Origin of the sequence: Sphaerospermopsis torques-reginae ITEP-024 (assembly GCF_019598945.1) — a bacterium.
Lineage (GTDB): Bacteria > Cyanobacteriota > Cyanobacteriia > Cyanobacteriales > Nostocaceae > Sphaerospermopsis.
The window spans coordinates 2,710,166-3,632,911 of record NZ_CP080598.1 but is presented as its reverse complement, the minus strand read 5'-3'; the positions used below and the strand labels follow the sequence as shown (position 1 = coordinate 3,632,911).

Sequence of the window (922,746 nt, the reverse complement as noted above, 5' to 3'; positions counted from 1 at the left end):
CACAAAATCCCTGAAAAGGTAATAACCAGAATAAATAATTAACCATACTTTCAGTAATTTCATTGTGGTTAGTTAACAGCCCAAATATAGGTTCTGGAAAGACAATATATAAAATAGCGACAGGAACGGAAAGGAATATGCTGCTGATAAAACCAGTTGTCAGCAGAGGTTTTAACTGCTCCGAAGCTCCCTGACCTTTAAAGTTTCCGGTTAAACTTTGGGTAGCATATCCTACGCCTTGAATAATAAACATATTAAGAATTGCTGCCTGAAGTAATACACTATTTCTGGCTAGTATATCTGTTCCCATTGCTGAACCTAATTCAGTAAAAAGAGAGAATGTAGAAATTACAGCCAAATTTTTAATCAACATATTGCCATTGAGTTTAAAAATAGCTTTGATAGCTGGCAAATCTAAAATTTTTTGGCTGACTGTTGATATGAATGACCAGTCAATATGAAAAGACGCGATTATCAAACCTACGAACAATGCTAAATATTGACTCATTGCTGTAGTTAGGCCAGCGCCGGTACTTCCCCAACCCCAGCGAATAATAAAGAAGTAGTCCAGCACTATATTAGTTAGACCTTCTATCACAGACAATAGCACTACAAAACCATTCATTTCCCGGCCAAAAAACCAACCGACTAGGACAAAATTGAGTAGAACCGCAGGTGCGCCCCAAATGCGAGCCTGGAAATAGTCAAGTCCAGCATTTTTGACTTCGGTTGCACCTACTAAGAAGTTAAACCCTAGTAGTTGTATAGGATATTGAAGAATCAAAATGAGTAAACCGACACCTAAAGCGATCAGACCATTTCGTAGTAAAACTAATAGTATGCCTTCTGAATTATTTGCTCCTACAGCTTGTGCTGTCATCCCATTACTAGAGGAGCGTAAGAAATTCAAAACTTTGTATAAATAGCTAAAGATAATTGTCGCTAAGGAAACTCCTGCTAAGTAACGGATGTCCGGTAAATGTCCGAGAAAAGCTAAGTCTATTAAACCTGACAATGGCACAACAATACTAGAAAAAATGTTCGTTAATGCCAGTTTGTAAAAACGAGGTAAGAAGTTATACGGATTTGACAAGCTAGTATTCATGCTAATTATACGATGTTTAATGTATTCTACTGTTATTTTTATACTTTGGGAGAACCTACCATGTTAAATATGAGCCAATGCCCAGACATGATAAGGAAACTCTGGTTCGTTATCAAGAGAGTGTGATAGAGGATCATATACTATCCATTGTGAGAAGTTGGCAATAATGCACTGACGGTTGCCCCAAGAACCTGTTTGAATATTGTCTAGAGGAAAACCACATTCGTGGAGGAAGTATTTGAGTCCAGTTTCTGTCCAGCGTGTGCAGTCTATAGGATAATTATGAACTTTTACCAAAAAGGGAACAGAAATCAGAAAATATCCTCCAGGGTTAAGCATAGAAATAACATTGCGGCCTGCGCGATAGGGGTACAACAGATGCTCAAAAATTTGTTCAGCAATAATTAAATCAAACTTTTCTGGTAACGGTTCAAAGCAAATATCGTATTCTGGATAGTTAATATTTTTGTATTCTCGAAAGCCAAAATCTTGCCAAGCACTTCCAGAAATTTCTAATGCTGTCCATTGTGGAAACGGCAATGGTTTTAACATATTTGCCGTTTCTTGATTCATTATTACTCGACTCCAGGTAATACTCATTTTTTTGTCTCCGACAATTACTTTTGATATAATGTGTAAGTATTCATCCTTCAGCAATCATATCCCACTTTACCCCATTACAAAAGCAGTAACTGGCTTTAAAGTTTCGCTTTTGAAGGTGTATTTTATCGTGATAGTTTAACATTTTTGGTATTCTTTATATTTATTTTATAAATGTAGTCATTCTTAGTTTAAATTCCCGTAATAAATAGTTCTTGTCCTTTTTCTGCTGTTTTTTGTTTGTAGTTATTCATGCCATATTGTAGTTCCCATTGGGCAATTTTCGCCCAGGCAAAGTTTTGATGTACTTGTTCTGAGTTGTCGTAGGTGACTAACCATTGGTGAGGACAGGTTTTTAAGTTATCTGCAAATTTTTGATGATCAAATTTAGTGTGTAAGTCTCCATCTTTTCCATATAATCTGGAGTTTTTATTGCTTAAATACGGTGGATCTAGAAATATAAATACTTCTTTACCTTCTGCTTTTAATAGTTCGCTGTAATCTAAGTTGGTAATTTTGATATCTGGTGTTAAAATATCAGCTAACTTTTCTAGTCTTTCTATTGATGAATGGGTAAAACGTTTATGAAATGCTTCTTGTGAAAATCCGCCTGATTCTATTGTACCGGAAAAGGTAATTCTGTTAAGTACGAAAAAACGGACTGATCTTTCTAAATCTGTTAATTTATTAATATCATCTATAGTGGTTAATTCTGTAAATAGCTTTTTTCCGTCTTTTTGGGTTTCTTTAATATAACGCACTTCAGCAACTAATTTAGATAAATCATTTTGGGCGATATGCCAAAATAAAAATACTTCTTTGTTTAAATCGTTGATCCAAATTTTTAAGTTAGGAAAGGTTTGTTTAAGATAAATAAAAACAGAACCGCCACCAACTAAAGGTTCTCTAAATTCTGTAAATTGTGTGGGTAAATGTTGGGCTATTTGTTTAATTGCTCTTGATTTACCACCGGGATAACGGAGAGGACTTTTAATCATAAAATATATACAATTTGCTAACTGCTAACTTTTGAATTTTGATTTACTTGAAAATTTCTTATCTTCTTCTTTTTTTCTTCCTTTGTGTCCTTTGCGTTCTTTGCGGTTCGTTCATCAAAAAATATTCATCCATCAGATTAGATTGCGATTAGCACTAGAATATTTTAAAATTATACATTATGAAAATTAAAAATTGTTACCATGACTCGTTCAGCACCCTATCAACCTCTTTTGTTACGGATTTTACATAGTATTAATGGAATTTTAGTCATTGCAGCTATTATCACCGGATTCTTAGTTTACAACACTTTTGACAAAAGATTGGGTAGTATTCCTATTCCTAAAATCGACCCAATTCAGGGTATTCACGGAACTGCGGGTTTATTCTTTTTACTGTTATTACCTGCTTTTGCACTCTATAGTTTTCATGCTGGTGAAAGGCGGTTATTACAAGCAGATTCTATAGAGAAACTCTCACAATTTAATAAACCAATTTGGTGGGTGAGTCTGCAACGTTTAGCAAATACTTTGATGCTAATTGCCTCAGTTTGGGCGGTGGTATCTGGCAGAATGATGAAGGAAGAATGGCTACCAATAGGAGAATTTGATCATATTTGGTATTATTTCCATTTAACAGCTTGGGTGATGATAGTTTGTTGTTTAGCCATTCATCTTTTAATGTCTGCTAAGGTGGGTGGTGCGCCTTTGTTATTATCAATGTTGTCATGGAAATTCAGAACACAAGATAGTCCGAAAAATTGGGTTAGTCGGTTGCGTGGTTGGTGGGGTAATCTTCCTCATAATTTGGGTGAGAAATTTAATCAGTTAATGCAAAGTAATTTGATTTTGCGAGTTATTGAGGTGTTTGTTTTGTTGGGAATTATTGCTGCTTTTGTGTTACCGTTGTTTTTATCTGGTGGGGAATAAGTGCAGGAATTGAATCATAAATATTAGAAACTTTCTTAGTTCCAACTTCTTAGATAAGTTGGGCATTTTTTTTGACATAGATGTAAAATTATTTCTTTTCATCTTCCTGAAACCGCAAATTTAGAACTTGTTGAAAATGTGTTTTTCTACCTAAAGAAACATCCGTAAGGCTACCTATAGCAAGATATAGAGAATTGGATAATTTTTCAAAATAGGGTAGCATAAGTTTTCGCAGGAATCACAATATGAGACACTTAGCACCCGTAGCTTTATTAGCATTTTTGGGAACTGCTGCGGTTATTGCAATACCCAAAGATTTTCAAGCGACAAACACACGACAAACTCTATTAGCCCAACAAACCCCTTCTCCTTCCACTCCTAAACCTGATCGCACTCCTACAACTCCTACTCCTACTCCTACTCCCTCACCCACTCCTACACCTGATATGCAGTAAACAGAAGTAATTATATGGTATTGCGGTTTTCATCGTAAGGATCGAAATAGCACCCGCCCCGGATGTTCTTCTTGATTGATTCGTGTGTATAATCGCAAACAAGTTAATACTTCTCCAGGTGTTCCACCATAGTCTAGTTGTACATCATCTTTGGAATACGCGCAAATATCAGCATAAAGTCCTGATAATTGTCTAATTTTCACATCATGACCGGCTTTTATGGCTTTATTGGCTACTTTTTTCAATATACGTCTTGATTCTTGTTGTAACTTTCCCCACCAGGAATAACGTTCTGCTGGGGGAACAAACACTAGGGAATGTATTGATTCATCCATGTCAATCCAAGCACGTAGATTTAAGATGGGGTCAGTATTTTCCTCAGTTTTTTGGGTGCGTTGTAGGCGATCGCTTAATACTTCTAGATACAGTTGTTTTTGTTCATGTTGGGATTTTAAGGAAACAACATCAAAGCTAAACACACTCTTTAAAGCATGATGTAAATCAGGTTCTATTTCCATAAATTTAATATATAAACTTAAAAATCCTGATAATAATTGCAATTCTTCTGAATTATATAACGGGGCAATTTTTGATTTTAAAAATGCTTTTTTTGACAAACATAAACCTCTAGCTTGAACAGTACCATTTAAACCAGGATAAATAATTTCATCCCGCACAAAAGGTAAGTGTTCTAGATTGACATAATCTAAATTTGCACCATTTTTTTCTGCTATTTCTAAAGCACGTTTTTTCCAATTTGTTGCTAAATCTTCAGGAACTCGTAATAATTTACGGTGAATTTCATTCCATAAATCTGTGTCATTTTGACTTTGCAGTGGTGCATCTCCTAAATAAAAATTTAATTCTAAATCTGTATTAAAAATGTCTCTGAGTTCATTAAATAATTCTTCTGGGTGAGATTCATCAATAATTACAGTTTCTACATTTTCTGTATTTTCTGTAATTACTTCAGGTTGTAAAAGATTGTGAATTTCTAGAATGACATTTTCACATAAATCATGACCTGGATCATTTGGGTATTCGATCCTGGCTTGTTTTAATGTTGCTTCTAATCCGTATAAATTCAATTTTAACAATTGAGCTATTTGAGAATTTTGTGTTGCTAATAATTGTTGTAGATGTTGCATCATGGTAAGAAGATATTAGAGGATTCAGGAGGAAATTCAATAATTGACAATCGACAATTATATTTAATTTCAAGGCAGAAAATTGAAAAGTTTTTTCTTTCTTATTCCCATTAAAAGAAGAGTTTTCAACCTTAAATCAAACAATTATCAATTATCAATTGTCAATTATCAATTGATTTAATGTATTCCACAGAAAGGATCGCGTTCTTTATCTATCTCATTAGGTTGTAATTCTAATTCTGCACGATAAACACATCCTTCTTCTTTTAAACATTCTTGATTATTTGATGTCCAATAAGGTACTTCTCCTGCGTGCATTCTTAATATACCTTGATGATCAAGTGTTACATGATATTGACAAGGGTAATCTGTGGTGATGTCTGGTTTACTCAATGAACCAATACGTATCCATTTTTTGGTGTTGGTTTCGCTATCTGTTTGATATATATAAAAGGTGTGTTGACCATTTTGGGGGAAGGGTGGTAAAGGATTACTAATTAACCCTTTTCCTGGTTCATTAACACCATCTTGCAAATAGTGAAATGTTTCCAATTTGGGATTTTGATTGTTATCAACTGCAAATACTAAATGATAAGCATTGGGTTGATCTACGGTAGCTGATTCTAATACGTTTACCGCAATATCACCATCTTTTAAATCTTCATGGGGTTGTTCAATAGCGATATTCCATTTTAATTGTCCATTGGTAAATAAATCTGCTGTTTCTGATTCTTGGTAAATGACAGAATTGATATTTATTCCCTTCTCATCTATTAAATAATGGGGATTACCTTGACAGAGTAAAACGCTAAATTGCAAAGTTTGATCTATTTCAAATTGGACTTTAATTTTTTTGAGAAATTCTGGTTCTTCCATTTCTAATTTCTCCATTAAATTTTTACCGTCAAAGCTACCCCATAAACGCAATTCTCCATCTTCATAGTCTTGACGATAGATAATATTTGTTAATTGGATACCTTGCCAATTTGTCCGCACTTTAGCTACACTTTCCCCTGCTGCAAGTTGATATAATTCTTGTCCAGCGTTGAATATTCCTAAGAGTTCATTACTTTGGGTTTTGCGTTTAAAGTTGCAAGGTAGATAATAAAATAGATTTTTTACATCTATTTCTAGTTGGTTTGCACCTTTAGCTAGTAGGTGTTTTGATTCTTCGGGATCAAATCTTAATCTTCTTAATTTTTCCGCGTAACAAGCACCTGCGGAAGTTGCTAATTTAGTAAATTCTAAAACAAATGTAATCCGTTCTGGATTCCAAACAAAATAAGGAGATTTACTAAATTCTTGGTAAATTTGTCTTTGCACTAAATCCAAATTACAGGTTTTACCAGAAAGAATTAACCAATCTACTTTTTGTTTATTGTCTGCATTTAAACGGCTTTCCATTAAACCTTTTGCAATACCTATTGCTTCTTTAATTGCGGAAATTGCTGCCCGTTCAAATTGTTGACTATCTATGTTTATAGAGATAGCATCAGGGATAATAATTTGAAATTTAACTGCACTTTGGGCGAGGAGTTCACTAATTTGTTGTTCGGAAAGAGTGAAGGTTAATAAAGAACCATCTCCTGGTAATTTTTGCCCTAATTTGAGTTTGGCAGCTTCGGCATAATCCCAAAGAGTGTAAAATGTTTGTAGACGTTGGGGTGCTTGTTGCCATCGGGTTGGTAGAACTTTTTCGGCTGTATCTAAAGCATCTTTAAAAGCAACGTCACCTTCGGGATTTTCTTTGTCTACACACTTTAATAAACTACCGCTTTTAAATTTGCCATCTTCTAAAAAGCGTTCGTTTAATTCTGAGTTGATTAAATCTTCTAGTTTGTCGCTTTCTATGTCTCCGTTAGTTATTGCTGTTAAGAGAAAATCAGCTATGGCAACTTTTAAAAGTCTAAAAATGCGTAAGGTAATTAATTCACCACCTAATTGTAAATGTCCTGAAGAACCTAATAATTTCGGAGTAAGTTTATAATAACGTCCACCTAAACCCCGATCTTCATGATCTGCAAAAAATGGAGTTTTATCTTCTAATGTGAGTTCAATTAATGCTAAGTCTGTTGTACCTCCACCAATATCTAACACTAAAACATTTTGTGACCATTTATTTTTTTCTTGCCGACAACGAGTTTTAAAAGATTCAATACCAATATTTAAGTTACCACCAAATTCTCGCCAAAGAAAAAAGATAGCTACAGAAACCGCTTCATCATAAGCTGTTTGGACATCATCTATTCCTAATTCTTCGACTAATGCTTTAATTTCTTTTCTCACTACTGGAGGTGCAACGGTAGGATAGGTGAAAACTCCTGTTAATAAATCTCCTTCGGAAAATCTTCTTCTGGCACGTTGACGATAATCTTCTGTTAATTCAATTAAATGCGCCCATGCTGCTTGAATTAATTGGTTAACTTGGATGTTATTTTCTGAGTCATTTAAGATAACTGGGAAAGTTCTATTTTGTCCAAAATAACGTTTGGGTGAATGATGAAATCTGCTGATTATATCTTTAACTGAAGTGATTGTACCTTGGGCAATGGCTTTTTTTCTATTGTCTCTTGCTTCTCTCCCCATTTGCAATTTTAAAGGTTCAACTTGGGATACTTCCATTTCGCTGGGAATTTCTGTTTCCCGTCTGTCAATATCCAAAACTACAGGAATCAAATTTTGTGATTCTAACGTAGGAACACGAAAAACTTCATGATATATCTGATAAAGTTTTTTGCTAACAGCACGGCGAAATCTGTCACTATTTCCTAAACATAATTCAATTTGGCGAATAGCTTCTAAAAATTGTTCTTTGTTATCATTTTCAAAAACTTCGCTTAATTCTTCTGGTTCAATTTCTAAGTTTTTACTAATATTCGCAATGAACTTTTCCCACTCGTTCACACCGATATCTGGTAAAGCTAAATTAGCAGGAGAATTTAACCACTCTGCTAATCTTTGACGCAATCTTAATTCTTGTTCTCTGGGTAAAACTTCCGCAATAGGTACTTCAATGGGATCAAAAAGTGTCACTGTAGAATTAGAAGTTCCAAAATCTACCGCAAACCAACCCGGAAATCTTTTTTTGGGTTTTTCATTGAGTTTTTCACTCAATTGTTGACTTAATTTATTGAGATAGGTATCTAATTCAAAAGGATTCATAGTTTTATGGTTAGTTATGGTTTTGTGAGTTATTGATTGAAAATCAGGTGTAAACCAAAGATTACAGGAAACACCCATATTTTTCTTAATAGATAATATCGGTTTTCCGGTAGCATCAGAATCAAAATACTCAACAATCACCTGTAAATCACAGTTGACTGTTTCGTTTAAAGGTTTCTCTAACTGATAAGGATATTGTCCTAATTGACACAAATTAGAGATTTTTTGGGGTGTAGCAGAGTTAAAATGTTTATAAGTTTGTTGAATTTCCGCTGCTAATTCTATGGGTGTTCCTTTGACGCTACAAGTAATGCGAGAGATATGGGGAATATTACTATTGGTGGCGACAATTTGGATAGCAGGTAAATCCAAACTTTGATTTTCTTTAACTCGTAGTTGATGTTTGGGTGGAAGTATAATTTCCACAGGCATAAATGAATTTTAGATTTTGGATTTTGGATTTTGGATTTTGGTAGATGCAGAAAACAGCCTAATACTAATACCTCTTCCCTGTTCCCTATTCCCTATTCCCTGTTCCCTTCTTCAGCTAAATATACTCATAAATATCACTCTCATTAATTGATGCAATATCCGCAAGAATTTCTAACCAAGTGGGAATTGCTAATTCTGGGGTTGAGTCTCCAGCAGCAATATATCTGAGTAGTTCATCTTTTTTAGACAGGTTTTGCAAACTGGGAATTATTTGATCTAAAATTCCTTCTAATTCTGCATTTACTTGTTGATTAACTTCACTCACATATTGCACGAGATGTAAACTAGCACTAGCTGTAATTTCATCCCGCAATCTTAATACAAAAAGTTGATGATTTGCATTGCGAGATGAGGTTTGATTTCTTTCAGGAGACCAATCAAATATTTGTCCAATACTGTGTTTTTCATCCCGTCGCGCTAGGGGAAACATCATATCAGGAGAAATGGATTTATCTTGATTATTAATTTCTCCAACAATTGCTTCTTTCCACTGATTTGGATCACATCCTAACAACAGTTTATAAAATAAATCTGCGGCTTCAACTCCAAAGTTATCTTCTATCAATTCTTCCATCTCTGGATTAAGAATTGTTTGAATTTTCTCCCGTTCTAATACTACTTGATGGGCTAATTTATTCAACAAGTCTACTACAGCTTGACGAATGCGATCGCTGGCAAATTCTTCTAGTTCTTTAACGCTTTTTTCAAACTCTGGATAAAAATCATCACTTTTGCTAGGAATAGAATTATTTACTCTATTTCCCCGTTCAAATAATTTACCCGCCGCACCTTTAGACTCTGCTAAGGTAATTGTGCCATTTTGGCATTTATTAAATAACAATGTCCACTGACTCCAATTGAGAATCCTATAGGTTAATTCATCTTTGATCACATCACTAACCACCACTCCCCGTCTATCTTTGAGTGGTTCTTTACCCAAGTCTTTTTGAAAGCTTCTGTAGGTTTTATCTAAACTTTCAATTGCCAAACGTAACTCCATTAAATCTGGACTATCTGCTGTAGGTATACCTTGTTCATGAATTTCTGCCAGGATATATTTCAGTTGTTCTTGTTGTTGATGAATCACATCTGCCGCCCTGCGAGTATCCTCATATAATTGTTTTAAACCATGAGTAGCTACATGATTTTGAATCAAGTCCCGCAGTTTACTAACACCCCCATCTTGGGCAAAATAACCTAACTGTTTACCTAGAGAATTACGAGGTTCACTTTCTAAAAGTTTATCGCTGAGTTTACCCCATTTTTCTTGTAATTTCTTGGAACGTTCCAAATAATCAGGATAATCTAAATTAGCTAAAAATTCTTCTGAACCAGCTTTGACTTTGGTAGAACGTTTGGCTAATTCTGATAAACCTAACAAGGGCGATAATAAAACAATGCGTTCTTTTTGAGTAGTAAAAGCTTCTGCACCATCAATAATAGTTTGCAGAACTTTTAATTTTTGAAAAACTACCTCTGTTTGTAAAGGTTGGGAATTAGGATGATCTTCAATTAAAAAATCTAAAATTCTTTCTCCACCTTCACTTTCTAAAGGTAATTGATCAAAACGTCCCACACCAACCAGAATTAAATCTTTTAAATCTTGCCCGGGGCGTTGTTGCTGCATCATGGTAAATATTTTATTAGCGCGATCGCTTCCCGGTGATTTACCATTTAATAACACTAAAATTGTCTGCACCTGTGTCAATTCTCGCAATGATAAAAAAGTATCTCTTGCACCAGAATTAGCCGCACCTAAACCGGGAAAATCTAGCAAAACAAATTCTTCCGCCCCGGTTAAATCCCAAATTTCTCTAGATATTTTGACCTCAATATCAACTCTACGAATCAGGTAAAAACTATTTTGTAATAATTGAGTTTGCAGAACTTGGGGTGCATTCGGTAAACGAATATGTGCCGGCGGTAAATCATCAAATCTCAAAGTTTGAATCGCCATCGGCAAATCAATTAATTGTAAACCTTCCTTTGCCGTTGCTGCATCAATATGATAATGCTTACCACACAAAGCCTCACCATAAGCTTGATAAGCCCGCAAAAATAATACTAACTCACGCAATAAATAGCGTAATTCTAAATTATTGGAACTCTTCCAAGCTTCCTCACACCAAAGAGAAATATCTTTACCAGTTTTAATTTTAGCAACTTGTAAAGGTGGTAAACCAGCAGCCACAGCCCGACGGTTTGCTTCTGATAACATGAAGTGTAAACACTCATTTACCCCTTCATGAGATAAATACTCAACGGTGTAATTATCTATTTTTGTTGTAGCAAAACCTTCTTGTGGTTTAATATGAATAGCAGTCACATTTCCCGTCGTCGGGTTTTCACTTACAGGTAAAGCATCCGCAAAACCAATTAAACTTCCTAACAGTAAACTTTTACCACTGCTAAACTCACCCATCACACCAATTTTCACAGGTGAAGTGGCCATTTCCACAGTCTTCTGTGCAGCTTCTCGCAAGCGCACCAGACAGTCATCCAGGCTAGTAGGGACCCAATCTTCTTGTTGGGAGGGGCGTTGGGGTACAGAGTCAATTTTGCGGAGGATAAACTCACCGTACTCTTTAAACCTGGTTAATTTGTCTAGTTCCATATAATCGTTACTGTCTAAATTCATTTTCTGAGTGGGTTATAACACAAAAAATGAAAACCTCCACTACTGATGCAACAAGGTTACAAATGATATGTGATAGGTGACTGGGAGAGTAGTTAGAACTTAATGGAAATAAAACCTCAAATATGTATCTGAGAAAATCGCATTTCTCGTAGGAGTTTATCAGTGCTAAACCTGTACAAAACGAGTGTATTTGTTTTGCTGATTAAAATGGATAACTGATACCAATTTTATGGGTTTTTGCTATTTATTTATGTGTTATAATTAGTGTTATGGTTTTATTGTTTAGACATTATGGAAATTACCAAATTGTCTCCTCAAGGAGAGGTCATTATTCCCCAATCTTTACGAGAAGCGCATCATTGGAATGCAGGTCAGGAATTTATTATTATTGATATGGGTAATGGGATTTTATTACAACCTAAAAAGCCTTTTCCAGTAACTAAGTTGGAGGATGTAGCAGGTTGTTTAAAATATGATGGTGAACCTGCAACCCTGGAAGATATGGAAGATGCTATTCGTCAAGGTGTTGAGGAAATGTGGCATGATTGCGATTGATACAAATATAATTGTCAGATTTTTAACTCAAGATGATGAATTACAGTTTCAAAAAAGTAGAGAGATATTACAAAATCATGATGTTTTTATTGCAGATACAGTCATCTTGGAAACGGAATGGGTGTTAAGGTTTAGATATAAGTTTAAACCTCATGATATATGTAAGGCTTTGAGAAATTTGTTTGGTTTACCTAATATTTACCTAAATAATCCTATTTTAATTGCTCAAGTAATTGAATGGCATGAAAATGGTTTAGATTTTGCTGATGCTTTTCATTTAGCTAATAGTCAAAACTGTTCTCAGTTTTATACATTTGATGAAAAGTTTGTTAAAAGAGCAAAGATGCTAACTCAGTGTGATGTAAAAAATCCTTGTGATTAGTTTGTTATTTCACGCGAAGGAAGATCAGTGGGATGTTTTTATTTTTGTAATAGTCTTTAAAATTAAGGAGTAAAATTTATGAAAGTGTTGAATTTAGGTTCTACTAAATATTCCATTTTCTATTTTTAATAATGGTCTTCATAAATACTTTCACGACTAACAGCATAATCAGATAAAATAGGTGCGTTTGCACCAACACACGCTGCAAAATCATCAGCTAATTCATCTAAAGCACTTTCCAATTCTTGATACTTTATTCCAAAATCTTCTAAATTTCCTTTATTTTTCCGTCTTGCTTCTTGAATGATTAACTGTTGTAAATATTCACTCGCTGAATTATAATTACCTGCGGCAATTTCTTCATCAATAAAACTTTTTAGGGCTTCAGGTACAGTGATATTAATATTAGTCATAGTGTTGAAGTTAGGTTGAACTAGGCTACTCTTAATCTTAGCATTTTTCGATTGTAATACTAGGTAGTTTAGCACTTTTTCCATCCCCTTGCGGGGAAGTTGATTTGGAAAGCATTCTTGGCGTTGAGAAAGCGCCAGAGATGGATAAGAAAATAAATGAGTTTCCATCCCCTTGCGGGGAAGTTGATTTGGAAAGCTTGAATACCCAGATCCCCTCTGGTTACAAATTAAAGTTTCCATCCCCTTGCGGGGAAGTTGATTTGGAAAGAGTTCACTTTTGGAAGCCTTACAGAGCAAGGGTTTCAGATCCCCATTTCGACACCACTTTTTTGATTCTCAATAAGTGCCAAAAAATTCTCAATAAGTAAGGCATTGTAAAACCGGAAACGCTGATCCTGTAAACGATCCACACCAGTCAACGAAGTTATGCGGTTTTCAAGGTTCGGGCTTGTGGTGTCGAAATATTTTTACCATTTCCAGTAATTTAACATATTCAACCTAGATTTTCAACCTTTACTTATCATTTCTTAAAAATTTTCTTCCTCAGTACCAAAAACCCATCAATATCTCTACCTAAACCCTATCTAAGCATTCAAATATTATCAATTTGAAAATTGTGGGGATTTTGTAAAATAAACTGGTCATTTTCCTTAAACAAATCGCCTGTACAACGAATTGGTAAACGTTCTTGATAGGCTTTAATAGCTAAAATATAATCATGATTTTCCAGTATAGTTTTGATTTGCCGCAGTTTATCAAATACCACGCCAAATAATTGAATTTCTCCTTTTAATTCTGTGGTGTTTGGTGTTTGAATCTGACTAACCACAGCTTGAATAGTTAAATTAGGTGCATCAGTAATAATTTCACCTAAAATATCGAATTGTGAGCGGTTTTCGGCTTTTGATAAGGTTTCAATTACATCATATATACGCTGGGAATAATCATCAAAGTTTTGGTCTACAGGTAATTGAATTTTGAGTTTATTCTCTGAATAGTTATCCTGTATCCAAATAGAAACTTTATTAGGAATAACACTTTGTTCATGCCAACCTTTAGATTTTAAATATTTATCTATTTGTTGAGGTTGTAAATGATTGAGAATTTCTACATCATTAATAATTGCTTTCATAAAGTCCCTCCTGTTTGGATTGTTTGCATTAAATTTTTTAAAGCATCAACTGTAAATACATTTTTGCGGGGTATATAAACAGTAAGGGTTTCGGTGTTTTGTGTTTGGGGTTGTTCACGTAATGAAACCCAGTAAGCACAGCGACGTAAACACAGTTCTGTTTCTGAATCATCCTGATAAATCCCAATCACCAATCACCAATCACCAATCACCAATCACCAATCACCAATCACCAATCACCAATCACCAATTCTGACAATTTACCTAAACTTAATCTTATGTTTGCACAACATTAACCTTTTAGGTGTTCACTAAGGTTAAATTCACTTTTTGCTGCAACATTTTAAACTTGTAATTAACCCCCAACCGACCTGGTATTTACAGGAATTGGGGGATTATTTATGATAAATAATAGCCGAATCACAGAGGAATATTACTATACAACCCCAACAGCCAAACAATATCACCTATTCCCGTGTTATCCACCTGAGTCATATAATTGACACAGGTATACCACAATGGCCTGGTGATCCTCCCGTCAAATTTACCACTGTAGCCGAACTACAAGACGATGGCTATTATCTGCGACGGTTTTCTATGGGTGAACATAGTGCTACTCATATCAATGCCCCTAATAGTTTTCACGGTGACGGTATCAGCATTGATGAATATTCCGCTCAGTCTCTTGTAGTACCTGCGGTAGTTATAGATATCTGTCAACAAGCAACAGAAAACCCTGATTATCTTTTAACTGTAGCTGACATTTTGACATGGGAAGCAGAATTTGGCACTATTAAACCCGGTTATATAGTGTTACTTTATACGGGTTGGCAACATAAATGGCTAGATAAAAACGCCTTCTTCAACCAGGATACAGATGGAAATATGCACTTTCCAGGGTTTAGCGGTAAAGCCACCGAGTTTTTAATTACTGAAAGAAAAATTGCCGGGGTGGGAATTGATACCCACGGTGTAGACTCAGGGCAAGATAATAATTTTACCACTAATAGTTTGATACTAGCAAAACCACGGATTGTCCTAGAAAACCTCACCAACTTAGATCAACTGCCACCCCAAGGCGCTACCCTAGTAATTGGTATTCTCAGGTTACGTGGTGGTTCAGGTTCTCCGGCTGCGGTAATCGCATTTTTTTGTCACCAGTCACCAGTCACCAGTCCCCAGTCACCAGTCACCAGTCACCAGTCCCCAGTCCAGTCACCAGTCACCAGTCACCAGTCACCAGTCACCAGTCACCAGTCACCAGTCCCCAGTCACCAGTCCCCAGTCACCAGTCCCCAGTCCCCAGTCACCAGTCACCAGTCACCAGTCACCAGTCACCAGTCACCAGTCAGTCACCAGTCACCAGTCACCAGTCACCAGTCCCCAGTCCCCAGTCACCAGTCACCAGTCACCAGTCACCAGTCACCAGTCACCAGTCACCAGTCACCAGTCACCAGTCCCCAGTCACCAGTCCCCAGTCCCCAGTCACCAGTCACCAGTCACCAGTCACCAGTCACCAGTCCCCAGTCACCAGTCCCCAGTCACCAGTCACCAGTCACCAGTCACCAGTCACCAGTCCCCAGTCACCTCAATTCTTTTGTTGAGAAATAGAGAGAGCATAATTATGTTTACCTGGGGATAAATTACCTACGTACAGTAAATAATTGCCAGCTTGCCAAAAACCAGACAGTTCTGGTTTCTTTGCAGAGTAATTATCTGCCAACACACAAAAGCGCCCCCCTGGTCCATCAATCAACATTGTAGGGTGTCCCTGTCCCTCAACAGTTAAGCGTAAATAAGGTAAAGATTCTTGTACCTGAAGAACTTGACTAGGTTGAGTGGTAATATTCCCGCAATTACTCTGAACTGTTCCCCCAGATATGCCATTGACAACCAAAGGATCTGTCGGGAGTTGCTTGTTAATTTGGATAAATGGAGTTTGTGCTAAAACAGCTTGGTTAAATACCAAACTCATAACCAAAGTTGCGGGAACAAAAGTCAGTAGTTTTAATGTCTTCATTTTTATTCATGCTCCCGACTCTTGATAGATTAATATAGTGCTATATATTCTGGTTTATTAGACTCAAGACAATGGTATATTGTTCCCAATGTTCAAGTATCAATTTTTATTGAGTTGTTATTTAATTTTGATTTGGAAATTGGGTGAATTTGTAACTCAGCATAAAAATATCCTGAATTGACACAGGAGAGGTAGAAAATTCTGGCTATAGACAAGATACATTCATTTCCGTACCTACAGAGGTTTTGTACATGGGATGCTGAATAAATGTAAAACCTAGAGAAAGCAAGAGATTTAGGGAGATAAAAGCGATAATAGTCCAAGGAATAGAAATTTAACCCATCAAAAACCAATCACTTTTCCTTTCTTCCAGACTATTCTTAGCTGCTTCTGATTCTTCCTCCTGACTCCTGACTCCTGACTCCTGACTCCTAAGCCTCACGACAAGACTTCAAGACCATTCCCTACATATAGATATTAGCTAAAATCACTAACACAACCCCCAAATATGGATATACTTGGTCGGTTGTAGAATCTATAGCTGGGGTAAAAAAATTATGAATCCTCAACCAGAAGAAGAATTGCAGCGTCGTTTGGAACAACTAGAGGCGGAAATAAGTTCATTTTCCACCCAACCCAACTCACAAGAGACGCAAAAACAGACGTATTACCCAAATCAAACTATGTTTGCTAAATTAAACCGAAATTTTCAGCGTTTTCAAATTTGGTTTCAAGGTTTATCAGGGATAAAAAAGCTTGCCGTTACTGGTGTAGGAATACTCTTGGGCTTCATGGTACTGCAAACAGTATTTAGATTGGTAGCATCTGTGATCAGTCTGGCACTATTGGCGGGGTTAGTGTATCTTGGATACAAATTTTTGGTGTCTAATAGCTTGCAACGTAAGCAATAGCTTATTTTAACCGCGCCGCCAAAAACTTGTATAGATGTATAGATTGGCGTAAACATAGAATCAAAGGGAAATTATGCAATGACTACCCCAACCGTGAGGAGAAATATTGATCAATCTAATCAGTCCCAAAAACCGGAAAAAGTTAAATCCCTGCCCTTAGCAACAAGGCGTTTAGGCGCTTGGGCAGCAGAAATTACATTAGTGGTAGCCAGCGGGTTAATTCCCTTTGGCATTGGTGTTTATGCCAATTCTCGTAGCGATCTGCAAAGAGTACCTTTAAATCCGGTGTTGGTACTCACAGAAAGAGCGATCGCCCGGCCTTTAGCCCTACCAATTAGTTATGGTATTCGTAATGTTACCAGTCCCACTAATTTTTTATGGACTATCGCCCTCTTAACACCTCTGGTCCTCTCAGGATGGCAGTTGTATTTACTGGGTAAAACCGGCAGCACCATTCCCAAACGTTGGTTTGGGGTGCGGGTTGTTAATGATGAGGGTAAAGCTCCTGGTTTAAGGTCTGTTGTAGTTCGTGAAGGGCTAGGGCGCTGGACTAGTCCAGTTGCCATTGCTTATATCCTCTGGCGCTACAGCTTTGCTTTTCCAGATTTAGGCTTATTCACATTTTTAGCTATTGTTTTGGTGCTAGGTGAAGGCATGGGTTGGACTTCCCAAAAACGTCGTCGCGCCTTCCATGATCAGTTGGCAGGTACATATACCATAGATGTTAAAGACATCAACAAACCAATCAAAACACCTGTAGAAAATACCAGCGAGCCGCCACAGCCAGAAAATGAAGAACCAACAGATACATCTATTAAGGAGTCCATCCCTAAACTAAAAATAGCCCGCAGTCCTAATTTTATCTTGTTTGTGGTTGGTGTAACCAGCATGATTGCTGTGTTGTCAACTTTAGTAGGCACACAAATTTACATCCAAACCCAAGAAAACCTGCGGAAAACCCAGTTGGTTAACACTCAAAAATTTCTCGAACTCGTAAAACCAATTAATCCTGATTCTGGTGTCAGCGACGAAGAACGCCAAAGGGCTATTCTCGCCTTGGGTGGTATTAATGATACACAATCTATCAAATTTCTAGTGGATCTACTGGTGAAGGAAACTGACCCTAACATCCTAGATACTATTCAACAAGCACTGGCAAATATTGGAATTCAAGCTTTACCAGAATTAAAACGCATGAATCTGTTTCTCGCTGGGGAACTCGAATCAGGCGGCAATTTCGGAAATATCAGAGAACAACAATTAAATCTTAACCAACAGGCAATCAACAAGATTTTGTCTGTCTATAGTGGCAAAATTAATGACATTGATTTAAGTAGTATCCAACTGGGTGCAAAAAGCTTTGAAGAAAGTTCTGTATTTAACTTGGTACTAGAAAATGCTGATTTATCGGGAGTTGTGTTTAAATCTGCCAATCTTAACCAAGCTCAATTAAAAGGTAGTCGCTTCCGTAGTGCAGGTGAAGATGGGCGCTGGGATACTTATGATGATGTCATTGCTGATTTGACTAAAACTCAACTCAAACAAGCCAACCTCAACGAAGCCAACCTTAGTCGTGTGTTAATGAAACACAGTGATTTAAGCCGCGCTACCCTGAATAAAGCTAACTTATCTCATGCCCGGTTAGTGGGTGCTAACCTCAGCAGTACCCAACTTATCAGTAGTGATTTGCAAAAGGCAATTTTGGAAGATGCGATTTTCACAGGGGCAGATATCAGCGACGCAAAATTAATGGAAGCAGATATGTATGCTGCTCAGTTAGGTCGTGTTTCTGCCATAGGTACACAATTATCTTATGCCAATTTAACTAACACCAATTGGCAAGGTGCAGATTTATCTGAAGCCTATTTAGATCATGCTAATCTTACCAATGCTAATTTCAGTGCGGCTCGTCTTGCTGGTGCTGTTTTACGCTCTGCCAACCTGAAAAATGCCAACCTGCGAAATGCTGATATCAGCCGCGCAGATTTACGGGGGGCAAATTTAGACGGTGCTGATTTTCAAGGCACTATACTTTTTCCTGGTAAACAAGATCCCGGAGATAGGTTTGTAGAAACTTCCGATCTCGGTTCACAAGCTGCCATAGTCCAAGGTGTCGATTTTAGCAATGCTAAAAATTTAGATGCCCAGCAACTAGCTTTCATTTGTACCAAGGGCGGTATTCATTCCCGTTGTCCATAGTATTGGTGATTGGGGACTGGGGACTCTCACAGGGGTAGGTTTTTAATATTAACTGTGAAGGCAGGACCTGGAAGACAAGGAGGGAAGGTAGACAAGGAAGATTTGATACGCATACCAATATTTTAACGGACTTTTTTGGTTACCAAGAGCATCTGATTTTGTACGGTTTTCCTCCCTTGTCCACTGTCCTTCCAAGTCATCCAAGTCTTGCCCTCACGACAATGTAAAAAACCTACCCTTGTGAGATGGGGACTGGGGACTGGGAAGATAAATAACCCAATGCCCAATGCCCAATGCCCAATGCCCAATGCCCAATGTCCCTAATACTAAGACTGTGATTTTTGGTAATGCTATTATTGCTTTTGATGCTTACCGCAATGGTGGAGGTACAGCTTTATCTTTACAGGGTGGTGTGGGTTTGAGATTTTAAATCAATCAATAAAACCTAATACATTAAAACCTAATACATTCATTCATGAGAGCGATCGCTCTCCCACACCCCAACCCTGAATCCTTTGTTATTCATTGTTAATACAATGAGTTTTTTACTATAAAAACACAGAGCATCCCAATTTTGAAAAAATAAACGCTGCTACACCAAAAACTCTCGGAAAACCTCTTACCTTTGTGTACTTTGCGTCCTTTGCGGTTCAATCAAAAAAAATCAACTTACACATTTGGGATGCTCCCTTACATTGTGAGTTCAGGTAAGGTAAGGATTTAGCATTGCTAAACCCCTACTTTGTCAATCAAAAATTTGTTAACCGGCGCTGGCGTTAACTGTATTAGCTGCTTCCATCGCTTTTTTAGATGCTTCCGTCGCACCCATGCGAATCTCAGAAGTGAAAGAAGCCATACTAAAACCACCAAAACGCTTGAGGACACTTACCCGCATCCGCAGATTAGGACTAGCAAACCATAGTCTTTCCTCAGACCACATGGTTTCATACTCAGTAATTAAAGTTAAAGCACCATCTTCACCCATTTTGTAAGTTCCTGCTACGGGTGCTTTTTCTGCATAACCCATTTCTCGCAGTAACTTACCTTCTCCGGGTTTATCTGCATCAGGTACAGTAACTAAAACCGTAGAACCTTCGTGTTTTTCTTCATCCCATTCCATTGTTCCCTTCCAGGTAACTCTCGCACCACAGGAAGTTGTACTGGGATGAACTTCATACTGTTCACAGAGTTTGATTACTTCTGGATGATCTGCGGCCAGCATTTCAATCACGATGTCTGATTTACCATCTTCTGATTGCTTAAAGGCCAAATGGTGACTTGTACGGTGAGAGAACCATTTCCCAGCACTTAACTCAAAAAACTCTTCAATATTCATGAATCAAATTATCCTGGCGCAAAATACAAAGTAAGTAAGGAGTCAGGAGTCAGGAGTCAGGAGTCAGAATGTTTAAGAAATTTGTTGGTTATCAAATAGGTATTTTGGGTGTAAGCCTCAAAAGCTGACTGCTGACGACTGATAGCTGAATGCTTACCACTTTTATTATTAAACGTTAACAGGAAGCGTTGCCTAAACTTGATTTTCTATTTCTTGGAGTCTCTTGAGAGAAATCGTTGCAGCTTGGGCAACATGAGGATGACTGTCTTTTTCTAAGTATTTCAAAGCTGAAACACTCTTGGGAGTAGGGAGATTACCCAAAGCTTCTGCTAGACGCTGACGCACTAACCAATCTTCGGCTTGAGCAAAGCGCAGGATATAATCTACAGAGTCAATAGATTTAATTTCTCCCAAAGCTGAAATAGCAGCTTGTTGGATCACTACTTCTTGGCTATCCAGTGCTTGAATTAAAATATCATGGGCGCGGGAGTCTTTAATATTACCTAACGCCACAGCGGCACTAAATCTAACTAACCAATCTGTATCTTCATAAAATGCCCGTGATAGTGCCTCAACTGCTCTGTTATCACCCAAATATCCCAAAGCACCGGCAGCGTCAGCACGGATACCATAATCTGGGTCAGTTTCCAAAATCCTCACCAGAATAGGATAACATTCTGGGGTTTGTTTGATACCTAAAGCAAATACTGCCATTGATCGCAGTTGCAAAGATTCATCATTCAATACCTTTTTAATCAAAGGTACAGCATCTTCTGATGGTATATTCCGCAGGTTAGCAAGGGCTACCATGCGATCGCGCAAATTTGGACTTTCTAACTGAGTAGAAATTATCTCTAAGTTGGGAGCAGTCATTTATATGAAATCACTATCTTTACCTATCTTTACTTTAACTTAATCAACCAAATCTACCCCAAGTCTTATGTTTAGCTGCACAAATAGCCGTTAAATGTAACATATAAACTGTATCTTAGGTATGAAGAGAAGACTCAAGGCTAAACGTAGGGTTATAAGGAACGACTGTTGGAAACAGCGTTTAACCTTCAGGAGAAAAACAATGGTTCAACTGAGCGAACGTCCTGGCGTAAAAAAAATCTCTAGCTCACAAGATAAATTCATTTACGAAATTGGTGCGATGTATGATGCTGAACATCGCTTTTTAGAAGCTCAACAGATGATGTGGCAATGTTGTCAAAACAATCAATTGAAGTCTTTAATTGAAACCCACATCCGCGAAACTGAGCAACAAATTAGAAATTTAGAGCAGGTTTTTACCACTCTGGGACAACAACCACAACGAGTTACTTGTGATGCTGCTGCTGGTGTGATCAGTGACGGTCAAAAATTCATGCTTTTGGCTGCTGAAAGTCAAAAAATTCTCGAACAGGGAATAGCAGGTGGACAGTTAGTAGTCGAACATTTGGAAATTGCTTGTTATCGGTGCTTGATCAAAGGTGCTGAACAGATGGGACAAAACCAAGTGGTACAGTTGCTACAACAAAATTTGCAGCAAGAAGAACAAACAGCGCAAAAACTAGAGCAGTTACTACCACAGTTACTTCAACAAGCTCAGTCTGGTGACGGCAAAACTACGGCTAAATCTCGCTAATTTACCAATTGATAATTGATAATTGACAATTGATAATTACCCCATTCTTCAAGTCTCCCTTTTTTCAGCGGAAAAAGATCACAGTTTTCCATTGGACAAGTCAATCTTTTTTCTTTCAATGATAGGTAATTTTCAATTGCACATTATTAATTTTCAGTTTTTGCAAGCGGTTAGCTTTGAAATAAGCTAATTAATTTGTAGGGACGTTGTAGGTAGCGTCTCTACATTTTTTATTAATTGGTAATTGGTAATTGGTAATTGGGGACTGGGGAGAAAAATTTTAGATTTTAGATTTTAGATTTTAGATTGGAGATAACAAAAACAATCCAAAATCCAAAATCCAAAATCCAAAATAAAAAAACTCCTGACTCCTGAATCCTGCTGCATTTGCAAGGGGTTGATTTTACAGACTTGGTGGCAAAATCAAATTATCAATTTGATGAATTACACCGTTACTTGCGGGAATATCTGCTTTTGTTACTTGAGCATCATTCACAAATACTCCCCTAGAAGGATTGACTAGAACCTTAATGGGGTCTCCTTGTAAGCTGGTGACTTCTCCAGATTTTAAATCACTAGAAAGAACTCTACCTGGTATGACGTGATAAGTTAAAATTTTCACCAAAATCTCTTTGTTTTCTGGCTTTAACAAATCCTGCACCGCGTCCTGTGGTAGTTTAGCAAAGGCTTCATCTGTGGGCGCTAAAATTGTAAATGGTCCAGCACCTTGCAAAGTTTCTTTAAGTCCACCCGCTTCTAAAGCTTTGATGAGGGTTTTAAAATTACCCGCTGATTCAGCAACTTCTACAACGTTTTTGGTTTCTGTGGTTTCGGTTGGTTTAGTGCTGGGAGTAGCTGGTGTTGAAGTTCCAGGTCTGTTTCTGACTGGTGGTGGTGTGACTTTTGGAGTTTCGCTAGGTGCAGTACCACGGTTGTAGGGAGGTTCGTTGAAAATACTTGGTCTAGGATTCAGCACTCCATCGCCGCTAGACTGGGCTATCTGTGTTTTACTGTTTATATTGGTATCATGATTTGGAAATACTTCCGCTCTAGATGGTAAAGTAATCAGGAGACCAACTCCTGTTACTCCCAATATTCCAGCGATATTGGTCAATAATTTGCTGTAATTAGCCTTCATAAATTTTTTTTGTCTTCATTTTTAACAAGCTACATAAAAACTTATAACATTTCGTTCAACCAAAATCTAACCGAGAGCGGTTTTCCAGTTTTTGCCAAAAATTAGGTAATGCTGTTAAGATAAGTTTTGACATATTCATTCACCTGAATTGTCATCAGCAGGATTTAGCTATCAACTGATGGCAATTTTAGCATTTTGGGAATGATGGTTTATTTTGCGCTTATATGCCCAAATCACCCAATCTTCGCCAGTTGTCAGTAACTCAACCTTAAAAAACGTAATATCCATATCCCCGACTTCTTAAAGAAGTTGGGTATCTATCCAGTTCCTATTTCAATACTTTTCGGTTAAGCCCAAAAAATAAAATTCTTTAGGTTGGGTTGAGGAACGAAACCCAACATTTATAAGCTTTTATTTGGTTGCGCTATCGCTTAACCCAACCTACAAAAACTTACTTGAGAAAAACCGAATTTGGAAAAGACTTCTAATTTTTTTTAGATGTTCTTCATTAGATGTTCGTTAAACGATAAATAAATCAAATGAATTATAATTTTTGCAAAATTATCAATTAGATTTTTTGTTGATTTGTTTGCCCATAATTCTATAAATAGAAGCATAGTTTTGAGGGCTTGATAATTGACAATACGTTGATTGTTCAATCAAAATACAGCATTTTGCGCGTCTATCTGGTACAGGTTATATCTCATTTTCAATTTGATGTAATGATATGCCCTAAATTCTTGTACCTAATCGTTACGCAAAGTGCTGTATATTCTGAAAAGAATTAAAGAAATTTTTAAGGTTAATCGGAAATTAAGCATTCAGCAGTCAGTAAGAAAAAAGAAAACCATCAATAATAGGCTTTAAATTGCTCTCATTAACACTGGTGTAATTTGATAAAATGAGAGCATCCTGATTATTAAATCAGTCTCTCTCTAGAGAATAGCTGATTACTGATTACTGATAGCTGAATACTTACATCGGACATTAAATCAACAATAAACTGTTCGCTTACTAGAAAAATTACTTAAACTCAAGATAGAATTGTAAAATAGATAAATAAGTTAGTTAGCACGGAATAGAATATGCTGGAATTATATCAGTGGGAACTCTCTCAATATTCAGAAAAAGTCCGTCTATGCCTTGATTATAAAGGCTTAGAGTATCACAAAATTGAAGTCACTCCCGGAATTGGACAAGTAGAATTGTTTCGTTTGACTGGTCAAAAACAAGTACCAGTATTAAAAGATGGTCATAGATATATTGTAGACTCGACGGAAATTGCTAAGTATTTAGACTCGGAATACCCAGATCGTCCACTGATACCAACAGATAAGAAAAAACGCGCTCAGGCTTTATTATTAGAAGATTGGGCAGATGAGACAATTGGGATTAAGGGTAGAAAAGCTTTGTTTGCTGCGATCAGTCAAGATCAAAATTTCCGCAAATCTTTATTACCAGTCTCCACACCAGATATTTTGAAATCTGTGGTTGAAGGTGTACCAGGTGATTTTCTCAATGTTTTGGGTTTTGGGGTGGGTTTTACTCCTGATGTGATCAATTCTGCGATCGCTAGTTTAAAACAAGATTTAGAAATCCTCACAGAACTATTATCAGATAGTCCTTATCTGTTGGGAGATGAACCCACTATAGCTGATTTGGCAGTTGCGGGATTATCAATATTATTGAAGTTTCCAGCAGGTCCTTATTTGGATTTACCAGAATCTCTCAGAGGTAAAGGATTACCAATTTTAGCAGATAATCCTGATTATGAACCATTTTTCACCTGGCGCGATCGCCTCTATGAACAATTCAGAAAACCCTTAACAGGTAAACCCCCCGCTACCGGAAGCGCACCTACTTCGATACAAATTGATTAATTAATTTAGGTGACAGGTGACAGGTGACAGGTGACAGAAAGAAATTTCCCAATCACCAATCACCAATCACCAATCACCAATCAGCAATCACCCATTACCTATTTAAAATGAATTTAGGACAACCATTAGGTTCAGTTATTGAAGGTTCTCTCACTGGAGGTTTAGAAGTGAGACTACACCCGGATATCTCTGTAGAAGATATGCGGGTGGGTAAATTTCTTGTAGTTCAAGGGGTGCGATCGCGTTTTTTTTGTATGCTGACAGATGTATCTTTAGGAACAGCAAATGCGCGAATTATCGCTAACCCCCCCGGTTGGGAAGATACTTTTTTACGGGAGATTTTAGCGGGAAGCGGTACTTATGGGATGATCAACCTCGCACCCATGTTGATGTTTACCCCAGAAACCAATGAATCTTTTTCCTCTGTTAACGGTAAATCTCTCAAGCCATTTGTACCATATACTACAGGTTTAGCTTCTTTCCAACCTCAAACCAGCACTACAATGGAATTGCTACCTGTAAAAACTATACCTAGTCATTTTAGCCAAGTTTATGAAGCTAATGAAGAGGATTTTCGGCGGGTGTTTGGTTGGGAAGATGACCCCCACAGAAACAACTTCTCTATCGGTAAACCCTTAGATATGGATGTACCGATTTGTATTGATTTAAACCGTTTTGTGGAACGAAGTAACGGCGTTTTTGGTAAATCTGGGACTGGTAAATCTTTTCTGACACGCTTACTTTTAGCCGGTGTGATTCGTAAAAATGCCGCTGTTAACTTAATTTTTGATATGCACTCAGAATATGGCTGGGAAGCAGTGGCAGAAGGTAAAGAAGTTAACACGGTTAAAGGTTTAAAACAGTTATTTCCCGGTAAAGTCGAAGTTTATACTCTTGACCCAGAATCAACCAAGCGTAGAGGTGTCAGAGATGCACAAGAACTATATTTAAGTTATGAACAAATAGAAGTCGAAGATATTAAATTATGTGCTAGAGAGTTAGGAATTACCGAAGCAGCTTTAGATAATGCCAATATCTTATGTAATGAGTTAGGTAAATCTTGGATTCCTCAATTGTTCAACATGACAAGTGAGGATATTAAAATGTTTTGTGAAGACAAGCCAGGACATCCAGGCTCAATCACTTCTTTACAGCGGAAATTATTGCGTTTAGATAGTTTAAAATATATGCGGGCAGTTTGTCCCCACAACTATATTAAGAAAATAGTACAATCTTTGGAAGCTGGCAAAAATGTAGTGATAGAATTTGGTTCACAATCGAATATGCTCTCTTATATGTTGGTGACGAATATGATCACCAGACGTATACATGAGCATTATGTCAAAAGAGCAGATAAATTTCTCCAAAGTAAAAATCCCTTGGATCGGCCAACACCATTAATGATTACAATAGAAGAAGCCCATCGTTTTCTTGACCCCGCAGTGGTACAAAGTACCATCTTTGGGACTATAGCCAGGGAACTGAGGAAATATTTTGTAACACTTTTGGTAGTTGATCAGCGTCCGTCTGGGATAGATAATGAAGTTATGTCCCAAATAGGTACTCGCATCACTGCTCTGCTTAATGACGAAAAAGATATTGATGCGATTTTTACAGGTGTATCGGGTGGGGGAGCTTTGCGTTCAGTTTTGGCTAAATTAGACTCTAAACAACAAGCTTTAATTTTAGGTCATGCCGTACCCATGCCAGTAGTAGTGCGTACCAGACCCTATGATACGGTGTTTTATGGGGAAATTGGCGATCAAGTTTGGGAAGAAAAGTCAGATGCAGAAGTTTTCGCGGCCGCAGAACTCGCTAAAGCTGACTTAGGTTTTTAGTAATTTTAGCGTGATTGGTGATTCTATTTTGGATTTTGGATTTTGGATTGTATTTCATGAATCAAATCTAAAATCTAAAATCTAAAATTCTCCTGACTCCTGACTCCTGACTCCTGACTCCTGACTCCTGAATTATTATAAGATCGTGACATCCCTCCATCGGGGTAGCTTGATAAGTTCGGTTATCCAGCCACTTGTAAGCAACAGCAGAGGGGTTTTTAACGTCACTATAGATATATAGCCGTAGACAGAGTAGTGAGGAAATCAATTAATCATGAAACTCTTACTACAAAAGGGTTTTGCTCCTGACTCCTGACACCTGACTCCTGCTATAGTTAGCGTTTTCAGGAAGTTGAAAATAAAATTTAGCAGTCAGTCCATTTTACTTTATAATAGAAAGATTTAGCTGCTGCTCTTTACTATCTGCCAAATTTGCCGTACCATAAGAAAAGTAAAACTCATACTGACTTCGTGTTTGACAAATGCTGTCATCCGCAAAAGAAAGGAAGAATTCTTGAAAACCAACCAGTGTGCTTCTAAGATATTCCAAAATTAAAGGAGGGTTGGGGGAACCCATGCCAGGGTAGCACCGTCGTGACAACGGCTATATAAATAAATATATTGCTTATAGTAGCTTTGATGATGTCTATGGATGTGTATGCCACCCTTATTAATTCACCCTAGTTGAGAAAAGATTGATTTTGTATAGGGAGTAGAGGACAACGCACCAATGCCTACTGTTAACAACGAAACTGAAAACCTGAATGCCAAATTCACGGCTGATATGGTGCGAACCTATCTGCGGGAAATTGGCCGTGTGCCACTACTAACCCGTGAGCAAGAGATTGTTTATGGGAAGCAAGTGCAGCAAATGATGACGCTGCTTGAAGGTAAAGAAGCTTTAGCGAAAAAACTAGACCATGAACCTAGTTTAGCAGAATGGGCTGCCCATGTTAACCAATCAGAAAATGAAGTTAAACATACGGTGGCGTTAGGTAAGCGAGCCAAGCAAAAAATGATTGAAGCGAATTTGCGCTTGGTTGTGGCGATCGCCAAAAAATACCAGAAACGAAACATGGAATTTCTGGATTTGATCCAGGAAGGAACATTAGGTTTAGAACGGGGGGTAGAGAAATTTGATCCCATGCGGGGTTATAAATTCTCGACTTATGCTTACTGGTGGATTCGGCAAGCGATTACACGAGCGATCGCTCAACAAGGTCGCACTATCCGCTTACCTATCCATATTACCGAAAAGCTGAACAAAATTAAAAAGGTGCAACGGGAGTTGGCGCAAAAGTTGGGCAGGTCTCCAACACCAACAGAAATCGCCAAAGAACTGGAATTAGAACCTGCTCAGATTCGTGAATATCTGAATATGGCACGTCAACCAGTTTCTTTAGATGTGCGGGTTGGTGATAACCAAGACACCGAACTGCAAGAAATGTTGGAAGATGAAGGTCCATCTCCAGAGTATTACACCACTCAGGAATTTTTGCGCCAAGACTTAAATAACCTGTTGGCAGAACTCACACCCCAACAACGGGAAGTTTTAGCTTTACGGTTTGGTTTAGAAGATGGTAATGAAATGTCCTTGGCGAAAGTTGGTGAACGGTTGAACCTTAGCCGTGAGCGAGTCCGTCAACTAGAACATCAAGCACTTGCACATTTACGCCGTCGTCGCGCCAATGTTAAAGAATACGTTGCCAGCTAAAAGCGTAGACAAGCACCTGCTTGTTAGAAAATATGACTTTTGGCGGTTCGCCTCCTAATATTTAGGAGGCAATTTTTTTAGGGAATAGGGGTTTGGTTAGTATTTCACTTACCCAGGAATTTTTACTGAATTTTTTTTTGCTCTGATCCGAAATCCCCAGGTTTGCTGTTGTAGTTAATCTTTAGACCCATGATCATCAAGATGTCAGTTAATGGTTTATATCAAACTTTGATATCCAATCAAGTGATCAGGATCAATACTTTACCTGTTTTCACCCATTGAGGAATTGACAATACAAATGTCAAACTTAATATATCTCAATTAAATATTAAATCAAAGTTGGTAAAAAGATTTTTGTCATCTCCCACAAGAATGACTCTCTAATGCGAAGCATTACACTTTTCAACAATGATATTTTGAGATTATCAACTAAAATCTATAAAAACTTCATCTTTTGATGGTTTTTTATTCCAGATAATATAGATAAAACTTTTGCAGGAATCTTTAAGTATTGGTGTTTGGTTATTATTTAGGTAAGTAGATAACAGTAGTTATTTTAGTTACAGGAGATGTCGGGTGCTTAACAAAAATTGTCAGTTCATTCCCCAAGGTAAATTCAAACTTCCCGTTGTTGGCTTACTAATTACATTTGGAATTTTAGGTTTAGGTGTAATTGGTGAACAGGTGAAAATTAACCTGAAATCTACAGCCACAGCAGCGAATTTACCAAGTTATACAAATCAAATTCACAGTAACAATGAAAACTCTCTTTTGTCAAGACTGCGAGATATTAGAGATCAAAGAAGTCAACTTCAGTTAAATACTGTTGAACCACAAAATGTAGAATCTAATGTAGAATCTGAAGCTTTAAATAGAACGTTACACAATATACCCACAAATACAAAACAAGGAGGAGGAAAATCACCTGTTAATTTTCCTGAAAAAGATGGAATTTATCTTTATGGACAGTCCTCAACACCAAACGAGTTAGGACAAGGTTATATTGTGTTTCAAAAACAGCAAGGAAAGGTAATTGGTGCTTTGTATATGCCCAGTTCTGAGTTTAGCTGTTTTCAAGGTACAATTGCTCAATCTGGTGAGTTAGCAATGACTGTAACTAGCTCTCCTGGTGAAACTGGTGTAACTCAAGTTTCAACTACTAGCAGAATACCCACCTTCACCGATGAAGATACTGCTACCTATGCTTATTCTATAGAACTGCAAGACTATCATCAATTAAATTCTGTTAGTGCTAATGATAGAAAAATTTTACAAGCTTGTAGTCAACATTTCAGGTAAGCATTTTGCTATTAGCAGTCAGCGTTCAGCTTGTTAACAGTTACGCCCAAAATCAATATTTGAAATATTCTGACTCCTGTACGGGTTTAGCAGTGCTAAACCCCTACTGACTCCTTGATTTTAATACTCTATTCCCGCTTGCGCTTTAATTCCTTGATCTTTAAAAGGATGCTTAATTAAAGTCATTTCTGTGACTAGATCCGCTTTTTCAATTAAAGCCGGTGGTGCGCCTCTACCTGTAAGAATTATGTGTTTATCTCGTGGTTTTTCGGCTAAACCTGCTAAGATTTGTTCAACTTGTAAATAACCAAGTTTGAGAGCAATATTAATTTCATCCAAGAGTACAAGTTTAAACTCTGGGTTGCGGATAAATTCTAAAGATTTTTCCCAAGCAGCGTTAGCTTTCTCCAAGTCTCTATCACGGTCCTGGGTTTCCCAGGTGAAACCTTCACCCATTGCATGAAATTCTAGTTGATCTGGCCAATGACTAAAAACCCGCTTTTCTGAAGGTTCCCAAGCACCTTTAATAAATTGGATGATCGCTACTTTATATCCATGACCAAGCGATCGCATGACCATACCCAAAGCAGCAGTAGTCTTACCCTTGCCATTACCTGTATTAACAATAATTAAACCTTTTTCTGGTATGGCTTTAGCTATACGTTGATCTTGTATCTCCTTGCGACGCTGCATTTTTTTGCGGTACTGTTCATCATTCAGGGATGCAGTTGAAGATGACATGACCTCATCTATTAAACGGGAAATTTCCTGATCAGAATTTAATTCTTCTGGTTGGTCGTTTTTCATAAACCCTATTGATAAATAACTGTTAAGCCTACGAGAATGAAGTATAATTGTTTTGTCTTGAGTAAAGTTACAGGAGAAATGAGATAAATTCTGTTAGCTGTAATCTTAATAATTCAAAATTGTCACAACATTATAATAAAACCATAATCATTTATTTTGTTGGTGATTTTTAAACATAAGCACTAAGAAATACCAATTCGTTAACCATGTCTTGGGCTGACTTTTCAGCAGCCAGTTTCAATAATCCTCGTAGTTGTTGACCAACCGAATATTGCTGTTGTGAAGCTAAAATGATTCCAGTATGACTTTTATTCTCAGCCATAAAATCACGATGTAATCTACAAAAATCACCGATATTGAAACTATAAATGACTCGCTTTTGCTCTGTTGCCCAAATTAGTTGTTCTTCATCGGTATAACCCAATCTCTTAACATCGGCAACTGTCACAACATCTAAATCAGCATTTTTCAATGCTTGTATCAGTGCAGTTTTGATAGTATCTTCATCTAAATAGAAGCAAATACGATTCATGATAGATGTCTTGCTTTATATTCTAATTCAAGTCGCTGACATTCTTCTTGATATCTAGCAAATTCAATATCTAGTAATTCCTTATTAGCATAATAATAAGCCAACGCAGTATAAATACCTGCAATTGTCAAAAAAGGCTTATCTTCAATGATTTCTTCTGGGGTCATACCAGATTTAATCTCATTGACAATATACTGTACAGTAATACGAGTGTCAGCGATTCGCGGACGACCACCACAAGTACCTGGTGTCCTAACAATCAAAGTGGAAATGTCTGTGAGGGTTGGCATCGGTTTCTGACTTAATCCTTTGGGATAAATTTCAATAAGTCTTATCTAGCAACAACTTTGACTGCGAAGTTTATATAATTACTAATTTTTTAATTTTAATATAAGAAACCCAAAAATTCTGTAATAACTGATCACATAATTTCACATTTCCCAAAAACTTAACCAAAAAATTAACATTTTGATTTTCTCTGTGTTCTCCGTGCCTGGACCGGTTAGTTTAAAAAAATATATCAACCCAACTTGAAACAACCGCCTAAAAAATAGATAACATTAAATGCGGGGTATTTACCATGAGAGAGTAAAAAATGTCAAAAAAACAAGGTAAAAAAATTGCACCCATACCCATGTCAGCCGACATTAGTGTGGTTGATTTAATTAACAATTACTTCACTGCTTATAATTCAGCCCGGTTACGGGAAGCTTGTCAACTGCTGAGTCAGGATATCTTTCAACCAGGTGTCACCGTCGGGGTGAGTCTTTCCGGTGCTTTGACACCAGCAGGTTTTGGAGTTTCCGCCTTAGCGCCTTTAATTCGTCATGGTTGCATTGATTGGATGATCAGCACTGGTGCGAATCTTTACCATGATATGCACTATGGTTTAGGTTTTGAATTGTTTGCGGGTAGTCCATTTTTAGATGATGTCAAATTACGGGAACAAGGAACAATCCGTATTTATGACATTATTTTTGGCTATGATGTGCTGTTAGAAACCGACGCTTTTATCCGTAAAATTCTCCAAGCTGAACCTTTTCAAAAGCGCATGGGAACGGCTGAATTTCATTATTTACTGGGTAAATATGTGCGGGAAGTAGAAAAACAATTAGGTGTACAGCATTCCTGTTTGTTAGCTACAGCTTATGAATATGGCGTACCGATTTATACTTCTTCCCCTGGTGATAGTTCTATAGGGATGAATGTGGCAGCTTTAGCTTTAGAGGGTTCTAAGTTGGTGTTAGATCCAGCTATTGACGTGAATGAAACTGCGGCGATCGCCTATGCTGCACGGGAAACAGACGGTAAAAGCGCGGCTGTAATTCTTGGTGGAGGCAGTCCTAAGAACTTTTTGTTACAAACCCAACCGCAAATTCACGAGGTTTTAGGATTAGAAGAAAGAGGACATGATTTCTTTGTCCAGTTTACCGATGCGCGTCCAGATACAGGCGGTTTATCAGGTGCAACTCCCGCAGAAGCAGTGAGTTGGGGTAAAATTGACCCGGATGAGTTACCCAGCGCGATCGTTTGTTATACCGATAGTACAATTGCGCTGCCATTGGTAACAGCTTATGTGTTAAATCAATGTGAACCTCGTCCTTTAAAGCGGTTGTATGATAGACGGGATGAGTTGTTAGATACTTTGCAAAAAGATTATTTAGCAGCGAAGGATAACCCGGTAGTTAAGGAAGGTGGGGAGGAAGTAGCGACTTATCCCTGCGGTACGCCGGTGAAGCGTTAGGTAAAACCCATGATCCGACTGGGAATGAATTCCCAGTCTCATAGCAAAAGTCATCTAAAGATGACTAAAAATACCCATCAATCTATAGTTTACTTTAGTAAACTTTGACTATTGCCCCTATATTTGTTCATCGAATGTCTATTTATTATTTTGCTTTGCGATCGCTTGTTGCACGACTTCGATATCTAACTCAAGTATAGGAGCGATTTGTTCTACATTTAGCCCCTCATTTAACAGTCTAGGAATGGTTTTTAACTTAGTTTCTAACTCTGTTTCTTCTTTGACTTCTTGATCAAATCGGGTTTTTTGTCATTCTGTTAATCCAAGCATTGCTTCTAACTCCTGACGGGTATAGGATGAGAATTTGTCAACCAGCATTCTTTCTACTAATTCTAAAAGATAATTACTGTTAGATTTTTTTATCAAATTAATAAAACTAATTAATTTCTGTAGCTAATTTTGTTTTAATTTTTTCCAGATTCTGATCAACTTTATTAGCAATAAGATATTTAAAACTGTCACTCAATTTAGTGTCAATATCTTTTTTTGCAATATTTTCAATTCTACTGATTGTTTCGTTAATAACCTGTTCCGTAGCTTCACTTAGATTCTGCCTTACTTCCTCTATCTTTAAATTAGTCAATATTCTAATAATTGTTTCCATGAAGGGTTGAACAAATTCTTCTAATACACTATGTCCATAATAAAAGTCTAAAATTTTTTCTTCCTGGATTGAATATTGTTCTAATAATCGGTTTTTGATTTCAGGAATATCATGTTCAAAAGTGGCATCATACCAACCTTCACCCATTTCATTTCTCAGTTTGTCTAATATATCATTCACCCTTTCTTCAATCTTTTGATATAAAATATTCTCATTTCCAATATTATCAAATTCAGTTCCTTGAAAACGCAAAATTTTTTTAAATGTTTCTTTATTAATAGCAGTCTCATCAAAACTTTGAATCTGATTTTCTCTTAAATAAAACCAAATATAAAATAAAGGCGCGACTTTTCGAGAAATATTTTCTAGCAAAGCTTGGAAATTATCATATCTCTTGGTGGTTAAATCTTTGCAGATTTCATTTAATGATAAATGATGACATTGGAAATTTTCTTTACTATAAACAACTGTGTGATAAATATATTTAGCAATATACCAAACTTGCTCATCATAAAGATATTCACAATCACTATCAACACAAATAATGAGTTTTTCACTGACAAAATCTTTAAACTTTTTTAAGATATCTTTTCCACGAGTTCCTCTAGGAACAGGATTAGGAAAATCAATTTTATCTCTTAATTCTGGTTTGACATTTTCAATGATACATTCCCAAAGTCTTTGATCATAAATATCCTCAACTAATACAGAAATATCACACCCTCTCATCCAGGCATCTTCTACCATTCTTTTAGCCAACATTTCATAATCCTGCTCTTTCATTATTTTACCTTTTGAACTTTAATTTATTTAAGTATCTATAATTTGGTTTGATTTTATAATACTCTCGCATTTCTTCCAATAAATTAATTTCATCTGTGTTTTTGGCTTTACCCAACAAAGTGCTGAAAGTGATTATATCAGGATATAATTGCAGTTTTTCGTGATTGCTTAGATTTTGAATAAGCTCTAAACCTGCTTCCACTGTATTAACTTTTTTTATCAAAGTATTAAGTGTGATTTCATTAGGCTTAACATGAGATAATTTTGTATAAGTTTCTGCTAATATTAAATCAAAAATTTCTTTTGCATCAGCATAATTGTTAAGTTTTGAAATCAGAGTAGTAAAAGTAATGACATCAGGAACGATCTGATTTTCTTGGAGAAAATTTAACAATTCCAGACATTCATCTTTTGTGAATGAAGTATATGCTTTGATGTGACGATTAAATTGATAAAGTTTAGCAAATTCACTACCATAAAAACCTCTAAAATCATTTTTTATTTTTTCTAGCCGACCTTGTAATTGTGTATTATTGTCTATAATTGTTGTAACTTCTGTTGAATTTTCAACAGCAGATTTAATTTCCTCAATTTTTGTTGTTTTCTCAATCCATCCTTGATAAAAAATAGTCGGTGAATGAGTTGTAATAATAATTTGACAATTGGGGTTTATTTGTCTGATGTGTTCTATCAAACTTCTTTGCCAGTCAATGTGTAATGATATTTCTGGCTCATCCATCAATAATATATAAGGCTGTTTGTCTTGCAATAATGTTTTTAATAAAATAATCAGTATTTGTTTTTCCCCTGATGACAAATCTTGGGGTAATATTGGGGTTTGAATCCCTGTTTTAATAAAATGAAATTCCTTTTCATCAAATTTTTTATCTGTATGAGTAAATAGATAATTTATTATTTCAATAAATGTTTTTTTGGGTTCATATATAGCTTCAATTTTAGCTAATTGATTTAGTCTACTTTCTCCATCATCTTGTTTTAAAATTGTTTCAACTTTATTTGATAAATCTCTTTGATAAGTTACAAATTCTAGTTTTAGTTTATCTAATTGATAATCAAGTAATGTGAGATTTGGATCTACACTTTTTTCAACTACATCGAAAGTGTTAATAAATGATGTGTTTAATGTATAGTTGATGTCTTGTTTGTTACCAGTGATACTTCTGTTTTCACTATCAACTCTGATGACAATATCATCTTCTAAGGCAATAATCATTTCATCAATAGGATCAAATAATCTAAAATTAAGTTGATTATCTTCAATTGGCTGAACTGCTTCATTAAGCATTTTGAGTATTGTTGATTTACCTGAACCGTTTTTACCAATCAAAACATTGACATCTTGATTTAGTGTCCAGGAAAAATTATTTCCCCACAGATTTTTAATTTCTATTTTTCTTATATACATAGATTTTACTTAATGGATTGATTTATAATTTCTAATAATTTTCAATAATACATTATACCGCAGCCTATGGCAATACCAGCAAAACTTAATATTATTCTACTATTCAAAAATAAAAAACACCCATCCAGTTATTTTCCTGAATGGGTATTAATCACAAAAAATATACAAAAAAAATCTACAATTCAATTATCAAACATTCCCATAAACCGGAATAGCAGCGCCTCTCACATCCTTAGCAGCTTCCGAAGCTAAAAAACAAATTACCTCAGCAATAGATTCCGGTTTTACCCATTTATCCGCGTTTTCTGCACCCATCGCTTGGCGGTTAGTAGGGGTATCAATAACGCTGGGAAGGACAGTATTTGCAGTGATATTAGTTCCTTTGGTTTCATCAGCTATAGCCTTAGTTAATGCTATCACACCAGCCTTAGCAGCAGAATAAGCCGCTAATTGTCCCGCAGGTTCTACACCAGCGCGAGAACTAACAGTAACAATGCGCCCATAGCCATGTTTTAACATACTTTCCAGGCTATATTTACAAGTCAAAAAAGTAGTATTGAGATTTAATTCAAATTCATTTTTCCAACTATCAAAGCTGTATTCGTGGGTTTTTCCCATCGAAAAACCACCCACCAAATGAATTAAAACATCTACTCGCATCATGCTATTAATGACTTGTTTTACAGATGCTTCATCTTGTAAATTAGCCGGAATAAATTTAATTCTGGCAATATCCGCCGGTGATAAAATTCCCTTGAGTCTTTCCACATCTTTAAGACTACTATAAGGAATAGTAACATCAGCACCTTGGGCTAAAACTGCGGGTGTGACACCTAAACCTAGTCCACCAGTACCACCTGTGAGTAAAACTTGTTTTCCTTTCATGAAAGATGCACTTTTTTAACCTTCATGAATTAAGATAACGCAATTGCTGATTTATACCAATCCAAAATCCAAAATCCAAAATTGAATGACTAGGGATATCTTTTACTTCCCGCACCCACCACACCAATTTTATGGCGATAGGAAAGTTCTGCACCAAACCATCCGGTAATACTGGTTAAAGTTCCCACAATTAATGATAGCAATAAACCCCAAGGTAGTAAATTTGATTCTGCATCACCCCAACGGATAATAAAATTCAAAGTTGTGAAAACCAAGATAGAAATATTCAGAATTAAATGCGCCCAACCAGCGGCACGTTTGCGGACTCTTTCTATTTGTAAAAAGTCACTCATGCCAATAACTGAAGCGATCATACCAGTAACTAAACCTAATCCAATTAACCACACAGAAGCCCTAGCCCAAAAATAATCTCGCGTTAACCAATAACCAAAATCACTACCTAAAGCTGCGGCTAAAAAAGCGATAGGGAAAATTATACTCAAAGGATGTAAAGGATGTCCAGCTATGGATACGGTGCTGGGTACACCACTATCTAAATATTCTCGATCATCGCTTTCAATAATTGGTGGTACATTGGGAAATGGTGTAGAATTTTGTTCTGTAGTTGTCATGATTTCATATCCTTTTATTCAGCAGTAGGAATTTTATTAACATCAGCTTCCGCTTGTAAGGTTAATTTGCCTTTTCTCCCAAGCCTGGATTTTCTGACATAATCACTTAATTTATTCATTAACTATCTTTGAGCAAATCTATAAAATTGACAATGAAAATTTATCTATCTGCGGATATAACAGAAAATAAAAAGTTATATAACTTTTAGTAGAAGTAAACATCATTAACAGATATTTGTGGCGATTATTTCTGTTTCAATAGCAACATTCAAAGGGTTTATAATAGCAATTAGTCTCTGGCTCAAATAAAGTTTTAATCCTGGGAGCATCCCAAAAGTGTAAATTTATTTTTATCTAACGAAATAAAATGCTTCAAGGTTTGATATGATTGAACCGCAAAGGGCGCAAAGGACACAAAGGTAAGAAAGTTTTAGAGAGTTTTTGCTGTGGTTGCGTTGATTTTTGCAAAATTGGGATGCTTCCTGACTCCTGACTCCTGACTCCTGCTATATATCCAGTTTTTCTATCCAGAGTTAATAATGTAATCGCTCAAAAGAAAGATGGAAAATGTCTAGTGATTATGCGAACCTGGGATTGGTAATAAATACGATTACTTGCGATTACTTTAGCTAGGAGAACTCAACATGGTAGCCACTTTAGATGATACCAAACGAAATGCTATTGCAGTAAAATTGGCAGATATGAAGTTACTGCAACAGTTAATTATTGATAATGAAGAAAGATTTTTAAGAGAATGTAGTGATGGTGAAATTGCTAATAATCTCCGCAAAATGCTAGATGATGACCGCAAAAATCAAGGCATTCTTGATACTGTGGTAGTTCAATATGGCATTCAAAAAAATGCAGAATCTACAGTACAAGAAATGGTGGCAAAAGTTCGCAAATTAATGCAGGGTAATGAATTAAGTTTCTTTGAAAAAGTATTTCAACATGAGTTATTGAAGCATCAACAAGTCATGAATGGAATTACAATTCATAAAGCTGCCCAGAAAGTTGGTGCTGATGTGATGGCAGCAATTGGAACTTTAAATACTATCAATTTTGAAAACCGCGCACATCAAGAACAACTGAAAGGAAGTTTAGAAATTTTAGGAGTGCGGGAACTAACAGGACAAGATGCAGATCAAGGAATTTGGGCAAGAGTTCAAGATGCGATCGCCGCTATTAGTGGTGCTGTGGGTAGTGCTGTCACCCAAACTTCTGATAAGCAAGATATGAATATCCAAGATGTTCTGCGTATGGATCACAATAAGGTAAATATCTTGTTTACAGAATTAATGCAAAGCAATGATCCACAAAAAATTCAAGAATATTTTGGACAAATTTATAAAGATTTGAGCGCCCATGCAGGTGCGGAAGAAGAAGTAGTTTATCCGCGAGTTCGTCCTTTTTATGGTGAAGCTAACACCCAAGAATTATATGATGAACAAGCTCGCTGGGGTCCTTGGTTTGAAGAATTAAGAGGTATTAGCCCTGCTACACCACAATTTAAAGACAGACTCAGACAAATTTGGGATCAAATTGGCGATCATATTCGTCAAGAAGAAAGCACAATGTTTGCCGCTATTCGTAATAACATGAGCAGCAGAGAAAGTGAGGAATTAGCTACACAATTCAAAGCTGCTAAAACTAGAATTCAAGAAAGAATGGGCAGAGAAACTAGAACAGAAGCCGCGGTCTAGAGTTGCTTACTGCTTCATATTGTAAGGGTTTAGCATTGCTAAACCCCTACTCCTGAATTCTGTATTTATTCATCTCATTCCTAACATTCGATTCACTTGTGCAGACTGTAAAGGTTTGCGTTCTATATTCTGGAAAAATTCAACTTCCTTCAAAAAAGAATAGGCTGTTTTAAAATTACTTAAATTCAGTAAAACAATATCTTCATATACTGTATCTTCGGGAACTTTTATATCTACAAATAATTCTTGTAGGTTATTTTGCGCTATTGCCAGATTCAAAAATTTTAAAAATGATTGCCGTTTTTTAGAACGAACATTCAACAAGTACCAGTTATTACTAATAGGTTGAGACGATGAAGATTCTAAAGATTCTATTGGTGGCATAGTATAGATGAAGTTGATGTGAAAATTGAAAGCTCTGAGCTATCTTAGAACTTGAGTTAATGAATAGTAGCCAAAACCAGATTTTTTAACTTACTACTACTCCCTTCTTGCTAAAATCTCTAACAGATTACTCCTTTTCTTCCTTTGTGTACTTTGCGTACTTTGCGGTTAATTCATCAAAAAATTTGCGAACTACACCGGAACAAGAGTAATCAAAATAGTATAGCAGGAATTTTCTCTAACTTCACCTGTAGCAATAGATTTATTCATGAGATTTATTCATGACAAATATTCATAAAAAACTACTCCCCGGATGGGGAGATATGCAGTAGATTAACATCTAAAAAATAATCACTATCGCTGTAATTTATTTAGACTTCCAATATTTATAAGCTGCATAAGCTAATGTCACCACTCCAGTAATAATTGCAGATTCATCAACTTCAAATTGAGGATGATGTAAAGGATGATTGATGATTCTATCTTTATAGCCTACACCCAAACGAAACATCGAACCAGGGGCGTAATCTAAATAAACAGAAAAATCTTCCGCACCGAGAGAAGGTTCGGGTAAAACTTGCACGCGATCGCTACTCCAAGCTTCTTCTGCTGATGATTGCAATAATTGTGTCAAAGCATAATCATTTTGTACACTGGGTACACCTTGACGATAATTAACTTGATATTTTGCATCATAGGAATTACAAACATTAGCAACTATATTTTCGATCCAGTTTGGTAACTGAGCGCGAGTTTCAGGATGGAGCGATCGCACTGTACCCAATAACTGTACTTTATCCGCAATCACATTCGCTGCTCTACCACCATTAATCTTACCAATACTCAACACCACAGGACGCAAAGGATTTTGAGTACGGCTAATAGCTTGTTGTAATGCGGTAATTACCTGTGAAGCAATCCAAATCGCATCCACGGCTTCATGCGGACGCGCACCATGTCCAGATTCACCCAAAATAATAATTTCTAAATCGTCTGCTGCTGCTGTCAATGCTCCGTAACGAATACCCACAGAACCAGCGGGAATAGAAGGGAAAACATGAACACCTAAAATAGCAGCAACATTATTCATTGCTCCATCTTCTACCATCCAGTTTGCACCTTGGGCAATTTCTTCTGCTGGTTGAAATAAAAACCTGATTTTACCACCCAACTCATCAGCTATTTGGGATAGTACCATTGCTGTACCTAAACCTACCGTAGTATGTACATCATGTCCACAAGCGTGCATTACTCCTTCTATTCGTGAAGCATATTCTAAGCCACTTCGCTCTTGTATGGGTAAAGCATCCATATCAGTACGAATTGCCAACACCCTATCATCCGGATGAGTGCTGTGTAATTCGCCGATCACACCAGTTTTACCCACCCCTTCTACCACGTGCAAACCACTGGAAGACAAAACACCAGCCACAAACGCAGCAGTTTGATATTCTTGGCCGCTGAGTTCTGGGTGTGAATGAATATGACGACGAATTTCTACTAAGCGGGGTGCAAGGTTGTTTGCTATCTCTTTAATCCGGGTTAGCATTGAATTGAATGTAATTTACAGCGTTGTTCTTATCATAAATAAGTGTCAACTAGGAAAATGCTTTCATCTGACAAGATATTTAAGAAGTTGTACAGAGTTAAGGGTATAAAGTCGAAAATTTTTGTATCAGCATATACAAAATTAGCAACTACTTCTCAAGGCTTAGGTAATTGTAAAAATAATATAAAATTTTGTTAAATCATCGTTCTAGGGGTAGGCAAAATGAAATATATTGGATATATTTAACTTAATTGCCTATACCGAAAGATTTATAGTCTACGCAATATGTGATCCCCCTAGTTCGGACAAAAAAGCCGCTAGGGGGATCTTGTTTTAACTGTTTTCATTTAATATTTGCAGGGTTTAATCACATTTAAATATATAAAACTGTATAGTTACAGCCGTTTTGCGCTATCAGCACTGCACTCCGCGCGATCGCTGTTTCAATAAACAAATTAAATCTGTGCTAACTTATGACTTCCCGTAAATCTCCTGACCTGACCAATTATTTTTCAGGCGCAAAGCAATCCCAACAGTTATCAGAAGCTGAGGCAGAAATTCAACGCCTAAAAGCCGAAATCGAAGAACTCCGCTCTCAAGGGTCAAGTGAGTTAGAAGCACAGTTACAAACACTCAGAGCGCAACTTCAATCACAATCAGGTATCCAATATATTCCGATACAAAAAAGCTAACTAAGGAAGCATCGAAACAATTACAAAAAGCGAAGGTTTGGGAAAATCCTAAAAAGCAAAAAGCTTTGGAAAAACTGCTGGCTCAAATAGAGGCTCTGTTGGTGGAGGAATAGACAGGAGAGGTAAGAAAAAGCAGAAATACCATTTGTGAATAATACCAAAATAGACGGCTTCTGCTCATTGGGGGTAGGAGCTACGCCTTTTGAGTGTAACTGCATTGTCAATTCTCAATTGCATAAATTTTCGCCATGCCAACGTTGTAATGGTGTAGCGAGCAAAAAGGCAGGACAATGGAAAAAGCAATTTTGGGCGGTTTAACGGTTGCAACTACGGCTTTGATGGCAGCATTCCAACAACCCGCATGGACTTTACCCATTCCCATGTTATTTACCTACTCACTAGGTCGTCGTCAATCCCAAGAGAAAATCCACCAAGACCAACTTCAGGTATCTCCTGCGATTATACAACAGTGGGAACAGTCCCACCACAGACAAGTTAAGAACCTAGAACAAGGGTTGATGGAGTTGCAGCAGGGACTAGAAGCCCTCCAGAAACGCAGTAGTGATTGGGAAGTGGCAGTAAAAAATCCAACTCCTAAAGGACGGGGACGGGTAGCTATATTTATTGATGGCTCTAATTTACACTATATGCGTCAGGAGTTAAAAATTGAGATTGATTATAAAAAATTGCTGGAGTTATTAACTGGAGATGGTACTTTGTGGAAGGCTTTTTATTATACAGGCATAGATTCCACTAAGAGTCAAGAAAAGAGTTTTATCAGTTGGTTAGGTCACAACGGCTTTCAGGTAGTGACTAAGGAACTAGTCAAACGGGCAGATGGTACTAGAAAAGCCAACCTAGATGTAGAGATGGCTATGGATATGCGTGATTTGGCATCTCATTATGATACTGCTGTTTTCGTCGGGGGTGATGGAGATTTGGCTTGTGCCTTAGAACAGGTGAGCCGACAGGGAATCAGGGTAGAAGTCTTGGGTTTACGTTCCATGACTAGCGAGGCTTTAATTAAAGTAGCTGACGTTTATACAGATTTAGCGCAGGTAAAACAGCAGTTACGTAGGCAATAGATTAGACATCTCCAAAAATTAAATATCGTACTCTGATGTAGGGACAATTCATGAATTATCCCTACATTCTTTTTTGAAGGTGTCTATTATATAACTAGGGTGTGGTGGTGCAGCACCCCACTCAAAAATTTTTGAGGTTTTGACTTGTGAGGAGAATCATGAGTAAGAGTTTCTTCTGGGCAAATGTGCAGAAGTTCTGGAGATTGATATTCAAGGCTGTTAAGTTCCCCTGGTATTTCTGTAGATACGTCATTCTTTATCAATTTGCTTATATTAGTTTTAATAAAGCAAAATTGGGAATAAAAGCACCAAAGAATCTGCAACTAGCTATTGCTGCCCTTGAGAAAGCTGCTCAAATTAGTCGCAGATGGAATTTGGAACGCGACATTTCCAAAAATATCATGAACCAAAACGATAACCAATGGAGATTGATATTCAAAGCTATTAAGTTGTGCTGGTATTTATTGGTATCTATTACTATCTATAGCCAAGGTATAGTTCGCATTAAAATGGCCAATTTGGGCATAGACCGCTCTGATAATTTCCAGCTAGCAATTGCGGCCTTGGAGGAAGCTGCTCAGATTCAGCGACATTTGCAACTGGCCATTTCCGTCTCTAAAAAAATTTTTGACCAATCTGCTCGGATTGACAAGAGCTTCGGTCTTGCAGAAGAACACCTGTCTGCTACTCTCAATGAACTAGGGAGTGCGTACGTTACCCAAGCCGAGTTAGGCATCGACTCGGCAAATAATCTGCAACTTGCCATTGCAGCCCTTCAGGAGTCCGAAGAGATTACGCGTGGCTTAGGTTTAGAAAGAGACCTGTCTGATACTCTCAATAACCTAGGCAATGGGTACGTTAGGCAAGCCGATTTAGGCATCGACTCGGCAAATAATCTGCAACTTGCCATTGCAGCCTATGGTGAGTCCGCTGAGATTATGCGTGGCTTAGGTTTAGAAAGAGAGCTTTCCGCGACCCTCAATAACCTAAGCTTGGCGTACATTAATCAAGCAAAGTTAGGCATCGACTCGGCAAATAATCTGCAACTTGCCATTGCAGCCCTTCAGGAGTCCGAAGAAATTAGACGCAGGTTAGGTTTAGAAAGAGAGCTTTCCGCGACCCTCAATAACCTAGGCAATGGGTACGTTAGGCAAGCCGAGTTGGGCATCGACTCCACAAATAATCTGCAACTTGCCATTGCAGCCCTTCAGGAGTCCGCTGAGATTACGCGTGGCTTAGGTTTAGAAACAGACCTGTCTGATACTCTCAATAACCTAGGGAGTGCGTACGTTACCCAAGCCGAGTTAGGCATCGACTCGGCAAATAATCTGCAACTTGCCATTGCAACCCTTCAGGAGTCCGAAGAGATTACGCGTGGCTTAGGTTTAGAAAGAGACCTTTCCGCGACCCTCATGAACCTAGGGAGTGCGTACGTTAACCAAGCCGAGTTGGGCATCGACTCCACAAATAATCTGCAACTTGCCATTGCAGCCCTTCAGGAGTCCGAAGAGATTACGCGTGGCTTAGGTTTAGAAAGAGACCTTTCCGACACTCTCAATAACCTAAGCTTGGCGTACATTAATCAAGCAAAGTTAGGCATCGACTCCGCAAATAATCTGCAACTTACCATTGCAGCCCTTCAGGAGTCCGAAGAGATTAGACGCAGGTTAGGTTTAGAAAGAGACCTTTCCGGGACTCTCATGAACCTGGGGAGTGCGTACATTAAGCAAGCCGAGTTAGGCATGGACTCCGCAAATAATCTGCAACTTGCCATTGCAGCCCTTCAGGAGTCTAAAGAGATTAAACGCAGGTTAGGTTTAGAAAGAGACCTTTCCACGACTCTCAATAACCTAGGCTTTGCGTACGTTACCCAAGCCGGTGATCTGCAAGCCATTGCAGCCTATCGAGAAGCTGGTTATACTGCTAAAGAGCTTTATAATGCGATTACAAATAGTCTGCAAGCCATTGCAGCCTATCGAGAAGCCCTCACCTATCAGAACCCCACTATTTTACCAGTAGATGTCCTGAGAACAGCCCGTAATCTAGGTAATTTAGGCTTCAACCAAGGGGATTGGCACGTGGCTCTAGAAGGCTATCAAATCGCCATGACAGCCATTGACTATAGCCGCACCCAACGCACCAACCAGGCGGAACGGGACAAAATAGTCGCTGAATCTATTGGTATCTATGAAAACGCCATCCAAGCCGCTATCAACCTCAACGATATCGCCACCGCCTTGAAAATTGTCGAACGGGTGCGAGCCAAACGCCTAGTAGACCTCATGGCTACAGCTGACCTCTATCAAGACGGCAACATCCCACCCCAAATCAAGCAACGGTTACAACAACTGGATGACCTAGATAATTAAATTGCTAACCTCCAAAAGCAACTGGAAGATAAACCTGATACCGACGGATTGAAAACCCGGCAACTCCGTGCCGCCATCAATGTCCCCACAGAAATTGCTGAACTAGAAAGGCAAAAAGAACACATCCTTGATCAACTGAGTAACGAAGATGAAGTGGTTGCCAAACTACGGCAAGTCCAACCACCCCAACTACAGGATTTTCACCCCCTGCTGCCGGAGAAAACCACTCTCCTCAGTTTCTATACCACTAAAAACGACACCCACATCCTCATCCTGCACTCTGGAGAAACTCAACCCCACTGCTTCACCTGTCAAGGACAAGGTTACGAAATCCTACAACAGTGGATAAGAAAAACTTGGACTGACCTCTATATCGAGGATAAAAAGAAAAATAAGTGGACGGCACAAATGCCCCACACCCTGGCAGAAGTTGCCCAAAGGCTAGAAATTGAACGCCTGATTACAGAACACCTACAGGGTACAGAGGAACTGCTCATAGTTCCCCATCTCTACCTGCATCAAATCCCCTTTGCCGCTTTGCCCATAGCTGAGGGCTATTTGGGAGATAAATTCCTAATTCGTTATGCTCCCAGTCTGCAAGTCTTGGGATTTTGTTACAACCCCAAACGCTTATCGGCAGAGGATGGGTACAACTATGCTACAGCCGAAAACGCTACTGCTGACCTGCCCTTCAGTGGGTTTGAAGGGGCAAAAATAGCAGAAATATTCGCAGTGCCACAGGAACAAAGACTCATCCGAGAACAAGCTACCCGCACAGCCTACCGTCAATTATTACAACAAGCCAGTCACATAGTGAGCAGTCACCACGCCCAAAGTCGGTTTGACAATCCCCTAGAGTCAGGTTTAAAACTTAGCGACGGTAACATCAGTGTCAGCCAACTGTTTTCTCCAGGGTGGCGTTTTCCCCAACTCCAGGAAGTATTTCTCTCCTGTTGCGAAACAGGGCTATTTCTACCTGAGACTATCACTGATGAACCCGTAGCAGTAAGTACAGGCTTTCTCTGCGCGGGAGCATCAGGTGTAATTGCCAGTCAATGGGCAGTTTATGACTGTTCGGCAGCATTGTTATCCATCCTCTATCATCAACAACGACAGCAAGGCTTAAACCGTCCCCGCGCCCTGCAAGCCGCACAACGGCAAATGCGTCAGATGACGGCAGCAGAGTTTAAAAAATACTACCAAAAACAGTTAGAGAGGCATATCAAAGGGGAAAAAGAGCTTGTGAGTCATGAAATCTACAGCAAGGAACAACAAGGCTTGAACACTGAGCAAGAAACAGAACTTTTAAGAAAATATGGTGATGCAGCACAAACCATCAAACATTACGCCAACCATAAAGGTTTACCATTCCAACATCCAGTCCATTGGGCGGCTATGGGTTGTTACGGCTTAGGTTGAGACACTGTATTTGAGGGTGTATCTAAAAGTTGCCAATAGAATCACCTTACTTAAATTCCATCAAATTGCATAAAAAATTAATTCCTTTGCGTAGACATTGTAGATAACCAAAATAACCCTTCTTCAATATGGAAAGCCAAACTTCCCATTCTCAATCTAATCAAGGCGAAAACTGTGATAGCTCTACAACTACTGTCAACACGCCCCTTTGGAGTGTAACTCATAGTACAGTAGATTGCCCTCCAGACAATGAGCCTGAAGAACCCGATGATGAGCCTGATGAACCTGATGATGAGCCTGAAGAACCCGATGATGAGCCTGAAGAACCTGATGATGAACCCGATGAAGACTATGATGATGACTCGGATGAACTCGATGATGACGTAGATGGCTAAAAACCGGACAGTAGGGTGCATCAGACCAATAATATTCAGTCAAATCAAAATATTTTCAATATCTGGCGCATCTCGCAAAAGAGATTTAATCCAACACCAGAATAAATCTCTTTACCTGTGTGCCTAGACGAAGCTAACCACCAAATAATCTCACCTGTCGAGAGACATACAATTATGCAGTTACCCTTCAGCCACATTCACAAAAAAGAAACTCCTTTCTTTGATGAAAAGTTCACTTTTATGTACGGGTTAATAAGTTTTGACATCTTAGAATCTTGTTTTGACTACTTAGTATATATATCAACTAAGTCAATTCCAGGGCTAAAATTTGCACAAATCAACCCCCATCCCGACTTCATCGCAGAAGTCAACATCACCAAGGAACAATGTAAAGGCTCTGGGATCAGATACGAAATCTATCCCCATAATCAGAAGTTAAACAAGTTATCTACAATTGAGTCCTTTATTGTAGTTTTCTTTTTGGGAATTATCATCAGCCTGGGTATTGCCAGTGTAGTTTATCATTCCGTTGCCAATGGTTTTCTGCCTATCATTATTGCTGTTGCCACCTTCAGTCTCGGTTGCCTCATCACATTTATTTTGTCCATGTTTTCAGCTTCTGTCAGCTTTGCTTTCCAAGAATATCTATGCAAAAACAATTGTTACTTGATCACAGCTAACCGTATCTATCATATATTTAGACGCTCGGATATCTTAGATATTCTCGGCAAAAAAATTATTACCCCCGAAACTCGATGTTTCTCAATAAAAGGTGTTTGGCATCCATCATCTCGCGTTCCTGAATCATACAAATACTGCAACATTAAAGCAGGGATAGTTAAATTTTATGTGGATGATCCTGATTATGTGAGAGAAATTCAAAATCAGGAAATAGCAGCAACTAAAGACCGAAATGGCCAGCATCAAAGCCTGATCCAAAAATTTCCGAATAACTTAGGTAGGGAAACTGCACCTTTTTATATGTATCTAGTTGAATCCTACACTGAAGTTAGAGATAATCTGCGTACCTGGTCGGAGAAGCTGAGGTAGAAATAGGTCACACAGTCAGGTTCTAAAGTTGGAATGTAGTATCCACACTCTTGGGGTAAAATAACTAACTATATTTTATATTTACTCCAGGAGTTGCCAGTGTCAGACATCCATGATGAGTTAAAGGAGATTTTTGGACTTTTTGGACAAGCATTACAGGAAACGCCTCCCATCCATGATGAGTTAAAGGAGATTTTTAGACAGGCATTACGGGAAAAATCTCCCATCCATGATGAGTTAAAGGAGATTTTTAGACGAGCATTACAGGAAGAATCTCCTGAAGAACGAAAAGAGTTGCAAAGAAGAGGTATGGCAAGAATGCTTGAAGCACCAAAGAAATGTTTTTGGCCACACCAACGACAACTTCATGATTTATTAAGCAATGATTTATTATACATTGAAGCGGCGAACGTAGCATGGGATTACATTGAGCGGAAAATTTATGGTAATGTTCGCCGTGGGGAAGCCTATGATCCCGATAAGGGTGGTGGTAGTCCCATAACTCTTTGGAATAAACGTTGTAAAGGGGAATATCTAAACAGACGAAAAAAACAGCATGACCTAATTGAGACCACATTCACCACACCCAATTCTGATACTCCTTATGGGATTATAGAGCAGCAGCCTTTAGATGTTCCCCTATTAGAACTCGTCCGCCAAGAAATTGAAAATGACCCCACAGGAGAGTTAAGGAGTGCTTTTATTCGCCAAACCCCACCACCCCCAATTACGGCTCAAGAGGCTTTGTTAGTGATTTATGATCGGACTGCTTGTGGAGAAAAATGGACTAATGCAATTTTGGCTGAACATTTCAACATTGCGGAAGGTACTGTTCTATCTGCCTGGGGTCGTACTCTTAAACCATTGTTAAAGAAAATAGGCGATCGCATCAGGGATAGCATCAAGGAAGATTTATAAATTACACACACAGAAAATTAATCTCAATTAATCTAAATATTTAATTAAGTAGCTAAATTATGAACAGTGAATTATTCGCCCAACTCATACCCATTCCAGAAAATATTCGTCAAGCGGTATCAAAATTTAAGAGTATTAATAAAGCTATTGATAGCAGATCCTTAGCGGTTTGGGTAGTGCATAGGTATCTCAAACGCTTTGATTATGATTCAGATTTACACTCTAGTAGTGCCTGGAATCCCGTCTTACAACTTCTAACAGAGTTAGCAGATTTAGAGATTTTTGAGGGAGAAAAATCTTTAGGTATTGTTGAATGTATCCCTATAGCTACTGATGCTGACACATTAGAAATTCCTGAACAAGCAGTTACAGGAGAATACATAGCTTACATAGCCGTAGAAATTAATCCTGAACATACCTGGGGGAAAGTAGTCGGTTTTACCCCCGCTCTGGAAACAGAATACCCAGAAGTTAGCATTGATCGTGATGATTTACTACCAGCACATAAGCTATTAGATTTATTAGAAAAGGCAGAGAACCTGACTGATGAATCCTTATCAGCTGAGTTACGAGAATATCTTGGAGAATTGTTTTTTAATGAGCAACACCAGGCTATTGTTGCTCAACTAGAAAGAGCTTTGCTATTAGAAACCTCAGAACCCCTACAAATTGAAACCGCCGCCCAGGAAATAGAAGCCCTGATGGCTCAGTCTGTACCTGCTGCCGAGGAAGAATTGGTTTTAACGCGCGAAGATACCGAAAATAGCGACAGGGGAAAACTGCGAGATATCCTCAAGCGACTATTCCAGTCTTTGGGAAAAGAGTAATCGTAAGAGCCAGCAATAAGAAAGGTTTAACCAGCAATCAAAATGATTCAAACTCGAAAAAATGCACCACTGTCTGATTACAAATCAACTTGAATGAAGTCGATTTGAAGATTTAATGACGCTGTTTTTCTAATCATACCCTTTGTAGCAACAAAATTAAACTTGAAATCACATTTTGGGAATCAATTTGTGTAGCTATCAATTTTAAGCTAACGCTTTTCTGGAAGTAAAAAATTTAACTTCCAAAACCATATGCTACAAGCGGTGATTCCCAACTCAAATAAAACCTTCCTCCAAAACGCTGTTGTTGAAAAATACAACTTCTCCAAACTAAACAAAACACGCATCCGGTTCAAAATTCAGTTAAAGAAAACCACCAAAAGCAATGCTCCAAAATGGGCAGATGTTCTCAAATCTTCTCAAAATGAACAAGAATCGGACTTAGTAAAAGTCACAAGTTCAGAAGTTGGTTTAAAGGGTATCAAAGTTTTCAAAGCTTTAGATGAAGCAGCAAACAAGCTTAGACAAGAAATTTCTTCAGTCCAAGAATGGATGAATTATGACAATGGTGATTTTACCAATCACCAATCACCAATCACCAATCACCAATTATCAATTATCAATTATCAATTATCAATTATCTCCATCCTAACCAACGCAAACAAGGAACAATCATGTAATAACTTAACCCTAAACAAAGACTAATTAAAATACCAACAACCCCAAAAAAAGCTATATGCTGTAATAACTCTAACCAATTTGGTGGATCGGAAAAATGGAACAATGAAATTTTTATCCCTAAATGAATTAAACCTGCGACAATATTAGCACTACCAAAGGCAGCTATAAAAGCATAAGCTAGGTAATGGGTACGCAGACCTAAACCCAAAGTTAGCAGAGAAATTGATACTAACATCCAAGCAATTAATCCTTCGGGACTATTCTCTGGTTTAATAAATTGCCAAGTTATCCAACCTGAACTATAGCCTATTAAACCCATCAGAGCTGATACTAAAAAACGTCGTTTTTGTCCAAAACTTCCAGATAAAGTAATTCCCCAAGCAGTACCTAAACCAGCAATACCATAAATGATAATTTCTTTGGGATTTGTAGGTGTAAAATTAGGAATTAATTGGGGTAATTGACGTGATATAAATTCAGCCAAAAAAGCGCCTAACTTAGTGTGATAAGCCAACAAAAAACCACTAATAGTCCCCAAACTAGCACCAATAAAACTTAAAATTATCGCCCAAATTGTCGCTAAACAAGCTTTCAAAAAGTTGAAAATTGCTTGCACTGTAAATAAAGTTGTATTACCTACAGCTTGGGTAATTTCTGTGATAGTTTGGACGATAGTATTTTTAATTTGGGTAAAAAAGCCTAGTTGTGATTTTTGTGGTTTTGGAGATTTTGCAGAATTAATTGCTAATAAACGTTTTTGAATAATAGCTGCATGGGCTGGACGCGATCGCACATCCGCCTGTATCATTTCATCTAATAAATCTGCTAGTTGAATATTAACATTACACCACTTACGCCAGTTTAATTCCCCAGTAATCGGATCTTCCAATTCTTGTGGATATTTACCTGTAAGTAATTCAATCATTGTTCGTCCCAAAGCATAAAAATCAGCCGCAGGACCAACATTACCTCCTGTAATTTGTTCTGGTGGACTGTAACCAGAAGAAAATAAACGAGTAGAAGGAGAAGGCGATCGCAATATTCCCCCACTAAATTGTTTAGCCCCGCCAAAATCAATTAACACCAATTGTTCTGTTTTTAAAGGTGCGTTAGGTGCAGGAGTACGCAACATTAAATTAGAAGGTTTAATATCCCGATGAATAATTTTCCGGTTGTGTAATTCCTGTAAAATTTTTACAGCTTGGGAAAACAAATTTAACACCAAATCCTCTGGACATCCTTGAGGATAATTTTTACGCACTTCCTCCAAAGTATAACCATCAATCTTTTCCATCACCAGACAAGCTAACTGGTGTGGTTTAGGATGAGTCAAACTGATTTGAAAATACCCATCAGCATCAACTTGAGGCACACCAGAATTGCGGAAATTACTTAAAACTTCCGCTTCTAGGATAAATAAATCCAAAGCCTTGGGAGAATTTTCCACCAAGACTTTAAGTACCTTTTCAGTTTGATTTTTGATATCCCAAACCGTATAAATTTGGGCAAAACCGCCCGAACCTAAAGGTTGAAGTGGGTAATAACGGTCTACCAACTGTAACGGACTGCCACAGCTATTACAAAATTTGTTGCCCCAAGGTTGGGGATAAGGACGTTGACAGTGAGGATTTATGCAGTGAACCGCACTCTGATTTATTTGGGACAAAACCACGAAAATACAAAGGCTGGATCAATTTTAATTCTATTTTGCTTTATTGATTATTTAAACATTTACAACACATTCATTCTGGAAGAACGAACCGCAAAGTACGCAAAGGACACAAAGGAAAGAGGTAGAGGAAAGAGGTAGAGGTTGGCAAAAATATTTGGTGTAGGTTTGGCGTGGGTAAGGTGAATGTCAGGCACCTTCAATAATCCAGTTGCCACACTTGGGATAAAACCTACTAAGCTGGTATTATAACAGGTTAAAACTTTACCTTCTGCCTGGAGCGCAAAACCAGCGGTTTAAACTTGGTTTAAACTTTCTCACTGACTCACGTACATTGTAATTACATTATGTTTGATGCACTATCTGACCGTTTAGAAGCCGCCTGGAAAAAACTGCGGGGACAAGATAAAATCTCTCAATCTAACATTCAAGACGCATTGCGCGAAGTGCGTCGCGCTTTGTTGGAAGCAGATGTTAACCTCCAGGTAGTTAAAGATTTTATAGCTGAAGTCGAAGCGAAAGCTCAGGGATCTGAGGTCATAGCTGGTGTACGTCCTGACCAACAGTTTATCAAAATTGTTTATGATGAACTGGTACAGGTGATGGGGGAAGAAAATGTTCCCCTTGCAGAAATTAAGGATAAAACTACCGTTGTCTTGATGGCGGGTTTACAAGGTACTGGTAAAACCACCGCTACTGCTAAATTAGCTTTACATTTACGGAAAATCAACCGCAGTTGTTTATTAGTCGCCACAGACGTATATCGTCCCGCTGCTATTGATCAGTTAATTACACTGGGTAAGCAAATTAACGTACCCGTGTTTGAGATGGGCAGTGATGCTGACCCTGTAGAAATCGCCCGTCAAGGGGTAGAACGTGCCAGGGCAGAAGGTATTAACACAGTAATTGTTGATACTGCTGGACGCTTACAAATTGACCAAGACATGATGGCGGAACTAGCCCGCATCAAGTCAACTATTGAACCAGACGAAACTTTGTTAGTCGTGGATGCGATGACGGGGCAAGAAGCAGCAAATCTGACCCGTACTTTCCATGAACAAATTGGTATAACTGGAGCTATTCTCACCAAAATGGACGGTGATAGCCGGGGTGGTGCGGCTTTGTCAGTGCGGCAAATTTCCGGTGCGCCGATTAAGTTTGTCGGTGTGGGTGAAAAAGTCGAGGCGCTGCAACCTTTTTATCCTGACCGCATGGCCTCCCGGATTTTGGGCATGGGTGATGTTCTTACCTTGGTGGAAAAAGCCCAGGAAGAAATCGACATCGCCGACGCTGAGAAAATGCAGGAGAAAATGCTGTCAGCGAAGTTTGATTTTACAGACTTCTTAAAACAGCTCCGCCTAATGAAAAATATGGGTTCATTAGGTGGCATCATGAAGTTGATTCCCGGTATGGGCAAACTTTCAGATGACCAGTTGAAGCAAGGGGAAACCCAGCTAAAACGCTGTGAAGCCATGATTAATTCCATGACTAAGCAGGAAAGAAAAGATCCAGAACTATTAGCCAGTTCTCCCAGTCGTCGGCGACGCATTGCTTCTGGTTCAGGTTATAAAGAATCAGACGTGAGTAAGTTAGTAGCAGATTTCCAAAAAATGCGATCGCTCATGCAACAAATGGGACAAGGAAATTTCCCCGGAATGCCAGGAATGTTTGGCGGTGGTATGGGCAACCCCCTAGCCGCAGGAAACCGTCCCGCACCCGGTTGGCGTGGTTATCCCGGCGGCGCACCACCAGCGAAAAAGAAAAAGAAAGAGAAAAAGAAAAAAGGTTTTGGCACGCTTTAGGTGACAGGTGACAGGTGACAGGTGACAGAGAAGAAAGCAGGGGTGCAGGCGGCAGGGTGCAGGGGGAGAATATTCACTTTTGCCTTTTGCCTTTTGCCTGTTGCCTTTTGCCTTCTGTTCCCTGTTCCCTGTTACCTGTTCCCTGACTCCTAACCGTGCTACAATTATCATTTCATTCACAAAATCACTACCTACCAACAGGACAACGATTTTTCAACATGATCAAACTGCGCTTGAAGCGATTTGGTAAAAAGCGGGAAGCAAGTTACCGCATTATTGCTATTAACGATCTGTCTCGTCGTGATGGTCGTCCCCTAGAAGAACTAGGATTTTACAACCCCAGAACTGATGAAGTGCGTCTGGATGTTCCCGGTATTGTTAAGCGTCTTCAACAAGGCGCTCAACCTACTGACACCGTTCGCCGCATCCTCGTAAAAGCTAATGTTTTTGAACAAGTCAGTGCAAACGCCGCATCATAAACTTGAGCCGAAGTTACCAGCAGCCAGTCCTAACTATGTGGGACTGGTGAAGTTTCTAGTACAACCATTTTTAGAGTCTCCAGAGTCTTTAAGTGTCGATTGTGAAATGTCTTACACCCTTAAACGGGCTTGGATTCGCATCGCTTTTGACCCTACAGACAAAGGAAAAGTCTTTGGTAGGGGGGGACGCAATATTCAGGCAATTCGCACGGTAATTGCCGCAGCAGCAGAATTGGCTGGCCAGTCAGTATACCTGGACATCTACGGCAGCAATACCCAAAATCGGGATGGTATGTCTTTTGATGAAGAACAGGAAGAAAGAATACCCCCACCAAGATCACGAGAAAGAAGTGGAGACATCCCCAGACCTATTGCTAAACCCCGCTTTCGGTCGGTCTAAACTGGTAATTTTGAGGTGACTCAGCCAGTCAGTAGTTCTGGTAAAGATGAAGATAGGCCGCAAAAAGATTGTTATAGCAGGAGTCAGGAGTCGTAGGAGCAACGCATTCGGGCAATCAATTATCAATTTTTATTGACAGCTATTTTCCTAATGCTTCGCCCGTAAAGGAGTCAGGAGTAAAACCCTATTGGGGTGACAGTTTCATGATTCATTGATGTCCTAACTGCTCTGTCTACAGTCAATACGACTGAAAAAAACGCAATACCTAGATCCTCGACTTCTTCCAGAAGTTGGGGGTCTATCTTCTGAGAAATTCTGAGAATTTTTTGATAAATTTTGATATATTTTGATAAATATGGCAGGTGCAGTTACAATTGGGCTGCCTAATATTCCCAGTGCGATCGCTCTGGCCGGATATGGGGAAGCAAATCTCAAGTTTCTGTCTCAACAAACAGGAGCTAGTTTAGTTTTGCGGGGTCAAGAACTGCTCATTTCTGGTCAAGAAAAGCAGGTTGATCTAGCTGTGAAAATAGTGCGATCGCTGGAAAATCTCTGGAGTAAAGGTAATAATATTGCTACTGCGGATATTTTAACAGCCCGTCAAGCAATAGAGGGCGATCGCCAAGGTGAATTACAAGACCTACAGCGGGATGTCCTCGCTAAAAGTCGTCGTGGTCAAGAAGTCCGCGCTAAAACTTTCCGTCAACGACAATATATTGAAGCTATTCGCAAACGCGACCTCACCTTTGGTATTGGTCCTGCGGGAACTGGTAAAACCTATCTCGCTGTTGTCGTCGCTGTCCAAGAACTTCTAGCTAATCAATTTGAAAAATTAATTTTAACTCGTCCTGCTGTGGAAGCTGGGGAAAAACTGGGATTTTTACCAGGAGATTTACAACAAAAAGTTAACCCCTATCTGCGTCCGCTTTATGATGCTATTAATGAATTTATTGATCCTGAAAAAGTCCCCAATTTAATGGAACGGGGGATAATAGAAGTTGCGCCTTTAGCTTATATGCGCGGGCGGACTTTAAATAATGCTTTTGTAATTGTTGATGAAGCTCAGAACACCACACCAGCACAAATGAAAATGGTGCTGACTCGTTTGGGTTTTGGTTCTCGCATGGTTATTACAGGTGACATCACGCAAACTGATTTACCTCTACATCAACAGTCAGGTTTAACCGTTGCTTTGCAAATTTTGCAGCACGTTGAAGGTATCGCTTTTTGTGAATTTACTCAAAAAGATGTTGTTCGTCATCCTTTAGTACAAAGGATCGTTTCTGCTTATGAACAGTATGAAAAATAGGTGATTGGTGATTGGTGATTGGTGATTGGTGATTGGGGAGAATTAAGATATTAGTTCTTGACTCCTGACTCCTGACTCCTTCTGTATTTTTTGGGTGATGTGTGTTAGGATAGTTTTATTAGAAATCCCGCAGCCGATTTTCTCCAAGTTTTCTCAAAACATTAAATAAAAATTAAAAAAAATTAAAAAATTAAAAAAAAATTCGATTTTTGGGGTCTACCCCAGTTTACTTTTTCCTCTAGGTATGATATTCTGACAATGGGAATATGTGCCTTAAAAAAAAATTGCTCACACTCCATTATATTAGATACCACTATAGTACCACAGCCGCCGCCCCGTGAATCAAGAAAATCACAAATTTTTTTGAGAAAAACTTATTAAAAAAATTTTATTAATAATAAAATATTATATTTTAGAGAAATCAACGAGTTTTTGATAGATTCGATTTGGGATAGGGGAAAGAGCGATCGCTGTAATTTATTAATATATTACAGCAGCTTTCAGCTATCAGCTTGAAAATCCTTTTGGTGTAAGGTTTTGTGATCTAAATTTGTACCTCATTCACATCGAAACTGCTGTAATAATTTATTATTCAAATTCTGTCTCAAGATCAACTGGAAAAGTAGAATCAAAAACCTGCTCAATAGTATAAGGACACTGAGAAGGCAATTCTTTTTTCTTTAATGGTGTTTCGGTCAATACTAAATCTAAACCTGAAATAAAACCTTCTTGCAGTGCCGTATTTAGATATGATTTCAGACTAGGATTATCTTTTAACAGTTTATTGATTTCACGCCTTTGAGTATTAATAGTTATTTGCCAACTGCGTGTGCGCTTTTCTTGCTGATATTGCCATTTGAGTAAATGTCCAATCAACACACCTAAACGATTTTCTAATTCTCGTTTTTCTTGTCTACCCAAAGATTCAATTTCCTCCGCTAAATTCTGTAAATCAAGCCCATCAAAATTACCACAACGCAACTTTTGAGATTGTTCTATTGTCCAAAGATAAAAATCATTCTCATACAAACCCGCTGCCATATTTTTACCTGTTGTTGTTTGACTGTAGTTAGGAATTAGATATTTTATTCTAAGTAGTCGTGCAAAATAAATTTTATATTTGGGAGAGGGAACAGGGAACAGATAAGGAATACAGAGATTTTTGTTTGTTCCAAAAATGTTAAATTAATTTTGTGCAGGGTACTTAGTATAGCTTTCCTATTTCGACATATTGAACTATTGCATTCACTTCTTATAAATGAGAAACACCGAACCAATGGGTCCAAAATTTTCCACATACACCTTACCATTATAAAACAAACCCGGAGACATTCCCCCATCAAATAACATTCCTTCCCTAATTCTCCCTAAACAATTATTTCTCGCAATACCTTCTAAAACATCATCAAACTGACTAGGTAACAACTCTTTATTATTTGTAGAAAATTGAATACTAGAATTAGCTTTCATATCATTAACTAACAGAATTACATAACCCTTACTGGTAATTGCTACCATAGAACGATTAGTAGCACCTTTACAAGCAAGTTCACCCAAAGCTTTGCAAATATCTTTAAATTTACCTTGATTGTAAAATCTACCATTACCACCTACTACATTATAATTTAGTAAATTAGATCCTCTTTTTCCTATCTGAATAGTAGCAACACGCTGACTGGGATTTCCTCCAGATATCGCAAAAGAAGAACGTCTATTTTTAAAAGCACCGGAATATTCAACACCACGAGAAATATTTAAACCTTGGGGTTTATTCACAGTATCTATATAATCTGCATTAATAGCTGCAATAGGTTTTCTACCATTTAATTGGGAATTTTCATCAGCTATCAATTGACTAAAAAATTTAGGAATGTATTCTCTTCTAAAATTGCCTCTAGCATCTTTAGCATAGATTTTATGACCTAACCCCACATTTACTTTAAAATCTAAATGGGGGGATTTGGGATTAAACAGAATTACATGATTAATACCTCTAGAATAACGTTCACCTTGATTATTAGTTTTAAAAAATTCAATCCTAAACTGAGAATTATTACCAGGACAAGTAGTTGATGGTTTTGGTGCAGAATTTGCTACCTGTTCCTGAAAACCTAATAATAAAAAAGCACTACTAATTAAGAGGGATAAGAAAGATAATTTTTTCATAGATATGGTAATGGGTAGGATGTACAGGATGGTTTATTTTATCAGAATCAGGATAACCAGGATTATAGGATGTACAGGATGTAATTTTTAAACTTCTGGTTTATGAAAAGAGGATAAATATAAATTAAATAATCACATAACATCTTTAAATTCAGATGCAAACCATCAATTAAACAATCACAATCCTGTTAATCCTGAAATCCTGGACATCCTGATTCAGACAAATAAAAAACCCGCTACAGAATAACTATAGCGGGTAATGCAGTTATGGCGTAATGTAAAATTCAAACTTTCATAAGCTATCAGCTATCAGCTTTATACTAAATATTAGGTTTAATTCCCCTGTTACTACAGAAAGAATATTTTTGATTTGAGAATAAGCTGAATGCTGACTGCTGACTGCTAATTTTCAAACTCTATTTTAGCCATTCCAAAACAGCTTCTTCCTTAGTATTGGTATTGCGAGAAGGTGTTTCACGCTCAAACTTCATGTGAATAGAACGGGTTTGTTCACCATCAGCAGCAACCGCTAAAATGGGGTAATCTATCAAACCATCTTGGAAGGACATCTGGAAGCGGAAAGTACCATCGGGATTGAGTTTAATGGGACGACCACCAATAGTTACAGTTGCATCTGGTTCGGTTGCACCATATACAATCAATTCTGCATCAGCAATTAACCAGAATTTACGGGGACGTTCTGGAACAGCGGAAGCGGAGAAACCAACCCCAGACATACCCACACCGGACATATTGATCCCGGATGCAGTGGGAACTGCCCACATACCTACACCAGATGGGAAAATGTAAGAACTGATTGCTTGTTCTGGACGGACAGAACCGGCTACGTGCTGCATAGAACCGAACAGAGAACCAGCAACCCGTTGAGCTTCTGCTGATTCTGCCATACCAAAGATTTGGTCGTAAATGGGGTTCTCACCAGCACCAACCGCAGCGATTTTCTTAGCTGGGGGAATTAGTTCATACTTGGTCTTACCACGTAGGTCTTCTTCAAAGTCTACGGTAATAAAGACATCTTCTATCCAGTCGGAAGGATATACAGGGGGAATGTGAACTCTGGCGGAACGAGCTAATACTAACCAGCCACCAATGGGGGTACGATAACCGATATCAATTACATAATCGCGATCGCTCACAGGAATGGGTAAATACCATTCTCTCGCTAATTCATCCGCAGGATATTCTTGAATACTGTGGGGACTTTGATGATCTAAATCAATATCAGTAACATCATAAATCCGCAGTGCTAATTGCTGTCCACCTTGACGACGCAACTCTTCTTTGTGTTCATTGGGAATATCCCAGTATGTGTAAGCCCATTGTGGATCACGTGGTAACAACACAATGCGACTTTCACCATAACCACCTGGTAAATCTCCCAGTCCCTCATCCACATCAGCGAGAGAACCACCTGTGCGATCTTCCTGACCTAATTCAAATTTTGCTGCTTCCACGGTTTCCTGCGCCTCCAGTGAACGAGATGGACTGAGCGAAAGTTTGTTAATTTGTACTTCTTGAATTGATGCTAACAATTGAGATTTACGCATCCGACTGTAACGAGAAATGCCATACTCACTTGCAACTTTACGAAGTTGCCTTAATGTCATTTCCTCTAGCGGTGGGCGTTCTTTTGCCATTTATTTTGGCCTCCAGTAGTTTTTCGGGTAAATGACTTCCCCTGGTTATAGAATGGTTTATAAAATCTCATCTATCCCAGATGAATTTTTTATTCCTGACTTCTGGTTTTGCCCAGTTTATAAGGGTTTTAGTTGGTTTTTAAATGGATTGCCACGCTTTCTGATTCCTCGTTCTGCTATGATTAGCATTTCTTTGGGATCAGGAGCGTGTTTTTTCTTGATGAAATACTAACAGGTAATCATGCCTAGTGATCAAGGGGTATGAAGTCGGTTTTTCAGCTATTTCACGTATTTATTAGCCCTGCGGGGATCAAATTGTTATGGAATCATAACATTCGCCTTGACTTGGGGTTCATTATGTCAAAATTTCATGACATTTGCGATCCAATGCTGTGGGATGGGCTTCTAGCCCGTCCAGCTTTAAGAAATAAATGATCCAATATTATGTGGTTAAACCCGCATTTCTCACAAACAATGCGATCGCAATCTATATAATCCTTATGGAGAACCAGTTTCGGGTATTTTTCATGGTGCTGATTTTTGACACAGTGTGAAAACCGAGAATCCAGATTTTATAAGGGTTTGAGGATTTTGGTGAGAAATCCGGGTTAAAGGGCAGGCAAGACTTGTACTGAGCAAAGTCGAAGTATGCCTACCCCACAAGAATTAATAGAATATTTTTTGATTGGGTTTTTTCAGGTTGATCTACTTGTTAAATTTTCTCAGTTTCTTGTGTACTCTCTGTATAAATAATTTAGCTAACCGCATTTTCGTGAGATCCTGAATATTAGCTGAGTAATATTTTTGGTTATCAAAAAACTCATTGATTTCTGATAAAATTACCGTAAATCGCTTGATAATATTCTCAGTTCTGTATTCTGCTAAAACTTCTCCTGGTAAAGTCAAAGCAACTGGAGATGATAAAGTATTGAGAATACGTTGTACATCATATTCTAGAGAATAACCAGCGATTTTATAACAATTAAATCCCGGATCTAAATAATCAGAAAGTCCACCGTTAACGCTGGAAAAAACTTGACAACCACAAGCTAAAGCTTCCATCGGTTGTAAACCAAAACCTTCACTTACACCCTGTTGCGCCCAATATTCAGCAGAGTCATAAAGGTAAATTTTGGCTCTATTAAATAATCCTGGTAAATCTTCAATATAAGAATCAACAACAAAAACTTTACACTTTTGTTGTAATGTAGGAATTAATTGTTTGATTAAATATTCAGAAGATTTTCGCGCTTGCACTAAAACATCAATATCTCGGTCTAAATGCAAATTTGTAAATTCATCAGCGATTTGATTAGGTAAATAATAAATTAGATTATTCGGTGCTTTTTGTCCCCAATATCCCATTGTATTACGGCTAACTGTAATAATCGGAATACTGGAAGGAAGTTTAAATTTATAACCTGCACTATGAGCATGATAAACTACATTATATTTTTGCAGTTTAGGCGCAAGTTTAGCTATATCAAATCCCCAACTAATCACGAATATTACATTATCTAAATTGTTATCTATTTTTTTTTGTAGCAAGTCATCAAGAAACAACTTATCCTTTTCTCTTTGTCGGTAAGTGACAACTTCTGCACTACAGATATTTTGAGCTAAATTAACTGTTTTTAACTCTGCCCAAAGACCACCACAAGCAAATTTTCCATCTGTTCCTGGAACTAAAAAATAAAGTTTTCTCATATAGGAGTCGGGTTTGATAATTAAAATTATTTTTGTAGGTTGGTAATTGGTAATTGGTAATTGGTAATTGGTAATTGGTAATTGGTAATTGGTAATTGGTAATTGGTAATTGGTAATTGGTAATTGGTAATTGGTAATCGGTAATTGGTAATTGGTAATTGGTAATTGGTAATTGGTAATTGGTAATTGGTAATTGGTAATTGGTAATTGGTAATTGGTAATTGGTAATTGGTAATTGGTAATAGTTGATAGTTGATAGTTGATAGTTGATAGTTAATAGGGAAACATCAAATTTATTACCCAGTCCCCAGTCACCAGTCACCAGTCACCAGTCACCAGTTACCAGTCACTTGCCGCCATTTTACCTTAACAAAATGCGCTTCACGTCCCCAAGTGTCCCGTGTAAAAATGATATTTTCAATTGCGAGGTTAAAGGGGATAGCTGTTGTTAAATAACGTTGAACGAAAGCACCTAAATCTGGAGCAAGTTCAGAAGCCGTAGTTGCAGCTAATCCTAAACCTATTAATTGCTCAACAGGTCTAAATGGTAGCATCACAGACACACCCATAGCAAATCCAGCAGTTAACAACATTGCTACAGATAAATTTGTACCGCAACGGGGATGTACCGCTAAATCCCATTCTCCGTTGGTAAGACGATATTGAGCTAATGTTACTGCACGCCGTAAATAACTGATATTTACATCACCATAAAGGTAAAATCCTTGTTCTGTGGATAAACCACTTAATGATTCGTTATCAAACTGTACATGAGTAGGCTGTTTGGGAAAAGAATCAACACTTTTTGTCTCACTCAGAACCCAAACAGTAGCGTGTTCTAAGGCATGAACCTGACGCAGCATGAGAATTTCTTGTAAGCCAGGTACAAAAGATAGCTGTTCTAGTAAATTAGTATCTTGGTTTGGTGATGGTGCTATCAAGTCAAGATTAAAAAAGTTAAAGGGAAATGAGCTATTTGCATAAGAAGTTGGAGTATTCATTCTCCCCCAAGCTGATAAAGTAATATAGATTTCCGATACAAAAAAGCTAACTAATGCTAACAAAAGTCGGCTTTTTCTTCCTGCTTCATCCTGAAAGTGTCGGCACTACTCAGTCTACAGGCTTTAAGATCGGGTGTATCTCACTCTACTATTAAGTATTTAGGCTTGGCTATCACCTAAATACCTATCAATAATAGCACTGTTTATAGTCTCAAAGTCTCAAAATTGTCTAGCGACAGGTAGGTTTTTCAGTGAATCAGTTGTTAGGTTTCGTTAGTAAAACATTAACTAGCTATTCACCTTCCAATGTAACGCTTGTACAACTAGATTATTGCTAATTTTTGTTGAAAAATAGCATGAGTCATGAGTCAGTGGGGGTTTAGCAATGCTAAACCCTTTGGGCTAAATCAAACGAGAAATTCTGATATGTCAGTTCCGATCGCAAAAATTCGCTAATTCCCAGAGCATCAACTTTTACTACATAAAGTCACGGAACTTGTGGTAGAGGTTCACACTGAAAAATAAAGGTGAGGAGGAGAACAATCTGTAAACCTCAAAATTGATCTTGCCAATTTTGGATTTTAGATTTTAGATTTTGGATTTTGGATTTTGGATTTTGATTGAGGTGTTTTGGTACTTGTACTTCAGAAGCAAGCTCAATACCCCGCTCTTTGTCGGTTGTACCTATCTCAAATACTCGCTGCGCTGCTTACGCTTCGCTAACGCAAATCGAAAATCCAAAATGGTTGAACTTTTCAGCATCCACAGGGATTCATAGTAATAAACTAACTCACATTTGAATCATTGTAGTTAGGTAATGTACAGCAATTGATATCGTTTAAACAGACCTTTCCCCACTGTAAAGCCCAGCGAACCAAAGCAACTCGGTTATCTGTCTTTGTTTTGGTGAGAATATTGCTGATATGATTATCAACTGTACGTTTGCTAATCTCCAGTTTTGCTGCAATCTCTTGGTTAGTTAAGCCTGCGGCCACTAAGTCGATAATTTGCAGTTCTCTGTCTGACAGACTAACAGGGGTCCCAGACTCACTAGCAGCCATGGCTTATTTATTTCTCCCTTGGTATATGTACTCAATCACTCTTTCTAATTCTAAAAGATTCTCTCAGAGCTAGACGTTGTGAATGTTCCTAGTAATACTAAAGTCAATATTTTCTGGGAATTTAATCTGAAGATTAATTTCCTTAAAAGCAAAATTTCTATAAAATATAACCTATTCATCAGTAAATATTCAGTGTTACTTCAGTGGTAAATTTGGGGATTTTATAGCATTATGTACTATATGGGGTGATAAAAACTGCTATTTTATGGTTAACTGGAGACAAAGGAATAAAGATGCTTATACATTTTATACATATTCCTAATCCCAAGTCGTAAATCGAAAATGATATGAGTAATCCCCATGTTTTGTGTCTAGGCGAAGTTTTGTTTGATTGTTTAGCAGATCAAATGGGGCTAAAGCTGGAAGAAGTCAAGTCTTGGACTCCCTACCCAGGGGGTGCGCCAGCTAATGTGGCTTGTGCTTTAGTTAAACTGGGAACGCCCGCAGGTTTTATTGGTGCTGTAGGAGAAGATCAACCAGGTAATGCACTGGTGAAGTTATTACAAGATGTAGGTGTAGATACAACGGGTGTGCAACTTCATCCGACAGCACCAACGCGACAAGTTTATGTAGTCAGGGATTTGACGGGCGATCGCTCTTTTGCTGGTTTTGGTAAATATGATACTAGCGAATTTGCCGATACCCGGTTACAAGCTAAACAAATACCAGAATCACTGTTTAACGATGCTGATTTTTTGGTGTTGGGGACTTTGGAATTAGCTTATCCTGAAAGTGAAGCTGCTATTCACCAGGCATTGAAATTAGCGGAACAATATGATTTGAAAATCATCTTAGATGTGAATTGGCGACCTGTATTTTGGCAAGATGCTAATTTAGCAAAGCAAAAAATTGCAGCATTATTGCCGCGTTTTGATTTCCTCAAACTCACCAAAGAGGAAGCATCATGGTTGTTTGATACTACAGACCCTGGAGCAATTACTTACAGATTGAACTCATTAGAAGGGGTTTTAGTCACCGATGGCGAAAATGGTTGTGCTTATTGTTTAGGTGAGAATGAAGGTAAATTACCAGCTTTTTCTATACCAGTGGTGGATACCACTGGTGCAGGAGATAGTTTTTTAGCTGGGTTTCTCCATCAGTTGAGTAAGTTGGGTATTCATAGTTTGAGAGATGCAGAAACAGCAAAACGAGTTGTTACATACTCTAGTGCGGTAGGGGCGTTGACTACTATTAAACCAGGTGCGATCGCATCCCAACCCACAGCAGAAGAAGTTGATGCTTTTTTAGCTGAACATCAACTTTAACAGTTAACAGTTTTCACTGCTTGAAGTAAAACCACAATTAGGGAAATATCAGATACAATCAGCTGATATTCCCTTCAGATGAGATAATTTGTAGAGTTTGAATAACAACCCAAATATGACAGTCCACAAATTAATGCTGGAAATTCCAGATAATCTATTTCAAAAATTGCATCACCTAGCAGAATTAACAGGTCAATCCATCGAATCTTTAGCAGTGCAAAGTTTAACTAACAATTTACCCGTATTTTCTGAAAAAAAGTACAACTTGGATGATTTGCTATCAAGAGTATCATCAGAAAATTTACACAATGAAATAGATACCGGAGAACCTGTTGGTCGTGAATGCTTCTGAGACAATATACATTCCCCAACAGGGAGATATAATTTGGATTAATTTTACTCCTCAAGTTGGAAGAGAGCAAGCTGGTAGACGGCCTGCCATTGTTATTTCACCCATAAAATATAATCGTCGAGTAGGCTTGGCCTTGGTTTGTCCAATTACTACAAAAGTAAAGGGCTATCCATTTGAGGTAATTTTGCCATCAGGTTTAGCTGTATCAGGAGTCATTTTAGCCGATCAAGTTAAATCCTTAGATTGGCAACAAAGAGAAGCAGATTTTATTTGTAAAGCACCACCTGAAGTTACTGTTGAAGTCATCAGTTTATCAATTGATAATTGACAATTGACAATTGATAATTGTTTCATTCAAGGTTTAAAACCTCCCCTTTGAAGGGGAAAAAACCCAAAAAAATCCGCTTTTTCAATCCTCTTCCTTTCAGGGAGAGGTCATTGTCAATTGTCCATTGTTAATTGTCCATTATTGAATAAGAACCCTAATGCCTTTGTAATGGGGATAATTATCAACCTATTTCCTTGAGTATTAACAGTCTATTTTGATTTTATTGCCATAATTTATAAGCAAGGCTGACTCCTGAATCCTGCCATAATTTATTTACAGTGAAACAATTCATACTCATACCCATATATTCCCGGCAACTTTTGATCATCAGGCAGACATTTTTCCACTTCTTGACTGATGGGAGCATGAAAATTAACCAACCATAAATCAAAAGGTCGTGGTAATTCTTTGATAGTCTTTTCTAGGGCTATAGTAGAAGTATTGGGGTTTTGGGCTTGATGGGCGAGGAGAAATTGAGTATTTTCAATATTAGTTTGCAAACCAGAGAATTTTAACTCCCAAGCTATACCCATCATTTCTCCAGTTTGGACTAAACTTTTATGAGTTGTGGCAATGAGAACCGGGACTGATGAATTTTGTTCAATGACAGGAAGAAATAAATCAGGGCGATAATATTTGCGATAACCCAAATTAAAAGTAACTGAAATTGCACTGATTAAACCCATTACCCAAATCAGCATTACAGCTTGTTTCCCAGTAATACCCCATTTACCAATGTTGGGATTTTGATAACAAACTGCCAGACTTGCACCCACTAAAATTATTACCGCTGGAAAATAAACAAAACTATAGCGAGCGCCCCTGGTAAGATCAATACCCAGGAAATAAGTAAAGAAGAAAAATAGAGCGATCGCTCCTAATACTACTGCAACAAATACTTGAGTAATAGAACCAATTTCCGGTTTTTGTAATTGAAATTTTATTCCCCGAATTAAAATTGGCACTGCCCAAATAAAGAAAATTAACATCACCAACCCAGAGAAAATAACCACTGTTAAATCAGGTGCTTCCACTGGGAGTAAGGAAATCATAGTAATCCATGTACCTAAAGCTTGAAAAATGGGGCTAATCCAACTTAGTCCCACACGCTCACTTTTAATCCACTCCGTTAAAGTGCCAATGTAGCGATTTTGTAACCTTCCTGGCAACCACACTAACCCAGCAACAGCCGTACCAACTACTACATAATAAAGCCGCCACCACACAGGAGAGAGTAACACCCAAATTTTTGTGTGCAGTTGTTGTTTCCAAGCTACAAAAATCAAAGCTACAGCTTCAGCGCCAAGAGTGATCACAAAAAAGAAATGAGTAGCAAAACCCAAGGCGTTCACTCCTACCCAAGCAATAATTAACCACAAAGGTAATAATTTTTGTTTTTCTAGATGACGGATAGCAACTACCAAGCAAGCTAGAGAAAGCATCACCCAAAGCATAGCCAATGTATAATGACGGGCTTCTTGTGCTAAGAATATTGCATAAGGTGAAACTGCCATCATTGCAGCGGCTAATTGTCCTACTAATGAAGAACGAAAAGCTAATTTACCTAAAAAATAAGCACAGGGAATAGAAACAGCACCCAATAAAGCTGGAAATGAACGTGCTGCAAATATGGATACTAAACCTTCTGGGTGAGGAAATAACCGCATCCACAGATGAACCAAGACAAAATATAATGGAGGGTGATTATCCTCTGTGAGAATATTATTAATTACATCTCCTATACCAACTGCGGGATTAATTTGTAATGGTTGTAATAAAATATCAGGGGCGATCGCTTGATCTAAAGGTACTGGTAAAAAACTATTTCCCAAGCTAAATACTAAAGTCGCAAATTCATCAGTCCAAGGCGGTTTGGCTGTTAAGTTAGTCAAACGTAACCCCATACCAATAATGAACCAAATTAGCAGCAGTAAAGGATGAAGCCAGGGAGCAGAAACGGTAGAGCGCCTATTATTCACGTCCATTTTTGTTGTTTTAATTTTGCTTTAAACAGCGTTCTTGTACTTTAACTACAGTTCCTCTTTTCAACAACTCTGATATAGTGACAAATTTATATCCCTGGGGAGTATAGGCTTTCAAAATTTTCTCCACTACCTCTACTGTATTATGGCGACTAGCATATACTCCTTTTTTTGCTACACCATCAGAATCATGTAAAAGAATGATTGAACCATTATGAAAGTTATTTTCAAAAATTTTCATCATCTCTGCGGCAGATTTACCACGCCAGTCCTGTAAATCTACATCCCAAAAAATAATTGGTTTTCTCATCTGCTTTACAACATTCGTTACAGCAACACCAGCCCGACCAAAAGGGGGTCTAAAGTGAACATTATCTGGTGAAATTAATTGATTAATTAAAACATCGGTTTCGGTAATTTCCCTATAAATAGAATCTTTAAATTTACTATTTAAATCGTAATGATGCCATGTATGGTTTGCTATTTCATGTCCCTGTTTTTCCAAAGTTCTGACAATTTGGGGATACTTTGCACTGTGTTTTCCCAAGACAAAAAATGTTCCCTGAGCTTGATAATCTAAAAGGATTTGAGAAATTGCTCTGGTATAGACTGGATCAGGTCCGTCGTCAAATGTTAATGCTAAAACTTTATCAGGAGTGTTGACACAAAATACTGACTCTCCAAATAGGCTGGGCAGCAGGAAACGCTTTGGCCAAGCCAATTCTAAAAAACAGTAAACTGCTATTACTATCAATAACAGAGGCAATAATTTGGAAAATCTGAATTTCGATGGACGATGTTTGCCAAAACCCAGGAAAGAAAAACGCTGAGTGAGGGGTTTAACTAAAGGCATTATTACGGGTTAAGCAAAAATTTGAACATTGAAAGCATATCAGATTATCAGTAAATTTGTCTATAGTTAGGCTTTGATTAAATTTCATAAGTTAGCAGTTAGCAGTCAGGAGTCAGGAGTCAGTGGTTCGACTTACTTCGACTGCGCTCAGTACAAGTCGCTCACCAACCGGAGTCAGGAGTCAGGCAAAATTAATTTAACACCAAATGCTTTTAGTTAGTTTTTTTGGATGGGAATATCAGGTACAATCATCAGATACAATTATTAGATACAATTAAGTGATATTCCCTTCATTTTTTACCTAATTCATGTCTTTGATTATTGCTGGAGAACGCAGCGGAGTGGGCAAAACTACGGTGACACTTACACTTTTAGCTTCTTTGTGTCGTCGTGGTGTCAAAGTACAATCTTTTAAGGTTGGTCCAGATTATATTGATCCTATGTTTCATCAGTATGTTACAGACCGTCCTTGTCGAAATTTAGATGCGGTTTTGACTTCAGAAACTTATATTCAAAAATGTTTTCAGCGTCATTCCCAAGAATGTGAATATACTCTGGTTGAGGGAGTGATGGGTTTATTTGATGGTGTTGGTAATTCTTTCAATACAACTGAAAATGGCAATCATCAAATGGACTTTGCTAGTACAGCCCATGTTGCCAGATTATTAGATATTCCGGTAATATTAGTAATTGATTGTAGTCGTTTGTCTGGGTCAGTAGCTGCGATCGCACATGGTTATTGTAGTTTGGATCAGAGAGTTAAAATTGCAGGGTTAGTATTAAATAGAGTAGGGAGCGATCGCCATTTATCTTTATTAAAAAATTCCTTGAAAACTCTCAACTTACCTATTTTGGGTGTCCTCAAAAGACAGGATAATATTACTATTCCTGATCGTCATCTGGGTTTAGTTCCCACAGGAGAATTACCAGAATTAGATAATGTAATTCATCGTCTCGCAGATTTAGGCGATCATTGTTTTGATTGGGAAAAATTATTACCACTTTTACAAGTAACTGAAATTCTGTCTTCAGATGTTCCCAATTTTCAAATCAACGAACCGCACAGACACAGAGAAAGCGGAGAAATAAAAGAAAATCAAAAATCAAAAATCAAAATTGCTGTTGCACGGGATCAAGCTTTTAATTTTTATTATCAAGACAACTTAGATTTATTAGAGAAACTGGGAGCAGAATTAATATTTTGGAGTCCTTTAAAAGATACTCAATTACCAAAAGATATTCAAGGAATGTATTTTGGTGGTGGGTTTCCTGAAGTATTTGCACAAGAACTAGCAGCAAATATTAAAGTTATTCAAGAAGTAAAAACAGCGATTTTATCAGGAATACCCACCATTGCTGAATGTGGTGGTTTAATGTATTTGTGTGAAAATATTATTGATTTTGAAAATCAATCTTGGACAATGGTAGGAATATTGCCCACATCTGCACAAATGGATAAAAAATTAACTTTAGGATATCGTCGCGCAGTAGTTTTAGAAAATAGCTTTTTGTTAGATGCGGGTACAAATATTTATGGACATGAATTTCATCGTTCTCATGTAATTACAAACCCGCAAAAACCATTGTTTGATACCTATCGTTATGACTGTGAAGAAAATACAGGTTTTGAAGGATGGAATTTACCTAATATTCCTAATGTTCATGCTTCTTATGTTCATCAACATTGGGGAGAAAGTATAGAAATTCCCCAAAGGTTTTTACAGCAATGTTTAAAATTTAGTGAGGTACAAAAACCGCCAGGGAATGAATTACCTGTCTAATAGCAAAAGTCGGTTAAAACCGACTATTTTTTAATATCAATATTCTTCTAATATTCTTATCTTCCTTACCCTTACCCACGTATTTGAAGAACGCTTATTGTTTTATGTCTAATCAAGTTTGGTTGTCAAAATTAAAACAACATCGAGCAATTGCAGTTATTCGCGCCCCGAAAATGGACTGGGGTGAAAAAATGGCTTTAGCGGTAGCATCGGGGGGAATGCAGTTAATAGAAATTACCTGGAATAGCGATCGCCCTGGAAAATTAATTTCTCAACTCCGTAGTCAGTTACCTAATTGTACAATTGGTACTGGTACACTGTTTAATGTACAACAGTTAAAAGAGGCGATCGCTGCTGGGGCGCAATTTCTTTTTACTCCCCATACGGATGCAGAAATGATTAAAGTCGCAGTATCTCAAGATGTTCCTATTATCCCTGGCGCTCTGACACCTACAGAAATTGTTACCGCCTGGACTCTGGGCGCAAGTTGTGTCAAAGTGTTTCCGGTACAAGCAGTAGGAGGAACGAGTTATATAAAAAGTTTACAAGCACCCCTTGGTCATATTCCCTTAATTCCTACTGGTGGTGTAACGTTAGAAAATGCTAAAGATTTTTTACAAGTTGGGGCGGTGGCCGTGGGTTTAAGTGGGGAATTATTCCCGAAAAAATGGGTTTTAGAAGGAAATTGGCACAAAATCACCGACCAAGCCAAAAATCTTACACAAAGGTTAAATTAGTTATTGTAGGGACGCTTGACTGGGGACTGGGGAAGAAAATTTTAGATTTTAGATTTTAGATTGAAATTGACAAAAACAATCCAAAATCCTTGCATCCAAAATCCTTTCATTGAATTACCAATGACCTTTTGGAATTGTTCATTTAGCGACTCATGGAGATTTTAAACCAGGAAATGTTAATTCAGGTAAGATCAACTTAACCCATCCATACTATTGGTCTGCTTTTACAATGGTTGGTAATTGGAATTAATACAGCAGATTTCATCCAAGTGAGGTAAACTTGTTGCAGGCAAGATGCCCGCACCACAAGAGTTTTATTATTCATGTTTGTACCTCATATACCTGCAATATCCTGTATTTGCTTATTTATCGTAGTTTTTACTGTCACCTATTCCCTATTCCCTATTTCCTAGAAAATCAATGTTTTTCAAATGGTGCTTTAGAGTTATTATCGTTTGCCTGGGTTTGTGGATCATCTTGGATCTAGCTTCTCATTTAGGGGCGGAAATTTTTTGGTTTCAGGAAGTTGGCTATTTGCCAACTTTTCTGGTGCGGTTAATAACTCAAGGTGCTTTATGGGTGGGTGTTGTTAGCTTGAGTATGATCTATCTACTGGGAAATTTAACTTTAGCAAAACGTTGGCAATATCCCCAGTCTCTGAAAATTGAGCCAGCAAGAATTGAAAAAACTACACTGAGTAGGGAACTAACAAATTTTCTAAGTCCCAAATATATTCAAATCTATCAAACTCCGCAAATTGAAACGGGAAACACACAAATTAAATTATTCTGGTTGCTACCGCTAACGTTAAGCTTGAGTTTTTTAGTGGGGTTAATTTTCACCCATTATGGACAAGTTGCGTTAAGTTACTGGAATGGAGAAATTAATCAGGTTAATTCACCTTTTACTATCTTATTTAGACCAGAGATAGTTTGGAACTTGAGCATCAGAATTATTTATCAAGTTTGGTATTTTGTTTTAGCTTTAGTGATGGCGATCGCTGTATTAATATATTCCCAGTTTTTGCTGTGGGCGATCGCTATTATTTTTAGTTTCGGTTTTGGGTGGTTAATATCTCAACAATGGAAGACAATATTGTTGTATTTCCACTCCACCCCCTTCAATAGCACTGAACCTTTATTTGGCAAAGATATCAGCTTTTATATTTTTTCCCTTCCTGTCTGGGAACTGTTGGGTTTTTGGCTGATAGGTTTATTTTTATATGGCTTTGTTGCTGTTACTCTCACCTATCTTGTATCAGGAGACAGTATCAGTCAAGGCATTTTCCCTGGGTTTTCGCCAACACAAAAACGTCATTTATTCGGCTTAGGTGGCGGTTTAATGTTGGTGATAGCCTTTGGTTTTTGGTTAAGTCGTTATGAACTGGTTTATTCTCCCCGTGGAGTGAGTTTTGGGGCTAGTTTCACTGATGTTAAAATACAGTTACCAGCAGATACAATGTTATGTGTTTTAGCTGTGGCGATCGCCTTTTATTTATTATGGCAAACTTTATTTTGGAAACCCAAATCTCAACATCATCAATGGGTAATTTATGGTTTTGGTATTTATTTATTATTAGTAATTGCAGGTGATTTTATTGTACCTGCGGTTGTCCAATCTTTCATAGTTCAACCCAATGAATTACAGCGAGAAACACCTTATATTGAACGTACTATCGCCCTCACTCGTCAAGCATTTGATTTAGAAGCCATAGATGCTCAAACCTTTAATCCCCAAGGAAAATTAACCCAAGCAGATATCAAAGCCAATGATTTAACTATTCGCAATATTCGGCTTTGGGATCAAGAACCACTATTAAAAACTAACCGACAATTACAACAAATTCGTCCTTATTATGCGTTTCCTGATGCCGATATTGATCGTTACATTATCACCAGCCAAACCAACCAACAAGAACCCCCAACAAACGAAAAACGTCAGGTACTAATAGCCGCCAGAGAATTAGATTATAATGCTGTCCCACAACAAGCACAAACATGGGTAAACCGCAATTTAATTTACACTCACGGTTATGGTTTTACCATGAGTCCAGTAAATACAGTTGCACCTGGTGGTTTACCAGAATATTTTGTCAAAGATATTAGTGGTAATGGTGCAGCTTTAACTACTGCTAATGCAGCTATTCGGGAAAGTATTCCTATTGGTGAACCGCGAATTTATTATGGAGAAATTTCTAATACTCATGTCATGACTGGAACAAAAGTTAAAGAATTAGATTATCCCAGCGGTAGTGATAACGTTTATAACACCTACGATGGCAGCGGTGGAATTAGAATTGGTTCTTTATGGAGACGGTGGTTATTTGCCACATATTTAAAAGACTGGCGAATGATATTTACACGGGACTTTCTACCAGAAACCAAGGTATTATTTCGGCGAAATATTAACCAAAGAATTAGAGCGATCGCACCTTTTTTACAATTTGATAGTGAACCTTATATAGTTGCCGCTGATGCCAACCCAGATGATAAAAATCAACAATTTCCAGGTGCAAAAAATTATCTTTATTGGATAGTTGATGCTTACACTACCAGCAGTCGCTATCCCTATTCAGATCAAAATAACGAAGGTATTAACTATATTCGTAATTCTGTTAAAATCGTCATTGATGCTTACAATGGCACTGTCAGATTTTATGTTGCTCAACCTCAAGATCCGTTAATTATTGCTTGGTCAAAAATTTTCCCGCAAATGTTCCAACCGCTAACGAATATGCCTGTTAATCTGCTTAGTCATATTCGCTATCCGGTAGACTTTTTCAAAATTCAATCTGAGCGGTTAATGATTTATCATATTACTAACCCTCAAGTATTTTACAATCGGGAAGATCAATGGCAAATTCCCAAAGAAATTTATGGAACTGAACCCCGTCCAGTTGAACCTTACTATTTAATTACCAGTCTTCCTGGTGTTCCCTTTGAAGAATTTATTTTATTACTTCCCTACACACCAAAAGAAAGAACCAATTTAATTGCTTGGTTAGCAGCGCGTTCTGATGGGGAAAATTACGGTAAATTACTACTGTATAACTTTCCTAAAGAACGTTTAATTTATGGACAAGAACAAATAGAAGCCAGAATTAACCAAGATCCGGTAATTTCTCAACAAATTTCATTATGGAATCGTCAAGGATCAAGAGCAATTCAAGGTAATCTTTTAATTGTTCCCATTGAACAATCTTTATTATATGTTGAGCCAATTTATTTAGAAGCAACCCAGAATAGTATACCAACTTTGGTTAGGGTGGTTGTTGCTTATGAAAATCGTATTGTCATGGCGCAGACATTAGAACAAGCTTTACAGGCGATTTTTCAGCCAGAAATAACACCAGCGCCGGCTATTATTCGTCCTGTGGAAGAAGAAGGAATACCGCCGGTTTAAAATAAGTTGTAATTCATAATTCATTCTGTCCTCAAGATGAGTTACTATAGAAAGTATGCAACAAATAGTCTCAAAATCACAGCTATAAATAGTCAGAATCAATAATTATGCTGTTAAGTGAACATCTTAATTCTAGTAATTTGAAGTCATTTTCTCTCAATGGCTTATTCGGCTATAAGTATGTGAAAATACCTTTTGATAAAGAAGCTGTTATTCTGATTGCTGAAAATGGTTCTGGTAAAACCACTATTTTGAATGCTCTTTACTATTCAATATCTTGTAAGTTTAGTAGATTAATTACCATTGATTTTGAGTCAGTAGTGATTGAATTCACATCTGGTGTAAGTGTTGAAATTAAAAAAAGAGATTTGGTTTCTTACTATGAAGGAGATTCAATTAGAAGAGAAATTTTAAGTGATTTAAATCTTCAGCTTATATCTAAACTTAGACCTTATGTACCTTCAATTGAAATAGATAGACTTTTAATGGATATTAAACGAGGTTATCCGTCTAAAAGTATCCGCCGAAGGGTTTTAGAGCTAAGAGATATGTACGATATACAATCTCAATACTTAGATGGATTTCTTGATGAAAGAATTACGGCTGTGAAAGTCGAAGATAAACCTGAAAAAAAAATTGAGAAAATTAGAAATACTATTCAAGAAAACATTAATGAATCAATATTATATTTTCCCACTTATAGAAGGATTGAAGAAGATTTAAAAAACTTAGGTTATGAAGGGTCGCGTCTTGGAGATAGTGATGGTAAACTAATTCAGTTTGGAATGAATGATGTTATAGCAAAATTTGGTGAAATTAAAACAACAATTAAGAATGCTACCTTAGAACTATTTTCAAAAGTAACTGGTGAAATGTTAACACAATTCGTGGAAGGAATAGAACCTACACAAGAGATGAGAGATAGCATCCAGCCAGAAACTTTAAACATAGTTTTAAGTCGAGTAGGAGACAATATATCTCAAACAGATAAAAAAAATATAGAACAGTTAGTCAACTCTGAGGATATAAAATTACAGAAATATGATCAATTAGTGTATTTTCTATCTAAGCTTGTAGGACTTTATGAACAACAAAAAGAAAAGGATAATTCCATTAAGCAGTTTACAGCAGTCTGTAACAAATACTTACACAAAAAGAAAATTATCTATGATGAAACAAGTGTAGAAATTTCGATAGTTCAAGAAAGAAATCATAAACCAATAGATATTAGAAATTTATCCTCTGGTGAAAAACAGATTATATCCTTATTTTCTAAAATTTATTTGGATTCAGATGATGAATACATAATTTTGTTTGATGAACCTGAGCTTTCTCTTTCCCTGGAATGGCAAAGATTATTACTTCCTGATATTTTGAAATCTGGTAAATGTAAACTTCTTTTAGCTGTCACACATTCACCATTCATTTTTGATAATGAATTAGATGTAAATGCAATAGATTTAGATGATTTTGTCACGGAAAAATAGATGTCAGTAGCTAAACTTAGAGATGCTCGGAATAGACCAGTAGTAGCATTTACCGAATTTACCCGACAATACAAACAAAATGAATCTGCTCTATACTGCTTCTTTGAAGGTGAAGATGATAAGAAGTATTATGGAATTAGAATCAGAAATATTGCCAGACCAATAAAATACTCTTACTTTAGTTGTGACGGAAAAGAAGGAGTTTTAGACATTCATCGAATTATTACTAATCGCAAAAGTTACTCTCAAGCTAGAGCAGCATACTTTATAGACAGAGATTTTGATGTATCAATAAAAAATACAGCAATAACCGGAATATATGAAACTCCTTGTTACTCAATTGAAAATTTATATACATCTATTAATAGTTTTTGTGAAATTCTGAGAAGTGAATTTAAGCTTGCTGAATCAGATATTGATTTTAATAACTGTAAAAACCTGTATATAAAACTCCAGAAAGAATTCCATGATGCAGTTGAACTTTTAAATATTTGGATAGCTTGTCAAAGAGAAAAAAGAGCAGATTTAAAGTTATCTGGCTTTGATCTCTCAAAGTTAGTACAGATAGATTTAGATAATATCACTAGCAACTACACAATTAATGAGCTACATACTCAATTTCCCAAAGCAATTACTGTTACTCAAGAAGAACTAGACTTAAAGCAAAATCATCTATGTATACAAGAACGTCAAAAAAGTTTTCGAGGTAAATTTGAAATTTACTTTTTATTCAAATTTATTCAAAAACTAATTGAAGAAGCAAATAAAGGAAATCCCAAGTATTTTACTAAAAAAATAAAAGTTACCTTAAATTTAAGGGAAACTACGCTAATTTCTGATTTGTCCCAATATGCTGACACCCCAGATTGTCTAGTAGGTTATTTGGAATCTTTTAGAACTTCTGTGAATTAAAATTATCATAACACTTTGCGCGAAACCTCCACCTATGGTATTTTATTATCTGTAAATAACAAACCACTCTTAGGAAAATCAACCATGCTATATCACCTAGATTTTCACGTTGAATACCCCGACGACATGACACAACAAGAACTCTTTACCATTTGGAGTGAAGAAGCAGATGCAGCACTGCAAGCAAAGCAAGCAGGAATTGTTGTAGATTTGTGGAAATGTGTGGGAACTCGTCGAGTCATTGTTATTGTTGATGTTCCCACACCGGATACCCTGGATCAAATTCTTTTAGATTTACCCATCATGAAAAAAATGGGTCAAAATGTGCAAGTAGAAGTAACTCCTTTAAGAAGATATGAAGACTTTGCAGCAGATGTAAAATCTCGGTTAGAGAAAAAAGAAAAATAAGAAAATTATGGGTGAGATGATAATAACAACTTTAGTATTTAATACTGGGAAAAATGAGGATATCTATCATCTCACCAACCGCTAAACCTGAGCCAGCAATAACTGTTAAAATCCAAAAAGAATATGTTTTACTAAATCCAGAAAAACGCATTTCTAAATCAGCTAATAGCGTGGTTGCTAATGGAATGAGAAATATACTGAATAAAATTGACCAAATTGCTATTAACGCGATGGATGCACTGAGAACCAAGACGACAACTAAAGTTTGAGAACCAAAAACTAAAAGAGTTTCTAACCAAGAATTACTTTTTCTGACTATAGCTATAGCGATCGCCCCCACAAAAGCCCCCACTAACCAAGCAATTTGATGAGCAGCAAGATACCATCCTAGCAGATTGTAAGCCAGCCAAAGTAATGCCAATGCAGTTACAGGAATCCTCTGGAAAAATAGCAAGTTCATATTTCCCGATCCTATAATTATTTTAACATCAATTTAAATAGACAATTTTTGACATTATTCCTCTATCTCCAGAACTATTTTAACACTATGTCAATACGGCTGCATTAATTTGTAAATTTTATCAATTTCTTACCTTGGATATATATTCAGATATTTACAAGCAAACCTATCGACAGAGATAGCCAAGGTTTTATTTTGTTACACCTATAATTGAAATAAATAATCTAATTTTTCACAAATTGCTGAGAAAGCGTATTATATAGAGCAGGTAAATAATATGTATATTGAAGACATATTACAACATCAGGTAGATAAGGTAGCGTTAAATAAAACCTTTCATGGTTTAACACAAACCGAAAGTCAACCGGAATACTCGCAACAGGAAGGATTAAATATCTCCGATTTAGCAATAGCTTTAAGTCCACTCAGCTTTGTCTTTATTTGGGCGTTTTTTTTGTTTCTTGTCCAAAAGATTCGTTCTCATGCAGATAATAAAATAGCTTTTAGTGTCAATGGTTTACATCAAGTTCCTTGTAAAAACTGTAAATTTTTCTCCAATAACCATTATTTGAAGTGTGCGGTGAGACCTGATATAGTCCTCACGGAAGAAGCTATGAATTGTTCTGAATATTGCCCCAAAAAAGGGAAATTTACACCAAACAAACTATTTAGATAGGGTGAAAAGTCTTTTCGTGGGGGCAGGCAAGAGGCAAGAGTGAAGAGGTTTTTAGTGTGATTTGCATTTTGTTACATATTTTTGTTTAGTGTGGTCTATATAAATCCAGGGTAGTTGTCCCGCGCCATATTTATCCAAAAACAGTGCGACAGTGCTATCCTCAGCCCAGCGCAACCCTACAGATACAATTGTGTAGAAGGCAAACATCATCCAAGTACGTTCAAGCTCCTCTGGTCGGAGATTGACCCACTGAAGCATTCGTACCAGAAAGCCTCTATCGCTTGTTAACCAGTGATTTTTTAATTCCATGCAGTTTTTTCTGGGGTGAGAAACAGATAATCACAGCGCAACAGCTAAGTATTTAGGATAACAGTAACAGCAGTTACTAAATAGTAAAAGTCCTGAACAACTGAGTATTATTTTTCACACTCAGCAGCCAGGACTATCATTTTGAAATAAATTTACAGTTTAGTGATTGGTGATTGGTGATTGGGTTATTAACTTTCCCTGCTTCCCCTACACCCTCTAGCTTTTTACTTTTTGGGTGAAATTAGCATCATCATATTTCGCCCTTCTTTCTTTGGCGCTTGCTGTACTTCACCAAACGGTTCTAAATCTGTAGCCATCCGTTTTAGCAAATCCTCTGCTAAATCACTGTGTTGGATTTCTCGACCCCGGAACATCACAGTAGCTTTGACTTTATCACCATCTTTGAGGAAGCGTTCAGCTTGCTTGACGCGCACATTATAGTCGTGTTCTTCAATCTTATAGCGCATCTTTACTTCCTTCACGTCAGCCGTGTGCTGCTTCTTCCGGGCTTCCCGCGCCTTTTTCTCCTGCTCAAACTTATATTTCCCGTAGTCCATGATTCGACATACCGGCGGGTCGGCTTTGTCACTGAGTAGCACTAGGTCTAGTTCTTTTTCTTCTGCTAACTTTAGTGCTTCATGGGGCGGCATAATTCCTAATTGGCCGCCATCAGTGTCAATGACTCGAATTTTCGGGAAGCGAATGCGTTCGTTAATTTGGGGCAGATCGCGAGTTCTTTTTTTCTCAATCACAGGCATTATGATTTTTGGGAGCTTTTTTAGTTAAGGATTTGGCTTGGCTTTGGTTTACTTAGTTTTGTTTGCTATGCCAATAAAGGCAAAATACGTAAATGACTCATAATGGAAAAATGAGTGCATATCTTTAGGTTAGCTAATTCAAACAACATTTAGTTAATCTGTTGTATTTGTTATTCTACTAACTTTGTTCAGATTTCCTACAATAGTTAATTTAAATTACAGTTTTCCAGGAAAGAGTTTGTGACTACTACGTTATCTTGGCAGCAGCGGCTAGGTAATCAAAGAGATTGGCTGTGGAGAGGTTGGCAAATTCGCTATACCTACATCCGGCCTACTTACAATTACCAAAATACCACACCTTTAATTTTACTACATGGTTTTGGTGCTTCCATTGGTCATTGGCGACATAATTTAGAAGTTTTAGGTACACATCATACAGTTTATGCCTTAGATATGCTGGGTTTTGGTGCTTCTGAAAAAGCTCCGGCTAATTACAGTGTCAAACTTTGGGTAGAACAAGTTTATGACTTTTGGCAGGCATTTATCCGCCAACCAGTTATCTTAATAGGTAATTCTGTGGGTTCTTTAATCAGCTTAGTTGCGGCTGATATCCATCCTGATATGGTTGCGGGTATAGTAATGATGAGTTTACCTGATCCCACTTTGGAATTAGAAGCCCTCCCTACTTTTTTACATCCAGTTGTGGAAGGACTTAAAAGTGTTATTGCTTCGCCTTTACTGCTGAAACCACTGTTTAAGGTAGTCAGAAAACCAGAAGTATTAAAACGCTGGGCTGGTCTTGCCTATACTAATCCCGAAGCCATTACGGATGAACTTATAGATATTTTAGCCGGACCTCCACAGGACAGAGGCTCTACCCGTGCTTTTATTGCTTTGTTTAAATCTTCTATAGATGCAGAATTTAGTCCCAGTGTCAAGAAAATTTTACCAAACTTAACAATTCCCATGTTATTGATTTGGGGGAGTAAAGATAAATTTGTTCCCCCAAAATTAGCCAATGAATTTGCTAAATACAATGAAAAATTAGAAGTTTTGTATTTAGAAGATGTGGGTCACTGTCCCCATGATGAAGCACCGGAAAAGGTGAATGAGGTAATTTTAAATTGGATTAGGGAATGGGGAATAGGTAATAGGTAATTGGTAAAAGTCTTTGTCAGTCACCAGTCACCAGTCCCCAGTCCCCAGTCACCAATCACCCAACTGTAACTTCATCAGTGGTTACGTCAGTAGTACCATTGACAGAACGAGCTACAGAAACCATTTTGTTGAGAATTTTCTGACTGGGAACTTCACCTTTTAATACCACGGTGCTACCTAGTTGAGCTACCCAGAGGCGATCGCAATTTGCAAGTTCTGAATCTTGATCAAAGGCTAATGCGACTCTTTTAGCTAAACCGCTTTGATCATATTCGCCATTTAATCCTATACGTTCTGGAGGGATTTTGTCAGCGGTAGCTGCTGCTTGTGGAGTTGGGTTTACTTTTGCGTTTTCTGGTTTTTCCATTCCAAATAGTCTTTGTAACCAACCCATAAACGATTTTCTCCTAGTAAAGTGGTTCTCACATATCAGTATAAAACTTTAAAAAGGTAGTAATATCTATCTCTGCTACGATTTTCCGTATTCTTCATCTTCCAGTCTCAGACTGGGAATGCTGTTTTTGAGTCTCTAACTCTGATTTATAGGATGTCACAGGCGTATTAAAATAAAAGCTTAGACCCAAAATTTGATTTTGTAGTCAGTCTAAAGCAGCCGTGAGTTATGGCTGATGTTAAATTTATACTCTTTATACTCCCTAGCCTGTGTTGGCGAAGATGAAACATACTCTTTCTGTACTTGTTGAAGATGAAGCGGGGGTTTTGTCCCGTATTTCTAGTTTATTTGCGCGTCGTGGCTTTAATATAGAAAGCCTTGCTGTTGGTCCTGCTGAACAGGGTGGAGTTTCCCGAATTACGATGGTTGTACCTGGTGACGATCGCGTGATTGAACAACTCACCAAGCAATTATATAAGTTAGTTAATGTCCTAAAAGTACAGGATGTTACTGAGACACCTTGTGTAGAAAGGGAATTGATGCTGTTAAAGGTGAATGCTACGAGTAGCAACCGTTCTGAGGTGGTGGAACTGGCTCAGATTTTCCGTGCTAGGGTTGTGGATGTAGCGGAAGATTCTCTGACTTTGGAAGTGGTTGGAGATCCGGGTAAGATGGTGGCGATCGTCCAAGTGTTGCAAAAGTTTGGTTTAAGGGAAATTGCCCGCACGGGTAAGATTTCTTTGACTCGTGAATCTGGTGTTAATACTGAGTTGCTGAAGTCTTTGGAAGCAAAGGTTTAGTATTCAGTTATCAGTTATCAGTTGTCAGCAGTCAGTTATCACGCGCCATCCTAAAAAAAGGCGATCGCCCATCCATATCATAATATTTAACTACAATAGAGGCGATCGAGTCTTTAACCCCTATTCCCAGTTTTATGACTCTTGCGAAACCTGCTGACATAGATATTACCCATCTTCCCGACCACACCGAGTTACCAGAGTCGGATGGAACATTTGTGAAGAATTTTCAAGAACATCCCCAAAGCATCTTACTAACAGACTCCATCAATAGCACCTTGCAAAAAATACATCCTGATGGACAATATGCGATCGGTCAAGACTGCGGTATTTATTGGCGTTTAACCGAACCACTGGAAAAAGGCGCGGAAGCACCAGATTGGTTTTATGTAGCCAATGTACCACCAATGTTAAACGGTAAATTCCGCCGTTCCTACGTATTGTGGCAGGAATATATAGCACCTTTGATAGTTTTAGAATTTGTGTCTGGGGATGGTGCAGAAGAAAGGGATAAAACACCGTTTAACGGTAAGTTCTGGGTATATGAACAAGCAATTAGAGTACCGTTTTATGGTATTTATGAAGTGCAGAAAGCTAGTGTGGAAGTGTATTATTTAGTGAATGGACGTTATGAATTATTACCAGCTAATGAAAGGGGGCATTATCCAATTTTACCATTAGGTGTAGAGTTGGGAATTTGGGAAGGACAGTATAATAATATGCAAGCTCCCTGGTTACGTTGGTGGGATTTACAGGGGAATTTGTTGTTACATAGTGAGGAGAAATGTATACAGTTAACTACGGAAACCCAGCAGTTAACGTCTCAGTTGGAACAGGAACAGCAAAAAGCTGCACGTTTAGCGGAACGGTTGCGGGAGTTGGGGGTTAACCCGGATGAGGTTTGAATATACCTCACGCAATCTCCGTGAGGAGATCCCGCAGGGTAGACGCAAAGACGCAATTTTTTTTAATCCCCGATTTCTTTGAGAAGTTGGGGATATATGTCATATTATTCATCATTTTGCATTTGGCTTTCTGTAATTTTATTGTTATTAGATTTTAGTGGTTTGGGAATATAATTCTAGTTGCTGCATATCTGGTAAATTCAAATTAGGTTCTTCACTGTCAAATAGATGAGGGTCAACTGAAATAAAATCTTTTAAGACATTAACAGGTAATAATTCTGTGAATCCTAAAATATCTACAGAATAACCATCTCTGATCAAAATAGTAATAATTTCTTGCTGTTCTTGATGATTTTTGATTAAAGTTGCTTCTAAATCTAGAATTTGTCCATTTTCTTGAAAGATTTGTAAAAATTCGTGAGCAGGAATTATGGTATTTTGTTGGTTATTAAGAGTGTGGGTTAAAAAATTGCTTAATAATCCTGTTGCATCTATTTCAGTAATCTTCCATTGTGATTGAGGATAGGTTTTAGCCAAATAATCAACTATTAAGAAAATGCGATTTTCTATTTTTTCTTCTGGTTTAATAACTAGAGTAAGTGCAGATTTTTCTGGTTTATTCATAGAGGTTTTGGTTGTTTACTACGAGTGGGAGTACCACCTATTATATTAGCAAGCCAAAGATGTTGATGAGGGGGTGATAAATGATCAGGACGGGGTGTACCATTAGGATATGTAGGACTGGTAAAGTCAATGTCTCGCACTGGTTGACCATTAGTATCAAATTCTCTAGCTTGATAAACTCTTTGATGGTATTGATCCCATCTTAATCTAGAATGCCCTCCTTGAGCTAAAGGATCGGCTATGGGTTCACCAAATCTTGGAGGTCTTTGACTTTGATAAACTGGTGTTCCATCCGCATATCGGGAGTGGATTTTTTCTGACACTAATGAGAGACTCCTGAAGGTAATTGATATTATTAATATTTAATATTTTGACCTAATTTGAATCAATCATACATAAAATATTGGCTACCAGCTATATCCTTAGAAGCTGGGCATTTTGTGGTTTGTTAAGTTTACGTAATTTTTCTTAATTTATCTTTATTGATAGAAATATAAATGTAACAAAATTTAAGTAGATTTTACATATTATTTGCTTCTCATTGTGATTTAATTAAAGTAATGTTGTAAACACACAAGCTGAGTAACTGCACAGTCTCAGCCATTAAAAAGCTGTTTTTAAACTAACTAGATACGTAATAAATTATGATACTCGTCTCACAATCATAGAGGATGATATATGTTTTCAACCAATCAACAACTAAATTATCAATTCCTCCTGATAACACATATATAGCAATCCTAAATCTTTCATGAGAAATTGCGTAGTTCAAGGAAGATATTTTTAATACTCTATAAATTTTTGTTTGGTGGTTTAAGTGCTATATTTAGCGTAATTCATGGACAAGATTATTGGTTATATAAAGCACAGAAACTAATACCGTGTTTTCTCACATTTCAATTAGGATTGCTATAGTTTGTGCAGATCAGCAGATCCACTCAGAAGAAGCTCAAGCTTTGCGTGACTTAGCTCAAGCAGCAAATATTGAACCCACATTCCGCACCCCAAACTGTCACAAGGGGAAATTACGTAGAGAAAAACTCAAAATTAGCATAAAAACAGACATATATAGTGAAAAAAGGCATTTGAGAAACAGTAAATCACCAAAAATGGCATCAAAACCTATTATCAATAAGAAGCAATAAGAATGAACACCACCTGGAGAGGTTAACAGATAAAGAAAAGAAGATATTCAAGATAAAAATCATAAACTAGACTAATATTTACAGGATAAAAACGAAATTATAGACATAGTAAAATGGAGCTATACATCAAATATATTAGCTCATTTTCACTCATAGAAATTAAATTGATATAGATAATAATTAGGTGACTAATTGATAGTAACGTAAGCAATCATCTGGTAAAAGGCGCAAGATAAAATCTCTGTCCTGATTCCAATTAGAAATATGTTCTTCCTGATTAAGATATTCCTTTTATTTTTTTCTTTTGTTTTTGTTACCAAGCTTCACTTTCTCACACCATATCCCTTTTAATGCTATTAATTCTCATTAACTCTCTTAATCTTTGGATTGACTTTAGTTATTATGTACTATTTTAATGGCTTTTTTGATCTGTGACAGTTGAGGGTGCGGAATGTGGGGTATAAGGATTTGGTCGCAAACGCTGTTTTGTTCCAAAATGTTGTTGATTTAACTGTTTACTTAGTTAAAGCCGTAGTAGGCGATCGCTCTGTTGCCACTCATGCGATCGCTGCCATATAAATATCAGCGTCAACTCAAATATAAATAAAAATATGGTTTTGAACCATATCATGGTCGCTTTGAACCATATCTGAGTACGAAAGTTTAAAACTTAGGCTGAAATTGAAGTGTTTGAATAGTCGTTTTTTGAATAATGCTGAAATCAAACATAGGGCCGCGTTATGATGCACAATTTCAACTTGCAGTCATTATTTGATTCACAACATGAGATGTTGATTGTTTGAAAGCCTTGAAATCACGTAAATTTTTGGTCAGGTTATGATTCATTTTTCGGCCAATTTAGGGTTCAAAGCACACCCATCTCCCCCAAAATTTTTCGCTCTCCAATCCAATTATCTACTCCATCTCCCCCAAAATTTTTCGCTCTCCAAAATCACTTTCAAAAGTTCTTGGTACTTGTATACTAAGCATCACCATTCTGATGCACATAAACATAGAATAAGCAAGCCACAACAAATGGTTATTGTGAAACTGCCAAGCGGCTATACTTAAAGGCATAAATCCTAAAATAATGGCAGTTAAGTTAATATTGCGAAGAGTGCGTCCTTCTGCTAAACCTAGAAAGTATCCTTCCAGTGCAAGTGCTACTGAACTAAATGTCAAAAAAAGTGGTAACCACCAAATATATGTATCAATTTGACTAATTATTTCAATATGGTCGGTGAATAACCCAAATACCCATTGAGGAAAAAGCGCAGGTACAAGAGCAAAGGCGAGTCCCAAAACAAGACTAGCTTGTGCAGAAAGCCCTACCAAAGAAGCTAACTTTTCCTTCGCACCTTGACCTGTAAAGTAGCCTACTAAACTCTCTGTAGCTAATCCTAATCCTTCAACAAAATAGAGAGCTAGGAAAATGATTTGTAATATCAAGGTATTTTGAGTAAAGATGATTGTCCCCATTGTATTGCTCTCTAAACTGAATATATCAGTGGTGGAGATCAGGATCAAGGTACTAACAAATATATTGCCATTCAGGACAAAGGCAGATTTCAAAGCTGACCAATCCAAAAGTTTTCCAGTTATAGCTTTTAACATTTGCCACTGGATTTGAAGGCAAAAAAATATTAATCCTACCAATAACATTAAATACTGACTAATAGCCATAGAGAGTCCAGCTCCTGTAGCTCCCCAACCCCAATGGATAATCAGCAAATAGTCTAGTAATATGTTGACAGCATTTCCCATTACTGATATTAGTAACACCTTACCGCTCTCTTCCCTTCCTAGCAAACAACCAATCAGAACGTAATTGATGAAAACCGCAGGCGCACCAATAATCCGAGCATTGAAATAGGCAACCGCCGAAGCTTTAACCTCTGGAGTATCATTTAACATGGAAAATGCTATCTCCCTAAATGGGTACTGCAAAATCAAAAGCAGTATGCCTAAGACTAAAGCAATTAAGATATTTCGCAGTCCTATCAGTAACATCTCCTCCTGGTCTTCTCTTCCTATTGCCTGAGCGGTAACGCCAGTGGTACTCTGTCGTAAAAAGTAAAAACCGTAGTAGATAAAATCAAATAATACTACTGCAAAAGATGATCCGGCCAAATCATGGACTCCTGAGAGATGACCCAAAAAAACTAGACTGATGGAACCAGCTAGAGGGATCATGAGATTGGAGACTATATTGGCAACCGATAACCGAATAAATCGGTTCAGAAAGTCATACTGTTTGAAGAGTGTCAAATACATTAAATTCAGTGATAAAGAATGGATGAAAAAGTCAGATCCAGGGATTAATAATTTCCTCTGAAGAGGTGACAACTTCGACTAAAACCCTTATAAAATAAGGACTGTAAATGGGTCAGCTTGGAAAAGATTCAAACAAATTGGAAACCTGTCCCAATACAAAAATCAGGCTAGTGGGTTTTGGTTATTGAGAATGGCATCAATAAATACACAAAATGATGTTGATTTTCTCAGAATACGAAGGTTCAAAACCCTTGCGGTATAATTGGTTTAAAGATTTTTGTCACCCTCCCAGTAATTTCCCACTTCATCAGTGGTTTGATAACGATATCATGGACAGCCATTCTGAAAAGCTTTCCTTTTGCGTGTACTGACGCACTGTTTGCCAATTTTCGTTAGCAAAACCTTGATAGTCCCGATCAAATTGAGAAATTTTTGCCTGCAAAACACCCCAAACACCTTCAATAAAAATAGCAACTATCTTCCAAAGATTGATTTCTGCTAACTCCACCTGACTAACTTTCCCAAAGTAGCTCTCAATGAGAATTTTATCACCTTCTCTATCCAGGTTCTGATTCATAGAAAAGTTAGCTAGGTCAAACATCGGATTTGCTACACCTGCGTACTCCCAATCGATCAGGAAAATTGAACCATCGGCCTCAATGATATTCGAGCCAGCCAAGTCGTTATGACACAGACATGGTTTTCTGTGGACTTTAGTCAGTACAGCCTTTATAGCTTGTAGGTCAGCGAGTAACTGTTCAAAATCATCAGGAAATATGCCATTTTTGCGTTCAGCGTTCCTCATCAGCCCCTCAATTCGCTCAAATGGTGGCGGTGCAGCGTCAATCCCCTCAATACTATGAACTTGCTTTAGGATCTGGGCAATTCGATGTATGTTTTCCGGTTGCGTGATTTCCTGTAGAGAAAAATGCTTACCCTCTATAAATCGCGTTACCAGATGACCTTCTGGTGGTATGTATGCAATGACCTCTGGTCCTATACCCATTTTAGCAACTGCCTTAAGCACAATCAGTTCTTCTTCTTTGGCAATCCCTATGAGGTTTTGATTTCCTTCACTGATGCGAACCTTGAATACCTGTCCGTTGCTCTCAACTCGGTAATTCTGATTGGTGAAGTTTTGGTCACCGATTGGCACAATTTTCAGAGCACCTTGTGTATCCCATAGCGGTAAGTTGGTAATGATCTTGTCGATGGATTTTTTCAAATTTTGCTACCTTAATCTTACTTTTACTTGTGTTCTACATACTCATCAAGCTGATACAAATTCTATTTCCATTGTTCTTGCGGAATTACCGCGTCCAGAAGCCACTGGGACAACTGCTCCCTTGGTTTATACTTAGGTGGTGGAAGGTTTTCGTACTTCTTGACGGTGTTTTGCAACGCTAATTCAGGGACGATCGCTATGCGCTGCTTGATTTCATTCTTGGAGATATTGAAAACCATCAAATCCTGAGCAATTTCAATAGGTCCGTCGTAAACCTCTTGGCACGAGTCAAGAATGGCAACTTTTATATTTTCATTTAGATATAAATGAGTTAGTACACCCAAGCGTGGTCTAGTTTGGTCGAAAATCGCACCAACAGCATGGGGAGGAGAATCAAATCTGTTTTGCAGTTCTATAACTTGTTCGAGGGGCATATTGTATTCTTTTGCCCAAACCTGTGCTGGAGGAATTGTTTGGTGAATCAAGATATCAACATTTTGTGCGTTCTCAACCATAAATGTATTCGGTTGCGAGTCGCCAGAGAAGACAAAACTGAGACCATTCCAATCCACACGGTAGCTTACCGCACCGTCTTTCAGGTGAACTGCGGGAAAGTGCTTAATCACAACTCCTTTCTCGTTGTATGCAACACCTGGATTTTGAGCATAGTCAAATTCATGTACCTCTGTTTCATAACCATTACCGTTCTGGTGGTAGGAAAGACTCTCCGTGTGCCAGAGACACATAGCCTTCATTGACTCGACGAAAGCATTTGTGCCAAACTTCGACTCCTTGCCACTCGGTCCCCAGATACGTAGGGGTGTTTTGCGATCATACATTGATCCTTGACCATATATGTAGGCAAGATCCGTTATGTGATCGCAATGAAGGTGACTTAGGAAAATTCTATCCATCCGCGAATAGGGTACACCCAACGCTGTATAGTTGGCAGCTACACCAGGTCCGGCATCAAAGATGAAACTGTCCCCGTTTCCCAGTTCGAGAAAGATGCTTGTTCCAGATTGGGTTTTGCGTGCGACGGAAGAAGACCCTACAATAGTGATCCGCATTTCGTCAGATGCTAACAATTCACCTGGAAAAAAAAATGACTGGTTATTGGTAGAGAGCATTGATTTGTTTTCGGCGGTGAAGGCTTTATGGTTCTCAGCTACAGCAACATCTTTCCTGAAAATACTAGATACAGATGTAGAAATTCCTGCAATAAACACAGTAAAAAATCCCCTGCGGCTATGAGCCATGGGATTTAATTCTGTGTGATTGATGTCTTGTTTGTTGTTACTCATGAAGATTACAAATATTGGCTTGTTCTGTTCACATCATTTACAGCACATTCCATCTGCCTGAGGTACAGATTCGGGCTGTCCCTCCCGCACTATAAGGGTTTTTTCATTAATATCTGTACCTCATAATACCAGAAACTGCTGTATCTTTCCCGATTTGGTACTTTTACGTAAGTCCTAATTTTTATACCAGACTAGACTTGTTGTAAAATAGAAATTGCTTGATTAATATCTTTGCGTTCAATACCATAATGGGTAACTGCGCGAATTGTGCGATCGCCAAAATCTGAGACTAACAAGCCAGAGTTTTTCCAAACAGCTAATCTTTCCTGGAGAGATAAGGTATCTTGCTCATGCTGGCGAAAAAATATGATATTAGTCCGCACAGGATGAGTGATTTCATAACCACATTCACGTAAACCTTCAGCTAAAAATTGGGCGTTTTCATGATCAATAGCCAGTCTTTCCCTCATTTGTTCTAGGGCAATTAAACCAGCAGAGGCGATCGCTCCAACTTGACGCATACCACCACCCAATAGTTTACGTAACCGCCGTGCTTCATCAATAAATGACTGTGTTCCGATCACAAGAGAACCAATAGGTGCAGCCAGACCCTTTGATAAACAGACAGATAAAGAATCAAAAGGTGAAGATAAAACACTAGGTTCAACCCCAATTGCCACAGATGCGTTCCACAAACGCGCTCCATCACAGTGCAATCTTAATCCTAACTCATTCGCCAAATCACGCAAGCTGTGTAAATAAGTTAATGATAAAGGCAAACCGCCTCGTTGTGCTTGTGTATTTTCCACACATAATAGCTTTGTTCTCGGACAATGAATATCATCAGGTCTTACAGCAGCGCGGATTTCTGATAAAGGAAGAGTACCATCTGTTGCTGTGCTGACAGTGTAAGGATGAATACCCCCCAATACAGCACTGCCACCACGTTCATACAAAAACAGATGAGCTTGATCACCAATAATCACTTCTTCTCCACGTCCACAATGAGTTAACATACAGATGAGATTACCCATCGTGCCACTAGGTACAAACATAGCAGACTCTTTACCTAAAAGTTCTGCTGCTACTCGTTCCAGTCGGTTAACCGTTGGATCTTCTCCATAAACATCGTCACCTACTATCGCTTCAGCCATAGCTTGACGCATAGATGGTGTCGGTTGGGTAACTGTATCACTGCGTAAATCAATGGGAAAATGCTCACTCATAGTTTTCACACAGCAAGTCTGGCTGTCAACATCAGGAATTTATCGTACTCAGTGTGATTCGGACCGCCTTTAAGTTCCTTTGTTTTGATTGAACCTGACTCGAAATTACAATTCAATAATGTCTGCACAATATCTTGTTCAGTGAGATTAACCACTGTGCCGTAACCCTCTCCAATTCGATAACTATCAGCTTCAATTTGAGTAGCAAATATCAATAAACCCCCTGGTTTAATTGTGGAAGACAAATTAGTTATCAAATTTTTCCATTCAGCTAAATCTTGTGCTACACCTTCTAAACAGAAAGAAGAAACCACCGCTTCATATAATGCCTTTCCTTCTTCTCCCACAGGATTAGTAGCACGAGCATTGCCTTTTCTGATAGAAGTTATTTTTTCCCGTAGCAATCTTGCCCGTTCTTCTATTTCTTCATCTGTAACATCTAAAAAACTATCTAAAGGCTGATTCTGATTTAACGCAGTTTCCATTTGCAAGGCGCGACGCAGATAAGGATACCAATCGAAAGCTTGGGGCTTTCCTTGTTGCCAAAGCTGAACCTGCTCTAAATTTTGTTGTAAATAATCACTCATATGTATTTCACGGCAATTCCGTCCTAAGCTGAGGATAGAATAAATAGTAGGACCACAACCGAAATCTAATAGCAAATAGTTATTGAGATGATATTCATGGGCAACTTCAGCAAAGAATTGTAGGAATTGTTCATTCTCAAATCCTACACCCCCATAATAATCTGAAGGATAATTAAAGTATTCATTCAGATAAGGTATTGGTTCAAAAGATTGAAAATCATTTTCTTGAAACTTGAGTTCCATTTTTATCTCCTTTTTAAAACCTAGATACACTTGTAGCAGATTGCAGGTAAATGAAGTACAGATATGAATAGTAAAACTATTGTATGGTAGGCATCTTGCCTGCCTGCCATGAGTGTACCTCATAACAATGACTCCTACGTCGTCACGCTACGCTAACGAAAACTGCTGTAAATTAGCCATTAAATTACAGATAATGAAGTTTTTTATTTCTGTAAAGCTTTACGCAGGGCAGTTTCAAACCTATTTAGTGTTTCTGCAATATCTTCAGACGTGTGAGACTCACACACATACCAAGTTTGTTGTGGATCAGAATCAGTCATAATACCAGCATTGACCAATTCAATCAGTAGTTGTTCAGATAATTCCAAATTGGTATCAACAACATCACGCCAATCTTTGGGATTAGATTCTGACAAAGTTAAACCAAACAATGAGGGTAAACCATGAATATGATGATTAATTTGATGGCGAGTCAGAATTTCATCTAAACCGTCCATCAGTTGTTGTCCAACGTGGTTGAGATGCCCAAATACATCCTGCTGTTGCATATATTCAAGGGTAGCATCGGCCGCAGCAGTAACTACTACATTTCCTGTATAAGTTCCTGCATGTACCACCTTACCTGGTGCTATGGTCATCATAATGTCACGCTTGCCACCAATAGCAGAAATCGGATAGCCATTACCCATAGCTTTAGCATAGGCACTCAAGTCAGCCTGTACGCCAAAATATTCACCTGCTCCTCCTGGTGCGATGCGAAAACCAGTTTTAACTTCATCGAAAATTAAAACAATACCATAAATATCACATTGATTACGGAGGAATTGCAAAAATCCAGGTTCCGGCATCAAGCCACCTGCATTAGCAAGAATCGGCTCGACAATAATGGCAGCAATACTATCTCCTTTTTCCTTTAACAGTTTTTCTATTCCCTCACGATCATTCCAAACTGCTATTAATAACAATTGAGATACTAAGTCTGGTACACCTTGACTGGTTTTATGTCCAATTGGCTCGCCTCGTTTTCCCACACGGCTTTTAAGACTATCTGGTGTTGTCCAAAGCATATAATCGTAATCACCGTGATAAGCACCTTCAAATTTCAACACTAGATCTCGTCCAGTGTAACCTCTGGCCAGACGAATTGCATGGCGGGTAGCATCAGAACCACTATTATCCAGACGTACCATGTCAACAGAAGGACACATCTTGATGATATGTTCAGCTACCCGGACTTCATATTCTTGAGTTGCAGAAAAACTTACACCATTTTGTATTGCTGCAATGACACGCTGATTAACAAAAGGATGAGCATGACCAAGAATAACTGGACCAAAACCTAGACGGTAATCAATATAGCTTTTTCCGTCAAAGTCATAAACATACGCTCCTTCACCACGCTGAATTACAGGTGTATTTTCGCCCCAGTAGCGGTGGCTGGAATTAACACCAAAGGGGATAACTTTTTGTGCGCGTTCAAAGAAAGCATGGGATTTTGGGGAATCTTTTAACATAATTTATGAAGGATTTATGAAGGTACTTTATCAATAATTCGAGATGTAGGATGAGAACGATATGTTTTAGATTTGCGAAGATCGCGTGTGATATTAATTCGCTTTAACCACCGATCATTACCATCATAATTGGCTTTAAATGGTTTTCTCCCATGCACAGCACGGAAATTATCTACGAAACAAATATCACCGGGTTGTAAAATTACATCCATGATTTCAATGTCAATAGCATCAATCAAGGCTTGCAAAGTCTGTTTAGCTTCTTCATCTGTTGCTTCCATATAAGCTGGATCAACACACAAATAGGGTGCGCTAGGTTCTCCATATAGCAAAGCCATAGCATTATCTTGGGAGATAATTTTATGCTTTATTTGATTGTAAGCATTCTGAAGATGAGTATCTAAATCAGTTTCTGTTTGATAATTATTATCGGCATGATGGGCATTATCTGGGCGAATAATAAAACGTGGTTGAAACAAGATATCTAATTGCTGCTGAGTCAGTTTTTTTAATGAATCCACTGAACCAATAGTGGTTATACTCTGGCAAGGATTACGCAAACACATTAGCCCCAAGTAGTCACCACGAGCAGGATGATAAGCATCTTCAGTATGCCAAAGCAGTAGTGCTTCACTACCAGAACCAATTTGATCCTGTTCATAGCCTTTAATTGGAAAAACATCGTGGATCAGATAGGCATTTTGCTGTGTTAGCCAACCAAATATTTCTCCCAGTAAAGCACTGCACAAAACAAACACAATTTGCTCTCGTTTAGTGCGCTTGGCATCTTCATGACCTGCCCAATGTTCAGGAGTAGCGCCAATAGTATTATCATTAACTGGATAACCCTTGATGAGACAAGCAGGAGCGGTTTCTCGCAATTTGAACTCATGTAAAAATTGACGCAGGCGTAGGGGCAAACTTTGGGCTAATACCGCAGCAGTGTCAATCAATTCCGGTTGTTCTGCATGGCTATAGTTAGCAGTAACTTGATCTAAAAGAATGTCTATTTCTTCAAGTTCAGATTGAGTAAAATTTAACGTTTGAATACTCATCATGAAGTTTCTATCACAATAGCAAGTTTTTCCAATGCGTACTGAAAAAGGCTTGGTTCAACACCCAAAGCTATGCGGAAATGACTGGGGCGATCAAATGCTTCACCAGGTAGCAACAACACTCCATGATCTTCTACCAGACGTTTGGCTACTATTTTGCTGTTGATATTTGGATCGGTAAAAAACGGAAAAGCGATAGTACCCGCTTCAGGTTTAACCCAGTCAATTAATCCCCGTTGTTGTTTGATAAAAGTTTCAAACTGCTGAATATTGTGCTGAATCATCTGACGATAACGGGGTAAAATTTTGCCTTTGTGTAATAAGACTCCAGCAGCGATGTAATCATTAAGGACGCAGACAGTGTGGGTTGTGTAGTCTTTGAAAAAGTGACAAGCTTTAATTATTTCTGGGTTGCCAATCAGCCAACCAATGCGTAACCCAATACAACCAAAGCATTTACCTGTAGAACCTAAACTGATGATTTTGGGTGAAAGTCCATACAACGAAGGCAGAATTTCTGTGTCTTGATCATGGGGTAAAAAACGGTAATGCTCATCAGCTAAAATTTCTGCATTATGCTTTTCTGCAATCTCAATTATGGACTGAATTTCTGTTTCTGAGCAAACAACACCACTAGGATTTTGTGGAGTATTCAAAACTATTACTTCAGTATTATCATCAACTAACTTGGCTAATTCTTGAGGATCAATGCGAAAACCATTTTCTGCTCGTAATTGCAGATAGCGTACCTCGTAACCTAAAAAAGCTGGAGTTTCATAAAGTACATGGAAGGTTGGTACTGGAACAACGACATTAGCACCGGAACGGTAACGTACTTTAAAATAAATTAATATGGCTTCTGTTGTCCCAGCAGTCACTAAAATATCATCTGGGGATACTGATTTATCTAATGAGGCGATCGCTTCACGTAATCTCAGGGAGCCGTGGGTGTCGTTATTCATGAGGCTGAGTTGATCAAGAGCATCACGATCTCCTGTAAGATTTAGTAATTCTCCCAAGGTAAAATTATCAACACTGCTTTCTCCTAAGTTATAAGGTACTCGTTCATATTCAGACAGCCACATTTCTAATAAAGCAGGTTGAATTTTCATTTATTTTCCCCCATTGGAATTGTACACCTATGTTCAGACTTGAGACATAAATAGGACTTACGCAACAAAGCACATTGGTAGGGTGCGTCAGATTCCATAAATCAAGCAAATAAATAGATTATTGATATCTGACGCACCCTACAATAGATATTTATGATGACACTTGTGTAAGTCCTGATAAAATACTAGGTGCATTATTATTTGACCAGACTATTCCTCCACTTTGACTGTGATGTTGGGCATAATTTGGATCTTGCATCAATATTTCGTGTGCTTTAGGCACATTCCAGAAAGGAATATTGGGAAATAGGTGATGTACTAAATGGTAGTTTTCATTATGCATACCTGTTAGAAATTTCTCAATAAAATGGCTGTTGCGGTTACGACTCATATACAAATTGATATCATTATTCATTAAAGGGTAATGCTCGGCTAATTCAATAAACCAGCCAATGATTTGAAAAACCGTCAAATAAGGAATTAACCAGAAGAGAATTAAATATTGCCATAGGTTAAATAAAATGCTGAGGCTAATAATTGTTAGCCACCACAATCCAATAGCAACCAGTTCTAGATAATTTTGATCTTCTAGGAAACGGTGAATTAATAAAGATTTTATATATTTAGGTACTTGAGCAAGTAGCAAAGGAGAAAAAATATAAAGCATCTGAAAGGTTTTATCATCCAAACTCTGTTGATATAATCCTTGAGAAATTGCAAACTTGTAGTCAGGATCTTCGTCCGGATTGCCAAAATATCTATGATGTTTTTCAACATGAGATTTCCGATAAGATGACATTGTTTGCAGAATGAAATATCCTGAGAAAAAAGTACCCATCATAAAGTTTAAGGTGCGATTTTTGGCAATTACTTGATGGGCTGCTTCATGGAGCAATGTGGCTAATGCTCTCTGACGTGAACCGATGAGTAGTATGGTAACAGGATAAAAGTACCAAGACAAATAATAGCTAATGGAAATAGCAAAACAAATAACTATCCAGTCTTCTGCTAAAGCCAACCAACAATGCCACTGATCAAGTTTTAAAAGCGGTTTTATTTGATGATAAATAGAATTGCTGAAGCGATATTTTTTAATATTTTTTTTCATGGCATTAAAACTTCACTGATTCATTATTGATTATGCTTATGTTTCTTCTGGTGTACAACTAAAGGACATTGCCAATCTTTTTCTACTGCACGTCCAGAATATTGTCTGACTTCAGGTTCTTCAGGACGACTATGGTCATATTTTGCTGGCAGATTAGGATTAATACTACCTTGCAGAGCTACGTCACGCTCCCGAATAATTCTGACGAAGTTATGGAATTGGTTAGTTTCAACTAAATGATCAAATTGACGACTGGCATTAAATACTAGAAGTGGGTAGGAAAATTGCCTAGCAATTCGAGAACTTCCAGGGTGCATTCCAATAATGAAAAAGCTTCTTTCAGCAAAACTGTATGAAAATTTATGATTATTGATATCGTTGCTGAATTGGGTGTCCCAATCATGGTAACGGCTATCTTCATCATGTAACATTTGTAGTTGACTCCACACCAGTTTTTCAAAGTGGTGTTCATCTTCTGGTATTGGTTTTTCAAACACAGCAATAAATGCTGTGAAGTGACTATTCATGCTATCTTGTTCATTCACAAAAGTGAATAAATTTCGAGCCAATGCTAAGGTAGTTTCTTTTGTACACATATCACTGTACATACTGAAACGATAGTTATTCTGGTTAAATACGGATGTTGCACCCATACAAGTAAAAGGAGGAGTGCGATGCAATATTTTCTCCCGAAATTCAGCGTGTACTTCAGTTACCTTCTCTGATATTTTTGTACCACTCTCAAGTATTTTAAATTCTGTTCCATCAAACTTGGCATAACAACTGTGTTCCAGTGCTAGATTACTTTCAAAAGGATTTTTTCGCATATCAATCTATAAGATTTTTTTTATCGTTGAGCCGGGGAATGAGCTTAACTTTTCTGTTTATACAGCTCTGTTTATACAGCAAAAAAAGCATAATCAGGGGGTTTTAATAAAATTTAACCAATTATTAGGCAATGTTTAAGAAAAAATTAAGAATTATCTAAAGGACTAGTATAGAATGTTATGCTCCCTTTGATTAGAAACAAAACCAGATTCCTATAGATGCTTCATTACTGCATATAAACTACTTTCAAGGTGTAATAAAATGGTAAAATCAAATATTTTAAGTCGTAATGTTGTAGGTTATAATTCCACTGATTTAAGTTCAGATCACATTCAGGCAGAAGCACGTGATTTTTATGCAAGACAAGCAGGAGTATTTGCTAAGATTCTCAACGAATCTTGGTCAGAATACACGAATATTTCTCATCCTGGCTTCAAAAATGATCTCGACCTCATTCGTCAAGTAAAAGAACTTGTTGCTCCTGGTGCAAAAGGAATTGATGCTGGTTGTGGTCCTCTTGCCCGGGAGGTATTCTGCTTTTATGAAGATGGTTATGATATGTATGGTATGGATGTAGTTCCAGAAAATATCCAAACGGCACTGGAGTATCATCCTTCATTGGCTGATCGGCTTTTTTTGGCTGATTTGACGCAGCCACTTGATGTCCCTGATCATTCCTTTGATTTTATTATTTGCAATACAGTAATTCAACACATTAATCTCAATTCTTTAACTAATGTAACCTTTCCAGAGTGGACACGAATACTTAAGCCTGGTGGAATCATTCAGTTAATGTTTAGGTCTGGTCATGGAACTCAAATTATTCATGATGTAGAATTTAACGATCAACGTAGTTTTTATCTGTATCAACCAGAGGAAATTCTAGAAATACTGGCGAGATATGGATTGTCTTTAATTCCAGAAGAGAATGGCAATTTAGGAGGAATTATTTATGTTACTGATGTCAGACCAATGGAAAATTGTATTTTCTGTGTGCGGAAGACAGATTAAAAGATTTATATTACCAATCAGTCACTCAAAAGTTTATGTAACCCAAGTTGCTAGTTATGAGGAAGAGCGATAGCTACGCTGCACTTCGTGAACGCCAGGGGGGAATTTGTGAAGTCAGTGGGTCAATAAAGTAATAAAATCCCCTCCAGTCAGAAAAAAAGGAGGGGAGTATGTTAAAAGAAATAATTGGCAGGCATTTATTTTTGCCTTCACTCTGCAAGAAGCATTTATCTAATCAGTTACTATTCATACTTGTAATTTCATTATTACTGACCGTAGCTTCTGTATCCCAGGAGTCAATTTTTGATGACTTTCTTTCCAAAGGAATTGTATCAATAAAAAACGTAGCTTAACATCTCAAAGAAAAAACTAAAGCAACTTTTAGATACTTGCACCACACCCTTACACTTCCCTTACTTCCTTTGCGTCTTTGCGTGAAACTTAAAAAAGTGGTGCATCTGTCTAAAAATCCCTCTTCTTCCCTTCTTCCTTCGTTTCTTCGTGTCTTCGTGGTTTCTTAAATCCTGAAAATCCTTAAATCCTGGACATCCTGATTCAGACAAAAAAACATCCCCAACTTCTTTTATAAACCTCACCAAAAAAGAGAGATCATAGTAAGAAGTCGGGGATCTAAATCATCAAAATGGCAAATAATATATTTGTCCTTCTAACTCTCCATCAAAACAACAATCAACTAACAACAAAATATCATCTATTACCTGTCCAATTCTAGCATCTGTAGAAACCTCAATCACCCCTGGCATCATCTCACCTGCTGCTATTCGTTCATAAGCATAGCTTGTAATTGTCGCCACATCATGAGTTAAGAGAAATCTATTTTCTGTAGCTGCCCAAGCGAGAATAGTAACATCATCTTTACCCAACAAACCAACATCTTGAACTCTGATAATATCAACATTAGGATTACGTCTAATTAATCCTCTCACAATAGTATTATCAAAATTCTCATCAGCTAAAAACTTTAACATACCTTCTGATTTGCTTGACGAGAAATTAATCTATTTCGCAAATCTTGAGCATTAAAACGAGCCTCATTAATTTGCCGAACTTCTTGTTTTTGCTGCTGTCTTTGTTGTAAATAACTATCAACTTCCTCTTGATGATGTAAATAAAAAGCAATAGCAGCATAAACATCAGCAAGCATCAAAGATGGATAACGATAAGCTATTTCTTCAGCAGTTACCCCTTGATTAAAAACAGCAACAATCGTATCTAAAGTCACGCGAGAATTACGAATAACAACCACACCATCTTTAGTAGTTTCCAGTGGTGCAGGTTCAGTAACAATTGCCAAAACCATAATTAATAACAAAAAAATTATCATTTATAATAACACATTTTACAGCAGGAGTCAGGAGTCAGAAGTCAGAAGTAAAAAGTGGTGCATATCTTTAAAAATCTCTCTTCCTCTCTTCTTCCTTCGTGTCCTTCGTGCCTTCGTGGTTTATTAAATCCTGAAAATCCTTAAATCCTGGACATCCTGATTCAGACAAATTAAATAATCCTGAAAATCCTCAAATCCTGGACATCCTGATTCAGACAAAAAAAATCCCCGACCTCTTCAAAAATCGGGGATCTAAAAACACAAACTAACCCAACTTAATAGTTTTCGTAATCACCGATAAACTTTCCTCAAACAAAGCCTCACGCCCCCAACGTTGTACCTGCTGACTTAACAAAAACTCCGGTTTTTGTTCAGCAAGAGAACTAACTTGTTGAAATAAACCAGCAGATTGAGCGCCACCTTGAGTTTCCATCCGCATACAACCGCCGGTTTCAGAACAAATTACCGTACCACAATTAGCTTGAGTATTAGTAGAACTCAAACGCAAAGCAATCAAATCACCAACAATTTCCCCAATATCAGCAACAGGAACACCTGCTAACTCTGCATTAATTTGTCTTTGATCTTTCGACACAAAAACAATATTGGTAATATCATAATCACCAAATTCTTTGCTGTAAGAAACAGGTTGCCATTCCAAGCGACTCGCTAACCAACCCAAAAATAATAAAGCTTGGGCAGCATTACCCTTTTCATAATCAATATTTACCCGATCAACTTCCCTCAAACCTGCACGACGTTGGGGCGCATCATAAGCTTCGGCTGTTAATTCTTGCCATGCAGATAAACGTCGCCAATTTAAATCAGCTAAAGGAACTCCTGTATCAGCCAAATCTTGCAAAGTTAATAAATCACTTTCAGGAGCATTAAAATTACAAGAATCAACAATTACATTATTACAAACTGCCGCCAATCTCTTAAACAAAGGATTTTGAGAATCAGGAGTAGCTTTCCACCATAAAAACTTAGGCAAACCACCAATTAACAAAGCGGGAATCATCCCCCCAATACGTTCCAAAGCCGCAGCAGTACCAGTTAAGGTAATGTATTCACAACAAATTAATGTACTAGAAGACTGCTTTTGAATAGGACAATAGGCAGAAACTTGCGCCTTTACACCCTCATCTTCCCCCGCGATCGGACATAAAGCAATGATCCGGCAAGGGTTACGCAAAGCTATATCATCAGCAATAGTGGGACTGGTGGGACTGTAAGTATAGCCCATTGCAGCACCATGACTATCACCATGTTCCCCACTGTGCTGAAGTTTAAAATATTCTTCCCGTAAAACCTTGATGGTTTCCGGTGTGGGAATACCGCTTTCTGGGAGTCGGTGTTTTTTCTGTAGTTCCCGGAGTGAAGTTTGGGTTTGGGGTCCCAAAATCCCATCAATAGGACCGTTATAAACACCAATAGCGGCTAACAAATACTGGGTTTCTTCTGGTTCATAAACCACTAGAGTAAATGTTGCAGCACGGGTAGCCGCAGGTAAACCGCCTTCTTCCCCTTGAATACCGTAACTTTGCCAAATTTGACTGAGTTCGTTTTCAATATCAGTCAAACAAACATCTTTAGGGGCTTGGAGAGAATAAATTGTAGAAGCTTCAGTAGCCATAATTTTGGATTTTAGATTTTGGATTTTGGATTTTGGATTTTAGATAAATCCTGGAAATCCTGGAGAATTTTAGGTTTTGAATTTGGGATTTTAGATTTTAGATGAATCATAGAAATTCTGATTCAAACTATTTCGGATTAATGATTGAATAATGAGTGTTAGTTATTTGGTAATTTTGATTTTTTTAATTACCAATTCCTAATCATCAATCACCAATCCAAAATCTAAAATCTAAAATCTAAAATTCTAGAGTCTGCGCCAACGGCGGCCGTCTTGGTTGATTAATAATTCAGCTTCTGCTGGTTCCCAAGTACCCGCTTCATACTGAGGAACAGTGGCGGGATCTGCGGGTAAGTCCCAAACAGACAGCGCAGGTGTAACTACACGCCAAGCAGCTTCTACTTCGTCAGATCGGGTAAATAATGTTTGGTCGCCCATCATACAATCTAAAAACAGGCGATCATAGGCATCAGATGTGGCCTCAATCCCAAATGAACCATAAGTAAAGTCCATATCCACAGAACGGGTGCGGAAGTCACCACCGGGCATTTTCACATCAAAACGGAGAGAAATACCCTCATTGGGTTGTATCCGCATGGTTAAAATATTGGCGTTTGCTTGTAATGCGGCAGAGGGGAACATTCTGGAAGGTACTTCCCGGAAGTGAATGGAAATTTCACTCACTTTTTTCGGCATCCGTTTCCCTGTCCGCAGATAGAAAGGTACACCTTGCCAGCGCCAGTTATCCACCACAAATTTCATCGCTACATAGGTGGGTGTGGTGGAATTGGGATCAACTCCTGGTTCTTCTCGATATCCAGGAACTTTTTCTCCTTTCATCCAACCGGCGCTATATTGTCCGCGAATGGCAGAACGGGAAAGGTTATTGACATCTGCTAAACGAGTGGCTTGTAATACTTTCACCTTTTCTGTACGAATACTGTCAGCATCCATTGAGTTAGGTGCTTCCATTGCGGTTAAGCAATACAACTGCATGAGGTGGTTTTGCAGCATATCCCGCAACGCCCCGGCACTTTCATAATATCCGGCTCTGTCTTCTACACCGACGGTTTCAGCTACGGTGATTTGTACGTGATCCACAAATTGCCGATTCCATAATGGTTCAAAAATGGCATTGGCAAAACGGAACACTAACAGGTTTTGTACTGTTTCTTTACCCAGATAGTGGTCAATGCGGTAAACTTGGTTTTCTTTACAAACCTTCTGGACTACTTGGTTGAGACTTTGCGCCGATGCTAAATCACGCCCGAAGGGTTTTTCGATAACGAGACGGTGTTTGTACGGATCATCTAACATTCCTGCCCCTCCTAGCTGTTTAATAGCTTCGGGGAAGAAGTTGGGAGCGACAGAAAGGTAAAACATCCGATTTCCCCGTGTTCCCCGTTGGGGGTCGAGTTCAGCGAGAAAGTTTTTCAGTTTTTGATAGCTTTCGGGGTTGTCAATATCACCGGAACAGTAAAATAAACCCTTGGAAAAGTCTTGCCAGAGTTCTCCCAGTTCGACTTTGCTGTGAGCTTCCCGCATTCCTTTTTCCATCTGTTCCCGGAAATAATCATGAGTCCAGTCACGACGGGCAACACCAACAATAGTGGTTTCTGGAGGAATGCGTCTTTCCCGACGGAGTTTAAATAATGCAGGTACGAGTTTACGCCAGGTTAAATCCCCTGACGCGCCAAAGATAACAATAATTTGGGGTTCGGCCATCCCCTGTTGTTGTAAACCAACCCGCAAGGGATTTTCTAACAGACTGACCATAAGGATTTTGGATTTTAGATTTTGGATTTTAGATTAGGGGACAGGTGACAGGTGACAGGTGACAGGTGACAGGTGACAGGTGACAGGTGATTATTGAATTATCAACCTCCCCTGCTTCCCCTGCTTCCCCTGCTTCCCCTGCTCTCTTCCCTGTTCCCTGTTCCCTGTTCCCTGTTCCCTATACTGGTGACAATACCTTGAGTTTCTCTTCTAAAGAGTTCATTAGGGACTGGAAGGGTTTAACAAACTTGTCAATACCCTCTACAAGTAGTTCTGACATCACTCCATCGAGATTGATATTGATGTCAGGATCTTTTAAGCTTTCGATGAGGTTTTGAGCTTCTGCAACTCCTGTTTCTAAACTGTCACTCACATGACAATGATCAGCACAGGCTTTAATAGTGTCTGGTGGTAGGGTGTTTACTGTGTCATGTCCGATTAATTCGTTAACATACATGACATCGCTGTAACTGGGGTCTTTGGTGCTGGTACTTGCCCACAGTAGACGCTGCACTTTTGCCCCTTTGGCTGCTAATGCTTGCCACCTATCACTGGCAATTATATTTTGATATTCTTGATAGGCGATTTTTGCATTGGCGATCGCAATTTTTCCTCTTACAGCCCTAAGTTTTGCCTCAAAGGTAATATCATCAACGCCTTTCTGTAATTTGCTATCAATCTTGCCATCAATGTTGGTATCAATCCGACTCAAGAAAAAGCTGGCTACGGAAGCAATTTTGCTAATGTCTTTACCTTCACTTACCCGTTTTTCTAAACCCCGAATATAAGCCCAAGCTGCATTTACATAACTTTCTACTGCAAACAATAGGGTAATGTTAACGTTAATTCCTGCGGCTATTGTTGCCTCTACAGCAGGTAAACCAGCTTCAGTTCCCGGAATTTTAATCATCACATTTTCCCGTCCAATTTCTTGGAAATAGCGACGGGCTTCATCTATTGTAGCTTGGGTATCATGGGCTATGGTTGGTGGGACTTCAATACTCACATAACCATCAACTCCATTGGTGGCATCATAAACAGGACGCAAAATATCACAAGCATTGCGGATATCTGCAAAAACCAGAGATTCATAAATTTTGTATGTGGGTAAACCAGCACGCATCCCCGCTTCAATATCCGCATCATAAATGGCATTACCAGTAATTGCTTTTTCAAAGATGGCTGGGTTGGAGGTAATACCAGAGATTCCTTGATTTTCTACTAGGTTTTGCAGTTCCCCTGATTGAATAATGTCACGGCTTAAATTATCCATCCAGATACTTTGACCGTGGTTTTTGATCTCTAATAAATGATTGGTTGCCATAACTATTTTTTAACTCCTATAACGGTGTTTTTGAGCGTAGGTGAGGAATGTACTTAGTGAATTGGTAATTAATCCAACTAACCGCTACACTACTCAAACTACTATCGAAACAACGCTAGTCCTGCATTCCAATCCCAGAGTGCCAATGTTTAGCTTTGATTACTGGCCATACTAAATGCTTTTACTAGATTTTGGCTACTGACCTTTTTGAATAAATGACTCGACTTTGGCTACATCCTGTTGACTACCAATAATTAACGGTGTCCGTTCATGTAGTTTGGTTGGTACTACATCCAAAATATCCTCTGTTCCATTACTAGCGCGACCTCCAGCCTGTTCTATCAAATATGCTAAAGGTGCAGTTTCATACAGTAGTCGTAATTTACCTTCTGGTTTTTGTAATGTACCAGGATAGAGAAATACACCACCCTGAACTAAAATTCTGTGAATATCGCTCACCATCGCCCCACTATAACGGGCAGTATAACCTTCTGTACGATGAACATAACGAATATACTCTCTAAAGGATTCTTCCCACTGCCAGAAATTTCCTTCATTAACACTATAAACAGCACCATGTTCAGGAATTTTGACGTTTTCTTCTGTGAGAATAAATTCTCCTAAACTGGGATCAAGGGTAAAGAAATGTACACCTTTACCAATACTGTAAACTAGCATGGTACTTGGTCCATAAAGAATATAACCTGCTGCTAGTTGTTTCCTTCCGTTAGCGAGTAAGTCTTTAGCTTCACCATCTAAGTCTGTTCCTTCCTGTTGACGGATGGAAAAAATCGAACCTAAGCTTAAATTAATATCTGTATTAGATGAACCGTCAATGGGATCGTATAATAGGGTATAACGTCCAATGGGGCAGTTTTCGGGGATGTAATAAGGTTTTTCCATTTCTTCCGAAGCCAAGCGACAAACTAAGCCACTTTGCTTAAATACGGAAATAAACACCTCATTTGCATAGACATCCATCTTTTTTACAGATTCACCTTGGACATTCACTTCTCCAGTGAAACCAAGAACATCTTCCATTAAACCTGCACGGGTAAACCGTCTGGCAATCAGTTTACCAGCTAAGGCGATCCGATTCATTAACGCACTCAAATCCTGGGCATCGGGTCCAAAACTCTGGAGTTGTTGCAGTACATGACGGGATAAGGTTGTACAATCTCGGTCTAAGGCTTTATCGGTGGATAAATCTACAGGTTTTGATACTGAAGTCATTTTAGTTACTGCCTGGGATTTTGCTGTGAGTCCATGTTTATCTATGGCGGTTTTTAGCCACTACTTCTATCTTAGAAAGGTATTCGGATAACTTAAATGTGATTTTAGATAAACTAAAGAATTTCTCGTTCCCAGTCTCCGGCTGGGAATGTTGTCATTGAGTCTCTGACTCACAACCATGTAAAATAATGTTGATAGTTTTTGTCTGAATCAGGATTTCCAGGATTTGAGGATTTACAGGATGTGATTTTAATGATTTTTATCAGATATTCTTCTAATCTCAGAGTGGTAAAGAGACAAGTTTAAAAAACAATTTGGGTATCTAAGTGTGATTTTAGGTTACAATAGAAGTAGTGATTTTAATAAATGAATTTATGGGAATTAAAGAAGTATTACTGCCATTTCGTGAGGAAATATTACAAATTGCTGCTAAATATGGAGCTTATAATCTACGGATTTTTGGTTCAGTTGCTAGAGGTGAAGCAACACCAGATAGTGATGTAGATTTTTTGGTGGAACTAGAACCACATCTCAGTTTATTTGATTATATCGCCTTAACTCAAGATTTGGCAGTATTGTTAGGGCGTAAAGTAGATATTGCTGAACCTGAAAACTTACATGATTTAATAAAAGAGAAAGTATTAAGTGAAGCTGTACCATTATGAAAGATGAACGTTTATATCTAAGTAATATTAAAGAATGTATTGAACCTGTGTATCTATTTCTGCAAAAATTTCTCTTAGTTCAGGTTATTATTTCCAAATTCCAAATAATTGATTTAATCTTTTTAATTTTTCTTCATCTGTCAACATTGATTTTGTGTCTTGTTTTCTATAAACAGATAAGTTTATATCTTCAATCATTTTATCAACTAATTCTGCATCATCCGACCATTTACCAATAAATGAATCATTGATAATTTCTGGTTGCGTTAGTTGCTCAATCATTGCTTTAATGAGATCGGAAAGTTGACAATGATGAGTTTGGGTTAGCTGTTGTATTTTATCATACGTTTCTTGATCGAGTTCTACTTCTATTTTTTTCATAATTCTTTACCATTTAAATATAGATTTATTGTTATTATACCACAAGCATACCTGTCTTTACTATTAAAGTTAACTAAAGTTAAAAATATTCTCTCTATTTAGTCATCTTTAGATGACTTCAGATATAAGACTGGGAATTTATTCCCAGTCGGCACTTACATTCATTCTAGGTTACGCAAAGCATTTATCGCTGCTTGTTTTTTTGCATCTTTTGTATTCTTACCTTTACCTTGACCGTAGACTTTACCATTTATTTTGACTTGGATAGTAAACTCTTTATCGTGATCGGGTCCTGTTTCTTGAACAATCTCATATACAGGTTTATCAAATCCATTTTTTTGTGCGTATTGTTGTAACAATCCTATCGGATTTTCTAAACTCTCTACAGTTATATCTTCAGGAATTTGATGATCAAATATGGCATCAAATAGAGGATATACTAAATCTTGAACAGCTTCAATACCAGAATCCAGATAATACGCACCCATAATAGCTTCAAAAGTAGCACTCAGCAAAGATTCTCTGTTACTACCATCTTGTAGTTTTTCTCCCTTTCCTAATAAAACCCATTGACCTAAATTTAATTTCTTCGCTAGTTTAGCTAATTGGGGATTATCAACTAGCCGTTCCTTTAATTTACTTAATTTCCCTTCAGAAATATCTCCACACTTACTATAAACATAAGCACCTGCTAAGAAACCTAAAACAGAATCTCCTAAAAACTCAAATTGCTCATTATCTTTACTTATTCGCTTTTCGTAGGCATAAGAATCATGGGTTAATGCTCTTTCTAATAACGTCACATCTTCAAAAGGAATATCATTAAGAATAGGTGCTAAACGTTCTTTAAGTCTTATTTCTTGACTAGATAGCTGTTGTGTACGTTTTTGACTACGATTTTGTTCTTGTATTAGGGTTTGAAAAATCTTTTGTTTATATTTTTCAACTTCTTGTGGTTCTTCTGCTTCAATAGCTTGCAATAAACGATAAATACTATCTATTGCACGAAAAGCATCTTCTGTAGAAAATGGTGTATTATGCGCCCATTTATTGCGAATATCAATAATTTCACTAGCAAAGCCTCTTTCAACAGGTGATAAATGAGATTTAAATACTCTGTCCCATCTTTTTGTCATCACGGAAAGTAATGATGATATATCTTGCTTTAACCGTTCTTCTGTAGTTCGTTTTAAATTTGTATCTGGAGATAAGCATTGTCCAGCTTGAGCAAGCCATTGATTAGTATACTCAAGTTTCATTTTCTCTTCAACATAAGGATATAAACCTTGAGAAAGTAATTCGAGGCATTTTCCAATTGCGTCACGGTTATTTAACATATTCCAGATGCAGCTAATCTTAAAAGATTTTTAGATCCATAAAGGCTTAATACAGTTGTATATATAATACAGTTGTTATTATAATGGAGATTACACTGAAAAATGAGGTTAATATTATACAGTAAACCCGGTTGCCATCTCTGTGAAGGTTTACAAGAAAAGCTAGAACAAATTACAAGTATTGCTTTTGATTTGGAAATACGCGATATTACGACTCGTGAAGACTGGTTTAATGCTTATCAGTATGAAATACCGGTTTTGTTTTTATCGAACCGCCCAGACGCAGAGGGCGCAGAGGTGTTACATTCTATACCTCGTCTTTCTCCTCGCGCAAATGTTCGGCAGTTGGAACAATTGCTTTTAAAATATATTCCCAATATGGAAAATAATAATGCAGAATAGGCGCAAGGTTAGCTTGTGGCGAGGTGCGATATATGAATTTACGGGAATTGTTGGCGGTTGTTGATGGTGTAGAATGTCCTCAGTCTGGGGATGTGGAGGTTAAGGGGATAAAAACTAATTCCCATGCTTGCGGTTTGGGAGATTTGTTTATTGGGATGCCAGGTACTAGAGTAGATGGGGGTGAGTTTTGGGAGAGTGCTTTAGCTGCTGGTGCTGTTGCTGCTATTATCTCTCCAGATGCGATCGCCAAATATCCACCTACACAGTCAGAAATGGTGATCAGTGCCAGTAATATGAATAAGGTCTGCGCTGAAATTTCTGCGGCTTTTTATGGTTATCCTGGACGAAAGCTCAAAATGGTGGGTGTTACCGGCACGAACGGTAAAACCACAACTACCCACCTAATTGAATATTTTCTCACAAAAGCCAATTTGGCGACGGCTTTATTAGGAACTCTTTACACTCGTTGGCCTGGTTTTTCCCAAACTGCTGCTTTTACTACTCCTTTTGCTGTAGACTTACAACACAATCTAGCTCAAGCGGTTGATGCTGGGTGTGAGTTTGGGGTGATGGAAGTTAGTTCCCATGCTTTAGCACAGGATCGGGTTTTTGGTTGTGCTTTTGAGGTGGCTGTTTTTAGCAATCTCACCCAAGATCATCTTGACTATCACAAGGATATGGAAGATTATTTTGGGGCTAAGGCTTTGTTATTTAGTCCTGATTATCTCCAAGGTAGAGCAATTATTAATGCTGATGATGAATATGGTAAGCGTTTAATTGCTGGTTTAGGAAAAGAACGGGTTTGGACTTATAGCGTTAATAATAATACTGCTGATTTGTGGATGAGTGGTTTAAATTATCAGCCAACAGGTGTTAGCGGTATTTTACATACTCCTAAAGGTGATGTCGCTTTTAGTTCTCCTTTGGTGGGACAATATAATTTAGAAAATCTTTTAGCTGCTGTGGGTGCGGTTTTACATCTGGGTTTAGATTTACAATTAGTTGCAAAATCTATACCTGATTTTCCAGGAGTGCCGGGAAGAATGGAACGGGTGCAAATTAGCGATAATCAAGATGTTAGCGTGATTGTAGACTATGCCCACACTCCTGATAGTTTAGAAAATTTACTGAAAGCAGCACGTCCGTTTATACCAGGAAGAATGATTTGTGTGTTTGGGTGTGGAGGAGATAGAGACAGAACAAAACGCCCGAAAATGGGTAAAATTGCCGCAGAATTAGCTGATATTGCGGTAGTAACGTCAGATAACCCCCGCACAGAAAACCCTGATAAGATTTTAGAGGATATTTTGGCAGGTATTCCTGATGTTGTGCAACCGGTGGTAATTGGCGATCGCGCTACAGCTATCCGTACTGCTATCCTAGAAGCTCAACCCGGTGATGGTGTATTATTGGCAGGTAAAGGCCACGAAGATTATCAAATTTTAGGTACGGAAAAAATCCATTTTGATGATCGAGAACAAGCACGGGAAGCTTTACAGTTGAGAGGAGTCAGGAGTCAGGAGTCAGGAGTCAGGAGGTAGGGGAAGTGGGGGAAGTAGGGGAAGTAGGGGAGATAACACCCCAGTCACCAGTCACCAGTCACCAGTCACAAGTCACCAATCACCAAAAATCAGCTAGATTAACTTATAGGATAAGAAAGGGGCAAATATGCCAAGAACACAGAAAAACGATAACTTTGTTGACAAGTCTTTTACCGTTATGGCAGATATTATTCTCAAAATACTGCCAACTAACAAAAAAGCGAAGGAAGCATTTGTATATTACCGTGATGGTATGTCAGCACAAGCTGAAGGCGAATATGCTGAAGCTTTAGAATATTATGAAGAAGCTTTATCTTTAGAAGAAGACTCTAACGATAAGAGTTTTATTCTCTATAATATGGGTTTGATTTATGCTAGTAATGGCGATCATGAAAAAGCTTTAGAATTTTATCATCAAGCAATTGAATTAAACCCCCGTCTACCCCAGGCTTTAAATAATATCGCTGTAATTTATCACTACAAAGGTGAAAAAGCTAAAGAAGAGGGTGATAATGACGCTGGTGAAGCGTTGTTTGATCAAGCCGCGGATTATTGGATTAGAGCGATTCGTCTAGCTCCTAATAATTATATTGAAGCACAAAACTGGTTAAAAACTACCGGGCGATCGCAAATTGACGTATTCTTTTAATTTGGTAATGGGTAATTGGTAATTGGTAATGGGTAATTGGTAATTGGTAGTTAGAAACAACTCTTTTCTGTCACCTGTCACCTGTCACCTGTCACCTGTCACCTGTCACCTGTCACCTATTCCCTATTCCCTATTCCCTATTCCCTGACTATGATAGATCGTGAACAAGTCCATAAAGTTGCTAACCTCGCTCGGTTAGAATTAACACCAGAGGAAGAAGCGCAATTTTCCACCCAACTCAGTAGTATTCTAGAGTATGTCGAACAACTGAGCGAACTTGATGTTGCTGATGTACCTCCCACAACTAGAGCTATTGATGTTAGCAATGTCACAAGAGAAGATAAATTACAACCCTATCCTGATCGAGAAGCTATTCTCAGCAGCGCACCTGAACAGGAAGGAGATTTTTTCAAAGTTCCTAAAATTCTCAATGCTGATTAAACAACAATTAACAATTGATAATTGACAATTGATAATTGTTTAATTCAAGGTTTAAACCCTCCCCTTTCAAGGGGATAAAACCCAAAAAAATCCGCTTTTTCAATATTCTTCCTCATTGTCAATTGTTCATTGTTAATTGTCGATTATTGAAAAACTACCAAAATTAAACAAATTTTAGGAAGTTTCAGGGGAATTATCTTTCCCTGGTTTTTTGTTTAGTCTTGATTTTACGACCCCATAAAAAAACCTGCTTTCGCAGGTAAACACACAACCAAACTAAAAAGCCTAAAAAATTAACATGAATAAACATCAATATTGAAAATACTTCATTGGTAATAAGCTTGTTCAGCTTCTAACTGACGAATCAAATTTTCATCACCTTGAGATTTTGCCACCTGTAAACGATGTTCAACGCTTTTTTTCATACTTTGTCTGTGTGCTTCTTCAGCTTTTTGAATTGCTTGTAGTCTATTTCTACTCATTGCCATAATTTTTACCTTGATACTCTTGATTTTGATGTCATGTTTTGATAACATACCACGTTTTTGTAGTTGTTGTTACAGAAAATTGTTAATAATTGTAAATCTATGAATCAAGTAAATATCTTGACTTTGTTAAGTGATTTTGGATATAATGATGTATATGTCGGAGTAATGAAAGGTATAATTTGCCAAGTTAACCCAAATCTAACCTTAATAGATTTAAATCATCAAATTCCACCGCAAAACATCGCCGCAGCTAGATTTTCCTTGATGAATGCTTATCCTTACTTTCCCCAGGGTACGGTACATTTAGCGGTAGTAGATCCGGAAGTAGGTGGTCAAAGGAGAGCGATCGCCCTAAAATTAGAAAAAGGTTATCTTGTTGGACCAGATAACGGCATTTTTAGCGGTATAATTGCTGAAAATCCGGTAATTACAGCAATAGAATTAACAAACTCTGAATATTGGCGAATATCTCAACCTAGCAGCACTTTTCACGGTAGAGATATTTTCGCACCTGTCGCGGCACATTTAGCAAGTGGTGTATCTCTGCAAAAGTTAGGCAGGGAAATAAATCCTGAAACTTTGGTAAAATTAAATATTGCAAAATGTCAAATTATAACTAATGGTGTAGCAAGTTGTATTCAATATATAGATCACTTTGGTAATTTAATCAGTAATATCCCTGGTAGTTTTGTGGAGGGTAAAACCTGGTGTGTAGAAGTTCAGGGTTTGCAAATACCAGGATGTGCAACTTACAGTGATGTGGAAGCTGGGGAAGTTTTAGCTTTGGTTGGTAGTCATGGGTGGGTAGAAGTTGCTGTAAATAGCGGTAATGCACAGATACAATTGCAAATGAAATATTTAGATAATTTACAAGTCTTGTTTTTGGAAGATTGTTAATTTATACTTAAAGGGTAGTTTCGCGCCAAGGCGCTAAGGAGCAAAGGCGCAAAGGAAGAAAGGAAGAAATTGTTTTGATTGATGTATAAAATTACTGTCTACTAAAAACTAATATGAAAGGAAAATTCTCAACAACTCTTATTTTATCGTCTTTACTGGCTTTAGCTACCACTGTCAGTATCAGTAAACCTAGCTATGCAGGTGGTACTAGATTTTATTGTGATAGAGTTGGTGGTGAATATTTCACTTTTGCACGCACAGAAGACGGGAGAAAATATCGGGTGATGAAATGGACATCCACATAATTTCCCGCACCTCATAATCCTCAAAACAGATGTTATGAAGTATCATCAAGATTTTAGGCTACACAGATTCCCACTATAATATTATGATAACCGAAACTAGAAAAATGTCAAGGGGTTTTTGAGGAATATTTTGATAAAATCTCACTGCCAACAGATCCTTAACTTCTTTTATTTCCTCTTGAGAGAAATTACTAAATATGGGAGCATCCCAAATGTGTAAATCTTTTTTGATCTAACGGTAAAAATGATCCAATGAACTGATATGATTGAACCGCAAAGGACGCAAAGGACACAAAGGTAAGAGAGTTTAAGATATTTTTTGGTGTTGCTGCGGTTATTTTTTCAAAATTGGGATGTTCCCCTAAATATGGTAAGAAGTCGGGAATCTAAAATCCTGTAAATCCTCTAATCCTGGACATCCTGATTCAGACAAAATCCCATCCTAATTATTTAATTTCTATTGATTAAATTCTTTAAAGTCCCCCTTTTTAAGGGGGATTTAGGGGGATCTAAAAGTTTTTGATACCCCATGAGTGACTTTTAAAAGATACTCTGAAAAAGGGGGGCTAAGATAAATTATGCAAAGATGGGGTTTTTCATGCTGTAAAAATTCACAATATCATACTAGAATAGCTATAGCAGTCAGTTAAAAATATCCTCTATTATTGAATATGACGACACAATCAATATCAACCCCAGAACCACAACCTACAGCAGAAGTATATCAAGGACAGTTTGGAGAATTTACTATTACTAAGAGCGATCGCATCGGTGTGATCATCTATCGTACCAGTTTAATGATAGCAGCAATTAGTTTTGCAATTGCTAGTAATTTAGCTTTATTTTATGCAGATAAACCTTTAGCAATTCAAGCTATTACCCCTCTTTACACTTGTTTTATTTTAGCATTAGGAGTGAGTTTATTAACTATTCACATATACATGAAATTACTACACCAAATTCTACAACTTTTCTGGATAATTGGTAGTATTTCCGCTTTGATTTTCGCACATTTGGATAATCAACCTTTTGCCATTACCATTTACAACCAACCACTAACTTTATTTGGTGTCGGTTTTACTTTTGCTGCTTTAACAGGTATTTTCTTTAAAGAAGGATTTTGTTTTAATCGGTTAGAAACTAAAATCTTAACTCCCCTTGTTCCCCTTTTATTATTAGGACATTTAGCAGGAATTTTATCAACCCAAGCAGAACAGGTTTTATTAGGAATTTGGGTAATTGCTTTTTTAGTCTTTGCTTTGCGGAAAACAATACAAAATATTCCCGCAGATATTGGTGATAAGTCGGTTTTTGAGTATTTGAGAAATCAAAGATTAGCAAAGGGTTAAAGATCAGAATATCTCACGCAAAGACGCAAAGACGCAGAGGTTGATTTTTTAAAATGTCTACTAGAGAAGAACGCAAATATTGGTTAGCTTGGTCGCAAATTTCGGGTATTGGTCCCATATTATTACAACGATTACACCAGCATTTTGGTCAATTAGAAAATGCTTGGAAAGCTAGTCCTGCGGAATTAAGAAAAATCGAAGGTTTTGGTTTTCAAACTTTAGAAAAAGTTGTTCAACAAAGAAGCAGAATAAACCCAGAACAATTACTGATTTCACATCAACAAATAAACCCCAATTTTTGGACTCCAGGAGATCCAGAATATCCGCAATTATTAAGGGAAATTCCCACACCTCCACCAATTTTATATTATCGTGGTGAAGTTGATTTACAAGAAAATTCAGGAAAAAAACCCTTAGTAGGTATTGTGGGAACTCGTAAACCTACAGAATATGGCATAAAATGGACTCGTCAAATTAGTACCGCTTTAGCTAAAAATGGTTTTACTGTGGTTTCGGGAATGGCCGAAGGAATAGACACGGAAAGTCATACCGCAGCAATGAAAGCGGGAGGTAGAACTATAGCGGTTATGGGAACTGGTGTAGATGTTATTTATCCTTATAAAAATAAAGATTTATATCAACAAATTTTAAAATCTGGCATAGTAATTAGTGAATATCCCGCGAAAACTCCACCTAACAGGACTCATTTTCCTCGCAGAAATCGCATTATCGCTGGTTTAAGTCGTGCAGTATTGGTGATGGAAGCGGGAGCAAAATCAGGTGCTTTAATAACTGCAAATTATGCAAATGAATTTTGTCGTGATGTGTACGCTTTACCGGGAAGAGTTGATGATGAACCATCTCAAGGATGTTTAAAATTAATTAGTCAAGGTGCAGGTTTAATAAATCAACAATTAAATGAATTATTAATTATGTTGGGTGCTATTCCCCAAATAGATGTAGAAACTCCTCTTTTTAATTCTGTTCCTTTATCTCAACCAACTCAAACTAAATTAGAAACTTCTAAATTAGAAACTCCTAAATTACAAACTTCTAAATTAGAAACTCCTAAATTAGAACCAGAACTACAAAAGGTAATAGATATTTTAGCTGTTGAATCTTTACCTTTTGATTTTATTGTGCAGAAAACAGGTATGGATGCGGGTTTAGTTTCTAGTTCTTTGTTACAGTTGGAATTAATGGGTTTAGTCTCCCAACTTCCCGGAATGAGATATCAGAAATTGTAGGTGACAGTTGACAGGTGACAGGTGACAGAAATAAATCTACCAATTATCAATTATCAATTATCAATTATCAATTATCAATTATTTTCCCCATATTCCATTCCGTTTGCATCGGCGTAACGGTGCAAAAAACGCATGATTCTTTCAAAATGATCTTCTCGTTCTACTTCAAATTTACAATCTACCCGTTTTAATTCATCTCCTTCATCTCCACCAAAAATAAACTTTGTTCCCGTAGGAGTAACGCGAATTTCTCCTTCTTCATCTGTTAATAATAGGGAATTTAAAGACTGTTTTGTAAAACTATTAAAACCGGATAAAGCTTTTAATTGTTCAAATTGCATAACTACAATCAGTTTACCAGTGCGGGTTTCCCGTCGTAAACTCACGTTACTCAGTTCTTCAAATAAACCTGCAAAAAATTGAATTGATGGAAGAGTAGATGTCATAATTAATTGGTGATTGGTAATGGGTAATGGGTAATGGGTAATGGGTAATAGATTAATCTAAAATCCAAAATCCAAAATCCAAAATCTAAAATCTAAAATTCCCCTGACTCCTATCTTGGTGGATAATATTGTGGAGTCATTATAGGAGCTTGATAAGTTCCCATTGGTACATTATTAACCATCCCATTAGGTGGTATTGGATTCATTACTTGAGGTTGAATGAAAGGTTGAGTAAAAGGTTGAATTGGTTGAATTGGTTGAACTGGTTGAACTGGTTGAACTGGTTGGACTGGTTGGACTGGTTGAACTGGTGGTTGAAAACTTGTTGATGGTGGATTATTTGTAGGAGTGCGGGGTGTGACATTCGTTTGACTAAAGTTTTCGTAAGCTGCTTTAGAGATAGAACGGATCAGTTTTTCCGCAGCAGGATCATTATGGGGACGTTGTACCATGACAGCAGCAATGTAACGCTTACCGGTGGGAATATCAATTAAACCTGCATCTCCTAACATTGTGCCAATATCACCGGTTTTATGATATGCTCTTGCTCCTTCTCCTAACCCAGAAGGTATGAGAGTGTCTCTTTCTGTGCGACGCATAATATCTAACATTAAATCACGCGATCGCATACTGACTAAATTACCTTGATTCACTTTAGCAATTAAATCTGCTAATTCTCTGGGAGATGTGGTATTTGTACCTTCTAAATCTGGTAAAATATTACGAATAACTGTAGTTGTTAATCCCCAACTGCGAAAACGCCCATTTAATACTTCCTGGCCTCCCAATCTGGTAATGAGCATATTTGTCGCAGTGTTATCACTGATGACCATCATTTTTGTGGCTACATCCAACGCCGTGTGTTTACTACCTACAGGTTTGGTACGCAAATCCCCAGAACCTCCTGCAACCATTTCTTTTTCCATTGTCAGCATTTCATCGAGGCGAATTTTTCCGGCATCGACATCTTGGAAAAAAGCTACTAAAATCGGAATTTTGATGGTGCTGGCAGCGGAAAAACTAGCATTACCATTAATATCTACATAACCACCTGTGTCTAAATCTACCATGAAAACCCCAGGGGTTAGATTTGGGTTGGCTGTAGCTAGATTTTGTACAGTGGTTTTTAAAGGTATAATTTCTTGTGACAAAGATAAGCCAGCAGCAGAGGCTTGATTATTAGAGGATTGGGTGATATTTGTCCCTGATGCGGGGACAGAAGTGGTGGTGATGCGATTAGCAGGGTCTAAAATTGACAAAACAGTGCCAACAATTGCACCTAGCCCAATGCCGATAATCAACAACCGCAAGGTATACAATATGGTTTTAGCCATTGGCTTTAACCGCGTTTTCCGCGATGGTTGTCTTTGTATTTTCAGGCTGCCTTGCTTTTGTATACGCAATGTTTTTGGCTTCGCAACCACTTGTGGCATTTTTTCCTTGGGTTTAGGGATGGGTTTTACTGCTGTCGGTATGACTACTTTGGTTGATGGTCTTTGCCCCCCAGTCCCAACATTGGCAGAACTGATATTATGATTTAGCCGTGTTAATGCCACAGTTTCGCCTTTGTTTCCGCTCTGTTGCTGCTTCTTGACCGCTTTTTGTCTTGCCTTTTGGGGTTGCCTTTGAGCTTGACTTTGAGCTTGTTTTTGATCTTGGTTTTGCACTGGACGCGGACGGCGACGACGCTGGGTAGGTTGTCGCCTTGAGACAGCTATTAGTTTGTCACTTGATTCTGACACTGCTACTCCTTGTTACCCGCTCGACTGTTTTGTTTGTCAACATTCGACCCAAAATTAATTATATTATGCACCTTGATACTCAGATCGCCTTCTGGGACTAAGTAGCATTTTGCTGTTTAGTGTAAGTCATAATTAATCCTTTTGGAAGATGATATCTGAAAATATACTTCCATCATACTCCCTAGTTTTAGATTTGACTGTGATTTTTAATTGCCCATTGCACTTGTTTGATAATACCTCTGAGCATAGCAACTTCCGTGGTTTGCAGGTGGGCGCGGTTATATAAATGGCGGAATTTTTCCATGCGACTGGCTGCTGTGTGAGGATAAAGATAACCTATAGCAAGTAGTAGAGATTCTAATTCTTGATAGTAAGGTTCTACAACATCCAAAGGTGCTATTTCTGTAGTCGGTGTTTTCTGTGTGATAAAATTTTCCGCTAGTTGTGATAATTCGTAACAACAGATTGACACCGCCGTGGCTAAATTTAATGATGGATATTCGGGATTTGTAGGGATAAATACTAACTTTTGGGCATAATTTATTTCTTGATTGGTTAATCCCCGATCTTCTCTACCAAATATTAATGCTGTGGGTTTTTCTGGTTCTGCTAATAACCAGGGGAAAGCGTTACGGGGATTTTCTAAGGGTAGTTCTCCGTTATAATCTCTCCCGATGGTGGCGATCGCACGGGTACATCCTTGTAATGCTTCTGGTAAGGTGTCTACTACAACCGCATTTTCTAAGATTTCTTTGGCGTGAATTGCCATTTTTAAGGCTTCAAAAGATAGGCGATCGCACTGGGGATTTACTAATATTAAATCAGATAAACCAAAGTTTTTCATCACTCTGGCAATTGAACCTACATTTAATTCTCCTGCTGGTTCTACTAAGATAATTTTTATTTTCGATAAAGTTGTTTTTTCTGTTGTCATAAAATATCAAGGAGTCAGGAGTCAGGATTCAAAGGATAATTTAACCCAATTACCAATTACCAATTACCAATTACCAAACAAAGTTTATTTCATTAAATCATCTTGTGCAGGTTCACCGGGTAAAAAGCTATCTTTGAGAATTTCATCTAAACTGTAATTACATTGTTCTGGAAAAGTTGAAAATGGTAAATTAGTTTCTCCTGATGCTAAATCTCTGCCATTTTCATAAGCCTCACTCATCAATATTTCTAGTTGAGATTTTAAACTAGGATTTTCCTGTAATAATTTTATAATATCCCGTCTTTGAATGCGAATTGTTGCTAACCAACTACGGCTGCGTTTACCTGGTTGAAATTCCCATTTTAATAAATGTCCGATTAAAATACTTAGACGGTTTCTTAATTCCTGTTTTTCTTTTTTACCCAAAGATTCAATTTCCTCTATTAAGTTTGATATATCTAAATCCTGCCATTGTTGGTGACGTAGAAGGTTAGCTTGTTTTTGAGTCCATTGATAAAAGTCACTTTCATAGAGATTGTTTTTCAGGTTTGCTGCGGTTGGTTGAATTTTCGGGATTTGCATAATCAAAACCTGGTTAACTGTAATAATTATACTAACTATAATGATAGTCTGGTTTGATATTTGAAAAGAATGTAGAGTGTGTTAGCAATAGCGTAACACACCAAAATAACTAGAAATAATTACTCAGTTTCACCATAAATTTCGTTGTATATCTCATTCAAGTGCATACCGTTATAAGTCCAGTGAGAATTTGGAGCAACGCTATATCCAATCCCAAGAATTTGGCGTGTAGCGGCAGTTAACGACATTTCCTCCTCACCGAATTTAACTTTCTTTGGAGTAACCACAGTGACGAAATCATCGGAATGAACTGACTTTAGTTCAGAACCAATAGGGATTCCCATTTCTTCAAAGTTTAGATTCGGTCTACGATTTTTCATTTGTTGAGCAGCCGCAATTGACTGTTGATCTATATTACTGGGCTGTTGCACAACTTCCTTAGTTGCGTCTTCATGAAGTAGCTGTAAGATAGCAATTGCTTGACTTGGCTCAATTTGAAAGAACTCACGCTTTGGATTAATTCTATAGGGAGAAAATGCAATGTGAAGTGCCTTTTCAACTTCCTCAGCATTTTTGACCTTACAGGCAAATTCCAACTCAAATGGAACTGGAACACCTGTTGTATAGAGTTGGCCAATGCGGGTATTAGCATCATTTTTTCCAGTATAACCGATTTTCACTAACCCTGGCATTGCTGGATTTGTAAGGACATAAACAATTTTTAGGTCTTCCATTTCCATTCTATTTTCCTTTCAATAATTTATGATTCATAATTTACCCATTACCAGAAATCTAAAATGTCACTACACTTCTTATTGATTCCCCTCTGTGCATTAAATCAAAAGCATCATTAATTTTTTCAATGGGCATAACATGAGTAATTAAATCATCAATATTAATCTTTCCATCCATATACCAATCTACAATTTTCGGTACATCAGTCCGCCCTCTTGCACCACCAAAGGCTGAACCTTTCCACACTCTTCCAGTAACTAATTGAAAAGGACGAGTGCTAATTTCTTGACCCGCACCAGCTACCCCAATAATAACACTTACTCCCCAACCTTTATGACAACATTCTAATGCTTGACGCATAACTTTTACATTACCAATACATTCAAAAGAATAGTCCGCACCACCTTTTGTTAAATCTACTAAATACGCAACTAAATCACTTTCAATTTCGTTAGGATTGACAAAATGTGTCATGCCAAATTTTTCAGCTAAGGCGCGTTTTTTGGGATTAATATCTACACCTACAATCATATTTGCACCCACCATTTTTGCACCTTGGATGACGTTTAAACCTATTCCCCCCAAACCGAAAACTACCACATTTGCACCAGGTTCAACTTTAGCTGTATTAATTACCGCACCTATTCCCGTTGTTACACCACATCCGATGTAACAAACTTTATCAAAAGGCGCATCTTCCCGAATTTTGGCAACGGCGATTTCTGGTAACACCGTATAATTAGCAAAGGTGGAAGTACCCATATAATGGTGAATCATGTCACCAACTATACTAAATCTACTCGTACCATCGGGCATTACTCCCCGTCCTTGGGTAGCGCGAATTGCTTGACAGAGGTTAGTTTTAAAGCTTAAACAATAATCACACTGGCGACATTCAGGAGTGTATAAAGGAATTACATTATCTCCGGGTTTCACACTTTTGACACCTTCCCCTACTTCCACAACCACACCAGCACCTTCATGACCTAAAATAGCGGGAAATAAACCTTCTGGATCTGCACCGGAAAGAGTATAAGCATCAGTATGACAAACTCCACTGGCTTTAATTTCTACTAATACTTCCCCCGCTTGTGGTCCTTGGAGTTGCACGGTTTCAATAGTTAGCGGTTTACCTGCACTGTAAGCGATCGCTGCTTTCACTTCCATTATTCACTTCTCCCCTAAATTAACTGATCTAGAGTTTATCTCACCCAGATCCCCGACTTCTTCAAGAAGTCCGGGATCTATCCCCACTTGTCAATTTTTCTTTTGTATAGTACATTAGTACCTATCACAAGAGAAACCCCCCAGTCTCACAAACTGGGGTTTTATTATTTACTTCTGACTCCTGACTTCTGACTCCTGACTCCTATTCCTAACTAGCAACTTGGGTTATTATTTTTGAATGTTTTTTCAATGATTTTCGGGTACGGTGATTCGCAGATTTTGTTAAAATCTAAATCTCAATAACAATTTCCTTATTTTGTAACAAACATGATGAAACCTGCCCTTACTAAAATCGGCGCTCAAATGTCTAACTTAACTGGCGTAAGAGCGATTATGAAAGATATTAATGAAACTCTCCGAGCCAATCAGGGGCAGGTATTGTATAATTTGAGTGCGGGTAATCCCCTGATTTTACCAGAGGTTGAGCAGTTATGGCGTGACTGTACCGCAGATTTGTTAGCTAGTTCTGAATATGGTGAGGTTGTTTGTCGTTACGGTTCTTCCCAGGGTTATGCACCGTTTATTTCGGTGATGGTGAAGGATTTTAACCAGCGTTATGGTTTAAATTTAACAGAACGGAATATTTTAGTTACTGCTGGTAGTCAAACTATTTATTTCTACGCTGCTAATGCTTACGGTGGCTATACTGATGATGGGGATTTAAAACAAATTGTTTTACCTTTAAGTCCAGATTATACTGGTTATGGTGGGGTGAGTTTATGCCCAGAATCGTTAATTGCTTATAAACCGACTTTAGATATTGATAGCGCGAATCATCGCTTTAAGTATCGTCCTGATTTTAGCCAACTTTCTATTAATGAAAATACTGGTTGTGTGATTTTCTCTCGTCCTTGCAACCCTACAGGTAACGTTTTAACTAATGATGAGGTTGAGAAAATCGCCGCTTTAGCTGCACCTTATAATGTGCCGGTTTTAATAGATTCTGCTTATGCGCCACCTTTCCCGGCTTTGAATTTTACAGATATGACACCTGTGTTTGGTGATAATACTATCCATTGTATGAGTTTATCAAAGGCAGGTTTACCAGGGGAAAGACTGGGGGTAGCGATTGGTGATGAAAAACTGCTGCAAGCTTTAGAGTGTTTCCAAACTAATGCAGGTATTCATTCTTCTCGGTATGGTCAGGCGATCGCAGCTAGAGCGATAGAATCAGGTGCATTAGCGGATATTGCAGAAAATGTCATTAGACCTTTCTATCAGCAAAAGTTTGAGGTATTAGAAAGCACGTTAGCAGCAGCTATGCCTAAAAATTTACCTTGGTTCTTACATCGTGGTGAAGGGGCGATTTTTGGCTGGTTATGGCTGCAAGATTTACCGATCACCGACTGGGAATTTTACCAGGAATTAAAGAAAGTCGGTGTGATTGTTGTTCCTGGTAGTGGTTTCTTCCCTGGTTTAAAGGAGGAATGGGAACATAAACATCAATGTCTGCGTATCAGTTTAACTGGTAGTGATGAGGAAATTACTATCGGTATGCAGCGTTTGGCTAAGGTAGCAGAACAGGTTTATCAACGTGCAGCGGTTGGTGTGTAAGAAGGCAGAAGATACGATTTAAGAGGATTTAATGAACCACGAAGACACGAAGGAAGCGAAGAAGAAGAAAGAGAAGAGAAGGAAGGGTAAAGGGGAGGTGAGTATAAAATCTTCCCCAGTCACCAGTCCCCAGTCACCAGTCCCCGATCTTGATGATTGGATAGAAATTGGTAAAATTGTTGCTCCTCAAGGTTTGGGTGGGGAAGTGCGGGTTTATCCTTCTACTGATTTTCCTGAACGGTTTGAGGAGGCGGGTACTCGCTGGATGTTGCGGCCTGGGGAGAGTGAACCGCAAGCGGTGGAGTTGTTACAGGGGCGGTATGTTGAAGGTAAGAATTTATATGTGATTAAGTTGGAGGGGGTGAGCGATCGCACTGCTGCGGAAGGTTTACGAGATTGTCGGTTGTTTGTTCCTATTAGCGATCGCCCTCAATTGGAAGAAGGGGAATTTCATGTTATAGATTTGATAGGATTGTCTGTTTTCATGCAGGAATCTGGGGAGTTAATCGGAACTGTTGTAGATTTATTACCTTCTGGTCATGATTTATTAGAGGTGAAATTTGATCCAGCTTTTGATGAAAAGAAGGCGGAAAAAACTGTTTTAATTCCTTTTGTGATGGAAATTGTTCCTGTTGTTGATTTGGAAAAAAAACGGATTGAAATTACTCCTCCTGTTGGTTTATTATCAATTAATGATTAGCAGTATTTAATCAAAAATTCTTGTGGGGTAGCTAAGATGTCTACCCTACTGATCAATTGATAATTGACAATTGACAATTGATAATTGTTTCATCCAACGACGTGAACCAAAATATTTACAAGCTTCCGCAGCAATATTACTTGCTAATTCTAAGGATTGAGGAAAGTTATTTTGTAGAATATAATGACAAAAAGCACCATGAAAAATATCACCCGCTCCCAATGTATCAACACTTTGAATTTTAGGAACATTGATAAAACCTCTGGTTTGATCAGTTAAATATTCAATTTGTTTTTCCCCATGAGTAATAGCAATGTGCGGAATTTTAAAACTTTGCAAATACTGAAAAACATCTGCTTGATTTTTGCAGTCTGGAGGATAAAAGTTAGCTGAACAAATAGCATAATCTACAAAAGGTAAAATTTCTGCAAAACCTGCTTTCCAACTTCCTCCATCAATGACAACAGGAATATTTTTATTTTTATTTTTCGCTTTTTCGGCAATAATTTTACTTACTGCCATTTGATGTCCATCAATTAAAACAATGTCAATATTATCTAATATATTAGCAGGAATAGAGTTTATATCAGCTTGGGTTTTTACAGCATTTATAGAAATTACAGCCCTTTCTCCTGTACCTTGGGTGACAATAATTGAAGATACTGGTGGGGATGTTTCTTTACTTGGTTCTAAGTCAATTATTTTAACTTGATAATTTTCTAAATCTGTAACAATTAATTGTGTCATTGGATGAGAACCCAGAACACCTAAAAGTTGAGATTTATTACCCAAGTAACTAAATGTAACAGATGCGTTGGTTGCTGGCCCACCTGCTGCTACAGTATAATCATTAGCAACTAATTTTTGATTATTCTGGGGTGGTGATTCGGCAAGGTAAATTAAATCTAAAGTAATTAAACCCACAAATAAAGCTGATTTAGTCATTTGTGATTGGTGATTGGTAATTGGTGATTGGTGATTGGGATATTATACAATACTGATTTTACATCAGATTGCAGATGAATAGGTACATAAGTTAATGTAAAACATAGACAAACAAAAAGTTTTACTCCTGACTCCTGACTCCTTTTATCTATGAATAAAATTACTCACGACAATGATTTTTATGCTTGGACACAAGAACAAGCATATCTACTAAGAACTGGACAATTTCATCAAATTGATGTGGCGAATATTGCGGAAGAAATAGAAGACATGGGACGTTCTGAAAAACGCGAGTTAGAAAGCAGATTAGAAATATTAATTATGCACTTACTAAAATGGCAATTTCAGCCTAACTTACGTTCTCGCAGTTGGCAACTAACTATCAAAGAACAACGTATACGTTTAGAAAAATTATTGAAAGAAAATCCCAGTCTTAATTCCTATTTATCAGATTCATTAGAAAAAATTTATCAACTTGCTATTATTAGTGCTGAAAGAGAAACAGGTTTATCTTCCTTCCCTGAAAACTGCCCTTACAGCTTAACAGAAATTTTTTCATCCGAATTTTTACCCAATGAGATATAATTTACATTATAATATTAACAATCTTTCCTTTTGGGAGAAACAGAAATTATGTTTAAGAACATGGCAATGGATGCACTCGGTTTAAGTGATATCGGTGCTGTGATCAAACCCGAAGATTATAATAAGGTTGATAGTGATGACTATGTAATGCACGAAGAAGGGGAAAAAATCTACTTTTTGATTAAATCAAAAACTGATGAATACTGTTTTACAAATTTAGCTTTAATTCATCTTGATGGTAGTTCTGCTGTGAGCAAGAAACGGTTACTAAATCGTTATAGCTACAGTCAAAATATCATTAGAGATGTCAGGTTAGAAACCGCAGGAACGGTAGATTTAGATATTGAAATTAAGTTTGTTATGGGGGATAAATCCTATTCTATAGATGTGGCAAAAAATTTTATTGCTCCCTTAAAAGATTTATACAAAGCATTGGTGAAAATTTCTTCTATTCAAAAAGAAAATGGAGTTTATTACCAATATGCTCAAACTAGCTTAAATACTGCTTCTAGTACAGTGGGTAGAGCTACTAATGTTTCTACTTCAGAAGAACAGTTTAAGGCAATTAACTGGTATGCTTTTAATTGGTTAAAATATGCCCATGAAACTTATGTGAGGAAAGATTTTGGGGAGATTTTTGAGAAGTTTATTAATAATTAAGTAAGTATTCAGCTATCAGTAATCAGCTTTTAGGTTCTAGGTTTTAGGAGTTGAGAAGTTGAGATATGAATTAACCTTTTGTTGATTTGATGATAAACTTCTCTTACTATAGCTGATAGCCGATTACTGAAAGCTGATTACTGATTACTGATTACTGATAGCTTAAAAATAATAATTATGGCAACTGAACCCAAACCAGGAACATTATACATTGTCGGGACACCAATTGGAAATCTCGAAGATATGACTTTTCGGGCGGTGAGAATATTACAATCTGTGGATATGATAGCGGCGGAAGATACTCGACATACAGGAAAATTATTACAACATTTTCAAATTAAAACCCCCCAAATTAGCTATCATGAACATAATCGTAATAGTCGCATTCCTGAAATTATAGAACAGTTAAAATATGGAAAAGCGATCGCATTAGTTAGTGATGCGGGAATGCCAGGAATTTCTGATCCAGGATATGAGTTAATTAAAGCTTGTGTAGATGCAGAAATTGATGTTGTTCCTATTCCCAGTGCGACTGCTGCCATTACTGCTTTAAGTGCTTCTGGTTTACCCACAAATCGGTTTGTTTTTGATGGTTTTTTACCTGCAAAAAGTCAACAAAGAAGGGAATATTTAGAATCATTATTAATAGAAACCAGGACATTAGTATTTTATGAATCTCCCCATCGGTTGCGGGAGACATTACAAGATTTTGCAGATATATTAGGGAGCAATCGCCAAATAGTTATAGCACGGGAATTAACCAAATTATATGAAGAATTTTGGCGAGGAACAATAGAAGAGGCGATCGCCCATTATCAACAAAAAGAACCCCAAGGAGAATATACCCTGTTAGTGGCAGGAATAGAACCAAGTAAACCACAAATTACAGAAGCAGAACTCAAAGCCGAACTATTAGGAATGATGAAACAAGGTGCTTCTCGTTCCCAAGCAAGTCGTCAACTAGCAAAAGAAATATCAATTTCTCGTAATAAATTATATCAGTTGGCTTTGACAATTGAATTAGATTCGGAATAACGAACCGCAGAGGACACGGAGGACACAGAGATTGATAACTAGCTGGTTGTAATTAAATATAAAATGTGGGATGGGCATCTTGCCCGTCAACAGGCTAGAAGCCTGTTCCACATTTATCTGCTTTCATCTATCTGCTACTGTGGGTGCGGTAGCCACATAGAGAGGTAAGGGATTAGGACTATTTAATCCTAGTTGTTCTTCCCTGCGGTCATCATAGGTATCTGTAGCAGCAAATACACCCAAGATTTTGGTAGGTGGGTTTTGGCTATTTACCACCTGGTTCATTTGCTGTTCGGTGTAAACTACCGTATAACCTAAAGATTGGGCTAGTTCAATTAAGTTAATACTGGGGCGGCGCTCATCCCGTTGTTCAGAAGCGTCAATTTCGGCGGTGAGTGAAAACCGGTTTTACCTTTAGGTAGCATATACAGTTCACCACCACCCATGATGATATCTGTACCAGAACGAATGGTTTGTTCGATGATTTCCGCGTATTTATCCCGTGCGCGAATATCGTTACCTAAACGGTTGGTGGTTTCCGCAGCAAAAGCAGCAGTACCAGGTTCTGCCATTTGTCCAGATTGAATTAAAGCTGTGGCTTTACCTGCGGCGATCGCCTCTTCTAAAATTGTATAACCGACTTTCCCAGAAGCAGGTGTAACAGTGGTGTTATCCTCATTTAAACCAAAGGATTCATTAAATACCTTCACACCATTAGCATGAGTTACCGACCCAGCGTTGGAAGTACCAGTTAACTGGTTTTCCATGTGTCCCAGGTAAACACCGGCATTGGACATCATATCCCAATTCAATCTGCCATCGGGACCCTTATCAACGTTGCGAAGTGCCATGAAGTGAGAAGGACTAGCACCATCTGGGTGAATGAAAATAACGTGATTACCGTGATTACCTGTAGTCATAAAACCTCTGAATAACCAGTTCAGTTTTTGGGATTTACCCTCACTTAACTAGGTAATTGTTAAGAGAAGTTACAACAGGGGTTAATTACAACTTATTTATTTCCTAATTTTTGTTTAATTTAATATTAATCACAAGTTAAGGATGTAAAAATTTTAATTATATTAAAATATTTATGAATCAGCTTAAATGGGTAAGATAGTTAATTCCAAAATAGGATCAAACTCGTTTGACACTATATAGTTTTGCTAAGTTTGCGGCTAATATTACAATGGAGATAATTGACAAATTGAGGAAAGACCGAGAATGACCCAAGTGGTTCTAGGAGAAAACGAAGGAATAGATTCAGCCCTGCGTCGGTTCAAACGCCAGGTTTCCAAAGCTGGTATTTTGGCTGACGTAAAGTATCATCGTCACTTTGAAACCCCCCTGGAAAAGCGCAAACGTAAAGCAGTCGCAGCTAGACGGAAACGCCGTTTTAAATAAACCTATTCGGTTTGGTACTGGTTTTTCTTGAAGATATCTTTATCAATCAAGGACAATCCCTTTACCATGTTCTTAAAATAATTCAGGAAGCTGCGACACACCCCTGATGGGGGTGTAATTTTATTGGTGGAACTTAGTGCGTAAGCCTGTTAAGTTGGTTAGATGGAGTTAGCGGAAATCGCTTCCCATCTACCAAGACATAGGGAATAGGGAATAGGGAATAGGGAATTTTTAAATATTCTTCTCCTGACTCCTGACTCCTATCCCTCAGCACTCCAGCTATTACAACGGTTCATGGCTTTTTCTACACCTTGCTTTAAGGTGAGTTCTGCACACTCAACCACAAAGTCTAAAACCACATTCATCAATTTTGATTCTGTAGCAGAAAACTTTCCCAAAACATGAGAAACTGTGTCAGCATTATCATCATTTGCTGCACCTTTGGGTTTACCAATACCGATGCGTAAGCGGGGGAAGTTTTGACTATTCAAATGGGAAATAATACTCTTCATCCCATTATGTCCACCTGCTGAACCAGATAAACGCAGGCGAGTTTTCCCCAAGGGTAAATCCATATCATCATAAATGACTAACACAGATTCAGGATGTATTTTATACCAACTTGTTAGCGATTGGACTGATTGCCCAGAACGATTCATGTAAGTTAGCGGTTTTAAAAGCCGAATTTTACCGCCTCCTAGTGCTAAACCTTCTGCAAACTGTCCTTGAAACTTACGATTTTCAGTTAAGGAAAATTGCCAAGCACGGGCAAGAGCATCAATAGCCGCAAAACCAATATTATGGCGTGTTTGATCATACTTAGGCTCTGGATTCCCCAACCCGACTATTAACTGGGGAATAACCAAAGCAGGTTGCTTAACAACTTCTGTCATCCGATTTGGGATTTTAGATTTTGGATTTTGGATTTTGGATTTTGGATTTTGGATGAATTTACGGGATAAATCTGGAATTTGGAGAATTTTAGACAGAATTATCCTGTTTAGTAGATTCTATTTGCTTAGGTTCTAATTCAGCAGTAGTTTTTACAGGTTGATCCAGTTTTTCCGCTTCTTTCTTAAATTCATTTTGAAACTCATTAGAAGCTTCCTGGAAACTGCGAATGGTTTTACCTAAACTACGACCGATTTCTGGTAGTTTCTTAGGACCAAAGATTAATAAAGCTACTACCATAATTACAGCCATTTCTGGCAGACCAATACCAAATATATTCATTATTTTTTTCCTTTAGCTGCGATATAAAACCTAGACAAAGCTAGACTTTACTTTCTACTTCAACGGGAGCATGGGAGCGGTTATCCCTCTGTAGACCTTCACGCTGTAGCCCAACGCGATTGTGTTCCAATTAAGTTTCTGAAAAAGACTACCACCATCATTGCTTGGTTTTCGCGTCGGCAATAGTCTCAATTCAATACTTGATATCACCGTATTATATATCAAGTAGTTGATTTTTTCCGGAAAATATATTGATTTTTGTCAATATAAGTATAGTTTTGTCTATGAAATTGTCAACTTAGGACAAGCTCTCTTAACTGTCACCTGTCACCTGTCACCTGTCACCTGTCACCTGTCACCTATTAACTGAAAAACCCGGACTGGCCGGGTCTATATTAACTTGCATCCAAGTTATAATAGCTGTGTAGCAATTAGCCGCCTAAACTGCGCCAATCAACAAGTACGTCTTGAATTAACAGAGACTTGTTGTAAACTTGCAGAATAATGAGCAAGAATACGAAAAACAAACCCATAAAAACACCCATTAAAGGTGTTGTTCCCCAACCGGGGGATACTTTACCATATTCAGCGTTTAAGGGTCTGAGGATATCTCCCAATTTAGTCCGTTGTGCCATAGTTCACCTAAGATCAGTTGCCAAAACTTTTTTTAATTTTTTTATTCCCCGTTGTAGGGTGCTGCAATATTTCAGCAGGATTTTAACCTTACGTTTGGGATGATTCTGACTATGACGATAATACCATTATCAGGGTAGGGTGGTTTACCTGACTTTAATGAATGGAGAATATAGTATTTAAGTTAAGTTTTGTAATATTCTAGAAGATACCGCTCATAATATAACTCTAACTTTATGGACTTAGAACCTGGTTTAGTGCTTGGTGTTTCTTTTTCTGCCATCCTGATTGCGATTACTGGTATGGCAATTTACACATCCTTTGGTCCACCAAGTAGAGAATTAGCTGATCCTTTTGAGGATCACGAAGATTAGAAGTGTGTTTAGTTTGATATGATGGTGGGCTATGCCCACCTTGCAGGAAGTCAACAGTAAGATCCCCGACTGATCTATAAAGTAAACATTTATGAATCAAACTATTTTACAACTTATTGAAAATAAGAATTATAAAAATTTGTCTTTACCGCATCCTGTAGAGTTAGATAATTTGAATATTTTTATCGGTTCTAATGGTTCAGGTAAAAGTAATTTTATCAGTTGTTTGAAATTTTTGAAAGATTGTTTAACTACTATTTCTGATGCAAGTCGGGGTGTGAGTAGTTTTGAAGATGCAGTGAGCAAAATTGGGGCTGATAGAATTTTAGATAATAGCGTAGAAAGTCCTGCTGTTATTAATTTTAGCTATTGTTTCTCTCAAAAATCACCAAATGATCCACAAGTTGATAAATTTAGTACAATGCTAACTTTAAGCCTTTTCGTGGATAGGAAGAGAAATAAAGTAGTTATTTCACAAGAGTTTTTATTAAGTGGACAAAATTTAAGTAAATTGGAATCACCACCTTTTTATTATTATAAGTTTCATGATCAAGAAGTTGGTAAAGGGGTTGTTTCAGTTTATGATGCACCAAAACAAAATTCAAAAACACACTTTGAAAGGTTAGATAACATACCCACTAATTCTTTAGGTTTGACTATACTACCAAGGTTACTTGAAGATAGTGAATATTCACCGGAAAATACACCTGCGTATAAAACCAGAAGAGATTTAGTAGAATTTATTTCTAAATGGCAATTTTATAACGCCAATAATATGGACTTGAATCAAATTAGAAATTCAGAAAACAAAATAGGAGGAAGTGATATTTATTTATCTGCTTCTGGTGATAATTTACCTTTAGTTTTAGATAATTTAATCCAAGAAAATATTGACTTTGAAGATAGCATTAATCAAGCTATGAGGGCGATTTTACCTAAAACTCGTCGTTTACGTTCTATTCGTTCGGGTAGATTATCTTTAACGGTGGGATGGTATTTTGAGGATAGTAAAAATACAGAGCCGTTTTATTTAACTGAAATGTCTGATGGAACTGTGAGAATGTTATGTTGGGCGACTATTTTACATTCTCCTGTACTACCTTCATTATTAGTTATTGATGAACCAGAGTTAGGTTTGCACGTTTCCTGGATGCCAATTTTAGCAGAATGGATTAAACAAGCTGCTAGAAAAACACAAATTATTATCACTACCCATAGTCCTGATTTATTGGATCATTTTACCGATTGTTTAGAAAATGTTTATTGTTTTTATTCTGAAAATCAACCCCATTTTTCCATGAAAAGACTTAATCAAGAAATGCTGAATGATAAATTAGAAGAAGGTTGGGAACTCGGTGATTTATACCGAGTTGGTGATCCGACTGTGGGAGGATGGCCGTGGTAATTTGGGTATTTTCTGGTGGGGGAGAAGCTGAGATTGGATTGAGGAGTAAGGATAAAAAAGATGAAGGAGGATTAATTAAATTTTTACAGAAAAATTTTCCTGGTTGTACATTTGTCCGCAAAACACCAGCACGTATAAAACCGGGACCAAAACCCGGTAAATCAGTTGGTTATGGTAAAACAGGTAAAAGTTTAATTGCTCAAATAAATCAAGAATTACCGATTGCTTTGAAAAATGAACCTAATAAATGTGATTTAATTTTAGTATTTGATGATTTAGATTGTCGAAATCCGATTTTACAAAGAGAGAAGTTTTTAGCAGCAATCTCTGAAATACCTAACACTGATGAAATACCAAAGTTTGTTGGTTTTGCTGCACCGGAAATAGAATCTTGGATTATTGCTGATTGGGATAATACCATAGCTAAAAGTTCAGATTTTCGCGGTAGACATGAAAAAATGCGTTGGTGGTTAAGTACCCAAAAAGATATTCCCTTTGATGCTCCTGAATCTTTTAGTGAATATGATGATGATAATCCTAAAAGAGATTGTTGTAAAGAAAAACTATCAGAAGCATTAGTCAAATCTAGCATTTTGGCAGAGTTTGGTAGTGTAACACGATTTTCTAAAGGTTATCACACTCCCTTGCTGTTATTAGAAATACAACCTGATGAAGTACAAAGAAAATGTCCTTTGTTTCGGGAACTTTATCATTATCTTTTCAATTTTCGTTCCAGCCAGGAAAATAAAAGCAGAACGTAAAGTATATACTGAGATTACACTATAAAATCATGAATTGTTTTTGAATAATGTAAACCATTTAAAAATTATATCCTGTAAATCCTTAAATCCTGGTTATCCTGATTCAGACAAATACAACTTTCAGATTCACAGATAAATGATCTTAGAAGTCGGGTATCTTTGACTAAGTATTGATCATGTAAACAAAGATTCTAAATCTTGACGACCATTGACAATTCTGAGAATTTCTATATTATCATCAACAATTTGATAAAAAATGATGTAACCATTAAGAGGTATTCCTCGCATTCCTTTTCTGATGTGTTCGTAACTGCGTCCCATTTGGGGAAATTGCAGCAAGTTTTTACACTTTTTTGTAAATTCTTGAAAAATTTTTTCTCCTGTTTCAATATTTGTAGTTAAAAAATATTCGGAAATATTATCTAAATCTTTAATTGCTTGAGGTGAAATTAAACATTGATTCATTCTTTCACCTCACGCGCATGGCTGAATTTTGCTTGCATTTGTTCAACAACTGTTTCTAAAGGAACTCCTTCACCTCGTTCTAATTCTGCTGCTGCTTCGTTGACTTTAATTCTGACATCTTCTACCCATTCTTCATATTCTTTTTGTTTTTCTTGTAACAGTTGTAATGCTTGATTAATTACTGCTTGAGCGTCTGGAAATTTACCTTGTTCTAGTTGGGTTTTTATAAACTGTTCTTGTTCTGGGTTGAGGGTAATATTCATGGTTTGTTCTCTATAATTGATAGTTTTTATTATAAACAATATGTAAGTTAAGTTGTAGCTTGTTTCCCGTAGGATACGCAGTGAAACTCAACATTTCCAAAGTTTTAATGTGTTGGGTTTCGTTCCTTAACCCAACCTACATCTGTTCACAATGCTTAATAATTTTATGCAACCCTTAAATGTTACAGTTTACAAGTCTCGACGGGTTTGATTTTGACCACCAAGTACAGCATCGTATTTTCCCGGTTGTTGTGGATGATTTGTCATTGGTAAATATTTGTATTTGATAATGTTAATTATATACTGTTATTTGTCTGAATCAGGATTTACAGGATTTAAGGATTTTCAGGATGTTTTTGGATGATTGTTTTTGGGAACTTGGGGATTTTTTTGTCTGAATCAGGATGTCCAGGATTGAAGGATTTACGGGATGTTTTTGAATGATTATTTGTTGGGAGTTGAAGATTTTACTTGTCTGAATCAGGATGTCCAGGATTTGAGGATTTTCAGGATGTTATTGAATGATTTATGGTGGGGAGTTGGGGATTTTTTGATGATGTTGTTGAATGATTGTTTTTTGGAAGTTGAAGATTTTATTTGTCAGAATCAGGATGTCCAGGATTTGAGGATTTACAGGATGTTGTTGAATGATTTATGGTGGGAAGTTGGGCATTTTTTGAAGATGTTTTTAATGATTGTTTTTTGGGAAGTTGGAGATTTTATTTGTCTGAATCAGGATAACCAGGATTAAAGGATTTACAGGATGTTTTTGAATGATTATTTTTTGGGAAGTTGGAGATTTTATTTGTCTGAATCAGGATAACCAGGATTAAAGGATTTACAGGATGTTTTTGAATGATTATTTGTTGGGAGTTGGGGATTTTTTGATGATGTTATTGAATGATTATTTTTTGGGAAGTTGGGATTTTCTGATGATATTATTTAATGATTGTTTTTGAATGTTTATAAACCATCTAAAAATTACCATCCTGTACATCCTAAAATCCTGGTTATCCTGATTCTGACAAATACAATTTTAAACACCAAACAAACCATCTAAAAATTACCATCCTGTACATCCTAAAATCCTGGAAATCCTGATTCAGACATAATCTCAAAACTCCCAATTTTCCAAGGTGCGATTTTTCCAACTTCTTTATTTACCTTCCTTTCTAATAAATCAACCGCTTCCCCTAACCGGAAATATTCACTTTCTAAACCTAACTCTGCTGTTTCTCCCTGACTTTCATAAAAACGCAGAATGATTTTTTTACTATCATCTTCACTGACTTTAAAAGCTGTAATAATTAAATTATCATCTGCTAATTTTAGAAAACTTTGATTTGGTAAAATACCAGATTCAGATTTTTTAATCTCTGGATTTATTAACACATTTAATGGTATATTTAATTCATACCCTTTTTTGACTGTTTCCGCTTCTTGCCAACTGCCAAGATGAGGATATAAACTATATGTAAATTTGTGGTTTCCTCTATCTGCTTCGGGGTCTGGCCAGTTGGGACTTCTTAATAATGTGAGGCGGATTTGATTGGGTTTAACGTCGTATCCATATTTACAATTATTGAGTAAACTAAATCCGTATTTTCCGCTATCTGTTTCTGTGGTTAAATCTGCCCAATGTAAAGCGGGTACTTCCCATTTTGCTTGTTCTGCGGGGGTTTGGGGGTTGGTGGGGCGGTTTATGACTCCACATGGTATTTCATAGGTGGCGGTTTCGGTGGTAAAGTTTAAAGGAAAGGATGTTTTAACTAATACTTGATTTTCTTGCCAGTTTACAGTATTCTGAATTTTCAGAATTGGGGTATTTTTTTGTAAGATGTAATTTTGGATAAATTCAGATTTGCCGATTTTACGAATTACTTGTAATTTTTGTTGAATTTCTCCATTTTCTAACCATTGAATTGATAGTAATTCGCTTGGGGGTAGGGGTTTGGTGTTATAATTGGGGTCAATATTCCACGCATCCCAATATTGTCCACTGTCTTGAAAAGCTTGGAGTTGGTTTCCTGCACCGTTTAATATTTCCCGTTGTTGGTGTTTATCAAAAATGCTGTCTATATCTCCAGTTTGGGGGTTAATTTTTACTTGGAGATAGTCATTTTCTAAAGTCCAATTTTTGGGAAGTTTGTTTTTTGCGATGTTTGATTTTTCTGATGTGGGAGAAAGCCAATAAATTTGATATCCTATTGATGGGACAGTAGCGATAAATAATAAAGAATTTTCATTTTGTTGGGTGATAACTTCCTTTCCTTGAACATCGTAAACTTTCCAACTCTGATCTTCTAAACTAAAAATATGAGAACTTACAGAAGAACTCTCTAAAACTTTCTTAACTTCGTGTCCTTCGTGTTCTTCGTGGTTCATTATAATATGTATAACTTCCGAACGTTCCCAGTTGAGAGAGTTAAAAATTATGATGGGAATGCTATGGGGTTGGGGTGGTTGTGGTAAAGTAGATGGTAAAATTATATGAGAGGCGATCGCCTTTAAAGCATCATCTAAAATTCTATTTCCTGTCTTTTGCACATCTTCCCATTCTGGGAGTGCATCTTGATAAACTTGGGTAATGGAAGAACCGGGTAAAATGTCGTGAAACTGGTTAAACAGAACTTTTTTCCAAGCGGTTTCTATTTCCATTTTCGGATATTCACAACCATAAAGAGAAGTTGCCAGAGTTGCGAATAACTCAGCCTGATATAATAGATGTTCAGATTTACGATTGAAGCGTTTTTGATCTGCGTGAGTCGTATAACATCCGCGATGAAATTCCAGATATAACTCATCTTCCCATATTGGGAGAGGTGCGGGTAAACTTTCAGATTCTAACTTTATTTGTTGTAGATAATTTTCTGCGGTTGTAAATTCCAACCTTGGTAAAATGGGGGAATGTTCCCAGCGTCGTGCTAATTCCAGCATATCACGAGTAGGACCACCACCATGATCACCGACACCAGGAAGCCAAAGCGCATCATTTAAACCCGTTTGAGTTTGCCACTCACACAGATATTGAGTCATCTTAACCGGATCAATACCTTCCCCGATGAGAGCAGACATATAACTTAATATTTGACTACCATCTGGCGATCGCCACCAAAATAAACCATAATCAAACTTAGTAGAATCATTCCAGCGTAACTTTTGAGTAACAAAAAACTCAACCCCTGCATTTACTAAAAACTGTGGTAAAGTAGCACAAAACCCAAAAGTATCAGGGACCCAAACTATCGGAGATATTTTCCCAAACTTCTCTAAAAAATAACGCTGACCATATAATAATTGTCTAACAATAGACTCACCAGAAATCAAATTTAAATCTGGTTCAACCCAGAAACCCCCCAAAACCTCCCATCTTCCAGATTTTACCTGAATTTGAATCTCCCGAAATAACTGAGGACGATTTTCTTCAACCCAAGCATACAAAGCGGGAGTAGTATGACAGAATATCAACTCAGAAAAATCTTTTTGTAACCTTAAAACCGACTCAAAAGTATTTTGTGCAGCGTTCCAAGTTTCCGAAACAGGCCATAACCATGCTAAATCTAAATGAGCATGACCCAACAAAAAGATTTTATAGTTTTGAACGCAGATGAACGCAGATGAACGCAGATAGACTTCTCGTATTTTTAGAAGATAATCTTTCCAACCTTCTTCCCTTCCTTCTTCTTCTTCTTCTTCCTCTTCCTTCGTGTTCTTCGTGTCTACCCTTCGGGAACTGCTTCGCAGAACGTGGTTCGTTACCTCATCAACCCCCGCAACCAAACCAGCTAAACCCTGCGGTGAAAACCTTTCTAAAAGAATTTGAGCGATCGCCAACTCATCAGCCACAATACCCGCATCTAACTCATTGTAACCCAAACCTTCAAAAATTAAAAGCGATCGCACCAAAGCACCATCACAATGACCAGGACTCACCAACCGCAAACAAACAAAAAACTCATCACCTGGTTTTACCCCTTGACTTAAAAGCACCCGTGGGGAACAATCAAATAAATCCCCAATTAAAACCAGATTACCATTAATATAAACCTCAACCGCATCAGCCCACCAAAGTAGAGACAACCGCAAACATAAACCCGTCAAAGGATAACCTTGCGAACTTTCAGGAACAGTAAACCTTTGTGCTAACCAAAGAACCTGTTTTCCCCCATCCCAAACAACCTGATTTTTCTCATTTAGCTTAACAGATTGCCAATCAGATAGATCAGAATTTACCACCTCGTTAATTTCTAAATTACCTTGCTGATAAACCCAAGAAGAAAGTATATTAATTTGACATAAAGAGCGTAAATTCTCAACAGTCTTTAATATAGATGTAGTATCCACAGGAGGAAGATGAAAAGTCATAAAAAATTAACACTTAAAATTAACAATAAAAGATTATTCTCAGGACTTAAACAGAAATTGAGATTGTCAAAATTAAACTCATCTGAATTTATTTTCAGTTATGATTATATCACTAACTAAATCTCAATCACATTTTACGGGAATCGCCAAAATCAATCCAATTTAGCCTAATTCATTGATATCATGTCCTCTAGTTCTTCTCGTCCTTATCAAAGTAAAGTATTTAACTTCTTCAATCAGCAATCTCGGCGGTTGAGTCAAAAATTAGAAAGTACCATTCGTAACTTACAAGTTGCCACAAAATGGAGTGTAGAGGCGTTACTTTATCCATTGTATCAAGCATTACAACCTGACAAACTGATAGGAAAAAGATTACAAACCCCAGGTCAAACTACCCAAACATACTTACAATCCCATACTCCCCCACCAGCAGACGCGCCTATTCAGAACGTACTAGAATTAGTTAAAAGTTTACCATCTGCCGCTGCTTCTGAATCAGAAACTTTACAAAATGTCAAATCTTCAGGTTTTTTGGGTAGAACTTGGGAAAAAATTACTCATAGTTTTGGTTGGTTACAATCTCCAAAAGCGCCGAAATTACCATCAGAAAATACTTTACAGCATCATATCCCCACTGTACAGGGAATTGCCGTCAAATTAGAAACTAGAAATTTGGTACTTGTCAGCGACAATAACAAAGTTTTTGATGTTTTGACAATTGCTCAACAAAGAAATTTACATGAGACAATTAATCAAGAAATTGCCGAATATTCCCAAGTTTTACAATTAGTAGCAGCCCAAAAAGAGCAGAATTTATTACCAGAAATTGACCGACTTTTAAATAAATTAACTAATAGTTCAGATTCCAGTATAACAGAAAATACGGAAAATCGAAATCCTCTAGAAATCAAATCTTATCCTGGTACAATTTTAGCATTGTTAGATACAGCATTAGCCAAATTAGAAGCTAAAGCAATTGTACCTGTAAAACAACAAAGTCAGGGAATGATTAAAGTTGCTAAAACTCAATTAGATATCTTTATTTATGGTAAAGATCAGGTAGAAGCCAGGGGAGAAATTTCTGTAAATGCTAATACTTTGAACCAGCAAAATTTGAATATTCCAGCTTTAATAGAATCTGCAATTAATTACTTTTTTGGTGGTAGAAAAATTCCCCAACTCAGGGAAGATGAAAAAGACTATAAATTTAATGAAATTCCCAAACAAACCGTTAACAGATTTATTGATAGTCGCCAAATTCAAACATCTGATTTACCCGGAGATTCTTGGTTGACTTGGGGTGATTTATTTGGTAATTTAGAAATCACATCTAACACCACAGAAGACAAAAATCAACAAGTATTAAATACAGTGGGAAGAAAGGTTTTTAAAAACAAACAAGCTGCATCAGCAACACATGAATCTAGTTTTGCAAATGAGAGAGAAGCGGAAAAACAACAACAAAAACAACAACAAAAACAACAACAAAAACAACACAGATTAAAACCGGACTGGATAGAAACAACCGCTACATTTATCGGGTATGAAAAACACCCTTTAGAGCAAATTTTAGAGTGGTTAGATTATATCATGGTGTGGATAGAAGTGATATTTATGAACATGATTTATTTCTTTAAAGGATTGTTGCAGGGTTAATTTGATCAACTTTTAATGTGCAAATGATAGGGCGGGCAAGATGCCCACCCCACAATAATTTGATATATTTTTTGATATATTTTAAGTAGAAGAGTTACCATAACATCCGATTCAAAAAATGTTGTAACAGCTTTATCCCCTCCGGTTCATGATAATCTGTAGGTAACAAATCTCGTATTGCTTTCTCCAAAGTTTCCAAAGCAGCATTTATTTCTTGACGCTTTGGTGTGGAACTTGCAGGAAAATATAAAGGTTTACCCACCCGAATTGTTAATTTTTTTCTCAAAAATAAGTCATGAGTGCCGATTAATGCTACAGGTACAATTGGCACTCCACCCCGCAACGCATAAATTACAGTTCCCCGTTTTAGGGGATGCAAATGACCCTCAGCAGTTCCCAGTCTTCCTTCAGGAAATATCATCAACCCATCCCCACGGGCTAAAATTGCGGCAACAATGCGGTCTATGCGGCGTACTGTTTGGATATTTCCACCAGGGTTAACAGTATTTTTAATAACTTCTGCTAGTTCCTTTAAATCATCCCTTCCCGCTTCAGCAGCAGAAATAACAGCTTGTTCTTCTCCCCAAATTCTTTCTAAAGGAATAACACCACCCGCAAAACCTAAAATCAGGCGTTTCCACCATTTATTATAGAGAGTGCGGGCATCACCGAGAATATAATAATACGGTTGAGTGAGTATTTCTGCGAGTAAAACTAAAGGGTCAAAATGATGGAGATGATTAGCCGCTAAAATGGCTGATGTCTGCGGTATATTTTCGATATTTTCCACACGGACACGGAAAAAGAAATGAATGAGCGATCGCAACACCCAACGTCTGATATTAGAACTAACTCGCGGTTCTGTATTTTCCTGATCAATAGCAGATAGTTGATTAAGAGTAGTATCAATAGTATCTCGAATAGTGCGATCGCTCGCTGCCGCCACACCTTCCCAAACCCGCTGAATAGCGTTATCAGTCAAAAGCGGTAAATTTTCTAACTCGTTATTATTTTCCATCTGCTTATTCTTTCTTAACTGTCACCTGTCACCTGTCACCTAACAGCAAAATTTCTGTAATCCTCCCACAGTTAGAAGATATTTTCCCTACAATGTACGTTGATAGGCTAAAAAGTTGCTGGGAAATTAGGTAAAAAACTAATCATGACTATTTACCACAGCGTAGGCACATTTAAAGGTGTTGGGGGAATTAATCTGTATTATCAAAACTGGAATCCAGGGGGTAAAATCAGGGGAATATTAGCATTAGTACATGGACTCGGAGGACACAGCGGAGTTTACAAAAATATAATTGAACATTTGTTACCTCAGCAATATGCTGTTTATGCCTTAGATTTGCGTGGTCATGGCCAATCACCAGGTCAAAGAGGTTACATTAATAGCTGGGCTGAATTTCGTGATGATGTGCGAACATTCTTAAAAATGATTCAACAGCAACAACCAGAATGTCCAATTTTTCTATTTGGACACAGCATGGGGGGAATGATAGTTTTAGAGTATGCTTTGCGTTATCCAGAAGATATATCTGCATTACAGGGAGTAATTGCAGTTGCACCTAGTATTGGAGAAGTGGGAGTATCACCAGTGCGCGTACTCTTGGGAAAAATGCTTTCGAGGTTGTGGCCGCGTTTTTCCTTAAATACTGGACTCGACATCACCGCAGGTTCAAGAGATCCGAAAATTGTAGCTACCTACACTCAAGATACCTTACGCCATACCCGTGCAACAGCCCGGTTTTCCACAGAGTTCTTTACTACATTAGCTTGGATTAATGCCCACGCCCATGAATGGACAGCACCTTTATTAATTTTACATGGTAGTGCTGACAGAGTAGTTTTTCCAGAGGGGAGTGAAATTTTTTATCAACGAGTGACTTGTGCAGATAAGTTGCGTATTGAATATCCGGGAGCATATCACGATTTACATTGTGATCTTAATTATCGTGAATTTCTAGCTGATTTGAGTAATTGGATGGAGCAGCATTTAATTAGAGAACTGGGAAAATTAGAACCAGTGATGAGTAATGAGTGATCGTTCATTGCGGCTGTAGATTGGTAGAGTGGAAAGATAACAAAACATCAACTCGCCAGATTTCATCGTATAACATGGGCAGTATTTGGGAACTCGATTTTTACTCTCGTCCGATATTGGACGCAAATCAAAAAAAAGTTTGGGAAGTCTTAGTGTGTGAAAGTCCTACTGATGTACGCACTAAAACAGACTCCTTGTTTCGCTATGCTCAATATTGCCCTAGTACCCAAGTAAATTCGGTTTGGTTGCGGACAGCGTTACAGGAAGCGATCGAGAAAGCGGGAAAAGCGCCAATTAAAATCCGCTTTTTCCGTCGGCAAATGAATAATATGATTACAAAAGCCTGTCAAGATATAGGTATTCCCGCATTACCTAGTCGTAAAGCATTGATTCTCAATCAATGGATACAACAGCGAATGGAGGAAGTTTATCCCCAAGAACCAGGATATCAAGGCGGTACAAATTCTTCTGTACGTTTAGAAAGACCTTTACCCCAGCGTTTACCGGATGCGCTGGAAGGCAAACAATGGGCATTTGTGAGTTTAGAAGCAAGTGATTTTGCAGATATGCCAGATTGGGAAATTGGCTTTGGTGAAGCTTTTCCCCTAGATTTAGCCCAGTTACCCCCAGAAACGCGTATTCCAGGAATTTTGATTTTTTCACCTAGAGCTTTACCCATCGCTGGGTGGATGTCAGGTTTAGAGTTAGCTTATTTGCGATTCGATACCAGTCAAGGAGACAGATTGATATTAGAAACTGGTGCAACGGAAAGCTGGGTTGTGGCAAATATCAGAACACCTCAACTGCTCAAAGAAGCACAAGGATTTGAAGCAGCCAAACAACAAGCCAATGGAGTCCATTTTATTGGTGTCCAGTCCGATCCCCAAGCTCAATCTTTTGCTGGTTTTTGGCTGTTACAAGAGGTGAATCTATAGTAGGTGACAGGTGACAGGTGACAGGTGATAGGTAACAGGTGACAGGTGACAGGTGACAGGTGACAGTAAATAGGCAGGGGAGCAGGGGAAGTAGGGGAAGTAGGGGAGATAACCCCCAGTCACCAATCACCAATCACCAGTCACCAATCACCAATCACCAATCACCAGTCCCCAATTACCCAAAAATTACGACTGTTGAGGCACGCTGATGAGATAATAGCTAGGTCTATCTGAGCTTTACCATCCAAAATCCACAATTAATCAAGGGAAATGGGTTCTGCAAAATTGTCACAAGATACACTAGCGGAACAGTTGCTAGAACTGGCTTTAAAATCTGGCGCAGAGGCGGCGGAAGTGTATCAGTCCCGATCGCTTTCTCGTCCTGTGTTTTTTGAGGCCAACCGCTTAAAACAACTAGAAACCAGTCAAGCTGAAGGTACAGCACTACGTTTATGGCGCGATGGTTGTCCGGGACTGACTGTGGCTTATGGTTCTGTAGATCCTCAAGGGATGGTAGAACGAGCTTTAGCCCTCAGTCAGTTAAATCACCCTGAACCTGTAGAACTCAGTAGTAATTCTGAAAAATCTTACCCTGATTTGGGGGAAGCTGTTCCAGTGGAAAAATTGATAGACTGGGGCAAAAGTGCGATCGCTCTTGTTCATGATGTCTATCCTGATGTTCTCTGTAATAGTGATTGGGAATGTGATGTAGAAAATACTCGGTTAATCAACAGCAAAGGTTTAGATTGTCACTATACTGATACTACTCTCAGTTGCTATATGTCCGCAGAATGGGTCAGGGGTGATGATTTTCTCAGTGTTGCGGATGGACAAACCCAACGTGGTGAACTTGATCCCACCAGAGTAGCACATCAAATTTTACAGCGATTAAATTGGGCAAAAGAAAACGTTTCTACCCCTAGCGGTCGGTTTCCAGTTTTATTTACTTCCAAAGCTGCGGATATGATTTGGGGAACAGTACAAGCAGCTTTAAATGGTAAACAAGTCTTGGAAAAAGCTTCTCCTTGGGCAGAAAGATTAGGTCAACCTGTTGTTGCACCCTCTCTCACCCTTTACCAAAACCCTCAAGCAGGTCCTTACAGTTGTCCTTTTGATGATGAAGGCAATCCTACCCAATCTTTGATATTCATCGAAAACGGAATTTTACGCAATTTTTATAGCGATCGCACTACTGGCAGACTATTAGGTATTGGTAGCACTGGTAATGGTTTTCGCCCTGGTTTGGGTAGTTATCCCACCCCTGGTTTATTCAATTTTCTCATCCAACCTGGTAAGGCAACCTTACAAGAATTAATTCAAGATATGGATGAAGGTTTAATTGTTGATCAAATGCTAGGAGGAGGAGGAGGAATTTCTGGTGATTTTTCTATCAATATTGATTTGGGATATTTGGTAAAAAAAGGTCAAATCATTGGTAGAGTTAAAGATACAATGGTTGCTGGTAATATTTACACAGCCCTCAAACAAATAGTTAAATTAGGTGGGGATGCAGACTGGAATGGTTCTTGTTATACTCCATCTTTGATAGTGGAAGGACTTTCTACAACTGGGAAAAATAGTTGATTTCAGGAGACAGGTGACAGGTGACAGGTGACAGGTGACAGTAAGAAGGTAAGAGAGAATAGGTAATAATTTTACCAATTACCAATTACCAATTACCAATTACCAATTACCAATCACCAATGAGCCATTATAGAGAATTATGATTTATGGAGGTTATTTTTCAATTTTGAATATTGAATATTGAATGTTAAATTTTAAATTATGATTTCCCCGGACATACTAACCCAGCGTTTTCGCAACTTGTGGCAGTCCAAAAAAAGTTTAACAATATCTTCAATGGGCTATGCCAATGTTGAAGCTTGTGCGATAGGAATTATTGCAGCTTTATCAGCAGTATTACTCAAACAAGGTTCAGGTTGGTTAGGAACATGGCGAGTTCACAGTACCCAAATTTTACCAGCTTGGCTAACTTTACCTTTAATTGGGATGAGTTTTGGCTTTTTAGCTGGTTGGTTGGTGCAAAGGTTAGCACCAGAAGCAGCTGGTAGTGGTATTCCTCAAGTTAAAGCTAGTCTTGCCAATATTCCTATTAAGTTATCCTGGCGGGTGGCATTGATTAAGTTACTCAGTGCTATCATTGCCTTGGGTTCAGGTATCACATTAGGAAGACAAGGTCCCACGGTGCAAGTGGGTGCAGGTTTAGCGGCCGGAATGAGTCGCATTTTTCCCACTTCTCCAGAACATCGTCGCCAAATGATCGCCGCAGGTGCGGGAGCAGGTTTATCCGCTGCTTTTAATGCCCCTATTGCTGGGGTATTATTTATTATTGAAGAATTACTCCAAGATTTATCAGGACTAACTTTAGGAACTGCCATTATTGCCTGTTTTATCGGTGGTGTAATTTCCCGATTATTAGGTGGTGGAAGTTTGCAACTAAACCTGGAATTAATGAACTATTCTAGCAGATTCTCCCTGCAAGAAATTCCTATATTTTTATTGTTGGGTGTGTTGGCAGGGTTGCTAGGTGCTGTATTTAATCACGGTTTAATATTCAGTATTAAAACTTATCGGAGATTACACATTAGCTTATCTTTAAGAGTGGCTTTAGCTGGCTTGATTTCGGGTTTAATTGTGGCTTTACTCCCAGAATATTATCGTGATAATGCTGGTTTGCGGGAGTATATGATTGCTAGTCAACCGAATCTTTTGTTAGCAATTATCACTTTTATTACTCAATTTATTTTAACATTAATTGCTTTTGGTTCTGGCGCACCAGGAGGATTATTTGCACCCAGTTTAATTTTAGGTTCTTGTTTAGGTCATATAGTTGGAGTTTGTGAGTTTCAACTGTGGGGTTTTGGTTCTCCGACTACCTACGCTTTAGCAGGAATGGGGGGATTTTTTAGCGCCGTTTCTAAAGTTCCAATGACAGCTATTGTCATTATTTTTGAAATGACAACAGATTTCAATCTTGTATTACCTTTGATGATTGTTTCTGTCACCTCTTATTTAGTTGCCGATCAAGTTTTACCTGGTTCACTGTATGAAAAACTTTTACAATTGAATGGGATCAAACTACAAAAAAATGTTCCACTTGAAGGGGTATTAACAGAATTAAAAGCCCAGGATGTAATGCAGCAACGGGTAGAAACTCTAGAGGCAGAAATGTCTATAGAAGAATCAATTCAAGCCTTTTCTCGTTCTCATCATCGGGGTTTTCCAGTGGTAGAAAAAAATCAATTAGTGGGAATTATTACTCAATCAGATATACAAAATATTTACCCCTTCCAGCATACAGTTTTAAGGGAAATAATGACACCAAAACCAATCACAGTTAAGCCGACACAAACCTTGAGTGATGTACTGTATTTACTGGATCGTTATCAAATTAGTCGTTTACCAGTGGTAGAAAAACAAAAACTGATTGGTATTATTACTCGTGCAGATATTATTAGAGCAGAAGCAGATCGTCTGAACTGTAAAAATGGCGTTACTGGACCACAACCAGAACCATCTTATGTTGTTTATCAGACGCGATCGCCTAATATTGGTAGAGGTAGATTATTAGTTACACTTGCTAACCCAGATACAGCAGAAACTATTTTAAAAATGGCTGCTACTATTGCCCGCGATCGCCATTATGAATTAGAGTGTTTACAAATTATTTTAGTATCCCGTAACAGTTCCCCCTCAGAAACAAAAGTTAGAACTACTAAAAGTCGTCGTTTACTTAACAAAGCAGAAGCTTTAGCCAAAAAATGGGATATTCCCATTCATACACAAATAAGAGTCGCCCATGATGTCGCCCAAGCCATTTTAGAAACAATTAAAGAACGTCATATAGATTTAACTTTCATGGGTTGGAAAGGAAATACTTCCACCCCAGGACGCATTTTTGGTACTGTTGTTGATACTATAATTCGTCAAGCTACCTGTGATGTAGTTGTCGTTAAGTTAGGTAATTATTTAAAACATCCCTATTTTAACCGTTGGTTAGTACCAATGGCAGGGGGACCAAATGCACCTATAGCTATTAAATTATTACCAGCTTTAGTCACATTAGGAAATGAGCCAGAAATTCGCCTCACTCAAGTATTTAAACCATCGGAATTAAAACCTAATATGCAATTTTTAGAAGAATATACTCGTCAGTTAATCCGACATCGCAATTTACATAGTAATGTTTTTGCAACACCTATAGAAGCTGATTCTGTTACTGAAGGGGTAATTAATTTAGTCAAGAAAGAAGATTTTGATGTTGTAGTTTTGGGTGCTTCTCGTGAGGGTTTACTACAACAAGCAATTCACGGTAATATTCCTGAAAATATTGCTTCTGGTGTTGATAGTACAGTAATTTTAGTGAGAGGGGAAATTAATTCATAATTGGTAATTGGTAATTGGTAATTGGTAATGGGTAATTGGTAATTGGTAACTAAATAAGTGGGCGTTAAAAATTGTCGTTATGACAAGGGAAAAGAGTAGAGTCGCATTACTACTTTTTTACCACAAGCCCTAAATATTTTGACTCCTGACTCCTGACTCCTGAATTCTGAGCCGTTTAATAAAATTTCTTCAACAACTTGTTAGAAAGAAAAAGTACAAAAACTAACAAACTTAACTGAATTTGCCAAGGTGCAACAATCAGGCTCAAAATCAGCGTTACAGCCGTCAATACACCTGAAATACAAGCAACTTCATCATTATGTTTGTTCCAAAAATAACCAGTAACTAACCCAGTAAGTAATGGAATCAGAAAAAACAAAGGCATTTTACCAAATCCTGAACTAACAGCCTCATAGTTGAAATCCATAGATTCAACCTATGTTGATAATAAGGATTGATTATACACTTACGTATGTTTCCTTTACAAGAATTTTACAATATTTTTCTTGAACAAAGCTTAAACTGAGGATAGGAAACAGTTTAAATTATATAATTGGGTATATTATGCCATTTACAAGCTTGTACTCACATATTGAGCAAGCATATTAAATTTTGAAGTAGCATTTTTAACTAAAAAATCGAATGTTGAACATTCCGCAATTACTAGCAACAGAACTAGAACTCAAACCCCGTCAGGTGCAGAACGCACTGGAACTTTTCGCTGAAGGTGCGACAATTCCCTTTATTGCACGGTATCGCAAAGAACGCACTGGAGAAATGAACGAAGTGCAATTGCGGGAATTATCTGATAGACATACATACGTAACAGAATTAGAAGAAAGAAAGCAAGTAATTTTAAATGCGATTACCGAACAAGGTAAACTCACAGAAGAACTAAAAGAGAAAATCGAATCTTGTCTGCAAAAAACAGAACTTGAGGATTTATACTTACCATACAAACCAAAACGCCGCACTCGTGCAACTATCGCTAGAGAGAAAGGACTAGAACCTTTAGCAGCATTTATTAAATCATTAAATGTGAAAAATGGCGTAGGTGCTGACTTAGAAACAGAAGCAGCAAAATATATTTCTGAAGAAAAAGGCGTAAAAAATGCAGAGGAAGCATTAAAAGGCGCATCAGATATTTTAGCTGAAGAAGTAGCAGAAAAAGCTGAATTACGTGCCTATCTGCGGGATTATTTCTTAGCTGAAGGGGTGTTTGTTTCCCGTATTAAAGAAGAACATCCTGAAGGTACAACCAAATTTGAAATGTACCGCAATTATCAAATCAAAGTCAAAAATATTGCCCCTCATAATATGTTGGCTTTGTGTCGGGGGGAAGCGGAAAAAATCTTAAATTTTGACATTGATTTTGATGAAGATTTTGTACTTTCTTATTTAGAATCCCAAGAAATTAAAACCAAAGTTAGAAATATCAGAGACTTTTATCAAGCAATGTTAAAAGATGCCTTTAACCGCTTGATGAAAACCTCACTTATCAGTGAAGTAATTTCTGAAAAGAAAACTTATTCTGATATAGAATCAATCAAAACCTTTGAAGCTAATTTGCGGGAATTATTATTATCTGCACCTGCGGGAATGAAACCAACTTTAGCTGTAGATCCAGGTTTTAGAACAGGTTGCAAAGTTGCAGTTTTGGATCAAACTGGTAAATTCTTAGAATATCAAGCTGTATTCCCTCATCAAGCAGCAGAACAACGACAAAAAGCAGCACAAACACTAAAGAAATTAATCGAAAAATACAACATTGAATTAATCGCCATTGGTAACGGAACAGCATCCCGTGAAACCGATGAATTTGTAACAGAAGTATTAACAACTTGTGAAAGAAAACCGGTTAAAGTTATAGTCAATGAATCTGGTGCTTCCATATATTCAGCCAGCAAAGTTGCACTTGCAGAATTTCCTGATTTAGATGTTACCGTCAGAGGTGCAATTAGTATCGGGAGAAGATTACAAGATCCCCTAGCAGAATTAGTAAAAATTGACCCCAAATCAATTGGTGTAGGACAATATCAACACGATGTTGATCAAAAATTGCTGAAAAAGAAACTCGATGAAACAGTAGAAAGTTGTGTGAATTATGTGGGAGTAGATTTAAACACCGCATCCAAAGAATTGCTAACCTTTGTTTCAGGAATTACCCCCACAGTTGCTAACAATATTATTGCTTATCGCAACCAAAATGGCGCATTCAAAAATCGCAAACAACTGTTAAAAGTAGCGAAATTAGGACTCAAAGCATTTGAACAAGCAGCAGGTTTTTTAAGAATTAGAGATGGAGAAAACCCCTTAGATAACACCGCAGTTCACCCAGAAAGTTATCCTGTAGTAGAGGCGATCGCTAAAGATTTACAAGTACCATTAAAACAGGTAACACAAATAGCCGAAAACCTGAAAAAAACCAACCTCAAAAAATACGTAACTGACACCATTGGAGAACCCACACTGCGTGACATTCTCAACGAACTAGAAAAACCAGGAAGAGATCCCCGTGCAGAATTTAAGTATGCAACCTTCAAAGAAGGAATAAAAGAAATTAGCGACTTAAAAGAGGGAATGGAACTAGAAGGAATAATCACAAATGTTGCTAACTTTGGTGCATTTGTTGATATCGGAGTACATCAAGATGGTTTAGTTCACATATCCCAACTTGCAGATAGATTTGTAGATGATCCTAAGAAAATAGTTAAAGTTGGACAAGTAGTAAAAGTCAGAGTGTTAGAAGTGAACGAAAAATTAAAACGCATTGGTTTATCCATGAAAGCAGTAAAACAATAGAATTAACCCTCACGCAAAGACGCAATCTCCGTCAGGAGATCCCGCAGGGTAGACGCAAAGAAAGAATCTAATTCTCTCTGCGACTCTGCGCCTCTGCGTGCAAAAAATCCTCCTTTCGACATACCTCAATCCTATCCATCAACAGATGTGAAAACTGCAAAATTCTTTAAAAATAAAAGTAGCAGTTACAGAGGTAAAAATAATGTGGGCGACATTCTTAACCGCACTCGCAACAGCATTAAGCTTGTTAATTGTCGATATCATCTTTCCTGGTGTGAGGATTGCCAATTTTCCCGCAGCTTTAATTGCAGGGTTAGTAATTGGTGTAATTAATGGTTCAATTAAACCAATTATTTCCTCCCTATCTTTACCATTGACTTATGTAACTTTCGGTGGATTTTCTTTAGTAGTTAATGGAATTTGTTTTTGGTTAGCATCAGTTTTAGTTCCTGGGTTTAGAGTACAAGGAATTATTGCTTTTATTCTCGCTCCAGTAGTTCTATCTTTGGCTAATACCTTCATCAATAAATACTTTGCAGAAAAAAATCTGGAGTTACAAGGCAATAATAGTCAAATCACGACTGAATCTTAAATTAAAGAAAGTAAGTAGTTTTGAAAAAGTAGGAATTATCTCATGAAATTAACTCGTTTGCTGCTTGGTTTATTCTTACCTCCTGTGGGAGTATTTCTGACAGAAGGTGTAGGTATAACTTTGATAATTAACATTTTGTTAACCTTGTTAGGTTGGCTTCCTGGTAGTATTCATGCACTGTGGGTAATTACCAAACATGAAGAAAGATTGAATAGAGGGGAAGGTTTTTAGTTGAATTTTGGCAGATAAATTGCAGTTTGTGTGGGAGCATCCCAATGTTGAAAAAAATAAACACAGCCACACCAAAAACTCTCGATCAACCCTCTTACCTTTGTGTCCTTTGCGCCCTTTGCGGTTCAATCATATTCAGCTTTGGTGCATATTATTTCCATAGATAAAAATAAATTTACACATTTGGGATGATCCAGTTTGTGTTCAATAAATTTCTTCCACTAAGAGATTTTCTGCTGCTTCTAACATAGATGCAGCAATATCTTTTAAATCATCCCGATTATTTAAATAAGTTCTTAAAGCTTCCATCGGATCTATACTGCTACTGGCGCTTAATTCAGGAATCCGAGGTTTAGCTAATTGACTAACTAATTCTGGTTGAATTGTATAAGTATGTGCTGTATTTAAAGCTTTATGAATTGCGGAATTTTCTATTAAATCTAATTGTTCAGAACGCAATTTATAGATTAACCTAACTACAGTTTCTTCAAGATTATACTTGGATATTGCCTTCAACAAAACTTCCTGCGGATCATCACTTTTAGATAAATCTACCTCAATAGTACGAAATGTCCGCACAGGTAAAGAACAAAATTCCCACTCTACATTACCTTTTTCCAACTCTACCATCACATAACCTTTATCTTCCTTCTCCTCACTAAAATCAACCCGTTCAATACTCCCAGGATAAATCACCGGTGGATCATTAGATTTATTTAGATTTTGATGATAGTGAACATGACCTAAAGCAACATAATCAAAACATGGTCGTGTTAATAAAGAAATAGGCAAAGTAAAACCCTTGCCCACAGCTAACAAACGTTCTGCACCTAACATCGCATTGTCAGCCATTAAATGGGCTAAAAGCACGGTAGGTACATCAGGATCAAGTTTTCTCACTTCTCCTTCTAAAACTACTTCTAAGCGTTCCGTTAAAAGTTGATTGACTTCAGCCATAGATAAACCCGCTGTTTCTTTACGAGTCATCAACATAGAACGAGTCAACCAAGGAAGGGTAATAACTTGTACTTTACCGTTACGGGTGTGGATATGATGGGTAGTTAAAGTATCACCAACGACGAAACCAGGAACGCCAAGAGTACGGTAAATATTGAGACTTGCACCGCCCACACCTTGGGAATGTAGGTCATGATTACCAACTAATAAAACTGTAGGAATATTGGCATCTACAAGGCGGCGGAACTGACTAGCAAATGCTTCTTGTACGTAGGGTGCGGGTGTGGCATCGGGAAAAGCATCACCTCCAAAAATCACCATATCTACTGGTTCTGATAAAGCGCGATCAATACATAAAGATAGGGTATTGACAAAATCTTCTAATCGTGTATTTAAGCCTGTGGTGGGGTTGATGCGGCCGTGGGAGAAACCGCTTCCTATGTGGATGTCTGAAAGGTGTAGGATTTTGATCATGTTGCTGAGTGGGATTTTTTTTGAAACGAACCGCAAAGAACGCAAAGGACACGAAGGTAAGAGGGTTTAATAGAGATTTTCTATAGGTTTTATGATAGCGAATCATTTCAGACACAGAGGAGACAGAGGTAAAAGGTTTTAATTTTTATCTGTGTTTATCTGTTTGCATTTGTCAGAATCAGGATAACCAGGATTAAAGGATTTACAGGATGGTCTTTTTTAGATAGTTCGTTGGTGATGAAAGTTGTATTTGTCAGAATCAGGATAACCAGGATTAAAGGATTTACAGGATGGTCTTTTTTAGATAGTTCGTTGGTGATGAAAGTTGTATTTGTCAGAATCAGGATAACCAGGATTAAAGGATTTACAGGATAGTAATTTTTAGATAGTTCGTTGGTGATGAAAGTTGCATTTTGTCAGAATCAGGATAACCAGGATTAAAGGATTTACAGGATGGTAATTTATAGATAGTTGATAATCATTGAACAACCATCATCAAAAAACATCCTGAAAATCCTAATATCCCCACAAACCATCATCAAAAAACATCCTGAAAATCCTATAATCCTGGACATCCTGATTCAGACAAATGCAAAATTTTAGATCCCCGACTTCTTTGATCAATCTTCTCATTTATGCTATAAATTATCTCAGAAGTCGGGGATCTTTAACTAAAAACTAAATGTGAATACCACACTCAGTCTTACCAGTTCCTCTCCAACGTCCAGCGCGTTCATCTTCACCTTCACCTACTTTAGTAGTAATAGGTTCATCACCAATGCTAGGATATCCTTGATCATGCAAAGGATTATAAATTACTTTGTGTTCTGCAACATAAGCCCAGCTTTGTTTACGAGTCCAAGCAGCTAAAGGATTAATTTTTAAACGTCCTTGGTTGTCTAATTCAAACACAGGCATATTCGCACGAGTAACAGCTTGGTCACGACGACGACCTGTAATCCATGCAACTGTGTTTAATTCATTTAAACCGCGTGTTAAAGGTTCAATTTTAGTAACGTCGTGGAATTTGATAATATCTGTATCCCATAATGCTTCACCGTACTTAGCCGCAAAAGCTTCACGGGTGTCTACATCAGGTGCTTTGTAGGTTTTTAAATCTAGGTTATATAGGTCTTTTGCTTTAGCAACTAATTCTAAAGTTTCTTTGAAGTGATACAGAGTATCTAGGAAGATAACGGGTACTGGATGCTTGAGTACAGTATATAAAATGTGGGTGAGGATGATGTCATCAACGTTAAACGCGCTGGTTTGTACTAACCCTGTGGGGATGTTTTCCACAGACCAAGCTAAAATCTCTGTAGGGGTAGCGGTTTCAAATTTCTGATTTAAGCTATCTAAATCAAAAGTTGCAGCGACTGTCATGATAATTCTCTAGTAAGGTATTTTTACTTTGTGTTAAGTTTCATCCTACCTTATTAAAGACACCTATTCCTATCGTTATTGTCAATATTTAGGTAATTATTTTGTACGGGTATTACTACACGGTATATTTTGGAGTCTGTTTTTAAACGCAGATACACGCAGATTAACGCAGATATTAGAGATAATTCATACATTTATTGCCATTTTTCACTACCAGGTAATTTAATAATAATTTCTGTCATCGCTTTTGGTAAGTCTTTTACGGAATGTACATAAGTCAATTCTAGAAAATTTAAAGCAGTGGAAATTATGTTATTTTTATCTACTATTTCTGCTAGTTGAAATTCAGTGTAGATACCATTTAAAACTTCTACGCTTGCATCACCTATTGCTAATTCTATTTCTTCTTCTAAATAATTCTCCCATTCGTCTTTATTGATGTAATAGGATTTTTTGTTTTCCTTAAGATTGATTTTTTTGATTTCTACTAAAGCGTTACGAATAGATACAACCCAAGAATTTGTTAACCGTTGTTCTATTTGATTTTTAATCAAGTGTATTAACAACACCCTTAAAAATGATTGAATATTCCTTAAAATTGCCTGTTTACTCATCCCCTCTAACTCATCTACAATTGCCAAAGCATCTTCATATCTTCCCGCTAAAATACTATTTCTCAAGTCTATTAATTCCTGTGTCATTTTTTATCACCTCTTAGCTGTTACCTAATTTCCAATTTTCACCACCGGGGAACTGTATCACAGCATTATTAATAATTCCCGTTAATTCACTACTGGGATAATTATATGTTAATTGTAATAAATTATGAGCTTCATTTATAATTTGTTGTTTATCAACAATTTCCGCTAGTTGAAATGGGGTATACATACCATTTGCAACTTCTATACTTGCATCAGAAATAGCTGCTTCTATTTCTTCCTGTAACCATGTATCCCATTCATCTTTATTGATGTAATAGGATTTTTTGTTTTCTTTAAGATTGATTTTTTTGATTTCTACCAAGGAATTACGAATAGAAGCTACCCAAGAATTTGTTAATCTTTGTTCGATTTGATTTTTAATCAAATGTATTAATAACACCCTTAAAAATGATTGAATATTCCTTAAAATTGCCTGTTTACTCATCCCCTCTAACTCATCTACAATTGCTAACGCATCTTGATAACGTCCTGCTAAAATACTATTTCTCAAGTCTATTAATTCCTGTGTCATATTAATTAACCTCAAAGGTTATTTAATAGTATTATAACAAATAATTCATAACTTTGATCAAAATAAAATCCCCGATGTCTTGAAGAAGTCGGGGATCTGGAGTTATTTAGTTGTTATAGTTTAATAAGGCCATTTCCAGTCTCTAATTTCTGGCATATCTTCACCGTGTTTCTCGATGTATTGCTTATGTTCAATCAATTTATCTTGTAATTTTTGTTTCACATAAGCGGCTTTATAACCCAATTTTGGTACACGATCAATTACATCCATTACTAAATGGAAACGATCTAAATCATTCATTACCACCATATCAAAAGGTGTGGTAGTTGTACCTTCTTCTTTGTATCCACGAACGTGAAGATTTTTGTGGTTTGTATGGCGATATGTGAGACGATGAATTAACCAAGGATAACCATGAAATGCAAAGATAATTGGTTTATCTGTGGTAAAGATACTATCAAAATCTTTGCTGCTTAAACCGTGAGGATGTTCACTTTTTGGTTGTAATGTCATCAAGTCTACAACGTTCACTACCCGCACTTTTAATTCTGGGAAATTTTGTCTTAAAATATCCACAGCAGCTAGGGTTTCTAAGGTGGGAATATCCCCCGCACAGGCCATGACTACATCGGGTTCACCGTCTTGATCATTACTTGCCCATTCCCAAATTCCTAAACCTTTGGTACAGTGTTTTATGGCTGCATCCATGTCTAAATATTGTAGTGCTGGTTGTTTTCCAGCCACAATTACATTTACATAGTTGCGACTTCTTAAACAATGGTCGGTTACTGATAATAAAGTGTTAGCATCGGGTGGAAGATAAACACGAATAACGTCGGCTTTTTTGTTAACTACATGATCTAAAAAACCAGGATCTTGGTGAGAAAAACCGTTATGATCTTGTCGCCAAACGTGGGAAGTGAGAAGATAATTTAAAGACGCTATTGGTCTTCTCCAAGAAATATGACGAGTTGTTTTTAACCATTTAGCGTGTTGGTTAAACATGGAGTCAATGATATGAATAAATGCTTCATAACAGGAGAAGAAACCATGTCTTCCTGTTAGCAAATATCCCTCTAACCATCCTTGACAGTTGGTTTCACTGAGCATTTCCATTACCCGACCGGTGGGTGATAAATGATCATCTTCGGGGAGGGTTTCCGCCATCCAAGTTCTGTCAGTGACTTCTAATACTGGATCAATACGGTTGGATGCGGTTTCATCGGGTCCAAAAACTCGGAAGTTCTTGCTTTCTAGGTTTTCTTTCATCACATCCCGTAAAAATTTGCCAGTAACTTTTGTTGCTTCAGCGTTAACAGTACCGGGTTTGGGGACTGCTACTGCATAGTTGCAAAAGTCTGGCATTTTTAGATCCCGGAGTAAGATACCGCCGTTTGCGTGGGGGTTGTCTCCCATGCGTCGCTGGCCTGTGGGTGCGAGTTCTGCAAGTTCGGGAATGAGTTTTCCGTTTGCGTCAAAGAGTTCTTCTGGTTTGTAACTCTTCATCCAGTCTTCTAACAGTTTCAGATGTTCCGGTTTACCAGCTATATCACTAAAGGGGACTTGGTGCGATCGCCAATAGTCTTCTGTTTTCTTCCCGTCTACTTCCTTTGGTCCTGTCCAACCTTTAGGCGTTTTTAAAATAATCATTGGCCATTGTGGGCGTTTTGTAAACCCATGTACCCGCGCTTCTCTTTGGATACCTTGAATTTCGGTAACTATGGTATCTAAAGTTGCTGCCATTTGTTGATGGACATCCGCCGGATCAGCACCTTCCACAAAGTAAGGTTTATACCCATAACCGATAAACAGGCTTTCTAATTCGTCCTTGGGCAACCGTGCTAATACGGTGGGGTTAGCAATTTTATAACCATTCAAATGTAGGATCGGTAAAACCGCCCCATCAGTAACCGGGTTGAGGAACTTGTTAGAATGCCAACTGGTTGCTAGTGCGCCGGTTTCCGCTTCCCCGTCACCCACAACCGCAGCTACTAACAGGTCTGGGTTATCAAAAGCAGCACCAAAGGCGTGTACTAAAGCATACCCCAATTCTCCCCCTTCATGGATAGAACCTGGTGTTTCTGGAGCTACGTGACTAGGAATACCACCCGGAAAGGAAAATTGCTTAAATAGTTTTTGCATTCCCTCTGCATCTTGGGAAATGTTCGGGTAATATTCGCTGTATGTTCCTTCTAAGTAGGTGTTGGCTACAAGTCCGGGTCCACCATGTCCGGGTCCTGCGATGTAGATGGTGTTGAGGTCGTATTTTTTAATGATGCGGTTGAGGTGGACGTAAATAAAGTTCAGTCCGGGTGTAGTTCCCCAATGTCCTAATAAACGGGGTTTTACGTGGTCTTGTTTGAGGGGTTCTTTCAGTAGGGGGTTGTCGAGGAGGTATATTTGTCCCACTGAGAGATAGTTTGCTGCACGCCAATAAGCGTTAATTTTTTGTAATTCTGTGTCTGTTAAAGGCTTTAGTTTGGGAGTGCTGGCTAATGTCATTTTCAACTCCGGTAGTATTTACACCATTGTTTAGTGTAATGGTTTGCTGAGTTGGTGTCATCTTACCTGTGATGAGTTTTTGCGGGGGGAGGAGTTAAGAGTTTTGTAGCATTTTTAGAATAGACCTCTCCAAATCGGTTTTAGATCCTGGACTTTTTGAAGAATTAGGGTATCTGAAAAATTTACTGATTATTATAAAACCTGAAGAATTACAAATTAACACATTACCAAAAAATCAAAAAATGCAAATTGTAAAACGCAATATCGAATTAAGAGTAGATGATAGTTTAATGCGGGTTTATGTCGCATCTCCTAAAGCAGAAGGTAAATATCCGGGAATTGTTTTTTACAGTGATATTTATCAATTAGGTGATGCTATAATTCGCTTAGTTAATTATTTAGCTGGTTTTGGTTATGTTGTCGCCGCACCGGAAATTTTTCACCGTATTGAACCCATAGGTGCTGTTATTGAACCTGATGATCTAGGGAGAATGCGCGGTAATGATAACGCACGCAAAACATTAATTTCTGAATATGACAATGATACCCGCGCTGTCATTAATTGGCTGAAAAATGAGAAATCAGTTATTAGTGAAAAAATTGGAACTTTGGGTTTTTGTATTGGTGGACATTTAGCATTTAGGGCAGCTTTTGAAAGTGAAATCAAAGCTTGTGTTTCTTGTTATCCTACAGGTATTCCTATCGGTAAATTAGGTAAAGGTGTGGCGGATACTATTCACAGGTTTGCAGAAATTAAAGGCGAAATGTTGTTAATTTTTGGTACTCAAGATCCCCACATTCCTGAACAAGATAGACATACTATTATTAATGGTTTAGAAACTGCGAAAATACCTCATCAATATTTCTGTTATGAAGCGGAACATACTTTTATGAGAGATGACGGTTATCGTTATGATGCGGAAGCAGCGACATCTGCATGGCGAGAAATAATTGCTTTTTTGGAAAGGAAATTTAAAAGCTAATGGTTGATTTTCTCTTCTATTCTGACTCCTGACTCCTGACTCCTTGCTTTTTAAGGCTGGGTAAGTCTTCGGTTTTGACACCTACCAAGCTACCCAAACCAGTTTTATGTTTGGATGCTGTCACCAACATCACAGGGACAGGTCTGGACTCTCTTTTGACACGCCCGACGAATTCCCATCCGCCAGTTCTGGTACAAGAGAGTGCTGCCAGCACCACCGCACACCACCCGAAAACCCACATTGTTGTTACGGTTGTCGGGGGTATTCCTGTTGCGATTGGCAGAACGACAGTTTTGAGGGTTGTTGTTCCACGAACCACCGCGCAGCAGTCGGAATTGCCTGCCCCTTCTCTATCCTCTTGTTTGAGCAAGAGAAATAAATAGCTTTAGGAATCTGATTTACAGATTCAGATTTATATGTTATTATAAATCAAACCAAGGCTGTAAAAGTTTTTGTTACATTAAGTAACTCAGGCTGCTTAAAAATCTAAAGACCCAAAAATCTAAAAACCCAAAAATCTAAAGACCCAAAAATCTAAAGACCCAAAAATCTAAAAAAAATTTGATCGCTCCACTTCGTTCCGCTTGAAGAGAGTAAAGAGAAGAAGGGTAGAGGGCAAAAGGGCAAGAGTGTAAAGGGCTACTAAGTCCTGCCAGCACCACCGCACACCACCCGAAAACCCACATTGCGGTTACGGTTGTCGGGGGTAACCCTGCTGCGATTGGCAGAACGACAGTTAGGAGGGTTGTTGCTCCACGAACCACCGCGCAGCAGAGGATATTGATTATCATTATCATTTTTCCAAGCACTGCCATCACTGGGCGCACCATTATAGCTATGATGCCATGTGTCGGCGCACCATTCCCAGACATTGCCGTGCATATCATATAAACCAAAGGCGTTGGGCTTAAAATTTCCTACTGCTGTTGTTTGTTCTCGATATTTTCCTTTGGAGGCATTACCATAGGTGTAGTTACCATCATAGTTTACCACATCTGTGGTGATTGTGTCACCAAAAGCAAAAGGTTTTGCCGAACCAGCACGACAAGCATATTCCCATTCCGCTTCGCTGGGTAAACGATATTGTCGTCCTGTCTTCTTACTTAGTCTAGCACAAAATTCGACGGCATCGTGCCAAGATACTTGTTCTACAGGTAATTTATCACCTTTAAAATAAGACGGATGGGGGTCTAGCCAGTTCTTAACAGTGGGACAGGAATAAACTACTTTTTCCCATTGTTCCTGGGTAATGGTGTATTTCCCCATGTAAAAAGGTTTCACAGTTACATAGTGTTGGGGACGTTCATCATCACTACTACCTTCTTCACTTTCTGGTGCGCCCATTAAAAATGTCCCGCCAGAAATATAAACCATTTCTAATTTGACATCAAAACCCAAATCTTCGATAAAAGATTGATTTGCAACTGGAGTTGAAGAAGATTGAAGTAAGTTTTGTAATTCCTGCTGACGCTTACTAATTTGTTGTTTTATTTGTGCGATTTGACTATTCCAATTACCACGTTGACCCGGATCATATTCAAAGCGTAATTTATCTTCATACTGCTTGAGTAAATCAAAATCTGTTTCTAATTGCTCTTCCAAATGTTGACGCAAATTCACAATCTATTCTCTCCGTAATTTATTCTTAATGTAATCCCAAGTAGACTGAAGATTAAAACCAGTGCCTAATTCTAATTCACCTTCATAATTTATCAAAAAGGGAACAATAGGCATAGAAACTACTAATTTATGTTTTGCATCCAGTTGAGGAGATTTAATAATTTCTGCAACTGCTGGCTGACTGCTTGGTGGTAAAGAAGGTATACGTTCCTCTAACACTGCCAACATTTGCAGCATTTCTGATTCAGATATTTGATTAGTTTCTATGGCATCTAGCATCTTTTCTATCAGAACTAATTGAGTGTGATTTAGTTGCTCAATAATAACTTTCAATATGGATTGTTCAGCAGCATCATAACGATTTAGTAGTGAATCCTGATTAACAAGGACAATATTTAACTTTGCGTCTATTTGATCTATTTGGCTTTCTATTAATTGCAATTGATTTTTTACCACCTGCATTTGAGGTTCAGAAGTTGCCGCCAACTTTTGTTCTATTTCTTGATATTGTTCTGTATAATTAGCAATAGATTTCTTGATGATTCTGACTTGTTTTTTATACCTCCTAACTCTGAGGATGTCGTCGTCGTCCCTCAATGCGTTCTCAAATTCTTTGAGTAATTCTCGGTCTTGCTCAAGGTGATCTTGTAAATCTTGTAGTCTCTTGCGAAAAATGTCATCAAGCACGAGTATAACTCCTGAATCCGGGAATATTTCAGAGTTTAGCGTATTTTTAGACCAATATATCATAATAGTCACTAAACTGGGAATTAAGGCAGGAAAATTTCTTGAATCTATTTATAAATTTCTCCCCTCCCCAGATTTTACAATCAAATCCACCCCTTCCCCCGTGGGAAAATTTACCCACAATGTATGACTTACCTAGTGAAAACCCAGAGGAAAAAGGCTTGCCATGTAATAAAAGCTAATCATTAAAGCCAGGGAATAAATTCCCTGTCTGATAGCTGAAGTCGTTTAAAACCGACTATTTTTGATTTATTTAGTAATAGTAATCAGGCTGATCAATTCATGAATTGCCCCTACATTCATTTTCGGAGATGTCAGAGGGTGTTTGAAAAGTTTTGGATCGTGATTTTAGGCACTCCCCTGATCCCCCCTAACCCCCTTAAAAAGGGGGGAACTAGAGTCAAAGTCCCCCTTTTCAAGGGGGATTTAGGGGGATCTATAAATATTTGATACACCATCAGCGACTTTTAAAACATCCTCTCAATTGTTCATTGTCAATTGTTCATTGTCAATTGTTCATTGTCAATTGTTCATTGTCAATTGTCCATTATTGAAAAGCTTCTTTCCGTGGCGGGGAAAGGTTTGGAGAGAGGTTTTACAAATTTATACGAACTCATGTTATGTTATGTTTGGTGAATTTATCACCTCAAGCTTTTCATGTTTCAACTAACAAATGACAAACTTACAAGAAATACTTAAAATTACCCGTCAAGTGGGTTGGGGTGCAGCTAAGTTACTGCGCTCCTATTATCAAGGAACTGCTAACAACTCTAACTTAGAAATAGAATATAAGCAAAATGAACCCATAACCATTGCTGATAAGGCTGTGAGTGAGTATATCCTATCTCACCTACAGGCAGCATTTGTTGATGAAAATTTTGGTTATATCAGCGAAGAAACTTATAAATCTCAACAAGGTAAATATCCTGGGGAGTTAGTTTGGATTATTGATCCTTTGGATGGTACAAGAGATTTTATTAATAAAACTGGGGAATATGCAATACATATTGCTTTAGTGCAAAACACAAGGCCAATTTTAGCAGTGGTAGCAATACCGGAAGCGGAAAAGATATATTATGCTACTAAAGGTGGTGGTACTTTTGTGGAAACTGTTAATGGTTCTCGTCCTTTGAAAGTGGCTGCTGCTAAAGCACTTGAAGATTTAATCTTGGTTGTTAGTCGTTCCCATCGCAATGAAAGGTTAGAATATTTACTCAAAAATTTACCTTGTCAAAAACAAAAAGCCATTGGTAGTGTAGGTTGTAAAGTGGCTGCTATCGTGGAACAACAGGCAGATGTTTATATTTCCCTGTCTGGTAAATCTGCTCCTAAAGATTGGGATATGGCTGCACCGGAATTAATTTTAACAGAAGCTAGTGGTAAATTTACTCACTTTGACGGCAGACCATTAGAGTATAACACTGGTGACATCAACCAATGGGGCGGTTTGTTGGCTAGTAGTTCTCAAGATCATGAAATATTGTGTCAGAAAGCAGAGCAGATATTGACTGAGTTTGCGGCCAAATGAAGTCCCGACACAAAAGATAAATTCTTTTCCATGTAGACTTGAGTTATGCTATGATTAGAAACTACGCTAAATGAGAGTGACAATTCCTAAAATCCTTAATGATTTTTTAGCTTTCAGCCTTCCATCAGTAGCTAGTCTGCTATTCAGTTGGAGCTAGTCCATAGGTGGCTGAAGAAATGTTACTCAATGTGAGTTCATATTCAAAGGCTGTGCTATACTCGCGGATATAAGGATTATTTTCGGTTGAGTAAGTCGTTTTAATTTGTTTTAAATGCGTCTCTCCGAATCTAACTCTCTACACTCTCTGGTTTGGGAGACCATCTATGTCGATTTATGTTGGAAATTTGTCCTATCAGGTGACAGCAGAAGATTTGAAACTGGCTTTTGCTGAATACGGGACAGTTAGCTCGGTGCAGCTACCGACTGATAGGGAAACAGGCCGTCCACGAGGTTTTGCCTTTGTGGAAATGTCGTCTGAAGCTGAAGAAACAGCAGCTATTGAAGCACTTGATGGTGCTGAGTGGATGGGGAGAGGTTTAAAAGTGAACAAGGCTAGACCCCGTGAGGAAAGAGGTTCTTCTCGTGGAAGCTGGGGTGGCGGCGGTGGCCGTTCTGGTGGAGGTCGTGGAGGCGATCGCCGTTATTAATCCTGTTCTGAAGAAATTTTAAATCTTTGAAATCTAGAGTCTCCAGCAGATAAAGCCCAGGGTTTGACTCTGCTGAGATATTTTTATACTCTAGTTTGTATGTGTTAAACCAAAAAAGGAGAAATAGGAATGACACAAGTAGTTTTAGGGGAAAATGAAGGTATTGAATCAGCTTTGCGGAGATTTAAACGTGAAGTTTCAAAAGCCGGAATTTTCCAAGATATGCGGAAGAATCGCCATTTTGAAACACCTTTAGAAAAAGAGAAGCGTAAAGCCATAGCTAGACACAAGCAACGTCGTCAACAACGTTCTCGCTTCAAGTAATAGAGTAGGTGACAGGTGACAGGTGACAGGTGACATTAATGATCTCTGCAACTGTAAAAACCAGTTAGCATCCCTTCATTATTCCCCTTAACTTCTGTTTTTTCTGGCGATAGATTCTAGAAGCCACAAGTAATTAGTAGAAACTAATAGAAAACCTGTTTGTAGTAGTGCTGCATTTATTGATTTTCGGCACTACTACAAGTTGTATTTAGGCTCAAAAATTAGTTAAATTTCTGCAAATGCGCGTTCAATCAAACGTCGAGCTAAAGTTTGAGTTCCTGTATGTTCATAGTAATTAGTGGACACATCTAGAAACGCCGCCACATAGTCTAATTTATCATCAGCAAATTCAAGAAACCCGCTCAAGTTACCAAGAACTTTCTGTGCTGTTAAAGCATTAGCAGAAACTAAGCCATTCATCCAACCTTTAACAGAATCAAGACTTTCACCAATAAAGTTTAGTTTACCACCAGGGCTACTACCAGGGATAAAATTGCTCATTGCTTTGAAAGTGGAGTTTTGATCCAACTCGTGGGGATTCATGTTACTGAGAAAACTTAATGATTTCTCAATGAAATCAGGACCCAAAGGCAGGATACCATCAACAGCAACCAAGGCTGCCATGCGGATCATTGACTCACCACTATATTCACCTAAAGCACCAACAAAATCGCCAATACTATCACCAGGAATACCGTTAATTTGACAAAAAGCGACTAATTCAGCGACTACTTTTAATGTCAAATCAATAGTTTGAGCTTTATCTGCTTTGGGAGTTAAGGAGTTTAAAAAACCAAATAGGGGTATGGTTGCACCAACTTTATTAGCCAAAGCTGCTGCACCTAAAGCTTTATCAGTACCATCAACAGTTTGATATAGCCATAAAGCAGTTTGATAACCTTGGGATTTATCATTAAAAAGATAAATTGCCCGTTCACCAATTTGTTGAATTAGATCCTCATCATCTTCACCAGTCACAGTTTTAATAGTATTGACAAAACCCACAGTATTTTGCCATTCACCGGGAGCAATAAAATCCAAAGCGTTCAACATAGAAACAGTTAAACCGCTGGTTGGTAATTCATCAACTAACTCAAAAATTGGTTTACTCACAAAAATCTCCTGATTGATATTTTTTTTATAGCTGTCAGCAGTCAGTAATTAGTAATCAGCTAGGGTGAAATTATCTCCATTACAAATTATCTCCATGACAGTAGTAACTGCTATATGGAAAACTTAGAGGTTATTTCAACTTAGCTAAACCATCAAGATCGAATTTTTCAATCCAATCTTCCCTGTCACTAGCGTTAAATAATGGATCTTTAGAAATTACCTTGACTTGATATTTACCAACCAAAACCGAAGTTTGAGTTTTACCTGTTTCTACAGCAGGATAACCTTCAATTTTCTTGGTACTGTTGGCATATTTTGATGCTACTGTGGGCGTGCTGGTAGTATCAGAAATAGCTAACTGCGCTACAACTTTACCGTCTTTTTTCAAATTCGCTTCTGAAAAGCCTTTTTTCTCTTGGGTATAAACTCGGTCGTAATCATCATCACTTTCAGGAAAGAAAGCATTTAATTTACTACCCTGAGTGGCATTTTTAACAACTGCCTGACCGCTTTTTTGTTTTGTGCTTTCCTGTTGTACCTGATCAAAACGATTGGGTGCTTTTTCCGCACAAGCGGTAGTCAGCAATAAAACACATAGTAATAAACTGGCTAAAATCCTGCGCCCACGAGATAAAATCACGTTTTTGCTCCTTCCATGCTTGAGGGTTGAGGTAATTATCTGCTTAGTCTAGTCTTTCCGGTCAAAAATTTACTATTTGATCATGATTGGTATTGAAGATGACGAATCTTTTGATAGATTTATGATTCCACGCGATAAGCTATCACCGCATAGAAGGGATCTCCTCCTGGTAAACCTAACCATTGTAAAAAATTCGGCGCTGTTGATTTATTGACAACTACTTCAGGAGTAGAAAACCCTGGTACTGAAGCAAAATAACGCTTAACTAGCTCAACTCTAGACGCTTCTGAGGCATCCCGCCAGATTTGAATCGCCTTTTGATAAAACATCCGGTTAGAAAAGCTGATAATAGCCACACCACCAGGTTTGAGAATGCGATGAATCTCGGAAAATACAGCCTCTGGATATTGAATGTACTGGACAGAAACACAATTGACAACAACATCAAAATCTTGATCTGGCAAAGGTAGCTGAGGTTGTGAGTTGAGATTTTGCACGAAATAATGGTTCAGTCGAGGATTGCGTGATAGTTCCTCGGCGTTGAGTCCATGTCCCTCCACATGAGCAAATTCTATTTCTTCTGGTAGATGAGACACCCAACTGCTCATCATATCAAAAATGCGCGTGTTCGGTTGGAGTCGCTGACGATATAAATCTGTTAATTGTTGAATAAAGCCTTCATCAACATGGGTGACAAAGCGTGGGTAGTCATAAAACAATTTATCATCGGTGTCATCTAACTTGAGACGTTGTTCTGGTCGCAACAGCATAAAATTTGTTTGAGAGTTTGTGTGAGAAAAAATTGCCTGATTTGTGTCAATTTGGTGAGTATTTTGATTTTGAATTGTGTATACTAACCGAACTAATTTTAAAACAAAACTGTTACACAATCTACTGATCAACTGATGATTATCATTAATTAAATGTTCTATAAATCACCTTTATTGACAGATGTCTGGCTGCAAATTCGTTTATTGACAAAATCACACTATGCTCTTTTGTTAATTTGGTTACTACCTTTATTGCTATTTACTTCTGGTGAAACTAGCCTGATGGCACATGACGAAGCTCTTTATGCAACAAGAGCGCGTTTGATGTTTGATTCTGGTGACTGGATAGCACCTTGGGAAAATGCCCATCATAAAACCCCTGGTTTTTATTGGTTAATTGCTGTTTTTTATCAGTTATTTGGTGTCAGTGATACCACTGCCAGAATACCTGCTATGATTGCGGGAATTGTCTGTACATTTGTGATATATGAAATAGCTAAAATATTGCTGGGTAAAAAGTTAGCTTACCTATCGACGGCTATCTTGAGTGTAGAATTTCTCTGGCTACAATATTGTCGTTTAGCTGCACCTGATGTACCTACAATTCTATTAGTGTGTTTAGGTATTTTGTGTTTATTAAATTCTGAATTTTATCCAAAATATAGATTGATTGATGGTTTTATTTTTGGTTTCTGTTTTGGTTTAGGATTCTTGCTCAGAAGCTTTATGATTTTTTTGCCGATGGTGGCTTTATTACCTTATTTAATTGGAGAAAATCGCCGTCATAATCATCTTAGCAACCCGATGTTATATGTAGGGTTTTTAGTCGGATTTATTCCTACTTTAGTTTGGTTATGGTTTAGCTGGCAGCGTTATGGTGGTGATAGTTTTGGCCAGTTGTGGGATTTTGTCGTGCGACTGGGTAGTCGTGAACAACATGGAAATAATATATTTTTCTATTTTTGGAATATTCCTTTAAAATCTTTTCCTTGGTTCTTTTTTAGCCTTTTAGGTTTAGCTTTAGTAATTCGTAAACCTATCCCTCGCTATCAATTATTATTAGTGGGTTTTCCTGTTGTTTTATTTTTAGAAATCAGTTTATTTTTGACTCGATTTTCTCATTATAGTCTTTGTCTTTATCCTTTTATTGCTATGTTTGCCGCTGTGGGTTTAGACTGGTTGGGAAAAAATTACCAACAAAGAAAATCGAGTACAGTTAGTAACTTTATTAAAGTTAAAGCATCTCTTAACCGAAATATTAGTTATGTATTTGGTATTTTAGGAATTATCTTTATTTTAGCTGGTGTAGTGGTTTTATTTGCAGGTTTTGTTGATATTCAAAAGTATGCAATTTTGGCGGTAATTTCTGGTTTAGGTTGTTTAATTGTGCTTTTAATTTGGATTGGATGTTATCATTTTCAGCAAAAATTTCTCACTTCTCGTTACTGGGTTGGTGGTTGGTTAATTGCCAGTTGGTTATCTTTAGCTACGGCTGGGAGTTTAGGTTTATTAGGAGATTTTAACCCTGAATTTAGAATGTTTTTTCAGCAAGAATCTATTGCGTCAATTCTCCAAAATCATCCGGTAGCTTTTGTCAAATCCGATGATAAATATTCGGTTTTGATTAATTTTTATACTCCTATTCATGGTCAAAAAGTAGAGTCAATTTCTCAATTACCAGCTTTGAATTATGCTTGGATTTATACACCAAAATATGATAAGTTAAATAATAAAAATTATCGCGTCATTGATAGTATTAAAAATTATCAATTAATTCAAGTTTTACCAGTTGAAAATAAAAGTTCGTAGTAAGGGCTTTAGCCCTTGAGAAAGCGATAAATCGCTTACTACGAACCAACTTTATTTGACATTAGCTTCTGGTTGATGAGAGTCTTTGCTTTAGCCCTTGAGAAAGCGATAAATCGCTTACTACGAACCAACTTTATTTGACATTAGCTTCTGGTTGATGAGAGTCTTTGCTTTAGCCCTTGAGAAAGCGATAAATCGCTTACTACGAACCAACTTTATTTGACATTAGCTTTTTGTTGATGAGAGTCTTTATCTTTGAATAAATCAGCCGCTGCTAATAATAACTCTCTCAAATTTTGTTTTAATTGACGTTCTTTTTTCGCTATTGCTGCACCTGCTTCACTGAGTTTATTTTCCAGTTGTGAATGTTTTTCTTTTACTTGTGTAGTCACATTTTCCGCTTGGGGACGGGTTTGATTATACCAGGTTTTGGCATCGTCTAAATATTCTTTAACTTCTACAGAACGTCCGCCATAACGTGCGGCTAAATTAGCGCGAATAATGGCTAATTGTGCCTGTAATTGAGCGTAGCGTTTATTTAATAATGCGACTTCCTCACTATTTTGGATAGTATTAACTGCTGAGGCGATCGCATTTTTAATACTATCTGATTTTTCTTGACTTGTATTCTGAATTTCTGCTAACATTCCTTCAACTTCTTGTTGCAGTTGTTCTTCTTCGTTATCTAATTTCGCCTGAATTTGTTTGAGTTCTGTTTGGGTTTTCACAATCGCTTCATGTCTTTTGCTATTCACCCCTTCTAAAGCACCTTCAATAGAAGCTGTGACTTCTTCTTTAATTTCGCTACCTTTATCTTGGAGATTTTCAATTACTGTAGAAACAGCATCTTTAACTAAAGTGCGTAAGTCACTAGAACCTTCTTTGACTTCAGCAGAAACTTGAGAAACTGCGGTTCTGACAATTTCTCTAATGTTTTCTGTTCTTAATTGTCCAGTAGCTTTGGCTTCTTGTAAATCTGCTTGGATTTTTTCTTTAATGTTGTTAGTCATTGTTAATCCTGATAATAATCATAATGCTACATAGTCATTATGACTCATGATTTTTTTGTCTACACACATCCTGGAGATAGAAAACAGCGAATCAAAAGTTAGATTTGTGCAAAGTCACCAATTATGAGATGATAAATAATCAGGGTTGAAATTCTGGAAATTAACTATGTGGCGTGTAAATATCACTTGTTCGGGAGATGCTTGGAAAATTCATGGTGCTGAGTTTAAAACAATGGCGCAAAATTATCGAGGTGAAGTGATATCTTCTAAAAAACTGCCCGATGGTACTCGCATCATGGCTTATAAAATTGAAGATGTCAGTGATGCTGAGGAGTTTCAAGAAAAATGCGCTAATTTTCCAGGGTTTACATCTGATTTTGAATCATTATAACCATGAAAAAACTCATACCTTTGTTATTATTCACTTTCTGTTTGTGGATAATCAATTTTACTTTACCCGCTAACGCTTTAAATACCCAAAATGGGGCAGAAGTTTTTAGCGTGCATTGTGTTGGATGTCATATCAATGGTGGTAACATTATTAGAAGAGGTAAGAATTTAAAAAAGAATGCTCTGAAAAAATATGGTATGGATTCTTTAGAGGCGATTACAAACATAGTTACTAATGGTAAAAGTAATATGTCAGCTTATAAAGAAAGGTTGACAACGGAAGAAATTAAAAATGTCGCAGCTTATGTTTTGGAACAAGCAGAAAACAACTGGAAATAATCAGATCAACAATAACACAAACAATAACATCAAAAATATCATGTTACCGCAAACAAGTTATTTACAATTTACCTCTGATTTAAAGATTTGCCGACTTTTAAATGGAATGTGGCAAGTTTCTGGAGGACATGGAAGGATAAACCAGAAAGCTGCTATTGAGTCCATGTTTCAATATGTGGATGCTGGTTTTACGACTTGGGACTTAGCAGATCATTATGGACCTGCAGAAGATTTTATTGGTGAATTTCGTCGTCAGTTAATCGCAACTCGTGGAGAAGAAGCGGTTAATAATATTCAAGCTTTTACAAAATGGGTCCCCCGTCCGGGAAAGATGACGAAACAAATAGTAGAGGAAAATATTAATATTTCTCTGCGTAGAATGGATGTTAAATCATTGGATTTAATGCAGTTCCATTGGTGGGAATATCGTGACCCTAATTATTTAGATGCTCTCAAATATATGGCAGAATTGCAAACCGAGGGCAAAATTAAACATTTAGCTTTGACTAATTTTGATACGGAACATTTGCAAATTATCACCGACGCAGGAATTAAGATTGTTTCTAACCAGGTGCAGTATTCTTTGGTTGACAGAAGACCACAGGTAAACATGGCTAAATTGTGTGAAGAACATGATATTAAATTGTTTACTTATGGTAGTGTGTGCGGTGGTTTGTTATCAGAAAAATATTTAAATCAACCAGAACCACGGGGTTTTGATTTGAATACAACCAGCTTGAAGAAATACAAAAATATGATTGATGCTTGGGGTGGTTGGAGATTATTTCAAGAATTGCTTTCCACCCTGAAACAAATTGCCGATAAACATCAAGTGAGTATTGCTAATGTGGCTGTGAATTACATTTTAAATCAGCCAGCAGTAGGAGGTGTAATTGTCGGTTCTAGGTTAGGAATTGCAGAACATATTGTAGATAATGCGCGGGTATTTGAGTTGAGTTTGGATGCAGAAGATGTGGAAAAGATAAATGCGGTTTCGCAGCAGTCACGGGATTTATATCAGTTAATTGGTGACTGTGGGGATGAGTATCGAAGGTAGTTAAGCAGGGGTTAGGGAATAACTAACCGCTATATAAAACCTACTCAAATCTACTTATCTACTAATAGGCTGACTCTTGAGTGTCGTTTACTTCCTGCTTCACCCTGAAAGTGTCGGCACTACTCAGTCCACAGGCTAACACTGTCTAGCTGACAGCTTTTGAGAGATTCATAGCTGCATTCAAATCCCTGTCACACTCAAATCCGCAGCTATTACACTTAAACACTCTTTCACTCAATGAGAGAGTTTCTTTTTTTACTCCACAATGGGAGCAGGTTTTAGAACTAGGAAACCACCTATCAACTATCACTAATTTTGTCCCGTACAGTTGACATTTATACTCTAATTGTCTCCTCAATTCATAAAAACCCATATCGGAAATTGCCTTTGCTAGTTTATGATTAGCTAACATTCCAGAAACATTCAAATCCTCTATCACTATCACACCGTGGTTTTTGGCTAATAGTGTAGTTAACTTATGTAATGTATCTTTTCTGATATTCGCTATCTTTTGATTTTCTTTGAAAACATCTATCCCAGGATTTTCTTAAATTCCTTAATGCTTCTTGTGGTGCTGATTTGGAACATTCATAATACCATTGATTCGTCGGTTTGACTAAGGCTACTAACCATTTATGTAGGTCTATTGCTGTAGGAAATTTGATTTTCTCTTGAGGATTATTTTGGTTATGGTCTAAGATTTGTTTAGTTAGAGATAATCCCCAATTCCAGGCATGACGGACTACTCCACAGTGTTTTACTATGTTTATCCGTTGAATGTGGTTTAACTTTAACTCGGTTTTAAATCCTAGTAGCAATGATTTTACGTCTTCTGTATTTCGGGGTATTTCACTACTTTCTTACCTATCAAGTCTGAGCGTCAAAACTTATGATACCATAAGTAAAGTGATAGTAAGTTAATGTATACATTAATTAATAATACCCCAAGTCAGCTATGTATTAACCGAGAAATTTTTGTTGCTGTTAGAGATGATTGTTTAAACTTACTCATATCCTCATGATAGCTTCCTATTTAATCAGATATGAGTAGATTTAGGTAGATATTTTGATTCAGTTACTAGCCCCTCATTTATTGTCCCAATACCCGCCATTTTTCCCGACTCAGGAAGAACCCAATACCATTACTATTAGTACAAGTTAGTCCGTTTCTTTGGGAAACACACTTAAACCCGCCATGATTCCAAGTTTGACCATAACCAAGAACAGATTTATTAGGGTCAGCAATGGTATCACTAATACAAAGAATTTCCGGTTTACTGGTTGCAGGTAACATCAAACCACGTCCCCAGTCAAATTCACAATATCCACGGTAAGGTTGAGGTGGTTGGGGTTTCAGGTCACTAGCGATTTCACAGCGCAAACTGTTGGTATTAATATCTTCACCTTCCATTAACTCACAGAAAATATTACCACTGGGGGTCTTAAACCCTTTCGGCGCAGCAATACTTACCTGTGATATTGATAAACTTATGATTGTAACTGTAACAGATAAAATACTGATTTCTTTCAGTTGTTTATACATATTTATCACTTTTATCACTTAGTCATGAAATTAAATCGGCTGGCTATAGGTACGGGTAATTGGTAAAAAACACAGCAGTTAATTACCGATTACCCATTACCTATGACTTAAAAATTAAGCAATATCTTCGCGTTCAATATATAAAAACATAAACGCGAAAGCGACTGCTGGGAAAACCAAACCAGTCAAAGGAACGAAAATGGAAGGCAAAAATGAAGAATAAGCCAGAATTGAAGGCAAAAATGAAGTTGACATAGTAAGAGTCCTTGGAAGTCACACTACAATTCACTTAGGAGCTTACTGCAAAATTCCGCCTCTTTTTGGAAATTCTCAAGATTTTTAACAAAACCGTTTACATTCCCAGTACCTCATCGAGTTCCATTGTCGGTAAGTTGGGAGGTATGACAGTTTTAACTATTGTAACTTTATGGCTTTCCTGTTGGGTACTTGTATCGAGAGCGATCGCCCCTACTAACACTTCTAGACAACCTAAAGGTACAATTAATTGAGCGATCGCTTCCCAATTTCCCCAAGGGGTAGTCCGCAAATCTTGGATCAGATGAGGTCCGTCTAGCAACCCACGAGTTTGGTAATCTTCCACCCATAACTTTAATACAACTGTTGATGATGCTTGGGACAGTTCTAAGCGCACTTTTATAGATGAGCCAGCAAGTAATTCACCATTGGGTAAAAACAGTTGGGGTGTGGGTAAAGATGTTAGTACCGGAGGAGATACATCCAGCAGTTGTTCCTGTGGTTCAGAAGGTTGATTGCGGTCTTCATTGCTCAAGGTCATATATGTATCATCTAGAACTATTTCTTGAGACAACAATTGAGATATGTTGGGAGATGATTCTGGTTCGGGGTTTGGTTCACTTGTGCCTAGAATCATGTGTTCTGGCAAATCTATAACTTCTTCTACTTCTATTTCTGCATCTAAATTTAAATTGAGAAGTAATTCATCTGTAAAAGCGGGTGGAACATCAGGATTTTCATCATTCAGAATTACAGGAGGCTCATCCGTTGATTCACTGATATTATCTGTATTATTAGTCTGCTGAGTATCAACTTCTTCATTAGTATTATCCTCTAGATATACCAACTCTGTTCCTTCATCTAATAAGTATCCTTGACTCTTGATCCATTTTTGAATCAGAGGAGATGTTTCTGGAGTGATTTCTGTTGTGTTGACTGTGGTTTCTACTGGTGTGTTGACTGTGGTTTCTTGTGGTGTGATTTCTGGTGTATTTAATTCCTCGATATCGAGAATAGGAACTTGAGGAATTGTATTTTCTATCAATTCATTTTCTATCAATTCATTTTCTATCAATTCATTTTCTATCAATTCCACCACAGAAGTTTCTTCATGTTCCTTGCTGGGTAGTAATTCTGGTGTATTTTCTGGCTTTGATAATTGAATTTCAATCAATTTGGGCAGATTGTTTTTGGTTTTTGAGTTTGGTTCTGTTGCAGGTTTTAAACGTTTCAAGTATGGGAAAGAAGTTTTAACCTGTTTGATCACCAGTTTGTCCAGATTTATGGGTGGTATCTGACTAGGGTTGTTGACAGTTCCTTCTGATAAGCTGGAGTCTGCATTGGCAGAATTGCCAGCGATCGCATTTTTGTGAATCCGGGGTAATTTTGGCAGTGTGGGTGAACTTCCATCCAAAACAACCAATGGTTTTATTCTTGGGGGTAGAGGTTTGTTAGCTGCTGGTTTTAAAATATGAAACTGCGCTAATTTGGGAGTTTTGACGATATTGAATAGTTCTAAACTTACACGATGAGGTCGTTTTGGTTTGGTTGCGACATCCTCAGTTGGTGGTAAGTTATCATCAGGTAACAAGTCTGGTGGACTAGATTTTTCTCTAGATTTTGCTGAGGTAACGGTCAGTAATTCAGTGACATCTGCTGTAATTATGAAAGGATGGCTGGCTAACAGTATGACTTCGCCACCTTTGGTTAGAGTGCCATATAAACTAATATTGGACAAAATCAACTTAGATTCACAGTCTTTGGGAATTTCAATGATACTACTAAATGTAAAAGGTAAGATTTGATCTGTTAAAGGCTGTGTGAATTGAGCTAAGATATTGGATTCTAAAGGCGATCGCAGTTGACTAATTAGTTGTAGTTGAAAACAATGATTAATATTAGTTGTAGATAATATTTCATTTGCCAAATTGTCAATTTCTGCCAGTTCCACATACCCATTTACTGTCAAAGTTTTTCCCCAACGAGCAATATAGGTATCCCGTTCTAGAGATAAATGGAGTGGTGAGGGTGGGGATACAACTGGTGAAATATCCTCATCTGATTGTTCTTCATCCCAAGATTCAGAACTGGGTAAAGCTAAATCGAGGACGCTTTGTAAAATTTGTTCGGCTGTTTCCCCTTTGAATAATACTGGGCTAACCGGCTGATTGATGATTGTATCTTCTGCGGTTGCTGTAGACAAAGGATTGATGTCCAGGTTGCTGGGTGAAGCAACTGCAAATTCATCTTCCTGAGTGGGTGTCACCTGGGACTCTTCGTTAAATTGATCACCACTACCTAACAATGGTTGCTCATTCAACTCTAGGGGCAAAACTTTAAGGATGAGGCTATATTGCCAGGATTTTCCCAGTATATTCGTCATTAAGTCGGCAGAGCAACGTAATTCCCAAATTCCCGGTTTGAGGTCAGTAAAGGGAATTACTGCCATCAGCCCCTCTGCATTGGTACGACGCAAACGTTTAAAAATGCGGCGTTTGGCTGGAACTTCCTGAATTGAGGAGTGAATTACCCGCACTTCTACATTTGTATTAGCAAGGTGAGAACGAGCCAAAACTCTGTACTTACCTGCGAAAATTCTTAAATTTGGCGATTCCAGGGTTTGCCAATTGCGATCGCCCTGCTTCTGTATCAGAAATTGCCAGTGTTCCATTGGAGTCATGCCCAAGCCCAGGATCAGCCGATTAATTTTTTGTATTAACTTGTTTGTCAGTTTAACTCAGTACGAGGTAAGAAAGTAAGCTTTATTAACTTTTTCTACTTTTTTTTCACTGGTTTTTTCACTGGATAGTTATTTTCGCCATGCTGCACTATATCTATGTCTGAGCCAAAAACATCTCAACAGCATATCATGATAATTATTTACTAATAATCCAATTTGAAGTTCTGAACGCTGTATCAGTATGAATGGTTAAAAATATGACAATTAATGGTTTTGAGTTGATTTATTATTAATATTAATTGTCATTGAGCTTGCACAGAACTACTGGAACAATATTAATTTTTTGAGAAGTACCAGTTTGATTATGACCAATCCCAAAATTTTTTCTACCTCTTTAAATTTTCAAGAAGATTACCCTTGTCCTGTGTGTCGTGTTGGTAAAATTTCCTCTATGCCGTTAATGGAGGCTATGTCTTGTGACTTTTGTCACGAAATTTTTACTGTCAATTTGGAAACACAACAAATTAAAATGCCTTCTAGACAACCGCCCCTGGTTTGGCGGTGGAATGGCTTTAAGTGGACTCAAGCCCAGTTAGAAGGTGTAGAATTAGGTTGGGGCTATGTGTTAGCCGCAATTGCTTTTGTGATCTTACCTACTATTTTAATTGGCATAGGAGCTTATTATTTACCACCAAAACCAGATGTTCCTCTTTCTTGGATACCTTATGTTTGGACATTACTCACATTTTTGTCACATTCAGCAATTATAGTTTGGATTTTTATTGAAGTTTATCAAATTCCCATTAGGGCATATTGGCGTGGGATCACTCAGTGGACAAATGGCATAATTCGTAATTCGTAATTCGTAATTCGTAATTCGTAATTCGTAATTAAGAATAACTCTTCCCAGTCACCAATCACCAATCACCAATCACCAGTCACCTGTACCTAAGAGAACGACATCTCGCATAATGTAATTATTATTTAAGTTTTCACCTGTACATCATGATGAGCGAACTGGAGCGGTATTATAGAGTTTTAGATTTAGAGCCTGGAGCAACACTAGAAGAGATTAACCAGGCTTACAAAGATTTAGTGTTTGTTTGGCATCCTGATCGCCTACCTAAAGATAACCACCGCTTGCAACAAAAAGCTCAAGACAAGATAAAAGCTTTGAATGAGGCTCGTGAAAAATTACGTTCCCTAAAAGATCAACCTCAAACTGCAAATTATTCTAGACCTACTCAACCCAAACAACCATCTTCGAGTTATTATCAACCCACACAAACAAATTATCAACCACCAAATCCAAATCCTGACTTGAGCGGAAAAGATTTTAGTCGCGCTAATTTAAGTAATAAAGACTTATCTGGCAGAAATTTGAGTTATGCCAATTTAAGCGGTTCTAATCTCAGTGATACTTTTATGCACAAAGTTAATCTTAGAGGTGCGGATTTGTCGGAAGCCAATTTATTTAGAGCTAACTTGTTGTTAGCAGATTTGAGAGAAGCAAATTTACGCTCGGCTAATTTGATTGGTGCGGATCTCAGTGGTGCTGACTTGCGGGGTGCTGACTTAACAGGTGCGAGGATTCGTTCAGGCGATCGCTTGCTAGTGAAATTAATAGGTGCTAACTTAACTGGCGCTATTATGCCTGATGGCGCAATTCATCGCTGAAATACCCTGAGTTAATGACAATGAGTTAATGACAAAACATGAAGAACTAAGTTAACCTTACCTGCATATGGGAAACTTGGTAGTATTCCTGATCCCATGAATTTATGAAAAAGAGTATCTTATGTTACAGAAATTTTCAAATGTTCTGATTGAAGCTACTTGAGGGGGTTGATATTTTGTCTCAAAAGGTATTTAGGTTTTGCTGTTTAAATTTTCAGGAAAAAGTTACTGAAAAATTAGCGACAGTTATTACTTAGAAACTCTTTTAATTAACGATTGTGACAAATTGAATTGGACAAGTAATTTAATTTTTCGTATTTAGATAGTCATGAATATAGCAATAATTGGATGTGGTTATGTTGGTTGTGCAGTTTCTCAATATTGGCAGCAAAATAAAAATTTTATTATCACTGCAACTACAACAACTCCTGAGCGAGTCCCTGGACTACAAACAGTAGCTCAAAAAGTAGTAGTCACTAAAGGCAATGATTATGAATCTCTCAATTCTGTCTTAAAAAATCAAGATGTCGTCTTGTTAAGCGTAGGCGCAAAAAGTGGAACTACCTATGAAGAAACTTATTTGGAAACTGCAAAAACTGTAGTTTCTATCCTCAAGCATTCTCCCAATATTCACCACTTGATATATACAAGTAGTTATTCTATTTATGGTGATAGAAATGGTGTTTGGGTAGATGAAGAAACACCACCAGCACCCCCTAATTTTAATGCTCAAATTCTCCGCAAAACTGAAGATGTGTTACTATCAGCAGAAAATGAAAGTCTGCGGGTTTGTATTTTGCGGTTAGGGGGAATTTATGGACAGGGTAGAGAACTGGTGAAAATCTTTGGCAGGGTTGCTGGTACAACTCGTCCCGGTAACGGTGAAGAAATCACAAATTGGGTGCATTTAGATGATATTGTTAGGGCTATAGAATTTGCTCGTCTACACCGCTTACAAGGTATTTATAATTTGGTCGATGATAGCCATCTCACCAGTCGAGAATTAATTGATAATGTCCTGACAAAACATAATTTACCGAATGTGATATGGGATGCAACAAACAAGAGTAACCGTCAATATAATACCTGGGTGTCTAATCAAAAGCTAAAGGATGCAGGATACGAGTTTATTCATCCCCACATCATTTTTTAGCAACTATTGAAGTTGATAATTATGCCGCCAATGTTAGCTAATTCCTCTACCATTTCCGCATCTCCTACCCAATTTTACAATTTGGGAAATTATCGTTGTGCTTATGAAGTACATCAACCGATAAATTCTGAAGTTTCAGGTGTGCCTTTATTATTAATTCATCCTATTGGTGTAGGTTTATCACGGCATTTTTGGCAGCGTTTTTGCTGTGAGTGGTATAATACAAATCATGGCAATATCATTTACAAACCCGATTTATTGGGATGTGGTGAAAGTGATACACCCAGAAAAGCTTATACACCAATTGATTGGGCAAAACAATTACAGCATTTTTTACAAAATATCGTTAAAAAACCTGTAATTTTAATAGTGCAGGGTGCTTTATTTCCAGTAGCAATTGAATTAGTGAAATTAGAACCTAATTTAATTTCTGGACTGGTACTTTCTGGACCAACATCATGGAGTATTATTACTAAAAATGCTCCTCAATGGCGGCAAAAATTGCTGTGGGCTATTTTTGATTCACCCATAGGAAATGCGTTTTTCCGTTATGCACGTACTCGCAAATTTTTAGTTTCTTTTTCCACAGAAAGATTGTTTGCATCAGGTGATGCTGTTGATGAAGAATGGTTAAATACTTTAATAGCAGATGCTCAAAATATGGGTGGACGCTATGCTGTATTTTCCTTTTTAGCGAGGTTTTGGCAACGGGATTATAGTCATGATATTGCAGCTATGCAAAAACCAACATTAGTAGTTTTTGGAGAGCAAGCATCAGCTATTAGTAAAGAAGGAAAAACAGATACAGCAGAAGATAATTTAGCCAGTTATCTTTCTTGTTTACCCCAAGGAAGAGGGATGAAAATTAAGGGGAGAAATGTGTTACCTTATGAATCAACTGTTGATTTTGTGGCTGCAATATCGCCATTTATTCAAGGATTAAGTAGTTGATATTCATGCAACAATAAATAAGATTTTCATGAGTCCACCTGCGTGGACTTTGTTTTTGTCTTATGTCTCAAAAACCTTGCACTTTTGTCGAGTTCGAGAGATGAAAAAGAAATTTTGAAATTTCCTCTTGCCTCCTGCCTCAACGGAAAGACTTTTTCCGCAAACCCTAGTTAGGTCAGGCTTTTAGTCTGGCCTTTATCTATGATGTAGATAGTAGTAAAATAGGTTTAAATTTCTCAAAGTCATCAAAATGGTACACGCAATACAAAAAACTCTCACATTGGAAGAGTTTCTGCAACTACCAGAAACGAAACCAGCTAGTGAGTATATTGAAGGTCAAATTATTCAGAAACCGATGCCACAGGGAAAACATAGTATACTTCAAGGTGAACTTGTACCTGCAATTAATGTTGTCGTCAAACCTCAAAAAATCGCTCGTGCATTTCCTGAGTTACGTTGTACATTTGGTGGACGTTCAATAGTACCGGATATTGCGGTTTTTGTTTGGGATAGAATTCCCCGTGACGAAAATGGAGAAGTTGCTAATACATTTCTCACCTATCCAGATTGGACAATTGAAATTTTATCACCTGATCAAAATCAGACCAAGGTAACTAAAAATATTTTGCATTGTTTAAAATATGGTACTCAAATGGGTTGGTTAATTGATCCAGGTGAAAAAACCGTTTTTATTTATCATGCAAATCAGCAAATTGAGGTTTTTGATGAATTAGATATGTTGATTCCTGTACCTTCTTTTGCTAGTGATTTACAATTGACGGTTGGTGAGTTGTTTGGGTGGTTGTTAGAGTGAAGGTCTAAAATATAATAATTACAGATGTTAATAAGGTAATTTTATGAAACTTACACTGAAATCAAAAGTTGACGCTGATGGTAAATTGTTGTTACAACTTCCTCAACATTTCGCTAATCAAGAATTAGTCATTATTATTAGTGATGTTTCTGAAGATAAACTACCAACACCAGAAGAATTAGGATATCCTGCTGATTTTTTTGATAAAACTGCGGGAAAATGGGAAGGTGAGGTTTTGGAGAGAGAAAATATATAATATAAACTAGATACACCAAATCCCAGGAAAAAAGATAATTTTGATAAATGGCTGGCAAAAGATAAAGATGCAATTTCTGAATTTCTGGGAGTAACGTCTGGAGATAAAAAAATCATTGAACTTTGGATTATTAAAGCTAATTCTATTTCTTCTTGGGAAGATGCTTATTCTCTATGTAATTAGTTAACCTTACCGTAAGGATGGGAAAAATACAGTGCATGAACGGGTATCCGGGAGTAAGCTAATTTATAACTGCTAAACATAAACTTTAGTATGTACATAGAGACTGCACTAAAACTTACAAGTTTGTAAGTGTTTAAAATACACGGTGAACTCATGGCATCAAATTTTCAGCGCACCGTGTATATCCCATAAAATTTCTCAATACTCGTGAATAAAAAGATACTTAATCACTGAGAAAAGTTATTATTTAGTTTTTGGTGCTATTTTGAAAAAAATAGATATTGACGTTTGCTATTTAACTGTTTATAATTAGTAGTTAAGAAATATACGGTGAACTCATGGCATCAAACATAGTAGCCACCGTATATTTTTCAGCTTTTGATCAAAAATTAAATAAGTAAATAGCTTAGGTTGCGACATCAGCATGAATGTAAAAGTGGACGCATGATGAAATGTCCAGAAAAGATATCTTCCATGATTTAGTTAAACAAGCTCTTACCCAAGAGGGTTGGATTATCTCTGATGATCCTCTATATTTAAGTATAGGTAACTTAAATATTCAGATTGATTTAGGCGCTGAATATTTGATTGGTGCAGAGAAAGAAAATCAAAAAATCGCAGTAGAAGTTAAAAGCTTTCTCAGAGCTTCCAAAATTACAGATTTTTATGTACCCGAAATTATTTATCAAAGATTAGTCAATACCGCCCATGCCACTCAACGTCCTTTAGAAGAAATCATACTACGTGCTTTACAAGTAGGTAGTCCACCTGCATGGGATGATGTACCAGAGGAATTTCAAGCGGAAATTGCCGCTTTAGATAAATTAGATGATCATACTCTCTGGCAAATTTTCCATAGTCATAAAACAGCAACAGATATGGAAGAATATAATACCTTACTTGACAAAAATTCTAGCGGTACATTAGCAGAAAACGAAAGATTAAATTTAATATCCCTCAGACATGAAGCGGATTTGTTTATGTTACGTAAAGCCCAAGCTGCTGTTTTACTGCGTTGGCGTGGATATAGTTTACTAAATCCTTAAATTATTGTGTCTACTTATATTCCTGAAAGTTTAAGAAAACAAATCATATTATGATTATAAATAGCTAGACCAGCGAGTAAATTTATGTCAGTTATTGCAGCTAAAACTTACGTAGAGTATCGGAACGATGGATATTGGGTGGAAGGAACACGGATTTCTCTAGATTCGATTGTCTATGCTTTCCGAAAAGGCTTATCACCTGAAAGTATCGTTCAATCTTTTCCTCTGCTAACCTTAGAACAGGTTTATGGAGGAATCACGTTTTATCTAGCTAACCGCGCTGAGATTGATACTTACTTAGCAGATGAGGAAGCGGCTTTTGATACTATGCCTCAACCACTAGAAACCAGTGATCCTATTTTATATGACAAACTCAAGGCAGCGAAAAAAGCAAGACAGCAGGTGAGATTGTGAATATTCGCTATCAAGCCGATGCTGATTTGAATCAATCTATTGTAACGGGAGTTCTGCGACGAGAACCCAGCATTGATTTTCAAACTGCCTTTGTTGCTGGCTTAGAAGGTGTAAAAGATTCAGAAGTATTAGGAATGGCTGCACAGCAGGGGCGTATCCTTGTCAGCCATGATCGTAAAACAATGCCATCAGAGTTTGCACAATTCATTACCAACAAGCAAAGTACAGGCGTTATCATTGTTTCTCGGAAGTTACCACTTGAAGTCATTATTGACGAACTATTGCTGATTTGGGCAGTATCCAGTGCAGAGGAGTGGCTTAATCGGATTGCAAAATTACCCCTTTGAGGTAAGCTAAAAATGCCGATGCAGCGGCTTGTTCAACAATTTTCAAATATATTTAACCAAACCAAGTAATTAAAAAAACAACTATGACACAACAACCCATACAAGTAATAGGCGGTGGACTTGCAGGAACAGAAGCAGCATGGCAAATAGCCCAAGCCGGCGTTCCTGTCATTCTCCATGAAATGCGCCCTAAACGCTTCAGTCCTGCCCATCATACCGAAAATTTAGCCGAGTTGGTATGTAGTAACTCCTTTGGAGCAATGGCCAGCGATCGCGCAGCCGGTTTATTACACGAAGAACTCCGTCAACTCGGTTCTATTATCATCTCTAAAGCTGATGAACACGCTGTTCCTGCTGGTGGTGCTTTAGCAGTTGATAGAGGACAATTTGGGGAAGACTTAACCCAAACTTTAGCAAATCATCCTTTAATTGATTTCCGCAGAGGAGAAGTTAAAGAAATTCCTGAAGGTATTGTAGTGTTAGCTTCTGGACCTTTAACCAGTCCCGATTTATCCGCAGATTTACAGCGGTTTACGGGGATGGAATATCTCAATTTCTTTGATGCAGCCAGCCCCATAATTAGCGGTGATTCTATTAATAAAGATATTGCTTTTATGGCTTCCCGCTATGACAAAGGTGAAGCAGCTTATCTCAATTGTCCCATGAATAAAGAGCAGTATTTACAATTTCGACAGGCACTTTGTGAAGCTGAACAAACAGAATTAAAGGACTTTGAAAGAGAAACTGCGAAATTTTTTGAAGCTTGTTTACCAATAGAAGAAATGGCACAAAGAGGGGAAGATACTATGAGATATGGTCCCCTGAAACCAGTGGGTTTATCTGATAGTAGAACCGGAGATCGTAACTATGCTGTGGTGCAGTTGCGTCAAGAAGATAAAGCCTGTCAACTTTGGAATATGGTGGGTTTTCAAACTAACTTACGTTGGGGTGAACAAAAACGAGTTTTTAGAATGATTCCTGGTTTAGAAAATGCTGAGTTTGTCAGATTGGGAGTTATGCACCGCAATACTTTTTTAAATGCACCCCAATTAATGTTACCAACTTTGCAATTTAAACAATGTCATACTTTATTAGCAGCAGGACAATTAATAGGAACAGAAGGTTATACTGCTGCATCTGCTGGTGGTTGGTTAGCGGGAACAAATGCAGCGAGAATCGCTTTAGGAAAAGAACCTTTAATGTTACCGAATACTACCATGATGGGGGCATTATTTGAGTTTATTAGTTCCGCTGCACCTAAGCATTTTCAACCCATGCCACCTAATTTTGGTATTGTACCAGATTTGGGTGTGAAAATAAAAAGTAAACCAGAAAAATATGGACGTTATCGAGATAGATCCTTAGCAGATTTAGCAAGTTGGAAAACTGCAAACTTAGGATAAATTCAGATCCTCGATTTTTTTTGATATTGTCAATTAATGATATATTAATCATAGAAGTCGGGGATCTCAACTTTATATTTTTCAGAATCAGGATGTCCAGGATTTGAAGATTTACAGGATTTTCATTGAATGTAAACTACCCAGATTTAGATATTTATTCTTTCTCTTTTAATATTACTAAACCATGAATACCTATGGCGGTAATTACACCACCTAATAATCCCCAAGTAGCATCTGCAAAAACATTAATTCGATGGGCTAAAGCTCGATGATAAGCAAATTGTAGACTTCTTTCATTAGCAGTTTTATCTTTTGCTAATTGTTCTACATAGTTTTCAGCTTTGATCAGTGCAGAATAGTCTAAAACAAAAAAATACAGCGATATTAATACTACCGAAAAACCAGGGATAACTAAAGTAAGTAATAAAATTCCTGGGCGTTTCTTCATAATTAGCTTTATTCCTCTCAACACCTCTATTTTAGTAATAATGGTAATAGCAATTATGTCATCATCAACAAAATTTAATTGCTTGACTACATTGATGTTTCCTGCGTGTAGATGCGTTAGTGTATCAGTATCAAGTAAGTACATTAAACTTTATCATCCTCATCAATTTTTGCTCTTCCCCTAGCTGCATAAGTAATAGTTATGGGTGTTAATTTTTGCAAAGGTTTGGGCATAATGCGATTACGAGTTTTACAGCGATCGCAATTTTCCCAAGGTTTGGCTGTTTTGCTACAAAGCCGAAATTTAAGTGATGTTATCAGTCGTCGTCATCAGTTAAAGTTAGTTTATCAGGCAGATCAGCACAAAAAGGACAAGCGATCGCTGCTGTCGGTTCTACCGGGTTATCTACAGGACCACACCTGCATTTTGAAGTCCGTCGCAATGATTCACCTGTTAACCCCGCAGATTATTTATAGCAGGAGTCAGGAGTCAGGAGTCAGGAGTCAGGAGTAAAACTGATGTCCTAACCACCCTGTCCACGGCTATATAAATTAATTCTGGTTTCTGGTCAAACTCAAAAAGTATTAGGTTTAAATAACAACAATATAGTCAGATATAGTCAAATATTAACATCTGTGGTACAAAAATATGATCAATTTTTGTCTGCATCTGTGATGCAAAATGTGAACGTGTGTGATATACTAGTCTTGAGTTCAAGAAGCGTAGATCCTTGAAAAGTGGTGAAAGTCCTGATCTGAGAGTGCGGAGAGTTAGAATTAACCTAACCATAGTTCCTGTATGCCAGGAAATCCTATAAATTAGACGAAATAAAACATTTTCAAGAGTAGCTAATCAAATCAGAACTGAAAAAAGGTAAAAGTAGTTCGGAACTCTATCTGATGATAGGAACCGAACATTGTGGCTTGTAGTTAGCCCTCTAAGGTGTAGAACCTTAGCAAGCTAGAAATATTTGACTATATTTTAGTAACTATGTTATAATTCCAAATGTATATGTAAGGGCGCGTGGCTCAGTGGATAGAGCAACAGATTCCGGTTCTGTGGGTCGGGGGTTCAAATCCCTCCGCGCTCGTTTGTTTTTACAAGACTAACTGCAAAACTTAAGGTTGGTTTTATATCAATTTTCTCTCACTTCACCTGTGTAAAAAGCTCCCACCATAAACTCGATTCACTATAAACTTGATTGTTTCTAGCATGATAGTCATGAAAACCCTTATCTTCAGGGTTTTCTAGCTATTTAATTCAAATGCCAGGAACCAGACTTGAACTGGTGGCACGAGGATTTTCAGTCCTCTGCTCTACCGACTGAGCTATCCCGGCGCGGGCTTTTTTTATGTTCGCCACGATTACTAAATGTAGCAGAGGAAAAAGGATTAGTCAAGGGGTTTATCAAAAAAAATTTTATTTATTTTTGATGGCAACCGCCAAGATGATCAAACCGATATATAAAAAGACTTTCACCCCCATCACTTGTCACCTGTTCCCTATTACCTGCTTCCCGAACTTCACCCCAGCGAAAACAAAGACGAACACCAGGAACTGCACTAGAACGATACTCGGACCAGAGGCCAGGTTAAACACTCCAGAAACCATCATTCCAGCGATGCTACTACAAGAACCAACTATCACCGATAGAATGAGAAAGCGGCTAAAATGGTGACTGATAAGTTTGGCTGTAGCAGCGGGAATGACTAAAAAAGCATTTACCAATAAAACCCCAACAGCTTTAATTGCCACCGCGACGGCTAAAGATAGTAAAATGACAAACCCATAGCGATATAATTGAACAGGAACGCCTTGGACTTGGGCAACATCAGGGTTAAGGGTTAACAAAATTTGCGATCGCAAAGTTGACAATAAAAAAACGCTGCTACCCAACAGCACCAGCACCGTCAAAATTAAATCCGTCCTATCAATGGCCAGAATATCGCCAAATAATACCGCCATCAAATTACCCTGATATCCCTTAATCATGCTGCTGAGGATCACACCAATAGCTAATGACCCGGATAGGACTATACTCAGAACACTATCACTGGCTAAATCTGTTTTGTCAATTAAATAGAGGACAACTACACCAAAAATTAAAGTAAATGGCAACAACATCCAATGAGGATTTGTATTTAGTAACACTCCTAATGCTACCCCTACCAAAGCAGCATGACCAACAGCATGACTAAAAAAAGATAACTGCCGCAAAGTCACAAAGCTGCCCAGTAAACCGCCCAGTATTCCCATTAATACAGCACCGATAATGGCACGTTGCATAAAAGGGAATTGTAATAAGTTTACCAACTCAGCAAAATTATTAACACTAAATAAAAACAAGTTGCTTTGAACATCAATCAATAACTTCATATCTTTGATTTTACCGCATTTTTCATTTATAATATAAATAGATTATCTTTCATTTTCTGACTAAATATCCAAATCTAGAGCAAATTTTGTGAGTATGATTTTTTCGGTTTCTCTATAAATAAATTAATTGATTTTAAAAAAACCATGATTCAAATTCGTCCATCCATTACTTTAGATAGAAATAATCTTGCAGCCATTCCTCATGAATTAATTAGCACAGAAAAAGCCCAACGCATGGCGGAATTTTTTAGTTTTTTAGGAGATGCTAACCGCCTCAGAGTTTTGTCATTATTAGCTAACAAAGAATTTTGTGTGAGTGATTTAGCAGCGTTATTAGAAATGAGTGAATCTGCTGTTTCTCACCAACTGCGAAACTTACGTGCTATGCGTTTGGTGACTTACCGTAAACAAGGACGTAATGTTTTCTATCGCCTCCACGATAGTCATATTTTCCATCTTTATCAAGCAGTCGCTGAACATTTGGATGAAAAAGATTAAGTTGGTGATTGGTGATTGGTGATTGGGGAAAATAAAGTTAAATGTTAAAACTTCTATTCCCTATTCCCTATTCCCTATTATTTAATGATGGTGTTGATAACGACTAAAACCGGGTCCATACGTTGCTAAGAGATTTTGTGGTGAAAGGGCAATTTCTGGATGGCCAGAACACACTAAAGTTTGATTCAGACAAAGCACGCGATCGCAATGACGGTTTACCATATCAATATCATGGGAAACCTGTAACACTGTCCAATTTTCCTCCCGTTTTAACTCATTTAGCAAGGCATAAAAATCAGCCGCACCTTGCATATCTACCCCAGCAAAAGCTTCATCCAATACTAGCAATTTGCGCGGACTTACCAAACAATAAGCTAACAATACTCTTTTTAGTTGACCACCACTCAGAGTACCAATAGCTTGATTTCTTAAATGATAAGCATCTGTACGTTGTAAAGCTGCTTTGACTGCGGCTGATTTTTCTTGTTTGTTTTGCCAAAACTTGGCTAAAAATAGATGTTTATTTTGACCTTTTACCTGTTCCCTGTCACCTATTCCCAGTTCTACTAACTCACTCACAGAAATAGGAAAACTGCGATTAAAAATAAAGTTTTGTGGCATATATCCCAACTGGTTACGCAAATTTCCTAACCGATAAATAGGGCGACCAAAAATTTCTATTGTTCCAGAACTACGAGGAATTAAATCTAAAATAGCTTTAACCAAGGTACTTTTACCAGCGCCATTTGGTCCCACTATTGCTGTATCTGTTCCAGGAAATAATTCAAAGGAAACATCCCGTATAGCTAAATAGCTTCCTTGATAGACCGTTAAACCTTCTACTTTTAATATTGGTAATGTCGTTGCTTGTGGATCGTCAGTCATTCGATTTTAGATTTTGGATTTTGAATTTTTGATTTTGAATTATCAATTATCAATTATCAATTATTTACATCCTGTTGCTAAACTCTGTAAATTATTTCTCATTGCCTGAAAATAATATTGTGGGTTGGTTTCCCCGGTTTCTAAAGAAGTAAGAGGATATAAATTCAAGTTCAAATCTTGAGATAAGCTATTCAATAATTTGTTATCTACTCCTGGTTCACTAAATAAGGTTTTGACTTGGTACTTTTTCACTGCATTGACGGCTTTTTTTACGTCTGCTGGTGAAAGTTGATCTTCGGGAATTTTCACCACTGCAACTTGCTTGAGGTTGTATCTTTGGGCTAGATAAGGAAAGGCATCATGAAAGGTGATAAAAGTACAGTTGGGTGTTTTGCTTAACGTCTGCTGAAATTCATTATTTAATTTGTCTAATTCTTGAATATAAGCGGCAGCATTTTTTTGATAAACTTCTTTATTGGCTGGATCAGCTTTAATTAAACCATCTCTAATATTGATAACTTGCTGTTTGGCAAAAACTGGATCTAACCAAACATGAGGGTTTCCCTCTGCGTGTTCATGTTTGTGATCATGATCGTGGTCTTTTACTTCCTCTACTGGTGATATATCATTTACTACTTTAATACCTTTGCTGGCATCAATTTCTACTAATTTAGAATTTTCCGCATTTTTGATGGTATTGCTAAGAAATTCTTCCATACCTAAGCCATTTTTTACCAAAATTTTGGCTGTGGCGATCGCCTTTACATCATCCGGTGTAGCCTGATATTCATGCACATCTGTACCTGGTGGAATTAAAATCTCTACATCTGCTACATCTCCAACTACAGCTTTCGTAAATAAATACACGGGTAAAAACGTAGTTACTACTTTGGGTTTCTCTGAGTTTTGTACCTTTTGTACAGGTGATGGTGAGGACTGTACACCATTTTCCGCTGTATTATTCTGTGTTTGCTGACAACCAGAGGCAATTAAACAGCAAAATAGAGTAAATATCAGATAAATTCTCTGTTTATAGCTTTTTATCTCTTGTTTTATAATATTCACTGTCATTTGCTTTTCCTTTCTTGAGAATAATTTTTGATTTTAGGTCAACTTTCCATTGAAAATTATACTCATTATACATTAATATAAGAACCATTATCATTTTCACATAATACTGTCAAAAAAATTATTGTCAAAAAAACTATGCACTATTTGCAAGATGCTGTAATTTAAGTAATGTAGATTACATTTTTTTCGGGAAGACTGCTTTAAGATTACGTTTCTTAAGTGCTGAGAGATTTTTAGCTACATAGTTTTAAAAATTACTTTACTCAGCTTTGTCAAAAAACGTAGCAAATAGACTTCTCGGTACAGTTGTGAAATATCAATGGGTGTGTGGAAAAATGGCTAAAAAGTGGAATCATCTTACCAGTCCAGCTATTTGCAGCATTATACTATGTGCAAATACATCTGTTTTCGCAAGTGAACCAGCAGGGAAAACAGAAACAAATTATTCTCAGCAAGAGTTAATATCACAAGTTACTTCAGTATCTCAGTTGTCAGATGTACAACCAGGAGACTGGGCATTTCAAGCATTACAGTCTTTAGTAGAACGTTATGGTTGTATTGCAGGTTATCCTAACGGAACTTATCGGGGAAATCGCGCATTAACCAGGTATGAATTTGCAGCAGGTTTGAATGCTTGTTTGGATCGGGTGAATGAATTAATTGCTACTGCAACTGCTGATGGAGTCACAAAACAAGACTTAGCAACTATCCAAAAACTGCAAGAAGAATTTTCTGCGGAACTAGCAACCTTACGGGGGCGTGTGGATGCTTTGGAAGCAAAGACTTCTGAGTTAGAAGCAAATCAGTTTTCGACCACTACTAAACTGCAAGGTCAAGTTGTAGCCGTTGTTAGTGATGTTTTATCAGGTGATCAAGTTAACGGAACACCTATTACAGATAAAAATACTACTCTTGGGGCGCGAGCAAGAATTGAATTTGTCAGCAGTTTTACGGGTAAAGATACACTGTTTACCAGAATTGAGAGTAATAATATCGACACTCCTAACTTGCTAACAGAGGAAGGAAATTTGGCTTTTGAAGCTAGTAGTACTACCACGTCTGTACTGGGAACACTATCGTATAGATTCCCTCTTGGTGAGAAAACCCAAGCAATAGCGATCGCCGCCGGTGGTGCAATAGACGACATTACCAGTACAGTGAACATTTTTGACGGTGATGGTGCTTTTGGTGCTTTATCTACCTTTGGTACACGCAACCCTATTTATAACCAAATAGGTGGTGCGGGTTTGGGAGTAACTCACCAGTTTAGCGATAAGGTGGGAGTAAGTTTAGGGTATTTAGCAGATTCAGCGAATAACCCTGCCAGTGGAAGTGGTTTGTTTGATGGTCCTTATGGTGCTTTGGCACAGTTGACTGTAAAACCAAGCGATCGCATTACCCTTGGTTTAACTTACATCAATTCCTACAATACACGACTAGCTACAGGTAGCAATAACGCCACATCTAACTTTTTTGGAACCAATTCATTTTCCAGTAATTCCTACGGTGTGCAAGCATCCATAGGCATTAGTGATAAATTTGTGTTAGGTGGTTGGGGTGGATATACCAAGAGTGATGTGTTAACAGGTACAAGAGGAGATGTAGATATTTGGAACTATGCTGTCACCCTTGGTTTCCGAGACTTGGGTAAAAAAGGTAACTTAGCTGGTATTATCGTCGGCATGGAGCCAAAAGTTACCAGTACAAGTACCAACTTGACACAATTCAAAGACCAAAACACCTCATATCACATCGAAGCATTTTATCAATATAAACTCAACGACAATATCACCATTACCCCTGGAGTTATTTGGTTAACCGCACCAGACCATAACAATAATAATAATGATGTGGTAATTGGGGCGTTGAGAACTACCTTTAGTTTCTAGGAACAGGGAATAGGGAATAGGGAATAGGGAATAGGGGCAACCACGGGGGGTTTGCCCCTACGTTGTTAAATAAAAAACCAGCCTTCCCACGGGCTGGTCAAAAAAAATTTAAAAACGTTGTTCGTGTTGTCTTCTCAGTAGAGTCAAAACCAAATTGCACGTTCCCAAAATGCAACGGGCAACTTTTCTTAACAAGATTGTAACAGGCGGTACAGATTTTTCTATAAAATTCTCAAAAAATATATGTCCCAAGTTAAGGAAGTCTTTATATTTACAGGCAGATGAGGAAGATCCGTCAAGGTCTAAAAGTCAGGAAGTTATGACAGGAGTTCAGGAGTTCAGGAGTCAGGAGTCAGGAGTCAGGAGTCAGGAGTCAGGAGGATAAAAAAAGAATTTTCTGTTCCCTATTCCCTATTCCCTATTCCCTATTACTTGTGGTTTTCCCCAAATTATCGTTTCTTGTTTATAAACCACAAGTCCGGGTTTTGCACCTTTGGGTTTATAGACTCGGTTGGGTTGGGTGTAAACAACTGGTACTTGTTCACTTTCACGGCCACGACTAAAGTATGCTGCTAGGTTGGCTGTGTATTCTAAGTCTGCTTCTTCGGCAACTGCGCCGGGTTCTAGTCTCAATAATACGTGACTTCCGGGTATTTCTTGGGCATGAAACCATAAATCATAATCTCCAGCTACCCGAAATGTGAGATAATCATTTTGATTGTTGTTACGACCGATCAAGACTTCAAAACCGCTAGGGGTGCGATAACGATGAAAGTTTGTACTTGCGGTTTCGGTGTTGCTACGACGACGATATTCTAAGTCTTCTAAATATTTTTGTTCTATGAGTTCATCGCGTATTTCTTCTAAAGCTTGTAAGTCTTCTGTATTTTGGTAGTTCTCTATTTGGGAAATGGCGGCTTCTACTTGTTCCAAATAGTCTATTTCTGCTTGTACTTCTAATAATAATGGTTCGACTGCTGCACGGGCGCGTTTGAGTTTTTGATGTTGTTTGTAAAGTTTTTGGGCGTTTTGGACAGCGTTTTTGTCTGGTTGCAGGGCGATCGCCACTGGTTTACCTGTCTCAAAATCATTTAAAATAATTTCAGTCATCCCTGGTTGCCAGTTGTGCAGATGTGCCATTAACAGATCCGCTTGTTGTTTATATTCATCTGCTTGATCTGACTGTTGCAACCTGTCTTTAAAGGTTTGGGCTTTAATATTTAACTTACCCAAAATATTACTTAATTTCTGGGTTAACTGATGACGTAGCTGAGAAAATGTTTGTTGATTTAATTGATCACTATAATATTGATTGAGTAATTCTTGGATATTCTTAGCTGGTGTTATTCCTCCCCAACCTAAAACAGTGTAACCCTTGGCAGTTACCGCAGGTTGAAATTTACCAAGTTCTAAATTTTGTAACCATTCTTGCCATTTGCTAAATAGTCTATCCCAGTCATGGGCGGTTAAAATATCACTATTGGTTTCTGGTGATATATTGGCAGCGAATAACATAGAATCTAACAAAGCTGCACTTAAACCGCTATAACTTTTCAGGAGTTGCTTTTTAATAGCACCTGGTACTAAACTCACCCGTTCTTGCCAGCGTGTTTGAGATTCGTTTAAATTGGGGATAGTTCCCGTGAGTTTGGGTGGTGTTTCGTAAGGTTGACCGGTTTGGATCGGACGAACGCTAGACTGTTGTTGACTAACTTGATGGGCGGCCGTGATAATTTCGTTATTAGCATCGGTGAGAATAGCATTACTATATTTACCCATAACTTCCACATACAGGTGATAAAGTGCTGCTTCTCCTGGACGACGGGCAAATTTAAAGTCTACCACTCGTTCCCAAGGGGCGATAAAATCTATAGCTATTAAAGCTAAACCACCCAACTGATGTATGAGTTGTTGACTGAAAGTGAAAGTATCTGGTGTGCGTGGTGGTGGTTCTGCAATACAAATGCGTGTCGCTTGGGGATGCCATGATATATCTAGCCAGTCACGCTTTTTCATGGTGCGTAAAGCTATGGCTATAGTATGGCGATCGCGCTGATATACTTGTTCTGTGCGTGCGGGTAGCCAGTTAGCGCGGAGTTCGCTGCAAGTTGCGGTGAGGGTGGTAAAGTCTACGGGTTGCAAAATAATTAATTATCAATAATACGGTTTTTAGGTTGAGGTTATATTATAGGATATAGGACTTAGGCAGGAATCACGGAAGAACGAACCGCAAAGAACGCAAAGGACACAAAGGGAAGAAGGTTTAAGAGAGATTTTTAGTTACTACTTGATTTATTATCATTTTTTTGAAGAGGCCGCGCCAAACTGTTTAACAATTTCTTCTTTCTCTGTGTTCTCTGCGCCTCTGCGGTTCGTTTATGAATTTAATAAACAACATATAACAGGAGTCAGGAGGCAGGAGTTACAGGAGGAAAATATTTTTCCCTATTCCCTCTTAACTGTCACCTGTCACCTGTCACCTGTCACCTGTTTATTGCCAAGGTGAAGGAATAGGTGTTGTTGACAGGACTTTATCCGCCATCAGCCTTAAACCTGTTTTACCACAACTGGGACAGGTAATTTCTAGAAATTGGGATGAGGTGACATCTACTTCACTCAAAATACCTTGTTTACAATGCCAGCATTCAAATATAACTCTACTAACTGGTTGATTACAGTCTAATATCTTGACGTGCTGGGCTGGGGTGGGTTGACTGTCTATTTTTCTGGGTTTGGGGAATTTTTTAATTTCTTGAACTTCCATCGTTGTACCTGCTTTACTTTCTATCCACTTTAGCCTTTAGGTGGGGAGATAACAAAGCTATACTCATCCGTTGTTGCACTTGATCGGGAAAAAGGCTGAAAAACCTACCAGATAGCCGACTTCTGTCCAAGTTTGATTATTTTTTGAGATCATGAAAAAAGAAGTTGGGGATATTTAACAAAATACATTTTTTGATTTCACGCAGAGACGCAGAGAACGCAGAATGGAACGAGAAAGAAAAAACCCCAGCTTTGATGAAATAGTATTGCATCTATTACCACTTTTAAAAAACGGCACAACACCAGAAAATCAAACAATTCTCACAGTTTTACAAGATATTGGAGAACGGATAGGAGAAGACAGTTGGAGACTAAAAAGAGAAGGACAACTTTCATTATTTGAGTAAATTAATATCCTCTTTCCTTCCTTTGCGTCTTTGCGTCTTTGCGTGGGAAACAAAAAATTTCCTCGGCTAATTCGACCGCAGTATATTGAAATGGAGAAACCTGATAACGAATCAGAACATCCATAAATTCTATTCTGTTTAAACCTGCTATCTCAGCCGCTTTACCTTGAGATATCGATCCTAATTCATACCATTTAACAGCAGCAGCAATTTTCATGTCTCTAGCTAATTCATCAGGGGATTTTCCTAATGTGTGAAAAATGCTTTCTGGTAATTATATAGATATGGTTGTCATGATTAGGTAGTTGAAATTAATAATATAATTGTAATATAGCAGTCCTGAACCAATACTTTTCGGTTAAGCCCAAAAAATAAAATTCTGTAGGTTGGGTTGAGGAACGAAACCCAACATTTATAGACATTTGTTGGGTTTCACTTTGTTCAACCCAAACTACTAAAATAGAACAGATTTATTGACAGTGGATACATAATTCCTAAAAAATATCCCCTGAAAACCCAGAGGATATCAAAAACCCGTCAAAAAAGATTATTAATTAACTAACCAGCAACCAAAGCTGGCTCTTTTTCTTTAACCGATTGCAGCAGTTCAGTATAAAGCGAATCCAACTGACTCGCCACACCATCCCAACTAAACTTACTCATTACCCGCATATTACCCGCTTTACCCAACTCCGCACGCCATTCAGAATTACCTAAAATCCTGTCAATAGCATTACTAAACGCTGATACATCTTGAGGTGGTACTAACAAACCAGTATTTTCATTCACCACACTAAACTGAAGTCCACCCACATCACTAGCGATCACCGGTGTACCACAGGCCATAGCTTCCACCGCAACCAGTCCAAAAGGTTCATAATGGCTAGGAATCACGCACACATCAGCCGCAGCGTAATAAGTGGGGAGAATTTCCTGTTTCAACAAACCAGGGAAAACTGTACAGTCACCCATCCCCAACTCGTTAACTATTCCTTCAATGCGATCGCGTTCTCTACCATCGCTATTACCTGGTGTACTTCCCCCACCAATAATTAACTTCAGGTTTTTATCACCAAAAAAATGCGACTCCCGCACCGCACGCACCAAAGTTTCTATCCCCTTCCGTGGATCAAAACGTCCCACATATAACACCACCTTAGCATCTTTGTCAATACCTAATTTAGCTCTCGCTGCTTCTCTCTCCACAGAACCAAAACGGCGAATATCTGTACCACAAGGAATAATATCAATATTTCCTTGTTGAGAAACCAAAGTTCTCATGTGTTGTTTTTCCTGTGGACTTGTAGCCACAATTCTTTCTGCTGTTTCTAAAACTTCTTTTTCTACCGCTAGACGTTGACTAGCAACTAAAGGAATATTTTCTATTGTGTTATATTTGACGATGCCTAAAGAATGATATGTATGAACCTGTTTACTTCCTTGGATTTGTTTTAACTGCAAACCTACCCAACTGGATAACCAGTAGTTAGTGTGAACCAACTCATATTTAAAGCCGTTTTCTTTTTGAAATTTTAATAACTGTTCTACAAATTCTGGCAAATATTTAAAGCCGTTATCTCGTGGTACAAATTCCACAGGACCTGCTGTTAACCGAATGGTTCGACAGCGGGAATTATGTTGCACAATATTTTCTTGTTCAACACTTATTTTCCGGCTAAACATATCAACTTGCCATCCTAGTTGGGATAGTGCTTCACCCACTTGACGGACATATACATTTTGTCCTCCAGCCTCTTCTCTCCCTATTTCAATCGCCGGATCACCGTGGACTGAAATTAAAGCAATGCGTTTGTTACTGGTAGAGTTCATAAGTTGTGTGTTGCTGATTATCACAAGGTAGTTTGGGTTTCCAAGTTTACGCTGTTCACGCTTACCTGAATTCTTTAGAAACTTTGATTAATCTTTATTTTAATTTATAAATGATGATTTCAGGGGTAAATTTTCATCAAAACCACATAGTTTTGTATATTAATATTTAATACCTTTGATAGATGACATTCTATTTTTTTGATACTAATAAACAAAATTTTATCAATGATATATCGGACATTAATTAATGCAAAATTAATGCTTAATACGCCGATTAAAAAGCATAAAATACGTGAATTTTAAATAGTTTTATTCACTGATTGACATTATTTGTTTCCCCCATAAAACAATTATTAATTACTATTGAATTGACAATTTCGTTTGGTTTACACATCTTTCATGCTAACAATCTTCTTTGGTGAAATTACTTTTTTTAAACTACAGTTTTTAAAATCCAGTATTGACTTATACTATTATTATGAATTATTTTTTTTTGTTAAATAAGCTACAGTTTTGTAAAAAAGTTATAGCAGGGGGCAGGCGGCAGGAGTTTTTTATTTTGGATTTTGGATTGTTTTTGTCAACTCCAATCTAAACATGACTTACGCAAAATATCTCTCAAACCCTCTTTCCTACCCTTCGGGAACACCTCCGGTGAAAGTGTACTTCGTTCCTTCGTGCTTCATTCTTCCGTGACTTGTGGTGCGTAAGTCCTACTAAAATCTAAAATTTTTCTCCCCAGTCCCCTTAATAAAATTAAGCAGTGCTGAAGCCAGATTTAGCTTTCAACACTGCTTAATGCCTCTGTTATTGTTGGTTGTTTGCACAAAAAACAGTCCACGAGGGCTGGTGATTTCAGAGAAATTTAGTAGCCTTAGCTACAAAAGAACAACCAAAAATTAAAAATCTCCATCATTTGTGATATGGCTGTAGACAAAGTAGTTAGGATATCAGTTAATCATGAAAATCCCACGAGCAGCGAGTTTTACTCCTGACTCCTGACTCCTGACTCCTGCTATATTTGTGATTTTTAATTTTTAGCACTGGACCTGGAGGATCAGGAGCCGGCAGCAGCTAACATTTGTTTGAGTTGTTCTAACTTATCAGCCCAACGGGGATCTGGACGAATCGCATCTGAATCAACTGTACTAGCTGTCTCACGAGATCCACCACCACCACGGCGAGATTTTTTAGATCCTTTTTCACGGCGTTCTTTGTTGGTATTAGGTGCAGGAGTGCTACTACCTTGACTAGCAGCTTTGGGTGCTTGTTCTTCACCTTCATCACCTTTAGTCCGGGGTAATGCCTTTTCTAGTTTAATGGCAGCATCTTTAAACAATTGACCATTATATTTTTCAATAATTTGGTCTGCTTGTTCGTCATTGTTCACCGTTAAAAATCCAAAACCGCGACATTTACCTGTTTTGCGGTCTTTAATCAGTTTAGTAGTGACAGCATCGCCTTCAGCCGCAAATACAGCTTGCAATTCTTGACGATCAATTTCTTCTTTGGGCAAATTACCTATGTATAGGCGAACTGACATGAACTATACCTCCAGTGTAAAAATGAAAATGACAAAACAAAAACATTGACTTGGCTTTGGCTTCTAAATAGATGCTATTAACAAAAATCGCCATAAACCAATTTTTTAATGCCAACTATCAAACTATAGTTTCAAACTACATGAACATACCATAAACATACCATGAACATACCATGAACATACATTTATATCATGTTGTTTGTTCTTAGGGAATCACCCCAACAGGGAGAACTATAACGCCCCTATCCCTTGGCTAAACGCTGTCGGGAATACTTTATATTAAAATATTAAACTACCATTAACATCAACAATTTAGATGTTTGTTTACGAGTCGGTAGTAAAGATTTTAATTTAGCTTTTTGTTGATTGTAATAACGATTAATTGACTTGATAATCTGCCCTTTGATTATAAATTGCACAAATCTAAGTTGGTTAGCAGTTAAAGCTGCTAGGTTATCTCTGCCTACATTAATCGCTGCAATCGCATCTTGTTTTAAGTCATAATCTAACTCCTCTTTTTCATAAACAACTTCTACCACATCATGGTCAATATTGGGTACATTCCTGACTCGATGCAGACAGAAATAAGCTACAACAGTAGGAACGCAAATATGTTTTGGTGATAGATGAATCAAGTCTGCTTTCATTTTGTATTTACTCACGATCTGAGCTATATAAACTAATAACTGTCTGCTCTTTTCTTTGTGTTGATATTTGAGTAATTTGTCTCTGTCTAAAAATTCTGGTTTATTTTCTATGTATGTTTTAATTACTGCCAAAAATTTTAACCAATAGTGATGCAAACCTAATAAGAATTTTTTTGCTCCTTGAGCAGATAACTCTTGATCAGCTTGAGAATACTTTAACTGTTTGGTTAGTAAATCAATATCTAGATATTTATTCTTTAAACTCCAACTTTGGTGGATATATAATTTAACATAATTGTAGAAGTTTTTAGCAAAAACGTACAAATCATCAATCTCCTGTTTATGGGGATAATTTTTTTGAATAATATACCTCTCAATTAATTGCATAATAATCTTAACAATATGCTTATACATACTAACTAATTACCATGACTAAGTTAATACCCACAAGAATATATTTTGTAGCACCATCTGATGTGCTACTAAGTTTATGAATATTAATGCTCATGTTTTTCTATAGATTGGGCGCAATTTTCCAATACCGTTTTTTGTGAGGATGATGCTTATTTAAGACTAAACCGCTAGTATGACCAGCTAATACCATCTTAATTCTTAGGATTCCAAATTTAATAGTCAACCGTCCACTACAGTAAATGAATTCTTTCCAGCTTTAACCCGAAGAACAAAATACCATCTCTTAACATTATCATGGTATTGCCTACGTAGCTAGTTCAGCACTCACATTTTTGCAGATTGCATTATAGCATTATAGCATCGTAGGATACAATACATTTTTGCACAAGGGGATTTTTGGAAACAAAAACCAGCCTTTGGCTGGTCGCTTTGCTGTTGTGTTGGGAAGATTAAAGGGGATGGAATAATAGCAGTAGTAAGATTACTAACTAAGTTGGGTGACTCAGTTAAGTCAGTTGCCATTGATTTTGTGAATAAATGTAACATTATTGAGTTCTAGTTTGCAACGTTTGTTTACATTTCCTGGGTTTTGAAGGCAGCAAGTGCCATTATCCGGCTATAGATTGGGCTGTTAGCATAATATAAGCTCCCCAAGCTTGGGCGATGACGGCTAAAACAGTGGAAAAAATGGGATGGGGACTATTAATAATTGTGCCATTTTGAGTTTCTAGGGTTTGAATGTCGATCCAAAGTGTTGCCCCTCTTCGTAACCAACCTGTAACGATAATTTGCCTACCTATCAATTCTTGGGGTGTGGTTTTGAGTTCTAACCAAGGAATATGATGTAGTTTCACTAAACCTATGTTTGATTGTAAAATCAGGTCTTGGGCTAGACAGTTACTAGTACCTCGACGACCTAACAGTTTACCAGTAATACGGATGCTGACGCTATCAAGTGGCAAAACCGAGGGGTTTGTTAATAGCTGCAAAATTTGCTCATCACTGTCTAAGCTCAAAGATTTGATTTCTGGGAAAAAGGCATTTAGCCGCATGACTGTACCAATGCTAAAGCCTATCATTAAGAATCCTGTCACAAATGACCAATCATCATAAATCCATTTCAGGTTAAATAAATGCAAGGTGTATGCACTTTGCCAAGCTAACCAAAACAGTCCTGCCAATGTCAAACCCAAAGGAATACCCAACCAAGGGGCAATTTGTAATAAGAAAGATTGCGGTTTAACCTGTAATAACTCTGGATAAATGAAATGCAGTTCTGTTTCTAAATGCCAATGACGGGCGATTTTACACAAACGTTGTAGGCGATCGCCCAATAAAGGATGACTATTATTAATAGTAAACCATTGCCGATAAGGATTGCTATTTTCCCATATTAATAATGATTCCCACGGTAGATGACCGGCAAGGCTACCTAAACAAAGGCTGTGTTTAAAGTCTACTGGGGCTAAAATATTCAAACTTTCTAATTGCCAACTGGTATGTTCTTGTTTTTTGATATCATCAGCAATACCAATGGTAATTTTCAGTAAAGCACGAATTAACCCATTGGGATTACCTGTAATTTCGGCGGCTTGGCGATCGCTCGCATAAAGGCGAAATCGAGAATTAAGTAAAGTTGTACCGGTCAATAAACACCAAATACCATAACACAAACTGGACAAACCAGTATTAGTCCAGCGCCAAATTTTCTGCTCACTTTTATTTGCCCAAGTTGAGGCTTGCTGATAAATTTGATAAATCGGTAAAGTCACCAACAACGCCAAAGACATCACCCCAAAATCCCAACGGTTAATTTGTCCTAAACCTAAAGCATAAATAGTAGCTATTTCATCATCAGTGAGTTTTTCCAACAGTCCCTGACTGACAACAATCCTGGCGTTACGAGGTAGATTACCATAGGTGAACATCATCGGTGCTGCTATTGGTAAAATCTGGAATGTGGGAACAGGCCAACGTTTTAGCTGACAAGTACGTTGTGTGATCCTCACTGCTTCCCGACTATAGGTAGACAAAATTTCTTTAGATAAAGGTTGTTGCTGATAAAATTCTGTTAGTAACCAATCTAACAACCAAGGAGACAGCACCAACATAACTAACAATAAGACTAATATTAATGTAGTAAAATCACTATATAAAAATGGCAATGGACTAACATAAGGAAGTTTATCTAAAATCTGATTTGTTAAAGTCATTACCAACTCTAACATGGCGCGTAATACCCACAACAAAGCCATGAAAGTTGCTAAAGCTAATAGTCGGGAAGGAATTAAATTATATTTACGGAGAGGTTGCCATACTTTTGCACGTCTAGCTTGTCGCCAATAAATGCTGGTTGTTTCTGTGGTACTATAGATATTATTGGTATAATTGTTTGATCTGCTGACTTGTGCCTTGGTGATTTGAGTAGAATTGACAATATTCTGTGATTGATGATGTGATTTTGATTTGAGTCTTTTTTGTCGTTTAGTTAAATGTTCAAGTGCAACTTTTGCCCATTCTTGAACTTGGGAATTATCACTTTCAATTAAATTTCTGCACAAGGCGATCGCCTTTGATATTTCCCCTGTATGTGCATAAGACATCACTAAACCAACCAGTGCTTGCAAACGGATATCGCTGTCCTCTGGGTTGTTAGCAATAGGCAACAATTGAGTTATTGCCGCATAGTAATTTCCCTCTTTGAGAGCAGCTAAACCTGCCTCCAAAGAGGATTTTTCAGATGAAAGCATAGAATTTTTTTACTCCAATTTATTCTAGGTAAGACACGCGATCTAATTAGAAATTGAACAAATAGATGCGAGTTCCTGAAAAATTCAGAAGTCAGGAGACTGGGGAGGTGGGGAGATGGGGAAGAAAATAATTAACTGTCACCTGTCACCTGTCACCTGTCACCTATTCCACTGGTTGTTGACTAGAAAATACTGGAGCGATCGCACTTAATTTTAACTCTGGATGGTCTCCCTGTAATTGTTGACAATTCCATTCATTACGGAATAATAAAACTGGTCTTCCCATACTATCTTTAACTGTAGTAGTGTTAAATACACGCCCCACTTTTTCCAAAGCTTCCCAACCACCTTCAACCCAGCGAGCCACACTATATGGTAATAAATCAAGAATAGTTTCTACACCATATTCATTTTGTAAACGGAACTGCACAACTTCAAATTGCAACTGACCAACCGCTGCCAAAATTGGATCACGTTTGGCTTCATCTGTTGAGTACATAATTTGTACAGCACCTTCTTCTCTTAATTCAGAAACACCTTTTTGAAATTGCTTAAATTTTGATGGGTTGGGGTTTCTAAGAGTGGCAAAAAGTTCTGGTGAAAAATAAGGAATTCCCTCATATTCCAGCTTTTGTCCTGTATAAATTGTGTCGCCAATCGCAAAAACTCCGGGATTATTTAAACCTATTACATCCCCAGCATAAGCGACATCAATAGATTCTCTCTCTTGGGCAAAAAGTTTTTGCGGTCGAGACAGACGGACAACTTTACCTGTGCGGGCGTGGTTCACTGTCATATCTTTTTCAAACTTACCTGTGCAGACCCGGACAAAAGCAACTCTATCCCTGTGTTTGGGGTCCATGTTAGCTTGGAGTTTGAAGACAAATCCTGTAAACTCTGGGTAGGTTGGGGGAATTTCGCCAGCGGTACTGTGATGTATACCGGGTTTGAGGGCGTAGTCCAAGAAGTATTTGAGGAATAACTCGACCCCGAAGTTAGTCATGGCGCTCCCAAAAAACACAGGAGTCATTTTTCCTTGATGCACTAAATCTAAATCTAGTTCCCCACCAGCGCCTTCTAATAGTTCTAACTCATCTTTAAGTTGATGGTAAAGGTCTTGTTCTAACAGTTGCTCAATTCTGCTATCACCTAAATCAACTATAGTGTCAAGAGCTTCTTTACTACCGTGGGCGCTGCGTTCAAATAAATGGATTTGCTTTTGGTGGCGGTCAAATACGCCTTTAAAGCGATCGCCCATACCTATCGGCCAGTTTACCGAGTATGTTTGTAATCCCAATTCTTGCTCAATCTCATCCAAAAGTTCTAAAGGTTCTCTTCCCGGACGGTCGAGTTTATTCACAAAGGTGAAAATGGGAATACCCCTCATTTTACACACTTCAAACAGTTTGCGGGTTTGGGGTTCTAACCCTTTAGCCGCATCAATCAGCATCACCGCGTTATCTGCTGCTGCTAAAGTTCTATAAGTGTCTTCACTAAAATCTTGGTGTCCAGGGGTGTCAAGTAAATTAATTTGACAATTGTTATAGACAAATTGTAAAACAGTAGAGGTAATAGAAATACCCCGTTGTTGTTCCATTTCCATCCAGTCAGAAGTGGCTTTTTTTTGCGCTCTTCGGGCTTTTACCGCTCCGGCTTCATGGATAGCACCTCCGTATAATAATAGTTTTTCAGTTAACGTAGTTTTACCAGCATCAGGGTGAGAAATAATCGCAAAATTGCGACGTTGTTCCACCGCTTGACCTAGTTCTTCAATCAGTTCAGTAGCCATAATTTGTAATTTGTTTTTTACCTTACTTAATTAAATGTAATCTTTTTCAGGACGAGAACACAATTTTATCATCCGATTTTAGATGTTAGATTTTGGATTTTGGATTGACCCCAAGGAGCAATCTGGGGTTTGACTCTCAGAAATTATTTGTCAATTATATTCATTTTCACCTGTGAATCAATCAATTTTAATTCAGATAATTCAAATATTTCAAAAATTCATGGGTGAGGTGGTTGACAAATGGGGGAGTTTTCAGTATTATTTGATTATAATGGGAAAATGTGGGCGCATATAGGGTCTTGTTGAAGATTTCCCAAATTATTTTATTTGTCATAATCAGGATTTATGGTTACTGAGCGAAGTCGAAGTACAGGATTTAAGGATTTACAGGATGTGAGTTTGTAATATTCTATAATATCTGTACCATCAGCATCTGGATGGGGAGATTTTGAGTAGAATAGACTGGTAAAGTTGTAAAGGAAATTCTATTATGTCATCTCCAGCAATTACCACTGTCATCAAAATGATGGAATCTTTATCTGAAGATGTACAAGACAGAGTTGCAGAACATTTGAGAGAATATTTAGCAGATTTACAAGATGAATTAAAATGGGATAATTCATTTAAAAAAAGTCAACAAAAATTAATTGCATCTGCTCAACGTGCTAAAAGAGAAATTGCAGAAGGATTAGCTAAACCAATGGATTATGATCAGTTATGAAGTCTGCAACCCTTTCTTCTTTTTGGGATGAATATAAATCTCTTGATCAGCAAGTTAGACAAAGTGCAAGAAAAGCTTATCGGTTATGGAGAGAAAATCCTTTTCATCCGTCTTTGCATTTTAAATGTATTAATAATCAAGAAAATATTTGGTCTGTCAGAATCACTCGTAATTATCGAGCAATTGGGATTTTAGATGGTGATACAATAACATGGTTTTGGATTGGGAGTCATGACGATTATGAGAGTTTTCTTTCATAGTTATTGTTGAGGTTGTAATTGTCAGAATCAGGATATCCAGGATTTGAGGATTTACAGGATGTTCTTAGATGTCAGTGCTTTTGTAAATTGTGGTTTTTTGTTTTATTGAATTATATGCAATCCGTGAACTATACCACCTTCTGCATCAAATCTAGGTTCAATAATTGAATAAAATGTATTATCTCCCTTTTCAAAATACCGGAAGATATAATAAGCAATTATATCAGCAAGTTGAATTAATCTGGATGCTTTGGAGTCTAAAAATAAAGGTACTTCAGCAAAATTTCTGATTACACCCCATTGGTAGCCAATTGTTCTAAAATCAATTGCTAGAGATTGAATGGTTGTCTCATAAGTGGATTTATCGAAAATAATAATTCCTCTTTGTGTATTCTTATGTTTATGAAGTCTAATTATCAGTCAAGGAGAGACCTTGCTCTCACGATCCGAAAAGGTCAGACCTCTTGACTGCAACATTCATTATAACATTTATTTTTAACTGTTTACTTTATCTTTGATAAAATCATATTATAATTATATTCTTGTCTGAATCAGGATGTCCAGGATTATAGGATTTTCAGGATGTGATTGAATGATTATTTGTTGGGAGTTGGGGATTTTTTGAGGATGTTTTTGATGATGGTTTTTTGGAAGTTAGGGATTTTTCAGGATGTTGTTAGATGATCGTTTTTGAATTATTTAAACCATCTATAAACTACCATCCTGTCAATCCTTTAATCCTGGTTATCCTGATTCTGACAAATGCAAATTTCATCACCAACAAACCATATATAAACTACCATCCTGTCAATCCTTAAATCCTGGACATTATCTCGACTTACTTCGACTTCGCTCAGTACAAGTCGCTCGATAACCACCTGATTCAGACTTAATAATTTTCTTGTAACCCTTAAATGTTACAGTTTACAAGTCTGGACGCGAGAGAAGAGCCACCAGCCAAGATCCCCCACCCTGCCAATGACCATAAGGATTACCCCAACAGCCACCATCTGCTCCGCCGCCAGGGAGGTGGCCTTCTGGTGCTTTTATATCAAAAGTAATATCTTTGTAGTGCAACCACTCATCTTCTCCTATTATTCCTAATAACTTCTTTTTTTTCCATCCTACCTGGTCTCCGAATTTCTCCCAGGTTTTATTGAAATGTTGGCTCGTTCCCCCCAAACCTTGATAAATTCGTTTTTGCACAGAAAAACCAAACTTACCACTACTGTATTTTAACCATAATTGGTCAATGGTGCGGAGGTCTGTACAAGGAAAATTAAGAATACTAGCAGGATCTAACCAACCTTCCTTTTCCCGTTTTGCAACCGCAAACATTACCCTTCTTGTTTCCTCATCCGCTTCTTTCCATTTTCCAGCTTTGAGTAAGTCACACAGTTTTGTATAATCTTGGTTTACAGGTTGAGGTGTGGAACTTTGAGGAATGAAAATTTCCTTTATCTTAGATAAGAAAGAAGAAGAATTTTCTCGTTGCGGTAAACGAACAGTTTTTACAGATTGAGGTGTGAGGATATTTTGCTTTTGTCTTGGTTGTGGTTGAGATGTAGGAATAGGTGGAGGTAGTGGTGTCACAGGTTTAATCACCAAACCCAAACTTTCCCGAAACTTTAACGCTGTTGGAGTCCGTTTTTCCGGTTCTATTTCCATACCCTGCAAAATAGCATTATTCACCCTCTGACTAATACGAGAATTATAATGTTTAGGTTCTGGTAAAGGTTCATCATCATATTTCCGGTTGACTGCTGGTACTGGACAAATTTCTCCCTCTTGTTTCAATCCATTAGCAGTTAAGAGATAATATAAAGTTGCAGCTAAAGCATAAACATCTGTATGGGGTCCAAAATTCCCCTTACGACGATATTGTTCAATAGGTGCAAAACCTTCGGTGAGTGCGTTAGTCATACTTTTGGTAGCGAGACTGCGAGTTAAACCAAAGTCTATTAACACCGCTTCTTGTTTATTTTGTCGTAATAGAATATTCTCCGGTTTAATATCTCGGTGTAACTGTCCTTTATTGTGGATATATTCTAACGCTTGACCAATTTGATCTATATATAATAGTGCTTCATTTTCTGATAATTGTCCTTTATTTTGCACATATTTAAATAAAGTCACCCCATCAATATATTCCATCACCACCCCAAAAAGTTGACCTTCTTGGATGACTTCATAAACTTTGAGAATGTATTTATGATCAAATCCTTTAATTGTCAATGCTTCGTTAATAAACTTAACCTGTTGATCTCCAAAGTCTTCTCGCAGTTGCATGGTGGAGTTGAGAGTTTTGATAGCGTATAATTTCCCTGTGCTGGGTTCTAATGCTTTGTAGGTAATACCAAAACCACCAGTACCTAAAATGCTTTGAATGATAAATCTACTGTTGTTTATTTGTTGTCCTGGTTGCCAAATTATCATATTTTCAAGAGTGGGATGATTATGATGGGATGAAATTATTGTATAATTTTATCATAATTGTATGATACAGGTGAGTAGTTGTCATCAGGATTTTTTGTCTGAATCAGGACTTTAAACACCAAACAAACCATCTAAAAATTTCCATCCTGTACATCCTTAAATCCTGGAAATCCTGATTCAGACAAATACAACTTTAAACACCAAACAAACCATCTAAAAATTTCCATCCTGTACATCCTAAAATCCTGGAAATCCTGATTCAGACAAATACAACTTTAAACACCAAACAAACCATCTAAAAATTCCCATCCTGTACATCCTTAAATCCTGAAAATCCTGATTCAGACAAACACAAACATCATTACCAACAAACCACCTAAAAATTCCCATCCTGAAAATCCTCCAATCCTGGTTATCCTGATTTATCAAAATTTCACCAAATATGATATAATAAATAACCGAAATCCATGAGGATAAAAGAATGTACGATATATACGATACCGATAAACGCAAAATATTATCAGCCTTATCTCACGGAGCAATTTTTTTTAGCACCACTATTGTATCTGTAGGTTTACCCATTGCTTTATTAATCATCTCTGATGATCCAGTTGTTAAAGACAACGCCAAAGAATCTATCAACTTCCATTTTAACGTTTGGTTTTATGGCGCAATTTTAGGAGGTTTATTTTTTCTCCTTGGTTGGTTAGTGTTACCATTGATCATATTACTACCACTCGCCGGTTTAGGATATGTGCTACACTGGGGATTAACAATTTTTGCTATCATCAGCATTTTGGGTAATCCTGATACACCCTTTCGTTATCCATTCATCTTCCGAGTTTTTTAATCATCCTTTTCATTAGGTATTTATTTCATGATAAGTAATCAGCTATCAGTAATCAGCTATCAGTAATCAGTCATCAGCTAAGAGCAAGGATTCAGAAATTATAACTTCGAGAATGTTATTTTGGGAGCATCCCAAATGTGTAAGTTTATTTTTTTATTGAGTCCAAGACATGAAATAAACGAACCACGAAGGGACGAAGGACACGAAGGAAAGAAAGTTTTAGAGAGATTTTGCAGAGGACAAGTTTATTTTTTCAAAATTGGAATGCTCTCGTTATTTGTATCTATTTCTTTTTATTCTTTGTATTTCCATCTTTCAGATACATATATTTTATTCTCACTCCTGACTCCTGTACGGGCGAAGCATTCGGAAAATACCCTTTTCATAAAATTGATAGTTTGTCGGCCGAATGCTTCGCCCCTACGACTCCTTTGTTTCAAATTATTTTCCCCAATTCCTTCCCGGAAAGTGTCAACAAAGTTGTAAAATACAAAATTGCCCCACAGCTTCATCAACAGTAGGGCAAAGACAGTTAAGCACTGTTTCTAGTTTGGCTGAAAGTCACAAGTTAAAGCACTGCTTTTGTGACGCTTCTTTTGATGTCCATTCAGTTTTTTTGATATAAAATCTATGTTCCCCACCCATCGTCCTCGTCGTTTACGTACTCATCCCCAACTACGTCGCATGGTACGTGAAACTGTTTTAACAACCAATGATTTAATATATCCTTTGTTTGCTGTTCCCGGTGAAGGTATTGCCAATGAAGTAAAATCTATGCCGGGAGTTTATCAACTTTCCATAGATAAAATTGTTGAAGAAGCAAAAGAAGTTTATGATTTAGGTATTCCTGCTATTATTTTATTTGGCATACCTGAAGATAAAGACGTAGATGCCACCGGCGCATGGCATGATTGTGGTATTGTGCAAAAAGCAACCACCGCAGTTAAAGCAGCAGTTCCTGATTTAATTGTGATCAATGACACTTGTTTGTGTGAATATACAAGTCATGGACATTGTGGTTATTTAACAACTGGTGATTTAACTGGTAGAGTGTTAAATGATCCGACTTTGGAATTATTGAAGAAAACCGCAGTTTCCCAAGCTCAAGCTGGTGCAGATATTATCGCACCTTCAGGAATGATGGATGGTTTTGTGCAAGCTATTCGCGCAGGTTTGGATGAAGCGGGTTTTCAAGATATCCCCATTATGTCCTATGCTGCTAAATATGCTTCCGCTTATTATGGACCATTCCGGGATGCAGCAGACTCCACACCGCAGTTTGGCGATCGCCGCACTTACCAAATGGACCCTGGTAACTCCCGTGAAGCGATCAAAGAAATTGAGTTGGATATTGCCGAAGGTGCTGATATGCTAATGGTAAAACCAGCTTTGGCATATATGGATATTATTTGGCAGGTGAAGCAAGCAAGTAATTTACCTGTGGCGGCTTATAATGTCTCTGGTGAATATTCTATGGTAAAAGCTGCTGCGTTAAATGGTTGGATAGATGAGCAGCGTGTGGTGATGGAAACTTTGACTGGTTTTAAACGTGCTGGTGCTGATTTGATTTTAACTTACCACGCTAAAGATGCGGCTCGGTGGTTGTAATAGGTGACAGGTGACAGGTTACAGGTGACTGTGATAAAAGTCTTTGACTGTCTAAGTTTTGATTTTGGTTTATGTCCTAACCTGCTTGTCTAAGCCTATAGGTTAAATTTATCTCACGCAGAGACGCAAAGACGCAAAGAGTATTTTGAAGGTTTTTGTGTTTGGGCGTGAGATTATCCTCTCACAGAAACAGCTATAAAATTTTCAACTTCTTGAAAAACACTTTTTATTGTCTGTATAGCATCATGGGATAATGCAAATTTAATGGTGTTAACCAGTCTCCACCAAGCTTGTAATGTGCCTTTATTGGTAGATTGACGTAACTGTAAAGTATAAAATTCTTTCCAAAAGTTGGGTGCTTTATAGGTTTTGAGTTTGCGCCAACGTTTACGCCAAGTGAGAATATCCTTGTCTGTGGGCGCTTCTGCTTCTAAAATCGGTGGTAAGTCGGCGTAACTCACAAATCTGACTAAATGTTCGGAAACTACCAGGATAACGTGCGGCCAACAGCGAATCTTTCTGATTTGCTCTACGGGTATTTTCAATAATAGGGCGATCGCTTCTTTGGTGACAAACTTAAATAAAGGATTGACGTAGTTGGATTTTGTGGTTTCTAGTGTTATCATGATTAAAGACTTTTGGTGAGCTTGTCCTAAGTTGACAATTTCATAGACAAAACTATACTTATATTGACAAAAATCAATATATTTTCAGGAAAAAATCAACTACTTGATATATAATACGGTGATATCAAGTATTGAATTGAGACTATTGCCGACGCGAAAACCAAGCAATGATGGTGGTAGTCTTTTTCAGAAACTTAATTGGAACACAATCGCGTTGGGCTACAGCGTGAAAGTCTACAGAGGGATAACCGCTCCCATGCTCCCGTTGAAGTAGAAAGTAAAGTCTAGCTTTGTCTAGGTTTTATATCGCAGATGAACCTGTATTTTGGGTGAACAAAGCCAAAAAGTTGAAATTGATATTTAGATTGCCGATCGCTCTTTCGTTTGGTAGACTAGGGGCGATCGCTTTTTATGTTATAACTATAATAGACTATAATTAGGCTTTTGTCAAGTATGGGTTTGGTGAGGTTGCGGGTTAAAGAATTTGCAGCGGAGAAGGGTTGGACACTAAAGGAAGTTTCTGACCGTTCAGGAATAGCATACACCACGCTGAAAAATTATGCGAAGTCTCCGGGGTTAGCTTCGGTGGATGTGACATCTCTTCACAAGTTGGCACGGATATTTGATGTTATGATTGAAGACTTGTATGAGATAGTCAAGGAATAGGTGACTGGGGACTGGTGACTGGTGACTTGTGACTGGTGACTGGGAGGATGAATAACCCAACTACCCATTCATTAGTAGTTTCTTGAAGAAACCAGGTTTCTGCGTAAGTCCTATTTAGACTGGAAGTAGCTCAGTACAATCCAAAATCCAAAATCCAAAATTGATAGAGTGCGATCGCTGACGTTATTAAGGACGGAGGCACGATAAAATTTGAAAACATTAAATTGTGATAAAGGTCTAAATGGCAGAAACACTATTTTTTAACGCTCTACGGGAAGCTATTGACGAAGAAATGTCCCGCGACTCTAGCGTATTTGTTTTAGGTGAAGATGTAGGACACTACGGCGGTTCTTACAAAGTCACCAAAGACCTATGCAAAAAGTATGGTGATCTGCGAGTATTAGATACCCCTATTGCTGAGAATAGCTTTACTGGGTTGGCTGTAGGTGCTGCAATGACAGGTTTAAGACCGATCATTGAAGGTATGAACATGGGCTTTTTGCTCCTCGCTTTCAACCAAATTTCTAACAACGCGGGGATGTTACGTTATACTTCCGGCGGTAACTTTAAAATTCCAATGGTCATCCGTGGTCCTGGTGGTGTAGGAAGACAGCTAGGTGCAGAACACTCCCAAAGACTAGAAGCATATTTCCAAGCAGTTCCCGGTTTAAAAATTGTCGCTTGTTCCACACCTTACAACGCTAAAGGGTTACTAAAAGCAGCGATCCGCGATGATAACCCAGTGTTATTTTTTGAACACGTTTTACTTTACAACTTAAAAGAAAATCTACCCGAAGAAGAATATGTACTACCCTTGGATAAAGCGGAAGTAGTACGTTCTGGGAAAGATGTTACCATCCTTACTTATTCGCGGATGCGGTATCATGTCCTGCAAGCGGTGAAAACCTTGGAAAAACAAGGATATGATCCAGAAGTTATTGATTTAATATCCCTCAAACCTTTAGATTTTGATACTATTGGCGCTTCAATACGGAAAACTCACCGGGTGATAGTGGTGGAAGAGTGTATGAGAACTGGGGGTATAGGTGCAGAGTTAACCGCATCCATTAATGACAGGTTATTTGATGAATTAGATGCGCCTGTACTGCGGTTGTCTTCCCAAGATATCCCCACACCTTACAACGGTAACTTAGAAAGGTTGACTATTGTGCAACCAGAGCAAATTGTCGAAGCTGTACAGAAAATGATGGCTTTGCGAGTGTAGGAAAATTGATAATTGATAATTGATAATTGATAATTAATAATTGATAATTGTCAATTGTCCATTGTCAATTGTCAATTATTCCCTAATCTTCTACTCAAACCTGACAAAAAGAACGTTATCATAACCTTTGTCAGTTGTGAGTGATGGTATGGAAAAACAGCGATCGCTATTAGCGTTAATTATAGTGTTGGTAATCGCCGCAGTTACGGTGATTGCCACAATTCCTGTACCCTTGGGGTTAGACTTGCGGGGGGGTTCACAGCTTACTATTCAGGTGAAACCCAGTGAGGAAATTAAGGAAATTACCGAAAGAGAATTAGAAGCGGTAAAGAAAGTAGTTGAAGGTCGTATTAACGGTCTAGGCGTTTCCGAACCTGTAATTCAAACCGTGGGTACTGATAAAATTTTAGTGCAGTTGCCTGGAGTCAATGACCCAGAACAGGCAGAAAAGGTACTAGGGGGTACAGCACAGTTAGAATTTCGGACTCAAAAGCCGGATACAGAAACTCAAATACTTGCGTTGCAAGTATCACGCAGAGAACTAAAAGCTAAACAGGAAGAATTAAGAAAGAGCAACGATAAAGAAGCGATCGCTAAAAATCAAGAAGATTTGCAGAAAAATAACCAAGCGATCGCCGAATTATTTGCCAGCACTGATCCACCATTAACTGGTAAATACCTCAAAGATGCCTATGGTGAACCCACCCAAGGTAATAATTGGAATGTTGTCCTGCGCTTCGATCCCAAAGGTGGTGAACTATTTGCAGACTTGACTAAAAGGTTAGCAGGAACAGGTCGCACTATCGGTATTTTTCTTGACAATGAATTAATTAGTTCTCCCACAGTAGGAGTAGAATTTGCTGCCACTGGGATCACAGGCGGTTCTGCTATCATTACAGGACGTTTCCAAGCAGAAGAAGCCAATAATTTAGGTGTACAGTTACGAGGAGGCGCGTTACCCGTACCTGTAGAAATTGCCGAAAGAAGAACAGTAGGTGCAACTTTGGGGCAAGATAGTATTCAAAGCAGTATTTACGCTGGTATCGGTGGTCTAATTTTAGTCTTAATCTTTATGGTGGTTTATTACAGACTACCAGGATTGATTGCCGATGTATCTCTAGTGATTTACTCTCTTTTAACCTGGGCTACCTTTGCGTTATTAGGCGTTACCCTCACCTTACCAGGAATTGCTGGATTTATCCTCAGTATTGGTATGGCGGTAGATGCTAACGTACTGATTTTTGAGCGCACCAGGGAAGAATTAAGAGCCGGTAAATCTTTATATCGTTCTGTGGAATCTGGTTTTTACCGAGCATTTTCCAGTATTTTAGATAGTAATGTTACTACCTGGATTGCTTGCGCTGCTCTATTTTGGTTAGGTTCTGGGTTAGTTAAAGGTTTCGCCCTCACCTTAGCTTTAGGGGTAGCTGTGAGTATGTTTACTGCCATTACCTGTAGTCGTACCTTGATGTTTATAGCAATTTCCATTCCCTCTTGGCGGAAAACAGAACTTTACTGTCCTAACTTGACAGCAGCAAATAAGACAGAGGTGGCTAGATGACATTACGTATTAATAAAGCGCGATCGCTATGGTGGGCTATTTCCGCAGCCGTCATTCTCAGTGGTATCATCTCAATGGTGATATCTTGGCAAAATCCCAGTATTAAATCACCTCTGCGTCCTGGTTTAGATTTTATTGGTGGCACAAGATTACAGTTAGTGAGAGATTGTAGTCAACCAGGTAACTGTGATCAACCCATAGATATTAACGTGGTGCGGGAAGTTGCCAAAGAACAGGGATTGGGAGATAGTAGTATTCAATTAATTTCGGAAAATGGCCAGGAAAATGGCATCACTATCCGTAGTAAAAACCTGGAAACTGACCAAAGAACTAAATTACAAGCAGCTTTAAGTGAAAAAGTTGGTGCTTTTGATCCGCAAAAAAATCAAATTGACTCTGTTGGTCCAACATTAGGGAGAGAACTGTTTAGGACTGGAGTTATTGCTTTAGCAGTTTCTTTTTTGGGTATTGTTGTTTATTTGAGTTTCCGTTTCCAGTGGGATTATGCTTTGTTTGCGATCGTTGCCACATTTCACGATCTCTTGGTAACGGTAGGAATATTCTCAATTTTGGGTTTGGTTTTAGGTGCAGAAGTAGATAGTCTCTTTATTGTCGCCTTACTGACTATTACAGGATTCTCTGTTAATGATACAGTGGTAATTTATGACCGCATCCGAGAAAATATTAAAAATCATCCCCAAACACCAATTGCAGAAATAGTTGATGATGCTGTTAATCAAACATTAAGCAGATCAATCAACACAACTTTAACAACCATGTTGTCACTATTTGCTATTTTCCTGTTTGGTGGGGAAACTTTGAAATATTTTTCTCTAGCTTTAATTATTGGCTTTATAGCGGGGGCTTATTCTAGTATTTTCATTGCTAGTACCTTGTTAACATGGTGGCGAGAACGCAATCAATATACAATAGATAAAATTAATACATCTGTTGATTAAGGAGTCAGGAGTCAGTAGGGGCGAAGCATTTGGACAAAAAGATTGGGGAAAAATCGAGAATTAATCACCCGAATGCTTCGCCCGTACAGGAAGGATAATTGATAATTGATAATTGATAATTGATAATTAAAAATCAAACAGAGTTTTAATTTTTTTTTAATTCATCAACATCAACATCAACATCCTGTACATCCTTTTAAGGAAGTGGGAGAAACAAATATAGCTACTACTATCATAACAGTAGGTGAGCTAACTTATATGTGGGAAAATTGGAGAGACAATCATGAGTAATTGAATATCTTGATTTTGATGTTTGATTTTTTTGTCTGAATCAGGATGTCCAGGATTTAAGGATTTACAGGATTTAATGGATTATCAATTTAACGATCTTTCAAAATTCAATAATTTCCATGATTTCAATAATCAATAATATAAATATATCACAAATATTCATCAATCAATCACATCCTGATGCAGAAAAATCATCAAATTAACACTTGACAAAATCCCCAGATTGTTTTATTCTTATGTTATGGGTGGAGAAGAGTGCGCCCATATATATAGACTTTATATATAGAGTTTTCAACTATCAACATCATAAATTTCCATCCCATCCTGAAAATCCTTAAATCCTGGAAATCCTGATTCAGAAAAATACTTAAATCATCAAATCACCACCAACCATTAAACACTATCATCCTGAAAATCCTTAAATCCTGGATATCCTGATTCAGACAGTAGTATGCTATAATTCTCACTAGATATACCCAGCAACTACCATGAGTCAATGTCTCAATCCTGACTGTCTTTACCAAAATCCCCCAGGTACTAATTTTTGTGAACGTTGCGGTGCTAAAATCATCTTAGATGATCGTTATCTCCCCCTGAAATTTATCGGAGAAGGTGGTTTTGGACGCACTTTTCAAGCTGTAGATATCAAAAGATTAAATACACCCTGTGTCATTAAACAATTTTTACCCCAACAAGCAGGAAGTTCATCTTTACAAAAAGCAACGGAATTATTTCAACAAGAAGCTCAACGACTGCAAGAATTAGGTAAACATCCGCAAATTCCTGATTTACTAGCTTTCTTTCCCCAAGATGGTAGACTGTATTTAATTCAGGAATTTATTGATGGGCAAAATTTACTGCAAGAATTACAAATTCAAGGTAAATTAAACGAACCACAAATTAGAATTATCTTAACAGAGTTATTGCCTGTTTTGCAATTTATCCATGACAACAAAGTCATTCATCGAGATATCAAACCAGAAAACATTATTAGAAGCAAAACCGGTAAATTATTCCTGATTGATTTTGGCGTTTCTAAAGAAACAAGTGGTAGTATTTTAAATAGAGTGGGAACTATTACCGGAACTCCTGGATATGCACCACCGGAACAATTTCGGGGGATGGTTTATCACAGCAGTGATCTCTATAGTTTAGCTGTAACTTGTATACGTTTATTGACGGGACTTTTTCAAAAAATTGATGGTTCTGATTTCTTGTTTGATACTATAAATATGGAATGGCAATGGCAAAAGTATGTTTCTTTAAGTCAGGAATTAACTGATATTTTAGAAACAATGTTGCAAGATATTCCTAAAAAACGTTATCATTCAGCAGCAGAAGTTTTAGCAGCATTAAATAATCCCATTCCTCAAAAAACTGTTGTTATTCCTAACCCCCAACCTCCGCAACCACAACCAACTTCTAATAATCCATTTAAACAAATTTTTCAACAGTTGATTTCTCCCCCCACTAACCCACCTCAACCAACGATCATTAAACCTCAACTCAGGAATACTCATACATCATTTCAGGAAAATTTAGGTAATGGTGTATTATTAGAAATGATTGCTATTCCGGGGGGAAGTTTTTTAATGGGTTCACCGGAAAATGAACCTGAGAGACGTGATTCAGAAAGTCCCCAGCATCGGGTAACTATTCAACCATTTTACATGGGCAAGTTTACTGTAACTCAGGCACAATGGGAACGGGTAGCAGCGTTATCAAAAATTAAACAGGATCTCAATCCTCAACCTTCCCGCTTTCAAGGTAAAAATAAACCAGTGGAAAGAGTTTCATGGCTTGACGCACAGGAATTTTGTGCTAGAATAAGTAAAGCTACAGGTAAAAAATATCGTCTACCCAGCGAAGCTGAATGGGAATACGCCTGTAGAGCCGGAACAACCACACCATTTTATTTTGGGAACACTATTACCACAGATTTGGTAAATTACGATGGTAATTACTCCTATAATTCCGGTGCAAAAGGCAAATGTCGTCAACAAACAACAGATGTAGGTTCTTTTCCCCCTAACGCTTTTGGTTTATACGACATGCACGGGAATGTCTGGGAGTGGTGTGAAGATGACTGGCACGAAAATTATATAAACGCGCCTACAAATGGTAGTGCTTTGATTGGCGGAAGCTCTTATAGGCTGCTGCGCGGTGGTTCTTGGTACAACAACCCCAGCATTTGCCGTTCTGCGTTTCGTAGCCACGACGTCCCAGACTACAGGGACTACAACGACGGGTTTCGGTTGGTAGTTTCCGGCGCAAGGACTCTTTAGTTCTTTACTCTCTTACCCTTTTACCCTCTACACTTTTTCTTTTTCCCTTTCTTGTATCGCCGTCAGGCGATCAAATTTTTTCAAAATTTTGGAGGTATTGCTTTTAGCATATCACATCAATGGGGAAAATGGCACTGAAATATTAATATATGATATATATGGGCGCACTCTTTTCCACCTATAACATTAGCATAATCGAAACTGAGAATTTTGTCAAGGGTTAAAATTGTCAGAATCAGGATATCCAGGATTTAAGGATTTTCAGGATGTTGTTTAATGATTGTTTGTGGGGATTTTGTAGACAAAATAATTCTTGATAAAAAATTAATATTCATGCAGTTGCATATATATATACAGTTGCAGTAATTTCCAGGAAAATATGCCATAACAGAAACGAAGATACTACGACAATTGGGTGTCTATAAATGGAAAATCCTCAAATTCAGTTTAGTGAAGGCCGCGCAAAAATTGATCTTTACCAACTTCAAAACTTATTTAATATAGCCGCTTTTTGGGCAAAAGGGCGGAGTATAGAGGATTTAAGCATAGCCATTGCTAATAGTAAACCTGTAATTTCTGTTTGGGATGGAGAACAACTAATTGGTTTTGCAAGAGCTAATTCTGATGGCATCTATCGCGCTACAATTTGGGATGTTGTCATTCATCCAAAATATCAAGGTAAGGGACTGGGAATCAAATTAGTAGAAACAGTTTTAGCTCACCCAGTTATGCAAGTGGAGAGAGTTTATTTAATGACAACTCATCAACAAAAATTCTATGAAAAGATTGGTTTTCAAACTAATAATACCACGACAATGGTACTATACAATCAATCGGATTTAGGTTCTATTCCGACTGGAGAAGTTCAGCTTCAGGAGTCACTAGGGGGATAGAAATTTGTAGTCTGGTGCAATCTTGTTTTACTTCTGTGGTGATGGGATCTGTGGTGATGGGAGAGGAGATAATTTCTAGTTTTCCTCCCATCGTTTCTAGTAATTTTTGATTAAGTAATAGTTTCATTCCTGATGAGATTTCTATATTGTCTTTGATATTGTCTTTTATATTGTCTTTTATGTTTTCTTGAGTTGTTTTATTTTCAGAGGCAATCAAATTTATTTCTTCACTAGAGATGATAGCATGAGTGGGGACATCTAGATAAATATGCACAACATTATTAATAATATTATTTGTAGCTGTATTTGCAGGTGCAATACTACTGGAAAGATGAATACTACCTTCTTCCATTTGTAAAATGGTAGTATCTATTAAATTCACCAATATTTGACGTAGCCAGCGGTTATCTGCTAAAACGTAAATCTCTGGTTTAGGAAATGATATAGTAAAAGGATAATTGCGATTTGCAGCCAGCATATAAGTTAATTTATGAACTTCTTCTAAAACTTTAGTTAACTGTACAGGCTGAATTTCTAATTTATTTGTTCCGTGTTCTGTTCTAGCAACACTGAGAATTTCATCAATCATTTTTAGCAATCTTAGCGATCGCTCATAAGCTTGTTCAACAAATTCCCTTTCTTCCTCTGGATTTTCGCACAAATCATTTAAAATTAATTGATGTAATCCTATTAAACCATTGAGGGGCGATCGCAATTCATGGGTAGTTCTAGCTAAAAAACCCGCTTGAAACTGGCTCATTTCCCTAGCCATTTGGTAGGCTAATTGGGTTTGGTTTAATTTGTCTAAAGTTTTTGATAAAACTTTGGTTTCTTGCTGTTTTGGGGCATTTTCCACAAGAATGGATGAAGATTTAGATGACTGTAGGAATAACTTACAAAAACCTATTCCTAAACCTATTCCTGATCCTAGATATAACCATTCATTTAAGCTAGTCATATAAAATTTTACTCTTGAGTACCATTATCAATTATCAATTATCAATTATCAATTATCAATTATCAATTGTAATTACTCCTTGGCGCAAAATTTGCCAATCATTCCCTGTCCATTTAGCAACAGTAGAAGGTATTCCCAAACCTTTATATTCAGTCGCTTCTAAAGTGAGAAGATCAGGAAAATTCAGTTCTATTTCTGCTCGATTTTCTAAAGCTGGTTGTCCTGATAAATTAACACTAGTGGTAGCCATTGGTCCAGTTTGTGCTAAAATATTTTGGGCAACTAAATGATTGGGTACTCTAATTCCGATTGTCGTTGGATCAGTAGGATTCATAACTTGAGGAATTTTCTCACTAGCAGGTAACACTAAAGTCAACGCACCAGGCCAATATTGATTAACTACCTCCTGCCAAATTTGATATTCAGTCTTATTTCCTTTTACATAATCCCATAAATCTTCGGCTTTAGCAGCCATTAAAATTAAAGGTTTATCTAAACTGCGTTGTTTAGCAGTATAAATCAATTCTGCCTGTGCGGGTAGAGAAGCTAGTGCAGGTACGGTATCCGTGGGGAAACTAATTAGTTTTCCAGCTTTTGCAGAGTTGATGAGAACTTCTAGAGAAACATTCATAAATAAATATCAGAAAATTACTTATCTATTTTTAGATATAACCGGCAAATATCAGGTGACAGGTAACATAATTGGTTTAATTATAAATTAAACTATATAATAATTATGACATCCTGAACATCCTTAAATCCTGGATATCCTGATTCTGACAAAATCAAATTTTGAAAAATCACCAAATTCCTATTAAATCACATCCTGAACATCCTTAAATCCTGGATATCCTGATTCTGACAATAAAAATCCTGAAAATCCTGATGCAGAAAAAATCAGATCCAGGACATTCTACATATTTACATAAGCTACCGCAAAACGTTCTATTCCTGCTAAATCTGCATGAATAGAAATATCACAATAACTACCATTAGTTTCCAACAATTCTTGCACCGTTTCCGCCTGTCCCGCCATCATTTCAATTAACCAAACCCCACCCAGACGCAAATAAGCAGGAGCAACTGCGATTAAATGACGAATACAATCTAAACCATCAGCACCACCATCTAATGCTAGATGGGGTTCATGTTTCACTACTTCCGGTTGTAATGTTAGTACCGTATCACTGGGAATATAAGGCGGATTTGATACCATTCCGCTAAATTGACCTTTCCAGTTTTCTAAGGGTTTCCACCAATCCCCTTGGTAAAATTTAACTCGTTTATTAAAACCCAAGTTTTCCGCATTGGTTTTCGCAACCTCTAAAGCTTCAGCACTGACATCTACAGCATGAATCGTAGCATTTGTCAATACCTCCGCTAAACCAAGAGCGATCGCCCCACTCCCAGTCCCCAAATCTGCCCAATGACCTGATTGTAACCCCTTACTTTCAGCAGCGTTTACGGCCAAATCAATCAAAATCTCTGTTTCCGGTCTAGGAATTAAAACCGCATTTGACACAGCGAGTTTAAAATAGCGCCAAGGTGTCACCCCAGCAATATACTGTATCGGCAAGCGTTCATGCAAACGTCTTTGCCATAACCTGTCTAACTCTGTCAAAGATAACTGCATTTTAATTTGCTGCCATGATTTGAAAGACTCTAAATGCAGTGTCAAGCGGTCTAACTCAGTTATTTCCTGCAACAGCCAATCAACTTCTACAGGAGAAATGTCCGTAGATAAAGCATCTTTCAGTGCTTGATTACGCCACTGCCAAACTTCCATACCAGTAACTGACTGTTGCTTTGCCATGATTAACGCCGTTTAGAAGGTGCATTATTCTGCTTGGCAGCATTGTTTTTAGGCAAAGTCCTAATATATTCTCTAGACTCTGGGGATGGAACCAAAACCACCTGATTTAACCAAGAATCATTTTTATCTTCCAAAGTTTTAATCACCCCATCCACATCTATTACCTGAATATCAGCTTTAGGAAACTTTGGTTTCACTTGGTTCAATAAACCTAGTGCATCTTGTTTACTCAAGAATAAAGGAATCATTTGCTGATTATTCGCACCTAATTGAATTGGTACATAGCCTTGATCTGGTGCAAACCTTACCGCAAATACAGGCACGCTCTTAAATTGATTCACTTTTTGACCACCTGCATTCAGTAAAGTTAGTGCGCCTTTGACTTCTTTATCTACAGGTTTGAACGCAAATAACAGTCTATTCTGTTGGTTTTTACTTTGTTGCAATTGCTGATAAATTACACCTAGAGGAACAGCGGTAACTTGCAACTGTTTGGCCATTGCTTCTAGTTTTGGGTCTTTATTTTTGGCATTTTGCAATTCTTTGATAAACGCCAAAGCTTCCTGCCGACTCATATATACACCAGTCACTGAAGCCCCTGGTTGTCCATTTTGTGAGGGTATAGTCCGACTCAACGGTAAACCCTGATCATTCGTAATCAAGTAAACTGGTACAGAATCCAATTTTTCTTTGACTTGTTGTTCTGATAATGCCAGTACAGGAAAATCAACAGCTACCACGCTTCCCAGTAAGGTACTGCCTACTAAACCCAGCGTTAAGCCCCAGCGAACCAATGATTTCATAAATACTCCTTATCTCAATATCAATACTTGAATTAACTTAGACGATCAAAAAATGGTAAAAATTTATACCAACAAAACCAAGTTTAATTATCTAACCAGCTATTTTAGCTTTAAATAACTTTATTGTGCTAATTGTTGGGAATTTTGCCTTGCTATTCACGAATAAATGCTGTATTTTTCTATTATATTCTCCAGCAGGGTTTGATTTCCGGGACTCTTGCTCACAACAATTATATTTGATTGTATTGTATTGTTTTTTGTTTTGTATTGTTTTTTGTTTTACAGCAGATTCCAGATAAATGAGGTACAGAATCTCAATTGAAGCCTATACACATTCGCCAGTTTTACTCCTGACTCCTGACTCCTGACTCCTGCTTTATTTTTCTCGTTTCTCCGTGACGCTAGAACTTGATAAATCGTTCCCATTTCCGATTAACAGAGTTTTTTATAGCTGTAGATAAGGCGCTCAGGATATTAACCAAAACTAAAACTTAGACACTCACAGGTTTTTTGTACTGTCAATAGTCACCTGTTATAAATTATTTATTCACGTAAGTTGCTAGTTCTGCAAGAAAGGCTCTCAAATCGAAGTAACAAGGATAAGTAAACAGCAAAAAAGCAGGGAACACCATCATAATTCATTCTTTCTCCTGACTCCTGACTCCTATTCCTAACTAGCAACTTGGGTTATTAGTATGTATTAGGAACTTTTATCAATAACCCAATAAAAAATATATAATCTATACTATTTACTCACCTATTAGTGAACTTATAGCAAATTAACAGTGCTACCAGAATCTTAATATTTATCTAAAATCGGGATGACAGGATTTGAACCTGCGGCATCCTGCTCCCAAAGCAGGCGCGCTACCAAGCTGCGCTACATCCCGGAAAACTTTTTACTGTTGATAGTTTAGCTATACATAACAAAAATTATGTTTAGCTCAAGCATCTTTCTAACTATATCATACTAAAAACAGATTGCCAACCCCTTACTGGGAAATTACTGGGAAAAAAATCAAATCACTTCCTTAATAAGAGTTTTTCTGTTGACTTAGCCTGAAAAAGTTGATACTGATAGATTAACGCTTATCGGTCAACCAAACAATAATAGCACATCTTAGGTATGATAGCGAATTGATGGCGGCAACCTGTTTTGTTTGCTTGAGGATCATTGAGGATACCAAAACATCCCTTTAATACCTTCTGGGTCAGGCATAAAACCCATAGTCCGGTAAAAATCTACAACATGAGGGTCAGCGAAGAGAGTAACATTGCTAATTTCTTCACTTCTGAGTTTTTTGAGGACATATTTCATCAATGCCTTACCCATACCTTGACCTTGGAAGTCTGGATGAACTACCACATCCCAAATAGTGGCATTAAAAGCATGATCTGAGGTAGCACGGGCAAAACCTATTAAACGCCTTTTGTTTCCTCGTACTTGCCACATAGAAGCGACGAGAAAACTATGTTCAATGGCTTTTTTTACTTTTCTCAGAGGACGACGAGACCAACCCACCGCATCACAGAGTTCTTCTAGTTCATACAAGTCGATATCGCGTTCAGTGCTAAAAACGATACTATCGCTTCCGGCACTAGAGTTGCCTCTATCTCCCCGTGCATACTCATCAAATGCGGTCGTTTTATTTGTCGCTACAGATTCAGAACTACTAAACCAAGTTTTCCAAAAACCCATGCCAACGTGGTTCGGGTAACATGACTGAATTGGTTACTCTGCTTGAGAGTGTTGAATCATTAGTAAAAACACTGTCTCTGTTCTATCTCCAGACACCTAACCTAAAAAATTACGTTGGGTGTTTTCGGGATGGGGACTTTTGACAGCCAGTTACTAAAAGTTTCAAACCAATCATTTTTAACTTTAGCATTTTGTTTTTACAATCACCTAGCTAAAGCACAGGGTATTTTTGGCAAATTCCTGGGCTTTCATCTGCTGGATTGTTTTTAGTGGTTGATTTTTTGTGCCACTGAAATCAAGATACTACATGATCAGGTATTTTGATGTATCCATATCTATAATTTTGATGAATTTGCCGCTGATGCAGACCCAAACAGAATCATTTGCCCAAGATTGACAGCAAAAAAGACAATGGAGGCGATCGCCTTAGCCAAATTGTGAACTTAAACCGCCAACAAACAAATAGATGAAAACAATAAATTATGTAGAATTTCCCTTATTAGCTAGTATGATATCAAACTTCTACCTCTATTTTCACCTTTAGGTAAAATATATGCTCCAGCGGCCAAAACGGAAAAATATAATAGCCAAGTAGTAAATAACACAGTTTTATAGCAGGAGTCAGGAGTCAGGAGTCAGGAGTAAAACCCTATTTTAGTAAGACTTTCATGATCAATTGATGTCCTAACTACTCTGTCTACAACTACGGCTATAGCTTTATTTTTATCAAAAAAATCGGGTCTAAAACCGCACTTCGTCCCGCTACGCTAACGCCTTTGAAAGCAAAAAATTTTTGAAGTGGGGTATAAATCCCCCGTACAATAGGCCTCTTGCCTCCTGTCTCCTGCCTTCGTTAACAAAGCAAGCAAGTCTTACCTCCAACAATGACTTCTGGTTTAAAATCCTCAACACTGGAACTCCTAAAACGTTTTAACCGAGCGTTTCCCCAATTTTATGAGCAATTTGTTAGCAGTGAGATACAATTGCAAAATTTGCGACTAGCATACCGTCTATATAAAACCAGACGGGCTGTGATCGAGATCAAGCCGGAAGGTAGCAAAAGTGCGCTGCATTTTGCATATCGTAATCAGTCTTTTCTCCTCAGCGATATTTTTGGTGTGCTGGCAGCTTATGGTTTAACTATTCACGGTTTGAGTCTCTATGGTCAGATTCAACCACCAATGTTAGTTTTTATCAAACTGCTAGTGTCCCGTGGCAGCAAAGCCCTGACCGAAAAAACCGCCGAAAATGTTTGTCGTGCCATTCGTGAGGCTCTAGGAAGTCGGTTTGAGGTAGAAGAGATGTTAGCCGTCGAATTTAACCTCAATGCTAGTTTAGAGCAGGTACAAACCGAGTTTTACGTTGATCCTGTTTTTCATCTCCCAGCTTTGGTAATTGAAGCCGATAATCAACCAGGATTATTTTATAAAGTCATGTATGCCATCTGGCAAGAAGACCTATTAGTAGTCAATGCCAATTTATTGGTTTGGCGGGGACGTACTCGGCTAATACTCTACTTGCTCGGTCCAAACGAAAGCCTGATTCCTGAATATCTCGGTAACAGAATCGCTGAAGGAGTCCGACAAAGGTTACTTGGTCATTAAGTAGGTGATTGGTGATTGGTGACTGGTGACTGGTGATTGGTGATTGGGAAAAATACAAATAACTTCCCCCTGCTCCCTGCTAGAAAGCTCCCCTGCTTCCCACTTCCCCAGTCCCATAAACTATTTTCCTGTCCGTATTTAGTCGCTCCCGCTCTTCGGGTTACGATATGGATATGGCAACAATAGAAATCTTCGGCGTTCACCACGCTTATGAGTTAACGGCTCCCACCTCTTGCCCCCATGCTTTAGTGTTTATCCACGGTTGGCTCAACAGTCGTGGATACTGGCAACCTGTGATTTCTCGCCTATCAGTTGATTTTCAGTGCTTGTCTTATGATTTGCGAGGTTTTGGTGAATCTCAGTCTCAGGCAAAATTTGATTTTAATCACAGCCGAAACGCCCAAAAACTGCACAAACTAAAGCTCAATTCCACCACAGATCCTAAATTAGTTAGCTATACTGCTGATTCTCTGTATTCTCCTTTCGCATACTCTCAAGATTTAATAGCTCTGCTGGAAGTTCTCAATCTCAAGAGTGTTTGGCTGATTGGTCATTCTTTGGGAGGTACTATTGCTCTATGGACAGCGGCTCAATTACCTGACTGTGTTAAAGGAGTTATTTGTATTAATGCTGGTGGTGGAATTTATCTTAAAGAAGCATTTGAGCAGTTTCGCTCAAAGGGTCAAAAATTTCTCCAAGTTCGGCCACGCTGGCTTTACCAAGTGCCTTGGATTGATTTGTTCTTTACCAGAGCCAGTGTATCACGTCCTTTAGACCGTTTTTGGGCGCGTCAACGAATTATTGATTTTGTTGTTGCCGATTCCGAAGCTGCCCTAGGAACGCTTTTAGACTCTACAACAGAGGAAGAAGTGAACCGCTTACCTCAGTTAGTTTCACAAATCAAGCAACCAGTTTATTTTTTAGCTGGTGCGGATGACAAGCTTATGGAACCCAAATATGTACGCCATTTAGCCAGCTTTCATCGGCTTTTTCAATACGTTGGTGATAATTTTATTGAAATTCCTAATTGTGGACATCTGGCAATGTTAGAACAACCAGATGCCGTTGCTGATCATATTCGGTCATTGGTTATTGGGGACTGGTGACTGGTGACTGGTGATTGGGGACTGGGGACCGATAATTGGTGATTGGGTTATTAACCTCCTTTTCCACCCCTGCCACCCCTGCCACCTACCTCTCATACAACTGCATGACTTGGGTTAAAGGCAGTCGAGAATGAACGCCCAAGGTGAGAGAAGATGTGTGTCCACGGGAAAGATGGTCAGTCGCAGCACAGCCGATCATGGCGGCATTGTCAGTACAGAATTTTAAGGGCGGGAATAGGACTTGGAGATTATGCTCGGCGGCAGCCGCTTGTAAATGCTTTCTTAGTCCACTATTAGCCGCTACACCTCCACCTACGGCAATTGTATTTAAACCATAGTCACGAGCGCAGGCGATCGCTCTTTTGGTTAAGGCTTTGGCTATTGTTTCTTGAAAACTGGCCGCAATATCAGCTACGGGCAATTGTCCACCATCTTTTTCTAACTGCTGCACTAACCTTAATACGGCTGTTTTTAAACCGCTAAAACTGCCATCATAGGGATGATAACCCCCACCTGGTAGGGAAATTCTTCCTTCTGGTAATGCAAAAGCTTGGGGATCACCTGTCTGCGCCAATTTATCAATCACAGGTCCGCCGGGATACCCCAACTTTAATAATCTTGACACTTTATCAAAAGCCTCACCCGCAGCATCATCACGGGTTTCTCCTAGAGTTTCGTAATTACCACAATCTTTAACATAAATCAAGCTTGTATGTCCGCCTGAAACGAGTAAGCTAAGAAATGGGGGGTCTAAATTGGGTTGTGCTAGGTAAGTAGCATAGATATGACCTTCCAGGTGATGAACTCCCAAAAATGGTTTTTCATGCACCATAGCCAGGGTTTTGGCAGCCGTTAACCCTACCAACAATGCTCCTACCAGTCCAGGCGCACAAGTGGCGGCAATCCCGTCAATTTGTCCCCAGTTCATTGCGCTTTCATCGAGAGCTTGGGCTATTGCCTGATTAATTATTTCTAAATGTTGCCTTGAAGCTACCTCTGGAACTACCCCACCATACTGCTGATGGATGGGAATTTGCGAGGCTATGATACTGCTGCACACTTGACGATTCTTGACAATTGCCACAGCAGTTTCATCACAACTTGTTTCGATCGCTAAAACGGTTGTCATAGTGATTAGTGATTGGTCATTGGTAATTGGTGATTGGTGATTGGTAATTGGTAATTGGTGATTGCTAAGACTTTATTACCCAGTCCCCAGTCCCCAGTCCACAGTCCCCAGTCCCCAGTCCCCAATCCCAAACCTTACTTTTGGTTGCGAAGCTTTAACTTTTATTTACTTAAACTTTACTCGATTCCCAGCCAAGAGTATGATGACTTGCTAGTTATCCAAATTAAACATTGTACAAGCCGCTTCGTGTTGTACAAAAAACTTCTTGTTTTGTAATAAAAGGAAACAACTCAATGAGACGATTGTTTGCTTTGATTTTAGCGATTGGTCTTTGGTTCAATTTTGCCCCCTCAGCTAATGCTCTGGGCGCTAACCTTGTTCCCTGTAAAGATTCTCCCGCTTTTCAAGAGCTTGCCCTAAATGCCCGTAATACCACCGCTGACCCTGAATCTGGTAAAAAGCGGTTTGAACGCTATTCTCAGGCTTTATGTGGTCCTGAAGGCTATCCTCACTTGATTGTTGATGGTCGCTTGGATCGGGCTGGAGACTTTTTAATCCCCAGCATTCTCTTTCTGTATATCGCTGGTTGGATCGGCTGGGTTGGCCGCGCTTACTTACAAGCGATTAAGAAAGAATCTGATACTGAGCAAAAAGAAATCCAAATCGATCTGGGTTTAGCACTACCCATCATTGCCACTGGGTTTGCTTGGCCTGCTGCTGCAATCAAAGAATTTCTCTCTGGTGAATTAACCGCTAAGGATTCAGAAATCACTATTTCTCCACGCTAATTCATCTGCTCTCATTCACTTGTTTTTTGGAGACTCAATTCATGGCTGACAAAGGCGAACAATCATCCTATTTGATTAAGTTCATTTCTACAGCACCTGTAGCCGCTACTATCTGGCTGACCATTACAGCGGGCATTTTGATCGAATTTAACCGCTTCTTCCCTGACCTACTTTTCCACCCTCTACCATAGGGTAAAACGGGTTGATATCAGTAAACAGTACCCAGTAAATACATTAAATCTGATTGCTGTTTACTGATAACTCAATCAATGCCACCCCTTTTGAATTTTGAAGCTCGAATTTTGAGGCAACATAAAATATGGCACAATCAGTAAACGCATCCAAAAATCTCCCCAGTGATCCCAGAAATCGGGAAACTGTAAGAGCAGCTGGCGGTAATCCTCAAGATGGAAATTTGGAAACCCCAGTCAATTCTTCTCCCCTGGTTAAGTGGTTTATTGGTAACTTACCCGCTTATCGTCCTGGACTAAATCCTTTTAGACGTGGATTAGAAGTAGGCATGGCTCATGGTTACTTGCTCTTTGGACCTTTTGATAAATTAGGTCCCCTGCGGGATGCTGCTAACGCTAACTTAGCTGGTTTGTTGGGTAGTATCGGTTTGGTAGTAATTCTTACCGCTTGTCTATCCTTGTATGCTAACAGCAATCCTGCACCAGCACTTCCCAGTGTGACTGTACCTAATCCTCCAATGGATGCTTTTAACTCCAAAGAAAACTGGAACAACTTTGCCAGTGCTTTCTTAATCGGTGGTATTGGTGGCGCTGTAGTTGCTTTCTTTTTGACTGTCAACTCTGGACTGATCCAAGGTTTAATCGGTTAATTTGATCTGTGGTAATGGGTAATTCGTGATTGGTAATTGTTGATCATTTTCGCCAATTTCGCCAATTACCTATTACCTGTTACCCAAATAAAACAGCTTCAATTTGATTTAAAGCAGTTTCAAAATCATCATTGACAATTTGAAGATCAAATTCTGCTGCTGCTTCTATTTCCTCTTGGGCGCGATTTAGACGACGAGCGATCGCCTCTTGAGAATCTTGTCCTCTTCCCCTTATCCGTTTCTCTAGTTCTGAAAATGAAGGCGGTAGTATAAAAATACTCAGTGCGTTAGGGTAGGAAGCCCTAATTTGTCTTGCCCCTTCCAATTCAATTTCTAGTATCACCAACTTACCAGACTGAATTTGCTCAAGCACCGCTGCACGGGGAGTTCCGTAATAGTTACCAGCAAATTCCGCCCATTCCAAAAATTCCCCTTGAGCAACTAATTTTTCAAACTGGCTGCGGGTGATAAAGTAATAATTTTGGCCATTAATTTCTCCTGGACGGGGAGAACGAGTCGTGGCAGATACTGAATAATAAAGCTCTGGATGAAGTTGGAGGAGCTTTTGCATCAAAGTTCCTTTGCCAACTCCACTAGGACCAGTTAAAACAATCAGTTTGCCCAAAGACGGACTTTCTGGGGTAGTAGCACCACTAGGTATGGGTAAGACTTGCATTATCCCTTCAACTTCTGAGTTCATCAATAAACGTTATTCATTAGTCTGATGCTTTGTTGCGAGACTAAAGAATTAGAATTGTAGCACCAGTGACAGAACACTTGTCTAATTGATATCCTAGCGTCGATATAGCATAAATAGGAGGGGTTGACAGCCGACAAGCACTTTAGGGATTCAAGTCTCAATTTTTTTGTCAACGAGTAGAGATAAATCTTGATTAAATGTGAGCATCTGTTAGCTTTTGTTAGTAAAACACTAACTAGCTGTTAACCCCACCTATAATTAGTTATCGGCAGTCTGATGCTCACGGGAAATGACAAACCGATTTGCTACCGTTTCCGGCTGAATCGCTGATAAAATAACATGACTGGAATCAGTGATAATGACAGCCCTAGTTCGTCTACCATAGGTGGCATCTATCAGTTGCCCTCTATCTCTGGCATCGGTAATAATGCGCTTAATTGGGGCAGATTCTGGACTGACAATGGCAACTACTCGATTAGCGGAAACAATGTTGCCAAAACCGATGTTGATTAATTGAATATCCATAAAAAAAATAGGCGCTCAAGGCGCGAGGAAAAGTTCTTGATAAACATATTCTCATGTTATACATAAAAAATGGGAGTTACAACGATTAAAGTCTTGATATCTTGAGTTTTTAAATCACAACTCCCGGCTTTTAGCTTTTTATCAGCTATAAATGCTAAAAATATTTCTAAGGATATATAGAAAATTATATTCATAAAAGGTAGTCGTCGCGAGATTGCCCACCAATATTGTTCGGTTATTGTTCGGTTAACGAAATTTACGTATTCGAGATCCCCCATTATCCCCTTGAAAAGGGGGAATTTAATTTGTGTAAGCGGGCAAGATGCCTACACCACAAGACTTGACACTGCAAAGACAATCTGCACAAAAATCATTGATTCGTGTAAGCGGGCAAGATGCCCACACCACAAGACGGGATAGACAAGAGTTTGGGTGATCCGATGTCAATAAATGAAGTTTTGTAACAAATTTGAGTATCTGCGTAAAAACTACAAGCTGTGAAAGAAAACCAAACAGGAGCAGACAAGTAGTTGGCATATTGATTGGAGGAAATGGAAGAATGAGCAAACACAGTCTATTGAATAAAGCTGTATATAGGGCTTGCTGAATAAACATGAAAAGATTACAGGTAAAGGGTCTTAGCCTGCTGGAAGTTAAAAAAGTGCAAGCTTTTACGGGGTGGAAACTTAAAAACCTTGCATTTACAGCAGTTTCGAGGTCAATGAGGTACAAGGTTAACAGGCAGGATGCCTGTTCCACAAGGGTTTTATCATTAACATCTGTAACTCAGAATACCGAAAACTGCTGTAATTCCTACTCAAAGGAAAAATCGTTCCTATCCAACTCTTGAAACTGTCACCGTGGCGTAGCACCTGTCACCTGTCACCTGTCATTTATTTACTGATATTCTGCATTAAGAAGCTTGATAGCGTTGGTTTTTCCAGGTTGAAATATTAACTTTATCCGAATTGTGTATCAAAATTGTGTATCAAACGATGATGAACAAAAGATTCTTACAAAGTGCAAGTGTAATATGCACTATATTTACCGTTCTTGGGGTGAATAGCTTTGAAAAGCAGCTATCCTTCAGGGGGCAAAAAGCACTGTACTCTAACCTTGTACTAGCACAAACATCCCAGGAACAGATTGCCCGCCAAGTTTATCAAAAATCAAGTCCGGCTGTGGTGACGGTTCAAACAGGTCAAGGTCATGGCAGTGGTTTTATTATCAGTAAAGATGGATTAATTATCACCAATGCTCATGTCATTAAACCACCACCAAGAAACCAAAAAGAAGTAGAAGAGTATAATCCAAAAGATTTCCCCAGTGTAGTGACTGTTGTTTTTTCTGATGGGAAGAAAGTCGCGGCTGATGTATTGGGTTTTGGTAAAAATGGATTAGATTTGGCAATGCTGAAAATCCATAATCAGAAAAACTTGCGGACACTTGATTTAGCTGCGGCTGGATCTGCAAAAGTAGGCGATCGCATTTTCACTCTTGGTACTCCTCTGGATGCAGATTTCAAAGACACTTTTACCCAAGGAAACATTACTCGTATTGATTCCAGGACTGGAGAAATTCAACATGATGCAGTGATACAAGGAGGTAATTCTGGGGGACCACTTCTTAATAGCAAAGGTCAAGTGATTGGGGTAAATACAGCAGGAATTGTCGGACCTGGAAGATTAAATAGTGGGATGAATTTTGCTATTCCTGTTGCTCAAGTGCAATCTTTTATTACTGCTGCCAGAAAAAAAGATATCTCTTCTGTCTCTACCCTATTTGAGAGATCCACAAAACCTGCTATTGCCAGTATCTCACTTAACGGTCAGATAATTAATGGCAATTTAAATCCAGAGGATGGTATTGCTTCTGAAAATGGTAGCTTTGTGAATTTATATCAATTTCAGGGTCGAGCCGGTCAACAGGTAGTAATTGAGATGACAAGTCAGAAAATTAATTCACTTTTGAGTTTATATCAAGTGAGCGAATCTTCTGAAGGTAAAAGTTTTAACAAAATAGCCGAAAACGATGATAGAGGGGCTGGTGATTTTAATGCTCAAATAGATATGACATTACCAGAAGATGGGGTTTATTTAATAGTTGCCACTTCTCAACAACGAGGAGAAACTGGAAATTACAGTTTACAGGTAACAGCTAAACCTTAAATAGTGGGTATATTTTGCTAAAAAAGGATTTTTCAATGAACAGAAGTCAGTTTTTTAACGGTTACAGAAAAAAGCACTATTTGATAATCTAACAATTTATCAAATATGTGATCCATTACCTTCAACTAATGATTTTTTAATTTATCAATCTCAACAACAATATTATGCGACAACAATCATTTTTCATCACTTTAGGACTAGCTGCTTTCACATCTTTAGCAACTATTAGTCTACCTGCCAATTTTAGCCAATCAACTGCTGCTGAATTGCAATCAAATCAAGTCACTTTCCTTTGTCAGTCAATGTTTGATGCAGCAAGTGGTGAGAGCATTCCGACTACAGTTGCTTGGATTCCTGAAAGAAAAGGTCATGTGTATTTTATTGGCTGGAAATCTGAATACTTTAATAAAGGTGGCTGGACTCCAGCAGAACGCTGTCAAAAAGTCTCGCAAAAATTCCAAGAGTTTTATGAACAAGGTCGTTTGAATTTTCTGTCTACTGGGAAAATTAAAGGATATCCTGTTATCTGTGGTGTTCTTAATCAAGGAGAAACTTGCAATCCTAGTAATCAACTATTTACTTTAAGAACAGGGAGTGATGCTGAGGACGTAATACAAAAGTTAATGGATATTGCTGAAGGTAAAAGTGGAGGGATAATTTTCCAAAATTCAAATGACCAGTTGTATGTAAGTGTGAAAGATTTTTTCAATAAATCTCCCTTAATTCCGGGTAAATAATTACGTTTTTGGGAGAGTGGTTTAAATGATCTTGGAAATTCATCAAATTTACCGCATTAGAGGATGTTTGAAAATTCTCTCATGATGTATCCAAAACTCTCAGATCCCCCCTAACCCCCCTTATTAAGGGGGGAATTAGAGTTAAAGTCCCCCTTTTTAAAGGTGGTTTAAATGATCTTGGAAATTCATCAAATTTACCGCATTAGAGGATGTTTGAAAATTCTCTCATGATGTATCAAAAACTCTCAGATCCCCCCTAACCCACCTTATTAAGGGGGGAATTAGAGTCAAAGTCCCCCTTTTTAAGGGGGATATAGGGGGATCGATAGGTGATGAATACCACACAAAAAAGTTTTCAAACAACCTCTTAAATTACCCACTATTGAACAAGAAAACCAGTAGAACAACAAAAATTAGAAACCCTCAATACGTCCTTTCTTGATAATTAACAAATTTCCCATTATGAACATGAATACCAAAACAGTCAGCATTTTCTCTTTAGCATTTTTATTAGTTTCCACTTTGAGTATTAAAACTTCATCTAATTCTATCTCCCTAGCAGCAATTAATAATACCAGTTGTCAAATCAAAGCCGATAATGGTGAAACTGGAGAATATTCCCAAAAACAACTACAAACCATCGCCAAGAGAATTACAGTCAGAGTAATAGGTGATAATAACAGCGGTTCAGGAACACTCCTATCCAAACGAGGAAATACTTATCTAGTTTTAACTAATTCTCATATAATTAGAGGAACTACCAAAATTTCTTTAACAACAGCAGATGGTAAAACCTATAATGCACAAACAGTTCCTAACCCTAACTTTGATAAATTTGATTTAGCATTATTACAATTCCAAAGCAATGAAAATTACTGTTTACAAGAAGTAACTAATTTTGTTCCTTTTACAGAAATGGAAGTAATGGCGGCGGGATATTCTGCTACCAAAGGACAAATAGTATTTAGCACTGGTACAGTCCAAAAAATATCCCAAAGACCACTAAAAGAAGGCTATCAAATAGGTTATAATAGTGATATTGAACAAGGAATGAGTGGCGGTGCAATCATTAATTCCCGTGGACAAATCATAGGCATAAATGGTAGAAGTGCATACCCAATATTAAATACAGGTTATGTTTATCCAGATGGTTCACGTCCTAGCAATGCAGAAATACAAGCAATGCGAAAACTCAGTTGGGGAATACCAATCTCTACTGTTTTAGCACAAGTAAAACCCGAAATTATTACCGCCTATTCCTTACCTGTACCAAATATTTCCCAACCAGTACCAGAAGCAGCATTAACAGGATGGTTAGGAGAATTAGAACAAAAAGCCAAACAAATAACCGTGAGAATTGATAGTAGTAATAATAGCAATGGTTCAGGAGTAATTATTGCTAAAGAAGGAGATACTTATACTGTTTTAACTGCGGCTCATGTTTTCTGTGAAAGTGAAAATGAAACTAAATCCTGTGGACGTTTTAATTATTCAATTCTTGCCCCAGATGGTAAACAATATCCTGTAGAAAAAAGTAGTATTAAACTAGAATCAGGAGTAGATTTAGCAGTAGTTAAATTTAGAAGTCCAGCAACATATCAAATTGCCACCTTAGCAAATTACAACCCAAAAGATTATGAATATATCTTAACAGCAGGATATCCCAAATTAGGGCAAACATCACCTTGGCGGTTGACAATGGGGCAGATTTATAGCAAAGAACAAGGACTATTAGCAACTACCCAATCAGATTTTAGAAACAATAGTTCTGGGAACTCAGGAAATCTCAGTGCAAGTGTTAGTCAAAGTGCAGTTTCCTTAACCGGAGGATATGAATTAGTTTATAGCAGTATCACCTTTGGGGGTATGAGTGGGGGACCAGTATTAGATACCCAAGGAAGAGTAATTGGTATTCATGGACGTTCCGAGGGAGAAACAGCTATTGATGAAAAAACAGGTGATAGCGGTAGTAGTGGTGGTAAAGTACAAATAGGTAATAGTTTAGGTATTCCTATCAGTACGTTTTTAGCAATAGCAAACAAACTAGATACCCAAGGACAAAAAGTAGAAACCACCCCAGCACCAAAATTAAATGAACAAAAAGTTAACTCTATACAAACGGCAATATTATCAATAGATGTTTCACAAAGGAAATACTACCGCCAGTCAATGGATAGAAAGAGGAAATCAACTGTGGCGTTTACGTCGTTATCAAGAAGCTATAGAGGCTTTTGATAGAGCGATTCAGTTAAAACCAGCCTTTATTCACTTAGCTTATTATGGCAAGGGTTTGGCTTTATGGTGGAATGGAAAATATCAAGAAGCGGTAGCTCTATTGCAACAAGCAGTGAAAAATAAACCTGATTTTGTTGCTGCTTGGAGTCGGCTAAGTGCAGTCTATAGAGAATTAAAGCAAGGAAATGAAGCCTTAGCAGCAATCAATAAAGCCATTGAACTTCAACCAAATAATCCTAATTTGTATAATGAGAAATTCCTTGTATTATCTGATTTAAAAAGGTATGCAGAAGCAGAGGTAGCGATAAATGCAGCGATTAAACTCAGCCCCCGTTCAGCATTTTACAGCAATCGCGGTCGTGTTTACGATGAGCAGAAAAAATGGGAATTAGCACTGGCAGATTATACCCAAGCTATCAAAATTAATCCTGATTTAGCTCTGGCTTACAGCAATCGCGGTCTTGTTTACGATGAGCAGAAAAAATGGGAATTAGCACTGGCAGATTTTAACCAAGCTATCAAAATTAATCCTGATTATAGCTGCTGGCTACTACAAGGGCCGCGGTCGTGTTTACGATGAGCAGAAAAAATGGGAATTAGCACTGGCAGATTATAACCAAGCTCTCAAAATTAATCCTGATTATAGCTGTGGCCTACAAGGGTCGCGGTCTTGTTTACGGAGAGCAGAAAAAATGGGAATTAGCACTGGCAGATTATAACCAAGCTATCAAAATTAATCCTGATTATAGCTGCTGGCCTACAAGGGTCGCGGTCTTGTTTACGGTAGAGCAGAAAAAATGGGAATTAGCACTGGCAGATTTTAACCAAGCTATCAATATTAATCCTGATTATAGCTACTGGCTTACATGGGTCGCGGTCTTGTTTACCGTGCAGCAGCAAAAATGGGAATTAGCACTGGCAGATTATAACCAAGCTCTCAAACTTAATCCTGATGATAGCTCTGGCTTACAAGGGTCGCGGACTTGTTTACGTATGAGCAGCAAAAATGGGAATTAGCACTGGCTGATTATAACCAAGCTCTCAAAATTAATCCTGATTATGCTGATGCTTACATGCGGTCGCAGTCTTGTAATCTATTATCAACTTGGTGAGCAGCAACAAAAGGGAATTGAGCACTGGCTGCTTCTAACCAAGCTAGCACAATTAATCCAGGCTCAAGGAACTGTTGCCTACTACAATATCAACTAGCTATGGATTTATTAAGGCAGTTGTAGGTGTTTTCTTGACAAATATCAACTTGATGAAAGAGAATCTTTGGGGTGAGAAAATAATTGCTGATAGTCAAAAATTGCTATCAACTCCGAAGATGAAAACCTTATGATCACAGTTGCGGTAATCTTAATATACATCTCATCTCCCCGATTTTTTTGAACAAGTCGGGGATTTAATTGTCTGATTTAATTGTCTGAATCAGGATGTCCAGGATTTAAGGATTTACAGGATTTAAATTGTCTGAATCAGGATTTCCAGGATTTAAGGATTTACAGGATTTGAAAAGACAGAAACAGGAAAACCAGGAAAAAAGGAAAAACAGGAAAAGAAAAGACAGAAACAGGAAAACCAGGAAAAAAGGAAAAACAGGAAAAGAAATTGTCTGAATCAGGATATCCAGGATTTAAGGATTTACAGGATTTGAATTGTCTGAATCAGGATTTCCAGGATTTAAGGATTTACAGGATTTGAATTGTCTGAATCAGGATTTCCAGGATTTAAGGATTTACAGGATTTTGTTATCTAAAATTATGTTAAAAAATTTTTGATAATTCTCTTAGTTGAAACATGACTGATATAATACCTGTCTATGTTTGATAACGTCTCAGTCAAACTGAGGATAAAACGCTAATATTACAACAGGTTGCAGAAGCTATTGAGCAAATAAACGATACCCAAATCCAAAGTAATGTTGCTGCGTCAACCGCCATATTAGCTGGGTTAGTATTAAACAAGAAACTGATTAAAAGGTTATTACGGAGTGATGCTATGCGCGAGTCTGTAATTTATCAGGATATCCAACAGGAAAAAGCTTTAGCAATTGTGACACGACTACTCCGTCATCAAGTCGGAACTGTTCCACCTGCACAATTATTGAAACTTGAAGCTATGGAATCAGAACAGTTAGAAGATTTAGCTGAGGCTTTGCTTGATTTTTCAAGTTTAAGTGATTTAGAAGCTTGGTTAGCACAATATCAAGTTTAGCAATATTGGTCAGGGTAAAGCAAGAGCTTCATTGGTGTCAAATTAAACTAAAAATGGCTTATTTGTTGGCTTCCACGCCCGCCTGGAAATGAATTTCCAGGCTCATAGCTAAAGTTTACTAAAGTAAACTAAAATAATTTCCAAAATTGTCTATTTCTTTTAGTCATCTTTAGAGGATGTTTTAAAAGTTTTTAATGTATAAATAAACCCCTCTCCAAACCTCTCCCCGACGCGGGGAGAGGCTTTGAAACCCCCATTCCCTTGTAGGGAAGGGGGGAAGGGGGGTTAGGTTTCTAGAGATTATCGGTTTCATCTAATACTTTTCAAACAACCTCTTAGATGACTTTTGCTATTAGACTGGGAATTCATTCCCAGTCGGGCTATGGATTTTACCTTAAATTGACACCAATGAGCATTGCTAAACCCCTACTAAATCCTCAGTAAAAAATAATCTCAAAAATCCCATCAAAAACACAAACAACTACATCCTGCAAATCCTTAAATCCTGGAAATCCTGATTCAGACAAATTCTTAAAGCTTTCACTAACCTCAAATTCTACTCTAATAGGATAAACTTTTGTAACAATCTCCGCCACTCGCATAAAATATTGCCAAGGGAGTCGAAATCTTCATAGAAGTGTTGTGCAGGGAGAAGAGTGGTAAGATTATGAACAAATTAGTTATCCTCAAGCTGGATGGTAATTTCCATGAAGGCTTTCGTGCTAGTTTAGAAATTGGTGAAGATGGTTCGCTTCCCGATATTGAGCTAAGTGACAACGCATTTAAACTACCTCCCCTTCCCACCCTACCTGATATTTATCAAGATTGGTCTAACACTTATCGCAGTCTGGATGGATATCGCATTAAACCTAAAAAAGACCAAATTACTAATGTCAGGTTTCAATCTCTGAAAATGGAATGTCGCACTCATACAGACATTCTCAAACAGCAATTTATTACTTGGTTACAAGCAGAGTCATTTCGCCAGATAAAAGAATTATGTTTAACACAATTAAATACTACTGATGAAGTGCGAATAATTATTCGTACTCATGAAACTCAACTGCGAAAATTACCTTGGCATTTATGGGATTTATTTAATTATTATCCTCATGCAGAAGTGGCTTTTAGTTCTCTTTCTTCCCAACGGTTTAAAAAAAGTACCCGTTCCCATATCCGCATTTTAATTATTCTGGGTAATAGTGAAGGAATTAATGTTGCTGAAGATGAAAAATTACTGCAACAATATTGTCAATCAGCGGAAATCATTGTTTTAGTTGAACCTTCACCTTCAGAACTGAATAAATATCTTTGGGATGATACCGGTTGGGATCTGATTTTCTTTTCTGGCCATAGTCGTACAGAGTCAACAAAAGGCAGAATATTTCTCAACCGCACTGATAGTTTAACAATGGATGAATTGCGGTATGGACTGCAAACCGCTGTCAGCAAAGGTTTACAGTTAGCTTTTTTTAACTCCTGTGATGGTTTAGGAATTGCTACTGAATTAGAAAGTTTGCATATTCCCCAAATAATTGTGATGCGTGAACCTGTACCAGATAAGGTAGCTCATCAATTTTTAAAAGACTTTATTCAACAGTTTACCAGTAGAAAATCTTTCTATCAATCTGTGAATATTGCCCGCAAAAAATTACAAGGTTTAGAAACAGAATATCCTTGTGCTAGTTGGTTGCCTGTAATTGTCCAAAATTTGTTAGCAACGCCTCCCACTTGGCAGAGTATGGGGGCTGTAGCTAGTTGTCCTTACAGGGGTTTAGCGGCTTTTCAAGAACAAGATGCAGCTTATTTTTATGGGCGAGAAATGGTAACGCAACAGTTACTTACGGCAGTGAAAACAAAGCATTTTGTAGCAGTGGTTGGGGCTTCAGGAAGCGGTAAATCTTCTGTGGTGTTTGCGGGTTTAATTCCCCAATTAAAACGCGATAAAAGTCAACATTGGCAATTTGTGTCTTTTCGTCCGGGGAATAATCCGTTAGAATCATTAGCGATCGCACTTTATCGAGAGTTAGGCACTAAAAAAGATATTGTTCCTCATTCCAGATTGCAAGAATTAGAAATAGAAGTACAGTTAAAACAGAGTAACAGCACTTTATCTAATTTCCTAGAATCGCTGATTAGCATTTCACCCAAATCACATATTATCTTAATTGCTGACCAATTTGAAGAACTTTATACTCTTTGTCAGGATACCGCAGAACGGAAAATATTTTTAGATAATCTCTTGAATGCAGTTAGTAATGTTCCTGGTTTTACCTTGGTGTTAACCCTACGAGCAGACTTTTTTGGTGAAGCTTTATCTTACCGTCCTTTGAGTAATGCTTTGCAGGATGCTCAGGTTAATTTAGGTCCCATGAATGCCTTAGAATTAGAAAGTGCCATTTCACAACCTGCTCTTAGTCTCAATGTACAATTAGAACCAGGATTAACTCAACGTCTCATTGATGTGGTGCTTAATTCTCCTAGCCATTTACCCCTACTGGAATTTACTTTAACTCAGTTGTGGCAACGGCAACAGCAAGGATGGCTAACTCATCAAGCATACACGGAAATTGGCACTATCGAAACTGCACTGGCGAATCATGCTGAATCAATTTATGCTCAATTGAGTGCAGCCGATCAACAAAAAGTACAACAAATATTTATTCAATTAGTACAGCCAGGAGAATATAATACAGATATTCGGCGTTTAGCTACTCGTGGAGAAGTGGGGGCAGAAAACTGGAATTTAGTTACACAGTTAGCAAATGCCAGATTAGTAGTTACAGACATTAATAAACTAACAAAAATTGAAACAGTAGAAATTATTCATGAGGCATTAATTCGCAATTGGCGCAGATTAAAACAATGGATGCAAACAGATGGAGATTTTCGCCGATGGCAAGAACAATTAAGATCAGTAATGCGACAATGGGAAAATCATCAACAAGATACGGGAGCATTATTGCGGGGTAAATCTTTAATTGATGCCCAGGAATGGTTAAGACAACGGGAAAATCAAATTAGTGCCAATGAGCAAAATTTTATCCTTCAAAGTTTAGAACTACAAAAGAAAGAAAGTCAAGCTCAGAATGCGGCTAAAAATCGAATTATTATGGCTTTAAGTGGTGGTTTATTAGGAGTATTACTATTAGCTGGTGTGGCTTTATGGCAACGGCAAAAATCACAAATTAATGAACTCAAAGCCTTGAATTTATCTGCACAAGTATTGTTAAAATCAGGGAATGAAATTGAAGCTTTTATCCCCACACTGAAAGTTATCAAAAATTTACAGCAGTTAAACTTTTTAAACTTCTTAGATTCTCAAACTCAGTTAAGTTTATCTGCGGCCACTTTGGAGAATATCAACCAAATTCGAGAATACAATCGTTTACAAGGGCATAAAGGTGAGATTTCCACGGTTAAATTTAGCCCAGATGGTCAGCTTTTAGCTTCAGGGAGTGAAGATAATACCATCAAAATTTGGCGACGAGATGGAAAGTTACAACAAACTTTATCAGGTCATAAAGATAGAGTTTTCAGTGTTATTTTTAGTCCAGATAATAAACTTTTGATTGCTGCTAGTTTTGATAACACTATTAGTTTTTGGCGTTATGATTCTAACACAAATTTATTGACAAATTTATTTACAAATTTATTTACAAATCAACCTAATTTTAGGTTAATAGAAAAAGATGGATTATTGGCAATATCTCTCAGTCCAGATAGTAAAATTTTAGCAACTGCTAACAGTAAAGGAGAAATAAAACTCTGGGCATTAAATGGACAACTGATGAAAACAATTAACGCTCACCAACAAAAAATATGGAGTGTAAATTTCAGTCCAGATGGAAAAACTATTGCTACTGCAAGTGCTGATAAAACTGTCAAACTTTGGCATCTTGAAGGTAAGGAATTAAAAACATTACCAGGTCATAATGATGAAGTTTTGGCTGTAAAATTTAGTCCAGATGGTAATACTTTAGCCTCTGCGAGTAAAGATAAAACTGTGAAACTGTGGGATATAAATGGACAATTATTACATACTTTTGAAGGTCATAATAATCAAGTTTTAGATGTGAATTTTAGTCCAGATAGCAAAACCATAGTTTCTGCTAGTGCTGATGATACAGTTAAAGTTTGGATGATTCCCAATAATTTAAAATTAAAAAAAGATTTAAAATCTCATCCCCAATTTCCAATTTACACCTTTTTAGGACATGGAGGTAAAGCATCAGAAGCTAGTTTTAGTCCAGATGGCAAAACCATAGTTTCTGCTAGTGCTGACAGCACAATTAAATTGTGGCATTTGCAAGGTATTTTACCTAGTTTTTCTGGTAATAGTGTAAGTTTCAGTCCTGATAAAAATACTATTGCAGTAAGTAATAAACAGGGAATTATCAGCTTACGAAAGCGTGATGGAAGTTTGGTTAAAAGTTTTTATGCCCATGAGGGAGAAATTATCAAAGTATTATTTCATCCCACAGGAAAAAATCTGATCACCATTGGCGTTGATCATCAAATTAAATTGTGGCATCTTGATGGTAAACTAATCAAGAGTTGGCAAGGACATTTGCAAGATAATAATAGTATATTATATAGTATATTTCAGCCAATTCAAGATATTAGTTTTAGTTTTGATGGTAAAAAAATTGCAACCATTAGTAGAGTTGATCAACAAGTGAAAATTTGGGACTTACAAGGGAATTTATTAAAAAGCTGGCAGACGAATGATAAATTACTGACAAATATTAACTTTAGTCGAGATGGTCAGACTTTAGCAACTGCTGGAGATAAAACTGTAAAACTGTGGAATTTAACAGGAAAATTATTGCAAACTCTTTCTGGACATGAGAATAATATTACATCTGTAAGTTTTAGTCATAATGGAAAAATCATAGCTACTGGAAGTGCTGATTCTACAGTCAAACTTTGGGATAGAAAGAGTGGTAAATTATTACATACTTTACAACATCATCAAAGTGTTTACAGTGTAGATTTTAGTCCTGATAGTAAAATTCTAGTTTCAGCTAGTGGGGATAAAATCAGTTTTTGGAATTTGCAGGGAGAATTAATTTATAGTCTGCAAGGAAGTAAAAATGATCTTTTAGAAGTTAATTTTAGTGCTGATGGAAAGATGATAACATCTGTGGATATTAGTAATCATATCACTTTGTGGGATTTGGATATTCATACTTTACAAAAACGTAGTTGTGATTGGTTGCATGAATATTTACAAGAAAATGCTAATTTGGGTGAAAATGAGGATAAATTATGTAAATTGTCTGAATCAGGATTTCCAGGATTTAAGGATTAACAGGATTTGAATTGTCTGAATCAGGAAAACCAGGAAAAAAGGAAAAACAGGAAAAGAAAAGACAGAAACAGGAAAACCAGGAAAAAAGGAAAAACAGGAAAAGAAAAGACAGAAACAAGGATTTCCAGGATTTAAGGATTAACAGGATTTGAATTGTCTGAATCAGGATTTCCAGGATTTGAGGATGAACAGGATTTAAATTGTCTGAATCAGGATTTCCAGGATTTAAGGATGAACAGGATTTGAATTGTCTGAATCAGGATTTCCAGGATTTGAGGATTAACAGGATTTAAATTGTCTGAATCAGGATTTCCAGGATTTGAGGATTAACAGGATTTAAATTGTCTGAATCAGGATTTCCAGGATTTGAGGATTAACAGGATTTGAATTGTCTGAATCAGGATTTCCAGGATTTGAGGATTAACAGGATTTAAACTAGAATTTTATTACCAATCACCAATTACCAATCACCAATTACCAATCACCAATCACCAATTACCAATTACCAATCACCAATCACCAATCACCAATCACCAATCACCAATTACCAATCACCAATCACCAATCACCAATCACCAATCACCAATCACCAATCACCAATCACCAATCACCAATCACCAATCACCTTATGTCTACCTTAAAATTACCCGTCACTTGTCTAAGTTTAACAATCAGTTCCCTGATAATATTTGGAGGGAATTTTTCCCAAGCTGAAGCTTCTCCAACTCAAGCAATACAAATATCAAACAACTGGCTTTTAGAAGGTAAAATCAAGGTAAATCAACAAGATTATCAAGGGGCAATATTAGATTTTACACAAGCTATTAATCGTAATCAGCAAAATGCAGAAGCATATTATCAACGGGGTTTAATTTATGCTAGATATGCCCAAGGAAAGCCTTTAAATCCTGATGGAACTGTACCGGGTTGTAGGAAAAAAGATGATTATATAATTATTTGTCCAGTAGAAGTAAAAGATAAAATTCAAGAATATAAACAGAAAGCTATTGCAGATTTTACTCAAGCAATTACAATTAACCCCCAATATGCAGTAGCTTATCATCAGCGCGGGTTAATACAAGAAGAGAACGAACAGAAAATAGCAGATTTCCAAATAGCAAACACGCTTTATTTACAAAAAAGTTTGGCTTCTTTAAAAGCAAAGAAATTTTCAGAATTAACACAGTTGTTAAAGATTATTGATAAGTTACAGTCTGAAATAAACTCTTTGAATAGAATAGTGGATTTACGAGATCCAGAACTACAATATCCTGTAAATTCTTCAACTGTTTCTCCTGATTCCATTGAAGAATTAAATAATCAAGCCTATGCAGCGTTGAATAAAGGAGATGTGCAGACAGCAATCCAGAAGTTCAAAACATTAGCTATTAAACTGCAAGAAAACAAGGAATATAAAAGATATCAGCAAATACAGCTAATTATTATAGAACTTGAGAAAATTCGTAGTTAGGCACATGAGAAGAATAACAAAGAATCAGATATTTGCAGGGGTAACAACCAAATTCAAGAAGTTGTTGTATAAACAAGTTTCTTGTTATTATACAGCTTTCTAGAATTAACTCCTATACTCAATACTTTTCGGTTAAGATCCCCCCGCCTGCGGCGACCCCCTTAAAAAGGGGGTAAAAGACGGTTAAAGCCCCCCTTAAAAAGGGGGGTTGGGGGGATCTTCGCGGTTTTGAAATATTAACCGAACAGTATTGATATTTGATTGAGATTACCGCAACTGTGATCATAAGGTTTTCATCTTCGGAGTTGATAGCAATTTCTGACTATCAGCAATCATTTTCTCACCCCAAAGATTCCTTTTCATCAAGTTGATATTTGTCAATAAAACACCTACAACTGCTTTAAGAAATCCATAATTTGTTGATAAAAAGCAATATTTCCTTGAACCAGGAATAATTGTGCTGCTTGTTGGAGATTTTCAATTGCCTTTTGTTTGTCACCAAGTTGATAATAAACAAGACCGCGATTGTAGTAGGCAACAGCATAATCAGGATTAATTTTGATAGCTTGGTTATAATCTAGCCAGTGCTAATTCCCATTTTTTCTGCTCATAGTAAAGAAGTCCGCGATTGTTGTAAGCCAGAGCATCATCAGGATTAAGTTTGAGAGCTTGGTTATAATCTGCCAGTGCTAATTCCCATTTTTTCTGGTCACGGTAAACAAGACCGCGACCCATGTAAGCATTAGCATAATCAGGATTAATATTGATAGCTTGGTTAAAATCAGCCAGTGCTAATTCCCATTTTTTCTGCTCTCTGTAAAGAATACCGCGATTGTTGTAGGCAGCAGCATAATCAGGATTAATTTTGATAGCTTGGTTATAATCTGCCAGTGCTAATTCCCATTTTTTCTGGTCTTTGTAAAGAAAACCGCGATTGTTGTAGGCAACAGCATAATCAGGATTAATTTTGAGAGCTTGGTTATAATCTGCCAGTGCTAATTCCCATTTTTTCTGCTCATCGTAAACACGACCGCGAATTGTAGTAGGCAACAGCATAATCAGGATTAATTTTGATAGCTTGGTTATAATCAGCCAGTGCTAATTCCCATTTTTGCTGCTGACGGTAAAGATTACCGCGATTGTAGTAAACATCAGCATAATCAGGATTAATTTTGAGAGCTTGGTTATAATCAGCCAGTGCTAATTCCCATTTTTGCTGCTGAACGTAAACAAGACTGCGACCCATGTAAGCCAGAGCTAAATCAGGATTAATTTTGAGAGCTTGGTTATAATCAGCCAGTGCTAATTCCCATTTTTGCTGCTGAACGTAAACAAGACTGCGACCCATGTAAGCCAGAGCTAAATCAGGATTAATATTGATAGCTTGGTTAAAATCTGCTAGTGCTAATTCCCATTTTTTCTGCTTACCGTAAACAAGACCTCGACCCATGTAAGCCAGAGCTAAATCAGGATTAATTTTGATAGCTTGGTTATAATCTGCCAGTGCTAATTCCCATTTTTTCTGCTCACCGTAAACAAGACCTCGACCCATGTAAGCCAGAGCTAAATCAGGATTAATATTGATAGCTTGGTTAAAATCTGCTAGTGCTAATTCCCATTTTTTCTGCTCATAGTAAACAAGACCTCGACCCATGTAAGCCAGAGCTAAATCAGGATTAATATTGATAGCTTGGTTAAAATCTGCTAGTGCTAATTCCCATTTTTTCTGCTCATAGTAAACAAGACCGCGATTGCTGTAAGCCAGAGCTAAATCAGGATTAATTTTGATAGCTTGGTTATAATCTGCCAGTGCTAATTCCCATTTTTTCTGCTCTTTGTAAACATTACCGCGATTGTTGTAAAATGCCGAACGGGGGCTGAGTTTAATCGCTGCATTTATCGCTACCTCTGCTTCTGCATACCTTTTTAAATTATATAATGCACCCCATTTCTCATTATACAAATTAGGATTATTTGGTTGAAGTTCAATGGCTTTATTGATTGCTGCTAAGGCTTCCTTTGGTTGCTGTAAGTTTATATAGACTGCACTTAGCCGACTCCAAGCAGCAACAAAATCAGGTTGACTTTTCACTGCTTGTTGCAATGCCACTACCGCTTCTTGATATTTTTTCTTACCACCTAAAGCTAAACCCTTACCATAATACGCTAAATGAATAAACTTTGGTTTCAGATTAATTGCTCTATCAAAAGCCTCTATAGCTTCTTGATAACGACGTAAACGCCACAGTTGATTTCCTCTTTCTATCCATTGACTGGCGGTGGTATTTCCTTTGAGAAACATCTATTGATAATATTGCCGTTTGTATAGAGTTAACTTTTTGTTCATTTAATTTTGGTGCTGGGGTGGTTTCTACTTTTTGTCCTTGGGTATCTAGTTTGTTTGCTATTGCTAAAAACGTACTGATAGGAATACCTAAACTATTACCTATTTGTACTTTACCACCACTACTACCGCTATCACCTGTTTTTTCATCAATAGCTGTTTCTCCCTCGGAACGTCCATGAATACCAATTACTCTTCCTTGGGTATCTAATACTGGTCCCCCACTCATACCCCCAAAGGTGATACTGCTATAAACTAATTCATATCCTCCGGTTAAGGAAACTGCACTTTGACTAACACTTGCACTGAGATTTCCTGAGTTCCCAGAACTATTGTTTCTAAAATCTGATTGGGTAGTTGCTAATAGTCCTTGTTCTTTGCTATAAATCTGCCCCATTGTCAACCGCCAAGGTGATGTTTGCCCTAATTTGGGATATCCTGCTGTTAAGATATATTCATAATCTTTTGGGTTGTAATTTGCTAAGGTGGCAATTTGATATGTTGCTGGACTTCTAAATTTAACTACTGCTAAATCTACTCCTGATTCTAGTTTAATACTACTTTTTTCTACAGGATATTGTTTACCATCTGGGGCAAGAATTGAATAATTAAAACGTCCACAGGATTTAGTTTCATTTTCACTTTCACAGAAAACATGAGCCGCAGTTAAAACAGTATAAGTATCTCCTTCTTTAGCAATAATTACTCCTGAACCATTGCTATTATTACTACTATCAATTCTCACGGTTATTTGTTTGGCTTTTTGTTCTAATTCTCCTAACCATCCTGTTAATGCTGCTTCTGGTACTGGTTGGGAAATATTTGGTACAGGTAAGGAATAGGCGGTAATAATTTCGGGTTTTACTTGTGCTAAAACAGTAGAGATTGGTATTCCCCAACTGAGTTTTCGCATTGCTTGTATTTCTGCATTGCTAGGACGTGAACCATCTGGATAAACATAACCTGTATTTAATATTGGGTATGCACTTCTACCATTTATGCCTATGATTTGTCCACGGGAATTAATGATTGCACCGCCACTCATTCCTTGTTCAATATCACTATTATAACCTATTTGATAGCCTTCTTTTAGTGGTCTTTGGGATATTTTTTGGACTGTACCAGTGCGAAATACTATTTGTCCTTTGGTAGCAGAATATCCCGCCGCCATTACTTCCATTTCTGTAAAAGGAACAAAATTAGTTACTTCTTGTAAACAGTAATTTTCATTACTTTGGAATTGTAATAATGCTAAATCAAATTGATCAAAGTTAGTGTTAGGAACTGTTTGTGCATTATAGGTTTTACCATCTGCTGTTGTTAAAGAAATTTTGGTAGCTCCTCTAATTATATGAGAATTAGTTAAAACTAAATAAGTATTTCCTCGTTTAGAGAGTAGTGTTCCTGAACCGCTGTTATTATCACCTATTACTCTGACTGTAATTCTCTTGGCGATGGTTTGTAGTTGTTTTTGGGAATATTCTCCAGTTTCACCATTGTCGGCTTTGATTTGACAACTGGTATTATTAATTGTTTGCAGAGAATTAGCAGTAGTTTTAATAGCAAATAATGGGCTATTCAAAAACATTAATGAGCAAACTAAGACAATGCTTTTCTTCATGATCAAATCTCCCTAAATAAATAAACAGTATAAAAGTAGCAACCCATTGATAATTCAATCAATTTTGTCATTTAGTTGTCAGGAATATGCAAGTTAAATGTCCAACAGTTTCCTGAAACAGTATTTTCTTAAACCTCAAACATTTTAGTTTGCTGCGACTCCCCATAAGCCACCATAATCTGAAACTTTTCCCCCAACTCTGCACTAAACTCCAATTGAATCCAGTTATCTTCATCTCTTGATATAACCTCTAAAACATTTTCTCCCAAATTATCAATAATATTTAATTTTACTCCTTCAGGTAACACATGATTTCCCACTGGATATACTTGAGTTAAAATATCTACTTCTCCTTCAGAACTAGCAGCAATTTTTACTACTAATGCCACAGATAATGCCACAGAAATTTGCTCAAGGTGCATTCCCAAATCAATTTTTTGTCCCCGCGTCATACTCACAGCACTCTTAAAAGCTAATCCTAATTGTTGCGGATTTAATAAATTCTCAATAGTTTGCCAACTTGCATCTACAAAGCCATCTAACCATTGTCCAATTTTCATTAGGCTGGATAAATCTTCATCTTCTGGAGATTTAGCTATTTCTAATTCACTCAGATAAAGTAAAAAATTCTCCAAAGATTGCAACTGATTCAGAGGAACTTCTGCTTCAGCTTGAGGTGTAAAACCTAAAATTTTCGCCTCTTTTAAATCAGAATTGAACTGCACAGCCACATAACCCACTCTATCCTCCCAAACCTCCGGCGGAATTTCACATACTTCTGCTTTTGGTAAAACTGGACGACATTCTAATTTACCTAAATTTTTTACTTTTAAATCAGCCACATTCATCAATTGAATTACTAAAAAGTCATGACTATCACTTCCTTGGCAATCAGTTTCAAATCCCATACACTGGAGATAATTATCTACAGCATACACAGCTAAAGTATTAAGATAAACCTGTTGCCGCTGATCAGGATTAGAAATACCTTGGCTATATTCTTGAGCTATTCCATGAGCTTCTGTAGAGAGAGCTACGCTAAAAGTTAGTTGTTCTGTGATGCTATTCATGAGACAATCTCCAAAATTTTTATAGTCAGTTAATGCAGTTTCTATATATATTTCTTTAAATAAGTAATAATTTTACGCATCCGCCGCTGGTAAAAACTAGAAGCTGTCGAAAGTGGTACTTCTAATTCCTCAGAAATTTCTTGCCATTGCTTACCATTTAAAACCAACAACAGAATAGCTTGCAAATTAGCTTGGGGATGATCTTTAATACAGTCATTTTTTAAAACATTCTCTGGATCATTCTCAATAATTTCCTTTAACTGTTGTTGCTCAGATATTTCATTGTCTACTGGGAAATCTTTGTTGATTTCATCTAAAGACAGCACTTGAGTAACTTTTTGATGCTTAGGAAGTTGAGTAATCCCTCTTTTTTGGTCTTTTTTACCCACATCAGAAATTCGCCGGGAAAAAATTATATTTACCCATGCCATCACTGGATATTGAGGATTATATTGTTCAATTTTTTGACAAATTTCTATGAATGTAAGTTGTAATGCTTCATGATAATAATCTTCATAGTTTGGTGATTCCCACCACTGAATTTGCTTGCTCAATTTCCCAGAACCGCGAATAGCATTAATCAGCTTATTTAAAGCTATGCGTCTTTTGGCTCTATCCGTGGGACTTTTACTGTCAGCCGGATATCGCTTGGCTTCATTAACTAGCTGTTGTAGTTCTTGGTTGAGCGCATCGTCGTCTCTTCCTAGAAAATCATTTGTCATCTCGCACTCCGCACTCTCCCGTGAAGATATCTATTCTCGTATCTTCCCCTGTCTGAAAGTTTTACGCAAAAATTTCCATTCTTTACAAAACTTTATATTCCCTAGTAAGCGAACTGCTTGCAGCAGCGGTTCGTTAAGCTGTGATGCAGCTAAATTGTATAATCATAAATTTCTGAACTCTTGTAGCACAGGCATCTTGCCTGTATCATTTATACAACCCACATTCCGCACCCCCCAGTGTCACAATCGGTAATTTCGGATTTTTGAATACCTTTTATGATAATTCTGATACAAAATGTTCTAAATCTTAGGTGGCGATCGCCAATCTCAAATCCCCAAACGACCATTTTTCGTTGTGTGACAGTTTAGGGTGCGGAAGGTGGGATACAAATTAAATGCACAACAGCTTATCGCTCTCCAACAAGGGTAAAATATGGCTAAAGCCCCCCTTTTTAAGGGGGGTTGGGGGGATCTTCACAGTTTTTCAACCTTAACCGAACAGTATTGACCTATCACCTGTCACCTATCACTTACTAATAGCTTTCATCTTTTGCAACTCTTTCCACCGTTGCTGTAATTCTTGCCAATTAGGACTATTCCCACCATAACGCCAACTCACATAAGCTTGACAAATTTCATCAATTACTTGTGCTGTTTCTCTGGGATGTTGGTTATATGATACCTGAGCATATTCCAAAGGTGTCTGCGCTGGATGTTTACCTAAACCTTTTTCCGCTGTCCATTGCAACATTTGTTGATACAGCCTTTCCATAGGCGGTAACTTCTTCAACCACTTACGATTAAGCCATTTTTTCCACTGTACCCAACCTAACCACCCAAAGAAAGCAGTTATTGTTCCTACAATTAAACCAGTGAAAATCCCTACCCAACCTTGAGAGAATAAAGAGAAAAACCAAGCGATCGCCCTAAACAACCATCTAAATAATGTACCAAATAAACCATTTAATAAACCAGTAACCGGTGAAGGCAACCAACCAGCTATCCAGTTCCAAAATTGACGTAATACGCTAAAAGTTTGATATTCTTCAATGGAAGGCGGAATTAAAGGATGATTGGGAATAGGATCAAACGCAAACCAGCCATATTTAGGAAAATACACCTCTGTCATAGCGTAAGCATCCGTATTTTTGACAATATACATCCCCGTAAACGGATTAAACTCACCCGGAGCAAAACCAGCTACCAACCGTGCAGGAATGCCTATAGAACGCAACATCACAGTTAAAACAGTAGAAAAATGGTCTGGATAACCGCCTTGATGTTTGAATAAAAAAGACTCTACCAAATCATCATTTTTATCTAGATGAGGTAGTCCGAGAGGGTTTTCTGGAAAAGAGTAATTTTGTTTGAGATACTGAGCAAGATAAAGTGTTTTTTCGTAAACTGAATTAAGAGTTCTGACATCTTCAGTACGGGAAACCCGTTGACGATTATAATCAGCGAGAATTGCTTCCGTTTTTTGGCGGACTTTATCAGCAATTTCCGGCGGTATTTGTAGATAATAATCCTTAATTTCCTTGGGGTATTTAGTATCAGCCTTACCCAACAAAGTGCGATCGCGGTATGGGACTTCCGATAGTACAGTATAAGTCATACCTTCCGATAATTGTACAGGCGATCGCAAACCCCCTTCCTGATCGACAGCGATCACAGGACCAGGAAAATAGATTTCCTTGGGATAAGACAAAGCAGGTATCAAATTAGGTAAATCTGATACCACATTATAAGTTTGTACAACTTCTCTAGTAGGAGTTTTGATTAATGGTAGATCCAAGTCTATTTTGTAGGACCAAGATGAACGTCTTAAAGTAGTAACATCATCATTACGAGAAATTTTCCAACCCTTACCAGTGTATTGATCAAAAGCCAAAACCCGCCAAAAACCTTCCGCTTGGGACCTCACCCGCATCACCACCTTGGGTTTCATTTCCCCCCGCAGGTTTTGGTTCATCTCGCTATTAAAACCGTAATAAAAATTACTATCTACCGTTCCTGGTTCACCACTGCTTCCCTGTCCTGTAGCATCAGCATTACCATTACCATCACCACCACCATTGCCTTCTCGAACATAACCAGGATTAATGATACTACGTCCTGTAAACTCGCCTTGTAACTGAATTGGCGTACTCACAGGAAAAGAACGTAATTGATAACCTGGAAAACGAGGTAAAACAGCAAAAATTCCCAGTCCTAAACCTAAAATCACCAAAAAATTGACAATTAAAACTTTAAAATTAGTTTTGGCAATGGTTTCGTCAGTTTCTCCTTGTTGCTTCAAATCCAACAAAGACCGATCTTTATCATCTAATTTGCCTGTGTACAGTTGCCATTGGTGGGATGTTAAACCTAAATTAGTAGGTAAAGACACATCTAACCATTCATGTACCAATTCCCAATGATGCAAGAGAGAAAACCTAATTAAATGATACTTAAAACGTTGCTGCAAGTAGTCACGCTGACGTGGGGTTAAACCCAAAATTGACTCGATCTCTTGTGCTGATAAATCCTTGAGACGGAGAGAGAAATAATCAGCACAGTCTGATTGTTGTCGTTGTTCTAGATAATTCATCAATTCATTAATCACCACGGAGCGCAAAGTATCTTCTTCTGGTTCTGGTTCAGCTTGCATAGCCATAGCAGCACGCAATTGTTGTATGGCTGGTTCTTCCCAAGAACCATCAGCTTCACCACTACTACCTTCAGCAGCTTGTTCTATATCTACGCTGGTTTCTGGAGGCTGCTGTTGTGAGAAGGTTTGCGCTCGCAGAATAATTAACTGTTGTTGTCTGCCTGGTAAGGGAATACGACGTTTAGCATACCTTTCGGTAAATGCCATATATTCAGCTAATTCTAGTAGGGTTTGGGGACGATAGGTGGATGGTTGTTGATTTTCCCTACGGAAAGCATTCAAAGACTCCAAATAAAAACTTTGAAGAAAATCTTCTATGATAGTCAACCGCCCCTGATAGCTCAATTGCTTTTGAGGAGGATTAATATAACGATAAATGATGGCGCTCAAAGTGCTGTGTAATTCTACCCTACCCCGATTAGAACCTAGCTGATAATAACGGAGACATTGTTGTAGCCGATGTCGGGCGAGGGTCATTGCAGAGCTTTCTATGTCTCCAGAAGCTTGAATGCGTTTACTTTCATTACAAATTCGCAGGACTTCGCCCGCAATTCGCAATGCCACATCTCGACAATTCTTTTTTGCCGCCTTTGTTGACTGCTGTAGCTCCTTCAAGAGAAATTGAAAGATAACCTCTACGCCGATAGACTTATCTCCCTGAGTAGTTGCGGTTGCGGGCCAATTCATAGTCGGAATTTTAAAAATAACCTAACATACTTAAACACAACCTGTAAGGCCGTGGCTGTTAGCTTGATAGATGTTATGTATAAGCTACCAGTTATTGGTGACAGGTGACAGGTGACAGATGACAGGTGACAAAGAAGGAGGCAGGGGAGCAGTTAATAACCCAGTCCCCAGTCAAGGGTCCCTCACAGGGGTAGGTTTTTAATATTAACTGTGAAGGCAGGACTAGTACCGCTTCGCGGAAGTCAAAAGTCAAAAGTCAAAAGTCAAAACCAAGACAGCATAGGATTGTCGGAGATTTAGAATGGTTGGTTTATTTACGCTGTGTTGTACTAGGAAGACAAGGAGGTATTGTAGACAAGGAAGATTTGATACGCACACCAGTATTTTAACGTAGTTTTCTGGTTACCAAGAGCATCTGATTTTGTACGGTTTTCCTCCCTTGTCCACTGTCCTTCCAAGTCATCCAAGTCTTGCCCTCACGACAATGTAAAATACCTACCCTTGTGAGGTCCCCAGTCCCCAGTCCCCAGTTCCCCGCTTGAATATTTTGGACATTAATCAGGAGTAATTTACAAGTCATGACAAATTTAGAAGCACAAATTCAATTGTTGATTGATAATGCACCTCAAGATGGTGTGACACCAAAACTTGTGGCTACTATTGCCCCGGTTTTGAGAGCGATCGCTCAAAATTTACAACACTCTCAATACTATATTCTCCAAAATTTGCAGGAACGCTGGGTTTTAACTACATTGAAGCACAAGGATAATCCAGCCCCAAAAGGAACAACAGGGGAAAAGCGCGTAGTTTACGCCTTTCCTCGATTACAGGATGTTGCCCTATCTTCATCTCTTGGGGTTGTTGACCCTCAAACAGTGGCTAAACCTATGCCTGTAATTCATATTTTGTTTCAACTGGTGGCATTAGAACCAGTAGATAGTATAGTTTTTTTTGAGACTCCCGGCACTACCACCAACGCTATTGAAGTGGAGCGCACTGACCTGCAAAAGATGATTGAACAGAAGTTGCAGCAACATATACCTATCAAGCAAGTACCTCCAGATATCGCCTGAATCAATTTTGGATTTTGGATTTTGGATTTTGGATAGAATCTAAAATCTAAAATCTCAAATCCAAAATGCCTAATAAAGCCGACTTAATACATAATCAGTCATATTGATTAATGCTTGCCGTGATTCTGAGGGTTCTAAGGTGGCAATATGTTCAGCAGATACCTTCGCATGGTGAGCAGCTAATTCTCTAGCCCTCTGTATGCCTTGGCTATCTGAAATCAGCTTTAGTGCCTGTTCTAAATCTCCTTCTTGGGCAAACTCTCTTTCGATCAACACTTCTAGATAAGGTTGTTCCTCTAAGGCAAATAACACTGGTGCTGTCAGATTACCGCTTTTGAGATCCGATGCGGCTGGTTTACCTAAAGTATCTGTCGAACCAGTGAAATCTAGAATATCATCTACTATTTGGAAGGCTAAACCCAGATGCTTACCGTAGTTATACAAGTTTTCAGCACTCTCTAGGGAAACGTTGCTGAGTAGTCCAGCGGCTTTAGAACTGTTAGCAATTAATGAGGCTGTTTTGTAATAGCTCTTTTTCAGGTAAGTTTCCGTAGAAAGATTAGTATCAAAACGATTTAACCCTTGTTGAATCTCCCCAGCGGCCAAATCCATGATTACTTCTGAAAGTAGTTTAACTACATCCAAATTATCCAGATTTGCCAAATACCAGGAAGATTGAGCAAAGAGGAAATCTCCTGCTAGTACGGCAATGCGGTTGCCAAACAAACTATGAACCGTAGGCACTCCACGGCGTACATTGGATTCATCCACTACATCATCATGTACCAAGCTGGCTGTGTGGATCATTTCCGTAATCTCTGCTAATCGTCGATGACGGAGCGTAATGTCTTTTTCTAGCATGGTAGCCCGCGATATCAGCAGCACAATAGCCGGTCTAATACGCTTGCCCCCAGCACCGAATAGATGTTCGGCTGCTGCATAGAGAATGGGGTGGCGATTTCCAACTAGCTGTGTGAGGTTATCTGCTAGTATTCGCAGGTCTGCTTCCACAGGGGTGAACAGGGAGGTGGCTGGGGTCATGGATGGGCGGACTCTGACTTTAGTTACGAAAGTTTACATATCCTTTACTCATTTTAAGATAAACCATAGCCAGCGTAAAATCTTCATCAAAAACCTCACGGGACATAAACCTTGAGCAAATGTGAGCAAATATGAGCATCTGTTAGCTTTCGTTACTAACTAGCTTTTAACCCTTTTAGTTTGGAAATCAGTGCAGGAGTCGAAGCGGAGGAGAAAACAGCAGGATTAAGTCATACTCAGTAAATTGCCAATTTAACTGTATTATTCCTGTATAACCTGTGCAAAGTATGTAATCGTCAAGAAAATTCTCCAAAACTTGTCTATCAACATTGAGAAAATTTGAAATTTAGTCTAGAAGTTAGCTGAAAATCCAGGTCTGTTGTGTTACGCTAAAATATAGGAATTTTAAATTTTTCAGATATTCACTGCCAAAAAAAAAGTTAATCATCAATAGGTGATTTTGCTCATTGGATTTGTGAGTCTAAAATAACCAGTGGCCGACAGAATTAAGGAAATGATTCCTAAGGTTTGCTGTGCGGCAATAATCCCTTTTGAGTTAGATGATATGCTTTCTATTAAGAAAGCCACTACACGTCCTCAGCTAAGGTTGAGCATAAGTGTAGCTCTTACTTGATTGGTGTGAAGGTGAATAACGCAGACTAGGTAGACTGCTGAGGAGCGCCGTTTTAAGTTGCTATTTAGCAAATTAACTGCTGTTCGATGTGTGGTCTGTGAAAAGCTTAATCAAATAATAAATTGTTTAACCAGAGAGAAGTAAAACTCTACTGGTGGGCTTTGCATAGCCTACTACAGCAATCAAGGATGTGCTTGATTTGCTGAAGTTCTACTATTTGTGTATGCAATTTTATAGTCCTTTGAAAGTTGAGTTGGTAGAACAATGATTTATGGAAATATGCCTATGATGATCTTTATTTTAGCTGCTGGATATTTATTTACAGTCTACTTATTATTAGCACTAGCAAAGCGAACAGGTAGAAATAGTGTTATTAAAAGTGGGACTGCGGTTATTCAGGAGCAACACCAGCAGGAAAGAGAATTAAGAACAAAAGTGACTGAGGTAGTCAATAGTCAATGAAATTTTAGATTTTGGATTTTGGATTTTGGATTTTGGATTTTGGATTTTGGATAAAAGTTGTTAGGTATTCCTACTTCACCAGCAAGCTGCTTATAAAAAGAATAAATCCAAAACAATTAATCTAAAATAATATATGTGCTGCCTGGGCTTCGCTAACACAAATCTAAAATCTAAAATTATTTGACTAATGACTAATGACTAATGATTAATGACTAATGACTTAGGAGACAGTAGCATCAGTCAAATATACCTGTTCTACCAGAGGGGTATAACCTAACCACTGTAATCCAGACTGAGCAAATTGTTGGGGACAACCGCTGACAGCAAAGCGAGTAGGCATTGGTAGGTGATTATTCCTGATGTTTAATAAGTCTAAGTCTTGAGCGCAAGCTGTAACAACATGAACAGCAGGGTCAACTAACTTGACGTGAGCAGGGAGGAGCGATCGCAGTACGGGTGCTAGAAGTGGATAATGGGTACAGCCATAAATTAAAGTATCAATTTCCTGTTTAAGTAAAGGTTCAAGATAAGCACTAGCAACTTGAGTAGTGTAAGGATCGTGAATTCGATTTTGTTCAATTAGAGGGACAAATTCTGGACAACTAACTTGCCAGACTTGGACATCAGGTTTAATTTCCATCATTGCCTGACGATACGCATTGCTTTTAGCAGTAGCAGGGGTAGCAATAACACCTATTCGCTTACCCATTTGTACTGCGGCCTTTGCTCCTGGTAGGACTACACCCAGGATAGGAAAGTTAAATTCCTGACGGACATTTTCTAGTGCTAGAGCAGAACTGGTGTTACAAGCCATTATGACCATTTTCACCCGTTGCTGCTGCATCCAGTTCAATATTTCCCTCACATATTGTAAAATCTCAGCTTGTGAACGAATACCATAGGGAAGATGAGCAGTATCCCCAAAATAAATAATTGATTCATTGGGAAGTTGCTTATAGAGTTGTCGCAATACCGTCAGCCCACCGACACCACTGTCAAACACCCCAATGGGAGAGCGTTGAGCTTCCTGTTCCGAAAAATCGTCAAGATTACCTTCAAAAATGGAAGATGAAAACACAGGCAAATATTGATTTAGATGTTGCTATTTTAAAATACAGAATTTAGCAGACAATTTGCTTATTGACTACTAATGATAGGTAATTGGTAATTGGTAATTGGTAATTGGTAAAAACTTATTCCCAGTCACCAGTCCCCAGTTACCAGTCACCAATCACCTCATCTTTGTTGCAGATATTTGAGGATACCACGAGCGATCGCATCAGCCATGCGACTTTGGTATGATGGTGATGCTAGACGAGGATTGTCCTCACGACCAGTCATGTAACCTGTTTCAACTAAAATTGCTGGCATAGAATTTTTTCTTAGCACATAGAATCTAGCTTTGCGTGTGCCTCTATCTTTGAGAGTACCAATATCTTGGAGAAGAGTGTTGCGAACAACTTCTGCCAAAGCATAACCACTGTCGTAATAGTATACTTCTAACCCATTGACATCAGGACGATTATCAACTGAATTGGCGTGAATGCTCACAAATAAATTCGCATTAACCCTATTAGCTATATCTACCCTTCCTTGCAATTCTACAAAAAAGTCAGCATCTCGCGTCATTACAGCTTGTACGCCATTTTGCTCCAAAATTTGCGCTACTCTCTTACCAATGGGCAGAATCACATCCTTTTCTAACAAACCGCCCAGACCGGGAGCGCCCGAATCTTTACCACCATGTCCGGGGTCAATCACCACTATAACTTTCCCTTTGGGAACTGATAAGCGTGGCTGAGGTTGTGGTTGAGGATTTTCGATTACAGGGTCTGGTAGCTGTCCTTGACTTCTGGGTAAAGGAGGTAGAGCAATGGGCGGTTGTAACTGACGAGAGCTTTGTAATTGCAAAGCTATTATTTGCTCTCCCACTTGGTTAAGTTCGCCAATTTTTATACCCGATGCAGGTTGAACCAAGACAACTACATTGTTGGGCGCTTGTGGTTGTAGGCGTATCCTCAGCACAGGACTATTGGCGTCAAAAGCAGGTCCTTTTACCTTACCAGCCAACTTAGCATTAGGAATAGTGATGCGAAATAAACCAGAGTTTCTATCCCAAGCACCGGTAGCGGATACAGCTTGATCGGCTCTAATGAGTAATTGTGTACCATTTGCCGCTAATTCTACAGCCTCGATGGTGGCTGGGGAACTGTTGACATTTTGTACAGGGGATTGATTTTCTTTAATTTTGGCAATATCGGCAAGACGATCAGGTAATACTACAAAATCACCATTACTGCCGGTTGTTACCCGCCAGTCGGGGCTGTTACTATCCACCTGTAAGGTCATGCGGACAGTAGGCGGTTTATTTGGCAGTTGGGTCAGTTGGATGCGTTTGACACCATAGCGATTAATTAACAAATCTCGTTGTTCTAGATTTGGTGATAAAGCTGCACCAGCAATGTCAACATTTATAGTGCGGTTATCTTCGCTGCGATTAACTTGAATTTTAAATATTTTTGGTGGGGGATTACCACCACTGGTATCAAGAAAAAAACCATCTCCTGTAATTCGTAAGTTTTCGATCTGAACTATTCCCCCAGTGGTGTTGGCTGCTATGTCTTGGTCAAGTATGGTGACAGCAGGTTTCGTCACCATGTTGTAAGTATTTCTAGGGGCGAGTGTGGGAGTAAATGGAGATGAAGGGGGTAGGAGTGTAGGTGTTTCTGTTGCTGGCTGATCGGCAGAAGCAGAGACAGGGACTACATCAGCTTCTAGATTTGGTAATTGTACTATCCAGCGACTACCAGTAGAGGGTGTAAATTTGACTAGGTTGGGGTCAATAGTATAACCAGGATTCAGTTCTACAACTACCCGTGTTGTTTGTTGATCAAACTGTCCAATGCGGATAGCGCGAATTGCTCCGCCTATTTGTTGGGTTAATTGGGGACGACCAAAGCTAGTCCCTGGTAAATCTATTACTAACCGAGTAGGGTTAAAAATAAGTTGCGCTTGGGGTTGTACAGGACTAGATGTGTTGATTTCTAATCTGTTTTGATTGGTATCAAATCGCCAAGATTCTAATCTTGCGGCCGTTGCTGGCGATGATACTAATAAGATAGTGCCAACAGTGCTGGGTATTAACCACTGTAGTTTCAAAGTCCTTTCTCCTGATTTGCATTCATGGAAGCCGTAAATATCTCAACATCTTGAGTAAATCCTCACACCTTTACCTTCCAAACTTGATCTTGGCACTGGGAGCCAGACACAGTTAATGGGGTAAAATTATAGCTTATGTTTTTGATTGTGTCATATGGTGAGGCTAATCAATTTCAGATGTAAAAAGAGATACTCAACTGATACAGGAGAAAAGAGAATGCGGAAGAAATCAGACTTTGAGTATCGTGCTTGATATTGTTGTTAATATGTCGAATCTGTAAGGTAAAGCGTCATGCTAAACCCCTACTGAATTCTGAAAAATTACTTATCTTTGTCTCAGGTACTGAAGAATACCTTGAGCGATCGCCTCACCCATTTGCCTTTGATAAGTTGGATTTCTCAGTTTAGCAATATCTTCCCTACCAGTGAGATAACCTGTTTCTACTAAAATTGAGGGCATCGAGCTTTTTCTGAGGACATAAAATCTAGCTTTTCGCACTCTCCTGTCTCTAACATTGACACTTTGGAGAATTCTATTATGAACGGCACGAGCCAAGCCCAAGCCATTGTCATAATAATAAGTTTCTAAACCACTAACTTCGGGACGACTGAGACCGACTGAATTGGCGTGAATGCTGACAAATACATCCGCGTTAGCTCTTTCTGCCATTTGTACTCGTCCGGGGAGGCTGACGAAATAATCAGAATCCCTTGTTAATATTACTTGTACTCCGTTTTGCTGTAAAACTTCTGCTACTCTCAGGCTAATAGGTAAAATTATATCTTTCTCTCGTGTTCCACCAATACCAATTGCTCCGGGGTCTTTACCACCATGTCCAGGGTCAATCACCACTAATAATTTGCCTTTGGGAACGGAGGGACGGGGACGTGGCTGGGGATTCTTGATATTTGGATCTGGTAATTGCCCGCTGTTGGGAGATGGTAAGGGGGGTAGGCTAATGGGGGGTCTAACTTGACGATATCTTTCTAATTGTAAAGCTAAAAGTTCGTTACCGACTTGGTTTAGTTCGCCAATTCTGACTCCTGATGCTGGTTGGACAAAAATAACTACTGTGTTGGGGGCTTGGGGTTGCAACCTGACTCTCAGAACAGAGCTATTGGCTTCTAGGGACGGTCCTTGGACTCTGGGAGCTAATTTAGCATTTTCGATGGTGATGCGATATAGTCCAGAGCTTCTATCCCAGCCACTGGTAGCGGATAAAGTTTGATCGGCTCTAATTAGTAATTGTGTACCATTACCAGCTAATTCTACAGACTCGATAGTGGCTGGGGAGTTATTAGCAACAATGGGTTTGTTAGGGGTGGAAACAGGTGTTGATGGTTCAATGCTTTGAGGTAAGCGCACAACACCTTTAGTTGGTAATAGAACCAAGCCGCCAGCACTACTGCTTATTACTTCCCAATCGGGACTATTTTTGTCTAACCGTAATGTCATGCGGACACTGCTGGGAGTGGTTCGCAGTTGGGTAAATTCAATACGGCTGACACCATGCTTATTGATGGCTAAATTTTTTTGTGTCAGTTCTGGTGATAGGGTAGCGTTGGCAATATCCATAAATATGGTGGTGCGATCGAGGCTACGATTGGCCTGAATCTGAGGATTACCGCCACTGGTACGAATAAAAAACCCATCTCCTGTTGTTTGTACTCTCTGAATTTGAGTAGTTCCTGGTGTGATATTGGCTGCTGTGGAAAATTCCGGTTGAGTTGGGGAACTTTGGGAATCTATGGTGGCTAAATTATATGTATTATTACTAGCAGTGGGTGGTAGTTGATCAATTTCTGGCTTGGGTAGTTGTACTGTCCAGCGTCGGGGATTGATGCCGACAAATTTAACTTCTTGGGGGTTGAGGGTATAACCGGGGGTGAGTTCTATAACTAGGCGGGTTGTTTGTGGATCAAACTGTCCAATCCGTACTGATCTAATAGCTCCGCCTATGGCTTGGGTTTGCGATCGCCCAAATGTTGTATTTGGCAAATCAATTACCAAGCGTGTGGGGTTAAAAATTAGTTGTGCTTGGGGTTGTACAGCACCAGAAGTATTAATTTCTAGGCGGTTGAGATTTTTATCAAATCGCCAAGATTCTAATTTGGCAGCTAAGGTGGGGGAAGATAGTAAAAGAACTGTGCCAACAGTACCGGGCAATAAGTAGTGTAGTTTCAAAGGTATTTCTCCTGAGTTAGATTTATAGACTTTATGAATATCTCAATCTCACAATTTTGGCAAATCTGCATACTGTTAATACTGATAATAAGTGGTAATTTTTAGATGGGGGTTTTCAAATTCATATTCTCTACTACAAGACTATGATCAGCAGCTAAAATTTGATATTAAAATTTAACGGATTTGTCAGTTATAGCTGTTCCCATGCTAGTGAGGTAGAAAGTTTTTGTGTTTTAGGGAACAGGGAATAAATTAGTGTGTAATTCATTAGACTGGGAAACGCTATATCAGTTTTTTTTAGTAAAAATCTTTTTCCCATTTCCCAGTCTTCATTTACCAGTCTCCTGTTATCTGTATTTCCTGAAATAATAATCATGTATAAATGTTGAGAATATAATAGGTGATTCAAGGGCAAGAAGAAACAAATATCATGAGGAAGATTTGCGAAAATAAAACATTAAAGAAAATTGACTATCGCTGAAGACGATGATTGAGAAATATAAGTTTCCGTGCAGTATTAATATTCTACATATAGGTTTTGTGTTTGCGGGTTGAAAAACTCTGTATTCTTGAATCTAATTGAACTGGTATATATGGGTAAAGTTCCTAAACAGAAACAGTAATTGCCATTTTGGGCGTGGGAACAATTGGCCAAAATATACTTGCCCATAATCAAATATGGACAAGTATAAACCATAAATCTAATAATGTTACTTATTTACCTTCTCCTGAGAATCTGAGGTGATTTCTCAACTTTTTCCATCACTTGCTGTTACTACTAATTTAATGATGGATCAGTAGCACCATCTACGGTAGCGGCGGTTTTTGGTTCGGGGAAAACGAATCTTAACAGAGGAGGAGCTAAGAAGGTAGTAAGAATTACCATCATAATGATTGCTGCTCCTAGTGGTTTTGAGAGAGCGCCACTAGCTGCACCAACACCGGCAAATACCAAACCTACTTCACCTCTGGGAATCATACCCACACCGATGGCTAGACGGTTGATACCTGGTTGACCAAATACGGCCAAACCTGTGATCACTTTACCAATAATGGCGACTGTGATCAGGAAGATTGCCATAATTAAACCTTCTCTGTTGGTGGGAATTGCTGGGTTTAATACTCCTAAGTCGGTTTTTGCGCCAACGGCAACGAAGAAAACTGGAACTAGCATATCCGCAATAGGTAAAACTTGATTTTGCAGTTCTTTCCGTTTATCGGTTTCTTCCAGAACTAAACCTGCTGCAAATGCTCCCAGAATTGCTTCTAAGTTGATGACATCAGCGATGTAGGCCATGATGAAGGCGAAAATGAATGCTGGGATAACTACTCCACCGCGTGTTTTGAGTGTATCAGCGATCGCTACAAAGGTTTTATTGAAAACGTTACCCAGGATGACTGCACCAATAAGAAAAGCTGTGGCGCTCACGATCAAATAAATGACGTTGCTTACATCTACTGCGCCATCTTTGGCCAAACTAGCAACTACGGCTAAAACGATGATTCCCAATACGTCATCTATTACCGCTGCACCGAGAATTATCTGGCCTTCTTTGGAATTTAATCTTCCTATTTCTGATAGCACTTTGGAGGTAATACCGATACTGGTAGCTGTCAAAGCTGCACCGGCAAAAATTGCGGGTACTGCACTGATACCAAAGATGATCATTAAACCTGCTGTACCTGCGGCAAAGGGTACTACTACGCCCACTACTGCGACTACAAAAGCTTGGATACCGACTTCCATTAAGTCTTTTAAATTAGATTCCAAGCCAATTTCAAACAGCAGGATAATTACACCCAGTTCGGCTAAAACTGAAATTACCTCTGACTGTGCTGCAAAAACCTGGGGAGTTGCTTCTGGAGTTAACCCAGCGGTGATTTGCAGGAATGTCATAATTAAGGAGTTGGAACTGTCTGTACCTCCTTCTGGAAATACCAACAGATGCAAAACCGATGTACCGACTAGCACACCACCAACGAGTTCACCTAAAACGGGTGGTAAACCGATTTTGTTGGATAGTTCGCCTCCCAGTTTGCTGGCGAAATAAATTACTACTAAACTCAGTAGCACGGCTGCTACTACCATTGAACTGTCTACGGGTTCTGTGGCTGTGGCATTAGCCAATAGGGGAACTGTAAAGTTGATTGTGTTCAAAAACTGCATTGGTTCTGTGAATATCCTTCTTTAGTTATTTGTACCTTGTTATGGAAACTATTTCATAGGTCTTCATGTATTGGCAGTCCTAACACAAACGATAAGTTATTTAATATATTTACTCTGCTAATACAACATATAAATTCAGTAGAGGGTAAATTGTGTTGTATAGATTAGATAGGTCTATGTAGGGTGTGGCTGTAAACAATGATGATGTTACTTGCTCAAGGGTGCTAGGAATGAATGAGAAAGAACTGAAACTAGGTAAATACCTGACTTTAGAAGATTTTTGTACCTGTACTCAGACTTATCAAAAATATGCTCAATATATCAACCCTTTCCCTCAGAATATTCTAGAGACTATTCCGGCCTTACAAGATTTGAATAAGTTGATCATTGATCCTGTTATTGATAATTACGGTAGGGACAAGTTTATTTTAACTTATGGTTTTTGTTCTGCTGATTTAAAGAAATATTTGGAGAAAAAAGATCCGGTGACGGGTGCAAAAAATGGTCGGGTTGCGCCTAAGATTGATCAACATATTAGTTATGAAATTAACAAGAATGGTAAATATTATTGTGAAAGGTTGGGTGCTGCTTGTGATTTTATGATTGCAGATTTACCTAGTGAATGTTTGGTAGATTGGATTTTACAGCATAAGTTACCTTTTGATTCTTTGTATTTTTATGGTAGCACTAGACCGATTCATGTTAGTTATGGACCGCAGCATAAACGGGATATTTGGACTTTTGGGAATGTGAGACAACCGACGAAGAAGGGAATTGAACATTGGGTGAAGTTGGCGAAGGAAATATGATGTTTTTGGGAATTAGGGTAATTATTTGGGGCGATCGCACGTTGACAATTATTTTACATTTAGTATAATTTTTATTATACCTTTGTTCCTATTGTAATTATAGCGATTTTCAGGTAAATGAACCACATTTTTTAATCTCACGCAAAGACGCAAAGGAAGAAAGGAAGATAAGAAGAAGTATGTGGTACAAATACATGAAACCTGCTGTAAGTTGTAAAAACATTATATACTATATAATCATTATAAGATTTTTCATCTGTGGAGTTAAATCTCATGACACAAGCTGCAATCACAAATGTAGAATTAATTCAACCTTCAGCTAATAATCAAACTTTGACAGATGAGCAATTTATGTTATTAAAGGAAGACGGAAATCTTTATGAATATGTGGATGGAGAACTAATAATTGTGGCAAATTCAGGTTTAGAACATGGTTATTTAGCTCTAACTCTCGGATATTTTTTAACAGGATTTGTACGCGAACATAAACTTGGGATAACTTGTGATTCTAGCACTGCGTTTAAAATGAAAAATGGTAACAAAAGATCCCCTGATCTGGCTTTTATTGATAAAGCAAGATTACAAGGTTTAAAACGATTACCTAAAGGTTTTTTTGATGGCGCTCCTGATTTAGCTGTAGAAATTATATCTCCTAATAATACTTTTGAGGAAATTCATAATAAATTAGTAGAATATTTTGAAAATGGTACTCGTTTAGCATGGGTAATATTGCCAGATGAAGAATGTGTATTAGTTTATCGCAAACCTAAACCATCACAGCTTTTACAATTAGAAGATAATCTTAATGGAGAAGATGTAATTCCTAATTTTCATCTTCCTTTGACAGAGTTATTTCAAGAATTGTCTTTTTAGATATAGCACTTACCGATGTAATCAGGTACACTTTATTTTCAGACATAAAATAGAAGTAAAAAACACCTGCAACTGTATTTACATCCTAGAATAAAGATAATTGTAATTCAGATTCAGATAGTTTACCCTGTTGTTTACCCGGACGATTAAACGGTATTACTAAAACAGCTTTCGGTTTTATATCATGTCTCTCAATTAATCCAGCAAAATATAACCATGAGAGTATTCTGCTAGTATAGTCTGATAGAGTTTTTTCTGTGATTGATTTTTCAAAATAAATCTCTTTTAACAAGTTTTCAAATTTCTTTCTATAAAATCTATATTCTGGTTTAAATTCTGGATGATTATTTAATTTTTTCACAATCAAATGTTCTTTTAAGTGAGCTTGTAAATAATTTGCAATTTCGTGATCATCCATTTTTAATACATCTTCCAATACAATAAAATTATCATTTTCAACATCGTATTCAATTTGAAATAGATAGCGAAGATCGCGGATAATATTTTCAATTGTTCCTTCATCAGAATCTGTTAATTTCTTGATTAAATCCTCTTTACTACGCACAGTTTTAAGCATACGAAATGCTTTTAAAGAAACAGATATACGACATTTGGGTATGTAAATCATACTAAAATCAGGAAATTGTACTTGGTGATCTAAAATAAATTCACGCAAAATAGGTGTTTTAACATCATAATTAAAGCCTGAACGTTTGACAAATCCCTTCTCTATTAATATTTTTATGTCTTTCTCATCACCTGCTAATGTATCATTATCTGCAAAAGTGGCTATTTTTTGTAAGCATTCAATCTGTGTTAGAGAAAGGGATTTAAAATCATCTATAAACATATCAGTGATCAATTTATTAATATGTTGATACTTTAAATAAGGTACTCTAAATTGAGAATCAGCCTGACAAAACTTAACAAACATTTTCCTTAATAACCAAGGAGAAGCATAGCATTTTTGTAGCAGCCATTCCTCAAATTTTTCTAATTCTTCTAATTCTTTTTTTGTAATTTTTCTTTTTTGATTTTTTAAATTACTTGTAAATAAGTTGATATATTTTTCAGCTTCTTTATGTGAAAATTCATTAATTTGAAATACTTCTCTTTTCTTTTTTAGAGTCGCCCATTTATGTGCTATCTGTTCATTAAGATATGATTCAACCCCTGTATTCCAAGAAAATCCTAATACAATGTTATATTTCTCAGCAGTTATTTTATTGATAAAAATTTCAAATGTTTTGTACACTAATTCATAGGATTTCTCAAATTTAGTTTGTTTTAGCAAATCGCCAAAATTATCAAAAAATATAATAAGAATCTTCTTACTGTCCTTGAGATTTTGTAGAATTTTCTGCATTGGTAATTGTTCAAAGAATAATCCATTTTCTTTAATGTCTATAGCATCAAATATATCTTCAGGCAACTCTATAAAGTTTTCCTCAATAGCTTTTTTTATAGCTGTTTTAATTACAATAGCTGCAAAAAGTTGTGTTTGTGTAACTGTAACATCAACTGCATAGAAAAAAATACTATCACTGTGATTCTTTTTACTTTCATCTTGCAACTTCAAAATTAGGGATGATTTACCTATATCATAATCACCTTCAAAGCCTACAAACCTAACAAAAGTTTTATTAGATTTGACCTTATCTATAAAATCCCAAAATTTTGTTATTATGCCTTCTCTACCAACAAAATCCCTTGGGTTGCATGGAAGTTTATCTATCTCAAAATTTTCTGCATAAATAATTGGTGAGATTATTTCTCCATCAATTTCTGATGAGGTATTATCTATTGAAGTATCAAAAGATTTGCCAGATAATTTAGCATTTATTTCATCCCATCTTTCTATAAGTTCATTTCTTTTGAAATGAAAAATTGGTATATTTGGTCTATCTTTAGACAAAAATAATGCAAACTCTTCACCATTGCATAAAGCATAAAAATCGACATTTATTGTCTTAATAGTTGCATAACGATGTGCTTGATTAATATATTTTTCATTCCAAACAGATTCCTTAGTTCTTTTAGCTTCTAAAATCCATTTCATTTCATTACCCACAGAAAGAACATAGTCTATCTTGATAGATTCTGTTTTATTTTCCAATCGGGCTTTTGATGGAAACTCGTAGTCAATATGGTATTTTGTTCCTGATTCATAGCCTAATTCTTGAAGTAGAGGAGTAATAAAAACTTCTCTAACCTCTTGTTCAGTATCACCAAGGCTTAAATCCTGAAGTTTTTTCAGACGTTCTAGTTGAGCATTATCCATAATTAAACATCTTTTTTAGTTAACGAATAAAATCAATTTGACAAATATTAAGAGGAACAACTGGCTCAAATTCTTTGCGGTCTGAAGTAACCAAAATTCCCTTTTCTTGATCAGCTAAAGTTAAAGCAAAACAATCAGCTAAAGAAATCCGCTTGATTGTAGCTTTATATTTACTCACTTGTCGCCAAAAATTAGCAGTCAAATCAAAGCGAGTTCTAACATGAATATCACTTAATTCTTTGATTAATTTTTCTGTTTCTGATTCTCCTATATCTCGATAAAAGTCATAGTAAACTTCACATAAATTAACAATATGAATCATGCTATTATTATCAGGATGACTGATTTTTTCTCTAACTAAGTCTGCACCCGTTTCATTACGGAAAAAAGCAATGACAGCACAAGCATCTAAAATAATATTCATTGGTTACGATCTTCCCAATCAATTTCAGCTTGTTTTTGTCTGGCAAAATCTTCACTACTGGTAGGTGCGTGAGCATATTTACCTTGTAATGAATTAATTAGTTGTTCTCTTTCTTGTTGAGAATTAATGTTTTTAAGTGGGGTTTCTTCAGAAATTTCTTGCATAATCAATAAAGCAATTCTTTCTTGTTCAGATTCAGGTAAAGTTTTAACCTTATTGATAGCTTCATCTAATAGTTGAACCATAATAAAAATCTCCTCTAATTTATTTAGATTATTTTAGATTATAACATCAAGACTCTATATCTTTGTTTTGAGGTTGCATTTGAGCAGGAATATCATAACTTTCAAGATATAATTCAATAGCTTCTTGAATATTGGCGATCGCCTCTTCAAAATTATCACCTTGAGAATGACAACCTTTCAAAAGAGGACAAAAAGCATGATATCCTCCCTTTTCTTACCTTTCGAGAATAACGGTGTAATTATAAACTTGTTTACTTTTATTACTCATAATTTAACTTCCTCATTCATCACTTTTTCATTATAAACCATCTTTTCAAACACACCCTAAAACCAGAACTAATTCCCATCACCATCTATCCCCACAACATCACCGTTTTCCACTACTTCCATTTCCTTTTCTCGCTCCTTCTTCCGATTATTCATCGCATTTTTAAACAACTTCAACTTATAAGGATCAGCATCCTTGCACCAATGTAATTTATATCCTTTAATCACAGTAAAATGTTCCTTTAAACATTTCTGCCATCCCGAAAGATGACTAATACTTTGCCAATCTTCTAACAGTCCTCTTTCCTCTTCCTGAAGCGTTAATTTTACCAATTTATCATATAATGGATAATCAGGAGTTACTAAAGTTTCTAATTGATGCAATAGCGGCGGATCATCATCAACATCATATTCTTTATATGTAACTTGTAAATCCCGTAAATCAACCTTCATTGATCTATATAATGTCGGGTGAGGTTCATGATCAAAATCAGGATAAAACAAATAGGAAATCTTTGGTGTTTGCAAGTGAAATTTAATCACATTTGCTTCTTCTAACCTACCAATAGTCCTACTAGCGCAACCTTCATATAATCGTAACAAAGGATCAAGTGCTTGTAATGCAGAAATATGAACCCATAAAGAATTAGGTAATTTTTTCCCAATTTTACTTTCCTGACAACGTTTAATAATTAACTCTGTATTTCCCACACTCCTTAACATTTGATCCGCATCTAAACACGCCTGTTTATAACTACTATATAATCCTAAAACATCCTCTTGAACTGATGGCGGTAGTTGTGATAATCTGGGACGATGACTAAATTTTGTTAATGCTAAATAAACCAATAAATCTTGACGACGTTTATCTGCAATTTCTTCCCATTCTTCTGAATCTGTCGCTTTAATAATCACTTGAAAAGCTCGTCTTAAACTACTAAAATGTTGACAAATTTCCTCTTCTTGCGCTAACTCTCCCTTACCAGGTATTCTACCCCGTTCCGTCATAAAATCCATTAACGGTGTTAACAATTCTCGATGTTCTTCAAACTTTTGAATACAAGCTCTAACTTTGGGAGTAGTAGCGCGAGAACGATAACGAGAAGCGCGAAATAACTCTGCTTCTGCTTGATCTCTAAAAACAAAATAAACTCCCAACGCGATGGGAATACTATCAACTCCCAAAACCTGATCAATGTAAACTTTTAATTCTTCTTGTTCATAATATTTCTGAAATGTGTTACGCCTAGTAACTACCCCATCACCATAAGCCATCACACCTTTTTGAGAGTCAGATATTAACACCTGAGCAGATACCAACAGAACTTTTTGTGTCAGTTCCCAAGCTTTTATTAACGCTTCCCTACGCTCACTTTGATCTTCAATCACATTAATCACAAAACCAATATTGACAACATCCGCAGGTATGCGGGGAGCGTCTGGTAAATAATAAGGGTCCCAAGCATTGCTGACATAACCTTGATCTGCGATGCGCTGCATATCTCCACCATGTCCACAACCATAATCAAAAAATGTGGTTTCTGGACAAAACAAACCAGCATCTAAAGCTAAACGCAAAGGTCGAGAAAAATCATGACGAATAATAGCTGCTTTATGTCTTTCTATTTTCGGTATTAAATTATCTGTATTAACATGATCTTGTTTTTTAACTAAAGTATGTCCCTGTATTTCTACTCCGTATCTTTTTAACTTTTCTTCCCAACCTAACCGAGTACCAATACCCCTAGTATTATTGAGTAAACCTAAAGTTTCTTGAGCGCGAGTTAAAGCTGCAAACTCTTCATAACTAGGATAGTCAGGAGTAACAAAAGTCTCCTTTCGATGGAGAATAGGAGGATTATTTGTATCTGTATAATCTCTGAAAGTACCAGTCAAAATTTTTACATCAACTTGAATACTAGAATGTAAAGCCGGATGAGCATCGGTATCAAAATCAGGATAAAATAAGTAAGAAACCTTTGGTTTATTAGTGCTAAATTTAACAATTGTTGCCAGTTCCGCTTGGGGTGCAACACTGCGAGCTAAACTTTCATACTGCTGAAGTTGGATATCCAGGGTATGCAGTGCGGAAAGGTGAATGTAAAAAGCATCTGGGAGAAGTTTGCCATATTTACTGTTATAGCAACAAGCAGCGATGGTGCTAAATTCTATCTGCTTGGATGTTTGGCAAAGTTCTTTAAAGGTGTTCAAGTTGTTCTCAGGCTTAACCATTGCACTCATTAGCAGAAAACTGCCAGTCATTCGATTTTAGATTTTAGATTTTAGATTTTGGATTGATTATCCAGAAGTTTAAGTAGGGTTTGCTGAATAACCGTAAAACCCAGATAGAACAAAGGTTAGAGGCTGATAAAGAGGAAAAAAGTGCAAGGATTTTCAAGGGTATACCTGAAAAAGTGTGCATTTTTTGGGATTTCGAGAGATAGCAAAGAAATTTTCCAACCTTCTCCTGACTCCTGTACGGGCGAAGCATTCGGGCGATAAATTATCAATTTTTATCACAGGTTATTTTCCGAATGCTTCGCCCCTACTTCGCCCCTACGACTCCTGACTCCTATTCCCTCACAAAAGGACTTTATCAGCAACCCCTAAGTAGGCTTTTGACAATCCAGAAATTATGAAAATCATTAACCCAGTTTTGATAGTAATTCTCGCATAATAAATTATGATTTTGTCTTTTTTGTCAATAATAAGATTTATTATTCACCAAGTGAGTCTGAACTGAGATTAATGTCACAATAAATAAATATAGCTAGATTTGTATTGTTGTTTAAGCATTCAGTTGTCAGCTATCAGCAGTCAGAAAAATGCTAAAAACGCGAATTTTATCAGCCATCTGTCCACTTATAGGTAAAAGCTGATTACTGATAGCTGAAGACTTATATTTTTGTCATTTTTAGATTTGACCATTTATGTAAAGTTACTGGTGTTTATGGCTGTATTTCACACTAACTTGATCAAGTTAAGTGGCAATTTACAGTAGTTTCACTATAGTAAATTGGGACTGACTCAGCTTAATATTGACAATATAGTTGATGTCATCAAGAAGGCAGGAGGCAGGAGTTAGTTTTGTTACGGGGATTTATACACCGCTGCACAAACTTTGGGCAAAGTCCGGTTTTAGACCCAGTTGTTTTAATAACTTTTGTTTCAATTGGACAATCAACAACTATAATCTAGAATTTAGATACGGTAATATTTGATGAGTAATAGCTATAAAGCTTATCCAAAGTTAGGTAAACTATTGTAAACTTAATTTTTGATAATTAATATTTTTTAAACTTTATCAAGATATAAATCAGTTTGTTAAGCCTTTAATAATAGTTATCTCAACTTGTACATTTATTCATTCAGCTAATATCGAAATTGTGTAATCTGGAAACAACTAAGCTAATGGTTAAATAGAGGTCTAATGACTCCTACAATTATGCGACAGCTTTGGTCTATAGTTGAAGCTGCTCAAACAGTAACACTTTTGCAGTTGGACGATGCCAGCTTGGTACAGTGGTTAGTCAAACAAACCACAAAACAAGCATTGTTGAATCCCGATGAAACTGATTTTCTTTGTGACTACATCCGCGCTCGGCTAAGTCTTATCCGTGATCTTGCTTATGAACGTCAACAGTCATAGAGAACAGGGAACAGGGAACAGGGACAATTAATCAACTTGTGCCTCTTACCTCTTGCCTCTTGCCTTCCTCTACTGACTTTTTTGTGGTAAATAACCTTCAACTAAACAGTCAGAACCGACGACACGCCAATTAACTCTTTCTAGGGGTATAGCTTCAGTCATAGAAGTAAAACCTAAATCACCTACGGGTGTGGGAGCATGACTACCACCAATGATTTTAGGAGCGATAAAAGCCAGAATTTTTTGGACTGCATTTTGAGCGATCGCACTTGCAGCTAAAGTTCCTCCGCATTCCCATAACACGCTGCAAAAACCGCGCTCATATAGATAAGCCATAACATGATCTGGAGTGAGCAAGGAAAATTCCACCACTTCCACACCTTTGTTAAGCAACATCTTTTGAAAATCTGGGGAACTGCCCACTGCTGTTAACACCAAAGTAGGAGCTTCCGCCACTTCCCACAGACGGGCATTTTCTGGCAAATTCAAACTGCGACTCATCACCACCCGCAAAGGATTATGTCCTTCTTGCTGACGAGTTGTTAAATAAGGATTATCCTGTCTAACGGTATTACCACCAACAATGACAGCATCACAAGCTGCCCTGAGTTGATGTACTTCGCTGCGGGCATCGGGATTTGAGATCCAAGCACTATGACCAGAATCAGTAGCAATTTTGCCATCCAGGGTCATAGCATATTTCAAAATGCCTAAAGGACGTTTGTAGAGAATGCGATGGATAAAACCTTCATTTAGTTTTTGACAAGCTTCTTCTTCGACCCCTACGACTACTTCTATTCCCGCATCACGTAAACGAGCAATACCACCTCCGGCTACCAAAGGGTTAGGATCGACCATACCCACAACTACCTTAGATACACCAGCTTTGATTAAGCCTTTAGAACAAGGGGGAGTGCGGCCGTAGTGGTTACAGGGTTCGAGACTGACATAAATTGTAGCGCCACGAGCTTTTTCTCCTGCGGCTCGGAGGGCAAAAACTTCGGCATGAGGTTCACCTGCACGGGGATGAAAACCTTCCCCGACAATTTCCCCATCTTTGACAACCACAGCCCCCACCAATGGATTTGGTGAAGTGCGTCCCAAAGCACGCCGGGCTAATTGCAAACACCGTTGCATCATCAGGGAATCAAATTCACTACTTACCATATTTGAGGACATTGTGACTGGGGACTAGGAAAAAATTTTAGATTTTAGATTTTAGATTGGAGTTAACAAAAACAATCCAAAATCCAAAATCCAATTCACTACTTACCATATTTGAGGACATTGTGACTGGGGACTGGGGAAGAGGTGATTGGTGACTGGTGACTGGGGACTGGGAAAAAATTTTAGATTTTAGATTTTAGATTTTAGATTGGAGTTAACAAAAACAATCCAAAATCCAAAATCCAAAATCCAAAATAAAAAAACTCCTGCCTCCTGTTCCCTGTTTTATGAATTATGAATTAATTTCATTTTTTGCCACCAACGATTGAGAGGGTAATAAAGCACAGGAGCCCATAGACTACTAAGAATAGCAGAAGCTAAGGCCACACGTTGGTAATATATCCAGATGTCTTCCGCTTTGCGGAAACATTCTGCACCACAGTTACCACCCATGAAAGAAAATTGCAATGCCAAAATAGTATTTAAGACTACCGCCATGCCAAAGACAATTAAAGCAATAGAAATAAAGTCTTCTTGAATAAAACGTTGCTTTTGAATTAGGCTGGTCAGCATTCCTACAATTCCTAAACTGATGGCATGGGAAGGGTTAGGCGCTGTCAAAGCATCTTGTAGTAAACCTAAAATGATACCTGCCAATGCACCTGCAAGCATAGAGCGTTTCACACTCCAAGCTACTACCCAAATTAGTAACCAGTTAGGTCCAATACCCAATAATTCCATGCCTGGGAATCGGGTTGGCAACATCAGTAAACATAACAGCACAGAGCCAGATGTCACTGTCCAATCCATGACTTGACGTAGCCAGGGATGCCAATCTGTTAGTTGGGGAATTAAGGATTTGGATTTGCGGACTGGCTTTCTTGCTTTATTGCTTGTGCTGCCAGGAAATCCAGGAATTTTCATGGTTTTGCTAAATTTTCAAGGTGATTGGTAATTGGTAATTGGTAATTGGTAATTGGTAATTGGTAATTGGTAATTGGTAATTGGTAATTGGGTTATAAATCTTCCCCTGCCTCCCCTGCCCAGTCACCAGTCACCAATCACCTCTTCCTCAGTCACCTCTTAGTTTGGTTTTTCTAAATGTAGGTTTTCTGGACCTGGATATACTGTTACCCAATCTAAATAGCGTATTGGTGGGAATAATTCAACTTTGGCTACTGAGGTGGGGAGTTTCTTTAAATCTAAAGATTTGATTCTGCCTACTGGTACACCAGCGGGAAATTTCTGACTGTAAGTAGAGGTAGAAACTAAATCTCCAACTTTGACATTGGGGACTTTTTCATAAAACTCTAGCACTCCTTCGCCGGAAGAATCACCTCGTAAAACTCCTTTAGCAGATGTACGGCTAATGGTGACTCCTACTTGACTTTTCAGATCGCTAACTAATAATACTCGGCTAGTATTGGGAGTGACACTTTCTACTAAACCGATTAGGCCACCTTCGGCTTGGACAATAAAGCCTTCTTGAATTCCTGCTTTTGTGCCACTATTTAAAGTTACTTGCTGCCACCAATGGTCTGCACTGCGGCCTATTACCCTGGCTACTATTGGGCGGTTTGCAAGTGGTTCTTTCTCTACGTATCCCAATAAACTTTGTAGTTTTTGATTTTGGCTTTCTAGCTCTACTATCCGGGTTTGCAATTCTAATAACTTGGCTTCACGGAGACGATCTTCAGGAGTTATCCTGGGCTGCAACGTCTTTAATGGAGTGGCAATACCTTGATATATCTCCATCACTAGCGACCCTTGAGTATGTCGTAGTGTCCAAGCACTACCAAAGACTAGTGCTAAAAAACCGATTTGTAATCCCTTATTTTCCCACCAACGGCGTGCCGTAAACATTTATGCCTGTTTATATTTGATAAGTGATTGACATAGAGCAGAATTAAGAAGTGAGGAGTCCTAGGGGCGACGTAGGGGCGACGTAGGGGCGAAGCATTCGGAAAATAACCTGTGATAAAAATTGACAATTGATTGCCCGAATGCTGATGCTTCCAGCACGCTTCGCGAACGCCCTTACAGGAGTCAGGAGTCAGGGGTAAAACTGGCGAATGTGCATAGGTTTCAATTGAGATTTTGTACCCTATGACGAACGCCACGCTACGCTATCGGCTGACGCTCACGCCGAAGCCTCATTGTTCTGCAATCTGCTGTATAGCAGATAGGAGTTTTAAAAGCTGACTGCTGAGTGCTGACTGCTGACTGCTATATTAAAATAATGGTGGCTATATTATTTTATAGCTACAGAATCCATTATCTTGTTTTCGCTTTTGGCTACATATTGCGAGATCGTCCGCTGAATACCCGTTCTAGCTGCTTGAAGTTTTCTAGCACACGACCTGTACCCAATACAACACAACTTAAAGGATCTGCTGCAATATGAGTGACTATACCTGTTTCATGACTAATTAAGGTATCTATCCCTTTAAGTAATGCGCCACCACCTGCTAACATAATTCCTCTGTCAATAATATCTGCTGCTAGTTCTGGGGGGGTGCGTTCTAGTGTACGTTTGACAGCTTCTATAATTACTGATAATGGTTCTAACATACTTTCTCGAATTTCTTGACCTTTGATGGTGACTGTTCTTGGCAGTCCAGAAAGCAGGTGTAAACCCCGGACTTCCATGATCGCATCGTGATCATCGTCGGTAGGATAGGCAGAACCAATGCGAATTTTGATGTCTTCTGCTGTTCTTTCACCAATTACCAGGTTATGAACTTTTTTCATATACTGAATAATTGAGTCTGTTAATTCATCTCCAGCAATACGTACTGATTCGCTGATTACTGTTCCTTGTAAACTGAGTACAGCTACTTCTGTTGTTCCTCCTCCAATATCAATGATCATGTTACCTGTGGGTTGCTCTACTGGTAAACCAGCACCAATGGCTGCTGCTACTGGTTCATCAATTAAGTATACTTCTCTAGCTCCGGCTTGAGCAGCTGCATCCATGACTGCTCGTCTTTCTACTCCTGTCACGCCGCTGGGTATACCAATGACTATCCGTGGTAAAATCAGGGACTTACCTTCATTTACTCGCTGGATAAAACTTTTTAGCATCAGTTCGGCCGTCTCAAAATCAGCAATGACACCATCACGCAAAGGGCGGACTGCTATTACATTACCCGGTGTCCGACCGAGCATTTTTTTGGCTTCTTCTCCTACTGCCAGTGCTATTTTTTCATTTTGATCAATGGCAACTACTGACGGTTCTTGTAGTACAATTCCTTTACCAGATACATAAACTAGGGTGTTGGCTGTACCGAGGTCGATACCCATATCCCATGATGAGCGAAAGTTCCGAAAAAGACCCACGCGTATCTATGCCCCCTATATGCGCTAAGAATTTGATGATAAGTGTGAGATTTAATTTTCCTGGATTTTATGATCTTTCGTTGCCTGACTCCAGTAAATCAGACTATTTTTTTCTATAATTTTTGTCAATGTTGATGGCTGTTGCAGTCATCTTGTTTTCTCTCTTCTCAAGTCCCTAAGTATAACCGTATAATTTTGGCGATGATGACAAGTAATTTTTAAAGCATCTGGGAAAATTACAGCAGCTTTCAGCTATCAGCGGTCAGCTATCAGCTTGAAAATCCTTTTGGTGTAAGGTTTTGTGATCTAAATTTGTACCTCATTCACGTCGAAACTGCTGTAATATATTATGGTTAATTACTTAACATATTTTAAAGGTTTTTACAATTGGTTATTATAGGATCAAAAATCAATCAGTACAATCATACTTAAGTTGAACAATAATTTAAGACTAAGGTAAGACCGATGAGCATTAATGTTGTCACTCTGGTTGGACGGGTAGGTGGCGATCCGAATATCAGGTATTTTGAGTCGGGAAAGGTTAAATGTGAGTTAACTTTAGCGGTTAATAGAAAAACTCGCAATAGTGATCAACCGGACTGGTTTAATTTGGAACTGTGGGGCAAAACTGCGGAAATAGCAGGTAATTATGTGCGTAAAGGCAGTTTAATTGGGGTTAAAGGTTCTTTGAAATTTGATAGTTGGAGCGATCGCCAAACAGGTGTTAACCGTTCCAAACCTGTGATTCAAGTAGAACAGTTAGACTTACTCGGTTCTAAGCGTGATGCTGAGGGTGCTATGGGCGATATGTCTCCAGATAATTTTTAGTTGTTTTGGGGACTGGGGACAGAAAAAGGCAAAAGGCAAAAGGCAAAAGGCAAGAGTTTATTCTTACCAATTACCAATTACCCATTACCAATTACCCATTACCAATTACCCATTACCAATTACCCATTACCAATTACCAATTACCAATTACCAATTACCAATTACCCATTACCAATTACCAATTACCCATGACTAATAACTAATTTGCAAAGTAACAGATGCTTGTACTTCTTGTTCTCCGCCGACTATGGGGGTAGAAGCATCGGCGAAGTTTGCTTTAGCAATTTCAGCCCGTTGTAACATTGGTGGTGGGGGCGCACTTGCATTATTAATTTGAATACTAACTATTTCTTTTGGTTGAAAACCCAAGGTGTCAAGAACTGCATTAGCTTGTTCTTGGGCATCCTGGGTGGCTTTTTTTAATGCTTGTTTTTGGGCGTTGCTAATAGCTTCATCTGTGGCGATAAAACTAATACCATTAATTTGGGTTGCTCCGGTTTTTACCGTTTCATCTAATAATGTACCGACTTTATCGGTGGGAAAGCGAAAACTCACGGTGTTGCTGGCAGCATAACCAGTAATTCTTTGGACGTTGTTGGTATAACTATAAACTGGGTTTAGCCGCACTCCTGTGGTTTCTAATTTCTCGACATTGCGGCTTTTAAGTAAGGCAACTACGGCGGATGACCTGCGGGCGGCTTCTTTTTGTACTTCTTGGGCGGTTTTTCCTTGCACTTCTACACCTAAACTAACTTGTGATAAGGTGGTAGCAATTCTTTCTAGTCCACTGCCGCTAACGGTTAAGGTGCGCCATAATTTGGCTTTTTCTTCGGCTGATGCTGGTAGGGTAAATATCATACATATTAATAAGGTGGAATAGAGTATTTTTCCCAGGTTCTTGATTGGCAGGGAAGATGCTGATAAAATCTTTCTAGACATAAAATGTACACTCCTCAAAAAAATCAATCAATTATCTACTGTCAACTTTTAACAGTTAACAGTTACTAAGATATGTGGGAGATTCAACCCCTATTGATAGTTTGGCATTGTCTAAATACAAGTTTGGGTTGGTTACGTTTTTGGTAACAAATTAGTTAGTTAGTTATTGTTATTCAATTCTTTTTTATATTCTCGCCACTTTGGCATAAATTGATCCATTAAAGCTTGAAATTTAGCGTTATGGGTGCGTTCTAACAGGTGGGTAATTTCATGCACTACTACATATTCTAAGCAATGAATAGGTTTTTTTGCGAGTTCTAAATTTAACCAAATGCGTTTAGCTTGTATATTGCAAGTTCCCCATTTTGTTTTCATGGCTTTTATTCCCCATTCGTTAATATTTACACCTATGATTTTTTCCCATTTAGCTATTAATGGGGGAATTTGTATTTTTAATTGTTGACGATACCAAGAATTTAAGACTTTTTGCCGTTGTTCTGTATTACTTCCTGGTTTAATATACAAATCAATATATGTATTATTTCTAATTTCTATTTGTGCATTTCCAGGTTTTTCAATCACGTTTAATATATAGATTTTACCTTGAAAATAATGATTTTCTCCTGATGAATATGCTATTTTTGCTGGTGTGTTTTGGGTTTGATAATTAGATTGATTATTATATTGAAACTTAATTTGATGTTTTTTTATCCATGCTAATTTTTCAATGACAAATAATCGCAGAGATTCATCATTAATATGTAAAGGTGTGGCAATTCTTACCCTTCCATCGGGGGGATAAACGGCCAAATGTAGATTTTTTATGTCTTTTCTGACGACATCTATGGTTAATTCTCCGATGGTTATTTGATAAGTTTGCATAGTTTTTAAAGGAGTCAGGAGTCAGGAGTCAGGAGAATAAATAATTACCAATTACCAATTACCTTAATATTCACTTTGCTGTTTTATTATCTCAAATATACTTTCTAAATCTTCCGGTTTGATATATTTCTTAATGGCGTTTTTAATTAACTTCTCTTTCATTTTATTTTCTCTCCAACTATCTTGTTTACTATTCCTCACTGCTGCATCTATATCTAACGCTAATTGTTCATTTTGCTCTAAATTATCATATAATGATCTTTTAGCAGGTGTGTCTAAACTTTCAGGATATGCTGATGATGTACTCGGTTGGTGAATTTGTTTAGCTAAGGCGACTATTTTCTGTAGGTATTCTTGATATGCTGCGGTTTCGTTTTGACGGGTTGCTATTAATTCATTTAACAAAGTTGACATTTTCTCAAAGTATTTGGGGTTGGTGGGTTCTTGTTCTATAATTAATTTCCGCAGGTTGTTTTCTATGGTTTCTGCAACAGCGGTTTGATTATTTCTAATTCCTGGAGGTAAGCTATTAACTGCACTCACTCCATTATTAACTATTAATTCCACCAATGTCAAATTTTCAAAGTTGGCTAAAATTTGACTTTCTGCTGCACCAATATAACTATCTATCAGGTGACGCATATCATTTTGATAGACTTTAAAATCTATTTTATCACCACTTGCCAATTTAATTTCTTCTGAGACAATTTGATAATGTTTTACTTCTTGTTGAATTTCAAATATTTCTCTGGTTGTGTATCCTGCGGTTTCTAGTTCGTTGGCGATATTGGCGTATTTTCTCACTAAAGCAGCTACACTTTTATATAATACTAATCTTCTGGGTTCGGTGGTTTGTAAATCTTCTGGGTTTTGGGTATTACCACAAAAATATTTAATATAATCTGGTGTATGATAAGGCGGGTTTACGGATTCACAAAGGGCTTTTAGGGCTTGTCTGGCGGTTTCGAGGTCGTTTTTGCCTTTTTCTAATCTATCGGTTAATAAGCCGTTTATATCATCCTGATCATATTCGCTAAATGCTTCTGATGTGTAATCAGAAACTGATTTTTCTAAGTTTTTAAATAGGTCTTTATAATCTATAATATAACCATATTCTTTGTCGGGGGTATGTAAACGGTTGACTCGACAAACTGCTTGAAATAAATCATGATCTCGCATTGATTTATCTATATATAAATAAGTTGCGGGGGGTGCATCAAAACCAGTTAACAGTTTATTGACGACTATTAATAATTTCATCTTTTCAGGATGGTGAATAAAGTCATTTTTTACTTGGGTTTCAAATTTATCTGGTTTTTGTCCGTTGAGCATTTTTTGATAGATTTCATATTGATGAATTTTCTCGGTTTTTCCTTCACCGGTGGTTTCTCCTTTGATGCTTTGCAGTGAACCATCATAAGATGTAATTATGGCGCATTTGGTAAAACCGGCATTTTGGAAGATTTCATAATATTTACAAGCTTGGTAAATATCTCCAGCTACTAAAATGGCGTTACCTTTACCATTTTGTAATCGGTCTTTTGTGCTAAAATCAAATATGATATCTTTGACTATTATCTCTAGTCGAGATTTGGAACTGAGGAGTTTTTGCATTGTTCCCCAGCGTTTTTTGAGTTCTGCTTTTGCGGTTTCTGTTAATTGTTTGGTTTTAATTTCAAACCATTGGTCAATTTTGCTTTGGGAGGTGATATACTGTTCTACATTGCGAGCTTCATAACGTAAATCTAAAACTACTTGATCTGCTACTGCTTCGTTAAATTTATAGGTGTGAATATAGTTACCAAAAACTTCGATGCTTTTTTGTTTGTCTTGTTTTAATAATGGTGTTCCCGTAAAACCGATAAATAAAGCATCGGGTAATATTTGTTTCATTGCTTTATGTAATTTGCCGGACTGGGTGCGGTGACATTCATCAACAAATACATAAAATTCTCCCTGGGGTTGGAAGTTTTGGGGGAGGTGGCGTTTTAGTTGTTTGATAAATTCTTGGTAGTCTTTGGATTCGTCGTTACTGCTATTTTTCCCGAATTTATGAATTAAGGAACATATTAATGAATATTTGGTATTTTGTAATTGGGTAATGAGATCCTGACTGCTTTGGGTGCGGTAGATGTTTTCGTTGACACCTAAAAATATACTTTCTATTTGTGCGTCTAGTTCTTCGCGGTCGGTAATGATTAATACTCTGGCATTGGGGTCGTATTCTCTGATCCATTTGGTTAACCAGACCATTGTTAGGCTTTTTCCGCTGCCTTGGGTGTGCCAGATAATACCACCTTCTCGACGTTTGATATATTCTTGGGCGGATTTTATACCTAAGTATTGATGAGAACGGCAGATTTTTTTAATACCTCCATCAAATAAGGTGAAGTCGTGGATAATTTCTAAAAAGCGTTGTTTTTCGCATAGTTGTATTATGTGTTTGTCTAAGATGTTTGTAATTTCGCTGTGGGTGTCTTCTTTCCAGGTGAGGTAATATTTTTCTGGGGTTTCTATTGTGCCGTAGCGTAGTCCTTGGCTGTCGTTACCTGCCATGACTAGCTGTATGGTATTAAAAAAGGATTTAATAAATATTGATTTTTGATTATCTAAGTTTTGGCGTATTGCTTCGGAAACTGGTACGGTACTACGTTTTAGTTCCAGCACTGCTAAAGCGATACCGTTAATGTATAAAACTATATCTGGTCGTTTGGTGTTTTCGCCTTTGATGCTGACTTCTTCGGCGATATAAAAGCTGTTTTTTAAGGGTTCTTCCCAGTTGATCAGGTAAATGGTTTGTGTGTTTTCCCCTGCTTCGGGTTTGATTTTGATACCATAACGCAGCAAGGTGTATATTTCTTTGTTGATGTTGTAGAGGTTTTGGGTTTTGTTGTTGGTGTGTTTTGTTAGTTCGTGAAGTGCTTTGTTGATGAGTTCTGGGGGGTATTTTTGAATGTCTCGTAAAAATGCGGTGAGTAAGTCGGTTTCTATGTTGCTGTTGTTTGCGCGGTTGTACCAGTTTCCTATGTATTCATAACCTAGTTTTTGGGTGAGTAGTGCGATGACTCGGTTCTGGGTTTCCCGTTCTGGTTGTCCGACTTTGTTCATGGTTTTTACTGTTTATTTTTTAGTATATTATTTCTCACGCAAAGGCGCAAAGTCGCAAAGGTTTAAGAGCGCAAAGAGGGGTTTTGGTAGTGAGTATTGTAATCTGGTTTGATTTCTTATGTTATAATTAAGGTCATTTACTAATTAACCCAAGTTGCTAGTTATGAGGAAGAGCGATAGCTACGCTGCACTTCGTGAACGCTAGGGTGAAGTTTGGGAAATAAATGGGTCAATAAAGTAATAACCCAAGTAGCCGGTAGAGATTCAAATGGAAAGAAAGTCATCAAAAATTGACTCCTGGAATGCAGAAGCGACGGTCAGTAATAATGAAATTACAAGTATGAATAGTAACTGATTAGATAAATGCTTCTTGCAGAGTGAACGCAAAAATAAATGCCTGAACTTTCAGTAAAAACCCTTGATAGGTGACAGCATGAATGGATTTGGGAAAATCACTTGTAATTGAACTAAATACGGTTTCAATATAATGACGAGTATGTTGTTTTATATATTGAATCCAAGGAGGATCTGGACGTTTAGATTTTTGTTTCCGCATCACTTTCAAACTAATTTGACTCGTGTGTTCTAGGTCATCTTCAATCGTGTAATCTGTGTAAGCTGCATCGCCATAAATTTCGCTCCCTGGGGGTAAATTTAGGGGTAAGGCATTTAACCCACGTACATCATTGGCACTCCCAGGTAAAAATACAAATTCCACAGGAATTCCCGTTTTAGTTGTTAATAATTGGACTCGCACACCATAGAAGTATCTTTTTTTCGATGCAATGTAACCCCGGTACTTTTCTGACTCAATTAACTTGACATTAAAAATGCGGATGTTATCACACATAGGTACTGGAAATGAGTCTAAAAGATACTCAATATCATCACTAATTTCTTTCAGTATCATTCCCATTTGATGAAATAAATCGTTCATTAACATAAAAACTCCGTGCAATCTCCTGTTAAATCGTGATTTATCTAACATATTTGGAATCAAACCATGTTCTTTCATGTAAGTACAAGCCTTACTATGGTTGCCATTAAAGAACATCGCTGCACATACAGCAGTTGTGATAATTTCTGCATCACTCATGACTCTACGACTATCTTCATCATGTCCAATCGCTTTCAACAAGTCATCCGTGATAGCATAGATGGCAATTATTTCATTTAACATACTCCCCTCCTTTTTTTCTGACTGGAGGGGATTTTATTACTTTATTCACCCACTGCCTTCACAAAGTACAGCCTTAGCGATCGCTCTTCCCCATAACTAGCAACTTGGGTAAATAATAAAACTAGGACATAGTTTTTATATTGGGAAGCATCCATCCCTCCCCGCAGTTCATCGCAACTTTTCCATAAAGAACTGTAAAGTTCACTTTTTTTGATTGCCATTTTGTGTATCCTGGAGATGCCCGATTTAAAGAATTTTTAGGAATTATGTTTTAATGGTTGTATTCATTATATAGTATTAATAATTGATTTGTAAAGTTAAAAATTAGATTTACCCTTATTAATGGTGGTTAGGGGGGATCTGAATTTTACAATATCCTCTGATTATTAACCCAATTTTTAACAGCTTTTCTAATTGCCCTTCTACCTTCGTTTCTATGTTCTTCTATCAATTTTGGTAATTCTCTAATTGGTAAACCAGGAAAAACTAAACTTGTTTCTGATTCTATATATTCACCATTTTCTAAGAGATAAATCTTCAATTTTTCAGCATCATAACACCAAATTTCTGGTACTCCCAAGCGGGCATAAATAGGAAAACGATTTAAAGATTTACTGGTAATATCAATTTCTAAAGCTAAATCTGGAGGCGGATCTTGGGTTAAATCTAAATCTAATTTACCTCTAACTTTTGCTTCATTTTGTAGGTAAAAACAATTATCTGATTCTAAACCTGCTAGTCTGGTTTCACGCTTCCAAGTAGTTGAACCATAACTTTCATAATCTAAATCTAAAGTATCAGCAATATCTTTAACTAAATCACTAATTACTTCTTTATAATGTTCATGTTCTGGTAAAGGTGTCATAATTTCTAAAGTTCCGCTATCATAAGCTATGGTAGCAGCGCGAGATTGTCCTAAATTTTGTAAAATATTTTCAAATTGTTGCCAGCTAATATCATATAATACGACTCTATCAGCGCGATTTTTTACAGCTATCATATTTTTTCTCGCTCCTAAATTCTGGCAAGGCTATGATCACAAGTAGGAGTAAGATGCTCCTAATAGTTACAATACTAAGATTTTAAGTTGTTATGTGTGAAATTTGGCAAATTGAAATGCAGATGAATAAATGGAGAATAGGAGACTCGAACCCCTGACCTCTGCGGTGCGATCGCAGCACTCTACCAACTGAGCTAATTCCCCTTGATCATATCCTATTTTAACACTCGGTTTTGATATTGTTCACATCTTGCTGCAAAAAAATTTCCTGTACCCGTTCTAATTCCAACTCTGTCAAATAGTCAACTGTCCAGTTAGCTTGACGTTGTAACATATGAAATGGGTAAGTATTGGCAACTCCTACAACTTGCATCTGAGCGCGTTTTGCTGCTTGAATACCCGCCGGAGTGTCTTCAATAGCTAAACATTCCTGACTTTGCAAATTTAAATCTGGATATACTTGATTTAATTTTTCTACAGCCAGCAAATAACCTTCAGGTTGAGGTTTACTGGTAGTGATGTCATCACCTGCAACGATAACCGTAAAATATTCAATCAGGTTAGCACGTTCTAGCACCAGATGGATTTCTTGACGCAAAGCACCGCTAACTAAACCGAGTTTAAGGTTTTGCGATCGCACCTGAAAAATTAAATCTTCTATTCCCGAATACAAAGGCAATTTTTCCAGTTTTTCTAGTTCTTGTACATAAGCTTGGGCTTTACGTTGCAGCAACTCAAGTAAATACTCTTCTGTTACTACTCTACCACGATTTTTGAGCAAATCTTGAAAACAAGCGCGATCGCTCCTTCCCAAACAACCTTGACGCTCATGCAGCTTTTGCGGTTGCAAATTTTCCTGCACTAGAATTTCATCTATTAATTTTAAATGAATTGGCTCATCTTTGACAATGACACCATTAAAATCGAATAAAACCGCCTTTAAAGTCATGTAAACACGCCAGTCCCATAATAATTAAGATCCTCAACAATAATTATTATGTATTTTGGCGTACATGACCAGCCAAGATACCCGACTTCTGAAAAAATGAGATTATGCGGTTTTTTTCTGCTCAGAAGTTGACAGATAAAAATAAATGTAGTATAATTGTAATATACATAAAAATAGCAGTCATGGAAAACCAAGCAGACTTAGTAAAAGTGGTAGCAACACTGAAACAAGTTTTGTGTGTAAAAGGATAAGGAAATAGGGAACAGGGAACAGGGAACAGGTAGTAAAGTAATTTATGTTTATCCTGACTCCTGACTCCTATTCTTTATCTGGCCTCACACTTAAATATCTATCTTTGCGAATAGTATTGATCACAGTTTGAATGTAACTTTCTGCTGCTCCCAAAGTTTTTAATAAATGATTTCCTAACTCTAAAGCTGCTTCAAATTCAGGTTGTACAACTTCCTTCGCACCCATTTGGGTTAAAGTATCAATTTCCTTGTTATTATGTGAACGAGCAATGACATCTAAATGGGGTGCAATAGTCAAAGCATTTTTTAAAAGTAAACGGGTACTAGCAGCATCAGGAAGGGCGATCGCTAAAGCTTTGGCAGTGGCTAAATGTGCTTTTTCTAATACTAATTCTGAATCTGCATCACCAAAAATATAAGGTATTTGACGCATTCTTAATCTTTGTACAGATGCTTCGCTATTTTCAATAACTAAAACTGGATATCCTTCACTTTGTAAGATATTAACAACTACTTGCCCGACTCTACCATAACCTGCTACCACTACATGATCAGTCATTATTTCTGGCATAGATATGGTTTTGGGTGCAGAAAATCTTTGTAAAAACTGTGATAATAAGGGATGTTGATTTAAATTATCGGCAATAAAAGGAGCAACTTTGAGAGAGAATGGTGTAAGAATGAGAGTAATTGCTGTTGTTCCTAATAATAAAGAATAGGTTTGTTGAGATATCAATTCTAATTGCAACCCTACCAAAGCTAATACAAAAGAAAATTCACCAATTTGGTTAATTCCCAAACTGACTATAATTGCATTTTTGAGAGAGTAGCCAAACTTTAAAACAATTCCGAAAATAATTACTGCTTTACCTAGTAATACCAAAGCCACAAGTTCTAAAATTATAGCAAAATTACTGATCAGAATAGCCGGATCAATCAACATTCCAATAGAAGCAAAAAACAAACTAGCAAAAGTATCTCGCAAAGGTAAAATTTTCGCTAAAGCCTGGTCAGCATAATCAATTTCTGATATCATTAAACCAGCAACAAACGCCCCCATAGCAATAGAAAGACCCAAATTTGCAGTTATTACAGCAACTCCTAAACATAAAGCAATTACAACTAATAAAAATAACTCATTGCTTTCTGTCGCGGCAATATTACTTAACACACGAGGCACTACCCACCGACTAAATATAATTGCAATTACTACAAATATTGTAATTTTAACTAAAGCCAAACCGAGAGCTACTGCAATATTTTCAGGTTGTTGTAAAGCTGGAATTATTGCCAACATCACACCCAAAGCTAAATCTTGAGCAATTAAAATTGCCAGCATAATTTGCCCATGTACTGTATTAACTTCACCCTTTTCTGTGAGAGTTTTTAATACTATTGCTGTGGAAGAAAGAGATAAAACTGCACCTAAAAAAATGCCTTTTGTAATGCTAGAAGCCCAACCTGTTAAGAGGGTAACTATTGTTACTAGAGCAATTGTTAAACCGATTTGTAATAAACTACCTTTAATAGCAATATCTTTAACTCGTTTGAGTTCTGCTAAAGAAAATTCTACACCCAGCGCAAATAGCAGAAAGGCAACTCCAATTTCTGCTAAAGATTTAATTTCATTAACATTACTTAATAACTTAAACCCAAAAGGTCCAATAGCAAAACCACTAACTAAATAACCCAGTATCACAGGTTGACGCAACTGATGGGCAAAAAATCCTCCTAAAGCAGTAGCGACTAACACTGTTGTGATATCCAAAATTAAACTATGTTCTGTTGGCATCTTTTTTTTGACTTTATTTTTTTGACTTTATCTGATATCCACTTTCAGATTAGCTTGAATTGATAACAGTAAACAGGTAAACAGATCCCCGAATTCTTGAAGAAGTCGGGGATCTATATCCAGGGATATATAGGACTCCTATTTGATTTTTGAACAGAACTCAGTACATACTGAAAGCCTTATTTCCTGTTCCCTGTTCCCTGTTCCCTGCCTCCACGAACAATTCATGAATCAAATCGGATCACTATAAAAAAACTTGGAATTTAAAAAAACTTGGAATTTAAAAAAACTTGGAATTTAAAAAAACTCCAAGTCTGAAATTAAGATTTATTGGTTTTTAGATTTTTTCCTTACAGTGTCAAAGATTGAGGGTTGGTTTCAATCAATTTTGCCAAATCTTGCAAGAATGCAGCCGCATGAGCGCCGTAAATAATACGATGGTCACAGGTGATGTTAACCTTCATTTGTTGACGTACACCAAATAAACCATCTGGGGTAGCGACAACTTGGGGACGAGCAGCGGCGATCGCTAAAATTGAACCTTGTCCTGGTGGTAAAATCGCATCAAAGGTATCAACACCAAACATTCCCAAATTAGACAGAGTAAATGTACCAGTGCTATATTCCTCTGGTTGTAGTTGTTTCGCTCTCGCTCTGTCTACCAAAGATTTCCAGTTGCGTGAGAGAGAATAGATATCTACCTGATCGGCATTTTGTAACACTGGTGTAATCAAACCACCATCATCCATTGCCACAGCGACGGAAACATTGATATTGGAATGATAAACAATACCTTGATCTGAATAACTGGCGTTAAGTAAAGGATGTTTTTGTAATGTCACCGCTACAGCTTTCGCTAATAGCGCCGTCATGGTGACACCTTTAGATTTAATTTGTTTGTAAAGTTTATCTAATCCATCAGTGGTAATAGTATAACCAACATGGAATGTAGGTACTGCTAGGCTGGCCATCATATTACGTACCACTGCATTTTGCAGAGTAGTGAATGGTACGACTTGACCAGGAACGGCCGCAGCAACTGGGGCAGGTGCTGGTGCTGGTTTTGCGGGCGCGGGTGCGGGTGCGGGCGCTGGTGCTGGTGCTGGTGTCGTTGCAATGGGAGTAATAGCCGGGGTAGTAGGTTGGGGAACTTTACCAACAGCAACTTCCACATCTTCAGCGACAATGCGACCGTAAGGACCACTGCCTTTAAGGTTATTTAAATCAACTCTTAATTCTTTCGCCAACTTGCGAGCGCGGGGCGAAGCTACTAACCGTCCTTCCCGATGGTTTGAGCCATTTTGAGAAGCTGTTGCAGGTGCGGCCACGGTTGCAGCAGCGGCCACGGGTACAGGTGCGGGTGCGGATGCAGGTGCGGCTTCAGCCACAGCACTACCACCACCAGCCATAGCCTTAGCGGCTTCTATTTCTGCTTCTGTTTCGGCAACGTAAGCGATCGCCGCACCAACAGGGGCAGTTTCACCAGCTTGGACAATGATATGAGCGAGAAACCCTTCATAGAAAGTTTCCACATCCATATCAGCCTTATCTGACTCGACAACCACCACTGTTTCGCCTTTTTCCACTTTATCCCCCGGCGACTTCACCCAAGAGACTATCTTTCCCTCAGTCATGGTGGAACTCAGCGCCGGCATAAATACTTCATGAATGCTCATAATGGTGGTTTCAGAATCAATAATTTTATGGACTTTAACAAATGTCGCCAGATCGAATTGTATCTTGCTACGAGAATTTTGGAGCAATTGATTGGGGACTCTTGACTGGGGACTCTTGACTGGGGACTCTTGACTCTTGACTGGTGACTGGTGACTGGTGACTGGTGACTGGGTAATCAATTTTATTTTTCCCAATTATCAATTATCAATTATCAATTATCAATTACCAATGCCAATTGGAACTCAAAACAAAGGTAGATGTCTATAAATAAAGTAATCATTGATAGTTCGTCAATAGCTACCAAGATTGCTATATATATTCCATGCTCCTCACCACTCCTTCACACACAAAACCTGCTCATCAGCAGTTGCTAGGGGTGAGAGTTAAATCTAAAACTCTTGGAAATTTCCCTTTCAATACTATTATTATGTCTGCAAAGCTCAAATTTCTTTTAATTTTGACACTCAGCATCTTTGCCACTGCTGCTGGGGTTTATGTGATGCAGCGACAGCCTTCTGCCTTGATGGCTGGAACTGCTAATGGACAACAGCAGCAGTTGTCTGTAGAACAAGATTCATCAGCATTGCTGGCTACTCCTGAACGTTCTTATTATACAACTATTCCTTTAGAAAGTATCAATTCTATTCTCCAAGGCAGTGATCCTGCTACCTTGGCTTTGAACATTCTGTATGATGTGAAAACCTTACAGGGAAAGCCGCAAGTAGAGGTAGCTTATCCCCAACCGAACCAAGCTTTAGTGACAATTACAAAACTCAATCCAGTAAAAAATAATTCAGTTAATTCAGTAAGTGCAATTAAATATCGAGTAGAGATGAGCCGCTTTGGGCGATCGCTCTTGGTTAGTTCACCCCCAGTCTGGGAAATTATCTGGGCTGGCTCCCAAGTACAATGTTTCTCCAAAAGTCCAACCCAGAATAATGTTACTCAAAACTGTGATTAGTAGGTGACAGGTGACAGGTGACAGGTGACAGGTGACAGGTGACAGAAGGCAAATATTTCTCCCCATCTCCCCATCCCCCCATCTTACTGTTCCCTGTTCCCTGTTCCCTGTTCCCTGTTAATAACTAAACATCTCCGCGAATTTCCTCGACTACGCCATCTCTGAGTACAATTTCAACCTGCATTTTACTAATGAGGTTGTCTCCGGTTTCTATTTTGAAAAAGCCTTCCATTTGAAACTGGTTGACTTCTTGATCTAACTCCAGATACTGCACTTGCTGAAGGTTTTGTAGTAGTTGGTTTTTTTGCTCTAGCAGTTCACTTTTCTTTTGATTAACCTGAAGTTGGATATTGTCAATTTGTTGCAGGGTTTGGGGTCCTGGTGGTTGTAAACTCTGTTTTTGTATGGCGGTTATTGCTCTTTGTCCTTCAATATCTAGCTGTTGCAGTTGCTGATCTAGTTGATTGATCTGCGCTTGCAATTGCTCTTGTACTTCCTCTTTCCAAAGAGGAGTAACAATAGCTTTGACGTTAACAACGCGCTTTAAAAGCAATTGAGGGTTGAATACATCCATAAAAATTTCACGTTCACTCTGATGGTTTGCAAGTGGAGTTATTTGGCAAACATTCCGTCAATAATATCTCGATATCGTTCCATGACAACGTGACGACGAATTTTTAAAGTTTGTGTCATCATGCCATTTTCAATGGAAAAAGGTTCGAGAATTAGTGTGAATGGTCCAATTCTGTCATCGGCTCTGTAACCTGGACGGTTTTTGACTTCCCGATTCAATTCCTGCCGATATAAATCCTGGATTATTTTACTCTCTAAGTCAATTTTTTGACTGGTCGAGCCAGTATGATCATCTTGGGTGCTTAATTTCAAATTCTGACTTTCTGCCCATTTTTCTAAGGCTTCCAGGTTGGGAACAATTAAAGCTCCTAGACTGCGCTCGTCTTGTCCCACGAGCATAATTTGATCAATATAGGGCGATCGCAAACAAGCATCTTCTATCGGTTGCGGTTCGATGTTTTCCCCATTGGTCAAAACAATTGTATCTTTAGCCCTACCAGTTAGCACCAAATCATTTTGGGGTGTCACCCAACCGAGATCACCACTATCAAACCAACCTTCCGCATCTATGACTTTTTTTGTCGCTTCAGGATTTTTGTAATATCCTTGCATCACTTGTGGTCCTTTGAGCAACACCAAACCTCGTTTTCCTACTGGTAGGGGCTGTCTCGTTTCTGGATCAACTATTTTAACTTCTGTTCCCGGTATTGGTTGCCCTGATGAACCCCGCAAATTTCGCCACGGCCGACGCGCATTTGTCACTGGTGAGGTTTCTGTTAAACCATACCCTTGTAAAATCTCTACCCCAATAATTTCAAAAAAGTTATCTATATGTCTGGGTAGCGCCCCACCACCACTAATGACTTGTTTTATTCTGCCCCCTGTGGCTTCTCGCACTTTAGCATAAACCAATTTTTCTCCCAGTGCTTGAAACGGTGACAAGGCTAATTCTACTATTTTCGCCCCTATTCGCTCCATATCTGAGGCATTGACATGATCTAAACTCAATCCCTGGGCAATGCGTCGCGCTGTGATATATTTCTGGCTCATGTCCAGTAAAAATTTAATCAGCTTTTGTTTATTAGCTGGCTGACTCCGAAACTGTTTTTGCACTCCTTCATAAATTGATTCCCACAACCGGGGTACAGCAATCATGAAATTAGGTTTAAATTCTTTCAGGTCTTCTTTAACTGAACGTAAGTTTGTATAAACTTGTGTACAACCTTGAGAAAGTAAAAAATATTCTCCACTGCGTTCATAACTATGCCATGTGGGTAAAATGCTCAGGACTATATCTCCTGGTTGTGGTTGAACTATAGTTCCCAATGTCTTGACTTGGTGCAGCAAATTTTTATGAGAAAGCATCACACCTTTAGGTTTGCCTGTAGTCCCAGAGGTATAAATTAAGGTTGCCAAGGCATCACCGCTGGGTTTATCTGCTACTAAAGTTTGGTTACTACCAATGTCTAGTAATTGGGTAAAATTCACCACTTGATAATTTTCTGCTGTAGGTGGTGTTTCATCAGAAAGTAAGACTACCAATTTAATGGGTAAGTCTTGCAAACCTGCTTCTAGTTTTTTGAATGTCTTGATATCTTCAACTACCAGCGCCGTACTACCACTATTGGCGATAATATATAGTAATTCTTCCCTTTCAGCTTGGGCGCTACGCACTGCGTTTACTGCTCCCGCAGTCATGATCCCTTGATCAGCAATAAACCAGCGTGGACTGTTATCTGCTATCAGGGAAATGCGTTGTCCAGTGCTAGATGTTTCATCCTCGCCTATATTCACCCCTAAAACCTGCAAACCCGCTGCAAATCTTTGAATTTGTAAGGATAGCTGAGAATAGGTAATCTTTACTTCGGGTTTTGCGTGGGGGTTATGCAAAGCAACAATATTACCAAATTTCCTGGCAGCCAAAGTCCATATTTCTGGCAACGACTCAACATTTGTGTAATCTGCCAAACTTTGCAATGCTCGGTATTCTCGCTCAGTGACGTTGGATAAAAAAGAGGAATCAGGTTGTATTTTTGACATAGCACTTAGTTGTTTAGTAAATTTGTGATTTTTCTAATAACAGTGTTAGATATCAGCTTTCCTGACTGTGTATGACAGTAGCACAATTTCAACAGTTCTATTGACCAAACTTTATGCTAAACTAAATTTATATAGATTAAATGCAATGGTTCTGTTTTTGTATAGTTCCATGTATTTTACTTTGTAATTTATGCAATGACCAAATAATTCATCGTTACTAATTCGTAATTCTTAATTCTCTCAAACCTATTTCCATAAGTCGAAAAACCAGGTTGCTCTACAGTCTAGAGATGATGAATTATGAATTATTACTGCCTAATTTCTCAAGGAGGTGATTACCTATCGGTGTATTTGAGGCATTATTAATTACTATCATCAATGCTTTTGCTTGTCTAGCTTTGCCCAAGTTTCTATCTATGCTGTCTTCTTGCAAAACCAAACTACCTAAACCTTCACTGATAGATTCTAGGTTGAATACAGCTAAAGTAGAAATTACGAGTTTTCCCTATTGTACAGTTTACCATTTGACTGGTAGCCAATTTTGTAAATTTAGCCCTCAATTTTGTTCTCAGTGTTCTCCTGGTTGGGGAGAATAAATAGCTGATTTAGCTTATTTGGGTTGGGGAAAGGTTAAAGGTTTTTGCTTTTTCCTTTACCTCTTCCTCTGAATTTTAAGTTTTTTAAATTTATAATTAGTTATGTAAAGTATTTGATTTATTTATATACAACAAAAGAAATTCAAAATCGAATAATTGCCCTAAGATCAAAGTTATAGTTCATACTAGATAAGACCAGCAACCAAGTTTCACAAGGGAGAATGATCTATGAGTTTAATAGATGGCATACTTATAACTTTGTTAAATACGGTTGTCTGTTTGGTTTTACCTAAATTTTTATCTATAATTCTTCCTACCCAAAAGACGCAAATAAATCAGGAAGAAGAGAAGATGAATATTTCTCCATCAGCTACATCAGAACCTATTCCAGAAATTCCCAGTTTTTCATTAAGATAGGCGACTGTGGATTAAATTAGTGGTGAAGATAAAAAACAGCGTATTTTATCTGATTGAGGTACAGCTTTGGCCAACAAGATTCCCATACCAAAAGAGTTTCAAGATTCAACGTTGTGCCTCATTTACCTGAAATACTGGGAGCATCCCAAATGTGTAAATTTATTTTGATCTAGGGAAATAAAATGCTACAAGACTTGATATGATTGAACCGCAAAGGACGCAAAGGACACAAAGATAAGAGATTGTGAGAGATTTTTTAGTGTTGCTGCATTCATTTTTTCAAAATTGGGATGCTCCCGAAATACTCTGTGAAATAGTAATTTCAGGAATAGGATGTTTCTTAGTCTGAATATACCTAGACTTCATCGAAAGATTTTAACTGAATCACCGCTATTTTTTATTTTCTTTGCGCCATCTAGCTCTAACTAAACGAATTTCATCAAAACTATAACTTTCTCCTAAATATTCCCTAATGGGAGTTAAAGAAATATCACCTAAAACATCTATAACTTGCCAAATTTTCTTTTGTCGCTCAAAAGGTACTAATAAATTTAAATCTACAGGTTGATTTTTTTCGATCAAATCTGAGAGATGACGGATAATAGTAGAAGTTCTCACATTACGCTTTTCGGCAATTTCTTGAATGCTAAAACCTTGTTGATATAATTCAAATGTAGTTGATTCCGTATCAGTTGGATAGTGATCAGTATTTTTGGGTGGTGGAAAAGTTTGTTCTTGACAATGGGATTGAATTACTGATAAAAACTTTTCCCCATATTGACTGACTTTATAACTAACTACACCATCCAAATTAGCAAATTCTTCTAAAGTTTTAGGTTTGACTTGTGCCATTAATTTTAAAGTCGAATCTTGAAAAATCATATAAGGCGGAAAACCCTGTTCATCGGCGATTTGTTTCCGCAAAGTTCGCAACCTGTTCATTAAAAGTTCTACATCTAAAGCTTTGCTATTAACATCTACTACATTTAATCTTTGAGCAACAGGAACAGCAATAGAAACCGGGCGTTGTTTTCGCATCACTTCCCAACTCAAAGCATTAAGTTTTAACACCGAATAACCATCATTAGTTTGTTCTAATAAACCTTGATGTAAAAGGGATCTTCCTAACATTCGCCACTCATCTACAGTTTTATCTTTACCGATACCATAGGTAGATAATTGATCATGTTTATTCAGGGCAATTTTTTGAGTTTTCGCACCTCGTAACACATCAATAATATAACTCATGCCATATCTTTCTTTACATCTTGCTACACAAGATAAAAACTTCATTGCTTCAATAGTCCAATCTTGTACAGGTTTGGGATAACGACAATTATCACAATTACCACAATTTCCGGGAAATCTTTCCCCAAAATAACCTAATTGAATAGTACGTCTACAGTCTGTTCCTTCAGCATAATCTATGACTTGTCTGAGTTGTTGTTTTGCAATTAATTGTTCTTGAGTATCGGTTTTTTGGTTAATACTCCATTCAATAGTTTTTACATCTCCAAAACTAAAAAATAAAGTACACCGTGAGGGTTCACCATCCCTTCCTGCACGTCCTGATTCTTGATAATAACTTTCTAAATTTCTCGGTAAATCTGAGTGAATTACAAACCGCACATCAGGTTTATTAATACCCATACCAAAAGCAATAGTCGCTACCATTACCCGCACATCATCCCGAATAAATTTAGTTTGATTTTTGCTTCTTTCATCATCAGTTAAACCTGCATGATAGGGTAAAGCAACTACTTTATCATTTTGTAATTTAACAGTTAGTTCATCAACTTTTTTTCGGGTTAAACAATAGATAATTCCTGAACCTTCATTTTCTCTGACTATTTCTAATATTTCTGCATAAGAACGACTGCTTTTAGGACGCACTTCATAATAAAGATTTTGGCGGTTAAAACTGGCAATATGAATACTAGGTTGCTTTAATCCTAATTGTTGAATAATATCTGCTCTCACCCTATCTGTAGCAGTGGCAGTTAAAGCCATCGTTGGCACATTCACAAAACGTTTTTTTAATAATATTAATTGCCGATATTCTGGGCGGAAATCATGACCCCATTCAGACACACAATGAGCTTCATCAATAACAAAGTTAGCCAGACCAATTTTTTCTTTAACTACCTCTAAAAGCGGTAAAAATCTTTCACTAATTAACCGTTCTGGAGCAACATATAATAATTTAACTTTACCAGTCATAATCGCTTCTTCACGGGAGCGAACTTGATAACTGTTAAGACTACTATTAATAAAAGTGGCGGCAATATTATTATTTTTCAGTGCTTCCACTTGGTCTTGCATTAATGCTATTAATGGTGATACAACCACTGTTAAACCTGGTTTTAAAAGTGCAGGTAATTGAAAACACAAAGACTTACCCCCACCTGTGGGCATGACTACCATTAAATCACGATTTTGCAGGGCATCTTCGATAACTTGTCTTTGTCCAGGACGAAAATGGTCATAACCAAAGTAATTTTTTAAATATTTTTCTAGTTGGGGATACTGAAGCATGGTAAATGTGTGTGTGGAGTTTGTTCACGCAGGGATAAAGATATAAAAATTTTAACTCACGCTGGTTACACAACGGGGAATAGTGGCTATAATTATAAACTAGGATTGTCTGAATCAGGATTTCCAGGATTTTAGGATGTACAGGATGAATTTGAAATTGTCTGAATCAGGATTTCCAGGATTTTAGGATGTACAGGATGCAATACTGTTAGGTTAAGGATTTTTGTAGGTTGGGTTGAACAAAGTGAAACCCAACAAATGTCTATAAATGTTGGGTTATGCCTTCGGCACACTGCGTGAACGTTCCTCAACCCAACCTACAGAATTTTATTTTTTAGGCTTAACCGAAAAGTATTGTAACAGGATGAGGTTGAGGATTTTATTATAAGTTAGCATTTCTAGGAAATAATTATGACCCAAGAATTAATAGATTTAAGGCAAAGTATCTTAAAAGGGCGTTATGATGATGCTTTGGAAATGATTGATGATTTGGAGGAGATGAGTAAACAGGCATTTTTGCAAAAAATAGAAGCTTTTTTATTGAGGTTGGTTATTCACTTGATTAAAAATCAAATTGAACAGCGTTTAACTAATTCTTGGATTGCGTCTATTTCTGATTCTGTGATTCAAATTGCTAAATTGAATGTTAAAGATAATCAAAAGTCTTAGAGGTTGTTTGAAAAGTTTTAGATGGTGACTTTAGATACTTGCAGATCCCCCCTAACCCCCCTTAATAAGGGGGTAACTAGAGTCAAAGTCCCCCTTTTTAAGGGGGATATAGGGGGATCTGAAAATGTTTGATACATCATGAGAGACTTTTAAAACATCCTCTTATTATATTAAAGCTGATGAATGGCGAGAATTATTAGCAGAAGCGGTAGAAATGGCGATTCGTCCAGCGAGTTCGGAGATTTTTGGCGGGACTTTAAAACCAAGTCAAGTTTCCGGGAGCATCCCAATTTTGAAAAAATAATCGCAGCAACACTAAAAAATCTCTTAAACTCTCTTAGCTTTGCGTCCTTTGCGTCCTTTGCGGTTCAATCATATCAAGCCTTGGATCATTTTTACCGTTAGAACAAAATAAATTTACACATTTGGGATGCTCCCAAGTTTACCAAAGATTGAATCGAGAAGATTTGATTGATTTTGCTGAAAATATTTTACAGTTAATTTATCAATATCAGCCTAAAGAGTTGGCAAATATGATTGATGATTATTTGGCAAAGTTGCCAGGTGGTGAAGATTGGTTTGAGTAATTTTCCGTTGTGGGTAAGGTACAATATATATTGTTAACTTTTTTTTTCAATCCTCACTATGAAAGCAACTTGGAATGGCGCTATTTTAGCCGAAAGCGATAAAACCGTAGTCGTAGAAGGAAACCATTACTTTCCTGCTGACGCTATTAACAAACAATATTTCAAAGACAGTGATACTCACACCACTTGTTCTTGGAAAGGAGTTGCGAGTTACTACACCATTGAAGTAGATGGACAAGTTAATAAAGATGCAGCTTGGTACTATCCCAGCACCAAAGAGAAAGCAAAAAATATAGAAGGTTATATTGCTTTCTGGAAAGGTGTGAAGGTGACAGAGTAAAATAATATTGTAGTGAGGACTTTAGTCCTCCAAATTATTAGGGCAGAGTAAAATAATATTGTAGTGAGGACTTTAGTCCTCCAAATTATTAGGGCAGAGTAAAATAATATTGTAGTGAGGAATTTAGTCCTCCAAATTATTAGGGCTAAAGCCCTAACTACAGAATAAAATGATATTGTTTTCATGTAGAACCTACCCACATTATAGGTTTAAGCTGATTGCTGATTACTGATAGCTGATTGCTGAAGGCTTACATTTAATCCTTAGCAATCACAATATCATTAGACTTAATTACAGCATAAGCTTCTGCACCTTCAACTAATCCTAATTCCTCTGCGGATACTTTAGTAATGATTGAAGTTAATTCAACTTTATGCACAATTTCTAAAGTTATTTCACTGTTAACCGTTCCCGTAGTGACTCGTTTAACTACTCCTTTTAAAACATTACGAGAACTAACTTTTAATGGTTTCTTGGGAATAATATTTTCTATCTCAACATTCTGGGTTTCTACTTTCTGTTGGGGGGTTGGTTGTGATATTGTGGGTGCAGATGCAGCAGGTTTTTGATTTAACCCCCGCACCAGTTCCCGCAAAATCTCAGTTTTAGTGCGCTGAGAATGCTGACAGAACTCTTCTAAAATCTTCCGTTCTTCCTCTGAGGTTTGGAATGTTACCCAACCTTGTTCTTTTCTGGGCATAAGTTTACCAAAAATATACCAATTTATTTGGTACTCATTATTATAGAATCTTGATACAATCCTAGCAGGTAGTGGCAAAAATTAATCATCAAACATCATCAAACATCATTAAATCCCATACCTAGTTATAGAATTAAAGAAAATAAGATATTATTTGGTTTTGTGAACTGGTTTTGTGAGATTTTTCATCGGTTGTGCAGTTTGGGCTTATAAAGGTTGGGTGGGCGAACTTTATCCCCCTGGAACTCGCACCACGGACTTTTTACATCTTTACAGTCGTCGTTTTACCACGGTAGAAGGTAATACCACTTTTTACGCTGTTCCTAACCCGGAAACTGTTACCCGTTGGGTGACAGAAACACCTCCGGGGTTTGAGTTTTGCTTAAAGTTACCGCGAGATATTACCCATCAAAAATTACTGCAACCTCATATTCCTAAAGCTTTGGCATTTTTAGAGAGGATGCAACCATTAGGTAAGCGTTTGGGTCCTATGTTTGCCCAACTACCACCTACTTACTCACCTGCGTTACTGGATGATTTGCAGACATTCCTGGAAGCATGGCCACGTCAAGATGTACCTTTAGCATTAGAGGTGAGACATGGTGACTGGTTTAAAGAACCTCATCTGAGTAATTTGACAACTTTGTTAGAAAATTTAGGGGTTGGTAGAGTTTTATTAGATACTCGTCCTGTGTATTCTGGGGAAGATGATCCACAATTAACATCAGAAAGGCGTAAACCACAATTACCAGTACAATTTTCTGTTACTGCCAATTTTACATTAATTAGATTTATTTCTCATCCCCGTTTATCTATGAATGAGCAATTTATGAATGAATGGGTGACATATATTAAAAAGTGGTTATCAGAGGGAATTAAAATTTATTTGTTTGTACATTGTCCTACAGAAGATATGTCTCCTAATAATGCTCGTTATTTTCAACAATTATTAGAGGAAAATGGTGTAGAAGTTCCGCCTTTACCTTGGAATAATCTTAGTAATAGTAATCAATTGAGTTTATGGTAAGTAGGTGACAGTAAACAGGTGACAGGTGACAGATCATAGGAATGAAAGCTAATATTAAATCTGTATGATAGATTGTTTAGTATAGCCAGAGATGCGCTAAATTCAGAAGTCAATATATCTGACGAAATATTGATAACAAAAAATCCTGTCTATCCTTAAATCCTGGATATCCTGATTCTGACAAATTAGCATATCATAATAATAAAAATTAAATCACCCAAATTTATGTATGACAACATCTGCAAATTCCTTGCTGAAAACTACAAAGATGATTTAGTGACATGGTTACTTGGTTCACCCATAGAACTCACAAAACTTAGCCCCACTGAATTATCAAACGAACCAATCAGAGCAGATTCATTAATTTTACTACAATCTAATCAATTAATTCTGCACAGTGAATTTCAAACCGATCCCGATAAAGATATTCCTTTTAGAATGACAGATTATCGGATCAGGGGTTATCGGCGGTTTCCTGATAAAGAAATGCGTCAAATAGTGGTATATCTGAGAAAAACAGATTCAGAATTAGTCTACCAAAACAGTTTTAGACTCAGTAAAACATACCACGAATTTGAAGTAATTCGACTTTGGGAACAACCAACCGAGAAATTTATGAATCTTCCCGGTTTATTACCCTTTGCGGTGCTAAGTCAGACAAAAGAACCTACAATGGTATTAAACGAAGTAGCAAAAGCTGTTGAAACCATTACAGATCCAAGGTTACAAAGAAATATAGCTGCTGCTAGTAGCATTTTAGCAGGGTTAGTATTAGATAAACAAGTGATCAGGAAGATTTTCAGGAGTGAAATTATGCGCGAGTCTGTAATTTACCAAGAAATTCTGGAAGAAGGTAAAGCTGAAGGTAAAGCTGAAGGTAAAGCTGAAAAAGCTAGGAATGTAGCAATCAATTTACTAAGAATTGGTATGAGTTTACCACAAATTGCTCAAGTTACGGAGTTATCTCTTGAGCAAGTTGAGGCTTTGCAAAGACAAATTCAAGAATCATAATTGATACTCAGATCCCCGACTTCTGTAATTAATTCCAAATTATGGATATGATAATAAAAGAAGTCAGGGATCTAATTTAGCAGTTAGCAAAATCAGCAAAATTAGCAAATTAAGGCAACCAAAAATCAGGTAAAATTGATTTACCAAGATAGCGGATATTTTGATTGATATTTCTCATCATCTGTATATGATTCTCGTCTGTTTCCACTGGTAAAATATGGGCTTTTTTCCCAGTTCCTAAATATTCAATTGCTAAATTTGCAGCTTCCAAACCTGTCACAAAGGCTTTTTCCTGTGACCATGAACCGTGACGGTTAATAATCCAATCACCACTCATAAATACATTATTCAAACTGGTTTTAGCAGGTAACATATTCTGATAACTACCAGGTGAAAAATGTGTAACTGCATTTGCTAAACGAATCACACTACTATCAATTACTTTTGCTTCTTTAAATCCTGGTACACAAGTTGCTAAATATCCTTGAACTATTCTGACAATTTCCTCATCACTTAAATGTAAAAATTGATTGGCATGATAAAAGTCAACTTCTACTACTGTCTCGGTTTGATTTTTATATTCATCATGCAAAGCATTCAAATCAAAAAATGTCCATCCGGTTGTATTATCAAATCCAAAACAAGCATTAGAAGGACGAGGAATATTTATTTTTTTATCAAACCATAGGCGAGTTGCTAATACATCTATTGCGCCTAAATTGCTGATATTTCTAAATTCTGCATAATTTTGTAAACTAGGACTATTAGCAACAATTTTTTTCATTCCTGTAATTCCTACAGAAAAAATCACGGCATCAGCATCAAAGACTTGATCACCACAAACTACACTTTTCACCTGATTATTACCACCGACAATTACATCTGTAACTCGATGTTTAGCTAAAACTTTTGCTCCTAATTTTTCTATCTTCTGCACCCAAGGACGAAATATTTTTTTGCCTACTGTTCCCCGACACCAAACTACATCAAAATCTGGTTGATGGGCAAGGATAAAATAATATAACATTCCTAAAGTTGCTGCTGCTGAACATTGTTCACCGGGGGCAAATAAACCTACTAATAACATTGGTTCAAATGCTTCTTTATAAAGTCTGGCGGAAACACCAAAAGTTTTGAATAATTCACGGGCGGTTATATAATCATATCTTTGCCAAGCATCATGAGAATTATCAAAATCAATTAAGCTATAAAGTAAAGGTAAGGCACTCAAACGATCAATTAATGGTAATCTTTGAAATTGCGGATAAATAAAAGTTCCTAATGGTGTGGGTAGTCTGGGTAAATCTTGAAAAATTGGTGATTCAACTTCTAAACCTGCGGGGGAATATTGAGCAGAACGAGTCCAAGTTGTAAAGGGGTTTATTTCTAATTCATTGATGAGAGAAAATATATTTCTGTAAGGATACCAAAAGCCATGAATACCGGCTTCTACAGATTTTCCTGCTGAGGTTTGCCAACCTGCAACCAGTCCACCTGGATATGGTCCTGCTTCTAGAAGGGTGACATCATAACCTTGTTTAGCTAAATGATAGGTTGCTCCTAAACCCGCCCAACCAGCACCGATAACTACTACCCGTTTTTGTTGTAATTCTGACATTTTTGCACCCATGTTTTTCTGTACAGATAGTTAAGCTGTTGTGCATTTAATTTGCATAAGTTTAACAGGCAAGATGCCTGTTCCACAAGAGCTAAGAATATTAGGATTATACAATTTAGCTGCGTAACAGCTTATCATATCGGTTTGAGCAGGGAATAGGGAAAGAAAATTTTAGATTTTAGATTTTAGATTTTAGATTTTAGATTGGAATTTGCAAAAACAATCCAAAATCCAAAATTATTCCTCTTGTCTCTTCATTAACTATGAAGACTGCCATCGGGCATAATAGCACCTGTTAAAAAAGCTTCACTCATATCTGTGGCGTTTAAATTAGCTCTAGTCAAATTTACCTCACACAGATTAGCTTCACTTAAGTCAGCACCGGTTAAATTTGCGCCTTGTAAATCTGCTTTCCACATCCGCACACCTCCCATTTTTGCACCACTTAAGTTTGCACCTTGTAAGTTGGCGGCTGTGATTGATGCTTGATGTAAATTAGCATCACATAAATCTGCACCACTTAATAAAGCTCCACTGAGGTCTGATTCATTCAAATGGGCATTTGTTAGTATAGCTTGAGTTAAATCAGCACCACAGAGAATCACTTCCGATAAATGTGCGTTTTCTAGTGTTGCACCTCTGAGATTTGCTTTACTTAAATTTGCTCCACTCAAAGATGCTGCGGTGAGGTTTGCACCTCTGAGGTCTGCTCTACCAAAGTCTATACCACCCAAGTTAGCTCCTTGTAGGTTTGCGGAAGGTAATGCAATACCGTTAAAGCTTCTTTCTCCTCTGGCATACCTAGTTAATAGTTCTTGAATATCCATAGTTTTGAGTTATTTGTACTTAGTTGGAAGATTTAATTTGTATTTGGCGAAAATTTATTTAAGAAAAATACAAAAATAAATACAATTATTAAAACTAAAATCTCAAATATATTAACTATTTTAGTGACCTCAAATTGATCAATATAATAATGCTACCGATAGCATTTATATTGGGAGCATCCGAATTTTGCCAACATAAATGTAGCAACATCAAAAGTTTGAGTCTTTATACCTTGCATGAAGTAGCCATACTGACTCATGAGGGCAATAAACAGGAAAGAGGTAATAGAAAGTGTTGAGAAATCATTGAGGATGACTATATATATAGTACCTATAAAAAAATCACTTTTCCACAAATGATAAAAATATGTTAGGATTTGTCACGAATATCAAACAAGTTGAGGGACTTTATGCGGAAATTTTTGCTGGAATTATCAGCACTGAATCTTCTATAAAAAACCGACTAGTCTTAACATTTGTCTCCAATGAATCTCTAGTCGGGCATAATTATATAGCGTTGTGTGATTGGCAATTGTTTCTAGCTGAATTTTAGCGATCGCTTACTTGCATAAATAGAAACAATCTGCTAAGATAAAACTTCTATATTATTAATATTCTTTTTTAGACCAACTACCTCGTCGATCATCCTCTCGTGGTTTTGCTTTATTCACTCTTAGTTGACGACCCATCCATTCTGCACCGTCCAATTCTCTGATAGCAGCATCTTCCTCTGCATCTTCGTTCATGTCAACAAAAGCAAATCCGCGCATCCTTCCGGTTTCGCGGTCAGTAGGTAAAACAACTCTTTTGACCTCGCCATAATCAGCAAACACGGCTCTTAAGTCTGCTTCGGTTGCGCGGTAAGAGAGATTTCCAACGTAGATAGTCATTATGAGTCACGTAATTTTCAACAAAAAGCGATAGTTCAGATGGAAACTAGAACTCAGCAAATTTTCAGCATTGTTCACGTTGCCCTTGATTCATTTATGGCCAAAATTGTAGGAGATTAGTCATTAAGTATACTATTCCACTACTCAAGCAGCCACCAGACTGAACATACCCATCTGTTAATTATGATAACTGATCATGACATTTTCCAAAGTATGAGAATTTACAAAGAACTATAATATAAAGTTATATGCTTTTATTTATTGGATAATTTAACAGAATTTATGGCTCACAAAATGCGGTAATCTAATTACATTTTAGCAATTAAAAACCGTTAACGTTGAAATGTTAACGGTTTATAATTGATTAATCAATTGAAATTTGTTGAGGACCGGAGGTTTTGCCATTCTGGACTTGAGTGGCTGTTTTGGGGAAGTTGGCTGAAGTAATATGTTGATCTAGCCAAGTTTTTACAGGATCATCAGCTAGGTTAAGTCGGAGGACACCAGAAACAAACCCACCCATAAATGAGACTGGATGCTGGGCAAGTTCTTTAAATAGAGGCGATAATTCACTAATAAACATTACACTCTCCAAGTATTGCCGTAAAAAAATTATTAATTCTTCATCAATTTTAACAGATCCCGGGTAATAAGTGACAATCAACAAATTTAATAATATTGAGATGTATAATAGTTATGATTTTTTAAATCCACAACAAGTTAATTGAATTTGAATTTATTAAGCTATGACAAGCAACTGGGAAAACTTTCTTAAAAATATAGGCGAGTGGCGGGGTTCATTTACTCAAATATCCCCCCAGGGAGAAATATTAAAATCTACGCCTAGCATTTTAAACTTAGAAGGTATTGATAATAATCAAGCTGTACTGTTTAGATTACGTCGTTTTGATGCTAGTGGTTATGATAGTTTTCCCATTCACGATTATCAACAGGAATACCGTTCTTTAGCCAAAGAGAACATATTTTTTAACACAGGTGCATTTTCCAAAGGAACATTACAACTAGCACCGTTTACAGAATTTGGTGCAGAATATGGCTTTATAGATGAAAATAGGCGATCGCGTTTAGTGCAATTATATGACAAACAAGGAAACTTTAGTAATTTAACCTTAATTAGAGAATTTAGAACTGGTACAGAAGCCAAAGAAAGACCACCATTAACAGTAGAACAACTAATTGGTAAATGGGAAGGTCAAGCGCACACAGTATATTCAGACCTCAGACCCTCAGAAACAAATACCAGTTATTTAGAAATCAAAGAAATAGACAATGGATATTTAGAACATCAACTTTCATTTGCAGGTCAAAATATTAGTTCAAAAGCCAAGATAGCAGGTAATAAACTAATATTTGAACAAGAGAGAAATATCAGAGAAATCTTATTATTACCCGATGGAATTTCTAGTAATTTTCCCGTAAAACTAGAACTAAGAAAACCCCTTTTTGTAGAAGCAGGTTGGTTAGTGAGAGACAACGAAAGACAAAGATTAATTCGTACTTACAACCAAACAGGAGAATGGGTAAGTTCAACTCATGTGATTGAAATTAAAAATATTTAGAGAACAGGGAACAGAAGGCAAAAGAAAAGATAAATATTCTCTCTGTGTCCTCTGTGTCTGGAGTGGTTCGTAAAAAAAATAATTAGGAATAAACCACGAAGACACGAAGGACACGAAGAAAATAACTTACCTATTATGTAGGCGCTTGTTCAGGGAACATACACTTATCAGAGTCACAACCGCTAGGTCCTGCTTCTGACATCTCCCCTAAATCATAACGACTCAAAGCACCACAAAAATCATCTGTTTTACGTCTTGCTTTCACCTCAGCAGATAAACGCTCATAAGTCGCTTTGTCTATGGGTTCAAAGGGTAAACGGGGGAAGGTTTGAATGTCATCAAACCGCGCTAACAACGCTGCGGAAATGTAACCTTCATCATTTTTCACCGCTTCATAAATGCGTGTACCCAAAGGTTCAACTTCTTCAGAACGTAATTCTAAAGTCGCTGAGGTGTTATGAGTGGTGTAGTATTTCTGCACCTGCATGACAAAATCTAACTGTGCCAATACAGAAAACTTGGATACATCAATTACATCTGCTCCTGGTAAATCTGCCCAAGAGACAGCAACGGGTATTTCTACCAACCATTCTGTACAACGGTTATCAAACGGATCATTTAACAAGTTACCGTTTTCATCTTTATCCGATTGAGAAGGTATGACATTATACCCATAATCTATACAAGCCAATGCCACTGGGTCATTTTTACGCAAAGTGATCCGCCGGATGAATCTTTGCGCTTTGGGGGGATGCCAACCAGGAGAAGCACCACTTAAAAGAGATTTAGTACCTGCTGGTTGCACCGTAGTACAACGGTTGGGGCGTTTAATTCCGTGTTTATCGCAATATTCCCAAACAGCGTTATGTACTATTTCTCTCCACTTGCTCAGGTATTTTTGCTCACCGCGTTTAAATATAAGTCCTTCAGGGGTTTCAGGTCGTCCTTGTTCCCACCAGCGTAACCAGTCCACACCAAAAGTATGAACAAAGAAGTCAAATAAACCGGTAAAGGAAACGCCGACGATGGGATCAAGTTCCCGACTATATTGATAGCGGGGTTCTTGGAAGTGATGGTTTAACAGTGCAGCAACAGATAAAGCACCGGCTTTAAATGCTTCTTCTTGTTCTTTGTAGTTGTCGGGATCGAGTTGGTTTAAGTGTATTTCAGAAAGATTACAGTTTCCAGTTAAGGTATTACCAAACACACCTTTATGATATTCCGGCTCATTAAAGCAGTAAGTATCATGTAATCCTGGTAGTTGTTCCACACTTTTCACAACTTGCCATTTACCTTTATGTTTGGCTGGTTTACCTTTGCTCACATCCAAACGCTGACAAGGAATTTCACCACAGTCAGTTATTTGTAAGTAGTATAAATCTCTACTTCTGATACCGTAGTTTGTGACTGCTCCTTTATGAGCGCAAAGGTTAAGAGATGAACGAATACCGCATTTAGTCAGTAGTAACTGCACTCGGTAAGCTCGGTCATAGTCAGAGATATAGATTCTAATACCATTGCTGCTAGTATTTGAACCATCTGTATCTGCTAAACCAGCAATAAAATGTAAGATGGCTTGACGCTTCCACCCTGCTATGACATTTAGTGCTTCTGGGTTGGTTTTAAGGCTTTTCAGAAATTCACCAGAAAAACCTAAATCTGTAACGTCTGTAAATGCTGGTAAGTAGTCATACTCTCTGATGGGAGATTTATTTCCTGCTAGAGATAAAACGGCTTTTTCTTCATATAGCCTAACTTTGGCTTGATTTTTTTGATCTGTTGTTCCGTCTCCTACTGCTACCCCTAAAGTATAGGCATAGTTGACATCAATATCTATTCCATCTTCGTACTCAATAGTAAATGGTTCTGTGTGGATAGCATAGTTACTTGTATCCATTAGGTCTTTTGTTTGCACTTCTTTGTAATTTTTGCCGAATCTGTCTTTAACAAAGAAGCGGTGATACTCAGTGGCATCTAAATATGTACCGTCTGCAAAACGCACACGATAGAGAACGCGAGAACTGCCAGTTTTGAATGGTTGTACCTGACTCCAGTTTTTACCATTCCAAATCTCAATATCACATCCTACAACGTCTTTAATTTTGTGCATTCCATCTTTTGTGATGAGTAGGGTATCACCACTAACACAGTGGAAATTAGCACCAATTATTTCCAGTTTTGTTATCCTAAAGGCTCTTTATCCTTTAGTTCTAGTGCTTTAATTCGCACTAGCTCGGAGTACATTTTCTACAGTTTACTGTAGTCCGGCACTCGTGGAAGTCTTTTATTCTCCTGGGAGGTTCAACTTCTACTCTCTACGGTGTTACAGGTTCTTTAGTTCCTGTAATTACCTCGGCATTAGCATCTCAGCTTTCACCGATTTTGCCGGATTTTTTACGTGAGGCAAGTATAATTAAATACCACACGGGTTTAAGCCGTAGCGGCCTAAACGATGTTCTAATTCTTGTTCATCAATGTTTGGGTGATGTTCTTTTATCCATGCTTTAGCTTTTCCTTGTTCGTAAGCTTGCAAGAAGTCTTTTTTCAGTTCTGGGGTGTTGAGTAAATCAATATTAGCCCTAGCTACTGCTTCACCAGCCCATTGAATTGCACCTTCACCACTGTAATATTGCTTTTGCACTGCGGCAATAGATTCTTCTAGGGTGGGTTTGCGGTGAAATACTCTTGTGTGGTTGGCCATACGCAAAGCATCACGTTCTGGATCTATGCGCCAGTTTCCTCCTGCGTCTTGTTGCCAGAGGTTATCTTTTGCTGTTGCTCCTTGTTGGTCTTCTGCGATGAATTGACGCATACCCGCGCTTCTACGTATATTTCCTGCGACAATTGATACAGCCGCTTCATCAATCAATAAACAGCATTCAACAGAGGTTAACTGTCTACCTAAAGCCTTATTCAGAATAGAGGCGCAGCGTTCATATAAACCAGGTAATTTTACTGGGTTAGCAACACCACCAAAACCTTTCAGGGTTTCACCGGACTGACGCACATCGCTAATGTCTACAATTACCTGAACTTCATCGGTGAAACGTTCATCGGTGGAAAGTTCTAACAAGGTTTGATAGGACTGTACCCAACCTTCCCGACTGTCGCCAACGTGAATATTTACAGTATTATCTTTAACAACTACCTCTGTAAATTCTCGACGTTGTTCTATAGGTGTGTTACCGACTTCACCTGTAATGGTGACATTTAAACGGTTACGGATAGGGGGCAGTTGATTAATATACTTAGGTTCAATAATAGCACCTGTACCACAACCCATCATGGCCAAGTCCATCATCAAACCAAAGGCTTTCCAATCAGTTAAGTTTGTGGAAGTACAATTATAAGCACCAGAAAAGTTTTTAGATTTTTTTAACCATTCTGTGCCACCAACCCACAACCAGCGGCCACTGGGTAGGGCTTTCATGTTGCGTTGCATTTTATCTAAGAGGGCGACTTCTTCGGGGGTAAGTTTGCCCAATTCGACTAAACCTTGTAAAGTGCGATCGCATACCTCATCCCAGGATTCTCTTAAACCTGCTGGTGTACGACGGCTGTAAGTTCTGAAAAACACAGGATTAGCTGCTGGGGCAGTTTCGGGAAAAGATGCACTCTGGCGTTGACGTTGCAGTTCTTGAACCATAGTTCGGTTTTGTTTCTGACTAACAGATTAAGACTATAACGCCAAGTAGTTGTAGTATGAAAGATTGCTAAATTTGCCACTTTGTGTTTTAAAATATTTTGTATAATAAGTCACAATTTTATATTTCGTTGTTACAAAAACGGCCTCTTGCCTTCATTAACCAAATAAATCAGGAATTTAATTAATGCGTAGAGACTCAATTTTTTATAAACTCTTTCAACAATATCCATTTGTCTTATTTCAACTATTGGAAAACCCACCCCAAAATGCAGAATTATATAAATTTGATTCTGTAGCGGTGAAAGAACCGAAATTTGAAATTGACGGAGTGTTTTTACCTCCAGAGAGTAAAACCAAGGGTACTGTTTATTTTAGTGAAGTACAGTTTCAAAAGGATGAACAACTGTATGAGCGATTATTTGCCGAATCTCACTTATATTTCTACCGTAATCGCAATAGATTTAGTGACTGGCAAGCGGTTATAATATATCCATCTCGTAACATAGAACAAAGTGATATATCTCCCCATCGTTCTTTGCTTAACGGCGATCAAGTGCATAGAATATATTTAGATGAATTGGGAGACATTGAACAATTACCCCTATGGGTAGGGTTAATGGTACTGACGACTTTAAAAGAAAGTCAAGCACCAGCAGCAGCTAGGAATTTATTAACCAGAAGTAATCAAGAAAATTCATCCAATGAGATGATTTTAGAAATGATTACTACCATCATGATGTATAGGTTTGAAAATTTGACTTTGCGGGAGGTTCAAGTCATGTTAGGAATTTCATTAGAAAGAAGTCGCGCTTATCAAGAAATTAAACAAGAAGGAAGACAAGAAGGACTTAAAGAGAGTGCTTTAAATTTAGTTATGCGACAACTAACTAGACGTTTAGGAGAGTTACCGGAGGAAGCAAAAAATAATATTACTCAGTTATCTTTGAGCAATTTAGAAAATCTTGGAGAAGCATTGTTAGACTTTACCAGTTTACAAGATTTACAAAGTTGGTTAAGTCAATTGCAAGATTAATTTATTACTGCTCAGAACCCCGAATTTTCAAGATAATTCAATATTGATAAAATTCGGGGATCTCAAAAATAGTAGATTTTCAATTATAATTATGGAACAAACAAATCAAAATCAAATTACCAAAATATTACAGTAATAATAATGTCCCTAGCACCTTGGAGAAGTTTAATAACTCGCGCTTTACACAAAAACCGCAGTCTGGTTTATTCCCGTTATGTGCAACTTGCAACCGTGCGAGAAAATGGTTTACCTGCAAACCGCACTGTGGTATTTCGTGGTTTTTGGGAAGATACCAACCAGCTAAAATTTATTACTGATATTCGCAGCGCAAAAGCTGAACAAATACCCCAACAACCAGCAGCAGAAATATGTTGGTATTTTCCCAACTCTAGAGAACAATTTCGTATTTCTGGAAATTTGATTTTAATAACTTTTAATTCTCATCCCCATTTACAACCAGCGAGAATTAAAATGTGGCAAGAATTAAGTGATGCAGCACGTTTACAATTTGCTTGGCCTGATCCGGGTAAGGAAAGAGTAAGAAAAGCGGAATCATTTACACCACCAGCACCCAACCCTTTAGAACCCTTAGAAACCTTTTGTTTATTATTACTTGAACCTACAGAAGTAGACCATTTACAATTGCGGGGTGAACCACAAAATAGAACTATTTATAAAGTTAATGAAAATCAAGAATGGTATTTTGAAGAAGTTAATCCTTAATACAGCAGGAGTCAGGAGTCAGGAGTCAGGAGTCAGGATTAAAAATGGCTTGGTGTCTAGGTTTGAATTTTGATTCTTTACTTCATGGATTTGCAATCTGCTGTGTTAATCTTGATTTTTTAAGGTAAAATTTCCACAATTGTACCTTTCTGAACAACTTTATATAATTCATCAACATCTTGATTTTTTAAAGATGGACAACCTAAAGTCCAGTTATTTTTTGCATCAATCATTTCATCAGCACCCACAGGTACACCATGAATACCCACTTCCCCACCAATAGGAAGATACCAAGCTAATTCACCATTGATTTTAGCTTGAAAATGCTTTCTCCAAGATTGGGGATTAGGATAATTTAACCACATAAATTTTGACCATTGCGGGTGAGGATAAAGGTCTTGAATTCGTAAAATACCTTCGGGTGTTTTTTTGTCACCTTCTCTTTTTTTATCTCCTGTGGGGTTAGCACCAAAAACCACAGGATAGGATTTAATAGGTGCAAGATTGTAATATAATGTTAGTCTATGTTGAGATTTTTCAATTAAAATAGATATCTTATTTTTGTCAATAGGTTGGGTAATTATTTTTTCTATTGGTTGATCATAATTTAATAATTCATTGCCAATTATGGGTTTATGTATTTTTTTATCTGTTTGGCAATTGGTAATACATAAAACTTCAGGAATTGCTGTAACTGGAAATATTAAACCTATACGTAACAACAAAACATAAAATACAGAACCAGCAACAAAAAACAAAATCATGTTTAATAGGATTCTCTGTTGTTTGAGATGTTTAGTTATTGATTCTGTATTCATGATTTGGATATTTTTTGAAATCTGCTACAATCTTCTACACACGAATATTCTGACTCCTGACATTTTGACGGCGGTTAAATTCCAGCACCGTCTAAAAATTCCTGTATTGTTTTATCTCGAAGATTACAAAAATTGTGTTCTTTTGGTAATTCATCTACTTGAATGTATTTACCTACTAAAACCGGAACTTTGACAGGATTTTGCAGAGTTTCTATTTTTTCTTCTAGTGTTTCAATACGATCTAGTAAACTACGAATTACTTGAGCTTCGGAGTCTGGTAGGTTGTTGTGTTCCAATGGTGAAACTTTCACTCCAGAACGATAAACAATACGTCCAGGAATGCCGACAACGGTACAATCAGAGGGAACATCTCTTAAAACTACTGAACCTGCACCGATACGGACGTTATTACCTATTTGCAGATTTCCTAAAACTTTTGCCCCTGCACCAACAACGACGTTTTCGCCTAATGTGGGGTGACGTTTACCGCTTTCTTTACCTGTACCACCGAGAGTAACGCCTTGATAAATAAGGGCGTAGTCGCCGACAATGGCGGTTTCACCAATGACAACTCCCATACCGTGGTCAATAAATACGCCTTTACCAATAACAGCACCAGGGTGAATTTCAATACCGGTTAAAAACCGAGCAATATGAGAAATTAGCCGGGGAATAAAGGGAATACCAACAGCACGCAGCCAGTGAGCTAGTCTATGGAAGATTAAAGCCTGTAAACCAGGATAACAAAACAAAACTTCCAACCAGTTCCGGGCTGCTGGGTCACGTTCAAAAATGATGCGAAAGTCGGCACGCAGTGTAGATAGCATCGAGATAGTACCCAATAAGCAAAACAAGCTACTTTCTCATTTTATCGTTACTTGGTCGTCGGTGATTGGTAATTGGTAATTGGTAATGGGTAATGGGTAATGGGTAATTGGTAATTGGTAATTGGTAATTGGTAATTGGTAATTGGTAATTGGTAATTGGTAATTGGTAATTGGTAATTGGTAATGAGTAATGGGTGGACTTCTTGCTGTCATCAGTCACCTGTCACCTGTCACTTGTTCACTTTTCTTCGACTTTCAAAGTGTAGTTAGCTTTCACCCCTTGGTTAAATATACCTACCCAAATTTGATAAATACCTGATTTCCATTTGTTACTACTGACACTCGCATCTTTACTTATACCAGTGTCATCACCACAGCGAATAGTTTTATCATCTGGACCTTTGATAAATATGGTGGTGTCTGTATTACCGCTATTAATTGATATTGTTAATTTTTCAAAGTCTTCTTCTAAAACCAGGATATGATCAGGATTGGGATCACCAAAACCAAGACACACTTTTTTATTTTTGTCTCGGTTACTCATAGCCGATAAGGAATAAGAACCCCCTGTATAACCTGCGGCTGTTCCTTGTTCTGGTGTAAAACCTGGTGATAGTTTCATTGTGCCAAAATTGGCTGTTTGGGCTGCTACAGGTGTCGTTATCATAGCGGTAATTGCAGCTAACAGCCAGCTAGACCGAAATTGAAGCCAAAAGGGACGATTTTTCATAGCGCAATTCCATCTAGTTTTTTGTAACTGTATATACTAATTTTATGTAAAAAAAAATCTAATGGGTAGTGCTGAGATCACGCTCTTCTCCCAGATCCCCGACTTCTTCAAGCAGTCGGGGATCTAACTTGTTTAGTTTTCCAATTGAAAGAAAATTCCACCTTTGAGAGTTTCTGCTTCCTGACTGTAACTACTGACTGTAAGCGATCGCAAATTGTCAAACAGTGGTTTTCCCAACAATTCCAGAAATTTCAGTAAGGGTTGTTGACTTTCTAGAAAATTTCGGCTTTTTCCCCAGTCAATATACACATAACCTTGGTTTGGTTGGGGAATATTGGCAATACTATTTTGAAAGTTGGTATTTTCAATTAATGATTTTTCTTGGTGGTTGATAATTTTTTCCATCAATGCCAAATCTGAGGTAAAAATTTCATAATTATCTAGATTTGTATGCGCTCCCCTAATTTTGGCATCAACTGTCACAGATGCTTTTTCTGTGTTAGCTTTTAACTCTGTCCAAACGGAAATTTTTTGATTATTTAGATTCAGCGAACTAACATTCAAACCGTTGTTAATTGCCATCTCATTTAATTTGTTGATTCCTTGTTCTAAATGTGGTGATTTTTCTACTACAAACACCCAATTAAAATTTATATTTTTCTCTTGATTTACCTCTTGATTTGGTAAAATTGCTAAGGCATATTCTCCACTTACCCAACTAAAAATATCGTCTTTCCAGTTTATATCCCAGCTTTTTTGTACATCTATTAAAGGTTGTATCCATCTAGCAATAGCTTCTTGGGAAGAACCATAAAGAGTTGCTGTTATTTGTTGCCAAAGTTTATCTAAGTTACTATTGGGTAAATTCCTTAAATTTGCACCAGCAATTGCTAAACCTGCTGACTCTGGAATATACTTTAAAGCATTCACAGGTTTAGATAATGGTGTAGATAGAGAATTGAGTTTTGAACGACTTAAAAATGTGCTTTCTGCCAGCAAACCTGGAAATTTTAAAACTAAAGAAAGAATTTGACTCTTATAAGTTGATTCTGCTAATTCTAAACCTTGCCATTTTGATAATGTAGGTAATTTGAAAAAAGCTACAGCTACAGCATTTTTGGGTAATTCTTTAACAGCTTTTTGATATTCAGGATCACTACTTAAATTTAAGTTAGGTGCTTGAATATTATTAATTGCTTCTTTGACAACTTTGATATCATTAGCCAACAAAACAAAGTCATCAACAACCGCACCAGCTAAGGAATTTTGAATTTGAGATTTTTGGATTTTGGATTTTGGATTTTGGATTTTTTGGGATGTTATTATTTCTGGGGTATCATAAAGTAATTTGACACCTTTATATTGTTCTACTTCTAAATTTGTTCCTGCTAAAGTTCGTCGAGAAAATAACAGTTCAACAAACTCACGGCTTTTTTCTGGGTTATCTGTAGCTAGTGCCATTAAATACCCTGGTTTTAACCCATTTTCTGGATCACGATCAATATCTTCACTGGTGACAGCTAAGGTAATTTCATTACTTAGCCAAGGTTTGATATCATCATTGAAATCTATATTAGTCTTTGCTAATAAGCTGTTTTTGATTTGGGAAATTGCCCTTTGTTTTTCAAGTGACTGCAAACCTTCAGGATTGACTAATAAAGACACCATCGCAGGTGCTACATTAGATACAAATATAGCCGCCCCTGGTTGAGATATGGGAGTATTTAATTTTACTGGACTTTTGAATAAAAACCAGTAAAAGCCAGTAATAGCAAGTAATACAGCAACTACACCAGCTACTATAAACCTAAAAGATAAACGTTGATTATTCACATTCAACCTATTTTCTCGCTTTTCTGTCACCATGAATAGTATGACAAATATTAGGATTGTTTAGAGAAACTGCATGACTGGTCAATCTTTTACTGAAATTAAGGTTCAAGAACTAGCGGAACGTTTAGCAAATGGTGATTCTGGTTTACAGTTAATAGATGTGCGTGAACCTCAAGAAGTGGCAATATCACAAATTGATGGTTTTGTCAACCTTCCTTTGAGTGAATATGAACAATGGAACAAAGACATTTCCACCCGTTTTGATGCCCATGCGGAAACTCTGGTATTATGTCATCACGGTATGCGTTCTGCTCAGATGTGTCAGTGGTTAGTTTCTCAAGGATTTACTAACGTTAAAAATATTACAGGTGGTATTGATGCCTATTCTATCCTAGTTGATCCTGTAATTCCAAGGTATTAGGGACTGGGGACTGGGGACTGGGGAGAAACTTCTTTACCTGTTCCCTTTTTTCCAATTACCCATTACCCATTACCCATTACCAATCACCAATAGTCAGCAATGCAACTGAAGCTAAATCTAATTTTTGTAGCTAAAAATACAGCTTGATTAAGAAATCATATAAGATAATATGATAAATAGATGAGAATTTAGCCTTTTTTGTGCTGTGAGCTAGGCTGTATTAATAATCACGTACAAAATAAGTTCTCACAGGAAGCTTTGCACCTAACTAATATAGGATAAATATATAATTTACGATTTTGCTTTTGCATTAATTAATAATCAATCTTTTTTACGGTTTCATTAACAAAATTTTTCAACCTTTGCTTAAAATTTGCCTTCAGTAAAACATATTCTATGCAATTCCATCTGACAAATCGCCAACAACATATACTTTGGGCAACTGTACGCCATTATATCGCCACTGCTGAACCAGTTGGTTCTAAAGCCTTGATTGAGGAATTTGATCTTGGTGTCAGTTCCGCTACCATCCGCAATGTTATGGGTGTTTTGGAAAAGTCGGGGTTACTTTACCAACCACACACTTCTGCGGGGCGCGTACCTTCTGATTCTGGTTATCGTATATATGTTGATAAGTTGATGAAACCGTCGGAAGCTTTAGCTAAAGAGGTTGAATCTACTTTACAACAGCGTCTACATTGGGATGATTGGAGTTTAGAAGCTTTACTGCAAGGTGCAGCGCAAATTTTAGCAACATTAAGTGGCTGCATTACTTTAATTACCATGCCACAAGCTAACACAGCACAACTCAGACATTTACAACTTTTACAAGTTGAAGATGGGAAAGTTATGCTGATTGTGGTGACGGATAGTTATGAAACCCATTCCAAGGTAATGGATCTGTTTACAAGAGAGTCAGCAAATAAACCTGATCCAGAAACAATTGATCGAGAATTACAAATAGTTTCTAACTTTTTGAATAGTCATCTGCGGGGTTTTACGCTCTTGGAATTAGCCCAGCTTGACTGGAGTGAGTTAGATCAAGAGTTTCAACGTTATGGGGAATTGTTGAAAAGTTCCTTGACAGAATTACTCCGTCGTGCTGTTGCACCTTCAGCTACACAAATCATGGTGCGGGGTGTGGGTGAGGTGTTGCGTCAACCGGAGTTTGCCCAAGTGCAGCAGGTACAGACGATTATGCACTTATTGGAAGAAGAACAAGAACAGTTATGGCGGTTAATATGTGAAGAAACGGAAATAGAGGAAACGGGTAAACCCAAGGTGACGGTGCGGATAGGTACGGAAAACCCTTTAGAACCGATTAGAACCTGTTCTTTGATATCTTCTAGTTATCGTCGGGGTGCTGTACCGGTGGGAAGTATAGGTGTTTTGGGACCAACTCGGTTAGACTATGAAAATGCGATCGCTGTAGTAGCAGCAGCAGCAGAATATCTTTCAGAAGCTTTTAGTCAAACTGCGTAAAGTACGTAAACTGCGTAAATTACATTAATTATGTTGAGAAAAATCTCTTTTGGTTTAATATGGCTAGGATTTATTTCCTACGCCTTTTTATTTGCACCTCCTGATAATTTCCCAGAAAGTTTAGAGTTAATCACCAATCTTTCTACAGGAAACTGGGAAGGTATTAATCCTGTGATTATTGCCTTATTTAATATCATGGGAATATGGCCTTTAATTTACAGTTCCGTATTATTTCTTGATGGTAGAGGGCAAAAAATACCAGCTTGGCCTTTTGCTACAGTTTCCTTTGCTTTAGGTGCGTTTGCACTTTTACCATATCTAGCTTTAAGAGAACCAAATCAAGAATTTACAGGTAATAAAAATCTGTTTCTGAAAATCTTTGATTCTCGCATTACTGGGATTTTATTAATGTTAGGTGCGGTGGTTTTATTTGCTTATGGTTTACAAGGAAATTGGAGTGATTTTATCCAACAATGGCAAACTAGCAGATTTATTCATGTCATGAGTTTAGATTTTTGTATGTTGAGTTTATTATTTCCTGCTTTATTAGGGGATGATATGACGCGACGGGGTTGGAAGGATAATCAATTATTTTGGTTATTTGCTTTAGTTCCTTTTTTTGGGGCGTTGATTTATTTGTGTGTGCGGCCACCTGTGAAGGAACAAAAAACAGATTATCAAATGGTTTGATATATCAGGAAGTAAGTAACTCTCTACTATGACACCAAATTTGATAAAATGTTTTCAATCTGAAAATCGAAATATCTGGAATTTAAAACAATGACAGAGCAGATAAAATTGGAAATGATTCAAGAGGAAACTTTCTTAACAGAAGAGTTTTTTAACCAGCAATGGCAAATTTACCAGAAAGTGTTAAAAAACAATTACATGGGACATCAGGAAATATATAATGTACTCCATGAATTATTAGTTAAACACTGGCAAAAACCGTTTACTATGCTTGACTTGGGGTGTGGAGATGGGAGTTTCACTACTCAAGCTTTATTAAATACTCAAATCGCTGAATATACAGGAATAGATGTATCTGTTCCCGCAATAGAAGATGCGAAAAAAAATATTGCTGTTACTGGTTGTCAGGGAAATTTTATCATAGGAGATTGTTGGGAATTAACGAATGAGTTAGCGCAAAATGAACAACAGAAATTTGATGTTGTTTTTACATCTTTTGCTCTCCACCATTTGCAATTACAAGAGAAAGAAGATGTAATAAAAAATATAAAAAATCTGCTCAAACCGGGTGGAATTTTCATTTTAATTGATGTAGTTCGTCAAGAAAATGAAGATAGAGATACCTATGTGCAACGTTATTTAGGTAATGTGAAAAAAGATTGGACTTTAATAACTCCTCAAGAGTATAAAATGGTCGATAGTCATATTTCATCTAGGGATTTTCCTGAAACTCAATCAAATTTAAAAAGTATTTCTGAAAAAGTCGGTTTTAGTGATTTTGAATGTGTTTATCGTGATGAGTTAGATACAACACAATTATTGTGTTTTTACCTATAAAAGCGATATTGTTGTTCGTTAGTTTCTAACCAGCGAGCAACATTGAGTAAATAATTTCAAATCAGTGCTTTTTCAAATCTGCTCCTACACTATGTCAAGAATTATAATAGTATCTTTTAATATGTAAAAATTATGTTATAATTCATATTACTCTATCAGGAGTTTTATTTATGGCTAATGTTACTTATGATGAAATTTTTGGAGCAGTATTAACCCTACCTCCTTTATATAGAGCGATGCTGGTAGAACATCTTATTAAAAGTCTTGATGAAATTAATCCTGAAGTTGAAAACGCTTGGGAAAGTGAAATTGTCAATCGCATAGATTCTATAGATAAAGGTGAAGTTTCTTTAATTCCTGCTGATGAAGTATTACAAAGACTTAGGAATCGGTAATGTTTGTTGAATTTCATCCTCAAGCACAATTAGAACTTGATGAAGCTATTTCCTATTATGACGGTATTAGCTCGAAATTGGGTAACACTTTTTTAGATGCAGTGGAACGAACACTTAACCGCATTGTTCGGTTTCCTGATGCTTGGACACCAATGATCAAAAATTCTAGACGTTGCCATATTGATGGATTTCCCTATGGTATAGTTTATAGGGTTGATAATGATGAACGCATTCAAATTTTAGCGTTAATGCACCTTCAACGAAAACCAAACTATTGGATAGATAGAGAATAGAAATATACCTTTCGGAAAACCTTTGTCATTCATTAGTTTTATAATTGTTAACCAAAAATCTGTTCTACCCGCAAACTTAAATCCTGAAACTGTGGAGAAATCACCAAATCATCACCAGCAAAAATCCCCACTTCATGATAAATACCATCAATTAATTCCAACACTAAAACACTTTTATTTTCTGGATCAATAATCCAATATTCAGGAATACCACAATCTTGATATTGTAACCGCTTGGCAATAAAATCTCTATCTCTTTGTAACTCCCCTGGACTTACAACTTCAACCACTAACAAAGGTGGTAACATTGATAATCTGATAGTATTACGTTTTGCTAATTGTTGAATATGTTCTTCTCGAATAATAGTTAAATCAGGATAACGGTTTCTCGGTTCTCCTCTTACTTCCAATTCTAAACCATGTCCCCGCACTCTATCAGTTCCTATTAATAATGCAAAAATTAGGAAAATTCGATTTGCTATTTGTACATTAATTCCTGATTCTGGTGGCATTTCTATTAACTCTCCATTAAATAATTCATATAATTTATCTGAACCATCATCATAAGCTAAATATTCTTCAAAACTTTGAAAACGTGGCTTAACTTCTAACATGATAATTCCTCCATTATCAGTCGTAAATTAGTTGTAAAAGTCCTGAAAATTTAATTGTGAATATCCAGGTAAAGTTCAAATTTGGGGATGGAAGACAGGTTGGAAGTTTTGAGACAAACTAGAATATCTAATTTTCTGCAAAAATCAAATACAGCCCACATTTTTACCTCCTGTCTCCTCCTCCTATAGTAATCCTAAATCACTAAATCACTCTTTCATTCCCTCCATCAATGGGAATATTAGCAGCAGTTGTTTTCATAAATAAATTACCACACATTTCCGCTGCTAATTCGCCTACATCATGGCTAGTAATTTCAACTTGCAGCAGATTATTAGTTTTATATTCTTCTACCGTTAAACCATAAGCAGCAGCACGAGAATTTAATACTTCTTCTGTCCAAATTCCCGTATCAAAAACTGCATTTGGATGTACAGAATTAATGCGAATTTTATCTTGACTCCATTCTAAAGCAGCAACTCTTGTTAATTGATTTAATGCAGCTTTAGAAGCCGAATATGCTGCTGCACCAACTCCAGGTGCATAGACATTTTTTGAGCCAATTATTACTACTCTACCGCCTTTAGGTGCTAATTTTAAATAGTAATGACTTTCTCGCATTAAAATTAAGTTAGCATCCAAATTGATATCCATTACCTTACGCCATTCCTGGGTTGATAAATCTTTAATATGACAACCACGAGGAAAGATTCCAGCATTCAGAATTAAGATGTCTAAACCGCCAAATTTACCAATAGCTGTTTCTAGGGCTTGAGTAATTGCATTTTCATCGGTTACATCACAGGTTATTCCTAAAAAATCAGGACGTTTATAAAGGGTTTCAATTTGAGAATTAATATCTAAACCAACAACCGCAGCGCCTCTTTTTAGAAGAGATTCTACACAGGCTTTACCAATTCCAGAAGCTGCTCCTGTAACTAAGGCAATTTCTCCAGTAAAGGGGGGTTCTTTTCCTGCTTTTTTTAATTTTGCTTGCTCTAAATCCCAATATTCTACTTGAAAAATATCTTTGGCTGATAAAGCTTGATATTGGTCTAAATTGGTGGCAGTTTCTATGATATCAATGGTATGATCATAGATGTCGGCAACAATATTTGCTGATTTAATATCTTTGCCAATTGTACATAGTCCTAATTCTGGATCAAGGATTACTCTGGGAATGGTATCTAATATGGTATGTTCAGGACTGGAATAGGTTTTAAAATAGTCTTGATAAGCTTGACTATAGGCTTCGATATCTTGACCAATTAAAGGTAAGCGTTTAGTACGAATTACATGATCTGGTGTAGCCGGACCTTGTTGAGAAATGACAGCAATATCTTTTCTGCCGGCAAAAGCAATATATTTAGAATCTCGATGACTGGATAAAATAACTGGAAAACCTGCTTTTGTTGATAGTCTATGACGGAATTTTGCTAAGGTAGGAGCTAAAGATTTTTCTGCAATAACACTACTGGGAGTAGGAGAGTATGCTTGATTTTTCTGTAAATATTCTTCGGCTTCACTTACCAGTGAAATCATTCTTTCATAAGACTCTTGAGCAGTGTTGCCAAAGGAGAAAATACCATGATTCATCAAAACCATGCCGATGGTGTTTTCTCCTGCTTCTAGTGGGAATTTTTCACCACAAATTCTGGCTAAATCAAACCCTGGCATAATATAGGGAATTATGACAACTTTATCCCCATAAATTTCTTTGATTCTTTGGCAACCGTTGGGAGTATTGGTAATAGTGACAATGGCATCTGCATGGGTATGATCTACATATTTGTAGGGTAAGATAGCATGGAGAATTGTTTCCACTGAAGGAGAAGGTGCTGTAGCAATTGTCATTTGAGTTTTTAGCTCATTTACCATCTGAGGATCAGATAAAGCTGCCAGTTTAGCTAATTTTAATAAATGCGACATTCTCACGGGAGCAAAACCTTCTTTTTCGATGGTTGCTAAGTCCCAACCACTACCTTTTACATAAAGAATTTCTTCTATTTCTCCTACTAGGTTTTTTTCTTTGATTTTGACAGAAGTATTTCCTCCTCCATGTAAAACTAAAGCAGGATTTTTTCCTAAGAGACGAGATGTATATACTCGCAGTTCTAATTCTCCTTGATATTGGGCTGCTTCTTGCTCATTCCAGAGATTTTTCATAATTGATTTTTGTTGGCTATTTTTTCAGGGGAATTGATATTAATAAATCAATTAATATTATAATATTGTTATGGTAAGTTGTATAGAAAAATTTTCTTCTGGAATGATTCAAGTTCGGATGAAATTAGAAACTAATGGCTAATACTAATTCTCTATGAAGATGCGCTAAATTATATAACGAACCGCAAAGGACGCAAAGAACACAAAGAAAGAGGTTTGCAAATTTAGCGCAGTCTCATGAAGAAACGGTATAAAATATAAAACCTTTGTAAAGACGTTTTATGTAACGTCTCTACATCTATTACTGCCAAATGTCTAATACTAACTTAACCAGTAATAGTTCCCGTTAAGGGTGAACTCGCACTAGCATAGTTTTTAATTGGCATTCTTCCCGCTAAATAAGCTATGCGACCGGCTACGGTTGCTAAACCCATTGCATAAGCCATTGCAGGTGCATTTTCAGCTAGGGCGATCGCACTATTTATTAATAACGCATCTGCACCCAACTCCATCGCTTGTGCAGCTTCCGAAGGCGCACCAATACCCGCATCTACTACTACTGGCACTGTGGCATTTTCAATAATAATCTGAATATTGGCAGTAGTTTTCAACCCTTGTCCAGATCCAATGGGCGCGGCTAAAGGCATCACAGTGGCACAACCAACCTCCTCTAACCGTTTAGCTAACATTGGGTCAGCATTAATATAAGGCAATACCGCAAAACCTTCTTTTACCAACTGTTCTGCCGCTTGTAAAGTACCGATGGGATCAGGTAATAAATATTTAGCGTCGGGTATAACTTCTAACTTGACAAAATTATTATCTTCCTGTCCTAATAACTTCGCCATTTCCCGTCCTAACCTTGCCACCCGGATCGCTTCCTCCGCAGTTTGACAACCGGCAGTATTAGGCAACATCCAAATTTTACCCCAATCTAAAGCTTCTGCCAAACCTTCATGGCCAGGGGCGTTAGTTTGTACCCTTCTCACAGCAACGGTAACAATTTGACAACCACTAGCAGCGACACTTTTCTGCATTTCATCAATACTGCGATACTTCCCTGTTCCCGTCATCAAGCGAGATTGAAAGGTTTTACCAGCAATAACTAAACCTGAATCTTGTAAATTAAATTCCGCAGGTTGGAGAGATAAATTTTTACTATGTCCGTTGGTGAAATTAGCAGGATGGGTAAGCATGGATGTTGTAGTAGATGACTGAGTGGGAACGGGTGTATTTTGAAAGCGGGAATAATGGAAATGAGTGAAAAGCGGATCGGTTGTTTTTGATAAAATCACATCTGCAATTAAATTTGCTGTAACTGGTGCAAGTAAAATTCCATTGCGATAGTGACCAGTAGCCAAGGTTAAATTTTTACAATGACTTTCACCTAAAATCGGTAATTCATCGGAGGTAGCAGGACGAAAACCCCACCACATTTCTTGAATAGGATAATCTGCTAATTGGGGAAAAAGACGGGTTGCAGCTTGAAGTAAACTTTGTATTCCTGCTGGTGTATTATCGGGAGTAAAACCGACGTTTTCACTGGTAGCACCTAAAACAATAGAACGGTTGCGACGGGGAACAATGTAAATATTTTCACCAAATAAAACCCTTGTTAAAGGTAATTCTTGTACAAATTCCGGTACTCGCAACCGCAACATTTGACCTTTGCGGGGACGCACTGGTAAAGGTAATAATTGATTAGACCAAGCGCCAGCAGCTAAAAGATAATGGTCAGCCCTAAGAAAACCTATGTTAGTTTGAATACCGATAACTTGCCCTTCTTGTTGAGCGATCGCCTCAACCGTTACACCATCTTTGAATGATACACCCAAAGACTCAGCCGCAGTCCGCAGAACCTTAACCAAAGCCTGATTATCAACCTGGCCATTTTCAGGATACCACCAACCACCAACCACATCAGCACCTAACCCCGGTTGATATTCGTGAATAGCTGCTTTATCCAACCAGTAAGCTGGTGATTGGTGATTGGTGATTGGGGACTGATAAACTGGGGCAAAGATACCAGAAGGCCAATAACCTGTATTTAAACTTGTTAACTCTTCTAATTTACTAATCCAGTCAGGATATAAAGAGAGCGATCGCCGACACAAATCAAGCATAGCAGCATCGGCGATATTTTCCGCATCAGGCGCTAACATTCCTGCGGCTGCATGGCTGGCTGCGGCAGTAAAATCACGGCAAACAACAGTAACATTTGCACCCCGCAACTTTAACTCAACAGCGCAAGCCAACCCGATAATGCCACCACCAATAATTAAAACATCGTTAGTCATCAGTCAATAGTTATTAGTCATTAGTACATAACTAATAACCTATCAGGATTATTAATTGGTGATTGGTAATTGGTGATTGGTGATTGGTGATGGGGAAAAATAAAACTTCTAACCCATTACCCATTACCCATTACCCATTACCCATTACCACAAAGCGCGAATAGGTTGTTTATCTTGATCGATAGTACCTGAACTTGAGCTAGTATCTGTTGCAGAAGTAGAAGTATCAGTATCAGTATCAGTATTATTTGAGCCTTGTATACTATCAGCAGAACCTGTAGGCGTAGTATTGGCATTACTTTGAGCTACACTGGTGCGGCGAGTATCATCAGAAAAATCATTTCTGTTAGTGTTAGTGTTGCTGGTTTCAGTGTTATTTCTGTTACCAGCGGTTGAATCATCCCTGCTGGCAGTGCTATTAACATTAATATTAGCTGGCAAAACACTAGACTCTCTTCTTCCTGGGGGAACATTAGCAGTTTGTTGTCCACCCATCGGAAAATTAATACCAAGTAACGTACCTAGTAAAATTGCCACGCCTCCAGCCATTAAAATTAAGGGAGTCCATCTACCCATCTTGTTTTGTCTCCTTTTTAACCTTCTGGTGTCCAAACTATCTCAGAACCTTGACCCCAAAAACCATCAAATTTTGTAACTTTCACATCTCCTAAAACCTGAGTTTGACAAGCTAAACGCAAATCAGATGTAGGAGAATGGGGAGGAAGCGAATGCGCTAAGGCGCACGCTACGCTAACGCCGCGTTAGATCACGCCAATTTGCTGCTGACACTTCGCCTTCTACCTTAACCGCACAAGTACCACAACTGCCAATACCCCGACAGTTTATTATCTGAGAACCACCGTTATGGAGGTCAACACCATTTTTTAGCAGCACTTTTCTTAAATTGGCTTTGTTTTCACACTCAATTAATTTACCTTGAGCTACAACTTTCGGCATATTTAAATTACCAAACTAAATTACAGCAGGAGACTTGGGGACTGGGGACTGGGCATTGGTATTTGAGAAAAATCTCTCCCCTGCTCCCTGCTCCCTGCTCCCTGACTCCTGACTCCTGACTCCTGAACTTATGAACAAAACTACCTCTCCTCAAATTTGGTTATATGACACTACTCTCCGTGATGGTACTCAACGGGAAGGTTTATCAGTGTCTATAGAAGATAAGTTACGCATTGCCCACAGACTAGATCAACTAGGTATACCATTTATTGAAGGTGGTTGGCCAGGGGCGAATCCTAAAGATGTCCAGTTTTTCTGGCAACTTCAAGAAAACCCCCTCAAACAAGCGGAGATAGTTCCTTTCTGTTCCACCCGTCGTCCCCATACCCAAGTTAGTGATGAACCCATGTTACAAGCGATTTTGGCGGCTGGTACGCGCTGGGTGACAATTTTCGGGAAATCTTGGGATTTGCACGTTATAGAAGGACTCAAGACCAGTCTGGATGAAAATTTAGCCATGATCCACGACACAATTGAGTATTTACGTTCTCAAGGACGGCGTGTAATTTATGATGCTGAACATTGGTTTGATGGTTATAAACAAAATCCTGATTATGCGTTACAAACAATCAAAACAGCCGCAACAGCGGGGGCGGAATGGTTAGTTTTATGTGATACTAATGGCGGAACTTTACCCCATGAAGTTTCTCAAATTGTCTCAGTTGTCGTCAGGGAAATAGGAAATACAGAAAAAACTCTTACCCAATCACCAATTCCCCAAATAGGAATACATACTCATAATGATTCGGAAATGGCGGTTGCTAATGCTATAGCAGCAGTCATGGCAGGTGCAAAAATGGTACAAGGGACTATAAATGGTTATGGTGAACGCTGCGGTAATGCTAACCTGTGTTCTCTGATTCCTAATTTACAGCTAAAGCTTGGTTATAGTTGTATCAGTGAACACCAGCTACATCAACTTACAGAAACCAGTCGTTTTGTGAGTGAAGTTGTCAATCTCGCACCTGATGATCATGCACCCTATGTAGGACGTTCAGCTTTTGCTCATAAAGGTGGGATTCATGTTTCTGCGGTGGAACGTAATCCTTTAACTTATGAACATATTACACCTGAACAAGTAGGAAATCGTCGTCGCATTGTCATTTCTGAACAGTCTGGTTTAAGCAATGTTTTAGCTAAAGCTCGCACTTTGGGAATAGAATTAGATAAAAATGATCCCCAAACTAAACACATTCTCCAACGCATGAAAGACTTGGAAAGTGAAGGTTATCAATTTGAAGCTGCGGAAGCTAGTTTTGCTTTATTAATGTATACAGCTTTAGGACTAAGACAGGAGTTTTTTGAAGTTCAAGGTTTTCATGTTAATTGTGATTTAGTGGAAGGGAAAAAAAGCACAAATTCTTTAGCTACAATTAAAGTAGCTGTCAATGGTAAAAATATTCTGGAAGCAGCAGAAGGTAATGGTCCAGTTGCGGCTTTGGATGCAGCTTTGCGTAAGGCTTTGATCAATTTTTATCCGCAAATTGCTGAGTTTGAATTAACTGATTATAAGGTAAGAATCCTCAACGGAAATAGAGGAACATCAGCAAAAACTCGCGCTTTGGTTGAGTCGGGAAATGGTCAAAAACGCTGGACAACTATCGGAGTTTCTGCTAATCTTTTAGAAGCTTCTTATCAAGCTGTAGTTGAAGGTTTGGAATATGGATTATTGCTGCATTTCCAAGCAGAAAAATCATTGAAAATTTAGCATTGATCTAACTGTGATCAAATTGTCTGAATCAGGATATCTGGTTACTGAGCGAAGTCGAAGTACAGGATTTTTGATGATTTATAATTTGGCGATCGCTCTTTTTCCCACTGCATGAAATTTCAAAATCGGCATTTTCAGGATTTTTGTAATTTTTGGGTTTTAAGACTTGACAAATAGCCAAACTCATTTTACACTTATGTTATAAGTGGAAATCTGTGGGCGCATATATAGTAAATTTTTCAACCTTCAACATCGTAAAATTTCACCCACATTCAAAAATCTCCAAAAACAATACATAAAATCTCATCCTGTAAATCCTTAAATCCTGTACTTCGACTTCGCTCAGTAACCAGACATCCTGATTCAGACAAAATCCCATTTTTTTTATTCCTTCAAGACTTGACAAGGCAGAAAATTTGCCGTACACTTATGTTATGAGTAGAAATCTGTGAGCGCATATATAGTAAATTTTTCAACCTTCAACATCGTAAAATTTCACCCACATTCAAAAATCTCCAAAAACAATACATAAAATCTCATCATGTACATCCTTAAATCCTGTACTTCGACTTCGCTCAGTAACCAGACATCCTGATTCAGACAAAATCCCATTTTTTTATTTCTTATCATATAATCATTAATCAATTTTACTGCCAATCATCTCCACCAACCAACTGAGCGATATAATCATCCATAATTGCTGGTAACTCCTTAGCAGAATAAACATAAGTTAAAGACAACAATTTATTTGCAATAGCTAAAATCTCATCTTTATCTATAATTCCAGCAAGTTGCGAACGACTATATTTACCGTTCATTACCTCAAAACTAGCGTCAACTATCGCATCCTCAATTACTTCTTCCTCAATTAAATTAGTCCATTCATCTTCATTCACATAATAGGATTTTTTATGATCCTTCAAATTGATCTTTTTAATTTCTCTAATAGCATTACGAATAGAAGCAACCCAAGATGCAGTTAATCTCTGTTCAACTTGGTTTTTAATCAAATGAATCAATAAAATTTTTACATAAGATTGGATATTTCGCAGAATAGCTTGTTTACTCATTCCTTCCAATTCATCTACAATTTCCAAAGCTTCTGCGTAACGTCCTTGTAAAATACTATTTCTGAGGTCTATTAATTCCTGAGTCATCGGTTCTAACCTCAAACCATCAAAAAACCAAAATCCTAATTTATCCTTTAATCTTAACAAATTCTCATGGAACTATCGAAAATCCCAGGATGCAAATTCTTAAATCCTGCAAATCTTAACTTAAACAATTCAAAACCTGTTATCTAAAACCTGTTATATATGGCGCGGACAGATTTCTAGATATAAGAAAAATATAGCAAAAACCAGAACAACTGTCAACCCCCTAGCTGAAATTACCAAAACTCGTTAAATTATTGACATCATTCTCAATAATATTGAGAAAATACCACCCCTTATTGATAAAAATCTTTTTTTCCAAAATCCCATACAAATTACTTATACCTCTCTGCGACTCTGTGTGAGCTAAAAAAAATCACAACTCCACAATTATTATTGCAGATGCAACTTTAGAATTGCCAAACTCTGCAAATTACAAGTTTATTAGTTTCAAATAAAATGCTTAACCTAAATGTAACTCCTGTATTTTTGACTCTAGCCAAAGACGGACTGGTTTAGAAAAGTCTGACCATTGAGGGGATTGAGCAAAAACTTGAATGATGCGATTTAGTCCTATTTCTTTAGAACATCCTAGTTGTTCAATCAGAAGATTAACTAAATTATGCTGGTCACCAGCATTCACAATATCAGAAGCGATCTTCCTAATCTCTTCTTTTTCAGGATCAGTTTGTTCGGCTAAATCATGAATACATTTGAAAATAAATTGTTCTGGACGAATATCTTGAGGTAGGTTGAATTGTTTCAAGGAAATTAAAACTTGTTGTCTTAGTATATCTAAGTCTGGACCATGCCCAGTTACAACTCGTTCAATTTTATCTTTTTTATCTTCTTGAGTAACGTATTCATCACCATCCAAAACGAATAATGCATTGCTGAGTGATTGACTAGATAATGCTAGTCCTCCAGAAACTGTAAATGCATTTATCGCTGCACCATATTTATGGATAAACAAGTCTTTAGAAATGCCAAGTGATCTAGCAATATGGCTTACTATTGCTTGAGCAAGATCATCTTCAACATATACTTCTATAGATTTAATTTGCTTCCCAGTCATACGACGAGTAATATCTGGTGTTGTATTTGGGATGCAAACTGTGCCTTTATCTGTTTGATGAATATGCCTAAGCTGTACCTTATCTTTTAAATGAAATAATTCCGTATTATGAGAAGTGAATATTATTTGATGGTGCTTTTTAGTTGCCCGTTCGTACAAAACCTCTATGAGTCTTGCAAGAGCTTGAGGATGCATTAATAAATCTATTTCATCTATTAAAATTAAACTGTGATTTCCTGGTGTTCTAAAAACGGCATCTAAGATAGTAAATACTCTTTGTTCTCCTGCTCCCATAGTCAAAGCTGAATATTGAATTTTTCCTGTTTTAACGCCTAAAATTGTTTTATTATTATATGAGTGTACATACAATCCATCATAATTTTTATTGAGAATATAACCAGCTTTTTGGCGAATTAATTCATCTAGCTTATCAGATTGTGTTTTAGTAGTATATGAAATTTCTCTACCTTTATTCTCTGCTTCTATCACAGGAACACAACTTTTTATTTCAACAAATTTTACAAATCTTGCTGGTCTTCTTGCATAGATAACCCATCTATCATTTTTTTGATAGACTTTCTCTACTCGTGGGTAAGTGTTACTACCATCACCATAGCTATGGATTATAGATAGCTTTGATCCTGACCAGTCAAAATGATTATGTGGGGGAAAAAATCGAGAAAATTTATAATTTTCATCTGTATCGCTCGTAGGTTTATACACACAGGCTAGAGCATATAATATTGTTGATTTTCCACAACCATTCACCCCCATTAGAGATATTAGAGGTGAACCTTCAAGATCAATAGATACATTAGATACATTTTTAAGCTTCTCAATCTTAATTTCATGAATAATTTGACTATGAACTACCACTGTAATCTCCTTTGAATTTATTTATTATTCCCAAATTATAAAAATAAAGAATGAAATAAATTAGGCATTAAATATTATATATACTTGTGGTAAAAATATATCCTATTGTCAAAAAGTAGTCTTTAAAAGATAATCATCCAATCTTGATAACTTTCCTGACTCACACCCAGAAGAGAAAGGTGAGGAAAACTCTACTGCCTAACTGCCCACAGTGACTTAAATAGATTTGTTAGACTGAACACACCAGGATATTTTCAGTCAAAACGCCAGCAGACGAGGCCATTCATGCTTACAAATACCCTACTTCTTTCCAATCAACTCCCCAGCTTGCAATATTCATCAACAACAGAACGCTTCGACGACACCTGGGAAGCGCCCCTGGCCACCCTTTTGGGACTAGGACGCGCTGCTGGTGCTGATTTTGTAGAATTTTTCTTAGAACGTCGTAATTACATTAGTTGTTTAGCAGAAGACGATACCATCACCAGCATCTCACCCAGTTTAGCCACTGGTGCAGGAGTGAGAGTATTTCGCGGTAAAGCCGACTGTTACGTTAGCACCAATAACCTGACATTTGCCGGCTTAAAAGCAGCCTTAGAAAAAGGTCTTTCCATCCTGGCATTACAACTACCAGGACCTACAGCTTTCATCCCCGAAATCAACCTAGAATTATTGAGAGACTACGCTACCAAACGGGGTAAAGATGGCTGGCTACCCTTATGCAGTTCCATCCGTGAAATGGGAGAAATTCTCCTTGATGGTACTACCCAACTCAACAAAAAAGCTACCCACGTTCAATCTCGCCGCGCTACCTACTTCCGTGACTGGCAAGAAGTATTAGTTGCTGGCAGTGATGGCACATTTGCCCGTGATATTCGCCTCACCCAGTCCGTCGGCTTTAATATTCTCTGCGCTGATGGTGCGAACCGTGCTTCCATCGGTGAACGTGCCGGAAACACCAGTGATCCCAACTTCCTGAAAACCTGGGATTATCAACAAGCTGCTGAACAAATTGCCGAATCAGCGGGTAAAATGCTATATGCAGATTATGTAGAATCAGGAAACTACCCCATTATCATGGCCAACCACTTTGGGGGAGTAATATTCCATGAAGCTTGCGGACACCTATTAGAAACCACCCAAATTGAACGCAAAACCACACCATTTGCTGATAAAAAAGGCGAAAAAATCGCCCATGAAAGTTTAACAGCTTGGGATGAAGGACGCGCTGACAATGCCTTCGGCACAATAGATATGGATGACGAAGGAATGCCCGCCCAAAGAACATTATTAATTGAAAAAGGTGTTCTCAAAAACTTCCTAGCTGACAGAACCGGTTCAGCGAGAACTGGACACCCCAGAACAGGCAGTGGTCGCCGTCAAAATTACACATTTGCTGCTGCAAGTCGCATGAGAAACACATATATTGATACCGGCGAATACAGCAACGAAGATTTATTTGCTTCCATTGATAAAGGTATTTACTGTAAAAAAATGGGAGGCGGAAGTGTAGGCGCAACCGGTCAATTTAACTTTAGCGTTGACGAAGCCTACTTAATAGAAAACGGCAAAATTACCAAACCATTAAAAGGTGCTACCCTCATCGGTGAAGCAAAAGAAATCATGAACAAAATTTCCATGTGTTCCAAAGATTTAGAACTAGCACCTGGTTTTTGTGGTTCTGTTAGTGGCAGCATTTACACCACAGTTGGACAACCTCACATTAAAGTTGATTCCATTACTGTTGGTGGACGATAAAAACAACAAATACAACACATCAAAATCATTGAGATGAAAACAGATAAACCATATCATCTGCGTTTATCTGCGTTCATCTGCGTTCAAAAATATAAAATCTAAAATCCAAAATCCCATCATGTCTAACATTCAAGAAATCGCTAAATACGCCCAAGAAAACGCCAAAAAATTAGGCATTAAAAAATTTGACATTTACGGTTCAACAGTAGACGATACCAGCGTGCAAGTTGACCAGGGAGAACCCAAACAAGTGAAAGCTTCCAACCGTTCTGGTGTCACAGTTCGGGTTTGGAACGAAGAAAATACAATGGGTGTCACCAGTACCACAGATGTCGACCCCAAAGGATTAGAATTAGCTTTACAAACTGCTTACGAAGCCAGTTTTTTTGGAGTTAAAGAAAACGTTCCTGATTTTAGTCCAGAAGCAACAATTCCGATTGAATATACTCCCAAAGAAAAAGCATCTCAAGCACCTGTTTCTGAACTCATTGAAAAACTATTAGTAGCAGAAAAAGAACTTTTAGCTGCTCATCCTGCCATTAAAGGAGTGCCTTATAATGGTTTAGCACAAAGAGATATTGACCGTTTTTATCTCAATAGTGATGGTGCTTTAAGAAAGGAATCTCATTCTTTTGCGTCAGTTTATCTGTATAGTAAAACAGAAGAAGAAGGGAAAAAACCTCGCAGTGCAGGAGCATATCGAGTTAAAGAAAATTTAGCTGATTTAGATATTGCTGGTTGTATCAAAGAAACCGCAGATAAAACTATCAGTCATTTGCATTATGAAAAAATCAAAACTGGTAAATACCCAGTTGTTTTTTCTGCTGAAGCTTTCTTGAGTTTATTGGGTGCATTTTCTAATTTATTTAATGCCCAAAATATTCTAGATAATCAAAGTTTATCCAAAGCTGAAGATATCGGTAAAGAAATTGCTTCACCTTTACTTTCAGTTTATGATGATGCCTTACATCCTGCTAATGTGGGTGCGGAAAGTTTTGATGGTGAAGGTACACCAACCCGTCAAGTAAAGTTAATAGAAAAAGGTGTTTTAACCAGCTTTTTACATAGTGCGGGAACTGCAAAACGGTTAAATGCTCAACCTACAGGTAATGCTAGTATTGGTGCAAAGGTGAGTGTTGGTCCCAATTTTTATCATGTTTTTGCCGCAGGTATACCAGAAAAAGAATTAAGTTTAGAAACAGCGGAAAATGTGATTTTAATTGATGATTTACAAGCTCTTCATGCTGGTGTTAAGGCTTTACAAGGTTCGTTTTCTTTGCCTTTTGATGGTTGGTTAGTGAATAAAGGTGAGAAAATTAGTATTGAGTCAGCAACGGTAGCTGGTGATTTTCTGGAGTTGCTGAAATCTATTGTTTATGTGGAGAAGGAAGCGGAATTAACACCAGGGGGAGTTTGTCCTAGAGTTTGGGTAAGTGAACTTTCTATTACTGGGGAATAATATCTAGCAGGAGTCAGGAGTCAGGAATTATTTATTTTGGATTTTGGATTTTGGATTTTGGATTTTGGATTGTTTTTGTTATCCCCAATCTAAAATCTAAAATCTAAAATCTAAAATTTTGGGTCTTCATTACATATTATGCTAGATTGCGTTCACAAAAACCATAAAACCCTTATGCTATAATAAATACGGGCATTATTTATTAACATTTTAGGTATTTTTCATTGGATATGGCTTTTTGCCTTGATTTTTAAACACATTTTTGATGTTTAATTAATAGTTTGGCATACTAGGTACTGAAGAACCAATTTAAATCTGTCTAGGATATGTTGATCATTCTGCCAATCATTTTTACAAGCACAGTATATTAATTTTTTAATTCGAGTAGAATTTTCATGTTTCTCTAAATTTTTGGCAACTTCATCAAGGGTAAAGTTAGTTATCATTAGTCAAGCTCCTGCACAGGTATCAGATAGCCATAAATTATAGCTGAGTTTTTGCACTATTGGGTAAAAAATTTGTCTATTTTTTCCGTTTTTCCCGTGAAATTACAGAAGTAAAATTTTGTGACAAAATATGACAAACCTCCTAACAGATAGGTGAAAGCTATTCGCATAGCATGGCAAAAGTAGGTAGGTAGTAATTAAGTTGCAGTTACTAACCTGGAAATTCTCCTGCTTTGTTTTTAGGAGGTTTTATGAACAATGAACAGGAAATTATAGATATCCAAAATACGGATTGTTGTATTGTTGGTGGTGGACCGGCTGGGGTTGTATTGTCTCTACTATTAGCCCGTCAGGGTATTGCAGTAGTGTTGTTGGAAGCACATCAGGATTTTGATCGAGATTTTCGGGGTGATACTATTCACCCATCGGTAATGCAGATCATGGAAGAGTTAAATTTGAGCGATCGCATTTTACAATTACCCCATACAAAAATGTCCCGTCTTAATGTACATACTGCGGACGCTACGGTTACTTTAGCCGATTTTAGTCATTTAAACACTCGCTATCCTTATATAGTCATGCTACCCCAGGTGCGATTTTTGAACTTTATCACCCAAGAAGCCGAACAGTACCCGAATTTTACCTTAATCCTGGGTGCAAATGTCCAAGAATTAATTACGGAAAATGGGGTAGTTCAAGGTGTACGTTATCGTGGTCAAGGTGGTTGGCATGAGGTCCGAGCTACACTAACAGTAGGTGCGGATGGTCGTTATTCCAAATTAAGACAATTAGGCGGTTTTGAGTCCGTAGAAACTTCCCCACCTATGGATGTGCTTTGGTTTCGTCTTCCCCGTCAACCAGAAGAATTTGCCGGCGGTATGGGTCGTTTCGGTGCTGGTAAAATTGTGGTGATGCTAGATCGGGGTGAGGAATGGCAGCTTGGTTATGTCATCCCCAAAGGTGGGTATCAAAAATTGCGTGCTGCTGGGTTAGCAACTTTCAAAAATTCTATCATTGAAGTAGTTCCAGAGTTAAATAATCGCATAGAAATTTTACAAGATTGGTCACAAATAGCTTTTCTCTCTGTTGAGTCTAGTCTGGTTAAACGCTGGTATCGTTTGGGTTTATTACTGATCGGTGATGCAGCCCATATCATGTCGCCTGTGGGTGGCGTGGGTATTAATTATGCAATTCAGGATGCTGTCGTCACAGCGAATATACTGAGTAAACCTCTGAAAAATCATCATGTTGAAATTAGCGATTTAGCAAAAGTGCAGCAGCATCGAGAATTACCTACAAGGATAATTCAAGCATTTCAGACATTGATCCAAAAGCGGATATTTGCCCCGATTCTCACTGAAAACCAAACTTTTCAACCGCCTTTTTTATTACGTCTACCAATTTTACGGGATCTTCCTGCCCGTTTAATTGCTTTGGGTGTTTTTCCCGTTCATGTTCAGATTTAACAATTTAATGGTATACTTGTACTATTGCAGAATTAAATGCTCGTTCCGGTCAGGTGGAGTGCGTGGACAACTATGAATGTTGTTTAGCGTTCTCCCTTGACTTTTGTTATGTGCTGTTTGACTGTTAAGCTAAATTGGGATAATTAATTTCCTAAAAATTGTCAAGAGTGATTTATTAGGGGGAAATACTATGAACAGTTGTATTTTAATGGCGGAAATTTATGATGCTCCCCAACTGCGACACACACCAGACGGGTTGGAAATAACAGAAATGATCGTTCATGTAGCGGGGTTGCGCCCAGATGATCCAACACATCCTTTGAAAGTGGTAAGTTGGGGTAACTTAGCAAAAGAAATCCATCAAAATTATCATCCAGGCGATCGCGTAATTCTCGAAGGACGCTTAGGGATGAATACTTTTGAGCGTCCCGAAGGATTTAAAGAAAAACGTGCTGAGTTGACAATACAACGAATCCATGCTGTGAGCAAAGGTGTACCAACGAATCAACCAGCACCACAACGTCCCCTAGAGATTGTCAATCATCAACCAAGCAGATCGGCACAAACCCCAACTACAACATTTACAAATCCCGCACCCCAACCAACCACCCCTGAACCAGTCTATCAACCTGTAAGTTCTGCACCTCCATCCTATCAACCCACGACAGAAGCAGAACCCGATCCAGACGACATTCCATTTTAAGGGAACAGGGAACAGAAGGCAAAAGATAAAAGGCAAAAGGCAAGAGGCAAGAGGCAAGAGGCAAAAGTTAATATTCTCCCCCTGCCTCCCCTGCTTTCTTCACTGTCACCTGTCACCTGTCACCTGTCACCTGTCCCCAGTCCCCTACTCTCCGCTGGCCTCACCCCATTCTCGGATAGCTGGGAAAACAGAAGAATAGTCATCTTCTGGATAGGACATTTTCATTGCTGACTGTAAGATGTGTTTTACACCCTCAATACTGCTGAGATTCAAACCAAGGGATTTAGCTTCAGAGATAAATAAATCTATTTCTTTGATCAACTGTTTAGTCGGTAAGTTGGCTTTGGTATAATTGCCATCTAACATCCGTTTCAGGTTTTGATCAAAGGTAGGAGCATAAAGTTTACTGTCCCGCAGGACGCGCATAAATAAGTCTACATCAATGCCTTGCAACTGGACAAAAGCCAGACTCAGGGCAAAGCTAGTAGTGAGGGAAGCAATGAGTTGATTGAGTGCTAAAGTCAGGGATGCTGCTGATCCTACAGGACCTATGTATACAGGATCGGGTCCAAAATTTGACAATAATTTGACATGGCGTTGATATTGTTCTTCTTCTCCACCCACCATGACAATTAATTTGCCAGTTTCCGCTTCTGGGATACTACCGAGTACAGGGGCTTCTATATATTCACCACCAGCCGCAACTACCGCATTTCTGATTTCTTGGCTTTCTTGGGGAGTCGTTGTCCCCATTTGAATGATGCTGCGTCCTGATAAAGTATGCCAAGAAGTATCTGTGAGCAAGACATGATAAATAGCTGCGGCGTTAGATAGCATAAGAATTATACAGTCAGCAGAACGAATTGCTTCACGGGGTTTTGTGGCAATTGCTGCCCCTGCTGCTTGTAATGGTGCTAATTTTTCTGGGGTGCGGTTGTAGGCAATTAGCTCTATATTGGCAGCTAATAACCTTTGAGCCATCGGTAGTCCCATCAATCCAGTTCCCAGAAATGCCACCTTCATGTTTCACGTTCCTTTGGTAAATCGTAGGTAAATAAGGGAATTGGTGATTGGTAATTGGTGATTGGTAATTGGTAATTGGTAATTGGTAATTGGGTTATTTATCTTCCCAGTCCCCAGTCACCAGTCCCCAGTCCCCAGTCACCAATCCCCAGAAATTAGCCTCCGGCGGCGAAAGTTGCCATAATTACAACTGACAGTAAAATGCCGGGGCTAAGTAGGGTAACAAGCACAATCAAATCATGAGTATTCATAGTTGCTTCTTTGCTAAGGTTTTTAACTTGAAGTAATCACTGTTATCCTAGTCCAAGAAAGACGGATATCAGAAGTCAGGAGTCAGGAGTCAGGAGTCAGGAGTAAGGAGTCAAGAAGTAATATCTTATTCTCCCCAGTACCCAGTAACCAGTCACCAGTCCCCAGTCACCTCTACTCTGGTATAGTTAATCCTTGGAGCGATCGCTGGCTTTGTGCTTCTGTCAATCCTTTGCTTTGCACGAGAACCCCAAAATTACCCAGTCCTTCAGGGGAAATTAGTTGGTGTAGTGCTTCCCGGCGTTTGAGTAGTTGTGATATGGATTGTTGTTGATAGGAAAGGGCGGCTATTCTTTCTCCTAAACCCAAGGCCATCAAAAATAAACCTTGTTGTATCCAACCTAGTTTGTTTAAACCGCACCTTTTTCCCCAGATTTCTAAAGCTGTAAAGTCAACATGGGCGGTGATATCTTGTTTTCCGATGTTGATGTATGGGTTATTATGATGTCGATGTTGGTAGTAGCACTGTAGAGTACCTTGCGATCGCCTGGGATGATAATAACGACTAGCAGGGTAGCCATAATCAATTGTTAGCACATACCCCCGCTGCAAGCAGTCAGCCACTATACTCAACCAGTCCAAAGCGGCTAAATTAATTTCACTACGATAACCTTCTTCATAAGCATTTTGGCTGATATCAATTCCCACTAACTCTAAATATTCGCCTAACTGCGGTGTGGATGCTTCCCCAACCACTTCGATAAATTCAATATTTGACCTCTCCCCTAACTCTTCTCCTACAAGGTGAGGGGAATGATCATTCTCCCCATTCCCTTGTAGGGAAGGGGGTTGGGGGGTTAGGTCTTGGGAAGTGGTGACATAAATTTCCTGTAATTTCCCATCCTGTAAAATAAACTGATGCACTGGAAAAGCATCAACTAATTCATTAGAAAAAAAGCAACCTATGATTGAGTTAGGTTTGATTTCTTCTAAGTTTAACCAGCGCACAGAAAATTCCTGTAATTTTTGCTGTTGTTCCTGTCTTAAACTGGGTGATTTCTCAATAATAATATATTCTATGACATCAAAAAAGTCTGAATAATTAATTTTTAGATAATTGAGAATTTGGGAAGCTAAAACACCTATTCCTGCTCCCATTTCTACCAAATAAAAAGGTTTGGGTCTATCTAAATTTTCCCACATTTGGTACAATTGAATAGCCAGTAATTCACCAAAATCATCACATAAACTTGATGAGGTAAAAAAATCACCACCTTGAAAACCTATGTTGACTGCATTACTGGAATAATAGCCATATTCTGGGTGATATAAAACCAGATCCATATATTCAGCGAAGGTGATGCGTTTTTGGGGACTAGCAGTAATAGAACTGGCTATAGTTTGATACAGTGCGGGGTTGAAATCCATAAAAGATCGAAAATTTAACTTTCTTTAACTCTCTAAAATCTTAGAGTTTGTTGCTAAAGTTTGCGCCCCTTTTTGCATCATTTCTATATCTGCTTTTGACCATACACGAGGATTATGGCATTGATGAGCTACTAGCAGACCCCATAAACCTCTGGAAATGACAATTGGTACAACTAAGTTAGCACGCACTTGGATACTACGTAGAAAATCTTGATGACAAGGATGGATGGGTTCTAATTCAATATCAGCGATCGCTCTGATTCTTCCATCTAAATACAAAGTCGCATATTCATCATTAAAGCAATTATCTGCTCCCTTTGAACCTAAAATTGATAATTTTTTTGAACTTAAAGATTCAAAAGTTACTTGACCGTGCCATTGCTCGTAGAAATAATAAATAACTACGCGGTCAACCTGTAATGTTTCTCTAATTTGATTTACGGTTTTGCGGATTAAATTATCTCGATTGATCTTTTTTGTCAGACGTTCGAGCAGGATTTGTAATCCCTTTTCAATATGTTGTTGGTTCTGATGTTGATTCTGAATACTTTCGCATCGAGCTTGAGAATGTGTATGCACAGGTTTCAGGTAAAAACTACATAAAAATTGTGTTGATTTATATAGTAGCTTATCAACCAGTTGAGAGAAAATAATTAATTTACAAATTCAAGAATTTTTATAATTATACATTCTTCTACTTGGATATTTTTTGCAAAACATTAAAATTAAAAAATATTTTTGTTGAAAAATGAAAATTTATTAAGAAACAAAACTTTTTTTATTATTTGAAATCTTTAGTTATTATTTTTTATAAAAATTTAAATTTCTTAATATTTAGAGACAAAAAAATATAGAGATGCAATAAACCACATCTCTATATATTAAAATAAATATCAAACTATCTATGACGTAATGGGTAAGCTTATCTATCAACAGAACCCATGATCACGTCAATACTACCGAGAATTACCACAACATCTGCTACCTTTACACCACGTAACAAAGAGGGGAGAATTTGCAGGTTATTGAAGTCTGCGGGGCGAATTTTCCACCGCCAAGGGAAGACATTATTATCACCTACCAAATAAATTCCCAGTTCACCCTTACCGCTTTCTACACGGGAGTAAATTTCACCAGTAGGAATTTTGAAAGTGGGAGCAACTTTTTTAGCAACATACTGATAATCAAACGCATCCCATTCTGATTTGGGTCCAGCCATCATCCGTTTAGCTTCCAGGTTTTCATAGGGACCACCGGGTAAACCTTTGATAGCTTGTCTGATGATTTTCACAGATTCCCGCATTTCCCGCATCCGCACCATGTAACGAGCGAGACAATCACCTGCGGTTTCCCACTGTACATCCCAGTCGAAATCGTCGTAACATTCGTAATGGTCAACTTTCCGCAAGTCCCATTTCACCCCAGAACCGCGTAACATTGGACCAGAAAGACCCCAGTTAATCGCTTCTTCACGGGTAATAGTCCCAATACCTTCGATACGACGGCGGAAAATAGGGTTATTGGTAACTAAGCGTTCATACTCATCTACCTTGGGTAAAAAGTAATCACAGAAATCTTCACACTTATCTACCCAACCATAGGGTAAGTCAACAGCTACACCACCGACACGGAAATAGTTATTATTTACCATGCGATAACCTGTAGCAGCTTCCCACAGATCATAAATCATTTCCCGTTCCCGGAACTGGTAGAAGAAGGGAGTTTGAGCGCCTACGTCCGCGAGGAAGGGACCAAACCATAATAAGTGGTTAGCGATGCGGTTTAGTTCCAGCATAATTACACGGATGTAACTAGCGCGTTTGGGAACTGTAATACCTGCTAATTTTTCTGGTGCATTGACTGTCACCGCTTCGTTAAACATCCCCGCAGCGTAGTCCCAACGGCTAACATAGGGAACATACATAACGGTGGAACGGTTTTCGGCGATTTTTTCCATCCCCCGGTGTAGATAACCAATGACTGGTTCGCAGTCAACGACATCTTCACCGTCTAAGGTCATAATTAATCTCAGAACCCCGTGCATTGAAGGGTGGTGAGGACCCATGTTTAGCACCATTGGTTCAGTGCGGGTTTCTATTCTACTCATAGATTTGGTGTTCTCCCGTTGTCAACAGTTTGTATTGAACCGCCAAGATGCTAACCAGATACGATTTACCGCATCTGCTAATTTTCAGCTTGTCAGGATAGCAGGTTTGGAGTTGTACTTGATGTTTTATTTTGTCTAGCTTCTTCAATTATTATAGGGATCTGGCGATTCAAGAAATTGTGAGTCTGGTTTTTTTATTTTCTCTTTGGTTGTGGGGTGGGGGGAATTTTTGACGGGTGGTGTTGTTTGCATCTAAGTTTTGTTAAGGTTTGGGTAGTTTTGCTGGTTTTTAGATATATTTATTTTATGGTTGGGCTAATTAATTTTTATGGCTCACGCAAAGACGCAAAGGCGCAAAGTAAGAGAAGCAAGAGTTTTTATTATGAATTATTTACAGGTTTATATTCAAGAAGTTAGTCAAGTTTATCAAAGTCAAAATGCTACTGAGCATAGTTATCGTCCTGCTTTGAAGAAGTTAATTGAGTCTTTGGATTCGGGGATTCAAGCTATTAATGAACCGAAAAGAATTGCTTGCGGTGCGCCTGATTTTGTGGTAAAAAATGGTGTTTTGGAAGTTGGTCATATTGAGGCTAAGGATATTGGGGTTACGCTCAAGAAGGTGGAAAAAACTTCCCAAATGCTTCGTTATTTTGATGCTTTGGGTAATTTGATTTTAACTGATTATTTGGAGTTTCGTTGGTATGTCCAAGGTGAGTTAAAGTTATCTGCTTGTTTGGGAAGTATTTATAAAAGAAAAACAATTAAAATTGATGATCATGGTATTAATGAAGTTGATCAACTTTTCCGGCAGTTTCTATTAACCAAAGTTCCTCAAATTACAACACCCAAAGATTTAGCTAAACGGATGGCTGTTTTAGCTCAATTAATTAGAGATGCAATTAAAACGGCGTTAAATGATGATGATCAGGGGGGTATGTTACGTCAACAGTTAGAATCTTTTGAACGGGTGTTAATTAAGGGTTTAACTGGTGAACAATTTGCGGATATGTATGCTCAAACTATTTGTTATGGTTTGTTTGCAGCTAGATGTAATACTGATAATGTGCAGACTTTTTCACGGGAAACGGCAGCTTTTAAGTTACCAAAAACTAACCCTTTTTTAAGAAGTATTTTTGGACAAATTGCGGGTCCTGATTTAGATGAGAGAATTACTTGGGCGGTAGATACTTTAGCGAATATTCTGCAACAAACTGATATGGCGGAAATTCTTAAAGATTTTGGTAAACGTACCCGTAGGGAAGATCCTGTTGTCCATTTTTATGAGACTTTTTTGGCGGAATATGATTCAAAAATGCGGGAGTCAAGAGGGGTTTATTATACTCCTGAACCTGTGGTTAATTATATCATTAAAAGTGTGGATTATGTTCTGAAACATAAGTTTAATATTAGTAAGGGTTTAGCTGATTCTAAAAAGATTAAAATTCCTAATTTAAAAGGTGAGGGAGATATTGAAACTCATCAAGTTTTAATTCTCGATCCTGCTGTGGGTACGGGAACTTTTATGTATAGGATTATTGATTATATTTATGAGAATTTTAAGTCTCAAAAGGGGATGTGGTCAAGTTATGTGAGTCAGCATTTATTACCCCGTTTATTTGGTTTTGAATTATTGATTGCTCCTTATACTGTAGCTCATATGAAATTAGGTTTACAGTTGCAAGAGTTGGGTTATGATTTTAGTTCTGATGAACGGTTAAGGATTTATTTAACTAATACTTTACAAGAAGCTTTTCAGTTAGAAGAACAAGTGATTAGTTTTGGTTCTCGCATTAAAGAAGAAGCAGAAGCAGCAAAACAAATTAAACAAGAAAGTCCAGTTATGGTAATTATCGGTAATCCTCCCTATTCTGGACATTCTGTAAATACAGGTGATTGGATTAAAAATCTTTTAAATGGTAAGGATACTATTTATAATAGTGCCACAGATAGTTATTTTGAAGTAGATGGAAAATCTTTAGGTGAGAGAAATCCTAAATGGTTAAATGATGATTATGTGAAATTTATTCGTTTTGGTCAGTGGAGAATTGAACAAACAGGTTATGGGGTTTTAGCTTTTGTTACTAATCATGGTTATTTAGATAATCCCACTTTTCGGGGAATGCGTCAAAGTTTGATGAAAACTTTTGATGAAATTTATGTTTTAGATTTACATGGTAATAGTAAGAAAAAAGAAGTTTGTCCTGATGGTTCACCAGATAAAAATGTTTTTGATATTCAGCAAGGTGTAGCAATTGGAATTTTTATTAAATATCAAACTAAAGAAAAAAATAGTCAAAAAGAATTAGCAAAGGTTTATCATGCTGATTTATGGGGTTCGAGAGAAGTTTATGAAAATAAGCAGTTAGTTGGTGGTAAGTATCATTGGTTAGCTGAAAATTATTTACAATCTACTGCTTGGGAAAAATTAGAACCAAATACACCATTTTATTTATTTAAGCCTCAAAATATTGATGTGAAAATTGAATATGAAAATGCTGTAAAAATCACAGATATAATGTCTGTTAATAGTGTGGGAATTGTAACAGCACGGGATAATTTTACTATTCATTTTACAGAAAAAGAACTTTGGGATACTTTGAAAGATTTTGTTCATGTTGACATTGATGAAGCACGAATCAAATATGATTTAGGGAAGGATGCACGAGACTGGAAAGTAGAATTTGCTCAAAAAGACGTAAGAAATCATCCTTATGCTGAAACAAAAGGTAAAATAGGACCTTTTAAGGAGCTAGTTTCTCAAATTTTATATCGTCCTTTTGATATTAGATATACTTACTATACGGGAAAATCCAGAGGTTTTCATTGTATGCCTCGTAATCAGGTTATGCGTCATTTAATATCTGGAGAAAATAGAGCTTTTATCACATCTCGCATGACTAAAGGAGAACTTTTTCAACATATACAAATAACTCAAAATATTGTTGAAGTAATTTGTATGTCTCCTAAAACATCAAATAATGGTTTTGTTTTTCCTCTTTATATCTATCCTGAAACTCAAGCAGAAAAAGAGATGGGGATGAATCGTAGAGCAAATTTATCCCCAGAGTTTATTACTGAATTTTCCCAAAAATTAGGATTAGAATTTATTGTTGATGGAAAAGGAGATCAAAAACAAACCTTTGGACCAGAGGATATTTTTAATTACATTTACGCTGTTTTCCATTCTCCCGCTTACCGTCAACGCTATGCGGAATTTTTAAAGATTGATTTTCCCCGTCTTCCTCTAACTTCTAATTCTGCGCTTTTTTGGGAATTGGTAGCAAAAGGTGATAAATTAGTACAGTTACATTTAATGAAAATCACAGGAACAGAAATTTCAACTTATCCTATTGCGGGTTCTAATATTGTGGAACAAGTCAAATATAATGAAAATAATCAACAAATTTGGATTAATTCTGAACAGTATTTTGATCAAGTTCCTCCGCAAATCTGGAATTTTTATATAGGTGGTTATCAAGTTTGTCAAAAGTGGTTAAAAGATAGGAAAGGGAGAGAGTTAAATTTTGATGATTTGACGCATTATCAAAATATTATTTCTATCATATCGGAGACAATTAATATTATGGGAAATGTTGATAAAATTATTACTGGATATGGGGGTTTTCCGTTAGAATAAGAGTTAACATAACAACAAAATATGAAAACAGACACGATATTTTACACACTACTGCAAAATCTCCCTAGTGTTTTATTTGAACTACTAGAACAGTCACCAACATTGGCTTTACACTACGAATTTTCCTCTGTGGAAATCAAAGAATTAGCCCGAAGAATAGATGGCTTATTTTTACCCAAACCAGAATACCCACAAGATCCAATTTATTTTGTAGAAGTACAATTCCAAAGTGATGATAATTTATACTGGCGATTAATTACCGAAACATTTCTGTACTTAAACCAATATAAACCTCAAAGAACATGGCAAGCGGTTGTATTATGGGCAAATCGGGATCTTGATCCTGGAATACCTTTAGCATATCAAAGTTTACTCACTGCTGGGCTAATTCATGTTATTTATTTAGATGAAATAGTTGATACATCATCTTCAATAGGTTTAGAAATTATTAAATTAGTAGTTTCTCCTGAAGAGGAAGCTATTCAACAAGCAAAAGGTTTAATCAATTTGGTGAATAAAGCAGATGCGGACAAGAGTAGAAATCTTTTAGAATTAGTAGAAAGAATGTTAGTTTACAAATTCTCATCCTATAGCCGTCAGGAGTTAGAAGCAATGTTTGGATTAACAGAATGGCAAAAAACCCGATTTTATCAAGAAATTGAGGAACACACGAAGTTAAAAGTAGAGTTGGAAACGAAGTTAAAAACCATTCCTAGACTGTTAAATGAGGGACTAACTGTAGAACAAATTGCGCGTATACTTGAGTTAGATATCGAGGCGGTAAAACAAGCAATTACAAAGCAAAATAATAAATAGACATTGGATGAATAAATCAGGGTTTTATACACCCTGATGAGTTTATTCATGGAATTTTTATCACTAAAGACTAGAATCTGATTTAGTAATTAATCAAGGTATGAATCAATTAGACGCTCATGAAATAGCTCAAAAGCAATATCCCTGGTCTATAATGATAAATAAAGGAGAATAGTTAAAAATGAACCAAGCATCTGAACAAAAATTTTCTGCAGCATTAGATATTTGTGAATCATTAATTGATTATAAATATCGTCCTACAAATTTAACCTATCAAGCAATAGAGTTATTTTGTGAAATTGGTGAAAATCCTGGAAAATTATTAGAATTATGTCAAAAATATTCTAGTAAAATCGCCAATGTATGTGATATTATTTATGAATATGCAACAAGTCTAGATAATTGGCGTGTTGATTGTCCACTTGGATTTGGCGCAAAAGATCATTGTAGCTTTTTGAGCTTTTTTCTCAATATTGATCGTTGTCAATTTGAATACTTTACAGATAATTTTACAACACCAGAAGAAATTGCTCAATTGTTCCAAGATTGGAGGGGAATTGATTTACAAAGTTTAATAAAAATGCAAAAAACACCAACATTTCTATAAACTTAAAATTGTAGCTTCAGTAGATATTTATGAAAGAATTAATGAAACTGCCTTCATCTTGGCTACCCAATGGAATAAACCTGAATCTTGCAGATCAATTTCGTCCTTTTTCTTTTACAGAAGATTTACAAGTTCGTTTAGAAGAACTTTTAGAAAGGAATAAAGAAAATCTACTAAATTCTGATGAAAAAGCAGAGTTAGCTGGTTTATTAGAATTAGAAAGGATTTTTAGTTTTATTAATGCTAAACTGGCTTCTTAGTACAATTAAATTATCTGCGTTCATCTGCGTTTAATTATCAATGATTTTTCCTCAAATAATAATCCCAATATCAATAAATTAATGAATCAATCAGATTTACAAACACCCCTAGATTTAGATGAATTTACTTTCTCCCATATTCCTGTTCTCAGTCAGGAAGTAATTACAGGTTTAAATATTCAACCAAATGGCCATTATTTAGATTTAACAGTTGGTGGTGGTGGCCATAGTCGGTTAATATTAGAAAGTGCTGAAAATACAAAAATTACAGCAGTTGATCAAGATTTAGATGCTTTAAAAGCAGCACAAGAAAATTTAACAGAGTTTGGAAATAGGGTGAATTTTATTCATCGCAATTTTGCTAATTTTCAATTTCCTGCAAATACTTATGATGGCATTTTAGCAGATTTGGGGGTGAGTTCATATCATTTAGATAACCCAGAAAGAGGTTTTAGTTTTAGAAATACTGCTAATTTAGATATGCGAATGAATCAGCAACAATCTTTAAGTGCTGCTGATATAATTAATGAATGGGATGAACAAGAATTAGCGGATATTTTCTTTAAATATGGTGAGGAAAGACTTTCTCGGAAAATAGCTAGAAGAATTATAGAAAAGCGTCCTTTTCAAACTACCACAGAATTAGCAAATGAGATATTCTATTCTGTTCCTCCTAAATATCGTCATGGAAGAATACACCCTGCAACTCGCGTTTTTCAATCTTTAAGAATTGCGGTTAATGATGAGTTAAAAGTATTGGAAACTTTGATAGAAAAAGCACCTCAAAGTTTAGTTACTGGGGGAAAAATTGCTATTATCAGTTTTCACAGTTTAGAGGATAGAATAGTCAAACATGGTTTAAGAAACTCGGAGTTATTGAGAATATTGACAAAAAAACCGATTATTGCAACAGAAGAGGAAATAAAAAATAACCCGCGTTCTCGTTCTGCTAAATTGAGAATAGCAGAAAGGAAGTAAATTAGGTGACAGGTGACAGGTGACAGAATTCAAAATCTTTGACTGTCTAAGTTTTATGATCACTGTATATTCTCATTCACCTTCCAAAAATCAAATTATCCCCGACTTCTCAAAGAAAGCGGGGATATGAAAGTTCAATGTTTTTAGTTTTTAAAAACTTTTTGAGTTCACCACAACGCCGTTTTACCTAAGTTTATGACCTGGGTAAACCAGGTGGGAACGGGTGTTGCTTGTTTAAAGTTTCCGAGTACAAGCTCGGTTTACTGCCACAAGAACGAATTGGTTCCCTTTTCGTTAAAGACATAGATCAAAAAACTTGAGGGCAGTCACCAACGTCGTAGTGCAACTAATTCATTATAACTGTGAAAACCGATTTGTGTAGAGGGGGGTGAAAATTTTTTTGTGATTCAGTTGTCAGTCATTTTTCAACCATCTTCCCTGTCACCTGTCACCTGTCACCTAACCAGGATACCATATAGATTCTATGGTTTGGATGATAGACTCTATAGCATCTCGGTTTTGCTGTGCTAATAATACTGTGATGTGTCCGAGTTTGCGACCGGGACGAGATTCGCTTTTCCCGTACCAGTGCAGATAAGCATGGGGAATTTTCCCTAATTCTTGTCTTTGCTGTGCATAATCGCTGTATGATTTTTCATACCCTAGCAGGTTAACCATCACAGCACCAGCACAATGTAAACTTGTATCAGTTAAAGATAACCCAGCAACTGCTCTCAGGTGTTGTTCAAACTGGGAAGTTGTACAAGCATCTAGGGAAAAATGTCCAGAGTTATGAGTTCTGGGTGCAATTTCGTTGATCAGTATTTTACCATCAGCGGTGATAAATAACTCAATGCCAAAAACGCCGACTACATCTAAGCTGTTTAATATTGTATGAGCGATCGCATTAATTTCTGCTGCTTGTTCGGGAGTAATATCCGCTGGTGCAATAACTCGACGACAAACTTGTTGTTTTTGTTGGGTTTCCACCACTGGATAAGTGACTATTTCCCCAGTCACAGAACGCGCTGCAATTATAGCTAATTCTTTGGTAAAAGGGACAAAAGCTTCTACTAAGAATTGTGCATTACTTTGATTTATTACTGTTGACAAAGTAGCCAAATCATGAATAATAAAAGTTCCCTGGCCATCATAACCATGTCGTCTAGCTTTGAGAACTACAGGAAATCCTAAATATTCTATTTTTGAAGCTATATTTGAAGCTATATTTTCAGAAATTTCTGATTTTTCGATAGCGAAAAAATGCGGAACTGGTAATTTTAAATCCCGAAAATAGCAACGTTGATGATATTTATCTAATAAAGGAGATAAAGCTGCTAACCGGGGACGGAAACAAACACCTTTATTCTCTAACAAAGATAAAGCATCTAAGTTAACAAACTCATTTTCAAAGGTGATGACATCGCATTTTGTAGCTAAAATTTCCGTTGCTGCTGCATCATCAACTGCGGCAAAAATGGTATCCTTCGCAATAGATACAGCGGGATCACTTTTGCTAGGAGTTTGTACTATTAATTCTAATCCTAGTTTTTTCGATCCATCCCCCATCATCCAGGCCAGTTGTCCACCACCAATTATACCAATACGCTTTATCGACATCCCAAAGACTCACGAGTATTAACACCTGTTTTAGAATTGACACCATTAGCTTTTTGACATAGCTCTTTAATTTGCGCTCTATCTAAAATTGCATCACTAAAGTCTGCACCTTCAATGTTGACATCAGTAAAAACGGAACGCAGCAAAATAGCTTCTAAAAAAACGGCATCACTTAAATCAGCCCCATTTAATTTTACTTCATTAACCATCGCATTGGTTAAATCTGCTCCATGTAAATTTGCTTGTGTCATCACGGAAGCACTCAAAACCGCTCCCCGCAAGTCAGCACCAGTAAAGTTAGCCATTTCTAAGTTAGCGTTAGAAAACTCCGCAGCTTGTAAATTTTGTCCTGAAAAGTCGTGTCTTCCCAACTCTGCATTACTAAATGATAGGGGATGAGTCCAGGTTGCTGCTAGTGCTGGAAATGCTACACACCAGATCATAACCGCTAAAAGCAATGCTAAACCTTTTCGCAAATACATCATTTCTTAACCAATTGTAATATTTTATGTATTTCAGTTTACCTCATTCTCTTGAGAAGGATATAGGTTTTGCTTAATATTTTTTCATGTGATTTTCTTGTCTTCTGGGAAAGATGCTTTAAATTCTATCCAAAGTTTGATAAATCAATTATTCCTGAAGAAGTTAGCTAATACTCATCTTTTAATTTACATTTATTGATATTCATTAATTCAAGTAAAGTTTATTATCTTTTGTTGCCAACCATCTCTGTTCCCTGCTAGTCTGTTGACTAAGAGCAGCAACATTAACAACTGCACTCAAATTTTCGATTAATTTAACTATTATGGCATTAGGGTTAATTCTATAGCTATCTGTTAGCTTGTTAGGAATCTCTGTTCAATCTATATTCATTGACGACTCAAACAGAAAAGTGGAATTTGTATGTTCATGATCAATCATTACTCTATCGAATGGATCGAAGCTTGGTGCATAGAAAACGGCTGGACAGATTTATTTATGGAACGTCGTGGTAACTATTGGGCATTTCCTCCTGGGGGAGTTATGCCAGAACCAATTCCAGTTAATGTTTTGAGAGTAATTAAAGAACAACATGGTTTAACAAATGATGAGTTATTTTGGTCAATAACGGCGGTATTGGTTACCATTTTATCTGTGATTTATACCTTTGTTTTCAAATCTCCAATGCCTTTGGTTTTTGCTTTCGCGTTTAATGCAGTGACAGTGGCACAGCTTGAACTGGAAGATGATTAGATTATTAATTTTGGCGATTTTGGTACTTGGGAAAAACTGCTTTCTTTAACAGTGAAAAAGAGAGCAGTTACTGAAGGGGAGACGAAATAAGCTACAAGACAGACTCTATAAGCCTCATAGCTCTTAGACCTTGTTGATAATTCTTACGTTTATTGCGATTTAATCTCATTAATTCCATGACCATATCCATACAAATTTCCTTGAAATTAACCCAAGTTTGACCATATAATCCAATATAAAAACTACTATGTCTCCGTTCTGTTCGACCATATTCTTTGATGCGGGAAACATATTTCTGTATTCCTTTACGTTTGATTTGTTGACCTTGAATTGTTGCGGAAGAGTAAGCAATTGCTATTAATAAAACCAGAGAAATAAAGCGTTCACCAGTTACATTAGTCTCTTCTAAATTGTAGCCTCCTTTTTTGAAATCTCTAAACATTTCTTCTATATCAAATCTCCTTTTGTATGCAGCAATAGCTAATTCCAGACTATCAAAATTGGTTAAGATAAACCACCCTTCTTTGGGTGATACTCCGTTGATTTTACGCTTCCATTTACACGCCACATTAAAACTGATGAAACCACGAGTCTTTGTTACCTTCACGCCTTTAATAAAAAACGATACGCCCGGTGCTAAACCAAGACTATTTAGCTCATAAAAAATATCTTTTTCAAATTCTACAAATTCGTTCTTTTTTAATCGCAGGCAAAAGTATACACCCAAGCTCTGAAGGTACTTAGCGAGTTTTACTGAACAAAATTCTCTATCACCTAATACACATACCTTATAGTTTTGAAAAAGTGGCATTACTTTCGCTAATAACTGTTGTTGCTCAGATATGTTACTGTTCCCTAATTTTGGCAATAATTTAAAATATATGGGAAATGCTCTTTTATCCCAAATTACACTCACCATAAATAAATTTATTCGATTCCAATTGGTTCTATCAATTGCTACATAAATTATTTTTTCCTTGGTAAAGTATATTGATAACCATTCCTGAATAATGGGAAACCAAATTTTTTCAATTGTTAGATTTGGTAATGATAAAAATCTTTGTATTCTTTTTCTTCTACTTTCAAATTTAATTGGTAACGGTACGCCATTCGCTAACCTTTCTAAATTCACATTTTTAATTGACTGTAAGATGTTCACCAAAATTTTGAGGAACAGATATTCTGCTAAACTCAATTGACTTTTTAAGTGCTTTTGATAGAATAAGGGTAACATTTTCATTCTTATTGGTCTTATTGACAATAGCTGACCTATCTTTTTTTACCATAAATCGTTACGTTCTTTATACCGTCTTGTTTTCAGCCTTGTTTGTCGCCCCGTCAGGAGCAGTTATTAATTTTATTGTAAGCATTTATTAGTAATTTCACAGTGAATTATGGAAGAATTATTAGAACTCAGAGAATTAGTTATTACAGGCAACTTAGAAGCTGCCCTAAATTTAATAGATGAATTAGAGGAAATGAGCAAAGAAGATAAAATTAATAAAATTTATAGTTATTGTGTCATTTTGTTAGTTCACTTAATTAAACAACATTCAGAAAAACGCACAACTAATTCCTGGGATGTTTCTATTCGTAATGCTACGGATGCAATTATTAGAGTTAACAAACGTCGCAAATCTGGAGGTTATTATTTGAACAAAGAAGAACTAGAGGATATTTTGTTACAGGCTTATGATCGAGCTTTAGATAATGCTGCTTTAGAAGCTTTTGGGGGAATTTATGATGGATTAACTTTAAAAAATATGATAGACCAAGAATTGATTATAAAAGAAGCTTTAAATTTAATTCTAACTTGAATGTATGGTAAAGATATGATAATTTACATAAGCATTCAGCTATGAGTAATCAGCAATCATTTTATAACAGCAAAAACAAAGATTTAGCAGTATTAATTGAAGAAATTGACACTCTGTGTATTTGTTCTCATTCTTTGTATTTTAGCCTTGAAAGCTGATAGCTGACGATAGTCTGCTTCAGAAGCCGCTATAAGTCGGTTTATTCTCTCTTGTTCATAATTCCCCAAAATACATATACTATATGTATGCAAGTTGAATGGAATCCTAAAAAAGCTAAAAGCAATTTACAAAAACACGGAGTCAGTTTTTCTGATGCTGAGGCTGTGTTGTTTGATCCTTATGCACTTTCTTTTGAAGATCAATCAGCACAAGGTGAACAGCGATTTATTATTATGGGTATGGATCACCTTTGGCGGTTGCTAGTGGTAGTCTATACCTATCGAGGTGATAACATTCGCTTAATTTCTGCCCGTCCTGCTACTGCTAAGGAGAGACGTAAATATGAAACCGGAATATGATTTCGATCAGGCTAAACGGGGTGCGATCATCCCACAAGAAGGTAAAACTCGCATTACCATCTATATTGATAATGATATCTTAGAAGCGTTTAGACAAAAAGCAGACGCTGAAGGGAAAGGTTATCAAACAATGATGAATCAAGCGTTACGACAATATCTCGATCTAGCCAAACCCCCTTTAGATGAAGATACACTACGCCGGATTTTTCAAGAAGAACTGCGGGCTGTAACTTTTGTTAGTTCAGTTTGATCGCTCCTCTATGGTATAATTGACTAGTTGCAATAATTAAAACAATAACTTCCGAGATATTATAGTTTCGGAAGTTTAACTTATTTTTTATTAATTATTGATAAATTACCTGATAAATATTTTACAGTATTAGGTGAATTTGGGGCGAATTTATCAGGAGGTCAAAGACAAATATTAGCGATCGCCAGAGCTATTGTCAACGATACACCTATTTTAATTTTAGATGAATCAACATCAGGATTAGATCCCATTAGTGAAGCCTATTTATTAGATGAATTATTAGCATATCGTCAAGGAAAAACAACTATTTTGATTAGTCATCGTCCCAGCGTCAATAGCAGAGCAGATGAGATTATTTATATGGAAGAGGGACAATTGAAATTACAGGGAAATTTAAGTGATTTGATGAAAATTGAGGGAGAGCATTTAAAATTTTTCACCTCTTGAAAATTATTTTATTTCACATACTCAAGTTTTTCTAAAATTCAGTTATCTAATCCTCTGCCTTTTGTTAAATTAGAGTCAGAGACTCTATGATGGCATTCCCAGTCTGAGACTGGGAACGAGATAAAGAGATACTCCTAACTTCTGACTACTGACTCCTGACTCCTGATATAATAATTAAATCTTTCCTGCATTTGTTCAATGGTTAAATTCTGAGTCCAATATTCTATTAAAGCATGACCAAATGCCCAAGCATTAGTATCTGGGTTTCCAGAATTTTCTAACAACAAAGGCCAAAGAGATAATAAATCAAAATTGCGTGATTTTTCCCTATCTGTATTTAATAGTGGAAACAGTTCATAAGCTATCTGCAATTTACCAATAACTATGGGTAATTGTTCGACGGGAATTTTTTCTGCTAACAGATAAGCAAGGGTTGGTGAACCTGTTGATAAGGTAGAAATAAATTGCAAAACTGGACTTTTTAAAAGTGCGGTAAGTCCTTGGGTTGTTGCCATTTGAAAGGTGTAATGATCTATTATTTTGGCAGATTCGCTAATGCGGGTTTCTAAGTTGCGTAAAAAACGAGAGAGACGTAATTGTTTAGCAGGATCTATTGTTGATAATAATCCTAAAGATAATTCGTCTATATTCCAAGCATTACGACCTGTTTTTACATCATTAGTAACTATTGGTAAAATTAAATTAGAGAAACTTCCTAACAGTTGATTTCTATATTCTGTTGCTTCTCTAATAGAAATTTCTTTGGGTTTATTTCCCGTTTCCCAATTATAGGGAGGTTGCCATTCTCTAATCGGACGCAGTTTATCTACTTGGGTAATAATGGTAATAATGGGTAAATCTGCGACTTCTTTTTTAATGTCTTGGAGAAAGTCTACATCCATTTGTAAAGCGGGATCAAGTGCCGGAGTTACTAATAATAATAAATCGGCTTTTGTGGCATAATCAATCACTAAATCCCGCAAATCATCCCGTTTTACTTGTTCATAACCGGGTGTATCACAAAGATTGAGAATTTCACCGCTTTCTGTTTGCCAATGATAGGTTTTAATTTCATCGGTGCTAGGTAAAACGTCAACTTCTGCTAGTTCACTTTGAAAAAGTGTATTAATTAAACTGCTTTTACCTGCGCCATTTCTGCCGACAATAAGAATGTTAACTGGCTTTTGTTCTACCTTTTCTGGTGGTTCTGCTTGGGTGATTAGATCCCGTAGAGTTTGGGTTTTTGTTTCTGGTAATTTGGGTGTGGGTAATTCAATTTTTGTCTCTGCATAAAGGGATATTGCTTGTTGACATAAGTTTCTCAAAGCGGTTTCTCTGATTACTTGATTCAAGTTAATTAATAATTCTTGAGAAGCGCGATTACCAATACCTTCACTTGCTTTTTTAGCTACCGCAGCGACAGGATTTAAAAACCATTGGGCGAAATTCCAAGCTTTTAAAAATTTGCGTGCAGATGGTTCTAATTTGCGGTAAACTTCATAAGCTTGATAAGTTTGTCCGACGGTAACTTGATTAAGAACAGGGGATAATTTCTGCATCCATTTATCCATGTCATCCACAGTACCGCGAATAAGTCCATAGACTTGAGGGATGTAAATGTTAAGCAGGGGATATTTAATTTCTGGGTTATAAATTTGGGCGATCGCAATTACTAAATCTTGACATCGCTGCCAAAATGTTTGCCAATCTTCCCAAATTGGACGATCATTTTGAGCATCATTGATAACTTTTTGTAATGCAATTTCTATTTGTTGGGTTTTGTCTTTTCCTGTGGATATATCTATATTATTATTGCTGCTAGATTCCAATTCTTTTCTGACTTCGTTAAAGACATTTTCAATTTGATTAACAGCAGGTTTTGTCCATTTTACTAACAACCATCTCCAGCCTACAAATATAAGGGTAAATATACCCCAAATCCAATTTATTCCCCAAGCGTGAATTTGCATTCCTGCGGATATGAGGAGGAAGGTAATAATAAGTGCTATGGGTGAAACTAAGATGATCCATTGCCAGAGTTTAAAACGTACCATATTTTGATACCTGTTTTTGTCGTGTTTTGTATATTTCTATTTTGAAGCTAATACTTGTGTAATAGTTAGTTGTGTGTAACAAAGTGTAATTATTTGGTGGTAATAGTCCGCAGTAGCTGTAAGTTAATATAACAAGTTTTGCTGAAAGTGGAGATTTTTGAGAAATTACGATAGGATTTATGTGAATAAATCACAAAAAATTGCCTCTTGTACCTTAAATTATGCTTTTAGATTTTACCGTAGAAAACTACCGTTCCATTAAAGAACCTGTTACCCTAAGCGCGATCGCTCAAAAACCCAGTCGTCGTAAAACCAGCGAAAGCAGCAAACGCAAAGGGATAAAATCAGATCATGAAATTGCACCTGGGTATTATGTGGAAGGTTGGGATATCGAAGTTTTACCTGTTCTGGCAATTTTTGGCGCTAACGCATCAGGTAAGAGTAATGTAGTTCAAGCATTGAATTATTTACTAATGATGATGACTGATGGTATACAGGGAACTACAAACCGCCAAATATTTTTTAAATATGCCAAACTAGACCCTTTTAAATTAGATAGTATCTGTACTAAACAACCCACAAGATTTGAGCTAAGAACTATATTTGATAATAATATTTATACTTATTCCTTAGAACTTAACCAACATTGTGTAATTTCAGAAAAGTTGGATTACGCATTGCATAGCACTAAAAGAAATCGGCGTTTATTTCATCGTCAATGGGATGATAATACAAAAAAATATATCTGGAAAACTGGTGATGATTTCGCTGGACCACATAATCAACTACAACAGAGTATTAAAAAAAACGAATTATTTATGAGTACATTAATAAAAATAGAAATAAATATAATTAACAAAATATTAAAGTGGTCTAAAGATAATTTGGCTAGTATTTTTTTAGTTAACGATAAACTTAAATTTAAATTTACACAAAATCTATTAATAGATGAACATGATTTTGGTTCTAAACTCATACTTGAAGAGTTAGTTAACATGATCACAAAATTTGATACTGGACTTTCTGGAATAGATATAAAAAAGAAATCTGAAGAAGACTTTGAGTACAATATATATGCTGTGCATAAAACTCATGAAGGTAAAGAGATTTCTTGGAATTTAGATGAAGAATCTTTAGGGACACAGCATCTCTTTTATTTAGCATTTCAGATAGTTTTAAATATTAAAATAGGTAACTTAATAATTATAGATGAATTAGGGACAAATCTTCACCCAAATATTGTAAAATATATTATTAAAATGTTTCAAAATCCCAAAACCAATCCAAAAAACGCTCAACTGATTTTCACCAGCCATGATAACACATTACAAAGAAATAACTTACTCAGACGAGATCAAATATGGTTTACCCAAAAACGCCCAGATCATAGTACAGAATTATATCCTTTAACTGATTTCCATGTCAGAAATGATTTAGCCATAGATAAAGCTTATTTAGATGGACGCTTTGGAGCAGTTCCATTTTTACCATTAGATGAAGAAATGATATTACAGGGTGATGAGGAATGGCCAGAAAGTTAGAACGTCGTCAACCGAGCAGAAAAATAACTCAAAAAATCCTCATTGCTTGTGAAGGAAGCAAAACCGAACCAATTTATTTTAACAGCATTCGCAATGATTTACGTTCACCCACTTTAGAAATTATTGTATTACCTCCTCAAAAGAAAACAGATCCAGGTAATATCATTGAAAGACTTATTGAAGAAAGACAAAAGATGAAAAATGAGAAAAGATGGACTACAAATGATACTGCTTGGGCTGTTTTTGATGGGGATGAACATATTGAAAGAAGTAGAGAAAATTGGCAAAATGCCATTAATAGAGCTAATACTCAAAAAATAAATTTATCCATTACAAATCCTTGCTTTGAACTTTGGTATTTAATTCATTTTCAAGATCATTTATCACAAATAAATCGAGATAAATTACTAAACTTACTCAATAAACATATTCCAGAATATGATAAATCAATGTCTCTCTTTCCCAAACCATTAAAATCATTAACTGAAACAGCTATTCAACGTGCTGAAAAAATAGCCAAGCAGATAGAACGCGAGGAATTATATAAATATTCCAATCCTTGTTGTAGCGATTTACCTAAATTAATCAGCAGTTTATTAGGTTTAAAAAATAGCAATATTCAGTCATAAGTATATTATACAAAAATAATCTTTTATAGTCCGCGTTTATCTGCGTGTATCTGCGTTTAATCACTATCCAAATCCTACTCCATCCAAATATCAAAGAATCAACACGGAGATAACTCTGTATTAATAAAAACTTATATTACTAAATTACCGCATATATAATATAACATTGTGAAGAATTGTTAAGAAATTCTTATTAAAAAATATTGCAATCCCTTGATTTAGTTGCTAGTGTGTGTAGTGGCAACATACTGGTAAAAGCTCGGATCTAAAGAGAGGTAAAACCGATGCGCTGTATATACTCTGCCAATGAACTTCAGTTTTGAGAAAACCATCGTCAAAACGAGAAATTTCTACCTTGTCAGCAAAAGAGGGGTATTGCAGATGAGTAACAGAAAAATCTCGTGTGAATAGAATTACCATTCATCGTCTTACCCAGAGATAGGAAAAGAAAGGGAAGGCGGAAAATTTGGAGGTGAAAACCGATGAATATTCAAGGTAAAGTTGCTCTAATTACGGGGGCCTCTCGTGGCATTGGAAGAGCGATCGCATTAGAATTAGCCCAGCAAGGAGTAAAGCGGTTAATCTTGGTAGCACGCGATCGCCAAAAATTAGCCGAAGTTGCCCAAGAAATCGAAAAATTAGGAACTCAAACCACAATTATTGCCTTAGACTTAACCCAACCAGTCAGCGTCAATATTGCGATCGCCCAAATTTGGAAAAATCACGGACCCATACACCTGTTAGTCAACTGTGCCGGGATCGCATACCAAAACTCATTTCTGCAAACCAAACTTCCCCAAGTGCAAGAAGAACTTTCCGTCAACTTATTGGGAATGTACACCCTCACAAACTTAATAGCGCGACGCATGGCCAGTCAAAAAGAGGGGACAATAGTTAACGTTTCCAGTCTCATGGGGAAAGTAGCAGCGCCAACAATGGCCACCTATTCCGCCACCAAATTTGCCATTTTAGGATTTACCCAAGCTTTGAGAAGGGAACTAGCAGAACATAACATCCGCGTTGTGGCCTTACTTCCCACCCTCACAGACACAGACATGGTGCGCGACTTAAAACTATTTCGCGGTGTCACCCCAATGACACCCCAACAAGTAGCCCAAACCCTGATCATCGGACTGCAAAAAGACAGATCAGAAATATTAGTTGGATGGCAATCTCATTTAGCAGTTTGGTGTCAAAACCTTGCCCCTTGGTTACTAGAAATAGTATTACAACTAGCAGCACCAAACAAACAACCTCAAACCAACATCATCAAGAATTTTGTCACCAAAATCCAACACTTTAACAACTCACTGTTTTCTAGAAATCGTCTAGCTTTTGGTTCAGCCCGTAAGTAATTGTCAATAATTCCATCCCCCTTCATACCACATCTCTGAAACACAACGCCTTAATTTTAATTACTTAAAAAATTTCCACTTTGCGAACTTTGCGAACTTTGCGGTTTATTAAAAAAAAACGAACCATAAAGGACACAAAGCACACAAAGAAAAGAGAGCTTCAGAGACAGAAAAGCCCCCCTTTTTTAAGGGGGGTTAGGGGGATCTTAATTACTTTTCCTTTTCACGTAAAACCGAAAATAACCAAACCAATAAAATACATTCACAGCAACCAACAAAACCCCACCCAAATAATTTGCAATACCAGGAAATAAATAAATTGTTGCCCCCAAGACCAACAAAATTTCTACAAAAGCAGCAATGCGCCCATAATGCTTAACATCCCAATAAGAAACCGGACTAATAAAACGATAATTACTAAAAGGAAAAAAATGACGATGTGCATCATGATTATGAACAGGCAAATCTAACAAAGAGTGCAACACCATACTAATAAAACCAACCTCAATTATTTGCCAATTCCCAAAATGAGAAATTAAAACCCCCAGCAAAGCTAGAGGAATAGAATGAGACGTACTCACAATAAACTGCCAAAAAGGTTGATAATAAACCTCAGACCAAATCTGCCGTTCTGGTAAACGGTAAACAAACTTCATCAAAAAATAGAACACAAATATGGGAATATCAGGAAGGATTGCACCGATGATAATAGCCGGACTTGCCTGAGTTCGTAATTGTTGATTAAAAATTACTAAATTGAGAATTGCGTGACTTGGGGTATTCATTGCTAAATATCAGGGCAAAATTGACAGTTATACCTGATTTTGGAAAAAACGAAAATGTTAAAATTACCATCTAATCTGCCCAATTTACCCGAAATCATTGATGATTTACCAAATATATCAGGTTGGGAAAAAGAAGTTCTATCTGTAGTAAACCATAATCAACCTGTATTTTTACCAACAACAAATATTAAATTAGCAGATGTAAAAGCAGTATTTGCGATCGCTCTCCATATGCACCAACCCACTATACCAGCGGGACATAATGGTTCACTGATCAGCAACCTGCAATATATGTTTGAACACCAAAACGAAGGAGACAACCACAACGCAGGACCATTTGCTTATTGTTATAGTCGCATGGGAGAATTTATTCCTGAATTAGTCCATCAAGGTTGTAATCCCCGTGTCATGTTGGATTATTCTGGTAATCTATTATGGGGACTGCAACAAATGGGAAGAAATGATATTTTAGAAAATCTCAAACGCATAACCTGTGATTCCACCTATCAACCTTATGTAGAATGGTTGGGAACAATGTGGAGTCATGCAGTCATTCCTTCCACACCCATAGCTGATATTAAACTACACATTATTGCTTGGCAACATCATTTTGCAGCAATTTTTGGATGGGAAGCACTAGCAAGAATTAAAGGATTTTCACCCCCAGAAATGCACCTTCCCAACCATCCAGATACCCTATTTGCATTTATCAAAGCCCTCAAAGAATGTGGTTATCGTTGGTTATTGGTGCAAGAACATACCGTAGAAACAATTAACGGTGAACCTCTAATTTATAAACATTTACCACATCGTTTAATTGCTCGAAATTCCCAAGGAGAAAAAGTTAGTATTACCGCATTAATTAAAACCCAAGGTTCAGATACTAAATTAGTTGCCCAAATGCAGCCATACTATGAAGCGAAAACTTTAAATAAACAACAATTAGGTAATGTTTTAGTACCGCCAATTGTCAGCCAAATAGGTGATGGTGAAAACGGTGGCGTGATGATGAATGAATTTCCTGGCGGTTTTAAACAAGCTTGGTGGGATATGTTAGAAAATGGGGGAGGTAAAAGTGGCGTTGTCGGTGTTTGTGGTACAGAATATTTAGAATTACTAGAAGTTGCTGGTTGTCAACCAGAAGATTTTCCCCAATGTCAACCCATCGGACAACATCAAATTTGGCAGCGAATAGCTACAGATAATTATCAACCAGATGCTGTAGAAAATGCCATTCAAGAAATTAAGAAAACTAACTCTAATTTCCATGTTGACGGTGCATCATGGACAAATCATATTAGTTGGGTACAGGGATACGAAAATGTTTTATCTCCGATGTATGAATTAAGTAATTCATTTCATGAAAAATTTGATAAACTCTTATCCAATCAATCGAGTGAACCTGTAACTAGAGAAACCCACTACCGCCAAGTTTTATTACATAATCTATTATTGCAAACAAGCTGTTTCAGATATTGGGGACAAGGAGTTTGGACAGATTATGCAAAGGAAATTTACCAACGTGGTAAAAATTTAATGTAAGTATTCAGCCATAGGACTCCTATTTGATTTTTGATAGCTTGCGTGGCGTAGCCATACAGAACTCCGTACATACTAAAAGCCTTCTTTCCTGTTCCCTGTTCCCTGTTCCCTGTTCCCTGTTCCCTATTCCCTGCCTTAACGGAAAGACTTTCTCAGCAACCCCTAGCTAATGGGGCTGAAGACAGACGGCTAAATGCTGACAACTTGGTATTTGATCCCCGATTGATCCCCGTTTCTTCCTGATTTAGATAAAATGACTAGGCATAACTCCAAAATTCCCAACCGCTGTTGACTGCGACATGATGATCAATCAACTGAACAATGGTTTCACCCTATTTCTGAGTCTGCTAGTCGAGGCCATGCCTTTTTTGCTGCTAGGGGTGTTATTCTCCAGTTTGCTGTTATTTTTTATTGATGAGCGCAAATTGGTGAATATAATGCCCACAAATCCCCTGCTGGGGGCTTTATTTGGCAGTATGATAGGCTTTTTGTTTCCAGTGTGTGAGTGCGGTAACGTGCCAGTGGCAAGACGATTATTAATGCAAGGAGTACCCACACCAGTAGCCATTGGCTTTTTACTAGCAGCACCAACAATTAACCCAATTGTGATTTGGGCAACTTGGACAGCATTTAGAGATCAACCAGAAATAGTAGTGTTAAGAGTCGTATTGTCCTTAGCGATCGCTACAATTATCGGTTTTGTTTTCAGCTTCCAAAAAGATTTAAGTCCTTTCTTGCAACCGGCGATCGCACGTTATCTAAAATTTAATCCCCCCACTCAAGCCGAACCTAAACGCAAAGGAAAACGTTATCAGTTACAAGAAGAACCATCTATTAGTCCCCTGTTACAATCAGGAACTTATATTCTCGGTGGTAAAGCAGGTATATCCACAAAGCTGGGTGGAAATTTAAACCAGGCAAATATCACAACTTCTACCCCAAATAAACTTTTTGCAGACAAACTCCGTCTAGTATTGGATAATATAGTGCAAGAATTACGGGAATTAGGCGGAGTGATGGTAGTAGGAAGTGCAATAGCAGCCGCAATTCAAGTATTAGCCCCCCGTGAACTCATCCTCAGTTTAGGTGCAGGTCCAATTACCTCAATTCTTGCCATGTTGGTACTAGCAGCAGTAGTATCAATTTGTTCCACTGTCGATTCTTTCTTCGCCCTATCTTTCGCCTCAACCTTTACCACTGGTTCTTTGTTAGCTTTTCTAGTATTTGGACCAATGATTGATATCAAAGGTGTTGGATTGATGTTATCAATTTTCAAACCTAAAGCTCTATTTTATCTATTTGCTTTATCCGGACAATTAACACTTTTATTTACCTTAATTTTGAATTTGCACGTCATGTAAGCCAGTCATGTAATTTTTGTAAATTCTCCGTTATCTATGACAAATTACAACTAACATAATGACTCAATAAAGAATGACTACAATCCAAAATCCAAAATCCAAAATCCAAAATCAGTTACTCCCTTGGCTAGATGTGTTAGCGATTACAGCTTGGGGAATTTTAATGCTGAAATACTGGTTCACAGGCGAACTGAATTTATTGATTCACCCAGATTTTTTTTGGTTAGTCATTTTGGGTGCTATTGGTTTACTAATCATTGGTTTTTTTAAGGGTTTACAACTTTGGAAACAACGCCGAAGGTATGAAGTACCCAATAATCAGCAGCATATAAATCTATTTCCCCCTGGTTGGAGTAGTGGGTTGCTCTTAACCACAGCAGTTTTAGGATTTATCATTACCCCCCAAGTATTTAGCTCTCAAACAGCACTAGAGCGCGGTATAACTGAACTATTGGGAGCAACACGCGCCCAACCCCAAGCCTTTCGTGCCTCCATCCGTCCAGAAGAGCGAACCCTGATAGACTGGGTACGCACACTTAACGTTTATCCAGAACCCGACGCTTATACAGGGCAAAAAGTCAAAGTCCAGGGATTTGTGATTCATCCCCCAGAATTAGATCAAAATCATTTGATATTAGCCAGATTTGTGATTACTTGTTGTGCAGCCGATGCCTATCCCGCAGGATTACCAGTTCAACTTCCAGAAAACCGCGATAAATACCCACCAGATACTTGGCTAGAAATTGAAGGACAGATGATCACAGAAAACATAGCCAATAAACGCCGATTAACCATTAAAGCTACTTCCCTCAAAGAAATACCTCAACCCAAAAATCCATATAGTTATTAGGGAATAGGTGACAGGTGACAGGTGACAGGTGACAGTAAAGAAGCAGGGGAGCAGGGAGCAGGGAGCAGGGCGAACAAGGAAAGCAGGGGAAGCAGGGGAAGCAGGGGAAGCAGGGGGAGATTAATAACCCAATGCCCAATGCCCAATGCCCAATAACTAATGACTAATGACTAATGACTAAAACCTATAAATCTATCCAAGCACTAGATCGAGTAGCGATCGCCTTCATGCTGTTATTAAGTCTGCTGATTGGATTTGTGATCTGGCAAGGTGATGCAGTTAGACCAGTCGTTCGCAATTTTACTTGGCAGAATCAAAAAATCGGCGCTGAAGACACAGCTTTCACCCTCACCTTTAGTCGTCCAATGGACACCAAAAGCGTCGAGGATAATTTAAAAATCGATCCCCCACTGGCAGGTAAAATCAGTTGGGCCGGACGACGAATGGTTTACACACTCGTCACTCCAGCACCTTACGGGACTAACTATAAAGTTTCCCTAGAAGGAGCTAGAGATAAATTTTCCCAAACACAAGGCAAAAATAGGCTCATGCAAGCCTTTACAGGTAGCTTTTCTACTCGGAATCGAGCCTTAATTTACATAGGAGCTAATCAAGAAGAACAGGGAAAATTGGTACTGTATAACCTCACCCAAGAACAAAAAAAGGTACTCACCCCCAAAGACCTAATTGTTATGGACTTTGAGCCATTTCCCAACGGAGATAAAATACTTTTCTCGGCTCGCTCCTCCAAAAATCCAGACTTGCTCTCAGCCCAAATTTATACAGTCACCACAGGTATTACTAGTGATCCTAATGAACAACCTGAAGCACCAGGTAAACTTGACCTACTTTTAGATAACAAAGAGTATCAAAACCTCAAATTTGACCTCTCTCCTGATGGACAAACAATAGTAGTCCAAAGGGGAAAAAGAGATAATCCCGGAGACTTTGGACTGTGGCAGTTGTCAACATCCAGGGACAGTTCAGGAGAAAAACCCACCCCACAACGCTTAGAAAGCCAACCCGGAGGAGACTTCCTGATTACACCAGATAGCAAAGCCGTAGCAGTTGCCCAAGGACAAGGAACAGCAATTTTATCCCTGGAAGGAGATACAACTAAACCCCTAGATTTTCTACCGCAATTTGGCTTGGTTCAAGCTTTCTCTAAAGATGGTTCCCAAGCAGCAATGGTCAAATTTAATACTGATTACACGCGGGATTTATTCTTAGTCACTAACCAAGGTGTGCAGAAACAACTATTAAAAACCACAGGTTCAATTCTCGGTTGCAATTTTGATCCTGCCTCACCCACCCTTTACTGTTTGTTAACACAGCTAGTATCACAGGAACAATACATAGAACAACCTTATTTAGTGGCGATTAACCTCAAAACCCAAGAACAAAAACCACTGTTGATGTTACCCCCCGCTCAACGCAATGTGCAAATGAGTTTAGCACCCGATGGGTTGGCTATTTTGTTTGACCAGATAATTCCAGTAGGAAACACTACAGCATCATTACCAGCCAACACTCCAAAAACAGACGATGGAGAGCCGATCGCTACGAGCAGTCTGTGGTTAATGCCTCTTTTACCTATCACTGACCAAGGAAACCCCGAAATTAAGCCAGAACAACTGCCCTTAGTTGGTTTTCATCCCCTCTGGCTACCGTAAATTGGTAATTGGTAATTGGTAATTGGTAATTGGTAATTGGTAATTTGAAAAAATAAAATTTTCTTCCCCAGTCACCAGTCACCAGTCCCCAGTTCCCAGTCAAGGGTCCCCAGTCCCCAGTGCTTAATCAAAATTGTCAAATATAATACTTGAAACTCAGATAATCTCTACCAAATTGCAGTAGCTGAGTGGATAGCGATTGCTGGATAATATTTTTTAGTAACTTTATATAACTTTTAATAAACGTCAAGTAGGTTCATACCCTCTACCCCTGGGAAGCAAAAATAGTACACCATAGCAATCTAGACTTGTCTAGGATTTATATAGCAGTTAAACTTGGCTTCTAGAGGCAATCCTGATTACCTCAGAATCAAACAGATTTGATCAGCAATGCTGACAGCATTGCTCAATTTTTTTAGCAGGTGGGTCAAGAGTGATGAATATAGGTGACACCTCAAACAATGGCACTGTGATTGAACCCCGAAATTTTGCAAATTCGCCGAAATCAGAGCAGGCGAGTTGTCCCTTTTACTCAGTTCTGCATGATGAAAATTCAGCCGTGACTAATTTACCACTCCTGAACCCAGCAGATGATGTTGACGACGGGCTAAATATACAGCAGTCTGAATCTACAGGTACAGACAATTTACAAGATCATAATACCCAAAAAGATTGGATTGCAGAGCCTGACAGTGAAAAACAAGCCCTGGTAGATTCAGAGTTTCAGAAGTTGCTGACACTGAATGAAGAGTTACAAACAGCTAACTGTGATTTGTATGCTCAAGTAAAGCAGCTAAAACAAGAATTAGCTGAAGCAGAAAAGATTTTGCAGTGGCAAAAAAAACGCTCTAGTGTCACTGACTCAATGTTGAATCAACAAACTCAGGAACTAGCAACGGCTCAAGCGCAAATTCAGTCTCTTTTCCAGCAATTAGAAACGGCTGTCCAAACTGTTCAAAGTCAGGAACTGTTCATTGAAACCCATAAGGCACAGTTACAACTGAGTCAGCAAAGAATAGCCCAACTGGAAAGGGAATGTACACTGCTGCAAACTAACTACAGTGAACAATCTCAACAGCTATTACACTCAGAAAATACTTGTCGGGAATTACGTACTAGGCTAATACGCCAACAACGTCAGACTTTGCAATTTAAAGCAGCACTGGAAAAATGTCTGGATACCCCTGTCCCCAACTATGACACCCACTATGACACCAACTATGACACCCTAGAGGATACTGCCTATCATCCCCATGATCTCACTGGTGGACATAGCAGATTTTCTAGAAAAGCCAGGTCTTTGTTTCCCAATGCACAACCTATTAAACCTTGGTCTGCGGAAACCGATGCTACCCATGATACTTGTAGCACTCTACGTCAACATTTAGATAATTCCTGGCTAGAACCTTCAACTCCATGCGCTGATCAACAAGATCAACAAAATTACTCTACGTCCATTTCTGAACCTGCTGAAAAACCTTCAGCTGTGGATGATATAGAAATCCCAATACAGCGAAGTCCCCAATTAGAGGATAGTGAATCTACTGCTGAAGTTGCAGATGTTTCTTCTGCTGGAGGATCAAATTTAGATCGCCAGTTGGAAAGTCTGATCGAAATGTTTTTTGCTTCTCAGTCTGCACCCTCAACTTCACCAACCGTTAATGATACAGAAAGTCATCCAGATGATGGGCTAATCTGGGAAACCTTAGCATCAAATCTGGAGAAAAATGAGCCACTGGAAACAATCATAGAACAACCGTTAGTAACGGAAAGTCATTTCCCAGCGTTTACACTTTCATCCAGCAATGAATCAACAATAAATGCCTCCTATTCAGAAAAAGAGCAAAATATGGCAAATATTGCCGAAAATAATGATTATTGGTCAGAATTGCCAAAAGCTCATTTCACCCCAGAACCATTAGGTGAATATCACCTTGATCAAAAATCTCCTTCACCTTTGATTTATCCCCAACGTCCACCCAAGGGACGGAAATCTTTAGCATCGGTGGAACTACCAAATTTCCGCCCCAAGTCGAAAGGTCAAGAATCCAAGGACTAATGACTACTTAATTAATGACTTGTTTGGGTTACTGCTTTTGACTTAACGGTAACTACTTGATCCCGTAGTCGTGGTTTACCTGTAGAAATGGCGTAGTTGGTCACTAATAAGTTTAACCACAATCCTGGAAAGCGGTTTTCTAGCCAGCCTTGACTCCACTTCAGGAATTTGGGAAACCATGTACTTAGTAAAGCACTGGTGAATGAATAAACACCAAAGTTGAGGTAATTACTTAACCACCGAACTAAGTCTCTAAACCCTGCTAGTTCCCAAATCCATATTAATAAGGCGGGATTTTTGGTAGCGGCTTTTAAAGCTAAACGGTTAAATGTAAACCAGTCGCAGCGATCTTTAATGAAATTATCTGCTACTTCTGGGGGTTCGTCTGCTAACAAGCCAAAAAAGGTATTGAGCATGGCATTAACCCGTTGAGGTGGAATAAATTTCCCTGTGGGAACCATCATTCCTTTGGAAAATAGCCACGTGACGGAAACGTTACTTTGGTAAGCACGAATTTTATTGAGGTGACGGAAACTTAATAAGTCGTGTTTGAGGGCAGTGTTTAAGAGAGTGGTTAAACGTTCTAGGTTACGAACGAGAGAACCAAAACCAGTAAATACTAGGGGAGATTGCAGGGAAGCAGCATCACCAATGGCAATTAATCTATCAAAGGCTATGGTGCGATCGCTATCACTAACACTAAAATGCCCTGGAATATAGCCAAATGTCGGTTTTTTCCACACTAGCTGATCCATGTCACAACGGCGATATTCTGGCAAAATCGTGAAAAAGTCCTCATACATCTCTAACAACGAACCAGGATTTTTTCTATTCACTTCATGATAATGAAATAAATAAATTGTCAGTTCTTCCCCCGCAGCAGGAAATAATTCCCAAATTAATTGTCTGCCTCTAGAAATATCTCCGTGACTGTAAAGAACATCACCATACTGAGAATCCCAGACACCAGGGGCAAAACCTTTTTCAATCACTGCTCCCACGGTGGGACATACACTATCAAAGGCTCTACCCCCGTTTAATTGCCAAGCAATAGGGGAAGCTGTACCCATTGCATCTACTAATAATCTACCATTGACTTGCTGATCAATTCCAGTATTTACACTCTTGACAGTAACGGTAACTTGTAATTTTTGAATATCTGCCCGGATAAATTCTGTTTGATCCCAAATATCACCACCAGCGGCTTTAAGTTTTTCGCCGCATAATTGCAATAATTTATCTGAATCTAAAGCGATATTTAAAACAGTTGGCGTGTATAAAACAGGTGATTTTAAGTGATGCGGGTTATTAGCGTCAAAAAATTTATTAAATCCGTCTTTATACTCCCTGGCAATAATGGTTTCTAATTCTGCATTTGTTAACAAACCGAGATTGACCAAAGTTTGAATTTCATCACGAGAAATATTCCATTCTCGGTTCATGCGTCCAAAGGGTAATCTTTCCACCAATAGAACTTTATAGCCTAATTTTGCCATGACTGCGGCATGAATCACACCCAAAGCGCCACCAATATAAATGAGGTCATAAGTGTTTTCTGCTGTTTGTTGCTGATTTTCTGCATAAAACACCACCTGACGGGGTTGCTGAGGATTTTTGACACCTTCTCGCCAACGTTGCTCCCACCAGTAAGCACGTTTAAGATCATATTCCCCATGAGGCATTTTCTGGAAATACTTGACAGTTAGGGGATAATAGGGTTCTAGCTCTGCGAAAATCGACTTTTGAGGGTCAATCTTTGGTGGTTCGGGGTATTGATGGGGAAAACTGCTTCTAATACCTGTAGTCAGACGTTGCAATATTGAACCTTCGTTAGTGAAGGGTTTGTCTCCCCAACGAAACACTTTGAGGTAAGTGGTGCGCTGTACAGACCACACAAATATAGAAAGTTCGGTTGCTAAAGGTCCTTTGACAGATGCAACCGGGTTTCGCAGACGCAGACCATCTGGGGTCAGTAATTTTTCTCCATCTCCCGGCACAAAGTCGGTTTGTAACCAGTTACGGACAGCACCACTATCGGTAGTAGGAACTTCCAAGTAAAGAATTTCTTTCATGTTCTGCTGATATCTCCTGTCTATCTACTCACTCACAAAGATTTGACTCAGGCAATAAGTACATTAAGTACGTTAAACTTCGCCCTATCAATTGTTTGAAGATTTAATGAAGAAATTTTAATAGTTTGTTAAATTTATTATTCATTTTGGAACTTATGTAAAACTTATCTAAATTTATGCCATGAACTATCCTATCCCAGACAGTCCCCAAGAAATTGTTGCACTCAGACAACAACCTGTTGATGAAGAACTGGTAGCTGCGGTTATTATCGGATTAGTTAATTTTATAAGCTTCCAATATCAATATTTAAAATATTTAACTGCGGAGGTTTTAAAAGATGATCCGCTTTTGTAAGAACAACAATAACGCTAGTTGAGTCAGTTATTTGCTCAAGCGTAGAAAATTATGCCTTGATCTGTTGAAGGCAGGAAGCAGGGGAGAAAATAAAATTGCTCACGAAAAGATATTGAAACTTAGTCCTTTAAAAAGGTTATACTGATACTCTTTAAGAACAAAAGTAAGAGTACATTAAGCATAGCCTGATATAAATATGCTAAATTAAATGTAGATAGTAATCCTATATCACTAAAATGCAAGCTGATAAATATCCATTTGCCCAAGAATTGATTACTGATATTCAAGGTAATATCAAAAAAGTAGTCATGGATTTTCAAGCATATCTACTGTTGCTAGAAGCACTGGAAGATGAAGGACTTATTCTAGCTATGAAAGAAGTAGAAAATGAGACACCATTAAATTTAGATGAAGCTTTAGCGGAATTAGAAAAAGAGTGAATATCCAGTATCTACCCAGTTTTATTAAAGATTTGAAAGCAATCAAAAGTACACCTTACTATGAGTCTATTAAGAAGTTTGCTTTTGAAGAAATAATTGAACTATCGAGTTTTGAAGAAATCACAAATCTCAAAAAGCTTCAGGGATATGATAATGCTTATCGGATTCGTATAGGTGATTATCGCCTGGGTATTATTTTTGATGGCGAAATATTAATTTTTGAAAGAGTTTTACATCGGAAAGATATTTATCGCTATTTTCCCAAATAGATGATTTCGGAATCATGATACAAATATATGGTAGGAGTTTGGCATTGCTAAACCCCTACAAAATTTATTGCTTTCTGCGTCTTAAAATCCCTACTGCCAAACGTAAATAAGCAAAAACAAAATAATCCAGATAACATCAACAAAGTGCCAAAACAACGAAGTTGAATTAACACCAAAGTGTCCGTTATCGTAGTTACCGGGAATAAAAGAACGAATCAAAATAATAGATTGCAACAAAATCCCGGTGAAAACGTGCAACCCGTGAAACCCAGTTAATAGGTAAAACATCCCGCCAAAAGTACCGGAAGTAAAGCCAAATTCTAATTGACTCCATTCCACATATTGACCATATAAAAAGTAGCTACCCATTACCATTGTAGCTAACAAATATAATCTAAATCCTGGTAAGTTACCACGTTGTAAACATCTTTCAGCAAAGTAAATCACAAAGCTGCTAGAAACCAGAATGATTGTATTAATTGTTGGGGCGACTACTTCTAATCCTTCAACACCAGCAGGAAGCCAATTAGGGTTTGTTGTTTTGTAGATGATATAACCAGCAAAGAAGCTTAAAAAGATGACGCTTTCTGATAGCAGAAAGACAATAAAACCAAACATTTTACTGCCTTCTTCGTCGTGTCCATGTTCATGGGCTGCATGATGTATTTGTGGCGTTTTGATTGAGCTATCCATTGGTAATGTTCTCCTTTTGTTTTGGCAATACTGTTCAGTTAAGTTTGATTTTTTTATCTCACGCAGAGGCGCAGAGAACGCAGATGTAAGAGAAAAAATTGTTTAATACTTAACTGAACTGTATTGTTTTTATTCGGCTGTTTTTATGGTTTTGGGTTCTAGGTTAGCTGTTAATGGTTCTGATTTTCCGTAACCGTAAGGTTCACTAATAATGATGGGAATTTCTTCAAAGTTCTCTACAGATGGAGGTGAAGAAATTAGCCATTCTAAACCAATTGCTCGCCAAGGGTTAGCAGGTGCTTTTTCACCTTGTAACCACGAAACCAAGATGTTGAAAATGAAGGGTAAGGTAGACATTCCTAATAGGAACGCACCTAAACTAGCGAGAACATTCCAAAATGTATATTCTGGTGCGTAGGAAGCAACTCGGCGTAACATCCCTTGCAAACCTAATGGGTGCATGGGTAAAAAGTTTAAGTTTGTACCGATAAATGCTAACCAAAAATGTATTTTTCCCCAACCTTCGTTAAACATCCTACCTGTCATTTTGGGAAACCAATGATAGATGGCTGCATACATTCCCATTGTGACTGTTCCGTACAATACATAATGGAAATGTCCAACGACAAAATAGGTGTTATTAACATGAACATCTACTGGTACAGAGGAAAGCATAATTCCTGTAATTCCAGCAAAAACGAACATGATTAAACCACCTAATGCAAATAACATTGGTGTATTTAATTTTATTTTTCCACCCCAAATTGTCGCCACCCAAGCAAATACTTTAATTCCTGTGGGAACAGATACAAACATGGTCGTAACCATGAATAGTAACCGCATCCAACCAGGTGTTCCACTCACATACATATGGTGTACCCAAACAATGGCACTCACCACAGCAATTAACATCGAAGAAATGGCAACTACTTTATAACCAAATAATGGTTTGCGGGAATAAACAGGGAAAATTTCTGAGAAAATTCCGAAGACTGGGAGAATAATTACATAAACCGCAGGGTGGGAATAAAACCAGAAATAATGTTGAAACATTACCGGGTTTCCGCCTTTGCTGGGGTCAAAAAATGCAGTTCCAACTGTTAAGTCAAACAGCAACATTACCGCACCAGCAGTTAAAGCAGGTAGTCCAAATAATTGAATAATTTGGGCGCTAAATACTGCCCAGACAAACAAGGGCATTTTAAAAAAGCCCATTCCTGGCGCACGCATTTTCACAATGGTGGTGACAAAATTCACCGCACCCATAATAGAAGAAACACCGGAAACAGCTACCGCTAATAACCACAAAACTTGTCCATTTATTAAATGTCCTGTGGGGTTTTGTAAACTCACTGGAGGATAAGCCCACCAACCAGCTTGGGCAGGTCCACCGGGGACAAAAAAGCTGGACATGAGTAAAATTCCCACTACTGGGACCATCCAAAAAGCGGCAGCATTGAGGCGAGGAAATGCCATATCTCGCGCCCCGATCATGATAGGTACGAGATAGTTTGCTAAACCAACAAGGGAGGGAAATGTCCACAGGAACAGCATTACTGTTCCGTGCATTGTGAACATTCCATTATAAACTGTGCGGTCAATTAAATCAGATTCAGGGGTGACAAGTTCGCCCCGTAAAATCATCGCAAAAATGCCACCAACTAGGAAGAAAATAAAGGAAGTAACGAGGTATTGAATACCGATTACTTTGTGGTCTGTGCTGAAGGTGAAATATGTTTTCCAGTGAGTTGGTGTTGAATGATGATGTGATTCACCACCAAGATTAAGTGATATGTTTGTCATGGGATTTTAGATTTTAGATTTTAGATTTTGGATTTGGGATTGAATAAAAATCCTGTAAATCCTCATGCAGAGAAAATGAATAGCTCACGCAAAGACGCAAAGGCACAAAGGAAGAAAGAAAGAATTAATTAACCATCAAAACTAACGAAAAATCTCTCTGAAAACTCTTTTCTTCGTGTTCTTCGTCCCTTCGTGGTTCATTCCTTAATTCCTCACTTCTAACCTGCAAAATTAACTACTGGCGGTCCAGCAGGTTTGACGGTTTCCCAACCAGTTTGTATTTTTTCGTTGTGATTTTGGGCGTATTCTGTAGCGGCTTGGTTTGGTGCAACTGTGGGATTATGACTAGCGGCTTTTTTCAACCAGACGTGATATTCTTCTGGGGTTTCTACTACTACGTTTGCTTGCATGGTGGCAAAGTATGTACCGCTATATTGAGAGTCGGTGAGGCTATATTTACCGGGGCGAATGGGGGTAAATTCAAAGTCTATGGTTTTACCAGGAACGATGTCTTGTTTAACGCGAAATGCGGGAATATAAAAACCGTGGAGTACGTCTTCTGATTGTAGGGCTAAACGGACACGGCGATCGCTCGGTAAATGCAATTCTGTACTTGTAATTCCCTGTTCAGGATAACTGAATACCCACGCCCATTGTTTAGCAATTACGTCAATTTTTTCTAAGGGTTCGCTAACAGTTTCTCCTGGTGTTTCTTGCACTTCTGCATGGGCAATTTGCACAGGTAAGGGGTTATGTAAATGTAATAATTGGGAAGGTCCTTGAATCCCCATGTTTTCATACACTTCATAACTGTAACTTGCTATCCACAATACCAACATTATGGGAATAGCAGTCCAGACAACTTCTAAAGTGATGTTTCCTTCAATATGTGGACCATCACTAAAGTCATAACTTTTGGCACGATGAAAAAGAACAGAATACAAAATAGCAGCGGTGACACCTAAGAAAATAAAAGCCCCAATTGTCACCAAAAAGCTGAACAAATCATCAATCAAATGTGATTCAGCCGCAGCTTGAGGGGGAAGCCAAGAATAGGCTTGTTTACCGATGAAAATACTGGCAACTGTGATGACAAAACCCCCCGCCATCACTAGGAAAAGATTTAAAGTCAACCGAGTGTTCATAGTTAGTCATTGGTAATTGGTAATTGGTAATTGGTGATTGGTAATTGGTAATTGGTAATTGGTAATTGAAATTTTTAAATTACGAATTACGTTCGCGTAGCGTGCCGGAGGCACTATTACGAATTACGAATTAATTACCTAGTACCTCATTGATATCTTGTCCCATTCTCAACAAGTTATCCGCAGTGTTATGTACACCAAATTCGGCTGCTAATTGTGCGCCTAATGTGCCGTGAAGATACATTAAGGCCATGATGAAAACTCCGGCAAAAATATAACTCCAACGCACTTGCATATCGGAATCTTTACAGGTAATGTAACGTTGCCATCCCCGCCAAAATGTCATTCCTACCATTAAAGCTAAGAGAAAAACACCGCCCACACCATGCCACATCATGGTGGACATTGCTTGCAAACCCCAGGAACTTTTTAAATGTACTGGTGGAGTTGCTAACAACATTTCATAAAAACCCGCAGCAACGGTGAAAAATGTAATCACAGAAGCAGCTACCATGTTGTACCAACCAACTTCAAATAATTGGGCGCGTTCTACAGCTAAACCCAATGATTTAAATAACCATTGTTCTATGGGGAAAAGTACAGCAACTAAATCAAAAATTACCCCAATAATGAACAATCCTAATGTGAGGTGAACTAGGTTAGGATGAATAGGAATTGCGTAAGGTAGTCCGTTTGCCCCCATCTGGGCGCTGACTTGATCAATTAATTCTGAATTCATGGTAATATTCCATCCTTTACGGCTTCCACAACGGGTACTGTATGTATTCCATAAACCCACACTAATTCATCACCAAGATATACTTGAAAACCAACAAGTATGGTTAAAAGTAAACAAACTGCTAAATAATGAATTGGCAATCTTTGGGGATCACGACTGCGAAGTACATAACGCCAAGCTGTGATGGCTGCTAAAATTCCTGATAGTGACCAACCGATTAAGGTATGGTAATTTAATACTGATTTGACGATGTTGTAAGGTTTGGCTAAACCAGCTTCGTACTGTCCAAAAATAATGGCTATGAATATGGATACGGTAGCTACAAATAAATTCCACCAACCCACTTCATAAAAACGAGTTTTGCCAGTTAAAAAGCCAATTAAATCACAGAAAACTGCAAATAAGATCATGGCAATTACAAAGTGAACCACGATGGGATGCAGTGGATCTGGATATGGTAAATTGTGGTCGTTCAACGACGTTAAATACTCAATCATCAACTTCTCCTAGATTTATAGAATACTCCTTAGACCAACTTCAATAATTCATCAAAGTTACTACTATTAATCACGACTACCTATATTTTTTAGAATATTTCTGTGATATTATTCTGTTAATATGGTGTCATTTTTGTATTGATTAACAGCTAATTTGTCAGCAATTTTTAGCAAAGGATTTGAAGTCAATTCATATACTCATAAAAACAGTCTGTAACAACAATTTTTGATGTAGCTAAATTCAATTGCTGTTAAGTTGCTGTTCAGGCTTTGATTTACTAGAACACCGATTCATTAATCGTAAGGGCGAAGCATTCGGACGGAATATGAACTGGTTTCAGCGATAGGTTATCACCCGAATGCTTCGCCCCTACAAGTTCGATACTCTAGACCTATTGGTTTAGGTTACGTAAATTTTTATTAATTGTCAAAAAAAACTAAAAGTTAAACTTTTAGAATGAGTAGAGAGCAAAGGTAGAGAGCAAGAAGGGGAATATGATAATCTGAATATCCTTGCTTTCTGTAGATATTATGAAATACAAAGAAAAGATTTTGATGTCTAGTAGTGTACATTTAATAATTATTACTTTGTTTGATAAATGACAGAAATTTATGTAATTTATGGTATGTACAAAAACAGAAGTGTTGTTAATGGGATATAATTAAGAATTATTCTAAATTAGATATTACCAATTACCAATTACCGAATTTGCAATATTGATAAAAATGTACATTCCCAAACTAACCGGGGTTGAGCATAAGATAATAAATTCTTGCGAGTTTTTTCTAATTGTTCAATAATACCAGGTTTATGTATTTGTTGCCAGTAAAATTGTTGTAGATAATCAATTAACCATAATTGTGCTTCTGTGTCTAATTCTTTATCAATTTTCTTCGCTATTTCTAAAGCATGGCGATAAGATGTAGGTTTTTTTTTCACATCTTGGAGTAATTCAGTATTAATACTTTGTAATTGCTGATAAGCTAAAATTGCATTTCCTGGACTACCAGCAGCTATACTTAAAATTTCTGGATGTTGTAAAATTTCTGCATTTCCTTTAGTTGTTAAAACCTGAGTTAACGCAGTATAATCTAATCTATAAAAAGGGATTTTTTGACAGCGAGAAACCAAAGTTGGTAAAATTGCATCAGGAGAAGGAGCGATTAAAATTAAAGTCGCTTGTCCTGGTTCTTCCAAAGTTTTCAGTAAAGCATTAGCAGCAGATTCAGCCATTGTTTCTGCTTGTTCTAAAACTACCACATTTCTGGGCGCTTCCAAAGGTGGACGGGATAAAAATTGGGTAATTTCTCTAATTTGTTCTAACCTAATAACCGGGGGTGCTTTACGTTTTACACCCTTTTCTGCTGCTTCTGCTGCGGTTAACCTTTGTCCTTGATATTGATAAGTTGGTTCTACCCAAAATAAAGCAGGGTGGTTTCCTTGACGAATGCGATTTTTTAAAATAGATAATTGTTCAGGTTTTACAGAACTAGAAAATAATAATTCAATAAAACATTTAGCGGCTAAACTTCTACCCACACCATCAGCACCAACAAATAAATAAGCAGGTGCGACTCTGTTTTGTTTAACAGAAGATGTTAATAAATCTATTGCTTGTTGTTGTCCAACTAGTTCTTCAAACATAATTTATAAGGAGTCAGGAGTCAGAAGTCAGAATATTTGTGAAAATCATAAATTCATCCCTCTTCATCTGCGTTTATCTGCGTTTATCTGCGTTCAATTATTCTAGAAATTAAAACTTCTTGAACATTTTTATTGACAACTTCCTGACTTAAACTACCATCAACTTGAAAAATTCGAGAAGGATAATTTGCAGCTAATTCAGTATATCCTTGCTGTACACGACGATGAAAATCAATAGTTTCCTGTTCAATTCTATCTAATTTACTTTGACCACGTTTACGAGAAAGTCCTAATTCTACATCCACATCTAACCAAATAGTCAAATCACTTTGTAAACCACCTGTAGCAATATAATTTAATTGATTAATTAAACTCATACTTAAACCCCTACCATAACCTTGGTAGGCAATAGTAGAGTCAGTATAGCGATCGCATAAAATATATTTTCCTGCTGCTAAATTTGGCTTAATTTCCTGCTCGATGTGTTGCGCCCGATCAGCAGCGTATAATAATAATTCCGTCACCTCACCCACAGGTTTATCCTCTGATTTTTCCAGCAATAGCTGTCGTAAGTGTTTCCCTAACTTTGTTCCCCCTGGTTCACGAGTCAGAATAACTGATACATTTAGAGTTTCTAACCACTGACTACACAGTTGCATCTGAGTAGTTTTACCACAACCTTCCACACCTTCAAATACAATTAATTTACCGCTCATATTTTGAAAATTTCCTATTACCGATTTTTTTTAACCTTATTATCGCTCGCTAGGCCGCAATTAGATATTTAATCTCGTGGTTATCAGTTAGTTGTACCACTCAATTCTGTAATTATCACAGATATGATTAAATTGAATCTGGAGGTATTGGGTATTGTCTGTCCAGAAACAATTATTAAACTTGGCTTTACTTTAAGAGGTTCTGCAGTACATAGTATGCAAAATCAATCTCAAAAAACTGCGGAAGGCTTAATATACATAAGACATAAGCTACAGATATTGGATATTTTTTATTGGATATTTTTACAAAAATTGCCTCTTTACCCTGTTCCCTGTTCCCTGTTCCCTCTTTCAGACTGGTAATTTAGCATAACAAGTACGGTAGAACCCTTTAAGATAGATCCCCAATTTCTTAAACAAGTCGGGGATCTGGGTATGCAAGATTCCTATAGCTGAATACTTACGCACAACCTATAGTTACCAAGACAGCGATCGCAATCTTGGCATCATCTTTAGTCCTAATTACATCTTTTACCTGTTCCTGACTCCTTAATAGCGAAGCATGGAGTTAGCCATTCTCCTGACTCCTGCTATAACTGATCACAGGTAATGACTACATAGGAATATACTGTGCTAGAGTTTTAGTTAAAGTAGTTTTGGGAACTGCACCGACCACTGTATCAACTTGCCTACCCCCCTTAAATACCATGATAGTGGGGATGCTACGAATACCATAATGACTAGCAACTGTGGGATTTTGATCTGTATTCACTTTCACCACTTTCACCTGTCCATCATATTCAGCGGCCACTTCTTCAACAACAGGAGACAACATTCTACAAGGTCCACACCAAGGAGCCCAAAAATCCACTAAAACCGGAGTCTCACTATCCAACACTTCCTGTTTGAATGTTGCTTCTGTGACATTGGTAATAGTCATAGTTGTTCTCCTGATCTGAGTGAATTAACTTGAAAGCTCGACATTTACTCATGCTGCAATATTGACTTATTTAGGGATTTTACCGCAGAAAACGTTTGTTTATAGATGAGCATAGTTTAAATGATTATTACAATACCTCTACATCTAGATATCATCGTCTGACCTAAGAGTTAAAATAGAAACCGAAAAATCATTAGAGGTATTTATGATGAGCGATCGCGACTATACTCTAATCATTGATAAAAGTGGCAGTATGTCCACTCCTGACCAAGTTGGTGGTAGAAGTAGATGGGACATTGCCCAAGAGTCTACCCTCGCTTTAGCTAGAAAAGCAGAACAATTTGATCCCGATGGGATTACAGTTTATGTCTTTTCTGGGCGATTTAAACGTTACGAAAATGTCACTTCCGCCAAAGTTGCCCAAATATTTCAAGAAAATGACCCTGCGGGTACAACCAACTTAGCAGGTGTATTACAAGATGCCCTTAACAATTATTTTCAGCGTAAAGCTTCAGGGCAAACTAAACCCAATGGAGAAACAATTTTAGTGGTAACTGATGGTGAACCTGATGATCGCAAAGCCGTATTTGAAGTCATCATTAGCGCCACTAGGCAAATGGAAAGAGATGAAGAATTAGGCATTTCTATGATTCAAGTAGGTTCAGATGCTCAAGCGACAAAATTTCTCAAAGCACTAGATGATCAGTTGCAAGGTGTAGGCGCTAAATTTGATATTTGTGACACCGTGACTTTAGATGACTTAGAAGAAATGAGTTTGGCAGATGTATTGATGAATGCCATCACTGACTAATTAGGGTTTAGTGAAAAAGTCTTGTCGTGAAGCTAGGGAATAGGGAGAAAGATTTTAGATTTTAGATTTTAGATTTTAGATTGGAATTAACAAAAACAATCCAAAATCCAAAATCAAAAACTCCAGCATAGCTGCTTCCTGCCTCCCGACTCCTGACTCAAAACCATCAACTCAACTTTAATAGCTACTTTAATAGCTGGATCACTGGAGAATGGAAAAATGTTAGAAAATCGTGATTACACTTTAATTATCGACAAAAGCGGTAGCATGGCCACCCCAGATCAAAAAGGAGGCAGAACTAGATGGGTAGCAGCACAAGAATCTACTTTTGCATTAGCTAGTAAATGCGAACAATTAGATTCAGATGGAATAACGGTTTATTTATTTTCCGGTAGATTCAAACGTTATGAAAATGTCACATCTAGTAAAGTAGCGCAAATTTTTCGGGAAAATGATCCAGCCGGGACAACTGATTTAGCAGGTGTATTGAAACACGCTACTGATGATTATTTTCAGCGTAAATCTAGCGGACAAACTAAAGAAAATGGAGAAACAATTTTAGTTGTAACTGATGGTGAACCTGATGATCGTAAAGCAGTGATGAAAGTTATTATTGAAGCATCGCGCCGACTAGATAGAGATGAAGAATTAGCCATTTCCTTTATTCAAGTTGGTACTGATGCCCAGGCTACTCGCTTTCTCAAAGTTTTAGATGATGAACTGCAAAGTGCTGGGGCAAAATTTGATATTTGTGATACAGTCACAATGGAAGATATGGAAGAGATGAGTTTATCAGAAGTGCTATTGAATGCCATCAATGACTAGCTAAACTCACTAGCTAAACCCATAATGAGGAGTGTTTACAATGGACTCCATTGATAAGTTATTAGCGGAAATTCAGGCTGAATACAAAGGGGAAAAACCTCAACCACAGCAGCCACAAAAGCTAACAGTAACTACAGCCAAAACCTTTATTACTTCTGCTTCTGGGTCTGATGGTTTAATAGATCACTTATTAGCAGATGTCAAAGCTGATTTTGCTGAACAAGATGCGGCTGAAGAATTGAGAAAAAAGCAAGAATTAGAACAGGAAAAAATTCGTCAAGCACAACTTAAAACTCAACAACTTGAGAATTTGCAGAAGCAAGCTCAAGCATGGTTATCTAAATTAGATCCCTTCTCATCTGAAGGACTTTGGTTTGAAAGGTTTGCTCAAGCATACCCATCAAAATTAGATGCTGCCATTGAATATTTACAAAACAATTAGTAGCAATATCCAGATACTCGACTTTTCACAGAAGTTGAGTATTTTATTTACAGCAGCTTTCAGTTGTCAGTAGCAACAATAGCTGCATCAATTCCTTCCCACATTTCTGAAAGGGGTATAGTTTGTCCGCTTAATGCCTCTTTTATGCCTTGACGAATACCTTCAATTACAATTTCTGTCGGTGTTTCTTCAGCAGATGAATCTGTCTCTAAAGCGATGCGAAAGTAGTGAATTATGTCATAAATTTCTGCTAATTTATCTTCGGGAATATCTCGCAGTTCTTGGATAATTTTATCAATCAGCATTAATTAAATTCTCCTTTGGTTGGTGGTGAAAAAATTAGATTGTTTAGTGAATATTATTATTCAATAATTTCCTCATATTGATTAGTATCTTCTGTTTCCAATTGTTTGATTTCTGCTAACACTTCTGTTAAAGTTTTTTCATCTAACCATTGATGACGTTCTTTGGTATAGTCTCCCTTACCAGGACTGAAATATTGAATAAACCGAATAGTATCGGTAATTCCTAGAGAGTTAATTAAAGCATTATAGCCTTGTTTAATAATTTCATTTTGGGTTTTCATCATTGCTTTCCTCTGTTATATTCTACCTTAGTTAGTGAGAAAAATCATTAAGAAGTAGCTTTTTCAATTATATAATCTAGAGCCTGTTTAACTGTATTAATCCTTTCAGCAACTTGATCAGGTATTTCAATATCAAACTCTTCTTCTATAGCCATAACTAATTCAACAGCATCAAGAGAATCAGCACCTAAATCTTCAATAAAGTTTGTATTCAAGTCAATTTTGTTTTCATTAACATTTAATTGCTCGCAAATAATTCTTTTCAACTTTCTAAATACTTTTTCATTGATATTACTATTATTAGCTATAATCATTGGTTGAGGCACTGAATCTTCAACACTTGATTGTTCTTCTACTTCTTCTTGCGATTCATCTCTAATATTAAAATAGTGAAAAAGATTAGCAACGGTTAAATCTGAGGCTTAGCTTTGCAGGATAATGATAAAGACGTTCGCCGTAATGCTGCTTCTGCCTTGGGGAGAATAGGAGTAGAAGCGAAAACTGCTGTTCCTTCTTTGACAGCAGCTTTGCAGGATAATGATCAATTCGTTCGCTATTGGGCTGCTGTTGCCTTGTGGGAAATAACAAAAGAAGCGAAAGCTGCTGTTCCTGCTTTGATCGCAGCTTTGCAGGATAATGATCAATTCGTTCGCTGGACTGCTGCTTCTGCCTTGGGGAGAATAGGAGTAGAAGCGAAAACTGCTGTTCCTGCTTTGATCGCAGCTTTGAAGGATAATGATGGAGAGGTTCGCTTTTGGGCTGCTTCTGCCTTGGGTAAGATAGGAGTAGAAGCGAAAACTGCTGTTCCTGCTTTGATTGCAGCTTTGAAGGATAATGATGTAGAGGTTCGCGGTTGGGCTGCTTCTGTATTGGGTTCTATAGGAGTAGAAGCGAAAGCTGCTGTTCCTGCTTTGATAGCAGCTTTGAAAGATAATGATAGTTCGGTTCGCATTAATGCTGCTTCTGCCTTGGGGAGAATAGGAGTAGAAGCGAAAGCTGCTGTTCCTGCTTTGATCGCAGCTTTGAAAGATAATGATAGTTCGGTTCGCTGGTCGGCTGCTTCTGCCTTGGGTGATATAGGAGTAGAAGCGAAAGCTACTGTTCCTGCTTTGATTGCAGCTTTGAAGGATAATGATGAAGGGGTTCGCAGTAATGCTGCTTTTGCATTGGGTTCTATAGGAGTAGAAGCGAAAACTGCTGTTCCTGCTTTGATAGTAGCTTTGAAGGATAATGATAAAGACGTTCGCCGTAATGCTGCTTCTGCCTTATGGAAAATAACAAAAGAAGCAAAAGTGGCTGTTCCTACTTTGATAGCAGCTTTGAAGGATAATGATGAACGGGTTCGCCGTAATGCTGCTGAAGCCTTGGGTGATATAGGAGTAGAAGCGAAACCTGCTGTTCCTAATTTGATAGCAGCTTTGAAGGATAATGATGGAGAGGTTCGCTTTTGGGCTGCTAATGCCTTGGGTAAGATAGGAGTAGAAGCGAAAACTGCTGTTCCTACTTTGATAGTAGCTTTGAAGGATAATTATAAAGACGTTCGCCGTAATGCTGCTTCTGCCTTATGGAAAATAACAAAAGAAGCAAAAGTGGCTGTTCCTACTTTGATAGCAGCTTTGAAGGATAATGATAAAGACGTTCGCTGGAAGGCTGCTTCTGCCTTGGGTGATATAGGAGTAGAAGCGAAAGTTGCTATTCCTGCTTTGATAGAAGCATTAAAAGACAAAAATAAAGAAGTTCGCTATCATGCTGCTGCTGCTCTGGGCAGTATAGGAGGAGAAACCAAAGCAGTTATTCCTCTGTTGATAGAAGGATTAAAAGATAAGGATAAATACATTGGCTATGCTCATCAAAAATCTGCCGATGCTCTCCAGGTAATAGGTGAAAACTATCAAAACAAAGCCGCCACCATGCCTATTGCAGATTTAGATCAAGCTATATCAGATTTAGAAAAAGCACTCCCAGCTTTAAAAGGTATTCAGGATAAAAATTTAAAATTAGATTCTCAAATAGCCTCTGTAAATCGCTCTCTTGATCATCTGAAAAAAATCAGACAATCTCGCAATTAGATAGAATATTAGCATAGACGGCAAAAAATTCTTTGGCAATAGGAGGATTAATTTGCATTATCTTCTTCCCATTTCTCTGGTTTAAATTATCGCAACTTCAAATCCTAGATCCCCGACTTCTGTTTTCAATCTTATTCATAAATGATTAATTCATGCTAGAAGTCAGGGATCTTAAACCCCACGAAAAGATCCCCGATTTTTAACATCAATTGATCGTTAGGGTATCTTGTATATTTTATCAGCAAGCTACATAATTAATTATACAATAAATCAAAGGATTGATTACAAATAAATGTTACTATGAAAGTAAGAGCAGTAATTCAGCGACTAGAAGCTGATGGTTGGTATTTAGCCAGAACAAGAGGAAGTCACCGACAGTTTAAACATCCTCATAAACTTGGTACTGTTACAGTTTCCGGTAAACCTAATATTGATGTACCCATTGGTACAATAAAAAGTATATGGAAACAAGCACAATTGGAGGAAGAATAATGCGTTATACAGTAGTAATTGAAAAAGGAAATACCAGTTATGGGGCTTATGTTCCCGACTTACCCGGTTGTATAGCTGTGGCTGAAACATTAGCAGAAGTTCAACAACTAATTGTAGAGTCCATAGAATTTCATATAGAAGGTTTAATAGAGTCAGGTTTACCAATTCCTCAACCTACAAGTATCGCCCAAGAAGTTGAGGTTTTAATTTAAGTAGTAAATTCCTGACATCAATTGATAGTTTACTCAAAGTATTTATTATCCCACTGCAAAACCTGTAAATTGCCGTTTATAAGGAGCATGAAATCCTAAAACAATATCTTCTTTAGGGACACCAGCAGCCGTTAATTCATTAGCAACACCAACTTCTGTACCATCTCTTTGTATCCAGATTTTATCATCTTTAATATCAACATGAATGATCACCCCATAAGTTCTAATTTGTTGTTTCCAACCAATATTTAATACTTGATAATGATGACGTTGGGTATCAAAAAGCAATTGAATTTCTGTACCATTAGCGATATCATTTCTGGAATGATTGCTTAAAATATCTTGAATAATTTGCGAGTAATTTATTCTTTCCATAAAACAATCTCCTGGGATAAAAGTTAAAAATTTTTTGGTTATTTAGTCATCTTTAGATGACTTTTGCTATCAGACTGGGAATTCATTCCCAGTCGGGATATGGATTTTACATTAAAATAGTTAGGGTATCTTGCATATTTGATCAGCAAGCTACATAATTAATTATACAATAACAATACCTTAGCCAATTTACGAGGGTGAGATGATGATGCTTTAACCATTAACTCCCATTTATCTGAGACTTGGCAAAAACAATCACTACTAAAAATTCCTTTAAGGTTTACCACAAGGGTTTTTTAATGTATTGACCGTAGGATAAGGGTTTGGTGATTCTAAACTACCTTTTAATCAAAACGCTCATGTATGCTTATTTTTGCCAGTTTTGCCGGAAATTATCAAGGCTCTTTTTTTGGCTAAGGTATTGACAATAAATCAAAGGATTGATTACAAATAAATATCTGAGTAGGGAACAGGGAACAGGGAACAGAAGGCAAAAGGCAAGAGGCAGGAGGCAGAAGGCAGAAGGCAAAAGTTAATATTCTTCCCCTGCTTCCCCAGTCACCAGTCACCAATCACCAGTCACCAATCACCAATCACCAGTCCCTATAATTAGCCTGTATAAATAATTTTAGGTGATATCTGGGTTGGAAGATAGCAATTGAGGAAAGTATCATAAAACATGAATTATGAAGCTGGAATTGAAAAATCTGTATGCTTCACAATTCATGTTTTTTACTGGCTATCAAACTAAAGTCAAGATCAAATAAAGAATTTGAGCTTTGAGTTATGATTTTTTAACTCAAAACTCAAACCTTCACCAAATCAGCGGAACATTTAAGCCATTTGATTTTCAATCGCCCACCGTGCTAACTCAGTACGGTTGTGGAGATTGGTTTTACCCAACATATTGGAAACATGGCTTTCAACAGTACGCTGACTAACATTTAGTTCTTCAGCGATTTCCCGGTTAGCTAAACCCCTAGCCACAAACTGAACCACTTTCAGTTCTGTGGGAGTTAACTGGACATCAAAGGGAACTTGGATACGGGAACCGTTTTCCCCTCCCTTAGTTTGATGTTCTTTCCAACGGATAGTTTGCTTGAGTGAAGATTCTACTTGTGCTACGAGTTCTTCTGGTTCAAAAGGCTTGACCATATATACGTCAGCACCTTTATTCAGACCTTTAACTCGGTCTGCACTTTGCCCCTTAGCGGACAGGAAGAGAACAGGTATCCAGCTAGTGCGTTCAGTTTGCCGGACTTGTTCGACAAAAGTGTACCCGTCCATTTCCGGCATCATCACGTCACAGATGATCATGTCTGGAACTTCATGTTCTAATATTTCCAGAGCTTCCTGTCCATTTTCCGCCGTGATGACTTCGTAGCCCCGGAATTCTAAGTAATCCTTCACCAGCAAGATGAGGTTAGGGTCATCATCAATTAATAGAAGTCGTTTGTGATCTTTCATGCTGGACTCTTTCATAGCAGTGGCACTTGTCGCGCTTCAATCCATCAAGGTCTTGAATAGTTATCCTCTTTGGTGGATTATGTGAGATGTTGTGCAAAACAAACCTGACAAAAATTGTTCATGGCATGGGCATAAGCAAATACACCCTAGAACCTGGAACATTTTGTTGTTTGCTTCCTGCTTCCACCAAGCCCGTCACCGGGTCCTTGTCCACAGGCGTAAATTCCGCGCTGGCCGCACGTACTGTTTTTCCCACTCAACTTGCCTTGGTTGTTTGTGGTTGTGAAAGTGGTGGTCACTCTTAACATACTACTAGTAACTTAATAGCAAAAGTCTAGTAAGGATACGGAGAGCAATAGTATTTATAATGCGCTATTATATATTCTTTTGAAAGCAACGGGCTAAAAAACCTGATTAAATCATAATCCGTCTGGTTGACAGGTTCAGTATTTAGCTGAAGATCACCCTAACTGACAACTCACCCGCACTTTCATTTGTTAACTGTTGCTCCGCTATATCCTTTTTTGAATGTTAAGCCTCTAGAGGTTCACAAGAAACGAAGGAAGTTCCTGGCAAAAAATGGTTGAAAAAGGCTTATGCTTACATTTCCATAGATGCCAATTAAGTGTTCTGCGATCGTCCGCTCAATGACTTCCGGCTTTTTGAATATAGTTCATAAAACCATAGACAAATATCTCAGGTTTTATTTTGTGAGGTTTTACCTAACAGGGTGAACTACATACTATCTATCCCTTGGCTAATAGCTGTCGGGACTACTTAATTTACATCACCTGCCTAATTGTTTGATTATCTCCCTCAATTAATTTTGACTGGGAAATAAAAAAACAGGCTTGGACTTGTGCTCAGTGTCTTACCAGGGCTAGGGTGTCATGTTGTGGAATTTCACCAAAACTATTGATTTATATCATTGACTATGAAGGCGTAAAAATGGTTTATTTATGCCTGTTATAGCCTATATATGACTATAAATCAATTAATTTGTGTAATACCAAACCGCATCTGGGTAAACTCCCATTATCTATCTAGAACAACAAATACGCAAGCGGTTGGTTGAGGTTTAGAAGATGCAAATAAGAAGAATCTCACACGATGGTTGAGATGTCCACACTTTGAGTCACAGTTTCCAGCATTCCCAGATGACATAGCTAGGAGGTTTTTAGCCCAGAGTATCTGTTTGGTAAGAACCAGCAGAAACCTGTGGAGGAAAAAGAAAGCCAATCTTAGCGCGTCCACATATTACTTAGGGCTTGAAGTTCCACAGCTTTAGTAGTTCTGGGGATTGGATGGCTGTTTGGATGGCGGTGTTAACTCACTGTATTGTTACTCATTCAGCGGCTCCCTGTTTACAGTTCTATAACAATTTCCCAGGTTTGGAAATAAAGTTGTCCATATAAAAATATTCACTACCTACGCAACAGAACCCGACAACTAAAACAATTAGGTATTTATGCTCTGGTGACTGGTGATTGGTGATTGGTAATTGGTAATTGGTAATTGGTGATTGGTAATTGGTAATTAGGTTATTCATCTTCCCCAGTCCCCAGTCCCCAGTCCCCAGTCCCCAGTCCCCAGTCACCTGTTCGGAAACCCGTACAGAAAAGATTGTTGCCATTTGTTGTTGATTTTCGGTAGATTAGCACTCAGGAGTTGAGAGTGCTAACTCTGGAGAAAAAAATTATGGCAGCTGTATCTCTAAGCGTATCCACAGTTAAACCTTTAGGCGATCGCGTTTTTGTGAAAGTGACCGCCGCTGAAGAAAAGACCGCAGGTGGTTTGTATTTGCCCGACACCGCTAAGGAAAAACCCCAAGTTGGTGAAGTAGTAGCCCTTGGACCTGGCAAGCGGAATGATGACGGTAGCCGTCAAGAATTGGAAATTAAAGTCGGTGATAAAGTGCTGTACTCCAAGTACGCTGGCACTGACGTTAAGCTCGGCACTGACGAATATGTATTGCTTTCTGAGAAAGACATTCTAGCAGTAGTCAGCTAATTGAGTGATGAGGGGTCAAACAATTCAAAGGTCAAAAGTCAAAATTTGGATTTTGGATTTTGGATTTTGGATTTTGGATTGATATCAAATCACACCCCACCTCAAAACTGAAAACAGAAAATTGACAACCAACAAATAACCAATTCCAGAATTATACAGATTATGGCAAAGCGCATTATTTACAACGAAAACGCCCGTCGCGCCCTTGAGCGTGGTATTGATATTCTGGCTGAAGCTGTTGCTGTCACCCTTGGTCCCAAAGGTCGTAACGTAGTTTTAGAGAAGAAATTTGGCGCTCCTCAAATCGTCAATGATGGTGTTACCATCGCTAAAGAAATCGAATTAGAAGACCATATTGAAAATACTGGCGTGTCTTTGATTCGCCAAGCTGCTTCCAAAACTAATGATGCTGCTGGTGATGGTACAACCACAGCTACCGTTTTGGCTCATGCAATTGTTAAAGAAGGTTTACGGAACGTAGCTGCTGGCGCTAATGCGATTCTGTTGAAGCGCGGTATTGATAAAGCTACTGCTTTCCTAGTAGAAAAAATTGCTGAACACGCTCGTCAAGTTGAAGATTCTAAGGCGATCGCTCAAGTTGGTGCTATCTCTGCTGGTAACGATGATGAAGTCGGCAGCATGATCGCCCAAGCTATGGATAAGGTGGGTAAAGAAGGTGTAATTTCCTTGGAAGAAGGAAAGTCCATGACCACCGAATTGGAAATTACCGAAGGTATGCGTTTTGATAAGGGTTATATTTCCCCTTACTTCGCTACCGATGCAGAACGGATGGAAGCGATTTTTGATGATCCTTACATTCTGCTCACCGACAAGAAAATTGCTTTGGTACAAGATTTAGTACCTGTACTTGAGCAAGTTGCACGTCAAGGTAAACCCTTGGTTATTATCGCTGAAGATATCGAAAAAGAAGCTTTAGCAACCTTGGTTGTTAACCGTTTACGCGGTGTACTCAACGTAGCTGCTGTAAAAGCTCCTGGTTTTGGCGATCGCCGCAAAGCGATGTTAGAAGATATCGCAGTTCTCACCGGTGGTCAAGTTATCACTGAAGATGCTGGTCTGAAGTTAGAAAGCACCAAGCTAGATGGTTTAGGTAAAGCTCGCCGCATCACCATCACCAAAGACAGCACCACCATTGTGGCTGAAGGTAACGAAGCTGGTGTTAAAGCTCGTTGTGAACAAATCCGCCGTCAGATGGAAGAAACCGAATCTTCCTATGACAAGGAGAAACTGCAAGAGCGTTTGGCTAAATTGTCCGGTGGTGTAGCTGTGATCAAAGTTGGTGCAGCAACCGAAACCGAAATGAAAGATAAGAAGCTGCGCTTGGAAGACGCTATCAACGCTACCAAAGCTGCTGTAGAAGAAGGCATTGTTCCCGGTGGTGGTACAACCTTAGCTCACCTCGCTCCTCAGTTGGAAACCTGGGCTAACAACAACTTGGCTAATGAAGAGTTGACTGGTGCTTTAATCGTTGCTCGTGCTTTACCTGCTCCATTAAAGAGAATTGCAGAAAACGCTGGTCAAAATGGCGCTGTCATTGCTGAAAGAGTGAAAGAGAAAGACTTCAATATTGGTTTCAACGCTGCCAGCAACGAGTTTGTTGATATGTTGGAAGCTGGTATTGTTGACCCTGCTAAGGTAACTCGTTCTGCACTGCAAAACGCTGCTTCTATCGCAGGTATGGTGTTGACAACTGAGTGTATTGTTGTTGATAAGCCTGAACCTAAAGATGCTGCTCCTGCTGCTGGTGCTGGTATGGGTGGCGGAGATTTCGATTACTAATATCGGTTTCTAGTTTGAATGATGGCCGCTTCCGTTGGGGGGCGGCTGTTTTTTTTATGTCACGCAGAGGCGCAGAGGACGCAGAGAGGAGGAAACTAAGAATAAATAAGCAATTTATCGTAAAATCTTGTTTTAAGAATATACTGATCAAGCTTAAATTTTGAGTTTAATTAGGTATGGAAGATTACCAAGCAGCTTTTTTTGAACGCCATACTGATACTGAGATACTATATAGAAAGGAATTGGAAAGAAGAGTAGCCGCTATGCACTTTGGAGGTATTACCATTGAGTGTTTATTAAAAGCAATTATTTGTAATACTCTACCTGGAGGTGCAAATCAGACTTTAATCACACATAGCTATACAGAGCTTCTAAAAAAACACAATAAACTTAAATGTAGAGTTGATAATAATTTACAAGTGAGAAAATGGTTATATCAAGTCGAGAATCCAATAGGGCAACATTTTATAGATATGCGTTATTCTAGTCTAAAGCCTGAAGCTCTAAATGAGCAAAATTACAAAGACTGGTTATATGCCTATCAGAGTCTCATAACTTGGTTACATAAGCAAATTACTCAACTTTAAAGAGGTGATGAAATGCAGGAAAATTGGCAGTTTTTACTCAAGCAGGAAATCGTAAATCAATATGTACATAACTCCCAGGAATGGGTTGATATCAATATTTCTACATCAGGCTTATTAAATTTAACTATTGTCAGTAATGCTTTTTTGAGTTTATCTATTCCCCAGCGTAAAGAACAAATTTTTAATTTACTTAAATCACAAGTTCCTCATTTATCTCCTGGTTTTCTATCTCTATATACACCTCAAGAAGCAGATTCACTTAATATTTCACCGCCAGAAATTTCTGATATAACTTTAATCCAAACCTGGCAAGATTTAGCCATTCAAGCAGCAAACCCACAAAATCAATTAAATTTTCCTCAACGTCAACCTAGTTTACCTAGAACAGTTACATTTTATTCTTTTAAAGGTGGAGTAGGACGCACTACAGCATTAACTCATGTGGCTTGGATTTTAGCATTAAGAGGACGTAAAGTTGTAGCTGTAGATTTAGATTTAGAAGCACCAGGATTAAGTACAGCATTTAATCTCAACCCACAGCCAAAATATGGAATTGTTGACTATTTTTATGAGCGTTCCTATTTACCAGAAGGCGTAGATCCAAGTATTTTAATTACTCACATATTTGGTGAAGTGAGAATACCAAATGCTACGGGAAGATTATTTGTTGTTCCTGCTGGTTGTTTGAGTCTTGACTATATTTCTAAAGTTGATGATCTTCATGCTACCACTGTTATTGATGGTAATGAAAATTTATGGTCTGTTTTCAAACGAGAGATTTATGAACAGTTAAAACCTGATGTTATATTAATTGATTCTCGCACTGGAATTAATCAATGGGGTGCTTTATCTTTAATTCAAGCTGCTGATAAAGCAATTATATTTCTTTTCCCTAATGAACAAAATAAACAAGGTATAAAATTACTATTAAATTCACTAAATACCTTAGAAAATCTATCCATCAACTTTGTATTCTCTGCTGTTCCGGACGTTACAAAACTTGATAAAGTAAATGAAATTTATCAATCGTTTGTAAATGAAATAAAAATAGCCATAGATGAAGAATCTGAAATAGAAGATAATGAACAAACAGAAATATTAGAACTTTTAGTAATTCCCTATCTTCAACCTATTGCTTTAGCTGATAATTACCCTGTCAGGGCTTTATTAGATTACTATAATAAAATTGTCAATTTGATTGATGAAGAAACCGACGAAATTGAAAGAACAAATATTTTAACCAATTCAGAAACACGCTGGAAAATTATTGAAAGTTTACACTTTCCTGAAGTAAATGCTGCGGATCAAAGACAGGATTTAAGCTTACTATTTCAGCGTACAAATGATTTTGATAAATTTTTGGATAATGCAACTTGTTTAATTAGAGGCAGAAAAGGAACAGGTAAAACTGCATTATACTGGCTATTTCTTAAACATGAAAATTTTGCTAAAAAACTAGCTCGTGGTAGATTAGATAACACTATATTTATATCAGCACATGGTAGATTTAAAGAAAGTCGTCCATCTCGTGATGACTTTCAGATTATTCATCAGCGTTTACAGGAAAATAGTGGCACTTGGGAAGCATTTTGGCGAGCTTATTTATTACTCAGATGTTATCAAGAAAATTTATTTACCTTCCCTAAAGGAAAGAAAGGCGAAAAATTTACTCCTATCAAATCACTTTTTAATAATCTACATCCAGAACTATGGCAAGCTGAAAATACTAATGCTTTGTTAGAATTATCTACATCTGAACTACGGCTGATAGTTAAAGATGCTATCAACATTATTCTTCATGAAGAATATAAAAATAAATCTCAGAAAATTTGGTTTCTTTATGATGATTTAGATGAAGATTTTTCTGAAGCGGGAGAAGTAAGACAATCTGCATTATCGGGATTATTCCAGTTAGTTCAATCTTGTGATGCTAACAGATTAACAGAAATTAGATTTAAAATTTTCTTGAGAGAGGATATATGGAATCGTTTAATTTTTGATAATAAGAGTCATTTTACTGGACGTGATCTGATTTTACAATGGAATAGGGTTGATTTTTTAAGACTAGCTTTGCGTCAAGTAATACAATCACCTGATTTTAAGAATTTGGTAGATAGGTTTTCTCCTATTGCTGTGGAAAGTATAGATCAAGCTAGTGAAGAAATAATTGATAAAGCCTTAGAATTACTTTGGGGAAGTCGTCGGAGAAAAGGAGACAAAGCTAAATATGTATCTCGATGGGTTCATGCAAGATTAACCGATTCTAGTGGTACTACCTTTCCTCGCAGTTTAAGCATTTTATTAGCAGGTGCAAAAGAGCAAGAATTAAGTTATCAAGGTAAATCATCAATTCAAACACCAACAGATCGTTTATTACGCAGTAAGTCTTTAGAAATTGGATTGCAGAAAGCCTCAAAACAACGATGTGATGAAATTAAAGAAGAATATCCTCATCTTACTCGATTTTTTGATTCTCTCAAACAACAATCAGCTTTTTTAGCTAAAGAAGAATTATCTACTCTATGGGAAAAATCAGCACAAAATATAGCAGAATTTGAAGAATTTGCTTCTTTTTTAAATGAAATTGGTGTGATTGCATGGCGAGAAAGAGAAAAAAGATATAAAGTTGCTGATATCTATGTTTATGGATTTGAAATGATCAAAAAAGGTGCTGTATAGAAATATTTTGATTTCTATCAATTCACAGTCACACGAAAGTTAATCAATTGGACTATCAAACATATTATCAATGTTATAATGATGATATATCTTATCCAAAAACCATATAATTTTCAGGAGATTAAACCATGACTCAAAGTATTAACCAACAATCCAATTATCAAAAATTAACTGCAATTGTTAACAAATTAATTGACAATAATCCTCTTTACCTAGAAAATCTCAATAGACAAGAAATGATTGACAATATCAATCGTAATTTTGATCCCGCATCTGTCCCTGATGTCAACAGCATTTCCGAAGAATCATTAACTAAACGAATTAAAAGTATTTTATCCTTACATTTAGTCTCAGGAATGCTGAATGATCTTACTCCAGAACAAATGCAAATTTTTGATGAATCTGTAAAGCGTGGTAGTTAAATGGGTTATTTATTAGATACAAATATTGTTTCTGCATCGCTCAAGCAAAATTTACAAGTCGCATTAAAAATTACAGAAATGCGTCGTCGAGGTGAATTGATTGCTATTAGTGGTATAACTTATTATGAAGTACAAAGAGGACTTTTAAGAAGCAATGCCACTAAAAAATTAGCTTTGTTTGCACAATTTTGTCAAGATTATCCTGTGTTATTTTTAGATGATTTGAGGATTTTTCAAAAAGCTTCAGAAATTCATGCTGATTTAACAAATAAAGGTAAAATTATTCAGGATGCAGATATTTTGATAGGTGCTACTGCTATTGTTCATAATTTAATTTTAGTTTCTCATGATTCTGATTTAACTAGAGTTAAAGATTTACAGTTAGAAAATTGGTTAATTTCTTAGTTAAGAAAGAAATAAAATCTTACTTATTTTCTGCTAAGAGTGCAGTCAGATTTTCTAAAATCTCATTTTCTTCTTTTCTCACAGCTTCCAATCTCATCAACAGCTTTGTTATTTCTTGCTTTGTATCTAAACTGATATTATCAGCAATTGCATTATTCAATATCAAACTATTATCTTCTGATTTTCTAATTTTTAACCCAGAAAATAATAACTTAGATATCTTCTTAAACCCAAAAGAAAACATTGCATAAATTAACTTGAGAGGAGTTTTCAAGGTAAATAACAAACCTTGATCCAATATTTTACTAAATAATTGAAAGATTTTCCAGATTATATAAATACCTAAAAATATCATGAAAGCAGTAATAACAGGATGATTAACTGCTAACGTTAATAATTTCATTATCCAAGAAAGTGTAGGATGATTATTAATCCAAGTTGTCATAGCATCCCATTGATGATTGAAAAAGTTATCAATAGCACTTTCCATTGCGCTAGAAACTGAATTAGTTAAATTTCCTGCTTGTTTAGCAGTTTCAGTAATACTGTCAACAGCTTGGTTTTTTACTTCATTGACATTATCAATTACACTGGATGTAGTTGTAGTGAAATTATCTTTAGCTTGAGTTACTGTTTCCGTTATTTTATTAACTACTTTTCCTGTAGAATCACTAACTGTAGTTGCTACACCTTTGACGGTTTCAGTTAAAGATTGATTTGTTTTTTCTGCTGTTTCTGACAAGCTATTTAATGATTTATTAGTAACTTCTGTCAGTGTATTAACTGTTTTTCCTGTTGTGTCTGTGACAAAGTTTTTTGTATTTTGCCAACTTTGGGAAACTGTATCTGTGATGGAAGATAAGATGCTAGTATTGATTATGTTTATTATGTTTACCATAATGCAGTTATCGGATTTGTTTTAATGATTACACATTAACATAAGTTTAATATGCAACGGATAAATTTTGTAAATCTGTAAATATATCTAAAAAACTTAATAATTAATTATGTTTTGTATGATTTAGTAGTGTAGGTAGTATCTAAGTTAATTAGATCCAGATTCCCGACTTCTGTTATTTATTGTGTCCATAAATGATAAATTTATCTCAGAGTCGGGGATATTATCGCCTCACCTGAATTATGATGAAGCACCCTATTTTATTACCTACAATAAACTAGCCATGAGTGGTGTATACATCACACTATTATCAACTCTGTTCATAAATTCTTTAGCTAATTCTATCATGACTTTATGGGCATCACCATATTTTTGTTTATAGGTTAATTGATGATTAAAATCCAAACCTTCAGCTATTTTTGATCTTTCTGGTATTCTTGTGGCAAAAGTTGGTGGAAAGAAAGGATTCACAATAATAAAATTCAAGTTGTGGGTTTGAGAAACAGTGCAGTTATAACGGGAAATTAAAGTACCAATGGGACTAATTTTATGGTCATAATCTTTTTTAAATTGGGTAATTTGTTCTAATAAAAGTTCTAAACCATGAATTGACATCCGGCTAGGTACACAAGGAATTAAACAAAAATCACTAGCAAAAAATGCACTTTTAATTACATTATTAATACTAGGCGGACAATCTATTAAAATGTAATCGTATTTTTCTATTAAAGGATTGATAATGTTATGTAAAATTGCCACTGCATTGGCTGGTAAATATTCCTGAACTTCAAATAATCGGGGACTACTAGGAATTAGATGTAGACAATTAAAAGAGTTTTTATTTCTGAGATTGGAAACGTTTTCTTTAACTATGAATTTTTCACTATTACCCTTTTCTAAAAAGTAATCGGCGTTTTTTAAAAGAAAGGGTAAAGTCAATCCTTTTTGATTATATTGCCATTCCCAATCTTCTTCTGACATCATGGCGCTGGTTAGGTTACTCTGGGGATCTAAGTCAATAGCGAGTATCCGTTTACCACACATTGTATCGCCGGCTAAATATTCTGCTAAGGCCATGACGATGGTAGTTTTGCCAACTCCACCTTTGAGGTTGCAAACACTGATTACTTTAGCTGTCATAGTTTTTGGTAGATGGATGCATTAGGGGTATATAATTATATTGTTGCCTGAAAGTGTGCAAAATTAACAATTACAAGTCATATTACAGCACATTTTATCTGGATGAAGTACACAAGGGCGGGCAGGATGCCCACCCCACAAAATTTATCCTAGTAAAATATGTACTTCATTTACTGGCAATATACTGTATATATCCAAGATGACAAACTACCATTCAAAGAATATTTGTGTAATTAGTAATAAGTAGAATTTAAGTAAATATACGTTTGTAAAAAAGTTAAATTTAAATTTAAAGTTATGTAGAATATGAATATACTGTATTTTAGCTGATAGTAAGTTTAAATATGGCAAAACTACAGGATAAAATTTATCAGGAAACAAGACCAAACAGATTTGTAAATGAACAGTTTGGTGATACCAATGTTTATTCTCAAAATGCTAAATCACTACTAACAAAAGCAACTGGTTTTATTGCTGCTTATGATTTTACTCTCAATCCTTATCGTGGCTGTCAATATGGATGTAGTTATTGTTATGCTGCGGCATTTAGTCCAAATACTCAAATGCGACAAGATTGGGGTAAATGGGTAATTTATAAAGAAAATGCGGCTGATATTTTGGAAAAAGAATTAGAAAAATGGTCTATAAAAAATCCGTACCAACCTCCCAGAATTTATATGAGTAGTGTGACAGATCCTTATCAACCTTTGGAATCTAAACATCAATTAACTCGTAGTTTATTAGAGGTGATGCTTGACTATCGTCCAACTTTGGTAATTCAAACCCGTAGTCCCATTATCACTAGAGATATTGATTATTTACAAAGATTTCAAAGATTGCGAATTAATATGAGTATTCCCACTGGTAGCGAAGCAGTGCGAAAGGATTTTGAACCACGTTCACCTAGTATCAAAGCTAGATTTAATGCTATCAACAAAATCAAACAAAGTATTGATGAAAGTAAGGGTTTTATACCGAAAATTTCTATTACTGTTACACCATTGCTACCAACTTTAGCAAAGGATGAAGATGAATTTATTGAAAAATTAGCAATTGCTGATAGGGTGGTAATTCAAGATTTCCATAAAAGTGATAGTCGCTCTCTTGTAGCATCAACTCGTCAAGAAGCTGAGGAATTTAAGCATAAATATAGTTGGTGGTATAATAAGGGAAAATACAACTATATGAGATTTCAAGAAAAATTATTTTCTCAACTTTCAGGAGTAGAAATAAAAGAAGGAAAAGATGGTTTTGGTTATGAGTAATATTTTACTAAATTGGTGGCGCAGTCAGCAGTTTAAATCAGCTTTACAGCGGGGTGATATCGGAAAAGCAATTTCCATATTAAAAACTATTCAAAAATCTGGTGCAAGATTATCATGGACTGAAAAACTATTCAGAGATAAACTGCTACTTGAACGTAATAACCTTGATTATAAAAAGGAAATAGCTAGTTTAAGTAAGAAATTTCAACAAGCATCACAACAAGCAGAAAATCTACAATTAATACCAGATTCAGAATTTATTCACTACATATACCAATCGTTTAAACTGATTGAACATGATGAATATAAAATCCAATCTACAGGAATATATCAACCAATATTTGATGATTTAGAAAATCAACTTGTGGAATATTTACAAACAGAATTTAGTAAAATTCCTGAGCAACAACTATCTATAAGATTAGAAGATGCGTTGGAGGATATTAATAGCTTAAAAATTGGACAAGACCCAGACTACCGTTTTATTCTGACTCCTCATGTCTATTTTATGAAATATTTTTTAGAAAATGTTTACTGTCTATATTTAGCCTGGTTTTTAATTTATCAACATGGTTTACTTCCTACAAAATTTAATATTTTGGATATTGCAGCAGGTCCGGGAACAAGTGCTTATGGTTTAGCTTTGTTATTTCAAAGTTTTAGTAACTTTTTTGAGATACCACAAATGCACGTATCTTACTATTCTTTAGAAAAACAAGATGCTTTCCAATATCGTGGACTTCAGTTTTGGCGTAAATATATTGAGTCACGAATAACCCCTGTCAATACTTTCTTTCGCTTTGTGACTTCTGATATATTTGATTTGGATGTAAAATCTAGTAATATACCTCCAGATTTTTTTGATTTTATTGTTATATCTCATTGTTTTTTTGCTGATCATTCAAAAAGAAGTGCTGCTAACAGTATCTATAAACAAATATTTGCTAATTGTTTGAAAAATCAAGGATATGTTTTGTTAATTGTTCAAAACAAGAAGTTGTTTAAAGCTTACAATTCTGTGCAATATGAAAATCAAGAACAAGAAAAAATTATCGTCAATAAATTTATAGCGGAACTTGATCTAGAATTAGTTTGGTATAAATATCTAACTTCTACTGCTTTAAGAAAACCTTTAACTGGTTCTGAATTTGCTAAATTTGCTCGAGAGAACCTAGCCAAGCAGTTATCTATGACTCCCCTGCTACAAAAATATTTGGGACAGAAGTATCACACTAGCTATACATTAGACGATTATGTGATCTTGGCAAAAAAATCATGCTAAATTACAGGTAAAATCAGTTAAAATTTTACTCTATAAATAAATGGCCCCTAACACCCAAATAGATACCCCAATAAATAAAAGTTGGCATGGTAAACTTCATTTAGTCTATGCTAAACGCCAAGATTCTACACAATTAATTTACGACTACAACCAAGCACCTTTAAAAATTCAACGTCCTTTTTATCCAGAGGGTGAAAAAATATGTCATAGTGTGATTTTACACACTGCTGGGGGTGTGGTGGGAGGCGATCGCCTATCTTCTCAAATTCATTTACAAGCAGATTCCCAAGTTTTAATTACTACCGCTGCTGCTAGTAAAATCTATCGTAGCAACGGGTTACAAGCACAGCAAACAGTGAATATTCAAGTTGATGCTGGTGCTTGTTTAGAATATTTACCCCAAGAAACAATTTTATTTAACGGCGCTGTTTATCGGCAGGATTTAAGGGTAGAATTAGCTACAGGAAGTAGTTTTTTAGGGTGGGAAATTACGAGATTTGGTAGAAGTGCGAGAGGAGAAAAATTTGTACAGGGAGAGATGCGATCGCACATAGAAATATGGCAAAATAATCAACCATTGTGGATTGATAGACAATATTTACCCGGTAGGGAAGAAATATTTCACAGTCCCCACGGTTTAGCAGGAAAACCCGTTATTGGTAGTTTTGTGTGCGTTGGTATTCCCATATCTCAGGAAATTATTCAACAAGCACGTTCTTTAATTAGTCACAACTCTATCAATAACTCTGATGCTGGGGTAACTCGTTTAGAACATGGATTTTTGTGTCGATATCGTGGTAATTCTACATCTGAAGCAAGAAATTGGTTTACAAATATTTGGCAAAATTTACGAATATCGTTGTTAAATCGTGGTAATTGTATTCCTAGAGTTTGGCAGATTTGAAAAAGCATTCAGCCGTCAGCTATCAGTTATCAGCTATCAGCTATTAACTAAAGGATAAAAGATAAGAAGAAATATAGAGGAAAAAACAATGCAACTAACACCGCAAGAAAAAGATAAATTATTAATATTTACTGCTGCTTTGGTAGCTGAAAGAAGAAAAAATAGAGGATTGAAATTAAATTATCCTGAAGCGGTAGCTTTTATTTCCGCTGCGATTTTAGAAGGTTCAAGGGATGGACAAACTGTAGCAGAATTAATGAGTTATGGAACAACTTTATTAACACGAGATGATGTGATGGAAGGTGTACCAGAAATGATTCATGAAGTACAGGTAGAAGCAACATTTCCTGATGGTACAAAATTGGTGACAGTGCATAATCCTATTAGATAGTATAAAAAGAGTAATAAACGACAAATGATCCATCAACAAACAATATGAGATTAAAATCAATAAATATTCAAGGTTATCGACCTTTCAGGAATTTTGCAGCACCATTAGAACCACTAGAAATTATTGTTGGTGCAAATGGTGCGGGAAAATCAAGCTTATTTGAATTTCTCAAATTTTTACGAGATAGTCTTTTTCAAGATATACCTCCAGAAATAGTTCCTGGTTCTATTGGACAACGCATTTTTCATATTCCGGGACCAGAAAAATTCCAATGGGATATTGAAATTGATACAAGTCGTCCCATTGGGATTAGATATTTAGGAGAACTCATAGGTCCAGTTGGTAGAACTCAGGTTTCCTATGAACGAGTAGAATCATCTCAACCTTTTAGCGATAAATATAGTAATCCATACATATATATGGATATTCAAGGTAATAAAGGAGTGGTACAAAATCCTGATACTAAAAAATTTACACAGCAAGAAATCGCCTTAAAACGACCTAATCAACTTGCTTTAAGTGCAATGACAAATCCATCATTAGAAACTTTATATAACTTACGTGACTATATTAGAGAATGGAGATTTTATAGTTCATTTAATATTGCTAATGATAAAATTCGGAAATCAGTACCCATTGAACAACAACCAATTTTACATGAAGATGCAGGTAATTTAAGTTCAGTTCTTTTCTCTTTAATGACTGAACATATAACAGCATTTGATGAACTACAACAACATTTACGTTCTGTCATTCCTGGTTTTAAAGGTTTAACAGTAAAAGCAAGAGGAGGACCAGGAGAAGTCATAGCTTTTTGGCAAGAATCAGGAGTTGATCAAGAATTAAGTTTAGCTGATTTATCAGATGGAATTTTGCGTTTAATTTGTTGGATTTGTTTATGTGTACAACCAAATCCACCATCTTTAATTTGTATTGATGAACCAGATCAAGGTGTACATCCCCGTACACTTCCGGTTCTAGCTGGTTTATTTGAAAAAGCATCTGAACGCACACAAATTTTATTAGCAACTCACTCATCTTATTTTCTCACACAGTTTGATATTTCTCAAATTGCTGTACTCAGAAAAGAAAAAGGGGAAGCAAAATTTATTAAACCTAGAAATTCTCCAGTTTTAATTGATATGCTTGATGATTTCGGTTCAGATGAAATAGAACAATTACACCGTAGCGATGAACTAGAGAGACTTCCATGAGAATTTTAGTTTATGTTGAGGGGACATCTGATAAATCAGCAATGGAAGCATTACTAGCACCATTAATTGAAGAGAAACTAAACCAGGGTATAAGTATTGAATTTTTTGCTGTTAAAGGTAATGATAATAGTAGAGGTGGAGATGCGAAAAAGGATTTATTAACTCAAACTCCAATTAGAGCAGTGAATATTCTGAAAAATCAGCCAGATTCAACTGTAGTTATTATACCTGATTTATATCCTAAAAATAAAGGGTTTCCTCATGAAACCTGTGCAGAATTAGTACAAGGAATATTCAAGAATTTTGAACAAGCATTATACCGCAAAGGAATTAATGATCGCCGATTAAAAGAACGATTAAAAGTGTTCTGCTTTCAGCATGATTTAGAAGCATTAATTTTAGCTGCTGAAAGTGAATTATCAAGTATACTTGGCATTAATAATATACCAAAAACATGGACAATCCCAGTTGAAGACCAAAATCATGACATTCCACCTAAAAGAATAGTAGAGGAGATATTCAAAAAATATGGTAAAACCTATAAAGAATCTATAGATGCACCAAGAATTTTAGGAATTGCTAGATATCAAGATATAGCAGAACTATGTCCACAAGCTTTTAAACCCTTTGTCCAATTTTTAGAAAATTTGTAAATTAGGAAAAATCAAGTTATGATCCCCGGAGAAATCATTACCCCAAATGCAGAAATCGAACTCAACGCAAACCGTCCCACCACTAAATTAATAGTAGCAAACACCGGAGACAGACCCATACAAATTGGTTCACACTTTCACTTTTACGAAGTCAACAACGCCCTACACTTTGACAGAGAAAAAGCGCGAGGAATGAGATTAGACATCCCCGCAGGAACAGCAGTCAGATTTGAACCAGGAGACGAAAAAGAAATCACCCTTATTCCCCTAGTTGGTACACGCCAAATCTACGGATTCAACAACAAAATCAACGGAAAACTCTAAACCTCTCTCTTAAACCTCTCTCTTAAACCTCTCTCTTAAACCTCTCTCTTAAACCTCTCTCTTAAACCTCTCTCTTAAACCTCTCTCTTAAACCTCTCTCTTAAACCTCTCTCTTAAACCTCTCTCTGCGCCTCTGCGTGATAAAAAAGGATAAAAAAAATGCCCTACAAAATGAACCGCCGCGCCTACGCTGACACCTACGGACCAACAGTAGGCGACAAAATTAGACTAGCAGACACCGAACTAATTATAGAAGTAGAAAGAGACTTTACAACCTACGGCGACGAAGTGAAATTTGGAGGTGGTAAAGTAATTAGAGATGGTATGGGACAATCTCCAATTTCTAACGCCGATGGTGCTGTAGATTTAGTTATTACTAATGCTTTGATTCTCGATTGGTGGGGTATTATTAAAGCAGATATCGGCATTAAAAACGGCAAAATTCACAAAATTGGTAAAGCCGGAAATCCCTATATTCAAGATAATATAGATATTATTATTGGACCGGGAACAGAAGCTTTAGCCGGTGAAGGAATGATACTCACCGCTGGGGGAATAGATACCCATATCCATTTTATCTGTCCCCAACAAATAGAAGTAGCGATCGCCTCCGGTATCACAACCATGATCGGCGGTGGCACTGGACCCGCTACAGGAACAAATGCCACAACTTGCACACCAGGACCCTGGAATATTTACCGAATGCTGCAAGCTGCTGACGCTTTCCCTGTCAACTTGGGATTTTTAGGAAAAGGTAACACCAGTCAACCCCAAGCACTAAGAGAACAAATAGAAGCCGGGGTAATAGGGTTAAAACTTCATGAAGATTGGGGAACAAACCCTGCAACTATTGATACTTGTTTAACCATTGCCGATGAATATGATGTACAAGTAGCAATTCACACCGATACATTAAACGAAGCCGGTTTTGTAGAAGATACCATCGCTGCTTTTAAACATCGTGCTATTCACACCTACCATACCGAAGGCGCTGGGGGAGGACACGCACCGGATATTATTAAAGTTTGTGGACAAACCAACGTTTTACCATCTTCAACCAACCCCACCCGTCCCTATACAGTTAATACCTTAGATGAACACCTAGATATGTTAATGGTGTGTCATCATTTAGATCCTAATATTCCCGAAGATGTAGCGTTTGCTGAATCGCGTATTCGTCGAGAAACTATCGCTGCTGAAGATATTTTACACGATTTAGGCGCATTTAGTATGATTGCTTCCGATTCTCAAGCAATGGGAAGAGTAGGAGAGGTAATAATTAGAACTTGGCAAACTGCCCATAAAATGAAAGTTCAACGGGGAACACTCTCCCCTCGCCTTGTAGGAGAGGGGTTGGGGGAGAGGTCAGACAATTTCCGCGCTAAAAGATATGTTGCAAAATACACAATCAACCCAGCAATTACACATGGTATTGCTGACTATGTTGGTTCTGTGGAAGAAGGAAAAATTGCTGATTTATGTTTATGGCAACCTGCGTTTTTTGGTGTCAAACCAGAAATAGTTATTAAAGGGGGAATGATTGCTTGGTCACAAATGGGTGATGCTAATGCTAGTATTCCCACACCTCAACCTGTTCATACTCGTCCTATGTTTGGCAGTTTTGCTGGTGCGCGTCATGCAACATCATTAACGTTTGTTTCTCAAGTCGGTTTAGAAAGAGAAATTCCCCAAATGTTAGGATTGAAAAAATCAATTGTTGCGGTTTCGGGAACTCGGCAAATTACTAAGCGAGATATGAAATTAAATGATGCTTTACCGCAAATTGAAGTAGATCCAGAAACTTATGAAGTTCGTGCAGATGGGGAATTATTAACCTGTGAACCAGCGACGGTTTTACCAATGGCGCAAAGGTACTTTTTGTTTTAATTATGTTTGATTTTAAAATAATTCTGACTCCTGACTCCTGACTCCTGACTCAAGAGGGCAACCACAGGGGGTTGCCCCTACGACTGACTCCTGACTTTTGATTTTCTATGCTTCTACAATCTGAATTTCATCAAGTTGATTAATTACCACATCTGCACCTTTAACATTATCTGTATTATTAACCCAAGTAATACCAATACAACCGGCAGCTTTAGCATGACGCGCCATTTGCATATCACCCACTGAATCGCCTACCATCAAAGTAGCTCCCGGTGGTATGCCTAAACTTTGACAAGCTTGTAAAAATAATATTGGATCTGGTTTACTCGGACCTTCATCAACTCCCATTTCTAATTGCAGATAATCTCTGAGATGATGAGTGATGACAAATTTTTGCACTTCCCCAGTGGTTGCGGCTGAAAGAATACCCAGTTTTAATCCTGCTGCTGATAGTGATCTTAAAACATCCAAGACACCTGGGAAAAGAGGTGCGGGAGTTTGACTCACATAATGATCAGCTTCTGCTAAAGCTTGACGAGCAATTTTCAAAGATTCAAACCACCCTCTTCCAGTTTCAGCTATGTATGCAGCAGCAGCTACTTCTGTTTCTTTGCGACTAGCTACAGACATTAAACCAGCAGGATCTAAAATATTGCCATTAATACCAAAAGCCATTAATAATGGTTCGCCAATACCGGGAATTTGCGCGTCTATGATCCGTGCTGCTTTTTGTCCGAGCGATCGCAAATAGGTTTCTGAGTCTTCTAAAGTGCCATTTTTGTCAAATAAAATCGCTTGAATATCAGAAAAGGTGATGTCACCACATTTGATAGTTATCATATTAGGAGGAGATCAAGGAGTCAGGAGTCAGGAGTCAGGAGGTAGGAAGCAGGGGAGATGGGGGAAATTATTTGTATTTTCCCAATCACCAGTCACCAATCACCAATCACCAATTACCAATCACCAATTACCATAAATAAAAAAAGAGGGATATTCCCTCTTCATTAAATACTTTGTTGTAAATAATCACAACTACAGTTATATTACTCTTCAACGGCTGCTGGAATTTCTTCTTCAACTTCAGTTGCTGGTGGAATTTCTGCTTCAGCTACAGCTTCTACTCCTTCCACTGGTGCAGCTTCTGCTGCTTCCGCTGGTGCAACAGCTATACCTTGCTGTTTAGCTAACATTTGTTCCCTATACTTAGCTGCCATTTCTTCAGCCTTATCATAGACCAAATCGCGGTTCTTGATCATGTCACCGGGTTCTGGTTCTAACTGCTTGGTAGACAGCGAAATGCGTCCTCTTTCTGCATCCAAGTCAATGATCATTACTTTCAATTCATCATTGACATTAAACACGCTGTGAGGTGTGTCAATATGCTCGTGGGAAATCTCAGAAATGTGGAGTAGTCCGCTAACACCGCCGATGTCAATAAATGCACCGTAGGGTTTGATACCACGAACAGTACCAATTACTACTTCTCCCACTTCCAAACGGTTCATCTTGCGCTCAACCAGCGCCCGACGATGGGAGAGAACCAAGCGGTTACGCTCTTCATCTACTTCTAGGAATTTTAAGGGTAATTCTTCCCCTACCAATTCTTCTTTTGGTTTACGGGTACTAATGTGAGAACCGGGGATAAAGCCGCGTAGTCCCTCAATTCGTACCAATGCGCCACCACGATTAGTAGCAAACACACCAGAACGGACAGTAGCATCTTCTGCCTGTAATTGCCGTACTCTTTCCCATGCTCTCATGTATTCAATACGACGAATGGACAGGGTTAACTGACCATCTTCGTTTTCATCAGTGAGGATGAAAAATTCCCGTGTTTCGTTTGATTGTAAGACTTCTTCCGGGGCATCAACCCGGTTAATAGACATTTCCTGTATAGGTATGTATGCTGCTGTTTTAGCACCAATGTCAATCAGAGCGCCGCGCGGCTCTATACTAAACACTGTACCTGGTACTATATCACCAGGGCTGAAGTGATAATCGTACTTATCAAGTAGAGCAGCGAAATCTTCGTGAGTAAATCCAATTTCTGTAGCGGTTAAATTCTGATTGACCATGCTGTTTTGTTCCTGGTTCTAGTCTCCGTAAGTTTTTGTCACAATTAATGATGTATATGCGAGGGCTTTTAAATAAGTCTACACTTACATCCTTGTTAATCCTAGCGCAGAAGAGCTAGGTTCACACATATTATCTTCCAGATATGATATTATATCACATCCCAAAATTTTTTTCACTTTTTGGAAGTTAGGGGTCAGCATTCAGCCGTCAGCACTATATCAAAATATAATCCGTTGCCACATAAATATGCAGCAACGGATTTTAATCTTACTTAAAAAAGTGTTAAGTCTGAGATAGCTGAAAGCTGATAGCTGATAGCTAACCGCTGACAGTCTTTAACTTCTTAGTCTTTCTCTTTTCTCTCAAAGCGGGGAGGTTCGCGAAATGCGATCGCAAAAAAGAGAACACCTATTGCTAGGGTCAAAATCAAAATGTATGCAACGCTTTCCATATTAGGATTTCCTGCCTATCCAGCCAGTAATTTTAGTTTACCAAGCAGAGTAAAAAGCATGAAGTCATAAAACTTCATACTTCTTACTTCATGCTTGTTTAAGCTTCCTTACGAACCCGAGTGGTCTTGTCACCCACTTTCTGGAACAGACCCCACTCTACTTGTTCTTCTAGATCCGCTTCCACACCTGCGAATACATCGCGGTAGATGGTTCTAGAACCATGCCAGAGGTGACCAAAGAAGAACAACAGCGCAAAGACAGCGTGACCAAAGGTAAACCAACCTCTGGGAGATGTACGGAATACACCGTCAGAGTTTAAGGTTTCGCGGTCAAATTCAAAGATTTCGCCGCCTTGAGCTTTACGAGCGAATCTCTTCACATCAGCGGGATCTGTAAAGGTTTTACCATTCAAATCACCACCGTAGAAGCTAACAGTTACGCCTGTTTGCTCGAAGCTATATTTAGATTCTGCTCGACGGAAAGGAATGTCAGCGCGGACAACTCCATCTTTATCGGTCAAAATTACGGGGAAGGTTTCAAAGAAGTTAGGTAGACGACGTACTGTGAGTTCGCGTCCTTCTGCATCTGTGAAAACTGCGTGACCTTGCCAAGATTGGGCAATACCATCACCCTTAACCATTGGACCTGTACGGAATAAACCACCTTTAGCGGGGCTATTACCTACGTAGTCATAGAATGCCAATTTTTCAGGGATTTGTGACCAAGCCTCGGACAAGCTTGCACCGTTAGCAACACTGTTTTGCACACGGCGTTCAATTTCTTGACGGAAGTAACCTTGGTCCCACTGATAGCGGGTAGGTCCAAACAGTTCGATGGGGGTGGTTGCGTTACCGTACCACATAGTACCAGCAACTATGAAAGCAGCGAAGAATACCGCAGCGATACTGCTGGAAAGTACGGTTTCAATGTTACCCATCCGTAGGGCTTTGTAGAGCCTTTCGGGAGGACGAACTGTGAGGTGGAATAAACCAGCAATAATACCAACTACACCAGCAGCAATGTGGTGAGCTACAACACCACCGGGGTTAAAGGGGTTAAACCCGGCTGGTCCCCATTCTGGTGCTACTGGTTGGATGCTACCAGTTATACCATAAGCATCGGAAACCCACATTCCCGGTCCAAATAAACCGGTTAAGTGAAAAGCACCGAAACCAAAGCAAAGTAAACCAGATAAGAACAGGTGGATGCCAAACATTTTTGGCAAGTCTAAGGCGGGTTCGCCTGTGCGGGGATCTCTAAATAGTTCTAAATCCCAGAAAACCCAGTGCCAAACGGCTGCTAGGAATAATAAACCAGAAAGAACGATGTGAGCAGCAGCAACGCCTTCAAAAGACCAGAAGCCGGGATCTACTGCTGTGCCACCGGTTACGCTCCAACCACCCCAGGATTCGGTTACGCCTAAACGTGACATAAAGGGAAGTACGAACATCCCTTGTCTCCACATGGGGTTGAGAACTGGATCACTGGGATCGTAAACAGCCAGTTCATAAAGTGCCATTGAACCAGCCCAGCCAGCAACTAGGGCTGTGTGCATCAAGTGTACAGAAATCAGTCGGCCTGGATCGTTCAGAACCACTGTATGTACTCGGTACCAGGGTAGTCCCATCGACTACGCTCCTCCTCGAAGAGTTAGTTTACAAAGCAATTTTCTTACTGAGGTTCTGAGGGAGGTAAACTACCACCCAGAAGTCTCTCTGAGTTTTTGTTATTGCCAGTCTTGAGTTTAACCACAGATCAGCCTGTGGTTTATTATCGCTTATTCGCTGTCACAAGTTAATTCCCTGAGTGCGTGACTTTGGGGAAGTTGCTGTTTTGGCGATCAGCAAAAATGAGAATATTTTAAAAAGTGTAACTATTGATGGAACTCTTTGCAAGCTTCTGAATAGATGTGATTACCTAGTTTTTGGCTAGAATATCCCTATCCGTCTTTACCATGTTATTATTTATCATCTCAGGGATTAGTTAAGCTTAAATTATTCTAAATATACAATAAAGCTGTTAGTTTGGTATAAAATTAGGACTATGATTCCAATGGCGATCGCTTGTTGAAAAAGAACATACTTTATTTTAAACTAGATTTACACACAATTATTTATGTGAGATATGCGTGCTTAATTATCCTTTTACAAAGTACAATATATGAATTTAAAATTGCAAAAGGTAAATCTAAAGGTGAAGTGTGAGTAACATCTATATTCCAAATAGATTTGAGTCTGTACTAGAAGATTCTAGATTTGATTATTCATCCCTAATTTATCAAGTTGAAGATGATTTAAAAGCAATTGATGGATTAGCTAATTTAATTAGAGTACAAAATGGTGGTGTTTTAGCTTTTTTGATTGGCTCATCAGGGGTTGGCAAAACAACCTCTGTTTATTCCATGTCCGTTTTTCTCAAAGATAAATTCAGTAGTGTACTTGCAGTTCCACCTGAAGTAGATTTACGAAAGATAAACTTGAATAGTACGCTCGCTGATCTTTATTGCAGGATGGGTTGAGATGCAATACTACTTAATAGTACCTCTTCATTGCCTTGATTTTAATGCTGAAATTTATAGGCTATAATTCAACCACTATTCAACAAATAAAGGAGGATAAAATGGATGCAATTACTACTCAGCAAGCAAGTCAAGACTTAGATAATTTAATAGATCGGGTTATTGCAGATGTAGAACCAACAATTATTTGTAATAACAAAGGTAACAAGGCCATTTTAATTTCTCTAGAGGAATTTTCATCATGGCAAGAAACATTATATTTACTGTCAAATCCTGTTAACGCCAAGCATCTTCTTGCTTCAATTCAATCAGCAAAAGCAGGTGATATTATTGAGCGAGACTTAATTGAAGAATGAAACTCACATTTACAGAAGCTGCATGGAGTGATTATTTGTAGTTTCAAGATACTGATAAAAAACTCTTAAAAAGAATTAACACTCTGATTAAAGAAATTCTGCGAACTCCGTTTGAGGGTATGGGTAAACCAGAGCCATTGAAAGCCAATTTATCAGGTTATTGGTCTAGGCGCATCAACACTGAACACCGTCTGGTTTATGAAGTGTTAGAAGAAAATATAATTATTGTAGCTTGTCGTTTTCATTATCAGGATTAGATATTAAGTACGGGAGAAAAAGCAATGACAGTAGCAATTGCTAAAAATATGACCTTTGAGGAATTTCTCAACTATGACGATGGTACGGATGCTTTGTATGAATTGGAAAATGGAGAATTAATTCCTATGCCTTCGGAAAGTGATATAAATCAACGAATAGCAATGTTTTTGGTTGCCTATTTTTTAACCTATGGTATCCCGTCTTCTCGTTTACGGATGAAAGCTGAGATAGCTGTAAATAGTAGAAGTGTGGGTGTGCGTGTACCTGATCTGGTAGTTTATTCTGAAGAATTAGCTGCTGCAATGGCAGGAACTACTCGTTCATTGGTGTATATGGATATGCCACCACCATTGTTAGTTGTTGAAGTGGTCAGTCCTAATCAGGCTAATCGTGATTATCGCTACAAGAGATCCGAATATGCAGCGCGGGGTATTCCTGAATACTGGATTGTTGATCCAATTACTCAAAAGGTGACAGTGTTGGAATGGGTAGAAGGTTTTTATGACGAGCAGGTGTATGAAAATGACAGCTTGATAGTTTCTCCCATATTTCCAGAACTCAAGTTGACTGCTGCTCAAGTTTTACAAGGATGAAAATCTTTGATATAAAAAACAGCTTACACACATAACACATATATTAGAATGATTAACTGCTGATTTTAGAAAAATTAATGTTGATAACTTGGTTTTCCCGGAGCATAAGACGGTGGGGTAGGGTAACAAAATTCCTCTCGTTGTTTTCTATATGTTTCTTGCTGGCTGTAAGCTGTACCCCTAGTCCCCAACCAACTACACCACCTAGCCCTGGTGCGGTGAATACTCCTGCTGGTGATGGACGGATTACTATAGGGACAACAGGTAAGCCAAGAACACTTGATCCTGCTGATGCTTATGAGTTAGCATCCTTGGGTTTAGTATTTAATATGAGCGATCGCCTATATACTTACGAACCAGGAAGCACGGAAATTAAACCACAACTGGCTACAGCTTTACCTAAAGTTAGTGCAGATGGTTTAACATACACTATTCCCCTACGAGAAGGAGTAGTTTTTCACGATGATACACCTTTTAACGCTAAAGCAATGGAATTTAGCATCCAGCGTTTTATCGAAAATAAAGGTAAACCATCCTTTTTACTTTCAGATACAATTGAATCCGTGAAAGCTACAGGGGACTATGAACTTACAATTAAACTGAAAAAACCCTTTGCGGCTTTTCCTTCATTGTTAGCATTTTCTGGAGTGTGTCCAGTTTCACCTAAAGCTTATGAACTTGGTGCGGGGAAATTTCAACCTAATACCTTTGTAGGAACTGGTCCTTATAAATTAGCCCAGTACGGTACAGATTCTTTAAGATTGGATGTTTTTGATAAATATTGGGGAGAAAAACCAGCGAATAAAGGTATTAATGTGCAAATTCAAACTAGTCCAGTAAATTTATTTAATGCTTTTAAAACTGGTGCAGTTGATGTTGCTTATTTATCTTTACAACCAGATCAAATTCGCAGTTTAGAAGATGGTGCAAAAAACGGACAATGGCAAGCTCTCACTGCTCAAGGTAGTGTAGTTAGTTATATGGTGTTGAATAGAAATCAACAACCATTAGATAAACCAGAAGTCAGAAGTGCGATCGCCTCACTTGTTGATCGTCCATTATTAAATGAACGGGTATTATATGGTCAAGCTGATCCACTTTATAGCATGATTCCCACAACATTCAATGTTTCCCAACCATTATTTAAAGATAAATATGGTGATGGTAAAATTGAAGAAGCGAAAAAGCTGTTAACTACCGCAGGTTTTTCCAAAGAAAAACCCGCCCAAATTCAAGTTTGGTATCCCGCAAGTTCCGCCACTCGTAGCTTAGTAGCACAGACATTAAAATCCCTAGCTGATACTAAAATGGATGGGATATTACAACTAGAAGTTAAAACCGTAGAAGGGGCAACATTTTTTAAAGAAATTTCCAAAGGTTCATATCCCATAGCATTACTAGACTGGTATCCTGACTTTTTAGATCCTGATAACTATGTGCAGCCATTTTTAGCTTGTGAAAAAGGCTCAGAAGCTAAAGGTTGTGAAGAGGGTGGAAGTCAAATCCAAGGATCATTTTACTACAGTGAAACAATGAATAAACTCATTGATCAGCAACGTAAAGAACAAAACCCAGAAACGAGAAAGAAAATCTTTACTGACATTCAAAACCTAGTTTTAAAAGATGTTCCTTACGTTCCCTTATGGCAAAACAAAGATTATGTATTTGCCCAAAAAGGCGTAACAGATGTCAAACTTGATCCTACTCAAAACTTGATTTACAAAACAATTAATAAGTAGTTATTGGGGACTGGGGAATAAAATTTTAGATTTTAGATTTTAGATTGGAGCTAACAAAAACAATCCAAAATCCAAAATCCAAAATCCAAAATAAAAAAACTCCTGACTCCTTGAACTCCTGAACTCCTGACTCCTAATAAATATGTCCCGTTCTAAAGCCTTACAGTATTACATAGTTTCTCGGTTGCTATTTGCACCACTGCAACTATTAACTATTATCACCATTGTTTTTTTATTATTAAGAGCCACTCCTGGAGATCCAGCAGATGCAATTTTAGGAGGAAGAGCGCCAGAAAGTGCCAAAGAAGAATTAAGAAAACAACTAGGTTTAAATTTACCTATCTGGTTGCAATATCTCAATTATTTGGGAAATATACTACGTTTTGATTTAGGAACTTCCTTAACCAGTCGCGGTCAAAATGTGTGGGAAATTATCAGCCAACATTTTCCAGCTACAGTAGAATTAGCCGTTTGTAGTATGTTGGTAGCTTTAATTGTGGGAATTTTAGTTGGTACACTTTCCGCTTCTCGTCCGGGAACATCTTTTGATATTGGTGGGCGTTTATTTGGCATAATTACCTATGCACTCCCCATGTTTTGGGCGGGAATGTTATTACAATTAATATTCTCAGTTCAACTCCGTTGGTTTCCTAATTCTAACCGTTTTCCTCCTAATATTTCCCCTCCAACAACTATCACTGGGTTATATACAATTGATAGTTTATTAAGTGGAAATGTGAGTAATTTTTTCACAGCTTTACATCATTTAGCTTTACCCAGTATCACTTTAGGAATTTTACTCAGTGGTATTTTTGAACGTATTGTGAGAGTGAATTTAAAACAAACATTAAAAGCTGATTATGTAGAAGCTGCTAGAGCGCGGGGAATACCGGAAAATAAGATTTTAATATCCCATGCTTTAAAGAATGCCTTAATACCTGTAATTACAGTCTTAGGATTAACATTTGCTTCCCTATTGGGAGGAGCAATTTTAACAGAAGTAACATTTTCTTGGCCAGGGTTAGCAAATAGATTATATCAAGCTATTTCTGATCGAGATTATCCAACGGTACAGGGTGTTTTAGTATTTTTTGGGGCAATTGTTGTGACTGCGAGTATTTTGATTGATATTCTTAATGCTTATGTAGATCCGCGAATTAGATACTAGGGAAGACAAAAAATTAATCCTATCTTGTGGTGCGGGTATCCTGCCCGCTTTTTTGCATGATTTTTATTTACCCCAGGTCAAAAATCATAACTGACTACTAACTACGATATTAAGTTCAGTTTTTGCATTTATAAACATTTATCAGTTAAAATAAAATATTGACTTCATACATATTTCTTAGTATTCTTGTTCTATCTTATAGAAGATAATGGATTTAGCCATAAATTTGTCATGAGTTTAATGTGTTCAGTTAACTAAAGAAAAAGGAGAAGTTCTTTTGCAGTTAGAACAACTCTTAGACGTACTTAACTATACTCAGTCGGCAAACTACTGTGATAGCAGTGTTCAACATGACCCCTCGACTGAGCATACATTCCGTGCTGCAAAACAAGCCGGTGTAAAGGGAACTTATGTTTTTCACACCAGTCCACCCAGTGATGAAATTTTACCTCCTAGACCTGCCGTTCATGTTGCAGAAGCCAAAACACCAGAAGAAGCCAGAGATATTCATCGCAAACTTTGGAATCTTGGTAACGCACCATTTTTAATAGTAATTCTTCCCCATCAAATTAGAGTTTATACAGGTTTTGATTACGACCAAGAAGAAGAGAATAAAGGCTTAATAAATACAGTTGATGCTAATATCGCCGATATTAAATCTAAATTAGATTATCTTTTTGCTGAGTCAATAGATTCTGGTAAACTGTGGCAAACTCAAGCTAAAAATCTTATTCCTGAAAGGCGCGTTGATCTACATTTGCTTAACAATCTTGAAAAGTTAGGAAAGAGGTTAGAAGAAAAAGGGGTTAATATATCAATTGCTCACGCATTAATTGGTAAGTACGTCTATATTCGATATCTTTGGGATAGAGGAATTTTATCTAACAAGTGGTTAGAAGAAAATAATATCAACCTTGATAGTGTACTTAGCCGTAATGCCACTTTAACGGGTTTTAGGAAGCTAGTTGAAGCTTTAGAAAAACGCTTCAATGGTGATATTTTCCCTCTACCATTAAAAGGTAAAGAAGCACCAGAAGATGAAATAATTTCCTTAGTAGCTTCTGTATTTAAAGGAGATGATCCTATTTCTGGTCAACTTCATCTTGACTTTGATATATATGATTTTTCTTATATTCCTGTTGAAACACTATCTTCAATATATGAGCAGTTCCTCCATGCACAAGGTAAAGGAAAAAAAGTCGGTGCTGTTTATACCCCTGAGCCTTTAGCAGACTATTTAATTTCGGAACTTAACTATACTAAAAATCTCAAAAAAGGAATGAAAATTCTTGACCCATGTTGCGGCTCTGGAATTTTTTTAGTGTTAGCTTATCGTAGATTAATAGAAATAGAATTAGCTCAAAATCCAAATAAAAAATTTCATCCTACACAACTTAAACAAATTCTTGTAGACAATATTTATGGTATTGAGCGAAATTCTGATGCTTGCTATGTAACAGAATTTAGTTTAATTTTAACGATGCTCAACTATATTGAGCCTCCAGATTTACATAAGAACAAATATTTTCAATTTCCAGCATTACATAATTATAGAATTTTTGAATGTGATTTTTTCGATAATCAAGCTGAAATTTTTCAAAGTAATTTAAAGTTTGATTGGATTGTAGGGAATCCACCCTGGATAGAACTTAAACCGGATACAAAAGGTGAAGAATTAGCACGCAATTGGATTAATAACAATTATGTTTCTCGTCCAGCTACGGGTAACAGAGTTTGTGAAGCTTTTAGTTGGCGAGTAACTGATCTTCTAGATGATAAGGGTTGTGCAGGTTTACTTATACACGCCAAGAGTTTATTTAACCATGAGTCTGAAAAATACCGTAGAAACTTTTTTCAGCAACATGAAGTTGTAAGAATTACTAACTTTTCCAATTTGGCTTATGTTCTATTTGGCAAAAGGGGAGAAGCACCTGCGGCCACTGTAATTTATAGGAAAGCTAAACCGGAACAAGAAAAACCACCAATTGTTCATTATGCTCCTTTTGTCATTAATCAAATTTCTAATCGCCCTTGGAAGGAAGATAAAAAAACTTCAACTTGGATAATTACTATTAATGAGAATGAAATAGAAACCGTTTTACCTGATGAAGCAGAAACTGGAGAGGCTATTGTTTGGAAACTAGCCTTGTGGGGTAGCTACCGTGATAAAAGAGCAATTCAGCGTTTACGCCGATTGTTTTCAATTAGTTTGGGTGAATTAATTACAGAAAAAGGTTGGTTTCTTCATCAGGGATTGCCATTAAAAGACAGTTCAATCTGGTATGGTAAAGATAGAAGTAAAGTTGAACCTGCACCTTATCTTGAAGGACGCAAATACCTTAATGCCAATTTAATGGTCAGGTCAAAGCTTCGTTTTTCTATTCATGATGAAGTATTAGAAATAATTACACCACAAAAGTGCTTCATAGCAAAAGGCAGAAAAATTGGTTTAAAAATCTCATCTGCTCCACATCTAGTTCTAACTCCCAATTACTTTGTGTTTAGTAATAAAGAGTTCGTGATTACTCATCCCAAAGTAGGTCTATCAGCAAGCAGCCATGATGCCGATTATTTACGCGCTCTTGCTGTTTTCTTTAGTTCAAGTATTAGTAAGTATTACCTCTTTTTCCAAAGCTCTTCATGGGGTGTTGATCGCAGTATTATTAGTCCCAGAGACATTAAAAATATTCCAGTTCCTAATTTATCATTAGAACAAATTATAGCATTAGCAAATCTGCAAAAAGAACTAGCTTCTTTAGAGATATCTTATTTGCATGAAACAGATTTGGTTAGAGAAAAACTAGATCAGGAACTTCAGGAAAGACTGGATATAGAATTGGAAAACATAATTAAAATTCCTAGAAATATAAGTATTTTAGCAAGAGATTTTTGGCGGGTTAAATTTAAACTTAACAAAGGTAAAGCAGTTAATTCAGCTACCGTAATACCAACAGAAGAAGCATTGCTAAATTATGGGCAATGTTTAGCAAATGAATTAGATGATTTTGCAGATGGTAGCAGTGTACATCACAAAGTTTCTATAGTCTACTCTGAGAAAATGATCATTTGCACAGTAGAAATCATTAAATCAAATAGCTTAATAAATGTTACTGTTGAACGAGAAAATAAACAATTATTATCTTTTTTGGTAGAAATTCATCAGAAGCTAAGAGAGCAATTTAGTCAATGGGTGTACATTCAACGTGGTATACGTATTATAGATGGTTCAAAAATTCATATTTGTAAATCTCCTCGCTTGATTGACTGGACAAAAACACAAGCCTTAAATGACTCTGATGACATTATTGCTGAAATTCTTTCTTACAGATAGAGGTAAAAACTAATGATAATGGAGCAAGATATAAATGACACAAAGACAGCCTGATCCAAATTGGATTGCCACTTATGATAGTTTCTTTCGCAGAGACGCACATCAGCTACTTGCATGGGGCTATGAAGATGCTCGAACTAATATTAATCCCACATTAGAAGAAACTGTGATAACAGGCTTCATAGCTGAAAAAATAGATAAAAGGTTTGATGATCCTGATACTCCATCTCGTTTTGACCGTTATTATTTGAGTGAAGAGAAGCCAATAACGGGTGAAGGTAGGACTGGAAAGTCTAGGCGCAGGTTGGATCTTGTAGTTGAATGGAGTGGGTGTAAACCACGTCCCAAATATGTTTTTGAAGCAAAACGTTTGCGTAAAGGGGGATATCCCATAAGTAAATACACAGATAAAGAAGGATTACAAGAATTTATAGCTGGAACTGCTTATGCTGCTCAATATCCAGAAGCGGCTATGATTGGCTACATTCAGAGTGATAATTATGAATATTGGATTAAAGAACTTCAGAGGAAATTTACTGAATCTAACAATGGTCTTTCTGTAATACAACAATTGAAACCAATTCAGGTTATTGCTTCTTTCCCCAATGAGTGGATGAGTCAGCATGATCGCTTAACAGGAATCCCAATAACTGTCTATCATATTTTCCTTGATTGTTCTGAAATTTCCATCTAAGAAAATAGAGTTAGCGATCGCTCTAACAAGATTCAAGATATCAATATAGAATGAATGCGATCGCATTTTACCACTTATTTATCTTTGCAAACTGCGAGGATCAAGGGCATCCCTTAACCCATCACCTAATAAATTGAATGATAAAACAGTCAGAATAATCAAAATAGCAGGTGATAAAACTAGCCAAGGTTGTAAGACTAAAATCGAAGCATTACTAGCTAAAGAAAGCATATTTCCCCAAGAAGGATCAGGTTGTTGAATACCTAAACCGATGAGACTTAATACTGCTTCTGCACCAATAAAACTAGGAATTGTTAAAGTTGCCGAAATAATTACATAAGTGGCAGTTTGCGGCAAAACATGACGGAGAATAATATAAATTGGCTTACCACCCATTGCCAGTGATGCTTGGACAAATTCTTGTTCTTTAATTGATAGTACCTGTCCGCGAATTACTCTAGCTAAACCTGCCCAACTAATCACAGAAGTAATTACAACTATTAATAAAAATCGTTGTGTACTGGTTAATTGAGGGCTAAGAACTCCTGATAATGCTGCTAACAAATAAATGCTAGGAAAAGTCATTAACACTTCTGCTAAACGCATAATCACACTATCAATTACACCCCCAAAATAACCAGAAATACCACCGATTATCAAACCCAGAGGATAGGTAATAATAATCCCAAAAATCCCGATAAATAAACTAATTCTACCACCATAAAGTAGACGGCTAAATTGATCCCGTCCTTGTTCATCAGTACCTAAAATATTAAATTTGGCTTCACCTTTAGAACCAAATAAATGCAAATTTAGGGGAATACCAGGAATGATAGTGACTTCATCCCATTTGGGAGGTAGGGGTAAACTGAGTTGAAATAATCTATATTCTGGACCAGAAACAAATAAACCCAAAGGAGAAGGCTGTTTAAAATCTACAATTAACTTACGTTCCCCTGTTTCTAGATTTGTATCTCCTTGAATTGTTGGATAAATATGGGGTCCGATAAATTTACCCGTCGTTTGCGAAACCCAATATATGCGAGTGGGTGGTAATAGTGAACCATTTGGCTGTGAATTATAAGGATTATAGGGTGCAATAAAGTCAGCCCCAATGACTGCTAAATAGAATACTAATAGTAGAGTTGCCCCAAATCTTGCTAAGGAATTTTTTTTGAGTCTTTGCCACCAATTCATAATTTTTTTGACAAAACTTATTTACAAAACAATGAATGATACTTACGTTAAATAGAATAATAAAGCGGGAAGGATTTTGCATCTTTGGGCTTGACATAAACTCGCTCTTGTGGTTCTAATTTTAACTCATCAAAGCGTTCTCGTGTTAAATGGGCGGTAAAATTTTGTCCATCATCTAAGGTTAATTCTACTTGAATTTCCCAACCCAAATGAATGACACGATTAACTATAGCAGATGCAGTTGTACCATTAGCTACTCTTTCTACAATCACGTCTTGGGGACGCAAAAATACTTCTGGGTTAGCTGAGTCGAAACCACTGCTTTGAAAAATCTTGGCAGAACTCGGTAAAACATTTACAGGACCAATGAAACTCATCACAAATGCTGAAGCAGGATGATCATAAATTTCTGCGGGTGTTCCTACTTGTTCTACTTTTCCTTTGTTCATAACTACGATTTCATCAGAAACTTCCATAGCTTCTTCTTGATCGTGAGTTACAAACACGGTGGTAACGTGAACTTCGTCATGGAGACGGCGTAACCAAGCACGTAAGTCTTTACGCACTTTAGCATCTAACGCCCCAAATGGTTCATCGAGTAATAATACGTTAGGTTCTACAGCTAAAGCTCTGGCTAAGGCTACTCTTTGTCTTTGTCCTCCTGAAAGTTGAGAAGGATAGCGATCGCCTAATCCATTTAATTGTACTAATTCTAACAGTTGTTCTACTTTTCCCTGAATCTTCTTTTTCGGTGCTTTACGTATTTCTAAGCCAAAAGCTATATTTTGTCTGACTGTTAAATGTTTAAATAAGGCATAATGCTGAAATACAAAGCCAATATTTCGTTCTTGCACACTTTGATATGTAGCATCTTTACCCGTGAGAATGATTTTACCGCTATCTGGCATTTCTAAACCTGATATTAAACGCAGCAGAGTAGATTTACCAGATCCAGATGGACCAAGTAAAGCCACCAGTGAACCACTTTTGATTTCTAGACTCACCTGATCTACAGCCTGAAAGCTGCCGAACTGTTTAGATACATTTTCTACTACGATGCCCACTGGTTTTATACCTCTGTGTTTAATCTACGGTTTACGGGTAGGATTACTGTAATTTATTTATATCATATTTTTAATTGAGAGTCAGGAGGCAGGGAGCAGGGAGCAGGGAGCAGGGGAGCAGGGGAGCAGGGGAGCAGGGGAAGAAAGGGAGGTTAAACCAGTCACCAATCACCAACCTAAACCAGAAAACCAACAACTTGGTTAATATTAGAATTTTTTGTAGTTATCATTTACAAAAATCTACTGATAAACCCTTGATTGAGTATTTTTACTTGCGTTTTTATAACGAAATGTTAAGGAATATTGCAATTATGTCAAAACCTCAAGCTTGAGCGTCATATCAACCGAAACTCCATGATAGGATGCTTTCGGTAAATGTGAAGATTGGGAGTAGACCTTTGACATTACGGGTTGCTGTTGTGGGTTCGGGCCCAGCCGGTTCATGCGCTGCTGAGACACTAGCAAAAGCCGGGATAGAAACATATTTATTTGAGCGCAAGCTAGATAACGCTAAACCTTGCGGGGGTGCTATTCCTCTGTGTATGGTGAGTGAGTTTGATCTACCTCCAGAAATAATTGACCGTCAAGTGCGGAAAATGAAAATGATTTCTCCTTCTAATCGTGAGGTAGATATCAATCTGGTAAATGAAGAAGAATATATAGGAATGTGCCGTCGTGAGGTTCTGGATGGTTTTCTCCGTAACCGAGCGGCTAAATTAGGCGCAAACTTAATTAACGGTACAGTTCAAGCACTTGATATACCCACCAATAACAATGATCCCTATACAATTCATTATTTTGATCATGCCGTAGGTGGTGATAGGGGAGAACCTAAAACTTTAAAAGTTGATTTAATTATTGGTGCTGATGGTGCTAACTCCCGCATTGCTAAGGAAATGGATGCTGGGGATTACAATTATGCGATCGCCTTCCAAGAACGGATTCGCATTCCTGAAGATAAAATGGCCTACTACCATGACTTAGCGGAAATGTATGTAGGTGATGATGTTTCTACTGACTTCTACGCTTGGGTATTCCCCAAATATGATCACGTAGCAGTTGGTACTGGCACAATGCACGTTAACCAACGAGACATCAAGAAATTACAAGCTGGTATTCGCGCCCGTGCTGCGGAAAAATTAGCCGGTGGTAAAATCATCAAAGTAGAAGCTCACCCCATCCCTGAACATCCCCGTCCTCGTCGTGTAGTAGGACGTATTGCTTTAGTCGGTGATGCAGCGGGTTATGTTACCAAGTCTTCTGGTGAAGGTATTTACTTTGCAGCGAAGTCTGGCCGGATGTGTGCAGAAACCATTGTTGAGGTTTCTAACAACGGTGCGCGTATTCCTTCTGAGAAAGAGTTGAAACTTTACATCAAACGTTGGGATAAGAAATACGGACTTACTTACAAAGTATTGGATATTCTGCAAACCGTGTTCTACCGTTCTGATGCTACTAGAGAAGCGTTTGTAGAAATGTGTGATGACTTGGATGTACAACGGTTAACTTTTGATAGCTATTTGTATAAAACTGTTGTTCCAGCTAACCCCATTACACAGTTGAAGATTACTGCTAAAACCATTGGTAGTTTATTAAGAGGTAATGCTCTTGCACCTTAGTTTTAGGTTTAGTAAAAGCTGATTTTTCTCAACTTAACGTTAAAACCATAACCCGACTGGGAATGAATTCCCAGTCTCATAGCAAAAGTCATCTAAAGATGACTAAGAATTTTACGTTGGTAGGGGTAACGCGGGTAGGGGTAATTCATGAATTAAGCTGTTGTGCATTTAACTTGTATAAGTGGAACAGGCATCTTGCCTGTTCCACAAGAGTTCAGAAGATTAGGATTATACAATTTAGCTGTGTAACAGCTTACCCCTACTTTAGTTATGTTTTGCGTAAGTCCTAACCATTAAGGTTTCATTTCAATACTGTTCGGTTAAGAGGATGTTTGAAAAGTTTTTAATGTATAAATAAACCCCTCTCCAAACCTCTCCCCGACGCGGGGAGAGGCTTTGAAACCCCCATTCCCTTGTAGGGAAGGGGGGAAGGGGGGTTAGGTTTCTAGAGATTATCGGTTTCATCTAATACTTTTCAAACAACCTCTAAGGTTTAAAAACTGTGAAGATCCGCTCAACCCCCCTTAACAAGGGGGCTTTAGCCCTCTTTTACCCCCTTTTTAAGGGGGTCGCCGTAGGCGGGTGGATCTTATCCGAAAAGTCTTGGGTTTCATTTTACCCCTACGATTAATATTTTGACTATTGGCTTGCTTTTACTATAAATTCATAAACGGGTCAAGATTTTTGTGAAAATAGTTCTGCACATATTCTATAATCACAGGTTGTAAGGTGTATTTACTTGCTGTTTTCTCAATTAAACAACGTGAAGATATATTTTCTATAGATTGGAAAAGATGAGATATGGGAATATGAGGTAATTTATTGATTAAATAATTAATTTTTGCTGGCTGCTGATAAGTTGCAAAATAGTACATTATTTGTTGTTCTAATATTGAGAGACTATTTAATTGCTGTTCTAGTAAAATGTTGATTTGTTGACTCACTAACAAGGTTTTTTGTGCTATAAAAGTTTCAATATCACCATCAAATAAGTCAATAATTGTATGAGAAACAATTTGAATTGTCAGCGGATTATTACTATATAAATCACATAATTGATACTTTTGCTGTTCTGTTCCCAGCAATTGTTGTGATTGTAGCAGAGAAAAGGCTATTTCTGATGAACCAAGCAACCTTAAACAACGCACCGACAATGACCAATTTTCTAGTAATTTGATTGGAGGGGATTTAAAGCGACTGGTGAACATGACACAACTTTGATGTTTTGTTTCTGCAATGATGCGGAGGAAATTATTATATTGGGTATCACCTGCATCTAAAGCTGTTTCTAGGTTATCCAAGATAATTAGACAGCGATGGTTACGTAAATAATGTATGAGGAGATTGATATCTAATTTACTTTCCTGATGATGGGAAATAAAAGCCAGCATATCAATGATCATATCATTAAAGTCGGGAGTTGTAGGTACTGAACGCCAAAAAACATAATCAAATTGATCTTGAATTTGTTGTGCTAGTTGGGTGACTAAGGTAGTTTTACCAACTCCTCCCATACCTACTATTGCTACTAAGCGACAGCTATCTTGTATAATCCATGATTCTAGTCTTGTCAGTTCTTCAGTGCGTCCATAAAATGCTGAAATATCAACCGCCGTTCCCCAATCTTGGAATTGCTGTTTTTTTTTCCGTATTTGTACGTATTGCGGGGGGGGGTAGAAGTTACATCTTCATTAGTTACAGCAATTTCTCGCCAGTCGAGATTTAACCTGTGACATAGTTCTTCAAAGTTTGCATAATCAATAGGTTTACCAGTGAGGAATTTGCTAACCGTAGTTAAGGACAATCCTGTATCATTAGCCAAGGCTCTTTGGTGGGGATAGCTCTTATATATAGCTAATTTAGCTTTATCAATACAGTCATGGCGAATCCTGAGTGATCTTGACATAATTATGTAATTTAGCCATTTACTGAAGTTGTTAGCTGAGATTTTGCTCAATTTTAGACCTTATAGATTAGATTTTTCATGAATTAATTGCTCATTACAATCCATCTTTGGATAGATGACAAAGATTTAGATTTAATTAATTTTATTTTTTATGCGATATTTAGCTAGTTATTTTACGTAAATATTACTAAGTAAAGTTATTCTATTTACTATAAATTAAGTGAAACGAAAAAGTTTTGTTACAAACATACTAAATTTATAATAAGTACCTGTGCAAAATTAATTTCTTATTTGGAAACTCTGTATCCTTTACCAGACAAGGAAGACGGGTAAATGAAATGTGCAATTTATTTTGCATGACTACTTATATGTACATATTACGTTATTTTTGGTATTATTATGTATTTTTAAATACTTACAAATTAGATATCTATGTATAGATATATATGGCTTTTGCTGCTTAAATCTTAAAAATGATCAAAGTCGAAATAAGTCAGTATTTCCCGGTACGGAAGTCAGTACAGGGTTGAGTAGACTGGGAAATGAACTATTCGATTACGAATTAATACAGGGTTATTTTCATGGCAGAATCTACCAAAACCGTTGTTTTCATTGATCCCAACGTTGCAGACTGGCAGAGTTTAGTTGATGGTGTCGAACCTGGTTCACTCGTATTCCTTCTTAACCCCAGACGGGATGGTATTAGGCAAATTACCGATAAATTAGCAGCACTTACAGACATTGATAGCCTTCAGATTATTTCTCACGGTGGAGAGGGTAGTTTGTCACTTGGTTCAAGTGTTTTGAACTCAGCAAACCTCAACAGTTATAGTTCACAATTGCAACAGTGGGGTAAATCTCTTACCGCTACAGGAGACATTCTGCTGTATGGTTGTGATGTAGCGAAGGGATTGGTAGGTAAAGCTTTTGTCCAACAAATTAGTCAGTTGACTGGGGCTGATGTAGCGGCATCTGATGACTTGACTGGTAGTGCTGCATTGGGTGGAGACTGGCTGTTAGAATATGCCACTGGATCGATTGAAACACCTCTGGCTTTGCAGGTTCAGGCAATGGAGGCTTATACATCTGTTTTGCCAAATTATATTGTAGGTGGATACATAGGCTCTTGGAATCTTAACTCCAATACACCTGTAGATACTCCGTTTAATAAACTCACACATTTGTTCTACTCCTTTGCTGATGTCACTTCAAATGGTACTGTTCAACTACCTCAAGATGGAACAGGAACAGGTGACATCGCTAAACTTCAACAAATCAAGGCTCAAAATCCCAACCTGAAAATCATCCTTTCCATTGGGGGTGCAGTAGAACCAGATTTTTCCTCTGCTGCTGCTACAGTGCAGTCTAGGGCAAACTTTGCTCAGTCTGCTATCCAACTAATGAAGACTAATGGATTTGATGGCCTAGATATTGACTGGGAGTATCCTAAAGCAAATGAGGATAATAATTACATCCAATTGCTATCACAATTGCGGCAACAAATCAATCAAGCCTCTCAAAATGATGGCAAGCAATATCTTCTCACTACAGCCCTTTCTGGTTCTCCTTACCAGTTGTCTGCATCTGATTATGGGGGTAACCCTTACGATTTCAGTCCACAAGATTTGAAAGCAACTTCCGATTATGTGGACTTTATCAATGTCATGAGTTATGACTATCACGGACCTTGGGAGCAAACAACAAATCATCAGTCAGCTTTGTATAAAAGCACAAATGATAACACTTATAACGCTGCTAAAGTCAATACTAATTGGGCGATTCAACATTATCTCAGTGCTGGTGTTCCAGCTACAGATATTGTCTTGGGTATTCCACTTTATGGGCGCACCTGGACTGGAGTTAACGCTGGTAGCAACAATGGGCTGTTTCAGCAGGGTACTGGTAGCTCTGAGCTTACATATAAGGATCTTTATAATCTATTGGGGACAAATGGCTATCAATCTTTCTGGGATAATAGCGCCAAAGTTCCCTACATTTATAGTTCTCAAACAGGGGTGTTCAGCACCTACGAAAATAACCAATCAATACTGGGCAAAACGGATTATGTCAAACAACTGGGACTTGGTGGTGCGTTCTTCTGGGAAATCACTCAAGATTTGCCGGTAACTCATCCTGATTCCTTAATTAATGTTGCGGCTACAAATTTGGGAATTAATAATGTTGTTTTACCAACCATTACCCTAGCAGTATCACCCAGTAGCGTCACTGAAGATGGTACAACCAATCTTATTTACACCTTCACCCGTACGGATGCAACAACCAACGCCTTAACCGTTAACTACAACGTTGCTGGTACAGCCACATTCAATAATGACTATACTCAAATAGGTGCAGCCAGTTTCACTGCTACCACCGGAACTATTACCGTTGCTGCGGGAAGTAGTACAAAAACTCTGACTATTGACCCCACAGCCGATACCACTGTGGAAAGTAATGAAACCGTGGCTTTAACTTTGGCTTCAGGAACAGGTTACACCATTGGTACAACTACAGCCGTCACGGGAACTATTACTAATGATGATATTGGTTCTCCCAGCATTACCCTAGCAGTATCACCCAGTAGCGTCACGGAAGATGGTACAACCAATCTTATTTACACCTTCACCCGTACGGGTGCAACAACCAACGCCTTAACCGTTAACTACAACGTTGCTGGTACAGCCACATTCAATAATGACTATACTCAAATAGGTGCAGCCAGTTTCACTGCTACCACCGGAACTATTACCTTTGCCGCGGGAAGTAGTACAAAAACTCTGACTATTGACCCCACAGCCGATACCACTGTGGAAAGTAATGAAACCGTGGCTTTAACTTTGGCTTCAGGAACAGGTTACACCATTGGTACAACTACAGCCGTCACGGGAACTATTACTAATGATGATATTGGTTCTCCCAGCATTACCCTAGCAGTATCACCCAGTAGCGTCACGGAAGATGGTACAACCAATCTTATTTACACCTTCACCCGTACGGGTGCAACAACCAACGCCTTAACCGTTAACTACAACGTTGCTGGTACAGCCACATTCAATAATGACTATACTCAAATAGGTGCAGCCAGTTTCACTGCTACCACCGGAACTATTACCTTTGCTGCGGGAAGTAGTACAAAAACTCTGACTATTGACCCCACAGCCGATACCACTGTGGAAAGTAATGAAACCGTGGCTTTAACTTTGGCTTCAGGAACAGGTTACACCATTGGTACAACTACAGCCGTCACGGGAACTATTACTAATGATGATATTGGTTCTCCCAGCATTACCCTAGCAGTATCACCCAGTAGCGTCACGGAAGATGGTACAACCAATCTTATTTACACCTTCACCCGTACGGGTGCAACAACCAACGCCTTAACCGTTAACTACAACGTTGCTGGTACAGCCACATTCAATAATGACTATACTCAAATAGGTGCAGCCAGTTTCACTGCTACCACCGGAACTATTACCTTTGCTGCGGGAAGTAGTACAAAAACTCTGACTATTGACCCCACAGCCGATACCACTGTGGAAAGTAATGAAACCGTGGCTTTAACTTTGGCTTCAGGAACAGGTTACACCATTGGTACAACTACAGCCGTCACGGGAACTATTACTAATGATGATACGGATGGACCATTAACCTTAACAGGAGATCCTACCAACAATATCCTAGTCGGAGGTTCTGGAAATGACACTTTCTTAGGACTGGGTGGAAATGACATTCTCACTGGTGGGCTTGGTGCTGATAAGTTCAGGTTTAACTCTCCCTCCGAAGGGATGGACACTATCATGGACTTTTCTAAGGCACAAGGAGACAAGATAGAATTGTTTGGAACTGGCTTTAATTCTCTGGTGTGGACAGATGGGGTAACTAATGCTCTAGCTCCCAGTGTATTTTCTATAGGTACAAGTTCTAATTCTTGGACAAATACCATTATCTATAATAATAGTAATGGTATTGTCTATTTTGATGCTGATGCTTTAGGTTCTGGTCCACAGGTAGCATTAGCACAACTATCTCCTGGACTCAATCTCACTAACCAGGACTTTATTGTTAGTTGGGTTTGATTTATCATGATGATAATTTCTTAATTAACAAAGCGATCGCATTTCTTAAATAAGGGTGCGATCGCGTTTCTTCTACTTAATTACTGACTCCAATCTTCAATTTCCAACCCTGCAATTTTCTGAAAATGTTTCAGATTATTAGTCACAAGAATTAAATCATTAGCTATAGCAACTCCAGCTATCAGAATATCAATATCATCCACAGGTGTTCCCTGTTTTCTTAAATTGGCATAAATATCAGCAGAAATTGTTGTAGACTTTGTAGTTAATGGTAAAACTGTATGGTATGAGACGAATTTCAAGAATGATGTTAATTGTTTTTGGGCATCACGATGTTTTAAGCCACTGACAATTTAATAATAAGTAATGATGCTAATATTAATTTGAGAATGAACTTTTAAATATGACTGGAAATTCTCAACTACCAGACTGTGATTGCGGAAAAAGAATGATAGAATATTCGTATCAATCAAAGCTGGTTTCATCACCTCTCCTCTCAAAAAATGCCTGTTGACGACGAGTGTTTATTTCATCATTGAAATCAATAAACATTTCATCTGACATATCATTCCAACACCCCGCAAACTCCATAGTTTGTTCTAGTGATGTTTTTGATATTTCGTCATTTAGTCGAAAATAATGAATAATTTTATATAATTCCTCTAATTTATCATCTGGAATTAGATTTATTTCTGTGATCAATTTTGTCCGAATGCTTTGTAAATCCATATAACAACTAAATTTCCATTGATTAATTGACTGATATACTAATTATAAAGGTCTTGATGATATATTTGCGATCGCTCTCTATCTTCACTTCATCCCTCTCAATTACCACTTTTCGTTAAATCTGTCAACCGTAAAAATCTACTCTTTGTTTCATCCCCCCCAGGATCTGTAGCTACTCTTGATGCTGCTGGTATCATTGAGCTAAAATAGATTGTAGAGATGTTTCATGAAATGTCTCTACACCACCATGAACATCTCCTGTAATTGATATGATGTGTAAGGGTTTAGCAATGCGCTTTACCCCTACTTTGGATCATTCAAATTAATAACATTAAAAGGTTCGGAATCATTGATACGATAAAATAAAAAATCTGAATCCAGAGTCAATATTCTGTTTATTCCCAGACGTTCAGCAGCAATCACAAGAGTTCCATCTGCAAGATCCATTGGACGATCTTGATACTTCTTAATTAGTTCAAATAGACGCTCGTAATCTGTTGCTTGAATTTCATAAAAAGTTAACATATCATTGGTAATTAGCTTTCCCAACTGATTTTGCATTGCCCATCCACCACGACGTAAAGCCAGATACATCGCTTCTGTAAAACATGGCCATGTCGTTATCAAGGGTATTGAGAATTTCATTACTGCTTTCTTGATAGCTACGTGCTGAGACTGCTTATTATCAACAAGGGCAAAAAGAGGACCCGCATCACAAAGAATCATACATCCAACCCTTGACTTCTATACTTTTCCAGTAGTGCTGATCCATAATCATCTACTTCAAAATCAGAAGATATAATTTCCAAGTTATCAACTTCTTCAAACCAACTATTCCACTTCATCTGAAAATCTTGTGGACTTGTTTGGGGAATATCACTATCCTGAAAAGTCATATTTAATGGAGACTGAATCATTAACGCAATTTCAGTTTGTTGTGGACAATGACGTAAATATTCCCTCACTTCTGGGGGAATAATCAGTATACCTTCTTTGAGTTCTAATCTAAATGTTTTGCTGCTCATATAATCTTCTGGGATGAGATTTATTTCTGTGATCACTTTTGTGCGGATGTTTGTTAAATCTATACAAGGACTAAATTTCAACTAATTTACTGATATGCTAATTATAAAGGTCTTCATGATATATTTGCGATCGCTCTACATCTTCTCTATCCTCACTTCATCCCCTGCTAGATACCACTTTTCGTTAAATCTGTCAACCGTATAAATCTACTCTTTGTTTCATCCCCTCATTTTCAGGATCTGTAGCTACTCTTGATGCTGCTGGTATCCTTGAGCTAAACTAGATTGTAGAGATGTTTCATGAAATGTTTCTACATCATCCTTGTCATTGAATTGTGGTATTTATTGCCTTGAATAGTGTATTATAAAGAATAATCTCACTCAAGGGATATATAATTATGAATACATTAGAAAAATTAGAATTGTTGAGTGAAAACTGTAGCGACAACACAGAATTAGATAGAATTATTGGACAACTTTTAAATTTAATTTTAACCCGTTATCGTCAAAAAATCGCTATCTATAACTTAGATATAGATAAATTTGAGAAAAAATATCAACTCACTTCTGAACAATTTTTAGAACAATTTAACTCAGGAAATTTAGGAGATGAAATGGATTTTTTTGAGTGGTTTGGCTTATGCGAACTACGCAAGGATATTTTACAAAAAATCCATAAATTAGAACAAGCTTTATGAAAAATGTTAGAAATGCCGATGACTATTTGGCATGGATAAAATCTGTAATTGCACTTTGTCCAGCAGTCGTAAATGTAATGATTATTCGAGAAGAATCACAAACTGATAAAGGACTATGGCGTTATCGTTTGACATTAAAAGATGGTAGCTTTTTAGAAATATTTGAATTCTTTCAAATAGCATTAGGAAAAGTAGAAATAATTAAATATAGTTTTCATTGGCAAACTGAAAATAGAGAACTAATAAAACGTTGGGATAACGCACCCCATCATCCTGAAATTTCCACCTACCCCCATCATGTACATGATGGTTCTGAAGATTCCGTTTTTCCGTATGTAGCTGTTGATATTGAAGAAATTTTAAGACAAATTTCTGAACTCATAAAATCTCAATAAGACTGTTTAATATAAATGTCCCAAGCAATAATGGAATATCAAAAATCTTTTCTGACCTTATCATTAATCTCCTGCTCACTACAACTATTATAGCAAAATTCAGATTTACTTCATCCCCTGCTCATTACCACTTTTCGTTAAATCTGTCAACCGTAAAAATCTACTCTTTGTTTCATCCCCTCGTTTCCAGTTCACTTCACCCCAAAAATTGGTTGCAGACAAAGGTAGTTTTTTGTAAAGTTGTGTAAACCAATTTTTGCTCTAATTTCTAAAACTCAGATATATCAAGGGTTTTAATATTAAGTTTTATCAAGATTGCAAAATTGCATATAATATTCCAATTATGAAATTTGAGAAAATTATAACAGAAGGCTGAAAGTATTGCAAGTCCGTAAGTAAATAAAAAAGATTCTCAATAAAATTTTAAGAAATGTTAAGAGAAAATCCCATTAAGTTAGGAATATTAAATCTAAAATTACTAAATTTATAAAACAGAATTATCATTCATCTCAAAACCGACATTTAAACGAGCAGGAATAACACTCATTAGTAAAGGTTAAGATTTTATTCTATCTACCTAAATATTCAATGATTAGTTTTACCAATTACCCATTAACATTTGGGAGCATCCCAAATGTGTAAGTTTATTGTTTTGGAATCTTGAAATTACTACCAGGCTTGATATGATTGAACCGCAAAGAACGCAAAGCACGCAAAGGTAATAGGATTTAAGAGAGTTTTTAGTATCTCTGTGTTCATTTTTTCAAAATTGGGATGCGCCCTAACAATTCAATACTGTTCGTTAAGGATTTTTGTAGGTTGGGTTAAGCGACAGTGCAACCCAACACAAGCTTATAAATGTTGGGTTTCGTTCCTCAACCCAACCTACATGATTTCATTTTTTTGAGGTTAACCGAAAAGTATTGATTACCAATTACCAATTACCAATTACCAATTACCCATTATCCATTACCCATTACCAATTACCAATTACCAATTACCAATTACCCATTACCCAAAAAAGTCATCAAACACAAAAACAAAGCTTCAGTCCATTCAACCACAGCACCGTAAGTATCTCCAGTGTGTCCACCCAGCTTATAGTTAAACCAAGCAGGGACTATAAGAGCGATCGCACTTCCTCCCAAAACCATAAATATAGATAAAAATAGATATTGCTGATTAACTACCCAAATTAAAATACTCAAACCCAACAACAAAAACCAACTTGGTAAAATATCTGCATAAGAACGAATTGCATCTTTATGAAAAGCACCTTTACCAGTGGCTTTCAGATAGGGATATCGCAAAATCGCTACTTGTTGTCCCCAACGTCCCCAACCACAAGCAGACATCAGTAATAAATAACGATTTTCCGAAATATCCATCAAAGCTGCGGTTTTCAACAACAAAATAGCGATCGCCACCATTGCCCCAAAAGCACCCGTCGCACTATCAGCCATTACCTGTAACCTTTTTTCAGGATCACCCACTGCTAAACCATCGGCGGTATCCATTGCACCATCTAAATGTAAACCTCCTGTAATAGCGATCCAAGTGACAACTACCAAAGCAGTCCGAGTTAACACGGGAATATGCAAGTAACTAAAAGTCATATCTAATAAACCTAACATTCCCCCAATCATCAAACCCAAAGCCGGAGCAACAACAGCAACATTGCTAAAATCCAAGCCTGGGATATAGGGTAAGGGAATAGAAGTGTAAAATATAATAGATGCTATTACCTGTAATAATTTAACTTGGCAAAATTGCCATAGTTGCAAAATATATCCCATAGGGAAAACTCAACTTCAGATGGAGAATAAAAACTTACTGTAAAAAGTTATAGGAAATTGAGGATTTTCCATAGACGATCGCTATATAAAGTTGATATTTTGGAAATGTAGGGTTTTGTCCAGTGAAAAAGCTAGGCATTGACTTTTCATCTGTGTTGTCACTCACCTTCCCTCAATCGCTAATACTCTATGAGTTATCATCTACCCAATATCAAAATACCAGCCCCGTGTATTGTCAACACCGGCGTGATTGTAAATAAACTCGACATCCGCAGACTTTTAACAGATTTAGGTCGAGTTCACTACATCTACACCCAAGAGAACAAGCTACTGAGCGAAGGTGATGGGGATGTGATGGAAGTATTTGCCCATCCGCAAAGGTCTACAATAGTCGCTAATAATGCTTTGTATCTGAATATATATAGTTTTGACTATCTGGAACTCAAACAATCACCAGAACAAGAAACATACTTTGATTTATTCCAAGAAGATTTTTGTTTGCGTCTGATTCCTCTCTCTACACCTTTACAGGAACGATGCGATCGCCAATTTAACGCCGGTGCGATAGAAGCAATGATGGATCAGGTACTATCGGCTCGATGGGATGCGGAAATAGATGACGACTGCTCTGATTGTTTTTAACCCTAAATAGGGCTGGCAGAGAAAGTCTTTCCATTGAGGCAGGGAATAGGGAATAGGGAATAGGGAATAGTTTGGGCTATCTGTTATCCTCAAATTATTGCATCTTCTGTCCCTAAAATGCACAGTTTTTCCGGTTTAACCTTCAAAAGCCTTGCACTTTGTTTCCTCATGATCAGCCTCCAACCTCTAATTTATAAAGGTTTTGGTTTTATTTAGCATCCCCTCAATAATATACCCACAGCAACGATACTATATAGCAGGGTATCACCCCCAATTTTGGGAAGATGGGGAGATGGAAAGATGGAAAGATGGACAGATGGAAAGATGGACAGATGGGGAGTTTAATAACCCAGTCACCAATTACCAATTACCCATTACCAATTACCAATTACCAATTACCCATTACCAATCACCAATCACTAATGTCCAATTTCTCTTTTCAACTTCTCGCTACCTGTAGTCAAACCAAAGCTAGAGTCGGTGTGTTTCACACTCCGCATGGCATTGTGGAAACTCCCAGATTTATGCCTGTGGGAACGCTGGCAACTGTAAAAACTATTACCCCTGCTCAACTCCAGGATACAGGGGCGCAAATGGTTTTATCTAATACCTATCATTTGCATCTGCAACCAGGAGAACATATTGTTGCTGGTGGTGGTGGACTGCATAAGTTCATGGGCTGGAATGGTCCGACGCTCACAGATTCGGGCGGTTTTCAGGTTTTCAGTCTCAGCGAAATGCGAAAAATTTCAGAAGAAGGTGTAACTTTTCGCTCACCCCATGATGGACAAATTATTAAACTAACCCCAGAACGTTCTATAGAAATACAGAATACTCTAGGTGCTGATGTGATCATGGCGTTTGATGAATGTCCACCTTATCCCGCTACCCGTCAAGAGGTGGAAGCAGCGACGGATCGGACTTATCGCTGGTTAGAAAGGTGTATAACCGCACATCAAAGAACTGATCAGGCTTTGTTTCCTATTGTGCAGGGTGGTGTATATTTAGATTTACGCGCCCGTGCGGCTACAGAGTTGGCTAAGTTGGATATGCCTGGTTTTGCGATTGGTGGGGTAAGCGTGGGTGAACCACCGGAGTTGATGGCACAGATAGTCAAGGCGACAACACCGTTATTACCAGCAAATAAACCCCGGTATTTGATGGGTGTGGGAACTTATAAAGAAATGGCCATTGCGATCGCTTCTGGTATAGATTTATTTGATTGTGTGATACCTACCAGATGGGCAAGACATGGAACAGCGATAGTCAACGGTGAAAGATGGAATCTGAAAAATGCCAAGTTTCGGGAAGATTTTACACCACTGGATGAAACTTGCCCATGTTATGCTTGCACAAATTTCACCCGTGCTTATATTTCCCATTTGGTGCGATCGCAAGAAATCTTAGCTTATACATTATTAAGTATTCACAACATCACCGAACTGATCCGCTTTACCCAAAAAATTAGAGAATCAATTTTAAGCGATCGCTTCGTTCAAGACTTTGGACATTGGTTGAAAGAAGACACTGAAGAAGTGACAGGTGATTAGGAGGCAGGAGGCAGGAGGCAGGAGGCAGGATAATATTAATAACTTTATTCCCTGTTCCCTGTTCCCTGTTCCCTGTTCCCTTCTTTCCCAATCACCAATCACCAATCACCAATTACCAATTACCAAACCATGTTAATATACTTCTCAAATATGAAAGCTGTGTTGGATTATTAGGTGGATAGAAAAAAACATGGAAGCAGCACTTTTATTAGCAAAACTGCCCGAAGCGTACCAAATTTTTGATCCTTTGGTAGATGTACTCCCAGTTATTCCTGTATTCTTCTTGTTGCTTGCTTTTGTTTGGCAAGCTGCTGTTGGTTTCAGGTAAATTAATCTGGTTTCAATTTTTTGGACAGGGATCATACACCTGTCCTATTTTTTCAAGATTTATTTTTAATAAACTTTGTATTTTTTAATGTTTTGCAATAAATTCACCTAATTAAGTAAAATATTGTAACAACCTAACTAAAAATTAACAAAAATTTACCACTCACAAAGGAAACAATTATGGGAAATATTAAATTTGTCAACGAGAATAAAGAAGTAATTGCGGCTGATGGTGCGAACCTGCGGCTTAAAGCAATGGAAAATGGGATTGATATTTATAAAATTTGGGGAAAAATGACCAACTGCGGTGGTTACGGACAATGTGCCACCTGTATTGTGGAAGTAGTAGAAGGGCTGGAAAACCTCTCACCCCGTACTGATGTAGAAAAGCGCAAATTTAAGAACAAACCAGATAACTATCGTCTTGCGTGCCAAACCCTAGTTAACGGACCTGTTAGCGTCATTACTAAACCTTAAATACTGACTGACTCAAAAATCTAAAATCCAAAATCCAAAATCCAAAATCCAAAATCCAAAATCAGGAATAACTCTGTCAAGTATGATGCTATTCTAAAATTGTTGACTGAAAATCAATTTAAAGAGAGGCTATCTTGCCATGCAAGTTAATGACCTGGGCTTTGTAGCAAGTATCTTATTTGTGCTTGTTCCTGCCGTATTTTTAATAATTCTTTACATCCAAACTGCCAGCCGCGAAGGTGGTAAAAACTAACAGTTTGGTAATTGGTAATTGGTAATTGGTAATTGGTAATTGGTAATTGGTAATTAGATTATTCATCTTCCCAGTCACCAGTCACCAGTCACCAGTCCCTATTTATGCAACAGTTCTAGCTAACAATACTGGGCAAGTAGCATTAACACGCACATAGTCAGATAAAGAAGCGCCAACAAGTCGATCCAAATCTACAAAACTCTTAGCAATAGATGGCCGACGATCTGGAGAACCTAACAACAATAAGTCTACATTGAGTTCTTCTGCTAAACGACAAATTTCTTCACCTGGTTTACCACTACTGGTTACACAACGCACAGAAACACCTTGTCTTTCTGCTGCTGTTACAGCATCTCCCAACACTGTATCTCTTTCTGGTTTAATATCAGTAATACCTGATAATTTACCGCCCAAGTCTGTATTGATATTAGCCAAAATTAACTGAGCACCTGTGACATCTCTCAGCAAAAATAAAGCTAACTTCAAGCAATTTTGTGCTGCATCAGAGTTGTCCATTGCCACGAAAACGCGCTTGATTCTTTTGACATAAATGTCATCTTTAACCAGCAACATGGGACGAGAAGATAGCTGGAAAACATACTGACTGACAGAGTTAGCTAAAATTGATTGCAGTCGTTTAAGTCCTCGTGAACCCATAACAATCAAGTCAGCTTCCATTTCATCAGCTACTTGACAAACCACATCTTTAGGATCACCTTGTCGCAAAATCGAAGATACTTGACTAGGATCAAAGTTCAAAGACTGAATCGCATTAGCCAGAATCTTACCACCTTCTTCCCATTTTTCTGTCATTGCCGCAGCCGTACTTTGTGGGGGTACAACGTGCAAAACTGTAACTTTCGCAGCTTGGATAGATGGCATTTCTTTCAATGTCTTCATCATTTCTTCTGCGTGTCCTAGTCCAGAGACAGCCAGCAAAATTTTTTGTATCATGTTCCGTAGTTTTTGTTAAGGTTTCTTGAGGTTGCGCTGTTAGTACCGAGCATCAGAACTGATGTTCTCAATTTATCTGAAAAACCTAGTTAGCAAATGAACGCAAATAAATTTTAGTTATTAGTTATTAGTCTTGAGTTATTAGTCTTGAGTCATTACAACCAAAACTTACCAATGAGCAAAAAACTAATAAAACTTTAAGTTTGTTTGCGTTTAGTTACTGAAAATTGCCATCAGGTTTTTGATAGATTCAGCATACTCTCAATTTAGCCTAATTAACTTTACGAAATATGATGTTATTTATTATTTTTAATCTATATTCATTTTTGTTAATTAGAAATTAGTAAAGAAATACCAAGAGAATGAAATAATGAAATTCTGATTATATTACACCAGATTGCAGATAAATGAGGTACAGAATCTAAATTGAAACCTATACACTAAGCCAGTTTGACTCCTGACTCCTGATGTAACTTTTCTGAGGAGCTATTCCTAAGCTGACAATTTTATAGTCAAAATATAATTATTTTGAATTATGTTGACAAACATTGACATAAGTCAGTTAAGAAAAATAATGCTTTCATTTTTTTAGTTAAACTGTATAAGTACCCAAGCAAAATTAATTTAACATATCGAGTGAAAACAAAAGTCTTTGTATTCCTTACTTCCTGTTCCCTGTTCCCTCTCCTAACTATAAAATTTATTTTGCACAAAGTAAAGATGCTGGGAATGTTGGGTTTCCTTACGTCAACCCAACCACAGAATTTTTTAGGTAGCAGCCAGCAAACCATTATGCTTGAGTAAAGCAGTTGTTTTTGGTTCCCGACCCCGGAAAGCTTTAAAAATTTCCATTGGGTGCATACTACCACCCATAGCTAATACTGTATCTCGGTAGCGCCTACCAGTATCGTGTATTGCCACTTCATCTTCTAAACCCGCTTCTTCAAAAGCAGCAAAAGCATCAGCACTCAGAACTTCTGCCCATTTGTAGCTATAGTATCCAGCCGCATAGCCGCCTTCAAAGATGTGACCGAAAGCACATAAAAAAGCATCTTCAGGCAATGGTGGTAAAACAGTAGTAGTTTTGGCAATTCGTTCACGTACATCTATGGGAGTTTCATCACCACCAGGACGATAGCGGTAATGTAGTTCCATGTCCACACTGCTGAGGTGAATTTGCCGCAACATTGCCGAACCACTCATGTAATTACGGGCTGCTAACAGCTTTTGATAATAATGCTCTGGTAATGGTTCACCTGTTTCGTAGTGTTTAGCCATACTGAATAAGGTGGGACGGTCATAACACCAATTTTCCATAAATTGGCTAGGTAATTCTATTGCATCCCACTCCACATTATTAATACCTGCTGCCCCAGTATAATCAACCTTGGTGAGCATATGATGTAAACCATGTCCAAACTCGTGGAACAAAGTTTCTACTTCATCAAAAGTCATCAAACTTGGTTTATTATCCACTGGGGGAGTTTGGTTACAAATCAAATAAGCTACTGGTAAGCGGGTGCTAGTTATACCTCGTTCCGTGATTTTGCTGCGATGAATGCAAGCTTCCATCCAAGCACCACCACGTTTTTCGGCAGGACGAATGTAGGGATCGAGATAAAAGTAAGCAATGGCAGTACCATTTTTATCAGCAATTTGGAAATAACGGACATCCTCATGCCAAACTGGAGCTTGACCATCAGCAGGTGTCACAGTCACACCAAATAGTCGTTTAATCAGTCCAAATAAGCCATCAAGAACCTGGGGAAGGGGAAAATAAGGACGTAACTCTTCTTCAGTAAAAGCAAATTTGGCTTCTCTTTGACGTTCAGCCCAAAAACTGATATCCCAATGTTGCAAATCTTCCGCTTCTGCTGCTTTCTGAGATTTAGCAAAATCTTTGAGTGCTTCTAAATCTTTAACAGCAGCATCATAACTAGCTTGACGCAGTTCTTCTAACAGCTTTTCCACGGCTGGGACATTTTTCGCCATTTTACTAGCTAAACTCAGTTCGGCAAAATTTTCAAAGCCCAGTAACTCTGCCAATTCTTGCCGTAACTGTAAAATTCTTTCAATGAGAGGGTTGTTATTTAATTCCCCAGAGGAAGCACGGGTAATATAAGCTTTGTATAATTTTTCCCGTAAATCCCGACGGGTGCTATGCTGCATAAAGGGAAAATAACTGGGAAAGTCTAAAGTAATGTGCCAAGGTCCATTTTCTGGGGTGGCCTGTTCTTCCCCGGCAATGCGAGCCGCCTGAGCAGCTAAACTGATTAAGCTACTGGGTAAACCGTCAATTTCTGCTTTGGTTGTTAAAACTAGACTAAAGGCTGAGGTAGCATCCAAAAGATTATTAGCAAAATCTGTAGCCAGTTCTGCTAATTGCATTTGAATCACATTAAAACGTTCTCGTGCTTCTCCTTCCAAACCCACACCAGATAATTTTGCATCTCGAATCGCTGCTTCTACAATGCGTTGCTGGGCAGATTCTAAGGTTTCCCAGGTATCACTGGCACGGAGGGCTTTAAAAGCCTTGTAAATCGGTTTGCTTTGACCAAGGGTGTTAATAAAGTGTACTACTTGTGGCTGAACCTTTTGATATGCTATACGTAAATCAGGGCTATTTTTGACACCCATTAAATGGTTAAGTATACCCCAACTCCAGTACAGCTTTTCTGTTAACTTTTCTAGAGGTTCTACTAAACCAGTCCATGTAGGCTCTACATTAGTTTCTAATATAGCTAGTTGTTGTTGCAATTCTGTTAACAGATGTTTAAAAGCAGGTTCTACTTGCTCTGGTGTAATATCTGCAAATGGCGGTAAACCTCTGCCTTGGAGTAGGGGGTTTTGAGAAATAATAGCAGTTGCACTCATGGTTTTATGTTAGTAGCCGATCAATAGGCAGAACAACAATGACTTTTATTTATATAACTAATAATGTAACGTAACTACACAATTTAGCCTTGCTAGAATGGCATTCTTATAAATTTCTCAAAATCAGCCAGAAAGGAGAAGCAAAATTTTCCCAGTATATAGATAATGCATAACTAGGTTTTTTTCATGATTTTACAGTGATAATTTACCATAATCAGTGTTTTAGTATTTACAAAGTCATGAAAATTCTGCTTTCTGTTTTGTTTACACCTGTGGTTGTGTTGCTGACTTATATGGATGTATTAGCAGCAATTAAAACCAAAAAAATCTAATATAAACAAGGAGATACAATTTTAGAAGGTTATTTGGCTTATGATGACTCTATCAAGGGTAAGCGTCCAGGTGTGTTAGTGGTTCATGAATGGAATGGTTTGCAGTCTTATGCTAAACAACGAACTGAACAGTTAGCAAAGCTGGGTTATGTAGCTGCTGTTAATAATAGCAGTTAACGCCTAACTTCAAAGCCCCGCAAACCTTCTGGGTGTTCATATTCAACTATCACTTCCTTTACCATTGCCGCAGGTGGTCCAGCATGACACCAACGCACCATTTCCTCTACAATTTCTTTAGCACCCTCAAAAACTGCTTCCACTCGACTATCTGGGAGATTTCGCACCCAACCAGTTAACCCCAACTGGGTAGCAGTATCTACAGTGGCGTAACGATACCCCACACCTTGAACTCTGCCAGTAATGAAGACATGGGCGCGGATTAGTTTTGGTAATGGTGCTGTAGATTGCATAAAAAAGTCTGGTTTCAGGAGACAGTAAGCAGAAATTAACAGTTTCTAGTATTTTACGATTTCAGGTTTACTTTTTAATCTGCAACTTTGTTGATACAGTTGGGTTTCTCGGTTGTCACTGATAAATCTTTAATTTCACCACTAAAACGCTAAAATCTTCTAGTTTACTGACTGAGTTTACAACTGACAACTGACAACTGACAACAAATCACGGACAAAATTAAAATTGCTTATGTTTAACTTGCCACCACTCAATAAAGAAACAATTTGGGATATTATCAACGATAAAATTGATGATCATACCGTTAACCAATTGGTATGGTATCACTTGGGTTATCGTTATGATGCTAACACTGAAAAATGGGATACTAGCCAAGTAGCACCAGAATGGGCGGCTGAATATCCAGAACCCGGTAATTTTATTGAGTCTCGCCCAGCGACAATGAAATTAACTCGTTCTATTCCCCAAGAAAATAAACAACTACTCAAACAAAGGCTAGGTTTTAAAGGTTACAAAATTGGTGAATTTGGACCCCGGCAAACTCGCAGGGCAACTATGGCAGGTTGGTTATTAAGTTATATGATGATCACTACTGGTAAAATTGAATAATATGATATTTGGTGATTGGTGATTGGTGATTGGTGATTGGGAAAAATCAACCAGTTACCAAATCTTAATTTTGATATAATTGATTTTTAATGAATTTTCCTAGCATCTGGTCTACAAAAAATATACATAAACAATATACATAAACAATATACACACGACTTACGCAAAACAGAACGAAAGTAGGGGTAATTCATGAATTACCCCTACCCAGGAATCAGGTTTTCACTCAAATCTTGCGTAAGTCCTAATACATAAACAATATACATAAACAATATACATAAACATAGATTTTTTCCTAAAAATCTGCTTTTTTATAGATTCATGTTTTTTGATTTTTATGTATTGTTGAAATAGATCACAATAATGCACGTAATTACTTAAGGGTAATTAGTGATTAGTCAAGTCTCATCAAATCTAACTAATTTTTCAGGTTTTCATTTTTCTGAGAACTAATTACTATTTTTCTCAATACTGGATATTCTGAATACTGGATATCCTGACTTCTCTATTATAGATACAGCATCTCAATTAAAAGATAGACAGACCGAAAGAGCGTTTTACTCCTGACTCCTGTAGGGGCAACCAGGGGGGTTGCCCCTACTCCTGACTCCTGACTCCTAATGTATCTTGTATTTTTCCTGAAAAATGTGTATAGTATTCCTTTACACAATACAGCGCATTACACAAGTTTAGAGTTTTACACCATGATCAACAAATTAATTAACACTAATATTAAGAGTTCGCACGTTTTATTAACTCCTAATCAAGTTAAAGAAAAATTGCCTTTAACTAAATCTGCTGAACATACAATTTTGCAATTCAGACAGGAAATAGAACATATTCTTGATTTTAAAGATAGCAGAAAATTCATTGTAGTTGGTCCTTGTTCTATTCATGATCCTAAAGCGGCGATAGAATATGCTGAAAAATTAAAAGATTTAGCAGAGAAAGTGCATGATAAATTGTTATTGATCATGCGGGTTTATTTTGAAAAACCTAGAACTACTGTAGGTTGGAAAGGATTAATTAACGATCCCGATATGGATGATTCTTTCCATGTAGAAAGAGGGATTTTAATTGCTCGGAGTTTATTATTAAAATTGGCAGAATTAGGATTACCAACAGCAACGGAAGCACTTGATCCGATTATTCCTCAATATATCAGTGAATTGGTTTGTTGGTCAGCAATTGGAGCGAGAACAACTGAATCACAAACTCACCGCGAAATGGCCAGTGGTCTTTCCATGCCGGTGGGTTTTAAAAATGGTACAGATGGTAATATTAATGTGGCTTTGAATGCTCTCAAATCAGCGCAAACTCCACATAATTTTTTAGGAATTAACCAAAAAGGACAGGTGAGTGTATTTCAAACAAGAGGTAATTCTCATGGTCATGTAATTTTGCGGGGTGGAAGTCAGCCTAATTATGATCCGGAAAATGTGAAATTGGTAGAGGAACAATTAAAAGCCGCAGGTTTACCACCAAGAATAGTAATTGATTGCAGTCATGGTAACACAAATAAAGATTATAGATTGCAACCTGCGGTGTTAGAAAATATAATTCAGCAAATAGTTGCTGGTAATAATTCAATTTTGGGAATGATGCTGGAGTCAAATTTATATGAAGGTAATCAACCAATTACAGGAAAACGGGAAGAATTACAATATGGTGTTTCAGTAACTGACAAATGTATTAGTTGGGAAGAAACAGAAAGAATTATTTTGGCTGCTCATGCCAAACTCAAGTAAAGTCAGGAGTCAGGAGAATTTTAGATTTTAGATTTTAGATTTTAGATTGGCTTCATGAAATACAATCCAAAATCCAAAATCCAAAATCCAAAATTGTATCCCCAGTCACTTGTCACCTACTATAGTAATTTTTTGTTCAATTGCTGGTAGATAAACATTCAAAAAATCTGTTTCTACGTCTAAAATTAAATCTTCGCTTGCTCCTTTATGTCGAATAGAAACATTGTTGTCTTTCTTAATGATCACAATCGAACCATCTATGGCATCTCTTAATAATATCATTTCTGTTTCTGTGGGATTATCCAACACCACAATATTACTACCTTTGTAAACCATTCCTTCTGATTCTAGAGTATCTTCTGCGTATTCAGCAATTAATAAATCAAGCTGAGGATGACGCAACAAAGTTTGTATATTGCGATTGTATTCTTGACTCCAAAATTTTTGGCAATGATTGATAAATATTCCCTCACGACACACAGCACCTATTTTCATTTGTGGATGTTGTAAAAGAATCTGATCAATTATTGCTTGTAATTCAAATACAGTAATTTTATTAAACGTAATAATTGGTATTCTGGCATCTTGAGCAGATGGAAAAAAGGTTGATAAAAGATGTGCAGGAACATCAACACTTGCACCAATAGCGGGGTTAAGGTGCATAAAAATACCTGGTGCAGCGTTAATTTCTAAGATGGCAAAATTACTATTTTTCCAAGAGTGGGAAATATTTTTAGTAATCACATCAATGCCTAAACAAGTAAGGCGAAAATTTTGGGCGATTTCTTCTGCTAAGATAATATTATCAGGATGAATTTTATGGGTGGCATTAATGCTGATACCACCGGATGAGATATTAGCAACTTTGGAAAGATAAATAATGCGATCGCGTTCAATTATACTATCCACATCTAATCTTTGTTCATATAAATATCGTTCCATCGCTTCATCAATGACAATTTTACTCATGGATGATGTGGGTGTATCTCTCCGTTCTGATTTGCGATTTTCTTTTTTAATTAATTCTCTAATTGTTGAATATCCATTACCCACAACCGATGGTGGGCGACGTTCTGTAGCAGCGACAAATTTACCATTGACACACAATAAACGAAAATCTCTTCCTGAGATACTTTGCTCCACAATAATTCTAATTGATTCATCTTCGGGAATGGCTAATACTGCCAAATTATAAGCAGATTTCAATTTTCTAGAATCATTGATATTAGGAGTTACACCAATTCCTTTATGACCCATTACAGGTTTAATTGCCACTGGATAACCAATTTTTCTAGCTATATCTAACGCTTCTGTTTCTGAAGTGACAATATCACCCTTTGGCACGGGAAAACCCAATCTTTCTAAAAATTCCTTACAATCATCTTTGCGGGTAGTAAATTCAGAATCTAAATGACTATCAATATCAAAAGTTGTTGCTACTCCTCGTACTTGTTTTTTACCATAACCATATTGCATTAATCCTTCTTCCCATAAATAGCAAGTAGGAATACCTTGTTGATATGCAGCCTGCCATAAAGCATAAACTGTTGGTCCACCATAAACAGATTCTCGGAACTTATTTTGCAATTTAATTAACCGTTCCTCAAAGGGAAAATACTCATCTTTTGTAATACTTTCCAACCAGTCCCAAACCAAGTAAACTACTGCTATTGCCGTGCCTTCATGTAATGCTTGAATGGCAATTCTTACATAGGAATGATATGCTGTGATACTCCAAAGATTAAGGTATAAACCTATATCTAATTTGCTCACTTCGGAAACAACACGGGCAAATAAATCAGCATATAATTGATATCTTTGCTCCGCTAAGTGGGGATAAAAATCACTGATAACGTCAATATAATCCTCTATCGGTAAAGGATCTTGCAATTCAGTCAAAGAAAAATCAAATACTAGCGCCCCTGTATCTAAATAAGGGTTGGGTCCAATATAATACTTGAAGTTAAAAATATCAAATACATCAGTTCTTCTGGCATTGATGCGGATGACATCGGTACTTTGCTCTTGAACCATTGATTTTCAATTTATTGACTATTTTTGAGGTTATTTAGCCAAGTTCAACTTACTCCTATTATGAATAAGATTCAGCTATCTCAGGGCATAATTTCCATTTAATTAAAGTTTCTGAAATCACGGTTGAGAGAATCAAGATAAAAATAATACCAAGGACAGATTTAATGAACTTGCTTTTTCAATAAAAGGAAAACAGGTAATTCACGGAAGCATCCCAATTTTGACAAAATGAATACAGCAACACTAAAAAATCTCTCACAATCTCTTATCTTTGTGTCCTTTGCGTCCTTTGCGGTTCAATCATATCAAGTCTTGTAGCATTTTATTTCCCTAGATCAAAATAAATTTACACATTTGGGATGCTCCCTAATTCACAAGATGTCTTAGTTATGAATAACACACATTCTGCTCTCAGAAATGAAGTTAGAGAACTGGCTGAAGAAGCATTTCACCGCAAGTTAATTTCAGGATATGGAGATGGGCAAAATATGAATGAATACCAAATTGTTTATCAAGGAAAACCTAGACATATATCTTTAGAACAAGCTCGGCTTTTTTTGATAGATTTGATTTATAGACACCAAATTCATTAAAGAGGGCAGGCAAGATGCCCACCCCACAAAATATAGCTCCCCCATTATGTTGATCTACCTATAATTGCCAAAATTGGAAATTACTGCCATTATTATCTACAACAACCGCAGCAGCAAAATTATCTGCTGGTATTAATTCTCTTAGTTGCCAATTTCCTGAAACCTTTAATTGAGCAGGTTCTGTAGGTGTTAATTCAATTCCGATTTGTTCTAATTGAATTAAACCATCTCCTGTGGCTTTTAAATAAGCTTCTTTACAAGTCCAGTAACGAAAAAATACTTGTTGTTTTTGTTCAGGTGTCAGTAATTTAATTATTTCATATTCTTGGGGTAAAAAGAAACGTTGAGCCAGATTTTCTAAATCAGACATTGGGCGAATATATTCTAAATCTACCCCAATTAATCTTTGATAACTTATACCACATAAACCCAAATCTTGCGAATGGGATAAATTAAAAAATATTCCTGAATCAGCAAACTTAGCTGCTAAAGTTGGTTTTCCCCGTTGTTGATAATCAAATTCTACTTGAGACGGTTCTACTCCTAAACAGCGTCCTAAAATATTACGCAGACTACCACGCCCAACAATAAAACGCTGTCGATGTTCTGGAAAATAAAACCGTTCTGCACGAGCAACTTCATCACTAGATAAAGTTTCTCTGAAAGATTGTATCTGTGATTCAGACTGCTTTAAGTCTATTTTCCAGATATGCACATCATCAGATGAAAATACTAATTTTTTAGGCGCAGGTAGCCAGTTTGAGAGAAAGTTATTCACAACTAATTCACAACTAATTCACAACTAAAAATTTTGGGTTCTAGATAATTAATTATTCAAAAAATCAGGGATGTTTGATCAATACTATCTGATAAATCTCAGCACTACATTGATGAAATAATAGGTTCTAAAGCTCCGTTTTTGAAAGCGAAAATTTTTGGGAGCGTATGATCAATACTCCTTATAATAACAGCTTCCTGTCTTCTGCCTCTTGCCTCTTGCCTTCATTCATTCCTATCCATTCTAAAATACGATTCCAAGCCCACCATTTATCAGGATCTTGGGATTGAATTTGACACTTTTTACTACTTATATAACCTACATGACCACCGTAGGATGTAAGTAACAAATCTATGGCAGGATTTTTGGCACTGGCAACTTTTAAATCATCAACAAGATCGGGATGAAATAAGGGATCATCAGCAGCATAAATAATTAAAGTTGGTTTTTGCAACTGAGGTAATAAATTTAAACCACTGCTGGCTTCATAATATTCTTCCACAGAACTAAAACCCAAGCGGCCAATGACAAGTTCTTCATCAAATCCCCAAATGCTATTTGCTCTTTCTATTGCTGCCGAATCAAAAGAATTATCATGAGTATGATGTAATTTCCATGCTAGTTTTTTTAATTCTCCAGCAATGCGGGATTCAACATATTTACCAAAGGGATGTGTGACTATATAAGTGAGCGATCGCAACGAATCTAAGCTTGGACAAATCACCGCCCCACCAGCAATTTCTACATCTTTTAAATTGAAATCCGTAGCTGTTTTGATTCCCCAAAGCGCCAATTGTCCCCCCAAAGAATACCCGGTAAACCAACATTTTGGAGGACAACCCATTGCTACCGCTTGCTGGGCAATTTTGACAAAATCTTCCCCTTCATACAACCCATCAGAAGTTAAAGTTGGGGATAATTCTGCCGTTTTACCATGCGCCCGCCAATCAAAGAGAACCACAGCATAACCTTGAGAGTATGCTTTACGTCCCAACAATCTTAAAAACCATTGTTGTTCTAACTCTCCTGTAATACCATAAGTGCCAATAATTGTGCTATGGGCATTTTCGGGTATGGCAACCCAACCGAAAATTGGCACATCCTGCCCTCCCGTAAATACGACCTGCTGATAAAGTGGTTCTGGGTGTGAAATTGTGCTTTCCCAGTTATTTCCTGCCCATAAAGCAGTGTAAGCTGTCATAGCAGCGCCATTTCGCAAGAAATAGGGCGGATTGTAGGTAGAGTTACACACCATATATTAATTTTCTTGTAAATTGGTATTGTTTTCACAGATTTTAATTTTAATATTTATGTTGGATTTTAAATCTTTTTTTACAATCGAAAAAGTAATCTTTGTATCTCTCAAAGGTTCTTAATTTATCCTTAAATAAAGTAGTCATAATTTTTTAATAATGCCGAGGATTCTTGTCATAGATGATGACCCAGCGATTTCAGAACTTGTTGCCGTCAACTTGGAAATGGCTGGCTACGATGTTAGTCAAGCTGAAGATGGCATCAAAGGTCAGGCGCTGGCGCTCCAGTTACAACCCGACTTGATCATGCTTGATCTGATGTTACCGAAAGTAGATGGGTTTACCATTTGCCAGCGTTTACGTCGGGATGATCGCACCGCTGAAATTCCGGTTTTAATGCTGACAGCATTAAACCAAACTCAATACAAAGTCGAGGGTTTCAATGCTGGCGCAGATGACTACTTGACCAAGCCTTTTGAAGTAGAAGAAATGCTGGCACGAGTGCGGGCTTTGTTGCGTCGCACAGACCGCATTCCCCAAGCTGCAAAACACAGTGAAATTCTCAACTATGGTCCTCTTACCCTCGTTCCAGAAAGATTTGAGGCCATCTGGTTTAGTGAAACTGTGAAACTAACTCATTTGGAATTTGAGTTACTTCATTGTTTACTTCAGCGTCACGGCCAAACGGTTTCTCCCAGCGAAATTCTGCGAGAAGTTTGGGGCTATGATCCTGATGATGATATTGAAACTATTCGGGTGCATATTCGCCACTTGAGAACTAAACTCGAACCAGATCCCCGCCATCCCCGCTACATTAAGACGGTTTATGGTGCGGGATACTGTCTAGAGTTGCCCAGCGCACCACCATCAGGTGAGGCAAATACCGCTACCTTGGTTGAGTGATATGGTGACTGGGGACTGGGGACTGGGAACAGGGAAGAAGTAAACTATTTTCTCCCCATCTCACCTGTCACCTGTCACCTGTCACCTGTCACCTGTCACCTGTCACCTGTCACCTGTCACCTGTCATCTATTCCCTACTTCACTGGTTGCAGTTTGGTTACTTTGAGTCTATACTTTCCCACTCCCGTTTCTCCAAAAGACCGGACACGAACAATATAATTTCCTGTTTCGGTAATGCGGGTAAATAGGAGAGAATTACTTGTCCCATCTGGTCCATCATCATTTTCTGCCACTGTTGAACCATCTGGACCTAAAAGAGTAATAATAGTGTCGAAGTTCTCAGATGACAAATCAATAGCTAAATTATCACCTTTATTTAACTTAACTGTATAATCACGCGCAAATCCTCCTTGACCTGTGGGAATATCTGTAGCTGTTAATGTATCAGAAATTTCTGAACTACTATTTAAGGGAATGGGTTTATATAAGTTATTTGTATTTGCATTATTTGCATTTTGAGCAAATACAGTATTTGTACTGAATAACATTGTCAGTATACTTACAGGGAAGATAATTATTTTTTTTAAACCCACTGCAAAAGCTTTGTTCATAAATGAAAACATTTCCCCCTCAAACACAGGGTATAATTTTGTTAATTATAGATTTATCACCCACAAGTTGCCCATTAACTCTAGGCTGATCTATCTTTACCCGTTGTGGCTACAGCCGCTACCCCCAATACAGAAATATGACCTTGATTAAGTGTATATACAGCAGATTTGACGGTTGCGCCAGTAGTATAAATATCATCCACTAATAGCACGGGTGCATCTGGATGAGTACGGCTAAAATCCAATCCTAGAGCAAAAGCATCTGCTAAATTTTGTTCTCTTTCTGCACCGGATACGCTAAATTGTGCTTTTGTATTTTTTATTCTGGCTAATCCATTTGATTTTAATTTTAACCCAGTGATTTGACAAAATCCTTGGGCGATGATTTCAGCTTGATTAAAACCCCTTTCTTCCAGCTTTTTTGGGTGGAGTGGTATTGGTACAATTACAGGTTTTTGATTTTTTAATGTACAATTTAATAACCATGATTCTCCTAAATACTGACCCAATAACCGCCCAATTTCTGGGTGGTTTTCATATTTCATGACGGCGATCGCCCTTTTCAATGTTCCTCCATAACTCCCCCAACTAAACACGGGTAAAGGTTCTTTCCATAAGACATTGGGGTTTTGCAGATGGCAGCTTTGTAATTGTTTATTACAATATTGACAAAGTTGCTGTTTTGTGTTGCGCTGGCATATCGGGCAATTGTTCTGTAAAAACAAATTGAGTAAATTTTTAAACATAATAATTGGTAATTGGGTTATTTATCTTTTTCCAAGTCCCCAGTCCCCAGTCCCTATTCCCTAAGATATTTTACATACACGCGATCGCATCTTTTTGTTTCCACTCCTGTAGCGGGGATATATCCATTATTCTCATAAAGCTGAACCGCTTCTTTTAAGACGCTGGCTGTTTCTATCCAAATTTGTTTAAATCCGCGTTTTTCTATAGTTAATTCTAGCTGCTGTAATAAATATTTTCCTAAACCTAAACCACGAATTTCTGGTAAAAGATACATTTTTCTGATTTCTACAGCCTGTTCTCCCCGTTTTATGGGATAATATGCCCCTGTACCTACTATTTTGTTTTGGTGTTCAATTACCCAAAATTCACCACCAACAGCTAAGTAATATTCCTCAATTTCTAAAACGTCTCTATCTGCACCGTCTGCTTCCCAACCTAAGCCATATTCTGCTAAGACTGTACTAATTACGTTTGCTGCTGCTGTGCAATCGCTCTTTTGCCAGTCACGAATGATAAAGTTTTGGTACAATAGTTTCATGTTGATTAGGGAATTAAGAGGAACGAACCGCAAAGTACGCAAAGTACACAAAGGAAGGATGTTTTCGAGAGTTTTTTGTGTCAGAGGCTGGATTTAAAATCTAAGTTAAATATTAAGGTAAGTTGTTAGTATTTGAGAAGTTGTGAGATCCCCGACTTATTGAAGAAGTCGGGGATATGGGTATGATGTTTTTTAGGTTGAGTGATTTCTCAGAATCAATCTAAAATCCAAAATCTAAAATCTAAAATTCCTAAACAGTTGCAAATATTGAAAAATAATTGATACACTTGTTCCTTTATACCAGTTTACAGTGAAGCAGCGCCCATAATGGTGCATATCAAGCGGGTTGAACTTACTAATTTTAAGTCTTTCGGTGGTACAACTTCTGTCCCTTTACTACCGGGTTGTACTGTCATTTCTGGTCCTAATGGATCGGGAAAGTCAAATATTCTGGATGCGTTGCTGTTCTGCTTAGGACTCTCCAGTTCTAAGGGTATGCGTGCTGATAAGTTGCCGGATTTGGTTAATAATAATCAAGTCGCTAAGGGTCGTAATGCTATTGAGGCTATTGTCACTGTTACTTTTGATATTTCTGATATTGTCTCACGCAGAGGCGCAGAGTCGCAGAGTGAGGAAGGGGAGGAAGTTGAGGAAGTGGAAGAAGTAGAAGAAAAAGAAAATGAAGAAAATCCAAAATCCAAAATCCAAAATCTAAAATCTGATGAGTGGAGTGTTACTCGACGTTTACGGGTTAACTCTCAAGGTGGTTATACTTCTAATTATTATATTAATGGGTCTTCTTGTACTTTGACTGAGTTACATGAGGAGTTGGAAAATTTAAGAATTTACCCTGAAGGTTATAATGTGGTTTTACAGGGTGATGTCACTAGCATTATTTCTATGAATGATAAGGAGCGTCGAGAAATTATTGATGAGTTAGCTGGTGTTGCTGCGTTTGATAGAAAGATTAATCAAGCTAAGGGAACTTTGGATGAGGTTAAGGAAAAGGAGGATAGTTGTAAAATTATTGAAACTGAGTTAACTTTACAACGCGATCGCCTTTATCAAGATAAAATCAAGGCTGAAAAGTATCGTCAGCTAAAAAAGGAGTTTCAGGAAAAGCAATCTTGGGAATCTGTGTTATCATGGCGTTCTCTCCAAGCAAAGCAGGAAAAGTTGGTAGCAGATATTCAAGCTGGTGATGTTGCGTTTGCTCAAAATTCTGAAAGTTTAAATACTGTTAATCACAATATTATTGAAACTACTACTGCTCTTGATGAACTCAATGCGCGTGTAAAATCTTTGGGTGAAGATCAGCTTTTAGCGGTTCAGTCTACTTTTGCAAATCAAGAAGCGGAGCGCAAACAAATACAACGGCAACAGGGTGAGATAGAGTCTCATTTGCAAGAAACTATTAAACGATTAAACCAAACTCAACAAGAAATTCAAGATTATCAGGTTTCTCTCCAACAAAATCAACAACAATATAATTCAGAAAGTTTAAATTTAACGTCTTTACAAAATGAACGTAACCAGGTGCGGGAAAGTTTAGAATCATCCCGTCAAGTTGCGGCGGAAATTGCTAGTGCTTCGGAAGCTTGGGTACAACAACAAACAGCTTTAAGTCGGCAAATTGAAACTTTACTGCAAACTATTGAACCTCAAAGAACTGAGCAAGCACAACTGAGAGAAAGGAATTTTCAGCTACAAGAACTTATTACAGAAGAATCTCAAATTATTGCTACTTTAGAACCACAATTAGCCGAAAAACAAGCAGAATACGAAAAATTAGAAGTTGAGTTTAACGGTTCTAGTACACCGATTCAAAATTTAGCAGAAAATTTAGCTGCAACAGATCAGGAATTACAAATACAACAAGATACCCAAAAACGTTTATTACAAGAACAACGCGATAAACAACGTCAGTTAGATAAACTGGAAGCACAAACCCAAGCGCAGCAAGAAGTTCAAGGAACTCAAGCAAGTAAATTAATTATTCAATCTGGTTTACCGGGTTTGTGTGGGTTGGTTGTTGATTTGGGTAAAGTTGACTCTCGTTATCATGCAGCTTTGGAAACTGCTGCGGGTGCAAGATTAGGTCATATTGTAGTTGAAGATGATCGGGTTGCTGCTGCGGGGATTGAATTATTAAAACAAAAACGCGCCGGTAGAGCAACTTTTTTACCCTTGAATAAAATTAAAGCGCCGAAATTTACCCCAGATTTAACTTTGCGTTATGTTGATGGTTTTGTAGAATATGCGATGAATCTGGTAGAGTGCGAGCAGCGTTATCAAGAAGTTTTTAAGTATGTTTTTGGAAATACGGTAGTTTTCAGAACTTTGGAACAAGCGAGAACCCAAATCGGACTTTATCGCATTGTTACTCTAGATGGCGAATTATTAGAAACTAGCGGTGCTATGACTGGGGGTAGTAATACGCAACGCTCAAGTTTAAAATTTGGCACTGGTGAACAAAAGGAATCTGAGGAAGTTGTCAATTTAAGGACGCGGTTAGGAGATATTGAACGAGTTTTAGAACGTTGTGCAGAAGCAATTAATACTTTATCTTCTCGTAGTAAACAGCTTTCTTTGGAATTAACGGAAACAAGACAAGGACGTAGGGAACAACAATTATATTTAGAACAGTTGAAAAAAGAGGTGAAAACCTTAAACGCGCAGTTAGAAAATACCCGTTCTCAACTATCTCAAAACACTGAAAAGTTCAATAATGCTCAATCTCGGTTAGAGGTTTTAGATCGGGAATTACCAGGAAAAGAAAATCAACTGCAACAATTAAGACAAACCTTGGCTGAGTTGGAAGCTTCCCAAACTCCCAGTGAATGGCAGGAAATTCAAGCTACCATTAGAAACCAAGAGCAGCAATTACAACAAAAAGAAACTACTGTTAGGGAAGTAGAACAAAGATTGCAAAATCTGGAAAATCAAAAACAGCGTTTACAAGAAAAAACAAAAGAATCAGAAACGCGAGTTATTGAATATCAAAATGAAAAAGCCAATCTTGAAATTCAACAGTCAACAGTTAACAGTCAACTTGCAGAACTGAATACTCAAATTACCGCAACTCAAGCTAGTTTAAAAGAACTTGAGCAAAATTTAGGTGAGGAGAAAAAGAAACGAGACGCAACGGAACAAGAATTAAGAAGTTTAATTTTACGTCAACAACAATTACAATGGGAAATTGAGAAACTGCAACAAATCCAAGAAAAACGCCAAGAAGATTTAACCGCATTGCAAACGCAACTGCAAACCTTAGCCGCAGAATTACCCAACCCCTTACCAGAAGTACCGGGTAAAGTAGATTTAGAAGAATTGCAAAAAGAATTACGCAGTTTAGGCAAACGTTTACAGGCAATGGAACCGGTAAATATGTTAGCTTTGACTGATTATGAAATAGTAGAAGGGCGTTTACAAGAACTCACCCAGAAATTAGAAACCTTAGAAGGGGAAAGAACAGAATTATTATTAAGGATTGAGAATTTTACCACTTTACGTCAAACTGCATTTAAAGAAGCTTTCGATGCAGTTAATGAGAACTTTCAATCAATTTTTGCCACCCTATCCGATGGTGACGGTTATTTACAACTGGACAATGCAGAAGATCCTTTTAATAGTGGTTTAAACTTAGTTGCACATCCCAAAGGAAAACCCGTACAGCGTTTAGCTTCTATGTCTGGGGGGGAAAAATCTTTAACAGCATTAAGTTTTATTTTCTCCCTGCAAAGATATCGTCCATCACCGTTTTATGCTTTTGATGAAGTTGATATGTTTTTGGATGGGGCAAATGTGGAAAGATTAGCGAAAATGATTAAACAACAAGCACAACAAGCGCAGTTTATTGTTGTGAGTCTGCGTCGTCCGATGATAGAATCAGCACAGAGGACAATTGGGGTAACTCAGGCTAGAGGTGCTTATACTCAGGTTTTGGGTATTAAGTTGAAATCATCTGACCATTGAAGCAGTCCGCAGAATTGCGTAAGATATATAATTGTGAAGCGATCGCTCGTAGGTTAGATTGATGAAGTGCGATCGCTCAAATTAAACGTATAAAGCGAGATCGCTTATAATATACTGAATAGACAACATATATTAGACAACCATTCAACCATAGGAGCTATCTATGTTGTTACAAGAACTTAAAGAGCAGATATTTCAACTACCATCAAGCGATCGCCTTGCGTTAGTCAGTGCCATAATTGAGTCATTGCAAAATCAGCCAACTTTCAATGTTGATCGCTCTGGTGCAATTCAACGGATGCGGGGCTTATTGAAAACAGACCAACCTGCACCAACTGATGAGCAAGTAGCTGCAATGTTAGAAGAGCGACGAGTGGAGAAGTATCTTTAGTGAGAGTTTTAGTTGATACCAATATTGTCCTAGATTTTCTGTTGCAACGAGAGCCATTTTCCCAAGATGCAGAACTGCTGTTTCAAGCCATTGATAGTGGTCAAGTTGTTGGCTATGTGACAGCAACAACGCTAACTGATATTTTCTATATTGCTCGCAAACATACTCTCAGCATTGAGCAAGCACGGCAAGCAGTATCAGAAACTTTGACTGTTATGGTTATTTGTCCCGTTAACCGAGCCGTTTTAGAATCAGCATTAAAATCTGGGTTGGCTGATTTTGAAGATGCAGTGCAAATTTTTTGTGCGGTCGAGCAGGGATTAAACGCTATTCTGACACGCGATGCTAAAGGTTTTTTAAGTTCTTCTATACCTGTGCTATCAATACAGGAATTGTTGCAACGATTAAGCAAGTAATACAGAATTAAAATAATTTATGCTAAATAATATAAATATTAAAAACTTCACAGTTTTTCCTAGTGCAAATCTCCAATTCTCTAAATATCTGAATGTAATCGTTGGAGAAAATGGATCGGGGAAAACACATCTTCTGAAAGTCGTCTATTCAGCACTTGCAACCAGTTGGGAAGAAAGCCGCAAACCAACAAGCAGTACACCAACAAAAACTTTATTGCAAACTCGTCTAGCAGACAAGCTCATCAATGTTTTTCGTCCAGAATCTCTTGGCCGACTTACTAGAAGAAAGCAAGGACGTGAGAGATGTGACATTAAACTCTTGTTTGAAGATAAGCAGTTCAATTTTGAATTTAGCTTCTCTACAAACAGTAAAACAGAGGTGCTAATAGAGCAAGTTCCCAAGGCTTGGCTGGACAGTTCTCCAGCTTATATCCCAACTCGTGAGTTACTCAGTATTTTCCCAAACTTTGTTTCAGTGTACGAAGGCCATTACCTTGAATTTGAAGAGACTTGGCGAGACACTTGTATACTTATAGGCGCTCCTTTACAGCGAGGGACTAAAGAAAAAAGAATCCAAGAATTGTTAACTCCACTTGAACAGGCAATGGGTGGCTCAATTGAGCTAGATAAAAATGGACGTTTTTATTTGAAGAATGAGCGCGGTCGCTTTGAGATGCCACTTGTTGCAGAAGGCCAGCGTAAACTAGCGATGTTAGCGCGTTTGATCGCCACTGGGGTATTAATTGAGAAAGGTTTCTTATTCTGGGATGAACCTGAAGCAAATCTCAATCCACTTCTAATCAAACAAGTAGCTCAAAGCATTGTAAATCTAAGCAAAACAGGTATTCAAGTATTTATTGCTACTCATAGTTTATTCCTATTGCGTGAGCTTGAAATATTAATGACAGATAAGCAAAATATTGAACTCAACTCAAGATTCTTTGGTTTGCACTTTTCAGATGACGGTGTTGTGGTCAACCAAGGAGATGCAATTGACGAAATTGGCGATATTACAACACTGGACGAAGAGCTTGCTCAATCTGATCGTTTTATTAGTAGTGGAGTTTGAGTGTGATAAATATCCAGATTGATAGCTTGATATTTACCTTTCCTGATTCATGGAAAGTTTGCAAGTACGATGAATGGGCTTTTTATCGTCACCAGTTCTCTAAGATGTCGCCGGGAATTAAAGCAGTTGATCTTCTCGCAATTGAGAATCAGGTGATATGGTTAATTGAAGCTAAGGACTATAGACAGCATCCTCGGACAAAAACCATAGATTTAGCAGATGAAGTAGTCCAAAAAGTCTTGTATACCCTTGCGGCTATGTTACCTGCCAAGATTCACGCATCAGACATCTGCGAAAGTAATTTTGCTAGAGAAATTTTGAAAGGGCAACGGTTGTGTGTTATTTTGCATCTTGAGCAGCCAGTAAAAACTTCAAAGTTATTTCCGCGTGCTATTGATCCTTCAAAAGTACAGCTTAAATTAAGAACTCTAATCAAACCAATTGATCCGCATCCAAAAGTCGTTGAGTCTACCCAGATGCAAGGGTTAGAGTGGACAGTGACAGGAACTATGAATACTTAGGGCTTGCTGAATAAACATGAAAAGATTACAGGTAAAGGGTTTGAGCCGTTTTCAGGTAAAAAAAGTGCAAGCTTTTACGGGGTGGAAACTTAAAAACCTTGCATTTAATTCCTACTCAAAGGAAAAATCGTTCCTATCCAACTCTTGAAACTGTCACCGTGGCGTAGCACCGTGGCGTAGCACCTGTCACCTGTCATCACGACAAGACTTTCTCAGCAAACCCTACTTAGGTCTTGCTGATAGCGGAGCGTGGCGTAAGCCATATAAACGCAAAACGCAGATAAATCAAGAGTTACAGACGGGTAAAAGGAAAATCAGATGCCAGGTATTTGAAGGGTGTGGTAGGAAAACATTGCATTTCACCTCTGATAGCTCCAAAAATTTGGTAGTGTCAGATAGCTAGAACTATTCCCTATTCCCTATTCCCAGGCTATATGAAAAGACTTTTTCATCAAACCCTGTATAATCAATTTTGCTTACCTACTTGCAATACTACAAATTAACTCCTTTTTCTGCTAGTAACTGTCTTAATTTAGCTAATTCTGCTTCGGCTAAATCTGCACGTTGTTTTTCCTGTTCTGCACGTTGCTTTTCTTGTTCTACTGGTGTAGGCAACCAGTTATGATCTCGATCATACCAACGTAGCCACGATCTGGTTAATCCCTGATATTCTCCATGCCATAATCCTAAACCCAGTTCTGCTTCTTCTAACCATACCCCTAGTCCATTTATTGGCAAAGATTGATAACGACTCATTACCAACCCAAAACAATTAAACTCATCTGTATAACGGTTATAAACAAAATAATAGGGGATTCTGAGAATTTGTTCATAAACTGACCATTTATTAGGAGGCTGATTAACTTCCCTTAAACTTCTACCTAAATCCTCTGCTTCTGTACCTGGTGATATCAATTCTATAGCTACGAAAGGATTTACTCCCTCCTGCCAAGTAACGTAACTTAATCTGAGTTCTGTTTCTTGATAAAATCGAGACACCCCCAATACTGCAAACCAATCTGGGCGCTTATACCATTGGGGATGGCGGGAATCATAATATAAGTTTAAATCACTACCTGTAAATATATTATCTTCACTATAGGTAGGTGGACGAAAGGTAATACGTAACAATTCAGGCTGTAATAAGTGAAATTCATCTGGCAATCCTGGTTCCTCCTGATTTTCACTAGGTAAATCATACATAGTTGGCAATGCTTCTTGAGGAGATAATGGTGGATCTATTTGATACATGATTAATTAGCTCCCTGCGTTAGCGTCGCTGATTGAGGATAATGTTCGCAATTTGAGCATTTAAACTTATTATAACCACCCAGCTTAACATAGATGTGACTACAGGAGGACACGGTTGCTCTGAGTATGACTGTCTGAAAAAATCTCAATTTAAAGTCCCCCTTGTTTAGCAGGGCGTTTTCAAAGTGGGGGGTAAATTGCAAAATCATTTACCCAAAACCCTTTTCCACAGGTCAATAGATGCTTTTTTTTCTAATTTTTGATTAATTAATATGAAAAACAAGCCCAAGTATTGATGCTCAAAAGGTTCTAGCGATCGCAAATTTCGAGAATGAAAACGCCCTGCTTGTTTAGGGAGATTTAGTAGGACATTCAAATATTTGATACATGATCAGATACTTTTAAAACATCCCCTCAAAACATGGTACTAACTTAGAGGATGTTTGAAAAGTTTTTAATGTATAAATAAACCCCTCTCCAAACCTCTCCCCGACGCGGGAAGAGGCTTTGAAACCCCCATTCCCTTGTAGGGAAGGGGGGAAGGGGGGTTAGGTTTCTAGAGATTATCGCGTTTCATCTAATACTTTTCAAACAACCTCTTAGACTACAGTGAAGTCAACACTTGTAATTAATGTGAAACTAACATTTTGCAAAGTAGCGAAAATTTCACCACTGCTCGTATTTCCAACTAACTCGTTAGCCAGATTATTACCTATGATGGTATCGTTTTGAGTAGTACCAACCACATTTAGGAAATTCTGCACATTTAAGGTGATAGAATTAATCGGCGCTGGTAATCCGTTGATGATCAGGCTATTAGTGGCTAGATTGACGTTGAGGGATGTGGTGGTAGCGATTCCAGTGGATGCGTCTATGGTGTTAGATTGGCCTGTAGCACCAATTACAGTTTCTACGCTTACAATTGTATCTGTACCAAAAGAGCCTTTATTAACGATTCCACCTGCTAACAGGGTAATTGCTTCCGTAAGACTGCTATAGTTAACTGTATCGCTTCCTAAACCGCCGTTAATTGTATCATCACCTGTGCTACCGATAATTGTGTCATTGCCGCCATTGATTTCGATGATTCCTCGGAAATTAGCTATGCCAGCATCATCCCATTTTCCAGGATTTTGAAAATTGATCCAAGCATAGTCTTGACCACCAAAATCATTAGGTTCACCTGGAGCCCAGTTAGTATAAGTTACAGCTTCTCCATTTGCCCATTTAAATGTTCCTTCGGTCACTTCATCTGTCAAACCAATCCATAAACCTTCTGAACCACCAAAGGTATTAACTAGAAATTGATTTTCCGCAGCATCATTAACGGTAACAAGATTACCACCTAAAGTAACCGCTTGTGCTTGTGCTTGTGTCCAAGTACCTGCATTACTTAAGAGGTAAAATTTGCCATTATAGGTGAAAATGGGAGCAGTAATAGCAGAGGTAAAATCACCAAAAATCTGATCATTTCCTCCCCCACCATTGAGGGTATCATTACCGGCATTCCCTATTAGTGTATTATTGCCATCATCCCCAGTAATTGTGTCATTATTGGCTGTACCAATAACATTGACAAAATTATGAACAGAAAAAGACAAAGTGGGGAAAGCACTATCACCGATATTCACAACTAGGGATTTAGTCGCTAAATTGGCATTAATGGTAGCAGTGCCGGTGGCTGTGGAAGCATCAATAATGTTAGTTAGACCTGTTGCAGCGATAATGTTCTCTATACCAACCAGTTGGTCTGTTCCTGCTGTACCTTTGGTAACTACTCCTGTTGGTTTCAGGGTAATGGCTTGACCTATGGCACTGTAATTTGCTGTGTCTTGACCAATACCCCCATTAATTGTATCGTTGCCGGCGCTACCGATGATTGTGTCATTAGATGGGTTAGCGATTTCGATGATTCCTCGGAAATTAGCTATGCCAGCATCATCCCATTTTCCAGGATTTTGAAAATTGATCCAAGCATAGTCTTGACCACCAGAATCATTAGGTTCACCTGGAGCCCAGTTAGTATAAGTTACAGCTTCTCCATTTGCCCATTTAAATGTTCCTTCGGTCACTTCATCTGTCAAACCAATCCATAAACCTTCTGAACCACCAAAGGTGTTAACCAGAAATTGATTTTCCGCAGCATCATTAACGGTAACAAGATTACCACCTAAAGTAACCGCTTGTGCTTGTGCTTGCGTCCAAGTACCTGCATTACTCAAGAGGTAAAATTTGCCATTATAGGTGAAATAGGGTACGGAGACATCACCAAAAATCTGATCATTTCCTCCCCCACCATTGAGGGTATCATTACCACCTAAACCATTGAGAATATCGTCACTCGTTGTACCGAGGAGGTTGTCTGCTGCTGCTGTTCCTGTAATAGTCGGCATATTTTTATGTTGATTTGTAAAGATTTGTAGATATTTGTAAATCTAATTTGTACTGTTATTTCTTGTCAACTAGTTAAATTACTGAAAAAAAAAGCGGCTTTTATCAAGGAAAATTTGTGCTTTTTTTACCTTAAAAACCAAAACAGGACTTAGGCAAATTTCTGTGACACTTATTCCTATTATTACATGATAATCAGATGTACTCTATTTAAGTATGGTGTGATTATAGTGGGCAGGACTTGTACTGAGCTTGTCGAAGTATATCCGTACCACAATATTTAGCCGGATAAAATTGTATAATTTAGCTGTATTTTTTCCTTACTTAATGGGTAAATACTCAAAATCAAGGGCGAATATACTGATTAATGAAGTTATATTTCAGAGAAATATTCTTGAATTGTAAATGTATGAATAAATATATATGACTTACTTAAAAACTTTTTGGTTGACATTACACCTTGCTATGGGGGCTTTGAGCCGCAATTCTTGTAATATAGAAAGACGATGATTGGCTGGGGTGCACTAGGGCAAAAGTAAGTATTATCATCCTTTTACAGCCATTTTTAAGTAAAAAAACCAGATTTTAATCAAAGTTTCGCACCAAAACGCAAAGGAGGAAAGACACGAAAGAGTAGATTAATTCAGAGTTGTGATATATTGGTCTTGAGTTCAAGAAGCGTAGATCCTTGAGAAGTAGTGAAAGTCCTGATCTGAGACTGCACAAGAGTTAGAATTAACGTACAGTGCGTAAGTCCTAAAGTAATATTTTTAGATGGGGCAAATGTAGAAAGATTAGCTAAAATGATTAAAGAACAGGCATAACAAGCGCAGTTTATCGTTGTCAGTTTGCACCTTCCGACGATAAAATCAGCCGAACGCACAATTGGCGTAACTCAAGCTAGAGGTGATAAGCAAAAGGCAAGAGGCAAAAGGCAAAAGGCAAGAGTAGAATAATATTCTGACCAATTACCCATTACCAATTACCCATTACCAATTACCAATCACCTTGATTTTCTGTTAAAAATAGTTTATATACAAACCGGATTCGAGATTGCCTACGGCACGCTAAGATAACAGGACGACCTATAGAATGACCTCCGAACAAATAATTAGACGTTCCGATATATTAAACACCCAAGTAATTACCCGCGATAATGGCAAAAGGCTGGGTATAGTGAGTCAACTTTGGGTAGACATTGATCAAAGAGAGGTTGTGGCGCTTGGGTTGCGAGACAGCCTGATCTCTATCTCTGGACTGCCTCGCCAAATGTATCTTAGCAGTATCAACCAAATCGGTGATGTGATCTTGGTTGATAATGAAGATGTGATCGAAGATGTTGATGTGGAAGCTCTCAGTAACTTGATGAACTGGGAAGTGATCACGGAAACAGGGGAAGTATTAGGCAGAGTTAGGGGCTTTAAATTCAATGGCGAAAGTGGTAAAATTTACTCTATCGTCATCGCCTCCTTGGGAGTACCCCAAATACCTGACCAGTTTTTGAGTACCTATGAAATATCCATAGATGAAGTTGTCAGCACCGGACCGAGTAGACTGATTGTATTTGAAGGTGCAGAAGAACGGGTAAACCAGTTAACAGTCGGTGTTTTAGAACGGTTGGGTATTGGTAGAGCGCCTTGGGAAAGAGATGCAGAAGAAGAATATGGTTATTCTGCACCCCGCGCAGTTTCTCCAGCAAACCAGTTACCTAGTGGTGTACCTTTAGAACCCCCTAAACCCAAAGTTCGCACTCCTGAACCTGTAGCACAGGAAGAGGAAGAATGGACCGAAGATTATATAGAAGAAGAAATACCACAGCGTCGGGTAATGGAAGCCCGCGCTTATGAATCCATACGCTACGAAGAGGAAGAAGATAACTGGAGTGAAGCAACGAGTAGCGATAGATATCAAGCACCAGCACCTAAAAAACCAGCACCTCAACCCTATAGCAAAACCTACGCTGATGAATATGATGATTATGATGATGTAGAAGGTGATGCTTGGGATGATGCTCCCAAACCTGTGAATATTCCTAAGAAGGTGAAGGAAAGACAGGTGGAATACGAGGAAGAAGGCGGATATTAAGTTTTGTAAACCCCCACTACTAAGAGTTAGAGGGGGTTTTGATTAATGAAACTTTTTTCGGGAAAAGATGAAACTATGATTAGCACGAATGTTTGTCTTGAAAATGAAGTAAAACAGTTTTTAATTAAAGCTGCTGCGGTGAAAGGAATTTCGGTAGAATCTTTAGCTTCAGAAATTATCAATGCTGTTATTCGAGAGCAGTTTAATATTATTCCTGAAGATACCATTTCTACACCACGACGTAAACCTGTTTTAGCTGGAACACAACCATTTTCTTTCCTTGCAACTTCTGAAGAGTCGGGTATTCCTGTTGATGAATGGGAAATGGAAAAATGATTATTCTTGATACTCATATTTGGGTGTGGTGGAATCAAGATTCGCCTCAATTAACAGAATTTTATAAGGAAGTAATTGAAAATTCTCGCGCTGATGGTATTGGTATATCTAGTATTAGTTTAATTGAAATTTCTAGATTAGTTGAGCGTGGTCGGTTAATTTTACCCAAACCTTTAGAAGAATGGTTTTCCATAGCTTTAGCTGAAGAAGGAGTTTTGTTAATTCCTATTACTCCAGCTATTGCTATTGAAGCTTATTCTCTACCTGGTGACTTTCATAAAGATCTGGCTGATAGGATTATTGTTGCTACTGCCAGGGTTTATAATTGTCCTTTGGTAACAGTTGATCAAAATATTATTGCTTATCCTCATGTCAGTTTGATTTCAGAAAAAACAATTTTGTAATGTATCTTTTGAATTGTATTTTCTGCTGACTTGAAAGAGGATAGGCTAGAAGCCCATCACACAATATTACTACTGATTGTCCCTGTCCTGATTAACCTTTTTATCTTCCTGATGATCTTCCTTGTTGCTCCCTTTGAGAACTTGTGCAAAGTCAGCTACAGCATGGATAACTGTTGATATACAGTCACCTAGATATTTCAATTCTTCTGGACTAGATTTCCATACCTTGATTACCCCTCCTGTTGCTACTATTACCATAGATGTACCTAAACCCCATGCTACTGGACTATAAGGATGGTCAGAAACGGCTTTGTAAATGTCTCTTGGTTGCTGGGTTGCTACTTCAATAATGTGATCAGATTTGGTTTCTAAGGAAGTAGAAAATGGTAAGTTATTTCCAACTAAATTGTTTTCTTGATTATTAATTAAGGACATCTGGGAACTCCTATGATTTGTTATTGTTGCTCCCAACATATCAAGTAGGTAAACATTTTGCTTGCTTTTTCATTATATATTTCACTACCTTTTCTCTGAAATTATGCAAACAGCGTTATTTTTATGACTCTGCACTCCTGGATACTTAGCATTGATACAGTGTGATTTTTTTGTAATTTGCATCTGCTATTTCTGGGTTTATTCGGTAGGTGCAAGATGTGAGTAAAGCTTTAGACTTAAACCTAGAAGATTGAATTGACACCACACCCCCGGAAGATACTCCCCCAGTTCCACCAGAACACAAACCAACCACATCAAGAAACTGGCCGGATATCTGCCGTGGAATGTTGCAAAACCAAGCAACTAGCAATAAACTATTACACCAAGATGAGGATACAAAAAAAGAACGCGAACAGATTTATGTACCCTTAGCACTGGTGCAGCGTAAGAAAGTAGAGAAACGAGATAAAGGTGACTTTGCACCAGATGCAGGTACACAGTTATATAAACCAAACTATGAACAGGAACAAAAATTTGAACATGAGGCTTTTTTAAGTCAAATTTTAGAACAGGGAGAAGGTAAAACCAAAGGACGACAAGTAGCATTAATTGGTGAACCAGGTGCAGGAAAAACCACGCTGCTACAAACTATTGCATTTTGGATTTTAGAGAAAGATTTGGGTTTGCCAATTTGGATTTCTTTGGCAGACTTGGGACGAAATGATAATACAATAAATTTACAACAATATATTTGTGAAATTTGGTTAAAACAAGCTGTTTCCGCTACAGAATTGACTCCTGAAAAGCAAGCAGATTTCCAGCAGCAAATGGCACAGGGACGGGTGTGGTTGCTGTTGGATGGTGCTGATGAAATGTCTGTGGGGACTCAGTTTCACCAACCTTTAGAAACTATCGCCCAGCAGTTAAAAGGATGGATAGGGCAGAAAACGCGGGTGGTGTTAACTTGTCGGTTGAATGTGTGGCAAGCTGATGTTAATGCACTATCGGAGTTTGAAACCTATCGCTTACTTGATTTTGACTATCCCTCGCAAGTGCATCAGTTTATTAATAACTGGTTTGGCAATGGAAAAGAAAGGGAAAAAGGCGAAAGGTTAAAAACAGAATTAGGTAAAACAGAAAAAGCACGGTTACAGGATTTGATTCAAAATCCTTTGCGGTTGACGCTGTTATGTAGTATTTGGCAACGGGAAGAAGGAAATTTACCAGAAACCAGAGCGGGATTATATCAACAGTTTGTCAATTATATTTATAAATGGAAATCCGATAAATTTCCTACTACTAAAAAACAACAACACGAATTAAATACAGGTTTAGGGAAGTTAGCACTGGGGGATATAGAATCAAGTGGTTCGCGGTTTCGCTTGCGTGAAGATTTTATTATTAATAAAAAAGATATTAAAGAAGGGTTGGGATATCCTGATGATGAAAATTCCCTGTTTTATCTGGCTTTAAAACTGGGTTGGTTAAATCATGTGGGTATAGCCGCAGAATCACCAACTCAAAAGGTTTATGCTTTTTATCATGCTACCTTTGAGGAATATTTTGCAGCTTTAGCTGTTGATAAGTGGACATATTTTTTCCATCATCATGCTGAAAATTTCAGTCAAGGTACATATCGGATTTTTCAACCCCAGTGGAAGGAAGTAATTTTATTGTGGTTGGGAAGAGAGGATGTAGAAGAGGAACAAAAAGCAGCATTTATTCAAGCTTTATGCAGTTTTCAGGATGGGTGTGGTGAATTTTATCAATATCGTGCTTTCTTTTTAGCTGCTGCGGGAATTGATCAATTTAAAGAATGTAAATTATCAGATCAGATTGTAGCAGAACTTATTCGCTATGGTTTTGGTTATTTTGACAAAGATCAACAAAATTGGGTAAGATTCACTGACACATTAGCAACCACAGCTACAAAAGTTATCCCAGAAACAAATCATCAACAAGCTATCCAGGCTTTGGTTGATTTAATCCGCATTTCTGATAATGAAGATACCAAGATAACGGCGGCTGAAAGCTTAGTAGAAATAGGAAATGGCAATGAATATGCTATCCAGGCTTTGGTTAATTTAATCGGCATTTCTGATAATGAATATACCAAGATAAGGGCGGCTGAAAGCTTAGTAAAAATAGATAATGGCAATGAATATGCTATCCAGGCTTTGGTTGATTTAATCCGCATTTCTGATAATGAAGATACCAAGATAACGGCGGCTGAAAGCTTAGTAGAAATAGGAAATGGCAATGAATATGCTATCCAGGCTTTGGTTAATTTAATCGGCATTTCTGATAATGAATATACCAAGATAAGGGCGGCTGAAAGCTTAGTAAAAATAGATAATGGCAATGAATATGCTATCCAGGCTTTGGTTGATTTAATCCGCAATTCTGATAATGAATATACCAAGATAAGGGCGGCTGAAAGCTTATTAAAAATAGATAATGGCAATGAATATGCTATCCAGGCTTTGGTTGATTTAATCCGCATTTCTGATGATGAATATACCAAGATAAGGGCGGCTGAAAGCTTAGATAAAATTACAGAAGTTGAACAAATGGCAATGGTAATTACTCATTTGCACAAATATTTACCAAAAGATGTTTATGAAAAAGATTATTTGAGTTTTGACACAAAAATTTATCAACTTTTCTGGAACTTTGCCCAAAACCTGAGTTACCCTGAATTTTATGCAGCTTGGCAGCAAGGAATTGAAAATTAAACAAATGGGAGTTCAAGGAAAATAATCTCACCCCTCTCCAAACCTCTCCCCCCGTGGGGGAGAGGCTTTAATTTTTCTGTTTACTGCAATAAAATTTATTCTTGTTCACTCTCCTTGTAGTTTTTGTAGGTTGGGTTAAGCGATAGCGCAACCCAACAAAAGCTTATAAGTACCCAAGCAAAATTAATTCAACATATTAAGTGAAAACAAAAATGTCTGTATTCCTTACCTGTTGCCAGTTAAGAGTTCCCTGTTCCCTCTCGTAACTATAAAATTTATTTTGCACGACTACTTAAATGTTGGGTTTCGTTCCTCAACCCAACCTACGTGAGTTTACTCTTTTTCTATTAATAACAGTTATTCTTGTTCACTCTCCTTGTAGGAGAGGGTTAGGGAGAGGTTCTTCCCATACTTGGAAAATTCAAAATTAACTATGGTGTAATCACAGACTTAGCCATTTCTACCAAATCTTTCTGGTTTCCTGCTTTTATGCCAATAGTGTACTGTACTCCTTTTTGTCGCCAGGTTAAGGTAGCATCAGAACAATTAGCACCACATTTAGCATCTACAAAATACGCAGTTTTACCCTTAGCTAAAGATACCGCTTTACCAGTGAGTTTAGGGGTTTTACTATTAATAGCTTCCGCGCTAATTATACCAAAACGGCAAGCTGTACCACCATTACAATCAGGGCTAAATCCTAGTAATATATCATACTTGTTTTTGTTGGCTGTTTCGATAATTGCGTAAAGTGGGTTTTCCCCTTCCAAACCAGGAATATAGTTAGGTAATAAAATTGTAATTTTCGTATTTTTTTTTAACTGAGGTAAAATTGACTTAAAAACTGGGTGCGGTTGAGCAGTTTTACTATTAACCTGCTGTTTTGCTATTACCTGCGGCTTATTTTTTACCGATGCTTGAGCAACATCATGAAAATAGCTGCTACTAACTAGGAAAAATAAAGCTAACAAAGCACTACTTTTTTTAAAGTTAAAAATCATATTCACACACCTGGGTGATTAAAAAGAATATTACAAATATAACAATCCTCAATCATTCGTCAATAAGAAAATTACTGAAATCTTCAAATAATCCTGAAAATCCTTAAATACTGAAAATCTTGATCCTGACAATCTGCGTTTATCTGCGTTCTTATCCTGAAAATCTTGATTCTGACAATCATAAATCCTGTAAATCAAAAATTTAAAATGTCTAAAGATTCTTCAATTTCTAAATCTAAAATAATCGCTTGAGTATCTTTATGTTGTTCTATTTTTCCATCTTGCCAATACAAATCCGCTGCTTTCTGGAAATCTTCAATTGCTCCCTGTTTATCTCCTATAATTAATCTGCTATTTCCTCGATTATAATAAGCATCTGTATAATTAGGTTTAATTTTGATCACTTTACTAAAATCATTGATTGCTAATTCATAGTTGCCTAAATCAAAATGAGCATTACCACGATCATAATAAATATCTTCATCATTAGCATTTATCTTAATTGCCTGATTATAATCTTCAATTGCTCCTTCATAATCTCCTAATTCATAACGCATATTTCCTCGATTTTTATAATCTATAATATCATCATTATTGTCAAGAATATCATCTTGTAATTCAATTCCTTTAAGTATTTTTTTCTGCTCATATAAAACCTGCTGATTTTGTGAATCTATATGATCATTATCTATAGAAGTGGGGAAATTTTCTAAATAAGATAATAAACCTCCACCGTATAATAGTTGATGGATACCAAAGGAAATTTTACCAGTTTTTAATTTAATCATTTTTGTCGGTAAAAATCCTGCTAAAAATAAATGATATTCTGATTGCGCTTCATTAACTTCTTGTTTAATTAAAATACAAACAATAACTGTATTTTTTTCAACTTCCTCTGCACTTACCGACCATCTTACCTGCTCAATTGTACCATGACGAGATTTAACTTGTATACGAATTTCCGGATTTTTGGTTAGTGTAAAATCATGTCTTCCATCTCCTCCCATTCGTTTTTCATAATCAACTTCTGTAATTAAATCTGCTAAACGTTCTTTAACAAGTTCTTCTCCTAATTTACCTTTAAGATTACTAATAAAAACGTTACGCACTGGGGAAGTGCGTTTATATTTTTCTGCCATTAACCAGCAAAAATTCCTTAATATTGTTAATCTTTCTCCTGAAATAATAGTTAATTCACTATAATTTCCTGGTGTTTCACAGTGCAGGAGACAACCAGAATTTAATCTTTTAATAAAATCAGATTGTAGCGATCGCAATAAGGTAATCCAATCCATTTCACTAGGGAACAGGGAACAGGGAACAGGGAACAGGGAACAGGGAACAGAAAATAGGAAATGGGGAACAGGGAATAGGTGAAATTATTACTGTCACCTGTCACCTGTCACCTGTTATCTGTCACCTACTTCCTAAAATGTTACCTGTTCACCTGGTTTAGCTGCAATAACTCGCGTAGCTAAATTGTTTTTTTCTAATAATCCCTGAAATTCTTCAACACTTCCCTTTGCTTGCAAAAAGTTGTTTAATACACCCTCAAATTGAACATCTCCACCAGCAGCAGTAGGAAGGATAATTCGCGGTTTTAACCATTTAGCAACTTCTAAAGCACTATTCATTCCTTTAATTATTGGTAGTCCCAAAGGTAAACTTAAATCAATAATTGGTGTAATTACCACATCTACTGGTGCAAACTGCTGGAGTTGGTTTGAATGATTTCCATGCGGTTCATAATACAATTTTACACCACTGGCTAACTCTTTTATCAGATAACCATTTTCTAACAAAGTTGGTCCAATTTGAGAACCAGGAACAGCTTTAATTTCTACTTGATTATTTAAAGTGAAAATCTCACCATGATCAAGAGTAGTTATATTTTTATAACCCAATTCTTTTACTACTTTAGTTGCATTGGGAGACGCAACAACCTGAATATTCTTATCCAGTTTTTTCAAAGTTGGGGGATGTGCATGATCTTCCAAACCTTGAGACAACAAAATCAAATCTATATTTTCTGGTATTTGTCGATCTTGCGTTCGAGAACCTTTAAATAACCAATCTAAATTATTAAAGGTTAATGAGTCCACCAACCAAGGATCTAAAAGTATCCGCTGTCCACCAATTTCCATTAACCAACTATTGCTGTCTAACCAAGTGAAATACATAACTTTGAAGGTAGTAAGAGTAATGCTGATTTTTATTATTTATTATAATATTTATTATAATATTTATTATAATATTTATTATCATATTTATGATAGTTTTACGAACTGATCACACTGATTTTAAACACGAATACACGGCTTGTTAATTACGAATTATCAATTGTCAATTATCAATTATCCTTTGCTCCTAATATTTGTAATAGTTTTTCCACATTATCTAAATCTCCTACTAAGCGTCGAATTGGGTGAGGCCAAACCTTAACGAGTGTAGGAGTTGCCGAAACCTGATCAATTTCTGCTTGCTCTGGATGTGTTAAAACATCAATTACCTTGAGGGTGTAAGGATAACCGAGCGATCGCTCTAATAAATCGTGTAAATTTTCTAAAATGCGCTCAGTATTCATACTATGTCCAGCCACAAATAAACGCAATACATAACCTTGACCACTCAATTTTCCCTGTTGTGGATGTAAATGATTTTGCTGATATCGGGATGGTATATCTGCACGATCTAAACGCACAATTAAATCATGATCTTCCCAGAGTTGGGGAAAAGAAGAACGATAAGTAGCTAAAACCATGCGATCGCACAAACCCTCTTGCCAAGGTGCTGTTTGCCACACTATATCCCCCGTCCCAAAAATTGCCCTCAGCACCGACTGATGACGCATCACCGCTGGATAAGCTTCCGCAAAAGTCTGTACTTTTTGCGTCCGTGGATTTAACCAATGATCAATAGTAGCTGTATAAGAAGGTACTAAAAAATGTGGCGGCTCTGACAAATCCAGAATTTCTTGCAAAGCCGCACACAGATGTAAATGCCATCGACCTTGCTTACTAGGGTCAATACAGTAAATTAAATCTCCCCCTGGTGTAAAAAGAGCAATACCTTTAAACAACTGGGGTGGAGATAGTTTGTCTGTGGTTAGCTTGGTCATTATGCTTTTTCAGGGAACAGGGAACAGGCAAAAGGCAAAAGGCAAAAGGCAAGAGATAAAAAATATTCTCGCCCTGCTTCCCCTGCTTCCCCTGCCTCCTGCCTCCTGACTCCTGACTCCTTGATCTCCTTATTAAACACGACCTCTGAGGAATTGCATCATTTCATTAGGAGTTGGCGACATTTCAATAGCGGTTTCCTCAGTAATGCGACCTTCCTGATAGAGATTGAATAGAGACTGATTCATGGTAATCATGCCATCAAAACCGGCTTGTTTCATCAAATCCCCAATTTCATCATACTTAGCATCCTTAATCCATTCTTTAATCGCCTCAGTATTAATCAGGATATCGTGGAAAGCTGTCCGTTTACCATCGGTCGTGCGACACAAACCTTGGGCAATTACCGCCACTAAAGACTCGGAAAGAGCCAACCGCATAGCATCTTGTTCTTCACCAGAGTACAAATTAAGAATCCGTTCAATAGTTTTCACCGCGCTGTTAGTGTGCAGTGTTCCCATAACCAAGTTACCAGTTTGAGCCGCTTTGAGAGCAGTATTCACCGTTTCTTTATCCCGCATTTCCCCCACCAGAATCAAATCTGGGTCTTCCCGCAAAGCTGCTTTCAAGGCGTTGTCAAACTTACGGGTGTGCATTCCCACTTCCCGCTGCTTCACCAAAGACTTGCGACTTTGATGCACAAATTCAATAGGATCTTCAATAGTGATGATATGCTTGGGCATTTCTCGGTTGATGTAGTCAACCATTGCCGCCATTGTCGTAGATTTACCAGAACCACTAGGACCAGTCACCAAAATCAAACCTTTGTGATAATGACAAATATCCCGAAAAATCGGCGGTAATCTCAACTGATCAATTGACAATATTTTCAAGGGAATTAACCGCAGCACCATTGCATAACCGCGCAAGGAGTCAAAAACGTTAATCCGTACACGGGCAAATTCGTACTGAGTCGCACCGTCAAATTCTAGATTATCCTGAAAGCGTTGGATTTCTGCATCAGTCATGATCTCATGCAACCAATTAATAAAAGTTGCTTTATCCGTTTCTGGATAGTTCGTTGTTTGAATTTCTCCTTGGTTACGGAAACGGGGTATTTCACCTATCCCCAAGTGAACATCAGAATATCCTTGATCAAAAGCTTCTTGAACAATTTGAGCTAGGGTCAGTCCCGCTGGTGGTTTAGAAGTTGCCGGAACTGCTGGCCTTGGTGCTGCCATTGGTGGTGGTGCTACTGGAAGTTGACCTGCTGGGGGAGGTGGTGGTGCATTGCCAGCTGGTGAACCTACTCTTGGATTCTGCAACATTTGTGTACTATTGCGTTGTGTCATAGATGTTGCTACTGGTGGTGCTGGTGGTGCTGGTGGTTTGGGTGGTAGATTGCGAGATGGTGATTCTGTCATATATCTTCAACTTGGGTAGATCAAAAATGAAATCGACAATTAATTTCTTGATGAATTACAAAGCACTGTTTTGAGTTTAAGCCTGGTAAATTAAGCACAGCAGTCTGTTTGAATTCATCCACCTCCATCTGTGTTTTTTTTCGCAGCTAATTCCAGGATTTATCAGTTATATACAAATTATTTCATCAATATAACCTGGTTTTACACAGGTTAATTTTTAGTATAAAAACGCACATAGTTAAGTAATGCTATGTAATTTTTATAGCTTAAATTAGAAATGCCTTATTTTTCAACCCCCAAATGAGAAATTCGCCAGCTATAGAAGGCAGGAGGGAAGAGGATTTGCGGCAACTTTACTTTTAGTTACATACTTAGGTTTTTTTACGCCTTTCTACTTAGGACTTAGGCAAGATTGGACTAAAAACCTGATTCTTGCCTAAGGGTAATTCATGAATTACCCCTACTTTCGTTCTGTTTTGCATCAGTCCTGCATAACTTTTTCAGCCCAGTCTCTTGAATTATGAGAAGCAATCCTAATTTTGATAAGAAATGTTAACTAAAGCAGGTCATTAATTTCGGAGATCATGATTGGACTATTCTCTGCACAAGGTTATATTCCTCAAGATATATGCTCAAGCAAGACTGACTACACAAAGGGGCATTTGAGGAGATATCCATAATTACAAAAAATAAACTGTAAAGTTTAGTAAAGAAATGCTCATCTTTTCCATAAGTTTCTATATACTGGATTTCACTGAATCAAGACAGTGAACTCGTAAACAGCGAGTCACAATTGAGATTCACCTTTAAACTTTGCTGTGTACTTGGGAGGAAAAGTCATGGTTTCGGCTCAAAGCTCTAATCAAGGGAAGACCTACTCCTTGTTAATGATTAAAAGCTTTTTAATCTGGACTTTCACATTGGCAGTATGTTTGTTGGTTGTCGGTTTTCCATTGGTTGTAGTAATGGCTACGGTCGGATGCCTGTTGTCGATAGTCCTGCAATCTGTAATGCCTGCAAGCGCAGTTCTGCTGGTAGCAGGTGGTTTAATTATGTTTAATGTTCTGACAGTTTTGATAGTGGCTGGTGTACTAACTGCTAAAGGTGTTCATCCTAAAGAAGTTAAATGGTTAAGCTGGCTACATGGTGAGGCAGAAAAAGTGCAAACCACGGTTTATGCTGCTTGTCCTTTAACTTGCGAACTCAAATAAATAACATTGTTAAATTCGACAAACAGTGCATCTGCCCGGTTAAGCCGGGTTTTTTCATGTTTGAGGGAACAGGGAACAGGTGACAGGTGACAGGTGACAGGTGACAGTGAATAGGCAAGGGGAGCAGGGAGCAGGGGGAAGTTAATAACCCAATGCCCAATGCCTAATAACTAATAACTAATGACAAATGTCTAATGTCTAATATCTAATGACTAATGACTAATAACTAATGACTAATAACTAATGACTAAAAAAATTGGCATTATTTTAGGTACTCGTCCTGAAGCGATTAAACTAGCACCAGTAATTCAGGTTTTCCAAAGTTCTCCAGATGTGGAAGTACAGGTTATTCTCACTGGACAGCATAAAGAAATGGTTGCACAGGTGATGCAGCTATTCAACCTCAAAGCAGATCATAATTTAGAGATTATGCAGCCTAAACAATCTCTGAATGATATTACCTGTAAGAGTTTGCAAGGTTTAGAAGCTTTATTTAAAGAACTAAATTTAGATTTAGTGATAGTTCAGGGAGATACTACAACAGCTTTTGCGGCTGCTTTGGCGGCTTTTTATCAAAAAATACCCGTTGGTCATGTGGAAGCCGGGTTAAGAACGGATGATTTATTTAATCCTTATCCAGAAGAAGCTAATAGAAGGTTAATTTCCCAAATTACTCAATTACATTTTGCTCCCACCTCTTTAGCGGTGGAAAATTTGCAAGCTTCGGGAGTGTTGGGAGAAATTCACATGACGGGTAATACAGTGATAGATGCGTTGTTGAATGTGGCTGCAACTAACCCAGCTTGTGAGATACCGGGTTTAAACTGGGGTGAATATCGGACAATTTTGGCTACAGTGCATCGTCGGGAAAATTGGGGTGAACCACTGCAAGCGATCGCCCAATCATTTTTAAAGATTTTAGACAATTTTCCTGATACCGCTTTATTACTGCCTTTACACAAAAACCCCACTGTGAGAGAACCATTACAGCAATTATTGGGTAAACATCCCCGAATATTTTTGACAGAACCATTAGATTATGCAGAATTAGTAGGAGCAATAGGGCGATCGCATTTATTATTAACAGACTCCGGTGGTTTACAAGAAGAAGCTCCCAGTCTCGGTAAACCTGTGTTAGTTCTCAGAGACACAACAGAAAGACCAGAAGCTGTCACCGCAGGGACAGCTAAACTGGTGGGAACGGAAATTGAAAGTATTGTGACTGCTGCTAGTGAGTTACTGAGTAACCCAGAAGCCTATACAGCAATGGCTAATGCTATTAACCCTTTTGGTGACGGCCATGCAGCAGAAAGGATATTAGAAATTGTCAAAAATTATTTGAGAATTGGTAATTGATAATGGGTAATTGGTAATTGGTGATTGGGTAAATTATCAATTATTAATTATCAATTATCAATTATCAATTATCAATTATCAACTGATACCCAAAGCCCTGCGAGTTGATGGACCAACTATACCATCTACAAGCAAACCATTTCTTCTTTGAAAATTGCGAATTGCATGAGTAGTGCTAGGTCCATAAACACCATCAACTCTGATCCCTAAAGCTCTCTGCACAGTTCTCACACGCTCACCTCTAGCACCTGGTCTTAATAACACTCGACCGCCAACACCAACCCCAGAATGACGACGATATCTACCAGGAGTAGTACCTAGCCATCTTTCCGCAACATAATATCCTTGGTAACGTCCAGAAGTGATTTGAGCAAAACCATTTCTGACATTACCAGTATTGCCAATATTTGTACCATTCGGTACACAGGCTACAGATGAGTTAGCGGTGCTAGGACCCCTACGGATAAATAAACAACTACCATTAGTTCTGACATATTCGGCGGAAGCTTGCTGAAGGGGAGCAAGGGAAGCAACAAAGACACTCACACCAGCTAAAGCTAACCAAGCAGAAGACTTGAGTAATTTTTGCCAATTAAACTGCAACTTGGGCAAATTCAATTCTAAATTAACCGGAGTCTCTTCATTAGCCATATACATATAGGAATAAGCCATATATTCCATGATTTTCTGCTCCTTTATGTAAATACTTGAGATATGGCAAAAAGTAACTTTGCTTTTTTCTAGATTTAATCTAGATGTATTTTATACTCCTCAATTAGCAGAATTGTTGACACCTTATTCCGGACTTTCAACTGTCACAGTACCGTATTTTTAAGGAATCATCACATACTGAAATCAAGAGTATTTTTAATTGTCAATTAATTGCCAAGGTGCTGAAAAGTATCAAAACTATCAGAACGAATTTGACTACCATTGCGCCATACTTCTACCTTTTCTGGACTAACTAAGTAAGAAAAAGAACCGTTATCTGCTCGATATTTGTTTTCACCAACATTCCAAGCAGCTATCTTGACAGTTTGATTGGCATCTTGCTTTAATTGCCCAATGTAAAACAGTTGACCGTTTTCTTCACAGACTTGAATACGAGCGTTTGCAGTTTCACCTGTGATCACCGTAATTCCAGCACATTCGTTATTATTAACTTTTACGGGTGAAACATTGACGGGAATGGGTTGTGAAGGTGAAACGGGTTGATCTAAGGGTAGTTTAGCAGTGGTGGAAGATGATAAAAGTTTCAGAGGATCAATTGCTAATCGACTATTTTGATAAAATTCAAAATGCAAATGAGGCGCTGTACTGTTACCTGTTGATCCCATTTCTGCAATAATTTGTCCTTGAGTAACCGTTTGACCTTTGCTGACTAATAAACGATTATTGTGACCATAGACTGTCATACTACCATCGGGGTGTTGAATTTCAATAAAGTTACCTAATCCCCAATCATCCCAACCTGCTTTCATAACTTTACCAGATGCAGCCGCAAAAATAGGAGTTCCCATAGCACCTGCAATATCAATTCCTTCGTGTTGATGTTTACGGAAACCTTGGGAAATTATCCCCTGAGTCGGCCAGATTAAGTTACTACTGGGTAAAGGTTGCTGAACTGCGGCAGTTTTGACTGCTGGAGGTAATGCAGAGGTAGATGTACTAATCACAGATGTTAAAGATATTAACCCTATCAAGGTATAAGCACATAACCGAGAAATAGTATTTTTTTTCATAAAAAACTCTAAAGTTCTTTATTTGCTGTTTCAGCATTACTCACCTAGTATCAGGAGAATTGTTACCTTTCTTGCTGCAAATACTTATTTAAGAATGATTAATTTGACGAATCAACAAATATTAGCAGCAGTCTAGCTTACTGGGGAGCATCCCAAATGTGTAATTTGATTTTTTGGTAATCTTTGAATTGCTACAAAGTCCTAATATGAATGAACCGCAAAGAACGCAAAGGACACAAAGGGAAGAGAGTTTAAGAGAGTTTTTGGTGTTGCCGCGGTTATTTTTTCAAAATTGGGATGCTCCCGCTTACTGAACCTCATCAAGATAATTTTGGCAAATTTTAGGTGTTTTGACTAACATCAATTGTAAATTATTTGATTAACAATTCTGGACTTATAATCATTGTTAGGAAAAAAATGTTGCTCTACTTCTATCATTAGTTAAGATTTCTTCATCATAGGGGAAACATCATCAACAAACAAGCTTCAACTCTCTCCAAGTCTAGCTTGTGCCTTTGTCATGTTCTTGGTTGGTTGTTGGTGATGAATGTGGTAGACCTAGTGATGGCAGTGCTAGTTGTATAATTGCTAATAAAATGCCAATTTGACAATTAGTGCCAACAAGTATGTGAGAAAATTTAAATGATGACAACGCTTTTAAAGAATACAATTCTATTTTTGGGTATTTTGCCTGATTCTGTTGTCACGTTAATCCAATTTTGATAAAAATTAGGTGGTTAAATTTGCCAAAAGTTATTGATGATTGGATACAGGAAAAACAAATGCTGCCAATATTTTTAGTTATCAAATTTTCAGGGGAAATCAGTGTTATTAGAGCATGATTTAAAGCCACAAATCACCAATACTTTGGGTGCAAACCTTTCAGAAAAATCTCTTCAGCGATGCCTGTTAGGACTGGAAATCTTGCAACCAGTAGCAGCAACGCAGTTATGGAGAGCGACAGAGGCGAAAGCTGGTATCTACATTATTCTTAGTGGTAAGGTTAGATTGCTGGATAAATCTGATAACTTAATTACTACCATTTCGGTAGGTGAATCTTATGGTGAACTGACTCTATTTCCTGAAGAAAACTTTCAATCTTACATCGCTAGAGCATCGACAGATTTAAATTTGTGCTATCTTAACGGCGATTTATTACGTGATTTGATGCAGGAATATCCTAGTATTGGCGATCGCTTCAAAGCCCGTGCAGAAATATGGGATTTGCTGCTATTATGTCGCCAAAATTCACGATTTCCGCGCCATACATCACAAGTTCCAGGGATGCTCAAAGCTTTATCTCTCTGTCAACGCTACAGCCTCAACTCCTCAGAAAAAATCCTGAACATCAAAGATTACAAACTGTGTATTTTACACTGGGGTCAACTATTAAATTCTGAGGGTAAAACGTTAACACCTGGACAAATCTATACTGAACAAAATCTGGATAATTGGCAGGTAATACAACCAACTATTATTTACATTCTCCAGAATTTAGATTGGCAAACAGCACTAGAATACTGTCAAGAATTAGGTGAATTTGTAGGGGTAATTGGTGTAGAAACACGCCAAAAGTTATTAGCTAATCAGCGGGGGCAAAATTTTCCTAGTCAAAAATCTCTTCCCCCCAAGGGAAAATACCCAGTTACTAAAATTATTCCCTTTCCCCAGCGAGAAGTTCAAGCAACAGAAAAGCCGAAAAAAGTACGTCCTTATTTTCCTAGTCCGCAACTAAAAATCGGTCATTGGTGGGGAAATATAATCAAACGCTATCCTTTCTCAGCCCAACAAAGTGCTGCTGATTGCGGTTCTGCTTGTTTAGTGATGATTGGGATGTATTGGGGTAAGCATTTTAGTATTAATCGCTTGCGGGAAATGACCAATGTTAACCGCAGTGGTGCATCTTTAAAAGCTATAGCCACAGTGGCGGAAAGTTTGGGTTTTGTTAGCCGTCCAGTAAAAGCTACTTTGGATAAATTAGCAGAACAACCCCTACCAGCGATCGCTCACTGGGAAGGTAAACATTTTATTGTTGTTTATGAAATCACCAAAACACGAGTAATTGTTTGTGATCCTGCTATCGGCCAACGCAGTCTTACCAAGACTGAATTTCAAGAAAATTGGAGTGGTTACGCCTTATTACTAGAACCCACAACTCTACTTCACCAAACCAAAGATGAAACTACAAATTTCTGGAAGTTTTATGAGTTAATTAAACCTCACTATCGGACACTGCTAGAAATTTTTATCGCTTCCATACTCATTCAATTATTTGGACTGGTCACACCAATATTTACCCAGTTATTACTAGATAGAGTATTGGTACAACGCAGCGTTGCTACCTTAAACGCCGTTGGTTTAGGGATGATATTTTTTGGATTATTTGGCATTGCCATAAATGCTGTGCGTCAATATCTCCTTGATCATACTGCCAACCGGATTAGTATTTCTTTGTTGGTAGGTTTTATTAAACATACTTTTCGCTTACCTTTATCTTATTTTGAATCTCGTTATGTGGGAGATATAGTTTCTCGTATCCAAGAAAATCAGAAAATTCAACAGTTTCTTACTGGTCAGACACTTTCGATTATCCTGGATATGTTAACATTGGTGGTCTATCTGGCTTTGATGTTTTCTTATAGTGCCAGTATGGCATTATTTGTATTGTGTACTGTACCGCCATTTTTTATTTTGGCACTGGCGAGTACAGGGATTTTACGCCGCATTTCCAGAGAGATTTTTAATGCTGGGACTAAAGAAAATAGTTATCTGATAGAAGCATTAACTGGAATTAGAACTGTGCGCTCATTGGCAATTGAACAAACCGTGCGCTGGCGTTGGGAGGAATTGCTGAATGATGTGGTCAAAAAAGGTTTTAATGCTCAAATCATTGGCAATCGTTTGCAAATTATTAGTGGTATAATTCAAACCTTTGTTAATACTGGATTGCTTTGGTATGGCGCATCTCAAGTAATTAATGGTCAACTTACTATTGGTCAATTAGTTGCTTTTAATATGTTAGTGGGCAATGTTTTGAGTCCTTTCCAGCGATTATCTTTACTGTGGAATCAATTGCAGGAAATTGTGATTTCCACAGAACGAATTAATGATGTATTAGAAGCAGAACCAGAAGAAGATTTGCAAAATAAACCTCGTAAGTCTTTAGGTAACTTGCGCGGTTATATTCGCTTTGAGAATGTCACCTTTAGATATCATCCAGAAAGTGAGACTAATATTCTGGAAAATCTCAACTTTGAGATTCAACCAGAACAAATGGTAGCCTTGGTAGGACGTAGTGGTTCAGGAAAGACTACACTGAGTAAATTAATTTTGGGTTTATATCCACCGCAAGAGGGTAAAATTTTCATTGATGGTTGTGATATTACTAATGTTGCCTTGCGATCGCTCCGTTCTCAAATTGGTGTTGTCGATCAAGATACCTTTCTTTTTGGTGGCACAATTCGGGAAAATATCGCCATTGCTCATCCAGATGCCTCTTTAGAAGATATTATCCAAGCGGCAAAATTGGCTGGTGCTGATGAGTTTATTCAAAAATTACCAATGGGTTACGAATCCCAAATTGGTGAAGGTGGTGGTATGCTCTCTGGAGGACAAAGGCAACGATTAGCGATCGCCCGTGCTTTAATGGGAAATCCTCGCTTATTACTATTTGATGAAGCCACTAGTCATTTAGACTCAGAATCAGAACGAATTATTCAAAACAACCTCAAAACTATCCTCAAAGGCCGCACCAGTATCATCATTGCCCATCGTCTATCAACAGTCCGTAATGCTGATTTGATTTTAGTTTTAAATCATGGTGTTTTAGTAGAAAGCGGTACACACGACGAATTAATTGCTCAACAAGGTCATTACTACTATCTGAATCAACAACAACTGGCTCAATCTGTTTAACAACTCATAATTCCTCAATCATAATTCATCATTATTTTCTTGATATGACTCCTGTACGGGTTTAGCAATGCTAAACCCCTACTGAATCCTGAATTTTAATGTAATTCACTTTTTAGAAAATAAAACTATGCCATCAACATTTTCTCCCTCATCACTTGCCAAAGATGAACGTAATAATTATCAAAGTGAACCCTATGAAAAAGAATTTCTCCAACTCAAAGAACAAACAAATGTACAAAATAACAATACAGATTTTGCCAGAGACTTAAACTATGGAACGGCAGAACTACTAGATGCTTTACCCAAACTTTGGACGCGGGGGGTGTTGTATGTAGTGATATGTTTTACTGTTGTTGGTTTACCTTGGGCAACTTTTTCCAAAGTAGATGAAACTGGAACGGCCAAAGGGCGTATAGAACCTCAAGGAGCAACCCAAAAAATAGACACTCAAGCTGGTGGAAGTGTCAAACTTGTTACGGTTAAAGCAGGAGATACAGTTAAATCTGGTCAAGTTATCCTGGAATTAGAATCTACTTTATTAGAACCGGAACTACAACAAGCCCAGAGCAAATTACAAGGGCTACAAAATCGCCAATCTCAACTCAAACTTCTGCAAAATCAATTGTTATCATCAATTAGTCTTTTAGAACAACAAAACAAATATCAAGCAGGAGAAAAAATGGCTCAAGTGCGTCAAGCTAGACAAAATCTTGAAGCTAAATTGAGTAACTATGATCTCCAAAAACTGGAAAAACAAGCATTAGTTAGTCAAGTAAGACAGCAGATTGCTAGTAGCAGAAATGATCATAAATCAGCTAAATCTCGGTTGGATATAGATTCCAATATGGTGGCAAGATTTAGTAAACTGGTTGAAGATGGTGCAGTTTCTATCACCCAAATTGATCAACTCAAAAAAGAAGAACAAGAAAGTAAACGCATCTATCAAAAAACAGGTTCAGATATCAAACAAGCAGAACTGAGACTGCTAGAAGAACTCAATCGTTACCAAGCAACTGTTAATATATTGAAGTCGGAGATAAAACAAGCAGAACTACGACTGCAAGAAGAACTAAGTAGTTATAAAAGTGCAGTTCAAGCAGGTAAACTGGCTGTGATGAAAAATCAGGAACAGCTAAAAGACATCCAAACACAAATAACAGCAGTAACATCAGAAATTGAACAGACTAGAAGCCAAATTAAATCTATACAACTTCAGATCCAACAACGAATAGTGCGATCGCCTATTGATGGAGTAATTTTTGAATTACCCATCACCAAACCAGGGGAAGTAGTTCAACCTGGTCAACGAATTGCCCAAATAGCACCGCAAAATGCTAAATTGATTCTGAAAGCTCAAATGCCTAGTAAAGATAGTGGCTTTTTGAAATTAGCAATGCCTGTCAAAATCAAATTTGATGCCTATCCTTTTCAGGAATATGGCATTGTTCCAGGAAAAGTTACTTGGATCTCTCCTGACTCTAAAGTTAGCCAAACACCTCAAGGTAATATCGACACTTATGATTTAGAAATTTCTTTAGACCAGCAGTATATCCAAAATGGCAATTTCCCTCTTGGTAAGGGGGGAAATATATGCAATTTCACCAAGAAAATGTATTAATTGAAAACTAAATTTAAATCTTTTATTTATAATATTCTGGGCAATAAAATATGATATTGTCCAGATTTTAGTGTTTATTTATCAATGATTTTTTTTACCATTTTAATGATGGTTTTGTTGGAAAAAATATTCTTATTTTTTTAGAAATTTTTGAAAAAAGTGTTGACTTTTTTTGGGTAATAAAATATATTAGAAACATAGCAAACGGAAACAAGTTAGCTATAAAAAACATCAAGGTGCATTTACTTTACCAGGAGAAATCCAATGATTATTTCTGATTTGAATCTTTTAGAAACCGTTGAAGCTTCTGCTGTTGTTGGTGGTAATGGTGGCAAATATACTTACTATCAAAATGATAAAGTCAAGTTAGATATCTACACTGATATTGACTTAGATGACAACTCTGCTGAAGCTTTTGGAGATGCTATAGCAAAAGGCAAAAACTCCTTTACTAAGACCTACACCTTTGCCTATGCAAGTGACTATTATTCTGCAAGCAGTTCAGCATCTTTTGCGGCAGTAGACGGTAAAAAGTATTAACATTGAGCTTAGATAGTGGTTTTATACTCCATCTAGCTCTCTGTATCTCTAATTCCGACTAAAGTCGAAGATTCTTGTATTGCAAGAAAAGAGTAGTTTCATTCATTAATTTCGCTGAATGCTTTGAAAAAAGCTTTCAGCGAATTATATAACTTTCCCAATCAATTGAATTGCAATACACAGAATTCAGCCTTGTTTCTAGTTTTATATATTTTCTACTTTTGGATAGTCACAACTTCTATCAAGGGTAACTATAGGAATCCGTTTGATTCCTGAAATTGTTTGCATAGACAGTTAATAAGCAAAAGCTAAAACCCAATAGGATTACAAAGAATTCAAGTGTAGTGAGTTTTTTTCAACATTCAAATAGGATTCCTGTATGAGAAGTCATTTCCAAATTTCCGATTTAAGTAATTTACAGTACATTAACGACAGCAGCAATGTCATTGGTGGCAGTGTAACCGCTAACACAGATACTGTAACATCTGCTGGTTATGGATATGCAATAGCCAGTGCAACGGGATTTGCCAAAGGTAATATTACATATACTGAAACTGACACTGACATAAAAGTTTATCAAGATAATAAAGTTAGTTCAACTATAGCCAAAGCCGAAGCTACTGCATTTGCACAAACTGGAAACCACATTGCTCGTTCTAAAAGTTCTGATACTTCTATTTGGTTTTCTGTTCACTAAAGCCTGATTTTAATTACAGCAGTTTTGACCTAATTAGACTACATGAGAGACGTTGTATGAAACGTCTCTACATTCTTTTTTACCAGATATTTATTTGGTAGACTATGAGCATTTATAAATTAAAAAACTCAAGAAATTGTGCCAATTTGTCCACAATAACTCATACATTAGTGGTAGTTTACAAAGCAGTAGATTAAACACCTATTTCCAATGTAGTTGTGTGGAAGATTTGATGAGTTATTTAAATCTCAGGCGGGTTAAATTTACCAATAAAACTGATAAAGTCGATTCAAAGTATGGAATCTTCAATCCCAAAAACTCAACTGTAAATACATTTCACAGTGCTGATCAAATCATTGGTAAAACATCTGTTGGTGGTGATTTTGGTTTTGGAGTTCTTGTAGATGTTACAGCCAGAGATTTGCATTCTACTATCATTGCTGTTGAGTTTAGTGCCAGGGCTAGTATTACTACCAATGGTATTAAAAACGAAGGTATTATCAATACAGGTAAAGGAACAGATAGGATAGTTGGTATCGCCACAGCCAACCTTTACGTCACTGCAACTACAGTATCTCAAGCCATTGCTAAAACCGCAAATACTGCTGCCATTACTAATGCTTTTGCCTCTATTCAATTTGCGGCTATTGCCAATGGCATTGATAACTCCAGTGGTAAAATTAACACTGGTGATGGAAATGATCGTATTTATGGCATTGCTAAAGCTTCTATTGCAGCAATTACCAAAGCTTATGCAAATGCCTCAGCTATCCTCGATACTGTTACTCCAGCCCCTAAGTCTGCAAATCCCACAGCTTTTGCAAAAGCAACGGCTACAAGTTTAGTTCAGGCAAATATCATTGTTAGAGGTATTAACAATACAAAAGGTATAATTAATACAGGCAAGGGCAATGATTATATCAGTGCTAGAGCTACTTCCAGTGCTAGTACCTTTGCTGGTACTTATGCTGATACTCTTGCTAGTGCTACTTCTGAAAGTCAAGCTTTGGCTGAAGCTGTTGCTAATGCTTTCGCCAAAGCTGAGGATCAAGCGATCGCCATTAACAACAATAGAGGTACAATTTTCACAGGCAACGGTTCTGATCACATCGAAGCTATAGCCGAAGCTGGGGATAAAGCGATCGCCATTGACAACAATAGAGGCGAAATTATTACTGGAAATGGAAACGATACTATCATTGCCAAAGCAACCGGCAGCGAATCCTATGGTATCTTTGGTGGTAATATTTATATGGGCAATGGAAACGATAGCTTAAAAGCCTCCAATTTTGGCAGTGGTGTCAACATCAACATGGGTAACGGGAGAGACTTTGTTCAAGGTTTCGGTAACGCTAAAATAGATGGTGGTGCAGGTTTCGATATCCTCAGCTTTGGCGCTTACAAAATAGAAGACTTCAATATTAGTTTAGGCGCTAATAACAATCAAGTTATCTTGACGCTAGATGGCATTACCATGATCACTACAAATTTTGAACAATTCAATTTTGACAATGGCAATTCAACTATAAAATATGATGATTTAGTTCTGGTTGTCTGAAAAAGAGGACCTTTAAAAAATTTTGGGCGAATATAATTCACCACTACACAAACCAACTCCAGATGGTGTGTAGACTCATGAAAAATCAAAGGTTTGAAACCCACGCAGGAGGGTTTTGTCTGTTTAGCTGCGACTTCTAGTCGCTGGTCGGGTAATAAAATAGAAACAGAATTGGTAAAATCAATCATGCTCAATTACAACCCATTGCATTGTTTACCATCTTCAGAAGAATTACCCGACTCTGACGACACACCAGTGGATAATCAATTACAGCATCTCATTCCCGGTTTACTAGAAAGCATTCTCGCTTTATTATGGTCTCAAAGATGGGACTGGTTTTTTGGTGTAGATATGGGAATATATCATGACCCTTATCAACCTGCAATTGTCCCAGATGGATTTTTAAGTATTGGGGTAAATAGATTTATTGATGAAGGTTTACGTCCTAGTTATGTATTGTGGGAAGAAAATAAATTACCGATTTTGGTTTTAGAAGTCGTTTCCCAAACTTATCGGGGAGAATATAGCACCAAAAAGGATTTTTATGCCCATGAATTTGGGATTTTGTATTATGTGGTTTATAATCCCCTCCGCAAGAGAAAAGAACCTTTAGAAGTTTATAAATTAGTTGATGGGGAATATGTACTACTGTCAGGAAATCCCGTTTGGTTGCCAGAAATAGGTTTAGGAATTGGCAGAGAAAGGGGAACTTATCAAGGTATAACTAGAGAATGGTTATATTGGTTTGATGAACAGGGAAAAAGATTTTTTACCCCAGAAGAACGGATTCAGGAATCAGAAGAAAAACGTTTACAGGCTGAAAGACAACTTTTGGAAACTGAAAGACAACGTTTAGAAGCTGAAGAAAAAGCCCGGAAATTAGCAGAAATGTTAAAGAATTTGGGTGTTGATCCTGAAAGTTTAACTTAGGGTTTGCAGAGAAAGTTTTCTGGTGGGGGTTAGCCCGCATTTCTCACAAACAATGCGATCGCAATCTATATAATCCTTATGGAGAACCAGTTTCGGGTATTTTTCACGGTGCTGATTTTTGACACAGTGTGAAAACCGAGAATCCAGATTTTATAAGGGTTTGAGGATTTTGGTGAGAAATCCGGGTTAGGAGTCAGGAGTCAGGAGTCAGGAGAAAGATAAATATTTCCTGTTCCCTGTTCCCTGTTCCCTGTTCCCTTCTTACTGTCCCCAGTCACCTATTCAGTGGGTGGTAAACCATACATGGAACGATATAGACTATCGTACTGTTTAGCAGATTCATACCAGCTAAAGTTTTGATTCATACCCCGTTGTTGTAATTCTTGCCATTGGGGTTTGTAACGGAAACCTTCCCAAGCACGAATCATACAGGTAAACAGGTCTAAAGGTTCATAGCGGTCAAAGCAATAACCTGTACCTGCGGCATTTACGGGGTCGTGGTGGGTGACAGTATCAACTAAACCCCCTGTACGACGGACGATAGGAACTGAACCGTAACGCAACGCCATCATTTGACTGATACCGCAAGGTTCAAAACGACTTGGCATTAAGAAAGCATCAGTACCAGCATAGATGCGACGGGAAAGGGCATCATTATATAAAAGGTAGGTGGCCATTCTGCCAGGGTAACGGGATGCTAACTGCCACATTTGGGTTTCATAATAGCGATCGCCTGTTCCCAACAACACAAATTGAGCATCTGTATAAGCCATAAAGCGGTCAAGAATTTGGATCACCAAATCTAAACCCTTTTGTTCTACCAACCGGCTCACCATACCCATTAAAAAGGCACTAGAATTAACTTCTAATCCCATTTCTTCTTGCAAGGCAATTTTGTTAGCTTTGCGTTTATCTAAGGTATCAGCAGTAAAAGTTTGGTTAATGTATTTATCAGTTGCCGGATCATAAACATCTGTATCTATACCGTTAATAATCCCTGATAACTTGCCGCTAATAAAAGATAGCAACCCTTCAATTTGTTCACCGTAAGCAGGAGTTTTGATTTGTTCTGCATAGGTGGGAGAAACTGTATTTACCCTGTCAGCAAACTGCACGGCAGCGGCCATTGTATTATGTCCTTGCATATACCAAGGACACCAGGTAATTTTCCGTAAATACCATTCCCAAGGTCCTTGATAAGCGAGGTTATGAATAGTAAACACAGTGGTAATATCTGGATCTTGGTGCATCCAAACAGGAATCATGCCTGTATGCCAGTCGTGACAGTGAATAATTTCCGGTTTCCAGTAATTCCAGGCAAATTCCGCCGCACCGTTAGCAAATAAGGTAAACCGCCAATCTTCATCTTCTCCGGCATAAATACGGCGGGGTGTAAAAGCCGGATGTCCAAATAAATACAAAGGAACATCAGTTCCCGGCAGGACACTTTCATAAACCGAAAAGTCCTGGAACATGGCAAAGCCTTTCCAAATCGGATCTTTGGGAATTTCCATCTTATCTGGCAAAAAGCCGTAATAGGGCAGGAATATCCGTACATCATGCCCCATTTGTCTGAGAACTTTAGGTAATGCACCGACAACATCACCCATTCCACCTACTTTGGCAATAGGAGCAGCTTCCGCTGCAACAAAGAGAATTCGCATAATTTGGTAATTGGTAATTGGTGATTGATAATTGGTAATTGGTGATTGGTAATTGGTAATTGGTAATTGGTGATTCAATGAAAGGATTTTGGATTTTGGATTTTGGATTGTTTTTGTCAATTCCAATCTAAAATCTAAAATCTAAAATTTCTCTTCCCAGTCACCAGTCCCTAGTCACCCTATGATCCGCGTTGTATCTGAGTGAAGATTTCTTCTAAAATTTCAGTCGCACCTTGTTGACGTAAGGTGTTAGCTAGTTGTGTTCCCAGATGTTCGGCATCTTGAGCAAGGCCAGTTACAGTATTTTTGACCAGTTTTTGACCATCTACACTAGCTACAATACCAGTTAGTGTTAAATTATCACCATTGATTTCTGTGTTGACACCAATGGGAACTTGACAACCGCCTTCTAAAGAGCGGAGAAAAGAGCGTTCTGCTAAACAGCGATCGCGTGTTTGCGGATGTTCAATGGCTTTGAGAATGGTGATCAGTTCAGCATCATCAGCACGGCATTCTATACCTAAAGCACCCTGGCCAACTGCGTGCAGGGAAATATCAGGGGGTAAAATTTGGTGAATGCGATCGCTCATTTCCAATCTTTCTAAACCAGCTACCGCTAAAATCAAAGCGTCATATTCACCCGCATCCAACTTAGCCATGCGTGTGTTGAGATTTCCCCGCACATCTTTAAAGGTAAAATGGGGGAATTTATGGCGTAGTTGTGCCAATCTTCTTAAAGAAGATGTACCAATCACCGCACCTGCTGGTAGAGTTTCCAGAGTTTGTCCTTTGTATTTCTCATGGAATACTACCGCATCGGCTGGATTTTCCCGTTCTGTAATTGCTGCTAGTGCCAAACCTTCTGGTAAGTTAGTAGGCAAGTCTTTGAGGGAATGAACGGCAAAATCAATACTTTTCTCGATCATTCCCAGTTCGAGTTCTTTGGTAAATAATCCTTTGTCACCAATTTTAGCTAATGCTACATCCAGGATTTTGTCGCCTTGGGTAGACATGGTATGGACTTCAAAATTGATATCAGGATAACTTTTCTGAAGTTGCTCTCTTACCCAGTATGTTTGAACTAGAGCTAGTTGGCTTTTACGTGAACCAATACGAATAGTGCGTGGAGGGCTAGAAACTGAAGTCATAAGACAATTTGTCAAACCAGGCGATAAATTCACATTGATCTAGACTACCGCAGCAAGTGACTTACCGGATGGAATCACTCTCTTTACATTCAGTTACATTTTTCTTATATCAACAGCAGCTACCAGTTTAATAAAACGTTATGTATATTTTTACATATTTGATTTTTCCGCATCTACCTATATGCAGATTTTTTTAGATACTACAACAAAGATTGATGGGGACTATCTCAATGAAAGAAAAAACAACCGCAGCAACACTAAAAAATCTCTGAAAATTCCTTACCTTTGTGTCCTTTGCGCCCTTTGCGGTTCAATCATATCAAGTCTCAGATCATTTTATTTATTTCGTTAGATAAAAATCAATTTACACATTAAATTTACACATTGAGAAATTATATTTTAGGTAAAGGAATAGGAAACAGCAAAATAAATAAATAAATTTTAGTAAATTATCAGCCAAAGTAGTCTTGAGAGAGAAGTTTAAATTTGAAAGATATGCTAATATTCAATAATAAACAATGAACAATGAACAATTGACCATTACTGAAACAACTATCAATTATCAATTGTCAATTATCAATTATCTCTATGATTAGTTCTGCTTGTTTAATTTTTAACCCAGTTGCCGGTCAAGGTGATCCAGACTTTGAATTAGATCAAATTAGGTCAATATTAGAACCAGAAATTGATTTAGATATTTATCTCACCACTGAAGAAGTTGATGCTGATGAACTCGCACGTGCAGCAGTAGAAAGGGGAGTAGAAGCGATCATTGTTTCTGGGGGAGATGGGACCTTATCAGCAGCAGCAGAAGCAGTAGTTAATACTGATATACCTTTTGGGATTATTTCACGAGGAACAGCAAACGCTTTTGCCGCAGCATTAAATATTCCTAATACAATTGCCGCCGCTTGTCAAACCATTTTACAAGGTAAAACTCGCACAGTAGATGTTGCTTATTGTAATGATCATCCAATGGTATTATTAGCAGGTATTGGCTTTGAAGCAGAAACTGTAGAAAAAGCAGATCGAGAAACTAAAAATCGTTTTGGGATGATAGCTTATATCTTAGCTGGTATTCAAGAACTGGGAAATTTACAAAGATTTGCTGTGGAAATTGAAACAGAAGATAAGATAATTAAAACTCTGGCATCAGCAGTAACAGTGGCAAATGCTGCACCTCCTACTTCAGTTTTAGCACAAGGACCTTCCGGGATTATTTATGATGATGGATTATTAGATTTAACAATAGTATCTCCAGAAAATAAAACAGGTGCGATCGCTGCCACATTTCATTTATTCCAAACTGCTGCTACAGGTACACCAGTGGAAAGAGATGATATTGGTTATTTGCGAGCTAAACAATTTAAAATCACCACAGAACCCCCACAAAAAGTAGTTATAGATGGGGAAATATTCGGTACAACCCCTGTAGAAATTAAATGTATCCCAGCAGGGTTAACGGTTTATGTTCCTTATGTAAAAGAAGAAATTCCCACAGAAAAATTAGATGGTTTACCTAACTTAACTGTAGAAATAAAATAGGAATATACATAAGAAGTCAGGAGTCAGAATATTTGAAAAATCATTAATTAACTAAATATGCTTCTCTATCCTCTGTGGGAACTTGTTTATAATGTTCTCCTTCCCTAGCTTGACGCGCTGCTGTTTCCGCTGTAATAATTTCCCGATCATATTTATCTGCATCTTGAGATAGTTTGTATGGTATAGGGCAAAAAAATAAAAAATTTTAGATTTTAGATTTTAGATTGTGCTAAGTGAAAACAATCCAAAATCCAAAATCTAAAAACCAAAATTCAGAAATTCTGACTTCTGAATTATTAACCTATGATTAACCTAAAAGTTGTTGTTTGAATGCACTAACTTTGTGGGATAATTCTTGGCGAGTTTCCGCTTTCAGGAGATAACGGAAGACAAACCACATAGCATAGAATATGCCAATTAGCTCAAAAATGGGAGCTAGTAAAGGCACACCATTAACAGCATCTAAAACGGCGATCGCTACCTTAACCGTAACAAACGCAGACAAAATTAACACAATTGTTAAGATAGCTTGCTGATTTTTAGCAAAAAAACTACCTACAAAATCTGGCAGTTGGTCTAAAAAGTCAACAATTTGTCCTAAAATGCGCTGCCATTGGCTGTCAGGCGCTTTAACTGGAGGTAGTTTAGGCAAATTTCCAGTTTCTGCACCTTCAAGAGATAATACCCCTGGTGGTGAGACGGAAGTTGCAGAGTCTTGCTGTTGTTGAGTTTCCATAATGTTTGCCATCTGGCACAACAGTGTTGATAAGTGACTGGACGTAAATCAATATAACAGTCTTGACTCAGAATACCAAGTCAAAAATATTTCAGTTTGTATCTTGATTACTGAGGATTGACCAGAAAAACTTATTTCAGTCCATCAACTTAGAGATATTAACAGATATTAATTGTGAGCAGTTTTACCTTCCTGGTTGTGCGACTGTTGCATTAACAATTACATTTTTCACTCCATTAATTTCTTTGGCTAAAGGTTCAATTTTAGCTAACTGATCCTGATTATTTACAGTGCCTGATACAGTAACAGTACCATCATCGGTAGCTTTAACTGTTAATGCACCACCAGGAATATTAGCTTCTAACTTAGATCGTACCTCACTAGCTAAGTCTGCTGCTGTTCTTTCTGTACGATCAGTAGTTAGCAGATTTCGTTCTTCACGAGCGCGAATATCAGCGTTTAGTTGTCTTCTGCGAAGTTCACTTTGAGCGTCTTCTTTTGTTTCTTGTCTGGTTTCTGCTGCTGGACTTACTGGAGTTTCTTCCGGTTCAGGTGCAGTCACAGTTGTTTTAGCAGTATTATCACAAGCAGCACTAAAAAGTAAAAGTGAACCTATTAAGAATGAAGTTAATTTTTTCATTGGTTTATTGTTTGATTTTGATATAGCAGAGTTCAGGAGTCAGGAGGCAGGAGCAAAATTTTAATTTTATTGCTCCTCAAATTTGGTGAAATTAATGGGAATTAAACTGTTTTTTGGCGATGGTCAATAATAATTACTGGTGCTTCTCCAGCAAAATCACCATGAACGGTTTCTGTCGGTTTGACAGTTTCAAAACTGGGTTGATGTTCACTAGGTTGATATTCGTTGACATCACGGGCATCATAAATATCAAATTCTTCAATTCCCAAACCTTTGATAATTTTTTCAGCTTGGTGAATTTGTGCTTGAGTACCATCAACAATGATTAAATAATGACCTTTTTGGAAGCGATCGCTATAAACTCGCGCTCTTTCTTCAGGAATACCTAAACCAATTAACCCCCCTGCAATACCCCCCACTGCTGCACCGACAACACCACCGGTTAAGGTTGTGGCTAAAGCAGTTGCTACCGCACCACCAGCCATTACAGGTCCAACTCCAGGAATTGCTAAAGTTCCCAAACCAACTAATAAACCACCTAAACCACCAATAGCGCCACCGGCTTTTAGTCCTTCATCTGCTTTATTACCCTCTAAATTCCTTTTTTCACTGCTGTCTGTGTCTTTAGCGATGAGAGAAACTTGGTTCATGGGAAAACCGGCATTTCTCAAGTCTCTGAGTGCTGTTTCTGCATCACGACGATGGGAAAATACACCAACTGCTCTTTTAGTAGTTTGTACATTAGTGGTTTGCAAAGGTGCTGGCGAAGTTGCTTTTACATGACCATTTGCTTCGTAAACTTGCCATTGTTTAATTCCATGTCGGTTGAGAATAGTTGCAGCCCGGTGAATATCGGTATCTGTACCACCAACGATAATGATATAGTCTCCTTGATGGATGCGTTCGTTGTAAAACTGAGTTTGATGATCGGGAATATTAAAGCGAGTAGACTCAAAGCGATCGCTCCAATGAACACCCCCAAAAGCATCTCTGTGTTGACGTTCTCTATGAATTAAAGCAATTTGGTTTAAAGGAAAACCTGCATTTCTTAAATCATTAATAGCAGTTTCCGCATCTTGCAGCAGTGAAAAATAGCCAATTGCATATTTACGAACAGTCGTTTCTCTATGAACAGTCGTCTCTCTAGGAACAGTTGTTTCTCTAGGAACGGTAACATCTTTATGAACCGTGACATCTTGAGAAATAACATCCCTGGCTGGCTGTTTCCCATCTGGTTGATCATAAACGTCAAATTCTTCTATTCGCCAACGATGGAGAATTTCTTTAGCTCTCGCAATTTCCGCATCTGTGCCATCAATAATGATTAAATATTCTCCTCTCTGTACTCTATCATGATAAATTTTGGCTTTTTCTTCGGGAATTCCTAAACCAATTAACGCACCAATTAAACCTCCCGCCGCAGCACCAATACCAGCACCAGCAAGGGTTGTCACTAAAGCTGTAGCTGTAGCACCAGCCAACATAATTGGACCAACTCCGGGAATAGCTAACGTTCCTAGTCCTACTAATAAACCGGTTATACCACCTAAAACACCACCAGAAATTGCGCCAATTGTTGCACCTTCTTCCGCCTGATCACCAACTTTTTCACGGACTTGATGACCAGCAATTTCTTCATTTTCGTGATGTCTGGTGATAACAGAAACTCTTTCCATTGGAAACCCTGAATCTCTCAATTCATGTAACGCCTGTTCAGCATCACGGCGATCTGGAAATACGCCTACAGCACGCTTATGTATACCTATAACCATACTTTATATTCCTCCAACAGCAAAACAGAAATCTTTTGATATTCCTGTTATTTCTGAATGACTTTAAGGCCATAACTCTATTACTACGTTTTTGAATGCAAGTATCATCAATCCCTTGGAGGAAGTTATATTTATGCCATTGGTTATAGATAGATATATGCTCTAGATTGATATCAGCCGTACAAATCTGACCTCTTAGTTAGATTGTACCTTAGAGGATGTTGGAAAAGTCTAAATTGAGTGATTAGAAATCACATCTACACAGACAAAACCTCAATTTTTCGTTAGTCCACTAGTGGAATTTGTTTGTGTAGTAGCGTTCGCCGTCAGGCGTGCCGGAGGCTCTATTATATTCGCCAAAAACTTTTAAGACAACCTCTTAAACAATAAATCAAAAAGGATGAACAGATAAGTGGTGCAAAACTGAAAATACAGTAAAAATACCGTTGTGATAGTAATGACTGAAATTATAACATTGAAATCATTGGTACTTGATTAAATAGTTAGTTATTTTCTAATCAGGTAAATCATTTGTAAATATATAAATTATTAAGTTATTGAGTGATGATTATGAGGAGTTACGCTTATGCTAGAAAAACTATTATTAGCATCCATCCTAACATTTAGCGTCAGCCTATTTGCAGATATCGGTTGGTCTAATGCTAAAAAAGAAGTGGCGCAAACTCCCTCACATAACCATACTGTTTTTCTGTTAACTCAACGTTACAAAAATAAAGAATTGGATGCAAAAGACAGAAATTCAAATCAGTAATCAGGAGTCAGTAGGGGTGGGGTTGTCTTTCCCGTATCAGAGTAGGTAGAGCAAGTAGGTAGAGCAAAATTTTAACTTGCTTTCTTCCCTACTCTCTATTCCCAGTATGTTAAATTGGGTTCAATATTTTATCAGTATTCTGACTACTGACTTTTGAATTTTTACTCTTGTAACACTGATTATGAAAAACCAAATTATTGCCACAGCAGCATTTTTACTTACCATCAGCTTACCAGTAACCGCCCAAGCTTTCAACAATGAAGAAATAAGACAGTTATTAGCAACCAATAAATGCTCTAACTGCAACCTCCGCAATGCTGGGTTAGTGATGGCTGACTTATCAGGAGCGAATTTAAGCGGTGCGAATCTTGCAGGTGCTAACTTGAGTCGTGCTAATTTGAGTGGTGCAGACTTGCGGGGCGCAAACTTAACTGGTGCGAGTTTATTTGGCGCAAACTTGGCTGATGCTAAACTCAATGGCGCAAATTTAACTGGTACAGATTTGAGAAATAGCTACTTAATGAATGTAGAATTGACAAATGCAAACCTTAGCGGTACTAACTTTCAAGGTGCTGTAGGCATACCTGCACAAATAGCTAAACCAGAAGACTTTTATGCTTGGGGTGTAGCAGCAGCAGAAAAAGGTAATCTCAAACCAGCTATTGATTATTTTAGTCAAGCGATCGCTCTCAAACCAGACTACGCAGGTGCTTATTTATCCCGTGGTGTAGCTAGTTACCAAAACTTAGACAGAAAAAGCGCCTTAGAAGATGCCCAAATCGCCGCAAAACTGTTTGAAGAGCAGAAAAATACCGAAGGTTTACAAACAGCACAAGCTTTTATTCTGGAACTGAAAACACCCTATACAGAAAATATCAGCAAGGGTAAACCCAGTTTTATGGATTTTGTTGGTAGTCTGGGATCTGTATTATTGCAATTTTTACCTTTTTAGGAGTAATGATCTGGAAATGTGCATAACTTAAAATCCTTGTAGGGACAATTCATGAATTGTCCCTAGCCTAATATTTATTAATTAAAGCCTAACTATTCACACCTAAATATTAACACCTATATTCACACCTATTAATTGAAATGCCTGTTTAATATCTGCGGATAGTTGCAATCTTGCAGATAAGGCATATAATTTGATAGCTTGACTATAAGCAGATAACATTTCTCGGCTATTTTCTATTTGTCCATCTTGATTTTTAATATTTAGTAAGACCCAACCTAAATTATGATATGCTTCTGCAAATTAGCATTATATTTAATGGCTTTTTCTAAATATAATTTAGCCTGATCCCATACTCCTATTTGGGCGTATAAAGTACCAAGACGAAAACAAGGAAAGGCTATAATGGGAAATGTTTGTAAATAATTTTCATATATTTGAATAGCATTTTGATAATTCTTTAAGTTCTCTTGAGTAATGGCATAATTAAGTAATACCCAACCAGGAATAGATGTTTGATGAGTAGCTTTTTCAAAACTGATCAGTGCATCTTGCCATAAATATTGCTTTGCTTGTTTCCAACCTTTGAAACCCCAAGCTATGCTACTATTAGGAGATTGCTGAATAAATTCGGCAATTCTTCTCTCTACGTCATTAGCTTGTTTAGTAACAACGGCTTTTTCTAAAGCAAGAATTAGATAACTATATAAACTATTTTGTAAGTTAGTTTGTAATTGCTTTTCATGATGATTTAGCTGATTTTGTAATTGATTATTTAGTTTAAATATTGCTTGTGTAGCGGTACGAATAGCTAACTTCCATTGTTGTTGCTGTACATATATCCATGATTGTAAACTTAAAGCAAAAGTACAATTTGGCTGTATTTGTAATACTTGATTTATTATTTTTTCGGCTGCTGCTAAATTACCAGACTTAGCTAATGCCCAAGCATAATTAGCTTGTATCCAAGTTTCATTAGGAGATAAATTAACAGCTATTTGTAAATTTTTAACTGCTTCTTGCCAATTATTTTGACGGCAATTAATCAATCCTAAAACTCCATATCCTCTGCCATCATTTGCTTGTAATTTAATAGCATTTTGGGCGGCTATTTCTGCTTGTTGTTCATCAATATGTATTTGTAATAATGCTAGTTCTATCGCTGCTTCTCCGTTTTCTGGTTCAACTGATAAATATTTTTGATATGCTTGGGCTGCATCATTTAATTTACCTTGTTTCACTAATTCTTTAGCCCTTTGATGCTGGGGAGAAATAAATTTACCTTTGAGGGCTGCTATTAATTCATCAGCAGTTTGAAATCTATCTTCTATTCTAAATTGCATTCCTGTTAATATGACTTTTTCTATTAAAGGACTTAAATTAGGGCGAAGTTGTCGCGGTGGAATTAATGGATCTACTAATGTATTTAATGTATTTAATGTATTTAACGCACTGTTTTGTAAAAATGCACTAGCTCTTTCTGTGGCTTCGGTTGGTAATTTTCCTGTTAGTAATTCATACATTGATGCACATAAAGCGTAAAAATCAGTACCGGGGAAACGTTTACTTTTTTGAATATATTGTTCATAGGGTGCATATCCCGGTGTTAAGATTCTAGTCATATCTCCAGTTTGATTGGCAATAAATTCTCTAGCTGCACCAAAGTCAATTAATACGGCTTGATCTGGATCTACAATGATAATATTTTCCGGTTTGATATCTCGATGTAATAAATTATGACTGTGAATTACTTTTAAAGCGTCAGCAATTTGCAGAAAATAATGTTTAACTCGATTTTCTGCTAATATTCCTTCTGTTGCTAATATCTGATCTAAGGATTTACCAACCAGTAATTCCATGATCATGTATGCAGTGTTATTTTCTAGGAAATATTCATAAATTTTAGCGATATTTGGATGTACACATTTTTGTAAATAGTTGGCTTCTATTTGGAATTTTTGCAGTTGTTGTTGACGCTGTACGGGAGTGATTGACATTGGCCACAAAACTGTATTACCTTGTCTGGCGGCATTTTCTGGCCATAGTTCTTTGATGGCAACTTTGGCGGAGTTTTGTAGATATGTTGCCGCATAAGTAATACCAAACCCACCTTGTCCTAAGATGTTTTCTATTCTATATCTGCCATTGCCAATTAATGTTCCTGGGGTTAAATGCAGATTTGATGTAGGGGAATGGGGGGTTAAAGGTGTACCGCAAGCAATACAACTCATGGCATGATCTAAGTTATCGGTGAGACAGGTGGGACATTGCATAGATGGTAATGGGTAATGGGTAATGGGTGATAGGTAATGGGTAATAGGTGATTAAAAAATAACTAAAAATAACTAAAAATAACTAAAAATAACTAACTAAACATCGTAATGCTAACAGAGTGGCATTATCAAATGCACCTCGTTCTAAGACTTGGTTAATAGTAACATTGACGGCTGTTTGTAGGTTTGATTGATTGGTGAAATTTTCCGCTAGTTCAGTTTGAGAAACTAAGTCCCAAACACCATCAGAACATAGTAAAATGATATCTTGATTTATTAATTTCATCGTTAATTCTGAGGTTGTTTGTCTTAAATCTTGAACGTAATCATCGCTTAATCTGCGTTTTCCGCCGATGGATTTTGTGAGGACGTTTCTATCTGGATGTGTGGAAATTTCGTCTGCTGTAATTTGTCCACTAGCTAATAATATGGCAACGAGAGAATGATCTTGACTGAGTTGTTTTATTTCTCCTTGACGTAGTAAATAAATACGACTATCACCTACATGACTGATGATCAATTGTTGGGATATGGCAAAAATTACGCTGAGGGTTGTTCCTCCTTCTTTAACTTGGTTAGATACTGTTTCATTAGCTTGGATAAATAAGGATTTTAACCATTCTTGATATTGTTCTTTGGTTTGATTTGTTGGAGGTATGGGTGTTTCTAATATAGTTTGAATTGCTAATTTACTGGCTAATTCTCCTTGGGACATTCCCCCCATACCATCGGCGATCGCACCTAAAATAATAGTTTCTTGATTACTGTTTTTCTGTTGTTTAATCCCATAGTTATCTTCATTTTGTAGCCGATTTATTGATAATCCTACGGTAGACAAACTGGCTATTTCCCAATTAATATCCGGGGTGCTAATTTCTTGACGGGTGCTAACTAATATTTTTAATAGTTGTTCTAATGTAAATCTTTCTTCGGGGATGGGAGATAGGCAAATTTTTAGGATTTGATACAGGTGAGGAATAGGATTAATTTGTATTTCTATAGTTGGATCGTTAGGTAGGTTTTGATGGTGAATTATATGATATAATAATGCGGCTACTGTATAACTACTCATTGTTTCTTGAATAGGATATTTACAGTATGCTAATTCGGGGGCGCAATAGTTCCCCATTAAGCCACTATTGAGATTTTCACCTACAGGATAGGCGCTAGTTAAATCAAAAAATTCGATAGGTTTTCCTATTTGCATAAATTGGGGCATTATATTAATAATACACCATTGTCTTTGATGTAAATAGCGGAATAATTGACAGATTTGGCTGGTAATTAATAATGATTCTTCTAAGGTATGTTCGGTTTGTAACCAAGTTTCTAAGGTTTGATTTTCGTGGGGAAGGTAGGTTAATAGTAGTAGTTTTTGATTTGATGTGTTGGTGATGATTTCTGCTTCTGGATAATATTCATCTTCTAAATCAGGGGAAACGCATCTTATCAATAAGGGCGATTCAATCTCAATAACGACCAAAATATTCGCATTAACGACCACTTATTGACAATATTTTAGTCCATCACCATGATCCTGAAAAAATCAATCAAACGATAAATAGGGATTTATTGGTCTATACATTAAAACGGTATTTTGTCAATAAGATTTAGATGCGTTTCCCCTGTAGTTTTGCCCCTTCTGTGGATAAATCACAAAATAAATCAGCTTTGTTGATACAAATAGCCAAATGTCTGACTTTTGGACATTGTTGATGAAAAAATGTTACCCATCTTTCAAAACGATTACACCATTGTTTTTGTGTGGGAAACTGTTCTACATCCACACCAGTTTGAAAACTCATCCCCCGATGGGGTGGAAGAATGAGTAATAGTCCTTCACTGTTGCGAATAGGATCTAAAAATTGAATCCACCGATCAGAATTATCTTTTTGCCAACTTCTCCGCCATACCTCGCCCCCTGTATCAACCCAATCTACTAAAACCTGCTTGTTTCCAGATGGTAATCGCACATTCATATTTAAGTTACGTTTGTATGGTGCTACTGCATCCGTGGGCTTGCCTTGGTAGTTTTCATCCAGCAATGATAATCTCAGATTGTCATAATCGAGATTACTAACTTTGACATATTCACCATCGGGGTTGGCTAACTCTAGTGCTAAGTGAGTCTTGCCTGTTGCGCGATCGCCTATGTATACTACTCCCACACAGATTACTTCGATAACACTATATATATTTGAATCTAATTATACGATAATAGTTGTGACACTGTTTTGATAAGAAGTATATTTTTTTGTATATTTTTTTGTATATTTTTTATTTTTTATTTTTTATGTAAGAGGTCTTTCAAAAAGTATAAAATGAAACTAATAATCTACAAAAACCTAACGTCTCTACAAGGGTTTCAGGTTATGCACATTGAATTACCACCAGATGTCTATTGAGTGCAAACTGAGTGAAAACAAAATGTCTGTATTCCTTACCTATTGCCCATTCCCTGTTCTCTGTCCTAACTATAAGATTTAACTATAAGATTTAACTATAAAATTTAACTATAAAATTTAACTATAAAATTTAACTATAAAATTTATTTTACACGACTACTTATTTGATACATAAATAATCACCAATGACTAATAAGCCAATCATTAATAAATCAATAACTAAGAAACTAATAACCAATGACCACTTTTTGAGAGAATAAATATCTACAAAATCTACAAAACCTACAAAACCTACAAAACCTACAAAAATCGCCATCATAGCGATCATGGTACAGAAGGAATCAATAAAAATGGCAGAAAATTTAAGAAGTAAAGTAGTTACTCAAGGGGTGCAGCGATCGCCTAACCGGGCTATGTTACGGGCAGTTGGTTTCCAAGATGAAGATTTTAACAAAGCCATTGTCGGTATTGCCAATGGTTACAGCACCATCACCCCATGTAATATGGGGATTAACAAACTCGCCCAAAGAGCAGAAATTGGTGTCAGAGAAGCGGGTGCAATGCCCCAGATTTTCGGTACTATTACCATCAGTGATGGTATTTCAATGGGAACAGAAGGGATGAAATATTCCCTAGTTTCACGGGAAGTCATCGCCGATTCTATCGAAACCGCTTGTAGTGGGCAAAGTATGGACGGTGTGCTGGCCATTGGTGGTTGTGATAAAAATATGCCCGGTGCTATGTTGGCAATGGCACGCATGAACATCCCCGCCATATTTGTATATGGTGGCACAATCAAACCCGGAAAATATGACGGTCAAGACTTAACCGTTGTCAGTTCTTTTGAAGCTGTAGGTCAACACAGCGCCGGTAAAATTAACGAAGAAGAACTTTTAGCAGTAGAACGTAACGCTTGTCCCGGTGCTGGTTCTTGCGGAGGAATGTTTACAGCTAACACCATGTCCTCAGCCTTTGAAGCAATGGGCATGAGTATACCCTATTCCTCCACAATGGCGGCAGAAGATGAAGAAAAAGCCGAAAGTACCGCCAAATCAGCAGCCGTTTTAGTAGAAGCTATCCGTAAGCAAATATTACCCCGGCAAATTATCACCCGTAAATCTATAGAAAACGCCATTTCTGTAATTATGGCTGTGGGTGGTTCTACCAATGCAGTTTTACATTTTCTGGCGATCGCCCGTGCCGCAGGTGTAGAACTGACATTAGACGACTTTGAAACCATTCGCGGCCGTGTTCCTGTCATCTGTGACTTAAAACCCAGTGGTAGATATGTAGCCACAGACTTACACAAAGCCGGTGGTATTCCCCAAGTCATGAAAATGCTCTTAGTTCATGGCCTGTTACATGGTGATTGTCTCACCATCTCAGGACAAACTGTAGCCGAAGTTTTAGCAGATATCCCTGACGAACCATCACCAGATCAAGATGTGATTCGTCCTTGGCATAACCCCATGTATGCTCAAGGACACCTAGCCATTCTCAAAGGCAACCTTGCTACTGAAGGTGCAGTTGCCAAAATTACCGGGGTGAAAAAACCTGCTATCACAGGACCTGCGAGAGTATTTGAATCAGAAGAATCTTGTTTAGATGCCATTTTAGCAGGGAAAATCAAAGCTGGGGATGTGGTAATTGTCCGTTACGAAGGACCAAAAGGCGGACCAGGAATGCGGGAAATGCTCGCTCCCACCTCTGCTATTATTGGTGCAGGTTTAGGCGACTCCGTGGGTTTAATCACCGATGGGCGTTTTTCTGGTGGTACTTACGGGATGGTAGTTGGTCACGTTGCCCCAGAAGCCGCAGTTGGTGGTAATATCGCTTTGGTAGAAGAAGGTGATAGCATCACCATTGACGCTAATGCGCGGTTATTACAGATCAATGTATCTGATGAAGAATTAGCCCGTCGTCGTGCCAACTGGCAACCCCGTCCACCCCGCTATACTAAAGGTGTGTTAGCTAAATATGCCAAACTCGTAGCCTCTAGTAGTGTCGGCGCAGTTACAGATTTAGATTTATTCGCTAATTGACTTTTGCTGATTTCATAGTCTTTGACTTTTGAAGAGATGAGTTGGTTTTCAATCTCATCTCTTCAATTTAGTGAACAAATGCTAATTGGGGCTTGCTGAAAAAGTCTTGTCGTGAGGATAAAGGAGTTCAAGGATCAATACCTTCGTCAAAATCAAAAATATCTTGATTTGTAGGTTGGGTTGTTCGCGTTAGCGTTGCGAAGCAATGGAACGAAACCCAACAAATACGTTGAGTTTAATTTGGGTTTCACTTCGTTCAACCCAACCTACGGGAAAATGGCAAATGTTTAATTCCTGGATGTTAAATTTGTTCACGTAGCCTATTTGCAAAAATTTTGAATTTTAAATTAATTTGTGTTTCCTATTTTTAGATCATAGTTATCAGGTTTTTCCTTAACATAAAGAGTATTGATAGACTGCAACATTTTTGCTCGTTTCTTCCTAGCAATTTCTTGTAAATCGACGGTTTTATCAGTCTCATCTACAATTTCACCAGTTATTACCTCTAGCACATCTTCCAAAGTAATCACACCAGCAACACATCCATATTCATCTACTACCACTGCTAGATGTTCATGGGATTCTATAAAATTTTTGAGCAGTTTGTCAGCACGAATGATCTCAGGAACAAAGCGCACTTTTCTAGCTAAATCAGCAATTTTTTGTTCACCACTTCCTTCCACCATTGCTGTAAGTAAACTCTGTTTTAAAGCAAATCCCATCACTTGATCAATAGATTCATCAATAACAATAATTCGGGTATGTTGGGAAGCAATAATATCTGCTTTAGCCTCTTCCAAGGTAACATTACCACGTATATATGTCATCATGATCTGGGGTGTCATTAAATCAGATGCTGTCACATCATTTAATCTGAACACCCTCTGAATCATTTCTGCTTCATCACTTTGGATTATACCTTCTTGTTGACCAATATTTGCTAATAATTTGATTTCTGCTTCGTTGGTTGTTGGTCTTTTTATCCCTTGAGAAAAAGGTGCAGTGACATTTTCTAAAATCCAAACTAAGGGTGTAAAAGCCAGAGAAATTCCCGTTACAGGTATGGCTGTGAGTATAGCAATTTGTTCAGAATATCTCTCACCAATTGTCTTGGGTATAATTTCTCCAAAAATAATAATCAGAAAAGTTAATATTCCCGAAAATACACCAAGCCACCTATTTCCTAATACTTGAGTTGCAATATTACCTGTGATAATACTTCCAATAATATTGAAAATATTATTGAGGATTACTATTGTGGCAATAGGCCGATTCATGTTTTCACGAATCGCTAGAAGTGCAACTGCGGCGGGTTTTTTAAATTCCGCTAATTGTCGAACTCTCAATGTTGGAACAGATAACAGCGCCGTTTCTGTAGCAGAACACAATGCTGAACCTAAAAGCAGTACAAAAACAGTAATTACTAGCTGTAACATATAATTTCCCAAGTTTGGGAATAGATAGATGGTTGGAGTTAGCTAAAAGCTGAATCAGCTAATTAACTAATTTAAGCTTTAATGATTGTAACGCGATTTTGAAATTTCTCAATATAAAAATCTTATCCTATGCAGAAGCAAAAGAAGGGGTACTTATGATTTCATGACTTTTCATCAATGAGCAATTAGTTATTATTGTTGATATTTCAGCCTTTTTGCTTTGATATTAGGAACGTAACCCACCAGAAATAATACCCTGTGCTTCCAAAAATGCCGCAACTCGTAAAATTAAAGCTTCATTATAGGGTGCAGCTATTAATTGTACTCCTAAAGGTAGAGAATTTTTCTCCTTAATTGGTACTGATAAAACCGGTAAACCAATAAAAGACAATGGTTGAGTAAACAGCCCTAAATGTGGACGGACAATAATTTCTTCACCATCTAAAATCATCGTTTTTTGTCCAATTAATGGGGCAGGAATTGGAGTTGTTGGGGCAATAATTATATCTACATTTTCAAATATTGCCCTCACTTGATCTCTATACCATCTTCTAAAACGTTGAGCTTGGATATACCAGGAATTAGGAATTAAAGCACCAGCTAAAAATCTATCTCGCGTTGCTGGATCAAAATCTTGCGGACGGGATTTTAATTTTTCTAAATGCAGATTTGCACCTTCACAAGCTGTAATTACAAACGCCGCAGCACGAGCTATTTCCGCTTCTGGTATTGTGACATATTCAGTCACATTTAAAGCATGAGCAACTTTTGCTACTGCTGCTAAAGCTGCTGGTTCTGCTTTTTGGGTAAAATAATCATCTGCGATCGCAATTTTAATCCCAGAAATATCATTATTTATTTGTGGTAAACATAAATCAATAGGACGTTTTGTACAAACCGGATCTTGCTCATCTTCACCTTGTAAAACATCAAATATTGTCGCAATATCTCTCACAGAAGTTGCAAAATGTCCGATATGATCTAAACTGCTAGAAAATAATTTTACACCTGCACGGCATAACCTGCCATAAGTAGGTTTAAAACCCAAAATACCACATAAAGCCGCAGGAACACGAATAGAACCATTCGTATCTGAACCTAAAGAAAAAGGAACTAAACCCCCAGCAACCGCAGCAGCAGAACCACCAGAAGAACCTCCCGCTATTCGTTGTAAGTCATAGGGGTTATAAGTAGTACCATAATGGGCGTTTTCAGTAACAAACCCATAAGCATATTCATCCATATTCAACGCACCCACTAACACCGCACCTGCTTTTTTCAACCTAGTAATAGCAGTTGCATCTTGGGTAGCGGGTGAATTTTCGGCGTTAATTTTTGCCCCTGCTAAAGTTGTTAAACCAGCAACATCAAATAAATTTTTTACAGCAAAAGGTACACCAGCTAATATACCAGGATTTTTACCTTTAGCAATTTCTTGGTCAATATTTGCCGCATCTTTTAAAGCTGTTTCTGTGGTAATTTCGGTAAAACAGTTTAATTCCAGGTTTCTAGCAGCAATTTTTGCTAACGCTGTTTGAGTAACTTCGATGGCGCTAATTTTACCAGATAAGATATTTTCAGCTATGTTTACAGCGTCATTCATGGTTCAAATATGGGGGATATTTCAATTTCTTCTGGTAAGGGAAAATTATTTATTATTTCTGCTATGGTTGTGATGCTTTCAAAGTTTTTTATAACTCCTGGTTCATATTCTTGATTAATTTTTAGTTTTAGCAATAAGGAAGTTTGTTTGATGTATTCTTGGGTGTTAAATGTTTGATTTTTCATCTTTTTAACTAATCGCAGAGGCACAGAGGACACAGAGATAATTATAAAAATATAATTATATCATAATATTACTTTTTTTTAATCATCTATTTTGATGATTTTGATCTGCGTTTTTAAAAGTCTCACTCTCTAAAACACGCACCAGGCGCACATAAACCCAAAAATTCAATTTTCTTTACCTCACCAGGAAAAGCCAAAGGTGTAAATTGTTGATCTTGTTTTTCCAAAGTAAATTCTAATCTTTGGAAATTGAAATGATTTTGATTTTCCTGTAAAAGCTGAATTATCAGATTTTCAATAGTTGTTAAATGTCCTTCACCGGAAAATTGTCCTCTTATATATCCTTGAGGATCAATAATAATTAAAGTAGGCCAAGCTTTGATAGTATAATGTTCCCAAACGCGAAAATCACTATCAACTAAAATCGGGTGTTCAATGTCATAACGCAATATTGCTTGACGAACATTTTCAATTTCTTTCTCGTTGTCAAATTTCCCAGAGTGAACACCAATAACTGTTAGACTATCTTGATATTGACGTTCTAAATATTTTAATTCTGGTAATATGTGCAGACAGTTAATACAGCAGTATGTCCAAAATTCTAAAATAATTATTTTACCCTTGAGTGCTTTTAGAGATAAGGGTTTATCTGTATTTAACCAAGGGTAATTTTCTGGTAATTCTGGCGCTCTAACACAAGGAGTCATACTAATTTATAATTTATAATTTATAATTTATAATTCATAATTTATCATTAAACGAGTTAGATTTTGTCTAGGTTTTCAGGTTTATGTTTTTTGCATGGACTGTTAAAAGTGATACAATCGAAAATTGTATATTTTAAATTTAGGCTAATATCAAGGTTTTGGGTAAACTCGAAGACATCAATATAAATCATTTATCTCTCTGGGTTCAACAAGCGAAAACCCTAGCAGCACAAGGAAGTGTTATTCAACGCATCCCCATTTTATCTGTAGCTAACCCTTATTGGTTTGCTGTTCATATCTGCTGTCAGTCAGGAGAAAATTACACTTTGGGAGATAACGCTTGTATATTTCCTTTGATGAGTGTTATTAAACCTTTTTCTTTCCTATATCTGTTGGAACATTTAGGAACGGAAAATGTTTTAAACTGGGTTGGTGTTGAACCTTCAGCAATGCCTTTTAATTCTTTAGAACAGTTAATGACTGATAGTGGAAAACCCCGCAACCCGATGATTAATAGTGGTGCTATTACTTTAGCTGATAAGTTACCAGGTAAAAATGGAAATCATCGCACTCAGTTGTTTTGTCAGTGGTTGAATAAATTAGCAGGTAGTCAACTATATTTAGATTTAGAAATGTTGGCTTCTGTGCGTGCTACTCGTTCTCAGATAAATGTGGCGATCGCTCAATATCTCTACCAAACTCAACACATTGAAAATATTGAATTGGCTCTTGACACTTATGAACAAATATGCTGTATTTCTGGCACGGTGGAAGATTTAGCGAAATTAGGAAAACTCCTAGCTTGTGCAAGCAGTTTCATAAGTTCCCAACATCGCCAAATTGTTAACGCTGTAATGTTAACTTGTGGACTATATGAAGCTTCTCCCCAATATGCAGTCAAAATTGGTTTACCCATAAAATCGGGTATTAGTGGAGCATTGATCACAATAGTACCAGGTCAAGGGGCGATCGCCAGCTACAGTCCCGCTTTAGATAGTATAGGCAATTCTGTAGCTGGTCTGACCTTGATGGAAACTTTATCCCAAAATTTGCAACTGAGTATTTTTAGTTAATTGTTTTCTTCGGGTTTAATTGAGTTTCTATTCTTGAAATAGTCACTTAATCTGTTTAATCCTGTTTTTTCTGTTGTTTCTGGTTTCAACTCCTCTGTTTCTAATGAGTCAGCGGGTGTTTTACGAATTTCAATTTCTGGAACTACAGGTTTTTCTACTTTGGGTTCTACCTTGGGTTGAGATGTGGGAGAAACTTCAACTTTGGGAATGGGGGTTTTTTCTACTTTGGGTTCTACCTTGGGTTCAGGAATAGGAGAAACTTCAATTTCTGGAACTGCTGGTTTTTCTGTCTTGGGTTGTAGTTGAGGTTCAGGAGTAGGAGAAACTTCAATTTTGGGAGTAGGAGTTGTTTCTACTTTTTTAGGTTCTACTTTGGGTTGAGGAGTAGGAGAAACTTCAATTTCTGGAATAGGAGTTGTTTCTACTTTGGGTTCTACTTTGGGTTGAGGAATAGGAGAAACTTCAATTTCTGGAACTGTTGGTTTTTCCCTATTGGGTTCTACCTGTGGTTGAGGTGGTGTTATTTCGACTTTGGGCGTTACAGTAGGTGTAGGTTCAGTAACAGGAATCTCAATGATGTAATTTGAGTCTACAATACCACGCACTTCATCAGCCGTGAGTTCCCCTCTTACCATTTTTGAGAGAGTATCTTTACCACCCGGTTGGTAATTAATCACTCTTACTGTACTATTAAAGACATTTTTTACTGGGTTGCCTTGGTTATCGAGAAATTCTAGTTCTACCCAGTTTTTACCAGGTTTAAACCCTTTGAGGTAGACTGTTTGCCAGCGGTCAAAAATAAAACTTTCACCATTAATTGTGCAACGAATACGCCAATCGCTCAATGTGTCTTCAGGATGATCTTCAGCCATAAGATGCAAAGGCGCGTTAGTTAGGTAAAAATCCAACATAATTGGTTCTGCACCATAACTACCATTAGGACGACTATAGGTGAGAAGAGGTAAATTAGGGTCAGGGTTGTTATCGTCCGTTTTCGTAAAGACGTGAAATGTGGTTTGGGCATAAGCACCTTCATTTTTAAAGCTTTCATGCCAAGGACGAGACGCAAATACACGCAAAGTATGAGTACCTGCGGACAAGTCTGAGAAAACTAAAGGCTTATTTAAGTCATAAACAGCTATATAAGGTTGATTGTCAAGAATTACGTGCAGATGTGGTCCTAGTTGCCATTCGGGATCTTTAAAAATTTGTAAGTCCTTAACCTGAAAACTGACTGTAACAGTATTATCTTCAATGATCTCATCTGCTGTAGGCGTAAGTATTGTTACTTGTGGTTGATAACTTTCCAAATCTCCTCGTAGTTCTTGTATTAGCTCTGGAGGAGCAGCTTCTGAAAAGTTACGAGCAACTTGGGCAATTTCAGCAACTGGTTTTTGATTATTAATAGATACATTTTTTCCACTAGCTTTATCAGCACAACTACTTAAACATAAAACCAGCACCAAAGTCAATAGCCACTTAAAGATAGGTAAACTATTTTTTGATGTTTCATAAAAAGCTTGATGTTGCTTATATTTCATGCTGTTATACCTATGATTTTATTCAGCAAAATTTATTAACTACACTTTACACCCTACACCCCAGATACCATGAACCCAGACTGGAATATACAGCAAATTGCAGGTTACTTAGTTACAAATTTGCATCAAAAAGCCTTACATATCAATGGTTATGCTGCTGCAAGCTGACTGCTGAAAACGGCAAGCTGTTGTAACTTTGTGATTTACAGAAAATTTGGTTCATATCTTTACATAAAGATGAAAAATATGAAAATTAAGTAATATTTATCACTAAATTTACAGATTTAAATTTCAGCATAAGCAACATATTCAGTTCCAAAATTATGATTTATGGCAGGATTGAAGATTAAGCATAAGTTTTAAGAATTGTTATAGTTTGTAAATTTAATAGAAAAAGTATTGACTTTTTTACAATAGCTTTGAATATAAAAAGGCAGATATGACAATAAATCTGGCGATTTTGAATTATTGTTAAAATGTCTCCAACAAAGTACAAGTACAGACTCTATAATTCAACAGAAACAACAAATCCACAGGTCCCCAAAAAACAACTGGGGACAAAGAGTGAAATTCACTCTGTGGTGTACATGATTCCTCATTCCCTATTCACAGAGGAGGTCGAATGACGATTAGTCCTCCGGAGCGAGAGGAGAAAAAAGCAAGAGTCATCGTTGATAACGATCCTGTACCCACCTCATTTGAGAAATGGGCAAAACCAGGACACTTCGAGAGAACCTTAGCTAAAGGACCAAAAACCACCACCTGGATTTGGGACCTGCACGCCCTCGCCCATGACTTCGATACACATACAAGCGACTTAGAAGACATTTCTCGCAAAATCTTCTCCGCCCACTTTGGCCACTTGGCTGTAGTGACGATTTGGTTAAGCGGAATGTTATTCCACGGCGCTAAGTTCTCCAACTATGAAGCTTGGCTGGCTGATCCATTAGGAGTCAAGCCCAGCGCCCAAACAGTTTGGCCTATTGTGGGACAAGATATTTTAAACGGTGATATGGGCGGTGGTTTCCACGGCATTCAAATCACCTCTGGCTTGTTCCAAGTATGGCGTGGCTGGGGTATCACTAGCTCCTTCCAACTATACGTAACTGCCATTGGCGGCTTAGTATTAGCGGGCTTGTTCCTGTTCGCTGGTTGGTTCCATTACCACAAACGCGCTCCCAAACTGGAATGGTTCCAGAACGTGGAGTCAATGTTGAATCACCACCTATCAGTATTGCTAGGTTGCGGTTCTTTGGGATGGACAGGTCACTTAATCCATGTGTCCGCACCAGTTAACAAGCTATTAGACGCTGGTGTTGCCATTAAGGACATCCCCTTGCCCCATGAGTTCATTTTGAACAAAGACTTAATCACAGAGTTGTATCCCAGCTTTGCTAGTGGTTTAGCACCTTTCTTCACCTTGAACTGGGGAACTTATGCTGACATTCTGACCTTCAAAGGCGGATTGAACCCAGTAACAGGCGGTTTGTGGATGACTGACATTGCTCATCACCACTTGGCGATCGCTGTATTGTTCATCATCGCCGGTCATATGTACCGCACCAACTGGGGTATCGGTCACAGCATCAAAGATATCCTAGAAAACCACAAAGGTCCCTTCACTGGTGAAGGCCACAAAGGTCTTTACGAAAACCTGACCACCTCTTGGCACGCTCAGTTGGCTACCAACCTGGCCTTCTTGGGTTCTTTGACAATCATCATCGCGCATCATATGTACGCGATGCCCCCCTATCCATACTTGGCAACTGACTACGCTACACAGTTGTGTATCTTCACTCACCATATTTGGATCGGTGGCTTCTTGATTGTTGGTGGTGCTGCTCACGCAGCGATCTTCATGGTGCGTGATTATGATCCCGTTGTTAACCAAAACAACGTATTGGATCGCGTGATTCGTCACCGTGATGCTATCATCTCTCACCTCAACTGGGTTTGTATTTTCCTCGGCTTCCACAGCTTTGGTTTGTACATCCACAACGACACCATGCGAGCATTGGGTCGTCCCCAAGATATGTTCTCTGACGCTGCAATTCAATTGCAACCAGTGTTTGCTCAGTGGGTACAAAACTTACACCACTTAGCACCAGGAACAACCGCACCTAACGCTCTAGAAGCAGTAAGTTATGTGTTTGGCGGTGGTGTGTTAGCTGTAGGCGGAAAAGTAGCTGCTGCTGCAATTCCTTTAGGTACAGCCGACTTCATGATTCACCACATTCACGCCTTCACCATTCACGTGACTGTGCTGATTCTGCTTAAAGGTGTATTGTACGCTCGCAGTTCTCGTTTGATTCCAGACAAAGCTAACTTGGGCTTCCGCTTCCCTTGCGACGGTCCAGGCCGTGGTGGTACTTGCCAAGTTTCTGGTTGGGACCATGTGTTCTTGGGACTGTTCTGGATGTATAACTCCTTGTCAATTGTAATTTTCCATTTCAGTTGGAAAATGCAGTCTGATGTATGGGGTACAGTGGATGATGGTGTGGTAAGTCATATCACAGGTGACAACTTTGCACAAAGTGCTATCACCATCAACGGTTGGTTACGTGACTTCCTGTGGGCGCAAGCTACACAAGTAATCAACTCCTACGGTAGTGAACTGTCCGCTTACGGACTCATGTTCTTAGGCGCTCACTTCGTTTGGGCATTTAGCTTAATGTTCCTGTTCAGTGGTCGTGGCTACTGGCAAGAATTAATTGAGTCCATCGTCTGGGCGCATAATAAACTGAAAGTAGCTCCTACTATTCAACCCCGTGCATTGAGCATCACTCAAGGTCGGGCAGTAGGTGTAGCTCACTATCTACTCGGAGGAATTGCTACTACTTGGGCATTCTTCCATGCACATATCCTTTCAGTAGGTTAAAAAATTTCAGTGAATATTTTGGGTTTTGGATCAATCTCCAACCCAAAATCCAAAATTTCACTGGTAGCAGTGATAGCAATGGCTAAAGGTCAGAGGAATCATCAACCCTATGGCAACAAAATTTCCAAAATTTAGCCAGGATCTCGCACAGGACCCAACTACGCGGCGCATTTGGTATGCGATCGCAATGGGCAATGACTTTGAGAGCCACGATGGCATGACAGAAGAAAATCTTTACCAAAAGATTTTCGCCACTCACTTCGGTCACTTGGCAATCATTTTCTTGTGGGCTTCCAGCCTCCTGTTCCACGTAGCCTGGCAAGGTAACTTTGAACAGTGGATTAAAGATCCCCTTCATGTCCGTCCTATCGCCCATGCGATTTGGGACCCCCACTTCGGCGCACCAGCAGTTGACGCTTTCACCCAAGCTGGCGCAAGCAATCCTGTAAACATTGCTTACTCCGGTGTTTATCACTGGTGGTACACCATCGGGATGCGGACAAACCAAGAACTCTATGTTGGTTCTTTGGGCTTGTTGCTGTTGGCTGCATTGTTCCTGTTCGCTGGTTGGTTGCACTTACAACCCAAGTTCCGTCCTAGCCTCTCTTGGTTCAAGAGTGCTGAACCCCGTCTGAACCACCACCTGGCTGGTTTGTTCGGTGTTAGCTCCTTAGCTTGGACTGGTCACTTGGTTCACGTTGCTATCCCCGAATCTCGTGGTATCCACGTAGGCTGGGATAACTTCCTGTCCGTTGCTCCCCACCCAGCAGGCTTAACCCCCTTCTTCACTGGTAACTGGGGTGTTTACGCTCAGAACCCTGACACCGCTGGCCATCTTTTTGGTACTTCCACTGGTGCTGGTACTGCGATCCTCACATTCTTGGGCGGTTTCCACCCCCAAACAGAATCCTTGTGGTTGACTGACATGGCTCACCACCACTTGGCGATCGCTGTTATCTTCATCATCGCGGGTCATATGTACCGCACTAACTTCGGAATTGGTCACAGCATCAAAGAAATGCTCAACTCCAAGTCCGGTTTAGTTCCCGGTAGCAAGAGCGAAGGTCAGTTTAACCTGCCCCACCAAGGTTTGTACGACACCATCAACAACTCCTTACACTTCCAATTGTCTTTGGCTTTGGCTGCGTTAGGAACAATTACTTCCCTGGTTGCTCAACATATGTACGCTCTGCCTCCTTATGCTTTCATTGCTAAGGACTACACCACACAGGCAGCACTGTACACCCACCACCAGTACATCGCTGGTTTCTTAATGGTTGGTGCTTTTGCACACGCAGCAATCTTCTGGGTTCGTGACTACGATCCCGAACAAAACAAAGGCAACGTATTAGACCGGATGTTACAGCACAAAGAGGCGATCATCTCTCACCTCAGCTGGGTATCCTTATTCCTTGGTTTCCACACCTTGGGCTTGTACGTTCACAACGACGTAGTAGTTGCTTTCGGTACTCCTGAAAAGCAAATCTTGATTGAACCAGTATTTGCTCAGTTCATTCAAGCGGCTCACGGTAAAGTTCTCTACGGTTTAGACACCTTGTTGTCTAACCCTGACAGCATAGCTTACACCGCCTACCCCAACTACGGTAACGTTTGGTTATCTGGCTGGTTAGATGCTATCAACTCTGGAACAAACTCCTTGTTCCTAACCATTGGTCCTGGCGACTTCTTGGTTCACCACGCTTTCGCTTTGGCTATCCACACCACCACCTTGGTACTTGTTAAAGGTGCTTTGGATGCTCGTGGTTCTAAACTGATGCCCGATAAAAAGGACTTCGGTTATGCGTTCCCCTGCGACGGTCCCGGCCGTGGCGGTACTTGCGATATCTCCGCTTGGGACGCTTTCTACCTGTCTATGTTCTGGATGTTAAACACCATTGGTTGGGTAACTTTCTACTGGCACTGGAAACATCTGGGTATTTGGCAAGGTAACGTTGCTCAGTTCAACGAAAACTCCACCTACTTGATGGGCTGGTTCCGTGACTACCTCTGGGCTAACTCTGCTCAGTTGATCAACGGTTACAATGCCTACGGCATGAACAACCTGTCTGTTTGGGCTTGGATGTTCCTCTTCGGACACCTAGTTTGGGCAACCGGTTTCATGTTCTTAATCTCCTGGAGAGGTTACTGGCAAGAGTTGATCGAAACCTTGGTTTGGGCGCACGAGCGTACTCCTCTGGCTAACTTGGTTCGCTGGAAAGATAAGCCTGTTGCTCTCTCCATTGTTCAAGCTCGTGTGGTTGGTTTAGCTCACTTCACTGTTGGCTACATCGTTACCTACGCAGCGTTCCTCATTGCTTCTACTGCTGGTAAGTTCGGTTGATCCTAACTGCTGGTTTTAGGTAAGTAACAAAAAAATCCCCTGCCGCGAGGTGGGGGGTTTTTGTATACGCACTTTGCAAGCTGCGCTCAATTTTTTTATCTATTTTTTGTGTGCTTTGCGTCCTTTGATATAAATCAAGAGTTTCAGGTGTGAAAAAGAGAAAGAAAGTGCAAGGAATAGACATTAAAACCTTTATTCACAGATGGTAATTTTTTTACCAAATCCTGTAATGTCTTTGTCATTACAACATGGTAAAATAGTATCATCACAAATTAAACTCAAAAACATCAACCATGACCAACAAAACAAAAACCAAAACTCCACGCAACACGCTCAACTTACGCATTAAGCCAGAAGAACGAGATTTGATAGATATGGCTGCCAAAGTGCTAGGTAAAAATAGAACTGATTTTATTTTGGCAGCAGCGCGGAATGCAGCCGAAGAAACTTTACTGGAACGAACTATTTTTTGGGCTACTCCAGAAGCTTATGCAGAATTTACTGCCTTACTAGATGCACCTCCTCAAGTTAATGAACGTTTACGTAAAACCATGCAAACAACTCCCCCTTGGGAACAGAAATGAATTTCACACCCCCTGAACCCTTGGCTAGTCATCACTCCTGTACTGATTTTTCCTGTGGAATTGCTTCTCTTGATGATTGGTTAAAACGTCGAGCTTATGCGAATCAAATCAGTGGTGCAACTAGAACTTTTGTGATTTGCGCGGATAATAAAGTTATTGGATATTATGCTCTTGCTTCTGGAGCGATTAGTTTACAATCGGCTGTAGGTAAATTTCGGCGAAATATGCCTGACCCCATTCCGGTAGTAATTTTGGCACGATTAGCAATAGATAGTTCTTTTCAAGGTCAAGGGTTAGGACGTGCTTTATTTCGTGATGCTGCTTTACGAGTTCTTCAAGCCGCTGATACCATTGGCATTAGAGGAATTATTGTTCATGCAATTTCTGAAGAAGCTAAGGATTTTTATTTGGCTTTAGGTTTTAATTTGTCTCCCCTCGAACCGATGACATTGATGATTACTCTTAATGATCTACGTGATTGTATTGTTTAGCAATTAATCACAAATGTAAAACTTTTGCCCAAGAGCCAAAAAATAACCCAAAATATAAAATATTTTGGGTGGAAGGTTTAAAATATCTTTAAATTCCTACTCATTATAAATTAATTGCCCAAAATGGTCAAATATATCCACACAGGAGGGGTAAAAAATCAAAAATCATTGCGATTGACTACAGTATTCATTTAACTGATTTCCAAAAGTATCTGATTCTTTACCAGCAGTTTTAGCGGCTGCTGTTAGTGTTGATTCAATGTCTGTTCTGGCCTTTTGGATTTTTACCCTACCTGCTGTAGAAGCTTCTGCTGTTTTAGTTGTACCTAGAGCATTACCAGCTTTTGCGATCGCTTGACTGAGATTATCAAAAACTTTGGCAAAACTACTTTGAACTTCTTGGAGTTTGGGATCTGCTAATCTTAATTCTTGAATTGATTTAGTGACATTTTGCAAATCTTTGGAGAGTTGCAAGCTAGTTGTTACTTGTGTTCCTTTATTGTTATCAATCAAAGAAGTTCCTTGATTCACAACTTTAACCAATCGTTGACACTGAGAGATTTTACTCTCATTACAACCAGTCATCAACAAAGCAATACTTAGGCTCACGGGAGCAATTACTGTATACTTACGCACGATTAATATGAATATGCTAAAAGTAGTAAAAACCCATTCAGGGTAATCCAATTCTACACCCAAAATAAAAACCACTCTTAATTGAGTGGCTTTTTGAAAAATTATTGATACATCCTTACTCATGCGGATTTTATGAACACAGAAAAACCACCCATGATTAATGAAAGGGTGATGATGTTGGTAACGCTATTGACTATTTTGAGGCCAACTGGGTTTTAGCTGCTAACTGGGGGTTTGCTGCGCGGGAAAAGCTCAAGGAGATTGAATCAGAAATGAAGCTGATCAGGTAGGAAGTGATTGCTGCTAATCAAATCCAAGATTACAGTTTAGACAAGCTGGAAGCGTCCATCAGGTCTGTGGAGATGTGGAGAAGTAAAATTAACTCTGACTTGTCTATGACTCAATCCTGAGTTATATCTGGCTTTTTTATGGGGATTCTGTATAGTAAGATTTAACCGGAGTCTTGCTGATTAGGGGAAGTGGTTTGAGGAGATTTTTCTATAAAGTTACTAACTGTACGAAATCAAATCTATACTTCACCCCCACTTTCACTGCTTTTGATATTAATTGACATTGATATAGCAGTGACTGAAAAGAATTGACTGCTTAATTTACCATTATTTCCCAGATAGATCCAAAAAATCCTGAAATCCGCCCATGACGCAATTAAGAGATTCTCTGCGCCGAACCAAAATTGTTGCTACTGTTGGACCTGCTACCAGTAGTCCAGAAATGCTGAAAGCAATTATTGAAGCGGGTGCAACGACGCTGCGATTAAATTTTTCCCACGGCACTCATGCTGACCATCAGCGCAGTATCCGGTTAATTAGACAAACCGCTTTTGAACTGAATAGACCTGTGGCAATTTTACAAGATTTGCAAGGTCCAAAAATTCGCTTGGGACAATTTGAAAATGGTTTTATCATGTTGTCTAAGGGCGATCGCTTCACTTTAACAAATCGTCCAGTGGTAGGAACTCAAGAAATTAGCTGTGTTACCTACGATTATTTAGCGGAAGAAGTCCCTGTTGGCTCAAAAATTCTCCTCGATGACGGCCGAGTAGAAATGGTTGTTGAGGAAATTAACCGCGATAAAGGTGATTTACATTGTCGAGTGACAGTTGCAGGTAAACTTTCTAACAACAAAGGCGTTAATTTCCCGGGAGTTTACTTATCCATCAAAGCCATGACCGACAAAGACCGCGAGGATCTGATGTTTGGTCTAGATCAAGGTGTAGACTGGGTAGCACTGTCTTTTGTTCGTAACCCCCAGGATATTATCGAAATTAAAGAGTTAATTACCAGTACCGGGAAAAACGTTCCTGTAGTTGCCAAAATTGAAAAACACGAAGCGATAGAACAAATGGAAGCGGTTCTGTCTTTGTGTGATGGTGTAATGGTAGCTAGAGGCGATTTAGGGGTAGAATTGCCCGCAGAAGATGTACCTGTGTTGCAAAAGCGGTTAATTGCTACTGCTAACCGTTTGGGTATTCCCATCATCACCGCTACCCAAATGTTAGATAGCATGGTCAGCAACCCCCGTCCTACCCGTGCAGAAGTATCCGATGTGGCTAACGCGATTTTAGATGGTACGGATGCGGTGATGCTTTCCAATGAAACTGCTGTAGGTAGTTACCCAGTGGAAGCGGTAGCAACTATGGCAAGAATTGCTGAACGCATTGAACAGGAAGAAGCTGAAAATTCTTCCCGTTTGACGCGAGATGATAAACGTTCTATTCCTAATGCTATCAGTCAAGCAGTTGGTCAAATTGCTGAGAATTTAGGTGCAGCAGCAATTATGACTTTGACACAAACGGGAGCAACTGCGCGGAATGTTTCTAAATACCGTCCGAAAACGCCAATTTTAGCCATCACACCCCATGTCAATGTGGCGCGACAGTTGCAGATGGTTTGGGGTGTAAAACCGTTGTTGGTGTTAGATTTACCTTCTACTGGTCAAACCTTCCAAGCTGCTATTAATGTAGCCCAGGAAAAAAACCTGTTAAGTGAGGGTGATTTGGTGGTGATGACTGCTGGTACACTGCAAGGTGTTTCTGGGTCTACAGATTTGATTAAAGTGGAAGTGGTGACAGCGATACTAGGTCAAGGTATTGGTTTAGGACAAGGTTCTGTCAGTGGCCGCGCTAGGGTTGTGCGTACTGGTATAGATGCGACTCATTTTAATCATGGTGATATTTTGGTGGCATCGAGTACAGGCGTTGATTTTGTTGATGCGATTCGCAAGGCTAGTGGTATTATTACTGAAGATGAAAGTCTCAATAGTCATGCAGCGGTGATTGGTTTACGTCTGGGTGTACCTGTTATTGTTGGTGTGAAGGAAGCGACACAGGTAATAAAAGATGGGTCAATTTTGACTTTGGATATGCAGCGGGGTTTGGTTTATTCTGGTGCAGTGGGAACACCGTAAAGAATTAAAAATTGAAAATTGAAAATTGAAAATTAAAACCCAACAATTATCTGTTTTAATTTTTAATTTTTACCGCTTTTTTGAAACTTTCTGTTCTTGTAATTTGACTGATTTATAAATCTGACGATAGGAAATTTGACGGTTAGCAAATGCTAGGTTGAAGATTCTGTTTTTATCGTCAGATTCATTTTAATAATTAAATAAATTGTCTGAATCAGGATGTCCAGGATTTGAGGATTTACAGGATTTAGATAATTAGCAATTTGGGTAAAATAGATAAATAGTATCTAGTAAAACTTATGATATTTTAATGATATTGATTTTTACTCGTAAACTATTCGCCATTAATGAAAACAGACTCAATTTTTTATCAAATATTTCAAACTTTACCTACTGTTTTGTTTGAATTATTAGGAGAATCTCCTGATAAGGCAAGTGGATACAAGTTTGATTCAGTGGAAATTAAGGAATTATCATTCCGTTTTGATGGGTTATTTCTCCCACCTGCTGATGAAGATAAACTGATTTATTTTGTAGAGGTGCAATTTCAGCAACGTGACAATTTTTACTGGGACTTGTTTGGGGAGATATTTCTCTACTTAAAGTTATATCGTCCTCAACAAAATTGGTGTGCAGTGGCGATATTTCCCAATCGTAGCACTGATACAGCAGAACCAATACAGTATCAAGAGTTATTTCATATTGGTAGAATATCACGGATATACTTAGATGAGTTAGGGGAAAAAACTGGTGATTCTGTTGGTTTAGGAATGCTAGAATTGATAGTAGCACAACAACCACAAATTAAGGAGAAAGTAGTTCAACTGAAAGAACAAGTACGGGTATCTTTAGCAGAACCAATGATCCAGGAAAAAGTTTTAGAATTGGTAGATAAGATACTGGTGTACAAGTTTCCCTATTTAAGTAGTCAGGAGTTAGAAGCTATGTTTGGACTAGATGAATTGAAGCAAACACGGTATTTTCAAGATGTGAAGGAAGAGGGTAAAGCGGAAGGTAAAGCGGAAGGTAAGTTAGAGATGATACCTTTGTTATTACGTTTGGGTTTAAGTGTGGAGGCGATCGCTTCTGAGTTGAATTTAGATATAGAGTTAATTAGGTCGAGGATATCGGAGAATAAGCAATCAATAACAAATCAGGGATAAAGTAGTTCAACTGAAAGAACAAGTACGGATGTCTTTAGCAGAAGCAATGATCCAGGAAAAGGTTTTAGAATTGGTAGATAAGATACTGGTGTACAAGTTTCCCTATTTAAGTAGTCAGGAGTTAGAAGCTATGTTTGGACTAGATGAGTTGAAGCAAACACGGTATTTTCAAGATGTGAAGGAAGAGGGTAAAGCGGAAGGTAAGTTAGAAAGTAAGTTAGAGATGATACCTTTGTTGTTACGTTTGGGTTTAAGTGTGGAGGCGATCGCTTCTGAGTTGAATTTAGATATAGAGTTAATTAGGTCGAGGATATCGGAGAATAAGCAATCAATAACAAATCAGGGATAAAGTAGTTCAACTGAAATGTCTAGTTAGTGCCATGATTTCATCGGTGGTCATGTTGATTGTAGCTTTACCTCGCATTATTTCTATAAGATTTTTACCGGGAGTGGGTTTAATTTTGGATTTTTTTATGTAAACTGCATCTCCGATGATTTCAAATTCTACTTCTGTGTTGGGTGTTAATCCCAATCTTTCTCGTATTTCTACGGGAATAGTTACTTGTCCTTTGGATGTGATTTTCATATTTTTATTGTCAGGTAAGAATTTTCCTACTTTTAGGATTACATATTTCCGAATCAGATGTTAATGTTAGGGAATATTAGAAATTGGATAGATACTATACTTATTTAAACAAGTATAGTATCTGAGTATTAAGAAAATTATTATCGTACTGCATAAGGTGTAAATTGCCGTTTAAAGGGAGAATGAAAACCAATGACAATATCTGAAGTTGGTACTCCCATTTGTACTAATCTTTCGGCTATTGATTCTTCTGTTCCATTGTACTGAATCCAAATTTTGTCATTTTCAATATCAAGGTGAATTACTGGACCAAATACTCGTTTATCACCTTGCCAACCCACAAAATTTAACTGATAATGATCATGTTCACTATCAAATATTAGTTGTGCTTTTACTGTATCTGTAGTGGTGGAAATTTGAGCGTGTTCTGTTAGAATTTCTTTGATAAATTGTCTATAAAGTTCTATTTTATCCATTGTCTAATCTCCTCTTGTTTTGGATCGTAAATGATCAGTTTGACTTGATATTTTTGTAGCATACGTTGGATAAATGGAAGTTGGAAAAATTCGTAATAAGTCTCAAAGGGTACGGCTAAATATATAATTCTGGTTGGTTCTTGTTCTTCTAACGCTTGGCTATAGTTTAGATATTGACCTAATGCTGTATGAAAACTGCTAATTTCTGAATCTCCTATAAAACTTTTAATTTCTACTGCAATTTTTTCTGTCTCCTTTTCTGCTGCTATGGTTGTTTCTGCTGCTAAATCAATTTGCAGTTTGACAACTTCACTAATGCGAATGGTGAGGGGATCATGAGTGATTTTCCATCCTTCTTTTATTAAAGCATTTTTAACCTGTTGGTGGAAAACATCTTTTGCCATTATAATTGATTATTCTTATCTTGTTAGTGTAATTAGGGGTTGCTGAAAAAGTCTTTTCGTTAGGAGTCAGGAGGAGGTTTGAAAATTTCTTTACTATCTCTAGAAATCCAAAAAAATGCACACTTTTTCAGGTATACCCTTGAAAACCCTTGCACTTTTTTCCTCTTTATCAGCAGTTCGACAAGCTCACTGATCACCTGTAACCTTTGTTATATCTGGGTTTTACATTTATTCAGCAAGCCCTAATTATTTTACTATATTTATTCTATCATATAGGAATAATATTTGATATCTGGAATTGTTTGCATAGTCAGATAAAACGCAAAAAGTAAGATGCAAAAGGGTTTCCGAGAATTTAGGTGTACGGATTTTTTTCAAAAATCAAATATGAGTCTCATATAACAATAACTACAATATTAGCAACTTCTTCAATAAGTAGGGTATCTTATATTTTGTAGTTATGCTCACAGATATTGCTGTAATATTTCAACTGTAGCGAGTCCGGTTTTTTCCCAACTAAATTGATTTGCTCTTTTTATTCCTTTTTCTGAAAGTTGTTTTCTGGTTTCTGAATCATTAATAATAGTTTGCATTGCGTCTGTAATTTCCTCGGTATTACAGGGATTAATTAAAATAGCATCATCTCCTGTAACTTCTGGAAGGGAGGAAATATTAGAAGTGATAACGGGAGTACCACAGGCCATTGCTTCTAATACTGGTAAACCAAAACCTTCCCATAAACTAGGGAAAACTAAAGCAAGTGCTTGATTTATAATGGTTGGTAATTCGTGGTAAGGTACATAGTTGAGGAATTTAACTAAATGATTTATTTCTAGTTCTTTTACTTGTTTTTCCAACAATGGGGTATAACGTTTATCGGTAGGACCCACTAACCAGAGTTCATAGTCATTTGTGTGAGGTAATTTTGCAAAAGCAGAAATTAAACTATGTACATTTTTATAAGGATCTTGTCTACCAATGTATAGAAAATAGTTTTTAGTGGGTAGGTTGAGAAAGCGGAAATGAGAGCGATCGCACGCTAGGGGAATAGGTGTTATTTTATGACTGGGAATATTATAAAATTTGGTGATATCGTTAGCTGTTGCTTCCGAGTTACAAATGATATGTTGTGCTTGGTTTAAGACTTGGGGGGTGTAATAGCGGTAATATGGTGTTAGGGGTGAGAAAGGTTTAGGAAAGCGTAAAGGTATCATGTCGTGAGACATGACGATAAAGCGACAGTTACTATATAGGGGTGCTTCTGGTATGGGGGAAAATAGAAGGGTAGATTTAAGGTTTTTGTAGATTTTGGGTAGTTGAAATTGTGTCCAAATGAGGCGGTTTAAATGTCCTTTTGTACCATCAGCAGGAGTTAGATTATTTGGGATTGGGTAGCAATTGAAATCTGGGTGATTTTGTGCTGTTAATAGAGTAGGTTGGAAAGATTTCAAGTAATGAATGAGGTTTAAAGCGTAGTTACTTATTCCAGTTGGTTGGGAGAAAATAATTGATAGGTTGATGATTAATTGATGAGATGATGGATTATTTATTGTGTTCATTAAATAATGCTTCTAGTGATGTGACTCTGGAAATATAACGGATAATAATTTATTTTTAACCCACCTCATACACCCAACACTTCTTTTTTATTTTTGGACTTTTTACTTTAATACTCTCTGCTTTTAACTTGATGAAAAGCCATCCCAGCATTCCAACCTATACGCACACCTGCTATAGATTCTTGAATATATTTCCATAAAATCTCATGTGACAGATGATGTGTAAATTTTAAACGGATAATTCTGAGTAAACAACGATAAATTAGGAGTAGTGTCAGACGAATTATGAGGATAGGTAAAGGGATTCTTTTTAATGCGTGTTTTAGGGAGAAATAGGTTGTATTTTTAGCTAGGGAGTACCAACAGGTAAGATGTTTTTGATCTTGACGATTATGGCTAGGTTGAGGGTAATGATCTACAATTACATCACAGTAATGAATTTCATAACCAGCTTGAATAATGCGTAAACAAACATCTGTTTCATCTAAAAAATATTCAAAAAATTCGTCATAGCCATTGATTTTTTCCAATACATCTTTGCGATAAGATGAGTTTGCACCCATCAAACAGTTATACCAAAAACCGTCTGGTTGGTTATAATTAGGAGCATCATCAGAACGAATTGCAATGGTATTACTAATAATATTTGTGATACCGCGATGATATTGCAACGGATAATCAGGTTTTGTCATATCTCGTACTGTACCACCAACACCACCACATTTATCACCATGTAAAGAATAGGTTGCTAATAGTTTTTCTATCCAGTCAGGAGGTGGAATTGCATCATCGTCTATGAAAGCAATTATATCTCCTGATGCTAACTTTATACCTAAGTTGCGAGAAATACTGATATTTTTTTCCCCAACAGTTGTTAAATTCAGAGGAAAGCTTACTTTGCTGGAGATAGCAGTAACCATTTCCCAAGATTCTCGGTTACATGAAGCATCAACAATAACAACTTCAAATAATGGATAGTTAATATTATTGATTGCCCGTAAAGTTTGCTCAAGAGAAAGACAACGATCAGCCGTACAAATAATGAGAGATATATAATGATTCATGTTTTTGTATTTTATTTTCAAAATCTATATTAACTTAGCTTTTTTGAAAAATCCTTTAACATATAATCTGAATTTTATTGAGATTGAAAAAATATCTGCAATACGTTTTACAATTTTCCATGTAACTGCTAAAATTAAATTTTTCCAAGAAAAAACAGTTAAGAATTTAAAATTATCAAAGTATACATTACCTTGATTAAAGTAAATTTCCTGCATTTTTGTGAATAAAAAGTAATTAGCATTTATTTTGTTATTTTCTGGTAAATTTATTAATTTTTCAAAAATATTAATATCAAACTCGCTAACAGGTTGTGGATCTAGTTGAGCCAACATTTTTGGATTTTCTATAATTTTCATCAAGAGTTGAGTCAGAGATTCGATAGTAACATCAAATTTATAAGCGTTAATTCCATCTTGAAAATGTTCTTTAAATGCTGGAATATCTGCTAAAATTAAAGGCATTCCCATCCAGTTTAATTCATGGGCTGCAAGACAAAACGTTTCTACACGCGATGCAAAAATAGCAAAATGAGATTTTTGTGCTAGTTTTAAATATTGTTCTGCTTCATATTTTCCAGGAAATGAAAAATATTGCAAAAATTCATCTGGAATAAAACTCTTGATTTCATCCAGAGAAGACGCATATTTTGAATTTGCTGTACCTAAGTTATAACCAGCAAAAGTAACATGGATCTGGTCTGGAAATTTTTTACATATTTCCACACAAGCACGGGCAATAATATCACTACCTTTGAGATATACAATTCTTCCAGGACAAAGAATTTGTAAAGGAAATTCAGGACGCAGAATCAACTTGTGACTATTCTGTTCAGCTAACTTACGATAGGGTAACGGTGAGATGAAAACTTGATTGTGAATTCCAAAATAACTTGTATACCAATCTGCTACAGACTGAGATGGACTTTTCCAAGCATCTGCTAATTCTAAGCAAAGTCTTTCTGCATAGTTAGATAATAGATAGGCATTACTTTTATCTAAAGATACGGGATAGCGATCTGTTAAATCCCAAATTTCTCTAGCCCCATGTAAGTGAATCCACATTGATATTTTTTTGAATACAGAGTTAGGATTACAGTGCTTATCTCGCAGTGTATGAAATCCCATCCCACCATGTTCAGGCCATTCAACTCCAACTACATTTTTGTGAGAAATTATTTCTGTTAAGCAATCTGCTAAAGCTAAAGAAGTTTTTTCTACATTGTAAATATCTTCTGAATTTAGTTGGGTTTGCGAAAAATCATTCACATGATATATTTCACATTTTAGGCTGGCTGCTTGAAAATGTTTTCTTGTCTTTACTGCCTCACTTTGAGTAACACCATACAATATAATTAATGGAGTATAACAGGAACTTTGTAAATAATGTATAATTTGTGATAAGTATTGACCTATTCCTCCGTTGATAAATGGCGCAATTTCTAAAGTTGGGAAAACTATGTACATAAAGTTAATTGTGCTAGATTTATGAAGTTTGCTCTTGCTAAAGATAGCAACGAAGATAATTATGCCATGCTTCTCTAGTTAGTCGTTCAACACTCTGAGGATATTTTGGATGAAACTTATATTTAGCTTCAAATTTACGTTGATTTATGCTATTGTCTCTGACACCCAATGACGGTGGATGCGGAATATGAATTATATAGGTCTCAAAACAACTAGCAAAAAAATAGCCTGCCAACCAAGCTCTATAAGTGAAATCAATATCATCATAACCATAATTACCATCATATATAGGATCAAAGCCTCCAAGCTCTAAAATAGCCTGCTTACACATTCCCATATTAGAAACAAGCACCCCTGTCCAACTGGCTATTGGTTGATCAGATGAATGCTGCATCATGCTAATTGGTTCATGTCCCCAAAGAAAATTGACAGCACCACTACAATCTGGATTAGCATACTCAAGTCGTGGTCCTGTAGATAGGACAGGCTGAGGATTTGATAAGTGGAGATTTACATGAGCTTGAATATGAGTGGATGATGGTACGTGATCTGCATCTAATATTATTACTAAACCATCAGGACAAACTGCTACACCTTGATTACGCAGCGTATTAAGTCGAAAGGCATTTGGTTTTGGTTCTTCCTGTATAATTTTATATGTTAAAAATTGTGATTCACAGGCATCAATAAATCTTTGCACTGAATCATCTGTTGAACCATCATCACACAGAACAACTAGATCTGGACGCAACGTATTTTTAGCTATTGCGGAGATAACATAGGGTAGTTCCTTTGATTTATTATAACAAATAATTACAATAGAAATAGGACTACCAGGCTGATATTTATGCAAGACTAATGTCTGTTGAAACTGATAACTGGAAACGTAATTTTCGCCGTTATCTACTGTGTCAACTCGAATCATTTGATTACGTCTAGTTAAGTTGCTTAATAACAAATTTCTGTCTTTAAATAATAGTTTAATAAATTGCATCAAATTTAATAATATTTTCCCTAATTTATTCACAAATAAGTTTTGCTTTAACTGTGTTATGACTCTCCATGTCCTAGAATTTTTAATTTCTAACAGTTCTGCTTTAAGGGAATTATTAGATTGATTTAACAACGCTATTTCTTGCAGTAGGTACTCATATTTTTTAGTTAATTCTTCTCGTTCTTTTATTAGGTTGTTATAGTTTTTACTGAGTACATCTGATTCCATAATTTTACATTCCCGGTTTTCAATCACTTACCCAAAAGCCAAAATTTGTTGGCAAATATTACTGTTTATATCTTCAAAAGACCTACTGCCAGTATAATAGCAGGCATTTTAATTGATTCAGAATCAAAGGACAAAACATTTAATTAGATAATTGTCTTGCATAATTTTGCAGAAATATTTTTAGCATTTTCTCCATTTTTAAACAACATTTGTTTTAAGATTGAATCGTCTGCAAATAGTAGTTTGTTATTTTTTCTGGCTCTCCTATAAAGTTGATTTTGCCTTTATCTATCCATACCACACGCTCACAAGACTGCTGAACAAAATCTAAATCATGAGAAACGACTAAAATTGTTGCGTTTCCATTCCAAAATTCATCTATTCGCTGCTTACATTTATGCTTAAAACTCTCATCACCTACAGATAACACTTCATCCAAAATCAAAATATCTGGCTGCACATCTGTAGCGATGGAAAATCCCAACCTAGCTACCATTCCTGAAGATAAACCCTTCACCGGAACTAAACTATAATCCTCCAGTTCAGCAAACTCCAAAATTGAATACGCTCTTTCTTTCATTTCAGCTCTGGAAAACCCCAGCAGTACACCATAAAGCTGAATGTTATCCAATACAGAAATGTCTGGATCAAACCCTGCTCCTAGTTCAATTAAAGGCGCAACTTGACCGCGTACTCTGACTGTACCAGATGTAGGACGAAGAATACCGGAAATTAACTTTAACAGTGTGGATTTACCAGAACCATTCGCACCTATTATACCTAGTTTCTCTCCTTTTTTTATTACTAAATCAATTTTGTCCAGTACAAGTTTTTTGACTGGTTGGCGATATTTACCCTCTACTATAGATAGGATTGTTTTCTTTAGGTCGTAAGAAAACTCTTCTTGTGTCCTTCGATACAGCGAAACTTGATTTAGACGAATAACTTCCATCACAAATTATTGATATCAATACCTAACCTAATTACATTAAGTTTGTTACGAAAATTTCCAATTTTACATCCACTTAATTAGTTCATACTAGCTCACCATATTTTATGCTTATGGAATAATATTTGTAAATTATATACTAGGGATTATATATTTTATCATAATTTTACTGTAACATCCTTGTCTATCAACTATCAACATGACAAATCATCTCCATTTCAAACTGCTCAATTGAAATCAAGTCTTCCTAACAATTTGTCAACTAGACGGATTATTAACTATATCAATAACTATAAGTTTAGATTTACTCACTACATTTATACATAGATTATTAGTAGAGCAGTGCTGTTAAAAGTTACAACACTAGTCAATACTACTCGCTTTGTGATCCTAGAAGTTTTGAGTTCCTTTGCGAAACGAAAAGGTTAAAGGGTAAAAGTTTTTCTTCCCTTTTTCTCAAAACACCATAATTGTCAACTGTCAAGTATTAAACAAGTTAAAATCTTGAGATTTTTGTTAATCTAATTCTTTAGATAAACCTAGTTTAAATCTGGTCTTAAACCAAAGCTTTCGTAACTGCCAAAATTTTGATGATTCCATTGCTGCAATTCTCTTGTTTAATTCAGCGACTTCATAAGAATTGCCTGTATGTCCAAAAGCTTCATTTTCTATCTCTTTTTCTTTCCATAATTGAGTCAAATACTGCACCATAGAGGCAGACAATGAATCAACAGTTTTCTTGTGTTTTAATAATATATATTGAATTAACTGAATACGATAAGGCTGTGCTACTCTCCATACCATTGAATCGTAGTGACGACGGTAAAAGAAAAGTTCCATTGGTAAAATATCGCCTTCACACCCATGCTCATACAAGCTGATAAAATAATCCCAATCTTCGTAGGAAATTAATTCTTCATCGAAATTACCAACTTTTTGAATAGCTTCTCTACGATAGAGATTTGTACTATTCACCACATTGGTATTCATAAACAACATTAACTCAGGGATAAATCCAATGGGAGCTTGAGTATATTCATAAGCTTCAAAATTCCTAGTATAACAACCAACATAACTTAAATCAGGATTATTTAAGAGGGCTGTTACTGCTTTATAAATATATTCAGGATGAATTTTATCATCTGAATCGAGCAGCATAATAAAATCACCAGAACAGGCTTTAATACCTGCATTACGAGCAGAACTTAATCCTCCATTGGGTTTGAAAATTTTAATTACATCCTTTAATGTTCCAAAGACTTTATTTGTTTGAGGATCTGTAGAACCATCATTAACAACTATAATTTCTACATTTTTATAACTGGATTCTTTAATAGAGGAGATGGTTTCTAAAATATAATTCCCCTGATTGTATAGAGGAATAATTACAGAAACTTTAGGTTTTTGACTAACTATCCAATTTTTAGGATAAATATTAGTTTTATAAGAAGTTTCCACCTGTTGACAAGCTAATTCAGGATCACACCATTGTTTAATGCTAGATTGAGCATTGACAGAAATTTGGTGTAAATAATCAATATTTCTGTGATGATCTAAGATTGTGTAGGCAATTTCTTCTGGTTGATAGGGATTCATTAAAAAGCCTGAATTTCCATGTTCAATCATTTCTGACATTCCACCATTTTTACTACCAATCACTACACAACCTAATGACATTGCTTCCAGGCAAACATTAGGCCAGTTCTCCCACCTTGATGGAAATACACAAAAACAAGTGTTTTGCAAAATTTTCGGAATTTTCTCGTAAGGTGCGGATCCTTTAAAAATAATTTTATCTTTTAAATCATAGGGAATACGTTTTTTGAGATATTCTGCATAAGAGCGTTGAAAGGGCGCAGAGTATGTATCTCTTCCATACATTTCAAAGACAAAATTAGGCTCTTTAGCAAGAATGATTTTGGCAGCTTCAATAAAAACATCTACGCCTTTTCTGACTTGGATACTGCCAAGAAATGTAACTTTTTGAATTTGTGATTTTACAAATTTGCGGAGAGGATTATTAGTAGCCAAAGATAATGGATAAGGACTTCTATAAATGGATTTTAAGTCAAGTTTTTGTTGAAAATATTCACCAAGCGATGCTGAGGGGGATGTGACTAAATCAGCATTTTTGACACAGTAATCTTCCAGATAAATATCAATAGCGGTTTGTGTATTTGTATGCTTCTCTTCGTCTATTTGTACTAAAAGAGAACGGGGAGTATGTAATTTAACAACAAGTTTAGTATTAGCAAATTCATTAAGTAACTTTTTCGCTCTAATTGTGGTAAATCCTTCGGCATTGTATTCAGCAAACTCAATCACATCAAAAGGAGCCAGTGACTTGAGGGTTTGATAAATACGTTGGGCATAATTTTGATTATAGGTGAAAAAATAACAATCGCTAGGCTCTGGTTCTGGATGAATTAGGGTAACATTTGGCGGCAAGTAATGAATATTAGATTCTGTGAAACAATCAGTAATCAAATAAACTTCATGTCCCCTTTTTGACATATAAGCAGTAATGTTAGCGATATAAGTACCAATCCCTCCTCCTGTGATGGGTCCAAATTCACGGGATACATAAGCTATTTTCATTATTTGCGCTCTTTTAGGGTCTAAAAAGTTTAAATGTGTGGGTTAGTATAACTGAAGATAGAGGACATAGTCAACAGGACTTACGCAAAATCACGAAAAAATCAACTGGAAAGAACGCATATACGCGCAGGTACTTACCCCAGGGGAGGACACAAAGGAATAAGAGTTTCTCCAGACTTCCTGCGTAATACCATTTCACAAACATTCTGATACATATAAATTTTTTGTAGGGGTTTAGCACTACTAAACCCTTACCCAAGTATTTGTATCATCATTTTGGTGATAATTTTAAGCCATCCCAGCAATTTGCCAACCAGCAGGAGCAGTAGGTAAATTAGCAAACCCCGCATAATTAGTTCCATTCATTAACCACACCGTATTCCAATTGGAATTAAGATTATTTAAAATAATGTCTGGTTTACCATCGCCATTAAAGTCTCCTGTTCCCAAAGATTGCCAACCCTGTGCGCTGGGTAAATTAGCAAAACCACTGTAGGTTGTACCATTCAAAAACCACACTGTATTCCATCCTTGACTGGGATTATTCAGTAAAATATCAGAATTACCATCACCGTTAAAATCAGCCACACCTGTAATATTCCAACCGTTAGCTACAGGTAAATTACCAAAACCTGTGTAACTCGCACCGTTAGCACCGCCTAAAAACCAAACTGTATTCCAATTTGTGGTAGTGTTGTTCAACAGAATATCTGTATTCCCATCACCATTAAAATCTGCTGCACCTTTAATTTGCCACCCTGCTGCTGTGGGTAAACCGACACCGCTAACATAATTGCCTCCATCCATAAACCAAACGGAATTAAAATTATTGCTGGGGTTATTGACTACTAAATCTGTTTTTCCGTCTTTGTTGAAGTCAGCGGTGGCTACAGGTTTATAACCAGCAGAACTAAATACGCTTGCATAACCTGCATAATTTGTCCCATCCATTAACCAGGCTGTATTCCATCCTTGACTGGGATTATTTAAGAGAATATCGGTTTTACCATCTTTGTTGAAGTCGGGAAATGAGCGGCTGGTGGTATTAACATTGAGCTTAGTGACGAATACATCTGGAAGACCGCTACTGTCAAAAGTCGTACCACTGACATAAATTGCACCATCCTGGCCTGTGGTCAGCGCATTGGCAATATCACCATTAATCTCTCCCAATATCTGAGTCCAAACTTTAGTACCATCGGGTTGGTACTTGGTAATAAAGACATCAGACAATCCTGATAGATTGCCCTGTCCATCCAGGTTTCCCTCTGTATAACCGCTAACATAGATGGCACCATCGCTGCCAGTGGTGAGGGCATAGGCAACATCATCACTACTTGTTCCCAATAGCTTAGTCCAGACCTTGGTGCCATCGGGTTGGTATTTAGTCAGAAAGATGTCTCCCTCATACCCACCACTAAAAGTCTGTCCATCTAAATTGCCAGTGGTACGACCGCTAACATAGATGGCACCATCGCTGCCAGTGGTGAGGGCATTGGCGACGGTATCTTCTACTCCTACTCCCAATAGGCGAGTCCAGACCTTGGTGCCATTGGGTTGATATTTAGTGATAAAGGCATACTTACCACCGCTATTAATTTGTCCATCTAAATTGCCCCAAGTCCAACCACTGACATAAATTGAGCCATCGTTGCCAATGGTTAGGGCATTGGCCTCGTCATTTTCATCTGATCCTAATAGCCGAGTCCAAGCTTTAGTGCCATTGGGTTGGTACTTGATGATAAAGGCATCACCAACACCACCATTATTATTCAGGGTCTGTCCGTCAAAGTTAACGATTGTATACCCGGCAACATAAATGGCTCCATCGTTGCCTGTAGCTAGAGCATTGGCAGAACCAACAGCTTCTGACGTTCGAGTCCAGACCTTAGTGCCGTCAGGTTGGTACTTGGTGATAAATACATTTCCGCTATTATTCTGTCCGTCGAAGTTGCCATAGGTTACACCACTGACATAGATTGACCCATCGTTGCCAGTGGTGAGGGCATTGGCATTGTCCGAATCGGTTGAACCCAATAGCCGAGTCCAAATCTTGGTACCATCGGGCTGGTACTTGGTTATAAATACATCAGTAGAGCCACTATTTGTCTGTCCATCCAGATTACCTGAAGTCCAACCACTGACATAAATTGCCCCATCGCTACCAGTGGTTAGCGCAGAGGCACGGTCGAGTACATCAGAGGCACGGTTACCGATGCTCATCAATAGCCGAGTCCAAGATATTGTAGGCATGAAATTTTTCTCCTCCTGGGGCAAATTATTAGTAAATGTGCGTTTCTAATCAACAAAATCTTTTGCCAAATAAATTATACGTATGAAATTTCAATTGCAACGTAGAGATGGCACTTTAGAATATGCAAACTAAGCCATACCTGCAATTTCCCAACCAGCAGGAGCAGTAGGTAAATTAGCAAACCCCGCATAATTAGTACCATTCATCAACCAAACCGTATTCCAATTGGAATTGAGATTATTTAAAATAATGTCTGGTTTACCATCACCATTAAAATCTCCTGTCCCCAAAGAGCGCCAACCCTGTGCGGTGGGTAAATTAGCAAAACCACTGTAGGTTGTACCATTCAAAAACCACACAGAGTTCCATCCTTGACTGGGATTATTCAGCAAAATATCAGAATTACCATCACCGTTAAAATCAGCCACACCTGTAATATTCCAACCGTTAGCTACAGGTAAATTACCAAAGCCTGTGTAACTCGCACCGTTAGCACCGCCTAAAAACCAAACTGTATTCCAATTTGTGGTAGTGTTGTTCAACAGAATATCTGTATTCCCATCACCATTAAAATCTGCTGCACCTTTAATTTGCCACCCTGCTGCTGTGGGTAAACCGACACCGCTAACATAATTACCTCCATCCATAAACCAAACGGAATTAAAATTATTGCTGGGGTTATTGACCACTAAATCTGTTTTTCCATCTTTGTTGAAGTCAGCAGTAGCTACAGGTTTATAACCAGAAGAACCAAAGACACTGGCATAACCTGCATAGTTTGTCCCATCCATTAACCAAGCTGTATTCCATCCTTGATTGGGATTGTTTAATAAAATATCTGTTTTGCCATCTTTGTTAAAGTCTGATTTTTTAGATTCTGAGCCGTTACTACTACCTTTTGGATCACTAATATTTCCTAGTGTCTCACCGTAAAGAGTGCCAGGATCAAATAAGATGCCCGAATTTGTACGACTTAAAGAAGATTGATATTTTACTAAATCTGTTGTACCTGAATATGAGCCATTTGTATCAGTTAATTCTAAAAAATAAGTCCCTGGCGTAACTGATTTTTGAAACAAAACAAAGCCATTGACATTAGTATTAATAACTTTGTGGTCAATAAATTGATCTGATGAATCGAGGCGACCGTTTCCATTACTATCTCGTGCGAGAGTGTAGGCTATCCCAAAAGCATAATTATTGATAGCTTGAGAAACCCTAATACTCCCTCCTTCTGTGGGAATACTGTCGATATTGTCGGTTAATACTCTTCCTGATACTACACCTAAAACTCCTGATTGCTGAATATTAATTCGGTATACTTGATCAACAATAGAGTTGGTTTGAATGGGGCTACCGACATCACTAGCAAGGACATCATTGTAGTTAGTGGCAGAAACCAAATTTACTTGTGTTGGAAATTCTCTTGACATAAGATCCTCCATTATTTTTCAATTTTGCTATTATGATGATGTTTTCCAAGTGGTTAGCGATGTATCCTCAACCCCTAAATCTAGGCTATTTGCTTCACTTAGGGAGCATGAAGAAAAAAGGAAACTTCTATTATTTGGGATGCTCCCCTTTCTCACTCTTAATACAATTTGAACTAAGCCATACCAGCAATCTGCCAACCAGCAGGAGCAGTAGGCAAGTTAGCAAAATCTACATAATTAGTTCCATTCATCAACCAAACAGTATTCCAATTAGAATTAAGATTATTTAAAATAATGTCTGGTTTACCATCGTTGTTGAAGTCTCCTGTACCCAAAGACTGCCAACCCTGTGCGCTGGGTAAATTAGCAAAACCACTGTAGGTTGTACCATTCAAAAACCACACTGTATTCCATCCTTGACTGGGATTATTCAGTAAAATATCAGAATTACCATCACCATTAAAATCAGCTACACCTGTAATATTCCAACCGTTAGCTACAGGTAAGTTACCAAAACCTGTATAACTAGCACCGTTAGCACCTCCTAAAAACCAAACTGTATTCCAATTTGTTGTCGTATTATTAAGTAAAATATCTGTATTTCCATCACCATTAAAATCTGCTGCTCCTTTAATTTGCCAACCTGCGGCTGTTGGTAAACCGACACCACTAACATAATTACCCCCATCCATAAACCAGACGGAATTAAAATTATTGGTGGGATTATTAACGACTAAATCTGTTTTTCCATCTTTGTTGAAGTCAGCAGTGGCTACTGGTCTATAACCCGCAGAACCAAAGACACTGGCATACCCTGCATAGTTTGTTCCATCCATTAACCATGCTGTATTCCATCCTTGAGTGGGATTATTTAACAGAATGTCAGATTTTCCATCATCACTAAAATCAGGTTGTTGAATTTCTAGGGAGCGGTTTTTAATTTGCTCGATAGCAGTATTTACATGACTAGAGTTTAGCCCAAGTTTAGATAAATCTAACCCCGCAGCTACAGCAGATGACCAACTGTAAGAGGGCAGACCAAGAGTGGGGATAGTTTCTGCAATAAAATCATAGGAAAAATCTCCATCTTGTAGATTAATGGTTTCTAGACGATTCCTTTGATTTTGCCAATCTAGGATGATTATTTCCTGTCCTGAAACTGTATTTCCTACCCAAAGATGGCGATTATCAATAATTCCTCCATAGTTAGCTCCAATGGTATTTCCAGTTATTAAAGGAATACCTGTGGCGACCAGGCGATCGCTTCCTGAACTGCTACTATCCCAAACAATGAGAGTGCTATTATTCCAGACTGTGTATACATCATTGCCTGCACCGCCAATAGCTACTACTACTGGAAAGGAGTTAGAATTGCCAGAGGGACTACTAAGATTATCATCTCCTCCTAAACCATAATAAACACTGAGATTAGGGATAGTGTTAGTATTTGCCGAAGAATTGCCGAATAATTCGGTCAGGTTTGCGATCGCCATGTTTTATTCCCACGAATTAACTCAAAGGTTTCATGCAAATAATTATACACAACAAGTTTACATTGTGGATTAAAAAAATATTAAATATATGTAAATAAAACTACAGCATTTTTAGTTAATTTTAAGCAAAAGTAGAAAAACCTTTCCTTCAAAGCAATTTACAAATCTCAGGTTCAAGATCCTAAAAGTATTAAAACAACATCTATCTAAAGTAGGAGATTTTTTTGCTGATAGCTGACTTATTTTTTTCCTAAATCAAAAACTGCCTTTAACTTTAACCAGCTTTCTCTGATCTGCCAAAACTTACTAGATTGAATCATAGCAATTGTATTTTTGGATATTTCTAGTTCTAACTCAATATTTTTAATATGTGTTCTTAATTTTGATAATTCCTCACTTAATTGAGATAATACTTTAGGGTCAGATTCTGATAATTGAGATTGATTAGGATTAATTTGAGAAGGGTAAATCAAATTTTGTGATGCTTCTAAATAGGGAATATTTTCCTGAAATCCATAGATAAATTTACCATCTTCAGAAACTAATGAATTTTCTTTTAAATACAGAGGTTGCTTGGTTACAGGACAAGCCAAAAGTGGGAAAAACCAATCTTTCTTATCTTTTTGTGCCAGAGATTGAATATAGTGAGATTTGATACTATGCTCACCAAGTTTGCGAACTACAATATAGTGAGTATTGTGAGTATTGGGACTATCTCCTTTGAGCAAATTTCCTAATGAAAGTTGACGAATTAGGTTTTGCCAAAAGCACCAAGTAATTTTTTTTGGTGGATTAAACTGTAAATATTCCCAGAGTAACCAGGCTAAAGTTTGACCGAAATGATGGACATGAGTAGTTTCAATGATTTCAAAACCTCCATATTTGAATATTTCTATTAATCCATTTTCAGTGAAGCGAATATAATCTCCAGGAAAATCATGCTGTGGTTGTAAAAAAGGAACAGCGATAACTCCATAACCCATTGGTCTGAGAACTCTATAAAATTCTTTAGCAATCTGCCAAGGATAGCGTGTATGTTCCAGTACAGCAATAGAAACTATCGTATCTACTGATTCATCAAGTAAAGGGATCTGATGTAAATCAGCAATAATATCAGGTTTATTGTAGTCTGTAATATCAATATTTAAATCTTTTTCACCTAATTTAATGCTTCTTTGCCCAGAACCAGCATTAAGAACAATACCATAGCAGTATTTAAGAAAAGGTGATATTTCTTCAGCCAGTGGCATCCAGACTAATGGATTAGAAAACATTTACATAGAATAATGAAAGACAAAACAATTATACCACTCAATAACGTATCTATTTACAAAGTATCAGGTTCAATCCCTAATTCTCTCAATTTTTGAGCTAAAATAGCTGCTTTATTCTCTGCTGCATCAGCACGTTGACGTTCAAGTTCGGCTTTTTGGCGTTCAAATTCAGCTTTTTGACGTTCAAATTCAGCTTTTCGACGTTCAGCTTCAGCTTTTTGTTCTTCAATTTCTGCCCTTTGGAGGGCAATTTCAGCTTTTCTAATTTCTTCTAAGTTAGCTTCTTCTGGTGTAGGAACTAATTTTCCTTCAACAGTAAAATATCTTAACTTATCTTCCCAAACCCCTAAGTATAAACCTAATTCCTGACTCCAATACCAGTCATTTTCTGATGGTGGAATAGCTTTATATTCACTGTTTGTTAATCGCCATCCTAATAATTCTAAGGTATTTGGGGAAAACCAAAAATACTCAGGAGTGCGGAATTGATTTTGATACAACTGTTTTTTCAATCCCTTATCTACTTTCGCGGTAGAATCGGAAAGTAATTCAATGATCACATTGGGATATTTACCATCCTCTTCCCATATTACCCAAGACATACGCGGACGTTTTTCTGTATCCTTGACTAGAAAAAAGTCTGGTCCTCTAAAGTCTCTATTTTTTAACTGTTGTCGGCTATAGTAAACGCTAAGATTTGCACCAATAAAGAAATCTTCTCTATCACGCCATAACCATTCTAAACAAGTGACTAATATTAATAATTGTGTATAGTGTAATGAGCTTTCCATTTCTGGTTCGTCGCTGAGAAGTTCGGTGCAATCTGGCATTAATGCTTCTATTTCTTGTGCGGTTAAAGCCATAGATTTTATTAGGATAAATTGCTATCTTTAAGCTAATTATAAACTATCACTATCTAATTTGTGCAATTATTAAATAATAGCTATATTAAACCAAATCAATAAACTGATATCGCCATAAATTAAAACAACTCTATCTACAATAAATCCATAAACTGATGTCGCCACAAATGAAAACAAATCCATCCTAAAGATAAAATAATTATCCCACCCAGTAACGCCCCCCATATTAACCCTAAATCTGGTGCTGCACCTGATAAGGTAATCTGACGTAAACTCTCAATTATAGGCGACAAGGGATTTAAACTGAGAAATGGCTTAACTTGAGGTGGTACAATCGCTGCGGGATAAAATACTGGACTACTGATCCAAATTACAAATGTAATTAACTCATAAAAGTAAGGTAAATCTCGAAAAAATACATATAAAGCACTTACCAAAAATCCAATACCAGTGGAAACTAATACTAATGCCAGAAACGGAAAGACTAATGCTAATACATTTACCACACTCTTGGCATTAAATAAAGTCATTAATGCCAGTAATGGAAATGCCCCCACGGAAAATTGAAAGATATTTGCTGCTACCATTGACACCGGGAAAACACTGAGAGGCAGCCTAATCTTATTTAATAATGCTCCATTACCTACCACACTTGCTAAAGCTTGGGATGTGGAAGCTGAGAAAAAATTTATTACCACCAATCCTGTAAACGCTGCTAATACATAATTAAGGATTGAGTTATCATAATAAGATGCAAAAGTAGCTCCAAAAATTGCAGTGTAAAGCCCTGTCATGATTAAGGGATTTAATAAAGACCAATAAACCCCTAAAATAGAACCCCGATAACGCACTTTGAGAGTACGTACTACTAAAACGTGCAGTAATTCATAATAACGCTGCACTTGCAATTTAGTTAAATTGTCTTTGACAGAAAGGGTCATTCTCCACTACCACCACAGGCTAAAGCCAAGATATTCCAGCATTGTATCTTATTTTCAGCATTCGTTTGTAAATTAATTACCAACCAGATATTTATTGTGGTTATTTTTCAGAGCAGTGAAATTTCACCGCTCCTCATGATTCATTTATAACCTATCAGGTTCAATACCCAATTCTCTGAGCTTTTGAGCTAAAATAGCGGCTTTATTCTCAGCTTCATCAGCACGTTTACGTTCAGATTCAGCCTGTTGAGTAGCAATTTCAGCTTTTCTAATTTCTTCTAAATTTGCCTCTTCAGGTGTGGGTATTAATTTTCCTTCAACGCTAAAATACCTCAATTTATTTTCCCAAATTCCTAAATACAATCCTAATTCTTGACTCCAATACCAGCCATTTTCAGAAGGTTTGATTTTTTCATATTCACTTCCTGCTAATCGCCAACCAACTAATTCTAATGTCGTAGGTGAAAACCAAAAATATTCAGGTGTGTGAAATTGATTTGCATATAACTGTTTTTTCAAACCCTTGTCTACTTTGGCTGTAGAATCAGAAAGTAATTCAATGATTAAATTGGGATATTTGCCGTTTTCTTCCCATATTACCCAGGAAGCGCGAGGACGTTTTTCAGTATTTTTTACAAGAAAAAAGTCGGGTCCTCTAAAGTCTCGATTTTTTAACTGTTGTCGGCTATAGTAAATGGTGAGATTTGCACCAATGAAAAAATCTTCTCTATCTCTCCACAACCATTCTAAACAAGTGACTAATATTAATAGTTGTGTATAGTGTAAGGAACTTTCCATTTCTGGTTCATCGCTAAGTAGTTCGGTGCAATCTGGCATTAATGCTTCTATTTCTTGTGCGGTTAAAGCCATAGATTTTAGGTTGATAATTTGGTATTGTTCGTTGATTATAAGGTATCAGGATCTATTCCCAAAGAGCGCAATTTTTCTGCTAATTTATCTGCCCGTTTACGTTCATTTTCTGCCTGTTCAGCAAGTTCTGTTGGTATCAGTAATTTATCCCCTGTATTTAAACGGTAAAATCTTAAAAGTTCTCCTTCTACTTCTAGACTTAATCCCAAAGGTTGACATAAATTATCTGTAATGGGTTGATAAATCTCATCCTGTAAACGATAACCTTGTAATTTTTGATTTATCCATTCTCCCTTGGGATCAAATAACCAATATTCTAAAATTCCTAATTGTTCATACAATAATTTCTTGTATTCTTGATCTTGTTTTTGAGTTCCTGCACTTGTCATTTCAAAAACTACTTGAGGAACTTGTTCTTCTTCCCAAATTTTATAATTATCTCTACCACCAGGAGGCACATCAAAAATAACCATGACATCTGGTGCTATTCTTAATTTGGGAAAACCTTGGGCATAATATAAAAATTGATTTGCCAGTACCGTTGCTTGTCTACCTGTAAGGTATTGTTTGAGAACTTCTAAAGTTGTTAAAATTGCATAGAGATGTATATAAGTTTCTGCCACTGGTTCACCATCACTACTAGGATATTCAATCTTGAAATCTGTTAATTTTACAGTTGTAGTCATAGTTTTTTCCTAATTTACTAAACTATCAGGATCTATTCCTAAATCACGCAATTTTGCTGCTAGTTTATCTGCCCTTAAACGTTCACTTTCAGCCCGTTGACGTTCATTTTCTGCTTTTTCGGCTAATGTTGGCAACCAGCCATTATTGTTATACCAACGTAACCATAAACCCTCTGTATTTTGATAAGTTCCTTGCCATAAACCCAAACCCATTTCTATTTCTTCTAACCAAAAACGGTTATCTGATAAATCGACAGGTTCATATCGAGTACCATTGAGTTTAAAACTACGGAAATTATTTTCATACCTATCATAAATCACATAGTAAGGGATACGCAAAATGTTTTGATATACTTCCCATTTTGTGGGCGGTTTATTTATTTCTCTAAGGGTTTGTCCTAAGTCTTCTTGTTCTGTTCCTGGTGAGAGTAATTCTACTACCAAAAACGGATCAATACCTTCTTGCCAAACTACATAACTTAAACGTAAATCTTCCTGTTGTTCGGCTTTTGGTACTCCTAATACCATAAACCAATCAGGACGTTTATACCAACTAGGATGACGTGGATCATAATATAGATTTAAGTCACTAGCTAGGAAAATTTCTGAGGTTTGATAATTAGCTGGTTGACAAGTTTGTGTTAATAAATCTGCTTGTATACAATGAAATTCGTCCGGCAAACCTGATTCTCCTATTAATTCACTAGGTAAATCATACATTGTCGGCATGGTTTCTTTGGGGGAAGGTGGATGATTTGGATACATTTTTTATTACCTTATCGGGGCGTATTCATTGAATACACCCTCAGAAACTTAATTGTTTAGTAAGCAGTAAAACCAGGAAATTTCCTTTTATGAAATTTCTTTTTGTAAATCTTTAATCTGTGCTAAAGATAATTCTGTAACTTCGGAAATTTGCTCTAAACTCATGCCAATTCTTAATAATTTTAAAGCTAATTTCCTGGTTGCTTCTGTTATTCCTTCCTCTTTACCTTCTGCTAATGCTTCTTGATAAACTCTGGTTTGTTTTAAATCACTTAAACCTAACATGGCTTCTATCTCCTCGCGGCTTTTTTGGGGTAATTTATAGACGATAATTGTCTCAATTAGTTTGATCAGATCCCGTTTGCTGGTTGTATCATTAATTTGTTGGTTGGCTTGGGCAATTAACTGTTTTGCTAATTCTGGTGCGTTTGCTTCTGGTTCTATTACCAGTTTAACAACTCCTACCCCTAAAGAACTCTCTCCCAACTCATCTAAATAAAGGCGTTTAACTCGATCTAATAGCAAGATTTCGCCAAATTGTATAGGCTGTTCTCTTTCTATGGTACGATTGGGATAAATAATTACCACTTGCCAAGGATGAGACGGTTTATATTGTTTTAAGTAGAGCCAAAGTTCGGCAAACAGACGATAATATAAATCTTCATCTGGTTGAAATTGCACCTCTACTAAATAAAATGGCTTTTTAGCATCTTTGGTAGTTGGTAAAAATAATCCATCCAAGCGAAAAGCTAGTTGTTTAACTTCACGGGATGTAAATTCATAAGCAACTGCTTCTGTCGGAGATTTGTTAATTAATTCAAAGAAAATACTAGGAAATTCTTGGAATAAGCTATAAAAAATGGTGTCTGTTTTCACGGAAATTGATTAATTTTATTATCACTTTATTGTCACTCATTTTATTATTTATCTAATGTAGATTGTAATTTTACACATTCAAATAAAAATTAACATAAAAAAGCATATTTAAACATATCTAATTGTTAAATTAGATAAATATTAAAGCAACATTTCTGAAAGCTTAACTGCAAACTAAGTCCCAGATTCCGGTACACTGAGATTTGGATTATTGGATTCTAACTAGACATGGAAATCGGACAAAAGGTTAAAGTAGTTCGTTTGCGCGATCGCGTATCTGCTCCTATCGCTCAAAAACTAGGTAAAGTAGGTGTGATAGAAGGTTACAAAGTTACAGATGGTGCTGGTATTGGTGTTGTAGTCAAATTTGATGACAATACCTCCACTTGGTTCTTTGAGGATGAAATTAAAGCCATATAGGTAGATTAGCTGTTTTATTTAAGTGCTAAGTTGGAGTTGAACAAATAGGCGGTAATTGGAAATCACGTAATGGCCTTGATACTGACATTTTTAGGCAAAAACGGCATCGCTCGAAGCAAAATAGCGATCGCCGCAGCCAAGCTATTGGCAAGCCAAGGCAAACGGGTACTTTTAGCAGGATTAGCAGAACCAACGTTGCCAATTTTACTGGAAACTACTCTCTCTCCTGACCCCCAAGAAATCGCTCCCAACTTGCAAGCAGTACAGTTTCAAGCATCTGTACTGCTAGAACGCAACTGGGAAGAAGTAAAAAAACTAGAAGCGCAATATCTCCGTACACCGATTTTAAAAGAGGTCTATGGACAAGAACTGGTAGTATTGCCAGGCATGGATAACGCCCTCGCCCTCAATGCGATTCGTGAATATGATGCCAGTGGCAAATATGACGCGATTATCTATGATGGTGCTGGAGACGCTGCCACCTTGCGGATGTTGGGAATGCCCGAATCTCTTAGCTGGTACGTGCGAAGATTTAGACAATTGTTTGTTAACTCCGATTTAGGTAAAGCAATTTCTGAATCACCCCTCATTCAACCCCTGATTACCAGTTTATTTAATGTTAACTGGACGGCTGATAACTTCTCCCTACCCACTAACCAAGTTAATAATTTTCTCGATCAAGGTAAAGCAGCTTTAGCTGATCCTCAGCGAGTTGCCGCATTTTTAATCACAACTCCAGATCCCATAGATGTGGCTAGTTCCCGTTATCTTTGGGGTACTGCCCAACAAATTGGTTTAACTATTGGTGGCGCAATTTTAGTGTCTGCTGATCAAAATACCAATCTATCAGCAGAATTTTCGCCCCTACCTATCAGCACTGTTCCTGATGTATCTAAGGGTGAATGGCAACTTTTGATAGATGCTTTACCTAACTTTGTCGAACAAGCATTACAAGCACCCAAACCCATAGAAATAGACGTACATAATCGCCAAGTACGGCTATTTTTACCAGGTTTTGACAAAAAACAAGTCAAACTCACTCAATCTGGTCCAGAAGTCACAATAGAAGCCGGAGATCATCGCCGTAATATCTTCTTACCCCCTGCCCTCAGTGGTAAACCTGTTACCGGGGCAAAGTTTCAAAATAGTTATTTGATAATTTCTTTTTAGGTTTTAGAGGTGACAGGTGACAGGTGACAGGTGACAGTAGGAAATCAGGAAATAGTGAAAAAATCCCTGTTCCCTGTTCCCTGTTCCCTGTTCCCTTGTTTACCAATCACCAATCACCAATTACCCATTAGATTATTATGTCTGAATCAACTCCCATAAATCAAAATCCTCAACCAACTGAAGTTGTAGAATCTGTAAATCAGGAAGCTACAAATACAGAAGATCGTAGTGCGAAAACTCGCCAACTTCTGGGAATGAAAGGTGCAGCACCAGGAGAAACATCAATCTGGAAAATTCGTTTACAGTTGATGAAACCTATCACCTGGATTCCTTTAATTTGGGGTGTAGTTTGTGGTGCAGCATCTTCAGGGAATTATACCTGGAGTTTAGAAAATGTCTTAAAAGCAGCTTTGTGTATGTTGCTTTCTGGACCATTGTTAACTGGTTATACCCAAACCATTAATGATTATTATGATCGGGAAATTGACGCAATTAATGAACCTTACCGACCTATTCCTTCAGGGGCAATTTCTGAAAAGCAAGTAGTTACCCAATTTGTGCTTTTACTATTATTAGGATATGGTGTAGCCTACACTTTAGATTTATGGGCAGGTCATCCATTTCCTAATATTTTAGGATTGTCGGTTTTTGGTTCTTTTATTGCCTACATTTATTCAGCACCACCATTAAAATTAAAACAAAATGGTTGGTTAGGAAATTATGCTTTAGGTGCAAGTTATATTGCATTACCTTGGTGGGCGGGTCATGCTTTATTTGGTGAGTTAAATTGGACAATTGTAGTTCTCACCTTATTTTATAGTTTGGCAGGTTTGGGAATTGCTGTTGTTAATGATTTCAAAAGTGTAGAAGGCGATCGCCAATTAGGTTTAAAATCCCTACCAGTCATGTTTGGTGTCCAAACTGCCGCCTTAATTTGTGTAGTCATGATTGACTTATTTCAAGGTTTAGTTGCAGGTTATCTCGTCAGCATTCATGAGAACTTGTACGCCGCAATTTTGGTATTATTAATCATTCCCCAAATCACTTTTCAGGATATGTATTTTTTACGTGATCCTATAGCAAATGATGTAAAATACCAAGCCAGCGCCCAACCTTTTCTAGTATTCGGAATGTTAGTCACAGGTTTAGCATTAGGACACGCAGGAATTTAACAGTTATTTCAGTAGATATCCTCGACTCTTCAAAGAAGAAGTCGAGGATATGTTGGAAAAAATGCCCCATTGAAAAACTAATCTAAGAAAAACAAATGTTACGTAGAATTCTATTTATATTAGCACTAAGCTCCATTTTCTCAAGTTTAATTGAGTTTCCATCTTATGCTGGATATGTTCGTGGATATTACCGTAGAAACGGCACATACGTTAGACCACACTATAGAAGTAATCCGAGGTCTAGAAGTATTTATTACGATCCGTTGATAACGCCGTTACCACCTACGCCATCAATTAAATATAATATTCCTAATTATAATTCGATCCCAATTCCAGTTGTACCTCTTACTCCTATAAATACGGGTTCAGGTGTAGAATCTTTCGATACACTAACACCTGCATTGCAACCAGAAATAACAGAAAACAGCGATGAAAGTAGCTGTGAAGATGTAGTATTTAACTCCATGAAAGACTTACAAGATCAACGAGATTTATTTTTGAGCATTGAGCTAAAAAAAGCAAAAGATACTTATGGAACATCACCACAAAATAGACCCTATTATTATTTAATATCTATGTCTGGAAGTTCTGTTGATTCAATTTTCAATTCACCTCAATTAATAAGAACAATATCTCGTAGAATAATTAAAAAATGTCCTTCCATTAGCGCAATTACATTTGGCAGAAGTAATAGCGGTGAATTGTATACTATTGGAATTTTGCCAAGCAAAGAAGTTGATTTCTTTCAATGTGTTGAAGATATTAATTCAAATTTTAATAGTTTAAGTTGGGGTCAAGAATATTGCCATTTGTAATAAAAAATAGAATTACAATTTTAATCTATATCATACATTATGACACGCTTACTAAATTTACACTTTGTAATATATCTTTAGCTAGACGTGATCAATGAGGAGTTAGGAGTTATATTAATTTCTAACTCCTCACTTGTATTGACTATTGCCATGTTAAATTTTGTATCTTTTCTCATTCATGGAATACAACCATTTTTAATTCCCATTTGTTTCGTCGTCGCTTGGACTACCATAATTATGATGTTGTTGAATTTATGGACAGCGACAAAAGAAACTGTAAAAACAGCCAAAACAATGCACCAAATACCCTGTCATAACTGCCAATTTTTTACTAATAATTATCGTCTTAAATGTACTGTAAATCCTTATATTGCGAATACAGAAGAAGCAATAGGTTGTAAAGATCATCAACCCCATAAAAATTTTGATTGTGAAAAATATTAAATAATCAATTAAATAATCAGCAGTTTACACCAGTTTCCGTTATTATGAGGTACAGATATTAATGATAAAACTCTTGTGGGGTGGGCATCTTGCCCGCCCATAGTGTACCTCATGTAGATGGAAAGTGCTGTATTTTCCTCAGATACACTAAAAATATTTGTCACAATTTTTGCCATTTTTACGACTTCCTCAACTTTGTCGGTTAAATTGCAACCAGATAAATTACAACCAGACAGTAAAGGCTAATTAGGGTTTGCTGAAAAAGTCTTTCCGTTAGGGGTTAGGAGTCAGGAGTCAGGAGTCAGGAGTCAGGAGTCAGGAGGAGATTTGAAAATTTCTTTTCCATCTCTCGAACTCAATAAAAGTGCAAGGTTTTTGAGGCACAAGACGCTATATCGAAAGCACCTAATTTCCTGTTAATCAGCCTCAAAACTTTGATTTGTATAGGTTTTGGGTTTATTCAGCAAGCCCTAATTAAAATGATAATTGGGGTGATAATTATGCGGAAAGAAGGTTAAAAGAAACTCGTTGGTCTGCTGCTTTATTTAAACGTTTAGTTACCAAAGGTGCAGAATCAATGTGAAATTTTCCTTCAACAATGGAAAATTAACATTGGATAATTGACGATTTAAAACTAGAATAAAATAATTCTCAATTATCAATTGTCAATTATCAATTATCAACTAATTCATCTCTAATAACACCTTTAAAACTCCTTTAGTTTGTGCTTTTGCAAAAGCAGCTAAACCTTCACTCAAGGGATAATGATATTGAATTAAAGGTGTAACATCTATCTGATTTTTTGCTAATAATTCCAAAGCAGGAGAAAAGGGACCACAACGAGAACCTATCAGGGTGATTTCATCTACCACTAATGAAGACATATCCACACTTAAATTACCAGCGTAGGTACTTTTTAAAACTAACGTACCTCTAGGACGTAAAGCGCGAAGTGCAGTAGCAAAACCGTCTGGATTTCCTGTACAATCTACAGAAATATCAAAACTTCTATCTTTAATATCATCAGCTAAACCAGTTTTGATTCCTCGATTTTCCAAATTTTGTAACTTATCTTTGTGTCTTCCTACTACTAATAAATCACAACCAGTTAACGCTAAAGTTTGCGCTATTAATTGTCCTAATTTTCCATCTCCTACAACTAAAACTTTTTCATTGGGAGTGATTTTTACTTGTTCTTGAATTTCTAAAGCTGCTGCAATAGGTTCAGTGAAAGTTGCCGCATCTGTAGAAACATTATTAGGGACAAGATGCAGATTTTTTTCAGGTAAACACAAATATTCAGCAAACGCACCATTTCTATTCACAATACCTAAAACCGTGCGATTTTCACAATGGATAGGTACTCCTTGCAAACAAAACCGACAATAACCACAAGCAGCGTTTATTTCTCCCACAACTCTTTTATTAATTAAATGTTCTGAACCTTGTTCAACAACTCCTACAAACTCATGACCTAAAATACCTTTGTAGGGATAATAACCCCTAATTAATTCTAAATCAGTATTACAAATACCTGCACGTAAAACCTTTACTAAAGCTTCTCCCTCTGGGGGTTCGGGGATGGGGAGATCGGTTTTTAATTGTAATTCTTTGTTTTCTAACCAGAGTGCTTTCATAATTTGGTAATGGGTAATGGGTAATTGGTAATTGGTAATTGGTAATTGGTAATTGGTAATTGGTGATTAGTTATTTACTCCTTGTAAAATACCGATAATTGAACTAACTAAAATATCTACATCTCCAGGAATTTTAAACAAATTAATATCTTGGGTTATTTGTTGTTGACTACTATCAAGTTTACCAAATTGCCAAACATTACCAATAGTCACAGCACCATATAAAATAGTATTTTCCTGAATTTGAGATATTGCAATTAATTCTACAGCTAATTGAGTAAAACCTCTAGTCAAATCATCATTTTTAGCTTCGATAACCAAAAAATTATTATTTAACTGTAAAAGATAATCAAGATTACCCTGGAGTTGATTATTAATAGCAAGAGGGTATTCAATTCGCATTTGACAGTGACAATAGCGAATTACCTCCAACAAAATTGGAGATACTAAAGTTTCCCTTCTTGCAGTTTCATTACTCAAACTAACAAAAGGTAAAATATCCTCTATTCTTTGTTTGAGTGCGGGTAATTCTTGAAGTTCCTGATTGGTTTGCGGTAAAGATAGGTGCGCTTTAATTAGAGAGTAATTAAATTCAGCTAAAATATCATCTGCTTCATAAGGTAACTCAAAATAAGACCGAAAAGTATAAGATTGATCTTCTCGCAAAATCTTCATTTTAGCCATAGCACCCACCTTTTTTATTTCAAATTTTCATTTCTCTGCGTCCTCTGCGGTTCATTATTTCCTAAGCATTCAGCTATCAGCAATGGGAGCATCCTAATGAAAGCAACAATGCAGAATAAAAGTACCTGAAAACTCTCTTCTTTCTTCTTACCTTCGTGTCCTTCGCTTCTTCGTGGTTAGTTCATTTCATGTCTTGATATCAGACAAAAAAAATCAACTTACACATTTGGGATGCTCCCTCAGCAATAAGCTTTTTAACTGGAGTTTAGACTAAAAATCAGGTATTGATAATCTACTGATTTATCCAATATTCTGAATCCTGACTCCTGACTTACAATTTAACACCTTTGAGAAAAGGAGTAAACACAGATTCAATTTTGGAATCACTAACAACCATTGTGGGAAAAGAGATATGACTATAATCAACACCTGTTATTAATGGAAAAGGTGGATTTTTTAAAGATATCCAACAACCACCAGCAGCTTGTAAAATTACCCAAGCACCTGCAATATCCCAAACTTTAGGAGTCGCTTCCACACCTCCTAAAACTGCACCAGTCGCAACAGTTAAAAAATTATAACTAGCAACTCCTAACATCCGCAGTTTACAGGGAAAACCCGGTTGAATAATTCCCGTACTACGAGAACAAAGATTAAAAAAGTGATTACCACTTGGATCATCCTTACTGGTGTGGATAGGATGGTTATTTAAAAATGCTCCTGTTGGCGTTTGTAAGCCTGATGAACCAGCCCAAAAACCATGAAAGGTTTGATTTAATGGTGGTACATGAACATAGCCAAAAATCGGTGTTCCGCGATAAAGTAAACCTAGAGAAATTGCCCAAATAGGAATACCTCTAGTGAAATTTGTTGTTCCATCTAAAGGATCAATTACCCAACACCATTCTGTATCAGGAAAAGTTTTATCACTTTCTTCACTCAAAATTCCGTAACCTGAGAAAGTGGAAGCGATCGCATCTCTAATTTCTTGATCCGCCCATTTATCAGCTTGAGTAACTAAAGTTCCATCAGCTTTTTGAGATGCTTGAACTTTACCAAAATCCTGCATTAATTGTTTTCCCACTCTCGTTGTAGTAGTTTGGGAAAAATCTAAAATTGTGTTCCAAAAATCATTCATTTTTTATTAGTTATTAGTTATTAGTCGTTAGTCATTAGTCATTGGTTTATTCATCCTCCCAGTCACCAGTCACCTGTCACCTAATCTAATCTAAATCACTTTCTAAAACAGAAGCTAAAGCTTGTTTAGTATTGGTTTGAAATTCTGTCACATTCACCCGGTTTAAAAACCATAGAGAAATAATCATTCCCACAGCTTCCAAACAAAAAACCATACCATAAGCTAATGGTAAATTATTGGTGAACAAATTGCGACCAATATCTAAAACAGTACCACCAATGACTACAGCGATTCCTCTGGATATAGATTGTGCTAATCCCCATGCACCGATAAAAGTACCTGCGGCTTCTGCTACTGTTAAATCTAACATTAAACTGACTGCGCCAGTGGTGACAAAACCAGTAGATAAACCAAATATTACTAAACCAAATTTTAAAAAGTTGGCATTACCAGAAAACCCGGAAAATCCTAATAATAAGGCGGAAAAAGCTACTAAAATACAGCCTAGTTTAATTGTTTTGCGTTTACCTATACGTGGGACAATGAAAAAGCCAGTTACACCATAAGCTATTAAAATTCCCGTACCATAAAAAACATTAAGTTTGGTACTTTCAGCCAAAGGCATTTTAAACACTTCACCCGCATAAGGTTCTAAAATTGGATCTTGCATGAATAAACTAATTGTCATTACCAATAAAAAGGTAAAAAACAAACCTGTTTGCGGACTAGCTGTTAATATTGACCAAGCTGCACCTAAACTAATGCTATCTTCCCGGTTTCCTGGTGTGGAACGTTGATAAAAACGAGAATATTTTTTTTCTACACCTACAGTAGCAATGATAGAGAAAAGAAATACTACACTGGGAACAATTAGAAATAATCTATTAATGGCAGATTGTAAAGTTTCTAAAGGTGCATTTCCATCCAATTGTTTTAATAAACTAGAACTAACAATTGCTCCCACAATAATACCTACCATTAGCATTGACCAGACAATACCAACGACTTGGGAACGGTTATCTTCTTGGGAAATATCTACTAATAATGCGGCAAATGCAGTACCACTAACACAAATTGCTAAACCATAAATCGCAAAAACTAAACCTAAAACTCCTGTCCAAGCGATCGCTTGAGTTGTCCACACCCAACTATCACCACTGATAGCATTTAACTGCCAAATTACTTGTACTGCTAAAAAAGCGGCGATCGCAAATATTGCTGCGCCGATCCACACATAAGCTGTACGATGATAACCTAACAACGGTTTAGCATCAGATATCTGTCCAAATAAAATCCGCGTTGGAGATACAAAAGCAGGTATAGCTAACACTATAGCCACTATTGTCGCCGGAATGGCGATTTCTTGAATCATGACTCGGTTGAGTACCCCCAGAGTCAAAATAGACATCATACTCAACCCCATCTGAAAAAACCCTAGCCTAAACATAGTCGGTATGTTGACCTTGGGTACGGTTAGGGAGTCTTGGGGAGTATCGAACATATCACCTGCCATAACTACTTGCTTCTATTGTTCACAGAATTTAATCATCTATATTGTAGGGTGCGTCAGACAGCATAAATGATGCAAACGAGCAAATTTTTCAGGACTTACCCAAAATATCTCTTAAACCCTCTTAACTTCGCGTCCTTTGCGTCCTTTGCGGTTCATTCTCTTATGACCTATGCGTCACCGCTTCACTTCCCAGGTTAAAAGAAAACGTTAAACTAAAACTGTAAAGAAATGTAAATATAATCTATTTTAGCAAAATGGAAGCGATCGCATTAGGTAAAACCGGCTTAACCGTTCCCCCGTTATGTTTAGGAACTTGGGCATGGGGTGACAAACTATTTTGGAATTATGGGGATAATTACGGAGAAGAACAACTGCAAGCAGCTTTCACCACTGCTGTAGATGCAGGTGTCACTTTCTTTGATACTGCGGAAGTTTACGGTTTAGGACTTTCCGAACAGTTTTTAGGCAAGTTCATCAAACAAACGTCCGAAAAAGTACAAATTGCTACTAAATTCGGTCCTTTACCTTGGCGTTGGGATGGAAAATCTGTATCTGAAGCGTTAACAGAAAGTTTAAAACGTCTGCAATTAGAAAGAATTGAATTATACCAAGTTCACTGGCCATTTACATTCTTTCTTTCTCAAGAAACTTTAATGAACACCTTAGCAGATGAGGTACAGAAAGGAAGAATCGGGGCAATAGGTGTCAGTAATTATTCTGCCTCAGAAATGAGAAATGTACACAAAATATTGTCCGCAAGAGGAATACCTTTAGCAGTGAACCAGGTGCGTTATTCTTTGTTAACAAGGCAAATTGAAAGCAACGGGATTTTACAGACAGCCCGTGAATTAGATGTAACAATATTAGCTTATAGTCCCTTAGCTCAGGGATTATTAACAGGCAAATATACCACCTCTTATAAACCCACAGGAGCGAGAAGCATAGATCCGCGATTTAGTCAAGATGGTTTAAATAAAATTGCCCCAGTATTATCTTTACTGGAAAAAATCGGTAATAAATATGATCGTACCCCTGCCCAAGTAGCCCTTAACTGGTTAATTGCCCAGGGGAACGTGATACCCATTGCGGGAGTCAAAAACGCCGAACAAGTAAAACAGAACATCGGCGCTTTAGGTTGGGAAATGACCAAGGATGAGTTTGACGAAATAGCTCAAATCACTCAACCCTGGAAAAATTGACAATTGTTAACTGTGATGGGGAGATGGGGAGATGGGGAGGTGGGGAGGTGGGGGAAATTATTTGCATTTTCCCAGTCACCAATCACCAATCACCAATCACCAATCACCAATCACCAATCACCTAGATTTGTTTTTGATTACCTGGTAAAACAGGAGACTCATGACGGTCATAGCGTTCTTGGCGTTCCTTCCGTAGTTTGGGTTTGGGAGTAGGTCTTCCTTCATCGCCATTTCTGTCAGACTTAGACCAGGAACGGCCACGACTACCTCCAGAACGCTCGTTGTAGTCACCGCCAAAATTGCGTTCTGAGCGATCGCCATCACGACGTTTGTTGAGTTTGGGTTTGGGAGTAGGTTCTTCATCAGGAACATCTACACCATTTTGCAACCAAGCAGGACGGGTTTGATCGTAAGCCAGTTGTAAAGCTGCTGCTGCGATCGCCTGAGCATCATATTTTTCAGTCAATTCGCTAATAATGGGCAAAAATGAAGCCAACCTTTCACCCGCTAAAGCTTCAGACACCTGATCTTTCAATTTTTGAATGTGTCTAGCTTCAATTTGCGCTCTCGTAGGAATTGTTAACACCTGCCAGCTTTGACGGTTATGGCGTTCAAATGCCTGTTGTTTACGACGCTCAAAGGGTTGTACCAAAGAAATCGCAGTCCCTTCTTTACCAGCGCGGCCAGTTCTACCAATCCGGTGCAGGTAGGTTTCTACACTATCAGGCAAGTCAAAGTTAATCACGTGGGAAAGCAGATCCACATCTAAACCTCGTGCCGCAATATCAGTAGCCACCACCCAGCGTACTTGGCCATTACGGAAACGAGTCAATAATCTTTCCCGCGCTTGTTGGGATAAATCACCATGATATTCATCTACACTGTGACCAGCAGCTTGCAATTGATTGGTCAATTCTGCGGCTGTGCGTCTGGTGCGGACAAAGATTAAAGCTGTGTCTGGATCTTCCATTTCCAAAATAGGCTGCAAAGCTTTAGCCTTTGTCCAGTGTCGAGGAATGAGGTAAGCTACTTGGTTGATTTTATTAGGTGCAGCTTTTGGTTGCTCAACGGTGACAGTCACCGGAGAGTTTAAAAACTTATTCACCAACTGGCGAATAGATGGGGGCATAGTTGCCGAAAATAAAGCCGTTTGCCGATCTTCGGGAGCTTGGGACAAAATTTTGATCACATCATCAATAAAACCCATGCTCAACATTTCATCAGCTTCATCTAAAACAAACCATTTCACTTGGTCGAGTTTTAAACTACCACGTTCCAACAAGTCTATGACCCGTCCTGGTGTCCCAACAACTACATGAACACCACGTTTTAGCTGCATCATTTGTCGGTCAATAGACTGACCACCATAGATAGCCAAAACACGCAAACCATCATCACCCATAAACTGGGAAATGGCATCATGAACCTGCATCGCCAATTCACGAGTCGGTGTTAAAACTAAGGCTTGTACTGCTCTTTTGCTCACATCCAATTTTTCCAACATTGGCAGAGAAAAAGCTGCTGTTTTGCCTGTTCCTGTTTGGGATTGACCCACCACATCACGTCCCTCTAACAATTGGGGAATCGCTTGCATTTGAATGTTGGTAGGTGAGGTGAAGCCAATTCTTTCTAATTGTTCAACACGCTCTTGGGAAATGCCTAGTTCTTGAAAGGTAAGATTCATTAATTCTCCTAGATTTTATTTATTGTGAATTTTGGACTTGTAAGCCGAATACTTAATACCAATTCGTAATATTTCCTTCGGTCCGGTTAGGGATACGTAATTCATAATTTGTAATTATGGCAGTCCGACCGAATCTGGGTTTGAGGACTTTAATCAGTCGCCGAATTTTAGAGAATTGGTATATTTTGTAAATTTGGTAATGGGTAATTGGTAATGGGTAATTGGTAATTGGGTTATTGATCTTTTCCCAGTCACCTGTCACCTGTCACCTGTCACCTGTCACCACTTCACCATAGAGGTCATAAGCATCAGCACTGGTGATTTTGACTGGTACGATTGTTCCTAGTCTGGCTTCGCCTTTAACATAGACCTGACCATCAACTTCTGGGGCAAATCTGCCGGAACGGCCAATTAACTCTCCACTTCCGGGGTTTTCTTGCTCAATCAGGACATCAACGATTTTCCCGACTTCCTCCTGATTTTTACGGAGAGAAATAGGTTGTTGTAATGCCATGATTTGATCACGACGTTCTACCATCAATTCTTGTGGTAATTGATTGGGTAAGTCGTAGGCGGGAGTTCCTTCCTCTGGGGAAAAGGTGAACACACCAACATGATCAAATTCGTGTCGTTCTGTAAACTCTAGTAAATGCTGAAAATGCTCCTCTGTCTCTCCAGGGAAACCAACTATAAATGTGGTTCGCATTACTGCTGATGGTAAGGCGGCTTTGATGCGCTCAATAATTCCGTCGTTGACTCTACCCTGCCAAGGACGATTCATGGCGCGAAGTATCTCTGGATGAGAATGCTGCAAGGGCAAATCTAGATAAGGTAGGAAATTAGATGTTTCTTGAATTGCCGCAATTACATCTGGGGTTAGTCCCGTAGGATAAGCATAGTGCATTCTCACCCAAGGTATATCTACTTTCCCCAAGGCACGAATGAGTTCCGCTAACTTTGGTTTACCGTAAATATCTAATCCATAGTTAGTGGTGATTTGGGAAATGAGAATGATTTCTTTTACCCCTTGCGCTGCCAGTTGCTCGGCTTCGGCTACTATTGATTCAATTGTACGCGATCGCTGGTTTCCTCTTAAATAAGGAATAATACAAAATGCACAACGATAATCACAGCCTTCGGCAACTCTCAGGTATGCTACTCCTTCCGTTGTTGTCCTGTAGCGTGGTGTGGTTTCATCAGCTATGTAGGTGGGTTCGGCGCTAATTTGTTTTACTCGCTCTCCCTGTTCTACTCGCTCAATCACATTGACTATTTTGTGATAGTCTCCTGTTCCAACTACCGCTACTGCTTCTGGCAACTCTTCCAATAATTGTTCTTGAAAGTGTTGCGCCATACAACCAGTAATCACTACTTTTTTATTGGCTTCTGCCAGTTCTACTAAGGTTCTTACCGATTCTTCCCTGGCAGCTTCGATAAAACTACAGGTATTTACTATTACATAATCTGCTAACTCTTCGTTTGTATCTACACCATATCCTGCTTCTACCAACAGCCCTAACATATGTTCTGTATCTATTCGGTTTTTCTCGCAGCCCAGGTGTGAAATCGCAATTGTTGGCTTGTCACCCATATTTTGAAAAAATCTTCAATTTTTTTCTCTTTTCTTCAAACATTACAAACATTAACTAGGTGCTTTTTCCCGCACCATAACTAGGATTTTACAGTGACTATTCGCCACTATCAGCAAATTCCCATTGAGATATAACCCTATTCATGGTTCATGATAGTGGTTATGCTATGATGTTTTTGTTATTTTGTTTCCCAGGGTAAATATAAGTGTCTTGGGATAATTTAGACACTGTTAATATTTTTTAACGATTCGCTTAATGGTATTTTACATTACCGCAGCGTGTGCGTTGTTAATTTACCCATCGGGAAGCCGCCCAAAGGGCTGTTGGTGAGAAGTCGCTACCCTCCGGGAAATCGCTAACGCGACTAAGCCCATAAAGCAGTATTGCTGCCCTACTTTCAGGCTGGGGCTGTAATGTGCTGACAGCTATAAACCTAAACAACGGGAAGCGGCCTTGCGTCTTGTGAGTGGCAAACTCCTCTTGTAGCCATATTTTATCTTAACATATCTTATGAAAGGTTTAACGACAATTTACATCTTCAGCATGAGGAGATTTATTTAATCCTGAATAACACGCCAAAGCATATCAGTATAGCAATCAGCTATCAGCCTTCAGCTATCAGCTTTCAGCTTTCAGTCTGGAGATGAAATACAGAGAATGACAGGACTTGAGCAATAGTTGGCTTTTTTGTATTGGCGTAATTTATAGCCAATTCAAAATTTTGAATCTTTGTTATTGGTATCATTTAGCTGATTGTTGATTACTGATAGCTAAATACTAATTTTTCAACTCTGAACAATGCCATCTTCAAATTAAAGACGTGGACTTATATCAACTATTCAAAACTTGCAAACCGATTATTGGCGTAGTTCATCTGCTACCCTTACCTACCTCAGCCCGTTGGGGAGGTAGCCTGAAAGCGGTAATTGACCGTGCTGAACAAGAAGCTACAGCCCTTGCCAGTGGAGGGGTAGACGGCTTAATTGTAGAAAATTTTTTTGATGCTCCTTTTACTAAAAATCAAGTTGATCCCGCTGTTGTCAGTGCTATGACGGTGGTAGTACAGCGGATACAGAATTTAGTAACTTTACCTGTGGGTTTAAATGTTTTAAGAAATGATGGGAAAAGTGCAATGGCGATCGCCAGTTGTGTAAAAGCCCAATTTATCCGGGTTAATGTCCTCACAGGGGTAATGGCCACTGATCAAGGATTAATTGAAGGGGAGGCACATGAATTACTACGCTATCGTAGAGAATTAGGTTCTGATGTCAAAATTTTGGCTGATGTGCTGGTTAAACACGCCCGTCCTTTAAGTTCTCCTAACCTGACTGTGGCTGTAAAAGACACAATAGAAAGAGGTTTAGCAGATGGTGTAATTTTATCCGGTTGGGCAACTGGCAGCCCTCCCAACCTAGAGGATCTAGAATTAGCTAGTGGTGCGGCTGCTGGTACACCAGTTTTTATCGGTAGCGGCGCTGATTGGGAAAATGTGGGTACGCTAATGCAAGCTGCTGATGGTGTGATTGTTTCCAGTTCTTTAAAACGTCACGGGCAAATTTCGCAACCCATTGATCCAATTCGCGTCAGTCAATTTGTAGAAGCTGCTCATCGCAGTTGGAATACTAAAAGTGAACCTAAATCAAATTCCTCAGTAAAGTTACATTCGTAAATGGGTAATGGGTAATGGGTAATGGGTAATGGGACAAGAGTTTTCCAATCACCAATCACCAATTACCAATCACCAATCACCAATTACCAATCACCAATCACCAATCACCAATCACCAATTACCAATCACCAATCACCAATCACCAATTACCAATCACCAATCACCAATTACCAATCACCAATTACCAATCACCAATTACCAATCACCAATCACCAATCACCAATCACCAATCACCAATTATGATTCGTCGTCGTTCTACTCCTTGGATTCATAAATGGTCGCGTCCTATCATTGGGGCGATCGCTGGACTTGGTATCCTGAACACAGGTTATCTCACCTATGAAAAGCTGACCGGAGGTAGCCCTCTTTGTACTACTCCAGAAAACGTTAAAGGTTGTGCTGATGTCCTTTCTAGCCCTTGGGGGACAGTTTTTGGACAGCCTTTAGCTTTGTTTGGTTTGCTGGGATATGTGGGTATGTTCGTATTAGCTTTAGCTCCCTTAACATTAAAATCAGGAGAAAAAGACAAGATCAAAAATGTTAAACAAATAGAATTTTTGACTTGGTGGTTGCTCTTGATGGGAGCGATCGCCATGACTGTATTTAGTGCATATTTAATGTATGTCCTGGCATTTGAACTCAAAGCTCTATGTTGGTACTGCATCGCTTCGGCTTTGTTTGCTTTGAGTATGCTTACCCTCACCATCTTGGGTCGTGACTGGGAAGATATTGGGCAAATCTTCTTTACCGCTATTCTTGTCGGTATGGTGACTCTAATTGCCACCTTGGGAGTTTATTCTGGTATTAATGCCGATGGCACTGTAGGATCGGCGGATGGTCCTCAGCGAATTTCCGCTTTTGTTCCCAAGGAAAACCCTAACCCTGCATTTGGCTGGGAAATCACCACTACTTCTGGAGAGTCAGAAATTGCTTTAGCAGAACATTTAGTTAAAGTTGGCGCTAAGGAATATGTAGCTTATTGGTGTCCTCATTGCCACGAACAAAAGCTGCTCTTTGGTAAAGAAGCTTATAAAATTATCAACGATAATATAGCTGTAGAGTGTGCAGCAGACAGTCCTAAAGGTAAGCCAGCATTGTGTCAAGCTGCCAAAATTCAAGGTTTCCCTTCTTGGGTGATTAATGGTCAAATCTATGGTGGTGTGCAGAATTTAAACGAACTAGCCAAAATTACTGGTTATACAGGACCGCAAAACTTTAAGTATTTTCGGTAAACTAGCGCAATAATTCGTCTGAAATTTTTCCCTAACTCTAGCGTTAAGCTTAGTTAGGGTTTGCTGAAAAAGTTATCTGTGAGAGACCAGTGACAGGTGACAGGTGACAGGTGACAGGTGACAGGTGACAGTTTCAAGAGTTGGATAGGAACGATTTTTTCTTTAAGTAGGAATTAAGTGCAAGGTTTTTCAGTTGCCACCTCAGAAAAGCTTGCACTTTTTGAAAGTCAAAATAGCTAAAACCCTTTACCTGTAAAGTTTTCAGATTTATTCAGCAAACCCTAATTAGATTTTGGATAAGCTGGTAATATGGATTGAGATTTCCACCAGTGATGATTTTGGATCATCGTGTGTACTTGCCAATCAGAGTCTGGTTGGGGATAATCTAAGCGGTAGTGTCCGCCCCGGCTTTCGGTTCTAAAAGCGGCACTTTTAAGAATTAAATAAGCTACATCTAATAAATTACGAGTTTCTGCCCAAAGCCGCAATTGTTGGTCAATATTTGGTAGGTTAAAACTGGCTGTTGCTGTAGGATGTAAACTTTCCAAGAATTGACTTAAAGGCAAACTCGTAAAATCCTGCTCCCAAGATTCAATGGTAGCGATCGCATTTTCTAAACTTGATTGTTCTCGACAAATACCAGCATTTTGCCAGACTAAACGCGGCAATTTTTCCCTAATACTTTCTAACTGTGCTTTTTGATTTTCCCACGCACTGACAGATAAATTACAAAACAACGGACTAGGGTCCAAATCTTTAACCTGGGCTGTAACCTCTGCTGGCGGTACTTCTAGCTTTAAATCAGCCATCTGCGCTCCAAATACAATACATTCCAACAGAGAATTACTAGCTAGACGATTAGCACCATGAACTCCCGTACTAGCAGTTTCTCCCACAGCATATAAACCGGGAATATTAGTACGATTTTGTAAATCGGCGACAATACCACCCATCCAATAATGAGCAGCAGGAGCTACAGGAATCGGTTGATGAAAAACATCAATACCCCAACGCTGACAAACTTTAATAATATTAGGAAACCGTTGCCGAATTTTATCAGCAGGAATAGGGCGCATATCTAACCAAACATGGGCAGTAGCAAGATCCTCTGCGGTACGTTGGAGATGACTAAAAATAGCTCTACTTACCACATCTCGCGGAGCAAGTTCACCTGCTGGATCATAGTCAAAAGCAAAACGTCGTCCTTCGTTATCCACAAGGTGCGCTCCTTCACCCCGTACCGCTTCACTAATGAGAAAACGTCCTGGTTTTGTTAAGGCTGTAGGATGAAATTGGACAAATTCTGGATCACGAACAATAGCACCCGCCCGCCATGCTATGGCCACTCCATCACCTGTACTCACCGCAGGGTTAGTAGTTTGGGCAAATACTTGACCACCGCCTCCGGTGGCTAAAACTACAGCACCAGCTTTGATCCATGTAACTTGACCTTGATAAAATAAGCTGATTCCTTGACAGTGACCTGTTTCTGGTTCTATCCACAAGGACAAAGCCAAAGCTTGCTGAATCACTTGGATATTTGGACGACGCAATACTTGGTCCGTGAGGGTAGTTGTTACTTCCCTACCTGTGGTGTCGGCGGCGTGGAGAACCCGATGACGGGAGTGGGCAGCTTCTAAGGTTAAAGCTAGGGTGTTTCCATGACGATCAAAAGCTACACCCAAGTTAACTAAGGATTGAATACAACTAGGAGCTTTTTGGGCTAAAAATTCTACGGCTTCGATATCACACAAACCTGCACCAGCTTTTAAGGTGTCTTGAATATGCAGTTTTGGTGAATCTTCTGGGGATACGGCAGCAGCAATACCACCTTGCGCCCAATCACTGGCGGATAAGGTAACAGTTTCTTTAGTAATTAAGCCTACTTTTAAGGATTCTGGTAGACAAAGTGCTGTATATAGTCCAGCAGCACCAGCGCCGACTACTAATACATCAAATTGGTTAGGTATATCTATTTGAGACAAGGTTAGGGAAGGTGGGTAATGGGTAATGGGTAATGGGTAATAGGTAATGGGTAATGGGTAATGGGTAATGAACTTTTTACCAATCACCAATCACCAATCACCAATCACCAATCACCAATCAGGTTTATCTGTAGATACCGTTGTTAATACGATCATCACCTTCGTTAAACTCAGGCTCGTATTCTGTCACGGTAAAGTTGCCTAAGTTAGCTTGTAGGGTCTGTTTTTGTCGATCGCTCAATCCTGCCAGATTCAATACATCCTCTACACTCTTGTAAGGCGCATTCTTGATGATTTTTTTAGCCAAGGTGGGATAAAGCCCTGGATACTGTTGAAAAGCAGCAATATTGGTATTATTCAAATCTATTTTTTTACCAAATTCTGTTGCTAACTTCTGATCTGCCTTGTTTTGACGAGCAATTGCCATCACAGGAACTTGTGGCCAACTAAAGCTTTGAAAACCAGCAGCTTGGGCTGTTTGATTAGTTCCTAACCATCCCCAAGCACCTAGCAACAAACTAAAAACTGTTAATAAACGTACTAATCCTTTCACGATTTTTCTACCTCTTTCCATCCAACAGAAATAAAAGCTTTCAACTACAAGCTGTTAACTAGGGGCATAAGTGCGAGTTATGAGGTAATTATTTCATCCTGCTGAAGTTCAGGCTGATGGATTACCGATTGCCTCTGACTTCATGCTCTGGTTAATAGCTGATAGCTGAATTAACACACAGCAGTCATCAAAAACTAATATACAGCTTAGTGAACTACCCAACTTAGCTGTAATTGAAGTTGAAAATTTGGGTATTACTCGCTATTACCACATTAGTGTTTTTTCTGGGATTTGACTTTGTAAAAATTTGTTACAAACTTATTACCAACTTGTTACTAATTTTTGCTCTTAGGTGGTTAAGAATTTCAGGCCAGAATCGCAGCTAGTAAAAACAGACTGTCTACTAAAATTGTACTCAAAACTGCTCCACCAAAGGCGTACCAATGCCGTTGCTTATTACCCAAAGATACCAGCCCCACTGTTAACAATGCTAAGGCTAACATAATTGCCCAGCCTTCTCCCCAAGGTGTTTGTACTTGTGCTAAGGCATTTTTTAAGATTTGTGACGCTCCCGTGGCATCTGTTCTCATAATTTGCCGCCAAAAAGGCATTAAGTCTACTAAGTAGAAATATATATCTGTTAATACAGTTCCAAATAGAGAACCAAGATAAAACCAGTTACCGACTTTACCCCAGTTTTTCCGCAAACACCAAATAGCAAAGGGTAGGCCGATTGATTCTATGGGTAAGTGCCACAGGGGTTCCCAACGTAACCAACCCCAGTAAATCGCTCCTGTTAACCAACTGAGGCTAAATCCTAAGAGTAAATCGCCCCACAGATAGGTTTGCTGTCGGGACATTAATTTTAAACTCAGCCAAATCCAAAATCCTGTGATGACTAAACTGAGACTGGGTAGCGATCGCACTAAGGGCGCTTCTATAAATACTGGTACAGATACCAAAAACACCGCCGCTGCAAATACTAACCAAATTTGGTTAATTGCGATCGCCGTTGGTAGAGAAGGCGACAAGGAAAGAGTAGACTCTAATTCTTGGATACCTCTGGGCTTGGTGTCAGCGGTATACAAATCTGTCTCAATCGAGGAAGTCGCAGTAGTGTAGGATGACAACGTATTATTAATCAAGGTTTTTAATATTTGTTACTAAACTTTACTTTTCTACAATATCACACTCTAAAATCCCCCCCAGGGGCATTTTAATTATACAATAAATTCCAGGGCATGGGTAATTGGTAATTGGTAATTGGCGATACAATTTTGGATTTTGGATTTTGGATTTTGGATTATTTTTGTCAATTCCAATCTAAAATCTAAAATCTAAAATCTAAAATTTTCTTCCCAGTCACCAGTCACCAGTCACCAGTCACTAGTCACCAGTCACCAAAAAATCTTGCCCGGAAAAACTGATGACAATAGCGGATCAGGTTGGATAATTTGTTAAAATTACGCATCCATTTTGGGAGTCTGGTTAATGACAACAATTTTAGAAGCAAGTAGTATATATTTACTATCATCCCAACTATCATCCCATTTGCTGGCCGTAGCAGAAAATACAAAACAAGTTACCCCGGAATGGTTGCAAGCTTTTATTTTAGGTATTGTGCAAGGTATTACAGAGTTTTTACCGATTAGTAGTACAGCACATTTGTTAATAGTCACCAAAGTATTTGCTTGGAAAGAACTAGGTGCTAAAGATTTTGTGGATGCGATTCAATTTGGTAGTGTGATAGCGATATTATTATATTTTTGGTCACAAATTTCTAGTATTGTTACAGGTGCAATTGCCGCATTTCAAGATCAAGATTGGCAACGAGAAGAATGGAAAATATTGGTGGGTATTGCTGTAGGAACAATGCCGGCATTAATTTTTGGTTTTCTGTTAAAAGATATTTTACCTGAAAGTGCATTAATCATTGCTATAATGTCAGTCATCATGGCGATTTTATTGGGGTTAGCAGAAAAAATTGGCACTCGCAAGCGTGGTTTTGATTCCTTACAAATTCGGGATGGTATTTTGGTAGGATTAGGACAAACTCTAGCTTTAATCCCTGGGGTTTCTCGTTCTGGTTCAACCTTAACTACATCCTTATTTTTAGGATTAGAACGTGATACAGCAGCGAAGTTTTCATTTTTGTTAGGGTTTCCTACTTTGACGATAGCTACCTTATATAAAAGTTTGAAAATTTTTAAGTTGTTTCAGGAAGGGCAATTACCAGATAATATAGTTTTATTATTAGTTATAGGAATTGTTTCCACCTTTATTTTTTCTTATTTATCAATTGCATTTTTGATTAGGTACTTACAGACAAAAAATACATTTGTGTTTGTTTGGTATAGATTAGCCTTTGGTTGTGCTATTTTATTAGCGATCGCCAACGGTTGGCAAGGATAATTTTTAAGAAGTCAGGAGTCAGGAGTCAGGGAGAGAATATTAACTTTTGCCTTTTGCCTTTTGCCTTTTGCCTTTTGCCTTTTGCCTTCTATTCACTATTCCCTATTCCCTAATATTATGTCTACCATTCAACCTGCAAAAATTACCAAGGTGCTACCCGAATCCATCGCTGCTGAAATTGGCTTTGAAGCTGGTGATGCGATTGTGGCTATTAATGGGATAAAACCCCGTGATTTAATTGATTATCAATTTTTGTGTGCAGATGAATTTTTAGAACTAGAAGTATTAGATGCTCGCGGTAAAACTCATCAAATTGAAATTGAAAAAGATTATGATGATGATTTAGGATTAGAATTTGCAACGGCATTATTTGATAATTTAATTCAATGTAATAACCGTTGTCCATTTTGCTTTATTGATCAACAACCACCTGGTAAACGTTCCAGTTTGTATTTAAAAGATGATGATTATCGGTTGAGTTTCTTGTATGGTTCTTATTTAACCTTAACGAATTTACCAGAAAAAGAATGGCAACGAATTGAACAAATGCGATTATCTCCCTTATATGTTTCTGTTCATGCGACAGAACCAGAAGTGAGAACTAGACTATTAAAAAATCCCCGTGCAGGACAGATTTTACAACAACTCAAATGGTTTCAAGAAAGACGTTTACAAATTCATGCTCAAGTAGTAGTTTGTCCAGGAATCAATGATGGTGAACATCTAGAAAAAACATTAAGAGATTTGACATCATTTCATACAGGAGAAATACCAGCAGTAGCATCAGTAGCAGTTGTTCCCGTTGGTTTAACCCGATTTCGTCCTCAAGAAGATGAACTAGTACCTGTAACAAGAGAAAAAGCCAAAGAAGTGATATCTCAAGTGAAATTACTGTGCCAAGAATTTAAACAAAAATATGGTTCTAATGTAGCTTGGTTAGCGGATGAATGGTTTTTAATTGCTGGTGAAGAATTACCAAGTGAAGCGGAATATGAAGAATATCCACAACTAGATAATGGTGTGGGTTCTATTCGCTTATTTATTAAACAATTTACCCATGCAGCTAACGAATTATTACCAGCAAAAATCTTTCCTGAAAAAAAATTAACTTGGGTGGTAGGTAACGCAGTAGAAACGGCATTTAAACCACTGGTTAAACAGTTAAATAATGTAGAAGGTTTGGATGTAAAAATGCGTGCTTTATATAGTGATTATTGGGGGCAAAATATCAGTGTTACCGGATTATTAACCGGACATGATTTACTGTACCACTTAAAAGGACAAGATTTAGGAGATGGTATTTTATTACCCAGTGTCATGCTCAAACATGGTGAGTTAATATTTTTAGATGATATGACAGTAGAAGAAGTATCGCATCAGTTGAATATCAGCATATTCCCAGTTGCGGGAGTTGAGGATTTAATTAATACTTGTTGTCAGTAGACAGTTATCAGTTATCAGTTATCAGTTATCAGTTATTAGTGGTTAGTTGTCAGTATTACATCACCAATTATTAGCAATGAATAAAAGCCATAAAAATCTTAAATTTCCATTTCCCATCAGGGGATTATTTTGTTTAAAGTTGAATTTTTTAATGTTTAGCATTGGGGGTATTTTACCTGTAAATGCTTCCACACAAACAGGGGTATTCAACATAATTCAAAGCGAGGAAAATGTCGAAGAATGGACAGGGATTAATAAACGCTTACAGGCTGTAGGTGTAAAATATTGTGTAATTCCTCTAGCTAATATTAACAATCTAGAAGATGTAGGTAAACAACAGGTTTTGTTTTTGCCAAATGTAGAGAAATTAACGCCAGTACAAGCGATGGTTTTAAAGAAATGGATAGATCCTGCTTGGTTAAAAACTTTAGTCAATAGTTATTTAAAATTATCAACTACACAAGGGGTAAATCCTGCTGCAAATTGTGCGATCGCCATTATAAATCCATTACTTGTCTACTTGTCATCACTATAATTTTAACAATTTGTGTTCTATAATAAAACTTTATCTATCTAGAAAATATCGATATGTAATATAAATTTAATGGTGATTTTTAGGTAAATGAACTACATTCCCATATCTCACATAAAGGCGCAGATAAAGAAACAAAGCGATCAATCAGAATGTGGTACAAAAAGATAACAACTTTTGTCAGATATAACAATTAAACCAGGTGGTAAATCAGTTATGAGTCAGCATGAGAATGAGATAAAGTCCAATATTGAAAAATGTTCTTCTCATTCAGGGGAACGTTACTGGGGTCATGTGGAAGTCATAGAAGAGGGGGAAAATTATCGAATTAGTCGGGTGGAAATTAAACCTAGACACGGTATTAAACCACAAATCCATTATCATCGTCATGAACATTGGGTTGTAGTTTCTGGTGTGGCCAAGGTAACTTGTGGTGATAAGGAAATATTGTTAAATAGTAACCAGTCAACTTATGTACCTGCTGCAACTTTGCATAAGGTAGAAAATCCTGGTTCTATTCCTTTAGTAATTCTAGAAATTCAAAATGGTGAATATTTAGGGGAAGATGATATAGAACGTCCTGAAGAATAGGTGATTGGTGATTGGTGACTGGGAAGAGTTGTTCTAATTACGAATTATGAGGTGAGGTGAAGATAATTGATAGAGAAAAATGTGAAATTGCCTAATTCTTGGAAATCAATTTTAGCGGAAGAATTAGAGAAACCTTATTTTAATAAACTGCAAGAGTTTTTAATTGAAGAAAGACAATCTTATAATATTTATCCCAGGGAAGAAGATGTTTTTTCAGCTTTTGAATTAACGTCTTATGAAGAGGTAAATGTTTTGTTATTGGGACAAGATCCTTACCATGATGAAACCCAAGCTCATGGTTTATGTTTTTCTGTGAAACCGGGGATTAAACCACCACCATCACTGGTAAATATTTTCAAAGAATTAAAAGCAGATGTGGGTTGTGATATTCCCAATCATGGTTATTTGGTGAATTGGGCTAAACAAGGTATTTTGATGTTAAATGCAGTGTTAACAGTGAGGGCGCACACACCAAATTCCCATAAAAATCAAGGGTGGGAAATTTTCACTGATGCGGTGATTGAAAAGGTTAATGAAAAATCCGATCCAGTGGTTTTTGTGTTGTGGGGTGGCTATGCACAAAAGAAGCTGAAATTAATTGATACCAGCCGACATTTAGTCATTAAATCTGCCCATCCTTCACCCCTTTCCGCACGTAATGGCTTTTTTGGTAGTAAACCTTTTTCAGCTATTAATTCAGCTTTAAGGGGTTGGGGTAAACCTGAGATTGATTGGGAGTTGCCGATTTTGGATTTTGGATTTTAGATTTTGGATTGTTTTTCTGAACTCCAATCTAAAATTGTCAATTGTCAATTATCAATTATCAATTATCAATTATCAATTACCTAGAACCATCCTTCTTGTTCTAGGGTTTCGATTAATTGCAAACCACGGGGATCACCGACTCCTAGAAGTGAGGCTTTAGCATCTTCTCTGACACCCAGATCCTTGTCTTCAGCAAAGGCTTGAATTAATGCGTCTATAGCTGTGGCGTAGACCACATTAGAAGGTAATTCTTTACACAGTTGACCGATTGCCCAAGCGGAATTACTACGGACTGCGGGTATGGGGTCTTGAACAAGGGCTTCAATTAAGGGAGGTATTGCGCCAATAACTACTTCATAACCAAGGGTTGCCATTTGAGCGAGGGCGCTGGCAGACCAGAGACGGACTGCGGAAATGTCGGTTCTGAGGGCATCTATGAGGGGGTTTAAGGAACGGCGATCGCGGCAGTTGCCTAAAGCCCAAACTACACCTTTTCTGACATAGCCATTAAAATCGCGGTTAAGTTGATTAATTAAGGGTTCAACGGCTTCAGGACTGGGATTGCGCCCCAAAGCATAAGCGGAACTAACTCTGACTAAAGGACAAGAATCAGTTAACAAGCGGATCAGATGGGGTATGGCTCGTTCATCCTGAATATCACAAAATGCACGGGCGGCTAACATTCGTTGCTGGGATTGAGGATCTTCCAGGAGTGCCAGCATTGCCTCTGGATCAGGTTTGACTATTTCTGATTCAGGGGTAATGGGTTCTATTTTGTCGAGGGGGCTTTCTAAATCAGCTTCGTTATCAAGTAGGTTTATATCGTCTTCGTCGTACATAATATTTTTTTTAAAAAGTAATTATATAGGAGGCAGGAGGCAGGGGGCAGGAGGCAGGAGGAAACATTTTTACCAATTACCAATTACCCATTACCTAATGAATTTTATCATCCAGAGGGATTGGGTTTGATAACCAAGATTTTGATAAAGGTTGAGGGCGGGGGTGTTGGAGGTAAATACTTGGAGTCCGATTTGGCGATCGCCCCTTTGTTTTGCCCAGTTTTCTATATGCTGCATTAATGCCTTAGCTATCCCCCGACGACGATGGGAAGGGACAACATAAAGTAAGAATATGTGAGCATGGCGATCGCCTGTAACTTGATCTATGGCGTTACCAGCCCAAAGACAGGCTGTGGGGATTGGTGACTGGGGACTGGGGACTGGTGACTGGGTAATTTCTTCACTATTCCCTGTTCCCTGTTCCCTGTTACCTGTTCCCTGAGTTTCATATACCCACCATAAAGGTGTATCAGTAGAGAAATATTGTTCCACTGTACGGGCGAGATGAGAAAAATCTTGATTAGAAAAGAGTTCTTGGTAAGTGCGCTGGATAAACTTAACCAAGAGTGCTTTATCTACGGTAGAACCTCGGCGAATAGAATAGCCGTCCACGGGAAAGTCAAAATTGGGCATGGGGCGATTCAATTTTGGATTTTGGATTTTGGATTTTGGATTGTTTTGAGCATCTCCAATCTAATCTAAAATCTAAAATCTCAAGTTTTCTTCACTGTCACCTGTCACCTGTCACCTGTCACCTGTTCCCTTCTTTACAAATTACTAACTATCACTCCAATGGGTGCGGGTGCGGCCATGTCGGAGGGTAGAAAAATCCGGGCGCTGACTGCGACTAGGGCAATCAAAAATACTAGAACTACGAGTAGGGGGGCGATGTATTGACGAAAAAAAGCCATATTCGGGATTGTAAATAATGGGGTAACTGGTGGCAAAACCAGTTAATGTAAATTTTTCTTAATTTATTTTAGCGAGTTTAGAGGCAGGAAAAACTAAAGGTTAACGTTCATCCCGATCCAAATCATCCAGAACTCGTTCACAATACCAATTTTCTGGCATTCCGGGATAATTTTGTTTGGCTTGCTCAATTAATCTTTCGGCTGCGGCTACGTCACCGGATAATCTGGCAATGAGTCGGTTTTTGAGGTAGTTACCTGTGATTTCTTCGTCTACTTGATTAGGTAGGCTGGGAGTGGAGGGTTGTAACTGTTCTCTTTTTAGTTGCCAGAATAAAACGTAGTACAGTGTACCAAAAATTAAGACTAGGCTGATTGTTCCCAGGAGGGTGAGGAGGCTAAAGGCCAGATATCCTAAAACTAATTGTGAGAGTACGTAGCCCAGTAATAAACCTGTAATAACGAGGACAAATGTACCGACAAGAATTACTACTTGGTTTCCCATAAATCCTCTTCTTCTTCAAGTCCTGGTCTGCTTAATGGTACTGCTTGTGAGTTCCAGGGGGCAACTAGGGGGAGTAGTAGCAATCCAGGGAGGGCAGCTACCATTGATAGGAGGAAGAATGAAGGCCAGCCGGTGGCTTTTGCCCAATCTCCTGCGGGTGCTGAAAGTACGTCTCGACTTAGTGCCATGAGGCTAGAAAAGAGAGCAAATTGTGTGGTGGTGAAGTTGTGGCTACATAGACTCATTAAATAGGCTACGGTGGCCACTGTAACTAATCCGGCGGTGGTGTTTTCTATCATGATGGCGATCGCTAACATAGAATAGTCTTTGCCGGTGATAGCTAGTGCATAATAACCTAAGTTGCTGAGTAATTGCAGTACACCGAATATCCAAAGGGCGCGATTGATGCCGATTCTGGACATTATTATCCCGCCTAAGATGACTCCTACGGTAGTGGCAACTAAACCAATAATATAAACTGTTGCCAGTTCTTGGTTATCAAATTTAATCTCTTTAGCGAATAAGTTAGCTGTAATTCCCACTAAGGAGTCACCAAGTTTATAGAGAATGATAAATATCAGAATTATCAGTGCTTTGGTGATGCCGAATTTTTCTAAGAAGATTTGTAATGGTAAAATTACTGCTTCTTGTAATGTGTGGGGTGTGATATTTTCTTGTTGTTCATTTAGTGGAGGTTTAGGCAATATAATTGATGCACTAATCCAAGTTATGAGTAGTCCGCCTAATATCCAATAGAAGACTTTTAATGGGATAGTTTCTGATATTACACCACCGACCAAGCTCGTAATAATAGTAATAATTACTAAGAGAAATATAATATCTTTGATTTTTAAAGAGGTGTTATTTCTAGATAGTTCACTATTTTCTATTTGCGGTTCTGATGCTACAAAAAATGTGGTAATTAAACCTATGCCCATAAATCCTGCCATGAGTAAATAAACTATGTTCCATGACAGAAATCCGGCTAACCATGCGGCTAGGGAAAAGGCTATAAATAGGGCTATACGATAACCTAAAACCCACAATGATGCGCCGGTTTCAAATTCTAAGGGGTTTAAAATTTCTGTGCGATAAGCGTCACCAGCAATATCTTGAGTGGCACTTAAAAAAGCAATTATAAATGATGTAATTGCTAATGTCATTAATATTTGGGTATTCTGGGTTGGTTGTTGTAATGCCATTGCTAAGATAGCTATGACTAACCCAATTTGCGTTAAAAATAACCAACCTCTTCTTCCTCCTAAAAATGGGGGAGAAAATCTATCAATTAGAGGCGACCAGATAAATTTTAAGGAGTATGGTAAACTAACTAATCCAAATAATGTGATCTTAGCAACGTCAACTTCGGCATCTTTCATCCATAGTTGCAAGGTGCGAGTTGTTAGGAATAATGGTAAACCAGAAGCAAAGCCTAATAATAGCAAACCTGACATTTTTCGGCTTTGAATTGCCTGTTTTAGTGCTTGAATTTCTTTCATTATTTTTTAGGTGACAGGTGACAGGTGACAGAATAAAGGGAAAAGATAATACTTTAGAAGTTAAAATTAATTAACTTCTGTCTTGGGGTAACTCAGGAGGATTTTACTTTCTTTGTTGCCATTTCTATTAAATCTTCAATTCTCTTAATATTTGGATCTCCTGCTAAGTATCCTATACCCCGATGTAAGTGTAAACGAAATTGGGTGATGAGGGTTTCTTTGTCGGTGTCTAAACCGTCGTTGTGACAACGTTGTTTTAATGCTAATAGCAATATATCGGCCATTTCTCCCCCAAATACTTTCCAGGTTAGTTCTACGTTGCTATCTTGGGGTATGGGTACGGGTGATGGGGTGGCGGTTTCTGCTAGGGAACGACAAAACGCCCATCTACATAGGATGTTCCATTGTTCTATTTTTGTGTTACGTTTGAGTTTTAGTAGTTGATCTTTGGCTGTTTGGGATAGTCTAATACGTTCTATTGGTGATTCCATATTTTTTTTATTAATAAACCACGAAGGGCGCAAAGGACACGAAGGTAAGAAGGAAGAAAGAGGGTAAAATTTGGCTGGCTAAATTTTTATGAAGAAATGGGATCTTCTGGGGGTGGATGGCGGTTAATTGTTTTATCGGCAGCACGAATATTGATGATTCTGTCTCTGTTTAGGTCTAGTTTTGCTATTGTTGCTTTTCCTGTGGGTGTTATCCCTATTAATTATTTTTAGTCCATCTTTCGACCAAATAAAATGTTCACTCCATTTGTTTTTTCTAGGATTGAATAATTCAACTTCGTTACCAGTTTCTGGGTCTATTGCTGTTGTATTATTGGATTTTTTGCGGTTACAATGAAAACAGGCTAAGGCTAAGTTATCTATTGTATCTTGACCATTTTTACTCAAGGGAATTACATGATCTACTGTGAATAATACATACTGCCATTTTTCTGATGCGTGGCAATATTCACATAGTTCTAATGCTCTTTGACGTACTTTTTGCTGAATTGCATCACTAATTTTTTTATTCACTATTTTTAGATATTTGTTACATATTTATAGTATTTTTGTTTTGAGCAATGTTACGCACTAAACGATTTAAAAGACTTAAATAATCATCTATTTCTTCGTAACTATCTAGTTCTTGTTCTTCTTCTGGTGTGAGTTCTGTATTTTGTTGCTTTGTTAGTAAGTTTTCAATATGATTTTGTACGCTGATGGAGGCACGAAATATTGGTGTTCCTTCTTGTATTTCTATGGTGATAGCACCTTCTATGGGTAAGTTTTTAGGTATTTTCTCTAAGGCTGGTAGTGAGATCATGATGATTTTTCGAGGATGATATTGATGATTTTACCAAACTATTTACCAAAAATAACCGTCTTTTATTGTGGTTTCTCTTTTGCCGGAGTTATATTGTAAGAGGTATTCACGGGCGATCGCTTCGTTTTCTCTTAGTAGTTCGACTTCTTTTTTGGCTATTTCGGTGTCGGTGGAAAGTAAGATTACTTGATGACTTGCTGCGGGAAAGTATCTTTCTACTAGGTTGTTTCTGTGGGATGAGTCGAGTCTTCCTAATGGTGTGTCTATAGCAACGGGTAAACGTTTTCCTGATACTTTTGCTAAACCCCAAAGGAAGGCGATCGCTAATAGTTGTTTTTCTCCTGCTGAGAGGCGATTTTTCGGTACTGGTTTTCCTTTTAAATCATATAATGCTATGCTAAATGTTTGGGCATCAATGGCGATTCTATGAACTAAGTCTGATTTATGTAATAAATACAAAAAACAGTTTTTTACTTCTTCTTCTAATTTATTCAATTTCCTTAATGTTAATTTTTCTCTAAATATCTTTAAGGTAGCTTGTACTTTAGTTGCTGCATTAATTAAATGTTCTGTACTTTGATATTTCAAGCTATCGCTAGTATAATTATTCAGTTCTTTCCTGGTTTGCTCAATTGTTGCTTGTAATTCTAACAAATGACGTTTTAAAAACTCTACATTAGTATTAGCTTTATTCCATTCTGTTTCTGCTTTTTCTCTAGCTTGTTGTAATTCTGTATACGCTTCCGGTGCTGCTGCTGTTTGAATTTGTCTGTCTATAGTTAATATTTGTTCTTCGTAATTTTGCAATTCTAATAATTTAGTATTAGCTGTCTTTTCAGCAATTTGTAAACGATAAACCACATTATCTAACAAAGTTAAACTTTCTTCATCCGCATTTAACCAAGTCGTTTTTGTAGATGAATTAACAGCATATAATTTATCAATATCTTCAACTAAGAAATTTTGAATACTATTAATTTTCTCTAATTCTAGATTTAACTGATTTAGCAAGTTTAACAAACGTTGATCTCTAGCAATTAAAACATCTTTAGCTAATTGCATTTGTTGAAATTTTAATTCCTTTTCCCCTTGGGTTTGAATTTGGGATAATAAATTAGGAATTAACGCTAATGGTAGCACATCTGCCGCTAATTCACATAACTCTTGACGGACATTTTCGGTATTTTTAATTTGCGTTTCTTTTTGGGTGTCTAGTTGACTCCGTTCAGCAGCGAGTTTTCCACCTTCAACGATATATTTATTTAATGCTTCATCATATTGAATTTTTAAATCTTTTAATTCAGTTTCTAATTTTTTTAATTCTTTGTCTTTATTTTGTTGCTCTTGTAATTGTTCTGCTAAACGATTTTCTAATTCTTCTAATTTAGCTAAATCTTGTTTATCAGCAGTTTCCTTTTTCTTACGATTGACTAATATTTCTAAATCTACTGCTAATTTATCAGCTAATTCTAACCCTAAAAGTCCATTAATAGCATCTACAACTACAGCAGGTGGTGTTTCTTGTTCTGCAAGTTCTTTAACTTGTTCACCATCAAATAAAAATAAATTAGAAATACCTAAAGGTAAAATATTTTCTATATATTCATCCCAAATATTAGCTAATGATTGCGGCCAGGTTTCATCATCACCTAAAATTCCTAATGAGTCTTTACCATCTTTGGGATTTTTTTCCCAAGTTCTGACTATCCGATATTTAACAGGTTTATCGTCTTCAATGTGTTCAAAAACTAATTCAATTCGGGTTTTATTAATGGGGTCAGCTTGACTATTAACACATTGAGTTAAAAAATCATTATAACTCAAATTTCCTCTGGTGGAACATTGAGCGCGTGATCCATATAATGCGAGGCGAATAGCATCCATTAACGTGGTTTTTCCCCCTCCATTCATACCACCTAATAGGATGATGGGGCGAATATTTTCTTGATCAATTCTGGGGTCAAGGTTGATGACTTGTCTACCAGCATAGGGACCGAAATTTTGCAGGACGAGTTCTAGGAAGATCATTTTTATGTTTACTTTTTTTGATTAAAGGTAAATGAGGCACATCTTGATTTAGGTTTCGCGCAATCTCCGTCAGGAGATCCCGCAGGGTAGGCGCGAAGGAGCAAAGGCGCAAAGGAAGAAAGATAAATTTACAGGTATTTTTAGTCATCTTTAGATGACTTTTGCTATTAGACTGGGAATTCATTCCCAGTCGGGTTATCGGTTTTACTTTAAGTTGACATGAGTGCTAATTTCTAAACCTAGCTAATAACTCCTCCCGAGACAACTGTAACAGTAAAGGCGTAAACTCTTCTCTGGATATATTAACTACTTGATCCACAATTTTAGCTAATTCAGCATCAACTTCTCCAAAACGTACTTGTAAAATACTTTCTACCATTGCACGTCTTTCTCTTTTTTCACCTTGTTCTCGACCTTGTTCTAAACCTTGTTCTAAACCTTGTTCTAAACCTTGTTCTAAACCCTGTTCTCGACCTTGTTCTCGACCTTGTTCTAAACCCTGTTCTAAACCCTGTTCTAAACCTTCTCGACGACCTTCTTCAATACCTTCTTGACGACCTTCTTGTCGTTTTTGTTCTTTCAGTTCTGCTAATAGTTGTTCATACATTTCTGATAATTTCATAATCAACTCCTGATCATCTTGATCAATATCTTTCTCTTTTTGTTGGCGGGCTGATAAAATAGCAATTAGGTCATTTACTAATTTTATAACATTTTCTAAGAATGGATTGTTATTAGCTAGTGCTTCTAACTCTTCCACTGCTTGTCTTTGGACTTTTCCCCTCCCTAATATCCTTAAAAACAAAGTTTCTGGTGTACTGGGTAATTGATGAATGACAATAATTCCAGTTTTGAATACTTTTCCGGTAAAATAAACCCCTGGTCCCCAGTTTTCTAAATCTTGAGTTGCATTACAACCTGATAAGAGTTCTTCTGATGCAGTGGGTGTTAATATCCATAAAAAAGGTAATTCCTGGTTGTTTGTTTTTGTATTATTCCTTTTTCCTTGTCTTTCTATTTCTGCATGGATATCAAATAATTTACCCATACAACTACGAATTTCACTTTCACTTACCGCATTACGGAATGGTTCAATTACTACTGAGTTTGCATAAGTTCCCATTCTCCCTAATATTCCCAAGGTTTCTATATTTTCTGGGGATGGTGATGATGGTGTAAATAATATATCAATTTGTCTGACTTCTGAGGTAATATCTTTACTTGTCTCTACTTTACCATAAGGTGTAAATAGTTCTGTGAGATATTGTTTAGCAAATTGATCATGGATAAAACGAGTCATTTGATTTTAGATTTTAGATTTTAGATTTTAGATTTTGGATTTAACTTGATTACATTATTTTCATGATTTATCTTTCTTAAATTTCATACTCGCAAAATTTTTGGGTTTATTCGGTTCTTCTTTCTCCTCTATTTCTGCTGTTTCTCCAATATTTAACTGTTTAAATGCTGCGCGAATTGTTGACACATCTCCTTTAAGTGCAGCTTCTCTTAAATCACGCTTTAAATGGGCATAATCAATAGCATCTTGCTGGGAACGGGAACTGGTTTCAAAGCATTTTTCTAAACTATCAAAAATTCCTACTCGGCGCGTTTTTTTCTTAAATTGTCTTTCTGTATCTAATAATTTCGCCATCAATTCTAATTGCATTGCGTCACCTTCACAAATTTCTTCTAATACTTCCCATTCATCGCTACCTAGTAGGCTATAATCAGCACCAGGACGGGGATCTGTAAATTTTTCTCCTGTCACTTCTTGATAGATTCGGGGTAAACTATCATCAAATTCGTGTTTTTCTTCTAACCAGATACGGCGAATTTCGCTGAGTTCTTCCATAGATATTAAGGTGATATCCCGCATATTTTCCGGGGCGTTCTTTCTCATTTCAGTTTGGGCGGTTAATAATTTTCTTAACCAATATTCTCGCCAATATTTTGTATAGGGTCCGGGTATGGGTTCAATTGATGTTTCACCGTTTCTGTTCCGTTCAAATAATTGCACTTCTCCCCATATCCGTCGAAAATCTCTTTTTTCTCTATCGTTTTCAATATCTAATTCTCTACGGAAATCAACTATTGGTTGCATCCATTCTTTTTCTTCATCATTTTGAATCATCGCGTTTAAAGATTTGTCACTGCTAACCAAGGTACAAACCCAGCAACCAAAACGAGAATTTCCACAACTAGGAGTAGATGTATCAATAACTAAAGGACATTCATTATCTGCTGTTGATTCTCTATACATATTAAATAAATCTTTATTGCTATATCCCCAAGGATTTTCCCACTGCATTAAATATAGCCAAACTTCATCATTACGCCAATCTTCTATAGGTGTATATAACAAAGAATTAATGAGACTAGGATGAGGAGAAAGCCTATCTCTGACTCTTCCTTCTTCTCTCTTTGTCATAATTAAAGCACGATTTGTACTTTCAGTTTTGCGAGTTCCTAATACAACAATTGTTTCACCACTACCTCTAACCACATCACGAATAAAACGGTTAGAAGGATCAATTTTTAATCTTCCAGTACACCAGCGAAATGTATGACGAGGTGCGGGATATCCTTTACCAATTAAACCCGCCCAGTAGGTTTGTTTGGTTTCTGGTTGTAATAAATGTGGTGTCATTGGCATTTTTTGTTCTTGGGCAGCAATTTCCATTTGTTTTAATGAATTACGTACCCAAGCAGAAACATAAGGATTTTCTACACCCGTATCTGTGGTAATAACATGAATAGTTTTAGTTCTTTTTTCTGGTGGAAGTCCAGAAATAGCATTCCAAATGAGTTGTAAAGTTGCTGTACTGTCTTTTCCCCCGGAATAACCCACAACCCAAGGTATCGCATCCAAACAATATAATTCCTGAATTTCTGTGGTGAGAACTTGAATATAGTCTACTAATTCCGCTACAGTGCGATTTTGCGGAGTTTTACTGTCTGGTGTTTGTGCGATAGTCATGACTCTTTACCCGTAAATATATAGATGCAGCCTGATTTTGTATGTTTAAGTATATGCAATCAAAGCAATTATTTATACTAAGATTAGTTACATTTGTTTTTTAATTTAGTTTTTAAAAACTACAATTATAGTATCTACTATTTTGACAAAATAAGCTAGTAACCTTAACTTTTGTTTTTAAAAATTGACTTCATGGACAGCATACCAGAAAACAACCGTAATATTTCTCAACAGTATCCAGAAAGCTTAACTGAAAATCATCAGGTGTTATCTGTATTACTAGATCAGTTACTTGGTAAAAAAGACCAAATTCTAGTACAACAAACTAAAATGGGTGATGTTGCAGCCTATGTAGGTTCTGTGACATTAGAATGGTTTGCAAATAGAGTTAAATTTGCTTCTACATTACCAATATTGCAAAATAAGTACAATTCAGAAACAGAGAATATTGAAATTGATGCTGATAGTATTGATGAAGTTCAACAACGACCGTTAGACTGGTCACGTCAAGCACCATTAGTACAATATTTAGCAGCGCGGAAAAATCATAAGTTTCCCCCGGTATTGGTTGTAATTAATCAACCTTGGGTTGATAATGCAAAAGCGGATGAATGGGATAGTGAAGGACGTGCTAAAAAAGCTACCACTAATTTTATTCCTTTAGATAAAAATGGTACTGTTGGTTTGTTAAATGTAGCGGAAGAAGATGTTAGTATTTATGCTTTAGATGGTCAGCATAGATTAATGGGAGTTCAAGGTTTATTAGAATTACTAAAAACCGGAAAATTGAGAAGATTTAAAAAAGATAAAACTCCTAATGATAGTTATATTACTCTTGATGAATTAATAGATAGTTCTCAAATTGATGCTGATTATTTGCAAAATTTACCACAGGAAAAAATCGGCATTGAGTTTATTTGCGCGGTGAATGTTGGAGAAACTTATACAGAAGCAAAACAGCGAGTTAGGTCTATTTTTGTTCATGTAAATTTAATGGCTGCACCTTTAACAAAAGGTCAATTAACCCAGTTAAATGAAGATGATGGTTTTGCTATTGTAGCCCGAAAAATTGCGGTGACACATCCACTTTTAGCAGACAAAGAAAACCGCAAACCGCGTATTAATTGGAATAGTGCTACAGTAGCAAAAAATTCTACTGTATTGACTACGCTGCAAGCTTTACAGGATATGTCTACTAAATATTTAGGGCAAAAATTCCCCCATTGGCAACCTTTAGAAAAAGGGTTAATTTCCATGCGTCCAGATGATGAGGAATTACAGGAAGGAATTGCAGATTTTACAGAATTATTTGATTATTTAGCGAGTCTTCCCAGTTATAAAATTTTAGATCACGAAGATACACCAGTTTTGCGACGGTTTAGTTTTGAAAAAGGTGGTGGTGAGGGTAATATTTTATTTCGTCCTGTTGCTCAAGTTGCTTTAGCGCAAGCTTTGGGAATTTTGGTTTTTAAAAAAGGTTTGTCTTTAGAAACTATTTTTAAGAAGTTAAGAAAGTTTGATCGTCAAGGTGGTTTTAGTGAAATGGAGTTTCCCCATTCTGTATGGTATGGGGTTTTATATGATCCGAATAAAAAGCGGGTTCAGGTTGCAGGAAAGGAGTTAGCGGTGAAGTTGTTAGTTTATATTTTGGGGGGAATGAAAGATCAGATGGAGGTTGCACAACTGCGTAAAGCTTTAGCTGATGCTAGAACAATGGAAGATAATACTATTGGTTTTGATGGTAAGTTGGTTGATCAGCAAGATGTAGGTTTACCAGCAGTTTTATAGTTAAAAATATTTACTTGTTTGGTGACATACCCGCCCGGAAATTAATTTCCGGGCTAATAGCAAAAGTACGTTAAAACGTACTGTATTTTGATATTTAATTAACTCAAAATACAATCAATTTTTATTCATAAAACAGAATATATAAAGATTAAATAGTCGGTTTTAACCGACTTTAGCTTTGAGACAGGGAATTTATTCCCTGGCTTTAATGTAATATTTATAATGTAATATTTATGATTGAAAAATATTGTGACGATGCCATTGTAAAGCTTCAATATCTGGAAAGTATTTCTCTATTTTAGGTAATATGAGTTTTTCCCCATGAAAATCTTTTATTGGTTTAGCATGGGGAGATATTTCTTCTAAGTTTTGACTAACGATAATTTTGTATTGTTCATCAACACCAAACCAACCTCTATCAAATGCCCAATGATGATTTTTACATAGGGCAATACCGTTATGTATTCTACTGTCATAAAATTGGGAAAATGGTTTTATATGTGCGCCATCTACTATATTTTGACTAAAATTTTTATTAACCATTAACCCACAAAAAGCACATTGACAACTATATACAGAAACTACCGCTTTTCTGAAAAAGGCATTTCTAATAATTGTTTTTTGTAATCTATATTTAGGAATGTTTTCAGCAGACTCAGGTATTATAATTTCATCTTCAAAATTTTGATTAATTTGTAAAATGCTATCTATTTGGTTATCTTGATCAGGAAAAAATGCTCCTATTAGTGCATCTAGTAATTCTTTTCTGGTAATGTCATTTTGTAAAAACTCAAATAATTCATTATCTAAATAAGCATATTCTACAGCTTTTTTAAATTTGTTGGTTGTCTTTGGTTGCAGTCCATTAAAATCAGGTTTAAATTCTAAATGCCAAAAACCTTCACTTTGTAAATGAAAGAAAGGATAATGTAAACCTCCTGTGTAAGAATGTGATCCTATTATCTGCCAATATTTGTCAAAGGTTTCAATTAATTCATCTGAAACTGTAATTTCATTTTTTGCAATAATATCTCTGCTAATTAAATCTATAACTGATAAAATTAAGATTGGTTTATGTAAAGCAATACCACGTTTTTTATTGTTGTTTACATTGAGATTAGATAACTTTTGGCAGTATAATGATAAAGTGTTCATGTTTTTAAAAACTGGTTAAGTGTAATTAAAATGCAAATTTCTAACTTAGGAATTTTCTTAAATCAAATTCTCCGTCATCTTCGTTTTTCTTGTCTTTATCAGATATTAAAAATAATAAAATTTGGTCTGTATAATCAATAGCACCTCTGAGGTGTTCTTGTAAAACTTCTAAACCACCATTAGCGTATTCTTCAAAAATTTCATTACGTTGTTTTTCAAATTCCTCATCACTAGGTGATAAAATTTGAATATTTTGAGTTTCTGTTATTCCAAGTAATTTAATAACAACATCATATCCCATTGACATAAATGTTTCTATCCTAATGGGTACAGGTTCACGTTTAGAAACCTCCTCAAAAGGAACACGCTTCTTATACTTAACACCCAAAGCAGCAGCAAAAACAATCACATCAGCAAAAGTTTGAAAAGGACCATTTCCCCCATCAGAAGAAATTAAAGACTTCACCAAATCAGCCTTATCCTTAGCCACCCTAATTCTACCAGATTCCGCCATAATCTTAAAATCTCAACTCCCAATATCCTACAACAAATTGTACTAACTAAAATCAAACCTTTGCGTTCTTCCCTTTGCGTCTTTGCGTCTTTGCGTGAGATAAAAATAAAACGCAGATGAACACAGATAGACGCAGATAATATTTGTCATCAAAAATTAACCTGCTTGATCCTTAAACTCCTCATTTTCTCCCACCAAAACCACATCTTCATAAACCAAAGACAAAGGAAAACGAAAATCAACACTTGTGAAAACTACCTCATCACCTTCAACAAAAGGATGTAATTCCCAAAAACCCCGATCATTTAACCGAAAACATTCTAAACCGATGTTTTGAGAATCAATCAAAACATATTCCTGTAAACTAGAAAAATTGCGATATTTTTCAAATTTTTTACCCCGATCATAAGCTTCCGTACCCGGAGAAAGCACCTCAATAATTAAACAAGGAAATTGCAAAAATTTAATCGCTTGTTTATCTTGAGGATGACAACTCACCACCACATCAGGATAGAAAAAAGGTCCATTTTCAGAAACTCCCACCTTTGCATCTGACATCAAAGCAGTACACTTACTCCCCCGTAAATGACTTTTCAAAGCTGAAGCTAAATTTAAAGTAATACCAGCATGAGGAATAGTACCTCCAGTCATTGCAATAACTTCACCATTCAGATATTCATGTTTAATTTCTTGTGATACTTCCCACTCTAAAAACTCTTGGGGAGTCATATAAAATCTATCAGAAACAGCAACCATTTTTTTCTCCTTTGCGTTCTTCCCTTTGCGTCTTTGCGTGAGATAAAAAATAGAACGCAGATGAACACAGATAAACGCAGATAAATTTTTCGGTTTCTCTCTGCGACTCTGCGACTCTGCGTGAGAAAAATTAACCCCTTTCCACCTCCATAATTTCAGTATACTCAAAACCACTAGGACTTTGACGAATCAGATAATATTTCTCCCCATTCACCTCCATAAAATCCTGTTCACAGTCAGGTTTAGAAGAATAATAAGTTAACACATATTCCTTACCAATTCTATCAATAATTTCCTCCTCAACTTCTACCCTCCATTGCGTTTTCGTCACCAAAACAACTAACTGATTTGCTAATTTAGGAATAGTTTGTGCAATGTGACGACGAGAGTTAGCGTCTAAACTTCCAAAAGGTGAATCCATGACAATAGGAAAAGTGCTACTATCAGGGACCATCATAATTTTTTTCTTCTCACTCCACTCCCGCACTTTATCAATAATACTCGCAATAAAAGACAAACTAAGAATTTGATTTTCTCCTGTGGATGCTGCTACCGGTGCTTCTATTCCTGTGGTATTCTCAACTAAAGTCAGTTCATATTTTTCGGTAATTTTGGGAATATAAGGAGTCACAGAAATTTCTGCAAATATTTCCTGCACTCGCTTTTCTAATTGTAATCTAAATTGTTTTTCTTGTCTACTTTTCACCTCCATTAATCTTTCAATTGCGTCTTGAGTTGCAATAATGCGACGCTGTGCTAAAATCTGTCTTCCTTCATTTTGTTTTTGTTTAGCAATTTGTTTGACTAATACATCAACTTCTGTTTTAATGTGAGAAATTTCTTGTTGGTTTGCACCTTGTTCTCTGTTTAATTCATCAATTTTCGCTTCTATTCCATCTAACCGTTTTTGTAAACCGCTAATATCTTCATTGGGATCTTTCCGCAAAATTTCTTCAATATTATCTAACTCCCCTTCTATTTGGGAAAGTGAGGTTTTGATCTGACTAATTCTTGTTTGTTCTCTGTTAACATTCTCCCAAAAATTATCCGCTTGTTTATCAATATCATCAACTTGCGCTCCCATTCTAATTGCTGTTTCTTCTACAGAGGAAGATCCGGTTTTTTTCAAAAGTGATTTAACGTGAAAGTGTCCATTTCCACCTTCTTTTAATTCTGCTCCACAAATACATCTTCCTGTTTGAATTAGTTCTGCAACAAATTCTTTAGAAATTCCTGATTTTAATTCTCCTTTTTGTTTTAATTCACTGATAATTTCCCGAAAATTGGCGGTTGTTTGTCCTAATAATACTGTATACGCTTGTTTGGAAATAATCTTTTTCAGTGCTTCTTTAGTTTTTTTCAATTCTTCATAACTACTACGTTTTTGAGTTTCTAAACTTTCTCGTCTTTCTTGTAATTCTCGCACTGCACTGAGTTCTATTAACCGACTGCTGACATCTTTTTTAAATGTCTGTTGATTTTCTAATTCTTTTTTTATTTCTGTCTGTCTTTTGTTGATTCTTTCTATTTCCTGTTCTAGCTGATTTTGTTTTTTCAATAATTGTTTGGTTTCTGCATCACCAATAGCAGCAAGTTCATTATCTAGGGTTTTCTTTGCTTCTTTTAAATGTTTAATTGCTAAGTCAATGACTTTGACTCCTAAAAATGTTTCCGTTGCTTCTGCTATTTCTGCTTTTTTGTCAGAACGAACTATTTCTTCTATTCTTTCTCCATCAAAAAAGAAATATTGATGTAAACTTGCTGGTAATATATTATTGATAATTTCCTCTGCTTGTTCAATGGGAAAATACCATTTACCATCATCTCCTACGGTTTGAATTGTTAATTTAGTTTTTGTTGGTTCAATTGTGGTAGGATTTTTATATACTCGACAGGTGCGTTTTGCTCTGTATCGGTTTCCTTCATGTTCCCAACCAACTTCTACCCAACATTCTACAGGTTGTTCATTTTCTGCTTCGGCGATCGCTCTTTTATTTACTAACTGTTCTGTCGCAGCAAAAGCAGCAGTAAATTTTTCATATAACACCCAGGTAAACGCATTTAATAAACTGGTTTTACCTGCTCCATTATTCCCATGAATAATTGTAGTATTTTTCATATCTCCAGTTGCAATGGTAATTTCTGGAGTCTGTCCATAAAAAGAGCGAAAATTACAAAGTTTAATAGATGTTAGTTTCATTCCTGCACCACTTCTTTAACTGCTTCTTTGATTATTCCTAAAATATCATCATTAATTGCACCTTTGCTTTTCCGTGCAAGTCTCGATTTTTCTAACCTACAAACTTTCTCTATTATCTGTTTTACTTCCGGTGGTGCAGTATTAATTGGTGCTTGGACATCTTCAATATTTGATTCTGTGGACATAAGGGTTTGTAAAAATAGACTTTTCCATCTATTTTAACCACTTTTGTCAGCATCATTACAACCACTCCAGATCCCCGACTCTTTTAGAGAAGTCGGGGATCTATCTTCATACTTACCTTTTCTTACCTTTTCTTACCTTTGTGTCCTTTGCGTCCTTTGCAGTTAAATCATATTGAATTTTATCCTTCATGTTTGCAAAATATCGAGAAAAAATTTATGATTTTGGGGCTGGAAAGGGTTGCTTTTTTTATTTATTCCTGGTAGAATTATATCTACAAGCTCTAATAATGGGATGTAGCTTGCTCTAAAAATTTTAGCACCACTCCATTATATTAGAATAATACCGCGCCCCCAGCGCCGAGTCAACCCTTCAACTATCAATTTTCGCCCCCCCAAGAGGGAAAAATAAAGGAATAAATCTATAATACAACAGATAGAATTTTCTCTGTGTCCTCTGCGTCTCTGCGGTTCGTTTTACCAATTACCAATTACCCATTACCAATTACCCATTACCAATTACCAATTCCCCTATATATCCAATAAACCGTAACGCTTTTGCAAATTCAATAATTGCATCCTTGCTTCTCCTGCATTATCAGCTAAATCAGCAAATTCGACAAACCTTCTTAACTCTTTTCTTAACAAATTGCGTTCTACTTCTATCGCTTCTCGATCCAAATCAGGAGGTAAAACAATCATATCAAAAATCGTCGCTCTCTCCTTCCCAGGATGGGGACGTAAAACCCTACCACGACGCTGGATAAATTGACGGGGATTCCCAGAACTTGATAAAATCACCGCAGTTTGAATAGCGGGAATATCCACACCTTCATCTAAACAACGAATAGCAACTAAACCCTGTAATTTTCCGCTTTCAAATTGTTCTCTTAAAATTTCCCGTTCTTGTAAAGATGTCTGTGCGGTGTAGGTGCTGACTTTATAACCTAACTCTCCTCCTAAAATTCTCGCTACTTCCTTGAGTTGACGCAGAGATGAACGGTGTGTACTTTCCTGTGAACCATCGCTGCAATAAAATAATGTATGACTCGTATCTAAACGATTTAACATTAATTCTTTTAAAGCAGTTAATTTATTTTCTGCTGCACCTACTAACCTAGAACGTTTAATTAATAAAGATTTAATATCTTCAATATCTTCAAAATCGTCGATATCCCCTTCTTCTCGTTCTCTGTATTGTAGCGATCGCCCTATTCTCTTAGTCAACTTCAAATAATTAATACTTTCAAATTCCGTTAATTCCACTAGAACAGGATAATATAAATAATGGACTAAAGCCCCTTGATTAATAGCATCCTGTAAACTAAACTCTGGTTGTAAAACAGAACCAAAATAATCAAATAAAGACTCCGTACCCCCATCATCAAAATATCTTTCTGGGGTAGCAGACAAAGCGAGACGTAACCCAATATTCCGAGGTAAACTTTCTTCTAACCTGGGTGCGCCTAAATTATGCGCTTCATCACCAATAATTAAAGTTTTAGGTGGAAAATATTTAAGTTGAGATTGCAACCCCTCACTAATTAAAGTCGAGTTAGTGGTGATGACAGTGACGAAATTTTGAGAACCGGAACGCAGATTATATAATTGCATTGAAAGTTGACTTTGCCAAGTGCGTAAATTCTCGAAAGCCAAAATCGGTTGTAAGTTAAATTTCTCACATTCTCTACCCCATTGACTAACCAAATGACGGTAAGGACACACCACCAACAAGACTTGTAAACTTATCTGTTTATACAATTCACAGGCGATCGCCAAAGCAGTAATCGTTTTCCCACTACCAGTAGCCATTTTTAAAGTCCCTCGACCATTATTAGCAAACCAGCTAGTAATAGCTTGATGCTGATATCCCCGCAAATGCAGAGATACAGGCATTTTTGGACATCCTGGTAAAGACGACTGAACATGATAACTACCCTGATTTTCCCTGACAAAAGGTAACTTGAGAGAGAAAGCAGGAGGTTTTTGTTTCTGTATTGGCGATCGCGTTAAATACATGAGGTGACAGTTGACAGGTGACAGGTGACAGTAAAGAAGATAGTAGTTGACTAATTAAAGTCAACAAGACGGACGGTAATTTAGGTAATTTATAAGTGACAATCAACAAGATAGTAGCTGACAAGTGACGCTACAAGTGAGAGTACAGAGGAATTTTATTTATCTTTTTCCTCTTCTCTCTTCCATCTGTCACCTGTCACCTGTTCACTGTCACCTTAATTATAATTCCGCCACACACCCACCAAAGAACCCTGAACCTGTACTTGCATAGCGGGTACTTCGATAGGTTGATATTTCGGGTTAGCAGGTTTGAGAGTGACAGTCTCTTCTTCCAGATAAAAACGTTTTAAAGTAGTACCGTATCCTTCCACCCTAGCGGCAACAATCGTACCATTTTTTAACTGATTGGGTTCGAGTACGGGATGCAAAAACACCACATCACCATCGGCAATTAAATCTTCAATCATACTATCACCCGTTACCCGCAAAGCATAGCTGCGGGGAGGTAAAGATAAATTAGCCAAGTCTAAATACTCATGTTCCACCGCATCGGTAAAAGGTTCAATTAAACCACCAGCAGCGATAGTTCCTAAAATGGGTACACCTTGCTTAGTTGGCCGCAAAATTCTAATTGTTCGCGCTTTCCCTTCATTCCAGTCAATGTATCCCTTATTGCGTAAATGTTCCAAACGACTTTGAATAGGTGCGGGTGACTTGAGATTCATCGCTTGCATCATTTGGCGAATAGATGGCGAATACTGATTAATACGGATATATTCTACCAACCATTCATACAATTCTTGTTGGACTGCTGTTAGTTTTTCCATTGTTTTATCGGGAAGTAATTACAAATGTTCCTAGAGCATTTGTACTACAAAAATCTTCCCTTAACAAGATTGATTTAAATATTTCTCAACAATTAATCAATACCTTTATTAAGTGCCGACGACCATTAATCAGTAATTTTAATTAAATAAAGTTTTATTTGTCAAATTTTTCATTAAATTGGGGAAGAGGTGATTGGTAATTGGTAATTGGTAATTGGTAATTGGTAATTGGTAATTGGGAAGAATAAACTCTTGCCTTTTGCCTCTTGCCTTTTGCCTTTTTACTGTCACCTGTCACCTGTCACCTATTCTTCACTTTGCCCCTAAGAGGGTGTTTGAAAAGTATTAGATGAAACCGATAATCTCTAGAAACCTAACCCCCCTTCCCCCCTTCCCTACAAGGGAATGGGGGTTTCAAAGCCTCTCCCCGCGTCGGGGAGAGGTTTGGAGAGGGGTTTATTTATACATTAAAAAGTTTTCAAACAACCTCTAAAATACTAGCAAGTAGAGCTTTTTGGGCGTGTAATCTATTTTCTGCCTGATCCCAAACTTTTGATTGAGAACCTTCGATAACTTCATCGGTAATTTCTTCACCACGGTGGGCGGGTAGACAGTGTAAAACAATTGCTTCGGGATCGGCAAAACTTAATAATTGTTGAGAAATTTGATAAGGTTGGAAGATAGGAAGACGGTTATTAGCTTCCGATTCTTGTCCCATACTTGCCCAAACATCAGTATAAAGAACCTGTGCGCCCTTAGCTGCTGCTTGGGCATCATGGGTGAGAATAACTTCAGTTTTATGATCAGCGATCGCCCTAGCTTTTTCCACAATTTCCGCATCTGGGGCATATCCTGAAGGAAAAGCTACTCTCACATTCATTCCCATCAAAGCACAACCCAACATGAGAGAATTAGCCACATTATTACCATCCCCCACATAGGTAAGAGTTAAACCTGCCAGAGAGCCAAAACATTCTTGAATAGTTAATAAATCAGCTAAAATCTGACAAGGATGCTCTAAATCTGTGAGGGCATTAATTACGGGAATTTTGGCATAATTAGCAAAAATTTCCAACTCCTGCTGGGCAAAAGTTCTAATAGCGAGGATATCCAAATAACGATCCAACACCCTAGCGGTATCCTGTACAGGTTCACCCCGACTCACTTGGGTGACATTGGGGTTAAGATCAATAACCTGGCCACCCAGTTGATACATTGCTACAGTAAAACTAACTCTGGTGCGGGTGGAAGCTTTAGAGAACAACAAACCCAAAACCTTGTTACAATGTAACGTCAGCTTTTGTGACTTGAGTAAAGCTGCCATTTCTAGAAGTTCTTGCAGTTCTGTGGAACTCAGATCCGCCAAACCTAATAAATCTCGTCCAACTAATGATGATGCCATGCTGATGATTGGTATATTATAGTTATCTGTGTATGTGTATTTAATAAACTGCGTCAACAGGTATACAGTCTTAAAACTGTACCAAATTATTGTTACCTGGATCTACGGGATGTCCGATTTTGGATTTGAGATTTTGGATTTTGGATTTTGGATTGATTAAATGGATAAACTCAGAAAAAAATTTTTTTCTGAAAACTACTAGACAAATTTCTGGTTTATGCTATTATTAGAAGTCGGTGGGGTGGGCGATTCAAAAGCTCCAACACACCAAAACACGCCAGCATAGCACAGCGGTAGTGCATCCGACTTGTAATCGGAAGGTCGTCAGTTCAATCCTGACTGCTGGCTTTTTTATGTAAGTAAACACCTATAGAAACGATGTCACTTGCCAAATTGTTTGTCTGCCTTGACAAAACGAAAGTTGTAAGGTGTTTACGTTTTTGTCACCAGGTTTCAATTTCTGGATGTTTACCAATTTGTATTAGTAAAAGGAACAAGAACCGGAGTTGTTTATTTCCGGTAGGGGGAAGCGGTTTATGTTCTTGTTATCTCAGGATGATTCCCTTTCTTTGGTAGAGTTTGATAGCGATATGGCAATACCTACGGTAAGTTTCGCTAACGCATCCCTAGATGAAGGTAAATCTGTTATTCCTGTGTGGTTAGATGTTATTTATCAGCAGTTGGCGGTTAAGCTAAAAATATGATAAGTACAATAAATAGCTATAATTAATTAACTTAATATTTTGTGTACAAATGTATAATTCAGTAAAATTTATTATTTATTATCTGCATTTTATACACTTCTTGGTAAACTAATAAGGTACTTACTATTACAATCAACCTACTAATTAATATGGAAACTAAGCAGATATATACAAGTTTTATTCATTGGTTCGGTAGTCATGGTAAAAATTATGGCTTTATTGTCAGACCTGAAGATATAGACAGTTTTTCAAAAATGTCCAAGTATGAAAAGTATGAACAAGGTTATTATTTTCATGAGGAAAATATTATTGACCAACAGTTTTTAGATTATCTAAAACAAGATAAAAAAAATGGAGAACGTATTTATATTCAATTTGAGTTAAAAGATGGTAAGTCAGAAGCCATTAATGTACAATTATCTAGGTATATTGGAACAGTTGATAAAATAAATAAAAATTATACTTTTGACAGTAAAATTAAATGTGAAGATGATTCTCTAATTGATTTTAGAAACAATTATCATTCTCAGTTAAAGTTAGATGATATTGTTTCATTTGGAGTAAGAAATAATAATAGATGTGAAGCAATATTAATTGATAAAATAGAAGATGAAAATACTATATGTGACTACATAACCAGTAATAATCCTACTATTTTCATAAAAAGTCTCATTGCCCACATAAACCTAAATATTCTCTCATTAGAGGAAATAGAATCAAAAATCATTGACAACAAAACATTATTGACATCTGTAAGTATAAGTATTCAACTTAGACAAGAATTAGCACAGAAAATTCCTTCTATATACATCAAGTATACTGACTTGAGATACTATTTAAGAAACTTGCAAGAATATCCTGAGTTAGTTAATCAATATATTAATGACTTGGATAAAAAATTAAAAGATGAAATTGTAGAAGAATTAATAGATAAAATGAATAAGAATGATGAAAAATTAATTGATAATTATTGGAATAAGATTGAATATCTATCAGCAAACTTAGAATATAAAGGATATTTATGGGATGTAGCACCAGAAAAATATAAGCATAAAAAGATAGAGAAAAGATATCAAAAATTCTTCGTTCTGGTTAAGAAATTTGCAGAATCTGGTTATCCTGACGAACATAAAATATGTGGTAATTGGCAAGAATTATATTCTTTAAATCAAGATGAACAAGAATTGATTAAAAAATGGATAGTCAAAAATAATGATAATGAATTTGTACAAATGGTTGCTGCTCGTGGTGCTGAAAAGTTAGTAGCAAACTACTATGGATCTATTGGATATGATGTAGAAGATATTTCGATTAAACAAGTTGAACATCCTGATGGTGGAGATTGGAAAAAATATGATATTAGAATCACAAAAGAAAAACAACCTATATATTTAGATGTTAAAAATGCTAGATCATCTCAAAGTTCAAAGGTTTACTCCTCATTTTGTGTTAGAAAATTAAAGGAATATCGTGAACAAGATATTAAAATTATAGGAGTTCTTTCCCCTCTTATATATCAGAATGATTATCAATCCAAGAAGTCCAAGAAATATATACATATAATATGGTACTGTGCGAATAAATTGAATGAGGAACAAAAAATAGAATTAGAACAAAACATCAAGGCTGATTTAGCTAAAAAACCTCAAAATCAAAACATCACAAAAAATGATATTATACAAGCTATAGAAAAAGAAAAACAAAATCAATATATTTGCAATTCTGAGCAAATTAAGATACTGGGAACTTTTGATAAAAGTGATATTAAGGAACTTAAAGAATATATTAGTGAACTTAACAAAAAATTGTTTTCAGGGGAAACTCCAGCAAGTATTAATATTATTAATGAAGTTCATGAAGAAGATAATCCTTATTATCCTCACTGGTTATTTGATTATGATGACGATTTTTATGTTAACCAAATAAATATCATCGAAGAATTTAGAAACTTAACTAATGAGGAAATACCATCATATAATGAATATGAAGACTATCAAAAATTTAACTTAATAGAAAATCAATATAATGCTTTACCTTTATTTCTTGCTACTCAAAGAGAATTACCTAATAACTGGAGACAAAAATTATCTGAATGGGAATGCAAATTTATTGATAGTATTCTTATTATTAAATCTCAAAGAATTAAATTACCTCATATATTTTTAGCTATACTCAGACATTTTCTGAGTATGATTGGTAGCGGTGGCAACAATCAAGATTATGATCCTCTAAAATATTTAGAAATTTTATATACTCACAAAAATCACAATGAAAATCCACATCCTTTGAAAATATATGATCCTGTTAAAGATCAACATCCTAATTTTCCTGAAAAATCACCAACAATTATAAATTTTTGTAAAACTTTGAATATTTTATATAGTCGCAGAGAAAATCTGAAATTAAATGAGTTTGTAATATTCCATTTTCAAGGTAGAGGATTATTACAAGGAACAAAATTAGGAAGTAATGAGAAAACAAAAATTTTAGCCTATTGTGGTAAATGTGGATATCCTCATATTATCAGGAATGAAGAACCTGGTAAAAATAATATATGTAAGAGTGATACTTGTAAGTATCTAATTTGTCCCAAATGCAAATGCTGTCAAAAAGATTGTTCTGAATACAAGAAAAGGACTGAAGACAACCAAAAAAGTGTAGATATTCTCGGTTTGAATGTCGTCAATTTAGTGGGTAGAGCAGGTCAAGAGCCAGACGTTAAACATTTTGAAGATGGCAAAATAAGATGTAATTTATCTTTAGCTGTGAACCGTCGTAATAAAAATGATAATGAACCTGATTGGTTTACTTTAAGGATTTGGGGAAAGACTGCGGAAATTGCAGCTAATGATGTACACAAAGGTAGTCAAATTGCCATTCAAGGAGCTTTGATTTTTGATACATGGATAGATGATAAAACAGAAGCTCATCGTTCTAAACCTGTAATTCAGGTAGAACAATTATATTTATTAGATAAAAAACGAAATCAGCAATACAATCTTAATGATTGGTGAATATTAATAATTTATTCTGATCAACCTACCTATCCAACTTAATATCAAGAAAATTCAAAAACTTGATTCAACCAAAAGTTTTATTTTCTACAACCTTTGTTAAAATTATCTAAAAATCACTTGAGTAACCTTATCTAAACCACATGACAGAACAAGAAAAAACTAATCATTACTTTGTTGACGAAGCAGGAGACTTAACATTTTTTGACAGAAAAGGCAGAATTATAGTAGGAACACCGGGCGCATCTAAATTTTTTATGGTAGGTGTAGCCCAAATTTTTCATCCAGAACAAGTAACATTAGAACTCGCAGAACTCAGAAAACAACTTTGTGCTGATCCGCGCTATAAAGACATTCCTTCAATGCAACCTTCAGCCAACAAAACAGCAATTACCTTTCATGCAAAAGACGATCATCAAGATGTCAGAAAGGAAGTATTTAAACTCATGCAAACCTTTGAAATTAAAATGTATGTAGCTATCAGATACAAAGCAGAATTAGCAGTAGCTACTCAAAAAACTTATGAAACTTTAAGCAAAAAGACCAATCAAGATGATATATATGATGATCTAGTAAAACGACTATTTAAAGAGAGATTACATAAAGCCAACATTAATCATATCGTTTTTGCTAGACGTGGTAAAACTGCGCGGGAAGAAGCACTACAACAAGCTATAAATCAAGCAAAAAGAAATTTTGAAACTAAATGGAAAATCTCTTCCGATAGTACAACTATTATTAAACCAGCTTACCCATCAGATTATGCTGGATTGCAAGTTGTTGATTACTATTTATGGGCTTTACAAAGATTATATGAACGCCATGAAGATAAATATTTTATTCCACTTGCTCAAAAATACAGGATGATTATGGATTTAGATGATCGGCGAAATAAGAACTATGGAGAGTGGTATACTGATTCTAACCCGCTATCACTAGATAAACTGAAATGGTTTGTGGGCTAGGTTTAAATAGACAAGCCACTTAAACACACGGCATGAAGCCGACGTTCACCCACAATTGTATTATATCATTGATATCAAAAACTTGCAAATAATGTCATGAATTAAAACCAATATTGTGGTTAATATGATACTAGAAAATAGTAAGCGATTTGTTGCCGGGAAGGAGGGGATTAAAACGAAACTTCTCCCACGTTGCAACAGCACCAGCAATTCCCGCCGCTGTACCCAAACCAGTGGGCGTTAACTCATTACCTGCTACCTCTGTTTGTCTTTCTCTGTAGGTTTTGCGTTAGAGAATCTTACCGAAGGTATCCCACGGTTCAAGTAGTTTTTGGATTAATTCCAATACTTCTTTATCACTTGCGGATAGTTCAGTATCGGAGGAGATTAATTTGTCAAGTGAAAAATTTGGAAAATAGGGATTTCTCATACAGGACAGTTATTTTGTCAATTATTGTTTTACTGGCTAAAGATAGGTTACAATAACAAAACACTTACACAGTAAGGGTTTAGAGGTTAATATTTTTGTAGACATTAATTTGTCAAGTGGTCAAATAATTTGGCAAGTGACAAGAAACGAATTTAGTATTTTATTGTTTAAGCTGCCTAAATCCAATTTAGGTATAATAAAATGCTAACATCATAATTTTTATAGGAAAGCAATATGCAAACTAACCAAACATTATCCTTACCGAGCATGGGATGTGGAACATGGGCTTGGGGTAATCAACTCCTGTGGGGATACAATGAAAGCATGGATGACCAATTACAACAGGTATTTAATCTCTGTGTGAGTAATGGTGTCACCCTGTTTGATACAGGAGACTCCTATGGTACAGGAAGATTAAATGGACGTAGTGAGTCACTTTTAGGTAAGTTTACCAGAGAATATCAAGGATTAAATCAAGAAAATATTTGTATTGCGACAAAATTAGCAGCTTATCCTTGGAGATGGACGAGAAAATCAATTATTTCTGCTTGTCATGCTTCTACAAAAAGATTAGGAAAAAACGTTGATTTAGTGCAGATGCACTGGTCAACTGCAAATTATGCACCTTGGCAAGAAGTAGGTTTATTAGATGGGTTAGCTGATTTATATGAACAAGGTTTAGTTAAAGGTGTAGGATTATCTAATTACGGTACAAAAAGATTATTATGGGTACATAAAAGATTCCAGGAAAGGGGTATTCCTATTAAAACTTTACAGGTTCAATATTCACTTTTATCTACCTATCCAGTGACAGAATTAGGTTTAAAAGATGTATGTGATGATTTGGGAATTAAACTCATTGCTTATAGTCCTTTAGCTTTAGGTTTATTAACAGGTAAGTTTTCCGAAAATGGTAAATTTCCTAAAGGTGTGAGAGGGTTTTTATTTAAACAAATCTTACCAGGTATTCAGGGAGTTTTAGGAACTTTGCGAGAAATAGCAAATCAGAGAAATAGAACCATGTCCCAAGTTGCAATTAACTGGTGTATTTGTAAAGGTGCAATTCCTATTCCTGGGGCGAAGAATTTAGAACAAGCAGAACAAAATATAGGTGCTTTGGGTTGGTTATTGAGTGATGCTGAAGTTGCAGAATTAGATAGTGCTGCGGCTAAATCTGAGAAGAAAATGGTGCAGAATATTTTTCAGACAATGTGATATAATTTTTTCTAGATTCATCTCTGGATTTAATTAAATATTGACTCAGATTATGTAATAATCGTTTGTGTCTTTCTGTGGAAATTGTGCCAATTGAGCCAATTATATTGTTACGAGTAATAACTGTTAAGAAACTCAATCTAATTACAGACGGACTAACTAAACCACTAGATTGAAAATCATCATCACCATCACCAGGTGAAACTATTTCATCGAACTCAGCAATATATTGTTTTAATTGGGTACTAATTCCACATACCAAAAAATCTTGATACTTTGGCATTTCTCGCAAAATTAAAGCCGGACGGTTTTTTATTTCTCCATTTGCTTGAGGAATAGGAGTTAATATAATATTACCTTCTTTCATAATCTGGGTTATATTCTTTGATTGATTCTAATGTATATTCTGGTTCATTTTCTGCATAACATTTATTTAAGTTATTTAAAGAAAATTTTTCCCAGTTTTCTGTTTCTTCTGTATTCTTATTTTCATGGAAAAATTTAGACTCTTTTTGCTTAATTGATCGGATGATATTCAGTGTTTCGATAAGTTGTATTTCTGACATTGAATCAATTTCTCGTAGTAGTAATTCCTTGGTAGTCATAATTTTTATCCTTATAAATCCTAAGTCATTGCAATCTATATCTATCTATATTCATTCTATGAATGAAACAGGAGTATCTTTAAAGGAAATAGCTAAGACTTAAAGTCTCTGGTAGGTAGGATAAGGTATTTTCATTACTGGCATGATTCTGAATATATTATGTATATCATTTTTATATATTATTACCATATATACAAAATAAATTCAACAAAAATATGATGCTAATTGTTAAAATATATTTACATATACATATCAATGAAGTTTTATAAAAATTGTCTGATATCGTCACCCTCCAAGCTATCCTATAAAAATCGGGAGCATCCCAAATGTGTAAATTTATTTTGATCTAACGGTAAAAATGATCCAAGGCTTGATATGATTGAACCGCAAAGGACGCAAAGGACACAAAGGTAAGAGAGTTTAAGAGATTTTTTAGTGTTGCTGCGATTATTTTTTCAAAATTGGGATTGATATAAATAAGTATCAAGTTAATAAATATTTAGCAAAAATACCAACTGACAATAACTATATTGATAATAATTCAGATAGAATGATGACAGTTTACATTAAACCTTTTTTATATGGAGATTTAAGAAAACCAGGTCATTATTCTCAGATTATATACGGTAATAAAGGTCTAATTAATCAAAAAAATGATTTGGATAACTTTCCTTACGAAGCAGTTTATTTGAAAGTTCAAGCAGATAAAGCTTTTTGGTTATTACTGGAAGAATATTTGTCAGACTTTATCAAAGTAGAACTTCAACCAAATGAAGGTTACATAGATAAATATTTTGTTTCTGCTAGAACTACTTTAAAACCATCTAAAATTAGTGTGACTTTAAATGGAAAATGGAAAACAGATATTCCATTTGGGACAAAAGATAATATGTCTTATACTGAAGTAGTAAATATTCTTACACAACGTTTAAATTCTAGTGGAATATCTAAACTGAAATTCTCATTTAGTATGAGTTAATTTAATGTAATATATCCCCAACCTCTAAACTATGCTAGAAAAATCAAGATTGCTTTTTCCCAAAATTACCCAATCTAATTATCAACCTCAAGGTCAAGATACAAACATAGAAGCTGATTTTTATTTATTTCAAAGATTACGAAAACTAACATTAAAACAACGCCTAGAAATGTTTATTTCCCATGAAAAAGGCTTAAAAAAACTATGTCTTGCAGGAATTAAATTACGACATCGAAATTTCACTATCCAGGAAATAAGAAATCAATTTACTCGCGCTGTCTTAGGAGAAAAATTTACTCCTGATTTTCAACCAAAAGGTATTAATGAAAATATGTGGATTCAAGATTCCATTTCTTTAGCAGGTGAACTACATCAAATATTTGCATCAATTAATATTTCTTACTATGTCAGTGGTGGTGTTGCGAGTTCTATTCATGGAGAACCACGTTCTACTCGTGATTTAGATTTGGTTATAGAAATTAATCAAAATCAAATAGATTTATTAGTAGAAACTTTAGAAGCATCTGGATATTATTGTCCAGCAGGTGCGGTGGAAGATGTGCAACGTGGTTATGGTAATATGTTGAATATTACTCATACAGAAACTATCGCCAATGCTGATATTTATATCACAGATAATTCTCCTTTTGCTACATCACAAATGAATCGGAGAGTGTTAGTAGAAGTAGAAGGAATACCTAATTTTTGGATAGCTTCAGCAGAAGATACTATTTTACAAAAGTTGCGCTGGGGAAAGGGAAGTAAATCAGAAAAACAATGGCGTGATGTTTTAGGTATAATTAAGTTACAAGCAGATAATTTAGATTATGGTTATTTAGCAGAATGGGCAGAATATTTAGATTTAATTGATGATTTTATAGAAGTATTAAATCAAGCTGGGATATGAAATTTAAATTTAGTATGATTTAAAACGGTTATTACATCCCCAATAGTCTCTGAACAGAAATACTCATTTATTCCCATCGTACCTTGATTTATAACAAAATTGAATTATTAGGTAAATTCTTAGGTCTATTAGCTCCATAATTTGCTAAACTCCTAATTCGGGAAAGATCAAAATATTGGTTATTGGGAGCGATCGCACAGTGATTCAAGGTGAAGGTACAATCAATGTAGAAAACGTCAACTCTCAGGATTATACATGGAAGTTCTGGCCTGTTGTTCCTCTTTATCCCTACGGAAAACGTCGCACTATTCGCAAAGAAGTAGTTAAGGATACTATCTGGACCTTTGATCAGATGCAAGGGGTTTTCTATGTAGTTGTACCCATCCGCATGACGGTAGTAAAGTTGGAAAATGGCGGTTTGCTGGTTTATGCACCTGTCGCACCCACAAAAGAATGTATCCGGTTAGTAAATGAGTTGGTAGCAGAACATGGGGAAGTGAAGTATATAATTTTGCCCACGATATCAGGAATAGAACATAAAGTATTTGTTGGACCTTTTGCTCGATATTTTCCCACTGCACAGATATTTGTAGCACCAGAACAATGGAGTTTTCCCGTAAATTTACCTTTAAGTTGGTTGGGTTTACCATCAAACCGCACGCAGATATTACCCGCAGATAGTCAAAAAACGCCTTTTGCAGATGAGTTTGATTATGCCATACTGGGACCCATTGATTTAGGTCCTGGGAAGTTTGCAGAGGTGGCATTTTTCCACAGGCGATCGCACACCCTCTTACTCACAGATACCATAGTTTCAGTACCAGCAGAACCACCAGCAATAGTTCAACTTGATCCTTACCCTTTGCTGTACCACGCAAAAGATAAAGCATACAATATCGTAGCGGATACAGTAGAAAACCGCCGCAAAGGATGGCAACGCATAACTTTATTTGCTTTTTACTTCCGTCCCAGTGTGGTAGACGTACCCAAATGGAAAGATGTAATTAGAGATGCCTGGAAAGCCCCAGAACGCAGCCTAAAAACATATTTTGGCTTTTTTCCCTTCCAATGGCGAAAAGACTGGGAAAGGTCTTATGAGGCGTTAAGGGGAGATGGGCGGATATTTGTTGCACCCGTTTTACAGAGTTTAATCTTAAATCGCGCACCCCAGGAAACAATAAATTGGGCTGATAAAGTGGCACAATGGGATTTTCAATGGATCATTCCCTGTCATTTTGATGCACCTATTAAAGCAGAACCACAACAATTTAGACAAGCATTTTCTTTTTTGGAAAAATATCCCAGTGGGGGTTTAGTGAATAGTAATAGTTATCCTTTACCGGAGGATGATTTTCAGGTTTTAAGAGATATTGATGAGGGGTTGAATAAATTTAAAATTGTGCCACCTGCGAGGGAGAGGGTGTAGGAATAAGGATGAAAGACAATTAATATTTATGGTTCACTATCAAAATCTTGGAATAAATCAAGTTCAAGCTGTTTTGAATGTTCAGATTTTGTCTGCTTTATCTGTTTAGATTTCTCTTGCATATCAGAAGATATAATTTTATTATTTTTCTGCTTATTTTTTTCAATTTCTGGAGTATTTTCTAGTAAATTGGTAGATATATTTTCATCTTCATTTAAAATATAATATCCGCTACGTCCTCCTATTCCCATGTGTTTTAAAATTCCCCGATTAGCAAGTTTCTCAAGTAAGTGCCTTGCTTGTCTATTATTGATGCGGCATAATTCTGCTGTTTGTCCTCGTGTGATTCTACCATTAGTCTTTGTATACTTTAAAATCATTTGTTCTTTTTGTAGGTTATCAAAACCACTACGACGAATATATGCAGATGAACGACCCATTTGACGATAAACAGATGCACTCAAATGATACTCTCTCTGTCGTGCTGTTTTGATACGTTCTACTAAACCATTTTCCATTAATTGCTCAAGTAGATGACGAGCATGATCCTCTCTTTTTTGTATTAACCTTCCTGCTTCAGTAATATTGATTTCTTTTTCTTGCCATAAATAATTGAGTAGTATTAATTCATCTAAATTCAACGGTTGTTGTTGTCGTTTCTCCTCAGCTAATATTATTTTCACAAACTCTAAATCAGCATCCCCTCCTGGTAAACGCACGGCAACATTTATATTAGTAGTTGCTGAATAATCTGGTAGTTGATGTCCCGTTCTTAATTGACCAGAATAGATAAGTCCTATACCCCGACCAGTACGTTCTACTAAACCAATTCTTTTAAATATATCAGCAAGTAATGGATTTCTTGGTAATGGTCCACTAATTAATAAAGAATCTAATCTAATTCCTTCAACAAAACCCCCAGGATTTCTAATTATCAAAGAATCATCATGGATTTGAATGTGAACTGCTCCCATGCGATTATAATCTCGATGGGTAAGTGCATTATTTACAGCTTCACGAAATGCGCGGGGGTCATAAGCTGGAACTCCAACTCGAAATAAATCAATAGTTAATTCATGTTCTTCATTTCGCAAACTAAATGCTTCCATGAGTCTTTCAAAAATACGCAATAATGGCCAACGATAAAATTCATTAACCGCCACATCTTGACCTCGTAAAACTTGAAAGGCTACTTCATGGGTGGGAATATGTTCATTAATAACTGTTTCTTTGCCAACAATTAATAAACCTGCCAGAGTAGGAATTGCATCATCTCCACGTACTAAATTTAAGGCTTTTGCTAACTCTAAATCAGTTAAATCTTGCAGGGATGTATCACCTCGATATTCAGTTAATAATCTTCTTAAACGAACAAACTCTAATGGGTCTAGATCATTCCAAGTAGTACCAGTCATTAATCTTGCTGATACATCACGCTGACCTCTATCTGCATACCAACTATTGATTTCACTGGGATATAGCGGTCTACATTCAGGTTGTCCTTGAGTATTTAAAATTCGCTTTAAGGTTCTTCCATCACTAGTTGATACTAATTGTGTAGCGGGAGGTACTTTGACTATTGCTATAGGTATTTCTGAGAAATTAATTATTTCTGTTTCTACACTTAATGGTGGTACAGTTCTATTGGCCACCATTGCAGATAAATAACTAGGAGGAAAGTTTAAATGTTTTTTATGTAAACCTGTGATCTGACCATTATTTTCTACACCAATTAATAATGTACCACCACTGGTATTAGCCAGACAAACTAGTGCTTCTAATAAATCTTGATCACTCAGACAAGCAGAATCACTCTTAAACTCTACAGTTAAAGTTTCACCATCAGCTATGAGTTGTGTGAGTTCATCCGGTGTCATATTTGATGATGGGGTTTTAGCGATCGCCTTTCAGAAGAATGACTTTATAGATAGTTTTTTAACAGAGTTCAACTCTTATGTTTTCTGATTATCTGACTTAAATCTACCCGCAACAAAATCTCGCTTATGCAAATGTTTTGTTTTGCGCTTAGTTACCCTTTCTCTCCACATTTTAAAACTAGATTCTTTCATTTCTCGTCTCATCAGGCTAATTACGTCTTTTTCTGATAAGCCAAATTGAAGTTCAATAGCTTCAAAAGGTGTTCTATCTTCCCAGGCCATTTCTACAATGCGATCTATGGTTGTAGGATCTAGTTCAGGTAACTTCATATTTTTACAGGAGTTGTCAAAATAAATGTTTCAGCTTTTTTAATTATACAAGTTTAACAAACATAAAACTATCAAATTCCTAACTTTTCATGCCCTTAAAACGTTCTTTTGCCCCTTCAAAAGCCTCTTGCATGACATTTTGAATTTTTTGCGGGTCTGGCTTTTTCCCACCCATTAAATCCCCAAAATACACACAAGCAGCTTCACCCAAAGACCATGTATAAGCACCCGCCCAAGATGCTGCAATCACAGTACCCAAACCAGGGACAAATTTAATTAATTCCCGTGCTACTGCTTGAGCTAAAAAACCACCAGCGATCGCACTAACGATACCCCCAGCTTGAGAAGGTGTCAATGTCTGACCATATAATTTACCCAATAACCCCACCATTGAAACTTGCAAAGCTGTTAAAACCGGCATAGTTGCAAAAGGTAAAGGTACAGCAGCTAAAGTCCCTGCCATAATGGAAAAAGGTAAAATATATCTTCTGGCAGTATCACGAAAAATATTACCTAATTCCTTACCTGCTTGTTTATCTAATAATTGATAAATTGCTTTTGCTTCTGCTTCAGGTAACATTTCTGCTAAATTATCTCGCAGTGCTTCTAAACCATAAAACATCGGATCATAACCATCTTCTTCTAAAGTAAAATCAATCAAAACTGCTCGATCATATAAACCAGTAAAATTATTTTTAATTTCCTTACAAGCCCGGTTTAATTCCTCAAACTCTGGCGGATAATTGGGATGATTTTCTACTTCCTGTGGATAAATTTCATGTAAACAAGTTACCGCTAATAAACAGGGAATATTGGGATATTGTTGGCGCAATTTTTGGGCAATATTTCGCAGAGTATCAGTAGCGAAATCATTAATTTTCACCGTCAAAATGAAAACCCTAGCGCCATTAATTTCGGTTTTTAAATCAGTAATTAACTCTTGAATAATAGTTTCCGTATCTTTATTAACATCACCCAAACCCACCGTATCAGTAAAAACAATTAAAGGTAAATCATCAGCAGGATAAGCATAACGTTGGGTATTTTGAGTATGGGGACGAAAACCCTGGCCAATAATTTCCGCAGAAACTCCAGTTAACCCGCGAACAATAGAACTTTTACCCGTTTGGGGTTTTCCGATTAATAAAGCTTCTGTAGTGGGTAACTGAGTGCGGATAGTTGCTAAAATCTCTGCTACTTCAGCATCATTGACACTAAACCATTTTCCTATAGTTTGTGTTACTTGATCCACGGGTAAGAGTTGGGTTAATTTAGCGGTAGTTTTGCTAACAACACCAGTGATGCGGTTTTGCCAAGAATCATTGTCTGACTTGGGTTGTGGTGCATCCGGTGGTGTGTTTAATGAGTCTTTGTTAGGTTGTTCAGTCATGGGCGTAATTTCAACAGGCCACCATTTCTAGTATAGCTCTGATTCCTGCGATCAATAATGGACAATTAATTACCTCTCTCTTGAAGGGAGAGGATTGAAAAGCTGAATTTTTGGCTGTTTTTCCCCTTGAAAGGGGAGGTTTTAAACCTTGAATGAAACAATTATCAATTATCAATTGTCAATTATCAATTGATAAATTAGCTACTGACAAAGGCAGTGACAGCTTTGCTAAACCTATTATATAGAAAGTATCACCCTAAATTTTTTTTCTGAAAAACAGAAACATCTTTTAAGAACTTTGGAACATAAGAAATAAATTTTCTATTACTATTTTTTTCTTGTTCTTTTAAATCTTGATAAATTGCCTGTAAATCATTATTAAATTTATGAGAATGTGCCTCTCTAACTTGATAAATCTCTTGGATAATTGGATCTTCCCACATAAATTTTACCTCTCTATCAGTTCTTCAGGTGTACAAATTATTACTGGTTCATAGCCTTGGTAACGACAAATGCGTTCAATTTCTCTCCGAATTATAGCATTAGCAATATGCTTACAATTCCATGTTAACAAATAATTGATACCATTGGTTACGGCAATAGCAATATGTAAAGCATCTTCTGCCGCTTTTTGGGGCATGATTTGAAAATCAAGAAAAGATTGGGCTAAAACTATTGCCTCTTTTCTAGTTTCTAATAATTCTATTGTTTCTAAAATTTTCAGTCTTTGTTCGGCTGCAATAGAGTCCCCAGCACTGGCTTCTTGAATAACTAGCTGTGAAGCCACCAGAGTAAATTTTTCTCGATAATTTTGCCACCATTCTTGGGTGATTTGTTGATGTCCTGCAATCACAATATCTCGGCTAGGACGAGAAGTTAGATAACTTATGACTGAGGTTTCAATATAGACTTTTTCTTTCATTGTTAATTTTTGATCGAATTGAGATATTGTTATTTATTCAGCAAACCCTAAGTATCTTGTCAAAATTTACAGCACTTTCCGGTGTAATGAGGTACACTTTGGGCGGGCAAGATGCCCACCCCACAAGAGTTTCATGATGAAAATTTGTACCTCATAATAACGAAATCTGCTGTATATACTTCCTCGCAAAGCGATCGCACTACTAAAACCTCATCAATCTTCCTGGGGGCAATCATCCCACAAAGTTGTAATTTCTCGCAAACTCTGATGAGTACCATTACCCAAAATTAAATGATCCAATAACGGAATATTTAAAAGTTGCGCCCCTGATAATAGTTGTTTTGTTAATTCTATATCTGCTTCACTAGGTTCTAGATTACCAGAAGGATGATTATGGGCAACTATCATCTGGGTTGCACCATGACGGATGACTTCCCGAAAAATATCACGGGGAGAAGCTAAAGTTTCGGTAGCAGTACCAATAGTAATTATTTTTGTCCCCAAAAACCGATTTTTCACATCTAATAATAAAACCGCAAACCGTTCTTGACTTTGCCACATTAAGTCTTGACTCAGGGTAGCGGCCGCCGCAAGGGGACTATCAATAACCGCACCCTCCGCAGGGCGGGATAAAAAAACCCGTTTACCTAATTCTATCGCTGCCAGAATTGATGTAGCTTTTGCAGAACCCACACCATGAATTTCCATTAACTCTGCAGGGGTGACATCCCGTAAAGCAGCTAAAGGATCTCGTTGATCTTTACCTAATTCTTGTAATATATGTTGCCCTAAACCGACGGCGGACAGTTTACCAGGTCCTTGTCCAGTTCCCAGGAGAATGGCAATTAATTCCGCAGTAGCTAATATTTTCGCTCCATGAGTCATCAATCTTTCACGGGGACGCTCATTTTCGGGTAGGTCAGCAATTCTGAGGCAGTATGTCATATACAAACCAAGGGATTATGCACCAAGATGGAACTATATTTTAGTTATCCCTTTTTTAAGCTCAAAATTATATCTGGGGGGAAAAATATTTGTTAAGGAGTCAGGAGTCAGGAGGAACGGATTTTATTTTCCCAGTCCCCAGTCCCCAGTCCCCAGTCCCCAGTCACCTATCCACTAACAGCTTCTTGATAAATGATCTCTTGAAACTGAATGATGTCTTTTTGCGGATCTGCCAGACTAACTTTAACTAATACTTGTTCACCTAAACTCACAGAACGCCTAAAGACCATTGGTAACTGTAAACCTAAGTCTTCTAAAAGAATTAATGCTAAGTTGCTATCTTCCCGTAACCACATCAAAATTGTGACTTGCCATATTTCTTCAGGATTACGACGTAAATATTCTAAAGCATAATACCTGTTGGTTTGCCGTTCTACCATTGTTAGTTCTTGGGTCGTAGTGGTGACGGTCATCATCACTTCTTTGAGTTGTTCAGCAGAAAATGGCAAATCTTCACCCCGTAAATGTGCTTTGAGTTGAAAGTGGGTGAGTAAGTCGCTATAACGACGAATAGGCGAAGTTGCTTGAGTGTAAGTATCTAAACCTAAACCCGCATGACGTACTGGTGTAATACTCATTTCACTTTTGGGCATACACCGACGCAAAGCACAAAAACGCACAAAACCGGCTGGAAGTTGTAATAGTTCTTCTTCTGGGGGGAGTTCCGGTTGGGGTTGTCCGCGAAATGGTAGGGGGATGTTGTGGGTTTGACCGTAACGTGCTGCTACTTCCCCTGCCAAAATCATCATTTCTGCTACTAACTGCCGAGATGGGGAATCTTCTAATATATCAATGCTGATATCATCGTCTTTGACTTTGATCATCGCTTCTGGCATATTGATGCTAATCGCGCCTTGGTTATATCGCCAATTTTTCCGCTTTTGTGCCAAATTTGCGATCGCCTCTATTTCTGGTTCTGCTTGTACTCCCAACTCCAGCATCTCATCTACATCTTCGTAGGTGAGGCGATAGGTAGGTTTAATCAAACTGGGATGAATAGTATAATCTTCTACAGCCCCAGTGTCATTTAAAACCACACCAAAACTCAGGGCGCAACAAATTTTCCCCTGTACCAAACTCATTGGACCTGTAGCTAAGACTTCGGGGAACATAGATATCATTCCCGTAGGTAAGTAAACTGTACTACCCCGTTTTCTCGCTTCTAAATCTAAGTCATCTTCTGGCATTAACCAACGGGTAGGATCAGCAATATGTACCCAAAGACGTTGTCTTCCATCGGCGAGAATTTCACAACTTAAACCATCATCTATCTCAGTTGTACTTTCATCATCAATAGTGTATACCTTGAGATGTGTTAAATCCAGACGATTGGTGTCTAAGTCTGCTGGTGGAAAATCCAAATGTTGTTGCGCCACTTCTAATACCTTACTAGGGAACTGAACGGGAATTGAAGAACGACGCAGGAACAGGTTTTCATGGGGACTCCACCAACCCAAGTCGATCAATAGTTGCAGGGCTGCTTGGGGAGTTGCAGAACGTCCCAGCATATTCATGGTTTCTAATACTGGGGCTGGTGGTGGATAATTTCGCACTAAGGCATCCGCATTTATCCCCATTCGCACAATATCCGCCACGAAAGTCGCATATTTTTCTAATGCTTCCAAACGCTGGCGGTCTGGTTTTTGCCATTCTACGCTTTCGCCTTGGAGTGCCTGTTCTACACGCGCTAAAAATTCCTGCTGTCCCTTAGCTTTCTGCGCTTCTACTTCTATTTGGTGTTTCCGTTCTGCTACTTGTGCGGCGCTGCGTGGTTCGTAAACATCGCCTTTTTGCTTGAAATACATTTTGTCATCGGATAACAAGCAATGGGCGGCGTAAGAGTGCTGTGGTTCTGATTCTGAAAACAGCAAATTGGCCATTTGACTGGGGGTGACTGTTTCCCCGTCTTCTACCAATATTTCCCAAGCTACTTCTAAACTAGATGGATCTAGATAGGGTTGAACTTGACTTAAAAAGCTGGGAATATCAGCAGGTTTATAAGTTTGTCCATTAACTGTATAGGTTAGTTGTCGCGGCGCGAGGCTGTGGGATTGACCTCGTTCATCTACCACAAACCAACGGGTCTTTCCGTCTGGACGATCTACCACTCCCAGACGGCGATCGCCTTGAACCCTAAATTCAACTAGCGTCCCCTTCTCCACAACTCTCGCACTCTTTAGTAATTTTAGATTTTAGATTTTAGATTTTGGATTTGTTTTAGGTTGGTAATGGGTAATTGGTAATTGGTAATGGGTAATTGGTAAACACTCTTTGCTGTCACCTGTCACTTGTTCCCTGTTCCCTGTTCCCTGTTCCCTATTTCCTATAACCCAAATCCCAGGATTGGAAATCTTGAAGCATATAGCATATTATACACTCCCTTGGCTGTAATCGAAATTTTAGATTTTGGACTGAAAGTAAACGTTTCATTGTTATTACCAACGTTACTTTTTTTGGACTTTATCTCAAAATCCTTTCATCCAAAATCCAAAATTTTCTTAGCCTTCGGCGTTGATAAATGGTAACAATGCCACAATCCGAGCGCGTTTAATCGCTAATGTTAATTGACGCTGTTGCTGTGATGTTAACCCGGTAATGCGTCTGGGTAGAATTTTACCACGTTCTGTAATAAATTTACGTAGTAAATCAACATCTTTATAATCTATTGGTTCTCCTGGCTTAATTGGCGACAGGCGACGACGATAATAGCTCATCTCTTACTTAATTTCCTTGTGAACAGTGTGTTTGTTACAGTGGGGGCAGAACTTTTTCAGTTCTAAACGGTTGGTGGTGTTCCGGCGGTTCTTGGTGCTGGTATAGCGAGAAACGCCTGGAGAACGCTTGTCTGGGTTGGTTCGACACTCGGTGCATTCTAGTGTCACTATTATGCGGGCACCTTTACTCTTAGCCATAATTTTACAAACAGTAAAGCCGGGAGAGATTTAACACAAATGACTATCTTCTCACATTTCGCTGCATTTTTTCAACTAATCGCTTAACTTTTAGCTTAATTTTTAAATCCAGCGAATAGCCACGCCGTGAGGAAACAATTATAGTTCTAGCATAGCGGTCATGGAAAGCCTGTCGCATCTGAGAATCTGACAAGGCCGCACCACAGTCAATTGCTAGGGGTAGCACTAGCAGTATAGCAGTGGGATTAGCTATTATATTCGTTAAGCAGATGGAAACCAATAAGCAACTACCGCCAATAATCGCTTCACGCTGTAATAATGCTTGTAATTCTGGTATTCTGCTCACTGGTTGTCCGTTTTCTATTTCTAACACTTTTAAATTTACTGCCCATCTGCCTAAACTTTGCCCATGATTGTTGTAAACTATGATGACTCGTAGAATTAACCAAGCAAGGATAAAAACGAAGATTTGGACAAATTGAATACCTAGATTATTTGTTCCTAAAAGAGAACTAACTAACCATGCTCCTGTAAAATCTATTCCTAGTGCCATACCTCGACGGGTAATTTCTCCCTTGGGGTAGTGTTTTGGAGGTGTTTTAACTATAGTCATAGACGATAGTGTTTTTATACACCCCAATTATTAAACGAATTGGGGATATTGTTGTTCATAAATTGTTGTTCATAAAACGTTAGGGTAATTCATGAATTACCCCTACTTTCTGTGTTGCGTAAGTCCTGTGAACTTTTAGATCCCCCTAAATTCACCATTAAAAAGGGGAATTAGGGGGAATTAGAGGTTTTTATTCCCTTAAAAAGGCGAAATTTCAGAAGGTTTCGCGCCAAGGCACAAAGAAGCAAAGGCGCAAATAAAAAAGAAACTTATTATCGCTCCCCCCTTTTGAAGGGGGGTTGGGGGGACTCACAAGGGTAGGTTTTTTACATTGTCGTGAGGGCAAGACTTGGATGACTTGGAAGGACAGTGGACAAGGGAGGAAAACCGTACAAAATCAGATGCTCTTGGTAACCAAAAAACTCCGTTAAAATATTGGTGTGCGTATCAAATCTTCCTTGTCTACCTTCCCTCCTTGTCTTCCAGGTCCTGCCTTCACAGTTAATATTAAAAACCTACCCCTGTGAGTGGGGGGGATCTGAATCTACAAGCGAAAAAATAAAAAAGAAAAAACTAAGCAATCAAAGTAAAATCGCTACTAGCAAGAGTAATATCAAGATTGCCTAAACGGGCAAACTCAAACACCGTTCCTGTACCCAAAATATTACCATCCTGGTTATAGAATAAACTGCCAGTGCTTTGACTATAAACAATTCGAGCAGCATTTGCATTAACTAAATCATCATCAGTGACAACTCCAAAATCAGTGAAAGTTTCTCCTACATTATTAGTAATGGCATTAAATGTTGTTTTACTCAGTGCAATTTTGTCTTGTCCTTGATCAAATTGGGTAATATAATCAACACCTAAACCACTACCAAACACCCCATTACCTTGGAAGCGATATTGATCATTACCAAGTCCACCACCGAGAATATCATCACCCAGTCCTCCCCACAGTGTATCATTTCCTGCTAAACCTTGCAGTTGGTCATTACCATCACCACCAATAAGCAGGTTATCAAGAGTATTACCTGTTAAACGGTCATTTCCTGATCCACCAGTGGCATTTTCAATGACATTGTTAGCAGAAAGAATGAGTTTGAGATTACTATTGACAGTTTGTGATGTGATCACACCCAAATTAACATTTACACCAGCAGTCGTGCCAGTAAAGTCAATAGTATCAGTTCCCCCAGTTGTTATTTCTGTAATTGTGTCAGTTCCTAAAGCAGAATTGGCTACAAAACCATAAGTATCATTACCATTTCCACCTGTCAGAACGTTATTAGCACTATTACCTCTGAGGACGTTATTACCTGCATTACCCGTACCATTGATAGTAGCTGTTCCCGTGAGAGTCAGATTTTCCACACCTGCGGGCAAAGTTGTGGTAGCAGAAGCAGTTAGGGTATCAGTAATAGTTGTGGTAGCAGTGGTTTTAGTTCCTAAACTGGCATTAGTGGGAGAACTCAGGGTGACTATAAAGGTTTCATTGGCTTCATTGATAGCATCATTGATAATGGGGATAATGATATTTTGACTGGTAACACCAGGGTTAAAGGTCAAAGTTCCGGTTATAGTGGTATAATCTGACCCTGCTATAGCTGTACCGTTACTAGTTGCGTACTGTACAGTGATCGTTTGGGTACTGGCAGCAGACAGGGTAACGGTATACTGGACGTTCTGAGGACTGGTTGTACCTTCAACTATTGTCTGGTCTGCATTTAGGTTAATGGTGACAGACGGTGGAACATCATCATTGGTAATAGTTCCCGTGACTGCTGTGGTTGTACCAATGGTGTAACCTGTACCCGCAACTAATGTTAAGGCTACTGTTTCATTATTTTCAAATGTGGTATCTGCTGTGGGGTCTATTGTTAAGGTTGCTGTAGTTGCACCCGCAGCAAATGTAATTGTTTTTCCTGTTCCTGGTGTTGCACCTGTATAGTCTGTACTAGCTGCTGTTCCAGCGATGTTGTAGTTGACGGTTAAGGCGTTGGTAATGTCATCTGTTCTGGTAAATGTGTAAACCAGATTGGCTGTTCCATCTTCTGTTACTGTATCAGGAGATACAGCTAAGGTAATAATGGGGAAATCATCATTGGTAATAGTTCCCGTGACTGCTGTGGTTGTACCAACAGTGTAACCTGTACCCGCAACTAATGTTAAGGCTACTGTTTCATTATTTTCAAATGTAGTATCTGCTGTGGGGTCTATTGTTAAGGTTGCTGTAGTTGCACCCGCAGCAAATGTAATTGTTTTTCCTGTTCCGGGTGTTGCACCTGTATAGTCGGTACTGTCGGCTGTTCCAGCGATGTTGTAGTTGACGGTTAAGGCGTTGGTAATGTCATCTGTTCTGGTAAATGTGTAAACCAGATTGGCTGTTCCATCTTCTGTTACTGTATCAGGAGATACAGCTAAGGTAATAATGGGGAAATCATCATTGGTAATAGTTCCCGTGACTGCTGTGGTTGTACCAATGGTGTAACCTGTACCAGCAACTAATGTTAAGGCTACTGTTTCATTACTTTCAACTGTAGTATCTGCTGTGGGGTCTATTGTTAAGGTTGCTGTAGTTGCACCCGCAGCAAATGTAATTGTTTTTCCTGTTCCTGGTGTTGCACCTGTATAGTCGGTACTAGCTGCTGTTCCAGCAATGTTGTAGTTGACGGTTAAGGCGTTGCTAATAACTCCAGTTCTGGTAAAGGTATAGACGAGGTTGTTTGTACCGTCTTCAGTGACACTGCTGGGACTAACTGCCAAAGTCACTGTAGTATCATCGTTGGTAATAGTTCCCGTGACTGCTGTGGTTGTACCAATGGTGTAACCTGTACCAGCAGCTAATGTTAAGGCTACTGTTTCATTATTTTCAAATGTAGTATCTGCTGTGGGGTCTATTGTTAAGGTTGCTGTAGTTGCACCCGCAGCAAATGTAATTGTTTTTCCTGTTCCTGGTGTTGCACCTGTATAGTCTGTACTAGCTGCTGTTCCAGCGATGTTGTAGTTGACGGTTAAGGCGTTGCTAATAACTCCAGTTCTGGTAAAGGTATAGACGAGGTTGTTTGTACCGTCTTCAGTGACACTGCTGGGACTAACTGCCAAAGTCACTGTAGTATCATCGTTGGTAATAGTTCCCGTGACTGCTGTGGTTGTACCAACAGTGTAACCTGTACCCGCAACTAATGTTAAGGCTACTGTTTCATTATTTTCAAATGTAGTATCTGCTGTGGGGTCTATTGTTAAGGTTGCTGTAGTTGCACCCGCAGCAAATGTAATTGTTTTTCCTGTTCCGGGTGTTGCACCTGTATAGTCGGTACTGTCGGCTGTTCCAGCGATGTTGTAGTTGACGGTTAAGGCGTTGGTAATGTCATCTGTTCTGGTAAATGTGTAAACCAGATTGGCTGTTCCATCTTCTGTTACTGTATCAGGAGATACAGCTAAGGTAATAATGGGGAAATCATCATTGGTAATAGTTCCCGTGACTGCTGTGGTTGTACCAACAGTGTAACCTGTACCCGCAACTAATGTTAAGGCTACTGTTTCATTATTTTCAAATGTAGTATCTGCTGTGGGGTCTATTGTTAAGGTTGCTGTAGTTGCACCCGCAGCAAATGTAATTGTTTTTCCTGTTCCGGGTGTTGCACCTGTATAGTCGGTACTGTCGGCTGTTCCAGCGATGTTGTAGTTGACGGTTAAGGCGTTGGTAATGTCATCTGTTCTGGTAAATGTGTAAACCAGATTGGCTGTTCCATCTTCTGTTACTGTATCAGGAGATACAGCTAAGGTAATAATGGGGAAATCATCATTGGTAATAGTTCCCGTGACTGCTGTGGTTGTACCAATGGTGTAACCTGTACCCGCAACTAATGTTAAGGCTACTGTTTCATTATTTTCAAATGTAGTATCTGCTGTGGGATCTATTGTTAGTGTTGCGGTACTTGAACCTGCTGCAAAGGTAATGGTTTTGCCTGTTCCGGGTGTTGCACCTGTATAGTCGGTACTGTCGGCTGTTCCAGCAATGTTGTAGTTGACGGTTAAGGCGTTGCTAATAACTCCAGTTCTGGTAAAGGTATAGACGAGGTTGTTTGTACCGTCTTCAGTGACACTGCTGGGACTAACTGCCAAAGTCACTGTAGTATCATCGTTGGTAATAGTTCCCGTGACTGCTGTGGTTGTACCAACGGTGTAACCTGTGCCAGCAGCTAATGTTAAGGCTACTGTTTCATTGGCTTCAAATGTAGTATCTGCTGTGGGGTCTATTGTTAAGGTTGCTGTAGTTGCACCCGCAGCAAATGTAATTGTTTTTCCTGTTCCTGGTGTTGCACCTGTATAGTCTGTACTAGCTGCTGTTCCAGCGATGTTGTAGTTGACGGTTAAGGCGTTGCTAATAACTCCAGTTCTGGTAAAGGTATAGACGAGGTTGTTTGTACCGTCTTCAGTGACATTGCTGGGACTAACTGCCAAAGTCACTGTAGTATCATCGTTGGTAATAGTTCCCGTGACTGCTGTGGTTGTACCAATGGTGTAACCTGTACCAGCAGCTAATGTTAAGGCTACTGTTTCATTATTTTCAAATGTAGTATCTGCTGTGGGGTCTATTGTTAAGGTTGCTGTAGTTGCACCCGCAGCAAATGTAATTGTTTTTCCTGTTCCTGGTGTTGCACCTGTATAGTCTGTACTAGCTGCTGTTCCAGCGATGTTGTAGTTGACAGTGAGGGGATTGGTGGTAATTCCCGTGCGGGTGAAGGTGTAAACTAGGTTGGTCGTTCCATCTTCGTTCACGCTGCTAGGTGTTACAGCTAGGGAGATTTTGGGTAAGTCATTCTCACTAATTTCGACAATGCCTCGGTAGGAACTATAATTATTGGGGAAATCATTCCAAAGACCTGCTCCTGCCCAATTTATTCCTGCATAATCTTCATCACCATAGTTATCTGGTTGACCACTACTCCAATTAGTGTATTGAGAAGTTTCCCCACTCACCCAGACAAATTGACCTTCTTGGGCTGCATCATTATATCCAATCCAGAACTGTTCCGAACCACCGAAGGTATTAACTAAATACTGGTTTTCTGCTGCATTATTAATTGTTACCAGATTACCACCCATTGCCTGAGCTTGAGCTTGGGCATCTGTCCAACTAGCAGCAGTGGTCAGGTAATAAGTTGAAGGGGGAGCAATATTAACAGTGGCACTAGAAGCACTACCAGGGGTGTAACCTGTACCTGTAGCAACAGTCAGGATGGCTGTTTCTGTACCTTCAATGAGGCTGTCATAAATGGGATTTATGGTGACGGTAGCGGTGCTACTTCCGGCTGCAAAGGTGACAGAACCAGTTAAGCTGCTGTAGTCTGTACCATTGGTAGCAGTTCCGCTGAGGGTGTAATTTACCGTTAGGGCATTGGTAGGAGTTCCGGTTCTGGTGAGAGTGAAAACACCAGGATTGGCTGTAACTCCTGTCGCGGTTTCGGCTGCATAGGCATCAGTGGCACTGACAATAACTACTACCCCAGTTGTAGCGGGAGTTGCCGGAACGGACAACTGATTGCCGTTAGTATCGAATACGGCTATGTAGCCATCAGTTCCACCCTGATTTGTGTAAGTGGGGAAACTGCCATAGGTGCGACCACTAACGTATATATTGCCCTGATTATCAAGAGTTAAAGCTGTGGCATCATCATCTGAGGTTGTTCCAAACTGTTTCACCCAAACTTGAGTACCACTTGTGTTGTATTTAGCAATGAAGCTATCCCAACCGCCTAAACTGGTATTACCTGCAAACGTGCCATAGGTTTGACCAACTACATAGATATTACCTGCACTATCAGTTTTAACTGCTCGGAGATAATCTGTAGAAATTGTACCAAACTGTCTAACCCAGGCTAAAGTTCCAGTAGAACTGTATTTAACTAAGAAGCCATCTTCAGAACCTTTATTAGTGTTACCAGCAAAAGCGCCAGTGGTGTATCCAGTCACATAAATATTACCTGCGCTATCGCTGGCAACACCAGTGGAATATTCGGTACTACTTGTACCAAGTTGTTTCACCCAGGTTTGTGTACCATTGGTGTCATATTTGCTGACAAATATATCTGCACCTCCCTGGTTGGTACTACCAGCAAAACTACCATAGGTATAGCCTGTAACCAAGATAGTATTACTGCTGCCATCAAGAATGACGCTGGTTGCTTCTTCGTCAGAACTTGTACCAAATTGTTTCACCCAAGTTTGTGTACCATTGGTGTCATATTTGGCAATAAAAGCGTCATAAGCTCCTTGGGTGGTATTGCCAGCAAAAGTACCCCATGTTCGACCTCCAACATAGCTGTTGCCACTACCATCAACACTGATACCATAAGCATAATCATCAGCCGCTGTACCAAATTGTTTTACCCAGGCTTGTGTACCGTTGGTGTTGTATTTGGTAATAAAAGCATCAGAAGATCCCTGAAGGGTACTACCTGCAAAACTACCATCTGTATAACCGGTGGCGTAGACGTTACCTAAACTATCGTTACCTACACCATAGGCGTAATCATTGCCAGTTGAGGTGAATTGTTGATACCAGGTTTGAGTGCCATCAGGGTTATATTTGACAATACCTGCATCAATGTTACCGTGATCATAATCGTAGCCGTAACCAGTTCCGTAGACATTACCTGCACTATCGTTGCTGACACCCTTAAGATAATCATCATAAACTCCACCATCCTGTACTGGCCAGGGATTAGTTGAGGTTGCAACTTGTAAAGTATAGTTGGCATTATTCCCAGCAGCAGCTCGGAAGACTTTCACGTAATATGTTCCCGCCTCAACTAAAGAACTTACAACTTCATCAGCAGTTCCAGTTTTAATACCTTGGGCAATAGTACGACCTAAGCCGTCAACTAACCAAACATTGGCATTAGATGTCAAATTGGTAAGTTTAAGTTGGACATTACCGGCTGTGGTGACATTGAAGCGATAAAAATCAAATAGGTCTGTATCATCTACAGAGTCTGACACTGATTGAGAAACGTAGGGTATAATCGCTCCTAAGTTCTGAACTTGGTCTACTACTTCTAAAATTAAGTTCTTACCTGTGGAAGTAGGCGCAAAGGCTAAACTGCTGCTAATATCTATGCCTTCAATGCTGTTAAAGCTCTTGGTTGTGGCAGAACCATAGGTTAAAACTGTAAATTTAGTACCAATAGTGGGTGTAAAGCCACCTGTTAAATTCAGTTTGAGGATACCACCAATATCTGCTGCACCAGTAATTGCTAATTTATCAAAGGTGGTGGCACTGCTTAATTCTAAGTTGAGTGTTCCTGTACCGCTTTGGCTGTAATCACCAGCAATATTTAATGTACCGATGGTATTACCAGGATTGATTTGACCACCACTATTATTAACATTACCTGTGATGGTTCCGATTCCTGTGAGGTTTCCACCTTGTAGGTTCAGGGGACTAGAAGCATCAAAGGTGAGACTACCACCACTGAGGCGAGTTGTTCCGGCAGTTTGAGTATAACCACCGATAAATCTTAACTTCCCTTTCTTAACGTCAACTGTACCTGTATTGTTGAAGAAACCGCTAATGTATGATTCATCAGTAGTTGTACCATTGGATTTGGTGAGAGTACCAGCATTATTGAAGGTGGCGTTAGAGTAAGAATGAAAATCAGCATCATCTTGTAAGTCAATGGTTCCTGTGCTGGTATTGTTCCAAATTGCGTTGTTAGTACCGTTCAAATAGCCAGTACCTGTCCAGATTGTTGTCCCTGATGTTTCTAGGGTTGTTCCATCTAGGGTTTGATAACCACTCAGGTTTAATGTACCACTGACTGTCTTTTTCCCTGTACCGCTTAGTGTGCCTCCTCCACTCCAGTTGAGTTTGTTAGAAATGGTTAAAGCACCTGTTCCTGTGAGGTTTCCTCCTGTTAAGTTGACAGGGGAAGACCAGGTAGAAGGAGCATTAACTGTAACTGTTCCACTTTCAATGTTGAAGTTACCCGCACCAGTAATACTATTGCCTGTATCAAAGTTGTAGGTGTTGTAATAACCACTAATTTTTAATGTCGCTCCACTATCAATACTGAATGCACCGCTATTACTTCCCCCACCCTCAAGGTTTAAAGTTCCTTTCTTAACATTAACTGTACCTGTGTTGTTGAAACCGAAGCCTACAGAGGATGCATCTGTCGTTGTACCGTTGGATTTGGTTAAAGTTCCTGCATTATTGAAGGTAGCTGGATTTCCATTGTAGTTGTAGTAAAAATCAGCATCATCTTGTAAGTCAATAGTGCCAGTGCTGGTATTGTTCCAAATTGCGTTGTTAGTACCGTTTAAATAGCCAGTACCTGTCCAGACGGTTGCACCCGATGTTTCTAGGGTTGTTCCATCTAGGGTTTGATAGCCACTCAGATTTAATGTACCACTGATGGTCTTTTTCCCTGTACCGCTTAATGTGCCTCCACTCCAGTTGAGTTTGTTGGAAATGGTTAAAGCACCTGTTCCTGTGATTGTTCCACTGGTTAAATTGACAGGAGCAGACAAAGTAGAGGCAGCGCCAATATCCAGATTTCCCGAATTATTGACGAAAACTGCTCCTGAGTAGTTAAAAGCAGGAACAATTTTGACTGTAGCATAACTAACAACAAAATTGCCAACTCCAGTAATGTTAGTGCCTGTATTGAAGTTGTAATCAGCAGCACCATTGATGTTTAATGTCGCTCCTGCATCAATACTGAAACTACCAGTATTAGTTCCTCCTGAATACAGAGTTAATGTCCCAGCCTTAACTTGGACTGTACCTGTGTTGTTGAAGAAACCATCAATGTAAGATTCATCAGTAGTTGTACCATTGGATTTGGTGAAAGTCCCGGCATTGTTGAAGGTAGCTTTATTTCCACTGTAGCTGTAGTGAAAATCAGCATCACCTTGTAGGTCAATAGTGCCAGTGCTGGTATTGTTCCAAATTGCAGCGTTGCTAGTGTATAATGCTCCATTACCAGTCCAAACTGTTGTTCCTGAGGTTTCTAAAGTTGTTCCATCTAGGGTTTGATAGCCACTCAGATTTAATGTACCACTGATGGTCTTTTTCCCTGTACCGCTTAATGCGCCTCCACTCCAGTTGAGTTTGTTAGTAACATTGAAAATTCCTGTAACTGTTCCACCTTCAATGTTAAAGTTACCAGCACCAGTAATACTATTACCTGCATCAAAGTTGTAGGTGTTATTAGTAATTTTTAATGTCGCTCCACTATCAATACTGAATGCACCGCTATTACTTCCCCCGCCTGAAAGGTTTAATGTTCCTTTCTTAACTTGGACTGTACCTGTGTTGTTAAAACCGAAACCTATAAGGGATTCATCTGTAGTTGTACCATTGGATTTTGTGAGAGTACCAGCGTTGTTGAAGGTAGCAGCAGTAGAGTAATAATAAAAATCTGCATCACCTTGGAGGTCAATAGTGCCAGTGCTGGTATTGTTCCAAATTGCATTGTTAGTACCGTTCAAATAGCCAGTACCTGTCCAGACGGTTGCACCCGATGTTTCTAAAGTTCCATCTAGGTTTTGACTCCCGCTCATGCTCAGGTTTAATGTACCACTAACGGTCTTTTTCCCTGTACCGCTTAATGCGCCTCCACTCCAGTTGAGTTGGTTGGAAATGGTTAAAGCACCTGTTCCTGTGATTGTTCCACCATTGGTTAAATTGACAGGAGCAGACAAAGTAGAAGCAGCGCCAATATCCAAATTTCCCCAATCATTAACGAAAACTGCTCCTGAGTAGTTAAAAGCGGGAACAATTTTGACTGTAACATAACCAACAACAAAATTACCAACTCCAGTAATGTTAGTGCCTGTATTGAAGTTGTAATCAGCATTACCAGTGATTATTAATGTCGCTCCTGCATCAATACTGAAATTACCAGTATTAGTTCCTCCTGAATACAGAGTTAATGTCCCAGCCTTAACTTGGACTGTACCTGTGTTGTTGAAGATGCCACTAATGGAAGAATCACCTGTAGTTGTACCGTTGGATTTGATCAGAGTACCGGCATTATTGAAGGTGGATAGATTTCCATACCATTGATAAAAATCAGCATCACCTTGGAGGTCAATAGTGCCAGTGCTGGTATTGTTCCAAATTGCTCCGTCGGCAGTGTATAATATTCCACCATTACTACTCCAAACTGTTGCACCCGATGTTTCTAAGGTTGTTCCACCTAGTAGGTGACCGACGCTCAGGTTTAATGTACCACTGACGGTCTTTTTCCCTGTACCGCTTAATGTGCCTCCACTCCAGTTGAGTTTGTTGGAAATGGTTAAAGCACCTGCTCCTGTGATTGTTCCACTGGTTAAATTGACAGGAGCAGACCAAGTAGAGGCAGCATTAACTGTAGTTGTTCCACTTTCAAGGTTAAAGTTACCCGCACCAGTGACACTATTGCCTGTATTGAAGTTGTAATCAGCAGTGATTCTTAATGTCGATCCTGCATCAATACTGAAACTACCAGTATTAGTTCCTCCACCATTCAGATTTAATGTTCCTGCCTTAACTTGGACTGTACCTGTGTTGTTGAAGAGTCCACTAATGTAGGATTCACCTGTAGTTGTACCGTTGGATTTGATCAGAGTACCAGCATTATTGAAGGTGGTTTGATTACCAGTCCATTGATAAAAATCAGCATCATTTTGTAGGTCAATAGTGCCAGTGCTGGTATTGTTCCACATTGCAGCGTTGGCAGCATATAATGCTCCATTACCAGTCCAAACTGTTGTTCCTGTGGTTTCTAGGGTTGTTCCATCGAGAAAATATTGATCACCACTGAGGTTTAATGTACCACTGACGGTCTTTTTACCCGTACCGCTTAATGTGCCTCCACTCCAGTTGAGTTTGTTAGAAATGGTTAAAGCACCCGTGCCAGTAAGAGTGCCAGAAGTCAGATTTAAAACACCATTATTGCTAACGGTACTCGCGCCATTCAATGTTAAGGTATTACCATTGGTGAGAACGAGGGTTTGGATGCCCGTAGTTGTACCAAGAGTTAAACCAGTCAGTGTTCTGTCGATATCTAAGAGAACATTGTAAGTTCCAGCGATGGTGATTTGAGCTATATCTGCCGAACCTGGTATAGTGCCTGGATTCCAGTTTGCAGAAACGTTCCAGTTACCATTAGCAGGGTTTTTCCATGAAATAGTAGCCATTAAGTAAATTCTCCTAAATGTTTAACAAAGTATTTTGGGTGTTTTTACTGTTAAAGTCAGGATGAGTGCTAAGTATTTTTACAGTATTGAAGGATTTAAGTAATCAGGTAAAATGTTACTAACCCAAGTTGCTAGTTGAACCGTAAGCTTTTTTCAACCCCTTAAATACCCCTAAAAAAGGGGATTTTGATGAATTGACCGCTTTTATAAGCGGGTAAGGGGAATCTAATCGAGATATAAACCAGGATATTTAAGGCAGGATATTTGTAATTAGATTACATTATTATGTAGTAATAATCATTATAGCACAAGTTGGGACAAATTAATACTTTAAGAATAAAAATTTTAGCTATTCTGATCAGCTATCTTATGGACGGTTTTAATAAATGGTTTTTATACAAGTTTATATACAGACTAGTTGTCTATGAAGTGGCAATTAATTTTTTTAATAATTGCAAAGTACGCAAAGTACACAAGAGCAAATAGTTGATAGACCTGTCCGGTCATTACATAAGCGTTGTTTGAAACCCTTGTAGAGACAATTCATGAATTGTCCCTACATTCATTTTTACCAAATGTCTACCGTGTTGACTTTTTCTCCCGATCATACAGCACTTTCCGGTGTAATGAGGTACACTATAGGCGGGCAAGACTTGTACTGAGCGGTTAGTGAGCGCAGTCGAGCTATGTCGAAGTATGTCCACCCCACAAGAGTTTTATTATTATGATTTGTACCTCATAGCAACGAAATCTGCTGTAACTGTTGCTGTATAGAAGTTTAATAGTAATATTAGTAACATTAAATTATTCTGTATTTAAAACTTACACAACTCTAGATTAAAATAACCAAAACTATCATCTATTAACTATAACTATGCTGTCAGTCAGAGATGCAGAAGCTACTATTTTAAATGCTGTAAAACCGTTGGATAACCAGCTAGATGTGGAATTTGTTGATTTATTAATGGCGAATAATCGCATTTTAGCAACTCCTATGATCAGTTCCCTGGATTTTCCCCACTGGGATAACTCGGCTATGGATGGTTATGCGGTGCGTTATGCAGATGTGCAGTATGCTAGGGCGGATAAACCTATTGTTTTGCAGGTTGTGGAAGAAATTCCGGCTGGGTATAAACCTCTAGTGACAATTAAACCAGGACAAGCTGCAAGAATTTTCACCGGTGCAATGATGCCCGCTGGTGCGGATACTGTAGTTATGCAGGAAAAAACCCACCGTCAGGAAAATCAAGTGTTTGTGTTTATTGCGCCTCAACCCCAGGAGTTTGTCAGACACAAAGGGGACTTTTATCAAGCGGGAAACGAACTTTTACCGGCTGGTATTCCTTTAACTGCGTCTGAAATTGCGGTTTTAGCGGCGGCTGGACGTGAACAGGTGGATGTGTTTCGTCGTCCCCGTGTGGCTATTTTATCAGTTGGCGATGAGTTGGTGATGCCGGAACAATTGCTAAAACCTGGGCAAATTGTAGATTCTAATCAGTATGCTTTAGCTACTTTGATGCGGGAATTGGGGGCAGAAGTGTTACTGTTAGGAATTATTCAGGATGATCCGACAACTTTACAAGAAATTATCGATTATGCGATCGCTAATGCTGATATAGTTATTTCTACTGGTGGTGTATCTGTGGGCGATTATGACTACATATATAAAACTTTAGCTTCTTTGGGAGCAAAAATTCATTTTCGTTCTGTACAAATGCGTCCCGGAAAACCTCTGACTTTTGCAACTTTCCCTAAGAAGTTATACTTTGGTTTACCAGGAAATCCTGTTTCGGCTTTGGTGACTTGTTGGCGGTTTGTGCAACCTGCAATTAAAAAAATGACGGGACTGGCTAAAGGTTGGGAAAGTAAATTTGTGAAAGTTAAATCTTCATCAGAATTACAATCTAATGGCAAGATGGAAACTTATATTTGGGGTAAGTTACATCTGGTAAATGGTGTTTATCAATTTCAAAAAGCTGAAGGTAATTATAGTTCAGGAAATTTAATTAATTTAGCTCAAACTAATGCTTTAGCTGTGTTACCTGTAGGTAAAACTTTTGTTTATCCAGGGGAGGAAGTTTTGGTTTTACATTTATAAATAGGAGTCAGCAGTCAACAAGGGTTTAGTAATGCTAAACCCTACTGTAAATGAAAACTGAAATGATATAATTGAATAGTAACCGAGTTTAAGGGGTCAAGTATATGCAAAAAATTTTACTCTCGAATACTGGTTAGATGATAGCTGGTATGTAGGAAAATTAAAAGAAATTCCGGGAGTATTTAGTCAGGGAAAATCATTAGAAGAGTTAGAAGAAAGTTTAGAAAATCATCCTCAAGCGCAAACTAAAGAAATTTGGGTTGATGTGGCGTGAAACGAGGAAATTTTATTAGAGAATTAGTTGATGCAGGGGTGCTATTTAAAACGTCATGGGCAGAAACATGATATCTATATTAACCCTATTAATGGAAAACAATCGCCTGTACCACGTCATCCAGAAATCGAAGAAAGTCTCTGTCGTTTAATCAAAAAACAGTTAGAAATTTAAAGAGGTAATGCTTTTGAAAGTCTTTTTTTGATGGTTAGGAGTCAGGAGTCAGGAGTCAGGAGTCAGGAGTCAGGAGAAAGAATTAATTTTTTACCTTATTCTCTATTCCCTTCTTACTGTCACCTGTCACCTGTCACCTGTCACCTCGTTAAGCTACTACTTTTTCCTTTTCTGGAACATCTGGAACATAAGGTTTTTCTGCACCTTGGGCTACATAAGCAGCTAACTGACTTTCAATTTGATCGCGCACAATTTGCCGATATTCTAAAAAGTGTTCATTATGGGCGCAAGCTGCTAAATAATGTTCAGCAACTCCGGGATTATGTTTGATGATACTAAACAAATGATGCCAGAATTTCCACCGGGTTTCGCGTTTTATTCCTTGTCTCCAAATGACTATTAACAGGGCTTTAATAACAATCAATTCCGGCCATTTAAAAGGTGCTTTCCATTTAGGTGAACCCATCATTAAAAAACAGCGATAGGTACGATCTAAATATTTCACCGGATCATATAAAGTGCAGAAAGCCTCAATATATTCCCGTGCAATATCTTCTAAAGGACGAGTAGGAATAAAGTTCATCAAAGTGGTTTGATTAATATTCCCATCTTGATTTTCTCGTAGTCGTCCTTCTTTTGTTAAACGATGCCATAAAGCAGTATTTGGCAATGCTTGTAACATGGCAAAAGTAGTAGAAGGAATAGCAGCTTGTTCAGCAAATCTGACAATGCGATCGCCCGCACCAGATTTTTCTCCATCAAAACCAATGATAAACCCAGCCATTGGCCGCAGTCCAGCTTTAATAATACTTTGTACTGCATCAGTTAAAGAACTGCGGGTATTTTGAAACTTCTTCGTTAGCTGTAAACTATCTTCATCTGGGGTTTCAATTCCCAAAAATACCGCTGCAAAACCAGACTCAACCATCAATTCCATTAACTCTGGATCTTGCGCCAAATCAACAGATGCTTCTGTATCAAAACGGAAAGGATATTGATGTTCAGCCATCCAAACTTTTAACTCTTTTAGCAATAATTTCACATTACGTTTATTGCCAATAAAGTTATCATCAACCATGAACACACCACGCCGCCAACCCAACTCATAAAGATAATCTAATTCTGCTAAAAGTTGTGCAGGGGTTTTGGTTCTCGGTTTGCGTCCATATAAAACAATGATGTCGCAAAATTCGCATTGGAAAGGACAACCCCGCGAAAACTGCACAGACATCATATCATAGGCATCAAATTCTAATAAATCAAACCGGGGAATAGGTGTAGTTGTCACATCTGGTTTTTCAGTGGCGCGGAAAACACCAGATTTTTCACCTCTTTTTACCGCTTCCACAAACATCGGTAAAGTGATTTCCCCTTCATCTAAAATCAGGAAATCTGCACCAGCTTCTTGTACCTCATGGGGTGTAGAAGTGGGATAGGGACCACCTAAAGCTACCAACTTACCCCGACGTTTTGCTTCCCGGACTTGATCTAATAAATCTTGTTTTTGGACAATCATAGCCGAGAAAATGACTATATCTGCCCATGCCCATTCTTCTTCTGTTGCTGGGCGAATGTTACGATCTACTAGCTTAAACTCCCATTCTTGGGGTAGGATAGCCGCGACAGTGACTAAACCCAATGGTGGTAAGAGAACCTTTCTATCTACGAGTTGTAGGATTTTTTCATAGGACCAGAAGGTTTTGGGAAATATTGGATAAACTAGCAAGACACGCATAGTATCACCCCTCACGATTTATTTTGTGATCTAACTGTAACTAAATTTAGGACTGATTGACGTTTTTATATGTTGCTATGTTGTTTTTGTCTGAATCAGGATGTCCAGGATTTAAGGATTTACAGGATGAAGACAGCGATTTGATCATCAATTACCCATTGGTTACTGAGTAAAGTCGAAGTACCAACCTCAATTAGATGACTAGCAACTTGAGTCAATATCGGAATCCGGTTTGATTTTTGTATCGCTTACGGAAGGCGAAGCCGTCAAAGCTAAAACCGGAATACAACCAGCGTCTACATATCTAAAGCGATTTTCAGATACATGAACCAAATTTTCTTGTCTCGCACAAAGGTGCAAAGACGCAAAGAAATAGTGAAAACAAGAGTGTAATTTATACAAGGTGAAGTCTTGCAACAAGCACATAAAAAGTGCGTTACTGCTCAAGCTGATTGCAAGGTTGCTGAATTTAGGTAATATTTTTATATTTGATCTAGTAAATATCTGTAAAATCATGATACCCTTCGCTGTAAACAATGTCACCAAATATTTCTTGAAAGAAAAAGTAAAACTTTTTAAGTTTGTCTTTTTTTTCAGGGAGGTTTGTTAGATAATTAATTTCGCTATTGCCTATTCTGAAAACTTTAAAACCTTGTTTTCTTAACCAACGATCTTTTTTCAAATGTTCAGCATATTTATCCTCAGATAAGATATAAGAATCATTATCCTTATCATAATTAGCATAGTGAGAACGACCATCTATTTCAACTATAACTAGATTATTTGTGCCAAACTTAGGACTTTTGAAAACGAAGTCTACTATGTAAGGTTTTTCGTTTATACGTCTTTGTTCTTTACAGGAATCCCAATTTATATATACTTTCGGAATTAGAGCAGGAAGAAATGAACAATGTTCTTCACTTTGAAGACATAATTCACAGTAAAGCTCAAAAAAAGCTCTTTCCGCATCAGATTGTGGATGACAGTAATTCCTCAGCATAGTCCAAAGGCGATCACAATACTTGTCAAATATAGTGAAAGGATACGGATCTTTAATTATATTTTGGTGATAAATTTCTGTCTTATTACAAAGCTCATGTAATTTTGAATTAAAAATATCCCGCCAAGTTATTGGCAAGAGTTCTTCTTCTATCTCAAAAAAATTAACACCACTCAGACGTATATCTATGCTTCCATCTGCATGAACATCAAACCCTTCATACCAAGGAATTGGTTTATTTTCATTACTTACTCCGTATAATATCTGTTTCTTCATATAAGGTTGAAATGATTAGACTACTACTGTACTTGCATTTAATTATAAAGTCAAAAAATATAACGCTCCAATCGGTTGACAAATATTAACGAAGCCAATTGAGTGCGATGCCTGCGGGGAAGCGATCGCATAAGATAAACTAGAGAAAACATCAGACTACTTGAGCAACTTTTCTTATGTTTGCTGAAACATCCTCAAGATATGTAACACGCAATCCTGAAATTTTAGGTGGAGAACCAATTATTACAGGTACTCGTACATCTATCCGTGCTATTGTTGGTCTATGGCGATTAGGAATTATGCCAGAAGAAATCCCTAATCATTTACCGCATTTAACACTAGCACAAGTATTTGATGCCTTGAGTTTTTATCTAGATCATCAAGCAGAAATTAATGATTATATTGAACGAAATCAAGTACCTAATGAATTGGTACATCCTGCTGTAAAAAATACAATAGGTTCAATATGACTATTTTTGCAGCACTTTATATAGATGAGGATATGTCCGCATTAGTGGCCACCCTTTTGCGTTCTCGTGGTTTGGATGTGACAACTGTTCCTGAACAAGCAACCCTGGGAAAAACTGATCGTGAACAGCTAGAATTTGCCACTTCTCTAGGTAGATGTATCCTCACCCATAACCGAGTTGATTTTGAAAGATTGCATCTTCAATTTATAGAGGAAGAAAAACAGCATTTTGGAATTATCGTTGTCCCTCAGAAAAATGCTTATGAAATTGCACAACGGGTTGGCATTTTGGTCAGTACTTTAATGGCTGATGAAATTCAAAATCAGCTATTGTATGCCTAATTATTGTGAAAAAATACATATCGCCCTCATCACCATGAATATTAACCTTCAGCCTATTCTGACTCGCCTAAAAACAAAACTAACTAACCTGTATGGCGATCGCCTAAAAAACCTCACTCTCTTTGGTTCTCAAGCGCGTGGTGATGCAGAACCCGGATCAGATATAGATGTGCTGGTAGTGCTTAAACCTCCCGTTAACCCAGGTGAAGAAATTAAACGCACAGGAAAAGCGATCGCTGATCTTTCCCTAGAATATGATATTGTTATTAGCTGTCTTTTTATGGATGAAACCCACTATCAAACCCGCAATGGTTCATTACTCAGGAACATCCGTAAAGAAGGCGTTTTACTATGACAGATGAACTTTACCCTACCAAATACTATGAGTGATATAAACAGAATAGACACAAACGCTTATGTTACAGTACAGGGACAATATGCTGTAGTCAATGAAGGTTCTAGCTACGGAATTATCAATATTCATACAAAACAGGTGATAGCCCGTAATATATTATCTTTTCTGGATTGTGTCAAAACCCTAGAATATATCGTTGGTAAAGCTGAAGTTCAAAATTCAGAACCAATTCAAACATCTGCGTTTATTGATGAATCAGATATTTCTAATATATCAAATCAGGGAGAAATTAATTCTGAAAATAAAAAACTGGATGAGTTAGATTTAGCTCTAGTCAGAAGTATAGCCTCTTATTTTGAAGAAATGACTGGGAAGATAAGACGGTATCATCAAGATCATCATGCCTCAAAAGAAGAAGCAGATGTGATAGCAAACTATTACTTAAAAATTGCGGCTGTTATTAAGAATATTCAAACTCAACAAGATGTAAAAAAACTGATTACATCTATAGAAACCCTCAAGGAAAAGGTTAGTCGCTACGAACATGAAAGCTATAAATACCGTTGGTCTACAGGTTTAGAAAAAGAAGTGCTAGTGAAATTAAGGAAAATGAAATAAACCATCAATGACTACATGAAAAGACTTTTTCATCAATCTTATATTCTGATAGTCTCGGAGAGCGATCGCCATCTTGCCAAAATCAAACGATATTATCAAGTTACCAAAACCAACAAAAAATCTCTCTCAAACTCTCTTACCTTCGCTTCCTTCGCTTTTACCCTTCGGGAACGGGAGCATCCCAATTTTGAAAAAATAACCGCAGCAACACCAAAAACTCTCTTAAACTCTCTTACCTTTGTGTCCTTTGCGTTCTTTGCGGTTCATTCATATTAGGACTTTGTAGCAATTCAAAGATTACCAAAAAATCAAATTACACATTTGGGATGCTCCTTCGGGAACTGCTTCGCAGAAAGTGGTTCATTCCTTCTTAACCTTGATAACTTTTAGTAATTTCCCATGAGAGAAAGTGTTTACATTGAAACCAGTATTTTAGGACATTTAACCGCCCGACCAACAAACAACCTAATTCTTGCAGCTAACATCAAGATTACACAAGATTGGTAGAATGATCGTAGAGAGTCATTTATTCTGTATGCATCCGAACTGGTAGAGGATGAAGCAGCTAAAGGAGATCAGGCGATCGCCACTGCAAGATTGAATTTATTAGAATCATTAACATTCCTAGAACTTACAGAAGAAACTCTACAACTAGCAGAATTATTTATCAACAAAAGCAATCTTCCGCCAAAAGCATCGAACGACGCTATACATATTGCATTAGCCACAGTTTATGGTTTAGATTATCTGCTAACATGGAACTGTAAGCATATCGCCAACGCTCAAATTCAAAGGAAGTTATCACAAATTTGTGCTGAAATTGGCTATGATTTAGCAATCATTTGTACACCTTATGAATTGATAGAATCAAACTTGGAGATGTAATTATGTACCAAAATGAAATTGTAGAAGAGATTGAAAAATATAGAGAAGAATATGCTAAATCATTTGGATATGATTTAAAAGCAATTTTTAAAGATTTACAAAAAAAGCAGTTTGCACACAAACATAAATTGGTAAAACTGCCCATTAATCGCAAATTAAACAAATAGTTTTAGAGGTTTAAATATATGACCAACCGTGAACAACTAATCCAAGAACTAGAAGAAACTCCTGATGATATTGTGCAACTTTTACTAGATTATTTACATCGTGTGAAAGCTACACGCAAAGAACATCCCTTAGCTAAATTTGCAGGAATTTTAAGTGATGCAGAAGCAGCAGAGATAAAACAGTCAATTGCTGAATGTCGGCAGGTAGATAAAAATGAGTGGTGAAATTGCTTTAGATACTTCTGTTGCAGTTCGTTTTTTAAATGGCGACACAGCAATTATTGAAAGAGTATTGGCTTTACCAGAAGTTATTTTACCTTTAGTAGTAGCCGGAGAATTGTTATTTGGGGCTGAAAATTCATCTCGTCCATTGCAAAATTTACCTCGTTATTTAGAGTTTATTTCAAATTGTACAGTTGTACCTTTAGGAATAGAAACAACCGCTATCTATGCTAGAACTCGGTTACTATTAAAACGTAAAGGTCGGCCAATTCCAATAAATGATATTTGGATTGCTGCTCAATGCTTGGAAAAGGGATGGATATTAGTTACAGATGATACGGATTTTGACTATGTGGATGATTTGGTATTGGAGCATTGGTAAGTGGTAAAGCAATACCTATTTCTTAGGTCCCGTAAGGGATACGAGTACCGTCAGGGATACGCTATTAAACCTGCAATGGTTCATTACTCAGGAACATCCGTAAAGAAGGCGTTTTGCTATGACAGATGAACAACGGGAACTCCTGCTCAAAGCTCAACAGAGTTGAGAAACTGCAAAACGATAATATAAACTATCACCCACATCCGCCTGAGATTGAAATCTCAGGCTAATAGCAAAAGTCGTCTCAAGACGACTGAGAAAATATTGAATTTTTGAGAATTATTTTAGTCGGTTTTAACCGACTTCCGTTATGAGACTGGGAATTCATTCCCAGACGGATCTGCTTCTCTCCTCCTTAGCGCCTTTGCGCGAAACAAAACTATTGTACTCTTCCTTCGCTTCCTTCGCTTCTACCCTGCGAGAACACCTCCGGTGAACGTGGTTCATTACCTTAAAAATAGGAAAATAACAAAAATTACCAAAAACCGAAATCATGAACTTCCGCGAAGAATTTAAACTCCTCCTCCGCGCCCGCTACCCCCTCATTTATATCCCCACCTACGAAGAAGAAAGGGTAGAAACTGCTATCCGCGAAGAAGCGACAAACCAAGGAAACCGCCCTGTTTATACCTGGGATTTTGTGGATGGTTATCAAGGCAACCCCAATGATACTGGCTTTGGTAAACGCAACCCCCTCCAAGCATTAGAATTTATTGAAAAATTACCCCCTTCTGCCCCAGCAGTGTTAATTCTTCGGGATTATCACCGCTTTTTAGAAGATGTGGCGATCGCTCGCAAACTTCGCAACTTAGCCAGACTCCTGAAATCTCAACCGAAAAATATAGTTTTATTATCCCCACGCATCGCTATTCCCGACGATTTAACCGAAGTGTTAACCGTGGTGGAATTTCCCTTACCCGCAGCACCGGAAATAAAAACCGAGGTAGAACGCCTATTACAAGCCACTGGTAACGCACTTTCCGGTAAATTTATTGATGACTTGGTGCGTTCCTGTCAAGGTTTATCTATGGAACGGATACGCCGAGTTTTAGCCAGGGCGATAGTGCTACGCACCGCTGACGCGAACGCATCCCACGGAGAATTGCAACCAGAGGACGTTGATTTAGTTTTGGAGGAAAAACGCCAAACTATCCGCCAAACCCAAATCCTGGACTTTTATCCGGCAACTGAGCAAATATCTGATATTGGGGGACTGGATAATCTCAAAGATTGGTTAATTCGTCGGGGTGGTTCATTTACAGAACGAGCGCGACAGTACGGATTACCGCATCCCCGTGGTTTAATGTTGGTGGGGATTCAAGGAACTGGTAAATCTTTAACAGCAAAGGCGATCGCCCATCATTGGCATTTACCCCTATTACGCTTAGATGTCGGCCGCTTATTTGGTGGTTTAGTCGGTGAATCAGAATCTCGCACCCGGCAAATGATTCAAGTTGCCGAAGCCCTTGCACCTTGTGTATTGTGGATTGATGAAATTGACAAAGCCTTTTCTGGGTTAGGTAGTAAAGGTGACGCGGGAACAACTAGCCGGGTATTTGGGACATTTATCACTTGGTTAGCAGAAAAAACTTCACCCGTTTTTGTCGTTTCCACCGCTAACGATATTCAAGCTTTACCCCCAGAAATGTTAAGAAAAGGGCGATTTGATGAAATTTTCTTTGTCGGTTTACCCACCCAAGAAGAAAGAAAAGCCATTTTTACTGTACACTTATCCCGCTTGCGTCCCCATAACCTCAAAAGTTATGAGATTGATCGGTTAGCTTACGAAACTCCCGATTTTTCCGGTGCAGAAATTGAACAAACGTTAATTGAAGCCATGCACATTGGTTTTAGCCAAAATCGTGATTTCACAACTGATGATATTTTAGAAGCGGCTAGTCAAATTATCCCTTTGGCGCGAACTGCGGTAGAACAGATCCAAAAACTGCAAGAATGGGCAGCAGCGGGGAGAGCGCGTTTGGCTTCTAAGCATAGTTCTTTGAGCGATCGCCTCCGGCGCACTACGTGAACGCATTCAATGTCAAATGTAATAATATTTTGCTGGTGACTGGGGAAGAAGGTGACAGGTGACAGGGAACAGGTGACAGTGAAGAAGAACTTTCTATGATTTCTGACTCCTTGATCTCCTGACTCCTTGATCTCCTGACTCCTTGATCTCCTGACTCCTTGATCTCCTGACTCCTTGATCTCCTGACTCCTGACTAAAATATATGAAAATAATTTCCGGCTTTTTTAAACTTATACTTGGTTTTGTATTAGCGATCGCAGTTTTATTAGGAAGCGGACTCACAATAGCTCTCTATTTTGTTAATCGTACCGCCATTCCTCCCGAAAAACCTATGTTTGCTAATGATAATCCTCAACCTAAAGTTGACAAACCAAAAGTCACTCCGGTAAAAGCTACATCCACCTCTAAACCTACTCCTACTAGCAGTCCTAAGCCTAGTCCTAGTCCTAGTCCTACTCCCACTGAATCACCTGATACCTTACCACCAGGAGCTTATCAAGCTATTGTAACTTGGCCGCAAGGTTTGAGTATGCGAGATCAACCAGCCTCAGATGCACAAAGTATTGGTGGTGTTGGTGGTAATCAAAAAGTGATTATCTTAGAAGAAAGCGCGGATAAAAATTGGCAAAAAATTCGCATTGCAGGTACTGATCAAGAAGGTTGGGTTAAAGCTGGTAATACTAAACGAGTGGAAGAATAATTCTTGATCTTTAGGGAACAGGGAACAGGGAGTTCACTTTCAATTTGATCATGATTAAATTGACAATGATAAATGTGAACCTTGCTGATTTTTATTTACTTCAATCCGGGCTTGAAATGCTTCTTTGAGATGAGGAATGTGTGTAACAGTGAGAATACAAGCAAAATCAGCAGCGATCGCATTTATGGCCGCAATCAGGCGATCGCACCCTTCTGTATCCTGTGTACCAAATCCTTCATCTATAATCAACAACTGCAACGCTGCACCCGCACGCTGGGCTAATAGTTTTGCTAATGCTAAACGAATCGCAAAATTAATCCTAAACGCTTCTCCACCCGAATACGTTTCATAAGCTCGTGTACCCCTTGCATCAGCAATTAAAATATCTAAGGTATCTATCAACTTGGCATTTTTCCGCGTTGACTTACCACTTCTTCCCGCTTTTTGAGTAACAAATTGTACGTGCAATTGATTGGCACTCAACCGCGACAGGAGCAGATTTGTCTCAGCTTCTAGTTGGGGTAACACATTTTCAATCATCAAAGCTTGGATACCATTTTTACCAAAAGCTTGCGCTAATTCCTGATAAACTCGCTGTTGCTGTTTACAGTATTTTAATTGTTCTTGTTCTTGCTCATATTGATTTTGCAGCAGTTCTAACTGATGTATCTGTTGTTCTAAACGCCCCAAATACGCAATTTTTTCATCCATTTCTCGGCGAAAAATGGCTATTTTCTGCTCTAACTCCTGAATTTGCTCAACAGGATTCGCACTAACTTTTAATTGCTCTACAATACTATTTATTTCAATCGCAAGTTTTTGTTGATCTGCTGACCTGCTCTTATAAGCAGTTGTTAAATCCTCCAATCTTTTCTGAAGTTGGGGATATTGCTGTTGAGCAGATAATAACTGCTGATAGGGTAACTGCCAACATTGAAACTCCTTAACACCTTTACGAATATTACTATGTTGCTCAGAACTGTAAGCAATTTCTGTAATTTGGGTTTCTAGTGCTAATATTCCTCTTGCTATCTCTGAATTTGTTTGTTCTGATGCTATTTGCGCCTTCAATTCCTCAATCATAGCTTGTAGCTCTGGTTTTCTCGCTGCTATTTGAGCTTGTTTTTTCTTGGCATCTTTAATCTGGACTTGTTTAATTTCTGCCCATCGTAAGTTTTCTACTACACTTCTAGCTAAAGCATGATCTTGTTCATTGTAATTCAGTGGTTTGATATATTCATCTAACTCTTGAATTTCTGCTTGTTTATCAGGTGCATAATCACCTTCTAAAGCAATCTGTAACTTTTCTTTCTCTGTTAAAACTTGTTGTAGTTGCGTTTGCAGTTCAGCCGACGCTTGTAACTGGGCTGCTAATTTCCCCTTTTTTTCCCTTAAAGCGTCATAATTTGCTACTTGCTGCGATATTTCTCGATATTCCTGCCTTAATACCTGAATTTCTCGGTCAGAAACTGCCATCTGTTCCCGCAGTACCCAAAATTGTCCTTGAGTATCTTCATATTCTATTTGGGTTTTTTGTATTACTCGATGCCAGTGATTTTCATCCAAAGGATGTTCACACAAGGGACACAAAGCATTAGGATTTTGGAGAAGTTGTATTTTTTGTTCTAAGTCTCCTAGTAATTTTTCGTAGTCTTTTTGATGAGCTTGTAAACGTTCTATAAAATGGCGACGTTCATGTCCTTTGTCCTGTACCCTTTGCAAATAAACTCGCTTCTTTTCCAACTCTTCAATTTGCAAATCTACTTCTATCACATCTTGTTGTAACTGGGATTGTTTGCGAATTTGAAATTCAATTTGTTTTTCTCTCTCTTGTAACTGTTCTAAACTTGCTAATAATCTACTATGGATACGTTCTAATTCAGTTTGTAAATTTGCTCTTTGTTCTAATAAAGGTTTGACTTGTATTTGCAAATTTTCTAAAGAGTTAAGATGATCACGTGCAGCAGATAATTGAGATAAAGCTGTTTCAATTTCTCCAGATTTTTTCAAAATTGGTTTAATTTCTTGTTGTTCTTTTTCTAAATTATTTAATTCAGCTTCTGCTGCTTGTATTTTGCGTTCAATAGATTGAATTTGTTTATCCAGTTGCTGTTGTTGTTGTTGTTTTAAAGTAATAGCGCGGGTATGTTGTTCAAACTTAATAGCAAAAACTTCTTCTTGAGATTGCAAAGTTTGAAATTGAGAGTATCCAGCTTGAATTTGGTCGGATTGATGTAAAATAGATTCTAAAGCTGCCAATTGGGATTTGACAGCTAACTTGTCTTGATTTAGGCGATCGCAATCTTCACTAAGATTTTGATATTGCTGTCTGACAAAACTCAGTTTTTCCTCTAAATTTTGGCGTTGACTTTGAATAACTTTCAAACTTTGTAATTGAATATTATCAGCAGCTTGCTGTTGTTGCAGATGATTGAGTTGAACTTCTAAATCTGCTTTTTCTGCTGTAGTTGGTTCCCGTTGTTGAAGTTGAGATTTAATATTATCCAAAGAACGTTCTAACTCTTCCGCCCGTCCTTTATACTGTTTAGAATTATCCTTAGCCTTTTCTTCCAACTGATCATATTGATTAAGTTTTAATAACTCTGCTAAAATTTCCTTCCGTTCCGTGGGACGCTTGAGCATAAACTCATCCGCCCGACCTTGGCGCAAATAAGCAGAATTAATAAAAGTCTCATAATCAAGCTTGATATGTTGTAAAATCACATCTTGGGTTGCTCGCATCCCCTTACCAGTCAGAGGCCGAAAACCAGCCGGAGTTTCAATTTGAAATTCCAAAACGCTAGTTGCACCCCGGACACGGGTACGAATCACCCGATATTTTTGTAAATTATTGTAGAAAGTAAAATCAACTCTGACCTCTGTTGCGCCAGAATAGATCACATCATCTTCAACAGTGGCACGGCTTTCACCCCAAATAGCCCAAGTAATAGCTTCCAGCAGAGAAGATTTACCCGCACCATTAGAACCACAAATACAAGCCGTATGCAAACCGCCAAAATCTAAAATTGCATCACGGTAACTCAGGAAGTTTTTTAGGATCAGTTGAACTGGAATCATTGAGGCTATAGTGCCATATCTACAATTTCTATTATTAACAGTACAGATGCACTTTGTGTTAGTTTAACCATATAGATATTAGCTTTCTACTCTGGAAAACATCTGATTACAAAAATTTACAACTAACTAGGGAATCGGCAATAGGAAATCGGGAATAGGGAAAAGCCACCCCTCTTGATAACTTTTGTAACTTGTACATCAGTGCTATAAATCATCTATCAGATTCAGGATTCACCATATTCATAATCTATCCTGAGATTCTAATTGCTTATGTCAAATTAAAGATGTAAAAAATGTTTTTTTGGTTTTAAATGTTGAATATTGCTCAAATTTGTTACATTAAACCCACAGCAACAAAATATCTGTTGTCATCATAATTCATGTAGGAGTGAATGTGAATACTATGTTTCTACGTAAACATTTTGTTTGTGTGCCAAGTCTAGCCGCCCTGACAATTTTAGGTAGCAGCGTTTGTGCAACTGCTCAGACAACCCAGCCTGATACCGCTATCATGTCTGAAGTACAGCAATTTCCCAATGTCGCTACTCTAAAAACGACTCATCGGACAATCATACCCGTTCCAGGGACAGTAGCTACCTCATCAACAATCTTGACTGCGGAAAATACAGAACCTACATCCCAACCATCTGCGGCTCAAGTCACACAGCCGAAAGAAATAGCACAAGCAGATATTGATCTAGGAAGACCTACCCGTGGTGGTAGTAGCTATGTTGGCGTTGCTGGCAATATCGGGTTAAGTGGCGGATCTTCAGCCTTGGGCGATGGTAATTTTACAGTCATCAGCAAAGTTGGTTTCACCAGGACTCTATCAGTTAGACCATCGGCCATTTTAGGGGATGATACTGTATTTCTCGTTCCCCTAACTTATGATTTTTCCTTCCAGCCCATAGGAGATCCATTTAGTGAACCTTTACCCATAGCTCCCTATGTGGGAGTTGGTGCAGCTATTAAAACTGGTAACAACTCGGAAACTGCTGTCATGGTGACAGGTGGTGTTGATATACCTCTAAATAATAGATTCACTGCCACAGCCGCTATCAATGCAGGATTTTTTAATCAAACTGATGTCGGTTTGTTAGTTGGTGTTGGGTACAACTTTGGTGGATTTTAGATAGGAGTTCAGGAGTTCAGGAGTTCAGGAGTTCAGGAGTTCAGAAGAATTGAAGAATAAAGAACTAATATAATTTTTCTCCCCCTGCCTCCCCTGCCTCCCCTGCTTCCCCTGCCCCCTGCACCCTTCCACCACCGCGGCCCCTATACACATGTCCCACCCCACTTTGACTTTACAAGCGGCCATCTCCTACGGTCCAAACATCATAGACACCAACTACATCACCGTTAGCATCAACATCTACATTACCGCTTGCGCCTTGGTAGTTGATTTTTTGCCCTTCTTTCAGTAGCTTCAGTCCTTCACAGACATCACTAACTTCTGTTCCTTCACCAGCAGCAACTTCTCGAAGTTTACTAGCAATAGCGACACCTGTATTTTCTTTAGCTGCTTGGGCTGATAATACCAACAAAGCCGCAGCATCCCACGCTTGAGGTGCATATTCTCCTGGTGAACCGCCTTTTTTCTCTTGCCACAATTTCTTAAAGGCTGCTAATGCTTTACCATCAGAACCAGGAACAGTACCAATAGCCCCAGTTAACAGATATTTACCATCAGGACCTTTACCCACTTGTTCCGGGAAAGCATCTGATTTTACTCCGTCAGTGAGCATAATCTGTACTCCTTTAGCTACACCTTGCTGGTAAGCAGCTTTGAGGAATAAACTACCCGTTTCGGCATACATGACTGCTAATACCGCATCTGGTTTACCTGCAAAAGCAGCAGCAGCTTCAGTATCAAAGGTTTGGGCTTTGGGATCGTAACGAACTGGTTTATCTTTATTAACTACTGTTCCACCTAATTTTTCAAAAGTTTGCACAAATGCTTTTTCAAAACCTACACCATAGTCGTTGTTGATGACGACGGTAGAAACTCGTTTAAAACCTTTTTTCTTAGCCAGTTGGGCTAAAGCTAATGCTTGGTAAGTATCTGGGGGAGCAGTCCGCGCCCAAAATCCTTGAAAATCTCCTTTTTGCGCTTTTTCGGTAAATACGGGACTGGTGCTACCAGGGGAAATTAACATGACTTTATTGGGTACAGCAACGGAAACAGCAGCGGTAGAAACGCTACTAGCAAATGAACCCACGACACCAGCAACTTTATCTACTGTTGCGAGTTTGGTCATACCTGCTGCACCAGCTTTAGGATCTGTTTGATCGTCTACTTCTATTAATGTGACTGGTTCTCCGTTCACACCTCCGCAAGCGTTGACGGTTTCTACCAGTAGGGGAACTGAACCAACCATTTGTTGACCGATGGAAGCTAAGTCACCTGTTGTTGGTAATAAAGTTCCTATTTTTAAACCTTTAGCACTAGCACCTGTGGTAGTGGTGTTTGCTGGGGTATTTGTATTAGTTGTGGTGGTATTTTCACAAGCAGCCATGAACAAACTACTTGCTATAGTTACTAAACTCAAGGCTAGGGAAACACTCAATTTTGGCATATCTTCCTTTCACTCCTCTATGTTGAGGAGCTTGAAAATCAATTATTAAACTAACTGCTTAGTGTAGCTGGTTAATGACTCAAGCTCCAAATTGTAAATAATAACATTAACATTTGGAGTTAAAGGAATAAGTCTATCAACAGAGTACCCTCTGTTGACCAAACCAGTAATTAAGATTATAATTTATAATTTATAATTTATTGTATATCTCACAAACTTTCTAACTAAATATTTTTGATGAAAATTGGTGATTGGTGATTGGTGAAATATTTGACTTATGGTTTAAGACCTTCGGAGATGTTTCAGTTAACTGATGATTGTTTAAAACGGTTTGTTGAGTCATCAAATAAAAGATACGTGCTATATATTCCAGATGACACAAAAACAGGTGAAAGAGAAGTTTACCCATTATATCCACAATGGGTGGAAAGATTTGATTTATTAAATATTAGTCAATGTGAAAGTGAGGGTAGCTGTTTAGAATACAAAGTTAGTCAATTAAACAAATTATTTCATAAATATGGATTTAAGAACCCTGCCTATGATTTAAGGCATAGATACGCTATCAGATCATCAGAGTTAGGCGTTATAGTAGATATAGCTGCAAAGTGGATGGGACATAGTGTAGAGGAACATTGTAAAACTTATCAAAGATGGATGCAAAAAAGCACTCATGACAAAGCTTTCGACAAATTAATAAAAGCCGATGAAGAATTAACAGAACTCGAAAGATTAAAACTAGAAAATCAATGGTTAAAAGACGAAAACTCAAAGTTAAGAACAATGCTCATTCAACTAGGAGTAGAGTCTGATTAAGCTCAATGTATTCAACAAGTGAATAATCATCAAACCTACTGATTATTTATTGGGGTAGGTTTGCTCGATTTCTGTATACAAGAGCTTTAGTAACGGAGAGACAGGGATTTGAACCCTGGAAGGTTGTGACACCTTAACAGATTAGCAATCTGCCGCTTTCGACCACTCAGCCACCTCTCCAGAGGTAATACTATACTATGTTAGCAGAGAATTTTTGGTTCGTCAAGAGATATTTTGTGATTTGTCAGGGAAAAGGGGACTGGTGACTGGGGACTGGTGACTGGGGACTGGTGACTGGGCATTGGGTTATTAATCTCCCCTTGCCTCCCCTGCTTCCCCCTCACAAGGGTAGGTATTTTACATTGTCGTGAGGGCAAGACTTGGAGGACAAGGAAGGACAGTGGACAAGGGCGGAAATACGTACAAATAATGTACAATTGGTCACAAAAACCGACGCTCAACAGACCATTTTTTGTATAAAATCTTCCTTGTCTACGTTCCCTCCTTGTCTTCCTTGTCCTGCCTTAACAGATAATATTAAAAACCTACCCCTGTGAGCCTGCTTCCCCTGCTTCCCCTGCCTCCCCTGCTCCCTGCCCCCTGCCTCCTTCTATAGCACTTGCGATCGCATCCAAGCCACTGGTAAGGTACGTAATTTTTGCCACTGGGGAACATAAGCACGTTGACTGAAAACTTCATAATCATTGCGCTCAATTACATCTAAAATCTGTCCATAGAGCATAGATGCTGCCCACACTGGCCAACGGGCATCCGGGTCAAGATAAGTAATTCCCTTATCGGCTTTAGTATAAAATTCCCTAGCTCGTTCAATTTGAAAACGCATTAGGGAACGCCAACGGTCATCTAATACACCTTGGAAAAGTTCTTCTTCGCTATAGTTGAATTTAGCCAAGTCTTCTAGGGGAAGATAAATTCTGCCCCGACGTGCATCTTCGCCTACATCACGGAGAATGTTAGTTAGTTGGTTGGCGATACCCAGGGCGATCGCTTCATCTATGGGTAAGTAGGGTTTTTGATTCCGATGCCAAGGGGCGGTGTAGATGCTGGTATCTACACCCATAATTGTGGTTGACATTAAACCCACAGTGCCAGCAACGCGGTAGCAATAGAGATACAAATCCTCAAAGGTTTCATAGCGACTGCGGTATAAATCCATGCGCTGACCTGCAATCATATCCCGAAAGGGTTGAATATCCAAAGGGAAATGTTGCAGGGTATCTACTAAAGCGACATCGTAATTGTCTAATGGGTGTCCAGCAAAAATTGAGTCCAACTGCTTTTCCCATAGTTCTAGGGTTTCTGGGGTGGTTCTAGCAGCAGCAGGACCATCTACTAATTCATCTGTACGGCGACACCAAGCGTATATTGCCCAAACAGATTGACGCTTTGCCGGACTCATCAGCAATGTACCCAGGTAAAAGGTTTTGGCGTACTTGGCTGTGAGTTCTTGGCAAAGTTTGTAGGACTCGTCTACAGAGACCAGCGTTTTCATGCGCGGGGGGGATTCAGGCAGTTGCAGCATTCGTTGCGGGCGGTCGAGTTAGCGTTTGCAGGTTGGAAGTATTGGCTACCGATGGCGCTTGAGAGATCGCCTGTGCTGTTAGCTTACCAGAAAGCACTGCACCTTCCATACTGCCTAGATAGCGTTGCATGGTATAACTTCCGCTTAAAAAGAAGTTGGCTATAGGGGTTTTTTGGTCTGGGCGGTACTGTTGACGACCAGGGGTAGCTGTGTAAACTGAACGGGGCGTTTTGACGACATGAGATTTCAGCAGTTTTGCTGGGTTGTCTCCTGTAAAGTGGTCAGGAAAGAGTTTTTCCAACTCGTCCATAGTAGCGGAGATGATTTCTTCATCAGATTTGCTAATCCAGTCTTTGGCGGGTGCGAGAACTAATTCCAACATTGAACGATCCGGGTTAGCATATTCCCGACAGGTGTTACTCATATCAGCATAAACGCTGAGGAGGGGCGATCGCGAAAATAATAGATGATCAATATCTGTTAATTTCCGATCAAACCACAAATGCAGGTTAATTACTGGTACACCTTCTAAACCGTCTAGTTTTTGGAAAAATTCCATTTTTTTCCAAGGTTCTGGCAACATCACTTTTAATGGATCAACCGACATGGCTGAAACGTAAAAGTCTGCTGTCACTTCTTCATCTGGTTTTCCATCTAAACCCCGTAGCAAGAAACCTTTGACTGTACCATCGGCATTAAGTAAGATTTCTTTTAAAGGGGCATTGAGTCTGACTTCTCCACCCCGTTCGGTAATGTAATCTACGATGGGTTGGCAAAGTCTTTCTGTGGGTGAACCATCTAAAAAAGCAATTTTTGATCCGTACCGTTCTTGTAAAAACCGATTGAGGGCGGTTAATAAAATTGTAGAGGAAACTTCTTCGGGATTGATAAAGGTTAAGGCTTTAGAAGCAGCAATAAATACATCACTGGCGACTCTTTCACCTATACCTTGTCTTTTTAACCATTCAGCAAAGCTGTATTTGTCCATGTCCTCTACATACTGTTGACCCCGCACTATGGCAGGAAACAAACCAATGGCAAAACGGATCTTTTGTTCCCAGGTCAACATATCATTGTTCCGCATAATGGAAGCAATGATGTTAAATGGTGAGGGAATGTCAGGAACATCAAAACGGGAAAGTGTTCCAGGTTTATCTGGTTGGTTAAAAATCAGGGTATGCTGTTTCCACTGGAGTCGGTCTTCAATACCTAACTCTTTGAGTAGTTGCAGCATATTAGGGTATGCCCCAAAGAAGGCGTGTAAACCGGTTTCGTACCAGTCGCCATCTGAGTCTTTCCACGCTGCTACTAAACCACCGAGTACATCCCTCCGTTCTAAAACAATGGGAGTGTAACCCTCATCTACTAGATATTTAGCGCAGGAAAGTCCTGCTAAACCAGCGCCGGCAATAGCTACTCGCATTTAAACCTACTGTTTTCAATATTTCTTAATAGTTTTGTCGTTTTCATTATACTTTGCATTCTGTTACATTTGGCATGGCTTTGAGAAATTGGGGATTGGGGATTGGGGATTGGTGATTGGGGACTGGGGACTGGAGAGAAATATTTACCTTCTGACTCCTGAACTCCTGAACTCCTGAACTCCTGACTCCTGACTCCTGACTCCTTGATATTCTGAATATGAAAGATTTACAAAAATTCGGTAATCATTTAATTTTCGGTGTTTCTGGTACAGATCTTAGTGATGATGATAAGCGGGCGTTGAGTGAGTTAAAACCCGTGGGGGTGATTTTTTTCACTAAAAACTTTCTTGATGGTGTTCCTTATCCAGTTTGGTTAAAAGGCTTTGAAAATTTACTTAAACAAATTAGAGAATATACTGAACGAGAAACGCTGTTAACCAGTATAGATCATGAGGGTGGAAGGGTTGTCAGAACGCCATTTCCCATTACTCGCTTTCCTTGTGCTTATTTGGTGCGCTCACAAGCTTATGAAGTAGCAAAAGCCACGGCGTTAGAATTAAAATCACTGGGAATTAATCTTTCTTTTTCTCCTGTCGCTGATATTTTTTCTAACCCCCAAAACCCTATTATTGGACCTCGTGCTTTTGGGATCACTCCCAAAACTGCTAGTCAAGGTGCGCGGGAATATTATCAAGGACTCAGGGAAGAGGGTATTCTTGGTTGTGCTAAACACTTTCCTGGACATGGAGATACTAGCACAGATTCTCATTTAGAGTTGCCAATATTAAATTTAAGTTTAGAAGATTTACGAAACCGAGAATTAATTCCTTTTCAAACTTTAATTCAGGAACAAATACCGCTAATAATGACAGCACATATTTTGTTCCCGCAAATTGATCCAGAAGTTCCAGCGACATTATCTAAAACAATTTTAAATCAGATTTTACGCCAAGAATTAAATTTTCAAGGTGTGATTGTTTCCGATGATTTAGATATGAAAGCTGTTGCGGATATGTTCATGCGTCCGGGAACAGTTGCACGAGCTTTTAATGCTGGCTGTGATTTATTTATAGTATCACGAAATATCAATTCTTCATCTTTGGAAAGAACTTATAAAATAGCCGAAGATTTTGCGAATTGTTTGAGTAATGGTAGTTTAAATGAAGAGATAGTAGAAACGGCTAAAGAGAGAGTGGAAAATTTATTAAAAATAACCCCTCAATATCCAGTTTATCAACTGGAAAAAGAGGTTTTAGTTAATCATGCAGAGTTAGCTATTGATTGCTGTTTTGAGTAGATATATCCCCCTAAATCTCCCTTAATAAGCAGGACTTTGACTCTATTTCCCCCCTTTTTAAAGCTAGAACACCGATTCATTAATCGTAAGGGCGAAGCATTCGGGTGATAACCTATCGCTGAAACCATTGATATTCCCTCCGAATGCTTCGCCCCTACAAGTTCAAGGGGGGATCTTTTTTTGTGGTTGAGTTACTTATTAAATTGAATTGGATTAAAAGCGGGATTTATTCTTAGTAGTTGAATCTTAGTGGAAGAAGCCTATAAATAAATCAGTTTTCCTAGTCTTCCCAACCTTGGTATTGAGCTAACATTGCTTCTTTATCTGTGATGTTACCAATTTCTGGGGGACTTAAATAAGCAATACCTAAAGCTTGTAGATATCTGCTGTAATTGAACTTACTTTTATCCTCTTTACCACCTTGTTCACCTTGTCCACCTTGTCCACCGTTAATATTAGCACCCACATTCCGCACTTCAAAAAGTAGCATAAACAAACTACATTGACGGTAAATTAAAACTTATGGTTTGAACAATTACGTATCAATGTAAAACAAAATTATGGACACACAAAGTTGAGCTTTAGAAGGTGTTTAAAAGCTATTGCAATAACAATATTTAATTCAAGGTGTGGAATCAGTTATCAAAAAGATAACCGATGAAATAGTAAAAATAGAGAGAAAACTAAGATAATAAATAATATTTTTGACAAGTAGTAGGTAGGAATTGCAAGATATGACAATGCGACTCCGTTAAATTAAGAATTCGTTGAAATCCTTGTGCCATCAAAAGATGAATACCTTGAAAGCACTGAAATATCCATCTTAATGTGGGAGATTCTGTAGGTTTATTCAGTTGGTTTTTAACTGTGGCTTTTTGTGCCTTCAATGACATTCTTAATTGTCTTTGTCCTAAATTATAAACCAAAAGACATAATGCCATTAACATCATCATTGTCTCTACTCTTTGGGGATTTTTCACAAACAGACTATCCGCGAAAAATAACGGGTCTTTGATAAATCTAAATCCTCTTTCTGTAGATTGTTGTTCTTTATATATTTTGAGGATTTCTTCTGACTCTAACTCCTGAGCATCCAAAATATTGGTGGCTAAAATAAATCTGCCACAAGAGTTTTGCTGTTGTGTAATTAACTCCTGATTTTCTCTTAATTTACATTTCACTCTATAAACTGCTGTTTTCCCTTGATTTAATGTCTCGGTAATTCGATAGTCTGATATTTGATGATATTTTAATTTAGCTGTTATTTCTTTGATTTTCAACTCGGCTAAAGATTTATCAGCAAATTCTTCCTGTTCTAATTTATCTACTTGTTTGTTAGCTTTTAATAACTCTTCTTGGATTTTTTTGTCTAGTTTATTTAAGTCTGCTTTTTTTCTCTCTACGCTTTCTACTAATAACCATCTTTGCTCTATTCCTCCATAAGATACTTTCTCTTCGATATAGCTATAACCTTTGATTTTACAGGCTTTCATTTCATTATTTATGGAGGCTTTCACTAAATTTTTTGCTTTTTTAATGGATAATGGTACTCGACTTATCCATTTCATGTTTGACATTAATTTTAAATTACTTTCGCTATATAATGCACTGTCAGCCACCATGATACTTTCAAAATCTATTTGTTTAGAATATTCTACTAAGATATGAGCAAATACTGCTTTATCTGATTCGTTTCCTGATGCCCCTCTAAAAAATAATGGTATATCCCCATCACTACTTACTATTAAATCTAATATACATTGTTTTAGGTCTGGGCGATGGTCACGAGAATATCCTTGTGTAATCATTATTGGATGTTCTCGATTTATTCCTAGTTCTTTCTCTAGATTATTTACGCAATTCTTATATTCCCCGTGTAAATGTAATGAGCTTGAGTCTAAATGGGAATATTTTGTGTCTATTCCATATTTCTTTACTACTTCTAAGGCAATGATTAAGAATAGTTTAGTTAATCCATATTTATAGAGTTTATCCATGACTCTACCTATTTTATCGTCGTTTAAATCTTCTGCTTTTATTCCTGTTCCTATTAGATGTTCTACGGCTTTGTCTTTAAAGAAATCTGGGAACAAATATAGTGGTCTTGATACAAAGCCTAGTCCATTGAGAATGATTGCTTTGACTACTTCTCCTGTGTTTACTTTCTCTCTGATATCTATTGAAAATATCTCGTTGATTTTTTCTACTATTCCTATTTCATCTATTATTCCTGCGATTATTCCTAAGTGATCTATGTTTTTACTCTCAATTTCTTCTGTTTGGTAATTCATATTATGAAGGCATTTTTAGGTACTTCAGTCTCATTCTCTCATTTTTTCCTGAATTTATTCTCAATGCCTTATGAGTTTCTCTTTAGTAGTCAAATGGGAATTAAAGTCTATATTTTTACTTTCTTGATTGCGTATTTATATTTAACACTCTATGCTGCTTATGATACTTGTATATGTACTACATTTTGAAGTGCGGAATGTGGGTTTGATAATTGATTCCAAGGCTAAAAAATTGGTTTTAGTTTTGGAGTCAATTTCTTCTTGTACTTGTATTTGAAAGTCTTTAAAGATTTTATAAAGGAAAGAGGCTAAGGCAAGTTCTATTCCTATAAATCCTATTAAAATTTCTATTTCTGTCATTTTAATATTGGTTATTCAATAACTGGTCAATCTTAAAGTTAAGATTCGCAAATTCTTGAGCTAAAGCGATATCACTAGTGGTGTCGTCCGGACCCGTGTATTGCCAACATTGCAAACTAACTGATTTAAACCAAGCTGGGAAATAAAATGATAAAGAATAATCGACACTGACTTTTGGGAAAAAAATTATAGTCAGCTTATTTACATACATAAACTCTGGACGGGAAGCTACGTCAGCACTTCCCCCCACTAACAACCCGCTTTTGAACTCTCTGACAGCCCGTCCTCCAAAAGTCCAGCGCCGACCGGACGGGACGGGCGTTGAGACATAAGCAGCAATGATAGAAGAGGATAGAATGAGAGGAGCAGTAGTTGGGGGGATTGGGATGTGAGAACTGTCGCCGCCTGTAGTCCCAGCCGTAGCTGAAAAACTATAAAACGAATCCCAATTCTGAGAGTTAAATTCAACTACGCGCCCCATATTCAAAATCCTATTAACCTTGCATTTTCATCATTGATGTTTAGAAAATCGTTAACATCAACTTGGGCAATCTCCAGACAATCAAGAAAGTCGGAGAAGGAGATTTCCCCAGTCATGAATTTCTCCCTGGCAAGCATAGCTATCTCCTCTCTTTCAATCAAATTCTTGATTTCATCTTCGCACGCCCCGGTAGGATGAATTTCTATTAAGAATAATTCCATCAGAATTTTTCGGGAGTAAAAGAGACGCTTCTTGTTGCTTGAGTTTCCACTAAGGCAATTATCGCGGATTTTTGTTCAAAATAAGATGCTTTTTGGGTGGTTCTCCCTAGTGGGAAAGTGTACGTCGCGCCCGCTTTAACTTTATATTTAAGCCCGGTAATTTTTGAATCTTTTGGTGCTGCGGAAGTGCCAGTGGTGTTCCGGACTGTGCAGCGTGCGGGCTTAAAGCCCGCCAACTCTATAGAAGTGTCGTTTTCTGCGGCTATCTTGGTAATACCAAGAGCCGCCTCCGTTAATCCCACTGTGGAATATTGCCCCGCAGACCGGTTGCTTAGCGTAACCCTCACTAGTACGGTACTTGCCGGCAAATATCCGAAAGGCTTAATTGTTACTAAATTCAATGTCCCCGGCAGGCTGTCTTGTGCGCGGGTGTATTGGATTATCACCTTTCCTGCTTTGTAGTCCTGATATTTTCTTAATGCAGTCCCGGCTGGTGCGTCTGGGATTTCTGCGTCAGGAGCGGCTTCTGGTGATCTGAGATATTTCAATGCAGCATCTAAATTATTAAATCTCTTAGACATAAATAATCTGTACCATGTACCTTTATGCCTATATAGTAATTTAAAAAAAACGGATATCTTTTCGTACCGATACTATAGTATTTGCAGAAAATTTCTAGACTGAAGTCAACTTCTCGATCACCTGTCTGAGTGCTACTTCAGGAGTCGCCACCAGGTTGATTACTTTTGTTCTACCGTGCAAATGTAATTGAGCGTATCTAAATCGGACATCTGCTGTTGGGCGCTGGACGGGCTTCGGCACAGATTGTCCGTAAATAGTATGGTTTCCAGGATTGTTTGGGTATGTTCTGGTGTTTTCTACATAATCAGAAAAATCGTCATTAAAACTATGTCCGCGAATAGACAAAACTGCGCGTGTGACTCGTTCCCCTTCCGCTTTTGACGGAACATACAGTTTGAACCTGTAGCCTTTTTCATCATCCCTGTAGTGGTAAACAAACTTACCTTTGTTCCAGACAAAAATGGGATTTCCAAATTCTCTCTTGATATCTTTTGCTAATACTTCGGCTTTTGCTCTTGAGTAAGTAGATGCTGATTCATCCATCAAGCGGAAGCTTATCTGTCCGACTACTGGGCGTAGCCTGTCGGCTATAAACGGGTATCTTTCTTGAAAATGTAAGTGTACCTGTGGTTTGAATTTTGTTTCCCCTTGAAATTCATGAACCGGTATTCCGTAAATAGGAGGGTGTAACGATTGAGCGTGACCCACGGTTACCTCAAAAAGCCACAGCCTTAGTTGGGTCATGGCAGTGGTGTCGTTATCTTTTATCAAACAAGCGTGCTTTAAGCCAGCTTTTGGAGTTGATATATCGTCATCAGCTTGGTTTTTGAAGTAGTTCTTCACAAGCTTGTTATGGTAGAGCCGAATTTTGTCTTGCAGGTGTTCCCATTCACTAAATCCTTCAGGTAGTGGCATCAGTCATCCGCCTCCAAGTCTTCATTAGATATCTCTGGCGATTTACTTTCTACTTTTATTTCGTCTTGAGATTCTTTTACCTTAGTAGCCTCTGGTAGCGGCGCTGCTGGTGGGATTTTAGAGGAGTCGTCTTGAGCTAAATTCTTGGAAAGTTCGGCTGAATTTTCAACTAGGTCATCTTTAGCGGACTTGACGTTTAACGGCTCCTGAGAAACCTGCTCTACTGTTGAAGCAGCATCTTCCAGTGATTGTAATTTTGTTAAAAGGGGATTTCCAAAGTTTGGGTTGGGATTCATCCACCCATAAGCTTTTTCTCCGACTGCACCCCAGATTTTTAGTGCATTCCCAATTTTTGCGTTTTGACCAGAAATAGTATTTACAGCGTTTACCATCGTGTCTCCCATTGACAAGAGGCTGTTCATCAAGTTCGCACCACTTTGGTAAATTCGGTTCGCCCGTGCAAATTCCTTCGTGAGAGTGGTGTAGTTGTTTTCCCCTATTATCCCTTTCAAAAAATTGGTAATCGAACTGCCGATGGCTCCTGACACGCTATAGGTTTTCCCTTCGCTATCTTTTAAATCAAACAAATCAACCACGTTTTGGATGGCTGAGATGAGTGTGACCCCGATATTGTTGCTTAACATCATGGCATTGTGTATTGTGGCTGCTGTTGTCAACAAATTCAATGCTTGCGTCGTCACAGACCACGAAGAAAATTTTGTCATCCATCCACCAAGTCCCCCCGCGATTTGCGCCCCTAACTTGTTGTTGATCACTTTTAGTAATGCTAGTTGTGCTGCATTTGCGCCCGTATTGAACAAGTCAGATATTTTTTTAAATAATCCGTCAGACGTTCTATTTGCAATATTTTGTATAGCATTATTTCCACAATTACCGGGCTGCAAAGTTTGACAAGTCCCAGCCGCCGCCGCCGACGTAGCAACGGATCGGAATGTGGGGGATGCTGATATAGCTAGAACCGTGGCTGCTGGTATTGCAGCCATACCAGCTAATTTTGTATCAATAACCGATAATTTAGCCATGACTGGAGATAAATCTACATTCATATTATTGATTATGTTGTTAGTTATATTGTTAGTTAAGTTGTTGGCTATATTGTTGGTTAAGTTGTTGACTATATTGTTAGTTAAATTGTTGGTTATATTGTTAGTTAAATTGTTGAGTCTAGTCAATATGTAGTCAACGGTATTCGTTAAACTCGCAACTCCATTGAGCGCGGTTGTCGCTACCCCTTTCGCCGTATTTGCTAATTCTCTGATTCCTGGTAATTCTTGAGCTATTGCCCCAATTTTTGATAATGCTAAATCAGCTTTACTATTAGCGGCATTACCAATATTAATGGCAGTATCAGCTTTACTATTAGCAGCATTACCAATATTAATGGCAGTATCAGCTTTACTATTAGCAGTATTACCAATATTAATAGCAGTATCAGCTTTACTATTAGCAGTATTACCAATATCAATAGCAGTATCAGCTTTACTATTAGCAGTATTACCAATATTAATAGCAGTATCAGCTTTACTATTAGCAGCATTACCAATATTAATAGCAGTATCAGCTTTACTATTAGCAGCATTACCAATATTAATAGCAGTATCAGCTTTACTATTAGCAGCATTACCAATATTAATAGCAGTATCAGCTTTAGAATTTGCTGATCTGGCTGCTATTAAGGCATCTTGAGCCTGAGATTTTATAGGAGGCAACAGCCCTAAAACCCTGCTTACATCATTGCTTAGAGCTGACAACCAATTCTCAACTGCGTCAATTCTCGCTCCTAACACTTGGAGGGTAGCGATCACCCCTAAGATTGCAGCTATTTGAGCCGCTATTCCTGCTAATTTGGCTAATGCAGAAGCCGCAGCAGAAGCCGCAGCAGAAGCCGCCCCTAGAGCATTGCCCGCTAACGCGGCTGCATCACCAGCTAAAGATATAGCTTTTGCTATTTGAGCCGATAATGGCGAAATCGCCAGCGCAACTGTAGTTCCGATGACGGGGACAATTAATGTCTCGGCCTGTTTAACTGACTCGGATATAATTCCTGGCTTCTCTGATTTAGGAATAAATTTATTTTCTAATTGATTAATTCTTTGATTCAAGGCATTAATTTGATTCTGTAATTCATTACAGCAATCGCATTTTCCAGCACAATTCAAGGCTTGCTGGAGATTTTGAATCGTGCCGGACGCGCTCATTTTTTATCCTCCTTTAACTGCAATTTTTATTTTTTAATTGACCCGCTAAGCCTTCTATTGTTGCCCATTCTGCATTGCTAATACATTTACCACCACATCCAGATCCACAATTTACTTCACAATCCGAAAGCGTGACATAAGTTCCGGGGGTGTTGTACGTCGTCTTGGGCGTGCAAACTCCGTTAATACAATCGTAGGTTGTTAGTGGAGGTGGTTCTGGGTTGTTTGGTGGTGGAGGACAGTCATCACAAATGCAGTCATCACAATTGCCGGTACTATGTCCTTTCTTAGATGTTATTTTCTCGACAGTCTCAATACCTCGATTCGCAAAGGGTGGTCCCCAGTAGATATATTGCGTCCCGTTTTGGATCTGGCCATCTATCACGAGATACGCGCCGTTGTACCCGTGTCCCGGTATGGGTTGGTAGGACGCGCTGTTGCCGCAGCCGTAGTGCTCGAAAGCGGGGTTAGCTGATGATTCTGATGGGCTGCTACCCCAAAAACGCCAACATTTTGTCATCAATAATTATTCGGGTTGATTGTTGTACCGTCGTCGATTCTTGCCAGGTTGACCACGAATGGCTGATCAATTCGATAATTATCATTGTCAGTCCCTCGCTGCTGAAAGCTTGTAAAACCATCAGCAATAAAAATTGATTGGTCAATATTGGCATCAAATTTAGTCTGTGTAAGGTAATTTTTCGCCTGAATTAGCAAGCTTACTAAATGCCCCTCAGCCGTAGCTGTAGCAGGGGCGGTTAGCCCCGTCGCTACAAAAACAGAATCAGGGATAAATAAGCCAGCACTAGGAGCGGCTGCGGCGTTAGCCAACCGAGTAGCGCCTGTGCCGAAAACTTGAGATATTGTTGGTTCCATTGCTAGTTATGGTATTAATTACCATAATTATACCCAGTAACCAAGGGGATTCTGAAGAGGATTTTCCTTGGTATTGAGCCAAATTTAAGCCAATAATTTTATTTAAATTCTGTGTTTTATGGGTGATTAGGGATTTGAACCCTAAACCAGCGGATTAAGAGTCCGATGCTCTGCCGTTGAGCTAATCACCCATCAATATAACCCATAATAGCAGAATTTTGACGCTGACGCTAGTGGTGCAGTCAAAAAACTGGATGCAGGGGAAATGTAATGGTGAACGTGATTTGCTGATCTGCATTTTCAACATTAATATTACCGCTTAACCGTTTTACCATTGCTTTCACCAAAGCTAATTCTAACCCTGAATCGCTGGTTTTCCAAGGAGCATTTTTACCAAAGCGGTAAAATGGCTGAAAAACTTTTCCCAGTTCATGTGTAGGAATCTCTACACCGGAATAGCTGATTTGTAACTCTACTGCTGCAATACGCAATTTAGCAGTAACGGTGATGGTTTCACCAGGGGGAGTACATTGACACGCATGGTTGATAAGTTCACTAATAATGCGATCAAAATCAGTAATATCAGTTTCTAAAGGCGGAATTTTGCTTTCAATATGCAATTTTAAGTTTTGTTGCTGACAATGGGTAACATCCCGGAAAGATTCAACTATAGGAGTTAACCAGGTTTTTAAGTCAATAGGAATTAATATTGGTGGTTCGGGTTCTATTTTCAGATGAGTCAGAGTGAGTAAATCGTTAATTAATTTGCTTTCTCTTCCACATTCGTTATGTAAAATCTGTAAAAGTTGCGGTACTAATTCTATATCAATAATACCAGAAGATGTCAGTAAACCTTCTAGAGTTTGAGCAGCTAGGTTAATATTAGTAACTGGTGTGCGGAGTTCTTGAGATAGGGTTTTGAGAAATTCGTTTTTCCGTCGTTCCCGTTTTTCTATTTCTTGTAGTTGTGCTTTAGTTTTTTCTTTGAGTTGAAATTGACGAATAGCGATCGCACATTCGTTAGCTACTTCCTGCACTAAGGATATCTCTAATTCATTAAATTTTTCTTCTGTCGGTTTAATTAACCAAATATTTCCTAACATACCTTGAGCATCAAACATGGGAAAAGCAAGTTGGGAAACTACTTGTATTTGTGACTGCCATCCAGGTAGAATTTCTATAGATTGCAATGGTTGTTTTTGCAATAGTGGTTGATAAACTTCTGGAAAGTCTGCAATCTCTTTAGTTAATCCCTGACAAGAAGGTAAATTATAACTATACTCATAGGTGACTATCGCTTTAGTTTGGTTGTGATGATAAAGTTCTATTTGACATTGTTCTAACTGCAATAATCGCGCTAATTCTTGAACTGCTGTTTGCAGAACTTGGTTAATATCAACACTATCACGAATTTGTTCAGTGATCCGTCGTACCAGTGCATGAAAATTTTGCACTTCTTGTAATTGTGATCTGTGCTGTTGCTTTTGTAATTCTAATTGCTCCTGTAAATATTTTACCTGTTTTTGTAGTTCCACTTTTTGGGCGGCAATACTCCTTAAAAATTGTTCACTACAGCTTTTTTCATCTAATTCTACATCGAATAAAATCTGAGAAAAGGCTGATTTAGTTAACTCTGGAATGGATTCAACTTGATTTATTTTCATTCTGGTGACAAATCCTCCTTAGCGCCTAAAGCTAAGTATTTTTCAGATGTTACTTATGGATATTTATATTTTTCTCTACTTCTTAACCGAAATATCGGTAAGCTAAGAGGGATAAATTTAATCTGCTTTAATCTGCGCTGCTAGTTGCAGGCAAACGTACATCTCACTTTATTTATAACTCTACTGAAGTTACTGTCAAGAATGTTTTAAGATTTTGCCATATACTGAGTGAAAAATCAAAAAAATTTTCATATTTGTGACAATTTTTAATATTCTTCGTAGGGGCGAAGCATTCGGGCGTTCAATAATGGACAATTACCTCTCCCTTGAAGGGAGAGGATTGAAAAATCAGAATTTTTCTCTTTTTTTCCCTGGAAAGGGGAGGTTTTAAACCTTGAATGAAACAATTATCAATTATCAATTGTCAATTATCAATTGATAATTGATCGGTTTTTTCCAAAGGCTATTCTCCGAATGCTTCGCCCTTACATTAGTCATTGGTTATTAGTCATTAGTTAATTCTACCCAATCACCAGTCACCAATCACCAATCACCTAAACAACCTGTAAGCACTGATTCCTGTAAGGATACCGACTACCAACCAGGTAATAGCTAAACCGACAACTTCACCTAAAAATAACTGTGTCCAATGACGTAAAAATATACCTATAACCGAACCAATACTGAGAGCTACTGCCCAACTTGCACAACTGAGGAACATCCAACACCATCCCCAAGGGAGTGATGAGGGAATAGCTAACCACCATTGTGTCAGTCCAATTACTATACCACCAATACCCCCGGAAATAATTCCAAAGAAGATGCGGAAATAAAACAACTCTGTTGATAGTACAAACCAACCCACAGCACCAACACCTATGGTAGTGATGAGTACCCACCCTAAGACTGTGGAGATCATCCAGCTTAAAGGTAAAATTTTTTGTCTGAGGAGATAAGATTGGGGAAGGGCGATCGCAAATCCACCAATAGCAACATCTAACACTCTGACATCAGACTTTTCACCAATTTCAATCAAAAATAAACTGAAGATAAAACTACCTAAAGTAGTCAAACTCCACACCAAAGTAAAAGTATACAATTGACTGAATTTATTTTTGATAGCGGCTAATTCCATTTTATTTTTGGGAAATTATACTTTATTTAACAGAACTGACGCAAAAGAGAATAAAAATAGGGGTAATTCATGATTACCCCTAAGCAAGAATGGGGTTTTTAGTCCAATCTTACGTAAGTTCTATTTAAATTTAACGGTTTAACAGCCTTATTGGCAAACATCTCTAAAAAAGCCTTACGTCGTTTTTGGGGTGATTCAGGAGAGATGTAACCCCACAAACTTTCCCAATAGAAGAAAGAAAAGCCAAAAAATTTATGATCTCGCACAATTTGTACCTGTTCTTTAATACTTTCAATATCTACAGGACTAAGTAAAGTTCCTGTAGAAATGCCAATGCTCACAGGAATCTTCTTCATTGCTAATTTTACCGCAGGTTTTTCAATTTCGGCAATAAAAGATTTTTTATCATCTCGATATACCTGCAAAATCAACTCATCTACCAAACCTTTATTTACCCAATTTTCCCAATCTTGTAAATAATATTTATAGGCATAATACTGAGAATTGGGAGAAATGGATATTTTTGCTTGGGGCTTAATTTTTTTGACTTCTTGATTGATTCTGCCCATAAAATCAGTAATCTTATCTGCCCGCCACCGCATCCATTCTGCATTAAAATTATCAATAGGTGGAGTCTTTCCTAAATGTTCTTTTTGATAAAGTTTAACCGTAAATGAATCATAGCCAAATTGTACAGGCATTCCAAAGTGATCATCCACTTGAATACCATCAACATCGTAATTTTTCACAACTTCTAAAATTAAACCCAATATAAATTCTTGCACTTGGGGATGGAGAGGATTTAACCATACCTGCCGATTAAAAACACCATTATGATTAATTTCTTCTGGCAGATTTTCGTTAACAGAATTTATGCCTTTTTGCCCACTGGTTAACCATTCTGGACGTGCTTTTGCTAAGGCAGAATTAGGGGGAGTCATAAACCCATATTCAAACCAAGGAATCACGCTTAAAGTTTTATTTTTGGACAACCTGACTAACTTCTCTAAAACATCATTGCCACTATTTATTAAATTCAACAAAGGTTCGGTTTTTTCACCAATTATACTTTCAGCAACCTTACTTTTATAGAAAGTGTAACCTCTGTTCCATGCTACTGGATAAATAGTATTAAAATTGAGTGCTGCTAATTGGTTTATTGCCCTTTCAACACCCCAAGGAACAAAAAGCACACCACTAGCAACATTAGTCAACCAAACACCGCGAACTTCTGTAGTTAAAAAACTTGTTTTTTGAGAAACAATCGAAGTTGAAGAAATCGGAAATATGGTTAAACTGAATATAAAACCCAAACAAATTAAGAAGGAAAAACAACGGTGTATCACCCTATTCATCTGCTAAATAAACTTAGTTTACTCATATACAGCAGAAGTAAGTCAGAAGTCAGGAGGAAAACTGGTTTTGTGTGTAGGTTTCAATTTATATTCTGTACCGTTCGGCTGACGCTCACGGCGAAGCCTGATTGATCTGCAATCTGCTGTATATAACTATATATAACTACAAAATCAAATGATATTTGTCAGGATTATGTAATGATATCATGTCCGGTGGAACAATGACGATATCTGTTGTGGCAGGGAATAGGGAATAGGAAAAAGCAAATATGTCCAAAACTTTTAAACTGTAACTAATTAGCCGAAATTGATATGATAATATAGGACTCCTATTTGAATTTTGAACAAAAAGCCGTACAATGTAGAGACATTCTGCGGGAATGTTTCTACCATTCTAAAATTAGTAATTAGATAGATACCCTACTTTTTAAGAAAGCAGGGATCTGGATATAGGCAGGGTTTGTTTTTACTTTCATTGGGATGCTCCCACGCTAACAGCAAACCCTACTTGACTAACTATTGCAAAAATTATCCAATCTAATCTCCTTCCAAATCTCAGAAACCTGCCATCCTGTGTTACCAACAGAATGAACTATGGGATTATCTCGCACAGGAATATAATCAGGAAGTTGATTTTCTATATCTATTACTCTTCTCTCCTCAACTAACGGTTCTGGTTCATTAGTAATCTCAGTTAGAATATTTTCCTCTTCTAACTCCATACTCTTGATTTTATCGAGAAGTAACTTTTCAGATTTTTTAATTAGTTTCATATTTGATCCATTGAAATGAAAGTTTTGAAAACTTCATCCAGCAGTTTGAGAATCCTATCATTGATTTTCAGACAGACTAGGATAGTCTTTCAATCATCTTCTGAAAGATCCGCAAAAAGCTTTGATGAAGTTGAATTGCACAAAATTACCTTGGGAAAACTAGGATACAACAAATTAATGATCAATAGGTGTATTTTGCTAAAAAAATTTCTTATATATTGTATTAATGTTGATCCAATAAGCTGCGTAACAAATACAAGCAAGTGCTATTGCGTTATGGTTTTTATTAGGAAATAATATCCCCTACTTTAAATGTTTTCCCAATCACAGTTACAATATCATCTGCTGATAATTTACGCCCACGTCGAGTTTCTACCTCACCATTAACTTTCACCTCACCATTAACAATCATAATCTTAGCTTGACCTCCAGTGGAGGAAATACCAACGAACTTTAAAAACTGATCGAGTTTAATCATTGTATTGAAGGAGTTATGAGTTAGGAGTCAGAAGTCAGGAGTCAGAAGTCAGAATAAATATAATAACTAATGACTAATGACTAATGACTAATCACTAATGTATCATCAAATTAAAACCTTTCTACATTAGCAAACTTTTGAAGTGCTGCTTTTGCAGCTTCCCCACACGTGCGCGGTGTGGGAAACATTTTACCAGGATTAGCTAAACCTTGAGGATTAAAAACTTGCCTTACCCATTGCATAGTTTCTAAATCTGTATCACTAAACATATCTGGCATATAACATTTTTTATCAGCACCAATGCCATGTTCACCAGAAATACTACCACCAACTTTAACACAAAGTTTGAGAATTTCTCCCCCCACTTCTTCCACTTTTTCCAATTCCCCAGGAATAGAATTATCAAACAAAATTAAAGGATGTAAATTACCATCTCCCGCATGAAACACATTAGCAATTCTATAACCATGTTTTGCACTTAAAGCCTCAATTTCTTTCAAAACATAAGGTAATTGAGTCCGAGGAATTACCCCATCTTGTACATAATAATCAGGGCTAACATGACCAGCAGCAGCAAAAGCCGCTTTTCTCCCTTTCCACAATTTTAACCGCATTTCTGGGTCAGATGCAGAAGTAATATTTCGCGCTCCATTTTTTAAACAAATATCAGCAACTCTTTTTTTATTCTCTGCAACTTCTACATCTAAACCATCAATTTCTACTAACAAAATTGCCTCCGCATCACGGGGATAACAATTAGTAGCAACCACATCTTCCACAGCGTTAATACTAATATTATCCATCATTTCCATCCCACCAGGAATAATCCCGGCGCTGATAATATCAGAAACACTTGCAGCCGCAGCTTCCACACTGGTAAAATCTGCTAATAAAACACAAATAGATTCCGCACTTTTGAGGATTTTTAAAGTGATTTCCGTCGCAATTCCTAAAGTTCCTTCTGAACCTACAAAAACACCTGTTAAATCATAACCTGGCATTTCAGGAATTTGTCCACCGACATCAACAATTGAACCATCAGGAAGGACGATTTTTAAACCTAAAACATGATTAGTTGTCACACCATATTTTAAACAATGTACACCTCCCGAATTTTCAGCAATATTACCACCAATAGAACAAATAATTTGACTAGAAGGGTCCGGTGCAAAATAAAAACCTGCACCACTAACAGCTTGTGTTACCCAACTATTAATAATTCCTGGTTGCACAACTACACGCTGATTTTCTAAATCAATTTTGAGAATTTGCCGCATTAAAGAAGTGACAATTAAAACCGAATCTTCAACGGGTAATGCACCACCTGATAAACCTGTTCCTGAACCTCTAGCGATGAAGGGAACAGAATATTGATTGCATATTTTGACAATTTCTGCTACTTGTTCGGTAGTGCGGGGTAATACTGCTACTGCTGGTTGTTGACGGTAGCTGGTTAAACCATCACATTCGTAGGTTAATAGTTCTTCTTTGCGTTGAACTACTCCTTTTTCTCCAAGTACAGCGATGAATTTTTTGATGATAGGTTTCCAGTTTACTTGGGTTTTTTCTGGGGTTTTTTCTTGGGTTAGCATAGGGTTTTGTTTATTGATGGTAGATGTTTTTATTTTCTCACGCTCCAGGCGCAAAGTCGCAGAGGAGAGGAATTAGAAAATTATATAGGAGTCCTATTTGATTATTGAACACCACTCCGTAAACCTAAATCTTCTAAAACCCTTTTGTCTCTTGCATGAGTGCCTCTTGTTTTGAAGTGCGGAAAGTCAGTATACTGACATCTTGCACCAACAAAAATTGATGGAATTTTATTACACAGTATAATCACAAAACCCTTGATTTATCGTTTAAACCCAATAAAAATAAGGTAGTCTTATGGCGCATCTTTTTAGATTATCTGGGTTTGTACGGTGTGATGCAAGATTTGAGTATAACTGTAAATCGTACTTTTGTGTATTTTTACGGTAGAATTTTATTGAATAAATGCTATAATCATACTACTATTTAACTGACATCTTGCACCAACAAAAATGGATTCATTATTGGATTAATTGCTGGATGAATTAAGGAGAAAGGGGTGAAAAATACAAGTATTTAAGCAAGAGTCATTTTCATGATAGCTGTTTAACCTAGTAAATAAAATGTCAGGATGTCCATGAAAAATTTATTGACCAACCATCCTCGAAAAATAGAAATAATGGGGGCTGAAGAAAAACTAATAAAAGTTATTAGTTCATCTAGGAATCATCGTCAATGGCGCATTGCTTTATATTCTCATGATACAATGGGATTAGGACATAAAAGACGTAATTTATTAATTGCCCAAACATTGGGATATTCACCATTAGAAACCGACATTTTAATTATTAGTGGTATTCAAGATAGTTGTAATTTACCCATACCTTCAGGGGTAGATTGTTTGAGTTTACCAGCTTTGTACAAAAATATAAATGGTCAATACCAAGCCCGGAGATTAGGGTTATCATTACAGGAGATAATAAAACTGCGATCGCAAATTATTCTCACCGCCATACAAAATTTTCAACCAGATATTTTCATAGTTGATAATGTCCCCAGAGGCGCAGTCAGAGAACTAGAACCAACACTAAATTATTTACGTCATCAAGGCAAAACACACTGCATTTTAGGTTTACGAGATGTGTTAGATGAACCAGTATCCATCCAGCGAGATTGGCAACGCATGAAAAATGAAAAAGCAATTCAAACTTATTATGATGCCGTTTGGGTATATGGAGATCCTACAATTTATGACTTAGCCAAAGAATATAATTTTCAGTCAGAAACAATTGAAAAACTCCATTACATTGGTTATTTGGATCAGCGAACACGCCTCAAGTTTATTGATAGTGAAAGTATTCAGGCTTTTAAATCTCTCAATTTACCTGAAAAAAAATTAGCATTATGTTTAGTAGGTGGTGGACAAGATGGAGCGATTTTAGCAGAAACCTTTGCTCATACTCAACTACCACCAGACATGAATGGTATTATTTTAACGGGTCCATTTATGCCCAGAGAGGTACAACAAAAATTGCAAAAATTAGCGGCTAAACGTGATAATTTACAGATATTGAAATATTTATCTGAACCCACACTTTTAGTCAATCGAGCAGAGCGGGTTATTGCAATGGGAGGATATAATACAACCTGTGAATTATTGTCATTTCAAAAAAAATCCCTGATTATTCCCCGCATCAAACCGAGAAAAGAACAATTTGTGAGAGCAGAACGTTTACAGTCTCTTGGTTTAGTGGATATGCTACACCCCCAAAACCTCACATCTCAAACATTAACAAATTGGTTAAATACAGAAACAAAAAAACCACAAGTTCGTAATTTTGTTAATCTCAATGGACTCAATCATATTTCTCAATTTATAGACGAAATACTCATAGACAAGTATTCAGCTAATGCCTTCGGAAAGCTGGGCTAACAGCTATAAGTGACAGCGAAGATGGGGAGGCGTGGAGAAAATTCTTTACCCATTCCCTGTTTCCTTATTTACCAATTACCAATTACCAATTATGTCCATTGTTGGTTACATTCTCAAACGTTATCCCCGCTATTCTGAAACTTTTGTAGTCAATGAAATTTTGGCACATGAAGCAGCAGGTTTAAAGATAGAAATTTTCGCTTTAAGACCACCTAGCGACAGTCATTTTCAAAATATTATTTCTCAAGTTAGAGCGCCTGTAACTTACATTAAAAAACCAATTCAAGGACGTGTGAGTCCATCTCTTAAAAGTATTGCTCCCACAGCGGCCAGTTATTTTTGGGCAGAATTACAAGAAGCTGCTAAAATCATTCCTGATTTTTGGTCAAAATTAGCTATTGCTGAAGGTGAACAAGCAAGCACTGTTTACCAAGCTGCATGGTTAGCAAGGGAGGCAAAACTCAAAGGTATCACTCATTTTCACGCTCATTTTGGTACTATTGCCACCAGTGTAGCCAGGTTAGCTTCCCATTTTACAGGTATTCCCTACACTTTCACGGCTCATGCTAAAGATATCTTTCATGAAAGTGTTGATTTTGCAGATATGGAACATAAATTACAAGATGCGGCAACGGTGGTAACTGTTAGTGATTACAACCTCAATTATTTACAAACAAAATATCCTCAAGCTAAACAAAAAATTCAACGTATTTACAATGGTTTGAATTTAGGAAGATTACAATATTCTGCACCTGCTCAACGTCCTCCTGTAATTATTTCTGTAGGGCGGTTGGTTGAAAAAAAAGGAATGTCTATTTTAATAGATGCTTGTGCAATTCTCAAACAAAAAAAATATGAATTTCAATGTCAAATTGTGGGTACGGGTTCATTAGAAACTGCATTAAAACAACAAATTCAAGATTTAGAATTGTCATCTTTGGTAGAAATTATAGGTCCACGTCCGCAAAATGAAGTGTTTCAATTAGTGCAACAAGCGGCTGTGTTTGCAGCACCTTATGTAATTGGTAAAGATGGCAACAGAGATGGATTACCTACGGTTTTATTAGAAGCAATGGCTTTAGGAACTCCCTGTGTGAGTACGGATGTGACTGGTATTCCTGAAGTTGTTAAACATCATGAAACTGGGTTGATTGTGCCACAAAATAATGCTGAAAAGTTGGCTATTTCACTACAAGAAATTATCACTAATTCAGGTTTGCGGGTGAGGTTGTCAACCCAAGCTAGAAATTTAATTGTATCTGAGTTTGATATTGATTGTAATAGTCGGGTTTTACGGAGATTATTTTGCACGCAGAGACGCAGAGACACAGAGGAGGTTTGAAGGTGAGAGTTGCTTATGTTTGTGCTGATTTGGGGATTCCTGTTTTTGGGAAAAAAGGTTGTTCTATTCATGTACAGGAGGTGATGAGAGGATTACAAAAACAAGGTTGTGATGTGGAATTGTTAGCAAGTCGTTTAGGAGGAATAGCACCGCCAGATTTAGGTAATATTGTTGTTCATCAATTGCCAAATATTCCCAAGGGAGAAATATCTATCAGGGAAAAAATGGCTTTGGGAATTAATAATGATTTAGTTGATAAGTTAGAGAATTTGGGAAATTTGGATTTTATTTATGAACGCTATTCTCTGTGGAGTTATGGGGCAATGGAATTTGCCCAAAAAAAGGGAATTTTTGGTTTATTAGAGGTTAATTCTCCTTTGATCGCAGAACAAGTAAAGTATCGTGGTTTGATAGATATTGATGGTGCAGAAAAGGTTGCAGAAAAAGTTTTTCAAGCTGCTACTGCGGTAATTACTGTTTCTGAGGAAGTGAGAAAATATGTGATGAATTATGTGGAAAGTGATAAAATTTATGTGATTCCTAATGGTGTGAATCCTGAAAGATTTTCTAATCTTAATTATTCCACTAAATCAGAAAATTTTACTGTGGGATTTGTGGGGACTTTAAAACCTTGGCATGGTTTATCAATTCTCAGCGAGGCTTTTTTTCGACTTCATCAAAAAATTCCCCAAGCGCGACTTTTAATTGTGGGTGATGGTCCAGAAAGGGAAAATATAGAAAAAGAATTATCGGTTAGAGGATTAGATAGTTATACTCAATTTACTGGGGCGGTAGATCCTGAACAAGTTCCCGAATTATTAGCAAAAATGGATGTAGCAGTTGCACCTTATCCACCACAAACAGACTTTTATTTTTCACCTTTGAAAGTGTATGAATATATGGCGGCTGGTTTACCTGTAGTAGTTAGTAAAATTGGACAATTAGTGGATTTAATAGAACCAGAAATTAATGGTATTTTTTGTCCTCCCGGTGATGCGATCGCCCTAGCAGATGCTTTAGAAAAATTATGGCGATCGCCTATACTCCGTCAAAATCTCGGACAAGCTGCACGTCAAAAAGTGATGAAATATCATACCTGGGATACCATAGCCAAAGAAATTTTACAGATAGCCAAATGTTATGGGGGTGTAAAAGGATAAAATGACAAAATCCCTGAAAAAAACTATTCCAGGTCTTTGGGAAATATTAGCTTATTTCTGGCCAGAAATTCGCCCCCACCATAAACTATTAATAATTTCCGCGATCGCTCTACTTGCAGATATCGGACTTAGGGTACTAGAACCTTGGCCATTAAAATTTGTATTTGATTATGTTTTAATTAACAATAATCAACTAATTAATATTCCCATCATCGGCAATTTACAACCCATTACTTTACTGACTATCGCCGCATTTTCAGTCATGATATTGACAGGATTACGAGCCTTAGCAGCTTATTGGAATACAGTTACATTAGCCACAGTTGGCAGTCGTGTCATGGCTAAAGTTCGAGATCATTTATATCGTCATTTACATGATTTATCATTGAGTTATCACACTCAAACTCGTAGCGGTGATTTAATTATTCGAGTCAGTAGTGATGCCAGTCGTTTACAAGAAATCATGATTACCGCAGCACTACCCCTCATAGTTAGTATACTCAGTCTTTTAACAATGATGACGGTAATGTTATGGATGAATTTTAGCCTTACCCTAATATCACTTCTCACCTTACCTTTATTTTGGTTAATTACCAATCGCCTCAGTCAAAAAATTAAAAATTCCTCATTAAAACAACGTCAACAAGAAGGTACTGTTGCTGCTATTGCAGCTGAATCTATTGCCGCCATTAAATTAGTAAAAGCTTTGGGTTTACAAGAAGCATTTGCCCAAATATTTTCCCAACAAAATCAGCGTAGCCTCAAAGAAAGTGTCAAAACCCAAAAACTATCAGCCAACTTAGAAAAAAGCGTAGATGCCATTATTGCTTTAGTAACAGCAATTGTACTTTGGTATGGTTCTTGGTTGGCATTGCAAAAAACACTCACACCAGGGGATGTACTCGTATTTATCACCTATTTAAAAAATGCCTTCAAACCCATTCAAAACTTTGCTAAATACACCAGTAGATTAGCAAAAGCCGCCGCTTCCGGGGAAAGAATTTTAGATGTATTAAAACAGCAACCAGAAATTAGAGACTTACCAAATGCGATTCCTGCGCCAAAATTTCAAGGTGAAATTCGTTTTGATCATGTTCACTTTAATTATCAACCAGGACAAACTTTATTAACAGACATTAACTTAAACATTCAACCAGGAAAAACAATAGCCATCGTCGGTACTTCTGGAAGTGGAAAATCCACATTAATGAACTTATTATTACGACTTTATGAACCTACTTCCGGTCAAATTTTCATTGATGGTAGAGATATTAGAGAATACACATTAGCATCATTACGCCCACAAATTAGCGTAGTTTTACAAGAAAGTATCTTATTTGCAGCCACCATTAAAGAAAACATAGCTTATGGTATTTCAGGAGTATCAGATGTAGAAATTGAAAATGCTGCTCGTTTAGCAAATGCACATAATTTTATTCAAAAATTACCCCAAGGATATAACACATTAGTAGGAGAAAGAGGAGCAACACTGTCAGGAGGACAACGCCAAAGAATTGCGATCGCCCGTGCAGCTATTCGTCAAACTCCCATCCTAATTTTAGACGAACCCACCACAGGTTTAGATAAAAACAACGAAAAAAACGTCATTGAATCTATACAAAAACTCTCCCAAAACCGCACCACATTCTTAATTACCCATGACATTAACTTTGCTACCTATGCAGATGAAATAATTTACCTCAAAAATGGCCAAATAATAGAACAAGGAACACACACAGAACTAATGCAAAAAAATAGTCATTACGCAAAACTATATCAACTCCAAAACACAACCCAAAATCAACCCTTACATAAAACACAACTCAATTAAAAACTTAATCCTATCCCTTCTCTGCGTCCTCTGCGTCTGGAGCGGTTCATTAAAAAAACAATAATCAACTAACATGAAAGATCCCAAAATACCCTTTCTCTCAACAGCAATTGACCCTTTACAAATACAAAAAAAATTCACCCAAAACCTACAAATAACCCAAAATACCCAAATAGAAAAAATCCAAATAATTCGCCACAAACCCGGAAGACGCTGCTTAATAGAATATCAACTAATCAACGAACATAGACAAAACATCACATTAATAGGAAAAATCCGAGCCAAAGGAACAGACATTAATAGTTATCAACTCCAAAAAACCTTATGGGAAACAGAATTTAACGAAAACAGCACTGACAGAATTTCCGTACCTGAACCTGTGGGGATAATTCCCGAATGGCAAATGTGGTTACAGCGTAAAATTGAAGGCGTGACATTTACAAAAATCTTAACACCCAAACAATATTTTTTAAATTCAAAAATTGCCGAAATTGCCCATAAACTACACACAACTAATATTCCTCCCCGTCGTTCCCACACATTGAATGATGAATTAAAAATATTACATGATAAAATACCCCTAGTCTGGGAAAAAAATCCCCAATGGCAAAAACGATTAGAAAGAATTTTAGAGGAGTGTAATCACTTAGGAAATAGCCTGATAGAAAACCAAACCTGTGGCATTCATAGAGACTTTTATCCAGAGCAAATCATTGTTAATAATGAGCGTTTATATTTAATTGATTTAGATTTATATTGCCAAGGAAACCCAGCATTAGATATTGGTAATTTTATTGCCCATATTCAAGAATACAGCTTGCGTGTATTTGGTAATGCTAGATATTTACAAGAATTAGAAACAGCTATAATTCAAAGATTTATACAACTGACAAGTGAGAAATTTAGAGTAGCAATTGAAATTTATACCACTTTAACATTAGTTAGGCATATTTATATTAGCACTCTATTTTTAGAACGTGCTGTTTTTACGGAATCAATATTAAATCTATGCGAACAGCGTTTAAATATAATTGGTAATTCGTAAGATGTTTTTTAAGCTACTCCATAATCTGTATAGTAATGTTTATAAGGAGGATGTAAACCTAGTACAATATCTTCTTTAGGAACTCCCATTTTTACTAAGCAAATGCTTCTGCCAATTTTCCTTCTTCTATATAAAAAGTCTCTCTATCAAATGACATATTTAAATCCTAGCAGTAATACTTTTATACATAATTTCTATACGCTCAAATATTGCCCTATCTCCTGTTTCTGGATTATCAGGATGATAGATTTTAGAAAGCCGATAATAAGCAGCTTTAATTTCTTCTTTTGTCGCTGTTTTGGGATCTAGTCCGAATACCTGCCAAGGTTTAAAATAGTTAAATATATTAATTCCATTAATGCAACCATATCCTGCTTGATTTTCTTCACCTGGTAAAATATCAATAAATTTACGATATAACATTTCCCATGTTGCTTTGCGGCGAAAATCAAGCTTTTCCATCCCATCGGTTGCCATTTTAAAAGCACCAGAATTTTTTAATTCTTTGGTATTATTGACATCAAACCTGTTATAAACTGCTTGTTGTAAATTATTAATATTAAAAAAGACTATCTTTCTAGACTGCTGTAGAGAATTTTGGATAATAAAACAAGCAAACTGTTCCAAGATTGTTGTATCAACTTGACTAATCCTGGAAAGACGGATAATTTCATCTTGTACTTGTTGGTTGATAAGCAGTGTAGTCATTTTTAGTCAGCTACATCTTTTATATGATTATACCTTAATTTACGAAATAGCAACCTGCTTTTGAAATAAATTTTTTCAATTTTTCTTCCCTTCCTTCTTCCTCTTCTTCCTTCGTGTTCTTCGTGTCTTCGTGGTTCATTTCTAAGAACTTGGAATAAACTAACCACAGAAGCACAGAGAACACAGAGAAATAAGAATTTTTCTCTTCTTCTCTCTCTGCGCCTCTGCGCCTCTGCGTGAAATAAAAAAATCCTCTAACTTTAATACTTCCTCTCTTTCGGTTCAAACATATTCACCACCACCGGCATATATTGAATATCAATTCCCGCAGGTGAATAATAAGCCATTGTATGCTTCAAAAACTGCCCATCATCCCGATTTGGAAAATCTTCCCGAAAATGCGCTCCTCTACTTTCTTGACGATTAAATGCAGATTGTAAAATTGTATTTCCCACCACCATTAAACTTTTTAATTCTAAAGCTTCTACTAATTCCGTATTCCAACAATTGCCTTTATCGTCTAAATAAATATCCTCATATTTCTGTTGTATTTCTCCTATTTTCTCCAACCCTTCACCCATTAATTCTGAAGTTCTAAATACTCCACAAAATTGGGTCATTGTGTCTTGAAATTCTTGGCGAATTTGATTTATGCGATATTTTCCTTTTTGTTCTAATAAACTTTGAATTTCTTGTTTTGCTTCTGTTATATAATGTTGTTCATTTATTGCTGGTAATTTGCGGTTTTGCACATATCTCGCTATACTCGCCCCGGTACGTCTGCCATAAACTACACATTCTAACAGCGAGTTACTACCTAAACGGTTCGCGCCATGCACAGATACACAAGCCGTTTCCCCAGCCGCAAAAAAGCCTTCTACTAATTCATCGGCACTGCGGCGCACTTGTCCATCTGTGTTCACTGGTATACCACCCATGCAATAATGAATGGTAGGACGTACTGGCATGGGTTGGGTGACTGCATCTACACCAACTAAACGGTGTGCTTCTTCCCAACAAAAGGGAACACGACTCATGATTTTTTCTTTACCCATGTGTCGCAGATCCAGGTAAACAAAGGGACCGCCAGCACTACCGTAAGAATTAATACCCCTACCTGCGCGAATTTCGTAGGCGATCGCCCTAGATGTAATATCACGGGGTGCTAGTTCCATCCGACTTGGTGCATAATTAGCCATAAAGCGATCGCCATCAGCATTGATTAAATAAGCACCTTCCCCACGCACAGCTTCAGAAATTAACACCCCCACCGGATACAACCCTGTTGGGTGAAATTGCACAAATTCCATATCTTCCAACGGTAAACCAGCCAAAGCTGTCATTGCCAAACCATCACCAGTGGAAGCATAATCATTAGAAGTAGTGTTATAAACGCGACCATATCCCCCCGTTGCAAACATCACCGCCTTAGCCCGCACTACTTCAATATGTCCATCTAGCAGGTGAAACATCACCAAACCTTTCGCTTCACCATCTTCTAAGATCAGGCGCATTACATACCGCTCTTGGTAAATTTGCACACCATAACGCCGTAAATTATTTACCAATTCATGTAAAATGGCATGACCGGTTTTATCAGCAGCGTAACAGGTGCGGTTGTGGGAATGGCCACCAAAAGCCCTTTGAGCAATTCTACCATCAGGAAGACGGGAGAATAAAACTCCTAAATGTTCTAAATCAATCACCACATCTGGCGCTTCTTGGGTGAGAATAGCTACAGCGTCTTGATCCGCCAAATAATCAGAACCTTTAACCGTATCAAAAGCGTGTGCTTCCCAACTATCTTCAGGATCAACATTTTTCAAAGATGCAGCCATCCCCCCTTGAGCGGCCACAGAGTGGGAACGAATAGGATGGGTTTTAGCAACTAAAGCTACATTTAAAATAGGGTTAATACGGACAATTTCTAAAGCCGCTCGATATCCCGCTAACCCGCCACCAACAATAATTACATCATGTTCTAACATTTTATTTTCAATCCTTAATTCCAAAAAAATACCCTGTCAAAAAACAGGGATACTATTCTTCATTATCAATTCTTAGTTTATTCCCAATCACCAATCCCCAATATTAACTGGTAGCTTGAACTGGCTGTTGTTGAGAAACATTACCAGGTATAGGTTCAGTTTTTGTTCCCGGTTCTACGGCAGCCAATTCGATATGATTTAACAACGTGGTAACAAAAGCAAACAGCAAGAAAGGCAAGGTGAGAACAATTACAAGTGCTACCGTAGCTAAAGCATAGACTGGTCTTCTAGCGCCCATCAATGCCAAAGCTGATGCCAAACTAATGGTAATTGTAATTAACCAAGCAATGATTTGACCGTATATATCGCCAAATGTCAAGGTGCAGACAAAGCGATAGTTTTGAATATTATTCTTATTCATCATTATTTGCCTCAAGTCTATCCTATAGGTTCTACCTTAGAACCATGTTTGGCTGACGGACGATTTCTCAATATTTTTCCAAGGTTTGTAATATCACTTAACAATTTCCGAGTTTCTTCTCTTGTGGCACTTGTCAAGCAGATTTATGGTTCGTAAGTTGCTAGTTATGCTTTTAAAGGCTAGAAAATGGCAATTGCAAGGAGATATAGGTAGAAAAATCCTAGATAATACTATGGCAATTGATTCTTTCTCCTGACTCCTGACTCCTGACTCCTGACTCCTGACTCCTATTCCTAACTAGCAACTTGGGTTATTATTTAGTAGTCTCTATTTTGTCTTGACTCGTGCTTGCTTCACCATCGCAATCAAAGTTTGATGAGCATCTTCAGCATCAGCTAAGGTGTGATCAAACTGAATGCGAACTGGTACTGTTTCTCCATCCACCTGTGCGCTTAAATTCATACCCAAAGCATCAATTGATAGCATCTGGGCTGTTGTGGCATTTTTGACGTTACCAAAAACCTGAGCATAGATAACCACAGCATCTGCATGATCTTCGTTCATATGTTTGCAGATACGAGAGCTAATTTCTGGAGAGAACTGATCAGACATTTTCACCTACCAAGTTGGGCTAACGGATCTTGTTCATATTCTAAGCTATCATCATCTTGTATCTGATAAAGTTTTCACCTGGTCAATGAATATATTTGTTAAAAATTAACTATATAATTAATTAGATATTAGTCAACTTTACAGATGAAAATACCATAAATAAAGGGAGCATCCCAAATGTGTAAGTTTATTTTTTTGAAATCTGGCAATTCATCCAGGGCTTGATATGATTGAACCGCAAAGAACGCAAAGTACACAAAGTTAAGAGATTTTAAGAGGATTTTGAGTGTGTCTGCGTTTATTTTTTCAAAATTTGGATGCTCCCTAAATAAAACTGTAGTAAAACTATATCAGTCAATTTATTGATTCCCAACTAGAACAAATGAGTGAAACCAGGCCACGCAGAATAATTATTGGTGATGTACATGGTTACTATCAAGGTCTAATGATACTTCTGAAGGAATTTGCTCCCACATCAGAAGATCAAGTCTATTTTTTGGGAGACTTAATAGATCGTGGACCACAAAGCGCACAGGTAGTAGATTTTGTTAAGAACAATAACTATTCTTGTTTGCTAGGTAATCATGAGCAGATGCTTTTAAGTGTAATGAGTAAGGATTTTAACTCTAATAAAATAATACAGGCATGGCTTTATAGTGGCGGACAAGCAACCATGACCAGTTATCAATCAGCGCAAATTCCCCAAGACCATCTAGACTGGTTTGCAAATTTACCAACATATCTTGACTTAGGAGATGTTTGGTTAACCCATGCAGGTGTTGATCCCAGCAAGTCTGTCTCTGAACAAACCTCCCAGGAACTTTGCTGGATACGTAATGAATTTCACAGCATGGAACTACCGTACTTTACTGACAAGTTAATCATCGTCGGTCATACCATCACCTTCACTTTACCAGGGGTTGCCCCTGGTCAATTAGCACAAGGAGAAGGCTGGTTAGATATTGATACAGGTGCTTATCATCCCCGTAGTGGTTGGTTAACCGCATTGGATATTACCAACAACTTAGTTTATCAAGCCAATGTTTTTAATCACACCGTTCGTACTTTGCCTTTGGAAAAAGCAGTTACGAGGATTTTACCACATCAGATCCAAGTCAGTCGTCGTCATAAGCAACGAGTCTATTGACACTCTGCATCCTAAAGTAGCAAAGCTCGGATATTAGCTTTATAATCTGCATTATCTAAGCCATAATTGCTATTACTTGGCAGATCGTCTATTTGGCGTTGAAGTGACTTAACGCGATCGCTTGCTCCAGGGTGTGTACTCAAAAAGGTGGGAATAACACTTCTTCCCTGTAACTTTTTCATAAACGAAACCATCGCGGAGGGAGCATAACCAGCCTGTGTTAAAATTTTTAGTCCTCTTGTGTCAGCATCATATTCATCCTGACGACTGCGCGGACGGTTGAGAGCTAAATCAACACCTATAGCTACAGCTTGACTGCGATTTAAGCCAGTTGCTGTTGCTATACCACTAGCGATCGCTCTTTGTCGCATCTGCTTAACCAAGTGTTTACCCTCAATATGCCCCATTTCATGGCCAATAACACTCGCTAATTCTGCTTCATTTTCCGCAGCTTGTATCAACCCTGTATTTACATACACGAAACCGCCTAAAGTTGCAAAAGCATTGACAGCATCATCCTCAACTACCTGGAAAGTATAAGGAATATTAGGGCGATCGCTATTAGCTGCTAACCTTCTACCAACTTCCTCTATATAGCTAGTAAGCTGCCGATTCCGGGAAATTCTCACCTCTTGGCGCAGTTCATTATTCATCTGCCTACCAAGCTCAACTTCCTGACGAGTAGATAAATTAGATAATTGAAATATTTGTACACCTTGGAATAACAGCGGTAGTAAGTCGATAGCTTTGCTGGGCAAGGGTGTACTCAAGCACAAACTTATAGCCACAATTACCGAAATCAACGGATATAACCAGCGCCGCCGCCATACACGGTAACTTGCCAAAAATTTATTCCAGTTAATCATAATCAGCGTGAAAAGAGAGTTGTGTGAGAACTGAAAATAAGGACGCATTTACAGCTTACTAGGTTGCATTCTCAACTCAATACCTGTTTATTTGTGAGTAAGCATTTAGCCGTAAGCAAACAACCATCAAAATTCACAGGAGTCACGCAAAACAGAACTAAATTAGGGGTAATTCATGAATTACCCCTAGGCAAAAATCAGGTTTTTATTCCAATCTTGCGTAAGTCCTAATTCAGAAAGAAATTATTTCACACTACAATGGCAAGACAAAAAACCCCTAAAGTCTACGCTATGATTAAAAATCAGAAATTGTCAACTGTTATATCAGCCAGCCTGATCCTAACTATACCAGCCATGATAGACTGTCGCATAACTGCACTATCCAACCGTATTAATTGATTATCTAGTAGGCACAATTGTTACTTCCCTTGAAAACTCTGTTTTAATTCACCCCAACCTCAAAAAACTTGTTATGCGTATTTTAGATTCCAAAGGTCGCTTATTCGGCAAAATCAACTTACTAGATTTGGGTGCTGCATTAGTAATCTTATTAGTGATCATCGGCATCTTTATATTTCCGGGAACATCCGGTTCTGTCGCTCAAGTTGGCACAAAGACAGTACCTATAGAAGTAGACTTAGTAGTACGTGGTTTAAACGTCCGCGATCCTGAGCAGTTATTTAAACAAGGATTTACTAAGGGCGGTAAAACAAACGTAATTATTCGTAATCAACCCTACGGACAAATTGGGATTAAATCTATTCAACAACTAGCAAGAACTGTCACTGTTCCCCAACCAGATGGTACAGTTAAAGAATTAGCAGATCCCAGGGCAAACAATTTTAGTACAGATTTTCTTTTGACATTAGAAGGCAAAGCTCAAGTTACTGATAGTGGTCCAGTTTTAGGTAATAGTAAAGTTAAAATAGGTATGCCTTTTGAATTAGAAGGGTTTAACTATAATTTCAACGCTTCTGTCATTGATATTCGTTTACAAGATAAATAATATTTTGGTAATGGGTAATTCAATTTTGGATTTTGGATTTTGGATTTTGGATTGTATTTCATGAACTCCAATCTAAAATCTAAAATCTAAAATCTAAAATTTTTTCCCCAGTCACCAGTCACCAATCACCCATTTAGTAAAGTTAAAAACTTGCGAATTAATCCAATTGTCACCGCAGGTAATTCTAATTGGGGAGTTAATCCGACATTTTCTAAAGGTTGAAAAAATCTAACACTTTGGGGATTCATTTCTGCAAAACGACGACCAATATCAGGTCCAGTAAATTGTGATTTTTGTCCCCAAATAATAGCAGTAGGAGTTGCTAACTGTTGAATGTAAAGAGACAAATCAAAACATAAGTCTCCCCGGACAAAAGATAAAGCTGCATATTCAGCATTTGGTTGTTGGGCAGATTGTAAATAAGCGTTGACAATTTCTTGATAAACTCGATTTGACTGGGCAAATTGTCGTTGCTCCAAAAAGCTGCGAATACCTGCATCAGTGGCAATACCTGTACTATATAACAAGCGGTCAACTACAGGTACACTGATCAACTGGGCAAAAAAGCTGCGAGAGTAGTCTTGGCCAAAGTCAGAAAGTCCAGCAGGACTGACAAGAATTAAAGACTTAAATAAATCGGGACAGGCGATCGCCAATCTAATGATAAAAGCTGCGGTAAGAGAAGAGGCTATTACCATCACTGGCTTTGTACAAGTCTGCTCAATAAACTCTTGAATGGTTGTCAAATAATCCTCAATTTTGTAACTGCGTTGCGGATGCTCAGAGCGACCCCAACCGATTAAATCTGGTGCAATAACCCGATATTCAGCCGCAAAAGCTGGATATACTTTCGACCATTCATAAGCAGAAGAACCACCACCAAAACCATGCAGAAACAACAAAGTTTCCCGATCAGATTTTTCGCTATTGTCCTGCCAAGGTGAGCCACTAGCAATATAGTATGCCATCCTACCTAATGAGGTATTTATAGAGAATTGCTCAAATCCTAGTGGTTGTAACATAAGTATTATGTGTTAGTTTTGTGAGGCAATCGCGTTATTTACCCCTGTGGACAAAAAGAAGCCGACATCCTTGGTTGAAGCTTGTTTTTAATAATTCTACTAGATGCTGACTTTAGTGATGACATCAAAAGCGGAAAGTCCATGAATCAAATATAATTCTTGAGAAGTGGGCATTCTGTCCGCAAATCAAAAAATCTGATATCAAGTAGGTAAGAACTGTGACACAGGCTTTGTCTTTTTGGCGGCAATTAATCAACCAGCTTCCAGAGATCAAGACAGGAAACCCAAAGCAACGAAAATTCAAACGTTTCTCTGAACCTGGAAGGATTCTTGGGTTTTTGACAATCATCGTTGCTATGCTGTTTTGGAACTGGAAGTTGCTGTTAGCACTTGCAGTTGGCATTGGAGTAATGCTCATCGCTTATGCAATACCTAAATGGAACTGGCAAATACACTGGTTAGAAATACGCAGGTTTTTAAACAGTGCTAACAGTCGGTTAGCTTTAGCAGTTGCTAGTGGTGGTATTGCTACTTTTATGACTTATATGGCCGCTGCCATTTGGGTTGATTCTTCAAGTCTCTGGTTGGCTGTTGGTGCTATTTTGCAAGGGTTTGGGACATTACTAACTTTAATTTTGTTGGTGTGGCAAATCTTCAGCTTTCACGGAAATCGAGAGGAAGAGCATCTGGAACAAGTGTTAAATAACTTAACAGAAACAGATCCTTTAAAACGCTTGCTTGCTGTGCGCCAACTAACTAAATTCATCACTCGTAAACAAGTTGATGCTTCAGTAAAGCAAGATGTTATTGAATGTTTGCAACTTTTACTGAGTAGGGAAGAAGAAGCGGTAGTTCGCCAAGCAGCGTTGAATAGTTTGCAAACCTTAGATGGATTACCAATGCTACTATCCAGCAGCGCCAAACCTCTTGTACCTATATCTCAAAAAATCTCTACAACTGTTAAGCAAGAAGTGCATTAGCTATCAATTGATAATTGACAATTGACAATTGTTTCATTCAAGGTTTAAACCTCTCCTTGCCAAGATCAGAAAACCAGAAAAAATTTCTTATTTTCCAATCTTATTACTTCTAGTATAGTCTTGAAAAATAATTCCGATGCGACGGCGTAACAATGATAAGCGATCGCCCCGCAAATTTGCTACATTCAAATCATCAACAATTACCTCTTGACCATACAACAACTTTAAAAAGGTTGATTTTCCCGAACCACTAGGACCTGTAACAAAGAGAAATTCTCCCTTTTTGATATTGATACTCACATTGAGCAGGGCATGATAACCGTTGGTATACGTCTTGGTGACAGAGCGTAACTCTAGCATTGTCCCAGCTTGACTAACCTGCTGTTGACTGTCTGTTTCTTCTGTTATGTAAACTGTTGACATTTGTAAACATCCTCATCACCAATCACCAATTACCCCATCAGTACCCAGCACTGTGTATACTGCTGTGAGTTAAGCGATAAAACAGGGCTTTGAAGACAAACTCAGGCAAAGCCAGCATTCGTCGCCAACGCCAAGGCTCTTGATACAAACGATACAACCATTCTAAATTGTTATTTGTCAACCAACGGGGAGCGCGAGATTTTCTCCCAGACCATATATCAAAACTACCACCAACCCCGATCCAAATGGCGTGGGGACAAAAATGGCGGTTTTTAGCTATCCATAACTCTTGACGTGGTACACCTAAACCAACAAAAATAACTTGTGGTTGCAACTGGGTTAAAGTTTGCTGTAATATTTCTTCCTCTTCTGGGGAATGATATCCAGAGTGGGTCCCTACTATATTCAAATCTGGTATTTGCTGCTGCCAAAACTCTGCGGCGGTTGCGGCTACTCCCGTAGCTCCTCCATAGAAAAATATTTTGGTATCTGTTTTTTGTTGGCCGATTTCCTGTAACAGTTTTTCTGCTAATTCAATTCCTGGACAACGTTTTACTTTTTGCCTTAATAAATACTGCAAATACAAAACCACCCCTGATCCATCTGGAATCACCAGATCAGCATTTTGAATTACTTCTGCTAGGGAGCGATTACGCTCTGCTTGCATAGTCATTTCTGAATTGAGTGTGACTACTTGAGTTCCCCTACCTTCTTGGAGGCATTCGAGCAACCAGCCGGGATAATTTGTCATCACATGAACTGGTAAGCCCAATACTGAAAATTTTGTGGATACTTTATACATAGTATATTCTTATGAGATTTACACCAAATTATTTAGAAGCTTAGTTTATCAAATTTTTTCCCACATGGATTGTACATATCAGCTTACTTTTAGCTCCATTCTTGTTTGACTGAAGAAAAATCTGCTTGCTCAAGAAACAACATCTCTATATATCTGTATCAAGGTATTCATTATAGTTAAAATTATAGCCTTCCTGACCTTTTGCCCATTTCTGCAAGCAAAGCATTTTCTGATCATTTCATGCTTTTTAGGCGTGAGGATGTAAAACTGAGTATTAACAAGCATAAGTTAACTATGAGTAAAATTCGCATCGCGCTCATTGAAGATCATGATCTCACTCGTGTGGGCATTCGGACAGCACTCCTACAAAAAAAAGAATTTGAATTTGTCGGGGAAGTTGCCAATGCTGCTGAAGGACTAGAAATGCTAAAAAAATTACAACCAGATATTGCTATTGTCGATATCGGTTTACCAGACAAGGATGGTATTAAGCTAACAAGAGAGTGTTGAGGTCGAGCAATGCTTTTATCTATCAAAACAAAACTCAAGTTAAACAAAACCCAGGAAATATTAATGGCTAAACACGCTGGTATAGCAAGGTTTACCTATAATTGGGGTTTAGCTACTTGGCAGGATTTGTATAAAGATGGATTAAAGCCAAACAAATATATCCTCAAAAAATTCTTTAATAACCATGTAAAACCTGAATTGGCATGGATTAAAGAAAAAGGTATTTGTCAGAAAATCACTCAATACGCCTTTGATCGTTTAGGTGAATCTTTCCAGAGATTTTTTAAAGGACAGTCTAAATATCCCAACTTCAAAAAGAAAGGGAAAAATGATAGTTTTACAATTGATAATGGTGGTAAACCAATTCCTGTAGGTGGTACATCAATAAAACTACCAACAATTGGATGGGTAAAAACTTATGAAGGATTACCTCACACCACCTGTAAAAGTATTATTATTTCCAGGACTGCTGATAGTTGGTATATAGCCTTTTCTTATGAACAAGACTGTCAACCAACTATTAAAAAACATGATGCTGTTGGTGTTGATTTGGGAGTAAAGGAACTAGCTACACTAAGCACTGGTGTTATATTTCCTAATCCTAAACACTATAAACAGAATCTAGCTAAACTACAAAGATTATCTAATATCTACTCTAGAAAGGCTAAAGGTTCAAGCAATAAGCATAAAGCCAAAATTAAACTAGCTAGACATCATGCAAGAATAGCAAACCTGAGAAAAGATACTCTTCACCAAATCACTACTTACTTATGCAAAAACCACGCTCAGATAGTAGTAGAAGATTTGAATGTTTCAGGGATGTTATCAAACCATAAATTAGCCCAAGCAATAGCTGATTGTGGGTTTCATGAGTTTAAGCGTCAGCTAGAATATAAAGCTAAAAAGTTTGGTTGTGAAATTATAATTGCTGATAGATTTTATCCATCAAGTAAAACCTGTTCTCACTGTGGACATAGAAAAGATAGTCTTTCTTTATCTGAAAGAATTTATCACTGCGAGAACTGTAGTTTTGAGATGGATAGGGATCTGAATGCTGCAATTAATTTATCGCGTTTGGCTAAAGCGTGAAAGTCTACCGAGGGATAACTGCTCCCATGCTCCCGTTGAAGTAGAAAGTAAAGTCTAGTTTTGTCTAGGTTTTATATAGCAGGTGAAAAGCATTGCTGAAACTGAAGAGTTAAAGACCAAAGTGTTAATTTTGACTTTACAGGATAATAAGGAATCTGTGTTGGCAGCTTTTGCCGCCGGGGCTGACTCCTACTGTATGAAGGATATCAACTTTGATAATTTGCTGGAAGCAGTGCGAGTAACTGACAACGGCTATGCATGGATTGATCCGGCGATCGCCAAAATAGTGTTGCAACAAGCACAGCAAAATCCAACTCAACCAGCATCTGCATCCTCTAATACTAAAAATGTTGTAGACTCTTCAGCATCAGCGGAAAATCAGCAGCCAATAGAACCTTACAATCTGACAGAAAGGGAGTTAGAAGTATTACAATTAATAGTCGAAGGTTGTAGTAATGCTGTCATCGCCGACAAGCTATTTATCACAATTGGGACTGTAAAAACTCATGTTCGCAATATTCTTAACAAGCTATCTGCTGATGACCGCACTCAAGCGGCAGTACGGGCTTTGCGTTCTGGAATCGTGGGCTAGTAAATGCTAATAAGTGATCTCATGTACGGCTAATTACTGAACATCAATAGTTTTTTCCTGTTCATTGTTAAGAGTTCCCTGCCATAAAAGTATCTAAAAATATGGTCAAATATGACTGAGAAAGAGGTAGAAAAGCTCAAGCTCATGGTGGTAGATGATGAGCCAGACAATCTGGACTTGCTCTACCGCACTTTTTGGCGAGACTTTAAAGTATATAAAGCCATTAATGCCCATGATGCTTTGGCAATTTTAGATCAGGTGGGGGAAATGGCTGTGATTATCTCTGACCAAAGAATGCCAGATATGAATGGCACAGAGTTTTTCAGTCGCACAGTGGAACGTTTTCCTGATACAATTCGCATTTTAGTGACTGGTTTTACGGATGTTGAAGATTTGGTGGATGCAATTAACTCTGGTCAGGTATTCAAGTACATCACTAAACCTTGGAAACCTGAACAACTCAAGGCATTAGTTGAGCAAGGACGAGATACTTATAATTTGGTCAAAAAGCGGACAACAGAACTCCGCCATGCTCTGAAAAGAGAATCTTTATTTAATGCTGTAACCACAGCAATTCGAGAATCTTTGGACTATGACAGCAGCTTACAAAAGATTGTGGTTACTATTGGACAAACATTTGCTGCTACCAGTTGTGTATTGAGATTAGTAGAGGGCGATCGCCTGACACAAAACCAGTTTTCCTATCATGCTCCTCACTCCTTAGAAATCACTCCACCTCTAGACTCTATCTCTTTAATTACAGAAGTTCTCCACACCCAAAAATATCAATTAGCTCAAGATACTTATGATCAAAATCCTTATTACTACCTAGTTGTACCCTTTAGCTATCAGCATCAATTACTAGCTGTAATGACTCTCTATCAAGGGGGAAGTGAACAACTTTGGCAGGATGAAGATATTCAACTAATTACAGGTGTAGCAGAACAAGCTGCTTTAGCTCTCTCCCAAGCTAAACTCTACCAAAGTCTGCAAGAAAAACAACAACAAATCCGGGTTGAATTGCAATTAGCTCGGCAAATTCAAAATAATCTGCTCCGTCAAACCTTACCAAAAATTGATGGTGTAAAAATACAAGCTTGCTGCTACCCAGCACGGGAAGTAGGAGGAGATTTTTTTGAAGTTTTTGTCCATCCTCAAGGTGACTTGTGGCTCGCTGTTGGTGATGTTTCCGGTAAAGGTGTACCAGCGGCTTTATTTATGGCCAGTGCTATTTCTCTGTTGCGTCGGGAATTATCTCAGGAATCACCAGCGGAGCCGAATATTGTTATGCAAAATCTCAACTATGCTCTAGCTGATGACTTAATCAGTAACAATTATTTTATTACTCTTGTTATTGCCAATTATAACAGAACTACCCAGGAACTTGTCTATGCTAATGCTGGTCATATCTATCCTTTCTGGTGGTCAAAACCAGTAACTTTAGCTACTCAACCCCATTACCTGACAATCCGCAGTGTTCCTTTGGGCATTTTACCCCAATGGCAAGCACAGTCAGGGCGCTTAATTCTCTCTCCTGGAGATACCCTACTATTAGCTAGTGATGGAATTACGGAAGCAAAAGTATCAATAAATTCAAAATATTCTGAAAAAAATGATAGTAGCACTATGCCTAATAACTTTTTTATGCTCAAGCAAGAAGGTCTTTGGCAAATTATACAAGAGCAACCTCAACCTTTATCTCTTGAAAATTTACTCACTCGTATTCAAACAGATAATCATGTTCAAGACGATGACCAAACTATACTCTCTCTGGAGGTTCTGTAATTCATGAAAAGTGAGCTTCATGTGCCAAGTGACTTGATTTTTGTCAATATTGTCGAAACTTGGTTGCTAGGATGCTTGAAAATCCATCTGGGAGACTCTGTAGATTGGTCAGAACAATCAGGTCGTCTGCGTTTAGCATTGGTTGAAGCATACACTAATGCTGTACGTCATGCTCACAAAGACCAGCCTAGCTTGCCAATTTTACTGCGTTTGGAACTCAATGATTGCAAGTTGGCGCTCGAAATTTGGGACTATGGTCAAGGTTTTGATATATCTACCTACTTTCCTCCCCATCCTAGTCAAAAACAAGAAGGTGGTTATGGGTGGTTAATTATGAATCGTCTGATGGATAAGGTAGAGTATCGTTTGCACGTTAATGGTGCTAATTGTCTCAAGCTGGAAACTACGATACCCAAACAGGTTAACTGACCGGGAATTTTAGATTTTAGATTTTAGATTTTAGATTTTAGATTTTAGATTTTAGATTAAGTAAGTCGGCAGGAAAAAACAGAGGTATGTAAAAAAATGTAAAATTCCTCCAAACCTCTTCCCTCCTACCTCCTGCCTCCTGCCTTGTCATAACGACAATTTTTAACGCCTACCTACTTAACAAATTTGGTACGCTCTCCTTTCCTTCAGGACGAGACAATACTCGCTGCGCTGCGTACACTTCGCTAAGGTAAATCCAAAATCGAATGATCAGCTTTTAGCTGACAACTTTGGTAATTTATTAAGAAATATGAATAAAATTAATAACTTTTGCTAAATTTATTTGATTTATTAGTGATATTTATCAAATAATTTAAGATACAAGGCTGCTTTGCAAAATTAGGAACCCGGTTTGGGTAATCAAAGAGCCTGAAGTTGATATTAAATTCATCACCTTGCTTATGAAACCTTTATTTTGCCTATCACCCCGCTATCGTCTTGATGATGAATCTCGTTGGTTAGAAGGTATTGATCCTAGTCGTCATTACTGGATTGCGGTGAATGGAGAAAAAAAGGTAACATTAGCTCTACCAGGGTTAATAGTTTCTTCGATAGAAGAGTTTAAACAGGTGATTCGCAAGTTTCGTTCTTTACAACCAGGCGAAATCTTGAATCTGGCTAGAATTTCTAGCCGTTGTTTAATTCGCTGCATCAGTAATAACTGCTATGCTATAGAAGCAGAAGTCAATCATGCTCCTGTTTGTCATCTTTTTGACCAAGAAACTTTAGAAAGTTTGTTAATGACAGCACATCCAGACTGGCAATGTGCGCCATCGGATATTGACTTAGGTAGAAAATTGTTGTTGCGTTCTTTGGCTCAACCAATTTTTAGTAAGAGTTAATGTATTGGGTTTTATTTACAACTTCAGATCCTATCTTTCGTAGAGGTTTAGCATTGCTAAACCCCTACAATGCTGTTCTATTTACAATCAAAATAATCGTGGATAAAAGTCTGAAACGACGTATTTTATTGAAAGTATACCATGATTAAGGGGTTTCAAACCCAAAATTTTCAATGATACTATGTATTAATTAGTGAGGAGTGGGAAAGGTTAACAGCTATTTTCAGCCCATACTCTGAGATAAGTATAAAAAATATAACTATTTTCAGAAAATATACTACTAGCTTAGAAAAATTACACTTTGTTAAAATGTGTAAAACTTATACAAGCTCTATTTCATGATTACTTTACTCAACGATGCCCTAACGCTGACATACAACCAACTGAGCGTCTTTTCTAGTTTAAATATTTTCTGGCAGGTTTTAGACACGGCTTTTGGCACACAATACAACCGTACTGTAGCTGAAATTCTGCGTTTACAGTGGCAAGCGGGTGATTTTAGTCAACTTCCGCAAATTGAGATTCTTGATAGCAGCGTTCTGGGAACTGCTAACGGTGCTTATGCAAGTAGCACGAATAAGATTTATCTATCAAATACCTTTGTTGCTAATGCCACATCAGCAGATATTAGTAGAGTTTTATTAGAGGAGATTGGGCATTTTGTAGATGCTCAAATTAATACATTGGATAGTGATGGAGATGAAGGGGCGATTTTTGCTGAGTTGGTACTTGGTAATAGTCTGGATGCTGTAACCTTGGAGGCTTTGCAAAGAGAGAATGACCACGCCACAATTACGCTAAATGGGCAAGTTATTCAGGTAGAACAGCAGAATTTTACTGGTACGTCAGGTAATGACAATCTTCCGGGAACTACTGGGAATGATAACATTTATGGGTTAGCAGGGAATGATACCCTCAATGGTGGAGATGGACAAGATCGTCTAGAAGGAGGAGATGGAGATGATCTTTTGTCTGGAGGTGCTGGGGATGATGGCAATTACTGGAATGATTTCGGTCTCTATGGTGGTGATGGCAATGACACCTTAAATGGTGAAGCTGGTAATGACAAACTTTTTGCTGGTAATGGTAATGACATCTTAAATGGTGGTTCTGAAGATGATTACCTTGATGGTGGTGCAGGTAGCGATACCATTGACGGTGGTTCGGGAAATGATACCCTGAATTTGGATTACTCCACTCAAATCACTCCTATTACTATCACCTATACCGATACTCAGGTAGTTACATCTGGGGTAGGGGATACGTTCAAAGCGATTGAAGGAGTTAATCTGCTCAGTGGTAGTGGTGCTGACAATCTGAACTTTATTGCCACCAGTTTAAATAGTAACATTCAAGGTGGTGGTGGTAATGATTTTATTGCTGTTGGCAGTGGTAATGATCTCCTCTATGGACAAGACGGTAATGATACCCTGAATGCTGGAGGTGGACAAGATCGTCTAGAAGGAGGAGATGGAGATGATCTTTTGTCTGGAGGTGCTGGGGATGATGGCAATTACTGGAATGATTTCGGTCTCTATGGTGGTGATGGCAATGACACCTTAAATGGTGAAGCTGGTAATGACAAACTTTTTGCTGGTAATGGTAATGACATCTTAAATGGTGGTTCTGAAGATGATTACCTTGATGGTGGTGCAGGTAGCGATACCATTGACGGTGGTTCGGGAAATGATACCCTGAATTTGGATTACTCCATTCAAATCACTCCTATTACTATCACCTATACCGATACTCAGGTAGTTACATCTGGGGTAGGGGATACGTTCAAAGCGATTGAAGGAGTTAATCTGCTCAGTGGTAGTGGTGCTGACAATCTGAACGTTATTGCCACCAGTGTGAACAGTTACATTCAAGGCGGTATTGGCAATGATTTTATTGCTCTCGGAAGTGGTAATGATTCGCTCTATGGACAAGACGGTAATGATACCCTGAATGCTGGAGGTGGACAAGATCGTCTAGAAGGAGGAGATGGAGATGATCTTTTGTCTGGAGGTGCTGGGGATGATGGCAATTACTGGAATGATTTCGGTCTCTATGGTGGTGATGGCAATGACACCTTAAATGGTGAAGCTGGTAATGACAAACTTTTTGCTGGTAATGGTAATGACATCTTAAATGGTGGTTCTGAAGATGATTACCTTGATGGTGGTGCAGGTAGCGATACCATTGACGGTGGTTCGGGAAATGATACCCTGAATTTGGATTACTCCATTCAAATCACTCCTATTACTATCACCTATACCGATACTCAGGTAGTTACATCTGGGGTAGGGGATACGTTCAAAGCGATTGAAGGAGTTAATCTGCTCAGTGGTAGTGGTGCTGACAATCTGAACTTTATTGCCACCAGTGTGAACAGTTACATTCAAGGCGGTATTGGCAATGATTTTATTGCTCTCGGAAGTGGTAATGATTCGCTCTATGGACAAGACGGTAATGATACCCTGAATGCTGGAGGTGGACAAGATCGTCTAGAAGGAGGAGATGGAGATGATCTTTTGTCTGGAGGTGCTGGGGATGATGGCAATTACTGGAATGATTTCGGTCTCTATGGTGGTGATGGCAATGACACCTTAAATGGTGAAGCTGGTAATGACAAACTTTTTGCTGGTAATGGTAATGATCTACTACAAGGAACAAATGGCGGGGCTGGTGAATATGACTATTTAGAAGGTGGTTTAGGTAGCGATCGCTTTATCCTTGGTGATGCAACTTGGATTGGTTACGATGACGGTAATAATAGTACCACCAATGGTGACAGTGACTATGCTGAAATTGCAGACTTTAACACCACTGAAGGCGATGTTATTCAACTTCAAGGAGGTATTAATTATCTTTTAAGCGTTTCCGGTGCAGACACTCAAATATTCATTGACAAACCTGGAACAGAAACCGATGAACTCATTGGTATAATCAAAAATCGAACAGGCTTGAGTCTAACAGCTAATTACTTTGTCTATAATCAAAACCAACCTAACATCACTCTAGCCGTATCTCCCAGTAGCGTCACCGAAGATGGAACAGCCAACCTAGTTTACACCTTCACCAGAACGGGAATTACCACCAATGCCTTAACCGTTAACTACAGCATCGCTGGTACAGCGGCTAGTACAGACTATACAGGTGCAACACCAGGAACAGGAAAAACTATCACCTTTGCAGCAGGTTCAAGTACAGCAACACTAACAATAGATCCCACCGCAGATACCACCGTTGAAAATAACGAAACCGTAGCTTTAACATTAGCTACAGGAACAGGTTACACCGTTGGTACAACCACAGCCGTCACGGGAACTATTAACAATGACGATACTAGCGTTACCTTAGCAGTTGCACCCAGTAGCGTTACGGAAGACGGTACAACCAACCTCGTCTATACCTTTACCAGAACTGGAGTTATCAGCAACGCCTTAACCGTTAACTATGGCATCACTGGTACAGCAGCTAGTACCGACTATACAGGTGCAACACCCGGAACAGGCAAAACCATTACCTTTGCAGCAGGTTCAAGTACCGCAACACTAACAATAGATCCCACAGCAGATACCACAGTTGAAAGTAATGAAACAGTAGCCTTAACATTAGCTGCTGGTACAGGTTACACCATTGGTACAACCACAGCAGTCACGGGAACTATTACCAACGATGATACTACAGTGACTTTGGCAGTTAGTCCCAGCAGTGTCACTGAAGACGGTACAAACAACCTCGTCTATACCTTTACCAGAACTGGAGTTATTAGCAACGCCTTAACCGTCAACTACAACATCGCTGGAACAGCAGCTAGTACAGACTATACAGGTGCAACACCCGGAACAGGAAAAACAATTACATTTGCTGCGGGTGCAACTACAGCAACCTTAACAATAGACCCCACAGCAGATACTACATTTGAAAATAATGAAACAGTAGCCTTAACATTAGTTGCGGGTACAGGTTACACTGTTGGTACAAATACAGCAGTAACAGGCACTATCACCAATGATGATGTTGCACCGTCTGTCACCATTAACCTAAATGCAGACCAGACAATAGTTGAAGGTACAACCAGTCCTCAGAACGTCCAGTATACCGTTACCCTGTCTGCTGCCAGTACCCAAACGATCACTGTACAGTACACAACTAGTAACGGTACAGCTATAGCAGGGTCAGATTATACCACTATAACCGGAACTTTGACCTTTAACCCTGGTGTTACCAGTCAAAATATCATTATCCCCATTATCAATGATGCTATCAATGAAGCCAATGAAACCTTTATAGTCACCCTGAGTTCTCCCACTAATGCCAGTTTAGGAACTAAAACCACTGCTACCACAACTATTACTGATACCCTAACTGCTTCTGCTACCACAACTTTGCCCGCAGGTGTGGAAAATCTGACTCTCACGGGAACAGCTACTATCAATGGTACGGGTAATGCAGGTAATAACGTCCTCAGAGGTAATAGTGTTAATAACGTTCTGACAGGTGGAAATGGTAATGATACTTATGGTTTTGTAGCCAATTCTGCTTTAGGAACTGACACAATTACAGAAATAACAACTGGGGGAACTGATACTATTGACTTTACTGGCACGACTGCTGGTGTAAATGTTAATTTGGGTGTGATCACATCACAAACTGTCAATAGTAATCTCAAACTCATTCTTTCTGCTAACAATGTCATTGAAAATGCCACTGGTGGATCAGGAAATGATCGGTTAACAGGTAATACACTGAATAATATCCTCAGTGGTGGTGATGGCAGTGATCAACTGCAAGGGTTAGCGGGAAATGATACCCTTCAGGGAGGAGCAGGTAATGATATTCTCAATGGAGGAGGTGGAAATGATAACCTCTGGGGAGGACTGGGTGATGATATCCTCACAGGTGGACTAGGTAATGATCAATATCTCTTTCAAAGTGGTAGTGTCTTTAGTACGAGCTTAGGCGTTGATTACATTAGCGAGTTTGAAGCCGGACTAGACAAGATTGTACTCAGTAAAACTACCTTCAATGCCATTACTAATGCTGTAGGACAGAGTTTAACTGACTTTGCTGTGGTTACTGATGATGAGTTTGTCAACGCTAGTAATGCCCGAATTGTTTATAGTCAAGGTTCTGGTAGTCTGTTCTATAACCAGGATGGTAATGTTTTAGGTGCAGGAACAGTGTTTGAGTTTGCCCGTATAGGTAATGTTGATATCACTCTTAGCAGTAGTGATTTCAGTTTGGTTGTGTAGTCTTTAGAGGAGACAAAAACAGTTTTCTCGTTCCCATAATACAGAATACGGGAGCGAGAAAATTTATCAATTGTCAATTATCAATTGTCAATTGTCAATTGTCAATTATCAATATATTCTTTATTTGGTGGACGCAGGGAAAGTAAATCTTGGGGTGAAGCTAAAAGTTTGATTTGGGCTGTGATTATTTCCTGTTGTGGGTTGAGAATAAATAACCATAAAACATTAACACTACACCAAGAAGTGTGTGCTTTACCTGTAACTTGAATTTGGATTTTTTGATCTGCTAAATTTTCGATAATTCCTTGTTGGGGTTCGGCTTTAATGTCTTGCGCTTCTTGAAAAAGATAGGAAGCGATCGCCTCTCTTCCCATCACCGCAGACTCCAAAGGTGGATACATCAAACCATCTTGAGTAAATAATGCCGCAGTATTTGTAAAATCACCTGCGTTTAAAGTGGTAAAATAACGCAATATAGTTGGTTCTGTAATTCCTTCAATAGTAATATTCATATGAATTAGGTGACAGTTGACAGGTGACAGGTGACAGTAAAAGAGGGAATAGGGAATAGGTAAACTACTAATATAAATAAATTATTCCCAAGTAATTACCTGGGAATAAAAATTGAAAAAGACATTGAGGTTGGGAGAATATCAGCAATTAGTCAGCTAAAGGATCAACACCCATATCTGTAACTACTTTGCGGAAAACTGTAATTTGCTGACCAAAATCTAATTCTTTGAGAGTTTGTAAAACTTGTGCGCCATCACGAGAAATCTGATAACCTGGTGGTACTGGTACTACAAAACCTTTTGCCATTAATTCTGCTAATTCGTACCAGAAAGCTAACTTGGTGTTAGGACTGAGAATACCGTAAGAACGAGAAACTTGAGTATTTCTTTGAGCAGCTAAATCACGCATCGCTTCCAACTGCTCTGCATGAGGCATTTGTTTAATTTGATTTAACAAACCTTCTGCCAATTGTAATCTAGCTGCACCTGTAGCGGCTGGGGTAATGGATTTACCCATTTCTGTGTATGCGTACCACAACACTGCTAGTTGGTCATCAACGCTGAGGGCTTTAAATACAGCAATGGTTGAAGAGACAGCATCAATTGTTTGGTTGCTGTAGTTAAAAGCACCAGAAAAGCGGGTTGAAGCTGAATCAGAAGTGAAAGTCATTATATTCACCACAGTTTATTAACTAAATTTGTTGTTAATCAGTGGGAGGTGGGCATCACTCTGGGTTGCTTGACCTCTTGTCAACTATTTTGCATTATTTCTTAACAAAATGCAAATAAAATTTACAAATCATAGAGTTAAGGAGATCAAATGAAAATATTTACGATATTGTGTATAATCTCAAAGTTGTTTTTCTGATTACTCCTACTATTCCTTTGTGTACTTTCTTTATGTACTTTGCGTACTTTGCGGTTCATTAACACAAAAACTTGGCAACTACACCAGGAAGGAGTGTAAACATGAACGAGTGTGCCTTAACTAGCAGCGTCATCAAAGAGAAAGCCCAAGAGATAGGCTTTCACAAAGTGGGTATTGCTGCTGTAGAAGGGGTAGACGCTACAGAGGTTCAAAGGTTGCAAGCATGGATGGAGATGGGTTATCACGCTGATATGGAATGGATGGGAAACCCAAAACGTCAGAATATTAGTTTGGTAATGCCAGAAGTGCGATCGCTGATTTGTGTGGCGTTAAATTATTACACACCGCATCAACATCAAAAAGGGCAAGAATACGCGAAAATTTCCCGTTATGGCTGGGGAAGGGATTATCATAAGGTACTGCACAAGAAACTAAAACAACTGGCTACCTGGTTAGAATCACAGGGTGGAGGTATAAAAGCCAGATATTATGCAGACACAGGACCAGTACAAGATAAAGTGTGGGCGCAAAAAGCTGGTATTGGTTGGATTGCCAAAAATGGTAATGTAATTACTAGAGAGTATGGATCTTGGGTATTTTTAGGAGAAGTATTAACTAATATCGAGTTAGAGAGCGATCGCCCAGCTACCCAACATTGCGGTACTTGCACAAGATGTATCCAAGCTTGTCCTACTGGGGCAATTACGCAGCCTTTTGTAGTAGATGCTAATCAGTGCATTGCTTATCACACTATTGAAAATCGAGCAGAAACATTACCAGAAAATATCAAAACTAACTTGCATGGATGGGTTGCGGGTTGTGATATTTGTCAAGATGTATGTCCTTGGAATCAGCGTTTTGCTCAAATAACTGATGTTACAGATTTTTACCCATATCCTGAAAATTTAGCACCCAAGCTGGTAGAATTAGCGCAAATCACAGATGAGGAGTGGGATAGACGATTTACAGCATCAGCCTTGCGACGCATTAAACCCGAAATGTTACGAAGAAATGCCGGTGCTAATCTTGACTCATCTAGGCTAAAGAATGACTCAGAAAGTAATAATCTTTGATTTTGATGGAACAATTGCAGATACAGTAGATGCTCTTGTAAATATTGCAAATCGTTTAGCTGTAGAGTTTGGTTATATACAAATCTCTGCTAATGAACTGACTGTATTAAGGAATTTAACCGCTAGAGAAATTATTAAATATTCAGGTGTTTCTTTGTTAAGAATACCTTTTTTAGTAAAAAAAGTGAAAGGTGAATTAAAAACCAAAATCAAAGATTTAGAATCTATACCAGGAATGCCAGAAGCACTCATAGAACTCAAAAATCAGGGATATAGATTGGGAATTATCACTTCTAATTCTCAAGAAAACGTGAGTGAATTTCTCAAATTTCATCATTTAGATGATCTATTTGAATTTATCCATTCAGGAGTAACAATTTTTGGGAAAACAACTATAATTAATAATGTATTCAGACAAAGGCAAATCAAACCACAAACAGTGATTTATGTGGGAGATGAAACCAGAGATATAGAAGCTGCTAAAAAAGCCCATATTAAAGTTGTTGCTGTTACTTGGGGTTTTAATTCTCCTGAAGCATTAGCTAAGGAAAATCCTGATTTTTTAATTGATCATCCCAGTGAATTATTAGAAGTGGTGAAACAATGTTAAAACAGGTAATTGGTAATTGGTAATTGGTAATTGGTAAGAATAACCTTTTGCCTTTTGCCTTTTTACTGTCACCTGTCACCTAACTCCTGGTGTAAATTAAGCAGCTACGAGTTGATGTAACTCTTTTGGTGTTAAGTGAGAGTGTACAACTTTTCCATCACGAAACCAAACAATGCGTTTAGTTTGACTAGCAACTTCCGTTTCATGAGTCACCATCACAACTGTAATTCCCGTACTATTTAATTCACCAAAAATATCTAAAACTTCTTGAGTAGTGCGAGAGTCTAAAGCACCGGTAGGTTCATCTGCTAAAAGTACCACAGGACGGTTGACAATTGCACGGGCGATCGCTACTCTTTGTTGTTGTCCTCCTGATAACTGAGTAGGTTTATTATTTAAACGTTTTTCCAAACCAACTTTTATTAATGCTTCCGCAGCGCGTTCTTTTCTTTCACTAGGTTTTACCCCAGCATAAACCATTGGTAACATCACATTTTCTAAAGCTGTGAGTTGGGGTAATAAATGAAATTGTTGAAATACAAAACCCAGCTTTTTATTTCTAATATGTGCTAAGTCCTGATCATTCATTTGGGCAACATTGATATTATGTAAATAATAATTTCCCGAACTGGGACGATCTAAACAACCGATAATATTCATCGCGGTTGATTTTCCCGAACCAGAAGGACCCATAATGGCACAATATTCACCTTCATGAATAGATAAGTTGATATCATTTAATGCTTGTACTTCCGTTTCCCCCATTCCGTAGACTTTAAATATATTTTCTAGACGGATAATTTCTGGTTTGGGTTCAGAGTTGGGAGACAGAGAATCATGAATAGTGAGAGTATTAGACATAGACATTTAATTTTCTGTTAATTTTTTAATGGTTAGTTTACAAAAGTGGTTTTCTGTAATTATCATATTATAATGTAAATACAATCAAATGACAATTAAGTAGGTTAGGATTAATTAAATCCTGGAAAATCATTAAAGTCTAACCACGAAACTTCTTGCAGAAAAATAAGGATAAATAGTCAAGTATGAACCGTGAAGAAGTTTTACAAATTCTCAGAAAACATCAACAGTAATTACAAAATTTAGGAGTAATATCTTTGGAGTTATTTGGTTCTGTTGCTAGAAATTAAGCTCATGCTAATAGTGATGTAGATTTATTAGCAGAACTATCTGAATCTATGAGTTTATTTCAGTTTATTGAAGCTAAACTCTATATTCAGGACTTACTAAAATGTGAAATTGATCTGGGAACGAAAGATGCTTTACGCGAACATTTACGCCAACCAATTTTAAAGGATGTTATTTATGTCTTCTAGAAATTGGCAACTTCGTATTCAGGATATTCTCACAGCAGCTTAGAGGATGTTTTAAAAGTCACTGATGGTGTATCAAATATTTATAGATCCCCCTAAATCCCCCTTGAAAAGGGGGACTTTGACTCTAGTTCCCCCCTTTTTAAGGGGGGTTAGGGGGGATCAGGGGGGTGCCTAAAATCACGATCCAAAACTTTTCAAACACCCTCTTATAATATTAGAGAATATACTCAAGGATTGACATTTGAGAATTTTTCTGAAAATAAGCTGGTAGTAAAAGCAGTGCTTTATGATTATATGATCATAGGTGAAGCCTCTAGACACATTCCCCAACATATAAAAGAACGATATTAGGATGGAAATTTGCTCCTAAATCATAGCCATTTAATATCACATCCTGTAAATCCTTAAATCCCGGAAATCCTAATTCAGACATTTTAAATTATCTACGCACTCCTCAACGCCACAATAGGATCAAGTTGTGCCGCACGACGCGCTGGCACAACACCAAAAAATAAACCAATTCCTCCAGAAATACCCACCGCCATACTAATAGAAACAAAAGAAATACTTGCTTCTAAAGGACTGATAGCAGCCACTAACATTATACCACCAACACCCACAGCAGTCCCCACCAAACCACCAATTACAGAAACAATAACCGCCTCAATCATAAACTGAAGTAAAATATCTTGTTGGGTAGCACCTATGGCTTTTCTTAAACCAATTTCTTGGGTACGTTCAGTCACAGAAACTAACATAATATTCATAATTCCAATACCACCAACAAACAAAGAAATAGCCGCAACTCCTGTTAACATGATAGTCAAAGCACCGGAAATTTGACCAACTGTTTCTAAAGCATCTTTTTGGGTACGAATAGTAAAGTCATTTTCCCCCACTAATTTATGTCTTTGTCGCAGTAAATTAGTGATTTGAAATTCTGCTGCATCTACACTATCAGCATCTTTAGCAGAAGCAACAATATAAGTTACTTCTAAACCATAAGGTGAGGTTTTACCCACTAAACGATTTGCGGCTGTAATAATTGGAACTAATGCAGAATCATCATAATTTACACCCAAATTTGAACCTTTTTCTGTTAAAACACCAATTACTTGAAAGCTGGTATTTTTGATTCTAATTTGTTGACTAATAGGATTTTTATCACCAAAAAGTTTTTCTTTTAATGTCGCACCTAAAACCACAACTTGGTTACTGCGCTTCATATCTATGTCGGTGAAAAATCTACCCGTCGCTACTTCAAAATCACGAACTTTTAAAAAACTAGGAGTTGTACCAATAATATTCACATTGGTATTTCTGTTTTTATAAGTAACAACCTGTCTACTATTTAATTCTGCTGTAGTTTCTGCTATTGTGGGAACTTGAGTATCAATTGCATTCGCATCTTCTAAAACTAAAGTTCTCACAACATCTCTAGAAACTCGCTGAACTTCTTCATTACCAGGAATCACAAATAAAACATTGGGACCCAAGGAGTTTAATTGATTGTCAACAAATTTTTGTCCACCTTCACCAATACCAATCATTGCAATTACTGAGCTATTACCAATAATAATTCCCAGCATTGTTAAAACAGTTCTTAATTTATTTGATAACAGGGTTTTACCTGCCATTTGGACACTTTCTAAAAAATTCATAAGACGTTTGATTTTGGATTTTAGATTTTGTATTGGTAATTGGTAATTGGTAATTGGTAATTGGTAATTGGTAATTGGTAATTGGTAATTGGTAATTGGTAAAAACTCTTAACTGTCACCTATCACCTGTCACCTTTATTTTTTAATCTTGTAATCTTTAGGAGGATTAACAAATATCAAATCTCCCGTTTTTACTCCTTCTAAAACCTGAGTTTCGTTTTTAATTTGTGTACCAATCGTAATTTCTCGAAACTGGGGTTTATTATTTTCATCTGGTACTAATACCCCGGTTTTTCCATTTTCCGTGAGAATAGCAACGGTGGGAATAGTTAAAGCGTCATTAATGCGATCGCCCAAAAATGTCACATCCACATTTAAACCAGAACGCAATTTATCCACACCACTATCAATATTTATCCGCACCTGAAACGATGTTACACCTTGTTCTACAACTGCTTCAGGAGCAATTAAACGCACACGCCCTTTAAACACTTGATCTGGATAAGCATCAGCAGCAATTTCTACTTCTTGTCCTTGTTTAATTCTCCCAATATCAGTTTCAGGAACATTCGCCAAAATTTCTAAACCTCTAGCTAAAGCAATAATTGAAGTGGAAGTAGCAGAAGCATTACTAGAAGCGGAAATCGCAGGACTAACATAACCTCCTAATGTGGCATATCTTTGAGTCACAATTCCGGTAAAAGGAGCGCGGATAATTGTATCTTCTAATTGTACTTGTTGCTGTCTTAATTGAGCATTGGCAGCAGCTACAACTGCTCTCAAACGAGTAATTTCTTCAGGACGACTACCATTTTCTAACTTTCGCAATGCTTCCCTTTCTTGGGTAACTACTGCTTCTTGTCTTTTGATATCTTCATCACGGTTTCCAGCTTTTTGCAAAGATAATCGCCTTTGTGCTTCTTCTAAACTGGCTTTTGCTTTTCTATCTTCAGTAATGTACTGGTCTAAAGTATCCTGAGAAACAGCACCTTCTTTAGCTAAAGCTTGGTAACGCTTAACTCTGGATTGAGTTAATTCCACTTGCGCTTTAGCTGCATCTACCGCAGCCCTAGCTTGATCAATTTCCTGATTACGATTACCAGCACGAATTACAGCTAACTGAGCTTGTGCCTGTGCTAACCTCGCTTTTGCTTGGGCAATTTCTTCAGGACGACTCCCTGCTTCGCTTTCTGCTAATTGTGCCTTGGCCTGTTCTAAGTTAGCTTGATACTGAAGTATCCGCATTTTGATTTCAGAATTATCCATGCGGGCTATAATCTGTCCTTTTTCGACTTTTTCCCCCTGTTCAACGTTTAATTCTGCCAATAATCCCGGACTTTTCGGGCTAATATTCACGCTTTGTACTGGTTGCACTTTCCCACTCGCTGTAATCCTCACGGTGACGCTTTTTTCTGTCACTGGAACTGTGAGTTTACTAATGTCTTGTTTTCGGTTTTCTGGGTTCGCTATTTTGATCGCTGTGGTTGCACCAATTATTAAAATACCAGATGCCATTATTCCCGTTAACCAGCGCAATGGGTATTTTATTTTTTTGCCTATCAGCGGAATTTCTATGTGAGTAGTCATGATATTTTAGAGTTTAGATTTTGGATTTTGGATTTTGGATTAATCAGATTCATCAAAGGATAAATATAAATTATAAATTAAATATTCAATGTTTTACTGCTCATGTTATTTGCTAAGTTAGTTTTTCTTAAAACAGAAATTTTTAACTGAAAATTCTCAACTAAAATTTCATCAAGGCTATTTAAATTTTAATGCTTTTTTCCTGATTTTCCAATCAATAATTTAAATGTGATTCATATAAATTATCAACTTCAATAAATCCAGATAAATTTATTGATATGATTGGTTTTATTGATTGATTTGGATTTATCTTACCTATTAATTTTATAGTCAGCCATCACCTGATCGGGTGACTTGACCTAACCTGTGAATAAAACCAGCAAATAAAACCTATGAACTTTTCGTCAGTCAACTGACTTGACCAATAAAATGCAAGTAATCACTTATTAATTGCCCAAAAAAATATCTTGGGAAAATATCTTGGGAAAATATCTTGGGCGTGAAGTGATTAATTTTCAATGGGTGAAATTCCTTGCCAAATAATCTCAACTAAGTTCTGGACAAACTTTTGCTCATCTGCGGGTACATCTCCTTTGGGGTGCATCTGCTCTAAAAACACAAAGTTCATCAGTGAACCTAACAATATCATAGCAATAGTTTGGGGATCACAGGGGCGGATTCTGCCATTTTCTATTTCCTTCTCTAAAAATTTGGTAAATGTTTTCAAATCTCGGCTAGGTCTAGAATCTGCTCGATTGAACATTTCTGGCAATAAATTACCACGCGATCGCAACATCATCAATCGTGGCATCACTTGACGATTGAATTCTAAAATCTCTAGACTCAAATCGCTCAGATTTTGTTTCAGATTTCCTTTTCCTACCACAGCATCAAGTTTTTTTCCCCAAGGTGATTTCTCAGGTATCCCCATTGATGCCAAAAAAAGTTCTTCTTTGGTAGAGAAACGTTTGAAAATAGACGCTTCTGAAATCCCTGCCTTTTGAGCAATTTCTAAAGTAGAAGCCCCAAAACCTTGCTCCAGAAAGATTTCACGGGCTGCATCTAAAATTTGCTGATTGGTGATTTTTGCTATCCGTCCCATAAATAAGTATGTAATTACTTATTAAAATACCTGATTTCAAAATATATGTCAACAGGGCATTGGGCGATTAAATTTTGGATTTTGGATTTTGGATTTTGGATTGTTTGGATTATCTCCAATCTAAAATCTAAAATTTTCTTCACCAATCACCAATCACCAATCACCAATCACCAATCACCAATCACCAATCACCAATCACCAATCACCAATCACCAATCACCAATCACCAATCACCAATCACCAATCACCAATCACCAATCACCAATCACCAGTCTTCTGTAAAATTTACCTGTCGTCTACGGTGGAAATCGTCTAAGCTAACGGTAAAGATGAATTGATTTGTGGCTAAGAGGCGGTAGTGTGCCAAAACACCTTAATTTTATTTCTTTTCTAATTGTCTGTGGTTTATGGAATCTGCCCCAAGCAGTTCACGCACAGGCACTAATACCTCATACAGTAGAGATTGATACAGCTAAGTTAGAGAAGCAGGGTTTGAGCTTGGCTCAAGAAGCTGCTCAATTAGCTCAATTTCAGCAAATTGATATGGCTTTACCCAGAGCCAGGCTGGCGACTCAATTGGCTCCTAAAAATGATAAAGTATGGTTCCTGTTAGGTGGATTACATTTGCAGACAAAAGAGTTTGATGCAGCGATCGCCGCTTTGAAAAAAGCACAAACTCTCAATCCCAAAAATGCGGATGTTCTTTTTGCTATAGGTTCAGCTAATTTTCAGAAAGAAAATTATCCAGCTTCAGCCAACTATTATCAAGCTGGGTTGAAGTTAAAACCCAATGATCCAGAAGGCTTGTTTGATCTGGGAAATGCTTATTATATGTTAGGTCGTTTACCAGAAGCGATCGCCAAACTTAATGAATCTGTATCCCAAGATAAAAAATTCTGGCCAGCAGTTAACAACATTGGCTTAATTAAATACGAACAAGGGGATGTTGAAGGCGCAATAAAGAAATGGCAAGAGGCAATTGCTATTGACAAAAAAGCAGCAGAACCTTTATTAGCACTAGCAGTAGCACTGTATACTCAAGGCGATAGCCAACAAGGTTTAGCAATAGGGCAAGAAGCACTCCGCCTAGACCTACGCTATGCAGAATTAGATTTTCTTAAACAAAACCTTTGGGGTACACGCCTGTTACTAGATGCTAAAAAATTCTTGGATTTACCCCAAATGCAATCAGCCCTATATCCACAGGAAGATGTAATCATACCCGATCCAGCAACTCCACGGTAGAGACCTTTTCCCCAAAAAGTCCCAAAAATCTCCCGCTACACCCCTGGGGTTAGCGGAGAGAGGATCAAGAATACTTGCCTAAATTGCCTCATTTATAGTACATATATTCTAAAGAGACAGAGAAGTAGTCCAAAATAGAGAATTAGCCCAAAATACAAAATATTTCCCCATATTTATGGGTGAAAGTTATGGATGAACCCTGTTAATATCAGTGATCAATACTCAAGACTCCTCTTTGGGTAGAAGTGCCATGATTTGCTCAACAAATTGCTCATGGTCAACAACTGGTTTTGAGATGTAGCCATCAGCACCACTTTGTTCAAGAAAGTTCTCGCGATCGCCTTCCATAGCGTGTGCAGTCACCAAAATTACAGGTAAATTTGCGGTTGTTGGGTCAGATTTTAACATTTGTGTAATTTTGATACCATCAACAGACTTGCCTTGATAAATACTACGTGACAGAGAAACATCCATTAAAATCAAATCAGCTTCCCCAGCTTGGGCAATTTTCATTACTTCTTCCACATCTTCCGTGTGTTTTACCCCCAAGCCACCACGTTTGGTCAAAATCTTGGAAAAAACACGAGCATTAATCAAATCATCTTCGACAATTAAAACTGTTTTCATGAGAATTTAAATTAGGGTGGATATGGGAGGATGACAAGCAATATTGGATTTCTGCTTTGGGATTTTCGATGGGGAAGTGTTGATGGTTAAGTTGTTTCCATAATTTGAAACAGTATAACCGCTACCAATTTGGTATAAGACTTATGTAGCAAATAATATGTGCCACCCGTTTAATAATCAATGTGTATCCCCAACATCAAGGATAATACTACGGTTTTTTATCCTCTGAGAATCAAGATTGTGTGAGGAATGCTATTTCATTGGTGATGCTGTGGTTGTTACAGTGGTAAGTTACAGCGATTTTTGTATAGTTAGAATTCAGGGAAAAAACTCATGGCACAACAGTTAAACCTTCTCTCCACGGGACAGGTAATTCCAACACCCCTGCACACCGAGATGCAACGGTCTTATCTAGAATATGCCATGAGTGTGATAGTCGGGCGGGCATTACCGGACGTGCGTGATGGCTTAAAGCCTGTGCATCGGCGGATTTTGTACGCCATGCACGAACTCGGTTTAACACCAGATAGACCTTATCGCAAATGCGCTCGCGTAGTTGGTGACGTATTAGGTAAGTACCATCCCCACGGAGATCAAGCTGTTTACGATGCCCTAGTCAGGTTAGTACAGGATTTTTCTAGCCGTTACCCCTTATTAGCCGGACATGGTAACTTTGGCAGTGTGGATAATGACCCACCAGCGGCGATGCGTTATACAGAGACGCGCCTTGCACCAGTAAGTCACGAGGGAATGCTGGCGGAAATTGGCGAAGAAACTGTAGAATTTATCGGAAATTTCGATAATTCCCAACAAGAACCCACAGTATTACCTGCTCAGTTACCATTTCTCTTGCTTAATGGCTGTGCTGGTATTGCTGTGGGGATGGCTACAAATATTCCACCCCATAATTTAGGGGAAATAGTCGATGGTTTAATAGCTTTAATTGATAATCCAGATTTAAAAGATGAGAAGTTATTTGAGTTAATTCCTGGTCCCGATTTTCCTACAGGTGGGGAAATTGTTGGTAACTCAGGCATTCGAGAAGCATACACTACAGGTAAAGGTGGGATCGTTCTCCGGGGTGTAGCTACCCTAGAAGAAGTTATGCCAACTAGGGGAAGTAAGCGCCGGACGGCAATTATAGTTACAGAATTACCGTATCAAGTGAATAAAGCCGGCTGGATTGAAAAAGTCGCTGATTTGGTCAATCAAGGTCGTTTACACGGCATTTCTGATTTGCGAGATGAGAGCGATCGTGAGGGAATGCGAGTAGTTATTGAACTCAAACGCGATACCAACCCCCAGGATGTTCTTCAGCATCTGTATCACCAAACAGCCCTACAAACTACTTTTGGGGCGATTCTTTTAGCTTTGGTGGATGGACAACCCCGTCAGTTAAGCTTGCGGCAAATGTTACAGGAGTTTCTCAATTTCCGAGAACATACTCTTAATCGTCGCTACAGTTATGAGTTAGGTAAAGCTGAAAATCGTTTAAATATCGTCACTGGTTTATTAACAGCTTTATCTAACTTAGATGAAGTAATCGCTATTTTACGGCACGCTGCCGATGGTAGTACAGCCAAAATGACTCTTTGTAGTCAGTTAGATTTAAGTGAAGTACAAGCGGATGCCATTTTAGCCATGCCATTACGCCGTCTCACCAGTTTAGAACAACAAAACTTACAGCAGGAATTTAATGACCTCAACGAGCAAATTACCTCATTGCGGAGATTACTGGAAGACCGACGGGAATTACTGAAGTCTTTAAAAAAGGATTTGCGAACTCTAAAACGCAAATATGTCGATAAAAGACGCACTAAAATTTCCGCCATCAGCGATATCCCAGTTAAACAAGAACATGGAAAATTAGAAACAGACGATCCAAAATCCAAAATCCAAAATCTAAAATCGGAACACCCCCCAGAAGCAGCTATTTTAGAATTTACCCAGCGCGGTTATGTACGTCGTCTTTCTCCTAATGGGAAGAAGCCAAAAACTGAAAACAGTTTGCATGAAAATGACTTCATTATTCAAACAGAGGTAACTGATACCAATCAAGATTTGCTCATCCTCAATACTGGGGGCAAAGTTTACCCTGTGAAGGTGGGAGATATTCCCGCCACAACTGGACGTTCTCCACGGGGAACACCTTTAATTACCATGCTTACCAGTACGGCTCAAGCCAATGTAGAAGGTATTGTTAGCCGCTTTGTGCTGCCAGAAGATCCTGAAATTAATCAAATTGTACTGCTGACAAAACAAGGGCGCATTAAGCGTCTGGCTTTGGAGGAATTTGCTAATCTTAGTCGGCGCGGAATTACGATTTTAAAACTCAAAGATGATGATGAATTGTCTTTTACTGAGTTCACCACCACAGGTCAACATCTGATTTTAGCTAGTTCTGGCGGCCGCTTGTTGCGATTTGCTGTTAATGATGAACAATTGCCAATTATGGGACGTGCAGCAATGGGTTTACAAGCTTTCCGTTTGGTAAAAAATCAGCAAATGGTCGGCTGTGCGAATGTTGGTAAAGATGATCAGTTATTGCTGGTTACTCAAGAAGGATACGCCAAGCGAATACCCGCCAGTAATTTAAGAGCAGCTAATCGCGGTGATTTAGGTATACAAATCCTCAAATTTCATAACAAAACTGATCATTTGGCGGGAATGGTACGTGCTATCCCTGGTACAGATGTGGCATTAGTGACTAATAAGGAGCGGGTGGTGAGAATACCTGTAGACTCTGTGCCTATCTTAGACAGAGATGCTAAGGGTGAAAGTGTTTTACAAGTCAACAGAGATGAGGTAATTATCAACGTTTTTGAGGTGCGATCGTAAATTTAGAAGTTGAGCTTGGAAGTTCAGGGTGACAACATTCTTGTCACCTGTTGGCTAATCAATTTATAAGATTTGTTAAATTATGTTCACAAATCTCTACACAAACATAAATCAATATTGCATTTCTGAAAAAAATTGTTATATTAGTTTACATAAGGCAATAAAGCTTAGTAAACATAGTTTGGAGTGCGAACCATGACTAATGCAACAAAAACTATTACTTCTGTACCTGAAGATCGCAATGCTTGGCGTTGGGGCTTTACTCCCCAAGCTGAAATTTGGAATGGTCGCTTGGCAATGATTGGCTTTTTAGCAGCCACGTTAATTGAGTTATTCTCTGGCCAAGGCTTCCTGCACTTCTGGGGTATTCTGTAAATTTTGAAATGCAAAATTTTTTGTAACCTAAAAAACCTGGTGGTTGTAATTAACCACCAGGTTTTTCAGTTTTTAGGAGTCAGGAGGCAGGAGGCAGAAGGCAGGAGGCAGGAGGCAGGGGAAAATGAATAACCCAATGCCCAGTCCCCAGTCACCTTAACGAATATATTCCTTGAGGACGCTGTTACGATTGGGGTGACGTAACTTGCGGAGTGCTTTAGCCTCTATTTGGCGGATGCGTTCACGGGTAACGTTGAAAATCTGTCCGATTTCTTCCAAGGTTTTCATGCGACCATCATCTAAGCCGTAGCGTAATCTCAACACATCTCTTTCACGAGGACTGAGACTATCGAGGACTTTTTCTAGGTCTTCACGGAGTAAGTTCTTAGAAACTTGATCTTCTGGTGTTTCGCCATCAGATTCAATAAAATCGCCTAACCGGGAATCTTCTTCTTTACCAATGGGTGTTTCTAAAGAAATTGGCAACTGGGCTGACTTAGCAATAAACCGCAGTTTCTCAATGGTCATTTCCATGCGAGTCGCAATTTCTTCTTCCGTAGGTTTGCGACCCATTTCTTGAGATAATAGCTTGGTAGTTTTCTTGATCCGTGATATAGTTTCGTAGAGGTGAACTGGTAGACGGATAGTACGAGATTGATCAGCGATCGCTCTTGTAATTGCTTGTCTAATCCACCATGTAGCGTAGGTAGAAAACTTATAACCTTTCTCATGGTCAAATTTTTCTGCTGCCCGAATCAAACCCAGGCTACCTTCTTGAATTAAGTCTTGGAAGGATAAGCCACGATTCATATATTTTTTGGCAATGGAAACCACCAGCCGCAGGTTCGATTGCACCATTTTATCTTTCGCCCGACGGCCAACGTGCAGACGATAACGGAAAGTTGGTAATGGCAGTTTTACCGCTTCTGCCCATTCCTTAAATTCGGGTTCTCTTTCTAACTGTTCGTACAGATGATCCCGTACTCTTTCTAATTCCAGTAAATCCGCAATTTTCCGTGCCAGTTCAATTTCTTCGTCTGCGCGTAATAAACGAATCCGACCGATTTCTTGCAGGTAAAGGCGAATCGAGTCTTCGGTAAAGTGTTTTTTCTTGCTTTGTGTCCGACGACGCGATTTAGCGGCTTTTCCAGACTTTGCGTCGTCCTCATCAGTCTGAGGCTCTAAAAAATCATCAATATCGCCGTCATCAACTAGCAGTAAGTCCTCTTCATCCTCGATTAATAAGAGTTCTTCTTCGATATCAGGCGGATTTATTTCTAGGTCAGGCCGATAATCAATATCGAGTACGTTGTTAGCCTGGTTCATGCCGCGTTCCTCATGCTCCTTGCAGAATCAATTACTCAAAATGTGGTTACTGCTCTTGTGATCGAGCTTTTTTTCACCGAAATATAGGCTTTTGGCTAATTTGCCTATGATATTTCCCATGTCCTCTCAATGGAGGCGCAGTTGTTTACTTTAATGGCAAAAAATCACTTTTATGTGAGTTGCTCTGAAAAAAGTCAAACTAATCGCTGTTGCCGTTATACACAACTTCTGATTCACTGGTCTAAAACCAGATGCACCTTAATCAAGAAATTAACCACTCAGACATAATGGATATGACTGCGGGCAGATTTACCTGTTAAGACTGTTCTGATTGTAGCCTGTTTCACAGAAATTGTAATCTTTTTGTGTGTTAATCACGAACTCATTTACCAAGATGAAGCCACTTTTATCAAAAAGACATTAAAAACGGTAGTCACACCATTAAATCTTGTTGGAAACTTTTTGAATTTGCAGTGGCATTCTCATTAGATTAAAAGGTAGGCGCACTTGCTGTGGGTAGATTTTCAACCCCAAGTAAAACAATAGTTTCCTGAGTTTCCTGGCAACAGCAGGAGGTTCACTCAAGTTAGCAGTTATTGATGCACCCCCATGTTTACCATTCCTTCATAAATTACTTATTTAAGATAGCAAAACTAGGCTAACCGCTGGGTATATAGGGCAATAGTGTAACGGTGGTGGTGCTTGTTTCCAGACACCAAGCCTTGTATATGCTATGTTCATAACCTGAACTAAGGAGTTAAGGTTTTGGGAGAATCAGCCGATTGACAGGTGAATTTAGAGTTATCTCTTTTCGGCCTTATTAACACATTAGCGCAATGTGAAAATTTCAACCCTATGCAGCTTGACAAACTGTTCCTATTGTATACAAAGATATTTTAATCAGTCGAGAAATAATTTGTCATTGGATATGCTAAAAAATTTACCTACTTATGAAAAAAGTGCATCGGATACATAATACAAATCGCCAGCTTTCAGCTATAAGTAATCAGTAAGTGGCGACGCTATGCTGACTTAGGAGCTTTCGCTGTCTTCGATACGCTAACAGGTTTCATCTAGAAGTAGACAGGTTTTTCATCAAATCAGAATGTTGCCCAATTCCACCAGTGTTGATGAGAGACATTTTACAGATTGATAGCGGTATATGACAATATTGGCAAATATTTTGTTAGTAGTTTTCCTGGCTAAAGGTATATATTAGTACCTTAATATTTGAAATGACTGCTATTTTCATTTGCCAAGCAGGGTATTTTTACTTGTTTTATAAGTATTTTATAAGTATACTACATTTATTGTCCAAAACTTGCTTCATTATGAAAGCAAACAATATTTCCAAAATTTTGATTTAGTTGCTGTTAAATATTAGTATTTTAACACAGCTATTAGTAATTAATCTTACCCCTACATCCAATGGATGTAGGGCGAGTTCTATAACTAGATTCAAGATAGCAAATTAGATATCTAGATCGGTGAGGTTTAGTTTAGAACCATAGGTTTCAATAAACTCCCGTCTGGGTGCAACGCGATCGCCCATTAAAATGGTAAATATCCGATCTGCTTCCGCTGCGTCTTCTATTTCCACTTGTTTCAGCGTCCGGGTTTCTGGGTTCATTGTGGTTGTCCACAGTTGTTCCGGCATCATTTCCCCTAAACCTTTAAAACGCTGAATGGTATAGTTAGCATTGGCAGGTAAAGTGGCAATATATTGTTGTAATTCCCGATCGCTGTAACAATACTGGTGATTTTTGCCTCTTTCTACTTTATACAGTGGTGGACAAGCAATATAGATGAACCCTTGTTCAATTAACGCCCTTTGATAACGATAGAAAAACGTTAACAACAAAGTCCGAATGTGCGCCCCATCTACGTCAGCATCAGTCATAATTACTACACGATGATAGCGTAATTGTGAGGCATCAAATTCTTCACCTTTTACGCCTAAACCCAATGCTGTGATTAAAGATTGAACTTCGTTGTTTTTGTAGATTTTTGCGTCGTCGGTTTTTTCAATGTTGAGAATTTTACCACGTAGGGGCAGGATAGCTTGAGTTCGGCGATCGCGTCCTTGTTTGGCGCTATTATGCACAAAAATTCCCGCCCCTAAAGCAAAGTTATGAGTATTGGGAACTTCCAGATCATAGACATCATAGCGTTCTTCTAGTTTTTCCACACTCACCACACGGTGATTATAGTTTCTTATTGCTTCTTTAGCTACAGATGGCCGACCTTGATAATAACGTTCACAAAACGTATCCCAGCGTAGTAAAGATTTATCTTTCTTAAATCTGCGATAAGTTTCATAACTGTCTACATCTATATCACCAGTTTGCAGTTCTAATTGCTTCAAAACGGCAATAGTCTTATCAAAATATGTTTCTTGTAAAGCTCTTTTGCGTTTTTCCCGAAACTCATAGGTCCATTGTTCCTTAGTTTTCTGACTGCGCCAAGCCCGTAATTCTTCGTCCTCCCATTGTTTTTTAGCTAACTCTGATAATACTTGACGCGCTTGAGGATTATTAGCAAAATATTCCTTCACTCGTTGAGATTGCGCCAATCTATTAGCTTCATTTCCCCAATATTCTTGTTGTGCTTGATTTAACAACTCATTATTTTCCCGGCGGTAGTCTTCATTAGTTTCATAAAACTCCCGCCATTTAGCCGTCATAAATTCCTTATAAGCTTCATCTTCCCATTGAGCCTTAGCTTGTGCGGAAAGAATTTGACGAGTTTTTTCGTCACGCATTCTTTCGCTCATAAAAGCGCGAAACTCAGGACTTTGATGAACTTGACGACTCTTTTCAATCACATCAGGACGATGGAGAGTTTTTTCGATATGTTGACGATGCAGTTCTAAATGTGCATCAGGAGTCATCCGTTTAATATTAGTGGGGTCATTATTGCGTTTATTGAAATCAACATGATGACGATGACTACCATCAGAATAAGGATAAACCCCATGTTCAAGATTGTAAAAATCTGCTAACAGGTGAGTGTAAATCCATTTATCATTTAAAGGATTCCAAACCATTTCATACCCGTTAAGACCTTGACCGCGTTCATTTTTTTGAGATATTTTGCGATACAAAGGCATTAAGGAATCTTCAGGAGTAAGTAAAGCTGCTGCTTTGTAAGTACCATCACGTAACATAAACCGATGGTCAGGAGTACAGATTAAAACTTCTCCATTATCTAATGTTACTTTAACTACTTCAGCATTAGCCTTAGTCATGCGGACATTGATGATTTTTTCTACCCCAATATTGCCGCTATCCCTGACTGTGTAACAGTAATGCTCTTTTCCCTCTTCCTGCTCTGCAATCAATTCTTTGAACGTAATATTACGTCCATCCGTAAGTAAAATTACTGTGTCGCAATGCCAACAACCGCCCGCTGAATCGCCTTCCACGAGAAATATCTCCGATTCAGCGGGGTCACGAGAGCTACAATCCGCTAATTTACCGGGTAAAGGAGATGATTCTAATACAGATTTTCTTCTAACTAACTCTCTTGCGTGCCGTGCTGCTTCTGCGGCTTTAAAAGCTTGAATAGCTTTATCCAGGATAGAATCAGCAACAGTGGGATGAAATTCTAGGTACTCCGTGAGAACTTCCCCCACCAAAGAGTCAACAATACCGCGAACTTCCGTATTACCGAGTTTAGTTTTAGTTTGTCCTTCAAACTCAGGATCAGGGACTTTCACAGAAATAACAGCAGTTAAACCTTCGCGGACGTGTTCACCACTAAGATTAGATTCATTTTCTTTAATTTTATTCCGCTTGCGAGCGATCGCATTTAAAGTTCTAGTGAGAACCGTTTTTAAACCTTCTAAATGAGTACCGCCGTCAATAGTACGGATATTATTAGCAAAACCTAAGACATTATCAGTATAAGCATCTGTACACCATTGCAGAGAGACTTCCACCTGTACATTATTTCGTTCCCCTTGTACATAAATAATTTCTTCGTGTAAAGGTTGTTTTTCCCGGTTCATGTAGGCGACATATTCTTTTATACCGCCATTATATTGATATGTTTCTACCTTGGGAGTATCGCTTTTGAGAACTTCTAAACGATGATCCGTAAAAGTAATTTTTACACCTGCATTGAGATAAGCTAACTCGCGCAAACGACCCGCTAACGTAATGTAATCAAACTCAGTACCAGTAGTAAAAATTTGAGCATCTGGTTTAAACCTCACAGAAGTTCCCGTTCTTGAGTCCTTGTATGGTTTTGCCTCCAGTTCAGTCATCGGGATACCCCGTTCATAACGTTGGTTATGTACCTTTTTATCCCGCCAAACCGTAATATCTACAACTTCCGAGAGAGCATTAACAACAGAGACACCGACACCGTGTAAACCTCCCGAAACCTTGTAACCACCACCGCCAAATTTACCCCCAGCGTGTAGTACAGTTAAAACAGTTTCCAAAGCCGACTTACCTGTTTTGGGGTGAATATCGGTAGGAATACCCCGACCATCATCTGTCACCGTACAAGAACCATCAGCATTGAGATCCACCTCAACATGAGTACAGTAACCCGCTAAAGCTTCATCAATAGAGTTATCAACTACCTCATAAACTAGATGGTGGAGTCCTCGCGGTCCAGTGGAACCAATATACATCCCTGGTCGTTTGCGGACGGCTTCCAGACCTTCCAGAACTTGAATCTGATCGGCACTGTAACTGCTCGTCATGAAAATTCTCCTGATAAAAAGGGGTTTAATTCGCCAAAAGGCTAAAAAAGTCAAATCACCCCAAAATTATAACACAAAAGCCTTAATGGCGACTATAGCATGATTTAATGAGAAGTTTGTACAGGGTATGGAATCAAGTCAAAATTAAAAATTAAAAATTAAAAATTAAAAAATCTTCGTTCCCTATTCCCTATTCCCTATTCCCTTTTATATGACTAAATTAATTGTGATTTGTGGTGCGACTGCGACGGGAAAATCTGGATTAGCGTTGAGTTTAGCAGAAAGATTAGGTTCTGTCATTCTCAGTGCTGATTCCCGTCAAGTATACCGCGAGTTTGACATTGGAACTGCTAAACCTACGCGGGAAGAACAGAAATTAATCCCCCATTATTTGATTGATATCTGTGAACCGACTGAAACAATGACAGTAGCAGATTATCAGGAACAAACACAAGAGTTAATTGCTAATTTGGGAGTTTCTCCATTATTGTTGGTTGGTGGAACTGGTTTATATATACGTGCTATTGTGCAGGGGATGAAAATTCCCAGAGTATCATCACAACCAGAATTGCGATCGCAACTAGAATCATTAGGTCAACATCAACTTTACCCGATTTTACAACAAGTTGATCCTATAGCAGCCCAAAAAATTCATGCTAACGATTTAGTGCGGACATTAAGAGCATTAGAAGTATATTATGTCACGGGTTGTCCCATGTCTGAACAACAGGGAGAAAACCCCCCAGACTATCCAATTTTACAAATTTATTTAGATTGTGAACCAGAAATTTTAGATGTCAGGATTCGCAAACGTACAGAACAAATGATAGCAGATGGTTTAGTGGCAGAAGTTAAAGATTTATGTCAAAAGTATGGGTTTGATTTGCCATTATTGAATACTTTAGGTTATCAAGAAATCAAACAATATTTAGCAGGGGAAATTAATTTAGAGGAAGCTACAGATTTAATAGCTTTGCATACTCGACAATTTGCCAAACGTCAGCGTACATGGTTTAGACAAACTTCTAATTTGGAATATTTTAATGTTGCAGATTCTGATTTATTAGAACAAGTTTGGAAGAGGATAAAGGAATTTATAGATGAATCATAATTGTCAGGAATTAATGGTATGGATATATCTGAAAAAATCATGTTTTTGATAGGGGGATTATTCTTTGTCTTGATAGGTATTTGTTTACTGACTTTATCATTAGAGGATTTGAAATTATTTGTAAACTCTAAACAGAAGAGAATAGGAAGTATCAATCCTGGAGAAAAAGTATTTATCAGTGGTTACGTAGATGATCATCCAAAATTATATAGTCCAGTCACTCAAAAAAAATGTGCAGCGTGGGAAGTTTGTGTTTATAGCACTAATGGTAAAAATAAAAATATATTACTATATTCATCTTCTAATGAAAACATAACAATTACAGATGAAGTTGATAGTATAAGTGTAAATATTGTTCTAAATACCCCATTTAATATAATTGAAAATATCCCGGTTAAATCAGTGTTACAAATCTCCCAAAAACATACTTTTAGAGATCATCAAAATACATTCTCTAAATTTAGAGATCAGCGAAGTTATGATTTTTTAGAAGAATATACTTTTAAAAAAGTAAATTTGATAGGTTTACGTCGTCAACTAACAATAGAGGAAAAAAAACTGCTTACTGGAGATAAAATATTTGCTTTGGGGGAAGTCATTATGGATGGAAATCAGAAAGTATTAAAAGCTAAGTTAGCATCAGATAGTTTGATCTCACAAATATCTATGATGATCTTCTTGTTATGTATGGGTTTAATATTGTTGATGGTGGGTTTGGGAATGTGTCAACAGGTTTTTCTTTATTAGGTTTATGGAAACATTACTCCAGTTTTTATTCTGGATAGTAACAATATTTAAATCCTTAAATATTGGAAATCCTAAATTCAGATAATTGAAAAAACCGAAGTTCAAATAAACAAACTGGGAGAAACCTTAAAATATTCTCCCAAAGCTTTAGCTTGTGCTTTACTAATGGAACGTTTACCATTAACCATTTCCGAAACCACACCACTACTAAAACCAAGAATACGCACTAAGTCAGCTTGACGAAGTCCACTAGATTCCATGATGTGTTGTAATATTTCATGAGGTGTAGATTTATCCATTGGATAATTTTCTTCCTCATAATCTTCAATTAGTTTCACAAGCAATTTGTGTAAAGCTCGTTCTTCTGGACTACGATTTTTCTTAAAAGTTAGAAATTCAGCAACTTTTAAAAACCGTTCATATTCCTCTTCTGTATCAATTACTTTAGGAACGATTTCTGCTAGTAATTGAACATAAGCATCAGTGTCAAAAGTAAGGGTCATTTTTCCACTTATTTTTACTATATTCGGCGTGAGTTAGTAAGTATTTGTAGTACACTGTTTGATCTTCATAATCTATTGCTACAATGAGACGGTAATTATTACCTTTGATGTTAAAAACGGTAAAATTACCAACTGCTTCAGCATCAGGGTGAGTTTTACGCACATCCTCCAAAACCCTTGACACCCAACGACAACCAACGTATAATATTCATCAAATCGAAGGGGAGTAGCTGCTGGCGCAAAAGCCAGTACATCTGGATCAACATACTGGCGATGAGCCTGGTTCAGATGGCGAATAACAAAGTATTTGAAAGCGAGACCTTCACTGAGTTCACACAAAATAAGTGTGTGAGCTTCAGTGAGGTCGTAAAAACTCTCATTAGAAGCTCCACACAGGTAAAAAATCCTACAGGAGCAAAAAAGAATGTTAACAGCCTTCACCGCAGGTTTATTATTAATTACAATATCCGAACTAGGTGATAAAACCTTTTTTATCGCCGTCATTCTCTCCATGCAGCACTCCAGAAAAATAGTGTTTGCAGGGGTGACAGCAGCCTTAGCAGCCATGACAGTATTATCAGTGATATTTGGGCAAATACTGTCAGTTTTAACACAAGGTTCAAAAATATATGTACACTATGCAGAAATAGTATTATTTATAGCTTTCGGGTTAAAACTGCTCTATGATGGCTGGAAAATGCCGAATAAAGCCGATGAAGAAGTGATAGACGAAGCCAAAGAAGCGGTAGAAAAGGCAGAGTTAGACAGCCAGCAAAAAAGCCCCTGGTCAATATTACTGAAATCCTTTGTATTAACATTTATAGCCGAATGGGGCGATCGCACACAGATAGCCACCATAGCCTTAGCAGCGAGTAACAACGCCATAGGTGTCACAGCAGGAGCAATATTGGGACATTCAATTTGTGCAGCGATCGCCGTCATTGGTGGTAAATTAATTGCAGGTAAAATTTCCGAAAAGCAAATAACCTTCTTAGGCGGCGTTTTATTTATTATCTTCGGTATCGTCGCCGCCGTAGAAGGAAGTTGAGGTGACAGGTGACAGTAAATAGGCAGGGGTGCAGGGTGCAGCTCACAGGGGTAGGTATTTTACATTGTCGTGAGGGCAAGACTTGGGGGACAAGGAAGAACAGTGGACAAGGGAGGAAACCCGTGCAAATAATGTACAATTGGTCACAAAAACCGACGCTCAACAGACCATTTTTTGTATAAAATCTTCCTTGTCTACTTTCCCTCCTTGTCTTCCAGGTCTTGCCTTAACAGATAATATTAAAAACCTACCCCTGTGAGAGTCCCCAGTCACCATCCTCATGGACTCGGTGTACTTTCCGGTGAAGTTGTGGGAGTGGGACTAGGTATTGCTGCTGCTTTTTTGATTTCATCTTTATACTGAGCAGGAGCTAAAGCTGTAGCACTATCAAACAAAGACTGTGCTTCATCAGTTTTACCCTGTTCTCTCAAAAGCATCGCCTTTGCTAAAACAGGACGAAAATCTTGTGGATCTTTTTTAATTGCTTGCTCGTATAAAGAGATAGCTTGAGTATCATTTTTCTGTAAAGCGTAAACACTGCCTAAAAGTATCTGTACAGCAACAACATCAACACTTCCAGGCTGAATGGTATTGGCTTGGGTAGCAGCAGATAAAGTTTCTTGCAATAAACCAATAGCCGCTTCTGGGCGTTTCTGACTGACTTGTAAATTTACCATTCCCTGTAAAGCCTTGATATCACCGGGGTTGATTGCTAAAATAGAGCGATAAGTTTGGGCTGCTCCTTCATTATCGCCCATTTGCTGCTTTGCTTGTGCTAGTAGCACAGAATACTCTGATTGTTGGGGATTCAATTTAGCCAACTTTTCCAAAGGTTCAATTACCGCTTGGATATCAGCATTTTTCACTTCACCCCTGCCTTTTTGACTGAGTAATTGTAACCTTGCTTGTAAAAGACCTTTAAGTGCAGCTTGATTTTCAGGTTCTCGTTGCAAAACTAGCTCCAAACCGCGAATTTCATCTGCTAACTTTGACTTTTGCTCAGATAAACTAGAATCAGTAGAGTTGCTGCTAGTATTTTGTGCTAAGGGTTGAGAATCATTGAAAGCTCCAATGATGGGTATAATAGAAACACCAATAAACGCCGCAACTGCCAGAAGTAAGACAACCTGAATTATCCACCGATTACGTGGTTGAGACACAATTTTTTTCCTTTTGGTAAATTTGAGCGAAATAAATCGAAATTAATGCAATTAATATTTACACAAAGCACAAAGTTAAAATTTTCCAAAACTTTGCGGAATACGGTTATTTCACTGTGAATTTTATAACAAAAAACTATCTAGACTGTTAAAGTAAGTGATGACTTTAGGAGGAGCATTCAGAATTGTAGCTATGCTATGCTTCCGAAACTAGAGTAAAGGCGCTAAATGACACATTTAGTCTCTAAATGAGACATTTCGCGCCTTTGTGTTCGCACAACCCACTCTATAATGGCCAGATTAAAAGGAAATATACTTTTATCAGCCATAGAAACGCTCTTTCCATCTGCTTTTGTCAAATCCCACAATGGGATGTGTCTCCGCCGCAAGGAGTTTTTATGAATTCCGACCTGATGCCGTCTCCTGAATCTTCCAATTCTACAGCCTCTAACCAGGCTCCAGCTAAAATTGACTTAACAGCTAAGTCATCAAAACCGGATAGTTCACCTGTTAAACCTCACGAGAGTGATATTAATGGGAATTTGGCTCATCGCCAACAACCGATCCCACCTCCAAGCGAACCATTGCAGTACCGAGCCATTGGTTTAGTCCGGGGGCGCTACTCTCCCAGCAGTGAACAGTTTACCCAAGGAACACTGATCACATCTGATGGTGTGGAGCTAAATGCCGTCCTTTTAGGGCGGATTATGAGTTTAGTGAAAAATCACCTGGACTTAGAAAAACAACATCTCTGGGTAGTTTATCCCCGCACCAGACAAGAAAATGACTCACTACACATCCAAATTGTTGGAGTTTGGGAACCAGAAAATCTGGCTAAAAATTCCCCAGATGAGGATGGCAAAAAATCGGGTTCACAAGCTTTAGAGAGACCCGAAAATGGTGCGGCCAAGAAATCTACTCGCCAAACTGCTGCTAAAGAAGAAATTTCCCAGCCCGTAAAAGCTTCATCAGAAATTCCTGATGGAGAATTTTCTGTGCGTGGTGAGGTAGTTTACCAATCTTTTGACGCTCAGAGTTTGGTAGTTAAAATCAAGCAAGCTCCACGGAAACCAACCGATAAACCCAAATATTTTAAGTTGAAACTGCGGGGTGTGCTGGCTACCAAGGCTGTGGGCAAGTTTTGGGATTTCAAAGTCAAGCGCGAAGCTGATGTATTGATAGTAGAAACTGCTGAAGCGATCGCTGATTTACCCAAAAAACGCAAACCACCATTCAAAGGTGGACCCCGTGCTGGTGGCGGCAGAAAACCATTTCCCCCCAGACGCAATGGAGAAACTCCACGTCCTGTCAAGAAAATAGGTGGTGAATCCTCTGCGGTGTCTAAACCTGTACCAAAAACCCCCGCTCCTAAGCCAGTGAAAAAGCCGAAACCCCAAGAATAGGGACTGGGGACTGGAGACTGGGGACTGGGGACTGGGAACTGGGGACTGGGGACTGGGTAATCAATTTGATGTTTCCCAATCACCAATCACCAATCACCAATCACCATTAAAAGTCTGCCCAACGATCCTGGGGTAGAAAAGCTCGTTCCATAGGAATGGGAGCAACTGGTTCTGTGAGGGTAAATGTGCCAGCTTCTATCCATTGTTTCAACTCTACGGCTACTTGTCGTGAGAGAAACATACTGGCTAAAGGAGCAACTCGCACCGCTTTACCCTCTATGGAAATTCTGCCCGATTTTAGTTGAGCGTAACTGACTAAACCAAAGGTAGGACGAACACGACGGGGAATAGAAAAGTCTACTATTGGCGCTACTAAATCTTTATCTTGGACTGCACAACGTTCAATGACAGATTCATTTAAAACCGGAAGTGGCACACCTACACCCAACATTAAAGACGGTCCATAACTTTTGAAGTAACAACCCCGCACCCACCGCGCATCCATTTGTTTGGCATCACCAATTAAGGCTAAAGTGGCTGATGGTCCAATGGGTGTTCGATTAGCTAACCGCTTTTGTAAGGGGAAGTGCTGTGTACCTTCCCACGCTACATAACCTATTCCACCGCCTAAAAAGATTTTTGTGCCAATTCCCACAAGTTGTAAATCGGGATCATTGAATAAGGGCGAAATTGCCCCAGGGTTGGAGTAAACTGCATTACCTAAACGGGGTTGCAAAGGTCCTAGATAGGTATGCAGTGGGCGATCGCCTCCATTTACCCCAATAATAAAATTTTGATAAAGATTGCGCGGATTAAATAAATAAAACTGGTTAATAGTTTCACTGGTGATAGTGGTTTCAAAAGTTGCTCTGGGGTAACAGTCGGTAACTTGTCCTAAAGCCCTGACTTGTACGGGTTTACCAGCTATTAAATCTTCAATTACATGACCTCCCCCACGTTCCCGCTGTTCTTCACCATCCATCGTTTCCACAGCACAACTAGCACCCAAGTATAAATCTACTGCGCCAAAACCAGAATATGCTGGTACACCATCTAACCAACAGCGGCGAATTTTGATCGGTGGGTCAGTATGTCCTAAATTAATAATTGCACCGCTGGATTCCATTGGTTCAAAAGTGCCAGTGGTAATCACATCAACTGCTTTAGCAGCTTTGGTGATACCGATTTCCGCTACTCGTTTTTTTAGTTCTTCAACCGTCCAAACTACGGCGCGTTTTTGGTTGATTTTTTCATTAATTTCCGCAATAGTTCGCATTTTTTTCAGTGGGAACAGGGAACAGGGAACAGGGAACAGGGGAAGAACCGAAAATTTTAGATTTTAGATTTTAGATTTTAGATTTTAGATTTTAGATTTTAGATTTTAGATTTTAGATTTTAGATTAAAAAATTTGGTATAGAACCCTATCCTTCAGGACGGAAAAATACTCGCTGCGCTGCTTACGCTTCGCTAACGTCAATCCCAAATCCAAAATTTTCGAGCTTCTACACTTTAGGGTGGAGTTAATCCAAAATCCAAAATCGTAAATCCAAAATCGAATGATGTCTAATTTACCAGCAGAACATTTGCGAGTACGAGATATTGGCGAACAAGGTCTTTTAGCGAGATTACAACGCTTCTGTCCTTCAGATGTGATAGGTGATGATGCGGCAGTTTTGGTGACAGAATCAGAGCAATCTTTGGTAGTAACTACAGATATGTTAGTTGATGGTGTGCATTTTAGTGATGTCACCACTACCCCAGAGGATGCTGGTTGGCGTGCGGCTGCTGCTAATTTATCAGATTTAGCCGCTATGGGTGCTTTTCCTGTGGGTATCACCGTTGGACTGGGTTTACCAGGAGATTTAAGCGTTGAATGGGTAGAAAGACTGTATCAGGGAATGAGTGAATGTTTACAAAAATACGATGTACCCATAGTTGGTGGTGATATAGTGCGATCGCCCATTACCACTTTATCAATCACCGCCTTTGGTCAAGCCAACCCTGATTTTATTATCCGTCGTTCCACTGCTCAAATAGGTGATGCCATAGTCGTCACAGGCATTCATGGAGCATCCCGTGGGGGCTTAGAACTGCTCTTAAATCCCGAAATAGGTCAAAACCTCAAAACTCAAGACAAAGCCGCTTTAATCACCGCACACCAGCGCCCCAACCCACGTTTAGATGTCATACCCCTATTGTGGGAGATTATAGAATCTCAATCCAAAATCCAAAATCTAAAATCTAAAATTGCTGGGATGGACAGCAGCGACGGTTTAGCCGATGCAGTATTACAAATTTGCCGTGCTAGTAAAGTAGGCGCTATTTTAGAAGCAAGTAAAATTCCCCTACCATTAGTTTTTCATCAGTGGTTAAGTCAAGAGCGATCGCTCAATTATGCCCTATATGGTGGCGAAGATTTTGAATTAGTCCTTTGTTTACCACCACAAGCTGCATCAGCATTAGTGCAAAAACTGGGAACAGGTGCAGCCATTATCGGCGAGATTATACCAGGAACAGAAGTGATCTTAAAACATGAAAATGCAAAAATCCCCGACCAAGTTTTAACACTTAGTCAAGGATTTAAGCATTTTAGTTAGGTGATTGGTAATTGGTAATTGGTAATTGGAAAGAATAAACTCTTGCCTTTTGCCTTTTGCCTTTTGCCTTCTTACTGTCACCTGTCACCTAAATTATGCCCATTTATTGGCTACTAACTCAGCCAAGTCTAAAACTCGTTGGCTATAACCCCACTCATTGTCATACCAAGCCATTACTTTAACCATGTCATTACCCATGACTAAAGTTAAGTTAGCATCAACAATGGAAGATTCATTAGTACCTTGATAATCAGAAGATACTAGAGGAAGTTCACTATAACCTAAAATGCCTTTGAGATAGGTTTCAGAAGCATCTTTGAGGACTTGGTTAACTTCTTCTGTAATAGTGGGTTTTTCAACCTGAACTACAAAATCCACCATTGAAACATTAGGGGTGGGTACACGCAAAGCTGTACCATTCAGCTTACCTTTTAAAGCTGGGAGTACCAGAGCTACTGCTTTAGCAGCACCAGTAGAAGTGGGAACAATGTTAATACCAGCTGCTCTAGCGCGACGCAAATCCCGGTGAGAAGCATCTAAAATGCGCTGATCTCCTGTGTAGCTGTGAGTAGTAGTCATTGTGCCTTTGATGATGCCAAATTTTTCATGCAACACCTTAGCAATAGGAGCTAAACAGTTAGTAGTACAACTGGCGTTACTGATAATGTGATGTACGTTGTGATCATAATCTTCATGATTCACACCCATCACAAAAGTACCATCTTCGTTTTTACCAGGAGCAGTAATCAGCACCTTTTTAGCACCAGCATTAACGTGGCGCATTGCCCCTTCCTTACTGGTAAACACACCAGTGGATTCAATAATCAGATCAATTTCCCATTCTTTCCAGGGCAAGTTATCTGGGTTGCGATCAGATACGCATTTAATGGTCTTACCGTTGACAGTAATGGAATTGTCATCAGCAGTAATATCCGCATTTTGTAACCTTCCCAGCATCGAGTCATATCTGAGCAGGTGAGCATTGGTTCTAGGATCGGAAGTGTCATTGATACCCACAAGTTCAACTGGGCTATTCTCTCTACCTATCCAGCAGCGTGCGAAGTTCCGTCCAATGCGCCCGAAACCGTTGATTGCAACTCTAATCACAGTGTCTTGCCCTCTGTATTTATGCCTATAAATTGATATCGTTGACCGTTATATAAAACCTACTCAAAATTACTCATGAGCTTTGTTTACTTCCTGCTTCATTCTGGAAGTGTCGGCACTACCCAGTCCACAGGCTTTAAAACCTCGACTTCCCTCGGTTTTAACCCTGAGCGCAGCCTAAGGGTTAAGATTGGGTGTAACTGCTATATAAAAAGCTCACCCTACTGTGCAAGTGCTTTAGGCTTGGTTATTACCTAAAAACAGGGTAATTATCACACCTTTGAGTGTTGAAGTCTAGATTTTTTCGGTCAATGAGTAAATTTGAGTAAATGTTTTGATTCTGTTCTAGACCCCAATCATATCGCAAAGGGGAGGAGTATTTATAACTATAAAATGTTAGATCCAAAAAAAAATACAGAATTTATTCAGAATTATTAGTGTAAAGATTGTGAGTGGCGATGTACAAGCCGACTGATTTCGGTACTAAATAATCAATTGAACACCCTTGCCGACAAAGTTCACGGATGATACTTGACGAAACTCTTATTAAAGGTGTATGTAGTAATTGCCAATTAATTGTATATGATTTTTCTCTAAATTTTTTTTCTACTTGGTTGCATATTAACTCACTTTGAGCTATTGTCTCACCACCTACCAGTCGGGGGGCAATTAACCAATCACACATTTGTGCTAGTTCATATCCACGATACCAACGAGGTAAAGTTTGGAAAGCATCCAAACCGATAATCCAGTACCAATGAGTATTTGGGTAAAAAGCAGATAAATCAATCAGGGTGTTAATAGAGTATGAAGTCCCAGAACATTCTCTCTCAATCAGTGAGAGTGTAAAAGCTGGGTTATTTTTAGTAGCTATATCCAGCATTGCTACTCGATGTTCAAACAGTGCGGCTTGTTTATGAGGAGGATTTTTTGAAGGTATCCAAATTATTTGTTCCAGATGTAATTGCGTCAAAGCCGTTTTGGCTACGAGTAGGTGTCCCCAGTGAACTGGGTCAAATGTACCTCCAAAAATTGCTAGTTTCTGCATTTGATGTGCGGGAATATTCAGGTAAAGTAAAGCACACTGGTAAAGTTTTGTCTCTTACTTCCTACCTCCTGCCTCCTAAAATTTCCTACTGCAACTAGTTGAATAATCTTTTCCCTGCCAATGTACTATTGTAGTCAATTCACCTGCTGGCTGGATATAGTGTCAAATTAGGTTTGTAACTCAAGGACTTCCGTAGCCACTTCTAGTAAAGCAATCAAAGATATGTATTTAACATGACAGAATTTTTTTCCCGATGTTACCCCAGTTTTCAGAATAATCATAAAAAGATATCAGAAATAGAGAAACTCTCTCGTCAGGGTAATATCTTTCTGAACAAGCAAAAACAAAGTAAAAAATTAACCCTTTATTCAGATATGAAAATCCTACAGGAGCAGTATCTGTAAAAATCCAAATCCTGTTATGATACGCGTGTCATTTGTTGTCATTTCTAAAGATTTTGTGGTGTGGTGTAAGAGGAACAAAAGATGAATAGTCAGATAGATTTTAGCGGTAGACCATTTCATTTCATTGGTATTGGCGGTATAGGAATGTCGGCTATAGCTTATGTGTTGACAAAACGGCAATTACCAGTATCAGGTTCTGATCTGCGACCTAATCAGATTACACGCAAGTTAGAATCCCTGGGCGCTCACATTTTTAGTAGACAAGAAGCCAGCAATCTGGAGTTCTTTCGTCCTCAAGAATCGGCTGATGGAATAGTATTAAATTCACCAGCAAAATTGCCTGTTGATAAGTCTAACTTACCTCAAGTAATTTGTTCAACAGCTATTAATACCAGTAATTTGGAATATAAAGCTGCCATAGAATTAGGTTGTCCTATTTTACACCGTTCCGATGTCCTAGCAGCCTTAATTGCTGATTACTATAGCATTGCTGTAGCAGGAACTCACGGCAAAACTACAACCAGTAGCATGATTGGTTATATGCTATTGCAAGCTGGTCTTGACCCGACTATTTTAGTCGGTGGAGAAGTCAATGCTTGGGAAGGGAATGCTAGATTAGGGGAAAGCAAGTATCTAGTGGCTGAAGCAGATGAATCTGACGGTTCTCTGGTGAAACACGCCCCAGCTATCGGGATAATTACCAATATTGAACTCGATCATCCTGACCACTACGAAACATTAGACGAAGTAGTGGAGACTTTCCAAAAATTTGCCGAGGGCTGCCAAATTTTAGTAGGTAGCATTGATTGTGACACAGTGCGCGATCGCCTTAACCCAAACATCAGCTATAGTCTACATCCAGATATCGGCGCTGACTATACTGTTACCAACATTGATTATCGTGCTGATGGTACAACAGCTTTGGTGTGGGAAAAAGGTAAAGCCTTGGGTGTATTAAATCTACAACTTTTGAGTCGGCATAATCTCAGCAATGCTCTAGCCGCAGTAGCAGTAGGACGCGCTCTCGGTTTAGAATTTGGGGAAATTGCTAAAGGTATTGCTACCTTTGAAGGGGCAAGACGGCGTTTTGAGTTCCGAGGAGAAGCGGCTGGTATTACTTTTATAGATGACTATGCCCATCACCCTAGCGAAATTCGTGCTACTTTGGCCGCAGCAAGACTCCAAGCTAGACCAGGACAAAGGGTAGTCGCCATCTTCCAGCCTCATCGCTACAGTCGTACACTTACCTTCTTAGAAGAATTTTCCGAATCCTTTACCCATGCTGATTTAGTAGTCCTGACTGATATTTACAGTGCCGGAGAACCCGATTTAGGACAGATTAATGGTGAACAATTAGCAGCAGAAATAGGGAAGCAGCATCAGCAGGTTATTTATCAACCAACTTTATCCTCTGTGTGCGAGTTTTTATTGTCAAACCTGCGTTCTGGCGACTTGGCATTATTTTTAGGTGCTGGTAATTTGAATCAAGCGATTCCTGAAGTCATTGCTACACTTCGTGAACCAGTTCAGGCTACATCCTAAGCGAAGCACACTGCTAGGTTTTGTTGATTTTGCGAATTTCTTATCTAGCAATAGTTTCATTAGTTAATCTTACTACCGGAATATTACGGTAAAACAGTAATAAAAATCACCAACTAAAGCAACGATGATAACTTCCCAGGCTGCTGGAAACGTCTGTAAGATTTCTGCTTTGACTACAAATAAACAGCAAACAATTAATTCTGTCGCTAGTGAAGTAATTTACTTACCCGGTACTGACTGTGTAATTAAAACCCAGGCTTCTTTATCAGCATTTACTTCTTATAGGGTGGGCGGAGCAGCCCAATGGTACGTTGCTCCACGCAACTTAGAAGCATTACAAGCAAGTATTGAGTACGCAAAAGAACAAGATTTACCAATAACAATCCTGGGAGCAGGTTCTAATTTATTGGTCAGTGATCAAGGTATACCGGGCTTAGTTATTGCTACTCGTCATTTCCGTTTCAAGCATTTTGACCCAGAAACAGGTCGATTAACAGTTGCGGCCGGAGAATCTATTCCGAGTTTGGCATGGGAAGCAGCAGAATTGGGATGGCAAGGTTTAGAGTGGGCTGTGGGTATTCCAGGAACTGTTGGTGGTGCAGTTGTTATGAATGCAGGGGCGCATAATAGCTGTATTGCAGATATGTTAGTGAGTGCAGAATTGCTTTCTCCCGATGGTACAATAGAAACTCTCACCCCAGCGGAATTAGGTTACAAATATCGGACTTCATTATTGCAAGGGGGAAAACGGATAGTTACTCAAGCAACCTTGCAACTCCAACCCGGTGCAGATCCAGCACAAGTTATAGCTACAACCAAACAACATAAACAACATCGCCTTTCTACCCAACCTTATAATTTTCCCAGTTGTGGCAGTGTTTTCCGCAATCCTAAGCCTTACACTGCTGGATGGTTAATTGAACAAGCTGGTTTAAAAGGCTATCAAATCGGTGGAGCGCAAGTAGCACAGCTTCATGCTAATTTTATCGTTAATCGTGGTGGAGCTAAAGCCAGCGATATTTTCTGTCTCATTAATCATATTCAACGTGAAGTACAAGAACGTTGGTCCATTTGGTTAGAACCAGAAGTTAAAATGATTGGCGAGTTTCAAGCAGTTTGTGGATAGGTTGGTGATTGGTGATTGGGAATAAAATTGATTACCCAGTCACCAGTCCCCAGTCACCCATTACCTACCCCATTTATAATTGAGTTTGATTTGTTATTCAAAGTACGATTGGAAAATTACTGGGAAAATTAACTATGACAGCAGGAAAAGGACAGGGATTTGGTTTTGGCTTAGGAAAAATGAAAGAACTTGCGGACGCTTTTAAAAAAGCACAGCAGGTTCAAGAAGGTGCAAAGCGTCTCCAAGAAGAATTAGAGCAAATGGAAATTCTAGGAGAATCTGGTGGTGGACTGGTTAAAGTAATTGTTAGTGGCAACCAAGAACCCAGAAGAGTAGAAATTTCCCCAGAAGCAATAGCACAAGGTTCAGAGCTACTTTCCGATCTCGTGACAGCGGCAATGAAAGATGCCTACAACAAGTCTACTGCGACTATGCGGGAACGCATGGAAGATTTAACCAGTGGACTGGAACTGCCAGGACTATAGTCATTAGTTATTAGTCGTTAGTTATTAGTCATTAGTTATTAGTTATTAGTCGTTATCAACTGATAACTGATAACTGATAACTGATAACTGACAGCATAAACAAAATTATTTATAACTATTTAAGTAACTACTCTTACACATAAATACTATACAGATAGTTGCATATATTAGTGGGAGAATGAGCGTTGTTAAAAAAATAGAAATATTAAATAGGGGTTGCTGAAAAAGTCTTTCCGTGAAGGTAGGGAACTCTTAACAGGGAACACTTCGACAAGCTCAGTGCATCGCAGGGAACAGTTTCAAGAGTTGGATGGGAGCGATTTTTCCTTGGCATCAAACTTAAATGCAAGGTTTTTAAGTTTCCACCCCGTAAAAGCTTGCACTTTTTTAACTTCCAGCAGGCTAAGACCCTTTACCTGTAATCTTTTTATGTTTATTCAGCAAGCCCTAAGAGGTTGTTTGAAAAGTATTAGATGAAACCGATAATCTCTAGAAACCTAACCCCCCTTCCCCCCTTCCCTACAAGGGAATGGGGGTTTCAAAGCCTCTCCCCGATGCGGGGAGAGGTTTGGAGAGGGGTTTATTTATACATTAAAAACTTTTCAAACATCCTCTAAATAGAGCGATCGCTTCCCCTGGAGAACCAACAGCAAACTGTATATAGTCATTTAACTTTAGATTGAGACATTAAGCTAAACAATAACCACGGAAATTTAATCTTCCAAACAATTGGACTGCCTTGGTTATCCTAAAATCATTATCTAACTCAAGTTGCTAGTTATTTGTTAAGGCTGGTAATGGGTAATGGGTAATGGGTAATTGCTAATTAAAATTCTGTTATTATCCTGTTAATCCTTAAATCCTGGTTATCCTGATTCTGACATTTTCCCTAACTAGCAACTTACGTTATCTACAGAACTTATCACTTTTTGTCTCATTTTTAAGTTAAACAACTATAACATTTGGGTGATTGAGAATTTCAAAAGGCGATCGCATTGTCGTCTATTTGGCAGCGACTAGTCCCATACGCTGAAAGCCGCGACTACAGAGGAGATGCAAAAGTGAAAAAATAACTGAAAAGTGTGCTTAACGCCGCTTTACTACGTTATTTGGCTACTTTTGACACCCGGTGATAATCATCTGTTGAATCAGGTATTTGCAATTTACTTCGCAATTTGCTAAGATTATTCCATCCAAATACTAAAGCCTGACTTCTTCCTATTAGTTAAGTAAGGCTTTTAGTTACTAAACATGAAATTAGGAGAAATGATAATGAAAAACATTTTTATTTGTATACGAGGAAAACCTGATTATGCGAATCGTTACCGAAACCAGGCTCAAGAAGGCTTGTGAAAAGCACCCCGACGCTCAGGCAAGTATACAAACCTGGATAAAACTTGTGAAATTGCAAGAATGGAATAGTTTTGCAGATGTTAAAACTACTGTACCTTTTGCACCTGACCAAGTTAAAAATTTCGTCATTTTTGATATTGGAGGAAACAAATACAGATTAATAACCTGTATCAATTATAAGAAAAAAGCTATATATATTCGTGAGTTTCTTACTCATGCAGAATATAGTAAAGATAACTGGAAAAATGACGAATGTTTTGATAGTTAAACTGAAATAAAACGCCATTATTGAAAACCAGGATAAATGTTTATTAATCCTAGTTTAATTAACCAAATAATCCCATCAACATGAAATGCTAAATCAAAACACTAGCTACGTAGAATTAATTACGTCTTTTCCTCCTCGTACCATAAAATCTGAAGAAGATTTAGAAAAAACTCAAGTAGTTGTTGATAAACTTCTTGATAAAGGAGAATTAACCGAAGCGGAAGAAGATTATTTGGATCTATTGGGAATTTTAATCCATGAATATGAGCAACAACAAGATTTAGTTCCTGATATTTATGGAGTAGACCTGCTCAAAGTTCTGATTACAGAATTAAATCTCAAACAGAAAGATTTAGTTCCTATTTTTAAAACCGAATCAATTGTTTCTGATGTACTTAATGGTAAACGTAAATTAACTGTTGAACATATCCAAAAACTTGCGGAATTTTTTAAAATTTCACCTGCTGTATTTTTCCCAGAAAATCCGTTACAGCGAGATTTTTTAGAGGCAGCTTAAAGTTAAAGTATCCAAGCATTTACCAGGTGAAATCAATATTTTCATCTGTTTGACTGTTAGCCAAGTGCGAAAGGTAGTAGTCAGGGTAGCGGTAATTTTTAAAGCTGGTTCGTTACAGTTAATTAAGCGATCAACAAATTCTAATGCTTGAGCAATGTTACCCAAGCGAATGGCGTTGGCTAGTTGTAAGCTATTAGCAGCACTTTCTGACACTAATTCTTTCACCATATCCCCATTGACTGTTTTACCCAAAGCATAAGTTTTGAGCTTTTCTAGTTCGGTGAATATCAGTCGTGTATGATTGCCTGTGTAATCAATCAATACTGTGTAGGCATCGGTGGTGAGTGTTACACCTATTTCGTCAGCTAAAGTCCGAGCTTGCTGTATTAATGCTTGGGTTTGCCATTGGGGAATGAGAGGAAATTCTTTTACCTGTGCGTACTCCAGTAGTAGTTTGACTGATTTATTTCTCGCGTCAGGTTTGTGAGTGTTGGTGATAAGGAGTGTGTTTGTTGAGGGAATTTTGGGGAGAATGGACTCCAACTGCAACAATATTTCTTTTGAACAAACTCCCAGTAATGTGCTGTTGGTGTACTAATCTTCCTCCACTCCCAACTGGTGGTGTCATGATATCGGATAATGCTTGAGCAATGGTTTCTTGAGATTCTGGGGGGTATTCTGTATAGTTAAAGTTTGCCCACTGTTGATCTAGAGTGTGGGTTTTTAGTTGTTTGATGGTGCGAGTTAGAGAGAATTCGTCTTCACCAAAGTATAAGTATGTTGGCATGGTAGCACGGCAATATAATTGTCGTACATGAGCGTTAGCTCTACATATTTACGTTTACATCTCTATAAGATATAAACCTGGTGTAGCATCATCACCTGGAAGAATATCACGACTGCTATTGACTTCCTTATCTTGACATAGTTGTGCAAAAGCAAGTAAGCCTTCTAATCTAGCTAATAATTCACTCCAATTATCAAGATACCCAACTATTTCTATTTGTTCTTGTATCCATTTTTCATCGTATTTTTTGGAAAAGTAATCCATTGTTACTTCGACTTCTACATCAATAATTTTATCTTCTATTTCATTTTGAGATAATGATCTATCTTGCGATGATATATAAGCAATTCTATCAACTCGTTCGCGTTCTATACCAAAGATAGGAGCAGTAAAACGATAGGCTGTAGATATGTATGGACATTGCTTATCATATAGAAATGTATCAACCCACTTAGTTACAGTATCTCTGAAGTTGTTAATCTCTTCTTGGGTAACTGAAACTGCCTTTGGAATCTTACCTATTTCTAATAGTATATACCCTCGTACTGCTGTTGCAATTGCCCATGCTTTAAAGAGTGTATGAGCAGTTAGTATATCTTTTATACTAGGAGTAATCTCATGTATTTTTTTTGAGAAAAAGTGTCTTACCTCAGATACAGGTTGTAAAGTCTGAGGCGCAGGTGTTGTAGGAAAATCACATCGAGTCTCAATCGCCGCTTTTAATTTTGATACCTCTTTAAGTAATTGATCTTCATAAAGAAGATCAATTTTTCCTCGCAAATTAGTCAAATCTTGTTGGAATTCATTGAATCTTTCATTTACATAGACTAATCCATCTTGTATAGGAAATATTTTTGATTCTAGTAAGTAGCAAACGATTTTTTTAGTTGTAATGTCTTGAATTAAATTTCCATACCGTTTGAGTGAGCCATTTTCTAAACCTGTAATAAGTTGTAAGAAATATTTGTAGTTTTGAAGATGCTCAATATATCTTTCAATATCATGATCATTAATATATCCCCTCACATCATCAAATAATTTAGATATATGTTTTATGGAGTTCCCGGTTGATGGTAAAATAGTTGCCAGACCTATTTTAAATATTCCTCCTAATACGTTAATATGAAGTTGATAAGCTTTAGTACATTGAGAATTTTTCTGAATTGTTAGCTCGTTTTTTGGTAGATAATACTTGTCTCCAGTATGCTCAAATCCAAGTGAAGGTGCAGATGGTACAGGATCATTACCATATTCAAAGCGGTAATGTTTCGGTTTATATTGCTGTTTAAAGTCCTTATTACCAACACGGGGAGCACCGTAGGTATATACCCCTTTAATCTTTCCAGTAAACTCAGCAAGAGAATTGAGCCTAGAAGCTGTAATAATAGCTAATGCGCCACCAAGACTATGCCCAGTTAATAATATTTCTTTATTTTGTTTATTATTAAACTTGTCTTGATGCTTTTGTATTTCTTTTAATAATTGTTCCCAATTTTTGTTAACTGCCTGGTAAAAGCCATTGTGAACATTACCTTCTGAGCCATTTTCTCTTTGAAAAAACTGAAGATTTGTTTTCCAATCATTGATAGTGTCTGTTCCTTTAAAAGATATAATGCTGTACTTACTATAAGTTGCTAAAAAAACTAATATACCCCATTTATTATCATTTTGGAGATAGAATACTTTACCATTCTCAACTCCAGTATGATTTTCTATGTTTTCCGAAATAAACTCTTGAGAGTAAGTTAAACTAGAAATTTTGGCAAGTATGAGAGATAGTTCTAATTCTTCATCTGTTAAAATATTGGACATTATTTTCTTAACCTCTATTTTTAAGTTGTATTATTTTCTGTAAAAATGTTTGCTTTGACTTTGATAATCTTGAGGAGATAAGCGAGGAGAGATAAGAACCTCTTGTGAATTTTCAGGTATTCGTTTAAAATAATCTATTTTTTCTAAAAAGGTTGCTTCAAATTGAAATTTAGGATAATTATGATCTAAAACGATTTTCACTATATAAATATCCAAGTCAAATTCATTACCTTCTGGACTTTCAGGTTTTTGCAGAATTTCAGTAAACCAGTTATTAATTTGATGATAAAGATCAGAATCTGAATCTAGGAAGCAAAGGCTTCTTGTAGCAGAAAATAATTCTTGGTAATTATTGCTTGTAATTTGATGATTTGTTTTTAAATCATGAATAAGATTTTGGTTTGTTTGATTTATAGTTAGAAACAAAATATTATTTTTTGTATTCGGCGGGTCGTTTTCGGTAGGCTTAGATTTAAAGAAGAAAGTTATGACAGTTATTATTATTGCAATAGCAATAATCAATAGAATAAAAGATGGATAGTCTGTATAAGCATAAGGGGGATTTGTAGTATTCTGTAAGATATAGATTTGAATGCTATTCATAACTTTTAAAATCACTTTACTAAGAGTATTGATATACAAAGATTTTTACCTGAGCAAAAGTCTATTAATCACCTGTTTTTAGTATACTGTAATTTTTCTAATATCGTCTTAGCCAATGTTTGTTGAGTTCTAATCTCTTCCCACTGTTTTTTATGTAAGTCAAGCAAGTTTTGTTCCAGAATTTGCATTTGATCATCAAGTAATTTATTTGTATAGTTAAGAACATCTGTTGCTGAATTACTAAAGTTTTCCACAGAATTATCTAAGCATTGAGTAAGCCAATTAAAAATAATATTCCATAGCATAGGTTCTGCTTTATCAATTCCTTGTGACCATTGTTTACCCATTGTATCTGGATTCGGGATAGAGAAAACTGTATATTCAACATCACCCCTTTGATCAACGATTTCTGTATCTGTTTTTTTAAAGCAACTACCTTTTTGAGTAGTTTTCTTAGTTTGTCCGACGACTTCTTCTTCTTTTATTGTTTTCTCATCAATTGAGATATTCATCTCAAATAGTTCTTCAGGTGGCTGTATAGGAGTACCAATTTGTTTCTTCTCAAAATAAGTGGTAATTGTGTTATAGAAGTTTAGGTTTTCAGATTTTTCACTAGAAATACAAAAACCATAAATTTCTTTGTTTTGATCGTTGACTAAACTGTTGACAGCTTCTTCAAGTTCTTGTACTTCGGTTTGTAACAGGAAGCTACATCTAGCTTGAATAGAATTTCGCATTACTATATATAGCTTACGAACACTACGCTCTATATCTTCATATTTTTTGATTTGTGTATTATCATTTGCACGTACTTTCATCGTTAAATATTCACGAGAACTATCAAGGTTAAGTTGGGTAATTTTTGTTACTACTAACTTATAGGACTCAATAACTCTTTTCAAATTATCAGGACTAATACATTTTTTTAGGTCTTTTTCTAAATCATCAGCAGGTAAATTATTTCTCAATGCGTCTCGTACAGGTATAACAAGTGAGATAAGCAAGTCCTGTTTAATATTATCTACAATATTAAAAAGGTTCAAGAAACCTGACATACCTTTATTGTTTAAATCCAGTGCTAAACTATTGCGCCTTTCATCACTAGTATTATTTGTTTGTAGGGTTTGTTGTATATTACGTATACGAGATCTTGTTTCTTGAGTAATATCATTAATCTTTCTAGACAATTTTTCCTGATTACTAAGATTTTCTTTCCGCTTTTTTTCAATTTCCTTTTGAGTTTTATTTTTAGTAGTATCTTCTAAGCTTTTTATACTTTCTTCCAAAGCATTATAGTTTATAATAACTGGAGTCAGCGTGGGAATCAAAATAACTTCTTCTAAAAAGTCTTCAAAACGAGTACGCAAACAATTCCATAATTCTTTTGCTCCAGTCCATTCCTGAACATATTTCAGAATCTCGCTCATTAATTCGTCTGAGATAATTATATCTTTATTATGTCTTTTTGCCCTGTCTATATTATCTTTTAAGCTACGAAATGTTTCTTTTAACTTATTATATGTATTCTCATCTTCTATTTGACCGATTTTATTCTCAAAATAGCCAAAACAATCATTCATCATTCCTTCTACTTGGATGAAGCGTGTAGATTGATCTACTGGTGATTTATCTTTAAGGCTTGCTGGACCCCAAGCACACTGTGCATATTGTAGACTTTGAGATGAGAAAGGTAAAATTTCTGGTGCGGTGGATAATTTTAATTGCTCTTGGATTGATTTTTGAATCACATTGATTCTTTCTGGTAATGGCAAATCATATTTGTTGTGTAAGTCACATTTATTTAAGATAAAAATCATTAACCTAGTATCAATTTTAAAAGATTTTATTGTTTCTTCTATCTCTTTAAATAAAGCTTTTGTGTCATCCTTATTTACATAGTTATAGTTAATAACAACAATACTAAAGGATTTTTTAATGTTTTTCTGAATTGTGTTGAGGTTGTTCCTGTCTAAAACAGTATTTATCCCTGGTAAGTCAATAAATTCAACTCTCATTGATGGCGGTAAGCCTAACAGGCTAGAATCGCAAACAGGCAAAATTGGGAGAAAGACAGTCAAGTTTGGTAGATCCCTAACTTTACGGGAGTTGTAATTGTCCATTATTGTGGAAATTTTGTCATAGATTTCCTTATTATTCAAGTTTTCATGTTCTTCTTTGACTTTTCCATCTCTACCTTTAATTACTAGCTTGCGTGTTTCGGAATGCTCCACTTTTAATATTCCTGCACTTTTCTCTTGGCTTTCAATAGGCGAAATTTGGTGAGCGATTAAGCCATTTAAAAGCGTAGATTTACCAGATGAAGTTGTACCAATCATAGTAATAGACAGTCTAGGATTTTTTAATCTCTCTAAGGCTTCTTCATAAGCTTCACGAAAATCCCGATAGTTTTTATGAATTTCTGTTAAATCTTGCTTAAAAACATCAGAATGTTTGTTGATTAAATCTTCAATAGCTGTACCAAACTGCTCTAAGTTTTCTATGCTAGTAGCCAAGAGTTTTTCAATCATGATTTTAATCTCTGCTGTTGTATAATTTTTTGTAAAAAAATGATGCAACATTATTGAAGCAAATGAAGTACACCTATTTTAGAAAGTGGTTTTCGTTTTAAAATTCAAAGTTGAATCGCTTACTATACCTCAATAAACCTTGAATTTCTCGGAAATACTTTAAAAATTTTGCATTTTCTACAGAAGAATATCACAAATATATTTCATTTGTCAACTATTATTTTTTAATACTTACAATTTTTAGCTCTTGCGTATATTTTATGAGCGATCGCGTTTCCGCCATGAACCCTTAGTAGTAATTTTCCCATCTTCATGCCAGAGAATATAATTCTTAGCTCCTCTAGAGGGAACAAACATCGCTTTAGCAAGGATTTCCAACTCGATTTTGATACCAGTAGGTAAAGCATTTTGCAGCCTCTCAAATATCAGCAGAGGTTCAGAGTGGGAGAAAAACACACCATCAGTATCACTTTCAACCTGGATACCTCCCGCTTTTTCAATCACATCAATCATGAATCGCAGAATACGTCTGCCATAAGCTGTAACCAGTGCAGCAGCTTCCATATCATTAAAACCAACACCAGAAGTCCCATAAAAGCCAAACAACGAGTTGATTAACACTTTGAGAGCAGCTTCAGCTTGTTTAGCAGCTAAATCTCCAGCTTTTCCTAATTCTTTGAGTCTCAGTCGTTCCCTGGTGAGATAATCGAGAATACTTAACCCCACTCGTTGCGTATCCTTGCGGGAGCAAATCCCATATTTAAGCATAATGCTGGGATACAGACTGGAAACATCAATTTTGGCAATGTGTTTGTGTAAACCTGGTACTGAAATTACCAGTCCTCCCTCAAATTTCAACTTCGGATCAGCAGTTGGTTTGTAACCTGGATATTGTCTTTCTAAAACTCGCTGCCATTTAGTACCATTACCAGTAAGCGATAGTTGTTGTAAATTCATACCTGGCACTATCAGCGATTCATAGTAATAAGAAGGCACTAATTTATCAGCAATTAATTTCGTATCTTCCAAGTCATAAATTAGGTATTTTCTGATTGTTTCCCATCCTTGAGAACCTGCACCTTCACCCCAACAATGTTGAATTTCTTGGGGAGTTAAAACCAACCTAGCAGATTCTCGCAATCCTATTTCTATGACTGCACTTTTTAGGGAATGTTGATATAATGCTTTATTGACAAAATCCCATCTCCGCCAGCAATGAGGGGGCTATAATGTATCTCATGACCAAGGAATCCGCTGTATTAATAAAAATCATCAAAATACCTTTATTTGTCCAGATTGTGGGATGTTTATTTAAATATAAATCTTGACTTATTGCGCTATTTGATCATAGTTTATTACATAGTCGATTACATCATTTCCCTAAAAGGATTAACCCCGAAAAATGTCTTACAAGTTACTGTTTGTCTGCCTGGGTAATATTTGCCGATCGCCCTCAGCAGAAAATATTATGAATTATCTGATTGACCAAGCTGGTCTGAGCGATAAAATTTACTGTGATTCTGCTGGTACTTCTAGTTATCACATTGGTAGTCCACCTGACCGCCGCATGAGTGCTGCTGCATCTGCTAAGATGGGAATTAAACTACGTGGTCAAGCTCGTCAGTTTCAAAAATCAGACTTTCAAGAGTTTGATTTAATTTTGGCAATGGATAAGGATAACTATCAAGATATTCTCGCTGTTGACCGTTCTGGAGAATATCACCATAAAGTCCGTTTGATGTGTGATTTTTGCTCTCAACACGATCTCAAAGAAGTTCCAGATCCCTATTATGGCGGACAAGAGGGATTTAATCAGGTGATAGACCTCCTTATGGATGCTTGTTCAGGTCTGCTAGAATATGTGATGAGGGACTGGTGACTGGTGACTGGTGACCTACTCTACAAGACCATGCTTGATGGCAAACCGCACCAGTTCTGCGCGATTACTGGTTTCTGTTTTTCTCAATAAACTGCTGACGTATTTTTCAACTGTGCGCGGACTCAGGTGTAGTTGATTACCCATTTCGGCATTAGACAAACCGTGAGTCAATAGTTCTAAGACTTCCTGCTCTCTTGTAGTTAATGATAATAACAACTGAGAATTGACAATTGGTGTCGATAAATGATTTTGTCCGTGTATTGATTTTATCAGGTTAGACCCATCTAAACTTTCTTGATAAGAGAAGCGGTATTCTGATTGAATGATTTGCGATCGCTCTAGTAAATTACGAATAGCTGCGGCTAACTCTTCTAGTTCAAAAGGCTTAGGCAAGTATAAATCACATCCTGATTGATAACCAAGAATTCTTTCTTGGGTTTTGGTTCGGGCTGTTAACAAAATTACAGGTAACAACCTAAACTCAGCTTGTTGACGCACCCGACGCACCAGTTCATAGCCGTTCATCCTTGGCATGACAATATCTGTCACCATTAAATCAGGATGGTTCTTTTCCACTATACACAAAGCCTCTTGACCGTCATCAGCCATGATCACCGAATAGCCGGACAGTTCAAGATAATCACCAATAGACAGACGAGTGCCGAGGTCGTCATCCACTACAAGGATCTTCAAGGGCATGGACAGTACACCCCTAGCATTTTTCTTACTCAATATTTTGTTATTATATGCTTAGGAAGTGTTCATAAAATTTAATGTTATTTCAAATTTTAATAATGTTACACTAATAGATTAAATTAAATAGAAAATATAATGTAAAATTCAATTAGTCGAAATTCATTATTCAAATTACAAATGTTTTAAACAACGAAGTAAAGCAACTAACCAATATTTAACATAAAGCAGATTTTCAATGAGTGACAAAAACGAAGGTTATAAAGTAATTAGCGACAATCGCCAAGCTCGTTATTTGTATGAAATCCTAGAAACCTACGAAGCGGGAATACAGTTGGCAGGTACGGAGGTAAAATCAATACGGGCTGGTAAAGCAAATCTCCAGGATGGCTATGCGTTGATTCGCAATGGTGAAGCATGGTTAATAAATGTACATATTTCTCCCTATACCTCTAGTGGACAATATTTTAATCATGAACCACGTCGCACTCGTAAGTTGCTACTGCATCGGCAAGAACTCCGCAAGCTAATTGGTAAAGTAGAACAGCAGGGTTTAACCTTAGTGCCGTTAAAAATGTATCTGAAACGCGGCTGGGTAAAAGTCAGCATCGGTTTATGTAAAGGTAAGAAAATTCACGATAAGCGGGAAAGCCTCAAACGCCGTCAAGATCAGCGTGATATTCAACGAGCAATGAAAAATTATTAGCCAAATATACCGCAGATTGATTTGGCTAATCGGAGGAATAGATATATTGGTCCAAAGAAATTAAGGATCAGATACAGTATTGATGTCGAGCAATGCTTTTTTCCATGAAAATAAAACTCAAATTACAGCAGTTTTCATGTATTTGTACCACATCCTTCTTGTTATCTTCCTTTCTTCCTTTGCGCCTTTGCGTCTTTGCGTGAGATTAAAAAATGTGGTTCATTTACCTGAAAATCGCTGTAAACAAAACCCAGGAAATATTAATGGCTAAACACGCTGGTATAGCAAGGATTACCTATACTAAGGCGTGAAAGTCTACACCACGGATAACTGCTCCCATGCTCCCATTGAAGTAGAAAGTAAAGTCTAGCAATGTCAGTGGTTTTATATAGCAGTCCAATAGCTGGCGACTAAAGCAGCCATTAACCACCAAAGAGTATTGACTTCAGGACGATACCAGACGGTATCTACCGTGCCATGAGCAAGCATACCTAACAAAGTAGCGATCGCCCCAATTAACCAAAGTCCATCTTTACTTCTCAAGTTTAGGAAACGGCGCATTTGCATAAATGCCGTATTCAAGATGACAAGTATTAACCAAAGAAAACAAGCTAAACCCAAAAAACCTGTTTCTACAGCCGTCTCCAGGAAAATAGAATAGGCACTCAAAGCAGTATAACGGGGACGTTGGTAAAGAGGATAAACTTTATTGAAAGAATTGTGACCAGGACCGATACCAATAATGGGGCGATCGCGTATCATTTCAAAAACAGCATCCCAGACATTGCGACGGAAATTATTACTACTATCCTGACGATCTGCAAAAATACTAAAAACTCGCAACCGTACAGGTTCAACAAAAATCACCGCCAACACCAATACCCCAATCAAACCCCCTACAATAATTGGCAATGACCAAGTGCGCCAAAAAGGTGGCATTGCCACACTCCACCAATAAACCAACAATGCCATTGCAGCCAAAAGCCCCACCACCAAACCAATCCAGCCCCCACGACTAAAAGTAAGAACCAAACAGGCTGTATTGACAACAAACATTGTTAGTGCTAAAGCTTTCCTAATCCAACCTTGCCAAGCAAAAATAGCCACCAAACTTAAAACCACTGCTGGTATTAGATATCCAGCCAATAAGTTAGGATTACCTAAATAGCTGTAAACCCTGGTTGTCTTAGCCAAACTTGACTCTGGATCAACCCAAGTAGCCAATGCTTTAGCGCCAAAAAACCATTGCCGAATTCCATATACACTGACAATCAGAGATATATGTAAGTAAAGAGTAATTAGCCAAGTTCGCAAACGGGAAATTCTCAGAACTCTAGCGCATAGAACAAAGAGCAATAAATAGAGTGTTAACGTTACCAAATCACTCAACGCGGCCTTTTTCACTGGTGATAAAGCTGTAGCTGCCACAGCAATAAACCAATAGAGCAACACTAGCAGATGAATAGGCGTAACCGAAGCGGCATTTGTCAGACTTGTATCATCAGATACAGTCAATAGCACCCAGAAACCCACACAAGCTACCAGCAACAAACCCATTAGGGTACTAGAAACAAAAGGTGCAAGAGCATATATCAGGCTAAGTAGAGCAGCCGCTATCGTATCTCCCCACTGCATTAAAATACTGGTTTGCCGCCAAGGACGTAAAATACCCACCATCAACCGATGCAGGTAACTAGTATCCAAATATTCTCTGAGCGGTACAGAGGATAAAGTAAATCTTTGCCAGACTAAATTCATAAACAAGGTTGTGATCAACTAGCACCTAATTGTAGAACTTAGCCTTAATCATAATCCGGTGATTGGTAATTGGTGATTGGTAATTGGTAATTGGTAATTGGTAATTGGTAATTGGTAATTGGTAATTGGTAATTGGTAAATTTATTACTGTCACCTGTCACCTGTCACCTGTCACCTGTCACCTGTCACCTGTCACCTGTCACCTGTCACCTGTCACCTGTCACTATTTAGCGGAATTAGCCGTTGGCAGTGGCAAAGAAATCACATAGCGATATCCTGATTCTGGAGAACCTTGGATGGAAATTTGGCCGCCATGTAGTTCTGCCAGCTGACTGCTGAGTAACAAACCTAGTTTTTCACGAGACAGATTCACAGAAGTATTACCTAAATCCTTATCTGAGCTATCAACCAAGATTGCTAACTGCTGCTCCATCAAATTTGCTGACTTTTCCCAATTTCCTGGGGCATTCTTCTTATTTTCTAAATCAGAATCATACTTTTCAGACTCACCCAAGATTTCTGATATGGACAAAGAATCAAGACGTAAATAAAAGTCAATTTCACCGTTTCCATCTCCTACTCCTGACCAGGGATGGGAAACCCAAATAGTAATACAGAGGGTATTTTCTTTGTAAGAAATATGAACACGAACAATACTACCTGTAGTAGAAAGTTGAATAATGCTAAACAACAGGTTATACAAAATTTGTCGCACTTTATCTTTATCTAAAGGCCAAATGCGATTGTGTCCTGGTTCTATAGACAAGCGAATCTCTTGATTCCGACGGACAGCCACTTCTGATAGAGTGTTGATAGCTTGTTGACACAGCATTTCAATATCTACAGGAGCTAAGTTCAGCACATTAGAATTATCACTTAATGTTCCTAGTTCGGTAATTTCATTGACTAAAGACAGTAAGTAGCGTCCACTGTGTTGGATAATCTCTAGATATTCTCGCTGCTTTGTTGTTAAAGGCCCATAAATTTCACGTGCCAGAACACCAGCCATCCCCAGTACGGATGTTAAGGGTGTACGCAATTCTTGAGTTAGTTGGCCTAAGAGTTCTAGTTTCAGTTGCTGAGTAGAATTAGAAACATTTTCTAGAATGGGTGGTGCGGTTTGCCAGTCAATTGCCTGTTCTTCTGGGAATGGCAAGCTAGGAATACTTGTACGAGGAATACTTGTACTGGGAATACTTGTAATAGTGCTTTTTTGGAATTGACCTTGCAAAAATCGGTTGCGTTCAAATTCACTCATGCACCAACGAGCGATGATTTGCAAAAACTCAATTTCTCGATCTGTGAAATTGCGTGGTTGACGATCCATAACTGCCAATGCGCCCAAGCAATATCCATAAGCATCAATTAATGGCGCTCCCAAGTAGGAACGGATGCCATAATTTTGTACTAACTTACTGGTAGATATTTGTGTATTTATTGCTGCTTTTGTATCATTAATAACTAATATTTGAGAATTTTCTACCACCTGAGAGCAAAAAGAATCCCGTCGTAATAATTGACGTTTTTGTGCTATCTCATTCATGAGACCTAATCTTGATAAACCCACTGATGATTTGAACCAGTGAACTTCTTGGTCCATAAATCCCAAAATAGAAATTTCTGCTGCCAAAAAGTGAGCAGCTGTTTGAGTAGCTTCTTCAAATACCGGAATTGTTTCTGGTTGCCGTAAACCCAAGTCTAACAATACTCTGATGCGTTGTTCTTCTTTTGTGTCTAAATCATTCCAACCATCATTGGGCGCAAATAGTTTGTTTTCAGGCTCTATCATTGCTACTGCTACCTTGATACTTCCTACATATTGTAAGTTGTGTAACCGCTGAGATGAGGTTACTATTTCCTATGTTTCAGCATTCCGATACAAAAAAGCTAACTAATGCTAACAAGAGCCAGCTTTTTCTTCCTGTTTCACCCTAGCAGTGTCGGCACTATCTAGTCCACAGGCTAACCCGCCACGGCGGACAGGCACGGTCAATCTGACCGCTTCTTGTTTTAAATTCATCGCAGCGTTTAAATCTCTGTCAATCTCAAAGCAATACTCTTATTTTATAGTTCATTGACTAGCAAAACGCTGTCTTTGTCGTAGTCAGGAAGAGACTTTCTAGATTGATAAGATACTGGTAGTAAAATTTTGGAAAAAAATCAGGATTTTTACAGAAGAACTGGATTGAAAACCTGTTCTTCTAAAGGGGACTGGTGACTGGTGACTAATTCTTTTGAAACTGAGGATACACAGGCAACCGGGGTACTAATTCCCATCCCGCAGGTTGTAAAATTTCTTTTAATCTCTGTACCTGTAAATGGGGATAGTCAGGGTTAACTTCATCTTTTGGACCTATACCCCCCAAATCTCTCGCACCTGCATCTAAACAAGCTAATAACCAATTTTCATCTAGCAGTAAATTAGGGGGAATTTGGATTGTAATATCTGCGGGTAAAATTTCCCGTGCTTTCCTGATCACGTGCGGTAGTTGATGAGGGTCAAAAGCTTCTGCGTTAAAGGTTTGCTGACTTCCTGGACTGTGGGGTTGCAAAATAACTTCTTGTATATGGTGGTAGCGTTGATGCAACTCAGAAATAGCTGTTAAAGTTTCCCAGCGATCATCTTCACTTTCTCCTATTCCCAATAACAACCCAGTCGTAAAGGGAATTTGCAATTCTCCCGCCCATTGTAACTGTTGTAAACGCAATTGAGGTAATTTACTCGGTGCATGACGATGAACAGTATTTAATAACTGGGGTGTCAACTGTTCCAACATCAATCCCATCGAAACATTGACATTTTTTAGCTTTTCCATTTCCGCAAAACTCAGTGGTCCGGCATTGGTATGGGGTAAAAATCCCATTGATAAAGCTAAAGCACATAAATCATAAATAAGCTGAAACCACGCTTCACGTCTGGATGAAAAAGGATGAACTTCACCGCTGAGAATGAGTATTTCACAGATATTTTGATTTTTTAAAGGTAATAAAATATTCTCTGCTTGTTCTAGCGTCATCCAAGGACGTGAACCTGGTTCAACACGAAAATTACAATAACTACATCTATTAAAACATTCGTAAGTAGGAACAAGAGTATATGCAGGACTATAAGTAACTACCTTGGCACTAGATAACAGCATTTTTACAATCCAGAGAAGAAGTTTACAAAAATATAAAGTCTGTAACCCTTACTATATCTAGGTTTTCTGATCCTGTGAGAAAAATTTTAAAAAATATTACGAAAACCCCTTTACAAATCGAAATATTTGACCTACTATAAATTCATCAGGTAGAAACACCTACCAAAACATACATACATAAAACGCAATCATAAGAACATGACAACCGCCATCCAACAGCGCCAAAGCGCCAACGTATGGGATCGTTTCTGTGAATTTATCACCAGCACCAACAACCGCCTATATATCGGCTGGTTCGGTGTATTAATGATCCCCACCTTGTTAGCAGCAACCACTTGCTTCATCATCGCATTCATCGCTGCTCCTCCCGTTGACATCGACGGCATCCGTGAACCCGTTGCAGGTTCTTTAATCTACGGAAACAACATCATCTCTGGTGCAGTTGTTCCTTCCTCTAACGCTATCGGTTTACACTTCTACCCCATTTGGGAAGCAGCTTCCTTAGATGAGTGGTTGTATAACGGTGGTCCTTACCAGTTGGTAATTTTCCACTTCTTGATCGGTGTAGCTTGCTACTTAGGTCGTGAATGGGAACTTTCTTACCGCTTGGGTATGCGTCCTTGGATCTGTGTAGCTTTCTCTGCACCTTTGGCAGCAGCAACCGCAGTATTCTTGATCTACCCCATCGGTCAAGGTTCTTTCTCCGATGGTATGCCTTTAGGTATCTCCGGTACATTCAACTTCATGATCGTGTTCCAAGCAGAACACAACATCTTGATGCACCCCTTCCATATGTTAGGTGTGGCTGGTGTATTCGGTGGCTCACTGTTTTCAGCAATGCACGGTTCTTTGGTAACATCTTCCTTGGTTCGTGAAACAACCGAAACCGAATCTCAAAACTACGGTTACAAATTCGGTCAAGAAGAAGAAACCTACAACATCGTTGCAGCACACGGTTACTTCGGTCGCTTGATTTTCCAATACGCTTCATTCAACAACAGCCGTTCCTTACACTTCTTCTTGGCTGCTTGGCCAGTAGTTGGTATCTGGTTCACAGCGTTGGGTGTAAGCACAATGGCGTTCAACTTGAACGGTTTCAACTTCAACCAATCCATCATTGACTCTCAAGGTCGTGTAATCGGTACTTGGGCAGATGTAATCAACCGCGCTAACTTAGGTATGGAAGTAATGCACGAGCGTAACGCTCACAACTTCCCCTTAGACTTAGCTGCTGGTGAAGTTGCTCCTGTTGCTTTGACTGCTCCTGCAATCAACGGTTAATAAGAATAAAACTCTGGGCTAGATAAAGAAACGCTCTCCAGAAATGGGGGGCGTTTTTTTTGTTTTTAATTTGTCAGAATCAGGATATCCAGGATTTAAGGATGTACAGGATTTGATATAGCAGGAGTTCAAGGAGTTAGGAGTAAAACCCTATTTTAGTAAGACTTTCATGATCAATTGATGTCCAATACTGTTCGGTTAAGGATTTTTGTAGGTTGGGTTGAGGAACGAAACCCAACATTTACAAGGGTTTGTTGGGTTTCCCCACGGTAAGCCCAACCTACGTTATTTCATTGTTTTGGGCTTAACCGAAAAGTATTGAATTGATGTCCTAACTACTCTCTCTACGGCTATATTTGTGATCACCGCTACTAGCCCAAGAAAAATCTCTCTTAAACCTCTTACCTTTGTGTTCTTTGCGTACTTTGCGGTTAGTTAAAAAAAATTTAGCTACTCTAACGAAGAGATAGAAGTAATTTATTTTTGGTGAATATTTTGTTACACAGGTAAACGTCCGGTGATGAACATTTTATAGCCTCCTGACATGAGAATTAATGATAGAAAAAATTGCCATAGACTCATAGGGTTCAGGATAGCTCGACTGCTGATAAACACAAGAATAATTCCTATAAATACGGGTATCCAGCCTAGTTCTTTCATTCCTCTGGGAAAGAAAATTAAAATCATCACCCCTATGGTTAGTGCAAGTATAGATGTGTCTGCTGCTATTCCCCGCCACCAATAAGGATAAACGTTAGTTGTAAAGATGATGTTTTGTCCAACAAAGTAGATGCCTAATATCAGCAAACCAAAGCCGATAATTCTGAGTAAAAATCCCATGATTATTTTAGTATACAAGTTTTGTTATAGTTTAATACATAGTATAATGATATAGTTTTTATTATTACAATATGATAATAAGTGTTACATTAGTACAACAAGTTGTTTTGTCACTTGTTTGCTTTGCTACAGAGAATAAAACCCAATATCTTGGAATAGGCTACTTCCACTGTCATGTATGATGTAGTTATTGGTTGGAGATGCAAACCGTGACTACTTATAACATTGAATTACAAGCGGGAATTTTACGGATTAAATTTGGCGAACCTGCCCAAAACGACCAAATAGTAAAGGATGCAGCGGCACGCTTAGAAGAAATGGCGCAGTCGAGAGAGTTAGCAGGGGGTCAATTATTGAAAATTAATGGACCTGTGTCTATTCCTGTCGCTTTTGTTTTGGCGCATAAGTTGGCACATATTTACAGTGCAATTGGTTTTTATGATCCCAAATTAGCAAAATATGTGATTTGTATTACTCACAATCCCACTTATAAGTTGGGAGATTTGATTGATTAAAGAAATTAGCTGATTTTTACTATATGTGAATATTCTAGTTTACAGTTTGTAGTAATTATTTACAGCGATTGTAATATTCTCAGTGGTTATGTTGAGTAATAATCATATAAGCTTATAGGTATAATTTGCCGATGACAGCGAGATGAGGATGTTTGCGGTGGGGATGTTTGGTTTGCAGTTATAGTGGGAAAAAGTATTTATGGTGAAAAGTTCTCAAGTTGCATTACAGGTTGTTCAACAGGCGATCGCAGTTTTGGCAAACTGGGTTAAGTCTGATGTTGTTAACAAGTTATCTTTATCAGCGTCAGATAGTATTGATGATGCTATCAAAAAAGCTATTGAAAAAGCTCAGGGTATTCTATCTTGGCCTAAACAGGGAGAACCACAGGCTTTAAGATTACTATTTGATTATGTGAATCTTAAAGAAGAGCAGAAAAAGCAGACAAAAGAACATTATTGGATACCTCAAGCTATTGATAATAGTGATCCTCAAATTCCCTATCCAGTAACAGAAATACCAAGTTTAGAGAGTTTAAAAAAAGATATCAAAACAGCTTTAGATAGTTTAGATCAGGAAGATTATAAAAATCTATCTTTGTTAACTTTAATTGTAGAAAAGTTCGGATCATTTATTAGCTTTGGAGAGGAAAATATAGCCTTAATAGATTTGGTTAAAAGTACGGCCGCAGTTGCAGCAGCTTTAGTCAATAATGCTGAATCTGACAATATTACTTTAATTGCTGGTGATTTATCAGGGATTCAAAAATTCATTTATACCATATCTTCTGATGGGGCATTAAAATCATTAAGAGCGAGGAGTTTTTATTTAGAATTAGTCACGGAAGAGGTAGTACAACAATTACTAGATAAATTAGAACTCCCTCGGACTAATGTAATTTATGCAGGTGGTGGTAATTTATATATTTTGGCTTCTGGGAAGGAAGAAGTTAAAAATGTTATTAAAGAAGTACGTCAACAATTTAATAAATGGTTATTAACGGAATTTGAAGGGAAAGTATTTCTAGCTTTAGACTGTTTATGTTTTTCTACATCTGAGCTAAAACCAGAGTTGAAAAGTGCTGATAAAAATTCTAAGTTTGCGGATAATTGGTCAAAAGCTACTAAAAATTTAGCTATTCATAAATCTCAGAAATTTTGTGATCAAATTAGTGATTTAATCAAACCACGTTACAGCCATGAACCGTGTCGCGTTTGTCATCGTGACGATGTAGAACCAGACAAGCTAAAACTTCTGAATGATAATGAAACAGATTCAGTTTTAGCTTGTGAAACTTGTCGCAGTATGTTTGAGTTGGGGAGTAATTTATTTGGAGTAAAAGCAATTGTACGGTCAACCCGTGAAAATGTAGGTAGTGAATTACCTACACTGTCATTTAAACTTCCTGCTAGTGAAAACTCTCCTTAGGATTATTTGGTCAAGTTTTCAAATGGGATGAATGGCTGGGAATAGAAGATATAAATGATGATCATCTTGATAGTGATATTAAGAAATATCTATCTTCAGAAAACAAGCCAGAGTTTTTAGGTATCCTGCCATTTGTGGAGATATTAGAACAGGAAAATATAGGGGTGAATTATTCCCGTAATTTTGTGCGAAACCTACTAATAACTGCACAAATTCAAGAACAGGCTTTAGAAAAATTTAATGATCAAAAAACACAGGAGGCTTTAGGAACTCGCTATTATTTGCATCTACCAAAGATAGCTTATACTTTGTCGAGATTACCGAGAGAAGTATTAAAGAATGATGATTTTCGGACTTCTTTAAAAAGTCCTTACAATGCACCATATTTTCGTGCTATTGCCACTTGGATTGAATTATTAAATCGTGGATGATAATTATGAATAGTCCCAATAGGCCACAACCTCCTACCAGAAATTCAGGACAAATTGTTAACCAATCAAATCAAACATCTCAGTCTAATTCTCGTAATAATCGTGAAACTACGACTAACATTGTTCAAGAAATTAAGGATTGTATTCAGCAAAGTAATTATCTGAAAGATTATCCTATTCGTACTTTGGTAACACAAGCTAATTTTTTAGGATATCATTTGAAAGAACAAAAACTAGAAACTAATCAAATCCGTAAGTTTTTAGATGCTATCAACCAAATAAAATATATTTTGGCATTAGATGATGAAAAAATAAAAAATGCCAAAACGGAAGAAGAACAAGAAAAGTTAAGATTTAACAAAATCGAAACAGAAATTGTTTTATTAAAGCCCAAATTAGCTTATGCAGCAGCTAGACAAAAAGCCGTAAAACCTTTAAATGAGGTGATGATAGTTGCTATTGATAGAGTAAAAACGACTCAAGATTTTTACCGTCTTGTTCAGTTTATAGAATCAATAATTGCATATCACAAAGAAGCAGATAGTAGAAGATAATTAGGAGATAATTAGGAGATAATCATGACAGTATCTTATGTACAAACTCCCTTGTTAGGAAAAGTAACTCTCAGTTGTCAATTAACAGCACAAACAGGTTTACATATTGGTGGTGGTGGTGAAAATTTAGATATTGGGGGATTGGATAAACCAGTAATTCGTGATCCTTTAACTAAATATCCCTATTTACCAGGTTCATCAATTAAAGGTAAATTAAGAGCAACATTAGAACGGTTATTAAATAAACCTTTAAACCGTCCTGGTAGTCGTGATACTTTACGCTATGAAAGTGATGATTTAGTTGATGGTTTTACCGAAATCGGAGGTCATTTTATCCGTTATGAAGGTGCGAGAACTTGCCAAATAAGTCGTTTATTTGGTTCTACAGGTGGTTCTAACTTTTGGATGGAAGTAGAAACTGCGAAAAAGGAAGGTTTGTTTTCTGATAAAAGTCCTACTAAAACAATTCAACATGAAAATAAAAATTACAACTGTGTAAAAATTTCTAGTGGTAGAAATGCACCGAGTCGTTTAATTGTTAGAGATAGTCATTTACATCCAGATTCCGCAGCACAATTAAAACAAGTGGATACTGGTTTGTTTATGACAGAATGGAAATTTGAAAATAATATTGACAGAGTAACAGCAGCAGCAAACCCCCGACAATTAGAAAGAGTTCCTGCGGGTTCAAAGTTTGATTTTGAGCTAATTTACACGGTAGAAAATGCTGAACAAGCAGTGAAAGATTTAGAAAATATAGCGATCGCACTCGCATTTTTAGAAGATGACGCATTAGGTGGAAATGGTTCAAGAGGATATGGAAAAGTAAGATTTGAGAACTTCCTATTTACTTATCGCAGTTTAGAACAATATCGCCAAATGACACAAACACCAGGAGGAACTTCAGCAATACAATCATTAGATCCTATTGCTAATACCGAAGCACTTTTAGAGAACTTCAGAAATTTGCGCGAGTACATCCAGCGATTATTACCAGGGAATTAATCATGAGTGTTTGGAAATTAGTTAAACTCAATTTTGTTAACAATCCCGCGCATTTTGGGGAACTAGGAATAGGAATGGAAGAAACGAGCGATCGCATCCGTTCTGATAGTTTATTTAGTGCTTGGGTTAGCAACTATGCGCGGATGTTTGGGAAAGATGCAGTAGAGGAATTATTGCAACTATTTCCCACTGCAAAAAATCCTGAACTAATTCCACCATTCCGCATTAGTTCAACCTTTATCTATCGAGAAGTGGGGAAAGATAAAAGTAAAAATACTCAAAATACTATTTACTATCTTCCCCGTCCTCTAAAGTTTCCTATCAACTATCCAGATGATGATTTAGCCTTTTTTAAAACCTATAAAAAGCTAAATTATTTACCTTTAGAAATTTGGCAAAGATGGTATCAAGGAAAAGGTTTTACAGAGGAAGATAAAAAAGAATTAGAAAATCACCGTGAAGATAAACCAGAAGGAAAACTAGCAGCAGCGGAAACATTTAATTACAAAAAAGCTTGTAAAACTCATCAACTCCCAAAAATAGCCATAGATAGAGTTACCACAGCAACCAACCTTTATCATACAGGTTTTGTGCAATTTGCTAGTGATACCGCAGGTTTATATTTTCTCTTAGAACTTTCTCCACAATGTGAAAAATTAGCCAATAAACTCCAAGCAGCTTTACATCTTTTAGGAGAAGAAGGAATAGGAGGAGAACGTTCTAGCGGTGCGGGAAGATTCACAGCTAAATGGTTAGACTTACCAGAAATTTGGCAAAAAGTTGTTAGTTTTAAAGGTGGTAAATTTCACACTTTAATTAGCTTATTTTGGGATTCTAACCTACAACCAAACTTTCTGGAAAATTCCAGTTATGAAATACAAGAAAGAGGAGGATGGATAGTAGAAAGCCAAATTCGTCGTCAAATGGTAAGAATGTTTACTGAAGGTTCTGTATTTAATTCCTCACGTACTGGAAAACTGGTAAATGTGACACCAACAGAATTTAAAAAACATCAAATTTATCGTAGTGGAATTAGTTTAACTCTACCAATTAATACAAAAGAGGAAAAAGATAATGACAATTGTGGATGAATTAGCATTAAAAAAACCGGACTTGTATGAAACCAGAAAAATACAGTTAACCAGTCCTATTTTACATATTGGTTCATCTGTATCTAGATTAAATCCCTTTGAATATGTACAGACAGCAAAGAAAGTTTATCTTCCTAACCAAGAAGCATTAGCTAAAGGTTTATTAAAAAAAGGAGGAAGATTTTTAAATGATTATATTCAAGCAATTGAAAATAATGAAAATATTACCAAACTGTTAGAACAAGCATTTGGTAATAAATGGTGGACAGCAACAGACAGCAATGAAAATCCTATCTTTCCTGAAAGTGCAATTAGTCACAAATTAGCGGAAAGAGTTACAGATTTACGTCCCATGATTCGTAATGGTATGGGGTATTTATTTATTCCTGGTTCATCTATCAAAGGATCAATAAAAACAGCCATATTTTATCATTTATTAAAACATCCAGATAAATATCAAGTTCCCAAAAATAGCAGAGTAAGTGAAATTGAAAAACAACTTAAAGCAAGATTAGGAGAATTAAGCAGTAAACGTAGTCAAACATTTGCTGATGATCAATTTATAGATAGTTTATTTTCTGATTTTTCCTTAATTTATCAAGGTAAAACATTTAGTGGTAAGAGTCAAAATACAGATATTTTACGTTGTTTAAAAGTTAGTGATTCCGAATCATTAATTAAAACCGAAGTTCCTGGAAAAACAGGTCAACCAATTCCCAAGAATGTTCCAGTAGTGGTAGAAGTGATAGTTTCTAGTAGATTTGATGACTATCGAGCGAAATATAAAGCTTCTCTTTATGTGGAAATGGTGCGGAATGTGAAAACCGAATTTACTATTACATTAGATCAACAAATGTTGACTTGGTTTAAACATAAACAAGGAATGAAACTACCATTTAATAACATTGATGAATTATTAGAAATATGTCAAGAATTTGCACAAGAACAATGGGATTATGAACATGATTACTGGAATACAATAGAAAATAACCCCAAAGCATCTGGTAAAAACTTAGATTTTAGTAATATTGGTGATTTTTACGAACCAGAAAAATGTCCTTATGGAATGCGGTTAGGTTGGGGTAGTGGGATGACAGGAACAACAGTAGGGTTATGTTTTGATGATGAGTTGAGAGAAAAATTAAGAGATATTTGTGGGTTAAAAGCACCTGGTTTTGAAGCACCAAAATCTCGGAGAACTATTATAAGTTCTGATGGAGAGATTAAATTTGTACCAGGGTGGGTGAAGTTTAAGAGTTTATCATAAAAATCATAGAATAATACTTTATAATCACAATGCTAATCAATTCTACATTTACCTTAACCGTACCCACATCCACAATTTTACCCCGTCCTTATGGGTTAGAACTGATTAAACAAATACATCAAAAACTGAATCTAGAAATAGGATCGGAAATCATACCTTCAGTTTCCTACTCAGGAATAACAGGATATTATTTAACATCCAGAGATTTTATCACCTTCCATCCAGAAGAATTTTATCAATTATCCCTATCTGGATTAAATGAAACATCTGCTAAGGCAATTTCTCATCTGGATTTTGGCGATTCATTAGAATTTTTAGGAGCAAAGTTTAACATTATTAATCGAGAAGATGAAATCACTAGCTATGAGGAATTATATACAAAATTAGTGGGAAATGAACCCGAACCAATTAGAAGTTATCACTTACAATTTATCACACCTACAGCTTTTGCTCAAGGTAATTCAAAATTGTGCTTACCTGTGCCGACATTAATGTTTTCTAGTTGGTTAGAAAGATGGAATAATTTTGCACCTGTTTATTTAGGAGGTGATGAATTGATTGCTTATCTTAATAATGCAATTTTACTTAAACATCACAGAATTAAAACACAAAGTTTTCAAATCAGTAAAGGTTTTGTAAATGGGTTTGTGGGTGATGTGAGGTTACAGGTTTTCCAACGTGCTGATCCTTTATTAGCAAATGTGGCTAATTTATTAGTTCAATATGCGCGGTTTGCTGGTACGGGAATTAAGACACGGTTGGGAATGGGACGGACGATAGTTAAAGAGTCTAATTAGTAAAATCAGGAGATCATCATGAGAAGAATTATTACTTTTTTGGGTATTCAAGCAAAGAAAACTACATATAGTTTTGAAGGTGTAAATTATGATGGAGAAGTATTTGCAGAAGCATTGCATAAATTTTGTGAATATGATTCTATGTTAGTTTGTGTTACATCTGAAGCTAGAAAAAAGAATTTTCCAATTTTAGAAAATCTCCAAGATAAACGAATAGAAGCTGTGGATATACCCAACGGCGAAAATACTGAGCAAATGTGGGAAACATTTAAAAAAATTACTGAAAAAGTAAATAACAATGATGATGTAATATTTGATATTACTCATGGTTTACGTTCTTTACCATTTTTGGTATTTTTATTTGCGGCATATCTTAAAGCAGCCAAAAATGTGAAAATCTCTGGTATTTATTATGGAGCATGGGAATTAGGATTTTCTAATAATGGTATAGCTCCAGTTATTGATTTATCAGAGTTTATTTCTATGCTTGATTGGTTAACAGCAACAGACCAATTTATCAAAACAGGAAATGGTCAATCTTTAGCTAATTTATTGCTTAATGGTAATACTGCATCACAAGAACTAGCATCAGGTGTAAATGGAATTTCTCAAGGGTTACAGCTTTTGCGTCCAATGGATGTATTAGAAAAATCCGCACTATTACCTGAACTTATAGCTAAAACTGCACCAACAGTATCCCAATCTGAATTACCATTTCTTACTTTATTAAGTCGAGTAGAAAAAGATTATGGCAAATTTGGCTTAGTCAACCCAACTGATTATACTATTAGTCCTCAATCTTGTCTATTAAGACAATTAGAAATGGTAGAATGGTATGTACAAAAAGGTCAAATAGTCCAAGCTTTATCTATAGCAAGAGAATGGATACCTTCATTGTTATGCTATTATTTTAAATTAGATCCTTTAGATATAAAAAATAGGGATGAGATGGAATTTTTACTAAAGAAAGGAGGAAAAATTAAGGATGAAAATAATAATATAATTCATCAATCACCATATTTTGATGAGTGGAATAACATTCCTAAAACTAAAAAGAAGCTTGTAAATAAATTATGGAGTGGAGAACTAAATTTAACAAATTTGCGTAATGATGTATTACACGCAGGCTTCCGTAAAGATCCTAAAAATGCGGAAGATATTATTGATAAAATCAAACAAATAGTTGAAGAACTTAGGAATATTGCACAGGTTTGGGATTTAAAAGACGAAGCAGAATAGGTAAACGTACAATACTTTTCGGTGTTTTGAGCTTAACCGAAAAGTATTGTATCCCGACTGGGAATGAATTCCCAGTCTCATAGCTAAAGTCATCTAAAGATGACTAAAAATACTCAAACATCTTTAGTTTACTTTAGTAAACTTTAGCTATTAGCCCGGAAATTCATTTCTGGGCGGGTAAGGAAGAGGTTGACAAACTCACGTTAACACCAAATTTCAATACTCCCTTAAACCTGCTCAGACTCTACAAACTCCGGCAGATCATTAGGAGCGCCACAAGCAGAAATATTACTGGAAAATTTCACCTCAGACTCTACAAACTCTGGCAGATCATTAGGAGCGCCACAAGCAGAAATATTACCCGTAAAATTCACATCCGCCATTAACTCTGGATGTTCTTGTTTACGTTGTGCAATTTGTTCACGGGTGAGAATCTTCGACTCGTCAAAACCTAACTCAATTTCTGTGTTTAAACCTTTGTATTTCACCCGTGTTAAATTGTAAAATCTCTTGTTGAGGGTGGTTGTCACAAAAGCCTTCAAACAACCTAAAAGATACTTACGTTTAAAAGCATCCTTCTCAAACCAATACTCAAAACTTTTGCGGAGGTAAAACCGGGCATAATTTCGCAGCACTCCTTTTAATACATCTTCCCTTTCCATTGCGTCGGGTTTCATAATCGGAGTCACAAAGTTATATTGAGAATAATCTCTCACTTCTACGCGATCGCCCAAATCTTGAAATAACTCTGAAAATGGCCAAGGAGTAAACATATTCCAGTTTACCATGTCCGCTTTCCAATCCAAAGCCATTTTATAGGTTTCCTCAATTGTTTCTGGGGTTTCATTTTCCAAACCCATAATAAATTGAGCTTCCGCAAGCATACCATTTTGTTTTAACAATTGAATTGCCCGTTTATTTTGTTCAATTGTGGTTTCTTTACGGAACAAATTCAATTTTAATTGTGCTGCTGCTTCTGTTCCCAAGGAAACATGAACTAACCCAGCTTTGCGGTACAATGGTAAATCATGTTCATCCCGCAATATATCTGTAACTCTGGTATTTATTCCCCAATGTACACCCAAATTTCTTTCTATCAACTCGTTACACAAAGCGATAAATTTGGGTTTATTAATTGTTGGTTCTTCATCTGCTAAAATGAAAAATCCCACCTGATGTTTTTTGACCAAAATTTCAATTTGATCAACAAATTGTTTCGGACTGCTAGAACGATATTTGCGCCAAAATGCCCACTGGGAACAAAACCGACAAGTAAAAGGACAACCTCTAGCATAATTAGGAACAGCTACCCGCACATTTAGCGGAGTATAGATATATTTACTCCAATCTAATAAATCCCAATCTGGGGTGAGAGTATCTAAATCAGCAATCGGCGGATGGGCTGGTGTAGCGACAACTTGCCCATTTTCTAAGAAGGCAATACCTAAGATATTACGACGTTCTGCTTCATCTTTTCCGCGAGCGATCGCACTGATTAAATTAACAGTAATTTCTTCCCCTTCTCCCCTAATAATATAATCTACCCAAGGGGCTTCATTGAGAACTTCACTGTACATATAGGTAGGATGAATCCCACCCATAATTGTCTTGGCTTGGGGGCAAACTTGTTTAACTATTTGTAGGGTTTTTTCCGATTGATAAATCATCGGTGTAATTGCTGTGGCCAAAACAATATCTGGCTGATGCTTTTTGATGATTTCTGCTAAAGCATCATCAGCAATATAATCAGTCATAGCATCAACAAAACGAATGTCGGTAAAGCCAGCAGTTTTCAACGCCCCACCCACATAGGGAACCCAACTAGGTGGCCAATTTCCCGCAATTTCCGCACCACCAGAATGATAATTGGGTTGAATCATCAGAATTCGCATAATCTAACTCCTAACTCTTACCAGAAAAGTCAACAATGGAAAATATCCCACTTTTAACTATGTTGCTTCTTCTAGAAAATTTAAAAGGGAGAAAAATTTCTGGATAAATTATTACTAATTGCAATCAATTAAATATGCAAAAAAATTACCAGTTAAATTACTGGATAAAAGTTGTACTTAGGGTTTGCTGAAAAAGTTATCTGTGAGGGGTAGGAGTTCAAGGAGTCAGGAGTTCAAGGAGTTCAAGGAGTTTTTTTGATTTGGAAATTGTGCAAACACTAACAAAGTGCAAGCTTTCTTAGGTTCACAGTGCCTAAAGCCTGGCACAATTTTAATTTTCATCATCCTCAATCCCTTGATTTATCCAGGTTTTACATTTATTCAGCATCCCCTACTTACTCGATTTTTATCTTGTAAATTACTGGTTAAATTAATTTACTTCTATTACTTTATAGCTATGCAGCCTTAACTTTAAAAAAGTTCTGAAAAACTTAATCTTTGGGTTTTAATTATTGTTGCAATATCTGTTTCAATACTTGTCGGTTAAGCACAAAAAAATAAAATCGCGTAGGTTGGGTTGAGGAACGAAACCCAACATTGATAAGGGTTTGTTGGGTTTCACTTTGTTCAACCCAACCTACGAAAATCTTAATCTTTGGGCGTTAATTATCTTTGCAATATCTGTTTCAATTTGATTCATTTAAACGTTTCAATCCCCTTGCGGGGAATTGGTTATGAAAAACTGGTTCATCAACATCAAATGTGCCGATGGAACATTCGAGCCTCAAGACGTTTCCATCCCCTTGCGGGGAATTGGTTATGAAAAACTGGAAACAGTGACTTATGTATCCAAACTAAAATGTTTCCATCCCCTTGCGGGGAATTGGTTATGAAAAACGCTTTTGATGTAACAGGTTAATTAGGCGATCGCCGACTTGTTTCCATCCCCTTGCGGGGAATTGGTTATGAAAAACTACATCCATATTTACCTTATTTTTGAAGCCCGATTAATTGTTTCCATCCCCTTGCGGGGAATTGGTTATGAAAAACATTAAGCCTAAAGCTAAGAAACCATCAAAACATTACCCATATTGGTTTCCATCCCCTTGCGGGGAATTGGTTATGAAAAACCTTCCGCCGTGGAAGGCACAACGGTGGTCAACAATGCCACCTCGTTTCCATCCCCTTGCGGGGAATTGGTTATGAAAAACAATAGTATTCTTTGACCCAGCAGAAGGTCAAAGATACTGGGGTTTCCATCCCCTTGCGGGGAATTGGTTATGAAAAACGATTTTCAATGAGAATGCTATGACCTTCTACTACTCCAGCACTTCTGGGTTTCCATCCCCTTGCGGGGAATTGGTTATGAAAAACCCTATACCTACGAAACACTTGCCACAAATAGCTTTCAGAGTGCATTTGCGCCGAGCTACGGAAACTAGACTGTGACATTTCAAACAAGTATTTAATTTTCAAGGTGCTGATTGCCGTTTCCAGCCAATAAAAATAATCTAACCGAAAAACTCCAAGATGTCAAGACAAAAAACCAACATTTTCTCAAGATTACAGAATATTGCTGAATGTAAAGCTCTGTAGCTGCTTGCGCCAAACTCATCAAACTTCTTAACATTCCGTTACAATCGCTCAAATGATGAAATAGTAAGGATGTTAGTAGTTAAAATGCGATATTTTCTCAAGTTCTCAACTTTACAAAACTAAACAAAACTAAAAAGAGATATTTTCCGTAAGTCTCGACTCCCAACTCCCGACTCCCCACTCCTCACCCCATCCCCACCAGGGGACTAAAAATAGTAAAATACAGAAAATCACATCATGTAGCCTCAAAATCATGCCCAGAACAGCTACATCCAACAAACGCAAAACCCCAGCTAAAAATACCCCTCTAGTATGGGCAGATGATAGCGAATTAGTTGGCCTAGTCTTTGACCTAGAAGCAACCAATTCCACATACCTATACTCACAATACACCATTGGACTTCATGCCTGGTTTCTCGATCAAGTAAGACAAATTAACCCTACCCTGTCCGCATATCTTCATGATGGAGAGTCAGAAAAACCCTTCAACATTTCCGCTTTAGAAGGTCAACTACTTCCCGCAGGTAAACAACTACAACTGCAAGCAAACCAAACCTATCGCTGGCATCTTCACACATTTTCCCAACCAGTAGTTCAGTTTTTAAGTCAGTGGTTAACCCAACTTCCACCAACCCTAAATTTAAGAGATGCTGGCTTACAAATAAAAAAAGTTAGTATTCTCCATCCACCAACAACCTATCACCAAATACTGCAATCATCTCTAGGAAAACACACAAATATTAATCTGAGTTTTATTTCTCCTACCAGTTTTCGCCGCAAAGGACATCATTTCCCCCTTCCCGTTCCTGTTAATCTTTTTCATAGTTACCTGAGACGCTGGAACGACTTTTCAGGAATGTCCATAGAACAAGATCCCTTTTTAGAATGGATAGATGAAAACGTCATCATTCACAAATACCGCTTAGAAACAGTAAAAGTTGCAGCAGGTAAACGAGGTTCAGTCACAGGTTTTACAGGAGCGATATCTCTGGGGTTAAGTAAAACAGCATTAACCAACATAGAATTTACCCAATTATTTTATGCCTTAATTCAACTTGCTCCCTACTGTGGCACAGGACATAAAACCACCTTTGGACTCGGACAAACCCTGTTAGAATGGGTAGAACCAGAAACCAACACATCAGCAGAAATTATCAACAACCTGCTACCAGAACGCATAGAAGAACTAACAGCAATATTCACCGCAACACGCAAACGCACAGGAGGCGATCGCACCGAAAAAATAGCCACAACTTGGGCGACAATATTAGCAAGACGAGAAATGGGAGAATCATTAAAAATAATATCCCAAGATTTAGAAATACCCTACTCCACCGTCAAAACCTACGTTAAATTAGCCCGTAGAGAACTAAAACAATTGACAATTGATAATTGATAATTGACAATTTTTTAATTCAAACTTGACAGCAGTTTTCATGTATTTCAGGACTTCCGCAAAACAGTAGGGGTAATTCATGAATTACCCCTACCCAAGAAACAGTTTGTACCACACCCTTCTTCTTCTCTTACTTTCTTCCTTTGCGCCTTTGCGTCTTTGCGTGAGATTTAAAAATGTGATTCACTTATCCAAAAACCCCCAATTGTCAATTATCAATTGTCAATTATCAATTCTTATCAGGTAAATTTCTCGGTGGTATCAACCGCCCCTGATAAAACCGTTTTTCCAACCTACCCAAACCAAACCAAACTCCCGCACCACCAACCACAACCAAAGAAAGAAAACCCATAGTCAAAATATCCTGCTGATCATAAACAAACATCAGCAAAGGAAACAACCCCCAAACCAAAACTGTGAACCCTGCAACCCCCATCCGCAACTTTTGTAAATTAGCCAAAGCACTCCGACAACTAGAACATTTTTCTGTATGGGAGTGATATCTATCTAATAAATCTTCCTTTGGTAATGGTGGTGAAAAACTTTTCCCAGGAAACGCATCAATACTATATTGATTCACCCAAGAACGCAATTGAAATACAAACAAATCTGCCTTAGTTGGCAAATAAAACGCCTTAGTAAAATTCTCACTTCCACCCCGTGCGGCTAAATATCTTTCTTGATGATGTAAGAAAATTTGATCATCTTCTAAAACTCTATTTTGTCCAATATGTGAATACCAACGGGGAGTTAACTTTAAAAATATTCCTGGTATTTTGGAAGCAAACTTAAAAGGAAAAATCGCAAATAACCGACATTCTCCTTTACGAATTGGAGTAGCATAAACAACAGTTAAAGTTCTGCCAAACTGTTTAGATGTCAAGTCATGCCACATTAAACCAGGAGCAATAAAAGTAGTATATTGTTTTCCTAAAGTACCTTTACGCGGTCCTTCTTCCCAAATTCCTTTAAATCCCCATTTTCCTGATTCTACTACTTCTAATTCCACAGGAGAAACATTAGCGCGGTTGCCGACGGTACGGTGATGGGTGTAAGGTATATGACTGGAATCTAAGACATTTTCCATTAATGTCAAAGCATCATAGGGAATATCTCGAAAAGTGTTGAGACAAACCCAACCTTCTGATTCTTGATCTAAAATATCAACAATGGGAACTTGAGTTTTAGCAGCATTTTCCGCAGTTCCCGGATAAACAAATAACATTCCTTGTTTAACAGTGGTTGGGAATGAAGTTACACAAGCACGTTGAGAAATTTCTGCTTTTCCTCCTGCGACTTGTTGGGGTATGCGATCGCATTTTCCCGTACCTGAAAAAGTCCAACCATGATAAGGACATTCTAACAATCCATCTTCATTAATTCTACCTTCAGATAGAGGCGCTAAACGGTGGGGACATTGATCTAAAAATGCTCGCCACATTTGCTCATTATTATCCCACCATAAAACAATATCTTTCTCTAGCAAAGTGAAGCGAGTAGGCTGGGTTTTGTCTAAATCTTCGACATAATGAACAGGATACCATACCTCTTGCCAATCAAAGCGATCTGGATCGAGTCCACCAGCGGGAAGTAATTCTGTGGTTATGGTTGGAGATGTGTTTGACTGGATTATACTGCTGGACATGATAGAATTAACAATGATTGTAAATAATGTTTATTACCCCAAAACAAAGATAACACAAAACAGAACGAAAGTAGTTTTTGTAGGTTGGGTTAAGCGACAGCGAAACCCAACAAATGCTTATAAATGTTGGGTTTCGTTCCTCAACCCAACCTACGTGATTTCGGTGTTATTAGTTGAATGAAAAGTATTACAATTAAGATAACAATTTTTTAATCATCCTGACAGATAGATTTCAAAAATTAGCCAATTGTCTAAAATTGTATTACTCAATTATTTTAACAAAAAAAGGAAACCTAAAGTAAAACTATGGTAGTAGACACAGAAAAATGTACAGCAGCGAAAACAGAGTTACGTCAAATATTAGCTGCTTGTGGTGGTAATACGAAAGATAAAAATGTCATTGCTGCAATTGAAAATCTCCAATCTTTTAACCCGACAACAGCACCAGCCCAAAGTGGTAGTTTAATGGATAGTGAATGGTTGTTGATCAGTGCGCCAAATTTTCCTCAAGGTGAACTATTAGCAAATGGTAAATATGCTTATACTTTGGGACGTTTGGCTTTTAATATGTTTCAACCAACAAAATTAAAATTAGTGATTGATCGCGTTTTGCAACCTGTGTTTCCCATCGAAAATGGAGATCAACGAACTCATGATATTGTGGTGGAATTTACAACTATTGATGAATCTATTCCCCAACTTTCAGGAATTGTGATCAACCAAGGAATTTGTCAAACTGTAAGTGATACATTGCTGCAAGTGCAATTTACAGGAGGAATTTTAAAACCGCAATCTACAACTAATTTAGAAGAGTGGAAAGCGGTTTTTAGTGAACAAGGTAAACCAGAAAAAAGAAGTTTAGGAGATATTTTGATGTCTGGTTTTTTAAAGTTGATGTTTGGTTTAGTTCCTCCACAAACTATGAACCCTGAAACTGGAGAAGTTTCGTTTATGATGAATCGTTCTCCTAAAGGGCGTTTAGAAATTCTTTATTTAGATGAAGAATTGCGAATTACTCGTGGAGAAAAAGGAACTGTTTTAGTTTGTGAAAGACTGGGTTAAAACAATTGACAATTGACAATTGATAATTGACAATTTTTGTTTTTTTTCCTATAAAGGAGAGGTGTGAAAACCTGAATTAAACAATTATCGGTTCTTCCGTACCTGTTATGCCAAATATGAGTTTATTTACCCCATAACCCATATAAATAAAGGGTTTCATTGTTTTTGATGCCAAATTCATATCAAATTCACCAGTGAATTAAGGTAAAATGCTTACACTATAAGGATTTCATGGGTTGACAAAATGATTTAGCATAGTAAGTACCGAAGAACCCAATTATCAATTATCAATTATCAATTATCAATTATCAATTATCAATTCTTCTCTTAAACGATACAAAATTGTATTTTTATCAACTTGGGTCAAAATCTCCTGAATGACGGTATTAGCGCCCAATTGTCCCCACGTACAGCCTTTTTCTAAATATACCTGTGCAGCTTTACCCACAGCATAAGCACCATAACCAGCAATTCCAGCTTGAGCGATCGCACTACCAGCAAAGGTAGTAATATTCAGAGGATTATCACCACTAGCGATCGCAGCGGAACTTTTACCTAAACCTAATAAAAAACTACTACCTATTTCTCCCAACAATAAACCACCAGAACTTAATAAAATCGTTCTTAATAAATTTGTCGCTTCATAGCTAGTCATCGGTAAAGAATATAATCTAGCTAAGGAACGAATTAAAGCTAAATCTGTAATTACACCACCAATAATATCTAAAAAAGCGATAGGATTTAACCCGATAGCTAAAGCTTTGTATTTTGCAAACTTCCAAATAATATCTTCTGCTTCTTGTTGCCGAAAATCAAGAGTTTTTTGGGCAATAATTTCTTCAGCTTCCCGCGCTTGAATGAGTGCATTTAAAGCTAAGAGCGATCGCCCTTCTCTATTTAATATATTCAAAATTGTTTGTTTCAATTCATCTACCTGGGGGGGTGGGGTTTCCCATTCATAACTCACATTTCCATCAGGATATTCTACTCTGACTTCCATCGGTGCAGGTTCTGCTGCAACCATAACAATTTCATCCGGTAATAATGGTTTAGCGTGCGGATGTCCTGCACCTAAAACTTGTAAACTCTGATAAATGCTTTTTCTATCTGTATCAGGATACAAATCAATTTTGTTAAATACTAAAATCAGCGGTTTTTGCGCTTGGCGTAATTGCAGTAATGCTTGATACTCTGTTCTAGTAATATCTCCTGACACCACAAACAAAATCAAATCAGCTTGCTGTGCCACATCTCGCGCCATTTGCGCCCTGGTTTCTCCTTCAATCTCATCTAAACCAGGTGTATCAATTAATTCGACAATTACCTTACCACCTGGTTTCCAACGTAGCGATCGCGGCCATTGAGTCACACCATTAAGAGGTCCAGTTTGCAGAATTTTTTCCCCCAGCAAAGAATTTAAAACCGCAGACTTACCACGACTCACTAAACCAAAGGCCGCTATTCTCACCACATTAGAGTCTAGTTTGCTGAGAGTGGTGGTTAAAACCTCTATTTCTGGTTTTACCAAACTTGCTAATTCTTGTTTAGATGATAGCTGGCCTGACTTGCGGAGATATCCATACCAAGATATCGCTTGTCTAAGACTAGCACGGGCGCGGTTTAAATGAGTTTCTTGCAGTTGAGACAAGGTGACAGCAAAAAATAAATTACATATTTATTTATATCGAAAATTTGGGCTTTGTGACTGCTGCCCTCACCTCTATTTTACCACCAAATGCGTTCACCTTTCTCATTTACTCGTGCTTGACGAATCACATCAGAAATTTCTTCCGCATCTTTAACATGATGCAAAGCTTTTTTCTCCCCATCAGCAGTTTCCACTATAAAATAAGTGGGAACTGTAATTTGATCACCTGTAATATCAGGAACATCTACAGCAACTTGTTGGGCTTTTTCTTCAATTGTTTGTGCTTCATCAGCTATTCTATCACCAGGATTAGCAGTTAAATTTCTTTCTTTAACATTTGGTTTCTCTCTAGAAAAGCTATCTTTACTTACTGGTTGATTAATTTGATCATCTTGATGATTATTAGTCATAACCCTATCCAAAATAAACAACTATTTAACAATTGACAATTGACAATGGATAATTAATTTCCAATTATCAATTATCAATTATCAATTATCAATTATCAATTATCAATTATCAATTTTGAAAGTGGTTCTTTCTGGAGAGAGAGTTTGAATTTGTGTGAGTATGAAATTTAGTTTTGATTTGGAATTGGAAAAGGTGTATATTTACCTCCTAAAGCTTCAACAATAGTGCGGGTATTAGCTACCATCATTTTGATGTAAGTCTCTCCATCACTTCCTTTTTCACCAATAGAATCAGAGTAAAGTTCATTGGGTGCGAGTTTAACACCTGCTTCTTGGGCAACTGTTTTAATTAAAGCGGGATTAATTGTAGTTTCCGCAAAAATTGCCGGCACACCTATTTTTTTAACAGCATCAACTAATTGTTTTACGGTTTTGGCGCTTGGTTGTTCTTCAGTGCTAATCCCAATTAAAGTTCCCGCAATTTCCAAACCATAAGTATTAGCATAATATTGAAAAGCATCGTGGGTAGTGATCAATTTGCGTTTTTCTGGGGGAATAGTTTGAATTTGTTGTTGAATCCAATTATTTAATTGTTGTAATTCATTTGTCAATTCTTCCGCATTTTGAGTAAATTTTTCTTTGTCTTCTGGTGATAACTCAATCAATGAATCTCTAATAGCATTCACCATCAAGATAGCATTTTCCGCACTTCCCCAAACGTGAGGATCGGGAACAATTTCCCCCTTACTTTTTTCTAGTTTTAAAGGTTCAACAACTTCCCCCACTGCTAACTTTTTCGCTTTTCCTCCCGCAGCATTCATTAACTTAATAATTCCCGGTTCTAAATTGTAACCGTTATATAAAATTAAATCCGCTGTTTCCAAAACTCGACTATCTGCGGGTACAGGTTCATAAACGTGCGGATCTGCACCTGGTTGGAGAATACCAGTTAAATTTATTTCCTCTCCTCCAACTTCCTCCGCTAAATCAGCAATGATAGTGCTAGTTGCTACAACTTGCGGCTTACCATCCCCCGGTGGTTGCGACTCGGAAGAAGTACAACCAAATAAAAACAAAGGTAGAAATATTCCCAAACAAAACGGGTAAATATTGAAAGCAATCTTTGTTTTCTTAAACACAGTGCGGCAGTCTATCCCTGGTATTAGTTTCATTTATCTCAGTGATTAATTTAAATTATTGGTTTTTTCATTTTTTTCTCATTTTTATAGTAAGCTCAAAGAATAGATATTTTAAACACGGATATGCAAAATATTTCTTTTTACCAAAAATTCAATTTATTACGGAGACAGTCACAGGAAATACCTGTACAAACGAGAAAATCTATTGATATGAGTTCTCAAGCAACCATTAACATTTCTCATTTAGGAGTACATTACCGCACACAAGAAGCCTTGCGGGATGTGAACTGCATCATCAAACCAGGAAAATTAACAGGAATTTTTGGACCCAATGGTGCTGGTAAAAGCACCTTGATGAAAGCAATTTTGGGATTAGTTCCTACAAGTAGCGGTAACGTCTTGTACGAAAATAAACCTTTAAAGCAGCAACTAGAAAAAGTTGCCTACGTGCCACAAAGAAGCCAAATAGACTGGAATTATCCTGCTACAGTATGGGATGTAGTGATGATGGGGCGTGTAAAAAAAACAGGTTGGTTGCGTAGTTTCTCGGCTGTTAGTCGCCAAGTAGCAAAAGCAGCCTTAGAACGGGTAGGAATGAAAGAATACAGCGATCGCCCTATTGGAGAACTATCTGGAGGACAACAACAGAGAGTATTTTTAGCCCGTGCATTAACCCAACAAGCAGAAATTTTTTGTTTTGACGAACCCTTTGTAGGAATAGATCAAAAAACCCAAACAATAATTTTTGAAGTCTTTCAGCAACTAGCAGCAGCCAATAAAATTGTATTAGTAGTAAACCACGACTTAGGCGAATCAATCACCCATTTTGATGATTTAATTTTACTTAATTGTGAACTAATCGCCACAGGTTCACGCCAACAAGTTCTCACAGAAGAAAACCTACATCGTGCTTATGGCGGAAAAGTCATCTACTTCAGTGATGCAGCATAATAAATTATAATTCAGGAGTCAGGAGTCAGGAGTCAGGAGTCAGGAGTCAAGAGTAAAACCTGCTTGATAGTTGATTTTTGGATTAAATTTTGTACTTCATTTACCTGCAAGATACTGTAATTATTTTATCTATCTCTTCCTCTTCCTTCTCTTCCTTCTCTTCCTTCTCTTATTCCTTCGTGTACTTCGTGCCTTCGTGGTTCATTCTCAATTTATGTTAAACACACTAATTGAACCATTACAATATAGCTTCATGCAACGTTCATTAATCATCGCCATATTAGTAGGTTTATTATGTGCGATAGTTGGTAGTTACTTAATGGTACAAAGACTAGCATTACTAGGTGATGCGATCAGCCATTCCGTACTACCAGGACTGGCGATCGCCTTCATGATTGGTGCTAACATTTTTATTGGAGCTTTTATTGCTGGGATATTAAGTACCATAGCCATAGCATTTATTAAAACCCGTTCCCCCATCAAAGAAGATGCAGCAATGGGGATAGTATTTTCAGCTTTTTTTGCCCTTGGTATTACCCTAATTACAATTATTCAAAAAAGTAATAAAATCGACCTCAATCATTTTTTATTTGGTAACATCCTTGGCGTAACAGTTGACGAAGTGCGAGACACAGCTATCATTGCTGCTATAGTTTTAATCATCGTTTTTTTACTATACAAAGAACTGTTATTTTACACCTTTGATCCATTAGGCGCACAAGCCGCAGGTTTACCAGTTAATCGTTTAAACTTTGGTTTAATGTTGTTAATTTCTTTAACAATTGTCGCCAGCATGAAAGCTGTAGGAGTTATTTTAGTATTATCACTATTAATTACCCCAGGGGCAACTGCTTATTTATTAGTAAAAAGACTACATGAAGTGATGATTTTAGGGGCGGTAATTGGTGTAATTTCTAGTATTAGCGGAATGTATCTGAGCTATTTTTATAATTTACCTTCTGGTCCAGCAATTGTGTTGGTTGTTTCGGGTTTATTTGTCTTAGCTTTTTTGTTTAGTCCTAGACATGGAATTTTTCAGAAGGCAGGAAACAAGTAATACAGCATATTTCATACCAGTGAGGCTGAAGGGGAGACGAAATAAGCTACAAGACAGACTCTATAAGCCTCATAGCTCTTAGACCTTGTTGATAATTCTTACGTTTATTGCGATTTAATCTCATTAATTCCATGACCATATCCATACAAATTTCCTTGAAATTAACCCAAGTTTGACCATATAATCCAATATAAAAACTACTATGTCTCCGTTCTGTTCGACCATATTCTTTGATGCGGGAAACATATTTCTGTATTCCTTTACGTTTGATTTGTTGACCTTGAATTGTTGCGGAAGAGTAAGCAATTGCTATTAATAAAACCAGAGAAATAAAGCGTTCACCAGTTACATTAGTCTCTTCTAAATTGTAGCCTCCTTTTTTGAAATCTCTAAACATTTCTTCTATATCAAATCTCCTTTTGTATGCAGCAATAGCTAATTCCAGACTATCAAAATTGGTTAAGATAAACCACCCTTCTTTGGGTGATACTCCGTTGATTTTACGCTTCCATTTACACGCCACATTAAAACTGATGAAACCACGAGTCTTTGTTACCTTCACGCCTTTAATAAAAAACGATACGCCCGGTGCTAAACCAAGACTATTTAGCTCATAAAAAATATCTTTTTCAAATTCTACAAATTCGTTCTTTTTTAATCGCAGGCAAAAGTATACACCCAAGCTCTGAAGGTACTTAGCGAGTTTTACTGAACAAAATTCTCTATCACCTAATACACATACCTTATAGTTTTGAAAAAGTGGCATTACTTTCGCTAATAACTGTTGTTGCTCAGATATGTTACTGTTCCCTAATTTTGGCAATAATTTAAAATATATGGGAAATGCTCTTTTATCCCAAATTACACTCACCATAAATAAATTTATTCGATTCCAATTGGTTCTATCAATTGCTACATAAATTATTTTTTCCTTGGTAAAGTATATTGATAACCATTCCTGAATAATGGGAAACCAAATTTTTTCAATTGTTAGATTTGGTAATGATAAAAATCTTTGTATTCTTTTTCTTCTACTTTCAAATTTAATTGGTAACGGTACGCCATTCGCTAACCTTTCTAAATTCACATTTTTAATTGACTGTAAGATGTTCACCAAAATTTTGAGGAACAGATATTCTGCTAAACTCAATTGACTTTTTAAGTGCTTTTGATAGAATAAGGGTAACATTTTCATTCTTATTGGTCTTATTGACAATAGCTGACCTATCTTTTTTTACCATAAATCGTTACGTTCTTTATACCGTCTTGTTTTCAGCCTTGTTTGTCGCCCCGTCAGCCAGTGAGGTACAAACTCAAATCATAAAACCCTTGTGGAACAGGCATCCTGCCTGTTAACCTTGTACCTCATTTACCTCGAAACTGCTGTAAGTAGCTGGTTGCAATTAAATATAAAATGTGGGATGGGCATACTTCGACAGGCTCAGTACAAGTATTGCCCGTCAACAGGCTAGAAGCCTGTTCCACTATCTACTATATCTTCCTGCACTGCGATATAAAACCTAGACAAAGCTAGACTTTACTTTCTACTTCAACGGGAGCATGGGAGCGGTTATCCCTCTGTAGACTTTCACGCTGTAGCCCAACGCGATTGTGTTCCAATTAAGTTTCTGAAAAAGACTACCACCATCATTGCTTGGTTTTCGCGTCGGCAATAGTCTCAATTCAATACTTGATATCACCGTATTATATATCAAGTAGTTGATTTTTTCCGGAAAATATATTGATTTTTGTCAATATAAGTATAGTTTTGTCTATGAAATTGTCAACTTAGGACAAGCTCACTTCCTGTAGAGTATCACCTTTTAGCCATCTTCACAAAGGATGGGCAAAAAAGCGATCGCTCTTGTTAAATTCTTCCTGATTTGGCAGACACCCCTGGGGAAATATATAAACCTTAATTGATTAACTGCCCTCAGGTGGAACTGGGGGTTTCACTAAAATATTTTTCCATTATATACAAAAAAATATTTGCGTAACCGAAACTTTCCTGATTTACTTATGATCCCCTTGGATGCTAAAATAGTAGATGCACCTTAATTATACGATTGCCCTCAGCTTTTAGCTGGGGGTTTTATTTGAGAAATTTTTTTGAGTAAAAAAGTTGTATTAATTACTCATTTTTCTCAGATAGACGGGATGCGTAATACATCATATCATATTTTTTTTTCAATAAATATATTTTAACTCCAATTTTATAATTCCCCTAAATTGCCAAATTTAGACTAAATTTAGACTAAATTTAGACTAAATTAGGAATTAACCAAATTGCATAACCAATCATTGCGAATAAAAATGTTATTAAAATAGTCATGACATAACAAATACACATCAATAAACCATCCGATTCAATACTGGCAACAGCAAAAAGTAAAATCCCGATGGTAGGGATAGGATTGGTAAAGGGAACAGGTGACATCAATAGAACAGTTAACCAGGAAATACAAAAGCCATTAAATCGCCAAGTCAAAGCATGAGAAGCAATTTTTGTCAAGCGGGGACGGGTAATTTTTTCTAATAATGAAGTGACTCGACGCAGGTTTTGCAGGATAACTTGAGCGAAAGGGCGAGGAAATTGATAAGTAGCGATTTTTTTAGGTAGCCAAGGCGATCGCCTACCAAATAGCATCTGCAAAGACAAAAGCAAACAAGCAGCCCCAAAAGGACCAGTTAACCCTGGAGGCATGGGAAACAAAAACGGTAAAACTAATAATGCAATCACCAAGCTAAAACCCCGTTCGGAAGTTTCCGTCAGCACATCACCAAGAGTGAGAGGCTTTTCTGCTAAACGTTGCAGTAAGGATTTAATCTCTTGAGAAAATCTTAGATGTATTTTCATAGGATTTTCTAGGAAATACCACATTCAGAAGACTACACAGGTGGGAAAAAAACACCCTTTGATTGATCAATGTTTTGAGTTGATTCAGCAACCCCTATTTAATTGATCATAGCGTTTGTTGGGTTTCACTGTGTTCAACCCAACCTACAAAAACTCTGAACCGAACAGTATTGACCTCAAACTTTTGATATATCTAGGTTTTACATTATTCAGCCAACCCTATCTATTAAACATCTGGTGGTAATCAAATGTGCATAATCTGAAACCCGACAATTAATTGTCTCTACGATGATAAATTGCACCAGATGTCTATTTAATTCCACGTGACAGTTGGGGTGCGGAATGTGGGATTTAAATTGACTAACGTTTTGAGTAACGACCATCAAAAAACCGGGGTCATGCCCCGGCTTTTAAAGTCTGCGTCGTTTCCACTCAACAGCCGTCTGGTCCACAGAAATGTCTTCCGTACAGTACCTCTGCTTCACAGATATAGATAATGCCCGCATAATCGGTAAAAAATGTAATTGCGACCTTATCTGCGATATTCTCCGCCATCTCCCGTGTTTCGGTGAGTACCTCGAACTTCACATTAGAATCAGTGTCAGCAGTGTTGGGTTTACCTGTAGAGCGCACGTTGCGACTACCTTTACCACCAGTATCCACCACTGTATAACCAGTCGCTCCGCATTCTTCAATGATCTTGGCGACCTTTTTGATCAGCACCTTTTCGGTGACGATGACGAGCTTGTTGGCTTTCTTGGACATATTGCTTACCTCTTTACCTACGTAACTTGATATTATATATTTTTGTCATGCAAACCCAATACTGAGTTGCTTAGTCTGCCGGTTCAAGTAGCACCAACAGACTATAAACCGTCTAGGATTAGCCGCCGATCGCCTGGGCAAGCCCGACAAAGAAAGGTATACACAAGCCGATGGCAACGGGTGTACCGATGGCTGTGGACGCGCCTATGTATGCCGAGGGATTGGCTGAAGGGATACCGGCTCGCAATGTAGGAGGACCGGAGATATCGGAACTAGAGGAAGCGATAACAGCTAGAACCACAACACCACCCATGCTGAATCCCGCGACTTGGTGGGCAATCATACCTAAACCAAAGGCAATTAACCCATGTATAAATGGTGCTATCACACTATACACAACGTACCATTGAGCTACTTTACGCAGTTCACCAACCCTTGACCAAGCCTCCATACCCATAACCAACATCAAGATGGAGAGCAAGCCACGAAAGGCAGGATCGTAGAAGCTTTTATAGACACTTTCCGGCTGGGTAAACAGTCCCAAAGCCAGACCTAACAACATGGCTGACAAAGCAGGACCCCGGAGACTTTCCTCGATGATCGGCCATATCTTGACTTTATTCTCACCGGGATCTTGCTGTTGACTGAGATACTCCTGTCTGGTAGCGGGATAATCACCAGCCGCAACAGCCTGCTTGCTGAAAGACTCCTGCATAGCAGATTCGCCGGCTTCTTTCAGTTTCCTCTTGTTGAGGTAAATATTAGCTACCACAATGGCAGTTACAAGGGCGGGGATATCCATAAAGGGATAGAGTGCGCCAGTCCATGCTTCAAAGGGAATTTTTTGTTCTTCCAGTACCGTCAGACCAGCAGCCATTGTAGAACCACTCACTGCTCCAAACAAACCACCAGTGGCGATCGCATCAACGACTTTGACCTTTGGCAGTTTGGCTAAGGTATAGCGCGAGATGAATACAATCGTAATCCCTGTTACTACAGCAAAGATCATGGGTAACACCATCTCCGTCAGATTAGAATTACGGATCGCAATTCCACCGGTGAGACCGATTTTGGTCAGCAGCATGAAGACGATGATCGTACAAATTGCCTCTGGAATTACCAATTCACTACCCAAGGCAGCGATGATCATCCCCCCAATCAAAAAGGCCAGTGTTGGAGACTGCAACTGAGCAATAAAGTCCGTAATAAATAAGGACACAAAATCCACGAATACCTCCTTCTCCTCTAATGAAGAGCATTGAATCAATGAACTAAATGAGATTTAAAGAGCTAAAGAAAGTAAAAATCAGGCTCTTCACCCCTACAGCACAGGTTTTTACCGCAAACTGAAATTACAAGCATTTAGCCACAGCAAAAAAAACTATTTTCAACCGCCAAAAACTTTGTTGCTAATAATGCAACTATAATTATTTGGTAATAATAACCTTTGGTAACAATTAGAAATTTTGTCACCCAGTTTATCATTAGTTAAAAATATTAATGCTGGCTAATTTCTGTTGATGGAATTTCCAGAAGTTGGTCTGTCAAAATAAAAAGTAAAGAGTGTTTATTAACAGCCTTTCCAGTTTTATGTTGCGGTAGCTGATATGCTAATGTTGATATAAATATCTAATTTCAACATTTAAGTTTTATGAAAATTTGGTTGTCAAAATACATTTGTCAATGCTCCTCAAGTAGTGCTTAACTGTGTTCTAGGTACAAAAAACAGCAAGTGTAAAATATCTTGCTGATTTGTGATTATGTTTGACAATTTACATGAATTGTGAATTAAGGTTCTACTCAAGGAGTAATCTTTGTCACCCAGAAACACAATCATGCAGAACTATCTACCCAGTTTTATTTTTGCAGTTGAAACCGGGGATCAACTGTTTGATTACAAATAGCATACAGCCTTTAGGTCAAAAAAAATAACCCAAAGACATGAATTATAAAAAAAATATTATATACCTCATATAAGCAGAAGCTTATATGAAAGCCCAAAATTGGCTGTATTAGTCAATGTATAAATTATAATCTATGAAAACTATTATTTATTTAACAGGTAATAGGGAGTAGGCGAATGAGATTTCGCCTTTTACTATATTAACCTACATCATCATGGGCGAAGCGGTTAAACAGGAAGTCTAACGCATAGTTACGCAATTGATAGTATAGAGGATCTTCCATGATCAGGGCGCGATCGCGTGGTCTAGCAAATGGAATTTCCATCACTTCCCCGATTTTGGCATGAGGTCCATTAGTCATCATCACCAACTTATCAGCCAAAAACAGCGCCTCATCAATATCATGGGTGATCATCAACACCGTACAACGGTTTTCATTCCAAATTTTTAGCAACTCCTCCTGTAACTCTTCTTTGGTGATCGCGTCTAATGCTCCAAAAGGTTCATCTAAAATTAATACTTTGGGACGAATAGCCAAAGCACGGGCGATAGAAACACGCTGTCTCATCCCCCCGGACATTTGCATGGGTTTCTTCTCCATAGCATCAGACAGCCCCACCATAGCTAAATGTTCCCGAACAATAGCGCGTTTTTCTGCTTCTGGTTTAGTGGGGTAAACAGCATTTACAGCCAAGTAAATATTTTCAAACGCTGTGCGCCAGGGTAATAAAGCATAGTTTTGGAATACTACCATCCGATCTGGACCGGGTTTAACTATGGGTTGTCCTTCCAATAACACCCGGCCAGTGGTGGGAGTATTAAAACCAGACACCATATTTAATAAAGTCGACTTACCACAACCAGAGTGACCGATGACACAAATAAACTCACCTTGATCAACTTCTAAATTGACTCCATCCAGAACTGTAAAGGGTCCTTTTTTCGTGGGGTAGGTTTTGGTGACATCTTGAATTTGTAAAAATGGCTGACGGTTACGGGTTTTAGGAGATGCTTGCATTTGAGTTTTAGGAGATGAGTTGTTAAAAGTGAGAGTACGGTTTTGCATAGTTTTGGTAATGGGTAATTGGTAATGGGTAATTGGTAAAGTCTCAAAAACCAATTCAATTCCGTCTCGTTCCTAGTCTCAGACTGGGAACGCTATTAAGAGGCTCTGCCTCGCTCATTGATAGCCAATACTTTTCGGTTAAGCCCAAAACAACGAAATAACGTAGGTTGGGTTTACCGTGTGGAAACCCAACAAACCCTTGTAAATGTTGGGTTTCGTTCCTCAACCCAACCTACAAAAATCCTTAACCGAACAGTATTGCATTGATAGCTGTGTAAGGCAGAGCCTTACTGTATTCATTCCCATACAGAGTATGGGAACGAGAATAGCTTTTAGCTTTAAGCTGCTACCTTTCTGGGAGTATCAAGTACAACTTCCGCCACAGAAAAATCGCGTTTAATTTCTAAACTGCTCAGATAAGCAAAAGGATCATCAGCATTGAAAGGTTTACCATCAAATAATTGAATAGGTTGACGGGTGTAACTAATGTCTAAACCTAATTCCCTCGCTGCTGTACTAAACACACCCACACGACAAACTCTTTCTACAATTTCTACCCAGTTACGGGGGAAAGGAGTTTCACCCCATCTTGCTAATTGTGTCATAATCCAAGTTTGCTCAGTTCTACTAGGACGATTAATAGCAGATGAACCATAGAATTGATGATGGGCATATTCCCGCATGGGATGATCTAAATCGCAACTATTAGCATTGGGATCTTCGAGTTGAATAAAATCAATGTCAGTATTCACATATTCCCGATTTGCTAAGATGGATCTCACTTCCTGAACATTTTTAGGATCAGCACAATATTTACAGGCTTCTAACAATGCTTTGGTTAAAGCAATATGGGTATTTGGATAAGCATTTGCCCAGTCTTCTCTGACTCCTAAAACTTTAGCAGGATGTCCTAACCAAACTTCTAAATCTGTAGCAATTGTAAAACCTGAACCTTCAACGGCGGCGCGATAATTCCAAGGTTCTCCTACGCAATAACCGTCAATTGTTCCACCTTTTAAATCTACCACCATTTGGGCTGGAGGAATATTTTTCATTTCTACATCGACATCAGGATCAATTCCTCCTGCTGCTAACCAATAACGCAAAAGTAAATTGTGCATGGAAGCCGGATGTACTACTCCCATTCGGTGCATTTGTTCACGGGTTTTTAGGAGGTAGTTGTGGAAGTCAGAAAGACTATGTACACCCTGTTCATAAAACTTTTTCGCTAGGGTAATGGCGTTACCATTGCGAGTCATGGTTAAGGATGTGACAATCGGTAAAGGTTGGTTTTTATTACCTCCCAATGATAACCACATCGGCATTCCTGAAGGCATTTGGGCAGCATCTAAATAACCGCCGGTAATACCATCAACAACCCCGCGCCAGTTACTTTCTCTAACTAAGGAAACTTCATCTAAACCATGTTTAGTAAAGAAACCTTTTTCTTTAGCTACTGCTAGGGGAGCGCAAGCTGTAATAGGGAGAAAACCAATTTCTAAATTTACTTTTTCTAAACCGTGACGGGCGATCGCTGGGGTTTTTCTAGCACGTAATTTTTTAATTCTTTTCTGTTGGTTGAGGAAGTAAATCATTTCACTGCGTAAGGTGTAGTAACTCGGATGTTCTACAACTTGCATCCGTTTACGAGGACGGGGAATATCTACTTCTAAAATATCGCCAATTTTGGATTCTGGTCCGTTGGTTAACATGACGATTCTATCAGATAACAAAACCGCTTCATCTACGTCATGTGTCACCATTACGGCGGTAACTTGGTTTTCTTCACAAATTTGCATTAATTGTTCTTGCAAATTACCGCGAGTGAGTGCGTCTAATGCTCCAAAAGGTTCATCTAATAATAATAGTTTAGGACGAATTGCCAAGGCGCGGGCGATCGCCACCCGTTGTTTTTGTCCTCCTGATAACATTGCTGGTTGTTTATCAGCATGAGGACGTAAACCCACCATATCTATATGTCTTTCGACAATTTTTTTACGTTCCGCTTCTGGCATTCCATTTAACACAGAATTAACCGCCAAAGCAATATTTTCTCTGACTGTGCGCCAAGGTAAGAGAGAATAGTTTTGAAATACCACCATTCTATCTGGACCAGGTTTTTTAATTCTTTGACCTTCCAGAGTTACTAAACCTTCTGTGGGCAAATCTAAACCAGCAATCATATTTAAAAGGGTTGATTTTCCACAACCAGAGTGACCGATTAATGAAATAAATTCACCCTTTTTAATTTCTAAATTAATGCCTTTAAGAGCGATATATTGACCGCCGCCGGTTAATTCAAAGACCTTATCAATTTGATCTACAGCAACAAATACTGACATAGTTTTGGTAATGGGTAATGGGTAATTGGTAATTGGTAATTGGTAATTGGTAATTGGTAATAGATAATTAACAATTACCTAATTTATTTGCTGAACGCTGACTGCTTATAGCTGACTGCTGATAGCTAAAAATTATTTTTGTTCTGGTAAAATGCGGTTTTGTAACCATGCCATGAATTTATCAAGCAATAAACCGACAACACCGATATAAACTAGCGCCAAAATAACTTCACTGACGTTGTTATTTTGATAAGCGTCCCAGATAAAGAACCCGATACCAACAATACCGGACATGACGATTTCTGCCGCAATAATTGCTAACCAAGCCAAACCGATGGCAATTCTTAAACCTGTGAAAATGTAAGGTAAAGCCGCAGGAATTAAGATGTTAATAAAGTATTCTTTTTGAGAAAGTTGCAGAACTTTAGCAACGTTATTGTAATCATTGGGAATTTCTTTCACACCTACTGCTGTGTTAATCAAAATTGGCCAAATTGAAGTGATGAAAATTACGAATAATGCGGCTGGTTCATTTTGTCTTAAAGCCGCCAAAGAAATAGGAACCCAAGCTAAAGGCGGTACTGTTCTTAATAGTTGGAACAGGGGATCTAAAGCCTTAGACATGGTTTTGTTAATACCAATTAACACCCCTAAAGCAATACCCACAACAGCAGCTAAAGTGTAACTGATAGCTACCCGTTGCAAACTAGCTAAAATTTGCCAGAATAGTCCTTTATCAATACCACCTTTGTCATAAAAAGGGTAAATGATCAAAATCCAAGTATCTTGAATAACTTGAATAGGTCCGGGTAAAGTTGCACCGGGAGTCCAGGCGAATAATTGCCAAGCTCCAAGAAATACAGCAAGGGCGATCGCTGGTGGTATCAGTTCAGGAAATTGCTTTTGTAAATTGGATATAAAATTGTTATCCAGCTTGGAACTTGCAGGGCGTTTTTGGGCTATTGTCATGGGATGTTATCTCCTAAAATTGGCTGATGATTAATGATAAATAACTAAGCACTAACTTTCTTAATTGTCAAACTCTTGATGTATGCTTCTGGATCTTCAGGATCGAATTTTACACCATCAAAGAATGTTTCTACACCACGAGAGGTAGTGGTAGGAATATCCGCAGTAAAACCAGCTTCTTTTGCTGCTTCTTTCCAAATATCTTCCCGGTTAACTTTATCAATTAAAGCTTTAGCTTTTGCCCCTTTATTAGCAATGTAATCTTTTGGTAAAAAGCCCCATCTCACGCTTTCAGTGATAAACCATAAATCATGACTCTTGTAGGGATAAGAAACACTACCTTTACCATCTTTCCAGTACAAAGCAGCCATAGTTTTATCATCAATCTTACGACCATCTCCCATGTTATAAGTACCCATGAATGGGTCAATTAAAATCTCTACAGGTAAGTTGAAATAATTTCTTCCTGATAAGATATCCGCTGCTTCTTTCCGGTTATCAAAATTATCTAACCATTGTTGTGCTTCCATGATGCCTTTTAATAAGGCTTTTGTTGCTTTTGGATGTTGATCAACCCAGTCTGCACGCATGGCAAAATATTCTTCGGGGTGATCTTTCCAAATTTCTGCGGTTAATGCAGCCATGAAACCAATTTTGTCTTTAACAATTCTATAAGGCCAAGGATCTCCGGTACTGAAAGCATCCATTGTTCCTGTTTTCATGTTGGCTACAGTTTGCGCTGCGGGAACTGTTAATAATTTAATATCTGTATCTGGGTTAATACCACCAGCAGCTAACCAATAACGAATCCAAAAATCTTGGTTAACTCCAGGAAATGTTTGCGCTGCGGTAAATGGTGTAGGGGATGATTTTAATTGAGCAAATAAAGATTTAGCTCCTGCAAGTTGCAAAGTTACACCTTTACCTGCGTGTTTGTTAGCAATGGCAATACCATTACCATGTGTGATTAATTGACATAAAACATACATGGGAATAGGTTTATTACCTTTAGTAATTTTACCTTCGGTAATTAAATGTGGCATGGGCATTTGCCATTGTCCACCATCAATCCCACCACCAGCAGAACCAATTTCTATGTTATCTCTGGCCGAACCCCAAGAAGCTTGTTTAGAAACCTCTACATCGGTCATACCATATTTAGCAAAGAAGCCTTTTTCTTTGGCAATAATTAATGGTGCAGATTCTACAATGGGAATATAACCAAGTTTAACTTTTGTAGTTTCTGGTTGTTGTTCCGCACTAATATTAGCTACTGGTTGAGCAGTATTAGTTGTATTCGTACCGCCTGTGTTACCTGCTTCGGGAGGGTTGCCTAGACAGCCTTTCAGGAAAACTGCACCTGCGGAAGCTCCAGCAGTAACGATAAATTTACGGCGAGAAATTTGATTCAAAAAGTCAGACATAAAATACATCTCCTGGTTTTGCAAATTTATTTTTTAGACATGAAAATTCGGGCAAGATAAAATTTACATCTTGCGGCTATCGTCAAATATATACAGTTAGGTCAAGTAGTCATTTTCGGACGGAAAATGGCTAACTCAACTATGGGAACAAAGTTTGATTACTTTCGGTCTTTGGTTGAAACGGATGACTCAATTCCAACCATTGAGAATTAGTTTACAGGTTTTTTTAAGGAATGCAACTACCTGGAAAGCCAAATCTTAAATAAATATTAGATTGGACATATAAGTAAAAATTTATAATTTTCCGTAAATCAGTTGAAAAGTTCCTAATATATATCTTGAGACTGATGATTATGATTAGTTTTGTTCTATCAAATCCGTAGGTGTTGGTTTATTTAATTACACTAAAAGGGCATGAAATAAATAATTTTGATATTGTCTATAAGATTAAATCTGCAATCATAGATGAATCTTATTTGGTGATTGGTGATTGGGGAAACAGGAAATATTTATCTTTCTCCTGACTCCTGACTCCTGACTGTTGATAACTAATAACTGATATAAATGAACACTAATGAAAATTATTGCTTATAGCTATACTCACCCACTATTGGAAACTACTCCCGATGAAGCTAGTTGGGGTTGGGAAGTAGATCACATATATCAAGATTTGGGAGAGCGATCGCAACTACAACAATTAATAAGTGACTGTGAAACAGAACCTGCAAATTATCTGTTGATTCGACGTTTAGAAGAATTAGGAGATACATTAACACAAGTGAGCGATCGCCTCAACCAATTAGAAGCTATGGGCGTAATAGTCATTGCTACTGAACAACAATATACATCCGCAGATGCTAAATTCCGTATTGATCTTTTCAACTTACTCCAAGAAATTCAGCGTCAACAACGTAGTCGCCGTATCCGTCAAGGACACGCTAAAAATCGTCTCGAAGCCTTACCACCACCAGGTAAAGTTCCCTATGGCTACCGTAGAAGTAAAGACAAATATATTATTGATCGCAGTACATCGCCCATAGTCAAAGATTTTTTTGACAACTTTTTACTTTATGGTTCTCTACGCGGTGCTGTTCGTTATCTCGCCAAAAAATACGCTAAAAAAATCTCTGTCACTACCGGCAGACGTTGGTTAACAAACCCCGTTTATCGTGGTGATACCGCTTATCAAAATGGAGAAATTATTTCTGATACTCACGTAGGTATCATTTCCAGAGAAGAAGCAGCGCAAGTTGACAGACTTTTACGCCGCAATAGTCGTTTACCATCTCGTACCGCTAGTGCGCCCCATTCTTTAGCGGGGTTGGTTATTTGCAGTCAATGTCAGTCTAGAATGATAGTCACTCGTGTTACCCAGCGTTATCAAAATCAAGAGTATTTATATTTACGCAATACCAAATGTCCTCAAAATCCTAAATGTCGTGCTATTCCTTATCCAGATGTTTTGGAAAAAACAATTGAAATTGTTTGTCGAGATTTACCTTTAGCAGTTGCAGGAATGAATTTTCCCCAATTAGATACTATTAAAAATAGTTTAAATCATAAAATTGCACATCAACAACAAATCCTGGAACAGTTACCCAAGTTGATAGAAACTGGAGTTTTAGATACAGAAACAGCTAAAATCAGAGCTTATAAACTTCGCACAGAAATTTCTCAACTTCAATCTCAATTAGCTATTCTCCCTCCTGTCAATTTGCGTGCTGTTGCTGAAGCAGTTTCTATTCCCCAATTTTGGTTAGATTTATCAGAAGTAGAAAGACGATTTTATTTAAGAGAATTTATCCGAGAAATAGAGATAATTCGTCAAGGAGAAAATTGGGATTTACAGGTAAATTTCATTTTTTAATTAGAGGATGTCTGAGAAGTATCAGGTTTTATCCAGATCCCCCCTTACCCACCTTAATAATGGGTAAAAATTAATCAAAGTCCCCCTTTTTAATGGGTAAAAATTAATCAAAGTCTCCCTTTTTCAGGGGTAAAAATTAATCAAAGTCCCCCTTTTTAAGGGGGATTTAGGGGGATCTACAAGTGTTTTATGCAATACGAAAAAGTTTTCAGCCAACCCTACCTAAAGAATTTGTGATAAAAACTTCCTTGTTCTTTCTTCCTTGGGTTCAGTAAAAAACACATCAGGAGTTGCTTCCTCAACTAAAAAACCACCATCCAAAAACACAACCCTATCAGCAACTTCTCGCGCAAAACCAACTTCATGAGTTACAACCACCATTGTCATCCCCTCACTAGCAAGGTTTCGCATTACATCTAAAACCTCTCTTACCATTTCCGGATCTAACGCAGAAGTCGGTTCATCAAACAACATAATTTTCGGTTGCATCGCTAACGCACGTGCAATAGCAACCCGTTGTTGTTGTCCCCCCGATAACTGTCCTGGATATTTATTTGCTTGGGCTAAAATTCCCACTCTTTCTAACAGTTGCATTGCTAATTCTTCCGCTTTTTGTTTTGGTAATTTACGTACCCAAATCGGCGCTAAAGTGATATTTTCTAAAACTGTTAAATGGGGAAACAAATTAAACTGTTGAAATACCATACCCGCTTCTTTGCGGATAGCTTCAATATTTTTTAAATCACTACTTAAAGTAATTCCATCAATAGTAATTTTTCCCTGTTGATATTCTTCCAAAGCGTTAAATGTTCTGATAAAAGTTGATTTTCCCGAACCGGAAGGACCCATTAAAACAACAACCTCACCCCTGTTGACTGTTAAACTCACTCCTTTGAGAACGTGAAATTTACCATACCACTTGTGAACATCTTCAGCGATAATAATTGGTTCTTTTATTATTTCTTGTGCTTTCATTTATTTGACCTCAATTGAATAATTTTTTATAGCTGTAGACAAGGGAATTATAACATTTAGTAAAACGATAACTTATACAATTAAAAGCTTTTAATACTGTCACCTATCAACTGTCACCTGTCACCTGTCACCTGTCACCTTGCTTTTCTAACCTGCGAGAAGCTAAAGACATTGAATAACAAAATACCCAATAAATTGCCCCAATAAATATATAAACTTCTGCATATCTCCCTAAAAATCGCGGTTGTGCTAAAATTGAACGAGCAATTCCTGTTAATTCCACCAATCCCACCAAAGATAACAATGAAGTATCTTTAAATAAACCTATAAACTGTCCCACAATTGCCGGAATTACAGCGCGTAAAGCTTGGGGCAATATAATTAATATTAACACTAAAACTGAATTTAATCCTAGTGCTTTTCCGGCTTCAAATTGTCCCCTGGGAATTGATTGTAAACCACCGCGTACATTTTCAGCCATATAAGCAGCACTAAATAGCACCAGTCCAGCAATTCCTCTAATTAAGCGATCTAAACGTAAATCATTTGGTAAAAATAAAGGTAACATAACTTGGGCAATAAACAAAATTCCTATTAATGGTAGTCCCCTAACGATTTCAATATAGAGAATAGAAAACCAGCGAATTATCAATAAATTACTGGTTCTTCCTAATGCTAATAATACTCCAATGGGAAAGGAAAGTACAATACTAACTATTGCCATTAATAAAGTTAATAATAAACCATTCCACAGATTTGTGGAAACAGATTTTAAACCAAAACCTCCTCCAATTAACCAGATATTAATAGCAAAAGATAATAACCATGCTGGTGCAAGCCAAGGTGTGATAAATTTAGAAAATCGGTTTTTGATGACATTTTGTTTTTTGGTAAATAAACTCCAAGTAATCACACTTAAAGTTGTAATGATTCCTAAAACTATCCACAAACGCCAATATAAGGTTTTGGGAAATCTCCCCACTAAAAATAAATGTAAATTTGCTTGAATAACTTGCCATTGTGCTTGAGTAAATACCCAAACTACTATTCCTTTAATTATCCAAAAGAGAAAGATTAAACAAAGAATAGTTAATACTGTATTATACCAGTTATTAAATAGATTTTTCTTTAACCAAGTTAATTTATTCATGGGTTATTGTTTATTTATTGTTGTTCTCTTTTCCATACTCTGTATGGGAATTAATTATAGAAGACTCTGGCTTCTATTAAACCATAGTCAGAGACTATGTGATAGCATTCCCCGTCTCAGACTGGGAACGAGATAACAATTGTCAATTGTCAATTGTCAATTGTCAATTGTCAATTATCAATTGATAACTATCTTTCTTTGATCTGAAATTTAAGATTGATTAAATTCATCATCAAGGAAATAATTAAACTAAGAGTGAGATAGGTAAGCATGATTAAAATCATTACTTCTACTGCTTTTCCTGTTTGGTTAAATGTGGTAGAAGCAACAAAATAAATATCTGGATAACCAATAGCGATCGCCAAACTAGAATTTTTAGTTAAATTCAAATACTGACTGGTAAGTGGGGGAATAATTACCCGCAAAGCTTGGGGAAAAATCACCAACCGCATTAAAAAAGTTGATTTTAACCCCAAAGATAAACCCGCTTCCCATTGTCCCTTAGCTACTGATTTTATCCCACCTCTGACAATTTCGGCAATAAACGCACCTGTGTAAAAAGTTAACCCTAATAGCAAAGTCAAAAATTCTGGAGTTAAGTTAAAACCCAGAACTTCTAAACCGTTTTGACTAAGATTAATGAAACCAAAAACAGAAATTTTATTTTCTAAATTTGGTAAACTCAGAAAAACTGCAAAATACCAAAATAACAACTGTAATAATAAGGGTGTGTTTCTAAAAATCTCCACATAAACTAAACTGATATTTCTCACTAACCAATTATCAGATAAACGCGCAATTCCCGCAGTTATTCCCACAATTGTTGTGAAGATAATTCCCAAAATTGCTACACGCAAGGAATTAATTAACCCAACCCATAAAGCACGCAGATAGGTATCAGTAGGATTATAGTTAATAGGAGTTTCACCAATATCAAAAGACGCTTGTTGCTGGAGAAAATCAAAACCAAATTGAATCCCTAACTGCTGTAAATTCCGGTTGACATTCAGCACTAGAATAGTAACTATAGCTATTGCTAAAATTACAGCTATAACTTGCGTCGCAACTTGCCAAAAACGAGCATCACGCCATATTGGGGGTTTGTCATTCGTCATTAGTTATTAGTCATTAGTTATTAATTGATTCTACCCAGTACCCAGTCCCCAGTCCCCAATCACCAATCACCAATCACCAATCACCAATCACCTAAATGGAGGAGAATAGAGTAAACCGCCTTTGGTGTAAAGTTGATTTTGACCACGGGGAAGATTGAGTTTGGTTTTTGTTCCTAAGTTGCGATCATAAATTTCGCCATAGTTACCAACGTGCTTAACTATTCTGGCTGCAAAATCATTACTTAAACCAATTCCTTCACCTAAATTTCCTTCTGTTCCTAAAAAACGCTTAATTTCTGGATCATTGCTATTAGCAAATTGTCCTATATTTTGAGAATTGATTCCTAATTCTTCGGCTTTCATTAAACTATAAACTACCCATTTGACTATATTATTCCATTGGGGATCACCTTGAGCAACTGCTGGTGCTAAAGGTTCTGAAGAAAGTAATTCATCGAGAATGATATTATCATCAGGTTTGGGTAAAGTCGTGCGTCGAGAAACCAAAGCTGAACGATCCGCAGTCACTCCATCACAACGCCCTTCTGCATAAGTCGCAAAAGTAATATTAATATCTTCAAAAACAACGGGTTTATAACTAATGCTTCGTTTTCGCATTTGATCCGCTAAATTTTGTTCGGTAGTTGTACCAGTTTGAGCGCAAATTGCTTTATCTTTTAAATCTGCTAAAGACTTGATACCGCTATTTTTGCGAACCATAATACCTTGACCATCGTAAAAAACCACCGGTGCAAAATTTAAACCCACTGAAGTGTCACGGCTTAAAGTCCAGCTAGTATTGCGGCTTAATAAATCTACTTCACCAGTTTGCAAAGCTGTAAATCTTTCTTTAGCATTTAAATTACGATATTCTACAGTATCAGGATTGTCAAACAAAGCCGCAGCTACAGCGCGACAAATATCCACATCAATCCCATTATATTGACCCTCAGTTCCCACAAAACTAAAACCCGGTAACTCACCACTAACACCACAAATTAGCTGGCCATTGGTTTTAACTTTACCAGCAATATTGCGAGTTACAGGTTGTACAGTGTTATTGGCTGTATTTTCCGTTGTACTTGAATCACCTTCACAACCAGCAACAGTAAAAATGAAAGGAGCGATCGCCAGCAAAAACGCATATTTTCGTATAATCATAAATTAAAGTAAATAAATTTGTTTACAGTAGATTGCATATCAATGAGGTACAAAATTTAAATTAAACCCTAGACAGAAAGAAAGTTTTACTTCTGACTCCTGGATCTCCTGAATCTCTTGACTCCTGACTCCTGCCATAATTAAGAATGTATTGGGTTTTATTTCCCAAAGAATAGAATACAGTAAATTCAATGCCCATAGCAGGTTAAACTAGGTGTGGTGACAGTCGCTCCACCGTTCCTTATGAGGCTTTTATGGGAGCTAATCTGAAACAAATAGCCAATTACTTAGATAACCTTGGCTGGGAATACCGCTTTGATGAAGCAGAAGACAGAATTATCACAGGTGTAGAAGCTGATCATCTAGACGATTTTCTCATAGTCGTGCAATTGGATGAAGACGGAAAATTTTTCCGAGTTTTTGCCCCTCAAGTTCTAGCAGGAGTCAAAGAACATCCTTATAAAGCTTCTATTCTCCAGACAATGCTGGCCATTTCTTGGGAAACCAAAATGCTGCAATGGGAATATGATCCCTCCGATGGCGAAATCCGTGCCATTATAGAATTTCCCCTAGAAGACTCCATACTCACCGAAAGACAATTTCACCGTTGCCTAAGCGGATTAATTCAAGTTGTTGATAGCATCGCCTTACCGCGACTCAAACAAGTGATGGTAACAGGTGAAGATCCAGGTAATATAGAACTAGGGGAAAGACTGTTACTCAGTATTCAGGAAGAAGCCCCAGGACTACTGGATCTATTAGAAAAAGCAATGGAAGCCAGGAAAAGGCGGGGAAGTTTCCCCAATGAGTGAAGCGGATCATTGCTGAAATAGCTATCACAGGCTTCGCCTTGAAGGTGAGCTAGTCCTAAGCTGGCGATTTTCTAGACAAAGCTATACTTATGTAGACAAAAATCAATTTCTCTTGAGTTAAAAAATCAACTATCTTGATATATAATCCTGGGATATCCAGTATTGAATTAAGACTATTGCCGACGCGAAAACCAAGCAATGATAGTGGTAGTCTTTTTGAAAATCTTAACTGCCCTTCGGGCGAGGCAAAAGGCAGGGGGCAGGAGGATGGAGAATTTTGAATTAAGAATAAAGCCTTTTTGACTCGCCCATTTGGGTTTAAGTCCCCCGCCATAATCTGGTGATTTGGCGGTCTATGATTGGAGGTGGGTTGAAAATCCCCTATAATCGGCCTCTTTCAAAACTGCCTTTCAACTCCTGCCTCCTTTCACACCAGAAAGATCGCGTTGGGCTACAGCGTGCAAGTCTACGGAGGGATAACCGCTCCCATGCTCCCGTTGAAGTAGAAAGTAAAGTCTAGCTTTGTCTAGGTTTTATATAGCAGAGTGTCAAACTCTGAAGTGATAACCTAACTAATATACAGAAATTTTTTAGGGCTGGATTTTATGACATCCTATACAACCTCCTCAGCCAAAGCGGAAATGAGTGAACTCCGACGGTTGAAAAGCTTACTACCACCAGAATTACAAAGCTGGGTGACAGTTGAAGGAACAACCGAAGTAAGTCCACCCCTGATCCGTTGCGAAGAAATTGGTAAAGACCAAGTAGAAATACAAATCGACTTGGTGAAATGGGATGCTTTAGCAATGGATCAGCGTAATCTCCTGTTTTGGCATGAAGTTGCTCGTATCCAAAATGACACCATTCCTAAAGATGGTTGGGAAATGGCCGCACTGGCTATTGGTTTAGGTGGTGCTGTAGGTGAATTATGGGTACAGGATGGCTTACTGCTGGTGTTAGCATTGGCGCTTTGTGGTGTTTCCGGTTGGCGACTCTATCAAAAGAATAATGGGGAAAAGCAAATCAAAGAATTAATTGATGCTGACGAAAAAGCGATCGCCTTAGCAACTCGTTTTGGTTATAGTCTCCCCAACGCCTACAAGAGTTTAGGCAGTGCCTTAAAAACCTTAATTGACACCACCCCCGGTAAACGTCAGCGTTCCCGTTATGAAGCCAGACTTTCCGCCCTCAAACGCAGCGCCAACAAAGCCAAAAATAAATCTCGAACTATGGATGAAGGTGAACTGTAGGAAGCAGGGGGCAGGAGGCAGAATAATTTTAGATTTTAGATTTTAGATTGGAGTTGACAAAAACAATCCAAAATCCAAAATCCAAAATCCAAAATTTTATCCCCAGTCTCCAGTCCCCTACATCTGCTTCAACATCTTATGGGTCTGGGGGATCACCCGCACTTGTTTCACAAATCGCTTCATCAAAGCTTGCCATTCTAAAACTTGGTTTGGTTTAGGGGCTTCTACAGCTACCTGACTGAATTTTTGAGATTCTGCTAAAGGTGTCACAGGTTGCAGAAATATAGGAATATCCTGACATATACCATTAACTAATAAAGCTGCTCGTTCCAATTCGCCAGGATCAGTCCTTTGAGAGACAATTATCTTGACAAAAATCTCTAAATTTGCATCAAAGCATATTTGGAGAAATTTTTCATGTTCTGTCCAATGACTTTCGCCACTCACACTAGGCAATTTTAAATCCATGCCTACAGAGTCAAGGTACGGGAGAATCATGTCCAGTTGCTCAGGGCGATGTCCCCCAGTTTCCAGATATATGGGCAAATTGGTCAGCGATCGCACTTCCGGCAAAAATTGCGCCAAAAATGGAGCATGAAGAAGCGGTTCACCTCCAGTTAAGCTGATGCTATCGTGTAGAAAAGGTAAATTTTGCCTTTCCATCCATTTGATCAACGTGGCCAGAGGAATAGGATTAGAGTGGATTTCAAAATCTCGCAATCCTGGTGAACGCTCTATCTGACATACAGAGGGTGCAATCCATGTATTGGCGCTATCGCAAAAGTGACAACGCAAGTCACATATTGCAAAGCGAATAAAAATTTGACGAGTCCCGACGTTGAGACCTTCTCCTTGAATAGCGGAGAAAACTTCAACCAGGCGTGCTGTAGGTTTAACTGTAGTTGTAGCAATCATGAGATGATAGAGAGGAACGCGTTCGTCTGTGGTCTAGCACAGTCGCTGACACCGATTGGGTATGAAACCAGTAGGTTTCTAGCTTCTTTTTCCATTGTGAACCGTGTTCGGCAATCTCCAAATCTCTGCGCGAAAAACTACTCACCTATCCTTAATCTTATTTTTTTCAAAATTAGGTTAAGTAGTTTTCCAGGAAAAAATAATGTTTGGCAGATTAGATCCCAATGGCAACCAAATTGCATAGCTTCATGAGTAGCCAACCCACAGAGGCAAATTTCCCAGTTACTTACCTGAACGATACAGCAATAGTACAAGCTTCAATGCGATTAAGTGTAATTGAGGCTGTACGCTTTAAGCAAACCTGCCAAAGCCTCATCCAAGCTGATACCCATCCCCAACACTTGATCATTGACTTCCAAAATACGATCTTTATGGATAGTAGTGGTTTGGGGTCTTTGGTGAGTAATTTTAAATATGCCCAAGAACAAGGGATCGGATTCAGACTTCGTAATGTTACCCCTCAAGTGATGGCAGTTCTCGACCTCACAGGATTAGATCAGGTATTTTCTATTGAGTCTCCTCACAGCGTTAGTCCCATAGAACCTAATCATATTAAAGAAAATAATCGGATCACTAACTCTCGCAAAGCAGATCCCCTACCTCAAACACATCCTTCTGTGGCCTCTTGGATGAAAAGATTGATTGACATAGTGGGATCATTGGTGGGTTTAATAATTACAGCATTTTTATTCATTCCTATTGCGATCGCTATTCAAATCAACGATCCTGGTCCGATTTTCTTTAAACAAACCCGCTGTGGGTGGATGGGTAAGCGTTTTGCTATTTGGAAATTCCGCTCTATGTGTGTCGATGCGGAAGCCAAGAAATCTCAAGTTCAAAACCAAGTCCAAGGTGCTTTCTTTAAAAATGATAACGATCCTAGAATTACCCAGGTAGGACGCTTTTTACGGCGCACCAGCCTGGATGAACTACCCCAATTTTGGAATGTCCTCAAAGGCGAAATGAGTTTAGTTGGTACTAGGCCACCTACCCCCGATGAAGTAGAACGATATGAAGTACCAGAGTGGCAACGCTTAGATGTCAAACCAGGGATGACCGGTGAATGGCAAGTCAATGGCCGCTCGACAGTACGCAGTTTTGAGGATGTTATTCGTCTTGATTTGCAGTATCAACAAAATTGGAGTTTAATTTATGACTTAAAGCTGATGCTTAAAACTATAATCATTTTGTTTAACAAAAACAGCGGTGCTGTTTAAAATTCAGCAGTTTCCACAATTCGTAAAAATTACATTTTAAAATTTACCCAAGCTCATTAGATCGGCTCTGGGTAAATTTTTTGTGTGTTTACATATTTATTCGTTAGGAATCAGGACTTCTAGGAGTCTTTGATAGCAAATAATGGAAATAGTAGCTCTGCATCGGTAAAAACAGCAGTAAACAATTAGCAATCAGCAGTCAGCTAACTGCATAAATAGCAGTTAATCTCAAGAAGGATTCCTTTTTTCTCGCCTGGGTTATACCCCTAAACACCGATTTTTTTGTTAGTATTCAAAAAAACCTATTCACACAATTGCAAGTTGTTTGTAACCACATCAGACAATTTGTAACAAAAAAAGGAAACAAGCAACTGAGGTTGAATGACTGATTATTTCCCAAGAAATTTACCATTAGAATCTGTTCCACTGACCAAAACAACAGTGAACACCTCAATGGCGGAAACTGATAATCTGAGTGAAAAATTAGCTGTAACCATAGCTGAAGCTGGATCAGAACGCAAAGCAGGTGAGATTTTATTGCTGAAAGTAGCAGATGTCTCCTACCTGTCTGATTACTTTGTGATCATGACAGGCTACTCTAGGGTACAAGTGAGAGCGATCGCCGCAGCAATAGAAGAGAAAGTAGAAACAGACCTGCAACGTCGTCCGTTAAGGTCAGAAGGAAAAGCTGAGGGGAGTTGGGTGCTACAAGACTATGGAGATGTGATTGTTCACATTATGATGCCCAAGGAACGAGAGTTTTATAATTTAGAAGCATTCTGGATTCATGCCGAACGCATTTCACTGCCAAACTCTGATCAGGTTGAGGATAAACCAAGATGATGAGATCATCGGTTTCTAACTGCCCAGTTCCCACAGAACAGCAACCACTCAATGAGTACGAAGAATTAAAAAATTCCTGGCTATTTCGGGATACTACCTTAAGCTGGCGTAATTATCTCACCAGGATTTTTTGGATTTGGAGTTGGTCGTGGCTGGTTGCAGGTCCAGTAGCCGCAGCCAGCTTTCCTCCACAAAAGCATATAGTTCATTTTATTCTCTGTGGATCTGCCGCTGCCAGTGTGGGGGTAGTGCTGATATTGGTGCGGTTGTATTTGGGTTGGTTCTATGTGCGCGATCGCCTTTATAGTTCCACAGTCTTCTATGAAGAATCAGGCTGGTATGACGGCCAAACCTGGACAAAACCCCAGGAGGTCATTGTCCGCGATCGCCTCATTGTCTCCTACGAAATTAAACCTATTCTCCAACGCTTGCAAATTACCTTTGCCGCCTTGGCTTTCATGTATCTTATTGGTACTATAGTTTGGCATTTGTTTTGACAATGGGAAAACGAACACAAGCCACAGCACTGGAAGTCCGGTTACTGCGGGAAGGTATTATCGAATCTAGGCATATAGTCCAGGCTGTAGTCAGCGACGAACGGGGACGAGTTCTATCTGTTGCTGGCAACGCCGAAACCGCTGCCTTTGTCCGTTCAGCCCTCAAACCATTTCAGGCATTAGCTGTCACCAGTACAGGCACACTGGAACGTTATGATTTGAGCGATCGTGACTTAGCCATCATTACCAGTTCCCACAAAGGCAGCATGGAACAGGTACGACAAGTATTTAACATCCTCTGGCGGGCTGACCTTGACCCCAGCGCCTTGCAATGTCCAGTTCCTGAAGGTAAACGCAGCACCCTAGAATACAATTGCTCTGGTAAACACGCCGGAATGTTAGCAGTTTGTCAGCAACGCCATTGGCCTTTAAATAACTACTTGGATCGTAAACACCCAGTTCAGCAGTTAATTCTCTCCAAGGTAGCAGAATTATTGAGAATGCCAGCAGCCGAATTTATCGGTGTTCATGACGACTGCGGCGCTCCCACATATCTCATGCAACTCGGTCACATGGCTTCTTTATATGCTGTACTCGCCTCCAGCAATAACTTAGATATGGAACGCATTGTCCGCGCCATGAATCACCATCCGACTATGGTGGCTGGAGAAGGTGAATTTGACACAGAATTGATGCGCTTAACTCCGGGTGAACTGGTCAGTAAATCAGGTGCGGAAGGAGTACAGTGCATTGGCCGACTTGGTGAAGGGATGGGATTGGCTATTAAAGTTATGGATGGAGCTAAACGGGCAAAATATGCCGTAGCTATTCATGTACTTCAACAAATGGGTTGGATTAGTCCCAGCGTTGCCCAAAGCCTGGCAGAGAAATTCATGAACTTGGGGAAATACAAGCGTTTAGAGGTAATTGGAGAATTATCGCTTTTGTAGTTGACAAACTCTTGACTATGAGTTATATTAAAAAAGTCAAGAGACGAAAGCGACGCGGGATAGAGCAGCCTGGTAGCTCGTCGGGCTCATAACCCGAAGGTCAGTGGTTCAAATCCACTTCCCGCCACCAAATTGAAAACGTGACTCTATAAGGTTTTAAAACTTTATAGAGTTTTGTTTTTTATAAAGAAATCCAGCGAACCAAAACCACTGAGAGCTATTTATCGCTGCGAGAACTGTGGTTTGGAAATAGATAGGGATCTAAATGCAGCAATCATGTTATCGCGTCTGGCTAAGGCGTGAAAGTCTACGGAGGGATAACTGCTCCCATGCTCCTGTTGAAGTAGAAAGTAAAGTCTAGCTTTGTCTAGGTTTTATATAGCAGAAAGTATCGAAGTTTGGCATTGATACTTTCTCGTGCTTTAGATGGTGGAGAAAGAAAGTCAAAAGTCAAAAATTTAGGTTAGGGTGGGGAATGTGGGCTGTAAAGCAATATCCCTAAATTTCTCTTGCAATTTTTCCCAAGTCATCCCTGCTAAACTGGGTAAAACAATGTGAGCATTTCCCACCCTTTCCGGTGGTCCCATACCCACCGCCCACATACCTGCGGCTAAAGCTGCATCTATACCTGCTGCTGCATCTTCAAACACTGCACATTGCTGAGGTGGCATTCCTAACTGCTGGGCTGCAAATAAAAATAAATCTGGTGCGGGTTTGGGTTTATTTACACTATAACCATCAGCGATCGCATCCAGTTTATCACTAATTCCCAACTTTTCCACAACCAGACGAGCATTTTTACTCGCTGAACCAAGGGCAATTTTTAACCCCGCTTGACGCAAATCATCCAACAAAGAAACCGCACCTGGTAACAAATCATCAGGAGTAATATTTTCAATCAATTCCCCATAGTAATCATTTTTACGCTCCATCATCTCCTGGATCTGTGTATCAGAATATCGGCGATCGCCAATAATCAACATCAGGGAAGCACGGCGAGAAATTCCCCGTAACGCCTCATTAGCTTGACGGCTAAAAGGTATACCTTCCTCATTTGCTAACCTTTGCCAAGCTTGATAGTGATATTCAGCAGTATCCGTTAACACACCATCTAAATCAAAAATCACACCTTGAATATTAGTAGCAGATTTTTTCCCAGTCCCTTTTTCCCGGAGTAAATCAAAATTATGCCATTTGCCACGCCAGTATAATTTAAACTTTAAGCGTGTCCAACCAGGAGGTAAATGGGGATGGGCTACTGGCTGATTATCGGTAAATTTAATACCTCCAAAACCGAAAACCACAGCTTGCCAAACACCTCCAGCACTAGCACCGTGAATACCTTCATGAGCATTCCCCCGGATATCTTCTAAATCCACCATTGCCGCTTGTATAAAGCGTTCATAAGCTTTTTGGGTTTTCCCTAAATCTGCGGCTAATATCGCGTGAATAGCTGGACCAAGGGAAGAACCATAAGTAATATCCGTGCGGGGTGCGTAATAATTCCAATTTACTTCTAAATTTTTTCTACTGTAAGGAAATTCACTAGATTCCCGCATGAGATAAAGTAGCATTAAAACATCAGGTTGTTTCAGAACTTGGTGTTTATTTGCACCTTCAATACCTAAAATCGCTTGCATTGACTTTTGACGCGGTTCGTAGTCTGCTAAGTTAATATCATCTAACTGGAAAAATCCCTCACATTGCTCAACTAATCCAGTTTCTGGGTCGTAGGGAATCCAGATTTTATTAATGATTTCTTGCCAATGGTTTCTGATTTCGTCAGTCAGGTGCAATTTCTTCTCTAGTTCCTCAGCGTGTTCTGGGAAATTACGACGTAATAAGTTATCAACTATACAAGATTTTTCCAGATGCCACTGGACTATCCGGTTAGTAAAACTATTGTTATGTACTAACTCATGGTATTCATCCGCACCTATAACGCTACGTATTTCATAACGTTGAGTGTGAGGATTAAATTCAACGCGACTTGACCAGAAAATTGCGGTATCTAGAATTATCTCTGCACCATAATCTCTCAGCCATTCATCGTCCCCAGTGACTTGCCAATAGTACCATACAGCATAGGGAATAACTGAGCTAATATGAATTTCCCTGTCACGACACCAAATACGCACATCTTCAGCATAATAATCACTCGGTAGCGCCCAGCGTGGTGTTACTTCATCCCCAGTCACCGCACTTTCCCAGGCATACATTGCCCCTTGATATCCATAATGTATCGCTTTCCGTCGCGCCCCATCTAGAGTATGATAGCGGTAAGTCAGTAAATTCCGAGCTAGTGCTGGTTGAGTAAAGGTAAAAAATGGCAAGATAAAAATTTCCGTATCCCAAAAAATATGACCGTGATAACCAAACCCAGAGAGGGTTTTTGCGGGAATACTCACTCTTTCATCATTACGAGGAGCAGCAATGAGCAATTGAAATAAATTATAACGCACAGCAAAAGCGGCTTTGCTATCACCTTCAATCAGAATGTCGCTTTGTTGCCAAACCTCAGCCCAAGCTTGTTCATTCGCATCACGAAGAGTTATATAATCAGGTAACTGGGCGAGTTTTGACTGGGCGGCTGATACTGGTTGATCAACGTCACGAGAGGTAAAAACAGTAACAATTTTTTCTATGGTTACGGTTTGCTGTGGTTCAGAGAAAAAAGTGGCGCTGATGCTAGGATAACCTGGTGCGGTATTGATTTGCATAGCCGCTTCCACGCCTGAAATGGTCATTTTTGCAGCCATGCCGATATCAATACGAGAATAGCGGGTGCGACTGTGTAACCAGAAACCTTGGTCAAATTTCCCTTGATCTAGTCCTTCCCAGTGATTAAAACCTTTATTTTCTGGGTAGCCATTGATACTGGATTGTATTTCAATTAATCCATGAAAATCTACTGTGGTTAACTGGCAGCGTTGTCCTAATACATGATGATCCGCTAAACTGGCAAAGCGTTCAAAGCTGATATCTATGGTTTTTCCTGTGGGACTGCGCCAACGCAGAGAACGGCTAAGAACGCCTTGACGCAGGTCGAGTTCACGGTTGTACTGCAATATTGTACCTTGATCGAGACGAAAGCGATCGCCATCAATCATCACTATCAATGGTAGCCAGTCTGGACAGTTAGCCAGTTCGGTATAAACTACGGGAACATCGTCATAAACACCGTGAATGAATGTAGCAGGTAATGCACGGGGATAGCTTTCTTCAAAGCTGCCTCTTGTTCCTAAATAACCGTTACCAATGGTGAAAATTGTTTCTCTAGCGTGTAATTTTTCAGGATTAAACTGGTTTTCTATTAATATCCAGTCTGTGTAGATAAAATCTTGTTGTTTTTCCATTTTTATTATTAAATATTACTAAATGAATGGATTTTTTCACGCAGAGGCGCAGAGGCGCGGAGGGAGAAAAAAGAGAGATATAGGGAGCATCCCCGTTGTGTAGTTTTTTTTACCTAACGATTGACAATTTCGGCTTGATATGATTGAACCGCAAAGGACGCAAAGTACACAAAGGTAAGAGAGTTTCAGAGAGTTGTTGGTGTGGCTACGTTGATTTTTTTAATAATTTTAGATTTCAGGTTTTTAAATGGGAAGGTATTGTTTTTGTTGTTGTTGTTGTGTGTGGGGGATAATTTTTTCTGCTCTTGGTTTATAAATGAGATAAAATAATGTTTCCATATATCTATCTCTGGCTTCGTTGTCTTCTGGGGCAATGAAGTTCCAAAAACTAAACATTTTAGCTAAGACTAATAATTGTTCAGTGTGGAGATTCCAGTTATATTTATGTCTAATTCTCTCAATCATCCATTGTGAGGTTTCTTGCCAATAATCTGGGTGAGATTCACATTTATCTAAAAAGTTGATAATTGTTTTAGCTGTACCTTCTAACTCTGTTGGATTGAGATGAAATCCATTTTGCCAATCTTCGATAATTTCTAATGCTCCCCCGAATTTTGTGGCAAAGGTTGGTAAGCCGGAAATCATGGCTTCTAAAATGCTGCGTCCAAAGGCTTCATAAAGGGCAAAATGCACAAATATTCCTTGTTTATCGCCAATTATGCGATATGCTTCACCGATTTTACTGCTAGGTAAGCGCATTCCTAACCAGCGGATTTTATTGTAGAGATTATACTGGTTAATAATATTGTGTAGTTTTTCTATTTCCTCGGCTTCTTCTGGGTTTGTGGCTTCATCGGGAGATAATTTGCTGGTTAATAAAATTAGGTTACACCGTGATTGTAATTCCTGACTTTTACCAAAACATTCTGCTAAACCAGTCAGGTTTTTAATTGAGGTAATGGGTGCAACTGCAAAAATCGGTCTTTTGTTAATATCTTCTAATTTACCGAAAATGTGATCATCTTCTTGGTGAAATAATAAGTTTTGAATGTGTTGGCTTTCTTGAGGATTTCTTTTTTCTGTTTGGTTGTAGGGAAAAAAGAATGTTTCACTGACTCCCGGAGCAACCATATTAAATTTTGGATTGAATAAATCAATGCCATCAACTACATGATATAATTCGGGCATGGTAAAACATTTGTAAGATTCATATTGTCCCATTGTGTCTGGTGTACCCACAATTTCTTGATAGGTTGAAGCAATGATAAAATCTGCTGCATTCATGCTAATTAAGTCGGCTGTAAATTGGGCAGAAAAGTGATATTTTTCTTCTAATTCTTGCCAATATAAGTTACTAAATAGGTTTTTCGGTTTTTCTAGGGAATGGGCTATATTGCATTGAGTGACTTTTAAACTACGGGAGAGTAGAAAAGCAACTAAGTTACCATCGCTGTAGTTACCAATAATCAAATTTGGTTGACCTTGAAATTGCTCTAATAGTTCTTTTTCTGCATCTTGAGCAAATTTTTCTAAATAAGACCAAATTTCAAATTTGGAAATCCAGTTATTGGTAATTTCTGGATGGGAATCTGTAAAGGGAATTCGCAAAATCCAAGCGTTTTCTGTGTTGTTAACTTTTTCTAATCGCAGGTCACAAAATGTTCCTTGACAGTTGGGAATCAGGCGAGTCAGAATAATTACATGAGGTTTGATACCCAAGCAGTCCAGACCAGCAAGTTTAATTTCTTCTTGTAGTTTGTTTTCTAAGCTGCGTGCTTGTTCAAGGACGTAAATAACTTGACCTAATGTTTCTTCCCTTCCTAAAACGTCTTCTTGCGCTACCCAACCATGTATAGAAACAAGAACAACGCGAAAAACTGCGGGTATACGCGATACAAAGGCTTCCAGGAGGGAAGGTTGGGGCGTGTCGATGAGTCTTTGTAAGAGTTCTAGGGTTTCTTTGAATCGCGCTGCATTGTTACCCCAACCTGCTTCAAAACCAAGTTGTTGAAGTTGAAAGCGAAATTCTGGGTAGGGTTGGTGAGGGGGAAGTTCGCTTAAAAAAGTGATTGCTGGTTTAATTTGTTTAGCAAACTGAATACCAGAACGAATGCGATCGCCAATCAACAACCGCATACCATTGTATTGTATGCCTTGTAATGCTTGAAACAATTTATCTAGCCAATATTGGGGATCAGTAACAAATTGATTGCAGAGATAATGGTTAAGGAAAGTCAAACCTTGACCAATATTTCTGGGGTCGCTAATTCTGGGAGATGCTTGGTAAAATGGATGCAAATCAATTTCTAGAATGTGAGATTGGTAACGATTGACTAAGCGATCGCTCACATCTAAAAATTCTTTAGGAGTCATTAAATCAAACTGAGTAAAATCTGAAGTTAGTCTCCATACTTCTTGACTAGCAATTCTCGGTCTAACTACAAACCAAGTATTTTCCCTTTCCAAAATTATCTCATGGGTATAATGAATAAGTGTTCCTAAAGAAGAAGAATGGTAAAAATAAGCAGGTTTTTGAGATTGATGACAATAATCTGCAAAAGCTTGCAAAATTTCATTTCTTAAAAAATAACGTTTATCCTGACTATATAAGGTACAGAGAAACTGACGAATTTCAGTTTTTTCTTCACTGTTTAAAATAGCCTGAAATAATTCATACATAGGGAATTACTCAAATATAACACCTACAACCTCATTTTTATCACCTTAAAAACCATCGTTTTAAAAGATGGGTTGGGTAAGGTGCATTTCCTCTGCGATTATAAATAAATTGTCAAAATTATCGCGTCTAACTCTGGTGTGAAACCATGAAGTAATTCCTGAGATAGAGAACAATATATTTAGTTAGTAAGTAAGACTGCTATCAGTAATCAGTAATCAGCTTATAATGGCAGAAACAAAAATTTAGCAGCATTAATTGAGGAAGTTTACACTTTGTGTATTTGTGATTATTGTTTGTATTTTAGCCTTGAAAGCTGATAGCTAACGGCTGAATACTGACTTTAGTTAGATTTCTGAGTATTAGTTATTCAGAAACCAAGAAAATAACAACCTTTAATCAAGCCATAGTCACCTGTGAGCTAACTAGCAACAAACGTTATTTGATTCAATAGCTGCTGATTGCACTTTTGTAAACGCCTTGTGTGACACTATTTAAATAGGCATTTAAACAAGATACAAAAAATGCCATCAATTATAATTTCTTTATATAAAAATTGCCAACTTGGCTAAAATGCTCGCCAAAAAATAGTATTCTGCATATCAGATGATTGTTTGTGTTTCCTATTTTTTCTAATCACACAATTGACTGAGGTATTAACATAAATAACTTTTGATAACCTTTGTCGAGAATTAAAATAAATTTAATGTAAGGGGGAATGGTAAAAGTGAAAATAATGATCGAGCCAATTTCTCAGTTAGAAGTTAACTATCAACTCATAAAGGTCTATTTCTACTCAATAGGAGTCATTAATACATTTATATTATTCGCTCCTCTAGGGATGATTGCCAAAAATCTCTAAATCTATTCGTGGTCATTCGTCAGCCAAAATCTCTCTTAGTGCATAGATATTTCACTATTATCTTCTTTTGATTTTGCACTGAGAAAAACTGGCAATACGCCGTCTTTATTTTAGCTTTTTGGCAATTATTTAAGCATAGGCAACAGACCACTTGATACCGCAGATACTGTAAACCAAAAACTACAAATTTTATCAGGGCTAGTCATGAATTACCGAGCTTCTTCTTCTCCAGCTACCTTTGAGAATGTTATTACTCCTGACGAATTAAATCAGATTATTGAAGCGATTGCGGATGGGAGATATTCCTGGGCTTGTGTGTTGATTTTGCGTTTTATTGGCTATAATCCACTGCATTATATACCCCAGCGAACTTATAGCAGAATCATGAAAGAAAATAGCCAAGTTGTCACAACATCAACATCTACAACTAAACAGAAATTGCAATCTGTCAATAATGATCATCGGGGAACTTCATCTCCAACTTTCAACAATAACTAAGTAGGGGCAAACCCCCTGTGGTTGCCCTCTTGAGGCAGGAGGCAGGAGGCAGAAGTTATTAATTTTGACTTTTGATTTTTGACTTGATTCTATCCCTGTTTCCTGTTCTTTACGGCTAACTAACTATAGCAGGTCTAAATTAATAGTTTTTTGCCACACTTGGTCAAAGGCAATTCCCTGTTTAGTAGAAATATATAATAATACTATAGCTGCTGAACGTTTGGAATTATCACAATGTATTAACAGTGGTTTAGGAATTTCCTTAATAATTTGAAAAATCTGGTTTGCAGATGGATGTGTGAGATTTTCAATTTTTGTAGGCAGATTAACATAGGATAATCCTAAAAGTTGACTTTTTTCCTGTTCATTGTGCCAGAAGCTTGGTTCATCTGCAAAACATAGATTTAGCACAGACTTATAACCATCATCAGCCAGTTGTTGTAGTTGATCTGGTGTAATTTGTCCACTTATTGCTAAATCCTGATTAATCTTTCTGACAATATTAATTGGCAGCACATTGTCAATCATAGGTTTTGGTGGAAAGAATAATATTTTTGATGCCAACCCTGTCTCCAACTAGGTATGAAAATTTAATGTAGGAATTTCCTGGACCCTTGTTGTACAAATATTAACTGCTATCTAGTCATAATCCTTCAGCCATCGGTTTATATCGGTTTACTTCTGTACCTAAAATATTTAAATACAAAGATTGAAAATAAACAGATGCAGATAACATTCCTGAAATTAAAATTTCTGAATCTTTGTTATTGCTGCTATTGGCTGATTACTGATTACTGATAGCTGAATGTTTACATCTAGTCATTAATCTACTCTTAACTTACAGCTAGAATTTGAGGAAGTTGTGAGGGTAGTTGACACTCTGCGTCCTAAAGAAGCGCAGATTCTTGAGTAGCCCAAAAACGAACTCTCAAAGGCATTGTCAAAGTGCCTCTAGTAACTATACTGAAATTTAATCCCAGTATTGCCTTTACTTTTCTTAAAATGTTGCTTGCCGCATTCGCATCAGCATTAATGTAGAAGTTATTGGCTGTTCTATACAATCCACTTTCTTATAAAAATTAAAAATTAAAATTAATGGGGGCTTTAACCGAGTATATTTCAACAATTAGACAGCATTTACAGCAGATTGCAGATCAATGAGGTACAGAATCTAAATTGAAACCTATACACCAAGCTAGTTTTACTCCTGACTCCTGCTGTATATAGTTTTGTTAAACCCTCAAATATGAGTTTTCCTCACAAGTTCCTCAAATTTTCAGTTTAGTTTCAAGGTAGACACCCGGATACTGGAAACTAGGTAATGGAGACTGGTTACTGGGTACTGGGTACTGGATACTGGGTACAATTTTTTCCCTTTTACGAATTACCCAGAGTTGAGAAATTCTCAAAGGTTAATTAATATGAAAACCAGAACATTTGCCACCATAGACGGTAATGAAGCAGTTGCCAGAGTAGCCTATCCACTCAATGAAGTTATTGCCATTTATCCCATTACACCATCTTCACCGATGGCAGAATGGTCTGATGCTTGGATGAGTGAAAATAAACCCAATATTTGGGGAACTGTTCCCACAGTGGTACAGTTGCAAAGTGAAGGGGGCGTTGCCGGTGCGGTGCATGGTGCATTACAAACCGGTGCACTGACTACCACTTTTACAGCATCTCAGGGATTAATGTTAATGATCCCGAATATGTACAAAATTGCTGGTGAACTTACACCTACAGTATTTCATATTGCAGCCAGATCATTAGCGGCTCAAGCATTATCAATTTTCGGTGATCATAGTGATGTCATGGCTACTAGAGGTTCTGGTTTTGCCATGTTATGCTCTGCATCTGTACAAGAAGCTCAAGATTTTGCCGTTATTTCTACCCGTGCAAGTTTAGAATCTCGCATTCCTTTCTTACACTTTTTTGATGGTTTTCGCACCTCTCACGAAGTAGATAAAGTAGAAACATTAACAACTGAAGAATTACAAAAAATCATCCCCATAGAATTAGTTATAGCCCATCGTTCACGGGCATTAACTCCAGATAACCCAGTATTAAGAGGAACAGCCCAAAACCCCGATGTTTACTTCCAAGCACGGGAAACAGTGAACCCATTTTATTTAGCTTGCCCAGATATCACTCAGAAGGTAATGGATCAATTCGCCGAAATTACAGGGCGAGAATATAAACTATTTGAATATCATGGAGATCCCCAAGCAGAAAGAATAATTATCCTCATGGGTTCTGGTTGTGAAACGGTCCATGAAACAGTAGATTATCTCAACAAACAAGGAGAAAAAGTTGGTGTAGTTAAAGTTAGATTATATCGACCTTTTGACACCCAAAGATTTATTGATGCTTTACCAAAAACTACTCAAAGTATTGCCGTTTTAGATCGGACAAAAGAACCAGGCGCAACAGGTGAACCACTGTATACAGATGTGGTTACAGCTTTAGCAGAAAATCAACTTAATAATATTCAAGTTGTCGGTGGAAGATATGGGTTATCTTCTAAAGAATTTACACCCGCAATGGTAAAAGCTGTATTTGATAATTTGACTGTGGAAACACCAAAAAATCATTTTACAGTTGGAATTAACGATGATGTCACCCACACTAGCCTAGAATATGACCCAGAATTTAACATTGAACCTGATAGCATAGTGAGGGCAATATTCTATGGTTTAGGTGCTGATGGTACAGTCGGTGCAAACAAAAACTCCATCAAAATTATCGGTGAAGAAACAGATAATTATGCTCAAGGTTATTTTGTTTACGACTCTAAAAAATCTGGTTCTGTCACAGTTTCTCATTTGCGGTTTGGAACTCAACAAATTCGCTCTACCTATTTAATTACCAAAGCTAACTTCGTCGCTTGTCATCAATGGGAATTTGTAGAAAAATTCCCGATGTTAAAAGATATCGTTCCTGGTGGCACATTCTTACTTAACGCACCTTATGACAAAGATGAAGTATGGGATAAATTACCTGCTTCCATGCAAGAAGAGATAATTAACAAAAATCTCAAATTCTACGTCATTAATGCCTATAAAGTTGCACGGGAAACGGGCATGGGTGGACGTATTAACACCGTCATGCAAACTTGTTTCTTTGCTGTTTCCGGTGTTTTACCAAGAGAAGAAGCAATAGAACAAATTAAAAAATCAATCCGTAAAACCTACGGAAAAAAAGGTGAAGAAATCGTCCAAATGAACATCCAAGCAGTTGATAAAACCTTGGATAACCTGCACGAAATCACAACTAAAGAACTGAAAAAAGAACTGTCATCTGTAACCTGTAACCTGTCACCTATACCCGATTATGCACCTGTATTTGTGCGTGATGTTTTAGGGAAAATAATTGCGAGGGAAGGTGATGATTTACCAGTGAGTGCATTACCTTGTGATGGTTCATATCCCACAGGAACATCAAAATGGGAAAAACGCAATATTGCCCTAGAAATTCCTGTTTGGGACCCAGACGTTTGCATTCAATGTGGTAAATGTGTGATGGTATGTCCCCACAGTGTAATTAGGGGTAAAGTTTATGAACCTGAACAGTTAGAAAATGCCCCTGCAACCTTCAAGAGTGCAAATGCAAAAGAACATGATTGGCATGATTTAAAATTTACCATTCAAGTAGCAGCAGAAGATTGTACAGGTTGTGCTTTATGTGTGGATGTATGTCCAGCGAAAAATAAAGCCGAACCTAAGAAAAAAGCCATTAATATGGCAGAACAAAGACCATTAAGAGAACAAGAACGGGAAAACTGGGATTTCTTCTTAAATTTACCAAATCCAGACCGCCGCAATTTGAAGTTGAATAGAATTAATCAACAACAAATGCAAGAACCGTTATTTGAGTTCTCTGGTGCTTGTGGAGGATGTGGAGAAACACCGTATATTAAATTAGCAACTCAATTATTTGGCGATCGCATGATCGTCGCTAACGCTACCGGTTGTTCATCCATCTATGGCGGTAACTTACCTACCACACCTTGGACTAAAAACGCTGAAGGTAGAGGTCCAGCATGGTCCAATAGTTTATTTGAAGATAACGCCGAATTTGGTTTAGGTTTCCGCGTTTCTATTGATAAACAAGCAGAAATAGCAGCTTATTTACTCCAACAACTTGCACCCCAAATAGGCGAATCTCTAGTTACAGATATCCTCAACGCTGAACAAAAAGACGAAGCGGATATTTATGAACAAAGAGAACGGGTATCTATTCTCAAAGCAAAATTGGATGAAATTATCAACGCAGATGAACACAGATTAACGCAGATGAAAGAAGACGATATCGGCGTTCATCAGCGTCTATCTGCGTTCAAAAATCTCAAATCCTTAGCTGATTATTTAGTGAAAAAGAGTGTTTGGATTATTGGTGGTGATGGTTGGGCGTATGATATTGGTTACGGTGGATTAGATCATGTAATTGCCAGTGGTCGCAATGTGAATATTCTGGTATTAGACACAGAAGTTTATTCTAACACTGGCGGTCAAATGTCCAAATCTACCCCCAAAGGTGCAGTGGCAAAATTCGCCGCAGGTGGTAAACCAGCAACTAAAAAAGACCTGGGTTTAATAGCCATGACCTATGGTAATGTTTACGTTGCTAGTGTGGCAATGGGTGCAAGAGATGAACACACATTAAAAGCTTTCTTAGAAGCAGAAGCTTACGATGGACCATCAATAATTATCGCCTACAGTCATTGTGTAGCTCATGGTATTAATATGGCTACAGGAATGCAAAATCAAAAAGCTGCTGTAGACTCTGGACGCTGGTTATTGTATCGTTATAATCCAGATCGTGTAGAACAAGGACAAAACCCATTACAACTTGATTCACGCACACCCAGAATACCAGTAGAAAATTCCATGTACATGGAAAATAGATTTAAAATGTTGACCAAAATTAACTCAGAAAGGGCAAAAGAACTACTACAAGAAGCCCAAGCTGATGTTAATACTCGTTGGCAAATGTACCAATATTTAGCCGCCAGAAAATTACAGGAAAGTCAACATCAAGAACCAGAAAATAAACCTGTTGAAAATCCTAACCCACAAGCAGAATCAAATAGTAATAACAAAGGTGTAACCACCTCCAACCGTTAAATAAAAATGGGGAGATGGGGAAGAAAATTTTAGATTTTAGATTTTAGATTGGAAATGAAAAAACAATCCAAAATCCAAAATCCAAAATCCAAAATTGCATCACCAATTACCAATCACCAATTACCAAACCTATGAACATCACAACAACATATCTAGGATTAGAATTAAAATCACCCCTTGTACCTTCAGCTTCTCCCCTTTCTCAAGAAGTTGATAACATCAAATTAATGGAAGATGCTGGTGCTGCTGCTGTGGTGATGCACTCGCTTTTTGAAGAACAATTAACCCTAGAAAAATTTGAATTATATCATCATCTAACTTACGGTACAGAAAGTTTTGCAGAAGCTTTAACATATTTTCCTGAACCCACTAATTTTAATGTTGGTCCAGAGGAATATTTAGACCATATTAGAAAAGCCAAAGAACAAGTAGATATTCCTATTATTGCTAGTTTAAATGGTTCTTCCTTGGGTGGTTGGACTGAATATGGTAAACTCATGCAAGAAGCAGGAGCATCCGCACTAGAATTAAATATTTATTATGTTCCCACTGACCCAGATTTAACCAGCGCAGAAATTGAACAGAATTATATTGATATTCTCTCATCTGTTAAACGTGCAGTCACAATTCCTGTAGCTGTAAAACTCAGTCCTTATTTTACTAATACTGCCAATATTGCTAAACGTTTAGATCAGGCTGGGGCTGATGGTTTAGTATTATTTAATCGGTTCTATCAACCAGATATTAATTTAGAAACTTTGGATGTTGAACCTCATGTACTGTTAAGTACACCCCAAGCTATGCGTTTACCTCTACGCTGGATAGCTATTCTTTATGGTCATATTCAAGGTAGTCTGGCTGCAACTAGCGGTATTCACAACGCCCATGATGTGATCAAAATGTTGATGGTGGGGGCTAATGCAACTATGCTGTGTTCTGTGTTGTTACGGCATGGTATTGATCATATTCGGTGTTTAGAAAAAGATTTGCGGGAATGGATGGAAACCCATGAATATGAGTCAGTTAAACAGATGCAAGGTAGTATGAGTCAGCTTAACTGCCCTGATCCTAGCGCCTTTGAACGCGCTCAGTATATGAAAGCTTTGCAAAGTTACAAACCAGAATGGGGTAGACAAGTACAGATGTCAACACAGATGAGGTGATTGGGGACTGGGGACTGGGGACTGGGGACTGGGAAAAATCACTGATTGATATTAGTAATTAACTTAGCGTAAAACCGATAACCCGACTGGGAATGAATTCCCAGTCTCATAGCAAAAGTCATCTAAAGATGACTAAAAATACCCATCAATCTACAGCACTTTTGGAGTAAATGAGGTACACGAATTTTAGAAGGTAGTTTTAAGACTTAAATTTCAATTGATTACTGTACCTCATAAACCTCGAATCTGCTGTATATCTATAGTTTACTTTAGTAAACTTTGACTATTAGCCATGAAATTCATTTCATGGCGGGTGTAGATGCTAACAAATAAGTCATCTGTAACCTAAGTTAACACCATCCAGCTTTTGTTAACCTCCTCAAAAAAATTACTCCTCCTGACTCCTGAACTCCTGACTCCTGAACTCCTGAACTCCTATGAAAAAACGTATCGGTATTCTTACAAGTGGTGGTGACTGTCCTGGTTTAAATTGTGTGATTCGTGCTGCTGTTAGTCATGCGACTCTTACATTTAATTGGGAAGTTGTCGGTATTCCTTATGCCACCCAAGGTTTATTAGAACGACAAACTATACCCCTAAATTTGCACGGTTGGGATCTACGTGGTATTGATCCTTTAATTAATATGGGGGGAACGATTTTAGGTAGTATTAATAAAGGGGATACTTTAGCTGCTGCACCAGCAATTTTAGCTAGTTATGAAGCTTTGGGTTTAGATGCTTTAATTGCTGTTGGTGGTGATGGTAGTTTAAAGATTATCCATGAATTAGCAAATATGGGTAGTTGGAATTTAGTTGCTATTCCCAAAACTATTGATAATGATGTCGCTTTAACTGAAAGATCAATTGGTTTTGATACAGCAGTAAATACAGTTGTTGATGCTATTAATCGTCTCACATTTACGGCTGCAAGTCACGACCGAGTGATGATTGTGGAAGTTATGGGACGTACTGCGGGACATTTAGCATTATATTCTGGTATTGCTGGGGGTGCTGATGTGATTTTAATTCCTGAAATTCCTTATACTGTCAAGGGTATTTGTGATCATTTACAGGAATTGCGCGATCGCTGGCGACGCAAATTTGCTATTATTCTTGTGGCTGAAGGTGCTACCCCTTGTTTAGAAGATTTAAGTGATGGCCATACTTGCAGTTTAGAAAATGCCCCTTCTGATCATATTACATCCCCTAAATGTGGTCGTGGTCAATATATTGCTGATCAAATTTCTAGTTTAACTCACCATTTTGTAGATACCAGAGTATCGGTTTTAGGACATATTCAAAGGGGTGGTATTCCCTCAGCTTTAGATCGTCTTATAGCCACAGCTTTTGGTAAAACCGCAGTTGATTTAATCGCCCAAGAAAAATATGATCAAATGTTAGCTTGGAAAAATGGAGAAGTTGTAGCTGTTCCTATCCAAGATGCTTTGGATAAAAGTCCTGCTCTTGTTGATCCTAAATGTGATTTAGTCCAAATTGCTCACTCTTTGGGTATATATATAGGAGAAAAATAATTGATAATTGATAATTGATAATTGTCAATTTTCCATTGTCAATTCTCCATTGTCCATTACCTGATTTAAACTGTGCAATAAATCATTGGCAGTGTAAGGTTTTAATAACACTGCTTGAACTTTTGTTTCTCGTGATTCCGGTAATAACTCTATTGTACCCAGTCCACTGCAAGCAATCACTTGTACATCTGGGTTCATTTTTTGCATAGTGCGAATAGTAGTGACACCATCCATTTCAGGCATCATCATATCTATTAAAACTACACTGATTTCCTGTTTATATTGGGCATAAAGAGCGATCGCTTCAATGCCATTACTAGCAGTCAAAGTCTGGTAGTTGTTATTTTCCAGGATCATTCTAGCCACATCAAGTATTTGAGGTTCATCATCAACTACCAAAATCAATTCTCCTTTGCCTGGTTCTATTTCCAATTGCTCTAAACTAGGGATTGGAGGAGATTCTAATGATGGTAAGAAGACTTTAAATGTACTGCCTTTACCAACCAGGCTAGAAACTGTTACAAAACCATGATGACTTTTAATAATTCCTAACGCTGTTGGTAAACCCAATCCTGTCCCAGTACCAACTTCTTTAGTAGTGAAAAATGGCTCAAAAATTCTGTCTAATATTTCTGATGAAATTCCTATTCCTGTATCGGTGACAGTAATCACAATATAATGCCCGACTTTGGACTCAAGATTCATCCGTGCATAAGCTTCATCAATAAACATATTTTCCGCAGTAATTGTTAGCATTCCACCTGCTGGCATGGCATCATGGGCATTAACTACCAGGTTCATTAATACCTGATGTAGTTGTGTAGTATCTCCAGAAACAGTCCAAAGATTTTCAGGTATTTGAGTGCTAAATTCAATAGATTTGGGGAATGTCTGTTTAGCAATTTGAATAATTTCTGTAATCAGGTGTTTAACTTGTACTATTGTTTTTTCTCCTTTTAAACCTCGCGCAAAGGATAAAACTTGTCTGACTAAAGCTGAACCTCGTTGAGCATTATTTTCAATAATATCGAGCATTTGGGGATGGCGTTCTGGATTTTTAGCAAGTTTGCCTTTAAGTAATTGGGTTGCAGTTAAAATAGGTGTCAATATATTATTTAAATCGTGGGCAATACCACCAGCTAAAGTTCCAATGCTTTCTAATCTTTGGGTACGGTAAAATTGATCTTCTAGTTTTTTTCTTTCTGTAATATTAGTATCTACAACTAAGATGGATTTTGGTTGTCCCTCAGCATCAAACATCAATGTCCAACGACTTTCCAGAATAATTTCCTGGCCAGATTTGGTTTTTTTACGTAACTCACCTTGCCAAGTTCCCAACTTAATTACTGTTTTCAGGGCGTTTACTTCTTTTTGTAGTGCAGTTTTAGGGCAGAAAAGATCCTGAAGGTTTTTGCCTACAGCTTCATCCTGAGTCCAACCATATATCCTTTCTGCCCCCCGACTCCAAAAGAGGATTTTTGTGTCAAAATCTCGCACAAAAATAGCATCGGTAGCGATATCTAATAAAGCCGCTTGCTCGTAGATTTGCTGTTCTTTTTGTTTGCGATCAGATATATCTCTAGTTGTACCAATTACCCGTATTGGCTGACTTTGTTTGTCACAGTAGACTTTTCCTCTGGTGCTTAACCAGTGCAGGCTACCGTCAGGCCAAACAGCCCGATATTCAACACTAAACTCGGTTTTTTGCTCAATGGCAAGATTCAGTTCTTGAGTAAAAACCTGAATGTCTTCAGGATGAATTAAATCTAAGAAATCTGAACAAGTTGGTGGACACAAACTACCCTTGGGCAATCCGTACAATGGACCTACATGAGCAGACCATATATAGGTATTGGTGGTCATGTTCCAATCCCATATTCCCATTTTGACCGCTTCCAGGGCTAAAGTTAGTCGCTCTTCACTTTCCCGCAAAGTTTGGTCAGCCAGTTTACGCTCGGTAATATCTTCACCAATGCCACCATAGTATTCCACTTGCCCTGGTTCAGGAGCTACTTTCACACTAGCAGGGAAAGGTTCTCCCTTTCGTGGTTGGATACTAATTTCCCATTCTGGGAATTGTTCTAAATCTGCCAGCCGGGATATAAAGGTATGGCTATCTTCTTTAGCAATATAAAGCTTGAGTGGCTTGCCTACTAGATATTTTATGTCTACAGATAGCAAGGTTGATGCTGCATGATTGGCCTGTTGAATGTTGCCCCATTGATCAGTTACTAAATAACCACAGGGTGTAAATTCAAACAAATTTTGATAACGCCGGCTTTCTAATTCTACAATCTCACGAGCAACAACGAGTTGTTCGTTTTGTTGGCGTAGTTCTTCCTCAACAATTTGCAGTTCTTCTAGAGTTTGCTGAAGTTCTTCGTTAATTTTTATCTCGTTGGCAACTTTTTCTGCTACCAATCTGTGTATAATATTTTGATTTTTACAGCATACTTCCTCTGTTTGCTTATTGTGATATTTACACTCACGGTATCTATTATGCGCGGGCTGTTGTGACTCTTGGAAATATTTTTGTAAACTCTCAACAACACCAACTATTTTCACTAAATCCAATTCTGCTAACAGGTCAGATTCTCTAACTATTCCTACCAGTTCTTCCCTATCATCCACAATGGGTAAATAATGGATTCCATGTTGCTGCAAGATTGACAAAACTGTGGTAATGTCTTGCAATTCTGATTCTCTTAGTGTGATAACTTCCTTGGTCATCACTTCAGTTATTTTTGTATTCAATAAATTCCATTTAAACTCTTTTAACCGAACTATATCTCTCAGGGTAAATATCCCTAATAAATGCCTTTCTTCTACCACTAAAACATAGCTTCTATCTTTGCTTTTTGGTAATGATTCTGAGGCGTTGACTATTTCTGGGCTGTTACTTTGTTCTTGAATCAAGACAATAGCATCCATTACAGGGCTATCAGGGCTAATCCTCAAGGGACAACGATCAATAATTTGATGTACACTCTTTGAAGTAACTAGCTGATCGTTTAATTGCATATAATCTATAATTTGAAATATATTAATGGGTGCTGGTTATATCGTGTCCGTGTTCAGAGTTTTCATTAAGAAAGTAGGATTGCGGGGTACAGGAAAAAAGATATTTTTCCGATTTTTGCACAAATCGCGTGATCATTACCAACTCACCAAACATGATATTAACGCCAGCTTTTTTTGAGGATCTTTAAATTCACTTTTTGCTGCCAAAATTGGGGATTGGGGATTGGTGATTGGGGATTGGTGATTGGGAAAAATAAAATTAATTACCCAAAAGTCAAAAGTCAAAACCAAGACAGCATAGGATTGTCGGAGATTTAGAATGGTTGGTTTATTTACGCTGTGTTGTACTAGGAAGACAAGGAGGTATTGTAGACAAGGAAGATTTGATACGCACACCAGTATTTTAACGTAGTTTTCTGGTTACCAAGAGCATCTGATTTTGTACGGTTTTCCTCCCTTGTCCACTGTCCTTCCAAGTCATCCAAGTCTTGCCCTCACGACAATGTAAAATACCTACACTTGTGAGGTCCCCAGTCCCCAGTCCCCAATCACCTACATTCCTTCTGCTTCTGCAATTTCTAACATGGTCTTGATCACAGAATCAGGGTTGAGACTGATAGAATCTATACCCAATTCTACCAAGAATCTAGCAAATTCGGGATAATCGCTAGGAGCTTGACCGCAAATACCAATCTTGCGATTATATTCTTTAGCGGTGGCGATCGCTTTAGCAATTGTCCGTTTTACAGCTTCGTTGCGTTCATCAAACAAATGGGCAACTAACTCTGAATCTCGGTCTAATCCTAATGTTAACTGTGTCAAGTCATTAGAACCAATGGAGAAACCGTCAAAGACTTGGCTAAATTCGTCTGCAAGTAGCACGTTACTGGGCAATTCGCACATTACATAAACTTCTAAACCGTTCTCACCACGAACCAAGCCGTTTTTCGCCATTTCTTCCAGTACCCGTTTTCCTTCTTCGGGAGTGCGACAGAAGGGGACCATGAGGATCATGTTAGTTAAACCCATTTCATCCCGTACTCGTTTCATGGCTTGACATTCCAGAGCGAAACCTTCACGGTAACGAGGATCATAGTAGCGAGAAGCACCACGCCAGCCGATCATTGGGTTTTCTTCTTTGGGTTCAAATTGTCTACCACCTAAGAGGTTAGCATATTCGTTACTCTTGAAATCAGACAACCGAACTATCACAGGTTTGGGATAAAATGCTGCGGCAATTGTACCAATACCTTGCGCCAATTGAGCTATGAAAAATTCAGCTTTATTTTCATATTGGGCGGTTAACTCAGCAATTTTATATTTTGCTAGTTCGTCTTCCAATTCATCAAAATGCAACAATGCTAAAGGATGAGCTTTGATATGGTTCGCAATAATAAATTCCATTCTTGCTAAACCCACACCGTCATTAGGAATTGCTGTTAAACCTAAAGCTTCCTCTGGGTTGCCCACATTCATCATAATTTTTGTGCGGGTTCGAGGCAAATTATCTAAAGGTAATTCTTGAATTTCAAAGTTTAACAAACCTGCGTAAACTCTGCCTGTTTCACCTTCAGCACAACTAACAGTAATTTCCTGTCCTGTCTTCAAAACTGTAGTCGCATTTCCGCAACCAACTATGGCAGGAATACCCATTTCTCTGGCGATAATTGCGGCGTGACAGTTACAAACAACTACAGGAGTATATTTGTCCGTGAAAACTAGATAATTATGATGATCGGCAACAGTAATATTATAAACTTCAGCGTCTACTGCATCTGCAACTTTAACAACTCGTTGCATTCGCAGATCACCTTGTAAAAGGTCTGCAAACTCACTCATTTCACCCAGTTGTTTATCGGAAATAAGTAAGTTTTTATCTCTTATCAATTTGATTTGACTTGTTACATTGTCACCAAATAGTTGATTAGTAGCAAAAAATCTAGTTTGAATAGTTCGTGGAGTAGTATCTCCTTTAACTCGTTGGGTATATTGTAAAATTTGCTCTAATTTTTCTACAATTTGGACATTGTAGATATTACGGTTTTTAGTAACTTGAGGAACAGTATTGATTTTCAAACAAGCAATAATTACAGCTTGTAGTAAGTTTTCTTCAGAAATATAAATGTTGATGCGGTTATTAGCATAGCAACCATCACCATCAATTACACCTCCTAAAAATTGATAGGAAACTTCTGAAGAATTTTCTAGGAGAATTTGAGTAATCTGTTGTTCTTTTTCTTTTAAGTCATAGGCGATCGCCTGAGAATAAACACGATAAGCTGTAGCTTGGACTGTTACCTGTTTTCCTCGGATGTAACCTGAAGATACTGCTTTCTCACAAGTCGCAAAAGATTTACCATAAACAGCATTCATTTTTTCATTCATAGTAGCTATGAATGCTTGTTTTTCTGGTACAGATTTTTGGATAAACTGGACTTCTCCATGAGTTCGACTGGTGTAAATTGAACCGTCTGTAATAATTCCTCCCAGAAGATAAGCTAAATCTGCTGCTTGATTTTTGCTATTACCTAATGTGGGAATATTCTGAGATACAAGCACCATTTCTTGATTATTTAACATTTCTTGAATCTCAGTTTTGGTATATTCACCATTCCTAAGATTGACCATTTTATGATCAGGAGTTAACCGCAGGAAATTATCTCTAACTTTTCCAGTTTGAGATACACTCACACCAATTATTTGAGATGTACGTTTCATTGCATCTATAATTGGTTTCCATTCCATCTGATGGGTTTTAGTGTTCAGGGCTAAAGTTGATAATCCTTGATATCCTTGTTCATAAATTTGTTGCATGGTCATAAAACCTTGATTTGTGAGAATTTTCGTTTCTCCATCAAAACAAGTTCTACCACCAGAGTTAGTGACAATAGCACTAGCTTTTTTCATAATTGGTTCCCAGTCTGGGTCTGTACGGTTGGTAACTAACACTTCACCAGCTTGGAATTGGTTAATTTGGTGAACATCAAGAATTACTCTAGCTTTACCTTGACCAATCATTTCGCCAACGCTACGACCTGTTAACAGAACATCACCTTTTTCTTTGAGAACATAAGTTCTGAGAACAGTTTTCGATTTTTGAGATTGGACTGTTTCTGGTCTAGCTTGGACTATGAATAATTCTCCAGTGATACCATCTTTTGCCCATTCAATGTCCATTGGAGTAAACATACCCCGGACTTGGGAATAATGGTCTTCAATAATGGAAGCCCAGTTTGCTAATTGCAATATTTCATCATTATTTAAAGCCAATTGGTTTTTTTCTGATTCAGGAACGGAAACATTTTTGGTTAATTTTGTTCCACCCAAATCATAAACCATTTTAATTTCTTTTGTTCCCAACCGTTTTTGCAGAATGGGTTGATATCCTTGTTTTAAGGTGGGTTTAAATACTAAATATTCATCAGGGTTAACAGCACCTTGAACCACGTTTTCACCTAAACCATAGGCCGCAGTAATTAATGCTGCATCTTTAAAACCAGTTTCCGTGTCAATGGAGAACATCACACCAGAACAAGCCATGTCAGAACGTACCATTTTTTGCACACCTACGGATAGTGCAACTTCAAAATGATCGAAACCTTTGAGTTGACGGTAGGAAATTGCACGATCTGTAAAAATGGACGCAAAGCATTTATGACAAGATTCTAATACGTTTTTAAGTCCGTGAACGTTGAGGTAAGTTTCTTGTTGACCTGCAAAACTGGCATCGGGTAAGTCTTCTGCTGTAGCACTGGAACGCACTGCAACGTCGGTGTCTTCACCGTATTCTTGACATAAAGCTTGATAGGAACGGGCGATCGCTTCTTGCAAGTCTATCGGAAATGGCGTTTCTAACATTAGCGACCGGGCTTGTTTACCACATTGTCGCAAATTGTCAACATCTTCTACATCTAAAGTTGCAAAAATCTTTCTTAATCTGGTTTCTAAGCCTGCGGCTTGGATGAAATATCTATAAGCATAAGCTGTGGTAGCAAAACCTGTAGGAACTTTCACTCCTTTAGGTTGCAACTGCTGAATCATTTCACCCAAGGATGCGTTTTTGCCACCGACAAAGGGTATATCTGCAATACCAACGGTATTAAAAGGCAGGACTAAAGCCTCTTCTTTGTTAAATTGGCTGCTTTGTTGATTGGGTCGCATTTGCACCATGATCTTGAGTCCTTTAAAACTTACAAATTTTTTTGATTTTGATGCAGAAGCTTTTACTAACTTTTACTAAGTTGTTCTGCTTTTCGCTTCCATAATTATTTTTATACAAATAAAATTTGAGGAACTTGTGAGGATAAAAATTTAACGAAATGTGAAGTAAATATTGTCAATTTGTTTCCCGATGTTACGATATATTTTGATAATTAATTAAATAAACCTCACAATTTCCTCATATTGTTCAACTACATTATATATAAAAAAGTAAAAAAATTACGTTAACATTTTCAACCCTTAAAGCCATTGACAGATCAAGTTTTTCTAACTTGTTTGAATTTATTGATTATGAATCATATTTTTGATTTTATCTACATCTGCCATCATCACAACTACCCCTTCTATTTTTTTGTCGATCAGGGGGTTGAGGGCAACATAACATTGGATTTGTTTACCTCGGCGATTTGTAGCAGCTAAAATCATTTCTTGGAAATCTATTTTACCAGATAGGATATCCAGAATAGGCGATCGCAACTCTTCCACAGGTAAACTAATATCTAAACTAAATAGAGATTTATTGATCACTTCATCATTGCGTAATCCCCATAAATCTTCTACAAAATTATTCCAAATTAAAATGTTAAAGTTTGGGTCAATGACAACCATTCCTGTTTGCAGGCTTTTAAGAATGGATGTAATAAAAACATTGGTGCGGTTCAGTTCTAAAGTGCGATCGCTTAACTCATAATTAATTGTTTGTAATTCTTCATTTGCAGATTGCAATTCTTCATTCATTGTTTCTAATTCTTGATTACTAGACTGGAGTTCTTCGTTAGTTGTTTCTAATTCTTCATTAGTAGATTGTAGTTCCTCGTTGGTAGTTTCTAATTCTTCATTAGTAGATTGTAGTTCCTCGTTGGTGGTTTCTAAATCTTGTCGAGAACGTTGCAATGCTTCTTGCAATTGGACATAACGGGTGACATCATTAAAACTTATGCTCACACCTAGTAAGCTGAGATTATCGTCTTGTAAAGGTGTGATCCGCACATCCAAGTATTGCTTTTCTGAATTTGATAAATAGCGTTCTACATTTGTAAGATTGATGGGACGACGTTCTTTGTATGCTCTTTCTATTAGCGATCGCAATTCTATTGGTCGATAGGAAATTTCCAACTCGTGAAAAGGACGATCTAAATCTCTCATTGATAAACCAAACAAACTGCGAGCTTGCTCATTGATAATCACTAATAAACCATTGATATCAATGACTATTTCCGCTACTGGGGTTGCATCAAAAGCCAACTCTTGCAAGCGAATGTGTTTAGATAAACGACGATTAGATTCATCATCTGCTGAATTTGCCATAACTAATAGGCGATCGCGTAAATTTGTTGATGATAATTTAGTAAATATTCTATTTTTTAAGTCTACAGGTATGAACAAATTAGAATACATCAGCAGCATCTCGGCTTTACCTAAAAACAAATAGCCAGTATCATTCAGGGCAAAATGAAACCTAGCCATTATTCGCCCCTGCACCTCAGAATTAAAATACATCAATGTGTTGCGACACACCAGCAAATCTAACCGAGAAATCGGCGCATCCAAAAATAAATTATGACGACCAAAAATTACACACCGACGCAAGTCTTGACGAAATATATAATTATTCCCTGCTAAATCAAAATATTTATCCAGTAGTTCCGTTGGCACTTTATCAATATCTTTCGCTGAATATACAGACTGACGTGCCTGATTCAGAGCTTCTTCATCAATATCTGTAGCATAAATTTTGACTCGATGACGAAACTCTTCTACTCCTAATGCTTCAGCAAACAGTATTGCTAGGGTATAAGCTTCTGCTCCCGATGCACAACCAGCAGACCAAATGCGAATCTGCTCACTATTTTTTTTACCTTTAATAATATTAGGTATAACTTGATTTTCTAAATATTCCCAAGCAGCAATATCCCGAAAAAAGTCCGTGACATTAATCAAAATGGTATTGAACAAATAATTAAATTCTTCTGGGTGAACTTCTAAATAATCTATATAATCACTAAAATTGTCTATATTTAATGATTGTAAACGCTTGGTAACTCTACGTACCAAAGTTGAACGTTTATAGCCAGTAAAATCAAAACCTCTATTTTGTCTAATATAAGTAAGTAAATTTTCAAAGTTTGCAGGTATTTCTGGGGCAGTCATAGGGTCAAAAATGAATAATCAGGTCTCAAGATAATAGACATATTTTGTTGAGTATGCTTAATAACTTTTCAAGCATCATCTCAATATCAATCACATTTTATTTATAAAAAATTTTATATTTCTAATATATTTAAATTCTCTGTATAAAACTGCAACCATGAATTTAGTGAGAAAATGTCATAAAAATAATATAGTCTTATCCCTTAAGTTGCCTGGACTTATAAAAACAGGACTGAAGTCTTAAAAAATGTTAATCACAAGCTACAATTTATTTAACCAATAGTCATGAAAAAAGTCAAGTAGACAAAATAAATATCTTCCCAAAGATATACGAAGTTAAAACTCATACAGTTTTTTCTATTCATCTTCACTTTCTAATATTCTCTTAGCGTCTAAAAGCCTATGCTTGTGCTCTTCACTAATGGTAGGATATTGTAAATTTAATTCTCTTAACTTAGAGCAGATAATATCCGACACAACTAACCTGGTAAACCACTTGCGATCCGCAGGTATAATATACCAGGGTGCATATTCTGTACTAGTGTAGTTAAAAACGTCTTCATAAGCCATCATGTAATCATCCCAAAAACCACGTTCCCGCACATCACTAGCGGAAAATTTCCAATGTTTTTCTGGTGATTCAATTCTATCTAAAAAGCGTTTTTTCTGTTCTGATTTTGAGACATTGAGAAAAAATTTCAGGACAACAATTCCATTATTTACCAAATATTTTTCAAAATTATTAATTTCCTCAAACCGCTGCTGCCAAATTTGATTATCATGCGGAATATAGTGCAGTTTTTGCTTTTCTAAAAGTTCTGGATGGACGCGCACCACCAACAATTCTTCATAATAAGAACGGTTGAATATACCAATTCTTCCCCGTTCGGGTAAAGCTTTCATTGAACGCCATAAATAATCATGATCTAATTCTTCATCACTAGGTGCTTTAAAGCTAAAAACCTGACATCCTTGAGGATTTACCCCAGACATCACGTGTTTAATAGTGCTATCTTTACCAGCAGCATCCATCGCTTGAAAGATAATCAGCAAAGCATAAGTATTTTGAGCATAGAGAATATTTTGATAATTCGCTAATTCTTTGATACCAGCCTTTAATTTTTTTTTCGCCTCAGCTTTTTCATGATATTCAGCTTTATAACTGGGGTCATAATCATCTTTTAAAGAAATTTTAGCCCCTGGAGAAACAATAAACGGATCATGATTCATTTGCAAACAGCACCTTGGTAGAATTGATTTAGAGATTTTTTTGGTAATAGGTGAGTGGTGACTGGGGACTGGGGACTGGGTAATCAATTTTATTTTTCCCAATTACCAATTACCAATTACCAATTACCAATTACCCATTATCTGATTGTAACTTTTCCAGTCGTGCTAAAACTTCTTGACTGTGAATATTGGGATTGACTTTGACAAAGGTTTCCCGCAAAATCCCCTGGGGATCAATGATAAAACTATGACGCATGGATACATAGCCAATCCAAGAACCATAAGCTTTACTCACTGCACCATCTGTATCCGCCAAAAGGGGGAATTTTAAACCCTCAGAATCACAAAACTCGGCGTGGGAATCAATATCATCCGCACTGACACCAATAATCTGAGTATTTTTTTCTAGATATTTGGGCAAGTCTTGTTGAAAACGTCGTGCTTCAATTGTACAGCCAGAGGTGAAATCTTTGGGATAAAAATATAAAACCACCCACTGACCACGTAAGTCAGAAAGGGAAATTTTACCATCTCCTGTGTTGGTGGGTAAGGTGAAATTAGGCGCGGGTTGGTTGATTGCAGGTAGTTTACCACCCAAAGCAGCAGCAGTGGGGGTAAAGTTTAACCAACTAATCAAGGATAAACAACCCGCCAATAAAATGGTAATAAAATTACGTCGTGAAATCATTTTGCAAACCAGAATCATAACTTAACATAAGTTAACATTCTTTGCAGTTCCCGGACCGCTTGAAGAAGTCGGGGATCTTAGGGACTTCCAAGAAATAAATTATCCAATCTTATGGGAGATTATCCAATCTTGTGGGATGGGCTTCTAGCCCGTCCGGGTTTAAGGGCAGGCTGTCCGGCCTACCCCACAGGAATTAATTGTATATTTTTTTATCTGGAAGTCCCTTATCTCAGCGGATTTTCTGTACTTTCAATATATTGACTATCCATGAGGAAAGTACCTCTAGCAAAACGTACACCCCAATATCCTCCGGGGCGGCGGTCAATAACTATACCTTCTTCACCGACGCTAATCACATCAGGAGGACGTAACATGGGCATGGGGTCAGCGGTTTTGATGTATGGTGGTAATATCACCACACGGACTTTACTACCAATAGGAAATTCTTGAGACATTTTCAGCGAGTTAGGTTGATAGGTTAATTAACTTTTAACAGGATTTTGCCGAGATTATGTAGATTTCTGGTTTCTGATTACTGTAAACCCCAGATAAACTGAATTATCCTCCAATTTTGATCATTTCTATGTCTGTTGTTTTACCTAAATTGTATAATTTTTTGCCTCGTTTTTCTAGGTTAGCCAGCGTAAGTATGCTGTCTAATATGATGATTCCTCTAGCGGGGTTGGTGGATACTGCTTTTTTAGGACATTTAGCAGATATCCGTCATTTGGCTGGGGTAATTTTGGCAACTATTCTGTTTGACTACCTTTATCGAGTGTTAAAATTTATGCGGTCAAGTACCAATGCTCTGACTGCTCAAGCTGTGGGTTCAGATGAACCAAAAGCTGTATTATTGGCTGGTTTACGTAGTGCTTTGATTGCTTTGACGGTAGGGTTAGTGATTTTACTGCTGCAATACCCTATACAAAAATTTGGTTTTTTGATGTTGAATGGTTCTCCAGAAATTGAAACTTCTGGGATTGACTATTTTTATGGCAGAATTTGGGGCGCTCCGGCTGTTTTGCTCAATTTTGTCCTTTTCGGTTGGTTTTTAGGACGAGAAATGAATAGTTGGGTGCTGCTGATGTCTATCGTTGGTAATGGTTCTAATGTGTTGCTTGACTATCTGATGATTTTTAAATGGGGTTGGGAAAGTATGGGTGCGGGTTTAGCAACTGCTTTAAGTCAGTATTTGGCTTTGGGAGTTGGTTTGCTGGGAGTGGGATTGAGTATTCAGTGGCAAGTGTTACCTACAGCACTACAAGAAATATTTGATTGGGTAGCTCTCAAGAATACTATGGCGCTAAAAAGTAATATTTTCATTCGATTTTTAGCCCTGATTTCTGCTTATGCTATCTTTACTAATTTGAGTGCCAGTATGGGAAAAACTGTTTTGGCAGAAAATGGATTAATGCTGCAAATTGCTCTTTTAAGTCAGTTTACTATCCAAGGTGTGGGAGTGACAACTCAAACCTTAATTGCTAATTTTAAAGGTAAGGGAAATCAACAACAGATGATGCCGTTGTTATTTGTGTCTATGGTGACAGCTATAGCGATCGCTGTGACTTTTGCTTTGGTATCTATGATTTTTCCTGATCAAGTTTTTGGGTTGTTGACTAATCACTCAGAAGTTAATACTAACATTAATCAATATACAATTTGGTTGTTGCCGGTTTTGGTAATTACAGCGATCGCTTTTATTCTCGAAGGTTACTTTATTGGTTTAAAGGAAAGTGTAATCCTACGTAATGCTGTATTACTCGCCTTTTTTGTGGGTTTTTCGCCTTTAGCGATCGCCGCTTGGTATTTCCACAACAATCATCTATTGTGGTCAACTCTTGTTTCTTACATGACAACTCTTATGGTAGTATTAGCTATACAGATACCCCAAACTTTGAATACCCAAAACTTAGAAAATCAAAAATCTCTCACTCATTCTTAACTATTTATTGGTAATGGGTAATTGGTAATTGGTAATGGGTAATTGGTAATTGATAATTGGTAATTGGGAAAAATATAATTAATTACCCATTCACCAGTCACCAGTCCCCAGTCACCAGTCCCCAGTACCCTTAAATAGAAGTAGAATTACGTTGTTGACGACGAGATTTGCGATTTTCCTGCATTTGTTTCAGTTGTTCCCGTTGTGCAGGAGTTAAAACAGCTTCCATTTGTTGTTTTGAAGACTCTTTAATTTCCCGCATTCTGGTTTTTTGTGCTTCCGTTAAATTTAAAGCTGCAAAAGGATTATTTTTCTTTCCTCTACCTCTACCTTCCATTCTACCTTCACCTTGTGAACGCTGATTTATACGTTCTTGCATTGCAGCTTTTAATTGTTCTTTTTGTTCCGCTGTCAAAACTTTCTCCATTTCTGCACGAGCATTGCGGCGAATTTCCTGCATTTTGGCTTTTTGTTCATCTGTAAGTCCTAACTTTTGCCAAGGACCTTTTTGAGCAAATTCTTTACCTGGTTGACGGTTAGGAGAAGTTGGTTGTGCTTGTGCTACAAAGGGTGTTGCTGTTAAAGTAAGAGCAAAAGCAGCAGCTAAAAATGATAATCTCTTGCGGTTCATAAATTACCTTGTGTTTTTCTTGGTTGGATGTCACCATGATATGAAATCATCTCCAGTTACCACATGAGTAAAAAGTCACGTTTACAGCTATGACTTTAGTCATGTTTCCAATCTCGGCAAGATATAGGATAATCAAATTCAATAATTAGCAGTGTTTTCTGGCTTTAATTACGAATTACTAATTATAAATTATTATGTCTCGTTTTATCGAAATTAATAATCATCCTTTTCGGTTTCTACTATATTTAGAATGGGTATTACTAGGGCTATCTGTATTAGTAGTAATTATGCCCTCACCATCACCAAAATTTGCTGCACGTTTTCCAGAGTTAACTATTTGTAGTTTGGCGGTTTTTGGTGTGATGGGTTTAAGAATACCTACCAGTAATAATGTGGTCAAAATTATTTATACGGCTATTGAAGTATTTTTAATTTTAATTACTGGTTTTTTCGGTGGGAGAACAGCTAGACTTTTTCCTTTTCTCTATTTGATTTTGGTAACGCGCAGTTGCTTAATTTTTCAAATACCAGGGCGGTTAACTCTCAGTTTTATATCATTTATCTTGTTTTTAATGACAATGAAAAGTCGGTTGCCTCCTCATAGATTAACACCAATATTACAAGATAGATTCCGTTTCTTTAGTTTTAATTTAGCGGTGTTATTTGGGTTAACTTTGATATTTGTTTTACTGTTAATGAATGCGGTTTTATCTGAGCGTGAAAGTCGAGATAAACTGGCTCGTGCTAACGAAAAACTCCGTCAATATGCTTTGAAAATAGAAAATCAAGCTACCTTAGAAGAACGTAATCGCATCGCTAGAGAAATTCATGATTCTTTAGGACATTCTCTCACTGCTTTAAACTTACAATTAGAAACCGCTTTAAAACTTTCTAAGTCTGATATACCCAGAGCAATGACATTTTTAGCAACTGCTAAAGAACTGGGTTCAAAAGCTTTACAGGATGTACGTCAATCTGTTTCTACTATGCGATCGCACCCTTTACAATCACAATCTTTAGAAGCAGCTATCACTATTTTAGTAGCAGATTTTCAACGTGCTAATGGCATTTTACCAACTTTTTTACTCTCCCTAGAATATCCACTTCCCCAAGAAATGAGTATTCCCATTTATCGCATTATTCAAGAATCATTAACAAATATTTCAAAATATGCACAAGCATCATCTGTACAATTAGAATTAACTACAACCAGCAATACTATAAAATTAATAGTTCAAGATGATGGTAAAGGTTTTGATATCACCCAAAATACCACTGGGTTTGGTTTACAAAGTATGCGCGATCGCACTTTAGCTTTAGGTGGAGAATTTACAATTAATTCTGCTCCTAGTTCTGGTTGTCAAATTATAGTTAATATTCCTTTAAATACCTGAAACTTCAACTACCTGAAAATATCAAGTGATAATTAATAATTGATAATTGATAATTGATAATTGTTAAGTCTTGAAAAAAACTGATTAACTTCTCCTAACTCCTAACTCCTGCTCCCTGCCTCTTGCCCACTGTCACCTGTCACCTCTTCAAATCATGATTACAGTTTTACTTGTAGATGATCAAGGTTTAATTCGTCAAGGTTTAAAAGCATTATTAGAATTAGAACCTGATTTAGAAATAGTTGGAGAAGCTGAAAACGGTGAAATTGCGATTAATTTAGTGGAAAAACTACAGCCTAATGTGGTGTTGATGGATATTAGAATGCCCATCATGGATGGAGTTGCAGCAACAAAAGAAATTCAAAAACGGTTTCCCACTACCAAAGTTTTAGTATTAACAACTTTTGATGATGATCAATATGTCAAAGCTGCATTACAAAATGGTGCAATGGGTTATTTACTCAAAGATACACCCTCAGAAGAATTAGCTGTTGCTATTCGTGCGGTTGATAAAGGATATTCCCAACTAGGACCAGGAATAGTCAAAAAACTTTTAACTCAGTTTCCATCTACAGAAACCAACACCACACCATCCATACCAACGAGTTTAACCGAATTAACACCTAGAGAAAAAGAGGTTTTACGATTAATTGCTACAGGCGCTAGTAACCGAGAAATTGCCCAGAAACTCTTCATTTCCGAAGGAACAGTCAAAAATCATGTTACTAATATCTTAAGTAGACTTAATTTGCGCGATCGCACCCAAGCCGCTATTCTTGCTAATACATTTTTATCATTTCTGCAAGAATAAAACTCTGAGTTTTATAAGAATTATTGCTAATCATCATTGTAATTGCCTTTAACCATAAACTCAAACGCCCTGGTTGATTACTAGGGCTTTTTTTATGCAAATAATTCTAGACATTCCTGCCTTAAAATTCCTTTTGTTACCTTGATATTTCTAAAAGATTTAGCGATAACTTCTTCACAAGATATATTAATTTGTCCTTGATTTATAGCAATTAAATCTGCAATTGAAGCACCATAAATAATTTCTGATATCCCCGTCCATACACAAGCACTAGCACACATGGGACAAGGTTCACCTGTGGTATATATAGAATAACCATCTAAAGCTGGATTTTTCAGTTTAGCGGTTAAATTACGAATAACATTAATTTCTGCATGGGCTGATGGATCACTGTCTCTACTGACAGTATTATAAGCTACTGCAACTACTTGATTATCTTTAACTATCACCGCACCATAGGGAGCATCTCCTTTTTTTGCTTCTTCTATGGCCAGACTCATAAAATATTCTTGGGATTCTTGGTTCATGTTCACAGGAGATTTTCATTAATAATTACTAATAATAGCGCATTTATGGTGTTATTGTTCTGAATGAGTGATTTTTTTTCGATCATCTTATGATACTAAATCGAGCCAAAATAGAATTTTACTTAACAGACTTAGAAACACCCATTGGTAAAGCAATTAATTTAACAATTGCCTTTCTAGTTTTATTATCATCGGGAATTTTCGTAGCGGAGACTTATAATATTTCTCGTGATGCTCGGTTAGAAATAAAAGTATTAGATACTTGCATATTAATCATCTTTACCATAGAGTATGCACTACGCTTATGGAGTTCAGAAAACAAACTGAAATATATTTTTAGTTTTTATTCAATTCTTGATTTAATGGCAATCTTACCATCTTTTATTGGTTTAGTAGATATCAGGTTTATCCGCTTATTGCGATGGTTTAGAATTTTAAGATTAATCAGATTTATAGATAGTAGATTTTTATTTGGTAGTATCAGCAGCGAAGATGGTGTAATTTTTACGCGGATATTATTTACTTTATTTGCCATCATCTTTGTATATTCAGGCTTAATTTATCAAGTTGAGCATCCAGTTAACCCGGAAAACTTTGGTACTTTTTTAGATGCCTTTTATTTTTCAGTGGTGACAATGACAACGGTAGGATTTGGAGATTTAACACCCATTTCTGAATTAGGACGTTTGCTCACAGTATTGATGATTTTAACAGGAGTTGCTTTGATTCCTTGGCAGGTAGGAGATTTAATTAAACGGTTGGTAAAAACCGCGAATCAGGTAGAAAATGTTTGTTCTAGTTGCGGTTTAGGTTTTCATGATGCAGATGCAGAATATTGTAAAAGATGCGGTACTAAGTTGCCTGGAAAATCACTCCAGCCCTAAGATGATGTTTGTAAAGTCATGAAAGATACCCGCAAAAACCATAATCATCTAGATCGGGTATGACTATATCTGTAATAATTAAAAGATTTTATATCTACTTGGAGAAGTAAAACTACCAAATCTGATTTCTATCCCTAGATTTATGAATTACCGAGCAAGAATGCTTATAGTTGGGTTGTTAGGTGAGGATTCACCTGATTTCGTAAGTGAGGCTAACAATCATGTCAAATCAAATAAATGCTGCCGATTTATTTGTTGTTTTATCTGATGAATCACAAGAGTTTGTCACTGGTGGGGCTGACTTTGAATTAGCTGGCAGTAACTTCGCCAATAGATTAGCAAACCTGCAAGGTACTACAGCTTCTGGACCTAATGGTAGCACCGGTGACTCCATTGGTACAAGTTCTGCTGTGAACACCGCAGCCCAAGACTTTTTAGGATTAGGTGCGCCCCTAGTTCCTCAAGTTGGGGCGTTGGGTGCAGCACCCGTTATCAATGGACAAGCCGCACCTACACCCGGTCCTGGCGGTCCTGGCGGTCCTGGTGGTCCCATCGGTGGCGGTAGTCCTTTCGGTACTGGTGGCAGTCCTTTTGGCTAAATCTCCCCAGCCTTTTAACCACTTACTCCCATAGATGGTCAAAAAAATCAGCTTTCACAACACTAGATCGCTTCGCCTATTTAGGTAATCAAAGAAGCAAATGCCCTGGTTCTTCTTGATGCCTGTACCCAAAATCTGCAACTGTGATTCGCACTAGCTAACTGATTATTGCAGAAGTAACATTATTCAGTATTATTTCAGTCACATCAAGCAGCACCTCTATCTCTGCGGTACTGCTGGTACTGACTAAATATTAGCGTTCTGGGTTTTTTATCCTTGGGAGTCAGTAAATAGCAGATTCTAGAGCGTCGATTCAGTAATGCTAGGTAATCTGTTTTTACCTTGTAGGGGCGAAGCATTCGGACAGAATATCAATGGTTTTAGCGATAGGTTATCACCCGAATGCTTCGCCCTGACGATTAATGAATCGGTGTTCTAGCAGCGATTATGTTTGCTTTCTTTTTGCCCAAAAGTAAACAGTAAGAAATCAGTTCATGCTGTGGAATCCTGTGTTGAAAAATTACGTAAGTGAGGCTAAAAATCATGTCCCATCAAATTATCTCTTCTGAATTGTTTGTTGTTTTATCTGATGAAGTACAAGAGTTAGTCACTGGAGGGGCTGACTTTGAGTTAGCTGGCAGTAACTTCGCTAATAGATTAGCAAACTTGCAAGGTACTACAGCTTCTGGTCCTAATGGTAGCACCGGTAGCTCCATCGGTACAAGTTCTGCTGTCAACACCGCAGCCCAAGACTTCTTGGGATTGGGTGCGCCCATAGTTCCTCAAGTTGCAGCGTTGGGTGCAGCACCCATTCTCAACGGACAAGGCGCAACTATTCCCGGTTTTGGTGGTCCTGAAGGTCTTGGTGGTCCTGGTGGTCCTGGTGGTTTTGGTGGCTAAGGCGGTTTCTGTGATTTGCTGAACTACTGTCAATACTGTTCGGTTAAGAGTTTTTGTAGGTTGGCGTAGGCAGTCGCAATCCAACAACAGCCTGTAAATGTTGGGTTTCCTAACGTCAACCCAACCTACATACAGCACTTTCTGGTGTAATAACGAAATCTGCTGTAATTCTATTTTTTGGGCTTAACCGAAAAGTATTGGCTTGGGGGTGATCAAAGAATCAAATTCTTGATTATTTTTGATCCCCCTACTCAAAAATCTGCATAGGAATTTGAATTGTTTTATTTTGGATATTTACGTAACTTAGGCTAACAATCATGTCATATTTTACCATCAGATCCAATTTGTTGGCGGAGTTATCTGAGGGGCAACAGGAGATGATCTCTGGTGGTGCAGACTTTGAGTTATCTGGTAGTAATTTTGCTAACAGACTGGTAGTGTTACAAGGGTCTGTATCTTCTGGTCCAAACGGGAGTTTTGCAAATTCATCAGGTCAAAGCTCAGAAGTCAACACCGCAGCACAAGATTTATTGGGATTGGGTGCGCCATCTATACCTGATGTTCCAGCTTTGGGTTCTGCACCTGTTCTCACTGGTTTACCTGCACTACCGAGAACGAGTTTCGGAGATTTGAGAAGATTAGGTGGTTTGGGTGACTTGAGAATTTGAGTTAAGCGAGGCTAACAATCATGTCATGTCCAATGATGACATTCCAATGGTTTGTTGAGTTATCTGATCAGGAACAAGAATTTTTAACTGGTGGTAGTCTACCTCAGATTAGCAATAACAATTTTTCTCAAAAAGCCGAAAATACTACAGAGAATAATAGCAATACTCCACTAGGTAAAGTGTCTAGAATGAATACTGATTTTGCTGATGTCAATAGTGGCGCACAATCTATATTGTCATCTGATCAACCTAGAGTTTCTCCCTTTGGATCTGTTAATAATCTATTACCCAACAACCTTAGATCATTCAATAATCCTCTGGGAACTCTAGGGATGTTTTAAGAAATTTCCAAAAAGGTGAACAATAAAGGTAAATAATTATGTTACAAGATATCATGAAATCAGATTCATTAGTGCAGTTATCTTTAAAGCAACAAGAACTTTTGTTAGGTGGTCAAGGTCAAGCTTTGAATGATCCATTTATTCAACCTCTTGCAGTCATAAGAGGTCAACCTATTAATGCGCTGGGTCAAACTTTAAATGATGGTTCAAGCACTGTTTTGGGCAATAATACTTTACAAGGTTCAACTACTTCCGGTCTTTTTGGCAGTGTTGGAAACTCTACTGCACAGGGTAAAGGTGGTGCTACTGGCGCAGAAGATATTATGATTTTGCCACCCTTTTCTGCTGCAAGTCAAACACTCTAATTTTAGGGAACAGGGAACAGGAAATAAATTGGTGTGTAATTGACTAAACTGGGAAATGCTATATTTATTTCCTAGTCAAAAATCTCAACTTAGCTCACAACTGGCTAGTTTTTAATTCCCATACTTTAGGTAAAAAATTTCTTAGGGCAAAGCTACACAATACAATTCTCTATAAAATTCATTTTTATTGGCTAAATCAGTAATTTAAAGCAATTTAAAGCGCAATTTACAATCATGTTTTGGGAATTTTGTGTTTTTCAGTAGGAAGGGGGGAGAGGAGATTCTTACTACTCGCTCAACGTAAGTGAGGTCTTTGAGGGAGTTTGAGCGTTCTCCTCGGTTTTTTTCTCAGCGTTGCCCACGTCAGAGATGTAAAGAAAAGTTTTTGCTATGTCAGCTTTTTCTTTTCTTATCCCCCACTAATGATTATAGAGGATTCTTCACCATGATGTTTACTATTTTGAGCGACATATTTTATGCTGACTCTGTTTGGTTGATTCAACTTTTGTTTTGATACTTTGGGTATTACTTATTTTATCCCAAAGATAGAGGTGGAAATAATTTTTGTGAGAGTTATTTACAGAAATGTGGCTTAGATTATCAATGGACTAGAAAAGTTGGTAATTGGTTGGTTAATATTTGAGGATATTTTACAAAATTGAATAAGTAAAACTGTTTTTACTACTATCTGGAGACAGATTACCTCAGACAGTTATTTTTCTTTGATATGGGTTATCAAATCTAATCTGAGATAACCCTGATGTTTGTTGATGTTTCAATCAAAAAGGTGCAACGTTGTGGATTCTTTACACCGCCATGAAAACTATGTTTGGAATGGGTCTGGTGATCCAGGTTCTGAACATCTGCAACCAGTTGAAATTAATGAGTTTCTGCCCCAAATTCACAAATGGACTAGCATTGGTGTGGGGGTAATGTTGACTATCTTTGTGGTAGGTGTAGGTTTAACTACTGTACTTGCTTATAAAGTGACGGTGAAAGTTCCAGGAACTATTAGACCTGTAGGGGAACTCAGGTTAGTTGAATCGGCTATTTCTGGACAGGTGCAGAAGATTTTAGTCAAAGATAATCAGGTAGTTAATCAGGGAGATGCGATCGCTTATGTTGATGATTCCAATTTACAAACCCAAAAAAGCCAACTAGAAAGTAGTCTGCAAAAAGGTCAATTACAGCTCGTACAAATTGATGCTCAAATAGGTGAAATCAATAATCAAATTTTGGCACAGACAAATTTGATCAATCGTACAATTATCGCATCAGAAGCTGAGTTAGATGGTACTCAACGCAATTTTCAAGACCAACAAATCAAAGCTAATGCAGAAATGGTACAAGCAGAATTAGCTGTGAGATTTGCCAAATCACAATTGGAACGCTTGCAACAAGAAGGAGTTTTAAAAACCACAATCGAAGAAGCACAAACAGCTTTCAATCTTGCCAAGTTGCAGAGAGATAGATTGCAAGCGATCGCTGATTCTGGTGCAATTTCTCGCAATATTTTGGAAGAAAAACAACAAGCTGTTAAATCTGCCAGAGCTAAATTAGAACAAGCTAAAAACGACGCTAAAACTCTTTTGGAGGAAAAACTACAGGCATTTAAAGTTGCTCAAACAAATCTATATAAAGCAAGAACAGCTATCAATCCTAATAATTCTGCTGTCATTATTGCCTCTGAAAGAATTAAACAAGAACAAGCTAGAGGAGAAGCAAATTTAGCAGCTTTAAAAAAAGAACTTCAAACCCTATTACAACAACGCTTGGAAATTCAAAAACAACTTATTCGCACTCGTCAAGACTTGCTACAAACAGAAATTGATTTGAAAAAAAGTGTAATTCGCGCACCTATCACTGGCACATTATTACAATTAAAACTTCGTAACCCTGGACAAGTAGTACAACCCAGTGAAGCTGTTGCACAAATCGCTCCCCTCAATGTTCCTTTACAAATTAAAACTTATGTACCTGCTCAAGATATTAGCAAAGTAGAACCAGGTCAAAAAGTCCAAATGCAAGTTTCTGCTTGTCCTTATCCAGATTACGGTACTCTCAAAGGCATTGTCAAAAACGTTGCTCCAGATATTTTACCAGTTTCATCAACAAACCAACTTCAAAATTATACATCTACAAATTCCCAGCTTAATGGTTATGAAGTCACTATAGAACCAGAAACATTATATGTAGGTAGAGGTGAACATAAATGTTATTTACAACCGGGAATGCAAGGTCGCACTGATATTATTACCCGTGAAGAAACTGTGATGCAATTTATTCTCAGAAAAGCCAGATTAATTACTGATTTGTAATTGGTGATTGGTGATTGGTAATTGGTGATTGGGTAAAATTATCCTTAATATCCTGACTCCTGACTCCTTAAACTCCTGAACTCCTGAAATCCTCTATTATGTTTAATTTATTTCAACCTCAAAGAAAATACCAATGTATTTTACAAGCAAGCGAAGAAGATTGTGGAGCAGCTTGTCTAGCTGCCATTTGCAAATATTACGGACGTTTCTTAACCATAAATAAAAGTCGAGAAGCCGTAGGAACAGGACAACTAGGCACTACTTTATTAGGTTTAAAACGTGGTTCTGATAATCTAGGATTCAATGCGAGAGCCGTTAAAGCCTCACCAGAAATTGTAGATAGAATCAACGAAATTCAACTACCAGCAATTATTCATTGGCGTGGTTATCACTGGGTTATTTTATATGGAAAAAAGGGAAAAAACTATGTCATTGCTGATCCGGCTGTAGGTATTCGTTATATCAAACGTGAAGAATTATTAGCAGCTTGGAATGGAGTCATGCTCTTATTAGAGCCAGATCCAGAGCGTTTTTCTCAACAACCCCAAGAAAAACCCCACGGTGGTTTGTTACGCTTTTTTATGCGAATTATCCCCTATCGGGGATTGCTAACTCAAGTTTTGATAATCAATATTATCCTGGGTATCTTATCTCTTGGAAGCCCTGTTTTAATCCAATTATTAACTGATGATGTTTTAGTCCGTGGAGATATGCAGTTACTAACAGTTGTTGTAACCGCTGTTGTGGTCATGACTATATTTAGTAGTAGTTTGCAAGTCATACAATCTACTATGATTGCTCATTTTGGTCAACGATTGCAATTAGGATTAGTCTTAGATTTTGGACGGAGAATACTGCAATTACCTTTAAGTTACTACGAATCTCGCCGCAGTGGGGAAATCACCAGTCGATTGGGTGATATTAATGAAATAAATCAATTAATTTCCCAGGTAGTAGTGCTTTTACCTAGCCAGTTTTTTGTTGCCATTATTTCCTTCTCATTGATGTTATTTTATAGTTGGCAATTGACAATAGCAGTGATTATTTTTGGGGCTTTAATGACTCTAGCAACTCTGCCCTTCTTACCCATATTGCAACAAAAAACCCGCAGTTTATTAGTTTTAGGTGCAGAAAATCAAGGGGTATTAGTAGAGACTTTTAAAGGCGCACAAGTAATCAAAACAACTAATGCTGCTCCTCAATTTTGGGAGGAATTTCAAAGCCGTTTTGGTCGTTTAGCTAATCTTACTTTCAGTACAATTCAAATCGGAATTATTAACGGTACGGTTGCTAAACTTCTTTCTACCCTTGGTGGTGTAATTTTATTGGGTTTAGGCAGTATGTTAGTAATTAACAACCAATTAACTATTGGTCAAATGTTGGCTTTCAATGCTTTACAAGTGAATGTTTTAGCCTTAATTGGTATTGTGGTAGGATTAGTAGATGAATATTTCCGTTCTCAAACTGCAATTTCTCGTTTATTAGAAGTTATTGATGCCACACCAGAAGTTGTTGGCGGTAGTCAAAAACCAATTGTCCAAATCTCTGGTGATGCGGATATTCATTTTTCCCATCTGACATTTCACCATGCAGGAAGAGTTGATTTATTAGAGAATTTTTCCCTTAAACTTACTGGTGGAAAAGTGATTGCTTTAATTGGTAAATCAGGTTGTGGTAAAAGTACCTTAGCAAAACTAATTGCAGGTTTATATGAGCCAACTTCAGGTAATATCCGCATCGGGGTTTTTAATATTCATGATCTTTCCCTTGATTGTTTGCGACAGCAAGTAGTTTATGTACCCCAAGAACCGCATTTTTGGAGTCGTTCAATTTTAGAGAATTTTCGTTTAGGAATGCCTTCAATTCCTTTTGATCAAATTGTTCAAGCTTGTGAAATTGCTGATGCTGATGGTTTTATTAGTCAATTACCTAATAAGTATCAAACTGTGTTAGGAGAATTTGGGGCAAATCTTTCCGGTGGACAAAGACAAAGATTAGCGATCGCACGGGGAATACTCACCAATCCACCTATTTTAATTTTAGATGAAGCCACCGCAGGATTAGATCCAGTTAGTGAAAATCACGTTCTAGATCGATTATTGGAATCTCGCAAAGGACAAACTACAATTTTGATTACCCATCGTCCTAGTGTGGTAAATCGAGCAGATTGGATAGTCTTCATGGATAAAGGTCAAGTGCAAATCCAAGGTAGTCTTGAAAATTTTATTTCTCAGCCAGGAGAACATTTACAATTTCTCACAATCTAAAAATATTCTTCATCCGCTCATTATAAGATTATGATGGAAAATTTTAAACCAGATTATCAGGATTTACTCGTTGATTTATCTGAGACAGAACAAGAGAGTTTAATTTCTGGTAAAAATTTTGATGTGATCGGTAAAACTGATTTTTTCTTACAAACTACTAACATTGACAGTAGCGCAGATAATGAGTTAAATCTAGGAGAAAATGAATCTAGTTCACAAAACAGTAAATATAGGTTGTCACAAATTACCCTAGGTGTATCTTTTAACTTTGGACTAACAAACATTCGCTCAGTTGGTAATAGATGGAGTAGCTTACTACCTGATATTCTCAATAATTTTTTTCGTAAATTATAAGAAATGAAATTTCACATTTTTGAGGGATACTAATTTATTTTCGTCATTTGTCTGTTTAAATTTCAATCAACCCTAAAAAAAGCATGATGATTATTTACTTCACCGTAAAAAACATGAGCTAAAAGAAATAAATATTTATTCTGAAATTATAACCAAAGAATAATTTAAAACTGGAAAAAATTATTAATAATAAAAAGATAGGTTGTTACATACCTATACAAGTAAGTGAGGTAAATAATTATGTCTGCTCAAACCAAGAAATCAAATTTGCTCGTTGAATTAAACATAGAAGAACAAGAACTTCTCTCTGGAGGACAGCAACAACAACCATACCGTCAATACGGTCGTGGAATGGATGATGATCGCTATGGTCGTGGTGACGACTATGGTCGCAACTATTACCCACAGCGTTACCCCACCTACATCTGTCGTCCTTATTACGGCCAAGGGTACGGTTCATAAATTAGTACCTTCTACAGACCGATAGTTTTGTAACTTAGACTTTTCCTGTAGTTCAGGGAGGAGAAAAACCATATCTTAATTGAGAGAATATTGAGAGAATTTCAACAATCTCTTTTTCTTCTCCCTTACTTACAGCAGATTTCGTTTTTATGAGGTACAAATCATAATCATGAAACTCTTGTGGGGTGGGCATCTTACCAGCCCAAAGTGTACCTCATGACACCGGAAAATGCTGTAATACTCCCTTCCCGGTGTAAGATTACCTATCTTTCTTCTGTTCTTCCTTCGTGTTCTTCGCGTCTATGCCTTCGGCACGCTTCGCGAACGTGGTTTATTCAATCGGTATTCTTGGGGTGGGAAAGGAGTAAGAAAATCTTAGTTACAAAATCAAACTCCTGAGTTTTGTAATTCCATAACTATCAAAGTTCTTAAATACAGGGTTTTACCTAAAAATTGACAACCCCAAAAATGTAAGTGAGGCAATTAATCATGTCAAATCCAATCAATAAATTGGAATTAGTGGAATTATCCGCAGAACAACAGCAGTTTCTCTCTGGAGGAAGATGCCACTATTCTCCTTGTTATAAACCCAAAAACTGTTGCGGAGAATACAAAGATTACAAACGATATACACCCTCTCCTTGCCCTGATAACTACCCTGGTTTCAATTATTCTGATGGCTATCAAAACTGGGATTAATCAGGTTAATTCCAGATAGAAATTCTCAATCAATAGCAATCAACAAAATTCCCAACTTTGTCGAGAAGTTGGGAGTATGATAATGTGCAATCATTCTTAAACATGATTTATGCATCCTGTCAAGAATATATAAATCAAATTTGACCGCTATCGGAGTCCTATATGAATTTAGGATAAGTCAAAAGACAGAAATAATAACTATTAACTTATAACCACAGAATAATTACATTTATCAATACTAATTTTATAAAAAAACTAGGTTCATCAAATTTATAAACCAATTGAGTCAATTAATTGAGGCTAACAATCATGTCAAATCAAAACATCAAATCCGATTTAGTTCAGGATATATCCAGCAATGAACAGGAACTTCTATCTGGTGGTCACTGGGGTGGCTGGGGAGGTAGACCAGGCTGGGGTGGCTGGGGAGGTGGACCAGGCTGGGGCGGCTGGGGAGTTGGACCAGGCTGGGGCGGCTGGGGTCGTCCCTGGTATAGAGGACATCACCATCATCACGGTCATCGTCGATGGTGGTAGTGAACTAGAAAAATCCAAAACTTAAATAGACCTCCAAATTCCTTTGGGTTAAGGGGAAAAGAGTAAAGGTTAAATTTTTGAAATAACTTACTCTTTACCCCTTGGTCTTTTATGTAAATAATGGACTAGACCTCTGTGTTTAAGTTTTGCCAATCCACTCCTGTAAAATTGGATTTACCACTTCAGGAGCTTCATCTTGGGGGCAATGTCCCACTCCTTCCAAGGGAATGAATTTTTGCACTTGGGGAAAATTTGCTAACTCTCTACCTAAATCTATTGGTTCCCAAGGGTCAGCCGTTCCCCATAAAATAATCGCTGGACAAGGTAGTACAGGTAAAAGGTCTTCTGGTAATGGTCCACTAGAATAAGATGTAAAGGCCAAAAATACTGCTGCTGCACCTGGATCACTTGCTGGTTTCATTAAAATTTCTATTAATTCATCTGTTACTGTTTCTGCATTACTATAGGCTTGTAAAAGAATCTTTTTGACAGTTTTTGGTTTAGCTAATTGACTAAAAAAGAAGTTACCAACAGCTTCAATTGATAAAAACTTTTGTAAAATTGGCGCACCAACTCGTTTAGTCCAAGGTAAAGTTAGCCGTTTGCGATCGTGTAACAACCTGAGAGAACAATTCAGCAAAGCAGTTCCTAAAGCTATATCTGGGTTACTTACCGCAGCTTGCATTGCCACAATACAACCAATAGAATTTCCTACTAAAAATGCAGGTTCTCCCACTACTTCCCGACAAAAATCTGCTACTTGCTGTCCCCAAGTTTCCAATGTATAGGTTATTTTCTCTCCTGGTTGCGGTTTAGCGGAAGCGCCAAAACCAATTAAATCAATAGCATAAACCCGACAACTTTCTGCTAAAACTGGTATATTTTTGCGCCAATGTCCGCAAGATGCTCCAAAGCCATGCACCAAAATCACAGCAGGTCCATTAGTGCCTTGGGTTTGATAACAGATAGGGAAGCCTTGCCAAAGCCAGGTTTTGAAGGAGGTAAATACATTTGTAGAAGTTGTCATGGGCAGTTTATCGTTCATAATTCATAATTAATACTCAGGATAGCAGTCTTCTCAACTCCTCATATCCTGACTAGGTAGTGAGGTTAATTAACAGCTTTCCATGACAATGGTTGTTGCATTAAAAAACTATACATGGTTAAGTTTAGATATAATAATGACTCATTGTTTGTTTTCCTAAGTGGAGAAACTAATGGGTCGCGCCAAAAAGGTTGTCTTAGCATATTCTGGTGGAGTAGATACTTCTGTTTGCATCCCCTACCTTAAAGAAGAATGGGGAGTTGAAGAGGTAATCACCCTAGCCGCAGATTTAGGTCAGGGAGATGAATTAGAACCAGTACGAGAAAAAGCTTTAAAATCTGGTGCAAGTGAATCTCTAGTAGCGGATGTCAAAGATAGCTTTGTCCAAGATTACGCATTTCCCGCAATTCAAGCCAATGCACTCTATGAAAATCGTTATCCTCTAGGAACTGCATTAGCTAGACCTTTGATAGCTAAGGTATTAGTAGAAACAGCCGAAAAATATGGTGCGGATGCGATCGCTCACGGTTGTACTGGTAAAGGTAATGATCAAGTACGTTTTGATGTTTCCTGTACAGCACTAAACCCCAACTTAAAAATTCTTGCACCTGCTAGAGAATGGGGAATGAGTCGGGAAGAAACTATTGCTTATGGTGAGCAGTTTGGTATTCCCGCACCCGTAAAAAAATCCTCTCCCTTCAGTATTGACAAAAATTTACTTGGTCGCAGTATCGAAGCTGGTACTTTGGAAGATCCAGCCAACGAACCCCCAGAAGAAATTTATGAAATGACTAAAGCCATAGCTGATACTCCCAATGAACCGGAATATTTGGAAATTGGCTTTACCAAAGGCATTCCCACCACCATCAACGGTACATCAAAAGCACCAGTACAATTAATTCAAGAACTCAATACCATCTTCGGCAATCACGGTATTGGGCGCATTGACATGATTGAAAACCGCCTAGTAGGCATTAAATCACGGGAAATATACGAATCACCTGCAATGGTGGTGTTAATTAATGCCCATCGTGATTTAGAAAGCCTAACTTTAACAGCAGATGTTACTCAATACAAACGGGGTATTGAAGAAACCTATACCAAATTAGTATACAACGGACTTTGGTACAGTCCACTTAAAGCCGCTGTTGATGCTTTTATTCAACAAACACAAGAAAGAGTTTCGGGTGTTGTGCGGTTAAAACTGTTTAAAGGCAACGCCACCATAGTAGGACGTTGGAGCGATAACACCCTTTATACTCCCGACTTAGCCACCTACGGAGCAGAAGATCAATTTGATCACAAAGCCGCAGAAGGCTTTATTTACGTCTGGGGACTACCTACCCGCATTTGGGCGCAGTCTTAAGTGACTGGTGACTCAATACTTTTCGGTTAAGCCCAAAACAACGAAATAACGTAGGTTGGGTTGAGGAACGAAACCCAACATTTACAAGGGTTTGTTGGTTTTCACTTCGTTCAACCCAACCTACAAAAATCTACAAAAATCCTTAACCGAACAGTATTGACTGGTGACTGGGGACTGGTGACAGAAATTTTAGATTTTAGATTTTAGATTGAAATTAACCAATCCAAAATCCAAAATCCAAAATCCAAAATTGAATCTCCTATTCCCCCAAATGCTTAACTTGGCGTGATTCCCACCAAATAGGCACAACAATTACAGCAACTAGAATAAGTAAAGCCAAAATTGCAAATTGACTTACCCAAGCTACTAATTGTTCTAGGGAAACAATTCTGCCAGCAAAGAAAGCTAAAGTCACCATGACACCAGCCCAGGCAGAAGCTCCTGCTAAGTTATATACCAGGAATTTACCAAAGGACATTTCGGCAATACCCGCAAGTGGAGCCGCAAAAATTCTCAATAATGCGAAAAAACGACCAAAAAATACAGCTTTAGCAGCATTTTCACTAAATTGATCTTTAATACTCAGCAGTCGGGTTTCAGATATGCGGAATATCTTTCCCACTTGTAACAGGAACGGCCAACCACCAACCCTACCAATCCAATAGCCGAAAGTACCGCCTATTACAGCACCTGTAACAGCATCACCCAGAACCAGCCAGTAATTAAGCTCGTCACTACCAGCTAAGAAACCGCCCACTAAAGTCACGGTTTCACCAGGAAGAGGAATGCCCAAATTCTCTAGCAAAATTCCCAAAAAAATAGCCCAATAACCGTAAGATTGAGCAAATTCTTGGATGTTTTCTAGTGAAAATAGCTCAAAAGACATCCAGCACCGCCGACTTTACAAATTTTTACTTTTACTATATTTTGGCTTGTCTGGAGTTAGGCTGTCAAATAATTGGTAATTCATTATTGACGGCCATAATCACAAAAACCTGATCATTGCTTTTCACCATTTGGTTTTTTTCAATTTCTTCTACCTATAATTTCAGGTTAATCTCTTGTAATCAAAATTGTCTTCTTCCGTATTTCCTGCACGTAAATATATGATAACTCTAGAAATAGACATGATATTATGTACATTTCTGAAATGTAATTATTAAAAAGTTATAAAAATACACACAAATTATAAGAAAATAATAACAGTTAAATTGGCTACCGAAATCCACAGTCATTTATGACTATATTGGGAATATCTATCAAATTTTATACTCTCGTTTGTCATGATTCCTGTAGCAGTTCCATAGATATCGACTATAATTGCATTAAGTCCTGTCTGACTAAGAAAAAACAGTATTTACACTGTTGACACTCAATCTTGATTGATATAATTTCCATTTTCTGAACATTTCAACTGCCCTGTTCAACTACCCAGTTAAATTCATGACTCTTACACAAGAACGCCAAGTGATTTTGTTCAAACCTCAAGGAAGCATAGACTTACAGGTTGGTACAGCCTTGAGTGAAAAGATGGCTGGAGTAAAACCTCAACCTGATCAACTTTGGGTTATCGATCTCGCAGAAGTTGAATTCATGGATAGCTCTGGTTTAGTTCCCCTAGTTCAAGCACTGAAAGCTGTACGCGAAAGCGGTTGTCGCTTAGTTCTTTGCAACGTGCAAGCTCCTGTAAGATTAGTATTGGAACTTACTCACCTAGATTCAGTGTTTGAGATAGTTAACGATTGCGAAGATATATTTTCTCATCTCAATAAGCAAAGTCTGGTGACAGTAGGCTAAATTCTCGGCTTTTCTTAGGAAAAATAGCCAATTTAAGAATATTTTTTCGCTTGTCATATTGACAGCACATTACTGGATATAATCACCCTTTAAATTCTCGCTCTAGCAAGCTGAATCTCTATTGCACCTGCAAAATATTACTAGGTTGACTAGAGGTTTGGCCGCTAGGCGATACAAATTGATAAAACCTGAGAAAAAGTCCGAATAGCAATTAATTTTAGCAATAAACTACTTGCTTTAAAAAAATAATTAGGGCTTGCTGAATAAATGTAAAACCCAGATATATCAAGGGTTACAGGTTGATAAAGAGGAAAAAAGTGCAAGGGTTTTGAAGGGTATACCTGAAAAACCGTGCATTTTGGGGATCGCAAACCCAAAAATTTGGGGATGACAGATAGCTGAAACTGTTCCCTGTTCGCTGTTAAGAGTTCCCTGTCTTCACGGAAAGACTTTCTCAGCAACCCCTAATTAATCAGACAATTACAGCAGGAGTCAGGAGTCAGGAGTAAAACTAGCTTAGTGTATAGGTTTCAATTTAGATTCTGTACCTAATGTATCTGCAATCTGCTGTAATCTGAATATAAGCTTCTAAATTACCATATCCGTCTAAACATTTTGCGGAGTAGATATATTTTCCTGTCCAGATATAGGACTAGAAAAGTTTGGCAAATCTATACCACTATGACTTGAGTGGCGAGTTTTGAGTGCTAACCGATAACTTACACTTTGTAGTTCAGCTTGTAGTTGACGATTTTCTCTTTGTAACATTGCCACTTTCTCCCTGACTGGAGTCATTCTTTCCTCAAACTTACGACGGTAAATTTGTGGTAATTCTTGTACTACTTGCTCTAACATCCGACTGCGATCAGTCAATTCTTGAACTGACTGTCGTAATTGGTAAATTTCCGAGTCACGAGAGGCAATTTGCTCTTGGTAAAACGTTACTTGCTCTTCCACAGCTTGGAGTTGTTCCTTTAAAGCATCTAACTGACTCAAATCATACTCAGGTTCAGCCTTTTGCGGAATAAAGCTAGTATTACCCTTAACCAGCCGGAACAGTTCTTGAGATAGCTGTTGCACTAATTGGTCTCTTAGTTGCAACTCTTGATGCAACTGCGATACTTCAGTAGAAAGTGCTTGGATTTCGGGTGTGTTAGATTGGCTCACAGCGATTTATTTCTTAGGAATAACTGCGACAATATTAACTTTATTAAATTTCTTAGGAATAACTGCGACAATATTAACTTTATTAACTTTGGTAAGTAAGTGCTAGGGACAAAAATAAAATATTTTAAAACTATTTATTATGATGTCCTTTCCTATACTGTATATGTATGAAAAAAACACTTACGTCATGATTTTATTCAAAACATATCGCAATTAGGAGAAATTGACAACTGTTAGAATCGTAAACTTATCTAAATGGGAGGAATCCCCGAAGAATTCCTCACTCAGAACTTTTTAAGCAGCTACAGCTTCTTTATCTGACTTGTCTTCTTTTATTTCCTGCTTGATTGTTAAGTAGCGAATTACCTCTTCGCTCAATCTCATAGCACGTTCAAAAGGAGCGATCGCACCTGCTGGGGCTGTGTAGTTAAATTGGATGTAGATGCCGTCACGGTGTCTGTTGATTTCATAAGCCAGACGACGCTTCCCACGATTTTGAATTTCAATATTCTGTGCGCCTTGTTCAGTCAACAAGTTCTGGTATTTAGTAACCGCTTGTTCTACCTGCTCATCTCCCAAATCAGGGCGGAGAATGTACATTGTCTCGTAAACTGTGGTCATATATTTTTAGTCACCTTATGGACAAAAAAGGCTGCTGATATAGATTTATACAAGTAAAACAGATGAGTTACTGGTCAAAATCAACATCGGAAGCAACAAGGAATTATAATCTTACCAGTTTTCGATGAAAATCATCAGCCTCATCCGCCGAAATTTGCATCTCTAAGGATATTAATCAAAGTTATGGCGCAACGCTATGTGCGAGTTAAGAGTCAAGAAGGAAAAATTTACTATGGTTTGCTGCAATTATCCCTAAACGTGGAAGTTTTGGACGCTCCACCTTGGTTAGAAGGGCAACCCACTGATTTAATTTTAGAACCGGACAAATACAGACTCCTAGCTCCCTGTTCACCCTCGAAAATTGTGGCTGTAGGAAAGAACTATGCTGACCATGCAGCAGAAATGGGAACTTCCGTACCCGATGAACCGCTGATTTTCCTCAAACCACCCACCACAGTTATCGCCTCAGAAATGGAAATCAAATATCCTCCACAGTCACAACGGGTAGACTATGAAGGAGAATTAGCATTAGTAATAGGCGATCGCACCAGTGACTGTACACCAGAGGCAGCCCAAAGCAAAATTTGGGGCTATACCATTGCCAATGATGTTACAGCCAGAGATTTACAAAAAAAAGATGCCCAATGGACAAGAGCCAAAGGTTTTGATACATTTTGCCCTTTAGGTCCTTGGATTGTGCGAGAATTGAATCCAGGAGCGAGATTACAAACCTTTTTGAATGATGATCCCCATCCTGTCCAATCTGCTGGTATTGATCAGATGGTGTTTTCCCCAGATTTTTTAGTGTCTTATATCAGTCAGGTGATGACACTATTACCAGGGGATGTGGTGCTAACAGGTACACCCTTTGGCGTGGGACTATTAAATATAGGCGATCGCGTCCGTGTGGAAATTGAAGGTATTGGCCGCCTGGAAAACATAGTTATCCGACGATAATTATTGTTTGAGATTTTGGGAACAGCTGATCCTCAAAACTGTTAATCCAAAATCCAAAATCTAAAATCTAAAATTGGTATTTAACCTAACGCACCTGCATATAAACAGCATCAGAAATGGCTGGGATTTCTGCATAACGGCCATTTAAAGACTGGAATACAGAATAAACTACAGCCCCAACTATCCCCATAAAAATGGTTGTATACAGTGTTTGCATAGCAAAACCACTACCAGGGACGAATTTGACAAGATCAGTCAAGATGCCACACAAAAATACCACAATATCCAAAATGATCGCTTGCATAGTGTTGAAACGAATAAAATGGGCGATTTTGTCATTTCTGACAACTAATAGCCATAAAGCAAAGAACAGAATCAGCCCTGCATAACGGACACCATAGTAAATTCTTAACAATGGCAGCAGAGGTAAAAAGACTATTCCTAACAGTGGAAAATCTCGCAGTAAAAACTGACCAAAGGCAAATACTTCAATCAGAGGCAGTAAATAAGGCAAACAAGCAAAAATTCGGTCAGTAACAGTTGTAGAGCCGCGCCAATTCATGGTAAATTCTCCTATGGCTAAATTTTTATAGCTATTTGTCCATAGGATAACGCAGTTGCTTGATATTGCTGATAAATTAGATTATTTTATATTGGCGAGTCGGAAACCCATCATACACTCAAACTGCTCTGCTTGCTGTTCTGTAAATTTGCGAACAGCTTGACCACAACGCAGCTTACCCTCATGCCAACGGGGTTTACCGCTATTGTTAGCAAGCCAACAAGATTGGCAAACTTGCTCAGGGGCAAAGATTTGATCATCCGTTACAATAACTAACATCGCAATACCTCCATCGCTCCTTTTGGCATCAAGGCAGGAACTCACAAAATAGCAAATAAATAAAATAGTAAATGTTTGCTAACTGCATATAGTTTTATTGTATATTATGTATTTTGGATATTAATTTTTCTTAGTCAAAATTAATACGAATATTTTTCTAGTTAATTATAGGCAGAATCCCACAGATGAAATTTACAAACCCTTGGTTGATACATGAAAATATTGACTTCCTTTAGCTTAAATAATGAAGTCAAAATTCAAAAGCAATTAAAATGACAGTTATAACGCTGTTATTAAAGTGCTGTACTGCCTACAAAACCTTCAGTTTTACCAGTTTATCAACTTTATCAAAGGATAATTCCCGTGAACAAGACCAACTCAGACATTCTTAAATCTTCTGACCCTATTGTTAACGACTTAATCAACCAAGAACTACAACGGCAACGGGATCACCTAGAATTAATTGCTAGTGAAAACTTTACTTCCGCTGCTGTACTAGCTGCCCAAGGTTCAGTATTAACCAATAAATACGCCGAAGGTTTACCAGGTAAACGCTACTATGGTGGTTGTGAATTTGTTGACAAAATTGAACAAATAGCCATTGACAGAGCTAAACAATTATTTGGTGCTGCTCATGCCAACGTACAACCCCATTCTGGCGCACAAGCTAACTTTGCTGTCTTCCTCACCCTACTAGAACCCGGTGACACCATTATGGGGATGGACTTGTCCCATGGTGGACACCTCACCCACGGTTCACCAGTGAATGTTTCCGGCAAATGGTTTCAAGTGCGTCACTATGGAGTTAGCAAAGAAACAGAACAGCTTGATTATGATCAAATTCGTGATTTAGCACTTAAAGAACGTCCTAAACTGTTAATTTGCGGTTATTCAGCCTATCCCCGGATCATAGACTTTGAAAAATTCCGTAGTATAGCTGATGAAGTGGGAGCTTACTTATTAGCTGATATTGCTCACATTGCTGGGTTAGTAGCTACAGGCCATCATCCTAACCCCATTCCTTATTGTGATGTAGTCACAACAACCACCCATAAAACCTTGCGTGGACCTAGAGGCGGCTTGATTTTAACCCGTGATGCAGAACTCGGTAAAAAGTTTGATAAATCAGTATTTCCTGGTACTCAAGGCGGACCATTAGAACACGTCATAGCTGGTAAGGCGGTAGCATTTGGGGAAGCATTGAAACCTGAATTTACAACTTATTCTGGTCACGTGATTGAAAATGCTCGTGCTTTAGCCTCCCAACTGCAAAACAGAGGTTTGAAATTAGTATCAGATGGCACGGATAATCATTTAATGCTAGTAGATTTACGTTCTGTGGGTATGACAGGTAAAAAAGCAGATAGATTAGTGAGTGAGGTAAATATCACCGCTAACAAAAATACAGTGCCTTTTGATCCAGAATCACCATTTGTTACCAGTGGATTGAGATTAGGTTCACCAGCCATGACCACAAGGGGTTTAGGAGTGGCAGAATTTACAGAAATTGGGAATATTATTAGCGATCGCTTGCTTTCCCCAGATTCTAAAACAGTAGCAGAAGATTGCCGTCGTCGAGTTGCAGCATTGTGCGATCGCTTTCCCCTGTATCCTCACCTAGAAATTCCCGTACCTGTCCTAGCTTAAAAAGCATTCATGCACCAACCAGAAGCAGCCGCTCCAATCTTTATGGGTGATAGAGGATCCTAATTGTATCGGCTAGTAACTGTAAATTCAATACTTTTCGGTCAACTAATAACATATAAATCATGTAGGTTGGGTTGAGGAACGAAACCCAACTTTTACAAGCGTTTGTTGGGTTTCAGATTTTTCCCAATCATCAATCCCCAATCACCAATCACCAGTCCCATGAGTGCAGAAATTATTTGTGTTGGTACTGAATTACTGCTAGGAGATATTCTCAACAGCAACGCTCAATATCTTGCCCAGCAGTTAGCACAGTTAGGCATTCCTCACTACTATCAAACTGTAGTCGGGGATAATCCCGAAAGACTCAAACAAGTGATTGAAATTGCCACTTCCAGATTGCAAATTCTGATTTTCACCGGTGGTTTAGGACCCACACCAGATGATTTAACCTGTGAAACCATTGCGGACTTTTTCGGTGTTCCCTTGGTAGAAAGTGCCGAAATCCTAGAAGATATAACTCAGAAATTTGCCCAGCGCGGCCGGGTAATGTCTCCTAGCAACCGCAAACAAGCTTTAATTCCCCAAGGAGCAGAAATTTTACCTAATCCTACGGGAACAGCACCGGGTATTATTTGGCAACCCCGTCCAGGATTAACAATTTTGACTTTCCCTGGTGTTCCCAGTGAAATGCACCGAATGTGGACAGATACAGCAGTACCTTTTCTCAAAAGTCAGGGTTGGGGGCAGGAAATTATTTACAGTCGTAGTTTAAAATTTTGGGGTATTGGTGAATCAGCCTTAGCAGAAAAAGTATCTGCTTATTTGAATTTACCTAACCCGACAGTAGCTCCTTACGCTGGCAAGGGAGAAGTTAGGCTGCGAATTTCTGCCAAAGCCCCTGATGAAAAAGCAGCAGAGGAATTAATTGCACCTGTGGAAAAGCAACTCAAGGAAATTGCTGGCTTAGATTATTACGGTGCTGATGATGATACCTTAGCTTCTGTTGTTGGTGAGTTGTTGCGATCTTCAGGAGAAACTTTATCAGTAGCAGAATCTTGTACTGGTGGGGGATTGGGACAAATACTGACAGAAATTCCTGGCAGTTCTGATTACTTTTGGGGTGGGGTAATTTCCTACGACAACACCGTGAAAGTTAGATTATTGGGGGTTAACCCTGAAGATTTAGATCAGTTTGGGGCTGTGAGTGCTACAGTAGCCGAACAAATGGCTATAGGTGTGAGAAATCTTCTCCAAACTACCTGGGGATTAAGTATTACTGGAATTGCAGGACCAAGTGGAGGTACTGCTACAAAACCTGTGGGTTTGGTGTATATTGGTATGGCTGGTCTAGGAAATGAGGTGACAAGCTATGAGTGTAAATTTGGAAATATGAAAAATCGCTCTTTCATTCGCCATCTCAGTGCTTGCACAGCATTAGATAATTTACGTCGTTCAGTTATAGTTAGGACATCAGTATAAGAGGAGATCGAGGAATCAAAAGTCGGAAGTCGGAAGTCGGAAGTCCGGAGTCAGGAGTGGTCAGTGAGCTTGTCCTAAGTTGACAATTTTATAGACAAAACTATACTTATGTTAACAAACATTAACATAAGTTAGCCAAGAAAAATCCCAACTTGATGTATAATACTAGGATATCAAGTATTGAATAAGACTATTACCGACGCGAAAACCAAGCATTAATAGTGGTAGTCTGTTTCCAAATCTTAATTTGAGAAAGTCGCGTCTGGCTAAGGCGTGTAAGTCTACTGAGGGATAACCGCTCCCATGCTCCCGTTGAAGTAGAAAGTAAAGTCTAGCTTTGTCTAGGTTTTATATAGCAGGTAAATGACTTAGGACGAACTAATTTTCTGTTTCTGCCTTATTAAGAAAAAAAGTGCTACCTTATTATCTGACAGCTTGCGATCTGTCTTTGGTGAGTGTTGAAGCAGGGATGAAAAGCCTGGTTGCACCTAGTAAACTACACCCAGCTTTAGCAGCGGGCAGACCGATAGCCGTGATTTGTCCAAAATACTCTTATTTGCGACAGATGATAGCTGATAGCAAGTGTGGGGTGACTGTTGAAAATGGTGATAGCTCAATCTGAATTTATTAGCCTGCTGAATAGCGATCGCAAATTAGCAGAACTGATAGACAAAGCATCTCGAAAATATCTACAATCAAATTTTACGCAGCCAATTATTGCAAACCAATATTTTTGTGTGCTATAACATTCTAGTTTGTCATCTATAACCTAAAATATTTCAATAAGCACAAATGTGATAAAATTTACCACAGGCTTACAAAACTTAGTTTTTAGAATTTAATAACTTAAATTTTTAATGAGGAGCAGGGCTTTGATGGTCTTATTGATCTCAGTCCCTCCACCGCAACCTTCTAGTGATCTTTTTCGATCAAAATTGAGGAGGCCAAAGTGCAGAGAAGGTGTGACCGAAATCGGAATCGTTCTAAGCGTAGAGCTATATATTGTCCAGTACATAACTGCTACATGGATAGCATGAGTCAGAAATACAGTTTATTTGCGGAAAGACCTGGACAACTGCAAGAGAAAGGCATAAGACGAAAAGAAGCTCTGATGTTAATCGCAGCCAAAACCGCAGTTCCTTTAGAGGGCGAGTGGTTAGAGGCTTTTTGGTGCGAAGATTGCCAAGAAACTAAATGGTATCACGTCCGTAAACTTGAATCTGTATATCACTTATCATTAGCACCAACTGAACTTTGGCAGCAAGCAACCGGAGTCATTAATCCCCATCGTAATCCTTCCGTGAGTGAGTTCACATTCAAGCAGTCTCGTGTTGTCGGTGGTAACAACATCAAAGATTTTTGGATTAATAACTAGGAGTTGCTGAAAAAGTCTTTGCATGAAGGTTCAGGAGTTCAACGAGTCATTTGAAACGCCGTAAAAACCAAGAAAGTACATTAGAACAGAAAAACAATACGGTAAAGACTTATGGCGCTATCTGGAGTTGTTCTATTTCCTAGCGTGGATAGCTATATTAGCTTAGATATAAACAAACAGCTATTGGTATTGCTTGGGCTACTTAAGCCAGCCAGGGATACCCCACGACCATTATCACACGGAGAAACCTCTATTTGATTTATAGTCTATACGGGGTTATCAAGAAAAGATTGCTTAAAAAGCTGTAGAAGTAAATAGCCACTATTTACAACACAATTATCAGTATCAAAACACTCCTCACATCGCAAGCGACTGAATATGACAGTTTTAGACCAAATAAAAGAGAAAATAACTAACCGCAAAGCTATTGTCGGTGTTATTGGACTGGGTTATGTAGGCTTACCTTTTGCAGTGGAAAAAGCAAAGGTGGGATTTCAGGTGATTGGTATTGAGCAAAATCCTGTGAGAGCCGAAAGAGTAAATGATGCTGATAATTATATTAGTGATGTCAAAGATGATGACCTCAAACAAGTAGTTAGTGATGGTAAACTCAAAGCAGTCACAGGATTTGATGTTGTACCAGAAATAGATGTAATAGTAATTTGTGTTCCCACCCCTTTAACAAAAAACCTCACACCAGACTTAAGCTATGTGGAAGGTGTCACTAAAGGCATTGCTAAATGGTTGAGACAGGGGCAATTAGTTACTTTAGAATCTACGACTTATCCGGGAACAACCGATGAAATTATGCGCCCGTTGTTAGAGGAGACAGGACTTAGACAAGGAGTAGACTTCTTTCTCGCCCATTCACCGGAAAGGGTAGACCCTGGTAATAAACGCTATACCACCAAGAATACTAATAAAGTTGTTGGTGCTTCTGACCCTAATTCTCTGACAGTCGCTAAGTTGTTTTATGAGCAAACCATTGACCATGTTGTGCCGGTAAATAGTGCTAAAGCAGCAGAGTTGGTCAAAGTGTTTGAAAATACTTTCCGCGCTGTGAATATTGCCTTAGTGAATGAACTGGCTTTATTGTGTGATCGCATGGGTATAGATGTCTGGGAAGTATTAGACGCTGCCAACACTAAACCCTTTGGGATTATGCCCTTTTATCCTGGACCAGGGGTAGGTGGACACTGTATCCCCATTGACCCTCACTATTTAGAATGGAAGGCGAAGGAATTTAACTTTGATACCCATTTTATTGCTTTGGCAGGGGAAATCAACCGCAGAATGCCAGAGTTTGTCAGGGAAAAAACCTGTCGGGTGTTAAATAAATTAGGGGTAGCGCCTAGCAGGGCTAAGGTATTGATTCTTGGTGTGGCGTATAAAAAGGACTTAGGCGACTGGCGAGAATCTCCTGCTATTCATGTGATGAATAAATTGTTAGAAGATGGGGTAGAAATTGCTTATCACGACTCCTTTGTTCCCGAAATTTATATTCAGGGACAAAAGTTTAATTCCGTACCATTAAATAATAACACCTTGGCAAGTTACGAACTGGTAATTATTACTACTGATCATAGTGATATTGATTACCATAACTTGGTTAGTCATGCTGTGGCTGTATTGGATACCCGGGGAGTAACCAGAAAATTAGACTGTGACAAGGACAAGGTGACACTATTATGAGACAAGTAATTGTGGTGGGGGCTGGGAATTGGGGTAAAAATCTGATTCACAACTTTTACAATTTGGGTGCTTTGGCCGGGGTGGCGGAAATGAACCCAGATTTACGCCAGCAAGTTGAAAGCAAATATCCAGAAATAAAAACTTATACAGACTTTTCATCTGTCTTAGAAAGTGATGTTTCGGCAGTGGTTTTAGCAACTCCCGCCCCCACCCACTACCAGTTGGCTATGACAGCCTTAACAGCTGGGAAGGATGTGTTTGTCGAAAAGCCCATGACTCTCACGACTCCAGAGGCAAAAGCCCTGGCTGAATATGCTGATCAACAGGGGCTTATCCTCATGGTGGGGCATTTACTGCTCTATCAACCTGCTATTACTTGGATGCGGAATTACTTAGCCCAAGGGAAAGGCGGGAAAGTGCTTCATGTTGCCACCCAAAGAGCCAAGCTGGGTAAAGTACGTAGGGAAGAAAACGTTTGGTGGTCTTTTGCACCCCATGATGTATCTGTTGTCCTGGATTTATTGGGTAATCCCACTCTATCGAGAGTGCAAGCCAGCGGTCAGGCTATGTTACAACCGGGAATTGAAGATAATGTTCATGTTGATATTGTCTTTGAGAGCGGGCAAACTGCTCATTTGCATTCTTCTTGGTATTGGCCTGAGTTGCTACGCAGCACCACAGTAATTACAGAACAAGAAATGCTCGTTTATGATGAAGTTGCTCAAAAAGTGACTGTATATCATAAGGGTGTAGATGGCCAACTGAATAACCGTGATCAGGGCAGTCAAGTTGTGGATGTGGCAAATTCAGAGCCTCTGAAAATCGAATGTGAACATTTTTTAGACTGTTTGCAAACCCTTAAAAAGCCTCGTTCTGATGGATGGAATGGAGTAGCGGTAGTGGAAATTTTGGAAAAAGCTCAGGAGACATTACGTGGTTAATTACTTTGCCCATGAATCCGCTTATGTAGATGAAGGTGCCCAAATTGGGGAAGGGACGAAAATATGGCATTTCTGCCATATATTTGGCAAGGCGAAAATTGGGAATAATTGCAATTTAGGACAAAACGTGTTGGTTGCAAATAATGTTGTTATTGGTAACAATTGCAAAATACAGAACAATGTTTCCTTGTATGAGGGAGTAGTTTTAGAAGATTATGTCTTTTGTGGACCGAGTATGGTTTTTACAAATATAAAAACTCCTCGTTGTGAATATCCCCGTAATACTAGCGATGATTATCGTCAAACTTTAGTGAAACGGGGAGCGAGTATTGGTGCTAATGCGACTATTGTTTGTGGTGTCACTCTCCATGAATGTGCTTTCGTGGCTGCGGGTGCAGTGGTGACAAAAGATGTTCCTGCTTATGCTATGGTAGCTGGGGTTCCAGCCAAAATCATCGGTTGGATGAGCGCCTATGGGGATGTATTGGAGTTTGATTCCCAGGGTTATGCCATTGATTCCATAGGGGTTAAGTACCAGCAGATGTCAGGCAATCAAGTAGTAAAATTGCCAGTAAGCTGATGAATGTTGCTGAGTAAAAAAATAAATAGCATTCTGGGACAAAAATCAGAAGATTAGGAGAAACGATGAATCTATTTACCTATGACTACTACCGACATATGATGTGGGTTTTACAAAGAAAGTCGTTTAACTTCGTTCGGTTTACCGACAATCAAGTTGACTCCCACAACAATAGGAAAGTGTATTTGAGGCATGATGTTGACTTAAACCTAACTTACGCACTAGAACTGGCAAAGCTGGAAAAAGAACTAGGGGTGAACTCCAGTTATTTCGTCATGCTGGAATGCGATACTTATAATTTATTTAGTCCTTTCAATAGAGACACAGCGAAAGAGATAATTTCTTTAGGGCACGACATTGGATTACACTTTGTACCTCAAATGAATCTTAGCATGGGTGAGCTTGATCTTCATGTTAAACAACAAGCTTCAATTCTTGAAGACTTGTTACAATGCCAGGTTAGTAGTTTTAGCTTTCACCGTCCACCACAAGGAATCTTGGGATCCGACTTTTGTCCACAAGGTTTGATTAATACTTATAATAGTAGGCTTTTCGCGAAACACAAGTATATCTCAGATAGTAACCATAATTTTAGGTCTGGTGATCCTATAAAGTTTATTGAAAACTTCCAAGAAAGTAGTCTACAAATTTTGATTCATCCTGTTTGGTGGAAGGATAAGGAGATGTCCCCATCAGATAAGATTTATCAGGCAATCAAAGATTGTAATGGACAAATCCGGACTTACTTACGCGAAAATATTAGTTTAGCTAAAACCATATTACAGTAAAGCAATTAATAAATATGGCAAGTTCAATCATTCAAAACTCGTTCTAAGTTGGGTGGAACAATCTCATGATTCACATTGTTTAGTATAACATCTGCACAAAATATAAAAATAAGGCATATGGAAAGTATAACATCTCAAGAGATAGCTGATTTCCTAGGGTTTAAGCTAAATGGTACTAACTTAACTATAACTCAGGTTAGCTCAATCAGTAATATAGCCACAGGAAGTTTAGTGTTTGCTAACAAATATAGTCAAGAGTTAGCCAATACGTTAAATAATTATTGTGGCCAAATTTTGGCTCTAGTTGTTCCAGAATATGAACATGAATTACGATGCTCACACATTTTAGTGTCAAATCCCAGACTGGAATTTGCGAGAATCTTGAATAGATTTGTCGCCGAAAAGCCCTCTGAAACAATTGCCAAAACTGCCATTATAGGGGATGGCGTTTTACTAGGATCTGGCGTTACTATTGGAGAGTATGTCGTTATTGGTAAGAATGTTAGAATTGGGGATAATACTGAAATTCGCAATCATGTTGTCATCGGCGATAATACTTTGATTGGTAGCCACTGCTTGATTAAGTCCCATACAGTTATTGGAGAAGAGGGGTTCGGCTTTGATTTTGAAGCAGACAATACGCCTGTTCGCATACCTCATATTGGTAGTGTCGAAATAGGTAATAATGTCGAAATTGGTGCGTTTAGCACAGTTGTAAAAGCAACATTAGAGAAGACAATCATAGGAAGTTATGTTAAAGTTGATGATCATGTTCATATAGCGCATAATGTTGTTATTGGAGAAAAAACACTGTTAACTGCTTGCTCCATAGTTGGTGGAAGTGTAACTATTGGCAAAGGTGTTTGGATTGCACCAAATGCTTCTATAACTAATAAGATGTCAGTTGGTGATCGGTCATTTGTGGGGATAGGATCTGTTGTCAATAAAGACGTTCCCGAAAACTCCATAGTAGTCGGAAATCCCGCGAGACGCACAGGTAATAGGTATGAGGAAAGTAATCGGCAATGACGGAGATGATTTAATTACTCAGTTAAACTAAAAAATCGTTATATCTCACAAAAGCTATGGAAGACATTAACTTGCTGGGATTTGGAGTTATGGGACAGCAAATCGCCGCTCTGTTTGTAATGCTCGGATACAAAACAAGAATCTACTCTAGAAGTGTTTCTCCTGCATCAGCAGATAAATATATTAGGTTGGAGACCAGAAAGCTGAAACGAGTCATTGACTTTTCTGGAAATGGAGAATTTTCGGTTTTTAATGATGTTTCTCTTATGCCACCAGCGATAACCTATGACATCTTGCCGGAGGATATTAATGTTAAGAAGAATGTCTTGTCAAGTCTAACCTACAATCCAAATAATTACTTGTTCTTGACAAATTCATCTTCTTTTAAGCCTAGCGAGGTTTATGAAAATGCAGTGGGAATGCATTTTTTTAATCCTATCTTCATCCTCCAAATAGTGGAACTCTGTGTAACAACAGCAACAAATAGCCCCGAATTGGGTTTTCTTACGAAAAGACTTAAGGTTGAGGCAAGCTTTGATATTGTATACGTAAAAGATAACCCGGGTTATATTGGAAATTCTTTACTGTTTGCTGAAATAAGTAATGCGTTTAAGCTCGTAGAACATTATGGCTATAAACCAGATGCCATTGATTTAGTTATGAGAAGAATGGGGCGAACATATAATCTTTTTGATATTGTAGATCTCATCGGAATTGACACAACTCTGTCAATCTTTCATAACTTATACCGGAATGACAATAGTATATATGTACCCAGATCACTGGAAAAAGCAATTAATTGTTCGGCGTTTGGTAGAAAAAATCAGACAAGTATTCGTGACTATTTGGATCTGCCATGTTAATAACAAATTAACGATGAGAGTTTACAGTCTCTACTTCCATAATAAATATTTAAAAGTGTCTTTGATGAAGATTATGACGTAGGCTTTTTGACGATACAGTATCAAAAAGTGCTTACACCTCCCAAAAAGCAGGTATAACGAAGTGAATTTTTTTCAGCGCAAAAAAGCTCGAAATGTGGAACTAGGAAAAAAAGCTCTCGGAAACCATCATTTACCCTGCCATAACCCCGTATGCATCTAAAACATTCCTAGATACCTCCTAAACAAATAATAACTCACTCAAAAAGACACTATTATGAAAATCCCCGTTCTTGACCTCAAACCTCAGTACGAGCAAATTCAAGACCAAGTGCAAGCAGCGATGAATCGAGTCTTGGAGTCTGGCCAATTTATTATGGGGCCTGATGTCAAGCTGTTTGAGCAGGAGGTGGCAGAGTATTTAGGGGTAAAACATACAGTTGCTGTTAACTCCGGCACAGATGCCTTGGTGATTGGTTTACGCGCTCTGGGTATTGGAGTGGGGGATGAGGTAATTACTACCCCATTTTCTTTTTTTGCTACTGCTGAATCTATCAGTACCGTGGGTGCAAAGCCAATTTTTGCTGATATTGACCCCCAGAGTTTTAACATTGACCCAGAAGCTATTAGGAAGCATATCACACCTAATACCAAGGCGATTATGCCTGTGCATCTCTATGGTAATCCCGCTGCGATGGGGCAAATTATGGATATTGCCCAGGAGTATGGGTTAAAGGTAATTGAAGATTGCGCCCAATCTTTTGGATCTAGGTATTACGGTGGCTGTCCTGGATGTAAGGAGGATTGTCAAGAAAGTACTAGGGATGCTATTCAAGGTAAGTTCACCGGAACTATTGGTGATGTAGGTGCTTATTCCTTTTTCCCTTCTAAGAATTTGGGCTGTTATGGGGATGGGGGCATGGTAGTCACAAATGATGACCAAGTGGCAGAATTAGCCCGGATGTTGCGAGTACATGGGGCAAAAAAGAAATATCACAATGAGATATTGGGCTACAATTCCCGGTTAGATACCCTGCAAGCGGCGATTTTACGGGTGAAGCTACAGTATATTGACCAGTGGAATCAGGGGAGGCGACAGGCGGCTAAAATTTACAATAATTTGTTGGCTGATGTTTCGGGTGTGATTACTCCAGTAATTACCGATGGTCATGTGTTTCACCAGTATACCATTAGGATAATCGGCGATAATCGTGACAGTGTACAGCAGTACTTGGCTGGTGAGAGCATTGGCTCCATGATTTATTATCCCATTCCCCAGGATAAGTTACCTGTTTATCAAGGGGAGTATTCTGTTAACCCGGTTAGTGATTTGTTAGCTACGGAGGTTTTGAGTTTGCCCATTTGGCCGGAGTTGGAGTCTGAGAAAATTGAGGTGGTTGTTAAGGCTGTAGATAAGGCTATGAAATAGGACTTTATCAGAGGCTAAAATCATTTCCTAATGATCCGACTTCCCTCCGATTTGACAGCAAGTGAATATGTCCGTCTGCCTAAAAATAAACTAGGTTGTATTGAAACTCAAATATTTCCGGTTGAAAACATCCTCAACACAGAATTTCATTGATTAATCAACATCTTCCCCCCAAGCAGTCAACAAGCCATCTAAGATGATAGAAAAACAAGCATCCCTGATACAAAACCTGCGGCAATTATATCATTTGTTACCTTTAGCTCGGCAAAGACAAATGTTATGGTTACTAGTGCTGATGGTAGTGACGGCGGCAAGTGAGGTAGTAAGCTTGGGGGCTGTGTTACCATTCCTAGGTGCATTGAGTAATGCCGAGGGTGTGCTGAATCCGACTTTGCAACCCCTTTGGGTGCAGTTGGGGGTAACTAATACTTTTCAACTGGTGGCGTGGTTAGGGGGGAGCTTTGGATCGGCGGTAGTCTTGGCTAATGGGTTGCGACTGCTGACATTGCGCTGGCAGTTACGATTTTCGGCAATGGTGTCCAGTGATTTGAGTTGTGAAGTGTATCGTCGTACCCTGTTACAACCTTACAGTTTTCATGTGCGTCATAGTAGTAATGAATTAATTGCCGATATTACCCAGGATCTTCAGAGTGTGAGTTCATCTGTTTTACCAGCTGTTCTGAATCTGGTGGTTAATAGTATAATTGTACTAGCTTTGGTGCTGTCAATTTTGGCAATTAATCTGGGAGTTGCCCTAAGTACGGCGGCAGTTTTGGGGATAACTTATGTTATTTTGCTGCGGAACACTCGCCACGCACTAGCCCGAAATAGCAAGATCATCAGTAGTCAAAGTCGGTTTGTGGTGAAATATCTCCAAGAGGGATTAGGAGGAATTCGGGATGTGTTGCTTGAGAGTAATCAGGGGATGTTTGTCACCCGCTATGATCAGGCGTATCGTCCCACCCGTGTGGCGGTTGCAAATAATGCCTTCATTGGTGTGTTGCCTCGGTATTTAATAGAGGCTGTGGCTATGGTTACCATTGCCCTGATCGCTGTATCTATGTCCTATGATCAGCAGCAGTTGGCTCAAGTAGTACCCACATTGGGAGCTTTGACCTTGGCAGCCAATCGGTTATTGCCAGCATTGCAGACTAGCTTTAACGCCCTGGTTAATATACGTGGGAATCAGGTATCTCTGCAAAACGTATTGCGGAGATTGTCCATGCCTGTGTCCCAGGTTTCCCTGGGTTCTGGGGTGGGTCAACCTCTAGACAATGAGTTGCGCTTACAAGGGGTGTGGTTTCGTTATACAGACTCTACACCCTGGGTATTACAAGACCTATGTTTACAGATTAAGGCTAATACTACAGTTGGTTTTGTAGGAACTACCGGTAGTGGTAAGAGTACCACTGCGGATATGATTTTGGGTCTATTACAGCCAGAACGGGGGGAAGTGTTGGTGGATGGCGCAGCCTTGATAGGGGAACGTTTACACCGTTGGCAGCGTACCATTGCCCATGTACCCCAGAGTATTTTTCTCAGTGATGCTACTGTGGCAGAGAATATCGCTTTTGGGGTTCCCCGCAGTGAAATTGATCTGGATCGGGTGCGGCAGGCGGCACGATTAGCTCAAATTGCCGACTTCATTGAAAGTCGGACTGAGGGTTATGGGGAAATAGTGGGAGAACGAGGGATTCGTTTGTCGGGCGGTCAACGGCAGCGTATTGGCATCGCCAGGGCATTATATAAACGGGCATCAGTGATTGTCTTAGATGAGGCGACCAGTGCCTTGGATAATGAGACAGAACGGGAGGTGATGGGGGCTATTGAGGGGTTGAGTCATCAACTGACGGTGATTTTAATTGCCCATCGGTTGACGACGGTACAGAAATGCGATCGCATTTTTCATTTGGATCAGGGTCGTTTGGTGGCACAGGGAACTTATGAGGAATTATTGGCTAATAGTCCCAGTTTTCGCACTATGGCTTTGAGTGGTGTGGAGTAAAAATATTAATTCATGAAAACAATCTTAGTTACAGGTGCTGATGGTTTTATTGGCTCTCATCTTACAGAGTCTTTGGTCAGTCAAGGTTATCAGGTTCGTGCTTTCGTTCTTTACAACTCTTTCAATTCCTGGGGTTGGCTCGACCATTCTCCCAAGGAAATCCTTGATAGTTTAGAGGTATTTTCCGGGGATATTCGTGATCCTTACGGTGTTAAATCTGCCATGCAGGGATGTGACATTGTTTTACACTTAGCAGCCCTGATTGCTATTCCTTACTCCTATCATTCCCCTGCTACCTATGTCGATACTAATATTACAGGTACTCTCAATGTGGTTCAGGCTGCGCGGGAATTGGGTGTGCAAAAAGTCGTTCATACCTCTACCAGTGAGGTTTATGGAACGGCTCAATTTGTACCAATTACAGAAGAGCATCCATTGCAAGGTCAGTCTCCCTATTCTGCCAGTAAGATAGGGGCTGATCAAGTAGCCATGTCTTTTTACCGCTCTTTTGGTACACCTGTGTCTATTATTCGTCCTTTTAACACTTACGGACCACGACAGTCAGCTAGGGCGGTTATTCCTACGGTAATTACGCAAATTGCCAATGGAAATCGCAAAATTAAATTGGGAGCCTTACATCCCACTAGGGATTTTAATTACGTTAAAGATACTGTGCGAGGATTTATTACCATAGCAGAATCCCAAAACTCTGTGGGAGAGGTGATTAATATCGGTAGTAATTTTGAAATTTCTATTGGTGACACGGTTAATTTAATTGCCGAGGCTATGGGTGTTGATATAGAAATAGAAACTGATGATGTCCGCTTGCGTCCTGAGAAAAGTGAAGTAAACAGGTTATGGGCTGACAATAGTAAGGCTAAACGGCTTGTGGGTTGGGAACCCCTTTATGGTGGACGAGAGGGTTTTAAACGCGGATTGGCAGAAACAGCAGCATGGTTTATGAATCCGGCTAACTTAGTCGGGTATAAGAGCAATCAGTATAATATTTGAGGGGTATTTGAGGGGTGGACAGGTTAGATCAGGAATTTTTACAAGGTTTACACAGGGTATTGGGAGAGCCTAAACCTTTTATTCCACTCCACGAACCAGAATTTACTGGTAATGAGTGGGAATTGGTCAAAGATTGCCTAGATTCGACCTTTGTTTCTTCCGTGGGTAAGTATGTTGACCGCTTTGAGGCGATGTTGGCAGATTACACGGCAGCAAAATATGCTGTTGCTGTGGTTAATGGTACTGCTGCGCTACACATAGCCCTGCTGTTAGCAGGGGTGCAAACAGAAGATGAGGTGTTAATTCCAGCTTTGTCCTTTGTAGCTACGGCTAATGCGGTGGTTCATTGTGGTGCGATTCCCCATTTTATTGATAGTGATTGGTCAACCTTGGGAATAGATATCTCAAGTTTGGGAGAGTACCTACAGGAATGTAGCCAGGAAAAAGGTGGAAAGTTAATTAACCGTCATACAGGAAGAAGAATTGCAGCGATTGTACCGATGCACACTTATGGTCACCCTGTGGATATGGCATCACTGCTGGCTTTAGCGGATAATTACAATTTACCTGTGGTGGAAGATGCAGCGGAATCTTTGGGGAGTGCTTATAAAGGACAACATACGGGTACTGTAGGACTGTTGGGAACCTTGAGCTTTAATGGGAATAAGGTGATTACTACGGGCGGTGGAGGTGTGATTTTAACCAATGATCAGGAATTAGCTCGACAAGCTAAACATTTGACAACTACAGCTAAACTGCCCCATCGCTGGGAATTTTTTCACGATCAGGTAGCTTGGAATTATCGGTTGCCGAATTTGAACGCTGCCCTGGGTTGTGCCCAAATGGAGAAATTACCCGAACTGTTGCAGCGTAAACGTTCCTTGGCACGGCGCTATCAGGAAGTGTTTAGGGATGTCAAGGGTATTGAGTTTGTAGCTGAACCATTAAGTAGTATAAGTAATTACTGGCTCAACACTTTACGATTGCAAAAACCAAGTTTTGAGATGCGCGATCGCCTGTTAGGATTAGCAAATGATGCAGGTTATCAGTGTCGTCCCACTTGGACACTGTTGCATAAGCTGCCTATGTATGTTAATTGTCCTCATGCTCCCTTACCTGTGGCGGAGCGGTTGGAAGCAAGCTTGATCAATGTACCAAGTAGTGCAAATCTTGTAGGCGTTCAGAGATGACAGTAGTCCGTAAAGTTTGTATTGTCACAGGAACCAGGGCTGAGTATGGTTTGCTCTACTGGTTAATGAAAGAGATTGCTGATGACCCCGATTTACAGTTGCAAATCATCGCTACAGGGATGCACCTGTCCCCTGAGTTTGGTTTAACCTATCAGCAAATTGAAGCTGATGGTTTTACCATTGATGCCAAGGTAGAAATGTTGTTATCATCTGATACACCTGTAGGTATAGCAAAATCCATTGGTTTGGGTGTGATTGGGTTTGCGGATGCTTTGGAGCGATTAAAGCCTGATATTTTGGTGGTTTTAGGCGATCGCTTTGAAGTTTTAGCAGCAGCCCAAGCAGCAATGGTTTACCGGGTTCCCATAGCTCATATACATGGGGGAGAAACAACAGAGGGCGCATTCGATGAGCAAATTCGCCACGCTATTACCAAATTTGCCCAGTGGCATTTTGTAGCCGCAGAACCCTACCGCCAGCGCGTCATTCAATTGGGAGAATCCCCAGAACGAGTTTTTAACCTAGGTGCACCAGGACTAGATCATCTAGGGCGTTTAGATTGGTGCGATCGCCCAACCCTAGAAAAGTTTTTGGGAATAAAATTACTATCACCCATTTTTCTGGTTACCTATCATCCCGTGACTTTAGATGAACAATCACCGGCTATTGCCATGGGAGAGTTATTAACTGCTCTGGATGCTTTTCCTCAGGCAACAGTGATTTTAACTTATCCCAATGCGGACACAGGGGGAAGAGTTTTAATTGAGCAGATTGATCAATGGGTGAAAAGCAATCAACATCGTGCTAAGGCATTTGTTTCCCTAGGTCAACAACGGTATTTAAGTTTAATGCGTGAAGCAGATGTAATTGTGGGGAATTCCTCCAGTGGAATTACTGAAGCCCCCGCTCTGAAAAAAGCCACAGTAAATATTGGCGATCGCCAAAAGGGTAGGCTAAAAGCCAAATCTATAATTGATGTATCGGAAGATAGTACAAGTATTATGGATGCAATTCATCAGGCACTTTCCCCTAAATTTCAATCTCTCCTACCATCAGTAGAATCATGGTATGTATCAGGAAATGTGAGTTACAAAATTAAAGAAACACTCAAAACGGTTACACCTCAAACACAGAAATCTTTTTTTGATATTGATCATGTTTGATAGTTTTACAGTATATCTCGTATAGTTTCACTAAAAAAATCAGGCAAATTAGTTAACTAGTGATAATTTCATCGCTAACTTTGCATGAGACTGGAAAACGCCATATAGTGCTTTGAAGAAAGGTAATTCGATTACCTTGGAGCATTCATTTTAAATGTGCTTATTGTTTAGTAATCCTTTATTAGGTTATCAAATCATGAGAATTGAGAAACTTCTTAAAAAGAATTTATTATCTTTCATAAACAAGGCTGGCTTTCAAGTTAGGAGATTTTCAGATCCGTTACAACTACCTTTGTATGAATCTCTATTTGACTCCGTTATTCTTGCTAGCAAACCATTTTATAACGTTGGTTCTGGCTCTTTTTGCCATCCGCTCTGGACAAATATTGACTACGTGAGTGGCTGGTATGGTCAGGTACAAAAAAAAATTGTGCATCATGACCTGATGTCTGAGACTCCACTTCCTATTGAAAGCAACTCAGCGGAAATAGTTTATACCTCTCATACAATTGAACACATTAAAGATAGGGCTGTTCTTTATTTCTTCAGAGATACATACAGAGCTTTGAAGCCAGGTGGTATATTCCGTGTGACAACTGGACCAGATGCTGAAACGGATTTCCGCGCAAGTTTCTCCAATATTTATCGTTCAGGCTATGGACAGTCTGTATCTCCTATTCTAAGAAACACTCAGCTTTTTGATTCGACACATCCACAAATGTCAATTTATATGGAGTGCATTAAGTAAGTTGCTAATTCAATATTGCTCAGAGAATGTTTTAAATTCATACACTTTTACTCCGGTGAACTTGACCAAAAAGCTCCTAAAGTAAAAATATAATAGGGGCTTTTGAAAACTAAATATTACTATAGGTTTAATGATTGTATGAAGACAGATAAACATCCTACATTTATCATCGCCGAAGCGGGAGTTAATCATAATGGCGACATCAAACTGGCTCAAAACCTAATTGATATTTCTGCTGATGCGGGGGCAGATGCAGTTAAATTTCAAACTTTCCAAGCCGAAAAACTAGTTAGTCGTCATGCTCCTAAAGCCGAGTACCAAACTCAAACGACCGATCGCACAGAAAGTCAATTGGAAATGATCCGCAAGCTGGAATTGAGCAAATCTGACCATAAGGTGTTAATTAATCATGCTCAGATGCGGGGTATTTCCTTCCTATCTACCCCCTTTGATATTCCCAGCTTGCACCTCCTTACCCAGGACTTTGGCTTAACAACTATAAAAATTCCATCGGGGGAAATTACTAATGCCCCCTTTTTATTAGCGATCGCTCGTAGCTCTCAAAATATTATTCTATCTACTGGTATGAGTACATTAGCAGAAGTAGAAGCAGCTTTGGGGGTGTTAGCCTTTGGTTTCACAACTGCACCGACAATAACACCTAAATTAATGGACTTTGAACGGGCTTTTGCTTCAGCAGCAGGACAAAAACAGTTACAACAAAGAGTTACCCTATTACACTGTACCACTGAATATCCTGCCCCATTTGGGGAAGTAAATTTACGGATTATAGATACACTATCTGGCGCATTTAATTTACCAGTAGGTTATTCCGACCACACCCCAGGGATTCATATTTCCCTGGCTGCTGTGGCACGGGGGGCTAGAATCATTGAGAAACATTTTACTAGCGATCGCTCTCTACCTGGACCCGACCATAGGGCATCTTTGGAGCCACAGGAATTAAATCAGCTAGTACAACAAATTCGTGAGGTGGAGCAGTCCTTAGGGGATGGTATTAAACGCCCCACACCCTCAGAGTGGAAAAACCGTGATGTCGCTCGTAAAAGTTTGGTAGCAGCTCAAGCAATTACCCGGGGTGAGGTGTTTACAGAAGACAATGTGACTTGTAAGCGACCGGGTACAGGGGTTTCTCCCTTTCAATACTGGCAAGTGTTAGGACAACTTGCCACGTATAACTATAGCGTTGACGAAATTTTAAATGCTTAAAGCAGTTTATATTTTAGGTGCGGGAGGTCACGGAAAAGTTGTCTTAGATACCCTTCTTGCTAGTCATATCCAAGTTACGGGAGTTCTAGCTCCTCAATCCCAACTTACGGAAGTTTTGGGAGTTCCTATTTTAGGGGGAGATGACTATTTAAATAATGAGTCCATCACTCAAACCTATTTAGCAAATGGGTTAGGGGCTAATCCTTACATATCCAAACGACGGCTGATATTTAACACTATGAAAGACCGGGGTTTTACCTTTAAGTCTATCCAACACCCATCAGCCATCGTTAGTAGTACGGTGAAGTTGGGTGAAGGTTGTCAAATTATGGCCGGGGCGATTGTGCAACCAGGAGTTACTTTAGGAGAAAATACCGTTGTTAATACAGGAGCCGTCATTGATCATGACTGCGTAATTAGTTCACATAGCTTTATAGCACCCGGTGTAACCCTTTGTGGTGATATCAAAATTGCTCATAGTGTCTTTATTGGTGCCGGTGCAGTGGTGCTTCCCGGTGTTTATATCGGTGAAAATGCCATTATTGGTGCGGGCGCAGTGGTAACAAAGTCCATACCGGAAAGATCGATAGTAGTTGGTAATCCTGCGGTGAAAATAGGTACTAATCATGAGTAAGATAAATTGGCAGGATGTTGTGGTTTCCCCGGAAACTTCCCTGAGAGAGGCGATCGCGTACTTGAAATTTTTTTTTAGTGGAAATTTGAAACCCGTAAATCACACAAATACTATATGAATATAATTTCTTATCCCACAGCCGTTGACCTATCTCGATTTGTTCAGGAACAAAGTAATCCAGATGTTTTGTATGGGTTACCCTCTGAAGTTAAATTTTGTCGCCAATGTGTAATTTCTAATCAGCGTCCCAACTCATCTGTGGAGTATCAACACACCCAGCAGAGCAAAAAGAAAACTATCAATTTCGACGAACATGGAGTCTGTGATGCGTGTAACTTTGCAGAACGTAAAAAATACAGTATTGACTGGTCAGAGCGAGAACAACAATTAAAACAACTCTGCGATCGTTTTAGGAAGAATGATGGTAGCTATGACTGTATCGTTCCAGGTTCTGGAGGTAAAGATAGTTTTTACGCATCCCATGTGTTGAAACATAAGTATGGAATGAATCCTTTAACCGTAACTTGGGCACCTCACATTTACACTGAATGGGGATGGAAAAACTTCCAATCCTGGATTCATGCCGGTTTAGACAATTATTTGATGACTCCCAACGGACGAGTTCACAGATTGTTAACCAGACTTTCCACAGAATTGCTATTTCATCCTTTCCAAGCCTTTATGTTTGGGCAAAAGTCATTAGCTCCCAAGATGGCATTGCTATTTAACATTCCACTGGTGTTTTATGGTGAAAATGAAGCCGAATATGGCAATCCCATCAGTGATACAGATAAAGCCCAGCGGGATTGGGCTTATTTTTCAGCACCAGATCAATCCCAAGTGTTCTTGGGAGGAGTTTCCATTAGGGACTTGAAGGAACAGTTTGGTTTGGAGCAAAATGATTTACAGCCCTATCTACCAGCTGATCCCAACCAACTAGCAGAAAGAAAAGTGGAAGTCCATTATTTGGGTTACTACCTCAAGTGGCATCCCCAAGGGTGTTACTACTATGCAGTGGAAAATGGCGGATTTCAGGCATCACCGGAAAGAACACCCGGTACATACAGCAAGTACAACAGCATTGATGACCGTATTGATGACTTCCACTATTACACCACAGGCATTAAATTTGGCATTGGTCGAGCTAGCTATGATGCGGCGCAAGAAATTCGCTCTGGTGATATTGAACGGGATGAGGGAGTTGCTTTGGTCAAGCGTTTTGATCATGAATTTCCTGAACGTTTTGCTGATGAAATTTTCCGTTATCTTAGTTTGCCTCAGAAAGAATTTCCCATTGCCAGTAAAATGTTTGAACAACCAATTATGGATAGGGAGTATTTCCAACTTTTAACTGACCAGTTTCGCTCTCCGCATCTGTGGTACTACGCAAATGGTGAATGGAAGCTACGCCATGCTGTTTACTGAAACTTAGCCATTAATTCAGGCTCTTCATTACATATTATGCTAAATTGCGTTTACCAAAACAATGAAACTCTTATCAAGTAATAAATACGGTCGGTATTTATTAACATTTTAGGTGTTTTTCATGCGCTCTGGCTTTTTGCCTCTATTTTTAAACACATTTTTGATGTTTAATTAATATTTTGGCATACTTAGGTACTGAAGAACCTTAATTCATTGATTTAAAAAGTTTTGAATTTTAATTTTCATCCTTTCAACCTTAATATTGACATTGCCCCTAATGCTTCAGACCCATTGAGGTCATTTACCCAAAAAATGGCTGATGGAAGCAGACAAGTGATTAATGGAACTCAACTGGTACATAACTTCTATTTGTTAGAAATTGATTGTTGACAAATGAGAAAAATTCGCTTGATTGCCCGTTTGGATATCAAAGGTCCTAATTTAATCAAAGGAATCCATCTAGAAGGACTGCGGGTCATGGGTTCACCTAGCGAATATGCTCAACGCTATTACCGACAGGGAGCAGATGAGTTTATCTACATGGACTGTGTTGCCAGTCTCTATGGTCGCAATAATCTCAGTCATATCATTGAAAGTGCGGCTCAAAACATATTTGTGCCCATAACTGTTGGTGGTGGCATTCGTTCAGTAGATGATGCCACCCATTTATTGCGTTGTGGAGCCGATAAAGTAGCTGTAAATACAGCAGTGGTCAGCAATCCCAACTTGATTACAGAAATTGCTCGTCGTTTTGGTAGTCAATGTATGGTGCTTTCCATTGAAGCTAAACAAATTGCCCATGAACGTTGGGAAGTTTATACCGACAATGGCCGGGAGCGAACAGGACTGGATGTGATTGCTTGGGTGAAAAAAGGAGTGTCTTTAGGAGCTGGTGAAATTTTGCTCACATCCGTAGATCGGGAAGGAACCCGAAAAGGATTTGATGTTGCTTTAGTTAAGGCAGTCACTCAAGAAGTTACGGTCCCGGTGATTGCCAGCGGGGGTATGGGTACCCCACAACACTTAATTGAAGTGGTACAACAAGGGCAAGCTGATGCCGTAGCAATGGCAGATATTTTGCATTATCAGCGTTCTACCATTGGCGAAATTCGTCAAGTAGCAGAATTATCCGGGATTGAGGTCAGACATTATGAGACCCCATGAAGTTACAGTTATTGATTATGGTGTGGGTAATCTACTGAGTGTTCAACGGGGGCTAGAGTACTGTGGAGCAGAAGTACATATTACCAATCAGCCTGAACTAATTTTAGCATCCTCAAAAGTTGTCCTCCCGGGAGTGGGGGCATTTGCCAATGCTATGGCTGAGTTAAAAAGGCTTCAGCTTATTGAAGTTATTAAAGAAGTTGCCAGACGCGGCACGCCTTTTCTAGGGATTTGTCTAGGAATGCAGTTGCTGTTAGATGAAAGTGAAGAATTTGGACTGACCCAGGGATTAGGGTTAATTCCCGGTCGAGTAATACCAATACCTGATATTTCAACCACGGGAGAACCTCAAAAAATCCCCCATATTGGCTGGAATAACCTGGTTATTTCTCGGAACAAACTAAGTTGGCAAAATACCATCCTTAAAACCTTAGAACCAGGGGAGTCTACTTATTTTGTTCACTCCTTCATGGCTAACCCAGTGGATATCAATCATCGTGTTGCTGACTGTATCTACGGAGGTGTGTCGATATCAGCAGTGATTGCACGAGATCAGATTTTTGGATGCCAATTCCATCCAGAAAAAAGTGGTGAGGTAGGACTCAAGATATTAAGACAGTTTCTGGCATAGTAGGATTTTCTGCAATGAATAACTGGCAAGATGTTGTGGTTTCCCCGGAAACTTCCCTGAAAGAGGCGATCGCCAAAATAGATAAATCAGCCCTTCAGGTTGCACTAGTTTTAAAACCTGATCAGACCCTGGCGGGTATTGTTACAGATGGTGATATACGCCGCTTTATCTTGTCAGGAAAGAGTCTAGATGTTCCCGTTTGTGAGGTGATGAATCCTCAACCTACTACGGCTCTGGCTTGGATACCCCGTAGTGAAATCTTGGCATTAATGCGCCGCCAAGTGATCCACCACCTACCACTAATTAACGCAGAAAATCAGGTTGTGGATTTAGCAACCTTAGATGACTTAATTGGTGCAGTGCAACGACCTAACTGGGTGGTAATCATGGCCGGGGGGTTAGGAACTAGGTTATATCCTTTAACTAAAGAATGTCCTAAACCGCTGCTGACAGTAGGGGGTAAACCAATTTTAGAAATTATCGTTGAAAGCTTTGCAGAACAGGGTTTTAAACAGATATTTCTCTCTGTTAACTACAAAGCCGAGATGATAGAAGACTATTTTAAAAATGGCGATCGCTGGGGGGTGCAAATCTCCTACCTACAGGAAAAAGAACGTTTGGGAACCGCTGGTGCTTTATCCCTATTACCAGAGAAACCCAATTTACCGATGATTGTGATGAATGGAGATATCCTAACCCGCACCCGGTTTGATAATTTACTCCAGTTCCACGAGCTACAAAATGTTGTAGCCACCATGGCGGTACGTGAGTACGATTTCCAGGTTCCCTATGGTGTTGTGCGTATGGATGGGACAAAAATTGATTCCATAGAAGAGAAACCCGTACAGCGTTTCTTTGTTAACTCTGGTATTTATGCCCTATCTCCAGATGTATTAGATTATCTACCTAGTGGAACTTTCTTTGATATGCCCAATCTGTTTCAACAACTGGCTGCAGCTGCTCGTACCACTGCTGCTTATCCCCTGCGGGAATATTGGTTAGATATTGGTAGGATGAGCGATTTAGAAAGAGCTAATCAAGAAATTGGTAATTTGTGGCTATGATTCAAGGTAAAACAGTGTTAGCCATTATTCCAGCCAGAGGTGGTTCCAAGGGGGTAACCCGTAAGAACATTAGACCAGTGGGACAAAAACCCCTAATTGCGTGGACTATTGAAGCAGCTAAACAGTCCCATTATCTAGACCGACTGATTCTTTCATCAGAAGACGAAGAAATCATCAAAGTAGCTAAGGAGTGGGGTTGTGAAGTGCCATTTCAGCGTCCCATGGAGTTAGCTGAAGATGACACCCCCGGAATAGCTCCGGTACTGCACGCGCTAGAAGTTTTACCGGGATATGATTATGTAGTGTTACTACAACCCACCTCTCCATTACGTCAAGTAAATGATATAGATGGGTGTATAAAAAAATGCATTGCTGCTCAGGCTAGTGGTTGTGTTTCTGTGACAGAAGTAACGGAAAACCCATATTGGATGTACACCATCACAGAAAATGGACTCATGGAGCAATTAATTAAAATTGATCAATCCTTTCTCAGGAGACAAGATTTACCCCGGGTTTATAAATTAAACGGTGCTGTATATGTAGCTCAGTGCGACTGGTTAAAAGAAAGTAAATCTTTCCTCAGTCATGATACCCTTGCTTATGTTATGCCCTTACACAGATCCTTAGATATCGACAGCGAGTTAGACCTGGATATGGCCGAACTGATTATAGAAAAAAATCATGGGAAATTAGATATTGGGAATATTCATACTTAGCACAGGGCAAAACAGCGATAGTGCGACCCTATACACGACTGTGAGGTAAGCTCTTACACAGCTAAATAGTATAATTATAATCTTAATATTCTGAACTCTTGTGAAACAGGCACCTTGCCTGTTTCACTTATACAAATTAAATGCACAACAGCTTATTACCCAACAAGCTAGATTGGTCTAATGAAAAAATACTTTAAGTTAATCAAAAATTATTTAACTAAATTTTTATCTGCTAGATTTCCAGACACTTACCAGTCCCTTGGTAAGTGCGATGTTCTTCTATGCTGCCATGATGTGAATCGTGGAGATACTCTGGATGGACTACCATATTCCAAGTTAATTGATAGTGTATCAGAAGACCTCATGGATAAAGGGTGGGTATGCCGACAATTTGCCCATCCATTTTCAGTTCTGACAGGTAACAAAGCCTGGGGAAATCCTGCATCTGGTAATCGCAGGTTTCTACTGATCGTGATATACACAAAAATATGTAAAGTTTTCCCATTTTTATCATCAATCAATCTCAGTAAGAATACAAAATTACCGTTGAGTAATCCCGACACTTTTTATCATGAGCTATTTGATATTACACAACCTAGTTGCGTAATTACCATTGGTTCCCCAGATGCAATGTGTCGGGCTGCTAGATGCAGAAGTATTCCTGTAGTGGAGTTATTGCATGGTATTGGTTATACTACAGTACCTTGGGGTTGGGATCAGAAACCACTTTGCAACTTACCAACGGGAATTTTATCCCTAGATGATGTCAGTAGCAAAACCTTTAGTACCCTGCATTCCCAAGGTATTGAGGTCAAGCAAATACCCCATCCATTCTTTCGCAGGCTTCTCAACGAAGAATCCAGGAAAAAATTGCCCCCAGAGTGGCTACAGAAACCTACTTGGTTACCGGCAGATAAAACCATCATCCTAGTTTCCTTGCAGTGGGGCTACGATGGGGATCATGGACCTTATACTGAGTTCGCGGGGATTTTAAACAATGGACTCATTCCCGATCAGGTAATAGATGCTGTGGAGCAAACCCGTGATACTGTATTTTGGTTATTCAGGTTACATCCAGTCCAATTAAGACAGAAGAAATATAATCATCATCGTCGTTTCTTGGATAAGTTGATTCAAAACCATCCCAACTGCGAATGGCGAGAAAGTTCCGTGCTTCCCCTACCCTTGATTTTAAGTTACTGTGCTGGTCATGTAACTATGGGTAGCATGACTGCCTACGAAGCTGCCTTCATGGCAGTTAAATCTTTACTACTGTGTCCCACATTAAAACCGAATGGCTCTCATTCTTGCTGGTTCCCAGACTTGCGTGAATTAGGATTTGCAGAATTAGGAGATTTTGACACAGGTATGATTGTTAAATGGGTGACTACCGTCAGCCATTCTAGTCATCCTTTTAGAACTAGTGGCAATACTGATACTGACTGGAATTCAGCAGTAGAATGGATGCTGGGTCGAATTTATAAGCAATAATAGTAATATATATAATATACTTTATTGATTGCGCGTAAGACCCCATCACCTTGTGAGTGGGGCGGTTGACTCTACTTGTTTACAATTCATTCGACGGATAATGACATCCACTAATTTTTCATATCCATCTAAGTAAGTCGGGCGAATCAATTATGAAACTGGGTTTTCAATATCAATATCACAGTAAGACTAGGGCAATATTTTCCCTAAATACCTTATTAAGTGGTTTATTTTGCCTTTATATTCTCTTGGGATTGATAGCTTATATCCAAACAGCAAATGGAGCTGAAAATTTCTCACGTTTTCCTATAATCATAGGATTATCAGTTTTGATCATTGAAACTCTTTACCTTAGTAGACGTTATCAATTTGTTTATCAATTAACTGGGGTTTTATTATTAGGATTTTTGCTCAATGTGCTAGTTAACGATAGGGAATCATTCCTAGGTTCTGCGAATATATTATCAAATATTGGTATAGTTTTATTTTTACTACGAAGACCCTTAGCAGGTTTTGTATTGCCATTCACTTATTTATTATTTGGATTTGTGGTTGCTTACTTTACATATTACTTTTACAATGGGATAGACCCTAATGAAATCTTTTTAAATTCAAGTCGCAATACTGTTTCTTGGCTATTGATGGTTTACTCTGTAATTATTTATATAGTTAGTGACAAAGCACGGTTAAAAACACAAGTTTTACCCGCGGTAATGACTGTCATTTTCTCAGTTATGTCATACGGTAGGTCTGGTATTATCTGTAGCTTTATTTTACTCATTGGCATTTTGTTATTAACTTTCTATGAAAACAGGAAAAATACTAAATTCTATATTTTTATGACTTTTCTCGGTATTTTATTCATGTTTTTTCTTAGTAACGGAGGTGATATTGGGAACACAATATATGATATTAGTCATTATTTCTATCGTCTAGAGACCAAAGGGTTATCAGATAGTGATGGTCGAGAGTATATATGGAATACTTACATTAGTCAAATGAATATGACAAGATTTCTTTTTGGAACAAATCCAGAATATGATTCCAGTGTTATTAGCTTTAATTCCAATTATCACAACTCGTTTATTGCCTTCCATGCTAGCTTTGGAATAGCAAGCATTATATTTATGTTTTTGATGCTAGGGGCTATGGTCAAACTGCTTAATCGTAATAAATTACTCCTGTTGATTTTAATCACATTTACTTTCAGAGCATTCACGGATAGCATACTTTTTTTAGGTACATATGACTTTTTAGTATATTATGTTACGGCTTTTACTTTCATCCGTACTCGTCAGGAAGCTAATTTTACCTAAAAAGGAAAAATGATCAGGATTGGTTAGATTTACTCCGCCAAGCCACTCAAGCTGGAGCATGGTAAATTTTGCTCAATTCCTTATACAAAGATGGTTTCATGATCGGTATGAACTTGCAACTTAGGTTCTTCAGTACATAGTATGCTAAACTAATATTTAAATCTCCTAGTGAGTAAGCATCTAACTCGGAAATTACTGAAATTTCTAAATCCATAAGCAAAAAGTTTAATCAACTTGAGTTTGTTATTGATACATTCAACAACACCCCTGTTTGTACGATGATCAAAGTAGGCAATAATCTCATCTAACCAACGGACAATGGTGTTATGGCTGGTGGGATAATGATCTCTAGCTCTTAGCAACCATATACTAAGTTTATATAGACCCTTTAACCAATCCTGAGTTTTGTCAAAAATTCGCCGAATTTTCTCTTTTAATTCGTACATTATTTTCAGAGAGGGGGAGACTTGTTTTACTTGATTGAGCTTGATTTTTTGCTCATCATTTAGGTCTTTCCCATTCTTCAATAACACATACTTACTTTTGTTCAATCCCTCTAATATTTTCTCTTTCGCTACTTTCTCTTGTTGATTTTTTGAGTTTTTAAGGGCATTCTCTACATTTCTTTTTTCTCGTTTTCTGGCTGTATCTAACTCTTTGTTTATTTGTACCATTACATGAAATCTATCCGCCACTACTTGAGCATTTGGCATGATGTAATCTCTGACTTTTTGTTCCACAACGAGGACATATACTTTCTTTTTTATTTGCTTCGACCTGTAATATTATTCCTATCCCTTCATGTTGACGATGTGAAATTCCTTTGATATCCTTTATAACCAGAAGATCTGTTAAGATTTTAATTCCCGGTTTTCTATTCATGACTGTAAATTCACCCAATTTTTAACATTCTCTCTTACAGTCAACAACAATTTGGTCTCCCAAGTCAACTATATCAATGGTTTTGATATTCTTCTTCCTCGGATTTAGCTTTTTTATTCTAATAATTTAGCATACTATGTACTGAAGAACCACAACTTATTGCAACAAAAATGAAAACATGTTCTTGACAAGGAGAAAACAAAGTTTCAATAATTGGCAATTTATCAGAGATTTACTTTGTTATGGAAGAAGATGCAGTGGAAACTGGGGATGAGTTAGTGTCTGTAATAATTACAGCTTTTAATGAAGAACGCTTCATTGGTCAGGCAATAGAAAGCTTTCTTTGCCAATCTTACAAACATATAGAAATAATCGTAGTCAATGATGGATCTACTGACAAAACCGCACAAATACTTAACGAATACTCACTGAGTTGTAATAATGTCAAAGTCATTCATTTTCCCGTCAATCGTGGCAAGGTAGTTGCACAAAATTCTGCTTTTGAACAAAGTGTTGGCAAGTATATAGCTATTACTGGTGGTGATGATTATGCTGCTTACTCTCGCATTAAAACTCAAGTTGACTACTTGATCGAAAATAAGGTCAGTATTGTATATTCAAATTCATACATGGTTGATGAGAACAATTTTTGTCTAATTGATCGTCCTGTACTTTTCAAAAGTATTCCTAACCTAATTACTCTGGAAAGAGTAATTAATGGGGGAGGATTTCCCGGCGGTTCTATTCTGTTTACCAGAGATCTGGCAGAAAAAATATATCCGTTTCCCAGTAATTTACCTTATGAAGATCTTTGGTTTAACTTCATAGCTGTAATTCACGGACAAATAGGTTACTTACATGAACCACTAAATTACTATCGACAACATTCTGATAACAGCTATGGATTATATCAGCGAAGATCATTTAGCGATTTCAAAAAAAGGTATTTATTTCTCAGGCAAAGGTTAGTGCCTTATCTTGAAGAAATGAAAAAGTATTTATTAAATCAAGGACTTTGGGATATTAAAACTCAGGGTTTATATGAGCGTTCTAGGGATACCTTGAAGGTTGAATTGGAAACTAATTTCTTCACACGATTAAAACTATGTATCATCTTATTTGGTAAATATGGATTGAGCCTCTCATGTAAACAAATAATATCCTATATTTTTATAGATATTGTTATGATATTGAAGTTTACAACTAACTCAATCCGACGATAAATTAAGCCGTCAAAAATTGAAATTACACAAAAAATTGTCAATATGTTATACAACCTACGCATAATCTTAATTCGAGTAATTCAAAGACTATTCAACACTATCAACTTACAATTAGACAAACTCTCTCCCCGATCCAATCCAGATCTACAAGTTGCTTGTATCTTAAAAAAATTTGAGATTGATTTGGTTATAGATATTGGAGCTAATGAAGGTCAGTTTGCATCTGAAATTAGATACTTTGGTTACTCAGGTAAAATTGTGAGTTTTGAACCTCTGCTCTCGGCTCACAGTAAATTAGTGACATCGGCTAAAAGAGATCCATCATGGGATGTGTATCAGCGGTGTGCTATTGGTGATTATGATGGACAGGTAGACTTAAATATTTCTCATAATTCTGTTTCTAGTTCAATACTAACAATCACCCAATTACACACAAATGCTGAACCAAAAAGTAAGATAACAGGAAAGGAAACAGTAAACATTTTTAAGTTAGACTCAATCATATCTCCATACCTAAAAAACTCAAAAGGTAGTTTTCTCAAAATTGATACTCAGGGGTTTGAATGGCAAGTTTTAAATGGTTGTGATAATTGTTTAAATCTTTTCAAAGGTATTCTGTGTGAACTTTCCTTATTTCCATTATACGAGTCTCAACATCTTTGGATGGAAATAATAGAACGCCTGAGTGACAATGGATTTATACTATACGCCATCCTGCCTGGTTTTACAGATAAATCTGATGGACGAACACTACAGGTTGATGCAATTTTTGTCAGAGGTGATTCTCTGACTTGAGATAAAATTACACTTTTACATAGATTTTACACCTTTCACTGACTATTAAATTTGAGTTATGATACCTCACAGAGTAATTGCTTGTGTCCCAACTTACAGGGAGCCTGAAAAAGTTGCTGATTTTCTAAAATCTTGTGAGAACATTAGGTATAGACCTTTTAAATTGATTATTGTCAATGCCAATCCAGGGGATGAAACTTCCAAAATAATTGAAAAATACAAAGTTTTGACAGATTATGAAATTAGTGAAGTGTATGGACAGGCTGATGAATTTTGGAGTGCAACTGTCAATAGGGGACTAAACGCTGTTCTAAAGGATTATCAACCAGACGATTGGGTACTGATATCGAATGTTGATATTAAATTTACTCATGACATTGTAAGTCTGCTACTTGAAGAAGCTATTAAACATAGAAATTGTCAAATTGGGGCTATTTGTACCTCTGATCACCATGTAATTTCCAGTGGCGTTCAAATTAAGTCTTGGCTAGCAACTTTGACTCGCCACCCTTATGCAGGTGTTAATGCTAATGATCTAGAGAGTAATTTACTGATTAAAGTGGAGTATTTGCCTACAAGATGTATTATCTTCCCAGCAGAAACACTGACTAAAGTCGGTTTAGTTGCAGATAAATGGTTGCCTCATTATGGGGCGGACTATGAATTTAGCCGCCGTCTTGCAAGAGCTGGTTATACTCCCTATATATATACTGGAGTTTCTATTGAGGTTGATACAAAAAATACTGGTAAATCAATCTATTCGACAAAAAGTAGTCTTTTTGAACGAATATCAAATTTAATGAGTATGAAAAACCCCTCCAATCCAAGGTTCCGTATAATTTTCGTTTTGCTAGTTTATCCGTTATATGCCATTCCCACTGCTGTTGTCGCCTACTTGCTGCGGAGTTTTATAGAAATAAGTTTTGATAAACACCGTATAGTTTCTATTTTTGGGAAACATGAGCGTGGATTTTCAGAATAGCGCAAATGAAATCTCCAGTTAATTGGTCTTGGATACGGGTAACAAAGAGGTAATTAGTTAATACAACTCTAACCGAATTATGAACTGGAAATTAAAAGCCAAAATACAGAATCTAGTCAGTCTTCTCCCCCCAAATATCTCCTATTCTACCTATTACTGGATACAGAGAAACTTTGGCTGTTTGTACACAAAATAGATTATAGCGATCACTTTTCCCATTCAGATAAATCCATTTCTGCTATTAACTTTTTGCAATTTTCGGATATTGAATGGAATAGAATTGCTGGTAATAGATATATGTACATGAATCGATTACGCCACGATGATTTTAGAAAATTATTTTTAGACTTAGACACTTCAATTTTATTAGATGAAGTAAATGAAAGTTTGGAGACCAGGACTTCTCTGAACGAAATCACTTTAGACTATTTCTTTTCCCAAAAAAATACAGAGATACTTGGTATTACATCAGCATGGATCGTTTCTCATTTCTAGAAGCTGCTATCATTTACCCCGATCTTAACTCCATGGGTTATTGGCTGGCTTTGGTGAGTTTGCTGAAGAGCTTGGTAAAAGTCATCTGGCTAATAGCTACATTGAAATTGAATCCAATTGCTAATCAGTAGAAATATTCTGTCAATAGAAATGAAAATAGTTTACTTACATCAGTACTTCAACACCCCTAAAATGCCTGGAGGTACTCGCTCTTATGAGATGGCTCGACGCTTAGTAGACATGGGTCATGAAGTCCATATGATCACCTCATGGCGGCAAAATGATGGGCATCAAGAGTATTTTGAGACTGAGGAAGCTGGAATTCATGTTCATTGGTTGCCAATCCCATACTCTAATCATATGAACTATAATTCTCGTATCTGGGCATTTCTTCGCTTTGCCATGGGAGCAGCACGTAAAGCTGCATCTTTAGACGTTGATTTGGTGTTTGCAACCAGTACTCCACTTACCATTGCACTACCCGCTGTATATGTAGCGAGGCGACAATCCATACCCATGGTATTTGAAGTGCGAGACCTTTGGCCAGAAATACCAATTGCGATAGGAGCATTAAACAATCCCATACTCCGTGTAGCGGCTCTTTGGTTAGAACAGTGGGCATATAGTAACTCTGAAACAGTAGTTGCTCTATCCCCTGGAATGCGTGATGGAGTTTGTCGGACAGGCTATCCTTCTCAAAGAGTTTCAGTAATACCTAATTGCAGCGACAATACATTTTTTTATCCTGACTCAGCAGCGGGATATACCTTTCGTAGTTCACGTCCTTGGTTGAAAGATAGACCTTTGTTAGTTTACACAGGTACTTTTGGAAAAATTAATGGCGTAGGTTACCTGGTAGAACTTGCATCTGAATTATTACACATTGACCCAGAAATTAGACTTCTGCTGATTGGGGATGGTCTGGAACATAAACAAGTATTAAATCAAGCTCAAGTTGCGGGCGTCTTAAATCTAAATTTATATTTAGAACCTAAGCTGCCTAAAGACCAAATTCCAACAGTACTAGCGGCGGCAGACATGGCTGCCAGTTTGTTTATTGATATACCTGAGATGCAAGCTAATTCAGCCAATAAATTTTTTGATGCTCTAGCTTCTGGTACACCAGTGCTGTTGAACTATGGAGGGTGGCAAGCTCAACTCGTTGAAACAACAAATGCTGGTCTTGTAACTTGGCGTATGCCAATTTTACAGGCAGCAGAATGTATAGCAGCAAAACTCAATGATCGTGTCTGGCTCCAACAGGCTGGTAAAAATGCTCGTAATTTGGCAGAGCAAAAGTTCAACAGGGATATACTAGCTAACAAGCTAGAAAAAATACTTACTGCTGCAGTGAGTGGTCAAGGACAAAAAGCGAGCGAGATCAGTCCATCTGAATATTTTGTGAACAGCGAAATAAGTTAGGACTTTCCACAAAAATGGAATACCTGTCATGGCGGAAGCGATAATACTGCTATCTGATCATCCAAATTTGGTTAGCCAAAAGGGAAGAAATGCTCGAGTTTTAGCTGAGACCCATTTTGATAGAGAGCTTGTCCTAAGTTGACAATTTAATAGACAAACCTGTACACTCATAGACAAACCTATGAGTGACTTTATGTTTAAACCTCATGAATTTGCTAAAAAAATCGGAGTTTCAGTCAAGACCTTGCAAAGATGGGATGTTGAAGGAAGACTTCCAGCCAAAAGAACATTGTCGGGGCATCGTTTTTATACTGAAGATGATTTACTGATTACCCAGGGATTAAAACCTGTAGACTCAAAACGAAAAGTAGTTGTTTATTGTAGAGTTTCTTCGAGTAGCCAAAAACCCGAACTCAGAAACCAAGTATCCGCGATGGAAACATTTTGTTTGAGTCGTGGGTTAGCTGTTGATGATTGGGTTTCAGAGATTGGAAGCGGATTAAACTTTAAAAGAAAAAAGTTTTTATCAATTATGTTATCAATGCTTAAAGGCGAAATATCGACAATTGTTGTGGCGCACAAAGACAGAATGTGTCGGTTTGCTTTTGACTTTATTATGGAATTAGCAAGTTCCGTGAGGTGTCAGATCATAGTTGCAAATCAGGAATCTTTATCACCTCAACAAGAATTAGTGGAAGACCTAATGGCAATTATCCACTGCTTTTCTTGTCGATTGTACGGATTGAGGAATTACTCCAAAGAAATCAAGGATCATCTCAAAAATGCTATTGACAACCCTGTACAAGATATGTCAGATTTAGACAGCAAAGAAATACAGTGTTGAGGTCGAGCAATGCTTTTATCTATCAAAACAAAACTCAAGTTAAACAAAACCCAGGAAATATTCATGGCTAAACACGCTGGTATAGCAAGGTTTACCTATAATTGGGGTTTAGCTACTTGGCAGGATTTGTACAAAGATGGATTAAAGCCAAACAAATACATCCTCAAGAAATTCTTTAATAATCATGTAAAACCTGAATTGGCATGGATTAAAGAAAAAGGTATTTGCCAGAAAATCACTCAATACGCTTTTGATAGTTTAGGTGAAGCTTTTCAAAGATTCTTTAAAGGACAGTCTCAATATCCTAACTTCAAAAAGAAAGGAAAAAATGATAGTTTTACAATTGATGCAGGTGGTAAACCAATTCCTGTAGGTGGTACATCAATAAAACTACCGACAATTGGATGGGTAAAAACTTATGAAGGATTACCTCACACCACCTGTAAAAGTATTATTATTTCCAGGACTGCTGATAGTTGGTATATAGCCTTTTCTTATGAACAAGAATGTCAACCAACTATCAAAAACCATGCTGTTGTTGGTGTTGATTTAGGAGTCAAGGAACTAGCTACACTAAGCACTGGTGTTATATTTCCTAATCCTAAACACTATAAACAGAATCTAGCTAAACTACAAAGATTATCCAAAGTCTATTGTAGAAAAGCTAAAGGTTCAAACAATAAGCATAAAGCTAAAATTAAACTGGCTAGACATCATGCAAGAATAGCAAACCTGAGAAAAGATACTCTTCATAAACTTACTACTTACTTATGCAAAAACCACGCCAAGATAGTAGTAGAAGATTTGAATGTTTCAGGGATGTTATCAAACCATAAATTAGCCCAAGCAATAGCTGATTGTGGGTTTCATGAGTTTAAGCGTCAGCTAGAATATAAAGCTAAAAAGTTTGGTTGTGAAATTATAATTGCTGATAGATTTTATCCATCAAGTAAAACCTGTTCTCACTGTGGACATAGAAAAGATAGTCTTTCTTTATCTGAAAGAATTTATCACTGCGAGAACTGTAGTTTTGAGATGGATAGGGATCTGAATGCTGCAATTAATTTATCGCGTTTGGCTAAAGCGTGAAAGTCTACCGAGGGATAACTGCTCCCATGCTCCCGTTGAAGTAGAAAGTAAAGTCTAGTTTTGTCTAGGTTTTATATAGCAGAACTTATCTCAACAATGGATACGAACGCTTGAGAAATTAATATGAGTTTTCGGCGTTAAATAGTTGTTTAATAAATTTTAACTGTATGGAGAAGTCAATAAAGTATCTTTTAGATCGGCTTGTGGCGACTCTAGTGCTAATTCTATTTAGCCCCTTGTTACTAAACCTAGCCCTATTGGTGCGGCTGAAATTAGGAAGCCCTGTTCTGTTTTCTCAACAGCGTCCGGGACTCAAGGGACGCCCCTTTACCATCCTCAAATTCCGCACCATGACAGATCAGCAGGATATTGATGGCAACTTGCTACCTGATGCTGTACGGTTAACTCCCTTTGGGCGTTGGTTAAGAAGCACATCTCTAGATGAATTACCCGAGTTAATCAATGTCATGAAAGGAGAGATGAGTTTTGTCGGACCTCGCCCTTTATTGATGAAATATCTAAACCTTTACACCCCTGAACAAATGCGCCGTCACAATATGAAACCGGGGATTACTGGTTGGGCACAAATCAATGGTCGCAATGCTATAGAGTGGGAGGATAAGTTTAAACTTGACCTTTGGTATATCGATAATTGGAGCCTGATACTGGATTTAAAGATTTTATTCATGACGGTGGAAAAAGTCCTGAAACGCCATGGTATTTCACAGAGCAACCATGCCACAATGAGGGAGTTTACAGGTACTCAATCCAAATCATCTCAATAAGGTTTTCCGTTGGCATTATGTTAAGGAATTGTTCCTCAAATTTAAGACATCATTGAATATTTATCTCTACGGCTGTGGTGGACATGCCAAGGTCATCTTAGATATTCTTCACCATCAGGGGAAATTCGTCAAAGCTTTCATCGATGATCATCCTCCTGCAACATTCGGCAATATCCACGGCATTCCTATAATCCACTCACAAACAGCATTATCTAAAATTACCTCCGATTCATCATCTTGGATTGTTGCCATTGGTAATAATCGCATCCGCGCAACCATAGTAGAAAAATTAACAAAACAAGGTCATTCCTTCACCACAGCCATTCATCCCTCCGCCCAAATTGGTGTGGGAGTGAAAATTGGAGAGGGTACTGTAGTCATGGCCAATGCAGTGATTAACATAGATACCACCCTGGGAAATCATGTCATTGTGAATACCGGGGCTACCATCGATCATGACTGTATTATTGGCGATTACTCCCACATTGCTCCGGGAAGTAATCTATGCGGTCAAGTGAAATTAGGAGCGGGAGTACTCTTAGGTGTAGGAACTCATGTATGTCCTTGTGTTGAAATCGGTAATCACACAACCTGTGGTGCTGGATCTGTGGTGATTAGATCTCTTCCTGATAACTGCCTAGCCTACGGTTGTCCCGCCAAAATCATCAAAACTAGCTTGCCATAATACATGAAATAAATATATGCCCAAACCAATCCTCCTTTCAACTCCTCATATGGGTTTTGAGGAACTTGCCTTTATCCAACAAGCCTTTGATACGAATTGGATTGCGCCCGTTGGACCCCATATAACTGCCTTTGAAGAGGAATTTTGCCAAACCGTCGGTAGCACCCACGCAGCTGCCGTAGTTTCCGGTACTGCGGCTCTCCACCTCGCTCTCCGGCTCATCGGTATTCAACCGGGGGACGAAGTTTTCTGCTCTACCCTCACCTTCATCGCCAGCGCCAGCCCTATCACTTACCTCGGCTCCAAACCTGTTTTTATAGATAGCGATCGCACATCCTGGAACCTCAACCCGGATTTACTGGTAGCAGAACTTTCACGTCGTGCGAAGTTAGGGACCCTACCCAAAGCCGTCCTGCTCGTCCATCTCTATGGTCAGAGTGCGGATATTGACCCAATACTCACAGCCTGTAACCAGTATAACATCCCCCTCATTGAAGACGCGGCGGAAGCCCTAGGGGCTACCTATAAAGGCAAAAGTCCTGGTACTTTCGGCAAAATTGGTATCTACTCCTTCAACGGCAACAAAATCATCACCACCTCTGGGGGAGGTATGCTAGTCTCTGACGACCCAGAAATAGTTGCCCAAGCAAAATTTCTGGCTACTCAAGCCCGTGATCCCGCTCCCCACTATGAACACACCACTATTGGTTATAACTATCGTCTGAGTAATGTTTTAGCTGGAATTGGTCGCGGACAACTCCGAGTTTTAGAGGATCGGGTCGAAGCCAGACGACGCAACTTTCAAATCTATAAACAGGCATTAGGTGATATTGCCGGTATAGAATTTATGCCTGAAGCCTCCTTTGGACGCTCTACCCGATGGCTCACCTGTATTACTATTGACCCAGAAAAATTTGGCTGCGATCGCGAAAACCTACGTCTAGCCCTAGCAGCCCAGAACATTGAATCCCGACCTGTTTGGAAACCTATGCACCTACAGCCAGTCTTTGCCCACTGCGATCGCATTGGCGGTGAAGTAGCTGAATATCTCTTCCACCATGGCTTATGCTTACCCTCCGGTTCTAACCTCAGCCATACTGACTTAGAGCGAGTTATATTAGCTATCCGTCAAATACACTAGTGCTAGTGCGATCGCCTTTAACACTACCCTGGGGGCGATACTAGAAGTAATTTTACCAAAAATCCAAATAACCCTAGCCACATTTAACAGGTGGCTAGAATTTCAGGTCAAGCTGAAATAAATGGATATCTGGGGAAAATCGTCTCAGATGAAAAATTTGCCTCTAACATAGGCATATAGCTGAAATCTCATCCATGGATATGCTCAAACCTCTGCGCTTATTTACCCTAGCTGGTTGCTTGGGAATATTCACCATATCCAGTGCTATACCCCTGCGTCTAGCCATAACACGTCAAAAAAATCCCTACCCCCAAGCCATCTTGATGCTCAGTGGGGAAAACAGCAGAGCCAAATTCACCCGAGAAATGGCTCAAAAATTCCCTGACCTTCCCATTTGGGTTTCCGTGGGCGAACCGGAAATCCGCAGGATCTTAGGTGACCTTCACAGCCAAAAGCTACAGGGAGGCGATCGCATCCAGTACGACAACCGCGCTACAGATACAGTTACTAATTTTACCACAATGGTTGCACCTTTGCAACAAAATAATATTCGCCACGTCTATCTCGTCACCTCAGACTACCATATGCGCCGGTCTCAGGCGATCGCCACTATTGTCTTTGGTAGTCAGGGAATCGCCTTTACTCCCATCCCCGTCCCCTCCCAAAGCTCTCGGCGAGAAGCTCGAACCCGCATCGCTAGGGACATAGGGCGCTCAGTGCTGTGGTTAGCTACCGGGCGCACCGGAGCTAGTTTCAATCCCCGCTTGCAATCTGCGACAGGAAATAGCAGATCATAACTTTGTCAATTTACTAAAAATATACCCCAAATATCCCCGACTTTTGGTAATGTACAAGTGTTACGAGAAGTCGGGGATTTCATTATTAATACTTAGGGGTTGCTGAGAAAGTCTTTCCGTGAAGACAGGGAACTCTTAACAGGGAACAGGGAACAGTTTCAGCTATCTGTCATCCCCAAATTTTGGGATTTCTTGGTTTCAAAATGCACGGTTTTTCAGGTATACCCTTCAAAAGTCTTGCACTTTTTTCCTCTTTATCAAGCTCAAACCTTTGATTTATAAAGGATTGCGCTTTATTCAGCAACCCCTACTTAGAGGATGTTTGTCAAGTCATGATTAGTGTATCAACTATTGTTTGACCCCACCCTAACCCTCCCCTTGTAAGGGGAGGGGACTGGATTTTATTGTTTTTTGTGTGTTCCCCAATCCTTCCCAATCCTTCCCAATCCTTCCCAATCCTTCGGTGTTCCCTGTTCCCTGTTCCCTAAGATAAAAATTACCTGTTTAATACTTTCCAAACAACCTCTTAGGTTCTATCAAATTTAATTTCAAAACTGTTTGATCACACTTTCCCATTCATAACTATACTATGCGAATAACATATTTTCTGCTTAGTCTTTTGAAAAAAACTGTTTTTATCAAAAATATTGCCCATTTTCTCCAAACTTCCTCAAGAACAAAAAAGCATCTGATTCTGTATTTAACTGACTCTCTACTATTTTTATTGGCAATTTATATTGCATTTTCCATAGATTCCCACAGTTTATTTCCTGTGGATATACTGGGTAAATATCTCCCTTCTATTATTCCGCTGATTCCCGGAAAAATCCTATTATTTTCCCTACTGGGAATGTACAAAAATGTACTGAAATACAGCGAGTTTGCCTTTTTATACACAGCCTTCCAATCAGTTATTCTGGGACAAGGAGGATTGATCATCCTGGATTTGATTTTCCGTGTCAATTTCCTACCCATTTCTGTTCAGATAGTAGATACTTTAATCACACTAATTTTAATAGTTACAGTCAGACTCATAGCCCGATGGTTATTATATGGTTTGAGTTCCCCCCTGAGATTAAAACTCCAATCTCAAACTATTAATAGTTTAGCAAATAGCAAACAATTCCTGCAACCAGTAATTATCTATGGAGCCGGACAAGCTGGATTTCAACTATCCCAAGCACTTGTTCTGGATAACAACTTTGAGATTATAGCTTTTGTGGACGACAATTCACAACTATGGAAACATACGATTAATGGCATTCAGGTTTATAGCCCTGAGAAGTTCGAATATCTCATTAACAAGTACCAGGTACATCTCGTACTCTTAGCAATTCCATCAGCAACGCCCAAAAGAAAGCAAGAAATTGTTGCGGAACTTAAAGCTCTAGATATAGAAGTCAAAACAGTACCCACCCTAGCAGAAATCATATCAGGTAAAGTCTCAATTGCTCAACTCCGGAAAATCAATATAGGTGATATTTTAGGACGAGAGGAAATTCTCCCAGATCCCAAGTTACTGCAAGTCAACATCACAAATAAATCTGTTTTAGTCACGGGAGCGGGTGGTTCTATTGGTTCAGAACTCTGTCGTCAAATTGCTCAACAACAACCCCGCCACCTAGTTCTATATGAATTAAATGAATTTGCACTGTATAGCATTGAGATAGAGTTACGAGAAACCTATCCTAACTTGTATTGTTCTGCTTGTTTAGGCTCAGTAACTGATGCCCAACGTCTGAAACAGGTAATTACAGAATATAATATTGATACTTTATATCATGCTGCGGCTTACAAGCACGTTCCTTTAGTGGAAAAGAACCCAGCCCAAGGAGTGATTAACAATATTTACGGTACACTAGTAGCTACCCGCACGGCCAATGAGTGCAAAGTTGAGACCTTTGTATTAATTTCTACCGATAAGGCTGTACGTCCCACCAGTGTGATGGGAACAACTAAACGAGTAGCTGAGTTGATTTTGCAAGCTTTATCAAAACACCCGGACACCTACACCCGTTTGATCATGGTGCGGTTTGGTAATGTGTTAAATAGCACGGGGTCAGTAGTACCCCGATTTCAGCAACAGATTTTACAGCGACAACCGATTACTATTACCCATCCCGAAATTACTCGCTATTTTATGTCCATTCCCGAAGCTGCTCGCCTGGTCATTCAAGCTGGCGCTCTAGGGAAGGGGGGGGAGGTTTTCCTCTTGGATATGGGGGAACCGGTCAAAATTTACGATCTGGCTGTGCAAATGGTAGAACTCAGTGGTCTAGTTTTAGGGAAGGACATTGTGATTAAAATCACAGGGTTGCGTCCAGGAGAGAAGCTCTATGAAGAGCTGTTGATTGAAGAAGAGAATGTTAAAAAAACTATACATCCGAAAATTTACTCCGCCCAGGAAGCAATGATACCTTGGACAAAGCTAGAGCCATATCTTTATCAGCTTTTCTTAGCAGCCCAAGAAGAAGACAAAGATACTCTCTTATCTCTGCTTAAGGTCATGGTTCCTGAATATTACTCTCCACAGTTATCATCGCCACTGCTGAGTAAATCTGCTGAGTAAATCTGCTTGAAACTCCCCATAGGGACTTCTAAAAGCTTGTAGAGACTTTGCATGCAACGTCTCTACAACCATTACCGGAGATGTCTATTAGACATCTGGTGAAAATGAATGTAGGGACAATTTATGTAGGGACAATTCATGAATTGTCCCTAGAAAGGGTTTCAAATCACCCACATTCAATTACCGGAGAGATATAATGAAACATATAGGAATAATATTTGATTTTTGAAAAAAACTCCGTACACCTAAATTCTCTAAAACCCTTTTGCCTTTTGCCTCTTGCCTGCCTACATAGGACTTGCTGAATAAATGTACAACCTATATGAATCAAAGGTTTGGGGGTGATAAAGAGGAAAAAAGTGCAAGGCTTTTGAAGGGTATACGAGAAAAACTGTGCATTTCGGGGATCGAAAATCAAAAAATTTGGGGATAACAGATAGCCCAAACTCTTGCCTCTTGCATGAGTGCCTCTTGCCTGCCTCCACGAAAAGACTTTCTCAGCAACCCCTAATTGATGGGGTGGGGGATCATGCTATACTTGAAATTTAGCTCGTCAACGTTGAGCGATCGCTTACTTGGGAATCAAGTATTAAAAAGATTATTTCCTGTGATTGGAAGTAACAGCTAAACTGTATAATCTTCATATTCTAGCTCTTGTGGAACAGGCATCCTGCCTGTTAACCTTATACAAGTTAAGCACTATGATAGAAAACATTACCACAGAAAATATCAGTCAAACACTAGAACAAAGAAAAAAAGAGGCATTACAAACAGCCGCAAAATGTCGGCAAATTCTCCTAGAAAAGGGAGCAAAAGAAGTAATATTATTTGGTTCTTTATCAGGAGAAAGCCCTTGGCATTGGCAATCTGATTTAGATTTAGCAGTGAGAGGAATGTCGCAAAAGCAACAATGGGAGGCATATTCTCTTCTAGAAAAAATAGCACCTAATTGGTTAAAAATAGATTTGGTAGCATTAGAAGAACTGCCAGATTTTGTCCGTTCTCGGATTCTCAAAGAAAAATTCATGCCCACTAATAAATATTTAGCCTTAAAAACTCGCATTGAGGACGAGATGATAGCTTTAGAGCAGAACTTTCAAGCTATGAAAACTGCTTTGGAACAAAGTGATAATGTCCCAGAAATTTTTATCACTCCTACATTATCCAGCTATATTTGTGATTTTTACACAGCTTGTGAGCGAATTAGCGAAAGAATTGCTGTCACCATAGATGGGGGAATGCCAAAAGCAGAAAATTGGCATGAACAACTATTGTTACAAATGGCAGAGATTGGTGGGGAAAATCGTCCTCCTGTATGGCAAGGTTCGCTATTATTACAATTAAATGATTATCGTAAATTTAGACATTTAGCACGTCATAATTATAATTTGCAATTGCGAAAAGAAAGAGTGTTAGAATTAGCCCAACAAACAGAAATAATTATCGTCAAAATCCAAGAGGCGATCGCACTTTTTAATCAATGGTTAGAATCTCAAGTAAAATAAATAAATATAGCATTTACCAAGCTAGTGAGGTACAGAGTTTTTTTATCTTAGAGGTTGTTTGAAAAGTATTAGATGAAACCGATAATCTCTAGAAACCTAACCCCACTTCCCTCACAGGGGTAGGTATTTTACATTGTCGTGAGGGCAAGACTTGGGGGACAAGGAAGGACAGTGGACAAGGGAGGAAACCCGTGCAAATAATGTACAATTGGTCACAAAAACCGACGCTCAACAGACCATTTTTTGTATAAAATCTTCCTTGTCTACAATACCTCCTTGTCTTCCAGGTCCTGCCTTAACAGATAATATTAAAAACCTACCCCTGTGAGGATGCGGGGAGAGGTTTGGAGAGGGGTTTATTTATACATTCAAAACTTTTCAAACATCCTCTTAGGGAATTGGCAATTGGGAATTGGGAACAGTAAATACAGCAGTTTTCGGTATTCTGAGGTACAGATGTTAATGATAAAACCCTTGTGGAACAGGCATCCTGCCTGTTAACCTTATTTATACAAATTAAATGCACCCCACATTCCGCACTTCAAAAAGTAGCATAAACAAACTACATTGACGGTAAATTAAAACTTATGGTTTGAACAATTACGTATCAATGTAAAACAAAATTATGGACACACAAAGTTGAGCTTTAGAAGGTGTTTAAAAGCTATTGCAATAACAATATTTAATTCAAGGTGTGGAATCAGTTATCAAAAAGATAACCGATGAAATAGTAAAAATAGAGAGAAAACTAAGATAATAAATAATATTTTTGACAAGTAGTAGGTAGGAATTGCAAGATATGACAATGCGACTCCGTTAAATTAAGAATTCGTTGAAATCCTTGTGCCATCAAAAGATGAATACCTTGAAAGCACTGAAATATCCATCTTAATGTGGGAGATTCTGTAGGTTTATTCAGTTGGTTTTTAACTGTGGCTTTTTGTGCCTTCAATGACATTCTTAATTGTCTTTGTCCTAAATTATAAACCAAAAGACATAATGCCATTAACATCATCATTGTCTCTACTCTTTGGGGATTTTTCACAAACAGACTATCCGCGAAAAATAACGGGTCTTTGATAAATCTAAATCCTCTTTCTGTAGATTGTTGTTCTTTATATATTTTGAGGATTTCTTCTGACTCTAACTCCTGAGCATCCAAAATATTGGTGGCTAAAATAAATCTGCCACAAGAGTTTTGCTGTTGTGTAATTAACTCCTGATTTTCTCTTAATTTACATTTCACTCTATAAACTGCTGTTTTCCCTTGATTTAATGTCTCGGTAATTCGATAGTCTGATATTTGATGATATTTTAATTTAGCTGTTATTTCTTTGATTTTCAACTCGGCTAAAGATTTATCAGCAAATTCTTCCTGTTCTAATTTATCTACTTGTTTGTTAGCTTTTAATAACTCTTCTTGGATTTTTTTGTCTAGTTTATTTAAGTCTGCTTTTTTTCTCTCTACGCTTTCTACTAATAACCATCTTTGCTCTATTCCTCCATAAGATACTTTCTCTTCGATATAGCTATAACCTTTGATTTTACAGGCTTTCATTTCATTATTTATGGAGGCTTTCACTAAATTTTTTGCTTTTTTAATGGATAATGGTACTCGACTTATCCATTTCATGTTTGACATTAATTTTAAATTACTTTCGCTATATAATGCACTGTCAGCCACCATGATACTTTCAAAATCTATTTGTTTAGAATATTCTACTAAGATATGAGCAAATACTGCTTTATCTGATTCGTTTCCTGATGCCCCTCTAAAAAATAATGGTATATCCCCATCACTACTTACTATTAAATCTAATATACATTGTTTTAGGTCTGGGCGATGGTCACGAGAATATCCTTGTGTAATCATTATTGGATGTTCTCGATTTATTCCTAGTTCTTTCTCTAGATTATTTACGCAATTCTTATATTCCCCGTGTAAATGTAATGAGCTTGAGTCTAAATGGGAATATTTTGTGTCTATTCCATATTTCTTTACTACTTCTAAGGCAATGATTAAGAATAGTTTAGTTAATCCATATTTATAGAGTTTATCCATGACTCTACCTATTTTATCGTCGTTTAAATCTTCTGCTTTTATTCCTGTTCCTATTAGATGTTCTACGGCTTTGTCTTTAAAGAAATCTGGGAACAAATATAGTGGTCTTGATACAAAGCCTAGTCCATTGAGAATGATTGCTTTGACTACTTCTCCTGTGTTTACTTTCTCTCTGATATCTATTGAAAATATCTCGTTGATTTTTTCTACTATTCCTATTTCATCTATTATTCCTGCGATTATTCCTAAGTGATCTATGTTTTTACTCTCAATTTCTTCTGTTTGGTAATTCATATTATGAAGGCATTTTTAGGTACTTCAGTCTCATTCTCTCATTTTTTCCTGAATTTATTCTCAATGCCTTATGAGTTTCTCTTTAGTAGTCAAATGGGAATTAAAGTCTATATTTTTACTTTCTTGATTGCGTATTTATATTTAACACTCTATGCTGCTTATGATACTTGTATATGTACTACATTTTGAAGTGCGGAATGTGGGATGCACAACAGCTTAGGAGTCCTATAGATAAGAATGTTGTTAATATTTGCTTGCATAACTAGCAAAATAGGTTATTATATTAATTATATTTCTGGTAATTAGAGATACAAATTGATTCTAGCCAATTTAATCGCTCTGATCAGCTTAAAATTCGTACGTAAGTTGTTGTGCATCTAATTTATACAAGTCTAGCGGTCAAGATGCCCGCACCACAAAACTTAACTAGATTAGAGGATGTTTTAAAAGTCTCTCATGATGTATAAAATATTTTCAGATCCCCATAAATTCCCCTTTTCAAGGGGGAGTTTAAAGAATTTAGCCCGCCCTTTTTAAGGGGTTGGGGGATTAATCAGTGTCATTGATGACAATAAAAAACTTTTGAAACAAACTCTTAGGATTATAAAATTGGCTCTCCTAGAGTGCTTAGAATGCTACAAAAATACAAAAAAATACTTAACCCAAAAAATCATTTGATCTAAAATCCATGAACAATCATAATTCTAGCATAAACTCAACCTTGAATGAAAACAACAGAGTCATTATTGCACCTCAAACCTTACCTCCTCAGAATTTTCCATCATTTGAAATCGAGGAAGATGAGATAGACTTAAAAGACTTTTTTTCTGTTATCCAGCGGCGTGCATTAGCTATCATAGGGGTTGTCTCTGTGGTGATGTCTACTGTTATTTACTACACACTTACAGCAGAAACTATTTATGAAGGTAATTTTCAGCTTTTAGTTGAGCCTGTAAATAGTGATAGTAATTTATTAGGACAAGTACCTCTGCCAGAGTCTAATGTGATTAATAACTCTGCCTTAGATTACGAAAGCCAAATTGAGGTGCTTATAAGCCAGGAACTGATGAAAGAAGTTTTGCCAAAGCTACAATCTTCCTATCCTGATCTCACCTATGATCTACTAATAGAAAATTTAAAGATTAGTCGTCTAGGTAAAACCAAAATTATAGAAATAAGCTATCGACATCAAGAACGTCAAAAAATTGACTTAGTATTAAAGACACTATCCGATTACTATTTGCAATACAGCTTAGAAAAACGAAAAACAAAACTAACACAGGGAGTCCAATTTGTAGATAAACAACTACCTACCATCAGAAATAGGGTAGCTCAATTGCAGAAACAACTACAAATATTCAGACAAAGGTATGATTTTATTGATCCAGAACATCAGTCCGAGCATGTGGCAGAACAACTTCAAAAATTAGCAGACGAAAGACTAAAAATTGAGCAAAACTTAGCCACTGCCAGAGCTACTTATGTGAGCTTATCAACCCCAGAAGGACAACAAGCAACATTAAATGCAGCCCCTATATATAGTCAATTAATAACTCAATTACGTCAATTAGAAGCCCAATTATCTGGAGAATTAGTACGGTTTCAACCAGATAGCCCGTCTATAAAAGTATTAGAAGAGAAAAGGCAGAATCTTTTGCCTCTGATAGAAGATGAACAAAGGCGGTATGTAGGATTAAAATTAGCTGAAGCAACCAGTGTGCTTCAGAAGCTAGAGGTACAAAGCCAGGAACTAGCCAGAGTAGAGCAGCAAACCAAGCAAAGATTTAAGCAACTACCCATCTTAGCCAGACAATACACTGAAATTCAGCGTAACTTGCAAATAGCAAATGATAGCCTGAATCGGTTTTTAGAAGCCCGTGAAAACCTTGTAATTCAAGTAGCACAAACAGAACTACCCTGGGAATTAACACAAGCAGCAAATCAAAAGGAAGATCCTGTTTTACCAAATATCCCTCGAAATTTGCTTCTGGGATTATTTGGCAGTTTAGCAGCAGGTGTGGGTATTGCCTTCCTGCTGGAAAAACTCGACAATACCTTTCATGATGTCGACAGCCTGAAGGAGAAAATCAAACTACCTTTATTGGGAACTCTTCCTATAGACAAAAGCATCAAAGATTACCAATCTGCTTACAATAATCGCTCCACTTCCAAATCTGAATCAGGAAAATTTCCTCAAGTTGATTCTTGGTTGTCTAAACTTTTCTACCAGAGGAGCAAGAAAAGTTATTATGGCTATTATGGACAAGGGTTATTTTGGGAATCTTTACAGGTTCTTTACTCTAATATTCAGTTGCTCAATTCTGATCAACCGATTAGATCCTTAACTATTTCTTCCACGATGCCTGGAGATGGAAAGACTACAGTTTCATTCCATCTAGCTCAAATAGCAGCAGCCTTGGGCAAAAGAGTATTGCTGGTGGATGGTGATTTGCGCCGCCCTCATATTCACAGAATATCGGGATTAAAAAATTTATTTGGTTTAACCAATGTCCTCACATCAAATATACCAGTTGAGCAGGTGATGCAACAGTTACCTGATATGAGTTCATTATCAGTGATTACCGCTGGCGATAAACCACCAGATCCTGTAAGATTGCTTTCATCGGATAAAATGAAGCAAGTGATGGAATATTTGCACGAAAATTTTGATTTAGTAATTTATGATGCTCCTCCCATGCTGAAAATAGTTGATGCCAGACTGATAGCTCCACAAACGGATGGTACGCTGCTGGTGGTGAGAATGGACAAAACCGACAAATCAGCAGTGATGCAACTTCAGGACAGTCTGAAAAACTTTCCTATCAATGTCTTAGGTGTGGTTGCTAACGGTGAAAATAATCAGCTTCATAATTATTACAGTGACTACTACTATAATACTGGTATAGAAGCTAGAAAATCTTAAAGGAGGCAGGAGTTGAAAGGCAGGAGGCTTTCTTAGTGGGGGATTTAAACCCACATCTAATCGTAGACCGCCAAATCACCAATTTAAAAATTTTCCTTCTGCCTCCGGGAGCATCCCAATTTTGAAAAAATAATTGCAGCAGCACCAAAAACTCTCGTTTAAATCTCTTACCTTTGTGTTCTTTGCGCCCTTTGCGGTTCAATCATATCAAGGCTTGGAGCATTTGATTTCGTTAGATAAAAATAAATTTACACATTTGGGATGCTCCCCTGCCCTGCACTCTGCCTCCCTTGATAGCGCAGCGTAGCGTTACCCATATGGCAGATAATCTTATTTATAATCTATTTTTACCTTGTCCGCCAAGTCTTGTCATTACACTAATGCAATACACTTACTATTATAAACGTAGTAACGAGCATTATTAGGTAAATACAAGTGTCTAATATCACCATTCAAAACTTTTTAGGGGTTGCTGAATAAAGAGTTTGACCTTGAAATCCTTAATCTTCAAGGAAAGACTTTCTCAGCAAACCCTACTTACCATTTTTCCCATACCAAATTTTTTCATCTAAAATCTCAAATCTCAAATTCCCGGTAAAGCAAAGCATCAGTTATCCTGTTCAAACCCATTAGAACAACAAATCTGGGGATCGCTTGCAATATTGTTCACAATTTGTTACAAAAGTATAAAGAACTTCTAGAGACCCAGAACCTAATGTTAGGCGGACTTACTGGTTTAACAGATCCCAAAGGCACAGATTGGGGAGAGCGAATGCTCAACACAGTCGCCAGCCAAACGATTCGCCACCTGTTTACCCAGAGCGAGTCAGTAGAAGTCTTTGTGCGCTGCTATCCCTCCAGCAAACTGTTGCAAGGCAGCATTGATAGCTTTAAAATGAGCGGTCGTGGCCTAGTAATTCGGAGAGACTTCGCTGTTGAAGAAATGTCTTTTGAAACCGATGCGGTTGCCATTGACTTTAGTTCGGTTTTGAGCGGCAAACTCAACCTTAAACAATCCACCCAAGCAGTAGCGCAAGTAATATTATCAGAAGCAGGTATTAATCAAGCTTTTGGTGCAGAATTGGTGAAAAAGCGACTACTCAATCTTTCTGAGCCAGCTTTAACAGCAATTTCAGGTGGTGAACCAGTTTCCTTTACCGACGTTCAAATACAGTTATTACCGGGAAATCGCTTACATCTTCTAGCTAAAGCTGACTTGAACAATGGAGAAGTCATACCCCTGAGTATGACATTAGGTATAGCTATTGAAAGACGGCGACGAGTTTCTTTTAAAGATCCAAAAATTGAACTAGAACAAGTACCAGAAGCACAGCGAGAAATTTCCCAAACTTTAAGCATGGCACTGGTAGAAATTTTAGATAATATGGTCGATTTAGACCGTTTTGACCTGGATGGTGTAAAAATGCGACTTAATCGTTTAGAAACAGAAGGTCAAAGATTGATTTTTAGTGGATATGCAGAAATAGAACGAATTCCTAAAAGTGGTTAATGGGGATTGGTGATTGGTGATTGGTGACAGGTGACAGTTTCAAGAGTTGGATAGGAACAATTTTTCCTTTGAGTAGGAATTAAATGCAAGGTTTTTAAGTTTCCACCCCGTAAAAGCTTGCACTTTTTTAACTTCCAGCAGGCTAAGACCCTTTACCTGTAATCTTTTCATAGTCCCCAATCATCAATCACCAGTACCCAATCACCAGTCACCAATCACCAATCACCTACCTACACCAATATATTGGAAACCCGCTCTTACCATCGTTTCCGGGTCCAAGAAGTTACGACCGTCAATCATAACGGCGTGGTTCATTAATTTTGCCATTTTTGCATAGTCCAAAGTGCTAAACTGTTGCCATTCGGTAACGAGTACCAACGCATCACAACTATCAGCTAATCTTTCTGCGTCAGTCTCTACCAATACTCCCGAAAGACCATGACGCATACCTGTTTGGGAAATAATCGGGTCATAAGCTTTGACTTTAGCTCCTAATCGGTTGAGTTGCTCAATCAAGTTGAGTGCAGGAGCATCCCGTAAATCGTCTGTATCGGGTTTGAAGGTTAAACCGAGTAGTCCGACGGTTTTACCTTTAAGGATTTTCAAAGCTTGTTGTAATTTTTCCAAAGCAATCAAACGCTGACGTTCATTCACACTGACAGCAGCTTTCATGAGTTGCGCTTCATAACCATAATCATCAGCAGTGTGAATCAGCGCCGATACATCTTTGGGGAAGCAAGAACCACCCCAACCTATGCCCGCTTGCAAGAACTTGTTACCAATGCGGGAATCTAAACCGATACCTTTTGCGACTTGGGTGACATCAGCACCAACGCGATCGCAAATATTTGCCACTTCATTAATAAAACTAATTTTAGTTGCCAAAAAGGCATTTGCAGCATATTTAATCATTTCTGCTGAACTCAAGTCTGTCACCAGCACTGGTACAGGCGGTAAAGATTGATCGGCTGCAAACTTGCGTTCTACAATGGGGGCGTAAAGTTCCTTCATCATGGCGATCGCCTGTTGACTGTTCCCCCCCAAAACAATCCGATCCGGGTTAAAAGTGTCATAAACTGCTGAACCTTCCCGCAAAAACTCTGGATTACTCACAACATCAAAGTGAGGGGAAATTTCCGGTGGTTTTTCCTCAGCAGATGAACCACCTGCGGCTACCAATGACTTCTGACGTTCAACAATACCATCTAAAACAATCATCCGTACCCAGTCACCAGAACCGATGGGTACTGTAGATTTATTCACAATTACCTTATAACCGCCATTGAGATTAGCTCCAATTCCACGAGCTACAGCTTCCACATAACGGGTATCACTTTCACCATTCGGTAATGGCGGAGTTCCCACAGCAATAAACAGAATTTCTCCGTGAGCAACTCCCGCAGCCATATCCGACGAAAATTGAATATTTCCACTATTAATAGCAGCTTGCATAATTTCCGAAAGTCCAGGCTCAAAAATTGGCGACTGCCCAGATTTCATTAACTTTAGTTTCTCTTCGTTGTTATCTATGCAGATGACATCATGACCAATATAAGCTAAACAAACTCCTGTGACTAAACCCACATAACCAGTCCCGATTACACAAACACGCATTTTTTAAACTCCTCGTTTTTTTATTATCAGTCATTGGTTATTAGTCATGAGTTGTTGGTTAACAAATGACTAATGAGAACTGACTATAGACTAATCATTAGTTTTGATACGTTGACGGAAATCTTCTATTGTCAGTTTTAACCCTTCTTGTAAAGGAATGGTAGGTTCCCAATTTAATAAAGTTTTTGCCTTGGTAATATCGGGACGACGACGACGGGGATCGTCTGAAGGTAGGGGTTCAAACTTAATTTCTGCATCTGGGTTAACCATATTTTGTACTGTCTGTGCCAGTTCTAAAATGGTGTACTCATCAGGATTACCCAGATTTACAGGTCCGATGTAATCACCATTCATCAGCCTCATTAGACCTTCAACTAGATCAGATACATAGCAAAAGCTGCGAGTTTGTGAACCTTCACCGTACACAGTTAAAGGAATACCCTTTAATGCTTGCACAACCAAGTTACTGACTACCCGACCATCGTTTTCTAACATTCTTGGTCCATAGGTGTTGAATATTCGAGCTACACGAATATCAACTTTATTTTCTCGGTAGTAGTCAAATGCTAAAGTTTCCGCAATTCTTTTACCTTCGTCATAGCAGGAGCGGATGCCAATGGGATTAACACTACCACGATAATCTTCGGTTTGGGGATGCACTTCTGGATCACCGTAAACTTCACTGGTGGAGGCTAATAAAAATCTCGCTTTCACTCTTTTAGCCAACCCCAACATATTCAGGGTTCCCATCACATTAGTTTTGACGGTTTTAATGGGGTTGTACTGGTAATGCACCGGAGAAGCAGGACAAGCCAAATGATAGACTTGATCCACTTCTAAGCGAATTGGCTCAGTAATATCATGACGGATCATCTCAAAATAAGGGTTATTGAACCATTTGAGGAGATTGCGTTTATTTCCTGTATAGAAGTTATCCAAACATATAACTTCATGTCCATCAGCCATTAGTCGGTCTATCAGATGAGAACCAATAAACCCAGCACCGCCTGTCACTAAAATTCTCATAGTTTCCCAATTATTTTCTAGATATTTCCAGAGGTATTATCCTTATTTTTAGATTGCCCGGCTTCAGTATATCAATACATAGGGCTTGCTGAATAAATGTAAAACCCAGATATATCAAGGGTTACAGGTGGTCAGTGAGCTTGTCGAACTGTTGATAAAGAGGAAAAAAGTGCAAGACTTTTGAAGGGTATACCTGAAAAACCGTGCATTTTGAAACCAAGAAATCCCAAAATGGGGGGATGACAGATAGCTAAAACTGTTCCCTGTTAAGAGTTCCCTGCCTCCACGAAAAGACTTTCTCAGCAACCCCTATATAGCAGAATGCTGATTAGGATTTTTGTATAAACGCTGTTTTGGATATAAGCTGTTGTGCATTTAATTTGTATAAATGATACAGGCAAGACTTGTACTGAGCGCAGTCGAAGTATGCCTGTGCCACAAGAGTTCAGAAATTTATGATTATACAATTTAGCTGCATAACAGCTTATTTTTTGACAAAGCGAGTTTATGATGGCGTTGTGGTTCTCCCAGAATGATAATAGAGCAGGTAAGTTGCCTAGCTAATTCGGTTGTAACATCACTCATAGCTAACCCTCCAGGGATAGTACGATTACGGATAAAAGGCAATACCACTAAATCATACAATCTTGCAGCCTGTAAAATAGCTTGGGTAGGATTTTCATGAGTGAAAATTTGAATTTCTGGTGGATTTGGCACAGCTAAATTAGATACCCATTGGGATAAATGCTCTCTTCTGGCAGAAATTTGACTAGCACTGGTGCGGCGATCGCAAACATTGATAAGAGTAATCTGGCTTTGATTAGCATCTGCCAAGGTTTGAGCAAATTGTACAGGTGTGAGTGTTGGCGTAATTAAATTTTCTATCGGCACTAAAATACGCTGAATTTTTTTTGGTGATTCTACCAGACGTGCCACGGCCACTGGACAATGGGAAGCCCAAAGCACATTATCAATGACATTCCCCAATAAACGCGCCCGCAAACCAGTACGTTTACCCCAACCTATAATAATTAAATTCGCTTTTTGTTCACGAGCAGCCCTACATATTCCTGGAGCAAAAGCATCATCAATTCTCAGTAATGGTTCTGCTTGTGCGCCCAATAATTGACTTTGTGCAATGGCTTTAGCTAATAACGTTTCATTCCGTTGCCAAGCGGTATCTAACTGGGGTGCATCCATTTGAGATGTAGCATGAGCGATCGCTAATGGTAAAACTTTACCCTGGGATTGACAGGCTAATAAGGCCGCCATTTCCATCAAATACTTTTGCGTTTGGGGATTTTGGATAGGTACGATGATCGTAAAATTACCCTGTGATGATTGTGATTGCTGCTGAGACAAAGTAATTTGTGATACTTCTGCCAACGATGAACAGGTCAAATTCATAGCACAGCCAACAGCCATGAGACTCGTCAGCCAAGGTCCCAAAGTCGCTGTAATCAGCACCAAGATAATGGCAGTGTTTAATACCTCTCCTGACAGTAAACCAGACCTGTATCCCCCTACAGCCACCGCTAATGTTGTACCTGCCAAGGGAAGAGATAGTGACCAAATAGTTAGTGTTTCCTGCCAGCTATAGCGGTAAACCAACTTTGCCAACACAGATGCCATAAATTTGCCGACAATCAAACCCACTAAAATTAATAGTAATAACTTGATTGTGCTGTATCCAGCAAAAAAGGCAGGTAAATCAATTCTTAACCCCAAGTAAATAAAGAAAATAGGAATAAATAAAACACTGCCGATAAATATTAATTTTTCTTTAACTGGTCCTTCGCCTATAGCTTCATTAACGACTAAACCCGCCAGGAAAAAGCCCACAATTTTGTTTAAACCCATCAGTTGTGCAATGACAACTGCCAGAAATACAGACATCAACACACACAAAAACTTATTACCCTCTTCATCCCCAGAACGGCGGAAAAATTCTTGGCTCGCCCAATCAAAACCGACTAACACTATCATCAAGTATATTATTACCCAGCCTAATATAGTTATTATTTCAGAAAAGCTAAATGCCCCACTATGAAAGCTGACTATAGAAACAGTTAATATTAGCAGTGTGCCGATATCTTTAAAAATTGTGGCTCCCATTGTCATAGTCACAGCCTGATTATTTGTCAATCCCAAACGATTGATAATTGGATATGCCAAAAGAGAGTGAGAAGACAGGAAGCAGCCTATTAGTATAGAACTATGCCAACTAAAGTCCAAAAATCGTCCTCCTAATGTTCCTAGCTTCAGGGGTAAAAGGAAACTAAAAGCACCAAATATTAAGGAACGACTTTGCTGTTGACGGAAAAGAGGGATATTAAATTCCAATCCGGTGATAAACATCAAGTAAACTAACCCAATGTCTGATAGCAAAGTCATCATTGGCAATTCAGGTTCAAATAAGCGCCAACCTGATGGACCTAGTACCACTCCAGAGCCAACCAAACCTAGTAATGCTGGCAATCTTAGTCGCTCAAAGAGGATAGGTATAACAAGAATGACTAACAGTAAAATAGCCAAGGGAACAATAGGTTCTGGTCTTAGAACTTGAAAGGTTGGATCTAACGTCAGAACTTGTGACACAAGTGGCATCATGAAAAACATTTATCAGTTATCAGTTATCAGTTATCAGTTATCAGTTATCAGTTATGAGCTATTAGGAGTTCAAAAATTTCCATGACTCAGGAGTTATATACTGAATACTGAATGTTGAATGTTGAATTTTTGTCGCTCCCTACTTATTCCCTATTCCCTATTCCCTATTCCCTATGGGTGAATTTGACTCAGAATAAATCGTAGACGATCATAATCATCTTTTAGCAGTACACTAAGATGGCGACCAGCTTTAATCAGCCATTCTCTGTCAGCTTTGCGTAAATGGTAAACTTCACGAATAGCAGATGCAGCTAAAGATTCTACTGGCGCACCATTAATCAAAAGTAACGTCCTTAAAAAATCTAATTTTTCTGTGAACCTGACGATCGCTTGTGGTTGACACCGATAAACCGCTTGATGTATTTGGGGCGGACGTGGTGGGAGATACTGATACACTCCTTGGTTATAACTGAGATTTTGTGACTGCTGCTCAAATCCAACAATTGCCGCCCGAAATTCTGTTCTGAGCATAGCAAATATCTGGGGTTGTTCTTCGCGTAAAGTTTGCAAGGACAACCCCAACGCCCTAGCTCGGTGTACAGAATCTATGGGCATAGTTGTGGCATGATATACCACACCATAGATTTGATTCCCAGATTCTTCATCTACAGCACAAACCCAACTACCAAAAGGTGGCATAACCGGAAAACTCAAGTCTTCTGGTTCTAGACATTGCGCCAAAAATTCGGTAGTTGTAGTTTCGATCACCTCCGCAATATGGTGAGGATGGCGATCGCCTGTCGCAAACTGTGGTAAGGGTAGACGCATGACAATCAGTTATCAGTTATCAGTTATCAGTTATCAGTTAACAGTTAACAGTTAACAGTTACAGCAGTTTCCGTTATTATGAGGTACAGATATTAATGATAAAACTCTTGTGGGGTGGGCATCTTGCCCGCCCATAGTGTACCTCATTTAGATGGAAAGTGCTGTATCAGTTATCATCTGTCTTTTATCAACTGTGGACAAATGACAACTGACTAATGATGACTAATGACGAAAGAATTATTTTCCTTTTTTCTTGGCGGTAGTCTCTACGAGTTCTAGTTCTGGTAAGCGGAAGGTAATAATTTTATCCCAGTTACCACCTTCAAACAGTACAGCTACCTTACCATCACTGACTCGTTGCACAAGTCCTTCATAGCGATAATATGTATCTGCGGGATTCTTGATGCGAACAGTTGCTCCAGGCAGAATCATGTTTTTACCCTCAATTTGTTCTCTGTTATTAGCTTAATATTATTTGATTGTCAGTGGTAATTGGTAATTGGTAATTGGTAATTGGTAATTGGTAATTGGTAATTGGTAATTGGGAAAAATCAAATTGATTACCCAGTCCCCAGTCACCAGTCCCCAGTCACCATTCCCCAGTCACCAGTCCCCCTTAATAATATTTTTGACGTTGCCGGAAATTGGCTACAGATTCGACTATTCCTAAAGCAATAAAATTAGTGAGCATAGCAGAACGACCATAACTCATCCAAGGTAGGGGAATTCCGGCTACAGGTGCTAAACCAACCGTCATACCCACGTTAACAATGAGTTGAAAGATAATCATAGATAAAACACCAATAGCCAATAAAGAGCCAAAATTATCTTTAGCGGTTTTCGCAATGTGTAGGATGCGGAAGCAAATCAAACAAAAGACAAACAACACTATTAAACAACCAATAAAACCAAATTCTTCACCAACAGCGGAGAAAATAAAATCCGTATGCTGCTCTGGGACAAAATTTAATTGAGTCATTGGACCTTTAAACAAACCCCATCCCCAAATTTCCCCAGCACCAATAGCAATACGAGATTGAATTAAGTGATAACCAGCACCAAGAGGATCATGCTCAGGATTAATAAATACACTTAACCTATCTTTTTGATATTCTTTTAATACATGATTCCAAGCGAAAACGCCTAATTCTCCCCCCAGCATATTGAGACTAAAAGAGGCGATCGCATTAATTTTGAATTTACGCCAAGGTAAAGTTTGCCACCCAAGAATACCCATAGCACCCGCCCAGAAAACACCCAAAGGACTAAAAGTGAGTTCTTTGATTAAAACTATTGGTTCTGATAAAGGCCAGGATATACTGAACAAAATGGCGGATACCACAGGGGAAATCATCAGGATCAACCAACCAGGGTTAGCATTTGCCCAATACAGCATTCCCAAAACTATCGATGCAAACACCAGAGATGTAGCCAAATCAGGTTGTAAAAATATTAATCCCCAAGGAACAGCCGTAATTGCCAAAGCACGGAAAACATTTTCCAAGGTGGAAGCAGTACGCCTGTGTAACAAAGCTGCGAGGGTGATAATTACACCTATTTTGGCAAATTCAGAGGGCTGAACATTAAAGCCAGCAATACTAATCCATCGCTGTGCGCCTTTGGCACTTGTACCAGCCACCATGACCACAATTAAGCTGAAGTTAGTCAGAGCGTAGGTGATCCAGTGCCACTGAATCAAGTTTTCATAGTGGCAACGAGCCAAAAACAGAGCGATGATTGAGCCAATACCAGCTACAAGCCAGTGCCACCACCAATCAGTAACGGGCTGATTGAGTTCTGTACTGAGAATCATCAGTCCGCCAAACATACTGGCAGCAACAACTAGACAAAATAATAGCCAATCTATTTGCTGCCAATGCTTAACCCAATATTGCCAGCGGACTTTAGGGAGCGAACGTTTTAACAACATTGTGCGAAGAGCGACTTGAGTTTTAAACGGGGATTGGTAATTGGTAATTGGTAATTGGTGATTGGGAAAACTACTACCCATTACCCATTACCCATTACCCATTACCCATTACCCATCTTATGTCAGAGCAGCAACTGAAACTTTACCTGCTATCGCTAGAGCGATCGCTTTTAGGGCTTTAGCTGAAGCTGAATCTGGATCAGAAACCACTATGGGTATACCACTATCTCCACCAATTCTGGTAGAAATTTCCAAAGGTACACAGCCCAAAAGTGGTACATCTAATTCTGCGGCAGTTTTTGAACCTCCACCAGACCCAAAAATGTCATATTGTTTATCTGGTTGATCGGGAGGAATAAAATAACTCATGTTCTCCACAATCCCTAATACTGGTACATTCATTTGCTGGAACATCCGCAAACCCTTGCGAGAATCCAGTAATGCCACATTTTGAGGTGTAGTCACAATCACTGCTCCTGCCATTGGTACTGCTTGGGTTAAAGTCAACTGAGCATCTCCAGTTCCCGGAGGCATATCAACAATTAAATAATCAATTTCTCCCCATTGCACCTGATAAAGAAACTGACGAATTACGCCATTGAGCATGGGACCACGCCAAATAACTGGTTGATCGCGGTCAATCAAAAAGCCCATTGATACTAATTTGACCCCATGATTAAACGCAGGTTCGAGAATTTCCCCTGTTTCTGTGGAGCGCACAGTAATTTCCGCATCAGCTAAACCCAACATGGTGGGGTCATTAGGTCCGTAAATATCAGCATCTAGCAAACCAACTTTCGCCCCTGTTTGTGCCAGAGCAACAGCAATATTTACGGCAACTGTGCTTTTACCAACACCACCTTTACCGCTAGAAACCGCAATAATATTTTTCACCCCAGCCACACCAGTGCGATCCGGTAGGCTTTTTTGTTGGGGTGTTTCTGCTGTTACTTCTACACTGATATCTATTACACCAGGCAGTTTTTGCACAGCTTTTTTACAATCTTCGACAATAAATTCTCGCAAAGGACAGGCGGGAGTAGTCAACACCAAAGTAAAGCTAACCTTGCCACCGTCAATTTTGACGTTGCGAATCATATTCAGTTCTACCAGACTTTTGCGAAGTTCTGGATCTTCTACTGGTCGCAACACTTCTAGGACTGACTGGGAATTGAGGACATCATACATAGCGTTTGTACCGTTGCCGCCTTAATCAAGCTTAAAAAATTTTCATTCTCTACTACTTGAATCTTAACTTTCTTGGGACATCCGATTTTGGATTTTGGATTTTGGATTTTGGAGATCGGTAAATTCTTAGCTGTCACCTAACCACTGACCTAAAAATCAAAACAACTGTCATCCAGAGATTTTTTCTTGCCTGATACTGCTTGCAGTGCTGCATTTTCTACGGATTCGACTAAGGAACGTGCGACTCGATCTACATAAGGACGGGAAAATGACCAAATTAGAGGTGATAACCAGCCGCGTAGTGTTACAGAATAAGACAAATAACTACCACAAACCGTTGATTCTACTTGGTATGTGATCCGTTCCTCAATCCCAGGAATTGCCAAAACGCGGATACTTAACATCTGTTTGGGATTTACCCGTTCTACAAAAATCTGGATGGGAACTGGCCAAAAGCGTGTTACTGCTTGGAAAATTAATCCGGGCTTGGGTACTAATCCTAATGGTACGTTAGTGCTTTTGAGGAGTGGATGCCAGGAAACATCTGTTAAGTCAGCCACCTTTAACCAAAGTTCATCTACAGAAGCAGAACTGATCTCTCTATAAGTCCGCACCAGAGAAGCGCAAAATCGACGACGTTTGCGGTGGATGAATTTGGATAACCAACCTTGCACTGTCCTAATCCTCCTGGCTACAATCTGTCTGGTGACTCTGGCATCTGGGAAAATTTGAGTCAAGCTATCTACTGCTATATAAAACCTAGACAAAGCTAGACTTTACTTTCTACTTCAACGGGAGCATGGGAGCGGTTATCCCTCCGTAGACTTGCACGCTGTAGCCCAACGCGATCTTTCTGGTGTGAAAGGAGGCAGGAGTTGAAAGGCAGTTTTGAAAGAGGCCGATTATAGGGGATTTTCAACCCACCTCCAATCATAGACCGCCAAATCACCAGATTATGGCGGGGGACTTAAACCCAAATGGGCGAGTCAAAAAGGCTTTATTCTTAATTCAAAATTCTCCATCCTCCTGCCCCCTGCCTTTTGCCTCGCCCGAAGGGCAGTTAAGATTTTCAAAAAGACTACCACTATCATTGCTTGGTTTTCGCGTCGGCAATAGTCTTAATTCAATACTGGATATCCCAGGATTATATATCAAGATAGTTGATTTTTTAACTCAAGAGAAATTGATTTTTGTCTACATAAGTATAGCTTTGTCTAGAAAATCGCCAGCTTAGGACTAGCTCACTACAGATAGTTCCAAAAAACATAGACAAATATCTCATGCCTTTCGTTTGTCGGGAATAAGCCCGACAGGGCGAACTACAACGCCCTCTATCCCTAGACTAAATGCTGTCGGGACTACTTTACGTAAAATATTCAAACTACCATTAACATCAGCATGAATCAATAAACCATTACCTGCTCTATAAAGTTTAGTTTTGATTCTGCGACCACTAAATTTAACGTCTTTGGAGTCAGCCTTGCCATAAGTAGGAATAGGATCTTGGTCTAAAAAAGAAGCTACAGAAGTGTAAGACTCCTCGGAAACTAACACCTTTATCCCTACTAATTTCGCTTTATAACTCAACTGCTGTACAAATCGAGTATGGGGAATACAAACAAAGTTTTGATTATTTCTGCTGCCTAAATTAGTATTCTGTTTCCACAATGGATTTTGACCTATTACTAAAGTGCCAATCCCACACTTTACCAAATGATCAATAATTAAGCGACTGGCTTTATGCAAATAATCATCTACTCGAAAATTCCGTTTTCTAGTTAAACTTTGTAATCTTTTAGATGTCTTTTGATGACTTGGTAGTAAAGATTGTATTTGAGCTTTTCTTTGATTATAATAACGATTAATTGATTTGATAATCCGCCCGGAAACCAGAACTGGTAAAAATCCCGGCTGGTTTGATGTTAAAGTTGCTAAATTATCTATTCCTAAATCAATCGCTGCTATAGCATTACTGTCTAAACTATAATCTGTTTCCTCCTTTTTATAGACAACTTCTACTACATAATGGTCAATTTTGGGAACAATTCTGACTTGATTGAGATCACAATAGTCTACTTTCGTAGGAATGTGAATCTGTGTTTGTGACAGATGAATCAACCCGGCTTTCATTTTGGGTTTACTCACTGCTTGGGCTGTGTAAACTAATAAATGTCTACCTTTTTCTTTGTGTTTATATTTGGGTAGTTTCGGTCTACCTAAAAACTGAGATTTATCTTCTGCATAAGCTTTAATTGCTGCAAAAAAAGATGACCAGTTGCGATGTAGCCCTAATAATACTTGTTGGGCAACTTTGGCTGGTAAGGTTTGGTATGGTTCTGTTGATTTTAATTGTTTTGCTAAACAATTGTAATCGAGGTATTTTTGAGCAAAGATAAAACTTTGGCGAATGTGAAAGTTAGCATAATTGTAGAGGTTTTTGGCAGCAAAACATAATTGATCAATCTCCTGATAATGGGGATGATTTCTTTGAATGATATGCCGCTCCACTACTTGCATATATGATACACACACAAAACATGACCATGTATAATAACATTATTTTGTATTTGTGTCAATCAATTGTTAATATCTGACTATATATGACTATATTTTTCTTATTCAAACCCAATACCATACAGAAAATCGGCTGCTTTGTGGACTAATTCTCTAGGTTCTGGTGTTAATAACAGAAATATCTCCATAATTATTGCAAAGAAACTTAATGAATCTACAAGCCTATACGCATTTGATGGAAAATAGCTTTAGTCAATCAATTTTGGATTTTAGATTTGCGTTAGCGAAGCGTACGCAGCGCAGCGAGTATTTTAGATTGACTGCGCCGACAAGGGGACGCAGTTTGGGGATTTGAGATTGAGGTGTTAGATTTGTTCTGCCCACAAGGGGCAGGGCTGGAAGTAAAAAATCATCCAAAATCCAAAATCCAAAATCTAAAATTGGCATGGTCAAAATAATCTATTGGTTTTGACCACTCATCAGAAAAAGCAGTTTTGGCAAATTGCGCCAGGTTTTTGGCTCTAATTGTCAAGAAATTTTTAAAATGGAAATTTGTAGCTTGCACAAAAATTGTAATTTTAGGTTCGGGAATCTATGTTGACCAACTCGCAAACCCCCACTCTCACAACAGAATCATCTAAGTTTCTTCCTGCACCTGACGCTCAGGCTAGAGTTAGTCAGTTTATGAAACAATTACAAGACGAAATCACCCAAGCTTTGGAAGCATTGGATGGTGTTGGTAAGTTTATGGAAGACAGTTGGGAGCGTCCAGAAGGGGGTGGTGGGCGATCGCGTGTCTTGCGTGATGGCGCTATTTTTGAACAAGCTGGTGTAAATTTTTCTGAAGTTTGGGGTTCCCATCTTCCCCCGTCAATTTTAGCCCAGCGCCCAGAAGCAACAGGTCACGGTTTTTATGCAACAGGTACTTCTTTGGTGTTACACCCTCGTAACCCTTATGTACCTACAGTGCATTTAAATTATCGTTATTTTGAAGCAGGTCCAGTTTGGTGGTTTGGTGGTGGTGCGGATTTAACACCTTATTACCCCTTTGCTGAAGATGCTGCTCATTTCCATCAAACTTTGAAACAAGCTTGCGATCAACATCACCCAGAATATTATCCTGTGTTTAAACGCTGGTGTGATGAATATTTCTACCTCAAGCATCGGGGTGAAACTAGAGGTGTTGGTGGTCTGTTTTTAGATTACCAAGATGGCCAAGGTGCTATTTATCGCGGACCTGATCCCAAAGGAGAAGCCGCAAATTATAGTAATCAAGTGGGAGCATTACCTCCACGCACTTGGGAACAGTTATTCTCTTTGGTGCAAGATTGTGGTGGAGCTTTCTTACCAGCTTATGTACCAATTGTCAAGAAAAGACATGGCATGGAATATGGCGATCGCCAACGGAATTTCCAGCTATACCGTCGGGGAAGATATGTAGAATTTAACTTGGTTTATGACCGAGGCACAATTTTTGGTCTGCAAACCAATGGACGCACAGAATCAATTCTCATGTCTCTACCACCTTTAGTTCGTTGGGAATATGGCTACCAACCAGAACCCAATTCTCCCGAAGCTGAACTTTATGAAACTTTTCTGAAACCACAAGATTGGATAAACTGGAAACTAAATCAACAGTAACAAGTGTTGGTAACACAGTAAAATTCCACACATTTATCTAGATCCAGGAGACAGGACTGGGGCTGGTCGATGAACAATCAAGGGTTTGGGCTGGTTTGAGGAAATAGGATGAAAGAAGATATTTGTGATCTGGTCTTAGTAAAGGATATTTAGGCAAATAGTCGCGTTTGTCTGAAAAAGATACACTTTATCTCTAGAGAACTCTGCTTTCCATTCACCAAGAAACCGAAAATTCCCCAAACCCAGCCTCAATAGATTAATTGGGAATCTCGTGAATCTAGATACTTACCACTGCTTCAGTGAGTTAAACTACTACAATATAGACATTGAGTCAAAATGCCCAGTTTGTAGTTATAGCTGGCTCATTTCCCAGATCAAACAGAGTTCCGTACAGTCAGCCTGTCGGCACATAAATAGATTTGAGTAGGTTTTATATAACGGAGTGTCAATTTCAGGACAATATCACGGAGACAACAGTGAATATAGACCAAAAAACCTATACTAACCTAGACGGGAATACTGTAATTGTCTTGAAACCAACTGATCATCGTTTAGACATCACTACTGCTTGGCAATTTCGCCTGAAGTTACAAGAGTGTATTTCTAAACTCAGTCGTCATGTAGTTGTCAATCTGGAGCAGGTAAATTTTATTGATAGTTCTGGTCTTACTTCCTTAGTGGCGGGAATGCGTGATGCTGATAAAGCCAAGGGCAGTTTTTGCATCTGCAATATCCATCCAGAGGCCAAACTTGTCTTTGAGGTGACAATGATGGATACAGTCTTTGAAATTTTTGAAACTGAAGCAGAAGCTTTGGAAAGATTATTCCCCAACTTGGTTAATAACGAATAGGAGTCAGGAGTCAGAAGGGGAAAAAGAGAATTTTTGCGAAACTAGCTGTTAACCTCATATCCTGCATAACTTGGCAAAGTAGCCTTTAAACGAGAAAATAAAAATACGTCGCCCTTAACATTTTCTTTGTGAATAACGTCCGTACTGTCTCTGATACAAAGCGAACTTTCTATAATCTTCATACCCGTCCCATCAACACTATTTACCGTCGGGTAGTGGAAGAGTTGATGGTGGAAATGCATCTGCTGTCAGTAAATGTTGATTTTAGCTACAATCCAATTTATGCCTTGGGGGTTGTCACCACTTTTGACCGCTTCATGCAAGGCTATCAACCGGAACAGGACTTAGCATCTATTTTTAACGCCATGATTCAGGCTGTAGAGCAAGATCCGCAACGGTATCGACAAGATGCGGCTAGATTGCAAGCTGTAGCACATAGTTTGCCAGTTAAGGATTTAATTGCTTGGTTGAGCCAAACCACTCAATTCTATCAAGATGCTGATTTACAAACACAACTACAAGCTATTGCTCAAAATCCTCATTTTAAATACAGCCGCTTGTTTGCCATTGGTTTATTCTCATTATTGGAATTGGCAGATGCTGAATTTGTCAAAGATGACCAGCAACGTAATGAGGCGCTAAAAGCGATCGCTCAAGGTTTACACCTATCTGAAGATAAAATTACCAAGGATTTAGAGCTATATCGTTCTAATCTCGATAAGATGGCACAAGCACTGATAGTAATGGCAGATATGCTGGCGGCGGATCGGAAAAAACGCGATCAACGTCAGCAACAATCCACTGCTCCGGTAGCTCCTCCGAGTAACGAATAATCTGTAATTCGTAATTCGTAATTAAAAGTTGCAGAGCATCAAATTATTGATTATTTATGCCCAGCAACCTAATTGACAATTAGTAAAATGTACAAGGCTGTCAATTCTAATTACAAGTAAGAATTCAGCAGTTAGGGGTCAGGAGTCAGAATATTTGATAAATTTGTTCATTATCAAATAGTGATTTTTCTGTAACCATTAAAAATCTGACTACTGAAAGCTAATTCTTGAATGCTTACAATTACGAATTACGAATTACGAATTATGAATTACGAATTACGAATTATTAATTATTTACACACCCAGCAATTTGTAGATTATATTGTTAATAATCGTGAGTGCAAAAGCTCCTAAAACAGCACTCCAAATACCATAACGTAAGCGAAAACCCTCTACTAACCAAGCAGCAATACTAAAACAAACAACAGCAATCATGAATGTAAAGATACCAGATAATAATTCAAAAGTCGCTAAATTTGGTATCGTAAATACAACACCTAAAATGGGTCTAACTAATGCGGTAATAATACCAAGAAATGCTGCGGAAAAAACTGCTTTTTGTGGAGAATCAATTTCCACACCCACAGGCAACTTACTAATAAACCACAAACTGATAGACGTGACGATCCAAACAATTAACAGAGTCGTAATATTCATTGCCGCAACCCTTGAAACGTAAATGGTGATTGGCGATCAAGTCAGAGAATGTTTTAAAAGCTTCCCTATCGGCGAATATATAGCAGATTTCATTGCTATGAGGTACAAATCATCATCATAAAACTCTTGTGGGGTGGGCATCTTGCCCGCCCATAGTGTACCTCATTACATCGGAAATTGCTGTGATTCGCTACTACACAAACAAAATCCACCTCTGTGGACTAATAAAAAATCAAGGCTTTTAAACCCACGCAGGTGGGTTTTGCCTATGTAGCCGCGATTTCTAATCGCCCACTGAGTGCTGATAGCGGAATTTACGCGATAAAATACTTGGTCTATTGATGGGAAAATCTTTGTAGCTTAACCAATTATTTATAAATTAGCAGAGGTTTTTCTCTACAGGCGATTTGTTTTAAATATCTTTAGGTTTATCTAATATTTCTTGATATTGCTAAAAATAAAATTCCCCCTAGCCCATATTATGCAAAAAGGTTTGAGGGAATTTAGACTGAGAAAATTTGGGTAAAATTGTATCACCGTTGTGGTGCAGAATCGCTATTTTGCGGTACAGGTACTTGGGGTGTAGTGTTGTTGGGAACTATGGGCGAAATTCCCGGATTAATCCCTTGCGCTGGTGCTGGAAATGGATTGGGTGCAGAGGGTAGAGAAGGGTTAAAATTATTTTGGGAGTCAGTTCCCGGAATTGGTACAGTGTTAGGTATTGGTACAACCGGGGTAGTAGAAAAGTTTGGTGAATTAGTCAGTGGTTGAGATGCTCCAGGAATAATTCCCAAAGAAACACGATTACCTCCCACTTGTCGGAGCAAATCTAATGTTTGAATCACATCATTATAAGTTGCTGTACGAGAGGCATTCAGCACCAAAATACCATTAGGATTTGTTTGGATATACTGCTTTAATCGTGCTTGCAACTCTTCCCGTCTGACAGCTTCTTTTTCAATGTAAATTTGACCAACAGCATCAATAGTTACAGGTAAAATGTCACTTCGTAGCTGTGAACTAGCAGCGGAAGTTGTACCTGTACTGGCTTTGGGTAAATCCACATTAATTGCCTGTTGTCTGGTAAATTGCAAAGCTGCTAACAAAAAGAAAGTCAGGATACAAAAAACAACATCAATTAAAGGAATGATTTGAATTTGAACTTCTTCGATGGGAGTATGTAAGTTAACTTTCATTTTCTAGCTCTGGTGGGGAGTCAGGAAGGGGATTTTGGTCTGTTTTATCTGTTGTATCTGAAGCAGGTTCTGGGGTTGGAGTAGAATTATTTTTGCGTCGCTTACGGGGTGAAGTAAAACTTTCCTGTGTGGGTTTCTGTACTATTCCTAATGTACTTTTGTTGGGATCTGGTGGAGACTGACGGTACAGCAACTCTAAATCATTGCCAGCTTTATTAAAAACTTTAACTTGGTTGACAACAAAACCTTGAAACAGGCGATAAAATACCAAAGTCACGATCGCAACTATTAACCCAGCGGCCGTACTAATCAAAGATTCGCCAATCCCTGTAGTTACCCCTGCTGTAGATTCAGTACCCAAGTCACCTATTCTAATTGCTCGCAAAGACTGAATCAAACCTAAAACCGTACCCAATAATCCTAACAGTGGGGAGAGGGCAATTACAGATTCTAAGAGTTTTTCTCCTCTCCGCATCCCTGCTACTTCTTCTGCTGCTGTGGACTCTAACGCTAGTCGGAAGGTTTCCGCATCACTTTTTTGTAAGCGTAGGGGTGCATAGAGAAAACGTCCTATGGGCTTATCAATGGCTTTTTGGGCGATTTCCGTAGCTATTTCCCAGTTATCTGTAGCAGCATCTAAAACGCGCTCTACTATTTCTTTTTCCTGGGTCAAAATTCGCAACCAGAACCAAAGACGCTCAAAAATCACACTCAAAGATAAGACTGACAGCACCAGCAAAGGCCACATGGCTGGACCGCCCTTGTTAAACAAATCTAAAATATCCACTTTGTAGGTTTCCTCTCTCCATTACTAGAGCAACTATGCTAGGGCATTTTAATTTTAAAGATTAATGCACCATTACCACACTCACCTACTCTATCGCTAGGTAAGTAGTTAACAAAGCATGACTATTACCCATCTTCTATACTCCAAAGGGCGGTTATTCCCACCGGGAGTTTAGAGAATAATTTGCCAAAATAAAAGTTAATTGCAGGTACTAGAGGTTAAAAATATGAGCTTCTCTATTCAATCGCTTTACACTTGGTATCGCAATGTACTGCGTAACCCTAAATATCGTTGGTGGGTAATTATCGGTACAATAGCTTATCTTGTTAGTCCTATTGATATTGCTCCTGATTTTATCCCTGTTGTTGGTCAAATTGATGACCTTGTTTTGTTAACTTTGCTGGTTTCAGAAGTTTCTGGATTGGTAATTGACGGTTGGAAAGCTCGTAAAGGTAATGTAGAATCTAGCGTCAATGAGTCTACATCTACAGATAATACTGTAGATAATACTGTAGATAATACGGTTGATGTTGATGCTGTTTCTGTGAAGTAGTTTTAGCGACAAAATACGTAAGCATTCAGCTATCAGTAATCAGTAATCAGTAATCAGCTTTTAGATGTAAGTAGACTGGTTGTTAATCAAATCAGAATTTTACTAGATTACCAGTGATTAATATGGCTCATGGTGAATTGATGATGTTGGGAGCTTATACAACTTTTGTAGTACAAAATGGCTGCAAACAGTTGGGCGGAGTGTGGTTTGATTCTTATATATTTTTGGCTTTGATAACTGCTTTTCTATTCACTGCTGTTGTGGGGTTAGTGTTAGAACGGGGCGTGATTCGTTATCTGTATGGACGACCTTTAGAAACTCTCCTAGCAACTTGGGGGGTGAGTTTAATTTTTCAACAGTTTGTTCGCAGTGTGAATTGGTTATTAGTAATTGGCATATTCCTATTTTGTCTGTTGTTTTTTGGAGGTTTACGGATTTTAAATGCTCGGAGTAGTGGGGGGAAAGTTAGTAAATGGTTTGTAGGATTGTTGTTGTTACTATCTCTGGGAATAACAATAACAATGGGAAATTTATTGAGTGAGCAACAAGTATTGACTCAACCTTGGTTTGGCGCTCAAAATGTAGATGTTACGGCTCCTGGTTGGTTGCAAGGGGGAATGTCTGTAGGTGGTCTCCAATTACCATTTGCTCGCTTGTTTATTATGGGTTTGACAATAATTTGTGTAGCCGGAATTTATCTATTTTTACAGCGTTCTAACTGGGGATTAAGGATTCGTGCTGTCACCCAAAATCGCAGTATGAGTGCTTGTTTGGGTATCCCTACTCAAAAAGTGGATGCTATCACCTTCGCTCTGGGTTCGGGGTTGGCTGGTGTGGCTGGTTGTGCTATTAGTTTACTGGGTTCTGTAGGGCCAAACACCGGACAAAATTATATTATTGATACCTTTATGGTGGTAGTGGTCGGTGGTGTGGGGAATCTAGCAGGAACTATTATGGCGGCTTTGGGAATTGGTACGGCTAATTTTTTAATTGGTTCTGGGACTCTAGCTTTGGTGTTATCTCCTATTCAACCTTTAGCTGATGTGTTGAATTTCTTTGCGACCACAAGTATGGCTAAGGTGTTAGTGTTTGCACTGATTATCGCGTTTTTACAGTGGAAGCCTGGGGGAATTTTTCCCCAGAAAGGTCGTACTGTTGATGTTTAAACCAGAAAGGACGCAGAGCATGAGTCGGAAGGGAGGACGGTTAATTTTAATTGAGATTGGGGTGGTGGTGGCGATCGCACTGATCCTGATTTTAATTATACCAGCAATACTGTCGGGGTTTCGGTTAAATTTACTGGGGCGGTTTTTGTCCCTGGCCATTGTGGCTTTGGGTCTGGATTTAATCTGGGGTTATACCGGGTTGCTGAGTTTGGGACATGGGATTTTCTTCGGTTTGGGGGGATATGCGATCGCTATGTACCTAAAACTCCAAGTCCCCCCAGGGGAATTACCTGATTTTATGGGGTTGTATGGTGTTAAAGAACTTCCTTGGTTTTGGTATCCTTTCTATTCTTTTCCCGTCGCTACCGTGGGGGTGGTGTTGATTCCTGGCTTACTAGCGGGATTATTAGGATACTTAGTATTTCGTAATCGCCTCAAGGGGGTTTATTTTTCCATCTTGACCCAAGCCGCAGTGATTATATTTTTTAACTTCTTTAATGGTCAACAACAACTGTTTAACGGTACTAACGGACTCACAGGTTTTAGAACCTTGTTTGGGGTGAATGTCAGTGACTCCCAAACCCAATTCATTTTCTATACGCTGACGGTAATTGTTCTCGCCTTCACCTATGGTATTTGTCGCTGGTTGACAAGTGGACGCTTTGGGCGATTATTAATCGCTATTCGAGATGATGAAAGTCGGGTGCGATTTTCGGGCTATAACCCCACAGAATTTAAAGTTTTAGTGTTTGCGGTTTCCGGTGCGATCGCCGGGATAGCAGGAGCGTTTTATACACTTCAAAGTGGGTCAGTATCACCCCGAAGCATGGATATTGCTTTTTCTATTGAAATGGTGATTTGGGTGGCGGTGGGGGGACGCGCTACCTTAACTGGGGCGATAGTCGGTACTTTATTAGTCAATTATGCCCGCACTTTTTTAAGTGAACAATTTGCGGAAATTTGGCTATTTTTTCAAGGCGCACTATTTTTAATAGTCGTCACAGTCTTACCTGACGGTCTCATGGGATGGTTAAAAAAGCAACAGATTTCTTTTTTCCATCGCCCCCGTCCCATCGCTACGTATCCCACCTTAGAAGCGGACCCAGAAGTGCAACATGAACGCGAAAATCTTGGAAACTGAAAATGTCACCGTCAGTTTTGATGGTTTTAAAGCTATCAATCAACTCAACTTTAGTATGGATGCGGGAGAATTGCGGGTAGTAATTGGACCCAACGGTGCGGGAAAAACCACCTTTCTGGATGTAATTACCGGGAAAGTACAACCAACCATTGGGAGAGTTTTATTCAAAGGTAAAAATCTGCGTTCTTTACCTGAACATAAAATCGCCCGCTTAGGAATTGGGCGGAAATTCCAAACACCGCGAATTTACTTAAACTTAACTCCCCGTGACAACCTAGAAATTACTATTAACCGCCACAAAAATGTATTTTCCACCTTATTTCGTCCCTCTCATCCCACGGAAAATAATAGTATTAAAGGCTTATTAGAAACAGTTGGTTTAACCCCTAAAGCAGACATTCCCGCCGGTTTACTGTCCCACGGAGAAAAGCAACGTTTAGAAATTGGGATGTTAGTAGCACAGTCCCCCGACTTATTACTAGTTGATGAACCAGTTGCAGGGTTAACAGATGAAGAAACCTACAACATCGGACAACTACTATTAACCCACATTCCGCACTTCGTTTTGTAATAGACAAAAACTACAGAAATTAAGGAGAGAACTATGACACATCAATCTATGATATTAAGTAATAATTTTTATGCAAAAGATTATAATTTATGGATTGAAAAAACAGCTTCTTTATTAAAGAATAAGCAGTTTTCAGAATTAGAATTAGAACATTTAATTGAAGAAATTGAAAGTATAGGAAGAAGTGAAAAAAATGCTTTAAAAAGTAATTTACGAGTTTTAATTATGCACTTGCTTAAATACAAGTTTCAACCTCAAAACAGGTCAAATAGTTGGTTGTATACAATCTATGAACATCGTCAAAGATTACAAGATACGTTTTTAGATAGTCCTAGTTTAAAAGGTTATTATTTAGAAGTTTTGGATAATTGTTATCACCACGCTCGTAAAGAAGCAGCGATTGAAACTGGACTTCCTTTATCTATTTTTCCTCAAGATAATCCTTTTTCCTCTGATGAAATTTTAGATGCTGATTTTTTTCCAGTTTAATTATAATTTCTGTTATCAAGTGATACCTTCGGTGTTTATATCTGATATACTTTTAATATATCCAGTTAATCATCAGCTTTACTTGATATTAATTAAGCAGCATCGAAGAAGATGAAACAACATAAACCTATACAAATACAATTGAAACCAGAAATAGAAGCTCGTCTGATTAACCAAGCTACTAAACAAGGTTTATCAATTGAATCTTATCTTGAATATTTGATTGAAGATAGTTTGAAAAATCAAGAAGAAATGTCTTTGTCTCAAGTAACAACTGAGGAAGATTGGGAAACAGCACTAATGAATTTAATCAATAGTCCTGCTTTTGCTGTAGCACCACCACTTTCAGATGCAGCTATTAGTAGAGACAGTATTTATACCAGAGAAGATAACCTCTTATAAAATATTATGAAATATCTGGTAGATACTAATATTTTACTGCGTTTGGTACAAAAAAACAGTCCCATGCACCTTGATACTCAAAGGGCAATTTTAACGCTCAAAAAGCAAGGTGATTTTTTATGTATTATTCCACAAAATATAATTGAATTTTGGGCTGTTGCTACCAGACCTCTTGATAAAAATGGGTTAGGTTTATCTATCACTCAAGCTGAATAAGAAAGCGCAAAACTTAAAAAGATATTTATATTGGAATTAGATATACCACAAATTTTTACTGAGTGGGAATCTCTGGTTATTCAATATCAAGTGATGGGAAAACAGGTACATGATGCTCGTTTAGTAGCAGCTATGTTAGCTCATAATATCACACATTTATTGACATTTAATGTTGATGATTTTAGGCGTTTTTCGGATATTGTAGTTGTCGATCCACGTAATGTTGTTTAATTACATTGGATGAGCGATACCTTCGGTAAGCTTCGCTAACGCACTCCCTCAACTTCCCAAACAGCGATACCTTCGGTAAGCTTCGCTAACGCACTCCCTCAACTTCCCAAACAGCGATCAAGTTACAAGTTTTTATAAACTTCATCATCATTACGTTTACCAACTCGAAAAACATCAACTAATTGATTATCATCATCAATGGTGTACAAAATTCTATATTCACCTTGATCAATACGACAACAAGAACAACAGGAAACTTTAGAAGTTATTGAATCTATGAATGGTATTTCAATTTAAGATAAAATGAGTAAGGTTATTGTTTTAGATTCTGCACCTGTGGGATTAATTACTAATCCTAAAGCGAATCCTCTAGCTGTGCAATCTCAAGAATGGTTTTATAATCTTTTTGAAAGAGGTTATGAGGTAATTTTACCGGAAATTATAGATTATGAAATTAGACGGGAATTATTAAGAGCAAATAAGTTATCAGGAATTAAAAAACTTAATCAATTGAAAGCAGAAATTATTTATCTTCCTATGACAACGGAAGTGATGTTAAAAGCAGCAGAATTATGGGCTGAAGCTAGAAATAAAGGTAAATCTACAGCAGATAATAAAGCTTTAGATGGTGATGTTATTTTAGCTGCTCAATCTATTTTAGTTGCTAATTATGGTCATGAGGTAATTATTGCCACGAGTAATAAAAAGCATCTTTCTATTTTTATTAATGCTAGGGAATGGGGAGAAATTTAAAATGTGAGAGCGATTCCTATGTCGCGCTTCGCTATCGCAAAATGTTACGTAGGAATCGCACATCTTCCCAAATATTGCTGTTTTGTTTTTGTTTCAAGCAAAGTAAGAAATAACTAAACTAAGCAACTGCAAAATTTGTATATTCCCGCATTTTCGGTTCATGAAAAGCTAAAACAATATCTTCTTTAGGAACACCAACGCGAACTAAATCAGTAGCAATACCTTCTTCTGTCCAATCTTCTTCTATCCAAAATTTACCATTATGTAGGCGAACATAAACAGTTATTCCTGTAATTCTTTCACCATTTTGCCAACCAAGATTCATCCAAATATAATGACCTTTTTCGTCATCGCTAATTAAGAATGTTTCTATATCTTTTTGGGGATGACTCTGAGATAATTCTACATATTCCTTTAAAATTTGTTTGATGATTTTGGGGTAATCTGTTAATTTATCCATTGTTTAATTTCCTCTGTTTCTATATCTACAACAATTAACGGAAGTTGATGTCGGTTAAGAATTAGTTGAATAATATCCTGTGTGAAAAAACTTTTATATGCAGTTTCACTAATGGCAATATAGAGTTTACGGTCTGGTGCGGTTGCTTCTAATAGGTAAAGATAGATATCATATTGGCCGAGAGCTTCTTTTAAATCTTGTATCTTTGATGTACCAATAAAACTTTTGACTTCAACTACCAGTTTTTGTCCTGATTTTTCAATTGCTATGGGACGTTCAGCACCAAGATCAGCATATAGTGTTGTTGTTCTATATTGAATTAAGTAAGGATCATCTGTAATTATCCAACCATCTTTGATTAGTGCATTTTTAACAACGTTATGAATAATGTCTAGTTTGGGCATACTTTAAGTATAGATCAATTATCATAGTTTATCACTATATAGCGATACCTTCGGTAAGCTTCGCTAACGCACTCCCTCCAACCTCACCAAACAGCGATACCTTCGGTAAGCTTCGCTAACGCACCCCCTCAACTCCCAAACAGCGATACCTTCTCTTCGAGACGCTACGCGAACGGTAAGCTTTCCTGCGGAACACTACGTGAACGCTAACGCACTTCCTTCAACTTCCCAAACATCCCCTTGTTAACGAACCGCACAGACACAGGGAACGCAGATTATTTGCAAATTGTCAAAAAAGTGGTATGATTGATTGGTAAGATAAATGAGTCATACAAAATGATGAAAGTCACAATTACTTTAGAAGAAGATATATTGAAATTTATTGATCAACAAGCAAAAGGTAATCGTAGCGCCTATATTAATGCAATATTGGCAGAACAAAGACGTAAAATTTTAGAAGCAGAAATAATTGCGGCACTGCAAGAAGATGCAAAAGATTTAGAATATCAAAATGAGATTTCTGCTTGGGATCATGTAGCTGGAGATGGTATTAATGCCAGAGGGTAATTTAACTTATAAACGGGGTGAAATTCGCTGGGTAAATCTTGATCCAACTGTGGGAGCAGAAGCACAAAAAATCCGTGCTTGTTTAATAGTTAAAAATGATATTATGAATCAATATGGATTATTAACAATTGTGATGCCATTTCGACCAGGAAGTAAGCAAGCTCCCTATATTGTCAATGTCAAAGCAACAGCAACTAATGGATTAGATCAGGATCGTTTTATTGATGTTGCTCAAATTCGTTCTGTTGATTATCGTCGGGTTTTGGGGTTGGTGGGTATTTTAGAAACTGAATATTGGGAAGAAATTCGGACTGCTTTGGATGTGGTTTTGGGATTTGGGGTTTAATTTTTTATTAAGGAGAAAACTATGACACATCAATCTATGATATTAACTAATAATCTTTATGACCAAGATTATAATTTATGGATTGAAAAAACCGCTTCTTTACTAAAGAATAAGCAGTTTTCAGAATTAGAATTAGAAAATTTAATTGAAGAAATTGAAAGTATGGGAAGAAGTGAAAAAAATGCTTTAAAAAGTAATTTACGAGTTTTAATTATGCACTTGCTTAAATACAAGTTTCAACCTCAAAATAGGTCAAATAGTTGGTTATATACAATCTATGAACATCGTCAAAGATTACAAGAAACGTTTTTAGATAGTCCCAGTTTAAAAGGGTATTATATAGAAGTTTTGGATAATTGCTATCAACACGCTCGTAAAGAAGCAGCGATTGAAACTGGACTTCCTTTATCTATTTTTCCTCATGATAATCCTTTTTCTGCTGATGAAATTTTAGATGCTGATTTTTTCCCAGTTTAATTATATTTGTTGTTGTTAAGCGATCGCACACACCCCCAAATATCGCATCCCTTCAACTCCCCCAAAAGCGATCGCATCCCCTCAACCTCCCAAAAGCGATCGCATCCCCTCAACTTCCCAAACAGCGATCGCAATTCCTCCAACTTCCCCAAAAGCGATCGCACCTCCTCAACTCCCCAAACAGCGATCGCACTCCCTCCACTTCCCAAACAGCGATACCTTCGGTAAGCTAACGCTAACGCACCCCCTCAACTTCCCAAACAGCGATACCTTCGGTAAGCTAACGCTAACGCACCCCCTCAACTTCCCAACATCCTTTTTTTATTTCACGCAGAGACGCAGAGAACGCAGAGAGTTTCGCGCAAAGACGCAAAGGAGCAAAGACGCAAAGTATCCTGGTGTTTTCCCAATGTCCTTTTTTAACGAACCACGAAGACACGAAGAACACGAAGGAAGAGGAGAATAGAGAGCGATCGCACTTTAGAAGTTTTGGACATTGCAAGCCCTAAGTAGTATACTTTAATTAAAGCAAGATTTTTGGTATAATAAATAAATTACTTTACAAGTATTGGCTATACAATTTTATTCTTTCCATTAATAACTAATAGTAACCAAAATGAATCACAATAAGCAGCCTGGGTGTTTATCTACTATCTTAATGTTATTGTCTTTGATATGTTTTATTTACTGTTTGTATCTGAATTGGTGGGTTACTATAATACTGATGATGTTTTCTGTATTTATAGCTGATATGATCACTCAAAGAATAACTGGTAAAAATTCCGAGCAGATAAAGAAGGATGAGAAAGCTAAAGACCTCAGTTTAAACTTAACATTGGTAATTTTTCTTTCAATTATAATCTCTGGGGTGCTTTATGTAATGATGAATCCCCAGCAATTTGAAAAGTCTTCCTATCAAAAGTATCAAGAATGCTGGGAACAAGATAGACGAGAAAGAGCCAAACAAATGTATGGAGGTGTTCCTAATTCACGTCAATGTGATGAATATAAATAATGTTAAATTTTATAGGGAAAATTATAAATTATATTTATTATAGAAGACTAACCAAGGTCTTTACTTATGTTACCTTTAAAATGTATATAAATTGAGTTCAAAAATTTCTAAAAAATGAGCATTACTACCAACTTTTATCCTAGTTTTCCTGTATCCAATTTTGAGCGTAGCTTGGCTTTCTATGATATTGTAATGGCAACATTAGATGTTCCACGCTGTAATCAACTTGAATCACAAGGTATACGTGAAGTAGAATACGGTTTAAATGAAGATTTAAAAAGGTTGTCCATTATTGAATCTCCAAATTATTCTTCTGAAAATATCCAAATTTTTAGCCGTTCGGTTAGTTTTCAAGCTAAGGATAAAAGTGCCATAGATGCGTTTTTTACAACTGCTATTGCAAACGGAGCTAATGAAGTTCAAAAACCTGGCTTCAGCGCAGATAATTCTTATAGTGCTTCTGTTAAAGACCCAGATGGTCATGAAATAGGAGCTTATTGGCCTAACTCAAATTGATTATGCCAACGAATCTACCACTTCTTTACTTAAATAAAAAACTTGCCTTTTAATTCTCAAATTAAAAGGCAAGTTAATTCTTTCGTTCTTTTTCTTCGTGTTCTTCGTGTCTATCCCTGCGGGACGCTACGCGAACGTGGTTCGTTTCTCTTAAAGTTGCTTCACCTCACTAACCAACTTAGCCACCATATCCTTAGCACTACCAAACAACATCGTCGTCTTATCCTTATAAAACAACTCATTATCCACACCAGCAAAACCCGCACTCATACCGCGCTTAATCACAATAGTTTGCTTCGCCCGATCAACCTCTAAAATCGGCATTCCATAAATCGGACTATTCGCATCACTACGCGCCGCAGGATTTACCACATCATTAGCACCAATCACTAACGCTACATCAGCTTGTTCAAACTGAGGATTAATGTCCTCCATATCATACAACTGCGTATAGGGTACATTAGCTTCCGCCAATAATACGTTCATGTGTCCCGGCATTCTCCCCGCAACCGGATGTATCGCATATTTCACATCTACACCCATACGCTCTAACTGATCCGCCAACTCCCGGACGCTATGCTGTGCTTGAGCAACTGCCATACCATAACCTGGTACAATCACCACAGAACGAGCATAACCCAACATCATCGCCCCTTCTTCAGCGTCAATACTGCGAACAGTTTGATTACTTGTACCCGCAGCATTTCCACCACTAGCAGTAGTTACAGAACCAAAAGCACTAAATAACACACTGAATAACGACCGGTTCATGGCCTTACACATAATTTCTGTAAGGATGATACCCGAAGCACCCACCAAAGCACCGGCGATGATTAACATATTGTTCATCACCACAAAACCCGCAGCAGCAGCAGCAACTCCTGATAAAGAGTTTAACAGCGAAATCACCACCGGCATATCACCGCCACCAATGGGTAATACAAACATCACCCCCAACACCAAGGAAACTGCCACCACCGCTAAAAATATCGGTAAACTATCCGGTGAGATGATTAAATAAGCACTTCCGGCTAAATAAGAACCCAACAGCAAGAGGTTAACAGGTTGCTGCAAAGGAAAAGTAATAGGAGTACCACTAACCAAACCTTGCAACTTAGCAAAAGCAAGAAAACTACCAGTTAAGGTCACACCACCGATCAACACATCCAATAACATAGAGATGTTGACATCGAGGGGGATAGGTTGAGAACTTCCCAACAACCGCCAAAACTCAGCTACAGCGATAAGTGCGGAAGATGCACCACCCAAACCGTTAAGTAAACCAACCATTTGGGGCATTTCCGTCATTTGCACTTTGTAAGCTGCCACAGCCCCAATAATTGAACCAATTACCAAACCTATTAAAATCATCTCGTAATTTAATACGTGCTGATCTAACAAAGTGGCAACCACAGCTAACAACATACCCACCGCAGCAATAACATTACCATTGCGAGCAGTTGCAGGAGAACCCAGCTTTTTTAAACCAAAGATAAATAAAGATGCAGCTACTAAATAAGTTAGCTGAATCCCAGTTGGTATAAAAGTATTCATGCTTTAACATCCTTCTTTTTAAACATTTGCAGCATTCTGTCTGTAACCAAAAAACCACCGACAACGTTAACCATTGCCAATATCACCGCAATTAAACCCAAAATTACTGATAAACTGGTATTTCTCTCACCCGCAGCGAGAATTGCACCTATTACCGAAATACCAGAAATAGCATTAGAACCCGACATCAAAGGAGTATGCAGAGTCGGGGGAACTTTGTTAATGACTTCAAAGCCAATAAAAGAAGCCAAAACAAGCACAAATAAAGCCGCTAGTAAAGTTTCATTCATGGTTCAAGATAATAAATAGTGTTTCGCGCAAAGGCGCAAAGGAGCAAAGACGCAAAGAAAGAACTTATATAACAAATAGAAAATCTCTCTCTAACTCCTCTTCCTTCGTGTACTTTGCGTTCTTTGCGGTTCGTTCCTCAAAAAATCCTCAAAACTAAACCACAACAGCTTGCAAAGCATCCTTCACCCGTTGATTCCTAATTTCACCACCATAAGTAACACAAGCCGCATCAACAATATCATCCGCAAAATTAACCTGTAACGTTTTATCTTTAATCAATAACTGCATTAATGCAGTAATATTTTTAGAGTAAAGTTGACTAGCGTGTACAGGCATAGACGAAGGTAAATTAATTGGTCCAATAATCGTTACACCGTGATAAACAATATCCTTACCCGGTGCTGTACAAGCACAGTTACCACCCTGTTCTGCGGCTAAGTCTACTATCACAGAACCGGGTTTCATCGCTTTTACCATCTCCTCTGTCACTAAGATGGGTGCTTTTCTTCCTGGTACTTGGGCGGTGGTAATGACTACATCGGAATTTTTGATGTGTTCTGCGACTACTTCCTGGGTGCGTTTTTTACTGTCTTCTGATATTTCTTTTGCGTAACCACCTGCTGCTGTGGTTTCTTCTGCTAATTTAACTTCAACAAATTTCGCCCCTAAGCTTTGTACTTCTTCTTTCACGGCTGGACGAATATCAAAAGCCTCTACTACTGCTCCTAGTCTTCTTGCAGTTGCTATAGCCTGTAAACCCGCAACACCCGCACCCATAATAAATACTTTAGCAGGGGCAATAGTACCCGCCGCAGTGGTTAACATCGGGAAATATTTTGGTAAAGCTGCCGCCGCTAAAAGTACAGTTTTATACCCTGCTAGAGATGCTTGGGAAGATAAAGCATCCATGCTTTGCGCTCTGGTAGTACGGGGGATCAATTCCATACTTAAAGCTGTAATTTGCCGTTGTGCTAATTTTTGCGCTATTTGTGGATTTCCTAAGGGGTTGAGAAAGCTGATTAAAACAGATCCCGGTTTAAGTAAGTCTATTTCAGAACGTCCATCTTCTCTGTCTTGGGGTGGACTGACTTTTAACATTATGTCCGCTTCACCCCATAATGTGGCAGGATCACTGATAATTTTAGCTCCTGCTGCTTCATAGTCAGCGTCAGTAAAAAATGCTTTTTCTCCCGCACCACTTTCTACATAAATTTCTAATCCTTGTTTGACTAATTTGGCTACAATGTCAGGAATTAATGACACCCGACGTTCACAAACTTCTATTTCTTTAGCTACTGCTATTTTCATGAAATCTCCTAGAGATAAATACTTAATATCTGCTAACTATTTATTGATGTAAGTCTTTTATAAACCGATACAAACAACACAACGTCAACCAGTAAGTTTGAAGCCCTAGAGTTTGACTTTAAAGTGTGTACTTTGTTTTTCCCTCTGTCAAGAGAATCTTTGCAGGTTGCAGATGTAATAATTTTAGATGGTTGCAAACTGCTGTACCTAGTTCACATCTACATCTTACGTGCATTTTTTGATGTTATATCTATGTCTTCAGATTATTTTTGGGATTGTGCAATTTTATTCTTACTTTCTGCCATACTTAAATTTGGCAATTTGGATATTTTTACCTGAATTATTGATGATTTTGTCAGGATTTAGGATACAGAATATGCAAACTTGAAGTCTAATTAATTTATCTTAATTTAATGAGCGATCGCTAAAACAAAATTTAATTTTTTATCAAATATTCTGAAAAATTTATATTTCTTAATTTTTATATAATCAGCAAAAAATAATTTAATTCCCCTGATGCAAACTATGTTTCTCCTTCTACTCGCAGAATTTTTGATATAAAAAGCACTTTTATTTTTATTTTTCGTCTATTATCAGGTGTAAAGTGGTAAAGTTTAGTTAAGAATACTAACGAGACTGTTACTTTTAAATCACGGAATAATATTTATTTAGAGGAAACCTAACTATGCGACGTTTACTTTCTGCTTTAGCTGTAACTGGTTGTTTATTAGCGAATTTTCCGGCTGTCAGTTTGGCACAACAAGGTTTTACACTATTTAGCGGTGTTAAGTCAGAAAATCAGCTACCCTTTCGATTAGATTTTGGTGGACAAACCAACGCCACGGATAGATATATACTCAGACTACCCGCCAAAAAAATGAACTTGGCAGTTGCCCAATTTGCCATTACTTACCCTGATTATTACAAAGGCAGTTTTGATCCAAAAGCAGTTGAAGTCAGAGTCAAAGAAAAAAGTGTTCCTTTAAGTGAAGTTAAATGGAATAAAGAAGGACGGATAATAGAGATATTTCCCGAAGAACCAGTACCAGCAGGTAGTAAAGTTGAGTTAGTGCTATCTAATGTGCAGAATCCTGCCTTTGGGGGAATGTTCCATTTTAACTGCCAAGTCCTCTCTCCTGGAGATGTACCAATGTTGCGCTACTTAGGTACTTGGCTCATCAGCATCAATTAACAAGAAAATAGGGAACAGGGAACAGGGAACAGGGAACAGGTAGCAAATTATTTGTATTTTCCCAATCACCAGTCACCAATCACCAGTCACCAATCACCAATCACTAGAAACTGTATCCAGAAATATACTCTTATTGCCTGTAAAGTGGTAAGATAACAGATTGTGACTTTTTATGAAAATCGCCTAAGAGGAGAAAGAAATGCAAAGAACATTGGGTGGAACTTGTCGGAAGAGAAAGAGAACCTCTGGTTTTCGTGCTAGAATGCAAAGCCCAACTGGCAGAAGAGTAATCCGAGCCAGAAGAAAAAAAGGTCGTCATCGTTTAAGCGTTTAGGCATCCAGCAAATAGAGAAGCTGTGGCTTTGCCCAAAGCATATAGATTAAAATCCCGCAAGGATTTCCAGGCGGTTTTCCGGGAAGGAATTCGGTGTCATAGCTCTCATTTCACTTTGAGAGCTTTAAAACCGTCACGTCCACAAAAATCTTCTAGTGATAATGACGCTGATACCATAAAATTAACTAAATGTCAAGATTTAGCTAGTACAAAAATTGGCGTTTCCATTAGCACCAAAGTCAGTAAAAGAGCAGTAGTTCGCAATCGGATTAAACGGCAAATTACAGCCGCATTGTCTCAATTATTGCCTAAGTTATCACCTGGATGGCGATTGGTAGTGATTGTCAAGCCAAAGACAGCAGAATCTGAGTGCGTAAGCCAACAATTTCTGCAAGAATTAGAGCAGTTGTTGGTAAAAGCAGAGGTAATAAATGGGTATTCGTGAAGAAGTTTATTATGAAGGTGGTCCCCATATTGGGGATTTGATTCTGAATTTATTGATTGGGCTAACGGTTGTGGGTTTACCATTAACTATTGGAGCGATAGTTAGAGCGTTATGGTTACGTTTTAAAATCACTGATCGGCGAGTTGCTGTCATGGGTGGTTGGCTAGGACGCGATCGCACCGACGTGATTTACTCAGAAATAGTCAAAGTGGTAAAAGTTCCCCGTGGTATTGGCTTATGGGGAGATATGGTCCTAACCCTGAAAAACGGTAATCGCTTAGAAATGCGAGCTATTCCTAATTTTCGGGAAGTTTATGACTACATTAGTGAAAAAGTAGCTGCTAAAAATCCCCAATATACTGCTGCTCAAAAGTAGGCAGAAGGCAGGAGTTAGGAGGCAGGAGTCAGGAGATCAAGGAGTCAGGAGAATGGCTTCGCCACGCTTCGTGAACAAGGAGTCAGGAGTCAGGAGTCAGGAGTCAGGAGTCAGGAGTCAGGAAGCAGGAAGCAGAAGGTAAATATTTTTCCCCAGTCACCAGTCACCAGTCCCCAGTCACCAGTCACCAGTCCCCAGTCACCAGTCACCAGTCACCAGTCACCAGTCACCAGTCCCCAGTCACCAGTCACCAATCACCATTGTGCGGCTATCCGTAGCCAATGATAGTCGCTAATAAATCACGATTTAGATAAATTAGATTCAGTTCAGTTTACAGTACCTTGGGTTGGATTTAGAATAATGGATTTTGGTATCGGGTTTCTCTCGAACAACGTAATGTTGCCAATCATAGACTTTTTCTATGGTTTTTTTCCTAGCTATGGATTGGCGATCGTTGCTTTAACATTAATCATTCGGTTTGCACTCTATCCCCTGAGTGCAGGTTCTATTCGCAGTATGCGACGGATGCGAATAGTACAACCTCTCATGCAAAAGCGGATGGCGGAAATTAAAGAACGCTATAAAGACGATCCGCAAAAGCAGCAAGAGGAAATGGTCAATGTCCAAAAAGAGTTTGGCAACCCCTTAGCTGGATGTTTGCCCCTGCTGTTACAGATGCCAGTTTTACTAGCACTGTTTGCCACTTTGCGGGGTTCACCATTTGCAGGTGTGAACTACTCCGTTAACTTGCAAATCTTCCCATCCGAACAAATAGAACGCATTCAACCCCAAGCCTTTGCTACTCCTCCCCAAAATATTTACATTGCCGATGGGGATCACACCAAAATTACCGCTATCCTTCCTGGTGGTAATAAGTTGGCAGTGGGAGAAAAGACAAAGATTCAATATCAAACAATGGAGGGCAAACCCTTTGATGCACTCCTAGCAGAACATCCAGAAACAAAATTAACTCCTGAATGGAAAATAACCAAAGGAGAAGACAGAATCAAAATTGATGCCGAAGGCAATATCGAAGCCTTACAACCTGGAGATGTGACAATACAAGGAACAATTCCCGGACTGGCAGCAGATAAAGGATTTCTGTTTATTGATGCTTTAGGTAGGGTAGGGGCAATTGATCCAGATGGTGTAGTTCACTGGGATATTGTCGGCATGATAGTCTTCTTTGGCATCAGCTTGTACTTTAGCCAAATGCTGTCTGGGCAAAATTCCAGTGGTGGTAATCCACAACAGGATACAGTTAATAAAATTACACCTGTGATCTTTTCGGGAATGTTTTTGTTCTTCCCGCTACCCGCTGGTGTACTCATGTACATGGTAATTGGTAACGTTTTCCAAACCCTGCAAACCTACATTCTTTCCCGCGAACCTCTACCAGAGGAACTGCAAAAAATTGTAGCTATCCAGGAAAAGGAACAACAAGCGGCAACTGTAGAGGTTAAAGCTTTGCCCTTTGAACCAAAAAGTTCCAAGAAAAAGGCTACAGGCTAATTATGAGTGAAATTTCTATGCAGCGTGGTGAAGAATGGTTAACACAATTGCTGCAACTTACTGGAATCTCTACTAATGTTAAAGGTAATTTAGGGGCTGCTCCTACTCTGGGGGCAGTTTCTCAAGAACCTGATAGCTATTGGTTGACTATTGATGAATCGAATTTGATGCCAGAACAAATCAAAGTTTTGATTGGTGCTGGTGGTTCTGTGTTAGATGCTATGCAGTATCTAGCTAATTCGGTGCTAAATTTGCATCAGCCAGAACATGAGCAGACATCTTATACCATTGAGTTGAATGGCTACCGTGTCAGACGACAAGCGGAAATAACTGCTTTAGCTAGAACTGCGGCTCAAGAAGTGCGTTTTTCTGGACGTGAGGTGGAAATTAGATCCCTCAGTTCAGCGGAAAGGCGACAAGTTCACAGCTTTTTAAAGGAATTTCCTGATTTGGAAACCTTTAGCCGTGGTAAAGAACCCCATCGTAATTTAGTAGTTCGTCCTGCCACTGAACCACCAACAGATCCCGGCTATTAAAGCTAAAATCAAAGATAAGTATTCAGCTATCAGCAGTCAGCAGTCAGCTTTTTACAGCTTGCGCCTAAACGCCCTATTTTGATAATCTACCAATTTATCAAACATTCTGACTCCTGACTCCTGACTCCTGACTCCTGAATTCTTGTAAATGTAGAATCAGCAATTTTGCTGAACATAAACCATAATTTTTCGTGAGTATTTCTCACTCATCATAATGGACGCTATTTTTATTCCGCAGCTAACTAAAGCCCCGGAACGGACAGAGGAAATTCAAGTGAACGAGTCTCTGCCTGGGCTAGAAACTTTAACCCCTGTGCGTGGAACTATCCGCGTACAGCACCAGGGTAATTATTTAGAAGTTTCTGGTCAGGCAGAATCAATTATTACTTGTACCTGTAACCGCTGTTTGCAGCAATATAATCAACGTTTGGCTGTGAATACTAAAGAAATTATTTGGTTAGATGCTAATGCTAATCAAGTTGAAGATTTACCATTAGAAAGGGAAGTTGCTATAGAAGATTTAGTAGAAACGCTTTCACCTGATGGTTATTTTTATCCTAGTGAATGGCTGTATGAGCAGATGTGTTTAGCTATTCCTCAACGTCAATTGTGCGATCGCAATTGTCCGGGTATTTTAGATAATACTGCTGCTGATGCTGGTGCTGAAAAGCAGGTTGATAGACGTTGGTCTGCTTTGGAAAGTTTGAAAAAACAACTTCCTGAATAGGAAATTGATAGATATTTCCCAATTAAGCTTACCCGGTTTTCTAAACCCGGTGAGCTTAAATATTTATTTGCCACTTTTCACCCCACTAATTTTTAACACATCACTCATCGTTGCACAATAATTTGGTAAATCAAAACTTGCCGGATTAATCGCATTAGAATAAGTAAAATAGCGATAATTCATACAAAATCTATCCCAAGCTGCCATTTGAATCCTAAATATTTTAATAATCACATTCGCTAAACCCAAAGATAAAGGAATGCGGAAATAAATCTTTTTATTTAAATATTGACAAACTTCTTCTATTGCTTGATTTACTGTTAACCCAGATTGACCTAAAACAAATCTTCTCGGATCTCCTGTTTGTGGTGGATAATCAATTAAATACTGTATAACTGTGGCAATATCTTGACCATGAATAAAATGAAAACTACCATCAGCTTGTAAAAAACGAATGATATTAATATATTTGGTAACTTCAGGAATACCCGATGTTAAATGAGAATAGGGTTTTTGATCATCTCCACCTAAAACCAAAGTAGGAAAAACGGTAGTAATTTTCGGGTAAATCTCTAAATGTTCAATTTTATGTAAACAATCATATTTAGAACTAATATAATCTGTTCCTATTTCTCCTGCTTCTTTTAATGGTTGATTTTCGTGATTTAAAACACTAGCAGTTGAAAAATAAATTACCTGTTGACATCTTTCCGGGTTTAACAGGTTCATTAATTCTATGGTTTTGTTGACATTAATATCAAAAATTTTATCTCCACCCCAAGAAGTGGCGGTTAAAACTGCGGTGTCTATGGTTTTTAATAAGTTGGAAAATTTGTTAATTTCCAGCATATCACCTTGTAAAATTGTGACTCCTGGACGTGCTGTGGTGTTAATTTGTAGTTTGTTGGGGTTTCTAACTAATAAATATAATTCGTGTTCTGTGTTTTTGATTAATGTTTCGCTGATATAATGACCGATACAGCCGCTTGCACCTGTGATTAATATTCTTTGTTTAGTCATTGATGTTGGGTTTTTGGGTATTTTTGATAACGGTGTATAATTATAGCATGATTTGAGCAGATAGATCCCCGACTTCTTCAAGAAGTTGGGAATCTGAGGTTTTGAGAGATTTTGCGTAGGTTTTGATTAATTAGGGTAAAATTATAACAGTGTGTTGGTGTTGAGTCTATGCGTCAATGTCTTAATCCTGACTGTCTTTTTTCTAATCCTGATAGTTTTCAATTTTGTCAAAAGTGCGGTAGTAAGTTATTGCTAAAAGAAAGATATGCACCTTTATCAATTTTAGGTCAAGGTGGTTTTGGTAGGACTTTTTTAGCGATTGATGAGGATAAACCATCAAAACCTTTTTGTGTGATTAAACAGTTTTTACCCCAAGCACAGGGAACGGATAGTATTGAAAAAGCATCCCAGTTATTTGCACAGGAAGCACAACGTTTAGAGGAGTTGGGTAAACATCCGCAAATACCTGAGTTAATGGCTTATTTTACTTATGATAATCGTCAATATTTAGTACAGGAATTTGTTAAAGGGGAAACTTTACAAACTGAGTTAGATAAAAATGGTGTGTTTTCTGAACAGCAAATTAAAAACTTATTAATAGAAGTTTTGCAAATCTTGGATTTTGTTCATAGTAAACAAGTAATTCACCGAGATATTAAACCAGAAAATATGATTCTGAGTAGTGATAAAAAGTTATTTTTAGTAGATTTTGGGGCAGCGAAAATAGTTAAACCACAGCAACGCACAGCTACAGGAACAATTATTGGAACTGCTGAATATTGCGCCCCTGAACAGTCAATAGGTAAACCATTATTTATTAGTGATTTATATAGTTTAGGGGTAACTTGTTTGCATTTATTAACAGGAGTTAGTCCGTTTGATTTATATAGTCCAATGGAAGGGGAATGGGTATGGAGAGATTTTTTAAATGGGAATGTGGTAAGTAATGAATTAGGGAAAATTTTGGAAAAATTAGCAAGTCCTATTGCTAAACATCGTTATCAATCTGTTAAGGAAGTGATTAATGATTTAAGTCCTGTAAATCAAATTTCTAATTTACAACCAACTGTGAAAATTCCTCAACCATCTGTTACTTTACCATCTGTTACTGTACCCAGTCAGTATAAAAAACTAGAAAAATTATTAGCAGATGGGAAATGGAAAGAAGCAGATGAGGAAACAAGACGGATAATATTGAAGCTTGCTAACCGGGGAATACCGGGTTATTTAACCATAGACAATGTTCTTGATATTCCAAGTGAAGACATCAGCATTATAGACAATTTATGGGTAAAGAATAGTAATGGGCGCTTTGGATTTTCTGTACAAAAGCAGATTTATGAAAGTGTGGGGGGAACAACAAATTACGACCACAAAATTTGGAATAAATTTATAGATAAGGTAGGATGGAGAAAAGGAGAAAATTTACTATCTGATAACGAGATTACCTTTGACATAAAAGCACCAAAAGCGCATCTTCCTTTTTTTTCCGTAGGTTCGATATGGTGGTGGAAAGTAGTTATTAGTTTGTATTCTCAAGATGATTACTGGAAAGCAGTTGTCATAGTTCTGATCTTGCGTTCATAACAGTCAACTGTAAAATCTAAAGATTCACAGAAAAATATTAAATCAGAATCAGGATAACCAGGATTAAAGGATGTACAGGATATTACTGTTAACCTACTAAAAAATAACAGAAAATTCTCTCTTTACTCTTGCTTCGTGTTCTTCGTGTCTACCCTTCGGGAACTGCTTCGCAGAACGTGGTTCGTTCCCTCGTAAACTTGTACACAAAACCGAAAAAGTCAGAATCAGGATAACCAGGATTAAAAGATGTAAAGGATATTAATGTCAACCTACTAAAAAATAACAGAAATTGTTCTCTGTGTCTCTGTGGTTCGTTCTCACTCTCCCACTAACAGATCCATAGATGAAAAACAAGGTAAAATGAAAGAATGATCAACCAAAGGTGAAAAATGGAAACCCAACAACTAAAAGCCCTGATCAAAGAAACTATTTTAGAACTGATAGAAGAAGAAAAATGGACAATTCAAAAAATGTTAATCCCGATTTTGACCAACAAAGAAAATGAAGAATGGAATGAGTTTTCCTTAGAACAAGCTATGAGAGACTTAGAAAATGATCATCTTCCTGAATACACCGAATCCGATTTAATAGAAAAATGGCAATAGCAGGTCAAATTGTTCTATTCTACTGGTGGTTTTAATATACCAGCTTGTACAAGTAATTCCCGTTCTTTTAATCTATCAATACGATTAATTTGTAATAATTTTACCGTGATTCTTCCTACTGCTGTTAAAGGCATAAATTCAGCACCATTTAATTGAAAATGTTCATGCCAATTATCTTGACGTGGATTATATAATGAAGTCAATAGTTTTGTTACTGGATCAATTGATGCTATATCACTACCTTTGTGTTTATTGCACAAAACACAACAAAGAGCTAGGTTATCAGCTTCTGTTAAACCATCATGTTTTTCAGCAATAATGTGATCTATTTCATGAGGAGATAAGGTCGCAATTTCAGGAATTAAACAATACTCACAACAGCCTTTAGCACGATCATAAACTAATTTCCTCAGAGCAGATGGGATATATTTACTCATATTTATTCCCCGGCTTGTAATTTCAATAAAGCTTTGGCTTTTGCTATCCTCACCAAATGCTCTAAATATTGATATTGTTCCCACATCATTTCTTCAGCCGCATTTAAACCTTGATTCCGATTTTTTTCTAATAAATTACTGATTTGTGTTTGTAATTCTTCTGAAGGACGTAAAGCAATAATTTCTGCGGATGTTGGTAACTGTGCCAAAAATTCTAACACTTCTGCCATACCTGAAAAACCTGGTTGAGAAGCAGCATTTAATTCTCTAATTCCTAATTCTAAAATCTGTGGTAATTGATTTTCAAATAATTGTAATTTACTTGCCAACTCTTCAGGAATATCTAAAGTAACTTGCATAGCTTTTCCTTTAAATTTAACTGTTGTTGAATTTCCTCATCCGCGTTCATCCGCGTTTATCTGCGTTCCCTAAAAATCAGGTGGGTAAAAAACCCACCCAATAAACCAGAAACTAAACCAAAGCGTTGAGGTTTTTGGCAGTTTCAAAGAAATGAGCGACATTTTCTTCTGGTGTTTCTGGTAATACACCATGTCCCAAATTAAGAATATGTCCCCAGTCGCCGGCTTTGCGAACGGTGTCCAAAATGCGATCGCGGATAAATTCTTTAGAACCAAACAACACACCCGGATCAAGATTACCCTGTACTTTTACGTCCTTACCTAGTCTTCTGCGTGCATCTGCCATATCCACAGTCCAGTCAATGGTGAGGATATCTGCACCAGAGGTAGCCATTCTTTCTAAAAGTCCTGCACTACCAGTCACTAACAAAATTAACGGTGTGTCAGGATGAGTCTTTTTCACCAAATCAAACACCATTTTTTGGTAAGGCAAAGCAAAGGTATCATAATCTTGGGGGCTTAATTGTCCCGCCCAAGAATCAAACATTTGCACCACTTGAGCGCCACAATCAATTTGATAGCGCACATATTCAGCAATAGATTCAGCCAACTTAGTTAATAGCTGATGCAGAATTTTGGGATCTGAGAAAGCCATGTTTTTAATGATGGAATAGGTTTTAGAACCCTTACCTTCCACCGCATAGGCCGCCAAAGTCCAAGGAGCGCCCACAAAACCCAAAACCGTTGACTTATCGCCGACTTCTTGGCGTAAAGACCCCAAAATGGTCTTAATAAACGGTAAAGCAGTTGCTGGTTCTAGGGGACGCAAGTTATCAATTTGTGCTTGAGTGCGAATGGGCGAAAAAATAATCGGTCCCTTCCCTTCCGCAATATCCATGTCAATACCCATCCCTGGTAGGGGGGTGACAATATCGGAAAACAAAATTACGCCGTCGGGTTGAAAAGCTCTCCAAGGTTGCAGGGAAACTTCGATCGCAACTTCAGGAATTTCTGAGCGTTCCCGAAAAGAAGGATATTTCTCCCGCAAGTCCCGATACGCTTTCATATAGCGCCCCGCTTGTCGCATCATCCATACAGGGGGACGATCTACTTTTTCACCGCGTGCAGCCCGAAGGAGGAGAGGAACTGTTGAGGAAACACCCATTTAACACTACATCCTAAGTCACTTTTATATTTCACTGTTTAGCTTATCATCCCTAGTTTACGCTTGAGTCCTATCCTCCAAAAGCTCTAACACTTGCTTTACTTAACTTAACAAAACGTTAAAATTTTAGGAGGCAGGAGTTCAGGAGTTCAGGAGTTCAGGAGTTCAGGAGTTCAGGACGAAGTAGGGGAAGTAGGGGAAGTAGGGGAGATAACACCCCAGTCACCAGTCACCAGTCACCAGTCCCCACTCACCTATTTTTCTCCCCAAATCACGTCTAACCGTTCCTGAGCTTGTTTTAAAGCAACTTCCGCAGAAGATTTACCTAATAATGTTGCTTCAATTGCTCTACCTAAACTATCAGAAATGCGACTATATCCAGCTAACGTAGGACGAGAACCAGCCACAGACATTTGCTCTACAAACACTTTTAACCAAGGTCTGGATTTAAGGTATTCTTGATATTCTGGGCTTTGTGCAGATTTGATATTTACAGGTAAAAAACCAGTACCCATTGCCCATTCTGTTTGAAATTGTTCACTAACAACAAATTCTAAAAATTTTAAAGCCGCTTTTTGTTTTTCCGGTGTAGTTTTCATTAAATAAAAATTGCCATTACCTATGACTGTCGCCCGTACTTTATTTTCAGGAATGGGAAACACACCAAAATCAACATTAGAGTTTTTAATATAAGTCCAGGGTCCAGTAATTTGCATCGCTACACGACCTTGAATAAAAGCATCTTCTTCATAGCCTCTTTCCGGGGGAGAAAGAGTTGCTGAACCATCTTTAATTAAGTCTTGCCAAAATTGTAATGCTTGAATAGCATCTGGATTATTTAAATTAGGATGGTTATTATTTAATATTTCACCACCTGCACCTAATAAAAAGGGAAACCAACTAAAAACAGTCCATTCTTGCTTGCCCAAAGGTAATAAAATTCCATATTGTTCTGGACGTTGATCGCCGTTGCGATCAATAGTTAATTTTTTGGCAACTTCCCTTAATTCTTGCCAGTTTTTAGGAGTTTCACTAATTCCCGCTTTTTTAAATAAATCATTTCGGTAAAAAATGCCCAGATTAGCAGTATAAAGAGGAACTGACCAGAGGTGATCATCTAATTGTAATTCCTCTATCACTTGCGGATAAATTTCCGATTTGGCCGCTGATTGATTAAACCAATCATCTAAAGGTTCAACTGCTCCTAATTCTACTAACTGTCCAGTTATTTGGGCAGAAAAATTTAAAATATCTGGAGCCGCATTACCTACCACTGCGGTTAATATTTTCGGTAATTGTTCCTCTGGTGTACCTGTGAAAATTGAGTCTACATGAATATGAGAATTTTCCTGATTAAATTGATCTACTAATTTATTGAATACATCCCGATTCACTGGCGGGTTAATTCCTTGCCATAAAGTCACATGAATGATATTATTATCTTTTTGAATATTCTGCTGACAACTAAATAGAAATAGGAAACAAGAAATCAAGATGATTACCGTTGTGAACATCCTCTGAGTGGAATTAAAAAACCGAATCCTGATAAATTTCATGTTGGTGGCTGAGAAAATTGCTGATTTATTAGGGATTTTCACTTGATCATTATATATCGTAATTTGTGATTTATATTCATTAACTCTCAAAATTTTATAGCCTAATTAAATGGCTACATATATCATGCTTGCACGCATTTAATCAAAACCGCAATATATAAAACTCAGATTGGTAAATTAATTACCCGATGTCAAAGCAAAAATAATTAATCACTGGAGGCTGAAAAATTATCACAAAAATATAGTATTCCTATTTAATTTGTAGAGTTACTCATGTATGATGATAACTGCAATTTTTAATTGAGGATATTAATGATGAGTCAACCGACTTACAAATTATTATTTATGTCCACAGGTGTTGGTGCTTTGGGTTCAGGGTTAGGTGGTGGAATAGAAGTCACCCTCCCCAATATTGTCAAAGCAATGCAGCAAAGAGGACACACAATAGATATTGTTGCACCAGCAGGTTCTCGCAGTGGTTCGTTACCTTTGATAGAAATACCCGGAAATACACAAAATGCCGCCCAAGATCAAAAGTATGATGCAGAAATTGGCATTCCCACAAATTCAGTTTTAGCAAATATGTGGAGTTATGCTTATCAAGTACAGGGAAATTATGATCTAATTTTGAATTTTAGCTATGATTGGTTGCCATTATATTTAACGCAATTTTTTCATCGTCCAGTTGCCCATTTAATTAGTATGAGTTCTTTACTGGATGCGATGGATGATATGATTGCCAAGGTAGCAACTCAGTTTCCCCATGCTATTGGTGTTCACTCAAAAACACAAGCTGCAACTTTTCCTTGCCCTGATGAATGTGTTTGTTTATTTAATGGATTAGACTTGTCTTTGTATCAGTTTTGTGATCAACCTGGTAATAGCTTAGGTTGGGTAGGCCGCATAGCACCAGAAAAAGGTTTAGAAGATGCGGTAGCAGCAGCAAATACTTTAGGAATGCCTCTAAAAATCTTTGGTTTGATGCAAAATGAGGAATATTGGCAGCAAGTTCGTCAAGCGTATCCCGATGCACAGATAGATTACCAAGGATTTGTCTCTACAAACGAATTACAAGCGGGACTGAGGGAATGTCAAGCTATGTTAGCTACTCCCCACTGGATAGACGCTTTCCCCACTGTAGGTTTAGAATCTTTAGCTTGTGGAGTACCGGTGATTGCTTATAGTCGGGGCGGTTTAGTGGAAATAGTGGAAGATGGCAAAACTGGGTTTTTGGTTGAGCCAGATAGTGTACAAGGTTTAATAGATGCTGTTAAACGGGTACACACTATTGATCGTCAAAATTGTCGCCAGCAAGCAGAGAGTTTATATTCTTTGGCAGCAATGGGCGCTCGTGTAGAACAATGGTTTGAGAAGATTTTGCACAGATAAGAAAAAATCAATAGTTTGCTTATTCCTTATCTGTTTTTACTGAACATGATATGACAGCAAAATATTCAAAATCTTTTGGGGTAAGCATCTTGCTTACCTCCAATTATTTTATGATACTTGGCGTAAACGTTGAGCTTCTGCACCAAAATTCGGATTTTCAATTACATGATTGGGTTGACTCCATTGAGAGTTTTTTGGTGTAATTAAGGAAAAGCAATCACACAAAATATCGCCACACCAATTAACTATTTCTTGGTGAAAACATTGTAAGCCAGCCTCTTGGGAGTATTGCTCAAATAGTTTAGCACTCATGCTTTCTGCTCGCCAATGAATGTTTTCTACCTCTAGCTTTCCAGTAGCGGGATTGAGATAATTGCCCAAGTTAGAATGATGGATAAATCCTACACCATTGGGTTTAAGTTTCAGGGCTATCTGTTGTAAATAGGATTTAATGACATCTTTTTCCACATGGACTAAGGAATCAAAACTAAAAATGAAATCAATAGATTCATCTTCAATCATGGTTAATGATTTTCCATCATTGACATGATATGTAATGTGAGAACAATCTGCAAAGCGTTCTTGACAAGCGGCAATACACTTTTCAGTTAAATCTACGATAATTAAATCTTGACAATAATCCTTTAAATATTGTGTCCAACGTCCAAAACCAGGAGCTATTTCTAATATTGTTGTTCCTGTTTTTGTCTCAGGAATAAAGGTTTTAATTCGCGGATGTATAGTTCCAAAAAAACAGTTATCCGTTCCACCCCATGAACTTGACCATTCATTACCCTGATCTTTCCAATCGTAGTTAGACCATTTATTTAAGTTTTCCTGAACACTAGGCATTTTGATCTCCTGTCAATGAAAATATCTTAAAAATACAAAGGTACAGCACTTAGGCTAGAGTGTGTACTTAGGACTATGCAGCAGTTTAGGTCAATTTCCGATACAATTGTGAAATTGATGTGCTTTTAGGCATAATATCAAATATTACGCATGATTTAGCTAAATTATTGTATTCAGCAGGTAGAAAAATATGATCACACCACCTATTCCATCTTTTTTAAATAGCTTTTGGGAAGATGCTTTTAGTTTAAAGCAACATCTTCAGGAATTTTTAAGTTTGGATGAGCAAACATTAGAAAGTAAATTAGCTGCTGGTCAAAAAGAAATGGCTGAGTTAGGCCATAAAGATTTTGACTGGGAAAAAGCTACAGCTTTCTATCAGGATCAGGTAAAAAATGAGTATCTTTTTGAGCTTGGAGCATGGCATTTAAACAGTCATGATTATATTGGTAATACTTTACTATTAATTGCCAAATATGCCCAAGGTAGGGTATTAGATTTTGGTGGGGGAATTGGTACTCATGCTATTGGTGCTGCACTTTCGCCAAATGTTAAAGAGGTGTTTTATTTTGATATTAATCCGATTAATTGCGAGTTTGTCGAATATCGAGCTAAACAATTAGGGTTAGACAAGAAAATAATTTTGTGTCAAGAAATGCCTAGTTCAGAAATGTTTGATACTATTGTTTGTTTTGATGTTTTAGAACATTTACCAGATCCTATTCAACAATTACTTACATTCCATCAGTCTTTAGATGATGCAGGAAAAATCATTATGAATTGGTATTTCTTTAAAGGTTTTAATCAAGAATATCCTTTTCACCATGATGAACCAGAATTGCTAGATAGGTTTTTTCAGACATTACAAACTAAATTTGTAGAAGTTTTTCATCCTTATTTAATTACTGCTCGTTGTTATCGCAAATGGAGTTAATTTAAGGAATAATTTCTAATATTCCCTGATCTGCGTCTAATGTTGCTTGTACCCCCACAGGTAAAGCTGCATTAGGGCTATCATGACCAAAGGGTAAATCGGAAACAATGGGAATATTGAGATCAGATAAGCGATCGCGCAAAACTTCCTCTATACTCAAACTAGGTATATTGGGTGGTGCGTCACACTTGGTAAACCCACCCAAAGCAATACCCCGAACTTTAGACAGCATACCACTTAACCGCCATTGAGTTAACATCCGATCAATACGATAGGGTGCTTCTGTGACATCTTCAAAAGCTAAGATCACATTATCAAGATCAGGTAATATCGGTGTACCTAAAAGATGAGTTGCTACTGTTAGATTACCAGGCAGTAGCACACCTGTCACTGTACCTCCTCCCCAACCCTTACCCTTTAAAGGTGCGACAGAATGACCTTCCAAAATATCAAATAACCGTTTTATTGACCATTCAGGCTCATCTTTGAGGGTAGTGAGTACGGGACCATGTACACCCGAAATACCAGCCTTATAGAGACTCCAAAGCAGGGCTGTGATATCAGAAAAACCGATCAACCATTTCGGATCTGCCGTTTTTTGTTCCCAAGTCCAATTTTCCAAAATGCGGGTACTACCAAAACCACCCCTAGCGCAGATAATACCGCGACATTCAGGATCATGCCATGCTGCGGCTAACTGTTGACGACGGTGATCATCAGTACCAGCAAGATAACCATGTCTACTTTCTATATTGTCGCTCACTTGGATATTGTAGCCATGCGATCGCCAAATTTCCAAACTTTGTTCAAAAGCTGCAAACTCCCGTAACGCACCACTAGGAGCAATAACGCGCAATAAATCACCTGGTTTTAAAGGAGGAGGTAAAATAATTTTAGACATAAAATCATCATATTTTAGATTTTAGATTTTGGATTTTAGATTGTTGAAAAAACGACAAAATGAAAAATCAACAAATCTCCTCTTTTCTTCTTTCTCTGCGTTCTCTGCGCCTCTGCGGTTCGTTTTCTTCTATATTATAGAAATGAACCACGAAGACACGAAGAGCGCGAAGATAAGAAATTTCAAGAGAGATTTTTCTAAAAAGTTCTACAATATTTTACACTGTCCATGATGTCTTAATAGATGATCACATAAAACCAACGCTACCATCGCATCAACCATAGGAACAGCACGAGGTAAAACACAAGGATCATGTCTTCCCTTTCCTGCTAAAACCGTTTCTTCTCCTTCTTTGGTGACGGTTTTTTGTTCTTTTCTAATAGTTGCAGTTGGTTTGAAAGCAACTCTGATAATAATATTTTCCCCGTTAGAAATTCCTCCTTGAATACCACCAGAACGGTTGGTTACGGTTCTAATTTCGCCGTTTTCATCAATATAAAATTCGTCGTTATGTTCAAAACCTGTTAACAAAGTTCCGTCAAAACCTGAACCTATTTCAAAACCTTTACTTGCAGGAAGTGACATTACCGCTTTTGCTAAGTCTGCTTCTAATTTATCAAAAACTGGTTCTCCTAATCCTTTGGGAACATTCCGCACCACACATTCAACTACACCACCGATAGAGTTACCATCTCTACCAGTTTTTTCAATTAATTCTATCATTTGGTTGGCAATTTCCCCATCGGGACAACGGACGATGTTACTTTCTACATCTTCCAACGTTACGGTGTTTGTATCAACAGTTCCTTCTAAGTCTTTGATGCGTTTAACGTAAGCGATAATTTCTACCCCTGCAACTTGACGGAGAATTTTTTTGGCGATCGCACCAGCAGCTACCCTACCTATTGTCTCACGTGCTGAGGATCTGCCGCCACCTTGCCAATTTCTAAACCCATATTTTGCGTCATAGGTAGCATCTGCGTGAGAAGGACGGTATTTTTGCGCCATCTCATCGTAATCTTGGGAACGGGTATCTTTATTTCTGACTAAGATAGAAATAGGTGTTCCCAGGGTTTTACCTTCAAATACCCCTGATAATATCTCACAAGTGTCCGCTTCTTTGCGGGGTGTTGTGATTTTACTTTGTCCTGGCCGTCTTCTGTCTAGTTCAAATTGAATTTCTTCCGGGGAAATTTCCAGCCGTGGGGGACAACCATCAATGATAACACCCACACCGCCGCCGTGAGATTCGCCAAATGTTGTGATTCGGAAAAGATGACCAAATGTGCTACCCATGTTGTTGAGGAAATACAGTCTGAATTATGTATTTTACATGGTGTTGGGGATTTTTCACCCTCTGCGACATTTAGATACCCTAGATCCCCGACTTCTGAGATCAATTTATCATTTTTTGAGAGGATGAAAATAAGAAGTCGGGGATCTTATCCAAAATTAGTCACAATAATTCAATAAATTCATCTACACTTAAACCTG

General features: G+C 37.8%; 821 protein-coding genes, 8 tRNA genes, 1 other RNA gene, 27 pseudogenes and 1 CRISPR repeat array (2 of these 858 only partly in view). Of the genes and pseudogenes, 427 read left to right on the top strand and 430 right to left on the bottom strand.

Features of this window, described 5'->3' with window-relative positions; translation table 11 throughout:
- The 3 genes from gntT (K2F26_RS16900) to K2F26_RS16890 form a co-directional block, all read right to left on the bottom strand.
- Nucleotides 1-1,105, bottom strand: the 5' portion of a protein-coding gene (gene gntT / locus K2F26_RS16900; RefSeq protein WP_220608726.1) for a guanitoxin biosynthesis MATE family efflux transporter GntT. It extends 248 nt beyond the left edge of the window; 1,105 of the gene's 1,353 nt are visible here — the first part of the coding sequence; the start codon lies at nt 1,103-1,105; its stop codon lies beyond the left edge, outside the window.
- A gap of 63 nt (nt 1,106-1,168) precedes the next feature.
- A complete protein-coding gene (locus tag K2F26_RS16895) occupies nt 1,169-1,705 on the bottom strand; it encodes a class I SAM-dependent methyltransferase (RefSeq protein ID WP_194055572.1) in 537 nt (178 codons plus the stop codon).
- Nucleotides 1,706-1,896: 191 nt separating this feature from the next.
- Complete coding sequence (locus K2F26_RS16890) at nt 1,897-2,703, bottom strand: DNA adenine methylase (RefSeq protein WP_220608725.1); 807 nt, start codon at nt 2,701-2,703, stop codon at nt 1,897-1,899.
- A 201-nt stretch (nt 2,704-2,904) separates the two neighbouring features.
- Here K2F26_RS16890 and K2F26_RS16885 point away from each other — a divergent pair, with 201 nt between their 5' ends.
- Complete coding sequence (locus tag K2F26_RS16885) at nt 2,905-3,630, top strand: cytochrome b/b6 domain-containing protein (RefSeq protein WP_220608724.1); 726 nt, start codon at nt 2,905-2,907, stop codon at nt 3,628-3,630.
- Between the two features lie 245 nt (nt 3,631-3,875).
- The gene (locus K2F26_RS16880) at nt 3,876-4,085 is read left to right on the top strand and encodes a hypothetical protein (protein ID WP_220608723.1); all 210 of its coding nucleotides are present in this window, start codon (nt 3,876-3,878) and stop codon (nt 4,083-4,085) included.
- A 29-nt stretch (nt 4,086-4,114) separates the two neighbouring features.
- Here K2F26_RS16880 and K2F26_RS16875 read toward each other — a convergent pair whose 3' ends face one another.
- The 3 genes from K2F26_RS16875 to K2F26_RS16865 form a co-directional block, all read right to left on the bottom strand.
- Nucleotides 4,115-5,233, bottom strand: a complete 1,119-nt coding sequence (locus K2F26_RS16875; RefSeq protein WP_220611920.1) for a hypothetical protein — start codon at nt 5,231-5,233, stop codon at nt 4,115-4,117.
- Nucleotides 5,234-5,410: 177 nt separating this feature from the next.
- Nucleotides 5,411-8,827, bottom strand: a complete 3,417-nt coding sequence (locus tag K2F26_RS16870) for an acetate and sugar kinases/Hsc70/actin family protein (protein ID WP_220608722.1) — start codon at nt 8,825-8,827, stop codon at nt 5,411-5,413.
- A 115-nt stretch (nt 8,828-8,942) separates the two neighbouring features.
- Nucleotides 8,943-11,501, bottom strand: coding sequence for a dynamin family protein (locus tag K2F26_RS16865; protein ID WP_096572590.1), 2,559 nt, complete (start codon nt 11,499-11,501; stop codon nt 8,943-8,945).
- A 315-nt stretch (nt 11,502-11,816) separates the two neighbouring features.
- Between K2F26_RS16865 and K2F26_RS16860 the strand changes: the two genes are divergently transcribed.
- Both K2F26_RS16860 and K2F26_RS16855 read left to right on the top strand, forming a co-directional pair.
- Complete coding sequence (locus K2F26_RS16860) at nt 11,817-12,080, top strand: AbrB/MazE/SpoVT family DNA-binding domain-containing protein (protein WP_096572589.1); 264 nt, start codon at nt 11,817-11,819, stop codon at nt 12,078-12,080.
- On the top strand, nt 12,067-12,462 hold the full coding sequence (locus K2F26_RS16855; RefSeq protein WP_096566193.1) for a type II toxin-antitoxin system VapC family toxin: 396 nt from the start codon (nt 12,067-12,069) through the stop codon (nt 12,460-12,462). Before K2F26_RS16860 ends, K2F26_RS16855 begins: the two co-directional genes overlap by 14 nt.
- 125 nt (nt 12,463-12,587) lie before the next feature.
- Here the strand turns inward: K2F26_RS16855 and K2F26_RS25475 are convergent, their stop codons facing one another.
- The 3 genes from K2F26_RS25475 to K2F26_RS16840 form a co-directional block, all read right to left on the bottom strand.
- The gene (locus K2F26_RS25475; protein WP_409349338.1) at nt 12,588-13,043 is read right to left on the bottom strand and encodes a ribbon-helix-helix domain-containing protein; all 456 of its coding nucleotides are present in this window, start codon (nt 13,041-13,043) and stop codon (nt 12,588-12,590) included.
- Nucleotides 13,044-13,467: 424 nt separating this feature from the next.
- Nucleotides 13,468-14,007, bottom strand: coding sequence for a hypothetical protein (locus K2F26_RS16845; RefSeq protein ID WP_096566190.1), 540 nt, complete (start codon nt 14,005-14,007; stop codon nt 13,468-13,470).
- Complete coding sequence (locus K2F26_RS16840; protein ID WP_246605398.1) at nt 14,004-14,198, bottom strand: DUF4365 domain-containing protein; 195 nt, start codon at nt 14,196-14,198, stop codon at nt 14,004-14,006. Before K2F26_RS16840 ends, K2F26_RS16845 begins: the two co-directional genes overlap by 4 nt.
- 217 nt (nt 14,199-14,415) lie before the next feature.
- On the opposite strand from K2F26_RS16840, the gene K2F26_RS24925 reads away from it, so the two are divergent.
- Entirely contained in the window at nt 14,416-15,618 is a 1,203-nt protein-coding gene (locus K2F26_RS24925) for a cyclase family protein (protein WP_367890344.1), read from the top strand.
- On the opposite strand, the gene K2F26_RS16830 is transcribed toward K2F26_RS24925, so the two are convergent.
- On the bottom strand, nt 15,596-16,027 hold the full coding sequence (locus K2F26_RS16830) for a hypothetical protein (RefSeq protein WP_220608721.1): 432 nt from the start codon (nt 16,025-16,027) through the stop codon (nt 15,596-15,598). The genes K2F26_RS24925 and K2F26_RS16830 overlap by 23 nt on opposite strands.
- Before the next feature lie 557 nt (nt 16,028-16,584).
- Here K2F26_RS16830 and K2F26_RS16825 point away from each other — a divergent pair.
- From K2F26_RS16825 to K2F26_RS16815, 3 genes are all read left to right on the top strand, one after another.
- On the top strand, nt 16,585-16,938 hold the full coding sequence (locus K2F26_RS16825; protein ID WP_096566182.1) for a hypothetical protein: 354 nt from the start codon (nt 16,585-16,587) through the stop codon (nt 16,936-16,938).
- A 78-nt stretch (nt 16,939-17,016) separates the two neighbouring features.
- On the top strand, nt 17,017-19,137 hold the full coding sequence (locus K2F26_RS16820; RefSeq protein WP_220608720.1) for a pentapeptide repeat-containing protein: 2,121 nt from the start codon (nt 17,017-17,019) through the stop codon (nt 19,135-19,137).
- A gap of 286 nt (nt 19,138-19,423) precedes the next feature.
- Complete coding sequence (locus K2F26_RS16815; RefSeq protein WP_220612021.1) at nt 19,424-19,567, top strand: hypothetical protein; 144 nt, start codon at nt 19,424-19,426, stop codon at nt 19,565-19,567.
- Between the two features lie 330 nt (nt 19,568-19,897).
- On the opposite strand, the gene K2F26_RS16810 is transcribed toward K2F26_RS16815, so the two are convergent.
- Both K2F26_RS16810 and K2F26_RS16805 read right to left on the bottom strand, forming a co-directional pair.
- On the bottom strand, nt 19,898-20,473 hold the full coding sequence (locus K2F26_RS16810) for a phycobiliprotein lyase (RefSeq protein WP_220608719.1): 576 nt from the start codon (nt 20,471-20,473) through the stop codon (nt 19,898-19,900).
- Between the two features lie 192 nt (nt 20,474-20,665).
- The gene (locus tag K2F26_RS16805; protein ID WP_194055551.1) at nt 20,666-21,346 is read right to left on the bottom strand and encodes a HEAT repeat domain-containing protein; all 681 of its coding nucleotides are present in this window, start codon (nt 21,344-21,346) and stop codon (nt 20,666-20,668) included.
- Between the two features lie 202 nt (nt 21,347-21,548).
- On the opposite strand from K2F26_RS16805, the gene K2F26_RS16800 reads away from it, so the two are divergent.
- Entirely contained in the window at nt 21,549-22,100 is a 552-nt protein-coding gene (locus K2F26_RS16800; protein WP_194055549.1) for a YciE/YciF ferroxidase family protein, read from the top strand.
- A gap of 403 nt (nt 22,101-22,503) precedes the next feature.
- Here the strand turns inward: K2F26_RS16800 and K2F26_RS16795 are convergent, their stop codons facing one another.
- Entirely contained in the window at nt 22,504-23,238 is a 735-nt protein-coding gene (locus K2F26_RS16795; RefSeq protein WP_220608718.1) for a fasciclin domain-containing protein, read from the bottom strand.
- A 1,085-nt stretch (nt 23,239-24,323) separates the two neighbouring features.
- Between K2F26_RS16795 and K2F26_RS16790 the strand changes: the two genes are divergently transcribed.
- The 4 genes from K2F26_RS16790 (at nt 24,324) to K2F26_RS16775 (ending at nt 29,969) form a co-directional block, all read left to right on the top strand.
- Nucleotides 24,324-25,118, top strand: a complete 795-nt coding sequence (locus tag K2F26_RS16790) for a glutathione S-transferase (RefSeq protein WP_220608717.1) — start codon at nt 24,324-24,326, stop codon at nt 25,116-25,118.
- A gap of 107 nt (nt 25,119-25,225) precedes the next feature.
- Nucleotides 25,226-26,956, top strand: coding sequence for a helicase HerA domain-containing protein (locus tag K2F26_RS16785; RefSeq protein ID WP_220608716.1), 1,731 nt, complete (start codon nt 25,226-25,228; stop codon nt 26,954-26,956).
- 730 nt (nt 26,957-27,686) lie between these two features.
- A complete protein-coding gene (locus K2F26_RS16780) occupies nt 27,687-28,670 on the top strand; it encodes an RNA polymerase sigma factor, RpoD/SigA family (RefSeq protein WP_194055544.1) in 984 nt (327 codons plus the stop codon).
- Between the two features lie 576 nt (nt 28,671-29,246).
- Nucleotides 29,247-29,969 (top strand): hypothetical protein, encoded by a 723-nt coding sequence (locus tag K2F26_RS16775; protein WP_220608715.1) that lies wholly within the window; start codon nt 29,247-29,249, stop codon nt 29,967-29,969.
- A gap of 120 nt (nt 29,970-30,089) precedes the next feature.
- On the opposite strand, the gene cobO is transcribed toward K2F26_RS16775, so the two are convergent.
- The 3 genes from cobO to K2F26_RS16760 all read right to left on the bottom strand — a co-directional run bounded on the left by cobO (nt 30,090) and on the right by K2F26_RS16760 (nt 31,598).
- A complete protein-coding gene (cobO, locus tag K2F26_RS16770) occupies nt 30,090-30,776 on the bottom strand; it encodes a cob(I)yrinic acid a,c-diamide adenosyltransferase (protein WP_220608714.1) in 687 nt (228 codons plus the stop codon).
- Between the two features lie 169 nt (nt 30,777-30,945).
- Nucleotides 30,946-31,308, bottom strand: coding sequence for a DUF5615 family PIN-like protein (locus K2F26_RS16765; protein WP_220608713.1), 363 nt, complete (start codon nt 31,306-31,308; stop codon nt 30,946-30,948).
- Nucleotides 31,305-31,598 carry a DUF433 domain-containing protein gene (locus K2F26_RS16760; RefSeq protein ID WP_194055537.1) on the bottom strand — a complete coding sequence of 98 codons (294 nt, stop codon included), beginning with the start codon at nt 31,596-31,598 and terminating at the stop codon, nt 31,305-31,307. The genes K2F26_RS16765 and K2F26_RS16760 overlap by 4 nt, the downstream gene beginning before the upstream one ends.
- A gap of 305 nt (nt 31,599-31,903) precedes the next feature.
- Here K2F26_RS16760 and K2F26_RS16755 point away from each other — a divergent pair, with 305 nt between their 5' ends.
- Nucleotides 31,904-33,052: a homospermidine biosynthesis protein gene (locus tag K2F26_RS16755; protein ID WP_220608712.1), complete on the top strand. Its 1,149-nt coding sequence runs from the start codon at nt 31,904-31,906 to the stop codon at nt 33,050-33,052.
- A 309-nt stretch (nt 33,053-33,361) separates the two neighbouring features.
- On the opposite strand, the gene K2F26_RS25215 is transcribed toward K2F26_RS16755, so the two are convergent.
- From K2F26_RS25215 to K2F26_RS16730, 5 genes are all read right to left on the bottom strand, one after another.
- Complete coding sequence (locus tag K2F26_RS25215) at nt 33,362-33,478, bottom strand: DUF2887 domain-containing protein (RefSeq protein WP_302850024.1); 117 nt, start codon at nt 33,476-33,478, stop codon at nt 33,362-33,364.
- Between the two features lie 10 nt (nt 33,479-33,488).
- On the bottom strand, nt 33,489-34,499 hold the full coding sequence (locus K2F26_RS16745; RefSeq protein ID WP_220608711.1) for a DUF4435 domain-containing protein: 1,011 nt from the start codon (nt 34,497-34,499) through the stop codon (nt 33,489-33,491).
- Nucleotides 34,500-34,503: 4 nt separating this feature from the next.
- Nucleotides 34,504-35,925 carry an AAA family ATPase gene (locus tag K2F26_RS16740; RefSeq protein ID WP_220608710.1) on the bottom strand — a complete coding sequence of 474 codons (1,422 nt, stop codon included), beginning with the start codon at nt 35,923-35,925 and terminating at the stop codon, nt 34,504-34,506.
- Between the two features lie 189 nt (nt 35,926-36,114).
- Complete coding sequence (gene fabG, locus K2F26_RS16735) at nt 36,115-36,810, bottom strand: 3-oxoacyl-ACP reductase FabG (protein WP_220608709.1); 696 nt, start codon at nt 36,808-36,810, stop codon at nt 36,115-36,117.
- 89 nt (nt 36,811-36,899) lie between these two features.
- A complete protein-coding gene (locus K2F26_RS16730; RefSeq protein WP_194055525.1) occupies nt 36,900-37,442 on the bottom strand; it encodes a DUF2231 domain-containing protein in 543 nt (180 codons plus the stop codon).
- A 644-nt stretch (nt 37,443-38,086) separates the two neighbouring features.
- On the opposite strand from K2F26_RS16730, the gene K2F26_RS16725 reads away from it, so the two are divergent.
- Nucleotides 38,087-39,145, top strand: a complete 1,059-nt coding sequence (locus K2F26_RS16725) for a hemerythrin domain-containing protein (RefSeq protein WP_220608708.1) — start codon at nt 38,087-38,089, stop codon at nt 39,143-39,145.
- Nucleotides 39,146-39,214: 69 nt separating this feature from the next.
- Here the strand turns inward: K2F26_RS16725 and K2F26_RS16720 are convergent, their stop codons facing one another.
- Together K2F26_RS16720 and K2F26_RS16715 are read right to left on the bottom strand one after the other, a co-directional pair.
- The gene (locus tag K2F26_RS16720) at nt 39,215-39,529 is read right to left on the bottom strand and encodes a chromosome segregation ATPase (RefSeq protein ID WP_187038976.1); all 315 of its coding nucleotides are present in this window, start codon (nt 39,527-39,529) and stop codon (nt 39,215-39,217) included.
- 367 nt (nt 39,530-39,896) lie between these two features.
- On the bottom strand, nt 39,897-41,078 hold the full coding sequence (locus K2F26_RS16715) for a M20 family metallopeptidase (RefSeq protein ID WP_220608707.1): 1,182 nt from the start codon (nt 41,076-41,078) through the stop codon (nt 39,897-39,899).
- Nucleotides 41,079-41,551: 473 nt separating this feature from the next.
- On the opposite strand from K2F26_RS16715, the gene K2F26_RS16710 reads away from it, so the two are divergent.
- From K2F26_RS16710 to K2F26_RS16670, 9 genes and pseudogenes are all read left to right on the top strand, one after another.
- On the top strand, nt 41,552-41,770 hold the full coding sequence (locus tag K2F26_RS16710) for an MreC domain-containing protein (protein WP_246605397.1): 219 nt from the start codon (nt 41,552-41,554) through the stop codon (nt 41,768-41,770).
- Nucleotides 41,771-42,060: 290 nt separating this feature from the next.
- On the top strand, nt 42,061-42,855 hold the full coding sequence (locus tag K2F26_RS16705) for a LabA-like NYN domain-containing protein (protein WP_220608706.1): 795 nt from the start codon (nt 42,061-42,063) through the stop codon (nt 42,853-42,855).
- A 158-nt stretch (nt 42,856-43,013) separates the two neighbouring features.
- Nucleotides 43,014-45,224 carry a tetratricopeptide repeat protein gene (locus K2F26_RS16700; RefSeq protein WP_220608705.1) on the top strand — a complete coding sequence of 737 codons (2,211 nt, stop codon included), beginning with the start codon at nt 43,014-43,016 and terminating at the stop codon, nt 45,222-45,224.
- A gap of 48 nt (nt 45,225-45,272) precedes the next feature.
- Entirely contained in the window at nt 45,273-46,643 is a 1,371-nt protein-coding gene (locus K2F26_RS16695) for a CHAT domain-containing protein (protein WP_220608704.1), read from the top strand.
- A 128-nt stretch (nt 46,644-46,771) separates the two neighbouring features.
- Nucleotides 46,772-47,038 carry a hypothetical protein gene (locus tag K2F26_RS16690; protein WP_220608703.1) on the top strand — a complete coding sequence of 89 codons (267 nt, stop codon included), beginning with the start codon at nt 46,772-46,774 and terminating at the stop codon, nt 47,036-47,038.
- 174 nt (nt 47,039-47,212) lie between these two features.
- The gene (locus K2F26_RS16685; protein ID WP_220608702.1) at nt 47,213-48,088 is read left to right on the top strand and encodes a hypothetical protein; all 876 of its coding nucleotides are present in this window, start codon (nt 47,213-47,215) and stop codon (nt 48,086-48,088) included.
- A gap of 99 nt (nt 48,089-48,187) precedes the next feature.
- The gene (locus K2F26_RS16680; RefSeq protein WP_220608701.1) at nt 48,188-49,006 is read left to right on the top strand and encodes a Rossmann-fold NAD(P)-binding domain-containing protein; all 819 of its coding nucleotides are present in this window, start codon (nt 48,188-48,190) and stop codon (nt 49,004-49,006) included.
- A gap of 59 nt (nt 49,007-49,065) precedes the next feature.
- On the top strand, nt 49,066-49,833 hold the full coding sequence (locus tag K2F26_RS16675) for a DUF1822 family protein (RefSeq protein WP_220608700.1): 768 nt from the start codon (nt 49,066-49,068) through the stop codon (nt 49,831-49,833).
- Nucleotides 49,834-50,085: 252 nt separating this feature from the next.
- Nucleotides 50,086-50,409: pseudogene (locus K2F26_RS16670) on the top strand (hypothetical protein); the annotation flags it as partial.
- 61 nt (nt 50,410-50,470) lie between these two features.
- Here K2F26_RS16670 and K2F26_RS16665 read toward each other — a convergent pair.
- A complete protein-coding gene (locus K2F26_RS16665) occupies nt 50,471-52,186 on the bottom strand; it encodes a serine/threonine-protein kinase (RefSeq protein ID WP_220608699.1) in 1,716 nt (571 codons plus the stop codon).
- Nucleotides 52,187-52,530: 344 nt separating this feature from the next.
- Here K2F26_RS16665 and ffh point away from each other — a divergent pair, with 344 nt between their 5' ends.
- The 4 genes from ffh (at nt 52,531) to K2F26_RS16645 (ending at nt 56,173) form a co-directional block, all read left to right on the top strand.
- Complete coding sequence (gene ffh, locus K2F26_RS16660) at nt 52,531-53,985, top strand: signal recognition particle protein (RefSeq protein WP_220608698.1); 1,455 nt, start codon at nt 52,531-52,533, stop codon at nt 53,983-53,985.
- Between the two features lie 218 nt (nt 53,986-54,203).
- Nucleotides 54,204-54,464 (top strand): 30S ribosomal protein S16, encoded by a 261-nt coding sequence (gene rpsP, locus K2F26_RS16655; RefSeq protein WP_096566147.1) that lies wholly within the window; start codon nt 54,204-54,206, stop codon nt 54,462-54,464.
- Nucleotides 54,427-54,864 (top strand): KH domain-containing protein, encoded by a 438-nt coding sequence (locus K2F26_RS16650; protein ID WP_194055501.1) that lies wholly within the window; start codon nt 54,427-54,429, stop codon nt 54,862-54,864. The genes rpsP and K2F26_RS16650 overlap by 38 nt, the downstream gene beginning before the upstream one ends.
- Before the next feature lie 355 nt (nt 54,865-55,219).
- Entirely contained in the window at nt 55,220-56,173 is a 954-nt protein-coding gene (locus K2F26_RS16645) for a PhoH family protein (RefSeq protein ID WP_220608697.1), read from the top strand.
- Between the two features lie 588 nt (nt 56,174-56,761).
- On the opposite strand, the gene K2F26_RS16640 is transcribed toward K2F26_RS16645, so the two are convergent.
- The 7 genes from K2F26_RS16640 to pedR form a co-directional block, all read right to left on the bottom strand.
- Complete coding sequence (locus K2F26_RS16640; RefSeq protein ID WP_194059142.1) at nt 56,762-57,214, bottom strand: DUF29 domain-containing protein; 453 nt, start codon at nt 57,212-57,214, stop codon at nt 56,762-56,764.
- Between the two features lie 204 nt (nt 57,215-57,418).
- Nucleotides 57,419-58,339, bottom strand: a complete 921-nt coding sequence (locus tag K2F26_RS16635) for a phosphodiester glycosidase family protein (RefSeq protein ID WP_437441038.1) — start codon at nt 58,337-58,339, stop codon at nt 57,419-57,421.
- A gap of 416 nt (nt 58,340-58,755) precedes the next feature.
- Nucleotides 58,756-59,997: a DUF4912 domain-containing protein gene (locus tag K2F26_RS16630; protein ID WP_194059143.1), complete on the bottom strand. Its 1,242-nt coding sequence runs from the start codon at nt 59,995-59,997 to the stop codon at nt 58,756-58,758.
- A gap of 705 nt (nt 59,998-60,702) precedes the next feature.
- Nucleotides 60,703-61,704, bottom strand: a complete 1,002-nt coding sequence (locus tag K2F26_RS16625) for a glycosyltransferase (protein WP_194059144.1) — start codon at nt 61,702-61,704, stop codon at nt 60,703-60,705.
- Nucleotides 61,622-62,026 carry a hypothetical protein gene (locus K2F26_RS16620; RefSeq protein ID WP_220608696.1) on the bottom strand — a complete coding sequence of 135 codons (405 nt, stop codon included), beginning with the start codon at nt 62,024-62,026 and terminating at the stop codon, nt 61,622-61,624. The genes K2F26_RS16625 and K2F26_RS16620 overlap by 83 nt, the downstream gene beginning before the upstream one ends.
- Nucleotides 62,027-62,036: 10 nt before the next feature.
- Nucleotides 62,037-62,705: a DUF6391 domain-containing protein gene (locus K2F26_RS16615; protein ID WP_220608695.1), complete on the bottom strand. Its 669-nt coding sequence runs from the start codon at nt 62,703-62,705 to the stop codon at nt 62,037-62,039.
- Between the two features lie 785 nt (nt 62,706-63,490).
- Nucleotides 63,491-63,766 (bottom strand): photosynthetic electron transport-dependent transcriptional regulator PedR, encoded by a 276-nt coding sequence (gene pedR, locus K2F26_RS16610; RefSeq protein ID WP_194059146.1) that lies wholly within the window; start codon nt 63,764-63,766, stop codon nt 63,491-63,493.
- Nucleotides 63,767-64,113: 347 nt separating this feature from the next.
- Here pedR and K2F26_RS16605 point away from each other — a divergent pair, with 347 nt between their 5' ends.
- The 3 genes from K2F26_RS16605 (at nt 64,114) to mazF (ending at nt 65,771) form a co-directional block, all read left to right on the top strand.
- A complete protein-coding gene (locus tag K2F26_RS16605; RefSeq protein ID WP_220608694.1) occupies nt 64,114-65,091 on the top strand; it encodes a carbohydrate kinase family protein in 978 nt (325 codons plus the stop codon).
- A 115-nt stretch (nt 65,092-65,206) separates the two neighbouring features.
- A complete protein-coding gene (locus tag K2F26_RS16600) occupies nt 65,207-65,443 on the top strand; it encodes an AbrB/MazE/SpoVT family DNA-binding domain-containing protein (protein ID WP_220612020.1) in 237 nt (78 codons plus the stop codon).
- Nucleotides 65,430-65,771: an endoribonuclease MazF gene (gene mazF / locus K2F26_RS16595; protein WP_246605396.1), complete on the top strand. Its 342-nt coding sequence runs from the start codon at nt 65,430-65,432 to the stop codon at nt 65,769-65,771. Before K2F26_RS16600 ends, mazF begins: the two co-directional genes overlap by 14 nt.
- Nucleotides 65,772-66,040: 269 nt before the next feature.
- On the opposite strand, the gene K2F26_RS16590 is transcribed toward mazF, so the two are convergent.
- Together K2F26_RS16590 and K2F26_RS16585 are read right to left on the bottom strand one after the other, a co-directional pair.
- On the bottom strand, nt 66,041-67,756 hold the full coding sequence (locus K2F26_RS16590; protein ID WP_220608693.1) for a glycosyltransferase family 39 protein: 1,716 nt from the start codon (nt 67,754-67,756) through the stop codon (nt 66,041-66,043).
- A gap of 10 nt (nt 67,757-67,766) precedes the next feature.
- Nucleotides 67,767-68,606, bottom strand: a complete 840-nt coding sequence (locus tag K2F26_RS16585; RefSeq protein WP_220608692.1) for a polysaccharide deacetylase family protein — start codon at nt 68,604-68,606, stop codon at nt 67,767-67,769.
- A gap of 308 nt (nt 68,607-68,914) precedes the next feature.
- Here K2F26_RS16585 and K2F26_RS16580 point away from each other — a divergent pair, with 308 nt between their 5' ends.
- The 6 genes from K2F26_RS16580 (at nt 68,915) to K2F26_RS16555 (ending at nt 77,333) form a co-directional block, all read left to right on the top strand.
- Nucleotides 68,915-70,387: a cobyrinic acid a,c-diamide synthase CobB gene (locus K2F26_RS16580; protein ID WP_220608691.1), complete on the top strand. Its 1,473-nt coding sequence runs from the start codon at nt 68,915-68,917 to the stop codon at nt 70,385-70,387.
- Between the two features lie 104 nt (nt 70,388-70,491).
- Entirely contained in the window at nt 70,492-71,124 is a 633-nt protein-coding gene (locus K2F26_RS16575; RefSeq protein WP_220608690.1) for a bifunctional 4-hydroxy-2-oxoglutarate aldolase/2-dehydro-3-deoxy-phosphogluconate aldolase, read from the top strand.
- Nucleotides 71,125-71,544: 420 nt separating this feature from the next.
- The gene (locus K2F26_RS16570) at nt 71,545-74,526 is read left to right on the top strand and encodes a UPF0182 family protein (protein ID WP_220608689.1); all 2,982 of its coding nucleotides are present in this window, start codon (nt 71,545-71,547) and stop codon (nt 74,524-74,526) included.
- Nucleotides 74,527-74,633: 107 nt separating this feature from the next.
- Entirely contained in the window at nt 74,634-76,013 is a 1,380-nt protein-coding gene (locus K2F26_RS16565; RefSeq protein ID WP_194059155.1) for an AAA family ATPase, read from the top strand.
- Nucleotides 76,014-76,925 carry a DUF4435 domain-containing protein gene (locus K2F26_RS16560; protein WP_220608688.1) on the top strand — a complete coding sequence of 304 codons (912 nt, stop codon included), beginning with the start codon at nt 76,014-76,016 and terminating at the stop codon, nt 76,923-76,925.
- 84 nt (nt 76,926-77,009) lie between these two features.
- On the top strand, nt 77,010-77,333 hold the full coding sequence (locus K2F26_RS16555) for a muconolactone Delta-isomerase (protein ID WP_220608687.1): 324 nt from the start codon (nt 77,010-77,012) through the stop codon (nt 77,331-77,333).
- Nucleotides 77,334-77,364: 31 nt separating this feature from the next.
- On the opposite strand, the gene K2F26_RS16550 is transcribed toward K2F26_RS16555, so the two are convergent.
- Nucleotides 77,365-77,793, bottom strand: a complete 429-nt coding sequence (locus K2F26_RS16550) for a hypothetical protein (RefSeq protein WP_220608686.1) — start codon at nt 77,791-77,793, stop codon at nt 77,365-77,367.
- Between the two features lie 277 nt (nt 77,794-78,070).
- Between K2F26_RS16550 and K2F26_RS16545 the strand changes: the two genes are divergently transcribed.
- Complete coding sequence (locus K2F26_RS16545; RefSeq protein WP_220608685.1) at nt 78,071-78,469, top strand: hypothetical protein; 399 nt, start codon at nt 78,071-78,073, stop codon at nt 78,467-78,469.
- A gap of 96 nt (nt 78,470-78,565) precedes the next feature.
- On the opposite strand, the pseudogene K2F26_RS24915 reads toward K2F26_RS16545, so the two are convergent.
- A pseudogene (locus K2F26_RS24915) lies at nt 78,566-78,778 on the bottom strand (hypothetical protein); the annotation flags it as partial.
- 224 nt (nt 78,779-79,002) lie between these two features.
- Nucleotides 79,003-79,536, bottom strand: a complete 534-nt coding sequence (infC, locus tag K2F26_RS16540) for a translation initiation factor IF-3 (protein ID WP_096566105.1) — start codon at nt 79,534-79,536, stop codon at nt 79,003-79,005.
- Between the two features lie 240 nt (nt 79,537-79,776).
- Here infC and K2F26_RS16535 point away from each other — a divergent pair, with 240 nt between their 5' ends.
- Nucleotides 79,777-80,694 carry an alpha/beta fold hydrolase gene (locus tag K2F26_RS16535; protein WP_220608684.1) on the top strand — a complete coding sequence of 306 codons (918 nt, stop codon included), beginning with the start codon at nt 79,777-79,779 and terminating at the stop codon, nt 80,692-80,694.
- A gap of 55 nt (nt 80,695-80,749) precedes the next feature.
- On the opposite strand, the gene K2F26_RS16530 is transcribed toward K2F26_RS16535, so the two are convergent.
- Nucleotides 80,750-81,088 (bottom strand): phospholipid-binding protein, encoded by a 339-nt coding sequence (locus K2F26_RS16530; protein ID WP_220608683.1) that lies wholly within the window; start codon nt 81,086-81,088, stop codon nt 80,750-80,752.
- Between the two features lie 281 nt (nt 81,089-81,369).
- On the opposite strand from K2F26_RS16530, the gene ilvN reads away from it, so the two are divergent.
- On the top strand, nt 81,370-81,888 hold the full coding sequence (gene ilvN / locus K2F26_RS16525; RefSeq protein ID WP_137667831.1) for an acetolactate synthase small subunit: 519 nt from the start codon (nt 81,370-81,372) through the stop codon (nt 81,886-81,888).
- Between the two features lie 134 nt (nt 81,889-82,022).
- Nucleotides 82,023-82,790, top strand: coding sequence for a Uma2 family endonuclease (locus K2F26_RS16520; RefSeq protein WP_220608682.1), 768 nt, complete (start codon nt 82,023-82,025; stop codon nt 82,788-82,790).
- Between the two features lie 147 nt (nt 82,791-82,937).
- On the opposite strand, the gene K2F26_RS16515 is transcribed toward K2F26_RS16520, so the two are convergent.
- Together K2F26_RS16515 and K2F26_RS16510 are read right to left on the bottom strand one after the other, a co-directional pair.
- On the bottom strand, nt 82,938-83,414 hold the full coding sequence (locus tag K2F26_RS16515) for a hypothetical protein (protein WP_228020604.1): 477 nt from the start codon (nt 83,412-83,414) through the stop codon (nt 82,938-82,940).
- Nucleotides 83,411-83,737, bottom strand: coding sequence for a hypothetical protein (locus K2F26_RS16510; RefSeq protein ID WP_220608681.1), 327 nt, complete (start codon nt 83,735-83,737; stop codon nt 83,411-83,413). The genes K2F26_RS16515 and K2F26_RS16510 overlap by 4 nt, the downstream gene beginning before the upstream one ends.
- Before the next feature lie 558 nt (nt 83,738-84,295).
- On the opposite strand from K2F26_RS16510, the gene K2F26_RS25470 reads away from it, so the two are divergent.
- Entirely contained in the window at nt 84,296-84,559 is a 264-nt protein-coding gene (locus K2F26_RS25470) for a hypothetical protein (protein ID WP_220608680.1), read from the top strand.
- Nucleotides 84,560-85,474: 915 nt separating this feature from the next.
- Here the strand turns inward: K2F26_RS25470 and gntT (K2F26_RS16500) are convergent.
- The 10 genes from gntT (K2F26_RS16500) to gntA form a co-directional block, all read right to left on the bottom strand.
- Nucleotides 85,475-86,833: a guanitoxin biosynthesis MATE family efflux transporter GntT gene (gntT, locus tag K2F26_RS16500; RefSeq protein WP_220608679.1), complete on the bottom strand. Its 1,359-nt coding sequence runs from the start codon at nt 86,831-86,833 to the stop codon at nt 85,475-85,477.
- Between the two features lie 307 nt (nt 86,834-87,140).
- A complete protein-coding gene (gene gntI, locus K2F26_RS16495) occupies nt 87,141-88,058 on the bottom strand; it encodes a guanitoxin biosynthesis pre-guanitoxin N-oxide kinase GntI (RefSeq protein ID WP_220608678.1) in 918 nt (305 codons plus the stop codon).
- A 62-nt stretch (nt 88,059-88,120) separates the two neighbouring features.
- Nucleotides 88,121-89,362 (bottom strand): guanitoxin biosynthesis MBL fold metallo-hydrolase GntH, encoded by a 1,242-nt coding sequence (gntH, locus tag K2F26_RS16490; protein ID WP_220608677.1) that lies wholly within the window; start codon nt 89,360-89,362, stop codon nt 88,121-88,123.
- Nucleotides 89,363-89,553: 191 nt separating this feature from the next.
- Nucleotides 89,554-90,588, bottom strand: a complete 1,035-nt coding sequence (ltaE, locus tag K2F26_RS16485; RefSeq protein ID WP_220608676.1) for a low-specificity L-threonine aldolase — start codon at nt 90,586-90,588, stop codon at nt 89,554-89,556.
- Between the two features lie 5 nt (nt 90,589-90,593).
- Nucleotides 90,594-91,418 carry a guanitoxin biosynthesis pre-guanitoxin forming N-methyltransferase GntF gene (gntF, locus tag K2F26_RS16480; RefSeq protein WP_220608675.1) on the bottom strand — a complete coding sequence of 275 codons (825 nt, stop codon included), beginning with the start codon at nt 91,416-91,418 and terminating at the stop codon, nt 90,594-90,596.
- A 203-nt stretch (nt 91,419-91,621) separates the two neighbouring features.
- On the bottom strand, nt 91,622-92,932 hold the full coding sequence (gntE, locus tag K2F26_RS16475) for a guanitoxin biosynthesis PLP-dependent transaminase GntE (RefSeq protein WP_220608674.1): 1,311 nt from the start codon (nt 92,930-92,932) through the stop codon (nt 91,622-91,624).
- A gap of 14 nt (nt 92,933-92,946) precedes the next feature.
- Nucleotides 92,947-93,990, bottom strand: coding sequence for a guanitoxin biosynthesis L-enduracididine beta-hydroxylase GntD (gene gntD / locus K2F26_RS16470; RefSeq protein WP_220608673.1), 1,044 nt, complete (start codon nt 93,988-93,990; stop codon nt 92,947-92,949).
- Complete coding sequence (locus tag K2F26_RS16465; protein WP_220608672.1) at nt 93,987-95,099, bottom strand: aminotransferase class I/II-fold pyridoxal phosphate-dependent enzyme; 1,113 nt, start codon at nt 95,097-95,099, stop codon at nt 93,987-93,989. Before K2F26_RS16465 ends, gntD begins: the two co-directional genes overlap by 4 nt.
- A gap of 151 nt (nt 95,100-95,250) precedes the next feature.
- A complete protein-coding gene (gntB, locus tag K2F26_RS16460) occupies nt 95,251-96,207 on the bottom strand; it encodes a guanitoxin biosynthesis L-arginine gamma (S) hydroxylase (protein ID WP_220608671.1) in 957 nt (318 codons plus the stop codon).
- A 23-nt stretch (nt 96,208-96,230) separates the two neighbouring features.
- Nucleotides 96,231-97,034: a guanitoxin biosynthesis heme-dependent pre-guanitoxin N-hydroxylase GntA gene (gene gntA, locus K2F26_RS16455; RefSeq protein ID WP_220608670.1), complete on the bottom strand. Its 804-nt coding sequence runs from the start codon at nt 97,032-97,034 to the stop codon at nt 96,231-96,233.
- Between the two features lie 262 nt (nt 97,035-97,296).
- On the opposite strand from gntA, the gene gntJ reads away from it, so the two are divergent.
- The gene (gene gntJ, locus K2F26_RS16450) at nt 97,297-98,046 is read left to right on the top strand and encodes a guanitoxin biosynthesis guanitoxin forming phosphate O-methyltransferase GntJ (RefSeq protein ID WP_220608669.1); all 750 of its coding nucleotides are present in this window, start codon (nt 97,297-97,299) and stop codon (nt 98,044-98,046) included.
- Between the two features lie 638 nt (nt 98,047-98,684).
- Here gntJ and K2F26_RS16445 read toward each other — a convergent pair.
- The 6 genes from K2F26_RS16445 to fbp form a co-directional block, all read right to left on the bottom strand.
- The gene (locus tag K2F26_RS16445) at nt 98,685-99,035 is read right to left on the bottom strand and encodes a DUF5615 family PIN-like protein (protein ID WP_220608668.1); all 351 of its coding nucleotides are present in this window, start codon (nt 99,033-99,035) and stop codon (nt 98,685-98,687) included.
- Nucleotides 99,029-99,391, bottom strand: coding sequence for a DUF433 domain-containing protein (locus tag K2F26_RS16440; protein WP_246605394.1), 363 nt, complete (start codon nt 99,389-99,391; stop codon nt 99,029-99,031). The genes K2F26_RS16445 and K2F26_RS16440 overlap by 7 nt, the downstream gene beginning before the upstream one ends.
- Before the next feature lie 265 nt (nt 99,392-99,656).
- Nucleotides 99,657-101,027 carry a glucose-6-phosphate dehydrogenase assembly protein OpcA gene (gene opcA / locus K2F26_RS16435; protein WP_220608667.1) on the bottom strand — a complete coding sequence of 457 codons (1,371 nt, stop codon included), beginning with the start codon at nt 101,025-101,027 and terminating at the stop codon, nt 99,657-99,659.
- A 246-nt stretch (nt 101,028-101,273) separates the two neighbouring features.
- The gene (zwf, locus tag K2F26_RS16430) at nt 101,274-102,803 is read right to left on the bottom strand and encodes a glucose-6-phosphate dehydrogenase (protein ID WP_220608666.1); all 1,530 of its coding nucleotides are present in this window, start codon (nt 102,801-102,803) and stop codon (nt 101,274-101,276) included.
- Between the two features lie 178 nt (nt 102,804-102,981).
- Entirely contained in the window at nt 102,982-104,127 is a 1,146-nt protein-coding gene (tal, locus tag K2F26_RS16425) for a transaldolase (protein WP_220608665.1), read from the bottom strand.
- Between the two features lie 195 nt (nt 104,128-104,322).
- Nucleotides 104,323-105,360 carry a class 1 fructose-bisphosphatase gene (fbp, locus tag K2F26_RS16420; RefSeq protein ID WP_220608664.1) on the bottom strand — a complete coding sequence of 346 codons (1,038 nt, stop codon included), beginning with the start codon at nt 105,358-105,360 and terminating at the stop codon, nt 104,323-104,325.
- A gap of 374 nt (nt 105,361-105,734) precedes the next feature.
- Here fbp and K2F26_RS16415 point away from each other — a divergent pair, with 374 nt between their 5' ends.
- Nucleotides 105,735-106,025, top strand: coding sequence for a nucleotidyltransferase family protein (locus K2F26_RS16415; RefSeq protein ID WP_220608663.1), 291 nt, complete (start codon nt 105,735-105,737; stop codon nt 106,023-106,025).
- 87 nt (nt 106,026-106,112) lie between these two features.
- Here the strand turns inward: K2F26_RS16415 and K2F26_RS16410 are convergent, their stop codons facing one another.
- Nucleotides 106,113-106,406 (bottom strand): hypothetical protein, encoded by a 294-nt coding sequence (locus tag K2F26_RS16410; protein WP_246605393.1) that lies wholly within the window; start codon nt 106,404-106,406, stop codon nt 106,113-106,115.
- 161 nt (nt 106,407-106,567) lie between these two features.
- Complete coding sequence (gene rnc, locus K2F26_RS16405; RefSeq protein ID WP_220608662.1) at nt 106,568-107,743, bottom strand: ribonuclease III; 1,176 nt, start codon at nt 107,741-107,743, stop codon at nt 106,568-106,570.
- A gap of 102 nt (nt 107,744-107,845) precedes the next feature.
- Here rnc and K2F26_RS16400 point away from each other — a divergent pair, with 102 nt between their 5' ends.
- The 4 genes from K2F26_RS16400 (at nt 107,846) to gatC (ending at nt 110,776) form a co-directional block, all read left to right on the top strand.
- On the top strand, nt 107,846-108,145 hold the full coding sequence (locus K2F26_RS16400) for a glutaredoxin family protein (protein ID WP_220608661.1): 300 nt from the start codon (nt 107,846-107,848) through the stop codon (nt 108,143-108,145).
- A gap of 32 nt (nt 108,146-108,177) precedes the next feature.
- The gene (locus K2F26_RS16395; protein WP_220608660.1) at nt 108,178-109,686 is read left to right on the top strand and encodes a UDP-N-acetylmuramoyl-L-alanyl-D-glutamate--2,6-diaminopimelate ligase; all 1,509 of its coding nucleotides are present in this window, start codon (nt 108,178-108,180) and stop codon (nt 109,684-109,686) included.
- Nucleotides 109,687-109,813: 127 nt separating this feature from the next.
- On the top strand, nt 109,814-110,335 hold the full coding sequence (locus K2F26_RS16390; RefSeq protein ID WP_137669138.1) for a photosystem I assembly protein Ycf3: 522 nt from the start codon (nt 109,814-109,816) through the stop codon (nt 110,333-110,335).
- Nucleotides 110,336-110,485: 150 nt separating this feature from the next.
- The gene (gene gatC, locus K2F26_RS16385; protein WP_220608659.1) at nt 110,486-110,776 is read left to right on the top strand and encodes an Asp-tRNA(Asn)/Glu-tRNA(Gln) amidotransferase subunit GatC; all 291 of its coding nucleotides are present in this window, start codon (nt 110,486-110,488) and stop codon (nt 110,774-110,776) included.
- Nucleotides 110,777-111,102: 326 nt separating this feature from the next.
- Here gatC and pirA read toward each other — a convergent pair whose 3' ends face one another.
- Nucleotides 111,103-111,258, bottom strand: coding sequence for an arginine synthesis PII-interacting regulator PirA (gene pirA, locus K2F26_RS16380; RefSeq protein WP_437441057.1), 156 nt, complete (start codon nt 111,256-111,258; stop codon nt 111,103-111,105).
- Between the two features lie 105 nt (nt 111,259-111,363).
- On the opposite strand from pirA, the gene K2F26_RS16375 reads away from it, so the two are divergent.
- The 4 genes from K2F26_RS16375 (at nt 111,364) to dprA (ending at nt 115,062) form a co-directional block, all read left to right on the top strand.
- Entirely contained in the window at nt 111,364-112,161 is a 798-nt protein-coding gene (locus K2F26_RS16375) for an SAM hydrolase/SAM-dependent halogenase family protein (RefSeq protein ID WP_220608658.1), read from the top strand.
- A 113-nt stretch (nt 112,162-112,274) separates the two neighbouring features.
- A complete protein-coding gene (locus tag K2F26_RS16370) occupies nt 112,275-112,466 on the top strand; it encodes a hypothetical protein (protein WP_220608657.1) in 192 nt (63 codons plus the stop codon).
- 671 nt (nt 112,467-113,137) lie between these two features.
- A complete protein-coding gene (locus K2F26_RS16365) occupies nt 113,138-113,815 on the top strand; it encodes a DUF2301 domain-containing membrane protein (RefSeq protein WP_220608656.1) in 678 nt (225 codons plus the stop codon).
- 53 nt (nt 113,816-113,868) lie between these two features.
- The gene (gene dprA / locus K2F26_RS16360) at nt 113,869-115,062 is read left to right on the top strand and encodes a DNA-processing protein DprA (RefSeq protein WP_220608655.1); all 1,194 of its coding nucleotides are present in this window, start codon (nt 113,869-113,871) and stop codon (nt 115,060-115,062) included.
- A 74-nt stretch (nt 115,063-115,136) separates the two neighbouring features.
- Here dprA and psb28 read toward each other — a convergent pair whose 3' ends face one another.
- The 6 genes from psb28 to K2F26_RS16330 form a co-directional block, all read right to left on the bottom strand.
- A complete protein-coding gene (psb28, locus tag K2F26_RS16355) occupies nt 115,137-115,508 on the bottom strand; it encodes a photosystem II reaction center protein Psb28 (RefSeq protein ID WP_220608654.1) in 372 nt (123 codons plus the stop codon).
- Nucleotides 115,509-115,618: 110 nt separating this feature from the next.
- Nucleotides 115,619-117,250: a serine hydrolase gene (locus tag K2F26_RS16350; RefSeq protein WP_220608653.1), complete on the bottom strand. Its 1,632-nt coding sequence runs from the start codon at nt 117,248-117,250 to the stop codon at nt 115,619-115,621.
- A 187-nt stretch (nt 117,251-117,437) separates the two neighbouring features.
- On the bottom strand, nt 117,438-118,184 hold the full coding sequence (locus K2F26_RS16345; protein WP_220608652.1) for an RNA methyltransferase: 747 nt from the start codon (nt 118,182-118,184) through the stop codon (nt 117,438-117,440).
- Between the two features lie 84 nt (nt 118,185-118,268).
- The gene (locus K2F26_RS16340) at nt 118,269-118,766 is read right to left on the bottom strand and encodes a DUF29 domain-containing protein (protein WP_220608651.1); all 498 of its coding nucleotides are present in this window, start codon (nt 118,764-118,766) and stop codon (nt 118,269-118,271) included.
- A 119-nt stretch (nt 118,767-118,885) separates the two neighbouring features.
- Nucleotides 118,886-119,506: a GIY-YIG nuclease family protein gene (locus tag K2F26_RS16335; RefSeq protein WP_220608650.1), complete on the bottom strand. Its 621-nt coding sequence runs from the start codon at nt 119,504-119,506 to the stop codon at nt 118,886-118,888.
- A gap of 52 nt (nt 119,507-119,558) precedes the next feature.
- Nucleotides 119,559-120,668 (bottom strand): S-(hydroxymethyl)glutathione dehydrogenase/class III alcohol dehydrogenase, encoded by a 1,110-nt coding sequence (locus K2F26_RS16330; RefSeq protein WP_220608649.1) that lies wholly within the window; start codon nt 120,666-120,668, stop codon nt 119,559-119,561.
- Nucleotides 120,669-120,998: 330 nt separating this feature from the next.
- Between K2F26_RS16330 and K2F26_RS16325 the strand changes: the two genes are divergently transcribed.
- Nucleotides 120,999-122,282, top strand: coding sequence for a valine--pyruvate transaminase (locus tag K2F26_RS16325; RefSeq protein ID WP_220611916.1), 1,284 nt, complete (start codon nt 120,999-121,001; stop codon nt 122,280-122,282).
- Between the two features lie 31 nt (nt 122,283-122,313).
- Nucleotides 122,314-122,982, top strand: a complete 669-nt coding sequence (gene rimM, locus K2F26_RS16320) for a ribosome maturation factor RimM (RefSeq protein WP_220608648.1) — start codon at nt 122,314-122,316, stop codon at nt 122,980-122,982.
- Between the two features lie 45 nt (nt 122,983-123,027).
- On the opposite strand, the gene K2F26_RS16315 is transcribed toward rimM, so the two are convergent.
- Nucleotides 123,028-123,927, bottom strand: a complete 900-nt coding sequence (locus tag K2F26_RS16315; RefSeq protein WP_220608647.1) for a sugar kinase — start codon at nt 123,925-123,927, stop codon at nt 123,028-123,030.
- A gap of 150 nt (nt 123,928-124,077) precedes the next feature.
- Between K2F26_RS16315 and K2F26_RS16310 the strand changes: the two genes are divergently transcribed.
- The 3 genes from K2F26_RS16310 to rsmI all read left to right on the top strand — a co-directional run bounded on the left by K2F26_RS16310 (nt 124,078) and on the right by rsmI (nt 126,207).
- Nucleotides 124,078-124,512, top strand: coding sequence for a DUF29 domain-containing protein (locus K2F26_RS16310; RefSeq protein WP_220608646.1), 435 nt, complete (start codon nt 124,078-124,080; stop codon nt 124,510-124,512).
- Nucleotides 124,513-124,560: 48 nt separating this feature from the next.
- Nucleotides 124,561-125,172 carry a PH domain-containing protein gene (locus K2F26_RS16305; protein WP_220608645.1) on the top strand — a complete coding sequence of 204 codons (612 nt, stop codon included), beginning with the start codon at nt 124,561-124,563 and terminating at the stop codon, nt 125,170-125,172.
- A 177-nt stretch (nt 125,173-125,349) separates the two neighbouring features.
- On the top strand, nt 125,350-126,207 hold the full coding sequence (gene rsmI / locus K2F26_RS16300) for a 16S rRNA (cytidine(1402)-2'-O)-methyltransferase (RefSeq protein WP_220608644.1): 858 nt from the start codon (nt 125,350-125,352) through the stop codon (nt 126,205-126,207).
- A 123-nt stretch (nt 126,208-126,330) separates the two neighbouring features.
- Here rsmI and K2F26_RS24905 read toward each other — a convergent pair whose 3' ends face one another.
- Entirely contained in the window at nt 126,331-126,492 is a 162-nt protein-coding gene (locus K2F26_RS24905) for a hypothetical protein (protein ID WP_246605392.1), read from the bottom strand.
- Between the two features lie 50 nt (nt 126,493-126,542).
- Nucleotides 126,543-127,127, bottom strand: coding sequence for an alkaline phosphatase (locus K2F26_RS16295; RefSeq protein WP_246605391.1), 585 nt, complete (start codon nt 127,125-127,127; stop codon nt 126,543-126,545).
- A gap of 304 nt (nt 127,128-127,431) precedes the next feature.
- On the opposite strand from K2F26_RS16295, the gene rpsU (K2F26_RS16290) reads away from it, so the two are divergent.
- Complete coding sequence (gene rpsU / locus K2F26_RS16290) at nt 127,432-127,611, top strand: 30S ribosomal protein S21 (protein WP_008226419.1); 180 nt, start codon at nt 127,432-127,434, stop codon at nt 127,609-127,611.
- Nucleotides 127,612-127,871: 260 nt separating this feature from the next.
- Here rpsU (K2F26_RS16290) and pth read toward each other — a convergent pair whose 3' ends face one another.
- The 3 genes from pth to psbH form a co-directional block, all read right to left on the bottom strand.
- A complete protein-coding gene (gene pth, locus K2F26_RS16285; RefSeq protein WP_220608643.1) occupies nt 127,872-128,504 on the bottom strand; it encodes an aminoacyl-tRNA hydrolase in 633 nt (210 codons plus the stop codon).
- 88 nt (nt 128,505-128,592) lie between these two features.
- Nucleotides 128,593-128,844, bottom strand: a complete 252-nt coding sequence (locus K2F26_RS16280) for a TatA/E family twin arginine-targeting protein translocase (protein ID WP_220608642.1) — start codon at nt 128,842-128,844, stop codon at nt 128,593-128,595.
- 431 nt (nt 128,845-129,275) lie between these two features.
- On the bottom strand, nt 129,276-129,479 hold the full coding sequence (psbH, locus tag K2F26_RS16275; RefSeq protein WP_096566033.1) for a photosystem II reaction center phosphoprotein PsbH: 204 nt from the start codon (nt 129,477-129,479) through the stop codon (nt 129,276-129,278).
- Between the two features lie 234 nt (nt 129,480-129,713).
- Here psbH and psbN point away from each other — a divergent pair, with 234 nt between their 5' ends.
- From psbN to K2F26_RS16260, 3 genes are all read left to right on the top strand, one after another.
- Complete coding sequence (psbN, locus tag K2F26_RS16270; RefSeq protein ID WP_096566031.1) at nt 129,714-129,851, top strand: photosystem II reaction center protein PsbN; 138 nt, start codon at nt 129,714-129,716, stop codon at nt 129,849-129,851.
- 91 nt (nt 129,852-129,942) lie between these two features.
- Nucleotides 129,943-131,256 carry an AAA family ATPase gene (locus K2F26_RS16265; protein WP_220608641.1) on the top strand — a complete coding sequence of 438 codons (1,314 nt, stop codon included), beginning with the start codon at nt 129,943-129,945 and terminating at the stop codon, nt 131,254-131,256.
- Nucleotides 131,250-132,017 (top strand): DUF4276 family protein, encoded by a 768-nt coding sequence (locus tag K2F26_RS16260; protein ID WP_246605390.1) that lies wholly within the window; start codon nt 131,250-131,252, stop codon nt 132,015-132,017. Before K2F26_RS16265 ends, K2F26_RS16260 begins: the two co-directional genes overlap by 7 nt.
- 174 nt (nt 132,018-132,191) lie before the next feature.
- On the opposite strand, the gene K2F26_RS16255 is transcribed toward K2F26_RS16260, so the two are convergent.
- From K2F26_RS16255 to K2F26_RS16245, 3 genes are all read right to left on the bottom strand, one after another.
- On the bottom strand, nt 132,192-132,482 hold the full coding sequence (locus K2F26_RS16255) for a type II toxin-antitoxin system RelE/ParE family toxin (RefSeq protein ID WP_220608640.1): 291 nt from the start codon (nt 132,480-132,482) through the stop codon (nt 132,192-132,194).
- Nucleotides 132,479-132,745 carry a ribbon-helix-helix domain-containing protein gene (locus tag K2F26_RS16250; RefSeq protein WP_220608639.1) on the bottom strand — a complete coding sequence of 89 codons (267 nt, stop codon included), beginning with the start codon at nt 132,743-132,745 and terminating at the stop codon, nt 132,479-132,481. Before K2F26_RS16250 ends, K2F26_RS16255 begins: the two co-directional genes overlap by 4 nt.
- Nucleotides 132,746-133,825: 1,080 nt before the next feature.
- Complete coding sequence (locus tag K2F26_RS16245; protein WP_220608638.1) at nt 133,826-137,110, bottom strand: alpha-mannosidase; 3,285 nt, start codon at nt 137,108-137,110, stop codon at nt 133,826-133,828.
- Between the two features lie 183 nt (nt 137,111-137,293).
- Between K2F26_RS16245 and K2F26_RS16240 the strand changes: the two genes are divergently transcribed.
- Entirely contained in the window at nt 137,294-138,766 is a 1,473-nt protein-coding gene (locus K2F26_RS16240; RefSeq protein WP_220608637.1) for a hypothetical protein, read from the top strand.
- A gap of 94 nt (nt 138,767-138,860) precedes the next feature.
- Here the strand turns inward: K2F26_RS16240 and K2F26_RS16235 are convergent, their stop codons facing one another.
- Nucleotides 138,861-139,784, bottom strand: coding sequence for a lysophospholipid acyltransferase family protein (locus K2F26_RS16235; RefSeq protein ID WP_220608636.1), 924 nt, complete (start codon nt 139,782-139,784; stop codon nt 138,861-138,863).
- 144 nt (nt 139,785-139,928) lie between these two features.
- Between K2F26_RS16235 and K2F26_RS16230 the strand changes: the two genes are divergently transcribed.
- The 4 genes from K2F26_RS16230 (at nt 139,929) to K2F26_RS16215 (ending at nt 146,158) form a co-directional block, all read left to right on the top strand.
- Nucleotides 139,929-140,816 (top strand): alpha/beta hydrolase, encoded by an 888-nt coding sequence (locus K2F26_RS16230; RefSeq protein WP_220608635.1) that lies wholly within the window; start codon nt 139,929-139,931, stop codon nt 140,814-140,816.
- 74 nt (nt 140,817-140,890) lie between these two features.
- On the top strand, nt 140,891-141,751 hold the full coding sequence (locus K2F26_RS16225) for a Tab2/Atab2 family RNA-binding protein (protein WP_220608634.1): 861 nt from the start codon (nt 140,891-140,893) through the stop codon (nt 141,749-141,751).
- A gap of 270 nt (nt 141,752-142,021) precedes the next feature.
- Nucleotides 142,022-143,335 (top strand): TldD/PmbA family protein, encoded by a 1,314-nt coding sequence (locus K2F26_RS16220; RefSeq protein WP_220608633.1) that lies wholly within the window; start codon nt 142,022-142,024, stop codon nt 143,333-143,335.
- A gap of 201 nt (nt 143,336-143,536) precedes the next feature.
- On the top strand, nt 143,537-146,158 hold the full coding sequence (locus tag K2F26_RS16215; RefSeq protein ID WP_220608632.1) for a chloride channel protein: 2,622 nt from the start codon (nt 143,537-143,539) through the stop codon (nt 146,156-146,158).
- A gap of 175 nt (nt 146,159-146,333) precedes the next feature.
- On the opposite strand, the gene K2F26_RS16210 is transcribed toward K2F26_RS16215, so the two are convergent.
- Nucleotides 146,334-146,585, bottom strand: a complete 252-nt coding sequence (locus tag K2F26_RS16210) for a hypothetical protein (protein WP_437441037.1) — start codon at nt 146,583-146,585, stop codon at nt 146,334-146,336.
- 215 nt (nt 146,586-146,800) lie between these two features.
- Between K2F26_RS16210 and K2F26_RS16205 the strand changes: the two genes are divergently transcribed.
- The 3 genes from K2F26_RS16205 to K2F26_RS16195 all read left to right on the top strand — a co-directional run bounded on the left by K2F26_RS16205 (nt 146,801) and on the right by K2F26_RS16195 (nt 149,783).
- Nucleotides 146,801-148,960 carry a Tex family protein gene (locus tag K2F26_RS16205; RefSeq protein ID WP_220608631.1) on the top strand — a complete coding sequence of 720 codons (2,160 nt, stop codon included), beginning with the start codon at nt 146,801-146,803 and terminating at the stop codon, nt 148,958-148,960.
- A gap of 202 nt (nt 148,961-149,162) precedes the next feature.
- Nucleotides 149,163-149,552, top strand: coding sequence for a phage holin family protein (locus K2F26_RS16200; protein WP_220608630.1), 390 nt, complete (start codon nt 149,163-149,165; stop codon nt 149,550-149,552).
- Nucleotides 149,553-149,594: 42 nt separating this feature from the next.
- On the top strand, nt 149,595-149,783 hold the full coding sequence (locus K2F26_RS16195; RefSeq protein WP_096566007.1) for a YqaE/Pmp3 family membrane protein: 189 nt from the start codon (nt 149,595-149,597) through the stop codon (nt 149,781-149,783).
- A gap of 204 nt (nt 149,784-149,987) precedes the next feature.
- Here K2F26_RS16195 and sbcD read toward each other — a convergent pair whose 3' ends face one another.
- The 5 genes from sbcD to K2F26_RS16170 all read right to left on the bottom strand — a co-directional run bounded on the left by sbcD (nt 149,988) and on the right by K2F26_RS16170 (nt 156,332).
- Nucleotides 149,988-151,214 carry an exonuclease subunit SbcD gene (gene sbcD / locus K2F26_RS16190; protein WP_220608629.1) on the bottom strand — a complete coding sequence of 409 codons (1,227 nt, stop codon included), beginning with the start codon at nt 151,212-151,214 and terminating at the stop codon, nt 149,988-149,990.
- Nucleotides 151,215-151,892: 678 nt separating this feature from the next.
- On the bottom strand, nt 151,893-152,597 hold the full coding sequence (gene cysH, locus K2F26_RS16185) for a phosphoadenosine phosphosulfate reductase (protein WP_194059931.1): 705 nt from the start codon (nt 152,595-152,597) through the stop codon (nt 151,893-151,895).
- Between the two features lie 194 nt (nt 152,598-152,791).
- Nucleotides 152,792-153,298 (bottom strand): DUF29 family protein, encoded by a 507-nt coding sequence (locus tag K2F26_RS16180; protein ID WP_220608628.1) that lies wholly within the window; start codon nt 153,296-153,298, stop codon nt 152,792-152,794.
- A gap of 13 nt (nt 153,299-153,311) precedes the next feature.
- Nucleotides 153,312-153,830 (bottom strand): DUF29 family protein, encoded by a 519-nt coding sequence (locus K2F26_RS16175; RefSeq protein ID WP_220608627.1) that lies wholly within the window; start codon nt 153,828-153,830, stop codon nt 153,312-153,314.
- Nucleotides 153,831-153,950: 120 nt separating this feature from the next.
- Nucleotides 153,951-156,332: a phosphoketolase family protein gene (locus K2F26_RS16170; protein ID WP_220608626.1), complete on the bottom strand. Its 2,382-nt coding sequence runs from the start codon at nt 156,330-156,332 to the stop codon at nt 153,951-153,953.
- A 242-nt stretch (nt 156,333-156,574) separates the two neighbouring features.
- On the opposite strand from K2F26_RS16170, the gene K2F26_RS16165 reads away from it, so the two are divergent.
- Nucleotides 156,575-157,315, top strand: a complete 741-nt coding sequence (locus K2F26_RS16165) for a dienelactone hydrolase family protein (protein ID WP_220608625.1) — start codon at nt 156,575-156,577, stop codon at nt 157,313-157,315.
- Between the two features lie 16 nt (nt 157,316-157,331).
- Here K2F26_RS16165 and K2F26_RS25465 read toward each other — a convergent pair whose 3' ends face one another.
- The 3 genes from K2F26_RS25465 to K2F26_RS16150 form a co-directional block, all read right to left on the bottom strand.
- Complete coding sequence (locus K2F26_RS25465; protein ID WP_437441036.1) at nt 157,332-157,685, bottom strand: hypothetical protein; 354 nt, start codon at nt 157,683-157,685, stop codon at nt 157,332-157,334.
- Nucleotides 157,686-157,957: 272 nt separating this feature from the next.
- Complete coding sequence (locus K2F26_RS16155) at nt 157,958-158,935, bottom strand: SUMF1/EgtB/PvdO family nonheme iron enzyme (RefSeq protein WP_437441035.1); 978 nt, start codon at nt 158,933-158,935, stop codon at nt 157,958-157,960.
- Nucleotides 158,936-158,938: 3 nt separating this feature from the next.
- The gene (locus K2F26_RS16150) at nt 158,939-159,622 is read right to left on the bottom strand and encodes a hypothetical protein (protein WP_220608624.1); all 684 of its coding nucleotides are present in this window, start codon (nt 159,620-159,622) and stop codon (nt 158,939-158,941) included.
- A gap of 113 nt (nt 159,623-159,735) precedes the next feature.
- On the opposite strand from K2F26_RS16150, the pseudogene K2F26_RS24895 reads away from it, so the two are divergent.
- From K2F26_RS24895 to rpsU (K2F26_RS16135), 4 genes and pseudogenes are all read left to right on the top strand, one after another.
- Nucleotides 159,736-159,849 (top strand): annotated as a pseudogene (locus tag K2F26_RS24895) (Uma2 family endonuclease); the annotation flags it as partial.
- 506 nt (nt 159,850-160,355) lie between these two features.
- Nucleotides 160,356-161,210: a 3'(2'),5'-bisphosphate nucleotidase CysQ family protein gene (locus K2F26_RS16145; protein ID WP_220608623.1), complete on the top strand. Its 855-nt coding sequence runs from the start codon at nt 160,356-160,358 to the stop codon at nt 161,208-161,210.
- A 323-nt stretch (nt 161,211-161,533) separates the two neighbouring features.
- Entirely contained in the window at nt 161,534-161,857 is a 324-nt protein-coding gene (rbp, locus tag K2F26_RS16140) for an RNA-binding regulator (protein ID WP_220608622.1), read from the top strand.
- Nucleotides 161,858-161,986: 129 nt separating this feature from the next.
- Entirely contained in the window at nt 161,987-162,181 is a 195-nt protein-coding gene (gene rpsU / locus K2F26_RS16135; protein ID WP_013192888.1) for a 30S ribosomal protein S21, read from the top strand.
- Nucleotides 162,182-162,406: 225 nt separating this feature from the next.
- Here the strand turns inward: rpsU (K2F26_RS16135) and K2F26_RS16130 are convergent, their stop codons facing one another.
- From K2F26_RS16130 to K2F26_RS16120, 3 genes are all read right to left on the bottom strand, one after another.
- Nucleotides 162,407-163,294: a hypothetical protein gene (locus K2F26_RS16130; protein WP_220608621.1), complete on the bottom strand. Its 888-nt coding sequence runs from the start codon at nt 163,292-163,294 to the stop codon at nt 162,407-162,409.
- A 130-nt stretch (nt 163,295-163,424) separates the two neighbouring features.
- Nucleotides 163,425-163,934, bottom strand: coding sequence for a hypothetical protein (locus tag K2F26_RS16125; protein WP_220608620.1), 510 nt, complete (start codon nt 163,932-163,934; stop codon nt 163,425-163,427).
- A 119-nt stretch (nt 163,935-164,053) separates the two neighbouring features.
- Nucleotides 164,054-164,704, bottom strand: coding sequence for a class I SAM-dependent methyltransferase (locus tag K2F26_RS16120; RefSeq protein WP_220608619.1), 651 nt, complete (start codon nt 164,702-164,704; stop codon nt 164,054-164,056).
- A gap of 153 nt (nt 164,705-164,857) precedes the next feature.
- On the opposite strand from K2F26_RS16120, the gene K2F26_RS16115 reads away from it, so the two are divergent.
- Complete coding sequence (locus K2F26_RS16115) at nt 164,858-166,513, top strand: ArnT family glycosyltransferase (RefSeq protein ID WP_220608618.1); 1,656 nt, start codon at nt 164,858-164,860, stop codon at nt 166,511-166,513.
- A 215-nt stretch (nt 166,514-166,728) separates the two neighbouring features.
- On the opposite strand, the gene K2F26_RS16110 is transcribed toward K2F26_RS16115, so the two are convergent.
- Nucleotides 166,729-167,523, bottom strand: coding sequence for a histidine kinase (locus tag K2F26_RS16110; RefSeq protein WP_220608617.1), 795 nt, complete (start codon nt 167,521-167,523; stop codon nt 166,729-166,731).
- A gap of 166 nt (nt 167,524-167,689) precedes the next feature.
- On the opposite strand from K2F26_RS16110, the gene K2F26_RS16105 reads away from it, so the two are divergent.
- Genes K2F26_RS16105 through K2F26_RS16095 form a run of 3 tightly spaced genes read left to right on the top strand, consistent with a single transcriptional unit; the run spans nt 167,690 to nt 169,309 of the window.
- Entirely contained in the window at nt 167,690-167,914 is a 225-nt protein-coding gene (locus tag K2F26_RS16105; RefSeq protein ID WP_096565963.1) for a hypothetical protein, read from the top strand.
- Nucleotides 167,915-167,916: 2 nt separating this feature from the next.
- Nucleotides 167,917-168,252, top strand: coding sequence for a cytochrome c6 PetJ (gene petJ, locus K2F26_RS16100; protein ID WP_194058972.1), 336 nt, complete (start codon nt 167,917-167,919; stop codon nt 168,250-168,252).
- Nucleotides 168,253-168,289: 37 nt separating this feature from the next.
- Entirely contained in the window at nt 168,290-169,309 is a 1,020-nt protein-coding gene (locus tag K2F26_RS16095; RefSeq protein WP_220611911.1) for an aldo/keto reductase, read from the top strand.
- Between the two features lie 145 nt (nt 169,310-169,454).
- Here K2F26_RS16095 and K2F26_RS24890 read toward each other — a convergent pair whose 3' ends face one another.
- The 5 genes from K2F26_RS24890 to K2F26_RS16075 form a co-directional block, all read right to left on the bottom strand.
- The gene (locus tag K2F26_RS24890) at nt 169,455-169,808 is read right to left on the bottom strand and encodes an RNA-guided endonuclease InsQ/TnpB family protein (RefSeq protein ID WP_246605616.1); all 354 of its coding nucleotides are present in this window, start codon (nt 169,806-169,808) and stop codon (nt 169,455-169,457) included.
- The gene (locus K2F26_RS24885; RefSeq protein WP_246605389.1) at nt 169,786-170,127 is read right to left on the bottom strand and encodes a helix-turn-helix domain-containing protein; all 342 of its coding nucleotides are present in this window, start codon (nt 170,125-170,127) and stop codon (nt 169,786-169,788) included. Before K2F26_RS24885 ends, K2F26_RS24890 begins: the two co-directional genes overlap by 23 nt.
- A gap of 272 nt (nt 170,128-170,399) precedes the next feature.
- Nucleotides 170,400-170,852: a DUF6636 domain-containing protein gene (locus tag K2F26_RS16085; RefSeq protein WP_220608616.1), complete on the bottom strand. Its 453-nt coding sequence runs from the start codon at nt 170,850-170,852 to the stop codon at nt 170,400-170,402.
- A 114-nt stretch (nt 170,853-170,966) separates the two neighbouring features.
- Complete coding sequence (gene psaI / locus K2F26_RS16080; protein ID WP_096565957.1) at nt 170,967-171,107, bottom strand: photosystem I reaction center subunit VIII; 141 nt, start codon at nt 171,105-171,107, stop codon at nt 170,967-170,969.
- A gap of 97 nt (nt 171,108-171,204) precedes the next feature.
- Nucleotides 171,205-173,787, bottom strand: coding sequence for a hypothetical protein (locus tag K2F26_RS16075; protein ID WP_246605388.1), 2,583 nt, complete (start codon nt 173,785-173,787; stop codon nt 171,205-171,207).
- A gap of 364 nt (nt 173,788-174,151) precedes the next feature.
- On the opposite strand from K2F26_RS16075, the gene K2F26_RS16070 reads away from it, so the two are divergent.
- The 10 genes from K2F26_RS16070 to trmFO all read left to right on the top strand — a co-directional run bounded on the left by K2F26_RS16070 (nt 174,152) and on the right by trmFO (nt 182,031).
- Nucleotides 174,152-174,649, top strand: a complete 498-nt coding sequence (locus K2F26_RS16070) for a hypothetical protein (RefSeq protein WP_220608615.1) — start codon at nt 174,152-174,154, stop codon at nt 174,647-174,649.
- A 146-nt stretch (nt 174,650-174,795) separates the two neighbouring features.
- Nucleotides 174,796-175,464 carry a pentapeptide repeat-containing protein gene (locus K2F26_RS16065; RefSeq protein ID WP_220611909.1) on the top strand — a complete coding sequence of 223 codons (669 nt, stop codon included), beginning with the start codon at nt 174,796-174,798 and terminating at the stop codon, nt 175,462-175,464.
- Nucleotides 175,465-175,792: 328 nt separating this feature from the next.
- Entirely contained in the window at nt 175,793-176,617 is an 825-nt protein-coding gene (locus K2F26_RS16060; RefSeq protein ID WP_194058984.1) for an SDR family oxidoreductase, read from the top strand.
- A gap of 21 nt (nt 176,618-176,638) precedes the next feature.
- On the top strand, nt 176,639-177,568 hold the full coding sequence (locus tag K2F26_RS16055) for an alpha/beta fold hydrolase (protein ID WP_437441034.1): 930 nt from the start codon (nt 176,639-176,641) through the stop codon (nt 177,566-177,568).
- Nucleotides 177,569-177,818: 250 nt separating this feature from the next.
- Complete coding sequence (locus K2F26_RS16050) at nt 177,819-178,382, top strand: Uma2 family endonuclease (RefSeq protein ID WP_220608614.1); 564 nt, start codon at nt 177,819-177,821, stop codon at nt 178,380-178,382.
- 43 nt (nt 178,383-178,425) lie between these two features.
- Entirely contained in the window at nt 178,426-178,638 is a 213-nt protein-coding gene (locus K2F26_RS16045) for a hypothetical protein (RefSeq protein ID WP_220608613.1), read from the top strand.
- 635 nt (nt 178,639-179,273) lie between these two features.
- On the top strand, nt 179,274-179,867 hold the full coding sequence (locus K2F26_RS16035) for an element excision factor XisH family protein (protein WP_194058990.1): 594 nt from the start codon (nt 179,274-179,276) through the stop codon (nt 179,865-179,867).
- Nucleotides 179,868-179,951: 84 nt separating this feature from the next.
- Entirely contained in the window at nt 179,952-180,281 is a 330-nt protein-coding gene (locus K2F26_RS16030; protein ID WP_194058992.1) for a DUF433 domain-containing protein, read from the top strand.
- Nucleotides 180,278-180,628, top strand: a complete 351-nt coding sequence (locus tag K2F26_RS16025) for a DUF5615 family PIN-like protein (protein ID WP_246605387.1) — start codon at nt 180,278-180,280, stop codon at nt 180,626-180,628. Before K2F26_RS16030 ends, K2F26_RS16025 begins: the two co-directional genes overlap by 4 nt.
- Nucleotides 180,629-180,711: 83 nt before the next feature.
- On the top strand, nt 180,712-182,031 hold the full coding sequence (gene trmFO / locus K2F26_RS16020; RefSeq protein ID WP_220608612.1) for an FADH(2)-oxidizing methylenetetrahydrofolate--tRNA-(uracil(54)-C(5))-methyltransferase TrmFO: 1,320 nt from the start codon (nt 180,712-180,714) through the stop codon (nt 182,029-182,031).
- A 154-nt stretch (nt 182,032-182,185) separates the two neighbouring features.
- On the opposite strand, the gene K2F26_RS16015 is transcribed toward trmFO, so the two are convergent.
- Nucleotides 182,186-182,623 carry a hypothetical protein gene (locus K2F26_RS16015; protein ID WP_367890307.1) on the bottom strand — a complete coding sequence of 146 codons (438 nt, stop codon included), beginning with the start codon at nt 182,621-182,623 and terminating at the stop codon, nt 182,186-182,188.
- Nucleotides 182,624-182,835: 212 nt separating this feature from the next.
- Here K2F26_RS16015 and K2F26_RS16010 point away from each other — a divergent pair.
- Together K2F26_RS16010 and K2F26_RS16005 are read left to right on the top strand one after the other, a co-directional pair.
- Nucleotides 182,836-182,955, top strand: a pseudogene (locus K2F26_RS16010) (M23 family metallopeptidase); the annotation flags it as partial.
- Nucleotides 182,956-183,496: 541 nt separating this feature from the next.
- Nucleotides 183,497-183,569 (top strand) — tRNA-Arg (locus K2F26_RS16005).
- 175 nt (nt 183,570-183,744) lie between these two features.
- On the opposite strand, the gene K2F26_RS16000 is transcribed toward K2F26_RS16005, so the two are convergent.
- Nucleotides 183,745-183,817, bottom strand: a tRNA-Phe gene (locus K2F26_RS16000).
- Nucleotides 183,818-183,970: 153 nt separating this feature from the next.
- The gene (locus K2F26_RS15995) at nt 183,971-184,855 is read right to left on the bottom strand and encodes a metal ABC transporter permease (RefSeq protein ID WP_220608611.1); all 885 of its coding nucleotides are present in this window, start codon (nt 184,853-184,855) and stop codon (nt 183,971-183,973) included.
- A 144-nt stretch (nt 184,856-184,999) separates the two neighbouring features.
- Here K2F26_RS15995 and K2F26_RS15990 point away from each other — a divergent pair, with 144 nt between their 5' ends.
- A complete protein-coding gene (locus K2F26_RS15990) occupies nt 185,000-185,353 on the top strand; it encodes an ArsR/SmtB family transcription factor (protein WP_220608610.1) in 354 nt (117 codons plus the stop codon).
- An 81-nt stretch (nt 185,354-185,434) separates the two neighbouring features.
- Here the strand turns inward: K2F26_RS15990 and K2F26_RS15985 are convergent, their stop codons facing one another.
- Nucleotides 185,435-186,238, bottom strand: coding sequence for a metal ABC transporter ATP-binding protein (locus K2F26_RS15985; protein ID WP_220608609.1), 804 nt, complete (start codon nt 186,236-186,238; stop codon nt 185,435-185,437).
- Between the two features lie 60 nt (nt 186,239-186,298).
- Nucleotides 186,299-187,309: a metal ABC transporter substrate-binding protein gene (locus tag K2F26_RS15980; protein WP_220608608.1), complete on the bottom strand. Its 1,011-nt coding sequence runs from the start codon at nt 187,307-187,309 to the stop codon at nt 186,299-186,301.
- A gap of 335 nt (nt 187,310-187,644) precedes the next feature.
- On the opposite strand from K2F26_RS15980, the gene K2F26_RS15975 reads away from it, so the two are divergent.
- Nucleotides 187,645-189,198 (top strand): iron uptake porin, encoded by a 1,554-nt coding sequence (locus tag K2F26_RS15975; RefSeq protein ID WP_220608607.1) that lies wholly within the window; start codon nt 187,645-187,647, stop codon nt 189,196-189,198.
- A gap of 411 nt (nt 189,199-189,609) precedes the next feature.
- Here K2F26_RS15975 and K2F26_RS15970 read toward each other — a convergent pair whose 3' ends face one another.
- Nucleotides 189,610-191,340, bottom strand: coding sequence for an Rqc2 family fibronectin-binding protein (locus K2F26_RS15970; RefSeq protein ID WP_194059004.1), 1,731 nt, complete (start codon nt 191,338-191,340; stop codon nt 189,610-189,612).
- A gap of 349 nt (nt 191,341-191,689) precedes the next feature.
- Complete coding sequence (locus K2F26_RS15965) at nt 191,690-191,962, bottom strand: hypothetical protein (RefSeq protein ID WP_194059006.1); 273 nt, start codon at nt 191,960-191,962, stop codon at nt 191,690-191,692.
- A 223-nt stretch (nt 191,963-192,185) separates the two neighbouring features.
- Between K2F26_RS15965 and K2F26_RS15960 the strand changes: the two genes are divergently transcribed.
- Entirely contained in the window at nt 192,186-192,368 is a 183-nt protein-coding gene (locus K2F26_RS15960) for a hypothetical protein (RefSeq protein WP_220608606.1), read from the top strand.
- 1 nt (nt 192,369) lies between these two features.
- On the opposite strand, the gene K2F26_RS15955 is transcribed toward K2F26_RS15960, so the two are convergent.
- The 6 genes from K2F26_RS15955 to prfC form a co-directional block, all read right to left on the bottom strand.
- Nucleotides 192,370-192,630: a UPF0175 family protein gene (locus K2F26_RS15955; RefSeq protein WP_246605615.1), complete on the bottom strand. Its 261-nt coding sequence runs from the start codon at nt 192,628-192,630 to the stop codon at nt 192,370-192,372.
- A gap of 296 nt (nt 192,631-192,926) precedes the next feature.
- Nucleotides 192,927-194,198 carry a glycosyltransferase family 4 protein gene (locus K2F26_RS15950; RefSeq protein WP_194059008.1) on the bottom strand — a complete coding sequence of 424 codons (1,272 nt, stop codon included), beginning with the start codon at nt 194,196-194,198 and terminating at the stop codon, nt 192,927-192,929.
- Between the two features lie 1,057 nt (nt 194,199-195,255).
- Entirely contained in the window at nt 195,256-195,741 is a 486-nt protein-coding gene (locus K2F26_RS15945; protein WP_194059010.1) for an RNA recognition motif domain-containing protein, read from the bottom strand.
- Between the two features lie 287 nt (nt 195,742-196,028).
- The gene (locus tag K2F26_RS15940) at nt 196,029-196,775 is read right to left on the bottom strand and encodes a hypothetical protein (protein WP_194059012.1); all 747 of its coding nucleotides are present in this window, start codon (nt 196,773-196,775) and stop codon (nt 196,029-196,031) included.
- A gap of 635 nt (nt 196,776-197,410) precedes the next feature.
- Nucleotides 197,411-199,552 carry a M48 family metalloprotease gene (locus K2F26_RS15935; RefSeq protein WP_220608605.1) on the bottom strand — a complete coding sequence of 714 codons (2,142 nt, stop codon included), beginning with the start codon at nt 199,550-199,552 and terminating at the stop codon, nt 197,411-197,413.
- A 163-nt stretch (nt 199,553-199,715) separates the two neighbouring features.
- Nucleotides 199,716-201,341, bottom strand: coding sequence for a peptide chain release factor 3 (gene prfC / locus K2F26_RS15930; protein WP_220608604.1), 1,626 nt, complete (start codon nt 201,339-201,341; stop codon nt 199,716-199,718).
- Between the two features lie 490 nt (nt 201,342-201,831).
- Here prfC and K2F26_RS15925 point away from each other — a divergent pair, with 490 nt between their 5' ends.
- Nucleotides 201,832-202,062 carry a hypothetical protein gene (locus tag K2F26_RS15925; protein ID WP_194060078.1) on the top strand — a complete coding sequence of 77 codons (231 nt, stop codon included), beginning with the start codon at nt 201,832-201,834 and terminating at the stop codon, nt 202,060-202,062.
- A complete protein-coding gene (locus K2F26_RS15920; RefSeq protein WP_220608603.1) occupies nt 202,059-202,322 on the top strand; it encodes a ParE family toxin-like protein in 264 nt (87 codons plus the stop codon). The genes K2F26_RS15925 and K2F26_RS15920 overlap by 4 nt, the downstream gene beginning before the upstream one ends.
- A gap of 102 nt (nt 202,323-202,424) precedes the next feature.
- Here K2F26_RS15920 and K2F26_RS15915 read toward each other — a convergent pair whose 3' ends face one another.
- Complete coding sequence (locus K2F26_RS15915; protein ID WP_302850064.1) at nt 202,425-202,736, bottom strand: DUF3800 domain-containing protein; 312 nt, start codon at nt 202,734-202,736, stop codon at nt 202,425-202,427.
- A gap of 510 nt (nt 202,737-203,246) precedes the next feature.
- On the bottom strand, nt 203,247-204,758 hold the full coding sequence (locus K2F26_RS24880; RefSeq protein WP_246605386.1) for a serine/threonine-protein kinase: 1,512 nt from the start codon (nt 204,756-204,758) through the stop codon (nt 203,247-203,249).
- 490 nt (nt 204,759-205,248) lie between these two features.
- On the opposite strand from K2F26_RS24880, the gene K2F26_RS15905 reads away from it, so the two are divergent.
- The gene (locus K2F26_RS15905; protein ID WP_220611906.1) at nt 205,249-205,608 is read left to right on the top strand and encodes a DUF4870 domain-containing protein; all 360 of its coding nucleotides are present in this window, start codon (nt 205,249-205,251) and stop codon (nt 205,606-205,608) included.
- 630 nt (nt 205,609-206,238) lie between these two features.
- Nucleotides 206,239-207,216 carry a porphobilinogen synthase gene (hemB, locus tag K2F26_RS15900; RefSeq protein ID WP_220608602.1) on the top strand — a complete coding sequence of 326 codons (978 nt, stop codon included), beginning with the start codon at nt 206,239-206,241 and terminating at the stop codon, nt 207,214-207,216.
- Between the two features lie 173 nt (nt 207,217-207,389).
- On the opposite strand, the gene K2F26_RS15895 is transcribed toward hemB, so the two are convergent.
- Nucleotides 207,390-207,842 (bottom strand): hypothetical protein, encoded by a 453-nt coding sequence (locus K2F26_RS15895; protein WP_220608601.1) that lies wholly within the window; start codon nt 207,840-207,842, stop codon nt 207,390-207,392.
- 290 nt (nt 207,843-208,132) lie between these two features.
- On the opposite strand from K2F26_RS15895, the gene K2F26_RS15890 reads away from it, so the two are divergent.
- From K2F26_RS15890 to K2F26_RS15860, 7 genes are all read left to right on the top strand, one after another.
- Nucleotides 208,133-208,282, top strand: a complete 150-nt coding sequence (locus K2F26_RS15890; RefSeq protein WP_220608600.1) for a hypothetical protein — start codon at nt 208,133-208,135, stop codon at nt 208,280-208,282.
- Between the two features lie 13 nt (nt 208,283-208,295).
- Entirely contained in the window at nt 208,296-208,508 is a 213-nt protein-coding gene (locus K2F26_RS15885; protein WP_096565886.1) for a helix-turn-helix domain-containing protein, read from the top strand.
- Nucleotides 208,509-208,749: 241 nt separating this feature from the next.
- Nucleotides 208,750-209,733 (top strand): alpha-ketoacid dehydrogenase subunit beta, encoded by a 984-nt coding sequence (locus K2F26_RS15880; RefSeq protein ID WP_096565884.1) that lies wholly within the window; start codon nt 208,750-208,752, stop codon nt 209,731-209,733.
- Between the two features lie 148 nt (nt 209,734-209,881).
- Entirely contained in the window at nt 209,882-211,294 is a 1,413-nt protein-coding gene (secD, locus tag K2F26_RS15875) for a protein translocase subunit SecD (RefSeq protein WP_220611905.1), read from the top strand.
- A complete protein-coding gene (secF, locus tag K2F26_RS15870) occupies nt 211,291-212,253 on the top strand; it encodes a protein translocase subunit SecF (RefSeq protein WP_220608599.1) in 963 nt (320 codons plus the stop codon). Before secD ends, secF begins: the two co-directional genes overlap by 4 nt.
- Nucleotides 212,254-213,032: 779 nt before the next feature.
- Nucleotides 213,033-214,829 carry a bifunctional serine/threonine-protein kinase/formylglycine-generating enzyme family protein gene (locus K2F26_RS15865; protein ID WP_220608598.1) on the top strand — a complete coding sequence of 599 codons (1,797 nt, stop codon included), beginning with the start codon at nt 213,033-213,035 and terminating at the stop codon, nt 214,827-214,829.
- Between the two features lie 425 nt (nt 214,830-215,254).
- Nucleotides 215,255-215,722, top strand: coding sequence for a GNAT family N-acetyltransferase (locus tag K2F26_RS15860; protein WP_220608597.1), 468 nt, complete (start codon nt 215,255-215,257; stop codon nt 215,720-215,722).
- On the opposite strand, the gene K2F26_RS15855 is transcribed toward K2F26_RS15860, so the two are convergent.
- From K2F26_RS15855 to K2F26_RS15830, 6 genes are all read right to left on the bottom strand, one after another.
- Nucleotides 215,676-216,680 carry a sensor histidine kinase gene (locus K2F26_RS15855; protein ID WP_220608596.1) on the bottom strand — a complete coding sequence of 335 codons (1,005 nt, stop codon included), beginning with the start codon at nt 216,678-216,680 and terminating at the stop codon, nt 215,676-215,678. The genes K2F26_RS15860 and K2F26_RS15855 overlap by 47 nt on opposite strands.
- A 55-nt stretch (nt 216,681-216,735) precedes the next feature.
- Entirely contained in the window at nt 216,736-217,311 is a 576-nt protein-coding gene (locus K2F26_RS15850; RefSeq protein ID WP_220608595.1) for an L-threonylcarbamoyladenylate synthase, read from the bottom strand.
- 282 nt (nt 217,312-217,593) lie between these two features.
- Complete coding sequence (prmC, locus tag K2F26_RS15845) at nt 217,594-218,493, bottom strand: peptide chain release factor N(5)-glutamine methyltransferase (RefSeq protein ID WP_220608594.1); 900 nt, start codon at nt 218,491-218,493, stop codon at nt 217,594-217,596.
- 2 nt (nt 218,494-218,495) lie between these two features.
- Entirely contained in the window at nt 218,496-219,296 is an 801-nt protein-coding gene (locus tag K2F26_RS15840) for a Tic22 family protein (RefSeq protein ID WP_220608593.1), read from the bottom strand.
- A gap of 816 nt (nt 219,297-220,112) precedes the next feature.
- A tRNA-Pro gene (locus K2F26_RS15835) sits at nt 220,113-220,186 on the bottom strand.
- A gap of 281 nt (nt 220,187-220,467) precedes the next feature.
- The gene (locus tag K2F26_RS15830; RefSeq protein WP_220608592.1) at nt 220,468-220,995 is read right to left on the bottom strand and encodes a GNAT family N-acetyltransferase; all 528 of its coding nucleotides are present in this window, start codon (nt 220,993-220,995) and stop codon (nt 220,468-220,470) included.
- Nucleotides 220,996-221,879: 884 nt separating this feature from the next.
- On the opposite strand from K2F26_RS15830, the gene K2F26_RS15825 reads away from it, so the two are divergent.
- Both K2F26_RS15825 and K2F26_RS15820 read left to right on the top strand, forming a co-directional pair.
- Nucleotides 221,880-222,599 carry a hypothetical protein gene (locus K2F26_RS15825; RefSeq protein WP_220608591.1) on the top strand — a complete coding sequence of 240 codons (720 nt, stop codon included), beginning with the start codon at nt 221,880-221,882 and terminating at the stop codon, nt 222,597-222,599.
- A gap of 173 nt (nt 222,600-222,772) precedes the next feature.
- Nucleotides 222,773-223,705 (top strand): alpha/beta fold hydrolase, encoded by a 933-nt coding sequence (locus K2F26_RS15820; RefSeq protein WP_220608590.1) that lies wholly within the window; start codon nt 222,773-222,775, stop codon nt 223,703-223,705.
- A gap of 85 nt (nt 223,706-223,790) precedes the next feature.
- On the opposite strand, the gene tsaD is transcribed toward K2F26_RS15820, so the two are convergent.
- Nucleotides 223,791-224,834: a tRNA (adenosine(37)-N6)-threonylcarbamoyltransferase complex transferase subunit TsaD gene (gene tsaD, locus K2F26_RS15815; RefSeq protein ID WP_220611904.1), complete on the bottom strand. Its 1,044-nt coding sequence runs from the start codon at nt 224,832-224,834 to the stop codon at nt 223,791-223,793.
- Between the two features lie 293 nt (nt 224,835-225,127).
- On the opposite strand from tsaD, the gene K2F26_RS15810 reads away from it, so the two are divergent.
- From K2F26_RS15810 to K2F26_RS15800, 3 genes are all read left to right on the top strand, one after another.
- A complete protein-coding gene (locus tag K2F26_RS15810; protein WP_096565858.1) occupies nt 225,128-225,622 on the top strand; it encodes a Photosystem I reaction center subunit III in 495 nt (164 codons plus the stop codon).
- A 41-nt stretch (nt 225,623-225,663) separates the two neighbouring features.
- Nucleotides 225,664-225,813 (top strand): photosystem I reaction center subunit IX, encoded by a 150-nt coding sequence (gene psaJ, locus K2F26_RS15805; RefSeq protein ID WP_096565856.1) that lies wholly within the window; start codon nt 225,664-225,666, stop codon nt 225,811-225,813.
- 128 nt (nt 225,814-225,941) lie between these two features.
- Entirely contained in the window at nt 225,942-226,463 is a 522-nt protein-coding gene (locus K2F26_RS15800; protein WP_220608589.1) for a photosystem I reaction center protein subunit XI, read from the top strand.
- 79 nt (nt 226,464-226,542) lie between these two features.
- Here K2F26_RS15800 and gmk read toward each other — a convergent pair whose 3' ends face one another.
- Together gmk and remA are read right to left on the bottom strand one after the other, a co-directional pair.
- Nucleotides 226,543-227,142: a guanylate kinase gene (gmk, locus tag K2F26_RS15795; protein ID WP_220611903.1), complete on the bottom strand. Its 600-nt coding sequence runs from the start codon at nt 227,140-227,142 to the stop codon at nt 226,543-226,545.
- Between the two features lie 279 nt (nt 227,143-227,421).
- Nucleotides 227,422-227,688 (bottom strand): extracellular matrix/biofilm regulator RemA, encoded by a 267-nt coding sequence (gene remA, locus K2F26_RS15790; RefSeq protein WP_096565850.1) that lies wholly within the window; start codon nt 227,686-227,688, stop codon nt 227,422-227,424.
- A gap of 995 nt (nt 227,689-228,683) precedes the next feature.
- Between remA and K2F26_RS15785 the strand changes: the two genes are divergently transcribed.
- The 10 genes from K2F26_RS15785 (at nt 228,684) to K2F26_RS15745 (ending at nt 241,830) form a co-directional block, all read left to right on the top strand.
- The gene (locus K2F26_RS15785; protein ID WP_220608588.1) at nt 228,684-229,856 is read left to right on the top strand and encodes a S1C family serine protease; all 1,173 of its coding nucleotides are present in this window, start codon (nt 228,684-228,686) and stop codon (nt 229,854-229,856) included.
- Nucleotides 229,857-230,020: 164 nt separating this feature from the next.
- Nucleotides 230,021-230,593 (top strand): COP23 domain-containing protein, encoded by a 573-nt coding sequence (locus tag K2F26_RS15780; RefSeq protein ID WP_220608587.1) that lies wholly within the window; start codon nt 230,021-230,023, stop codon nt 230,591-230,593.
- Nucleotides 230,594-231,055: 462 nt separating this feature from the next.
- Complete coding sequence (locus K2F26_RS15775; RefSeq protein ID WP_246605385.1) at nt 231,056-232,828, top strand: S1 family peptidase; 1,773 nt, start codon at nt 231,056-231,058, stop codon at nt 232,826-232,828.
- On the top strand, nt 232,731-233,408 hold the full coding sequence (locus K2F26_RS24875; RefSeq protein WP_246605384.1) for a tetratricopeptide repeat protein: 678 nt from the start codon (nt 232,731-232,733) through the stop codon (nt 233,406-233,408). Before K2F26_RS15775 ends, K2F26_RS24875 begins: the two co-directional genes overlap by 98 nt.
- The gene (locus K2F26_RS15770; protein ID WP_220611902.1) at nt 233,332-233,547 is read left to right on the top strand and encodes a tetratricopeptide repeat protein; all 216 of its coding nucleotides are present in this window, start codon (nt 233,332-233,334) and stop codon (nt 233,545-233,547) included. The genes K2F26_RS24875 and K2F26_RS15770 overlap by 77 nt, the downstream gene beginning before the upstream one ends.
- On the top strand, nt 233,477-233,845 hold the full coding sequence (locus tag K2F26_RS15765) for a tetratricopeptide repeat protein (protein WP_220608586.1): 369 nt from the start codon (nt 233,477-233,479) through the stop codon (nt 233,843-233,845). The genes K2F26_RS15770 and K2F26_RS15765 overlap by 71 nt, the downstream gene beginning before the upstream one ends.
- Nucleotides 233,812-233,940, top strand: coding sequence for a tetratricopeptide repeat protein (locus tag K2F26_RS25360; RefSeq protein WP_220608585.1), 129 nt, complete (start codon nt 233,812-233,814; stop codon nt 233,938-233,940). The genes K2F26_RS15765 and K2F26_RS25360 overlap by 34 nt, the downstream gene beginning before the upstream one ends.
- Before the next feature lie 889 nt (nt 233,941-234,829).
- Nucleotides 234,830-235,045 carry a DUF4351 domain-containing protein gene (locus K2F26_RS24870; protein WP_228020712.1) on the top strand — a complete coding sequence of 72 codons (216 nt, stop codon included), beginning with the start codon at nt 234,830-234,832 and terminating at the stop codon, nt 235,043-235,045.
- Between the two features lie 667 nt (nt 235,046-235,712).
- Nucleotides 235,713-240,359: an nSTAND1 domain-containing NTPase gene (locus K2F26_RS15750; RefSeq protein ID WP_220608584.1), complete on the top strand. Its 4,647-nt coding sequence runs from the start codon at nt 235,713-235,715 to the stop codon at nt 240,357-240,359.
- Between the two features lie 628 nt (nt 240,360-240,987).
- Complete coding sequence (locus tag K2F26_RS15745) at nt 240,988-241,830, top strand: tetratricopeptide repeat protein (protein WP_220608583.1); 843 nt, start codon at nt 240,988-240,990, stop codon at nt 241,828-241,830.
- 389 nt (nt 241,831-242,219) lie between these two features.
- On the opposite strand, the gene K2F26_RS24865 is transcribed toward K2F26_RS15745, so the two are convergent.
- The 8 genes and pseudogenes from K2F26_RS24865 to hetZ form a co-directional block, all read right to left on the bottom strand.
- Nucleotides 242,220-242,387 (bottom strand): tetratricopeptide repeat protein, encoded by a 168-nt coding sequence (locus K2F26_RS24865; RefSeq protein ID WP_246605612.1) that lies wholly within the window; start codon nt 242,385-242,387, stop codon nt 242,220-242,222.
- Nucleotides 242,388-242,400: 13 nt separating this feature from the next.
- On the bottom strand, nt 242,401-242,886 hold the full coding sequence (locus tag K2F26_RS15740; RefSeq protein ID WP_246605383.1) for a tetratricopeptide repeat protein: 486 nt from the start codon (nt 242,884-242,886) through the stop codon (nt 242,401-242,403).
- Nucleotides 242,846-244,132 carry a tetratricopeptide repeat protein gene (locus tag K2F26_RS24860; RefSeq protein ID WP_246605382.1) on the bottom strand — a complete coding sequence of 429 codons (1,287 nt, stop codon included), beginning with the start codon at nt 244,130-244,132 and terminating at the stop codon, nt 242,846-242,848. Before K2F26_RS24860 ends, K2F26_RS15740 begins: the two co-directional genes overlap by 41 nt.
- Nucleotides 244,035-245,795: a S1 family peptidase gene (locus K2F26_RS24855; protein ID WP_246605381.1), complete on the bottom strand. Its 1,761-nt coding sequence runs from the start codon at nt 245,793-245,795 to the stop codon at nt 244,035-244,037. Before K2F26_RS24855 ends, K2F26_RS24860 begins: the two co-directional genes overlap by 98 nt.
- A gap of 128 nt (nt 245,796-245,923) precedes the next feature.
- Nucleotides 245,924-246,865, bottom strand: coding sequence for a DUF1822 family protein (locus K2F26_RS15730; protein WP_194054375.1), 942 nt, complete (start codon nt 246,863-246,865; stop codon nt 245,924-245,926).
- 41 nt (nt 246,866-246,906) lie between these two features.
- Complete coding sequence (locus tag K2F26_RS15725) at nt 246,907-247,587, bottom strand: sigma-70 RNA polymerase sigma factor region 4 domain-containing protein (protein ID WP_220608582.1); 681 nt, start codon at nt 247,585-247,587, stop codon at nt 246,907-246,909.
- A 526-nt stretch (nt 247,588-248,113) separates the two neighbouring features.
- Nucleotides 248,114-249,856, bottom strand: coding sequence for a transglutaminase TgpA family protein (locus K2F26_RS25355; protein WP_367890342.1), 1,743 nt, complete (start codon nt 249,854-249,856; stop codon nt 248,114-248,116).
- Nucleotides 249,845-250,924 (bottom strand): annotated as a pseudogene (gene hetZ / locus K2F26_RS25350) (heterocyst differentiation protein HetZ); the annotation flags it as partial. The pseudogene hetZ and the gene K2F26_RS25355, both read right to left, overlap by 12 nt.
- 578 nt (nt 250,925-251,502) lie before the next feature.
- Between hetZ and K2F26_RS15715 the strand changes: the two are divergent.
- Nucleotides 251,503-251,997 carry a hypothetical protein gene (locus tag K2F26_RS15715; protein ID WP_220608580.1) on the top strand — a complete coding sequence of 165 codons (495 nt, stop codon included), beginning with the start codon at nt 251,503-251,505 and terminating at the stop codon, nt 251,995-251,997.
- Between the two features lie 69 nt (nt 251,998-252,066).
- Here K2F26_RS15715 and sds read toward each other — a convergent pair whose 3' ends face one another.
- Nucleotides 252,067-253,038 carry a solanesyl diphosphate synthase gene (gene sds, locus K2F26_RS15710; protein ID WP_220608579.1) on the bottom strand — a complete coding sequence of 324 codons (972 nt, stop codon included), beginning with the start codon at nt 253,036-253,038 and terminating at the stop codon, nt 252,067-252,069.
- An 898-nt stretch (nt 253,039-253,936) separates the two neighbouring features.
- Between sds and K2F26_RS15705 the strand changes: the two genes are divergently transcribed.
- On the top strand, nt 253,937-254,134 hold the full coding sequence (locus tag K2F26_RS15705) for a hypothetical protein (RefSeq protein ID WP_220608578.1): 198 nt from the start codon (nt 253,937-253,939) through the stop codon (nt 254,132-254,134).
- A gap of 220 nt (nt 254,135-254,354) precedes the next feature.
- On the opposite strand, the gene murI is transcribed toward K2F26_RS15705, so the two are convergent.
- The 4 genes from murI to K2F26_RS15685 all read right to left on the bottom strand — a co-directional run bounded on the left by murI (nt 254,355) and on the right by K2F26_RS15685 (nt 261,645).
- Nucleotides 254,355-255,212: a glutamate racemase gene (murI, locus tag K2F26_RS15700; protein ID WP_220608577.1), complete on the bottom strand. Its 858-nt coding sequence runs from the start codon at nt 255,210-255,212 to the stop codon at nt 254,355-254,357.
- 158 nt (nt 255,213-255,370) lie between these two features.
- Nucleotides 255,371-257,293, bottom strand: a complete 1,923-nt coding sequence (locus K2F26_RS15695) for an N-acetylmuramoyl-L-alanine amidase (RefSeq protein ID WP_220608576.1) — start codon at nt 257,291-257,293, stop codon at nt 255,371-255,373.
- A 325-nt stretch (nt 257,294-257,618) separates the two neighbouring features.
- Nucleotides 257,619-259,478, bottom strand: a complete 1,860-nt coding sequence (locus tag K2F26_RS15690; protein ID WP_220608575.1) for an N-acetylmuramoyl-L-alanine amidase — start codon at nt 259,476-259,478, stop codon at nt 257,619-257,621.
- Between the two features lie 778 nt (nt 259,479-260,256).
- Entirely contained in the window at nt 260,257-261,645 is a 1,389-nt protein-coding gene (locus K2F26_RS15685; protein ID WP_220608574.1) for a cation:proton antiporter, read from the bottom strand.
- A 230-nt stretch (nt 261,646-261,875) separates the two neighbouring features.
- Between K2F26_RS15685 and K2F26_RS15680 the strand changes: the two genes are divergently transcribed.
- Together K2F26_RS15680 and K2F26_RS15675 are read left to right on the top strand one after the other, a co-directional pair.
- Nucleotides 261,876-262,454 (top strand): hypothetical protein, encoded by a 579-nt coding sequence (locus K2F26_RS15680; protein WP_220608573.1) that lies wholly within the window; start codon nt 261,876-261,878, stop codon nt 262,452-262,454.
- Between the two features lie 273 nt (nt 262,455-262,727).
- A complete protein-coding gene (locus K2F26_RS15675) occupies nt 262,728-263,327 on the top strand; it encodes a Uma2 family endonuclease (RefSeq protein WP_220608572.1) in 600 nt (199 codons plus the stop codon).
- A gap of 85 nt (nt 263,328-263,412) precedes the next feature.
- Here K2F26_RS15675 and K2F26_RS15670 read toward each other — a convergent pair whose 3' ends face one another.
- From K2F26_RS15670 to K2F26_RS15650, 5 genes and pseudogenes are all read right to left on the bottom strand, one after another.
- Nucleotides 263,413-265,608, bottom strand: a complete 2,196-nt coding sequence (locus tag K2F26_RS15670) for a type I restriction enzyme HsdR N-terminal domain-containing protein (RefSeq protein WP_220608571.1) — start codon at nt 265,606-265,608, stop codon at nt 263,413-263,415.
- A 19-nt stretch (nt 265,609-265,627) separates the two neighbouring features.
- A complete protein-coding gene (locus K2F26_RS15665) occupies nt 265,628-266,032 on the bottom strand; it encodes a type II toxin-antitoxin system VapC family toxin (RefSeq protein WP_220608570.1) in 405 nt (134 codons plus the stop codon).
- The gene (locus K2F26_RS15660; protein ID WP_220608569.1) at nt 266,029-266,277 is read right to left on the bottom strand and encodes a hypothetical protein; all 249 of its coding nucleotides are present in this window, start codon (nt 266,275-266,277) and stop codon (nt 266,029-266,031) included. The genes K2F26_RS15665 and K2F26_RS15660 overlap by 4 nt, the downstream gene beginning before the upstream one ends.
- Before the next feature lie 46 nt (nt 266,278-266,323).
- Nucleotides 266,324-266,545: pseudogene (locus K2F26_RS15655) on the bottom strand (type II toxin-antitoxin system HicB family antitoxin).
- Between the two features lie 68 nt (nt 266,546-266,613).
- Nucleotides 266,614-268,776: a DNA phosphorothioation-associated putative methyltransferase gene (locus K2F26_RS15650; protein WP_220611901.1), complete on the bottom strand. Its 2,163-nt coding sequence runs from the start codon at nt 268,774-268,776 to the stop codon at nt 266,614-266,616.
- 1,198 nt (nt 268,777-269,974) lie between these two features.
- Here K2F26_RS15650 and K2F26_RS15645 point away from each other — a divergent pair.
- On the top strand, nt 269,975-270,193 hold the full coding sequence (locus K2F26_RS15645; protein ID WP_220608568.1) for a hypothetical protein: 219 nt from the start codon (nt 269,975-269,977) through the stop codon (nt 270,191-270,193).
- 69 nt (nt 270,194-270,262) lie between these two features.
- Here K2F26_RS15645 and ribD read toward each other — a convergent pair whose 3' ends face one another.
- The 4 genes from ribD to K2F26_RS15625 all read right to left on the bottom strand — a co-directional run bounded on the left by ribD (nt 270,263) and on the right by K2F26_RS15625 (nt 274,663).
- Nucleotides 270,263-271,372 (bottom strand): bifunctional diaminohydroxyphosphoribosylaminopyrimidine deaminase/5-amino-6-(5-phosphoribosylamino)uracil reductase RibD, encoded by a 1,110-nt coding sequence (ribD, locus tag K2F26_RS15640; RefSeq protein ID WP_220608567.1) that lies wholly within the window; start codon nt 271,370-271,372, stop codon nt 270,263-270,265.
- 273 nt (nt 271,373-271,645) lie between these two features.
- Nucleotides 271,646-272,284: a rod shape-determining protein MreD gene (mreD, locus tag K2F26_RS15635; RefSeq protein ID WP_220608566.1), complete on the bottom strand. Its 639-nt coding sequence runs from the start codon at nt 272,282-272,284 to the stop codon at nt 271,646-271,648.
- Nucleotides 272,285-272,443: 159 nt separating this feature from the next.
- Nucleotides 272,444-273,223, bottom strand: coding sequence for a rod shape-determining protein MreC (gene mreC / locus K2F26_RS15630; RefSeq protein WP_220608565.1), 780 nt, complete (start codon nt 273,221-273,223; stop codon nt 272,444-272,446).
- Between the two features lie 432 nt (nt 273,224-273,655).
- On the bottom strand, nt 273,656-274,663 hold the full coding sequence (locus K2F26_RS15625) for a rod shape-determining protein (protein WP_220608564.1): 1,008 nt from the start codon (nt 274,661-274,663) through the stop codon (nt 273,656-273,658).
- Nucleotides 274,664-275,164: 501 nt separating this feature from the next.
- Between K2F26_RS15625 and K2F26_RS15620 the strand changes: the two genes are divergently transcribed.
- Nucleotides 275,165-275,527 (top strand): single-stranded DNA-binding protein, encoded by a 363-nt coding sequence (locus K2F26_RS15620; RefSeq protein WP_220608563.1) that lies wholly within the window; start codon nt 275,165-275,167, stop codon nt 275,525-275,527.
- A 192-nt stretch (nt 275,528-275,719) separates the two neighbouring features.
- On the opposite strand, the gene K2F26_RS15615 is transcribed toward K2F26_RS15620, so the two are convergent.
- The 10 genes from K2F26_RS15615 to K2F26_RS15570 all read right to left on the bottom strand — a co-directional run bounded on the left by K2F26_RS15615 (nt 275,720) and on the right by K2F26_RS15570 (nt 287,304).
- The gene (locus tag K2F26_RS15615; protein ID WP_220608562.1) at nt 275,720-276,466 is read right to left on the bottom strand and encodes an SIMPL domain-containing protein; all 747 of its coding nucleotides are present in this window, start codon (nt 276,464-276,466) and stop codon (nt 275,720-275,722) included.
- A 159-nt stretch (nt 276,467-276,625) separates the two neighbouring features.
- A complete protein-coding gene (locus K2F26_RS15610) occupies nt 276,626-277,348 on the bottom strand; it encodes a M48 family metallopeptidase (RefSeq protein WP_220608561.1) in 723 nt (240 codons plus the stop codon).
- 63 nt (nt 277,349-277,411) lie between these two features.
- Entirely contained in the window at nt 277,412-280,456 is a 3,045-nt protein-coding gene (locus K2F26_RS15605; protein WP_220608560.1) for a type I restriction endonuclease subunit R, read from the bottom strand.
- A 355-nt stretch (nt 280,457-280,811) separates the two neighbouring features.
- Nucleotides 280,812-281,636: an IS982 family transposase gene (locus tag K2F26_RS15600; protein ID WP_220608559.1), complete on the bottom strand. Its 825-nt coding sequence runs from the start codon at nt 281,634-281,636 to the stop codon at nt 280,812-280,814.
- A gap of 41 nt (nt 281,637-281,677) precedes the next feature.
- Nucleotides 281,678-281,857: a type I restriction-modification system subunit M N-terminal domain-containing protein gene (locus K2F26_RS15595; protein WP_246605379.1), complete on the bottom strand. Its 180-nt coding sequence runs from the start codon at nt 281,855-281,857 to the stop codon at nt 281,678-281,680.
- A gap of 146 nt (nt 281,858-282,003) precedes the next feature.
- Nucleotides 282,004-282,636, bottom strand: a complete 633-nt coding sequence (locus tag K2F26_RS15590; RefSeq protein WP_220608558.1) for a Uma2 family endonuclease — start codon at nt 282,634-282,636, stop codon at nt 282,004-282,006.
- Nucleotides 282,637-282,767: 131 nt separating this feature from the next.
- Nucleotides 282,768-282,840: transfer RNA gene (locus K2F26_RS15585), tRNA-Ala, on the bottom strand.
- Between the two features lie 16 nt (nt 282,841-282,856).
- Nucleotides 282,857-283,585, bottom strand: coding sequence for an HAD family hydrolase (locus K2F26_RS15580; RefSeq protein WP_220608557.1), 729 nt, complete (start codon nt 283,583-283,585; stop codon nt 282,857-282,859).
- A gap of 318 nt (nt 283,586-283,903) precedes the next feature.
- On the bottom strand, nt 283,904-285,628 hold the full coding sequence (locus K2F26_RS15575; RefSeq protein WP_220608556.1) for a cation:proton antiporter: 1,725 nt from the start codon (nt 285,626-285,628) through the stop codon (nt 283,904-283,906).
- Nucleotides 285,629-285,978: 350 nt separating this feature from the next.
- Complete coding sequence (locus tag K2F26_RS15570) at nt 285,979-287,304, bottom strand: dihydrolipoamide acetyltransferase family protein (protein ID WP_220608555.1); 1,326 nt, start codon at nt 287,302-287,304, stop codon at nt 285,979-285,981.
- 428 nt (nt 287,305-287,732) lie between these two features.
- On the opposite strand from K2F26_RS15570, the gene K2F26_RS15565 reads away from it, so the two are divergent.
- The gene (locus K2F26_RS15565; protein ID WP_220608554.1) at nt 287,733-288,266 is read left to right on the top strand and encodes a hypothetical protein; all 534 of its coding nucleotides are present in this window, start codon (nt 287,733-287,735) and stop codon (nt 288,264-288,266) included.
- Nucleotides 288,267-288,390: 124 nt separating this feature from the next.
- Here the strand turns inward: K2F26_RS15565 and K2F26_RS15560 are convergent, their stop codons facing one another.
- Together K2F26_RS15560 and K2F26_RS15555 are read right to left on the bottom strand one after the other, a co-directional pair.
- Nucleotides 288,391-288,840: a YlqD family protein gene (locus tag K2F26_RS15560; protein ID WP_220608553.1), complete on the bottom strand. Its 450-nt coding sequence runs from the start codon at nt 288,838-288,840 to the stop codon at nt 288,391-288,393.
- Between the two features lie 38 nt (nt 288,841-288,878).
- Entirely contained in the window at nt 288,879-290,879 is a 2,001-nt protein-coding gene (locus K2F26_RS15555; protein WP_220608552.1) for an AMP-dependent synthetase/ligase, read from the bottom strand.
- Between the two features lie 824 nt (nt 290,880-291,703).
- On the opposite strand from K2F26_RS15555, the gene K2F26_RS15550 reads away from it, so the two are divergent.
- Entirely contained in the window at nt 291,704-291,892 is a 189-nt protein-coding gene (locus tag K2F26_RS15550) for a hypothetical protein (RefSeq protein WP_220608551.1), read from the top strand.
- Between the two features lie 390 nt (nt 291,893-292,282).
- On the opposite strand, the gene recQ is transcribed toward K2F26_RS15550, so the two are convergent.
- The gene (recQ, locus tag K2F26_RS15545) at nt 292,283-294,427 is read right to left on the bottom strand and encodes a DNA helicase RecQ (RefSeq protein ID WP_220608550.1); all 2,145 of its coding nucleotides are present in this window, start codon (nt 294,425-294,427) and stop codon (nt 292,283-292,285) included.
- Nucleotides 294,428-294,838: 411 nt separating this feature from the next.
- On the opposite strand from recQ, the pseudogene K2F26_RS15540 reads away from it, so the two are divergent.
- The 3 genes and pseudogenes from K2F26_RS15540 to K2F26_RS15535 all read left to right on the top strand — a co-directional run.
- Nucleotides 294,839-295,093 (top strand): annotated as a pseudogene (locus K2F26_RS15540) (DUF29 family protein); the annotation flags it as partial.
- Nucleotides 295,094-295,548: 455 nt separating this feature from the next.
- Nucleotides 295,549-295,683: a hypothetical protein gene (locus tag K2F26_RS25210; protein ID WP_302850023.1), complete on the top strand. Its 135-nt coding sequence runs from the start codon at nt 295,549-295,551 to the stop codon at nt 295,681-295,683.
- A 58-nt stretch (nt 295,684-295,741) separates the two neighbouring features.
- Nucleotides 295,742-296,023, top strand: a complete 282-nt coding sequence (locus tag K2F26_RS15535; protein WP_220608548.1) for a DUF427 domain-containing protein — start codon at nt 295,742-295,744, stop codon at nt 296,021-296,023.
- A gap of 256 nt (nt 296,024-296,279) precedes the next feature.
- On the opposite strand, the gene K2F26_RS15530 is transcribed toward K2F26_RS15535, so the two are convergent.
- Nucleotides 296,280-296,723, bottom strand: a complete 444-nt coding sequence (locus K2F26_RS15530; protein ID WP_187038387.1) for a TOBE domain-containing protein — start codon at nt 296,721-296,723, stop codon at nt 296,280-296,282.
- A gap of 175 nt (nt 296,724-296,898) precedes the next feature.
- Here K2F26_RS15530 and K2F26_RS15525 point away from each other — a divergent pair, with 175 nt between their 5' ends.
- Together K2F26_RS15525 and K2F26_RS15520 are read left to right on the top strand one after the other, a co-directional pair.
- Nucleotides 296,899-297,750: a DUF72 domain-containing protein gene (locus tag K2F26_RS15525; RefSeq protein WP_220608547.1), complete on the top strand. Its 852-nt coding sequence runs from the start codon at nt 296,899-296,901 to the stop codon at nt 297,748-297,750.
- Nucleotides 297,751-297,975: 225 nt separating this feature from the next.
- Nucleotides 297,976-298,761: an Rpn family recombination-promoting nuclease/putative transposase gene (locus tag K2F26_RS15520; RefSeq protein WP_220608546.1), complete on the top strand. Its 786-nt coding sequence runs from the start codon at nt 297,976-297,978 to the stop codon at nt 298,759-298,761.
- A gap of 109 nt (nt 298,762-298,870) precedes the next feature.
- Here the strand turns inward: K2F26_RS15520 and K2F26_RS15515 are convergent, their stop codons facing one another.
- From K2F26_RS15515 to K2F26_RS15500, 4 genes are all read right to left on the bottom strand, one after another.
- Nucleotides 298,871-300,379: a hydroxysqualene dehydroxylase gene (locus K2F26_RS15515; RefSeq protein ID WP_220608545.1), complete on the bottom strand. Its 1,509-nt coding sequence runs from the start codon at nt 300,377-300,379 to the stop codon at nt 298,871-298,873.
- 257 nt (nt 300,380-300,636) lie between these two features.
- A complete protein-coding gene (locus K2F26_RS15510; RefSeq protein ID WP_220608544.1) occupies nt 300,637-301,206 on the bottom strand; it encodes a pentapeptide repeat-containing protein in 570 nt (189 codons plus the stop codon).
- A gap of 608 nt (nt 301,207-301,814) precedes the next feature.
- On the bottom strand, nt 301,815-302,096 hold the full coding sequence (rbp, locus tag K2F26_RS15505; protein WP_220608543.1) for an RNA-binding regulator: 282 nt from the start codon (nt 302,094-302,096) through the stop codon (nt 301,815-301,817).
- 364 nt (nt 302,097-302,460) lie between these two features.
- Nucleotides 302,461-302,679 (bottom strand): ssl0294 family protein, encoded by a 219-nt coding sequence (locus tag K2F26_RS15500; RefSeq protein WP_220608542.1) that lies wholly within the window; start codon nt 302,677-302,679, stop codon nt 302,461-302,463.
- Nucleotides 302,680-302,842: 163 nt separating this feature from the next.
- On the opposite strand from K2F26_RS15500, the gene K2F26_RS15495 reads away from it, so the two are divergent.
- Nucleotides 302,843-303,676 carry a DUF3598 family protein gene (locus K2F26_RS15495; protein ID WP_220608541.1) on the top strand — a complete coding sequence of 278 codons (834 nt, stop codon included), beginning with the start codon at nt 302,843-302,845 and terminating at the stop codon, nt 303,674-303,676.
- Nucleotides 303,677-303,809: 133 nt separating this feature from the next.
- Here K2F26_RS15495 and nrdJ (K2F26_RS15490) read toward each other — a convergent pair.
- Both nrdJ (K2F26_RS15490) and nrdJ (K2F26_RS15485) read right to left on the bottom strand, forming a co-directional pair.
- Nucleotides 303,810-305,849: pseudogene (gene nrdJ / locus K2F26_RS15490) on the bottom strand (ribonucleoside-triphosphate reductase, adenosylcobalamin-dependent); the annotation flags it as partial.
- A 246-nt stretch (nt 305,850-306,095) separates the two neighbouring features.
- Nucleotides 306,096-307,322 (bottom strand): annotated as a pseudogene (nrdJ, locus tag K2F26_RS15485) (ribonucleoside-triphosphate reductase, adenosylcobalamin-dependent); the annotation flags it as partial.
- Nucleotides 307,323-307,506: 184 nt separating this feature from the next.
- On the opposite strand from nrdJ (K2F26_RS15485), the gene K2F26_RS15480 reads away from it, so the two are divergent.
- Nucleotides 307,507-308,355 (top strand): Rpn family recombination-promoting nuclease/putative transposase, encoded by an 849-nt coding sequence (locus tag K2F26_RS15480; protein ID WP_220608539.1) that lies wholly within the window; start codon nt 307,507-307,509, stop codon nt 308,353-308,355.
- 141 nt (nt 308,356-308,496) lie between these two features.
- Entirely contained in the window at nt 308,497-309,078 is a 582-nt protein-coding gene (locus K2F26_RS15475; RefSeq protein ID WP_220608538.1) for an Npun_F5749 family FMN-dependent PPOX-type flavoprotein, read from the top strand.
- A gap of 119 nt (nt 309,079-309,197) precedes the next feature.
- Here K2F26_RS15475 and K2F26_RS15470 read toward each other — a convergent pair whose 3' ends face one another.
- The 5 genes from K2F26_RS15470 to K2F26_RS15450 form a co-directional block, all read right to left on the bottom strand.
- The gene (locus K2F26_RS15470) at nt 309,198-309,896 is read right to left on the bottom strand and encodes a L,D-transpeptidase family protein (RefSeq protein ID WP_220608537.1); all 699 of its coding nucleotides are present in this window, start codon (nt 309,894-309,896) and stop codon (nt 309,198-309,200) included.
- Nucleotides 309,897-309,970: 74 nt separating this feature from the next.
- Nucleotides 309,971-310,723, bottom strand: coding sequence for a serine O-acetyltransferase (cysE, locus tag K2F26_RS15465; RefSeq protein WP_220608536.1), 753 nt, complete (start codon nt 310,721-310,723; stop codon nt 309,971-309,973).
- A 36-nt stretch (nt 310,724-310,759) separates the two neighbouring features.
- Entirely contained in the window at nt 310,760-310,936 is a 177-nt protein-coding gene (locus tag K2F26_RS15460; RefSeq protein ID WP_220608535.1) for an alpha/beta hydrolase, read from the bottom strand.
- A gap of 25 nt (nt 310,937-310,961) precedes the next feature.
- Nucleotides 310,962-311,453 (bottom strand): hypothetical protein, encoded by a 492-nt coding sequence (locus K2F26_RS15455; RefSeq protein ID WP_220608534.1) that lies wholly within the window; start codon nt 311,451-311,453, stop codon nt 310,962-310,964.
- 132 nt (nt 311,454-311,585) lie between these two features.
- Entirely contained in the window at nt 311,586-313,319 is a 1,734-nt protein-coding gene (locus K2F26_RS15450) for a DUF3352 domain-containing protein (RefSeq protein ID WP_220608533.1), read from the bottom strand.
- A 40-nt stretch (nt 313,320-313,359) separates the two neighbouring features.
- On the opposite strand from K2F26_RS15450, the gene K2F26_RS15445 reads away from it, so the two are divergent.
- The 6 genes from K2F26_RS15445 (at nt 313,360) to K2F26_RS15420 (ending at nt 317,404) form a co-directional block, all read left to right on the top strand.
- Nucleotides 313,360-313,707, top strand: coding sequence for a rhodanese-like domain-containing protein (locus tag K2F26_RS15445; RefSeq protein WP_220608532.1), 348 nt, complete (start codon nt 313,360-313,362; stop codon nt 313,705-313,707).
- A 396-nt stretch (nt 313,708-314,103) separates the two neighbouring features.
- Nucleotides 314,104-315,189, top strand: coding sequence for a heat-inducible transcriptional repressor HrcA (hrcA, locus tag K2F26_RS15440; RefSeq protein WP_220608531.1), 1,086 nt, complete (start codon nt 314,104-314,106; stop codon nt 315,187-315,189).
- 30 nt (nt 315,190-315,219) lie between these two features.
- Nucleotides 315,220-315,879 (top strand): DUF2834 domain-containing protein, encoded by a 660-nt coding sequence (locus tag K2F26_RS15435; RefSeq protein ID WP_220608530.1) that lies wholly within the window; start codon nt 315,220-315,222, stop codon nt 315,877-315,879.
- A 90-nt stretch (nt 315,880-315,969) separates the two neighbouring features.
- Nucleotides 315,970-316,716 (top strand): class I SAM-dependent methyltransferase, encoded by a 747-nt coding sequence (locus K2F26_RS15430; protein ID WP_220608529.1) that lies wholly within the window; start codon nt 315,970-315,972, stop codon nt 316,714-316,716.
- Nucleotides 316,717-316,886: 170 nt separating this feature from the next.
- On the top strand, nt 316,887-317,111 hold the full coding sequence (locus tag K2F26_RS15425; protein WP_220608528.1) for an addiction module protein: 225 nt from the start codon (nt 316,887-316,889) through the stop codon (nt 317,109-317,111).
- Nucleotides 317,111-317,404, top strand: coding sequence for a type II toxin-antitoxin system RelE/ParE family toxin (locus K2F26_RS15420; RefSeq protein ID WP_220608527.1), 294 nt, complete (start codon nt 317,111-317,113; stop codon nt 317,402-317,404). The genes K2F26_RS15425 and K2F26_RS15420 overlap by 1 nt, the downstream gene beginning before the upstream one ends.
- A gap of 47 nt (nt 317,405-317,451) precedes the next feature.
- On the opposite strand, the gene K2F26_RS15415 is transcribed toward K2F26_RS15420, so the two are convergent.
- The 5 genes and pseudogenes from K2F26_RS15415 to K2F26_RS15395 form a co-directional block, all read right to left on the bottom strand.
- Nucleotides 317,452-318,018 carry a Uma2 family endonuclease gene (locus K2F26_RS15415; RefSeq protein WP_220608526.1) on the bottom strand — a complete coding sequence of 189 codons (567 nt, stop codon included), beginning with the start codon at nt 318,016-318,018 and terminating at the stop codon, nt 317,452-317,454.
- 202 nt (nt 318,019-318,220) lie between these two features.
- Nucleotides 318,221-320,182: a bifunctional aldolase/short-chain dehydrogenase gene (locus K2F26_RS15410; RefSeq protein WP_220608525.1), complete on the bottom strand. Its 1,962-nt coding sequence runs from the start codon at nt 320,180-320,182 to the stop codon at nt 318,221-318,223.
- Between the two features lie 326 nt (nt 320,183-320,508).
- Nucleotides 320,509-322,479 (bottom strand): glycine oxidase ThiO, encoded by a 1,971-nt coding sequence (gene thiO / locus K2F26_RS25205; RefSeq protein WP_220608524.1) that lies wholly within the window; start codon nt 322,477-322,479, stop codon nt 320,509-320,511.
- Nucleotides 322,480-322,623: 144 nt separating this feature from the next.
- On the bottom strand, nt 322,624-323,055 hold the full coding sequence (locus tag K2F26_RS15400; protein ID WP_220608523.1) for a hypothetical protein: 432 nt from the start codon (nt 323,053-323,055) through the stop codon (nt 322,624-322,626).
- 17 nt (nt 323,056-323,072) lie between these two features.
- Nucleotides 323,073-323,436 (bottom strand): annotated as a pseudogene (locus tag K2F26_RS15395) (2Fe-2S iron-sulfur cluster-binding protein).
- Nucleotides 323,437-323,566: 130 nt separating this feature from the next.
- Between K2F26_RS15395 and cimA the strand changes: the two are divergent.
- Nucleotides 323,567-325,204, top strand: coding sequence for a citramalate synthase (gene cimA, locus K2F26_RS15390; RefSeq protein ID WP_220608522.1), 1,638 nt, complete (start codon nt 323,567-323,569; stop codon nt 325,202-325,204).
- Between the two features lie 650 nt (nt 325,205-325,854).
- Here cimA and K2F26_RS15385 read toward each other — a convergent pair.
- Nucleotides 325,855-326,364 carry a DUF29 family protein gene (locus K2F26_RS15385; RefSeq protein WP_220608521.1) on the bottom strand — a complete coding sequence of 170 codons (510 nt, stop codon included), beginning with the start codon at nt 326,362-326,364 and terminating at the stop codon, nt 325,855-325,857.
- A gap of 460 nt (nt 326,365-326,824) precedes the next feature.
- On the bottom strand, nt 326,825-328,312 hold the full coding sequence (locus tag K2F26_RS15380; protein ID WP_220608520.1) for an ATP-dependent nuclease: 1,488 nt from the start codon (nt 328,310-328,312) through the stop codon (nt 326,825-326,827).
- 285 nt (nt 328,313-328,597) lie between these two features.
- Here K2F26_RS15380 and K2F26_RS15375 point away from each other — a divergent pair, with 285 nt between their 5' ends.
- From K2F26_RS15375 to K2F26_RS15360, 4 genes are all read left to right on the top strand, one after another.
- Nucleotides 328,598-330,070, top strand: coding sequence for a TldD/PmbA family protein (locus K2F26_RS15375; protein WP_220608519.1), 1,473 nt, complete (start codon nt 328,598-328,600; stop codon nt 330,068-330,070).
- A 118-nt stretch (nt 330,071-330,188) separates the two neighbouring features.
- The gene (locus tag K2F26_RS15370; protein WP_220608518.1) at nt 330,189-331,529 is read left to right on the top strand and encodes a TldD/PmbA family protein; all 1,341 of its coding nucleotides are present in this window, start codon (nt 330,189-330,191) and stop codon (nt 331,527-331,529) included.
- A 697-nt stretch (nt 331,530-332,226) separates the two neighbouring features.
- Entirely contained in the window at nt 332,227-333,441 is a 1,215-nt protein-coding gene (locus K2F26_RS15365; RefSeq protein ID WP_220608517.1) for an FAD-dependent oxidoreductase, read from the top strand.
- Nucleotides 333,442-333,631: 190 nt separating this feature from the next.
- On the top strand, nt 333,632-334,144 hold the full coding sequence (locus K2F26_RS15360; protein WP_220608516.1) for a single-stranded DNA-binding protein: 513 nt from the start codon (nt 333,632-333,634) through the stop codon (nt 334,142-334,144).
- A gap of 144 nt (nt 334,145-334,288) precedes the next feature.
- On the opposite strand, the gene K2F26_RS15355 is transcribed toward K2F26_RS15360, so the two are convergent.
- The 4 genes from K2F26_RS15355 to K2F26_RS15340 form a co-directional block, all read right to left on the bottom strand.
- Nucleotides 334,289-335,167, bottom strand: coding sequence for an NAD(P)-dependent oxidoreductase (locus tag K2F26_RS15355; protein WP_194060114.1), 879 nt, complete (start codon nt 335,165-335,167; stop codon nt 334,289-334,291).
- A gap of 423 nt (nt 335,168-335,590) precedes the next feature.
- Nucleotides 335,591-336,844, bottom strand: a complete 1,254-nt coding sequence (locus K2F26_RS15350; protein ID WP_220608515.1) for a class I SAM-dependent methyltransferase — start codon at nt 336,842-336,844, stop codon at nt 335,591-335,593.
- A gap of 24 nt (nt 336,845-336,868) precedes the next feature.
- Nucleotides 336,869-337,423, bottom strand: coding sequence for a GAF domain-containing protein (locus K2F26_RS15345; protein ID WP_437441033.1), 555 nt, complete (start codon nt 337,421-337,423; stop codon nt 336,869-336,871).
- A gap of 343 nt (nt 337,424-337,766) precedes the next feature.
- Entirely contained in the window at nt 337,767-338,951 is a 1,185-nt protein-coding gene (locus tag K2F26_RS15340; protein ID WP_220608514.1) for an NAD(P)H-quinone oxidoreductase subunit H, read from the bottom strand.
- Nucleotides 338,952-339,279: 328 nt separating this feature from the next.
- Between K2F26_RS15340 and K2F26_RS15335 the strand changes: the two genes are divergently transcribed.
- The 5 genes from K2F26_RS15335 (at nt 339,280) to rsmH (ending at nt 345,249) form a co-directional block, all read left to right on the top strand.
- A complete protein-coding gene (locus K2F26_RS15335; RefSeq protein WP_246605378.1) occupies nt 339,280-342,588 on the top strand; it encodes a type ISP restriction/modification enzyme in 3,309 nt (1,102 codons plus the stop codon).
- 21 nt (nt 342,589-342,609) lie between these two features.
- Nucleotides 342,610-343,404 (top strand): Rpn family recombination-promoting nuclease/putative transposase, encoded by a 795-nt coding sequence (locus K2F26_RS15330; protein ID WP_220608513.1) that lies wholly within the window; start codon nt 342,610-342,612, stop codon nt 343,402-343,404.
- Between the two features lie 181 nt (nt 343,405-343,585).
- On the top strand, nt 343,586-344,011 hold the full coding sequence (locus K2F26_RS15325; RefSeq protein WP_220608512.1) for a hypothetical protein: 426 nt from the start codon (nt 343,586-343,588) through the stop codon (nt 344,009-344,011).
- Between the two features lie 29 nt (nt 344,012-344,040).
- A complete protein-coding gene (locus K2F26_RS15320) occupies nt 344,041-344,271 on the top strand; it encodes a hypothetical protein (protein ID WP_220608511.1) in 231 nt (76 codons plus the stop codon).
- A gap of 81 nt (nt 344,272-344,352) precedes the next feature.
- Nucleotides 344,353-345,249, top strand: a complete 897-nt coding sequence (gene rsmH, locus K2F26_RS15315) for a 16S rRNA (cytosine(1402)-N(4))-methyltransferase RsmH (protein ID WP_220608510.1) — start codon at nt 344,353-344,355, stop codon at nt 345,247-345,249.
- A 163-nt stretch (nt 345,250-345,412) separates the two neighbouring features.
- Here rsmH and ssrS read toward each other — a convergent pair.
- The 3 genes from ssrS to K2F26_RS15300 all read right to left on the bottom strand — a co-directional run bounded on the left by ssrS (nt 345,413) and on the right by K2F26_RS15300 (nt 347,351).
- Nucleotides 345,413-345,596: non-coding RNA, 6S RNA (gene ssrS / locus K2F26_RS15310), on the bottom strand.
- Between the two features lie 112 nt (nt 345,597-345,708).
- Nucleotides 345,709-346,863, bottom strand: a complete 1,155-nt coding sequence (locus K2F26_RS15305) for a 5-(carboxyamino)imidazole ribonucleotide synthase (RefSeq protein WP_220611897.1) — start codon at nt 346,861-346,863, stop codon at nt 345,709-345,711.
- On the bottom strand, nt 346,860-347,351 hold the full coding sequence (locus K2F26_RS15300; protein WP_220611898.1) for a pentapeptide repeat-containing protein: 492 nt from the start codon (nt 347,349-347,351) through the stop codon (nt 346,860-346,862). Before K2F26_RS15300 ends, K2F26_RS15305 begins: the two co-directional genes overlap by 4 nt.
- Before the next feature lie 427 nt (nt 347,352-347,778).
- On the opposite strand from K2F26_RS15300, the gene K2F26_RS15295 reads away from it, so the two are divergent.
- Complete coding sequence (locus K2F26_RS15295) at nt 347,779-348,102, top strand: slr1957 family protein (protein ID WP_220608509.1); 324 nt, start codon at nt 347,779-347,781, stop codon at nt 348,100-348,102.
- Between the two features lie 91 nt (nt 348,103-348,193).
- On the opposite strand, the gene K2F26_RS15290 is transcribed toward K2F26_RS15295, so the two are convergent.
- Nucleotides 348,194-349,336 (bottom strand): IS4 family transposase, encoded by a 1,143-nt coding sequence (locus K2F26_RS15290; protein ID WP_220611721.1) that lies wholly within the window; start codon nt 349,334-349,336, stop codon nt 348,194-348,196.
- Between the two features lie 160 nt (nt 349,337-349,496).
- Between K2F26_RS15290 and K2F26_RS15285 the strand changes: the two genes are divergently transcribed.
- The 4 genes and pseudogenes from K2F26_RS15285 to K2F26_RS15270 form a co-directional block, all read left to right on the top strand.
- Nucleotides 349,497-349,919 (top strand): DUF29 family protein, encoded by a 423-nt coding sequence (locus K2F26_RS15285; RefSeq protein WP_220608508.1) that lies wholly within the window; start codon nt 349,497-349,499, stop codon nt 349,917-349,919.
- Nucleotides 349,920-350,164: 245 nt separating this feature from the next.
- A complete protein-coding gene (locus K2F26_RS15280; protein ID WP_220608507.1) occupies nt 350,165-350,437 on the top strand; it encodes a BrnT family toxin in 273 nt (90 codons plus the stop codon).
- On the top strand, nt 350,421-350,687 hold the full coding sequence (locus K2F26_RS15275) for a BrnA antitoxin family protein (RefSeq protein ID WP_220608506.1): 267 nt from the start codon (nt 350,421-350,423) through the stop codon (nt 350,685-350,687). The genes K2F26_RS15280 and K2F26_RS15275 overlap by 17 nt, the downstream gene beginning before the upstream one ends.
- Nucleotides 350,688-350,783: 96 nt before the next feature.
- A pseudogene (locus K2F26_RS15270) lies at nt 350,784-351,134 on the top strand (ATP-binding cassette domain-containing protein); the annotation flags it as partial.
- Between the two features lie 134 nt (nt 351,135-351,268).
- On the opposite strand, the gene K2F26_RS15265 reads toward K2F26_RS15270, so the two are convergent.
- The gene (locus tag K2F26_RS15265) at nt 351,269-353,188 is read right to left on the bottom strand and encodes a GTPase family protein (protein WP_220608505.1); all 1,920 of its coding nucleotides are present in this window, start codon (nt 353,186-353,188) and stop codon (nt 351,269-351,271) included.
- 221 nt (nt 353,189-353,409) lie between these two features.
- Here K2F26_RS15265 and K2F26_RS15260 point away from each other — a divergent pair, with 221 nt between their 5' ends.
- The 3 genes from K2F26_RS15260 (at nt 353,410) to K2F26_RS15250 (ending at nt 356,713) form a co-directional block, all read left to right on the top strand.
- Nucleotides 353,410-354,729, top strand: a complete 1,320-nt coding sequence (locus tag K2F26_RS15260; RefSeq protein WP_220608504.1) for an AAA family ATPase — start codon at nt 353,410-353,412, stop codon at nt 354,727-354,729.
- Entirely contained in the window at nt 354,714-355,358 is a 645-nt protein-coding gene (locus K2F26_RS15255) for an RloB family protein (RefSeq protein ID WP_220608503.1), read from the top strand. Before K2F26_RS15260 ends, K2F26_RS15255 begins: the two co-directional genes overlap by 16 nt.
- Nucleotides 355,359-355,840: 482 nt before the next feature.
- Nucleotides 355,841-356,713, top strand: coding sequence for an SDR family NAD(P)-dependent oxidoreductase (locus tag K2F26_RS15250; protein WP_220608502.1), 873 nt, complete (start codon nt 355,841-355,843; stop codon nt 356,711-356,713).
- A gap of 206 nt (nt 356,714-356,919) precedes the next feature.
- On the opposite strand, the gene K2F26_RS15245 is transcribed toward K2F26_RS15250, so the two are convergent.
- Nucleotides 356,920-357,498: a hypothetical protein gene (locus tag K2F26_RS15245; protein ID WP_220608501.1), complete on the bottom strand. Its 579-nt coding sequence runs from the start codon at nt 357,496-357,498 to the stop codon at nt 356,920-356,922.
- A gap of 54 nt (nt 357,499-357,552) precedes the next feature.
- On the opposite strand from K2F26_RS15245, the gene K2F26_RS15240 reads away from it, so the two are divergent.
- The 5 genes from K2F26_RS15240 (at nt 357,553) to K2F26_RS15220 (ending at nt 364,983) form a co-directional block, all read left to right on the top strand.
- Nucleotides 357,553-359,040 carry a polysaccharide deacetylase family protein gene (locus K2F26_RS15240; protein ID WP_220608500.1) on the top strand — a complete coding sequence of 496 codons (1,488 nt, stop codon included), beginning with the start codon at nt 357,553-357,555 and terminating at the stop codon, nt 359,038-359,040.
- 302 nt (nt 359,041-359,342) lie between these two features.
- Nucleotides 359,343-360,401 (top strand): permease, encoded by a 1,059-nt coding sequence (locus K2F26_RS15235; RefSeq protein ID WP_220611895.1) that lies wholly within the window; start codon nt 359,343-359,345, stop codon nt 360,399-360,401.
- A gap of 73 nt (nt 360,402-360,474) precedes the next feature.
- On the top strand, nt 360,475-361,251 hold the full coding sequence (locus tag K2F26_RS15230; protein ID WP_194058512.1) for a TIGR03943 family putative permease subunit: 777 nt from the start codon (nt 360,475-360,477) through the stop codon (nt 361,249-361,251).
- Nucleotides 361,252-361,424: 173 nt separating this feature from the next.
- Entirely contained in the window at nt 361,425-362,924 is a 1,500-nt protein-coding gene (locus K2F26_RS15225) for an Ig-like domain-containing domain (RefSeq protein WP_220608499.1), read from the top strand.
- Between the two features lie 436 nt (nt 362,925-363,360).
- Complete coding sequence (locus K2F26_RS15220) at nt 363,361-364,983, top strand: hypothetical protein (RefSeq protein WP_220608498.1); 1,623 nt, start codon at nt 363,361-363,363, stop codon at nt 364,981-364,983.
- An 11-nt stretch (nt 364,984-364,994) separates the two neighbouring features.
- Here the strand turns inward: K2F26_RS15220 and K2F26_RS15215 are convergent, their stop codons facing one another.
- The gene (locus K2F26_RS15215) at nt 364,995-367,055 is read right to left on the bottom strand and encodes an NAD(P)/FAD-dependent oxidoreductase (RefSeq protein WP_220608497.1); all 2,061 of its coding nucleotides are present in this window, start codon (nt 367,053-367,055) and stop codon (nt 364,995-364,997) included.
- A gap of 181 nt (nt 367,056-367,236) precedes the next feature.
- Here K2F26_RS15215 and K2F26_RS15210 point away from each other — a divergent pair, with 181 nt between their 5' ends.
- The 3 genes from K2F26_RS15210 to K2F26_RS15200 all read left to right on the top strand — a co-directional run bounded on the left by K2F26_RS15210 (nt 367,237) and on the right by K2F26_RS15200 (nt 368,119).
- A complete protein-coding gene (locus tag K2F26_RS15210; RefSeq protein WP_220608496.1) occupies nt 367,237-367,410 on the top strand; it encodes a hypothetical protein in 174 nt (57 codons plus the stop codon).
- Nucleotides 367,411-367,646: 236 nt separating this feature from the next.
- Nucleotides 367,647-367,850: a RelB antitoxin-like protein gene (locus tag K2F26_RS15205; protein WP_220608495.1), complete on the top strand. Its 204-nt coding sequence runs from the start codon at nt 367,647-367,649 to the stop codon at nt 367,848-367,850.
- The gene (locus tag K2F26_RS15200) at nt 367,847-368,119 is read left to right on the top strand and encodes a type II toxin-antitoxin system RelE family toxin (protein WP_220608494.1); all 273 of its coding nucleotides are present in this window, start codon (nt 367,847-367,849) and stop codon (nt 368,117-368,119) included. The genes K2F26_RS15205 and K2F26_RS15200 overlap by 4 nt, the downstream gene beginning before the upstream one ends.
- 90 nt (nt 368,120-368,209) lie before the next feature.
- On the opposite strand, the gene K2F26_RS15195 is transcribed toward K2F26_RS15200, so the two are convergent.
- The 8 genes from K2F26_RS15195 to trxA form a co-directional block, all read right to left on the bottom strand.
- The gene (locus K2F26_RS15195; RefSeq protein WP_220608493.1) at nt 368,210-368,812 is read right to left on the bottom strand and encodes a cytochrome c oxidase subunit 3; all 603 of its coding nucleotides are present in this window, start codon (nt 368,810-368,812) and stop codon (nt 368,210-368,212) included.
- Between the two features lie 129 nt (nt 368,813-368,941).
- The gene (gene ctaD, locus K2F26_RS15190) at nt 368,942-370,615 is read right to left on the bottom strand and encodes a cytochrome c oxidase subunit I (RefSeq protein ID WP_220608492.1); all 1,674 of its coding nucleotides are present in this window, start codon (nt 370,613-370,615) and stop codon (nt 368,942-368,944) included.
- A gap of 218 nt (nt 370,616-370,833) precedes the next feature.
- Complete coding sequence (locus K2F26_RS15185) at nt 370,834-371,760, bottom strand: cytochrome c oxidase subunit II (RefSeq protein ID WP_220608491.1); 927 nt, start codon at nt 371,758-371,760, stop codon at nt 370,834-370,836.
- A gap of 130 nt (nt 371,761-371,890) precedes the next feature.
- On the bottom strand, nt 371,891-372,499 hold the full coding sequence (locus K2F26_RS15180; RefSeq protein ID WP_220608490.1) for a DUF2231 domain-containing protein: 609 nt from the start codon (nt 372,497-372,499) through the stop codon (nt 371,891-371,893).
- Nucleotides 372,496-372,996, bottom strand: a complete 501-nt coding sequence (locus tag K2F26_RS15175) for a DUF2231 domain-containing protein (protein WP_096565165.1) — start codon at nt 372,994-372,996, stop codon at nt 372,496-372,498. Before K2F26_RS15175 ends, K2F26_RS15180 begins: the two co-directional genes overlap by 4 nt.
- Before the next feature lie 700 nt (nt 372,997-373,696).
- On the bottom strand, nt 373,697-374,641 hold the full coding sequence (gene holB / locus K2F26_RS15170; RefSeq protein WP_220608489.1) for a DNA polymerase III subunit delta': 945 nt from the start codon (nt 374,639-374,641) through the stop codon (nt 373,697-373,699).
- 83 nt (nt 374,642-374,724) lie between these two features.
- The gene (gene tmk / locus K2F26_RS15165; protein WP_220608488.1) at nt 374,725-375,357 is read right to left on the bottom strand and encodes a dTMP kinase; all 633 of its coding nucleotides are present in this window, start codon (nt 375,355-375,357) and stop codon (nt 374,725-374,727) included.
- 613 nt (nt 375,358-375,970) lie between these two features.
- Nucleotides 375,971-376,297: a thioredoxin gene (gene trxA / locus K2F26_RS15160; RefSeq protein ID WP_194058532.1), complete on the bottom strand. Its 327-nt coding sequence runs from the start codon at nt 376,295-376,297 to the stop codon at nt 375,971-375,973.
- A gap of 205 nt (nt 376,298-376,502) precedes the next feature.
- On the opposite strand from trxA, the gene K2F26_RS15155 reads away from it, so the two are divergent.
- The 3 genes from K2F26_RS15155 to K2F26_RS15145 all read left to right on the top strand — a co-directional run bounded on the left by K2F26_RS15155 (nt 376,503) and on the right by K2F26_RS15145 (nt 378,375).
- Nucleotides 376,503-377,108: a vWA domain-containing protein gene (locus K2F26_RS15155; protein ID WP_220608487.1), complete on the top strand. Its 606-nt coding sequence runs from the start codon at nt 376,503-376,505 to the stop codon at nt 377,106-377,108.
- 219 nt (nt 377,109-377,327) lie between these two features.
- A complete protein-coding gene (locus K2F26_RS15150) occupies nt 377,328-377,933 on the top strand; it encodes a vWA domain-containing protein (protein ID WP_194058536.1) in 606 nt (201 codons plus the stop codon).
- Between the two features lie 40 nt (nt 377,934-377,973).
- Nucleotides 377,974-378,375, top strand: coding sequence for a salt stress protein, Slr1339 family (locus K2F26_RS15145; protein ID WP_220608486.1), 402 nt, complete (start codon nt 377,974-377,976; stop codon nt 378,373-378,375).
- Nucleotides 378,376-378,434: 59 nt separating this feature from the next.
- On the opposite strand, the gene K2F26_RS15140 is transcribed toward K2F26_RS15145, so the two are convergent.
- Genes K2F26_RS15140 through acpP form a run of 3 tightly spaced genes read right to left on the bottom strand, consistent with a single transcriptional unit; the run spans nt 378,435 to nt 379,275 of the window.
- Nucleotides 378,435-378,680 (bottom strand): hypothetical protein, encoded by a 246-nt coding sequence (locus K2F26_RS15140; protein ID WP_220608485.1) that lies wholly within the window; start codon nt 378,678-378,680, stop codon nt 378,435-378,437.
- A gap of 56 nt (nt 378,681-378,736) precedes the next feature.
- Nucleotides 378,737-378,961, bottom strand: coding sequence for a hypothetical protein (locus tag K2F26_RS15135; protein ID WP_220611894.1), 225 nt, complete (start codon nt 378,959-378,961; stop codon nt 378,737-378,739).
- 47 nt (nt 378,962-379,008) lie between these two features.
- The gene (gene acpP / locus K2F26_RS15130; protein WP_220611893.1) at nt 379,009-379,275 is read right to left on the bottom strand and encodes an acyl carrier protein; all 267 of its coding nucleotides are present in this window, start codon (nt 379,273-379,275) and stop codon (nt 379,009-379,011) included.
- Between the two features lie 114 nt (nt 379,276-379,389).
- Here acpP and K2F26_RS15125 point away from each other — a divergent pair, with 114 nt between their 5' ends.
- The 3 genes from K2F26_RS15125 to K2F26_RS15115 all read left to right on the top strand — a co-directional run bounded on the left by K2F26_RS15125 (nt 379,390) and on the right by K2F26_RS15115 (nt 381,734).
- A complete protein-coding gene (locus tag K2F26_RS15125; RefSeq protein ID WP_220608484.1) occupies nt 379,390-381,030 on the top strand; it encodes a HEAT repeat domain-containing protein in 1,641 nt (546 codons plus the stop codon).
- Between the two features lie 300 nt (nt 381,031-381,330).
- On the top strand, nt 381,331-381,522 hold the full coding sequence (locus K2F26_RS15120) for a type II toxin-antitoxin system HicA family toxin (RefSeq protein WP_168534989.1): 192 nt from the start codon (nt 381,331-381,333) through the stop codon (nt 381,520-381,522).
- Complete coding sequence (locus tag K2F26_RS15115; RefSeq protein WP_168493294.1) at nt 381,522-381,734, top strand: type II toxin-antitoxin system HicB family antitoxin; 213 nt, start codon at nt 381,522-381,524, stop codon at nt 381,732-381,734. The genes K2F26_RS15120 and K2F26_RS15115 overlap by 1 nt, the downstream gene beginning before the upstream one ends.
- A gap of 45 nt (nt 381,735-381,779) precedes the next feature.
- Here K2F26_RS15115 and K2F26_RS15110 read toward each other — a convergent pair whose 3' ends face one another.
- Nucleotides 381,780-382,109, bottom strand: a complete 330-nt coding sequence (locus K2F26_RS15110; RefSeq protein ID WP_194058546.1) for a XisI protein — start codon at nt 382,107-382,109, stop codon at nt 381,780-381,782.
- An 834-nt stretch (nt 382,110-382,943) separates the two neighbouring features.
- Entirely contained in the window at nt 382,944-383,591 is a 648-nt protein-coding gene (locus tag K2F26_RS15105; RefSeq protein ID WP_194058548.1) for a response regulator transcription factor, read from the bottom strand.
- A gap of 1,683 nt (nt 383,592-385,274) precedes the next feature.
- On the opposite strand from K2F26_RS15105, the gene groES reads away from it, so the two are divergent.
- The 6 genes from groES to K2F26_RS15075 all read left to right on the top strand — a co-directional run bounded on the left by groES (nt 385,275) and on the right by K2F26_RS15075 (nt 391,479).
- Nucleotides 385,275-385,586 (top strand): co-chaperone GroES, encoded by a 312-nt coding sequence (gene groES / locus K2F26_RS15100; protein WP_096572532.1) that lies wholly within the window; start codon nt 385,275-385,277, stop codon nt 385,584-385,586.
- 162 nt (nt 385,587-385,748) lie between these two features.
- Nucleotides 385,749-387,386: a chaperonin GroEL gene (gene groL / locus K2F26_RS15095; RefSeq protein WP_220608483.1), complete on the top strand. Its 1,638-nt coding sequence runs from the start codon at nt 385,749-385,751 to the stop codon at nt 387,384-387,386.
- A 176-nt stretch (nt 387,387-387,562) separates the two neighbouring features.
- Nucleotides 387,563-387,973 (top strand): hypothetical protein, encoded by a 411-nt coding sequence (locus K2F26_RS15090; protein WP_220608482.1) that lies wholly within the window; start codon nt 387,563-387,565, stop codon nt 387,971-387,973.
- Between the two features lie 12 nt (nt 387,974-387,985).
- Nucleotides 387,986-390,652: a ParA family protein gene (locus K2F26_RS15085; RefSeq protein WP_220608481.1), complete on the top strand. Its 2,667-nt coding sequence runs from the start codon at nt 387,986-387,988 to the stop codon at nt 390,650-390,652.
- A gap of 128 nt (nt 390,653-390,780) precedes the next feature.
- Nucleotides 390,781-391,074, top strand: coding sequence for a hypothetical protein (locus tag K2F26_RS15080; protein WP_220608480.1), 294 nt, complete (start codon nt 390,781-390,783; stop codon nt 391,072-391,074).
- Entirely contained in the window at nt 391,075-391,479 is a 405-nt protein-coding gene (locus tag K2F26_RS15075; protein ID WP_220608479.1) for a type II toxin-antitoxin system VapC family toxin, read from the top strand.
- Between the two features lie 19 nt (nt 391,480-391,498).
- Here the strand turns inward: K2F26_RS15075 and K2F26_RS15070 are convergent, their stop codons facing one another.
- Together K2F26_RS15070 and K2F26_RS15065 are read right to left on the bottom strand one after the other, a co-directional pair.
- Entirely contained in the window at nt 391,499-392,377 is an 879-nt protein-coding gene (locus K2F26_RS15070; RefSeq protein WP_194055111.1) for a hypothetical protein, read from the bottom strand.
- Between the two features lie 267 nt (nt 392,378-392,644).
- Nucleotides 392,645-393,517 carry a ParA family protein gene (locus K2F26_RS15065; protein ID WP_220608478.1) on the bottom strand — a complete coding sequence of 291 codons (873 nt, stop codon included), beginning with the start codon at nt 393,515-393,517 and terminating at the stop codon, nt 392,645-392,647.
- A 344-nt stretch (nt 393,518-393,861) separates the two neighbouring features.
- Here K2F26_RS15065 and K2F26_RS15060 point away from each other — a divergent pair, with 344 nt between their 5' ends.
- From K2F26_RS15060 to ureC, 8 genes are all read left to right on the top strand, one after another.
- On the top strand, nt 393,862-394,782 hold the full coding sequence (locus K2F26_RS15060; RefSeq protein WP_220608477.1) for an SPL family radical SAM protein: 921 nt from the start codon (nt 393,862-393,864) through the stop codon (nt 394,780-394,782).
- Entirely contained in the window at nt 394,775-396,064 is a 1,290-nt protein-coding gene (locus tag K2F26_RS15055; protein WP_220608476.1) for a photosystem II assembly protein, read from the top strand. The genes K2F26_RS15060 and K2F26_RS15055 overlap by 8 nt, the downstream gene beginning before the upstream one ends.
- Before the next feature lie 40 nt (nt 396,065-396,104).
- On the top strand, nt 396,105-396,968 hold the full coding sequence (locus K2F26_RS15050) for an urease accessory protein UreD (RefSeq protein WP_220608475.1): 864 nt from the start codon (nt 396,105-396,107) through the stop codon (nt 396,966-396,968).
- Nucleotides 396,969-397,056: 88 nt separating this feature from the next.
- Complete coding sequence (gene ureA, locus K2F26_RS15045) at nt 397,057-397,359, top strand: urease subunit gamma (RefSeq protein WP_220608474.1); 303 nt, start codon at nt 397,057-397,059, stop codon at nt 397,357-397,359.
- A 44-nt stretch (nt 397,360-397,403) separates the two neighbouring features.
- Complete coding sequence (locus K2F26_RS15040) at nt 397,404-398,573, top strand: AAA family ATPase (protein ID WP_220608473.1); 1,170 nt, start codon at nt 397,404-397,406, stop codon at nt 398,571-398,573.
- A complete protein-coding gene (locus K2F26_RS15035) occupies nt 398,570-399,226 on the top strand; it encodes a DUF4276 family protein (RefSeq protein WP_220608472.1) in 657 nt (218 codons plus the stop codon). The genes K2F26_RS15040 and K2F26_RS15035 overlap by 4 nt, the downstream gene beginning before the upstream one ends.
- Before the next feature lie 18 nt (nt 399,227-399,244).
- Nucleotides 399,245-399,550, top strand: a complete 306-nt coding sequence (locus tag K2F26_RS15030) for an urease subunit beta (protein ID WP_194055105.1) — start codon at nt 399,245-399,247, stop codon at nt 399,548-399,550.
- 159 nt (nt 399,551-399,709) lie between these two features.
- Entirely contained in the window at nt 399,710-401,437 is a 1,728-nt protein-coding gene (gene ureC, locus K2F26_RS15025) for an urease subunit alpha (protein WP_220608471.1), read from the top strand.
- 105 nt (nt 401,438-401,542) lie between these two features.
- Here the strand turns inward: ureC and K2F26_RS15020 are convergent, their stop codons facing one another.
- The 4 genes from K2F26_RS15020 to psbB form a co-directional block, all read right to left on the bottom strand.
- On the bottom strand, nt 401,543-402,277 hold the full coding sequence (locus K2F26_RS15020) for an HAD family hydrolase (protein WP_220608470.1): 735 nt from the start codon (nt 402,275-402,277) through the stop codon (nt 401,543-401,545).
- A 203-nt stretch (nt 402,278-402,480) separates the two neighbouring features.
- A complete protein-coding gene (locus tag K2F26_RS15015; protein WP_220608469.1) occupies nt 402,481-403,512 on the bottom strand; it encodes a 30S ribosomal protein S1 in 1,032 nt (343 codons plus the stop codon).
- A 344-nt stretch (nt 403,513-403,856) separates the two neighbouring features.
- Nucleotides 403,857-403,964, bottom strand: a complete 108-nt coding sequence (locus tag K2F26_RS15010) for a photosystem II reaction center protein T (protein WP_013192567.1) — start codon at nt 403,962-403,964, stop codon at nt 403,857-403,859.
- A 98-nt stretch (nt 403,965-404,062) separates the two neighbouring features.
- Entirely contained in the window at nt 404,063-405,592 is a 1,530-nt protein-coding gene (psbB, locus tag K2F26_RS15005) for a photosystem II chlorophyll-binding protein CP47 (protein WP_194055089.1), read from the bottom strand.
- Between the two features lie 573 nt (nt 405,593-406,165).
- Here psbB and K2F26_RS15000 point away from each other — a divergent pair.
- The 8 genes and pseudogenes from K2F26_RS15000 to K2F26_RS14965 all read left to right on the top strand — a co-directional run bounded on the left by K2F26_RS15000 (nt 406,166) and on the right by K2F26_RS14965 (nt 414,622).
- The gene (locus K2F26_RS15000; RefSeq protein ID WP_220608468.1) at nt 406,166-406,483 is read left to right on the top strand and encodes a hypothetical protein; all 318 of its coding nucleotides are present in this window, start codon (nt 406,166-406,168) and stop codon (nt 406,481-406,483) included.
- Between the two features lie 101 nt (nt 406,484-406,584).
- Nucleotides 406,585-406,839, top strand: a complete 255-nt coding sequence (locus K2F26_RS14995; protein ID WP_220608467.1) for a type II toxin-antitoxin system Phd/YefM family antitoxin — start codon at nt 406,585-406,587, stop codon at nt 406,837-406,839.
- A gap of 53 nt (nt 406,840-406,892) precedes the next feature.
- A pseudogene (locus K2F26_RS14990) lies at nt 406,893-407,096 on the top strand (Txe/YoeB family addiction module toxin); the annotation flags it as partial.
- 24 nt (nt 407,097-407,120) lie between these two features.
- On the top strand, nt 407,121-407,690 hold the full coding sequence (locus K2F26_RS14985; protein ID WP_220608466.1) for a Uma2 family endonuclease: 570 nt from the start codon (nt 407,121-407,123) through the stop codon (nt 407,688-407,690).
- Nucleotides 407,691-407,767: 77 nt separating this feature from the next.
- Nucleotides 407,768-409,429, top strand: coding sequence for an ABC transporter substrate-binding protein (locus K2F26_RS14980; RefSeq protein ID WP_220608465.1), 1,662 nt, complete (start codon nt 407,768-407,770; stop codon nt 409,427-409,429).
- Nucleotides 409,430-409,571: 142 nt separating this feature from the next.
- On the top strand, nt 409,572-410,597 hold the full coding sequence (locus tag K2F26_RS14975) for an ABC transporter permease (protein ID WP_220608464.1): 1,026 nt from the start codon (nt 409,572-409,574) through the stop codon (nt 410,595-410,597).
- Nucleotides 410,598-410,874: 277 nt separating this feature from the next.
- Nucleotides 410,875-413,928 carry an HsdM family class I SAM-dependent methyltransferase gene (locus tag K2F26_RS14970; protein ID WP_220608463.1) on the top strand — a complete coding sequence of 1,018 codons (3,054 nt, stop codon included), beginning with the start codon at nt 410,875-410,877 and terminating at the stop codon, nt 413,926-413,928.
- 34 nt (nt 413,929-413,962) lie between these two features.
- Nucleotides 413,963-414,622, top strand: coding sequence for a hypothetical protein (locus tag K2F26_RS14965; protein ID WP_190346418.1), 660 nt, complete (start codon nt 413,963-413,965; stop codon nt 414,620-414,622).
- Nucleotides 414,623-414,700: 78 nt separating this feature from the next.
- On the opposite strand, the gene K2F26_RS14960 is transcribed toward K2F26_RS14965, so the two are convergent.
- Both K2F26_RS14960 and K2F26_RS14955 read right to left on the bottom strand, forming a co-directional pair.
- Nucleotides 414,701-415,819: an ABC transporter permease gene (locus K2F26_RS14960; RefSeq protein WP_220608462.1), complete on the bottom strand. Its 1,119-nt coding sequence runs from the start codon at nt 415,817-415,819 to the stop codon at nt 414,701-414,703.
- 47 nt (nt 415,820-415,866) lie between these two features.
- Nucleotides 415,867-416,883 carry a sulfate/molybdate ABC transporter ATP-binding protein gene (locus K2F26_RS14955; protein WP_220608461.1) on the bottom strand — a complete coding sequence of 339 codons (1,017 nt, stop codon included), beginning with the start codon at nt 416,881-416,883 and terminating at the stop codon, nt 415,867-415,869.
- Nucleotides 416,884-417,245: 362 nt separating this feature from the next.
- Here K2F26_RS14955 and chlP point away from each other — a divergent pair, with 362 nt between their 5' ends.
- Nucleotides 417,246-418,502 (top strand): geranylgeranyl reductase, encoded by a 1,257-nt coding sequence (chlP, locus tag K2F26_RS14950; RefSeq protein WP_220608460.1) that lies wholly within the window; start codon nt 417,246-417,248, stop codon nt 418,500-418,502.
- A 656-nt stretch (nt 418,503-419,158) separates the two neighbouring features.
- Here the strand turns inward: chlP and K2F26_RS14945 are convergent.
- Together K2F26_RS14945 and K2F26_RS14940 are read right to left on the bottom strand one after the other, a co-directional pair.
- Nucleotides 419,159-420,052: an NB-ARC domain-containing protein gene (locus K2F26_RS14945; RefSeq protein WP_246605609.1), complete on the bottom strand. Its 894-nt coding sequence runs from the start codon at nt 420,050-420,052 to the stop codon at nt 419,159-419,161.
- A gap of 20 nt (nt 420,053-420,072) precedes the next feature.
- On the bottom strand, nt 420,073-420,408 hold the full coding sequence (locus K2F26_RS14940; protein ID WP_220608459.1) for a helix-turn-helix domain-containing protein: 336 nt from the start codon (nt 420,406-420,408) through the stop codon (nt 420,073-420,075).
- Between the two features lie 581 nt (nt 420,409-420,989).
- On the opposite strand from K2F26_RS14940, the gene K2F26_RS24840 reads away from it, so the two are divergent.
- Nucleotides 420,990-424,484, top strand: coding sequence for a glycosyl hydrolase family 18 protein (locus tag K2F26_RS24840; protein ID WP_246605376.1), 3,495 nt, complete (start codon nt 420,990-420,992; stop codon nt 424,482-424,484).
- A gap of 80 nt (nt 424,485-424,564) precedes the next feature.
- Here K2F26_RS24840 and K2F26_RS24835 read toward each other — a convergent pair whose 3' ends face one another.
- From K2F26_RS24835 to K2F26_RS14910, 4 genes are all read right to left on the bottom strand, one after another.
- Nucleotides 424,565-424,837: a PIN domain-containing protein gene (locus K2F26_RS24835; protein WP_367890341.1), complete on the bottom strand. Its 273-nt coding sequence runs from the start codon at nt 424,835-424,837 to the stop codon at nt 424,565-424,567.
- Between the two features lie 112 nt (nt 424,838-424,949).
- The gene (locus tag K2F26_RS14920) at nt 424,950-425,213 is read right to left on the bottom strand and encodes a hypothetical protein (RefSeq protein WP_220608458.1); all 264 of its coding nucleotides are present in this window, start codon (nt 425,211-425,213) and stop codon (nt 424,950-424,952) included.
- 303 nt (nt 425,214-425,516) lie between these two features.
- Entirely contained in the window at nt 425,517-425,939 is a 423-nt protein-coding gene (locus tag K2F26_RS14915; RefSeq protein WP_220608457.1) for a type II toxin-antitoxin system VapC family toxin, read from the bottom strand.
- Nucleotides 425,936-426,274: a hypothetical protein gene (locus K2F26_RS14910; RefSeq protein WP_220608456.1), complete on the bottom strand. Its 339-nt coding sequence runs from the start codon at nt 426,272-426,274 to the stop codon at nt 425,936-425,938. The genes K2F26_RS14915 and K2F26_RS14910 overlap by 4 nt, the downstream gene beginning before the upstream one ends.
- Nucleotides 426,275-426,636: 362 nt before the next feature.
- Between K2F26_RS14910 and K2F26_RS14905 the strand changes: the two genes are divergently transcribed.
- Complete coding sequence (locus tag K2F26_RS14905) at nt 426,637-426,936, top strand: hypothetical protein (protein WP_220608455.1); 300 nt, start codon at nt 426,637-426,639, stop codon at nt 426,934-426,936.
- Nucleotides 426,933-427,331 carry a toxin-antitoxin system TumE family protein gene (locus K2F26_RS14900; protein ID WP_220608454.1) on the top strand — a complete coding sequence of 133 codons (399 nt, stop codon included), beginning with the start codon at nt 426,933-426,935 and terminating at the stop codon, nt 427,329-427,331. The genes K2F26_RS14905 and K2F26_RS14900 overlap by 4 nt, the downstream gene beginning before the upstream one ends.
- A gap of 1,004 nt (nt 427,332-428,335) precedes the next feature.
- On the opposite strand, the gene cobS is transcribed toward K2F26_RS14900, so the two are convergent.
- Entirely contained in the window at nt 428,336-429,127 is a 792-nt protein-coding gene (gene cobS, locus K2F26_RS14895) for an adenosylcobinamide-GDP ribazoletransferase (protein WP_220608453.1), read from the bottom strand.
- A gap of 189 nt (nt 429,128-429,316) precedes the next feature.
- Between cobS and K2F26_RS14890 the strand changes: the two genes are divergently transcribed.
- The 6 genes from K2F26_RS14890 (at nt 429,317) to psbM (ending at nt 432,376) form a co-directional block, all read left to right on the top strand.
- Entirely contained in the window at nt 429,317-429,769 is a 453-nt protein-coding gene (locus tag K2F26_RS14890; RefSeq protein WP_220608452.1) for a hypothetical protein, read from the top strand.
- A 292-nt stretch (nt 429,770-430,061) separates the two neighbouring features.
- Nucleotides 430,062-430,229 carry a hypothetical protein gene (locus K2F26_RS14885; RefSeq protein WP_220612019.1) on the top strand — a complete coding sequence of 56 codons (168 nt, stop codon included), beginning with the start codon at nt 430,062-430,064 and terminating at the stop codon, nt 430,227-430,229.
- Entirely contained in the window at nt 430,192-431,319 is a 1,128-nt protein-coding gene (gene tgt / locus K2F26_RS14880; RefSeq protein ID WP_220608451.1) for a tRNA guanosine(34) transglycosylase Tgt, read from the top strand. The genes K2F26_RS14885 and tgt overlap by 38 nt, the downstream gene beginning before the upstream one ends.
- A 190-nt stretch (nt 431,320-431,509) precedes the next feature.
- Complete coding sequence (locus K2F26_RS14875; RefSeq protein WP_006195022.1) at nt 431,510-431,647, top strand: photosystem II reaction center protein K; 138 nt, start codon at nt 431,510-431,512, stop codon at nt 431,645-431,647.
- 179 nt (nt 431,648-431,826) lie between these two features.
- Entirely contained in the window at nt 431,827-432,123 is a 297-nt protein-coding gene (locus K2F26_RS14870; protein ID WP_220608450.1) for a 2Fe-2S iron-sulfur cluster-binding protein, read from the top strand.
- 139 nt (nt 432,124-432,262) lie between these two features.
- Nucleotides 432,263-432,376 (top strand): photosystem II reaction center protein PsbM, encoded by a 114-nt coding sequence (gene psbM, locus K2F26_RS14865; RefSeq protein ID WP_071985120.1) that lies wholly within the window; start codon nt 432,263-432,265, stop codon nt 432,374-432,376.
- Between the two features lie 102 nt (nt 432,377-432,478).
- Here psbM and K2F26_RS14860 read toward each other — a convergent pair whose 3' ends face one another.
- Nucleotides 432,479-433,330 carry a universal stress protein gene (locus K2F26_RS14860; protein WP_220608449.1) on the bottom strand — a complete coding sequence of 284 codons (852 nt, stop codon included), beginning with the start codon at nt 433,328-433,330 and terminating at the stop codon, nt 432,479-432,481.
- A 768-nt stretch (nt 433,331-434,098) separates the two neighbouring features.
- Complete coding sequence (locus tag K2F26_RS14855; RefSeq protein WP_220608448.1) at nt 434,099-436,204, bottom strand: M3 family metallopeptidase; 2,106 nt, start codon at nt 436,202-436,204, stop codon at nt 434,099-434,101.
- 239 nt (nt 436,205-436,443) lie between these two features.
- Between K2F26_RS14855 and K2F26_RS14850 the strand changes: the two are divergent.
- Nucleotides 436,444-436,692, top strand: a pseudogene (locus tag K2F26_RS14850) (dienelactone hydrolase family protein); the annotation flags it as partial.
- 17 nt (nt 436,693-436,709) lie between these two features.
- Here K2F26_RS14850 and K2F26_RS14845 read toward each other — a convergent pair.
- Nucleotides 436,710-437,006 carry an acylphosphatase gene (locus K2F26_RS14845; RefSeq protein WP_220608447.1) on the bottom strand — a complete coding sequence of 99 codons (297 nt, stop codon included), beginning with the start codon at nt 437,004-437,006 and terminating at the stop codon, nt 436,710-436,712.
- A gap of 232 nt (nt 437,007-437,238) precedes the next feature.
- On the opposite strand from K2F26_RS14845, the gene K2F26_RS14840 reads away from it, so the two are divergent.
- Nucleotides 437,239-437,616, top strand: coding sequence for a DUF1823 family protein (locus tag K2F26_RS14840; RefSeq protein ID WP_220608446.1), 378 nt, complete (start codon nt 437,239-437,241; stop codon nt 437,614-437,616).
- Nucleotides 437,617-438,320: 704 nt separating this feature from the next.
- Nucleotides 438,321-439,364 (top strand): 3-deoxy-7-phosphoheptulonate synthase, encoded by a 1,044-nt coding sequence (locus K2F26_RS14835; RefSeq protein WP_194057531.1) that lies wholly within the window; start codon nt 438,321-438,323, stop codon nt 439,362-439,364.
- Nucleotides 439,365-439,469: 105 nt separating this feature from the next.
- Here the strand turns inward: K2F26_RS14835 and K2F26_RS14830 are convergent, their stop codons facing one another.
- The gene (locus K2F26_RS14830; protein WP_220608445.1) at nt 439,470-441,398 is read right to left on the bottom strand and encodes an ATP-binding protein; all 1,929 of its coding nucleotides are present in this window, start codon (nt 441,396-441,398) and stop codon (nt 439,470-439,472) included.
- Nucleotides 441,399-441,787: 389 nt separating this feature from the next.
- Between K2F26_RS14830 and K2F26_RS14825 the strand changes: the two genes are divergently transcribed.
- Nucleotides 441,788-441,991: a hypothetical protein gene (locus K2F26_RS14825; protein ID WP_187039130.1), complete on the top strand. Its 204-nt coding sequence runs from the start codon at nt 441,788-441,790 to the stop codon at nt 441,989-441,991.
- A 58-nt stretch (nt 441,992-442,049) separates the two neighbouring features.
- On the opposite strand, the gene hetI is transcribed toward K2F26_RS14825, so the two are convergent.
- A complete protein-coding gene (gene hetI / locus K2F26_RS14820) occupies nt 442,050-442,769 on the bottom strand; it encodes a 4'-phosphopantetheinyl transferase HetI (protein ID WP_220608444.1) in 720 nt (239 codons plus the stop codon).
- Between the two features lie 181 nt (nt 442,770-442,950).
- Complete coding sequence (locus K2F26_RS14815; RefSeq protein ID WP_220608443.1) at nt 442,951-444,024, bottom strand: YheT family hydrolase; 1,074 nt, start codon at nt 444,022-444,024, stop codon at nt 442,951-442,953.
- Nucleotides 444,025-444,181: 157 nt separating this feature from the next.
- Here K2F26_RS14815 and rpaA point away from each other — a divergent pair, with 157 nt between their 5' ends.
- Entirely contained in the window at nt 444,182-444,925 is a 744-nt protein-coding gene (gene rpaA / locus K2F26_RS14810) for a two component system response regulator RpaA (RefSeq protein WP_220608442.1), read from the top strand.
- A gap of 134 nt (nt 444,926-445,059) precedes the next feature.
- On the opposite strand, the gene K2F26_RS14805 is transcribed toward rpaA, so the two are convergent.
- The 3 genes from K2F26_RS14805 to K2F26_RS14795 all read right to left on the bottom strand — a co-directional run bounded on the left by K2F26_RS14805 (nt 445,060) and on the right by K2F26_RS14795 (nt 446,821).
- Complete coding sequence (locus tag K2F26_RS14805) at nt 445,060-445,536, bottom strand: PPC domain-containing protein (RefSeq protein WP_220608441.1); 477 nt, start codon at nt 445,534-445,536, stop codon at nt 445,060-445,062.
- Nucleotides 445,537-445,616: 80 nt separating this feature from the next.
- Nucleotides 445,617-446,282 carry a ComF family protein gene (locus K2F26_RS14800; RefSeq protein ID WP_220608440.1) on the bottom strand — a complete coding sequence of 222 codons (666 nt, stop codon included), beginning with the start codon at nt 446,280-446,282 and terminating at the stop codon, nt 445,617-445,619.
- A gap of 53 nt (nt 446,283-446,335) precedes the next feature.
- Entirely contained in the window at nt 446,336-446,821 is a 486-nt protein-coding gene (locus K2F26_RS14795) for a GNAT family N-acetyltransferase (RefSeq protein WP_220608439.1), read from the bottom strand.
- Nucleotides 446,822-447,148: 327 nt separating this feature from the next.
- On the opposite strand from K2F26_RS14795, the gene smc reads away from it, so the two are divergent.
- From smc to K2F26_RS14770, 5 genes are all read left to right on the top strand, one after another.
- Nucleotides 447,149-450,796 (top strand): chromosome segregation protein SMC, encoded by a 3,648-nt coding sequence (gene smc, locus K2F26_RS14790; protein WP_220608438.1) that lies wholly within the window; start codon nt 447,149-447,151, stop codon nt 450,794-450,796.
- 163 nt (nt 450,797-450,959) lie between these two features.
- Nucleotides 450,960-451,187: a hypothetical protein gene (locus tag K2F26_RS14785; RefSeq protein WP_220608437.1), complete on the top strand. Its 228-nt coding sequence runs from the start codon at nt 450,960-450,962 to the stop codon at nt 451,185-451,187.
- Nucleotides 451,187-451,603: a type II toxin-antitoxin system VapC family toxin gene (locus K2F26_RS14780; protein WP_220608436.1), complete on the top strand. Its 417-nt coding sequence runs from the start codon at nt 451,187-451,189 to the stop codon at nt 451,601-451,603. The genes K2F26_RS14785 and K2F26_RS14780 overlap by 1 nt, the downstream gene beginning before the upstream one ends.
- A gap of 19 nt (nt 451,604-451,622) precedes the next feature.
- Nucleotides 451,623-452,672 (top strand): AAA family ATPase, encoded by a 1,050-nt coding sequence (locus K2F26_RS14775; protein WP_220608435.1) that lies wholly within the window; start codon nt 451,623-451,625, stop codon nt 452,670-452,672.
- 2 nt (nt 452,673-452,674) lie between these two features.
- Nucleotides 452,675-453,193: a cysteine--tRNA ligase gene (locus tag K2F26_RS14770; protein WP_220608434.1), complete on the top strand. Its 519-nt coding sequence runs from the start codon at nt 452,675-452,677 to the stop codon at nt 453,191-453,193.
- A gap of 492 nt (nt 453,194-453,685) precedes the next feature.
- Here K2F26_RS14770 and K2F26_RS14765 read toward each other — a convergent pair whose 3' ends face one another.
- The 3 genes from K2F26_RS14765 to K2F26_RS14755 all read right to left on the bottom strand — a co-directional run bounded on the left by K2F26_RS14765 (nt 453,686) and on the right by K2F26_RS14755 (nt 456,837).
- The gene (locus K2F26_RS14765) at nt 453,686-454,444 is read right to left on the bottom strand and encodes a Uma2 family endonuclease (RefSeq protein ID WP_220608433.1); all 759 of its coding nucleotides are present in this window, start codon (nt 454,442-454,444) and stop codon (nt 453,686-453,688) included.
- 205 nt (nt 454,445-454,649) lie between these two features.
- Nucleotides 454,650-454,820: a hypothetical protein gene (locus tag K2F26_RS14760; RefSeq protein ID WP_220608432.1), complete on the bottom strand. Its 171-nt coding sequence runs from the start codon at nt 454,818-454,820 to the stop codon at nt 454,650-454,652.
- A gap of 223 nt (nt 454,821-455,043) precedes the next feature.
- Nucleotides 455,044-456,837, bottom strand: coding sequence for a lectin-like protein (locus K2F26_RS14755; protein ID WP_220608431.1), 1,794 nt, complete (start codon nt 456,835-456,837; stop codon nt 455,044-455,046).
- 762 nt (nt 456,838-457,599) lie between these two features.
- On the opposite strand from K2F26_RS14755, the pseudogene K2F26_RS25460 reads away from it, so the two are divergent.
- The 4 genes and pseudogenes from K2F26_RS25460 to K2F26_RS14740 all read left to right on the top strand — a co-directional run.
- Nucleotides 457,600-457,791 (top strand): annotated as a pseudogene (locus tag K2F26_RS25460) (hypothetical protein); the annotation flags it as partial.
- A gap of 136 nt (nt 457,792-457,927) precedes the next feature.
- Nucleotides 457,928-458,920, top strand: a complete 993-nt coding sequence (locus K2F26_RS14750) for a PRC-barrel domain-containing protein (RefSeq protein ID WP_220608430.1) — start codon at nt 457,928-457,930, stop codon at nt 458,918-458,920.
- A gap of 75 nt (nt 458,921-458,995) precedes the next feature.
- Entirely contained in the window at nt 458,996-459,256 is a 261-nt protein-coding gene (locus K2F26_RS14745) for a hypothetical protein (RefSeq protein WP_220608429.1), read from the top strand.
- Nucleotides 459,253-459,660, top strand: a complete 408-nt coding sequence (locus tag K2F26_RS14740) for a type II toxin-antitoxin system VapC family toxin (protein WP_220608428.1) — start codon at nt 459,253-459,255, stop codon at nt 459,658-459,660. Before K2F26_RS14745 ends, K2F26_RS14740 begins: the two co-directional genes overlap by 4 nt.
- A gap of 69 nt (nt 459,661-459,729) precedes the next feature.
- On the opposite strand, the gene K2F26_RS14735 is transcribed toward K2F26_RS14740, so the two are convergent.
- On the bottom strand, nt 459,730-460,095 hold the full coding sequence (locus tag K2F26_RS14735; protein WP_220608427.1) for a hypothetical protein: 366 nt from the start codon (nt 460,093-460,095) through the stop codon (nt 459,730-459,732).
- A gap of 344 nt (nt 460,096-460,439) precedes the next feature.
- On the opposite strand from K2F26_RS14735, the gene K2F26_RS14730 reads away from it, so the two are divergent.
- Nucleotides 460,440-462,830, top strand: coding sequence for an NACHT domain-containing protein (locus tag K2F26_RS14730; RefSeq protein ID WP_220608426.1), 2,391 nt, complete (start codon nt 460,440-460,442; stop codon nt 462,828-462,830).
- Nucleotides 462,831-463,261: 431 nt separating this feature from the next.
- On the opposite strand, the gene K2F26_RS14725 is transcribed toward K2F26_RS14730, so the two are convergent.
- The 5 genes from K2F26_RS14725 to K2F26_RS14705 form a co-directional block, all read right to left on the bottom strand.
- Complete coding sequence (locus K2F26_RS14725; RefSeq protein ID WP_220608425.1) at nt 463,262-463,831, bottom strand: hypothetical protein; 570 nt, start codon at nt 463,829-463,831, stop codon at nt 463,262-463,264.
- A gap of 194 nt (nt 463,832-464,025) precedes the next feature.
- A complete protein-coding gene (locus K2F26_RS14720; protein WP_220608424.1) occupies nt 464,026-465,126 on the bottom strand; it encodes a tetratricopeptide repeat protein in 1,101 nt (366 codons plus the stop codon).
- A 132-nt stretch (nt 465,127-465,258) separates the two neighbouring features.
- Entirely contained in the window at nt 465,259-466,011 is a 753-nt protein-coding gene (locus tag K2F26_RS14715; RefSeq protein ID WP_220608423.1) for an MBL fold metallo-hydrolase, read from the bottom strand.
- Nucleotides 466,012-466,181: 170 nt separating this feature from the next.
- A complete protein-coding gene (locus tag K2F26_RS14710) occupies nt 466,182-466,949 on the bottom strand; it encodes a circadian clock KaiB family protein (RefSeq protein ID WP_220608422.1) in 768 nt (255 codons plus the stop codon).
- A gap of 132 nt (nt 466,950-467,081) precedes the next feature.
- The gene (locus K2F26_RS14705) at nt 467,082-468,371 is read right to left on the bottom strand and encodes a type IV pilus twitching motility protein PilT (protein ID WP_220608421.1); all 1,290 of its coding nucleotides are present in this window, start codon (nt 468,369-468,371) and stop codon (nt 467,082-467,084) included.
- A gap of 839 nt (nt 468,372-469,210) precedes the next feature.
- Here K2F26_RS14705 and K2F26_RS14700 point away from each other — a divergent pair.
- A complete protein-coding gene (locus tag K2F26_RS14700; RefSeq protein WP_220608420.1) occupies nt 469,211-469,582 on the top strand; it encodes a hypothetical protein in 372 nt (123 codons plus the stop codon).
- A 243-nt stretch (nt 469,583-469,825) separates the two neighbouring features.
- Nucleotides 469,826-470,938 carry a non-hydrolyzing UDP-N-acetylglucosamine 2-epimerase gene (gene wecB, locus K2F26_RS14695; RefSeq protein WP_220608419.1) on the top strand — a complete coding sequence of 371 codons (1,113 nt, stop codon included), beginning with the start codon at nt 469,826-469,828 and terminating at the stop codon, nt 470,936-470,938.
- 78 nt (nt 470,939-471,016) lie between these two features.
- Here wecB and K2F26_RS14690 read toward each other — a convergent pair whose 3' ends face one another.
- Nucleotides 471,017-471,619 (bottom strand): peptidoglycan-binding domain-containing protein, encoded by a 603-nt coding sequence (locus K2F26_RS14690; RefSeq protein WP_220608418.1) that lies wholly within the window; start codon nt 471,617-471,619, stop codon nt 471,017-471,019.
- A gap of 197 nt (nt 471,620-471,816) precedes the next feature.
- A complete protein-coding gene (locus tag K2F26_RS14685) occupies nt 471,817-472,680 on the bottom strand; it encodes a M23 family metallopeptidase (RefSeq protein WP_220608417.1) in 864 nt (287 codons plus the stop codon).
- A gap of 825 nt (nt 472,681-473,505) precedes the next feature.
- On the opposite strand from K2F26_RS14685, the gene K2F26_RS14680 reads away from it, so the two are divergent.
- The 6 genes from K2F26_RS14680 (at nt 473,506) to K2F26_RS14655 (ending at nt 481,938) form a co-directional block, all read left to right on the top strand.
- A complete protein-coding gene (locus tag K2F26_RS14680) occupies nt 473,506-476,595 on the top strand; it encodes a peptidase domain-containing ABC transporter (RefSeq protein WP_220608416.1) in 3,090 nt (1,029 codons plus the stop codon).
- 127 nt (nt 476,596-476,722) lie between these two features.
- Nucleotides 476,723-478,213, top strand: a complete 1,491-nt coding sequence (locus K2F26_RS14675) for a beta-barrel domain-containing protein (protein ID WP_220608415.1) — start codon at nt 476,723-476,725, stop codon at nt 478,211-478,213.
- Between the two features lie 264 nt (nt 478,214-478,477).
- On the top strand, nt 478,478-478,753 hold the full coding sequence (locus K2F26_RS14670; RefSeq protein ID WP_220608414.1) for a hypothetical protein: 276 nt from the start codon (nt 478,478-478,480) through the stop codon (nt 478,751-478,753).
- Between the two features lie 379 nt (nt 478,754-479,132).
- Nucleotides 479,133-479,450, top strand: coding sequence for a TonB-dependent receptor (locus K2F26_RS14665; protein ID WP_220608413.1), 318 nt, complete (start codon nt 479,133-479,135; stop codon nt 479,448-479,450).
- 232 nt (nt 479,451-479,682) lie between these two features.
- Nucleotides 479,683-481,008 (top strand): hypothetical protein, encoded by a 1,326-nt coding sequence (locus K2F26_RS14660; RefSeq protein ID WP_220608412.1) that lies wholly within the window; start codon nt 479,683-479,685, stop codon nt 481,006-481,008.
- Between the two features lie 186 nt (nt 481,009-481,194).
- On the top strand, nt 481,195-481,938 hold the full coding sequence (locus K2F26_RS14655; RefSeq protein ID WP_220611890.1) for a Uma2 family endonuclease: 744 nt from the start codon (nt 481,195-481,197) through the stop codon (nt 481,936-481,938).
- Nucleotides 481,939-482,216: 278 nt separating this feature from the next.
- Here the strand turns inward: K2F26_RS14655 and glgA are convergent, their stop codons facing one another.
- Both glgA and hemC read right to left on the bottom strand, forming a co-directional pair.
- Nucleotides 482,217-483,602: a glycogen synthase GlgA gene (gene glgA, locus K2F26_RS14650; protein WP_220611889.1), complete on the bottom strand. Its 1,386-nt coding sequence runs from the start codon at nt 483,600-483,602 to the stop codon at nt 482,217-482,219.
- Between the two features lie 179 nt (nt 483,603-483,781).
- A complete protein-coding gene (hemC, locus tag K2F26_RS14645; protein ID WP_220608411.1) occupies nt 483,782-484,750 on the bottom strand; it encodes a hydroxymethylbilane synthase in 969 nt (322 codons plus the stop codon).
- Between the two features lie 588 nt (nt 484,751-485,338).
- Between hemC and K2F26_RS14640 the strand changes: the two genes are divergently transcribed.
- On the top strand, nt 485,339-486,295 hold the full coding sequence (locus tag K2F26_RS14640) for a YegS/Rv2252/BmrU family lipid kinase (RefSeq protein WP_220608410.1): 957 nt from the start codon (nt 485,339-485,341) through the stop codon (nt 486,293-486,295).
- Nucleotides 486,296-486,602: 307 nt separating this feature from the next.
- Here the strand turns inward: K2F26_RS14640 and K2F26_RS14635 are convergent, their stop codons facing one another.
- The 3 genes from K2F26_RS14635 to K2F26_RS14625 form a co-directional block, all read right to left on the bottom strand.
- Nucleotides 486,603-487,043, bottom strand: coding sequence for a CAAD domain-containing protein (locus tag K2F26_RS14635; protein ID WP_246605374.1), 441 nt, complete (start codon nt 487,041-487,043; stop codon nt 486,603-486,605).
- Between the two features lie 172 nt (nt 487,044-487,215).
- Complete coding sequence (locus tag K2F26_RS14630; RefSeq protein WP_220608409.1) at nt 487,216-487,671, bottom strand: BON domain-containing protein; 456 nt, start codon at nt 487,669-487,671, stop codon at nt 487,216-487,218.
- A gap of 101 nt (nt 487,672-487,772) precedes the next feature.
- The gene (locus K2F26_RS14625) at nt 487,773-489,443 is read right to left on the bottom strand and encodes a general stress protein (protein WP_220608408.1); all 1,671 of its coding nucleotides are present in this window, start codon (nt 489,441-489,443) and stop codon (nt 487,773-487,775) included.
- Between the two features lie 586 nt (nt 489,444-490,029).
- Here K2F26_RS14625 and K2F26_RS14620 point away from each other — a divergent pair.
- Both K2F26_RS14620 and K2F26_RS14615 read left to right on the top strand, forming a co-directional pair.
- On the top strand, nt 490,030-490,215 hold the full coding sequence (locus tag K2F26_RS14620) for a QAALIT motif small membrane protein (RefSeq protein ID WP_220608407.1): 186 nt from the start codon (nt 490,030-490,032) through the stop codon (nt 490,213-490,215).
- Between the two features lie 181 nt (nt 490,216-490,396).
- Nucleotides 490,397-491,167, top strand: coding sequence for a pentapeptide repeat-containing protein (locus K2F26_RS14615; RefSeq protein ID WP_194052811.1), 771 nt, complete (start codon nt 490,397-490,399; stop codon nt 491,165-491,167).
- A gap of 278 nt (nt 491,168-491,445) precedes the next feature.
- Here K2F26_RS14615 and K2F26_RS14610 read toward each other — a convergent pair whose 3' ends face one another.
- The 4 genes from K2F26_RS14610 to K2F26_RS14595 all read right to left on the bottom strand — a co-directional run bounded on the left by K2F26_RS14610 (nt 491,446) and on the right by K2F26_RS14595 (nt 496,173).
- Nucleotides 491,446-493,440 (bottom strand): protein kinase domain-containing protein, encoded by a 1,995-nt coding sequence (locus K2F26_RS14610; protein ID WP_246605373.1) that lies wholly within the window; start codon nt 493,438-493,440, stop codon nt 491,446-491,448.
- An 82-nt stretch (nt 493,441-493,522) separates the two neighbouring features.
- Nucleotides 493,523-494,893, bottom strand: a complete 1,371-nt coding sequence (locus K2F26_RS14605; RefSeq protein ID WP_246605372.1) for a PP2C family protein-serine/threonine phosphatase — start codon at nt 494,891-494,893, stop codon at nt 493,523-493,525.
- Nucleotides 494,894-495,050: 157 nt separating this feature from the next.
- Nucleotides 495,051-495,608, bottom strand: coding sequence for a hypothetical protein (locus tag K2F26_RS14600; RefSeq protein ID WP_246605371.1), 558 nt, complete (start codon nt 495,606-495,608; stop codon nt 495,051-495,053).
- 397 nt (nt 495,609-496,005) lie between these two features.
- The gene (locus K2F26_RS14595; protein ID WP_220608405.1) at nt 496,006-496,173 is read right to left on the bottom strand and encodes a hypothetical protein; all 168 of its coding nucleotides are present in this window, start codon (nt 496,171-496,173) and stop codon (nt 496,006-496,008) included.
- 22 nt (nt 496,174-496,195) lie between these two features.
- Here K2F26_RS14595 and ilvD point away from each other — a divergent pair, with 22 nt between their 5' ends.
- On the top strand, nt 496,196-497,887 hold the full coding sequence (ilvD, locus tag K2F26_RS14590) for a dihydroxy-acid dehydratase (protein WP_220608404.1): 1,692 nt from the start codon (nt 496,196-496,198) through the stop codon (nt 497,885-497,887).
- A gap of 347 nt (nt 497,888-498,234) precedes the next feature.
- Here ilvD and K2F26_RS14585 read toward each other — a convergent pair whose 3' ends face one another.
- The 4 genes and pseudogenes from K2F26_RS14585 to K2F26_RS14570 all read right to left on the bottom strand — a co-directional run.
- Nucleotides 498,235-499,323, bottom strand: coding sequence for a hemolysin family protein (locus K2F26_RS14585; RefSeq protein WP_220608403.1), 1,089 nt, complete (start codon nt 499,321-499,323; stop codon nt 498,235-498,237).
- A gap of 226 nt (nt 499,324-499,549) precedes the next feature.
- Nucleotides 499,550-500,926, bottom strand: coding sequence for an AtzE family amidohydrolase (locus K2F26_RS14580; protein ID WP_220608402.1), 1,377 nt, complete (start codon nt 500,924-500,926; stop codon nt 499,550-499,552).
- On the bottom strand, nt 500,923-501,111 hold the full coding sequence (locus K2F26_RS14575; RefSeq protein ID WP_194056623.1) for a DUF4089 domain-containing protein: 189 nt from the start codon (nt 501,109-501,111) through the stop codon (nt 500,923-500,925). Before K2F26_RS14575 ends, K2F26_RS14580 begins: the two co-directional genes overlap by 4 nt.
- Before the next feature lie 176 nt (nt 501,112-501,287).
- A pseudogene (locus K2F26_RS14570) lies at nt 501,288-501,818 on the bottom strand (thioredoxin family protein); the annotation flags it as partial.
- A 158-nt stretch (nt 501,819-501,976) separates the two neighbouring features.
- On the opposite strand from K2F26_RS14570, the gene glsA reads away from it, so the two are divergent.
- A complete protein-coding gene (glsA, locus tag K2F26_RS14565) occupies nt 501,977-502,891 on the top strand; it encodes a glutaminase A (protein WP_220608400.1) in 915 nt (304 codons plus the stop codon).
- Here glsA and K2F26_RS14560 read toward each other — a convergent pair.
- Nucleotides 502,888-504,432, bottom strand: a complete 1,545-nt coding sequence (locus K2F26_RS14560; RefSeq protein ID WP_246605370.1) for a hypothetical protein — start codon at nt 504,430-504,432, stop codon at nt 502,888-502,890. The two genes, glsA and K2F26_RS14560, sit on opposite strands and share 4 nt — an antisense overlap.
- A 622-nt stretch (nt 504,433-505,054) precedes the next feature.
- Here K2F26_RS14560 and psaA point away from each other — a divergent pair.
- The 4 genes from psaA to K2F26_RS14540 all read left to right on the top strand — a co-directional run bounded on the left by psaA (nt 505,055) and on the right by K2F26_RS14540 (nt 510,726).
- Nucleotides 505,055-507,310, top strand: coding sequence for a photosystem I core protein PsaA (gene psaA / locus K2F26_RS14555; protein WP_220608399.1), 2,256 nt, complete (start codon nt 505,055-505,057; stop codon nt 507,308-507,310).
- A gap of 109 nt (nt 507,311-507,419) precedes the next feature.
- The gene (gene psaB, locus K2F26_RS14550; protein WP_190648905.1) at nt 507,420-509,651 is read left to right on the top strand and encodes a photosystem I core protein PsaB; all 2,232 of its coding nucleotides are present in this window, start codon (nt 507,420-507,422) and stop codon (nt 509,649-509,651) included.
- Nucleotides 509,652-509,944: 293 nt separating this feature from the next.
- Complete coding sequence (locus K2F26_RS14545; protein ID WP_220608398.1) at nt 509,945-510,235, top strand: type II toxin-antitoxin system TacA family antitoxin; 291 nt, start codon at nt 509,945-509,947, stop codon at nt 510,233-510,235.
- Nucleotides 510,232-510,726: a GNAT family N-acetyltransferase gene (locus K2F26_RS14540; RefSeq protein WP_220608397.1), complete on the top strand. Its 495-nt coding sequence runs from the start codon at nt 510,232-510,234 to the stop codon at nt 510,724-510,726. The genes K2F26_RS14545 and K2F26_RS14540 overlap by 4 nt, the downstream gene beginning before the upstream one ends.
- A gap of 165 nt (nt 510,727-510,891) precedes the next feature.
- Here the strand turns inward: K2F26_RS14540 and K2F26_RS14535 are convergent, their stop codons facing one another.
- The gene (locus K2F26_RS14535) at nt 510,892-511,371 is read right to left on the bottom strand and encodes a hypothetical protein (protein ID WP_220611887.1); all 480 of its coding nucleotides are present in this window, start codon (nt 511,369-511,371) and stop codon (nt 510,892-510,894) included.
- Nucleotides 511,372-512,019: 648 nt separating this feature from the next.
- Between K2F26_RS14535 and pyk the strand changes: the two genes are divergently transcribed.
- The 3 genes from pyk (at nt 512,020) to K2F26_RS14520 (ending at nt 515,301) form a co-directional block, all read left to right on the top strand.
- Nucleotides 512,020-513,789 carry a pyruvate kinase gene (pyk, locus tag K2F26_RS14530; protein ID WP_220608396.1) on the top strand — a complete coding sequence of 590 codons (1,770 nt, stop codon included), beginning with the start codon at nt 512,020-512,022 and terminating at the stop codon, nt 513,787-513,789.
- A 347-nt stretch (nt 513,790-514,136) separates the two neighbouring features.
- On the top strand, nt 514,137-514,952 hold the full coding sequence (locus tag K2F26_RS14525; RefSeq protein ID WP_220608395.1) for an Rpn family recombination-promoting nuclease/putative transposase: 816 nt from the start codon (nt 514,137-514,139) through the stop codon (nt 514,950-514,952).
- A 28-nt stretch (nt 514,953-514,980) separates the two neighbouring features.
- Nucleotides 514,981-515,301 carry a DUF2887 domain-containing protein gene (locus K2F26_RS14520; RefSeq protein ID WP_220608394.1) on the top strand — a complete coding sequence of 107 codons (321 nt, stop codon included), beginning with the start codon at nt 514,981-514,983 and terminating at the stop codon, nt 515,299-515,301.
- A 6-nt stretch (nt 515,302-515,307) separates the two neighbouring features.
- On the opposite strand, the gene K2F26_RS14515 is transcribed toward K2F26_RS14520, so the two are convergent.
- The 19 genes from K2F26_RS14515 to K2F26_RS14425 form a co-directional block, all read right to left on the bottom strand.
- Nucleotides 515,308-515,538 carry an AbrB/MazE/SpoVT family DNA-binding domain-containing protein gene (locus K2F26_RS14515; protein ID WP_194053986.1) on the bottom strand — a complete coding sequence of 77 codons (231 nt, stop codon included), beginning with the start codon at nt 515,536-515,538 and terminating at the stop codon, nt 515,308-515,310.
- 140 nt (nt 515,539-515,678) lie between these two features.
- Nucleotides 515,679-516,014, bottom strand: a complete 336-nt coding sequence (locus tag K2F26_RS14510) for a XisI protein (protein ID WP_220608393.1) — start codon at nt 516,012-516,014, stop codon at nt 515,679-515,681.
- On the bottom strand, nt 516,002-516,418 hold the full coding sequence (locus tag K2F26_RS14505; protein ID WP_220608392.1) for a XisH family protein: 417 nt from the start codon (nt 516,416-516,418) through the stop codon (nt 516,002-516,004). Before K2F26_RS14505 ends, K2F26_RS14510 begins: the two co-directional genes overlap by 13 nt.
- A gap of 464 nt (nt 516,419-516,882) precedes the next feature.
- A complete protein-coding gene (locus K2F26_RS14500; RefSeq protein WP_220608391.1) occupies nt 516,883-517,977 on the bottom strand; it encodes a glycosyltransferase family 4 protein in 1,095 nt (364 codons plus the stop codon).
- Between the two features lie 107 nt (nt 517,978-518,084).
- Entirely contained in the window at nt 518,085-519,041 is a 957-nt protein-coding gene (locus tag K2F26_RS14495; protein ID WP_220608390.1) for a glycosyltransferase family 2 protein, read from the bottom strand.
- Nucleotides 519,042-519,065: 24 nt separating this feature from the next.
- Nucleotides 519,066-520,505: a glycosyltransferase gene (locus tag K2F26_RS14490; RefSeq protein ID WP_220608389.1), complete on the bottom strand. Its 1,440-nt coding sequence runs from the start codon at nt 520,503-520,505 to the stop codon at nt 519,066-519,068.
- Nucleotides 520,506-520,542: 37 nt separating this feature from the next.
- Nucleotides 520,543-521,727 carry a glycosyltransferase family 2 protein gene (locus K2F26_RS14485; RefSeq protein WP_220608388.1) on the bottom strand — a complete coding sequence of 395 codons (1,185 nt, stop codon included), beginning with the start codon at nt 521,725-521,727 and terminating at the stop codon, nt 520,543-520,545.
- Nucleotides 521,728-521,941: 214 nt separating this feature from the next.
- The gene (locus K2F26_RS14480) at nt 521,942-522,679 is read right to left on the bottom strand and encodes an ABC transporter ATP-binding protein (protein ID WP_220608387.1); all 738 of its coding nucleotides are present in this window, start codon (nt 522,677-522,679) and stop codon (nt 521,942-521,944) included.
- A 513-nt stretch (nt 522,680-523,192) separates the two neighbouring features.
- On the bottom strand, nt 523,193-525,274 hold the full coding sequence (locus K2F26_RS14475) for a glycosyltransferase (RefSeq protein WP_220608386.1): 2,082 nt from the start codon (nt 525,272-525,274) through the stop codon (nt 523,193-523,195).
- 288 nt (nt 525,275-525,562) lie between these two features.
- Nucleotides 525,563-527,527 carry an FG-GAP-like repeat-containing protein gene (locus tag K2F26_RS14470; protein WP_246605369.1) on the bottom strand — a complete coding sequence of 655 codons (1,965 nt, stop codon included), beginning with the start codon at nt 527,525-527,527 and terminating at the stop codon, nt 525,563-525,565.
- A 129-nt stretch (nt 527,528-527,656) separates the two neighbouring features.
- The gene (locus K2F26_RS24830; protein WP_246605368.1) at nt 527,657-528,961 is read right to left on the bottom strand and encodes an FG-GAP repeat domain-containing protein; all 1,305 of its coding nucleotides are present in this window, start codon (nt 528,959-528,961) and stop codon (nt 527,657-527,659) included.
- 173 nt (nt 528,962-529,134) lie between these two features.
- Nucleotides 529,135-530,454 (bottom strand): FG-GAP repeat domain-containing protein, encoded by a 1,320-nt coding sequence (locus K2F26_RS24825; protein WP_246605367.1) that lies wholly within the window; start codon nt 530,452-530,454, stop codon nt 529,135-529,137.
- Between the two features lie 239 nt (nt 530,455-530,693).
- Complete coding sequence (locus tag K2F26_RS14455; protein WP_246605366.1) at nt 530,694-531,728, bottom strand: methyltransferase domain-containing protein; 1,035 nt, start codon at nt 531,726-531,728, stop codon at nt 530,694-530,696.
- Nucleotides 531,729-531,781: 53 nt separating this feature from the next.
- Nucleotides 531,782-532,591, bottom strand: a complete 810-nt coding sequence (locus tag K2F26_RS14450) for a Uma2 family endonuclease (RefSeq protein WP_220608385.1) — start codon at nt 532,589-532,591, stop codon at nt 531,782-531,784.
- Nucleotides 532,592-532,725: 134 nt separating this feature from the next.
- Nucleotides 532,726-533,532, bottom strand: coding sequence for an ABC transporter permease (locus K2F26_RS14445; protein WP_220608384.1), 807 nt, complete (start codon nt 533,530-533,532; stop codon nt 532,726-532,728).
- A gap of 144 nt (nt 533,533-533,676) precedes the next feature.
- Nucleotides 533,677-534,402, bottom strand: coding sequence for a Uma2 family endonuclease (locus tag K2F26_RS14440; RefSeq protein WP_220608383.1), 726 nt, complete (start codon nt 534,400-534,402; stop codon nt 533,677-533,679).
- Nucleotides 534,403-534,437: 35 nt separating this feature from the next.
- Entirely contained in the window at nt 534,438-535,088 is a 651-nt protein-coding gene (locus K2F26_RS14435) for a Uma2 family endonuclease (protein ID WP_220608382.1), read from the bottom strand.
- A gap of 9 nt (nt 535,089-535,097) precedes the next feature.
- The gene (locus tag K2F26_RS14430) at nt 535,098-535,853 is read right to left on the bottom strand and encodes a Uma2 family endonuclease (protein ID WP_220608381.1); all 756 of its coding nucleotides are present in this window, start codon (nt 535,851-535,853) and stop codon (nt 535,098-535,100) included.
- A gap of 87 nt (nt 535,854-535,940) precedes the next feature.
- Complete coding sequence (locus tag K2F26_RS14425) at nt 535,941-536,729, bottom strand: Rpn family recombination-promoting nuclease/putative transposase (RefSeq protein WP_220608380.1); 789 nt, start codon at nt 536,727-536,729, stop codon at nt 535,941-535,943.
- 228 nt (nt 536,730-536,957) lie between these two features.
- Between K2F26_RS14425 and petP the strand changes: the two genes are divergently transcribed.
- The 5 genes from petP to K2F26_RS14400 all read left to right on the top strand — a co-directional run bounded on the left by petP (nt 536,958) and on the right by K2F26_RS14400 (nt 540,750).
- Entirely contained in the window at nt 536,958-537,149 is a 192-nt protein-coding gene (gene petP / locus K2F26_RS14420; RefSeq protein WP_096567904.1) for a cytochrome b6f subunit PetP, read from the top strand.
- A 69-nt stretch (nt 537,150-537,218) separates the two neighbouring features.
- Nucleotides 537,219-538,319: a Get3/ArsA fold putative tail anchor-mediating ATPase NosAFP gene (locus K2F26_RS14415; RefSeq protein WP_220608379.1), complete on the top strand. Its 1,101-nt coding sequence runs from the start codon at nt 537,219-537,221 to the stop codon at nt 538,317-538,319.
- Nucleotides 538,320-538,456: 137 nt separating this feature from the next.
- Nucleotides 538,457-539,491, top strand: a complete 1,035-nt coding sequence (gene chlG, locus K2F26_RS14410) for a chlorophyll synthase ChlG (protein WP_220608378.1) — start codon at nt 538,457-538,459, stop codon at nt 539,489-539,491.
- Between the two features lie 95 nt (nt 539,492-539,586).
- Nucleotides 539,587-540,306, top strand: coding sequence for a hypothetical protein (locus tag K2F26_RS14405; RefSeq protein ID WP_220608377.1), 720 nt, complete (start codon nt 539,587-539,589; stop codon nt 540,304-540,306).
- A gap of 150 nt (nt 540,307-540,456) precedes the next feature.
- The gene (locus K2F26_RS14400) at nt 540,457-540,750 is read left to right on the top strand and encodes a hypothetical protein (RefSeq protein ID WP_220608376.1); all 294 of its coding nucleotides are present in this window, start codon (nt 540,457-540,459) and stop codon (nt 540,748-540,750) included.
- A gap of 8 nt (nt 540,751-540,758) precedes the next feature.
- Here K2F26_RS14400 and K2F26_RS14395 read toward each other — a convergent pair whose 3' ends face one another.
- From K2F26_RS14395 to K2F26_RS14375, 5 genes are all read right to left on the bottom strand, one after another.
- Nucleotides 540,759-540,926, bottom strand: a complete 168-nt coding sequence (locus K2F26_RS14395; protein ID WP_220608375.1) for a hypothetical protein — start codon at nt 540,924-540,926, stop codon at nt 540,759-540,761.
- 507 nt (nt 540,927-541,433) lie between these two features.
- Nucleotides 541,434-542,387 (bottom strand): MDR/zinc-dependent alcohol dehydrogenase-like family protein, encoded by a 954-nt coding sequence (locus K2F26_RS14390; protein ID WP_220608374.1) that lies wholly within the window; start codon nt 542,385-542,387, stop codon nt 541,434-541,436.
- Between the two features lie 66 nt (nt 542,388-542,453).
- A complete protein-coding gene (locus tag K2F26_RS14385) occupies nt 542,454-543,071 on the bottom strand; it encodes a hypothetical protein (protein WP_220608373.1) in 618 nt (205 codons plus the stop codon).
- A 331-nt stretch (nt 543,072-543,402) separates the two neighbouring features.
- A complete protein-coding gene (locus tag K2F26_RS14380; RefSeq protein WP_220608372.1) occupies nt 543,403-544,209 on the bottom strand; it encodes an inositol monophosphatase family protein in 807 nt (268 codons plus the stop codon).
- 85 nt (nt 544,210-544,294) lie between these two features.
- Nucleotides 544,295-545,722, bottom strand: coding sequence for a BCD family MFS transporter (locus K2F26_RS14375; RefSeq protein ID WP_220608371.1), 1,428 nt, complete (start codon nt 545,720-545,722; stop codon nt 544,295-544,297).
- A 254-nt stretch (nt 545,723-545,976) separates the two neighbouring features.
- On the opposite strand from K2F26_RS14375, the gene K2F26_RS14370 reads away from it, so the two are divergent.
- Nucleotides 545,977-546,921 carry an aldo/keto reductase gene (locus K2F26_RS14370; protein WP_220608370.1) on the top strand — a complete coding sequence of 315 codons (945 nt, stop codon included), beginning with the start codon at nt 545,977-545,979 and terminating at the stop codon, nt 546,919-546,921.
- A gap of 121 nt (nt 546,922-547,042) precedes the next feature.
- On the opposite strand, the gene K2F26_RS14365 is transcribed toward K2F26_RS14370, so the two are convergent.
- Both K2F26_RS14365 and rimO read right to left on the bottom strand, forming a co-directional pair.
- Nucleotides 547,043-548,605: a DEAD/DEAH box helicase gene (locus K2F26_RS14365; RefSeq protein ID WP_220608369.1), complete on the bottom strand. Its 1,563-nt coding sequence runs from the start codon at nt 548,603-548,605 to the stop codon at nt 547,043-547,045.
- A 265-nt stretch (nt 548,606-548,870) separates the two neighbouring features.
- Entirely contained in the window at nt 548,871-550,196 is a 1,326-nt protein-coding gene (gene rimO / locus K2F26_RS14360) for a 30S ribosomal protein S12 methylthiotransferase RimO (protein WP_220608368.1), read from the bottom strand.
- Nucleotides 550,197-551,017: 821 nt separating this feature from the next.
- On the opposite strand from rimO, the gene btpA reads away from it, so the two are divergent.
- Together btpA and K2F26_RS14350 are read left to right on the top strand one after the other, a co-directional pair.
- Complete coding sequence (gene btpA, locus K2F26_RS14355; RefSeq protein ID WP_194054033.1) at nt 551,018-551,866, top strand: photosystem I biogenesis protein BtpA; 849 nt, start codon at nt 551,018-551,020, stop codon at nt 551,864-551,866.
- Between the two features lie 239 nt (nt 551,867-552,105).
- On the top strand, nt 552,106-553,098 hold the full coding sequence (locus tag K2F26_RS14350) for a vitamin K epoxide reductase family protein (RefSeq protein WP_220608367.1): 993 nt from the start codon (nt 552,106-552,108) through the stop codon (nt 553,096-553,098).
- Between the two features lie 281 nt (nt 553,099-553,379).
- On the opposite strand, the gene nadB is transcribed toward K2F26_RS14350, so the two are convergent.
- From nadB to K2F26_RS14335, 3 genes are all read right to left on the bottom strand, one after another.
- Nucleotides 553,380-555,083, bottom strand: coding sequence for an L-aspartate oxidase (nadB, locus tag K2F26_RS14345; RefSeq protein ID WP_220611885.1), 1,704 nt, complete (start codon nt 555,081-555,083; stop codon nt 553,380-553,382).
- A gap of 124 nt (nt 555,084-555,207) precedes the next feature.
- On the bottom strand, nt 555,208-555,636 hold the full coding sequence (gene psbU, locus K2F26_RS14340) for a photosystem II complex extrinsic protein PsbU (protein WP_194054035.1): 429 nt from the start codon (nt 555,634-555,636) through the stop codon (nt 555,208-555,210).
- A gap of 365 nt (nt 555,637-556,001) precedes the next feature.
- On the bottom strand, nt 556,002-556,781 hold the full coding sequence (locus K2F26_RS14335) for a DUF3120 domain-containing protein (RefSeq protein WP_220608366.1): 780 nt from the start codon (nt 556,779-556,781) through the stop codon (nt 556,002-556,004).
- Between the two features lie 346 nt (nt 556,782-557,127).
- On the opposite strand from K2F26_RS14335, the gene K2F26_RS14330 reads away from it, so the two are divergent.
- The 5 genes from K2F26_RS14330 (at nt 557,128) to K2F26_RS14310 (ending at nt 561,379) form a co-directional block, all read left to right on the top strand.
- Entirely contained in the window at nt 557,128-558,048 is a 921-nt protein-coding gene (locus K2F26_RS14330; protein WP_194054039.1) for an undecaprenyl-diphosphate phosphatase, read from the top strand.
- A 117-nt stretch (nt 558,049-558,165) separates the two neighbouring features.
- The gene (locus K2F26_RS14325) at nt 558,166-559,491 is read left to right on the top strand and encodes a TIGR03279 family radical SAM protein (protein ID WP_220608365.1); all 1,326 of its coding nucleotides are present in this window, start codon (nt 558,166-558,168) and stop codon (nt 559,489-559,491) included.
- Nucleotides 559,492-559,567: 76 nt separating this feature from the next.
- Complete coding sequence (locus tag K2F26_RS14320) at nt 559,568-560,026, top strand: hypothetical protein (protein ID WP_220608364.1); 459 nt, start codon at nt 559,568-559,570, stop codon at nt 560,024-560,026.
- 213 nt (nt 560,027-560,239) lie between these two features.
- Complete coding sequence (locus K2F26_RS14315; protein ID WP_220608363.1) at nt 560,240-560,614, top strand: phosphomannose isomerase type II C-terminal cupin domain; 375 nt, start codon at nt 560,240-560,242, stop codon at nt 560,612-560,614.
- Nucleotides 560,615-560,695: 81 nt separating this feature from the next.
- Complete coding sequence (locus K2F26_RS14310) at nt 560,696-561,379, top strand: uracil-DNA glycosylase (protein ID WP_246605365.1); 684 nt, start codon at nt 560,696-560,698, stop codon at nt 561,377-561,379.
- 80 nt (nt 561,380-561,459) lie between these two features.
- On the opposite strand, the gene K2F26_RS14305 is transcribed toward K2F26_RS14310, so the two are convergent.
- From K2F26_RS14305 to dndC, 11 genes and pseudogenes are all read right to left on the bottom strand, one after another.
- A complete protein-coding gene (locus K2F26_RS14305) occupies nt 561,460-562,218 on the bottom strand; it encodes a HEAT repeat domain-containing protein (protein ID WP_220608361.1) in 759 nt (252 codons plus the stop codon).
- 90 nt (nt 562,219-562,308) lie between these two features.
- Nucleotides 562,309-562,851 (bottom strand): GNAT family N-acetyltransferase, encoded by a 543-nt coding sequence (locus tag K2F26_RS14300; protein ID WP_220608360.1) that lies wholly within the window; start codon nt 562,849-562,851, stop codon nt 562,309-562,311.
- Between the two features lie 134 nt (nt 562,852-562,985).
- On the bottom strand, nt 562,986-563,129 hold the full coding sequence (locus tag K2F26_RS14295) for a DUF8624 family small hydrophobic protein (protein WP_187041732.1): 144 nt from the start codon (nt 563,127-563,129) through the stop codon (nt 562,986-562,988).
- Nucleotides 563,130-563,229: 100 nt separating this feature from the next.
- Complete coding sequence (locus K2F26_RS14290; protein ID WP_194054049.1) at nt 563,230-563,631, bottom strand: ABC transporter permease; 402 nt, start codon at nt 563,629-563,631, stop codon at nt 563,230-563,232.
- Nucleotides 563,616-565,130 carry an AmpG family muropeptide MFS transporter gene (locus tag K2F26_RS14285; RefSeq protein WP_220608359.1) on the bottom strand — a complete coding sequence of 505 codons (1,515 nt, stop codon included), beginning with the start codon at nt 565,128-565,130 and terminating at the stop codon, nt 563,616-563,618. The genes K2F26_RS14290 and K2F26_RS14285 overlap by 16 nt, the downstream gene beginning before the upstream one ends.
- A gap of 92 nt (nt 565,131-565,222) precedes the next feature.
- Complete coding sequence (dndE, locus tag K2F26_RS14280) at nt 565,223-565,621, bottom strand: DNA sulfur modification protein DndE (RefSeq protein WP_194054053.1); 399 nt, start codon at nt 565,619-565,621, stop codon at nt 565,223-565,225.
- Between the two features lie 86 nt (nt 565,622-565,707).
- Nucleotides 565,708-566,155, bottom strand: a pseudogene (locus tag K2F26_RS14275) (HNH endonuclease).
- Nucleotides 566,156-566,168: 13 nt separating this feature from the next.
- Nucleotides 566,169-566,441: a hypothetical protein gene (locus K2F26_RS14270; protein WP_220608358.1), complete on the bottom strand. Its 273-nt coding sequence runs from the start codon at nt 566,439-566,441 to the stop codon at nt 566,169-566,171.
- Between the two features lie 42 nt (nt 566,442-566,483).
- Entirely contained in the window at nt 566,484-568,469 is a 1,986-nt protein-coding gene (gene dndD, locus K2F26_RS14265; RefSeq protein WP_220608357.1) for a DNA sulfur modification protein DndD, read from the bottom strand.
- 226 nt (nt 568,470-568,695) lie between these two features.
- On the bottom strand, nt 568,696-569,769 hold the full coding sequence (locus tag K2F26_RS14260) for a hypothetical protein (protein WP_220608356.1): 1,074 nt from the start codon (nt 569,767-569,769) through the stop codon (nt 568,696-568,698).
- Nucleotides 569,770-569,829: 60 nt separating this feature from the next.
- Nucleotides 569,830-571,449, bottom strand: coding sequence for a DNA phosphorothioation system sulfurtransferase DndC (gene dndC / locus K2F26_RS14255; RefSeq protein ID WP_220608355.1), 1,620 nt, complete (start codon nt 571,447-571,449; stop codon nt 569,830-569,832).
- Between the two features lie 192 nt (nt 571,450-571,641).
- On the opposite strand from dndC, the gene K2F26_RS14250 reads away from it, so the two are divergent.
- The gene (locus K2F26_RS14250; RefSeq protein WP_220608354.1) at nt 571,642-573,237 is read left to right on the top strand and encodes a DGQHR domain-containing protein; all 1,596 of its coding nucleotides are present in this window, start codon (nt 571,642-571,644) and stop codon (nt 573,235-573,237) included.
- A gap of 231 nt (nt 573,238-573,468) precedes the next feature.
- On the opposite strand, the gene K2F26_RS14245 is transcribed toward K2F26_RS14250, so the two are convergent.
- From K2F26_RS14245 to argF, 8 genes are all read right to left on the bottom strand, one after another.
- Nucleotides 573,469-574,392 carry an HNH endonuclease gene (locus K2F26_RS14245; RefSeq protein WP_220608353.1) on the bottom strand — a complete coding sequence of 308 codons (924 nt, stop codon included), beginning with the start codon at nt 574,390-574,392 and terminating at the stop codon, nt 573,469-573,471.
- A 40-nt stretch (nt 574,393-574,432) separates the two neighbouring features.
- Nucleotides 574,433-574,906, bottom strand: coding sequence for a DNA phosphorothioation-associated protein 4 (locus tag K2F26_RS14240; RefSeq protein WP_220608352.1), 474 nt, complete (start codon nt 574,904-574,906; stop codon nt 574,433-574,435).
- A gap of 156 nt (nt 574,907-575,062) precedes the next feature.
- The gene (locus K2F26_RS14235; RefSeq protein WP_220608351.1) at nt 575,063-575,662 is read right to left on the bottom strand and encodes a Uma2 family endonuclease; all 600 of its coding nucleotides are present in this window, start codon (nt 575,660-575,662) and stop codon (nt 575,063-575,065) included.
- A 130-nt stretch (nt 575,663-575,792) separates the two neighbouring features.
- Nucleotides 575,793-577,862 (bottom strand): AAA family ATPase, encoded by a 2,070-nt coding sequence (locus K2F26_RS14230; RefSeq protein ID WP_220608350.1) that lies wholly within the window; start codon nt 577,860-577,862, stop codon nt 575,793-575,795.
- On the bottom strand, nt 577,859-578,047 hold the full coding sequence (locus tag K2F26_RS14225) for a hypothetical protein (protein WP_220608349.1): 189 nt from the start codon (nt 578,045-578,047) through the stop codon (nt 577,859-577,861). The genes K2F26_RS14230 and K2F26_RS14225 overlap by 4 nt, the downstream gene beginning before the upstream one ends.
- Before the next feature lie 528 nt (nt 578,048-578,575).
- Nucleotides 578,576-580,063, bottom strand: coding sequence for a DNA phosphorothioation system restriction enzyme (locus K2F26_RS14220; protein ID WP_220608348.1), 1,488 nt, complete (start codon nt 580,061-580,063; stop codon nt 578,576-578,578).
- A gap of 215 nt (nt 580,064-580,278) precedes the next feature.
- Nucleotides 580,279-580,890, bottom strand: coding sequence for a transcriptional repressor LexA (gene lexA, locus K2F26_RS14215; RefSeq protein ID WP_194053982.1), 612 nt, complete (start codon nt 580,888-580,890; stop codon nt 580,279-580,281).
- A gap of 478 nt (nt 580,891-581,368) precedes the next feature.
- Nucleotides 581,369-582,292, bottom strand: a complete 924-nt coding sequence (gene argF / locus K2F26_RS14210) for an ornithine carbamoyltransferase (RefSeq protein WP_220608347.1) — start codon at nt 582,290-582,292, stop codon at nt 581,369-581,371.
- Between the two features lie 276 nt (nt 582,293-582,568).
- Between argF and K2F26_RS14205 the strand changes: the two genes are divergently transcribed.
- The 5 genes from K2F26_RS14205 (at nt 582,569) to K2F26_RS14185 (ending at nt 588,620) form a co-directional block, all read left to right on the top strand.
- Nucleotides 582,569-582,640 (top strand) — tRNA-Thr (locus K2F26_RS14205).
- 188 nt (nt 582,641-582,828) lie between these two features.
- Nucleotides 582,829-582,996: a hypothetical protein gene (locus K2F26_RS14200; protein WP_228019878.1), complete on the top strand. Its 168-nt coding sequence runs from the start codon at nt 582,829-582,831 to the stop codon at nt 582,994-582,996.
- Nucleotides 582,997-583,145: 149 nt separating this feature from the next.
- Nucleotides 583,146-586,010, top strand: a complete 2,865-nt coding sequence (gene ssb / locus K2F26_RS25345; RefSeq protein ID WP_367890304.1) for a single-stranded DNA-binding protein — start codon at nt 583,146-583,148, stop codon at nt 586,008-586,010.
- 143 nt (nt 586,011-586,153) lie between these two features.
- A complete protein-coding gene (locus K2F26_RS14190; protein ID WP_194053976.1) occupies nt 586,154-586,975 on the top strand; it encodes a DUF3800 domain-containing protein in 822 nt (273 codons plus the stop codon).
- A gap of 664 nt (nt 586,976-587,639) precedes the next feature.
- Nucleotides 587,640-588,620, top strand: a complete 981-nt coding sequence (locus K2F26_RS14185) for an aldo/keto reductase (RefSeq protein WP_220608346.1) — start codon at nt 587,640-587,642, stop codon at nt 588,618-588,620.
- On the opposite strand, the gene K2F26_RS14180 is transcribed toward K2F26_RS14185, so the two are convergent.
- Both K2F26_RS14180 and K2F26_RS24815 read right to left on the bottom strand, forming a co-directional pair.
- On the bottom strand, nt 588,574-588,987 hold the full coding sequence (locus tag K2F26_RS14180; RefSeq protein ID WP_220608345.1) for a type II toxin-antitoxin system PemK/MazF family toxin: 414 nt from the start codon (nt 588,985-588,987) through the stop codon (nt 588,574-588,576). The two genes, K2F26_RS14185 and K2F26_RS14180, sit on opposite strands and share 47 nt — an antisense overlap.
- Nucleotides 588,974-589,225 (bottom strand): hypothetical protein, encoded by a 252-nt coding sequence (locus K2F26_RS24815; RefSeq protein ID WP_246605363.1) that lies wholly within the window; start codon nt 589,223-589,225, stop codon nt 588,974-588,976. The genes K2F26_RS14180 and K2F26_RS24815 overlap by 14 nt, the downstream gene beginning before the upstream one ends.
- 550 nt (nt 589,226-589,775) lie before the next feature.
- On the opposite strand from K2F26_RS24815, the gene K2F26_RS14170 reads away from it, so the two are divergent.
- The 3 genes from K2F26_RS14170 (at nt 589,776) to K2F26_RS14160 (ending at nt 592,537) form a co-directional block, all read left to right on the top strand.
- The gene (locus tag K2F26_RS14170; RefSeq protein WP_220608344.1) at nt 589,776-590,204 is read left to right on the top strand and encodes a hypothetical protein; all 429 of its coding nucleotides are present in this window, start codon (nt 589,776-589,778) and stop codon (nt 590,202-590,204) included.
- Between the two features lie 31 nt (nt 590,205-590,235).
- Entirely contained in the window at nt 590,236-591,111 is an 876-nt protein-coding gene (locus K2F26_RS14165; RefSeq protein ID WP_220608343.1) for a hypothetical protein, read from the top strand.
- Nucleotides 591,112-591,310: 199 nt separating this feature from the next.
- The gene (locus K2F26_RS14160) at nt 591,311-592,537 is read left to right on the top strand and encodes a DUF4336 domain-containing protein (RefSeq protein WP_220608342.1); all 1,227 of its coding nucleotides are present in this window, start codon (nt 591,311-591,313) and stop codon (nt 592,535-592,537) included.
- Between the two features lie 26 nt (nt 592,538-592,563).
- Here the strand turns inward: K2F26_RS14160 and K2F26_RS14155 are convergent, their stop codons facing one another.
- The 11 genes from K2F26_RS14155 to K2F26_RS24805 form a co-directional block, all read right to left on the bottom strand.
- Nucleotides 592,564-594,414: an RNA/DNA-binding domain-containing protein gene (locus K2F26_RS14155; protein WP_220608341.1), complete on the bottom strand. Its 1,851-nt coding sequence runs from the start codon at nt 594,412-594,414 to the stop codon at nt 592,564-592,566.
- Between the two features lie 75 nt (nt 594,415-594,489).
- On the bottom strand, nt 594,490-594,744 hold the full coding sequence (locus K2F26_RS14150; protein WP_220608340.1) for a TIGR03643 family protein: 255 nt from the start codon (nt 594,742-594,744) through the stop codon (nt 594,490-594,492).
- Nucleotides 594,745-594,823: 79 nt separating this feature from the next.
- A complete protein-coding gene (locus tag K2F26_RS14145; protein WP_220608339.1) occupies nt 594,824-596,134 on the bottom strand; it encodes a YcjF family protein in 1,311 nt (436 codons plus the stop codon).
- Between the two features lie 251 nt (nt 596,135-596,385).
- Nucleotides 596,386-596,577 carry a hypothetical protein gene (locus K2F26_RS14140; RefSeq protein ID WP_220608338.1) on the bottom strand — a complete coding sequence of 64 codons (192 nt, stop codon included), beginning with the start codon at nt 596,575-596,577 and terminating at the stop codon, nt 596,386-596,388.
- Between the two features lie 5 nt (nt 596,578-596,582).
- Entirely contained in the window at nt 596,583-597,056 is a 474-nt protein-coding gene (locus tag K2F26_RS24810; RefSeq protein WP_194058827.1) for a type II toxin-antitoxin system VapC family toxin, read from the bottom strand.
- Nucleotides 597,057-597,269: 213 nt separating this feature from the next.
- Nucleotides 597,270-598,001 carry a RadC family protein gene (gene radC, locus K2F26_RS14130; protein ID WP_220608337.1) on the bottom strand — a complete coding sequence of 244 codons (732 nt, stop codon included), beginning with the start codon at nt 597,999-598,001 and terminating at the stop codon, nt 597,270-597,272.
- 167 nt (nt 598,002-598,168) lie between these two features.
- On the bottom strand, nt 598,169-600,223 hold the full coding sequence (locus tag K2F26_RS14125) for a ribonuclease catalytic domain-containing protein (protein ID WP_220608336.1): 2,055 nt from the start codon (nt 600,221-600,223) through the stop codon (nt 598,169-598,171).
- A 336-nt stretch (nt 600,224-600,559) separates the two neighbouring features.
- A complete protein-coding gene (gene rpsR / locus K2F26_RS14120; RefSeq protein ID WP_096572408.1) occupies nt 600,560-600,775 on the bottom strand; it encodes a 30S ribosomal protein S18 in 216 nt (71 codons plus the stop codon).
- A 3-nt stretch (nt 600,776-600,778) separates the two neighbouring features.
- Entirely contained in the window at nt 600,779-600,973 is a 195-nt protein-coding gene (gene rpmG / locus K2F26_RS14115) for a 50S ribosomal protein L33 (protein WP_096572409.1), read from the bottom strand.
- Nucleotides 600,974-601,016: 43 nt separating this feature from the next.
- Nucleotides 601,017-601,586 (bottom strand): RDD family protein, encoded by a 570-nt coding sequence (locus K2F26_RS14110; RefSeq protein WP_220608335.1) that lies wholly within the window; start codon nt 601,584-601,586, stop codon nt 601,017-601,019.
- A gap of 573 nt (nt 601,587-602,159) precedes the next feature.
- Nucleotides 602,160-612,779: a Calx-beta domain-containing protein gene (locus K2F26_RS24805; RefSeq protein WP_246605362.1), complete on the bottom strand. Its 10,620-nt coding sequence runs from the start codon at nt 612,777-612,779 to the stop codon at nt 602,160-602,162.
- 874 nt (nt 612,780-613,653) lie between these two features.
- Here K2F26_RS24805 and K2F26_RS14080 point away from each other — a divergent pair.
- The gene (locus K2F26_RS14080; protein WP_220608334.1) at nt 613,654-614,877 is read left to right on the top strand and encodes a molybdopterin molybdotransferase MoeA; all 1,224 of its coding nucleotides are present in this window, start codon (nt 613,654-613,656) and stop codon (nt 614,875-614,877) included.
- Between the two features lie 304 nt (nt 614,878-615,181).
- Nucleotides 615,182-615,325, top strand: a complete 144-nt coding sequence (locus K2F26_RS14075) for a type II toxin-antitoxin system HicA family toxin (RefSeq protein WP_220608333.1) — start codon at nt 615,182-615,184, stop codon at nt 615,323-615,325.
- Between the two features lie 148 nt (nt 615,326-615,473).
- Here the strand turns inward: K2F26_RS14075 and K2F26_RS14070 are convergent, their stop codons facing one another.
- Both K2F26_RS14070 and K2F26_RS14065 read right to left on the bottom strand, forming a co-directional pair.
- The gene (locus K2F26_RS14070) at nt 615,474-617,060 is read right to left on the bottom strand and encodes a B12-binding domain-containing radical SAM protein (protein ID WP_220608332.1); all 1,587 of its coding nucleotides are present in this window, start codon (nt 617,058-617,060) and stop codon (nt 615,474-615,476) included.
- Between the two features lie 493 nt (nt 617,061-617,553).
- Complete coding sequence (locus K2F26_RS14065; protein WP_220608331.1) at nt 617,554-618,336, bottom strand: RAP domain-containing protein; 783 nt, start codon at nt 618,334-618,336, stop codon at nt 617,554-617,556.
- Between the two features lie 176 nt (nt 618,337-618,512).
- Between K2F26_RS14065 and K2F26_RS14060 the strand changes: the two genes are divergently transcribed.
- From K2F26_RS14060 to K2F26_RS14010, 11 genes are all read left to right on the top strand, one after another.
- Nucleotides 618,513-618,806 (top strand): DUF433 domain-containing protein, encoded by a 294-nt coding sequence (locus K2F26_RS14060; protein ID WP_220608330.1) that lies wholly within the window; start codon nt 618,513-618,515, stop codon nt 618,804-618,806.
- Nucleotides 618,803-619,147, top strand: coding sequence for a DUF5615 family PIN-like protein (locus K2F26_RS14055; RefSeq protein ID WP_220608329.1), 345 nt, complete (start codon nt 618,803-618,805; stop codon nt 619,145-619,147). Before K2F26_RS14060 ends, K2F26_RS14055 begins: the two co-directional genes overlap by 4 nt.
- Entirely contained in the window at nt 619,140-619,502 is a 363-nt protein-coding gene (locus K2F26_RS14050; protein ID WP_246605361.1) for a nucleotidyltransferase domain-containing protein, read from the top strand. The genes K2F26_RS14055 and K2F26_RS14050 overlap by 8 nt, the downstream gene beginning before the upstream one ends.
- A gap of 27 nt (nt 619,503-619,529) precedes the next feature.
- A complete protein-coding gene (locus K2F26_RS14045) occupies nt 619,530-620,120 on the top strand; it encodes a hypothetical protein (RefSeq protein ID WP_220608328.1) in 591 nt (196 codons plus the stop codon).
- A 15-nt stretch (nt 620,121-620,135) separates the two neighbouring features.
- A complete protein-coding gene (locus K2F26_RS14040) occupies nt 620,136-620,396 on the top strand; it encodes a PAP/fibrillin family protein (protein ID WP_220608327.1) in 261 nt (86 codons plus the stop codon).
- 321 nt (nt 620,397-620,717) lie between these two features.
- Nucleotides 620,718-621,005: a PIN domain-containing protein gene (locus K2F26_RS24800; protein WP_246605360.1), complete on the top strand. Its 288-nt coding sequence runs from the start codon at nt 620,718-620,720 to the stop codon at nt 621,003-621,005.
- 2 nt (nt 621,006-621,007) lie between these two features.
- Entirely contained in the window at nt 621,008-621,172 is a 165-nt protein-coding gene (locus tag K2F26_RS14030) for a hypothetical protein (RefSeq protein ID WP_220608326.1), read from the top strand.
- Nucleotides 621,173-621,190: 18 nt separating this feature from the next.
- Nucleotides 621,191-621,397, top strand: coding sequence for a hypothetical protein (locus K2F26_RS14025; RefSeq protein ID WP_220608325.1), 207 nt, complete (start codon nt 621,191-621,193; stop codon nt 621,395-621,397).
- The gene (locus K2F26_RS14020; protein ID WP_220608324.1) at nt 621,387-621,776 is read left to right on the top strand and encodes a type II toxin-antitoxin system VapC family toxin; all 390 of its coding nucleotides are present in this window, start codon (nt 621,387-621,389) and stop codon (nt 621,774-621,776) included. The genes K2F26_RS14025 and K2F26_RS14020 overlap by 11 nt, the downstream gene beginning before the upstream one ends.
- Nucleotides 621,777-622,269: 493 nt before the next feature.
- The gene (locus tag K2F26_RS14015; protein WP_220608323.1) at nt 622,270-623,805 is read left to right on the top strand and encodes a Ycf46 family AAA ATPase; all 1,536 of its coding nucleotides are present in this window, start codon (nt 622,270-622,272) and stop codon (nt 623,803-623,805) included.
- A gap of 208 nt (nt 623,806-624,013) precedes the next feature.
- Entirely contained in the window at nt 624,014-624,505 is a 492-nt protein-coding gene (locus K2F26_RS14010) for an SH3 domain-containing protein (protein ID WP_220611880.1), read from the top strand.
- Between the two features lie 54 nt (nt 624,506-624,559).
- Here K2F26_RS14010 and sbcC read toward each other — a convergent pair whose 3' ends face one another.
- A complete protein-coding gene (gene sbcC / locus K2F26_RS14005) occupies nt 624,560-627,583 on the bottom strand; it encodes an exonuclease subunit SbcC (protein ID WP_220608322.1) in 3,024 nt (1,007 codons plus the stop codon).
- A gap of 403 nt (nt 627,584-627,986) precedes the next feature.
- On the opposite strand from sbcC, the gene K2F26_RS14000 reads away from it, so the two are divergent.
- Nucleotides 627,987-628,715 (top strand): hypothetical protein, encoded by a 729-nt coding sequence (locus K2F26_RS14000; RefSeq protein ID WP_220608321.1) that lies wholly within the window; start codon nt 627,987-627,989, stop codon nt 628,713-628,715.
- 172 nt (nt 628,716-628,887) lie between these two features.
- Here the strand turns inward: K2F26_RS14000 and K2F26_RS13995 are convergent, their stop codons facing one another.
- Nucleotides 628,888-630,159 (bottom strand): ABC transporter substrate-binding protein, encoded by a 1,272-nt coding sequence (locus K2F26_RS13995; RefSeq protein ID WP_220608320.1) that lies wholly within the window; start codon nt 630,157-630,159, stop codon nt 628,888-628,890.
- Between the two features lie 357 nt (nt 630,160-630,516).
- Between K2F26_RS13995 and K2F26_RS13990 the strand changes: the two genes are divergently transcribed.
- Entirely contained in the window at nt 630,517-630,975 is a 459-nt protein-coding gene (locus K2F26_RS13990; protein WP_220608319.1) for an integrase, read from the top strand.
- A gap of 93 nt (nt 630,976-631,068) precedes the next feature.
- On the opposite strand, the gene K2F26_RS13985 is transcribed toward K2F26_RS13990, so the two are convergent.
- The 3 genes from K2F26_RS13985 to pds form a co-directional block, all read right to left on the bottom strand.
- A tRNA-Ser gene (locus K2F26_RS13985) sits at nt 631,069-631,155 on the bottom strand.
- A 430-nt stretch (nt 631,156-631,585) separates the two neighbouring features.
- Nucleotides 631,586-632,518 (bottom strand): 15-cis-phytoene synthase CrtB, encoded by a 933-nt coding sequence (gene crtB / locus K2F26_RS13980; protein ID WP_220608318.1) that lies wholly within the window; start codon nt 632,516-632,518, stop codon nt 631,586-631,588.
- Nucleotides 632,502-633,941, bottom strand: coding sequence for a 15-cis-phytoene desaturase (gene pds, locus K2F26_RS13975; protein ID WP_220608317.1), 1,440 nt, complete (start codon nt 633,939-633,941; stop codon nt 632,502-632,504). The genes crtB and pds overlap by 17 nt, the downstream gene beginning before the upstream one ends.
- 218 nt (nt 633,942-634,159) lie before the next feature.
- Here pds and nagZ point away from each other — a divergent pair, with 218 nt between their 5' ends.
- Nucleotides 634,160-635,239, top strand: coding sequence for a beta-N-acetylhexosaminidase (gene nagZ / locus K2F26_RS13970; protein ID WP_220608316.1), 1,080 nt, complete (start codon nt 634,160-634,162; stop codon nt 635,237-635,239).
- Between the two features lie 280 nt (nt 635,240-635,519).
- Here the strand turns inward: nagZ and K2F26_RS13965 are convergent, their stop codons facing one another.
- The 16 genes from K2F26_RS13965 to glcD form a co-directional block, all read right to left on the bottom strand.
- Nucleotides 635,520-635,729: a hypothetical protein gene (locus K2F26_RS13965; RefSeq protein WP_220612018.1), complete on the bottom strand. Its 210-nt coding sequence runs from the start codon at nt 635,727-635,729 to the stop codon at nt 635,520-635,522.
- Nucleotides 635,730-635,922: 193 nt separating this feature from the next.
- A complete protein-coding gene (locus tag K2F26_RS13960; RefSeq protein ID WP_220608157.1) occupies nt 635,923-637,530 on the bottom strand; it encodes an IS1634 family transposase in 1,608 nt (535 codons plus the stop codon).
- Between the two features lie 141 nt (nt 637,531-637,671).
- Nucleotides 637,672-637,890 (bottom strand): hypothetical protein, encoded by a 219-nt coding sequence (locus K2F26_RS13955; RefSeq protein ID WP_220608315.1) that lies wholly within the window; start codon nt 637,888-637,890, stop codon nt 637,672-637,674.
- Between the two features lies 1 nt (nt 637,891).
- Nucleotides 637,892-638,371: a hypothetical protein gene (locus K2F26_RS13950; RefSeq protein WP_220608314.1), complete on the bottom strand. Its 480-nt coding sequence runs from the start codon at nt 638,369-638,371 to the stop codon at nt 637,892-637,894.
- A 2-nt stretch (nt 638,372-638,373) separates the two neighbouring features.
- Nucleotides 638,374-638,592, bottom strand: coding sequence for a hypothetical protein (locus tag K2F26_RS13945; RefSeq protein ID WP_220608313.1), 219 nt, complete (start codon nt 638,590-638,592; stop codon nt 638,374-638,376).
- Complete coding sequence (locus tag K2F26_RS13940; protein WP_220608312.1) at nt 638,592-639,173, bottom strand: hypothetical protein; 582 nt, start codon at nt 639,171-639,173, stop codon at nt 638,592-638,594. The genes K2F26_RS13945 and K2F26_RS13940 overlap by 1 nt, the downstream gene beginning before the upstream one ends.
- A gap of 94 nt (nt 639,174-639,267) precedes the next feature.
- Entirely contained in the window at nt 639,268-640,089 is an 822-nt protein-coding gene (locus K2F26_RS13935) for a hypothetical protein (protein WP_220608311.1), read from the bottom strand.
- Nucleotides 640,089-642,308, bottom strand: coding sequence for a hypothetical protein (locus K2F26_RS13930; protein ID WP_220608310.1), 2,220 nt, complete (start codon nt 642,306-642,308; stop codon nt 640,089-640,091). The genes K2F26_RS13935 and K2F26_RS13930 overlap by 1 nt, the downstream gene beginning before the upstream one ends.
- 519 nt (nt 642,309-642,827) lie before the next feature.
- Complete coding sequence (locus K2F26_RS13925) at nt 642,828-643,184, bottom strand: hypothetical protein (RefSeq protein ID WP_220608309.1); 357 nt, start codon at nt 643,182-643,184, stop codon at nt 642,828-642,830.
- A 119-nt stretch (nt 643,185-643,303) separates the two neighbouring features.
- Nucleotides 643,304-643,375, bottom strand: a tRNA-Lys gene (locus K2F26_RS13920).
- A 51-nt stretch (nt 643,376-643,426) separates the two neighbouring features.
- Nucleotides 643,427-644,848, bottom strand: a complete 1,422-nt coding sequence (locus K2F26_RS13915; RefSeq protein WP_220608308.1) for a GAF domain-containing sensor histidine kinase — start codon at nt 644,846-644,848, stop codon at nt 643,427-643,429.
- Nucleotides 644,849-645,398: 550 nt separating this feature from the next.
- Nucleotides 645,399-645,983: a hypothetical protein gene (locus K2F26_RS13910; protein WP_220608307.1), complete on the bottom strand. Its 585-nt coding sequence runs from the start codon at nt 645,981-645,983 to the stop codon at nt 645,399-645,401.
- A 98-nt stretch (nt 645,984-646,081) separates the two neighbouring features.
- Nucleotides 646,082-647,338, bottom strand: coding sequence for a glycoside hydrolase family 10-like protein (locus K2F26_RS13905; protein WP_220608306.1), 1,257 nt, complete (start codon nt 647,336-647,338; stop codon nt 646,082-646,084).
- 512 nt (nt 647,339-647,850) lie between these two features.
- Complete coding sequence (locus tag K2F26_RS13900; RefSeq protein ID WP_220608305.1) at nt 647,851-648,111, bottom strand: hypothetical protein; 261 nt, start codon at nt 648,109-648,111, stop codon at nt 647,851-647,853.
- A gap of 286 nt (nt 648,112-648,397) precedes the next feature.
- Entirely contained in the window at nt 648,398-648,589 is a 192-nt protein-coding gene (locus tag K2F26_RS13895; RefSeq protein WP_220608304.1) for an RNA-binding S4 domain-containing protein, read from the bottom strand.
- A gap of 110 nt (nt 648,590-648,699) precedes the next feature.
- Nucleotides 648,700-650,181: a glycolate oxidase subunit GlcD gene (gene glcD / locus K2F26_RS13890; RefSeq protein WP_220608303.1), complete on the bottom strand. Its 1,482-nt coding sequence runs from the start codon at nt 650,179-650,181 to the stop codon at nt 648,700-648,702.
- A gap of 575 nt (nt 650,182-650,756) precedes the next feature.
- Between glcD and K2F26_RS13885 the strand changes: the two genes are divergently transcribed.
- The 5 genes from K2F26_RS13885 to K2F26_RS13865 all read left to right on the top strand — a co-directional run bounded on the left by K2F26_RS13885 (nt 650,757) and on the right by K2F26_RS13865 (nt 657,430).
- The gene (locus tag K2F26_RS13885) at nt 650,757-652,052 is read left to right on the top strand and encodes a glycosyltransferase family protein (RefSeq protein WP_220608302.1); all 1,296 of its coding nucleotides are present in this window, start codon (nt 650,757-650,759) and stop codon (nt 652,050-652,052) included.
- 91 nt (nt 652,053-652,143) lie between these two features.
- Entirely contained in the window at nt 652,144-653,394 is a 1,251-nt protein-coding gene (locus K2F26_RS13880) for a glycosyltransferase family 4 protein (RefSeq protein WP_220608301.1), read from the top strand.
- Nucleotides 653,395-653,396: 2 nt separating this feature from the next.
- The gene (locus K2F26_RS13875; RefSeq protein WP_220608300.1) at nt 653,397-654,554 is read left to right on the top strand and encodes a glycosyltransferase family 4 protein; all 1,158 of its coding nucleotides are present in this window, start codon (nt 653,397-653,399) and stop codon (nt 654,552-654,554) included.
- A gap of 1 nt (nt 654,555) precedes the next feature.
- Nucleotides 654,556-656,385 carry an ABC transporter ATP-binding protein gene (locus K2F26_RS13870; protein WP_220608299.1) on the top strand — a complete coding sequence of 610 codons (1,830 nt, stop codon included), beginning with the start codon at nt 654,556-654,558 and terminating at the stop codon, nt 656,383-656,385.
- A gap of 73 nt (nt 656,386-656,458) precedes the next feature.
- Entirely contained in the window at nt 656,459-657,430 is a 972-nt protein-coding gene (locus K2F26_RS13865; RefSeq protein WP_220608298.1) for a phosphotransferase family protein, read from the top strand.
- A gap of 8 nt (nt 657,431-657,438) precedes the next feature.
- Here the strand turns inward: K2F26_RS13865 and K2F26_RS13860 are convergent.
- The 5 genes and pseudogenes from K2F26_RS13860 to K2F26_RS13840 all read right to left on the bottom strand — a co-directional run.
- A pseudogene (locus K2F26_RS13860) lies at nt 657,439-657,528 on the bottom strand (element excision factor XisI family protein); the annotation flags it as partial.
- Between the two features lie 61 nt (nt 657,529-657,589).
- Nucleotides 657,590-658,138: a J domain-containing protein gene (locus K2F26_RS13855; protein WP_220608297.1), complete on the bottom strand. Its 549-nt coding sequence runs from the start codon at nt 658,136-658,138 to the stop codon at nt 657,590-657,592.
- A 260-nt stretch (nt 658,139-658,398) separates the two neighbouring features.
- Nucleotides 658,399-660,126: a succinate dehydrogenase/fumarate reductase flavoprotein subunit gene (locus tag K2F26_RS13850; RefSeq protein ID WP_220608296.1), complete on the bottom strand. Its 1,728-nt coding sequence runs from the start codon at nt 660,124-660,126 to the stop codon at nt 658,399-658,401.
- A 103-nt stretch (nt 660,127-660,229) separates the two neighbouring features.
- Complete coding sequence (locus K2F26_RS13845) at nt 660,230-660,547, bottom strand: hypothetical protein (protein WP_220611879.1); 318 nt, start codon at nt 660,545-660,547, stop codon at nt 660,230-660,232.
- A 327-nt stretch (nt 660,548-660,874) separates the two neighbouring features.
- On the bottom strand, nt 660,875-661,159 hold the full coding sequence (locus K2F26_RS13840) for a DUF2470 domain-containing protein (protein ID WP_220608295.1): 285 nt from the start codon (nt 661,157-661,159) through the stop codon (nt 660,875-660,877).
- A 382-nt stretch (nt 661,160-661,541) separates the two neighbouring features.
- Here K2F26_RS13840 and K2F26_RS13835 point away from each other — a divergent pair, with 382 nt between their 5' ends.
- Complete coding sequence (locus tag K2F26_RS13835) at nt 661,542-662,306, top strand: metallophosphoesterase family protein (protein WP_220608294.1); 765 nt, start codon at nt 661,542-661,544, stop codon at nt 662,304-662,306.
- Nucleotides 662,307-662,317: 11 nt separating this feature from the next.
- On the opposite strand, the gene K2F26_RS13830 is transcribed toward K2F26_RS13835, so the two are convergent.
- A complete protein-coding gene (locus tag K2F26_RS13830; protein ID WP_220608293.1) occupies nt 662,318-663,172 on the bottom strand; it encodes a M48 family metallopeptidase in 855 nt (284 codons plus the stop codon).
- Nucleotides 663,173-663,644: 472 nt separating this feature from the next.
- Here K2F26_RS13830 and K2F26_RS13825 point away from each other — a divergent pair, with 472 nt between their 5' ends.
- Complete coding sequence (locus tag K2F26_RS13825; protein ID WP_194058811.1) at nt 663,645-664,178, top strand: DUF4330 domain-containing protein; 534 nt, start codon at nt 663,645-663,647, stop codon at nt 664,176-664,178.
- 125 nt (nt 664,179-664,303) lie between these two features.
- Here K2F26_RS13825 and K2F26_RS13820 read toward each other — a convergent pair whose 3' ends face one another.
- Complete coding sequence (locus K2F26_RS13820; RefSeq protein ID WP_220608292.1) at nt 664,304-665,200, bottom strand: alpha/beta fold hydrolase; 897 nt, start codon at nt 665,198-665,200, stop codon at nt 664,304-664,306.
- Nucleotides 665,201-665,418: 218 nt separating this feature from the next.
- Here K2F26_RS13820 and K2F26_RS13815 point away from each other — a divergent pair, with 218 nt between their 5' ends.
- On the top strand, nt 665,419-666,180 hold the full coding sequence (locus K2F26_RS13815; RefSeq protein WP_220608291.1) for an armadillo-type fold-containing protein: 762 nt from the start codon (nt 665,419-665,421) through the stop codon (nt 666,178-666,180).
- Between the two features lie 114 nt (nt 666,181-666,294).
- On the opposite strand, the pseudogene K2F26_RS13810 reads toward K2F26_RS13815, so the two are convergent.
- Together K2F26_RS13810 and K2F26_RS13805 are read right to left on the bottom strand one after the other, a co-directional pair.
- Nucleotides 666,295-666,603, bottom strand: a pseudogene (locus K2F26_RS13810) (ATP-binding cassette domain-containing protein); the annotation flags it as partial.
- 37 nt (nt 666,604-666,640) lie between these two features.
- The gene (locus tag K2F26_RS13805; RefSeq protein WP_220608290.1) at nt 666,641-667,405 is read right to left on the bottom strand and encodes a WecB/TagA/CpsF family glycosyltransferase; all 765 of its coding nucleotides are present in this window, start codon (nt 667,403-667,405) and stop codon (nt 666,641-666,643) included.
- Nucleotides 667,406-667,699: 294 nt separating this feature from the next.
- Between K2F26_RS13805 and K2F26_RS13800 the strand changes: the two are divergent.
- From K2F26_RS13800 to K2F26_RS13770, 7 genes and pseudogenes are all read left to right on the top strand, one after another.
- Nucleotides 667,700-667,909 (top strand): annotated as a pseudogene (locus K2F26_RS13800) (response regulator transcription factor); the annotation flags it as partial.
- 15 nt (nt 667,910-667,924) lie between these two features.
- Nucleotides 667,925-669,004, top strand: coding sequence for an RNA-guided endonuclease InsQ/TnpB family protein (locus K2F26_RS13795; protein ID WP_220608289.1), 1,080 nt, complete (start codon nt 667,925-667,927; stop codon nt 669,002-669,004).
- A 79-nt stretch (nt 669,005-669,083) separates the two neighbouring features.
- A pseudogene (locus tag K2F26_RS25200) lies at nt 669,084-669,596 on the top strand (LuxR C-terminal-related transcriptional regulator); the annotation flags it as partial.
- A gap of 111 nt (nt 669,597-669,707) precedes the next feature.
- Nucleotides 669,708-671,381, top strand: a complete 1,674-nt coding sequence (locus K2F26_RS13785; RefSeq protein ID WP_220608288.1) for a SpoIIE family protein phosphatase — start codon at nt 669,708-669,710, stop codon at nt 671,379-671,381.
- A 3-nt stretch (nt 671,382-671,384) separates the two neighbouring features.
- Entirely contained in the window at nt 671,385-671,810 is a 426-nt protein-coding gene (locus K2F26_RS13780; RefSeq protein WP_220608287.1) for an ATP-binding protein, read from the top strand.
- A gap of 461 nt (nt 671,811-672,271) precedes the next feature.
- A complete protein-coding gene (locus K2F26_RS13775) occupies nt 672,272-672,712 on the top strand; it encodes a hypothetical protein (protein WP_220608286.1) in 441 nt (146 codons plus the stop codon).
- Nucleotides 672,713-673,050: 338 nt separating this feature from the next.
- Nucleotides 673,051-677,955 (top strand): beta strand repeat-containing protein, encoded by a 4,905-nt coding sequence (locus K2F26_RS13770; RefSeq protein ID WP_220608285.1) that lies wholly within the window; start codon nt 673,051-673,053, stop codon nt 677,953-677,955.
- A 101-nt stretch (nt 677,956-678,056) separates the two neighbouring features.
- Here K2F26_RS13770 and K2F26_RS13765 read toward each other — a convergent pair whose 3' ends face one another.
- Together K2F26_RS13765 and K2F26_RS13760 are read right to left on the bottom strand one after the other, a co-directional pair.
- Complete coding sequence (locus K2F26_RS13765) at nt 678,057-678,467, bottom strand: ketosteroid isomerase family protein (protein ID WP_220608284.1); 411 nt, start codon at nt 678,465-678,467, stop codon at nt 678,057-678,059.
- A 148-nt stretch (nt 678,468-678,615) separates the two neighbouring features.
- Nucleotides 678,616-679,137, bottom strand: a complete 522-nt coding sequence (locus K2F26_RS13760) for an orange carotenoid protein N-terminal domain-containing protein (protein ID WP_220608283.1) — start codon at nt 679,135-679,137, stop codon at nt 678,616-678,618.
- A gap of 299 nt (nt 679,138-679,436) precedes the next feature.
- Here K2F26_RS13760 and queG point away from each other — a divergent pair, with 299 nt between their 5' ends.
- Both queG and K2F26_RS13750 read left to right on the top strand, forming a co-directional pair.
- Nucleotides 679,437-680,408: a tRNA epoxyqueuosine(34) reductase QueG gene (gene queG / locus K2F26_RS13755; RefSeq protein WP_220608282.1), complete on the top strand. Its 972-nt coding sequence runs from the start codon at nt 679,437-679,439 to the stop codon at nt 680,406-680,408.
- Nucleotides 680,383-681,018 carry an HAD-IA family hydrolase gene (locus tag K2F26_RS13750; protein ID WP_220608281.1) on the top strand — a complete coding sequence of 212 codons (636 nt, stop codon included), beginning with the start codon at nt 680,383-680,385 and terminating at the stop codon, nt 681,016-681,018. Before queG ends, K2F26_RS13750 begins: the two co-directional genes overlap by 26 nt.
- 96 nt (nt 681,019-681,114) lie before the next feature.
- Here the strand turns inward: K2F26_RS13750 and K2F26_RS13745 are convergent, their stop codons facing one another.
- Entirely contained in the window at nt 681,115-681,879 is a 765-nt protein-coding gene (locus tag K2F26_RS13745; RefSeq protein ID WP_220608280.1) for an ABC transporter ATP-binding protein, read from the bottom strand.
- Between the two features lie 338 nt (nt 681,880-682,217).
- Between K2F26_RS13745 and K2F26_RS24790 the strand changes: the two genes are divergently transcribed.
- Both K2F26_RS24790 and K2F26_RS25340 read left to right on the top strand, forming a co-directional pair.
- Nucleotides 682,218-682,355, top strand: coding sequence for a hypothetical protein (locus K2F26_RS24790; protein WP_246605359.1), 138 nt, complete (start codon nt 682,218-682,220; stop codon nt 682,353-682,355).
- Between the two features lie 213 nt (nt 682,356-682,568).
- Nucleotides 682,569-682,706 (top strand): HepT-like ribonuclease domain-containing protein, encoded by a 138-nt coding sequence (locus tag K2F26_RS25340; protein ID WP_367890340.1) that lies wholly within the window; start codon nt 682,569-682,571, stop codon nt 682,704-682,706.
- Nucleotides 682,707-682,798: 92 nt separating this feature from the next.
- On the opposite strand, the gene K2F26_RS13730 is transcribed toward K2F26_RS25340, so the two are convergent.
- The 3 genes from K2F26_RS13730 to K2F26_RS13720 all read right to left on the bottom strand — a co-directional run bounded on the left by K2F26_RS13730 (nt 682,799) and on the right by K2F26_RS13720 (nt 686,705).
- On the bottom strand, nt 682,799-684,016 hold the full coding sequence (locus K2F26_RS13730; RefSeq protein WP_220608278.1) for an ABC transporter permease: 1,218 nt from the start codon (nt 684,014-684,016) through the stop codon (nt 682,799-682,801).
- A gap of 135 nt (nt 684,017-684,151) precedes the next feature.
- Nucleotides 684,152-685,603, bottom strand: coding sequence for an efflux RND transporter periplasmic adaptor subunit (locus K2F26_RS13725; RefSeq protein ID WP_220608277.1), 1,452 nt, complete (start codon nt 685,601-685,603; stop codon nt 684,152-684,154).
- A gap of 508 nt (nt 685,604-686,111) precedes the next feature.
- Complete coding sequence (locus K2F26_RS13720) at nt 686,112-686,705, bottom strand: TetR/AcrR family transcriptional regulator (RefSeq protein WP_194053276.1); 594 nt, start codon at nt 686,703-686,705, stop codon at nt 686,112-686,114.
- Between the two features lie 360 nt (nt 686,706-687,065).
- Here K2F26_RS13720 and K2F26_RS13715 point away from each other — a divergent pair, with 360 nt between their 5' ends.
- Complete coding sequence (locus K2F26_RS13715) at nt 687,066-687,950, top strand: tetratricopeptide repeat protein (protein WP_220608276.1); 885 nt, start codon at nt 687,066-687,068, stop codon at nt 687,948-687,950.
- A 222-nt stretch (nt 687,951-688,172) separates the two neighbouring features.
- Here the strand turns inward: K2F26_RS13715 and K2F26_RS13710 are convergent, their stop codons facing one another.
- Nucleotides 688,173-688,577 (bottom strand): response regulator, encoded by a 405-nt coding sequence (locus K2F26_RS13710; RefSeq protein WP_220608275.1) that lies wholly within the window; start codon nt 688,575-688,577, stop codon nt 688,173-688,175.
- Between the two features lie 333 nt (nt 688,578-688,910).
- Between K2F26_RS13710 and gyrA the strand changes: the two genes are divergently transcribed.
- Together gyrA and K2F26_RS13700 are read left to right on the top strand one after the other, a co-directional pair.
- On the top strand, nt 688,911-691,415 hold the full coding sequence (gene gyrA / locus K2F26_RS13705) for a DNA gyrase subunit A (RefSeq protein WP_220608274.1): 2,505 nt from the start codon (nt 688,911-688,913) through the stop codon (nt 691,413-691,415).
- Between the two features lie 195 nt (nt 691,416-691,610).
- A complete protein-coding gene (locus tag K2F26_RS13700) occupies nt 691,611-691,790 on the top strand; it encodes a CAB/ELIP/HLIP family chlorophyll-binding protein (protein ID WP_096569061.1) in 180 nt (59 codons plus the stop codon).
- A 156-nt stretch (nt 691,791-691,946) separates the two neighbouring features.
- On the opposite strand, the gene rpoD is transcribed toward K2F26_RS13700, so the two are convergent.
- A complete protein-coding gene (rpoD, locus tag K2F26_RS13695) occupies nt 691,947-693,116 on the bottom strand; it encodes an RNA polymerase sigma factor RpoD (RefSeq protein WP_220608273.1) in 1,170 nt (389 codons plus the stop codon).
- A gap of 1,471 nt (nt 693,117-694,587) precedes the next feature.
- Nucleotides 694,588-697,830 (bottom strand): DNA topoisomerase (ATP-hydrolyzing) subunit B, encoded by a 3,243-nt coding sequence (gene gyrB / locus K2F26_RS13690; RefSeq protein WP_220608272.1) that lies wholly within the window; start codon nt 697,828-697,830, stop codon nt 694,588-694,590.
- Nucleotides 697,831-698,041: 211 nt separating this feature from the next.
- Between gyrB and miaA the strand changes: the two genes are divergently transcribed.
- Together miaA and K2F26_RS13680 are read left to right on the top strand one after the other, a co-directional pair.
- Nucleotides 698,042-698,941: a tRNA (adenosine(37)-N6)-dimethylallyltransferase MiaA gene (gene miaA / locus K2F26_RS13685; protein WP_220608271.1), complete on the top strand. Its 900-nt coding sequence runs from the start codon at nt 698,042-698,044 to the stop codon at nt 698,939-698,941.
- Between the two features lie 18 nt (nt 698,942-698,959).
- Complete coding sequence (locus tag K2F26_RS13680; protein WP_220608270.1) at nt 698,960-699,688, top strand: hypothetical protein; 729 nt, start codon at nt 698,960-698,962, stop codon at nt 699,686-699,688.
- A 101-nt stretch (nt 699,689-699,789) separates the two neighbouring features.
- Here K2F26_RS13680 and K2F26_RS13675 read toward each other — a convergent pair whose 3' ends face one another.
- Nucleotides 699,790-700,191 carry a helix-turn-helix domain-containing protein gene (locus tag K2F26_RS13675; RefSeq protein WP_220608269.1) on the bottom strand — a complete coding sequence of 134 codons (402 nt, stop codon included), beginning with the start codon at nt 700,189-700,191 and terminating at the stop codon, nt 699,790-699,792.
- Nucleotides 700,175-700,363: pseudogene (locus tag K2F26_RS13670) on the bottom strand (type II toxin-antitoxin system HigB family toxin); the annotation flags it as partial. The pseudogene K2F26_RS13670 and the gene K2F26_RS13675, both read right to left, overlap by 17 nt.
- Nucleotides 700,364-700,615: 252 nt before the next feature.
- Between K2F26_RS13670 and K2F26_RS13665 the strand changes: the two are divergent.
- Nucleotides 700,616-701,239: a TMEM165/GDT1 family protein gene (locus K2F26_RS13665; protein ID WP_220608268.1), complete on the top strand. Its 624-nt coding sequence runs from the start codon at nt 700,616-700,618 to the stop codon at nt 701,237-701,239.
- 278 nt (nt 701,240-701,517) lie between these two features.
- Here K2F26_RS13665 and K2F26_RS13660 read toward each other — a convergent pair whose 3' ends face one another.
- Nucleotides 701,518-702,399 (bottom strand): tetratricopeptide repeat protein, encoded by an 882-nt coding sequence (locus K2F26_RS13660; RefSeq protein WP_220608267.1) that lies wholly within the window; start codon nt 702,397-702,399, stop codon nt 701,518-701,520.
- A gap of 398 nt (nt 702,400-702,797) precedes the next feature.
- On the opposite strand from K2F26_RS13660, the gene patR reads away from it, so the two are divergent.
- On the top strand, nt 702,798-703,802 hold the full coding sequence (gene patR, locus K2F26_RS13655) for a heterocyst master regulator PatR (RefSeq protein ID WP_220608266.1): 1,005 nt from the start codon (nt 702,798-702,800) through the stop codon (nt 703,800-703,802).
- Nucleotides 703,803-703,908: 106 nt separating this feature from the next.
- Here the strand turns inward: patR and K2F26_RS13650 are convergent, their stop codons facing one another.
- Nucleotides 703,909-705,078 (bottom strand): homocysteine biosynthesis protein, encoded by a 1,170-nt coding sequence (locus tag K2F26_RS13650; RefSeq protein WP_220608265.1) that lies wholly within the window; start codon nt 705,076-705,078, stop codon nt 703,909-703,911.
- A 284-nt stretch (nt 705,079-705,362) separates the two neighbouring features.
- On the opposite strand from K2F26_RS13650, the gene thiL reads away from it, so the two are divergent.
- Entirely contained in the window at nt 705,363-706,400 is a 1,038-nt protein-coding gene (thiL, locus tag K2F26_RS13645) for a thiamine-phosphate kinase (protein ID WP_220611877.1), read from the top strand.
- A gap of 93 nt (nt 706,401-706,493) precedes the next feature.
- On the opposite strand, the gene K2F26_RS13640 is transcribed toward thiL, so the two are convergent.
- Nucleotides 706,494-707,507: a type I glyceraldehyde-3-phosphate dehydrogenase gene (locus K2F26_RS13640; protein WP_220608264.1), complete on the bottom strand. Its 1,014-nt coding sequence runs from the start codon at nt 707,505-707,507 to the stop codon at nt 706,494-706,496.
- Nucleotides 707,508-707,928: 421 nt separating this feature from the next.
- On the bottom strand, nt 707,929-708,555 hold the full coding sequence (nadD, locus tag K2F26_RS13635; protein WP_220608263.1) for a nicotinate (nicotinamide) nucleotide adenylyltransferase: 627 nt from the start codon (nt 708,553-708,555) through the stop codon (nt 707,929-707,931).
- A 485-nt stretch (nt 708,556-709,040) separates the two neighbouring features.
- Between nadD and murC the strand changes: the two genes are divergently transcribed.
- The 5 genes from murC (at nt 709,041) to K2F26_RS13610 (ending at nt 714,250) form a co-directional block, all read left to right on the top strand.
- Nucleotides 709,041-710,501: a UDP-N-acetylmuramate--L-alanine ligase gene (gene murC, locus K2F26_RS13630; RefSeq protein ID WP_220608262.1), complete on the top strand. Its 1,461-nt coding sequence runs from the start codon at nt 709,041-709,043 to the stop codon at nt 710,499-710,501.
- Nucleotides 710,502-710,625: 124 nt separating this feature from the next.
- The gene (murB, locus tag K2F26_RS13625; RefSeq protein WP_220608261.1) at nt 710,626-711,627 is read left to right on the top strand and encodes a UDP-N-acetylmuramate dehydrogenase; all 1,002 of its coding nucleotides are present in this window, start codon (nt 710,626-710,628) and stop codon (nt 711,625-711,627) included.
- 134 nt (nt 711,628-711,761) lie between these two features.
- Entirely contained in the window at nt 711,762-712,112 is a 351-nt protein-coding gene (locus K2F26_RS13620) for a YbaB/EbfC family nucleoid-associated protein (RefSeq protein WP_220608260.1), read from the top strand.
- 1,312 nt (nt 712,113-713,424) lie between these two features.
- Nucleotides 713,425-713,733: a type II toxin-antitoxin system HigB family toxin gene (locus K2F26_RS13615; RefSeq protein WP_220608259.1), complete on the top strand. Its 309-nt coding sequence runs from the start codon at nt 713,425-713,427 to the stop codon at nt 713,731-713,733.
- An 85-nt stretch (nt 713,734-713,818) separates the two neighbouring features.
- Nucleotides 713,819-714,250 (top strand): helix-turn-helix domain-containing protein, encoded by a 432-nt coding sequence (locus K2F26_RS13610; protein ID WP_220608258.1) that lies wholly within the window; start codon nt 713,819-713,821, stop codon nt 714,248-714,250.
- Here K2F26_RS13610 and holA read toward each other — a convergent pair.
- From holA to K2F26_RS13585, 6 genes are all read right to left on the bottom strand, one after another.
- Nucleotides 714,236-714,793 carry a DNA polymerase III subunit delta gene (gene holA, locus K2F26_RS13605; RefSeq protein ID WP_251073311.1) on the bottom strand — a complete coding sequence of 186 codons (558 nt, stop codon included), beginning with the start codon at nt 714,791-714,793 and terminating at the stop codon, nt 714,236-714,238. The two genes, K2F26_RS13610 and holA, sit on opposite strands and share 15 nt — an antisense overlap.
- The gene (locus K2F26_RS25065) at nt 714,726-715,037 is read right to left on the bottom strand and encodes a hypothetical protein (protein WP_251073310.1); all 312 of its coding nucleotides are present in this window, start codon (nt 715,035-715,037) and stop codon (nt 714,726-714,728) included. Before K2F26_RS25065 ends, holA begins: the two co-directional genes overlap by 68 nt.
- Before the next feature lie 54 nt (nt 715,038-715,091).
- Nucleotides 715,092-716,849: a lipase family protein gene (locus tag K2F26_RS13600; protein ID WP_220608257.1), complete on the bottom strand. Its 1,758-nt coding sequence runs from the start codon at nt 716,847-716,849 to the stop codon at nt 715,092-715,094.
- A gap of 30 nt (nt 716,850-716,879) precedes the next feature.
- Nucleotides 716,880-717,452, bottom strand: a complete 573-nt coding sequence (locus K2F26_RS13595) for a hypothetical protein (RefSeq protein ID WP_220608256.1) — start codon at nt 717,450-717,452, stop codon at nt 716,880-716,882.
- A gap of 68 nt (nt 717,453-717,520) precedes the next feature.
- Nucleotides 717,521-719,980: a dynamin family protein gene (locus K2F26_RS13590; protein WP_220608255.1), complete on the bottom strand. Its 2,460-nt coding sequence runs from the start codon at nt 719,978-719,980 to the stop codon at nt 717,521-717,523.
- A gap of 258 nt (nt 719,981-720,238) precedes the next feature.
- A complete protein-coding gene (locus K2F26_RS13585) occupies nt 720,239-721,120 on the bottom strand; it encodes a DNA polymerase domain-containing protein (protein ID WP_246605358.1) in 882 nt (293 codons plus the stop codon).
- Nucleotides 721,121-721,382: 262 nt separating this feature from the next.
- Here K2F26_RS13585 and K2F26_RS13580 point away from each other — a divergent pair, with 262 nt between their 5' ends.
- Nucleotides 721,383-721,859 (top strand): low molecular weight protein-tyrosine-phosphatase, encoded by a 477-nt coding sequence (locus K2F26_RS13580; RefSeq protein WP_220608254.1) that lies wholly within the window; start codon nt 721,383-721,385, stop codon nt 721,857-721,859.
- A 15-nt stretch (nt 721,860-721,874) separates the two neighbouring features.
- Here the strand turns inward: K2F26_RS13580 and K2F26_RS13575 are convergent, their stop codons facing one another.
- Nucleotides 721,875-722,558, bottom strand: a complete 684-nt coding sequence (locus tag K2F26_RS13575; RefSeq protein WP_220608253.1) for a response regulator transcription factor — start codon at nt 722,556-722,558, stop codon at nt 721,875-721,877.
- A 232-nt stretch (nt 722,559-722,790) separates the two neighbouring features.
- Between K2F26_RS13575 and smpB the strand changes: the two genes are divergently transcribed.
- Together smpB and K2F26_RS25335 are read left to right on the top strand one after the other, a co-directional pair.
- Nucleotides 722,791-723,258 (top strand): SsrA-binding protein SmpB, encoded by a 468-nt coding sequence (gene smpB, locus K2F26_RS13570; protein ID WP_096569128.1) that lies wholly within the window; start codon nt 722,791-722,793, stop codon nt 723,256-723,258.
- 212 nt (nt 723,259-723,470) lie between these two features.
- A complete protein-coding gene (locus tag K2F26_RS25335; RefSeq protein ID WP_367890303.1) occupies nt 723,471-723,569 on the top strand; it encodes a helix-turn-helix domain-containing protein in 99 nt (32 codons plus the stop codon).
- Between the two features lie 73 nt (nt 723,570-723,642).
- On the opposite strand, the gene K2F26_RS13565 is transcribed toward K2F26_RS25335, so the two are convergent.
- From K2F26_RS13565 to cofG, 4 genes are all read right to left on the bottom strand, one after another.
- Entirely contained in the window at nt 723,643-725,016 is a 1,374-nt protein-coding gene (locus K2F26_RS13565) for an IctB family putative bicarbonate transporter (RefSeq protein ID WP_220608252.1), read from the bottom strand.
- A gap of 25 nt (nt 725,017-725,041) precedes the next feature.
- Entirely contained in the window at nt 725,042-725,170 is a 129-nt protein-coding gene (locus K2F26_RS13560; protein ID WP_220608251.1) for an alpha/beta hydrolase, read from the bottom strand.
- A gap of 69 nt (nt 725,171-725,239) precedes the next feature.
- Nucleotides 725,240-726,805: a GAF domain-containing sensor histidine kinase gene (locus K2F26_RS13555; RefSeq protein WP_220608250.1), complete on the bottom strand. Its 1,566-nt coding sequence runs from the start codon at nt 726,803-726,805 to the stop codon at nt 725,240-725,242.
- Nucleotides 726,806-727,241: 436 nt separating this feature from the next.
- Nucleotides 727,242-728,156, bottom strand: a complete 915-nt coding sequence (gene cofG / locus K2F26_RS13550) for a 7,8-didemethyl-8-hydroxy-5-deazariboflavin synthase subunit CofG (protein WP_220608249.1) — start codon at nt 728,154-728,156, stop codon at nt 727,242-727,244.
- Between the two features lie 198 nt (nt 728,157-728,354).
- Between cofG and psbA the strand changes: the two genes are divergently transcribed.
- Entirely contained in the window at nt 728,355-729,437 is a 1,083-nt protein-coding gene (gene psbA / locus K2F26_RS13545; RefSeq protein ID WP_096569142.1) for a photosystem II q(b) protein, read from the top strand.
- A 498-nt stretch (nt 729,438-729,935) separates the two neighbouring features.
- Here the strand turns inward: psbA and K2F26_RS13540 are convergent, their stop codons facing one another.
- A complete protein-coding gene (locus K2F26_RS13540; RefSeq protein WP_220608248.1) occupies nt 729,936-730,277 on the bottom strand; it encodes a hypothetical protein in 342 nt (113 codons plus the stop codon).
- 209 nt (nt 730,278-730,486) lie between these two features.
- Between K2F26_RS13540 and K2F26_RS13535 the strand changes: the two genes are divergently transcribed.
- The 9 genes from K2F26_RS13535 to csx2 all read left to right on the top strand — a co-directional run bounded on the left by K2F26_RS13535 (nt 730,487) and on the right by csx2 (nt 738,602).
- Entirely contained in the window at nt 730,487-730,792 is a 306-nt protein-coding gene (locus K2F26_RS13535; RefSeq protein WP_220608247.1) for a CRISPR-associated protein Csx3, read from the top strand.
- Between the two features lie 199 nt (nt 730,793-730,991).
- Complete coding sequence (gene cas10, locus K2F26_RS13530; protein WP_246605357.1) at nt 730,992-732,218, top strand: type III-A CRISPR-associated protein Cas10/Csm1; 1,227 nt, start codon at nt 730,992-730,994, stop codon at nt 732,216-732,218.
- 185 nt (nt 732,219-732,403) lie between these two features.
- Entirely contained in the window at nt 732,404-732,649 is a 246-nt protein-coding gene (locus tag K2F26_RS24785) for a hypothetical protein (protein ID WP_246605356.1), read from the top strand.
- 5 nt (nt 732,650-732,654) lie between these two features.
- Nucleotides 732,655-733,203 carry a type III-A CRISPR-associated protein Csm2 gene (csm2, locus tag K2F26_RS13525; protein ID WP_220608246.1) on the top strand — a complete coding sequence of 183 codons (549 nt, stop codon included), beginning with the start codon at nt 732,655-732,657 and terminating at the stop codon, nt 733,201-733,203.
- Between the two features lie 24 nt (nt 733,204-733,227).
- Complete coding sequence (gene csm3 / locus K2F26_RS13520) at nt 733,228-734,208, top strand: type III-A CRISPR-associated RAMP protein Csm3 (protein WP_220608245.1); 981 nt, start codon at nt 733,228-733,230, stop codon at nt 734,206-734,208.
- A gap of 2 nt (nt 734,209-734,210) precedes the next feature.
- Nucleotides 734,211-735,299 carry a type III-A CRISPR-associated RAMP protein Csm4 gene (gene csm4 / locus K2F26_RS13515; RefSeq protein ID WP_220608244.1) on the top strand — a complete coding sequence of 363 codons (1,089 nt, stop codon included), beginning with the start codon at nt 734,211-734,213 and terminating at the stop codon, nt 735,297-735,299.
- Nucleotides 735,283-736,566 (top strand): type III-A CRISPR-associated RAMP protein Csm5, encoded by a 1,284-nt coding sequence (gene csm5, locus K2F26_RS13510; RefSeq protein ID WP_220608243.1) that lies wholly within the window; start codon nt 735,283-735,285, stop codon nt 736,564-736,566. Before csm4 ends, csm5 begins: the two co-directional genes overlap by 17 nt.
- Before the next feature lie 29 nt (nt 736,567-736,595).
- Nucleotides 736,596-737,363: a CRISPR system precrRNA processing endoribonuclease RAMP protein Cas6 gene (gene cas6, locus K2F26_RS13505; RefSeq protein ID WP_220608242.1), complete on the top strand. Its 768-nt coding sequence runs from the start codon at nt 736,596-736,598 to the stop codon at nt 737,361-737,363.
- A gap of 18 nt (nt 737,364-737,381) precedes the next feature.
- Complete coding sequence (csx2, locus tag K2F26_RS13500; protein ID WP_220608241.1) at nt 737,382-738,602, top strand: TIGR02221 family CRISPR-associated protein; 1,221 nt, start codon at nt 737,382-737,384, stop codon at nt 738,600-738,602.
- Nucleotides 738,603-738,829: 227 nt separating this feature from the next.
- Here the strand turns inward: csx2 and bchE are convergent, their stop codons facing one another.
- Nucleotides 738,830-740,494, bottom strand: a complete 1,665-nt coding sequence (gene bchE, locus K2F26_RS13495; protein WP_246605355.1) for a magnesium-protoporphyrin IX monomethyl ester anaerobic oxidative cyclase — start codon at nt 740,492-740,494, stop codon at nt 738,830-738,832.
- Nucleotides 740,495-741,200: 706 nt separating this feature from the next.
- Nucleotides 741,201-741,868: a CRISPR direct-repeat array (repeat unit 37 nt; unit sequence GTTTCCATCCCCTTGCGGGGAATTGGTTATGAAAAAC).
- Between the two features lie 475 nt (nt 741,869-742,343).
- Here bchE and cas6 (K2F26_RS13490) point away from each other — a divergent pair.
- The gene (cas6, locus tag K2F26_RS13490; RefSeq protein WP_220608240.1) at nt 742,344-743,486 is read left to right on the top strand and encodes a CRISPR-associated endoribonuclease Cas6; all 1,143 of its coding nucleotides are present in this window, start codon (nt 742,344-742,346) and stop codon (nt 743,484-743,486) included.
- A 229-nt stretch (nt 743,487-743,715) separates the two neighbouring features.
- Here cas6 (K2F26_RS13490) and K2F26_RS13485 read toward each other — a convergent pair whose 3' ends face one another.
- Nucleotides 743,716-745,131, bottom strand: coding sequence for an aromatic ring-hydroxylating dioxygenase subunit alpha (locus K2F26_RS13485; protein WP_220608239.1), 1,416 nt, complete (start codon nt 745,129-745,131; stop codon nt 743,716-743,718).
- 306 nt (nt 745,132-745,437) lie between these two features.
- On the opposite strand from K2F26_RS13485, the gene K2F26_RS13480 reads away from it, so the two are divergent.
- Nucleotides 745,438-746,193 carry a PAP/fibrillin family protein gene (locus K2F26_RS13480; protein WP_220608238.1) on the top strand — a complete coding sequence of 252 codons (756 nt, stop codon included), beginning with the start codon at nt 745,438-745,440 and terminating at the stop codon, nt 746,191-746,193.
- 301 nt (nt 746,194-746,494) lie between these two features.
- Here the strand turns inward: K2F26_RS13480 and K2F26_RS13475 are convergent, their stop codons facing one another.
- The 3 genes from K2F26_RS13475 to K2F26_RS13465 all read right to left on the bottom strand — a co-directional run bounded on the left by K2F26_RS13475 (nt 746,495) and on the right by K2F26_RS13465 (nt 749,423).
- Entirely contained in the window at nt 746,495-747,841 is a 1,347-nt protein-coding gene (locus tag K2F26_RS13475) for a GTP-binding protein (RefSeq protein ID WP_220608237.1), read from the bottom strand.
- Nucleotides 747,842-747,918: 77 nt separating this feature from the next.
- Complete coding sequence (locus K2F26_RS13470) at nt 747,919-748,251, bottom strand: hypothetical protein (protein WP_194053375.1); 333 nt, start codon at nt 748,249-748,251, stop codon at nt 747,919-747,921.
- A gap of 167 nt (nt 748,252-748,418) precedes the next feature.
- Complete coding sequence (locus K2F26_RS13465; protein ID WP_220608236.1) at nt 748,419-749,423, bottom strand: metal ABC transporter substrate-binding protein; 1,005 nt, start codon at nt 749,421-749,423, stop codon at nt 748,419-748,421.
- A 90-nt stretch (nt 749,424-749,513) separates the two neighbouring features.
- Between K2F26_RS13465 and K2F26_RS13460 the strand changes: the two genes are divergently transcribed.
- On the top strand, nt 749,514-750,341 hold the full coding sequence (locus K2F26_RS13460; protein ID WP_220608235.1) for a metal ABC transporter ATP-binding protein: 828 nt from the start codon (nt 749,514-749,516) through the stop codon (nt 750,339-750,341).
- 214 nt (nt 750,342-750,555) lie between these two features.
- Nucleotides 750,556-751,398 (top strand): metal ABC transporter permease, encoded by an 843-nt coding sequence (locus K2F26_RS13455; protein ID WP_220608234.1) that lies wholly within the window; start codon nt 750,556-750,558, stop codon nt 751,396-751,398.
- Nucleotides 751,399-751,444: 46 nt separating this feature from the next.
- Here the strand turns inward: K2F26_RS13455 and K2F26_RS13450 are convergent, their stop codons facing one another.
- The 8 genes from K2F26_RS13450 to K2F26_RS13415 form a co-directional block, all read right to left on the bottom strand.
- Nucleotides 751,445-752,587: an IS4 family transposase gene (locus K2F26_RS13450; RefSeq protein WP_220611721.1), complete on the bottom strand. Its 1,143-nt coding sequence runs from the start codon at nt 752,585-752,587 to the stop codon at nt 751,445-751,447.
- Between the two features lie 1,071 nt (nt 752,588-753,658).
- Nucleotides 753,659-754,255 carry an exopolysaccharide biosynthesis protein gene (locus K2F26_RS13445; RefSeq protein WP_220608233.1) on the bottom strand — a complete coding sequence of 199 codons (597 nt, stop codon included), beginning with the start codon at nt 754,253-754,255 and terminating at the stop codon, nt 753,659-753,661.
- A gap of 432 nt (nt 754,256-754,687) precedes the next feature.
- Complete coding sequence (locus K2F26_RS13440) at nt 754,688-755,020, bottom strand: P-II family nitrogen regulator (protein WP_220608232.1); 333 nt, start codon at nt 755,018-755,020, stop codon at nt 754,688-754,690.
- Between the two features lie 118 nt (nt 755,021-755,138).
- Entirely contained in the window at nt 755,139-756,248 is a 1,110-nt protein-coding gene (locus K2F26_RS13435) for a sodium-dependent bicarbonate transport family permease (protein ID WP_220611876.1), read from the bottom strand.
- Nucleotides 756,249-757,123: 875 nt separating this feature from the next.
- On the bottom strand, nt 757,124-757,990 hold the full coding sequence (locus K2F26_RS13430; protein WP_220608231.1) for a nitrate ABC transporter ATP-binding protein: 867 nt from the start codon (nt 757,988-757,990) through the stop codon (nt 757,124-757,126).
- A 338-nt stretch (nt 757,991-758,328) separates the two neighbouring features.
- The gene (locus K2F26_RS13425) at nt 758,329-760,332 is read right to left on the bottom strand and encodes an ABC transporter ATP-binding/substrate-binding protein (protein WP_220608230.1); all 2,004 of its coding nucleotides are present in this window, start codon (nt 760,330-760,332) and stop codon (nt 758,329-758,331) included.
- Nucleotides 760,333-760,464: 132 nt separating this feature from the next.
- A complete protein-coding gene (ntrB, locus tag K2F26_RS13420) occupies nt 760,465-761,301 on the bottom strand; it encodes a nitrate ABC transporter permease (RefSeq protein ID WP_220608229.1) in 837 nt (278 codons plus the stop codon).
- Nucleotides 761,302-761,345: 44 nt separating this feature from the next.
- Entirely contained in the window at nt 761,346-762,725 is a 1,380-nt protein-coding gene (locus K2F26_RS13415) for a CmpA/NrtA family ABC transporter substrate-binding protein (protein ID WP_220608228.1), read from the bottom strand.
- A 574-nt stretch (nt 762,726-763,299) separates the two neighbouring features.
- Between K2F26_RS13415 and K2F26_RS13410 the strand changes: the two genes are divergently transcribed.
- On the top strand, nt 763,300-764,592 hold the full coding sequence (locus tag K2F26_RS13410) for a recombinase family protein (protein ID WP_220608227.1): 1,293 nt from the start codon (nt 763,300-763,302) through the stop codon (nt 764,590-764,592).
- A 222-nt stretch (nt 764,593-764,814) separates the two neighbouring features.
- On the opposite strand, the gene K2F26_RS13405 is transcribed toward K2F26_RS13410, so the two are convergent.
- The 4 genes from K2F26_RS13405 to K2F26_RS13390 all read right to left on the bottom strand — a co-directional run bounded on the left by K2F26_RS13405 (nt 764,815) and on the right by K2F26_RS13390 (nt 768,993).
- Nucleotides 764,815-765,567 (bottom strand): amino acid ABC transporter ATP-binding protein, encoded by a 753-nt coding sequence (locus K2F26_RS13405; protein WP_302850022.1) that lies wholly within the window; start codon nt 765,565-765,567, stop codon nt 764,815-764,817.
- Nucleotides 765,568-765,694: 127 nt separating this feature from the next.
- Entirely contained in the window at nt 765,695-766,717 is a 1,023-nt protein-coding gene (locus K2F26_RS13400; RefSeq protein WP_220608226.1) for an amino acid ABC transporter permease, read from the bottom strand.
- 188 nt (nt 766,718-766,905) lie between these two features.
- Nucleotides 766,906-767,832 (bottom strand): amino acid ABC transporter permease, encoded by a 927-nt coding sequence (locus tag K2F26_RS13395; RefSeq protein WP_220608225.1) that lies wholly within the window; start codon nt 767,830-767,832, stop codon nt 766,906-766,908.
- An 87-nt stretch (nt 767,833-767,919) separates the two neighbouring features.
- Entirely contained in the window at nt 767,920-768,993 is a 1,074-nt protein-coding gene (locus K2F26_RS13390; protein ID WP_220608224.1) for an amino acid ABC transporter substrate-binding protein, read from the bottom strand.
- 254 nt (nt 768,994-769,247) lie between these two features.
- Here K2F26_RS13390 and K2F26_RS13385 point away from each other — a divergent pair, with 254 nt between their 5' ends.
- Nucleotides 769,248-769,805 carry a hypothetical protein gene (locus tag K2F26_RS13385; protein ID WP_194053360.1) on the top strand — a complete coding sequence of 186 codons (558 nt, stop codon included), beginning with the start codon at nt 769,248-769,250 and terminating at the stop codon, nt 769,803-769,805.
- Nucleotides 769,806-770,410: 605 nt separating this feature from the next.
- Nucleotides 770,411-771,055: a DUF3318 domain-containing protein gene (locus K2F26_RS13380; RefSeq protein WP_194053358.1), complete on the top strand. Its 645-nt coding sequence runs from the start codon at nt 770,411-770,413 to the stop codon at nt 771,053-771,055.
- Nucleotides 771,056-771,172: 117 nt separating this feature from the next.
- Here the strand turns inward: K2F26_RS13380 and K2F26_RS13375 are convergent, their stop codons facing one another.
- Entirely contained in the window at nt 771,173-771,970 is a 798-nt protein-coding gene (locus K2F26_RS13375) for a 7-carboxy-7-deazaguanine synthase QueE (RefSeq protein ID WP_220608223.1), read from the bottom strand.
- Between the two features lie 224 nt (nt 771,971-772,194).
- Here K2F26_RS13375 and K2F26_RS13370 point away from each other — a divergent pair, with 224 nt between their 5' ends.
- The 6 genes from K2F26_RS13370 (at nt 772,195) to K2F26_RS25330 (ending at nt 775,840) form a co-directional block, all read left to right on the top strand.
- Nucleotides 772,195-773,247 carry an anti-sigma factor antagonist gene (locus K2F26_RS13370; protein ID WP_194053354.1) on the top strand — a complete coding sequence of 351 codons (1,053 nt, stop codon included), beginning with the start codon at nt 772,195-772,197 and terminating at the stop codon, nt 773,245-773,247.
- 381 nt (nt 773,248-773,628) lie between these two features.
- Nucleotides 773,629-774,090, top strand: coding sequence for a ribosome silencing factor (rsfS, locus tag K2F26_RS13365; RefSeq protein WP_194053352.1), 462 nt, complete (start codon nt 773,629-773,631; stop codon nt 774,088-774,090).
- The gene (locus K2F26_RS13360) at nt 774,087-774,587 is read left to right on the top strand and encodes a CGLD27 family protein (RefSeq protein ID WP_220608222.1); all 501 of its coding nucleotides are present in this window, start codon (nt 774,087-774,089) and stop codon (nt 774,585-774,587) included. The genes rsfS and K2F26_RS13360 overlap by 4 nt, the downstream gene beginning before the upstream one ends.
- Nucleotides 774,584-775,537: an asparaginase gene (locus K2F26_RS13355; RefSeq protein ID WP_220608221.1), complete on the top strand. Its 954-nt coding sequence runs from the start codon at nt 774,584-774,586 to the stop codon at nt 775,535-775,537. Before K2F26_RS13360 ends, K2F26_RS13355 begins: the two co-directional genes overlap by 4 nt.
- A 53-nt stretch (nt 775,538-775,590) precedes the next feature.
- Nucleotides 775,591-775,667: transfer RNA gene (locus K2F26_RS13350), tRNA-Met, on the top strand.
- Nucleotides 775,668-775,711: 44 nt separating this feature from the next.
- A complete protein-coding gene (locus K2F26_RS25330; RefSeq protein ID WP_367890301.1) occupies nt 775,712-775,840 on the top strand; it encodes a zinc ribbon domain-containing protein in 129 nt (42 codons plus the stop codon).
- A 155-nt stretch (nt 775,841-775,995) separates the two neighbouring features.
- Here K2F26_RS25330 and pgmB read toward each other — a convergent pair whose 3' ends face one another.
- Nucleotides 775,996-778,893 (bottom strand): beta-phosphoglucomutase, encoded by a 2,898-nt coding sequence (pgmB, locus tag K2F26_RS13345; RefSeq protein ID WP_220608220.1) that lies wholly within the window; start codon nt 778,891-778,893, stop codon nt 775,996-775,998.
- A 243-nt stretch (nt 778,894-779,136) separates the two neighbouring features.
- Nucleotides 779,137-781,572: a sucrose synthase gene (locus tag K2F26_RS13340; RefSeq protein WP_220608219.1), complete on the bottom strand. Its 2,436-nt coding sequence runs from the start codon at nt 781,570-781,572 to the stop codon at nt 779,137-779,139.
- A gap of 1,064 nt (nt 781,573-782,636) precedes the next feature.
- Between K2F26_RS13340 and K2F26_RS13335 the strand changes: the two genes are divergently transcribed.
- Nucleotides 782,637-782,930 carry a HetP family heterocyst commitment protein gene (locus tag K2F26_RS13335; protein ID WP_220608218.1) on the top strand — a complete coding sequence of 98 codons (294 nt, stop codon included), beginning with the start codon at nt 782,637-782,639 and terminating at the stop codon, nt 782,928-782,930.
- A gap of 123 nt (nt 782,931-783,053) precedes the next feature.
- Here K2F26_RS13335 and K2F26_RS13330 read toward each other — a convergent pair whose 3' ends face one another.
- Nucleotides 783,054-783,458, bottom strand: coding sequence for a protein tyrosine phosphatase family protein (locus K2F26_RS13330; RefSeq protein WP_246605354.1), 405 nt, complete (start codon nt 783,456-783,458; stop codon nt 783,054-783,056).
- 893 nt (nt 783,459-784,351) lie between these two features.
- Between K2F26_RS13330 and nifJ the strand changes: the two genes are divergently transcribed.
- The 3 genes from nifJ to K2F26_RS13315 all read left to right on the top strand — a co-directional run bounded on the left by nifJ (nt 784,352) and on the right by K2F26_RS13315 (nt 790,751).
- Nucleotides 784,352-788,056, top strand: a complete 3,705-nt coding sequence (gene nifJ / locus K2F26_RS13325; protein WP_220608217.1) for a pyruvate:ferredoxin (flavodoxin) oxidoreductase — start codon at nt 784,352-784,354, stop codon at nt 788,054-788,056.
- Between the two features lie 131 nt (nt 788,057-788,187).
- The gene (locus tag K2F26_RS13320) at nt 788,188-789,219 is read left to right on the top strand and encodes a dihydroorotate dehydrogenase-like protein (RefSeq protein WP_220608216.1); all 1,032 of its coding nucleotides are present in this window, start codon (nt 788,188-788,190) and stop codon (nt 789,217-789,219) included.
- A gap of 437 nt (nt 789,220-789,656) precedes the next feature.
- Nucleotides 789,657-790,751 carry an ATP-dependent 6-phosphofructokinase gene (locus tag K2F26_RS13315; protein WP_220608215.1) on the top strand — a complete coding sequence of 365 codons (1,095 nt, stop codon included), beginning with the start codon at nt 789,657-789,659 and terminating at the stop codon, nt 790,749-790,751.
- 24 nt (nt 790,752-790,775) lie between these two features.
- Here K2F26_RS13315 and K2F26_RS13310 read toward each other — a convergent pair whose 3' ends face one another.
- From K2F26_RS13310 to sipA, 6 genes are all read right to left on the bottom strand, one after another.
- Entirely contained in the window at nt 790,776-793,772 is a 2,997-nt protein-coding gene (locus tag K2F26_RS13310; RefSeq protein ID WP_220608214.1) for a PAS domain S-box protein, read from the bottom strand.
- Nucleotides 793,773-794,324: 552 nt separating this feature from the next.
- On the bottom strand, nt 794,325-797,942 hold the full coding sequence (ppsA, locus tag K2F26_RS13305) for a phosphoenolpyruvate synthase (protein WP_220608213.1): 3,618 nt from the start codon (nt 797,940-797,942) through the stop codon (nt 794,325-794,327).
- 333 nt (nt 797,943-798,275) lie between these two features.
- Nucleotides 798,276-800,144 (bottom strand): CheR family methyltransferase, encoded by a 1,869-nt coding sequence (locus K2F26_RS13300; protein ID WP_220608212.1) that lies wholly within the window; start codon nt 800,142-800,144, stop codon nt 798,276-798,278.
- Between the two features lie 357 nt (nt 800,145-800,501).
- Nucleotides 800,502-801,374, bottom strand: coding sequence for a polyphosphate kinase 2 family protein (locus tag K2F26_RS13295; RefSeq protein ID WP_220608211.1), 873 nt, complete (start codon nt 801,372-801,374; stop codon nt 800,502-800,504).
- A gap of 130 nt (nt 801,375-801,504) precedes the next feature.
- Nucleotides 801,505-802,062, bottom strand: a complete 558-nt coding sequence (locus K2F26_RS13290) for a peroxiredoxin (protein WP_220608210.1) — start codon at nt 802,060-802,062, stop codon at nt 801,505-801,507.
- A 224-nt stretch (nt 802,063-802,286) separates the two neighbouring features.
- Entirely contained in the window at nt 802,287-802,517 is a 231-nt protein-coding gene (gene sipA / locus K2F26_RS13285; RefSeq protein WP_220608209.1) for a regulatory protein SipA, read from the bottom strand.
- Between the two features lie 128 nt (nt 802,518-802,645).
- On the opposite strand from sipA, the gene gntT (K2F26_RS13280) reads away from it, so the two are divergent.
- Nucleotides 802,646-804,004, top strand: a complete 1,359-nt coding sequence (gntT, locus tag K2F26_RS13280; RefSeq protein ID WP_220608208.1) for a guanitoxin biosynthesis MATE family efflux transporter GntT — start codon at nt 802,646-802,648, stop codon at nt 804,002-804,004.
- Nucleotides 804,005-804,134: 130 nt separating this feature from the next.
- Here the strand turns inward: gntT (K2F26_RS13280) and K2F26_RS13275 are convergent, their stop codons facing one another.
- Entirely contained in the window at nt 804,135-804,635 is a 501-nt protein-coding gene (locus K2F26_RS13275; protein WP_220608207.1) for a Spy/CpxP family protein refolding chaperone, read from the bottom strand.
- 194 nt (nt 804,636-804,829) lie between these two features.
- Between K2F26_RS13275 and K2F26_RS13270 the strand changes: the two genes are divergently transcribed.
- Both K2F26_RS13270 and K2F26_RS13265 read left to right on the top strand, forming a co-directional pair.
- Nucleotides 804,830-806,029, top strand: a complete 1,200-nt coding sequence (locus tag K2F26_RS13270; protein ID WP_220608206.1) for a sensor histidine kinase — start codon at nt 804,830-804,832, stop codon at nt 806,027-806,029.
- Nucleotides 806,030-806,183: 154 nt separating this feature from the next.
- Complete coding sequence (locus tag K2F26_RS13265) at nt 806,184-806,840, top strand: response regulator (protein ID WP_220608205.1); 657 nt, start codon at nt 806,184-806,186, stop codon at nt 806,838-806,840.
- Between the two features lie 92 nt (nt 806,841-806,932).
- Here the strand turns inward: K2F26_RS13265 and K2F26_RS13260 are convergent, their stop codons facing one another.
- Entirely contained in the window at nt 806,933-807,367 is a 435-nt protein-coding gene (locus tag K2F26_RS13260) for a nucleoside deaminase (RefSeq protein WP_220608204.1), read from the bottom strand.
- 89 nt (nt 807,368-807,456) lie between these two features.
- Here K2F26_RS13260 and K2F26_RS13255 point away from each other — a divergent pair, with 89 nt between their 5' ends.
- The 12 genes from K2F26_RS13255 to K2F26_RS13200 all read left to right on the top strand — a co-directional run bounded on the left by K2F26_RS13255 (nt 807,457) and on the right by K2F26_RS13200 (nt 817,761).
- Nucleotides 807,457-808,251 carry an ion transporter gene (locus K2F26_RS13255; protein ID WP_220608203.1) on the top strand — a complete coding sequence of 265 codons (795 nt, stop codon included), beginning with the start codon at nt 807,457-807,459 and terminating at the stop codon, nt 808,249-808,251.
- 221 nt (nt 808,252-808,472) lie between these two features.
- The gene (locus K2F26_RS13250; RefSeq protein WP_220608202.1) at nt 808,473-808,850 is read left to right on the top strand and encodes a CTB family bacteriocin; all 378 of its coding nucleotides are present in this window, start codon (nt 808,473-808,475) and stop codon (nt 808,848-808,850) included.
- Nucleotides 808,851-809,393: 543 nt separating this feature from the next.
- Complete coding sequence (locus K2F26_RS13245; protein ID WP_194053324.1) at nt 809,394-809,750, top strand: CTB family bacteriocin; 357 nt, start codon at nt 809,394-809,396, stop codon at nt 809,748-809,750.
- Nucleotides 809,751-810,067: 317 nt separating this feature from the next.
- On the top strand, nt 810,068-810,418 hold the full coding sequence (locus K2F26_RS13240; protein WP_194053323.1) for a CTB family bacteriocin: 351 nt from the start codon (nt 810,068-810,070) through the stop codon (nt 810,416-810,418).
- A gap of 20 nt (nt 810,419-810,438) precedes the next feature.
- A complete protein-coding gene (locus K2F26_RS13235; RefSeq protein ID WP_220608201.1) occupies nt 810,439-810,759 on the top strand; it encodes a CTB family bacteriocin in 321 nt (106 codons plus the stop codon).
- A gap of 38 nt (nt 810,760-810,797) precedes the next feature.
- Entirely contained in the window at nt 810,798-811,124 is a 327-nt protein-coding gene (locus K2F26_RS13230; RefSeq protein WP_220608200.1) for a hypothetical protein, read from the top strand.
- Between the two features lie 797 nt (nt 811,125-811,921).
- Nucleotides 811,922-813,442, top strand: a complete 1,521-nt coding sequence (locus K2F26_RS13225) for an HlyD family secretion protein (protein WP_220608199.1) — start codon at nt 811,922-811,924, stop codon at nt 813,440-813,442.
- 98 nt (nt 813,443-813,540) lie between these two features.
- The gene (locus K2F26_RS13220) at nt 813,541-815,709 is read left to right on the top strand and encodes a peptidase domain-containing ABC transporter (RefSeq protein WP_220608198.1); all 2,169 of its coding nucleotides are present in this window, start codon (nt 813,541-813,543) and stop codon (nt 815,707-815,709) included.
- Between the two features lie 30 nt (nt 815,710-815,739).
- Nucleotides 815,740-816,063 (top strand): hypothetical protein, encoded by a 324-nt coding sequence (locus tag K2F26_RS13215; protein ID WP_220608197.1) that lies wholly within the window; start codon nt 815,740-815,742, stop codon nt 816,061-816,063.
- Nucleotides 816,064-816,303: 240 nt separating this feature from the next.
- The gene (locus tag K2F26_RS13210) at nt 816,304-816,525 is read left to right on the top strand and encodes a hypothetical protein (RefSeq protein ID WP_190651533.1); all 222 of its coding nucleotides are present in this window, start codon (nt 816,304-816,306) and stop codon (nt 816,523-816,525) included.
- A gap of 489 nt (nt 816,526-817,014) precedes the next feature.
- Complete coding sequence (locus K2F26_RS13205) at nt 817,015-817,224, top strand: hypothetical protein (RefSeq protein WP_220608196.1); 210 nt, start codon at nt 817,015-817,017, stop codon at nt 817,222-817,224.
- 309 nt (nt 817,225-817,533) lie between these two features.
- Nucleotides 817,534-817,761 (top strand): hypothetical protein, encoded by a 228-nt coding sequence (locus K2F26_RS13200; RefSeq protein WP_220608195.1) that lies wholly within the window; start codon nt 817,534-817,536, stop codon nt 817,759-817,761.
- A 139-nt stretch (nt 817,762-817,900) separates the two neighbouring features.
- Here the strand turns inward: K2F26_RS13200 and K2F26_RS13195 are convergent, their stop codons facing one another.
- Nucleotides 817,901-818,788 (bottom strand): alpha/beta fold hydrolase, encoded by an 888-nt coding sequence (locus K2F26_RS13195; RefSeq protein WP_220611873.1) that lies wholly within the window; start codon nt 818,786-818,788, stop codon nt 817,901-817,903.
- A 190-nt stretch (nt 818,789-818,978) separates the two neighbouring features.
- Between K2F26_RS13195 and K2F26_RS13190 the strand changes: the two genes are divergently transcribed.
- Nucleotides 818,979-820,172: an argininosuccinate synthase gene (locus K2F26_RS13190; RefSeq protein WP_220608194.1), complete on the top strand. Its 1,194-nt coding sequence runs from the start codon at nt 818,979-818,981 to the stop codon at nt 820,170-820,172.
- Between the two features lie 259 nt (nt 820,173-820,431).
- On the opposite strand, the gene K2F26_RS13185 is transcribed toward K2F26_RS13190, so the two are convergent.
- On the bottom strand, nt 820,432-821,058 hold the full coding sequence (locus K2F26_RS13185; RefSeq protein WP_096569393.1) for a DedA family protein: 627 nt from the start codon (nt 821,056-821,058) through the stop codon (nt 820,432-820,434).
- A 557-nt stretch (nt 821,059-821,615) separates the two neighbouring features.
- Between K2F26_RS13185 and K2F26_RS13180 the strand changes: the two genes are divergently transcribed.
- Complete coding sequence (locus K2F26_RS13180) at nt 821,616-821,969, top strand: STAS domain-containing protein (RefSeq protein WP_194059756.1); 354 nt, start codon at nt 821,616-821,618, stop codon at nt 821,967-821,969.
- A gap of 606 nt (nt 821,970-822,575) precedes the next feature.
- On the opposite strand, the gene K2F26_RS13175 is transcribed toward K2F26_RS13180, so the two are convergent.
- Nucleotides 822,576-823,136, bottom strand: coding sequence for an Npun_F5560 family protein (locus tag K2F26_RS13175; RefSeq protein ID WP_194059757.1), 561 nt, complete (start codon nt 823,134-823,136; stop codon nt 822,576-822,578).
- 294 nt (nt 823,137-823,430) lie between these two features.
- Nucleotides 823,431-823,757 (bottom strand): 30S ribosomal protein S6, encoded by a 327-nt coding sequence (gene rpsF, locus K2F26_RS13170; protein WP_194059758.1) that lies wholly within the window; start codon nt 823,755-823,757, stop codon nt 823,431-823,433.
- Nucleotides 823,758-823,940: 183 nt separating this feature from the next.
- Between rpsF and K2F26_RS13165 the strand changes: the two genes are divergently transcribed.
- A complete protein-coding gene (locus tag K2F26_RS13165) occupies nt 823,941-824,714 on the top strand; it encodes a fumarylacetoacetate hydrolase family protein (protein WP_220608193.1) in 774 nt (257 codons plus the stop codon).
- A gap of 85 nt (nt 824,715-824,799) precedes the next feature.
- Here the strand turns inward: K2F26_RS13165 and K2F26_RS13160 are convergent, their stop codons facing one another.
- The gene (locus K2F26_RS13160) at nt 824,800-825,276 is read right to left on the bottom strand and encodes a Tic20 family protein (protein WP_220608192.1); all 477 of its coding nucleotides are present in this window, start codon (nt 825,274-825,276) and stop codon (nt 824,800-824,802) included.
- Between the two features lie 81 nt (nt 825,277-825,357).
- On the bottom strand, nt 825,358-825,555 hold the full coding sequence (locus K2F26_RS13155) for a hypothetical protein (protein ID WP_194059761.1): 198 nt from the start codon (nt 825,553-825,555) through the stop codon (nt 825,358-825,360).
- Nucleotides 825,556-825,918: 363 nt separating this feature from the next.
- Between K2F26_RS13155 and glyA the strand changes: the two genes are divergently transcribed.
- From glyA to K2F26_RS13030, 27 genes and pseudogenes are all read left to right on the top strand, one after another.
- A complete protein-coding gene (gene glyA, locus K2F26_RS13150) occupies nt 825,919-827,202 on the top strand; it encodes a serine hydroxymethyltransferase (RefSeq protein WP_220608191.1) in 1,284 nt (427 codons plus the stop codon).
- A gap of 222 nt (nt 827,203-827,424) precedes the next feature.
- Nucleotides 827,425-828,684, top strand: coding sequence for a competence/damage-inducible protein A (locus K2F26_RS13145; RefSeq protein WP_220608190.1), 1,260 nt, complete (start codon nt 827,425-827,427; stop codon nt 828,682-828,684).
- 359 nt (nt 828,685-829,043) lie between these two features.
- Nucleotides 829,044-829,430 (top strand): annotated as a pseudogene (locus K2F26_RS13140) (glycosyltransferase WbuB); the annotation flags it as partial.
- 203 nt (nt 829,431-829,633) lie between these two features.
- Nucleotides 829,634-830,059, top strand: coding sequence for a hypothetical protein (locus K2F26_RS13135; RefSeq protein ID WP_220608189.1), 426 nt, complete (start codon nt 829,634-829,636; stop codon nt 830,057-830,059).
- Nucleotides 830,060-830,138: 79 nt separating this feature from the next.
- Nucleotides 830,139-830,259: pseudogene (locus K2F26_RS24780) on the top strand (ABC transporter permease); the annotation flags it as partial.
- A gap of 178 nt (nt 830,260-830,437) precedes the next feature.
- Nucleotides 830,438-831,751, top strand: a complete 1,314-nt coding sequence (locus K2F26_RS13130; RefSeq protein WP_220608188.1) for a nucleotide sugar dehydrogenase — start codon at nt 830,438-830,440, stop codon at nt 831,749-831,751.
- Nucleotides 831,748-832,692 (top strand): Gfo/Idh/MocA family protein, encoded by a 945-nt coding sequence (locus tag K2F26_RS13125; RefSeq protein ID WP_220608187.1) that lies wholly within the window; start codon nt 831,748-831,750, stop codon nt 832,690-832,692. Before K2F26_RS13130 ends, K2F26_RS13125 begins: the two co-directional genes overlap by 4 nt.
- Entirely contained in the window at nt 832,685-833,272 is a 588-nt protein-coding gene (locus tag K2F26_RS13120; protein WP_220608186.1) for an acyltransferase, read from the top strand. Before K2F26_RS13125 ends, K2F26_RS13120 begins: the two co-directional genes overlap by 8 nt.
- A 65-nt stretch (nt 833,273-833,337) precedes the next feature.
- Nucleotides 833,338-834,060 (top strand): polysaccharide deacetylase family protein, encoded by a 723-nt coding sequence (locus K2F26_RS13115; RefSeq protein WP_220608185.1) that lies wholly within the window; start codon nt 833,338-833,340, stop codon nt 834,058-834,060.
- 117 nt (nt 834,061-834,177) lie between these two features.
- Complete coding sequence (locus K2F26_RS13110) at nt 834,178-835,089, top strand: DapH/DapD/GlmU-related protein (protein ID WP_220608184.1); 912 nt, start codon at nt 834,178-834,180, stop codon at nt 835,087-835,089.
- Nucleotides 835,090-835,145: 56 nt separating this feature from the next.
- Nucleotides 835,146-835,952, top strand: a complete 807-nt coding sequence (locus tag K2F26_RS13105) for a 3-hydroxyacyl-CoA dehydrogenase NAD-binding domain-containing protein (RefSeq protein ID WP_220608183.1) — start codon at nt 835,146-835,148, stop codon at nt 835,950-835,952.
- Between the two features lie 295 nt (nt 835,953-836,247).
- The gene (locus K2F26_RS13100) at nt 836,248-837,399 is read left to right on the top strand and encodes a DegT/DnrJ/EryC1/StrS family aminotransferase (RefSeq protein ID WP_220608182.1); all 1,152 of its coding nucleotides are present in this window, start codon (nt 836,248-836,250) and stop codon (nt 837,397-837,399) included.
- Nucleotides 837,400-837,595: 196 nt separating this feature from the next.
- Entirely contained in the window at nt 837,596-839,404 is a 1,809-nt protein-coding gene (locus K2F26_RS13095) for an ABC transporter ATP-binding protein (RefSeq protein WP_246605353.1), read from the top strand.
- A 12-nt stretch (nt 839,405-839,416) separates the two neighbouring features.
- The gene (locus K2F26_RS13090; protein ID WP_220608181.1) at nt 839,417-840,415 is read left to right on the top strand and encodes an NAD-dependent 4,6-dehydratase LegB; all 999 of its coding nucleotides are present in this window, start codon (nt 839,417-839,419) and stop codon (nt 840,413-840,415) included.
- A gap of 14 nt (nt 840,416-840,429) precedes the next feature.
- Nucleotides 840,430-841,605, top strand: coding sequence for a LegC family aminotransferase (locus K2F26_RS13085; protein WP_220608180.1), 1,176 nt, complete (start codon nt 840,430-840,432; stop codon nt 841,603-841,605).
- Nucleotides 841,602-842,768, top strand: a complete 1,167-nt coding sequence (neuC, locus tag K2F26_RS13080; protein ID WP_220608179.1) for a UDP-N-acetylglucosamine 2-epimerase — start codon at nt 841,602-841,604, stop codon at nt 842,766-842,768. The genes K2F26_RS13085 and neuC overlap by 4 nt, the downstream gene beginning before the upstream one ends.
- 196 nt (nt 842,769-842,964) lie before the next feature.
- Nucleotides 842,965-843,516 (top strand): class I SAM-dependent methyltransferase, encoded by a 552-nt coding sequence (locus K2F26_RS13075; RefSeq protein WP_220608178.1) that lies wholly within the window; start codon nt 842,965-842,967, stop codon nt 843,514-843,516.
- 138 nt (nt 843,517-843,654) lie between these two features.
- Nucleotides 843,655-844,746 (top strand): N-acetylneuraminate synthase, encoded by a 1,092-nt coding sequence (gene neuB, locus K2F26_RS13070; RefSeq protein WP_220608177.1) that lies wholly within the window; start codon nt 843,655-843,657, stop codon nt 844,744-844,746.
- Nucleotides 844,739-845,380, top strand: coding sequence for an acetyltransferase (locus K2F26_RS13065; protein ID WP_220608176.1), 642 nt, complete (start codon nt 844,739-844,741; stop codon nt 845,378-845,380). Before neuB ends, K2F26_RS13065 begins: the two co-directional genes overlap by 8 nt.
- Complete coding sequence (locus K2F26_RS25195; protein WP_302850021.1) at nt 845,373-845,498, top strand: hypothetical protein; 126 nt, start codon at nt 845,373-845,375, stop codon at nt 845,496-845,498. Before K2F26_RS13065 ends, K2F26_RS25195 begins: the two co-directional genes overlap by 8 nt.
- Complete coding sequence (locus K2F26_RS13060) at nt 845,495-846,805, top strand: N-acetyl sugar amidotransferase (RefSeq protein ID WP_220608175.1); 1,311 nt, start codon at nt 845,495-845,497, stop codon at nt 846,803-846,805. Before K2F26_RS25195 ends, K2F26_RS13060 begins: the two co-directional genes overlap by 4 nt.
- Before the next feature lie 393 nt (nt 846,806-847,198).
- Nucleotides 847,199-847,969 (top strand): imidazole glycerol phosphate synthase subunit HisF, encoded by a 771-nt coding sequence (hisF, locus tag K2F26_RS13055; RefSeq protein WP_220608174.1) that lies wholly within the window; start codon nt 847,199-847,201, stop codon nt 847,967-847,969.
- Entirely contained in the window at nt 847,956-848,600 is a 645-nt protein-coding gene (gene hisH / locus K2F26_RS13050) for an imidazole glycerol phosphate synthase subunit HisH (RefSeq protein WP_220608173.1), read from the top strand. The genes hisF and hisH overlap by 14 nt, the downstream gene beginning before the upstream one ends.
- A gap of 14 nt (nt 848,601-848,614) precedes the next feature.
- On the top strand, nt 848,615-849,664 hold the full coding sequence (locus K2F26_RS13045) for a nucleotidyltransferase family protein (protein ID WP_220608172.1): 1,050 nt from the start codon (nt 848,615-848,617) through the stop codon (nt 849,662-849,664).
- Nucleotides 849,661-850,380, top strand: coding sequence for an acylneuraminate cytidylyltransferase family protein (locus K2F26_RS13040; RefSeq protein WP_246605607.1), 720 nt, complete (start codon nt 849,661-849,663; stop codon nt 850,378-850,380). Before K2F26_RS13045 ends, K2F26_RS13040 begins: the two co-directional genes overlap by 4 nt.
- A 180-nt stretch (nt 850,381-850,560) precedes the next feature.
- Nucleotides 850,561-851,871, top strand: coding sequence for a hypothetical protein (locus tag K2F26_RS13035; protein WP_220608170.1), 1,311 nt, complete (start codon nt 850,561-850,563; stop codon nt 851,869-851,871).
- A gap of 152 nt (nt 851,872-852,023) precedes the next feature.
- Nucleotides 852,024-853,187, top strand: coding sequence for an O-antigen ligase family protein (locus K2F26_RS13030; protein ID WP_220608169.1), 1,164 nt, complete (start codon nt 852,024-852,026; stop codon nt 853,185-853,187).
- A gap of 149 nt (nt 853,188-853,336) precedes the next feature.
- Here K2F26_RS13030 and K2F26_RS13025 read toward each other — a convergent pair.
- Nucleotides 853,337-853,903: pseudogene (locus tag K2F26_RS13025) on the bottom strand (ISL3 family transposase); the annotation flags it as partial.
- Nucleotides 853,904-854,311: 408 nt separating this feature from the next.
- On the opposite strand from K2F26_RS13025, the gene K2F26_RS13020 reads away from it, so the two are divergent.
- The 12 genes from K2F26_RS13020 (at nt 854,312) to K2F26_RS12965 (ending at nt 868,401) form a co-directional block, all read left to right on the top strand.
- Nucleotides 854,312-855,292: a glycosyltransferase family 2 protein gene (locus K2F26_RS13020; protein ID WP_220608168.1), complete on the top strand. Its 981-nt coding sequence runs from the start codon at nt 854,312-854,314 to the stop codon at nt 855,290-855,292.
- Nucleotides 855,293-855,475: 183 nt separating this feature from the next.
- Complete coding sequence (locus K2F26_RS13015; RefSeq protein WP_220608167.1) at nt 855,476-856,087, top strand: FkbM family methyltransferase; 612 nt, start codon at nt 855,476-855,478, stop codon at nt 856,085-856,087.
- A gap of 58 nt (nt 856,088-856,145) precedes the next feature.
- Nucleotides 856,146-857,069 (top strand): glycosyltransferase family 2 protein, encoded by a 924-nt coding sequence (locus K2F26_RS13010; protein ID WP_220608166.1) that lies wholly within the window; start codon nt 856,146-856,148, stop codon nt 857,067-857,069.
- Nucleotides 857,070-857,714: 645 nt separating this feature from the next.
- The gene (locus K2F26_RS13005; RefSeq protein ID WP_220608165.1) at nt 857,715-858,986 is read left to right on the top strand and encodes a glycosyltransferase family 4 protein; all 1,272 of its coding nucleotides are present in this window, start codon (nt 857,715-857,717) and stop codon (nt 858,984-858,986) included.
- Between the two features lie 193 nt (nt 858,987-859,179).
- A complete protein-coding gene (locus K2F26_RS13000) occupies nt 859,180-859,830 on the top strand; it encodes an IS607 family transposase (protein WP_220611727.1) in 651 nt (216 codons plus the stop codon).
- A gap of 9 nt (nt 859,831-859,839) precedes the next feature.
- Nucleotides 859,840-860,919, top strand: coding sequence for an RNA-guided endonuclease InsQ/TnpB family protein (locus K2F26_RS12995; RefSeq protein ID WP_220608164.1), 1,080 nt, complete (start codon nt 859,840-859,842; stop codon nt 860,917-860,919).
- A 167-nt stretch (nt 860,920-861,086) separates the two neighbouring features.
- Nucleotides 861,087-861,704 carry a sugar transferase gene (locus K2F26_RS12990; RefSeq protein ID WP_220608163.1) on the top strand — a complete coding sequence of 206 codons (618 nt, stop codon included), beginning with the start codon at nt 861,087-861,089 and terminating at the stop codon, nt 861,702-861,704.
- Between the two features lie 52 nt (nt 861,705-861,756).
- Entirely contained in the window at nt 861,757-862,389 is a 633-nt protein-coding gene (locus K2F26_RS12985) for an acetyltransferase (protein ID WP_220608162.1), read from the top strand.
- A 16-nt stretch (nt 862,390-862,405) separates the two neighbouring features.
- Nucleotides 862,406-863,530, top strand: a complete 1,125-nt coding sequence (locus K2F26_RS12980) for a DegT/DnrJ/EryC1/StrS family aminotransferase (RefSeq protein WP_220608161.1) — start codon at nt 862,406-862,408, stop codon at nt 863,528-863,530.
- A gap of 200 nt (nt 863,531-863,730) precedes the next feature.
- Complete coding sequence (locus K2F26_RS12975; RefSeq protein ID WP_220608160.1) at nt 863,731-864,327, top strand: YdcF family protein; 597 nt, start codon at nt 863,731-863,733, stop codon at nt 864,325-864,327.
- A 619-nt stretch (nt 864,328-864,946) separates the two neighbouring features.
- Nucleotides 864,947-866,896 carry a polysaccharide biosynthesis protein gene (locus K2F26_RS12970; RefSeq protein ID WP_246605351.1) on the top strand — a complete coding sequence of 650 codons (1,950 nt, stop codon included), beginning with the start codon at nt 864,947-864,949 and terminating at the stop codon, nt 866,894-866,896.
- Nucleotides 866,897-867,597: 701 nt separating this feature from the next.
- The gene (locus K2F26_RS12965; protein WP_220608158.1) at nt 867,598-868,401 is read left to right on the top strand and encodes a nucleotidyltransferase family protein; all 804 of its coding nucleotides are present in this window, start codon (nt 867,598-867,600) and stop codon (nt 868,399-868,401) included.
- 748 nt (nt 868,402-869,149) lie between these two features.
- On the opposite strand, the gene K2F26_RS12960 is transcribed toward K2F26_RS12965, so the two are convergent.
- Nucleotides 869,150-870,757: an IS1634 family transposase gene (locus K2F26_RS12960; protein WP_220608157.1), complete on the bottom strand. Its 1,608-nt coding sequence runs from the start codon at nt 870,755-870,757 to the stop codon at nt 869,150-869,152.
- Between the two features lie 688 nt (nt 870,758-871,445).
- On the opposite strand from K2F26_RS12960, the gene K2F26_RS12955 reads away from it, so the two are divergent.
- On the top strand, nt 871,446-873,680 hold the full coding sequence (locus K2F26_RS12955) for a GumC family protein (RefSeq protein WP_220608156.1): 2,235 nt from the start codon (nt 871,446-871,448) through the stop codon (nt 873,678-873,680).
- A 715-nt stretch (nt 873,681-874,395) separates the two neighbouring features.
- Entirely contained in the window at nt 874,396-875,190 is a 795-nt protein-coding gene (locus K2F26_RS12950) for an LmeA family phospholipid-binding protein (RefSeq protein ID WP_194059294.1), read from the top strand.
- Between the two features lie 222 nt (nt 875,191-875,412).
- Here K2F26_RS12950 and K2F26_RS12945 read toward each other — a convergent pair whose 3' ends face one another.
- The 9 genes from K2F26_RS12945 to K2F26_RS12905 form a co-directional block, all read right to left on the bottom strand.
- Nucleotides 875,413-876,804 carry a UDP-glucose dehydrogenase family protein gene (locus K2F26_RS12945; RefSeq protein ID WP_220608155.1) on the bottom strand — a complete coding sequence of 464 codons (1,392 nt, stop codon included), beginning with the start codon at nt 876,802-876,804 and terminating at the stop codon, nt 875,413-875,415.
- Nucleotides 876,805-876,894: 90 nt separating this feature from the next.
- Nucleotides 876,895-877,830 carry a UDP-glucuronic acid decarboxylase family protein gene (locus K2F26_RS12940; protein ID WP_220608154.1) on the bottom strand — a complete coding sequence of 312 codons (936 nt, stop codon included), beginning with the start codon at nt 877,828-877,830 and terminating at the stop codon, nt 876,895-876,897.
- A gap of 468 nt (nt 877,831-878,298) precedes the next feature.
- On the bottom strand, nt 878,299-880,437 hold the full coding sequence (locus K2F26_RS12935) for a cation:proton antiporter domain-containing protein (protein ID WP_220611871.1): 2,139 nt from the start codon (nt 880,435-880,437) through the stop codon (nt 878,299-878,301).
- A gap of 174 nt (nt 880,438-880,611) precedes the next feature.
- Nucleotides 880,612-881,268 carry an HAS-barrel domain-containing protein gene (locus K2F26_RS12930; protein WP_220608153.1) on the bottom strand — a complete coding sequence of 219 codons (657 nt, stop codon included), beginning with the start codon at nt 881,266-881,268 and terminating at the stop codon, nt 880,612-880,614.
- A 237-nt stretch (nt 881,269-881,505) separates the two neighbouring features.
- Nucleotides 881,506-881,700 carry an NAD(P)H dehydrogenase subunit NdhS gene (locus K2F26_RS12925; RefSeq protein WP_193942220.1) on the bottom strand — a complete coding sequence of 65 codons (195 nt, stop codon included), beginning with the start codon at nt 881,698-881,700 and terminating at the stop codon, nt 881,506-881,508.
- 184 nt (nt 881,701-881,884) lie between these two features.
- Nucleotides 881,885-883,198, bottom strand: a complete 1,314-nt coding sequence (rodA, locus tag K2F26_RS12920) for a rod shape-determining protein RodA (RefSeq protein WP_220611870.1) — start codon at nt 883,196-883,198, stop codon at nt 881,885-881,887.
- Nucleotides 883,199-883,315: 117 nt separating this feature from the next.
- A complete protein-coding gene (locus K2F26_RS12915) occupies nt 883,316-884,386 on the bottom strand; it encodes an Mrp/NBP35 family ATP-binding protein (protein ID WP_220608152.1) in 1,071 nt (356 codons plus the stop codon).
- Nucleotides 884,387-884,535: 149 nt separating this feature from the next.
- On the bottom strand, nt 884,536-885,060 hold the full coding sequence (locus K2F26_RS12910; RefSeq protein ID WP_194059318.1) for an SRPBCC family protein: 525 nt from the start codon (nt 885,058-885,060) through the stop codon (nt 884,536-884,538).
- A gap of 604 nt (nt 885,061-885,664) precedes the next feature.
- Nucleotides 885,665-886,903, bottom strand: a complete 1,239-nt coding sequence (locus K2F26_RS12905) for an RNA-guided endonuclease InsQ/TnpB family protein (protein WP_220608151.1) — start codon at nt 886,901-886,903, stop codon at nt 885,665-885,667.
- A 591-nt stretch (nt 886,904-887,494) separates the two neighbouring features.
- Here K2F26_RS12905 and hemF point away from each other — a divergent pair.
- The 3 genes from hemF (at nt 887,495) to psb29 (ending at nt 890,225) form a co-directional block, all read left to right on the top strand.
- On the top strand, nt 887,495-888,541 hold the full coding sequence (gene hemF, locus K2F26_RS12900) for an oxygen-dependent coproporphyrinogen oxidase (protein WP_220608150.1): 1,047 nt from the start codon (nt 887,495-887,497) through the stop codon (nt 888,539-888,541).
- Nucleotides 888,542-889,017: 476 nt separating this feature from the next.
- Nucleotides 889,018-889,392, top strand: a complete 375-nt coding sequence (locus K2F26_RS12895) for an STAS domain-containing protein (RefSeq protein WP_220608149.1) — start codon at nt 889,018-889,020, stop codon at nt 889,390-889,392.
- A 128-nt stretch (nt 889,393-889,520) separates the two neighbouring features.
- Nucleotides 889,521-890,225 carry a photosystem II biogenesis protein Psp29 gene (gene psb29 / locus K2F26_RS12890; protein WP_220608148.1) on the top strand — a complete coding sequence of 235 codons (705 nt, stop codon included), beginning with the start codon at nt 889,521-889,523 and terminating at the stop codon, nt 890,223-890,225.
- A gap of 294 nt (nt 890,226-890,519) precedes the next feature.
- Here psb29 and K2F26_RS12885 read toward each other — a convergent pair whose 3' ends face one another.
- The 3 genes from K2F26_RS12885 to K2F26_RS12875 all read right to left on the bottom strand — a co-directional run bounded on the left by K2F26_RS12885 (nt 890,520) and on the right by K2F26_RS12875 (nt 892,865).
- Nucleotides 890,520-890,882, bottom strand: a complete 363-nt coding sequence (locus K2F26_RS12885; protein WP_220608147.1) for a phage holin family protein — start codon at nt 890,880-890,882, stop codon at nt 890,520-890,522.
- A 533-nt stretch (nt 890,883-891,415) separates the two neighbouring features.
- Complete coding sequence (locus tag K2F26_RS12880; RefSeq protein ID WP_220608146.1) at nt 891,416-892,078, bottom strand: ExbD/TolR family protein; 663 nt, start codon at nt 892,076-892,078, stop codon at nt 891,416-891,418.
- Nucleotides 892,068-892,865, bottom strand: a complete 798-nt coding sequence (locus K2F26_RS12875; protein ID WP_220608145.1) for a MotA/TolQ/ExbB proton channel family protein — start codon at nt 892,863-892,865, stop codon at nt 892,068-892,070. Before K2F26_RS12875 ends, K2F26_RS12880 begins: the two co-directional genes overlap by 11 nt.
- Nucleotides 892,866-893,091: 226 nt before the next feature.
- Between K2F26_RS12875 and K2F26_RS12870 the strand changes: the two genes are divergently transcribed.
- The 8 genes and pseudogenes from K2F26_RS12870 to K2F26_RS24770 all read left to right on the top strand — a co-directional run bounded on the left by K2F26_RS12870 (nt 893,092) and on the right by K2F26_RS24770 (nt 897,634).
- Nucleotides 893,092-893,418 (top strand): YkvA family protein, encoded by a 327-nt coding sequence (locus tag K2F26_RS12870; protein WP_220608144.1) that lies wholly within the window; start codon nt 893,092-893,094, stop codon nt 893,416-893,418.
- Nucleotides 893,419-893,516: 98 nt separating this feature from the next.
- Nucleotides 893,517-894,584, top strand: a pseudogene (locus tag K2F26_RS12865) (ABC transporter permease subunit); the annotation flags it as partial.
- A gap of 19 nt (nt 894,585-894,603) precedes the next feature.
- Nucleotides 894,604-895,725, top strand: a complete 1,122-nt coding sequence (urtC, locus tag K2F26_RS12860; protein WP_220608142.1) for an urea ABC transporter permease subunit UrtC — start codon at nt 894,604-894,606, stop codon at nt 895,723-895,725.
- Nucleotides 895,700-896,269 (top strand): annotated as a pseudogene (locus K2F26_RS12855) (ATP-binding cassette domain-containing protein); the annotation flags it as partial. The gene urtC and the pseudogene K2F26_RS12855, both read left to right, overlap by 26 nt.
- Nucleotides 896,270-896,329: 60 nt before the next feature.
- Entirely contained in the window at nt 896,330-896,785 is a 456-nt protein-coding gene (locus tag K2F26_RS12850; protein WP_220608141.1) for a DUF29 domain-containing protein, read from the top strand.
- A 111-nt stretch (nt 896,786-896,896) separates the two neighbouring features.
- Entirely contained in the window at nt 896,897-897,187 is a 291-nt protein-coding gene (locus K2F26_RS12845) for a hypothetical protein (RefSeq protein ID WP_220608140.1), read from the top strand.
- A 6-nt stretch (nt 897,188-897,193) separates the two neighbouring features.
- Nucleotides 897,194-897,403 (top strand): type II toxin-antitoxin system VapC family toxin, encoded by a 210-nt coding sequence (locus tag K2F26_RS24775; RefSeq protein ID WP_246605350.1) that lies wholly within the window; start codon nt 897,194-897,196, stop codon nt 897,401-897,403.
- 30 nt (nt 897,404-897,433) lie between these two features.
- On the top strand, nt 897,434-897,634 hold the full coding sequence (locus tag K2F26_RS24770; RefSeq protein WP_246605349.1) for a type II toxin-antitoxin system VapC family toxin: 201 nt from the start codon (nt 897,434-897,436) through the stop codon (nt 897,632-897,634).
- Between the two features lie 122 nt (nt 897,635-897,756).
- On the opposite strand, the pseudogene K2F26_RS12835 reads toward K2F26_RS24770, so the two are convergent.
- Nucleotides 897,757-897,870 (bottom strand): annotated as a pseudogene (locus tag K2F26_RS12835) (type II toxin-antitoxin system RelE family toxin); the annotation flags it as partial.
- Nucleotides 897,871-897,937: 67 nt separating this feature from the next.
- On the opposite strand from K2F26_RS12835, the gene K2F26_RS12830 reads away from it, so the two are divergent.
- On the top strand, nt 897,938-898,387 hold the full coding sequence (locus K2F26_RS12830) for a PIN domain-containing protein (protein WP_220608139.1): 450 nt from the start codon (nt 897,938-897,940) through the stop codon (nt 898,385-898,387).
- Between the two features lie 118 nt (nt 898,388-898,505).
- Here K2F26_RS12830 and K2F26_RS12825 read toward each other — a convergent pair whose 3' ends face one another.
- Entirely contained in the window at nt 898,506-898,847 is a 342-nt protein-coding gene (locus tag K2F26_RS12825; protein ID WP_220608138.1) for a XisI protein, read from the bottom strand.
- The gene (locus K2F26_RS12820) at nt 898,835-899,251 is read right to left on the bottom strand and encodes an element excision factor XisH family protein (protein WP_220608137.1); all 417 of its coding nucleotides are present in this window, start codon (nt 899,249-899,251) and stop codon (nt 898,835-898,837) included. Before K2F26_RS12820 ends, K2F26_RS12825 begins: the two co-directional genes overlap by 13 nt.
- A gap of 336 nt (nt 899,252-899,587) precedes the next feature.
- Between K2F26_RS12820 and mazE the strand changes: the two genes are divergently transcribed.
- From mazE to K2F26_RS12805, 3 genes are read left to right on the top strand one after another with little or no spacing between them, the layout of a single operon-like run.
- Nucleotides 899,588-899,818, top strand: a complete 231-nt coding sequence (gene mazE / locus K2F26_RS12815) for a type II toxin-antitoxin system MazE family antitoxin (RefSeq protein WP_220608136.1) — start codon at nt 899,588-899,590, stop codon at nt 899,816-899,818.
- A complete protein-coding gene (locus K2F26_RS12810; RefSeq protein ID WP_220608135.1) occupies nt 899,805-900,164 on the top strand; it encodes a type II toxin-antitoxin system PemK/MazF family toxin in 360 nt (119 codons plus the stop codon). Before mazE ends, K2F26_RS12810 begins: the two co-directional genes overlap by 14 nt.
- A 21-nt stretch (nt 900,165-900,185) precedes the next feature.
- The gene (locus K2F26_RS12805; protein WP_220608134.1) at nt 900,186-900,641 is read left to right on the top strand and encodes a DUF29 domain-containing protein; all 456 of its coding nucleotides are present in this window, start codon (nt 900,186-900,188) and stop codon (nt 900,639-900,641) included.
- Here the strand turns inward: K2F26_RS12805 and K2F26_RS12800 are convergent.
- Entirely contained in the window at nt 900,638-900,850 is a 213-nt protein-coding gene (locus K2F26_RS12800; RefSeq protein WP_220608133.1) for a hypothetical protein, read from the bottom strand. The two genes, K2F26_RS12805 and K2F26_RS12800, sit on opposite strands and share 4 nt — an antisense overlap.
- Before the next feature lie 515 nt (nt 900,851-901,365).
- On the opposite strand from K2F26_RS12800, the gene K2F26_RS12795 reads away from it, so the two are divergent.
- Both K2F26_RS12795 and K2F26_RS12790 read left to right on the top strand, forming a co-directional pair.
- Entirely contained in the window at nt 901,366-901,656 is a 291-nt protein-coding gene (locus K2F26_RS12795) for a hypothetical protein (RefSeq protein ID WP_220608132.1), read from the top strand.
- 114 nt (nt 901,657-901,770) lie between these two features.
- Nucleotides 901,771-902,172 (top strand): VOC family protein, encoded by a 402-nt coding sequence (locus tag K2F26_RS12790; protein WP_071188352.1) that lies wholly within the window; start codon nt 901,771-901,773, stop codon nt 902,170-902,172.
- Nucleotides 902,173-902,322: 150 nt separating this feature from the next.
- Here the strand turns inward: K2F26_RS12790 and K2F26_RS12785 are convergent, their stop codons facing one another.
- The 3 genes from K2F26_RS12785 to K2F26_RS12775 form a co-directional block, all read right to left on the bottom strand.
- Nucleotides 902,323-903,726 (bottom strand): NAD(P)(+) transhydrogenase (Re/Si-specific) subunit beta, encoded by a 1,404-nt coding sequence (locus K2F26_RS12785; RefSeq protein WP_220608131.1) that lies wholly within the window; start codon nt 903,724-903,726, stop codon nt 902,323-902,325.
- A complete protein-coding gene (locus K2F26_RS12780; RefSeq protein WP_220608130.1) occupies nt 903,723-904,016 on the bottom strand; it encodes an NAD(P) transhydrogenase subunit alpha part 2 in 294 nt (97 codons plus the stop codon). Before K2F26_RS12780 ends, K2F26_RS12785 begins: the two co-directional genes overlap by 4 nt.
- Nucleotides 904,017-904,170: 154 nt before the next feature.
- The gene (locus K2F26_RS12775) at nt 904,171-905,325 is read right to left on the bottom strand and encodes a Re/Si-specific NAD(P)(+) transhydrogenase subunit alpha (protein WP_220608129.1); all 1,155 of its coding nucleotides are present in this window, start codon (nt 905,323-905,325) and stop codon (nt 904,171-904,173) included.
- Between the two features lie 685 nt (nt 905,326-906,010).
- Between K2F26_RS12775 and K2F26_RS12770 the strand changes: the two genes are divergently transcribed.
- From K2F26_RS12770 to K2F26_RS12740, 7 genes are all read left to right on the top strand, one after another.
- The gene (locus tag K2F26_RS12770) at nt 906,011-906,517 is read left to right on the top strand and encodes a DUF2808 domain-containing protein (protein WP_220608128.1); all 507 of its coding nucleotides are present in this window, start codon (nt 906,011-906,013) and stop codon (nt 906,515-906,517) included.
- 199 nt (nt 906,518-906,716) lie between these two features.
- Nucleotides 906,717-906,851: a 50S ribosomal protein L34 gene (rpmH, locus tag K2F26_RS12765; protein WP_096569209.1), complete on the top strand. Its 135-nt coding sequence runs from the start codon at nt 906,717-906,719 to the stop codon at nt 906,849-906,851.
- A gap of 22 nt (nt 906,852-906,873) precedes the next feature.
- Entirely contained in the window at nt 906,874-907,296 is a 423-nt protein-coding gene (gene rnpA, locus K2F26_RS12760) for a ribonuclease P protein component (protein WP_220608127.1), read from the top strand.
- Nucleotides 907,283-907,672 (top strand): PH domain-containing protein, encoded by a 390-nt coding sequence (locus K2F26_RS12755; RefSeq protein ID WP_220608126.1) that lies wholly within the window; start codon nt 907,283-907,285, stop codon nt 907,670-907,672. Before rnpA ends, K2F26_RS12755 begins: the two co-directional genes overlap by 14 nt.
- A 360-nt stretch (nt 907,673-908,032) precedes the next feature.
- Entirely contained in the window at nt 908,033-909,184 is a 1,152-nt protein-coding gene (yidC, locus tag K2F26_RS12750) for a membrane protein insertase YidC (protein ID WP_220608125.1), read from the top strand.
- A gap of 2 nt (nt 909,185-909,186) precedes the next feature.
- On the top strand, nt 909,187-909,720 hold the full coding sequence (locus K2F26_RS12745) for a Jag family protein (RefSeq protein WP_220608124.1): 534 nt from the start codon (nt 909,187-909,189) through the stop codon (nt 909,718-909,720).
- Between the two features lie 214 nt (nt 909,721-909,934).
- Entirely contained in the window at nt 909,935-910,447 is a 513-nt protein-coding gene (locus tag K2F26_RS12740) for a YceD family protein (RefSeq protein ID WP_220608123.1), read from the top strand.
- 63 nt (nt 910,448-910,510) lie between these two features.
- Here the strand turns inward: K2F26_RS12740 and K2F26_RS12735 are convergent, their stop codons facing one another.
- The gene (locus K2F26_RS12735; protein WP_220608122.1) at nt 910,511-911,467 is read right to left on the bottom strand and encodes an NAD-dependent epimerase/dehydratase family protein; all 957 of its coding nucleotides are present in this window, start codon (nt 911,465-911,467) and stop codon (nt 910,511-910,513) included.
- Nucleotides 911,468-911,635: 168 nt separating this feature from the next.
- Here K2F26_RS12735 and K2F26_RS12730 point away from each other — a divergent pair, with 168 nt between their 5' ends.
- Nucleotides 911,636-913,054 carry a serine/threonine-protein kinase gene (locus K2F26_RS12730; RefSeq protein ID WP_220608121.1) on the top strand — a complete coding sequence of 473 codons (1,419 nt, stop codon included), beginning with the start codon at nt 911,636-911,638 and terminating at the stop codon, nt 913,052-913,054.
- Between the two features lie 389 nt (nt 913,055-913,443).
- Complete coding sequence (locus tag K2F26_RS12725) at nt 913,444-913,659, top strand: hypothetical protein (RefSeq protein WP_220608120.1); 216 nt, start codon at nt 913,444-913,446, stop codon at nt 913,657-913,659.
- A 14-nt stretch (nt 913,660-913,673) separates the two neighbouring features.
- Here K2F26_RS12725 and K2F26_RS12720 read toward each other — a convergent pair whose 3' ends face one another.
- The 4 genes from K2F26_RS12720 to K2F26_RS12705 form a co-directional block, all read right to left on the bottom strand.
- Nucleotides 913,674-914,096 carry an HNH endonuclease gene (locus tag K2F26_RS12720; RefSeq protein WP_220608119.1) on the bottom strand — a complete coding sequence of 141 codons (423 nt, stop codon included), beginning with the start codon at nt 914,094-914,096 and terminating at the stop codon, nt 913,674-913,676.
- Nucleotides 914,097-914,098: 2 nt separating this feature from the next.
- Complete coding sequence (locus K2F26_RS12715; protein WP_220608118.1) at nt 914,099-914,455, bottom strand: hypothetical protein; 357 nt, start codon at nt 914,453-914,455, stop codon at nt 914,099-914,101.
- A gap of 112 nt (nt 914,456-914,567) precedes the next feature.
- Nucleotides 914,568-915,620 (bottom strand): uroporphyrinogen decarboxylase, encoded by a 1,053-nt coding sequence (hemE, locus tag K2F26_RS12710; protein WP_220608117.1) that lies wholly within the window; start codon nt 915,618-915,620, stop codon nt 914,568-914,570.
- Nucleotides 915,621-915,874: 254 nt separating this feature from the next.
- Nucleotides 915,875-917,176, bottom strand: coding sequence for an ABC transporter substrate-binding protein (locus K2F26_RS12705; RefSeq protein ID WP_220611869.1), 1,302 nt, complete (start codon nt 917,174-917,176; stop codon nt 915,875-915,877).
- Between the two features lie 315 nt (nt 917,177-917,491).
- Here K2F26_RS12705 and K2F26_RS12700 point away from each other — a divergent pair, with 315 nt between their 5' ends.
- Nucleotides 917,492-918,565, top strand: coding sequence for a glycosyltransferase family 4 protein (locus K2F26_RS12700; RefSeq protein ID WP_220611868.1), 1,074 nt, complete (start codon nt 917,492-917,494; stop codon nt 918,563-918,565).
- 108 nt (nt 918,566-918,673) lie between these two features.
- Here K2F26_RS12700 and K2F26_RS12695 read toward each other — a convergent pair whose 3' ends face one another.
- Complete coding sequence (locus tag K2F26_RS12695; protein WP_220608116.1) at nt 918,674-919,417, bottom strand: class I SAM-dependent methyltransferase; 744 nt, start codon at nt 919,415-919,417, stop codon at nt 918,674-918,676.
- A gap of 190 nt (nt 919,418-919,607) precedes the next feature.
- On the opposite strand from K2F26_RS12695, the gene K2F26_RS12690 reads away from it, so the two are divergent.
- Nucleotides 919,608-920,351: a class I SAM-dependent methyltransferase gene (locus K2F26_RS12690; RefSeq protein ID WP_137668326.1), complete on the top strand. Its 744-nt coding sequence runs from the start codon at nt 919,608-919,610 to the stop codon at nt 920,349-920,351.
- A 1-nt stretch (nt 920,352) separates the two neighbouring features.
- On the opposite strand, the gene K2F26_RS12685 is transcribed toward K2F26_RS12690, so the two are convergent.
- The 3 genes from K2F26_RS12685 to K2F26_RS12675 all read right to left on the bottom strand — a co-directional run.
- Entirely contained in the window at nt 920,353-921,252 is a 900-nt protein-coding gene (locus tag K2F26_RS12685; RefSeq protein WP_220608115.1) for a S66 peptidase family protein, read from the bottom strand.
- Between the two features lie 207 nt (nt 921,253-921,459).
- Nucleotides 921,460-922,548, bottom strand: a complete 1,089-nt coding sequence (gene aroC, locus K2F26_RS12680) for a chorismate synthase (protein WP_220608114.1) — start codon at nt 922,546-922,548, stop codon at nt 921,460-921,462.
- A 160-nt stretch (nt 922,549-922,708) separates the two neighbouring features.
- On the bottom strand, nt 922,709-922,746 hold the 3' end of the coding sequence (locus tag K2F26_RS12675) for a type II toxin-antitoxin system HicA family toxin (RefSeq protein WP_220608113.1). The gene runs 184 nt beyond the window's last position; only the last 38 of its 222 coding nucleotides appear in the window; its start codon lies off the right edge, out of view; it ends in the stop codon at nt 922,709-922,711.

Bases quoted from the DNA above. Each gene is read 5' to 3' on its own strand.
- K2F26_RS16825 (WP_096566182.1), top strand. From the start codon at position 16,585: ATGAATCCTCAACCAGAAGAAGAATTGCAGCGTCGTTTGGAACAACTA.
- K2F26_RS13215 (WP_220608197.1), top strand. From the start codon at position 815,740: ATGATGGAAAATTTTAAACCAGATTATCAGGATTTACTCGTTGATTTA.
- ppsA (WP_220608213.1), bottom strand. From the start codon at position 797,942: ATGGTGCAAATGCGACCCAATCAACAAAGCAGCCAATTTAACAAAGAA.
- K2F26_RS14580 (WP_220608402.1), bottom strand. From the start codon at position 500,926: ATGAATGACGCTGTAAACATAGCTGAAAATATCTTATCTGGTAAAATT.
- K2F26_RS15990 (WP_220608610.1), top strand. From the start codon at position 185,000: ATGATTCAAATTCGTCCATCCATTACTTTAGATAGAAATAATCTTGCA.
- K2F26_RS13360 (WP_220608222.1), top strand. From the start codon at position 774,087: ATGATGAGATCATCGGTTTCTAACTGCCCAGTTCCCACAGAACAGCAA.
- K2F26_RS16305 (WP_220608645.1), top strand. From the start codon at position 124,561: ATGTTTAAGAACATGGCAATGGATGCACTCGGTTTAAGTGATATCGGT.
- K2F26_RS16465 (WP_220608672.1), bottom strand. From the start codon at position 95,099: ATGAAAATTCAACCTGCTTTATTAGAAATGTGGCTGTCTGAATATGAA.
- petP (WP_096567904.1), top strand. From the start codon at position 536,958: ATGGAAATCGGACAAAAGGTTAAAGTAGTTCGTTTGCGCGATCGCGTA.
- K2F26_RS14025 (WP_220608325.1), top strand. From the start codon at position 621,191: ATGACCAACCGTGAACAACTAATCCAAGAACTAGAAGAAACTCCTGAT.
- wecB (WP_220608419.1), top strand. From the start codon at position 469,826: ATGACTAAAAAAATTGGCATTATTTTAGGTACTCGTCCTGAAGCGATT.
- K2F26_RS16650 (WP_194055501.1), top strand. From the start codon at position 54,427: ATGTTTTTGAACAAGTCAGTGCAAACGCCGCATCATAAACTTGAGCCG.
- csm5 (WP_220608243.1), top strand. From the start codon at position 735,283: ATGACAATTGTGGATGAATTAGCATTAAAAAAACCGGACTTGTATGAA.
- K2F26_RS15595 (WP_246605379.1), bottom strand. From the start codon at position 281,857: ATGGCAATCAAAAAAAGTGAACTTTACAGTTCTTTATGGAAAAGTTGC.
- K2F26_RS14635 (WP_246605374.1), bottom strand. From the start codon at position 487,043: ATGGCAAACATTATGGAAACTCAACAACAGCAAGACTCTGCAACTTCC.
- K2F26_RS13575 (WP_220608253.1), bottom strand. From the start codon at position 722,558: ATGCCCTTGAAGATCCTTGTAGTGGATGACGACCTCGGCACTCGTCTG.
- K2F26_RS13265 (WP_220608205.1), top strand. From the start codon at position 806,184: ATGATTACAGTTTTACTTGTAGATGATCAAGGTTTAATTCGTCAAGGT.
- K2F26_RS16685 (WP_220608702.1), top strand. From the start codon at position 47,213: ATGCAGTTACCCTTCAGCCACATTCACAAAAAAGAAACTCCTTTCTTT.
- K2F26_RS14290 (WP_194054049.1), bottom strand. From the start codon at position 563,631: ATGGGAAACCAAGTAGTAATTCTTGTCGGTACATTTGTCCTCGTTATT.
- K2F26_RS15960 (WP_220608606.1), top strand. From the start codon at position 192,186: ATGGAACGAGAAAGAAAAAACCCCAGCTTTGATGAAATAGTATTGCAT.
- K2F26_RS12915 (WP_220608152.1), bottom strand. From the start codon at position 884,386: ATGTATGATGTCCTCAATTCCCAGTCAGTCCTAGAAGTGTTGCGACCA.
- cas6 (WP_220608240.1), top strand. From the start codon at position 742,344: ATGCCCAGAACAGCTACATCCAACAAACGCAAAACCCCAGCTAAAAAT.
- K2F26_RS13955 (WP_220608315.1), bottom strand. From the start codon at position 637,890: ATGACAGAAATAGAAATTTTAATAGGATTTATAGGAATAGAACTTGCC.
- K2F26_RS14540 (WP_220608397.1), top strand. From the start codon at position 510,232: ATGAATTTCACACCCCCTGAACCCTTGGCTAGTCATCACTCCTGTACT.
- tsaD (WP_220611904.1), bottom strand. From the start codon at position 224,834: ATGACAACCGTTTTAGCGATCGAAACAAGTTGTGATGAAACTGCTGTG.
- K2F26_RS16200 (WP_220608630.1), top strand. From the start codon at position 149,163: ATGTGGGCGACATTCTTAACCGCACTCGCAACAGCATTAAGCTTGTTA.
- ltaE (WP_220608676.1), bottom strand. From the start codon at position 90,588: ATGAGTGAGCATTTTCCCATTGATTTACGCAGTGATACAGTTACCCAA.
- K2F26_RS14725 (WP_220608425.1), bottom strand. From the start codon at position 463,831: ATGATTTTTAACTTTAAAAAAAGTAGTGCTTTGTTAGCTTTATTTTTC.
- K2F26_RS13020 (WP_220608168.1), top strand. From the start codon at position 854,312: ATGGAAGAAGATGCAGTGGAAACTGGGGATGAGTTAGTGTCTGTAATA.
- K2F26_RS14480 (WP_220608387.1), bottom strand. From the start codon at position 522,679: ATGGAAGTTATTCGTCTAAATCAAGTTTCGCTGTATCGAAGGACACAA.
- K2F26_RS16545 (WP_220608685.1), top strand. From the start codon at position 78,071: ATGTATATTGAAGACATATTACAACATCAGGTAGATAAGGTAGCGTTA.
- K2F26_RS14170 (WP_220608344.1), top strand. From the start codon at position 589,776: ATGATGACAGTTTACATTAAACCTTTTTTATATGGAGATTTAAGAAAA.
- K2F26_RS13775 (WP_220608286.1), top strand. From the start codon at position 672,272: ATGAAACCTTTATTTTGCCTATCACCCCGCTATCGTCTTGATGATGAA.
- K2F26_RS16575 (WP_220608690.1), top strand. From the start codon at position 70,492: ATGTCTAATCAAGTTTGGTTGTCAAAATTAAAACAACATCGAGCAATT.
- K2F26_RS15445 (WP_220608532.1), top strand. From the start codon at position 313,360: ATGACTGGTCAATCTTTTACTGAAATTAAGGTTCAAGAACTAGCGGAA.
- K2F26_RS14305 (WP_220608361.1), bottom strand. From the start codon at position 562,218: ATGTACGACGAAGACGATATAAACCTACTTGATAACGAAGCTGATTTA.
- K2F26_RS24810 (WP_194058827.1), bottom strand. From the start codon at position 597,056: ATGAAAGAAAAAGTCTATATTGAAACCTCAGTCATAAGTTATCTAACT.
- mreC (WP_220608565.1), bottom strand. From the start codon at position 273,223: ATGTTTACGGCACGCCGTTGGTGGGAAAATAAGGGATTACAAATCGGT.
- K2F26_RS13230 (WP_220608200.1), top strand. From the start codon at position 810,798: ATGTTACAAGATATCATGAAATCAGATTCATTAGTGCAGTTATCTTTA.
- sbcC (WP_220608322.1), bottom strand. From the start codon at position 627,583: ATGATTCCAGTTCAACTGATCCTAAAAAACTTCCTGAGTTACCGTGAT.
- psbN (WP_096566031.1), top strand. From the start codon at position 129,714: ATGGACTTAGAACCTGGTTTAGTGCTTGGTGTTTCTTTTTCTGCCATC.
- K2F26_RS12975 (WP_220608160.1), top strand. From the start codon at position 863,731: ATGCTCAAACCTCTGCGCTTATTTACCCTAGCTGGTTGCTTGGGAATA.
- rsfS (WP_194053352.1), top strand. From the start codon at position 773,629: ATGACTGATTATTTCCCAAGAAATTTACCATTAGAATCTGTTCCACTG.
- K2F26_RS14620 (WP_220608407.1), top strand. From the start codon at position 490,030: ATGCTAGAAAAACTATTATTAGCATCCATCCTAACATTTAGCGTCAGC.
- K2F26_RS13900 (WP_220608305.1), bottom strand. From the start codon at position 648,111: ATGAAACTAATTAAAAAATCTGAAAAGTTACTTCTCGATAAAATCAAG.
- sbcD (WP_220608629.1), bottom strand. From the start codon at position 151,214: ATGATCAAAATCCTACACCTTTCAGACATCCACATAGGAAGCGGTTTC.
- K2F26_RS15965 (WP_194059006.1), bottom strand. From the start codon at position 191,962: ATGGAAGTTCAAGAAATTAAAAAATTCCCCAAACCCAGAAAAATAGAC.
- K2F26_RS12995 (WP_220608164.1), top strand. From the start codon at position 859,840: ATGCTTTTATCTATCAAAACAAAACTCAAGTTAAACAAAACCCAGGAA.
- K2F26_RS16810 (WP_220608719.1), bottom strand. From the start codon at position 20,473: ATGAATATTGAAGAGTTTTTTGAGTTAAGTGCTGGGAAATGGTTCTCT.
- K2F26_RS15075 (WP_220608479.1), top strand. From the start codon at position 391,075: ATGGGTTATTTATTAGATACAAATATTGTTTCTGCATCGCTCAAGCAA.
- nagZ (WP_220608316.1), top strand. From the start codon at position 634,160: ATGAAAGATTTACAAAAATTCGGTAATCATTTAATTTTCGGTGTTTCT.
- K2F26_RS13400 (WP_220608226.1), bottom strand. From the start codon at position 766,717: ATGAATAAATTAACTTGGTTAAAGAAAAATCTATTTAATAACTGGTAT.
- K2F26_RS14220 (WP_220608348.1), bottom strand. From the start codon at position 580,063: ATGTATTTAACGCGATCGCCAATACAGAAACAAAAACCTCCTGCTTTC.
- K2F26_RS14390 (WP_220608374.1), bottom strand. From the start codon at position 542,387: ATGAAAGCACTCTGGTTAGAAAACAAAGAATTACAATTAAAAACCGAT.
- K2F26_RS13680 (WP_220608270.1), top strand. From the start codon at position 698,960: ATGGATATATCTGAAAAAATCATGTTTTTGATAGGGGGATTATTCTTT.
- K2F26_RS16295 (WP_246605391.1), bottom strand. From the start codon at position 127,127: ATGACTACAGGTAATCACGGTAATCACGTTATTTTCATTCACCCAGAT.
- K2F26_RS13935 (WP_220608311.1), bottom strand. From the start codon at position 640,089: ATGCCACTACCTGAAGGATTTAGTGAATGGGAACACCTGCAAGACAAA.
- csm4 (WP_220608244.1), top strand. From the start codon at position 734,211: ATGAGTGTTTGGAAATTAGTTAAACTCAATTTTGTTAACAATCCCGCG.
- rnc (WP_220608662.1), bottom strand. From the start codon at position 107,743: ATGTTAAATAACCGTGACGCAATTGGAAAATGCCTCGAATTACTTTCT.
- K2F26_RS16705 (WP_220608706.1), top strand. From the start codon at position 42,061: ATGGAAAAAGCAATTTTGGGCGGTTTAACGGTTGCAACTACGGCTTTG.
- K2F26_RS14375 (WP_220608371.1), bottom strand. From the start codon at position 545,722: ATGGCAGGTGATATGTTCGATACTCCCCAAGACTCCCTAACCGTACCC.
- K2F26_RS12735 (WP_220608122.1), bottom strand. From the start codon at position 911,467: ATGACTAAACAAAGAATATTAATCACAGGTGCAAGCGGCTGTATCGGT.
- K2F26_RS13220 (WP_220608198.1), top strand. From the start codon at position 813,541: ATGTTTAATTTATTTCAACCTCAAAGAAAATACCAATGTATTTTACAA.
- K2F26_RS13340 (WP_220608219.1), bottom strand. From the start codon at position 781,572: ATGTATGAATTATTTCAGGCTATTTTAAACAGTGAAGAAAAAACTGAA.
- K2F26_RS14655 (WP_220611890.1), top strand. From the start codon at position 481,195: ATGCTCAATTACAACCCATTGCATTGTTTACCATCTTCAGAAGAATTA.
- K2F26_RS13725 (WP_220608277.1), bottom strand. From the start codon at position 685,603: ATGACTACTCACATAGAAATTCCGCTGATAGGCAAAAAAATAAAATAC.
- K2F26_RS13370 (WP_194053354.1), top strand. From the start codon at position 772,195: ATGGCAACCAAATTGCATAGCTTCATGAGTAGCCAACCCACAGAGGCA.
- K2F26_RS24880 (WP_246605386.1), bottom strand. From the start codon at position 204,758: ATGATAATTTGGCAACCAGGACAACAAATAAACAACAGTAGATTTATC.
- K2F26_RS24805 (WP_246605362.1), bottom strand. From the start codon at position 612,779: ATGGCTACTATTTCATGGAAAAACCCTGCTAATGGTAACTGGAACGTT.
- K2F26_RS16570 (WP_220608689.1), top strand. From the start codon at position 71,545: ATGTTTTTCAAATGGTGCTTTAGAGTTATTATCGTTTGCCTGGGTTTG.
- K2F26_RS15430 (WP_220608529.1), top strand. From the start codon at position 315,970: ATGACAGAGCAGATAAAATTGGAAATGATTCAAGAGGAAACTTTCTTA.
- K2F26_RS13470 (WP_194053375.1), bottom strand. From the start codon at position 748,251: ATGACTAATAATCATCAAGATGATCAAATTAATCAACCAGTAAGTAAA.
- K2F26_RS14225 (WP_220608349.1), bottom strand. From the start codon at position 578,047: ATGTCCACAGAATCAAATATTGAAGATGTCCAAGCACCAATTAATACT.
- K2F26_RS16195 (WP_096566007.1), top strand. From the start codon at position 149,595: ATGAAATTAACTCGTTTGCTGCTTGGTTTATTCTTACCTCCTGTGGGA.
- ilvN (WP_137667831.1), top strand. From the start codon at position 81,370: ATGAAACATACTCTTTCTGTACTTGTTGAAGATGAAGCGGGGGTTTTG.
- K2F26_RS13785 (WP_220608288.1), top strand. From the start codon at position 669,708: ATGACTGAGAAAGAGGTAGAAAAGCTCAAGCTCATGGTGGTAGATGAT.
- miaA (WP_220608271.1), top strand. From the start codon at position 698,042: ATGACTAAATTAATTGTGATTTGTGGTGCGACTGCGACGGGAAAATCT.
- K2F26_RS13460 (WP_220608235.1), top strand. From the start codon at position 749,514: ATGCAAAATATTTCTTTTTACCAAAAATTCAATTTATTACGGAGACAG.
- K2F26_RS13110 (WP_220608184.1), top strand. From the start codon at position 834,178: ATGGAAAGTATAACATCTCAAGAGATAGCTGATTTCCTAGGGTTTAAG.
- K2F26_RS14295 (WP_187041732.1), bottom strand. From the start codon at position 563,129: ATGGCTTTTTTTCGTCAATACATCGCCCCCCTACTCGTAGTTCTAGTA.
- glgA (WP_220611889.1), bottom strand. From the start codon at position 483,602: ATGCGAATTCTCTTTGTTGCAGCGGAAGCTGCTCCTATTGCCAAAGTA.
- K2F26_RS16245 (WP_220608638.1), bottom strand. From the start codon at position 137,110: ATGACTTTTCATCTTCCTCCTGTGGATACTACATCTATATTAAAGACT.
- K2F26_RS14515 (WP_194053986.1), bottom strand. From the start codon at position 515,538: ATGAAAATCACATCCAAAGGACAAGTAACTATTCCCGTAGAAATACGA.
- csm2 (WP_220608246.1), top strand. From the start codon at position 732,655: ATGAATAGTCCCAATAGGCCACAACCTCCTACCAGAAATTCAGGACAA.
- K2F26_RS24870 (WP_228020712.1), top strand. From the start codon at position 234,830: ATGCGCGAGTCTGTAATTTATCAGGATATCCAACAGGAAAAAGCTTTA.
- K2F26_RS14185 (WP_220608346.1), top strand. From the start codon at position 587,640: ATGCAAACTAACCAAACATTATCCTTACCGAGCATGGGATGTGGAACA.
- K2F26_RS15575 (WP_220608556.1), bottom strand. From the start codon at position 285,628: ATGCCAACAGAACATAGTTTAATTTTGGATATCACAACAGTGTTAGTC.
- K2F26_RS12780 (WP_220608130.1), bottom strand. From the start codon at position 904,016: ATGAATGAAACTTTACTAGCGGCTTTATTTGTGCTTGTTTTGGCTTCT.
- ureC (WP_220608471.1), top strand. From the start codon at position 399,710: ATGCCCTACAAAATGAACCGCCGCGCCTACGCTGACACCTACGGACCA.
- K2F26_RS14075 (WP_220608333.1), top strand. From the start codon at position 615,182: ATGCAGGGGTGCTATTTAAAACGTCATGGGCAGAAACATGATATCTAT.
- K2F26_RS13580 (WP_220608254.1), top strand. From the start codon at position 721,383: ATGTCTTACAAGTTACTGTTTGTCTGCCTGGGTAATATTTGCCGATCG.
- psbA (WP_096569142.1), top strand. From the start codon at position 728,355: ATGACAACCGCCATCCAACAGCGCCAAAGCGCCAACGTATGGGATCGT.
- K2F26_RS13665 (WP_220608268.1), top strand. From the start codon at position 700,616: ATGTTAACAGCCTTCACCGCAGGTTTATTATTAATTACAATATCCGAA.
- K2F26_RS15010 (WP_013192567.1), bottom strand. From the start codon at position 403,964: ATGGAAAGCGTTGCATACATTTTGATTTTGACCCTAGCAATAGGTGTT.
- K2F26_RS15725 (WP_220608582.1), bottom strand. From the start codon at position 247,587: ATGACAAATGATTTTCTAGGAAGAGACGACGATGCGCTCAACCAAGAA.
- K2F26_RS15650 (WP_220611901.1), bottom strand. From the start codon at position 268,776: ATGGTTAAGCCTGAGAACAACTTGAACACCTTTAAAGAACTTTGCCAA.
- K2F26_RS14795 (WP_220608439.1), bottom strand. From the start codon at position 446,821: ATGAAACTATTGTACCAAAACTTTATCATTCGTGACTGGCAAAAGAGC.
- K2F26_RS24905 (WP_246605392.1), bottom strand. From the start codon at position 126,492: ATGAACCAGGTGGTAAATAGCCAAAACCCACCTACCAAAATCTTGGGT.
- K2F26_RS12695 (WP_220608116.1), bottom strand. From the start codon at position 919,417: ATGCCTAGTGTTCAGGAAAACTTAAATAAATGGTCTAACTACGATTGG.
- K2F26_RS14070 (WP_220608332.1), bottom strand. From the start codon at position 617,060: ATGCGTGTCTTGCTAGTTTATCCAATATTTCCCAAAACCTTCTGGTCC.
- K2F26_RS12905 (WP_220608151.1), bottom strand. From the start codon at position 886,903: ATGCAAGTAGTGGAGCGGCATATCATTCAAAGAAATCATCCCCATTAT.
- K2F26_RS13870 (WP_220608299.1), top strand. From the start codon at position 654,556: ATGACAAAATCCCTGAAAAAAACTATTCCAGGTCTTTGGGAAATATTA.
- K2F26_RS14040 (WP_220608327.1), top strand. From the start codon at position 620,136: ATGAAAAGACTTTTTCATCAATCTTATATTCTGATAGTCTCGGAGAGC.
- K2F26_RS14200 (WP_228019878.1), top strand. From the start codon at position 582,829: ATGTTCTTGTTATCTCAGGATGATTCCCTTTCTTTGGTAGAGTTTGAT.
- K2F26_RS24830 (WP_246605368.1), bottom strand. From the start codon at position 528,961: ATGTCAAGAGAATTTCCAACACAAGTAAATTTGGTTTCTGCCACTAAC.
- K2F26_RS15205 (WP_220608495.1), top strand. From the start codon at position 367,647: ATGCAAGCTGATAAATATCCATTTGCCCAAGAATTGATTACTGATATT.
- K2F26_RS13750 (WP_220608281.1), top strand. From the start codon at position 680,383: ATGACTCAGAAAGTAATAATCTTTGATTTTGATGGAACAATTGCAGAT.
- K2F26_RS13200 (WP_220608195.1), top strand. From the start codon at position 817,534: ATGTCAAATCAAAACATCAAATCCGATTTAGTTCAGGATATATCCAGC.
- K2F26_RS16815 (WP_220612021.1), top strand. From the start codon at position 19,424: ATGCCCAATGCCCAATGCCCAATGCCCAATGTCCCTAATACTAAGACT.
- K2F26_RS14755 (WP_220608431.1), bottom strand. From the start codon at position 456,837: ATGCCGACTATTACAGGAACAGCAGCAGCAGACAACCTCCTCGGTACA.
- K2F26_RS15225 (WP_220608499.1), top strand. From the start codon at position 361,425: ATGACTAAAACCTATAAATCTATCCAAGCACTAGATCGAGTAGCGATC.
- K2F26_RS12955 (WP_220608156.1), top strand. From the start codon at position 871,446: ATGAACAATCATAATTCTAGCATAAACTCAACCTTGAATGAAAACAAC.
- rodA (WP_220611870.1), bottom strand. From the start codon at position 883,198: ATGTTGTTAAAACGTTCGCTCCCTAAAGTCCGCTGGCAATATTGGGTT.
- K2F26_RS16255 (WP_220608640.1), bottom strand. From the start codon at position 132,482: ATGAATCAATGTTTAATTTCACCTCAAGCAATTAAAGATTTAGATAAT.
- K2F26_RS16730 (WP_194055525.1), bottom strand. From the start codon at position 37,442: ATGACAACTACAGAACAAAATTCTACACCATTTCCCAATGTACCACCA.
- K2F26_RS14190 (WP_194053976.1), top strand. From the start codon at position 586,154: ATGACAGAACAAGAAAAAACTAATCATTACTTTGTTGACGAAGCAGGA.
- K2F26_RS15535 (WP_220608548.1), top strand. From the start codon at position 295,742: ATGAAAGCAACTTGGAATGGCGCTATTTTAGCCGAAAGCGATAAAACC.
- K2F26_RS13300 (WP_220608212.1), bottom strand. From the start codon at position 800,144: ATGACTGCCCCAGAAATACCTGCAAACTTTGAAAATTTACTTACTTAT.
- gntH (WP_220608677.1), bottom strand. From the start codon at position 89,362: ATGAGTAACAACAAACAAGACATCAATCACACAGAATTAAATCCCATG.
- K2F26_RS15285 (WP_220608508.1), top strand. From the start codon at position 349,497: ATGGAAGAATTATTAGAACTCAGAGAATTAGTTATTACAGGCAACTTA.
- K2F26_RS14665 (WP_220608413.1), top strand. From the start codon at position 479,133: ATGAGAAGTCATTTCCAAATTTCCGATTTAAGTAATTTACAGTACATT.
- trxA (WP_194058532.1), bottom strand. From the start codon at position 376,297: ATGACTATTACCAATGTCACAGAAGCAACATTCAAACAGGAAGTGTTG.
- K2F26_RS14545 (WP_220608398.1), top strand. From the start codon at position 509,945: ATGACCAACAAAACAAAAACCAAAACTCCACGCAACACGCTCAACTTA.
- K2F26_RS15015 (WP_220608469.1), bottom strand. From the start codon at position 403,512: ATGGTCAATCAGAATTTAACCGCTACAGAAATTGGATTTACTCACGAA.
- crtB (WP_220608318.1), bottom strand. From the start codon at position 632,518: ATGCTGCAACTGCCTGAATCCCCCCCGCGCATGAAAACGCTGGTCTCT.
- K2F26_RS12795 (WP_220608132.1), top strand. From the start codon at position 901,366: ATGATGTTTTCTGTATTTATAGCTGATATGATCACTCAAAGAATAACT.
- ntrB (WP_220608229.1), bottom strand. From the start codon at position 761,301: ATGACAATAGCCCAAAAACGCCCTGCAAGTTCCAAGCTGGATAACAAT.
- csm3 (WP_220608245.1), top strand. From the start codon at position 733,228: ATGACAGTATCTTATGTACAAACTCCCTTGTTAGGAAAAGTAACTCTC.
- K2F26_RS14805 (WP_220608441.1), bottom strand. From the start codon at position 445,536: ATGAACAAAGCTTTTGCAGTGGGTTTAAAAAAAATAATTATCTTCCCT.
- K2F26_RS16175 (WP_220608627.1), bottom strand. From the start codon at position 153,830: ATGACACAGGAATTAATAGACTTGAGAAATAGTATTTTAGCAGGACGT.
- pedR (WP_194059146.1), bottom strand. From the start codon at position 63,766: ATGGCTGCTAGTGAGTCTGGGACCCCTGTTAGTCTGTCAGACAGAGAA.
- K2F26_RS15800 (WP_220608589.1), top strand. From the start codon at position 225,942: ATGGCACAATCAGTAAACGCATCCAAAAATCTCCCCAGTGATCCCAGA.
- K2F26_RS15145 (WP_220608486.1), top strand. From the start codon at position 377,974: ATGGACTCCATTGATAAGTTATTAGCGGAAATTCAGGCTGAATACAAA.
- psaB (WP_190648905.1), top strand. From the start codon at position 507,420: ATGGCAACAAAATTTCCAAAATTTAGCCAGGATCTCGCACAGGACCCA.
- K2F26_RS14240 (WP_220608352.1), bottom strand. From the start codon at position 574,906: ATGGCGGAATCTGGTAGAATTAGGGTGGCTAAGGATAAGGCTGATTTG.
- K2F26_RS16075 (WP_246605388.1), bottom strand. From the start codon at position 173,787: ATGACTCCAATGGAACACTGGCAATTTCTGATACAGAAGCAGGGCGAT.
- K2F26_RS15480 (WP_220608539.1), top strand. From the start codon at position 307,507: ATGCGTAGAGACTCAATTTTTTATAAACTCTTTCAACAATATCCATTT.
- K2F26_RS15370 (WP_220608518.1), top strand. From the start codon at position 330,189: ATGTCTAACATTCAAGAAATCGCTAAATACGCCCAAGAAAACGCCAAA.
- K2F26_RS14940 (WP_220608459.1), bottom strand. From the start codon at position 420,408: ATGTCAAGATCACTCAGGATTCGCCATGACTGTATTGATAAAGCTAAA.
- K2F26_RS13320 (WP_220608216.1), top strand. From the start codon at position 788,188: ATGAACATCACAACAACATATCTAGGATTAGAATTAAAATCACCCCTT.
- K2F26_RS13030 (WP_220608169.1), top strand. From the start codon at position 852,024: ATGAAACTGGGTTTTCAATATCAATATCACAGTAAGACTAGGGCAATA.
- K2F26_RS16340 (WP_220608651.1), bottom strand. From the start codon at position 118,766: ATGCAAATCCCGAAAATTCAACCAACCGCAGCAAACCTGAAAAACAAT.
- K2F26_RS16120 (WP_220608619.1), bottom strand. From the start codon at position 164,704: ATGCTGTTGCGACCAGAACAACGTCTCAAGTTAGATGACACCGATGAT.
- K2F26_RS15135 (WP_220611894.1), bottom strand. From the start codon at position 378,961: ATGAAAACCCAAAATGAAATTATTAAACAAGGCTATAATGCTTTAATT.
- K2F26_RS15400 (WP_220608523.1), bottom strand. From the start codon at position 323,055: ATGGGTAGATGGACTCCCTTAATTTTAATGGCTGGAGGCGTGGCAATT.
- K2F26_RS13195 (WP_220611873.1), bottom strand. From the start codon at position 818,788: ATGACAACTTCTACAAATGTATTTACCTCCTTCAAAACCTGGCTTTGG.
- K2F26_RS15515 (WP_220608545.1), bottom strand. From the start codon at position 300,379: ATGTCAGAATTACAACAAAAACGGGTAGTAGTTATCGGTGCTGGTTGG.
- K2F26_RS16640 (WP_194059142.1), bottom strand. From the start codon at position 57,214: ATGGCAGCGGGTTTGTATGAGAATGATTTTTATCTTTGGACAATAGAA.
- K2F26_RS12830 (WP_220608139.1), top strand. From the start codon at position 897,938: ATGAGTAAGGTTATTGTTTTAGATTCTGCACCTGTGGGATTAATTACT.
- K2F26_RS15435 (WP_220608530.1), top strand. From the start codon at position 315,220: ATGTTGAGAAAAATCTCTTTTGGTTTAATATGGCTAGGATTTATTTCC.
- K2F26_RS14825 (WP_187039130.1), top strand. From the start codon at position 441,788: ATGAATAACACACATTCTGCTCTCAGAAATGAAGTTAGAGAACTGGCT.
- K2F26_RS12745 (WP_220608124.1), top strand. From the start codon at position 909,187: ATGAGTGAAATTTCTATGCAGCGTGGTGAAGAATGGTTAACACAATTG.
- K2F26_RS16860 (WP_096572589.1), top strand. From the start codon at position 11,817: ATGGAAATTACCAAATTGTCTCCTCAAGGAGAGGTCATTATTCCCCAA.
- K2F26_RS14415 (WP_220608379.1), top strand. From the start codon at position 537,219: ATGGCCTTGATACTGACATTTTTAGGCAAAAACGGCATCGCTCGAAGC.
- K2F26_RS13160 (WP_220608192.1), bottom strand. From the start codon at position 825,276: ATGAATTGGCGCGGCTCTACAACTGTTACTGACCGAATTTTTGCTTGT.
- K2F26_RS15830 (WP_220608592.1), bottom strand. From the start codon at position 220,995: ATGGGTTTTTGGAAAACTTGGTTTAGTAGTTCTGAATCTGTAGCGACA.
- K2F26_RS13290 (WP_220608210.1), bottom strand. From the start codon at position 802,062: ATGATTTCACGACGTAATTTTATTACCATTTTATTGGCGGGTTGTTTA.
- K2F26_RS15520 (WP_220608546.1), top strand. From the start codon at position 297,976: ATGTATGACAACATCTGCAAATTCCTTGCTGAAAACTACAAAGATGAT.
- K2F26_RS15455 (WP_220608534.1), bottom strand. From the start codon at position 311,453: ATGAAAAATCGTCCCTTTTGGCTTCAATTTCGGTCTAGCTGGCTGTTA.
- K2F26_RS16625 (WP_194059144.1), bottom strand. From the start codon at position 61,704: ATGAGAAAACTTTATTTTTTAGTTCCAGGAACAGATGGAAAATTTGCT.
- K2F26_RS15175 (WP_096565165.1), bottom strand. From the start codon at position 372,996: ATGATTGAGTATTTAACGTCGTTGAACGACCACAATTTACCATATCCA.
- K2F26_RS16390 (WP_137669138.1), top strand. From the start codon at position 109,814: ATGCCAAGAACACAGAAAAACGATAACTTTGTTGACAAGTCTTTTACC.
- K2F26_RS24825 (WP_246605367.1), bottom strand. From the start codon at position 530,454: ATGGCGATCGCAAACCTGACCGAATTATTCGGCAATTCTTCGGCAAAT.
- K2F26_RS14490 (WP_220608389.1), bottom strand. From the start codon at position 520,505: ATGTACATAGTTTTCCCAACTTTAGAAATTGCGCCATTTATCAACGGA.
- K2F26_RS16895 (WP_194055572.1), bottom strand. From the start codon at position 1,705: ATGAGTATTACCTGGAGTCGAGTAATAATGAATCAAGAAACGGCAAAT.
- K2F26_RS16720 (WP_187038976.1), bottom strand. From the start codon at position 39,529: ATGCCACCAATAGAATCTTTAGAATCTTCATCGTCTCAACCTATTAGT.
- K2F26_RS15385 (WP_220608521.1), bottom strand. From the start codon at position 326,364: ATGACTCAGGAATTAATAGACCTCAGAAATAGTATTTTACAAGGACGT.
- K2F26_RS13925 (WP_220608309.1), bottom strand. From the start codon at position 643,184: ATGGAACCAACAATATCTCAAGTTTTCGGCACAGGCGCTACTCGGTTG.
- groL (WP_220608483.1), top strand. From the start codon at position 385,749: ATGGCAAAGCGCATTATTTACAACGAAAACGCCCGTCGCGCCCTTGAG.
- K2F26_RS15825 (WP_220608591.1), top strand. From the start codon at position 221,880: ATGACTTCTGGTTTAAAATCCTCAACACTGGAACTCCTAAAACGTTTT.
- K2F26_RS12755 (WP_220608126.1), top strand. From the start codon at position 907,283: ATGGGTATTCGTGAAGAAGTTTATTATGAAGGTGGTCCCCATATTGGG.
- K2F26_RS14675 (WP_220608415.1), top strand. From the start codon at position 476,723: ATGCCATCAACATTTTCTCCCTCATCACTTGCCAAAGATGAACGTAAT.
- K2F26_RS14775 (WP_220608435.1), top strand. From the start codon at position 451,623: ATGCTAAATAATATAAATATTAAAAACTTCACAGTTTTTCCTAGTGCA.
- K2F26_RS12770 (WP_220608128.1), top strand. From the start codon at position 906,011: ATGCGACGTTTACTTTCTGCTTTAGCTGTAACTGGTTGTTTATTAGCG.
- K2F26_RS16060 (WP_194058984.1), top strand. From the start codon at position 175,793: ATGAATATAGCAATAATTGGATGTGGTTATGTTGGTTGTGCAGTTTCT.
- K2F26_RS24775 (WP_246605350.1), top strand. From the start codon at position 897,194: ATGAAATATCTGGTAGATACTAATATTTTACTGCGTTTGGTACAAAAA.
- rbp (WP_220608543.1), bottom strand. From the start codon at position 302,096: ATGACTATCTACGTTGGAAATCTCTCTTACCGCGCAACCGAAGCAGAC.
- K2F26_RS16635 (WP_437441038.1), bottom strand. From the start codon at position 58,339: ATGAAAAAATTATCTTTCTTATCCCTCTTAATTAGTAGTGCTTTTTTA.
- K2F26_RS12715 (WP_220608118.1), bottom strand. From the start codon at position 914,455: ATGCAAGTTACTTTAGATATTCCTGAAGAGTTGGCAAGTAAATTACAA.
- K2F26_RS14495 (WP_220608390.1), bottom strand. From the start codon at position 519,041: ATGAATCATTATATATCTCTCATTATTTGTACGGCTGATCGTTGTCTT.
- K2F26_RS15180 (WP_220608490.1), bottom strand. From the start codon at position 372,499: ATGAATTCAGAATTAATTGATCAAGTCAGCGCCCAGATGGGGGCAAAC.
- smpB (WP_096569128.1), top strand. From the start codon at position 722,791: ATGAGTGACAAAAACGAAGGTTATAAAGTAATTAGCGACAATCGCCAA.
- K2F26_RS13845 (WP_220611879.1), bottom strand. From the start codon at position 660,547: ATGAATAAGAATAATATTCAAAACTATCGCTTTGTCTGCACCTTGACA.
- K2F26_RS13115 (WP_220608185.1), top strand. From the start codon at position 833,338: ATGAATCTATTTACCTATGACTACTACCGACATATGATGTGGGTTTTA.
- K2F26_RS16440 (WP_246605394.1), bottom strand. From the start codon at position 99,391: ATGATAATTTTTTTGTTATTAATTATGGTTTTGGCAATTGTTACTGAA.
- psaI (WP_096565957.1), bottom strand. From the start codon at position 171,107: ATGTCAACTTCATTTTTGCCTTCAATTCTGGCTTATTCTTCATTTTTG.
- K2F26_RS15290 (WP_220611721.1), bottom strand. From the start codon at position 349,336: ATGTTACCCTTATTCTATCAAAAGCACTTAAAAAGTCAATTGAGTTTA.
- K2F26_RS16820 (WP_220608720.1), top strand. From the start codon at position 17,017: ATGACTACCCCAACCGTGAGGAGAAATATTGATCAATCTAATCAGTCC.
- K2F26_RS13485 (WP_220608239.1), bottom strand. From the start codon at position 745,131: ATGTCCAGCAGTATAATCCAGTCAAACACATCTCCAACCATAACCACA.
- K2F26_RS12790 (WP_071188352.1), top strand. From the start codon at position 901,771: ATGAGCATTACTACCAACTTTTATCCTAGTTTTCCTGTATCCAATTTT.
- mreD (WP_220608566.1), bottom strand. From the start codon at position 272,284: ATGAAAATTCCTGGATTTCCTGGCAGCACAAGCAATAAAGCAAGAAAG.
- K2F26_RS16870 (WP_220608722.1), bottom strand. From the start codon at position 8,827: ATGCCTGTGGAAATTATACTTCCACCCAAACATCAACTACGAGTTAAA.
- K2F26_RS12785 (WP_220608131.1), bottom strand. From the start codon at position 903,726: ATGAATACTTTTATACCAACTGGGATTCAGCTAACTTATTTAGTAGCT.
- K2F26_RS15030 (WP_194055105.1), top strand. From the start codon at position 399,245: ATGATCCCCGGAGAAATCATTACCCCAAATGCAGAAATCGAACTCAAC.
- K2F26_RS13555 (WP_220608250.1), bottom strand. From the start codon at position 726,805: ATGATAGAGCCTGAAAACAAACTATTTGCGCCCAATGATGGTTGGAAT.
- K2F26_RS13770 (WP_220608285.1), top strand. From the start codon at position 673,051: ATGATTACTTTACTCAACGATGCCCTAACGCTGACATACAACCAACTG.
- K2F26_RS13745 (WP_220608280.1), bottom strand. From the start codon at position 681,879: ATGTCTAATACTCTCACTATTCATGATTCTCTGTCTCCCAACTCTGAA.
- pyk (WP_220608396.1), top strand. From the start codon at position 512,020: ATGACGCAATTAAGAGATTCTCTGCGCCGAACCAAAATTGTTGCTACT.
- K2F26_RS12990 (WP_220608163.1), top strand. From the start codon at position 861,087: ATGGAGAAGTCAATAAAGTATCTTTTAGATCGGCTTGTGGCGACTCTA.
- K2F26_RS15080 (WP_220608480.1), top strand. From the start codon at position 390,781: ATGACTCAAAGTATTAACCAACAATCCAATTATCAAAAATTAACTGCA.
- K2F26_RS15670 (WP_220608571.1), bottom strand. From the start codon at position 265,608: ATGGATAATGCTCAACTAGAACGTCTGAAAAAACTTCAGGATTTAAGC.
- K2F26_RS15600 (WP_220608559.1), bottom strand. From the start codon at position 281,636: ATGTTAAATGAAATAATTGCCATCTATGCTATCACGGATGACTTGTTG.
- pirA (WP_437441057.1), bottom strand. From the start codon at position 111,258: ATGAGTAGAAATAGACTACAAGCAATTCAAAAAGCTGAAGAAGCACAC.
- K2F26_RS14155 (WP_220608341.1), bottom strand. From the start codon at position 594,414: ATGACACCGGATGAACTCACACAACTCATAGCTGATGGTGAAACTTTA.
- K2F26_RS15250 (WP_220608502.1), top strand. From the start codon at position 355,841: ATGAATATTCAAGGTAAAGTTGCTCTAATTACGGGGGCCTCTCGTGGC.
- K2F26_RS13795 (WP_220608289.1), top strand. From the start codon at position 667,925: ATGCTTTTATCTATCAAAACAAAACTCAAGTTAAACAAAACCCAGGAA.
- K2F26_RS16605 (WP_220608694.1), top strand. From the start codon at position 64,114: ATGAGTAATCCCCATGTTTTGTGTCTAGGCGAAGTTTTGTTTGATTGT.
- K2F26_RS13995 (WP_220608320.1), bottom strand. From the start codon at position 630,159: ATGCCAAAATTGAGTGTTTCCCTAGCCTTGAGTTTAGTAACTATAGCA.
- K2F26_RS15615 (WP_220608562.1), bottom strand. From the start codon at position 276,466: ATGTCTAGAAAGATTTTATCAGCATCTTCCCTGCCAATCAAGAACCTG.
- K2F26_RS14960 (WP_220608462.1), bottom strand. From the start codon at position 415,819: ATGAATTGGTGGCAAAGACTCAAAAAAAATTCCTTAGCAAGATTTGGG.
- K2F26_RS13155 (WP_194059761.1), bottom strand. From the start codon at position 825,555: ATGTTAGTTATTGTAACGGATGATCAAATCTTTGCCCCTGAGCAAGTT.
- K2F26_RS14485 (WP_220608388.1), bottom strand. From the start codon at position 521,727: ATGGAATCAGATGTACTCAGTAAAAACTATAACAACCTAATAAAAGAA.
- K2F26_RS14270 (WP_220608358.1), bottom strand. From the start codon at position 566,441: ATGATCTCACTACCAGCCTTAGAGAAAATACCTAAAAACTTACCCATA.
- K2F26_RS13965 (WP_220612018.1), bottom strand. From the start codon at position 635,729: ATGCTACTTTTTGAAGTGCGGAATGTGGGTGCTAATATTAACGGTGGA.
- K2F26_RS16220 (WP_220608633.1), top strand. From the start codon at position 142,022: ATGGGTTCTGCAAAATTGTCACAAGATACACTAGCGGAACAGTTGCTA.
- K2F26_RS15940 (WP_194059012.1), bottom strand. From the start codon at position 196,775: ATGCAATTAATTGAGAGGTATATTATTCAAAAAAATTATCCCCATAAA.
- radC (WP_220608337.1), bottom strand. From the start codon at position 598,001: ATGACATACTGCCTCAGAATTGCTGACCTACCCGAAAATGAGCGTCCC.
- K2F26_RS16415 (WP_220608663.1), top strand. From the start codon at position 105,735: ATGGGAATTAAAGAAGTATTACTGCCATTTCGTGAGGAAATATTACAA.
- glcD (WP_220608303.1), bottom strand. From the start codon at position 650,181: ATGCTAACCCAAGAAAAAACCCCAGAAAAAACCCAAGTAAACTGGAAA.
- K2F26_RS14180 (WP_220608345.1), bottom strand. From the start codon at position 588,987: ATGAAAGAAGGTAATATTATATTAACTCCTATTCCTCAAGCAAATGGA.
- K2F26_RS15665 (WP_220608570.1), bottom strand. From the start codon at position 266,032: ATGAATATTATTTTAGATGCTTGTGCTGTCATTGCTTTTTTCCGTAAT.
- K2F26_RS13675 (WP_220608269.1), bottom strand. From the start codon at position 700,191: ATGACCCTTACTTTTGACACTGATGCTTATGTTCAATTACTAGCAGAA.
- K2F26_RS25335 (WP_367890303.1), top strand. From the start codon at position 723,471: ATGTGGTTCATTTACCTGAAAATCGCTGTAAACAAAACCCAGGAAATA.
- K2F26_RS13455 (WP_220608234.1), top strand. From the start codon at position 750,556: ATGTTAAACACACTAATTGAACCATTACAATATAGCTTCATGCAACGT.
- K2F26_RS14830 (WP_220608445.1), bottom strand. From the start codon at position 441,398: ATGGTTCAAGAGCAAAGTACCGATGTCATCCGCATCAATGCCAGAAGA.
- K2F26_RS16515 (WP_228020604.1), bottom strand. From the start codon at position 83,414: ATGAATAAACCAGAAAAATCTGCACTTACTCTAGTTATTAAACCAGAA.
- acpP (WP_220611893.1), bottom strand. From the start codon at position 379,275: ATGATTATAGCTAATAATAGTAATATCAATGAAAAAGTATTTAGAAAG.
- K2F26_RS16530 (WP_220608683.1), bottom strand. From the start codon at position 81,088: ATGGGTTGGTTACAAAGACTATTTGGAATGGAAAAACCAGAAAACGCA.
- K2F26_RS15425 (WP_220608528.1), top strand. From the start codon at position 316,887: ATGGCTAATGTTACTTATGATGAAATTTTTGGAGCAGTATTAACCCTA.
- K2F26_RS16715 (WP_220608707.1), bottom strand. From the start codon at position 41,078: ATGCTAACCCGGATTAAAGAGATAGCAAACAACCTTGCACCCCGCTTA.
- K2F26_RS14560 (WP_246605370.1), bottom strand. From the start codon at position 504,432: ATGAAATATAAGCAACATCAAGCTTTTTATGAAACATCAAAAAATAGT.
- K2F26_RS14030 (WP_220608326.1), top strand. From the start codon at position 621,008: ATGTACCAAAATGAAATTGTAGAAGAGATTGAAAAATATAGAGAAGAA.
- K2F26_RS14395 (WP_220608375.1), bottom strand. From the start codon at position 540,926: ATGGCAAAAATTGTGACAAATATTTTTAGTGTATCTGAGGAAAATACA.
- secD (WP_220611905.1), top strand. From the start codon at position 209,882: ATGGAAAAACAGCGATCGCTATTAGCGTTAATTATAGTGTTGGTAATC.
- K2F26_RS15740 (WP_246605383.1), bottom strand. From the start codon at position 242,886: ATGCTGTTGCCTACTACAATTCGCGGTCGTGTTTACGATGAGCAGAAA.
- K2F26_RS15980 (WP_220608608.1), bottom strand. From the start codon at position 187,309: ATGACAGTGAATATTATAAAACAAGAGATAAAAAGCTATAAACAGAGA.
- K2F26_RS15265 (WP_220608505.1), bottom strand. From the start codon at position 353,188: ATGGTACGTTTTAAACTCTGGCAATGGATCATCTTAGTTTCACCCATA.
- gntT (WP_220608208.1), top strand. From the start codon at position 802,646: ATGTCTGTTGTTTTACCTAAATTGTATAATTTTTTGCCTCGTTTTTCT.
- K2F26_RS13045 (WP_220608172.1), top strand. From the start codon at position 848,615: ATGAATAACTGGCAAGATGTTGTGGTTTCCCCGGAAACTTCCCTGAAA.
- K2F26_RS14595 (WP_220608405.1), bottom strand. From the start codon at position 496,173: ATGATCGCTATGATGGCGATTTTTGTAGGTTTTGTAGGTTTTGTAGGT.
- K2F26_RS16230 (WP_220608635.1), top strand. From the start codon at position 139,929: ATGACTATTTACCACAGCGTAGGCACATTTAAAGGTGTTGGGGGAATT.
- K2F26_RS13600 (WP_220608257.1), bottom strand. From the start codon at position 716,849: ATGTCCAATATTTTAACAGATGAAGAATTAGAACTATCTCTCATACTT.
- K2F26_RS14735 (WP_220608427.1), bottom strand. From the start codon at position 460,095: ATGTCCTTAATTAATAATCAAGAAAACAATTTAGTTGGAAATAACTTA.
- K2F26_RS13205 (WP_220608196.1), top strand. From the start codon at position 817,015: ATGTCAAATCCAATCAATAAATTGGAATTAGTGGAATTATCCGCAGAA.
- K2F26_RS16675 (WP_220608700.1), top strand. From the start codon at position 49,066: ATGAACAGTGAATTATTCGCCCAACTCATACCCATTCCAGAAAATATT.
- psaJ (WP_096565856.1), top strand. From the start codon at position 225,664: ATGGCTGACAAAGGCGAACAATCATCCTATTTGATTAAGTTCATTTCT.
- K2F26_RS15350 (WP_220608515.1), bottom strand. From the start codon at position 336,844: ATGGATTTCAACCCCGCACTGTATCAAACTATAGCCAGTTCTATTACT.
- K2F26_RS15245 (WP_220608501.1), bottom strand. From the start codon at position 357,498: ATGAATACCCCAAGTCACGCAATTCTCAATTTAGTAATTTTTAATCAA.
- K2F26_RS14470 (WP_246605369.1), bottom strand. From the start codon at position 527,527: ATGCCTACAATATCTTGGACTCGGCTATTGATGAGCATCGGTAACCGT.
- K2F26_RS14740 (WP_220608428.1), top strand. From the start codon at position 459,253: ATGATTATTCTTGATACTCATATTTGGGTGTGGTGGAATCAAGATTCG.
- K2F26_RS15150 (WP_194058536.1), top strand. From the start codon at position 377,328: ATGTTAGAAAATCGTGATTACACTTTAATTATCGACAAAAGCGGTAGC.
- K2F26_RS16845 (WP_096566190.1), bottom strand. From the start codon at position 14,007: ATGAAAGCAATTATTAATGATGTAGAAATTCTCAATCATTTACAACCT.
- K2F26_RS13590 (WP_220608255.1), bottom strand. From the start codon at position 719,980: ATGATTGAAAAACTCTTGGCTACTAGCATAGAAAACTTAGAGCAGTTT.
- K2F26_RS14260 (WP_220608356.1), bottom strand. From the start codon at position 569,769: ATGACTCGTTTTATCCATGATCAATTTGCTAAACAATATCTCACAGAA.
- K2F26_RS16400 (WP_220608661.1), top strand. From the start codon at position 107,846: ATGAGGTTAATATTATACAGTAAACCCGGTTGCCATCTCTGTGAAGGT.
- hisH (WP_220608173.1), top strand. From the start codon at position 847,956: ATGAGACCCCATGAAGTTACAGTTATTGATTATGGTGTGGGTAATCTA.
- K2F26_RS14920 (WP_220608458.1), bottom strand. From the start codon at position 425,213: ATGGATTTACAAAGCATTCGGACAAAATTGATCACAGAAATAAATCTA.
- chlP (WP_220608460.1), top strand. From the start codon at position 417,246: ATGCTTTCGGTAAATGTGAAGATTGGGAGTAGACCTTTGACATTACGG.
- K2F26_RS14350 (WP_220608367.1), top strand. From the start codon at position 552,106: ATGATTCGTCGTCGTTCTACTCCTTGGATTCATAAATGGTCGCGTCCT.
- K2F26_RS13855 (WP_220608297.1), bottom strand. From the start codon at position 658,138: ATGACTACACTGCTTATCAACCAACAAGTACAAGATGAAATTATCCGT.
- remA (WP_096565850.1), bottom strand. From the start codon at position 227,688: ATGGATATTCAATTAATCAACATCGGTTTTGGCAACATTGTTTCCGCT.
- K2F26_RS16745 (WP_220608711.1), bottom strand. From the start codon at position 34,499: ATGAAAGAGCAGGATTATGAAATGTTGGCTAAAAGAATGGTAGAAGAT.
- rimO (WP_220608368.1), bottom strand. From the start codon at position 550,196: ATGGGTGACAAGCCAACAATTGCGATTTCACACCTGGGCTGCGAGAAA.
- K2F26_RS12805 (WP_220608134.1), top strand. From the start codon at position 900,186: ATGACACATCAATCTATGATATTAACTAATAATCTTTATGACCAAGAT.
- K2F26_RS16780 (WP_194055544.1), top strand. From the start codon at position 27,687: ATGCCTACTGTTAACAACGAAACTGAAAACCTGAATGCCAAATTCACG.
- K2F26_RS13915 (WP_220608308.1), bottom strand. From the start codon at position 644,848: ATGAAAATAAATCAAGTTGAATCCATTCCAGAGTTAACTAAATCAGCC.
- K2F26_RS16395 (WP_220608660.1), top strand. From the start codon at position 108,178: ATGAATTTACGGGAATTGTTGGCGGTTGTTGATGGTGTAGAATGTCCT.
- K2F26_RS13780 (WP_220608287.1), top strand. From the start codon at position 671,385: ATGAAAAGTGAGCTTCATGTGCCAAGTGACTTGATTTTTGTCAATATT.
- rimM (WP_220608648.1), top strand. From the start codon at position 122,314: ATGAACCACGAAGACACGAAGGAAGCGAAGAAGAAGAAAGAGAAGAGA.
- K2F26_RS16225 (WP_220608634.1), top strand. From the start codon at position 140,891: ATGGGCAGTATTTGGGAACTCGATTTTTACTCTCGTCCGATATTGGAC.
- cas10 (WP_246605357.1), top strand. From the start codon at position 730,992: ATGGTGAAAAGTTCTCAAGTTGCATTACAGGTTGTTCAACAGGCGATC.
- cas6 (WP_220608242.1), top strand. From the start codon at position 736,596: ATGCTAATCAATTCTACATTTACCTTAACCGTACCCACATCCACAATT.
- K2F26_RS13610 (WP_220608258.1), top strand. From the start codon at position 713,819: ATGCTAAATCAAAACACTAGCTACGTAGAATTAATTACGTCTTTTCCT.
- K2F26_RS12740 (WP_220608123.1), top strand. From the start codon at position 909,935: ATGGACGCTATTTTTATTCCGCAGCTAACTAAAGCCCCGGAACGGACA.
- K2F26_RS12935 (WP_220611871.1), bottom strand. From the start codon at position 880,437: ATGCCACTTGTGTCACAAGTTCTGACGTTAGATCCAACCTTTCAAGTT.
- K2F26_RS15275 (WP_220608506.1), top strand. From the start codon at position 350,421: ATGAAACCGGAATATGATTTCGATCAGGCTAAACGGGGTGCGATCATC.
- K2F26_RS12965 (WP_220608158.1), top strand. From the start codon at position 867,598: ATGATAGAAAACATTACCACAGAAAATATCAGTCAAACACTAGAACAA.
- K2F26_RS16855 (WP_096566193.1), top strand. From the start codon at position 12,067: ATGATTGCGATTGATACAAATATAATTGTCAGATTTTTAACTCAAGAT.
- cimA (WP_220608522.1), top strand. From the start codon at position 323,567: ATGAACAAAACTACCTCTCCTCAAATTTGGTTATATGACACTACTCTC.
- K2F26_RS13250 (WP_220608202.1), top strand. From the start codon at position 808,473: ATGTCAAATCAAATAAATGCTGCCGATTTATTTGTTGTTTTATCTGAT.
- K2F26_RS13335 (WP_220608218.1), top strand. From the start codon at position 782,637: ATGAATTACCGAGCTTCTTCTTCTCCAGCTACCTTTGAGAATGTTATT.
- K2F26_RS12730 (WP_220608121.1), top strand. From the start codon at position 911,636: ATGCGTCAATGTCTTAATCCTGACTGTCTTTTTTCTAATCCTGATAGT.
- K2F26_RS14500 (WP_220608391.1), bottom strand. From the start codon at position 517,977: ATGAACACAATAAATAATCCATCATCTCATCAATTAATCATCAACCTA.
- K2F26_RS15950 (WP_194059008.1), bottom strand. From the start codon at position 194,198: ATGAACTCTACCAGTAACAAACGCATTGCTTTAATTTCAGTCCACGGT.
- rpsU (WP_013192888.1), top strand. From the start codon at position 161,987: ATGACACAAGTAGTTTTAGGGGAAAATGAAGGTATTGAATCAGCTTTG.
- K2F26_RS16740 (WP_220608710.1), bottom strand. From the start codon at position 35,925: ATGTATATAAGAAAAATAGAAATTAAAAATCTGTGGGGAAATAATTTT.
- gyrA (WP_220608274.1), top strand. From the start codon at position 688,911: ATGGCACAACAGTTAAACCTTCTCTCCACGGGACAGGTAATTCCAACA.
- K2F26_RS15880 (WP_096565884.1), top strand. From the start codon at position 208,750: ATGGCAGAAACACTATTTTTTAACGCTCTACGGGAAGCTATTGACGAA.
- K2F26_RS16035 (WP_194058990.1), top strand. From the start codon at position 179,274: ATGTCCAGAAAAGATATCTTCCATGATTTAGTTAAACAAGCTCTTACC.
- K2F26_RS16115 (WP_220608618.1), top strand. From the start codon at position 164,858: ATGTTCTATAAATCACCTTTATTGACAGATGTCTGGCTGCAAATTCGT.
- K2F26_RS16070 (WP_220608615.1), top strand. From the start codon at position 174,152: ATGACCAATCCCAAAATTTTTTCTACCTCTTTAAATTTTCAAGAAGAT.
- ctaD (WP_220608492.1), bottom strand. From the start codon at position 370,615: ATGACAAACATATCACTTAATCTTGGTGGTGAATCACATCATCATTCA.
- K2F26_RS16110 (WP_220608617.1), bottom strand. From the start codon at position 167,523: ATGACTAACAACATTAAAGAAAAAATCCAAGCAGATTTACAAGAAGCC.
- K2F26_RS14110 (WP_220608335.1), bottom strand. From the start codon at position 601,586: ATGACTATAGTTAAAACACCTCCAAAACACTACCCCAAGGGAGAAATT.
- K2F26_RS14455 (WP_246605366.1), bottom strand. From the start codon at position 531,728: ATGTTTTCTAATCCATTAGTCTGGATGCCACTGGCTGAAGAAATATCA.
- K2F26_RS14750 (WP_220608430.1), top strand. From the start codon at position 457,928: ATGACCTCCGAACAAATAATTAGACGTTCCGATATATTAAACACCCAA.
- K2F26_RS12825 (WP_220608138.1), bottom strand. From the start codon at position 898,847: ATGGATAAATTAACAGATTACCCCAAAATCATCAAACAAATTTTAAAG.
- K2F26_RS15300 (WP_220611898.1), bottom strand. From the start codon at position 347,351: ATGTATTTGCGAAAAGGTTTAGCATTGCTTTTAGCGGTTATGATCTGG.
- K2F26_RS14845 (WP_220608447.1), bottom strand. From the start codon at position 437,006: ATGCAATCTACAGCACCATTACCAAAACTAATCCGCGCCCATGTCTTC.
- K2F26_RS13210 (WP_190651533.1), top strand. From the start codon at position 816,304: ATGTCTGCTCAAACCAAGAAATCAAATTTGCTCGTTGAATTAAACATA.
- K2F26_RS13190 (WP_220608194.1), top strand. From the start codon at position 818,979: ATGGGTCGCGCCAAAAAGGTTGTCTTAGCATATTCTGGTGGAGTAGAT.
- nadD (WP_220608263.1), bottom strand. From the start codon at position 708,555: ATGCAGAAACTAGCAATTTTTGGAGGTACATTTGACCCAGTTCACTGG.
- K2F26_RS14055 (WP_220608329.1), top strand. From the start codon at position 618,803: ATGACTATTTTTGCAGCACTTTATATAGATGAGGATATGTCCGCATTA.
- K2F26_RS13465 (WP_220608236.1), bottom strand. From the start codon at position 749,423: ATGAAACTAATACCAGGGATAGACTGCCGCACTGTGTTTAAGAAAACA.
- petJ (WP_194058972.1), top strand. From the start codon at position 167,917: ATGAAAAAACTCATACCTTTGTTATTATTCACTTTCTGTTTGTGGATA.
- K2F26_RS12705 (WP_220611869.1), bottom strand. From the start codon at position 917,176: ATGAAATTTATCAGGATTCGGTTTTTTAATTCCACTCAGAGGATGTTC.
- K2F26_RS13730 (WP_220608278.1), bottom strand. From the start codon at position 684,016: ATGAATTTTTTAGAAAGTGTCCAAATGGCAGGTAAAACCCTGTTATCA.
- K2F26_RS16345 (WP_220608652.1), bottom strand. From the start codon at position 118,184: ATGACAACAGAAAAAACAACTTTATCGAAAATAAAAATTATCTTAGTA.
- K2F26_RS13245 (WP_194053324.1), top strand. From the start codon at position 809,394: ATGTCCCATCAAATTATCTCTTCTGAATTGTTTGTTGTTTTATCTGAT.
- K2F26_RS14015 (WP_220608323.1), top strand. From the start codon at position 622,270: ATGAACTTCCGCGAAGAATTTAAACTCCTCCTCCGCGCCCGCTACCCC.
- K2F26_RS14230 (WP_220608350.1), bottom strand. From the start codon at position 577,862: ATGAAACTAACATCTATTAAACTTTGTAATTTTCGCTCTTTTTATGGA.
- K2F26_RS15325 (WP_220608512.1), top strand. From the start codon at position 343,586: ATGAACCAAGCATCTGAACAAAAATTTTCTGCAGCATTAGATATTTGT.
- K2F26_RS15570 (WP_220608555.1), bottom strand. From the start codon at position 287,304: ATGAGCATTCATGAAGTATTTATGCCGGCGCTGAGTTCCACCATGACT.
- K2F26_RS16555 (WP_220608687.1), top strand. From the start codon at position 77,010: ATGCTATATCACCTAGATTTTCACGTTGAATACCCCGACGACATGACA.
- K2F26_RS14685 (WP_220608417.1), bottom strand. From the start codon at position 472,680: ATGAAAAAAAATACTATTTCTCGGTTATGTGCTTATACCTTGATAGGG.
- K2F26_RS14690 (WP_220608418.1), bottom strand. From the start codon at position 471,619: ATGGAATATATGGCTTATTCCTATATGTATATGGCTAATGAAGAGACT.
- K2F26_RS14525 (WP_220608395.1), top strand. From the start codon at position 514,137: ATGAAAACAGACTCAATTTTTTATCAAATATTTCAAACTTTACCTACT.
- K2F26_RS16590 (WP_220608693.1), bottom strand. From the start codon at position 67,756: ATGGACGTGAATAATAGGCGCTCTACCGTTTCTGCTCCCTGGCTTCAT.
- hemE (WP_220608117.1), bottom strand. From the start codon at position 915,620: ATGGGTGTTTCCTCAACAGTTCCTCTCCTCCTTCGGGCTGCACGCGGT.
- rbp (WP_220608622.1), top strand. From the start codon at position 161,534: ATGTCGATTTATGTTGGAAATTTGTCCTATCAGGTGACAGCAGAAGAT.
- K2F26_RS13380 (WP_194053358.1), top strand. From the start codon at position 770,411: ATGACATCCTATACAACCTCCTCAGCCAAAGCGGAAATGAGTGAACTC.
- fabG (WP_220608709.1), bottom strand. From the start codon at position 36,810: ATGAAAGGAAAACAAGTTTTACTCACAGGTGGTACTGGTGGACTAGGT.
- K2F26_RS14165 (WP_220608343.1), top strand. From the start codon at position 590,236: ATGCTAGAAAAATCAAGATTGCTTTTTCCCAAAATTACCCAATCTAAT.
- K2F26_RS15660 (WP_220608569.1), bottom strand. From the start codon at position 266,277: ATGGTTCAACTATTAGATGAAGCTATCAATAAGGTTAAAACTTTACCT.
- K2F26_RS16600 (WP_220612020.1), top strand. From the start codon at position 65,207: ATGACAGTCCACAAATTAATGCTGGAAATTCCAGATAATCTATTTCAA.
- K2F26_RS14435 (WP_220608382.1), bottom strand. From the start codon at position 535,088: ATGACTACAACTGTAAAATTAACAGATTTCAAGATTGAATATCCTAGT.
- K2F26_RS15945 (WP_194059010.1), bottom strand. From the start codon at position 195,741: ATGTCAGTTCGCCTATACATAGGTAATTTGCCCAAAGAAGAAATTGAT.
- K2F26_RS12940 (WP_220608154.1), bottom strand. From the start codon at position 877,830: ATGAGAATTTTAGTGACAGGCGGTGCTGGGTTTATTGGTTCTCATCTG.
- K2F26_RS14835 (WP_194057531.1), top strand. From the start codon at position 438,321: ATGATCAACAAATTAATTAACACTAATATTAAGAGTTCGCACGTTTTA.
- K2F26_RS16145 (WP_220608623.1), top strand. From the start codon at position 160,356: ATGACAAACTTACAAGAAATACTTAAAATTACCCGTCAAGTGGGTTGG.
- K2F26_RS14855 (WP_220608448.1), bottom strand. From the start codon at position 436,204: ATGAGTGCAACTGCTATTATTTCTCAAAACCCCCTACTCCAAGGCAGA.
- ssb (WP_367890304.1), top strand. From the start codon at position 583,146: ATGGAAACTAAGCAGATATATACAAGTTTTATTCATTGGTTCGGTAGT.
- K2F26_RS13905 (WP_220608306.1), bottom strand. From the start codon at position 647,338: ATGAATAGGGTGATACACCGTTGTTTTTCCTTCTTAATTTGTTTGGGT.
- queG (WP_220608282.1), top strand. From the start codon at position 679,437: ATGAACGAGTGTGCCTTAACTAGCAGCGTCATCAAAGAGAAAGCCCAA.
- dndE (WP_194054053.1), bottom strand. From the start codon at position 565,621: ATGGAATCACCAATAGAACGTATTAGACTATCCCAAACAGCCAAAGAT.
- K2F26_RS16800 (WP_194055549.1), top strand. From the start codon at position 21,549: ATGGTTCAACTGAGCGAACGTCCTGGCGTAAAAAAAATCTCTAGCTCA.
- K2F26_RS12725 (WP_220608120.1), top strand. From the start codon at position 913,444: ATGGAAACCCAACAACTAAAAGCCCTGATCAAAGAAACTATTTTAGAA.
- K2F26_RS14475 (WP_220608386.1), bottom strand. From the start codon at position 525,274: ATGAAAATAGCTTATGTATCCCGTGAATTTGGACCCATCACAGGAGGA.
- K2F26_RS16565 (WP_194059155.1), top strand. From the start codon at position 74,634: ATGCTGTTAAGTGAACATCTTAATTCTAGTAATTTGAAGTCATTTTCT.
- K2F26_RS13700 (WP_096569061.1), top strand. From the start codon at position 691,611: ATGACTAATGCAACAAAAACTATTACTTCTGTACCTGAAGATCGCAAT.
- K2F26_RS16250 (WP_220608639.1), bottom strand. From the start codon at position 132,745: ATGAATATTACCCTCAACCCAGAACAAGAACAGTTTATAAAAACCCAA.
- K2F26_RS15510 (WP_220608544.1), bottom strand. From the start codon at position 301,206: ATGGATATTCAAGAACTATTAACTAGGTATGCCAGAGGAGAAAGAAGC.
- K2F26_RS15240 (WP_220608500.1), top strand. From the start codon at position 357,553: ATGTTAAAATTACCATCTAATCTGCCCAATTTACCCGAAATCATTGAT.
- K2F26_RS13060 (WP_220608175.1), top strand. From the start codon at position 845,495: ATGAATATAATTTCTTATCCCACAGCCGTTGACCTATCTCGATTTGTT.
- K2F26_RS16165 (WP_220608625.1), top strand. From the start codon at position 156,575: ATGCAAATTGTAAAACGCAATATCGAATTAAGAGTAGATGATAGTTTA.
- lexA (WP_194053982.1), bottom strand. From the start codon at position 580,890: ATGGAAAAACTAACAGCAGTCCAACAAGAATTGTATGAATGGTTGGTA.
- K2F26_RS12810 (WP_220608135.1), top strand. From the start codon at position 899,805: ATGCCAGAGGGTAATTTAACTTATAAACGGGGTGAAATTCGCTGGGTA.
- K2F26_RS15855 (WP_220608596.1), bottom strand. From the start codon at position 216,680: ATGACTAGCTTAAATGAATGGTTATATCTAGGATCAGGAATAGGTTTA.
- K2F26_RS15675 (WP_220608572.1), top strand. From the start codon at position 262,728: ATGACACAAGCTGCAATCACAAATGTAGAATTAATTCAACCTTCAGCT.
- K2F26_RS16520 (WP_220608682.1), top strand. From the start codon at position 82,023: ATGACTCTTGCGAAACCTGCTGACATAGATATTACCCATCTTCCCGAC.
- infC (WP_096566105.1), bottom strand. From the start codon at position 79,536: ATGCCTGTGATTGAGAAAAAAAGAACTCGCGATCTGCCCCAAATTAAC.
- K2F26_RS15555 (WP_220608552.1), bottom strand. From the start codon at position 290,879: ATGTCAAAAATACAACCTGATTCCTCTTTTTTATCCAACGTCACTGAG.
- K2F26_RS15115 (WP_168493294.1), top strand. From the start codon at position 381,522: ATGCGTTATACAGTAGTAATTGAAAAAGGAAATACCAGTTATGGGGCT.
- K2F26_RS14140 (WP_220608338.1), bottom strand. From the start codon at position 596,577: ATGTGGGAAGATCCAATTATCCAAGAGATTTATCAAGTTAGAGAGGCA.
- K2F26_RS14330 (WP_194054039.1), top strand. From the start codon at position 557,128: ATGACAACAATTTTAGAAGCAAGTAGTATATATTTACTATCATCCCAA.
- K2F26_RS16050 (WP_220608614.1), top strand. From the start codon at position 177,819: ATGGTACACGCAATACAAAAAACTCTCACATTGGAAGAGTTTCTGCAA.
- gyrB (WP_220608272.1), bottom strand. From the start codon at position 697,830: ATGACGAGCAGTTACAGTGCCGATCAGATTCAAGTTCTGGAAGGTCTG.
- trmFO (WP_220608612.1), top strand. From the start codon at position 180,712: ATGACACAACAACCCATACAAGTAATAGGCGGTGGACTTGCAGGAACA.
- K2F26_RS13835 (WP_220608294.1), top strand. From the start codon at position 661,542: ATGAGTGAAACCAGGCCACGCAGAATAATTATTGGTGATGTACATGGT.
- K2F26_RS13910 (WP_220608307.1), bottom strand. From the start codon at position 645,983: ATGGAATTAGCCGCTATCAAAAATAAATTCAGTCAATTGTATACTTTT.
- K2F26_RS15335 (WP_246605378.1), top strand. From the start codon at position 339,280: ATGGCTCACGCAAAGACGCAAAGGCGCAAAGTAAGAGAAGCAAGAGTT.
- K2F26_RS13240 (WP_194053323.1), top strand. From the start codon at position 810,068: ATGTCATATTTTACCATCAGATCCAATTTGTTGGCGGAGTTATCTGAG.
- K2F26_RS15035 (WP_220608472.1), top strand. From the start codon at position 398,570: ATGAGAATTTTAGTTTATGTTGAGGGGACATCTGATAAATCAGCAATG.
- K2F26_RS14510 (WP_220608393.1), bottom strand. From the start codon at position 516,014: ATGGATAAAATAGAACTTTATAGACAATTTATCAAAGAAATTCTAACA.
- K2F26_RS13720 (WP_194053276.1), bottom strand. From the start codon at position 686,705: ATGGGACGGATAGCAAAAATCACCAATCAGCAAATTTTAGATGCAGCC.
- K2F26_RS25195 (WP_302850021.1), top strand. From the start codon at position 845,373: ATGAGTAAGATAAATTGGCAGGATGTTGTGGTTTCCCCGGAAACTTCC.
- pds (WP_220608317.1), bottom strand. From the start codon at position 633,941: ATGCGAGTAGCTATTGCCGGCGCTGGTTTAGCAGGACTTTCCTGCGCT.
- K2F26_RS14575 (WP_194056623.1), bottom strand. From the start codon at position 501,111: ATGAAAAATCAAACATTTAACACCCAAGAATACATCAAACAAACTTCC.
- hrcA (WP_220608531.1), top strand. From the start codon at position 314,104: ATGCAATTCCATCTGACAAATCGCCAACAACATATACTTTGGGCAACT.
- smc (WP_220608438.1), top strand. From the start codon at position 447,149: ATGGTGCATATCAAGCGGGTTGAACTTACTAATTTTAAGTCTTTCGGT.
- pgmB (WP_220608220.1), bottom strand. From the start codon at position 778,893: ATGGAAAAACAACAAGATTTTATCTACACAGACTGGATATTAATAGAA.
- K2F26_RS14080 (WP_220608334.1), top strand. From the start codon at position 613,654: ATGCTGTCAGTCAGAGATGCAGAAGCTACTATTTTAAATGCTGTAAAA.
- K2F26_RS12930 (WP_220608153.1), bottom strand. From the start codon at position 881,268: ATGCGTCTACCCTTACCACAGTTTGCGACAGGCGATCGCCATCCTCAC.
- K2F26_RS13075 (WP_220608178.1), top strand. From the start codon at position 842,965: ATGAGAATTGAGAAACTTCTTAAAAAGAATTTATTATCTTTCATAAAC.
- K2F26_RS14065 (WP_220608331.1), bottom strand. From the start codon at position 618,336: ATGAAGAAACAGATATTATACGGAGTAAGTAATGAAAATAAACCAATT.
- K2F26_RS15415 (WP_220608526.1), bottom strand. From the start codon at position 318,018: ATGTTAGAAGTTAAGCCACGTTTTCAAAGTTTTGAAGAATATTTAGCT.
- rpsU (WP_008226419.1), top strand. From the start codon at position 127,432: ATGACCCAAGTGGTTCTAGGAGAAAACGAAGGAATAGATTCAGCCCTG.
- sds (WP_220608579.1), bottom strand. From the start codon at position 253,038: ATGACCCCAGCCACCTCCCTGTTCACCCCTGTGGAAGCAGACCTGCGA.
- K2F26_RS14915 (WP_220608457.1), bottom strand. From the start codon at position 425,939: ATGATTCTTTGTGATGCGGGTCCTCTTTTTGCCCTTGTTGATAATAAG.
- K2F26_RS14380 (WP_220608372.1), bottom strand. From the start codon at position 544,209: ATGAATGATTTTTGGAACACAATTTTAGATTTTTCCCAAACTACTACA.
- K2F26_RS15280 (WP_220608507.1), top strand. From the start codon at position 350,165: ATGCAAGTTGAATGGAATCCTAAAAAAGCTAAAAGCAATTTACAAAAA.
- K2F26_RS16445 (WP_220608668.1), bottom strand. From the start codon at position 99,035: ATGTTAAAGTTTTTAGCTGATGAGAATTTTGATAATACTATTGTGAGA.
- K2F26_RS15810 (WP_096565858.1), top strand. From the start codon at position 225,128: ATGAGACGATTGTTTGCTTTGATTTTAGCGATTGGTCTTTGGTTCAAT.
- K2F26_RS14660 (WP_220608412.1), top strand. From the start codon at position 479,683: ATGAGTTATTTAAATCTCAGGCGGGTTAAATTTACCAATAAAACTGAT.
- K2F26_RS15580 (WP_220608557.1), bottom strand. From the start codon at position 283,585: ATGACTTTAAAGGCGGTTTTATTCGATTTTAATGGTGTCATTGTCAAA.
- K2F26_RS15975 (WP_220608607.1), top strand. From the start codon at position 187,645: ATGGCTAAAAAGTGGAATCATCTTACCAGTCCAGCTATTTGCAGCATT.
- K2F26_RS14670 (WP_220608414.1), top strand. From the start codon at position 478,478: ATGATTATTTCTGATTTGAATCTTTTAGAAACCGTTGAAGCTTCTGCT.
- K2F26_RS15470 (WP_220608537.1), bottom strand. From the start codon at position 309,896: ATGAATACAGAATCAATAACTAAACATCTCAAACAACAGAGAATCCTA.
- cobO (WP_220608714.1), bottom strand. From the start codon at position 30,776: ATGAAAAACGACCAACCAGAAGAATTAAATTCTGATCAGGAAATTTCC.
- K2F26_RS13865 (WP_220608298.1), top strand. From the start codon at position 656,459: ATGAAAGATCCCAAAATACCCTTTCTCTCAACAGCAATTGACCCTTTA.
- K2F26_RS13275 (WP_220608207.1), bottom strand. From the start codon at position 804,635: ATGAACCGCAAGAGATTATCATTTTTAGCTGCTGCTTTTGCTCTTACT.
- K2F26_RS14235 (WP_220608351.1), bottom strand. From the start codon at position 575,662: ATGGTTGCTGTTTCTGATAGATTTTATATGACTCCCCAAGAGTTTTTA.
- K2F26_RS16280 (WP_220608642.1), bottom strand. From the start codon at position 128,844: ATGAATATATTTGGTATTGGTCTGCCAGAAATGGCTGTAATTATGGTA.
- K2F26_RS15985 (WP_220608609.1), bottom strand. From the start codon at position 186,238: ATGACTGACGATCCACAAGCAACGACATTACCAATATTAAAAGTAGAA.
- hemB (WP_220608602.1), top strand. From the start codon at position 206,239: ATGTTCCCCACCCATCGTCCTCGTCGTTTACGTACTCATCCCCAACTA.
- K2F26_RS15330 (WP_220608513.1), top strand. From the start codon at position 342,610: ATGAAAACAGACACGATATTTTACACACTACTGCAAAATCTCCCTAGT.
- sipA (WP_220608209.1), bottom strand. From the start codon at position 802,517: ATGTCTCAAGAATTTCCTATTGGTAGTAAAGTCCGTGTGGTGATATTA.
- K2F26_RS15625 (WP_220608564.1), bottom strand. From the start codon at position 274,663: ATGGGTATCGACCTCGGTACAGCCAACACCCTAGTTTATGTATCTGGT.
- csx2 (WP_220608241.1), top strand. From the start codon at position 737,382: ATGAGAAGAATTATTACTTTTTTGGGTATTCAAGCAAAGAAAACTACA.
- K2F26_RS24855 (WP_246605381.1), bottom strand. From the start codon at position 245,795: ATGAAGAAAAGCATTGTCTTAGTTTGCTCATTAATGTTTTTGAATAGC.
- K2F26_RS14980 (WP_220608465.1), top strand. From the start codon at position 407,768: ATGTTGATAACTTGGTTTTCCCGGAGCATAAGACGGTGGGGTAGGGTA.
- K2F26_RS16065 (WP_220611909.1), top strand. From the start codon at position 174,796: ATGAGCGAACTGGAGCGGTATTATAGAGTTTTAGATTTAGAGCCTGGA.
- K2F26_RS13390 (WP_220608224.1), bottom strand. From the start codon at position 768,993: ATGATTATACGAAAATATGCGTTTTTGCTGGCGATCGCTCCTTTCATT.
- K2F26_RS13130 (WP_220608188.1), top strand. From the start codon at position 830,438: ATGACAGTTTTAGACCAAATAAAAGAGAAAATAACTAACCGCAAAGCT.
- K2F26_RS16045 (WP_220608613.1), top strand. From the start codon at position 178,426: ATGAAACTTACACTGAAATCAAAAGTTGACGCTGATGGTAAATTGTTG.
- K2F26_RS15850 (WP_220608595.1), bottom strand. From the start codon at position 217,311: ATGAATGTTTCTCTAGAAGTTCTCATCAACTCTGCAAAAGCTGGAAAA.
- K2F26_RS16795 (WP_220608718.1), bottom strand. From the start codon at position 23,238: ATGAAGGCTAATTACAGCAAATTATTGACCAATATCGCTGGAATATTG.
- K2F26_RS13950 (WP_220608314.1), bottom strand. From the start codon at position 638,371: ATGGGGCGCGTAGTTGAATTTAACTCTCAGAATTGGGATTCGTTTTAT.
- K2F26_RS16180 (WP_220608628.1), bottom strand. From the start codon at position 153,298: ATGACACAGGAATTAATAGACTTGAGAAATAGTATTTTAGCGGGAAGA.
- K2F26_RS16265 (WP_220608641.1), top strand. From the start codon at position 129,943: ATGAATCAAACTATTTTACAACTTATTGAAAATAAGAATTATAAAAAT.
- K2F26_RS13850 (WP_220608296.1), bottom strand. From the start codon at position 660,126: ATGTTAGAACATGATGTAATTATTGTTGGTGGCGGGTTAGCGGGATAT.
- K2F26_RS16055 (WP_437441034.1), top strand. From the start codon at position 176,639: ATGCCGCCAATGTTAGCTAATTCCTCTACCATTTCCGCATCTCCTACC.
- K2F26_RS16370 (WP_220608657.1), top strand. From the start codon at position 112,275: ATGAAAGGAAAATTCTCAACAACTCTTATTTTATCGTCTTTACTGGCT.
- K2F26_RS16325 (WP_220611916.1), top strand. From the start codon at position 120,999: ATGAAACCTGCCCTTACTAAAATCGGCGCTCAAATGTCTAACTTAACT.
- K2F26_RS15860 (WP_220608597.1), top strand. From the start codon at position 215,255: ATGGAAAATCCTCAAATTCAGTTTAGTGAAGGCCGCGCAAAAATTGAT.
- K2F26_RS14325 (WP_220608365.1), top strand. From the start codon at position 558,166: ATGTCTACCATTCAACCTGCAAAAATTACCAAGGTGCTACCCGAATCC.
- K2F26_RS16580 (WP_220608691.1), top strand. From the start codon at position 68,915: ATGTCTTTGATTATTGCTGGAGAACGCAGCGGAGTGGGCAAAACTACG.
- psb28 (WP_220608654.1), bottom strand. From the start codon at position 115,508: ATGACATCTACTCTTCCATCAATTCAATTTTTTGCAGGTTTATTTGAA.
- K2F26_RS12870 (WP_220608144.1), top strand. From the start codon at position 893,092: ATGAGCTTCTCTATTCAATCGCTTTACACTTGGTATCGCAATGTACTG.
- K2F26_RS16105 (WP_096565963.1), top strand. From the start codon at position 167,690: ATGTGGCGTGTAAATATCACTTGTTCGGGAGATGCTTGGAAAATTCAT.
- K2F26_RS16030 (WP_194058992.1), top strand. From the start codon at position 179,952: ATGTCAGTTATTGCAGCTAAAACTTACGTAGAGTATCGGAACGATGGA.
- K2F26_RS13255 (WP_220608203.1), top strand. From the start codon at position 807,457: ATGATACTAAATCGAGCCAAAATAGAATTTTACTTAACAGACTTAGAA.
- K2F26_RS14700 (WP_220608420.1), top strand. From the start codon at position 469,211: ATGGTTTCGGCTCAAAGCTCTAATCAAGGGAAGACCTACTCCTTGTTA.
- K2F26_RS13095 (WP_246605353.1), top strand. From the start codon at position 837,596: ATGATAGAAAAACAAGCATCCCTGATACAAAACCTGCGGCAATTATAT.
- gatC (WP_220608659.1), top strand. From the start codon at position 110,486: ATGATAGATCGTGAACAAGTCCATAAAGTTGCTAACCTCGCTCGGTTA.
- K2F26_RS13385 (WP_194053360.1), top strand. From the start codon at position 769,248: ATGGGAGCTAATCTGAAACAAATAGCCAATTACTTAGATAACCTTGGC.
- K2F26_RS13405 (WP_302850022.1), bottom strand. From the start codon at position 765,567: ATGAAAGCACAAGAAATAATAAAAGAACCAATTATTATCGCTGAAGAT.
- tgt (WP_220608451.1), top strand. From the start codon at position 430,192: ATGTCCAATTTCTCTTTTCAACTTCTCGCTACCTGTAGTCAAACCAAA.
- K2F26_RS15935 (WP_220608605.1), bottom strand. From the start codon at position 199,552: ATGCTTTCATCTGAAAAATCCTCTTTGGAGGCAGGTTTAGCTGCTCTC.
- K2F26_RS16315 (WP_220608647.1), bottom strand. From the start codon at position 123,927: ATGACTAAATCAGCTTTATTTGTGGGTTTAATTACTTTAGATTTAATT.
- K2F26_RS14300 (WP_220608360.1), bottom strand. From the start codon at position 562,851: ATGCCCAATTTTGACTTTCCCGTGGACGGCTATTCTATTCGCCGAGGT.
- psaA (WP_220608399.1), top strand. From the start codon at position 505,055: ATGACGATTAGTCCTCCGGAGCGAGAGGAGAAAAAAGCAAGAGTCATC.
- K2F26_RS15320 (WP_220608511.1), top strand. From the start codon at position 344,041: ATGAAAGAATTAATGAAACTGCCTTCATCTTGGCTACCCAATGGAATA.
- K2F26_RS16310 (WP_220608646.1), top strand. From the start codon at position 124,078: ATGAATAAAATTACTCACGACAATGATTTTTATGCTTGGACACAAGAA.
- K2F26_RS13065 (WP_220608176.1), top strand. From the start codon at position 844,739: ATGCTTAAAGCAGTTTATATTTTAGGTGCGGGAGGTCACGGAAAAGTT.
- argF (WP_220608347.1), bottom strand. From the start codon at position 582,292: ATGGCATCATCATTAGTTGGACGAGATTTATTAGGTTTGGCGGATCTG.
- K2F26_RS15920 (WP_220608603.1), top strand. From the start codon at position 202,059: ATGAAGTCTGCAACCCTTTCTTCTTTTTGGGATGAATATAAATCTCTT.
- K2F26_RS16330 (WP_220608649.1), bottom strand. From the start codon at position 120,668: ATGGAAGTGAAAGCAGCGATCGCTTACAGTGCAGGTAAACCGCTAACT.
- K2F26_RS12775 (WP_220608129.1), bottom strand. From the start codon at position 905,325: ATGAAAATAGCAGTAGCTAAAGAAATAGAAGTTTGTGAACGTCGGGTG.
- K2F26_RS15340 (WP_220608514.1), bottom strand. From the start codon at position 338,951: ATGAGTAGAATAGAAACCCGCACTGAACCAATGGTGCTAAACATGGGT.
- K2F26_RS12690 (WP_137668326.1), top strand. From the start codon at position 919,608: ATGATCACACCACCTATTCCATCTTTTTTAAATAGCTTTTGGGAAGAT.
- K2F26_RS16375 (WP_220608658.1), top strand. From the start codon at position 111,364: ATGAATCAAGTAAATATCTTGACTTTGTTAAGTGATTTTGGATATAAT.
- K2F26_RS16170 (WP_220608626.1), bottom strand. From the start codon at position 156,332: ATGACATTAGCCAGCACTCCCAAACTAAAGCCTTTAACAGACACAGAA.
- K2F26_RS13650 (WP_220608265.1), bottom strand. From the start codon at position 705,078: ATGCGAACTATTGCGGAAATTAATGAAAAAATCAACCAAAAACGCGCC.
- K2F26_RS15065 (WP_220608478.1), bottom strand. From the start codon at position 393,517: ATGACAGCTAAAGTAATCAGTGTTTGCAACCTCAAAGGTGGAGTTGGC.
- K2F26_RS12720 (WP_220608119.1), bottom strand. From the start codon at position 914,096: ATGAGTAAATATATCCCATCTGCTCTGAGGAAATTAGTTTATGATCGT.
- K2F26_RS14705 (WP_220608421.1), bottom strand. From the start codon at position 468,371: ATGACAGAATCACCATCTCGCAATCTACCACCCAAACCACCAGCACCA.
- K2F26_RS13330 (WP_246605354.1), bottom strand. From the start codon at position 783,458: ATGATTGACAATGTGCTGCCAATTAATATTGTCAGAAAGATTAATCAG.
- K2F26_RS13315 (WP_220608215.1), top strand. From the start codon at position 789,657: ATGAAAAAACGTATCGGTATTCTTACAAGTGGTGGTGACTGTCCTGGT.
- K2F26_RS15560 (WP_220608553.1), bottom strand. From the start codon at position 288,840: ATGGATGTATTCAACCCTCAATTGCTTTTAAAGCGCGTTGTTAACGTC.
- K2F26_RS13830 (WP_220608293.1), bottom strand. From the start codon at position 663,172: ATGATTAACTGGAATAAATTTTTGGCAAGTTACCGTGTATGGCGGCGG.
- neuC (WP_220608179.1), top strand. From the start codon at position 841,602: ATGACAGTAGTCCGTAAAGTTTGTATTGTCACAGGAACCAGGGCTGAG.
- K2F26_RS15730 (WP_194054375.1), bottom strand. From the start codon at position 246,865: ATGAATAGCATCACAGAACAACTAACTTTTAGCGTAGCTCTCTCTACA.
- K2F26_RS16615 (WP_220608695.1), bottom strand. From the start codon at position 62,705: ATGAATACTCCAACTTCTTATGCAAATAGCTCATTTCCCTTTAACTTT.
- K2F26_RS16755 (WP_220608712.1), top strand. From the start codon at position 31,904: ATGTCAAAAAAACAAGGTAAAAAAATTGCACCCATACCCATGTCAGCC.
- hisF (WP_220608174.1), top strand. From the start codon at position 847,199: ATGAGAAAAATTCGCTTGATTGCCCGTTTGGATATCAAAGGTCCTAAT.
- K2F26_RS15055 (WP_220608476.1), top strand. From the start codon at position 394,775: ATGAGTAATATTTTACTAAATTGGTGGCGCAGTCAGCAGTTTAAATCA.
- gntA (WP_220608670.1), bottom strand. From the start codon at position 97,034: ATGCGAAAAAATCCTTTTGAAAGTAATCTAGCACTGGAACACAGTTGT.
- K2F26_RS15840 (WP_220608593.1), bottom strand. From the start codon at position 219,296: ATGAAATCATTGGTTCGCTGGGGCTTAACGCTGGGTTTAGTAGGCAGT.
- hemC (WP_220608411.1), bottom strand. From the start codon at position 484,750: ATGACTTCAGTTTCTAGCCCTCCACGCACTATTCGTATTGGTTCACGT.
- K2F26_RS15410 (WP_220608525.1), bottom strand. From the start codon at position 320,182: ATGAAAAATCTCTGGAATGAGCAAGAAGCAGCCCAATATCAAGGAGAA.
- mazE (WP_220608136.1), top strand. From the start codon at position 899,588: ATGATGAAAGTCACAATTACTTTAGAAGAAGATATATTGAAATTTATT.
- K2F26_RS15140 (WP_220608485.1), bottom strand. From the start codon at position 378,680: ATGCTGATTGATAAAATTATCCAAGAACTGCGAGATATTCCCGAAGAT.
- opcA (WP_220608667.1), bottom strand. From the start codon at position 101,027: ATGGCTACTGAAGCTTCTACAATTTATTCTCTCCAAGCCCCTAAAGAT.
- K2F26_RS13295 (WP_220608211.1), bottom strand. From the start codon at position 801,374: ATGAATCATGATCCGTTTATTGTTTCTCCAGGGGCTAAAATTTCTTTA.
- K2F26_RS13165 (WP_220608193.1), top strand. From the start codon at position 823,941: ATGGCGCAACGCTATGTGCGAGTTAAGAGTCAAGAAGGAAAAATTTAC.
- dndC (WP_220608355.1), bottom strand. From the start codon at position 571,449: ATGACTATCGCACAAACACCAGACAGTAAAACTCCGCAAAATCGCACT.
- K2F26_RS13035 (WP_220608170.1), top strand. From the start codon at position 850,561: ATGAAAAAATACTTTAAGTTAATCAAAAATTATTTAACTAAATTTTTA.
- K2F26_RS15500 (WP_220608542.1), bottom strand. From the start codon at position 302,679: ATGTTTATTAGTGAATTATCGCCTCTATTTAAAGAACTTGCCCAGCAT.
- K2F26_RS13960 (WP_220608157.1), bottom strand. From the start codon at position 637,530: ATGAATTACCAAACAGAAGAAATTGAGAGTAAAAACATAGATCACTTA.
- K2F26_RS13930 (WP_220608310.1), bottom strand. From the start codon at position 642,308: ATGAGCGCGTCCGGCACGATTCAAAATCTCCAGCAAGCCTTGAATTGT.
- K2F26_RS15530 (WP_187038387.1), bottom strand. From the start codon at position 296,723: ATGCCCAGAAAAGAACAAGGTTGGGTAACATTCCAAACCTCAGAGGAA.
- K2F26_RS15590 (WP_220608558.1), bottom strand. From the start codon at position 282,636: ATGATAGCTGTAAAAAATCGCGCTGATAGAGTCGTATTATATGATATT.
- K2F26_RS15060 (WP_220608477.1), top strand. From the start codon at position 393,862: ATGGCAAAACTACAGGATAAAATTTATCAGGAAACAAGACCAAACAGA.
- K2F26_RS15895 (WP_220608601.1), bottom strand. From the start codon at position 207,842: ATGATAACACTAGAAACCACAAAATCCAACTACGTCAATCCTTTATTT.
- K2F26_RS15460 (WP_220608535.1), bottom strand. From the start codon at position 310,936: ATGACAGCAAGAAGTCCACCCATTACTCATTACCAATTACCAATTACC.
- pth (WP_220608643.1), bottom strand. From the start codon at position 128,504: ATGACAGAAGTTGTTAAGCAACCTGCTTTGGTTATTCCCCAGTTAATA.
- K2F26_RS12880 (WP_220608146.1), bottom strand. From the start codon at position 892,078: ATGAAAGTTAACTTACATACTCCCATCGAAGAAGTTCAAATTCAAATC.
- hemF (WP_220608150.1), top strand. From the start codon at position 887,495: ATGTTGACCAACTCGCAAACCCCCACTCTCACAACAGAATCATCTAAG.
- K2F26_RS15565 (WP_220608554.1), top strand. From the start codon at position 287,733: ATGTCTGCAAAGCTCAAATTTCTTTTAATTTTGACACTCAGCATCTTT.
- thiO (WP_220608524.1), bottom strand. From the start codon at position 322,479: ATGACTAACGATGTTTTAATTATTGGTGGTGGCATTATCGGGTTGGCT.
- rsmI (WP_220608644.1), top strand. From the start codon at position 125,350: ATGGCAACTGAACCCAAACCAGGAACATTATACATTGTCGGGACACCA.
- tal (WP_220608665.1), bottom strand. From the start codon at position 104,127: ATGGCAACCAATCATTTATTAGAGATCAAAAACCACGGTCAAAGTATC.
- K2F26_RS15155 (WP_220608487.1), top strand. From the start codon at position 376,503: ATGATGAGCGATCGCGACTATACTCTAATCATTGATAAAAGTGGCAGT.
- K2F26_RS13415 (WP_220608228.1), bottom strand. From the start codon at position 762,725: ATGTCTGACTTTTTGAATCAAATTTCTCGCCGTAAATTTATCGTTACT.
- K2F26_RS14765 (WP_220608433.1), bottom strand. From the start codon at position 454,444: ATGTATCAAATAGATCCACCATTATCTCCTCAAGAAGCATTGCCAACT.
- K2F26_RS16700 (WP_220608705.1), top strand. From the start codon at position 43,014: ATGAGTAAGAGTTTCTTCTGGGCAAATGTGCAGAAGTTCTGGAGATTG.
- K2F26_RS14870 (WP_220608450.1), top strand. From the start codon at position 431,827: ATGGGAAATATTAAATTTGTCAACGAGAATAAAGAAGTAATTGCGGCT.
- K2F26_RS15450 (WP_220608533.1), bottom strand. From the start codon at position 313,319: ATGGTGACAGAAAAGCGAGAAAATAGGTTGAATGTGAATAATCAACGT.
- K2F26_RS14875 (WP_006195022.1), top strand. From the start codon at position 431,510: ATGGAAGCAGCACTTTTATTAGCAAAACTGCCCGAAGCGTACCAAATT.
- K2F26_RS16805 (WP_194055551.1), bottom strand. From the start codon at position 21,346: ATGACTGCTCCCAACTTAGAGATAATTTCTACTCAGTTAGAAAGTCCA.
- K2F26_RS13760 (WP_220608283.1), bottom strand. From the start codon at position 679,137: ATGACTTTCACTTCTGATTCAGCTTCAACCCGCTTTTCTGGTGCTTTT.
- K2F26_RS24875 (WP_246605384.1), top strand. From the start codon at position 232,731: ATGTTTCACAAAGGAAATACTACCGCCAGTCAATGGATAGAAAGAGGA.
- K2F26_RS13540 (WP_220608248.1), bottom strand. From the start codon at position 730,277: ATGGGATTTTTACTCAGAATTATCGGCTTTGGTTTGCTGATATTAGGC.
- K2F26_RS15090 (WP_220608482.1), top strand. From the start codon at position 387,563: ATGGAAGATTACCAAGCAGCTTTTTTTGAACGCCATACTGATACTGAG.
- K2F26_RS15085 (WP_220608481.1), top strand. From the start codon at position 387,986: ATGCAGGAAAATTGGCAGTTTTTACTCAAGCAGGAAATCGTAAATCAA.
- K2F26_RS14505 (WP_220608392.1), bottom strand. From the start codon at position 516,418: ATGGCAAAAGATGTTTTCCACCAACAGGTTAAAAATGCTTTAATAAAA.
- gntF (WP_220608675.1), bottom strand. From the start codon at position 91,418: ATGGAACTCAAGTTTCAAGAAAATGATTTTCAATCTTTTGAACCAATA.
- K2F26_RS13445 (WP_220608233.1), bottom strand. From the start codon at position 754,255: ATGAAAATACATCTAAGATTTTCTCAAGAGATTAAATCCTTACTGCAA.
- K2F26_RS16760 (WP_194055537.1), bottom strand. From the start codon at position 31,598: ATGCCAACCCTCACAGACATTTCCACTTTGATTGTTAGGACACCAGGT.
- gntE (WP_220608674.1), bottom strand. From the start codon at position 92,932: ATGTTAAAAGATTCCCCAAAATCCCATGCTTTCTTTGAACGCGCACAA.
- K2F26_RS13005 (WP_220608165.1), top strand. From the start codon at position 857,715: ATGAAAATAGTTTACTTACATCAGTACTTCAACACCCCTAAAATGCCT.
- K2F26_RS15050 (WP_220608475.1), top strand. From the start codon at position 396,105: ATGGCCCCTAACACCCAAATAGATACCCCAATAAATAAAAGTTGGCAT.
- K2F26_RS12960 (WP_220608157.1), bottom strand. From the start codon at position 870,757: ATGAATTACCAAACAGAAGAAATTGAGAGTAAAAACATAGATCACTTA.
- K2F26_RS14520 (WP_220608394.1), top strand. From the start codon at position 514,981: ATGTCTTTAGCAGAAGCAATGATCCAGGAAAAGGTTTTAGAATTGGTA.
- K2F26_RS14060 (WP_220608330.1), top strand. From the start codon at position 618,513: ATGTTTGCTGAAACATCCTCAAGATATGTAACACGCAATCCTGAAATT.
- K2F26_RS13260 (WP_220608204.1), bottom strand. From the start codon at position 807,367: ATGAACCAAGAATCCCAAGAATATTTTATGAGTCTGGCCATAGAAGAA.
- psbB (WP_194055089.1), bottom strand. From the start codon at position 405,592: ATGGGACTACCCTGGTACCGAGTACATACAGTGGTTCTGAACGATCCA.
- K2F26_RS16830 (WP_220608721.1), bottom strand. From the start codon at position 16,027: ATGAAGACATTAAAACTACTGACTTTTGTTCCCGCAACTTTGGTTATG.
- K2F26_RS15420 (WP_220608527.1), top strand. From the start codon at position 317,111: ATGTTTGTTGAATTTCATCCTCAAGCACAATTAGAACTTGATGAAGCT.
- K2F26_RS13805 (WP_220608290.1), bottom strand. From the start codon at position 667,405: ATGTATAAAGTATCCACAAAATTTTCAGTATTGGGCTTACCAGTTCAT.
- K2F26_RS15105 (WP_194058548.1), bottom strand. From the start codon at position 383,591: ATGAAAGAGTCCAGCATGAAAGATCACAAACGACTTCTATTAATTGAT.
- rpmG (WP_096572409.1), bottom strand. From the start codon at position 600,973: ATGGCTAAGAGTAAAGGTGCCCGCATAATAGTGACACTAGAATGCACC.
- K2F26_RS14745 (WP_220608429.1), top strand. From the start codon at position 458,996: ATGATTAGCACGAATGTTTGTCTTGAAAATGAAGTAAAACAGTTTTTA.
- K2F26_RS12885 (WP_220608147.1), bottom strand. From the start codon at position 890,882: ATGAATATTACGACTCTGTTAATTGTTTGGATCGTCACGTCTATCAGT.
- bchE (WP_246605355.1), bottom strand. From the start codon at position 740,494: ATGCGAATTCTGATGATTCAACCCAATTATCATTCTGGTGGTGCGGAA.
- rsmH (WP_220608510.1), top strand. From the start codon at position 344,353: ATGAATCAATCAGATTTACAAACACCCCTAGATTTAGATGAATTTACT.
- K2F26_RS14145 (WP_220608339.1), bottom strand. From the start codon at position 596,134: ATGACTGAACAACCTAACAAAGACTCATTAAACACACCACCGGATGCA.
- K2F26_RS14815 (WP_220608443.1), bottom strand. From the start codon at position 444,024: ATGGTGTGTAACTCTACCTACAATCCGCCCTATTTCTTGCGAAATGGC.
- K2F26_RS15715 (WP_220608580.1), top strand. From the start codon at position 251,503: ATGACAAATTTAGAAGCACAAATTCAATTGTTGATTGATAATGCACCT.
- K2F26_RS16560 (WP_220608688.1), top strand. From the start codon at position 76,014: ATGTCAGTAGCTAAACTTAGAGATGCTCGGAATAGACCAGTAGTAGCA.
- K2F26_RS13270 (WP_220608206.1), top strand. From the start codon at position 804,830: ATGTCTCGTTTTATCGAAATTAATAATCATCCTTTTCGGTTTCTACTA.
- K2F26_RS13410 (WP_220608227.1), top strand. From the start codon at position 763,300: ATGAAAATTATTGCTTATAGCTATACTCACCCACTATTGGAAACTACT.
- K2F26_RS14905 (WP_220608455.1), top strand. From the start codon at position 426,637: ATGAATACATTAGAAAAATTAGAATTGTTGAGTGAAAACTGTAGCGAC.
- cofG (WP_220608249.1), bottom strand. From the start codon at position 728,156: ATGCTGTTATCTAGTGCCAAGGTAGTTACTTATAGTCCTGCATATACT.
- chlG (WP_220608378.1), top strand. From the start codon at position 538,457: ATGTCTGAATCAACTCCCATAAATCAAAATCCTCAACCAACTGAAGTT.
- K2F26_RS15610 (WP_220608561.1), bottom strand. From the start codon at position 277,348: ATGCAAACTTATCAAATAACCATCGGAGAATTAACCATAGATGTCGTC.
- K2F26_RS12925 (WP_193942220.1), bottom strand. From the start codon at position 881,700: ATGATTCTGCCTGGAGCAACTGTTCGCATCAAGAATCCCGCAGATACA.
- yidC (WP_220608125.1), top strand. From the start codon at position 908,033: ATGGATTTTGGTATCGGGTTTCTCTCGAACAACGTAATGTTGCCAATC.
- rpmH (WP_096569209.1), top strand. From the start codon at position 906,717: ATGCAAAGAACATTGGGTGGAACTTGTCGGAAGAGAAAGAGAACCTCT.
- K2F26_RS12845 (WP_220608140.1), top strand. From the start codon at position 896,897: ATGAAACAACATAAACCTATACAAATACAATTGAAACCAGAAATAGAA.
- K2F26_RS14640 (WP_220608410.1), top strand. From the start codon at position 485,339: ATGATTAGTTCTGCTTGTTTAATTTTTAACCCAGTTGCCGGTCAAGGT.
- K2F26_RS14710 (WP_220608422.1), bottom strand. From the start codon at position 466,949: ATGACCAAGCTAACCACAGACAAACTATCTCCACCCCAGTTGTTTAAA.
- K2F26_RS14405 (WP_220608377.1), top strand. From the start codon at position 539,587: ATGTTACGTAGAATTCTATTTATATTAGCACTAAGCTCCATTTTCTCA.
- zwf (WP_220608666.1), bottom strand. From the start codon at position 102,803: ATGGTCAGTCTGTTAGAAAATCCCTTGCGGGTTGGTTTACAACAACAG.
- K2F26_RS15820 (WP_220608590.1), top strand. From the start codon at position 222,773: ATGGCAACAATAGAAATCTTCGGCGTTCACCACGCTTATGAGTTAACG.
- K2F26_RS12950 (WP_194059294.1), top strand. From the start codon at position 874,396: ATGTTAGGCGGACTTACTGGTTTAACAGATCCCAAAGGCACAGATTGG.
- K2F26_RS15040 (WP_220608473.1), top strand. From the start codon at position 397,404: ATGAGATTAAAATCAATAAATATTCAAGGTTATCGACCTTTCAGGAAT.
- fbp (WP_220608664.1), bottom strand. From the start codon at position 105,360: ATGACTTCAGTATCAAAACCTGTAGATTTATCCACCGATAAAGCCTTA.
- K2F26_RS15550 (WP_220608551.1), top strand. From the start codon at position 291,704: ATGAGTTTAATAGATGGCATACTTATAACTTTGTTAAATACGGTTGTC.
- K2F26_RS14965 (WP_190346418.1), top strand. From the start codon at position 413,963: ATGACACAAAGACAGCCTGATCCAAATTGGATTGCCACTTATGATAGT.
- K2F26_RS15685 (WP_220608574.1), bottom strand. From the start codon at position 261,645: ATGCAGTTTTTGAACACAATCAACTTTACAGTTCCCCTATTGGCTAAT.
- K2F26_RS14400 (WP_220608376.1), top strand. From the start codon at position 540,457: ATGTTAAATTTTGTATCTTTTCTCATTCATGGAATACAACCATTTTTA.
- rpsF (WP_194059758.1), bottom strand. From the start codon at position 823,757: ATGACCACAGTTTACGAGACAATGTACATTCTCCGCCCTGATTTGGGA.
- K2F26_RS15475 (WP_220608538.1), top strand. From the start codon at position 308,497: ATGTCCCTAGCACCTTGGAGAAGTTTAATAACTCGCGCTTTACACAAA.
- K2F26_RS13710 (WP_220608275.1), bottom strand. From the start codon at position 688,577: ATGAAAACAGTTTTAATTGTCGAAGATGATTTGATTAATGCTCGTGTT.
- ribD (WP_220608567.1), bottom strand. From the start codon at position 271,372: ATGTCCTCAAATATGGTAAGTAGTGAATTTGATTCCCTGATGATGCAA.
- K2F26_RS13595 (WP_220608256.1), bottom strand. From the start codon at position 717,452: ATGAATAGCATTCAAATCTATATCTTACAGAATACTACAAATCCCCCT.
- K2F26_RS16865 (WP_096572590.1), bottom strand. From the start codon at position 11,501: ATGGAACTAGACAAATTAACCAGGTTTAAAGAGTACGGTGAGTTTATC.
- K2F26_RS13010 (WP_220608166.1), top strand. From the start codon at position 856,146: ATGATACCTCACAGAGTAATTGCTTGTGTCCCAACTTACAGGGAGCCT.
- K2F26_RS13825 (WP_194058811.1), top strand. From the start codon at position 663,645: ATGCGTATTTTAGATTCCAAAGGTCGCTTATTCGGCAAAATCAACTTA.
- K2F26_RS15745 (WP_220608583.1), top strand. From the start codon at position 240,988: ATGTCTACCTTAAAATTACCCGTCACTTGTCTAAGTTTAACAATCAGT.
- psbH (WP_096566033.1), bottom strand. From the start codon at position 129,479: ATGGCACAACGGACTAAATTGGGAGATATCCTCAGACCCTTAAACGCT.
- K2F26_RS12945 (WP_220608155.1), bottom strand. From the start codon at position 876,804: ATGCGTGTTTGTGTAATCGGGACTGGTTATGTGGGTTTAGTCACAGGA.
- K2F26_RS14995 (WP_220608467.1), top strand. From the start codon at position 406,585: ATGGATGCAATTACTACTCAGCAAGCAAGTCAAGACTTAGATAATTTA.
- K2F26_RS14900 (WP_220608454.1), top strand. From the start codon at position 426,933: ATGAAAAATGTTAGAAATGCCGATGACTATTTGGCATGGATAAAATCT.
- K2F26_RS13000 (WP_220611727.1), top strand. From the start codon at position 859,180: ATGTTTAAACCTCATGAATTTGCTAAAAAAATCGGAGTTTCAGTCAAG.
- K2F26_RS13375 (WP_220608223.1), bottom strand. From the start codon at position 771,970: ATGATTGCTACAACTACAGTTAAACCTACAGCACGCCTGGTTGAAGTT.
- K2F26_RS13425 (WP_220608230.1), bottom strand. From the start codon at position 760,332: ATGTCAGTATTTGTTGCTGTAGATCAAATTGATAAGGTCTTTGAATTA.
- K2F26_RS13480 (WP_220608238.1), top strand. From the start codon at position 745,438: ATGGTAGTAGACACAGAAAAATGTACAGCAGCGAAAACAGAGTTACGT.
- K2F26_RS15195 (WP_220608493.1), bottom strand. From the start codon at position 368,812: ATGGATAGCTCAATCAAAACGCCACAAATACATCATGCAGCCCATGAA.
- K2F26_RS14020 (WP_220608324.1), top strand. From the start codon at position 621,387: ATGAGTGGTGAAATTGCTTTAGATACTTCTGTTGCAGTTCGTTTTTTA.
- K2F26_RS15620 (WP_220608563.1), top strand. From the start codon at position 275,165: ATGAGCATTAATGTTGTCACTCTGGTTGGACGGGTAGGTGGCGATCCG.
- rpsP (WP_096566147.1), top strand. From the start codon at position 54,204: ATGATCAAACTGCGCTTGAAGCGATTTGGTAAAAAGCGGGAAGCAAGT.
- K2F26_RS15375 (WP_220608519.1), top strand. From the start codon at position 328,598: ATGCTTACAAATACCCTACTTCTTTCCAATCAACTCCCCAGCTTGCAA.
- holB (WP_220608489.1), bottom strand. From the start codon at position 374,641: ATGTTTGAAGAACTAGTTGGACAACAACAAGCAATAGATTTATTAACA.
- K2F26_RS15885 (WP_096565886.1), top strand. From the start codon at position 208,296: ATGGGTTTGGTGAGGTTGCGGGTTAAAGAATTTGCAGCGGAGAAGGGT.
- K2F26_RS12980 (WP_220608161.1), top strand. From the start codon at position 862,406: ATGCCCAAACCAATCCTCCTTTCAACTCCTCATATGGGTTTTGAGGAA.
- prfC (WP_220608604.1), bottom strand. From the start codon at position 201,341: ATGGCTACTGAACTGATTGAAGAACTAGGTCAAGCGGTGGAACAACGT.
- K2F26_RS16210 (WP_437441037.1), bottom strand. From the start codon at position 146,585: ATGGATTTCAACTATGAGGCTGTTAGTTCAGGATTTGGTAAAATGCCT.
- K2F26_RS13765 (WP_220608284.1), bottom strand. From the start codon at position 678,467: ATGAATATTACTATTGAAGGAATTACAGAACCAACTATATTGCGTTAT.
- thiL (WP_220611877.1), top strand. From the start codon at position 705,363: ATGTCTAATTTACCAGCAGAACATTTGCGAGTACGAGATATTGGCGAA.
- neuB (WP_220608177.1), top strand. From the start codon at position 843,655: ATGAAGACAGATAAACATCCTACATTTATCATCGCCGAAGCGGGAGTT.
- K2F26_RS13310 (WP_220608214.1), bottom strand. From the start codon at position 793,772: ATGCAATTAAACGATCAGCTAGTTACTTCAAAGAGTGTACATCAAATT.
- K2F26_RS15110 (WP_194058546.1), bottom strand. From the start codon at position 382,109: ATGGAAAGAATAAATTACTCGCAAATTATTCAAGATATTTTAAGCAAT.
- K2F26_RS13440 (WP_220608232.1), bottom strand. From the start codon at position 755,020: ATGTCCAAGAAAGCCAACAAGCTCGTCATCGTCACCGAAAAGGTGCTG.
- K2F26_RS15495 (WP_220608541.1), top strand. From the start codon at position 302,843: ATGACAAGCAACTGGGAAAACTTTCTTAAAAATATAGGCGAGTGGCGG.
- K2F26_RS13885 (WP_220608302.1), top strand. From the start codon at position 650,757: ATGAAAAATTTATTGACCAACCATCCTCGAAAAATAGAAATAATGGGG.
- gntD (WP_220608673.1), bottom strand. From the start codon at position 93,990: ATGATGAGTATTCAAACGTTAAATTTTACTCAATCTGAACTTGAAGAA.
- K2F26_RS14370 (WP_220608370.1), top strand. From the start codon at position 545,977: ATGGAAGCGATCGCATTAGGTAAAACCGGCTTAACCGTTCCCCCGTTA.
- K2F26_RS14000 (WP_220608321.1), top strand. From the start codon at position 627,987: ATGTTTCTACGTAAACATTTTGTTTGTGTGCCAAGTCTAGCCGCCCTG.
- cysE (WP_220608536.1), bottom strand. From the start codon at position 310,723: ATGCTATCTACACTGCGTGCCGACTTTCGCATCATTTTTGAACGTGAC.
- K2F26_RS15775 (WP_246605385.1), top strand. From the start codon at position 231,056: ATGAACATGAATACCAAAACAGTCAGCATTTTCTCTTTAGCATTTTTA.
- K2F26_RS15680 (WP_220608573.1), top strand. From the start codon at position 261,876: ATGAATGAGAAAGAACTGAAACTAGGTAAATACCTGACTTTAGAAGAT.
- K2F26_RS14430 (WP_220608381.1), bottom strand. From the start codon at position 535,853: ATGTATCCAAATCATCCACCTTCCCCCAAAGAAACCATGCCGACAATG.
- K2F26_RS13105 (WP_220608183.1), top strand. From the start codon at position 835,146: ATGGAAGACATTAACTTGCTGGGATTTGGAGTTATGGGACAGCAAATC.
- K2F26_RS16335 (WP_220608650.1), bottom strand. From the start codon at position 119,506: ATGGAAATGGAAGACCTAAAAATTGTTTATGTCCTTACAAATCCAGCA.
- ilvD (WP_220608404.1), top strand. From the start codon at position 496,196: ATGGCAGAAAATTTAAGAAGTAAAGTAGTTACTCAAGGGGTGCAGCGA.
- aroC (WP_220608114.1), bottom strand. From the start codon at position 922,548: ATGGGTAGCACATTTGGTCATCTTTTCCGAATCACAACATTTGGCGAA.
- K2F26_RS15295 (WP_220608509.1), top strand. From the start codon at position 347,779: ATGATCAATCATTACTCTATCGAATGGATCGAAGCTTGGTGCATAGAA.
- K2F26_RS14385 (WP_220608373.1), bottom strand. From the start codon at position 543,071: ATGGCTAAAATGAAGATTTTGCGAGAAGATCAATCTTATACTTTTCGG.
- K2F26_RS14885 (WP_220612019.1), top strand. From the start codon at position 430,062: ATGGAAAGATGGAAAGATGGACAGATGGAAAGATGGACAGATGGGGAG.
- K2F26_RS15230 (WP_194058512.1), top strand. From the start codon at position 360,475: ATGACTACAATCCAAAATCCAAAATCCAAAATCCAAAATCAGTTACTC.
- K2F26_RS15750 (WP_220608584.1), top strand. From the start codon at position 235,713: ATGAACAAATTAGTTATCCTCAAGCTGGATGGTAATTTCCATGAAGGC.
- K2F26_RS13820 (WP_220608292.1), bottom strand. From the start codon at position 665,200: ATGTTACAACCACTAGGATTTGAGCAATTCTCTATAAATACCTCATTA.
- K2F26_RS16875 (WP_220611920.1), bottom strand. From the start codon at position 5,233: ATGCAACATCTACAACAATTATTAGCAACACAAAATTCTCAAATAGCT.
- K2F26_RS25475 (WP_409349338.1), bottom strand. From the start codon at position 13,043: ATGGAAACTCATTTATTTTCTTATCCATCTCTGGCGCTTTCTCAACGC.
- patR (WP_220608266.1), top strand. From the start codon at position 702,798: ATGAATTCCGACCTGATGCCGTCTCCTGAATCTTCCAATTCTACAGCC.
- prmC (WP_220608594.1), bottom strand. From the start codon at position 218,493: ATGGCAAAGCAACAGTCAGTTACTGGTATGGAAGTTTGGCAGTGGCGT.
- K2F26_RS15255 (WP_220608503.1), top strand. From the start codon at position 354,714: ATGGCCAGAAAGTTAGAACGTCGTCAACCGAGCAGAAAAATAACTCAA.
- K2F26_RS14585 (WP_220608403.1), bottom strand. From the start codon at position 499,323: ATGTTACAGCTAGTAATTACTGTTTTTGTACTGCTTTTAGGTTCAGCA.
- K2F26_RS16215 (WP_220608632.1), top strand. From the start codon at position 143,537: ATGATTTCCCCGGACATACTAACCCAGCGTTTTCGCAACTTGTGGCAG.
- K2F26_RS14730 (WP_220608426.1), top strand. From the start codon at position 460,440: ATGTTGCAAAACCAAGCAACTAGCAATAAACTATTACACCAAGATGAG.
- K2F26_RS14445 (WP_220608384.1), bottom strand. From the start codon at position 533,532: ATGACCCTTTCTGTCAAAGACAATTTAACTAAATTGCAAGTGCAGCGT.
- K2F26_RS15780 (WP_220608587.1), top strand. From the start codon at position 230,021: ATGCGACAACAATCATTTTTCATCACTTTAGGACTAGCTGCTTTCACA.
- K2F26_RS16790 (WP_220608717.1), top strand. From the start codon at position 24,324: ATGCTGGAATTATATCAGTGGGAACTCTCTCAATATTCAGAAAAAGTC.
- groES (WP_096572532.1), top strand. From the start codon at position 385,275: ATGGCAGCTGTATCTCTAAGCGTATCCACAGTTAAACCTTTAGGCGAT.
- K2F26_RS14250 (WP_220608354.1), top strand. From the start codon at position 571,642: ATGGACAGCATACCAGAAAACAACCGTAATATTTCTCAACAGTATCCA.
- K2F26_RS16205 (WP_220608631.1), top strand. From the start codon at position 146,801: ATGTTGAACATTCCGCAATTACTAGCAACAGAACTAGAACTCAAACCC.
- K2F26_RS15785 (WP_220608588.1), top strand. From the start codon at position 228,684: ATGATGAACAAAAGATTCTTACAAAGTGCAAGTGTAATATGCACTATA.
- K2F26_RS14615 (WP_194052811.1), top strand. From the start codon at position 490,397: ATGAAAAACCAAATTATTGCCACAGCAGCATTTTTACTTACCATCAGC.
- K2F26_RS14285 (WP_220608359.1), bottom strand. From the start codon at position 565,130: ATGAAAGAAATTCAAGCACTAAAACAGGCAATTCAAAGCCGAAAAATG.
- murC (WP_220608262.1), top strand. From the start codon at position 709,041: ATGAATAGTCAGATAGATTTTAGCGGTAGACCATTTCATTTCATTGGT.
- K2F26_RS13040 (WP_246605607.1), top strand. From the start codon at position 849,661: ATGATTCAAGGTAAAACAGTGTTAGCCATTATTCCAGCCAGAGGTGGT.
- K2F26_RS12700 (WP_220611868.1), top strand. From the start codon at position 917,492: ATGAGTCAACCGACTTACAAATTATTATTTATGTCCACAGGTGTTGGT.
- K2F26_RS16630 (WP_194059143.1), bottom strand. From the start codon at position 59,997: ATGGCAAAAGAACGCCCACCGCTAGAGGAAATGACATTAAGGCAACTT.
- ffh (WP_220608698.1), top strand. From the start codon at position 52,531: ATGTTTGATGCACTATCTGACCGTTTAGAAGCCGCCTGGAAAAAACTG.
- K2F26_RS13430 (WP_220608231.1), bottom strand. From the start codon at position 757,990: ATGCAAAACCGTACTCTCACTTTTAACAACTCATCTCCTAAAACTCAA.
- tmk (WP_220608488.1), bottom strand. From the start codon at position 375,357: ATGAGCGGTAAATTAATTGTATTTGAAGGTGTGGAAGGTTGTGGTAAA.
- K2F26_RS15355 (WP_194060114.1), bottom strand. From the start codon at position 335,167: ATGAAGGTGGCATTTCTGGGAACTGGATTGATGGGACTACCGATGGCT.
- K2F26_RS16880 (WP_220608723.1), top strand. From the start codon at position 3,876: ATGAGACACTTAGCACCCGTAGCTTTATTAGCATTTTTGGGAACTGCT.
- K2F26_RS15865 (WP_220608598.1), top strand. From the start codon at position 213,033: ATGAGTCAATGTCTCAATCCTGACTGTCTTTACCAAAATCCCCCAGGT.
- K2F26_RS15365 (WP_220608517.1), top strand. From the start codon at position 332,227: ATGAACAATGAACAGGAAATTATAGATATCCAAAATACGGATTGTTGT.
- K2F26_RS16085 (WP_220608616.1), bottom strand. From the start codon at position 170,852: ATGTATAAACAACTGAAAGAAATCAGTATTTTATCTGTTACAGTTACA.
- K2F26_RS13450 (WP_220611721.1), bottom strand. From the start codon at position 752,587: ATGTTACCCTTATTCTATCAAAAGCACTTAAAAAGTCAATTGAGTTTA.
- K2F26_RS14610 (WP_246605373.1), bottom strand. From the start codon at position 493,440: ATGCAATGTCCCACCTGTCTCACCGATAACTTAGATCATGCCATGAGT.
- K2F26_RS13100 (WP_220608182.1), top strand. From the start codon at position 836,248: ATGAAAATCCCCGTTCTTGACCTCAAACCTCAGTACGAGCAAATTCAA.
- K2F26_RS14045 (WP_220608328.1), top strand. From the start codon at position 619,530: ATGAGTGATATAAACAGAATAGACACAAACGCTTATGTTACAGTACAG.
- K2F26_RS14625 (WP_220608408.1), bottom strand. From the start codon at position 489,443: ATGGTTATAGGTATACATAAGCGTGCTGTAGGCGTATTTCCAGATCGC.
- K2F26_RS14150 (WP_220608340.1), bottom strand. From the start codon at position 594,744: ATGAAGTTACCTGAACTAGATCCTACAACCATAGATCGCATTGTAGAA.
- K2F26_RS15705 (WP_220608578.1), top strand. From the start codon at position 253,937: ATGATTTATGGAAATATGCCTATGATGATCTTTATTTTAGCTGCTGGA.
- K2F26_RS15185 (WP_220608491.1), bottom strand. From the start codon at position 371,760: ATGAACACTCGGTTGACTTTAAATCTTTTCCTAGTGATGGCGGGGGGT.
- K2F26_RS13565 (WP_220608252.1), bottom strand. From the start codon at position 725,016: ATGAATTTAGTCTGGCAAAGATTTACTTTATCCTCTGTACCGCTCAGA.
- K2F26_RS12820 (WP_220608137.1), bottom strand. From the start codon at position 899,251: ATGCCCAAACTAGACATTATTCATAACGTTGTTAAAAATGCACTAATC.
- K2F26_RS14840 (WP_220608446.1), top strand. From the start codon at position 437,239: ATGTTTAACTTGCCACCACTCAATAAAGAAACAATTTGGGATATTATC.
- K2F26_RS16765 (WP_220608713.1), bottom strand. From the start codon at position 31,308: ATGAATCGTATTTGCTTCTATTTAGATGAAGATACTATCAAAACTGCA.
- K2F26_RS13235 (WP_220608201.1), top strand. From the start codon at position 810,439: ATGTCATGTCCAATGATGACATTCCAATGGTTTGTTGAGTTATCTGAT.
- K2F26_RS16235 (WP_220608636.1), bottom strand. From the start codon at position 139,784: ATGGAAAATAATAACGAGTTAGAAAATTTACCGCTTTTGACTGATAAC.
- rpaA (WP_220608442.1), top strand. From the start codon at position 444,182: ATGCCGAGGATTCTTGTCATAGATGATGACCCAGCGATTTCAGAACTT.
- K2F26_RS12685 (WP_220608115.1), bottom strand. From the start codon at position 921,252: ATGTCTAAAATTATTTTACCTCCTCCTTTAAAACCAGGTGATTTATTG.
- K2F26_RS15210 (WP_220608496.1), top strand. From the start codon at position 367,237: ATGAACTATCCTATCCCAGACAGTCCCCAAGAAATTGTTGCACTCAGA.
- ureA (WP_220608474.1), top strand. From the start codon at position 397,057: ATGCAACTAACACCGCAAGAAAAAGATAAATTATTAATATTTACTGCT.
- K2F26_RS13185 (WP_096569393.1), bottom strand. From the start codon at position 821,058: ATGTCTTTTGAGCTATTTTCACTAGAAAACATCCAAGAATTTGCTCAA.
- K2F26_RS24840 (WP_246605376.1), top strand. From the start codon at position 420,990: ATGGCAGAATCTACCAAAACCGTTGTTTTCATTGATCCCAACGTTGCA.
- K2F26_RS13840 (WP_220608295.1), bottom strand. From the start codon at position 661,159: ATGTCTGATCAGTTCTCTCCAGAAATTAGCTCTCGTATCTGCAAACAT.
- K2F26_RS14715 (WP_220608423.1), bottom strand. From the start codon at position 466,011: ATGTATTTCACTTGGTTAGACAGCAATAGTTGGTTAATGGAAATTGGT.
- nifJ (WP_220608217.1), top strand. From the start codon at position 784,352: ATGAAAACCAGAACATTTGCCACCATAGACGGTAATGAAGCAGTTGCC.
- K2F26_RS15070 (WP_194055111.1), bottom strand. From the start codon at position 392,377: ATGGTAAACATAATAAACATAATCAATACTAGCATCTTATCTTCCATC.
- K2F26_RS16015 (WP_367890307.1), bottom strand. From the start codon at position 182,623: ATGTACTTACTTGATACTGATACACTAACGCATCTACACGCAGGAAAC.
- K2F26_RS13940 (WP_220608312.1), bottom strand. From the start codon at position 639,173: ATGTCTAAGAGATTTAATAATTTAGATGCTGCATTGAAATATCTCAGA.
- K2F26_RS13090 (WP_220608181.1), top strand. From the start codon at position 839,417: ATGAAAACAATCTTAGTTACAGGTGCTGATGGTTTTATTGGCTCTCAT.
- rpsR (WP_096572408.1), bottom strand. From the start codon at position 600,775: ATGAGCTATTATCGTCGTCGCCTGTCGCCAATTAAGCCAGGAGAACCA.
- K2F26_RS16240 (WP_220608637.1), top strand. From the start codon at position 137,294: ATGTCCTCTAGTTCTTCTCGTCCTTATCAAAGTAAAGTATTTAACTTC.
- K2F26_RS15235 (WP_220611895.1), top strand. From the start codon at position 359,343: ATGATCAATCAACTGAACAATGGTTTCACCCTATTTCTGAGTCTGCTA.
- K2F26_RS16725 (WP_220608708.1), top strand. From the start codon at position 38,087: ATGGTAGCCACTTTAGATGATACCAAACGAAATGCTATTGCAGTAAAA.
- rpoD (WP_220608273.1), bottom strand. From the start codon at position 693,116: ATGAACCAGGCTAACAACGTACTCGATATTGATTATCGGCCTGACCTA.
- K2F26_RS12850 (WP_220608141.1), top strand. From the start codon at position 896,330: ATGACACATCAATCTATGATATTAAGTAATAATTTTTATGCAAAAGAT.
- urtC (WP_220608142.1), top strand. From the start codon at position 894,604: ATGAGTCGGAAGGGAGGACGGTTAATTTTAATTGAGATTGGGGTGGTG.
- dprA (WP_220608655.1), top strand. From the start codon at position 113,869: ATGTCTACTAGAGAAGAACGCAAATATTGGTTAGCTTGGTCGCAAATT.
- K2F26_RS16365 (WP_220608656.1), top strand. From the start codon at position 113,138: ATGACGACACAATCAATATCAACCCCAGAACCACAACCTACAGCAGAA.
- K2F26_RS13880 (WP_220608301.1), top strand. From the start codon at position 652,144: ATGTCCATTGTTGGTTACATTCTCAAACGTTATCCCCGCTATTCTGAA.
- K2F26_RS14975 (WP_220608464.1), top strand. From the start codon at position 409,572: ATGTCCCGTTCTAAAGCCTTACAGTATTACATAGTTTCTCGGTTGCTA.
- K2F26_RS14630 (WP_220608409.1), bottom strand. From the start codon at position 487,671: ATGAAAAAATTAACTTCATTCTTAATAGGTTCACTTTTACTTTTTAGT.
- murB (WP_220608261.1), top strand. From the start codon at position 710,626: ATGATAACTTCCCAGGCTGCTGGAAACGTCTGTAAGATTTCTGCTTTG.
- K2F26_RS15605 (WP_220608560.1), bottom strand. From the start codon at position 280,456: ATGAACAAAGTCGGACAACCAGAACGGGAAACCCAGAACCGAGTCATC.
- K2F26_RS14315 (WP_220608363.1), top strand. From the start codon at position 560,240: ATGAGTCAGCATGAGAATGAGATAAAGTCCAATATTGAAAAATGTTCT.
- gntB (WP_220608671.1), bottom strand. From the start codon at position 96,207: ATGAAAAAAAATATTAAAAAATATCGCTTCAGCAATTCTATTTATCAT.
- K2F26_RS16410 (WP_246605393.1), bottom strand. From the start codon at position 106,406: ATGAAAAAAATAGAAGTAGAACTCGATCAAGAAACGTATGATAAAATA.
- K2F26_RS16785 (WP_220608716.1), top strand. From the start codon at position 25,226: ATGAATTTAGGACAACCATTAGGTTCAGTTATTGAAGGTTCTCTCACT.
- K2F26_RS16885 (WP_220608724.1), top strand. From the start codon at position 2,905: ATGACTCGTTCAGCACCCTATCAACCTCTTTTGTTACGGATTTTACAT.
- K2F26_RS14860 (WP_220608449.1), bottom strand. From the start codon at position 433,330: ATGATACAAAAAATTTTGCTGGCTGTCTCTGGACTAGGACACGCAGAA.
- K2F26_RS13145 (WP_220608190.1), top strand. From the start codon at position 827,425: ATGAGTGCAGAAATTATTTGTGTTGGTACTGAATTACTGCTAGGAGAT.
- K2F26_RS16710 (WP_246605397.1), top strand. From the start codon at position 41,552: ATGACTTCCCGTAAATCTCCTGACCTGACCAATTATTTTTCAGGCGCA.
- K2F26_RS13395 (WP_220608225.1), bottom strand. From the start codon at position 767,832: ATGACGAATGACAAACCCCCAATATGGCGTGATGCTCGTTTTTGGCAA.
- gntT (WP_220608679.1), bottom strand. From the start codon at position 86,833: ATGTATTTGACACTCTTCAAACAGTATGACTTTCTGAACCGATTTATT.
- K2F26_RS16645 (WP_220608697.1), top strand. From the start codon at position 55,220: ATGGCAGGTGCAGTTACAATTGGGCTGCCTAATATTCCCAGTGCGATC.
- K2F26_RS14800 (WP_220608440.1), bottom strand. From the start codon at position 446,282: ATGTTTAAAAATTTACTCAATTTGTTTTTACAGAACAATTGCCCGATA.
- K2F26_RS15645 (WP_220608568.1), top strand. From the start codon at position 269,975: ATGACTCCTACAATTATGCGACAGCTTTGGTCTATAGTTGAAGCTGCT.
- K2F26_RS14985 (WP_220608466.1), top strand. From the start codon at position 407,121: ATGACAGTAGCAATTGCTAAAAATATGACCTTTGAGGAATTTCTCAAC.
- dndD (WP_220608357.1), bottom strand. From the start codon at position 568,469: ATGATCTTCCTAGAACTCGTCCTGCAAAATTTCGGTCCCTATGCTGGT.
- K2F26_RS15120 (WP_168534989.1), top strand. From the start codon at position 381,331: ATGAAAGTAAGAGCAGTAATTCAGCGACTAGAAGCTGATGGTTGGTAT.
- K2F26_RS16890 (WP_220608725.1), bottom strand. From the start codon at position 2,703: ATGATTAAAAGTCCTCTCCGTTATCCCGGTGGTAAATCAAGAGCAATT.
- K2F26_RS16690 (WP_220608703.1), top strand. From the start codon at position 46,772: ATGGAAAGCCAAACTTCCCATTCTCAATCTAATCAAGGCGAAAACTGT.
- K2F26_RS14320 (WP_220608364.1), top strand. From the start codon at position 559,568: ATGAATAAAAGCCATAAAAATCTTAAATTTCCATTTCCCATCAGGGGA.
- K2F26_RS16550 (WP_220608686.1), bottom strand. From the start codon at position 77,793: ATGAACTTGCTATTTTTCCAGAGGATTCCTGTAACTGCATTGGCATTA.
- gntJ (WP_220608669.1), top strand. From the start codon at position 97,297: ATGGTAAAATCAAATATTTTAAGTCGTAATGTTGTAGGTTATAATTCC.
- K2F26_RS13125 (WP_220608187.1), top strand. From the start codon at position 831,748: ATGAGACAAGTAATTGTGGTGGGGGCTGGGAATTGGGGTAAAAATCTG.
- K2F26_RS24860 (WP_246605382.1), bottom strand. From the start codon at position 244,132: ATGTTTCTCAAAGGAAATACCACCGCCAGTCAATGGATAGAAAGAGGA.
- K2F26_RS15215 (WP_220608497.1), bottom strand. From the start codon at position 367,055: ATGAAAGAAATTCTTTACTTGGAAGTTCCTACTACCGATAGTGGTGCT.
- cysH (WP_194059931.1), bottom strand. From the start codon at position 152,597: ATGACAGTCGCTGCAACTTTTGATTTAGATAGCTTAAATCAGAAATTT.
- K2F26_RS24815 (WP_246605363.1), bottom strand. From the start codon at position 589,225: ATGACTACCAAGGAATTACTACTACGAGAAATTGATTCAATGTCAGAA.
- K2F26_RS13945 (WP_220608313.1), bottom strand. From the start codon at position 638,592: ATGGAATTATTCTTAATAGAAATTCATCCTACCGGGGCGTGCGAAGAT.
- secF (WP_220608599.1), top strand. From the start codon at position 211,291: ATGACATTACGTATTAATAAAGCGCGATCGCTATGGTGGGCTATTTCC.
- K2F26_RS15220 (WP_220608498.1), top strand. From the start codon at position 363,361: ATGAATATAGGTGACACCTCAAACAATGGCACTGTGATTGAACCCCGA.
- K2F26_RS14245 (WP_220608353.1), bottom strand. From the start codon at position 574,392: ATGAACACTTTATCATTATACTGCCAAAAGTTATCTAATCTCAATGTA.
- K2F26_RS15925 (WP_194060078.1), top strand. From the start codon at position 201,832: ATGTCATCTCCAGCAATTACCACTGTCATCAAAATGATGGAATCTTTA.
- K2F26_RS16585 (WP_220608692.1), bottom strand. From the start codon at position 68,606: ATGCCTTTAGTTAAACCCCTCACTCAGCGTTTTTCTTTCCTGGGTTTT.
- K2F26_RS25065 (WP_251073310.1), bottom strand. From the start codon at position 715,037: ATGCCAACATACTTATACTTTGGTGAAGACGAATTCTCTCTAACTCGC.
- K2F26_RS15260 (WP_220608504.1), top strand. From the start codon at position 353,410: ATGCTTTTAGATTTTACCGTAGAAAACTACCGTTCCATTAAAGAACCT.
- K2F26_RS13620 (WP_220608260.1), top strand. From the start codon at position 711,762: ATGACAGCAGGAAAAGGACAGGGATTTGGTTTTGGCTTAGGAAAAATG.
- K2F26_RS15995 (WP_220608611.1), bottom strand. From the start codon at position 184,855: ATGAAGTTATTGATTGATGTTCAAAGCAACTTGTTTTTATTTAGTGTT.
- recQ (WP_220608550.1), bottom strand. From the start codon at position 294,427: ATGCTTCAGTATCCCCAACTAGAAAAATATTTAAAAAATTACTTTGGT.
- psbM (WP_071985120.1), top strand. From the start codon at position 432,263: ATGCAAGTTAATGACCTGGGCTTTGTAGCAAGTATCTTATTTGTGCTT.
- K2F26_RS14050 (WP_246605361.1), top strand. From the start codon at position 619,140: ATGCCTAATTATTGTGAAAAAATACATATCGCCCTCATCACCATGAAT.
- K2F26_RS15020 (WP_220608470.1), bottom strand. From the start codon at position 402,277: ATGATAACTATCAAATGTGGTGACATCACCTTTTCTGATATTCAAGCG.
- K2F26_RS24790 (WP_246605359.1), top strand. From the start codon at position 682,218: ATGAGTTTATTTCAGTTTATTGAAGCTAAACTCTATATTCAGGACTTA.
- K2F26_RS14785 (WP_220608437.1), top strand. From the start codon at position 450,960: ATGTTGTTACAAGAACTTAAAGAGCAGATATTTCAACTACCATCAAGC.
- K2F26_RS13180 (WP_194059756.1), top strand. From the start codon at position 821,616: ATGACTCTTACACAAGAACGCCAAGTGATTTTGTTCAAACCTCAAGGA.
- K2F26_RS13895 (WP_220608304.1), bottom strand. From the start codon at position 648,589: ATGATTAAACTCGATCAGTTTTTAAAGTTCGTTGGTATTTCCTCCACT.
- K2F26_RS14720 (WP_220608424.1), bottom strand. From the start codon at position 465,126: ATGGATTGGATTACCTTATTGCGATCGCTACAATCTGATTTTATTAAA.
- K2F26_RS13615 (WP_220608259.1), top strand. From the start codon at position 713,425: ATGCGAATCGTTACCGAAACCAGGCTCAAGAAGGCTTGTGAAAAGCAC.
- K2F26_RS14890 (WP_220608452.1), top strand. From the start codon at position 429,317: ATGAGTTATCATCTACCCAATATCAAAATACCAGCCCCGTGTATTGTC.
- K2F26_RS15360 (WP_220608516.1), top strand. From the start codon at position 333,632: ATGAACAGTTGTATTTTAATGGCGGAAATTTATGATGCTCCCCAACTG.
- cobS (WP_220608453.1), bottom strand. From the start codon at position 429,127: ATGGGATATATTTTGCAACTATGGCAATTTTGCCAAGTTAAATTATTA.
- K2F26_RS14365 (WP_220608369.1), bottom strand. From the start codon at position 548,605: ATGAATCTTACCTTTCAAGAACTAGGCATTTCCCAAGAGCGTGTTGAA.
- K2F26_RS14450 (WP_220608385.1), bottom strand. From the start codon at position 532,591: ATGGCTTTAACCGCACAAGAAATAGAAGCATTAATGCCAGATTGCACC.
- K2F26_RS14440 (WP_220608383.1), bottom strand. From the start codon at position 534,402: ATGGCTTTAACCGCACAAGAAATAGAAGCATTAATGCCAGATTGCACC.